The organism is Polaromonas sp. P1_E11, from assembly GCF_056405995.1.
Genome location: NZ_JBFUBA010000001.1, coordinates 166648 through 1068523 on the forward strand (window position 1 = coordinate 166648; position 901876 = coordinate 1068523).

882 protein-coding genes, 4 tRNA genes, 1 other RNA gene, 3 pseudogenes and 1 riboswitch (2 of these 891 running past the window's edge) are annotated in these 901876 nt (G+C 62.0%); of the genes and pseudogenes, 437 read left to right on the forward strand and 453 right to left on the reverse strand.

Features of this window, described 5'->3' with window-relative positions; translation table 11 throughout:
* The 9 genes from AC1D11_RS00830 to AC1D11_RS00870 form a co-directional block, all read left to right on the forward strand.
* Positions 1–100, forward strand: partial view of a sulfite exporter TauE/SafE family protein gene (locus AC1D11_RS00830; protein WP_477647785.1) — the final stretch only. Its footprint begins 692 nt before the window's first position; 100 of the gene's 792 nt are visible here — the last part of the coding sequence; its start codon lies beyond the left edge, outside the window; the stop codon is at positions 98–100.
* A 44-nt stretch (positions 101–144) separates the two neighbouring features.
* Positions 145–1956: a nitrite/sulfite reductase gene (locus AC1D11_RS00835; protein WP_477647784.1), complete on the forward strand. Its 1812-nt coding sequence runs from the start codon at positions 145–147 to the stop codon at positions 1954–1956.
* A gap of 20 nt (positions 1957–1976) precedes the next feature.
* Complete coding sequence (locus tag AC1D11_RS00840) at positions 1977–2372, forward strand: DUF934 domain-containing protein (RefSeq protein ID WP_477650899.1); 396 nt, start codon at positions 1977–1979, stop codon at positions 2370–2372.
* Positions 2373–2377: 5 nt separating this feature from the next.
* A complete protein-coding gene (locus tag AC1D11_RS00845) occupies positions 2378–2998 on the forward strand; it encodes a phosphoadenosine phosphosulfate reductase domain-containing protein (protein WP_477647782.1) in 621 nt (206 codons plus the stop codon).
* Positions 2999–3005: 7 nt separating this feature from the next.
* The gene (gene cysD / locus AC1D11_RS00850) at positions 3006–3962 is read left to right on the forward strand and encodes a sulfate adenylyltransferase subunit CysD (RefSeq protein WP_477647781.1); all 957 of its coding nucleotides are present in this window, start codon (positions 3006–3008) and stop codon (positions 3960–3962) included.
* Positions 3963–4076: 114 nt separating this feature from the next.
* Positions 4077–5402 (forward strand): sulfate adenylyltransferase subunit 1, encoded by a 1326-nt coding sequence (locus tag AC1D11_RS00855; protein ID WP_477647780.1) that lies wholly within the window; start codon positions 4077–4079, stop codon positions 5400–5402.
* A gap of 92 nt (positions 5403–5494) precedes the next feature.
* The gene (fdxA, locus tag AC1D11_RS00860; RefSeq protein ID WP_457278594.1) at positions 5495–5824 is read left to right on the forward strand and encodes a ferredoxin FdxA; all 330 of its coding nucleotides are present in this window, start codon (positions 5495–5497) and stop codon (positions 5822–5824) included.
* A 99-nt stretch (positions 5825–5923) separates the two neighbouring features.
* On the forward strand, positions 5924–7027 hold the full coding sequence (locus AC1D11_RS00865; RefSeq protein WP_477647779.1) for an NAD(P)/FAD-dependent oxidoreductase: 1104 nt from the start codon (positions 5924–5926) through the stop codon (positions 7025–7027).
* Between the two features lie 287 nt (positions 7028–7314).
* Complete coding sequence (locus AC1D11_RS00870; protein WP_477647778.1) at positions 7315–8616, forward strand: purine-cytosine permease family protein; 1302 nt, start codon at positions 7315–7317, stop codon at positions 8614–8616.
* On the opposite strand, the gene thiD is transcribed toward AC1D11_RS00870, so the two are convergent.
* The 3 genes from thiD to AC1D11_RS00885 all read right to left on the reverse strand — a co-directional run bounded on the left by thiD (position 8597) and on the right by AC1D11_RS00885 (position 10257).
* A complete protein-coding gene (thiD, locus tag AC1D11_RS00875) occupies positions 8597–9439 on the reverse strand; it encodes a bifunctional hydroxymethylpyrimidine kinase/phosphomethylpyrimidine kinase (protein WP_477647777.1) in 843 nt (280 codons plus the stop codon). The genes AC1D11_RS00870 and thiD overlap by 20 nt on opposite strands.
* Positions 9440–9499: 60 nt before the next feature.
* On the reverse strand, positions 9500–9958 hold the full coding sequence (locus AC1D11_RS00880; RefSeq protein WP_477647776.1) for a DUF4124 domain-containing protein: 459 nt from the start codon (positions 9956–9958) through the stop codon (positions 9500–9502).
* Between the two features lie 223 nt (positions 9959–10181).
* Positions 10182–10257, reverse strand: a tRNA-Asn gene (locus AC1D11_RS00885).
* A 299-nt stretch (positions 10258–10556) separates the two neighbouring features.
* On the opposite strand from AC1D11_RS00885, the gene aat reads away from it, so the two are divergent.
* The 3 genes from aat (at position 10557) to AC1D11_RS00900 (ending at position 12957) form a co-directional block, all read left to right on the forward strand.
* On the forward strand, positions 10557–11333 hold the full coding sequence (gene aat, locus AC1D11_RS00890) for a leucyl/phenylalanyl-tRNA--protein transferase (protein ID WP_477647775.1): 777 nt from the start codon (positions 10557–10559) through the stop codon (positions 11331–11333).
* Positions 11330–12109 carry an arginyltransferase gene (locus tag AC1D11_RS00895; RefSeq protein WP_457278600.1) on the forward strand — a complete coding sequence of 260 codons (780 nt, stop codon included), beginning with the start codon at positions 11330–11332 and terminating at the stop codon, positions 12107–12109. The genes aat and AC1D11_RS00895 overlap by 4 nt, the downstream gene beginning before the upstream one ends.
* 68 nt (positions 12110–12177) lie before the next feature.
* The gene (locus tag AC1D11_RS00900) at positions 12178–12957 is read left to right on the forward strand and encodes an IclR family transcriptional regulator (protein WP_457278601.1); all 780 of its coding nucleotides are present in this window, start codon (positions 12178–12180) and stop codon (positions 12955–12957) included.
* A 75-nt stretch (positions 12958–13032) separates the two neighbouring features.
* Here the strand turns inward: AC1D11_RS00900 and pbpG are convergent, their stop codons facing one another.
* The 7 genes from pbpG to AC1D11_RS00935 form a co-directional block, all read right to left on the reverse strand.
* Positions 13033–14097: a D-alanyl-D-alanine endopeptidase gene (gene pbpG / locus AC1D11_RS00905; RefSeq protein WP_477647774.1), complete on the reverse strand. Its 1065-nt coding sequence runs from the start codon at positions 14095–14097 to the stop codon at positions 13033–13035.
* 204 nt (positions 14098–14301) lie between these two features.
* A complete protein-coding gene (locus tag AC1D11_RS00910) occupies positions 14302–15840 on the reverse strand; it encodes a 2-isopropylmalate synthase (RefSeq protein ID WP_457278603.1) in 1539 nt (512 codons plus the stop codon).
* A gap of 55 nt (positions 15841–15895) precedes the next feature.
* Positions 15896–17590, reverse strand: a complete 1695-nt coding sequence (leuA, locus tag AC1D11_RS00915) for a 2-isopropylmalate synthase (protein ID WP_477647773.1) — start codon at positions 17588–17590, stop codon at positions 15896–15898.
* Positions 17591–17763: 173 nt separating this feature from the next.
* A complete protein-coding gene (pssA, locus tag AC1D11_RS00920; RefSeq protein ID WP_477647772.1) occupies positions 17764–18576 on the reverse strand; it encodes a CDP-diacylglycerol--serine O-phosphatidyltransferase in 813 nt (270 codons plus the stop codon).
* Between the two features lie 243 nt (positions 18577–18819).
* Positions 18820–19836, reverse strand: a complete 1017-nt coding sequence (gene ilvC, locus AC1D11_RS00925) for a ketol-acid reductoisomerase (protein WP_348050421.1) — start codon at positions 19834–19836, stop codon at positions 18820–18822.
* A gap of 127 nt (positions 19837–19963) precedes the next feature.
* Entirely contained in the window at positions 19964–20455 is a 492-nt protein-coding gene (ilvN, locus tag AC1D11_RS00930; protein ID WP_011483239.1) for an acetolactate synthase small subunit, read from the reverse strand.
* A 110-nt stretch (positions 20456–20565) separates the two neighbouring features.
* Positions 20566–22344, reverse strand: coding sequence for an acetolactate synthase 3 catalytic subunit (locus AC1D11_RS00935; RefSeq protein WP_477650898.1), 1779 nt, complete (start codon positions 22342–22344; stop codon positions 20566–20568).
* Between the two features lie 324 nt (positions 22345–22668).
* Between AC1D11_RS00935 and AC1D11_RS00940 the strand changes: the two genes are divergently transcribed.
* From AC1D11_RS00940 to AC1D11_RS00965, 6 genes are all read left to right on the forward strand, one after another.
* A complete protein-coding gene (locus AC1D11_RS00940) occupies positions 22669–23235 on the forward strand; it encodes an RNA polymerase sigma factor (protein ID WP_457279761.1) in 567 nt (188 codons plus the stop codon).
* On the forward strand, positions 23232–23678 hold the full coding sequence (locus AC1D11_RS00945; RefSeq protein ID WP_477647770.1) for a DUF3619 family protein: 447 nt from the start codon (positions 23232–23234) through the stop codon (positions 23676–23678). Before AC1D11_RS00940 ends, AC1D11_RS00945 begins: the two co-directional genes overlap by 4 nt.
* 47 nt (positions 23679–23725) lie before the next feature.
* Positions 23726–24403, forward strand: a complete 678-nt coding sequence (locus tag AC1D11_RS00950) for a DUF3106 domain-containing protein (protein ID WP_477647769.1) — start codon at positions 23726–23728, stop codon at positions 24401–24403.
* 72 nt (positions 24404–24475) lie between these two features.
* On the forward strand, positions 24476–25033 hold the full coding sequence (locus tag AC1D11_RS00955) for an RDD family protein (protein ID WP_477647768.1): 558 nt from the start codon (positions 24476–24478) through the stop codon (positions 25031–25033).
* A 36-nt stretch (positions 25034–25069) separates the two neighbouring features.
* Positions 25070–25546, forward strand: coding sequence for a diacylglycerol kinase (locus tag AC1D11_RS00960; protein ID WP_477647767.1), 477 nt, complete (start codon positions 25070–25072; stop codon positions 25544–25546).
* The gene (locus AC1D11_RS00965) at positions 25543–26175 is read left to right on the forward strand and encodes an LOG family protein (protein ID WP_477647766.1); all 633 of its coding nucleotides are present in this window, start codon (positions 25543–25545) and stop codon (positions 26173–26175) included. The genes AC1D11_RS00960 and AC1D11_RS00965 overlap by 4 nt, the downstream gene beginning before the upstream one ends.
* A 125-nt stretch (positions 26176–26300) precedes the next feature.
* Here AC1D11_RS00965 and AC1D11_RS00970 read toward each other — a convergent pair whose 3' ends face one another.
* Both AC1D11_RS00970 and AC1D11_RS00975 read right to left on the reverse strand, forming a co-directional pair.
* Positions 26301–26639 carry a P-II family nitrogen regulator gene (locus AC1D11_RS00970; protein ID WP_007869659.1) on the reverse strand — a complete coding sequence of 113 codons (339 nt, stop codon included), beginning with the start codon at positions 26637–26639 and terminating at the stop codon, positions 26301–26303.
* Positions 26640–26800: 161 nt separating this feature from the next.
* The gene (locus AC1D11_RS00975) at positions 26801–28489 is read right to left on the reverse strand and encodes an NAD+ synthase (protein WP_477647765.1); all 1689 of its coding nucleotides are present in this window, start codon (positions 28487–28489) and stop codon (positions 26801–26803) included.
* 24 nt (positions 28490–28513) lie between these two features.
* Between AC1D11_RS00975 and AC1D11_RS00980 the strand changes: the two genes are divergently transcribed.
* The 5 genes from AC1D11_RS00980 (at position 28514) to AC1D11_RS01000 (ending at position 33973) form a co-directional block, all read left to right on the forward strand.
* Positions 28514–29755, forward strand: a complete 1242-nt coding sequence (locus tag AC1D11_RS00980; protein ID WP_477650897.1) for a GNAT family N-acetyltransferase — start codon at positions 28514–28516, stop codon at positions 29753–29755.
* A 200-nt stretch (positions 29756–29955) separates the two neighbouring features.
* Entirely contained in the window at positions 29956–30288 is a 333-nt protein-coding gene (locus AC1D11_RS00985; RefSeq protein WP_477647763.1) for a hypothetical protein, read from the forward strand.
* Positions 30289–30534: 246 nt separating this feature from the next.
* Positions 30535–31320, forward strand: coding sequence for a hypothetical protein (locus AC1D11_RS00990; RefSeq protein WP_477647762.1), 786 nt, complete (start codon positions 30535–30537; stop codon positions 31318–31320).
* A gap of 110 nt (positions 31321–31430) precedes the next feature.
* Positions 31431–33050, forward strand: coding sequence for a wax ester/triacylglycerol synthase family O-acyltransferase (locus AC1D11_RS00995; RefSeq protein WP_477647761.1), 1620 nt, complete (start codon positions 31431–31433; stop codon positions 33048–33050).
* A gap of 83 nt (positions 33051–33133) precedes the next feature.
* Positions 33134–33973, forward strand: a complete 840-nt coding sequence (locus tag AC1D11_RS01000) for an alpha/beta hydrolase (protein ID WP_477647809.1) — start codon at positions 33134–33136, stop codon at positions 33971–33973.
* Positions 33974–34166: 193 nt separating this feature from the next.
* On the opposite strand, the gene ppa is transcribed toward AC1D11_RS01000, so the two are convergent.
* Complete coding sequence (gene ppa / locus AC1D11_RS01005) at positions 34167–34706, reverse strand: inorganic diphosphatase (RefSeq protein ID WP_457278617.1); 540 nt, start codon at positions 34704–34706, stop codon at positions 34167–34169.
* A 308-nt stretch (positions 34707–35014) separates the two neighbouring features.
* Between ppa and AC1D11_RS01010 the strand changes: the two genes are divergently transcribed.
* Complete coding sequence (locus tag AC1D11_RS01010) at positions 35015–37237, forward strand: sodium-translocating pyrophosphatase (protein WP_477650896.1); 2223 nt, start codon at positions 35015–35017, stop codon at positions 37235–37237.
* Between the two features lie 87 nt (positions 37238–37324).
* On the opposite strand, the gene AC1D11_RS01015 is transcribed toward AC1D11_RS01010, so the two are convergent.
* Complete coding sequence (locus AC1D11_RS01015) at positions 37325–39469, reverse strand: AAA family ATPase (RefSeq protein WP_477647759.1); 2145 nt, start codon at positions 39467–39469, stop codon at positions 37325–37327.
* A gap of 320 nt (positions 39470–39789) precedes the next feature.
* On the opposite strand from AC1D11_RS01015, the gene AC1D11_RS01020 reads away from it, so the two are divergent.
* Positions 39790–41223, forward strand: coding sequence for an aldehyde dehydrogenase family protein (locus AC1D11_RS01020; protein WP_477647758.1), 1434 nt, complete (start codon positions 39790–39792; stop codon positions 41221–41223).
* Between the two features lie 73 nt (positions 41224–41296).
* Here the strand turns inward: AC1D11_RS01020 and AC1D11_RS01025 are convergent, their stop codons facing one another.
* From AC1D11_RS01025 to AC1D11_RS01035, 3 genes are all read right to left on the reverse strand, one after another.
* A complete protein-coding gene (locus tag AC1D11_RS01025) occupies positions 41297–41887 on the reverse strand; it encodes a hypothetical protein (protein ID WP_477647757.1) in 591 nt (196 codons plus the stop codon).
* Positions 41884–42891, reverse strand: a complete 1008-nt coding sequence (locus AC1D11_RS01030) for a M48 family metalloprotease (protein ID WP_477647756.1) — start codon at positions 42889–42891, stop codon at positions 41884–41886. The genes AC1D11_RS01025 and AC1D11_RS01030 overlap by 4 nt, the downstream gene beginning before the upstream one ends.
* Positions 42892–43079: 188 nt before the next feature.
* Positions 43080–43796 carry a hypothetical protein gene (locus AC1D11_RS01035; RefSeq protein ID WP_477650895.1) on the reverse strand — a complete coding sequence of 239 codons (717 nt, stop codon included), beginning with the start codon at positions 43794–43796 and terminating at the stop codon, positions 43080–43082.
* A 181-nt stretch (positions 43797–43977) separates the two neighbouring features.
* On the opposite strand from AC1D11_RS01035, the gene AC1D11_RS01040 reads away from it, so the two are divergent.
* The 4 genes from AC1D11_RS01040 to moeA all read left to right on the forward strand — a co-directional run bounded on the left by AC1D11_RS01040 (position 43978) and on the right by moeA (position 48333).
* Positions 43978–44739 (forward strand): SDR family oxidoreductase, encoded by a 762-nt coding sequence (locus tag AC1D11_RS01040; protein WP_477650926.1) that lies wholly within the window; start codon positions 43978–43980, stop codon positions 44737–44739.
* 292 nt (positions 44740–45031) lie between these two features.
* Positions 45032–46159, forward strand: a complete 1128-nt coding sequence (gene moaA / locus AC1D11_RS01045) for a GTP 3',8-cyclase MoaA (RefSeq protein WP_477650894.1) — start codon at positions 45032–45034, stop codon at positions 46157–46159.
* A 171-nt stretch (positions 46160–46330) separates the two neighbouring features.
* Positions 46331–46963, forward strand: a complete 633-nt coding sequence (gene mobA, locus AC1D11_RS01050) for a molybdenum cofactor guanylyltransferase MobA (protein ID WP_477647753.1) — start codon at positions 46331–46333, stop codon at positions 46961–46963.
* Positions 46960–48333, forward strand: a complete 1374-nt coding sequence (moeA, locus tag AC1D11_RS01055; RefSeq protein ID WP_477647752.1) for a molybdopterin molybdotransferase MoeA — start codon at positions 46960–46962, stop codon at positions 48331–48333. The genes mobA and moeA overlap by 4 nt, the downstream gene beginning before the upstream one ends.
* Before the next feature lie 29 nt (positions 48334–48362).
* Here the strand turns inward: moeA and AC1D11_RS01060 are convergent, their stop codons facing one another.
* The 5 genes from AC1D11_RS01060 to AC1D11_RS01080 form a co-directional block, all read right to left on the reverse strand.
* Entirely contained in the window at positions 48363–49604 is a 1242-nt protein-coding gene (locus tag AC1D11_RS01060; RefSeq protein ID WP_477647751.1) for a hypothetical protein, read from the reverse strand.
* A gap of 57 nt (positions 49605–49661) precedes the next feature.
* On the reverse strand, positions 49662–52841 hold the full coding sequence (locus AC1D11_RS01065) for an efflux RND transporter permease subunit (RefSeq protein WP_477647750.1): 3180 nt from the start codon (positions 52839–52841) through the stop codon (positions 49662–49664).
* Positions 52842–52874: 33 nt separating this feature from the next.
* Positions 52875–54263 (reverse strand): efflux RND transporter periplasmic adaptor subunit, encoded by a 1389-nt coding sequence (locus AC1D11_RS01070; RefSeq protein WP_477647749.1) that lies wholly within the window; start codon positions 54261–54263, stop codon positions 52875–52877.
* A 270-nt stretch (positions 54264–54533) separates the two neighbouring features.
* Positions 54534–55016, reverse strand: coding sequence for a ribonuclease HI (gene rnhA / locus AC1D11_RS01075; RefSeq protein ID WP_457278630.1), 483 nt, complete (start codon positions 55014–55016; stop codon positions 54534–54536).
* 53 nt (positions 55017–55069) lie between these two features.
* Positions 55070–55909, reverse strand: coding sequence for a class I SAM-dependent methyltransferase (locus AC1D11_RS01080; protein WP_477647748.1), 840 nt, complete (start codon positions 55907–55909; stop codon positions 55070–55072).
* 12 nt (positions 55910–55921) lie between these two features.
* Between AC1D11_RS01080 and gloB the strand changes: the two genes are divergently transcribed.
* A complete protein-coding gene (gene gloB, locus AC1D11_RS01085; protein ID WP_477647747.1) occupies positions 55922–56692 on the forward strand; it encodes a hydroxyacylglutathione hydrolase in 771 nt (256 codons plus the stop codon).
* Positions 56689–58245 carry a transglycosylase SLT domain-containing protein gene (locus tag AC1D11_RS01090; protein WP_477647746.1) on the forward strand — a complete coding sequence of 519 codons (1557 nt, stop codon included), beginning with the start codon at positions 56689–56691 and terminating at the stop codon, positions 58243–58245. Before gloB ends, AC1D11_RS01090 begins: the two co-directional genes overlap by 4 nt.
* Positions 58246–58290: 45 nt before the next feature.
* Here AC1D11_RS01090 and AC1D11_RS01095 read toward each other — a convergent pair whose 3' ends face one another.
* The 8 genes from AC1D11_RS01095 to dnaX all read right to left on the reverse strand — a co-directional run bounded on the left by AC1D11_RS01095 (position 58291) and on the right by dnaX (position 65250).
* The gene (locus tag AC1D11_RS01095; RefSeq protein WP_348050368.1) at positions 58291–58443 is read right to left on the reverse strand and encodes a DUF3096 domain-containing protein; all 153 of its coding nucleotides are present in this window, start codon (positions 58441–58443) and stop codon (positions 58291–58293) included.
* Positions 58444–58575: 132 nt separating this feature from the next.
* Positions 58576–59415: an ABC transporter permease gene (locus tag AC1D11_RS01100; RefSeq protein WP_477647745.1), complete on the reverse strand. Its 840-nt coding sequence runs from the start codon at positions 59413–59415 to the stop codon at positions 58576–58578.
* 96 nt (positions 59416–59511) lie between these two features.
* The gene (locus AC1D11_RS01105; protein ID WP_477647744.1) at positions 59512–60339 is read right to left on the reverse strand and encodes an ABC transporter ATP-binding protein; all 828 of its coding nucleotides are present in this window, start codon (positions 60337–60339) and stop codon (positions 59512–59514) included.
* Between the two features lie 191 nt (positions 60340–60530).
* Positions 60531–61580, reverse strand: a complete 1050-nt coding sequence (locus tag AC1D11_RS01110; RefSeq protein WP_477647743.1) for an ABC transporter substrate-binding protein — start codon at positions 61578–61580, stop codon at positions 60531–60533.
* Between the two features lie 134 nt (positions 61581–61714).
* A complete protein-coding gene (locus AC1D11_RS01115) occupies positions 61715–62128 on the reverse strand; it encodes an MAPEG family protein (RefSeq protein WP_457278637.1) in 414 nt (137 codons plus the stop codon).
* A 71-nt stretch (positions 62129–62199) separates the two neighbouring features.
* Entirely contained in the window at positions 62200–62826 is a 627-nt protein-coding gene (gene recR, locus AC1D11_RS01120) for a recombination mediator RecR (RefSeq protein WP_477647742.1), read from the reverse strand.
* A gap of 137 nt (positions 62827–62963) precedes the next feature.
* Entirely contained in the window at positions 62964–63296 is a 333-nt protein-coding gene (locus tag AC1D11_RS01125; RefSeq protein ID WP_457278639.1) for a YbaB/EbfC family nucleoid-associated protein, read from the reverse strand.
* 94 nt (positions 63297–63390) lie between these two features.
* The gene (dnaX, locus tag AC1D11_RS01130; protein ID WP_477647741.1) at positions 63391–65250 is read right to left on the reverse strand and encodes a DNA polymerase III subunit gamma/tau; all 1860 of its coding nucleotides are present in this window, start codon (positions 65248–65250) and stop codon (positions 63391–63393) included.
* A 190-nt stretch (positions 65251–65440) separates the two neighbouring features.
* Here dnaX and ffs point away from each other — a divergent pair.
* Positions 65441–65537: signal recognition particle sRNA small type (gene ffs, locus AC1D11_RS01135), an RNA gene on the forward strand.
* Between the two features lie 32 nt (positions 65538–65569).
* Here the strand turns inward: ffs and AC1D11_RS01140 are convergent.
* On the reverse strand, positions 65570–66061 hold the full coding sequence (locus AC1D11_RS01140; protein ID WP_477647740.1) for a low molecular weight protein-tyrosine-phosphatase: 492 nt from the start codon (positions 66059–66061) through the stop codon (positions 65570–65572).
* A gap of 186 nt (positions 66062–66247) precedes the next feature.
* Here AC1D11_RS01140 and AC1D11_RS01145 point away from each other — a divergent pair, with 186 nt between their 5' ends.
* Positions 66248–66508, forward strand: coding sequence for a hypothetical protein (locus AC1D11_RS01145; RefSeq protein ID WP_477647739.1), 261 nt, complete (start codon positions 66248–66250; stop codon positions 66506–66508).
* Positions 66509–66566: 58 nt separating this feature from the next.
* Here the strand turns inward: AC1D11_RS01145 and AC1D11_RS01150 are convergent, their stop codons facing one another.
* From AC1D11_RS01150 to AC1D11_RS01195, 10 genes are all read right to left on the reverse strand, one after another.
* Entirely contained in the window at positions 66567–67058 is a 492-nt protein-coding gene (locus AC1D11_RS01150; protein ID WP_477647738.1) for a hypothetical protein, read from the reverse strand.
* 240 nt (positions 67059–67298) lie between these two features.
* Positions 67299–67991, reverse strand: coding sequence for a Crp/Fnr family transcriptional regulator (locus tag AC1D11_RS01155; protein WP_477647737.1), 693 nt, complete (start codon positions 67989–67991; stop codon positions 67299–67301).
* A gap of 159 nt (positions 67992–68150) precedes the next feature.
* Complete coding sequence (locus tag AC1D11_RS01160; RefSeq protein ID WP_477647736.1) at positions 68151–68867, reverse strand: Crp/Fnr family transcriptional regulator; 717 nt, start codon at positions 68865–68867, stop codon at positions 68151–68153.
* Between the two features lie 160 nt (positions 68868–69027).
* Positions 69028–69309 carry a hypothetical protein gene (locus AC1D11_RS01165; RefSeq protein WP_477647735.1) on the reverse strand — a complete coding sequence of 94 codons (282 nt, stop codon included), beginning with the start codon at positions 69307–69309 and terminating at the stop codon, positions 69028–69030.
* A gap of 24 nt (positions 69310–69333) precedes the next feature.
* Positions 69334–69732: a type II toxin-antitoxin system death-on-curing family toxin gene (locus tag AC1D11_RS01170; protein WP_477647734.1), complete on the reverse strand. Its 399-nt coding sequence runs from the start codon at positions 69730–69732 to the stop codon at positions 69334–69336.
* Positions 69729–69953, reverse strand: coding sequence for an AbrB/MazE/SpoVT family DNA-binding domain-containing protein (locus AC1D11_RS01175; RefSeq protein WP_477647733.1), 225 nt, complete (start codon positions 69951–69953; stop codon positions 69729–69731). Before AC1D11_RS01175 ends, AC1D11_RS01170 begins: the two co-directional genes overlap by 4 nt.
* A 137-nt stretch (positions 69954–70090) precedes the next feature.
* The gene (locus tag AC1D11_RS01180; protein WP_477651416.1) at positions 70091–71482 is read right to left on the reverse strand and encodes a TIGR03862 family flavoprotein; all 1392 of its coding nucleotides are present in this window, start codon (positions 71480–71482) and stop codon (positions 70091–70093) included.
* Between the two features lie 264 nt (positions 71483–71746).
* On the reverse strand, positions 71747–72379 hold the full coding sequence (locus AC1D11_RS01185; RefSeq protein ID WP_477648859.1) for a hypothetical protein: 633 nt from the start codon (positions 72377–72379) through the stop codon (positions 71747–71749).
* Between the two features lie 60 nt (positions 72380–72439).
* Positions 72440–75742, reverse strand: a complete 3303-nt coding sequence (locus AC1D11_RS01190; protein ID WP_477648858.1) for a UvrD-helicase domain-containing protein — start codon at positions 75740–75742, stop codon at positions 72440–72442.
* Positions 75739–78330, reverse strand: a complete 2592-nt coding sequence (locus tag AC1D11_RS01195; RefSeq protein WP_477648857.1) for a PD-(D/E)XK nuclease family protein — start codon at positions 78328–78330, stop codon at positions 75739–75741. Before AC1D11_RS01195 ends, AC1D11_RS01190 begins: the two co-directional genes overlap by 4 nt.
* Positions 78331–78509: 179 nt before the next feature.
* Here AC1D11_RS01195 and trxA point away from each other — a divergent pair, with 179 nt between their 5' ends.
* The 5 genes from trxA (at position 78510) to AC1D11_RS01220 (ending at position 84197) form a co-directional block, all read left to right on the forward strand.
* On the forward strand, positions 78510–78842 hold the full coding sequence (gene trxA / locus AC1D11_RS01200; RefSeq protein WP_077594529.1) for a thioredoxin TrxA: 333 nt from the start codon (positions 78510–78512) through the stop codon (positions 78840–78842).
* Positions 78843–79086: 244 nt separating this feature from the next.
* Complete coding sequence (gene rho / locus AC1D11_RS01205; protein WP_348050341.1) at positions 79087–80349, forward strand: transcription termination factor Rho; 1263 nt, start codon at positions 79087–79089, stop codon at positions 80347–80349.
* A 258-nt stretch (positions 80350–80607) separates the two neighbouring features.
* The gene (locus AC1D11_RS01210) at positions 80608–80889 is read left to right on the forward strand and encodes a type B 50S ribosomal protein L31 (protein ID WP_457278651.1); all 282 of its coding nucleotides are present in this window, start codon (positions 80608–80610) and stop codon (positions 80887–80889) included.
* 204 nt (positions 80890–81093) lie between these two features.
* Positions 81094–82845, forward strand: coding sequence for a hypothetical protein (locus AC1D11_RS01215; protein WP_477648856.1), 1752 nt, complete (start codon positions 81094–81096; stop codon positions 82843–82845).
* Positions 82842–84197, forward strand: a complete 1356-nt coding sequence (locus AC1D11_RS01220) for an MATE family efflux transporter (protein ID WP_477648855.1) — start codon at positions 82842–82844, stop codon at positions 84195–84197. Before AC1D11_RS01215 ends, AC1D11_RS01220 begins: the two co-directional genes overlap by 4 nt.
* Here AC1D11_RS01220 and phoR read toward each other — a convergent pair.
* The 7 genes from phoR to pstS form a co-directional block, all read right to left on the reverse strand.
* Positions 84185–85540 (reverse strand): phosphate regulon sensor histidine kinase PhoR, encoded by a 1356-nt coding sequence (phoR, locus tag AC1D11_RS01225; protein WP_477648854.1) that lies wholly within the window; start codon positions 85538–85540, stop codon positions 84185–84187. The two genes, AC1D11_RS01220 and phoR, sit on opposite strands and share 13 nt — an antisense overlap.
* A complete protein-coding gene (gene phoB, locus AC1D11_RS01230) occupies positions 85537–86262 on the reverse strand; it encodes a phosphate regulon transcriptional regulator PhoB (RefSeq protein ID WP_431096707.1) in 726 nt (241 codons plus the stop codon). Before phoB ends, phoR begins: the two co-directional genes overlap by 4 nt.
* Positions 86263–86269: 7 nt before the next feature.
* A complete protein-coding gene (gene phoU, locus AC1D11_RS01235) occupies positions 86270–86971 on the reverse strand; it encodes a phosphate signaling complex protein PhoU (protein WP_411879881.1) in 702 nt (233 codons plus the stop codon).
* A 19-nt stretch (positions 86972–86990) separates the two neighbouring features.
* On the reverse strand, positions 86991–87770 hold the full coding sequence (gene pstB, locus AC1D11_RS01240) for a phosphate ABC transporter ATP-binding protein PstB (RefSeq protein WP_457278655.1): 780 nt from the start codon (positions 87768–87770) through the stop codon (positions 86991–86993).
* Between the two features lie 47 nt (positions 87771–87817).
* Complete coding sequence (gene pstA, locus AC1D11_RS01245; RefSeq protein WP_477650892.1) at positions 87818–88678, reverse strand: phosphate ABC transporter permease PstA; 861 nt, start codon at positions 88676–88678, stop codon at positions 87818–87820.
* Positions 88675–89640 (reverse strand): phosphate ABC transporter permease subunit PstC, encoded by a 966-nt coding sequence (gene pstC, locus AC1D11_RS01250; protein ID WP_477648852.1) that lies wholly within the window; start codon positions 89638–89640, stop codon positions 88675–88677. The genes pstA and pstC overlap by 4 nt, the downstream gene beginning before the upstream one ends.
* Positions 89641–89757: 117 nt before the next feature.
* Positions 89758–90801, reverse strand: coding sequence for a phosphate ABC transporter substrate-binding protein PstS (gene pstS, locus AC1D11_RS01255; RefSeq protein WP_477648851.1), 1044 nt, complete (start codon positions 90799–90801; stop codon positions 89758–89760).
* 229 nt (positions 90802–91030) lie between these two features.
* On the opposite strand from pstS, the gene AC1D11_RS01260 reads away from it, so the two are divergent.
* The 4 genes from AC1D11_RS01260 to AC1D11_RS01275 all read left to right on the forward strand — a co-directional run bounded on the left by AC1D11_RS01260 (position 91031) and on the right by AC1D11_RS01275 (position 94955).
* A complete protein-coding gene (locus tag AC1D11_RS01260; RefSeq protein WP_477648850.1) occupies positions 91031–91519 on the forward strand; it encodes a fasciclin domain-containing protein in 489 nt (162 codons plus the stop codon).
* A 169-nt stretch (positions 91520–91688) separates the two neighbouring features.
* The gene (locus AC1D11_RS01265; protein ID WP_477648849.1) at positions 91689–92822 is read left to right on the forward strand and encodes an ABC transporter substrate-binding protein; all 1134 of its coding nucleotides are present in this window, start codon (positions 91689–91691) and stop codon (positions 92820–92822) included.
* A 61-nt stretch (positions 92823–92883) separates the two neighbouring features.
* Positions 92884–94383, forward strand: coding sequence for an exopolyphosphatase (gene ppx / locus AC1D11_RS01270; RefSeq protein WP_477648848.1), 1500 nt, complete (start codon positions 92884–92886; stop codon positions 94381–94383).
* A gap of 104 nt (positions 94384–94487) precedes the next feature.
* Complete coding sequence (locus tag AC1D11_RS01275; protein WP_477648847.1) at positions 94488–94955, forward strand: hypothetical protein; 468 nt, start codon at positions 94488–94490, stop codon at positions 94953–94955.
* Between the two features lie 153 nt (positions 94956–95108).
* On the opposite strand, the gene AC1D11_RS01280 is transcribed toward AC1D11_RS01275, so the two are convergent.
* The 11 genes from AC1D11_RS01280 to AC1D11_RS01330 form a co-directional block, all read right to left on the reverse strand.
* Positions 95109–95654 carry a DUF2867 domain-containing protein gene (locus tag AC1D11_RS01280; RefSeq protein WP_477648846.1) on the reverse strand — a complete coding sequence of 182 codons (546 nt, stop codon included), beginning with the start codon at positions 95652–95654 and terminating at the stop codon, positions 95109–95111.
* Between the two features lie 100 nt (positions 95655–95754).
* The gene (locus tag AC1D11_RS01285) at positions 95755–96177 is read right to left on the reverse strand and encodes a hypothetical protein (protein ID WP_477648845.1); all 423 of its coding nucleotides are present in this window, start codon (positions 96175–96177) and stop codon (positions 95755–95757) included.
* A gap of 69 nt (positions 96178–96246) precedes the next feature.
* Entirely contained in the window at positions 96247–96720 is a 474-nt protein-coding gene (locus AC1D11_RS01290) for a metallophosphoesterase family protein (RefSeq protein WP_477648844.1), read from the reverse strand.
* 707 nt (positions 96721–97427) lie between these two features.
* Positions 97428–97901, reverse strand: coding sequence for a SixA phosphatase family protein (locus AC1D11_RS01295; RefSeq protein WP_477648843.1), 474 nt, complete (start codon positions 97899–97901; stop codon positions 97428–97430).
* 1 nt (position 97902) lies between these two features.
* Positions 97903–99996 (reverse strand): polyphosphate kinase 1, encoded by a 2094-nt coding sequence (ppk1, locus tag AC1D11_RS01300; protein WP_477648842.1) that lies wholly within the window; start codon positions 99994–99996, stop codon positions 97903–97905.
* A 50-nt stretch (positions 99997–100046) separates the two neighbouring features.
* Positions 100047–101153 carry a glycosyltransferase family 4 protein gene (locus tag AC1D11_RS01305; RefSeq protein WP_477648841.1) on the reverse strand — a complete coding sequence of 369 codons (1107 nt, stop codon included), beginning with the start codon at positions 101151–101153 and terminating at the stop codon, positions 100047–100049.
* Entirely contained in the window at positions 101150–102022 is an 873-nt protein-coding gene (locus tag AC1D11_RS01310) for a UDP-2,3-diacylglucosamine diphosphatase (RefSeq protein WP_477648840.1), read from the reverse strand. The genes AC1D11_RS01305 and AC1D11_RS01310 overlap by 4 nt, the downstream gene beginning before the upstream one ends.
* Positions 102022–102888 (reverse strand): GNAT family N-acetyltransferase, encoded by an 867-nt coding sequence (locus AC1D11_RS01315; protein WP_477648839.1) that lies wholly within the window; start codon positions 102886–102888, stop codon positions 102022–102024. Before AC1D11_RS01315 ends, AC1D11_RS01310 begins: the two co-directional genes overlap by 1 nt.
* A gap of 111 nt (positions 102889–102999) precedes the next feature.
* Complete coding sequence (locus AC1D11_RS01320) at positions 103000–103293, reverse strand: hypothetical protein (RefSeq protein WP_477648838.1); 294 nt, start codon at positions 103291–103293, stop codon at positions 103000–103002.
* 116 nt (positions 103294–103409) lie between these two features.
* The gene (locus AC1D11_RS01325) at positions 103410–103916 is read right to left on the reverse strand and encodes a hypothetical protein (RefSeq protein ID WP_477648837.1); all 507 of its coding nucleotides are present in this window, start codon (positions 103914–103916) and stop codon (positions 103410–103412) included.
* A 53-nt stretch (positions 103917–103969) separates the two neighbouring features.
* Positions 103970–105097, reverse strand: a complete 1128-nt coding sequence (locus AC1D11_RS01330) for an MFS transporter (protein WP_477648836.1) — start codon at positions 105095–105097, stop codon at positions 103970–103972.
* 75 nt (positions 105098–105172) lie between these two features.
* Here AC1D11_RS01330 and AC1D11_RS01335 point away from each other — a divergent pair, with 75 nt between their 5' ends.
* Entirely contained in the window at positions 105173–106072 is a 900-nt protein-coding gene (locus AC1D11_RS01335; protein ID WP_477650925.1) for a LysR substrate-binding domain-containing protein, read from the forward strand.
* Positions 106073–106221: 149 nt separating this feature from the next.
* A complete protein-coding gene (locus tag AC1D11_RS01340) occupies positions 106222–106530 on the forward strand; it encodes a plasmid stabilization protein (RefSeq protein WP_477648835.1) in 309 nt (102 codons plus the stop codon).
* 368 nt (positions 106531–106898) lie between these two features.
* On the opposite strand, the gene AC1D11_RS01345 is transcribed toward AC1D11_RS01340, so the two are convergent.
* The 10 genes from AC1D11_RS01345 to AC1D11_RS01390 form a co-directional block, all read right to left on the reverse strand.
* The gene (locus tag AC1D11_RS01345; protein ID WP_477648834.1) at positions 106899–107486 is read right to left on the reverse strand and encodes a hypothetical protein; all 588 of its coding nucleotides are present in this window, start codon (positions 107484–107486) and stop codon (positions 106899–106901) included.
* 25 nt (positions 107487–107511) lie between these two features.
* The gene (locus AC1D11_RS01350; RefSeq protein WP_477648833.1) at positions 107512–108300 is read right to left on the reverse strand and encodes a DUF899 domain-containing protein; all 789 of its coding nucleotides are present in this window, start codon (positions 108298–108300) and stop codon (positions 107512–107514) included.
* A gap of 60 nt (positions 108301–108360) precedes the next feature.
* Complete coding sequence (gene gstA / locus AC1D11_RS01355) at positions 108361–108972, reverse strand: glutathione transferase GstA (RefSeq protein WP_477648832.1); 612 nt, start codon at positions 108970–108972, stop codon at positions 108361–108363.
* 154 nt (positions 108973–109126) lie between these two features.
* Positions 109127–109813, reverse strand: coding sequence for a Vgb family protein (locus tag AC1D11_RS01360; RefSeq protein ID WP_477648831.1), 687 nt, complete (start codon positions 109811–109813; stop codon positions 109127–109129).
* Between the two features lie 44 nt (positions 109814–109857).
* Complete coding sequence (locus tag AC1D11_RS01365; protein WP_477648830.1) at positions 109858–111078, reverse strand: helix-turn-helix domain-containing protein; 1221 nt, start codon at positions 111076–111078, stop codon at positions 109858–109860.
* Positions 111079–111088: 10 nt separating this feature from the next.
* Entirely contained in the window at positions 111089–111931 is an 843-nt protein-coding gene (locus AC1D11_RS01370) for a YhjD/YihY/BrkB family envelope integrity protein (protein WP_477648829.1), read from the reverse strand.
* Between the two features lie 46 nt (positions 111932–111977).
* Positions 111978–112118 (reverse strand): hypothetical protein, encoded by a 141-nt coding sequence (locus AC1D11_RS01375; RefSeq protein ID WP_477648828.1) that lies wholly within the window; start codon positions 112116–112118, stop codon positions 111978–111980.
* A 189-nt stretch (positions 112119–112307) separates the two neighbouring features.
* A complete protein-coding gene (locus AC1D11_RS01380; protein WP_477648827.1) occupies positions 112308–112898 on the reverse strand; it encodes a flavin reductase family protein in 591 nt (196 codons plus the stop codon).
* A gap of 99 nt (positions 112899–112997) precedes the next feature.
* Positions 112998–113912 (reverse strand): amino acid ABC transporter substrate-binding protein, encoded by a 915-nt coding sequence (locus AC1D11_RS01385; RefSeq protein WP_477648826.1) that lies wholly within the window; start codon positions 113910–113912, stop codon positions 112998–113000.
* Between the two features lie 7 nt (positions 113913–113919).
* Positions 113920–114369 (reverse strand): VOC family protein, encoded by a 450-nt coding sequence (locus tag AC1D11_RS01390; protein WP_477648825.1) that lies wholly within the window; start codon positions 114367–114369, stop codon positions 113920–113922.
* A gap of 114 nt (positions 114370–114483) precedes the next feature.
* Here AC1D11_RS01390 and AC1D11_RS01395 point away from each other — a divergent pair, with 114 nt between their 5' ends.
* The gene (locus tag AC1D11_RS01395) at positions 114484–115362 is read left to right on the forward strand and encodes a LysR family transcriptional regulator (protein ID WP_477648824.1); all 879 of its coding nucleotides are present in this window, start codon (positions 114484–114486) and stop codon (positions 115360–115362) included.
* A gap of 90 nt (positions 115363–115452) precedes the next feature.
* Here AC1D11_RS01395 and AC1D11_RS01400 read toward each other — a convergent pair whose 3' ends face one another.
* The 3 genes from AC1D11_RS01400 to arsC all read right to left on the reverse strand — a co-directional run bounded on the left by AC1D11_RS01400 (position 115453) and on the right by arsC (position 117033).
* Positions 115453–115683, reverse strand: coding sequence for a hypothetical protein (locus tag AC1D11_RS01400; RefSeq protein WP_457278690.1), 231 nt, complete (start codon positions 115681–115683; stop codon positions 115453–115455).
* Between the two features lie 208 nt (positions 115684–115891).
* Positions 115892–116260, reverse strand: coding sequence for an RNA recognition motif domain-containing protein (locus tag AC1D11_RS01405; RefSeq protein WP_477648823.1), 369 nt, complete (start codon positions 116258–116260; stop codon positions 115892–115894).
* Positions 116261–116598: 338 nt separating this feature from the next.
* Complete coding sequence (arsC, locus tag AC1D11_RS01410) at positions 116599–117033, reverse strand: arsenate reductase (glutaredoxin) (protein ID WP_477648822.1); 435 nt, start codon at positions 117031–117033, stop codon at positions 116599–116601.
* Between the two features lie 61 nt (positions 117034–117094).
* Between arsC and AC1D11_RS01415 the strand changes: the two genes are divergently transcribed.
* The 4 genes from AC1D11_RS01415 to AC1D11_RS01430 all read left to right on the forward strand — a co-directional run bounded on the left by AC1D11_RS01415 (position 117095) and on the right by AC1D11_RS01430 (position 119984).
* Entirely contained in the window at positions 117095–117457 is a 363-nt protein-coding gene (locus AC1D11_RS01415; RefSeq protein WP_477648821.1) for an ArsR/SmtB family transcription factor, read from the forward strand.
* 76 nt (positions 117458–117533) lie between these two features.
* Positions 117534–117986: an ArsI/CadI family heavy metal resistance metalloenzyme gene (locus AC1D11_RS01420; protein WP_477648820.1), complete on the forward strand. Its 453-nt coding sequence runs from the start codon at positions 117534–117536 to the stop codon at positions 117984–117986.
* Between the two features lie 59 nt (positions 117987–118045).
* On the forward strand, positions 118046–118699 hold the full coding sequence (locus tag AC1D11_RS01425; protein ID WP_477648861.1) for an aquaporin: 654 nt from the start codon (positions 118046–118048) through the stop codon (positions 118697–118699).
* Between the two features lie 52 nt (positions 118700–118751).
* Positions 118752–119984: an MFS transporter gene (locus tag AC1D11_RS01430; RefSeq protein WP_477648819.1), complete on the forward strand. Its 1233-nt coding sequence runs from the start codon at positions 118752–118754 to the stop codon at positions 119982–119984.
* Positions 119985–120062: 78 nt separating this feature from the next.
* Here the strand turns inward: AC1D11_RS01430 and AC1D11_RS01435 are convergent, their stop codons facing one another.
* Together AC1D11_RS01435 and AC1D11_RS01440 are read right to left on the reverse strand one after the other, a co-directional pair.
* Positions 120063–121055: a tripartite tricarboxylate transporter substrate-binding protein gene (locus tag AC1D11_RS01435; RefSeq protein WP_477648818.1), complete on the reverse strand. Its 993-nt coding sequence runs from the start codon at positions 121053–121055 to the stop codon at positions 120063–120065.
* 31 nt (positions 121056–121086) lie between these two features.
* Positions 121087–122250: a mandelate racemase/muconate lactonizing enzyme family protein gene (locus AC1D11_RS01440; RefSeq protein ID WP_477648817.1), complete on the reverse strand. Its 1164-nt coding sequence runs from the start codon at positions 122248–122250 to the stop codon at positions 121087–121089.
* Positions 122251–122356: 106 nt separating this feature from the next.
* On the opposite strand from AC1D11_RS01440, the gene AC1D11_RS01445 reads away from it, so the two are divergent.
* A complete protein-coding gene (locus tag AC1D11_RS01445) occupies positions 122357–123268 on the forward strand; it encodes a LysR substrate-binding domain-containing protein (protein WP_477650891.1) in 912 nt (303 codons plus the stop codon).
* A 73-nt stretch (positions 123269–123341) separates the two neighbouring features.
* Here the strand turns inward: AC1D11_RS01445 and AC1D11_RS01450 are convergent, their stop codons facing one another.
* The 3 genes from AC1D11_RS01450 to AC1D11_RS01460 are packed head-to-tail and all read right to left on the reverse strand — an operon-like array spanning position 123342 to position 125759.
* Positions 123342–123869 (reverse strand): GNAT family N-acetyltransferase, encoded by a 528-nt coding sequence (locus tag AC1D11_RS01450; RefSeq protein ID WP_477650924.1) that lies wholly within the window; start codon positions 123867–123869, stop codon positions 123342–123344.
* 58 nt (positions 123870–123927) lie between these two features.
* Complete coding sequence (locus tag AC1D11_RS01455; protein WP_477648814.1) at positions 123928–124764, reverse strand: amidohydrolase family protein; 837 nt, start codon at positions 124762–124764, stop codon at positions 123928–123930.
* The gene (locus AC1D11_RS01460) at positions 124761–125759 is read right to left on the reverse strand and encodes an aldo/keto reductase (RefSeq protein WP_477648813.1); all 999 of its coding nucleotides are present in this window, start codon (positions 125757–125759) and stop codon (positions 124761–124763) included. Before AC1D11_RS01460 ends, AC1D11_RS01455 begins: the two co-directional genes overlap by 4 nt.
* Positions 125760–125914: 155 nt before the next feature.
* On the opposite strand from AC1D11_RS01460, the gene AC1D11_RS01465 reads away from it, so the two are divergent.
* The 11 genes from AC1D11_RS01465 to AC1D11_RS01515 all read left to right on the forward strand — a co-directional run bounded on the left by AC1D11_RS01465 (position 125915) and on the right by AC1D11_RS01515 (position 142394).
* Entirely contained in the window at positions 125915–126361 is a 447-nt protein-coding gene (locus AC1D11_RS01465) for an RbsD/FucU family protein (RefSeq protein ID WP_477648812.1), read from the forward strand.
* 7 nt (positions 126362–126368) lie between these two features.
* Positions 126369–127085, forward strand: a complete 717-nt coding sequence (locus AC1D11_RS01470; protein ID WP_477648811.1) for a GntR family transcriptional regulator — start codon at positions 126369–126371, stop codon at positions 127083–127085.
* Positions 127082–128014: a dihydrodipicolinate synthase family protein gene (locus AC1D11_RS01475; RefSeq protein WP_477650890.1), complete on the forward strand. Its 933-nt coding sequence runs from the start codon at positions 127082–127084 to the stop codon at positions 128012–128014. Before AC1D11_RS01470 ends, AC1D11_RS01475 begins: the two co-directional genes overlap by 4 nt.
* A gap of 71 nt (positions 128015–128085) precedes the next feature.
* The gene (locus AC1D11_RS01480; RefSeq protein WP_477648809.1) at positions 128086–129102 is read left to right on the forward strand and encodes a sialic acid TRAP transporter substrate-binding protein SiaP; all 1017 of its coding nucleotides are present in this window, start codon (positions 128086–128088) and stop codon (positions 129100–129102) included.
* Positions 129103–129129: 27 nt separating this feature from the next.
* On the forward strand, positions 129130–129609 hold the full coding sequence (locus tag AC1D11_RS01485) for a TRAP transporter small permease (RefSeq protein WP_477648808.1): 480 nt from the start codon (positions 129130–129132) through the stop codon (positions 129607–129609).
* A complete protein-coding gene (locus tag AC1D11_RS01490; protein WP_477648807.1) occupies positions 129606–130904 on the forward strand; it encodes a TRAP transporter large permease in 1299 nt (432 codons plus the stop codon). The genes AC1D11_RS01485 and AC1D11_RS01490 overlap by 4 nt, the downstream gene beginning before the upstream one ends.
* A 138-nt stretch (positions 130905–131042) precedes the next feature.
* On the forward strand, positions 131043–131966 hold the full coding sequence (locus tag AC1D11_RS01495) for a ribokinase (RefSeq protein WP_477648806.1): 924 nt from the start codon (positions 131043–131045) through the stop codon (positions 131964–131966).
* Between the two features lie 309 nt (positions 131967–132275).
* Positions 132276–133835 (forward strand): efflux RND transporter periplasmic adaptor subunit, encoded by a 1560-nt coding sequence (locus AC1D11_RS01500; protein ID WP_477650889.1) that lies wholly within the window; start codon positions 132276–132278, stop codon positions 133833–133835.
* Positions 133836–133913: 78 nt separating this feature from the next.
* Positions 133914–137012, forward strand: a complete 3099-nt coding sequence (locus AC1D11_RS01505) for an efflux RND transporter permease subunit (protein WP_477649240.1) — start codon at positions 133914–133916, stop codon at positions 137010–137012.
* Positions 137013–137646: 634 nt separating this feature from the next.
* Positions 137647–140934, forward strand: a complete 3288-nt coding sequence (locus AC1D11_RS01510; RefSeq protein WP_477649241.1) for an efflux RND transporter permease subunit — start codon at positions 137647–137649, stop codon at positions 140932–140934.
* Positions 140935–140945: 11 nt separating this feature from the next.
* Positions 140946–142394, forward strand: a complete 1449-nt coding sequence (locus AC1D11_RS01515; protein ID WP_477649243.1) for an efflux transporter outer membrane subunit — start codon at positions 140946–140948, stop codon at positions 142392–142394.
* A 206-nt stretch (positions 142395–142600) separates the two neighbouring features.
* On the opposite strand, the gene AC1D11_RS01520 is transcribed toward AC1D11_RS01515, so the two are convergent.
* Positions 142601–143548 (reverse strand): LysR family transcriptional regulator, encoded by a 948-nt coding sequence (locus tag AC1D11_RS01520; protein ID WP_477649276.1) that lies wholly within the window; start codon positions 143546–143548, stop codon positions 142601–142603.
* 121 nt (positions 143549–143669) lie between these two features.
* Here AC1D11_RS01520 and AC1D11_RS01525 point away from each other — a divergent pair, with 121 nt between their 5' ends.
* The 12 genes from AC1D11_RS01525 (at position 143670) to AC1D11_RS01580 (ending at position 153877) form a co-directional block, all read left to right on the forward strand.
* Positions 143670–144632 (forward strand): Bug family tripartite tricarboxylate transporter substrate binding protein, encoded by a 963-nt coding sequence (locus AC1D11_RS01525; protein ID WP_477649244.1) that lies wholly within the window; start codon positions 143670–143672, stop codon positions 144630–144632.
* A gap of 31 nt (positions 144633–144663) precedes the next feature.
* Entirely contained in the window at positions 144664–145701 is a 1038-nt protein-coding gene (locus AC1D11_RS01530) for a 4-hydroxythreonine-4-phosphate dehydrogenase PdxA (RefSeq protein WP_477649245.1), read from the forward strand.
* Between the two features lie 32 nt (positions 145702–145733).
* Positions 145734–146906, forward strand: a complete 1173-nt coding sequence (locus AC1D11_RS01535) for an L-rhamnonate dehydratase (RefSeq protein ID WP_477649246.1) — start codon at positions 145734–145736, stop codon at positions 146904–146906.
* Between the two features lie 5 nt (positions 146907–146911).
* Positions 146912–147829 (forward strand): dihydrodipicolinate synthase family protein, encoded by a 918-nt coding sequence (locus tag AC1D11_RS01540; RefSeq protein WP_477649247.1) that lies wholly within the window; start codon positions 146912–146914, stop codon positions 147827–147829.
* A gap of 62 nt (positions 147830–147891) precedes the next feature.
* Positions 147892–148836 (forward strand): YncE family protein, encoded by a 945-nt coding sequence (locus tag AC1D11_RS01545; RefSeq protein ID WP_477649248.1) that lies wholly within the window; start codon positions 147892–147894, stop codon positions 148834–148836.
* 30 nt (positions 148837–148866) lie between these two features.
* Positions 148867–149877, forward strand: a complete 1011-nt coding sequence (locus AC1D11_RS01550; RefSeq protein ID WP_477649249.1) for an amidohydrolase family protein — start codon at positions 148867–148869, stop codon at positions 149875–149877.
* Positions 149878–149896: 19 nt separating this feature from the next.
* Positions 149897–151348: an aldehyde dehydrogenase family protein gene (locus tag AC1D11_RS01555; RefSeq protein ID WP_477649250.1), complete on the forward strand. Its 1452-nt coding sequence runs from the start codon at positions 149897–149899 to the stop codon at positions 151346–151348.
* Between the two features lie 38 nt (positions 151349–151386).
* Entirely contained in the window at positions 151387–151782 is a 396-nt protein-coding gene (locus tag AC1D11_RS01560; RefSeq protein ID WP_477649251.1) for a hypothetical protein, read from the forward strand.
* A 118-nt stretch (positions 151783–151900) separates the two neighbouring features.
* Complete coding sequence (locus AC1D11_RS01565) at positions 151901–152386, forward strand: hypothetical protein (protein ID WP_477649252.1); 486 nt, start codon at positions 151901–151903, stop codon at positions 152384–152386.
* A 54-nt stretch (positions 152387–152440) separates the two neighbouring features.
* Positions 152441–152740: a DUF705 domain-containing protein gene (locus tag AC1D11_RS01570; protein ID WP_477651417.1), complete on the forward strand. Its 300-nt coding sequence runs from the start codon at positions 152441–152443 to the stop codon at positions 152738–152740.
* Positions 152733–153242, forward strand: a complete 510-nt coding sequence (locus AC1D11_RS01575) for a hypothetical protein (RefSeq protein WP_477649254.1) — start codon at positions 152733–152735, stop codon at positions 153240–153242. Before AC1D11_RS01570 ends, AC1D11_RS01575 begins: the two co-directional genes overlap by 8 nt.
* A gap of 29 nt (positions 153243–153271) precedes the next feature.
* Positions 153272–153877 (forward strand): DUF6151 family protein, encoded by a 606-nt coding sequence (locus AC1D11_RS01580; RefSeq protein WP_477649255.1) that lies wholly within the window; start codon positions 153272–153274, stop codon positions 153875–153877.
* 85 nt (positions 153878–153962) lie between these two features.
* On the opposite strand, the gene glmM is transcribed toward AC1D11_RS01580, so the two are convergent.
* The 4 genes from glmM to AC1D11_RS01600 form a co-directional block, all read right to left on the reverse strand.
* The gene (glmM, locus tag AC1D11_RS01585) at positions 153963–155294 is read right to left on the reverse strand and encodes a phosphoglucosamine mutase (protein WP_477649256.1); all 1332 of its coding nucleotides are present in this window, start codon (positions 155292–155294) and stop codon (positions 153963–153965) included.
* 114 nt (positions 155295–155408) lie between these two features.
* Complete coding sequence (gene folP / locus AC1D11_RS01590) at positions 155409–156266, reverse strand: dihydropteroate synthase (RefSeq protein ID WP_477649257.1); 858 nt, start codon at positions 156264–156266, stop codon at positions 155409–155411.
* Between the two features lie 194 nt (positions 156267–156460).
* On the reverse strand, positions 156461–158383 hold the full coding sequence (ftsH, locus tag AC1D11_RS01595) for an ATP-dependent zinc metalloprotease FtsH (protein WP_457278727.1): 1923 nt from the start codon (positions 158381–158383) through the stop codon (positions 156461–156463).
* A 130-nt stretch (positions 158384–158513) separates the two neighbouring features.
* Positions 158514–159272 carry an RlmE family RNA methyltransferase gene (locus AC1D11_RS01600; protein ID WP_457278728.1) on the reverse strand — a complete coding sequence of 253 codons (759 nt, stop codon included), beginning with the start codon at positions 159270–159272 and terminating at the stop codon, positions 158514–158516.
* Positions 159273–159314: 42 nt separating this feature from the next.
* On the opposite strand from AC1D11_RS01600, the gene AC1D11_RS01605 reads away from it, so the two are divergent.
* The 3 genes from AC1D11_RS01605 (at position 159315) to AC1D11_RS01615 (ending at position 162696) form a co-directional block, all read left to right on the forward strand.
* Entirely contained in the window at positions 159315–159791 is a 477-nt protein-coding gene (locus AC1D11_RS01605; protein WP_477649259.1) for a YhbY family RNA-binding protein, read from the forward strand.
* Between the two features lie 117 nt (positions 159792–159908).
* The gene (locus AC1D11_RS01610) at positions 159909–161981 is read left to right on the forward strand and encodes a M3 family metallopeptidase (RefSeq protein WP_477649260.1); all 2073 of its coding nucleotides are present in this window, start codon (positions 159909–159911) and stop codon (positions 161979–161981) included.
* A 52-nt stretch (positions 161982–162033) separates the two neighbouring features.
* The gene (locus tag AC1D11_RS01615; RefSeq protein WP_477649261.1) at positions 162034–162696 is read left to right on the forward strand and encodes a glutaredoxin family protein; all 663 of its coding nucleotides are present in this window, start codon (positions 162034–162036) and stop codon (positions 162694–162696) included.
* A 75-nt stretch (positions 162697–162771) separates the two neighbouring features.
* Here AC1D11_RS01615 and rpiA read toward each other — a convergent pair whose 3' ends face one another.
* Positions 162772–163443, reverse strand: a complete 672-nt coding sequence (rpiA, locus tag AC1D11_RS01620; RefSeq protein WP_477649262.1) for a ribose-5-phosphate isomerase RpiA — start codon at positions 163441–163443, stop codon at positions 162772–162774.
* Between the two features lie 112 nt (positions 163444–163555).
* On the opposite strand from rpiA, the gene AC1D11_RS01625 reads away from it, so the two are divergent.
* Positions 163556–164608: a quinone-dependent dihydroorotate dehydrogenase gene (locus AC1D11_RS01625; RefSeq protein ID WP_477649263.1), complete on the forward strand. Its 1053-nt coding sequence runs from the start codon at positions 163556–163558 to the stop codon at positions 164606–164608.
* A 65-nt stretch (positions 164609–164673) separates the two neighbouring features.
* On the opposite strand, the gene xth is transcribed toward AC1D11_RS01625, so the two are convergent.
* Positions 164674–165579, reverse strand: coding sequence for an exodeoxyribonuclease III (xth, locus tag AC1D11_RS01630; protein WP_477649264.1), 906 nt, complete (start codon positions 165577–165579; stop codon positions 164674–164676).
* 21 nt (positions 165580–165600) lie between these two features.
* Complete coding sequence (locus tag AC1D11_RS01635) at positions 165601–165849, reverse strand: hypothetical protein (RefSeq protein WP_457278734.1); 249 nt, start codon at positions 165847–165849, stop codon at positions 165601–165603.
* A gap of 413 nt (positions 165850–166262) precedes the next feature.
* Between AC1D11_RS01635 and AC1D11_RS01640 the strand changes: the two genes are divergently transcribed.
* Positions 166263–168311: an oxidoreductase gene (locus tag AC1D11_RS01640; protein WP_477649277.1), complete on the forward strand. Its 2049-nt coding sequence runs from the start codon at positions 166263–166265 to the stop codon at positions 168309–168311.
* A 6-nt stretch (positions 168312–168317) separates the two neighbouring features.
* Here AC1D11_RS01640 and AC1D11_RS01645 read toward each other — a convergent pair whose 3' ends face one another.
* Together AC1D11_RS01645 and AC1D11_RS01650 are read right to left on the reverse strand one after the other, a co-directional pair.
* Positions 168318–168554 carry a hypothetical protein gene (locus tag AC1D11_RS01645; RefSeq protein ID WP_477649265.1) on the reverse strand — a complete coding sequence of 79 codons (237 nt, stop codon included), beginning with the start codon at positions 168552–168554 and terminating at the stop codon, positions 168318–168320.
* A 54-nt stretch (positions 168555–168608) separates the two neighbouring features.
* Positions 168609–169541 (reverse strand): LysR family transcriptional regulator, encoded by a 933-nt coding sequence (locus tag AC1D11_RS01650; RefSeq protein ID WP_477650888.1) that lies wholly within the window; start codon positions 169539–169541, stop codon positions 168609–168611.
* A 151-nt stretch (positions 169542–169692) separates the two neighbouring features.
* Here AC1D11_RS01650 and AC1D11_RS01655 point away from each other — a divergent pair, with 151 nt between their 5' ends.
* Complete coding sequence (locus AC1D11_RS01655) at positions 169693–170097, forward strand: RidA family protein (protein WP_477649267.1); 405 nt, start codon at positions 169693–169695, stop codon at positions 170095–170097.
* Between the two features lie 8 nt (positions 170098–170105).
* Here the strand turns inward: AC1D11_RS01655 and AC1D11_RS01660 are convergent, their stop codons facing one another.
* On the reverse strand, positions 170106–170315 hold the full coding sequence (locus tag AC1D11_RS01660; RefSeq protein WP_477649268.1) for a DUF3820 family protein: 210 nt from the start codon (positions 170313–170315) through the stop codon (positions 170106–170108).
* A gap of 2 nt (positions 170316–170317) precedes the next feature.
* Positions 170318–170677, reverse strand: a complete 360-nt coding sequence (locus tag AC1D11_RS01665) for a translation initiation factor Sui1 (RefSeq protein ID WP_477649269.1) — start codon at positions 170675–170677, stop codon at positions 170318–170320.
* Between the two features lie 262 nt (positions 170678–170939).
* Between AC1D11_RS01665 and AC1D11_RS01670 the strand changes: the two genes are divergently transcribed.
* A complete protein-coding gene (locus tag AC1D11_RS01670) occupies positions 170940–171710 on the forward strand; it encodes a PDDEXK family nuclease (protein WP_477649270.1) in 771 nt (256 codons plus the stop codon).
* 38 nt (positions 171711–171748) lie between these two features.
* On the opposite strand, the gene AC1D11_RS01675 is transcribed toward AC1D11_RS01670, so the two are convergent.
* Both AC1D11_RS01675 and AC1D11_RS01680 read right to left on the reverse strand, forming a co-directional pair.
* Positions 171749–172399, reverse strand: a complete 651-nt coding sequence (locus tag AC1D11_RS01675) for an FHA domain-containing protein (protein ID WP_477649271.1) — start codon at positions 172397–172399, stop codon at positions 171749–171751.
* A gap of 120 nt (positions 172400–172519) precedes the next feature.
* The gene (locus AC1D11_RS01680) at positions 172520–172969 is read right to left on the reverse strand and encodes a surface-adhesin E family protein (protein WP_477649272.1); all 450 of its coding nucleotides are present in this window, start codon (positions 172967–172969) and stop codon (positions 172520–172522) included.
* 269 nt (positions 172970–173238) lie between these two features.
* Here AC1D11_RS01680 and AC1D11_RS01685 point away from each other — a divergent pair, with 269 nt between their 5' ends.
* Both AC1D11_RS01685 and AC1D11_RS01690 read left to right on the forward strand, forming a co-directional pair.
* Complete coding sequence (locus AC1D11_RS01685) at positions 173239–173451, forward strand: CsbD family protein (protein ID WP_477649273.1); 213 nt, start codon at positions 173239–173241, stop codon at positions 173449–173451.
* Between the two features lie 170 nt (positions 173452–173621).
* Positions 173622–174716: an ROK family protein gene (locus AC1D11_RS01690; RefSeq protein WP_477649274.1), complete on the forward strand. Its 1095-nt coding sequence runs from the start codon at positions 173622–173624 to the stop codon at positions 174714–174716.
* 109 nt (positions 174717–174825) lie between these two features.
* Here AC1D11_RS01690 and AC1D11_RS01695 read toward each other — a convergent pair whose 3' ends face one another.
* A complete protein-coding gene (locus AC1D11_RS01695) occupies positions 174826–177276 on the reverse strand; it encodes a penicillin-binding protein 1A (RefSeq protein WP_477650923.1) in 2451 nt (816 codons plus the stop codon).
* Positions 177277–177805: 529 nt separating this feature from the next.
* Here AC1D11_RS01695 and msrB point away from each other — a divergent pair.
* The 4 genes from msrB (at position 177806) to AC1D11_RS01715 (ending at position 180595) form a co-directional block, all read left to right on the forward strand.
* Entirely contained in the window at positions 177806–178303 is a 498-nt protein-coding gene (gene msrB, locus AC1D11_RS01700; protein WP_477650389.1) for a peptide-methionine (R)-S-oxide reductase MsrB, read from the forward strand.
* Between the two features lie 2 nt (positions 178304–178305).
* On the forward strand, positions 178306–179022 hold the full coding sequence (msrA, locus tag AC1D11_RS01705) for a peptide-methionine (S)-S-oxide reductase MsrA (protein WP_477650390.1): 717 nt from the start codon (positions 178306–178308) through the stop codon (positions 179020–179022).
* A gap of 177 nt (positions 179023–179199) precedes the next feature.
* On the forward strand, positions 179200–179433 hold the full coding sequence (locus AC1D11_RS01710) for a DUF3606 domain-containing protein (protein ID WP_477650391.1): 234 nt from the start codon (positions 179200–179202) through the stop codon (positions 179431–179433).
* A 103-nt stretch (positions 179434–179536) separates the two neighbouring features.
* On the forward strand, positions 179537–180595 hold the full coding sequence (locus AC1D11_RS01715; protein WP_477650392.1) for a Vgb family protein: 1059 nt from the start codon (positions 179537–179539) through the stop codon (positions 180593–180595).
* 57 nt (positions 180596–180652) lie between these two features.
* Here AC1D11_RS01715 and AC1D11_RS01720 read toward each other — a convergent pair whose 3' ends face one another.
* From AC1D11_RS01720 to AC1D11_RS01730, 3 genes and pseudogenes are all read right to left on the reverse strand, one after another.
* Positions 180653–181093 carry a VOC family protein gene (locus tag AC1D11_RS01720; RefSeq protein WP_477650393.1) on the reverse strand — a complete coding sequence of 147 codons (441 nt, stop codon included), beginning with the start codon at positions 181091–181093 and terminating at the stop codon, positions 180653–180655.
* 164 nt (positions 181094–181257) lie between these two features.
* Positions 181258–181521: pseudogene (locus tag AC1D11_RS01725) on the reverse strand (IS21 family transposase); the annotation flags it as partial.
* A 65-nt stretch (positions 181522–181586) separates the two neighbouring features.
* The gene (locus AC1D11_RS01730; protein WP_477650887.1) at positions 181587–182165 is read right to left on the reverse strand and encodes a hypothetical protein; all 579 of its coding nucleotides are present in this window, start codon (positions 182163–182165) and stop codon (positions 181587–181589) included.
* Positions 182166–182324: 159 nt separating this feature from the next.
* Here AC1D11_RS01730 and AC1D11_RS01735 point away from each other — a divergent pair, with 159 nt between their 5' ends.
* A complete protein-coding gene (locus tag AC1D11_RS01735; protein ID WP_477650886.1) occupies positions 182325–182540 on the forward strand; it encodes a hypothetical protein in 216 nt (71 codons plus the stop codon).
* Between the two features lie 26 nt (positions 182541–182566).
* On the opposite strand, the gene AC1D11_RS01740 is transcribed toward AC1D11_RS01735, so the two are convergent.
* The 5 genes from AC1D11_RS01740 to AC1D11_RS01760 form a co-directional block, all read right to left on the reverse strand.
* Positions 182567–183073 carry a hypothetical protein gene (locus tag AC1D11_RS01740; protein ID WP_477649563.1) on the reverse strand — a complete coding sequence of 169 codons (507 nt, stop codon included), beginning with the start codon at positions 183071–183073 and terminating at the stop codon, positions 182567–182569.
* A 32-nt stretch (positions 183074–183105) separates the two neighbouring features.
* Positions 183106–184368, reverse strand: a complete 1263-nt coding sequence (locus AC1D11_RS01745; protein WP_477649562.1) for an MFS transporter — start codon at positions 184366–184368, stop codon at positions 183106–183108.
* A 24-nt stretch (positions 184369–184392) separates the two neighbouring features.
* Complete coding sequence (locus AC1D11_RS01750) at positions 184393–184881, reverse strand: hypothetical protein (RefSeq protein WP_477650885.1); 489 nt, start codon at positions 184879–184881, stop codon at positions 184393–184395.
* A gap of 108 nt (positions 184882–184989) precedes the next feature.
* A complete protein-coding gene (locus AC1D11_RS01755) occupies positions 184990–186348 on the reverse strand; it encodes a S41 family peptidase (protein WP_477649560.1) in 1359 nt (452 codons plus the stop codon).
* Positions 186348–187538, reverse strand: coding sequence for an aminotransferase-like domain-containing protein (locus tag AC1D11_RS01760; RefSeq protein ID WP_477649566.1), 1191 nt, complete (start codon positions 187536–187538; stop codon positions 186348–186350). Before AC1D11_RS01760 ends, AC1D11_RS01755 begins: the two co-directional genes overlap by 1 nt.
* Before the next feature lie 132 nt (positions 187539–187670).
* Between AC1D11_RS01760 and AC1D11_RS01765 the strand changes: the two genes are divergently transcribed.
* Genes AC1D11_RS01765 through AC1D11_RS01780 form a run of 4 tightly spaced genes read left to right on the forward strand, consistent with a single transcriptional unit; the run spans position 187671 to position 190260 of the window.
* Positions 187671–188270 carry a TetR/AcrR family transcriptional regulator gene (locus AC1D11_RS01765; protein WP_477649559.1) on the forward strand — a complete coding sequence of 200 codons (600 nt, stop codon included), beginning with the start codon at positions 187671–187673 and terminating at the stop codon, positions 188268–188270.
* A 33-nt stretch (positions 188271–188303) separates the two neighbouring features.
* Positions 188304–188831 (forward strand): SRPBCC family protein, encoded by a 528-nt coding sequence (locus tag AC1D11_RS01770; RefSeq protein WP_477649558.1) that lies wholly within the window; start codon positions 188304–188306, stop codon positions 188829–188831.
* Positions 188821–189231 carry a PaaI family thioesterase gene (locus tag AC1D11_RS01775; protein WP_477649557.1) on the forward strand — a complete coding sequence of 137 codons (411 nt, stop codon included), beginning with the start codon at positions 188821–188823 and terminating at the stop codon, positions 189229–189231. The genes AC1D11_RS01770 and AC1D11_RS01775 overlap by 11 nt, the downstream gene beginning before the upstream one ends.
* 39 nt (positions 189232–189270) lie before the next feature.
* Positions 189271–190260 (forward strand): AraC family transcriptional regulator, encoded by a 990-nt coding sequence (locus AC1D11_RS01780; protein ID WP_477649556.1) that lies wholly within the window; start codon positions 189271–189273, stop codon positions 190258–190260.
* Here the strand turns inward: AC1D11_RS01780 and AC1D11_RS01785 are convergent.
* Entirely contained in the window at positions 190255–191919 is a 1665-nt protein-coding gene (locus AC1D11_RS01785) for an alkaline phosphatase family protein (RefSeq protein WP_477649555.1), read from the reverse strand. The genes AC1D11_RS01780 and AC1D11_RS01785 overlap by 6 nt on opposite strands.
* Positions 191920–192161: 242 nt before the next feature.
* On the opposite strand from AC1D11_RS01785, the gene AC1D11_RS01790 reads away from it, so the two are divergent.
* Both AC1D11_RS01790 and nth read left to right on the forward strand, forming a co-directional pair.
* The gene (locus tag AC1D11_RS01790) at positions 192162–193208 is read left to right on the forward strand and encodes a BLUF domain-containing protein (RefSeq protein WP_477649554.1); all 1047 of its coding nucleotides are present in this window, start codon (positions 192162–192164) and stop codon (positions 193206–193208) included.
* Positions 193209–193322: 114 nt separating this feature from the next.
* Positions 193323–193967 (forward strand): endonuclease III, encoded by a 645-nt coding sequence (gene nth, locus AC1D11_RS01795; RefSeq protein ID WP_477649553.1) that lies wholly within the window; start codon positions 193323–193325, stop codon positions 193965–193967.
* Positions 193968–193987: 20 nt separating this feature from the next.
* On the opposite strand, the gene AC1D11_RS01800 is transcribed toward nth, so the two are convergent.
* The 3 genes from AC1D11_RS01800 to AC1D11_RS01810 form a co-directional block, all read right to left on the reverse strand.
* A complete protein-coding gene (locus AC1D11_RS01800) occupies positions 193988–195112 on the reverse strand; it encodes an ABC transporter substrate-binding protein (protein ID WP_477650883.1) in 1125 nt (374 codons plus the stop codon).
* 89 nt (positions 195113–195201) lie between these two features.
* Positions 195202–196179, reverse strand: a complete 978-nt coding sequence (locus AC1D11_RS01805) for a Bug family tripartite tricarboxylate transporter substrate binding protein (protein WP_477649551.1) — start codon at positions 196177–196179, stop codon at positions 195202–195204.
* Between the two features lie 81 nt (positions 196180–196260).
* Positions 196261–197481 (reverse strand): pyridoxal-phosphate-dependent aminotransferase family protein, encoded by a 1221-nt coding sequence (locus AC1D11_RS01810; protein ID WP_477649550.1) that lies wholly within the window; start codon positions 197479–197481, stop codon positions 196261–196263.
* Between the two features lie 115 nt (positions 197482–197596).
* Between AC1D11_RS01810 and AC1D11_RS01815 the strand changes: the two genes are divergently transcribed.
* Both AC1D11_RS01815 and AC1D11_RS01820 read left to right on the forward strand, forming a co-directional pair.
* Complete coding sequence (locus tag AC1D11_RS01815) at positions 197597–198292, forward strand: GntR family transcriptional regulator (protein WP_477649549.1); 696 nt, start codon at positions 197597–197599, stop codon at positions 198290–198292.
* 70 nt (positions 198293–198362) lie between these two features.
* Positions 198363–201467: an FAD-binding and (Fe-S)-binding domain-containing protein gene (locus AC1D11_RS01820; protein ID WP_477649548.1), complete on the forward strand. Its 3105-nt coding sequence runs from the start codon at positions 198363–198365 to the stop codon at positions 201465–201467.
* 135 nt (positions 201468–201602) lie between these two features.
* On the opposite strand, the gene AC1D11_RS01825 is transcribed toward AC1D11_RS01820, so the two are convergent.
* Positions 201603–202190 (reverse strand): hemerythrin domain-containing protein, encoded by a 588-nt coding sequence (locus AC1D11_RS01825; RefSeq protein WP_477649547.1) that lies wholly within the window; start codon positions 202188–202190, stop codon positions 201603–201605.
* A gap of 202 nt (positions 202191–202392) precedes the next feature.
* Between AC1D11_RS01825 and AC1D11_RS01830 the strand changes: the two genes are divergently transcribed.
* Both AC1D11_RS01830 and AC1D11_RS01835 read left to right on the forward strand, forming a co-directional pair.
* Positions 202393–203385 (forward strand): DUF2167 domain-containing protein, encoded by a 993-nt coding sequence (locus tag AC1D11_RS01830; protein WP_477649546.1) that lies wholly within the window; start codon positions 202393–202395, stop codon positions 203383–203385.
* A gap of 13 nt (positions 203386–203398) precedes the next feature.
* Positions 203399–204124, forward strand: coding sequence for a site-2 protease family protein (locus AC1D11_RS01835; RefSeq protein WP_457278775.1), 726 nt, complete (start codon positions 203399–203401; stop codon positions 204122–204124).
* 23 nt (positions 204125–204147) lie between these two features.
* Here AC1D11_RS01835 and AC1D11_RS01840 read toward each other — a convergent pair whose 3' ends face one another.
* Positions 204148–204405, reverse strand: a complete 258-nt coding sequence (locus AC1D11_RS01840) for a hypothetical protein (protein ID WP_477649545.1) — start codon at positions 204403–204405, stop codon at positions 204148–204150.
* 123 nt (positions 204406–204528) lie between these two features.
* Between AC1D11_RS01840 and AC1D11_RS01845 the strand changes: the two genes are divergently transcribed.
* The 3 genes from AC1D11_RS01845 to AC1D11_RS01855 all read left to right on the forward strand — a co-directional run bounded on the left by AC1D11_RS01845 (position 204529) and on the right by AC1D11_RS01855 (position 206297).
* Positions 204529–205125, forward strand: coding sequence for a 3'-5' exonuclease (locus AC1D11_RS01845; protein WP_477649544.1), 597 nt, complete (start codon positions 204529–204531; stop codon positions 205123–205125).
* Between the two features lie 122 nt (positions 205126–205247).
* Complete coding sequence (locus AC1D11_RS01850; RefSeq protein WP_477649543.1) at positions 205248–205466, forward strand: hypothetical protein; 219 nt, start codon at positions 205248–205250, stop codon at positions 205464–205466.
* Between the two features lie 42 nt (positions 205467–205508).
* Complete coding sequence (locus AC1D11_RS01855; protein WP_477649542.1) at positions 205509–206297, forward strand: substrate-binding domain-containing protein; 789 nt, start codon at positions 205509–205511, stop codon at positions 206295–206297.
* Positions 206298–206306: 9 nt separating this feature from the next.
* On the opposite strand, the gene AC1D11_RS01860 is transcribed toward AC1D11_RS01855, so the two are convergent.
* The 12 genes from AC1D11_RS01860 to ppsA form a co-directional block, all read right to left on the reverse strand.
* Positions 206307–207332: an ABC transporter substrate-binding protein gene (locus AC1D11_RS01860; RefSeq protein WP_477649541.1), complete on the reverse strand. Its 1026-nt coding sequence runs from the start codon at positions 207330–207332 to the stop codon at positions 206307–206309.
* Positions 207329–209215, reverse strand: a complete 1887-nt coding sequence (locus AC1D11_RS01865; protein WP_477649540.1) for an SLC13 family permease — start codon at positions 209213–209215, stop codon at positions 207329–207331. Before AC1D11_RS01865 ends, AC1D11_RS01860 begins: the two co-directional genes overlap by 4 nt.
* A 231-nt stretch (positions 209216–209446) precedes the next feature.
* On the reverse strand, positions 209447–210859 hold the full coding sequence (gene dnaB / locus AC1D11_RS01870) for a replicative DNA helicase (protein WP_457278782.1): 1413 nt from the start codon (positions 210857–210859) through the stop codon (positions 209447–209449).
* Positions 210860–211040: 181 nt separating this feature from the next.
* A complete protein-coding gene (gene rplI, locus AC1D11_RS01875) occupies positions 211041–211493 on the reverse strand; it encodes a 50S ribosomal protein L9 (RefSeq protein WP_457278783.1) in 453 nt (150 codons plus the stop codon).
* 11 nt (positions 211494–211504) lie between these two features.
* On the reverse strand, positions 211505–211789 hold the full coding sequence (rpsR, locus tag AC1D11_RS01880) for a 30S ribosomal protein S18 (RefSeq protein WP_077592883.1): 285 nt from the start codon (positions 211787–211789) through the stop codon (positions 211505–211507).
* Between the two features lie 10 nt (positions 211790–211799).
* Entirely contained in the window at positions 211800–212108 is a 309-nt protein-coding gene (gene priB / locus AC1D11_RS01885; protein WP_477649539.1) for a primosomal replication protein N, read from the reverse strand.
* A gap of 60 nt (positions 212109–212168) precedes the next feature.
* The gene (gene rpsF / locus AC1D11_RS01890) at positions 212169–212534 is read right to left on the reverse strand and encodes a 30S ribosomal protein S6 (protein WP_007871089.1); all 366 of its coding nucleotides are present in this window, start codon (positions 212532–212534) and stop codon (positions 212169–212171) included.
* A gap of 189 nt (positions 212535–212723) precedes the next feature.
* On the reverse strand, positions 212724–214835 hold the full coding sequence (locus tag AC1D11_RS01895) for a sodium:solute symporter family protein (protein WP_477651418.1): 2112 nt from the start codon (positions 214833–214835) through the stop codon (positions 212724–212726).
* Positions 214836–215093: a DUF4212 domain-containing protein gene (locus tag AC1D11_RS01900; RefSeq protein WP_477649617.1), complete on the reverse strand. Its 258-nt coding sequence runs from the start codon at positions 215091–215093 to the stop codon at positions 214836–214838.
* Positions 215080–215685 carry a tetratricopeptide repeat protein gene (locus tag AC1D11_RS01905; RefSeq protein ID WP_477649618.1) on the reverse strand — a complete coding sequence of 202 codons (606 nt, stop codon included), beginning with the start codon at positions 215683–215685 and terminating at the stop codon, positions 215080–215082. The genes AC1D11_RS01900 and AC1D11_RS01905 overlap by 14 nt, the downstream gene beginning before the upstream one ends.
* Positions 215676–215972 carry a hypothetical protein gene (locus tag AC1D11_RS01910; protein WP_477649619.1) on the reverse strand — a complete coding sequence of 99 codons (297 nt, stop codon included), beginning with the start codon at positions 215970–215972 and terminating at the stop codon, positions 215676–215678. Before AC1D11_RS01910 ends, AC1D11_RS01905 begins: the two co-directional genes overlap by 10 nt.
* A gap of 216 nt (positions 215973–216188) precedes the next feature.
* The gene (ppsA, locus tag AC1D11_RS01915) at positions 216189–218588 is read right to left on the reverse strand and encodes a phosphoenolpyruvate synthase (protein WP_477649620.1); all 2400 of its coding nucleotides are present in this window, start codon (positions 218586–218588) and stop codon (positions 216189–216191) included.
* 219 nt (positions 218589–218807) lie between these two features.
* Here ppsA and ppsR point away from each other — a divergent pair, with 219 nt between their 5' ends.
* On the forward strand, positions 218808–219629 hold the full coding sequence (ppsR, locus tag AC1D11_RS01920; RefSeq protein ID WP_457278791.1) for a posphoenolpyruvate synthetase regulatory kinase/phosphorylase PpsR: 822 nt from the start codon (positions 218808–218810) through the stop codon (positions 219627–219629).
* Between the two features lie 237 nt (positions 219630–219866).
* On the opposite strand, the gene modC is transcribed toward ppsR, so the two are convergent.
* Genes modC through modA form a run of 3 tightly spaced genes read right to left on the reverse strand, consistent with a single transcriptional unit; the run spans position 219867 to position 222457 of the window.
* On the reverse strand, positions 219867–220964 hold the full coding sequence (gene modC, locus AC1D11_RS01925) for a molybdenum ABC transporter ATP-binding protein (RefSeq protein WP_477649621.1): 1098 nt from the start codon (positions 220962–220964) through the stop codon (positions 219867–219869).
* A complete protein-coding gene (gene modB / locus AC1D11_RS01930) occupies positions 220961–221653 on the reverse strand; it encodes a molybdate ABC transporter permease subunit (protein ID WP_477649622.1) in 693 nt (230 codons plus the stop codon). Before modB ends, modC begins: the two co-directional genes overlap by 4 nt.
* 48 nt (positions 221654–221701) lie before the next feature.
* Positions 221702–222457, reverse strand: coding sequence for a molybdate ABC transporter substrate-binding protein (modA, locus tag AC1D11_RS01935; RefSeq protein WP_477649623.1), 756 nt, complete (start codon positions 222455–222457; stop codon positions 221702–221704).
* A 124-nt stretch (positions 222458–222581) separates the two neighbouring features.
* Between modA and AC1D11_RS01940 the strand changes: the two genes are divergently transcribed.
* From AC1D11_RS01940 to AC1D11_RS02010, 15 genes are all read left to right on the forward strand, one after another.
* A complete protein-coding gene (locus AC1D11_RS01940) occupies positions 222582–223373 on the forward strand; it encodes a TOBE domain-containing protein (protein WP_477649624.1) in 792 nt (263 codons plus the stop codon).
* 138 nt (positions 223374–223511) lie between these two features.
* Positions 223512–224075 (forward strand): alkyl hydroperoxide reductase subunit C, encoded by a 564-nt coding sequence (ahpC, locus tag AC1D11_RS01945; protein ID WP_007874200.1) that lies wholly within the window; start codon positions 223512–223514, stop codon positions 224073–224075.
* Between the two features lie 112 nt (positions 224076–224187).
* Positions 224188–225759, forward strand: coding sequence for an alkyl hydroperoxide reductase subunit F (ahpF, locus tag AC1D11_RS01950; protein ID WP_477649625.1), 1572 nt, complete (start codon positions 224188–224190; stop codon positions 225757–225759).
* A 296-nt stretch (positions 225760–226055) separates the two neighbouring features.
* Positions 226056–228161 (forward strand): TonB-dependent siderophore receptor, encoded by a 2106-nt coding sequence (locus AC1D11_RS01955; protein WP_477649626.1) that lies wholly within the window; start codon positions 226056–226058, stop codon positions 228159–228161.
* A 57-nt stretch (positions 228162–228218) separates the two neighbouring features.
* A complete protein-coding gene (locus AC1D11_RS01960) occupies positions 228219–229391 on the forward strand; it encodes a PepSY-associated TM helix domain-containing protein (protein ID WP_477649638.1) in 1173 nt (390 codons plus the stop codon).
* Positions 229388–229597, forward strand: a complete 210-nt coding sequence (locus AC1D11_RS01965; RefSeq protein WP_477649627.1) for a hypothetical protein — start codon at positions 229388–229390, stop codon at positions 229595–229597. The genes AC1D11_RS01960 and AC1D11_RS01965 overlap by 4 nt, the downstream gene beginning before the upstream one ends.
* A gap of 426 nt (positions 229598–230023) precedes the next feature.
* Positions 230024–230797, forward strand: coding sequence for a ferredoxin--NADP reductase (locus tag AC1D11_RS01970; protein WP_477649628.1), 774 nt, complete (start codon positions 230024–230026; stop codon positions 230795–230797).
* A 140-nt stretch (positions 230798–230937) separates the two neighbouring features.
* Positions 230938–231414, forward strand: coding sequence for a bacterioferritin (bfr, locus tag AC1D11_RS01975; RefSeq protein WP_477649629.1), 477 nt, complete (start codon positions 230938–230940; stop codon positions 231412–231414).
* Between the two features lie 355 nt (positions 231415–231769).
* Positions 231770–234079, forward strand: a complete 2310-nt coding sequence (locus tag AC1D11_RS01980) for a TonB-dependent receptor (RefSeq protein WP_477649630.1) — start codon at positions 231770–231772, stop codon at positions 234077–234079.
* Positions 234080–234166: 87 nt separating this feature from the next.
* Positions 234167–234874, forward strand: a complete 708-nt coding sequence (locus AC1D11_RS01985; RefSeq protein ID WP_477649631.1) for a Fe2+-dependent dioxygenase — start codon at positions 234167–234169, stop codon at positions 234872–234874.
* A gap of 281 nt (positions 234875–235155) precedes the next feature.
* The gene (locus AC1D11_RS01990) at positions 235156–235401 is read left to right on the forward strand and encodes a (2Fe-2S)-binding protein (RefSeq protein ID WP_477649632.1); all 246 of its coding nucleotides are present in this window, start codon (positions 235156–235158) and stop codon (positions 235399–235401) included.
* A 131-nt stretch (positions 235402–235532) separates the two neighbouring features.
* On the forward strand, positions 235533–236216 hold the full coding sequence (locus AC1D11_RS01995) for an energy transducer TonB (protein WP_477649633.1): 684 nt from the start codon (positions 235533–235535) through the stop codon (positions 236214–236216).
* Positions 236217–236245: 29 nt separating this feature from the next.
* Positions 236246–236962: a MotA/TolQ/ExbB proton channel family protein gene (locus AC1D11_RS02000; protein WP_477649634.1), complete on the forward strand. Its 717-nt coding sequence runs from the start codon at positions 236246–236248 to the stop codon at positions 236960–236962.
* Positions 236963–237033: 71 nt separating this feature from the next.
* Entirely contained in the window at positions 237034–237444 is a 411-nt protein-coding gene (locus AC1D11_RS02005; protein ID WP_457278813.1) for an ExbD/TolR family protein, read from the forward strand.
* Positions 237445–237605: 161 nt separating this feature from the next.
* On the forward strand, positions 237606–237824 hold the full coding sequence (locus AC1D11_RS02010; protein WP_477649635.1) for a hemin uptake protein HemP: 219 nt from the start codon (positions 237606–237608) through the stop codon (positions 237822–237824).
* A gap of 210 nt (positions 237825–238034) precedes the next feature.
* Here AC1D11_RS02010 and AC1D11_RS02015 read toward each other — a convergent pair whose 3' ends face one another.
* Positions 238035–238442 carry a GlcG/HbpS family heme-binding protein gene (locus AC1D11_RS02015; RefSeq protein WP_477649636.1) on the reverse strand — a complete coding sequence of 136 codons (408 nt, stop codon included), beginning with the start codon at positions 238440–238442 and terminating at the stop codon, positions 238035–238037.
* A 192-nt stretch (positions 238443–238634) separates the two neighbouring features.
* Between AC1D11_RS02015 and AC1D11_RS02020 the strand changes: the two genes are divergently transcribed.
* Positions 238635–239324: a Bax inhibitor-1/YccA family protein gene (locus AC1D11_RS02020; RefSeq protein ID WP_477649637.1), complete on the forward strand. Its 690-nt coding sequence runs from the start codon at positions 238635–238637 to the stop codon at positions 239322–239324.
* A 163-nt stretch (positions 239325–239487) separates the two neighbouring features.
* Here the strand turns inward: AC1D11_RS02020 and rlmD are convergent, their stop codons facing one another.
* Positions 239488–240969: a 23S rRNA (uracil(1939)-C(5))-methyltransferase RlmD gene (gene rlmD, locus AC1D11_RS02025; RefSeq protein WP_477650882.1), complete on the reverse strand. Its 1482-nt coding sequence runs from the start codon at positions 240967–240969 to the stop codon at positions 239488–239490.
* A gap of 56 nt (positions 240970–241025) precedes the next feature.
* On the opposite strand from rlmD, the gene AC1D11_RS02030 reads away from it, so the two are divergent.
* A complete protein-coding gene (locus tag AC1D11_RS02030) occupies positions 241026–241445 on the forward strand; it encodes a VOC family protein (protein WP_477650881.1) in 420 nt (139 codons plus the stop codon).
* Positions 241446–241651: 206 nt separating this feature from the next.
* Here AC1D11_RS02030 and AC1D11_RS02035 read toward each other — a convergent pair whose 3' ends face one another.
* The 3 genes from AC1D11_RS02035 to surE all read right to left on the reverse strand — a co-directional run bounded on the left by AC1D11_RS02035 (position 241652) and on the right by surE (position 244347).
* Positions 241652–242506, reverse strand: a complete 855-nt coding sequence (locus tag AC1D11_RS02035; protein ID WP_477650341.1) for a peptidoglycan DD-metalloendopeptidase family protein — start codon at positions 242504–242506, stop codon at positions 241652–241654.
* A 189-nt stretch (positions 242507–242695) separates the two neighbouring features.
* Complete coding sequence (locus AC1D11_RS02040; protein ID WP_477650338.1) at positions 242696–243553, reverse strand: protein-L-isoaspartate(D-aspartate) O-methyltransferase; 858 nt, start codon at positions 243551–243553, stop codon at positions 242696–242698.
* Positions 243550–244347, reverse strand: a complete 798-nt coding sequence (gene surE / locus AC1D11_RS02045) for a 5'/3'-nucleotidase SurE (RefSeq protein ID WP_477650339.1) — start codon at positions 244345–244347, stop codon at positions 243550–243552. The genes AC1D11_RS02040 and surE overlap by 4 nt, the downstream gene beginning before the upstream one ends.
* 171 nt (positions 244348–244518) lie before the next feature.
* Between surE and AC1D11_RS02050 the strand changes: the two genes are divergently transcribed.
* A complete protein-coding gene (locus AC1D11_RS02050; protein WP_477650340.1) occupies positions 244519–245493 on the forward strand; it encodes an NADPH:quinone oxidoreductase family protein in 975 nt (324 codons plus the stop codon).
* A 190-nt stretch (positions 245494–245683) separates the two neighbouring features.
* On the opposite strand, the gene AC1D11_RS02055 is transcribed toward AC1D11_RS02050, so the two are convergent.
* From AC1D11_RS02055 to AC1D11_RS02080, 6 genes are all read right to left on the reverse strand, one after another.
* Positions 245684–245759 (reverse strand) — tRNA-His (locus AC1D11_RS02055).
* Between the two features lie 36 nt (positions 245760–245795).
* Entirely contained in the window at positions 245796–247721 is a 1926-nt protein-coding gene (locus AC1D11_RS02060; protein ID WP_477650880.1) for a SurA N-terminal domain-containing protein, read from the reverse strand.
* Positions 247722–247808: 87 nt separating this feature from the next.
* Positions 247809–247884: transfer RNA gene (locus AC1D11_RS02065), tRNA-Val, on the reverse strand.
* Between the two features lie 17 nt (positions 247885–247901).
* Positions 247902–248174, reverse strand: a complete 273-nt coding sequence (locus AC1D11_RS02070; protein ID WP_007874140.1) for an HU family DNA-binding protein — start codon at positions 248172–248174, stop codon at positions 247902–247904.
* A gap of 255 nt (positions 248175–248429) precedes the next feature.
* Positions 248430–249536 carry a tartrate dehydrogenase gene (locus tag AC1D11_RS02075; RefSeq protein WP_477649410.1) on the reverse strand — a complete coding sequence of 369 codons (1107 nt, stop codon included), beginning with the start codon at positions 249534–249536 and terminating at the stop codon, positions 248430–248432.
* Between the two features lie 27 nt (positions 249537–249563).
* Positions 249564–250469, reverse strand: a complete 906-nt coding sequence (locus tag AC1D11_RS02080) for an alpha/beta fold hydrolase (protein WP_477650879.1) — start codon at positions 250467–250469, stop codon at positions 249564–249566.
* A 161-nt stretch (positions 250470–250630) separates the two neighbouring features.
* On the opposite strand from AC1D11_RS02080, the gene AC1D11_RS02085 reads away from it, so the two are divergent.
* Positions 250631–251608: a LysR family transcriptional regulator gene (locus AC1D11_RS02085; RefSeq protein ID WP_477649412.1), complete on the forward strand. Its 978-nt coding sequence runs from the start codon at positions 250631–250633 to the stop codon at positions 251606–251608.
* Here AC1D11_RS02085 and AC1D11_RS02090 read toward each other — a convergent pair.
* The 3 genes from AC1D11_RS02090 to uvrC all read right to left on the reverse strand — a co-directional run bounded on the left by AC1D11_RS02090 (position 251553) and on the right by uvrC (position 255219).
* A complete protein-coding gene (locus AC1D11_RS02090; RefSeq protein WP_477649437.1) occupies positions 251553–252431 on the reverse strand; it encodes a DMT family transporter in 879 nt (292 codons plus the stop codon). The two genes, AC1D11_RS02085 and AC1D11_RS02090, sit on opposite strands and share 56 nt — an antisense overlap.
* An 85-nt stretch (positions 252432–252516) precedes the next feature.
* Entirely contained in the window at positions 252517–253083 is a 567-nt protein-coding gene (gene pgsA / locus AC1D11_RS02095; protein WP_457278826.1) for a CDP-diacylglycerol--glycerol-3-phosphate 3-phosphatidyltransferase, read from the reverse strand.
* Positions 253084–253224: 141 nt separating this feature from the next.
* The gene (gene uvrC, locus AC1D11_RS02100) at positions 253225–255219 is read right to left on the reverse strand and encodes an excinuclease ABC subunit UvrC (protein ID WP_477649413.1); all 1995 of its coding nucleotides are present in this window, start codon (positions 255217–255219) and stop codon (positions 253225–253227) included.
* Between the two features lie 43 nt (positions 255220–255262).
* Between uvrC and earP the strand changes: the two genes are divergently transcribed.
* The 3 genes from earP (at position 255263) to AC1D11_RS02115 (ending at position 258059) form a co-directional block, all read left to right on the forward strand.
* Positions 255263–256408 (forward strand): elongation factor P maturation arginine rhamnosyltransferase EarP, encoded by a 1146-nt coding sequence (gene earP, locus AC1D11_RS02105; protein WP_477649414.1) that lies wholly within the window; start codon positions 255263–255265, stop codon positions 256406–256408.
* 117 nt (positions 256409–256525) lie between these two features.
* The gene (gene efp / locus AC1D11_RS02110) at positions 256526–257080 is read left to right on the forward strand and encodes an elongation factor P (protein ID WP_411883615.1); all 555 of its coding nucleotides are present in this window, start codon (positions 256526–256528) and stop codon (positions 257078–257080) included.
* Between the two features lie 115 nt (positions 257081–257195).
* Positions 257196–258059, forward strand: a complete 864-nt coding sequence (locus AC1D11_RS02115; protein WP_477649415.1) for an LOG family protein — start codon at positions 257196–257198, stop codon at positions 258057–258059.
* Here AC1D11_RS02115 and AC1D11_RS02120 read toward each other — a convergent pair.
* The 10 genes from AC1D11_RS02120 to AC1D11_RS02165 form a co-directional block, all read right to left on the reverse strand.
* Positions 258037–259257, reverse strand: coding sequence for an MFS transporter (locus AC1D11_RS02120; RefSeq protein WP_477649416.1), 1221 nt, complete (start codon positions 259255–259257; stop codon positions 258037–258039). The two genes, AC1D11_RS02115 and AC1D11_RS02120, sit on opposite strands and share 23 nt — an antisense overlap.
* 24 nt (positions 259258–259281) lie before the next feature.
* A complete protein-coding gene (locus AC1D11_RS02125) occupies positions 259282–260637 on the reverse strand; it encodes a DNA recombination protein RmuC (protein WP_477649438.1) in 1356 nt (451 codons plus the stop codon).
* 36 nt (positions 260638–260673) lie between these two features.
* The gene (locus tag AC1D11_RS02130) at positions 260674–261660 is read right to left on the reverse strand and encodes a 2-hydroxyacid dehydrogenase (protein ID WP_477649417.1); all 987 of its coding nucleotides are present in this window, start codon (positions 261658–261660) and stop codon (positions 260674–260676) included.
* Positions 261657–262961 (reverse strand): citrate transporter, encoded by a 1305-nt coding sequence (locus AC1D11_RS02135; RefSeq protein WP_477649418.1) that lies wholly within the window; start codon positions 262959–262961, stop codon positions 261657–261659. Before AC1D11_RS02135 ends, AC1D11_RS02130 begins: the two co-directional genes overlap by 4 nt.
* A 36-nt stretch (positions 262962–262997) precedes the next feature.
* Positions 262998–264194 carry a nicotinate phosphoribosyltransferase gene (gene pncB, locus AC1D11_RS02140; protein ID WP_477649419.1) on the reverse strand — a complete coding sequence of 399 codons (1197 nt, stop codon included), beginning with the start codon at positions 264192–264194 and terminating at the stop codon, positions 262998–263000.
* A 103-nt stretch (positions 264195–264297) separates the two neighbouring features.
* Complete coding sequence (locus AC1D11_RS02145) at positions 264298–264651, reverse strand: FKBP-type peptidyl-prolyl cis-trans isomerase (RefSeq protein ID WP_457278836.1); 354 nt, start codon at positions 264649–264651, stop codon at positions 264298–264300.
* A 142-nt stretch (positions 264652–264793) separates the two neighbouring features.
* The gene (locus AC1D11_RS02150) at positions 264794–265540 is read right to left on the reverse strand and encodes a nitroreductase (protein ID WP_477649420.1); all 747 of its coding nucleotides are present in this window, start codon (positions 265538–265540) and stop codon (positions 264794–264796) included.
* Complete coding sequence (locus AC1D11_RS02155) at positions 265537–265980, reverse strand: acyl-CoA thioesterase (RefSeq protein ID WP_477649421.1); 444 nt, start codon at positions 265978–265980, stop codon at positions 265537–265539. Before AC1D11_RS02155 ends, AC1D11_RS02150 begins: the two co-directional genes overlap by 4 nt.
* Positions 265952–266968, reverse strand: a complete 1017-nt coding sequence (locus AC1D11_RS02160) for an NAD(P)H-binding protein (protein ID WP_477649422.1) — start codon at positions 266966–266968, stop codon at positions 265952–265954. Before AC1D11_RS02160 ends, AC1D11_RS02155 begins: the two co-directional genes overlap by 29 nt.
* Before the next feature lie 68 nt (positions 266969–267036).
* The gene (locus AC1D11_RS02165) at positions 267037–267984 is read right to left on the reverse strand and encodes a histone deacetylase family protein (protein WP_477649423.1); all 948 of its coding nucleotides are present in this window, start codon (positions 267982–267984) and stop codon (positions 267037–267039) included.
* A gap of 271 nt (positions 267985–268255) precedes the next feature.
* Between AC1D11_RS02165 and AC1D11_RS02170 the strand changes: the two genes are divergently transcribed.
* The gene (locus AC1D11_RS02170) at positions 268256–268801 is read left to right on the forward strand and encodes a phasin family protein (RefSeq protein WP_477649439.1); all 546 of its coding nucleotides are present in this window, start codon (positions 268256–268258) and stop codon (positions 268799–268801) included.
* Between the two features lie 240 nt (positions 268802–269041).
* On the opposite strand, the gene AC1D11_RS02175 is transcribed toward AC1D11_RS02170, so the two are convergent.
* Positions 269042–269935: a patatin-like phospholipase family protein gene (locus AC1D11_RS02175; RefSeq protein WP_477649440.1), complete on the reverse strand. Its 894-nt coding sequence runs from the start codon at positions 269933–269935 to the stop codon at positions 269042–269044.
* A 120-nt stretch (positions 269936–270055) separates the two neighbouring features.
* Between AC1D11_RS02175 and AC1D11_RS02180 the strand changes: the two genes are divergently transcribed.
* Positions 270056–271099: an extracellular solute-binding protein gene (locus AC1D11_RS02180; protein WP_477649424.1), complete on the forward strand. Its 1044-nt coding sequence runs from the start codon at positions 270056–270058 to the stop codon at positions 271097–271099.
* Positions 271100–271324: 225 nt separating this feature from the next.
* Positions 271325–272092, forward strand: coding sequence for a 3-hydroxyacyl-CoA dehydrogenase (locus AC1D11_RS02185; protein ID WP_477649425.1), 768 nt, complete (start codon positions 271325–271327; stop codon positions 272090–272092).
* A gap of 2 nt (positions 272093–272094) precedes the next feature.
* Here AC1D11_RS02185 and AC1D11_RS02190 read toward each other — a convergent pair whose 3' ends face one another.
* Complete coding sequence (locus tag AC1D11_RS02190) at positions 272095–273027, reverse strand: LysR family transcriptional regulator (RefSeq protein ID WP_477650878.1); 933 nt, start codon at positions 273025–273027, stop codon at positions 272095–272097.
* 111 nt (positions 273028–273138) lie between these two features.
* Between AC1D11_RS02190 and AC1D11_RS02195 the strand changes: the two genes are divergently transcribed.
* On the forward strand, positions 273139–275007 hold the full coding sequence (locus tag AC1D11_RS02195) for a gamma-glutamyltransferase family protein (RefSeq protein WP_477649427.1): 1869 nt from the start codon (positions 273139–273141) through the stop codon (positions 275005–275007).
* Between the two features lie 9 nt (positions 275008–275016).
* On the opposite strand, the gene AC1D11_RS02200 is transcribed toward AC1D11_RS02195, so the two are convergent.
* Entirely contained in the window at positions 275017–275913 is an 897-nt protein-coding gene (locus tag AC1D11_RS02200) for a YihY/virulence factor BrkB family protein (protein ID WP_477649428.1), read from the reverse strand.
* A gap of 181 nt (positions 275914–276094) precedes the next feature.
* On the opposite strand from AC1D11_RS02200, the gene dnaG reads away from it, so the two are divergent.
* A complete protein-coding gene (gene dnaG, locus AC1D11_RS02205; protein WP_477649429.1) occupies positions 276095–278080 on the forward strand; it encodes a DNA primase in 1986 nt (661 codons plus the stop codon).
* Between the two features lie 103 nt (positions 278081–278183).
* On the opposite strand, the gene AC1D11_RS02210 is transcribed toward dnaG, so the two are convergent.
* The gene (locus AC1D11_RS02210) at positions 278184–278678 is read right to left on the reverse strand and encodes a hypothetical protein (protein ID WP_477651419.1); all 495 of its coding nucleotides are present in this window, start codon (positions 278676–278678) and stop codon (positions 278184–278186) included.
* Between AC1D11_RS02210 and rpoD the strand changes: the two genes are divergently transcribed.
* Positions 278671–280908, forward strand: coding sequence for an RNA polymerase sigma factor RpoD (gene rpoD, locus AC1D11_RS02215; RefSeq protein ID WP_477649431.1), 2238 nt, complete (start codon positions 278671–278673; stop codon positions 280906–280908). The two genes, AC1D11_RS02210 and rpoD, sit on opposite strands and share 8 nt — an antisense overlap.
* Before the next feature lie 79 nt (positions 280909–280987).
* Here the strand turns inward: rpoD and AC1D11_RS02220 are convergent, their stop codons facing one another.
* The 15 genes from AC1D11_RS02220 to AC1D11_RS02290 all read right to left on the reverse strand — a co-directional run bounded on the left by AC1D11_RS02220 (position 280988) and on the right by AC1D11_RS02290 (position 296772).
* Positions 280988–281884: a dienelactone hydrolase family protein gene (locus tag AC1D11_RS02220; RefSeq protein WP_477649432.1), complete on the reverse strand. Its 897-nt coding sequence runs from the start codon at positions 281882–281884 to the stop codon at positions 280988–280990.
* Between the two features lie 52 nt (positions 281885–281936).
* Positions 281937–283013: an aldose epimerase family protein gene (locus AC1D11_RS02225; protein WP_477649433.1), complete on the reverse strand. Its 1077-nt coding sequence runs from the start codon at positions 283011–283013 to the stop codon at positions 281937–281939.
* 24 nt (positions 283014–283037) lie between these two features.
* On the reverse strand, positions 283038–284006 hold the full coding sequence (locus tag AC1D11_RS02230; RefSeq protein ID WP_477649434.1) for a TRAP transporter substrate-binding protein: 969 nt from the start codon (positions 284004–284006) through the stop codon (positions 283038–283040).
* A gap of 155 nt (positions 284007–284161) precedes the next feature.
* A complete protein-coding gene (locus AC1D11_RS02235) occupies positions 284162–285127 on the reverse strand; it encodes a Bug family tripartite tricarboxylate transporter substrate binding protein (protein WP_477649435.1) in 966 nt (321 codons plus the stop codon).
* An 80-nt stretch (positions 285128–285207) separates the two neighbouring features.
* Complete coding sequence (locus AC1D11_RS02240) at positions 285208–286089, reverse strand: 2-hydroxy-3-oxopropionate reductase (RefSeq protein WP_477649436.1); 882 nt, start codon at positions 286087–286089, stop codon at positions 285208–285210.
* A 71-nt stretch (positions 286090–286160) separates the two neighbouring features.
* Positions 286161–286943, reverse strand: a complete 783-nt coding sequence (gene garL, locus AC1D11_RS02245; RefSeq protein ID WP_477650877.1) for a 2-dehydro-3-deoxyglucarate aldolase — start codon at positions 286941–286943, stop codon at positions 286161–286163.
* A gap of 36 nt (positions 286944–286979) precedes the next feature.
* Positions 286980–287966: a Bug family tripartite tricarboxylate transporter substrate binding protein gene (locus AC1D11_RS02250; RefSeq protein WP_477646762.1), complete on the reverse strand. Its 987-nt coding sequence runs from the start codon at positions 287964–287966 to the stop codon at positions 286980–286982.
* A gap of 34 nt (positions 287967–288000) precedes the next feature.
* The gene (gene garD, locus AC1D11_RS02255; protein ID WP_477646763.1) at positions 288001–289590 is read right to left on the reverse strand and encodes a galactarate dehydratase; all 1590 of its coding nucleotides are present in this window, start codon (positions 289588–289590) and stop codon (positions 288001–288003) included.
* Positions 289590–290696: a lactonase family protein gene (locus AC1D11_RS02260; RefSeq protein ID WP_477646764.1), complete on the reverse strand. Its 1107-nt coding sequence runs from the start codon at positions 290694–290696 to the stop codon at positions 289590–289592. The genes garD and AC1D11_RS02260 overlap by 1 nt, the downstream gene beginning before the upstream one ends.
* Before the next feature lie 30 nt (positions 290697–290726).
* A complete protein-coding gene (locus tag AC1D11_RS02265; RefSeq protein WP_477646765.1) occupies positions 290727–292034 on the reverse strand; it encodes a glucarate dehydratase family protein in 1308 nt (435 codons plus the stop codon).
* 24 nt (positions 292035–292058) lie between these two features.
* Positions 292059–293351: a TRAP transporter large permease gene (locus tag AC1D11_RS02270; protein WP_477646766.1), complete on the reverse strand. Its 1293-nt coding sequence runs from the start codon at positions 293349–293351 to the stop codon at positions 292059–292061.
* A 13-nt stretch (positions 293352–293364) separates the two neighbouring features.
* Complete coding sequence (locus tag AC1D11_RS02275) at positions 293365–293958, reverse strand: TRAP transporter small permease (RefSeq protein WP_477646767.1); 594 nt, start codon at positions 293956–293958, stop codon at positions 293365–293367.
* 65 nt (positions 293959–294023) lie between these two features.
* Positions 294024–294992, reverse strand: a complete 969-nt coding sequence (locus AC1D11_RS02280) for a TRAP transporter substrate-binding protein (protein ID WP_477646768.1) — start codon at positions 294990–294992, stop codon at positions 294024–294026.
* Positions 294993–295050: 58 nt separating this feature from the next.
* On the reverse strand, positions 295051–295953 hold the full coding sequence (locus AC1D11_RS02285; RefSeq protein WP_477646769.1) for an SMP-30/gluconolactonase/LRE family protein: 903 nt from the start codon (positions 295951–295953) through the stop codon (positions 295051–295053).
* A gap of 9 nt (positions 295954–295962) precedes the next feature.
* Positions 295963–296772, reverse strand: coding sequence for an NAD-dependent epimerase/dehydratase family protein (locus AC1D11_RS02290; RefSeq protein ID WP_477646770.1), 810 nt, complete (start codon positions 296770–296772; stop codon positions 295963–295965).
* Positions 296773–296988: 216 nt separating this feature from the next.
* On the opposite strand from AC1D11_RS02290, the gene AC1D11_RS02295 reads away from it, so the two are divergent.
* The 7 genes from AC1D11_RS02295 (at position 296989) to AC1D11_RS02325 (ending at position 304051) form a co-directional block, all read left to right on the forward strand.
* Positions 296989–297762 carry a FadR/GntR family transcriptional regulator gene (locus AC1D11_RS02295; protein ID WP_477646771.1) on the forward strand — a complete coding sequence of 258 codons (774 nt, stop codon included), beginning with the start codon at positions 296989–296991 and terminating at the stop codon, positions 297760–297762.
* A 66-nt stretch (positions 297763–297828) separates the two neighbouring features.
* The gene (gene gudD, locus AC1D11_RS02300) at positions 297829–299196 is read left to right on the forward strand and encodes a glucarate dehydratase (protein WP_477646772.1); all 1368 of its coding nucleotides are present in this window, start codon (positions 297829–297831) and stop codon (positions 299194–299196) included.
* Between the two features lie 153 nt (positions 299197–299349).
* Positions 299350–300339: a sialic acid TRAP transporter substrate-binding protein SiaP gene (locus tag AC1D11_RS02305; protein WP_477646773.1), complete on the forward strand. Its 990-nt coding sequence runs from the start codon at positions 299350–299352 to the stop codon at positions 300337–300339.
* A gap of 93 nt (positions 300340–300432) precedes the next feature.
* Positions 300433–301416: a Bug family tripartite tricarboxylate transporter substrate binding protein gene (locus AC1D11_RS02310; protein WP_477646774.1), complete on the forward strand. Its 984-nt coding sequence runs from the start codon at positions 300433–300435 to the stop codon at positions 301414–301416.
* 61 nt (positions 301417–301477) lie between these two features.
* Positions 301478–302455, forward strand: a complete 978-nt coding sequence (locus tag AC1D11_RS02315) for a Bug family tripartite tricarboxylate transporter substrate binding protein (RefSeq protein WP_477646775.1) — start codon at positions 301478–301480, stop codon at positions 302453–302455.
* Between the two features lie 2 nt (positions 302456–302457).
* Positions 302458–303522 (forward strand): Gfo/Idh/MocA family protein, encoded by a 1065-nt coding sequence (locus tag AC1D11_RS02320; RefSeq protein ID WP_477646776.1) that lies wholly within the window; start codon positions 302458–302460, stop codon positions 303520–303522.
* 220 nt (positions 303523–303742) lie between these two features.
* The gene (locus AC1D11_RS02325) at positions 303743–304051 is read left to right on the forward strand and encodes a winged helix-turn-helix transcriptional regulator (RefSeq protein ID WP_457278868.1); all 309 of its coding nucleotides are present in this window, start codon (positions 303743–303745) and stop codon (positions 304049–304051) included.
* 103 nt (positions 304052–304154) lie between these two features.
* Here the strand turns inward: AC1D11_RS02325 and AC1D11_RS02330 are convergent, their stop codons facing one another.
* Positions 304155–305183 carry a Bug family tripartite tricarboxylate transporter substrate binding protein gene (locus tag AC1D11_RS02330; RefSeq protein WP_477646777.1) on the reverse strand — a complete coding sequence of 343 codons (1029 nt, stop codon included), beginning with the start codon at positions 305181–305183 and terminating at the stop codon, positions 304155–304157.
* Between the two features lie 204 nt (positions 305184–305387).
* On the opposite strand from AC1D11_RS02330, the gene AC1D11_RS02335 reads away from it, so the two are divergent.
* From AC1D11_RS02335 to AC1D11_RS02380, 10 genes are all read left to right on the forward strand, one after another.
* Positions 305388–306089, forward strand: a complete 702-nt coding sequence (locus AC1D11_RS02335; protein ID WP_477646778.1) for a GntR family transcriptional regulator — start codon at positions 305388–305390, stop codon at positions 306087–306089.
* A gap of 355 nt (positions 306090–306444) precedes the next feature.
* Positions 306445–307005, forward strand: a complete 561-nt coding sequence (grpE, locus tag AC1D11_RS02340) for a nucleotide exchange factor GrpE (protein ID WP_477646779.1) — start codon at positions 306445–306447, stop codon at positions 307003–307005.
* Positions 307006–307158: 153 nt separating this feature from the next.
* A complete protein-coding gene (gene dnaK, locus AC1D11_RS02345; RefSeq protein WP_477646780.1) occupies positions 307159–309102 on the forward strand; it encodes a molecular chaperone DnaK in 1944 nt (647 codons plus the stop codon).
* A gap of 173 nt (positions 309103–309275) precedes the next feature.
* Positions 309276–310424 carry a molecular chaperone DnaJ gene (gene dnaJ / locus AC1D11_RS02350; protein ID WP_477646781.1) on the forward strand — a complete coding sequence of 383 codons (1149 nt, stop codon included), beginning with the start codon at positions 309276–309278 and terminating at the stop codon, positions 310422–310424.
* Positions 310425–310544: 120 nt separating this feature from the next.
* Entirely contained in the window at positions 310545–311762 is a 1218-nt protein-coding gene (locus tag AC1D11_RS02355; RefSeq protein WP_477646782.1) for a glycerophosphodiester phosphodiesterase, read from the forward strand.
* A 314-nt stretch (positions 311763–312076) separates the two neighbouring features.
* Positions 312077–313183 (forward strand): S-(hydroxymethyl)glutathione dehydrogenase/class III alcohol dehydrogenase, encoded by a 1107-nt coding sequence (locus tag AC1D11_RS02360; protein ID WP_477646783.1) that lies wholly within the window; start codon positions 312077–312079, stop codon positions 313181–313183.
* A 129-nt stretch (positions 313184–313312) separates the two neighbouring features.
* On the forward strand, positions 313313–314191 hold the full coding sequence (gene fghA, locus AC1D11_RS02365; RefSeq protein ID WP_477646784.1) for an S-formylglutathione hydrolase: 879 nt from the start codon (positions 313313–313315) through the stop codon (positions 314189–314191).
* A gap of 60 nt (positions 314192–314251) precedes the next feature.
* The gene (locus AC1D11_RS02370) at positions 314252–315946 is read left to right on the forward strand and encodes a phosphoethanolamine transferase (protein WP_477646785.1); all 1695 of its coding nucleotides are present in this window, start codon (positions 314252–314254) and stop codon (positions 315944–315946) included.
* A 131-nt stretch (positions 315947–316077) separates the two neighbouring features.
* A complete protein-coding gene (locus tag AC1D11_RS02375; RefSeq protein ID WP_477646786.1) occupies positions 316078–316872 on the forward strand; it encodes a transporter substrate-binding domain-containing protein in 795 nt (264 codons plus the stop codon).
* Between the two features lie 106 nt (positions 316873–316978).
* Positions 316979–317647, forward strand: coding sequence for an amino acid ABC transporter permease (locus tag AC1D11_RS02380; protein WP_477646787.1), 669 nt, complete (start codon positions 316979–316981; stop codon positions 317645–317647).
* Between the two features lie 20 nt (positions 317648–317667).
* Here the strand turns inward: AC1D11_RS02380 and AC1D11_RS02385 are convergent, their stop codons facing one another.
* Positions 317668–318108, reverse strand: coding sequence for a GNAT family N-acetyltransferase (locus AC1D11_RS02385; RefSeq protein WP_477646788.1), 441 nt, complete (start codon positions 318106–318108; stop codon positions 317668–317670).
* Positions 318109–318247: 139 nt separating this feature from the next.
* Positions 318248–319336: a PA0069 family radical SAM protein gene (locus AC1D11_RS02390; RefSeq protein ID WP_477646789.1), complete on the reverse strand. Its 1089-nt coding sequence runs from the start codon at positions 319334–319336 to the stop codon at positions 318248–318250.
* Positions 319337–319427: 91 nt separating this feature from the next.
* Here AC1D11_RS02390 and AC1D11_RS02395 point away from each other — a divergent pair, with 91 nt between their 5' ends.
* Complete coding sequence (locus AC1D11_RS02395; RefSeq protein ID WP_477646790.1) at positions 319428–319742, forward strand: hypothetical protein; 315 nt, start codon at positions 319428–319430, stop codon at positions 319740–319742.
* Positions 319743–319814: 72 nt separating this feature from the next.
* Positions 319815–320162, forward strand: a complete 348-nt coding sequence (locus AC1D11_RS02400; RefSeq protein WP_477646791.1) for a DOPA 4,5-dioxygenase family protein — start codon at positions 319815–319817, stop codon at positions 320160–320162.
* A gap of 71 nt (positions 320163–320233) precedes the next feature.
* Here the strand turns inward: AC1D11_RS02400 and AC1D11_RS02405 are convergent, their stop codons facing one another.
* From AC1D11_RS02405 to AC1D11_RS02445, 9 genes are all read right to left on the reverse strand, one after another.
* Positions 320234–321349, reverse strand: a complete 1116-nt coding sequence (locus AC1D11_RS02405; protein ID WP_477646792.1) for an acyltransferase family protein — start codon at positions 321347–321349, stop codon at positions 320234–320236.
* Positions 321350–321393: 44 nt separating this feature from the next.
* Positions 321394–322356: an NAD(P)H-dependent flavin oxidoreductase gene (locus tag AC1D11_RS02410; protein ID WP_477646793.1), complete on the reverse strand. Its 963-nt coding sequence runs from the start codon at positions 322354–322356 to the stop codon at positions 321394–321396.
* Positions 322357–322454: 98 nt separating this feature from the next.
* Positions 322455–324245: an acyl-CoA dehydrogenase gene (locus AC1D11_RS02415; protein ID WP_477646794.1), complete on the reverse strand. Its 1791-nt coding sequence runs from the start codon at positions 324243–324245 to the stop codon at positions 322455–322457.
* A gap of 129 nt (positions 324246–324374) precedes the next feature.
* The gene (locus AC1D11_RS02420) at positions 324375–324971 is read right to left on the reverse strand and encodes a hypothetical protein (RefSeq protein WP_477646795.1); all 597 of its coding nucleotides are present in this window, start codon (positions 324969–324971) and stop codon (positions 324375–324377) included.
* A 73-nt stretch (positions 324972–325044) separates the two neighbouring features.
* Positions 325045–325977: an electron transfer flavoprotein subunit alpha/FixB family protein gene (locus AC1D11_RS02425; protein WP_477646796.1), complete on the reverse strand. Its 933-nt coding sequence runs from the start codon at positions 325975–325977 to the stop codon at positions 325045–325047.
* Between the two features lie 11 nt (positions 325978–325988).
* On the reverse strand, positions 325989–326738 hold the full coding sequence (locus tag AC1D11_RS02430; RefSeq protein WP_477646797.1) for an electron transfer flavoprotein subunit beta/FixA family protein: 750 nt from the start codon (positions 326736–326738) through the stop codon (positions 325989–325991).
* A 327-nt stretch (positions 326739–327065) separates the two neighbouring features.
* Positions 327066–328421, reverse strand: coding sequence for a mechanosensitive ion channel family protein (locus tag AC1D11_RS02435; RefSeq protein ID WP_477646798.1), 1356 nt, complete (start codon positions 328419–328421; stop codon positions 327066–327068).
* Positions 328400–329206: an enoyl-CoA hydratase gene (locus AC1D11_RS02440; protein ID WP_477646799.1), complete on the reverse strand. Its 807-nt coding sequence runs from the start codon at positions 329204–329206 to the stop codon at positions 328400–328402. Before AC1D11_RS02440 ends, AC1D11_RS02435 begins: the two co-directional genes overlap by 22 nt.
* A gap of 7 nt (positions 329207–329213) precedes the next feature.
* Positions 329214–330167, reverse strand: a complete 954-nt coding sequence (locus AC1D11_RS02445) for a histone deacetylase family protein (protein ID WP_477646800.1) — start codon at positions 330165–330167, stop codon at positions 329214–329216.
* A gap of 40 nt (positions 330168–330207) precedes the next feature.
* Here AC1D11_RS02445 and AC1D11_RS02450 point away from each other — a divergent pair, with 40 nt between their 5' ends.
* The 4 genes from AC1D11_RS02450 (at position 330208) to mltB (ending at position 336060) form a co-directional block, all read left to right on the forward strand.
* Positions 330208–331128 (forward strand): AAA family ATPase, encoded by a 921-nt coding sequence (locus AC1D11_RS02450; protein WP_477646801.1) that lies wholly within the window; start codon positions 330208–330210, stop codon positions 331126–331128.
* Between the two features lie 2 nt (positions 331129–331130).
* Complete coding sequence (locus AC1D11_RS02455; RefSeq protein WP_477646802.1) at positions 331131–332231, forward strand: DUF58 domain-containing protein; 1101 nt, start codon at positions 331131–331133, stop codon at positions 332229–332231.
* A gap of 682 nt (positions 332232–332913) precedes the next feature.
* Positions 332914–334929, forward strand: coding sequence for a transglutaminase TgpA family protein (locus tag AC1D11_RS02460; RefSeq protein ID WP_477646803.1), 2016 nt, complete (start codon positions 332914–332916; stop codon positions 334927–334929).
* 51 nt (positions 334930–334980) lie between these two features.
* On the forward strand, positions 334981–336060 hold the full coding sequence (gene mltB, locus AC1D11_RS02465; RefSeq protein WP_477646804.1) for a lytic murein transglycosylase B: 1080 nt from the start codon (positions 334981–334983) through the stop codon (positions 336058–336060).
* Between the two features lie 30 nt (positions 336061–336090).
* Here mltB and AC1D11_RS02470 read toward each other — a convergent pair whose 3' ends face one another.
* From AC1D11_RS02470 to AC1D11_RS02535, 14 genes and pseudogenes are all read right to left on the reverse strand, one after another.
* A complete protein-coding gene (locus AC1D11_RS02470; protein WP_477650876.1) occupies positions 336091–337194 on the reverse strand; it encodes a serine hydrolase domain-containing protein in 1104 nt (367 codons plus the stop codon).
* Between the two features lie 122 nt (positions 337195–337316).
* Positions 337317–338288 (reverse strand): Bug family tripartite tricarboxylate transporter substrate binding protein, encoded by a 972-nt coding sequence (locus tag AC1D11_RS02475; RefSeq protein WP_477646806.1) that lies wholly within the window; start codon positions 338286–338288, stop codon positions 337317–337319.
* Between the two features lie 147 nt (positions 338289–338435).
* Positions 338436–338870 (reverse strand): TIGR02594 family protein, encoded by a 435-nt coding sequence (locus AC1D11_RS02480; protein WP_477646807.1) that lies wholly within the window; start codon positions 338868–338870, stop codon positions 338436–338438.
* 16 nt (positions 338871–338886) lie between these two features.
* Positions 338887–339429 carry a cysteine hydrolase family protein gene (locus AC1D11_RS02485; protein ID WP_477646808.1) on the reverse strand — a complete coding sequence of 181 codons (543 nt, stop codon included), beginning with the start codon at positions 339427–339429 and terminating at the stop codon, positions 338887–338889.
* Positions 339430–339501: 72 nt separating this feature from the next.
* Positions 339502–339996: a GFA family protein gene (locus AC1D11_RS02490; RefSeq protein ID WP_477646809.1), complete on the reverse strand. Its 495-nt coding sequence runs from the start codon at positions 339994–339996 to the stop codon at positions 339502–339504.
* Between the two features lie 82 nt (positions 339997–340078).
* A complete protein-coding gene (locus AC1D11_RS02495) occupies positions 340079–340411 on the reverse strand; it encodes a hypothetical protein (RefSeq protein WP_477646810.1) in 333 nt (110 codons plus the stop codon).
* Positions 340412–340513: 102 nt separating this feature from the next.
* Positions 340514–340876: a hypothetical protein gene (locus AC1D11_RS02500; protein WP_477646811.1), complete on the reverse strand. Its 363-nt coding sequence runs from the start codon at positions 340874–340876 to the stop codon at positions 340514–340516.
* A 266-nt stretch (positions 340877–341142) separates the two neighbouring features.
* A pseudogene (locus tag AC1D11_RS02505) lies at positions 341143–341604 on the reverse strand (GNAT family N-acetyltransferase); the annotation flags it as partial.
* A gap of 61 nt (positions 341605–341665) precedes the next feature.
* Complete coding sequence (locus AC1D11_RS02510) at positions 341666–342124, reverse strand: SRPBCC domain-containing protein (protein ID WP_477646812.1); 459 nt, start codon at positions 342122–342124, stop codon at positions 341666–341668.
* A 240-nt stretch (positions 342125–342364) separates the two neighbouring features.
* A complete protein-coding gene (locus AC1D11_RS02515) occupies positions 342365–343000 on the reverse strand; it encodes a class I SAM-dependent methyltransferase (protein WP_477650875.1) in 636 nt (211 codons plus the stop codon).
* Between the two features lie 181 nt (positions 343001–343181).
* Positions 343182–344009 carry a transglutaminase family protein gene (locus AC1D11_RS02520; protein WP_477646814.1) on the reverse strand — a complete coding sequence of 276 codons (828 nt, stop codon included), beginning with the start codon at positions 344007–344009 and terminating at the stop codon, positions 343182–343184.
* A gap of 58 nt (positions 344010–344067) precedes the next feature.
* Entirely contained in the window at positions 344068–345030 is a 963-nt protein-coding gene (locus AC1D11_RS02525; RefSeq protein WP_457278908.1) for an alpha-E domain-containing protein, read from the reverse strand.
* A gap of 2 nt (positions 345031–345032) precedes the next feature.
* Entirely contained in the window at positions 345033–346526 is a 1494-nt protein-coding gene (locus AC1D11_RS02530) for a circularly permuted type 2 ATP-grasp protein (RefSeq protein ID WP_477646815.1), read from the reverse strand.
* Between the two features lie 90 nt (positions 346527–346616).
* Positions 346617–349175 (reverse strand): DNA internalization-related competence protein ComEC/Rec2, encoded by a 2559-nt coding sequence (locus AC1D11_RS02535; protein WP_477646816.1) that lies wholly within the window; start codon positions 349173–349175, stop codon positions 346617–346619.
* Between the two features lie 261 nt (positions 349176–349436).
* On the opposite strand from AC1D11_RS02535, the gene AC1D11_RS02540 reads away from it, so the two are divergent.
* From AC1D11_RS02540 to AC1D11_RS02560, 5 genes are all read left to right on the forward strand, one after another.
* Positions 349437–353039 carry a transglutaminase family protein gene (locus AC1D11_RS02540; RefSeq protein ID WP_477646817.1) on the forward strand — a complete coding sequence of 1201 codons (3603 nt, stop codon included), beginning with the start codon at positions 349437–349439 and terminating at the stop codon, positions 353037–353039.
* A 183-nt stretch (positions 353040–353222) separates the two neighbouring features.
* Entirely contained in the window at positions 353223–356012 is a 2790-nt protein-coding gene (locus AC1D11_RS02545) for a circularly permuted type 2 ATP-grasp protein (protein ID WP_477646818.1), read from the forward strand.
* Positions 356013–356029: 17 nt separating this feature from the next.
* Positions 356030–356944 carry a transglutaminase family protein gene (locus AC1D11_RS02550; protein ID WP_477646819.1) on the forward strand — a complete coding sequence of 305 codons (915 nt, stop codon included), beginning with the start codon at positions 356030–356032 and terminating at the stop codon, positions 356942–356944.
* A gap of 230 nt (positions 356945–357174) precedes the next feature.
* Entirely contained in the window at positions 357175–357627 is a 453-nt protein-coding gene (locus tag AC1D11_RS02555) for a RidA family protein (RefSeq protein ID WP_477646820.1), read from the forward strand.
* A 103-nt stretch (positions 357628–357730) separates the two neighbouring features.
* Positions 357731–357892: riboswitch (FMN riboswitch) on the forward strand.
* A 126-nt stretch (positions 357893–358018) separates the two neighbouring features.
* On the forward strand, positions 358019–358531 hold the full coding sequence (locus AC1D11_RS02560) for a 6,7-dimethyl-8-ribityllumazine synthase (RefSeq protein WP_477646821.1): 513 nt from the start codon (positions 358019–358021) through the stop codon (positions 358529–358531).
* Positions 358532–358622: 91 nt separating this feature from the next.
* Here the strand turns inward: AC1D11_RS02560 and parC are convergent, their stop codons facing one another.
* The 4 genes from parC to AC1D11_RS02580 form a co-directional block, all read right to left on the reverse strand.
* Positions 358623–360980 carry a DNA topoisomerase IV subunit A gene (gene parC / locus AC1D11_RS02565; RefSeq protein WP_477646822.1) on the reverse strand — a complete coding sequence of 786 codons (2358 nt, stop codon included), beginning with the start codon at positions 360978–360980 and terminating at the stop codon, positions 358623–358625.
* Positions 360981–361110: 130 nt separating this feature from the next.
* Positions 361111–361953, reverse strand: coding sequence for a lytic transglycosylase domain-containing protein (locus AC1D11_RS02570; RefSeq protein ID WP_477646823.1), 843 nt, complete (start codon positions 361951–361953; stop codon positions 361111–361113).
* A 118-nt stretch (positions 361954–362071) separates the two neighbouring features.
* Positions 362072–363181: a hypothetical protein gene (locus AC1D11_RS02575; RefSeq protein ID WP_477646824.1), complete on the reverse strand. Its 1110-nt coding sequence runs from the start codon at positions 363179–363181 to the stop codon at positions 362072–362074.
* Positions 363178–365148 (reverse strand): DNA topoisomerase IV subunit B, encoded by a 1971-nt coding sequence (locus AC1D11_RS02580; protein ID WP_477646825.1) that lies wholly within the window; start codon positions 365146–365148, stop codon positions 363178–363180. Before AC1D11_RS02580 ends, AC1D11_RS02575 begins: the two co-directional genes overlap by 4 nt.
* A 189-nt stretch (positions 365149–365337) precedes the next feature.
* Here AC1D11_RS02580 and AC1D11_RS02585 point away from each other — a divergent pair, with 189 nt between their 5' ends.
* The 6 genes from AC1D11_RS02585 to AC1D11_RS02610 all read left to right on the forward strand — a co-directional run bounded on the left by AC1D11_RS02585 (position 365338) and on the right by AC1D11_RS02610 (position 371162).
* Positions 365338–366558, forward strand: a complete 1221-nt coding sequence (locus AC1D11_RS02585; protein ID WP_477646826.1) for an MFS transporter — start codon at positions 365338–365340, stop codon at positions 366556–366558.
* A gap of 191 nt (positions 366559–366749) precedes the next feature.
* Complete coding sequence (locus tag AC1D11_RS02590; RefSeq protein WP_477646827.1) at positions 366750–367562, forward strand: SDR family oxidoreductase; 813 nt, start codon at positions 366750–366752, stop codon at positions 367560–367562.
* A 20-nt stretch (positions 367563–367582) separates the two neighbouring features.
* Complete coding sequence (locus AC1D11_RS02595) at positions 367583–368173, forward strand: class I SAM-dependent methyltransferase (RefSeq protein WP_477646828.1); 591 nt, start codon at positions 367583–367585, stop codon at positions 368171–368173.
* Positions 368174–368278: 105 nt separating this feature from the next.
* Positions 368279–369163, forward strand: coding sequence for a 4-hydroxy-tetrahydrodipicolinate synthase (gene dapA, locus AC1D11_RS02600; protein ID WP_477646829.1), 885 nt, complete (start codon positions 368279–368281; stop codon positions 369161–369163).
* A gap of 109 nt (positions 369164–369272) precedes the next feature.
* Positions 369273–370340, forward strand: coding sequence for an outer membrane protein assembly factor BamC (gene bamC / locus AC1D11_RS02605; protein ID WP_477646911.1), 1068 nt, complete (start codon positions 369273–369275; stop codon positions 370338–370340).
* A gap of 48 nt (positions 370341–370388) precedes the next feature.
* The gene (locus AC1D11_RS02610; protein WP_477646830.1) at positions 370389–371162 is read left to right on the forward strand and encodes an MBL fold metallo-hydrolase; all 774 of its coding nucleotides are present in this window, start codon (positions 370389–370391) and stop codon (positions 371160–371162) included.
* A gap of 104 nt (positions 371163–371266) precedes the next feature.
* Here the strand turns inward: AC1D11_RS02610 and AC1D11_RS02615 are convergent, their stop codons facing one another.
* From AC1D11_RS02615 to AC1D11_RS02625, 3 genes are all read right to left on the reverse strand, one after another.
* Positions 371267–371503 (reverse strand): hypothetical protein, encoded by a 237-nt coding sequence (locus AC1D11_RS02615; protein ID WP_477646831.1) that lies wholly within the window; start codon positions 371501–371503, stop codon positions 371267–371269.
* 218 nt (positions 371504–371721) lie between these two features.
* Positions 371722–372237 (reverse strand): hypothetical protein, encoded by a 516-nt coding sequence (locus AC1D11_RS02620; protein ID WP_477646832.1) that lies wholly within the window; start codon positions 372235–372237, stop codon positions 371722–371724.
* Positions 372238–372267: 30 nt separating this feature from the next.
* On the reverse strand, positions 372268–373500 hold the full coding sequence (locus AC1D11_RS02625) for a JmjC domain-containing protein (protein ID WP_477646833.1): 1233 nt from the start codon (positions 373498–373500) through the stop codon (positions 372268–372270).
* 14 nt (positions 373501–373514) lie between these two features.
* On the opposite strand from AC1D11_RS02625, the gene AC1D11_RS02630 reads away from it, so the two are divergent.
* Positions 373515–374039, forward strand: coding sequence for an FKBP-type peptidyl-prolyl cis-trans isomerase (locus tag AC1D11_RS02630; protein ID WP_457278933.1), 525 nt, complete (start codon positions 373515–373517; stop codon positions 374037–374039).
* Positions 374040–374121: 82 nt separating this feature from the next.
* Here the strand turns inward: AC1D11_RS02630 and AC1D11_RS02635 are convergent, their stop codons facing one another.
* The 4 genes from AC1D11_RS02635 to coaBC all read right to left on the reverse strand — a co-directional run bounded on the left by AC1D11_RS02635 (position 374122) and on the right by coaBC (position 377021).
* Entirely contained in the window at positions 374122–374631 is a 510-nt protein-coding gene (locus tag AC1D11_RS02635) for an outer membrane lipoprotein (RefSeq protein ID WP_477646834.1), read from the reverse strand.
* A gap of 228 nt (positions 374632–374859) precedes the next feature.
* Positions 374860–375306, reverse strand: a complete 447-nt coding sequence (gene dut / locus AC1D11_RS02640) for a dUTP diphosphatase (RefSeq protein ID WP_477646835.1) — start codon at positions 375304–375306, stop codon at positions 374860–374862.
* Positions 375307–375309: 3 nt separating this feature from the next.
* Positions 375310–375735 (reverse strand): hypothetical protein, encoded by a 426-nt coding sequence (locus AC1D11_RS02645; RefSeq protein WP_477646836.1) that lies wholly within the window; start codon positions 375733–375735, stop codon positions 375310–375312.
* Positions 375732–377021 carry a bifunctional phosphopantothenoylcysteine decarboxylase/phosphopantothenate--cysteine ligase CoaBC gene (gene coaBC, locus AC1D11_RS02650; protein WP_477646837.1) on the reverse strand — a complete coding sequence of 430 codons (1290 nt, stop codon included), beginning with the start codon at positions 377019–377021 and terminating at the stop codon, positions 375732–375734. The genes AC1D11_RS02645 and coaBC overlap by 4 nt, the downstream gene beginning before the upstream one ends.
* A gap of 85 nt (positions 377022–377106) precedes the next feature.
* On the opposite strand from coaBC, the gene AC1D11_RS02655 reads away from it, so the two are divergent.
* From AC1D11_RS02655 to AC1D11_RS02680, 6 genes are read left to right on the forward strand one after another with little or no spacing between them, the layout of a single operon-like run.
* On the forward strand, positions 377107–378798 hold the full coding sequence (locus tag AC1D11_RS02655) for a CTP synthase (RefSeq protein ID WP_477646838.1): 1692 nt from the start codon (positions 377107–377109) through the stop codon (positions 378796–378798).
* Positions 378799–378800: 2 nt separating this feature from the next.
* Complete coding sequence (gene kdsA / locus AC1D11_RS02660) at positions 378801–379658, forward strand: 3-deoxy-8-phosphooctulonate synthase (protein WP_477646839.1); 858 nt, start codon at positions 378801–378803, stop codon at positions 379656–379658.
* A 33-nt stretch (positions 379659–379691) separates the two neighbouring features.
* Entirely contained in the window at positions 379692–379997 is a 306-nt protein-coding gene (locus tag AC1D11_RS02665) for a DUF1330 domain-containing protein (protein WP_457278940.1), read from the forward strand.
* A gap of 26 nt (positions 379998–380023) precedes the next feature.
* Positions 380024–381307: a phosphopyruvate hydratase gene (gene eno / locus AC1D11_RS02670; protein ID WP_477646840.1), complete on the forward strand. Its 1284-nt coding sequence runs from the start codon at positions 380024–380026 to the stop codon at positions 381305–381307.
* A 14-nt stretch (positions 381308–381321) separates the two neighbouring features.
* Complete coding sequence (locus tag AC1D11_RS02675; RefSeq protein ID WP_477646841.1) at positions 381322–381597, forward strand: septum formation initiator family protein; 276 nt, start codon at positions 381322–381324, stop codon at positions 381595–381597.
* Positions 381598–381626: 29 nt separating this feature from the next.
* A complete protein-coding gene (locus AC1D11_RS02680; protein ID WP_477646842.1) occupies positions 381627–382133 on the forward strand; it encodes a hypothetical protein in 507 nt (168 codons plus the stop codon).
* 32 nt (positions 382134–382165) lie between these two features.
* Here the strand turns inward: AC1D11_RS02680 and hslO are convergent, their stop codons facing one another.
* Positions 382166–383134 (reverse strand): Hsp33 family molecular chaperone HslO, encoded by a 969-nt coding sequence (hslO, locus tag AC1D11_RS02685; RefSeq protein WP_477646843.1) that lies wholly within the window; start codon positions 383132–383134, stop codon positions 382166–382168.
* A gap of 171 nt (positions 383135–383305) precedes the next feature.
* The gene (locus AC1D11_RS02690) at positions 383306–383830 is read right to left on the reverse strand and encodes a gamma carbonic anhydrase family protein (RefSeq protein ID WP_477646844.1); all 525 of its coding nucleotides are present in this window, start codon (positions 383828–383830) and stop codon (positions 383306–383308) included.
* Between the two features lie 159 nt (positions 383831–383989).
* Here AC1D11_RS02690 and AC1D11_RS02695 point away from each other — a divergent pair, with 159 nt between their 5' ends.
* Both AC1D11_RS02695 and AC1D11_RS02700 read left to right on the forward strand, forming a co-directional pair.
* Positions 383990–384805, forward strand: coding sequence for a ferritin-like domain-containing protein (locus AC1D11_RS02695; RefSeq protein WP_477646845.1), 816 nt, complete (start codon positions 383990–383992; stop codon positions 384803–384805).
* A gap of 120 nt (positions 384806–384925) precedes the next feature.
* Positions 384926–386212 (forward strand): class I SAM-dependent methyltransferase, encoded by a 1287-nt coding sequence (locus tag AC1D11_RS02700; RefSeq protein WP_477646846.1) that lies wholly within the window; start codon positions 384926–384928, stop codon positions 386210–386212.
* A gap of 204 nt (positions 386213–386416) precedes the next feature.
* On the opposite strand, the gene xerD is transcribed toward AC1D11_RS02700, so the two are convergent.
* Together xerD and AC1D11_RS02710 are read right to left on the reverse strand one after the other, a co-directional pair.
* Complete coding sequence (gene xerD / locus AC1D11_RS02705; protein WP_477646847.1) at positions 386417–387319, reverse strand: site-specific tyrosine recombinase XerD; 903 nt, start codon at positions 387317–387319, stop codon at positions 386417–386419.
* A gap of 89 nt (positions 387320–387408) precedes the next feature.
* Complete coding sequence (locus AC1D11_RS02710; RefSeq protein WP_477646848.1) at positions 387409–388389, reverse strand: tripartite tricarboxylate transporter substrate binding protein BugE; 981 nt, start codon at positions 388387–388389, stop codon at positions 387409–387411.
* 109 nt (positions 388390–388498) lie between these two features.
* Here AC1D11_RS02710 and AC1D11_RS02715 point away from each other — a divergent pair, with 109 nt between their 5' ends.
* A complete protein-coding gene (locus AC1D11_RS02715) occupies positions 388499–389404 on the forward strand; it encodes an AEC family transporter (RefSeq protein ID WP_477646849.1) in 906 nt (301 codons plus the stop codon).
* A gap of 80 nt (positions 389405–389484) precedes the next feature.
* On the opposite strand, the gene queG is transcribed toward AC1D11_RS02715, so the two are convergent.
* A complete protein-coding gene (gene queG / locus AC1D11_RS02720) occupies positions 389485–390537 on the reverse strand; it encodes a tRNA epoxyqueuosine(34) reductase QueG (RefSeq protein WP_477646912.1) in 1053 nt (350 codons plus the stop codon).
* A 15-nt stretch (positions 390538–390552) separates the two neighbouring features.
* On the opposite strand from queG, the gene tsaE reads away from it, so the two are divergent.
* The 3 genes from tsaE to AC1D11_RS02735 all read left to right on the forward strand — a co-directional run bounded on the left by tsaE (position 390553) and on the right by AC1D11_RS02735 (position 392835).
* Positions 390553–391041: a tRNA (adenosine(37)-N6)-threonylcarbamoyltransferase complex ATPase subunit type 1 TsaE gene (tsaE, locus tag AC1D11_RS02725; RefSeq protein WP_477646850.1), complete on the forward strand. Its 489-nt coding sequence runs from the start codon at positions 390553–390555 to the stop codon at positions 391039–391041.
* Complete coding sequence (locus tag AC1D11_RS02730; RefSeq protein ID WP_477646851.1) at positions 391038–392429, forward strand: N-acetylmuramoyl-L-alanine amidase; 1392 nt, start codon at positions 391038–391040, stop codon at positions 392427–392429. The genes tsaE and AC1D11_RS02730 overlap by 4 nt, the downstream gene beginning before the upstream one ends.
* Before the next feature lie 190 nt (positions 392430–392619).
* The gene (locus AC1D11_RS02735; protein ID WP_477646852.1) at positions 392620–392835 is read left to right on the forward strand and encodes a glycine zipper 2TM domain-containing protein; all 216 of its coding nucleotides are present in this window, start codon (positions 392620–392622) and stop codon (positions 392833–392835) included.
* Between the two features lie 65 nt (positions 392836–392900).
* Here AC1D11_RS02735 and AC1D11_RS02740 read toward each other — a convergent pair whose 3' ends face one another.
* From AC1D11_RS02740 to AC1D11_RS02750, 3 genes are all read right to left on the reverse strand, one after another.
* Positions 392901–393362 carry an aromatic-ring-hydroxylating dioxygenase subunit beta gene (locus AC1D11_RS02740; RefSeq protein ID WP_477646913.1) on the reverse strand — a complete coding sequence of 154 codons (462 nt, stop codon included), beginning with the start codon at positions 393360–393362 and terminating at the stop codon, positions 392901–392903.
* A gap of 29 nt (positions 393363–393391) precedes the next feature.
* Positions 393392–394714, reverse strand: coding sequence for an SRPBCC family protein (locus tag AC1D11_RS02745; RefSeq protein WP_477646853.1), 1323 nt, complete (start codon positions 394712–394714; stop codon positions 393392–393394).
* Positions 394715–394832: 118 nt separating this feature from the next.
* Complete coding sequence (locus AC1D11_RS02750; protein ID WP_477646854.1) at positions 394833–395849, reverse strand: PfkB family carbohydrate kinase; 1017 nt, start codon at positions 395847–395849, stop codon at positions 394833–394835.
* A gap of 129 nt (positions 395850–395978) precedes the next feature.
* Here AC1D11_RS02750 and AC1D11_RS02755 point away from each other — a divergent pair, with 129 nt between their 5' ends.
* The 5 genes from AC1D11_RS02755 (at position 395979) to AC1D11_RS02775 (ending at position 400773) form a co-directional block, all read left to right on the forward strand.
* Positions 395979–396968, forward strand: coding sequence for a substrate-binding domain-containing protein (locus AC1D11_RS02755; protein ID WP_477646855.1), 990 nt, complete (start codon positions 395979–395981; stop codon positions 396966–396968).
* Positions 396969–397053: 85 nt separating this feature from the next.
* Entirely contained in the window at positions 397054–398010 is a 957-nt protein-coding gene (locus tag AC1D11_RS02760) for an ABC transporter permease (RefSeq protein ID WP_477646856.1), read from the forward strand.
* A gap of 41 nt (positions 398011–398051) precedes the next feature.
* A complete protein-coding gene (locus AC1D11_RS02765) occupies positions 398052–398819 on the forward strand; it encodes an ATP-binding cassette domain-containing protein (RefSeq protein WP_477646857.1) in 768 nt (255 codons plus the stop codon).
* A 260-nt stretch (positions 398820–399079) separates the two neighbouring features.
* Positions 399080–399532, forward strand: a complete 453-nt coding sequence (locus AC1D11_RS02770) for an RbsD/FucU family protein (protein WP_477646858.1) — start codon at positions 399080–399082, stop codon at positions 399530–399532.
* Entirely contained in the window at positions 399529–400773 is a 1245-nt protein-coding gene (locus AC1D11_RS02775) for an ROK family transcriptional regulator (RefSeq protein ID WP_477646859.1), read from the forward strand. Before AC1D11_RS02770 ends, AC1D11_RS02775 begins: the two co-directional genes overlap by 4 nt.
* Here AC1D11_RS02775 and AC1D11_RS02780 read toward each other — a convergent pair.
* From AC1D11_RS02780 to AC1D11_RS02790, 3 genes are all read right to left on the reverse strand, one after another.
* Positions 400757–402607 (reverse strand): AMP-dependent synthetase/ligase, encoded by a 1851-nt coding sequence (locus AC1D11_RS02780; protein WP_477646860.1) that lies wholly within the window; start codon positions 402605–402607, stop codon positions 400757–400759. The two genes, AC1D11_RS02775 and AC1D11_RS02780, sit on opposite strands and share 17 nt — an antisense overlap.
* A 127-nt stretch (positions 402608–402734) precedes the next feature.
* Complete coding sequence (locus AC1D11_RS02785) at positions 402735–403388, reverse strand: DedA family protein (protein WP_477646861.1); 654 nt, start codon at positions 403386–403388, stop codon at positions 402735–402737.
* A gap of 48 nt (positions 403389–403436) precedes the next feature.
* The gene (locus AC1D11_RS02790) at positions 403437–404075 is read right to left on the reverse strand and encodes a hypothetical protein (RefSeq protein WP_477646862.1); all 639 of its coding nucleotides are present in this window, start codon (positions 404073–404075) and stop codon (positions 403437–403439) included.
* 168 nt (positions 404076–404243) lie between these two features.
* On the opposite strand from AC1D11_RS02790, the gene mutL reads away from it, so the two are divergent.
* The 4 genes from mutL to AC1D11_RS02810 all read left to right on the forward strand — a co-directional run bounded on the left by mutL (position 404244) and on the right by AC1D11_RS02810 (position 408997).
* Positions 404244–406160 carry a DNA mismatch repair endonuclease MutL gene (gene mutL / locus AC1D11_RS02795; RefSeq protein WP_477646863.1) on the forward strand — a complete coding sequence of 639 codons (1917 nt, stop codon included), beginning with the start codon at positions 404244–404246 and terminating at the stop codon, positions 406158–406160.
* A gap of 32 nt (positions 406161–406192) precedes the next feature.
* On the forward strand, positions 406193–407173 hold the full coding sequence (locus tag AC1D11_RS02800; protein WP_477646864.1) for an alpha/beta hydrolase: 981 nt from the start codon (positions 406193–406195) through the stop codon (positions 407171–407173).
* A 105-nt stretch (positions 407174–407278) separates the two neighbouring features.
* Positions 407279–408610 (forward strand): ammonium transporter, encoded by a 1332-nt coding sequence (locus AC1D11_RS02805; protein ID WP_477646865.1) that lies wholly within the window; start codon positions 407279–407281, stop codon positions 408608–408610.
* A 27-nt stretch (positions 408611–408637) separates the two neighbouring features.
* On the forward strand, positions 408638–408997 hold the full coding sequence (locus AC1D11_RS02810) for a hypothetical protein (RefSeq protein WP_477646866.1): 360 nt from the start codon (positions 408638–408640) through the stop codon (positions 408995–408997).
* Positions 408998–409040: 43 nt separating this feature from the next.
* Here the strand turns inward: AC1D11_RS02810 and AC1D11_RS02815 are convergent, their stop codons facing one another.
* Positions 409041–409799: a DeoR/GlpR family DNA-binding transcription regulator gene (locus AC1D11_RS02815; RefSeq protein WP_477646867.1), complete on the reverse strand. Its 759-nt coding sequence runs from the start codon at positions 409797–409799 to the stop codon at positions 409041–409043.
* Positions 409800–409894: 95 nt separating this feature from the next.
* On the opposite strand from AC1D11_RS02815, the gene nudK reads away from it, so the two are divergent.
* The 4 genes from nudK (at position 409895) to AC1D11_RS02835 (ending at position 413441) form a co-directional block, all read left to right on the forward strand.
* Positions 409895–410542, forward strand: a complete 648-nt coding sequence (gene nudK, locus AC1D11_RS02820; RefSeq protein WP_477646868.1) for a GDP-mannose pyrophosphatase NudK — start codon at positions 409895–409897, stop codon at positions 410540–410542.
* 61 nt (positions 410543–410603) lie between these two features.
* Positions 410604–411845, forward strand: coding sequence for a multidrug effflux MFS transporter (locus tag AC1D11_RS02825; protein WP_477646869.1), 1242 nt, complete (start codon positions 410604–410606; stop codon positions 411843–411845).
* Positions 411823–412797 carry a tRNA (adenosine(37)-N6)-dimethylallyltransferase MiaA gene (gene miaA / locus AC1D11_RS02830; protein ID WP_477646870.1) on the forward strand — a complete coding sequence of 325 codons (975 nt, stop codon included), beginning with the start codon at positions 411823–411825 and terminating at the stop codon, positions 412795–412797. The genes AC1D11_RS02825 and miaA overlap by 23 nt, the downstream gene beginning before the upstream one ends.
* Positions 412794–413441 (forward strand): ABC transporter ATP-binding protein, encoded by a 648-nt coding sequence (locus AC1D11_RS02835; protein ID WP_477646871.1) that lies wholly within the window; start codon positions 412794–412796, stop codon positions 413439–413441. Before miaA ends, AC1D11_RS02835 begins: the two co-directional genes overlap by 4 nt.
* A gap of 24 nt (positions 413442–413465) precedes the next feature.
* Here AC1D11_RS02835 and AC1D11_RS02840 read toward each other — a convergent pair whose 3' ends face one another.
* Complete coding sequence (locus tag AC1D11_RS02840; protein WP_477646872.1) at positions 413466–414437, reverse strand: threo-3-hydroxy-L-aspartate ammonia-lyase; 972 nt, start codon at positions 414435–414437, stop codon at positions 413466–413468.
* 192 nt (positions 414438–414629) lie between these two features.
* Between AC1D11_RS02840 and AC1D11_RS02845 the strand changes: the two genes are divergently transcribed.
* The 4 genes from AC1D11_RS02845 (at position 414630) to AC1D11_RS02860 (ending at position 419015) form a co-directional block, all read left to right on the forward strand.
* Positions 414630–417218, forward strand: coding sequence for an ABC transporter permease (locus tag AC1D11_RS02845; RefSeq protein ID WP_477646873.1), 2589 nt, complete (start codon positions 414630–414632; stop codon positions 417216–417218).
* A 218-nt stretch (positions 417219–417436) separates the two neighbouring features.
* Positions 417437–417889 carry a hypothetical protein gene (locus AC1D11_RS02850; RefSeq protein ID WP_477646874.1) on the forward strand — a complete coding sequence of 151 codons (453 nt, stop codon included), beginning with the start codon at positions 417437–417439 and terminating at the stop codon, positions 417887–417889.
* Between the two features lie 53 nt (positions 417890–417942).
* Positions 417943–418515 (forward strand): diguanylate cyclase, encoded by a 573-nt coding sequence (locus tag AC1D11_RS02855; RefSeq protein WP_477646875.1) that lies wholly within the window; start codon positions 417943–417945, stop codon positions 418513–418515.
* A gap of 284 nt (positions 418516–418799) precedes the next feature.
* Positions 418800–419015, forward strand: a complete 216-nt coding sequence (locus AC1D11_RS02860) for a hypothetical protein (protein WP_477646876.1) — start codon at positions 418800–418802, stop codon at positions 419013–419015.
* A gap of 17 nt (positions 419016–419032) precedes the next feature.
* Here AC1D11_RS02860 and AC1D11_RS02865 read toward each other — a convergent pair whose 3' ends face one another.
* Entirely contained in the window at positions 419033–419941 is a 909-nt protein-coding gene (locus AC1D11_RS02865) for a LysR family transcriptional regulator (RefSeq protein WP_477646877.1), read from the reverse strand.
* 80 nt (positions 419942–420021) lie between these two features.
* On the opposite strand from AC1D11_RS02865, the gene AC1D11_RS02870 reads away from it, so the two are divergent.
* Genes AC1D11_RS02870 through AC1D11_RS02880 form a run of 3 tightly spaced genes read left to right on the forward strand, consistent with a single transcriptional unit; the run spans position 420022 to position 421587 of the window.
* Positions 420022–420444 carry a DoxX family protein gene (locus AC1D11_RS02870; RefSeq protein WP_477646878.1) on the forward strand — a complete coding sequence of 141 codons (423 nt, stop codon included), beginning with the start codon at positions 420022–420024 and terminating at the stop codon, positions 420442–420444.
* A 22-nt stretch (positions 420445–420466) separates the two neighbouring features.
* The gene (locus tag AC1D11_RS02875) at positions 420467–421150 is read left to right on the forward strand and encodes a glutathione S-transferase family protein (RefSeq protein ID WP_477646879.1); all 684 of its coding nucleotides are present in this window, start codon (positions 420467–420469) and stop codon (positions 421148–421150) included.
* Between the two features lie 35 nt (positions 421151–421185).
* Positions 421186–421587 (forward strand): GNAT family N-acetyltransferase, encoded by a 402-nt coding sequence (locus AC1D11_RS02880; protein WP_477646880.1) that lies wholly within the window; start codon positions 421186–421188, stop codon positions 421585–421587.
* Positions 421588–421679: 92 nt separating this feature from the next.
* Here AC1D11_RS02880 and AC1D11_RS02885 read toward each other — a convergent pair whose 3' ends face one another.
* The 3 genes from AC1D11_RS02885 to AC1D11_RS02895 form a co-directional block, all read right to left on the reverse strand.
* Positions 421680–422132, reverse strand: a complete 453-nt coding sequence (locus AC1D11_RS02885; RefSeq protein WP_477646881.1) for an NUDIX hydrolase — start codon at positions 422130–422132, stop codon at positions 421680–421682.
* A gap of 100 nt (positions 422133–422232) precedes the next feature.
* The gene (locus AC1D11_RS02890) at positions 422233–422898 is read right to left on the reverse strand and encodes a glutathione S-transferase family protein (protein WP_477646882.1); all 666 of its coding nucleotides are present in this window, start codon (positions 422896–422898) and stop codon (positions 422233–422235) included.
* Positions 422899–423091: 193 nt separating this feature from the next.
* Positions 423092–423985 carry a LysR family transcriptional regulator gene (locus tag AC1D11_RS02895; RefSeq protein WP_477646883.1) on the reverse strand — a complete coding sequence of 298 codons (894 nt, stop codon included), beginning with the start codon at positions 423983–423985 and terminating at the stop codon, positions 423092–423094.
* 61 nt (positions 423986–424046) lie between these two features.
* Here AC1D11_RS02895 and AC1D11_RS02900 point away from each other — a divergent pair, with 61 nt between their 5' ends.
* The 3 genes from AC1D11_RS02900 to AC1D11_RS02910 all read left to right on the forward strand — a co-directional run bounded on the left by AC1D11_RS02900 (position 424047) and on the right by AC1D11_RS02910 (position 426571).
* Entirely contained in the window at positions 424047–424319 is a 273-nt protein-coding gene (locus tag AC1D11_RS02900) for a DUF1127 domain-containing protein (RefSeq protein ID WP_477646884.1), read from the forward strand.
* 72 nt (positions 424320–424391) lie between these two features.
* Positions 424392–425471, forward strand: coding sequence for a PLP-dependent cysteine synthase family protein (locus AC1D11_RS02905; protein WP_477646885.1), 1080 nt, complete (start codon positions 424392–424394; stop codon positions 425469–425471).
* A gap of 14 nt (positions 425472–425485) precedes the next feature.
* On the forward strand, positions 425486–426571 hold the full coding sequence (locus AC1D11_RS02910; protein WP_477646886.1) for a lipocalin-like domain-containing protein: 1086 nt from the start codon (positions 425486–425488) through the stop codon (positions 426569–426571).
* Between the two features lie 48 nt (positions 426572–426619).
* Here the strand turns inward: AC1D11_RS02910 and AC1D11_RS02915 are convergent, their stop codons facing one another.
* Complete coding sequence (locus tag AC1D11_RS02915) at positions 426620–426868, reverse strand: hypothetical protein (protein ID WP_477646887.1); 249 nt, start codon at positions 426866–426868, stop codon at positions 426620–426622.
* A 167-nt stretch (positions 426869–427035) separates the two neighbouring features.
* On the opposite strand from AC1D11_RS02915, the gene AC1D11_RS02920 reads away from it, so the two are divergent.
* From AC1D11_RS02920 to AC1D11_RS02930, 3 genes are all read left to right on the forward strand, one after another.
* Entirely contained in the window at positions 427036–427947 is a 912-nt protein-coding gene (locus AC1D11_RS02920) for a LysR family transcriptional regulator (protein ID WP_477646888.1), read from the forward strand.
* Between the two features lie 55 nt (positions 427948–428002).
* Entirely contained in the window at positions 428003–428296 is a 294-nt protein-coding gene (locus AC1D11_RS02925; RefSeq protein ID WP_477646889.1) for a YciI family protein, read from the forward strand.
* Positions 428297–428459: 163 nt separating this feature from the next.
* The gene (locus AC1D11_RS02930; protein WP_477646890.1) at positions 428460–429071 is read left to right on the forward strand and encodes a hypothetical protein; all 612 of its coding nucleotides are present in this window, start codon (positions 428460–428462) and stop codon (positions 429069–429071) included.
* Between the two features lie 125 nt (positions 429072–429196).
* Here AC1D11_RS02930 and AC1D11_RS02935 read toward each other — a convergent pair whose 3' ends face one another.
* From AC1D11_RS02935 to yidD (AC1D11_RS03100), 34 genes are all read right to left on the reverse strand, one after another.
* Positions 429197–429397: a hypothetical protein gene (locus AC1D11_RS02935; protein ID WP_477646891.1), complete on the reverse strand. Its 201-nt coding sequence runs from the start codon at positions 429395–429397 to the stop codon at positions 429197–429199.
* A 95-nt stretch (positions 429398–429492) separates the two neighbouring features.
* Entirely contained in the window at positions 429493–430032 is a 540-nt protein-coding gene (locus AC1D11_RS02940) for a hypothetical protein (RefSeq protein WP_477646892.1), read from the reverse strand.
* 226 nt (positions 430033–430258) lie between these two features.
* On the reverse strand, positions 430259–430837 hold the full coding sequence (locus AC1D11_RS02945) for a pyridoxine/pyridoxamine 5'-phosphate oxidase (protein WP_477646893.1): 579 nt from the start codon (positions 430835–430837) through the stop codon (positions 430259–430261).
* Between the two features lie 92 nt (positions 430838–430929).
* Positions 430930–431502 (reverse strand): hypothetical protein, encoded by a 573-nt coding sequence (locus tag AC1D11_RS02950; RefSeq protein WP_477650874.1) that lies wholly within the window; start codon positions 431500–431502, stop codon positions 430930–430932.
* A 67-nt stretch (positions 431503–431569) separates the two neighbouring features.
* On the reverse strand, positions 431570–432022 hold the full coding sequence (locus tag AC1D11_RS02955; RefSeq protein ID WP_477650873.1) for a DUF3592 domain-containing protein: 453 nt from the start codon (positions 432020–432022) through the stop codon (positions 431570–431572).
* Positions 432023–432125: 103 nt separating this feature from the next.
* Complete coding sequence (locus AC1D11_RS02960) at positions 432126–432518, reverse strand: hypothetical protein (protein ID WP_477646896.1); 393 nt, start codon at positions 432516–432518, stop codon at positions 432126–432128.
* A gap of 113 nt (positions 432519–432631) precedes the next feature.
* Positions 432632–433315 (reverse strand): hypothetical protein, encoded by a 684-nt coding sequence (locus AC1D11_RS02965; protein ID WP_477646897.1) that lies wholly within the window; start codon positions 433313–433315, stop codon positions 432632–432634.
* An 84-nt stretch (positions 433316–433399) separates the two neighbouring features.
* Positions 433400–433897, reverse strand: coding sequence for a hypothetical protein (locus AC1D11_RS02970; protein ID WP_477646898.1), 498 nt, complete (start codon positions 433895–433897; stop codon positions 433400–433402).
* 655 nt (positions 433898–434552) lie between these two features.
* Positions 434553–434900 (reverse strand): iron chaperone, encoded by a 348-nt coding sequence (locus AC1D11_RS02975; protein ID WP_477646899.1) that lies wholly within the window; start codon positions 434898–434900, stop codon positions 434553–434555.
* Between the two features lie 105 nt (positions 434901–435005).
* Positions 435006–435758, reverse strand: a complete 753-nt coding sequence (locus AC1D11_RS02980) for a transglycosylase domain-containing protein (RefSeq protein ID WP_477646900.1) — start codon at positions 435756–435758, stop codon at positions 435006–435008.
* Between the two features lie 581 nt (positions 435759–436339).
* Positions 436340–436969 (reverse strand): glutathione S-transferase family protein, encoded by a 630-nt coding sequence (locus tag AC1D11_RS02985; RefSeq protein WP_477646901.1) that lies wholly within the window; start codon positions 436967–436969, stop codon positions 436340–436342.
* Positions 436970–437100: 131 nt separating this feature from the next.
* Complete coding sequence (locus AC1D11_RS02990; RefSeq protein ID WP_477646902.1) at positions 437101–437451, reverse strand: hypothetical protein; 351 nt, start codon at positions 437449–437451, stop codon at positions 437101–437103.
* A gap of 266 nt (positions 437452–437717) precedes the next feature.
* Positions 437718–438413: an orotidine-5'-phosphate decarboxylase gene (gene pyrF / locus AC1D11_RS02995; protein ID WP_477646903.1), complete on the reverse strand. Its 696-nt coding sequence runs from the start codon at positions 438411–438413 to the stop codon at positions 437718–437720.
* Between the two features lie 1025 nt (positions 438414–439438).
* Positions 439439–439666 carry a hypothetical protein gene (locus AC1D11_RS03000; protein ID WP_477646904.1) on the reverse strand — a complete coding sequence of 76 codons (228 nt, stop codon included), beginning with the start codon at positions 439664–439666 and terminating at the stop codon, positions 439439–439441.
* Between the two features lie 131 nt (positions 439667–439797).
* A complete protein-coding gene (yidD, locus tag AC1D11_RS03005) occupies positions 439798–440310 on the reverse strand; it encodes a membrane protein insertion efficiency factor YidD (RefSeq protein WP_477646905.1) in 513 nt (170 codons plus the stop codon).
* A 100-nt stretch (positions 440311–440410) separates the two neighbouring features.
* Positions 440411–440851, reverse strand: a complete 441-nt coding sequence (locus tag AC1D11_RS03010) for a nuclear transport factor 2 family protein (RefSeq protein ID WP_477650872.1) — start codon at positions 440849–440851, stop codon at positions 440411–440413.
* 117 nt (positions 440852–440968) lie between these two features.
* Positions 440969–441403, reverse strand: a complete 435-nt coding sequence (locus tag AC1D11_RS03015; protein WP_477646907.1) for a hypothetical protein — start codon at positions 441401–441403, stop codon at positions 440969–440971.
* Between the two features lie 84 nt (positions 441404–441487).
* Positions 441488–442012 carry a DUF2059 domain-containing protein gene (locus AC1D11_RS03020; RefSeq protein ID WP_477646908.1) on the reverse strand — a complete coding sequence of 175 codons (525 nt, stop codon included), beginning with the start codon at positions 442010–442012 and terminating at the stop codon, positions 441488–441490.
* 98 nt (positions 442013–442110) lie between these two features.
* Complete coding sequence (locus tag AC1D11_RS03025; RefSeq protein WP_477650871.1) at positions 442111–442557, reverse strand: hypothetical protein; 447 nt, start codon at positions 442555–442557, stop codon at positions 442111–442113.
* Between the two features lie 171 nt (positions 442558–442728).
* Entirely contained in the window at positions 442729–443088 is a 360-nt protein-coding gene (locus AC1D11_RS03030) for a hypothetical protein (RefSeq protein ID WP_477646909.1), read from the reverse strand.
* Positions 443089–443154: 66 nt separating this feature from the next.
* Positions 443155–443697, reverse strand: coding sequence for an MOSC domain-containing protein (locus tag AC1D11_RS03035; protein ID WP_477650870.1), 543 nt, complete (start codon positions 443695–443697; stop codon positions 443155–443157).
* Positions 443698–443783: 86 nt separating this feature from the next.
* The gene (locus tag AC1D11_RS03040) at positions 443784–444203 is read right to left on the reverse strand and encodes a DUF3052 domain-containing protein (RefSeq protein WP_477650366.1); all 420 of its coding nucleotides are present in this window, start codon (positions 444201–444203) and stop codon (positions 443784–443786) included.
* A 437-nt stretch (positions 444204–444640) separates the two neighbouring features.
* A complete protein-coding gene (locus AC1D11_RS03045) occupies positions 444641–444991 on the reverse strand; it encodes a hypothetical protein (protein ID WP_477650367.1) in 351 nt (116 codons plus the stop codon).
* Positions 444992–446544: 1553 nt separating this feature from the next.
* Entirely contained in the window at positions 446545–446814 is a 270-nt protein-coding gene (locus tag AC1D11_RS03050) for a hypothetical protein (protein ID WP_477650369.1), read from the reverse strand.
* 104 nt (positions 446815–446918) lie between these two features.
* Positions 446919–447464, reverse strand: a complete 546-nt coding sequence (locus tag AC1D11_RS03055) for an RDD family protein (protein ID WP_477650869.1) — start codon at positions 447462–447464, stop codon at positions 446919–446921.
* An 87-nt stretch (positions 447465–447551) separates the two neighbouring features.
* Positions 447552–447809 (reverse strand): hypothetical protein, encoded by a 258-nt coding sequence (locus AC1D11_RS03060; protein ID WP_477650371.1) that lies wholly within the window; start codon positions 447807–447809, stop codon positions 447552–447554.
* Between the two features lie 216 nt (positions 447810–448025).
* Positions 448026–448331, reverse strand: coding sequence for a hypothetical protein (locus tag AC1D11_RS03065; RefSeq protein ID WP_477650868.1), 306 nt, complete (start codon positions 448329–448331; stop codon positions 448026–448028).
* A 90-nt stretch (positions 448332–448421) separates the two neighbouring features.
* On the reverse strand, positions 448422–448811 hold the full coding sequence (locus tag AC1D11_RS03070; protein ID WP_477648148.1) for a hypothetical protein: 390 nt from the start codon (positions 448809–448811) through the stop codon (positions 448422–448424).
* 102 nt (positions 448812–448913) lie between these two features.
* On the reverse strand, positions 448914–449183 hold the full coding sequence (locus tag AC1D11_RS03075; protein WP_477648147.1) for a hypothetical protein: 270 nt from the start codon (positions 449181–449183) through the stop codon (positions 448914–448916).
* A gap of 506 nt (positions 449184–449689) precedes the next feature.
* Positions 449690–450208 (reverse strand): hypothetical protein, encoded by a 519-nt coding sequence (locus AC1D11_RS03080; RefSeq protein WP_477648146.1) that lies wholly within the window; start codon positions 450206–450208, stop codon positions 449690–449692.
* Between the two features lie 85 nt (positions 450209–450293).
* Positions 450294–450758, reverse strand: a complete 465-nt coding sequence (locus AC1D11_RS03085; protein WP_477648145.1) for a hypothetical protein — start codon at positions 450756–450758, stop codon at positions 450294–450296.
* A 106-nt stretch (positions 450759–450864) separates the two neighbouring features.
* Positions 450865–451275: a hypothetical protein gene (locus AC1D11_RS03090; protein WP_477648144.1), complete on the reverse strand. Its 411-nt coding sequence runs from the start codon at positions 451273–451275 to the stop codon at positions 450865–450867.
* 489 nt (positions 451276–451764) lie between these two features.
* Entirely contained in the window at positions 451765–451956 is a 192-nt protein-coding gene (locus AC1D11_RS03095; RefSeq protein WP_477648143.1) for a hypothetical protein, read from the reverse strand.
* A gap of 192 nt (positions 451957–452148) precedes the next feature.
* Positions 452149–452457, reverse strand: a complete 309-nt coding sequence (gene yidD, locus AC1D11_RS03100) for a membrane protein insertion efficiency factor YidD (RefSeq protein ID WP_477648142.1) — start codon at positions 452455–452457, stop codon at positions 452149–452151.
* Between the two features lie 144 nt (positions 452458–452601).
* Here yidD (AC1D11_RS03100) and AC1D11_RS03105 point away from each other — a divergent pair, with 144 nt between their 5' ends.
* Positions 452602–453603 carry an integron integrase gene (locus tag AC1D11_RS03105; protein ID WP_477648141.1) on the forward strand — a complete coding sequence of 334 codons (1002 nt, stop codon included), beginning with the start codon at positions 452602–452604 and terminating at the stop codon, positions 453601–453603.
* A gap of 277 nt (positions 453604–453880) precedes the next feature.
* Here the strand turns inward: AC1D11_RS03105 and AC1D11_RS03110 are convergent, their stop codons facing one another.
* The 4 genes from AC1D11_RS03110 to AC1D11_RS03125 all read right to left on the reverse strand — a co-directional run bounded on the left by AC1D11_RS03110 (position 453881) and on the right by AC1D11_RS03125 (position 459176).
* On the reverse strand, positions 453881–455455 hold the full coding sequence (locus AC1D11_RS03110) for a DHA2 family efflux MFS transporter permease subunit (protein WP_477648140.1): 1575 nt from the start codon (positions 455453–455455) through the stop codon (positions 453881–453883).
* 94 nt (positions 455456–455549) lie between these two features.
* Positions 455550–456926 carry an EmrA/EmrK family multidrug efflux transporter periplasmic adaptor subunit gene (locus AC1D11_RS03115; protein WP_477648139.1) on the reverse strand — a complete coding sequence of 459 codons (1377 nt, stop codon included), beginning with the start codon at positions 456924–456926 and terminating at the stop codon, positions 455550–455552.
* 59 nt (positions 456927–456985) lie between these two features.
* Positions 456986–458518 (reverse strand): efflux transporter outer membrane subunit, encoded by a 1533-nt coding sequence (locus AC1D11_RS03120; protein WP_477648151.1) that lies wholly within the window; start codon positions 458516–458518, stop codon positions 456986–456988.
* A 106-nt stretch (positions 458519–458624) separates the two neighbouring features.
* Positions 458625–459176 carry a MarR family winged helix-turn-helix transcriptional regulator gene (locus AC1D11_RS03125; protein ID WP_477648138.1) on the reverse strand — a complete coding sequence of 184 codons (552 nt, stop codon included), beginning with the start codon at positions 459174–459176 and terminating at the stop codon, positions 458625–458627.
* 79 nt (positions 459177–459255) lie between these two features.
* On the opposite strand from AC1D11_RS03125, the gene AC1D11_RS03130 reads away from it, so the two are divergent.
* Positions 459256–461040, forward strand: coding sequence for an ABC transporter transmembrane domain-containing protein (locus AC1D11_RS03130; protein ID WP_477648137.1), 1785 nt, complete (start codon positions 459256–459258; stop codon positions 461038–461040).
* 189 nt (positions 461041–461229) lie between these two features.
* A complete protein-coding gene (locus tag AC1D11_RS03135) occupies positions 461230–462543 on the forward strand; it encodes a Glu/Leu/Phe/Val family dehydrogenase (protein WP_477648136.1) in 1314 nt (437 codons plus the stop codon).
* A 141-nt stretch (positions 462544–462684) separates the two neighbouring features.
* Here AC1D11_RS03135 and AC1D11_RS03140 read toward each other — a convergent pair whose 3' ends face one another.
* The 25 genes from AC1D11_RS03140 to AC1D11_RS03260 all read right to left on the reverse strand — a co-directional run bounded on the left by AC1D11_RS03140 (position 462685) and on the right by AC1D11_RS03260 (position 486593).
* On the reverse strand, positions 462685–463200 hold the full coding sequence (locus tag AC1D11_RS03140) for a DUF1178 family protein (protein ID WP_477648135.1): 516 nt from the start codon (positions 463198–463200) through the stop codon (positions 462685–462687).
* 21 nt (positions 463201–463221) lie between these two features.
* On the reverse strand, positions 463222–463836 hold the full coding sequence (locus AC1D11_RS03145) for an NUDIX domain-containing protein (RefSeq protein WP_477648134.1): 615 nt from the start codon (positions 463834–463836) through the stop codon (positions 463222–463224).
* Entirely contained in the window at positions 463833–464135 is a 303-nt protein-coding gene (locus tag AC1D11_RS03150) for a DUF2818 family protein (RefSeq protein WP_477648133.1), read from the reverse strand. The genes AC1D11_RS03145 and AC1D11_RS03150 overlap by 4 nt, the downstream gene beginning before the upstream one ends.
* A gap of 8 nt (positions 464136–464143) precedes the next feature.
* Positions 464144–465646, reverse strand: coding sequence for an NADH-quinone oxidoreductase subunit NuoN (nuoN, locus tag AC1D11_RS03155; protein WP_477648132.1), 1503 nt, complete (start codon positions 465644–465646; stop codon positions 464144–464146).
* A gap of 31 nt (positions 465647–465677) precedes the next feature.
* On the reverse strand, positions 465678–467153 hold the full coding sequence (locus tag AC1D11_RS03160; protein WP_477648131.1) for an NADH-quinone oxidoreductase subunit M: 1476 nt from the start codon (positions 467151–467153) through the stop codon (positions 465678–465680).
* Between the two features lie 30 nt (positions 467154–467183).
* A complete protein-coding gene (nuoL, locus tag AC1D11_RS03165; protein WP_477648130.1) occupies positions 467184–469208 on the reverse strand; it encodes an NADH-quinone oxidoreductase subunit L in 2025 nt (674 codons plus the stop codon).
* A gap of 8 nt (positions 469209–469216) precedes the next feature.
* On the reverse strand, positions 469217–469525 hold the full coding sequence (nuoK, locus tag AC1D11_RS03170; protein WP_007864437.1) for an NADH-quinone oxidoreductase subunit NuoK: 309 nt from the start codon (positions 469523–469525) through the stop codon (positions 469217–469219).
* The gene (locus tag AC1D11_RS03175) at positions 469522–470175 is read right to left on the reverse strand and encodes an NADH-quinone oxidoreductase subunit J (RefSeq protein ID WP_477648129.1); all 654 of its coding nucleotides are present in this window, start codon (positions 470173–470175) and stop codon (positions 469522–469524) included. The genes nuoK and AC1D11_RS03175 overlap by 4 nt, the downstream gene beginning before the upstream one ends.
* Positions 470176–470213: 38 nt before the next feature.
* Positions 470214–470711: an NADH-quinone oxidoreductase subunit NuoI gene (gene nuoI / locus AC1D11_RS03180; RefSeq protein ID WP_477648128.1), complete on the reverse strand. Its 498-nt coding sequence runs from the start codon at positions 470709–470711 to the stop codon at positions 470214–470216.
* 144 nt (positions 470712–470855) lie between these two features.
* Complete coding sequence (gene nuoH / locus AC1D11_RS03185) at positions 470856–471929, reverse strand: NADH-quinone oxidoreductase subunit NuoH (protein ID WP_477648127.1); 1074 nt, start codon at positions 471927–471929, stop codon at positions 470856–470858.
* Complete coding sequence (nuoG, locus tag AC1D11_RS03190) at positions 471926–474070, reverse strand: NADH-quinone oxidoreductase subunit NuoG (RefSeq protein ID WP_477648126.1); 2145 nt, start codon at positions 474068–474070, stop codon at positions 471926–471928. Before nuoG ends, nuoH begins: the two co-directional genes overlap by 4 nt.
* Positions 474071–474089: 19 nt before the next feature.
* Positions 474090–475484, reverse strand: a complete 1395-nt coding sequence (gene nuoF / locus AC1D11_RS03195; protein WP_477648125.1) for an NADH-quinone oxidoreductase subunit NuoF — start codon at positions 475482–475484, stop codon at positions 474090–474092.
* A complete protein-coding gene (gene nuoE, locus AC1D11_RS03200) occupies positions 475481–475975 on the reverse strand; it encodes an NADH-quinone oxidoreductase subunit NuoE (RefSeq protein ID WP_477648124.1) in 495 nt (164 codons plus the stop codon). Before nuoE ends, nuoF begins: the two co-directional genes overlap by 4 nt.
* 5 nt (positions 475976–475980) lie before the next feature.
* On the reverse strand, positions 475981–477234 hold the full coding sequence (locus AC1D11_RS03205; protein ID WP_477648123.1) for an NADH-quinone oxidoreductase subunit D: 1254 nt from the start codon (positions 477232–477234) through the stop codon (positions 475981–475983).
* Positions 477235–477259: 25 nt separating this feature from the next.
* Positions 477260–477868, reverse strand: a complete 609-nt coding sequence (locus AC1D11_RS03210) for an NADH-quinone oxidoreductase subunit C (protein WP_477648122.1) — start codon at positions 477866–477868, stop codon at positions 477260–477262.
* A gap of 3 nt (positions 477869–477871) precedes the next feature.
* Positions 477872–478351, reverse strand: coding sequence for a NuoB/complex I 20 kDa subunit family protein (locus AC1D11_RS03215; RefSeq protein WP_007864469.1), 480 nt, complete (start codon positions 478349–478351; stop codon positions 477872–477874).
* Between the two features lie 54 nt (positions 478352–478405).
* Entirely contained in the window at positions 478406–478765 is a 360-nt protein-coding gene (locus AC1D11_RS03220; protein ID WP_007864471.1) for an NADH-quinone oxidoreductase subunit A, read from the reverse strand.
* Between the two features lie 99 nt (positions 478766–478864).
* Positions 478865–478949: transfer RNA gene (locus tag AC1D11_RS03225), tRNA-Leu, on the reverse strand.
* 115 nt (positions 478950–479064) lie between these two features.
* A complete protein-coding gene (secG, locus tag AC1D11_RS03230) occupies positions 479065–479481 on the reverse strand; it encodes a preprotein translocase subunit SecG (RefSeq protein WP_477648121.1) in 417 nt (138 codons plus the stop codon).
* Between the two features lie 33 nt (positions 479482–479514).
* Entirely contained in the window at positions 479515–480273 is a 759-nt protein-coding gene (tpiA, locus tag AC1D11_RS03235; RefSeq protein ID WP_477648120.1) for a triose-phosphate isomerase, read from the reverse strand.
* Positions 480270–481268, reverse strand: coding sequence for an NAD(P)H-quinone oxidoreductase (locus AC1D11_RS03240; protein ID WP_477648119.1), 999 nt, complete (start codon positions 481266–481268; stop codon positions 480270–480272). The genes tpiA and AC1D11_RS03240 overlap by 4 nt, the downstream gene beginning before the upstream one ends.
* Positions 481269–481345: 77 nt before the next feature.
* Positions 481346–483463, reverse strand: coding sequence for a polyribonucleotide nucleotidyltransferase (pnp, locus tag AC1D11_RS03245; RefSeq protein ID WP_477648118.1), 2118 nt, complete (start codon positions 483461–483463; stop codon positions 481346–481348).
* Between the two features lie 220 nt (positions 483464–483683).
* Positions 483684–483950 (reverse strand): 30S ribosomal protein S15, encoded by a 267-nt coding sequence (gene rpsO, locus AC1D11_RS03250; protein ID WP_348046953.1) that lies wholly within the window; start codon positions 483948–483950, stop codon positions 483684–483686.
* 134 nt (positions 483951–484084) lie between these two features.
* Positions 484085–485272, reverse strand: a complete 1188-nt coding sequence (locus AC1D11_RS03255; protein ID WP_477648117.1) for a pyridoxal phosphate-dependent aminotransferase — start codon at positions 485270–485272, stop codon at positions 484085–484087.
* 55 nt (positions 485273–485327) lie between these two features.
* Positions 485328–486593, reverse strand: a complete 1266-nt coding sequence (locus AC1D11_RS03260; RefSeq protein ID WP_477648116.1) for a branched-chain amino acid ABC transporter substrate-binding protein — start codon at positions 486591–486593, stop codon at positions 485328–485330.
* A 141-nt stretch (positions 486594–486734) separates the two neighbouring features.
* Between AC1D11_RS03260 and AC1D11_RS03265 the strand changes: the two genes are divergently transcribed.
* On the forward strand, positions 486735–487136 hold the full coding sequence (locus AC1D11_RS03265; RefSeq protein WP_477648115.1) for an Hsp20/alpha crystallin family protein: 402 nt from the start codon (positions 486735–486737) through the stop codon (positions 487134–487136).
* A gap of 113 nt (positions 487137–487249) precedes the next feature.
* On the opposite strand, the gene tsaD is transcribed toward AC1D11_RS03265, so the two are convergent.
* The gene (gene tsaD, locus AC1D11_RS03270; protein ID WP_477648114.1) at positions 487250–488287 is read right to left on the reverse strand and encodes a tRNA (adenosine(37)-N6)-threonylcarbamoyltransferase complex transferase subunit TsaD; all 1038 of its coding nucleotides are present in this window, start codon (positions 488285–488287) and stop codon (positions 487250–487252) included.
* 319 nt (positions 488288–488606) lie between these two features.
* Between tsaD and AC1D11_RS03275 the strand changes: the two genes are divergently transcribed.
* The 8 genes from AC1D11_RS03275 to AC1D11_RS03310 all read left to right on the forward strand — a co-directional run bounded on the left by AC1D11_RS03275 (position 488607) and on the right by AC1D11_RS03310 (position 497184).
* Entirely contained in the window at positions 488607–489239 is a 633-nt protein-coding gene (locus AC1D11_RS03275; RefSeq protein WP_477648113.1) for an ANTAR domain-containing response regulator, read from the forward strand.
* A gap of 356 nt (positions 489240–489595) precedes the next feature.
* The gene (locus AC1D11_RS03280; RefSeq protein ID WP_477648112.1) at positions 489596–490840 is read left to right on the forward strand and encodes a CmpA/NrtA family ABC transporter substrate-binding protein; all 1245 of its coding nucleotides are present in this window, start codon (positions 489596–489598) and stop codon (positions 490838–490840) included.
* 48 nt (positions 490841–490888) lie between these two features.
* Positions 490889–491854: a nitrate ABC transporter permease gene (ntrB, locus tag AC1D11_RS03285; protein WP_477648111.1), complete on the forward strand. Its 966-nt coding sequence runs from the start codon at positions 490889–490891 to the stop codon at positions 491852–491854.
* Positions 491855–491873: 19 nt separating this feature from the next.
* Entirely contained in the window at positions 491874–492683 is an 810-nt protein-coding gene (locus AC1D11_RS03290) for an ABC transporter ATP-binding protein (RefSeq protein WP_477648110.1), read from the forward strand.
* A gap of 61 nt (positions 492684–492744) precedes the next feature.
* Entirely contained in the window at positions 492745–494886 is a 2142-nt protein-coding gene (locus tag AC1D11_RS03295; RefSeq protein ID WP_477648109.1) for an ATP-binding protein, read from the forward strand.
* A 56-nt stretch (positions 494887–494942) separates the two neighbouring features.
* Positions 494943–495314, forward strand: a complete 372-nt coding sequence (locus AC1D11_RS03300; protein ID WP_457279080.1) for a response regulator transcription factor — start codon at positions 494943–494945, stop codon at positions 495312–495314.
* 10 nt (positions 495315–495324) lie between these two features.
* The gene (locus tag AC1D11_RS03305; RefSeq protein ID WP_431097274.1) at positions 495325–495783 is read left to right on the forward strand and encodes a chemotaxis protein CheX; all 459 of its coding nucleotides are present in this window, start codon (positions 495325–495327) and stop codon (positions 495781–495783) included.
* A 186-nt stretch (positions 495784–495969) separates the two neighbouring features.
* A complete protein-coding gene (locus AC1D11_RS03310; protein ID WP_477648108.1) occupies positions 495970–497184 on the forward strand; it encodes an MFS transporter in 1215 nt (404 codons plus the stop codon).
* Positions 497185–497352: 168 nt separating this feature from the next.
* Here the strand turns inward: AC1D11_RS03310 and AC1D11_RS03315 are convergent, their stop codons facing one another.
* Both AC1D11_RS03315 and AC1D11_RS03320 read right to left on the reverse strand, forming a co-directional pair.
* A complete protein-coding gene (locus tag AC1D11_RS03315; RefSeq protein WP_477648107.1) occupies positions 497353–499101 on the reverse strand; it encodes a bifunctional protein-serine/threonine kinase/phosphatase in 1749 nt (582 codons plus the stop codon).
* Between the two features lie 69 nt (positions 499102–499170).
* The gene (locus AC1D11_RS03320; protein ID WP_477648106.1) at positions 499171–500451 is read right to left on the reverse strand and encodes a type IV pili methyl-accepting chemotaxis transducer N-terminal domain-containing protein; all 1281 of its coding nucleotides are present in this window, start codon (positions 500449–500451) and stop codon (positions 499171–499173) included.
* Positions 500452–500699: 248 nt separating this feature from the next.
* Between AC1D11_RS03320 and AC1D11_RS03325 the strand changes: the two genes are divergently transcribed.
* The 12 genes from AC1D11_RS03325 to AC1D11_RS03380 all read left to right on the forward strand — a co-directional run bounded on the left by AC1D11_RS03325 (position 500700) and on the right by AC1D11_RS03380 (position 513189).
* A complete protein-coding gene (locus AC1D11_RS03325) occupies positions 500700–500849 on the forward strand; it encodes a hypothetical protein (protein WP_477648105.1) in 150 nt (49 codons plus the stop codon).
* Positions 500850–500901: 52 nt separating this feature from the next.
* Positions 500902–503337, forward strand: coding sequence for a nitrite reductase large subunit NirB (gene nirB, locus AC1D11_RS03330; protein ID WP_477648104.1), 2436 nt, complete (start codon positions 500902–500904; stop codon positions 503335–503337).
* A 37-nt stretch (positions 503338–503374) separates the two neighbouring features.
* Positions 503375–503797 (forward strand): nitrite reductase small subunit NirD, encoded by a 423-nt coding sequence (gene nirD / locus AC1D11_RS03335; RefSeq protein ID WP_477648103.1) that lies wholly within the window; start codon positions 503375–503377, stop codon positions 503795–503797.
* 41 nt (positions 503798–503838) lie between these two features.
* Positions 503839–503961 carry a hypothetical protein gene (locus tag AC1D11_RS03340; RefSeq protein WP_477648102.1) on the forward strand — a complete coding sequence of 41 codons (123 nt, stop codon included), beginning with the start codon at positions 503839–503841 and terminating at the stop codon, positions 503959–503961.
* Positions 503954–506842, forward strand: a complete 2889-nt coding sequence (locus tag AC1D11_RS03345) for a nitrate reductase (RefSeq protein WP_477648101.1) — start codon at positions 503954–503956, stop codon at positions 506840–506842. Before AC1D11_RS03340 ends, AC1D11_RS03345 begins: the two co-directional genes overlap by 8 nt.
* 43 nt (positions 506843–506885) lie before the next feature.
* Positions 506886–507803 carry a DNA-binding protein YbiB gene (gene ybiB, locus AC1D11_RS03350; RefSeq protein ID WP_477648100.1) on the forward strand — a complete coding sequence of 306 codons (918 nt, stop codon included), beginning with the start codon at positions 506886–506888 and terminating at the stop codon, positions 507801–507803.
* Positions 507800–508567 carry a uroporphyrinogen-III C-methyltransferase gene (cobA, locus tag AC1D11_RS03355; RefSeq protein WP_477648099.1) on the forward strand — a complete coding sequence of 256 codons (768 nt, stop codon included), beginning with the start codon at positions 507800–507802 and terminating at the stop codon, positions 508565–508567. Before ybiB ends, cobA begins: the two co-directional genes overlap by 4 nt.
* 67 nt (positions 508568–508634) lie before the next feature.
* Positions 508635–509627 (forward strand): hypothetical protein, encoded by a 993-nt coding sequence (locus AC1D11_RS03360; protein WP_477648098.1) that lies wholly within the window; start codon positions 508635–508637, stop codon positions 509625–509627.
* Positions 509628–509704: 77 nt separating this feature from the next.
* Positions 509705–510829, forward strand: a complete 1125-nt coding sequence (locus AC1D11_RS03365; protein ID WP_477648097.1) for a sterol desaturase family protein — start codon at positions 509705–509707, stop codon at positions 510827–510829.
* Positions 510830–510896: 67 nt separating this feature from the next.
* On the forward strand, positions 510897–512147 hold the full coding sequence (locus AC1D11_RS03370; RefSeq protein ID WP_477648096.1) for a BaiN/RdsA family NAD(P)/FAD-dependent oxidoreductase: 1251 nt from the start codon (positions 510897–510899) through the stop codon (positions 512145–512147).
* 268 nt (positions 512148–512415) lie between these two features.
* Positions 512416–512628: a 30S ribosomal protein S21 gene (gene rpsU / locus AC1D11_RS03375; RefSeq protein WP_007872347.1), complete on the forward strand. Its 213-nt coding sequence runs from the start codon at positions 512416–512418 to the stop codon at positions 512626–512628.
* Between the two features lie 111 nt (positions 512629–512739).
* Entirely contained in the window at positions 512740–513189 is a 450-nt protein-coding gene (locus AC1D11_RS03380; protein ID WP_477648095.1) for a GatB/YqeY domain-containing protein, read from the forward strand.
* 130 nt (positions 513190–513319) lie between these two features.
* Here AC1D11_RS03380 and pmbA read toward each other — a convergent pair whose 3' ends face one another.
* Positions 513320–514756, reverse strand: a complete 1437-nt coding sequence (pmbA, locus tag AC1D11_RS03385) for a metalloprotease PmbA (protein WP_477648094.1) — start codon at positions 514754–514756, stop codon at positions 513320–513322.
* 25 nt (positions 514757–514781) lie between these two features.
* Between pmbA and yjgA the strand changes: the two genes are divergently transcribed.
* The 3 genes from yjgA (at position 514782) to AC1D11_RS03400 (ending at position 516393) form a co-directional block, all read left to right on the forward strand.
* Positions 514782–515390: a ribosome biogenesis factor YjgA gene (gene yjgA / locus AC1D11_RS03390; protein ID WP_477648093.1), complete on the forward strand. Its 609-nt coding sequence runs from the start codon at positions 514782–514784 to the stop codon at positions 515388–515390.
* Complete coding sequence (mog, locus tag AC1D11_RS03395; protein ID WP_477648092.1) at positions 515387–515980, forward strand: molybdopterin adenylyltransferase; 594 nt, start codon at positions 515387–515389, stop codon at positions 515978–515980. Before yjgA ends, mog begins: the two co-directional genes overlap by 4 nt.
* Before the next feature lie 74 nt (positions 515981–516054).
* Entirely contained in the window at positions 516055–516393 is a 339-nt protein-coding gene (locus AC1D11_RS03400) for a DUF4870 domain-containing protein (protein ID WP_477648091.1), read from the forward strand.
* Positions 516394–516474: 81 nt separating this feature from the next.
* Here the strand turns inward: AC1D11_RS03400 and cysE are convergent, their stop codons facing one another.
* Genes cysE through AC1D11_RS03415 form a run of 3 tightly spaced genes read right to left on the reverse strand, consistent with a single transcriptional unit; the run spans position 516475 to position 518948 of the window.
* Positions 516475–517248 (reverse strand): serine O-acetyltransferase, encoded by a 774-nt coding sequence (cysE, locus tag AC1D11_RS03405; protein WP_457279099.1) that lies wholly within the window; start codon positions 517246–517248, stop codon positions 516475–516477.
* Between the two features lie 9 nt (positions 517249–517257).
* Positions 517258–518073, reverse strand: coding sequence for an RNA methyltransferase (locus tag AC1D11_RS03410; protein ID WP_477648090.1), 816 nt, complete (start codon positions 518071–518073; stop codon positions 517258–517260).
* A 14-nt stretch (positions 518074–518087) separates the two neighbouring features.
* Positions 518088–518948, reverse strand: a complete 861-nt coding sequence (locus AC1D11_RS03415; protein ID WP_477648089.1) for a LysR substrate-binding domain-containing protein — start codon at positions 518946–518948, stop codon at positions 518088–518090.
* Between the two features lie 104 nt (positions 518949–519052).
* Here AC1D11_RS03415 and AC1D11_RS03420 point away from each other — a divergent pair, with 104 nt between their 5' ends.
* The 15 genes from AC1D11_RS03420 to AC1D11_RS03490 all read left to right on the forward strand — a co-directional run bounded on the left by AC1D11_RS03420 (position 519053) and on the right by AC1D11_RS03490 (position 532820).
* Positions 519053–519340: a DUF1330 domain-containing protein gene (locus AC1D11_RS03420; protein ID WP_477648088.1), complete on the forward strand. Its 288-nt coding sequence runs from the start codon at positions 519053–519055 to the stop codon at positions 519338–519340.
* Between the two features lie 141 nt (positions 519341–519481).
* The gene (locus AC1D11_RS03425; protein ID WP_477648087.1) at positions 519482–520453 is read left to right on the forward strand and encodes an inositol monophosphatase family protein; all 972 of its coding nucleotides are present in this window, start codon (positions 519482–519484) and stop codon (positions 520451–520453) included.
* A gap of 144 nt (positions 520454–520597) precedes the next feature.
* Positions 520598–520894, forward strand: a complete 297-nt coding sequence (locus AC1D11_RS03430; RefSeq protein WP_477648086.1) for a phosphopantetheine-binding protein — start codon at positions 520598–520600, stop codon at positions 520892–520894.
* Positions 520891–521562: a COG4648 family protein gene (locus tag AC1D11_RS03435; RefSeq protein ID WP_477648085.1), complete on the forward strand. Its 672-nt coding sequence runs from the start codon at positions 520891–520893 to the stop codon at positions 521560–521562. Before AC1D11_RS03430 ends, AC1D11_RS03435 begins: the two co-directional genes overlap by 4 nt.
* Positions 521559–523223, forward strand: coding sequence for an AMP-binding protein (locus AC1D11_RS03440; protein ID WP_477648084.1), 1665 nt, complete (start codon positions 521559–521561; stop codon positions 523221–523223). Before AC1D11_RS03435 ends, AC1D11_RS03440 begins: the two co-directional genes overlap by 4 nt.
* Positions 523220–524188 carry an LpxL/LpxP family acyltransferase gene (locus AC1D11_RS03445; RefSeq protein WP_477648083.1) on the forward strand — a complete coding sequence of 323 codons (969 nt, stop codon included), beginning with the start codon at positions 523220–523222 and terminating at the stop codon, positions 524186–524188. The genes AC1D11_RS03440 and AC1D11_RS03445 overlap by 4 nt, the downstream gene beginning before the upstream one ends.
* A gap of 4 nt (positions 524189–524192) precedes the next feature.
* The gene (locus AC1D11_RS03450) at positions 524193–524837 is read left to right on the forward strand and encodes a LolA-related protein (protein WP_477648082.1); all 645 of its coding nucleotides are present in this window, start codon (positions 524193–524195) and stop codon (positions 524835–524837) included.
* Positions 524837–527179 carry an MMPL family transporter gene (locus tag AC1D11_RS03455; protein WP_477648081.1) on the forward strand — a complete coding sequence of 781 codons (2343 nt, stop codon included), beginning with the start codon at positions 524837–524839 and terminating at the stop codon, positions 527177–527179. The genes AC1D11_RS03450 and AC1D11_RS03455 overlap by 1 nt, the downstream gene beginning before the upstream one ends.
* Positions 527172–527975 (forward strand): polysaccharide deacetylase family protein, encoded by an 804-nt coding sequence (locus tag AC1D11_RS03460; protein ID WP_477648080.1) that lies wholly within the window; start codon positions 527172–527174, stop codon positions 527973–527975. Before AC1D11_RS03455 ends, AC1D11_RS03460 begins: the two co-directional genes overlap by 8 nt.
* Before the next feature lie 86 nt (positions 527976–528061).
* On the forward strand, positions 528062–528646 hold the full coding sequence (locus AC1D11_RS03465; protein ID WP_477648079.1) for a phosphatase PAP2 family protein: 585 nt from the start codon (positions 528062–528064) through the stop codon (positions 528644–528646).
* Between the two features lie 82 nt (positions 528647–528728).
* The gene (locus AC1D11_RS03470) at positions 528729–529922 is read left to right on the forward strand and encodes a beta-ketoacyl-[acyl-carrier-protein] synthase family protein (protein WP_477648150.1); all 1194 of its coding nucleotides are present in this window, start codon (positions 528729–528731) and stop codon (positions 529920–529922) included.
* A gap of 9 nt (positions 529923–529931) precedes the next feature.
* On the forward strand, positions 529932–530762 hold the full coding sequence (locus AC1D11_RS03475) for a beta-ketoacyl synthase chain length factor (RefSeq protein ID WP_477648078.1): 831 nt from the start codon (positions 529932–529934) through the stop codon (positions 530760–530762).
* Positions 530762–531283 carry an ApeP family dehydratase gene (locus AC1D11_RS03480; protein ID WP_477648149.1) on the forward strand — a complete coding sequence of 174 codons (522 nt, stop codon included), beginning with the start codon at positions 530762–530764 and terminating at the stop codon, positions 531281–531283. The genes AC1D11_RS03475 and AC1D11_RS03480 overlap by 1 nt, the downstream gene beginning before the upstream one ends.
* Positions 531280–532014: a 3-oxoacyl-ACP reductase FabG gene (gene fabG, locus AC1D11_RS03485; protein WP_477648077.1), complete on the forward strand. Its 735-nt coding sequence runs from the start codon at positions 531280–531282 to the stop codon at positions 532012–532014. The genes AC1D11_RS03480 and fabG (AC1D11_RS03485) overlap by 4 nt, the downstream gene beginning before the upstream one ends.
* Before the next feature lie 11 nt (positions 532015–532025).
* On the forward strand, positions 532026–532820 hold the full coding sequence (locus AC1D11_RS03490; RefSeq protein WP_477648076.1) for a class I SAM-dependent methyltransferase: 795 nt from the start codon (positions 532026–532028) through the stop codon (positions 532818–532820).
* Here the strand turns inward: AC1D11_RS03490 and AC1D11_RS03495 are convergent.
* Together AC1D11_RS03495 and AC1D11_RS03500 are read right to left on the reverse strand one after the other, a co-directional pair.
* Positions 532808–533584, reverse strand: a complete 777-nt coding sequence (locus AC1D11_RS03495) for a glycosyltransferase family 2 protein (protein WP_477648075.1) — start codon at positions 533582–533584, stop codon at positions 532808–532810. The genes AC1D11_RS03490 and AC1D11_RS03495 overlap by 13 nt on opposite strands.
* A 41-nt stretch (positions 533585–533625) precedes the next feature.
* Positions 533626–534480, reverse strand: a complete 855-nt coding sequence (locus AC1D11_RS03500; RefSeq protein ID WP_477648074.1) for a lysophospholipid acyltransferase family protein — start codon at positions 534478–534480, stop codon at positions 533626–533628.
* Positions 534481–534792: 312 nt separating this feature from the next.
* Between AC1D11_RS03500 and mutS the strand changes: the two genes are divergently transcribed.
* From mutS to AC1D11_RS03525, 5 genes are all read left to right on the forward strand, one after another.
* Entirely contained in the window at positions 534793–537405 is a 2613-nt protein-coding gene (mutS, locus tag AC1D11_RS03505) for a DNA mismatch repair protein MutS (RefSeq protein ID WP_477648073.1), read from the forward strand.
* Between the two features lie 50 nt (positions 537406–537455).
* Entirely contained in the window at positions 537456–538283 is an 828-nt protein-coding gene (locus tag AC1D11_RS03510; protein ID WP_477648072.1) for a proteasome-type protease, read from the forward strand.
* 3 nt (positions 538284–538286) lie between these two features.
* Entirely contained in the window at positions 538287–539129 is an 843-nt protein-coding gene (locus AC1D11_RS03515) for an alpha/beta hydrolase (RefSeq protein ID WP_477648071.1), read from the forward strand.
* 847 nt (positions 539130–539976) lie between these two features.
* The gene (locus tag AC1D11_RS03520; RefSeq protein ID WP_477649847.1) at positions 539977–541257 is read left to right on the forward strand and encodes an MASE1 domain-containing protein; all 1281 of its coding nucleotides are present in this window, start codon (positions 539977–539979) and stop codon (positions 541255–541257) included.
* A gap of 1 nt (position 541258) precedes the next feature.
* Complete coding sequence (locus tag AC1D11_RS03525) at positions 541259–542764, forward strand: acyl-CoA-binding protein (protein WP_477649848.1); 1506 nt, start codon at positions 541259–541261, stop codon at positions 542762–542764.
* Between the two features lie 18 nt (positions 542765–542782).
* On the opposite strand, the gene AC1D11_RS03530 is transcribed toward AC1D11_RS03525, so the two are convergent.
* From AC1D11_RS03530 to AC1D11_RS03540, 3 genes are all read right to left on the reverse strand, one after another.
* On the reverse strand, positions 542783–543169 hold the full coding sequence (locus tag AC1D11_RS03530; protein WP_477649849.1) for a DUF3597 domain-containing protein: 387 nt from the start codon (positions 543167–543169) through the stop codon (positions 542783–542785).
* A 97-nt stretch (positions 543170–543266) separates the two neighbouring features.
* A complete protein-coding gene (locus AC1D11_RS03535; RefSeq protein ID WP_477649850.1) occupies positions 543267–544472 on the reverse strand; it encodes a dienelactone hydrolase family protein in 1206 nt (401 codons plus the stop codon).
* A 44-nt stretch (positions 544473–544516) separates the two neighbouring features.
* Positions 544517–545350: an undecaprenyl-diphosphate phosphatase gene (locus AC1D11_RS03540; RefSeq protein WP_457279124.1), complete on the reverse strand. Its 834-nt coding sequence runs from the start codon at positions 545348–545350 to the stop codon at positions 544517–544519.
* A gap of 299 nt (positions 545351–545649) precedes the next feature.
* On the opposite strand from AC1D11_RS03540, the gene AC1D11_RS03545 reads away from it, so the two are divergent.
* From AC1D11_RS03545 to AC1D11_RS03575, 7 genes are all read left to right on the forward strand, one after another.
* Positions 545650–546060 carry a DUF2306 domain-containing protein gene (locus AC1D11_RS03545; protein WP_477649851.1) on the forward strand — a complete coding sequence of 137 codons (411 nt, stop codon included), beginning with the start codon at positions 545650–545652 and terminating at the stop codon, positions 546058–546060.
* Positions 546061–546195: 135 nt separating this feature from the next.
* The gene (locus tag AC1D11_RS03550) at positions 546196–547221 is read left to right on the forward strand and encodes an alpha/beta hydrolase family protein (RefSeq protein WP_477649852.1); all 1026 of its coding nucleotides are present in this window, start codon (positions 546196–546198) and stop codon (positions 547219–547221) included.
* A gap of 244 nt (positions 547222–547465) precedes the next feature.
* On the forward strand, positions 547466–548626 hold the full coding sequence (locus AC1D11_RS03555; protein WP_477649853.1) for a branched-chain amino acid ABC transporter substrate-binding protein: 1161 nt from the start codon (positions 547466–547468) through the stop codon (positions 548624–548626).
* An 18-nt stretch (positions 548627–548644) separates the two neighbouring features.
* Positions 548645–549292, forward strand: a complete 648-nt coding sequence (locus tag AC1D11_RS03560; RefSeq protein WP_477649854.1) for a DUF924 family protein — start codon at positions 548645–548647, stop codon at positions 549290–549292.
* Between the two features lie 368 nt (positions 549293–549660).
* A complete protein-coding gene (locus AC1D11_RS03565; RefSeq protein ID WP_477649855.1) occupies positions 549661–550215 on the forward strand; it encodes a DUF3455 domain-containing protein in 555 nt (184 codons plus the stop codon).
* A gap of 339 nt (positions 550216–550554) precedes the next feature.
* Complete coding sequence (locus tag AC1D11_RS03570; protein WP_477649856.1) at positions 550555–551145, forward strand: DUF3455 domain-containing protein; 591 nt, start codon at positions 550555–550557, stop codon at positions 551143–551145.
* Between the two features lie 322 nt (positions 551146–551467).
* The gene (locus AC1D11_RS03575) at positions 551468–552049 is read left to right on the forward strand and encodes a DUF3455 domain-containing protein (RefSeq protein WP_477649857.1); all 582 of its coding nucleotides are present in this window, start codon (positions 551468–551470) and stop codon (positions 552047–552049) included.
* A 108-nt stretch (positions 552050–552157) separates the two neighbouring features.
* Here AC1D11_RS03575 and AC1D11_RS03580 read toward each other — a convergent pair whose 3' ends face one another.
* Positions 552158–552544, reverse strand: coding sequence for a hypothetical protein (locus AC1D11_RS03580; RefSeq protein ID WP_477649858.1), 387 nt, complete (start codon positions 552542–552544; stop codon positions 552158–552160).
* Positions 552545–552662: 118 nt separating this feature from the next.
* On the opposite strand from AC1D11_RS03580, the gene AC1D11_RS03585 reads away from it, so the two are divergent.
* From AC1D11_RS03585 to AC1D11_RS03605, 5 genes are all read left to right on the forward strand, one after another.
* Positions 552663–554516: a glutamine--tRNA ligase/YqeY domain fusion protein gene (locus AC1D11_RS03585; protein WP_477649859.1), complete on the forward strand. Its 1854-nt coding sequence runs from the start codon at positions 552663–552665 to the stop codon at positions 554514–554516.
* Between the two features lie 83 nt (positions 554517–554599).
* Positions 554600–554746, forward strand: a complete 147-nt coding sequence (locus AC1D11_RS03590; protein WP_477651373.1) for a hypothetical protein — start codon at positions 554600–554602, stop codon at positions 554744–554746.
* Between the two features lie 95 nt (positions 554747–554841).
* A complete protein-coding gene (gene dgt, locus AC1D11_RS03595; protein ID WP_477651420.1) occupies positions 554842–556362 on the forward strand; it encodes a dGTPase in 1521 nt (506 codons plus the stop codon).
* The gene (locus AC1D11_RS03600; protein WP_477648917.1) at positions 556359–556931 is read left to right on the forward strand and encodes a primase 1D-like protein; all 573 of its coding nucleotides are present in this window, start codon (positions 556359–556361) and stop codon (positions 556929–556931) included. The genes dgt and AC1D11_RS03600 overlap by 4 nt, the downstream gene beginning before the upstream one ends.
* Before the next feature lie 167 nt (positions 556932–557098).
* Positions 557099–557722: a DUF938 domain-containing protein gene (locus tag AC1D11_RS03605; RefSeq protein ID WP_477648916.1), complete on the forward strand. Its 624-nt coding sequence runs from the start codon at positions 557099–557101 to the stop codon at positions 557720–557722.
* A gap of 121 nt (positions 557723–557843) precedes the next feature.
* Here AC1D11_RS03605 and AC1D11_RS03610 read toward each other — a convergent pair whose 3' ends face one another.
* Positions 557844–558548: an SOS response-associated peptidase gene (locus AC1D11_RS03610; protein WP_477648915.1), complete on the reverse strand. Its 705-nt coding sequence runs from the start codon at positions 558546–558548 to the stop codon at positions 557844–557846.
* A 41-nt stretch (positions 558549–558589) separates the two neighbouring features.
* Here AC1D11_RS03610 and AC1D11_RS03615 point away from each other — a divergent pair, with 41 nt between their 5' ends.
* Both AC1D11_RS03615 and AC1D11_RS03620 read left to right on the forward strand, forming a co-directional pair.
* The gene (locus AC1D11_RS03615) at positions 558590–559198 is read left to right on the forward strand and encodes a pseudouridine synthase (protein ID WP_477651421.1); all 609 of its coding nucleotides are present in this window, start codon (positions 558590–558592) and stop codon (positions 559196–559198) included.
* A 154-nt stretch (positions 559199–559352) separates the two neighbouring features.
* Positions 559353–561224 (forward strand): M48 family metallopeptidase, encoded by a 1872-nt coding sequence (locus AC1D11_RS03620; RefSeq protein ID WP_477648913.1) that lies wholly within the window; start codon positions 559353–559355, stop codon positions 561222–561224.
* 39 nt (positions 561225–561263) lie between these two features.
* Here the strand turns inward: AC1D11_RS03620 and AC1D11_RS03625 are convergent, their stop codons facing one another.
* The 5 genes from AC1D11_RS03625 to AC1D11_RS03645 are packed head-to-tail and all read right to left on the reverse strand — an operon-like array spanning position 561264 to position 563383.
* Positions 561264–561614 (reverse strand): DUF2200 domain-containing protein, encoded by a 351-nt coding sequence (locus AC1D11_RS03625; protein WP_477648912.1) that lies wholly within the window; start codon positions 561612–561614, stop codon positions 561264–561266.
* A 54-nt stretch (positions 561615–561668) separates the two neighbouring features.
* The gene (locus AC1D11_RS03630) at positions 561669–562076 is read right to left on the reverse strand and encodes a DUF1801 domain-containing protein (RefSeq protein ID WP_477648911.1); all 408 of its coding nucleotides are present in this window, start codon (positions 562074–562076) and stop codon (positions 561669–561671) included.
* A 33-nt stretch (positions 562077–562109) separates the two neighbouring features.
* A complete protein-coding gene (locus AC1D11_RS03635; protein WP_477648910.1) occupies positions 562110–562577 on the reverse strand; it encodes a DUF1801 domain-containing protein in 468 nt (155 codons plus the stop codon).
* A 39-nt stretch (positions 562578–562616) separates the two neighbouring features.
* Positions 562617–563051, reverse strand: coding sequence for an SRPBCC family protein (locus AC1D11_RS03640; RefSeq protein ID WP_477648909.1), 435 nt, complete (start codon positions 563049–563051; stop codon positions 562617–562619).
* On the reverse strand, positions 563048–563383 hold the full coding sequence (locus AC1D11_RS03645; RefSeq protein WP_477648908.1) for an ArsR/SmtB family transcription factor: 336 nt from the start codon (positions 563381–563383) through the stop codon (positions 563048–563050). The genes AC1D11_RS03640 and AC1D11_RS03645 overlap by 4 nt, the downstream gene beginning before the upstream one ends.
* A 257-nt stretch (positions 563384–563640) precedes the next feature.
* Between AC1D11_RS03645 and AC1D11_RS03650 the strand changes: the two genes are divergently transcribed.
* The 3 genes from AC1D11_RS03650 to AC1D11_RS03660 all read left to right on the forward strand — a co-directional run bounded on the left by AC1D11_RS03650 (position 563641) and on the right by AC1D11_RS03660 (position 565543).
* Positions 563641–563856 carry a hypothetical protein gene (locus AC1D11_RS03650; RefSeq protein WP_457279148.1) on the forward strand — a complete coding sequence of 72 codons (216 nt, stop codon included), beginning with the start codon at positions 563641–563643 and terminating at the stop codon, positions 563854–563856.
* A 28-nt stretch (positions 563857–563884) separates the two neighbouring features.
* Positions 563885–564808, forward strand: a complete 924-nt coding sequence (locus AC1D11_RS03655; protein ID WP_477648907.1) for a peptidoglycan DD-metalloendopeptidase family protein — start codon at positions 563885–563887, stop codon at positions 564806–564808.
* Positions 564809–565021: 213 nt separating this feature from the next.
* Entirely contained in the window at positions 565022–565543 is a 522-nt protein-coding gene (locus AC1D11_RS03660; protein ID WP_477648906.1) for a hypothetical protein, read from the forward strand.
* A gap of 150 nt (positions 565544–565693) precedes the next feature.
* Here AC1D11_RS03660 and AC1D11_RS03665 read toward each other — a convergent pair whose 3' ends face one another.
* Positions 565694–566059, reverse strand: a complete 366-nt coding sequence (locus AC1D11_RS03665; protein WP_477648905.1) for an RcnB family protein — start codon at positions 566057–566059, stop codon at positions 565694–565696.
* A 199-nt stretch (positions 566060–566258) separates the two neighbouring features.
* Here AC1D11_RS03665 and trxC point away from each other — a divergent pair, with 199 nt between their 5' ends.
* The gene (gene trxC, locus AC1D11_RS03670; RefSeq protein WP_477648904.1) at positions 566259–566696 is read left to right on the forward strand and encodes a thioredoxin TrxC; all 438 of its coding nucleotides are present in this window, start codon (positions 566259–566261) and stop codon (positions 566694–566696) included.
* A gap of 116 nt (positions 566697–566812) precedes the next feature.
* On the opposite strand, the gene AC1D11_RS03675 is transcribed toward trxC, so the two are convergent.
* From AC1D11_RS03675 to AC1D11_RS03685, 3 genes are all read right to left on the reverse strand, one after another.
* The gene (locus tag AC1D11_RS03675; protein ID WP_477648920.1) at positions 566813–567301 is read right to left on the reverse strand and encodes a DUF2242 domain-containing protein; all 489 of its coding nucleotides are present in this window, start codon (positions 567299–567301) and stop codon (positions 566813–566815) included.
* Between the two features lie 234 nt (positions 567302–567535).
* Positions 567536–568093: a hypothetical protein gene (locus tag AC1D11_RS03680; RefSeq protein WP_477648903.1), complete on the reverse strand. Its 558-nt coding sequence runs from the start codon at positions 568091–568093 to the stop codon at positions 567536–567538.
* 297 nt (positions 568094–568390) lie between these two features.
* Positions 568391–568996 (reverse strand): hypothetical protein, encoded by a 606-nt coding sequence (locus AC1D11_RS03685; RefSeq protein ID WP_477648902.1) that lies wholly within the window; start codon positions 568994–568996, stop codon positions 568391–568393.
* Between the two features lie 388 nt (positions 568997–569384).
* On the opposite strand from AC1D11_RS03685, the gene AC1D11_RS03690 reads away from it, so the two are divergent.
* On the forward strand, positions 569385–570041 hold the full coding sequence (locus tag AC1D11_RS03690; RefSeq protein ID WP_477651350.1) for a GDSL-type esterase/lipase family protein: 657 nt from the start codon (positions 569385–569387) through the stop codon (positions 570039–570041).
* A gap of 8 nt (positions 570042–570049) precedes the next feature.
* On the opposite strand, the gene AC1D11_RS03695 is transcribed toward AC1D11_RS03690, so the two are convergent.
* The 3 genes from AC1D11_RS03695 to ylqF all read right to left on the reverse strand — a co-directional run bounded on the left by AC1D11_RS03695 (position 570050) and on the right by ylqF (position 572638).
* The gene (locus tag AC1D11_RS03695) at positions 570050–570622 is read right to left on the reverse strand and encodes a CinA family protein (RefSeq protein WP_477648900.1); all 573 of its coding nucleotides are present in this window, start codon (positions 570620–570622) and stop codon (positions 570050–570052) included.
* Positions 570623–570922: 300 nt separating this feature from the next.
* Positions 570923–571492, reverse strand: a complete 570-nt coding sequence (locus tag AC1D11_RS03700; RefSeq protein ID WP_477648899.1) for a hemerythrin domain-containing protein — start codon at positions 571490–571492, stop codon at positions 570923–570925.
* 171 nt (positions 571493–571663) lie between these two features.
* Positions 571664–572638 carry a ribosome biogenesis GTPase YlqF gene (gene ylqF / locus AC1D11_RS03705; protein ID WP_477648898.1) on the reverse strand — a complete coding sequence of 325 codons (975 nt, stop codon included), beginning with the start codon at positions 572636–572638 and terminating at the stop codon, positions 571664–571666.
* A 302-nt stretch (positions 572639–572940) separates the two neighbouring features.
* Here ylqF and AC1D11_RS03710 point away from each other — a divergent pair, with 302 nt between their 5' ends.
* Positions 572941–573606, forward strand: a complete 666-nt coding sequence (locus AC1D11_RS03710) for a response regulator transcription factor (protein ID WP_477648897.1) — start codon at positions 572941–572943, stop codon at positions 573604–573606.
* Positions 573607–573611: 5 nt separating this feature from the next.
* Positions 573612–575063 (forward strand): ATP-binding protein, encoded by a 1452-nt coding sequence (locus AC1D11_RS03715; RefSeq protein WP_477648919.1) that lies wholly within the window; start codon positions 573612–573614, stop codon positions 575061–575063.
* 156 nt (positions 575064–575219) lie between these two features.
* Here AC1D11_RS03715 and AC1D11_RS03720 read toward each other — a convergent pair whose 3' ends face one another.
* On the reverse strand, positions 575220–576086 hold the full coding sequence (locus AC1D11_RS03720; RefSeq protein WP_477648896.1) for a MipA/OmpV family protein: 867 nt from the start codon (positions 576084–576086) through the stop codon (positions 575220–575222).
* A 268-nt stretch (positions 576087–576354) separates the two neighbouring features.
* Here AC1D11_RS03720 and AC1D11_RS03725 point away from each other — a divergent pair, with 268 nt between their 5' ends.
* Positions 576355–576630 carry a hypothetical protein gene (locus AC1D11_RS03725; protein WP_477648895.1) on the forward strand — a complete coding sequence of 92 codons (276 nt, stop codon included), beginning with the start codon at positions 576355–576357 and terminating at the stop codon, positions 576628–576630.
* 21 nt (positions 576631–576651) lie between these two features.
* On the forward strand, positions 576652–576876 hold the full coding sequence (locus AC1D11_RS03730) for an oxidoreductase-like domain-containing protein (protein ID WP_477648894.1): 225 nt from the start codon (positions 576652–576654) through the stop codon (positions 576874–576876).
* Positions 576877–577018: 142 nt separating this feature from the next.
* Here the strand turns inward: AC1D11_RS03730 and gshA are convergent, their stop codons facing one another.
* The gene (gene gshA / locus AC1D11_RS03735; protein WP_477648893.1) at positions 577019–578611 is read right to left on the reverse strand and encodes a glutamate--cysteine ligase; all 1593 of its coding nucleotides are present in this window, start codon (positions 578609–578611) and stop codon (positions 577019–577021) included.
* A gap of 357 nt (positions 578612–578968) precedes the next feature.
* On the opposite strand from gshA, the gene AC1D11_RS03740 reads away from it, so the two are divergent.
* Positions 578969–579706, forward strand: coding sequence for a hypothetical protein (locus AC1D11_RS03740; protein ID WP_477648892.1), 738 nt, complete (start codon positions 578969–578971; stop codon positions 579704–579706).
* A 63-nt stretch (positions 579707–579769) separates the two neighbouring features.
* The gene (locus AC1D11_RS03745) at positions 579770–581062 is read left to right on the forward strand and encodes an MFS transporter (protein WP_477648891.1); all 1293 of its coding nucleotides are present in this window, start codon (positions 579770–579772) and stop codon (positions 581060–581062) included.
* Between the two features lie 91 nt (positions 581063–581153).
* Here AC1D11_RS03745 and AC1D11_RS03750 read toward each other — a convergent pair whose 3' ends face one another.
* Positions 581154–581816, reverse strand: coding sequence for an alpha/beta hydrolase (locus AC1D11_RS03750; RefSeq protein ID WP_477648890.1), 663 nt, complete (start codon positions 581814–581816; stop codon positions 581154–581156).
* Positions 581817–582088: 272 nt separating this feature from the next.
* Between AC1D11_RS03750 and AC1D11_RS03755 the strand changes: the two genes are divergently transcribed.
* The 7 genes from AC1D11_RS03755 (at position 582089) to AC1D11_RS03785 (ending at position 587180) form a co-directional block, all read left to right on the forward strand.
* The gene (locus AC1D11_RS03755; RefSeq protein ID WP_477648889.1) at positions 582089–582538 is read left to right on the forward strand and encodes a carboxypeptidase-like regulatory domain-containing protein; all 450 of its coding nucleotides are present in this window, start codon (positions 582089–582091) and stop codon (positions 582536–582538) included.
* Positions 582539–582579: 41 nt separating this feature from the next.
* The gene (petA, locus tag AC1D11_RS03760) at positions 582580–583197 is read left to right on the forward strand and encodes a ubiquinol-cytochrome c reductase iron-sulfur subunit (RefSeq protein ID WP_477648888.1); all 618 of its coding nucleotides are present in this window, start codon (positions 582580–582582) and stop codon (positions 583195–583197) included.
* An 81-nt stretch (positions 583198–583278) separates the two neighbouring features.
* Positions 583279–583515 carry a hypothetical protein gene (locus AC1D11_RS03765; protein WP_477648887.1) on the forward strand — a complete coding sequence of 79 codons (237 nt, stop codon included), beginning with the start codon at positions 583279–583281 and terminating at the stop codon, positions 583513–583515.
* Between the two features lie 121 nt (positions 583516–583636).
* A complete protein-coding gene (locus AC1D11_RS03770) occupies positions 583637–584527 on the forward strand; it encodes a PhzF family phenazine biosynthesis protein (RefSeq protein ID WP_477648886.1) in 891 nt (296 codons plus the stop codon).
* A 135-nt stretch (positions 584528–584662) separates the two neighbouring features.
* Positions 584663–585094: a DUF4864 domain-containing protein gene (locus AC1D11_RS03775; RefSeq protein ID WP_477648885.1), complete on the forward strand. Its 432-nt coding sequence runs from the start codon at positions 584663–584665 to the stop codon at positions 585092–585094.
* A gap of 220 nt (positions 585095–585314) precedes the next feature.
* On the forward strand, positions 585315–586364 hold the full coding sequence (locus tag AC1D11_RS03780) for a class I SAM-dependent methyltransferase (RefSeq protein WP_477648884.1): 1050 nt from the start codon (positions 585315–585317) through the stop codon (positions 586362–586364).
* A 147-nt stretch (positions 586365–586511) separates the two neighbouring features.
* A complete protein-coding gene (locus tag AC1D11_RS03785; protein ID WP_477648883.1) occupies positions 586512–587180 on the forward strand; it encodes a hypothetical protein in 669 nt (222 codons plus the stop codon).
* Positions 587181–587243: 63 nt separating this feature from the next.
* Here AC1D11_RS03785 and AC1D11_RS03790 read toward each other — a convergent pair whose 3' ends face one another.
* A complete protein-coding gene (locus AC1D11_RS03790; RefSeq protein ID WP_477648882.1) occupies positions 587244–587441 on the reverse strand; it encodes a hypothetical protein in 198 nt (65 codons plus the stop codon).
* A gap of 361 nt (positions 587442–587802) precedes the next feature.
* Here AC1D11_RS03790 and AC1D11_RS03795 point away from each other — a divergent pair, with 361 nt between their 5' ends.
* Positions 587803–588324, forward strand: coding sequence for a hypothetical protein (locus tag AC1D11_RS03795; RefSeq protein ID WP_477651347.1), 522 nt, complete (start codon positions 587803–587805; stop codon positions 588322–588324).
* 63 nt (positions 588325–588387) lie between these two features.
* Here AC1D11_RS03795 and AC1D11_RS03800 read toward each other — a convergent pair whose 3' ends face one another.
* Positions 588388–588897, reverse strand: coding sequence for a DUF1993 domain-containing protein (locus AC1D11_RS03800; protein WP_477648880.1), 510 nt, complete (start codon positions 588895–588897; stop codon positions 588388–588390).
* 180 nt (positions 588898–589077) lie between these two features.
* On the opposite strand from AC1D11_RS03800, the gene argE reads away from it, so the two are divergent.
* Both argE and AC1D11_RS03810 read left to right on the forward strand, forming a co-directional pair.
* Positions 589078–590304: an acetylornithine deacetylase gene (gene argE, locus AC1D11_RS03805; protein WP_477648879.1), complete on the forward strand. Its 1227-nt coding sequence runs from the start codon at positions 589078–589080 to the stop codon at positions 590302–590304.
* Between the two features lie 49 nt (positions 590305–590353).
* Entirely contained in the window at positions 590354–591313 is a 960-nt protein-coding gene (locus AC1D11_RS03810; RefSeq protein WP_477648878.1) for a tripartite tricarboxylate transporter substrate binding protein, read from the forward strand.
* A 23-nt stretch (positions 591314–591336) separates the two neighbouring features.
* On the opposite strand, the gene AC1D11_RS03815 is transcribed toward AC1D11_RS03810, so the two are convergent.
* Positions 591337–593748 carry a glycoside hydrolase family 5 protein gene (locus AC1D11_RS03815; RefSeq protein ID WP_477648877.1) on the reverse strand — a complete coding sequence of 804 codons (2412 nt, stop codon included), beginning with the start codon at positions 593746–593748 and terminating at the stop codon, positions 591337–591339.
* A gap of 294 nt (positions 593749–594042) precedes the next feature.
* Here AC1D11_RS03815 and AC1D11_RS03820 point away from each other — a divergent pair, with 294 nt between their 5' ends.
* Complete coding sequence (locus AC1D11_RS03820) at positions 594043–595242, forward strand: multidrug effflux MFS transporter (protein WP_477648876.1); 1200 nt, start codon at positions 594043–594045, stop codon at positions 595240–595242.
* 229 nt (positions 595243–595471) lie between these two features.
* On the opposite strand, the gene AC1D11_RS03825 is transcribed toward AC1D11_RS03820, so the two are convergent.
* The 3 genes from AC1D11_RS03825 to pdxR form a co-directional block, all read right to left on the reverse strand.
* Complete coding sequence (locus AC1D11_RS03825; RefSeq protein ID WP_477648875.1) at positions 595472–596332, reverse strand: hypothetical protein; 861 nt, start codon at positions 596330–596332, stop codon at positions 595472–595474.
* Between the two features lie 241 nt (positions 596333–596573).
* Complete coding sequence (locus AC1D11_RS03830) at positions 596574–597434, reverse strand: PA4780 family RIO1-like protein kinase (RefSeq protein ID WP_477648874.1); 861 nt, start codon at positions 597432–597434, stop codon at positions 596574–596576.
* Positions 597435–597454: 20 nt separating this feature from the next.
* Positions 597455–598948 carry a MocR-like pyridoxine biosynthesis transcription factor PdxR gene (gene pdxR / locus AC1D11_RS03835; protein ID WP_477648873.1) on the reverse strand — a complete coding sequence of 498 codons (1494 nt, stop codon included), beginning with the start codon at positions 598946–598948 and terminating at the stop codon, positions 597455–597457.
* A gap of 128 nt (positions 598949–599076) precedes the next feature.
* Between pdxR and AC1D11_RS03840 the strand changes: the two are divergent.
* A pseudogene (locus tag AC1D11_RS03840) lies at positions 599077–599778 on the forward strand (GNAT family N-acetyltransferase); the annotation flags it as partial.
* Between the two features lie 125 nt (positions 599779–599903).
* Here AC1D11_RS03840 and AC1D11_RS03845 read toward each other — a convergent pair.
* The 7 genes from AC1D11_RS03845 to AC1D11_RS03875 all read right to left on the reverse strand — a co-directional run bounded on the left by AC1D11_RS03845 (position 599904) and on the right by AC1D11_RS03875 (position 610148).
* Complete coding sequence (locus tag AC1D11_RS03845) at positions 599904–600332, reverse strand: RcnB family protein (protein ID WP_477648872.1); 429 nt, start codon at positions 600330–600332, stop codon at positions 599904–599906.
* A 122-nt stretch (positions 600333–600454) separates the two neighbouring features.
* A complete protein-coding gene (locus tag AC1D11_RS03850) occupies positions 600455–601474 on the reverse strand; it encodes a tRNA dihydrouridine synthase (RefSeq protein WP_477648871.1) in 1020 nt (339 codons plus the stop codon).
* A gap of 12 nt (positions 601475–601486) precedes the next feature.
* Positions 601487–602746: a methyltransferase gene (locus AC1D11_RS03855; protein WP_477648870.1), complete on the reverse strand. Its 1260-nt coding sequence runs from the start codon at positions 602744–602746 to the stop codon at positions 601487–601489.
* Between the two features lie 555 nt (positions 602747–603301).
* Complete coding sequence (locus AC1D11_RS03860; RefSeq protein WP_477648869.1) at positions 603302–604708, reverse strand: efflux transporter outer membrane subunit; 1407 nt, start codon at positions 604706–604708, stop codon at positions 603302–603304.
* A gap of 30 nt (positions 604709–604738) precedes the next feature.
* Complete coding sequence (locus AC1D11_RS03865; protein ID WP_477648868.1) at positions 604739–607972, reverse strand: efflux RND transporter permease subunit; 3234 nt, start codon at positions 607970–607972, stop codon at positions 604739–604741.
* 32 nt (positions 607973–608004) lie between these two features.
* The gene (locus AC1D11_RS03870; protein WP_477648867.1) at positions 608005–609243 is read right to left on the reverse strand and encodes an efflux RND transporter periplasmic adaptor subunit; all 1239 of its coding nucleotides are present in this window, start codon (positions 609241–609243) and stop codon (positions 608005–608007) included.
* A 44-nt stretch (positions 609244–609287) separates the two neighbouring features.
* A complete protein-coding gene (locus AC1D11_RS03875; protein WP_477648918.1) occupies positions 609288–610148 on the reverse strand; it encodes an alpha/beta hydrolase in 861 nt (286 codons plus the stop codon).
* A 452-nt stretch (positions 610149–610600) separates the two neighbouring features.
* Between AC1D11_RS03875 and AC1D11_RS03880 the strand changes: the two genes are divergently transcribed.
* Positions 610601–611527, forward strand: coding sequence for a LysR family transcriptional regulator (locus AC1D11_RS03880; RefSeq protein WP_457279192.1), 927 nt, complete (start codon positions 610601–610603; stop codon positions 611525–611527).
* A gap of 191 nt (positions 611528–611718) precedes the next feature.
* Positions 611719–611919 (forward strand): hypothetical protein, encoded by a 201-nt coding sequence (locus AC1D11_RS03885; RefSeq protein ID WP_477648866.1) that lies wholly within the window; start codon positions 611719–611721, stop codon positions 611917–611919.
* A gap of 31 nt (positions 611920–611950) precedes the next feature.
* On the opposite strand, the gene AC1D11_RS03890 is transcribed toward AC1D11_RS03885, so the two are convergent.
* Both AC1D11_RS03890 and AC1D11_RS03895 read right to left on the reverse strand, forming a co-directional pair.
* Complete coding sequence (locus AC1D11_RS03890) at positions 611951–612892, reverse strand: DUF808 domain-containing protein (RefSeq protein ID WP_477648865.1); 942 nt, start codon at positions 612890–612892, stop codon at positions 611951–611953.
* A 205-nt stretch (positions 612893–613097) separates the two neighbouring features.
* Complete coding sequence (locus AC1D11_RS03895; RefSeq protein ID WP_477648864.1) at positions 613098–613445, reverse strand: ElaB/YgaM/YqjD family protein; 348 nt, start codon at positions 613443–613445, stop codon at positions 613098–613100.
* A gap of 333 nt (positions 613446–613778) precedes the next feature.
* Here AC1D11_RS03895 and AC1D11_RS03900 point away from each other — a divergent pair, with 333 nt between their 5' ends.
* On the forward strand, positions 613779–613958 hold the full coding sequence (locus tag AC1D11_RS03900) for a hypothetical protein (RefSeq protein WP_477648863.1): 180 nt from the start codon (positions 613779–613781) through the stop codon (positions 613956–613958).
* Positions 613959–614659: 701 nt separating this feature from the next.
* Here AC1D11_RS03900 and AC1D11_RS03905 read toward each other — a convergent pair.
* A complete protein-coding gene (locus AC1D11_RS03905; RefSeq protein ID WP_477647451.1) occupies positions 614660–615181 on the reverse strand; it encodes an N-acetyltransferase family protein in 522 nt (173 codons plus the stop codon).
* 183 nt (positions 615182–615364) lie between these two features.
* On the opposite strand from AC1D11_RS03905, the gene AC1D11_RS03910 reads away from it, so the two are divergent.
* Together AC1D11_RS03910 and AC1D11_RS03915 are read left to right on the forward strand one after the other, a co-directional pair.
* Complete coding sequence (locus AC1D11_RS03910) at positions 615365–615961, forward strand: LURP-one-related family protein (protein WP_477647450.1); 597 nt, start codon at positions 615365–615367, stop codon at positions 615959–615961.
* A 31-nt stretch (positions 615962–615992) separates the two neighbouring features.
* Positions 615993–616304: a 2Fe-2S iron-sulfur cluster-binding protein gene (locus AC1D11_RS03915; RefSeq protein WP_477647449.1), complete on the forward strand. Its 312-nt coding sequence runs from the start codon at positions 615993–615995 to the stop codon at positions 616302–616304.
* Here AC1D11_RS03915 and AC1D11_RS03920 read toward each other — a convergent pair.
* Positions 616244–616903: an N-acetyltransferase family protein gene (locus tag AC1D11_RS03920; RefSeq protein WP_477647448.1), complete on the reverse strand. Its 660-nt coding sequence runs from the start codon at positions 616901–616903 to the stop codon at positions 616244–616246. The two genes, AC1D11_RS03915 and AC1D11_RS03920, sit on opposite strands and share 61 nt — an antisense overlap.
* Positions 616904–616976: 73 nt before the next feature.
* Between AC1D11_RS03920 and AC1D11_RS03925 the strand changes: the two genes are divergently transcribed.
* The 7 genes from AC1D11_RS03925 to AC1D11_RS03955 all read left to right on the forward strand — a co-directional run bounded on the left by AC1D11_RS03925 (position 616977) and on the right by AC1D11_RS03955 (position 623409).
* Entirely contained in the window at positions 616977–617909 is a 933-nt protein-coding gene (locus tag AC1D11_RS03925) for a LysR family transcriptional regulator (protein ID WP_477647447.1), read from the forward strand.
* A 148-nt stretch (positions 617910–618057) separates the two neighbouring features.
* Positions 618058–619053, forward strand: coding sequence for a M14 family zinc carboxypeptidase (locus AC1D11_RS03930; protein WP_477647457.1), 996 nt, complete (start codon positions 618058–618060; stop codon positions 619051–619053).
* Position 619054: 1 nt separating this feature from the next.
* A complete protein-coding gene (locus tag AC1D11_RS03935) occupies positions 619055–619807 on the forward strand; it encodes an alpha/beta fold hydrolase (protein ID WP_477647446.1) in 753 nt (250 codons plus the stop codon).
* Positions 619808–619956: 149 nt separating this feature from the next.
* Positions 619957–620406, forward strand: coding sequence for a hypothetical protein (locus AC1D11_RS03940; protein ID WP_477647445.1), 450 nt, complete (start codon positions 619957–619959; stop codon positions 620404–620406).
* 155 nt (positions 620407–620561) lie between these two features.
* A complete protein-coding gene (locus tag AC1D11_RS03945; protein WP_477647444.1) occupies positions 620562–621350 on the forward strand; it encodes a c-type cytochrome in 789 nt (262 codons plus the stop codon).
* Complete coding sequence (locus tag AC1D11_RS03950; protein WP_477647443.1) at positions 621347–622633, forward strand: c-type cytochrome; 1287 nt, start codon at positions 621347–621349, stop codon at positions 622631–622633. The genes AC1D11_RS03945 and AC1D11_RS03950 overlap by 4 nt, the downstream gene beginning before the upstream one ends.
* A 383-nt stretch (positions 622634–623016) precedes the next feature.
* Positions 623017–623409, forward strand: a complete 393-nt coding sequence (locus AC1D11_RS03955) for a hypothetical protein (protein ID WP_477647442.1) — start codon at positions 623017–623019, stop codon at positions 623407–623409.
* Between the two features lie 5 nt (positions 623410–623414).
* Here the strand turns inward: AC1D11_RS03955 and AC1D11_RS03960 are convergent, their stop codons facing one another.
* Complete coding sequence (locus AC1D11_RS03960; RefSeq protein ID WP_477647441.1) at positions 623415–624671, reverse strand: MFS transporter; 1257 nt, start codon at positions 624669–624671, stop codon at positions 623415–623417.
* A 333-nt stretch (positions 624672–625004) separates the two neighbouring features.
* Here AC1D11_RS03960 and AC1D11_RS03965 point away from each other — a divergent pair, with 333 nt between their 5' ends.
* Genes AC1D11_RS03965 through AC1D11_RS03975 form a run of 3 tightly spaced genes read left to right on the forward strand, consistent with a single transcriptional unit; the run spans position 625005 to position 626826 of the window.
* Entirely contained in the window at positions 625005–626315 is a 1311-nt protein-coding gene (locus tag AC1D11_RS03965) for an NAD(P)/FAD-dependent oxidoreductase (RefSeq protein ID WP_477647440.1), read from the forward strand.
* A 42-nt stretch (positions 626316–626357) separates the two neighbouring features.
* The gene (locus AC1D11_RS03970; RefSeq protein ID WP_164483755.1) at positions 626358–626501 is read left to right on the forward strand and encodes a hypothetical protein; all 144 of its coding nucleotides are present in this window, start codon (positions 626358–626360) and stop codon (positions 626499–626501) included.
* 7 nt (positions 626502–626508) lie between these two features.
* Complete coding sequence (locus tag AC1D11_RS03975) at positions 626509–626826, forward strand: VF530 family protein (RefSeq protein ID WP_477647439.1); 318 nt, start codon at positions 626509–626511, stop codon at positions 626824–626826.
* On the opposite strand, the gene atpE is transcribed toward AC1D11_RS03975, so the two are convergent.
* Positions 626823–627059, reverse strand: a complete 237-nt coding sequence (gene atpE, locus AC1D11_RS03980) for a F0F1 ATP synthase subunit C (RefSeq protein ID WP_436153757.1) — start codon at positions 627057–627059, stop codon at positions 626823–626825. The two genes, AC1D11_RS03975 and atpE, sit on opposite strands and share 4 nt — an antisense overlap.
* Before the next feature lie 41 nt (positions 627060–627100).
* On the opposite strand from atpE, the gene AC1D11_RS03985 reads away from it, so the two are divergent.
* Both AC1D11_RS03985 and AC1D11_RS03990 read left to right on the forward strand, forming a co-directional pair.
* Positions 627101–627808 (forward strand): pseudouridine synthase, encoded by a 708-nt coding sequence (locus AC1D11_RS03985; RefSeq protein ID WP_477647438.1) that lies wholly within the window; start codon positions 627101–627103, stop codon positions 627806–627808.
* A 40-nt stretch (positions 627809–627848) separates the two neighbouring features.
* Positions 627849–628613, forward strand: coding sequence for an SDR family NAD(P)-dependent oxidoreductase (locus tag AC1D11_RS03990; protein ID WP_477647437.1), 765 nt, complete (start codon positions 627849–627851; stop codon positions 628611–628613).
* Positions 628614–628742: 129 nt separating this feature from the next.
* Here AC1D11_RS03990 and ppk2 read toward each other — a convergent pair whose 3' ends face one another.
* From ppk2 to AC1D11_RS04040, 10 genes are all read right to left on the reverse strand, one after another.
* A complete protein-coding gene (ppk2, locus tag AC1D11_RS03995) occupies positions 628743–629648 on the reverse strand; it encodes a polyphosphate kinase 2 (protein WP_477647456.1) in 906 nt (301 codons plus the stop codon).
* A gap of 255 nt (positions 629649–629903) precedes the next feature.
* Positions 629904–630143, reverse strand: a complete 240-nt coding sequence (locus AC1D11_RS04000) for an HP1242/YdcH family protein (protein ID WP_477647436.1) — start codon at positions 630141–630143, stop codon at positions 629904–629906.
* A 49-nt stretch (positions 630144–630192) separates the two neighbouring features.
* On the reverse strand, positions 630193–630630 hold the full coding sequence (locus tag AC1D11_RS04005; protein WP_477647435.1) for a universal stress protein: 438 nt from the start codon (positions 630628–630630) through the stop codon (positions 630193–630195).
* 188 nt (positions 630631–630818) lie between these two features.
* Entirely contained in the window at positions 630819–631793 is a 975-nt protein-coding gene (locus tag AC1D11_RS04010; RefSeq protein ID WP_477647434.1) for a Bug family tripartite tricarboxylate transporter substrate binding protein, read from the reverse strand.
* Positions 631794–631826: 33 nt separating this feature from the next.
* On the reverse strand, positions 631827–632543 hold the full coding sequence (locus AC1D11_RS04015) for a class II aldolase/adducin family protein (protein WP_477647433.1): 717 nt from the start codon (positions 632541–632543) through the stop codon (positions 631827–631829).
* A gap of 154 nt (positions 632544–632697) precedes the next feature.
* Positions 632698–632979, reverse strand: coding sequence for a DUF427 domain-containing protein (locus AC1D11_RS04020; RefSeq protein ID WP_348047097.1), 282 nt, complete (start codon positions 632977–632979; stop codon positions 632698–632700).
* Between the two features lie 277 nt (positions 632980–633256).
* Positions 633257–633919, reverse strand: coding sequence for a glycine zipper 2TM domain-containing protein (locus AC1D11_RS04025; RefSeq protein WP_477647432.1), 663 nt, complete (start codon positions 633917–633919; stop codon positions 633257–633259).
* A gap of 178 nt (positions 633920–634097) precedes the next feature.
* Positions 634098–634652: a cupin domain-containing protein gene (locus AC1D11_RS04030; RefSeq protein ID WP_477647431.1), complete on the reverse strand. Its 555-nt coding sequence runs from the start codon at positions 634650–634652 to the stop codon at positions 634098–634100.
* An 86-nt stretch (positions 634653–634738) separates the two neighbouring features.
* On the reverse strand, positions 634739–635782 hold the full coding sequence (locus AC1D11_RS04035) for a methionine synthase (protein ID WP_477647430.1): 1044 nt from the start codon (positions 635780–635782) through the stop codon (positions 634739–634741).
* Between the two features lie 57 nt (positions 635783–635839).
* The gene (locus tag AC1D11_RS04040) at positions 635840–636838 is read right to left on the reverse strand and encodes an LLM class flavin-dependent oxidoreductase (RefSeq protein ID WP_477647429.1); all 999 of its coding nucleotides are present in this window, start codon (positions 636836–636838) and stop codon (positions 635840–635842) included.
* A 127-nt stretch (positions 636839–636965) separates the two neighbouring features.
* Here AC1D11_RS04040 and AC1D11_RS04045 point away from each other — a divergent pair, with 127 nt between their 5' ends.
* The gene (locus AC1D11_RS04045) at positions 636966–637526 is read left to right on the forward strand and encodes a YaeQ family protein (protein WP_457279222.1); all 561 of its coding nucleotides are present in this window, start codon (positions 636966–636968) and stop codon (positions 637524–637526) included.
* Here the strand turns inward: AC1D11_RS04045 and AC1D11_RS04050 are convergent.
* The 3 genes from AC1D11_RS04050 to AC1D11_RS04060 all read right to left on the reverse strand — a co-directional run bounded on the left by AC1D11_RS04050 (position 637523) and on the right by AC1D11_RS04060 (position 641557).
* On the reverse strand, positions 637523–638464 hold the full coding sequence (locus tag AC1D11_RS04050; protein WP_477647428.1) for an ion transporter: 942 nt from the start codon (positions 638462–638464) through the stop codon (positions 637523–637525). The genes AC1D11_RS04045 and AC1D11_RS04050 overlap by 4 nt on opposite strands.
* 170 nt (positions 638465–638634) lie before the next feature.
* Positions 638635–639747 carry a mandelate racemase/muconate lactonizing enzyme family protein gene (locus AC1D11_RS04055; protein ID WP_477647427.1) on the reverse strand — a complete coding sequence of 371 codons (1113 nt, stop codon included), beginning with the start codon at positions 639745–639747 and terminating at the stop codon, positions 638635–638637.
* A gap of 55 nt (positions 639748–639802) precedes the next feature.
* A complete protein-coding gene (locus AC1D11_RS04060) occupies positions 639803–641557 on the reverse strand; it encodes a long-chain fatty acid--CoA ligase (protein ID WP_477647426.1) in 1755 nt (584 codons plus the stop codon).
* 235 nt (positions 641558–641792) lie between these two features.
* Between AC1D11_RS04060 and AC1D11_RS04065 the strand changes: the two genes are divergently transcribed.
* From AC1D11_RS04065 to AC1D11_RS04105, 9 genes are all read left to right on the forward strand, one after another.
* Positions 641793–642782, forward strand: coding sequence for a Bug family tripartite tricarboxylate transporter substrate binding protein (locus tag AC1D11_RS04065; RefSeq protein ID WP_477647425.1), 990 nt, complete (start codon positions 641793–641795; stop codon positions 642780–642782).
* Positions 642783–642969: 187 nt separating this feature from the next.
* Positions 642970–643755 (forward strand): GntR family transcriptional regulator, encoded by a 786-nt coding sequence (locus AC1D11_RS04070; RefSeq protein ID WP_477647424.1) that lies wholly within the window; start codon positions 642970–642972, stop codon positions 643753–643755.
* Positions 643752–644540, forward strand: coding sequence for a transporter substrate-binding domain-containing protein (locus AC1D11_RS04075; RefSeq protein WP_477647423.1), 789 nt, complete (start codon positions 643752–643754; stop codon positions 644538–644540). The genes AC1D11_RS04070 and AC1D11_RS04075 overlap by 4 nt, the downstream gene beginning before the upstream one ends.
* A gap of 129 nt (positions 644541–644669) precedes the next feature.
* The gene (locus AC1D11_RS04080; protein WP_477647422.1) at positions 644670–645332 is read left to right on the forward strand and encodes an amino acid ABC transporter permease; all 663 of its coding nucleotides are present in this window, start codon (positions 644670–644672) and stop codon (positions 645330–645332) included.
* Positions 645333–645353: 21 nt separating this feature from the next.
* A complete protein-coding gene (locus AC1D11_RS04085; RefSeq protein ID WP_457279229.1) occupies positions 645354–646034 on the forward strand; it encodes an amino acid ABC transporter permease in 681 nt (226 codons plus the stop codon).
* Positions 646024–646803: an amino acid ABC transporter ATP-binding protein gene (locus AC1D11_RS04090; RefSeq protein WP_477647421.1), complete on the forward strand. Its 780-nt coding sequence runs from the start codon at positions 646024–646026 to the stop codon at positions 646801–646803. The genes AC1D11_RS04085 and AC1D11_RS04090 overlap by 11 nt, the downstream gene beginning before the upstream one ends.
* Before the next feature lie 12 nt (positions 646804–646815).
* A complete protein-coding gene (locus tag AC1D11_RS04095) occupies positions 646816–647484 on the forward strand; it encodes a DUF1989 domain-containing protein (protein WP_477647420.1) in 669 nt (222 codons plus the stop codon).
* Positions 647485–647683: 199 nt separating this feature from the next.
* Positions 647684–648850 carry an MFS transporter gene (locus AC1D11_RS04100; protein WP_477647419.1) on the forward strand — a complete coding sequence of 389 codons (1167 nt, stop codon included), beginning with the start codon at positions 647684–647686 and terminating at the stop codon, positions 648848–648850.
* A gap of 28 nt (positions 648851–648878) precedes the next feature.
* Positions 648879–649157, forward strand: coding sequence for a hypothetical protein (locus tag AC1D11_RS04105; protein WP_477647418.1), 279 nt, complete (start codon positions 648879–648881; stop codon positions 649155–649157).
* Positions 649158–649190: 33 nt separating this feature from the next.
* Here the strand turns inward: AC1D11_RS04105 and AC1D11_RS04110 are convergent, their stop codons facing one another.
* A complete protein-coding gene (locus AC1D11_RS04110; protein WP_477647417.1) occupies positions 649191–650249 on the reverse strand; it encodes a DMT family transporter in 1059 nt (352 codons plus the stop codon).
* A gap of 129 nt (positions 650250–650378) precedes the next feature.
* Between AC1D11_RS04110 and AC1D11_RS04115 the strand changes: the two genes are divergently transcribed.
* The 17 genes from AC1D11_RS04115 (at position 650379) to AC1D11_RS04195 (ending at position 667410) form a co-directional block, all read left to right on the forward strand.
* On the forward strand, positions 650379–650816 hold the full coding sequence (locus AC1D11_RS04115; protein WP_477647416.1) for a hypothetical protein: 438 nt from the start codon (positions 650379–650381) through the stop codon (positions 650814–650816).
* A 113-nt stretch (positions 650817–650929) separates the two neighbouring features.
* Entirely contained in the window at positions 650930–651265 is a 336-nt protein-coding gene (locus AC1D11_RS04120) for a hypothetical protein (protein WP_477647415.1), read from the forward strand.
* Between the two features lie 8 nt (positions 651266–651273).
* A complete protein-coding gene (locus AC1D11_RS04125; protein ID WP_477647414.1) occupies positions 651274–652443 on the forward strand; it encodes a TolC family protein in 1170 nt (389 codons plus the stop codon).
* Positions 652444–652469: 26 nt separating this feature from the next.
* Positions 652470–653855: a multicopper oxidase family protein gene (locus AC1D11_RS04130; protein WP_477647413.1), complete on the forward strand. Its 1386-nt coding sequence runs from the start codon at positions 652470–652472 to the stop codon at positions 653853–653855.
* Positions 653856–653876: 21 nt separating this feature from the next.
* A complete protein-coding gene (locus tag AC1D11_RS04135) occupies positions 653877–654464 on the forward strand; it encodes a Spy/CpxP family protein refolding chaperone (protein WP_477647412.1) in 588 nt (195 codons plus the stop codon).
* Between the two features lie 63 nt (positions 654465–654527).
* Complete coding sequence (locus tag AC1D11_RS04140) at positions 654528–655046, forward strand: cupredoxin domain-containing protein (RefSeq protein WP_477647411.1); 519 nt, start codon at positions 654528–654530, stop codon at positions 655044–655046.
* A gap of 22 nt (positions 655047–655068) precedes the next feature.
* Positions 655069–655551 (forward strand): DUF411 domain-containing protein, encoded by a 483-nt coding sequence (locus tag AC1D11_RS04145; protein WP_477647410.1) that lies wholly within the window; start codon positions 655069–655071, stop codon positions 655549–655551.
* A 58-nt stretch (positions 655552–655609) separates the two neighbouring features.
* Positions 655610–655861: a copper-binding protein gene (locus AC1D11_RS04150; RefSeq protein WP_477651163.1), complete on the forward strand. Its 252-nt coding sequence runs from the start codon at positions 655610–655612 to the stop codon at positions 655859–655861.
* 148 nt (positions 655862–656009) lie between these two features.
* A complete protein-coding gene (locus AC1D11_RS04155; protein WP_477647408.1) occupies positions 656010–657407 on the forward strand; it encodes a TAXI family TRAP transporter solute-binding subunit in 1398 nt (465 codons plus the stop codon).
* Positions 657408–657653: 246 nt separating this feature from the next.
* A complete protein-coding gene (locus AC1D11_RS04160; protein ID WP_477647407.1) occupies positions 657654–658631 on the forward strand; it encodes an ABC transporter permease in 978 nt (325 codons plus the stop codon).
* Between the two features lie 70 nt (positions 658632–658701).
* Positions 658702–660285: an ABC transporter substrate-binding protein gene (locus tag AC1D11_RS04165; RefSeq protein ID WP_477647406.1), complete on the forward strand. Its 1584-nt coding sequence runs from the start codon at positions 658702–658704 to the stop codon at positions 660283–660285.
* A 233-nt stretch (positions 660286–660518) separates the two neighbouring features.
* A complete protein-coding gene (locus tag AC1D11_RS04170) occupies positions 660519–661436 on the forward strand; it encodes an ABC transporter permease (protein WP_477647405.1) in 918 nt (305 codons plus the stop codon).
* Positions 661437–661564: 128 nt separating this feature from the next.
* Complete coding sequence (locus AC1D11_RS04175; protein WP_477647404.1) at positions 661565–662542, forward strand: ABC transporter ATP-binding protein; 978 nt, start codon at positions 661565–661567, stop codon at positions 662540–662542.
* Between the two features lie 107 nt (positions 662543–662649).
* The gene (locus AC1D11_RS04180) at positions 662650–663642 is read left to right on the forward strand and encodes an ABC transporter ATP-binding protein (protein ID WP_477647403.1); all 993 of its coding nucleotides are present in this window, start codon (positions 662650–662652) and stop codon (positions 663640–663642) included.
* Between the two features lie 54 nt (positions 663643–663696).
* Positions 663697–664905, forward strand: coding sequence for a M20 aminoacylase family protein (locus tag AC1D11_RS04185; RefSeq protein ID WP_477647402.1), 1209 nt, complete (start codon positions 663697–663699; stop codon positions 664903–664905).
* Positions 664906–665115: 210 nt separating this feature from the next.
* A complete protein-coding gene (locus AC1D11_RS04190) occupies positions 665116–666879 on the forward strand; it encodes a sensor histidine kinase (protein WP_477647401.1) in 1764 nt (587 codons plus the stop codon).
* Positions 666880–667044: 165 nt separating this feature from the next.
* Entirely contained in the window at positions 667045–667410 is a 366-nt protein-coding gene (locus tag AC1D11_RS04195; protein ID WP_477647400.1) for a response regulator, read from the forward strand.
* Positions 667411–667427: 17 nt separating this feature from the next.
* Here AC1D11_RS04195 and AC1D11_RS04200 read toward each other — a convergent pair whose 3' ends face one another.
* Together AC1D11_RS04200 and ettA are read right to left on the reverse strand one after the other, a co-directional pair.
* On the reverse strand, positions 667428–667964 hold the full coding sequence (locus AC1D11_RS04200) for a DUF1415 domain-containing protein (protein ID WP_477647399.1): 537 nt from the start codon (positions 667962–667964) through the stop codon (positions 667428–667430).
* Positions 667965–667981: 17 nt separating this feature from the next.
* Positions 667982–669643, reverse strand: a complete 1662-nt coding sequence (gene ettA, locus AC1D11_RS04205) for an energy-dependent translational throttle protein EttA (protein WP_457279253.1) — start codon at positions 669641–669643, stop codon at positions 667982–667984.
* 368 nt (positions 669644–670011) lie between these two features.
* On the opposite strand from ettA, the gene AC1D11_RS04210 reads away from it, so the two are divergent.
* Complete coding sequence (locus tag AC1D11_RS04210; RefSeq protein WP_477647398.1) at positions 670012–671757, forward strand: DEAD/DEAH box helicase; 1746 nt, start codon at positions 670012–670014, stop codon at positions 671755–671757.
* 92 nt (positions 671758–671849) lie between these two features.
* Here the strand turns inward: AC1D11_RS04210 and AC1D11_RS04215 are convergent, their stop codons facing one another.
* The 9 genes from AC1D11_RS04215 to AC1D11_RS04255 all read right to left on the reverse strand — a co-directional run bounded on the left by AC1D11_RS04215 (position 671850) and on the right by AC1D11_RS04255 (position 680381).
* Positions 671850–672599, reverse strand: a complete 750-nt coding sequence (locus tag AC1D11_RS04215; protein WP_477647397.1) for a FadR/GntR family transcriptional regulator — start codon at positions 672597–672599, stop codon at positions 671850–671852.
* A gap of 9 nt (positions 672600–672608) precedes the next feature.
* Positions 672609–672995 carry a cupin domain-containing protein gene (locus tag AC1D11_RS04220; protein ID WP_477647396.1) on the reverse strand — a complete coding sequence of 129 codons (387 nt, stop codon included), beginning with the start codon at positions 672993–672995 and terminating at the stop codon, positions 672609–672611.
* Positions 672996–673059: 64 nt separating this feature from the next.
* Positions 673060–674136, reverse strand: a complete 1077-nt coding sequence (locus tag AC1D11_RS04225) for an L-idonate 5-dehydrogenase (RefSeq protein WP_477647395.1) — start codon at positions 674134–674136, stop codon at positions 673060–673062.
* Positions 674137–674163: 27 nt separating this feature from the next.
* Positions 674164–674931: an SDR family oxidoreductase gene (locus AC1D11_RS04230; RefSeq protein ID WP_477647394.1), complete on the reverse strand. Its 768-nt coding sequence runs from the start codon at positions 674929–674931 to the stop codon at positions 674164–674166.
* An 8-nt stretch (positions 674932–674939) separates the two neighbouring features.
* Positions 674940–676010: an ABC transporter ATP-binding protein gene (locus AC1D11_RS04235; RefSeq protein WP_477647393.1), complete on the reverse strand. Its 1071-nt coding sequence runs from the start codon at positions 676008–676010 to the stop codon at positions 674940–674942.
* A 21-nt stretch (positions 676011–676031) separates the two neighbouring features.
* A complete protein-coding gene (locus AC1D11_RS04240; protein WP_477647392.1) occupies positions 676032–676883 on the reverse strand; it encodes a carbohydrate ABC transporter permease in 852 nt (283 codons plus the stop codon).
* Between the two features lie 79 nt (positions 676884–676962).
* A complete protein-coding gene (locus tag AC1D11_RS04245; RefSeq protein ID WP_477647391.1) occupies positions 676963–677835 on the reverse strand; it encodes a carbohydrate ABC transporter permease in 873 nt (290 codons plus the stop codon).
* Between the two features lie 40 nt (positions 677836–677875).
* Positions 677876–679255 (reverse strand): ABC transporter substrate-binding protein, encoded by a 1380-nt coding sequence (locus AC1D11_RS04250; protein ID WP_477647390.1) that lies wholly within the window; start codon positions 679253–679255, stop codon positions 677876–677878.
* A gap of 157 nt (positions 679256–679412) precedes the next feature.
* Positions 679413–680381 carry a 2-hydroxyacid dehydrogenase gene (locus tag AC1D11_RS04255; protein WP_477647389.1) on the reverse strand — a complete coding sequence of 323 codons (969 nt, stop codon included), beginning with the start codon at positions 680379–680381 and terminating at the stop codon, positions 679413–679415.
* Between the two features lie 87 nt (positions 680382–680468).
* On the opposite strand from AC1D11_RS04255, the gene AC1D11_RS04260 reads away from it, so the two are divergent.
* From AC1D11_RS04260 to AC1D11_RS04285, 6 genes are all read left to right on the forward strand, one after another.
* Positions 680469–682211 (forward strand): IlvD/Edd family dehydratase, encoded by a 1743-nt coding sequence (locus AC1D11_RS04260; protein WP_477647388.1) that lies wholly within the window; start codon positions 680469–680471, stop codon positions 682209–682211.
* 140 nt (positions 682212–682351) lie between these two features.
* Positions 682352–683284 (forward strand): sugar kinase, encoded by a 933-nt coding sequence (locus tag AC1D11_RS04265; RefSeq protein WP_477647387.1) that lies wholly within the window; start codon positions 682352–682354, stop codon positions 683282–683284.
* Entirely contained in the window at positions 683281–684162 is an 882-nt protein-coding gene (locus AC1D11_RS04270; protein ID WP_477647386.1) for a 2-dehydro-3-deoxygalactonokinase, read from the forward strand. The genes AC1D11_RS04265 and AC1D11_RS04270 overlap by 4 nt, the downstream gene beginning before the upstream one ends.
* Before the next feature lie 36 nt (positions 684163–684198).
* Positions 684199–684840, forward strand: coding sequence for a 2-dehydro-3-deoxy-6-phosphogalactonate aldolase (locus AC1D11_RS04275; RefSeq protein WP_477647385.1), 642 nt, complete (start codon positions 684199–684201; stop codon positions 684838–684840).
* Positions 684837–685631 carry an SDR family NAD(P)-dependent oxidoreductase gene (locus AC1D11_RS04280; protein WP_477647384.1) on the forward strand — a complete coding sequence of 265 codons (795 nt, stop codon included), beginning with the start codon at positions 684837–684839 and terminating at the stop codon, positions 685629–685631. The genes AC1D11_RS04275 and AC1D11_RS04280 overlap by 4 nt, the downstream gene beginning before the upstream one ends.
* A 92-nt stretch (positions 685632–685723) precedes the next feature.
* Entirely contained in the window at positions 685724–686125 is a 402-nt protein-coding gene (locus AC1D11_RS04285) for an SRPBCC family protein (RefSeq protein ID WP_477647383.1), read from the forward strand.
* A gap of 2 nt (positions 686126–686127) precedes the next feature.
* On the opposite strand, the gene AC1D11_RS04290 is transcribed toward AC1D11_RS04285, so the two are convergent.
* Positions 686128–686754: a LysE family translocator gene (locus AC1D11_RS04290; RefSeq protein ID WP_477647382.1), complete on the reverse strand. Its 627-nt coding sequence runs from the start codon at positions 686752–686754 to the stop codon at positions 686128–686130.
* 119 nt (positions 686755–686873) lie between these two features.
* On the opposite strand from AC1D11_RS04290, the gene AC1D11_RS04295 reads away from it, so the two are divergent.
* Positions 686874–687554 carry a DNA-3-methyladenine glycosylase I gene (locus AC1D11_RS04295; RefSeq protein WP_477647381.1) on the forward strand — a complete coding sequence of 227 codons (681 nt, stop codon included), beginning with the start codon at positions 686874–686876 and terminating at the stop codon, positions 687552–687554.
* A 1-nt stretch (position 687555) separates the two neighbouring features.
* Here AC1D11_RS04295 and AC1D11_RS04300 read toward each other — a convergent pair whose 3' ends face one another.
* The 4 genes from AC1D11_RS04300 to AC1D11_RS04315 all read right to left on the reverse strand — a co-directional run bounded on the left by AC1D11_RS04300 (position 687556) and on the right by AC1D11_RS04315 (position 690884).
* Positions 687556–688530 carry a magnesium and cobalt transport protein CorA gene (locus tag AC1D11_RS04300; protein ID WP_457279273.1) on the reverse strand — a complete coding sequence of 325 codons (975 nt, stop codon included), beginning with the start codon at positions 688528–688530 and terminating at the stop codon, positions 687556–687558.
* An 87-nt stretch (positions 688531–688617) separates the two neighbouring features.
* A complete protein-coding gene (locus AC1D11_RS04305; protein ID WP_477647380.1) occupies positions 688618–689091 on the reverse strand; it encodes a MaoC family dehydratase in 474 nt (157 codons plus the stop codon).
* Between the two features lie 25 nt (positions 689092–689116).
* On the reverse strand, positions 689117–690328 hold the full coding sequence (locus AC1D11_RS04310) for an MFS transporter (RefSeq protein WP_477647455.1): 1212 nt from the start codon (positions 690326–690328) through the stop codon (positions 689117–689119).
* A 76-nt stretch (positions 690329–690404) separates the two neighbouring features.
* Positions 690405–690884 (reverse strand): MarR family winged helix-turn-helix transcriptional regulator, encoded by a 480-nt coding sequence (locus tag AC1D11_RS04315; protein WP_477647379.1) that lies wholly within the window; start codon positions 690882–690884, stop codon positions 690405–690407.
* A gap of 39 nt (positions 690885–690923) precedes the next feature.
* Between AC1D11_RS04315 and AC1D11_RS04320 the strand changes: the two genes are divergently transcribed.
* The gene (locus AC1D11_RS04320; protein ID WP_477647378.1) at positions 690924–691499 is read left to right on the forward strand and encodes a PaaI family thioesterase; all 576 of its coding nucleotides are present in this window, start codon (positions 690924–690926) and stop codon (positions 691497–691499) included.
* A 51-nt stretch (positions 691500–691550) separates the two neighbouring features.
* On the opposite strand, the gene AC1D11_RS04325 is transcribed toward AC1D11_RS04320, so the two are convergent.
* Complete coding sequence (locus AC1D11_RS04325) at positions 691551–693485, reverse strand: ankyrin repeat domain-containing protein (RefSeq protein ID WP_477647377.1); 1935 nt, start codon at positions 693483–693485, stop codon at positions 691551–691553.
* A gap of 44 nt (positions 693486–693529) precedes the next feature.
* Between AC1D11_RS04325 and gloA the strand changes: the two genes are divergently transcribed.
* On the forward strand, positions 693530–693940 hold the full coding sequence (gene gloA, locus AC1D11_RS04330) for a lactoylglutathione lyase (protein WP_477647376.1): 411 nt from the start codon (positions 693530–693532) through the stop codon (positions 693938–693940).
* A 100-nt stretch (positions 693941–694040) separates the two neighbouring features.
* Here the strand turns inward: gloA and eda are convergent, their stop codons facing one another.
* The 3 genes from eda to AC1D11_RS04345 form a co-directional block, all read right to left on the reverse strand.
* On the reverse strand, positions 694041–694703 hold the full coding sequence (gene eda, locus AC1D11_RS04335) for a bifunctional 4-hydroxy-2-oxoglutarate aldolase/2-dehydro-3-deoxy-phosphogluconate aldolase (RefSeq protein WP_477647375.1): 663 nt from the start codon (positions 694701–694703) through the stop codon (positions 694041–694043).
* Complete coding sequence (edd, locus tag AC1D11_RS04340; RefSeq protein ID WP_477647374.1) at positions 694694–696511, reverse strand: phosphogluconate dehydratase; 1818 nt, start codon at positions 696509–696511, stop codon at positions 694694–694696. Before edd ends, eda begins: the two co-directional genes overlap by 10 nt.
* Positions 696512–696676: 165 nt before the next feature.
* Positions 696677–697258 carry an OmpA family protein gene (locus AC1D11_RS04345; RefSeq protein ID WP_477647373.1) on the reverse strand — a complete coding sequence of 194 codons (582 nt, stop codon included), beginning with the start codon at positions 697256–697258 and terminating at the stop codon, positions 696677–696679.
* Positions 697259–697380: 122 nt separating this feature from the next.
* Between AC1D11_RS04345 and AC1D11_RS04350 the strand changes: the two genes are divergently transcribed.
* The gene (locus AC1D11_RS04350) at positions 697381–697926 is read left to right on the forward strand and encodes a gamma-glutamylcyclotransferase (protein WP_477647454.1); all 546 of its coding nucleotides are present in this window, start codon (positions 697381–697383) and stop codon (positions 697924–697926) included.
* Between the two features lie 87 nt (positions 697927–698013).
* On the forward strand, positions 698014–698538 hold the full coding sequence (locus AC1D11_RS04355) for a superoxide dismutase family protein (RefSeq protein WP_477647372.1): 525 nt from the start codon (positions 698014–698016) through the stop codon (positions 698536–698538).
* A gap of 150 nt (positions 698539–698688) precedes the next feature.
* Here AC1D11_RS04355 and AC1D11_RS04360 read toward each other — a convergent pair whose 3' ends face one another.
* The 4 genes from AC1D11_RS04360 to AC1D11_RS04375 form a co-directional block, all read right to left on the reverse strand.
* Positions 698689–699237: a nucleotidyltransferase family protein gene (locus AC1D11_RS04360; RefSeq protein WP_477647371.1), complete on the reverse strand. Its 549-nt coding sequence runs from the start codon at positions 699235–699237 to the stop codon at positions 698689–698691.
* A complete protein-coding gene (locus tag AC1D11_RS04365; protein ID WP_477647370.1) occupies positions 699237–701531 on the reverse strand; it encodes a xanthine dehydrogenase family protein molybdopterin-binding subunit in 2295 nt (764 codons plus the stop codon). The genes AC1D11_RS04360 and AC1D11_RS04365 overlap by 1 nt, the downstream gene beginning before the upstream one ends.
* Positions 701532–701557: 26 nt before the next feature.
* Complete coding sequence (locus AC1D11_RS04370) at positions 701558–702016, reverse strand: (2Fe-2S)-binding protein (protein WP_477647369.1); 459 nt, start codon at positions 702014–702016, stop codon at positions 701558–701560.
* A 160-nt stretch (positions 702017–702176) separates the two neighbouring features.
* Complete coding sequence (locus AC1D11_RS04375; protein WP_477647368.1) at positions 702177–702749, reverse strand: TetR/AcrR family transcriptional regulator; 573 nt, start codon at positions 702747–702749, stop codon at positions 702177–702179.
* 103 nt (positions 702750–702852) lie between these two features.
* Here AC1D11_RS04375 and pdxH point away from each other — a divergent pair, with 103 nt between their 5' ends.
* Both pdxH and AC1D11_RS04385 read left to right on the forward strand, forming a co-directional pair.
* Entirely contained in the window at positions 702853–703503 is a 651-nt protein-coding gene (pdxH, locus tag AC1D11_RS04380; protein ID WP_477647367.1) for a pyridoxamine 5'-phosphate oxidase, read from the forward strand.
* 64 nt (positions 703504–703567) lie between these two features.
* Positions 703568–703969 (forward strand): GFA family protein, encoded by a 402-nt coding sequence (locus AC1D11_RS04385; RefSeq protein ID WP_477651166.1) that lies wholly within the window; start codon positions 703568–703570, stop codon positions 703967–703969.
* 14 nt (positions 703970–703983) lie between these two features.
* Here AC1D11_RS04385 and folK read toward each other — a convergent pair whose 3' ends face one another.
* The 5 genes from folK to AC1D11_RS04410 are packed head-to-tail and all read right to left on the reverse strand — an operon-like array spanning position 703984 to position 708610.
* Positions 703984–704469 (reverse strand): 2-amino-4-hydroxy-6-hydroxymethyldihydropteridine diphosphokinase, encoded by a 486-nt coding sequence (gene folK / locus AC1D11_RS04390; protein ID WP_477647365.1) that lies wholly within the window; start codon positions 704467–704469, stop codon positions 703984–703986.
* Positions 704470–704476: 7 nt separating this feature from the next.
* Positions 704477–706111 carry a polynucleotide adenylyltransferase PcnB gene (gene pcnB, locus AC1D11_RS04395; protein ID WP_477647364.1) on the reverse strand — a complete coding sequence of 545 codons (1635 nt, stop codon included), beginning with the start codon at positions 706109–706111 and terminating at the stop codon, positions 704477–704479.
* Positions 706112–706117: 6 nt separating this feature from the next.
* Positions 706118–706795, reverse strand: a complete 678-nt coding sequence (locus tag AC1D11_RS04400; RefSeq protein WP_477647363.1) for an HAD family hydrolase — start codon at positions 706793–706795, stop codon at positions 706118–706120.
* A gap of 17 nt (positions 706796–706812) precedes the next feature.
* On the reverse strand, positions 706813–707499 hold the full coding sequence (hda, locus tag AC1D11_RS04405) for a DnaA regulatory inactivator Hda (RefSeq protein WP_457279795.1): 687 nt from the start codon (positions 707497–707499) through the stop codon (positions 706813–706815).
* Between the two features lie 34 nt (positions 707500–707533).
* Entirely contained in the window at positions 707534–708610 is a 1077-nt protein-coding gene (locus AC1D11_RS04410; RefSeq protein ID WP_477647362.1) for an AI-2E family transporter, read from the reverse strand.
* A 179-nt stretch (positions 708611–708789) separates the two neighbouring features.
* On the opposite strand from AC1D11_RS04410, the gene purM reads away from it, so the two are divergent.
* Together purM and AC1D11_RS04420 are read left to right on the forward strand one after the other, a co-directional pair.
* A complete protein-coding gene (gene purM, locus AC1D11_RS04415) occupies positions 708790–709830 on the forward strand; it encodes a phosphoribosylformylglycinamidine cyclo-ligase (protein ID WP_457279297.1) in 1041 nt (346 codons plus the stop codon).
* A gap of 169 nt (positions 709831–709999) precedes the next feature.
* Complete coding sequence (locus AC1D11_RS04420; RefSeq protein WP_477647361.1) at positions 710000–710977, forward strand: division plane positioning ATPase MipZ; 978 nt, start codon at positions 710000–710002, stop codon at positions 710975–710977.
* Between the two features lie 26 nt (positions 710978–711003).
* Here AC1D11_RS04420 and metE read toward each other — a convergent pair whose 3' ends face one another.
* Positions 711004–713352 (reverse strand): 5-methyltetrahydropteroyltriglutamate--homocysteine S-methyltransferase, encoded by a 2349-nt coding sequence (gene metE / locus AC1D11_RS04425; RefSeq protein WP_477647360.1) that lies wholly within the window; start codon positions 713350–713352, stop codon positions 711004–711006.
* Between the two features lie 144 nt (positions 713353–713496).
* Here metE and AC1D11_RS04430 point away from each other — a divergent pair, with 144 nt between their 5' ends.
* A complete protein-coding gene (locus AC1D11_RS04430) occupies positions 713497–714420 on the forward strand; it encodes a LysR family transcriptional regulator (protein ID WP_477647359.1) in 924 nt (307 codons plus the stop codon).
* A gap of 94 nt (positions 714421–714514) precedes the next feature.
* Here AC1D11_RS04430 and AC1D11_RS04435 read toward each other — a convergent pair whose 3' ends face one another.
* Both AC1D11_RS04435 and murJ read right to left on the reverse strand, forming a co-directional pair.
* Entirely contained in the window at positions 714515–715366 is an 852-nt protein-coding gene (locus AC1D11_RS04435; RefSeq protein WP_477647358.1) for a SirB1 family protein, read from the reverse strand.
* A gap of 74 nt (positions 715367–715440) precedes the next feature.
* Positions 715441–717006: a murein biosynthesis integral membrane protein MurJ gene (murJ, locus tag AC1D11_RS04440; protein WP_477647357.1), complete on the reverse strand. Its 1566-nt coding sequence runs from the start codon at positions 717004–717006 to the stop codon at positions 715441–715443.
* Positions 717007–717206: 200 nt separating this feature from the next.
* Here murJ and rpsT point away from each other — a divergent pair, with 200 nt between their 5' ends.
* The 3 genes from rpsT to AC1D11_RS04455 all read left to right on the forward strand — a co-directional run bounded on the left by rpsT (position 717207) and on the right by AC1D11_RS04455 (position 718702).
* On the forward strand, positions 717207–717518 hold the full coding sequence (gene rpsT, locus AC1D11_RS04445) for a 30S ribosomal protein S20 (RefSeq protein ID WP_007864125.1): 312 nt from the start codon (positions 717207–717209) through the stop codon (positions 717516–717518).
* Positions 717519–717714: 196 nt separating this feature from the next.
* A complete protein-coding gene (locus tag AC1D11_RS04450) occupies positions 717715–717900 on the forward strand; it encodes a hypothetical protein (protein WP_477647356.1) in 186 nt (61 codons plus the stop codon).
* On the forward strand, positions 717851–718702 hold the full coding sequence (locus AC1D11_RS04455; protein ID WP_477651167.1) for a hypothetical protein: 852 nt from the start codon (positions 717851–717853) through the stop codon (positions 718700–718702). The genes AC1D11_RS04450 and AC1D11_RS04455 overlap by 50 nt, the downstream gene beginning before the upstream one ends.
* Positions 718703–718723: 21 nt before the next feature.
* On the opposite strand, the gene AC1D11_RS04460 is transcribed toward AC1D11_RS04455, so the two are convergent.
* Entirely contained in the window at positions 718724–719041 is a 318-nt protein-coding gene (locus tag AC1D11_RS04460; protein WP_477647354.1) for a DUF3579 domain-containing protein, read from the reverse strand.
* Between the two features lie 283 nt (positions 719042–719324).
* Here AC1D11_RS04460 and AC1D11_RS04465 point away from each other — a divergent pair, with 283 nt between their 5' ends.
* Together AC1D11_RS04465 and argF are read left to right on the forward strand one after the other, a co-directional pair.
* A complete protein-coding gene (locus tag AC1D11_RS04465; RefSeq protein ID WP_477647353.1) occupies positions 719325–720542 on the forward strand; it encodes an acetylornithine/succinylornithine family transaminase in 1218 nt (405 codons plus the stop codon).
* Positions 720543–720640: 98 nt separating this feature from the next.
* A complete protein-coding gene (gene argF / locus AC1D11_RS04470; protein WP_477647453.1) occupies positions 720641–721552 on the forward strand; it encodes an ornithine carbamoyltransferase in 912 nt (303 codons plus the stop codon).
* A gap of 52 nt (positions 721553–721604) precedes the next feature.
* Here the strand turns inward: argF and glk are convergent, their stop codons facing one another.
* The gene (gene glk / locus AC1D11_RS04475; protein WP_477651168.1) at positions 721605–722666 is read right to left on the reverse strand and encodes a glucokinase; all 1062 of its coding nucleotides are present in this window, start codon (positions 722664–722666) and stop codon (positions 721605–721607) included.
* Entirely contained in the window at positions 722663–723664 is a 1002-nt protein-coding gene (locus AC1D11_RS04480; RefSeq protein ID WP_477647351.1) for a Bug family tripartite tricarboxylate transporter substrate binding protein, read from the reverse strand. Before AC1D11_RS04480 ends, glk begins: the two co-directional genes overlap by 4 nt.
* 187 nt (positions 723665–723851) lie before the next feature.
* Here AC1D11_RS04480 and AC1D11_RS04485 point away from each other — a divergent pair, with 187 nt between their 5' ends.
* Complete coding sequence (locus AC1D11_RS04485) at positions 723852–725204, forward strand: class-II fumarase/aspartase family protein (RefSeq protein ID WP_477647350.1); 1353 nt, start codon at positions 723852–723854, stop codon at positions 725202–725204.
* A 25-nt stretch (positions 725205–725229) separates the two neighbouring features.
* The gene (locus tag AC1D11_RS04490; RefSeq protein ID WP_477647349.1) at positions 725230–726288 is read left to right on the forward strand and encodes an oxidoreductase; all 1059 of its coding nucleotides are present in this window, start codon (positions 725230–725232) and stop codon (positions 726286–726288) included.
* 21 nt (positions 726289–726309) lie between these two features.
* Here AC1D11_RS04490 and AC1D11_RS04495 read toward each other — a convergent pair whose 3' ends face one another.
* Positions 726310–727470: a GntR family transcriptional regulator gene (locus tag AC1D11_RS04495; RefSeq protein WP_477647348.1), complete on the reverse strand. Its 1161-nt coding sequence runs from the start codon at positions 727468–727470 to the stop codon at positions 726310–726312.
* Between the two features lie 98 nt (positions 727471–727568).
* A complete protein-coding gene (locus AC1D11_RS04500; protein WP_477647347.1) occupies positions 727569–728333 on the reverse strand; it encodes an SDR family oxidoreductase in 765 nt (254 codons plus the stop codon).
* A gap of 223 nt (positions 728334–728556) precedes the next feature.
* Between AC1D11_RS04500 and kynB the strand changes: the two genes are divergently transcribed.
* From kynB to kynA, 3 genes are all read left to right on the forward strand, one after another.
* The gene (gene kynB, locus AC1D11_RS04505; protein WP_477647346.1) at positions 728557–729216 is read left to right on the forward strand and encodes an arylformamidase; all 660 of its coding nucleotides are present in this window, start codon (positions 728557–728559) and stop codon (positions 729214–729216) included.
* Between the two features lie 10 nt (positions 729217–729226).
* Positions 729227–730507 carry a kynureninase gene (kynU, locus tag AC1D11_RS04510; RefSeq protein ID WP_477647345.1) on the forward strand — a complete coding sequence of 427 codons (1281 nt, stop codon included), beginning with the start codon at positions 729227–729229 and terminating at the stop codon, positions 730505–730507.
* Positions 730508–730664: 157 nt separating this feature from the next.
* Positions 730665–731510, forward strand: coding sequence for a tryptophan 2,3-dioxygenase (gene kynA, locus AC1D11_RS04515; protein ID WP_477647344.1), 846 nt, complete (start codon positions 730665–730667; stop codon positions 731508–731510).
* 44 nt (positions 731511–731554) lie between these two features.
* On the opposite strand, the gene AC1D11_RS04520 is transcribed toward kynA, so the two are convergent.
* Positions 731555–732478 carry a GlxA family transcriptional regulator gene (locus AC1D11_RS04520; protein WP_477647452.1) on the reverse strand — a complete coding sequence of 308 codons (924 nt, stop codon included), beginning with the start codon at positions 732476–732478 and terminating at the stop codon, positions 731555–731557.
* Positions 732479–732560: 82 nt separating this feature from the next.
* On the opposite strand from AC1D11_RS04520, the gene AC1D11_RS04525 reads away from it, so the two are divergent.
* From AC1D11_RS04525 to AC1D11_RS04535, 3 genes are all read left to right on the forward strand, one after another.
* The gene (locus tag AC1D11_RS04525; protein ID WP_477647343.1) at positions 732561–733238 is read left to right on the forward strand and encodes a DJ-1/PfpI family protein; all 678 of its coding nucleotides are present in this window, start codon (positions 732561–732563) and stop codon (positions 733236–733238) included.
* A 27-nt stretch (positions 733239–733265) separates the two neighbouring features.
* A complete protein-coding gene (locus AC1D11_RS04530) occupies positions 733266–734246 on the forward strand; it encodes a tripartite tricarboxylate transporter substrate-binding protein (RefSeq protein ID WP_477647342.1) in 981 nt (326 codons plus the stop codon).
* Positions 734247–734858: 612 nt separating this feature from the next.
* Entirely contained in the window at positions 734859–735938 is a 1080-nt protein-coding gene (locus tag AC1D11_RS04535; RefSeq protein ID WP_477649372.1) for a hypothetical protein, read from the forward strand.
* 68 nt (positions 735939–736006) lie between these two features.
* Here AC1D11_RS04535 and AC1D11_RS04540 read toward each other — a convergent pair whose 3' ends face one another.
* The 3 genes from AC1D11_RS04540 to AC1D11_RS04550 form a co-directional block, all read right to left on the reverse strand.
* Entirely contained in the window at positions 736007–737212 is a 1206-nt protein-coding gene (locus tag AC1D11_RS04540) for an FAD-dependent monooxygenase (RefSeq protein WP_477649371.1), read from the reverse strand.
* Complete coding sequence (locus AC1D11_RS04545; protein WP_477649370.1) at positions 737212–740100, reverse strand: aconitate hydratase; 2889 nt, start codon at positions 740098–740100, stop codon at positions 737212–737214. The genes AC1D11_RS04540 and AC1D11_RS04545 overlap by 1 nt, the downstream gene beginning before the upstream one ends.
* Positions 740101–740205: 105 nt before the next feature.
* Positions 740206–740619 carry a hypothetical protein gene (locus tag AC1D11_RS04550; RefSeq protein ID WP_477649369.1) on the reverse strand — a complete coding sequence of 138 codons (414 nt, stop codon included), beginning with the start codon at positions 740617–740619 and terminating at the stop codon, positions 740206–740208.
* A gap of 147 nt (positions 740620–740766) precedes the next feature.
* Here AC1D11_RS04550 and AC1D11_RS04555 point away from each other — a divergent pair, with 147 nt between their 5' ends.
* Positions 740767–741615, forward strand: a complete 849-nt coding sequence (locus AC1D11_RS04555) for a helix-turn-helix domain-containing protein (RefSeq protein WP_477649375.1) — start codon at positions 740767–740769, stop codon at positions 741613–741615.
* Here AC1D11_RS04555 and AC1D11_RS04560 read toward each other — a convergent pair.
* The 5 genes from AC1D11_RS04560 to AC1D11_RS04580 form a co-directional block, all read right to left on the reverse strand.
* A complete protein-coding gene (locus AC1D11_RS04560) occupies positions 741612–742265 on the reverse strand; it encodes an alpha/beta fold hydrolase (protein ID WP_477649368.1) in 654 nt (217 codons plus the stop codon). The genes AC1D11_RS04555 and AC1D11_RS04560 overlap by 4 nt on opposite strands.
* Positions 742266–742291: 26 nt before the next feature.
* Positions 742292–742654, reverse strand: a complete 363-nt coding sequence (locus AC1D11_RS04565; RefSeq protein ID WP_457279322.1) for a DUF1428 domain-containing protein — start codon at positions 742652–742654, stop codon at positions 742292–742294.
* Between the two features lie 328 nt (positions 742655–742982).
* Positions 742983–744098, reverse strand: a complete 1116-nt coding sequence (locus AC1D11_RS04570; RefSeq protein WP_477649367.1) for an ABC transporter ATP-binding protein — start codon at positions 744096–744098, stop codon at positions 742983–742985.
* Positions 744095–745693, reverse strand: a complete 1599-nt coding sequence (locus AC1D11_RS04575) for an ABC transporter permease (protein ID WP_477649366.1) — start codon at positions 745691–745693, stop codon at positions 744095–744097. Before AC1D11_RS04575 ends, AC1D11_RS04570 begins: the two co-directional genes overlap by 4 nt.
* Before the next feature lie 52 nt (positions 745694–745745).
* Positions 745746–746771, reverse strand: coding sequence for an iron ABC transporter substrate-binding protein (locus AC1D11_RS04580; RefSeq protein WP_477649365.1), 1026 nt, complete (start codon positions 746769–746771; stop codon positions 745746–745748).
* Positions 746772–747064: 293 nt separating this feature from the next.
* On the opposite strand from AC1D11_RS04580, the gene AC1D11_RS04585 reads away from it, so the two are divergent.
* Entirely contained in the window at positions 747065–747568 is a 504-nt protein-coding gene (locus AC1D11_RS04585) for a pyridoxamine 5'-phosphate oxidase family protein (protein WP_477649364.1), read from the forward strand.
* A 38-nt stretch (positions 747569–747606) separates the two neighbouring features.
* Positions 747607–747990 (forward strand): hypothetical protein, encoded by a 384-nt coding sequence (locus tag AC1D11_RS04590; protein WP_477649363.1) that lies wholly within the window; start codon positions 747607–747609, stop codon positions 747988–747990.
* A 69-nt stretch (positions 747991–748059) separates the two neighbouring features.
* Here the strand turns inward: AC1D11_RS04590 and AC1D11_RS04595 are convergent, their stop codons facing one another.
* The 5 genes from AC1D11_RS04595 to AC1D11_RS04615 all read right to left on the reverse strand — a co-directional run bounded on the left by AC1D11_RS04595 (position 748060) and on the right by AC1D11_RS04615 (position 754052).
* Positions 748060–748566 (reverse strand): BON domain-containing protein, encoded by a 507-nt coding sequence (locus tag AC1D11_RS04595; RefSeq protein WP_477649362.1) that lies wholly within the window; start codon positions 748564–748566, stop codon positions 748060–748062.
* Positions 748567–748621: 55 nt separating this feature from the next.
* Positions 748622–751237, reverse strand: a complete 2616-nt coding sequence (locus AC1D11_RS04600; RefSeq protein WP_477651422.1) for a bifunctional aconitate hydratase 2/2-methylisocitrate dehydratase — start codon at positions 751235–751237, stop codon at positions 748622–748624.
* A gap of 74 nt (positions 751238–751311) precedes the next feature.
* Positions 751312–751938: a hypothetical protein gene (locus AC1D11_RS04605; RefSeq protein WP_477649360.1), complete on the reverse strand. Its 627-nt coding sequence runs from the start codon at positions 751936–751938 to the stop codon at positions 751312–751314.
* 40 nt (positions 751939–751978) lie between these two features.
* Positions 751979–753049 carry an HpcH/HpaI aldolase/citrate lyase family protein gene (locus tag AC1D11_RS04610; RefSeq protein WP_477649374.1) on the reverse strand — a complete coding sequence of 357 codons (1071 nt, stop codon included), beginning with the start codon at positions 753047–753049 and terminating at the stop codon, positions 751979–751981.
* Positions 753050–753065: 16 nt separating this feature from the next.
* A complete protein-coding gene (locus tag AC1D11_RS04615) occupies positions 753066–754052 on the reverse strand; it encodes a malate dehydrogenase (protein WP_477649359.1) in 987 nt (328 codons plus the stop codon).
* Positions 754053–754294: 242 nt separating this feature from the next.
* Between AC1D11_RS04615 and AC1D11_RS04620 the strand changes: the two genes are divergently transcribed.
* The 20 genes from AC1D11_RS04620 (at position 754295) to AC1D11_RS04715 (ending at position 775534) form a co-directional block, all read left to right on the forward strand.
* On the forward strand, positions 754295–755065 hold the full coding sequence (locus tag AC1D11_RS04620) for a GntR family transcriptional regulator (RefSeq protein WP_477649358.1): 771 nt from the start codon (positions 754295–754297) through the stop codon (positions 755063–755065).
* A 215-nt stretch (positions 755066–755280) separates the two neighbouring features.
* Complete coding sequence (gene sdhC / locus AC1D11_RS04625) at positions 755281–755727, forward strand: succinate dehydrogenase, cytochrome b556 subunit (RefSeq protein ID WP_477649357.1); 447 nt, start codon at positions 755281–755283, stop codon at positions 755725–755727.
* Positions 755728–755744: 17 nt separating this feature from the next.
* Complete coding sequence (gene sdhD, locus AC1D11_RS04630; RefSeq protein WP_477649356.1) at positions 755745–756110, forward strand: succinate dehydrogenase, hydrophobic membrane anchor protein; 366 nt, start codon at positions 755745–755747, stop codon at positions 756108–756110.
* A 54-nt stretch (positions 756111–756164) separates the two neighbouring features.
* Positions 756165–757958: a succinate dehydrogenase flavoprotein subunit gene (gene sdhA, locus AC1D11_RS04635; protein WP_477649355.1), complete on the forward strand. Its 1794-nt coding sequence runs from the start codon at positions 756165–756167 to the stop codon at positions 757956–757958.
* Between the two features lie 55 nt (positions 757959–758013).
* The gene (locus AC1D11_RS04640; RefSeq protein WP_122955671.1) at positions 758014–758718 is read left to right on the forward strand and encodes a succinate dehydrogenase iron-sulfur subunit; all 705 of its coding nucleotides are present in this window, start codon (positions 758014–758016) and stop codon (positions 758716–758718) included.
* A 106-nt stretch (positions 758719–758824) separates the two neighbouring features.
* Entirely contained in the window at positions 758825–759154 is a 330-nt protein-coding gene (locus AC1D11_RS04645) for an FAD assembly factor SdhE (protein ID WP_477649354.1), read from the forward strand.
* A 27-nt stretch (positions 759155–759181) separates the two neighbouring features.
* Entirely contained in the window at positions 759182–760492 is a 1311-nt protein-coding gene (gene gltA, locus AC1D11_RS04650; protein WP_457279338.1) for a citrate synthase, read from the forward strand.
* A 300-nt stretch (positions 760493–760792) separates the two neighbouring features.
* Complete coding sequence (locus AC1D11_RS04655) at positions 760793–761770, forward strand: LysR family transcriptional regulator (protein WP_477649373.1); 978 nt, start codon at positions 760793–760795, stop codon at positions 761768–761770.
* A gap of 46 nt (positions 761771–761816) precedes the next feature.
* A complete protein-coding gene (gene leuC, locus AC1D11_RS04660; protein ID WP_477649353.1) occupies positions 761817–763238 on the forward strand; it encodes a 3-isopropylmalate dehydratase large subunit in 1422 nt (473 codons plus the stop codon).
* A gap of 11 nt (positions 763239–763249) precedes the next feature.
* Complete coding sequence (gene leuD, locus AC1D11_RS04665; protein ID WP_348048650.1) at positions 763250–763900, forward strand: 3-isopropylmalate dehydratase small subunit; 651 nt, start codon at positions 763250–763252, stop codon at positions 763898–763900.
* Between the two features lie 14 nt (positions 763901–763914).
* On the forward strand, positions 763915–764451 hold the full coding sequence (locus AC1D11_RS04670; protein ID WP_477649352.1) for a hypothetical protein: 537 nt from the start codon (positions 763915–763917) through the stop codon (positions 764449–764451).
* Between the two features lie 4 nt (positions 764452–764455).
* Entirely contained in the window at positions 764456–765526 is a 1071-nt protein-coding gene (leuB, locus tag AC1D11_RS04675; protein WP_477649351.1) for a 3-isopropylmalate dehydrogenase, read from the forward strand.
* A 442-nt stretch (positions 765527–765968) separates the two neighbouring features.
* On the forward strand, positions 765969–767108 hold the full coding sequence (asd, locus tag AC1D11_RS04680; protein ID WP_477649350.1) for an aspartate-semialdehyde dehydrogenase: 1140 nt from the start codon (positions 765969–765971) through the stop codon (positions 767106–767108).
* A gap of 253 nt (positions 767109–767361) precedes the next feature.
* Positions 767362–770094: a FimV/HubP family polar landmark protein gene (locus tag AC1D11_RS04685; RefSeq protein WP_477651172.1), complete on the forward strand. Its 2733-nt coding sequence runs from the start codon at positions 767362–767364 to the stop codon at positions 770092–770094.
* A 49-nt stretch (positions 770095–770143) separates the two neighbouring features.
* Positions 770144–770938: a tRNA pseudouridine(38-40) synthase TruA gene (gene truA / locus AC1D11_RS04690; protein WP_477649348.1), complete on the forward strand. Its 795-nt coding sequence runs from the start codon at positions 770144–770146 to the stop codon at positions 770936–770938.
* Positions 770935–771660 (forward strand): phosphoribosylanthranilate isomerase, encoded by a 726-nt coding sequence (locus tag AC1D11_RS04695; RefSeq protein ID WP_477649347.1) that lies wholly within the window; start codon positions 770935–770937, stop codon positions 771658–771660. Before truA ends, AC1D11_RS04695 begins: the two co-directional genes overlap by 4 nt.
* Positions 771638–772939: a tryptophan synthase subunit beta gene (gene trpB, locus AC1D11_RS04700; protein ID WP_477649346.1), complete on the forward strand. Its 1302-nt coding sequence runs from the start codon at positions 771638–771640 to the stop codon at positions 772937–772939. Before AC1D11_RS04695 ends, trpB begins: the two co-directional genes overlap by 23 nt.
* On the forward strand, positions 772936–773754 hold the full coding sequence (trpA, locus tag AC1D11_RS04705) for a tryptophan synthase subunit alpha (protein ID WP_477651173.1): 819 nt from the start codon (positions 772936–772938) through the stop codon (positions 773752–773754). The genes trpB and trpA overlap by 4 nt, the downstream gene beginning before the upstream one ends.
* Before the next feature lie 124 nt (positions 773755–773878).
* Positions 773879–774751: an acetyl-CoA carboxylase, carboxyltransferase subunit beta gene (gene accD / locus AC1D11_RS04710; protein ID WP_477651174.1), complete on the forward strand. Its 873-nt coding sequence runs from the start codon at positions 773879–773881 to the stop codon at positions 774749–774751.
* A 120-nt stretch (positions 774752–774871) separates the two neighbouring features.
* The gene (locus tag AC1D11_RS04715) at positions 774872–775534 is read left to right on the forward strand and encodes an LON peptidase substrate-binding domain-containing protein (RefSeq protein WP_477651175.1); all 663 of its coding nucleotides are present in this window, start codon (positions 774872–774874) and stop codon (positions 775532–775534) included.
* Positions 775535–775551: 17 nt separating this feature from the next.
* Here the strand turns inward: AC1D11_RS04715 and AC1D11_RS04720 are convergent, their stop codons facing one another.
* Positions 775552–777360 (reverse strand): polysaccharide biosynthesis protein, encoded by a 1809-nt coding sequence (locus AC1D11_RS04720; protein ID WP_477651176.1) that lies wholly within the window; start codon positions 777358–777360, stop codon positions 775552–775554.
* Positions 777361–777615: 255 nt separating this feature from the next.
* Between AC1D11_RS04720 and pseB the strand changes: the two genes are divergently transcribed.
* The 8 genes from pseB to pseI are packed head-to-tail and all read left to right on the forward strand — an operon-like array spanning position 777616 to position 785027.
* Complete coding sequence (gene pseB, locus AC1D11_RS04725; RefSeq protein WP_477651180.1) at positions 777616–778605, forward strand: UDP-N-acetylglucosamine 4,6-dehydratase (inverting); 990 nt, start codon at positions 777616–777618, stop codon at positions 778603–778605.
* Between the two features lie 10 nt (positions 778606–778615).
* Entirely contained in the window at positions 778616–779755 is a 1140-nt protein-coding gene (pseC, locus tag AC1D11_RS04730) for a UDP-4-amino-4,6-dideoxy-N-acetyl-beta-L-altrosamine transaminase (protein WP_477651177.1), read from the forward strand.
* The gene (gene pseF / locus AC1D11_RS04735) at positions 779752–780441 is read left to right on the forward strand and encodes a pseudaminic acid cytidylyltransferase (protein ID WP_477650333.1); all 690 of its coding nucleotides are present in this window, start codon (positions 779752–779754) and stop codon (positions 780439–780441) included. The genes pseC and pseF overlap by 4 nt, the downstream gene beginning before the upstream one ends.
* Positions 780438–781511, forward strand: a complete 1074-nt coding sequence (gene pseG, locus AC1D11_RS04740) for a UDP-2,4-diacetamido-2,4,6-trideoxy-beta-L-altropyranose hydrolase (protein WP_477650334.1) — start codon at positions 780438–780440, stop codon at positions 781509–781511. The genes pseF and pseG overlap by 4 nt, the downstream gene beginning before the upstream one ends.
* Positions 781501–782610: a DegT/DnrJ/EryC1/StrS family aminotransferase gene (locus AC1D11_RS04745; RefSeq protein WP_477650335.1), complete on the forward strand. Its 1110-nt coding sequence runs from the start codon at positions 781501–781503 to the stop codon at positions 782608–782610. Before pseG ends, AC1D11_RS04745 begins: the two co-directional genes overlap by 11 nt.
* Positions 782607–783263 (forward strand): class I SAM-dependent methyltransferase, encoded by a 657-nt coding sequence (locus AC1D11_RS04750; RefSeq protein ID WP_477650336.1) that lies wholly within the window; start codon positions 782607–782609, stop codon positions 783261–783263. The genes AC1D11_RS04745 and AC1D11_RS04750 overlap by 4 nt, the downstream gene beginning before the upstream one ends.
* On the forward strand, positions 783260–783967 hold the full coding sequence (locus AC1D11_RS04755; RefSeq protein WP_477651178.1) for a WbqC family protein: 708 nt from the start codon (positions 783260–783262) through the stop codon (positions 783965–783967). Before AC1D11_RS04750 ends, AC1D11_RS04755 begins: the two co-directional genes overlap by 4 nt.
* On the forward strand, positions 783960–785027 hold the full coding sequence (pseI, locus tag AC1D11_RS04760) for a pseudaminic acid synthase (RefSeq protein WP_477651423.1): 1068 nt from the start codon (positions 783960–783962) through the stop codon (positions 785025–785027). Before AC1D11_RS04755 ends, pseI begins: the two co-directional genes overlap by 8 nt.
* A 12-nt stretch (positions 785028–785039) precedes the next feature.
* On the opposite strand, the gene AC1D11_RS04765 is transcribed toward pseI, so the two are convergent.
* The 8 genes from AC1D11_RS04765 to AC1D11_RS04800 form a co-directional block, all read right to left on the reverse strand.
* On the reverse strand, positions 785040–786269 hold the full coding sequence (locus AC1D11_RS04765) for a UDP-N-acetylglucosamine 2-epimerase (RefSeq protein ID WP_477651400.1): 1230 nt from the start codon (positions 786267–786269) through the stop codon (positions 785040–785042).
* 136 nt (positions 786270–786405) lie between these two features.
* The gene (gene glnT / locus AC1D11_RS04770; RefSeq protein ID WP_477650094.1) at positions 786406–787710 is read right to left on the reverse strand and encodes a type III glutamate--ammonia ligase; all 1305 of its coding nucleotides are present in this window, start codon (positions 787708–787710) and stop codon (positions 786406–786408) included.
* A 20-nt stretch (positions 787711–787730) separates the two neighbouring features.
* Positions 787731–789485, reverse strand: a complete 1755-nt coding sequence (gene asnB, locus AC1D11_RS04775) for an asparagine synthase (glutamine-hydrolyzing) (RefSeq protein ID WP_477651424.1) — start codon at positions 789483–789485, stop codon at positions 787731–787733.
* A gap of 9 nt (positions 789486–789494) precedes the next feature.
* Positions 789495–790919, reverse strand: coding sequence for an aminomethyl-transferring glycine dehydrogenase subunit GcvPB (gene gcvPB / locus AC1D11_RS04780; protein WP_477651425.1), 1425 nt, complete (start codon positions 790917–790919; stop codon positions 789495–789497).
* Between the two features lies 1 nt (position 790920).
* The gene (gene gcvPA / locus AC1D11_RS04785) at positions 790921–792321 is read right to left on the reverse strand and encodes an aminomethyl-transferring glycine dehydrogenase subunit GcvPA (protein ID WP_477651426.1); all 1401 of its coding nucleotides are present in this window, start codon (positions 792319–792321) and stop codon (positions 790921–790923) included.
* 99 nt (positions 792322–792420) lie between these two features.
* Positions 792421–792975 carry a sugar transferase gene (locus tag AC1D11_RS04790; RefSeq protein WP_477650098.1) on the reverse strand — a complete coding sequence of 185 codons (555 nt, stop codon included), beginning with the start codon at positions 792973–792975 and terminating at the stop codon, positions 792421–792423.
* Between the two features lie 4 nt (positions 792976–792979).
* Entirely contained in the window at positions 792980–793777 is a 798-nt protein-coding gene (locus tag AC1D11_RS04795; protein ID WP_477650933.1) for an aldolase/citrate lyase family protein, read from the reverse strand.
* Between the two features lie 7 nt (positions 793778–793784).
* A complete protein-coding gene (locus AC1D11_RS04800) occupies positions 793785–795275 on the reverse strand; it encodes a lipid II flippase MurJ (RefSeq protein ID WP_477650934.1) in 1491 nt (496 codons plus the stop codon).
* A 47-nt stretch (positions 795276–795322) separates the two neighbouring features.
* On the opposite strand from AC1D11_RS04800, the gene lysS reads away from it, so the two are divergent.
* The 4 genes from lysS to AC1D11_RS04820 all read left to right on the forward strand — a co-directional run bounded on the left by lysS (position 795323) and on the right by AC1D11_RS04820 (position 799443).
* Complete coding sequence (lysS, locus tag AC1D11_RS04805) at positions 795323–796858, forward strand: lysine--tRNA ligase (RefSeq protein WP_477649944.1); 1536 nt, start codon at positions 795323–795325, stop codon at positions 796856–796858.
* 62 nt (positions 796859–796920) lie between these two features.
* Positions 796921–797820 (forward strand): phytanoyl-CoA dioxygenase family protein, encoded by a 900-nt coding sequence (locus tag AC1D11_RS04810; protein WP_477649945.1) that lies wholly within the window; start codon positions 796921–796923, stop codon positions 797818–797820.
* Positions 797821–797824: 4 nt separating this feature from the next.
* On the forward strand, positions 797825–798940 hold the full coding sequence (locus tag AC1D11_RS04815; protein WP_477649946.1) for an acyltransferase family protein: 1116 nt from the start codon (positions 797825–797827) through the stop codon (positions 798938–798940).
* Positions 798937–799443, forward strand: a complete 507-nt coding sequence (locus AC1D11_RS04820) for a YgjP-like metallopeptidase domain-containing protein (protein WP_477649947.1) — start codon at positions 798937–798939, stop codon at positions 799441–799443. The genes AC1D11_RS04815 and AC1D11_RS04820 overlap by 4 nt, the downstream gene beginning before the upstream one ends.
* Before the next feature lie 138 nt (positions 799444–799581).
* On the opposite strand, the gene nagZ is transcribed toward AC1D11_RS04820, so the two are convergent.
* From nagZ to AC1D11_RS04940, 24 genes are all read right to left on the reverse strand, one after another.
* Positions 799582–800640 (reverse strand): beta-N-acetylhexosaminidase, encoded by a 1059-nt coding sequence (gene nagZ, locus AC1D11_RS04825; protein ID WP_477649948.1) that lies wholly within the window; start codon positions 800638–800640, stop codon positions 799582–799584.
* A gap of 64 nt (positions 800641–800704) precedes the next feature.
* On the reverse strand, positions 800705–801103 hold the full coding sequence (gene acpS / locus AC1D11_RS04830) for a holo-ACP synthase (RefSeq protein ID WP_477649949.1): 399 nt from the start codon (positions 801101–801103) through the stop codon (positions 800705–800707).
* A gap of 134 nt (positions 801104–801237) precedes the next feature.
* Positions 801238–802044: a pyridoxine 5'-phosphate synthase gene (locus tag AC1D11_RS04835; protein ID WP_477649950.1), complete on the reverse strand. Its 807-nt coding sequence runs from the start codon at positions 802042–802044 to the stop codon at positions 801238–801240.
* 12 nt (positions 802045–802056) lie between these two features.
* On the reverse strand, positions 802057–802806 hold the full coding sequence (gene recO / locus AC1D11_RS04840) for a DNA repair protein RecO (protein ID WP_477649951.1): 750 nt from the start codon (positions 802804–802806) through the stop codon (positions 802057–802059).
* Positions 802807–802959: 153 nt separating this feature from the next.
* Entirely contained in the window at positions 802960–803907 is a 948-nt protein-coding gene (gene era / locus AC1D11_RS04845) for a GTPase Era (protein WP_477649955.1), read from the reverse strand.
* 171 nt (positions 803908–804078) lie between these two features.
* Entirely contained in the window at positions 804079–804780 is a 702-nt protein-coding gene (gene rnc / locus AC1D11_RS04850; RefSeq protein ID WP_457279375.1) for a ribonuclease III, read from the reverse strand.
* A complete protein-coding gene (locus tag AC1D11_RS04855) occupies positions 804781–805122 on the reverse strand; it encodes a DUF4845 domain-containing protein (protein WP_477649952.1) in 342 nt (113 codons plus the stop codon).
* A 70-nt stretch (positions 805123–805192) separates the two neighbouring features.
* On the reverse strand, positions 805193–806164 hold the full coding sequence (gene lepB / locus AC1D11_RS04860) for a signal peptidase I (RefSeq protein ID WP_477649953.1): 972 nt from the start codon (positions 806162–806164) through the stop codon (positions 805193–805195).
* 11 nt (positions 806165–806175) lie between these two features.
* Complete coding sequence (lepA, locus tag AC1D11_RS04865) at positions 806176–807987, reverse strand: translation elongation factor 4 (RefSeq protein ID WP_477650936.1); 1812 nt, start codon at positions 807985–807987, stop codon at positions 806176–806178.
* Between the two features lie 568 nt (positions 807988–808555).
* A complete protein-coding gene (locus AC1D11_RS04870; RefSeq protein ID WP_477647338.1) occupies positions 808556–810019 on the reverse strand; it encodes a DegQ family serine endoprotease in 1464 nt (487 codons plus the stop codon).
* Positions 810020–810141: 122 nt separating this feature from the next.
* The gene (locus AC1D11_RS04875; RefSeq protein ID WP_477650937.1) at positions 810142–811116 is read right to left on the reverse strand and encodes a MucB/RseB C-terminal domain-containing protein; all 975 of its coding nucleotides are present in this window, start codon (positions 811114–811116) and stop codon (positions 810142–810144) included.
* Positions 811117–811206: 90 nt separating this feature from the next.
* Complete coding sequence (locus AC1D11_RS04880) at positions 811207–811827, reverse strand: sigma-E factor negative regulatory protein (RefSeq protein ID WP_477651435.1); 621 nt, start codon at positions 811825–811827, stop codon at positions 811207–811209.
* Between the two features lie 91 nt (positions 811828–811918).
* Positions 811919–812563, reverse strand: coding sequence for an RNA polymerase sigma factor RpoE (gene rpoE, locus AC1D11_RS04885; RefSeq protein WP_457279382.1), 645 nt, complete (start codon positions 812561–812563; stop codon positions 811919–811921).
* Complete coding sequence (locus tag AC1D11_RS04890) at positions 812560–813102, reverse strand: hypothetical protein (RefSeq protein WP_477647240.1); 543 nt, start codon at positions 813100–813102, stop codon at positions 812560–812562. The genes rpoE and AC1D11_RS04890 overlap by 4 nt, the downstream gene beginning before the upstream one ends.
* Positions 813103–813133: 31 nt before the next feature.
* On the reverse strand, positions 813134–814378 hold the full coding sequence (gene fabF, locus AC1D11_RS04895) for a beta-ketoacyl-ACP synthase II (protein WP_477650938.1): 1245 nt from the start codon (positions 814376–814378) through the stop codon (positions 813134–813136).
* 82 nt (positions 814379–814460) lie between these two features.
* Positions 814461–814700: an acyl carrier protein gene (gene acpP, locus AC1D11_RS04900; protein WP_011484542.1), complete on the reverse strand. Its 240-nt coding sequence runs from the start codon at positions 814698–814700 to the stop codon at positions 814461–814463.
* Positions 814701–814859: 159 nt separating this feature from the next.
* A complete protein-coding gene (gene fabG / locus AC1D11_RS04905) occupies positions 814860–815606 on the reverse strand; it encodes a 3-oxoacyl-ACP reductase FabG (RefSeq protein ID WP_477647242.1) in 747 nt (248 codons plus the stop codon).
* Positions 815603–816553 carry an ACP S-malonyltransferase gene (fabD, locus tag AC1D11_RS04910; protein WP_477647243.1) on the reverse strand — a complete coding sequence of 317 codons (951 nt, stop codon included), beginning with the start codon at positions 816551–816553 and terminating at the stop codon, positions 815603–815605. The genes fabG (AC1D11_RS04905) and fabD overlap by 4 nt, the downstream gene beginning before the upstream one ends.
* 91 nt (positions 816554–816644) lie before the next feature.
* Positions 816645–817286 (reverse strand): hypothetical protein, encoded by a 642-nt coding sequence (locus tag AC1D11_RS04915; protein ID WP_477647244.1) that lies wholly within the window; start codon positions 817284–817286, stop codon positions 816645–816647.
* The gene (locus tag AC1D11_RS04920; protein WP_477647245.1) at positions 817267–818631 is read right to left on the reverse strand and encodes a sialidase family protein; all 1365 of its coding nucleotides are present in this window, start codon (positions 818629–818631) and stop codon (positions 817267–817269) included. Before AC1D11_RS04920 ends, AC1D11_RS04915 begins: the two co-directional genes overlap by 20 nt.
* A gap of 44 nt (positions 818632–818675) precedes the next feature.
* The gene (locus AC1D11_RS04925) at positions 818676–819653 is read right to left on the reverse strand and encodes a beta-ketoacyl-ACP synthase III (protein WP_477647246.1); all 978 of its coding nucleotides are present in this window, start codon (positions 819651–819653) and stop codon (positions 818676–818678) included.
* Positions 819653–820768, reverse strand: a complete 1116-nt coding sequence (plsX, locus tag AC1D11_RS04930; protein ID WP_477647247.1) for a phosphate acyltransferase PlsX — start codon at positions 820766–820768, stop codon at positions 819653–819655. The genes AC1D11_RS04925 and plsX overlap by 1 nt, the downstream gene beginning before the upstream one ends.
* 88 nt (positions 820769–820856) lie before the next feature.
* On the reverse strand, positions 820857–821039 hold the full coding sequence (rpmF, locus tag AC1D11_RS04935) for a 50S ribosomal protein L32 (protein ID WP_007873878.1): 183 nt from the start codon (positions 821037–821039) through the stop codon (positions 820857–820859).
* 239 nt (positions 821040–821278) lie between these two features.
* Complete coding sequence (locus AC1D11_RS04940) at positions 821279–821836, reverse strand: YceD family protein (protein ID WP_477650939.1); 558 nt, start codon at positions 821834–821836, stop codon at positions 821279–821281.
* 25 nt (positions 821837–821861) lie between these two features.
* Here AC1D11_RS04940 and AC1D11_RS04945 point away from each other — a divergent pair, with 25 nt between their 5' ends.
* Positions 821862–822509 carry a Maf family protein gene (locus tag AC1D11_RS04945; protein ID WP_477647249.1) on the forward strand — a complete coding sequence of 216 codons (648 nt, stop codon included), beginning with the start codon at positions 821862–821864 and terminating at the stop codon, positions 822507–822509.
* A complete protein-coding gene (locus tag AC1D11_RS04950; protein WP_477647250.1) occupies positions 822506–823273 on the forward strand; it encodes an SAM-dependent methyltransferase in 768 nt (255 codons plus the stop codon). The genes AC1D11_RS04945 and AC1D11_RS04950 overlap by 4 nt, the downstream gene beginning before the upstream one ends.
* A 73-nt stretch (positions 823274–823346) precedes the next feature.
* On the opposite strand, the gene AC1D11_RS04955 is transcribed toward AC1D11_RS04950, so the two are convergent.
* From AC1D11_RS04955 to AC1D11_RS04975, 5 genes are all read right to left on the reverse strand, one after another.
* On the reverse strand, positions 823347–824405 hold the full coding sequence (locus AC1D11_RS04955) for a S49 family peptidase (RefSeq protein WP_457279394.1): 1059 nt from the start codon (positions 824403–824405) through the stop codon (positions 823347–823349).
* Between the two features lie 21 nt (positions 824406–824426).
* Positions 824427–824801 carry a Rieske (2Fe-2S) protein gene (locus AC1D11_RS04960; protein WP_477647251.1) on the reverse strand — a complete coding sequence of 125 codons (375 nt, stop codon included), beginning with the start codon at positions 824799–824801 and terminating at the stop codon, positions 824427–824429.
* Between the two features lie 7 nt (positions 824802–824808).
* Positions 824809–825468: an HAD family hydrolase gene (locus tag AC1D11_RS04965; protein ID WP_477647252.1), complete on the reverse strand. Its 660-nt coding sequence runs from the start codon at positions 825466–825468 to the stop codon at positions 824809–824811.
* 64 nt (positions 825469–825532) lie between these two features.
* Positions 825533–826147 (reverse strand): hypothetical protein, encoded by a 615-nt coding sequence (locus AC1D11_RS04970; protein ID WP_477647253.1) that lies wholly within the window; start codon positions 826145–826147, stop codon positions 825533–825535.
* Positions 826144–827298, reverse strand: coding sequence for an RluA family pseudouridine synthase (locus AC1D11_RS04975; protein WP_477647254.1), 1155 nt, complete (start codon positions 827296–827298; stop codon positions 826144–826146). Before AC1D11_RS04975 ends, AC1D11_RS04970 begins: the two co-directional genes overlap by 4 nt.
* A 624-nt stretch (positions 827299–827922) precedes the next feature.
* Here AC1D11_RS04975 and AC1D11_RS04980 point away from each other — a divergent pair.
* From AC1D11_RS04980 to AC1D11_RS05025, 10 genes are all read left to right on the forward strand, one after another.
* Entirely contained in the window at positions 827923–831045 is a 3123-nt protein-coding gene (locus AC1D11_RS04980; protein ID WP_477647255.1) for an Rne/Rng family ribonuclease, read from the forward strand.
* A 141-nt stretch (positions 831046–831186) separates the two neighbouring features.
* Positions 831187–831699, forward strand: a complete 513-nt coding sequence (locus AC1D11_RS04985) for an RDD family protein (RefSeq protein ID WP_477647256.1) — start codon at positions 831187–831189, stop codon at positions 831697–831699.
* 12 nt (positions 831700–831711) lie between these two features.
* Positions 831712–832428 carry an RDD family protein gene (locus AC1D11_RS04990; RefSeq protein ID WP_477647257.1) on the forward strand — a complete coding sequence of 239 codons (717 nt, stop codon included), beginning with the start codon at positions 831712–831714 and terminating at the stop codon, positions 832426–832428.
* Positions 832425–833423 carry a stage II sporulation protein M gene (locus AC1D11_RS04995; RefSeq protein WP_477647258.1) on the forward strand — a complete coding sequence of 333 codons (999 nt, stop codon included), beginning with the start codon at positions 832425–832427 and terminating at the stop codon, positions 833421–833423. Before AC1D11_RS04990 ends, AC1D11_RS04995 begins: the two co-directional genes overlap by 4 nt.
* Complete coding sequence (locus AC1D11_RS05000) at positions 833413–834168, forward strand: hypothetical protein (protein WP_477647259.1); 756 nt, start codon at positions 833413–833415, stop codon at positions 834166–834168. The genes AC1D11_RS04995 and AC1D11_RS05000 overlap by 11 nt, the downstream gene beginning before the upstream one ends.
* An 86-nt stretch (positions 834169–834254) precedes the next feature.
* Positions 834255–834959 (forward strand): DUF4129 domain-containing protein, encoded by a 705-nt coding sequence (locus tag AC1D11_RS05005; RefSeq protein WP_477650940.1) that lies wholly within the window; start codon positions 834255–834257, stop codon positions 834957–834959.
* Positions 834956–836197, forward strand: coding sequence for a DUF4350 domain-containing protein (locus AC1D11_RS05010; RefSeq protein WP_477647261.1), 1242 nt, complete (start codon positions 834956–834958; stop codon positions 836195–836197). The genes AC1D11_RS05005 and AC1D11_RS05010 overlap by 4 nt, the downstream gene beginning before the upstream one ends.
* A 15-nt stretch (positions 836198–836212) precedes the next feature.
* Entirely contained in the window at positions 836213–837208 is a 996-nt protein-coding gene (locus tag AC1D11_RS05015; RefSeq protein ID WP_477647262.1) for an AAA family ATPase, read from the forward strand.
* Positions 837209–837219: 11 nt separating this feature from the next.
* On the forward strand, positions 837220–838587 hold the full coding sequence (locus AC1D11_RS05020; RefSeq protein ID WP_477647263.1) for a DUF58 domain-containing protein: 1368 nt from the start codon (positions 837220–837222) through the stop codon (positions 838585–838587).
* Between the two features lie 65 nt (positions 838588–838652).
* Positions 838653–839198, forward strand: a complete 546-nt coding sequence (locus tag AC1D11_RS05025) for a DUF805 domain-containing protein (RefSeq protein WP_477647264.1) — start codon at positions 838653–838655, stop codon at positions 839196–839198.
* 50 nt (positions 839199–839248) lie between these two features.
* On the opposite strand, the gene AC1D11_RS05030 is transcribed toward AC1D11_RS05025, so the two are convergent.
* Genes AC1D11_RS05030 through hemC form a run of 4 tightly spaced genes read right to left on the reverse strand, consistent with a single transcriptional unit; the run spans position 839249 to position 843561 of the window.
* The gene (locus AC1D11_RS05030) at positions 839249–840532 is read right to left on the reverse strand and encodes a heme biosynthesis HemY N-terminal domain-containing protein (protein WP_477647265.1); all 1284 of its coding nucleotides are present in this window, start codon (positions 840530–840532) and stop codon (positions 839249–839251) included.
* A gap of 22 nt (positions 840533–840554) precedes the next feature.
* Positions 840555–841715 (reverse strand): uroporphyrinogen-III C-methyltransferase, encoded by a 1161-nt coding sequence (locus AC1D11_RS05035; RefSeq protein ID WP_477647266.1) that lies wholly within the window; start codon positions 841713–841715, stop codon positions 840555–840557.
* The gene (locus AC1D11_RS05040) at positions 841712–842596 is read right to left on the reverse strand and encodes a uroporphyrinogen-III synthase (protein ID WP_477647267.1); all 885 of its coding nucleotides are present in this window, start codon (positions 842594–842596) and stop codon (positions 841712–841714) included. The genes AC1D11_RS05035 and AC1D11_RS05040 overlap by 4 nt, the downstream gene beginning before the upstream one ends.
* Positions 842596–843561: a hydroxymethylbilane synthase gene (gene hemC, locus AC1D11_RS05045; RefSeq protein ID WP_477647268.1), complete on the reverse strand. Its 966-nt coding sequence runs from the start codon at positions 843559–843561 to the stop codon at positions 842596–842598. Before hemC ends, AC1D11_RS05040 begins: the two co-directional genes overlap by 1 nt.
* A gap of 104 nt (positions 843562–843665) precedes the next feature.
* Between hemC and ppc the strand changes: the two genes are divergently transcribed.
* The 3 genes from ppc (at position 843666) to AC1D11_RS05060 (ending at position 855244) form a co-directional block, all read left to right on the forward strand.
* The gene (gene ppc, locus AC1D11_RS05050; RefSeq protein ID WP_477647269.1) at positions 843666–846611 is read left to right on the forward strand and encodes a phosphoenolpyruvate carboxylase; all 2946 of its coding nucleotides are present in this window, start codon (positions 843666–843668) and stop codon (positions 846609–846611) included.
* 214 nt (positions 846612–846825) lie between these two features.
* Complete coding sequence (locus AC1D11_RS05055; RefSeq protein WP_477647270.1) at positions 846826–847053, forward strand: hypothetical protein; 228 nt, start codon at positions 846826–846828, stop codon at positions 847051–847053.
* A 4-nt stretch (positions 847054–847057) separates the two neighbouring features.
* A complete protein-coding gene (locus AC1D11_RS05060) occupies positions 847058–855244 on the forward strand; it encodes a glycoside hydrolase family 94 protein (RefSeq protein ID WP_477647271.1) in 8187 nt (2728 codons plus the stop codon).
* 102 nt (positions 855245–855346) lie between these two features.
* Here AC1D11_RS05060 and AC1D11_RS05065 read toward each other — a convergent pair whose 3' ends face one another.
* Both AC1D11_RS05065 and AC1D11_RS05070 read right to left on the reverse strand, forming a co-directional pair.
* Positions 855347–855685 carry a hypothetical protein gene (locus tag AC1D11_RS05065; RefSeq protein WP_477647272.1) on the reverse strand — a complete coding sequence of 113 codons (339 nt, stop codon included), beginning with the start codon at positions 855683–855685 and terminating at the stop codon, positions 855347–855349.
* A gap of 185 nt (positions 855686–855870) precedes the next feature.
* A complete protein-coding gene (locus AC1D11_RS05070; protein ID WP_477647273.1) occupies positions 855871–856341 on the reverse strand; it encodes a group II truncated hemoglobin in 471 nt (156 codons plus the stop codon).
* Positions 856342–856459: 118 nt separating this feature from the next.
* Here AC1D11_RS05070 and AC1D11_RS05075 point away from each other — a divergent pair, with 118 nt between their 5' ends.
* A complete protein-coding gene (locus AC1D11_RS05075) occupies positions 856460–857077 on the forward strand; it encodes an ABC transporter ATP-binding protein (protein ID WP_477647274.1) in 618 nt (205 codons plus the stop codon).
* Positions 857078–857089: 12 nt separating this feature from the next.
* Here AC1D11_RS05075 and AC1D11_RS05080 read toward each other — a convergent pair whose 3' ends face one another.
* From AC1D11_RS05080 to AC1D11_RS05100, 5 genes are all read right to left on the reverse strand, one after another.
* Positions 857090–857674, reverse strand: coding sequence for a tRNA-uridine aminocarboxypropyltransferase (locus AC1D11_RS05080; protein WP_477647275.1), 585 nt, complete (start codon positions 857672–857674; stop codon positions 857090–857092).
* Between the two features lie 15 nt (positions 857675–857689).
* On the reverse strand, positions 857690–858469 hold the full coding sequence (locus tag AC1D11_RS05085; RefSeq protein WP_477647276.1) for a TerC family protein: 780 nt from the start codon (positions 858467–858469) through the stop codon (positions 857690–857692).
* Between the two features lie 154 nt (positions 858470–858623).
* Positions 858624–859790 carry an AI-2E family transporter gene (locus AC1D11_RS05090; protein ID WP_477647277.1) on the reverse strand — a complete coding sequence of 389 codons (1167 nt, stop codon included), beginning with the start codon at positions 859788–859790 and terminating at the stop codon, positions 858624–858626.
* 215 nt (positions 859791–860005) lie between these two features.
* Complete coding sequence (locus AC1D11_RS05095; RefSeq protein ID WP_477647278.1) at positions 860006–860746, reverse strand: LytR/AlgR family response regulator transcription factor; 741 nt, start codon at positions 860744–860746, stop codon at positions 860006–860008.
* Positions 860743–861807: a sensor histidine kinase gene (locus AC1D11_RS05100; RefSeq protein ID WP_477647279.1), complete on the reverse strand. Its 1065-nt coding sequence runs from the start codon at positions 861805–861807 to the stop codon at positions 860743–860745. The genes AC1D11_RS05095 and AC1D11_RS05100 overlap by 4 nt, the downstream gene beginning before the upstream one ends.
* A gap of 235 nt (positions 861808–862042) precedes the next feature.
* Between AC1D11_RS05100 and argH the strand changes: the two genes are divergently transcribed.
* Positions 862043–863452 (forward strand): argininosuccinate lyase, encoded by a 1410-nt coding sequence (argH, locus tag AC1D11_RS05105; protein WP_477647280.1) that lies wholly within the window; start codon positions 862043–862045, stop codon positions 863450–863452.
* A gap of 20 nt (positions 863453–863472) precedes the next feature.
* On the forward strand, positions 863473–864939 hold the full coding sequence (locus tag AC1D11_RS05110; protein WP_477647281.1) for a rhomboid family intramembrane serine protease: 1467 nt from the start codon (positions 863473–863475) through the stop codon (positions 864937–864939).
* An 18-nt stretch (positions 864940–864957) separates the two neighbouring features.
* On the opposite strand, the gene AC1D11_RS05115 is transcribed toward AC1D11_RS05110, so the two are convergent.
* Positions 864958–866250, reverse strand: a complete 1293-nt coding sequence (locus tag AC1D11_RS05115) for a tetratricopeptide repeat protein (protein WP_477647282.1) — start codon at positions 866248–866250, stop codon at positions 864958–864960.
* Positions 866251–866501: 251 nt separating this feature from the next.
* On the opposite strand from AC1D11_RS05115, the gene AC1D11_RS05120 reads away from it, so the two are divergent.
* The 8 genes from AC1D11_RS05120 to AC1D11_RS05155 all read left to right on the forward strand — a co-directional run bounded on the left by AC1D11_RS05120 (position 866502) and on the right by AC1D11_RS05155 (position 882073).
* Positions 866502–867161, forward strand: a complete 660-nt coding sequence (locus tag AC1D11_RS05120; protein ID WP_457279431.1) for a response regulator — start codon at positions 866502–866504, stop codon at positions 867159–867161.
* Positions 867158–868567 (forward strand): ATP-binding protein, encoded by a 1410-nt coding sequence (locus AC1D11_RS05125; RefSeq protein ID WP_477647283.1) that lies wholly within the window; start codon positions 867158–867160, stop codon positions 868565–868567. The genes AC1D11_RS05120 and AC1D11_RS05125 overlap by 4 nt, the downstream gene beginning before the upstream one ends.
* Positions 868568–868762: 195 nt before the next feature.
* Positions 868763–870271, forward strand: coding sequence for a DegQ family serine endoprotease (locus AC1D11_RS05130; protein ID WP_477647284.1), 1509 nt, complete (start codon positions 868763–868765; stop codon positions 870269–870271).
* Positions 870272–870443: 172 nt separating this feature from the next.
* Positions 870444–876398, forward strand: a complete 5955-nt coding sequence (locus tag AC1D11_RS05135; protein WP_477647339.1) for an alpha-2-macroglobulin family protein — start codon at positions 870444–870446, stop codon at positions 876396–876398.
* The gene (locus AC1D11_RS05140) at positions 876395–877600 is read left to right on the forward strand and encodes a serine hydrolase domain-containing protein (protein WP_477647285.1); all 1206 of its coding nucleotides are present in this window, start codon (positions 876395–876397) and stop codon (positions 877598–877600) included. The genes AC1D11_RS05135 and AC1D11_RS05140 overlap by 4 nt, the downstream gene beginning before the upstream one ends.
* Entirely contained in the window at positions 877540–878310 is a 771-nt protein-coding gene (locus AC1D11_RS05145; RefSeq protein ID WP_477650942.1) for a hypothetical protein, read from the forward strand. The genes AC1D11_RS05140 and AC1D11_RS05145 overlap by 61 nt, the downstream gene beginning before the upstream one ends.
* Positions 878307–880655, forward strand: coding sequence for a penicillin-binding protein 1C (gene pbpC, locus AC1D11_RS05150; RefSeq protein ID WP_477647287.1), 2349 nt, complete (start codon positions 878307–878309; stop codon positions 880653–880655). Before AC1D11_RS05145 ends, pbpC begins: the two co-directional genes overlap by 4 nt.
* A gap of 38 nt (positions 880656–880693) precedes the next feature.
* Positions 880694–882073 (forward strand): TPM domain-containing protein, encoded by a 1380-nt coding sequence (locus AC1D11_RS05155; protein WP_477647288.1) that lies wholly within the window; start codon positions 880694–880696, stop codon positions 882071–882073.
* A gap of 39 nt (positions 882074–882112) precedes the next feature.
* On the opposite strand, the gene AC1D11_RS05160 is transcribed toward AC1D11_RS05155, so the two are convergent.
* Complete coding sequence (locus AC1D11_RS05160; protein WP_477647289.1) at positions 882113–882913, reverse strand: SPFH domain-containing protein; 801 nt, start codon at positions 882911–882913, stop codon at positions 882113–882115.
* A 204-nt stretch (positions 882914–883117) separates the two neighbouring features.
* Here AC1D11_RS05160 and AC1D11_RS05165 point away from each other — a divergent pair, with 204 nt between their 5' ends.
* Positions 883118–884266 carry an alpha-hydroxy acid oxidase gene (locus AC1D11_RS05165; RefSeq protein ID WP_477647290.1) on the forward strand — a complete coding sequence of 383 codons (1149 nt, stop codon included), beginning with the start codon at positions 883118–883120 and terminating at the stop codon, positions 884264–884266.
* Here AC1D11_RS05165 and AC1D11_RS05170 read toward each other — a convergent pair.
* Together AC1D11_RS05170 and AC1D11_RS05175 are read right to left on the reverse strand one after the other, a co-directional pair.
* Entirely contained in the window at positions 884260–884667 is a 408-nt protein-coding gene (locus tag AC1D11_RS05170; protein WP_477647291.1) for a DUF3224 domain-containing protein, read from the reverse strand. The genes AC1D11_RS05165 and AC1D11_RS05170 overlap by 7 nt on opposite strands.
* A 91-nt stretch (positions 884668–884758) precedes the next feature.
* Positions 884759–885187, reverse strand: a complete 429-nt coding sequence (locus tag AC1D11_RS05175) for a VOC family protein (RefSeq protein ID WP_477647292.1) — start codon at positions 885185–885187, stop codon at positions 884759–884761.
* A gap of 277 nt (positions 885188–885464) precedes the next feature.
* On the opposite strand from AC1D11_RS05175, the gene AC1D11_RS05180 reads away from it, so the two are divergent.
* Positions 885465–886667 (forward strand): Y-family DNA polymerase, encoded by a 1203-nt coding sequence (locus tag AC1D11_RS05180; RefSeq protein WP_477647340.1) that lies wholly within the window; start codon positions 885465–885467, stop codon positions 886665–886667.
* Positions 886668–886674: 7 nt separating this feature from the next.
* Here the strand turns inward: AC1D11_RS05180 and AC1D11_RS05185 are convergent, their stop codons facing one another.
* Complete coding sequence (locus tag AC1D11_RS05185) at positions 886675–887193, reverse strand: DUF1569 domain-containing protein (RefSeq protein WP_477647293.1); 519 nt, start codon at positions 887191–887193, stop codon at positions 886675–886677.
* 304 nt (positions 887194–887497) lie between these two features.
* On the opposite strand from AC1D11_RS05185, the gene AC1D11_RS05190 reads away from it, so the two are divergent.
* Positions 887498–888667 carry a DNA topoisomerase IB gene (locus AC1D11_RS05190; protein ID WP_477647294.1) on the forward strand — a complete coding sequence of 390 codons (1170 nt, stop codon included), beginning with the start codon at positions 887498–887500 and terminating at the stop codon, positions 888665–888667.
* Between the two features lie 47 nt (positions 888668–888714).
* Here AC1D11_RS05190 and AC1D11_RS05195 read toward each other — a convergent pair whose 3' ends face one another.
* The gene (locus AC1D11_RS05195; RefSeq protein ID WP_477647295.1) at positions 888715–889149 is read right to left on the reverse strand and encodes a c-type cytochrome; all 435 of its coding nucleotides are present in this window, start codon (positions 889147–889149) and stop codon (positions 888715–888717) included.
* Positions 889150–889394: 245 nt separating this feature from the next.
* Here AC1D11_RS05195 and AC1D11_RS05200 point away from each other — a divergent pair, with 245 nt between their 5' ends.
* From AC1D11_RS05200 to AC1D11_RS05210, 3 genes are read left to right on the forward strand one after another with little or no spacing between them, the layout of a single operon-like run.
* Positions 889395–890315, forward strand: coding sequence for a DUF3034 family protein (locus AC1D11_RS05200; RefSeq protein WP_477650943.1), 921 nt, complete (start codon positions 889395–889397; stop codon positions 890313–890315).
* Between the two features lie 33 nt (positions 890316–890348).
* Positions 890349–890807, forward strand: a complete 459-nt coding sequence (locus tag AC1D11_RS05205) for a group I truncated hemoglobin (protein WP_477647297.1) — start codon at positions 890349–890351, stop codon at positions 890805–890807.
* On the forward strand, positions 890804–891472 hold the full coding sequence (locus tag AC1D11_RS05210; RefSeq protein ID WP_477647298.1) for a cupredoxin domain-containing protein: 669 nt from the start codon (positions 890804–890806) through the stop codon (positions 891470–891472). Before AC1D11_RS05205 ends, AC1D11_RS05210 begins: the two co-directional genes overlap by 4 nt.
* 19 nt (positions 891473–891491) lie before the next feature.
* Here the strand turns inward: AC1D11_RS05210 and AC1D11_RS05215 are convergent, their stop codons facing one another.
* Positions 891492–892085 (reverse strand): hypothetical protein, encoded by a 594-nt coding sequence (locus tag AC1D11_RS05215; RefSeq protein WP_477647299.1) that lies wholly within the window; start codon positions 892083–892085, stop codon positions 891492–891494.
* Between the two features lie 30 nt (positions 892086–892115).
* Positions 892116–892694 (reverse strand): DUF3455 domain-containing protein, encoded by a 579-nt coding sequence (locus AC1D11_RS05220; protein ID WP_477647300.1) that lies wholly within the window; start codon positions 892692–892694, stop codon positions 892116–892118.
* A 225-nt stretch (positions 892695–892919) separates the two neighbouring features.
* On the opposite strand from AC1D11_RS05220, the gene AC1D11_RS05225 reads away from it, so the two are divergent.
* From AC1D11_RS05225 to AC1D11_RS05270, 10 genes are all read left to right on the forward strand, one after another.
* A complete protein-coding gene (locus AC1D11_RS05225) occupies positions 892920–893534 on the forward strand; it encodes an RNA polymerase sigma factor (RefSeq protein WP_477647301.1) in 615 nt (204 codons plus the stop codon).
* Positions 893531–894274 carry an anti-sigma factor gene (locus AC1D11_RS05230; protein WP_477647302.1) on the forward strand — a complete coding sequence of 248 codons (744 nt, stop codon included), beginning with the start codon at positions 893531–893533 and terminating at the stop codon, positions 894272–894274. The genes AC1D11_RS05225 and AC1D11_RS05230 overlap by 4 nt, the downstream gene beginning before the upstream one ends.
* Before the next feature lie 56 nt (positions 894275–894330).
* Entirely contained in the window at positions 894331–895248 is a 918-nt protein-coding gene (locus AC1D11_RS05235; protein ID WP_477647303.1) for an LOG family protein, read from the forward strand.
* A 230-nt stretch (positions 895249–895478) separates the two neighbouring features.
* Positions 895479–897119, forward strand: a complete 1641-nt coding sequence (locus AC1D11_RS05240; protein ID WP_477647304.1) for an alpha/beta hydrolase — start codon at positions 895479–895481, stop codon at positions 897117–897119.
* 68 nt (positions 897120–897187) lie between these two features.
* Positions 897188–898138, forward strand: a complete 951-nt coding sequence (locus AC1D11_RS05245; protein WP_477647305.1) for a dienelactone hydrolase family protein — start codon at positions 897188–897190, stop codon at positions 898136–898138.
* A 298-nt stretch (positions 898139–898436) separates the two neighbouring features.
* Positions 898437–898907 carry a tetratricopeptide repeat protein gene (locus AC1D11_RS05250; protein WP_477647306.1) on the forward strand — a complete coding sequence of 157 codons (471 nt, stop codon included), beginning with the start codon at positions 898437–898439 and terminating at the stop codon, positions 898905–898907.
* Positions 898908–899059: 152 nt separating this feature from the next.
* Positions 899060–899437 (forward strand): DUF6632 domain-containing protein, encoded by a 378-nt coding sequence (locus AC1D11_RS05255; protein WP_477647307.1) that lies wholly within the window; start codon positions 899060–899062, stop codon positions 899435–899437.
* An 89-nt stretch (positions 899438–899526) separates the two neighbouring features.
* A complete protein-coding gene (locus tag AC1D11_RS05260) occupies positions 899527–900138 on the forward strand; it encodes a cupredoxin domain-containing protein (RefSeq protein WP_477647308.1) in 612 nt (203 codons plus the stop codon).
* Between the two features lie 110 nt (positions 900139–900248).
* Positions 900249–900578 (forward strand): hypothetical protein, encoded by a 330-nt coding sequence (locus AC1D11_RS05265; RefSeq protein WP_477647309.1) that lies wholly within the window; start codon positions 900249–900251, stop codon positions 900576–900578.
* Positions 900579–900602: 24 nt separating this feature from the next.
* The gene (locus tag AC1D11_RS05270; protein ID WP_477647310.1) at positions 900603–901463 is read left to right on the forward strand and encodes an enoyl-CoA hydratase-related protein; all 861 of its coding nucleotides are present in this window, start codon (positions 900603–900605) and stop codon (positions 901461–901463) included.
* A gap of 55 nt (positions 901464–901518) precedes the next feature.
* Here the strand turns inward: AC1D11_RS05270 and queF are convergent, their stop codons facing one another.
* On the reverse strand, positions 901519–901876 hold the 3' end of the coding sequence (queF, locus tag AC1D11_RS05275; protein ID WP_477647311.1) for an NADPH-dependent 7-cyano-7-deazaguanine reductase QueF. 470 nt of this gene lie beyond the right edge of the window; the window shows 358 of its 828 coding nt (coding positions 471–828); its start codon lies beyond the right edge, outside the window; the stop codon is at positions 901519–901521.

Here is a 901876-nt window from a genome sequence, read left to right on the forward strand (position 1 = left end):
GCTCGGTTCGCACCTGGTGCATAAAACGCCAGACCGCGTGATCCGTTCGCTGTTGTCCGTGCTGCTGGCCTATGCCGGCGTGAAACTGATTTCGATCTGACCCTCTCCTTATAAAAATCCCACGACGTTTGAATCCCGACAGCCATGTACCAATACACAGAATTTGACCGCGAGTTTGTCAAGGCCCGCGCCAACCAGTACCGTGACCAGCTGACCCGCTGGCAGGCAGGCCAGTTACCCGAAGACGAATTTCGCCCGCTGCGCCTGCAAAACGGCTGGTATGTACAGCGCTACGCGCCCATGCTGCGTGTGGCGGTGCCTTATGGCGAGCTGTCGAGCGCTCAGATGCGCGTGCTGGCCAAAATCGCCCGCGAGTACGACCAGCCCAACGCAGCGCTGTTCCATGAAGCGCAGGCCAAACAAGACAAGCTCGGCCCCGTCAACCTGAAAAACGGCCTTTCGGTCAGCTCCAAGCTGACCACCGGCTACGCCCACTTCACGACGCGCCAGAACATTCAGTACAACTGGATCCCGCTCGACAAATCCGCCGAAGTGATGGACCTGCTGGCCAGCGTCAGCATGCACGGCATCCAGACCAGCGGCAATTGCATCCGCAACATCACCAGCGACGAGCGCGCCGGCATTGCCGTTGACGAGATCGCCGACCCGCGCCCCTTCGGCGAAATCCTGCGCCAGTGGAGCACGCTGCACCCCGAGTTCGCCTTCCTGCCGCGCAAGTTCAAGATCGCCATCAGCGGCGCCCGCGAAGACCGTGCCGCCACGGCCTGGCACGATGTCGGCCTGCATTTGATCCGCAACGCCGAAGGCGAGCTGGGCTTCAAGGTGCTGGTGGGCGGCGGCATGGGCCGCACGCCGGTGATCGGCACCGTGATCCGCGAGTTCCTGCCCTGGAACCAGATCATGAATTACCTGGAAGCGGTAGTGCGTGTGTACAACCGTTACGGCCGCCGCGACAACATCTACAAGGCCCGCATCAAGATTTTGGTGAAAGCCGAAGGCCAGCGCTACATCGATGACGTCGAGGCCGAATACAAGCAGATCCTGGAACACGATGGCGCCCCGCACACCATCACACAGGAAGAACTCGACCGCGTGACAGCCTGCTTTGTGCCGCCTGCGCTCAATTGCGACCGCAAGAGCGCCGATACAAAAATTGCCAACATCTTGCGTGCCGCCGCCGAAGACGACGTGGAATTCGGCCGCTGGCTGCAGCGCAACGTGGCGCCGCACCAAAACCCCGACCTGCGCGCCGTGACGCTGTCGTTCAAGCGCCTGGGCCAGGCGCCCGGCGATGCGACGGCCGACCAGCTCGACATCGCGGCTGACCTGGCCGACCAGTTCAGCGCCGGTGAGGTGCGTGTGACGCACGACCAGAACCTGCTGCTGCCCTGGGTGCGTTGCGACGAGTTACCCGAGCTCTGGCGTGCCGCCCGCAAGGCCGGTTTTGCCAAGCCCAATATCCACCTGCTGACCGACATGATCGCCTGCCCCGGCGGTGATTTCTGCTCGCTGGCCAATGCGCGCTCCATCCCGATTGCCGAAGCCATCACCGAGCGCTACCAGGACATGGACGAGTTGCACGACCTGGGCGAGATCGACCTGCACATCAGCGGCTGCATCAACTCCTGCGGCCACCACCACAGCGGCCACATCGGCATCCTGGGCGTGGACAAGGACGGCCTTGAGTGGTACCAGGTGTCGCTGGGCGGCTCCGATGGTTCCGCACTGAGCGGTGCCTCGGTGCCCGGCAAGGTGGTGGGCCCTTCGTTTACCGGCGCCGAAGTGCCGGAAGTCATTGAAGCGGTGCTCGACACCTATCGCCAGCTGCGCGAAGACGGCGAAACGTTCATCGCCACCTTCCGCCGCGTCGGCATCGAACCCTACAAGGCCGCCGCCAAGAATGCGCGCTTTGCCCCCAACACCGTCGCGCACTGAACACTGGAAAGGAAATCAAGATGAAATTACTGCCTTTCAGCGAACAAAGCGGCGTGGAACAGCCCGGTACCCTGGTCCTTGCGAACGATGCCGATCCCTTCGAGGTCTCACTCGACGGCATCTCTCGGATTGACCTGCACTTCCCGAAGTTCACCGATGGCCGCGCCTATAGCCAAGCCTTTTTGCTGCGCCGCCGCCGCGAGTTCAGGGGTGAAATCCGCGCCACCGGCGACGTGCTGGTGGACCAGCTGGCCCAGATGGAGCGCAGCGGCTTTGACACCGCCGTGCTGCGTGCCGATCAGGACATGGCCGTTGCCCAACGTGTGTTGAGCAGCTACCCCGGTTACAAAGCGGGCAAATACCAGGGTGATGCGGTAGACGTGCAACCCCACTTCAAGGAGGCGGCTGCCGCCTGAACACCATGAGCCTCGACCTTGCAAAGATCAACGCAGAACTCGGCCACGACGCGCAGGGCCTGGTGGGCTGGGCCGTGGGACTGGGCCGACCTGCCATCGTCACCACCAATTTTCGCCCCTTCGAGGCAGTGATACTGCACATGGTGACGCGCGCCAATCCCCGCGTTCCCGTGGTCTGGATGGACAACGGCTACAACACCGAGGCCACCTACCGCTTCGCCGACGAAGTGACCAGGCTGCTCAAGCTGGACCTGCATATTTACCTGCCACGCCGCTCTCGTGCACACCGCGAGGCCGTGGAAGGTTCGACCCCGGCGCTGGACGATCCACGCCATGCGGCCTTCACCGAAGAAGTGAAACTCGAGCCATTTTCCCGTGCCCTGCGTGAAACCGCGCCCCAGGTCTGGTTCACGGCCTTGCGCGCCACCGACACCGCGGTACGCGCCCAGATGGATCCGGTCAGCGTCAACCCCGACGGCCTGATCAAGGTCGCGCCGCTCCTGCACTGGTCGTCCAAGGACCTATACCAGTACTGTGAGATCAACGGCCTGCCCAACAATTTTGACTATGTAGACCCCACCAAGGGTGAAGACAACCGCGAATGCGGCCTGCACCTTGCGCACTGACTGACCTATGAACGCCCGCACACCATCCCACCTGCTGCCAGCCGACCCGGCGATCTCCATCGCGCGGCTGTCCAACTCCCACCTCGATGCGCTGGAAGAGGAAACCATCTTCATCCTGCGCGAAGTAGCCGCCGCCTTTGAGCGTCCGGCCCTGCTGTTTTCAGGCGGCAAGGATTCGCTGGTGATGCTCAAGTGCGCAGAAAAGGCCTTCGGCGTGGGCCGCATTCCTTATCCGCTCCTGATGATCGACACCGGCCACAACTTCCACGAAGTGACCGACTTCCGCGACTTCCGCGCCAAAGAGCTGGGCGCCGAGCTGATCGTGCGCAATGTCGAAGACTCAATGAAACGCGGCACCGTGCGCCTGGCCCACCCAGGCGAATCGCGCAATGTGCACCAGTCGGTCACGCTGCTGGAGGCGATTGACGAATTCCGCTTTGACGCATTGATTGGCGGCGCGCGCCGCGATGAGGAAAAAGCCCGCGCCAAGGAGCGCATCTTTTCACACCGCGACAGCTTCGGCCAGTGGCAACCCAAGGCCCAGCGCCCTGAGCTCTGGACGCTGTTCAACACCCGGCTGCAGCCCGGCGAGCACTTTCGCGTGTTCCCGATCTCCAACTGGACCGAACTCGACGTGTGGCAATACATCGAGCGGGAGCAAATTGCGCTGCCATCGCTCTACTACGCGCACCAGCGCAAGGTAGTCGAACGCAAGGGCTTGCTGGTGCCGGTGACGGACCTCACCCCGGCGCGGGACGGCGAGCAGGTGGTTGAAAAGACCGTGCGTTTTCGCACCGTCGGCGACATCACCTGCACCTGCCCCGTCGACAGCCCCGCCGCCACGGCCGCCGAGATCGTGATCGAAACACTGGCCGCCGACGTGAGCGAGCGCGGCGCCACACGCATGGACGACAAGACCTCCGACGCTTCGATGGAAAAGCGCAAGAAAGACGGGTATTTTTAGTTCTCCCCCGGACAGGCTTCGCCTGCTCCCCCCAGGGGGCGGCGCCTGCGGACCGGCGTAGCCGGACCCGCGGCCCCCACTGATAAAGACCTTGCCACCATTTTTGAGACTGAGATGACTACAAGTACCCACACTACTGATTTGATAGCTGGTGGCGCACAGCCAGAAACGGTTGCAGGCCAAAATGACCTGAAACCTGCATTGAAATTCATCACCTGCGGTTCGGTCGACGACGGTAAAAGCACCCTGATCGGCCGCCTGCTGGTGGACAGCAAGGCCGTGCTGCAGGACCACCTGGCCGGCGTGCAACGCCAGGGTGAAACCGACCTGGCATTGCTGACGGACGGCCTCTCTGCCGAGCGCGAGCAGGGCATCACCATTGACGTGGCCTACCGCTATTTCGCGACTGAAAGCCGAAAATTCATCATCGGCGATGCGCCAGGGCATGAGCAATACACCCGCAACATGGTGACGGCCGCCTCCAGTGCCGACGCCGCCGTCGTGCTGGTGGATGCCACCAAGCTCGACTGGAAAAACCCTGCGCTGGAGCTGCTGCAGCAAACCCGCCGCCATTCGCTGCTGGTGAACCTGCTGCGTGTCCCGTCCATCGTGTTCGCCGTGAACAAGCTCGACGCGGTGGAAGACCCGACGCTGGCTTTCAGGAACATTGAGGCAGCGCTGGCGACATTCGCCCGGGCCGCGAAAATCCCGGTGAAAGCGACTGTGCCCGTGTCCGCCCTCAAAGGCTTTAACGTGGTGGACGCCCAGCCCGGCTGGTGCGGTTATGAAGGCTTGTCGCTGCTGCAGTTGCTGGAACACCTGCCTGTGACGCCGGCCGAGACCACCGAAGCCTTTGCCTTTCCGGTGCAATGGGTTGAAAAGTTTTCGTCTTCATCCGATACCTCGCAAGGACGGCGCGTCTTCTGGGGGCGCGTTGCCTCGGGCGGCGTACAGCCGGGCCAGAGCGTGACCATACTCCCCAGCGGCAAGACGGCCGTGGTGGCGCAGGTGCTGGACCATGCCCGCCAGCCCAAAGCCATCCTGGCCGGCCACAGTGCAGGCATCGTGCTGGACCGGGAAGTCGATGTGTCGCGCGGCGACTGGCTGCTGGCCACGGATACCTTTGAACCCTCACGGGAGATCTCGGCCACCGTGGCCTGGATGGACGATGAGCCGCTGGTCGCCGGGCGCATCTACTGGGCGCTGCACGGCCACCGCTGGGTCAAGGCCAAGGTCAAACGCATCGTTCACAAGCTCGATGTCAACACCCTGGCCGAGGAAGACGCCAGCGAGCTGCCGCCCAATGCCATCGGCCACATCGAGCTGAGCCTGCAGGAGCCGCTGGCCACCCTGCCCTATGCCCGTTCGCGCATGCTGGGCTCGCTGGTCCTGGTGGACACCGCCTCAAACAAGACTTCAGGTGCCGTGCTGATCCTTTGACCGGGATCCAAGCCTCGCTCCCTTCAACGACTTAACCCTGCTCACGGAATCCTCTTAAAATTGAGGGTTTCCACCGATTAGCCCCAAATAACATGACTCACATCGTCTCCGAATCGTGCATCCGCTGCAAATACACCGACTGTGTGGATGTCTGCCCCGTGGATTGCTTCCGGGAAGGCCCCAACATGCTGGTGATCGATCCGGACGAATGCATTGACTGCGCCGTCTGCATCCCTGAATGCCCGGTCAATGCCATCTACGCCGAGGAAGACGTACCGGCCGACCAGGTGGCGTTCATCCAGCTCAATGTGGAATTGAGCCGCGCTGCGGGCTGGAAAAGCATCACCAAGCGCAAGGATGCCCTGCCCGACGCCGAGGAATGGAAAGACAAGACGGGCAAACTGTCCGAATTGGTCCGCTAAGCCCCACCAAGCCGGTTCATCCGGCTTATCTGGCCTGAAGCCACCGGCACCTCGCCCTCCCCAAGGCCGCCACGCGCTTTGCAAAGCGCCCCAGAAACCATGGAACCCCAACTGAACCAAGAAGTGATCAATACCGCAGCGCAGCACGACGGCCCCATTGAAACCGATGCGGTGATTGTGGGCGCCGGGCCCGTAGGCCTGTTTCAGGTGTTTGAGCTGGGGCTGCTTGAGATCAAGGCCCATGTGATCGACTCGCTGGCCTATCCGGGCGGCCAGTGCATTGAGCTTTACCCCGACAAGCCGATTTACGACATCCCCGCCGTGCCTGTATGCACGGGCAAAGAGCTCACCGACAACCTGCTCAAGCAGATCGAGCCCTTTGGTGCGACCTTTCATTTCGGCCAGGAAGTCAGCGTGGTTGAAAAGCAGCAGGACGGCCGCTTCTTTGTCGAAACGTCAAAAGGCACGCGCTTCCTGACCAAAACCATTTTCATCGCGGCAGGTGTGGGCGCCTTCCAGCCCAAGCTGCTGCGCGTCGATGGCTTGGAGAAGTTCGACGACAGCCAGCTGTTTTACCGCGTGAAAAGCCCGGCCGACTTTGCCGGAAAAAACCTGGTGATTGTGGGCGGTGGTGATTCGGCGCTTGACTGGACGCTGAACTTTGTCGCCGAAGGTCCGAACAAGGCCGAGAACGTGATCCTGATTCACCGCCGCGATGGTTTCCAGGCAGCTCCTGCCAGCGTGGCCAAAATGCGCGAGCTCTGCGACGCTTACGAAATGCAGTTCATCGTGGGCCAGATCACCGGCTACGAAGAAAAAGACGGCAAGCTGACCGGCGCCAAGGTCACCGGCCCCGACGGCGTGACACGTGTCGTGCCGCTGGACGTGCTGCTGGTGTTCTTCGGCCTGTCACCCAAGCTCGGGCCGATCGCCAACTGGGGCCTGGACATCGAGCGCAAGCAGCTCAAGGTGGACACCGAGAAGTTTTCCACCAATGTACCGGGTATCTTTGCCGTGGGGGACATCAACACCTATCCCGGCAAGAAGAAGCTGATCCTCAGCGGCTTCCATGAGTGCGCGCTGGCAGCGTTTGGCGCAGCTCCCTTGATCTTCCCGGACAAGAAGATCCACCTGCAATACACCACGACCAGCCCGAAACTGCACAAGGTGCTGGGCGTTGAATCACCGGTGTTTGACGACTGAGCCGAACTGGCTCGCTTCCGCCTGAAAGCCCGCCATGTGCGGGCTTTTTGTTGCCTGTACGGGTTCCACAATGGGTCCGCACGGAATCACCCTACAATTTGGCGAGCGCCCGCAAGGGTGCTTTCGCTGGGGGTGTTGCTGCAATTCGTCGCGCGAATTGCGGTGGCTGAGAAAGTCCCTTTGAACCTGATTTGAGGTAATCCTCGCGCAGGGAAGCATGTTCCGAATGCCCGCTGTTCTTGCGAGCTTCAAGCAGGCCGACCTGGCAACGATGATCGGAACTGCTGATGACCACGACTTCTACTTCTGCCGCCGCCGGCAACACCGCGCTTGCGCCGTTGCCCTCAAGTGACCGCCTGTTCGGCTGGAGCGACCATGCCGCTCTGTGGCTCAGCCTCGGGGTGGGCCTGCTGGTCATGCAGATCGGCGCCTACCTGGTGCCGGCCGTTGGCACCCAGACAGCCTTGCTGGTGATCGTTTGCGGCTCGGTACTTGGCGCCGGCTTGCTGGCCTGGACGGCCAAGATCGGCTGCGACAGCGGGTTGTCCAGCGCCGGGCTGATGCATGCCACCTATGGCAGCAGCTTTGCGCGCCTCCCGGTGCTGCTCAACATCGTGCAGCTCATCGGCTGGACCACGTTTGAGCTCGTGGTGATGCGCGACGGCACCATGGCCATTGCGCTCCAGTCCGGCGGCTTTACCGGAGCCTTGTGGCCCCTTCTCGCTACCCTGCTGTGGGGTGCGGTGCTGCTGACGCTGCTCTCAGGCTCCATGGTGAAACTGGTGCGTAAATTCATAGGCCGCTATGGCCTGCCGCTTGTCATCGCCTCGCTGCTGTGGCTGAGCTGGCAATTCCTGGCCAAGGCCAATGCCCAAGGCCTGGCCGCGCTGTGGAATCGCCCCGGCGAAGGCGGCATGAGCACACTGTCCGCACTCGACCTGGTGATCGCGATGCCGGTTTCATGGTTGCCGCTGGTGGCGGATTTCTCACGCCACGGACGCGACGGCAACAGTGCCCTGCGCGGCACCTGGCTGGGCTATGCGATTGCCAACATCTGGTGCTATGCGCTGGGCGTGCTGGTCGCTATCACGGCGCCCAGCACCGACCTGGTCGCCGCATTGCTGCTGGCGCAAGGCGGCCTGATCGCGCTGGGGCTGATCCTGATCGATGAGGTCGACAACGCGTATGGCGATCTCTATTCGGGCTCGGTGGCCGGCCACAGTCTGAAACCGGCCTGGAGCGTGCGCCGCTGGGGCGTGGGGCTGGCACTGCTGTGCACCGCGCTGGCACTGGTGCTGCCCATGCACAGCCTGGAGCCTTTCTTGCTGATGCTCAGTTCAGTGTTTGTGCCCTTGTACGGCGTGATCCTGGCGCGGCTGGCCGGCACGGCCGGTATTGCTTCGCTGGTAACCCACCGCAAGGTGAATGCCAGCGCCGTGGCCATTTGGCTGCTGGGTATTGCCTGTTATCACCTGTGCGCCAAGTTCGCGCCGGATTGGGGAGCGGCTTTGCCAACACTGGTGCTGACCTTTGTGCTGGCGCGCCTCACCCGCGCCGGAAATCCAAGCCCTAGCGCAGAAGCAGCTTAAGCCGCATCGCGATGGGCGCGTGGCCGTGGTTCAGTGGCCCGCCACCGGTGCCTGTGCGCACTCGCGCTCCGGCCTCCAGCGCCGCGCGCACATAGGCGCGTGCGAGCCGCACGGCCTCCAGCAGAGGGTGCCCCAACGCCAGGTGCGCGGCAATCGCAGACGACAGCGTGCAACCGGTGCCGTGGGTATTGGGGCTGGGAATGCGAGGCCCGCGCATCCAGTGCAGTTCGCCACTTTGCGTGGCCAGTAAATCGCTGACCACCTCGCCGGGCAAATGCCCGCCCTTGAGCAGCACGGCGCGGGCGCCCTGCGTCAGCAGCTCCTGTGCGGCGGCCTGCATGGCCTGCTCATCGCCCAGCGGGCGGCCGACCAACAGCGAAGCTTCGTCGAGATTTGGGGTGACCACCATGGCACGCGGAAACAGCTCACGCACCAGTACCGCAATGGCCGTGTTGTCGATCAGCACCGCACCGCTGGTGGCGACCATGACAGGGTCCAGCACCACGTTCTGCAGCGCATGCCGGTCAATCGCCTCCGCCACAGTCCGCACGATGTCAGGGGCGTGCAGCATGCCTATCTTCACCGCATGCGCGCCTATGTCTTCGATTACGGCATCGATCTGGTCGCGCAGCATCTGCGGCGGCACGCCGTGGATGGCGCGAACGCCGCGCGTGTTCTGGGCCGTCAGCGCGGTGATGGCCGTCATGCCGTAGCAGCCTAGCGCGGCGAAGGTCTTGAGATCAGCCTGGATGCCGGCCCCGCCGCCGCTGTCGGAACCTGCAATGCTCAGCACACGGGGATATTCGTGGTCAGTTTCAGTCATGAGTGCAGTCATTCGTTTTCCGTAGCCCTCAGGTACGCCTGCAATTTAGCAGAGGTGTCACTAGCGGCAAAATGCCCTGACATCATTTTGGGCAACGTCACGATCATATTTGTCCGTGGGTAGCCCATTGCGGTGCCTTACAGCGCCGCTAAGGACGTCCCGAGCCAGCGCGCAGCGTGACGCATCGGTGCCATCTTCTTTTCCCCCCGAGAGCGATTTGGGCGGTTTTGGCGTGGGTGGGCTGTCAGCCTCCTTCTCCAGCACCAGGCGTGGTTTCGGTTGCCTGGTTTGTCCACGCAAGTATTCGGCTGAAGGTTGGGCTATGGGAGACGGTGCCGGCTGGGGCGGCAGCTTCACTTCATCTGCCCTGGCCGCGCCGGCATCATCCTTTCGCGAAGAATAATGCGTTTGCCCCTTCGCATCTACCCACTTATAGACTTGTGCATGGCTGGCTGACACAAATAGCAAAGGCACCAGGAAGGCGCCGGATATCCGCTGCTTGATGTCGAGACTTCGCATGTTTACGATCCGTAGGGTGTGCCATCAACGACCGGTTGACGTGCGTATCCGAATTTTTATGATGACGATGGTACTAGATGCCGTACCTGACGATCGAGCACTTGATGGCAGAGCACCAGCATGAGCGGACATGGGGAAATGATGCGAAACGTTGTGCCTCGTCATGTGTCGCGAGGCCAAGAAAGACAAAAGGCCCGCACTTGCGTGCAGGCCTTGAATTTATTGGCTCCTCAACCTGGGCTCGAACCAGGGACCTACGGATTAACAGTCCGGCGCTCTACCAACTGAGCTATTGAGGAATACAGCCTTAGATTATAGCGTTAATTTTCTGGCTTTTAAGCCCGCGGCATTCTGCCAATACCTTGTTTCTGCCGAATGACGAGCGGCCAGCTCTGCGCGGGCCAAAAGCACAAAGGCCTATTGGCCCCCAGTCCTTGTTTGATGTGCGCAAGCAGCTATCAAATCAATAGCACCTAGACGAATCACCGCGATGGACAATGCATTTTGGCCATGTCGCCGCAGTCTGCTCGGCTACCATTTACGCATGTCCTGCACGGCCCACTGTTTTAATGGCTTTATGACTGTCCATTTTTAAACCATGGGTAAACTCCCGCGCCCCGTGCCCTGGCTTGCCGCAGGCGAAAACTTTCCCTCGCTGGATACCGCGTGGGGGCCCCATGACCCGGCACCCGGCTTGCTGGCGGCCGGAGCAGCGCTGGATGAGCCGACCTTGATCCGTGCGTATTCACAGGGCATTTTCCCCTGGTACAGCCTCGGCCAGCCCGTGCTCTGGTGGAGCCCTGACCCTCGCATGGTGCTGCAGACTCGCCATTTCAAGCTGCACCGGTCGCTGCGCAAAACGATAGTTCGTTTTCAGGAACAGCCTCGCTGCGAAATCAGGTTCGACAGCGCCTTTGAGCACGTCATCGACGCCTGCGCCAGCAAGCCGCGTTCCGGCCAACCCGGTACCTGGATAGTCCCTGACATGGTGCAGGCCTACACCCATCTTCACAAGGCAGGCCACGCGCACAGCGTGGAGACCTGGATCGATGGCGAGCTGGCAGGCGGCTTGTATTGTGTGAATCTGGGCCGTATGGTGTTTGGCGAATCGATGTTTGCGCACCAGACCGATGCATCCAAAATCGCACTGACAGCGCTGGTGGCTTTTTGCCGTGAGCACCATATCGCCATGATTGATTGCCAGCAAAATACCCACCACCTGTCGTCCCTGGGCGCGGGAGAAATCAGCCGGGCGGAATTTGTTGCCCACCTCGGGAAAAGCGTGGATAAAACGGCGCCCGACTGGCGCTTTGAGCCCGTATACTGGAATCAGATACTGACGACGGGAACGAAGGGAACCCTGGACCTACCGTGACACATCTCAAAGACCTGCCACTGCAAACCTTGCAGTTCTACGCAACGGCGCCCTACCCGTGCAGCTATCTGCCGGGCAAGCAGGCCCGCTCGCAGGTTGCCACACCCAGCCACCTCATCCACAACGACGCTTATTCGGACCTTGTGACCAATGGCTTCCGGCGCAGCGGCATGTTCACCTACCGCCCCTACTGTGATGGGTGCCAGGCCTGCGTCCCGCTACGGGTGCCTGTTGGCAGCTTCAGCCCGAACAGCAGCCAGCGCCGCGCCTGGAAGCGGCACCAGACGCTGCAGGCCCGCATCCTCAAGCTCTGCTTCATGCCGGAGCACTACCAGCTCTACCTGCGTTACCAGAACGGCCGTCACGCAGGCGGCGGCATGGACCATGACAGCATTGACCAGTACACACAGTTTCTCCTGCAAAGCCGCGTGAATTCGCGCCTGGTTGAGTTTCGTGAAAGCCTGCCTGACGGCGAACCGGGCGCCCTGAAGATGGTGTCCATCCTGGATGTGCTGGAAGACGGCATTTCCGCGGTCTATACGTTTTATGAGCCGGATGGCCGCGCAAGCTACGGCAACTACAGCGTGCTGTGGCAGATCGAGCAGGCCCGGCGCCTCGATTTGCCCTATGTGTACCTGGGCTACTGGATCGCGGAAAGCCCAAAAATGAATTACAAGGCCGGATTCAGGCCCAACGAAGTGCTGATCGACGGGCAGTGGGTGCTTTCCGCAGAGCCTGCGGTAGAAAATACAGGCAGGTCATCCGACCAGGCATAGGCCAACCAGGCACCCCATCCAGCGCATCAGGATTTCACAGGGTAAAATTTGCAGCAGAAAGCCTGCAAATGAAAAAGCCCGACTCAGCCCTTCCCGCCACGCCGACCGTTCAGGTCATTGAAAGGATGTTCACGCTGCTCGAAATCCTGGCGAACCGCGAGGAAGCGCTTTCGCTCAAGGAAATCAGCGAGAAGTCGGGGCTCCACCCCTCTACCGCACATCGCATCCTGAACGATCTGGCCACGGGCCGTTTTGTGGATCGCCCCGCAGCGGGCAGCTACCGGCTGGGCATGCGACTGCTGGAGCTGGGCAACCTCGTCAAGGCCCGCCTGGACGTTCGCGACGCAGCGCTGCTGCCCATGCGCGAGTTGCACAAGCTCACGCAGCAACCGGTTAACCTGAGCATGCGCCAGGGCGATGAAATCGTATACGTGGAACGCGCCTACAGCGAGCGCTCCGGCATGCAGGTGGTGCGAGCCATCGGGGGCCGTGCGCCGCTGCATCTAACGTCTGTGGGCAAACTGTTCCTCGCGTTTGACGACCCGCAGCGCCTGCGGACCTACGCGACGCGCACCGGCCTGCCGGGGCAGACACGCAACAGCATCACGCAGCTGCCAATTCTGGAACGCGAGCTTTCCAAAGCGCGCCAATACGGCATCGCACGCGACAACGAAGAACTGGAGTTGGGAGTGCGCTGCATGGCCGCGGGCATTTACGATGACCAGAACCAGCTGGTAGCGGGCTTGTCGATCTCGGCCCCGGCCGACCGGCTGGACGAACACTGGCTACCCAAGTTGCAGGCGACTGCCAATGAGATTTCAGCCGCGCTGGGCTACAAACCCAAGTAAAAAAAGGCTGTGGCCCAATCAGGCCGGGCGCAAGCAGCTATCAATACAATAGCAGGCTGCGCAACTCAGGAATGATCAGCCGTTCACCTGCTTGATGGAGGTGCTGACATTCACCTTGGGTTCGGCTACCGGATTCGACTCCACCCAGCGGCGTACACGCTCGGCATCACCCAGGCGGCTCAGCTTGCCGGCGGAATCCAGAAACACCATGATCAGTTTGCGGCCCGCGATTTTGGTCTGCATGACCAGGCACTGGCCGGCTTCAGAGATATAGCCGGTTTTTTGCAGGCCGATATCCCAGTCGGGGTTTTTCACGAGGCGATTTGTATTGTTGTACTGCAGCGTGCGGGTGCCGACTGCCACTTGATAACCTGTGGACGTGGAAAGCTCTCGCAGCATCGGGTCGCCATGGGCTGCGTTGACCAGCGTCGCCAAGTCCTGGGCGCTGGACTGGTTGCGGCTGGAAAGGCCGGTGGGCTCCACATAGCTGGTGTCCGTCATGCCCAGCATTTTTGCCTTGGCATTCATCAGGCTGACAAACGTGCCCATGCCGCCGGGGTAGGTACGGCCCAGGGCGTGCGCAGCGCGGTTCTCGCTGGACATCAGGGCCAGGTGGAGCAACTCACCGCGCGTGAGCGTGGTGCCGACCTTCAAGCGCGAACTGCTGCCCTTTTCGGTGTCCACGTCGTCCTGCGTGATGGTGATGAGCTCATCCATGGGCAACTTGGCGCCACTGACGATGACGCCGGTCATCAATTTGGTGAGGGATGCGATTGGCAACACAGCATGATCGTTTTTGCTGAACAGCACTTCACGTGTGTCCTGGTCGATCACCAGCGCGACGCTGGACTTCAGTTCAAGGGGATCTTGCGAGCCGTGCAAACCGGCAATCTGACCGAAGGATGGTTTGGCCGGAATGGACACGCGAATGATGCTTCTGCGTTTTGTACTTGCAACAAAACGTACGCTCTTGCGCGTGGAAATAACTTTTTGGGAAGCCGGCGCCTTGGACGAGGCGTGCTGCTTTTTGACAATGGTTTTTTTGGCAGTTGCCGCATTCGCGGCCGGCACTGCAAAGGCGGCGATCAGGGCCATGAATCCAACGATTTTTAATGCGCGATTGAAAATCTGATGAGACATGGTGGTCTTGCCTGCGTGGGATTGCAATGAATGGGATGGCTGGAGTGTATACAAATAGAAAAAGTCGCGCAATATCAAAAACTTGCGCGACTTTCCTAAAAACACACTCACTTTGTGACGTTTTTAACGCTCAAAGCCCCATCTGCACCCAGATTCAACGCTAAGTCATTGAATACAAAGGATTTTATTTTCCGAATTGTTACATCATCCCTGTGCAGCCACGCGGTCAGCTTTACTTTGGAGCTTATTCAATGCACTCAGATAGGCTTTTGCCGACGCCACCACAATGTCGGGGTCGGCGCCCACGCCATTGACCACCCGCCCGCTGTTCTGCAAGCGCACCGTGACTTCTCCCTGGCTTTCCGTCGACCCGCTGATGGCGTTCACGGAGTAAAGCACCATCTCCGCACCGCTTTTGACGTGTGACTCGATGGCTTTGAGGGAGGCATCAACAGGACCATTGCCATCTGATTCGCCTTTGACTTCTTTGCCGGCAACCGTGAACACGACGCTCGCCTGCGGGCGTTCGCCGGTTTCGCTGTGCTGCGACAGGGACACAAAACCGTACTGCTCGTTGTCGTGGGAAGCGCTTTCATCGCTCGCCAGCGCCAGGATGTCTTCGTCAAAAATCTCGCTTTTGCGGTCCGCGAGTTCCTTGAACTTGGCGAAGGCATTGTTGATGTCCGCTTCGCTTTCCATGGCGACGCCCAGCTCCAGCAGGCGCTGCTTGAAGGCGTTGCGCCCGCTCAGCTTGCCCAGCACGATCTTGTTGGCGCTCCAGCCCACATCTTCGGCGCGCATGATTTCATAGGTGTCGCGCGCCTTGAGCACGCCGTCCTGGTGGATGCCCGAGGCATGCGCAAACGCATTGGCGCCGACCACGGCCTTGTTCGGTTGCACAACAAAACCGGTGGTCTGGCTCACCATGCGGCTGGCCGCCAGGATGTGCTGCGTGTCTATGCCGAGCTCGAGGCCGAAGTAATCCTTGCGGGTTTTCACGGCCATCACCACCTCTTCAAGCGAGCAGTTGCCGGCGCGCTCACCGAGTCCGTTGATGGTGCACTCCACCTGCCGCGCGCCGCCAATCTTCACACCGGCCAGAGAGTTGGCCACGGCCATCCCCAGATCGTTATGGCAGTGCACGGACCAGACAGCCTTGTCGCTGTTGGGGATACGCTCGCGCAGGTTCTTGATGAAGTTGCCGTAGAGCTCGGGGATGGCGTAGCCTACCGTGTCGGGCACGTTGATGGTGGTTGCGCCTTCCTTGATCACGGCCTCCAACACGCGGCACAGGAAGTCCGGGTCCGAACGATAGCCGTCTTCGGGGCTGAACTCGATATCGCCCATCAGATTTTTGGCAAAACGCACCGAGAGCTTGGCCTGCTCGAACACTTGGTCCGGCGTCATGCGCAGCTTCTTTTCCATGTGCAGGGCACTGGTCGCGAGGAACAAGTGCAAACGTCCCGAGGCCGCAGGCTTCAGGGCCTCGGCAGCGCGGGAAATATCCCTGTCGTTGGCGCGCGCCAGCGAGCAGATGGTGGAGTCCCTCACCACCTCCGCAATAGCCTTCACGCATTCGAAATCACCATTGGAACTGGCGGCAAACCCGGCCTCGATCACATCGACCTTCAGGCGCTCCAGCTGGCGGGCAATCCGCAGCTTTTCGTCCTTGGTCATGGAAGCGCCGGGCGATTGCTCACCGTCGCGCAAGGTAGTGTCAAAAATAATGAGTTTGTCGGTCATGGTGGGATTCCTGATGCGTTGGGCGCTCTGTTTTTTTGAAAGGTCTTGAACCGGGTTAACCGCTAATGGTAGCCTCACCGACGGGCTGACCGGCCTTGCTGCGATGCAGGCCGGAAACAATGGCCTTGAGCGATGCCGAGACAATATTGCCGTCCATGCCGACGCCGAAAAGCGTCTGGTCGTTGATGCGCAGCTCCAGGTAGGCCACGGCCTGCGCGCTCGCCCCAGCCCCGATGGCGTGCTCGTGGTAGTCCAGCACGCGAACCGTGTGGCCTGTCGCCGCAGCCAGGCCGGCCACGAAGGCATCAATGGGCCCGGTGCCTGTGCCCTCAACGGCGTGACGTCTGCCGCGAAGCTGAACCTCGGCCTTGATGTGGAAGGACTCGCCGCCGGCTTTTCCGGTTTCCTCAATCACCAGACGCTGCGGTGCGGCAACAGTCTGTACGCCGTATTCTTTCTCAAACAGCGCGAAGATATCTTTGCCAGTCAACTCCTTGCCGGTCGCGTCCATCACCGATTGCACTACCTGGCTGAACTCGATCTGCAGGCGTCGCGGAAGCTCCAGGCCGAACTCGCTTTCCAGCAGGTAGGCGATGCCGCCCTTGCCGGACTGGCTGTTGACGCGGATCACGGCTTCATAGCTGCGGCCCAGGTCCTTGGGATCGATGGGCAAATAAGGCATGTCCCACACGTCGCCTTCTTTGCGCGCAGCGAAAGCCTTCTTGATGGCGTCCTGGTGCGAGCCGGAGAACGAGGTGTAAACCAGATCGCCGGCATACGGATGACGGGGATGCACGGGCAGCTGGTTGCAATGCTCCACCGTGCGGCGGATTTCGTCGATTTCAGAGAAATCCAGGCCGGGGGACACGCCTTGCGTGTAGAGATTGAGCGCGATGTTTACCAGGTCCACATTGCCGGTGCGCTCGCCGTTGCCGAAGAGGCAGCCTTCAATGCGGTCAGCGCCCGCCATCAGGGCAAGCTCGCCGGCCGCGGTACCAGTACCACGGTCATTGTGCGGATGGACCGAAATCACGATGGCATCGCGTCGAGCGAGATTGCGGTGCATCCACTCCATCATGTCGGCAAAGATATTCGGCGTGGAATGCTCCACCGTGGACGGCAGGTTGATGATGCATTTGCGCTCGGGTGTCGGCTGCCAGACCTCGGTCACGGCATCGACAACGCGCTTGGAAAACGCCAGCTCAGTGCCCGACCACATCTCGGGTGAATACTGGAACGTCCATTGCGTTTCAGGCTGCGCCGCAGCCAGTTGCTGGAAGAGCCGCGCATTGTCGGTCGCGAGCTGAACGATCTCGTCCTCATTCATGCCCAGCACCACGCGGCGCATGACCGGCGCGGTGGCGTTGTAGAGGTGGACGATGGCTTTTTTGGCGCCCCTGAGCGACTCGAAAGTGCGGCGGATCAACGGCTCGCGCGCCTGGGTCAGCACCTGGATGGTGACGTCGTCGGGAATCAAATTACCGTCGATGAGCTGGCGGAGAAAGTCGAATTCAATCTGGGACGCAGACGGAAAGCCCACCTCGATTTCCTTGAAGCCGATTTTCACCAGGGTGTGGAACATCCTGAGCTTGCGGGGAATGTCCATGGGCTCTATCAGCGCCTGGTTGCCGTCCCGCAGGTCCACGCTGCACCAGATGGGCGCTTGCGTCAGCACGGCGTCGGGCCAAGTGCGGTCGGCCAGTCGGACTGGCGCGAAGGATTGGTATTTGCTGGAAGGTGTTTTCAACATGGTCATTTCGTCAACCCCAAAGATTACAAAAAACCAGCAACCCAAAGAAAAACGGCCCGTTGCTGGTGCAAACGGGCCGTTGAATCAGGTGTACGCGTGCGCTACCGTCTCCGCCCGTTGGCAGATAGCAGTAGTGCTAGCGAAATTTGTTTCATCTGGTCAATGTACCACAATTATTTGTGAAGGCCGCGTTCGTCGGGCTCGTCGGTGGACGTCGAGATCACGCTTGTCTGCTGGCCTTTAGCCTTGCGCCATCCGTACAGCACGTAACCTGACAGGCCATAGAGCACGAACAGGCCGAACATCACGGTCGGTGGATGGATATTGATAACGGCAATTCCAAGCGCGATCAACACAATGGCGGCGAAAGGCACGCTGCGCTTCATCTGCACGTCCTTGAAGCTGTAGAACGGCACATTCGTGACCATCGTGAGGCCGGCATACAGGGTCAGGCCGAAGGTAATCCAGCGTACTTCCAGCCCGCTGATTCCTGCATCGGTCATCAGCCAGATAAAGCCGGCCACCAACGCCGCAGCGGCGGGCGACGGCAGGCCCTGGAAGAAGCGCTTGTCGACCACGGCCGTGTTCACATTGAAGCGAGCCAGGCGCAGCGCAGCGCAGGCGCAATACACAAAAGCGCCTATCCAACCCCACCGCCCCAGACTGGTCAAGGCCCAGACATAGGCGATCAACGCCGGTGCGGCGCCGAAAGACACCATGTCCGAGAGCGAATCCATCTGCTCGCCGAAAGCGCTTTGCGTATTGGTCATCCGGGCGACGCGGCCGTCCAGGCTGTCGAGGATCATGGCGCAAAACACACCGATGGCGGCCTGGTCGAAGCGCCCGTTCATGGCCATGACGATGGCGTAAAAGCCACCAAACAGGGCGGCCAGCGTGAATAAATTGGGCAATATGTAAATGCCCTTGCGTCGCTTGCGTATCACCACCGCTTCGGTAGGGAACGCCGAATCTTCACCATCATGCATAAAAACACTCCTGAGGCACAACTGGTGCGCGCAAACAGCTATCAAATTCATAGCACCTGTAGATGCCATCCAGAAGCCGGGCCTCCTTGAAGGAATAAGCCGTCGACTCAAGCCGCCAAGGATACCAAGATCGGCCCCGGCAGAAACCTTCACCTCACAGTACCCAGTCTGTCCTGGTCAGAAAAAAAGCCGCGCAGGACCTTTGCGCGGCTTTTTGCAGGACAAAGCCCTGACGGGCTTCGATCAGTTGCGGGTCTGGTCGACCAGCTTGTTTTTCGCGATCCAGGGCATCATGGCGCGCAGCTTTTCGCCCACGATCTCGATCTGGTGCTCGGAATTCAGGCGGCGGCGGCTCAGCAGGGTTGGCGCGCCGGCCTGATTTTCAAGCAGGAAGCTCTTGGCGTATTCACCCGTCTGGATGTCTTTCAGGCACTTGCGCATCGCGTCTTTCGTGGCCGAGGTCACAATGTTCGGGCCTGTCACGTATTCGCCATACTCTGCGTTGTTCGAGATCGAGTAGTTCATGTTGGCGATGCCGCCTTCATAGATCAGGTCAACGATCAGCTTGAGTTCGTGCAGGCATTCAAAGTACGCCATTTCGGGCGCGTAACCGGCTTCCACCAGAGTTTCGAAGCCAGCCTTGATCAACTCGACAGTGCCGCCGCACAGAACGGCCTGCTCGCCGAACAGGTCGGTTTCGGTTTCTTCGCGGAAGTTGGTTTCAATGATGCCCGCTTTGCCGCCGCCATTGGCCATGGCATAGGAGAGAGCCAGGTCGCGGGCCTTGCCGGACTTGTCCTGGTGCACGGCAACCAGGTGAGGTACACCGCCGCCCTGGGCGTAGGTATTGCGCACCGTGTGACCGGGAGCCTTGGGGGCGACCATCCAGACGTCGAGGTCGGCACGCGGAATCACAGCGCCGTAGTGCACATTAAAACCGTGGGCAAACACCAGGGAAGCACCCTGCTTGATGTGGGGAGCCACGTCGTTCTTGTAGACCGCGCCGATTTGCTCGTCGGGCAGCAGGATCATGACCACGTCGGCGGCCTTGACCGCGTCCGCTACTTCAGCGACCTTCAGGCCAGCCTTTTCGACCTTGGGCCACGAAGCGCCGCCCTTGCGCAGGCCGACGACCACTTTCACGCCGCTGTCGTTCAGGTTTTGCGCGTGTGCGTGGCCCTGGCTGCCGTAGCCGATGATGGCGACTGTCTTGCCCTTGATCAGGCTCAAATCACAATCTTTGTCGTAAAAAACTTTCATTTTTCTCTCCAGAATAGGTATTGGCGAAAATGCCCTTCGACAGGCTCAGGGCGAACGGTAAACGCATATCGCCACTCAAAATCCGTTCGCGTTGAGCCTGTCGAAACGCGCGCACGGACGACTTAAATCAAACCCGCAAAATCCGCTCTCCGCGGCCGATGCCGCTGGAGCCGGTTCGCACCGTCTCCAGGATCGCACTGCGGTCTATGGCCTCCAGGAAGGCATCGTTCTTGGACTGGTCGCCGGTCAGCTCGATGGTGTAGCTTTTCTCCGTCACGTCGATGATTCGCCCGCGGAATATATCAGCCATGCGCTTCATCTCTTCGCGCTCCTTGCCGACTGCGCGCACCTTGACCATCATGAGTTCACGCTCGGTGTAGGAGCCTTCGGTCAGGTCGACAACCTTGACCACTTCGATCAGGCGGTTCAGGTGCTTGGTGATTTGTTCGATGACGTCGTCGGAGCCCGTGGTTTGTATCGTCATGCGCGACAGGCTCGGGTCCTCCGTCGGAGCAACGGTGAGGCTTTCAATGTTGTAGCCGCGCGCCGAAAACAGGCCGACCACGCGGGAAAGAGCGCCCGGCTCGTTTTCCAGCAAAACTGCAATGATGTGTTTCATAAGAAGATTCCTCTTTTCGCTGCCCTCCCCTGCGCACGGTAATGCGCAGGCTCGGCAGACAATAGATTCGTCAGGTGACGGTGAATGAATGGGTGTGGTTGGCGTGGGGCCTAGAGGTCTTCCGACCCCAGCAGCATTTCGGTAATGCCCTTGCCGGCCTGCACCATCGGGAACACGTTTTCGGTCGGGTCCGTGCGGAAGTCCATGAACACCGTGCGGTCCTTGAGCTTGCGCGCCTCGCGCAGCGCCGGTTCCACGTCCTGCGGCTTTTCGATCAACATGCCAACGTGCCCGTAGGCTTCGGCCAGCTTCACGAAATTGGGCAGTGCGTCCATGTAGCTGCTGCTGTAGCGGCCTTCGTAGTCAATTTCCTGCCACTGGCGCACCATGCCCAGGTAACGGTTGTTGAGCGAGACAATCTTGATCGGGGTGTTGTACTGTAGGCAGGTCGACAGCTCCTGGATGCACATCTGCACCGAACCTTCGCCGGTGATGCAGAACACTTCCGAGTCGGGCTTGGCCAGCTTGATGCCCATGGCATAAGGAATACCGACGCCCATGGTGCCCAGGCCGCCCGAATTGATCCAGCGACGCGGCTCGTCGAACTTGTAGTACTGCGCGGCCCACATCTGGTGCTGGCCCACATCCGACGTGATGTAGGTGTCCGCGTCCTTGGTCAGCTTCCAGAGGGTTTCGACTACATGCTGAGGCTTGATGACGTCGCCCTTGCCCATGCTGTATTTCATGCAGTCGCGCTTGCGCCAGCCTTCAATCGTGTCCCACCAGCCGCCCAGCGCATTCGCGTCAGGCTTGAGGCCTGATTCCTTGATCATGGCAATCAGTTCGGTCAACACGTCCTTCACATCGCCCACGATGGGAATGTCGACCTTCACACGCTTCGAAATGCTGGAAGGATCGATGTCGATGTGGATGATCTTGCGTTCATTCTGCGCGAAATGCTTGGGGTTGCCGATCACGCGGTCGTCAAACCGGGCGCCGACGGCCAGCAACACGTCGCAATGCTGCATCGCGTTGTTGGCCTCAATGGTGCCGTGCATACCCAGCATGCCAAGGAATTTTCTGTCACTGGCCGGGTAGGCGCCCAGGCCCATCAGCGTGTTGGTGCAGGGATAGCCCAACATGTCGACCAGCGTGCGCAGTTCTTGCGAGGCATTGCTGAGCAACACGCCGCCGCCGGTATAGATATAGGGACGCTTTGCCGACAAGAGCAGTTGCAGGGCCTTGCGGATTTGCCCGCCATGGCCTTTGCGCACCGGGTTGTAAGAGCGCATCTCAACGGTTTGCGGATAGCCGTTGTAGGGCACCTTGTTGAAAGACACGTCCTTGGGAATATCCACCACCACGGGGCCGGGCCGGCCGCTGCGGGCGATATGAAACGCCTTTTTCAGGGTTTCGGCCATGTGCCGCGCATCCTTGACCAGGAAGTTGTGCTTCACGATGGGCCGGGTGATGCCGACGGTGTCGCACTCCTGGAAGGCATCCAGGCCGATGGCGTGGGTAGGAACCTGCCCCGTGATGATGACCATCGGGATACTGTCCATGTACGCCGTCGCGATACCGGTCACGGCGTTGGTCACGCCCGGGCCGGAAGTGACCAGCGCCACGCCCACCTCACCGGTGGCACGCGCATAGCCGTCGGCTGCGTGCACAGCTGCCTGCTCATGACGCACCAGGATGTGCTGAATCGAGTCCTGTTTGTAGACGGCGTCGTAGATATGCAGGACTGCACCGCCCGGATAACCCCACATGTATTTGACGCCTTCAGCCTGAAGGGACTTCATGAGGATTTCCGCACCGCGGAGTTCTTGAGAATTTGTTTGTGCAGACGCAGCTGCCGCGGAAGCGATTTCCGCTTTGGAGATTTCCATGATGAACCTTTGTGAATTTCTCTAACGAAATACCTTGGGTGCCTCTTCGCCCGCTCTTGTGAAGCAGCGTCGAGACTTGAGGCCAAAACCATGAGCGGAAACATAAACCGCCGAGTCATGACCCGTTTGCCTTTTGAATTGCAAGCCGTATTATGGCATTTCGCGTTGCGCAATGGCTGCACGCGGCGAAAAATCGCAGCCGGGACCGGCCGGGATGCGATAATTTTCCAGCTGTATCCTTGGATGCATGCCTTATTGGCATCGGCCCTGCGAGTACCCGCAGACCACCCTGTGCAGCGCTGGACGAACCGGAACCCCATACCGTTGGCAACTGAACAAGAACTCTCGGATTTCCTGAAAAGCGTTGAAAAACGGGCTTTCAAGCGCAGCATCTACCACGTGCGGGATGAGGAAGCTGCCCTTGACATCGTTCAGGACAGCATGATGAAGCTGGCACAGCACTACGGCGACAAGCCTGCGGCCGAGCTGCCCATGCTGTTCCAGCGCATCCTGGCCAACACCACGCTGGACTGGTTCCGGCGCCGCAAGACCCGGAACGCGCTTTTCTCCAACATGAGCGACTTTGAATCGCAGGGAGAAGACGGAGATTTCGATCTTCTGGAAACTTTAGAGAGCCTGACCAACTCAGAGGGTACAGAGAGCGCCCAGGACGCTACTGAACGGGCGCAGATATTGCATGAGATCGAACTGCAGGTAAAGGAATTGCCGGGCCGTCAACGGGAAGCCTTTCTGATGCGTTACTGGGAGGAAATGGACGTCGCTGAAACAGCAGCAGCCATGGGCTGTTCGGAGGGCAGTGTCAAAACACATTGTTCCCGTGCAGTTCACGCCCTCAGCAAAGCCCTGAGTGCCAAAGGTATAAAACTATGACTAACTCACTACAAAAAAGAGCCGAAATCCTGCAGGACCGCTTTGGTCTGAAGACCGCGTCCTACCTGTCCGCAGGAGCTGCAGACCTGCCTTACGACATTTCCGAGCGCCTGCGCGCCGCACGTGCCCAAGCTGTGTCAAAACGTAAAGTCGCCAAAACACAAACCGCCACCAGCATCGTCGGCGTTGGCACAAGTGCCGCCCTTTCCTGGGGATCTGATGACGGCCTGAGCTGGTGGGCACGGATTGGTTCGGTTCTTCCCCTTGTTGCACTCGTTGTAGGCCTGCTGGCCATCAATTCGATCCAGAACGACAACCGCGCCCAGGAACTGGCCGAAGTCGATGTAGCGTTGCTTACGGACGAACTCCCGCCCGCTGCTTTTGCCGACCCGGGTTTTGTCCAGTACCTCAAAACCACACGCCAAGCCCCCACGGCCCAATGATCCCGCGCGCAACCTCCCGACGCGCTCCATCTGTCGATGGCCGCTCAATGCGGTTGAGGCTGCAATGGCTGTCGTTCGGGCTTGTGACGGCTACCCTGCTGGCCTGGCCCATTCTGGGTTTTGCACAGGCGCCTAAACCCGTAGGCCCTGCCAGTGCAGCTGTGAAGCCGCCGGCCATCCCTGCCAAGCCCGTCGTGGCCAAGCCGACCTGGGCTGAACTCACGCCGATGCAGCAGCAGGCGCTCAAACCGCTGGCTTCAAGCTGGGATACCGTCAATGAGGCGCAAAAGCGCAAATGGCTGGAAATCTCCAAAAATTACCCCTCACTCACCCCGGAAGAGCAGGCCAACCTGCACAGCCGCATGAATGAATGGGTCACCTTGAGCCCCCAGCAGCGCGCGCAAGCCCGGTTGAACTTCGGCAAGACCAAGGAACTCTCCAAGCAGCTCACGCCTGAAGAGAAAAAAGCCAAATGGGAGACTTACCAGGCCCTCAGCCCTGAAGAGAAGCAGAAGCTGGCCGCCAAGGCCAGTCCAAAGCCTACCGGGGCGGCAACAGCGGTGAAACCGGTTGCACCGCAAAAGCTGGCGCCCGTGACACCGCACCCGGTCAAGGCAGCCAGCAAACCTGGCCCTAAAATCACTGCTTTGCAACCTGCCTCAGCTGCTACGCCCGCGGCGCCGTCCGCAAGCGGTGCCGCAACAAGCGCCACGCCCCAACGCTAAACGCTACCCGCAGCGGCTGGGCTTGGCCCATGCCTGCTGCCATCGCTGTGGCCAACCTTTATCGCGACATCTTTGACAGTCACAGACACCCTCCCCATTCCATCCATTCCCCGCCGCATGGCCTGCTGGATGTACGAAGGCATGCTGATGTTCGGCGTGGTTTTTCTGGCCGGTTACCTCTTCAGCACATTGAGCCAGACCCGAAATGCCCTGGACAATCGCCATGCCCTGCAGGCGTTCGTGTTTGTGATTTTCGGTATCTACTTCGTCTGGTTCTGGGCCAAAGGCCAGACCCTGGCCATGAAAACCTGGAACATCCGCGTAGTCGACGTCAACGGTGCGCCCGTCACCCAGAAACGTGCACTCCTGCGTTATGCGTTGAGCTGGCTCTGGTTTCTGCCGCCCCTGGCCGTGAGTTGGGCAATGGCGCTACCAGGGCGGGAAGGCGCCGTATTGACGCTGGGGTGGGTCGCTATCTGGGCCATCCTGGCGCGCTTTCATTCGCAAAAACAGTTTTGGCATGACGCTTGGGCGGGCACGCAGCTGATCACCTGGGTTGCACCCGAAAAACCCGGGCGCAAGGCCAAAAACAAGGCCGGTATCACCGGTACTGCGACCCATCAGCCCTAACATCAATGTGCCATAAAGCTGCGCGACAATGGCACCATGTCCGAACAAGTTCCGTTTCCCATGTCTGTGCCGGCGCCGCCATCTGATGTTGATGTCGCTCCTGCTGGCGCCACCTCCCGACTGGCCTCCAATGAGCCTGTCAACCCCCAAAAAAACCGCAAGGGCCTGAGCCGCGTCTGGCACGCCACGGGCTATTCCGTTGCCGGCCTGCGCGCAGGCTGGCACGAAACCGCCTTTCGCCAGGAAGCGATCGCATCGATTGTGCTGATCCCCGCCGCTTTCTGGCTGGGCCGCAGCTGGGTCGAAACGGTGCTCCTGGCCGGCACTGTCATCCTCATCATGATCGTGGAGTTGCTCAATACCGGCATTGAAACCGCCATCGACCGCATCGGCCCCGAATGGCACGACCTTTCCAAGCGCGCCAAGGACATGGGCAGCGCCGCCGTCCTGCTCAGCCTGCTGCTGTGCGCCGGTACCTGGGCCCTGGCGCTGTTCCAGCGATTTGCCGCATGAACGCAAGCATCAACAAAGTGACCGATATCTCCAAACCCGCCTCCAAACCTGCTTTTTCCCTCTGCGTTTATTGCGGATCCCGTCCCGGCAACCAGCCCGAATTCGCCGCCATTGCCGCCTTCGTCGGCACCTGGATAGGCAAGCGCGGTGGACAGCTGGTCTATGGCGGTGGCCGCAACGGCCTGATGGGCATCATGGCCGACGCTGCGCTTGCGGCCGGCGGGCGTGTTGTGGGAGTCATCCCCAAGGCACTGGTGGAGAAGGAATGGGCCCACACCGGATGCACCGAGCTGCACATCGTGGAAAACATGCATGAGCGCAAATACCTGATGGCCGAGCATGGCGATGCGTTCCTGGCCTTGCCCGGCGGCATCGGTACGCTGGAGGAGTTTTTCGAGGTATGGACCTGGCGCCAGCTGGGCTACCACGACAAACCAGTCGGCCTGCTCAACATGAACGGCTACTACGACGCCTTGCTCGCGTTCCTGGAATCTTCGGTAAAAACCGGCTTCATGAATGACTGGCTGATGGACCTGATCCGCACCAGCAGCGACGCGGAATCACTGCTGGAAACGCTGGTGCAGGCAGCCGGCATGACGCCAGGCAACACCCGCCTAGACCAAATCTGACATCGGTCGCAGGGATTTTTCTTCAGGCCAGCAGGGGCCGCGGAACCGGCTTTGCCGGGCCGCAGGCGCAGCGGCCCCCTCGGGGGGCAGGAAGCTACACGCAGTGAGCGACCGTGGGGGCCTATCTAGACCGCCGCTTCGTCTTCTTCGCCCGTGCGGATACGCACCACCCGCTCGACACTGGTGATGAAAATCTTGCCGTCACCGATCTTGCCGGTGCGTGCAGCGCGCACGATGGCATCCACACAGCGCTCTACATCCTCGGTTTTCACCACCACTTCGACCTTGACCTTCGGCAGAAAGTCGACGACATATTCGGCGCCACGGTACAGCTCGGTATGGCCCTTCTGGCGGCCAAAGCCCTTGACTTCAGTGACGGTCAGACCAGTCACGCCGCATTCGGCCAAGGCCTCGCGGACTTCTTCGAGTTTGAAGGGCTTGAGGACGGCGGTAATTTGTTTCACTGAATATCTCCGTTAGTTCTACATATCATCAAAAGCACGTGAAGGTCACAAGAAACTCTTCACCAGCATGAGCCGCGGGACTGGCTTTGCCAGACCGCATGGCGGGCGGCCCCCTCGGGGGGCAGGAAGCTACGCGAAGCGAGCGACCGTGGGGGCCATATTCACTGTCGAAATTTGCTGGTAATAGGATAGCGCCAATCCTTGCCAAAGCTCCTGTGGGTGACCCTGATACCCACGGGCGCCTGGCGGCGTTTGTACTCGTTGATGCGGATCAGCTGGGCCACGCGCACGACCAGCGCGCGATCAAAACCGGCGGCGGCGATGGCGTCCACGCCCTGGTCGTTCTCCATGTAGCGGCCCAGGATGGCGTCCAGCACTTCGTAGGGCGGCAGGCTGTCCTGGTCGGTCTGGTCGGGCCGCAGCTCGGCGCTGGGTGGGCGCGTGATGATGCGCTCAGGAATCGGGTTGCTGCCCGTGCCGTACGGGTCATTTTCGTTGCGCCAGCGCGCCAGGCGAAACACCGTGGTCTTCAGCAGGTCCTTGATGACCGCAAAGCCGCCAGCCATGTCGCCGTAGAGCGTGCAATAGCCGGTCGCCATTTCGCTTTTGTTGCCGGTGGTCAGCACGATGGAGCCGAACTTGTTCGACAGCGCCATCAAAAACACGCCGCGGATGCGCGCCTGGATGTTTTCCTCGGTCGTATCTTCCTTCAGGCCCTTGAACTCGCCGGCCAGCGAAGCCTTGAAGGCCTCGAACTCCGGCACGATGGAAATCTCGTCGTAGCGCACCTTCACGCGCTCGGCCATTTCGCGCGCATCGATCCAGGAAATGTCTGCCGTATAGGGCGAAGGCATCATCACCGCGCGCACCTTGTCGGCGCCCAGCGCATCCACCGCGATCGCCAATACCAGTGCCGAATCAATGCCGCCCGAAAGCCCCAGAATGGCACCCGGAAAGCCGTTTTTACCGAGGTAGTCGCGCACGCCCAGCACCAGCGCGTCCCACAAGTCCGCCTCATGGCTGCGTTCAGGCGCCGTACTTGCTATTAATTTAATAGCTGCTTGCGCTCGTCCTGCCTGGATTACAAACAGATTCTCCTTGAAACTTTCGGCCCTTCCCGCCAGCGCGCCATCGGCCTGCAGAGCAAAAGACGCTCCCTCAAAAACGATTTCGTCCTGCCCGCCCACCAGGTGCGCATAAATCAGCGGCAACCCGGTAGCCTGGGCCCGGACCTGCATCATCTGCTCGCGTTCCCCGCCTTTGCCGACATGAAACGGCGAGGCATTGATGACCGCCAGCAGCTCGGCCCCCGCTTCTCTGGCCAGGCGTGCCGGTTCTTCAAACCACGCGTCCTCGCAGATCAGCAGCCCGACGCTGACGGTGTCATCGCCCTCCCCGGCCTGGAACACGCAAGTGCCCTGCCCCGGCGTGAAATAGCGGCGCTCGTCGAACACCTGGTAGTTGGGCAGTTCGCGCTTGGCATAGGTGTCGACGATGCGGCCCTCGCGCAGCACCCTGGCCGCGTTGTGGCGCTGCTGCACTTCCACGCTTTTGGTGCGCAGGCCCTTGCCGTTGTCGCCGTGGGTGGGCGTGCCCACCACCACTGTCAGGCCTTTTAACCCGGCCAGCTCGCGGGCCACCAGATTCACGGCATCATCACAGGCCTGGATGAACGATGGGCGCAAAAACAGGTCTTCTGCCGCATAGCCGCAAATGGCCAGTTCGGGCGTCAGCAGCAGCCGGGCACCGTCCTCGTAGGCTATGCGGGCTGCGTCGATGATCTTTTGCGCATTACCCGGCATATCACCCACGCAGTAGTTCAATTGGGCAACGCAGATTTTGAGTGGCATGTTGAAGTAGAACCCCGAAAACACGTGAAAAAGAACTCAAACGATTATGTCATTCGCGTGCTGAATTCGCCGCTGGAGGTGAATGCGGCCGAGTGGAACGCCCTGCTGGCGACACAAAGCCCGGGCGAGCCCGCGAACCCCTTCATGCGCCATGAATACCTGGCCGCGCTGCACCAAAGCGGCAGCGCCACACCCGAAACCGGATGGACGCCGCGCTTTGTCACCCTTTGGCAGGGCAAGGCACTGGCAGGCGCCTGCGCGCTTTACCTCAAGGAGCATTCCTACGGCGAATACGTGTTCGACCACGCCTGGGCCAATGCCTACCAGCAGCACGGGCTTGAGTACTACCCCAAGGCACTGGTCGCCGTGCCGTTCACCCCCGTACCCGGCGCCCGCCTGCTGGCCCGCACAGCCGACGAACGCAGCCTGCTGATCAAGGCCCTGGTGGCCTGGTGCACCGAGGAAGACCTTTCGTCCCTGCACCTGCTATTTACCGCCGACGAAGATGTCACGGCCTGTGAAGATGCGGGCCTCATGCTGCGTCATACGGTGCAGTTCCACTGGACAGGACCACCAGCAGGCTACCGCGACTTCGACGACTTCCTGATGTCGCTCAGCCAGGAGAAACGCAAAAAGATCCGCCAGGAGCGCCGCAAGGTCGCCGAGGCAAACATCACTTTCCGCTGGTCCCTGGGCAAAGACATCAGCAACGCCGACTGGGATTTTTTCTACCGCTGCTACGAGCGTACTTATTACGAGCACGGCAACGCGCCTTACCTGAGCCGCGACTTCTTCCAGCGCATGCAGGACACCATGCCGGAGAACTGGCTGCTGTTTGTGGCCGAGCACAACGCCGACGGCCAGCGCCAGCCCATCGCGGCAAGCCTGATCGCCGTCAGCGCCCGCCCTGAAGGAGATCATGGCGAGGAAAGCGCCGAAAACCAGTCCCTGGTTGCCTATGGCCGCTACTGGGGCGCCCTTGCCCGGGTCGACTGCCTGCACTTTGAAGCCTGCTACTACCAGCCGCTGCAGTGGTGCATTGAGCACGGCTACCAGCGCTTTGAAGGCGGCGCGCAGGGCGAGCACAAAATGGCCCGCGCCCTGCTGCCCGTCAAAACCACCAGCGCCCACTGGCTGGCGCACCCCTCGTTCGCCGACGCGGTCGAGCGCTTCCTGGAGCGCGAAGGCGCCGGCATCGACAACTACATGCAAGACCTGGAGCGCCGCAGCCCTTTCAGGCACGCTGTGCCGCGCACCGCGGCTTGAGTGTCGGTCGCGGCGGCCGATGGCGCTATTATTTTAATAGCTTCTCGCGCCCGTCCATATTGAGTTTCAGGGACTTTTTTCATAAATATTCCGTGCAAAACATGCGCTGGCCGCGCTTGCGCCCTTAACTGCAACCCCGTCATACCTGTCATCACACGGGCAATCTTTATTTGCTATAAAGCCCGTTCAAAGGAATTTCCATGAGCAACCAAAACCGCGCCAACGAACGTACTTACACCGTCAACCTGGTCGAATGTCCGACCCTGACCGCCGACGAGCGCGCAGCGGCCGAACTGCGTTTTCGCATGGCGCTTGAATTCGCATTGGGCGGCCCTGAATATGTGCTTCCCTCGCTGCAGGCCTACATGCTGACGCAAACGCTGCATGAAGGGTTGCCGCTGGAGAACGCCTCGGAAGCGGAGGAACAGGTCATCGCGCTCTGGCAACACGCCGAGACCGACGCGATTCTGGCGGCGATGCGGCCGCTGGGCGACAACCTGGACAACGCACGCTTCGAGATTCTCCCGCTTTGACCCCCGGGGCCGCTTGACCAGCGCCCCCCGCTTGGCAGCGCAATTGCTCCCATGCGGCCAGCGCGAAAACGCTGTAACGCTATAACGCTATCGTATTGATAGCTTCTCACGCCCGGCAGTATTACGCAAACGACTCATTTCCCTTAAGCTCCGGCTTGATTTAAGCTCTGTCTTTCACGCCTGTTTCCGAACGGTTTTCAAGGCGCTGGCGGCCACCCTGCCGCCGGCTCAAACCGCTATTTCCCCATGAATGCTCTCGTGACTGCTACACCCGAAAACCCCGCAACGCAGACCGCCGACCCTGCGCCCCCGCTGGGCCGTCCGCACGCCCGGCGCCTGCGTGAGGTCTACCGCTCCGCCGGGTGGCCCTGCCAGGACCTGCTGGAAATCGAACTGCTGGCCACCGGCATGCTGCAGCGCGTGGCCGGCCCTGCAGGCCACGAAACCCTGCGCGTGACCGATGCCGGCGTGGCCTACCTGGCCACCGTGCTCGTACGCAACCGCTCGGCGCTTTCAAAGCACGAGGCACTGGTCGAACAGGTGGCCTGCGAAATGGTGCGTGCCGGCCGCATCACCTGGCGCGGCCTGGGCTTGCGCGCCCAGCTGCCGCCCGAAGAAGAAGGCGGCAAGCCCCGCTGGTGCATCGCCCGGCCCGATGTGTTCTCCATCCGCAACACCACGGTGCAGGAATACGTCGACCCGATCGTGCACGAGATCAAGGTGCACCGCTCCGACCTGCTGGGCGACCTGCGCCGCCCCGAAAAACGCGCCGCCTACCTCGACCTGGGCGGCGAGTGCTGGTATGTGCTCGGTTGCGACGCCAAGGGCCGGCCGATCGGCGATGCCAGCGAGGTGCCGCTGGAGTGCGGTGTGATGGTGCTGGAGAACGCGCGCCTGGCCGTCGCGAGGGCCGCGCCGCGGCGTACGCGACAGCAACTGCCGCTGGGCGTCTGGATGGCACTGGCCAAGGCGACACCGGTAGCCGGGCTCAATGACGACGAACAGGGAATGCTGGGCGACTGCGAAGCTTGAACGCAATCACGGCCGCGCGCTGAGCCTGGCGGGACAGCTGCCGCTACGGCAAACCCTAGTGCCGCAACCCGTCCTGCTCGGTTAATGTCTCCCTCACGGAGACAACAACAATGAAATCCCTCACCGGCCTGGACGCGACCTTTCTTTACCTTGAAACCCCCGAGATGCCCATGCATGTGGGCTCGCTCAACCTGTGCGAACTGCCGGAGGGCTTCAAGGGCAGTTTTCACAAGGCGGTCAAAGCACACCTCGCCAAACGCATGCACCTGGCGCCGGTATTCAGCCGCAAGCTGGTGTTCATGCCGCTGGATCTGGGCCACCCGCTGTGGGTCGACGCTGACTCGGTCGACATCGACTTCCACATCCGCCGCGCGGACTCCGCCAAAAAAGGCACCGCGCCCATGACACTGGCCGAGGTGCACAAGCTGTGCGCGCAACTGCACGGCGAGGTCATCGACCGCAATTTCCCGCTTTGGGAGTTTTATATTTTTGACCGCATCCAGCTGCCCGCATCGCAGGGCGGCAAGGTGGTGGCCGGGTTTTTCTCGAAAATTCACCATGCGGCGCTGGACGGCAAAGGCGGTGTGATGCTGGCCAATGCACTGCTCGATTTCAGCCCGGTACCACGCGAGGTGCCGCCACCCGACCCGGCCCGCCGCCGCAAAACCGAGGCCGACCTGAAGCTGGGCAAGATGATCGGCTCGGTGTTTTCGAGTTCGCTGGGTCAGCTGGCCAAACTGGCCAAGGCGCTGCCGTCTGCGGCCAGCACCTTTGGCAGCACGCTGGCAAAACAATCCACCACCAGTTCGGCCACCGGCATCAAGCCCAAGATGCCGATGAAGCTGGCGCCACAAACGCCTTTTAATACCGGCATCACCACGGATCGCGTCTTTGTGACGGCTACCCTGCCGCTGGCCGAATGCAAGGTCATGGGCAAGGCGGTGGGCGGCTCATTCAACGACGTGGTCTTGTGGATCTGCTCGACCGCACTGCGCAGCTACCTCACGCAGCACCACAGCCTGCCGAAAAAATCGCTGGTGGCGGCCATGCCGGTGTCGCTGCGCGAAGCCGGCGCCACAGACGCCAGCAACCTGGGCAACCAGGTCAGCATGAGCCTGGTGGAACTGGGCACGCAGCTGGCGCACCCGCTCAAGCGCATGAACGCCATCATGGCATCGACCGCCAAGGTGAAAACGTCGATGCAAAGCCTGAAGGGCCTGCTGCCAACCGACTACCCTTCGCTGCTGGCACCGTGGCTGGTGGGCGGCGCAGCCAAGATGGCCCTAAACGCCTACGGCAAAAGCGGCATCGCCAGCCGCCTGCCCATGGTGGCCAACCTGGCCATCTCCAACGTGCCGGGCCCGCCGGTGCCGCTGTACCTGGCCGGCGCGAAGTTCCTGACCTTCCACCCGCTGTCCATCGTCATGCACGGGCTGGCGCTCAACATCACGATCCAGACTTATGCCGGCCATGTCGATTTCGGCATCGTTGCCGACAAGAAGGCGCTGCCGCATGCGAAGGATTTGGCGAAAGCAATCGAGGAGGCCTTCACTCAGGCCCAAACCTTGATGGTGAGCGCGGCGCCTGTTGCCCCCGCCGCCACAGCGCCCACGCCGAAAAAGAGGGCAAAGAAGGCCTCCGTTAAAACCGCAGTGAAAGCCGCCCCCGTAAAAACCCGCAAAGCCGCTGTCACGAACGCGACGAAAACCCCGGCGAAGCGCTCAAGTTAGAGGTGCCTCCCTCTGTAAAAACCTGTAAGCGCCTCCATACTCTTTGAGTCGGAACTCCAACAAGACAATCAATGCTTCAAGCCATGGCAAGCTCGTCACCCAGGCGAAATCCGTCTTCATCCTCCCCCCAAGATCAAGCAAAACCGTCCCCACACGATGTTCCGCCCAGCGCCTGGCTGCTGGCGCTTGAGCTGCGTGCGTTCTGGGAGTTCGGTGCCCTGCTTCCCGCCTGGCCCTTGCTGGCCCGCGCACCGCGCGGCGACGGCCATGCCGTGATGGTGTTTCCGGGCCTGTCGGCCAACGACGCCACCACCGTGCCGCTGCGCCAATACCTGCAGTCGCTCAATTACAAACCCTGGGGCTGGGAACAGGGCTTTAACTTCGGCCCGCGCGCCGGCGTGCTGGAAGAAGCCCGCGACAGCCTCGCCCGCACTTTTGAGGCCACAGGCCGCAAGGTCAGCCTGATCGGCTGGAGCCTGGGCGGCGTGTATGCCCGCGAACTGGCCAAGGAGCTACCGCACATGGTGCGCGGCGTGATCACGCTGGGCACACCCTTCGCAGGCTCGCACAAGGCCACCAACGCCTGGCGTATCTATGAACTTACCAGCGGCCGCAACGTCGAGCGCGAATCCGAAAGCTACGACCTGCCGGTCGCCCCGCCTGTGCCGACCACCAGCATTTATTCGCGCAGCGACGGTGTGGTGGCATGGCAAGCCAGCATCCAGGCACCCAGCGCCGCCCATCCGCAGACCGAAAACATCGAAGTGCTGGCCAGCCATATCGGCATGGGCGTGAACCCCAGCGCCTGGTGGGCCGTGGCCGACCGCCTGGCACAGCCGGAAGGCCAATGGAAGCCGTTTTCGCGCGAGGACAAGGGCAAGCTGCACGGCCTGGTGTTCCCGGACCCTGCGCGAAAAGCGTAAGGCTTCAATGTGGCGCCGGGCGGCGGCGCACACCGTCCCACCCAGGCATAAAAAAAGCGCCTGCAGACCACGCTGCACGCGCCTTTTTACGTTTCCCTCATCGCCACCGCTATACTTTTTATAGCTGCTTGCGCACGGCCTGTGCTAGTTACAACACTAAAACACTTAAATTTTCAGGCTTGGCGCCCGGGTCTCAAGCCTTGCCGGCCTTTGCATAGTTGGCAATGCCGTCCGTGATTTCTTTCTTGGCCGCATCCGGGCCTTCCCAGCCCAGTACCTTGACCCATTTGCCTTCTTCCAGGTCTTTGTAGTGCTCGAAGAAGTGCGCAATCGTCTTCAGGCGCAGCGGGTTCATGTCTTCAGGTTTTTGCCACTGGGTGTAGAGCGAGCATTTCTTGTCGATAGGTACCGCCAGCACCTTGCCATCTTCACCGGCTTCGTCGGTCATCTTCAGGATGCCGATGGCGCGGCAGGTCACCACTACGCCGGGAATCAGGGGTACCGGGGTGATTACCAGCACGTCGACCGGATCGCCGTCGCCGCTGATGGTTTTGGGTACATAGCCGTAGTTGGTCGGGTAGTGCATGGACGTGCTCATGAAGCGGTCCACAAAAATCGCGCCGGACTCCTTGTCCACCTCGTATTTCACCGGGTCGGCATTCATCGGGATCTCGATGATGACGTTGAAGGATTCGGGAACGTTTTTGCCGGGGGAAACTTTATCGAGGGACATGGTCGCTTGAGTTCTTTATGGAAGGAAGAAGAAAGGAAGGGATGGAAAGGAGAAAAGAAGATTCTTAAAACACATGGGCTACCTGCGCAGCCGCGGCACAGGCCAACTGCTCGGTATTTACCCTCATTTTACTGATTCACACCTTACGGTTCTTAAAGTTGTCATGTTTTCACTGTAAATTGCGCGAGTTGGCCAATCGTCTTGTCTCTACGTAGACCAAGCAACGAGGAAGCAACGCAGCGGGGGTTAAGACACCATTTGCTAGCGTTGAAACCCCCTCCAAGCGAAAAACAACGTAGGAGATTTCTATGACAGGCAACTCAGCGCTTATTCTTGCGCTCGTCTGCGGGCTGGTAGCCGTGGGTTACGGCATCTGGGCTCGCAGCTGGATTCTTTCCCAGGATGCAGGCAACGCCCGCATGCAGGAAATTGCAGCCGCCATCCAGACCGGCGCCGCCGCCTACCTGGCACGGCAATACAAAACCATCGCCATGGTGGGCATCGTCCTCACCGTACTGATCGGCTTCTTCCTTGACGGTAAAACCGCCATCGGCTTTGTCGTCGGCGCGGTGCTGTCAGGCGCTTGCGGCTTTATCGGCATGAACGTGTCGGTTCGCGCCAATGTGCGCACCGCCCAAGCCGCCACCAAAGGCATTGGCCCCGCGCTTGACGTCGCCTTCCGCGGCGGCGCCATCACCGGCATGCTGGTCGTGGGCCTGGGCCTCCTGGGCGTGACCGGCTTTTACTGGTTCCTGGTGGGCAATGGCAACTACACACCCGACCTCAAGCTGGCCAACCTGCTCAACCCCCTGATTGGTTTTGCTTTCGGTTCGTCGCTGATTTCCATCTTCGCCCGGCTGGGCGGCGGCATCTTCACCAAGGGCGCCGACGTCGGCGCCGACCTGGTGGGCAAGGTCGAAGCAGGTATTCCTGAAGACGATCCACGCAACCCCGCCGTGATTGCCGACAACGTCGGCGACAACGTGGGTGATTGCGCAGGCATGGCCGCCGACCTGTTTGAAACCTATGCGGTGACACTGATTGCCACCATGGTGCTGGGCGCCCTGCTGCTGTCCGGCGCGGGCGCCACTGCGGCGGTTTACCCGCTGGCGCTGGGCGGCGTGTCCATCATCGCCTCCATCATCGGCTGCTTCTTCGTCAAGGCCTCGCCCGGCATGAAGAACGTGATGCCGGCCCTGTACAAGGGCCTGGCGATTGCCGGCGTGCTGTCGCTGATCGCTTTCTACTTCGTCACGATGTGGCTGATGCCCGACAACGCCGTTACAGCGAGCGGCACGCAGATACGCCTCTTCGGCGCCTGCGCGGTCGGCCTGATCCTGACCGGCGCGCTGTGCTGGGTGACCGAGTACTACACCGGCACACAGTACAAGCCCGTACAGCACATTGCACAGGCCTCCACCACCGGCCACGGCACCAACATCATTGCCGGCCTGGGTGTCTCCATGCGCTCGACCGCATGGCCGGTGATTTTTGTCTGTATCGCCATCCTGACGGCCTATTCGCTGGCGGGCCTGTACGGCATTGCGATTGCCGCTACCTCCATGCTGAGCATGGCCGGCATCGTGGTTGCGCTGGACGCCTACGGCCCCATCACCGACAACGCCGGTGGCATCGCCGAAATGGCCGAACTGCCCAGCAGCGTGCGTGACATCACCGACCCGCTGGACGCGGTGGGCAACACCACCAAGGCCGTGACAAAGGGCTACGCCATCGGCTCCGCCGGCCTGGCCGCGCTGGTGCTGTTTGCAGACTACACCCACAAGCTCGAAGCCTACGGCAACGTGATCAGCTTCGACTTGAGCAATCCCAAGGTCATCGTCGGCCTCTTCATCGGCGGCCTGATCCCCTACCTGTTCGGCGCCATGGCGATGGAAGCCGTGGGCCGCGCTGCCGGCGCCGTGGTGGTTGAAGTGCGCCGCCAGTTCCGCGACATCAAGGGCATCATGGACGGCACGGGCAAGCCCGAGTACGACACCGCCGTGGACATGCTGACCACAGCCGCCATCAAGGAAATGATGATCCCCTCGCTGCTGCCCGTGATCGTACCCATCGTGGTCGGCCTGGCGCTCGGCCCCCAGGCACTGGGCGGCCTGCTGATGGGCACCATCGTCACCGGCCTCTTCGTTGCCATCTCGATGTGCACCGGCGGCGGTGCCTGGGACAACGCCAAGAAGTACATTGAAGACGGCCACCACGGCGGCAAGGGTTCCGAGGCACACAAGGCCGCCGTGACCGGCGACACCGTGGGCGACCCCTACAAGGACACCGCCGGCCCGGCAGTGAACCCGCTGATCAAGATCATCAACATCGTGGCGCTGCTGATCGTGCCCCTGGTGATGAAATTCCACGGTGGTGAAGCCGCGGCGGCCCCGGCAGCACCCATGGCCGCGCCCGCTGCCATGAGTGCACCGGCCGCCACGCCGACTGCACCTGCCATGCCGGCCCCCGCGCCCACGCAGGCGCCCAATGCAGCGGCTACCCCAACGCCGGCCGCACCAGCGTCACGCTAGACTGCTCCGGCCCATGCAAAAAGCCCTGCAATGCAGGGCTTTTTTCTTTGGGCGTCCGGTGAGAACGAAGCTGCAAGGTTCGTTGACTCAGGCTGGCATCCACTGGCTGGAACCCGGCCCAGGCAGCGCCAGATCCGGTGCGGCAGTCAGGCTTTCAAAGTACCTGATTTCGCGGAGTGCTTCGCTCAGTGTCATCTCTCCGGCATTCATCAGGCAGCCGGTCAGGTGTTCCGTCAGGGCGGTGTACTGGGCCAGCGTGGCCTTGGTCTCACTGTAAAGCCGCTCACTCTGGGCTTCCATGATGCTGCGGGTTTCCTCGTCCGGCGGTGCCGTGCCGCCGTCCTTGAGGAGCGCGGCGTAATTCAACCGGGTCTTGCGGTACATGCCCATTTCAGCCACCGCATGGTGCAGCAGCCGCGTAACGCGGGTGATGTCATTGTGGGCGCCGCCCGTGGTTCCGTCTTCGCCGAAGAAAATCTCCTCATTCGCCATGCCGCCCAGCAGCACCCGCACCTCATGCTCCATGTCCCCCTTGGTCTGCAGCAGGTTGCTGTCCTGCTTGTGCAGTACAAAGCCGAGGGCATTGTTGCGGGGGTTGGCCTTCAATGAAATTTTGATGGTGGTCATGTCGGCCAGCAGCGCGTTCCAGTTGTCACCGGCCAGCTTGCGCCGGTGCTGGAAATCCATCAGGAAGTGGCCCCACTCATGTACGGCGATGATGCGCCGGTCACGCTCGCGCTCCTTGGTGGTGTTGTCGTTGACATTGCCCACCAGCACACGCTCAGCGGCCTGCATCAGGGTGTGCGCGCCTATCATCTGGCCCGCCTGCACCGCGATGATGCCGGCCTGGTTGACCATGGTTTCGAGGTCTGCCGGGCTGCAGCCTTCCGTCAGTTCGACAAAATGGCGCAGGTCCATGTCGGGCAGCACCTTGTCGGCGCGCTGGCGCAGGTAGTGGCCGGTAATGGCCAGACGCTCTTGCTGATTGGGCATGCGGAAGTCGACCTTCATCTGGAAGCGGCGCAGCATGGCCTCGTCCATCTGCAGGTTGGCCGAATTGAAGTTGGACGCCACGATCCAGATGATTTCAGTATCCGACTTGGTTCGCACACCGTCCAGGATGGCCAGCAACATGTTCTGCGTGTCATCGTCATATTTGCGGTTGCCGCCGCGCCGCATGAACAGGTCCTGCGCTTCATCAAGAAAGACGATGCAGCGTTTACGCCGCTTGGCCAACGCAAGAATGCGCGACAGCGTGTTCGAGCCGCCAGCCACATAGCCGGTCTCGAGGTTGGCAGCTGAATGGAAAAGAATCGGCAGGTTCAGCTCTTTGGCGAGGTAGCTGGCCAGCTTGGTCTTGCCGGTACCCGCAGGGCCGCTGAACATCACGTTGAAAGGCTTGTTCACGCCATAAGCGGCGTATTCGAGGCGGCGTTCGTACTGGTCGCGGATTTGCGCAACCTCGGCCTTGATGTCGTCCATGCCGACCAGGTCCTCCATGTCACCGCTGATTTGCGCCGGCGAAATGAACTTGAGGGATTTGCGCTGCCCGCCCGTCTGGTACCAGAGGAAGGCGATGAGCCCCAGCGTCAAGGTCGCTGATACCAGCGCGCTGGCACCGCCCTTCCACGCATCCTGTTCGGATTGCGGACGTGCGTCGCCGAAACGCTGCTCAAGGCGCGCCAGCATGTCGTTGCTGGCGCCATCGAGTGCCCCGCGGGGAACAAACGTGAGCTTGCCACCCCACGGTGCCGTGACGGCCTTGTCGGCCAATATCTTGGTTTCCATGTCCGAGGGGTAATAGGCGTACTGCCTGCCCTCCGATTCAATCAGCACAAAACGCTCGGAAACGGTCCACAAGATGGGCCGGTAAATGATGGTGATGCGCGTGACCGGATGGGCTTCGAGAAAGCTCAGGACCGACCCGCTTCCGAAGACGACCGGCAGTGCGGTGTTGTAAGTCCAGGCCGCTTCAACACCCGGCCCCGACGCTGCCATGGCCTTGACTTCCAGCGCCATTTTTTCCTGCCGCTCCAGGGTCGACCAGGCGTAATAAGCGCTTGCCGGAATCATCAATGCCACGGCCAGCACGGCGAACTTCATGCCAAAGGCCTGGATCGACAACCAGTCGCGCAAACGGGCCATAAAGGCTTTGAACCAGGCCAGCAGGCTGGTGGTGGGCGCGTCGTCGCCGGGCGGTACATCGGCTGGGCTTTTGGTGGGATCAGTCATCGCGGTATGCGTCAAAAAATGCGGACCCGCAGTTGCCGGCTGCCTGCCGCTGTCGTCACGCCAACACGGCCGGGCCGCTGCGTAACATGAGCACCGTTCCCTGTAGGAATTGGCGAGGTGCATGTGTAGGTTCAATCCTACATAAATGCCGATCGTGGCGCAGCAAAGGATTTGTAAATTGGCCGGGACACAACGCTGTGGCTGTGACAAACGCACGCTTTTGGGGAGCGTTACCTCGCGGACCGGCCTGCCCTCATGGCCCATTTCTGCCCGTCGGAGGCGGCAACTCCGGCTTGGGGCAAATTCAGCACAATAGCGCCATGCAACTCAACTACATCGCCAACACTTTTGTCGCATCTTCTTCGGGCAAAACCATCCCGATGATCGACCCGTCCGACGGGCAGGTGTTTGACGAGATCCAGCGCAGCAACGCGCACGACATTGATACCGCGGTGAAGAGCGCCCGGGAATGCCTGGAACTGGTGTGGAGCCGGTTCAGCGCTGCCGAGCGCGGGCGACTGTTGATGCGGCTTTCCGCCAAGGTGGCCGAGCATGCCGAAGAACTGGCCATGATCGAGCAGCGCGACTGCGGCAAGCCTAGCAAACAGGCGCGTGCCGACGCTGCGGCCCTGGTGCGCTATTTTGAGTTTTACGCCGGCGCCTGCGACAAGCTGCACGGCGACACCATTCCTTACCTGGACGGCTACAGCGTGATGACCTGGCGCGAGCCGCACGGCGTCACGGGCCACGTGATTCCGTGGAACTACCCGATGCAGATCTTCGGCCGCAGCGTCGGCGGCGCGCTGGCCGCGGGCAACGTATGCGTGATCAAGCCGGCAGAGGATGCCTGCCTGTCATTGATTCGTGTGGCGCAACTCGCGGCCGAAGTGGGTTTTCCGGCCGGCGCCATCAACATCGTGACCGGCTACGGCCACGAGGTGGGCGACGCGCTGGCGCGCCACAAAGGCATCGACCACATCAGCTTTACCGGCAGCCCCGCCGTGGGCACGCTGATCCAGCAGGTCGCCGCCGAGCGCCACTGCCCGGTTACGCTGGAGCTGGGCGGCAAAAGCCCGCAAATCGTATTTGCCGATGCCGACCTGGATGCCGCAATACCCGCCATCATCAACGCCATCGTGCAAAACGCCGGGCAAACCTGCTCTGCCGGCTCGCGCCTGCTGGTAGAACAGGCGATTTACGAACCGCTGCTGCTGCGCCTGGGCGAAGCCTTTGAAAACCTGCGCGTCGGCCCCGCCGCCATGGACCTGGACGTGGGCCCGCTGATCCGGCAAAGCCAGCAGCAGCGCGTGTGGGACTTTTTAAGCGATGCGCAGGTTGCCAGCATTCCCATGGTGGCCCAGGGCCAGATCGTCGACGAGGCGCCCGACACCGGGTTTTACCAGGCCCCCACCCTGCTGCGCGACGTGCCGGTGATGCACCCGCTGGCGCAGCAGGAAGTGTTTGGCCCGGTGCTGTGCGCCATGAGCTTCAAAAACGAGGATCACGCAGTGGAACTTGCCAATGCCACGCAGTTCGGCCTGGTTGCCGGCATCTGGACGCGCGATGGGGCACGCCAGTTCCGCATGGCCAGGCGAGTGAAAAGCGGCCAGGTGTTCATCAACAACTACGGCGCCGGCGGTGGTGTGGAATTACCTTTCGGCGGCGTCAAGTCGTCTGGCTACGGCCGGGAAAAAGGCTTTGAGGCATTGCATGGCTTCACCACGCTGAAGACGGTGGCCATACGGCATGGTTAACCTGAGCTGAGCCGCAGCATCCAGCCAGGCCCACGACCCACCCGCAAGCCGCCGCCACGGCGGCTCTGCGCTGTCAGCCTTTGATTTGCGCCGTCTTCACAACGCTTTCAGCTTTTGGCAAAAGCCGCGGGAAGAATGAAAGCTTGGGGGCGAGGAAAGTGGCGGCAAATAATTCGCCGTTTCGCTGGCTGATCCAGCCGACACCGTTGAGCTGCACGTCATCACCCTTTCTCGTCACGGCGAATTCAAACCGCGCACCTTTTTCACCGGCAAATACCGAGGGCTCAACTTTGGTCATGCTGACGATGGAACCGTCGGCCGAATACATGATTTCGAAAAGATTGACCAGTTGGTCAAGTGGCATGCCTGCCTGATAGGTTGGAACACGGGCGGCCTTCTGCCCGGCCGGCACACTGCCTGCAGGCCTGACCAGCAGTGCCTGGCCTGGCTTGATGGCCGCCCACAGGCGCAAGTGGTCAAGCGTCAGCCCCTCCTGGGTCCACATGTCAAAAGGCTGCTTGGTGCCCGGAGGGGACACCTTGTTCCAGGCGTCGGTCACCTTGATGGCCAATCGGTTATTGACCAGTTGCTCACCTTCAACCTTGGTGATGGACATGCAGCCCGAGAGGAAAGCCAAGACAAGAAGGATCAGGAGTTTTTTCATGGTTTAAGTTCCGCAATGTAATTTTTAATAAGACCCGCATCCGCCGCCTCAGGCGCGACGGTGAGATATTTTTCGAAGGCCTGTACGGCGGAGGCGACATCGGTTCTCTGCTTCTGCACCAGCCCGAGCGCCCTGAAAGCCTCAGCCGGAGCCTGATCAAGAGCAGTCACGCGTGTCAGGTCGTTCAGGGACTCCTGAAGGTCTTCCTTGCCTGCTCGCAAGCGATACACCTCACCCCGTGCGTATAACGCCTGGCTGTCGTCCGGATTGCGCGACAGAAACCGGTTGAAAAGCACCAGGCTTTCTTCAAACTGGCCACGCCGGATTTCATCCTGCAGCCATCCGAAGCGGTGCCGTGACATCACCTGCTGGTATTCCACTGCACCCGTTTTGCCGCCACCGTCGCCTGCCAGACGGAGCAGGTCGTTACGGCGCGTCTCCAGCGGGGGATGCGTCGCCATCATGGGGCTGCGTTTGCCTACGTCCTCCCCGCCGGTGATCTTGAGCTCCCCAAGGAGGTTGTCCCAGACTTGTGCAGCCTGCCTGCCGTCATAACCCGCCCGGGTCATGAGGCGCATGCCCAGACGATCGGCCCGCGTCTCGTGGTCCCGGGAAAAAGCGAAAGCACCGGCCAGAGCACCAAGCTGGCCAATGGCGCCGACAAGGCCGAACATGCCGATGAACTGGGCAAAGGCGGCCCGGCTTCTCAGATCCCGCAGGCGCTCCAGCGTGTGCCGTTCGAGGTAGTGGCCGATTTCATGGCCCAGTACCGCAGCGAGTTGCGCTTCATTCTCCGCGCGCAGCAGCAATCCGGTCCAGACCTGCATCATGCCGTTCGGCGCCATGGTGGCGTTGAAGAGCGGCGTGCGCACCACATGTACACGAATGTCGGGGCAGTGGTCTCCGGCGAGGCGGCATACCAAGTCTTGCAGATATTGGCTCAGTTGGGGGTCGCGTACGGTAAATGGACTGCGCCGCAGGCGCGTTTCTTCACGGTCCATCATTCCCCACAGGCCGCCCTCATCCGTTTCCAGCGCGGGGCGAACAAAACGCTCTGCAGGCAAAGGCGAGGTGGCAGCCGCTGCGCTCTCCTGGCCAAAGGCCGACAAGCCTGGCAACAGGGCGCCCATGCCCACACAATGCTTGCAGGCCGAGCGCAAAAAAGCACGGCGCCCGCCAGCCGGTATGCCCATCATCTGGCGACCGGAAAGCCCTTGAGAAGGGCTTCAATGGTTTCTTTGGCTGGCTCGGGTTCCCTCAGGTCACCTGAAGCCCGGCGCAAGTCATTGAACCAGACAATTCGCCCGTTATTCAAATCGACCAGCGAGGCATAGCCAATCTGCGCGCCCCCGGCAATACCCACACCCAGCACCGCCATGGCGATCATCGCGGCCTTGCGCTCGCTGCTGGCATAGCTGTCGCGCATCCAGATGAACAGGGCGTAATCAGCCCCCGTTTTATCCTTAAGAGGCTTGACGGCATCTCCGAGTGACCAGTTCAAGGCATCGTTCTTGGTGGGCAGCTTGAGTACACCACCAATCATGTGGTGCAGAAAAACCGATTGCGCGACAGCTCCGTGCAGGGAATTGATGTCCGCGAGTTCGTCCATGTCTTTTTCTTCAAGCCCGATCACATCGGAACCCAACTTGAGCTTGCTCGAAGCCAAACCGGATTTGACGTTTTTCTGGGCAGCCATGGTCCAGTCGGCCCTGGGCTCCTGCACGCCGCCGGCACCGATGGAAAAGAGCTCGAGGTCTGCCGGTACGACGACCAGCTTCGAGGTCGCCGCGCGTTCCGAGAATCCGGGTGCCAGGTTTTTGCTGGATTGTTGCGCGTGTGCCGTTGCCACGAAAAGCACCAGCGCGCACAAGGCTGCACCCGCACCGGTGCGGGCAAATTGATAACTCATGAAATCCCTCCCATTTATAGAGCGCATTGTAGATGTAACTTCATGTTTCACAAATCCCGTCGAGCGAAAGAGACAAAGGGAAAACCCGCGCCATGTGATCAGCAACAATAAGCAGTGGAAAGCCGCTCACCACCGTACGGCGGCGTGCGCCGACAGCAACCTTTATGAGAAAGACCAAACCATGCGGGTCAAGGACAAATCCATCATCGTGACCGGCTCCGGAGGCGGTATCGGTGAAGGCATTGCGCGGCGGCTGGCGGCCGAGGGCGCCAAGGTCATCGTCAACGACATCCATGTGGCGTTGGGCGAGAAAGTCGTGGCTGCCATCGTCAAGGCCGGCGGCACAGCCTCGTTCTTTGCCGCCGACGTCACAAAGTCCGCCGAGGTCAAGGCGCTGGTTGACGCCGCCGTGCAGCGCTACGGCCGGCTCGACGTGATGGTGAGCAATGCCGGCTGGACACACCGCAACCAGCCTGCACTTGACGTCAGCGAAGACGATTTTGACAAGTGCTACGCCATCAACGTCAAAAGCATTTACCTCGCCACCATTCATGCCACACCGGTATTTCGCGAGCAAGGCGGGGGCAGTTTTATCAACATTGCCTCAACGGCCGGGGTACGCCCGCGACCGGGGCTGACCTGGTACAACGGATCCAAGGGGGCGGTCATCACGACCTCCAAGTCGCTGGCGGCCGAGCTCGGCCCCGACAACATCCGGGTCAACTGCATCAACCCGGTGTTCAATCCCGACACAGGCCTCTCAGCCGACTTCGCGGGTGGCCCGCTGGATGAAGAACGCAAGGCAAAGTTTCGCGCGAGCATTCCCCTGGGGCGCTTTTCGACCGCGCTGGACGTAGCCAACGCCGCGCTTTACCTGGCCAGCGACGAGGCGGATTTCATCAGCGGTGTGTGCATTGAGGTCGATGGCGCGCGGTGTGTCTGAATAGAGCCCCCACAGTCGTTCACTGCGTGTAACTCCTTGCCCCCCGAGGGTGCCGCCCGCCTGCGGCCCGGCAAAGCCGAAAACTGGCACACCCCTATCGGGCTCACTGCGTGTAGCCTTTTCCCCTTGCAGGGGACGGTGCCTGCGGCCCGGCAAAGCCGGTTCCGCGGCCCCTGCTTGGTTGAAGAGCCTCCGTGGTCCAGGCCATTAATGTGCAACCTTTGGGGATAAGGCCTGGTTTTAGTGCTCCAGCCGGGCCAATGGGGTAAATTCTCCCTTTGGGCCCCTCACGATGACGACCGACAAAATCATTCCGCTGGCGGATATTCGCTACGCAAGCCGCGTACCGCATATCCCTGCCCGGTTGTCTGCACCGACAGGCCTGCTGAGCGACACTCTGGGCCGGCCGCTGCGGGATTTGCGCATCAGCGTGACGGACCGCTGCAATTTCCGCTGCAGCTACTGCATGCCACGCGAGGTGTTCGACAAGGACTACGCCTTCCTGCCGCAAACCTCGCTGCTGAGCTTTGAAGAAATTACCCGACTGGCCAGGGTTTTTGTGGCGCACGGGGTCGAAAAAATCCGGCTGACCGGTGGCGAGCCGCTGCTGCGCAAGCATCTGGAAGTGCTGATCGAAATGCTGGCGAAGCTGCAAACGCCGCAGGGCAAGCCGCTGGACATCACTCTCACCACCAATGCCTCGCTGCTGGCAAAGAAAGCCCAATCACTCAAGGATGCAGGCTTGCAGCGCGTCACCGTGAGCCTGGACGCGCTGGACGACACCATCTTTCGCCGCATGAACGATGTGGATTTTCCGGTAGCCGACGTACTCAAGGGCATTGAAGTGGCGCAGAAGGTCGGCCTGGCGCCGCTCAAGATCAACATGGTGGTCAAACGCGGCACCAACGACGCCGAGATCGTGCCCATGGCCCGGCACTTCCGCCATAGCGGTGCGGTGCTGCGCTTTATTGAGTACATGGACGTGGGTGCTACCAACGGCTGGCGCATGGACGAGGTTCTGCCCTCTGCCCAGGTGGTGGAGCGTCTGGGCGCCGAATTCCCCCTGGTGGCCATAGACCCAAACTACGCCGGTGAGACTGCCGAGCGCTGGCGTTATGCCGACGGTGCGGGCGAAGTCGGCGTGATCAGCAGCGTGACCCAGGCCTTTTGCAGCGACTGCAACCGGGCGCGGCTCTCGACCGAAGGCAAGCTGTTTTTATGCCTGTTCGCCAGCCAGGGCCAGGACTTGCGCGCCTTGCTGCGCGGCGGCTACGCCGATGAACAGATCGCGGCTGCGGTGGCCCATATCTGGCAGGGGCGCGACGACCGCTATTCGGAGTTGCGTGCCGCGATGCCGGCTGATACAAGCAAACCCGATTCAAACGCCAAGCGCGTCGAGATGAGTTACATAGGCGGATGACATGACCCCCACGCTTTTCACTTCGAGCCTGCGGCGCGCTGCCCCTTTCCTTACATATGGGGCCGTTGCGCCTGCGGCCCGGCGAAGCCGGTTCCGCGGCCCTGACTGGCCTGGGAATCGCCCTGTGCGATCCAAGGATGAGTACCGGAGCCTGTTTTGAAAGATGTCTCAATGCCCTCCCCTATCCATGCAGAGGCCATCACAGGCGTCATTCTTGCGGGTGGCCGTGGTTCGCGCATGGGCGGTGTCGACAAGGGCCTGCAGAACTTCAACGGCGTTCCTCTCGCCCTGCACACGCTGATGCGGCTGTCGCCGCAGGTCGGCGACGTGATGATCAATGCCAACCGCAACCTGTCCGCTTATGAATCATTCGGCGTTCCGGTCTGGCCCGACAGCACCGGCCTGGGCGAATTCGCTGGCCCGCTGGCGGGATTCCTGACGGGCCTGGAGCGTTGTGAAACCCCTTACCTGTTGACCGTGCCCTGCGACACCCCGCTGTTTCCCGACGACCTGGTGGCTCGGCTTGCCGAAGCACTTGCGCAGGACGGCGCCGACTTTGCCGTGGCGGCGGCGCCCGAAGAAGATGGGCAGCTCAGGCCCCAACCGGTGTTTTGCCTCATGGGTACCCACATGCTGGAAAGCCTGGTGCGCTTCACCCACAGTGGCGGCCGCAAGATAGACGCCTGGACGGCGCAGCACAAAACAGCCGTCGTGCCGTTTGACAAACCCGGCGACGACAGCCGCAGCTTCTTCAACGCCAACACACTGGCCGAGCTGCACCAGCTGGAATCCCGCCAGCCGTGAAAACACTCGACCAGATTGCCGCGGAGCTGCAAGGCTACGACCCCCAGGCCCTGTCTGCCGACCAGGTATTGGACTTCCTGTCGCGGCTGGTCATGCCGGTGCAGGAGCAGCTCGAGCTGCCCTTGATGGAGGCTTTCGGGCGGGTGCTGGCCCAGGATGTGGTCTCGCCGTTTGACGTGCCGCCGCACGACAACTCTGCTATGGACGGTTATGCCTTCGATGGTGGGCAGTTGGCTGCAGGCAAGGCGCTCGAGCTGCAGGTGGCCGAGGGAACAGCGCTGGCGGGCAAAGCCTGGCAAGGCAGCGCCGGGCCAGGCCAGTGCGTCAAGATCATGACCGGCGCCATCATGCCCTCCGGCCTGGACACCGTGGTGCCGCAGGAGTTTGTCACCCTGCACCAGGACGGCCAGGGCTCGCGCATCAGCATCCCGTCGGGTTTGCTCCGGCCCGGCGACAACCGCCGGCTGCGCGGCGAGGACCTCATGCAAGGCCGGCCGGCGCTATTAAAAGGTGAGCGTGTTACGCCCGCCCGCCTTGGGCTTGCAGCCTCTTTGGGCCTTAAAACACTGGCCACCTGGCGGCCGCTGCGGGTGGCCTACTTCTCCACTGGCGATGAGATTTTGTCGCTGGGCGAAGCACCGCGCGAAGGCGCGGTGTATGACAGCAACCGCTACACCGTCTTCGGCATGCTCAGCCGGCTGGGCTGCGAGGTCATCGACATGGGCGTGGTGCGTGACGAGCCGGCGCTTCTGGAGGCCGCATTCAAACGCGCGGCAGCCGAGGCCGACGCTATCATCACCTCCGGCGGTGTCAGCGTGGGCGAAGCAGACTTCACCAAGGCCATGATGAAGAAGCTGGGCGACGTGGCTTTCTGGCGCATTGCGATGCGGCCAGGCCGGCCCATGGCCGTGGGACGGATTTCAATAGAGAAATCGACCTCTAACCCAATAGTTACAGGCGCAAGCAGCTATGAAAAAGATAGCACCCCACACTCATACCCAAATCCCAACCCCAACGGCGCCATCCTTTTTGGCTTGCCCGGCAATCCCGTTGCGGTGATGGTGACGTTCCTGGCCTTTGTGCGCCCCGCCCTGCTCCAGATGATGGGCGCCAGCGCCGCGCCGGCGCCGTTGCTCAAGGCACGCAGCCTGGAGCCCATTCGCAAGAAACCGGGGCGCACCGAATACCAGCGCGGCTGGGTGTCCACCGCGCCCGACGGCTCCCTGGAGGTCCGGACCACCGGCAGCCAGGGGTCGGGCGTGCTGCGCTCCATGGCCGAAGCCAACGGCCTGATGGTGCTTCACCATGCGCAGGGCAATGTCGCTGCAGGGGACCCGGTTGACGTCCTCATGTTTGAGGGCGCCCTGTAAATCCCTTGAATGCACGGCGCTGGCAGACCCTAGTCGTTCCGGGTGCCCGTTAACGGGGGTAGGTCTTCGTAGCCGAAAAAATAGGGCACAACCCGAAAGCTCATCAGCAAGCCGCCGTTTTCCGGCGTTGCGTTCAGGCGTTCGTAGTCATGCGCGGCCAGGTGCTGTATTTTTGCGGCATCGCGCTGCCGGCTGAAAACATCATGGCGCCACTGATAGACCTCATTGAGTTTTTCCTCGTAGGTGTAGTGGTGGTCGTTGTCGTTGTAATAGTCGTCAAACCGGTTGCCGCCCAGATAGATGGCATTGGAGCCTTCATACCCCGTTTTCTGGCTGGTGCGCTGGTCGGTGTTCAGAAAATAAGCCCAGTCGCCAGGGACAAAGTTGCCGGCTGCCACACCGCCCACCATGCGCAGGACCTTGCCTGGCCGTTCCAGTTCCAGCGGATCAAAATCCGTTTCAAAACTCCACATACGGCCGGGTTCCAGGTCAACCAGCGGCTCACCGTCGGCCAGTAATCGCCGCTCCACGCCTTGCGCCCTGCCCAAGTCCTTCTTGACGCGGCGGAAGTAATCCAGTGCACCCTGGGCGAATACCACCTTGGTCGCGGCATAGCAGCCTATCTCGTATTTCCCCTGCTCAAAAAACATGTCATTGAGGGCTTTGTGCAAAGGGGTACGAAGCTTGGGCGTTCCATTGATCCAATAGCGGGCATTCCACCTGGCAGGGCCACCCTCTGGCCAGCCCCATTCCAGCACCTCGGCCCAGATCACGGTGTTCTGGCGAATCCCGACATGGTCGGCCAATGCCTGCACATCGCAAGCCTTTCCCCTGAATTCGGTCAATCGGCCCGGGTGCAACAGGGCCAACAGGATTTCTTTTTGGGAAACCGTCTTGAGCTTGCGTGTCTTGTTGTTTCTCACCGGCACCAGCACTACCTCGTCCTTGATCGCCAGCTCCGGGCGTTGCGCCAAAAACAGGGTGCTCACGGCCGCGCCTGAGCCCAGCAGGGAATACGTCATGGTGCCCCGAGGCTTGTCGACAGTTTCCTGAACCAGGCGGGCTGGAATGCCGAGCTGCTGGAGATATCGGAACATGTGGGGGCCGAGCCGCTCCAGCTGGGACGGTGAACAGAAGAACTGCACGCCATATGCGCCCGTTCCAGGCGCTTCCTGGGCTTGCGCAGAAGCCGCATGGGCCAGCGCAAGCAGGAACGGAATCAGGAGGAAAGAAGCAACTGTACGGACTCGGCCCGCTGGGTTTGCGGTCAAACCGGTTTTCTCATCAGCATGCCAGGGACCCGGCCTGGGGCACGCGGTTCCTCATGATCATTTCGCCACGTACTCCGGGTGTTCAAGGTGTTCATCGGGTTGCTCCCTGGCAATGGCCTTGTTGGCCCCTGGGACCGCCTTACGGGCAAACAGCGTGTACATGGTGGGCACCACAAACACAGTGAGCAAAGTGCCAAGCGACATGCCCCCCACGATAACCCAGCCGATCTGGGTACGACTTTCTGCGCCCGCACCGTGGGCCAATGCGAGAGGCAAGGCACCCAGCACCATGGCACCAGTCGTCATCATGATGGGGCGAAGGCGCTGCGACGACGCCTTGACCAGCGCGTCGATCATTTCCATGCCCTGCCCGCGCAACTGGTTGGTGAACTCCACAATCAGGATGCCGTGCTTGGTGATCAGGCCAACCAGCGTGATCAGACCAATTTGGGAATACACATTGAGCGAGCCGCCCGACCATTTGAGTGCCAGCAAGGCCCCGATCATGGACAGCGGCACCGACAGCATGATGACCAGCGGATCGATAAAACTTTCAAACTGCGCGGCCAGCACCAGGAAAATAAACACCAGTGCCAATACAAACACGATGGCCAGGGCGCCCTGCGAGTTTCTGAACTCGCGCGAGGTGCCGTTCAGGTCGGTGCTGTAGCCGGTCTTGAGCACCTTGGCGGCAGTCTGGTCCATGAACTTGAGCGCTTCGCCCAGCGAATAGTCGCCCGCAAGGCTGGCCGTGATCGACACAGAGCGGCGCTGGCCGAAATGGTTCAACTCGCGCGGTGACACGCTTTCGCGCACCTTCACCAGTGCCGACAGCGGAATCATCGCGTCGTTGCGGCCCCGCACATAAATGCGGTCGATGTTTTCAGGCGTGGTGCGGCCGCTGGCTTCGGTCTGCACGATCACGTCGTACTGCTCGGCGTCGCGCTTGTAGCGCGTCACGTTGCGCCCGCCCAGCAGGGTCTCGATAGCTTTCGCGACAACCTGGACGCTGACGCCGAGGTCGGCCGCCTTGTCACGCTCCACCTCAATGCGCAGCTCTGGCTTGTTCAGCCGAAGGTCCACGTCGGGCGAGACGATGCCGGGGTTTTTGGCGATCTCCTCCAGCATCTGGCGCACCACGGTGTTCAGGTTCTGGTAGCTGTCGGAGGTCTGGATCACAAAATTGAGCGGCCGTTCGCGAAAGCCCTGCCCGAGGGACGGCGGCGTGATCGGAAAGGCGGTAACGCCGGGCAGCGCATTGAATTTGGGCTGCAGTTCGCGTGCCATGTCGATGGTGGAGCGCGTACGGTTGTCCCAGTCGACTGTGCGGTACACCACGCTGGCCTGCGCCACGGTAGGGTTGCCCACGTTGGCAAAAATGCGGTCGAACTCGGGAAAGGGTTCACCCATTTTTTCCAGCGCCCTGGCATAGCGGTTGGTGTAGTCCAGCGTGGCGCCGTCAGGGGCATTGACGTTGGCCAGAATCACCCCGCGGTCTTCAATGGGCGAAAGCTCCTGCTTCATGCTCGGGAACACCAGCGCGATGGCAAGGGCGCTTAGCACCATCACGCCGATGACAAGCCAGCGTGCCTGCAAGGCCATGCCTTTGAGCCGCTGGGCAAGCGAGGGCCGGCCGGCGGCGCCTTCCTCCGCCGCGGGTACGTAACGTGTGGTGACGACCCAGCGCAGCACCGAGCCGTAGCGGTCGGAGATCGACGTTAACGCCAGCTCCATGAACCGGTCAAAACGGTTGGGCTTGGGGTTGTGCTTGAGCAGCTGGGTGCACATCATGGGCGTGAGCGTCAGCGCCACAAAGCCCGACACCACCACCGCGCCCGCAAGCGCCAAGGCAAACTCCACGAAAAGGCGCCCGGTGCGGCCCGGCGTGAACGCCAGCGGCGCATACACGGCTACCAGCGTGGCCGTCATGGTGACCACGGCAAAGCCGATCTCACGCGCGCCCTTGATGCCGGCCGAGAACGGGTCCATGCCCTCCTCAATGTGCCGGAAGATGTTTTCCAGCATCACGATGGCGTCGTCCACCACCAGGCCGATAGCCAGCACCAGCGCCAGCAAGGTCAGCGTATTGATGGTGAAGCCCGCCAGCGCCATCATGCCGAAGGTGCCAATCAGGCTCACCGGGATGGTGACGATGGGGATGATGGAGGCACGCAGGGTGCGCAGGAACACAAAAATCACCAGGGCCACCAGCACGATGGCCTCAGCGATGGTGTGGTACACGTTGTTGACGGAACGGTCGATGAACACCGAGTTGTCATTGGCGATGTCAATCAACATGTCGGACGGCAGATCGGCCTTCAGCTTGGGGAAGGCGTCCCGCACGCCCTTGGACAGGTCCAGCGGGTTGGCCGTTGCCTGGCGGATGACACCGACTGCCACGGCGGAGCGGCCATTGAGCCTGACCGCCGTGCGCTCGTCGGCCGCGCCCTCTTCCACGCGCGCGACGTCGCGCACCTTGACGGAAAAGCCGTTCACATTCTTGATGACGATCTCGCGAAACTGCGCGGGCCTGACCAGGTCGGTCTGCGAGGTCACGCTGAACTCGCGCTGCTGCGACTCGATGCGGCCGGCCGGCAGCTCCAGGTTGCTGCGGCTGATGGCATCTTCCACGTCCTGCGTGGTCAGCTTGTAGGAGGCGAGCTTGTCGGTGTCCAGCCAGACGCGCATGGCGTACTTGCGCTCGCCAAAGACGCGCACGTCGGCCACGCCGGTCACGGTCTGCAGGCGCGGCTTGACAATGCGGTTGACCAGGTCGTTGATCTGCAGCGGCGTCAGTGAATCGCTGGAAAAAGCCACCTGGATGACCGGAAAGGCATCAGCCTCAACCTTGGCGATCACCGGCTCTTCAATCGCCTGAGGCAGCCGGTTGCGCACCCGCGACGTACGGTCGCGTACTTCGGCGGCAGCCGAGTCAGCGTCTTTTTCGAGCCTGAAACGCACGCTGATCTGCGCCTGGTCGGCACGGCTGATGGAGGTAATGACGTCGACAGCATCAATGCCTGCAATGGAATCTTCCAGCGGCTTGGTCACCTGCGTTTCTATGACCTCCGCGGATGCGCCTGCATAGCGCACGCTCACGGTCACAACGGGTTCATCGATCTTGGGATACTCACGCACCGAAAGGCGGTTGAAGCTCACCGCGCCAACCAGCACGATGAGGAGGGACAGCACGGTGGCAAAGACCGGGCGGCGTATGGAAACTTCAGCGAGTTGCATAAGGGCCTGTGGGGGCTATGGCGCGGCGGCCGCTCAAGCGGGGTCGCGCGCTGGCGGGCCGGCCGGGCGGCGTTCGGCTGGGGCCACGCTACGCACCGGCACCAGGGCCCCCGGGGCCTCCGACACCACCACGCCACAGGGGTTGGGGCCTGCCGGCGGCGCTTGCGGTGCGGCGGCCACAGCTTTGGCCGGCGTGGCCGCAGCCGCAGGGGCCGTTGCGGCAGCTGCCGCGGGCGCAGTACCGGCAGCGGCAGCTTTTGCGTTGCCCGCGCGGGCAGAAGCATTTGCGGCCAGATCCACCACGGCCACCACGGTGCCGTCACGCTGCACGCGCTGCTGGCCGGTCGCGACCACAACGTCACCGGACTCCAGGCCTTCGAGGATCTCGACCTTGCCGGGGCTGCGCAGGCCGACCTTGACTTCCACGCGCTTGGTCGTGCGGGTCTGCTCGTTCGGGCCTTCCAGCAGCTTGATGACGAACTGCCGGCCGCCCTGCGGAACAATGGCTTCTTCGGGTACCACGCGGGCGTTCTCGCGCACGCCGAACACCGTGTTGACCCGGGCGAACATGCCGGGCCGCAGCTGCAGCTGGCGGTTGTCTATGCAACCGCGGATGCCAATGGAGCGGCCATTGGCGTCGATCAGGGGGTCTATGGCCTGGATTTGCGCGTTGTACTTGCGCCCCGGCAAGGCGTCGATGTCGAGGACAGCTGTCTGGCCGCGCCTGACCTTGCTCTGGAAGCGTTCGGGCAGCCGGAAATCGACAAAGATGGCCTCGATGTCTTCGATGTTGACGATGTCCGCGCCGTCTTTCAGGTAGTCGCCCACGTTCACGAGCCGGATACCGGCGATGCCATCAAATGGCGCGACGATCTTCAGCCGCGCGGCCGTGGCCTTGGCCAGAGACAGTTTGGCCTCGGCCACCTGCAGGTTGGCAGCGCTTTCATCGAGCGAGCGCTGGCTGATGAAGTTTTGCGCCACCAGTTCCTGGTTGCGCTTCTGGTTGGCCCGCGCGATCGACAGTTCGGCCTGGCTTTGCTGCACCTGCGCCAACGGCAACTGGTCGTCGAACTGCACCAGAACCTGGCCTTTGCGCACACGCTGGCCATCGGTGAAATTGAGCTGGGTGATGCGCCCGCTGACCTCGGGCCGCAAAACCACGCCGCGGCGCGAACGCAGGCTGCCTACGGCCGAGGTGTCATCCGACAGTCTGGCGAGTTCCACTTTCGCGGCTTCCACGGTCACCGGTTTTCCGGCGGCAGCGCCGTTGGTGCCATTGCCGGCGCCCTGACCCGTCGAGGCACCCGCCGAAGACTCGGCCGCACCGCCCTGCGCCTTGGGTTTTTGCACCCACCAGGCAGCACCCGAGGCGACCGCAATGCCCGCTATCGCGACCGCTGTGTAAATTGCTTTTGATGCCATGGGGAGGAAAACTTGTTATACAAAGAGATACAAACTTCCAATGTAGCAGGACACCATGGCGCTTGCAGCTTTTTCCGGCGTCTGTACGGGGTAAGCGCGGTAGCTTTACAACGGCTTTACCAAACGCCTTGGGCGACCGAAACTGCGCAGTTGCTATGTACGCTTATGGTGCGTCCCGGAAGGCGCACTTTTTTGTGTGGGCCAAGGTTGCTTGGTGCGTTTTTGCGCACATGTTCCCGCACTGGCCCCAGGCTCCCAGCCGGGTCCTTGTTACAAGCGGCCGAGCGCTCGTTCCACGCCTTTGTTGGCGAGGGCATCGGCACGCTCGTTGCCCGGGTCGCCGGCATGCCCTTTGACCCAACGCCAGTCGATCTTGTGGCCACTGGAGACGACCAGTGCGTCCAGGCGCTGCCAGAGATCCACATTCTTGACCGGCGCTTTGGCCGCCGTGCGCCAGCCCCGGGCTTTCCAGCCGTGAATCCATTCAGTAATGCCCTTGCGCACGTATTCGCTGTCCAGGTAAAGCGTCACGCTGCACGGCCGCTTCAGCGCCGCCAGCGCCTCGATGACGGCAGTCATCTCCATGCGGTTGTTGGTAGTGCCGAGTTCGCCGCCAAATAACTCTTTTTCTGTGCCACCCATTGCCAGCAGCGCCCCCCAACCTCCGGGGCCGGGGTTTCCCTTGCATGCGCCGTCGGTATAGATCACGACGTGTTGTGGTTGCGGCGTTGTGCCTGTTGGTGTGTCGGTCATGCGTTACAAATGCTCCCGGTAAGCTCCAAAAAGCAACCGGTGGTTAAAGAAAATCAGGCAGGCGGCTGAGAGCGGGATGACCGGGTGAGCGGCTCCCTGTTGGCTATCGCGGCCGGCGCTGTCGCCGGCGCCCTTCGCGCCTTCCAGGCGGGCTCAAGCAAGCGGACTCCCCGTACACGCTTGACCGCTGCGAGGAAATAAACAGCGCCAAAAATTGGCCACCAGCGTTCGCCCGCGGCATCCATCCACTCGAACCGGTCCAGCCAGGCCTGACTTGTGAGCGCCGGCCGGTAGCAGCCGAAGCGCCCCGACTCTACCTCAAAGTCCAGCAGCCTCAGCCAGTCGCGAAGGCGCCAGTAGCCGATGAACTCGCCTGTTTTGGGAAGAAAGAGGTTGTCATACCCCCAACGCTGGTAGATATGGCCACGGCGCTGGCGCAGCCCCCACAAGCTGGTCGGATTGAAGCCGCTGATGACCACCCGCCCTTCCGGAACAAGCACCCGGCTCACCTCGCGCAGGCTGGCATGTGGGTCGCTGCTGAGTTCGAGCGTATGCGGCAATACCACCAGGTCGAGGCTGTTCTCCGGGAATGGAAGTGCTCCCGCATCGGTCAGGAGCGCCGCGCGCCGGGAACTTGCGGCCGTGCGGCCGCTCGTATCTGTAGCCGGGGGCTTTCCGGGTTCAGATGGCGACGGCAATGAATCCAGCGCCAGCCATTTGTGCGGCATGCGATTGGCTTGCAGGGCGTCGAGCTCCGGCAAACCCAATTGCAGCGCGTGGTAGCCAAAAACGTCACCGACGGCCTGGTCAAAATGCGTGCGTTCCCAGTCCAGAAGATAGCCGCCGGGAGGGGTCTTCAGCCAGTCCGTCAAACCTATAATTTCAGAGCTCATTGAGACCACTGTATGTATTTGATTCCCATTCCTGCCTTTGACGACAACTACCTCTGGTTGTTGCATGACGGCAGGCGCGCCCTGGTCGTGGACCCGGGAGATGCCGGGCCGGTGCAGCGCACCCTGGAGCAGCACGCATTGCAACTGGAGTCGATTCTAGTCACGCATCACCATGCGGACCATACAGGCGGCGTGGCGGCCCTGCGCGAGGCATGCGGCGCCAAGGTTTACGGCCCGGCTACCGAGTCCATTCCCCGGCCCTACGCACCCCTCAAAGGCGGCGACAGCCTCACGGCCCTCGGCCTGGACTTCCAGGTGATCGACGTGCCCGGGCATACCTCAGGCCACATTGCCTTTTACACGCCCGAGGTGAACGGCAGGCCGCTGCTGTTTTGCGGCGACACGCTGTTCTCCGGCGGCTGTGGCCGTCTCTTCGAAGGCACGGCGGCGCAAATGCTCGCCTCGCTCGACAAGCTGGCTGCGTTGCCTGGCAACACCGTCGTCTGTTGCACCCATGAATACACACTCAGCAACCTCCGCTTTGCCATGGCAGTCGAGCCAGAAAATGCCGACCTGGCGGCATATCAGGCGCAATGCGTTGCACTTCGCGCCCAGGGAAAGCCGACCTTGCCGACCTCTGTGGCCCAGGAATTGCTGATCAACCCCTTCTTGCGGACCCGCCAACCCACTATCATGACGGCTGCCCGGCACTTTGATGCGTCGGCCCGTGACGACAACACCGTATTTGCCGCCATCAGGCAGTGGAAAAACCAATTCAAATGACGCCACACGACCGAACCACTGCAGCATCTCCTTCCAAACTCATCAACTTCCGTATTGTTTCATTGGCGTTTACGCTTGTGGCTGCGCTGCTGGCGGGCTGCGCCACACAGCCGCCCGGCATGCCGGGTGACCCGGTCCTCACAACAGGAACAAGCCCCGCCGCCAAACCGCAAGTGCCGGGCGGCCCGCTTCAAGCCATCACACCGGGTCAGGTCGGGTCGTACCAGATCGCCTCCACGGAGCCTCCCAAGGAACTGTGGGACCGTATTCGCCGCGGCTTCGCCATGCCCGACCTGCAAAACGAGCTGGTGACGGATCGCGAGCAGTGGTATGCCAGCCGGCCGGATTACATCCTGCGCATGACCGAGCGCTCCAGCAAGTACCTTTTTCATATCGTTGAAGAACTCGAGCGCCGCCAGATGCCGACGGAACTGGCCCTGCTACCGTTCATCGAAAGCGCTTTTAACCCGCAGGCCGTTTCCAGCGCCAAAGCCGCCGGCATGTGGCAGTTCATGCCGGCCACCGGCAAATATTTCGACCTGAAGCAAAACGCTTTCCGCGACGACCGGCGCGACGTGCTGGCTTCCACCCGAGCAGCGCTGGACTACCTGCAAAAGTTGCATGGCATGTTTGGCGACTGGCATCTGGCGCTGGCGGCCTATAACTGGGGTGAAGGCAGCGTGGGCCGCGCCATCGCCAAAAACCAGAGAGCAGGGCTGGGCACCAGCTACACCGACCTGAACATGCCGGCAGAAACGAGGCTCTACGTGCCCAAGCTGCAGGCCGTCAAAAATATTGTGGCCAATCCCCAGGCATTTCGCACCGAACTGCCGCTGATCGAAAACCACCCCTATTTCCAGCAGGTGCTGATCACACGCGACATTGATGTAGCCTTGGCTGCACGCCTTGCCGACGTCAAGATTGAAGACTTCAAGGCACTGAACCCTTCAGCACATCGCCCCGTCATCATTGCGGCAGGAACGCCCCAGATACTGCTTCCCTGGGACAACGCCACGGTATTTCAGCGCAACTTCGAGGCCTACACCCAAGGGCAATATGCCAGCTGGACCGCCTGGTCGGCGCCCAGCACCATGAACCCGGCCGAAGCAGCACGCCGCACCGGCATGAGTGAGGCCGATCTGCGCAGCGTCAACAACATACCGCCGCGCATGCTCATCAAGGCCGGTTCGACCTTGCTGGTGCCGCGTTCCGCCAAGGTGGAAAACGACGTTACCAGCCACGTTGCGGATACCGCCCAGGTCTCGTTCTCTCCCGAAGTTGTGACGCGCCGCACCACCGTCAAGGCCCGCAAGGGCGAGTCGGTTGCAACCATTGCCAAGCGCTATGGCCTGAGCGCTGCCAGCGTTGCCGAATGGAACAATGTCAGCACTTCCAGCGCGTTCAAGCTGGGCCATCAGGTGGTGGTTTTCCTTCCGGTCAAAAGCCACGCCTCCAAAAACCAGGCCTCAGCCTCCAGCCGCAGTCGCGGCAGTTCCGCCAAAGTGACTAAACGCAGCAATGCCAAGACGGTCGTCAAGGCCAAAAAACGTTGATGCTCCGAAGCGCGCGCTTCAGCAGTCACCGCCCGCGGACTGTTACTACAGCTTGAACGAACCGCTGCCGAACAATCCGATCAAGCCGATAACGATCAGGTAAATCGCCACGATGTAATTGAGCAGCCGCGGTATCAGCAGGATAAGGATCCCCGCGATGAGCGACACAATGGGGCCGATGCTGAGTGAAAGATTCATGGTGTGTCCTTGGAGTGAAGCCGGCTCGCCGCTGCTGCGCATGGCAGAAGCGGTGCAGGCAGCCACGACTTTAAGGAGCAGCCCGGCCGCAGGCTGTAGGACGACAGGAAGAATTGCAGTGCAGAGAAAGCGTCAAAGTTTTTCCGTCTCGCCGGTGCGCGGGTGCCATTTCATGAGCCGCTTCTCCAGCTTGCCAACAATGCCGTCCAGCACGAGGGCGAACGCCGTCAGCACCACGATGCCGGCAAACACCGTATTCACATCAAACGTGCCTTCGGCCTGCAAAATCAGGTAGCCTACCCCCCGCGCAGAGCCCAGGTATTCACCCACGACGGCTCCGACAAATGCCAGGCCCACAGAGGTATGCAGGCTGGAAAACACCCAGCTGGTCGCGCTTGGCAGGTACACCGTGCGCAACAGCTGGCGCTGGTTGGCCCCCAACATGCGGGCATTCGCCAGCACCACCGGGCTGACCTCTTTCACACCCTGGTAAACATTGAAAAACACAATGAAAAACACCAGCGTGACCGCCAGCGCCACCTTGCTCCAGATGCCCAAACCGAACCACAGCGCAAAAATGGGTGCCAGGATCACGCGGGGCATGGAATTGGCCGCCTTGATGTAGGGGTCCAGGATGGCGCTGGCTGTAGGGGCCAGGGCAAGCCACAGGCCGCACGCCAGGCCCAGCACGGTGCCTATGCCGAAGGCCAGCACGGTTTCCAGCAAGGTGGTGCCCAGGTGGAGGTAGATGTCGGCGTTGCCCGGCAAGCCATCGGGGAACATGCGGCTTTCACCAAAGCCAAAAGGCATGAACCAGCTCCACACCCTGCCGGCGACCTTGATGGGCTCGCCCAGAAAAAAAGCAATTTTCTGGTCGCGCGAAGCCAGGTGCCAGCCTAACAGCACGAGCACCAACAAGCCCAACTGCCAGGCGCGCAGGTTTTTTTCGGAAGGCTTGAGGTGGCGCCACATGTCAGGCCGCGCGCAGCGCAGGGCTGCCCCAAGCAAGCGCAGCCCCCTCGGGGGGCAGAGAGCTACACGCAGTGAGCGAGCGTGGGGGCTTCATTTCTAGGCCGCTTTTTTCAGTTGCTGCGCGTAACCTTTAAGGACTTCATCGCGCAACACATTCCATATCTGCGTATGCAGCTCCACAAAACGCGGCTGGCTGCGCACCTCGGCCACGTCACGCGGACGCGGCAGATCAATCGTGAATTCTCCGATCGGGTGCGTAGCCGGGCCAGCCGACAGCACCACCACCCTGTCGCTCATGGCAATGGCCTCGTCCAGGTCATGCGTGATGAACAGCACCGCCTTTTTCTTGGCGGCCCACAGGTCCAGCACTTCGTTTTCCATGAGCTGACGCGTCTGGATGTCGAGCGCACTGAAAGGTTCGTCCATCAGGATGATGTCGGGGTCCAGCGCCAGCACCTGGGCCAGGGCGGTGCGCTTTCGCATGCCGCCCGAGAGCTGGTGCGGATAGCGGTCACCGAACTCGCCCAGGCCCACACGCTCAAGCCAGGCCTGCGCCTGGCGGCGGGCTTCATCGTCGGGTATGCCCCGGTATTGCAATCCCATCATCACATTGGCGATGGCGCTGCGCCAGGGCATCAAGGCCTCGGTCTGGAACATGTAGCCGGCGCGGGTGTTGATGCCGCCCAGCGGTTGGCCAAACACCCGGACCTCGCCGGAAGACGGCTCCAGCAAACCGGCGCCGATATTAAGCAACGTGGATTTGCCGCAACCTGTAGGCCCGACAACCGAAACGAACTCACCGGCCCGTATGCGCAAGGTGGTGTCGCTCACCGCTGTATAACGCTGGCCCGCATCGTCGCGCGAGCGAAAGGTGCAGCTGATGTTGATCAGCTCCAGGGCGTAGGCGTCGTCGGGTTCTGGCATGGCGGGAGCTTACAGCAAGGTGCTTGCACGAGGCAGGTCAAAGAGGAGGGATTGGAGAGCACCGAACGATCAACGCGAGCATCCGTCTTCACCAGCAGGGGCCGCGGAACCGGCTTTGCCGGGCCGCAGGCGCAGCGCCCCCTCGGGGGGCAGCGAACCACACGCAGTGGGGAGCGTGGGGGCCCACATGCCTAAGCCTTGAAGCGATCCTTCGCGCGGCGCGCAAATTCGTTGGTGTAGGTCTTGGCAATGTCAATCTTGTCGGCCTTAACGGTCGGATCGAAACTGGCAAGCGCTTTCAGGGCCGTGCGCGCGCCGTCATCCGGAATGATGCCGTCGAGCGAAATCGACTCGCGCACCTTGTTGAACGACGCAAGGTACAGCGCCCGGTCACCCAACAGGTAGCTCTCGGGCACCGTCTTGATGATGTCACCGGGGCCTGCCGTCTGCAGCCACTTGAGCCCATGCACGATCGCATTGGCCAGTGCCTGGCAAGTGTTGGGATTTTTCTGGACGAACTCTATCGGGGCGTACAGGCAGGCCGCCGGCATGGAACCGCCAAAAACTTCGATCGTGCCCTTGAGCGTGCGCGTATCGCTGATGATCTTCACCTCGCCCTTTTGCTCGAGCATGGTCATGACCGGGTCGGTATTGCTCATGGCATCGATCTGGCCCGAACGCATCGCGGTCAGTGCGCCTGCCGCGGTGCCGACCCCGATGAAACTGACGTCGCCGGGTTTGAGGCCTGCGCGCGAAAGCACCAGGTTGGCCATCATGTTGGTGGACGAACCCGGCGCAGACACACCGATTCTCTTGCCCTTCAGGTCTGCGACCGTTTTGTAGTTGGGCATGTTTTTTGTTGACACGCCAAAAGCAATTTGCGGCGCCCTGCCCTGCAGCACAAAAGCCTGGAACATCTGGTTTTTGGACTGAAGGTTGATGGTGTGCTCGAAAGCACCCGAGCAGACGTCGGCAGAGCCGCCCACCACGGCCTGTAGCGCGCGCGCGCCACCGGCAAAGTCGCTGATTTCAATGTCCAGGCCCTCAGCCTTGAAATACCCCAGTTGCTCTGAAATGGTAAGAGGCAGGTAATAGAACGCCGCCTTGCCGCCGACCGCCAACGCAATTTTTGTTTTTTCGAGCCTGGGTTGCGCGCGAAGCGCCGGCAATGCCAGCGTTGCTGCTGCCAGTGCGGTGCCACCGGCAAAAGCCCGGCGGGAAATCAGGGGTTGGCGATTCATGCAAGCCTCTCTCTTTTTTTGATGTCACAAGCTTATCGAGGCATAAAAAAACCCGCATCGGGGTCATCCCGTGCGGGTTTTTACCGAAGGTGATCGCGTTACCAGAGGTAACTTTCACACTCTCGACGCATGTGTCAACGAAAGCCGGAAAAAAGAATGACGATATTGATAAAAAGTGCACACGCCCAGATGGCCGAGCGGGCTTTGGCCAGGTCGGCGATGTACATCATGATGTAGGCAATGCGCAGCACGACAAAGAGCAATGCCAGGATGTCCAGCCGTGTCTGCCCCGCCTGCAGGACGTGCGCAATGATGACTGCGGCAAAGAAAAAGGGCAGCGCCTCGAATGTGTTGGCTTGCGCGGCGTTGGCCCGGGCACGCCAGTCGGTTTGCTGCGCCAGCCAGCCTCGCGGGTTGTGGTTGTCATATCCACCATCGCGCCGCGGGGTGCTCATCGTGCCGTATTTGGCAATGGCGGCACACACAATGGGCAACAGGGCCGCAATCAGAACACACCAGTAGGCAATGGTGAAGCGTGCGAATGTCATGGTGGGTTCCTTTCGTTATGGTCGCCCGCTGCGGGCATGAAGCTGTCAAGATAAAACTAAAAACACCGCCCTCACCTGCGGTCCACCAACGCGTGGGCAATGGTGCCCAGGTCTACGTATTCAAGTTCGCTGCCCACCGGCACTCCGCGCGCCAGGCGCGTCACCTGGACGCCGCGGCTTTTCAGCGCCTGTGCAATCACGTGAGCAGTGGCTTCGCCTTCGGCCGTGAAATTGGTCGCCAGGATGACTTCCTGCACTTCGCGCGATGCAGGCGGCAGCACCTCGCCGCGCTCGTTCTTGGGCACCACGCGGTCAAACAGTTTTTGCAAGCCGATGTCGTTGGGGCCTATGCCGTCAAGCGGGCTCAGCTTGCCCATGAGCACAAAATAAAGGCCCTTGTAGGCCAGCGTGCGCTCAAGGGCAGCCTGGTCGGCCGGTGTTTCAACCACGCACAGCTTGCTGCGGTCACGCTGCGGGTTGGCGCAGGTGGTGCAAACCTCCTGCTCCGTCAGCGTGTTGCACAAGGTGCAATGCCGCACGCTGTTGACGGCGTGCTCCAGCGCACGGGCAATCTGCAGCGCGCCGGGCTTGTCGTGCTGCAGCAGATGGAACGCCATGCGCGCGGCCGACTTGGCGCCCACGCCCGGCAGCTTGCGCAAGGCCTGGGTGAGGCCTTCAAGCGCGTTCGAATCAGCCATGTGGCAGCAGCAACCGAGCGTCGTACCCGCTTTCGCAAGCAGGGGCCGCGGGACTGGCTTTGCCAGACCGCAGGCGCAGCGGCCCCCTCGGGGGGCAGGGAGCTACACGCAGTGAGCGACCGTGGGGGCTCACAACGTTAAAAGGGCAGCTTCATGCCGCCGGGAAGGCCGGGCATTCCTGCCGTCAGCTTGCCCATTTTCTCGTTGCTCACTTCTTCGGCCTTGCGCACGGCGGCGTTGAACGCAGCAGCCACCAGGTCTTCCAGCATGTCCTTGTCGTCGGTCAGCAGGCTGGGGTCAATTTCAACGCGTTTGACATCGTGCTTGCAGGTCATGGTGACCTTCACCAGACCAGCGCCAGCCTCGGCGGTGACTTCCACAAATGCCAGTTCTTCCTGGGCTTTTTTGAGGTTGTCCTGCATCGCCTGCGCCTGCTTCATGAGGCCCGCGAGTTGTCCTTTGTTAAACATGGTAGTTCCTTTAAAACTTGAAATCGAGGTGTGCTTTGCGTCTGAAATTGCGTCGAAATTGGGGGCAGAAATTGGTTTTAAAACCTGCCTTTGATCATATCGACTTCGCGGCCAGCGGCCGGATGCTGCCGGGGACAATTTTGGCACCCCAGTCGCGCATCATGTCCTGCACAAACGGGTCGTTCTGGATCATTTCTTCGGCAGCGCGCTGGCGCTCGGCTTGCGCCGCCGCGTTGCGGCGCGCCGGGGTGTCGGTGACGGGCCCCACTTCCACCGCGAGCCGCAGGGCTGCATCGCCAAGATGCGCCTGCAGCGCGGCTTGCAGCTTTTCACGCGCCGCCGCCTGGTTCAGCGACTCGCGCTCCACCCGAAGCGTCCACAGCCCGTCGGCCCGGCTGCGCAATTCAGACTGCAGGCCCAGTTCACGCGTCAGTGCCGCCACGGCCTCAGCGGCCACCAGCTGGTTGACGGTCTGGCTCCAGCCCTCGCCATGCGGAACAGGCACCAGAGGTGCGACGGCAGCAGCTGGCATGCCCGGCTGCGGGCGCTGCTGCGGCACCGGCCGCTCCGGCATCGCCACAGGAGCCGCTACTGAATTGATAGCTGCTTGCGCACGTTCCGCCTGGGCTACAGGCTGTTTTTGGTCAAAATTTTGAGCGGTAGGTGGTTCTTGTGAAACACGCGGCGCAGCGGGCACGAGCTCATCATGGGCAGGTTCGCGTGCAGCAGCCGGCACCGGCGCCGCACGCCGTTCAGGCAAAGCCACGGGCGCGTGGGCCCGCGCCACCTCAGGCTGGGGCTTTTTTCCAGGCTCGGCGGCACCCCCCGCATGGGTGGTAGCCGAAACCGAGGGTTTGAAGGCCAGCAAGCGCAGCAGCACCATGGTCAGGCCCGCGTATTCGTCGGGCGCCAGGCCCAGTTCACCGCGGCCATGCAGGCACAGGCTGTAAAGCAGTTGAGTTTCATCAGCCGGCAGCGCCTGGGCCAGCCGCGCCGTCTCCGCAATATCCGGGTCGGCCCCGTCGTCGCCCGCGCCCATCTCGGGTACGGCCTGCAACACCGCCATGCGTTGCAGCACCGTCGTCATTTCTTCCAGGGTGGAAGCCGCACTCAAGCCGTTCAGCCGCAACGCTTCGGAGGTTTCGACCACGGTTTTGCCGTCGCCGCGCGCCAGGGCGTCCAGCAGGCGGTAGACATAGCTGCGGTCCACGCTGCCCAGCATGGTGCGCACGCTGGCTTCTTCAAGCTTGCCGGAGCCAAAGGCAATGGCCTGGTCCGTCAGCGACAGGGCGTCGCGCATGGAGCCCCGCGCCGCGCGCGCCAAAAGACGCAACGCCTGCTGCTCGGCCGGGACGTTTTCAACGCCCAGCACCTGCGTCAAATGCTCCAGCACCGTCTCGGGTGCCATGGGCCGCAGGTTGAACTGCAGGCAGCGCGACAACACAGTAGCCGGCACCTTCTGCGGGTCGGTCGTGGCCAGTACAAACTTCAAATACTCGGGGGGTTCTTCCAGCGTCTTGAGCATGGCGTTGAACGCCGTGTTCGTCAGCATGTGCACCTCGTCGATCATGAAGACCTTGAAGCGGCCGACGACAGGTTTGTAAACGGCCTGCTCGAGCAATTGGGCAATTTCGTCAACACCCCGGTTGGACGCTGCGTCCAGCTCGGTGTAATCCACGAAGCGGCCGCTGTCGATGTCGGTACAGGCCTGGCACACGCCACACGGCGTGGCCGTAATCCCGCCCTGCCCGTCCGACCCCAGGCAATTGAGCGACTTGGCCAGGATGCGCGAAATGGTTGTCTTGCCTACGCCCCGCGTGCCGGTGAACAGGTAAGCATGGTGCAAACGCTGGGTGGCCAGCGCATTGCCCAGCGCCTGCACCACATGCGACTGCCCCACCATTTCCGAGAAATTTTTGGGGCGGTATTTGCGGGCAAGGACGAGATAGGACATCCAGCCATTCTAGGATATGGCCCCCACGCTTTTCACTTCGTGTAATGCGCTGCCCCCCCGAGGGGGCCGCTGCGCCTGCGGTCTGGCAAAGCCAGTCCCGCGGCCCCGGCTGGAATAGATCGCTCGGTGCCCTTTTCACTGATGGGGGTATGCCAGAGGGGTCATTCCCAAGTCCCTTACAATCGAGGGTGACGGGCCTTCCCGCATGGTAAAGCGGCCAACCGGGTCAGGTGGGGAACCAAGCAGCCCTAACTGTGGAGTCAGTGCCGGGGTCAAGGCTCGTCACCTTATTCAAATTGCAGCGTAGGCATTCGCTGCCTTATCGATGCGCTGGATCCAGCTGGCGCTCAACATAGCGAAGCAGCCCCTCGCAAGCATCCTCCACCAGGTCGAGCACATGCTCAAACCCGTCCTTGCCGCCATAGTAAGGATCAGGCACAACCGGACTGTCATGTTTCAGGCAGAACTCCGTCAACCTACGCACCTTGCGGAGATGTTCGGCAGGGCACTCCTCCTGAATCAAAGCCAGGTTGTCCCAGTCCATGGCCAGGATCAAATCGTGGCGCTCAAAATCCGAATCCGAAATCTGCCGGGCCCTGAGGCCGGATAGGTCATAACCTCGCCTGGATGCATGCGCCTGCGAGCGCTCATCGGGCGGGTTGCCGGGGTGATAGTTATGCGTGCCGGCCGAATCGACCTGGATCTGATGGACAAGCCCGCGGTCCATGACTTTCTGCAGGAACACGCCGTGGGCTGTGGGGCTGCGGCAGATATTGCCCATGCAGACAAAGAGGATGGAGTAGGGTTTCATGGGTTGAAGGTTGGGCCGGGATTCGCCATGGAAGGCCCAAAGAACATGCGGCCTTGGGCTACCAGAACCATTTTAGGTTTGACGCGGCCCATCCAGCCGACAAAGCCACCACTAGGCCAGACGGCCCATAGCCACAGGCACCCCATCCGTATACAGTCCATTGACGGAGACAACCACGCAATGCTGATGACCTGCATAGGAGGCCCGCTTCACGGGCTGCAAGTAGGAATTGCCGACGATGCCCTGGTGTATGACGTGCAGGGCAGCAGGCCGCGTGTGCGTTATTTGCGGCAGGTGCCTTCGCAGTACTACGACCCGCGGGCCGGCCATGCCGACTCTGTGGCGTTTTTTGCGTTGAGTTCGTTGAGCGGGATAGAGGTGACCGATCTGATCATTGCCCACCTGGAAAGTTTTCAGCCCGTGCCGGTTGCGTCAAAGCCCGCCTGACGACCTCACGGACATCCCGGAAAGCAGACAGAGAAGTTGGCCCGGCGCCAACTGGGCGTTAAACCGGCGTCATAGGCTGGGTGGCCTGCTCGCCCGGGGCCGCCGAGTGAGCGCGTTGCCCGCGCTCCTGCGTCAGTGCCAGGTGAAGCTGGTGCAAGGCGCCCACACACTCCAGCACGATGGACTGGACCAGCTCCGCGGCCTCGCCGGCCTGCGAGTTGGGCACGGCCGCGAGTTTTTCACCGACGCTGAGCATGAGCCTGGCCTTGACGGCGTGAAACAGCACGTCCCAGTCGGCGATCGCGATGTCCAGCGGGTGGTCGGGTGTGAGCGCTTCGAGCTGCCGCTCGGGAAGCGAAGCGAAATGGGCGTCGTCAGCGCCCTCGCCGTCTCCTTTGGCCCAGTCGCGCAGAACATCCAGCGCAGCGGCACTGGTGGCGGGCAGCTCGCACCTGGACTCCTTCATGAGCTCGGGAGAGCTCAGCATGGTCAGCGCCGAGCGCGCCAGCAGCCTGATATTGGGAGGGGGTGAGGAAGCAAGCCGGATCATTTCAGAACCCTCGCTAAAGGAGTTGCATGGCGCTGCAACAGCGGTTGGGCGCTGCGTCTTCAAAGGTTCGCAATATCGCCGTACGCCCCTTTTTAGGCGGCCCAAGGTGATCCGTCCGTGCGGTAACGCACATCAACCGCAAAAGGTTTTCAGGTCGTGTCGCGGGCTGCCATTGAGCTGAAACAGGTAAACCGATGCTTTTGCCTGACAGGCAGGCCCCCGCCATCCCAAACCCGCTCGTCAGTGAAGCAATTGGGTATAGGTTTTCCGGTCAGCCGCGTAACAGCTGCATGCCGCAGCCTCCAGGCCGCTGCGGTCAAGAACTTTCAATTCACCACGGTGGTATTCGATCAATCCACTGCGCTGCAGCGCGCTGGCGGCCGATGTGATGCCGACGCGGCGCATGCCCAGCATGTAAGCCAGGAATTCGTGGGTCACATGAAAATGGTCGGAATGGGCGCGGTCCTGGCTCATCAACAGCCATCGGGCCAGGCGCTGGCTCGTCAGGTGAAACCGAAGGCAGGCCGCTGATGCGGACTGCTGCGCCATCAAGACATAAAGGTAGCGGTTCAGGCCGCGCTGCAGCGAAGCACTGCGCGCCAGCTCGCGCCGGAAAACGGCGGTGCTGATCCGCCAGGATGCCCCCGCGCCCTGCACTACCGCATGCACCGGCGCGGTAACAACCCCCAGCACCAGTTGCGCACCCAGCATGCCTTCGCGGCCCACCATGCCGACCTCTACACCCGGGCTGCCTTCCACCAGGGCCACGAGGGAAATGAAGCTTTCGATCGGGAAATAGACGTAACGTGTGGGTTTGCCGGGTTCGCACAGCACTTCAGCCAGCGACAACTCGACGGGCTCGCAGACGGCGAGCAGGCGCAGGCGGTCCTTGCGAGGGAGAAGCTCAATGAGGTGGTTTTCGACAGGGGCCAAAATGGCTCTCCGGTGTAGGCGGACCCCGGGGAGTGCCGGGTCATGGACAAGGCCGCGCTACTGTCGTCAGTTCAATTCGGTGCCCCAGTATGCATGAGGTGCTGCCAACGCCACCGTGTGCCAGCGCACACAGCGCACAACAGGCCGCACACCGGGATGCTAGGAGGCGAGTTTTTCGGGAAGCAAGCGGTCGTATTCCTTCTTGACCACGGCATAACACTCGCAGGTGCGCTGCTCCAGGCCCGGGCGGTCCAGCACCGTGATGCGGCCACGCGAATAGCGGATCAGCCCCAAGTTTTGCAGCTTGGTCGCACCTTCGGTCACGCCTTCGCGGCGCACACCCAGCATGTTGGCGATCAGCTCCTGCGTCATCACCAGCTCATTGCCCTGCAGCCGGTCAAGGCTGAGGAGCAGCCAGCGGCACAGCTGCTGGTCGAGCGAATGGTGGCGGTTGCACACCGCGGTTTGCGCCATCTGCGTGATCAGCGCCTGCGTATAGCGCAGCAGCAGGTGCAGCACCGGCGCGCGCTTGAACTCGTCCTTGATGGCCTGTGCCTTGAGGCGAAAACCCTGGCCGGCGCTTTGCACGACGGCGCGGCTGGGTGTGGACTCCCCGCCCATGAACAGGGAGATGCCCACGACACCTTCATGGCCGACGACGGCAATCTCGGCCGAAGAGCCGTTTTCCATCACATAAAGCAGCGAGACGATGGCCGTGGTGGGAAAGTACACATGGCTCAATGTGCTGCCTGATTCGTAGAGCACCTGGCCCAGCGGCATATCCACCAGCTCCAGTTGCGGCAGCCAGCGCTGCCACTCTGCGTCTGGCAATGCAGCAAGCAGCTGGTTGTCTTTGGGGTTGGAAGCATTGGCCATCGAGACACTCCGGGCGGATCTGGCTTCGAGTTGGGCCTCTGGCAGAGATCTCGCACCGTCTTCGAAGTATAGGCACTAACGGCCCCCCGGTATGTGCGCTACCGCACAAACGAAAGTTCCCCGGCAAAGTCCGCCCCCGGAGCTTTTGTGGGCCTCGGTACTACCGGCTCACTTCCTCAACCGCCTCGGTGGTCTGCAGCGCATGGACGGCGATCTGCGCCGACATCAGCGCCAGTGAGGCCAGCGGGTAGGTGCCGCTGATGATGCCCCTGAAGGCGACTTCTGCGGCCACGGCGTCCTGGCCCAGGCCTTCGGTGGCGGCGATGATGCATTCTTCAATGCCGCCCAGCCCGGCGTCGCCGAACAGGTCTTCACCTTCGTAGGTCACGCGGTATTCGTACTGGGTCCTGTCAAAAGAGTCGATGTTAAAACGGACGATCACGGTGGCTCCTTTTTGTCAGCGAAATCACAATTTTTTCCCGGGTCGGGTAATCACTTTTTGGCGAAGCCAGGCAGCAAACTGCTCTTCGGTGATGTCCCCTGCGGCAAGCGCCAGCACGGTGACGGTTGCATCTGCTTGCGTTGTGCTCAAACGGTATCCGTTCAAATAAAGAAACATACCCACTGTCAAAAAGGCGGCGCGCTTGTTGCCGTCGACAAACGGGTGGTTTTTTGCCACACCCATGGCATAACTCGCGGCCAGTGCGGCTACATCAGGTTCGCCATAGGCAAGCAGGTTCAAGGGCCGGGCCAATGCGGAGTCCAGCAGACCTTCGTCGCGCAAGCCCTCGCCACCGCCGTGCTCGGCCAGGCTTTCGCCGTGCAAAAGCAGCAAGGCCTGCTTGTCGATCCAGCGCCAACTCATTTGGCGAGTTGGTGGAAGGTGTCGCGGTATTCGCGCATGAATTCACGGCCGGCCTGAATCTGCTCGTCCAGGGCGGGGTTGTATGGCGTGATGACGTAACCGTCGGGCGTCTCCACGAGAAACACAGACTCACCTTTTTCAAGCTTGAGCCGCCCCAGCACCTCGCGCGGCAAGATCACGCCGATGGAATTACCAATTTGGGTCAGTTTGAGGGTGTGCATGGCATACGTCTTTCAGTTATAACGTATGTAATACTAGTTCAAACTCGCGTTTTTTGCCAGCCTGGCAATGGATGAAGGCCCGCAGGGAAAAGAAATTGCTACAAAATCAATAGCTGCTTGCGCCCGACCCTATTGGGCTACAGGCCAAAATGACTTAAAACGCCCTGCCCGGCAACACGGCCGCCGGCAAAGCAGGCCGTGAGCAGGTAGCCGCCCGTGGGCGCTTCCCAGTCCAGCATTTCACCGGCGCAAAACACCGGTTGGCCCGTGCCTTGCAGATTTTGCAGTTGCAGGCGCGTATCCATGGCCTCAAACATCACGCCACCTGCCGTGCTGATGGCTTCGTCGATCGGCCTGGCTGCCGTGACACGCACTGGCAATGCCTTGATGCCTGCCGCCAGGCGCACCGGATCGGCAATCGCGTCCTTGCCCAGCAGTTCGTACAACATCGCGGCCTTGATGCCATCCAGGTTCAGGCGACTCTTGAGGTGACTGGACAGCGAGCGTGAGCCGCGCGGGTGGCGCACCTCCACCAGCACCTGCTCAGGCGTCTTTGCGGGCAGCAGATCGAGCAGGAAGGTGGCGCTGCCGTGTTCGGCAATCTCGTCACGCAACAACGAGGAAGCGGCATAGATCAGGCTGCCTTCAACGCCTGTGGCGGTGGCAATGAACTCGCCCTTGCGGCTGAAGCTGCGGCCGCGTGAATCGGTAAAACTGATGGCGACGGACTTGAAAGGCTGGCCGGCAAAGCGGCTGGCGAAGTGTTCTGTCCAGCCGGTGTGCGGCTGTGGGCTTTTGCCCATGAGCTCCTGCAGGAATTCTCGGCGGGTCTCACCGGCATCGCCAGCCGCCTCTTCAAGCTGCGCCGGGCTGTCCGCGCGTGCGGCCACGTCGAAGCCGCAATTGGATGGCAGCAGCGGCGCCACAGCCACGCCGCGTGCGGCCAGCAGCGGCACCCAGGCGCCGTCAGAGCCCAGCCGAGCCCAACTGCCGCCACCCAGGGCCAGCACCACGGCGTCGGCGTGTGCCAGCACCTCACCGGCGGGCGTTGAGAACTTCAGCGCACCGTCATCGGCCCAGCCCAGCCAGCGGTGCCGCATGGAAAACTGCACGCCTGCATTGCGCAGGCGGTGCAGCCAGGCACGCAGCAGCGGCGCAGCTTTCATGTCTTTGGGAAACACGCGGCCCGAGCTGCCGATAAAGGTCTCCACGCCCAGCGCTTCAGCCCAGGCTCGCAGCTCGGCCGGGCCAAATGCGGACAGCAACGGCGCCAGTTGAGCAGCGCGCTCACCATAGCGGCTCAGAAAGGCCTCGGGTGCTTCGGAATGCGTGAGGTTGAGCCCGCCCTTGCCGGCCAGCAAAAACTTGCGCCCCACCGAAGGCATGGCGTCATAGACCTCGACCTTCACGGCGGCACCGGCAGTGGCCAGCACCTCGGCGGCCATCAGGCCGGCGGGTCCGCCGCCTATGACGGCAATACGCGGGGGGCCGCCGGGCGGCGGTTTCACGGGAGAGGCTGAATCGTTCAAAAGGTGTTCCGTCTGCTCGCGGGGGGCGAGGTATGGTGAGATGGGAGAAATCAGGGCCAAACAGCAGCCGCTTTCCTGAAAGGCATCAAAGATAGCGCTTCGCAGGCAAAGGTATTTGCTCTGTTTTTGATAGCTGCTTGCGCCCGGTCTTATTGGCTCGCAGGGTTAAACCGCTTAAAAACAGGGGCCAGGTACAGGTTTGGCGCCGATGGGCGGCATACGCCAATTATCACAGGCCGCACTTGCCGGCCCGCGCGCGGCGCATTACATGGGCGGCGCAAAACCATCGCGGCCGACGATGACGCGCAGCGCGGTCGGCTTGCCGGCTTTTTCCTGTGCCGTGATCATCACCTTGGCGCCCGGCACCAGCAAGGCGTTTTCATCGGCCTTGCCGGGCTTGAAGGACACCACCGGCACATCCGGCGGAACAATCACGGTTTTCTCGCCGTCCTTGTAGCGCAGCGTGAGCTTCTGGCCGCCGGGTACCGACGTTGGCGCCGCGGCCAGGTCGGCCACGGTGGCATTGGTCATGGTGCTGTCGGGACGCAAGTCCCAGGGGCGGTGGCCTTCACCGGCGCCGCGCGCGGCTTCGGGGAACACCAGCACCTCCAGCGCCAGCTGGCTGCCGTCGGGCTGCGGCATGCCGGCGGTGCCGATGTAGCTGCCGGGCTTGATGTCGGCAAGCGACAGCGGGTACACCTCGGACACGTCCATCTCGGCCGGACGCACCAGCGTGATCACTTCACCGCTGCGTTCCCTGACGGTGAGGCTGGTCGCATCGACTTTTTCAATCGTCGCGCGCAGGCGCACCGTGGGGTTGGCCGGTGCCGGGGTTTGCGCCCATGCCAGCGGCAGGACAGCCAGGAAAGCTAGCGAAGCAGCAAATTGCTTGAACATGGTTGTCTCTTTCTTCAGGTCGGCGAATAACACATGGGGTAGAGCGCAGGTTGTGTGGGATCAGTCCAGCTCAACAACAGTTCCCCGCCCCGTCAGGAAAGCTGCTTTCACCGGCGCGCCGGGGTAAATCAGCTGCACCGCCGCACGGTAGTCCTGCAGTTGCGCCACCAGCGCGGGCTGCAGCTCCGGCGCCACGGCGGATTTGTAGTCGAGCACCCACCAGTGGCCTTCGTGGCCGGCGTCCTTGCGCTGCACCAGGCGGTCCAGCCGCAAGTCTTTCCCGGCGTAGACAAGGCCGACTTCGTTGCCTTGCCAGGCCACGGCTTGCGGGCTCCAGGCCCAGGCGCCCTCACCCGCCAGAATGCGCCCGGCTAACGCAGCCGCCTCAGTGGCCTGTGCCGGGCTCAGGCGAAACTCGCGCGCCGCGGCCTTGATCTGGGGGTCTGACAACGCGCCACCCCACTCCAGCAGGCGGTGCATGGCCTTGCCGATGCGGGCCTTGAGCGAATCTTCATCAACGCGCACCGCAGCAGGCTCGGAAATCGTCATGACCTCGGGCAGTTCAGGCAACTCGGGCAGGTAGAAAACGCCCGCGTCGGCCGCATCGAGATGGGCGGCTGCAGACTCATCCGCGACCGGCGCAGGCAGCTCGCCCACCAGTGCGTGCAGGCGCTGCCACCAGCTCTCGGTCGTCACGCGGTGCGGCTCGATGGAGGAGATCACCAGCGTATGGCGGGCGCGCGTCAGCGCCACATACAAGGCGTTGAGCTCTTCGCGCTTGCGGGCCGCCTGCTCGGCGGCCAGCGTTTCGGCGGCGCACGCAGGCGGGCGGCTTTCGCTGACCAGGAAGACGAATTTGTGCGGCTCAGTCGCCTCGCCGGGCCAATCAACCAGCACACCCATGCTATCGGCATTGCGCTCGACGGTGTCGGTGTCCAGCAGCAGAACGGCTTCGGCCTCAAGCCCCTTGGCGCCATGGATGGTCAGCAGCCGGACCGCCTCGCTGCTGACAGCTGCCGGCGCCTGGGTGCCGCCGGCCTTGAGGGCGCGCACAAAACCGTAGGGCGTGGCATAACGCCCGCCGTCGAGTGCCAGCGACACGCCCAGCAGCGCGCGCAGGTTGGCCAGCACCGCGCTGCGCTGCGCCGCCGGGGCGGCAGCGCCAAAACGCGCCAGCACGTCGCCGTCGTCGTAAATGCCCTGCAGTGCGTCATGTGGCGGCAGGCGGTCCAGCCAGTTCTTCCATTTGGTAAAAACAGGCCCCAGCCCTTTCAGGCCGGGCGCAAGCAGCTCCTCTTTTTGTAGCAGGCTGTACCAGGGCAGGTGGTGCTCCCGCTGCAGCAGCGCCAGCTGCACCAGGCAATCGTCAGCCAGCCCGAACAGCGGAGAACGCAGTGCGCGCGCCAAGGAAAGGTCGTGCTGCGGCGACACCAGCACGTCGAGCAGCGCCACCATGTCCAGCACTTCGCAGCAGTCGATCAGCTCGGTTTTCTCGCCCACCTGCGCAGGGATGTGCAGCGCGCGCAGCTCGTCCTGCAGCGGCAGCAGGCCGGCGCGTTTGCGCGAGAGGACCATCACGTCCTGCGGCCTGAGGCCACCGGCGACCTGCTCGGAAATCCACGCAGCGGCCTGGCGGGCCTCGCGCGTGCGCAGGGTCTCCTCGGGCAATTCGCGCGGCGTGGTCAGGCTGTCGCGCCAGCCGGCCGCCAGCGGCGAAGCGTCTTCCTCATCCTTGTTGCGTGCAATGGGCGGAAGCCGGCCCACAGCACCGGCCAGGCCTGAAGCCGTGGTGTGCTCACGAAAACCGTCGTACCCGTCGGCCTCCCGTGCCATGGCCATGGCCGAGTTGACGGTGTCGATCACGGCCTCAGCGTTGCGCCGCGTATGGTCGCAACTGAGCAAATCACCGCCCAGCCCATGCACAACAAAAGCCTGCGCGGCGCGAAACACCTGCGGCTCGGCACGGCGGAAGCGGTAAATACTTTGCTTCGGGTCGCCCACCAGGAACACGCTGGGCGCGGTGCCCGCACCCGAGTAGCCGATGAGCCAGGCATACAGCGCCTGCCATTGCAGCGGATTGGTGTCCTGGAACTCGTCAATCATCAAGTGGCGAATGCGCGCGTCCAGCCGCTCCTGCACCCAGCCCGACAGCACGGGGTCGGCCAGCATCAGCAACGCGGCGCGCTCCACATCGTTCATGTCGACCCAGCCACGGTCGCGCTTCAGGGCGGTGAACTGGGCGATCAGCACGCGTGTCAGCCGCGCCATGCGCTGCTGGTACAGCCAGGCGTCGTGTTGCTGGCGGGCTGCCACCACGCGCAGCACCAGGTCTTGCGCAATGCGCACCTGTTCAATGCCGACGATTTTTTCGCCGAACTTGCGCGGCGTGCCCTTTTCGGTCAGCAGGGCCGCGATGGCCGCCGGGAAGTCTCCGGCCGTCAACGCCTGCTCCAGTTCCACGCCTTTGGCCGAGAAAGTCGGCGCGCTCGCACGGCCCAGCGCGATGGCGGCGTCCCTTAAGGTTTGCCGGTGAAAACGGTTGGTGCTGAGCAGCTCTTCGGGTTCATCAAGGCCGCCAAATTCAGTGAACTGCGCGGTGAAGGCCTGCACGGAGGTGTCGATCACACCTTTTTCATCGGCCAGCGTGAACTCGGTGCGTTTGTCGAGCGCGGCCTGCAAGGCTTTGTCGGCCTGGAAACGCCCATACGCCAGCACCACCGCCTCAAAGTCGGCCTTGAGCGACGCATCAGCTGCGACCGCCGCATAAAACCGCCGCCACACCAGTGCGCGCGCCGGGGCATCGTCTTCCAGCAGCTCATAGTTGACGGGCAGTTCCAGGCGCTGCAGCACCGCTACTGGCGCGCTGCGCAGCAGGGCCGCAAACCAGCTGTGAAAGGTGCGGATCTGCACGGAACGGCCGCTGGCCAGAATGGAGCGGTATAAATTTGATAGCTGCTCGCGCACGTTCTGCGCGGCTTTCAGGCCTTTTTGGTTTGAAAAATCGACCCTGACGCCGCGCATTTCCAGTTCGCGCTGCAGGGTTTCGTCGTCGGCGTGGGCAAAGGCCTTGAGCCAGTCGTCCAGACGCTCTCGCATTTCGCCGGCGGCTTTTTTGGTGAAGGTGATCGCCAGGATCTCGTGCGGCAAGACCTGCTGCGCCGGTGCGGCCGTGGCGCCGTCAAGCAAGGCCCGCACGATGCGCGACACCAGCATCCAGGTTTTGCCGGCGCCGGCGCAGGCCTCGACAGCCACACTGCGCCGCGGGTCGCAGGCGATGGCGTAGAAGGCATCGGCGGAGAGCGGCTCGCCGTTGCATTCGTAGGCGGCGGCGTGGGGGATGAACGGGTCTTTCGCGTCGCTCATGTGCGAGCCTCCGCGCCTTCCTCGTTCAGACTCCAGAAGTCTTTGCGGCATAAGCCGCGCGCTGAACAGTAATCGCAGGCCTTGCCCTCGCCAAGAGCCGGCAACGCCGCGCCGCGCGAAATACGCGCCATGTCGGTCAGGATGCTGTCGATGAGTTCGTCGCGCAGGCCGACGATGTCGGACTGCTCATAGGTTTTGGTCGGCTCTTTTTCGCCGAGGTTGACATAGGCCGCGGCCAGCGTGTCGTCGCTCATCAGGGCCGCATAAAACGCCAGTTGCGTGTCTTCCTGGCCATTCTTGATGCGCTCGCTCGTGGTGGTGCGCGGCTCGGTCTTGTAGTCGATCACCAGGGCATGCCCGTCAGGCTGGCGGTCGACGCGGTCAAGCTGGCCGAGCAGCGTGAGCGTGCCGACGGGCACTTCGCGCCAGACTTCGGCTTCGTCGAAGACCGCGCCGGTGGCTTCGTGGTCGGCCAGCCATTTCAGGTAGCCCTCGCGCACGCCGGGCCAGGCCGCGGCAAAGGGCAAAAACTCGCTGTCGCTGAGCGCCAGCTCTTGCGTGGCACGCTCGGCTGCTATGTTTAGCATAGCTACCCGCGCTGGTAAATCGGGGGTTGGCGCCGCTTTGAGTGCTTCATGAAAATGCCGCAACAGGCTGTGCAGCCAGTTGCCGAAGTCGCGCTTGCCCAGCTCGTTTTCGAGTTCTTCGGGCTCCTGAAGCCTAAGCTGACGCAGCGCAAAAAAGCGGTAGGGGCAACGCCGCAGGTCTTCGTACGCGCTGGCCGAAAGACGGGTAACGGGCAAGGCCTCACCGGTCGGAAAAGGATGCGGCGTCGGCTGGGTGGCCACGGCGCGCAGGCTGCGGGGGTCACTGGCCATGCCCTGCGCTGCATCCTCGCTCTGGTCCAGCAGCAGCTCCTGCACAAAACCGCTGGGGATCAGGTGCTCGCCCGATTCACTGGTGCGCCAGAGCACATCGAGATGCGGCATGTGCAGGGCGTAGTGCCAGGCCTGGCGTTGGGCAGCGGCCAGCACTTCCCGGGGCGGCAGGCCCAGCAGCTCGCGCTGGCCGGGCGTCCAGGGGCCGGCTGGCTCCGGCGACACCGGCAGGCGGATTTCATCGCAACCGGGCAGCACCACGGCCTGCATGGGACGGCCCAGCAGCTGCGGCAGCGGCAAGATGACCACCTGCTCTGCCGGCGGATGCACCGGGGAAAACTTGCCGCCTTCCAGCGCCTGGTTGGCCCACTGCGTGAAATCATGCAAACGCATCACCGGCGATGCTTCGAATTCGGTCTCGGCGCCTTCGTGCAAGCGGAGCACGTCCAACACCGTCTGCCCGGCTTCGTCCTGCGCCAGTGCGTCCCACTGCCCCGCCGCCTGCAAAAGGGTGCGCAGGTCGCGCAGCCACATCGCCAGCGGGCGGGCACGGCCGAAAGGGCTGCGCAACGCGTTCACTTCGCGCGCCAACGGGCCTGTTGCGGCAAACGCGGGCGGCAAGATGGCTTCTTCCGCAAAGTCCGGCAGGTCTCGCCAGGCACGCACGCCGGTCTTGCGCAACTCAGTCTCGGCGGCGGTGACCAGCGCGGCGTCAAAGGCCGGTGCGTTTTTCAGCCAGTCCAGCACGGCATCCGTCGATGCATCCCAGGGCATGGCGCGCAGCAGGCTCATCAGGGCGGCGGCGGCGCGAGTGGTTGAAAGCTTCCAGCCGGTTTCATCGCGCATGGCGATGCCGCGCTCGGCCAGCATGGCGCCTACGCGGCGTGTGAGTTGCCGGTCCTGCGCAATCAGCGCAACCGGGCTGCGGCCTTGCGCCAGATGCGCCAGCACGCAGGCGGCGGCGCGGCCCGCTTCGTCTTCAGCGTCTTGCGCAATGTGCAGCGCAGGTGGTGCCGAGGGCCCTTCGAGCGAGACGCACAGCGGGATGGAAACCGACCGGTCGCCGAAGTGCGCCTTGAGGGCTTCGGTGAGAGGGTCGGCCTGAAAGCCTTCCAGCACGGCGAACAGCTGAGGTTTCGCCTGGAAAAGCCGGTCTGTGGGATAGGCGGACGCCGCCGCCCAAGCCAGCGCGATGCGCCCCACGGCAGCTTCGAGGGCCAGCACCGGCGAATCCAGGCCTGCTCCCAGCGTCAGCGCCAGGCGCTCGCTCCAGGCGCGGCGCGCGGCCGGCACGACGGCTGCGGCCACACCCGCCAGGCTCCACGCCGCTTCGACCAGCCGGCCCGCCAGCGCATCCTGCTGGGCGCCCAGGCCCGCGCGGCCCAGCAGCGATGCGGCAGTGAGCATGTCGACCGCCACATCCATGCGCAAATCGTCGCCTGAAGGCACATAAAGGCCCAACGTGCCGCCCAGGCCGCTGGCCCAGTTCATGGTGGTTTCAAAGCGGGGAACAAAAAATGTCTCGCCTGCCTGCGCAGCCCAAGCACGGCGCGCCTGCTGGATCAGCTGGGCATAGGGCAGCAGCACCACGGCTTCTGCGGGATGGATGCCGCGCGCCTGTATCGCTTCCGCAAGCCGGCCCATGGCCTGGTGCCAGCACAGCGCATCAGGCGCGGACCATGCGGCATCAGAGGTTGGGACGGGTGGCATACAGAGGTTGGGGAAAAGAGGTTGGCAAGAAAGAAATGGGGCCGGAAGCCGCAAATTGAATAATCTCTATCGGGGCCATAGCCCCCGCACGCCCGACCCGGCCACTTGCTTTCTGCCACAATGACTACAACTTTAGCCGTACCGTATCGTAACCATCCTAAACAGACAAAGGAGCCGCCATGGCGAGCGAACTGATCAAACATACCACCGATGCCACCTTCGAAGCCGACGTGCTGCAAGCCTCCAAACCCGTGCTGGTGGACTACTGGGCTGAATGGTGCGGTCCGTGCAAGATGATCGCGCCGATTCTGGACGAAGTGGCCACCGGTTACGACGGCCGCCTGCAGATCGCCAAGATGAACGTCGACGAAAATCGCGACATCCCTGCCAAATTCGGCATCCGCGGCATCCCCACCCTGATGCTGTTCAAGGACGGCCAGCTGGCCGCCACCAAGGTCGGCGCCATGAGCAAGGCCCAGCTGACCGCCTTCATCGACCAGCAACTGGCCTGATGTTTTTCGCGCTGGAAGGGAAGCACGGCACACAGCCGCTTCCCGACCGGCGCAGGTCCCCCGGCCGCTGGCCGGACGCAGGGAAAATGCCTTGATTTCCTGCCTGAATTTCCTGTCATAATGTGCTTTATTCACCAGACGGCACTCGCTGACTGGTTCGAGTTCCCGGTTTGTAAGCCATCTTCTGCGGCTTCTTTTCAAACCTCCCCCATTTCCATCAATGAACTCCGCAAGGAGTAACTCCATGCACTTAAACGAACTCAAGGCACTGCACGTGTCTGAAGTCCTCAAGCAGGCCGAAGCCCTTGAGATCGAAAACGTTGGCCGTATGCGCAAGCAGGAGCTGATGTTCGCCATCATCAAAAAACGTGCAAAAACCGGCGAAACCATCGTGGCCGACGGCGTGCTGGAAGTGCTGCCCGACGGTTTTGGTTTCCTCCGTGCTCCGGATTCAAGCTACACGGCCAGCACCGACGACATCTACATCAGCCCCAGCCAGATTCGCCGCTTCAACCTGCACACCGGCGACATGATTGAAGGCGAAGTGCGCACCCCGAAAGACGGCGAGCGCTACTTTGCCCTGAACAAGCTCGACAAGGTCAACGACGGCCTGCCCGAAGACAACAAGCACAAGGTCATGTTCGAGAACTTGACCCCGCTGTTCCCGCGAGAGCAGTTCAAGCTCGAACGCGACATCAAGGGCGAAGAGAACCTGACCAGCCGCATCATCGACATCGTCGCGCCTATCGGCAAAGGCCAGCGCGCCCTGCTGGTCGCGCCGCCCAAGTCCGGCAAGACCGTGATGATGCAAAACATCGCCCATGCCATTACCGCCAACTACCCTGAAGTGGTCATGATGGTGCTGCTGGTGGACGAGCGCCCTGAAGAAGTGACCGAAATGCAGCGCAGCGTGCGCGGCGAAGTCATTTCGTCTACCTTTGACGAACCCGCCGCGCGCCACGTGCATGTGGCCGAAATGGTGATTGAGCGCGCGAAGCGCCTGGTCGAACTCGGCAAGGATGTGGTCATTCTGCTGGACTCCATCACCCGCCTCGCACGTGCCTATAACAACGTGCTGCCCTCCTCCGGCAAGGTGTTGACCGGCGGCGTGGACGCCAACGCACTGCAGCGCCCCAAGCGCTTCTTCGGTGCGGCCCGCAATATTGAAGAAGGCGGCAGCCTGACCATCATCGGCACCGCGCTGGTCGACACCGGCAGCCGCATGGACGAAGTGATCTTTGAAGAATTCAAGGGCACTGGCAACTGCGAAATCCACTTGGACCGCCGCCTGTACGAAAAACGCGTGTTCCCGGCAATTCACCTCAACCGCAGCGGCACCCGCAAGGAAGAGCTGTTACTTGCACCTGAAATCCTCCAAAAGTCGCGGATTTTGCGTCAATTCATGTACAACATGGATGAAATCGAATCCATGGAGCTCATGCTCAAGAACATGAAAGCGACGAAGAACAACCACGAATTCTTCGACATGATGAGGCGGGGTGGTTAGCCCCCACGCTTTTCACTTCGTGTAATGCGCTGCCCCCCGAGGGGGCGCTGCGCCTGCGGCCCGGCAAAGCCGGTTCCGCGGCCCCGACTGGGTTAAATCCAGCCCTTCCGAGGCTTTTGAGGCCGTTTTCACCAGAAAATCGCCCACTCATCAGATCGAAAGTGCGCTAAGTGCTTGATTTCATGCCATAATCCAAGGCTTAGCGGAAAGTGCCCAGGACTGGCTTGGTGTGGCTCCCGCAACGAATAAGGAAAGATCATGAAAGAAGGCATTCACCCCAATTACCGCGAAGTTTGTTTCCTGGACCTGTCCAACAACTTCAAGTTCGTCACCCGCTCCTGCGTGAACACCAAAGAAATGGTGAAAATGGACGACGGTCGCGAACTGCCCCTGTACAAGCTCGATACGTCCAGCGAATCGCACCCTTTTTACACCGGCACACAAAAATCCGTGGACAACATGGGTGGCCGCGTCGAGAAATTCCGCAACCGTTTCGGCAAGACCGCTGCCAAAGAGGCCGCACCCGAAGCTGCGAAGTAAGCTGCCGGATAAGCTGCGAAAAAACTTTCGCCAGCCTGCAAAAAAGCAGCCTGAATTTCAGGCTGCTTTTTTTTCGGCAAAATTTGCCAGGTACCGCCAAGTGCCTCAGCCTGGTTTGACGCAGAATCACCCGTAGTCAAACTGAACGACCCGACAGCAGCCGCGCTCCCTTTCGATCTCCCAGATCTATCCGACCCATACGTTTTGAATAAACCGTCTCCTGCCATCATTGCCCAGTCCGCTGTGCGCCGCCTGCCGCGACTCGCACTGCTGCTGTTTTGCGCTGCCTATGCGCTGCCGGGTTTTCTGGGGCGTGGCCCCTGGAAAAACGAAGACATCGCTGCGTTTGGCGTAATGCGTGAACTCGCCTCCATGGCGGGCAACTGGCTGCGTCCACAGCTGCTGGGCCAGGTCACAGAGTTCGATGCACTTGCGCCGTATTGGCTGGGCGCCATCGCCATCAAGGTTTTCCCCTTTCTGGATCCGGCATGGGCTGTGCGCATTCCATTTGTGGCACTGCTCGTATTGACAATGCTGGCGACGTGGTACGCCGTTTACTACCTGGCGCGTAGCCCGCAAGCCCAGCCAGTCGCCTTTGCTTTCGGTGGCGAGGCCAGTCCGGTCGACTACGCCCGGGCCATCGCCGATACCGCCCTGCTGGCGCTGATTGCCAGTCTTGGCCTGGCACAGCTCTCCCATGAAACCACGCCGGCCCTGGCCCAGCTCGGCTTCACGGCGCTGGCCTTTTACGCCATGGCGGCAAGCCCTTATCGCGTGGCCACCAAGATCCTCGGACCAGCATTCGGCCTGCTGGTCGGGCTTGCAGGACTCGCCCTGAGCGGCGCTCCCACACTGGCATTGCTGATTGGCACGGGCGGGGCACTGGTGGAGTGGACTCACATGCGCTGGGGCACCGGCCAGTCCGATCCTGCGGCCAGGCAACAGTCATGGCACTGGGTGCTGCTGATCACCGGCATCACGCTGCTGGTAGCGCTGCTGGCCCATGGGTTGGACCTGTGGCGCTGGAGAATTCACCTGCCTGGCGCAGACGGTCAATCCGCCCTGAAAGACTGGCGCAGCCTGGGTCGCCTGCTGCTGTGGTTTACCTGGCCGGCCTGGCCTCTCGCCATGTGGACGCTTTACCGCTGGCGCAGGCAACTGGCCAGCCGCCACGTTGCCCTGCCGCTGTGGTTTGCTGCGATGGCCGTGGCGGCTACGTTGACGACCACAGCCTCGGACCGCAGCCTGCTGCTGAGCCTGCCGCCGCTGGCAGCGCTGGCTGCCTTCGCGCTTCCCACACTCAAACGCAGCGTGGCCTCCCTGATTGACTGGTTCACACTGCTGTTTTTCACCGGCTGCGGCATCATCATCTGGGTGGTCTGGATCGCCATGCAAACCGGCGTTCCACGCCAGCCCGCAGCCAACGTCGCCAAACTGGCACCGGGGTTTGAGCCCAGCTTCTCGTGGCTGGCGTTTCTGGCCGCATTGCTGGCCACCCTGGCCTGGGCCTGGCTCGTCAAATGGCGCGCCGGCGCGCAGCGTGCGGCCATCTGGAAATCGCTGGTACTGCCTGCCGGCGGCGCCACCCTGTGCTGGCTGCTGTTGATGACGCTCTGGCTGCCCCTGCTCGACTACGCCCGCAGCCTTGCGCCCCTGTCGCGCCAGATCGCGAATCTCGTCGACAAAAACGCCTGCGTTGAAATCTATGGCGTAGGCAGTGCGCAGGCCGCCGCGCTGCAATACCACGGCGGGCTCGAGCTCCGGCAAGCCGGCACGCAGGCAAGCTGCCCCTACCTGATTGTGGATGTCGAGGCGCAGCCAACGCTCAGCCGCGTCGTCAATTTGCCCGATTGGGCCTTCCAGGCGACGGTGCGCCGCCCCACGGACAAGACTGAAAACGTCCTGCTGTTCAAGCGAGTGAGCCTTTCCCGCACGAATTCAAGAACCAGCCCTTGAGCGAACTCAAGATCATCAGCCAGCACGCGGGCACCGTGCTCGTCGGGCAACTGGCCGTCATGGCCTTCGGCGTGGCCGACACGGTGATTGCAGGCCGCTACAGCGACGAGGCCCTGGCCGCGCTGTCGGTCGGGTCGGCGCTTTACATCAGTGTTTACGTTGGCCTGATCGGCATTGTGCAGGCGCTACTGCCCATCTGGGCCGAAATGATGGGCGCGCGCCGCCATGAGGCGGTAGGTGCTTCGCTGCGCCAAAGCATGTACCTGTGCGGTTTTATCGTGGTGGCGGGCATGGCCGCAATGCTCTTCCCCGGCCCCCTGCTGCGCTGGGCACAAGTGCCTGAACTGATGCGTGACGAGGTGCAGCATTACCTGGCGGTGCTGGCCTTTGCGTTCGCACCATCCCTGCTGTTTCGCATCTACAGCACTTTCAACCAGGCACTGGGCAAGCCGCTGTTGGTCACCTGGCTGCAGGTCGGCGCGCTGTTGGTCAAGATTCCCTTGTCTATCTGGCTGGTGGCCGGCGGTGCCGGCGTGGAACCCATGGGCGCCGTCGGCTGCGCATGGGCCACGCTGATTGTGAACTACCTGCTGCTGGCACTGGCCATCCTTATGCTGCGCACACAGACGCTGTACCAGCCCTATCGCATCTGGCAACGCATGGAACGGCCGGACTGGCTGCAAATAGGTCACTTCGCCAGGCTCGGCATTCCCGGCGGCCTGGCTTATCTGGTGGAAGTGACGTCGTTCACGCTGATGGCACTCTTCATCGCCCGCCTCGGCACCGTGGCTTCCGCAAGCCACCAGATTGCGTCCAGCGTGGCTGCGGTTCTCTACATGATGCCGCTGTCCATGGCCATCGCCTGCAGTGCCCGTGTCTCGTTCTGGATAGGCGCGGGACGCCCGGATTACGCAAAACGCGTGGTGCTGCTGGGGCTGAAGCTCACAGGGCTCGCAGCGCTGACACTCGCTGCCGTGGTTTCAGTGGCCGGCCCCGTGCTGGCAGGCTGGTACTCCGGCAACCCGGACATTGTTGCGCTGGCCTCCGCTTTGCTGGTGTGGGTTGCGTTCTATCACGTCGCCGATGCAACACAGGCCCTGACGGCCTTTTTGCTTCGCTGTTACCGCATCACCATTGCGCCGCTGGCCCTTTATGGCGTGCTGCTATGGGGCCTTGGGCTTCTGGGGGGTTACCGTCTGGCTTACGAGGGCATTGCAGGCCACCCCGCGACGCAGTCCGCCAGCAGTTTCTGGGCAGCCAGCACGCTCGCCATTGGCCTCGTTGCGGCATGTTTTCTGGCCCTGTTGTGGCATGCGGTCAGGCGCAGCCTGAAGGTGACTCAAACGGGTTGAGTCCGGCGAACCCGCACGACGGGAAAAATGATGGAAAAGCAGGAGCCGTGCCCCGGTTCACTTTGAATGTTGAGTTCAGCACCGTGACGCTGGGCGACATGTTTGACGATAGCGAGGCCGAGGCCGGTGCCCCCGGTTTCACGCGATCGGCTGCGGTCGATACGGTAAAAACGTTCCGTCAGGCGGGGCAGGTGCTCGGGCGCGATACCCGGCCCAGTGTCCTTGACCTTGAACTCACCACGCCCGTCCTCCAGCAGCGTCCAGCTGACTCGGACCAAACCGCCTTCCGGCGTGTAGCGCACCGCATTGGTCACCAGATTGGACATCGCGCTATAAAGCTCGGTCTGTACCCCGGCGATTTCGGTGCCTGGCCCCTGGTCAAATTCCAGCTGATGGCCCTGCGGCGCAATCACCAACGACAAGGCCCTTGCCTCCTGCTCTGATTGGGCCATCAGCGCACTGACGGTCATCCAGTCACTGGCACCCGGAAACGGGCTGCCTTCCAGGCGCGACAGGGTCAGCAGGTCATTCACAAGCGTTTGCATGCGCTGCGACTGCTGCGACATCAGCGCGAGGTAGCGGGCACGCTCCGGCTCCTTGAGCGGCAGCGTTTGCAGGGTTTCGATAAAACCCGACAGGACCGTCAGCGGCGTGCGGATCTCATGCGACACATTGGCCACAAAGTCACGACGCATGGCTTCTGCCAGCTCCACAGCCGTGATGTCCCGCGACAGCAGCAGCTTGCGGTTTTTGCCATAGGAATGCACATGCACCGACAACTTCACCGGACGGGCCGGCGTGCTGAAATTGCCGGGGATCACTACGTCGTGCGAGAAATCACCCGCAGCCATATAAGCCTTGAAAGCCGGGTCACGCACCAGGTTGGCGATGTGTTGCAGCACGTCGCGCTGGGCGTCAAAGCCGAAGTGCTGGCTGGCCATCTGGTTGCACCACTCGATACGGCCTTGCGCGTCGAGCAGCACCACGCCGCTCGGCGAGGCTTGCATGGCCGCCAGGAATTCATCGAGGCGCGCCTGGCTTTCCTGCAACTGTTGATCGCGGTTCTTGAGCAGCCGGCGGGTTCGGTCCGCGACCTCGCCCCACACACCGGGAAGGCTGGGGGCGCTGCCTGCCATCACGGCTGGCGCGTCGTTGTTCTGCTCGGTACGCAGCCAGCGCAGCAGGCGGCCGATATAGAAGCTGTCGATCACCAGCCAGAGCATCGCTCCCACCGCCAACCCTATGCCCAACCCGAAGGTCAAGCCGTTTGCGGTGCGCGCCCAAAAGCCCAGACCGCCGCCGGCAATCATGCAGGCGGCAAAAACAATCCAGCGATTGATCATGCGCTGGATTGTGCCGCAGCGACCGGGTTGTTGGCGGCCATCGCCGTCAGCCGGTAACCGGCGCCGCGCACGGTCTCCACCATGGTGCCAGCCGCGCCCAGGGCCTCACGCAGGCGCTTGACGTGGACGTCGACGGTGCGCTCTTCAATGAACACGTGGTCGCCCCACACCTTGTCGAGCAGGGAGCTGCGGCTGTGGACGCGCTCGGCGTGTTTCATCAAATAGTGCAGCAGCTTGAACTCGGTCGGGCCCAGCTTGAGCTCCTGGCCCAGGTAGGAGATGCGGTGGGTGGCAGCGTCCAGGACCAGCCCGCCCACGGTCACGCTGTCGTTAACCGACTCGGGTGCACGGCGGCGCAGCACGGCGCGTATGCGCGCCAGCAATTCCTGGGTGGAAAACGGCTTGGTGATGTAGTCGTCGGCGCCGGCGTCCAGCCCGGCCACCTTGTCGGGTTCGTCACCGCGTGCCGTCAACATGAGTATGGGAATGCTCTTGGTACGCGCCTGCTTGCGCCAATGGCGCGCCAACGCCAGGCCGCTTTGCCCCGGCAGCATCCAGTCGAGCAGGATGGCATCGGGCAACACAGCGTCGAGTTCGCGCTGGGCCGACACACTGTCTTCCGCCACCACGGGGTCAAAGCCGCCATGCCGCAGGTTGACCGCAATCAACTCGGCAATGGCCGGCTCGTCTTCAACAATCAGTATGCGTGGCAGGTGTTTCATTCCGTCTTTACTTTACTGCAGACTCGATCTGTTCCATAGGGGTGTGCCGCACGTCGGCGCCCTTGACGATGTAGATGATGAACTCCGCGATGTTCTTGGCATGGTCGCCCACGCGCTCGATGGCCTTGGCCACAAACAGCAAATCCAGGCTCGGCGAGATGGTGCGCGGGTCTTCCATCATGTAGGTGATGAGCTTGCGCACAAAGCCGTCGAATTCCTGGTCGATCTGGTCGTCTTCCTTGAGGATGGAGACCGCGACCGCGGTGTCCAGCCGGGCAAAAGCGTCCAGAGCCTTGCGCAGCAGGCCGGAGGCGAGCTCCGCCGCGATGCGCAGATCGGACGAAGGCAGGGCCCGGGCCGATCCGCTTTCGATGATGGACTTGACCATGCGGGCAATCTTCTCGGCCTCGTCGCCGGCACGCTCGAGGTTTGCTGTGGTCTTGGAAATCGCAATCAGCAGGCGAAGGTCGCGAGCCGTAGGCTGGCGCCGCGCAATGATGGACGACAGCTCGCGGTCGATATCGATCTCCATCGCGTTGACGCGCGATTCGGTTTCGATCACCTGGTTGGCGCTCTCGGCGCTGAACTGGGACAGCGCATAGATGGCCAGGCGGATCTGCGACTCGACCAGGCCGCCAAGCTCCATGACGCGCGAAGACACGCCGTTGAGTTCGCTGTCAAACTGGGTCGATAGGTGTTTATCAGGCATGTGTGCTCCCTAATCCGTATCAGCCGAAACGGCCGGTGATGTAGTCTTCGGTTTCTTTACGTTTTGGCTTGAAGAACAAGTCTTCGGTTGCGCCAAACTCAACCAGGTCGCCCAGGTACATATAGGCGGTGTAATCACTGCAGCGGGCAGCCTGCTGCATGTTGTGCGTCACGATGACCACCGTGTATTCGTTCTTGAGCTCGGCAATCAGTTCTTCCACCTTGGCGGTGGAAATAGGGTCCAGCGCGGAACAGGGCTCGTCCAGCAGCAGCACTTCAGGCTTGATGGCGATGCCGCGGGCGATGCACAGGCGTTGCTGCTGGCCGCCCGAGAGGCTGGAGCCGCTCTGGTTCAGCTTGTCCTTGACTTCCGTCCACAGCGCGGCCTTGCGCAGGGCCCATTCCACGCGCTCGTCCATGTCCGAGGCGTTCAGGCTTTCAAACAGCTTCACACCGAAAGCGATGTTGTCATAGATCGACATCGGGAACGGTGTCGGCTTCTGGAACACCATACCGACCTTGGAGCGGATCAGTGCCACGTCTTTTTTGGATGTCAGCAGGTTCTCGCCGTCGAACATGATCTCGCCTTCGGCGCGCTGCTCGGGGTAGAGCTCATACATACGGTTGAAGATGCGCAACAACGTGGACTTGCCGCAGCCCGAGGGGCCGATGAAGGCCGTGACCTTCTTTTCGGGAATTTCCAGGTTGATGCTTTTGAGGGCGTGGAACTTGCCGTAATAGAAGTCGAGGTTCTTGACCGAAATTTTCGATTGTTCGCGTGATGCAGTAGGGGTATCCATCTGTGACCTTGTTGTGTTGTGTGGTCTAAAGGAAAGGCGTCAGCCTGTCAGTTTTTGGCACGTGTCAATACACGTGCCAGGATGTTCAAACCGAGCACGGCCATGGTGATCAGGAACACGCCTGCCCATGCCAGCTGCTGCCAGTTCTCATAAGGGCTCAGCGCAAACTTGAAGATCGTCACGGGCAGGCTCGCCATGGGCTGGCTCAGGTCAGACGTCCAGAACTGGTTGTTCAGCGCGGTGAAGAGCAGCGGCGCCGTTTCACCGGCGATCCGCGCCACGGCCAGCAGGATGCCGGTCGTCACGCCGGCACGTGCCGCGCGCAAGGTGATGCTGGTGATGACCTTCCACTTCGGCGCGCCCAAGGCGTAAGCCGCTTCACGCAGGCCCGGCGGAACCAGCTGCAGCATGTTTTCCGTCGTGCGAATGACCACGGGAATCACGATCAGCGCCAGCGCCAGAACCCCTGCCCAACCCGAATAGCCCTTGAACTGAGACACCACGACGGTGTACACAAACAGGCCGATTACGATGGATGGTGCGGACAATAAAATGTCATTGACGAAGCGCGTCACCGACGCCAGCATGCCCTTGGTGTTGTACTCCGCCAGGTAGATGCCCGCCATGATGCCGATCGGGGTACCAACAAAGGTGGCCAGCAACACCATCAAAAATGAACCATAAAGGGCGTTGGCGATACCGCCCTCTTCATTGGGTGCCGGCGTCATCTGCGTCAGCGTGGCCAGCGAAAGCCCGCCCACGCCCAGACGTATGGTTTCCCACAAAATCCATGCCAGCCAGAACAGGCCAAAGGACATGGCTGCGAGGGAGAGGACCAGCGCAATCCGGTTGACCCGCTTGCGGCGGGCAAACTTGGCCAGCCGCGCATCGTGCATCACGGCGCTCATGTTTTCACCCCTTCACTTTTTCGCAGCTGGGCCAGCAGCAGCTTGGACAGCGACAGCACGACAAACGTGATGAAGAACAGCACCAGGCCCAGGTAGATCAGCGCCGCCTGATGCAGACCCTCACCGGCTTCAGCGAACTCGTTGGCCAGCGCCGACGTGATGCTGTTGGCTGCCTGAAAGAGGCTCAGCGAATCGAGCTGGTTGAAGTTGCCGATGACGAAGGTCACCGCCATGGTTTCGCCCAGCGCACGGCCCAGGCCCAGCATGATGCCGCCCACCACACCGGCCTTGGTGTAAGGCAGCACGACTTTGGAGACAACTTCCCAGGTGGTGGAACCCAGCCCATAGGCGGACTCTTTGAGCAGCACCGGTGTCACTTCAAACACGTCCCGCATCACCGAGGCGATGAAGGGAATGATCATGATGGCCAGGATGATGCCCGCCGACAAAATACCGATACCGACGGGGGGACCCGACACCAGCGCACCCAGGTAAGGCACGCCAGTCAAGAGGCTTTGCAGCGGCTGCTGCACATAGGTGGCCAGGATGGGGCCGAACACCAGCAGACCCCACATGCCGTAAACGATGGACGGCACGGCAGCGAGCAATTCGATGGCGGTGCCCAGCGGCCTTTTGAGCCATGCTGGCGACAGCTCGGTCAGGAACAGCGCAATGCCGAAGCTCACCGGCACCGCGATGAGCAATGCGATCAGCGACGTGGCAATGGTGCCGTAGATCATGACCAGCCCGCCGTACTCGCCCTTGACAGGGTCCCAGACGCTGCTGGTCAGGAAGCCGAGGCCGTATTTGCTGATCGCCGGCCACGCCCCGATGACGAGGGAAACCAGGATGCCGGCCAGCAGGGCCAGTGTCAGCCAGGCCGCGCCCTGCGCAGCCCAGCCGAAAAGCCGGTCTGCCAGGGGGCTTCTGCGCACAGTGCTGCCAGGAGGAGGATTGGTCATAGCGCGTCCGGTCGCTTTTGCCGGGTGGTCAAAAGCGGCCCGGCTAGCCGGAAGTGTAGAGGACACGTGAGAAACCCCTATGGTGTGTAACGACTGGGAAAAATCAGCTGACTGTGCTTACTTGTAGGCAACCGTCTTGCCCGATGCGTCCTTGATGTCGCCCCAGGCTTTTTCGATGATGGTCTTCACAGCGGCAGGCATGGGCACGTAGTCAAGGTCGTCGGCGGTTTTGTCGCCGTTTTTGTAAGCCCACTCAAAGAACTTGAGCGAAGCGGCGGCCTGGGCAGGCTTGTCCTGGACTTTCTGCATCAGGATGAAAGTAGCGCCGGTGATGGGCCACGAATCCTTGCCTGGCTGCTCGGTCAGGATCTGGTAGAAGCTCTTGGACCATTCGGCACCCGCCGCGGCGGCTTTGAAGGCGTTATCTTCCGGCGACACGAAATTGCCGGCCGCATTCTTCAGCTGGGCAAAGGTCATCTTGTTCTGCTTGACGTAAGCGTATTCCACGTAGCCGATCGAGTTGGGCAGACGGCCGACGAATGCCGCCACGCCTTCGTTGCCCTTGCCGCCTGCGCCCACTGGCCAGTTCACTGCGGTGCCCTCGCCCACTTTGGACTTCCACTCGGCATTCACCTTGCTCAGGTAGTTGGTGAAGATAAAGCTGGTGCCGGAACCGTCGGCACGGCGAACCGGTGCGATGGCGGCGTCAGGCAGGGGCAGCGTGGGGTTCAGGGCCTTGATGGCCGGGTCGGTCCACTTGGTGATCTTGCCGAGGTAGATGTCGCCCAGCACCTGGCCGCTCAGCTTGAGCTGACCGGGGGTGATGCCCTTGATATTGACCACGGGAATGACGCCACCGATCACGGTGGGGAATTGCATCAGGCCTTTTTTGGCCAGTTCTTCATCTTTCAGGGGTGCGTCGGAAGCGCCGAAATCGACGGTCTTGGCCTCAATCTGGCGCAAACCGGCGCCGGAACCCACCGACTGGTAATTGATCTTGACGCTGGTGGCCTTGTTGTAATCAGCGGCCCACTTGGAATACAGGGGCGCGGGGAAGCTGGCACCGGCGCCTGTCACGTCCTGGGCTGCAGCCAGCGTGGCAAACGACGCGAGGGCAACACCCATCACAGTAGTCAGGGAAGCTTTGAAAGTCAGGTTCATCAGAACACCTCTTGGGTTGGGATTGGTCGAAACTGGTTGGAGATTGATCGGGAAGATGCGTCGACTGTAGAAATCTTGTGTGACAAGGATGTGACAAATATGACAGCCTCCCGGCGGGCTGCCGCCCCTCTATGGCGTCACAAAACCTTCAAATTACCGTCACGAATCTGTCACGGGGTTCTCCTACCCTTGGCCTCGTCTTAATCAGGATTAATCAGGAGAATCTTTCATGTTGAACCGCCGCTATCTGGTCCTTACTGCCGTTGTCGCCGCTGTTGCCGCCCTCGCCGGCTGCGCCACCACCTCCACCCCGGTGTCCGTGGCAGACACGATTGCCACCCAATCGCAGCTCAGCACCCTCAACGGCCTGGTAGCCCAAGCCGGGCTGACAGACACACTCAAGGGCACCGGCCCTTACACCGTATTCGCGCCCACCAACGCGGCTTTCGCCAAAGTGCCAGCCAAAACCATGGACGAGCTCGCCAAAGACCCGGCCAAACTCAAGGCAGTTCTGGCCTACCACCTCGTTCCCGGCAAGGTCATGGCAGCCGACGTCAAAAACGGCAACGCCAAAACCGTCAACGGCGCCAATGTGGCGCTCTCCAAGGCCGGAGAATTCGTCACCATCGAGGACGCCATGGTCCAGACCGCCGACATTTCCGCCACCAATGGCGTCGTTCACATTGTGGACAGCGTGCTGATCCCACCCGCCAAATAAGCCCGCCGGTACCGGAACGGGTCAAGCCGGAAGGTTTGACCCGTTTTTTTATTGAACTTATAAAATTTCGTGCTCCAGCCCTTATAGAACCGGCGCAAGCAGCTATCGTTTTAATAGCAATCCATGCACTGCGAGTCGCCTCGCAACGGGAACATCCATGCCAGCTCAAATGCCTTTAGTCAGTCGCCGCCGGCTGCTGCGCCGCGCCGGCCTGATCGCCGCAGCAATTGCAAGCCCGGCCTGGGCCCAACCCGGCAAGGGCACCTCATCGCGCAGCATTGTCGTGGCCCAGCCGGTCGATTTTTCACAGGCGCAGCAGGATGTGTCCAAGGACTTCCTGATCGGCTCTCGCGCCGCCTGGCAGGACATCAACTTGCGTGGCGGCGTCCGCGGCAGACAGGTCCAGCATCTGGCGCTGGAAACGGACGGCACCCCCGCAAGCCTGCGCACGTCACTGGACTCGGTCAAGGACAACCCCCTCTGCATGGTGCTTTCCGGCAGTGTCGGCGACCAGGTAGCCAGCCAGATCGTGGCGCTGTCCCGCCAGGGCGGGCTGGGCATCCCCCACGCCGCCCCGTGGCTGCAAAACTCCAGCCTCGAAATCGACGACAAGACCTTTCCCATCTTCGCAGCGCGCCAGGAACAGATTGCTTATGCGCTCAAGAGCCTCTCGACCATGGGCCTCAAGGAGCTGGGTGCGATTTACGCCACGGCACAGGACCACGCCGCCTATCACACGGACGTCGAGCGCATCGCCCTGGATATGCAACTGAAGCTGCAGCCCTTCAAGGCGACAGATGACCTGCGCGCGTTGGGCCAGAAACTCACAACCCGTACGCCCGCCGTACTCCTTTTTGTGGGCGGAACGCCGGAACTCGCCGAATTCACCCAGGGCCTGGAAAAGCAGGCCCGCCAGCGCTATGTCGTGGCATTGGCCGACGTGAACCTGCAAACGATGCTGCAGATGGGCGCGGCGCGCAGCACGCCGGTCATAGCCACCCAGCCGGTGCCCCTGGTCAATGCCAGCCTTCCGGTGGTCAGAAGCTACCGTGAAACGCTTTCGCGCCTCTTCGACGAACCGCCCACGCCCCTGAGCCTGGCAGGATTCATTGCAGCACGCTACACCTACGAAGTGCTCAATGACGTCGACGGCCCCCTGAACCGCCAGAGCGTTCTGGCCTCCTTTCAGCGCCGCACAAAGTTCGATGTGGGCGGATTCAGCATCAGCTTCAATCCCCAGCGCAGAAGCGGCACCTACGTCACGCAAAGCATGATGACCGTTGACGGCCGGTTGATCGGCTAGGCGCCCAGAAATGCTGATGCGAGTCCCGCGCGAATGCTATGGCAAGCCCTTAAACTCAGGTATGCAAAATGGAACGCTGCTCGCCGCCGTAGACCTTGGGTCCAACAGCTTTCGACTGGAAATCGGCCGCTTTGATGCTGGCCAGATTCACCGCACCGAATACCTCAAGGAAACCGTTCGCCAGGGCAACGGGCTGGACGCCGACCGAAACCTGACCCCGGAAGCCATGCAGCGCGGCTGGGACTGCCTGGCGCGCTTCGGTGAACGGCTGGCCGGCTTCAAAAAGTACCAGGTTCGCGCCGTCGCCACGCAGACCCTGCGTGAAGCGCGCAACCGCGAGGAATTCCTGGCGCGCGCCCACAAAATCCTCGGTTTTGCCATCGACGTCATCCCGGGCCGCGAAGAAGCCCGCCTGATTTACCAGGGCGTCGCCCACCTCCTGCCGCAGTCCGACGAGCGCCGGCTGGTAGTGGACATTGGAGGACGCTCCACCGAAATGATCCTCGGCAAGGGGCTGGACGCACGGACCATGGAGTCCTACCGTGTCGGCAGCGTGGCATGGTCCATGAAGTATTTCCCCGACGGGCAGTTCACCCCACGCGCTTTCCAGACGGCGGAGGTCGCCGCCAAGGCAGTTCTTGACGAAGCCGTCAATATCTACCGCGCCGATGCGTGGGACACCGCCTATGGGTCCTCCGGCACGATTGGCGCCGTCAGCGACGTACTGACAGCTTCGGGCTGGCCCGCGGGTATGGTCACGCAAGAAGGCCTTGACTGGTTGCTGGACCGGCTGCTCAAGGCGCAAAGCGCCGACCGGCTCAAGCTCGACGGCATGAAGGACGACAGGCGCGCCGTGATAGGCGGCGGTGTGAGCGTGCTGAGGGCCGTGTTCAACCTGCTGGGCATCGCGCAAATGGAAGCCGCACAAGGCGCCTTGCGCCACGGTGTGCTCTATGACCTGGTGGACCGTGAGCAGGATTTGACCGATTTGCGTTCCACCACCGTGCAGCGCCTGGCCAGCAAATTCAATACCGACAACGCACAGGCCCAACGCGTCAACAAAGTCGCCAGGCAGCTGTTCGCAATGGCCAGTGCCGGCATGCCTCGCGCAGAGTCGGAGCGCTTCCAGCGCAAGCTCGAATGGGCCGCAGAGCTGCACGAAATCGGCAGCCAGATCTCGCACAGCGACTATCACAAGCATGGCGCCTACATCCTGGACAACGCCGACGCGCCGGGCTTTGCCCTGCCCGAGTTGCACCGCCTGAGCCTTCTGGTGCTGGGCCACCGCGGCAAGCTGCGCAAGCTTGAAGTCAATTTTGAGGACCGCGTGTTCATCCAGCAACTGCTGTGCCTGCGCCTGGCCGTCATCCTCTGCCACGCCCGGCGCGACCCGGACCTCAAAGGCCTCCAGCTCGAAAGCAGCGCCGAGCCCGGAAAGATTTTTGTACTGAACTGTCGCGCCGGCTGGGCACAGTCGTTTCCGCAGTCAGCCCATCTGCTGCAGGAAGAAGTTCTGGCGTGGCAAAAAACGCCGTGGACACTGGTTGTTCCCGGCCCCTGAGCACCCTCCTTCCGCCTCGCCGGACCAGGCCTTGACGGTTTTTGAACAAACCGTATAAACTATATATACGGTTTATTCGACCGCTCACCTAAAAGGATCAATCCATGGCAACCCGCAAAAAAGCAACTGCAAAACCCGCCGCACCGGCACCTAAACCGGCCGCGACGCCCAAGGCACCCGTGAAAACCGCCGCCAAGCCCGCCCCGAAAAAGACGTCCCCGGCCAAGGCCCCGGCCGGCAAAGGCACGGTCAAGAAAGCCATCGTGAAAAAGGCCGGCGCCAAAAAGCCTGCGGCCAAACCGCAAGCAAGCGCCAAGCCCGCCAAAACCGCTAAGCCGGAAAAAACCAAAAAACCAAAATTGGTACGCGACAGCTTCACCATCCCGAAAGCCGAATACGTGGTGCTGGACGACCTGAAGCAGCGCGCCGCCAAGCTCACCCGCCCCGCCAAGAAAAGCGAATTGCTGCGCGCGGGCATCAAGCTATTGGCCAGCCTTTCCGACGCCGCCTTCCTGACGGCGCTTGAGCAGGTCCCCGCCATCAAGACCGGCCGGCCTACGCTCGGCTCTTAAGCCAAGCAAAGGCAACGGCGGAGCTCCGAGCTTTCATACCAACTAACGTTTGACACGAGCTGTGGCCGCAAGCATACGAAGCTTGCTTGCGGACGTCCCCTCGATGAAGGGGTTAGCCCTCAGCGAGCTACACGTGGCGACCGGGAATCTGGTTTACGCCTCCGCTGCCGGCGGCCAGCCGATTCGAGCAGCGCGACCAAGACTGGATTGAACGACCAAGCGATGAAACGGGGCGATGACAAGAATATAGAGACGACCCAAGCGGTTGTGGCAATGGACCACGGTTGATAAAGTCAGGCGGCGTTTTCCTCCCGGCAACGGCTGACTGGAGCAGAGGACAGAAAGCCTGAAGTCCAAGTGCTTGTCGTCTTCTCCAAAGACAACTTCGGTCGGGCTTGTGTCGTAGATCTTGAAGATGCCAAGACGGCCTGTCTTGCTCTGCGCGCCAAGTGAGGTGAGTTCCTTGGCAGTTTTGAGGCCGACCCTACCGACGACCGCATCCCGGACCGCCATGAGGGTGCCAACCCACGGTGCCTGATGGGAGAAGATGAACCTCGCCAACAGTTCGGGATCGGTTGACGCTCCGGGTGGAAGCTCGATCGAGTAGGCATCTGCGAGATTCGTCGATGCGTAGGCTCTGGTAACTGCCGACTCTGGAGGAAGCGATACAGGCGTTACGCGGTGCTGTTGGGTTGACATGTGTTCGAGCCAGTAGTTGGGTTCTGAGGTCTAACGTTTGATATGAGCGGCGGCTGGAGGCAAGCGAAGCTTGCCGGAAGACGTCCGCTCGACGGAGGGGTTAAGCACCGCTCTTTGCATGCCTCGACCTTGCGTGAGCGAGCGTTGCCCAGTATGGCGCCAGAAGAGTGACGAGAAGGACGATGGACCAGAGGTTACCGCCTTTGAACGTATACGCGGCGAGCAACTCAGGCCAAGGCTTGTGCTGGATGTAACGCCCGAAGCCGAACTCGAAGGCCAGTGTCAGGCACAACCAAAGAACGCCTACAAACGCACTTTGCTTGACCAAGATTCCTTGCTCAATGCGAACAAGGCCATAGGCGACCAGCGCCACGCACACGCACACGCAAAGCAATACACCGCTCAGAACCAAGCCGCCGGCCCTGCCAAGAGAAGGAATGAGAACCGCCTCTCGCAAAGCGCCATTTGCCACTGCCAGGCACAGGATGAGCACCCAGGCTACGAGCGACTTGAGCAGCAGCATGAGTCCGCCTTCCGGCACCTAACGTTTGACTTAAGCGGACCGCCGAAGGCGGGTCCGCTTGAAGGAAGGTTAGGTGGCATTCTGGAGCACAAGTTCGACCGTCTTGGCCGAGAGCGACGTGCCATCAATGATGATCTCACCGACGGCGATTGGTAAGGTGAATCGGCGAGGACCAGCACTGCCGGGATTCACGAACAGCACACCGCCTCGCTCTTCAACCAGAGGTTTGTGGGAATGCCCTGATACGACCGCACGAACACCTGCGGCCTCAGGCTCGAGATCAAGCTGAGAGAGGTCATGGATGACGTAGAGGAAGAACTCGCCGATCTGCAGAAACTCGGTTTCGTTGAGGCTCTCCGCCCATGAGCCCTTATCGTTGTTTCCTCTGACGGCCGTGACCGGCGCGATCTTGTTCAGTTCCTCAAGAACGCTCTCGTCACAGATGTCCCCGGCGTGGATGATGAGGTCACTGCCTTGTAGGAACACCTTTGCCTCCGTTCGGAGGAGACCGTGAGTGTCGGAAATGAGCCCTATACGAACCATGAGCGGGTGCCTCTATGCTACTTAACGTTTGACTTAAGCGGCCTGCCGAAGGCAGGTCCGCTTGAAGGAAGGGTTAGGCGTCACTCGCATGATGGCGAGTGTAGAGGCGGCACGCGGCCAACGCCACCGCGGAGAAAAGGCCAAAGCCTTGGAGCGAGGTGAGCGCATATGAATACCAAGGCTTGGACGCAAAGCAATCGAGACACGCGAACATCCAAGGCAGGCGATACATGGACAACAGCGTAGCCACAGTGACTACGGCGCCAACCACTCCGATGGCGACGACCCAGGCTACTAGCGACCTAGTTGCAGGCCGCCGAATAGACCAAGCTGCCCACACGACGATGCCCAGGGCAAAGAAGGTGCCAAAGGGCAAGAGCTTGTGCTGCAGAACTTCCATGGGCTGACCCGTGACGCCTAACGTAATGTATGCCGCAAAACCTGCGGTATAACCTGGCGCTTGCAATCTAATCCGGACATTAAAAACTCCTGTAGCCCGCTTGCATACTAGGCTTCAAGGCGGAATACTACAAATTCACACAGTTATAAAAATTCTGTGAAACCCCGCAATCCTCCACTGCAGTCTGCCCGCTTGACCAAGCCCGGGAGCGGGTTCGGTATTTGCACTATAGCCTTGGCACCGAGAAAACTTACCTGTATTGGGTCCGTTTTTTTGTCCGCGGGCAGGCTTTGAGTGTGCTGCTGTTTCAGAGAACTTCAGGCGACTGCACGGTCACCACAACAGTCTGGTTAAGGCCGTCGCGGTCGCGGCTGCGAAGCCACCAGAGTGCACCCTTCTTGACCGGGCATTCGCTTTCCTGCAAGCCGAGCAGCTGCGCGATGGCCTGCCCCAGGTTGGGCTGGTGGCCCACCACCAGAATCGGCGACCTGGCCGACGGCCATTGCACCAGTTCCAGCAGCTGTTCAACCGTGGCGTCGGGCGCCAGCTCACTGCGGATTTTGTATTTGCGTCCCAACGCCAGCGCGGTCTGTTCGCAGCGCCGTGCCGGGCTGACGAAAATGCGCGCGCCTTCGGGCAGCTGGCGGTCCAGCCAGTTGGCCATGCGGGCCGCCTGCTTCTCGCCCCTTGACGTCAACGAACGCTCAAGATCGCTGCCGCCCTGCGGGTCACCCTCAGGCCAGTCTTCTGCCTCTGCATGACGCCACAGGATGAGGTCCATGTTATTTGTCCTGGTGATGGGGGGCCGAATAGCGCGCCATCAAGGCAACCTGCGCACCGTGGCGCGGGGCATCGCCCTGGGGGTTCACGCGCAGGTAGGTGCCGTCCGGCTGCAAATCCCAGGCGTCGCGCCCGTCATGCAGGTAGGCCACCAGGCACTCGTCGATGATGCGCTGGCGCAGCACGGGGTCGGTCACAGGCCAGGCCAGCTCCACCCGGCGCAGCATGTTGCGGTTCATCCAGTCGGCGCTGGAAAGCAACAAGGTCTCCTCTTCCGCACAGCGGAAGTAAAACACCCGTGAATGCTCGAGGAAGCGGCCGATGATGGAGCGCACGCGGATGTTGTCCGTCACGCCGGGCACCTGCGCCGGCAGCATGCAGGCGCCACGCACAATCAGGTCGATTTTTACGCCGCGCTGCCCAGCCCTCACCAGCGCCAGCATCAGGTCTTCGTCGGTCAGCGCATTCATCTTGGCCACGATGCGCGTGTCTTTGCCTTGCAGGGCGGCCTCGCCCAGTGAATCGATTTTCTCGATCAGCTTGCGGTGCAGCTGGAACGGCGCCAGCAGCAAATGGTGCAGCTTGGGCAGGCGGCTCTGGCTGGCCAGGTGCACGAACACGTTGTCGATGTCGGCCGTCATCAACGGGTCAGCCGTCAGGTAGCTCAGGTCAGTGTAAAGGCGGGCCGTTCGGGGGTTGTAATTGCCGGTAGAAAGATGGGCATAGCGCACCAGGTGTTTGCCTTCGCGCCGCGTCACCAGCAGCATCTTGGCGTGGGTTTTGAGGCCCACCACGCCGTACACCACCTGCGCGCCTATCGACTCCAGCATTTCCGCCCAGTTGATGTTGGCTTCTTCATCGAAACGCGCCTTCAGCTCCACCACCACCGTCACTTCCTTGCCGCGGCGCACGGCTTCGCGCAGCAGCACCATCAGCTCCGAATCAGTGCCGGTGCGGTAAATGGTCTGCTTGATCGCCAGCACCTGCGGGTCGTTAACCGCTTCGCGCAGGAAGGCGAGCACGCCGTCAAAACTTTCAAAAGGCTGGTGAATGGAAACGTCGCCTTCCTTGAGCCGCTCAAAGAACGACTGGCCGGGCTGCAACTGGGTGGGGTAACACGCGCTGTAGCCGGGGAAGAGCAGTTTGGGGTCATTGACCAGGTCCACCAGCTGCGTCAACCGCACCAGGTTGACGGGGCCGTGCACCCGGTACAGGGACGGCGTCGGCAGGTTGAATTGCCTGAGCAGGAAGTTGGCCAGGTATTCGGAACAGCCCGCAGAAACCTCCAGCCGAACAGCCTGCCCATAGTGGCGCTGCTCCAGACCCTGGCGCAAAGCGGTGCGCAGGTTTTTCACATCGTCTTCGTCCACGGCCAGGTCGGAGTGGCGGGTCACACGGAATTGCGAAAACTGCCCCACTTCGCGGCCGGCAAACAACTCAGCCAGATGTGCCCGGATCACACTGGAAAGCGACACGAACAGCCGGCTCTTGTCTTTGCCATGCGAGGGCATATGAATCAGCCGCGGCAACACGCGCGGCACCTTGACGATGGCAATGTCGTTGTCGCGCCCGAAAGCGTCGTGCCCGCCCAGCCGCACAATGAAGTTGAGCGACTTGTTGGCCACCTGGGGGAACGGGTGCGAAGGGTCCAGCCCGACTGGAATCAGCAACGGCCGCACTTCCCTTTCGAAATATTCTTTCACCCAGCGCCGCTGGGCCGTGTTGCGTTCGCCGTGCGAGACGATGCGTATGCCCTGCCGCTCAAAGGCCGGCAGCAGGTCGTCGTTGTAAAGCGAATACTGGCGCGCCACCATGTCGTGGGCTGCCGCTGAAAGTGCCGCGAAAGACTGCACCGAATACAGTGCTTTTTGTTCATTGGCCTGCGCCGCTGTCAGGTGGGGCGCGGTCCGGACTTCAAAGAACTCGTCCAGGTTGGACGAGACAATGCATAGAAACCTCAGCCGTTCCAGCAGCGGCACGTCCGGGCGCCTGGCCCAGTCCAGCACCCGCTCATTGAAGGCAAGAATGCTGTGATCGCGGTCCAGGAACTGGACGGTTGGCGCGGCGGCGGCCACCGAGGCGGGTGAAGTGGGCATCAACAAGAGTGGTCTTTGTCATTAACAACAAGTCACAGTGTTGACGTGTTTCATGACAATGGCGTGACAGTACTTTTGACTGATGGTGCACCCGCCTGAAAAGGCTGGCAAGTACTGCTCATGGCGTTGTTGTGCCCGGCGGTTACGAGGAATGACTCGAAAAGCTGCGCCGCATGGGCCCAGCTGAAGTCCAGCGCGCGCAAACGGGCTTCATGGCGCGGCACAGCCAAAGCGCTGTAACAAGCCTGTTGCAAATCTTCATGCATGACACCGCCGTGACAGCTTCCGTCGGGCTTTCCAAGCACCTCCAGCGGGCCATCGACCGGGTAAGCCGCCACCGGTGTGCCGGCCGCCATGGCTTCGAGCATCACCAGGCCAAAAGTTTCCGACCGGCTGGGAAAGGCAAACACATCGGCGGCGGCATAGACCTTGGCCAGCTCATCCCGGGGCAGAACACCCATCCAGCGGACCTGCGGATAACGCTCCTTGAGCGTCGCCTCCAGGGGCCCTACCCCGCAAACCACCTTGGTCCCCGGAATGTCGAGCTTGAGGAAAGCCTCGATATTTTTTTCATACGACACCCGGCCCACAAACAACGACACCGGCCGCACCACCGTCCCCATGGGCGGGTACAGCCGCGCTTGCGGCTCAAAGCCGAAAAGCTCCGTGTCCACGCCGTGCGTCCAGCTGCGCAGGTTCTGAAAACCCCGCTGCTCCAGCATGCGCAACACACCGTGGGTAGGCACCATTACGCCCGACGAGGGCCTGTGGAAATGGCGGAACAGCGCATAACCCCATGACAGCGGAATCTTCAATGCCGCATGAAGGATCTCGGGGAACTTGGTGTGAAACGCGGTGGTGAACTTCAGGCCGCGCTTGAGGCAATAGCTGCGCGCAGCCCAGCCCAGCGGGCCTTCGGTGGCAATATGGATGGCCTCAGGCGCAAAGGCGTCGAGCTTTTCGGTCAGGCCGCGCTTGGGGCGCACCGCCAGGTCAATGCCGGCATAACCCGGGCACGGCCGCGTCTTGAAAAGGCCAGGCTGGATCACTTCCACCTGATGCCCAAGCTCCTGAAGCTCCCGCACCAGCTCTACCAGAGTGGTGACCACGCCGTTGACCTGCGGCAGCCAGGCATCCGTTACAAGAGCGACTCTCATGCGGTCACCGTGGAAGCTACATGCCCGCGGCCCTGAGTTTCATGTGCGGGCGCCCAGTGCACCAGCTCCAGCGTGCCGTCGAAGTTTTCCACCAGCGCGGTGCGGCTTTCCACCCAGTCGCCGTCGTTGCAGTACAGCACGCCGTTGATGTCACGCATCTCGGCGCGGTGGATGTGCCCGCAGACCACGCCCTGGTGGCCGCGGCGGCGGGCTTCATTGGCCACGGCCTCTTCAAAGTCGGTGACGTAATTGAGCGCGCTCTTGACCTTTTGCTTCAGGTAGCTAGAGAGCGACCAGTACGGCAGCCCCATGCGGGCGCGCAGGCTGTTGAGATGGCGGTTGAGTTTGAGTGTGAATTCATAGAGGTTGTCGCCTACGTAGGCCAGCCATTTGGCGCACTGCACCACCGCGTCGAAGTAGTCGCCGTGGATGATCCACAGTTGCCGGCCGTCGGCGGTGGTGTGCACGGCTTCATCAATCACCTCGATACCGCCGAACTGGTTGCCAATAAATTCACGCGCAAACTCATCATGGTTGCCCGGCACATAGACCACGCGGCAGCCTTTGCGGGCGCGGCGCAGCAGTTTTTGCACCACGTCGTTGTGCGACTGCGGCCAGTACCAGCGGCGGCGCAGCTGCCAGCCGTCCACGATGTCGCCCACGAGGTACAGGTTGTCACTCGGGTGGGCCTTCAAAAAATCCAGCAGCGCGACCGCCTGGCAGCCGGGGGTACCCAGGTGGATGTCGGAAATGAAGATGGTGCGATAGCGCTTGCGCAGCGAGTCGTCGTCATCATGGTCGTCGCTGTACCCGCTGAAGCCATTCCCAGACGAAGCCAGCGCGCCCATGGCGTCAAACATGCTGCGCATCAGGCCTCCGAAGGGCTGCCCGACGCGGGCTTGCCGGAAAAATGCTTGAGGTAGCGCGGCGGCAGGTCGGCGATGCGCATCATCATGGGCAGGTCGGCCGAGTTGAAGTCCGGGTCCCAGGCCGGTGCGCCCAGCACCTTGGCACCCAGGCGCAAATAGCCCTTGATCAGCGCGGGCGGCTCCACGTCCAGCGTGTCGTCCAGCTTTTCCACCGGCAGCGCCAGGCGCGGTGTGACGCGGTATTCAATGGGTGCCAAATGCGTTTCGCGCACCTGGCGCCAGATGCTGGCGGCGGCGTGGCCACTCGAAACACCGTTGTGCTGCATCGGGATGCTGGCGCAGCCGATCATCGTGTCCAGCTGGTTGCGCGCCATGAATTCAGCCAGTGCACCCCACAGCGCCAGGATGACGCCGCCGTGGCGGTGGTCGGCATGCACGCAGCTGCGGCCCAGCTCGACCATGCGCTCGCGCAGGGAGCGCAGGCGGGTCAGGTCAAATTCCGTGTCGCTGTAGGTGCTGCCCACGCGCTTTGCCTGGGTCGGCGTCAGCACGCGGTAGGTACCTATGACTTCCTGGCTGTCGGCATCGCGCACCAGCAGGTGTTCGCAGTAGTCGTCAAACAGGTCGACGTCGTGGCCGGGGAGCACTTTGGAAAGGTTGGCACCCATTTCGAGTGCAAAAACCTGATACCTCAGGCGCTGTGCCTGCCGGACCTCGTCCTGGTGCCGGGCCCAGCTGACCGTGATTTTCCCCACGGCAGGCCTTTGAACAGCGGCGGGAATGACAGCATGACCGCTTTGATGAAGTGACCCCCGTGGCATTGCGACTGGCGACAATGCAAAGGTGGGATTGGGCAGTTCTTTCATGGCTAACTCCTTGTTTCCTGGTGTCTCAACAACTTCGGCAACTCATCAACTCGGCAATTCAGAAACTTCAAATCGCGCTGTAAAAAAGCCCCAAAAAAGGGGCTTTGACTCTCAATCACCGGCGGTCAGCGAAACCACCTTGTCGCGTCGCCCCAAACCGGCGGCCAGCATCGGCCGCGCATTCGAAAGACCCTCAAGCCAGGGCCGGGTGCCCGCCTTGAAGCGCAAGCCGCCCGGGCTGTTCGCCAAGGCTTGCGCGGTGCAGCGCAGGATGCGCAGGCACTGCTTGTTGAAATCCTGGATGCCGCTGCTCAGGGTGCGGCCGGGGCCGTGCCCCTGCCCGTCATTAGCCAGGCTGGCCTGTTGTGGAATCGCTCCCATCGAGTGCTCCGTCATGCTGGTCATGGCGTGATTCTGGGAGCCCGGGGTGACGCGTTCGTGTCAGTTCAATGGCAGTTGTGTGACACCCGAAGAAATTCGCGCCGTGTGGAGGGCACGCGTCGGCCGCCTGCGCAGCGCGTTTAGGAGCCCACCGCGTACCTGGTTGCCAACAGCACTTCGAGCCTCTTGGTTATGGCTTCGCATTCGTCCGCCTCCAGGCGACTGAACTGGGCCGCCCAGGCTTTGGATGAAGCAAATTTTGGAAACTGCGGAGGTTCGCCCCATTGCCAATCGGGGTGACTCGCTGTTGGGCTTCTTCCAAAAATATGCAGATGCATTTTCCGGTGAAGTTGAGGGGTTTTCGGCCCGGGGGGATGCGCCAGCTCGTTGAGCGCGTTGTTGCCTGCCTCCCAGTAATTCAGGCACCCTCCGGCGAGTTGGGGCAGTGTTTCCAGCATGGCTCTTGCGGTGGCTGCGACCAGGCAGGCCCATAGCGCCAGTTCATCGGGCGTCAACTCACTTCTTTCCCACACCGGCCGGGGCGGATTGACCAGCAAATGTCCGCCATCGCTTCGATGGTTCATCGGGCTGACTGGTAACGCAACAGTTCCCCCGGCGCAATTGATGAGCGTGTGATGAATGTCCAAGTAAAAATCTCCAAAAAAAGAGGGAATGCAAAAAAGCGGTATCGGATGCGCACTCAGTTGCTGCGCGGCCTCAGGCAGGCCATGGCGGTGGCCGAAAGAAGAAGGGCAGCAATACCGTAAATCCATGCGGAGGGCACGATGGGCAACAACAGGCCGGCCAGCACCGGGCCTGCGCCGGCGCCCATGTCGCGCCAGACCGAGCGTGTGGCGAGGGCCTGTATGCGTCCGGGCCCCGGCGTGCGCAATGCGACCAGCGGCGGCAGCAGCGGCAACAGCAAGGCACGCAAAACCACGATGGCAAGTGCGCAAGTCCACAGCCAGCCGAAACCAAAGCCCAGGAGGGCAACGGAAGTGAGCACGGAAAAGGTCACCAGGAGAACTTCGACGCCATGCTTTTCTGCCATGTGTCCGCCGGCAGAACTCAAGACAATTTCCGCCAGGTAGCGGACCGACAGCAGAAGCCCGGCCACGATGACCGGGTTGCCGGGCAGCAGGTCACGGCCCAGATAAGACAGGCCGATGATGAAGAGGCCGTCCAGCACCAGGCCTTCCGTGAAGGAAAAGATGTCCAGCCCGCCCGGAAGCCTGATTCCTGTTTTTCGTGGTGCCGGCTCGGCATGCGCGGCGGTTGGCAACTGCCGCGCGACCAGCAAGGCACTCAACGCGACAGCCGCGAACAGGAAAAAAATAACTTTAGGGCCGAACCAAAGCGCACACACGCCGCCCAATGGCAAAGCAAGCATGGGCCCAAGTGCCGTGAATGCGCGGGACCGCCCTGCCCGACGCGCAGCGCCCGCCGGTTCGGCGGTGGCCAATGCCTGGGTGGCCAGGTTCAGGGCTGCGAAGGCCAGGCCCCACAAGAGCCGCAAGAACAACAGGGCGACGAACCCGGTCAGCATCGCGTAGCCCAGCGCGCACACCGCGGCCGCAAGCGCCGCCAGTGAGCAGGTGAGCCGTTCACCGTTACGGGCATAAAACCTTGCTACCGCTGCGTAGCCCGCAATGCGCACCAGGCGGTTAGCGGCCAGGAGAATGCCCGCTTCGGGCAAGGTGACGCCAAACGCAGGAGCGAACATCGGCAGGAGCAGGTAGAGCACCGTGTCCCCCGGAAGTGACAGCCCGAGCACCATGGCGGCATGGCGCGAGTTGCGGTCGGAAGTAGAAGCCGTGATCTGTTGCATGGCTTGTATGGTGCGCAGGGCCGTCTCTCCCGACAAACGATATTAGTGCGCGGCACGTGTGAGAAAATTGCACACATGTTGCCTCGCCTGCCTCCGTTGAACGCGGTCCGCGCTTTCGCGGCGGCGGCGCGCCATCAGAGTTTCAGCCGGGCTGCCCTGGAATTGCATGTGACGCACGGCGCCATCAGCCGCCAGATCAAGGCGCTGGAAACCTATCTGGGCGTCGACCTGTTCGAGCGAAAAACCCGGCAAGTTCTTCTGACGGCAGCCGGCCATCAGTTCCATACGCAGGTAGGCCCCGCACTCGAGCAGATTGGCGCAGCCGCCGAATCACTCAGGGGTGGAACGCCATTGCGCGCCGTCAAGATCAACGTCCGGCCCACGTTCGCGGTGCGCTGGCTGATTCCCAGGTTGTCAGCGTTCGTGGCGAAGCACCCGGACATCGAACCGCAGGTGATGACCAGCACCTTGCCGCCGGACAAAGCGGTGGATGAGTTCGATCTGGCCATCCGGCGGAGCACCAAGGGGTGGCCGCCGGCGATGCAGATTCATCCATTTCTGGAAGACGAAGTTCTTGTTGTTGGGTCGCCTGCACTGTTTGCCAGCCGCCCCGTCACCGGCCCGCACTCTCTGGCGTCCCATGTCTTGCTGCTGTCCAAATCGCGCAACCATGATTGGGAGAACTGGAAAAAGCAGGTGAACGCACCAGAGTTGAATCCAGCCAGTTGCCTGCAATTTGACCATTTGCACTTTGTGCTTCAGGCCGCCGTCGACGGGTTGGGTTTTGCCTTGGCGCCGGTATCGCAAATTACCCATGACATGGCGGCGGGGCGGTTGATGAGCCCCTTGCCGGAATTGCGGATGGCGCTGGGTCGCCACTATTTTGGCCTTGCGCCCAATGCCGCCCCGGAGACGCAGCAGTTTGCGCAGTGGCTGATGGATGAACTGAACGCCGCGCCTTCAGCGGAAGATTGAGACTGGCAGCGAAGCGCCGCGCCGCGTAGGAGATCACCGACCTTTTTTCGGGAATGTCGCGCGCGAAGTGCCCTGCCCCGGTGCAGTATTTTCAAGCTCTCGCGATCACAGCGATCACGGCGAAGAAAACCCAGCCAAGGAGAACCGACATGCCCAGAGGCGACAAATCTGCCTACAGCGACAAGCAAAAGCGCAAGGCTGAACACATTGAAGAAGGCTACGAAGACCGCGGCGTCGGCAAGGAAGAAGCCGAGCGCCGGGCCTGGGCCACCGTCAACAAGGAAACTGGCGGCGGCAAAAAGTCGGGCTCAGGCCGCGGCAAGGCGGAAAACCATGCACCTTCCCGCAAAGGCGGGCGCCTTGGCGGCGCAGCCGCAGCTTCCCGCAGTGCGGAAGAGCGGTCAGCCTCTGCCAAAAAAGCCGCCGCCACCCGCAAGCGGAACGCGGCCAGGAAATAGCCCTGCCGGGTGTGTTCCAGCTGCCAGCGGGCGCAATGGCTGCACGCGGCGCGGCGAAATCGCTATTGTTTTAATAGCTGCTCGCGCCCATTCACATTGCCTCAACGAGCTAAATTACCCTTAAAAACGGGCTCTCAAGGCACCCAAAAAGACGCTTGGGCAGAGGGAAAAACATCGAAACGCTCAAAAACTGCCGTTTTTTTGCCTGTTTTGGGGATCAAATCGCGTTCAAGACCAATAGGAATCTGCGCGAGCAGCTATAGAAAAGATAGCAAAAATCAAACGACACCCAGACAGTGGAAGCAGCAATTGCCTCGGCCATGGCAGCCTGTGGAGCCTGGCCAGCGCTTCGCGCAGCCACATCACCATCAGCCCTGCGCCGGAGGCCGTACCCGCTTGCGAGCATTGATCACACGGGCACCGGCATCCCAACCACGGCAAACCCCGGCGGCGACCAAGCCGGTGACAACGAGCATCGCCGCGGTATGAACGCCTACCGCCGCGAGCGCCAGCGCCAGCGGTCCTGACCCTGCCAGCTCCGCTGCCCGCGCCTCCCCTGCACACAACGGGATCAGGGCCGGCACCAGCATCAAGCCGGCGCCGTGCGCGGTGGACATCATGAAAGACCAGAGCGCCAGCCCGGCGTGCCCCGCCGGCGCGCGCGCCGCCCTGGGTGCGCGGCCCGACAGGTGAACCACGGCGAAAGCAACCAGCAGGCCGCCTGCCAGGACCTGCAGGGTGAAGCGATCCAGCGCCAGGCCCCCTGCCACCGCGCCAGCCACCAGCGCGATCGATGCGGTGTGCCCGGCTGCAATAGGCAGCAGCGCCCGCAGCGCCTGTGACCTGTCGCGTGCGCGCACGCCCCACGCGGCGGCGAGCGCCCAGCCGGTGGCGGGGTTCAGCCCATGAAGGGCGCCGACACCTGCCACCACAAGCCACGGCCAAAAGCTTGACATGATGTGCGCACCGGTCGCGGACTGCTCAGGCCCTGGTGCTGCAGCACGGATCGGCTTCGGGCGCGGGCGTGAATGCGGACGCAGCTTCGTAGCGGTCGTGGTGGCGCACCCAGTCCATCTTGTAAAACCCGTCATGCTCGCTTCGCCCCTTGGGCGTGAGGTCCAGCATGTTGTAGGTGCCCATCATTACCTCCACACCGCGCCCGTAGGTCGAATAGGTGTGGAAAACTTCGCCTGCGTCATCCTTGTAGAACAGGCTGATGCCGGGCGCTTCCTCCGCCGGGAATTCGGTCATGCCGTAGTTGTAGTTGACGGTGCCGTTGACCCTTTCCTCGGGCTTGAAGCTCACGTGGAAGTCGTAGTTGAAGTCGCTGCTGTTCGAAGAAACCCATTTGAAGTTCCAGCCCATGCGGCGGCGAAAACGCTCGATCTCGGGCAGCGTGGCGCGCGAGACGGCCACAAAACTCACGTCGCGGTGCTCCAGGTGGATCTGCATACCAGCGGTGTGGTCGGCCATGTAAGAGCAGCTCGGGCAGCCCTGCTCCCAGCCCGGGCCGAACATGAAGTGCTGCACCATCAGCTGGCGGCGCCCTCCGAACAGGTCGGCAAGCGAGCGTTTGCCTTCGGGCGTGTCGAAGACGTAGTTTTTTTCGACGCGGACCCACGGGAGCGCACGGCGCTCGCCGGCTATCCGGTCGCGCAGGCGTGTCAGTTCTTTCTCCTGGGCCAGCAGCGTCTTGCGCTCGGCCAGCCATTTGTCTCTGGACACAACGGAGTGCTTCATGGCGGATGTTTCGGTCATGGTGGTATTCATGGTGTTCTCCTGGGTTAAACGGGCGGGTGATTCAGTGGATAAGCGGCAGGCGGTCTGGGATCAGGCAACGGCCGGTTGTTCACGGCGCATCGCCGTCTGCACGGCGGGCCGGGCCGCGATGCGTGCCTGAAACGCCAGCAGGTTCGGGAAGGCCGACAGGTCCAGCTTGACGAACTCCGCCCAGCGCGTGACCACAAACAAATAGGCATCGGTCACTGTGAAACGGTCACCCAGCAGGAACGTCGTGCGGCCAAGCGCGGCTTCCAGCAGGCGATAGTGTTTGTGCAGGTGGGCCATGCGTGCGCTGCGAACCTCATCGCTGCAGGCCGGGTTGAACAGCGGCATGTAGCCTTGGTGCAGCTCTGAATTGATGTACCCCAGCATCTCCTGCAGGCGATAGCGCGCCATGCTGCCGCTGGCGGGTGCCAGCTGCGCGTCAGGCTTCAGGTCGGCAAGGTATTGCACAACGGCGGGGCCTTCCGTCAGCAGGGTGCCGTCGTCCAGCCGGAGCACGGGCACCAGGCCTTTGGGGTTGATGGCGAGAAAGTCTTCGCCGTGCTCGGTGCGCTTGGCGACCACGTCGACCTTCACGAGTTCGATGGCAAGGCCCAACTCATTGGCCACGATGTGCGGCGACAAAGAACAGGCGGACGGGCTGTAGTAAAGCTTCATGGTTTTCTCCTTGGCTCGGTGAGCCGTTTACTTGGGTTTGCGTTGCGTGGGTCAATGCGCTGCCCGACCCGTGCTGGTAACAGGTGCGCTCGTTATCGGTCCTGGTGACCGAATGGGGTTGTCAGCGCAAGGGGGCTACACCTTGCGCTGTGTTCTATGCGGCCCTTGCCGCTTTTTCTGCTTTAGGCCGCCGAACGGCTCGGACTTTTCCGCTCTTGCCGCCGCCCGCATAGAAGAGGTCTGCGCCGTCGGATTCCAGTCCGCTGACGCCGGTGCCTTTCGGCATTTCCAGCCGCTCGAGCACGGCGCCGCTCTTCGGGTCGATGCGGCGGATCTCGCTGTCATCGCCCTCCCAGGTGCCGTGCCAGAGTTCGCCGTCCACCCACGTCACGCCAGTGACGAAGCGGTTCGATTCAATCGTGCGCTGGATGGCGCCAGTCTTCGGGTCAACCTGGTGGATCTTGCGGTCGCGGTACTGGCCCACCCACAGGCTGCCTTCGGCCCAGGTCAGGCCCGAGTCGCTGCCACTGCCGGGCGCCGGGATGGTGGCCACCACTTTGCCCGTGGCCGGGTCGATCTTGTCGATGCGCGTCTCGGCGATCTGGTAGAGGTGTTTGCCGTCGAAGGCGGTACCGGCGTCACCGGCGCATTCCAGCGTGCGCGTTTGTTCGCCACTGGCGGGGTCGAAGGCAACGATTTTTGCGCCGGTGGCGGCCCAGACGCGCTGGCCATCATGCGTGACACCGGCGACGTCGTTGACGCCGGGGAAGCTGTATTCGCGCACGATCTCGGCGGGGCGCGCCTTGGGCTCGGCTTTGCTTTTGAGTGTCTTGCTGCTCATCGTTGCTCCTTAATGCACCGTCCGTCGGCGCCATGGAGTCAACTCTATCCAATCGGCAGCGAAGCGGGGAGTAACAAGATCGTCGTGAATCCCGCCAGCGGCGGCGCCAGCCAGCGCTGAGCCCGTGCCCGGCCCATGGAGCGCACCCGCCCACCGGCTTCCAGATCGGCCAGCGCCCGCTGCACGGTGCGCTGGCTTGCCCCCAAGGCCAGCGCGAGTGCCGAAGTGGACCAGGCCGCGCCGTCCGAGAGCAGCGCCACCAGCGAGGCCTGCTCGCCATCAATGGGCGGTGCCAGCACAGCCACATCGCGCCCGGCCAGCGGCTTCAGGATAAAGCCCCGCTCAGTGGCTTCGATGCTTGCGAGTGTTTTGACCAGCGCTCGCAGGCGGCCAATTTCGACCCTCAGGCGCGCCCTGTGCGTCTCGTCGGGGCGCCTGGTGCGAAAGGCGGATTCGATCAGCGCTTCGCGGCTCACATCACCAGGCCATGCTTCGGCAAGCGAACGTGCCAGCGAGAACAACACCGGCCGGCGCGCCAGCGGCCGCCACTGGTCTACCGCGCCCAGCCCGCGGCGGCAGGCGTCGACCACCAATGCGGCCGAAGCCAGGAGTGCTGAAACCTCGTCAAGGCGCAGCGCCTGCTCTCCGCTAGCCGTGAGGCGCCGGGCGGCGGGCCTGTCAAGCGCAGCGCGCGCTTCGGTGACTTCGGCCATGAGCGCCGGCACCTGCGCACGTTCGGCCGCTGCGTGCGCACGCGCCAGCGCCATCCGCGCGTCGCCGACGCGCAGCGAGCGCAGCGCTAGTTCGGCAGCAGTCAGTTCCGCCACGGCCCGCAGCGAAGGCGGCAAGCCGCGTGCATCCAGCTTCGTCAGCGCCGCTGCGGCCTCATCAAGCCGGCCCAGCAGCAACAGCCGCCGTGCGGTGATGAGCCAGGCCTGCAGCGCATTGGCTGTGTCGGCATGTGCCTCCAGCGTGGCTGCCGCTGCCGCCAGTGCGCGTGGCGAGCCGGCGAAGTCGCGCATGGCCATGGCCACCTCGGCTTCTGCCACCACGCAGCGCGCACGCGCAAGTTCTTCATGGGCGCCAAAGCCGCGCGCGGCGCGTTTCAGGAGCTCGCGGGCGCGCGGGTGCTCACCCAGCTGGGCCATGGCGATGCCGCGCAGGGCCAGCGCCGGGGGATCGTCGCGCAGGGCAACGCGCTTGAGGGCACCGAGCGCATCGCCGGCGGCCAGTGCGCGGGCGGAGGCGGCAATCAGTGAATCCATGCTGACATGGTTATGCGCGTGACAACCGGCGCGCCGGCTGCGCCCCGGCGCGCGGCAGGCTGGCGCTGACCAGCGCCGCGGCCAGCGTGACCAGCCACGAGTAATACACCCACACCAGAAAAGCCAGCAGCGGCGCGAAGGCCCCGTAGATCGTGCGGTAGGTTGGCACGTTGGCCAGGTAAATCGCGAAGCCGTACTTGCCCAGCTCAAAGGCAATACCGGCAAGCAGGCCACCCGCGATCGCATGACTCCACCGCACGACGGTGTTCGGCACGAAGCGGAACAGGCAGGTGAAGCCGATGGCGCTCAGAATGGCGGGCCCCAGGTTAATGGCATGCGGCACCCAGGCAGGCCGCGCGCCCACCAACCCGCTGGAAGCCGCCACCAGATAAGACGCGGCCCACAGGCTGGCACCGATGAGCACCGGCCCCGTGAGCAGCATGCCTGCGTACAAAGCCAGCCGGCGCAGCACGGGGCGCGGTTTCTTCACCTGCCATATGCGATTCAGCGTGTTTTCCATGCTCAGCAGCAGCGTCAGGGCCGACACCAGCAGCAGCGCAAAGCCCACCAGCGTGAGGCCATTGGCATTGCCCGCAAACTGCGCCAGGTGCTTGAGCACCGTCTTGGCGATGCCCTCCGGCAACAGGCCGCGCAGCAGGTGCTCGCGAATTGCGTCACCGGTGGCATGCAGCGCTGGCGTGCGCGCGAACAGCGCGAAGCTCACCGCCAGCATCGGCACCATGGACATCACCATCGTGAAAGTGAGACCGCCCGCCGCCTGGGCGATGCGCTCTTCCCTGCCGCGCTGCAGGAGGCGGGTGATCAGGTTGCCCTGGTTTCGGCTGGTTGCCATGGAATTGGGAGGCTCGTGTCGCGCCGGTCAGGAAATGCCGGTACGTTCAACCCAGCAGGCGGAACAGGCCATAAAGGGACAGCAGCCCTGATGTCACCAGAAGTCCGGTCTTGACCGAGCGGGCACCGACCAATGCGCCGATGACGCTGCAAGCCAGGATGGCGCCGAAGATGTAGGTTGTTTTCATGGCCGCAATGGTAATTCCATTTCCAGATCATCCGTGCACTTTGTCGGCTTCGCTGGCCGTACGTTTGTACTGTCCGCGCTTCGCCTTCGCGTTCACGAGCGATCTGGAAATGGAGTAAGGCCTTCGCCTGACCATCCGTGGCATTTGGGGCCGTTGTGGGTTGAAACCAACTCCCGGCAGGTGATCGATTCAGGGCCTCTTTGCAGCCGCATCACCGGCATGAAACATTCCCGCCGGCCTGACGAAATTTCCGCCTCCCAGATGGTGAATCGTCTGCAGATCGAGGTTGTCGTCGCCGAAGCGCCAGTGCCCCTGCTGGAACACACGTTCATCGGCGGCGGCAGCGACCACCTCCGCAAAGCAGGTGTCGTACGCGTCTTCGGTATGCAGCTCGCGGATCAGGCGGCACTCCAGCCATGCCGCGCAGCCCTCCTCCAGCACGGGCATGCCGAGTACCGGCCCCGTGCGGGCCTTCAAGCCGTAGTGCGCAAACTTGTCGCCCGTGCGGCCGGACTCACTACCGACTGCATGCGTCAAGCCAGCCAGGGCCGTGCACGGAAGGCATATGCCGAAGCCACCGCTGGCGGTGATCAGTTCACGCGTATAGGTTTTCTTGTCGATCACGATGGCGATGCGAGGCGGCGTGAACTCCACGGGCATCGACCAGGCGGCGGCCATCACGTTGCGCGCCGTGCCGTGCGCGCTCGTCACCAAAACCGTTGGGCCGTGATTGATCAGGCGGCTGGCGTGTGCGAGGGCGACTTCCTTGAAGTGTGTCATGTCATTTCTTCCCGGTGCATTTCATGCTGCCGATTATGTTGGGCCCGATGCGTTCAGGGCGGGCTGCTCCCCTCGCCCCTCTTCCTCGCTACTTTCTCGCTACTTCTTCGTGTAGTCTTCCAGCGGCTTGTCGCTCAGGTTGGCCCATGCCGCCCTTGTCAGCTCCGATGCGGGCATGCCTACCTGTGTGTTGTTCGGCGGTATCGGCTGGACAAACCATTTGTCATAGAGCTTTGCCACCTCCCCGCTTTTCGCCATTCTGGCAATGCTGGCGTCCACCGCCTGTTTAAAGGAGGCATCCCCTTTGGGCAGCATGATGGCAATCGGCTCGACGCTCAGGACTTCTTTCAGCACCACATAGTTTTTCGGCTGTTTTGACTGGGAAATCATGGTGGCCAGGATCTGGCCGTCCGCCACGAACGCTTCGGCCCGGTCATTTTCAAGAAGCAGGAAACCTTCGCTGTTGTCCTTGCCATAAACCTCCTTGAAGTCGACGCCCGCCGCGCGTTCGTGCTTGCGGATAAGCTGGACGGCTGTAGCGCCAGATGTGGCGGACACCGTCCTGTTGGCAAGCTGGGACAGGCTGGTGATTCCGGTCCTGGTTTTGGTGGCGACCCGGACTTCTTCAATATAGAGCGTCGGTGCGAAGGCAACATCCTTTTGACGTGCGGCGTTGTTCGTCGTTGTCCCGCACTCCAGGTCTACCGTGCCGTTTTGGACCAGAGGGATCCGGTTTTGCGCGGTGACGGACTGAAAGCGCACGTCCAGCTTCGCCAGGCCCAGCTGCTTCTGGATATCCGCGATCACCCTTTTGCAGATGTCCACATGAAACCCCGTGTATTCGCCTGCGCCCAGCGTATAGGACATGGCGCCGGAGGCTTCACGGACGCCCATGGTGACGGCTGCCGTCTCCTTGATCTTCTTGAGCGTGTCGATTGGCTGCGCGGTGGCCGCAGCCCCCGCCAGGAAGAACGCTGCGGCAATGCCCGAACAGGCTACCAATTTCATCATCATGCTTCCTTCACTTGGCAAACAGGCTGTCGAGCGTGGCGAAGGCTTTGAACTCGATGGCGTTTCCGGACGGGTCGAGGAAGAACATGGTGGCCTGTTCACCGGGCTCACCCTTGAAGCGGACGTAGGGTTCGATGACGAACTGCGTGCCCGCTGCTTTCAACCGGGCCGCCAGGACATCCCACTCGCCGAGGGACAGGATCGCGCCAAAGTGGCGAACCGGGACGTTGTGGCCGTCAACGGCGCTGGTCTGGCGGTGGCCGCACTCGTCGGGCGCCAGGTGCGCCACGATCTGGTGGCCGTAGAAGTTGAAGTCGACCCATTCGCTGGAGCTGCGGCCTTCGGGACAGCCCAGTAATTCACCGTAAAACCGGCGTGCGACAGCGAGGTCGTGGACAGGGAACGCCAGATGAAATGGCGGAAGCGCTTTGGCGGGAGTGGTTGCGTTTGGCGTGGTCATCGAAAGCCTCTTTGAGTCGTGGAAGCCGCACTTTAGGTCGATTGATGCACTTTGAAAAACGATATATATTCAACCTGAGAATCAATAATTTCGATGAATTAATGGAAAACCCATGTGATTACCGAGCTGAAAACCTTGATCGCGGTGGTGCGTTACGGCGGCTTTTCCGCCGCCGGCGGCCAGATTGGACTGACCCAGTCCGCCGTGAGCAGCCAGATCCAGCGGCTGGAAGAATCCCTCGGGCTGGCGCTCTTTGACCGGACACGGCGTTCCGCAGTGCTCAACGAAGAGGGTGCCAGGGTGCTCGCGCGTGCCGAAGAGATTGTTCTGCTGTTCTCAAAGCTGGGCGATGCGGGCACCGATGACGAGCTTGCCAGCACCTTGCGGATCGGCGCCATTGCCTCTGTTCAGTCTTCGGTGCTTCCCCGAGCACTGGCGGCGCTGAGGAAAGAAAACCCGAAACTGCTCGTCCACATTGCTCCCGGCGTGTCCATGAAGCTGATGGACCAGCTCGACAGCGCTGAGATCGACGCGGCGGTGATGATCCGGCCCCCGTTCGGCATCCTGCCGGAAATGACCTGGCAAACCTTGATGTACGAACCCTTCAAGTTGCTCGTGCGCAAGGAAACCAAAGGGCGGGACTGGCGCGCATTGCTCCAGTCGCAGCCTTTTTTGCGCTACGAGCGCACGTCTTTCGGTGGGCGTCTGGTAACCCGGTTCCTGCGCGAGAACAAACTGGCGGTGCAGGACTCCATCGAGCTTGACGAGATCACGGGTCTGATGAACCTTGTCGCCGAAGGCCTGGGAGTTGCGCTGGTGCCGATGGTGGAGGCCTACCTGCCCATGCCACCGGGTGTGCGCGCAATCTCCCTGGGCGAAAAGACCTTTTACCGCGAGATCGGCATCCTGCGCAAAGGCATGAGTGCACGCCGGCGCGTCACGCAGGCCCTGGAAAGATGTCTTCGCCAGGCCCTGTCGCCGTCTGTTCCATAAAGTTTTTTGCCATCAAGATCGGCAGCGCTTGTGACACCCGGGAATGCGGCCGGAGGCTCATCACCGTCGTGCCAGATGCCCTCCAGATGGTCATCGGCCGTGACCCCGGTTGGACTCCATCCAGCTGGCCAGTGCGGCTTCATAGGTAGCCGAGGCACTTGCAAGCCGAAATTCGGCACTGGCTGACCCGGCGCGCCCGGCAACAAAGCCTTGCCATCCGTCGCCGTCTTCTGCCTCATAGATGCATAGATCGAAGTCGCCCGGTGGGGGACTGTCACCCAACATAAGGATGGTCGCGTCGTGCACCTTGTGAACCTTCATAGAGGGGCATTAGGCCACGAAACACCCTGCGCACGTGAACTGCAAACGTTGTGACGGCCCGGCAATGTGCCCGCAGGTAAATATTACCCAGCCCCAAAGAAAAAAGGCTTCAAAACCGAAGTTCCGAAGCCTTTTATGCTGTTCTCAACGTAACGCCGAGAGAGCGGGTTGGCAACGGCATCTCTGCCGTTGAGGGGGTTTGCAGGGCTTAGTAGCCGCCGCGACCACCACCGCCGCCGTAGCCGCCGCCACCGCCGGAACGGTCGCCGCCGCCACCGTAGCCGCCACCACCGCCGCCGCCGAAGCCGCCGCTACGTGGAGGACGTGCTTCCATTGGACGGGCTTCATTCACGGTGATGCTGCGGCCGCCGAGCGACTGGCCGTTCATGCCGGAAATTGCAGCTTGTGCTTCGGCATCGTTGCCCATTTCGACAAAGCCAAAACCTTTGGAGCGACCGGTGTCGCGTTCCATCATGACTTTGGCGCTGGAGACAGAGCCGTATTGGCCGAAAGATTGTTGCAGGTCTTCGTCGCGGACCGTGTATGGCAGATTGCCGACGTAAAGTTTATTGCCCATGGGGACTCCTCAAAAATACATAAAACAAAAGCGATGGGGTCCCGAAAGCACAACAAACCTAAAAAGTACCGCCGTAGCGCGCGAAACTGACCGATCACCTAACCTGTGCGAATGCAATGGCAGCCGCACCTCCCGATTATGCGTGAGGAAACGCGGTGGCACCAGCATTCTTGTGCCTATAAGCGCAGCATTTGTCAAATCAGGTGCCCATTCCCTCGGTTAAACAGCGGAAATGACCGAAAAGACGCCATTACCGCGGATGTATGACCATGGACAGACCCGTGCAACCGGCCGGGCAGTCGGACGGCCCGGACTGCGTTGCGCCAAGGACGGGAAGATCAACGGCCCGCCACACGCTCCCCTTTGTCATTGACAACCTGTTCACCGTCTTCCTTGCTGAACGCACCCCGCTGTGGCGTGGGCAGGATGTCCAGCACGGCTTCTGAAGGCCGGCACAGGCGCGTGCCTAACGGCGTAACGACGATGGGCCGGTTGATCAGGATGGGATGGGCCAGCATCGTGTCGATCAGGGCTTCGTCGGCCAGCGTGGCATCGTCCAGGCCGAGATCCTTGTAGACGGATTCCTTTTCCCGGATTACCTCTCGCAGCGGCACTGCCATTTGCGCAACCAGCTCCCGCAGCTTCTCACGCGTTGGCGGGGTTTTCAGGTATTCGATGACCTCGGGTTCGATGCCGGCATTCCGGATCAGCGCCAGCACATTGCGCGACGTGCCGCATTGGGGGTTGTGGTAAATCGTGACGGCGGAAGGCATAAGTTCACTCCTGAAAAAGGGATTGGTTGCATCGATTCAATATTTCAATTATATTTGAATTATGGAAACATTAATCCAAAACCTTGATTTTCCGCCGCTTGAGGAAGGTTCTGCCGTGAAGGCCCTGGCAGCGCTGGCGCAGGCCCAGCGCCTGCGTGCGTTCCGCGCCCTCGTCGTCGCCGGGCCTGAGGGGTTGACGCCGGGCACGATGGCCGAGCAGCTGAGCGTAGCGCCCAGCGCGCTGTCTTTTCACCTCAAGGAGCTCTCTCACGCCGGCCTCGTCAGCAGCGAAGCACGCGGGCGCAACCTGATCTACCGCGCCAACTTCGGGCAAATGAATGCGCTGCTGGGCTACCTGACGGAGCACTGCTGTGAAGGCGGCGCTTGCGAAGTAGCCACCAAGGCGGATTGCAGCAACTGCTGAACACCCTACGCGATTGCACGCCACCACCTCCATCACGCACAGATCCAAGCCAACACAACCACCCAAGGAGAGCCCCATGAAACGCTTCCATGTCCACGTCCACGTGAAAGATCTCGAGCAGAACATCGCCTTTTACTCGGCCATGTTTGACCAGCAGCCTGCCCGCACCGAGGTCGACTATGCCAAGTGGATGCTCAGCGACCCACCGGTCAACTTTGCCATCTCTACCCGGGGAAATGCGCCCGGCGTGGACCATCTGGGCATTCAGGTCGACAGGCCCGAAGAGCTGCAGGCCCTGAAAGCCAGTGCCACCCGCGCCGACATGACGCTGCTGGACGAAGGCCCCACCACCTGCTGCTACGCCCGCAGCGACAAATACTGGCTCACCGACCCGCAGGGCATCGCCTGGGAGCAGTTCCATACGCTGGACAGCATTCCAGTGTTCAGCGAAGCCAAGCCCGCCGCCGGCAAGGCCTGCTGCGCCGCGCCCGCTGGCGCAGCTTCCAGCACAAAAGCGGCGTGCTGTTAAGCCCTGCCGTAGCGGAGGCATCCCGCTCCCCTGACGCGCCCTCGCTCGCGCGTCAGGCGCTGGCGGAATTCGTCGGCACCACCGCCCTGCTCTGCGCCGTCATCGGCTCGGGCATCATGGCCGAGCGCTTGAGCGGCGGCAACATGGGTGTGGCCCTGCTGGCCAACACACTGGCCACCGTGTGGGCGCTGTACGTGCTGATCGAGCTGCTCGGGCCGGTTAGTGGCGCGCACTTCAATCCGCTGGTCACCCTTGTTATGTGGTCAAAAGGCCCTGCGACCCATAAGAAACGGGCGCAAGCAGCTATTCTTTTTATAGCATTCCAGTTGTTGGGCGCCGTAGCGGGGGCCTGGCTGGCTCACGCCATGTTTGACATGAGCGTGCTGCAGTTCAGCACCAAACTGCGCAGCGGCTGGGGCCAGTGGCTGGCCGAAGCGGTGGCCACGGGCGGATTGATTTTTGTCGTGCTGCGTGCCCCTGCGGCCAAAGCGCCGGCGCTGGTCGCCTGCTACATCGGCGCAGCGTACTGGTTCACCGCCAGCACCTCGTTTGCCAACCCGGCCGCCGTGCTGGGACGCATGTTGTCAGACAGTTTTGCCGGCATCGCGCCCGCTAGTGCAGCGGGCTTTGTGGCTGCCCAGGCTGCCGGTGCGTTGGCCGGCGTGGCCCTGCACCATGCGCTCGGCCGGCAGCAGGCCGTGGGCCAAGGCTGAAACGCAGGCGGCGAATCAAGGCACCGCGTCCGTCCTTGGTACCCTTGTGGCTGTGACACCGAAAAACCGTTCTGCCACCGTCGTCCAGCTGGGCATCGCACAAACGCTGGCATGGGCCTCCAGCTACTACCTGCCGGCAATTCTGGCGGTGCCCATGGCACGCGACCTCGGCGTCGACACGCCCACCGTGTTTGCCGCCTTTTCTGCCGCACTGGTGGTCTCCGCATTGCTGGGCCCGGCTGCGGGCAAGGCCATTGACCAGCATGGCGGAAGGCCGGTGCTGGCCGCGAACAGCCTGATTTTTGCCGCTGGCCTGCTGGTACTGGCCCTGGCACAGGGGCCGGTGGGCCTGTTTGCCGGCTGGGTGATTCTGGGCGTGGCCATGGCCGCGGGCCTGTATGAAGCGGCCTTTGCCGCGCTGGTGCACCTGTACGGCAAAGACGCTCGCGGCGCCATCACCGGAATCACCCTGTTTGCCGGTTTTGCCAGCACGGTGGGCTGGCCCTTGTCGACCTGGCTGGAGCTTGAATGGGGCTGGCGCGCGGCCTGTCTGGCCTGGGCCGCGCTGCACTTGCTGGTGGGGCTGCCGCTGAACTGGTGGCTTCCGGCTTCGCCCGCGGCAGGCATTACCACCCAGGCTCCTTCAGGCGCAAGCCCGCCCGATGCCCTGGCGCCCGCCGCTGCGTCCGCACCATCCACATCCACCTCTTCTCTCACCTCTTCCGCCTCCAGCAGTACCCGCACCGCAGTCCTGCTGGCGCTGGTGTTTGCCGTCACCTGGTTCATCAGCACGGCCATGGCCGCACACCTGCCGCGGCTGTTGCAAGCCCACGGTGTGCCACTGGCCACAGCACTGGTGTTTGCCGGGCTGGTCGGCCCCGCGCAGGTCGCCGGCAGGCTGCTCGAATACGGACTGCTGCGCAACATCCACCCGCTCGTGTCAGCGCGAGTGGCCGGCAGCCTGCACACGCTGGGCGCGCTGGTGTTCCTGTTTTCTGGCATCCCGGCAGGGGCGGTGTTCACCGTGCTGCACGGCGCCGGCAATGGCGTGCTGACGATTGCCAAAGGCACGCTGCCGCTGGTGCTGTTTGGCGTGCGCGACTATGGCGCCCGGCAGGGCCTGTTGATGGTACCGGCCCGCTTTGCACAAGCAACAGCACCCTGGTTGTTTGGGCTGGCCCTAGACCGTTTTGGAAGCGGTGCGCTGTGGTTCTCAGCGGCGCTCGGGTTGGTGGCGTTTGCGGCGCTGTTGATGCTGAGGGACGCTTCTCACGCGAAGCCCTAGGCACCGCAATTGACGTGCGATCTGCCAGGCACCATTCCTCTGCCAGCCCGCACGTCACGTCGAGTGACGCCTGGCAAGTTACTCAGCCGTCTCGCCTGAATCCTTGATCACCTTTCCCCAGCGCACCATTTCCGCCTGAACGTAAGCCTTGTGGCCGGCTGCGCTGAGCCTGGAATCGGTCACAAGACGCAAGCCCAGCGCTTCCTGACGCTTGATCAGGTCCGGGTCCTTGAGGGCTTCACGCACTGCGGCATTCAGCCTGGCCAGAACCTCTGGCGGCGTGCCATGCGGGGCATACACGCCATGCCAGACCGTGACATTGAAGTCCGGAAGGCCGGCCTCGGCCAGTGTCGGCGTTTGAGCCAGTGAGGGCAGGTTCAGGCGCTCTTTGCTGCTGACGCCGTACACCTTGACTTTTTTACCCTCAATTTGCGGCACCGCGTTGGTCGCCTGTTCGCACATCAGGTCTACCTGCCCACCTATCAGGTCTGTCATGGCTGGGGCCGTTCCCTTGTAGGGGACCGCTACCATTTTGGACTTGAGCGCACTTTGCAACATCAAACCGCAAAGGTGCGAAGCCGACCCGACACCCGCGTTGGCCAGATTCACCCGGCCATCGGAATCTGCGACCCATTTGCGCAGTTCGGCCAGGTTGTTGGCCGCGAGTGTCGTGCGGCCAATCAGTACCGAAGGCGCTTCGTTGATCAGGCCCAGGTACTCGAAGTCCTTCAGGGTGTCATAGGGCAATTTTTTATAGAGGGCCGGCGCAGTGGCAAGGCCGATGTGATGCACCAGTAGCGTGTAGCCGTCGGCCTTGGCTCGCGCAACGCGCGCCGCACCGATGGTCCCGCCGGCGCCGGCAGTGTTGTCAACGATGACGGTCTGGCCCAGCGGCTTGCGCAGCGCTTCAGCCAGGTCGCGGGCAATTTTGTCGCTCGGTCCGCCGGCGGCGAAGGGCACCACCAGCGTCACCGGCTTGTCCGGGTACTGCGCCCAAACTGCCGACACTGCCGACAGGCTCAGCAGCGCCGGAACCAGAACCCGTTTGAACACCAACTTATTGTCTTTCATGCTTTGTCTCCTTTTGTAGTCGCGAACAGAATCAGGCGGAAAGGGCTTGCATCTGGGCGTAAAGGTCTGCCTTGCCCTCAAAACCAATACCAGGCAATTCGGGCAAGGTTACATGGCCGTTGATCACCTTCACGCCATCGGGGAAACCGCCGTAGGGCTGGAAAAGGTCGGGGTAGCTTTCATTCCCGCCCAGGCCGAGTCCGGCAGCAATGTTGAGGGACATCTGGTGCCCGCCGTGGGGAATGCAGCGCGAAGGCGACCACCCGAACTGCTTGAGAACTTCAAGCGTGCGCAGGTATTCAACAAGGCCATAAGACAGTGCGCAGTCGAACTGCAGCCAGTCACGGTCAGGTCGCATCCCGCCATGGCGCAGGAGGTTGCGGGCGTCCTGGTGCGAGAACAGGTTCTCACCGGTTGCCATGGAACCGGGGTAGAACTCTGAAATCGCCGCCTGCAAGGCGTAGTCGAGCGGGTCCCCGATCTCTTCGTACCAGAACAGCGGAAATTCGCGGAGCATCTTGGCGTACGCAATGCCGGTTTCCAGGTCGAAACGGCCGTTCGCATCCACCGCAAGCCGGGCCTGTGAACCGATCTCCTTCAACACCGCCTCGATGCGCGCCCGGTCTTCGTCAATGGAAGCGCCACCGATCTTCATCTTGACGACGTTGTAGCCGCGATCGAGGTAGCTGCGCATCTCGGCGCAGAGCGCTTCGTTACCCTTTCCCGGGTAGTAATAACCGCCGGCGGCGTAGACAAAGACTCGCGGATTCGCCTCGCGCCCATTGCGTTCAGCCAGCATACGGAACAGGGGTTTGCCCTCGATCTTGGCGACCGCATCCCATACAGCCATATCAATGGTTCCCACGGCAACAGAGCGTTCGCCATGCCCACCCGGTTTCTCGTTGCTCATGGCGGCCGACCAGACCTTGGCAGGGTCGATGTTCGTGCCTTTGGCGTCAATCAGGCTTTCGGGCGCCGCGTCAAGGATGCGGTCCAGGAAACGCTCGCGGATAAGCCCGCCCTGTCCATAACGGCCGTTGGAATTAAACCCGTAGCCCACGACCGGCTTGCCGTCCCGGATCACGTCCGTGATCACTGCCACCAGGCTCAAGGTCATCTTGCTGAAGTCGATGTACGCGTTGCGGATGGGTGAACTGATGGGCAGGGTCTTCTCTCTGATTTCAACGATTTTCATGGGCTGGCTCTATGACAGGTTGTGGTGAGGATCGTTATGATCGCGAAGGCTGCCGCATTTGACCAATGCTGTTTTTCTTCTCTTCAATGCTTTCAAAGCACTGGGCATGAATTTTTCCTGGCTCGAAGACTTTTCTGCGCTGGCTATCACGGGCAATTTCTCCCGTGCTGCCGAAGAGCGCCACATGACGCAGCCTGCTTTCGGGCGCCGGGTGCGCGCCCTGGAAGAATGGATCGGCGCAGAACTTTTCGACAGGAGCTCACAGCCCGTCCGTTTGACGGAAGCTGGCCAGTGGTTCCAGGGCATTGCCGAGGATTTGAAGGCTCAGGTGGCCCGCGTTCCGGGCGAGGCCCGGATCATCGCCGAGGCAAGCACACATTCCCTGCGGTTTGCGGCAACCCATGCTCTGTCGTTTACCTTCATGCCGGGTTGGCTGCGGAGTTTTGAAGCGCACACCATGGCCGGAACGATACACCTGGAGTCGGACGTGCTGGCGCGGTGCGAGGCGCTGATGGAGCAAAGCAAGGTGCAGTTTGTGGTGTGCCACGCCCACCCTGACGCTCCCGGGCGTCTTGAGTCCGGCGGTTTTCTCTCCATCCAGATTGGCGCTGACAGTCTCGTGCCGGTGACGGCCGTTGATGCCTCCGGCCAACCCCTGCACAGGCTGCAAGCGTGCAAGGCGCCGGTATCTCTTCTTGGCTACAGTGCCGAATCCGGGCTTGGCCGCATCTTGCGCGAAACAAGGTTTGAAGCCATGGAGAATGTCCTCACACAAACGGTGTTCACCGCGCACCTGGCCTCGGTGTTGAGAACCATGGTCCTTGAAGGCCGGGGCGTCGCATGGCTGCCGCAAACCTTGGTTCATGACGACCTGGCAACGGGTCGTGTGGTCGAGGCGGGTGTGCCTGCGTTACGCGTCCCCCTTGAAATCAAACTCTTCCGGTCCCGCAACTCCATGGGGCGAGCCGCGGAGGCGCTTTGGGATGCGGTGACGAAGCCGGTCGGCGGTGCCAGTTGACGCGTGCCTCTAGCTCCCGCTCTTAGCCTGCTGAGGAAGTTTTGTTGAACCAGATCGGGGCGTCAAAGTGTGCTCAATCCAGCCACTTCTGGAAAAACTGCGCCTGGCCCATGGCCGGATCCAGCTGGTAGCCGGCAAAGCCGATGCGTTCATAAAGCTTGATGGCGCTGCGGTTTCCCTGCAGCACCTCCAGCGTCAGTTTGCAGGCGCCGCGTTCGCGTGAAATCTCGTCCACCATCGCAAGCATCTTCTCGCCGATACGCTGGCCACGGTGGCCGGGCAGCACGGCCACGTCATGGATGTTGACGAGCGGGCGGCAGGCAAAGGTGGAAAAACCTTCAATGCAATTGACGAGGCCGACAGCCTTGTCGCCGCTGAAGGCCAGCACGCTGAAGGCATGCGGGCGTTTGGCGAGTTCACTGACGAGATTGTCTTTGGCGAAATCGCTGAGCGGCTTGCCGCCGCCGGCCGGGTCTTGCGCATAGGCGTCGAGCAATTGCACGACAGCGGCGGCATGCACGGGGTTTTGATAATCGGCGCGGCAAACCTGCAGCGGGCTTTCGGAAGGGTTGGAGGATTCGGTCACGCGATGCGCTTTCAGTGCAGACAATCGGGTGATTCTAAAGACGGCGCACAAAGAAAGAGCGCAAAACCGGGATTTAAAGCCAGTACAACTCTTTGGCGTTGCCGCCCATGACGGCCGCCTGGCTCGCTACGTCGAGCGGCGCAAGCAATTGTTGCGTCTCGCCCCACCACTGCGCATAACTTCCGGCCAGCTCCAGCACCGGCCAGTCGCTGCCCCACACCACACGCCGCGCACCAAAACTTTTGAGCACGCGCTTGCCCCAGCGCGTGACAGCGCCGGCAGCCGGCTTCGGCCCGGCCTCGGTCATCAGCCCCGACAGTTTGCAGTAGGCCTGTGTCTCACCGGCAATGCGCAGCATGTCGTCGGCCCAGGGCTGCCATTGGCCCGCAGCGATGTCGGGTTTGGCGGCATGGTCTATCACCATGCGCAAATCCGGGTGCCGGCGCGCCAGTGTCACGATATGCGGCAGGTGCGCAGGCTTGACCAGCGCATCGAACACCAGGCCGCATTCCACCATCGCCTGCAGGGCCGGCGCCAGCGCAGGCTGCAATATCCATTGTGTATCGGCAATGTCCTGCAGCATCGGGCGCAGTCCCTTGAGCCGGGGGTGGCGGGCCAGCGCCGCTATGCGGGCAGGTGCGTCGGGCGACAGCATGTCCACCCAGCCGACCACACCCAGCACACCGGGGCTCGCATCGGCCTGGGCCAGCAAAAAATGTGTTTCGGCTTCAGTGGCTGCGGCCTGCACCAGCACGCCGCCCCGCACACCCAATGGCGCAGACTGCGCCTGCCAGTCCTTCACGGCCACATCGCGGTAGATCGGCGCCAGTTCCGGTGTCAGCCAGCCGTAGTCATCGCGCGCCAGCTGCCAGCAATGAAAGTGCGCGTCGATCACCGGAAACGATGTCATGGTGTCAGCACCTCGGCGGGCAGCAGGCCCTGCGTGCGCAGCGCAGTCCAGAACTCCGGCGGGATGGGGTGCGCCATCATGGCCACCGCGTCCGTCCATTCGCTGACTTTGCGGGCACCCAGCATGAGGCTGTGCACAGCCGGGTGTGCCAGCGGAAACTGCAGTGCGGCGGCGCGCAGTGGCACACCATGCGCTTCACAAACCGCTTCAATTTTCGCCGTCCGCTCCAGCCATTCGCGTGGGGCCGGCGCGTAGTTGAAAGTTGCAGCACCGCCTCGCGTCCCGGTGGCAAGAATGCCCGAGTTGAATGCCCCGCCCAGCGCGATGCGCACGCCGCGCGCCAGGCACTGCGGCAGCAAAACGGGCAGCGCACTGTGGTCCAGCAGGCTGTAACGGCCTGCCAGCATCAGCACATCCAGATCGGCTTCGCGCAACACGTCCAGTACGACGTCGACATCATTGGTGCCCAGCCCGATGGCACGCACGAGGCCTTCACGCTTCAATTGCTGCAGCGCCGGCAGCGTTTCATCGATCAGCTGGCGCAGCACGGCCCCCGCGTTGGCGCCATGGGTTTGGGCGTCCGGATCGTGAATGTAGACGCTGTCGAGCCGGGACATGCCCAGCCGCTGGAGGCTGTCTTCCACGCTGCGGCGCGTACCCCCAGCGCTGAAGTCCCAATGCTGGTTAAAAGGCAGGATGTCGACATAGCCGTGCTGGGCCTTCGCGGCATGCCCGTCAGGTGTCAGGATGCGGCCGACCTTGCTGGACAGGGTGAAACTGTCCCGCGGCCGCGAGCGCAGTGCGTCGCCCATCCGCCGCTCCGACAGCCCATGGCCGTAATGCGGTGCGGTGTCAAAACTGCGGCAGCCGCCGGCCCAGGCAGCATCCACCAGCGCCTTCGCCTCTTCGTTGCTGACGGCCGAAAACAGGTTCCCCAGCGGCGCGCCGCCGAGCCCGAGCCGAAGGGATGTAGGACTGGAAGAGGTGGAAGTCATTTCAACATGCCGGCAAAGCCGCAGTTCCGGGTAAACACCAATAAAAGTTCAGCAATGTTATAGCTAACATGTCAGTTATCCAACCCGGAGAAACCCGCGGACTGAAAAGCCGGGCGGATCTGGGCTATTGCCTATCACTACCTCAGCCCCAACGCATGCTCAAGAATATTCCGCCACTGTTGATCCCTGACGCACTGCATGGACTCTGCAGCATGGGCCATGGGGATGACGTCGCCATCGTGGACGCCAACTTTCCAGCCGCTGCCGTGGCGGCCCGGGGGGGCGCCCGGCTGGTGCAGCTGGCGGGCGTCACGTCGCCGCAGGCGCTGCAGGCCGTGCTGCAACTTCTGCCGCTGGACAACTACGTGCGCGACGTTGCCTGGACAATGCAGGTGGTGGGTGATGCCGGCGCTGTGCCCGCCCCTGTCGCCGAATTTTCCGCGCTGCTGGCCCAGGCGGCCGAGCGGCCAGCCGCCACGCTGGAACGGTTTGAGTTTTATGCGCGCACCGAAGCGGCCTTCCTGATCCTGCAGACGGGCGAGCAGCGCAAGTACGGCAACATCCTGCTGCGCAAGGGCGTCATATCCAGCGACGCGGGCTGACCGACCCATGAGCAGTACGGCGCAAGCGCCCCACAGCCCGCCCATCAGCCTGCGCGCGCAGGCCTATGAGAGCTTTCAGCAGCAAATCGTTGATGCCAACATTCGCCCCGGGCAGTTTGTTTCGCAGCGCGAACTGATGCAGCTGCTGGGTATGCCGCTGGGTGCCGTGCGTGAGCTCATTCCCCGCCTGGAGGCCGAGGGCCTGCTCAAGACCGTGCCGCAGCGCGGCCTGCAGGTCGCCCACGTGGACCTCAAATTGATCAACAACGCCTTTCAGCTGCGCCGCCTGCTGGAGCGCGAGGCCGCCACCCGCTTTGTCACCACCGTGTCCGACGCCGACCTCGCAGCCATCGAGCAGGCGCACCTGAACATCGTCAAGCGTGCGCGGAAAAAAGCCATTGACGACAGCCTGCTCAAGGACGCCACCGCGGTGGACTGGGGCCTGCATGACCTGATGATCGACGCACTCGGCAACGAGCTGATCTCCGAGGTCTACCGCATCAACAGCCTGCGCGTGCGACTGATCAAGCTCGAAGGCTCGACCCTTTCACCCGACGTGCTGATTCCAGCCATGGAAGAGCACCTCTGGTTTATCGACGCCCTCAAGCGGCGCGACGCGCCTGCCGTGATCGAACGCCTGAGCCACCACATTGAAAGCGCGCACCGACGTGTGCTAGGACTGCCGCGGCCCGATATGCCGTGGTCTTTGGAGACCCCTGAATGACGAGTTCTTTCCCCGCCGCCGAAAAATCGTTTCGCGGTATCTGGCCCGCCCTGCTGACGCCACTCACGGCCGACCTGAACATTGACCACGCAAAATTCGCAGCCCATTGCAAGGCGCTGATCGCGAGCGGTTGCCCCGGTGTGACCGCTTTCGGCACCACTGGCGAAGGACCGTCTTTTTCCCTGGCCGAACGCAAGGAAGCCATTGACCAGCTCATCAAAAATGGCATTCCGGCCGCGCAGATCATGGTGTCGACCAGCTGCGCCGCCCTGCCCGAAACGCTGGAGCTGACGCGCCACGCCGTCAAGGCGGGGGTGCACGGCTGCCTGATGCTGCCGCCGTTTTTCCTCAAGGGCGTGTCTGACCAGGGCATCATCGACAGCTACCGCTATGTGATCGACGGCATGGCCGGCACACCCTTCAAGCTATACCTGTACCACATCCCCCAGGTCACGGGCGTTCCGCTGTCACACCATGTGATCAGCACGCTCAAGAAGCAGTACCCGGACACCATCGTGGGCATCAAGGACAGCGCCTGCACCACCGCACATTCGGTCGGCCTGTCCGAAGCCTTCATGAAAGACATCACGGTCTACGTCGGTTTTGAACCCGACCTGCCGGAGATGGGCCGCCGCGGCAGCACCGGCGCCATCAGCGGCCTGGCCAATTTCATGCCGCGGCTGGTCAAGCGACTGGTCACAGAGCCCGACGCCCCCAGCACGCCCACCGAGCGGGAACGCGTTGTCGAGCTCATCGGCATGCTGGGCCCCTATTCACTGATGCCCGCACTCAAGGGGATCATGGCCATGCTGAGCGGCGACAAGACCTGGCTGCGCGTGCGCGCACCGCTGGTGGCTTTGACGCCCGACGAATACACGGCACTGGAAAAAACCATCAGCGCCTTCGGGATTAATACAAAATCCGAGTGACGCCACGCCGGGCTGGTCCCGGTACGGTTTCGATAATTTCACGCGACTTAACGACAAAGTAAGGAGACAACATGACAGCTTCCCTCAAAGGTATTTTCCGCCGCAGCCTGCTGGGCACCGCTTCCGCCGTGCTGCTGATGGGCGCCCTGCTGCCCGCCGCACAGGCACAGAACAAGGTCGTGCTGCGCGTTTCCACGCCGGCCGTGCCGGATGACTGGCACGCCAAGATGTGGACCGTCTTCAAGGAGAACCTTGAAAAAAGCGCGCCCGGCGAGTTCGATGTGCAGATCAACCTGAATGCATCGCTCTTCAAGCAGGGCACCGAGCCCGCGGCCATGGCGCGCGGCAATCTTGAGTTGTCGTCGATCTCTGCTTTTGACATCGCCAAGCTGGTTCCCGAGTTCTCGATCTTCACGGCCGGCTACATCGTGCGCGACCCGGACCACCAGCAAAAGGTGTTCAACGGCCCCATCGGCACCGAGATGTTCAAGCTGGTCTCCGAAAAAATGGAAGTGACGCCGCTGTCCACCGTGTACCTCGGCACACGCCAGGTCAACCTGCGTGAGGCCCGCAACGTCAAGGTTCCCGCCGACCTCAAGGGTGTGAAGCTGCGCATGCCAGGCTCCAAGGAATGGCTGTTCCTGGGTGAGGCACTGGGCGCCACGCCCACACCGCTGGCCTTTGGCGAGGTTTACCTGGGCCTGAAGACCGGCACCATCGACGGCCAGGACAACCCCCTGCCCTCCGTGCGCGCGGCGAAGTTCTATGAAGTGACCAAGCAGATCGTGCTGACCAGCCACCTGGTGGACGGGATCTTCATCGCGATTTCGAATAAGGCTTACAACGCCATGAATGCGGCGCAGAAAACCAAGGTCAAGGCCGCTGCACAGGCTGCCTCCGCCTACAACAATGAAAACCGCATCAAGGAAGAAGGCCAGCTCGTCGAATTCTTCAAGAAGGAAGGCCTGACCGTTACAACGCCGGATGTGGACGCTTTCCGCAAGACGGTGCAGACGACTTACCAGAACTCCGAGTACGCCAAGGCCTGGCCCAAAGGCTTGCTTGAGCGCATCAACAGCACGAAGTAATTCCTGCAGAGCGCCCTGAAAACAACCATGAAAAGCTGGCTCCAAAAAACCGCCAATCTGATTGGTGGCGGACTCTTCCTGACGCTGTTCATCGTGTTCGTGATCCAGATCACGGCGCGGTTTTTCTTCAACAAGCCGCTGGCCTGGACGGATGAAGCGGCCGTGATCCTCTATGTCTGGGTCATCCTGTGGGCTGCCGCCGTGGTGGTGCCCGAGCGCGAGCACGTGGTGTTCGACCTGGTCTGGAACAACATGCCCTACCGCGGCCGGCAAGCCATGGCGATTACCGGCAACCTGCTGGTGGGCGGCCTGGCGGCTTGGGGCATTCCGGGCTGCTGGGACTACGTGCACTTCATGGCCCGCGAAGGAACGCCCGTGCTGGGCGTGTCTTTCCAATGGGTCTTTATGCCTTTTGTGCTGCTGCTCGCCGCTCTGGCGGTGCGCTCGGCCTGGGCGATCTGGAACGCGATCCGGGGCAAGGGTCTTGAAGCGGAGCTGCGGATATGACAAGCGCTATCTGGGTATTGGTTGGGGTGCTGGCGGGCGGCATGTTGCTGCGCATGCCCATCGGTTTTTCGATGATCGCGGCGGGCATCGGCTACCTTGCAGTCAAGGGCCAGGACATCGGCCTGGTGGCCGAGCAAATCGGCAACGGCCTTTACAACAGCTACGTGCTGCTGGCGGTGCCGCTTTTTGTGTTCGCCGCCAACATCATGAACGCAGGCACGGTCAGTGAACGGATCTTTGACTTCTGCCGCATCCTGGTGGGCCGCTTTCGCGGCGGCCTGGCGCAGGTGGACATTTTGGTCAGCGTGATTTTCTCGGGCATGAGCGGCAGCGCGATCGCCGACGCGGCCGGTCCCGGCCTGGTCACGATTCGCCAGATGCTGAAAAAACCGGAATACACGCGCGGCTTTGCCGGCGCGGTGGTGGTGGCCAGCGCCACGCTGGGCCCCATCATCCCGCCGTCTATCCCCATGGTGATTTACGCACTGGTGTCGGGCGCTTCGGTCGGCGCGCTCTTCCTGGGCGGCGTGGTGCCGGGCTTCCTGATGGCCGGGCTGATGATGGGCGTGGTCGCGGTCATTGCGAAAAAGCGCAACATGCCACGCGACGAACCTGTGCCACGCTCGGAATGGGCCGGCCTGATCTTTCGTGGTGCGCTGCCGTTGTCGATGCCCATCGTACTGTTGGGCGGCATTTACTCCGGCATCTTCACGCCGACCGAAGCCGCTGCCGTGGCCGCGCTGCATGCATTGATCCTGGCGGCGCTGGTGTTCCGCGCATTGACGTGGCGCAGCTTCTGGGTCGTGGTGATGGAGTCCACACGCGCCAGCGCGGTGATCACCATGATCCTGGCCGGCTCCTTCATGCTCAACTACGCCTTCACCGCCGAAGGCGTGCCGCAGGCCATGGCCGCGTGGGTCGACAGCATGCACTTCTCGCAGATCGGCTTTTTGCTGATGGTCAACGTCATGTTCCTGGTGCTGGGCTGCTTCCTCGATGTGTCGGTGCTGCTGCTGGTGTTTGTGCCCATGCTGCTACCGGCGGCCAAGCTGCTGGGCGTGGACCTGGTGCACTTCGGCGTGCTGGTGGTGCTCAACATGATGATCGGCCTGATCCACCCGCCTTTCGGCATGCTGCTGTTCGTGACCAAGGCCCTTACCGGCATCCCGATCGGCGAAATGATGAAGGAAGGCTGGCCTTTCCTTGTCATGCTGCTGCTGCTGTTGCTGGCCATGACTTGCTTTCCGCAGATCGTGCTGTGGCTGCCGCAAACCATGGGTTATGGCGGGAAATAATGACTCCCTCCCGAAGCGCCTGCGGCGCCTCCCCCTCGAGGGGGCGACACCTGCGGCCCGGCAAAGCCGGTTCCGCGGCGTCTGCTTGGTGGCATCCGCCCATGCCCCAGATCGGCGCTTCACTCCAGAGATTACGGTATGAATGACGTTGTGAATGCCGATGTCGTTTGCGTTGCCAGCTGGAACGCCGACCTGATCTCCCGCGTCGAGCGGCCCGTCGCGCGCGGTGAAACGCTGATGGCCACCGATTTCAGCATCAGCCCGGGCGGCAAGGGCAGCAATGCGGCGGTGGCCGCTGCCCGACAGGGCGCGCGCGTGGCACTGATCGCACGCATCGGGGACGACGACTTCGGGCGCATGGGGATGAAGCTCTGGCATGAGGAAGGCATAGCCACCACACAGGTCGAGCAAGTAGCCGGTGAGCGCAGCGGTGTTGCGCAAATCCTCGTCTACGAGGACGGCGACAACAGCATTGCGGTGTATCCCGGTGCCGGCAAAGGCCTGGCCGCGCGGCATGCGCAGGCCGCGCAGCAGGTGCTGGGCGCTTGCCGCGTCGTGATGGCTTCGTGCGAGGTGCCTGCAGACGCCACGCTGGAGGCCTTTCGCCTGGCCCGCGGGGCAGGCGCCATCACCATACTGAACCCCGCACCTGCGCGCCCCCTGTCGGACGAGCTTCTGGCGCTGGTCGATGTGCTCACGCCCAATGAAAATGAACTCTACCTGCTGGCCGGTGCAGCGCATGCCGGTTCGGTGGACGATGCTGCCCTGCAGCTGATCAACCGCGGTACACGCGCCGTGCTCGTCACGCTGGGCGCTTCCGGCTGCCGGCTCTTCCAGGCCGGCAAGCCGCCTGTTTCACTGCCGGGCCGACCCATGGCCGTGCGCGACACCATAGGCGCGGGTGACACCTTCACCGGCGCGCTGGCCGCCGCGCTGGCGCGCGGAGAACCGCTGCCCGTCGCCATGCAGTGGGCCAACGCGGCTGCCGCGTTGTCCGTTACGCGGCACGGCGCCATCGACGGCATGCCGTCCTCCGCAGAAACCGCGGCGTTGCTTGCGTAGTCGTTGTTATTGAAAAAAATGGCCGAAGCCCAATGACAACGGGCGCAAGCCGCTATTAAAACAATAGCAACCAGCCAATCCAGGCCGACCTCCCGTTGTTGCCCGCAACCGTGTAGGCCAATCGCCGCTTTACCGGATATTTACGCGCCTCTTTCAGGCGCTTTATCTGCGCCCCCAAGGCTTGCAGTGATAATTATTGAGCGCCGTCAGGTGGAGCCGAGGGCTTTGGCTGCCGGCGCATGAATCACCATCAAACACAAAAAAATGCTGCGCCGGCCCGTCTGGCGCAGCGGGCACCAAGGACAGCTGATGGACCCGAAAGCCGAGACGCCGGAAAGCGGCGCCCCTACCCCATCCCGTAAACGACTGAGCCGCCGCGCGTCCATCATCGGCAGCGTGATCGCCGTGCTGGCACTGGCCGGCACCGGCTGGCTGGCCTGGCACCTCACCCATCCCTCCACAGACACCCCGACAGGCGGCGGTCCGGGCGGAGCTTTCAGGCGCGGTGCACCAGCCACCACGGTAGGCGTCGCCACCGCCGAGAAGGCCAGCATCCCGATCGTCCTGGAAGCCCTGGGCACCGTCACTCCCCAGGCCACGGTCAGGGTGCGGCCCCAGGTTTCCGGCGTGATGGAAAAGGTTTTGTTCAAGGAAGGCCAGATGGTCAAGGCCGGTGAACTGCTGGCCACCATCGACCCGCGCCAGTTTGAGATGGCTCTGATGCAGGCCGTCGGCCAGCGCCAGCGCGACGAAGCCCAGCTTGACAGCGCCCGCGTCACCCTGCAGCGCTTCAAGACCCTGCTCGAGCAGGACTCGATTGCGCGGCAGGAAGTTGATACGCAGGCCGCACTCGTCAAGCAGCTGGAAGGCACAGTCGTCATCGACAAGGCCAACGAAGGCACGGCGCGGCTCAACCTGGGCTATACCCGCGTGGTGGCACCCGTCAGCGGGCGTGTGGGCCTGCGCACCGTGGACGTCGGCAATGTGGTGAGCAACAGCGACGCCAACGGCATAGCGCTGATTACCCAGGTCAGCCCGATTGACGTGGTCTTCTCCATTCCGCAGGACCGGGCGGGCGAGCTGCAACAGAACGCAGGCGGCAGCACTGCCATGAAAGTCGTTGCGCTGGACCGTACGCGCACCGCCACACTCGATACCGGCGTTTTTGCCTCGCTCGACAACCAGGTGGACACCACCACCGGCACCGTCCGGGCCAAGGCGCGCTTTGCCAACAGCAAGCTCACGCTGTTCCCCAGCCAGTTCGTGAACGTGCAGCTCCAGGTCAAGACACTGGAAGACGCGGTGGTGGTGCCTGTCACCGCCGTACGCCTGGGCAGCACCGGCGACTACGTTTATGTGCTGAACGCGGCCGACCGTACGGTGTCCCTGCGGCCAGTGCAGCGCGGCCAGGCCACAGCCGAAAAAATCGTGATCACCTCCGGGCTAAAGGCCGGTGAGCGCGTGATCACCGAAGGCGCCGACCGCCTGAAGGACGGCGCCAGCGTGGTGCTGCCGGGCGACGCGCCCGGCGCCGGCATGGGCGGCAAGCGCCGCGGCGCCAGCGCACCGGGCGGCGGCGCTTCGGCGGCCGGGCGCCAGCGCCCCGCATCCGACACCGCCGGCAGTGCACTGGTGGCGGCACCCTCCACGCCCCCGGCAGCGGCACTGCAGCCCGGCGCCGCGCCGCCTTCCATTGCCGGCCCCACGGCCGAGCAGCGCCAGCGCATGCTCGACCAGGTCAAGGACGACCCGGCCGCGCTGGAACGCCGCAAGCGCTTCCTCGAGCAAATCGACAAGGGTGACCCGGAAGCCCTGGCACGCTGGCAAGGCATGAGGGACCGCCGCCAGGGCGAACGGCCGGCGCAATGATCCGGGACTCGCACCAATGAGCCGCCGGGCCGTTCCCAAGGCAAATAGCATCGCAGTGCGAAGCACGAAGGTTATTTAATGAGCCCCTCACGCCCCTTCATCCTGCGCCCGGTAGCCACTTCGCTGCTGATGGTGGCCATCGTGCTGGCTGGCCTCGTGGGTTTCAAATTTTTGCCGCTGTCGGCCCTGCCGCAGGTCGACTACCCCACCATCCAGGTGCAGACGTTGTATCCCGGCGCGAGCCCGGAAGTGATGGCGCAGACCGTGACAGCGCCGCTGGAACGCCAGTTCGGCCAGATGGCCGGCCTCTCGCGCATGAGCTCCACCAGTGCCGCTGGTGTCTCCATCGTCACGCTGCAGTTCGGCCTGGGCCTGGCACTGGACGTCGCCGAGCAGCAGGTGCAGGCCGCCATCAACGCGGGCGGCTCCCTGTTGCCGGCTGACCTGCCCGCCCCGCCCGTCTATGCCAAGGTCAACCCGGCCGATGCCCCGGTGCTGACACTGGCCATCACGTCCGACACCATGCCGCTGACGGAGGTGCAAAACATCGTCAACACCCGGCTGGCCCTGAAGATCAGCCAGGTCAATGGCGTGGGGCTGGTGTCGCTCAGCGGCGGGCAGCGTCCCGCAGTACGCATCCAGGCCGACACGCGGGCGCTGGCTTCCTACGGCCTCGGGCTTGATTCACTGCGCACTGCGATTTCCGCAGCCAATGCCAACGGCGCCAAGGGCAGCATCGACGGACCCACGCGGTCCTATTCAATCAACTCCAACGACCAGCTGGTCGCCGCGGCCGACTACAAAAACCTCATCATTGCCTTTCGCAACGGCGCGGCGGTACGCGTGTCCGACGTGGCACAGGTGGTGGACAGCGCCGAGAACATCAAGCTGGGCGCATGGTCTGGTCTGAAACCAGCCATCATCCTCAATGTGCAGCGCCAGCCCGGCGCCAACGTGATTGCCACGGTGGACGCCATCAAGGCACGCCTGCCCGAACTGCAGGCCGGCCTGCCCACCTCCCTCAGGGTCGATGTGCTGAGCGACCGCACGACCGGCATACGCGCCTCGGTGATGCACGTCGAGATTGAACTGCTGCTGGCCGTGGTGCTGGTCGTGCTGGTGATCTTTGCTTTCCTGCACAGTTTGCGCGCCACCGTGATCGCCAGCCTGGCCGTGCCGATTTCACTCGTCGGCACCTGCGGCCTGATGTACCTGCTGGGCTACAGCCTCAACAACCTGAGCCTGATGGCACTCACGATCGCCACCGGCTTTGTGGTGGACGACGCGATCGTGATGATCGAAAACATCTCGCGCTACATCGAGGAAGGCGAAGAACCGATGGCCGCAGCCCTCAAGGGTGCGACGCAGATCGGGTTCACCATCATCTCGCTGACGGTGTCGCTGATTGCCGTGCTGATACCGCTGCTGTTCATGGGTGACGTGGTCGGCCGCTTGTTCCGCGAGTTTGCCGTCACGCTGGCCATCACCATATTGATTTCCGCCGTGGTGTCGCTCACGCTCGTACCCATGATGTCCGCACGCTGGCTGAAACACGTGCCGGAAACCGCGGGCGAGGGCCGGCTTGCCAAGGCAGGTGCCAGGCTCCAGCGTTTTTTTGATGACGTGATCGCACGCTACGACGTGTGGCTCACCTGGGTGCTCAAACGCCAGGGCGCCACGCTGCTGGTGGCACTGGCCACCCTGCTGCTCACGGTGCTGCTGTATGTGCTGATCCCCAAGGGCCTGTTCCCGACGCAGGACACGGGCCAGCTGCAGGCTCGCGTGGAAACCGCACAGTCGGTGTCCTACGACCGCATGGCCGCACTGCAGCAGGCCACGGCCAAGGCCATCCTGGAAGACCCCGACGTCGAGACGCTGAGCTCCTTCATCGGCGTGGACGCGGCCAACAACACCATGTTGCACACCGGCCGCATGCTGATCAACCTGAAAAAAGAGCGCACCGGCAGCCAGCAGGAAACCATGGACCGGCTGCAGCGCAGGGCCGCCGCGGTGGCCGGGGTCACGCTCTACCTTCAACCCACGCAAGACCTGACCATTGACGCCGAAACCGGGCCCACGCAGTTCCGCGTATCGCTCGAAGGCTCCAACAACGCCACCGTGGTGGAATGGGCCAACAAGCTCACGCAGCGCATGCGGCAGCTCGAAAGCCTGCGCAACGTGTCGTCCGATGCGGGCTCCAGCGGCGCGGGGGCCTACATCACGGTAGACCGCGACACCGCGTCGCGCCTGGCCGTCACGACCTCGTCCATTGACGATGCGCTTTACAGCGCATTCGGCCAGCGCATTGTCTCGACCATCTTCACCGAGACCAACCAGTACCGCGTGATCCTCGAAGCCATGCCCGACTCTTTGCGCACGCCGGCATCGCTAGGCAGCCTGCAGCTCAAAACCGGCTCCGGCACGCCAACACCGCTGTCGGCCATCGCCACCATCACCGAGCAGGCAGCCCCGCTGCAGGTCACACGCGTGGCCCAGTACCCGGCCACCACACTGGGTTTTGACACGGCTCCCGGCGTCTCGCTAGGCAAGGCGGTCGACGAGATCCGGGAAGCGGCCAAGGACATCGCCATGCCCGCCAGCGTGACCATGACTTTTCTGGGCGCGGCAGGCGCCTACCAGGCCTCGCTGTCCAACCAGCTCTGGCTCATCCTGGCGGCCGTGATCTGCGTCTACATCGTGCTGGGTGTGCTGTATGAAAGCTACGTCCACCCGCTGACGATCCTCTCGACCCTGCCCTCCGCCGGCGTGGGCGCGCTGCTGGCGCTGATGATCAGCGGGTCAGGCCTCGGGGTGATCGGCATCATCGGCATCATCTTGCTGATTGGCATCGTGAAGAAGAACGCCATCATGATGATTGACTTCGCGATCGACGCCGAACGCAACCAGGGCAAGTCACCGCAGGACGCCATTCACCAGGCCGCGCTGCTGCGCTTCCGGCCCATTCTGATGACGACGCTAGCGGCGCTGTTTGCTGCCGTGCCCTTGATGCTGGGCTTTGGCGAAGGCGCTGAATTGCGGAGGCCTCTGGGGTTGGCGATTTTTGGCGGGCTGATTGTGAGCCAGGTGTTGACGCTGTTTACGACGCCGGTGATTTATTTGGCGTTTGATCGGTTGGGGCGGAGGTTTGGGAAGAAGGGGAAGGAGGTTTCTGCGTGAGACTTCTTTATGGTCCGTACCGCGGGTTTGGCTTGAGTGCCGGGGCCGGGGTCGCCCGGCAGGCGACTCACTTTTCTTTGCTTCGCCAAAGAAAAGTAAGCAAAAGAAAGGTGACCCTGCTGTCTGCGTCCCTCCGCTGCGCTGCGGGCAACCTGCGGTGCTCGGTCCAGCCGGGGTCAAAAACAACTCGCCTTCGGCTCAAACAAGTTTTTGCCCTGATCCGTCTGGCCCTCCGCTCCTCGGCGCATACAGAAGGGGTGGGGGAGGAATACCAAATACAGGAAGAAACAAGGACACGCCACGGCGTGTCCTTGTTGGTATTGGCTCCCGCTCCCGATTGCCCCTTGTGTATGCGCCGAGGAGCGCAGGCTCAGGCGGATCAGGGATCGCGATTGTCTGAGCCGAAGGCGAGTTCGAGCGAGACCCCGCCTGAGCCGAGCACCGCAGGTTGCCCCGTAGCGCAGCGAAGGGGACGCAGGAACCAGGGTCGCCTTTTCTTTGGTGACTTTCTTTTGGCGAAGCAAAAGAAAGTTACTTGCTGCCGGCAACCCAGGCCTCGAAACCTGGCAAAAAAGCAGGCCACAAAAAAAAGCACTCCCGTAGACCAGCGCCTCCCTGGTAGCGGAGACCTGCCATGAACCTCTCCGAACCGTTCGTCCGCCGCCCGGTAGCCACAGTCCTCCTCACCATAGGCCTGGCCCTCGCAGGCATCGCCGCATTCTTCGTGCTGCCGGTCTCACCGCTGCCGCAAGTGGATTTCCCGGTGATCTCGGTCAGCGCCTCGTTGCCGGGAGCCAGTCCCTCCACCATGGCCAGCAGTGTGGCGACGCCGCTGGAGCGGCGCCTCGGCGTGATCGCGGGCGTCAATGAGATGACGTCCAACAGCAGCAACGGCTCAACCCGTGTCAGCCTGCAGTTTGACCTGAACCGAAAAATCGACGCGGCAGCGCGCGAGGTGCAGGCCGCCATCAACGCCTCGCGTGCCGACCTGCCCGCCACGCTGCGCAGCAACCCGACCTACCGCAAAGCCAACCCGGCTTCGGCGCCTGTCATCATCCTGGCGCTCACGTCCAGGACGCGCTCACCGGGCCAGATCTACGACGAGGTCTCCAACCTCGTGCAGCAAAAAATCGCCCAGGTACCTGGGGTCGGCGATGTGGAGCTTGGCGGCGGCTCGCTGCCGGCCGTGCGCGTGGAACTGCTGCCGTTTGCACTCAACCGCTATGGCGTCGCCATGGAAGACGTGCGTGCCGCCCTGCAGGCATCGAACGCCAACAGGCCCAAGGGTGCCATCGAAGGCAACGGCCAGCGCTTCCAGATTTACTCAGGCTCCAACACCGCCAGCGGCGGGCTCAAGGCCGCCGACTACCGCAACCTGGTGGTGGCTTGGCGCAACAACGCCGCCATCCGGCTGCAGGACGTGGCCGAGGTCCAGGACGGTGTGGAAAACATCAACACACTCGGCCTTTTCAACGGCGAGCCGGCGGTGATCGTGCTGGTCACGCGCCAACCGGATGCCAATGTGATTGCCACTGTCGACGGCGTGCGCGCCCTGATTCCCGAGCTGCAGGCCGCCCTGCCGCAGGATGTGCAGTTGCAGGTGGCATCCGACAGCACCAACTCCATCCGTGCCTCGCTGCACGAGATCGAAGTCACGCTGCTGATTTCCATCGTTCTGGTGGTGCTGGTGGTCAGCGCCTTCCTGCGCAGCGCCCGTGCCACCATCATCCCGGCCGTGGCCACCGTCGTCTCCTTGCTGGGTACCTTCGGTGTGATGTACATGCTTGGGTTTTCCCTCAACAACCTGAGCCTGATGGCGCTCACCGTGGCCACCGGCTTCGTGGTGGACGACGCCATCGTGGTGCTGGAAAACACCAGCCGGCACATCGAGGCCGGCATGGACCGTTTCAAGGCCGCGCTGCTGGGTGCGCGCGAGGTCGGCTTCACCGTGCTGTCAATCAGCCTGTCGCTGGTGGCCGTGTTCATACCGCTGCTCTTCATGGGTGGGCAGGTGGGCCGGCTGTTCCGCGAATTCGCGGTCACGCTGTCTGCTGCGGTGATGATCTCGCTGGTCATCTCGCTGACCACCACGCCCATGATGTGCGCCTGGCTGCTGAGGCCTGACGCGCACGAGAAGAAGCCCGGGCGTTTTGCTTTTGTGGGGCGCTGGTTCGAGCGCGCTTTCAACCGCGTGCACCGCAGCTACGAAGTGAGCCTGGACTGGGCCCTGCACAGCAAGTTGCTGGTGATGCTGATTTTGGTGGCGGTGGTCGGGCTCAACGGCTTTCTCTTCGTCAAGGCGCCGAAAGGCTTCTTTCCGCAACAGGACACCGGGCAGATCAACGGCGGCCTGCGTGCCGACCGCAGCATTTCGTTCCAGGCGCTGCAGGCCAAGCTCAAGCAGCTGGTCGACATCATCCGTGCCGATCCGGCCGTGGACACCGTGGTGGGCTTTACCGGCGGTTCCCGCGCGGGCGGAGGCTTCATGTTCATCAACCTCAAGCCGGTGGGGCAACGCGACGTGGCTGGCCAGGCCGTGATTGCACGGCTGCGCCCGCAGCTGGCGCGGGTGACCGGGGTCAGCCTTTTCCTGAACCCCGTGCAGGACCTGCGCGGCGGTGGCCGCCAGACCAATTCGACCTACCAGTACACGCTCAAAAGCGACAACGCGGCCGACTTGCGTGTATGGGCCACACGCCTGGCCGACCAGATGAAACTGCAGCCCGCCCTGACCGACGTGGACACCGACCAGCAGGAAAACGGCGTGGAGACCATGGTCACCGTGGACAAGGAAAGCGCGGCGCGCATGGGCATCAGCTCACGCGATGTGGACAACGCACTCTATGACGGCTTCGGCCAGCGCCAGGTGGCCACGATATACGCCGAACTCAACCAGTACCACGTGATCATGGAAGTGGCGCCGCGCTACACCCGCAGCCCCGAGTCGCTGAAAGATATCTACGTGCCGGCCAAGGGAGCTGGAGGCAGCACAGCCAACAGCACCAACAATACCGGCAGCACCGGCACCCCGGCTGCAGCCACGGTGGCCACCGCCACCTCTGTGGCCAATCCATCCCTGCGCGACTCTTCGTCGGGCCAGGTCCTGAGCGCCTCGGCCAGCACCATGGTGCCCCTGTCGGCCATTGCCACCTTCAGCGAAAACCCCACCGCCGCTTCGGTCAGCCACGAAGACGGAGAGCTTTCCACCACGGTTTCCTACAACCTCGCCGATGGCAGCACACTGAGCGACGGCCAGGCCGCGGTGCGCCAGGCGGAAGCCGACATCCGGCTGCCCAACAACGTGCGCGGCAGTTTTTCCGGCACGGCGCTCAATGCGCAGCAATCGCAAAACGAGCAGCCGCTGCTGATCCTGGCGGCGCTGGTGGTGATCTACATTGTGCTGGGCATCCTGTACGAAAGCCTGGTGCATCCCATCACGGTGTTGTCCACCCTGCCCTCGGCCGGCGTGGGCGCTGTGCTGGCCTTGCTGCTGTTCAAGCTGGATTTTTCCATCATCGCGCTGATCGGCCTGTTCCTGCTGATCGGCATCGTCAAGAAGAACGCTATCCTGATCATCGACTTCGCGCTGGAAGCCGAGCGGGCGCGTGGCCTTTCCGCGATTGAGGCCGTGCGCGAAGCCTGCCTGCTGCGCTTTCGCCCCATCCTGATGACCACGCTGGCCGCCATTTTGGGCGCGCTGCCGCTGGCCATCGGCTTCGGCGAAGGCGCCGAGCTGCGCCGCCCGCTGGGCATCGCCATCATCGGCGGGCTGATCGCCAGCCAGTTGCTGACATTGCTCACCACGCCGGTGGTCTATGTGCTGATGGACAAGCTGCGCCGGCGCAGCCCTGCCGAGCGCCAGCTCAGCCGCCACCCTGACGAGACCGACGCGCCGCCCGGCGCCCCGCTCCAACTGCAATGACTGACAACGCCATGAACCACTTTTCCAATGCCCACCCCGCACACCGTTCACGCTTTCAGCTTCACCTGCTGTGTGCTGCGCTGGCGCTTGCCGTCGGCGGCTGTGCAGTCGGCCCCGACTACCAGCGCCCGGCCACGGTCGACGTGAGCACCTACAAGGAAGCGCAAGGCTGGGTTCCGGCCGCGCCCGCCGATACGCTGGAACGCGGCCCGTGGTGGTCGCTCTTCAAGGACCCGGTACTGGACCAGCTGGCATCGCGTGTGGAAGTGTCCAACCAGAACGTGGCGGTGGCTGTTGCAGCCTACGCGCAGGCGCGCGCCCTGGTGCGCGAGCAGCGGGCGTCGTTGTTCCCGACGGTTTCGCTGGACGGCAGCGCCAGCCGCTCGGGCAGCAGTAGCAGCAGCACGACGGGCAACAATGTCGGTGGCCGCGTGGGCAACAACTACCAGCTCAGCATTGGCGGCAGCTGGGAACCCGACGTATGGGGCCGTCTGGGCCGCACCGTGGACGGCGCGAAAGCCAGCGAACAGGCCAGCGCCGCCGACCTGGCCTCGGCCAAACTGTCGGCGCAGGGTGAACTGGCGACCAATTATTTGTCCTTGCGCCAGACAGACGCACAAAAGGCGCTGCTCAAGGACACGATCGACGGCTACAAGCGCGCGCTGGACATCACGCAGAACCGCTACAACGCCGGCATCGCGGCCAAAACCGATGTGTTGCAGGCGCAAACACAGCTCGCCAACGCGCAGGCCGACGACGCCGGCCTGGTGCGCCAGCGCGCCCAGCTGGAACACGCCATCGCGGTGCTGGTCGGCGAAGCGCCCGGCAATTTTTCGATTGCCCCTGTAGCCTGGAACCCTTCGGTGCCTGACGTGCCGGTCGGCATACCGTCCGAGCTGCTGCAGCGCCGCCCCGACATCGCCGCCGCCGAGCGCCGCGTGGCCTCTGCCAATGAACAGATCGGCATCGCCAAAAGCGCCTATTACCCCAGCCTGTCGCTGAGCGCATCGGCGGGCCAGGGCGCCAGCCGGGTGGCGGACCTGTTCAAGGCTTCCAGCAGCGTCTGGTCCATCGGCATCTCGGCCGCGCAAGTGCTCTTCAATGCGGGAGCCACCGGCGCCCGCGTGGAGGGCGCCGAGGCATCCCACCAGCAGGCGGTGGCGCGCTACCGCCAGGCCGTGCTGGCCGCCTTCCAGGATGTGGAAGACCAGCTGTCGGCAACCCGCGTGCTGCTGACCCAGCAGGAGCTGCGCCGCCAGGCGTCGCAGGCCGCCGACCAGGTCGAGCAGCAGGTGCTCAACCGCTACCGCAGCGGCCAGGTGGGCTACACGGAAGTCATCACCGCCCAGGCCACCGCGCTGAGCGCGCGCCGCGCACTGGTGCAAGCCATGGCTGACCGCCAGACCACCGCGGTGGCATTGATCCAGTCGCTGGGTGGTGGCTGGCAGGCCTCGAAATAGCCCGGGTGTCTCCCGATTTGCTATTATTTTGATAGCTGCTCGCGCCCGTCCTTATTGGTCGGGAGCCGGATTTCTTTATTAATTCCCGGCAAAAACGCGCTGACAGCACGGAGAATATTCTTGAATTTCTCAAAAGAAAGAGGCTGCAGCCCTTACATAACCAGCGCGAGCAGCTATCAAAACAATAGCATCCACAACGTCAATACCTAGGCCGAAGGCTTACCTGTAGCCTCTCGCCCATGCAGCGCTGCCAGGAAAAACCGCGCCGCGTCGCTCATCGGCCTGTCCTTGCGGGTGATGGAACCAAACGCTTCCATCTTGTGCTGGATGAAGCAGGGCAGGATCTTGAGCAGGCCGTGCCGGGCGTAGTTCTCGGCAATCGACTGCGGCATGACGCCCACCATGTCGGTTTCGGCAATCAGGTTGGTCGTGGTGAGGATGGACGCGGTTTCGATCAGGCCCTTGGGCGTCGGCGCCTGCAGCATGCGGAACTCCTGCTCCAGCACCTCACGCATCGGGCTGCCCTTGGGCTGCAGTATCCACGGGTAGTCCAGCAGGCTGGCAAACTTCACCACCTTCTTTTGCCCCAGCGGATGGTGCACCCCCGCCACCACCGCCAGCGCCTCGTTTTCAAGCGGGGTAAAGGCGTAGTCGGCCCGGTGCTCGTCGCGAATGCGCCCAATGGCAACGTCGAGCACGCCTTCGCGCAGCAGCTCGAACAGCCGGTCGCTGGTGTCCAGCATGACGTCGACCGACAGCAGCGGGTAGGCTTTTTTCAGCGCGATGATGGCCCGCGTGAGCAAATTCGGCGAAGGCGCCATGATGCTGCCGACCGACACCCGCCCCGAGCTCCCCAGCTGCAGTTCGGCCAGTTCACGCGTCATGGACTCGACCGAACCGCGCATGCCGCGGAAATAACGCAGCACGCTGGCACCGGCCGGCGTGAGCTTTTGCCCGCGCCCCACCCGCTCGAACAGGCGCTGGCCCAGCGCGGACTCCAGCTCCTGGATCATCTTGGTGGCGGCCGGCTGTGTCATGCCCAGTTCCGCGGAGGCTTTGCGCAAGGTACCGTGTTCGCCTACAGCCAGGATAAGGGCCACCTGCCGCATGCGCAGGCGGTTGAGAAGCTGGGGAATCAGTGAGGCGTTGGGCATGTAGGGTGGCCAATTCAATTGATAACCATAGATTATCAAATAATCATGGATTTTCAATTTACGTTAACTGTTGTCTTCCCTACTATCACCGCATTGATTCATAACGATGACGGAGACAACCATGAAATATTTGCCTGCCTTGCTGGCAGCGGCGTGCACGTTTGCCGCCCACGCCCCGCTATTTGCACAAGACTGGCCCAGCAAGCCGGTACGCATACTGGTGGGCTCGGCCCCGGGCGGCGGCACCGACGCGATGGCCCGCGCAGTAGCGGACCGGCTCGGCCCCCTGCTCAAGCAGCCGGTCGTGGTCGAAAACCGCCCCGGCGCTTCCAACACGCTGGCGGCCGACCTGACGGCCAAGGCCACCGACGGCCATACCCTGCTGATGGGCGTCTCGACCGCGCATGCGATTGCCCCGCACCTGCTGAAACTCGGCTATGACAACAACAAGGACCTGGTGCCTGTGGTGTTTGTCGGCGCAGTGCCCAATGTGCTGGTGGTCAACAACGCCCTGCCGGTAGATTCGGTGCAATCGCTGATCAAGCTGGCCAAGTCAAAGCCTGGACAGCTCAACTACGCCACCAGCGGCTCGGGCAGCACGCAACACATCGCGGCAGAGCTCTTCAAGGACCAGGCCGGCGTTTTCATCACGCACATTCCCTACCGCGGCAGCGGCCCGGCGCTGATCGACCTGGTCGGCGGGCAGGTTCAGCTGAGCTTTGACACCATGCCCTCGGTGATCGGCCAGATCAAGAACGGCCGCATCAAACCTTTGGCGGTGGCCAGCGCCAAACGTAACCCGCAGCTTCCCAACGTGCCCACCATGGCGGAAGCCGGCGTGAAGGGTGTCGAGATGAGTGCCTGGTACGGCATCTACATGCCGGCAGCCACGCCCAAGGCGGTGCAGGAGCGTGTCTACGCCGAGGTCACCAAGGTCCTGGCGATGCCCGAAACACAAACCCGCCTGGGCGCCATCGGCGCGGACCTGACGCCGATGACGCAGGCGCAGTTCGCGCAATTTCACAATGACGAGAACAAGCGCTATGGTGACCTGATCGCCAAGAAAAACATCAAACTGGACTGATCCGGATGATCCAGCACAAGGAAAAGACGCCATGAGCAAACAGCAGACAACAGAACCGGTGCCTGTCGTCGCCCTGACACTGGGCGACGCGGCCGGCATAGGCCCCGAGCTGATTGCCCGGCTGCTGAGCCAGCCCGGCATCACGGCAGGCGCCAACATCGTGCTGGTGGGTGATGCCTGGCTCTGGCAGCAAGGCCAGGACATTGCCCAACAGAAGGTCGCAACGCAAGCCGTGGCCAGCCTGGCCGAGGTGCGGGGCCGCGCCGACACACGCCTGCCGGCCTTCCTGGCCACAGACACGATTCAACCAGCGCAAGTACAGCGCAGCCAGGCGCAGGCCGCCTGCGGCGCGGCGGTGCTGCAGGTGCTCAACCTCTGCATGGACGGCGCCAAGCGCGGCGAGGTCGATGCCATCTGCTTCGCCCCGTTGAACAAGCAGGCCATGAAACTGGGCGGCCTGAAGCACGAAGACGAGCTGCACCACTTTGCCGAATACCTGGGCGTGACCGGCTACTTCTGCGAGTTCAACACGCTGGGCGACTTGTGGACGGCACGTGTGTCCTCGCACATTCCGCTGAAAGACGCCGCAGCCATGCTCAGCAAGGAACGCATCATGGACGCCACCCGGCTGATCCACGTATCGCTCAAGGCCAGCGGCAACAACAGCCCAAAAGTAGCGGTGGCAGCCTTCAACCCGCACGGCGGCGACGGCGGTGTTTGCGGACGCGAAGAGATCGACATCATCGAACCGGCGGTGGCTGCGCTACGCGCCAGCGGCATACCCGTAGATGGCCCCTTCCCGGCCGACACCATCTTCCTGAAGGCGCAGGCCGGCCAGTACCAGGCCATCGTCACCATGTACCACGACCAGGGCCAGATCGCCATCAAGCTCATGGGCTTCAGCAAGGGTGTCACTGTGCAAGGCGGCCTGCCGGTGCCCATCACCACACCGGCACATGGCACGGCGTATGACATCGCCGGCCAGGGCATGGCGGATGTGAATGCCACGCTCAATGCTTTCCGTATTGCCCAACGCATGGGTGCAGCACGTCTGCAACTGAACGCCTGAGTCCCTTCTTCTTTTACTCTCAAAGAACCAACATGAAAATCAAATCAGTCCGTGCACGCGTGTTCGAATGGAAGGGCAAGACCGTTCCACCCCAAGGTAACTTCTGCTCCAACGCGATGGACCTGGTTTACTCCAAAACCGAGTCGATGAGCACCTTCCGCTTTCACTCGTGGACTGTGGTCGAGATTGAAACCGACGACGGCATCGTCGGCCTGGGCAACGTGGCGCTGGCGCCGCACATTGCCAAAGCCATCATCGACCAGTACCTCACGCCGCTGGTGCTGGGCCAGGACCCCTGGGACTACGAATACCTGTGGCAGCGCATGTACCGCAGCACCCACGCCTGGGGCCGCAAGGGCGTGACCATGGCCGCGATCTCGGCGGTGGACCTGGCGATCTGGGACATCCTGGGCAAGTCGGTCAACAAGCCGGTGTTCAAGCTGCTGGGCGGCCGCACCAAGGAAAAAATCCCCTGCTACTACTCCAAGCTCTACCGCACCGACATCAAGGCGATGCAGGACGAAGCGCAAAAATACCTGGACCAGGGTTTCACCATGTTCAAGTCGCGCTTTGGCTACGGCCCGGCGCATGGCACCAAGGGCGTGTCTGAAAACCTCAAGGCGGTCGAAGCGATCCGCGAAGTCATCGGCTATGACAACGACCTGATGATGGAGTGCTACATGGGCTGGAACCTCGAATACGCCAAGCGGATGTTGCCCAAGCTCGAGAAATTTCAGTTGCGCTGGCTCGAAGAGCCCGTGATTGCCGACGACATCGACGGCTATGCCGAACTCAACCAGCTCACCAGCATCCCGATCTCGGGCGGTGAGCATGAGTTTTCTCTTTACGGCTTCAAGCAGCTGCTCGACAAAAAGGCCGTGTCGGTCGTGCAATACGACACCAACCGCGTGGGCGGCATCACGGCGGCGCACAAGATCAATGCGCTGTGTGAGGCCTACAGCGTGCCGGTGATCCCGCACGCGGGGCAGATGCACAACTACCACCTGACCATGAGCACCCTCGCCTCACCCATGAGCGAGTACTTCCCGATGTTCGACGTGGAAGTCGGCAACGAGCTGTTCTATTACATCTTTGACGGCGAGCCGGTGGCGGAGAACGGCTTCCTGCAGCTCGACGACAACAAGCCCGGCCTGGGCCTGACGATGAAGACCGAGTTCCTCAAAGACTTCAACATCGTCGAATGAGCCGCATGAAAGCAAGATACTCCGGCGTGTTCCCGGTGGTTCCCACCACTTTCACCGATGCGGGCGAGCTCGACCTGCAAAGCCAGAAGCGCTGCGTTGATTTCATGATCGACGCGGGTTCGACGGGCCTGTGCATCCTGGCCAACTTCTCCGAGCAATTCGTGCTGTCCGATGATGAGCGTGAAGTCCTCACCGCTGCCATCCTCAAGCACGTGGCGGGCCGCGTGCCGGTGATTGTGACGACCACGCATTTCGGCACCCGGGTATGCGCCGAACGCAGCCGCCGCGCGCAGGACCTGGGCGCGGCCATGGTTATGGTGATGCCGCCCTACCACGGTGCCACCATCCGCGTGACAGAAGAAAAGACTTATGAGTTCTTCGCCACGCTGTCGGCCGCCATCGACATTCCCATCATGGTCCAGGACGCGCCTGTCAGCGGCACCGCGCTGTCGGCGACCTTCCTGGCGCGCATGGCCAAAGAGATTCGCAATGTCGCTTACTTCAAGATCGAAACGCCGGGTGCGGCCTCCAAGCTGCGTGAGTTGATCCGGCTGGGCGGCGACACGATTGAAGGCCCGTGGGACGGCGAAGAAGCCATTACCCTGCTGCCCGACCTGGAAGCCGGCGCCACCGGTGCGATGACAGGTGGCGGCTATCCGGACGGCATTCGAAAAATCATGGATGCCTGGGTCGCCGGCAAGCGGGATGAAGCCATTGCCGAATACACACGCTGGCTGCCGCTGATCAACCATGAAAACCGCCAGGGCGGCATCTTGACGGCCAAGGCCTTGATGAAGGAAGGCGGCGTGATCGCCTGCGAGGCGCCGCGCCATCCGTTTCCCGCCATGCACCCTGAGGTGCGCAAAGGCCTTCTCGAGACAGCCCGACGGCTGGACCCGATGGTGCTACGCTGGAATAAGTAAGCGGCTTTGCCGCCCGCGCCCCCCCCTGTTTCCTCTCCGGCTCTCCCCTCTTCAGGACCACCATGCCCCTTCGGGAAACACTCTTGCTGGTGCAGAAATGCGCCCATACCTTCAGCTTTTACGACCTGGCCACCGGCCAGGCGGAAGAACACATCGTCTTGCCCAACTTTCCGCACGAGTTCACGGTGGACCCGGTGCGCCGGCTTGCTTACGTGGGCCACTATGGCATCGAAACCGCCAGCCATCTCGGAGACGCTGGGGGGCATTCGGTCTTTGTGATTGACCTGGACAAACGCGAGCATGTGACCACCCTGAACCTCTGGCCGTATTACCGGCCACATGGCTTGACAGTGGACGGCCAGGGCCGCCTGTTTGTGATGTCTGAAGCCCACAACGTATTGCTGCGATTCTCGGACCCGGCAAAGGTGCATGTACCGGACCTGGCTGTGTCTTCGGGCGGCTACAAAACCCACCTGTTCGCGCTGACGAAAGATGCACAGACGGCGTATGCGCTGAACCTGCTGTCGAACACCGTCACCAAAATCAAGCCGAATGATCCGACCTTCGCACCGGTCGCGATGATGCCCGGCCCCGTGCCCGAAGGCAACGTACTGTCGGCTGATGAGTCGCTGCTGTACGTGGCCAACCGGGGCGACGACACCATCGTCGCGGTCGACACGGCCAGCATGAAAGTCGTGGCGTCGGGCAAGACACGGCGCGACCCCAACCGGGTCTACCGTTTCCAGGGTGCGCTTGGCCAGGACTTGCTGCTCACCACCAACTCGGGCGAGCATTCGCTGTCGATATTCGGCCTGGACCTGCAGGAGCAGCGCTGCTTTGCCTTACCCAGCAACCCGCTGGCCTTGTCGTTTCACCCGGTGGACCGGGCGGTCTATATCTCATTTCAGGACGAGACGGTGCGCCGCCTCAATCTGGACAGCTTTGCGTTCGAGCAGGAAATCAGGACGCTGCGTGAGCCGGATTCGTCCTACGTCTGGCGGCATTGATTCAGCAAGGTCTGTATCCACTCCCGGTTCATGAAGAGCACAGACACATCGCCCACCTCACTGCCCGCACCTGTGAAGGCGTTTACAGGGCCCGTCGTCGACGCACACCACCACCTGTGGGACCTGTCGAAAGGCCACTACCCCTGGTTGCAGGAAGCGTACGATCCTGGCGCCTTCTTCCTCGGCGACTACCGGCCGATTTGCCGGGATTTCCTCGCAACGGACTACCGGGCCGCTGTAGGGCCTTGCGACGTGTTGGCAACCGTGCATGTGGAAGCCGAGCGCAGCCGCCTTGAGCAGGTTGCAGAAACTGCATGGCTGCATGAGGTCCACGCCATGCACGGGTTTCCGAACGCCATCGTGGCGCACGCCTGGTTTGACCGGCCTGATAGCGGGGAATGCCTCCTCGCGCAGTCGCAGTTTCCGCTGGTGCGCGGCATCCGCAGCAAACCCGTCACATCTACTGCAGCGGACCAAAGCGTCAAAGGGCAGGCAGGCACCATGCAACACGAAAACTGGCTGCGCGGCTTTTCATTGCTGGAGAAATTCGGCCTGCGGTGGGACCTGCGCGTGCCCGCCTGGCACTTGCCCGAGGCGGCCACCGTGGCAGCGATGTTTCCGAAGGTACCCATCGCCCTGAACCACCACGGCTTTGCCTGGGACCGCAGCGAAGAAGGCCTGACGCGCTGGCGCGGCTGGATGGAAACGCTGGCACGGCAGGAAAACGTACACGTCAAGCTTTCCGAGTTCGGCCTGCGCGGCCAGCCTTGGGACTGGCACGAAAACGCGTGCATTGTGCGCGAAACGGTTGCCATTTTCGGCTGGCAACGCTGCATGTTTGCCAGCAACTTTCCGGTGGCGGGCCTGCGCATAAACTATCCGGACCTGGTTGGCAGTGTGGCCGGCATGCTGGGCCACCTGCCGGCAAACCAGCAACATGCGATGATGTGCGATAACGCCTTGCGTTTCTATGCGATTGATGTGGCGTCGCCTGTGGCACCCCCACAACCTGCGCGCCCTCTCGCCCCTGATCAACCCTGATTTCTTCTGGAGCCACCTCATGACCACCAAACACGACAACCTCATCGCCGGCCAATGGCTGGCCGGCAGCAGCTACAGCCCCAACCTGAACCCCAGCAACCTCGCCGACGTCATTGGCGAGTACACGCAGGCCGACGCGGCAGGGCTTGATGCCGCGGTCCAGGCCGCGCAGGCCGCCTTTCCGGCCTGGTCCACCTCGGGCATTCAGGCCCGTTCGGATGCACTCGACAAGATCGGCACTGAAATCCTGGCGCGCCGCGAAGAGTTGGGCACCCTGCTCTCGCGAGAAGAAGGAAAAACCAAGCCCGAAGGCATTGGCGAGGCTACGCGTGCTGGCCACATTTTCAAATTTTTTGCCGGCGAATGCCTGCGCCTGGGTGGCGAAACCATGCCGTCGGTTCGCCCCGGCATCGGAGTGGAAATCACGCGTGAACCCGTGGGCGTCGTCGGCCTGATCACGCCGTGGAATTTCCCCATTGCCATCCCAGCCTGGAAGATTGCGCCGGCGCTGGCCTTCGGCAACTGCGTGGTGCTCAAGCCGGCAGACCTGGTTCCGGGCAGCGCCTGGGCCCTGGCCGAGATCATCTCGCGCTCGGGTATTCCGGCGGGCGTGTTCAACCTGGTGATGGGCCCCGGCCGCGTCATCGGCGATGCGCTGGTCAACCATCCGGGCGTCAATGCCATCAGCTTTACCGGCTCGGTCGGTGTGGGCAGCCGCATTGCTGAGGTTTGCGCGAAAAACCTCAAGAAGGTGCAGCTCGAAATGGGCGGCAAGAACCCGCAGGTCATCCTGGACGATGCCGACCTGACCCAGGCCGTGGAACTCAGCGCACAGAGCGCTTTTTACTCCACCGGACAACGCTGCACGGCGTCGAGCCGCCTCATCGTGACCGAAGGCATTTACCCTGATTTCGTCAAGGCGCTGCAGGAACGCATGGCCCGCATCAAGGTGGGCGACGCCCTGACTGCCGGAACCGACATCGGCCCGGTTTCTTCACAAGCCCAGCTGGAGCAGGACTTAAGCTACATCGCCATCGGCCAGCAGGAAGGCGCGACCTTGTCATTTGGCGGTGACCGCGTGCGTTGCCACACTGGCAGCGGCGCCGAAGGCTACTTCATGACGCCTGCGCTTTTCAGCGAAAGCACCGCCGGCATGCGCATCAACCGCGAAGAAATTTTTGGCCCCGTGGCCAGCATCATCCGGGTGAAGGATTACGAAGCCGCCCTGGCCACCGCCAACGACACGCCGTTTGGCCTGTCGGCCGGCATCGCCACCACCAGCCTCAAATACGCGACCCACTTCAAGCGCCACAGCCAGGCCGGCATGGTCATGGTGAACCTCCCGACCGCCGGCGTGGATTACCACGTGCCGTTCGGCGGCCGCAAAGGATCCAGCTACGGCCCGCGTGAGCAAGGCAAGTATGCGCAGGAGTTTTTCACGACGGTGAAGACGGCGTATACGCTGGCTTGAACATGGCACCAGTGATGCGGATGACACCGTCGTTCAAAGTGCTGCTGGCACTGACGGCGGCTTATTTCCTCACCAGTTTCGGGCACTTCAGCCACAACGCCGAGTTCATCTGCGAGTACCCAAACCTGCCGGCGTGGCTTACGCGCGCGCAGGTCTATGCGGTGTGGGCGGCGATCACTTCCGTGGGGGCGTTGGGGTTGCTATTGATCCGCAAAAAATTGATGGCCATCGGCTTGGCGCTGATGGCCGTCTATGCGGCTCTGGGCTTTGACGGCCTGGGCCACTACGCCCTGGCCCCCATTGAATTACACCCTTTGATAGCCAACGTGACGATTCTTTCGGAAGTCGTTGCCGCCGCGATCCTGCTGCCGGTGGCGCTGTGGCTGCTGGCATCGCATATGCTCCGCGGTGAAACGGAATGCAGTTGGCCATGAAAGCGCATTCCCATGTCTACTCAATGGCCTGGGTTTGGCGCTCAACCGGATAACCCTGCGTGTCGGCACGGGCTTGCCTGTAATATCCATGCCATACAAGGGTGTCACTGGAAATGCGATGAACAACCAAGACAGGGCAAGCGAACTAATCATTGAGATCGCGAAGACCTTCATTGAGACTCTGCAATCAATACGGGAGCCTTGGCGCAGGGGTTTTCTCAGATTTCAAATGCCGAACGAACTGGAGTGTGGCTGCAACGGCTCCTACGAAACGGAAAACGAGGTTCATCTCATTGGCGCGCTTGACTACAGCGCGCTTTATGAAACATCGCTCGCACTAGGCCAGCAGCTAAGGCAAGCGGCGGCGAACAACAAAAAGGCCTTTCGCGTATTTCTGCTCACCGTGGACCACGAATTCAATTTCAACATTGAGTTCGAGCACGCAGATATCAACCGCTGGAGAATCACAAAACTGGATGGTGCCAGTGGGTTGCCGGCAGGTGTAGAAAAATTACCCAAGGGTGCCGCCCCAACCGGGAAGCCGGCGCAGAAGATCACAGGGGAAATTTCAGTCGCCGGGAAACCGTGGTGGAAGTTTTGGTGATTCATATCACCCATGCGCGCAGCCGCTGATGCGCGTTTTAAAGGGCTACACGACATGGCTCACCAAATTATTTTTGTAGATGTCGATGACACCATGGTCAGGTCCGTGGGCGCGAAGCGCATCCCAATGCCCGCTGTGATTGCGCAAGTTCAACGCCTCAAGTCCGAGGGCGCAACTTTGTTTCTCTGGAGCTCGGGAGGCGCTGAATACTGCCGAACCACAGCCATCGAACTAGGGATCAGCGAGTGTTTTGAAGCTTATCTGCCAAAACCTACAGCCTACATTGATGACCAGCCGGTGCATGAGTGGCGATTCTGCAAACATCTCTACCCTTCGCAGGCTGAGAATGCTTAAGCGATTGCTCGGTGCCGGCAAAAGAGTGTCTTTGGGGAAACTATCGTTTGCGTCGGCCCTCGTCGCCTGCTCATTGTTTCTTGCCTTGTGGTGCGTTCATCGCGCCGGCGGTGTGCTCTTCGGGGGTAAGCTATTGAACGCGCTGAACCGGCTGGGCATGGTGCGGCAGGAACGCAGCTATATTGCCGAATTCCGGCCAAGCGGCGTGTTTGCGCTGAACGACTCCAACGCTGTTGTCTGGTTGACCTGGTTCGCGTTCATTCTGGCCGGGCTTGGCCTTGTCCTGGCCCTTTACGCAGACTGCAAGCGTGAACCCACTCTTTATCCCAGCGCCGGTTTCATAGTGGCGACTCTCGGTATCGGGCTGCTTTACCCACTGATCATGGTTGCGACACAGGCCGCGGGAGCTATTGCACTCATCGGCATCAGGAAACACCGTACGCGCACTGACCGGACTACCCTGCCAGACAAGAACTCGGGGTTCCGCGCGTCTGAGCGTTGAATGGCTCACCCATCAAACAAGGCTCTCACATGAACCACCCCTTGCGCTGCCAATGCGGCACACTCCGCGGTCATGTCAGTCATCCCGAATCGGTATGCCGGGGTATTTGCTACTGCAAGGACTGCCAGGCTTACGCGCACTTCCTGGGCAAGGCCAGCGAGATTCTGGATGAAATGGGCGGATCGGATGTGATCGCCACGCTTCCCCAGCACGTCACCTTCACCCATGGCCGGGAGGCGCTCGCCTGCATGTCACTCAGTGACAGAGGCATGTTGCGCTGGTATGCGAGTTGCTGCAACACGCCGATCGGCAACACCTCACGTGACTTCAAGGTTTCGCATGTCGGTCTGCTGCACAACTGCCTGAAAGATCCGTCAACCAGTCTGGACAGCGCTTTCGGCCCCGTGCGCATGAAAGTCGGCATGAAGAGCGCTAAAGGCAGGCCAAAAGCCATGCCGGTCAGCACCACCCTGTCCATTCTCCGGTTCATGGCGACACTGATACGCACGAGGCTCAATGGCGGCTACAAGATCACGCCCTTCTTTAACCCGGATGATGGGGTGCCACGCGTATCGCCGAAGGTGCTCACGCCGGGAGAGCGGGCCCGCTTGATGGAGGCCGTAGTGGCTTCCTAGCCTGTTTTACGAGGTGCTATAGATTTAATAGCTGCCTGCGCCCGACCTTAAAGGGTTACAGCCACTATTCTCTTGAATAAATCGCTCAGGACCGCACCGTATCCGCCACCCGCTCGGCGCAGCTTTTCGCTTGGGCCGCATCGCGCGCTTCGACCATCACACGCAGCAGCGGCTCGGTGCCACTGGCACGAATCAACAGGCGCCCGGTGTTGCCCAACTCGGCTTCCACCGTTTTGGTCATATCGGCCAGGGGTTTGCTGCTCTTCCAGTCCTGGTCGGGCTTGAGGCGCACATTGACCAACGTCTGCGGAAACAACACCACATCGCTCAGCAGCTGGGCCAAAGTTTTTTTGCTTCGCACACAGGCCTGCAACACCTGCAGCGCGCTGATGAGGCCGTCACCGGTGGTGTGCTTGTCGAGTGCCAGCAGGTGGCCCGAACCCTCGCCGCCCAGCAGCCAGCCGCGTTTTTCAAGCTCCTCGAGCACGTAGCGGTCGCCAACCTTGGCGCGTACAAATTCCACGCCTTTGGCTTTCAACGCGACTTCCACGGCCATATTGGTCATCAGGGTGCCCACGGTGCCGGGTACTTTCTCGCCGCGCGCCAGCCGCTCGTTGACCATCAGGTACAGCACCTCGTCGCCGTTGAAGAGCCGGCCTTCGGCGTCCACGATCTGCAGCCGGTCGGCGTCGCCGTCCAGGGCAATGCCGTAGTCCGCCTTGCTGGCCTTGACCTTGGCGATCAACGCTTCGGGGTGCGTCGCACCGACTTCGTGGTTGATGTTGAGGCCGTCGGGTGCGCAGCCGATGGCAATGACTTCAGCGCCCAGTTCATGAAAGACCATGGGGGCGATGTGATAGGCCGCACCGTGGGCGCCGTCGACCACGATCTTCAGGCCGCGAAGCGTCAGGTCGTTGGCAAAGGTACTTTTGCAAAATTCGGTATAGCGCCCTGCCGCATCGTCAAGACGGCGGGCTTTGCCCAAAGTCGCAGAATCAGCCCAGACGGGTGGCTCGTCGAGCGCAGCTTCCACGGCCAGTTCCCACGCATCATCGAGCTTGGTGCCCTGCGCGCTGAAAAACTTGATGCCGTTGTCAGGGTAGGCGTTGTGGCTCGCGCTGATGACGACCCCCAGGCTGGCGCGCTGGGCCCGCGTGAGGTAGGCCACACCCGGCGTAGGCAAGGGGCCGAGCAGCACCACATCGACGCCGGCGGAGTTGAAACCGGACTCCAGCGCGCTTTCCAGCATGTAGCCCGAAATGCGGGTGTCCTTGCCGATCAGTACCGTGGGGCGGGATTCGGTCTTGCGAAGAACCCGGCCGACCGCGTGCGCGAGTCGCAGCACAAAATCGGGCGTGATGGGCGGCTGGCCCACCGTTCCGCGAATGCCGTCGGTGCCGAAGTATTTTCTGGTCATGGAGTTTTGTCCCTGTGGAGCTTGTTGTTCTTGAAACAGGGGCCTATTTTAGGTGCCCCCGTACAGCCCTTTGTCAGCCAAAGCCGCCATCTTTGCCGGATAGCGATAAAACTGCTAGCGCGCTGCCATCCATACCTTCAGGGCCTGCACAGTCTCGCGCACATCATGTACTCGCACGATACGGGCACCGCGATCCACCGCCAGCACGGCGGCCGCCACGCTGGGCACCATGCGATCGGTCACGTCGAGCTGGGCGACAGTTGCAAGCGAGGTGCTGGTCACTGCGGCCAAAGACGATTTGCGCGACCAGGCTGCCAGCAACGGATAGCCGGCGGCGAGGAATTCCTGCTGGCGCGCGAGCAACGCGAAATTCTGCACCACGGTTTTGCCAAAACCCACCCCCACATCCAGCACGATGCGGGTTTTATCAACGCCAGCGGCCTGCAGGCCGGATGCAGCGCTTTCCAGAAAAGCCATCACCTGCGGTACCACATCGCCCTCCATGGGGGCAACCTGCATGGTCTGGGGTTCGCGATGCATGTGCATCAGGCAGACACCGCAATTCGGGTGCTGCGCCACCACCTGCACCGCACCCGGCTTGCGCAGGGCCCAGATATCGTTGATGACATCGGCGCCCAGGTCGAGCACAGCCTGCATCACTTCAGGTTTGTATGTATCGACCGACAGCGGCACACCGAGGCTGACCGCATGGCGAACCACCGGCAGCACCCGTTCAAGCTCTTCCTCCAGCGGTACGGGCGGTGCGCCGGGCCGGCTTGATTCACCGCCAATGTCCAGCATGTCGGCGCCATCCCGGATCAATTTCTCGCAGTGCTCGAAGACATCCGCAAAACCGCCGCCCTGGGTGAAATACCTGCCCCCATCTGAAAATGAATCTGGCGTGGCATTGACGATACCCATGACGCGCGGCTTTGACAGGTCAATCTGAAAGCGGGAGGTTTGCCAGATCATGGATGGATGTCCCGAAACGAACGAAGGGTTAAACCACAGGCCGGTACGCAATGCAATACTGCGCAAGGAACGGTGCATTGCCGAAGTCGCACAAAGTGGCAAGCACAGGAGCCATGTTCTCCACCATGAAAAAACCGGGGACTGGCCCCGGTTGTGATGACTGCCTGGCAGTCGTCTTCATGCTTGTGGAGGAATCAGGCTACCGTAGGTGCCGGATCGGTACTGACAGCAGGTGTACCGCCGCTGGGACCGCTACCGCCGCCTACCGACGAATTGCGCGGCGTCCAGTCCTTGGGCGGCCGGGGTTCCTTGCCGGCCATGATGTCGTCAAGCTGGTCGCCGTCAATGGTTTCCCATTCGAGCAAGGCCTTGGCCATGGCATGCATCTTGTCCTGGTTGTCCTCGATCAGCTTGCGCGCCTGGGCGTACTGCTGGTCGATGATGCGGCGTACTTCGCCGTCCACCTTTTGCAGGGTCGACTCGCTCATGTTGTTGGTCTTGGTGACCGAACGGCCCAAAAACACTTCGCCTTCATTTTCCGCGTACACCATGGGGCCCAGGGCCTCGGTCATGCCGTAGCGGGTGACCATGTCGCGGGCCAGCGCTGTGGCACGTTCAAAGTCGTTGCTGGCGCCCGTGGTCATCTGGTTCATGAAGACTTCTTCGGCAATACGGCCGCCAAACAGCATGCTGATCTGGCTCAGCATGTACTCGCGGTCATAGCTGTAGCGGTCCTGCGCCGGAAGGCTCATGGTCACGCCCAGCGCACGACCGCGCGGAATGATGGTGACCTTGTGAACCGGATCGCACTTCGGCAGCATCTTGCCGAGCAGCGCGTGACCGGACTCGTGGTAGGCCGTGTTGCGGCGCTCTTCTTCAGGCATGACCATGCTCTTGCGCTCGGGGCCCATCAGTATCTTGTCTTTGGCTTTTTCGAAGTCCTGCATCTCGACGGTGCGCGCGTTGCGGCGTGCAGCCATCAGGGCAGCTTCGTTGCACAGGTTGGCCAGGTCAGCGCCCGACATGCCGGGCGTGCCGCGGGCGATGACCCCGGGGCTCACATCCTGGCCGAGTGGAACCTTGCGCATGTGCACATTCAGGATCTGCTCGCGGCCGCGGATATCGGGCAGCGTCACATAGACCTGGCGGTCAAAACGGCCGGGGCGAAGCAAGGCGGCGTCCAGGATGTCGGGACGGTTGGTGGCAGCCACCACGATCACACCGACATTGGTTTCAAAACCATCCATCTCGACCAGCATCTGGTTCAGGGTCTGCTCGCGTTCGTCATTGCCGCCGCCCAGGCCCGCGCCGCGCTGGCGGCCGACTGCGTCGATTTCATCGATGAAGATGATGCAGGGTGCGTTTTTCTTGGCGTTGTCGAACATGTCGCGCACACGCGATGCACCCACACCGACGAACATTTCAACGAAGTCAGAGCCGGAAATCGAGAAAAACGGAACCTTGGCTTCGCCGGCAATACTCTTGGCCAGCAGGGTTTTACCGGTGCCCGGAGGGCCAACCAGCAGCAAACCACGCGGAATGCGGCCGCCCAGTTTCTGGAATTTGGCAGGATCTTTCAGGAAGTCGACCACTTCCTTGACTTCTTCCTTGGCCTCGTCGCAGCCCGCCACGTCGGCAAAAGTCACCGGATTGGTGGATTCATCGAGCAGGCGCGCCTTGGATTTACCGAAGCTGAAAGCCCCGCCCTTGCCGCCGCCCTGCATCTGCCGCATGAAATAAATCCACACGCCGATCAGCAGCAGCATGGGGCCCCAGCTGATCAGCAGGGACGTGAGCAGGGAGGTTTCTTCGCGGGGCTTGACGTCAAACTTCACGTCGTTGGCGATCAGGTCGCCGACGAGGCCACGGTCAAGGTAGGTTGCGGTGGTGCGGACCTTGCGATCGTCCACCGTGGTGGCGGAAATCTCGGTGCCTCCCTGGCCTTCGGCAATGGTGGCCTGCTTGATTCGCTTGCCGCGCACCTCTTCCAGGAATTCGGAGTAACCCAGGTAGTTGGAGCCGGCGCTACCGCGTGGATCAAATTGCTTGAATACGGTAAACAGCACCATGGCGATAACCAGCCAGATTGCAATTTTGGAAAACCACTGATTGTTCAAGGACTACTCCGGTATAAGAACAAAAGTCACATGCGCCTGATTTTAGGCGTTTCAAGGGCAAAAACCGCGTAATCCCCTGCCAGCCCCATGTTTGAAGCGGGTTTAGGTGATTTTTGCCACCGTATCACACTCATTGTGCAGCGTCAGCGCGCCTTTTAAGTCCTCTGCCAATCAGGAAAATCTCCGACGACCCGGGACGCGAGGCCTTGGGTTTCAGGGGCTTGACCGTCTTGAAGGTGTCCTTGAAAAGCTTCACGAGCTGATCGTAGCCGCTGCCGTGAAAGAGCTTCACCACCAGGGTGCCGTCCGGTTTCATCCGGTTCTGGGCAAATTCCACAGCCAGCTCTATCAGGTGGGCAATGCGGGCGGCATCGGCCGACTCGATACCCGACAGGTTGGGCGCCATGTCGGAGATCACAAGATCCACCCGGATCTGCCCTTCGGACGAGGCCAGCGCCTGCTCCAGCTTCTGCAGCACCTCCGCCTCACGGAAGTCGCCCTGGATAAAAGTCACCCCCTCGATCGGCTCCATGGGCAGCAGGTCCAGCCCGATGATGCGGCCATTGAGCTCCCCCGCCGCCGCGCCTGTGGGCGACAGCTTGCGCCTCACGTACTGGCTCCATGCCCCGGGCGTGCTGCCCAGGTCGACCACACAGTCGCCCGGCCGGATCAGGCCGAAGGTTTCGTCAATTTCCTTCAATTTGTAAGCAGCCCGGGCCCGGTAGCCCTCTTTCTGGGCCAGCTTGACGTAGGGATCGTTGATGTGGTCGTGCAACCACGCCTTGTTGACCTTTTTCCCTTTCGCGCTGGCTTTCGATACGGCTTTGGCAGCGGCCTTCGCGTCGGTCTGGGTGCCGGGTTTGAAGTCGGTCTTGGCATTTACTTTCATGGGGTCTATTGTCCTCTTCCCGACTCCCCCGATAATTGGGTCATGGCTCAAATACAACTTACCCCCGCCCAGCGCAAGGATCACCGCGCCGATGCCCATCACCTGAACGCAGTGGTGATGATCGGCTCCGATGGCCTGACCGCTGCCGTCAAGAAAGAAACCGACGCGGCCCTGAACGCGCACGGCCTCATCAAGGTGCGGGTTCAATCGGACGACCGCACCGGCCGCGAAGCAATTTTCCAGGCCCTGGCAGATGAACTCAACGCCGCCCCCATCCAGCACATCGGCAAGCTGCTGGTGCTGTGGCGCCCCATGCCGGAAAAGGAAAAGAAGGTCAATGAAGACCGCATGCCCGGCCCCCGTGATGTCAAGGTACTGAAAAACAGCTCCCGCTACGGCCAGCGCCCCGAAGTCAAAACCCTGCGCGTGCTCGGCAACCAGCGCCTCACGCCCGGCGGCACGGTCAAGCGCGCCAAAAAGCCCCAGCTGAAAAGCGCCAAGAAGAGTGCGCAGGGCTGAATTTCCCGCCCGCAAGGTACGGGCTAATTGCCCCGAGAGTGCCCTGACATGCACATTCTTCCTGGCCCGGTAGCCCCAGGCCTTTAGATTCGAGACTTTCGCCCACAGCTGTACGTCATGACCAATCCCCTTCTCGATTTTTCCGACCTTCCCCTGTTTGACCGGATTCAGCCCGAACATGTGGCGCCAGCCCTCGACGAGCTGCTGGCCAGGGCCGAAAGCGCCCTTGAGCAGGTCACGGCAGCGGATTTTCCGGCCTCCTGGAGCGGCATCGCCGGCGTGCTGGACGTAGCCACCGAGAACCTGGGCCGCGCCTGGGGTGCCGTTAGCCACCTCAATGGCGTGGCCGACACGCCCGAGCTGCGCGCAGCCTACAACGCCGCCCTGCCGCGCGTGACCGAGTTCTGGACCCGCCTGGGCGCCGATGAGCGCCTTTACGCCAAATACAAAGCCATCGACGTGGCCACCCTGAACACCGAGCAGCGCCAGGCGCACAAAAATGCCATCCGCAACTTTGTGCTGTCGGGCGCGGAACTGAAGGGCGCAGACCGCGACCGTTTTGCCGAGATCCAGGAACGCCAGGCCGAGCTGAGCCAGAAATTCAGCGAAAACGCACTGGACGCCACCGACGCTTTTGCCTACTACGCCACGGAGGCCGAAGTCGCCGGCATTCCCGCCGATGTGCTCCAGAACGCACGCAGCCAGGCCGAAACCGAAGGCAAGGCCGGCTACCGCCTCAGCCTGAAAATGCCGAGCTACCTGCCGGTCATGCAGTTCGCCACCAGCAGCAAACTGCGGGAGACCCTCTACAAGGCCTACACCACCCGTGCCAGCGACCAGGCTGCACCCGAATTCAGCAAATTCGACAACAGCGCCATCATGAAAGAAATCCTTGCGCTGCGCCTCGAAGAGGCAAAACTGCTGGGCTACCGTAATTTCGGCGAGGTATCCGTGGTCGCCAAGATGGCCAAATCCCCCGGCGAAGTCATCACGTTTTTGCGTGACCTTGCCCGGCGCGCCCGACCCTATGCAGAAAAAGACGTCGCAGACCTGCGCACCTTTGCCACCAGCCAGCTGGGCCTGCCTGACCCGCAAGCCTGGGACTACGCCTACATCGGCGAAAAACTCAAGGAAGCGCGCTACGCTTTCAGTGAACAGGAAGTCAAACAGTACTTCACCGCCCCCAAGGTGCTGGCAGGCCTCTTCAGGATCGTCGAAACCCTGTTTGAAGTCGCCATCCGCAAGGACTCGGCACCCGTGTGGAAGCCCGGCGTAGAGTTTTTCCGTATCGAACGCAACGGCCAGCTGGTGGGCCAGTTCTATCTGGACCAGCCCGCCCGCACCGGCAAACGCGGCGGCGCCTGGATGGACGATGTGCGCGCCCGCTGGCTACGCCCCGACAACGGCCAGCTGCAAACCCCGGTGGCGCACCTCGTCTGCAACTTCGCCGAAGGCGTGGGCGGCAAACCGGCCCTGCTCACGCACGACGACGTGACCACGCTGTTCCATGAGTTCGGCCACGGGCTGCACCACATGCTCACCCAGGTCAACGAACGGGACGTTTCCGGCATCAGCGGTGTCGAGTGGGATGCCGTCGAGCTGCCCAGCCAGTTCATGGAAAACTTCTGCTGGGAGTGGGACGTGCTCAAGCACATGACGGCCCACGTGGACACCGGCGCCTCCCTGCCGCGCGAGCTGTTCGACAAGATGCTGGCCGCCAAGAACTTCCAGAGCGGCATGCAGACCCTGCGCCAGGTTGAGTTCTCGCTGTTCGACATGCTGCTGCACACCTCTCACAACCCGGCCGACAACCTGATGGATCTACTGAACGAGGTGCGCCAGGAAGTTGCCGTCATTACGGCCCCAGCTTACAGCCGTACTGCGCATACATTCAGTCACATTTTTTCCGGTGGTTATGCAGCCGGCTATTACAGCTACAAGTGGGCCGAAGTCCTGTCTGCCGACGCGTACGCGGCTTTTGAAGAATCCGCCATTCCCGCGGCCGGCGATCCGGGTACAAACACTGACACCGGTGCCGGGCCCGGAACCGTTAATGTAGAAACCGGCCGAAAATACCGGCAAGCCATCCTGGAAGCAGGGGGCAGCCGCCCGGCCATGGAATCATTCAAGGCCTTCCGGGGCCGCGAGCCAACGCTGGACGCGCTGATGCGCCACCAGGGTATGGCTTGAAACACCTGAGCCGAGCCACTTCAATTCAATTTCAAGACTGACTGGGGAAACCATGAAATCAAAAGCTGTTAGGTCCTTCTCTCCCAACGCCCTGCTGGCCATGCTGCTGTTTGGCGGAAGCCTTGTTTTTATGGCGCTGCCGTCGCACGCGCAGCAGGTCTACCGCATCGTGGGGCCTGACGGCAAGGTAACCTTCTCGGACCAGCCACCGCCCACGGCAAGCGCCGGCAAGATCAGCGCAGGCACCCCAGGTGCAGGCAGCGGAGCATCCGGTTTTCCCTTCGAATTGCGGCAGGCCGCCACTAAATTCCCGGTCACGCTCTACACCGCCGACAAATGTGCGCCCTGCGGGTCCGCTCGCGCCATGCTGACGAACCGGGGTATCCCGTTCAGCGAAAAAACCGTCAACACCAATGAGGACCTTGAAGCCCTGCAACGAATGAGTAGCGACGCACCCCTGCCCTTCCTGACCATAGGCAGCCAGCAACTCAAGGGGTTCTCGGATGCAGAATGGACACAGTTCCTGAATGCGGCAGGCTATCCGGCAAGTTCCGCATTGCCGGCCGGTTATCGGAATCCCCCGGCTGCTCCCCTGGTTGCGGTGAACAAGCCGGCCACAACGGCTACTCCTGCCGCAAACGCTGCGCCTCGCGCGCCGGCTGCCCCAGCAGCGCCCCCGCCAAATGTCAGCAACCCAGCCGGCATCAAGTTCTAGGTATCCAGGCTGGTTCTGAAACGCAAAACGCCGGGTACAAGCCCGGCGTTCTGCTTTCCGGGCCTGGAGAAGCGCCTAGAACACCAGCGTCTTCACCCCACCCGGAGCACCCAGCAGGCAGACATGCGCCTTCTGGTGGGCGAACACCCCCACCGTCACCACGCCCGGCCACTGGTTGACCTGCGACTCAAAACCCAGCGGATCGGCCAGCTTCAGGCCGGTCACGTCCAGGATGTGCTGGCCGTTGTCGGTGACCAGCGGCTTGCCGTCCTTGAGCCGCAGGTTGGCCGTGCCGCCCATGGCCGCAAACTGCCGCGCAACGCGCCTGGCTGCCATCGGAATCACCTCAACCGGCAGCGGAAAGCTGCCCAGCACCTGCACCAGCTTGGACTCGTCGGCAATGCAGACAAACTTGCGCGACTGGGCCGCCACGATCTTTTCACGCGTCAGCGCCGCACCGCCGCCCTTGACCATATAACCCGCGTTGTCGATTTCGTCCGCACCGTCGATGTACACCGCCAGCTCGTCCACCTCCGTCGCATCAAACACCTTGATGCCCAGCGCCTGCAGGCGTTCCGTCGAGGCGACTGAGCTCGACACCGCACCGGCAATGCGCCCCTTCATGGTGGCCAGTGCGTCAATGAATTTGTTCACGGTCGAGCCGGTGCCCACCCCCACAATGCTGCCTTCCTCGACATAGTGCAGGGCCGCCTGGCCGACCAGGGTTTTGAGTTCGTCTTGGGTCATGGGAGTGTTGGGGATGTGATCGGGAAGGTAAAACAGGTTTTGCGACAATCAGGGCTCTTGCCCGGGTTCAGTACACCGGGCCATTTCTTAGCCACCTGCACCGAATTATCCAATGTCCCTGCTCCCCTACGCCCTGGCCCGCCCCTTTTTATTTGGGCTTGACCCCGAAACCGCCCACGAGTTGACCATGGCTTCGCTGGCGCGCACCCAGGGCACGCCGCTGTCGCTGGCGTATTGCGGCAACCGGGTCAGCGACCCGATCGAGCTGGCCGGCCTGAAATTTGCCAACCGTGTGGGTTTGGCCGCGGGGCTTGATAAAAACGCCCGCTGCATCGACGGCCTGGCTGCCATGGGTTTTGGCTTTGTCGAAGTGGGCACCGTCACCCCTCTGGGCCAGCCGGGCAACCCCAAGCCGCGCATGTTCCGCCTGACCGAGGCCAACGCGCTGATCAACCGCCTGGGTTTCAACAACGACGGGCTGGCCGCTTTTCTGGCCAATGTGCAGCGCTCCAGCGTGCGCAAGCAAGGCGCGCAAAACACCCTGCTGCTGGGCCTGAACATCGGCAAGAATGCCGCGACGCCGATTGAAAACGCGGTGGACGACTACCTGACCTGCCTGGACGGCGTCTACCCGCACGCCGACTACGTCACCGTCAACATCTCCAGCCCCAACACCAAAAACCTGCGCGCCCTGCAAAGTGACGAAGCCCTGGACGCCCTGCTCGGCCGCATCGCCGAACGCCGCGAGACCCTGGCCCAACAGCACGGCAAGCGCGTGCCGATTTTTGTGAAGATCGCGCCCGACCTCGATGAAGCCCAGGTCGATGTGATTGCCGCCACGCTCAAGCGCCACGCCATGGACGGCGTCGTCGCCACCAACACCACATTGAGCCGCGACGCCGTGAAGGGCATGCGCCATGCCGAAGAGGCCGGCGGCCTGAGTGGTGCCCCGGTGCTTGAGGCCAGCAACCGCGTCATCGGCCAGCTGCGCGCGGCACTCGGTAAAAGTTTTCCCATCATCGGCGTGGGCGGCATCATGAGCGGCGCGGATGCCGTCTCCAAGATCAGGGCCGGCGCCGACGTCGTGCAGATCTACACCGGCCTGATCTACAAAGGCCCCGAACTGGTGACCGACGCCGCACTTGCGATCAAAAAAAGCCGGTAGACCAATACGGACGGGCGCAAGCAGCTATTTAATTAATAGCAGATCATCAAGGTAGCGGCATCGGCTCACGAAGCCTTTTTGGGCCGCATGGAGGTCCTGCCTGCCGTTGCAGCTCTCTTCCCGACGGTCTTCCCCACTGATTTGCGGGGTACGGCCGCCGCTTTGGCCGCTTTCTTCACCGCGCCCACAGCTTTACGCGCCGCCCCCAGCTCCACCCACACCGGCGCATGGTCGCTGGCATGTTCCTGCCCGCGCACCCAGCTGTCTACCCCGGCCGCTTTCAGGCGCGGCGCCAGTTCAGCGTTCAGCAGGATGTGGTCGATGCGCAAGCCCGCGTTGCGCTGCCAGTGCTGGCGGAAATAGTCCCAGAAGGTGTAGATGCGCGCTTGCGGGTGCAAATGCCGAAGGCTGTCTACCCACCCTTGCCCCAACAGCTTTTCATAGGCAGCCCGGCTTTCGGGCTGCATCAGCGCGTCGCGCTTCCATGACTTGGGGTTGTACACGTCCATGTCGGTCGGGATCACGTTGAAGTCACCTGCCAGCGCCACCGGGTGCCCGGACGCATAAAGCCCCGCCGCGTGCCTCTGCAGGCGCTCAAACCAGGCCAGCTTGTAATCAAACTTGGGGCCGGGCTGCGGGTTGCCGTTGGGCAGGTACAGGCAGGCCACGATGATTCCGTCCACTGCGGCTTCCAGGTAACGGCTGTGGTCGTCCGCTGCATCGCCGGGCAGTTCACGGCGTATTTCAACCGGCGCCTCACCCTTGGCCAGAATCGCCACGCCGTTCCATGACCGCTGGCCTTTCCATAAAGCGCTGTAACCCGCTTCCCGCAGCTCGGCCTGGGGAAACACGCCGTCCAGCGCTTTTAGTTCCTGGAGGCAGACCACGTCGGGCGACTCTTTGGCCAACCAGTCCAGCAACTGCGGAAGCCGCGTCTTGATGCCGTTGACGTTAAAGGTCGCGAGCTTCATCAGGCCCCGATCAAACGCCGGTTAAACGCCGGGTGAGGGCTTGCCCCGGCCCGGCCCGCGCCGGAAAGCCTCGGCGCCGCCGCTGCCCCCGCCGTCAGGAAAGCTGTGCTGCTTGAGCTTGCCGGCCTTTCCGGGCTTCACCGGGTTTTCAATCAAGGTACTGGCATCGTTGCCATCAGCCTCATCATCCGGCTCGCTGTGTGGAGGATGCGGCACCGTCGCGCCTTCGCCGGTCTTGGCGCGTGTCGGGCTGGTGTTGGTTTTTGCCATGGGTGCTCCAGAAATCGAAACTTCAAAGTACCAGCACCGGCAGCGGGCGAGTGTCGGACAACACCCCAAGGTCGTACTCCGGTATACCCACATCGGCAGGCACCTGGCATCCCAGGCCCCTGTCAAGCAAAAACAGCCTTAAATCCAATCAGGACGAGCGCAAGCAGCTATTAAATCAATAGCAAATAGATGACACCCGGCTCGCGGTGGCGCCGCTCAGGGTTAGCCCGCAGATACGGTAGAGCCTGTCCCCTAGAGTACCCGGCCCGCTGTGCCGCCGGCCCTGCAGCGACTACCATGCAGGCAGTTTTGACAGGAGACCTGCCTTGGCCGCGACCCCCACTTCGGCGACGACGCCCCCTTCCTTTGCGTCTTCTTCTTTTTCCCTCGACCCCACTTCGCCCTACCCCCACCTGCTCGCACCGCTGGACCTGGGCTTCACCACGCTGAAAAACCGCGTGCTGATGGGCAGCATGCACACCGGCCTCGAAGACGGCCGCAAACACTTCCCCGCCATGGCCGCCTACTTTGCCGAGCGTGCGCGCGGCGGTGTGGGCCTGATGGTTACCGGCGGCTTTGCGCCCAACATTGCCGGCTGGACCAAACCCTTCGCTGGCATGCTCGCCAGCTCCGGCGCGGCGCGCCGCCACAAACAAGTCACCGACGCCGTGCACGCCGAAGGCGGCAAGATTGCCCTGCAAATCCTGCACACCGGCCGCTACGGCTACCACCCGCTGTGCGTCGCGCCCTCGCGCATCCAGAGCCCGATCTCGCCCTTCACCCCGCGCGAGCTTAGCTCCGGCGGTGTCGAGCGGCAGATCCGCGCCTTCATCCGCTGCGCCATGCTGGCCCGCGATGCCGGCTACGACGGCGTCGAGATCATGGGCAGCGAAGGCTACTTCATCAACCAGTTCCTCGTCACCCACACCAACCAGCGCACCGACGAGTGGGGCGGCAGCTATGGCAACCGCATGCGCGTGGCCGTGGAGATCGTGCGCCGCACGCGCGAAGCCGTAGGGCCTGACTTCATCATCATCTACCGCCTCTCGATGATCGACCTGATCCCCGGCGGCAGCAGCTGGGAAGAAGTCGTGCTGCTGGCCAAAGCCGTGGAAGCCGCCGGCGCCACGCTCATCAATAGCGGCATCGGCTGGCATGAGGCGCGTGTGCCGACAATCGCGACGTCAGTACCACGCGGCGCCTTCACCTGGGTCACCAAAAAACTGCGCACCGATTTGCGCGCCGCCGGCATCACGATTCCCGTCATCACCAGCAACCGCCTGAACATGCCCGAAGTGGCCGAACAGGTACTGGCCGACGGCAGCGCCGACATGGTCAGCATGGCCCGCCCCTTCCTGGCCGACCCCGAGTTCGTCAACAAGGCCGCGCAGGGCCGCCGCGACGAGATCAACACCTGCATCGCCTGCAACCAGGCATGCCTGGACCACGCCTTCCAGGCCAAGCTGGCAAGTTGCCTGGTCAACCCGCGCGCCGGGCATGAAACCGAACTTGTCATTCGCATCGCTCCCGCCAAAAAACGCGTTGCCGTCATAGGCGCGGGCCCCGCGGGTCTGGCCGCCGCCACCACACTGGCCCTGCGCGGCCACAGTGTGGATTTGTATGACGCTGCCGACAAAATCGGCGGCCAGTTCAACCTCGCCAAGCGCGTGCCCGGCAAGGAAGAGTTCGAAGAAACCCTGCGCTACTTCGGCCAGCGCATCACCGGCACCGGCGTGAAGCTGCACCTGAACACCCGCATCTCGGCGGCCGACCTCATCGCACAGAAGTTTGACGAAGTTGTGCTGGCCACCGGCGTCACGCCGCGCAACCCGCGCATTCCCGGGCAAGACCACCCCAAAGTGCTCAGCTATATCGATGTGCTGCTGGGCCGCCAGCCCGTGGGCGAGCGCGTCGCGCTCATAGGCGCAGGCGGCATCGGCTTTGACGTCGCCGAGTTTCTCGTCACACCCGCCGGCCACTCCACCGCACTCGACCTGCCCGCCTGGCTCGCCGAATGGGGCGTAGCCGATCCCGGCGAAGTGCGCGGCGGCGTCGTGCGCCCGCAGGTCACGCCGCCGGCGCGCCATGTCACCCTGCTGCAGCGCAAACCCGGCAAGCTGGGCGCAGGCCTGGGCAAGACCACCGGCTGGATCCACCGTGCTGCGCTAAAGATGAAAAACGTCGAAATGCTTTCAGGCGTCAACTATGAACGCATTGGTGAGAATGAAGGAGGCTCAGGCCTCAGCCTCTTCATCACCTTCGGCGAAAAACGGCAGGACGGCACCGTGCTGGCGGTCGACAACATCGTGCTGTGCGCCGGGCAAGAACCCTTGCGCGAACTGCTGGAGCCGCTGCGCGCGGCCGGCGTCAAGACACACCTGATTGGCGGCGCAGACGAAGCCAGCGAACTCGATGCCAAACGCGCGATTGACCAGGGGACGCGGCTGGCGGCGATGGTGTAATCACGCTTATTTGGGCAGCCCTGCCTCAAAGCGGTCCATCTCTTCATCCAGCGTTCCACGGCTGCTGAAATCCCGGCGGGCCTGGCCGTACCAGTACTCGGCATTCCCCAGGTCGCCTTCCTGTACATGCAGGATGCCGTGCAGCCAGGCGCCCAGTTGCGACTCATCACTCTGCACAATCGTGTGTGCCTCGGTCCAGCGCCCCGAGCGCATGTGAACCAGGGCTTGGCGAAGATTGGCCATTGAGAACTCCTTGAATGAAATGAATATATCGCCGATGGAATTTCCATGGCGGAGTCATGTTTTTCTGTCACGCGGGCCAGCAACAGGCGCATGCTGCGCCATCAGCCCGGCAATCCACTCGATGAACACGCGCAGTTTGGCGCTGACATGCCGGTTCGGCGCAAAGGCTACGTACAAAGGCATCGGGTCAAGGCGCCAACCCTTGAACAGGGGCACCAGTTCACCGCCAGCCAGGTGCGCCTTCGCCATGTAGTCGGGCAGCCAGAGAACTCCCAGGCCCGCCAGCCCGGCCGCGAGATAGGCATTGCCGTCATCAAATGCGAACAGGTGCCGGCCTTGCACCTTGATGCTCTCGCCCTTGCAGTGCATGGCGTACGGAAAAGCCTTGCCGGTGCGCGCCCACAGGAAACCCACGATGCGGTGATGCGTGTCTTCCAGCTCTCGCGGATGCAACGGTGTGCCCGCGCGCTCCAGATAGGCCGGGGCGGCGTATACCCCCAACTGCAGGTCACCCACCTTGCGGGCCATCAGCGACTGATCGGTCAGTTCGCCGCCGCGCACGACGCAGTCCACGTTGTCGCCGATCAGGTCCACCATGCGGTCGCTGACACCCATGTCGAGCTGAATCTCAGGGTAGCGCGCATGAAATTCCGGCAAGGCCGGCACCAGGATCATGCGGGCCAGGGGGCTGGGTACATCAACCCGCAGCCGGCCCCTGGGCGACGCTGACGCGCTGGACAGGCTGGTCTCGGCATCGTCCACCTCGGCCAGGACGCGCACCACCCGGTCATAGTAGGCAGCGCCATCGGCAGTGACATTGACCTTGCGTGTGGTCCGGTTGAGCAGCTTGACCCGCAGCCGCGCTTCCAGTTGCTGCACCAACTGCGTCACGCTGGTCTTGCTCATATGGAGTGTCTCGGCCGCCTTGGTGAAGCTGCCGGCTTCCACCACGCGGGCGAATGCCTGCATTGCATCGAAACGGTCCATCTCTGCTCCCAGATACGTTGACGTTGATGATTGTTTGGATTTTACGAACAGTGATGGTTGGCCTTGCCGGTTTATCAGAAAGGCTCAGCGTTCTAAAGTTCTTTCATCGTTAACCACGGGCCGACCATGGCCCTTTGTGAAGGAGATTTTTATGACCCAGCGTGAAGTCGTTTTTCCCCCCGGGCGCCAGGCCCTCTATGAACGCAACCGGTATTCGCCGGCGGTGAAGTCCAACGGCTTCCTGTTCGTTTCAGGGCAGGTTGGCAGCCGCGAAGACGGCTCTCCCGAGCCCGACCTGGAGGCGCAGGTCCGGCTCGCCTTCGACAACCTGAACGCCATCCTCAAGGCCGCAGGCTGCACCTTCGACGACGTGGTCGACGTCACCGTCTTCATGGTGGATCCGGAATCGGTGTTCGAGACGGCCTGGAAAGTGGTGCCCGACTACTGGGGCAACGCACCGCACCCCACGCTGACAGGTGTCGGCGTGACCTGGCTCTATGGCTTTCAGTTTGAGATCAAGGTGATTGCGAAGCTTCCAGAGTCTCGCGGTGATTGAGTGACCGACTACCGCCGCAGCGGATCCAGCAGCGGCTTCAGCCCGTTGTGATCGATCTCCTGCATCAGCTGCAGCAGGCGGCCGATTTCGCTTTTGGGGAAACCTTCGCGGGCGAACCAGTTGAGGTAGTTTCCGGGCAGGTCGGCGATCAGCGTGCCCTTGTGTTTGCCGAAAGGCATTTCGCGGGTCACCAGCAGCTGGAGGTCTTCGGGTTTCATGCCTAGCCGCCTGCCCGCTTGGGCGCGTAACCCTGTTTTTGCAGGGCCTGCATGACGGTGTCGCAATGGTCGCCCTGCACTTCAATGATGCCGTCTTTGGCCGTGCCGCCCGAACCACAGGCAGCTTTGAGCTGCTTGCCCAGCTGCGCCAGGGCCAATCCATCGAGCGGCAGGCCCTTGATGACGGTGACGGTTTTTCCGCCGCGGCCTTTGCTTTCACGCATGACGCGCACCACACCGTCGCCCTTGGGCGCGGCCTGCTGCTTGCACGTACAGGCAGAAGCGGGCTGGCGGCAGCCGGGGCACATGCGTCCGGCATCGGTGGAATACACAAGGCCGCTGCTGGCAGGGGGTTTCTTCATGGAGCTTAAGGAGGGAGATCGTGGAAAGCGGCTCTGGCCGGGTCACACAGCAGTGTGGTCACCACAGCCGGGTCAGCACGCCCTAATACGAACGTTCACAAATGTTCTGGGTCATATTGCCGAAAAGTGAAAAATGTACCTTATAAACACGGCTGGGATTTTCAGCCAGAGCCGCGCAGCCACTCAGGGTCATACACCCACATCACAGCAGGCAGCGCATCGGCCCGGCACATCAACGCAGTACCAGCACCAGGACAGCACCATGACCGGCACCTCTTTTCTGATCGGCTTTTTTATCTTTGTAGGCAGCGTGGCGCTGGGCGCGCTGGGCTACGAACGCTGGCTGTCGCATGTGGTGTCGGCCCGCAAGAAGGTGGCGCGCAACCACGCACTGCGCCGCAAGCCGCTGACCAGCCGCGACGAGCTCGCGGTGTGGCGCTGGCTGGCAGACATTTTTCCGGACCATCATGTATTGATCAAGGTGCCCTTTACCGGCTTTATTGAACCCAACAGCCGCGGCGGCGACGCGCACTGGCAGGCGCTGCTGAGCACCGTGAGCTTTGCCTGCGCGGTGGCCGACCGCAAAGGCGCTGTGCTGGGCTGCGTCGATGTGCTGGGGCGCGGCGAGCTTGCAGACCGCAAGCATGCTTTCAAGCGCGAGCTGCTGGGCCGCGCCGGCATTCCCTACTGGATTGTGGACAGCCAGCGGCGGCCCGAGGCCACGCTGCTGCGCGAAAAATTCACCGGTGCTGCTGCCTCGCAGGCGGCGATCAAAAAGACGCCACGCTCAGCCATGCCCCGCAAACCCGTCACAGCGCTGGAGCAGCGCCGCCTGTCACGCGTGTCCAGCAACGCATCGGACCTGACCCGCACCGGTATGACGCCGCTGCATTTGAAGTCCACGCTCAAGCTGAAGGCGCTGGCGCGGGCCTTTGCCTGGCGCCTGGCCGGTGAGCCGCCTTCTTACAGTTCACGGAGTTCGCGCAAGCCCTTGGGCTACCCCGCCACCAGCATCAGCAGCTCGACCATCTAAGCGAACCTGCACCAGCCTGCACGATCCCACCGGCCCGCTCAGGCCTCGGCGCTCTTGAGTAAAAACTCCATCTCGGTTCCGGCCAGATTCAGTATGTCGTGGTGGGCCAGCGGAATCGCTTTCATGCCGATCGGTTTGCCGTTGCAGGTCGGCGGTTTTTCGCCGTCCATGTGCGCCACGTAGTAGCCGTCGCGCCGGTGCGATATCGACACCACGGCCACCCCGGGCTGGCCGAAGGTGGTGACGGCCTTGACCACCGGCACCTCCAGCCCCGCTGACGAACCCGACAACACCTTCAGGCTCGCGTGCATCGTGCCGCTGGTGCCGGGCAGGCCCAGCGCGTCCAGCGCCATGGCGGTGGTTTGATGTTCGCGCGGTGCTTCTTCTTCGTGCCGCGAGGTGGCCAGGTACTGGATGCGGAAGTTGCCGATATTGATGATGTCGTTGTCGTGCAGCAGCTCACGCGACTTGACCATGTGGCCGTTGAGGTAGGTGCCGTTGGTGCTGCCCAGGTCTTCAAGGTACACGTCCGCAAGGCCTTTCAGCAGGAACACGCAGTGCTCACCGCTGACCACCAGGTTGTCAAAGATGATGTCGTTGTAGGGCCTGCGGCCCAGCGTGGTGCGGTCGTTCGTCAGGTACACGTGCTTGATTTCGACGCCTTCGACCGTTGCAATGAGTTGCGGCATGCAAGACCCTTCTTCAAGATAGTCGCCGGACACGCCCAATGCGTAAGCGGCAAACCATCGTAGCCCGAGCGCCCTAAAGGCACAAGCGGGGCACAACCCGCCGGCGCCGCCACATGGCCGCTAGTTGGTGGTAATTTTGCCGGTTTCGCATGCAGCGCGAATGATGCGCTGGGTCGGGTTGGGCGTCACGTCGCGGAACTCCATGGGACGCACCACTTCGTTGGGGTAAGTGACCGTTTTGTACGGCTCGCCCTTCCACAAGGGCTGCACGTAAAACGCCAGCGTGACGTACTTGGCGCTTTTGTCGACGCAGTCAAAGAGCACCGTGGAAACATACGAACGGTAAGGCACGCCGTCCCAGCTGGTGCGTTGCAGCGCGCGGCTCACGCGCACCTGCATGGCCCGCATGTCGCCGTTGGCGGCAATGGGGGTCGGGTCTACCTCAATGGTATTGACGGCCGGGTCGCCCGGGTCACCCGTCACGGTAAACCATGTGGTGGGGGCGGCAGGCGCGGCCCACAGGGAAACCCCGGACACCAGGGCCCCGAAAACGATGGCTAATTTCTTCATATGACTTTTTTCTTCCTTCCTCCACCCACTGTCACTTCACCACAAACTGTCACTTCCGCAGTCCATTGTCTGCACAGCCAGTTTAATCCTGACGCAACAAACTTTCTGTTGCAACTGTTTCCCAACCCGTAGCAGGCGCGCGTCGAAAGGCCCTGTAGGCACACACCCACACGGCGATGGGCCCTATGCCTTCGGCGCGGCCCGGGCTGGCGGGCTATCTTGAACTGCATGGAATTTTCCATGACGCAACTCTCTGAAAGGTACATCCCATGAACAAGGACCAGGTCAAAGGCAAGATCAAGGAAGTTGCCGGTGAAGTGCAGGAACACACCGGCAAGGCGGTCGGTAACGCCGAGCAACAGGCCAAGGGCCACGCCCGTGAATTCCAGGGCAAGGCACAAAAGGCCGCCGGCGACGCACGTGAGAACGCAGAAGACATCCAGAAGGATCTGGACAAAAACCGCGACCCCCTGGGTCGCTAAGCAGCAATAAACGCTGCACACCCACCATCGGCCGGCTCTTCCCGGCCGTTTTTTTGCGCGCAAATCGCCGCGTACACCAGCCATTGGCTGACGCGTTCAGGCGCGTTGGCTGATAGCCGGCGGCACGCCGCGCCCGCATGATGAAACCTTTCACTACAGCACACGTCCACATGCCGCGCAAAGCCTCCCCCGCTTCCCTGCCTGACGACCTCTTGCACGGCCAGCTGAAGCTGCCTGCCGTGACGATCAATGGCTACAGCCTGGAACTGCACGACGGCGAGCGTTTTCTGGGCGACACCGTCAGCCGTGTGGCCTACAGCGAAATGCTGGACGTGTGGCGCCGGGTATTTCGCCGCATCAGCGGCGAAGACGTGCTGGGCACCAAGCCCACGCCCGCCATCAGCAAAAAGCGGCTCGACCTGCTCCTTCAACGCGATGGCAAGGCCGCCGCCGTGATTTCCGCGGCATCGGAAGACTACGCCTGGCAGCTGGTGCGTGTGGTGCGGCGTTTTCTGGCGCACCCCACGTGGCACGGCGTGCAGCGCATTGTGGTGGGCGGCGGCTTTCAGCAAAGCCTGGTGGGCGAGCTGGCCATCGACCGCGCGGCCGAACTGCTCTACCAGCAAAACGCCCGCGTGCATTTGATGACGCTGCGCCACCACCCCGACGAAGGCGGACTGATCGGCTGGGTGCACCTGGCGCCGCCCGAGCTGTTGTCGCAATACGGCGGCTTCCTGGCGGTGGACATTGGCGGTACCAACCTGCGCTGCGGCATTGTGCGGCCGCGCCTGCACAAGTCGCCCGACCTGTCGGACGTGCGCGTGACGGGCCTGGAAAAGTGGGGCCACCGCGGCGACGACGATGTGACCCGCCGCGAACACCTGGTGCAGGGCATTGCCGCCATGCTGAAAAAGCTTGAGCGACTGGCCAACAGAAAAGGCATCACCCTGGCGCCGTTTGTGGGCGTGGCCTGCCCCGGCATGATCTGCGACGACGGCTCCATCGCCGCAGGCGCGCAGAACCTGCCCGGCAACTGGGAAAGCCCCCGCTTTAACCTGGCGCACGACCTCAGCGAACTGCTGCCGCGCCAGGACGGCCAGACCACCCAGGTGCGGCTGCACAACGATGCGGTGGTGCAGGGCCTGTCTGAGCTGCCCTTCATGCAGGGCGTGAAGCGCTGGGCCGTGCTGACGGTGGGCACCGGGCTGGGCAATGCCAGCTTTGTCAACACCGGCCCGCAGGCGGCGCGCAAAACGAAACGCTGACGCCTCGCGCTGCCTTGCAACAATTCAAGAGAAAAAGGCCTGAAGCCCAATCAGGACGGGCGCAAGCAGCTATCTATTCAATAGCAACCTTGGGCGTGCCCGCGCAGCGCTAGCGCGGTGAGATGGGCGCACCCACCACCACGCCCGGCACAGCAGTGTTTTCCACCGTACCTTCAGGCTGCACACGCCGCGGCTGCTCGGGTGGCAGCACCACGCCCGGCGCACCGGGTGCAGGCGTGCCGTCTGCGGCAGGCCCGTTCACGGTGATGTACTTGATCACCGGCGCCGGCTGCCACACGCGCGGCGGGCCACCGTCGGTGGACGGCGCGCCCAGTACGCTTTGCTGCCCCAAGGGCTGGGGCATGCCGCCGTCACCGGTCTGGCCTGGCTGGCTTTCCTGCGGCGGCTCGGCACCATTGAGCAGCGCTTCAATGCGCTGGCGCTCCTGGTCCGTCACGCCTGCGCCTTCCGGCGCGGGGAAGCGCAGGGCCACGTCCACCACTTTCGCCTTGATGGCACCCTGGAAAAACTCGCCCACCATCGGCAGCGCGCTGCGGGCACCCTGCCCATAGCTGTCAGCCATGGTCACGCGGTTGTCGTTGAAGCCCACCCATGCGCCGGCCACCAGCTGCGGATGCATCATGATGAACCAGCCGTCGGTGTTGCCCTGTGTCGTGCCGGTCTTGCCGGCCACGTCGGCGTGTATGCCGTAGCGGCTGCGAATGGCAGCGCCCGTGCCCTGGTCGATCACGCCGCGCATCACGTCCAGCAGCGTCTGCGCCACGGTGGCCGGCATCACGGTTTCGGCCAGCTTGGGCTCAAACGCTTCCAGCACCTTGCCGTTGCGGTCTTCTACCCGGGTGACGACGACGGGCTCTATATAACGGCCGTCATTGGCCAGCGTGCCGTAGGCCGCCACCATTTCCCTCAGCGTGACAGGGCTGGTGCCCAGCGCGAGTGAGGGCACTTCTTCGAGCTTGCTCTGGCGCACGCCCATGGCCTTGGCCAGCCTGGCCACATTGGCCGGACCCACCGCGTGCATGACCTGCGCGGTGATCGTGTTCTTGGAAAACATCAGGCCCTGGCGCAGCGTCATCATCTCGCCGCTGGGGCCGCCGCCGTCGGTCGGCCGCCAGAAAGCGCCGTTGCCCAGCGGAATTTCCACCTCACCGTCCAGGTACACGTCGGACGGCTTGGCGCCGTTTTCAAACGCCGCGCCATACACAAAGGGCTTGAAGGTCGAGCCCGGCTGGCGGCGCGCCTGCTGCACGTGGTCGAACTGGTCGCGCGCAAAGTCACGGCTGCCCACCCATGCCCGGACCTGGCCGTTGGTTGGGTCCAGCGCCATGAAGCCCGCCTGCAGTCGCGTCTTGTCGTCCTTCAGGTTTTGCATGAACTCCGCGTCCGCCAGCAGCGTCTTGGTGGCCTGGTCGTCGGCCTGCCCCTTGGTGCGCAGGGCCTTGTATTCGGCGGTGTCACGTATGAAGGCCAGGGCCAGCTCGCGCGGCGCGCCGCTCTTGGCCTTCCAGCCCGAGTTAAAGCGCCAGTCACCGGCCACCGTCTTTTGCAAGCGGTCTACCTGCACCGCCAGCGCCTTGTTGGCCATGTCCTGCAGGCGTGAGTCAATGGTGCTGCGCAGCACCAGGCCGTCGGCATAAATGTTGTAGTCGTTGCGGTCGGCCCATTCAATCAGCCAGCGGCGCAACTGCTGCGCCAGGTGCGGGGCCGAGCCCAGCTCTTCGTCCTGCCGTTCAAAGTCGATGTGCAGCGGCTTCTTTTTCAAAGCCTCGAGCTGGGCTGCGGGCAGCTTCTCATGCTTGACCATTTGCGCCAGCACCGTGTTGCGGCGCTGCATGGCGCGCTCGGGGTTGGTCACCGGGTTGTAATAGGCCGTGCCCTTGAGCATGCCCACCAGCGTGGCGCTTTGCAGCACGTCCAGCTCGTTGGCGGATTTGTCGAAATAGGTGCGCGCCGCCATTTCAATGCCGTAGGCGTTGTACAAAAAGGGCACGGTGTTGAGATAGCTCTCCAGGATTTCGTCCTTGGAATAAACCGCCTCTATCTTGAAAGCCGTGATGGCCTCCTTCAGCTTGCGCGTGATCGACAACGAACGGCCGATTTCTTCCGGGTAGAGGTTGCGCGCCAGCTGCTGCGTGATGGTCGAGCCGCCCTGCGTCTTGCCGGCGGCCGTGTGCAGCACGGCCGACACCGTGCGCTTGATGTCCAGGCCGTGGTGGTCGTAAAACCGGTGGTCTTCTGTGGCGACCAGCGCGTCCACCACGCTGGGCGAAATGTCTTCGAGCTTCACCCAATCGCGGTTGGCCCGCTTGAACACCGCCAGCACCTGGCCGTCAGACGACATCACCACCGAGGGCTTGGCGGTTTTGGCTTTCAGCAGGTCGTTGATGCTGGGCGTGAACGGGATCAGGATCAGCACATACAGCAGCACCAGCGCCGGAAGGGCCGCCAGTGTCAGCAGCACGCCGCGTTTGGTGGGGTGGCGCAAGCGGTCAGGAATGGTGGCCGCAAAGTCGCGAAGTTGGGTCAGGAGCTGTTTCATCATTGCCTGCAAGTCTAAATGGGAGGCGTAAACGGGCCTGTAGGACTGCGGCGCTGCGGAAAACGCACGCCGTGGGAAAACGCCGCCTCGGCGGCTTGCAGGAGGCCTTTTTCAAGTATCAAATTGGCCTCAAGACCAATGGGAACGGGCGCAAGCAGCTACTGTTTTAATAGCGGCATGTGCGGCAGTTTTGAGGGTAGTTTGGACCTGTTTTTGCCTCTTTTTTGCCTGTTTTCAGCCGTTGTGGGCCCTGCGGGCGCTTTTGGGGCCAATTTCGTTGCCCACAGTGCCATTTTTACGCATCAAATCGGCCTTCAGCCCAATAGGTACGGGCGCGAGCAGCTACTGTATTGATAGCAATTTCAGGCTGCCCGCCATTTCGCCGCACGGAACTGAACCGGCACAGCGTCATCCAATCTTTCGCACCAGCGGCGTCGTCATCCGTAAGAAACGCCGCGCCACGCCGACCAACCGTCATGCCGCCTGTTCACGGCAAGCAATACAACAACCCACCGAAAGAGGCCAACGCATGATGACCCGCAGAAACTCCCTGCTCAAACTGGGCGCCCTCTCCGCCGCCATGGCCGCCGGCCTGCGCGGGCTGCTGGCGTCCGCACCCGCCCACGCGGCCGCGCGCGCCTATGAAGTCACCCGCACCGAAGCCGAATGGCAAAAGCTGCTGCGGCCCGACCAGTACCGCGTGCTGCGCAAGGCCGGCACTGAAACGCCCTTCACCAGCCCGCTCAATAAAGAAAAGCGCGCCGGCGTTTTCAGTTGCGCCGGTTGCGACCTGCCGCTGTTTTCATCCGCCACCAAATTCGACAGCGGCACCGGCTGGCCCAGCTTCTGGCAGGCCATGAACAACGCCGTGGTGGAAGAAACCGACACCACCCTCTTCATGAAACGCACCGAAGTGCTATGCCGCCGCTGCGGCGGGCACCTGGGCCATGTGTTTGACGACGGCCCCAAACCCACCGGCCTGCGCTACTGCATGAACGGCGTGGCCCTTAACTTCAAGGCAGCATAAAAATGAACAAATACCTTTTCGCGCTGGGCGCTGTTGCATTGGCCACGTGGGCATTCATTGGCGGCGGCATGGGCACCAGCGCCCGCGCCGCGGAAGAAAAAGCCGTGAAGCTGCCCGCACCGGCCGTTGACACCACGGCCGCCGCACAGGCAAGCACCGCCACCGCCGTGTTTGCCGGCGGCTGCTTCTGGGGCGTGCAGGCCGTGTTTCAGCACACCGACGGCGTGCTCAACGCTGTCTCGGGCTATTCAGGCGGTGAGAAAGCTACCGCGACCTACGAGCAGATCGGCTCAGGCCGCACCGGCCACGCCGAGGCTGTGCAAATTACCTACGACCCGAAAAAGATCAGCTACGGCAAGCTGCTGCAAATCTACTTTTCTGTGGCGCACGACCCCACCACGCTCAACCGCCAGGGCCCCGACAGCGGCACGCAATACCGCTCTGCCGTCTTCTACAAAGACGCCGAGCAAAAGAAAGTGACCGAAAGCTACATCGCCCAGCTCGACGCCGCCAAGGCCTTCCCGAACAAAATCGTGACGCAGCTCGCGCCGCTCGCCGCCTTCTACCCCGCAGAGGCCTACCACCAGGACTACGCCACCCTGCACCCCAACCAGCCCTATATCGCAAGGTTTGACCTGCCCAAGATTGCCAACCTGAAGATCGTGATGCCCGAGGTCTACCGCGAAAAGCCCGTGCTGGTGTCGCAGGCCGGCAAGTAAGGCAGGGGCCCGGTTCGGCGGGAACATAGGTCGCGCAAAGCGTAGGCCATACCCCCGACTTGCGCCAATGCGCGCTATTCCTTCGCCGAAACCCATCAAGTCGGCAATGGCCTACAAACATGGTGGGCCAGGCGCGCTAATGTGGTCTTTTACCTTAGCAGGCAAGGAGTAACCACCATGGCCAATACCGATAGACCCCAATCACATGCAGGCGAACAGCCTGAGCGCATCAACCTGAATGACAAAGCCACCACTGCGGAGTGGCTCAAGAAGCTGGACATCACCCAGGAGCAGCTTCGCGAAGCAGTAGCCGCCGTGGGCGACAAGGCCACCAACGTAGAGATGCACCTCAAGGGCGCCCGCAGCACCACCAACGCAGACCACGTGCGCGAGTTGAGTACACACAAGTGAGCTTGATGGCGGCGCGCATTGCCGCCAAAATGCCAGAGACACCACCCTTCACCGCGGTTCATCGTGTTCAGCGCATGCAGCAAGATGCGCAGGAGGTTTTGCCATGGCATTGCAGACGCCCGCTCCATCCCACGCTCCCCAAGACGCAACTCAGATCAACCGGCGCACCGCGCTGGCGACCTTGCCCAGCTTGGCGGCCCTGGCCGGTTTCAGTTTTCCGGCCGCCACACATGCGCAAGCACCCGGCACCGTGCGCCTTCAATCGTGGCCGCTCAACGCCCGCACCTTCACCGGCATTCACGACATCGCACCCGCGCCTGATGGCGGCGTATGGTTCTCGGCCCAGCGCAGCGGCCACCTCGGCTGGTTTGACCCGCGCACCGGCAAGTCAGACCTGGTGGCCTTGGGCAATGGCTCGTCACCCCACGGCGTCATTGCCGGGCCCGACGGCGCCGCCTGGCTGACCGACGGCGGGCAAAACGCAATAGCCCGCGTGGCTTGGCCCTCGCGCGAAGTGAAAGTCTTCCCCCTGCCCGCCGGCACACCGTATGCCAACCTCAACACCTGCGCCTTCGACGGCGAAGGCAACCTCTGGTTCACCGGGCAAAGCGGCTACGTCGGCAAGGTAGAGGTACGCGCCGGCACCGTGACCGTAAAAGAGTCCCCCCGCGGCCGCGGCCCCTACGGCATCTGCGCCACACCCAGGGGCGACGTGTGGTGGTGCTCACTGGCCGGCTCATTCATCGCGCAGCTCGACCGCAAGACAGGCGAGTCACGCATCGTCGAACCACCCACCCCACGCCAGGGCGCCCGCCGCGTCTGGTCAGACAGCAGAGGCCGCATCTGGGTATCAGAATGGAACAGCGGCAACCTCTCAATGCACGACCCCGCACTGGGCTCAGGCGCCAACAGCTGGCGCACCTTCAAAGCACCGGGCACCGAGCCGCACATCTATGCCGTGTACGTTGACTACAAAGACATCGTCTGGGCCTCAGAGTGGAGCAGCAACGCCCTCTTGCGCTTTGACCCAGCGACAGAGAAGTTTGAGGTGATCACCATGCCGCGTTCTGCGGCAAGCGTGCGGCAGATATTGGGCCGGCCCGGGGAGGTTTGGTTGCCTGAGAGTGGGACGGAGTTTGTGACGGTGGTCAAGACGGCTTGAAAGATCGCCGAACCTGGGGCAGACCTCAGCGCACGTTAATCGCCCGTCAATCGCACTTCAATCACCACCGCCCTGCTCGGCAAGCGCAACAACAATGCCCTCAGGCCCACGGATGTAGGCCAGCCGGTAGGTGTCTCCGTACTGCATTTCGCCAATGATCTCGGCCCCATGGGCGCGCATATGCGCAACGAGCGCATCGATGTCATCAACGGCAAACATCACGCGACGAAAGCCCAGCGTGTTCACCGGTGCATCCACAGGTCCGAATCGGATCGCATCCGGCGTGTGGAATTTGTCCAGCTCAATGCCCTGCCCATCGGGCGTCCGCATCATCGCAAGGGTGGCCCGCACATCCTTGAGCCCGATCAGGCTGCCGACCAGAGGCCCTTCGACGGTCGTCTCTCCCTCAAGCTTGAGGCCCAGCTCGATGAAGAACGCCTTGACGGCTTCAAGGTCGTCGACCACGACGAGGACGTTGTCCATCCGTTTAAGCGTCATATCTTTTGCCTCGTTTCGTTGCTGATGCCACGTACTTGCTGCATTTTGTTGAATTCCGCTGAAGTCTGACCCGAGTTTTCCATCGAATATTGACCCACACTCTTTGTGAGCAGAAGGTGCTCACGATGTGGATAAGTTCTTGGTTTTCTCCTTTTTTGGGCTGAGTCTGTGTGGATCTGCCTCAAAGTGCGCCGCTGTTTCCGCGATTTTGTTGCCTCGATGACCAGCCAGGTGGCCAGCTTCTCGGCGTAGGGATCGAGCTTGCTGGAGCTGACCCGTCTTGGGTACTGAGGCTCGCTCTCCTCTGATCGCAGGTGCTTCTTCACTGTGTTGCGAGCCAGGCCTGTACGCCTTGAGATCTCGCGGATGGACATCTGATCCCTCAATGCCCAACGTCTGATGACATTCAATGTCGCCACGTCTATCACTCCTAATTTCCCCTGCTTTTAAAACAAGCAGGGTAGTGCCTACGTGGGTCAGTTTTGGATGGAAATTACTGCGCTAAGTGGGTCAGATTTCGACGGAATTCAACAGATATTCCCTCGACAGCAGCGCCTCTTAAAATTTGCTTCCAAGCGAACAGCGCTTGAGTTTTGTTCGCGGTCTCATCAAAAACAAAATCGACCGTTCCACCGATACCTAATTCGCTCTTGTAGAGAGCGATACCTGTAGTGAGTCGATGAAACGCTTGGACCCATGGGTTGTCTATCCCATCTCTTGGATTCGCTGGGATGAATGAAGGCCAGCGATATGCCTTCTTCATTTCATTAAATCCACGTTCGTCTACGGTGCATGAAATTGCACACACCACATACTTTTCAATAAGCCGGTAGTACCATTCAGAGAGTTCCAATCGCTCCTTGGTGCTATGCATTTCTGTCATGTGAAACTCTTCCAGCACCGGGTAGTGAGCTGAACGCATGTCGAGCAATTTCTTCCACTCATCAGAAAGTGCGGCCCATTTCTCTGCAGTTGATATGTATCCAGCCATCACCAATAGTCCGCCATGCATACTCTCATCTACGTAGGCTTGATGAATCATGGCGCCTTGCACTGCTGATTTTTTTATCACGAGTACTCCTCATCAACACATAGTTAGATGCTCAATACTTTTTATCACGTTAGCGATTGAGATTCGCTGCTTTTTAGTTTCGCCTTCTCAACACCCAAGCAAAGTAAACCCCTCCACCGCCATCACCGCCCCGCCCAGCGCCACCACCGCACTGCTCCAATGCGGTCAATCAAGCTTGCAGCCAGCACTACGCCGATGGACTACCGCCAAGAACAGGAAAGAAGCAAACAGCGAGACGGCCGTGCCGCGCGCATGGGCGCCATCTGCGTTGCGTTGGCCTGCATGACATTGTGGAACGTGAAAAAGCCAAACCTGCCCACCAAGCTGGCCGGAATGGCCGAAGCGGCGTATCAGCGGGCGGAGATGGCGATGTAACCCAAAGCGCCTTCTTAGCCCGCCTGCTAAGGCTTCACTGGACCTTTGCGCATGGTGGCAACCTGCCCTGCCATGGATTTCTCAAAGTCCCAGGCTGGAGAACCAATAAGCGCGGGATAGGCGGCGCAACGCTCTCGGGCCCGCGCGGGGTCGCTCGAAAACATGGTGCGCCTTTGCTTGGCCTTGAAGGCAACAAGCTTTTGATCGAGTAGCGCACGAAAAGCATCGGCCTTTGCCTGATCACCTTTGGTCTCCCGCTCAATCATGGCCGACATATTGCTTTCCATCTCTTGCAGAAGGGGCGCCGACTTTGCCCGCCAGGCGGCGAAAGCGGCTTCATTTTTGGCTTTGTGCTCCGGAAATTCTTCAGCGCACAGGTCTTTGATGACTCCCAACGTTTGAGCTGCACCAAACAACTGGGAGAGATCGTTCTCATAGTTTCCTGAAGCAGCCCCAAATTGGGCATGAGCCGCAGGGGTAAAACCGAACATCATCAATGTGATAAATCCAGCACTGAAAAACGAGTGGGTCATATTCGATACTTTCAATTGAAATTCTCCAGAGTCTATTTGACTTGCAAAGATGACTTGCTGTCTCGCCTTCTCAACACCCAGGCAAAGTAAACCCCCTCCACCGCCATCACCGCCCCACCCAGCGCCACCACTGCGCTGCTCCCAATGCGGGCGATCAAACTGGCAGCCAGCACCACGCCGATGGACTGGCCCAGGAACAGGAAAGAGGCAAACATCGAGACGGCTGTACCGCGCGCGTGCGGTGCCATCTGCGTTGCGTTGGCCTGCATGACGTTGTGGAACATGAAAAAACCAAACCCGCCCACCAGGCTGGCCGGAATGGCCGGGGCCCAGTGCGGGGTATAGGCCAGCACCAGGGCGCTGATGCCGACCATCGTGCCGCCCAGAATCACCAGCCCGTGCTGGCCGAAGCGGCGTATTAGCGGGCGGCCTGCGGCCATGTAGCCGACACCGCCCAGGCCAAACAGTGCCACGATGGCGCCTGAAACCGAGAGCGACAAGCCCAGGGCATGGTGCAGGTGCGAAGCCCAGATGGCCAGCACGCCAAAGCCGGCGGCGCCCTCTATCACCGCCATGATCAGCACGACGCGTGACCAGCGGCCGGTGATGATTTCCAGCGCCTGCGTGACGAAGTGGGTGCGCTGCACAGGCTGACGGGGTGTGGCGGCCGGGTCTATGCCCTCGGCGCGCTGCGCGGCATTCTGGCGGCGCAGGTCAAGGTACATCAGCGTACCGACCACGGTAAACAGCACCGCCATGAAAACAAAGGACCAGCGCCAGCCGAGCGCATCGGTCAGCAGGCCGCCAATCAGCTGGCCGCACACAATGCCCAGCGTGCTGCCCAGGCCGGTGCGCGTGAGCATTTCCTGCAGCTGGTCGGCGGGCACGTTGTCGCCCACCCAGGCCATGCCCAGCGGAATCAGCGCCGCCGCGCCCAGCGCCATCAGCATGCGGGCAAACAGCAGCGCATCAAGGCTGTGCGCAAACACGGCCAGCAGGCTGCCAACGCTGCAGCCCAGCGCGGCAAAAGTGACCACCCGAAACTTGCCCAGCCTGTCGCCCAATGGTCCGTAAAAAAGCTGCGACGCGCCATATGTCATGGCAAATATCGACACGACCTGCGCGGCCTGGGCCAGGCTGACGGCAAACACGCGCGACAGCTCGGGCAGCATGGCGTCACAAATGCGCTGGGCCATCATGCTGGCAAAGGTGCCAAAGGAAAGAAGAAGGATGGAGCGCCGGACGGCGGGGGAAATGCTGGCGTGGGAAGCGCTGTGCGCGGCGGCAGGAGTCATGAAGGTAAACAGGCCCGGGAGCTGCTATATGGCCAACTTCGAAGCGGCTTTCCATTGCGCAATACGGGTCATGTGGTACTGCAAATAGAAGGTGCTGAAGAGGAAAGTCATGGCCGCTGAAAGTTCAAGCTGCATGGGTTCAACGCTGTTGTAGTGATTCAGCATGGACCTTCGAATGGAATAAGCCCCGAAATAGAAAATCACATACGACACGAGCATCAAAAGAAAACCAACCCCCTTGAGGTTGTCTGAGCCTTCAAACAGTATCTGGGCAAAGATGGCCAGCGGGACATAAATGACGAATTGGGTCGTCGCATTCGACGCCGGATTGATTTTTCGCACCCAGGTGGATTGGACGAACATCCAGACGATCATGAATACCCCAAGCGTGAGGAGCGTAAACAGCAGCACCAAAGCCCAATGCAATTGGGGTGGCGCGGGGTAAGCGTTTCCATTCATACCGCCGCCTGGTGGCCCGGGGTTGGTGAAAGGATCCGGCTGGTAGTCACTCATAAGTTTCATCTTTTCACTTTTTTAATCAGTCGCACGAGGCCCTTCGCAAGCTCTTTCAACCCGCGGATGGCCACGTCGCTCAGCGCAGGTGTAGGGGCCAGCGAGGCTCTAACGCAGCCTGTCTTTGATCTGCAGATACACCGGGTCTTGCAGCCAGTCGGCACCGGATCTCGGATAAGGCTGAATTATCTCGATCGTTTGGCGAAGCGGCAGGTCAGGTGCGGTGTTGACGGGCGCCAGCACCTTGCCTGAGGGCAGTGCCAGATGACCGACTTCGTAACGCATGGCACTTATGCCGCCGGCCTCACTGACCGGCCGGATGGTATCGACACCGAAGTTGGCAGGGTCAGGAACCTGCCCTACCAGCACCACATCATTGAGTTCGCGCAATGCACCGGCCAGCCATGCGGCACCGCTTCCGGTTTCGCCGTCGGTGAGGACTAGCCAGTTGTGCGAAAACGCCCACGTGCGCAACTCATCTTCACTGATCTGCGGACCCTGTTCTCGCGGCAAAACCAGGCTGTCGCTGGCGGAGAACATCTTGGCGTTCGGGGCGTCAGGCCGGTACTTGACCGCAAACCAGTTCTTCGCCCGGGTGCTATCGCCCAGCACGGCAAGCACCCATTGGGCTTGCACCAACAAGCCGCCCGGGTTACCGCGCAAGTCGAGCACGCGCTTCGTGGTGCCGTCCAGCTTTTGCTCGCGCAGAGCAGCGGCGAGTTCGCGAGGCGTGGACTCACCAAAACTGGAGATGCGAATGTAAGTGTGATCAGCAAACTTTTGTGCGAAGACCGTGGCTTCTCGTGTCACAGCTCCACGCTGGATGGCGGCCCTTTGTGAGGGTTTGCCCGGCGGGTGCCACACGACGGCAGCCAGACTGCCGGAACGGTCGCTCAGTGCCTCCAGCAGTTGGTCGTAAGTAATATCGCGTACACGCACGCCATCAATGCTTTCCAGCGTATCGCCAACACGTATGCCGAAAGATCCGACGGCCTGATGCCGCACTTCACGCACCACCCATTCCCCATTGAACCTCGTTGGAACAAGGCCAAGAACGAAACCTCTGCCGAACTTCTGGAAGCGCTCAAACTCCGCAGGGTTGTAATAACGGCCGCGCGGGCCCATGCGCTTCATGATCCGCTGCTTGCATTGCTCCGCCCACTCGTTGACGTCCGCATCTGAAGACGCCTGCCGCTCGATCGTAAGCCCCAGCATGGCTCGGGCCACTACCAGCTTGTCTCGCGGAGCAGCCGCCAGCTCCGCCGGCGCCGGCTTTTGCACACAGCTTTCGTAGAGCTGGGCATAGTCCAAGGCCGAAAGCGCTTCCTGAGACATTTGCGCCATCATGCGGGACACCTCCAGCACACGGATTTGCACCAGGGTTTTTGCCGGCGTTGCAGGTTGCTGGGCCGCTGACTGCAATACAAAAAAACCGGCGAGAAGACCCGCCAGCGAAACTTTGCGCATCACAAGGCTTTGCCCAATCTGGCCACACCCTCTTCAATCTTCGCCACATCCGCCGTGGCAAAGCTCAGCCGCAGCGTGGCCAGGTCCGGGTTGCTGGCATAGAACGGTGCGCCGGGCACAAAGGCCACGAGCTGCTCAATCGCTTTTTTGGCGAACTCGCCGGCGTCTTTGCTCTTGCCGCCCGCGCCCGTCAGGCGTGCCCAGAAGAACAAGCCGCCTTGCGGCTGGGTGAATTCAATCGCGTCGCCGAGCTCGCGCTTGAGCGCTGCGCCCATGGCGTTGGCGCGCTCGCCGTACACCTTGCGCACATGGGTCAGCGTGGCGGGCATGCGGCCGGCCTTGAGGTACTGGGCCGCGGTGGCCTGGGCAAAGGTGCTGGTGTGCGCGTCACTGAACTGCTTGCACATGGTGGCCTTGGCCAGCAGTTCGGCGGGCGCGATCATCCAGCCCACGCGCAGGCCTGGGCTCAGCACCTTGCTGAGTGAGCCGCAGTGGGCCAGCAACTCGCGGCTGCCGGGCACGCCGGCGCTCAGGGCCAGCAGTGAGGGTGGTGGTGCCTCGCCAAAGTAGAGGTCGCCATACGGGTCGTCTTCGACGATCAGCGTCTGGTATTTGACGGCCATCTCGAGCACCTTCTTGCGGCGCTCGAGGCTGAGCAGCGCGCCGCTGGGGTTGCCAAAGGTGGGAATCAGGTAGACGAACTTGGGCTTGTGCTGGGCGATGAGTTGTTCGAGCTCGTCGGTTTTGACGCCATGGGCGTCGATGGGCGCGCTGATGAGTTCTGCGCCATACAGGCGAAAGCACTGGATGGTGGCGAGGAACGTGGGGCCTTCGACAATGACCTTGTCGCCGGGGGAGATCATGGTTTTGCCGAGCAAATCAAGCGCCTGCTGGCTGCCGGTGGTGACGATGAGGTTTTCAGGGGCGACGTCTTTGGCGCCCTTGGTGGCCATGAAGGCGCTGAGCTGTTCGCGCAGCGGGCCGTAGCCTTCGGTGGCGCCGTATTGCAGCGTGCCGCCGGGCTCTTCGTTCAGGGCCTTGTTGCTGGCCTCCTGGATGCCGGCCACGTCGAACATGGCGGGGTCTGGAAAGCCACCGGCAAAGCTGACGATGCCGGGCTTGCCCAGCAGTTTGAAGAGTTCGCGGATGGCGGAGGTTTCAACGTTGTTGAGGCGGTCGGCAAATTGCAATGGCATGGGGGTCTCGCTTTCTGTTTTGTATTGTCGCCAATTTGCGCGCAGGTTTCCTGCGGCCCGGGCCGCCGGTTGCCCTGCAGCCGCAGGGAAGTTGACAGAGTGCCAATCTAGAGTAATACTCTAGTCATGACTTCTGCCACACCCCCTGCCGCTGCCGCCCTCTCCACCCGGGAGCGCCTGCTGGACGCCGCCACCAAGGTGTTCCTGGCGCACGGCTTCACGGCGGCCTCGATGGACATGGTGCGCCAGGAAGCTGGCGTGAGCAACGGCAGCCTGTACCACCACTTTCCTACCAAGGCACAGCTGGCCGATGCGCTGTATGCCCACACGCTGCGCGATTTCCATGCGGCGCTGATGCAGCCCATCAGCGGCAAGGCCTCTGCCCAGGCCGGCGTCAAGGGCCTGATGCGCGCGTACATCCAGTGGGTGCTGCAACACCCAGACCAGGCACGGCTGCTGCACACGCTGCGGCGCGGCGGCGACATGGCAGGCGGTGCCGAGATCGACGCGGCCAATGAGCAGGCCTTTGCCACGCTGAGGGCCTGGGTAGCGCAGCAGGTCGAGGCCGGCGAGATGCGGGCCATGCCTTTTCACCTGTGGATGGCGCTGATGTTTTCGCCGGCGATGTCGCTTACGCAGGGCTGGGTCAGCCAGCCCACCCCGGCCGTCACACCCAAAGTGCGGGCCGCACTGGAACACGCGGCCTGGATGGCCATGGCGCCCTGAAACACCTTCCCGATTTCAACAAGGAGTAGCTGCATGAAAGTCGTCAATGTTCATCAACGCCTGCTGCACGCCAGCCCGGAGCAGGTGGGCGCGCTGATTGATTCGCTGGGCTCGCCGGCCGATGCCTTGTGGCCCGGCAAGGTCTGGCCGCGCCTGAAGTTCGACAGGCCGCTGGCCGTGGGCGCCATCGGCGGGCACGGGCCCATCCGCTATGTGGTGGAGGCCTACACACCGGGGCAGTCTGTGCGGTTTCGCCTGACCGCACCGGCAGGGTTTGACGGCTGGCACGGCTTTGAGGTGCTGGACGCCACGCCCGCGCATTGCGTGCTGGAGCACCGCATTGAGATGAACACACGCGGCACTGGCCTGCTCTTGTGGCCGCTGGTGATTGGCCCACTGCACGACGTCTGCGTGGAAGACGTGCTGTCGCAGGCGCAGCTCTCGCTGGGCAATGAGCCCCGGCCAGTGCCGTGGCCGGCCTATGTGCACCTGCTGCGCTGGCTGGTGTCGGGCGGCAGGCGGGTGACCCCGCCGTTTTCGCGCAGCCAGCATGCCCGCTGACTTGCTGGCCTGGGGCCGCCAGGTGCTGGGCCAACAGCCCTTCAGTGCGCTGCTGAATGCGCAGCTCGATGCCTTTGCGCCCGGCGGCGCGGAGCTGTCGGTGCCTGTGGTGCCCGGCCTCTTGCAGCAGCACGGCTTTGTGCATGGGGGTGTGCTGTCTTATTTGGCAGACAACGCGCTGACGTTTGCGGGCGGCTCGGTACTGGGCAACTCTGTCACGTCAGAGTTCAAAATCAATTACCTGCGGCCGGCCAAGGATGCCGAGCGCCTGCTGGCCGTGGCCACGGTGGTAGGCAGCGGCAAAACCCAGGCGGTGTGCCGATGCGATATTTTTGTACTGCGCGGGGAGGAGCGCATCTTGTGCGCAGCGGCGCAGGGCACGATTCGCAAAGCGGGCTAGCCACAGCAACACGGCGCCGCTGGCGCTAGACTTGCCGGCATGCCTTTGACCCAGATGCAAGAGATCGCGCCCAACCCGCACCAGCATGCCTACATCGCCCGCATCAACCGGGTGGTAGACCACGTCAGCGCCAACCTGGACGGCACGCTGGACCTGCAAACGCTGGCCGATGTGGCGCACTTTTCACCCTGGCACTTTCACCGCGTGTTCCAGGCGGTCACGGGCGAAACCCTGGCCGACTGCGTGCGCCGCCTGCGACTGGAGTCGGCAGCCCAGCAACTCATTTTTTCACCGCAGACCGCGCTACAAATCGCGCTCGACACGGGCTTTGCTTCTGCGGAAGTATTCAGCCGTGCCTTTCGCGCCCATTTCGGCACAACGCCCACCGCCTGGCGGCGTGGCGACTGGCGTGAGTGGGCAACACGCCACGTGCTTGAACATGGCAAGAATCATCAAGCCCATCACAAGCCGAATCAAGACTCCATCATGGCGCTGTTTAAAGATAGAACCCTCTGGCCCGTGGGGCCGGTTTTATCTGAAAGAGGCTTGAACATGCACATTGAACTGAAGACCCTTCCGGCCATGCGCCTGGCTTACATGCGCAATACCGGCCCTTACGGCGACCAGGTGGCGCAGCTATGGCAACGCTTTGTCGCCTGGTGCGGCCAGCACGGCCACATGAACCCGCGCCCCAGGATGTACGGCATCAGCCAGGACAACCCCGAGATCACGCCGGCCGACAAATGCCGCTACGACGCCTGCATTGAGGTGAACGAGGCCTTCAAACCGCAAGGCGAGACAGGCGTGCAAAACTTTGGCGGCGGGCGCTATGCCTGCGGCCGTTTCACCGGCAAGCCGGGCAACGAAGTGCACGAAGCCTGGACGCACATGTTTGCCGAGTGGCTGCCGCAAAGCGGCTACCAGCCGGACAACAAACCGGCGTTGGAGTTGTATGAAGAAGACTTTGTAATGGACCCAAAAACGGGAAACTTCAGCTGCTGGCTGTGTGTACCGGTCAAGGCGCTATAGCCCCTGTAGCGGCAGCAGCTTGCCCTCGGCCGCGGAAGGCGGCGCAATGCGCAACAGGCGTGACAGCGTGGGCGCGATGTCCACCACCTCTACGCGCGCATCGACGCGGCCGGGCTTTATCCAGGCGGGGCCGTACATCAGGATGGGCACTTGCGTGTCATACGGATGCGGGGAGCCGTGGGTGGCAACCGTGTTGCCGAACATCCAGCCGGGCTTGAGTGAATACTGCACGTCGCCCGACACATCCGTGTGCCAGGACTTGCGCAGCTGGTCGAAGAACGGCGCGCCCACCCGGCTGCCGCTTTGCAGTTCGCGGCGGGTATAGGCTGCGGCAAATCCGGGCTCGGCCAGCAGCAGGGTACGGGTTTCTTCTGCCAGGGCATTCGGGTCTGCCTGCTTTTGCGCGATGAGTTTTTTGTCGAACAGCACACTGGAGCCCGAGAAGCCTGCCGCCCATTTGCCTTCGCCAAAGCGCTTTTCCAGGCCGGCATTAAGGCGCCCCAGCACCTGGCTGCTGTTGACGCGCCCGGCTTCACGGCCCTGGCTGGCGAGGTAATCAGGTGACGGCATGAAGCCGTGGTCGGCCGTCAGCATGACGAGGTAGTTGTCTTTGCCGACGCGGGCGTCCAGGTCCTGGAAGAAGGCCTGCAGCATGCGGTCGAGTTGCAGCAGGTGGTCGTGCGACAGGCGCGACTCGGCGCTGAAAGCGTGGTTCACGTAGTCGTGGCCCGAGAGGCTGACCGACAGGATGTCGGGAAGGTCGTCCTGCCCCAGCTGCTCGCCGGCAATGGCCGCGCGGGCAAACTCCAGCGACATGGCATCGACAAAAGGACCACGCAGCAGCGAGCTGTAGAAACGCGGGCCGGGCGCCGTGTCGTCAGGCGCGCCATACATGGCGGGCAAGCCGCCACCGGCGGGGCCAAACCATTTCTGCTGGTCGGGCACCGAGCGCGCATAGGCGGCCTCGGGCAGCACGGCTTTCCATTCGGTCTTGAAGTAGCGGTCGGCCAGCTTCTGGCCGTTAAAGGCATTGACCCAGCCCGGGTGCGCGGCCATGTAGTGCGTGCTGGACGCAAACTGCCCTGTGGCGCCCATGTACATATAGGCCGTGCCGGTTTTGCCGGCGGGCAGGATGGAGCCGCGGTCTTTGCCGGAGATGCCGATCACTTTTGAGCGGCTGTCTACCCGCCGCAGCACGTCGCCCACTGTTTCCACCTTGAGGTTCTTCGGGCTGGTGCCGTCCAGTGCGTTGGTCTGGTGGCCGATGTAAGTGGCCGTGGTGTCACCCGTGCAATACACCGGCTCTGCGGTGATGGGGTCGCGCCAGTCGTTGCCGATGATGCCGGTGCGATGCGGATAAGCGCCTGTGAGCATGGTGGCGTGGCCGGCCGCGGTGACGGTGAAGGCATGGCCGTAATGCGCGTTGGCGAACCATGCGCCGCGATCAAGGAAGCGTGCCAGACCATCGGGCACGAGCTGGTCGCGGTAGTCCAGCACCTGGCGCTGCGGCAGCCCGTCCACCACCAGGAAGACAACGAGTTTGGGACGCGGTGCAGCGGCTTGCGATGGCGCGGTAGCGCCGGGCGCAGCGGCACAACTGGCCAGCAATACTGCCGTGAACGCGGCAACCAGAATACGCAAAGGTGTGTGAAGTTTCATGGGGATCATGCGGGTGATGCTAGGTGAGTTCATGGTTTGCGGGCAACAGTAGTCACCCGTAGCAGGCATGGACGTCACGGCCTGTTGCCGGGAAGGCTTGCATGGTAACTGCGTCACCACGTACCCATTGGTGTCCCCTGTGTAGGACCATGGCTCTGCGGACTACTACTTCTGTCTCGTTCACATTTGGTTTCAATGCCAAAGGATTGACGTGCGTTTCGGTTGTGGGGCAGGATGTATTCATGACCAACAACGCAGCGCCGGACACGGCGCCCAATGTAGCGCCATATGTCGCCGCTCCAGGGGAGACGGAGGTTGACCGCGTGGTGACGGCGAGCATGTGCAACATGCGGGAAGGCATCTTCGCGCAGATGGAAAACATCCGCACGGAGTCGCTGCGCCACAACACGCCCCTCGGTCTTCACGTCGTGCTGCATTACCAAAGCGGCTGGTTTGTGCATTGGGTCGAAGGGCCTTCAGCGGCTGTACAGGACTTGCTGCAGCATGTTGTGCAACACGACCCGCGCCACCATTCACCCCATACCCTGCACACCAGCAAAGGGCGGCGGCTGTTGCCGACACCGTGGTCGATGGCGATGTCGCAGGCCACCGAGTCGGCGGTTTATTTCGGCCGCCGGGTCATGGCCCTGCGGGAGCAACTGGAAAAGGGCAAACAGTATTCGCCCTCCTCGGTGCTTCGGCGCCTGTCGGCGCCCATGCAGCTTGCCCAGGCGCAGACACTGGCAGACCCCGAAGCCTTTCACCGCATGGGCATCTGCTCGGCCAGCGGTACCGAGGCTTTCGACATGGTGGGCTGGCTGGCCCAAAAAACCGGCGGGGTGGTCGCCAAACGGCGCTTTGCCGGCGAAACAGACTTTGACGGCAGCAGCGAGTATGTCGACTTCATGGAAGGCGGCTACCCATGCCGGCTGATTGCCGTGGCGCGCAACGGCCTGACGCACGGGCTGCGCCGCGCCTTCCTTCCGGACTGGCCAAATTTTGTGATGCTTTTTTGCGGCGCGCCCAAATTTGATGACGCACTGATGGCCCGCATGATCGCCGCCTGCGACGGCCTGCCTGCGAAGCCGGTGCTGGTGGGGGTTGCCCGCGACACCGCGACCCACCAGCGCATGCAGGACATGGCACAGGCGGCGCAGCTGGAGTATGTCGTCGGGGGCGTTGCCACGCCCGACAACTGCAACGCCATATGGCAGACGATGCGCGACCAGCTGGATCGGGCCGGTGCGCCGTCCAGCTCGGTATGGGACGTGCCGCGCATGGCGGCCTGAGCGCCCTGCCCCCCCTTTCCCCCTTCCCAATTTCCCCGCCGGGTTTATCGGCATCTTGCTGCGCAGACAGGTCTCTGCACGCGCCGGCCTGCGCACGCCGATACACTGCGAGGCATGAAAAAAGAAGACATCGCCCCATTCTTTGCCACGCTGAAGGCGGCCAACCCGCTGCCGGTGACCGAGCTGGAATACACCAGCGTGTTTGAGCTGCTGGCCGCCGTGCTTTTAAGCGCGCAAGCGACCGACGTGGGCGTGAACAAGGCGACGCGCAGGCTTTTTCCGGTGGCCAACACGCCGCAGGCCATCATCGACCTTGGGCTGGAGCGCCTGGAGTCTTACATCCGCACCATTGGGCTGTACCGCACCAAGGCCAAAAACCTGCTGGCGGCGTGCCAGATTCTGGTGGAGCAGCATGGCGGCAAAGTGCCGCGCAGCCGCGAGGCACTGCAGGCCCTGCCCGGCGTAGGCCGCAAGACAGCCAACGTGGTGCTGAACTCGGCATTTGGCGAGGCAACAATGGCGGTGGACACGCACATCTTTCGCGTGAGCAACCGCACGGGCCTGGCGCCCGGCAAAAACCCGCTGGAAGTCGAGCTGGGCCTGCTCAAGCGCGTGCCCGCCGAATACCTGGTGGACGCGCACCACTGGCTGATACTGCACGGGCGCTATGTGTGCATCGCACGCAAGCCACAGTGCTGGCAGTGCGCGGTGGCACCGTGGTGCGACTTTCGCCCCAAGACGCCGCCGCCGGCGGCTTGACACTTCATCTGGAGCGGCTCTTAGCGGGCGAAGGTGCCGTCGGCGCGAATCATTGTCAGATTCACGAAGCGCGAACCCAGATTGCTTTGCTTGCTGTAAGTCAACGCAAAGCCGCCCAGGTCTTCATTGGTGAATGTTTCAAGCGTGCTGATGAGTTTGGCGCGCGTAACCGGCGCGGGCGTCTTTTGCAAGGCGCGCACCACAAGCTTGGCGTTCAGGAAACCTTCCATGCTGTTGTAGCTGAACTTCTTGTCGCCGTTGGCCGAGATGATGGTCTGGTATTCACGCACGACGGCATTACCCAGCTCGGTAAAAGGGTAAGGCACAACCTGCGAGGCAATCACGCCGGCTGCCGCATCCTTGAGCTCGGCATGCAGGCCGGACGACACACTGAGCACCATGAACTGGGCGGTCACGCCCCTGGCACGAAAAGCCTGGATGAACGCCGCATTGGGCTTGGCCTGCCCGATCAGGATCACGGCCTGCGGCTGCACCGCGGCAATCACCTCAGCGGCTTTGGCAACGTCAACCGTGCCGCGCGGCACAGGGGCCACGGCAGCAGCCGTTGCACCACGCTTTTGCATGGCGGCATTCAGGGCTTCCAGGCCTTCCTTGCCGAAAGCGTCGTCCTGGTACATCACGGCGATTTTCTTGATGCCGATGGTCCACGCGTGGTTGACCGCCGCTTCGATCTCGTCGGTGGTGCTGGCGCGCACATGAAACAGGTTGGACACATACGGTTCACGCAGCGACTTTGCGCCGCTGGTGTTGCCGATCTCCGCAATGCCGGCGGCCTGCACCAGGGGCACGATCTTCAGCATGTTGGCCGTGCCGCGATAGCCCACCAGCGCCACGGCGTTCTGGGTTTCGATCAGGGCCTTGGTGTTTTCTGCCGTCTTGTCGGGGTTAAAGCCGTCGTCCAGGCTGACGAGTTTGATCTTCTCGCCGCGAACTCCGCCTTTTTTGTTGATGTCATCAAAGTACGCGTTCATGCCGCGCACATAGTCGGTCGTCAGTGCGGCGCTGTTACCGGACAGATCACCCGAGTGGCCGAGCACGATGTCGGCCGAAGCGGCCGAGCAGGCCAGGCCCAGAAAAAAAGCGGCCAGCAAACGGCCGCCCTTTGAAAAATTAACAACTTTCATGAAACGAATCCCTACCCTCTTGTGAAAAAACTTGTATGAATAAAAAAGCCGGCCCAAGGCCGGCTGTTGCTTCCGGTGCGCGGTGTATGTCAGGCGTCGACCCTGACCTTGGCCTGCTGGGCCACCTGCGCCCACTTCTTTTGCTCCATCTTGATGAAGGCCGCAAATTTTTCGGTGCTGCCGCCGCCGTCTTCGGCGCCGTACTGGTCCATCTTTTCCTGCACGTCAGGCATGGCGAGTACCTTGTTGACGTCTTCATTCATGCGCTGAACCATGGCCCGCGGCATTTTGGAAGGGCCCATGAGGCCGTACCACACGGTGGCTTCGAAGCCCGGGAAACCGGACTCTGCCATGGTGGGCACATTGGGATGGCCTTTGGCGCGCTTGAGACGCGTTTGCGCTAGCGCGATGGCCTTGCCGCTTTTGACATGCGGCGTGGCCGAGGTCATGGTTTCAAAGCAGTAGTTGACCTGCCCGCCGATCAAATCGACCAGCGCCGGGCCGGAGCCGCGATAAGGAATGTGCAGCGCAAAAATCTTTGCCTGGAGCTTGAACATTTCCAGTGCAAAGTGCTGGGCCGAACCACCGCCCGCAGAAGCAAAGCTGATCTGGCCGGGCTTGGCCTTGCACAAGGCCACCAGGTCCTTCACGGTTTTGGCGGGCTGGTCGGCATTGCAGATGAGCATGTTGGGCGTGACGCCGACCATGCTGATGGGCACGAAGTCGCGGTCTGCGTCGTAGCCGAGCTTGATGCCGAGTGCCGGCGCCAGCGCGTGGCTGTTGATGTGGGCCATCAGCAAGGTGTTGCCGTCACCGGCCTGTTTGGCCACGTAATCGGCCGCAATCACGCCGGCGGCGCCGCCCTTGTTTTCAATGATGACCGAGGTGTTCCACATGGTGGACAGCTTCTGGCCCACCACGCGTGCCAGCGCGTCGGTGCCGCCGCCAGGCGGGAAACCCACCACAATGCGCACCGGCCCGCTGGGCAGCGTTTGCGCCCGGAGCATGGGTGACGCCACCATGGCGGCTGTGGCCGCCGTCGCGCTGATAAAGGTTCTGCGTTGCATGGTTTCCCTTTTTGATTCAGTAATTTATGGAATTTTGATGACCGTTTGACGTAACACCCTGCGCTCGTGCGCAGCGTGTGATCAGGCTGCCTTGCGCTGCGGCACCACAGCCGCGTGGCTGGAGAAATGATCCATGGCGGCCTGCACGCCCGAGCCAGCGAGCTTGACGCCCGCCAGTTTGAGGCCCATTTCACAGCCGCTCAGCGCCGCCATCAGCGTGAGGTCGTTGCAGTCGCCCAGGTGGCCGATGCGGAACATCTTGCCCTTGACTTTGCCCAGGCCGGTGCCGAGCGAGCAATCGAAGCGCTCGTAAATGATCTTGCGCACTGCGTCGGCGTCGATGCCTTCAGGTGTCATCACGCCGGTCAGCACCGGCGAATACACGGCCGCGTCGGCGCACTGGATTTGCAGGCCCCAAGCCTTGACCGCGGCGCGCACGCCGACAGCCCAGCGCTGGTGGCGCGCAAACACGGTTTCCAGGCCGTGCTCCAGCAGCATGTCGCAGGCTTCGCTGAGGGCGTACAGCAGGTTGGTGTTGGGCGTAGACGGCCAGTAGCCGGTCTTGTTCATCTCGATGATTTCGTCCCAGGCCCAGAAGGCCTTGGGAAGCGTGGCCTTTTTGCTGGCTTCGATGGCTTTGGCCGACACGGCGTTAAAGCTGATGCCGGGCGGCAGCATCAGGCCCTTTTGCGAGCCGCTGATGCTGACGTCGACGCCCCACTCGTCGTGGCGGTAGTCGGCCGAGGCCAGGCCCGAAATGGTGTCGACCAACAGCAGCGCCGGATGTTTGGCGGCGTCAATCGCCTTGCGCACGGCGGCAATGTTGCTGGTCACGCCGGTGGAGGTTTCGTTGTGCACCACGCAGACGGCCTTGATGCTGTGCTGGGTGTCGGCCTTCAGGCGCTCTTCAATCAGATGGGCCTGGACACCATGGCGCCAGACGTCGGCGCCGGGGTAGCCGATGACTTCGGTTTTGAGGCCCAGGCGCGCGGCCAGCTTTTGCCATAGCGCAGCAAAATGGCCGGTTTCGTACATCAGCACATGGTCACCCGCGTTCAGCGTGTTGGAAAGCGCGGCTTCCCAGGCGCCGGTACCGGAGGCCGGGTAAATGATGACGGGTTGTTGGGTCTGGAAGATCTTCTTGATGTCGGCCAGCACCTTGAGGCCCAGCGCCGCGAATTCAGGGCCGCGGTGGTCGATGGTGGGCAGGCTCATGGCCCGCAGGACGCGGTCAGGCACCGGCGAAGGGCCGGGAATTTGCAGGAAATGACGTCCGGTGGGGTGAAAGTCAAGCGTCAACATGGCGAAAAACTCCAGAAGTAGGACGCTATTTTTTGCATACAAAATTCATTTGTCAATAGAGCAAAGGGTTACAAATTGATTTGACACCCCTGTTTTTTGCATACAAAATTTGCTCATGGCTGCCGAAATCATTCCCATCCCCCGCGCTGCCCTTCACGAACAGGTGGCGCACCGCCTGCGCCAGATGCTGGTTGAAAACCGGATCCAGCCGGGCGCCAAGCTCAATGAACGCGAACTCAGCGAGGTCCTGAACGTCTCGCGCACGCCGCTGCGCGAGGCCATCAAGATGCTGGCCGCAGAGGGCCTGGTCGAACTCTTGCCCAACCGCGGTGCGATAGCGGTGGAGCTCACCGAAGCCGACGTGCTGAATACCTTTGAGGTCATGGCCGGACTGGAGGCGCAATCGGGCGAGCTCGCCGCCCAGCGCATCACCGATGACGAGCTGGCTGAAATCAAGGCCATGCACTTTGAAATGATGGCCGCCTACACGCGCCGCGATCTGCCCAACTACTACCGGCTCAACTCGGCCATTCACAGCGCCATCAACGCTGCCGCGAAGAACCCGGTGCTCACCACCACCTACCGGCAGGTCAACGCGCGCCTGCAGGCACTGCGCTTTCGCTCCAACCAGGACGAAGAAAAATGGAAGTCAGCCGTGAATGAACACGAGCTGATGATTGACGCACTGGCTGCGCGCGACACCGCCGCCATGCGCAAGGTGCTGCTGGGCCACCTGGCCAGCAAGCGCGAAGTCGTGGTCCAGCAACTGCGCGCCGCAGCGGCGCCCGCCAGCACGCCTTCCAGGGCGTGACCTGCAACGTGACCTTTGCCTGGCTTCAGGGCCGGGCCTCAACACCCACACAAAACCCGGATCGCCCGCGATGAACGCCCCCCTTCCACTCAAGATCTCCCGGCAGGCCGCGGCCCACGCCTACGACAACGTGGCCCGCATCAGCAATGAAGTTGCCGGCCGGCTGGCGGCGCGGCTTGCCGCCGAAACACAGGGTGAAGTGCTGTTTTCGCCGGCCGACCGGGGCCGCTACGCCACCGACGCCTCCATCTACCAGGTCATGCCTGTGGGCGTGTTTGTGCCGCGCACAACCGACGACGTGAAGGCCGCGCTGGACATCTGCCGCGACATGCAGGTGCCCATCGTGCCGCGCGGCGGCGGCACCAGCCAGTGCGGGCAAACCGTGGGCACCGGCCTGGTCATCGACTACGCCAAGTATGTGCGCAACATCCTGGCGGTGAACCCGGAAGAACGCACGGCCGAGGTAGAGCCCGGCATTGTGCTGGACCACCTGAATGCCGCCCTGAAAAAACACGGCCTGTGGTACCCGGTGGATGTTTCGACCAGCGCCCAGGCCACGCTGGGTGGCATGGCGGGCAATAACTCCTGCGGCAGCCGCAGCATTGCCTACGGCAACATGGTGCACAACGTGCTGGGCGCCAAAGCCTGGACATCCGACGGCAGCATGCTGCAGCTGGGTGCTTACGCCGGCAGCACCGGCAAGGCACGCGAGCTGGGCAACCACGTGCGTGCGCTGGCCGAGGAGCTGCACCCCCTCATCAAGCGGCGCTGGCCCAAAGTCATGCGGCGCGTGGGCGGCTACAACCTGGACATCTTTGACCCGCAGAGCGAGCGGCCCTACACCAGCGACGGCTCGGTCAACCTGGCGCATCTGCTGATAGGCAGTGAAGGCACGCTGGCGCTGACCCGGTCGCTGACGCTGCAACTGAGCGAGCTGCCCCGGGCCAAGGTGCTGGGCGTGGTGAACTTCCCGACCTTTTACCGCGCCATGGATGCGGCGCAATTCATCGTCAAGATTGGGGAAGGCACGCTCACTGCGGTAGAGCTGGTCGACCGCACGATGATTGACCTGTCGCTGCAAAACCCGGCTTTTGCGCCAACGATCCGCAGCGCGCTGATCGGCGATCCGGCGGCCATTTTGCTGGTGGAGTTTTCGGGTGCCAGCAAGGCCGAGCTGCTGCCCAAGCTCAAGCGCCTGGGCGAGTTGATGGGCGACCTGCTGCTGCCCGATTCAGTGGTGGAGATGACCGAGGACGCACCGCAAAAAAACCTGTGGGAGGTGCGCAAGGCCGGCCTCAACATCATGATGAGCCTCAAGGGCGACGGCAAGCCGGTGAGTTTTATCGAAGACTGCGCCGTGCCGCTGGAGCATCTGGCCGCCTACACCGACGCCCTGACCGAGATATTCAGGAAGTACGGCAGCAAGGGCACGTGGTATGCCCATGCCTCCGTCGGCACGCTGCACGTGCGGCCCATCCTGGACATGCGGCGTGAAGGCGCGCCCAAGATGCGCGCGATTGCCGAAGAAGCCTCCGTGCTGGTGCGCAAGTTCAAGGGTGCCTACAGCGGCGAACACGGCGACGGCCTGTGCCGCGGGGAGTGGATCAAGTGGCAGTTTGGCCCGGAGATCAGCCAGGCCTTCGCCGACATCAAGCAATACATGGACCCGGCGGGCCTGCTGAGCCCCGGACGCATGATCAACCCGCCCAAGATGGATGACACGCGGCTGATGCGGTTTCCGCCGGGCTACCGTGTCATTCCCCTGAAGACCGCGCTGGACTGGCGCGCCTGGGACGTGCAGAACGACCCGGCCACCGAAAGAACCAGCGCACCCGGCAGCGGCGGCGACCCGGCCCGCGGCTTTGCCAAGGCCGTGGAGATGTGCAACAACAACGGGCACTGCCGCAAGTTTGATGCCGGCACCATGTGCCCCAGCTACCGCGTGACACGCGACGAGCAGCACCTGACGCGCGGACGCGCCAACACACTGCGCCTGGCATTGAGCGGGCAGCTCGACGGGATGAAGGCCGAAGACGCCTTCACCAGTGACGCAGTGAAGGAAGCCATGGACCTGTGCGTTGGCTGCAAGGGTTGCAAGCGCGACTGCCCCACCGGTGTGGACATGGCCAAAATGAAGGTGGAGTTTTTGCACCACTACAAGCACAAGCACGGCTACACACTCAAGGACAAGATGGTGGCGTACCTGCCCGACTATGCCCACTGGGCCAGCCGCCTGGCACCGCTGCTGAACCTGCGCGACAAGGTGCCGGTGCTGGCGGCCTGGAGCGAAAAACTGGCGGGCCTGTCGGCCCGCCGCACACTGCCGCAATGGACACGCCAGACCTTCTGGAAGCGCCTGAACAAACCCGGCGCGGCGTCGAAAGGAAGCATCACGACGGCCAGCCGCGAAGAGGTGCTGGCCGCCGCACGGCCGGTCGTGCTGTTTGTGGACACTTTCAACGGCTACTTCGAATCGGAAAACGCACTGGCTGCACTGAAGGTGCTGCAGGCCGCCGGCTACACAGTGCATGTGGCGGCGAAAACCGAGGCCGACGGCAAGAGCCTGTGCTGCGGCCGTACTTACCTGGCCAGCGGCATGGTAGGCAAGGCCAGAGCCAAGGCGCGCGAGGTGGTGGAAGCCCTGCTGCCCTTTGCCGAAAAAGGCATCGCCATCGTCGGCCTGGAGCCCTCCTGCCTGCTGACGCTGCGCGACGAGATGCTGGTGATGGGCCTGGGCGAAGCGGCGCACACCATCAGCCGCCATGCACTGCTGCTGGAGGAATTTCTGGCGCGCGAGGCGGCCGACGGCAAACTCGACAAGCTCAAGGGCCGGCTGAAAGCGACGGGCCAACCCATCTTGCTGCACGGCCACTGCCACCAGAAAGCTTTTGGCGCGGTCAGCCCCATCATGGATGTGCTCAAGCTGATTCCCGGCGCAAAACCTGAGCTGATCGAGTCAAGCTGCTGCGGCATGGCAGGCAGCTTTGGCTATGAGGCCAGCCACTACGAGGTGTCGATGCAGATGGCCGAACTCAGCCTGCTGCCGGCAGTGCGCAAACAGCCCGACGCCATTGTGGTGGCCGACGGCACCAGCTGCCGCCACCAGATCAGGGACGGCGCGCAGCGCGAGGCGATTCATGTGGCAGTGCTGCTGGCGCGGCAGCTGCGGGGCTGAGGGCGGCCGCCACGCGGCGGATTTTCAGCACCCGTGACGCTATACTTTTAATAGCTGCTTGCGCCCGTCCTTATTGGGCTATAGCCTGTTTTCTCTTGAATATTCCGGTGCACTGCACGTCAGCCATGCAAGCGGCTAGACATGCCCCACCACCATGGGCGCATGCCTGAGGTGAAGCGACAGGCCCAGGGCTGCCACGTGGTTGCCGTTGCGCCCAAGAATGGTTTCGGCCAGCGGAAGGAATTCCGCCTCTTCAAAGCGCGCGTGTTTCAGGTAGGCCTGCACCAGCGCCTCTACTGCTTGCAGGTCCAGCTCTGCCGGCTGGTTTTTTGCCGCTGCCTTCACCGCCGGCTCGAGGTCATTCCAGATCGATTCGATCTTGCGGTGCTCGGCCACCAGGCGCTTGATCATCGCGCTGACCTTCTCGGCCTCTTCTCCCTTGGCGGCGCTGCGCAGCACCGCCGGGAACAACTCATTTTCCTCGTCGGCATGGTGGCTTGCCACCGCGTACTTGAAGAGGCTGAGCGTGTGCGAGGCGACGTTGCGCGCTTGCGCGGCCGCAGCCAGCAAGGCTGGCAGTTCGGCGAAAGCCTGTAGCTGGGAAGCAATGCCGAAGTGGCATTGCGAGAAACCGGCCAGCGGCATGGTGAGGTCAACCAGGCCCGCGGCGGCGGGAGGCGCGGGCAATTCCCCACTGTGGTAGCTGACGTGATGGATGCTCATGGATCTTTCCCCTGGTTAACGGATGCACCCTGCCGGCCAGCCAACCCGGCTACAGCCGGGGAAGCACCAACCGGACACCGCGCCGCCAGTTTGACTATAGGGAGGCGATCAGGGGCGCTGTTGATCCAGATCAAACAAGCCGCCGGTTCCACCAAAGCCCGTGTCAGAATATCCGGAAATTTATTCCAACAGGGAGGACTTGATGAACCATTTGTGGACGCGCGTCTGTGCGCTGGCGGTTGTGCTGTCTTGCAGTGCCGCGCTGGCGCAGCCGATGTCGAAAGACGAAGCCGAAAAAATCTGGGCGGAAGCCCGCACCGCAGCCAAGGAAGGTCCGCAGGATATTGCCCTGGCCGACCAGGCGGTGCTGAAGCTGCCGGCTGGCCGCATCTTTGTGCCGCAGCCGCAGGCCGCCAGGCTCCTCAATGCCATGGGCAACCCTGGCAAGGACTCGCGGCTGCAGGGTTTGGTGTTCCCCCAGGGCAACGACTCCTGGTTTGTCACGGTGCGCTTTGAATCCGCGGGCTACGTGAAAGACGACGACGCCAAGGACTGGAACGCCGAAGACCTTCTCAAAAGCTACCGCGAAGGCACGGAAGCCTCGAACAGCGAACGCAAGAAGATGGGTTTTCCTGAAATGGAAATTGTCGGCTGGGCCGAAAAACCGGCCTACAACGCCGCCACCCACCGGCTGGTGTGGGCCATGTCCAGCAAGGACCGCGGCGCAGCGCCCGATGCCGCGCAAGGGGTGAACTACAACACCTACGCGCTGGGGCGTGAAGGCTACTTCAGCCTGAACCTGGTGACGGCGCTGAATGATTTGCCGAAAGACAAACCCGCCGCCGCAGAGCTGCTGTCGGCCCTGCAATACAACGACGGCAAACGCTACGCCGATTTCAATTCCAAAACCGACAAGGTGGCCGAATACGGCCTGGCCGCGCTGGTGCTGGGCGTGGCCGCAAAAAAACTCGGCTTCTTCGCCGTCGCCGCGCTCTTTTTTGCCAAGTTTGCCAAGGTGATCTTTCTGGCCGTGGCGGGGTTAGGCACGGTGTTCTTTAAATATTTCAGGCGCAAACCGGCTGCAACACCCATGCCGGTCTCGGCCGCCGAGCAGGAGACGGTTCCTGCCGCATTCGGCAGTGCGGCAAACGCGTCAACCACCCCGGCAAAACCCCCAGCGCCGCCTACTGCCTGAAAAGCACCTTCGCGTGACGAAACTCCTGCTGCTGCTTTTCACCGGCGCCAAGTTCGGCAAGCTGCTGCTCACGGGCGGCAGCATGCTGATTTCGGTGTTTGCCTACGCGCTGCTGTTCGGCTGGCGCTACGCGGTGGGCTTTGTGGCCCTGCTGTTTGTGCATGAAATGGGCCACTACATCGCCGCGCGGCAGCGCGGCCTCAATGTGGGCGCGCCCACCTTCATTCCGTTTGTGGGCGCGTGGGTGGAGCTCAAGGACATGCCGCATGACGCCGAAACCGAAGCCTATGTGGGCCTGGGCGGCCCGCTGCTGGGCACGATAGGCGCGCTGGCCTGCTATTTTCTGGCACGCGACCAGGACAGCAACCTGTTGCTGGCAATTGCGTATTCCGGCTTTTTCCTGAACCTCTTCAACCTGATTCCGCTGTCGCCGTTTGACGGAGGCCGCATCACCGCGGTACTGTCGCCGCGCATCTGGTTCCTGGGAGTGCCGGTGCTGGTGGGCCTGTTCTTCTGGCGGCCCAGCCCCATGCTGATCCTGATGGCGCTGCTGGCCGGGCCGCAGCTGCTGAAGGCCATACGCTACAAATCAGACAGCGAAGAGGCGAAAACCTATTACGCCACCAGCGCCGCCACACGTTTTGAGTACGGCTTTTATTACCTGGCCCTGGCGGCGTTTCTGGCGGTGATGACACACGATGTGCATGAAATGCTGCGCGGCGTCAGCGGCATCCGTTAACCAGGTTGAACGCACGGCCCGTGTCAGTCCGGCACAAACTTCGCATTGAAAGTCGCTTCGTCTTCGGGCAGCTCCAGCGTCACCAGTTGCCCCATGCGCATGTCGGCCAGGCGGCAGGCGCCGAACAGGCTGTATTTTCCCTTGAGCCCGTAGCTTTCCATGTCGATCAGCATGAAGGAGTGCGGCACAAACACCTGGTGCAGAAAAATCGTGCGATGCCGGTTGCGCGGCGACGGAAAGAGCTTGTAATGCTCGGTGGTGATGCTTTGTGCTGCTGCCATGATGTAGGTGAATGAGGGCGGTCGGGGGCGGTCCGGTGTGGTGCGCTAACCCTGACTGTAAGCTCTAGCCTTGCACAGACCTTGCCGCAGCCCCGTTTTTTGCCTACTTATGCCCCAATACCCATGACAGAGCGCCACCCGACTCCCGGAAAAGAAGAAATTGCCCTGCTGGAGCCGTTTGACCGGTTGGGCCTGGGCCAGATCCAGGTGGTGGCGACACCGGCCCAGGCCGCCGCAGCGCTGCAGGCCCTGGCCGGCGCCACGGTGCTGGGGTTTGACACCGAATCAAAACCGACCTTTGCCAAAAACGAGGCTTCTGAAGGGCCGCATATCGTGCAGCTTTCGGCGCTCGACAAGGCCTGGATCTTCCAGCTCGAAGACGCCGAATGCCGCCGCGTGGTCGGGCTGCTGCTGAGCTCGCCCGCCATCATCAAGGCCGGCTTCGGCCTGGGAGACGACCAGCGCCGCATCATCCGCAAGCTGGGCACAGACCTGCAGGGCGTGCTGGACCTGAACGTGGTGTTCCGCGAGCGCGGCTACCGCAAGGACATGGGTGTGCGTGGCGCCGTGGCCGTGATGTTCAACAAGCGCTTCCTCAAATCCAAGAAAGCCGCCACCTCCAACTGGGCCAATGAAAGGCTGACAGAAGCGCAGATCATTTATGCGGCCAACGATGCCTATGGCGCGCTGCGGGTGTACAAAGCGCTGGGACTGGGGTAGGCACAGCCGCAATATGCTACCAAATTGATAGCTGGTTGCGCTCGTCCATAAAGGGCTTCAACCGCTTTTTACTGAAGAATCCAGACGGCCAAGATTGTATTTATCTCTAGAAGGAAACAACCATGAAAACACTGCTCCCCCTGCTCGCCTGCGTCCTGATGTCCGGCTGCGCCGCCGAGCTGGTCAGCGTCAATGAAAAACAGATTGTGGTCAAAGCCCGCCCCTCCAGGCTGGGTGAAGCCACCGACATCGCTGAAACCGAGTGCCTCAAGCGTGGCCTGCACGCCCGGCTGGTGACCAAGCCGGCGCCCGATCAGTACGGGTTTGAGTGCGTGCGCTGAGTCACGCATCCACGCAGCAAGTCGTAGAAACGAGGAGATGGCATGCAGCAACTTCTGAAGTTATGCAGGATCTTTTGGCTGCTGCTGCCCGCGCTGGTGTGGCCCGGCGGCGGCGCGTGGGCGGCCGATATTCATGTGATGACCTCGGGTGGTTTTACCGCCGCCTACAACGAACTGGTGCCGGCCTTTGAGCGTGCGACCGGTCACAAGGTCATTACCGCATATGGCGCTTCCATGGGCGACGCGCCGGATGCCATCCCGAACAGGCTGGCGCGCAAGGAGCGGGCCGACATCGTGATCCTGGCAGCGCCGGCGCTGGATGCGCTCGTGAGCCAGGGCAAGGTGCAAGCCGGCAGCCGGGTGGACCTGGTGCGCTCCCTGATCGGCATGGTGGTACGCGCAGGTGCGCCCAAGCCTGACATCAGCACGGTCGACGCGCTCAGGCGCACGGTGCTGGACGCCCGGTCCATTGCCTACTCGGCCAGCGCGAGCGGCGTCTATATCTCGACCGAGCTGTTCCAGCGCCTGGGCATTTCCGCGCAGGTGGCAGGCAAAAGCACCAAAATACTCAGCGAGCGGGTGGGCACCGTGGTGGCCCGCGGCGATGCCGAGTTGGGCTTCCAGCAGGTCAGCGAACTGCTTCCGGTTCCGGGCATCGACTATGTGGGCCCGCTGCCGGACGAAGTGCAGCGCGTCACCGTGTTTTCAGCAGGCATTGCCACCGATGCGGTCGAGCAGGATGCCGCACGTGCATTGATTCGTTTCTTTACCACTGCGGCGGCCGCGCCCGTCATCCGGAAAACCGGGCTGGAACCTGTCACCGCTCCATAATGGCGGGCATCATGGGTAGTGGAGTTGCTCCAGCCGCGCGGCCTCGGTGTAGATCGACGGCAGCGTGATGTTGCGGGCACCCAGGGCGGCAGCGCGCAAACCCACGCTGTAGCGCGTGTCCTGGCCCGGAAGCGGCGGCGCACTGGCGGGTTTTGCCTTCAGCCAGGCCAAGGCGTCGGCGGCGGCGATTTCCCCCATCGACTTGGCAGACGGCGCTACGCTGAGCCCCCCGCCCTGCTGAACGTATTCAATGTCGACGCCCAGCGGCAAGGGCGCGGCATTGGCTTCGATCCACTTGATGACTTCGGCGCCGGGTACCACGCCGGCCGCCGCAGGCCCTGCACGCAAACTGCCGTGCGAGAGCACCAGTACCACATCGGCCTTGCCGTCCATGGCCTTGATGGCCGCCTGCCAGGCGGGGAAATCGCCCAGTGTGTGGGTGACCGCCACGCTGTGTGGCGCCCAGTTGAAAGCCTCGACCTGCCTGAGCTGGCCCTTGCTGGTGGGGCCGGCGTCGCCCAGCACCGCCACGCGCACGGGCTGGCCCTTTTTGACGTGCTGCAGCAAGTCGCGCATGGCGGCCAGCGGCAGGCGCTCGGCCACACCGGTGACGTTGGCCGCGCCCACGTAGCCGTACTCTGCGGGTTCATGGTCTATGGCGGCGAACACCACCCTGGGACGACCCTGCCCGGCGAAACGGCGCATCACGTATTGCTGGGCTTCGTCGTCTACGGCAATCACCAGGTCGGGATTGAACTGCTCAATGGCGCGCAGGCCTTCCTTTGCGGCGTCCTGGCGATGGTCTTCATCGGGAAGGCGGTCTATGCCCAGGTAATGCCAGCGAACAGTCAAGGGCTGCCTGTTTTTGTCCAGGACATGGCGTATGCCTTCGTCCATCTTGCCGACGGTGGTGGAGTTGCGGTCCGAGCTGTGCAGCACCAGCACCCGCGGCTTGGACAGGTTGAACATGCCCAGCAGCAGCAGTGCGACAAGAAGGGCCGCGCCCGTCAGGACGGCAAGGGTTCCATTTTTCATACCAGGCCCAGCCATTCCCAGTAAGGGATCGAAAGATAGGCTGCCAGCAGGCGCGCCAGGTTCATCCAGTGGTTATAGCGCAGGAAATCAGTGTGTTTGTAGTAGCGGTCCAACCCGCTGCCCATGACCTGCAGGTACTGTGAGCTTTGGTAGGGCATGAACCAGATGTCGCTGAACATCGCGGTCAGGAAGACCACAACCCAGGGATTGATGAACTGCGCCTGCCCGATCGGCAGAAGAATGACGGCAGCCACGATCATGCCGGCGGTGATCGGCAGCACCAGGCGCAGCAGCAGCGTGACCACCAGCGCGACCGGGATGAACCAGACCATTTTGCCGCCGACGAAATCAAACATGTTGCCCGCCGAATGGGCCAGTGCGGTGTCCAGCCCCAGGTAGCCGATGGCGCGGCTCAGGCCGTCGAGGCTGAGCAGAAAGAAAATCATCGGCCAGTCGATTTTTTGCTGGAAGTCTTTCTTACTCAGCAAGCCCATGAGCAGCAGGCCCACCAGCAAGAAGGCCGCCAGCCAGGCAGGAGAAATCTGGTGCCAGCCGGCGGTGCCCGCCCCTATCAGGAAGAACAGGAAACCGGTGAGTGCAGCTTTTTCGGGCCGGGTAACGTCGCCCAGCAAGGCCAGCTGGCGCTTGAGCCTTTCCTTGGGCAAGGCGGCCTGTACTGTGCGCCCAAAACACAGGCGCACCACCACCAGGTGCATGGCCGTGACGGCGAGCGCAGCCACACCTGCGGCGGCAAACCAGAACAGGCCCTGGAACTGGTCCTGCAGTTGCAAGGGCAGCATGCCGAAAGCCGTCAGGTTGGACGATTTACTGGTCAGCAGCATCGGCGAAAACAGCATGGCGCCGGAAAACGTGGCGGCCATCAAGGCCGTGGCAGACTTGCTCTGCGCCGGCAGGTTGAGACCTTCGATCATGTCGCGGTAAAACGGCAGCACCAGCGACAACCGCGCATTGCCCGAGGGCATGATGGGTGACAGCAGGTAACCCGACAGCAGCAGCGCCGCCTGGTGCCAGAACGGCGTGTCGGGCAGGCGTATCAGCAGCCACAGCATGAAGCGGTAGCTCAGGCCCGAGGCGGAAATCACCGCGGCCAGCGCGTACACGCCGACCAGCGTGGTGAGCGTTCTTGACGAGAAGCCGGCCAGCGCGACTTCGTAGGGCACAAGACCCACGATCAGCACCGCGGTGATGGCCACCAGCGGCGGCACAAACTCATCGGCCAGGTTGAACAGCCACATCAGCACCGTGGCCGACAGGATGGCCAGGAACAGCGAGGCCTCCACCACCAGCCCGGCCGAACCGGAAAGAAAATAGATCGCGGGCGGCACCAGCACGACACCCAGCCAACCCACCAGCTCACGCCGGGAAATGGGTTTGGCCGGTTTTTTGGCGGCGGGCTTGCCGGGGGCCGGTGCGAGAAAGGATTCGCCGCCCACATAACCCATCAGCGTCAGCCAGGCCTTGTTGCGCAAGGCGGGCGATTTTGCGGTCAATTCGGCCAAGGCTTCGCGTGGCACCTGCACCGCCCTGACCGGCGTGGCGGCCGTGACGCTGCACAGGTAGCTGGCCGTGTCGCAGGCGGCCTCTTCACCGCAGCGCATGCCCGGCAGCGCGACGGTACGGCCGCCCGGCGTGGTCAGCTGCAGCTCACCGGTTTCGATCACATACAGAAATTCGGCTGGCGCGCCTTTCCCGTACAGCGTGTCCCCGGCGGCGAATTCCAGCGTGTGCAGGCTGCCGAGCAGGCGTGCAAGCTGGCTGCCGGACAGATCGGCGAACAGCGAGTCATCACGCAAAAGCGCCAGGATGTCGGCGTCGGGGATGGCGCCAGGAGTGGCGGCGGACATGACGGAGGAAGCAGACATGGATTCCCGGACCTACATTGAGGTGACGGTAAGAATCCGCAGGGGCGTCGGCATGGAACCTCCTCCTTTAGCTATTGTATTGATAGCTGCTTGCGCCCGGCTTGCTTGGCCTGCAGCTGTTTTTTCCCATTAAATCACCGTTTTCCCGAAAACGGCCGCCGGAAAACCCTAGGAGGCCACTGCGCCGCCGCCACTCGATACGACAGGAAGACCTGCGAGCTTCTTCAGGCCTTAAAAGTCCCCGCTGCCGCCGCTGGCCAGGCTTTCGAACTTGGTGATGCGGTTCAGGAACGCCAGTTTGACTGTGCCGGTGGGGCCGTTACGCTGTTTGCTGATGATGACCTCGGCGACACCGGGCTCCTTGCAGGCTTCCTTGGTGTAGTACTCGTCGCGGTAAATGAACATGATGATGTCGGCGTCCTGCTCGATGGCGCCGGACTCGCGCAGGTCGCTCATCATGGGGCGTTTGTCGGTCCGGGACTCGACGCCGCGGCTGAGCTGCGACAACGCGATCACGGGGCACTGCAGCTCTTTGGCCAGCATTTTCAGGCCGCGCGAGATTTCGCCGACGGCCGTCGCGCGATTCTCGTCTGCCATGCCTCCGGATACGCTCATGAGCTGCAAATAGTCGACCACGATCAGGCCGAGCTTGCCGCACTGGCGGGCCAGGCGGCGGGCGTTGGCGCGCAGCTCGCTCACCGTGAGGCCGGGGGTTTCGTCGATGTGCAACGAAACCGTGCGCAGCTTTTCAATGGCTTCGGTCAGGCGCGGCCATTCTTCGTCCGTGAGAGCGCCGGTGCGCAGATGGGTCTGGTCGATGCGGCCGATGGAGCCGACGATACGCACGGCGAGTTGCGAGGCGCCCATTTCCATGGAGAACACAGCAACGGGCAGGCCTTCGAGCAAGGCAACGTTTTCGGCGATGTTGATGGCCAGTGCGGTTTTGCCCATGGAGGGGCGTGCCGCCAGGATCACCAGGTCACCGGCCTGGAAGCCGGACGTCATGCGGTCCAGGTCATAAAACCCCGTGGGAACGCCGGTGACGTCCTGCGGGTTCTCGGCCATTTCGGTGACGCGGTCGAGCAGGCTCACAACCAGCGTGTCCATGCTCTGGAAGCCTTCTTTCATGCGCGAGCCCTGCTCGCCGATCTTGAAGATCTTCTGTTCGGCCTCGTCGAGGATGGTGGCGACGTCTTTCCCCTGCGGGTTGAAGGCGTTGGTGGAGATTTCGTCCGAGGCGGACACCAGTTTGCGCAGGATGGAGCGCTCGCGCACGATTTCTGCGTAGCGGCGAATGTTGGACGCGCTGGGAACGTATTGCGCGAGGGAATTGAGGTAGCTCAGGCCCCCTACTTCGTCGGCCTTGCCCTGGTTTTGCAGGTGCTCGTAGACCGTGATGATGTCTGCCGGCTTGGATGCGTTGATCAGGGCGCCCACGGCGGCATAGATCAGCTTGTGTTCGGAGCGGTAGAAGTCCTGGTCGGTCAGCAGGTCGCCCACACGGTCCCACGCGCCGTTGTCGAGCAGCAGGCCGCCCAGCACGCTGGATTCACCCTCGATGGAGTGCGGAGGGATGCGCAGCTGGGCGATCTGGCGATCGGGGCTGTAGCCGGGATCGTCATAGGTGGAAAGTACGGCGGACATGGGTTTCCTTGGGAGACTGAAATACTAAGCCCGCTACGAAAAACCGCTGTGGACAAAGTTGTGAATAAGCGTTGGAAATTCGGTGTAAATACACCCGGAGCTTGTGTACAGCCAATCGATATGAACAGCCATGAAAAAAGCCGCTCGGCGAGCGGCTTTTTTTGCGGGAGGGAGAAAACGCTTAAGCGGTTTCGCCGTACACCGTGACGGTGATGTCCACAGCCACATCGGTGTGCAGGGCAACGGTCACAGCGTGGTCGCCAACAATCTTCAGCGGACCGTTAGGCATGCGGATTTGCGACTTCAACACAGGGAAGCCCTGCTTGGTCAGCTCGGCCGAGATGTCATGGTTGGTGACGGAGCCGAACAGGCGACCGTCAACACCGGCTTTTTGCGTCAGCTTGACGGTGGTACCGCCGAGCTTTGCGCCCTGGGCTTGCATTTCGGCCAGCTTGGCAGCCGCAGCTTTTTCGAGTTCGGCGCGCTTGGCTTCGAATTCGGCCTTGTTGGCTTCCGTGGCGCGGCGTGCGCGGCCCGAAGGGATCAGGAAGTTGCGTGCATAGCCGTCTTTGACCTTGACGATTTCGCCGAGGTTACCGAGGTTCACGACTTTGTCGAGCAGAATAATTTGCATGGTCGTGCTCCTTACAGGCTACGGTGCTGGTCGCTGTAAGGCAGCATCGCGAGGAAGCGAGCGCGCTTGACGGCGGTGTTGATCTGGCGCTGGAAAATCGCGCGCGTGCCGGTCAGGCGTGCGGGGATGATTTTTCCGTTTTCGGCTACGAAATCGCGCAGGGTGTCGATGTCTTTGTAGTCGATTTCTTCAACGCCAGCGGCTGTGAAGCGGCAAAAACGCTTGCGCTTGAACAGCAGGGATTGGGTATTGCGCTTGGGGCGCTTGTCTTTGTTGAAACGTTTTGGTCCGGGCATGATGGACTCCTTAAATGGGGTTCGGTACTTGCTCTACCTTGTGCAGAGCCTGGATATGAAAAACAACACCTTTGCTGGTGCGCGCATTGATGAGAAAACCGGTGAACCTGAAGGGTTTGCCTAGCGGGGATTTGGCTGATTGCTCAGCCAGCGCTCCGAAGGCTACCGCCCTGACCGTCAACTTGACCTGTCTGGTGACTCCGGCTTCGACGATTTCGGACTCGTGTTCGAGAACGAAATTGGCGGCGGGGATTCCAGCGGGCGTGTAGCGAAGAGGACTTGCCTCGGCGATACAGGCGGTCAGTTCAACGTGGTTCACTGCGGGCTCTTGCTCAAAAGCAGATGCGCAGCAGCGAGGCGTTCAACAGCATGGTGGCTATTAAGCCGCATACTCCTGCTGTTGGGCCTTACGGGCTTCTTCCCTCTCGACGTTGCGCATCATGAGGGACGGGCCGGTTTCGGCTTTCTTCTTCACCACGGTCAGGTGGCGCAGCACGGCATCATTGAACTTGAACGCGTGTTCAATTTCTTCCATCACGGCCTGGCTGGCTTCGATGTTGATGCAGAGGTAGTGGGCTTTGGCCAGTTTCTGGATCAGGTACACCAGCTGGCGGCGGCCCCAATCTTCGACACGGTGCACTTTGCCACCGCCGGCGGTGATCATGCCCTTGTAACGTTCCAGCATGGCTGGGACTTGCTCGCTTTGATCCGGGTGGATCAGCAAGACGATCTCATAGTGACGCATAAACTCTCCTTGTGGTTGATTGAAGCTGCCCCAGCGTCGTTAAGGGTGCAGCAAGGCGAAGCCCATCATTATAGCGTGTTTTGATCCCTACCAGCAGGGGCCGCGGAACCGGCTTTGCCGGGCCGCAGGCGCAGCGCCCCCTTGGGGGGCAGCGAACCACACGCAGTGGGGAGCGTGGGGGCCCTATTTTTAGAGGCGTTTCAGGTCCGGGTAGCGGATGTATTCGACCAGGTCCTGGACTTTCTGGCTGGGGGGCCGGGTTACCAGGCTCACCAGCACAATGACGGCAAAACCGACGGGCACCCCGAAAAGCCCGGCCGAAATCGGGTCTATGCCCCACCACAGCTGCACAGGCGAGGTGATGCCGAAGGTGGCGCGCAGCCAGGCCTGGTTGGTGAACATGTAATACGAGGTCACGCCCAGGCCCGACACCATGCCCAGCACGGCTCCGATGCCGTTGGCGCGCTTCCAGAAGATGCCCAGGCTGAGGGCCGGAAAGAACGAGGCGGCGGCAAACGAAAACGCGGCCGACACCAGAAACAGGATGTCCGCCGGCTTTTGCGCCGCCACATAGGCCGCCAGCAAAGCCACGATCAGCAGCAATATCTTGGACACGGTTACCCGGCTCACCGTTGAGGCGTTGGGGTCGATCATCTTGTAATAGAGGTCGTGGCCCAGCGCATTGGCAATCGTCAGCAGCAGGCCGTCGGCGGTGGAGAGCGCGGCAGCCAGCCCACCCGCGGCCACCAGGCCCGAAATCACATACGGCAATCCCGCCAGCTCGGGCGTCAGCAGCACAATGATGTCGCCGCCGATGTTCATCTCATTGAGCTGCAGGATGTTGTCCTTGTTGATATCGGTGACAGACAGCAGCGAAGGGTCCACCCGCGTCCAGGAATGCACCCAGGCGGGCAGCTGGTCAAACGGCATGCCCACCAGCACGGTGAATATCTCGTACTTCACCAGCACAGCCAGTGCCGGTGCGGTGAAATAAAGCAGGAAGATACACACCAGCGACCAGGTGACCGATTGCCGCGCTTCCCGCACACTGGGCACGGTGTAATAGCGCATGAGAATGTGCGGCAAGGCCGCCGTACCCACCATGAGGCAAAAAACCAGTGCCAGGAAATTGCGGCGCGAAGTGTCGTAAGTCTCCTGCTCTTTCGGGGTTCCGTCCGGGTTGCCTGAGAACTGGGCCGCGTGGGCGGGCATGCCGTTAAGCGGCTGGGTTTTGACGTCGGCAGCGGCCCTGGCCGCCGTCCAGGCCTTGACGGCGGCGSCCTCGTCCCGGGGCATGGCGGCCATCGCCCTGGCGGCAGATGAAATTTCAGCCACGGACGCATTGCCGCTTTTGAGCTGCTCCATCCGCCTGGCGGCGGCCAGCTTGTCGGCGGCCAGCGACTCGGCAGGGTGCTCCAGTCTGCCCGACAGCGCTTGCGAGCGCTGCCTGAACATCTCCCGCACCTGCAGCTCTTTGGGATCGGCCGTCAGCTCTTTCTCCTTGGCGGTGACTTTTTCAAGCTGAAAGCCATAAACCAGCTGCGGCACCGGCACCCCCGTCTGCTTGACCGACAGCCAGATCACCGGAATGAGATAAGCCACTACGAGGATGATGTACTGGGCCACCTGCGTCCAGGTCACCGCGCGCATGCCACCCAGGAAAGAACATACCAGGATGCCACCCAGCCCCAGGAAGATGCCCAACTCAAACGCGATGCCGGTCAGGTAAGAGGTGATCAGGCCCACGCCGTAAATCTGCGCCACCAGATAGGTGAAGGAGCACAAAATGGCCGCCACCACGCCGATGAGCCGCGGCAGTCGCCCACCGTAGCGCTCTCCCAGAAAATCGGGAATGGTGAATTGCCCGAACTTGCGCAGGTAAGGCGCCAGCACCAGAGCCACCAGGCAGTAGCCGCCTGTCCAGCCCATGATGAAGGCCAGCCCGCTGTAACCCGTGAGGTAGAGCGTTCCCGCCAGGCCAATGAAGGAGGCGGCCGACATCCAGTCGGCGCCGGTGGCCATGCCGTTGTAGACCGCCGGCACGCGCCTGCCTGCCACATAGTATTCGGAGGCGTCGGTGGTGCGGCTCATGACGCCTATGCCCGCATAGAGGCCGATGGTGGCCAACAAAAAAGCGGTGCCTATCCAGAGGCGCGGCAAGCCCGCGCGCTCCAGAAGCGCCAGGATGACCACAAACACCACGAGGCCCAGCGTATACCAGCGGTAGACGCGGTCCAGCTGCCTCTTGAATTGCTGGCTCGAGAGCATGACCCCGTCGCGTGAACCAAAGAAGCCACCCATTCAGTCCTCGTCCGCCACGTCATGCTCGATGTCGAGCCGGTTCATGTACCAGGCATAAAAGCCGACGATGAGGCAATACACCACCAGGGCGCCCTGCGCACCCATCCAGAAGCTGAAAGGCCAGCCAAAAAAAGTGAAGCTCAGCGCGCGCGCAAAGTAACTCACGCCGAACGTAACGCTGAACCAGATCATGAGGAGCGCCGCCGTTACGGCGAGGTTCTTGCGCCAGTAACGGCGGTGGCTGTCAGTGGGCTGCATGGGCTGCCTCGCCGGTGGCCGCAAAAACGGCCTCGTTTTCGCGCTCGAACTGGGCCGCCACACGCGGCTCAAAGCGACTCAGGTGCGCAATCACCTTGCGCGCCTTGGCGGGCTGGCCCAGCGCCAGCCACACCTGCGCGAGCCGGTACCAGCCGTAAGGGCTCAAGGGCTGCAGGACTGTGTTCTTTTGCAGGGCCTCGGCGGCTTCCTCAAACCGGTGCGCCTGAATGTGCACCAGCGCCAGGCCATACCATGCCTGGTCCAGGCGAGCGTCCAGTGCCACCGCGCGTTCAAAGGCCGGCCCGGCCTCATCATGGCGTCCCGCCTGCTGCAACACGTAACCCAGGTTGAACCAGCCTGCCGCCTGCCCGGGCCTGACAGCAGTCAATTGCCGCAAGCTGGCAATTGACTCTTGTGTGAGCTGGAGCTGCGCCGCCACATGGCCGCGGCTGGCCAGCGCATAAGGGTCTGCCGGGCGCAGTTGCAGCATCTGGTCAAAGACGGCCAGCGCGGCAGGCCGTTTGGCGCAGGCGAGCAAAAGCAGTGCGCGTATTTTCAGAAAACCGTATTGAAGGGCAGCGTCTATTTGCACAGTGCCACCCCGATCTCCAGGCAGATGCGGATTTTGGCGATGGCCGCAATGGCCCACACCAGCAGCAGCACCAAAAAGGCCACCAGCGGCAAGTGACGGTCCATCACGACCTGCGGAGATATCCAGCGTGCTGCCTTGACCCAAGGCAGGCCCACCAGCTGAAGCACGCGATAAAACGGATTGCGGTCCTTCGCAGCGCCTGCCAGCAGGCCTACTGCCCATTGCCCGGCCAACGCAAGCAGAGCAATTTCAGTGAGCAGTTTGATGGTAGTGGTGACGGCAAGCATGGCTCACGACAAACAGATGAAGGGATGAAGGGATGAAGGGATGAAGGGATGAAGGGATGAAGGCAACGATTCCGATTGTCATCGGAGGCATTGCCAATTGTTTACCGGGAAACCTCCTGCCATCGCGGGTTTTCCCTCGGTCGCGCGGTTCCGACGCAAAAAAAATGCGCTGCGAATCTCTCCGCAGCGCACCGTTTCAATTCATGTCAACCGTCTTCAGTTGGCCAGTTGCTTCCAGGTGGCGATCACCGTGTCGGGATTCAGCGAGATGGAGCCGATGCCTTCGTCCTTCAGCCACTGCGCAAAGTCCGGGTGGTCGCTGGGGCCCTGGCCGCAGATGCCGACGTATTTCCCCGCGCGCCTGCAGGCCTGGATAGCCCGGCTCAGCATGGCCTTGACGGCGGGGTCGCGTTCGTCAAAATCCTGGGCCAGGATGTCCAGACCGGAGTCGCGGTCCAGGCCCAGCGTGAGCTGGGTCAAATCGTTCGAACCAATCGAGAAACCGTCGAAGAACTCGAGGAACTCGTCGGCCAGTATGGCGTTGCTGGGCACCTCGCACATCATGATCACGCGCAGGCCCTGCTCGCCGCGCTTGAGGCCGTGCTGGGCCAGCAGGTCCGTGACCTTTTTGGCCTGGCCCAGGGTGCGTACAAATGGCACCATGACCTCGACGTTGACCAGGCCCATGTCGTTGCGCACGCGTTTGAGCGCCTCGCACTCCATGGCAAAGGCCTCGCCAAAATCGGGGCTAAGGTAGCGCGATGCGCCGCGAAAGCCCAGCATCGGGTTTTCTTCCTCGGGCTCGTAGCGTGAGCCGCCGATCAGCTTGCGGTATTCGTTGGACTTGAAGTCCGACAGACGCACGATCACCGGCTTGGGCCAAAAGGCTGCCGCGATCGTGGCCACGCCTTCGGTCACCTTGTCGACATAAAAGGCACGTGGCGAGGCATGGCCGCGCGCCACGCTTTCCACTGCTTTTTTCAGGTCGGCATCCACATTGGGGTAATCAAGAATCGCCTTGGGGTGCACACCGATGTTGTTGTTGATGACAAATTCCAGCCGCGCCAGGCCAACGCCGTGATTGGGGATCTGGCAGAAGTCAAACGCCAGCTGCGGGTTGCCGACGTTCATGGTGATCTTCATGTCAATCGCAGGCATCTCGCCGCGCTGCACTTCGGTCACTTCGGTTTCCAGCAGGCCGTCATAAATGTTGCCGGTATCGCCTTCAGCGCAGCTCACGGTGACGAGCATGCCGTCCTTCAGCGTTTCGGTGGCGTCGCCGCAACCGACCACGGCCGGGATACCCAGCTCGCGCGCGATGATGGCGGCGTGGCAGGTGCGCCCGCCGCGGTTGGTCACGATGGCGCTGGCGCGCTTCATCACCGGTTCCCAGTTCGGGTCGGTCATGTCGGTCACCAGGATGTCGCCGGCCTGCACCTGGTCCATGTCCTTGATGTCGTGGACGATGCGGACCGCGCCCGTGCCGATCTTCTGGCCGATCGCGCGGCCTTCCGCCAGCACGGTGCCGGTGCCCTTGAGCTTGTAGCGCTGCTCGGCCTTGCCCTTGGACTGGCTCTTCACGGTCTCGGGACGCGCCTGCAGGATGTAGAGCTCGCCGTCGATGCCGTCCTTGCCCCACTCGATGTCCATCGGGCGGCCGTAGTGGGCCTCGATGATCAGCGCGTAGCGGGCGAGCTGCTCAACGTCGGTGTCGGTCAGCGAATAGCGGTTACGCAACTCGGTCGGCACATCAGTGGTCTTGACCAGCTTGCCGCCGGCTTTTTTCTCGTCGGCGCTGGTGAACTCCATCTGCAGCAGCTTGCTGCCCAGATTGCGGCGAATGACGGCGCGTTTGCCCGCTTTGAGCATGGGTTTGTGCACGTAAAACTCGTCGGGGTTGACGGCGCCCTGCACCACCGTCTCGCCCAGGCCGTAGCTGGAGGTGATAAACACCACGTCTTCAAAGCCGCTTTCGGTGTCGATGGTGAACATCACGCCGGCAGCACCTTTGTCGCTGCGCACCATGCGCTGGATACCGGCTGAAAGCGCCACGTCGGAATGGGCAAAGCCCTGGTGCACGCGGTAACTGATGGCGCGGTCGTTATAGAGCGAGGCGAACACCTCTTTCATCTTGTGCAGCACGTCCTCGATGCCGACGACGTTCAGGAAGGTTTCCTGCTGGCCGGCAAACGACGCGTCCGGCAAGTCCTCTGCCGTGGCGGATGAGCGCACCGCAAAGCTGGCCTGGGCATTGCCGGCGCTGAGGGCGGCAAAACTGTCGCGAACGGCTTTTTCCAGATCGGCCGGGAAAGGCTGGGCTTCCACCAGCTTGCGGATTTTGGCGCCGGCTTCGGCCAGCGCGCGCACGTCATCGGTATTGAGCGTGTCCAGCACGCCGTTGATTTTTTTGTCGAGGCCGTCATGCGCCAGGAACACGCGAAAAGCGTGGGCCGTGGTGGCAAATCCGGTGGGAACACGAACCCCGTTGGGGCCGGTCGGCAGTTGCGAAATCATTTCGCCGAGGCTGGCGTTCTTGCCGCCGACAGACTCGACGTCTGTCATCCTCAGGTTTTCAAACGGTACGACCAGGGCGGTCGCCTCAAACAGCTTGGACATGAAAATACTCCGGGAGGTTTAAAAACCGTGGAATTCACCATGCGCGGCAGGCAACCTTGTTGTTGTTGGAAGGGGTTGTGGCGGGGCATGATGTGACAAACTGGATAATTGCCACGATTGTAGGGGCCTGGGGCCCGACGTGCCGTGTCAGGCTTTCACCCGGCTTTCAACCAGCGAAACCCTTATTTTCCTTCCCTGTCCCTCATTTATCCCCTTCCCATGTCCCAACGCACCGTGTTTTTCATCTCCGACGGCACCGGCATTACCGCGGAAACCTTTGGTAACGCCATCCTGGCGCAGTTTGAATTCAAACCGCGCCATGTCCGCCTGCCTTTTATCGACAGCGTGGACAAGGCCCACCAGGCGATCCGGCAGATCAACCACACGGCCGAAGTCGAGGGCAAACGCCCCATCGTCTTCACGACGCTGGTGAACATGGAGATCCTCGCCGTCATCAAGGCCCATTGCAACGGCATGCTGCTGGACATGTTCGGCATGTTTGTGGCACCGCTGGAGGGTGAACTGGGCATCAAGTCCAACCACCGGGTAGGCCGGTTTTCAGATGCCTCCAAGAGCAAGGAATACGACGACCGCATCGAGGCGATCAATTTCTCGCTGGCGCACGATGACGGCCAGAGCAACCGCGACCTGGCCGGTTCGGACGTCATTCTGGTGGGCGTGAGCCGCAGCGGCAAAACGCCGACCTCGCTCTACCTGGCCATGCAGTACGGCCTGAAGGCCTCCAACTACCCATTGATCCCCGAAGATTTCGAGCGCCGCCAGCTGCCGCCGGCGCTGGTACCGCACCGCAAGAAGATCTTCGGGCTGACCATCGCGCCCGAGCGCCTGGCGCAGATCCGCAATGAACGCCGGCCCAACTCCAAATACGCCAGCCTGGAGAACTGCCGCGACGAAATCCATGAGGCCGAGGCCATGATGCGGCGCGAAGGCATACGCTGGCTGTCAACCACCACCAAATCGATTGAAGAGATCGCCACCACCATCCTGCAGGAAATCCGGCCCGAGCGGCTGGAGTACTGAGGCGGAGCCCGGTACATCCCGTGCCTCTGCACGGGATGCACAAGGTAAGCCCGTTTTTCCCGGGAATCGGGTGAGTTGCTACTGATTTGATAGCTGCTCGCGCCCGTCCCTATTGGCCCGGAAGCATTTTTTTGCGAAAAATAGAGCCTTGGGCCTGGCTAAATATTTTGCATGGAATCAGCCGTTGACCCAATCCCGACGGGCGCGAGTAGCTATCTTTTTTATAGCAGCGCCGGGTCAGCCCAGCACCGCCACCCCCTTGACCTGCGCGTACACACGGCTGCCGGGCTGCAATTGCAAGGATTCCGCTGATTTTTGGGTGAGCCGTGCCAGCAGCGCGCTGCCGCCGGCGTCCAGGCCGACCATCACCTGTCCCGGGCTGTCGGCGGAAAGGCCGGTGACGGTAACCGCAAAGATGTTCTGCACGCTGGTGCCCTCCTGGCGCTCCAGCGTCAGGCTCACGTCACGCGCCTGGATGCGCACGCGCACGCGCTGGCCGACCTGCAGCGAAGGGTTGAGCAGGCTGATGCGTCCGCCGGGAAACTCGGCATGGCTCATGTGCCATTCAGGCTCGACGGCGCTGATCACGGCATCTATCACCGCAGCCGCGGCGTCGCCGTGCGCCAGCGGCAGGTCCAGCCGCGTCATCAGCTCGCGCGTGGGGCCTGAGGCCGTGACGCGGCCCGCGTCCAGCAGCACCAGGTGGTCGGCCAGCCGGGCGACTTCGTCCGGTGCGTGGCTGACGTAGAGCACGGGCATGTCGAGTTCGTCATGCAGGCGCTCCAGGTAAGGCAGGATTTCGGCCTTGCGGGCGATGTCCAGCGAGGCCAGGGGCTCGTCCATCAACAAAAGCTGCGGACTGGTGGCCAGCGCCCGCGCGATGGCCACGCGCTGGCGCTCGCCGCCCGAAAGCGTGCCGGGCATGCGCCGCATCAGTTTTTGCAAGCCCAGCAATTCAATGGCATGTTCCAGCGAGATGCGGCGCTGGGCAGCCGGCACGCGGCGCTGGCCGAAATCGAGGTTGCTGTGCACGTCCAGGTGGGCGAACAGGCTCGCTTCCTGGAACACATAACCCAGCGGCCGCTGATGCACCGGCAAGAAGACGCCGGCCTTGTCGTCTTGCCAGACCTCGCCATTGACCGAGAGATGGCCGGCCGCTGCACGCTCCAGACCGGCAATGCTGCGCAGCAGGCTGGTTTTGCCCGAACCCGAAGGACCAAAGACGGCCGTGACGCCGCGTCCCGGCAAGTCCAGCGACACGTCGAGCGAGAAATCGGTGAAGACACGATGAAACGAGGCGGTGATGCCGCCTTCGACAAGGCCGGCCGGCCTCATGCGCTCTTCCCTTTGCGCCGGCCCGGCTGCAAGGCATTGAAGGTATAGAGCGCCAGCAGCACCAGAAAGGAAAACACCAGCAGACCACCGGCCAGCCAGTGCGCCTGGCTGTATTCGAGCGCTTCCACATGGTCGTAGATCTGCACAGACATCACACGCGTCTTGCCGGGAATGTTGCCCCCCATCATGAGCACGATGCCGAACTCGCCCACTGTGTGCGCAAAGCCCATGACGGCGGCCGTCAGGTAGGCGGGCCGTGCCAGCGGCAGCACCACGCTGAAAAAGGTACCCAGCGGCGAGGCTCGCAAAGTGGCAGCGGCTTCCAGCGGCCGTTCGCCAATCGCTTCAAAAGCGTTTTGCAACGGCTGCACCACGAAAGGCATGGAATACAGCACCGACCCCACCACGAGCCCGGCAAAAGTAAACGGCAGCACGCCCCAACCTAGCGATTGCGTGAGCTCGCCCACCGGGCCGTTCGGCCCCATCAGTACCAGCAGGTAAAAACCCAGCACCACCGGAGGCAACACCAGCGGAAGCGCCACCAGCGCGCCCACCGGCCCTCTGAGCCACGAACGTGTGCGCGCCAGCCACCAGGCCAGAGGCGTTCCAGCCAGCAGCAGCACCACGGTGGTGGTGGCCGCCAGCCGCAGGGTCAGCGCCAGTGCCTGAAGGCTTGCATCGTCGAGCATGGTTCAGTGTCGCCTGTATGCCGGTTCTATGCCGCTTCTGTGCCGCGTTCAGGGCTCGTAGCCGAAGGAGCGGATCACCGCCCTGGCCTTCTCTGTTTTCAAAAAGGCCATCAGTTGCACCGCGGCCTTGTTGTCTTTGGCCCTGGCCAGCAGCACGGCGTCCTGGCGGATCGGGCTGTGCAGGCTGTCGGGAACAACCCAGGCCGAGCCCGACTTGATCTTGCCGCCTTCGTAGACCTGCGAGAGCGCGATAAAACCGAGCTCCGCATTGCCGGTCGAGACAAAGCTGAAGGCCTGGCCGATGCTTTCGCCCTGCACCAGCTTGGGCTCCAGGGCGGCTTGCAGGCCCAGCTTGGCCATAGTCTCGACAGCGGCGGCGCCGTAGGGCGCAAGCTTGGGCGCAGCGATGGCGATCTTTTTGAAGCTGCCCTTTTTCAGGACCTCGCCCTGCGCATCGACCACGCCCGGCTGGGCGGACCAAAGCACCAGCTTGCCGGTGGCATAGGTAAAGCGGCTGCCGTTCACGGCCGCGCCTTCCTTCTCCAGCTTTGCGGGGGTTTCATCGTCGGCCGCAAGAAACACTTCAAACGGCGCGCCATGGGTGATCTGCGCGTAAAACTTTCCGGTAGCGCCGAAGGTCAGCACCGCTTTGTGGCCCGTGTCTTTTTCAAAGTCCGCGGCGATCAGCTTCATGGGCGCGGTGAAATTGGCGGCCACAGCGACCTGGACATCATCGGCCAGCGCAGCGGCCGATGCCAGCACGAGACACAGAGCCGGCAGCCAGCGCGATGCTGTTTTGAACATGATGAAACTCCGGTGATGACAGATAGGAGATGACAGCGAAGAAGCGAAGATTCGTTTAAAAGAAAGCCACTCCTGTCGATTCGCTATTCTATTTTAGAATAACGGTACCTGTCCCGAGGCCTCCATGAAAAAAGCCGCCGCTTCCTCGTCCGCTGCGCCCTCCTTCGCAAGCGCCTTCAGCCATGAACCGGCCGACAAGCGCATCGAGATCCTGCGCTTGGTCGGCGAAAGCGGCTCGATCTCGCAGGCAGCGCGGCAGGCCAAGGTCAGCTACAAGGCCGCCTGGCAAGCCATTGACACCTTGACCAATCTGGCCGGCGTGGCGCTGGTGGAGCGCGCCGTGGGCGGCTCGGGCGGCGGCGGCGCCACCCTGACGCCCGCGGGCCAGAAGTTGCTGGCAGTGGCGGGCCTTTTGAGCGAAACACGCAGCCAGGTGCTGGCCGGCTTCAAGTCCAACGAACTGCTGCTGCCCCGCGCGCTGCCGGTGCTGTCCAACATGAACGTACGCACCAGCATGCGCAACCAGTTGCCCTGCCAGGTTGAGAAGATCGAGGTGTGCGGCCAGATGGCGCGTGTACACCTGAGGCTGGCTGGTGAAGTACTGCTGGTATCGCGCATCACCAAGGCCAGTGCGGAACTGCTGGGCTTGCAGAAAGGGCAAACGGTACTGGCCCTGTGCAAGGCTACGGCGGTGGCCGTGCGTCAGCCCGCGGTTCCCGCACGGCCAGAGGTTTGCGTATTGAGCGGCCGTGCGGTTCGGATCAGCCGCGGCGCCACGGGCGATGAAGTGTCGATGCAACTTGACGGAGGCCTGCAGCTGGTCGGCTTTGCGCCTGCCGGCAGCAGCCTGAAAGTCCGTTCCCCGGTTCAGGCCCTGGTCGACGAATCAGCCCTGGTGATTGCCCTTTCGGCCTGATGGCCAGGCAAAAAACGCCGCACCGCGCCTATTCGACAAATAGTTAATATCTATCGATAAACAATATTTAAAAGAGTTATACTATCGTCTCGAAAGCATTTTTACCCGTTCTTTAACCCAGCATAGGAAGCCATCCAGATGTCCCTGATCAATACCCAAGTCCAGCCTTTCAAAACCCAAGCGTTCCTCAACGGCAAGTTCATTGACGTTTCAGACGAATCGCTGAAGGGCAAATGGTCGGTCCTGATCTTCATGCCGGCCGCATTCACGTTCAACTGCCCTACCGAAGTTGAAGATGCTGCCGATAACTACGCCGAATTCCAGAAGGCCGGTGCTGAGGTCTACATCGTGACCACCGACACCCATTTCTCGCACAAGGTCTGGCACGAAACCTCTCCCGCAGTCGGCAAGGCCAAGTTCCCGCTGGTGGGCGACCCAACCCACACGCTGACCAAAGCCTTCGACGTGTTCATCCCCGAAGAAGGCCTGGCACTGCGCGGCACGTTCGTGATCAATCCTGAAGGCGTCATCAAGACGGCTGAAGTGCACTCCAACGAAATCGCACGCGACGTCAAGGAAACCCTGCGCAAGCTGAAGGCCGCCCAGTACACCGCCGCTCACCCCGGCCAGGTTTGCCCTGCGAAGTGGAACGAAGGCGCCAAGACGATCGCCCCGTCCATCGACCTGGTTGGCAAGATCTAAGAACAGGTTCTAACGCCCTGCTGCCTTCCTGACGAAGGCCCGGGCCCCGGCACACGCGTGTGTGCCGTCCCGGGCTTTTTTGTTCCCCATTGAAATTGAAAGTGAGTCCCTCATGCTCGACGACGCCACCAAAGCCCAGCTGAAAAGCTATCTCGAACGCGCCACGCAGCCGATTGAAATCGTCGCCTCGCTCGACGGCAGCGAGGCTTCGGGCGAAGTGCTGTCGCTGCTGAAAGACGTGGCCGAGTCTTCGCCGCTGGTCAAATTGACCGAAAGCCGCGACGACCCGCACCGCAAGCCTTCGTTTTCGATCAACCGCCCCGGTGAAAACCACGGACCGCGTTTTGCCGGCCTGCCCATGGGCCATGAATTCACCTCGCTGATCCTGGCGCTGCTGCAGATCGGCGGCTACCCGCCCAAAGTCGAGCAGCCCGTGCTGGAGCAGATCCGCGCGCTCGACGGCGATTTCGACTTCGAGGTCTATGTCTCGCTGACCTGCCACAACTGCCCCGATGTGGTCCAGGCGCTGAACCTGATGGCAGTGCAGAACCCGCGCATCAAGACCACCATGATCGAGGGCGGCACCTTCCAGGACGAAGTGAAGGAGCGCGAGATCATGGGCGTGCCCACGGTCTTCCTCAACGGAACCATGTTCGGAAACGGCCGCATGAGCCTGGAAGAAATCCTGGCCAAGATCGACACCAGCGGCGTGGAACGTGAAGCCAAGATCATCGACAAAAAGGAAGCCTTCGACGTGCTGATCGTCGGCGGCGGCCCGGCCGGCGCGGCAGCGGCCGTGTATGCCGCGCGCAAGGGCATCCGCACCGGTGTGGCGTCAGAGCGCTTCGGCGGCCAGGTGCTGGACACCATGGGCATCGAGAATTTCATTTCCATCAAGGAAACCGAAGGCCCCAAATTTGCCCACGCGCTGGAAGAGCACGTGCGCAACTACGACGTGGACATCATGAACCTGCAGCGCGCCAAGGCGCTGGTGCCGAACAGCGGGCCGGACAAAAACCTGATTGAAGTGCAGCTTGAAAGCGGCGCCTCGCTCAGGAGCAAGTCCATCGTGATCTCGACCGGCGCGCGCTGGCGCAACATCAACGTGCCCGGCGAGCATGAGTTCAAGAACAAGGGCGTGGCCTACTGCCCGCACTGCGACGGCCCGCTCTTCAAGGGCAAGCGCGTGGCGGTGATCGGCGGCGGCAACTCGGGCGTCGAGGCGGCGATCGACCTGGCCGGCATCGTCGGACACGTGACGCTGATCGAGTTCGACACTGCGCTGCGCGCCGACGCCGTGCTGCAGCGCAAGCTGAACAGCCTGCAGAACGTGACGGTGTTCACCAACGCGCAAACGACCGAAATCACTGGCGACCAGAAGGTCAACGGCCTGGTCTACAAAGACCGCGCCAGCGGCGAGCTGAAAACCGTTGAGCTGGAAGGCGTGTTCATCCAGATCGGCCTGGTGCCCAACACCGACTGGCTCAAGGGCGTGGTGGACCTGTCCAAACACGGCGAGATCATCGTCGACGCCAAAGGCCAGACCTCCGTACCCGGCGTGTTTGCGGCGGGTGACGTGACGACCGTACCCTTCAAGCAGATCATCATCGCGGCCGGTGAAGGCGCGAAAGCGGCGCTCAGCGCGTTTGACTACCTGATCCGCAGCCCCATCACTGTGCAGTGATGCAGTGATGGGATACCCGAAAAAGGCCGCCTTCTCTGGGCGGCCTTTTTTTGCGCGGTTTTTCACCGGAATCCCCCTGAGGCCTACAGGGACCAAGATGAGAATTACTCTCATCTATTGGTATAGTTCGCAGCGCCCTACTCGCTAGCCAAACAACCCGGCAGCCTTCTCGCGCTGCCAGGCGTAGCAAGCCAACAACCCGCCCACAGGCCCCCTGAATTTTCGTCACCCATCGTGGCGTCAGGGGCTGCTGTGCGCACGCCAGTTCCCTGGCGATCCTTCCCAGGAGTTTTGACTTGCTCACCACGCATCTGCCGCACGCCGCGCGCCACCTTGCACCGTTCGCCATCCTTTCGCTGATCGCCGCGCTCCAAGGCGCATATGCCCAGACAGCGGCCGAGACAACCCTTCGCGAAGTGCAGGTGCGCTCCGACCAGGAGAACGAAACCGCCACCGGCCCGGTGATCGGCTACCGCGCCAAAAGGGCTTCTACCGCGACCAAGACCGACACGCTGCTGTCCGAAACGCCGCAGGCCGTGACCGTCATCACCAGCCAGCAGATCACAGACCAGGGTGCCAACAACCTGCAGGACGCCCTGGGCTACGCCGCCGGCGTGCGCTCCGATGCCTATGGACTGGATTCACGAACCGACTCGGTGCGCGTGCGCGGTGCCAACCCGGACAACTACCTGGACGGCCTGCGTGAAGCCTACGGCTACTACACCAGCCGCACACGCGCAGACCCTTACACGCTGGAGCGCCTGGAGGTACTGCGCGGCCCGTCGGGCATGCTGTTCGGCGCGGGCACGGCGGCCGGCGTGGTCAACATGGTCAGCAAAAGGCCACAAACCGAAACCCAGCGCGAAGTAGGCGTGCAGTTCGGCAGCAACGGCCGCAAGCAGCTCCAGCTCGACCTGACCGGCCCGCTGACGGAAGATGGTGAATGGCTGTACCGGCTGGTCGCACTCAAGCGCAGCGCCAACACGCAGGTCGACTTCGTACCCGACGACCGCAGCCTGATCGCCCCATCCCTCACCTGGCGGCCCAATGCGGCTACTTCGCTCACGCTGCAGGCGCTGTGGCAAAAAGACAAGAGCGGCTCGACGTCGCAGTTCTTCCCGTGGGAAGGTACGCTGCTGCCCAACCCCAATGGCCAGCTGCCTACCAATCGTTTCATTGGTGAGCCCGGCGACTATTACGACTCCGAACGCAAGTCCATCGGTTGGCTCTTTGAGCACAAGTTCAACGACACCTGGACGGTGCGCCAGAACTTTCGCCACGCCACCAACGAGAACGACAACCGCTACCACTACGGCGACTTCTTCACCAGCCCTGGCAGTTGGGGGTCCGACCCGGTGGCCAAACGGCGGCTGGGCCGCATCAACGACAGCTCGCTCACGCGCAACCGCATCACCGCGCTGGACAATCACGCCGAAGGCCATTTCACCACCGGTGCGCTCAAGCACACGCTGCTGGTGGGCGCCGACTTTGCGCGCCACAGCGAGAACACCTTGGCGGGCGCCACGGTCAGCGATATCGACGCTTACGCGCCCGTCTACGGCAACCTGCTCATCCCCGTACGCGCGGCCCTGCCGGGCACCACGCAGCGGCAGACAGGCCTGTATCTGCAAGACCAGATGAAGCTGGACAACTGGATCGTGACGGCGGGCCTGCGCCACGACAAGTCCGTGTCGGGCGCCGAAGGCCGCTCTGATGAAGAAACCTCGGCCACCACAAAGCGCCTGGGCCTGATGTATGCCCACCCCTCGGGCTGGTCGCCCTATGTGAGCTACAGCGAGTCCTTCACGCCGCAGGCCGCCATCAAAGGCCAGCTGTTCAAGCCGCTGCGCGGTGAGCAATGGGAACTGGGCCTGAAATACGAGCCGGCGGGCCGCGCACTGGCTTATAGTGCCGCGCTCTATGACCTGCGCGAGAAAAACCAGATTTCCTCGCCGCTGCCCAATGTCTACACCCAGGTGGGCGCCACGCGCACCAAGGGGCTGGAGCTGGAAGTCAAGGGCTCCGTCACATCCAATCTGGAGCTGGTCGCGCACTACAATTACACCGAGCTGGACAAGCAGCTCGAAGGCCTGCCCAGGCACCAGGCCAGCGCCTGGACCAAGTACCGCTTCTCCATCGCCGGCGTGAATGGCTTTTCGGCGGGCGCCGGTGTGCGCTGGATGGGCGCTTTCCGGGACCAGCAAGGCGGCGGCAATGGCCCGGAAATCCCCGCAGCCGCGCTGCTGGATTTGATGTTCGCCTATGACACCGCGAACTGGCGCTACGCCGTCAACATCAACAACGCGACCGACAAGACCTACTTCAGCACCTGCCTGGCCCGCGGCGACTGCTGGTATGGCGCGCGGCGCACGGTGGTGGCCAGCGCTACCTACCGCTTCTAGACGACAAGAAGGAGAGCCATGATGACCACGATCAGCCTCACGGGCAAGAAGACGGCGATGGACAGCCGGCGCATCAAGACCTGGACCTGGGTGCACAAATGGAGCAGCCTGGTTTGCACGGTCTTCATGCTGCTGCTGTGCCTGACCGGGCTGCCGCTGATCTTTCACCATGAGATCGGCCACCTGCTGGGCACCGAAGTTGAAGCGCCCGATTTGCCGAAGGGCACACCGCGCGCCAGCCTGGACAAGGTCATGGAAGTGGCGCAGGCGCTGCACCCGGGAAAAGTGCCGATGTTCGCCTCGCACGAAATCGACGACGACCGCTTCTGGTACGTCACGCTGGGCGACACGCCGCTGTCCGAGGTGGGTAACAAAACCGTCGCTGTCGATGCACGCACCGCAGCTGTGCTGGCCCAACCCAGGTTCGACGAAGGCTTTATGTACGTGATGTTCAAGCTGCACGTTGACCTCTTTGCCGGACTCGCGGGCAAGCTCTTTCTGGGCTTCATGGGGCTCTTGCTGCTGGTGGCGATTGTCTCGGGTGTGGTGCTGTATGCGCCCTTCATGCGCAAGCTGGACTTCGGCACGGTGCGGCAAACCCGCCCACGCGCCCGCTGGCTGGACTTGCACAACCTGCTGGGCATCGTGACGCTGGTGTGGGCCTTCACCGTGGGCGCCACGGGCATGATCAACACCTGGGCCGACCTGTTGATCAAGTACTGGCAGTACGACCAGTTGAGCTCGCTGCTGGCGCCCTACCAGGGGCAAAAACCGCCGGCACGCCTGGCCTCGGTGCAGCAGGCAGCTTCATCGGCGACCGCACTGGCGCCTGAAATGAAGATGGCCTTTATCGCCTTCCCTGGCACGTCGTTTTCGAGCCCGCACCACTACACCGTCTTCCTGCGCGGCAACGAACCCTTCAACTCGCGCCTGCTCAAGCCGGTGCTGGTGGACGCCGGCACCAATGCGCTCACGGCCAGCCCGCCGCTGCCCTGGTACCTCACAGCGCTGCTGGTGTCGCAGCCGCTGCATTTTGGTGATTACGGCGGCATGCCGATGCAAATCCTCTGGGCCCTGCTGGACATCGCAACCATCATCGTGCTGGGCAGCGGCCTTTACCTGTGGCTTGGACGGCGTAATCCGGCCAAAGCGGCGAAGCCGGAAAAAACAGCAGGGCAAATACCGGCGCCGCATGCGGCACGCCACGAAACAACTGGCGGTGCCGCATGAGCGCAAAGGCCGATTCCGCGAAGGACTCCGCTTTCTGGCGCCTGTGGCGCTGGCCCCTCGCGCTGGGCACGCTCAGCACCACCGGCCTGCTGACTGCGCTGGTGTCTGATGGCTGGGGCGACTGGTGGTGCTGGCTGGGGTTGGGCGTGCCCGTGGCTGTGATGGCCTGGTTCTCGTGGGTGCCCGGCGGGCCGCGCAAACGCTGAATGGCGAGTGAGTGGTTTTTTGCTCTGAAGCGGTATGTAAAAGTTAATCTGGCAGCACTTTGAAGCGAAGCACAAAAACACCAAAATTTCATGGGGAAAGTGCCAGAAACCCTTACAAAACGGGCGCAAGCAGCTCCTGATTTAATAGCAACCCAAAAAAACCTTCACTGACCACACTTGCCCAGGTGCGGCTGCCTGGCGCTTGAGTTCTGTCGCCGCGCGAAGTGCGATGGTGATGTGCCTGACCTTGGCGCCGATGTGGCGTCTATAGCCATCACCGGCGGCAGGCCCGCTCAGGCTATAAAATTCAGGCTTGCTCACGCACGATCAGAGGGCACGACCTGAAGGGATGCGCGGTGAGTCCCTTGCATCACCCAAGCCCTTTCTCGTCCCCCCATTTCTTTCCCCCTCTTCTTTTTTTCTCTCATGAGCGCCTTCAACACAGAACGCATTATTTCCGTCCACCACTGGACCGACTCGCTATTTAGCTTCACCGCCACGCGCGATTCGGGCTTTCGCTTTGTCAACGGCCAGTTCACCATGATCGGGCTGCCCGTGGACGGTAAACCATTGCTGCGCGCCTACAGCGTGGCCAGCGCCAACCATGAAGACCAGTTGGAGTTCTTCAGCATCAAGGTGCCCGACGGCCCGCTGACTTCGCGGCTGCAACACCTCAAGCCGGGCGACGACATCCTGGTCGGCCGCAAGCCCACCGGCACGCTGTTGCTGCAAAACCTGCTGCCCGGCGGCACGCTGTGGCTGCTGGCCACCGGCACTGGTCTGGCGCCCTTTCTCTCTCTGATCAAGGATCCCGACACTTACGAGCGGTTTGAGCGCGTGGTGCTGGTGCACGGTTGCCGTACCAGCGCCGAGCTGGCCTACCGCGAGCTGATCGAGCACGAGCTGCATGAGCATGAGTTCCTCGGCGAGCTGGTGCGCGGACGCCTGATGTATTACCCCACCGTGACGCGCGAGCGCTTTCGCAACGAAGGCCGCATCACCGAGCTCATGCAGTCGGGCAAGCTGTACAGCGACCTGGGCTTGCCCGCGATCTCTATCGGGAACGACCGCCTGATGCTGTGCGGCAGCCCCGACATGCTGCGCGACATCAAGGCCATGCTGGAAGAGCGCGGCTTTGAGGAAGGCAACATGCAGCGAGCCGGCCACTTCGTGGTGGAACGCGCATTTGCCGAGCGCTGACTGACAACGGGAAACGTTTGCAATGCGAACGTTTCTCACAATCAAACGCAACCAGACCGCCCCAGCAGGGGAATGCTTGAGTTACGGTACGCGGCCAGTGACAATGGGCGATCCGCACTACACAACGATAAGGAATTTCCATGAAAGGCGACGCAAAAGTCATCGCTCACCTGCAGGCGCAGCTGAAGAACGAGCTGACGGCCATCAACCAGTACTTTTTGCACTACCGCATGTACAAGCACTGGGGCCTGGACAAGCTGGCCAAGAAGGAATACGAAGAGTCCATCGGCGAGATGAAGCACGCCGACAAGCTGATGGACCGCATCTTCATGCTCGATGGCCTGCCCAACCTGCAGGACCTGGGCAAGCTGATGATCGGCGAGGATGTTCCGGAAGCCCTGAACTGCGACCTGAAAGCCGAAACCGGTGCACAGGCCACCATCAAGGACGGCATTGCCCACTGCGAAAGCGTACGCGACTATGTCTCACGCGACCTGCTGCAGGAAATCCTCGATGACACCGAAGAGCACATCGACTTCCTGGAAACCCAGATTGAGCTGATTGGCAAGGTTGGCCTGCAAAACTACCTGCAAAGCCAGATGGGCGAGTTGAGCTGAATGCGGTCCTGAAACAGCCGGATGACATGCCTGGCGCAAACAAAAAACGGGGCGCAGGCCCCKTTTTTTGTTTGCGCCAACGCTGACTGCCCCCTGGTTTTCAGAAGCTCTTTTCCCGGCCTCAATTTCGCGGCAGCACAGAGACATATCGCGTTTTCGCCACACAAGCATCACCTTTTCTCGTCATTCCTGCAACATCCAGATACAAGGGATTACGAATCATTATCATTTGATATACACTTCGGGCGAACTTCACGAGCCAGCCAACTCGCGCCCGAGGGCATTTCGAGCCAGCCAAGCTTTTTCCTGAACCCGGTCCTCCGCCTGCAAGGCAGGACCCTGCTTGGAGGCCATCTTGGCACACCCTTCTGCTCGCGCCGCACGCCCTGCGCGCAACAAAAAGACCCGCACCACGGGCGCCGACAATTTCACGCCGTTTGCCGGCCCGGTTGCCAATCCTGCCGCATCTTCCGACAAAGCCCTGCTCCCGCTTGGCGCGCTCATGCTGGCGGTTTCGGTGTCGGGCTGGGCCCAGAGCATCACCCCGACGCCCAGCACCGGCGCCACTACCGCCACATCGTCCACCTCTGCAGCACCTGTTGAAGGCAGGAGCCTCGCCCCCGTTACGGTGACGGGCACACGCGATCGCGCAAGCCAGACTTATCAGAGCGGCATCACCAGTGTCGGCAAGATGCCCGTGCCGGCCAAGGACGTTCCCCAGTCGCTGACGGTCGTCAACGAAAAACTGATGCACGACCAGGGCAAGGACAGCTTCAAGAGCGCACTCGAAAACGTCGTCGGCATCACCTTTGAAGCCGGCGAAGGCGGCCGGGTCGGCGACAACATCCGCATCCGGGGCTTCAGCGCGGCGGGCGACATTTACATGGACGGGATGCGCGACATCGCGCAGTACAACCGCGACAACTTCAACACCGAGCGTGTGGAAGTCTTGCGTGGTGCTGCCTCCATGCTGTTCGGCCGCGGCTCCACCGGCGGGGTGATTAACCAGGTCAGCAAGCAGCCACGCCTGATCACCGAGCACGAAGTGAACGCCACCGTCGGCACCAAAGGCTACCAGCGCTACCAGGGCGACTTCAACTTCAAGCTCGACGACGACGCAGCTTTGCGCATCAACGCCATGGCGACAGACGGCGACGGCCGCGGGGAAAACGCCAGCGCTTCCACCCATCGCCGCGGCTTGGCCCTGGACTACCGCTTCGGCATCGGCACAGCAAACGAATTTGAAATCAGCTACTACCACCTGCACTACAACGACAAGCCCGACTGGGGCTTTGCCTGGTTCAACAGCCGCCCCGCGCCTGGCACCGAGAAATACTGGTATGGCCTCAACACCGACTTCCAGAACGACAAGGCCGACGCCGTCACCCTGAGCCATACCCACCGCTGGACCGACGGCAGCAGCCTGAAGACCACGGTGCGCGACGGCTACTACTCCCGCTCGCTTCGTGCCACGCAGGCCAGCTTTGCCGCCGGCACCACCCTGGCCAACCTGAACGCCAACACCATCGTCAGCCGCGGCAATACCAGCGCCGGCAATGCCAAGGCGGGTAACGAACACCACACCTTCCTGCAAACCGACTACCTCACCACCACGCAGTGGTTTGGCCGCAAGAACAGCCTGCTGGTCGGTGCCGAGTACGCCGTGGAAAACTCCGACCGCCTCAGCTATCCCTTCTTGACCGGGGCCAAGCCGAGCACGACAGTAGGTAACCCAATCAGCGCCGGTATCGGGGGCAACTACACGCAGAGGCTGGAAACGTCGTTTAAAGCCACGACGCTGGGCCTGTATATGCAAGACACGATTGACCTCACGCCGTACTGGAAGCTGATTGCCGGGCTGCGTCTGGACAACTTCAAAGCGGATTACGAGCGCCCCACGGCCACGCCCCCCAACAACGGCACACTCACCAGGTCTGATCGGCTGCTGAGCAAGCGGATCGGCGTGATGTATCAACCCACCGATGAGGTCAGCTACTACGCGGCCTTCGGCACAGCGTTCAACACCTCCGGCGATTTGTATCAATTTGACGCCTTGTCGGCCAACACACCGCCAGAAAAGAGCCGCAATACCGAAATCGGGGCCAAGTGGGAACTCTATGGTGGCGACCTGTCCATCCGCGCCGCGCTGGCACGTACGGAAAAGTACAACGAACGTAACACCGACATCGCTACAGCGAGCCCGACCAGCTTTCTGTTGTCAGGCAAGCGCCACACCGACGCGCTCGAATTTGAAGTCGCTGGCCGTATCACGCCCCAATGGGATGTGTTCGCAGGGATTGGCTTCATGAAGGCGAAAATCGACCAGACCACAACCGCCGCCGAGTTGGGACAAGATCCTGGCCTGAGCCCAAGCCGCCAGGCTAACCTGTTCACCACCTACCGCATCGGCGACAAGTGGCGCATCGGCGGCGGCTTCACCGCCGTCAGCACCAACAAGCCGGCCAATGCCGTCACGGCCACCAACCGGGTGCCGGGTTACGTGAAGGCCGACGCGCTGGTGGAATATCGCATCAATGAAAAAAATACCGTCAAGCTGAACATCGACAACCTGTTTGACAAGGTCTACTACAACACGCTGTATCGCGGTTTTGTGGCGCCCGGCGATGCACGCAGCGTGCGTGTGACACTCACCAGCAAGTTCTGATTTAAAAAGAGAGTTTCAAGGTCTTGGGCACCTGGGGGATACTCCGGGTGCCTTTTTCATTTCAGCGATCTTTCCGGAGATTCCTCCATGCTGCTTCGCATTCAACAAGCCCTCAAGCCGGACGAACTTGCGCAGGTCCGCCAGCTGATCCTGGGCGCCGATTGGGCCGACGGCCGCATCACCGCCGGCAGCCAGAGCGGCACCGTCAAGAACAACCTGCAGCTGCCAGAAGAGCTGCCCGCCGCCCAGCAGGCGCGCCACATCGTGTCGGTGGCACTGGCCCGCAACCCGATGTTCGTGACCGGGGCGCTGCCCAAATCGGTCTATCCGCCGCTCTTTAACCGCTATGGCGGCGACGCCAACAATTTCGGCAACCATATCGACAACGCGGTACGCACGCATGCGGCCACAGCACGGCATGTACGGACCGACATTTCCTGCACGCTGTTCCTGAGCGATCCGGCCAGCTACGACGGCGGCGAACTGGTCGTGCAAGACACCTATGGCGAGCAACGCATCAAGTTCGAGGCAGGTGACCTGGTGATGTACCCGGGCACATCGGTGCACCGCGTGGAGCCCGTTACGCGCGGTGAGCGGCTGGCCTGCTTCTTCTGGATTGAAAGCATGGTGCGCTCCGATGCACAGCGCCGGCTTTTGTATGAGATGGACATGGCCATCACCTCACTGCGCCAGAAAGACCTGGAACGCTCCATTCCAGGTGCGGCCGAAGGCGCCGAGGTAGTCCGGCTTACAGGCTGCTATCACAACCTGCTGCGCATGTGGGCTGAGGTTTAAGGCGGTCGGACCGCGTTTGTCCTGCATCGTGAAGGGTCTTGGCAACCGATCACCCCATGGTGCCTCGCTCGCCTCAAGAAGCAGCCTTTCCGCTATCTAATTCATAGCTGCTTGCGCCCGTCCAGAAAGGATTTCTGCTGAATTTGGCTTCCAAAACGAGGCCAAAAATCCTCTCCAAATGGCTCGCACTTCCTGAAATCTGCATCTCATGATTGCAAATGCGATAGATTCGCATTTATAATCAACGCACCGATTGAATCAATCACCAGCCAAGCCCATCCATGATCGTTTGCGTCTGCCGCCGAATCTCCGACCGAGAAATTGCCCGCCATGCCCGTGCAGGCCTGGGCTTTGACGAGATCCAGTTCGAACTCGGCGTGGCCACCCAGTGCGGCCAGTGCGAAGGCTGCGCCCGCGACGTGGTGGCGCAGTGCAGCGCCAGCTGCCCGACGGCCAATATCAAGCTCGCCACCCACACGCTGGAAGGCAGCCCATGGAACACCTTGCAACCTTCTCCCCAATACTGATTTCGGCCCTTCCTGTCAGCCTTGTGCTGGTGATAGGTTCCGCGTGGTGGATATTCCGCCGCTAATTCCCGGTTGTCTTTTTGACCGAAACCGCGCCTCATGTGGCCATTCGCCCACCTATCTCCCTCTCGATGAACGCCACTTTCTCCACCGCACCGCGCCCCACCCCGCCGCGCCAGCCCCTCAGCCGCAATGCCGTTATCGCGCTGACAGTGGTGGCCCTGCATGCAGGGTTCATCTGGGCGCTGCAAAGCGGCTTGCTGATGCGAGCTGCCGAAATCGTGATTCCTGCGGAAATCCTCACGCAATTCGTGGACCCGCCCGCCCCCAAGGTGGAGCCCGTCCCCCCTACCCCACCCACGCCCACCGTGCAGAAAAAAGCGGTTGCCAGGGCACCCGACAAACCCGCGCCCCAGCCGCTGGCCATCCCGGACCCGACACCTTCGCCCAATGCCCCGACGGGCATTGTCACGCCGCCGCTACCGCCCGCGCCTGTGGCCGTGGCCCCCGTTGCACCGGCCGCACCACCGGCAGTACAGCTGCCATCGAGCGATGCCGACTACCTGCAAAACCCCAAGCCCGCCTATCCACCCATCAGCCGGCGCCTTGGCGAGCAGGGCAAAGTGATCGTGCGCGTGCTGATTGGTGCAGACGGCCAGGCGAAGAAAACCGAAATCCGCCAGTCAAGCGGCTTTGACCGGCTTGACCAGGCAGCGGTCACCACCGTCATGCGCTGGCGCTACGTGCCAGGCAAGCGTGGCGGTGTGGCCGAAGAGATGTGGTTCAACGTACCCATCAACTTCGTCCTGGAGTAATTTTTTTGAAACCCGTGGAGTATTGATTCATGAATTCCCAATTCGGCCTTGCCAACGTCTGGAGCCAGGGCGATATCGTTACCAAATCGGTGGCCGTGTTGCTGCTGGTCATGTCGCTCGCGTCATGGATGGTCATCATCATCAAGACGCTGGACCTCATCAAGTACAAAAAGATTGCCCGCGCCTCTGAAGATTTTTGGCACAGCGAAGACTTTGCCGCAGGCCTCACCAAGCTGGGCTCGGACCCCGCCAACCCGTTCCGCCAGCTCGCCCTGGAAGGCCGCGAAGCCACGCTGCACCACCGCAACACCAAGGCGCACCTGCACGACGCCCTGGACGTGAGCGACTGGGTCACGCGCACGCTGCGCAATGCCATCGACGAATTCACCGGCAAGCTGCAGTCGGGTCTGGCCATCCTGGCCTCGGTCGGCTCCACCGCCCCCTTCGTCGGCCTCTTCGGCACCGTGTGGGGCATCTACCATGCGCTGCTGTCCATCGGCGCAGCCGGCCAGGCGACCATCGACAAGGTGGCCGGCCCGATCGGCGAATCGCTGATCATGACAGCGCTGGGCCTTGCGGTTGCCATCCCGGCGGTGCTGGGCTACAACGCCCTGGTACGCGGCAACAAGGGCGTGCTGCAAAAACTCAGCCGCTTTGCGCACGACCTGCACGCCTACTTCGTGACCGGCGCCCGCGTGAGCGCCGGCGGCCAGCAGGCCAATGTTGTGCCAATGAAAAAAGCCTGAAAGCCCGCCCTTTATCCTGCTCTGCCGCCCCACAGCCGCGGAGCTCCCTCATTCAGTGACCGAGAAGCACCATGGCCTTTGGAACCCAAGACGACAGCGATGAGGTGATGAACGAAATCAACATGACGCCCATGGTGGACATCATGCTGGTGCTGCTCATCATCTTCATCATCACGGTCCCCGTGATGAAGCATTCCGTCAACATCGACCTGCCGCGCGCTTCCAACGAAGCGCAAAACATCAAGCCGGAAACGGTTCGCCTGAGCGTGGATGCGGAAGGCAGCTATTTCCTGAACGAGACCAAGATTTCAGACGAAGACCTGGTCACGCAGCTCAAGGCGTCGGCGGCACAAAACCCGCAGCCAGACCTGCATATCCGCGGCGACAAATCAGTGCGCTACGAGCGCGTGGCGCAAGCCATGGCAGCAGCCCAACAGGCTGGCCTGCGCAAGATCGGTTTCATCACTGAACCCAAGAACTGACCAGGGCCTGCAGGACTGATCGGGTCCTGGATGCATGCCTGCTGGACAGACACTCCAGGTTTTTCACACAGAAAGAAACAAAACCGCAGCCTGGATTCGCTTGACTTTCAAATGAGAATGGTTATCATTAACTCAACGAAGCCCAAACAGGTTTAACCATCATGTCCATCGCAATGCCCGCCTCCCATACCTTGAGCCTTCCTGCCCGCGCCCCTGCGCACACAGAGACCGCTTCTGGCGGCCATCCTTCGGGCGCTTCCGCCGCTTGCGTCAACAGCACCGAAATCCTGCGCGGGCAAAAGGCGGTGGAAATCAACCACAACGGCTCGACTTACCGCCTTCAGGCCACTCGCCTGGGCAAACTGATTTTGACCAAGTAAGCCGCCTTCACCGTTTCATCATCCTCTTCATCAGCACAGTTTCATCGTGGGGCGATCCGGGGCTACCAAGCCTCCAAGGTCGTTTTTAGCCAGCCACAGACTCTTTTGGAGTTGTTTAGCCAGGCTTTTTTTTCCTTGATGTTGTTCTGCTCTCGCCAATAAAAAAACCGACCCCATGGTCGGTTTTTTTTATTCCCGCTGCGAAGCGGTTTACAGGCCGATAGCGGCAATACCGGCGCGCGCAATTTGCGCGTCCTCGCTGGACTTCACGCCGCTCACACCGACAGCGCCAATGCACTGCCCGTCTTTTACGATGGGCACACCGCCTTCGAGCATGCCGTGGATGTAGGGCGCCGACAGGAAGGATGTGCGGCCGCCGTTGATGACGTCTTCGTAAACCTTGCTCTCACGGCGGCCCATGGCGGCCGTATTGGCCTTGGAGGGCGCAATGTGCGAGGAAATGGGCGGCGCGCCATCCAGGCGCTGCAGGTGCAGCAGGTGACCGCCGTCGTCGACGATGGCAATGGTGACGGCCCAGTTGTTCTTGAGGGCTTCGGCCTCGGCGGCGGCGGCGATGGTTTTGACGTCGGCGAGTTCAAGCACTGCTTTTGATTTCATGGTCTTCAGGATTTCCGGAGTTTGTTGGCAAAGATACTGAGCATACGCAAATTTGAGGCGGCCCTTCACCCGCATTGCCGCCAAATTAGCTTATAGAACCCTTACAAAAAGTAGGGAGTGAGGGCTGGAAAAACAGCAATGCACCCTAAAATAATCTTGCCGGCATTTGCTGGCGCCTTGGAGACGACTTTCATGACTGACAATGTTCAAACCCTCGACTACGGCGTTGCTTCCAGCGTCGAGCAACGCAACAAGGTCTTGCGCAACACCTATTGGCTGCTGGCCCTGAGCCTGCTGCCCACCGTGCTGGGCGCCTGGCTGGGTGTGGCGACGGGCATTACCCGCTCCCTGACGGGCGGATTGGGCCTGATCGTGTTCCTCGGCGGCGCCTTCGGCTTTATTTTCGCCATCGAAAAGACCAAGAACTCGGCCGCAGGCGTGCCCGTGTTGCTGGGCTTTACCTTCTTCATGGGCCTGATGCTCTCGCGCATGATCGACATGGTTCTGAATTTCAACAACGGCGCATCACTGGTCATGACCGCCTTTGCCGGAACGGCCGGCGTGATGTTCGTGATGGCCAGCCTGGCCACTGTCATCAAGCGTGACCTGAGCGGCATGAGCAAGTGGCTCTTCGCCGGCGCGCTGGTCATCCTGGTGGCAGCCGTCATCAATGTGTTTGTCGGCTCGACCATGTTGATGGCCGTCATCAGCACGCTGGCGATCGCGGTTTTCAGCGCCTACCTGCTGTATGACCTGAAACAGGTGATTGACGGCGGCGAAACCAACTACATCAGCGCCACACTGGCCATTTACCTGGACCTGTTCAACATCTTCCAGAGCCTGCTGGCCCTGCTGGGCATCTTCGGCGGCGAACGGGACTGATCCGCTTCGCTACAGAACAAAAAAAGGGCCTCAGGGCCCTTTTTTCATGCGCACCTCATGTCATTCTCCGCAGGGTGAGCTGGGGCTCTCCAATTCAAGCCGGGGCCGCGGATCTGGCTCTGCCAGTCCGCAGGCGCAGCGGCCCCCTCGTGGGAGCAGGGAGCTACACGCAGTGAGAGACCGTGGGGGCCAAATCAAACACCGCAATGGATTCCACATGGGCCGTGTGCGGGAACATGTTGACCACGCCAGCCGCCGTGCAGCGGTAAGCGCCGCTGTCCACCAGCACGCCCGCATCCCGCGCCAGGGTGGCCGGGTTGCAGCTTACATAGACAATGCGCTGCGGCGGCGCCCAGCCGTTCAGGGCCAGGCTCTGCTGGTGCTCACCGTCGTCACAGGGGACGCCGCTGATGATCTGCTGGTGCAACGCTGCCAGGGACTTGAAGAGCTCAAAAGCGCCTTCACGCGGAGGGTCCACCAGCCATTTGTCGGCCCGGCCGTCTTTCACCAGCATCGCCGGCGTCATTTCAAACAGGTTGCGCGCTACAAATTTTGTAGCTGCCAGCGCCCGCCGAACGCGGGATTCTGGCCTGTTCCTCTCAAAATTCTCGCGTGAACGGGCGACCAGGACTTCACTGCCCTCGATGCCCAGCACCTCGCGGGCGCGCGTGGCCAGCGGCAAGGTGAAATTGCCCAGGCCGCAAAACCAGTCGATCACCCGCTCGTCCGGCTGTACCGCCAGCATCCGCAGTGCACGTGAAACCAGCACCTGGTTGATGTGGGGATTGACCTGCGTGAAATCGGTCGGCTTGAACGGCATGACCACATCGAACTCCGGCAGACCGTAGCTCAGCTCCTGCACAGCGTCGTCCAGCAGCTTGACTGTCTCGAGGCCCCCCGGTTGCAGCCACCATTGCAGGCCGGGGTTTTGCGCAGCGAAAGCACGCAGGCGGTTCAAGTCCCCGGTGCTCAAGGGTTCCATATGGCGCAGCACCATGGCCGTGACCTCGTCGCCACAGGCCAGCTCGATCTGCGGCAGGGTTTCCTTCGCATCCATGCTGCCGATCAGCTCGCGCAGCGGCACGAGCATGTCGCTGACGTGCCGGGGCACCACATGGCATTCGGTCATGTCGGCCACATAACCGCTTTTACGCTCGTGAAACCCCACCAGCACGGCGCCCTTTTTGCGGACATAGCGCACCGACAACCGCGCGCGATAGCGGTATCCCCAGGCCGGCCCTTCAATGGGCCGCAGCAGGTTGTCCGCCCTGACCTTGCCGATGTGCCAGAGGTTGTCTTCGAGCACACGCTGTTTCACGGCCACCTGCGCCCCCACATGCAAATGCTGCATCTTGCAGCCGCCGCAGGCGCCGGTGTGCATGCCGAAATGCGGGCATGCCGGGCGCACGCGCTGGGACGATTCACGGTGAATCGCCATCACCATGGCTTTTTCAAAGCTGCTTTTCTTGCGGTAAACGTTGGCAGTCACCCGTTCGAAAGGCAAGGCACCCTCGATAAAAACCACCTTGCCGTCAGCCCTGTGGGCAATTCCCTGGGCTTCGATGTCGAGTGATTCAACTTCGAGCACGTCCGGCGGGTAGTCGGCCGCCGTAGCAGGCTGCTTGTTCTGGCTTTCTTCTGTCATGCACCAATTGTCTCAGGCTGCGGTACCATTTTCTGAACGCGTGAAAGGAAGGCGCCATGGAGCTTCGTATTTGCATCGATGTTGACAACATGGAACGCGCCGTCGAGTTCTATACAGAGGCGCTCGGGCTGCGTACAGGCCGCCGTTTCAAGAGCGACTTCGTGGAAATTCTCGGTGCGGGCAGCCCGATCGACCTGCTCTTCAATGCGCCAGGCACCCGGCCGATCGCCAGCGGCCAGGGCAGCGAGAGTGTTCGCACCTACCAGCGCCACTGGACACCCGTCCATCTTGATTTTGTGGTGGAAGACATTGACGCAGCGGTTGAGCGGTTGCAGCGCCACGGAGCCGTTCTGGAAATGCCCGTGGCCGAACGGGTCTGGGGTCGCATTGCCGGGCTGGCCGACCCTTTTGGCCATGGCATTGACCTGCTGGAGTTCAAGGGCCGTGGCTACGACGAGATTTTGCAGCCTCACTGATCACAGGCCCCGGGCAGGCAGCTGTATTTCCGCACAATCATTTGCTACAAAATAGATAGCTGCTTGCGCTCATCGAGACTGGTCTGCGAGCCTTTTTCCTTGAATTTTTCGGTAGATATTCTCTGGCCCAAGCAGCGTCAAGGCGTCAGAAAAAAAGAAAGGGGCCCGGCAAACGCGAGGCCCCTTTCTGCGAATGAAAATACCGCTTATTTGGCAGGCAGATATCTGGAAGGATCAACAGGCTTGCCCTGGCGGCGAATCTCGAAATGCAGCTTCACGCGGTCCGCGTCGCTGTTGCCCATCTCGGCAATCTTCTGGCCCTTTCGCACGCTCTGGTCTTCCTTGACCAGCAAAGTCTGGTTGTGCGCATAGGCCGTCAGGAAGGTGTTGTTGTGCTTGAGGATGATCAGGTTGCCATAGCCGCGCAGGCCGGCGCCGGCGTACACCACACGGCCGTCGGCGGACGCAATGACAGGATCACCGGCCTTGCCGGAAATATCCAGGCCCTTGTTTTTGGCTTCATCAAAACCCGCCAGCATCGTGCCCTGCGCAGGCCAGATCCAGGCAATGTCTTCATCGCCCGTTGCAGCGGGTGCCGGGCTGGCGCCTGCTGGTGCTGACGCGGGACGCGCCGCGCTGGCAGCCTGGGTGGGGGTGGTGGATGCGGTCGACGTGGTGGCCGACCCAGACGTCACAGGACGAGTCACTACCAGCGGGTTTTCACTGGTCGGTGGCACCACACGCAGCACCTGCCCCACTTCGATGATGTTGGGGTTTTCAAGGTTGTTCCAGCGCACGATGTCGCGCCAGTTCTGGCCGTTTTCCAGGCCGATGCGGATCATGGTGTCACCGGGTTTGACGGTGTAGTAACCGGGTTTCCCGGCGTTTTCAAAGCCGGGCAACTGTTTGACATTGCCCGCGTCCACGGCGCCCGGCGTGGGGCGCGACAAGCCGGTGCCGCGGTCTTCAACCGGGGCATGGGTGGTAGAACGCGTGCCGCAGCCAGCGGCAAGCAGCAGCGCTGCCGCCAGGGCGCATGGCAGGGCCAGCCTGCCGAGCATTGAGCGGGCGCCATGACTTGCGCCTGCGGCATCCACAGACACTGCCCGGTTCGGCCGTACGGTTTGATTCATTGGTTCTTTCGTCGTCAATCTGACGGGTATGGCGTATTGGTTAACTGGATGATCGGATGGTTCAATGCCGTCACTGCTATATCGATAACCGGCCTGGGTCCTGCAGGGGCCGGATCGTCAGCTTGTCCCCGATTTTAAAGGCACAAAATGAACGGCCTCCAGCAGGGTCTGCCTGACGCCTTGGGGGGTTTTGTCGACCACCACCAGCGCCTGGGCGCCGCCGGCGGTTTGCATGGGCGCCACCAGCCTGCCGCCTACCGCCAGTTGCTCAATCCAGGCAGGCGGAATGGCCTCCCCGCCGGCAGCAGCAATGATGGCCGCATAAGGCGCGCCCTTGGCGTAGCCCATCATGCCATCACCAAACAGCAGGTGCACATTGGGCAGGCGTAAAGTCCGCAAATTCTCCCTGGCTTTGTCGTGCAGGCCGCGCAGCCTTTCGATGCTGTAGACCTCAGTCGCCAGATGGCTGAGCACCGCGGCCTGGTAGCCGCAGCCAGTGCCGATTTCAAGTACCCGCCCCAGCTTGCCGGCCGCGCCGCGGCGCAACAGTTCCAGCATGCGGGCCACCACATTGGGTTTGGAAATGGTTTGCCCGAGGCCAATCGGCAGGCTGGTGTCTTCATAGGCCTGGTTGACCAGCGCAGTGTCGACAAAACGGTGGCGTTCGACAGCCCCCATGGCCGCGAGTACCAACGCATCGGCAACACCCTGCGCGGCAAGCTTGCTCACCATGCGCGCACGCACGGCGTGCGAATCGAGCCCAACACCACCCGGTAACCCGGAAGCCGCGGTCGGCGCCGGTTTCTTCAAGGAATTTTGGCTTGAAGTGTGCTCTGGCCGTGCGCCACCAGCTATTGATTTTGTAGCAGATGGAACACCCGCGTCGGGCTTCAGGCGAACCGGAAATGCCGGGCGGCCTGCCGCAGCCGGCGGTTTGGCAGTGGGATTGAATGGCGGTTTGAGGCTGGATTTCATGAGGGGTTTTTGTGCAGCTCGGCCAGCCGGGCAGCGGTTTGGGCCCAATAGGGCAGACGCTCATGATCGGTCAAATCCACCTGCAGCGGGGTGATGGACACAAACTTCTGGCTGGTGGCATAAAAATCGGTCCCTTCACCAGCTTCTTTCGCAGGCCCTGCGCCGCCAATCCAGTACATGGTTTCGCCGCGCGGGCTGGTCTGCACGATGACGCGTTCGGCCGCATGGCGCCGCCCCAACCGGGCCACCTTCACACCCTGGATCTCGTTGTCGGGCAGGTTGGGAATGTTCACATTGAGCAGCCAGGGCGGCACCGTCGGCTCAGCGCCTTCAGCCACGGCCTCCAGCGTGGGCATCAGTTGCTGCACCAGCTCGGCCGCCCGCCGGGCTGCCACGTCGATATGCGCCCAGCCCTTTTCAGTCTGGGAAAACGCGATGGAAGGAATGCCGAACAGGTAGCCTTCCATGGCGGCGCCCACGGTTCCGGAGTAAATCGTGTCGTCGCCCATGTTGGCACCGTTATTGATGCCTGAAACCACCAGATCGGGCCGGTAGCCCAGCAAACCCGTCAGCGCGATATGGACGCAGTCTGCCGGTGTGCCGTTGATGTAGCGAAAGCCATTGGCCGCAGTCTGCACGTACATCGGCGAGTGCAGGGTCAGCGCGTTTGATTTGGCACTGTTGTTGTGCTCGGGTGCCACCACCTCGACATCGGCAACGGTTTTAAGCGCTTCGTAGAGGGCAATGATGCCGGAGGCCTGGTAACCGTCGTCGTTGCAAATGAGGATTTTCATGGACTGATTTTACGGTCACGGCTGCGACAGCCTGAGCCCTGCCGGACATCGCAAAACCTGCCGCTTTGCCTATGATGCAGGCAAGGTGCCTTCTCTTTCCCTCGGCGGCCCGCCTTTCTTCTTCTGTTTCTTCTGTACCTGTCGCAGCATTCCTTCTATCGGAGACATTCCATGCAAGCCTGGCTTTGTGAAAACCCCACCGGCGTAGACGCCCTGACCTGGAAAGAATTGCCCACACCGCAACCCAAGGCAGGCGAAGTGCTGATTGAGATCAAGGCCGCCAGCCTGAACTTTCCCGACCTGCTGATCGTGCAGAACAAATATCAGATGAAACCCCCCCTGCCCTTCGTGCCCGGCTCAGAATACGCCGGCATCGTCCAGGCGGTAGGTGAAGGCGTCACGCACCTCCAGGTGGGGCAAAACGTGGCCTGCCTCTCCGGCACCGGCGGATTCGGCACGCACACCCTTGCACCGGCGGCCCTGTGCATGCCCTTGCTCAAAGGATTTCCCTTTGTGGATGCCGCCGCCTTCATCATGATTTACGCAACTTCGTGGCACGCCCTGATGGACCGCGCACAACTCAAGGCCGGTGAAACCGTCCTGGTGCTGGGTGCGGCAGGCGGTGTAGGCACCGCCGCCATACAGATCGCCAAGGCCGCCGGAGCTCGCGTGATCGCAGCCGCATCGACCGATGAGAAATGTGCCCTTTGCACGTCCATTGGCGCGGACGCCACCATCAACTACACCACGAAAAACCTGCGTGACGAAATCAAGGCACTGACCGAAGGCAAGGGACCTGACGTGATTTATGACCCGGTCGGCGGTGAGTTTAGCGAGCCGGCTTTTCGCTCCATCGCGTGGCGGGGCCGTTACCTGGTGGTGGGCTTTGCTTCGGGCCCCATCCCGTCCCTGCCACTCAACCTCACGCTGCTCAAGGGCGCATCCATCGTCGGCGTGTTCTGGGGAGACTTTGCCAAGCGCGAACCCAAGGCCAATGCGGCCATGATGGCCGAGCTGGCAGGTTGGTACGCCATTGGCAGGATCAAGCCGGTTATTGACCGCACCATGCCCATGGCCGAACTGAAAGCCGCCTATGCCCACATGGGCTCACGTGGCGTCAAGGGCAAGCTGGTCATGGTGAACTAGGTCCGCGGCCACTTGCCCAATAGCCTGCCGTCAGCTCAACGGATTGATACAGTGATACAGCCAGCAAGTCTTGTATCTTTGACAATTAAAAGCACACGCGTAAATGCCGGTTTCGCATAGTGAACACGGCTTCAGGACGGCCCCAAAGGAAAAGTCCCGTGAGCCTTGCGGCAAGCGGGACTTCAAATACTGGGGTGGCTGATGGGGCTCGAACCCACGACAACAGGAATCACAATCCTGGACTCTACCAACTGAGCTACAGCCACCGGAGCCCTGCATTATAGCGGCAAAGCCGCTGCAATTTACTGGGTGACGACTTCTTCTGCGCCAGCCTTCGCAACAGGTGGCTTTGCCACCAGGATTTTTGTCTTGAAGCGCTCCTTCAGGCCGTTGTAATACGCCAGATTCTCTGCAGCGGTCCACCACTGTGTGTACTGGCCGCGTTCCTGCTTCGCCGCCGCCTCAAGCGGCGCCTCGCGCGGCACCACCTTGTTGACCTTGATCACGGTGTAACCCTGTGCCCCAAGGTCAACCCCGGCAAATGCCGGCAAGGCAGCCGCATCGGCGCGCAGTGCCGCATCGATCACAGGGTTGGGAAGCTTCTGGGTTTGCTCGCGCGACACGACCACAGGCGCGGCCAAAGCGGTTGCGGACGCCGGAGCGGCCTTCCACGCAGCCAGCTTGGCCTCGCCTTCCTTGCGCGCTTCTTCGGCGCCGCGCTGGGCAACCCAGCGCTGGCGCACGACATCTTTTACTTCGGCAAAGGGCTGGGTGCGCGCCGGGGTGTACTGGGCAATCCGGCCCGAAACCAGCTGGCTGGGCGCTGTTTCTATGGCCTCGGTATTGCGCTTCTTTTCGATCGCGTCGGGCGAAAAAAGCGCGCCCAGGAATTTCGGATTGGACAGCACACCGGACGCACCGACTTTGGGTTGCCGAAGCACACCGCTGGCCGTTTTGATTTCCAGCTTCAGCCGGTCCGCCACGGGCTTGAGGCTGTCGGGCTGCTCATAGACGCCATTGGTGAAGACATCGACAACTTCAGCAAATTTCTTCTGGGCCTCCTGCTTGCGGAGGTCGGCTTCCAGCTGCGGTTTCATTTCTTCGTAAGCAGGCCGCTTGGGCGCTTTGACATCCGTCAGCTTGATGATGTGGTAGCCGAACTCCGACTCCACGACATTGCTGATGTCGCCTTTCTTCATCGCAAAGGCTGCGTCCTCAAACGGCTTGACCATCGAGCCGCGCGCGAAGAAATCGAGATCGCCGCCAGCAGGTGCCGAACCCGTGTCCTGCGAATTTTTACGCGCCACGTCGGCAAAAGTATCGGGCGCCTTCCTGACCTGTGCCAGCAATTCCTCCGCCCTGGCTTTCGCCTTCTCGCGATCAGCTGCGGAGGCGGTTTTAGGCGTTGCAATCAGGATGTGGCTTGCCCTGCGCTCCTCGGTGCCACCCAGGCGCTGGACATTTTGCTCGTAGTACGTTTTAAGATCGGCCTCGTTGACGGTGACCGTCTTTTTGACAGTCTCGACGTCGAGCACTACATACTCAATGCTGGCCTGTTCGGGCGCCTGAAAGAGCTTCTCGTTGGCTTTGTAGAACTGCTCAAGGTCGGCATCGGTCGGCGCCAGTTTGGCTGCCATATCGGCAGCATCAAAACGGGCCAGCTGGATTTCGCGCTTCTCGAAATAGGCATTGAGCGACAGATCGGCCGCGGCATTCGTGGCGAAGCCGCTTGCACCAATACCGCCCAGCACCTGCCGGCTCGGCAGCCCGGCCCTGACATTTGCCTCAAAGATTTCCGGCGTCATGCCCTGCGACGCCAGCAACTGGCGATACCGCTCCATATCGAGCTTGCCGTCCGGGCCTTTGAGGGCGGCGATTTCAGGGATTTTCTGCAGCTCGCGCGCCAGATAGTCGTCGGTGACATGGGCAGCAGCAGCGACCACGCGGTCGCGTACCAGCCGCTCCAGCGTGGCATAGCGCGCCTGCGGCGTGTCCAGCAGCTTGACATCAATCGATGGCATGGAAGCGCGTATGCGCTGAACTTCGTTCTGGTGGGCCTGGTCCCATTCGGGCTGCGTGATGTCTTTTCCGTCGACAACGGCAACGACCCCGCTGTTGTTCCCGGAGGGACCATTGCTGTTCATGCCCACCAATATAAAGGACGGAACAATCAGCAAAAACAGCAACGCCATGGTGACTTTGGTGTGCTTGCGAATGAAATCAAACATCTCGAACTTCCTGTGCTGCAACAGCTTTACGAACAAACCGGGAGCCAACAACAAAAAAGGCGAACCATGTTCGCCTTTTTTCGTGGGTGGTGGGTGCTGACGGGCTCGAACCGCCGACCTACGCCGTGTAAGGGCGCTGCTCTACCAACTGAGCTAAGCACCCCACGTTGAGTTTCCGTTTCAGTTCAAAGCATCCTTGAGAGCTTTGCCTGGACGGAACTTTGGAACCTTGGCAGCCTTGATTTTAATCGCATCGCCGGTACGCGGATTGCGGCCGGTGCGCGCAGCACGTTTTCCCACGGCAAAAGTGCCGAAACCCACCAGAGACACGGAGCCTCCTTTTTTCAGGGTTGTTTTCACAGCGCCAATGGTTGACTCCAGCGCGCGCGTAGCGGCAGCTTTGGAAATATCAGCATGCTTGGCAATGTGCTCGATCAGTTCAGTCTTGTTCACAAGGAGCCCCTCGTTGATAAAAAGTTAATCTGGTTGTCTCTAAAAAATATCTCCCGGGACACGGTGTTGAGTGTGTCAGCGGGAGCGGCATGTGCAGTTTTCTGCTGATTCCAATTAGAGCCATGGACTCCTAACCTGTCAATACAGCAGCAAGTTTTTACAACGTGCGGAGGCGGATTCTAGACGGTTTTTCAGCGCTTTCACGGCTTAATCGTAAGCATGATGTGTAATTTTCATGCTTGACAAAAAGCGTCCTTATAACCCGCTGAGGGCGGCTGCCACGGCCTTGCCGAGGTCGGCCGTGCCAGCTTTTCCGCCCAGGTCCGGCGTGCGCGGCGCACCGCTTCCAGGAAGCAGCACCGCTTCAATCGCGGCAAGGATACCGTCGTGCGCCTCCTTGTGCCCCAGGAATTCCAGCATCATGGCGCCGCACCAGATCTGCCCAATGGGGTTGGCAATGTTGCGCCCGGCAATGTCCGGGGCCGAACCGTGCACCGGTTCGAACAGGGAGGGAAACTTGCGTTCGGGGTTGAGGTTGGCACTGGGCGCTATGCCGATGGTGCCCGTGCAGGCCGGCCCCAGGTCACTCAGGATATCTCCGAACAGGTTGCTGGCCACCACCACATCGAAGAAGTCCGGGCGCTGCACGAAATGCGCGGTCAGGATGTCGATATGGAATTGATCCAGGCGGACACCCGGATAGTTTTTCGCCATCTCGGCCACGCGCTCATCCCAGTAAGGCATGGAGATGGAAATGCCGTTGGACTTGGTCGCACTGGTCAGGTGCTTCTTGGGACGGGACTGGGCAAGTTCAAAGGCGAACTTCAGGACGCGGTCCACGCCGATGCGGGTGAACACCGACTCCTGCAGGACAAACTCGCGCTCCGTACCCGGGAAAGCCCGCCCGCCAATACTGGAATATTCGCCCTCGGTGTTTTCACGGACGATGTAAAAATCTATTTCACCGGGCTGGCGCGCGCTCCCGTCGCGCCGCACGACCGGCGCGATGATGCCGGGCATCAGCCGAGCCGGCCGCAGGTTGATGTACTGGTCGAATTCACGCCTGAACAGCAGCAGCGAACCCCACAGTGAAACATGGTCCGGGATTTTCGCAGGCCATCCCACGGCGCCGAAGTAGATCGCGTCATGGCCGCCAATCTGGTCCTTCCAGTTGTCCGGCATCATCTTGCCGTGCTTTTCAAAGTAGTCCCAGCTTGAAAAATCGAAGTGGTCGAACTGCAGGTCGATGCCGTATTTGACGGCCGCAGCCTCCATCACACGCACGCCTTCGGGCATGACCTCCTTGCCGATGCCGTCGCCTGCGATGACGGCGATGCGTTTTTTTCCGGTGTTCCCGCTCATGATGTTCCTTTTTGGATGTGGTTGGCGTTAATTTGACCCGCTGAGAGCCGCTGGTTCAGGTTTGAAAAAATCCAGTGCTTCTGCCAGCAGCAACCCCGGCGCTTCTTCCGCAATGTAGTGGCCACAAGGCAGGCTTCGGCCCGAGACATCTGTAGCCCTGTCTTGCCAGAGACTCAGCACATCAAAGCATTGACCTACCGCGCCATGGTCACCCCACAGCACCCGCAGCGGCTGCGCCAGACGCAGGCCGGCAGTGACGTCCGCGCGGTCGTGCTCCAGGTCGATGGTGGAAGAGGCGCGGTAGTCTTCGCAGATACTTTGAGCGGTGCCGGGGATTTGCGCGCAGCGTTCGTACTCGGCCAGTGCGGCTGGCGCAAAAGCCGCAAGGCCCGCATGGCGCTTGCCCATCACGCTGCGTACATACCGCACCGGATCGGACTCGATCAACGCTTCGGGCAGCGGCGGGGGCTGGATCAGGAAAAACCAGTGCCAGTAAGCGCGCGCAAAGGCCTCCGTCGTGTTGTCATACATGGCCAGCGTGGGCGCGATGTCAAGCAGCATCAACCGCTGAACCGCGCCGGGATGATCCGCCGCAAGGCGATGGGCTACACGCGCGCCGCGGTCGTGCGCCAGCACCTGGAACCGTTCGAACCCATGGTGACGCATGACGGCGACGGCATCCAGCGCCATCGCGCGTTTGGAATAGGCCTCGTGCGCCAAGTCACCGGCAACCCGTGCGGAGTCACCGTAACCGCGCAGGTCCATCATCACGACGGTGAATTTTTTCGCAAGCGCTCCGGCGACCAGGTGCCACATCGCGTGGGTTTGCGGGTGCCCATGGAGCAACAGAAGTGGCGCCCCTGCGCCGCCCCGCAGGGTGTGCAAGCTGCCAGCCGGGCCGTCGACATCGCACGAAACGAAATTCTCAAACATCAATCAGTTGCCTTTGGTTCACCTTCGCGCAATCAATTCCCCGGTGCTCCGGCGTTGAATGCCTTGAACGATTTTTAGATCCTTGCCTGATTTTGTAGAACAGCGGCATCCAATACAAGCAATAATCAGGCAATTAATTATTTCCAAAAAGGAATTAATCAATGGAACGCAGCGACCTTGAACTGGTGCTTGCCGTTCGCGAGCACGGGAGCCTGGCGGCCGCAGCGCAAAGCCTGGATGTGGCGCCGCCGGTCGTCACCAAGCGGCTTGCCGCACTGGAGGCCAGGCTGGGCCAGCGGCTATTCCAGCGCACGACCCGGCGCGTCAGCCCCACCGCCGAAGGCGAAACAGTCTGCGAACGGGCCATCATCCTCCTGCAGGGCTTCCAGGCGCTTGAGGCAGAGTTACAGGAACGAAAAGCGGAGCCCACCGGTCTGATCCGGCTCGCTGCAACTTTTGGGTTCGGCCGCCTGTGGCTGGGCCCTGCGCTGGCGGAATTCCAGGAGCGTTATCCGCGTGTCGAGATACAGCTGGAACTCACCGAGCATTTGCCCGACCTCGCGCTGGAGGGTTACGACGGCGCCATCTGGCTCTGGTCGATACAGGGTCGGCAGGCGGCCCAGTGGGTGTCTCGCCGTCTTGCACGCAACCAGCGCATCATGGTGGCCTCGCCCCGCTACATCAAACAACACGGTTCACCCGCCAGCCTGGAGGCCTTGCAGGACCACTCCTGCCTGATCGTGCGCGAAAACGGCAATGCCCCGGGACAGCGTTTTGACGTCTGGCCGCTGCACAGGGAACGCGAGAAAACAGCGGTGCGCGTTCGCGTGCACGGCCCGCTGGCCAGCAATTCAGGGGAATTGGTACGCGACTGGTGCATGGAAGGCCGCGGCATCATGCTGCGCAGCCTTTGGGATATTGCGCCGCACATCGCATCGGGCCGGCTCGTGCGCGTTTTACCGGCCTATTCAATGCCAGATGCCGACATTCACTGGCTGGCCCCATACCGCCCCGACCAGCCACGCCGTATTCGCCTGCTGATTGACCACCTGGTCGCACAGTTCCAGGAGGCGCCCTGGAAAACTACACTGCCGCCGGCTTCGCGGCCCGCACCACGAGGCTCACGCCCAACGCAGTGAGCGCGGTGCCGGCAATCGTGCTGAGCGTAATGGGTTCGTCAAACAACAGCCATGCCATCAGGGCGGTCGTTGGCGGAACCAGATACAGCAGACTGGTCACGGCTGTAGCTGCGCCACGCTGGATCAAAAGGTAAAGCAGGGAGCTTCCTCCCAGCGTGAGCACCAGCACCGACCACGCCATGGCGCCCAGAACCTGGTGGTTCCAGGTAATCGCTTCAGTTTCAAACAGCGCAAGCGGCAGGGTCACCACGAAAGCAGCGGCCAGCTGAATGGCATTGGCACTGCGCACATCGGCAGGTTTGACAAAACGCTTCTGGTAAAGCGTTCCCGCAGTGATGCTGAACAACGCAAAGACCGTGCAGGCCAGCGTCAGCGCCGTCACTTCATGGCCCGTGCCAAATTTACGCGAAACCACCAGCAACAGCCCGCCCAGCCCCAGCGCCAGACCGGCCCACTGGCGTGAAGTGACCTTGGCCTCGCCGCCGTTTGCTTCGGGCGAGGCAACCCAGGAAACCCACAGCGCAGTCAACACCGGCTGAAGTCCGACTATGAGTGCGGTCAACCCGGAACCCATGCCCGACTTCACGGCAATCCAGACACCACCCAGATAACCGGCATGCATCAGCACGCCGGTCATGGCCAGATGCAGCCATTGCGCCCGGCCTTGCGGCCACGCGGCGCGGGCCAGAACGATCCAGACAAGAAAGCAAACAATCGACAGGAAATAACGGATCGCCAGGAAAGTCAGCGGCGGCGCATACGGCAAGCCATATTTGGCGACGATAAAGCCGGTGCTCCAGATCAGCACAAACACGGCGGGCATGGCCCGGATCAGCGCACCGGAAGAGGATGAAGAAGAGGAAGAACTCAAGGACAGAAGCCTTAGAACGGCAACACCAAGGGCAGGATTACTTGGCGCGCGCGCGGATTTCCGGGATGGCTTTTTTCAGGTAATAAATCATGGACCAGACCGTCAGGATGGCGGAGATCCAGATCAGCCAGGTGCCCCACACATGCGTGTTGATCACGCCGAACAGCACGCCGTCGAACAGCAGGAAAGGGATGGCAATCATCTGCACCGTGGTCTTGACCTTGCCGAGCATGTGCACGGCCACACTTTTGGTCGCGCCAATCAGGGCCATCCACTCGCGCAGCGCAGAGATGGCGATCTCGCGGCCGATGATGATGAGCGCGACAAACACGTCGGCACGCTGCAGGTGCACCAGCACCAGCAAAGAGGCGCAGACCAGAAACTTGTCGGCCACCGGATCGAGGAAAGCGCCGAAGGAAGAAGTCTGGTTGAGCTTGCGCGCCAGGAAGCCGTCCAGCCAGTCGGTGGCGGCAAACACGACGAACATCACGGTGGCAATCAGGTTGCGCTCCGTGGGCGCCAGGTTCAGGTAGAACACCCCCACGATCAGCGGAATCGCAACGATGCGGGTCCAGGTCATCAGCGTAGGGATGGTCAGAAACATGACCCGATTTTGGCATGAGCCGTGCAGTGGTGCCGGATAGCGGTGCAAAGCACGCCAAAACAGTGCGTTCCGTTGCACAAATACATCTGCGCAAATTTCAAGGAACTGCTGTCGAAAAAAGGGCACGCAACCGATGCCGCCTCAATGCAGGGCGCGGTAGATTTCCTCGGCCAGGTCCTTCGAAATGCCATCCACCGTGGCAATGTCTTCCGCGCTGGCCGAGGCGATGCCGCGAATGCCGCCGAAGCGCTGCAACAAGCTGGCGCGCCGCTTGGGGCCAATGCCGGCAATGTCCTCAAGCTTGCTGCCGCCCACACGCACCTTGGCGCGCTTGGCCCGCATGCCCGTGATGGCGAAACGGTGGGCTTCGTCGCGGATCTGTGCGATCAGCATCAGCGCGGCCGAATCCCGCCCCAAATAAACCTTGTCACGGCCGTCCGCAAACACGAGCTCTTCCAGCCCGACCTTGCGGCCCTCCCCTTTTTCAACGCCGGCAATCAGCCCCAGGTCCAGGCCCAGTTCCCCGAACACCTCGCGCGCCATCGACACCTGCCCCTTGCCGCCGTCGACCAGTACCAGGTCGGGCAGCTTGGCCTCCCCATTGCGTGCGGCTTCGGCCAGCCGGGTATAGCGGCGCATCAGTACCTGCCGCATGGCGGCGTAGTCGTCGCCCGGCGTGATGCCTTCGATGTTGTAGCGGCGGTATTCGCTGTTGACCATCTTGTGCTCCTGGAACACGACGCAGGAGGCCTGTGTCGACTCACCGGCGGTGTGTGAGATGTCAAAGCATTCGATGCGCAGCGTGTCAAGGTTGTCGAGCGGCAAATCAAGCGCCTCGGCCAGCGCGCGCGTGCGCGCCTGCTGGGAGCCTTGCTCCGCCAGCAGCCGGGCCAGCTGCAGGCCGGCGTTCTTCTGTGCCATTTCCAGCCAGATGCGGCGTTGCTCGCGCGGCTGGTGGATGGCCGTGACCTTGGTACCGGTCTGCGCGGTCAACGCCTCCATCAGCTCTTTGTCCACCGGCTCGCTGCACACCAGAGTGGGTGGAACGGGTACGTCAATGTAATGCTGCGCGATAAAGGCTTCCAGCACCAGGGCCTCCAGGGACTTGCCCACAGGTAGGGGCGCAGGCACCGGCACGGCACTTTCACCGGCCGCCCCGGCTTGCGCTGCCAGCCTGGCATCCGCATCGATCTCGGCATCCAGCGCGGAGGCATCGGTCGCGTTTTCCACATGGCTCGGAAAGTACGCTCTGTCACCCAGATGCCGGCCGCCACGCACCATCGCCAGGTTGACGCAGGCCTTGCCGCCCTGCACTTTCACAGCCAGGATGTCGACGTCCTTGTCGCCGCCGATTTCCATGGACTGCTGGTGCAGCACCTTGGACAGCGCCGACATCTGGTTGCGCAATTCCGCAGCCTGCTCAAACTCCAGCTTGTCGGCATGCACCAGCATTTTTCTCTCGAGCTCGGTCAGGATGTCCTGGGCCTGGCCTTGCAAAAAGCGCTCGGCATTGGCAGTGTCCAGTGCGTACTGCTCGGGTGACACATGGCCCACACAGGGTGCGGAGCAGCGCTTGATCTGGTACAGCAGGCAGGGCCGGGTGCGGTTGTTGAACACCGTGTCTTCGCAGGTGCGAAGCCGGAACACCTTTTGCAATAGCAAGATGGTGTCTTTCACCGCCCAGGCGCTGGGGTATGGGCCGAAGTAGCGGTGCTTTTTCTCGACTGCGCCGCGGTAGTAGGCAATGCGCGGGAACACCGCAGCCGTGGGCGCAGCACCTTCTTCGGCCGGGCGCGCACCTGTCAGCTTGAGGTAGGGGTAGCTCTTGTCGTCCCGGAACAGGATGTTGAATTTCGGGTTCAGCGTCTTGATCAGGTTGTTTTCGAGCAGCAGCGCTTCGGCTTCCGATCGCACCACCGTGGTTTCCATGCGGGCGATCCTGGTCACCATATGGCCGATGCGCGTGCCGCCGTGGTTCTTCTGGAAGTAGTTGGAGACCCGCTTCTTCAGGTTGCGCGCCTTGCCGACATAGAGCACGCCGCCCTCCGCATCGAAGTAGCGGTACACGCCGGGCAAGGCGGGCAGCGCGGCAACTTCGCTGAGCAGTTGGGGGTCAAATTCGTGGGCTTTGGTCATGGGCTGAGATGGTGCAACTGGCCGTATTGTGGACAATCCTTTCATGAATCGCAGCCTGCAGTGGGACATTTTTTGCAAAGTCATCGACAACTTCGGGGACATTGGTGTGTGCTGGCGCCTGGCCGCCGACCTGGCCTCGCGCGGGCATACAGTGCGGCTCTGGGTGGATGACGCATCCGCGCTGGCATGGATGGCCTCCGGGGGCCGTGATGGCGTGCAGGTATTTCCGTGGCCATCCGGTGAACAGCCCCTGGACCTGGACGCCGCCGACCTCGCCGGGCAACCCTGCGATGTGCTGGTTGAGGCCTTCGGCTGTGAAGTTGCTCCTGATTTCATAGCTGCTTGCGCCCGACAGCATTGGGCTGGAGGCCAAAAACCCGTATGGATCAATCTCGAATACCTGTCTGCCGAGGACTACGTGGAGCGCTCCCACGCCATGCCGTCGCCGGTACAAAGCGGCCCGGCCGCCGGCTGGACCAAGTGGTTTTTCTACCCGGGCTTCACGGCTGATACCGGCGGGCTGCTGCGCGAGCCAGGCCTGCAGGACAGGCAGGCAGGCTTTGACCGCGCCGGCTGGCTGAAAACCCACGGAATCCATTGGGGCGGCGAAACCCTGGTGTCCCTGTTTTGCTATGAGCCCCCCGAGCTCGAAGGCCTGCTGGCGCAGTTTTCAGGACACGGCCTGCAAGGCAAGCCGGTGCATCTGCTGGTAGCTGCGGGGCGTGCCACAAATGCTGTTCGCGCCCTGCTTGATGATAAAAATCGGCCACAGCCCAATAAGGGCGGGCGCCAGCAGCTATCAATTTCATACCTGCCCTTGCTGGCACAGACCGAATTCGATCACCTGCTCTGGGCCTCGGACCTGAATTTCGTGCGCGGGGAGGACTCGGTGGTGCGGGCACTTTGGGCCGGCAAGCCTTTCGTCTGGCACATCTATCCGCAGCATGACGGCGCCCACCTGGCCAAGCTGCAGGCCTTCCTGGACATGCTCCAGGCGCCCCCCTCACTGCAGGCTTTTCACGCCGCCTGGAACAGCAAAACAGCGTCGCCACCCACCGCCGGCGGCCTGGCGCCCTTGCCCATTGACCTGCCGGCCTGGCAAGCAACAGCCCAGGCGGCCCGCTCCCGCCTCATGGCCCAGGACGACCTGGGCACCCGGCTGCTCGGTTTCGTGGCAAAAAAACGTTAAAATCATAGGCTTTGCAGAACAGCCTGAAGGTCGACCAGACTTTGGCGTCCTGCACAACCCGCCGCGGAACCTGCACACCGGTGCAAGCGTTTAGCGGCCTACCTCAGTAAAACTGCTATGAAAATCGCTCAAGAAATCCGCGCCGGCAACGTCATCATGAACGGCAAAGACCCGATGGTGGTGCTCAAGACCGAATACAGCCGCGGCGGGCGCAATTCCGCCACCGTGCGCATGAAGCTCAAAAGCCTGGTCGCCAACTTCAACACCGAAGTCGTGTTCAAGGCCGACGACAAGATCGACCAGATCGTGCTGGACAAGAAGGATTGCACCTACTCCTACTTCGCAGACCCGCTGTACGTCTGCATGGACTCCGAATACAACCAGTACGAAGTCGAAGCGGAAAACATGGGCGATTCGCTCAATTACCTGCAGGACGGCATGGAACTGGAAGTCGTGTTCTACGACGGCAAGGCCATCTCGGTTGAACTGCCCACCAGCGTGCAGCGCGAAATCACCTGGACCGAACCCGCCGTCAAGGGCGACACCTCCGGCAAGGTTCTGAAGCCTGCCAAGATCGCCACCGGTTTTGAAATCGGCGTGCCCATCTTTGTGGCGCAAGGTGACGTGGTCGAAATCGACACCCGCACCGGCGAATACCGCAAGCGCGTGTAAACCCGCTTCTGTTCTTATGTCTTCCAGAAATGGCTCCTCACGGAGCCTTTTTTGTTTGTGCGGGCCCCGGTTCCGGAAAAGCAACCACCCCCGCCTGATCGTTCACAATAAGCTCATGGACCAAAAACAAGATTTATCCGTCGGCCGCCTGGCCAACGCCTGGGCTGAGCTGCAGGCCCACGCACGGGAAGGCACACCGCTGGAAGCCGACGCTTCGCGGCTGGCATTTGCCGACCCGGAGTTTTTGCTGCGGCGTGAAACACGCGGGATCCGCTTCCAGCTGGAACTGCTTAAACCCGACCTGGAACAGCAGGCCCATGGCATTGAAAACACAGTGGTCGTTTTCGGCAGCGCCAGGTTTCGCAGCGAGGAAGATTCAGTCACCATGGTGGCCGAAGCCGAGGCAGGTGGTGACGCCGAAACCATAGACCGCGCGCGAAAACTGGCACGCAATGCCCACTATTACGAAAAAGCCCGCGCCTTCGGCAAGCTGGTGGCGCAATACAGCGAGACAAAGCCGCCCGAGACCAAGCTCTTCATCTGCACCGGCGGTGGCCCGGGCATCATGCAGGCGGCCAACCGGGGAGCGCACGAGGCCGGGGGCTTAAGTGTGGGCCTGGCGATCGCCCTGCCCATGGAGGAAGCCGCCAACCCCTACGTGCCACCCGAGCTGTCATTCAAATTCCACTACTTCGCGCTGCGCAAGATGCACTTCATGATGCGCGCCAAGGCGCTTGTGGTGTTTCCGGGTGGTTTCGGCACGCTCGACGAACTGTTTGAAGTCGTCACGCTGGTGCAGACCCGCAAGGCCAAGCCGGTGCCCATCATCCTTTTTGGCAGCAGCTACTGGAAGCGCCTGCTCAACACCGACATGCTGGTGGAAGAAGGCGTGATATCGCCCAACGACCTCAAACTCTTTCAGTATGTGGACGACGCGCAGGTCGCCTGGGACCTGATCAAGGACTTTTACCGTCTGTAGGCCCGGTTTCGGGCTGGTGGCCGCCATGGGCAGACATGCTGTCCTTGAGCAGCCACGCCGCGCGTGAACCCGCGCCGACCATGGCCCCGGTGACCCAGAAGACCCCGCCAATTCCCATCAGCGCGCCGGCGGAGCCAAACAACATGGGCATCACCACGCTGGATGCATTGATCGCCATCAGGCGCAGCCCCAGCGCTTCACCGTGGCGGGCTTCCGGTGTGATCTGGTGCAGCATGCTCATCACCATGGGTTGCACCATGCCCAGCGCAAGGCCCAGCAGGATGGAGCACAGGCCCATGCCGATCGCCGAATGCATCAACGGGTAGATGCCGAACAGTGCGGCTGTCGCCAGCATGGAGACTGCCAGCACCTTCCACTCGCGCAGATGGGCCGCCACCAGCGGCATCACCATGCGGATCAACGCTGCGGCCACCGCAAACGATCCCAGGATGGTGCCTATGACCGAGGCACTGATGCCGCGCTCAAAACCCAGCACCGGCACCACAAAAGTATGGACGTCCCAGCAGGATGACAGAAACCAGTTCACCAGCATGAGGCGGCGAAAATTGGCCTGGCGCAGCAAATCCCAGGCCTTGGGCTGCACCCCGCCGCTGGCGGCGATCACCGGCGGGAGTTCCCGTGTCTTGCGCACCAGGAACCAGCAGGCCAGCGGCAGAATCGCCATCAGCAAAAAAGCCGCACGGTAGCCGGAAGTACTTCCAGGCACAGCACCCACATGGTCGATCAGCAGGCCGGCAGAAAACGGCCCGATGAAATTGGACACCGCCGGACCAATGGCCAGCCAGCTGAATACCTGACGCAACTCCAGTGCTCCGACCGCCGCACGGCCCACGTGACGCTGCAGGGAAATAACGGCCGCGCCGGTGGCGCCGCCCGTGAGCAGCGCCGCCAGACACAGCACCGGAAACACCGGAAAGGCCACCGCAGCCCCGGCTCCCAGCACCGCAGCAAACACGCTGTACCGGATCGGGCGCCTGAGGCCATGCCGGTCGGCGAAACGGCCGGCCGGCAGCGCCAGGAAGACTTGCGTCAGGGCAAACAACGCAAGCAGCACTCCCACCGCCGCAGGGCTGTAGCCCTCACGCAGCGCCAGCAGGGGCGCCGCCATGCGCGTGCCGGCCATGCAGGCGTGCAGGCAGATCTGCGCCACGATAAGGCGTGCAAGTTCAGGTGTCATGACGCACAGCTCATGCGGTGCGCATCAAATGTTGTCCAGGTCTTTGTCAAGCGGGTCCAATGGAAGCAGGCGGGCAGAATCGATTTCCGGCAGCGCTTCGACATTGCGCAGGGCCTTGCCCATGACACGGCTGCGCTGCTCGGCGCTGCTCAGCGTGTTGAGTACGGTTTCGGTCTGCGACTTGACCTTGGCCAGCACGTCGCCGAACTTGCCGAACTCGGTCTTCACCGCCCCCAGCACCTGCCAGACTTCGCTGGAGCGTTTTTCCAGCGCCAGCGTACGAAAGCCCATCTGCAGTGAATTGAGCATGGCCAGCAGAGTCGTCGGGCCGGCCAGCGTGACACGGTGGTCGCGCTGCAGGAATTCCATCAGGCCGGGCCGGCGCAGCACTTCGGCATAGAGGCCCTCGGTCGGCAAAAAAAGAATCGCAAAATCGGTTGTGTAAGGCGGGTCTATGTATTTCTCGGAGATCGACTTGGCCTCATTGCGAATCCGCACTTCAAGCGCCTTGCCGGCGATCTCCGCGCCCAGCACGTCGGCGCGCTGCTGCGCATCCAGCAGGCGCTCATAGTCCTCATTGGGAAATTTCGCGTCAATCGGCAGCCACAAAGGCTCGCCCGAATCAGACCGGCCAGGCAGCTTGATGGCGAAATCGACAGGGTTCTTGCCGCCGCGGCGGGTAATGACCTGGGCCGCATACTGGTCGACGGTGAACACCTGTTCCAGCAAGGCCGACAGTTGTGCTTCACCGAAAATGCCGCGTGTTTTCACGTTGGTGAGCAAATGCTTGAGGTCGCCCACGCCTTGCGCCAGCGTCTGCATCTCACCCAGGCCTTTGTGCACCTGTTCGAGCCGATCGGCTACCTGCTTGAAGCTTTCGCCCAGGCGCGTCTCCAGTGTCGTCTGCAGTTTTTCGTCGACCGTCTTGCGCATCTCATCGAGCTTGGCCGAATTGGTTTGCTGCAGTTGCGCCAGCTGTTTTTCCAGGGTCTCGCGCACCTCACCCATGCGCCTGGCGTTCGACTCGCTGACGGACTGAAGCTGAGTGGTCAGGGTATCCGACAGCGTTTTTTGCAGCAGGGTGAGTTGCTGAGAAAACGCGTCGATCTGCGTGTTCTGCGTGCGGATCGCTTCGGCGCTTTGCTGCACCAGCGTTTGCTGGAAGGTGGCGAAAGTAGTCGCCAGTTCCTGCCTGCTGCTGCGCGAGTTGTCGCCGATTTCGCGCCGCAGTTCGCGCTCAAGCTTGTCGTGGCCTGCCGCGATGTTCGCCAGCAGCTCGATGCGTCCCTTATCCGCCGGTTCGGCGGGCTTGCGCAGCAACAGCCAGACCAGCAACAGCAGGTTAGCCACCAACAAGGCAATCATCAGCCAGGATTCCATCATGTGTTCATTGTCCGCTTGCTGCCTTCTTCCTGCTTATTTGCCGGCCAGTACCGCAGGGTTGAGCGGGGTCAGCGGCTTCTTGCCGCCGAAATATGCGATCAGGTTGTCGGCAGCCAGGCTGGCCATCGCCAGACGTGTGGGAATGGTGGCGCTGGCGATATGCGGCGTCAACACCACATTGGGTACGGTCAATAAGTCGGGATGCACCTTGGGCTCGCCCTCGAACACATCGAGCCCGGCCGCTGCGATGCGCTTGCCCTTCAAGGCCGCAGCGAGTGCGGCATCGTCGACGATACCGCCGCGCGCGATGTTGATAAGGTTGGCGGTTGGCTTCATCAATGCCAGTTCTGCCGCACCAATGGTGTGGTGGGATGAAGGCGAATATGGCAGCACCAGCACCAGGTGATCTGCCGTCTTGAGCAGTTCTTCCTTGCCGACGTAGCTGGCTTTGCATTCTGCTTCCAGCGTTGCATCCAGGCGCGAGCGGTTGTGGTAAATCACTTTCATGCCAAATCCATGGGCGCCGCGTTTGGCAATGCCCTGCCCTATGCGCCCCATGCCCAGGATGCCCAGCGTGGCGCCATGGATGTCGGAGCCCGCAAACATGTCGTAGCTCCATTTGGTCCATTTGCCGGCGCGCAGGTAATGCTCGCTTTCGGTCACGCGGCGGGCCGTGGCCATCAGCAGGGCAAAACCGAAATCAGCGGTGGTTTCGGTCAGGACATCCGGGGCATTGGTGGCCAGCACGCCGGCAGCGGTCATCGCGTCGATGTCGAAGTTGTTGTAGCCCACCGCCATGTTGGCGCAAATTTTGAGACCCGGGCAGGCGGCCAGCACCTCCGCATCGATTTTGTCGCCGCCGGTGGTGAAGGCGCCGTCCTTTCCCTTGAGACGCTCGGTGAGCTGGGCCTTGGACCAGGTCTCGTCGGCCTGGTTGGATTCAACCTCGAAATACTGTTCCAGGCGGGCGATGACTTCGGGGAATACGGCGCGTGCGACGAGAATTTTGGGTTTGGTCATGGTGTTTTCACAAGTGATGCGGGAGCAGGTACTTCCGTCCCGGTGGGGGAATGCATTGCGGACGTCGCCGGTGCGGTCGCTGCAATCTTTCGGGCACGGGGAGCGTCAGGATGCCAGCCAAGCACGGCCAGCAAGACGAAAAATCCGGCCACATAGCCCAGCGCCACATGCCAGCCGCCCTTGATCCAGGCGCCAACCGACTTGGCCTCGGGGTACATATTCGACAGGGCCACACCAGCGGAGGAGCCAAACCACAGCATGCTGCCGCCAAAGCCGACGGCGTATGCCAGAAAGCCCCAGTCGTAGCCGCCCTGGTGCAGGGCCAGGGCCGTGAGCGGAATGTTGTCAAACACCGCGCTCACAAAACCCAGGCCGAAAGCAGTTTGCCAGCTGGCGGCCGGCAAATGCTGCACCGGCATCATGGAAGCGCAAAGCACCAGCGACAGCAGAAACACACTGCCGCGTGCGGCGTCAGGCAACAAGCGCCAGTCAGGCCGGCGCCAGGGCGTGGTCACTGCGATGGCCACCCATACCGCGATGCCGATCACCGGCAGTTGCTCCAGCACCGCCGGATCGCGCAGGTTGAAATACACGTTGGCAGCTACTGCCGACAGCAGAATGATGGCGACGATGCCCAGCCGGGCCCAATGCAGATGCGCGCCGGAAGCGGCGTCCTTCATGATGGGCTGCAGCGCGTGCTGCTGGCGCGCAGCGATCACGCCGAAGATGGCCAGCGCCACCAATGCACCGACATAGGACTCGAAGACCTGGCCCGGCGAAACCCCGGCAATCCACATCATGGTCGTGGTGGTGTCTCCCACCACACTGCCCGAGCCGCCCGCGTTGCTGGCGGCCACGATGGCAGCGAGGAAGCCGATATGAACACGCTTGCGGTACAGCGCAGATGCCATGGTGCCGCCTATCATGGCCGCCGCGATATTGTCGAGAAAACTGGAGATCACGAAGACCAGTACCAGCATCACAAAGCCGCCTTTCCAGTCGTCGGGCAGATAGCGCGGCAGCAGTGCGGGGATACCGCTCTTTTCAAAATGATCGGACAGCAGCGCAAAACCCAGTAACAGGCCCAGCAAGTTGCCGAGCGTCACCCACTCGTGGGCGAGCAATTGCAGCAGGCCGCCCATACCAGGCACGCCTGAAAAATCACCCAGCGCGAGCTTGTAAAGCGTGATGACCGCCAGGCCTGCCAACGCCACCTTGAGCGTGTGATGGTGGAACACTGCAACGCCGAGCAGCGTCAGGCCAAACAATACGAAATCAAGGGAAACGCCTGCAATGGTCACGCGCGGGTTTTCAAGATAAGCCAGGTAGGCTGTCGATTATGCAGGCGAGGCGATTTCAAACACCTGCCGCAAATAGGCCAGGTATTTTTCGTCGTCGCACATGTTCTTGGAAGGTGTGTCAGACAGCTTGGCCACGGGTTGGCCGTTGCACCGGATCATCTTGATGACGATCTGCAGCGGCTCGTAGCCCAGGTCATTGGTGAGGTTGGTTCCGATGCCGAAGGCCAGCTGGCAGCGCCCCCTGAACTGCTGGAACAGCTCGATGGTGCGCGGCACCGTCAGGCCGTCGCTGAAAATCAGCGTCTTGGTCTGCGGGTCGACCCGGTTCTTGGTGTAGTGCGCAAGCATGCGCTCGCCCCACTGGAACGGGTCGCCGCTGTCGTGGCGGGCGCCGTCAAACAGCTTGCAGAAGTACATGTCGAAATCGCGCAGGAAGGCACTCATGCCGTAAACGTCCGACAACGCGATCCCGAGGTCGCCCCGGTATTCCTTGGCCCATGACTCGAAGCCAAAGACCTGGCTGTCACGCAGACGCGGCCCCAGCGCCTGGCAGGCCTGCAGGTATTCATGCGCCATGGTGCCCAGCGGCGTCAGGCCGAGCTTCATGGCAAACAGAACATTGCTGGTGCCGGCGAACTGGCCGCCCACCCCGGTTCCCAGCCGCGTCACCAAGGTGCGCAGCACTTCTTCGTGCCACGCTTTGCCAAACCGGCGGCGTGTACCGTAATCGGCGATCTTCAGCGTTCGCAGCCCTTGCGTCTGCAGCTCCCCAATTTTTGTCTCCAGGCGCTTGCGCCCCTCGGCGAGGTCCGCCTTCTTTTGCGTGTTGCGAAAGTAGACCTCATTGATGATGGCCAGCACCGGAATCTCAAAGAGGATGGTGTGCAGCCAGGGGCCCTTGATGGACACGTCAATCTCGCCCGAAGGCAAGGCCGTGACGCTGACGTATTTCTCATTGAGCCGGAAGATGCCGAGGAAGTCGACAAAATCGCTCTTGATGAAGCGCATGGCCTTGAGGTAAGCCAGCTCGGCATCCTGGAAACGCAGACTGCACAGGCCACGGATTTCTTCCCGTATCTCGGTCACATAGGGCGCCAGATCACCAATACCCGGTGCACCGGCGTTGCGGCACTTGAAGCGGTATTCCACCTCGGCGCCCGGAAACTGGTGCAAGACCACCTGCATCATGGTGAACTTGTACAAGTCGGTATCGAGCAAACTGGTGATGATCATGGGGATCGCTTGAGGGCCGCGGCGCCAGGGCGCCTTGGCGGTTAATCAGGTGAGCAGGCCCGGCGCCAATGCCGCACCGGGGCCTTCTTCAACTCGCGCCAGCTCAGGTACCGAGAAAATCTACTTCAAACAGCAAGGTGGCATTCGGTGGAATCACGCCGCCTGCCCCACGCGCGCCATAGCCCAGCTCTGCCGGAATGACGAGGCGGCGCGTACCACCCACCGACATGCCTTGCACGCCTTCATCCCAGCCGCGGATCACTTGCCCCGCGCCAAGGGAAAACTCGAACGGCTGGCCGCGGTCCTTGCTGGAGTCGAACTTGGCGCCCTGGACGCCGTTGTTATAGAGCCAGCCCGTGTAGTGAACCTTGACATGCTGCCCCGCCTTGGCGATGGCACCGGTGCCCAGCACGGTGTCTTCGTATTGCAGGCCGGAAGGTGTGGTGGTGAGATTCATGGTGAGGTCCTTCTAAAACAGGTGAAAACAAAAAAAGCAGAGCCCAAACAGGCGAAAAGAAATCGCGTCTTTTCGCGAATCCCTGACTTTACCCGCAACACCTAAACCAGCCGGCGCGTGCGGGGATGCAACTGCGCTGCGCCTAGTCAAGCCATGTGGTGAATTCCGAAGCCGGCACCCGCGGCGTGCGGAAGGTGTTGACGAGCGCCGTTTCATCGGCATAACCCAGCGCCATGCCGCACACCAGCATTTCGCCCTCACCCGCGCCGATGTGCGGCAGGATGATCCGGGAAAAACCGTTCCAGGCCGCTTGCGGGCATGTGTGCAAGCCCAGGCCGCGTGCGGCCACCATGAGGTTTTGCATAAACATGCCGTAGTCCGCCAGTGAACCCCGGCCCATCACGCGATCCAGCGTGAACATCAGGCCCACAGGCGCGTCGAACAGCTGGAAGTTGCGGTGATGCTGCGCATGCATCTTGTCCTTGTCGCCCTTGGTGATGCCCAGCAGCCCATAGAGGCCCCAGCCGTTTTCGCGGCGGCGGTCGATATAGGGTGACACCCATTTTTCGGGGTAGTAGTCGTATTCTTCTTTGTATTCAGTGGCCAGCGCGGGGTTGGCGTATATCGCATCATGGGCCTGACAGACTTTTTCCACCAGCATGTCCCGGCTGGCGCCCTGCAGCACATAGACCTTCCAGGGCTGGGTGTTGGTGCCAGAAGGCGCGCGGCTGGCCACTTCCAGCAGGTGGGCGATGGTCTCGCGCGGCACCGGTTTGGGCAAAAACTGGCGTATCGACTGCCGGCTGACGATGGCTTCGTCCACTGCATTGCGCGCATCGCCTGCGCGGCGCGGGGTGATATAGGGAAGCACGGGCGGTGCCTGGGTCATCGGAGGGTCTCCAGTACAGAAAGCAGTTCGGGGGGCAGAGGCGCAGGCCGGCGCGTGACGCGGTCGACATACACATGGATGAAATGGCCCCGGGCAGCGCACAGCGCACCCTTATCGCCGGGGAACAGGGCCACTTCGTAGCGCACGCTGGACGAGCCGACGTGTGCCACGCGGATGCCCGCGACCACCGGCTCCGGAAAGGCCAGCGGCGCGAAGTAGTTGCATTGGGTTTCGATCACCAGGCCGATCACGCTGCCGGTGTGGATGTCGATGGCGCCGCGCTCAATCAGGAGGCCGTTGACGGCGGTATCGAACCAGCTGTAATAGACGACGTTGTTGACGTGGCCGTAAACATCGTTGTCGGACCAGCGGGTGCCGATGTCGCGAAAGGCTTTATAGGCGCTACGGGCTTCAACCTGCGGGCGTGTCGGGGAGGTCATGAGAACCTATTTTGCCAGCGTGCACCTGGCCAGGCTCAAGGCGGGCTTCTGGATGGACGGCCGGGCTAACGGCGGGCCTGATCGGAAGTGGCTCGCGCCCCAGCAGTTCCGGCAAGCGATTGGGTGAAGGCACGTTGTCCCGCTGCAGCAAAATCCAGTGCCCGTAAGAGAAAGGCGAAAAGTGCAGGACGTCGCACACATGCGCACCCAGGCGTGCCGCCCAGTTGGGCGTTGGAATCTGCAGCGCAGGGGTGGCCGTGTAGTCGGCGCGAAGCTCACGCAAATACTCCGCGTAGCCGTATCGGCGGGTGCCGCCGAGTTCAACCTCGCGGTGACCCGCCAGGGAAGAAAGAGCCGCAAGCGCGGCAAACGCTTTCCCAAGATCGGTGGCAGCCATCGCCGCAATACCGCCGCGCGCACCGCGCGGAATAAATTGCACCGGCGAGCGCGACAAGCCGCGCAGCCAGCGGGCACCAAAGCCGCCCTCGCCGTCGAGCAGGGACGGCCGCACGATGGCGTAGTCACTGCCTGATGCGGCGATGGCGTGCTCACCCAGCAGCTTGCTCGACAAAAACCGGCTTTTGGCGCCTGCGTGCAAGCCCAGGGCCGAGGTATGAATCAGCCGAATGCCGGCGCCGGCGCAAGCGACGGCCAGCGCCGCCGGCGCGCGGTGATGCACATGGTCATACGACTCATGCGGCCGCTGGCGAAGGATGCCCACGCAATTGACGACCACGTCCACATCCTTCAGCAGGGTTGTCCACGCATCGGGCTGCAACAGCTGCTCAAAGCGTGCAGGGCGCAAGACAGCAAAAGGATAGGCCTCTTCGTGGCGCGAAGGATGGCGGCTGCCGATCGAAACCTGCGCGCCCGACGCGTGCAGCGCCGCCACGGCATGTCGGCCAATAAAGCCGGCGCCGCCTAACACCAGCACGCGAAGGGCACCAGGGGCAATGTTTTTCGGGAAGTCCTCGAGGGCAGGCGACATGTTCGATGGCAATTGACGTGTTCTGTTTTTTGGGCGCCAGGATAGCCAAGGCAATGTAGCAGCAATCGTTATGGATTCCAGCGTCCCCAGTATTCAAGCGCCACCCGGTAGGTGTTCATCTGCACCTGCACGGTTTCGTCGATATTGACGCCATAACCACCCGCCATGGAAAACGCCAGCGGGATGCGGCGCTGCCAGGCCCAGTCGAAGACGCGCCGGTCGCGCGCCTCCAGACCGTCAAAGCTCAGGGCCAGCCGTCCCAGCCGGTCGCCCACGTATGGATCGGCACCCGCAAGAAACAGCACCAGCCCCGGCTCAAAGCGCCGCTCCAGTTCGTCAAGCGCATGCTCCAGCGCCTGCAGATAGGCTGCATCGCCGCAGCCGTCCGGCAGGTCCACGTCAAGGTCGCCGGCTTCTTTTCGAAACGGGAAATTCTTTTCCCCATGCAGCGAAAGCGTGAACACGCTGGTGTCCGCGGCAAAGATGCTGGCAGTGCCGTTGCCCTGGTGCACATCCAGATCGATGATGGCGACCTGCAGCGGTTTGCGCTCGTGGCGGTGCAGCCGCGCCCACTCCGCCTGCATGAGCCTGGCGGCCACCGCCGCGTCGTTGAAAACGCAGAAGCCGCCGCCTTTGTGGGCATACGAGTGATGCGTGCCTCCGGCCAGGTTGGCTGCAACGCCCTCGCCCCGTTTGCCTCCTGGCCCCATCGCCCCGCGGGCCGCTGCAACGGTGGCGCCGGCGGAGCGGCGCGCACGCTCGGCCATGCCCAGGCTCCAGGGAAAGCCAATCTCGCGCTGCGCGGGCGCCGGCAAGGTACCGTGCGTGATCGCGTCTATATAGGCGGGCGTGTGAACAAGGGCAAGTTCACCATCCGTCGCGGCCGGTGCCTGTGCCATTCGAACGGCAGGCAATTCGTTGACCAGGCGGTCGCGCAACAGCCGGTACTTGGCCATGGGAAAACGGTGCCCAAGCGGCAGCGGCAATACGAAGTTGTCGGCGTAAAAAGCTTGCAAGATGAGAAGCGAGGAAGGGTTTCAACGATTGTGGCCTGAAGGGGCAACAACCGTCATGTAGTACCGAGCGCGAGAAACCATGGACTTTTGGATACTTTTGCGCTCTGTTTTCGGAGGACAAATAGGGCTTGACATCTAAAATGGTGCAGTGCAACAAAAACTGCTTGCAATGCCTCGGCCAATGCCTATACTTGGGGTCATGTTGCAGTGCAGCAATTCAGCGCAACGCAACTATTGACCCGACGACTCATTAACTTATATCTGGAGATTAATTATGCTGACCGCTGAACAAATCATCGCCTCCCACAAAGCCAACATCGAAACCCTGTTTGGTCTGACCCACAAAGCCTTCGAAGGCGTTGAAAAGCTGGTCGAACTGAACGTGCAAGCCACCAAGGCTGCCCTTGCCGAAACCGCCAACCACGCACAAGCCGTGATGGGCGTGAAAGACGCGCAAGAACTGATGGCCCTGCAAGCCGGCCTGGTCCAGCCCCTGGCTGAAAAGACCGCTGCTTACAGCCGTCACCTGTATGACATCGCTTCGGCTGCTGGTGCTGAACTGGGCAAGACCCTGGAAGGCCAAACCGCCGATGCACAGAAGAAGTTTGTCGGCCTGGTCGACAACGCCGCCAAAAACGCACCAGCCGGTTCCGAAACCGCCGTTGCCGTGATGAAGAGCGCTGTTGCTGCCGCGAACAACGCATTCGAATCCATGCAAAAGGCTGTCAAGCAAGCCAGCGAAATGGCTGAAGCCAACTTCAACACCGTGGCTGCATCCGCAGTGAGCGCCACGAAAACTGCTTCCAAGAAGCGTTAATTGTTATTCATTGTTCCCGCACTTTCTGCGGGAACGACCGGAGCCTGATCCCGGAACCTTGCGTAACAGCACGATTCCAGACCGCTTGTCTCCTCGGATCCATTCGAAATTCATTTTCACGGATCCAGTTAAGCCCAATCGAAAGATTGGGCTTTTTTTTGCCTGGCGCATCCAGATTTAAGCCATTCAGGCGTTTTACCCAATAAGGACGAGCGCCAGCAGCTATCAAATCAATAGCGGCTACCTTGCCATCGCCACACCCGCTGCGGCCAGCTTTGCCTTCAGCTGTGGCAACGCGGCCAACATGGCCGCACGGCCTGAATCGATGGCGCGCTGCCGCGCAGAGAAGTCGGCGCTTTTCAGACCCGTAAGCGACGGACGGACCACAACGTCAGCATCCTTGAGCTCGTACTGGTTGATGCTTTTGCCCATGATGGCAAAAGTCTGCAGCAGGATTTGCAATGTGTCGCCGGCGAGGTTGGCTTCGGGCGGGCTGGAAATGTCGACGGCAATCACGACGTCGGCGCCCATCTGCCTGGCAAAGCGCACAGGCACCGGTGAAACCAGGCCGCCGTCCACATACTCGCGGCCGTTGATCTTGACGGGCACGAACACGGCCGGCACCGCACTGGATGCGCGCACTGCTGTACCGGTATCGCCGCGCTGGAACAGCACGGCCTGGCCGCTGTTGAGGTCAGTGGCGACAATCCCCAGCGGAATGGCCATGTTCTCCATCAGCCGGTTGGCCACAAGGTCGTTGACATAGCGGGCCAGCGCGTCACCGCGGAACATGCCGCGGCCGATGATCGGCAGCATCCAGTCGGTGATGGCAACTTCCTCCATGTTCAGCGCGGTCTGCTGCAACTGCGCGCTGGTCTTGCCGCTGGCATACAGCGCCGCCACCAGGCTGCCGGCCGACGTGCCGACCACCAGCTGCGGCTTGAGCCCGGCCTCCTCCAGCACGGCGATCACGCCCACGTGGGCAAAGCCGCGTGCGGCGCCCCCGCCCAGCGCCAGGCCGATGCGCGGCGGCTTTCTGGCGACCTCTACCGGCAGTGGTGCCACGGGTGCGCCCGGACCGGGCGGCGCTGTAGTGCAGCCGGCAAACAGCGATAAACCCGCAGCCAGGCAGATGCCCGCCAGCCAGTCCGGCCCTCGTGAAGGCTTGCGCAACGTAGGGGGACTACCAAGAATGATTCTTATTTGCTTTATCATGGCCGGGCTTTAAAAATACCAGTAAGGAAGTGGAAAGTTATGTACAAAAAAGTGGTTCTCTCGTCGCTGATGCTGCTGGCAGGCTTGGCTTCGGCGCAGGAACAGGTGGTCAACTTGTATTCTGCCCGCCATTACCAGACGGACGAAAAGCTCTACAGCGACTTCACCAAGGCCACCGGAATCAAGGTCAACCGCGTGGACGCAGATGACGCCGGCATTTTGGCGCGCCTGAAGGCCGAAGGCGCAGCCTCCCCTGCCGACGTGATTTTGCTGGTCGATGCCGCGCGCCTGCACAAGGGCGATATAGACGGTCTCTTCAAGCCCATCAAATCGACCGCCCTCGAAGCTGCAATCCCGGCCAAGCTGCGTGCCAAGGAAACTGCCGAAGGCACGACCTGGTTCGGCTTTTCGACGCGCGCCCGCGTTGTGGTGTTTGACAAGCTCAAGGTCAAAAAAGCCGACGTGGATACCTACGAGGAGCTGGCTGACCCGAAGAACAAGGGCCTGCTGTGCACCCGTTCGGGCGCGCACCCCTACAACCTGTCGCTCTTCGGCGCGGTGACCGAGCATCTGGGCGAAGCCAAGGCCGAGCAATGGCTCAAGGGGCTGGTCGCCAACATGGCGCGCGACCCCAAGGGAGGCGACAGCGACCAGATCAAGGCCGTGGCCAGCGGCGAGTGTGGCATTGCGCTGACCAACACCTACTACCTCGCGCGCATCATGCGCTCCAACGCGCCTGAAGACAAAGTCGTGGCCGACCGCGTGGGCGTGGTCTTCCCCAACCAGGACAGCTGGGGCACGCACGTGAATATCGCCGGCGCTGCCGTTGCCAAAAACGCCAAGAACACGGCCAACGCCGTCAAGTTCATGGAATACCTGGCGAGCCCGAGCGCGCAGGAGTATTTTGCCAATGGCAATAACGAATGGGCCGCCGTGCCGGGCCTGGGTGTGAGCAACCCGGCTCTCAAAGCCATGACGCCATCGGGCAACGGCAGCTTTAAATCGGAAACCATCCCGATCAGCGCCGTGGGCAACAACCAGCTCAAGGTGCAGCAGATGCTGGATCGCGTCGGCTACAAGTAAGCCAACGTCCCGCTTTTGCCAAAAGCCCGGCCGCCGAAAGGCGCCGGGCTTTTTTCATCGCCGGGCCGCCCCAAGATGAAAAACGCCCCCTCGGGGGGCAGCGACCACACGAAGTGAAGGAGCGTGGGGGTAATTTCATGCGCCATAATTGACGTTTACGTTAACGTCACCCAGAACGTTCACGCAAGCTCTTCAAAATCTCTCCATCTTCATCAAGGAACCACCATGGAAATCGCAGGCAAAGTATTCATCGTCACCGGCGGCGCATCGGGCCTGGGTGAAGGCACGGCGCGCATGCTGGTGGCCAACGGTGCGAAAGTCGTGATCGCCGACATGCAGGCCGACAAAGGCGAGGCCATCGCCAAAGAGCTGGGCGATGGCAAAGCCGCTTTCGTCAAATGCGACGTAAGCCAGGAAGCCGACGGCCAGGCCGCGGTGGCCAAGGCTGTTGCCATGGGCAAGCTGATGGGCCTGGTGAACTGTGCCGGCATTGCACCCGCCGAAAAAACCGTAGGCAAAAACGGCGCGCACAGCCTGGGCGCATTCAGCAAAACCATCACCGTCAATCTGGTGGGCAGCTTCAACATGATCCGCCTGGCGGCCGACGCCATGTGCAAGAACGACCCGGAAGCGACGGGCGAGCGCGGCGTGTTGATCTCTACCGCCTCTGTGGCAGCCTACGACGGCCAGATCGGCCAGGCGGCCTACAGCGCCTCCAAGGGCGGCATTGTCGGCATGACCTTGCCGATCGCCCGCGACCTGGCACGCAACGGCATCCGCAACATGACGATTGCGCCCGGCATTTTCGGCACGCCCATGCTCTTTGGCATGCCGCAGGAAGTGCAGGACTCGCTGGCTGCCGGCGTTCCCTTCCCTTCACGCCTGGGCACGCCGCAGGACTACGCCCGCCTGGCCAAACACATCATTGAAAACGACATGCTCAATGGTGAAGTCATTCGCCTGGATGGTGCGATCCGCCTCGCACCGCGTTGAGCCTAGGCCGCAGGCGGGTGCAGCGCTGCCAGCCGTTCGGTCAGCAGCGCTGAAAGCCGCTCAATCACCTCGTTGACGCGCGCCGGCACATAGCGCCGGCTCGGCACCACAGCATAGAGCGGCGCCGGCTCACCCAGGTAACCCGCGAAAAGGCGCACCAGCTTGCCGTCGGCCAAAGAGGCCATGAGGTCGATCTCGGACTGGTAGACGATGCCCCGCCCTTCCAGCGCCCACTGCAGCGCAATGGATGCGTCGTTGCAGGCCAGTGGCCCGGCCACGCGCACCTGAAAAGGCGCGCTGGCCTCTCCGTGCAATTCGAACTGCCACTGGTCTTGCCTGCGCTCGCGCACATGGCAGACCAGGCAGTCGTGCTGCGCCAATTCACAAGGCTCGAGCGGCGTACCGCGGCGCGCCAGGTAGTCAGGGCTCGCGCAAGCCACCCGGCGCGCCAGCGCCAGCAGGCGCGCAGAATGGGTCGAATCCATCAGCGGCCCATTGCGCAAGGCGATGTCGATGCCCTCGCGCACCAGGTCCACACGCGCGTCGCTGATCTGCAGGTCGATTTCAATGCCGGGATGGGCGTTGGCAAACTCTGCCAGCCAGTAAGCGAGCATCTCGCGAGCCAGCATGGCCGTGGCGGTGATGCGGATGCTGCCCGTGAGGCCAAAAGTGCCCGCGCGGACTTTGGCCTGGCCTTCCGACACCAGCTCAAGGGCGCGGCGCGCATGGTCAACCATGACCGCGCCTTCGGCCGTGGGCCGCACGGCGCGCGTGGTTCGCTCGAACAGACGCACACCCAGCGAGGTTTCCAGCCGCTTGATCGCCGCGCTGACGGCCGCTGTAGACAGCCGGCAGCGCTTGCCCGCTGCTGTAAGGCTGCCAGTTTCCGCCGTGGCAAGCAGCACGCGCAAGGCATCGAGATTGTCAAATTCCATGGAAGAGTGATTTCTCTGAAACGCCATTGTGAGGCGCGGGGCCGCTCGATATATTCAACAGCGCAGGCACAGGGTCCTGCCACAAGCTACAACTACATTCAAGGATATCGCATGAGACACGCCTTCCCGGCGCTGGCAGCCACCATGCTGCTTGCGGCCTGCGCCAGCAGCCCCACCGCGTTCAACTACCAGGTCCCCGCCGATGAAGTCGCGCGCGGTACCAAATACATGCAGCCCGAGGGCTCATCCGGCTTCACGCCTAAACCGGGCTGGGCCACGAAGACCTTTGCGGTGGCGGCCGCCAACCCACTGGCCACTGATGCGGGTTACCAGGTGCTCAAAGCCGGTGGTTCGGCCATCGACGCGGCCATCGCCGTGCAAATGGTGCTCACGCTGGTGGAGCCGCAGTCCAGCGGCATAGGCGGCGGCGCCTTCCTGCTGCACGCCAATGGCGGCAAGGTCGAGGCCTTTGACGGCCGCGAAACCGCGCCTGCAGCGGCGGACGAAAAACTGTTTATCGGCGCCGACGGCAAACCGATGCCGTTTTACGACGGCGTGGTCGGCGGCCGCTCCGTCGGCACGCCCGGCACTGTACGCATGCTGGAGATGGCCCACAAGCAATACGGCCGCCTGCCCTGGGCCCAGCTCTTCGCGCCCGCCATCCAGCTCGCTGAAAACGGGTTCAAGGTCAGCCCGCGGCTCAACACCTTGCTCAAAGGTGAAGTGCACCTGAAGAAGGACGCCACCGCTGCAGCCTACTTCTATAAAGCCGACGGTACCCCCGTTGATGTGGGTTCTGTCTTGCGCAACCCGGCGCTGGCCGATGTGCTGCGGCAAATCGCAGCGAGAGGGTCCAGCGCGCTACTCGAAGGCAAGGTCGCAGAGGCCATCGTCACCAAGGTGCAAGGCCATGCCACCAACCCCGGCAAGCTGGCCCTGGGCGACCTGGCCGGCTACCAGCCCAAAAAGCGCGACCCGATCTGCTCGGACTACAGCGCGGCCGGCAAGGCCTACCGCCTCTGCGGCATGCCACCGCCCAGCTCGGGCGCGATTGCGGTCGGGCAAATCCTCGGCATCCTGAACAACACGCCGGCCAGTACCTTGGGCCTGGTCGCCGGCACCGGCGGTGTTCCCGGCACGGTGTCGCCCACGCCTTCGGCCGACTGGCTGCACCTCTACACCGAGGCTTCGCGCCTGGCCTTTGCCGACCGTGCGCAATACCTGGGTGACCCTGACTTTGTGCAGCCGCCGGGTGGAAGCTGGGTGAGCCTGCTCGCACCCGCTTACCTCAGTGAGCGTGCCAGGCTGATCCAGCCCACAGGCCCGAGCATGAAGACCGCCAAACCTGGTGTTCCGGGCGCCGTCAAAACGGCATACGCCCCCATGCCCGACCAGCCCGAATACGGCACTTCGCACATCAGCATCGTCGACGGCTACGGCAACGCGATCGCCATGACGACTACGATTGAGGACCAGTTCGGCTCACGCCTGATGACCGACGGCGGCACCGGCAAAGCCGGCGGTTTTTTGCTGAACAACGAACTCACCGATTTCAGTTTTGCCCCGACAGACGCTGAAGGAAAGCCCGTGGCCAACCGCGTGCAAGCCGGCAAACGCCCGCGCTCGTCGATGGCCCCCACGCTGGTGTTTGATAAAAACTCGGGCCAGCTCGTCATGAGTGGCGGCAGCCCGGGCGGCGCGCTCATCATCCACTTCACCGCCAAGACGCTGTATGCCACGCTGAACTGGGGCCTCAACGCCCAACAGGCGATTGACCTGCCCAACTTCGCCTCACTCAACGGCCCCAGCATCCTCGAGGAAAAGCGGTTTTCGCCCGCCACAGTGGAGGCACTGCGAGGCCGCGGCGCCGAAGTGCGCGAGCAGACCATGACAAGTGGTTTGCAGGCGATCCAGAGAACGCCACAGGGCTTTTTCGGCGGCGCAGATCCGCGGCGCGAAGGACTGGTGTTGGGCGACTGAAGCTGTTCCCTAGCCCAGCCGCATGGACTTGGCAGGCTGGTCCTGCCGGGCCGTGCCCAGGCGTTCGTATTCTGAAATCACCTGCGCGCCCAGCAGCAGCAAGGTCGCGGCCACTTCCAGGCTCAGCAGTACCAGAATGGACGTGGTGAGGGAGCCGTAAACCAGGCCGACCTGCGACAGCGTGGAGAAGTACCACACCAGCAAATGGCGCGTCAGCTCCCAGAGCAGCGCGGCCGTGACGCCGCCCAGTAGCGCGTGCCGCCATTGCAGCCGGCCCACCGGCATCACCATGTACAGCGAGGTCAGCAGCAGCACCTCCCCCGTCAGGCCCAGCAGGTACAGCAGCACACCGGAAAACCCGCTGAGCGACCATTCAAGACCCAGAAAGTCCACGCTTTTTTCACCGAGCGCCTGCAGGCTGCCCGTGGCAAGCGTCACCAGCAGCAAACCCAGCCCCACAAATACGATGTAGCAATACGGCAGAACGGCAGACACCAGGAGATGGCGGCGGCGAATCGCCACGCGATGCAAAAAGATGACCGACATCGCGTTTTCCAGCACCGTGAAAGCCAGCGAACTGAAGAACAGCATCGTGGCCAGCAGGACCCAGCCCAGCACTTCCCGGTGAGCCAGGAAGTTGGCCAGCTCTGCGGTGATGAACCCACCCTGGCCGGGCGCGAGCCATCCGATGTAACGGCCCAGCGCCTGCAGCAACGCGTCCTGCGCTATGACATGTGACAGTGCAATTGCGACAAGAATCAGGAGAGGCACGATGGACAGCAGCGCGTAATAGGCCACGGCACCGGCCAGCAGCAAGCCCTGGTTGGCGCGAAAGCCCTTGAGCACCCGCAGCGTGAAAGCGCCGGGATGGCTGAAAACATAGGCAAGGTTGGGAGCAAGCGTCATCAGAAGGCCCCGTTCCCGGGACTGCAAGGAAAAATTCATGATGAACCCCCCAAGCGGCCCATACTGCCGCCAGATGCCTCCAATGCATGTCAGCCCAGCGCCCATGTCTCCTCAGGGCTATAAGCGCAGGCCCGTCCCTGTCGGGGCTCGTGTGCTAAATTGACCCCCCTCTTTCCTCGCCATGGCCATACCCCAAACATTCATCCAGGAGTTGCTCGCGCGTGCGGACGTGGTGGACATCGTGGGCCGCTATGTGCAGCTCAAAAAGGGTGGCGCCAACTTCATGGGGCTGTGCCCCTTCCACGGCGAAAAGTCGCCCTCCTTCAGCGTCAGCCCCTCCAAGCAGTTCTATCACTGCTTTGGCTGCGGCAAGAACGGCAACGCCATCAGCTTCTTGATGGAACACGGCGGCATGACCTTTGTCGAAGCCGTGAAAGACCTGGCCCAGCAATACGGCCTGCAGGTGCCTGAAGACGATGTCTCGCCGCAAGACCGGGCGCGGGCCGCCCAGATGCGCGAGCAGCAGGCCACACTCACCAGCGTGCTTGAAAAAGCCGGCGTTGCCTACATCAAGGCCCTGCGCAACTCCGAGCGCGCCATCGACTACTTCAAGGGCCGCGGCGTCTCGGGCGAAGTCGCCAGGACTTTCGGCCTGGGCTATGCGCCCGAAGGCTGGCGCAGCCTGGCCAGTGTTTTTCCGGATTACAACGACCCGCTGCTGGTCGAAAGCGGCCTGGTCATTACGGGCGAGCCCGGCGAGGAAAACCAGGCCGGCGAAGCCAAGCGCTATGACCGCTTTCGCGACCGGGTCATGTTCCCCATCCGCAATGTCAAGGGCGAATGCATAGGCTTTGGCGGCCGCGTGCTCAGCGACGAAAAGCCCAAGTACCTCAACTCGCCTGAAACCCCGGTCTTCAGCAAGGGGCGCGAGCTGTACGGCCTGTTTGAAGCCCGCACTGCCCTGCGCGAACATGGCTACGCCCTCGTCACTGAGGGCTATATGGACGTGGTGGCGTTGGCCCAATTGGGCTTTGCCAACGCCGTGGCCACCCTGGGTACCGCCTGTACCGCCGATCACGTGCAAAAGCTGTTCCGATTCACCGATTCGGTTGTGTTCAGCTTTGACGGTGACGGCGCCGGCCGCCGCGCCGCGCGCAAGGCGCTGGACGCGGCCCTTCCCTTTGCCACCGACGTGCGCACCGTCAAGTTCCTGTTTTTACCGGCTGAGCACGATCCCGACAGCTACATCCGCGAACACGGCCAGGAAGGCTTTGCCGCCGCAGTCACCAAAGCCGTGCCACTCAGCCGCTTCATGCTGGACGCCGCCGGGGAAAGCTGCGACCTGGACACGGCAGAAGGCCGTGCCCACATGGCCAGCAATGCGCGGCCGCTGTGGGGTCTGATGCCGGACGGCACCCTGAAGCGGCAATTGCTGGCCGAGATCGCCGACAAGGTGCAGATCGACAGCCGCGAGCTGCTGCAGCTGTGGCAGCCAGCCGCATCCGGCTACAAGACTGGCTATAAAAATGATAGCGGCTCGCGCTCGCCCGGCAAGGGCTACAAGCCGAAATCACCTCCAAACTCGGTTCATCATGCGGATATGCCCGATCCGGGCGGTTATCCGCCGGACTTCGACGAGCGCGACTACAGCGCGTCCGAACCTTCCGGGCATTTCTCCCCTCCCTCGATGCCAGGACGAAAGTTTGGCGACCGCAACACGCTGACGCCGCGCCGCGTGATGGGCCGCAAACTTTCCGCCAGCCCTGAAGACCGGGTACTGCGGCTGTTACTGACGGACCCGCAAAGCTGGGACCGACTCAGCGCGGAAGAACACCATCTTCTGACGCAGCAACCAGCTCCGCATGGCCCACTCTTCACGTGGCTGGAGGCGCAATTGCATGAGCACGGCCCACAGCCTTGGGCGGCATTGCGCGAGGGGCTACGCGGGCACCCCTCTGAACGCCACGCGGTAGTTCAAATATCGGAAATTCCTGATGGTATTGAGTGCGATTGGAATGAAGTCCGGGGCATTCTGGACAAGTTCATGGAAGTCGAGTGGAAGCGAGAGCTGAGCGAACTGATTGGCCGAGGGGCCGAAGCCCTGAAAAACCCGGTTTTGAGACAACGGCTGCAGGTATTGACGGCTCGACTCAGCGCAAAAAAATAGCATAAAACCCGCCCAAAAAACAGGCAACAGGGTATAATCCGATTTTCGACGGCAAGCGCGACAGCAGCACCTCCGGCCCGGCCACCCTGAAACTTTGGGGAACTCACAGATGAGACGGCCACTTCCCCCAGGGAATTTCCGCAAGGACTGCACACCAAATGTTCGCCCAAACAGCTTGCCCGGAAAAATAAACCGCCATGTGCCTTTGGCATTGCCCGGCCTGTTTTTCCGCCTTCTCGTTTTGACTCTGAACCCTTGTCACCGTGCCTGTGCTTTGTGCAGGCGCCAAGGTGCATTTTTGTTTACTGGTAGCTGATCGATATTTAGAACAATTCCCGACAACTGGAGGTCCCATGCCTACTGCCAAGCCGAAGAAGCCGAGCACGTCCAAGAAGCCCCAAAGCGTGCAGTCCAAAGCTGTCGCAAAGCCCAAAGCCAAAGTAGCTCCCAAAGCTGCTGCGCAGCCCGCGGGCAAGCCTCCAGTCAAAGCAACAGCGAAAGCTGCCGCAAAGCCTGCCGCCAAAATCGGCAAGGTTGAAAAGCCGGGAAAACACGCCATATCTGTTAAACCCAGCAAACCCAATGCCCTGGTGAGCAAAGCCCCCCTGAAAACCGCGAAATCCGCGATTTCCGATTTGCCCCTGAAGAAAGCCCCCGCCGTGCCGACCAAGTCCAGTCCCGAAGCCAAGCCCCTCGCCGTCACCGCCGACGTGCCCGTGAAGAAGAAACCCGGCCGCCCGCCCAAGAACCCGGCAGCCGAAGGCAGCGCGCCTGCCGCCACCGGCGCCAAGCGCGGCCGCAAGCCGAAGAGCGCTGCCGGCCCCGTGAAGACGGGGGAAGACCTCGACATGTCCGACATTGAAGACGATCTCGTCGGCGAACCCATCCCAGAGACGACCGAGAAGGTCAAACCGCTGCGCATGAAGATCAGCAAGGCGAAAGAACGCGCCTTGATGAAGGAGTTCGGCCTGGACGAAACCGTGCTGTCCGAAGAAGACATGCTCAAGCGCCGCCTGCGCCTGAAAACCCTGATCAAGCTCGGTAAAACCCGCGGTTACCTCACGCACGGCGAAATCTCCGACCACCTTCCCGACAAGCTGGTCGATGCTGAAACGCTGGAAGTCGTGGTCAACATGCTCAACGACATGGGCGTGGCTGTTTACGAGCAGGCGCCTGACGCCGAGACCCTGCTGCTGAACAACACCGGCCCTACGGTCGCCACCGAAGAAGAAGCCGAAGAAGAAGCCGAAGCCGCCCTGTCGACCGTCGACAGCGAGTTCGGTCGCACCACCGACCCGGTTCGCATGTACATGCGTGAAATGGGCACGGTCGAGCTCTTGACGCGCGAAGGCGAAATCGAAATCGCCAAGCGCATCGAGGGCGGCCTCATGAAGATGATGGAAGCCATCTCGGAAAGCCCCGCCACCATCGCTGAAATCATGCGCCTGGGCGAAGAAATCCGCGAAGGCAAGATCGTTATTTCTACCGTGGTTGACGGTTTTTCCAACCCCAACGAGGCCGACGACTATGTGGCTGAAGAAGACTTCGACGAATTCGACGAAGAAGACGATGACGACGGCAAGGGCGGCTCCAAGGCCCTGACCAAGAAGCTCGAAGAACTCAAGAAGGAAGCGCTTAGCCGCTTCGACAAGATCGCCACCCTGTTCGAGAAAGTCCACAAGACCTACGACAAGGAAGGCTACGGCACCCCCACTTACGTCAAGTCGCAAAAAGCCCTGAGCGACGAGCTGATGACGGTGCGATTTACTGCCAAGACCATTGAAAAGCTGTGCGACATGCTGCGCGGCCAGGTATTGGACGTGCGCAAGAAAGAGCGCGAGTTGCGCCGCATCATCGTCGAGAAATGCGGCATGCCGCAGGAAGTCTTCATCAAGGACTTCCCGCCCAACCTGCTCAACCTCAAATGGGTTGAGAAGCAGGTCGCCTCCGGCAAACCGTGGTCGGTGGTGATGGCCCGCAACGTGCCGCCCATCCAGGAACTGCAGACCAAGCTGGCCGAATTGCAGGCCCGCGTGGTAGTACCCCTGGCTCAGCTCAAGGACATTAACAAGCGCATGAACGAAGGCGAGTCCAACTCGCGCGACGCCAAAAAAGAGATGATCGAGGCCAACTTGCGCCTGGTAATTTCAATTGCGAAGAAGTACACCAACCGCGGCCTGCAGTTCCTTGACTTGATCCAGGAAGGCAACATCGGCCTGATGAAGGCCGTCGACAAGTTCGAATACCGCCGCGGCTACAAGTTCTCGACCTATGCCACCTGGTGGATCCGCCAGGCGATCACGCGCTCCATCGCCGACCAGGCGCGGACCATCCGTATCCCGGTGCACATGATCGAAACCATCAACAAGATGAACCGCCTGTCGCGCCAGCACTTGCAGGAATTCGGCTTTGAGCCGGACGCCAGCATTCTGGCCGCCAAGATGGAGATTCCTGAAGACAAGATCCGCAAGATCATGAAGATTGCCAAAGAGCCGATCTCGATGGAAACACCGATCGGTGACGATGACGATTCGCACCTGGGTGACTTCATCGAAGACAGCGCCAACACCGCACCGCTGGAAGCCGCGATGCAGGCCGGCCTGCGCGATGTAGTCAAGGACATCCTCGACAGCCTGACGCCGCGCGAAGCCAAGGTGCTGCGCATGCGCTTCGGTATCGAAATGTCGACCGACCACACGCTGGAAGAAGTCGGCAAGCAATTCGACGTAACGCGCGAACGCATCCGCCAGATCGAAGCCAAGGCGCTGCGCAAGCTCAAGCACCCCTCGCGCTCGGACAAGTTGCGCAGCTTTATCGATACGCTGTAAGCAGCTTTTCCTTCAAAGCTTCTTGAAAATGAAAGCCCGGCCCCGCAAGGTGCCGGGCTTTTTTATGCCCAATCAAAACTCAGGGCGCCGTCAGTCCCACCTTGCGCACGAACGTATCCAGCGGCACCGACCACATATTGCCACCGTAGGTCAGCAGCAAATGCCCATCATGCCCTGGCACCGGGTCCGTCTGGACGAACTGCGTGTCGCTGCCGCCTGCCTTGAAGGCCTCGTGCCATCTGCGGGGCGCCTCGGCGCCCCAGAACTGGTCGTTCTCGGCGTAGAGCCACAGACTGGGCACCTTGACCAGCTTGCCGAGCTCGCCATAGCTTTTACCCATGTTCTCGGGCTTGCAACTCCTGGCCGGAGAGTCTTCCGGGTTGCCGCCGGAGCCGCCCGCGAAATTGACGGCGCCGACGACGCCCGGCAGATTGAGCGCCGCGACCGACACTGTCGTCATGCCGCCCACCGACTGCCCTTCAAGCAGCACCCTGTCCTTGCGCACCCAGGGCTGCTGCATCGCCCATTGGTGCAACGCGACCACTGTCTGGCCCGCGTGGCTGGCCATACGCGTGAAGTCGGGGTTGCCGGCACAAACCTTGCCGCTCCACCGGATGCCGGAGTCTTCCCTGTCGGTGCCCCCGGTATCCCCGTATCCTGGCCGAATCGGGGCAACCACGGCAACACCCTTGCGAAGCCAGTAGTTGGCGTGCCCGACCAGCACCGGATACTCAAGCTTGGCCCTGTCAACGCGCGACGGCGCCCGCCCGTGGGAAAAGATCACCAGCGGAAACGGACCTCCGCCCTCGGGCTTGTAGAGATGGGTGACAACCTCATACTGTTTACCGTCGATCAGCAGAGGCAGTTTGACGATCTGCGGCGGCACGCGCTCGGGCTGCTGCGCCCATGCGGGCATGCCGGTCGTCTGCGCCGCCCACACCATCCCAAACATCCACGCCAGTTTCCACCATCGCATGCTCAGCTCCTTGCTTGTTGCCGGAGCATTTTGACACGCGGAGTGCGCTTGCCTAGGAAGTGCTGAAGCGGTAGAGCGTGCGACCGTGGCGGCTCTGCCCTGGCTCATGCACGGCGGAGGGAAATGCCGGCACATTGGGTGCATTGGGGTAGCCCTGCGGCTCAAAGCACAGGCTTTGCTGCTGCGCGTACTGCCTGCCGCCCTTGCCCGGCCCGCCGGCCAGCAGCTCGCCTGGCACAAGACCGGTGTAGAACTGCATGGTGGGCTCGGTCGACCAGACTTCCATCACCCGCCCGCTAATAGGTGCACTCACGCGCGCGCATAGCGCCAGATTTTCACCACTGGCGGCAGAGCGGTCAATCTCAAAACAGTCGTCATACCCGGCGACGAGGCCGATACCGGCCTCGGCTTGCAAGCCGCGCACGCGCTTGCTCAGCACGACAGGCTTGCGCAAATCAAACGGCGTTCCTTCCACCGGCAGCAAGCGGCCTGTCGCGATGAGGTCAGGCGCCATCTCGAAATAGCGGCCGGCGCAAATCGTGACCTCATGCTCCAGCGCGTTACGACTTCCCGCGCCTTCGAGATTGAAAAAAGCATGCGTGGTGAGATTGGCCACCGTGGGTGTATCCAGCGCGAGCGCCTTGTAGTCGAGCACCAGCTCGTTCGCCTCGGTCACGCTGTAGGTCACGCGCAGTGCCATCGCTCCCGGAAAGCCCTCTTCCCCGTCGGCAAACACATAACGCATTTCAACGCTGGAATCGCTGCACTGCACCGCATCGAATACCCGAAAACGCGAGCCTTTCACGCCGCCGTGCAAGCAGTGGGGGCCGTTGTTGGCGGCCAGCACATGCTCCTTGCCACCCAGCGTGAAGCGCGCATGCCCAATACGGCCTGCATAGCGCCCGATGAAGGCTCCCACCGAGGGTGCTCCGCCGATCACGCCGTCGATGCTGTCGTAACCCAGCACCACGTCGTCAAAGCGGCCATCGCGGCCCGGCACCAGTACCTGCTCGATCTTTGCGCCGTAGTTTGTCACGCACACAGTCATGCCTTGGCCGTTGCGCAGCGTGAACAACGCGGTGGGCTTGCCGTCGATCTCTCGTACAAATCGTGCGGGGTCAAGCAGCATGGCAGTGTCCGGTGTCTGGGACGCTCACTTCGAAATAATCGTCAGCAATTCTTCGCGTGTGGTCGGGTCCGACATGTATTTTCCATACAAAGGCCCCATGCGCCTGACCATGGGCGATGCATCCCTGACCTTGACGAACTGCGAACCCTGCTTGGTCGTGGTCTCCAGGGCCGCGGCCACCCGTTTGTTCCACAGCTCGCGCATCAGGATGGCGGACTTGGCGCCGGCCTCGGTGAACGCGGCTTTGTCTTCCTTGCTGAGTTTTTCCCACAGCTTGGTCGAGACGACCAGGGCCTCGGGCGAGATCACATGGTTAGTGACGTAGACGTTTTTGGCCACCTTGAAGTGTCCGGTGGATTCATACGAAGGCAAGTTGTTCTCGGCGCAATCCACCTTGCCCTGCTCCAGGGCGACCAGCACGTCCTTGAAGGGCAAGGCCACCGGCTTGGCGTCCATCAGCTTCACCATCTCGATGTAAATTTCGGACTGCTGGACACGAATATTCATGCCGGCGAGGTCCCTGATATTGTTGACGGGCTTGACGCAGTAAAAAGAACGTCCTCCGCCGTCATACCAGCCCAGCACAACGAAGCCGGCGGCCTTCAGGTTGGCGGCAAAACGCTCACCCAGCTTGCCGTCCAGATGGCGAAACATGTGCGCGGAATCAGTGAACAGGAAGGGCAGGTTCAGCACCTTGATGCCCGGCACGGCGTCCGACAGCGGACCCGAACTGAATTCGGCCACATCGATCTCGCCGCTCTTGAGCATCTGCACGGCCTTGGGTTGGTCACCGAGCGTGCCGCTATTGAAGAGCTCTATGTTGTAGCGGCCACTGGTGCTCTTGGCCACCTGCTCCACGAAGCTCTTCATTGCTTCCGATACCGGATAGCCGTCGGGATGAATGTTCCATGCCCGCAGCTTGGTCTGCGCCATGGTGGCGCCCGCGCATAGGGCGAAAGAGAGGCACAAAAGCCCCTTGAATGAAGTCCGCATGTTTTTGTCTCCTGGCGTGGCTAATAACGGTCAGCCTCTGATGGGCCCGACTCGTTTCTTTTCAAAATTGAATCCCTTGCTCGATATTCCCACGGATCCGTGCTCACAACCCAAAGATATCAGGCAATATCACCACTAAATCACGCAACGTTTTTTCAATCCAGTTTGATGTTCGCTTCTGCAACAACTTTGGCCCAGCGGCTGCGCTCCTGATTGAAAAACACGTCCTGCTGGGCCGGCGTCATGGTCACCACCTCGGCACCCTGCCCCGCCAGCTTGGCGCGGATGTCCGGACTGCGGATGATCTTGATAAGCTCGGTGTTGAGGCGATTGATGACGGCTGCCGGCGTACCGTTGGCCACCAGCAAACCCTGCCAAGTGCCCGACTCGAAGTTGGCAAGACCCTGCTCCGCCAGCGTCGGCACATTGCCAATGAGCGGCATGCGCGTGCTCTTGGAGACACCCAGGATCTTCAGCTTCCCGCTTTGCACATGCGGCAAGGTGGCCAGCATGCCGTTCATCAACACCTGGGTCTGGCCAGCGATCGTATCGCTGACGGCTTGCGAACCGCCCTTATAAGGGATGTACTGCCACTTCGCCTTGCTCGCCCGCTCGACCGCGACACCAGCCAGGTGCGGCGCGCTGCCCATCGCCGTCACGGCAAAGTTCAGGTCGGACTTGTGCGACAACGTCACCAGTTCCTTCAGGTTGTTGGCAGGCACCGAGGGATGCACCACCAGCAGGTGCGGCGAATATGCCAACATGGTGACGCCGCGCAAGTCCTTGGACGGATCAAATCCCAGCTTGGTGTAGACCGAAGGGCTGATGGCCAGCGCGCCGGTGTCGCACAGCAAAAGCGTGTAGCCGTCGGGTGCGGACTTGGCCACGATGTCGGCGCCCAGGTTGCCGTTGGCGCCAGCCTTGTTGTCCACGATGACCGACTGCTTGAGCGCCTCGGACAGAGGCTGCGCAATGGCGCGCGCGATGATGTCTGAAGAACCGCCGGGTGGGTACGGCACCACCAGACGTATGGGTTTGGACGGCCATGAAGCCTGCGCGCTCACAGCGCCAGTCCCCAAAACCAGTGAAGCAGCAATAAGCTCTCGTCGATTGATCGGCATGTTCGTCTCCGGATGTATGAAAAAGCGGTGTCCTCCACCAGCTGCGCCATGAGCCTCTGTGGGCTCTTCATGCGGGTGAGTTACGCGACTTCGTGGTTGCCCAGAAGTTCAAGCGCGCGCACCAGAGCGGAATGGTCCAGGTCCTGCATGCCGTTGGCGGCGCAGGCCTGCATGAGCTGAGCGGCGCCCGCCGTTTGCGGCAAAGCCAGACCCAGCGTGCGCGCACCACTGAGTGCGAGATTCAAATCCTTCTGGTGCAGGCCGATACGGAAACCAGGCGCAAAGGTGCGCTTGATCATGCGCTCACCATGCACTTCAAGGATGCGCGACGACGCAAAGCCGCCCATCAAAGCTTGACGCACCTTCGCAGGGTCGGCACCGGCCTTGCTGGCAAACAGCAGGGCTTCACCCACGGCCGCAATGTTCAGCGCCACGATGATCTGGTTGGCCACCTTGCAGGTCTGGCCGTCGCCGTTGCCGCCCACCAGGGTGATGTTCTTGCCCATCAGTTCGAACAACGGCTTGACGAGGTCAAACGCTGCCTGCGGGCCGCCCACCATGATGGTCAGGCTGGCAGCCTTGGCGCCGACTTCACCGCCCGACACCGGGGCGTCGAGGTAGTCGCAACCCAGGGCGTTGATTTTCTTGGCGAACTCTTTGGTGTCCATCGGCGAGACGGAACTCATGTCGACCACTGTCTTGCCTTTGGTCAGCACCGAGGCCACTCCGCCATCGCCAAACAGCACGTTCTCCACGTCGGGCGTGTCCGGCAACATCAGGAAAATGATGTCCGCCTGCTTTACGACATCGGCGATGGAATCGCAGGCCTTGCCTTTGCCTGTCAGGAGAGCCGCAGGCACTTTGCTCCGCGTGTTCATGAAAACCTCGTGCCCTGCCGCGATCAGGTGCGCAGCCATCGGCGCGCCCATGATGCCCAGGCCGATAAAACCAAGCTTGCTCATAAAAATGCTCCTTGTTCGTAAAAAATAGGGATGGCCCCGGCCGCGCGGTCCGGGATGACAGAACAGAAAAATCAGGCGAGGTATTTGTCGCGCAGGGCCTGCGTGGCGCCACGGAACACACCGAGGTCGCTGCCGACGCCGACAAAAGTCGCACCCATCTCCATATAGCGGCGTGCGTCGGCTTCCACCGGTGCGAGGATGCCCACCGGTTTCCCGTGCGCCTTGGCGGCGGCAAAAATCTTCACCATGGCGGCCTGCACTTCGGGGTGGCCGGCATTGCCGAGGTGACCCAGGCCGGCGGCCAGGTCGGACGGGCCGACAAACATGCAGTCCACGCCCGGGGTGGCGGCGATCTCGTCAGCAGCGGCCGTGCCGGCGATGCTTTCGATCTGCACCATCACGCAGATGTGGTCGTTGATGGACTTGAGGTAGTCCGGCACCGTGCCGTACTTGTTGCTGCGCTGGGATACTGAGACACCTCGAATGCCCTGGGGCGGATAACGCGTGGCGGCAACGGCGCTGGCGGCCTGCTCGGCGCTTTCGACGAAGGGAATCAGGAAGTTGTAAAAGCCGGCGTCGAGCAAGCGCTTGAGCTCGACCGAGTTGTTGCTGGTGGGGCGCACTACGGGTGCGCTGACACTGTCCTTCAGCGCCATCAGCTGCGGGATATAGGTGGCCATGTCGTTGGGCGAGTGTTCACCGTCGAGCAGGATCCAGTCGAAGCCGGCGACGCCCAACACCTCAGTGGTGATGGCGTTCGATAGCGACGACCAGCAGCCGATAAGTTTTTTGCCGGCCAGCAGGTCGCGCTTGAAGCTGTTGGGAAAGGATTGGTAAGGCGTGGCTTGTGTCATGGTGGTTTGCTGTTGCTCTCTGAAAGGGGTACGGGCCTATTCGGCCTTGATGTTGGCGGCCTTGATGACTTTGGCCCACTTGTCGACCTCGGTTTTCTGGTAAGCGAGCAGCTGCGCAGGCGTCATGCTGGAGGGCTCCATGCCGAACACCTTGAGCTTGGCCTGCACATCGGGCAGGGCCAGCACCTTCATCACTTCGGCGTGCAGACGGTCGACCACGGGCTGCGGTGTGTTCGCGGGCACGAACATGGCCTGCCAGGACACCATGTCGAAGCCTTTCTGGCCGCTCTCGGCGATGGTCGGCACCTCGGGAAAGCCAGGCACGCGCTGGCTGCCGGTGACGGCAATCGGGCGCAGCTTGCCGCTCTGGATGTGGGGGCCCACGATCAGGCTGGTGTCAAACATCATGTCGAGCTGGCCCCCTATCAGGTCCTGCACCGCGGGCGCCGAGCCCTTGTACGGCGCATGCGTGAATTTGACGCCCGACTGGCTGGCCAGCAGTTCCAGCGCCATGTGCGGCGAGGTGCCTATGCCCGGCGAGCCGGAGCTCAGGCCGCCGTTCTTGGCACGGGCGGCTTTCAGCACATCGTCCAGGGTGCGCAGCGGGCTGCTGGCAGGCACCACCAGCAGCAGCGGGCTCACGCCCAGCATGGCGACGGGCGCGAAAGACTTTACCGGGTCGTAGCCGATGGGCGTGCTGTAGAGGCTGACGTTGATCGAGTGTGAGCTGATGGTGCCGCCCAGCAGCGTGTAGCCGTCGGCCGGTGCGCGCGACGCGATGGCCGAACCCACGCTGCCACCGGCGCCGCCCTTGTTGTCGATGACGATGGGCGTGCCCAGCGCGGTGGACAGCGGCTGCGCGATCAGTCGGGCCAGCGTATCTGTGTTGCCGCCTGGCGGAAACGGCACAACATAGGTGATGGCCTTGCCAGTGGGCCAGGCGCCTTGCGCAAATGCGGAGAGGGCCGACAGGCCGCCGGCGGCTGCGGCGATGGCAGTGTGGATCAGGGTACGGCGTTGCATGATGATGTCTCCTTGAGTGTTTTTGAGCGAAAAATCAGGTCACGGGTGCGGGGTTGAACAGCACCAGCGCGTTGTGCAGCTTCCAGTGTTCGGCCCAGGTCTTCTTGCGGCCGCTGGCCACTTCGAGCATGAGGTGGAACATCTCCCAGCCCACGTCTTCGATGCTGGCGTCGCCGTCGGCGATGCGGCCGGCGTTGATGTCCATCAGGTCGTGCCAGCGGCGCGCCAGGTCGCTGCGGGTGGCAACCTTGATCACCGGGCATTCGGCCAGGCCGTAAGGTGTGCCGCGGCCGGTGGTGAACACATGCAAATTCATGCCTGCGGCGAGCTGCAAAGTGCCGCAGATGAAGTCGCTGGCCGGCGTGGCGGTGTAGGTCAGTCCCTTGTGCTTGAGCTTTTCACCGGGCGCCAACACGCCGCTGATAGGCGAGCTGCCGGACTTGACGATGGAGCCCATGGCTTTTTCGACGATGTTGGACAGGCCGCCCTTCTTGTTGCCGGGCGTGGTGTTGGCGCTGCGGTCGACCAGGCCTTTTTGCAGGTAGGCGTCGTACCAGGCCATCTCGCGAATCATGGCCTGTGCCACTTCCGGCGTGGTCGCACGCGAGGTGAGCTGGTCGATGCCGTCGCGGACCTCGGTGGTCTCGGAAAACATCACGCTGGCACCGGCGCGCACCAGCAGGTCGGTGCAAAAACCGACCGCCGGGTTGGCGGTGACGCCGGAGAAGGCATCGCTGCCGCCGCACTGCACACCAACCACCAGTTCGCTGGCGGGCACGGTTTCGCGGCGGCGCGCATCGAGCTTTTCCAGGTGCAGCACGGCCGCCTGCATGATGGAATCGATCATGGACATGAAGCCGACATGGTTCTCGGACTGCAGGCAGACCACATCGAGCGGCGCTTCGGCGTTGACGCCGACGTCGGCCACGCTGCGTTCGTCGACGATCTGGATGGTTCCGGGCGGCATCAGGCGCTCGGGCTGGAGCTTTTCGCAGCCCAGGCTGACCACCATCACCTCGCCGCCGAAGTTGGGGTTCAGGCTGATGTTGCGCAGCGTGCGTATCGGGATGATGGCGTCGGGGGCGTCGATGGCGACACCGCAGCCGTAGGTGTGTTCCAGGCCGACCACGTCGTCGACGTTGGGAAACTTCGGCAACAGTTCGTCCTTGATGCGCCTGACGGCGAAGTCGACCACGCCGGCCACACACTGCACCGTGGTGGTGATGGCAAGGATGTTGCGGGTGCCGACCGAGCCGTCGGCATTGCGGTAGCCCTCGAAGGTGTAGCCCTCCAGCGGAGCCTGCACGGCCGGCTTGACGGTGGCGATCGGCAGGCCCTCGAGGCCACGCGCGTCGGGCATGGCGAGCAGGCGCTCGTGCACCCAGCTGCCGGCGGGAATATCTTTCAGTGCGTAGCCGATGGGAACGCTGTAGCGCAGAACTGCCGTACCCTTGGGCAAGTCAACCAGCGCCACCTTGTGCCCTTGGGGAACCCGCTCGACCAGCGTCAACCCATCGGCAAACACTGCGCCAGCCGGCAGTCCGCCGTCGTTGGCGACGATGGCGACGTTGTCCGCATCGTGCATGCGGATGTACAGCGGTGGACGGGGGGCGAGCGCGTTCATCAGAAGTCCACGATTTCGACCCAGTTCGGGTTCTTGCCGCCAGGCTGGCTCTTGCCCACGCCCGGCAGGCCGGTAACGGGGTCGATGGCATGCAGCGACACGCCGTGCGAGTCCTGGCCGGTGGCGATCAGGAAGCGGCCGGTTGAGTCCACCGCAAAGCCGCGCGGGGTCTTTTCGGTCGGCGTCTGGCCGACGACGGCAATACGGCCCGTGGCAGGGTCGACCTTGAAGGTGGTCAGCGTGCTCGACGTGCGCTCCGAGCCGTAGAGGAACTTTCCGTCCGGCGAAATCTGCAGATCGGCCGCCCAGACCTTGCCGGCAAAGCCCGGCGGCACGACGGTGCTGCGCTGCAGATGGCTCATCGCGCCCCTGCCGGCGTCATAGCTGAACACGTCCACGCCACCGTCCAGTTCGTTGAGCAGATAAACGTATTTTTGCGGCTTGTCCCACACGAAGTGACGCGGGCCGGTTTTAGCCGGGGCGACGTTGATGAGCGCGGGGTCGTTGGCCGAAAGCACACCGGTTGCCGGGTCGAACTTCCAGCTCGAGAGGTTGTCACCGCCCAGGCTGGTGGCGAAAACGTACTTGCCTGAAGCGTCGGAATGGATGGCATGCGCATTGGGCGCGGTTCTCACGATTTGCTGCACCGCACCCACGACGCCGTCGGTGCCTATGCTGTTCACGGTGATCTTGTTGCCACCGTACGAGGCGGCGAACAGCCACTTGCCGGTCGCGTCGAGGTCGATATTGGCCATGCTGTCAGCCAGCGTGGACTCGCCCAGTTTCTTCAAGCCGCCCGTGGCCCCGTCGATGGCGAAAGTCACGACACGAAACGGCTGCGAGCGCAGCGCTACGTAGAGGAATTTTTTGTCACGGCTCACCACCATCGGCATGGCCGTGCCGCCCACGGGCACGCTGGCCACCGGCTTGAGGGCACCCGCCGCGCGGTCCAGCTGCATCACCGAGATGTCCTGGCTGTCGGCATTGGCAACATACACCCAGGTGGCCGCGCTGGCGGCGCCGGAGGCGGCAATCAGACCCACGCCGGCGAGCAGCAGAAACGAAGTGCGCAACGAGGCTGGAATCATGGCAAGTCCTTGTTTCATGGTTGAAGTTGTCCTGCGGATGGGCGCCGTTCAATAGCGGGGTTGCGCGCCGGTGAAGGACGGGTCGTATTTGCGCATTTGCGCCAGGTCGTCGCGGTTGCGGATGCCGCAATTCAGGTAGTTGTCGTGCAGGCGCGCCAAAGCCGTGCGGTCCAGCGTCACACCCAGGCCGGGGGTGGTCGTCACGCGCAGGCTACCGTCCTCGAAGCGCAGGCGGCCGCCCTCCACCACTTCCTCGTCCTGCCAGGGGTAGTGGGTGTCGCAGGCGTAAGTCAGCAGCGGCACGCTGGCGCACAGGTGGGTCATGGCCATCAGGCTGATGCCAAGGTGCGAGTTGCTGTGCATCGACAGGCCCAGGCCAAAAGTGCTGCACAGCCTCGACAGCTGCTGCGTGACGCGCAGGCCGCCCCAGTAGTGGTGGTCACTCAGCACGATCTTCACCGGGCAGCCCATCTCCGCGTTGCGGCGGAACTCGGCGAAATCAGTCACCACCATGTTGGTGGCCAGCGGCACCTCGCAGGCGCGCGCCACGGCCGCCATGCCCTCCAGGCCCGGCGCGGGGTCTTCGTAATACTCCAGCACGCCGCGCAGCTTTTCCACGATCTTCAGGCTGGTCGCCACGCTCCAGTTGGCATTGGGGTCTATGCGCAGCGGCAGGCCGGGGAAAGCCTCTGCCAGCGCCAGCAGGCCCGCAGCCTCCTGATCCGGCTCAAGCGCACCGGCCTTGAGCTTGATGCTTTTAAAACCGTACTGATCGATCATCCGGCGCGCCTGGGCCACCAGTTGGGGTGGTGTGAGCGCTTCACCCCAAGGGTCGGCCGGATATCCGGAAGAAGCAGGCTTGTCGATGTGCTGCGCATACTTGTAGAACAGGTAGGCCGAAAACGGCACGCGGTCGCGCGCCGCACCGCCCAGCAGGTCCACCACCGGTGCGCCGGCCAGTTGCCCCTGCAGGTCCAGCATCGCAACCTCGAAGGCGCTGACGACCTTGGCCACGGTCTTGGACACATGGGTGCCCGGCGCCAGCGACACCTGCTGGCCGAGAAATTCCGATGCGGTCTGCACCGGCGGCGTGACCTGACCGGCAACGCGCGACTCCATCTCGCTGAGAGCCCAGGGCGACAGCCCGACTAGCGTGGGCGCGACCTTGGCCAGCGCCTCGAGCATCGGCAAGTCACCGTAACTTTCGTTGATGCCGACGAGGCCCGAATCGGTTTCCAGCTCGATGATCGAACGCAGCGCCCAGGGTTCGTGGATGCCGGCCGCGTTCAACAGCGGTGGATCACGGAACGCAATGGGCGTGATGCGGATATGCCGGATGGCGTGCGAAGTGCTCATGATGAGAGGATCAGACAAGCCCGTTCATTTCGCGAACATGCCGGGAAGCCACAGCGAGAACGCAGGCACATAGGTCACCAGCATCAAACAAGCCGTCAGTGCGCCATAGAACGGCAGGATCGATTTCATGACCTGCCCCACCGATATCTCCCCGATGGCGCATCCCACGAATTGCGTGACCCCCACTGGTGGCGTGTTCAGGCCGAGCGCGCAGTTGATCAGCATCACGATGCCGAATTGCACGGGATCCATGCCGAACTGTGCCGCGATGGGCAGAAAGATGGGCGTGCAGATCAGGATGGTTGCAGCCATGTCGAGGAATGTGCCGAGGATGAACAGCAATACGTTGATCATCAGGAAGATGACCCATGGCGTGGCGGACACGGAGGTCATCAGCGCACCGGTTTTCTGGGGCACCTCATACAGCGCCATGAAATATCCGAAGGCGGATGAGATGCCGATCAGCAGCAGTACCACGCCGGTTGTTTTGCAGGCCTTCGCGCAGGCTTTCAAGAAGTTTTTCCACGACAGCGAGCGATAAACAAGCACCGTGACGATCAACGCCCATAGCACCGCCGTGGCGGCTGACTCGGTCGCGGTGAAAACGCCGGACAGGATGCCCGCCAGGATGATCACCACAACGAACAGACCAGGCAGGGAGCCCAGGAAGGCCATCAGCACTTCTTTCCAGCCTGTGAACTTGCCGCGGACAGGATAGCCCCGCTTGACGGCGACGTAGTACGCGGCAATCAGGTTGCACAGGGTGAGCAGCATCGCAGGGATGACGCCGGCCAGAATCAGGCTGAACACACTAACCGAAGCAATGCCGGTGGTCGCCAGTGCAAAGATGATCAGGTTGTGCGAGGTTGGCATCAATGCGCCAACAAGTGCCGCGTGCGTTGTGACGTTAACGGCGTAGTCGGCGTCGTAGCCTTCTTTCTTCATCAGCGGGATCATCACCGAGCCCATCGCGGACACATCGGCCAGCGGCGAGCCGGCGACACCGCCGAACAAGGTGCAGCCAATCACGTTGCTCATGCCCAGGCCGCCGCGCACGTGGCCGACCAGACTGTTTGCGAAACGCACGATGCGGTCGGCAATTCCGCCGTACAACATCAGTTCGCCGGCGAACACGAAAAAGGGGATCGCCAGGAACGAAAACACCTGCATGCCGCCGACCATCTTCTGGAAGACGATCGCGATCGGCATGCCCGAATACAGCACAGTGGCCACCGAGGCGAGCCCGATCGAAAAGGCCACCGGCACGCCCAGCACCAGCAGCAGCGCAAAGCTCAATGAGAGAACTGTCAGTTCCATATTTTTCTTTCAATCAGTACCAGGATGGAACGACTTCTTCGTTCCTGAGCAGCGCAACGATGTGCTCGAAGGAGAACATGACGATCAGCACGCCTGCGATCACCAGCGACAGATAGTCGATACCCACGGGCAATTGCAGCATCGGATCAAGCTCGTCCCATTTCATACGGGTCCAGAGCATGCCGCTTTGCACCATGATTCCACCGAATAGCGCGACCAGCAGATGGATCAGAATCTCCAGCTTCAGGCGCATTGACTCGGGCAGCAGCGAGACCAGCGACTCCAGGCCGATGTGGCCGGCATCCCGCACGCCTACGGCCACGCCAAGCGCAGTCACATACAGCACAAGCTGCAGCGCCAGCGCCTCAGCCCAGGTCGGCGTGTCGTTCATGACATAGCGGCCGAACACCTGGATCTGCACCGACACGATGATGCCGGCCAGGCCGAAGATCGCGAGAATCAGGCTGATCTTGCTTAACCAGCCGCACAGGCGTGAATACCAGTGGCGCGCGGGTGGCCGCTCGTGCTCGGGGTCTACACCCAGGGCAACAGAACTGACGGCCGCTGTCGTGGCTGCGGCGGAGGCCGACATTTGGGGGGTTGTCATAAAGTTCCTAGAAAGCAAACGCGAAGCCCAACCGAACGTTCGGCCGGGCTTCGAAAGGTCCGGATTTACTTGTTGTCCTGAACAGCTTTCACCAGGCGCTGCAGATCAGGCGTGGTGATGAACTTGGCATACACCGGGGCCATCGCTGCCTTGAACGATGCCTTGTCCACGTCCTTGACGATGGTGGAACCGGCCTTGACGACGATGTCCAGCGCCTTGGCTTCCTGCTCGTCCCACTTCTGGCGCTGGAACGTCACCGATTCTTTTGCGGCAGCGCGGAACATGGCCTGGTCGGCCGGCGTCATCTTGTCGAAGATCACCTTGGAGATCACCAGCATTTCCGGCGCCATCGAGTGCTCGGTATGCGAGTAGAACTTCACGGCCTCGTAGTGCTTGAAGCCTTCGTACGAGGGGATGTTGTTCTCGGCCGCGTCGATCGTGCCGACCTTCAGCGCGGTGTAGACCTCGCCGGTGGGCATTGGCGTGGCATTGGCGCCCATGGCCTGTACGAGCGCAACCCACAGGTCAGACTGCTGCACACGGATCTTCAAGCCCTTGGCGTCAGCAATGGTCCGCACCGGCTTTTTGGCGTAGATGGAGCGAGCGCCGCTGTCGTAGAACGCCAGGCCCACCAGACCCTGGCTCTCACAGCCCTTCAGGATCTCTTCTCCGATCGGGCCATCCAGCGACTTGCGCATGTGCGCAATCGAGTCGAACAGGAAGGGCATCGTGGGCACCAGACTCTTCGGGCAGATCGAGTTCAGCGAGCTGATGTTGACGCGGTTCATCTCGAGCGCGCCGATCTTGACCTGGTCCAGGGTTTCCTTCTCGGAACCCAGGGCGCTCTTGTTGAAGACCTTGATCGTGTATTTGCCACCGCTTTGCTTGGCGAGGGTTTCGCTCATGTGGCGCACGGCGGCTACCGTGGGGTAGTCGTCGCTGTTGTGTACATCGGCAGAGCGCAGCTCGACGGCTTGCGCGGAAAAAGCCAGCAGGCCGGCGGCCAGGGCAGTGAGTTTCAGGGTTGCTTTCATTGTCTCTTCCTCTAGGTTGGTGGTGGAAAACTCGTTAACTAACTCTTCGGCGTTTTTTTTAAAGCATGCACACAGCTTCAGGCAGCCCGCGCACGCCAGGGCGCAGCGCGAACACACCTCCGGCCAGCGGCTGGTCAGATAAGTCGACACCCTCAGGGCGTATCGACGTCACGAACAGGGTGTCGAGCCCGGCGCCGCCAAAGGCGCACATGGCAGGTTTTTTGACCGGTACAGCCAGCGAGCGGTCCAGCTTGCCGGCAGGCGTGAACCGGTGAATCAGGCCGGCGTCGTTGCCGCAGATCCAGTAGCAACCGTCGGCGTCTACTGCCGCGCCATCAGGGCGGCCGGGTAGCGGGTTCATGTCGACAAAGACGCGCCGGTTGGATGGCGTGCCGGTCTCGGTGTCGTAGTCAAAGGCCCAGATGGTCTGTACCGACGGATGCGAGTCCGACAGGTATATGGTACGGCCGTCGGGGCTGAAGGCCATGCCATTCGGCGTGATGAAGCCGTCCAGGAGTTTTTTCAGTTCGCTATCTTTTTGATAGCTATAGATGCAACCGACGCGTGCGCCGGCGGCCATATTCATCAACATGGTACCGGCGAGAAAGCGCCCCTGCCGGTCGCAACGGCCGTCGTTGAAGCGCATGCCGGGCATGGCATGAGTCACGGCGGCAAGCTGGTCGAAACCAAGCTGGCCATCTGCCTGCGGACTCAGGCGGAACACGCCGCTTTCAGTACCCGCAGCCCAGTCCTGCGTGCCGCCTATCGAAGCAACGCAGGCCAGCATTTCAGGAGCGGCCCATTCAGTGAGAACGCCTTCGGCCACGCCCCAGCGGCACAGCCTGCGCGCCGGAATATCAACCCAATAGAGCGCTTGTTCGGCGGCCTGCCAGACAGGGCTTTCCCCCGTGCCATTGCGCGCATCCAGAATCAGCTCAACGTGAGATTCACTCGTGCTCATCCTGGCCACTCAGTCGCCGAAAGGGCCGGCCACGACAAAGCCACCACCCTGGTACTGGGCGACAGGATCCTTCAGGTCAGGTGCAGGGGTTCGGGCGTAGACGGCCTCGCGAAAGATGTCCGAGCTGTCTTTCGGCACATAACCGATGTGGCGTGCGCGGCTGTTGTCCCACCAGGTGACGGCGTTGTCGGACATGCCAAACACAATGCTGTGGCCCAGCACCGGCGTGGTCAGGCAGGCGGTAATCAAGCGGTGCAGGTCGTCAAAGCTCAGCCAGGTCGCCAGCATGCGGCGGTCTTTGGGCTCGGGGAACGAAGAACCGATGCGCACGCAAGCCGTTTCAATGCCGTAACGGTCAAAGTACAGGCGCGAGAGGTCTTCGCCGAAGGCCTTGGACAGGCCGTATAGACCATCGGGCCGCGGCGGGTGGTCTGCGTTGATGGTCTGGTCCTGGCGGTAAAAACCGGTGACGTGATTGGAGCTGGCAAAGACGATGCGTTTGACGCCGTTCTTGCGCGCGGCCTCATACAAGTTATAGGCGCCCAGGATATTGGCCTGCAGGATGGGGCCAAAAGGCCCTTCCACCGAGACACCGCCCAGATGAACAATCGCATCAACACCCTGAACCATGGTGTGGACGGCAGCGGAATCGGCCAGGTCGGCCAGGATCACCTCCTCGTTGACCGCGGCAGCGCCGAAAGACTGCACGTCGGACAGCCGGAGTACCGAGCAATTGGCTTTAAGGCGCTCGCGCAAGGCCTTGCCCAAGCCACCAGCCGCGCCGGTCAACAAGAGCTTTTCGTGAACTTTGATGGTCATTTTTTACATCTGCGTCCGGTGTGATTGCAAACACTGGACTTTTTTATGAAGTTTGTTAAAGTCAACCCAAGAACATCGCAGTCATAGGTTGTCTGATGACTTGGAATTCTCCAGTTCACCCCCTAGCTTGTCAATGGTTTTTTAATGGACTCAAGGAAAACCCCTAGTCGCTCCGATGCAGGCCTTACGGTTGGCTTTCACGAAGAGCCGTTGCGCATGCGCCGCCCCCGCGGACTGGTGAGTGAGATCGTCGAAAATCTGGCCAACAGCATCCGTTCAGGTCACCTGCAGCCGGGCGAAAAACTGCCCACTGAAGCCGAAATCATGGCCCGTTTTGACGTGAGCCGGACCGTGGTGCGTGAGTCGCTATCCAAGCTCCAGGCCTCAGGACTGGTCGAAACCCGGCACGGCATCGGCACCTTCGTCCTGCAACCGCAGGTCGCCGGCAACTTCAAGATCACCGCCGAGGACTTTGCCACCGTGGCCGATGTGATCTCGGTGCTGGAGCTGCGCATCAGCCTGGAAACCGAAGCCGCCGGCCTTGCCGCCCAGAGGAGAACGCCAGAAAACCTCAAGGCCCTGGAAAATGCATTGCGCGCCTTTCACGACTCCATCAGCCTGGACTCCGACGCCGTGCCACCGGACTTCCAGTTCCATATGGAAGTAGCCCGCGCCACGGGCAACCGGCACTTCGCCGACCTGATGACCTACCTGGGCACCATGATCATTCCGCGCACTCGCGTCAACACGGCGCACAGTGCACCCGAAGGCCGTTTCAACTACCTGCAGCGGGTCAACAGCGAGCACGAGAGCATCTACAACGCCATCCGCAACCAGGATGCGGAGGCCGCACGCGCCGCCATGCGGACGCACTTGTCCAATAGCCGTGAACGGCTTCGCCGGGGCAATAACGCGCATACCATGCAGCCACCCGAAGAGCCTTCCGAACCTCAAGCAACTCGCACTCTGGGTACAAATCTGGTTGCATAAATAATCGGCGAGTTGTACGATAACTGATAAATTTTGTTTATCAACCATCCTACAAGCAAGTCCGGTATGCCCGCTTCAAACGCTCCCGCAACAGCCCCTCACGCCCTTTCCCAAACTCCCCGAATCACTAGTGTGCAGGTGATTCCCGTGGCCGGCCAGGACAGCATGCTGTTAAACCTCAGCGGTGCCCACGGCCCATTTTTTACCCGGAATCTGCTGATCCTGACCGATAGTTCAGGCCGCACCGGCGTAGGTGAAGTACCGGGCGGCGAGAAGATCCGCAACACCCTGGAAGACGCCCGTGAACTGATCGAAGGGCAATCGGTAGGCGCGTGGAACCAGATTCTCAACACCCTGCGCACACGTTTTGCGGACCGCGACAGCGGCGGCCGCGGCAACCAGACCTTCGACCTTCGTGTGGCAATTCATGCCGTCACTGCCGTGGAAAGCGCCCTGCTCGACCTGCTGGGCCAATTCCTGGGCGTACCTGTGGCCGCACTGTTGGGCGAAGGCCAGCAGCGGGATTCGGTGGCCATGCTGGGCTACCTCTTTTATGTGGCCGACCGCAAGCAGACGGACCTGGCTTACGGCAGTGCGCCGGATGCGGAGGACGACTGGCTGCGCCTGCGCCACGAGGCCGCCATGGACGCCGATGGCATCGTGGCATTGGCCGAAGCGGCTTACAAGCGTTACGGCTTCAAGGATTTCAAGCTCAAAGGCGGTGTGCTGCGGGGCGAGGAAGAGATGGAAGCCATCATCGCCCTCTCCGAACGTTTTCCCGATGCGCGCATCACACTGGACCCGAACGGCGGGTGGCTGCTCAAGGATGCCATCCGCATCTGCCAGGGCCGCGGCGATGTGCTGGCCTACGCAGAAGACCCCTGCGGTGCCGAAGGCGTGTTCTCCGGCCGCGAAGTGATGGCAGAGTTTCGCCGGGCCACCGGCCTGCCGACCGCCACCAACATGATCGCCACCGACTGGCGTGAGCTCTCACACACCATTCACCTGCAGTCGGTCGACATCCCGCTGGCCGACCCGCATTTCTGGACGATGCAAGGCTCCGTTCGCGTCGCGCAGGTCTGCCAGACCTGGGGGCTCACATGGGGCTCGCATTCCAACAACCACTTCGACATTTCCCTGGCCATGTTCACCCACGTGGCTGCGGCCGCGCCCGGCAAGGTCACCGCGATTGACACGCACTGGATCTGGCAGGACGGCCAGCGCCTGACCAAGGCACCCCTGCAAATTGTGGACGGCCAGGTCGCAGTGCCGAAAACACCGGGCCTCGGCGTAGAGCTGGACATGGCCGAAGTGGAAAAAGCGCACCAGCTTTATCTCAAGCACGGCCTCGGTGCGCGCGACGATGCTGTGGCCATGCAATATCTGATCCCCGACTGGAAATTCAACAACAAGATGCCCTGCATGGTTCGATAAATCCAGCAGGTCGCCGGAATTTAGAGGATTCCGGAAACCCTGCCATGCCCCTTTGCATAGGGCATCCACCAAGCGCCGGGGGCGGTATACCGCGGCGCCCTTTTCCCACCAACGATACCCACTGAGCCATTACAAATAATCAGGAGACAAGACATGAAACGCAGAACCCTTTGCAGCATTGCGGGTGCGACGCTGCTGGTGCTGGCCGGTACGCTGGGCGCAGGCGCCGCCGCTGCCCAGACCAAGCTCAAATGGGCTCACGTCTACGAGACCTCGGAGACCTTTCACAAGCAAGCGGTCTGGGCTGCCGACGAAATCAGGAAGAAGACCAACGGCCGCTATGTGGTGGAGGTCTTCCCGGCCTCATCCCTGGGCAAGGAAACCGACATCAACCAGGGCCTGACACTGGGCACCGTCGACATCATCTACACCGGCGCGGCTTTTGCCGGGCGTGCACACCCGCCGCTTTCGATCGCCGCCGCGCCTTTTGTGTTTCGCGACTACGCGCACTTCCAGGCATTCCGTAGCGGCCCGGTCTTTCAGGAGCTGGCTCAGGGTTATGCCAGCAAAACCGGCGGCCAGCACATTGCAGGCTACACCTACTACGGCCTGCGCCACATGACTTCCAACAAGGTCATCAGCAAGCCCGAGGACATGAAAGGCCTCAAGCTGCGCGTGCCCGACGCACCACTTTTTGTGATGTTCCCAAGGGCCGTGGGTGCGAACCCAACGCCCATCGCCTTTGCCGAGGTCTACCTGGCGCTGCAAAACGGCACGGTCGATGCACAGGAAAACCCGCTTCCCACCATCGAGGCCAAAAGGTTTTACGAAGTCCAGAAATACATCACCCTGACCGGCCACATCACCGAATCGCTGATCACGGCCGTGTCGGGCTCGGTCTGGTCCAAACTCAGTGAGGCCGACAGGAAAATCTTTGACCAGGTGCTCTGGGAGGCGTCAAGCCGCGCCAGCCAGGACATCGTCGATGCCGAAAACCGCCTGGTCGCCGAGTTCGAGAAGAAAGGCAAAATCGTCAACAAGGTAGACCGCGCGCCTTTTGCCGCAGCGGTCTTGCCTTCGCTGACCGCAGCCGATGCCCCCTGGCCTAAGAGCCTGTACGAGCGCATTCAGGCCATCAAGTAACCGGACGGGAGGCGACAGGCGGCGCAGACCTTACAACCACCTGCTGTCGGCCTTCCTTCCGCTTTCACTTTTACGTCACATGCAGGAGACACCATGAAACGCCGCTCCCTCATCCAGTCCGCGCTTGCGGGCGCTGTACTGTTAACACCGGCGCTGCCTGCGTGGTCCCAAGGCACATGGCCCGCCGGCAAAACCGTCACCATCGTCGTGCCATTTCCCGCGGGTGGCTCCACCGACATGGTGGCGCGCGCGCTGGCGCTGCAATTGCAGGCCAGGCTCGGCGGTACCTTCGTCGTTGACAACCGGCCCGGCGCCACCGGCACCATCGGCACAGGTCAGGTCAAGCGCGCTACGCCTGACGGCTACACGTTGCTGGTGTCTTCGCTGGGCGCTTTTGTCGTTACGCCGCATCTGCTCAAAAGCGTGCCCTACGACGCCACAAAGGACTTCGACTACATCAGCGTGCCGGTGCAGGCGCCGAACGTGCTGGTCGCCAACATCGCGCGGCCCGAGCGTACGGTAGACGACGTGCTGGCACTGCTGCGCAAGACACCGGGCAAGGTGTCGTTTGCAAGCTCGGGCAACGGTTCATCCGATCATCTTTCGGCCGAACTGTTCTGGCAGCAATCAAAAACCGAAGGTGTGCACGTGCCCTACAAAGGTGGCGCGCCGGCGGTCAACGACCTGCTGGGCAACCAGGTGGATTTCTCTTTCCAGAATGTGAACGCCGTGCTGCCGCACATTCGCGCGGGCAAGCTGCGCGCCATCGCCGTCACCGGCGAAAAGCGCTCGCCCGTACTGCCCGATGTTCCCACGCTCGCCGAGGCCGGAGTCAAAGGCGCCGAAGTCTACTCGTGGCAAGGCATGGCAGCGCCCAAAGGGCTGCCTGCCGCCACCAGGAAGATCCTGAGTGACGCGGTGATCGCCGCCATGCAGGATGCGGAAATGAAAAAACGCATGCTTGACCAGGGGCTGGAGATTGTTGCCAGCACGCCGGAAGAATTCACCGCATTCCAGCTGCGCGAGTGGGCGCGCTGGAAGACATTGATTGCCACACGCCGCATCACCGCCGACTGAAGATGGGCGCCACGACAACCTGACCCACAATTTTTATACAAGCTCCAGGAGACAAGACATCATGAAACGCCGTTCCCTCTTCCATTTCGCACTTGCTGGCGCTGCCCTGTCGGCGCTGGGACTTCCTGCCCTCGCACAAGACAAGTGGCCCAGCAAGCCCATCACCTTCATCGTGCCTTTTCCTGCAGGCGGCACCACCGACATCCTGGGCAGGCTGATTGGCCAAAAACTTGGGCCGGTACTCGGCACCACCATCGTGATTGACAACAAAGGCGGTGCTGGCGGTAGCGTCGGCTCGGAAGTCGCGTCCCGCGCACCGGCAGATGGCTACACGATGCTGGGCGGCACCGTCAGCTCGCATGCCATCAATGTGAGCCTTTACCCGAAACTGGGTTACGACCCGATCAAGTCTTTCTCGCCGGTGGCGCTCATCGGCACCAATCCGGTCGTGCTGGTGGTGGGAGCCAACAGCCCTTACAAAACGCTGCAGGACGTGCTGGCCGCAGCGAAGGCCAAACCGAAAACCATTTCTTCCGCATCGGCCGGCAGCGGCACGTCGCAGCATCTCTCGCTGGAACTGCTGGGCTTCAAGTCGGGTACCCAGTTCATCCATGTGCCCTACAAAGGCAGCGGCCCCGCCATCCAGGACGTGATCGGCGGGCAGGTGGACATGATGTTCGACACCACGGTCGTAGCAGGTCCGCATATCCAGAGCGGCAAGGTGCGCGCGCTGGCGGTCACCTCCGCCAAGCGCCTGGAGTCCATGCCGAATGTGCCAACGGTGGCTGAGTCCGTCCCAGGGTTTGAGGTGGCCTCATGGCAAGCCATTTTTGTGCCCACCGGCACCCCCAAGCCCATCATTGACAGGCTGCACGATGAAATCATGAAAATCACCGCGCAGCCCGAGATGCAGGAACGCCTCAAAGGGCTGGGCATGCAACCGTCCAACATGACGATCGAGCAGGTCTCCGCCTTCCAGAAATCCGAGGTCGAGAAATGGGCGCAAGTCATCAAAGCGGCCAACGTCAAGCTTGACTGAACATGCCGTCCGTACCCAGCCCTGCGCGGCTGCGCCTCGCCGTCATCGGTGCAGGGCTGGGCTCTGCACCTCACTTCCGAAGTCTTGAAGACCTGGCCAGCGAAGCAGACGTCGCCTGGGTTTATGCGCGAAACACCGAACGGCTGGCTGCCGTAGAAGTGCCTCGAGGCGCGCGCAGGACCACGCGCCTGAAAGATATTCTGGAAGACGCCAGCGTGACAGCCGTGCTGGTTCTCACGCCGCCCAATACCCATCTGGATCTTGTTCAGCAGGTTGCTCGTGCAGGCAAGCATGTGCTGGTCGAAAAGCCGCTCGAAATTGATTTGAACCGGGCCAATGCATTGGTCGAGGCTTGCGAAACTGCGGGTGTCATGCTGGCGGTGATGCTGCAGCACCGCATGCGTGACGCGGCCCTTGCCGTGGCGGCACTGCTGCGTGACGATGCCATGGGCCCGCTGGTCAGCGCCGCCGCGTCGATCCGGTGGTGGCGGCCGCAAAGTTATTACGATGAGCCCGGACGCGGCACCCTGTCGCGGGACGGCGGCGGCGTGCTGATCACGCAGGCCATTCATACCCTCGACCTGATGCTCAGCTTCATCGGCATGCCGGAGCGCATCACAGGCGTTGCTGGCACCAGCGCAGTGCATCGCATGGAGGGCGAAGACACGGCGGCCGCATTGCTGCACTACAACAATGGTGCAATCGTTGTGGTTCAGGCCACCACTGCAGCCTACCCCGGTTTTCCCGAGCGCATTGAACTCAACTTCACCCAGGGCACCGTGACGCTGGAAGGCGGTGAAATGCAGGCGGTTTTTTCCAGCGGAAAGACGCTGACCGCCGGTGCACGCCAGGCCTCCGGCGGTGGCGCCGATCCCATGGCCTTCGACCATGCCGCTCACCGCGCCGTGCTGCAGGATTTCATTCGCTCTGTCCAGAATGGATGCGCACCCGCCGTGACGGGGCGCTCCGCACTTGGGGTGCAACAGGTGATTGAAGCGATCATGGAATCATCCAGAACAGGCAGCGCTGTAGCACTTCATCCGGCAACACGGATCCCCGTGATGTAGGTAGAAGTGATGCGCCTGGGCCTACCCGGTGCGTTCCTTAAGCCCAATGCGGCACCTGGCACATCAGGGTTTTCCAAGAGAGTTTCAGGCTGTAGTCCAACCGCAGCGGGCATGGGCAGCTATAAAACTCGTAGCAGTCAGCAATTTGCGTTATATTTGGCCCCAAGCTTTCTGCTTAACAACCCCCTGTGACCAAACTGTGACCCGAGGAGATAACCTGATGAGTGCCAAAGAAAATGCAGCGGTAGGCCAATTGCTTGAACTGCTGGAAGCACGCTATGCACTGCGCGTGCTGTGGGCCCTGAAAGACGGCCATCCCCAGACGTTCCGCCTCCTGCAAGACAGCATCGGCAGCATCACTCCCAATACCCTCAATACCCGCATCAAGGAATTGCGCGCAGCCGGCCTGCTTGGCCATGGCAGCGACGGCTACACGGTCACCACGCTGGGCGCCGACCTGCTCAAGCGCTTGAACGACCTGCAGGCGTTTGCCGGCAAATGGGCTGTCAGCCAGACCAAGAAAAAGTAAATTACCCGGCCAGACTGGCCCGAAAAAAAGCGACCTTCAAGGTCGCTTTTTTGTTGCGCTGTTTTACCGATCAACAGTATTCATCCACGCACTTACCGACGCCCTAATCCACCGCAGCGCCGGAACGTTTCACCGCATCACCCCACAGGGTCATGCTGCCGGCAATATGCCTGGCCAGTTCCTCGGGGGTGCCCGGCGCAACCTCGGCACCACGCGACTGCAGCTGTGCGCGCAATTCCGGATCTGCCAGGGCTTTGTGGATCGCTTCGTTCAGGCGATTCACGATGGGCCTGGGGGTGCCGGCGGGAACAAAAATCGCGTCCCACGCGCTCACATCAAATCCGGGCAAGCCCGACTCCGCGATGGTGGGTAGATCCGGCCAGCCCGCCACGCGCGTGGCTGTCGTCACCGCCAATGGTTTGACACGTCCGCTTTTCGCCTGGGGTGCGGCATTCGGCATGACCTCGATCATCATGTCGACCTGCCCGCCCATCAGGTCCGTCATGGCCTGTGCGCCGCCGCGGTAAGGTATGTGCACCACCGCCAGGCCCGCGCGCGATTTGTAGATTTCTCCGGCCAGGTGGGACGTCGTGCCGTTGCCCGCGGAGCCAAAGGTGTATTTTCCCGGATTGGCCTTGAGCAGTTTGGTGAGCTCGGCCATGGAGTTGACTTGCAGCGTGGGCCGCACCACCACCATGGCGGCGATGCGGGTGAGCTGGGTCACGGGCTCGAAGTCGCGAGACGGGTTGAAGCCGGGTGACTTGTAGATCGCGTGGTTGATGGCATGCGTGCCATTGGTTCCGTACAGCAGGGTGTAGCCATCGGCCAGCGCCTTGGCTGCTGTTGCACTGCCCACGTTTCCGCCGGCGCCGCCCAGGTTTTCCACCACGACGGGCTGGCCCAGTTCCTTCGCTGCCCGCTGCATGACCAGCCGGGCCAGCGTGTCACCACCACCGCCCGCAGGAAAAGGAACGATCAGCTTGATGGGCTTGCTGGGATAACTTGCAGCCGGCTGGGCGTGCGCAACGCACAAGCCTGTGAAGACAAGCACCAGCGAAGTAGCATAAGCCGCTGCCAGCCGCGTTGCCGTTCGGGCAAGCCGTCGCAAGGAATGGAGGCGAAGTAGATTCATGGTGTCTCCTGGGGGCTATTGGCCGCAACGCTGGCGGCAGGTTGATGTTCATGCTTGTTCATGCGCCATCCAGCTCAAAATTCTTAGTCATCTTATTTTATTGCACGCAATAGATGCTTGATTAACCTTATAAACCCTAATAAATTGAAATACTGCATGCAATAATCCTTTCGCTCAGCCAACCGCTATCAACCCCTGCCGTTTATGTCTTCCCAGATTGACTACACCACGCAAACATTGAGGCAAAGAATCCTCAGCGGCCAGGCGGCCCCGGGCGAACGCATGGTGGAGCTTGAGCTGTCCGCCCAATTGGCGGTTTCGCGCACACCAATCCGTATTGCGCTCGGCGAGCTGGAAAAGGAAGGCTTGCTGGAACGCCTGCCGACACGCGGCTTTCGCGTCAGGCAGTTCAGCGTTGACGAAATCGCCAATGCAGTCGACGTGCGGGGCGTGCTGGAAGGCATGGCAGCCAGGCAGGCCGCCGAGCGCGGCATCACGCCCGAAACCCGGGAGGCCCTGCAGGCCTGCGTCGAAGAAGGCAGGCTGCTGCTGGAGCAAGCGCAGGCTGCCGGCCATGTGATTGACGCGGCACACTGGGTCCCCATGAACGCGCGCTTTCACGACGCGCTGGTGCGCGCCGCCGGCAACAGCACACTCGCCTCCGCACTGGCCCACGTCAGCAAAACACCGATGGCCGGCGCCGGTGCGCTCAGCCTGAACGGCGCCCTGCCCCTGCTCGAATACGGGTTCATCCAGCGCGCACAAACCGACCATGAAGACGTGCTGGCCGCACTGCTGGCCGGGGAAGGGGCGCGTGCCGAAGCCCTGATGCGCGAACATGCCCACCGCAGCCGTGACAACAAGCGCGAACTCATGATGCGCATGCAGAAACCGGCAGTGCCTTGAAGCGGTTTTTGCCGTCTGCACCTGAAATCTCGACGATTTAGCCTTTCAGCCCAATAAAAATGTGCCCCGGTAGCTATCAATAACATAGCACAGGCCTGCAAGCCGGCACCATCCCGTAGACAGCCAGAACCAGCCTTGCCGGCCGGGGAACGGGTGGCAAGCCACTACAATTCAGGCCACGAACCAGTTTCTACAGCTGGGGCACATCGGGCCGCACAGGAACGACAGAGCCCTGGACACCCAGGCCGCGCACCCCGCAGCCAAACTATCTGAACCAAAAACGAAGCCCCTGTCTTGAAAAGGGCTTTGCCATCCCCAGCTGGAAACATTACCAGCTTCAACCCTGTTTTCGAGCATGTCTGACAATACACAACCCGAACAAAATCAACCACTTAGCGGTGAGCCCAGCCCTGAAGAACTGGAAGCGGCGCAGGCCGCCAACGAGTTTGACGCGCTGACGGTCGCGCAAGCCGAAGTCGCCACGCTGCAGGCCAAGAACACCGAGCTGGCCGACAGCTACCTGCGCGCCAAGGCCGAGACCGAAAACGCCCGCCGCCGTGCAGACGAAGAAGTCGCCAAGGCCCGTAAATTTGCCCTGGAAAGCTTTGCCGAAAGCCTGCTGCCTGTGGCAGACAGCCTGGAAGCCGGGCTGGCGATCAAGGACGTCACGCCTGAGCAGATCCGTGAAGGCGCCGAAGCCACGCTCAAGCAGCTGAAAAGTGCACTTGAGCGCAACAAGGTGGTCGCCATCGACCCGGCTCCTGGCACCAAATTCGATCCGACCCAGCACCAGGCTATCAGCATGGTGCCCGCCGACCAGGAAGCCAACACCGTGGTCAACGTGCTGCAAAAGGGCTACTTGATCGCCGAGCGCGTGCTGCGCCCCGCCCTCGTCACGGTGGCCGCCCCCAAGTAAAAACCGCTTAAAAAACTTGTTGAACCCCTTGAAGCCACACAGCTTACCCACAAGTTATCAACATAGTTAATCCACACAGCGGCTGCGGCCTCAAACGCCCCGGCCACCCCACCCTCAATCTTTAACGAATCAAAAAAGCAGGAGTAAATCATCATGGGAAGAATCATCGGCATTGACCTCGGCACCACCAACAGCTGCGTGTCCGTCATGGAGGGCAATACGCCCCGCGTGATCGAAAACTCGGAAGGCGTGCGCACCACCCCTTCCATCGTCGCCTACCAGGAAGACGGTGAAGTGCTGGTCGGCGCATCGGCCAAGCGCCAGGCCGTGACCAACCCCAAGAACACCCTGTACGCCGTCAAGCGTTTGATCGGCCGCAAGTTCAGCGAAAAAGAAGTCCAGAAGGACATCGCGCTGATGCCTTACGCCATCGTGGCCGCCGACAACGGCGACGCCTGGGTGGAAGTGCGCGGCAAGAAGCTGTCGGCCCAGCAAGTGTCTGCCGACATCCTGCGCAAGATGAAAAAAACTGCCGAAGACTATCTCGGCGAGCCCGTTACCGAGGCCGTGATCACCGTGCCTGCGTACTTCAACGACGCACAGCGCCAGGCCACCAAAGACGCCGGCCGCATTGCCGGCCTTGAAGTCAAGCGGATCATCAACGAACCCACCGCAGCGGCTCTCGCCTTCGGCCTGGACAAGCAGGAAAAGGGCGACCGCAAGATCGCCGTGTATGACCTGGGCGGCGGCACCTTCGACATCTCCATCATCGAGATCGCCGATGTCGACGGTGAGAAGCAGTTTGAAGTGCTGTCCACCAACGGCGACACCTTCCTGGGCGGCGAAGACTTCGACCAGCGCGTCATCGACTACATCGTGGCCGAGTTCAAGAAAGACAGCGGCATCGACCTGTCCAAAGATGTCGTGGCCCTGCAGCGCCTGAAAGACTCGGCAGAAAAGGCCAAGATCGAACTGTCCAACAGCCCGGCCACCGAAGTCAACATTCCCTACATTGCACACGATCCCGCCACCGGCCCCAAGCATTTGCTGGTCAAGCTGACCCGCGCCAAGCTCGAAAGCCTGGTTGACGAACTGATCGAGCGCACGATTGCACCTTGCCGCATCGCCATGAAGGACGCTGGCGTCAGCGCGGCCGACATCCATGACGTGATTCTGGTCGGCGGCCAGACCCGCATGCCCAAGGTGCAGGAAAAAGTCAAAGAGCTCTTCGGCAAGGAACCCCGCAAGGACGTGAACCCTGACGAAGCCGTTGCCGTGGGCGCCGCGATTCAAGGCCAGGTGCTCTCAGGCGACCGCACCGACGTGCTGCTGCTCGACGTGACTCCGCTGTCCCTCGGTATCGAAACCATGGGCGGCGTGATGACCAAGATGATCAAGAAGAACACGACCATCCCGACCAAGTTCGCACAGACCTTCTCGACCGCTGAAGACAACCAGCCGGCCGTGACGATCAAGGTGTTCCAGGGCGAGCGCGAAATCGCCTCGGGCAACAAGGCGCTGGGCGAGTTCAACCTTGAAGGCATTCCGCCGGCAGCGCGCGGCACGCCGCAAATTGAAGTGTCTTTTGACATCGACGCCAACGGCATCCTGCACGTCGGAGCCAAAGACAAGGGCACCGGCAAGGAAAACAAGATCACCATCAAGGCCAATTCCGGTTTGTCTGAGGCCGAAATTCAGCAGATGGTGAAAGACGCCGAGCTGAACGCCGAAGAAGACAAGAAAAAAGTCGAGTTCGTTACCGCCAAGAACAACGCCGAGGCCATGGTGCACAGCGTGAAGAAATCTCTCGGCGAGTACGGCGACAAGCTCGAAGCCGGCGAGAAGGAAAAGATTGAAGCCGCCATCAAGGACATGGAAGAAGCGCTCACTGGCGACGACAAGGCCGCCATCGACGCCAAGAACACGGCCCTGATGGAAGCCAGCCAGAAGCTCGGCGAAAAAATGTACGCCGACATGCAGGCATCGCAGGCGGCAGCCGGTGGTGACGCAGGCGCAGCGGGCGCAGCGCAGGCAGAAGCCAAGCCGGCAGACGACAATGTCGTGGACGCCGAGGTCAAGGAAGTCAAAAAGGGCTAAACGCTTTTTACAAAGCACCCCTGCATTGGCGCGATAACTGCATGCAAAGGCAGACGGCAAAGGCGGAAAACCTGGAGCGATCCGGGATTTCCGCTTTTGCGTTTCCCGCCCCGCGTCCTGCACTGCTTGCCGGCAAGCCGGCCTTCATAACAACGACTCCTGACTGACCCGCCATGGCCACAAAAAAAGACTATTACGACACACTGGGCGTTCCCAAAAACGCCAGTGATGAAGACATCAAAAAGGCGTATCGCAAACTCGCGATGAAGCACCACCCCGACCGCAACCAGGGGGATGCATCCAAGGTTGCTGAGGAAAAATTCAAGGAGGCCAAAGAGGCCTACGAGATGCTTTCCGACGAGAACAAGCGCGCGGCCTATGACCAGTACGGCCACGCCGGCGTAGACCCCAACATGCGCGGCGGCCCCGGAGCAGAAGGCTTTGGAGGCTTTGCCGAGGCCTTTGGCGATATCTTCGGCGACGTCTTCGGCGGCCAGCGCGGCGGGGCACAGCGCGGCGGCGGCGGCCGGCAGGTTTACCGTGGCGGCGACTTGAGCTACGCCATGGAAGTCACGCTCGAAGAAGCCGCTAATGGCAAGGACGCACAGATTCGCATTCCCAGCTGGGACGACTGCAATACCTGCCACGGCAGCGGCGCCAAGCCCGGCACCAAGGTAGTGACCTGCACCACCTGCCATGGCCACGGCGTGGTGCAAATGCGCCAGGGTTTCTTCAGCGTGCAGCAAACCTGCCCCCAGTGCAAAGGCACTGGCAAGCTGATTCCCGAACCTTGCGTGACCTGCCACGGCGTGGGCAAGACCAAGAATAACAAGACACTCGAAGTCAAGATTCCCGCGGGCATCGACGACGGCATGCGTATCCGCTCGACGGGCAACGGCGAGCCCGGTACCAACGGCGGCCCGCCTGGCGACCTCTATATCGAGATCCGCCTGAAGAAGCACGACATCTTCGAGCGCGACGGCGACGACCTGCACTGCGCCGTGCCCATCAGTTTCACCACCGCCGCACTGGGCGGCGAAATTGAAGTGCCGACACTCGCCGGCAAAGCGGCCATCGACATTCCCGAAGGCACCCAGGCGAGCAAGCAGTTCCGCCTGCGCGGCAAGGGAATCAAGGGCGTGCGCTCCAGCTACCCGGGTGACCTGTATTGCCACATCACCGTCGAGACGCCGGTCAAGCTGACCGAGCACCAGCGCAAGTTGCTCAAGGAACTGGACGAGTCGCTAAAAAAAGGCGGTGCCAAGCATTCACCCAGCGAAGAAGGCTGGGCAGACAAGCTCAAGAGCTTCTTCAGCGCCTGATCCTGCTCCATGAAAATGCCGGACCTGCTCCGGCATTTTTTATGGCCGGGCGCTACACACTGTCACACGCCTGTCGTGATCAGACACATACGATCAGCCCTTTAACTCCGGAAATCACCCATGACCGTATCGACCCGCCAGGCCGTGAAACAAGGCAGCTTGCTCTCCCTTATCTGCAGCAGCGTACTGCTCGCCGCCTGCTCCTCCTCAGGCACGACATCACAAGCAGGCCTGCCCACCCTTGACGGCAAGGCGCCATTGGTCATCGCCCACCGCGGCGCTTCGGGTTATGTGCCGGAAGAAACGATGGAAGCCTATGTGCGGGCGATCGAACTCGGCGCCGACGTGATCGAGATGGACCTGGTCGTGACGAAGGATGGCATGCTGGTCACCCGTCACGACCCCAACCTGGCGATCAGCACCGACGTGGCCAAACACCCGGAGTTCGCCTCGCGCAAAAAGACCATCCAGGTCGACGGCGAAACGCAGACCGGCTGGTTCAGCAACGACTTCACGCTGGCCGAGATTCGCACCCTGGGCGCGATCTCGACCGACGCCGAGCGCCCGCAGCAGTTCAACGGCCAATACAAGATCCCGACCCTCCAGGAAGTGATCGACATGGCCAAGGCCCAGTCCGCAAAAACCGGCCGCACAATTGCAATTTACCCAGAGACCAAGAACCCGACCTACTTCCGTGAACTCGGCTTGCCGATGGAAGACAAGCTGATCGCCATCATCAACGCCGCCGGATGGAACAGCAAGACCGCGCCCATCTACGTGCAATCGTTTGAACCCGGCAGCCTGAAGTACATGAAGAGCAAGGGCCTCAATACGAAACTGATCCAGCTCGTCGATGGCGACGGCATTGACCCGAAAACCGGCCGCGTGACCTTTGCCGTGCCAAGCGATCGCCCTTACGACTGGACCAAGGCCGGCGACAAGCGTTTCTTCAGCGCCATGGTCACGCCCGCAGGCCTGGCCGAGATCAAGACCTACGCAGACGGCATCGGCCCCTGGAAGCGCTACATCATCAGCACCCAGGGCACCTTCGGCGCCGACGGCAAGCAGGTCGACATCAACCGTGATGGCAAGCTCAACGACGCGGACTCCACCTCGCAGCCAGCCACCAGCCTGGTCGCCGACGCGCACAGGGCGGGCCTCTTTGTGCACCCCTTCACCTTTCGCAACGAGTCCCGCCGCCTGGCCACCGATTACCAGGGCGACCCCAACTCCGAATACCTGGCGTTTTACCGCACCGGCGTGGACGGCGTGTTCACCGACTTCACTGACACTGCCATCGCTGCCCGGACGCAGTACCTGAAAGAAGCCGGCCGCTGAGCAAGGCGTAGCGGGTCTCACCCGCCAGACCTCAATGCTATGAAATTAATAGCTGCTTGCGCCCATATTTAATGGGCCAGGCAGCTTTTTCACTTATAGAGAAGGCCATGCAGGCTCTGCTCCCACGATGCGCGGCATATTCCATCCGTAGGGCCGGCTACACAGTCCGGGGTACGAGCCCAGCTTTTCTCAAAATGAAACATCGGGCCCATGAAGATACGGCTTCAGGAGAGACTCAGCGACGGTGACTGGCTTATAGTGACCTACGCACTGAACCTCACCCCCCACCCACTTCAAGCGCAAGCCAACACACCATGAAAACCAAAGCCGCCGTCGCCTGGAAATCAGGCCAGCCACTGACTATTGAAACCGTGGACCTTCAAGGCCCGAAGTTCGGTGAAGTACTGGTGGAAATCAAGGCCACCGGCATCTGCCACACCGATTACTACACGCTTTCGGGCGCCGACCCGGAAGGCATCTTCCCCGCCATCCTGGGCCATGAGGGCGCAGGCATCGTGGTCGACGTCGGCCCCGGTGTGACGACGCTCAAAAAAGGCGACCACGTCATCCCGCTCTACACGCCCGAATGCCGGCAGTGCAAATTCTGCCTCTCGCGCAAAACCAACCTGTGCCAGCTGATTCGCGGCACGCAAGGCAAAGGCCTGATGCCCGACGCCACCAGCCGCTTCAGCCTGGACGGCAAACCCATCTTTCACTACATGGGCACCAGCACGTTCAGCAACTACACCGTCGCGCCCGAAATCTCGCTGGCCAAAATCCGCGAAGACGCACCCTTTGACAAGGTCTGCTACATCGGCTGCGGTGTGACCACCGGCATTGGCGCGGTGCTCTTTACCGCCAAGGTCGAGGCTGGCGCCAACGTCGTGGTGTTCGGCCTGGGCGGCATTGGCCTCAATGTGATTCAGGGCGCGAAGATGGTGGGCGCCGACAAGATCATCGGCGTCGACATCAATCCCGCACGGCAGGAGATGGCGCGCAAGTTCGGCATGACGCATTTCATCAACCCCAAGGACACCGAAAACGTCGTCGACGCCATCGTGCAACTCACCGACGGCGGCGCCGACTACAGCTTTGAATGCATAGGCAACACCAAGGTGATGCGCCAGGCGCTGGAATGCACACACAAGGGCTGGGGCCGCAGCATCATCATCGGCGTGGCCGAAGCCGGCGCCGAGATCAGCACCCGCCCCTTCCAGCTGGTAACCGGCCGCAGATGGGAAGGCTCGGCCTTCGGCGGGGCGCGCGGCCGCACTGATGTACCCAAAATCGTCGACTGGTACATGGAAGGCAAGATCAATATCGATGACCTGATCACGCACACCATGCCGCTCGAAGACATCAACAAGGGTTTCGATCTAATGAAAAGCGGTGAATCCATTCGTGGTGTTGTTCTTTACTAGCCCCCACGTTCGCTCACTGCGTGTAGCTCTCTGCCCCCTCAGGGGGCGCCCGCCTGTGGCCCGGCAAAGCCGGTTCCACGGCTCATGCTGGTAAAGACCTGGTGACTCGGCTGAATTGGAATACCTCACATGGCAACAACCCTTGAACTCCTCAGCGAACACGGCTGCTTCGGCGGCTTGCAGCACTTCTACCAGCATGACTCGCGCGAGGTCGGCTTGCCGATGAAGTTCTCGGTGTTCCTGCCGCCGCAAGCCATGGCTGGGGAGAAGGTGCCGGCACTGATCTACCTCGCGGGCCTCACCTGCAACGAAGAAACCTTCATGATCAAAGCCGGTGCGCAGCGCCTGGCAGCAGAACTGGGCCTGGCGCTTATTGCGCCCGACACCAGCCCGCGTGGCGCGAGAATTCCGGGCGAAACCGACAGTTGGGACTTCGGCAGGGGCGCGGGCTTTTACCTTGACGCAACACAGGCGCCGTGGTCACAGCACTACCGCATGGAAAGCTACATCACGGCGGAGCTGCTGCCGCTGCTGACAGGCGCCCTGCCGATTAACGCAGGCCGCATCGGCATCTTCGGCCACTCGATGGGCGGCCATGGCGCGTTGACGCTGGCACTCCGGCATCCTGATCTTTTCAACTCCGTCTCGGCGTTTGCACCCATCTGCGCGCCCAGCCAATGCCCATGGGGACGAAAGGCCTTCACCGGCTATCTCGGCAGCGATGAATCAAACTGGGTTGAACATGACGCCACCGCCTTGATGAACCTGATGCCCGCAGCGCCCTACCCGGGCGGCATACGCATAGACCAGGGGCTGGACGACAAATTCCTCGCCGAGCAGTTGTACCCCGAGCTCTTTGAAGCCGCCTGCGCCAAAGCGGGCCAGCCGCTGGCGTTGCATCGCCATGCAGGTTATGACCACGGCTACTACTTCATCGCAACCTTCATGGCCGAACACCTGCGGCACCATGCGCGGCAGCTGGGTCTGGCCGCGGCCGTGGCCGCTTGATTGAAGACTGTGAGGCTGCCTTAAGCCTGCATTAAGGCCGCCCCAATACAATCCAGCGCTATGCCGCTGCGCCCCTCCCCTTCCGCATCCTCCACATCGCGGCCCGCCCCCCTGACCACTGTGCGGCAAGACGCCGGCATGCGGCCGTTGTGGCTGGTGGTCATTGCAAGCCTCTGGATTGCCACGGCATGCAATGTGGCCTTGTGGCGCGAGCTGGCCCGCCTGCCGGGCCTTACCGGGAGCCAGGCGGTGGTCATAAGCATCGCCTTGGCGCTGGTGATTGCGCTGGCGACCACCGCGCTGCTCAGCGTGCTGGCCTGGCGCTGGACGCTCAAGCCCGCCATCACGGTCTTTCTGCTGTCGGCCGCTTTCGGTGCCTATTTCATGGTGACTTATGGCGTGGTCATCGACAAGACCATGATGATCAACACGCTGCAGACTGATGTGCGCGAAACACGCGACCTGCTGAACTGGCGACTGATTGCCACGGTGATGGTGCTGGCTGTTTTGCCGATGATTGTCCTGTGGCGCCAAAAAATCAGGTGTGCGGGCGCCATGCGGCAGGTGCTCACCAACGCAGCCACGCTGACCGGAGCGTGCGTGCTGCTGGTGTTAGTGGTGTTCCTGTTTTTCCAGAGCATTGCCTCCGTCATGCGCAACTACACGCATGTGCGCTACATGATCAACCCGCTCAACTCCTTCTACGCGCTGGGCTCCATCGCGGCAAAACCGTTCCAGCGTGATGAATCCATCGTGTTGCCCCTGGGTGAAGACGCCAAACTCGGGACAAGCTATGCAGCGCAAACCAAACCGCCGCTGTTGCTGCTGGTCCTGGGCGAGACGGCGCGCAGCGCCAACTTTTCGCTCAACGGCTACGGCCGGCCCACCAACCCGCTGCTGGCAAATGAGAACGTCGTGAGCCTGCGCAACGCGTGGTCGTGCGGCACCAGCACGGCAGCCTCCGTGCCTTGCATGTTTTCCAATTTCGGGCGCGAAGCCTATGACTCGCGGCCCGCCAACTACGAAGGCATGCTGGACGTGCTGCAGCGCGCGGGCCTGGCCGTGCTGTGGATCGACAATCAGTCGGGCTGCAAGGGCGTGTGTGACCGCGTGCCCAACGTGAACACAGTACAGCTCAAAGTACCGGCCCTGTGTGACAGCGGCGAATGTTTTGACGAAGTGATGCTGCACGGCATTGACGAACGCATTGCCGCGCTGCCGGCCGAGCGCCGCGCCAAAGGCGTGGTGGTCGTGATGCACCAGATGGGCGGCCACGGCCCGGCGTATTACAAGCGCTCGCCGCAAGCCGTCAAAAAATTCCTGCCCGAGTGCACCGACAACGCGCTGCAAAGCTGCAGCCGCGAAGGCCTGCTCAATGCGTACGACAACAGCATTGTCTACACCGACAAATTGCTGGCGTCTTCCATCCAGTGGCTCAAGGCGCAAGAAGCGCGCAGCGCGCCCGCCCTGCTCTACCTGGCCGACCACGGCGAGTCGCTGGGCGAAAACAACCTCTACCTGCACGGCATGCCCTACGGCATCGCACCTGAAGTGCAAAAGCGCGTGCCGTGGATCACCTGGCTCTCACCCGGGTTCGAACAGCGCACCAAGCTGACCACCGCATGCCTAAAGCAGCAGCTGGACGCGCCGGTGAGCCACGACAACTACTTTCACTCGGTGCTCGGCCTGATGAATGTGCAGACCAGCGTCTACAAGCCCGCGCTCGACATCTACGCGCACTGCGCCAAGCCCTGAGTCCGCGCTCAGTGTCCGCGAAGCATCCGGATTCGCCGTAGGGCTTTTGGCGCCTTGCATGCACCAAAGTGGCGGCAGATTTAATATTCAATTTTCATCTCAATAACAATTCTCTTATGCAAGGGTTGAATATGAATATTCGCAAGGCTGTCGCCTCCACCGTCGCTTCCACACTGCTTCTGACGCTCGCACTCAGCGCCAGCGCCGCCGACCTGCTCGACACCGTCAAACAGCGCGGCACACTCAAAGTAGCGCTCGAAGGCACCTACCCGCCCTTCAACTACAAAGAGGGCGGCCAGCTCGCCGGATTTGAAGTGGAACTGGCCAATGCCCTGGCGCAAAAGCTGGGCGTGAAAGCCGAGTTTTCCACCAGCGAATGGAGTGCCATCCTGGCAGGCCTTCAGGCCGGCAAGTACGACGTGGTGATCAACCAGGTGGGCATCACCGACAAGCGCAAGGAGACCTTTGACTTCTCCGAGCCCTACACCATCTCCGCCCCGCAGCTGATCATCCGCAAGGACGAAAAGCGCGAGTTCAAGACGCTGGCCGACCTCAAGGGCCACAAGCTCGGCCTGGGCCAGGGCACCAACTACTCCGACATCGCCAAAAAGGTAGGCGGCATCGACGTGAAGACCTATCCCGGCGCGCAAGAGTATTTGCAGGATCTGGCACTGGGCCGCATCGACGCCGCGCTCAACGACAGCCTGCTCATCCCCTACATCGTCAAGCAGACCAAGCTGCCGCTCAAGCCCGGTGCGCCCGTGGGTGACCTTGAAAAATCCGGCATTCCTTTTGTGAAAAACAACCCGAAGTTCAAGGCCGCCATCGACAAGGCGCTGGCAGACCTGCAAGCCGACGGCAGCTTCGCGAAGATCTCCACCAAGTGGTTTGACCGCGATGTGAGCAAGCCGCCTGTTGCCAAATAAACGGCACAAGCGAAGTAATATCCGATCAGCCGCGCGCCGCCTTTTCTGGGCCGGCGCCTGAAACAACCCCGGCTCTGCGCCGGGGTTTTTATTTGTGGAGACCTATATGGACCTGACAGGCTTGACCCAGTTGCTGCGCGACGCTTTGCCGCTGATGCTCAAGGGCGCGGCATGGACGCTGCTGCTGGCGGTGGCGTCTGTTTTCTTCGGCGCCATCATCGGCACCGTGGTAGCCGTCACGCGGCTGGCCAAGGTGCCGGTACTTTCGCAGCTGGCAACGCTGTATGTCAGCTGCATGCGCGGCACGCCGCTGCTGGTGCAGCTCTTTGTCATTTACTTCGGCCTGCCCAGCATCGGCATCCAGTTCGACCCGATCAGCGCGGGCATCCTGGGCCTGAGCCTGAATGTGGGAGCCTACCTGTCGGAAACCATCCGCGGCGCGATCAACGGTGTGGAACACGGCCAATGGAATGCAGCCCGCAGCCTGGGCCTGACGCAAGCGCAAACGCTGCGCTATGTGATCGGCCCGCAGGCCCTGCGCCTGGCAGTGCCCAGCCTGTCGAATAGCCTGATCAGCCTGATCAAGGACACCTCGCTGGTCTCGGTGATTGCCGTGGGCGAGCTGATGCTGGCGACCAAGGAAGTGATTGCCACGACCTTTCAGCCCTTTCCGCTGTACCTGGCGGCGGCGGGCATTTACTGGGCGATGAGTGCCTCGTTTGAAACGCTGCAGAAGAAGCTCGAAGTGCGCCTCAACCGCAGCTATCTGCGCTAGCGAAGCACCGGTCACCAGAATCAGGTGTCGCTGATCAAACCACTCTGAATCGCCTGCCCGGTATTCGCAAAAATCGCCATAGCGGTCAGCATGCGCCGAAAGCCCAGCTTGCGGTAAAACGGTTCCTTGCCGGCGACCGCATACAGGATGATTTTTTTGTGGCCACTGGAAAGCTTCACCAGCGCCGCCACCATGTCTTTGCCCATGCCTGATCCCTGCCGGTCCGGCGCCACTGCGATGTCGCAGATGTAAGAGCAGTCCCTGCCATCTGCTACCGCACGGCCGGCGGCAATCAGCCTGCTGCCCTCATACACAAAGCACTTGAACATGCTGTTGGAGAAGACGACCTGGAGGTCGGCTGGCTTCTTGTCACCCAAAGGAGCAATGCGGTAAAGATTCGAAAGCTCTTCCCAGTCCGCAGCGGCCATGCCTTCCGATGAATATTTCCAGTCAAGCGCCAAGATGAACTCCTGTTATTTCAAGCGGTATAAGGTGCCGAATGCGTGCCACGCCGGGCGGGGGCCGGTCAAACGCACATTCGCTTTTGAACTATAGCCCTCGATGAATAGCCGGCGTGAACGGCACGCTATTTCAAAACAGTCAAAAAAGGCTGCCCTGCCCCACCGCTCCCGGTGGCCGGAACTGCGTCAAGTCCAGCTCTACGCGCTCGCGGTTAAAACCCAGCCGGCTGGTGGCTTTCTGGAAACGCTGGCGAACCAGGTCGGACCACAGGCCCGAACCTTTCATCCGTGTGGCGAAATCACTGTCGTAGTCCTTGCCGCCGCGCATCTCGTGAATATGCGCCATGATGCGCGCTGCGCGCTGCGGGTAATGCAAGCCCAGCCACTCCTTGAAGATGGGCGCGACCTCCCAGGGCAGCCGTATGACGTGGTAGAACGCTGATCGGGCGCCCGCTTCCCAGGCAGCTTCCAGCACCTGTTCAAGGTCTTCCGTCACAAACGGGATGTGCGGCGCCAGGCTTACGCCAACCGGCACACCGCGCTCTGCGAGTGTGCGAATAATGCGCAAGCGGCGGTACGGCGCCGCCGCCCGGGGTTCCAGCTTGCGCGCAACCTCGCCGTCGAGTGTGGTGATGGTCACGTAGACGGCCGCCAGTTTGCGGTCTGCCATGGAGCCAATCAAATCAAGATCGCGCTCGACGCCGCTGGACTTGGTGACCAGGGAAAAGGGTTGCCCCACTTCCTGCATCAGTTCGATGACGCTGCGCGTCAACTTGAGCTCGCGTTCAATGGGCTGATAGCAGTCTGTGGCAGAACCAATATTGATCAGCTTGGGAACGTAGCTGCGCTTGCCCAGGTCGGCGCGCAGCACCTCGACAATATTGCGCTTGACAACGAGCCGGGTTTCAAAATCCAGGCCCGGCGAAAGATTGAGGTAGCTGTGCGTGGGCCGCGCATAGCAGTACACGCAACCGTGTTCGCAGCCGCGGTAAGGGTTGACCGAATAATCAAAATGAATGTCGGGCGAATCGTTTTTGCTGATGGCGCTGCGCGCGGTTTCAAACGTGACCTCGGTTTCCAGGCGTGGCACATCGCCCGCCTGGCTCTCTTCCAGCGTTCCCCAGCCGTCATCCCAGGCATCGCGCACGTCTTTTTCAAAACGGTGCGGCATGCGCGTGGCAGTGCCCCGGCCCTTGATGGCATGGATGGGGATGATGGCGTCGGACATGAAAGGAATGGTTGAGGTCGCAGCATCTATCGAGGTCAACGACGGATACTGTATGTAAATACAGTATATTCAAACAAAAACCCTTTTGCAAATGCTTGCAGCAATGCCCGCAATAATGGGTTTAAAGCAGGAGGCCCCCATGGCACACGTACTGGCAAAACTCACCGGCGCGCCGCTTGCCGCTGTTAAACAGCAGCTGGAAAAAGACGCGGATGAACATGCGAAGCAAGGCATGCACCTGGAGCACCTCTGGCAAAACGCGGAAGACGCTGCCGAGGTGTTTTTTCTGTTTCAGGTGAAAGACCTGGCGCATTGTCAGCAGCGCATGAAGCAGACGCATGCAAAAGCCCGCGAAGAAAACCCCGATGTACCGCTACCAACCCTGACGTTTCTGGAGGATTCCTGAGGCCTCGTGCAATGCGTGATTGATACGCCCCATTTTCATTTTTCCTTCCCTCTCCTCCCCTTCCGCTCCACCATGATCCAGCGACCTGAAAACCTTTATGCCCGCTACCACGCCCACGTGTATTTCGGGCCCGGCACCGTTGAGCAGGCACGCGCCTTGTGCGAAAAGGCCGGTGCACTTTTCGGGATTGCCGTGGGGCGGGTGCATGAACGAGAGGTGGGGCCGCACCCGCGCTGGAGTTGCCAGTTGGCATTTGACCGTGCGGCGTTCGGCAGCGTCATTCCCTGGCTCGAAGAACATCGTGACGGGCTGGATGTGTTTGTGCACGGGCTGACCGGTGACGACCTGGCCGACCACACCACGCATGCCTCATGGCTGGGCGAGCCTGCGGCATTGAAGCTGGAGATGTTCAGGCGGTGAGCCCGGCTCCGGTTGAATGCTATTAATTCAATAGCTGCTTGCGCCCGTCCAGAAAGGCGAAAAGCTGCTTTTTAACGCAAATAAAAGCGGCTCAGCCAGCGCGGCTGCAAAGGAATCGGCCGAGATTCCACCGACTGGTACAGCACCCAACCCGCCAGCAGCGACAGCAGGAACGCCGACAACAGGCCCAGCACGTTTGCCGCAAGTTGCGTGGGCCAGAAATGGCTCACGATGGCATTGACCAGCAGGCACACCGGAAAGTGGATGAGGAACACGGAGTAGGACATGCGGCCCAACTGCACTAGCCGGCGTTGCTGCAACCACCGCACCGGCCAGGCCTGTGGCTGCAGCACCGCCAGCCCCACCAGGCCGAAGGCGGTAACGAGCGCCACCACCAGGCGCCCCCTGAAGTCCAGCGCAAGGGCCAACCCGCCCATGACCGCCAGGGTCACGAGCCAGAAGCTGCGCCGCGCGCCGAGACGGTTTGCGGTCCAGAAGGCCAGCATGCCCAGGGCATAGGAGCCACAGAAATAGAGGGCGGTGATATCAAAGGCCGGCAGGCGGTTGAAAAACAGCAGCGAGGCCAAGGCGCCCAACAGGATCAGGCTCACGCCGAGTGGGGCGGAAACCGAAGTGGTGTGTGTTGCGTCGCCGTTGTGTGGCTGAAACTGGAACCGTCGGGCAAAGGCAAAAATGAGAACTGCCGTGGCGTAGAGCTGGAAGTCGATGGCCACGTACCAGACACCAGCAGAAAGCGCGTCCTGCCCGAGCAGGTCCTGCAGCAGCAGGACATGGGCCAGCAGCTGGTGCACCGTGGGAGCATCCGGCACAGAATGATGCGCGAACCAGGGCCTGACCAGTGCAGCCACGAGCATGCTCACGGCCAGCGCCACAAGATAGGGTTTGGCGAGCCGCCAGTAGCGGCGAAAAATCAGGGAGCCAGGTGCACCGAACACGGCCACACCTTGCGGCGCAAGCGAGGCCGCCGCCAGAAAACCACTCACGACGAGGAACACCTGCACGGCCATGCGGCCGTAGTCGTAAAGCCAGTCCATCAGGGCCGGTGCAAACGGGTGCACCACGTCCGACATCGGGCCATAAAAGGCCAGGTGATGCAAAACGATCAGGATGCAGGCCAGCCCTTTGAGGGCATCCATGCCCGGAAAGCGTCGGGTTGCGGTGGTCAAGGCGGGGGTTTCAGGCGCAGCGCTGCTCTGGGTACCGATGACGCTTAAGCGCAGACCCGTTGGCGTGCCAGCTCGTACTCGCGCCTGAGCTGGTCCACAAAGGCCGCGGCGCTTTGGACCTTGCTGACAGACCCAATGCCCTGGCCGCAGCCCCAGATGTCTTTCCAGGCCTTGGACTTGCTGCCTTCGCCGCCGCCAAAGTTCATGGTCTTGACGTCGCCTTCGGGAAGGTTCTCAGGGTCCATGCCGGCTGCGCGAATCGACGGCGCGAGGTAGTTGCCGTGCACACCGGTGAAGAGGCTGCTGTAAACGATGTCGTCGGAATTTCCGTCAACGATGGCCTGCTTGTAGGCGTCGGCTGCGCGCGCTTCGTCCGTGGCGATGAAGGCCGAACCGATGTAGGCGAAGTCGGCGCCTATGGCCTGCGCGGCCAGCACCGCGCCGCCGGTAGAGATGGCGCCCGACAGCGCAAGTGGGCCGTCAAACCACTGGCGGATTTCCTGGATCAGCGCGAACGGGCTTTTGACGCCCGCGTGGCCGCCCGCGCCTGCCGCCACGGCCACCAGGCCGTCGGCGCCCTTTTCAATTGCCTTGCGCGCGAACTTGTTGTTGATGATGTCGTGCAGCACCACGCCGCCATAGCTGTGGGCGGCAGCGTTGATGTCTTCGCGTGCACCCAGGCTGGTGATATAGATGGGCACCTTGTACTTCACGCACATTTCCATGTCGTGCTCCAGACGGTCGTTGGACTTGTGCACGATCTGGTTGATGGCAAAAGGCGCGGCCGGTTTGTCGGGGTTAGCCTTGTTGTGGGCTGCCAGTGCCTCGGTGATCTCGGCCAGCCACTCATCGAGCTGCGATGCAGGCCGTGCGTTGAGCGCGGGCATGGCGCCCACCACGCCGGCCTTGCACTGCGCGATGACCAGCTTGGGGTTGCTGATGATGAAGAGCGGCGAACCGATGATGGGCAAAGGCAGCTTGTTCAGCGCCCCGGGCAGTCTTGACATGGTGGCTCCGTTGTTATTCTGAATTCAATAAAAAACATGCTGCGACCCTTTACCGACGGGCGCAAGCAGCTATCAAATAAATAGCAGTGTGTACAGGGTCAGAACGCGTCCAGCGCCAGCGCCGTGACGCTGTCTGCACCATCGACAATGCTGTCGCGCACGCCAGGCGCCTTGGTCAGCAGGTGGTCGGCGTAAAAGCGCGCGGTGGTGATCTTGGCCTGCATGAAGGCGGTGTCGACACCCTGCGCGATTTGCTCTTGCGCCACCAGCAGCGAACGCGCCATCTGCCAGCCGGCCACCACGTTGCCCGCGAGCATGAGGTAGGGCACGCTGCCGGCAAACACGGCGTTGGGGCTGGCCTTGGTGTTGCCTGCCACGAAATCCACCACGTCGATGAAGGCTTCGCGCGCGGCCTTCAGGCGCCTGGCCACAGCCATCGCGTCGGCGCTGCCCTGCTTGAGCAGTTCGCCCTCGGTTTTTTCGATCTGCGCCGCAATCGCCTTGGCCGTCTGGCCGCCATCGCGCGAAGTCTTGCGGCCAATCAGGTCGTTGGCCTGGATGGCGGTTGTGCCTTCGTAGATGGTCAGAATCTTGGCGTCGCGGTAGTACTGGGCCGCGCCTGTTTCTTCAATAAAGCCCATGCCGCCGTGCACCTGCACGGCCAGCGAGGTAACTTCCAGGCTCATCTCGGTGCTGTAGCCTTTGACCAGTGGCACCATGAATTCGTAGAAGGCCTGGTTCTGCTTGCGCACCTCGGCGTCGGGGTGGTGATGCGTTGCGTCGTAAGCGGCGGCGGCCACGGAAGCCATGGCGCGGCAGCCTTCGATATAGGCGCGCATGGTCATCAGCATGCGCTTGACGTCCGGGTGATGGATGATGGGCGCGCTGGCCTTGATGGAACCGTCAACCGGGCGGCTTTGCACGCGGTCTTTGGAAAATTCCACAGCCTTCTGGTAGGCGCGTTCGGCAATCGCGATTCCTTGCATGCCGACCGCGTAGCGTGCCGAGTTCATCATGATGAACATGTACTCGAGGCCGCGGTTTTCTTCACCGACGATGTAGCCCACCGCGCCGCCGTGATCGCCGTACTGCAGCACGGCGGTGGGCGACGCCTTGATGCCCATCTTGTGCTCGATGCTCACGCAGTGCACGTCGTTGCGTGCGCCCAGAGCGCCGTCTTTGCCGACCATGAACTTGGGCACGACAAACAGGCTGATGCCCTTGACCCCTTCAGGTGCGCCAGTGACGCGGGCGAGAACGAGGTGCACGATGTTCTCGGCCATGTCGTGCTCACCATAGGTGATGAATATCTTGGTGCCGAACACCTTGTAAGTGCCGTCGGGCTGCGGCTCGGCACGGCTGCGCACCATGGCAAGGTCGGAGCCGGCCTGCGGCTCGGTCAGATTCATGGTGCCAGTCCATTGGCCGCTCACCAGCTTTTCAAGGTAGACCGCCTTGAGCTCGTCGGAGCCGGCCGTGAGCAGCGCTTCGATGGCCCCGTCGCTCAGTAGCGGGCACAGCGCAAAACTCATGTTGGCGGAATTGAGCATTTCACCGCAGGCCGCGCCTATGGTTTTGGGCAAACCCTGGCCACCAAAATCCGCCGGATGCTGCAGGCCCTGCCAGCCGCCTTCGACGTATTGGCGGAAGGCCTCCTTGAAGCCTGGCGTGGTGGTGACTTCGCCGGATTGAAAGCTCGACGGATTGATGTCACCGTCACGGTTGAGCGGAGCCAGCACGCCCTCGTTGAACTTGGCGCATTCTTCGAGCACAGCCTGCGCGGTGTCGAAGCCGGCCTCTTCAAAGCCGGGGATTTGCGCAATCTGTTCGATGTTGGCCAGGTGTTTGATATCAAACAGCATGTCCTTGAGGGGGGCTTTGTACGTCATGTTTTTGTCTCCGGAAAGTTGTCTTATGCCCGGCGAAGGCAGGGTAAAAATCGGTACGCCGCCATGGCTTGCCGGCTTGGCATACCCCAGGCGAAATCAGGGTCTCAATTGCCAGGTGAACTCTTGAATCTAGGGCGAAAAATCACGCAGTGGCGGCTCCACCAGCTTGTCGGATTTCCGCACGACATAACCGTTGTCCATCAAGGCATTGAGCCAGCCCGCTGCCATCAAGTCCACATGACCCGAATCCGGGGCCGAGGCGTAAAACGCATCCTGAAACTCCAGCATGGGCACGAGCTTCCTGCTGTACAACGTCACGCGGTAACGGGTAGAACCCCTGCGGGCTTCATGGCCCTGGGAGGTGACGGTGGAGCCCATCGGAACAAACAGCAGCGTGTTGTAACCCTGTCCGGACCATTCGCCCAGCACGCCCCTGATATTGGAACGCTGGTTGAAGGTCCCCGCGTACTTTGCGGGAACACCGTTGAGTTGCATGAAGTCTGCGGCGTGCCCAACACTTTGGTTCATCAGGCGGTTGTCGAGTACACCCGAGAGCCTGTAGCCTTTGACCAGGTCCGGGTTTTGGTTGGCCCACTCGGGGGTCACAAAAACCAGGGCCAAAGACGCCACAGGCTCCTTGATGTCCGACTTGACGCTGACCTGCTCGACTTTGCGGTCAAGCCCCGCGCACGCAGTGAGGAGCAAGCCCGCCAGCATCAATGCCATGCATGCGCCTCGCCTCATGCCGGATTGGCCGGGTTGCTGCCTGGCTTTCATGTCGCGCTGGCCTGAAACCGTATTACAGGGCTGCGACCAACTCGGGTACGGCCGTGAACAGGTCGGCCTCGAGACCGTAGTCAGCGACGCTAAAAATAGGCGCTTCCGGATCCTTGTTGATCGCCACGATGACCTTGCTGTCTTTCATGCCGGCCAGATGCTGGATCGCACCGGAAATACCGGCGGCGATGTAGAGCTGGGGCGCGACAATCTTGCCGGTCTGACCCACTTGCCAGTCATTGGGGGCGTAGCCCGCGTCAACCGCTGCGCGCGATGCGCCCAGGGCAGCACCCAGCTTGTCGGCCAGCGGCGTCAGCACTTCGTTGAATTTCTCGCTGGAGCCCATCGCACGGCCGCCGGAGACGATGATCTTGGCGGCCGTCAGCTCGGGGCGGTCGCTCTTGGCGATCTCGGAACCCAGGAAGGTCGACTTGCCGCTGTCGGCAACGCCCGCGGGCGTTTCGATCGCAGCGGAGCCACCAGTGGCGGCGGCAGCGTCAAAGCCGGTGGTACGCACGGTGATGACTTTGGTCGCGTCCAGGCTTTGCACGATGGCGATCGCGTTGCCCGCGTAGATGGGGCGCTCGAAGGTGTCGGCGGCATCGACCTTGGTGATGTCGGAAATCTGGCCGACGTCCAGCGTCGCGGCCACGCGGGGGGCGATGTTCTTGCCCGAGGCAGTGGCGGGAAACAGGATGTGCGAATAGGCGCCGGCGATGGCCAGTACCTGTGCGGCCATGTTCTCGGCCAGGCCATGGGCGAAATGCTCGCCTTCGACGTGGATGACTTTGGCCACGCCGGCAATGGCGGCGGCTGCCTTGGCGGCGGCTTCGGCGCCCTTGCCGGCCACCAGCACGTGCACATCGCCGCCGCACTGGGCGGCTGCGGTCACGGTATTGAGGGTCGCAGGCTTGATGCTGGCGTTGTCGTGTTCTGCAATAACAAGTGCGGTCATGTCATCAGTCCTTAAATTACTTTGGCTTCGTTCTTGAGCTTGTCCACCAGGGCGGCCACGTCGGCCACCTTGATGCCGGCACTGCGCTTGGGCGGCTCGCTCACCTTCAGGGTTTTGATGCGCGGCTTGACATCGACACCAAGCTCTTCGGGCTTGATGTTGTCGAGCTGCTTCTTCTTGGCCTTCATGATGTTGGGCAAGGTCACGTAGCGCGGCTCATTGAGGCGCAGGTCGGTCGTGATGATGGCCGGCAGCGTGAGCGAGAGGGTTTCCAGGCCGCCGTCGACTTCGCGCGTGACCTTGGCCATGGTGCCTTCGACTTCCACCTTGGAGGCGAAGGTCGCTTGCGGCCAACCGAGTAGCGCGGCCAGCATCTGGCCGGTCTGGTTGCAATCGTCGTCAATCGCCTGTTTGCCGAGGATGACGAGTTGGGGTTGTTCTTTTTCGACCAGGGCCTTGAGCAGCTTGGCAACGGCCAGCGGCTGCAGTTCTTCGGCGGTTTCGACCAGGATGGCGCGGTCGGCGCCTATGGCCATGGCGGTGCGCAGGGTTTCCTGGCACTGCAGTACACCGCAGCTCACGGCGATGACTTCGGTCACGACGCCCTTTTCCTTCAGGCGGGTCGCTTCTTCAACGGCGATCTCGTCAAACGGGTTCATGCTCATCTTGACGTTGGCGATGTCGACACCAGTGCCATCGGATTTGACGCGGACTTTGACGTTGTAGTCCACAACGCGTTTGACGGGAACCAAGACCTTCATGAGAGGACTCCAGAGTTGATGGATTGAGTACTGATTGAAATCGAAATGAAATCGGGACTGAATTGACGTTAACGTAAACGTAAGCTTTGCATTCTATGCTGCGGCGCCCCTGATGCGGGCTGCGGAACTGGTTGCCGGAGGGTATCCAGGGGAACCAGGCAGAAAAAGAACGGTCGTTCTATTTTTCATTATAGAGGGCCGGACAGACGGAATTAGAGCATCCTGCCCAACCCCTATCCTGCAGGTGTCTTTCAGGCGTCAATTGCCGATACAGCGACAGGTGACGGAACAGGGGAAAAGGCGCGCCGCAGGCCGTTTGTGGGCTGTTCAGGAAGGCCTGGCACTGGCGGTGCCTTTCCCGCTCTCCGCGCTTTTTGCATCCTCCGAAACGCTCACGCGGGTATGCACCACACGCTGCGGGTACGGAATGTCTATGCCGTGCGAGCGCAGGGACTCCAGAATGGCGAGGTTGACACGCGAGCGCAGGTTCTGCTGGCCGTTTTCGGGGTCGACCATCCAGTAGTTGAGCGTGAACTCCAGCCCGTCGACGCCGAAGTTGGTGAGGTTGGCCCCTGGCCCAGGGTCGCGCAGCACGCGGTCCTGCTTCAGCGCCGCCTCGATCAACAGGCGCATCACCAGCTCGACGTCGCTGTCATAACCGACTGATACCACGGTGGACTGGAGCACCTGGGAATCGGTCAGCGACAGGTTTTCAACGCGGTTGCTGATGAACATTTCATTCGGCACGATGGATTCGCGGCCCGACGGCGCACGCACGATGGTGTAACGCGCATTGATGTCGGTGATGCGCCCCTCGAAGGTGTCCACCCGCACGTTGTCGCCGATGCGCACGCTGCGCTCGGCCAGCATGACAAAGCCGCTGACATAGCTGGCGGCCAGCTTTTGCAAACCGAAACCCACACCCACCCCGATGGCGCCGCCCAGCACGGACAAAGCGGTGAGGTCGATGCCCACCGCCGACAGCGCCAGCAGCAGGCCCACAAACATCAGCACCGCTCGCGCGGCGTTGCTGACCGCCTTGCGCAGGGAAAGCTCACTGCCGGTGGCCGAGCGCAGCACGCGCGCTTCGATGGCCGAGGAAATCCACAGCGTGATCAGCAGCACGACGCCGGCCGTCAGCGCGCCCTCAATCATGGTGCGCACGGACAGCGTCGAGTTGCCGACCTTCCACTTGATGTCGTCGAGCTCATCAAGAATCACCGGCAGCAGGCCGCTGACCCACAGCACCATGGCGATCCAGGCCAGCCAGGAAATGGTGCGCTCCAGGGCCCGCACCAACGGCGCATCCTTGAAGGCCACCTGCAGCACTTTGACCCCAAGGCGAATCGCGGCCAGCGCGAGCAGCACCGGTATCGCCACCTTGAACAGTGCCAGCGGCATGACACGCGCCAGGAGGGCTTGCGCCGCATAGGCAAAGGACAGCAGCAACAGCGGAAACAGCACTCCGTCAATCACGCGCCGTCCGAAAAGGATCGAGGATTCGTCGGCTAGCGAGCGCGCCCGGCTTGCCACGCGCACCACCAACCAGGCCAGCAACACGCAGACGACCAGCGCAGCCAGTTCCTTCAGGGCCGTAGGCTGGGTCAGCGCCGTAAACCAGCCGTCCAGGGTATCGATGCGGGGAGAAGCGGAACGGGTCGTCAGGGCGCCGGCGCTGGCCATTGGGGTTTCCTTTTTTCGATGAAGGCCTGCACACCTTCCTGTGCCACGGCGTGGGCCATGTTGCAGGCCATGGACTGGCCCGCCAGCTGGTAGGCGGCCTCGATGCCGGTTTCACGTTGCTGGTAGAAAAGCGCCTTGCCCATGGCGAGTGCTTCGCGCGGCTTGGACAGGAGCGACTGCAAGAGTTTTTCGACTTCATCGCCAAGCAACTCCGATGGCGCGACCCGGTTCACCAGCCCTCGTGCACGTGCTTCGTCGGCAGTGATGAACTCGCCAGTAAGCAACATTTCCATGGCCTGTTTGGCAGGAATGTTGCGCACCAGCGGTACGCTGGGCGTGGCGCAAAACAGGCCCACGTCGATGCCGTTCACGCCAAAAGTCGCATTGCTGGAGGCCACGGCGAGGTCGCATTGCGCCACCAGCTGGCAGCCAGCCGCCGTGGCCAGGCCCTGCACCTGCGCAATCACCGGTACCGGCAGCTTCTGGATGCTGAGCATCATGCGCGTGCACTGCGCAAAAAGCTTCTGGTAGTAAGCCTGTTCGGGCCGGGCGCGCATCTCTTTCAGGTTATGGCCGGCGCAAAACGCCTTGCCTTGCGCGGAAATGACCACCGCACGTGCTGCAGGGTCGACCGCAATCGCATTCAGCGCAGCCTGTAGAGCCCCAAGGACATCTTCATTGAGCGTGTTGAAGGTGGCCGCCCGGTTCAGCACCAGACGTTGGACACCGCGCGCGTCCTGCGTATGAAGCACGGGAGCCGAAAGCTCAGCAGATACGGCACTCATGAATGCCCTACAAATCGGCCAGGACGCGAATATGCGCTTCCACGCTGCGCGCCAGCGCGTTCAGGTTGTAGCCGCCTTCCAGCGACGAAACGATACGGCCTTGCGAATGGCGCCTGGCGACATCCTTCAGGCGCTGGGTGATCCAGGCGTAGTCCTGCTCGACCAGTCCCATCTGGCCCAGGTCATCGTCGCGGTGTGCATCAAAACCGGCGCTGATGAAAATCATCTCGGGCTTGAACTCTTCCAGGCGCGGAATCCACGCCGCTTCGATCAGCTCACGCACGGCCATGCCCTTGGTATAGGCCGGCACGGGCAGGTTGAGCATGTTGCTGGCGTGGTTTTCGGTGCCGGTGTAAGGGTAAAACGGGTGCTGGAAAAAGCTGACCATCAGGACACGGTCGTCGCCGCTGAGGATGTCCTCGGTGCCGTTGCCGTGGTGCACGTCGAAGTCGACAATCGCCACGCGCTTGAGGCCGTGGCGCTCCAGCGCATATTTGGCCGCAACGGCGACGCTGTTGAAAACGCAAAATCCCATGGACCGGTTGTGGCAGGCATGGTGGCCCGGCGGGCGCACCGCGCAAAACGCGTTCTCAAGCTCTCCGGACATCACAGCATCAGTGGCCGCCAGCACGGCGCCGGTCGCGCGCAGGGCTGCGTTCCAGGTGTACGCATTGAGCGCGGTATCGGGATCTATCTGGGCATAGGCCGGCCCACCGGCCCGGATGTCATCGACCAGGCTGTCGCTCAGGCCGCGGATAGCCGCCACCATCATGCGGTCGTGCGCCAGCTCGATGTCGCCCAGCGCTGCCAGGGGGGCCTCTCGCGCGTCCAGGGCGTCCTTGACGCCGGTAGCCAGCAACCAGTCGTCAATCGCGTCGAGCCGCTCCGGACATTCCGGGTGGCCGGGGCCCATCTCATGCTTGCGGCAATCGGCGTGCGTGAAATAACCAGTCGCGTTCATGGGGAAATAATTTGTAAAAAATTACGGTATGGTTGGCACCATGAAAGTCACAGAAAAACTCCAGGCACTTCTTGATCAGCTTAACACGGTCATCGTGGGAAAACCGGCACAGGTACAGGACTGCGTGGCGTGCCTGTTGGCCGGCGGCCACCTGCTGATTGAAGACGTTCCGGGGGTCGGAAAAACCACCCTGGCCCATGCGCTGTCCCGCTCTTTCGGGCTGCAGTTTTCGCGGGTGCAGTTCACCGCCGACCTGATGCCCAGCGATTTATCGGGGGTGTCGATTTACGAACGCCAGAAGGAAAGCTTTGTGTTTCACCCCGGGCCGGTTTTCGCGCAGGTGCTGCTGGCCGATGAAATCAACCGGGCCAGCCCGAAAACCCAAAGCGCCCTGCTCGAAGCCATGGAGGAAAAGCAGGTCACGGTCGAGGGCGAAACCCGGCCCCTGCCCCTGCCGTTTTTCGTGATCGCCACGCAGAATCCGCACGACCAGCTCGGCACCTACGCCCTGCCCGAATCCCAGCTGGATCGTTTTCACATGCGGATCTCGCTGGGCTATCCCGACCGCGCCGCCGAACGCGAACTGCTGCGCGGCGCCGACCGGCGCGACATGGTCGAAAAGCTGCCAGCCCTGCTGGCACCGCACGACCTGCTGGAGCTGCAGCAGATGGTGGCGCAGGTTCACGCGTCGGAGCCGCTGCTGAACTACCTGCAGGACCTGGTCACGGCGACCCGTTCAGGCCGCTGGTTTCTGCAAGGCCTCAGCCCCCGCGCGGGCATTGCCATCATGCGGGCCGCCAAAGCACAGGCCTTCCTGAGCAAGCGGGACTACGTAGCGCCGGACGACATTGCTGCCGTGCTGCCGCAAACCGCCGCACACCGGCTCATTCCCGTCAGCGACGCCGGGCGCGGCCCTGTGGAGCAGGTGCGCGCCATGCTCGACGCCGTGCCGCTCCCCTGAAGATGGACGCCCCCCGAAGCGCCCACGGCGCCTCCCCCCCCGGGGGGCGCCACCAGTGGCCCGGCAAAGCCGGTTCCACGGCGGCCCGCGAATGGAATCCTTTTGCGTTCATTCGCGGGCGCTTCCAGAAGTGGTGGCAAAGCAAGTTGCCGTTCACCGACAGCGTGTCGTTGACCCAGCGCAACGTGTACATCCTGCCCACGCGCCCAGGCCTGATGCTGGGCGTGACGCTGCTGGTGCTGCTGGTGGCCTCCATCAACTACCAGCTCAACCTGGGCTACCTGCTGACGTTCCTGCTGGCCGGCAGTGCACTGGTCGGCATGCACGTCTGCCACGGCACGCTGCGCGGCCTTGCTATGAATTTAGTAGCACCTCCCGCTCACTATGCGGGCGCTACCGCCGCATTTGATGTAAAACTCATGAACGCCAGGCGTACCGCGCGCCATGGCATCGGGCTGAGCGTGCTGAACCCACACGATGTGGACACCCAAAAGGACGCAAAAGGGGGCAGCGAGCAGCACTGGGTGTGGACTGACGTTCCCGCCGAGGGCAGCAGCGTGGTGCAGGTGGCCTTCACGCCGCCGCGGCGAGGCTTGCACCGGCTGCCGACGCTGACCGCTGAAACCCGTTACCCGCTGGGCACCTTCCGCGTCTGGACGGTGTGGCGGCCAGCTGCCCAGATCCTTGTCTATCCGCAGCCCGAAGCCCACCCGCCACCGCTGCCGCCGGGCGAGCCCCGCTCCGGCGGCGCAGCGGCGGCCTCACGGGCGCAGAGCACGGGTGAATTTGACGGCGTACGCGGTTACCGCCGCGGCGACCCCATGAAACTGATCGTCTGGAAAAAAGCGGCCAAGGCCGACGAACAGGGCAACGGCCTGGTCGTGCGCGACACGCAGCAAGCCCAGCGGCATGAACTCTGGCTGGACTTCATGAATGCGGGCTCTGCGGGGGTTGAGCAAAAGCTTTCACGGCTGTGTGCCTGGGTGTTGATGGCCGACAAGCTCGCACTCGACTATGGCTTGAGGTTGCCTTCGGTGGAGATCAAGCCTGCCAGTGGGGAGGCGCATAAGAGGCTTTGTCTGGAGGCGCTTGCGGTATGTTGACGTCTGGTTTGGGGTCGAGGTCGTTTCGGCGATGGCGCTCTTTGCGGAGGGTTGCTGGCCGGGGGTTGCCCGGCGGCAACTCACTTTTCTTTGCTTCGCCAAAGAAAAGTAAGCAAAAGAAAGGCGACCCTGGTTCCTGCGTCCCCTGCGCTGCGCTCCGGGGCAACCTGCGGTGCTCGGTCCAGCCGGGGTCAAAAACAACTCGCCTGCGGCTCAAACAAGTTTTTGCCCTGATCCGTCTGGCCCTGCGCTCCTCGGCGCATCCACAAGGGGGTGGAAACAGAAATACCGAACAGCCAACTGCCGAATACCGGAACCCGAACACCAGAAGAAACAAGGACACGCCATGGCGTGTCCTTGTTGGTATTTGTCTTCGGTCCCCGTTCCCGATCGCCCCTTCTGTCTGCGCCGAGGAGCGCAGGTTCAGGCGGATCAGGGATCGCGATTGTCTGAGCCGAAGGCGAGTTCGAGCGAGACCCCGCCTGAACCGAGCACCGCAGGTTGCCCGTAGCGAAGCGCAGGGACGCAGACAGCAGGGTCGCCTTTTCTTTGGTGACTTTCTTTTGGCGAAGCAAAAGAAAGTTACTTGCCGCCGGGCAATCCCCGGCCAGCCCCCCTTAGCAAAGAGCGAAACGCCGGAGCAAAACCCGGCCTGCAGCCCTGGCGGTCAGCAGGAGCAACAATGCTGACCCGCCTCAAAACCCTTCCCCGCGACGCCCGCGACACCCTGTTCCTGTTGCTGGTCATCGCCTGGGTGCTGCTGCCGCAGGTGGGCAACCTGCCGCTGTGGTGCAGCGCACTGGCCAGTGCCGTGCTGGTGTGGCGCGGCTGGCTGGCCGTGCAGGCACGGCCGTTACCGGGCAAGTGGTGGTTGCTGGCCCTGCTGGCCCTCACCATTGGCGCCACGCTGGCGACGCACCGCACCCTGCTCGGCCGTGATGCGGGTGTGACTCTTCTGGTGGTGTTGCTGACGCTCAAGACCATGGAGCTGCGGGCCCGGCGCGACGCCTTTGTGGTGTTCTTTCTCGGCTTCTTCTGCATGCTGAGCAATTTCTTTTATTCACAGTCCCTGCTCACCGCTTTCAGCATGCTGCTGGGGCTGATGGGGCTGCTGACCATGCTGGTCAATGCCCACTTGCCGGTGGGCAAACCGCCGCTGCTGCAAGCCGCCAGAACAGCTGGCTGGATGGCCCTGTTGGGCGCGCCCATCATGCTGGTGCTGTTTTTGCTGTTTCCGCGCCTGGCACCTTTGTGGGGGGTGCCGAGCGACGCCATGACCGGCCGCAGCGGCCTGAGCCCCAGCATGCAGGTGGGCACTATCGCCACCCTGGCACTGGACGACAGCGTGGCCATGCGCATCCGGTTTGAGGGCGGCAAACCGCCACCCCAGCAAGACCTGTATTTCCGGGGACCTGTCCTTTCAAACTTCGATGGACGCAATTGGCAGCCCCTGCGCGCCTTCCTCCCATCGCGTTACGCCTTGCCAGCCAATCTCGAGGTGGCGGGTGCGCCCGTCAACTATGAAGTGACTCTCGCCCCCAACAACCAACCCTGGATCTTCGTGATGGAGGCGGCCCCGCAGAGTCCCGACTTGCCGGGCTACCAAAGCACCATGGACGCCGACCTTCAGTGGTTCACCAGCCGCCCCATCACCGACCTGGTGCGCTACAAGGCCCAGAGTTACCCGATCTTCAGGCACGGGCCGCGCCAGCAGGTGATCGGCCTGCAGGAATTTGTAGCGTTGCCGGCCAGCTTTAATCCCCGCACGCTGGCGCTCGCAGCCGAGATTCGCCGCGACCCGCGTTATGCGGTGGCAAATACCCGTACGCTGGTGCAAGTTGCGATGGAACGGCTGCGCACCGGGGGCTACGTTTACACGCTGGAGCCCGGCGTCTATGGGCAGCACACCGCCGACGAATTCTGGTTTGACCGCAAGGAAGGTTTTTGCGAACACATCGCCTCGGCCTTTGTCATCCTGATGCGCGCCCTCGACATTCCGGCGCGCATCGTCACCGGCTACCAGGGCGGCGAGCTCAACAGCGTCGACGGCTACTGGGTGGTGCGGCAAAGCGACGCGCATGCCTGGGCCGAAGTCTGGCAGGCCGGTGAAGGCTGGGTGCGCGTAGACCCGACCTCAGCAGTGGCGCCGGGACGCACAGGGGCGTTCCAGCGCCTGGCCGCACCGCAAGGCGTGATGGCGCAGGCCCTGGGAAATTTCAGCCCAACCCTGACGGCGCAGCTGCGCGCTACCTGGGACGCCGTGAACAACAACTGGAACCAGTGGGTGCTGAACTACACCCAGGGCAAACAGCTCAACCTGCTGAAAGACATCGGCTTTGAGTCCCCCAGCTGGGAAGACCTGAGCTATGTGCTGATCGGCATTGTGGTGCTGGCCGCCCTGGCCGGCGCGGCCTGGACACTCTGGGACCGTGCGCAGCACGACCCCTGGCTGCGCCTGCTGGCCCGCGTGCGCAAGCGGCTGGAAAAGGCCGATATCCACAGCACACCCGCCACCTCGCCCCGCCAGCTGGCGCTGGAGGTGCTGCGCCGCTACGGGACACAAGGCGAAGCACTGCATGACTGGCTGATGCGCCTCGAACACCTGCGCTACGCCGCCGTGCCGGCAAACAGCGGAAAGACAGCGCAAGAACTTCACGCGCTCAGGCAGGCGTTCGAGCGGCTCGCCTGGCCCGCTTAAAATTGGGCCAGCCCTCCCCGCTCACTCCTCGTCATTCGATCACCCTCCTTCATGCGCCTTCAACGTTTCGGATTTGCTCTCTTTTTGATAGCTGCTTGCGCAGGATCAGCCTGGTCTGGCGAGGCAACAAATATCAAAAAGCGCGTGGCCGCCAAATCGGCGCCGGCGCAAGGGCCGCTGTATTCGACCCGCCCCGAAGCCATGCAGTTTGCCGACGACATGGCCGCACGCCGTGACCTGGACCCTGACTGGGTGCGTGACGCCATCGGCCAGTCGCGCTACAACGCCACCGTTGTGCGCCTCATGCAGCCGCCCACCAAGGCTTTCGTCAAGAACTGGCGTGTCTACCGCAGCCGCTTTATCGACCCCGTGCGCATTGAAGCCGGCAGGCGCTTCTGGCTGGAGAACCAGCAGACGCTTGAACGCGCCGAAAAAGAATATGGCGTGCCCGCTGAAATCATCGTCGGCATCATCGGCGTGGAGACCATCTACGGCCGCGACACCGGCAGCTTTCGCGTGATGGATGCCTTGACCACGCTGGCCTTCGACTTTCCGGCCGGCCACCCGCGCGCCAAAGAGCGCAGCGAATTCTTCAAGGGCGAGATCGAGCAATTCCTGACCCTGCAACACCGGCTTGAGGCCAACCCCTTTGATGCGCGCGGCAGCTTCGCGGGCGCCATGGGTATGCCGCAGTTCATGCCTTCCAGTCGGGTCAAATATGCGGTGGACTTCGACGGCGATGGCAACATCGACCTGTCGGGCAGTCCGGCCGACGTGATCGGCTCGGTCGCAAGTTACTTCAAGGCCTTCAACTGGCAGGCCGGCATGCCCACCCATTACCCCGTGAGCTTCGACAAAAGCCGGCTCGACATGGACGCCTTGATGGCGCCGGACATCCTGCCTACATTCAGCATTGAAAGTTTCACAGCCAAGGGCGCGGTTTTAGACGGCCCTGCCTTGCAACACATCGGGCCACTCGCGCTGGTGGAGCTGCTCAACGGCCAGGACGCGCCGCAATACGTTGCAGGCACCGAAAACTTCTACGCCATTACCCGCTATAACTGGAGCAGTTATTACGCGATGGCAGTGATTGAGCTGGGACGGGAAGTGGCGGCGCGGGTGAGGCCGTAAGGCCGCCAAGGCCGGATGGGTCCGGTCTGCCTAGTGGCAGGGAGCCCCTGCAAGCGTTCTGGCTGCCGTCAAAAAATCACCGGGCGCAACCCAGCTGACGTTCCAATTCCCCGCAACGGGAACCTGGCGCTTGTGGGCAATCACCATCTTGCGCTTGGGCACCACAAGAATGTACTGGCCATGCACACCCCACGCCATGTAGGCACCATGGAGCGGAGAATCCGACGGCTCTTCCAGTATCCACCACAGGTAGCCATACCCAAAATGGCGCCCGGCTGTTCGGGGCGGATGCATCTCAGCGGCAGGAGTCACGGCTGCAGTGGTCTCGGCGACCCAGCGCTGCGGAATAAGTGTCCGGCCGCGCCAATTGCCTTGCTGGAGCATCAGGTAGCCCAGGCGCGCCATGTCCCTGGTGGAAAGAAGGAAGTGATAGGCGGCGTGCTCGGACTTTGTGAGGTCGCCGGTGCGGCGATGGCGTTCAAGGTGGAAGTCTTCAAGTTGCAAAGGGGCGGCGAGGTCATCGGCAAATGCACGGTAGATGCTCTTGCCGGTGAGCGACTCAAACACCGTGCCGGCGGCGTTGAAATCCCAGTTGTTGTAGAGAAAGTACGTGCCGGGTGTTTGCGAGCCCCGCGCCGGGGCGGACGCGAGGTCGTCGCCCCCATTCGCGGCCGGATGGTAAACACCGGAACGCGCCGTCAGCAAATGCCTGAGCCTGGCCTGCCGTTCGATGGGCAGGAGCCCTCCTATATCGTCGACACCAAGATCCGCCAGGGTTTTCTCGGGATCAATCGTTCCGTCCGCCACGTATTTTCCGTAAAGCATGGACAGGATGCTTTTGCGGGCCGAAAACAAGATGCTGACGAGATCGGTCGGGCCATAGCTGAACAGAACCTTTCCCTGCTGCACCGCCATCAGCGATGTTGTGTCCAGGGTCCGCAGGTAGTCACGAGCCAGGTCGAGCTGAGCCCGGCATTCGGAGCTCAAGGACGAGGGGGAAATCCCCTCCCACGACTTTCCGGGGAAAACCGGGGCCTCCCCGGCCAGCGTCTGGGCTCCTCCCGCCGACGGCAGGAGCAGTGAAGTGCAGAAGAAAAGTGGCGCAAGGTAATTCAGCATTTTTTTCAGGCGCAAGTGATGGCGGTCATTGTGCTGGAGTTGGGTCCCCACACCCAGAAGATGCCCGCGCACACCAGCACTCAGGCGTGCCAGGTCGCCTTCACCGGCCCGCGGCTGCCCAGCGAACGCGGGCGATGCTACTCCGGCTTGATGTTCGCGCTCTTGACCAGTTTTCCCCAGCGATCCGCTTCCGACTTGATCAGGGCGGCGAACTGCTCGGGCGTACCGCCACCGAGTTCGTTGCCCTGGCCCAGCATCTGCTCCTTGATGGTCGCGTCGGCCAGCGCCTTGTTGACGGTTTCATTGAGCAGCTTGATGAGGGTCGCAGGCGTGCCGGCCGGCGCAACCAGCCCTTGCCAGTTCTGGACCTCGAAGCCCGGCACGCCAGCCTCGATCATCGTGGGCACATCGGGAAACAGCGGCGAACGCGTCTTGCTGGTGATAGCCAGCGCACGCAGCTTGCCGGCGCGGATGGAGGGCGCGGCCGAATACATCTGCTCGAACATCATGTCCACCTGACCGCCCATCAGGTCGGTCGTGGCGGGCGCCCCGCCTTTATAAGGAATGTGGGTGATGGACAGGCCGGCGAGCGACTTGAACATCTCGCCTGACAGGTGGTGCGAGCCGCCCAATCCACCTGAGGCAAACGACAGTTTTCCGGGATTGGCCTTGGCGGCAGCAATGATGTCCTTGACGCTCTTGAACGGCGAGCTCGCGGGAACCATCAGCACCAGCGGTCCCTTTTCGATCAGGCAAACCGGCACCAGATCCTTGGCCGGGTCAAAGTTCATTTTCTTGAACATGGTGGGGTTGACCGCCAGCGGCGCGAAATTGCCCATGCCGATGGTGTAGCCGTCCGGCTTGGCACGGGCAACGGCCTCTGTTCCAATGTTGCCGCCGGCACCTGGCTTGTTGTCCACAAGCACCGGCTGGCCCAGCGCAGTGGAGAGGAAGCGGCCGATCTGGCGCGAGCGCTGGTCGGCATTGCCGCCGGCCGAATACGGGCAGATCAACGTGATGGGTTTGCTGGGGAATTTGTCCTGGGCCCAGGCCATCGAGGGCAAAGCGATGGCGACCGAAGTGGCTTGCAGGAGGTGGCGGCGTTTCATGGGAAATCCTTGTTATCAGTGGTGTTCGCCAACCTTAATGCGCGCGGCTGTCAATCAGCTGCCACAACTACCAGTGGTTTTCCCTACATGTCGCGGCTCATCGAAAGCAAAATGAAAGATATCTACCCAACGGCCCCGGTGTAAGAGTCAGGCCGTCTTCTGCGAAGGCCAGCGATAGCCCAGCACCGCCGCCAGAGGATAAAAATGCTCTCGCACCGCATCCAGCTGATTGCCACTCCATAAATACACGTACTCGTCATCCGCGCGAAGGAAAAAACCGACGTGGCCTCTCCAGCCGGCGGGGTCTTCACGCGACAGCACGGCGATGCAACCGGGCACGGGTTCGTCCAGCGGCTCGCCCCAGTCCAGCCACGAACGCGCCAGTGCAGACCCCGTCCCCGGAATGCCGACCTGGGCCAGCGCCCAGTTCACGAATGATGAACACCACGACGCCTTGTCGTCATAACCGCGAATGTTGGTGTGGGCGTGGTACTCGGTCACCCGGGGGTTGCTCTGGCCCTTGGGAAACGTTCGTACGCCGGCTTCGGCGAAGGCAATGGGCATCCAGGGGGCGTGCAGCATAGGAGTCAAGGCTGGCTCAGACCGCAATGTTGATCTCTCCCGCAAGCTGCGGAGTGACCCTGGGTCCAAAACTCTGGATATTTGCCAGCGTGACCGTGTGGTGGGCAGAAATTTGTGCGGCCGTGAGGACTCCGTTGTCCACGGTTGAGTGCCCATCCGAAACCAGGATGACCGGATAACCAAGCGCCAGGGCGCGCCGGGTCGTGGTGTCTACGCAAAAGTCGCTTTGCATGCCGCAGATGATCAACTTCTTGACGCCACGCTCCTGCAGCAGGGTCTGCAGCTCCGTGTTATGGAACGAATCCGTTGCCTTCTTCCGCAGGCGGATATCGGTCGGCCGGGTGTCCAGGCCCTCCGCGAGTTTCCATCCTTCAGTTCCATATTCCAGCGGATCATTTGGCGCCTCGTGCTGGATCAGGATAACGGGAGCGCCTGCGGCGCGGGCCTTGGCAGACACCTGGTTGATTCTGTCAATGACGCGCCGGCTTTCAAAGGCCCCGCCCTCACCAGAGCAAAGAGCGGTCTGAACGTCGATGATAAGGAGGGCAGTTGTCGTCATGAAGTAAGGTCTGATGTGATGTGTTGGCGGAAAGGGGAAGTTCAGCCTGCCGCAATTTGCAGGCTCGACCAGTTAGTTTGCATCGCCGGAGCCACGCTGTTGCATCGCCTCTTGCCACAGCCTGGCTAGCTCCCCCGGGCGATTGGGGTGGGTTTCGTACACGGCAACGCCCGGTGGAATCACCACCCAGGAAAGCGCGCTTTTTGTCCAGAGGTGCGCAACAGGCTCAAACTCGCGCGCGTTGTGCAGTGTGCCGGGCAACAGCGCCGCCATGGTCGGCTTGTCGGCCGGTTCCGCCCACAACCGGGTATCGCAATCGACGCACACTTTCGCCCTGCGCTGGCGCCCATTTCCCATGTCAAACGTCAGGAGCTGCGGGCTTCCCTGCGTGACCTCCAGCGCCGAGCGGTCAACCCACATGGCCAGCCGCATGGCACCGCCGGTGCGCCGCTGGCAGTCTGTGCAATGACACGCGTAAAACGTCAGCGGATGCGCAGTCAGCTGGTACTGCACATTTCCGCAAAGGCAGCTGCCGGTCCACGGGGGTTTTGATTCCGGGTAACGCATTGTGGTTTAACGTTGGCACTGCCTGAGATGCCGCATATGACACGAAACGTCATTCAGCTGCGTGTCTGTGCCTGGCAATCCGTTAGGTTGGTGCCCTCTTCCTGAGCTTATGAAGCACATACCCCGTGATCCCTTGATGGATGAACCCGAACAGTGCCATGAGAGGTATCCACGCAGAAAAGTAGCGCGGCCAAAGCAGCAACAGCACCAGGCAAGCCAGAAAGCCTGCCCCAACAGTCAGATCGCGCCAAGCAAACCATCGTGCAAATGCCTCAATGCCTTCGGGCGGACGCGAAATCCATTGATGAGTCAATTCAACACGGCGGTGAACCCCCATCTGATATGCGCGCCAAAGAAGAAATGCCGCCATGCCAGCAGGCAAGACCAAAAAGACAAACACCGTGACTGCGTACATATTGAAATCCGATATTCGAAGTAGGAGCAGTTTGCTGCAAGACATACCGTTGATCAAGGCACTTTGGCATCAGCGTTTAACCCTCACGCTCACCCCTCACGTTCACATTTCCCAGTTGAATCTACCGGTGACTGAACGATGCGGTAATTTCAGCATACCTTCGCTGCCATGAACTGAAAGCTCAAAATCCGGCGGCAGCTTGCTGTCCGCGGGATTCTTGTAGCGAACGAGCAGAATCTTTGCCTTTGTATCAAATGCCACGACGACCAGGTGCGGCGGCCGAAGCATCGAACTCGAGCCCGCTCCAGGTGCGGCAAATGACACACCAGCCAGAACTGGGTGCTCTTGTTGCCCGACTTCGAAGTCAAGAACGTAGCCGGCACTTTCGAACGACAGGGAGCCGGTGGCGAGTGCGCCACCGCTTGCGGGAATAGCGAGGACGGCAACAGCGAGCGTGGGACGCATCTGTGACTTCACTTGTCACCCCAGCGCCAGCTCGGGGGCTCGCCTTTTAGCCAGCAGACGGCTACAAGCACGGCGCATAGAAGCGCCGAATACATGACAAATACAGCTTGACCGAGACCTGGAAGCAGGAACACAGCACCGGCCAGAATCAGGAAGGCAAAGACCGCCATGACGGCCCAGCCTTGCCACACGGCTGGAAGGCCCCAGCCCCAACCGTAGCGCTTTGCGGGAAACCAGTAAGTCTCAGATCGCATCTGTGACGGGGAAAGTTCAAGGGCCAGGTATTTGGTGCCGGGAACGGGATTGAAGGTAACGGGCGCCGCAGGTTGAAAACCCAGGGACTCATAGATGCGCTGTGCGGCAGAGAACTCAGGCAGGACATCGAGGCAGATGCGGGAGTAGCCGGCAGCCCGCGCCTCATCGACGATGCGCTCGATGAGCCGGCGGCCAAGGCTTTCGCCTCTCGCATCCGGCCGCACGTAGACGCGTTTCATTTCGCAGGTGCTTCCGTCAACGCGGCGAAGTGCGGCGCAGCCTACGACAGTTTCGCCCTTCCATGCGAGAAGCAGGCGACCATCGGGCGCGGCGTACTTTCCGGGTAATGCAGCGAACTCCGCTTCGTAATTCTGGAAGGCCAGGCTCACGCTGGGACTGGCCACATACTCCCGAAGGATGGCTACGACATGCTCAAGGTCATCGGGGAAGGTTGCGTGCTTAATATCGGTCATCGTAAAAGCGTACCGCATCTCGTGCCGAAGCACACGCCTTCAGGGAATTCCCGGTTGGAGTTCAGGTGTCGCGGGTACGGTGTATCAACTCCGCCTTGTCCTTCACCAGCCCTGCCAGGTGACCTGTTTCAAGGAACACCTTCAGGTCGCACAAGACAATGCTGAACCCTTCGGTGGCGTTAACCACCTGCTCCATGGCGCCCTCGCCCTCAAAGCCCCGGACTTCAACGCTGAAAACGGTGAAATCTTTCTGTTCGGCGAGAAAATTCATGTCGACGTCCAGCCCGCCTTCCAGCCAGGAGAACGCAATGCGGCGCGGCGCATCGAATGCGGTGACGCGCACACGTTCAGTCGCGCCGGGAACCATGAATTGCCACTCCACTTGAGCACCTTGAGCGAGCGGACCGGTGGTGCTTTTCAGCCAGAACCCTGTGATGAGATCAGGTTGAACAAACGCGTTGAAAACCTCTACTGCGGGGCGTCGAATGGGCATCTTCGCCCCGGCAACCAACTCAGCCATGGGAGCCTCCTTCAATGAGCACGCGAGGTGCGCGGAGGGCCAGTCTACGCCGCACTTACGGCCGGGGTTCTCCAATGCTTAACGAAATGTATGCAGCCGGACTTGCAGCATAGGCTGGCGTCAGCGACTGCCGTCACGACCAGGTAAGGCCTGCAGCACCATGAAATTGGCCTTCAGGCCAATAGGGACGGGCGCAACCAGCTATCAAAAAAGGAGCGCGACTGCGTCACGCCACAGCCATCAAGGTTGACCGAAAGCCCGGGCTGCCCAGGGCGGTATGTGGTTACAGAAGGCATGGACACCATCCGAGAAACTGCCAAAGCCAACGCCATGGTGCTGCGCGAGAAGCGCCAGGCTGCGCGACGAGAAAAGGCTGATGTGCCCATTGCGGGGCGAGGCATACCACCAGGTGAGTTGCTGGCCGGCCTGGACATGGCCGTCAGACAGCAACGTCGAGAACAGGATCACGCCATCCGGTGACATCAGCGTCTTGAGGTCGGACATCAATGCCCAGACGTCCGGAACATGTTCAAACACCTCAAATGCAGTGATCAGGTCGAACTTGCCCAGTGTCTCAACGCTGAGATTTCTGTCCACAATGGGGTCATATGACGTGGATTGCCAACGGGCTTCCCGCATGAGCCTGGCCAGGCTGCCGTTGCCGCCACCATAGTCAAGGTGCCTGAGGTTCGGGGCCAGATTGCCGAATCTGTCACGAAGGATGGCTGCGTTTGCTTTTGGCCGGGCTTGTATGTAATCGGGATCGACAACCACGTACTGGTCGTTGTAGATTTTTTCCTCAAACTCTTGCAGGCCCCAGGCGCAGATCTCCGGCGCGAAACAGAAATCACAGCTCTGGCAGACCGCGTAGGTCACGGGCACGCCGGAAATTCCCAGGTTGTTGGCATGGCATGACTTGTTGAAATCGACGGGGTCAAGCAACGTGCAATCTGCGCTGCAGACCGGGCAAACCGTTTTATCTGTCGTCATGGATTTACGCTCATCGTGAAGCTGGAAAGAGGCCTCGGCGCCGGCCGTTGGTGGAATCGGAAAGCCGTTAGTTTCCCACAACCGGCTCGATGGTGATCTCCACCGTCATCGATTCTTCCCCGCCGCCCTGCCGCACGCCCTTGATGGGTGGGCAGGCGTTGTAGTCCGTCCCCATGGCCAGGCGCACGTGGCGCTGGTCGATCAGGCAGCTGTGGGTGACGTCAATGCTGACCCAGCGGCGGGTGGCCACGTCGAGGCACACGTCACACCAGGCGTGGCTGGCGAGGTCGGGCTCGTTGGCGGCATAGAAGTAGCCGCTGACATAGCGCGCCGGATAGCCCAGGCTGCGGCAGATAGCGACCATGACGTGGGCCTGGTCCTGGCAGACGCCAGCTCCGGACTTGAAGGCTTCCAGCGCCGTGGTGGTCACGCTGGTGCTGTTTTTCAGGTAGCTCACAGCGCCTGCCACGCCCTGACTCAATGCCAGCAGGGCCGGCAAGCTTGCGGTGCCGTCAAGGCTTTGCGGGATAAAACGGCGGCCGAATTCGGCAAGTTCCCAGTGCGGTTCGGCCAGATGGGTGGCGCGCAGGAAGAAGTACGGATGCGGCAGGGTCTCCGGGTCGTTGAACTCGGCCACGCCAAAGGTTTCCACATCGCCGGCCGCGTTAACCAGGCTCCAGCGCACATTGTCGGCATCCTTGCCCACGAAGGTGTAGGAGCTGATGGTGTTGCCAAAGGCATCGCGCTGGGTAAAGAGTTTTTCGGGCGCGCCCAGGCTCCAGAAATGCACCGTCTGCGCCGGGCTGGACTGCGGCGTGAGCCACAGCGTCTGCAGCGCATAGCGCAGCGGCTCGGTGTACCGGTAGTCGGTGATGTGCCGGACATGCAGTTTCATCAAGCCCTCGCCATACAACAGTACGAGCCCCTTGCGGCGACAGAAGCAGAAGCGTCTTTCAAGTGGTGGCCGGCACCAGGAACTCGCGGCTGATGTGTGCGCCCAGCTCGTTCACGCGGTCCAGGAACTGGGTGAGGAATGCGTGCAGGCCCGTTGCCAGGATTTCGTCGATGCGTGCGTACTGCAGGTCGGCGCGCAATTTGCCGGCGCGGCGCTGGGTTTCGCTGCTGGTGTCGCTGGTCACCATGGCAAGGTTGCTCATGACTTCATTCAGGCAGGCCAGCAGGGAGCGCGGCATGTCGGCGCGCAGGATCAACAGCTCGGCCACGCGCTCGGGTTTGATGACGTCGCGGTAGACCTTGCGGTAGACCTCAAAGCCCGAAACACTGCGCAGGATGGCGCTCCAGTGGTAGAAGTCGTATTCCTGGTCTTTCTCGCCGGCCATGCCGAGGAAGTCGTTCTGCACGGCGTGAAACTTCACGTCCACCAGCCGGGCGGTATTGTCGGCACGCTCAAGAAAGGTGCCCAGGCGCAGGAAGTGAAAGGCTTCGTCCTGCAGCATGGTGCCCAGTGTCACGCCGCGCGACAGGTGCGAGCGGAACTTGACCCATTCAAAGAACTGGCCCGGGTCGCGTTCGAAGTCGCCGCTGCGCAGCATGCGGATGACTTCCAGGTAAGTCTGGTTCTGCGTTTCCCATACTTCGGTGGTCAGCGTGCCGCGCACGGCGCGCGCGTTTTCACGGGCGTTCTGCAGGCAGGAAATGATGCTGGACGAATTTTTCTCGTCGCGCACCATGAAGTCCATCACGTCGCGCGGATTGATGGTGTCGCCGTACTTGGCGGCAAACGAGGGCTTCAGCTCACTGATGCTGAGCAGGCCCTGCCAGCCGGCCTGTACCAGCGCATCGGACTGCGGCAGCAAAGAGGTCTGGTAGTTCACATCCAGCATACGCGCTGTATTCTCGGCCCGCTCGGTGTAGCGCGACATCCAGAAGAGGTGGTCTGCAGTGCGTGACAACATGATTATTTTCCTCCCCGGGATTGCGACTGCGATTGGGACTGGTACTGCATGGACGAGCCGTCCTGCAATATCCAGGTGTCCTTGGTGCCGCCGCCCTGCGACGAATTGACCACCAGCGAGCCGTCTTTGAGCGCCACGCGCGTGAGGCCGCCCGGCACCATCTGCACTTCCTTGCCGCTCAGCACAAAGGGCCGCAGGTCGATATGGCGCGGTGCAATGCCGCTTTCCACGTACGTCGGGCAGGTTGAAAGGCTGAGAGTGGGTTGCGCAATGTAGCCCGACGGATTGGCCAGCAAGGCCGCGCGGAACTCTTCGATCTCGGCCTTGGTGGAGGCGGGCCCCACCAGCATGCCGTAGCCGCCGGCGCCGTGCACCTCCTTGACGACCAGGTCCTTCAGGTTGGCCAGGGTGTACTGCAAATCCTCGTTGTTGCGGCACATGTAGGTCGGCACGTTTTTCAGGATGGGCTTTTCGCCGAGGTAGAACTCGATCATCTTGGGCACGTAGGGGTAAATCGACTTGTCGTCTGCCACGCCGGTGCCGATGGCGTTGCACAGCGAGACATTGCCGCTGCGGTACACATTGAGCAGGCCCGCGCAGCCCAGGGTGGAATTGGGCCGGAAGGCCAGCGGGTCGAGGAAGTCGTCGTCAACGCGGCGGTAAATCACGTCGACGCGTTTGGGGCCGCGCGTGGTGCGCATGTAGACGAAGTTGTCCTTGACGAAGAGGTCCTGGCCCTCGACCAGCTCGACGCCCATTTGCTGCGCCAGAAAGGCGTGTTCAAAATAGGCCGAGTTGTACATGCCGGGCGTCAGCACCACTACCGTGGGTTCGGCCGTGGCCGGCGGCGCCATGCCGCGCAGGGTTTCGAGCAGCAGGTCGGGGTAATGCGCAACAGGCGCAACGCGGTTTTCGCTGAAAAGCTCGGGAAAGAGCCGCATCATCATCTTGCGGTCTTCCAGCATGTAGCTCACGCCGCTGGGCACGCGCAGGTTGTCTTCAAGCACGTAGTATTCGCCGTTGCCCTGCGCGTCGGGTGCACGGACGATGTCGATGCCGCTGATGTGCGAATAGATATTGCCGGGCACATCAACGCCCATCATCTCGGGTCGGAACTGCGCATTCTGGAATATCTGCTCGGACGGCACCACGCCAGCCTTGATGATTTCCTGGCCGTGGTACACGTCGTGGATGAAGCGGTTGAGCGCGGTGACGCGCTGTACCAAGCCTTTTTCCATACTGGCCCATTCGTGGGCGGGGATGATGCGGGGAATCAGGTCAAAGGGAATCAGGCGTTCGGTGCCGGCGCCGTCTTCGTCCTTGGCACCGTAAACCGCAAAAGTGATGCCGACCCGGCGGAAAATCATTTCGGCTTCGGCGCGGCGGGCCTGCATCACGTCGGCAGGCTGCCGGGCCAGCCAACGCTGGTAACCCTGGTAATGCTCACGGACGCTGGACTCCGTGGCGTTCATTTCGTCGAACATCGGTCGGCTCATTGGCTTGATCTCCAGCAAGTTATGCGCATGGCAATTGTTTTAACGTAGCTTAGCAAGTTATGCGCCAAGGCGGTGCGTCCGCTCGTTTTTTTAACGTTCAGGCACATGATGCCAGTAGCGCCTGCCCTGCTCCCGCTGGCACAAAATTTCGTCCGGACGAAGGCTTTGCCAGGTGGCAGCCCCGCACTGCGGCGACTTCACCAGGCGTACGCCGCGCTCCTCATAACGCGCCACCACGGACTCCACCGGGTGGCCAAAACGGTTTCGGTAACCCGACTGCACCACCGCCCACTGCGGCCTGACGGCATCGAGGAACACCGCGCTGGACGATGTTTTGCTGCCGTGGTGGGGTACCAGCAGGAAGTCGGCCTTGAGGCTGGCCGGAACGCTTGCCGCCAGCCGGAGTTCCTGCGGCGATTCGATGTCGCCGACCAGCAGGGCTGTGCGGCTGCCGCCAGGGATGCTGCTGGAGATGCGCAACACGCAGCTCATGGCGTTTGACTTGCTGGCAGCGTCGTAATCAGCGGCTACGGGGTGCAGCACCTCAAATGCCACGCCGTCCCATTCCCAGCGCTGGCCGGCCACGCAGCGGCTGGCTTTGCGCTGCATTTGCAGCGGATGCCCGTCTTCAATCGAACTCACCAGGCTGGCTTCTGGCTGCGTGGCCAGGACGGTTTGGGCCCCACCGATGTGGTCGATGTCGCGGTGGCTGATCATGAGCATGTCCAGCCGCTCCCCCAGCGCGCGCAGCAGCGGCACCAGCACGCGATGCCCGGCATCACTTTCGCGCGAAAAGCGCGGGCCGGCGTCATACAGGAGCGTGTGGCTTGCCGTGCGCACCAGCACGGAATTGCCTTGCCCGATGTCCGCCGCCAGCAGCTCGAACTGCCCCTGCGCCACGCGGGCCGGTTGCCACAACAGCACCGGCAGCAGCAGGGGAAGGCCCATCGCACGAAAATGAAACGGCAGACGCGTGGCCAAGAGGCCACCGCCCGCCACGCCGGCGACCGCACACCACAGCGGCGCCGCCGCGACACTGATGGAGGCCAGCGGCCAGCTTGCCAGCCATTGCAAAAATATCGCCAGTCCGCCGACCGACCATGCCGCCAGCGACCACACCGGCGCCCACGCCACGCCCAGCAAAGCCAGCGGCGTGATGAGCAGCGTCACCACCGGAATGGCCACGGCATTGGCCAGCAGGCCGACCAGCGAAACCTGGTTGAACAGCAGCAGCGACAGGGGCGTGAGCGCCAGCGTGACGACCCATTGCTCCCGCATGGCGCGGGCAATGCCGTCCAGCCACCTGGGCCGGCGCTGCCACCCGCGCCTGCCTTCAGGCAGATTTTTTGAGTGAAATTCGGCTACAGCCCTTTCCCCATGAGCGCGAGCAGCTCCTGAATCTGTAGCAAACAAAACGCCCACCGCAACGAAAGACAACCAGAACCCGGCCTGCATCAGCGCCCACGGGTCCAGCGCCACCACCACAGCCATGGCCAGCAACCAGGTCTGCAGCCAGGGCCACTGCCTGCCCCCCTGCCGCAGCAGGATCACGGTGGCCAGCATCCAGATGGTCCGCTGCGCGGGCACGCCCCAGCCGGAAAACAGCGCATACAGGGTGGCGAGCAGCAAGCCGCCCAAAGCCCCCGCGCCGGCCGCCGGCAACGCCAGGCACAGCCGCGGCGTAAAACGCGCTGATCGCCGCCACAGCGCGCCGATTAGCAGCGACGCCGCCCAGGCAAACATGGTGATGTGGAGGCCTGAAATACTCATGAGGTGGGCAACACCCGTGGCACGAAACACATCCCAGTCGGCGCGTTCGATGGCGGCCTGGTCGCCGACCACCAGCGCGGCAATGACACCGGCCAGTTGCCGGTTTTCGATGCGCTGAAAGATCGCTTCACGCACGGCTTGCCTGGCCTGCTCTATGGGGTGTTGCCAGCTGCTGGAGAGTTTTGCCGGCGGTGTGTCCCGCGGCCCGGCACGCACATAGCCGGTAGCCTGTATGCCCTGCTCCCACAGCCAGAGTTCGTAGTCAAAACCATAGGGGTTGCTGTTGCCATGCGGCGCCTTGAGCCGCACCGTCATCTGCCAGCGCTCCCCGGCGCGCAGGGCTTGCGGCTGGCGCTGCAGCGCCAGTGCTATCTCGAACGGGTCCGCGTCCTGCGCCGGCACGGCGGGCTCGCGCCCGGCAAAGCCCGAATACCAGCCCAGCATGATGTGCGGCGGCAAGGTGACTTGGCCGCCATTGAGACGCGCGGATTCCACGGCGAGGCGAAAGCGAAGGCCGTCTTCTCCGGGTTGCGGCATGGCCAGCACCTGGCCTGTGACCTCGATATCGCGGCCCTCCAGCGCCGGATTGAGCGCCGCAGACAGGAAGACGCCAGCGCGCCAGCCCGTGAAGCCCACGCCAAGCAAGGCAGCAAGGGCAAAGGCCGAAACCACCCGGCCCCATGAAGGAAGGCCCAGTCTGCCAAAGCGCAGGTACAGGCCAGCCAGAGCGCAGGCCAGCAGTGCCATGCCGGCATAAGCCTGTTGCGGCCACAAGGCGGACTGCTGCAACTGCAAGGCAACACCCGCAATAAAACCGGCAAACACCGGCCCCGGGCTTGCCGCATACAGCCGTGCCCCGGCCGATACAGGTCGATTCAAACCCGCCTCCCCTTTGAACTGTTTTTATGCGCTGACCGCTTTGAGCTTAACGGGAAAGCGCGGCAGGTAAACAACAAACAGCGCCAAACAGCCGGTTCACACTCAAGAGACCACGTGGCGCAGCTCTTGCTTTCAGAAATGCCACCAAATCCGGGTAAGCTGTTTACACGGCGTTCCTGAGACCGCAAGATGTGGCGGTCTGTCGAGCGTATTTTCCTGAGGGCGTGATTGCACGCCCGTTCCTTTAAAAGCGAGGTTGCCTTGTCCATCCACGTCGCCCTGAGCCACATCACGCATTACAAATACGACCGCCTGGTCAAACTCGGCCCCCAGGTCGTGCGCCTGCGGCCTGCGCCGCACAGCCGCACACAAGTACTGTCGTATTCCCTCAGGGTTGAGCCCGCCGGGCATTTCATCAACTGGCAGCAAGATCCGTTTGCCAACTACCAGGCCCGGCTGGTGTTTCCCGAACCGACGCGCGAGTTCAAGGTCACCGTAGACCTCGTGGTGGAAATGGCGGTGTTCAACCCGTTCGACTTCTTCCTGGAGCCCGCCGCCGAGGAATTCCCGTTTACCTACAACGCATTGCAGGCCCGCGAACTGGCGCCCTACCTGGCCACCCAGCCGGCCACACCGCTGCTCAAGCGCTACCTCGAAAAAATCGACCGCACGCCCAAGCGCACCATCGACTTCCTGGTGGGCCTGAACCAGGGCCTGCAGTCAGACATCAAATACTCCATTCGCATGGAGCCCGGCGTGCAGACGCCCGAAGAAACGCTGCGCCTGGCCTGCGGCTCCTGCCGTGACACCGGCTGGCTGCTGGTGCAGCTGCTGCGGCACATGGGGCTGGCCGCGCGTTTTGTCTCGGGCTATTTGATCCAGCTGAAAGCCGACGTCAAATCCATCGACGGCCCCAGCGGTGCGGAAGCCGATTTCACCGACCTGCACGCCTGGTGCGAGGTGTTTTTGCCCGGCGCCGGCTGGGTCGGCCTGGACCCGACCTCCGGCCTGATGGCCGGCGAAGGCCACATCCCGCTGGCGTGCACGCCCGAGCCGTCGAGCGCAGCGCCGGTCGAAGGCGGCGTCGACAAATCCGAAGTCGAGTTCGAACACCACATGGCGGTGCAGCGCATCTACGAATCGCCGCGCGTGACCAAGCCCTACACCGAGGAGCAATGGCAAGCGGTGCTGGCATTGGGCGAAAAGGTCGATAAAGACCTGGCGGCCGGCGACGTGCGCCTGACCATGGGCGGCGAACCTACCTTTGTGGCCACCACCGACCGCGACGCGGCCGAATGGAACATCGACGCACTGGGCCCGACCAAACGCGGCTATGCGACCGAACTCGTGCAAAAGCTGCGCGCCGAATATGGCGAAGGCGGCTTCCTGCATTTCGGCCAGGGCAAGTGGTACCCCGGCGAGCAATTGCCGCGCTGGGCGCTCAGCATTTTCTGGCGCAAGGACGGCCAGCCGATCTGGCAAAACCCGAACCTGTTTGCCGACGAACGCCAGCCCTGCAACTACACCAGCGCCGATGCGCAGCGCTTTGTGCAGACGCTGGCGGGCAAGCTGGGCCTGGCCACCACCTACATCACTCCGGGCTATGAAGATACCTGGTACTACCTCTGGCGCGAACGCCGGCTGCCGGTCAACGTCGACCCCTTTGATTCGAAGCTGGACGACGCGATGGAGCGCGAACGCCTGCGCCGCGTCTTCATGCAGGGCCTGGATTCCGTCGTGGGCTATGTGCTGCCGCTGCAGACCAAAGAGCAGCTCAAGCAGAGAAACGCCGGTGCCTCGCCCGCGCTGAGTGGGCCCAAATGGACCACCGGCCCCTGGTTCTTCCGCGAAGAACGCATGTACCTGATGCCGGGCGATTCGCCCATGGGTTATCGCCTGCCGCTGGATTCGGTGCCCTGGGTGTCCAAGACCGACTACCCCTACATGATCGAGTCCGACCCGTTTGCGCCGCGACAAGACCTGCCGGCGGCTTCCGCACTGGCGGCGCGCTACAACGGCAGCTTCAGTGCGCCCAGTGGCGCCACACCGGCAGCCCCTTCGGCAGGCGGCAGCGCCAATTCGCTGGCGCAATATATGGCGCGCTACATGACGAGCAACACAGCGCTGTCGCAAGCCAGTCGGATTCTGCAGTTCCGTCCGCTGGGAAACAACGGAACGAACGGTACGGACGGGTTGAATGGCAAACCGGCCGCAGAGGCAACAACGCCTGCCGACGATCGCGCGCCCAAGCCCTTTGAATCGGCCGCCTGGCTCACGCGCACTGCGCTCTGCGTGGAAGTACGAGACCCATCCCGCGCCAATGGCCCCAAAGACAAACCGAAGGCCGACCCGGACAGCAAGGCCAACAAGTCGGGCCGTGGCGAAACCGGTGCGATCTACGTCTTCATGCCGCCCATGGAAAGGCTGGAAGACTACCTCGACCTGCTGGCCGCGGTGGAAGCCACAGCGCAATCGTTGGGCGTGAGCATCGTGCTCGAAGGCTACCCGCCGCCGCGCGACCCGCGCCTGAAGATGCTGCAGGTCACACCCGACCCCGGCGTCATTGAGGTCAACATCCACCCGGCCTACAACTGGGGCGAGCTGGTGGAGCACACCGAGTTCCTCTACAAGATCGCGCATGAAACGCGCCTGTCGGCCGAGAAATTCATGACCGACGGCCGCCACACCGGCACCGGCGGCGGCAACCACTTTGTGCTGGGTGGCGCGACGCCCGCCGACAGCCCCTTCCTGCGCAAGCCCGAGGTACTGGGCAGCCTGATCGCCTACTGGCACAACCATCCGTCGCTGAGCTATCTTTTCTCAGGCATGTTCATCGGCCCGACCAGCCAGGCACCGCGTGTGGACGAGGCCCGCAACGACCAGCTGTACGAACTGGAAATCGCCCTGCGCGAGATCGAGAACAACCGCAAGAAGTATGGCGCCGACATGCCGCCCTGGCTGGTGGACCGCACGCTGCGCAACATCCTGGTCGACGTGACCGGCAACACGCACCGCAGCGAGTTCTGCATCGACAAGATGTATTCGCCCGACTCCGCCACCGGGCGCCTGGGCCTGCTGGAGCTGCGCGCGTTTGAAATGCCGCCGCATGCGCGCATGAGCATTGCCCAGCAGCTGCTGCTGCGCGCGCTGGTGTCGCGCTTCTGGAACAAGCCCTACCACGGCCGTGTCACGCGCTGGGGCACCGAGCTGCACGACCGCTTCCTGCTGCCGGGCTTTATACGCATGGATTTTGAAGACGTGCTGACCGAGCTGCGCGAGGCAGGTTACGCCTTCGACATGGCCTGGTTCGAACCGCACTTCGAGTTCCGCTTCCCGCTGATCGGGCAGGTCAAAGCCAACAGCATCGAGCTCACGTTGCGCAGCGCGCTGGAGCCCTGGCATGTGATGGGCGAAGAAGGCTCGGCCGGCGGCACGGTGCGTTATGTGGATTCATCGCTGGAACGCGTCGAAGTGCATGTGACGGGCCTGAACGACAACCGCTACGTCGTCACCGTCAATGGCCGCGCCTTGCCGCTGCAAAGCACGGGCCGCGTCGGCGAATATGTGGCGGGCGTTCGCTACAAGGCCTGGAACCCGCCTTCGGCCCTGCACCCGTCGATCGGCGTGCATGCGCCGCTCACGTTTGACATCGTCGACACCTGGATGGAACGCTCGCTGGGCGGCTGCCAGTACCATGTGGCGCACCCAGGCGGGCGCAGCTACGACACGCTGCCGGTCAATTCATACGAGGCTGAAAGCCGCCGCCTCACGCGCTTTTTCCGCATGGGCCATACACCCGGCAAGATGCGCGTGGCGCCGGCGCAGCCCAGCCGGGAGTTCCCGTTCACGCTCGATTTGCGCTGAATCCGCGCCTGCGGCAGCCGCCCGGGGCTTGAAAGCCCCGAGCGAAGCACCTCCCCGTACCGTCAATGGCTGTCTTATGGCTGCAACATTTGCATGCACAGGCGGCATAAATAGCCATTTGGCCGCGCATTGAACCCGCCTTGAGCCTTGCAGGGGATGGGCCACAGGCATACTTGCACCCACGTGGAAAATAACACCCAGTCACTTTTTGCCGCCCAGTCGCTTGAATCCCCCTGCGCACTGGCTGCCGCGCTGGCGCCCCATGCGGCGGCGGGGCATTTCGATGAGTTGCGGGGCCGTGTGTCCGAAGGCCCCGCGCCCGCTGAAGCGGCTGCGCCGGCACCGCCCGCGCTGCGGGCCGCGGGCAGCCCCCCTGAAACAGCCCCGGCCCGGCCCGAAGCCCCGGCGGCCGGGACTGATGACGCCTTGTCGCCCGACTGGACACGCTTTTTCAACTTCCTCGGCAGCGACGGCTTTTACGACCTGAACCACCGCACCGCCAACCTGCGCCGCCAGATCCGCGACAACGGCGTGACCTACAACGTATACGCCGACGCCAACGGCCCGCAGCGGCCCTGGTCGCTGGACCTGTTCCCCATGATGGTCTCGCCCGCCGACTGGGCGCAGATCGAGGCCGGCATCCAGCAGCGCGCCCGCCTGCTGGACCGCGTGATGGCCGACATCTACGGCCCGCAGGAGCTTCTCTCCAAAGGCCTGCTGCCCAGCGCGCTGGTGCATGCCCACCCAGGTTACCTGCGCGGCATGCAGGGCGTGCAGCCGGCCGGCGGCACCTATCTGCACATTGCCGCCTTCGACATCGCGCACGGCCCCGACGGCCGCTGGTCGGTGGTGTCGCAGCGCACGCAGGCGCCTTCGGGCCTGGGCTACCTGCTCGAAAACCGCCTGACGATTTCACTGCTGTTCCCCGAAGCCTTCCGTGAAATGAAGGTCGAGCGGCTGGCCGCGTCGTACAAGGCGCTGGTGGATGGCCTTAAAGCCATGAGCCCGACGGACAGCAACGAGGAAAGCCGCGTGGTGCTGCTGACGCCGGGGCCTTACAACGAAACCTATTTCGAGCACGCCTACCTGGCGCGCTTCCTGGGCCTGACACTGGTCGAGGGCAGCGACCTGCTGGTGCGCGATGACAAGCTTTACCTGAAAACCCTGCGCGGCCTGGAGCGGGTGCATGGGCTGCTCAAGCGCCTGGACGACCAATTCCTCGATCCGCTGGAACTGCGCTCGGACTCCACACTGGGCGTGCCCGGCCTGCTGCAGGTGATACGCGCGGGCAATGTGCTGGTGGTCAATACGCCGGGCTCGGCCTTCCTCGAATCAAGCGCGCTGCTCGGCTTTCTTCCCGCACTCTCCGAGCACCTGCTCGGTGAAACGCTGGCCCTGCCCTCGCTGGCCACCTGGTGGTGCGGCGAGCAGGCGGTGATGCAGGACGTGCTGAGCCAGCTCAAGACCTGCGTGATCAAGCCGACCTATCCGGGCACCGGCATGGAATCCGTCATCGGCCATACCCTGTCGCGCCGTGCACTGGACGAATGGGCCGGCCGCATCGTGCGCCGCGGCGAAGACTTCACCGTGCAGGCTTACCTGCCGCTGCCGCAAACGCCGACCTGGCAGGGCGAGCGGATTTCCCCGCGCTCGGCCATGCTGCGCGTGTTTGCGGTGGCCGACGGCAACGGCTCCTGGCAGGTGCTGCCGGGCGGCCTGGCACGGCTGGCGGGCAAGAACGAAAACATGTCGTCGATGCAGCACGGCGGCAGCAGTGCCGACGTGTGGGTGCTGGGCGCCCCCTCCACAGCCAAGGCGGCGGCCGAACACACCGCTGCGCCGCGCACCGAGCAGCCGGCGCCTGCCTGGGCCGCAGCGCCGCTGCGCCACCGCCCGCCCGTGACCAGCCGCGCGGCCGAAAACCTTTTCTGGCTGGGCCGCTACACCGAGCGTGCCGAAAACTCCACGCGCCTGGCGCAGATCACGCTGCAATGCCTGGGCGGCGAAGACCAGACCTCGCAGCCCTTGCTGGCCTGGCTGACCAGTATGGCCGTCGGCAATGCGCTGGTGCTGGACACCGTGCCGCCGGCCACGCATGCGCGCCGTGTCTTCGAACGCGCGCTGATCGCCAATCTGGCCGACACCGAACAGGCCGCCAGCGTCGGCTTCAACCTGCGGGCCCTCAAGAGCGCCGCATCTGCCGTGCGCGAACGCCTGTCACAGGAACAGTGGCACATGATCGTGCGCACCGAGACCGACTTCTTCCAGCGCTGCTCATCGTTCAGCGCCGTGGGCCAGACCCAAAGCCAGGGTGGGCAAAGCCAGAGCCAATCCAGCCAGTATCTGCTCGAATATTCTTCCGTCGAGGCGCTGCGGGCGCTGGAGTCGGCCAGCGGCTTCCTCTCAGCCATGACGGGCGCGCAAACCGACCGCATGACACGCGATGACGGCTGGCGCCTCTTGAGCGTGGGGCGGCTGATTGAACGGCTCAACACCCTGGCGGGCGCATTGGTGCGCGGTTTCGAAACCGGATCGGTCTTTGAGGAAGGCGGCTTCAACGCCATGGTGGCGCTGTTCGACAGCACCATCACCTTCCACGCGCAGTACCAGCAGCGCCGCGACATCCCGGCCCTGCTTGATCTGCTGGTGCTGGACCGCGACAACCCGCGCTCCCTCGGCTGGGTGGTGCAGACCCTGCGCGGGCGCCTGGCCAAGCTGGCGGGCAGCGCGCCTGGCGACATGCCCGACCTGGCGATGGAACTGCCCGACCCCGGCAGCTGGGCGCTGGCTGATTTGTGCCAGGAGGCCCCAGCCCGCACCGGCGAAGGCGAAGATGAAAACGGCGAGCAACATGATGGGCGGCTGGTGCAATTGCTCGAGCAGTGCTGCGATGCCGCGCTGGAGCTGTCAGACACCTTGAGCCGCCGCTATTTCAGCCACGCGGCCTCCGCCAGCCAGAGCCTGGGCGCCTGAGCCCTAGGAGTTTTTCCGTGCTGCTTCACGTCGTTCACGAAACCCGTTACCGCTATGCCCCGGTGGTGGAAAACGCGCACCATGTGGTGCACCTCAAGCCCGCCAGTCGAAACGGCCAGACCCTGCTGGACTATGCCCTGCGGGTGAACCCCGAACCAGTCCAGCTGCGCGAAACCGAAGACGTCTACGGCAATACGCGCACCTACTTTTCCCTGCAGGCCGCACATGAGAGCCTGACCGTGGTGGCCGACAGCATTGTCTCCACCTCGGTGGCCAACCCGCTGCAATCAGAGGCGTCGCTGTCCGCCGGCAAGCCTGCTTCGCCCGCCTGGGAGCAGGTGCGCGAACAGTTCCGTTACCGCGCCGGCGCGGCTTACGACAGCGCCTCCGAATTCCTCTTCGCCTCGCCCTATGTGCCGCGCGACGATGCCTTCATCGAATTTGCCCGCCCCAGCTTCCTGCCGGGCAGGCCGCTGCCCGAGGCGGCGCGAGACCTGATGGAACGCATTCACAGCGCCATGACCTACGAGAGCGAAAGCACCGAAGTCAATACGCCGGCGCTCGAGGCGCTCAAGCTGGGCAAAGGCGTATGCCAGGATTTCGCGCACATCATGGTGGCCTGCTGCCGCGCCATGGGCCTGCCGGCGCGTTATGTCAGCGGCTACCTTCTCACCACGCCACCGCCCGGCCAGCCACGGCTGGTGGGCAGCGACGCCTCGCATGCCTGGGCTTCGGTGTACTGCCCCGGCCTGGGCGCCTGGCTCGACTTCGACCCCACCAACAACCGCGCACCGGGTGAAGACTACGTCACCCTGGCCATCGGCCGCGACTTCCTCGACGTATCGCCCATGCGGGGTGTGATCCGCGGCGGCGCACAGCACATCCTGGACGTGGCCGTTACGGTGGAGCCGGTGGCAAGCGCCGGGAACTGACCGGTTTTCGCTAGGCTGGTGGCTCCTCCAAGCAACGCACCCTCAAACGTGACTGCACCACCGCTCCATCAATTCCTTTCATGACCCCAAAGGCCTCCGGAACCCGGTCACCATCCTACAATTCCCTGCACTGCCAGTCGGCCGCGCAGCCTCCCTCGCTATCAAAAGCATAGCTGCCTGCGCTCGTCCTCATTGGTCTGGAACCATTTTTCTTCATCAAAAGGACCATCATGAGCGCCTACGACAAGCTGAAAGCACTGAACATCACCCTGCCCCCCGTGGCAATCCCTGTCGCCGCCTACCTGCCCTTCGTGCAGACGGGCAACCTGGTGTTCCTGAGCGGCCATATCGCCAAGAAGGACGGCAAGCCCCTCGTCGGCCAGCTCGGCAAGAACATGACGACAGAAGAAGGCAAGGCCGCCGCGCGCTCGGTCGCCATCGACCTGATGGGCACGCTCGAAGCCGCCGTCGGCCTGGGCAAGGTCAAGCGCATCGTCAAGCTCATGAGCCTGGTCAACTCCACCGGTGACTACACGGAACAGCATCTGGTGACAAACGGCGCAAGCGAGCTGTTCGCTGAAATCTTCGGCGACGCCGGCAAGCATGCGCGCAGCGCCTTTGGCGTGGCGCAGGTCCCCATGGGCGCTTGCGTCGAGATCGATCTGGTGGCTGAAGTCGAATAAGCCGGCTACACAGCACCCGCAATGGCTGTGGGGCCGACGCGCCGGCGACAAGCGCCATCCGGCGGCCCGGCTTAAACTCGTAACGCTCGGCCATTTCGCCGGGCAGCGTTCTCAGGGCGGGGTGAAATTCCCCACCGGCGGTGTTTGCAGGCAACTGCATCAGCCCGCGAGCGCCTGGTTGCCGTGCTTCATACGGCAACCAGGGTCAGCAGATTCGGTTCAACTCCGAAGCCGACGGTCACAGTCCGGATGAAAGAGAGCGCGATGCTGGCGGCTGTGCCGTGGGCGACGATGGCTGGTGCGGACTCTCCGCGCGGGCTTTTCGCGTGCCCATGGGCTGGCCGCAGGCTCGTGCGCCCTGATTCTGGTAACACCTGGCAAAGAGGATTCCATGAGTCAGACAGATATTTCCCCACCTTCGGCTTCCCGTTCGGGCGGCACACCCACCAAGGCACGTTTCGCCTTTATCCAGTCGTCCTGGCACGAAGACATCGTGGACCAGGGCCGCGGCGCCTTCCTGGCCGAGATGGCCCGGCAAGGCACAGGCCCCGAATCCATCGACACGTTTGAAGTGCCCGGCGCGTTCGAGATTCCACTCCATGCGAAAAAGCTCGCACAGTCGGGCCGCTATGCAGGCGTGGTCTGCTGCGGGCTGGTGGTCGATGGCGGCATCTACCGCCATGAGTTTGTAGCTGAAGCGGTGATCAGCGCGTTGATGGGCATCCAGCTGGAAACCGGCGTGCCGGTGTTTTCAGCGGTGCTGACGCCGCAGCATTTTCATGAGCATGAGGAACACCGAAAGTTCTTTACGGAACATTTCCTGACCAAGGGCAAGGAAGTGGCGCAAGCCTGCCTGGAGACGGTGGCAAGCCTGAAAAAGCTTGATCTGTTGCTGGCAGCTTGATTGCTGAATAACTGGCCAGACCGGCGAGCGCAGCATCTTGCTATTAAATCAATAGCTGCTTGCGCCCGCCAGTTATGACCTTCAGTCAGTTTTACTCAACGCGGCTGATGCCGGTGGGTTTGAAGCCCAGGTCGGCTGCCTTGCCCTTGCGCGCGCGCGCCGCACGGGCATTGTTCAGGCTGCGGATTTCCAGCGTTTCCTCGCGCGCCTTGCCACCGCGGCCAATGCCTTCAATCTTCACGCTGCGCGTGTAGGCGGCTGCACCGGCCAGGGTGTCCTTGGCTTCGAGGTCAATCAGCATCAAGCCACGCCCGCCGGCGGCCTGCATCTTGAGTTCCGCGATTTCAAACGTCAGGATGCGGCCGCCCGTCGAGGCGCAAGCCACATGCGTGGCCGGCACCAAGGGCGCCGCTGCGCTGGTGAAGGCGGCATGCGAAGGCCTGCAAATGGTTTCACCTTCAGCGCAGCTGATAAAGGCCTTGCCGGCTTTCAGGCGCGACGTCATGTTCTCGACAGTAGCGAGGAAGCCGTAGCCGCCGCTGGCGCTCAACAGCAATGCGGCATTGGACGGGCCCGCAAAGTAATGCACCAGCTGCGTGCCGGACTCCAGGTCGATCAGCGTGGTGAGGGGCTGGCCGTCGCCGCGCGCACCTGGCAGCAATGACACCGGCACCGAATAAATGCGGCCGCGTGAGCCAAAGGCCAGCAGCGTGTCGATGGTGCGGCATTCGAAGGTGCCGTACAGCCCGTCGCCCGCCTTGAAGGCGAAGCCTGCCGGGTCATGTCCGTGACCGTTGCGTGCGCGCACCCAACCCTTGTCGCTGATGACCACGGTCACCGGCTCGTCGAGCACCTTGACTTCGAGCACGGCTTTTTTCTCGGCCTGGATCAGCGTGCGGCGCGCATCGGCGAATTGCTTGGCGTCGGCCTCGATTTCCTTGACCAGCAGGCGTTTGAGCGCCGCCGGGCTGCCCAGGATTTCCTCAAGCCGGCCTTGCTCTTCGCGCAGGTTTTTCAGGTCCTGCTCGATCTTGATGGCTTCAAGCCGTGCCAGTTGGCGCAGGCGGATTTCAAGAATGTCCTCGGCCTGGATTTCGCTGAGCTTGAAGCGTGCGATCAGCGCCAGCTTGGGCTCTTCCGACTGGCGGATGATGGCGATCACCTCGTCGATGTTGAGCAACACCAGCTGGCGGCCTTCGAGGATGTGGATGCGGGCCAGCACTTTGTCGAGCCGGTGCTGCGAGCGCTTTTGCACCGTGGTCTGGCGGAACTCTATCCACTCCGCCAGCATCTGGCGCAGGTTTTTCTGCGTCGGCTTGCCGTCCAGCCCGACCATGGTCAGGTTGATGGGCGAGGAGCTTTCCAGGCTGGTGTTGGCCAGCAGCGTGTTGATGAGCTCGGACTGGCTGATCTTGCTGGTCTTGGGCTCGAACACCAGGCGAACGGCGGCGTCCTTGCTGGATTCGTCGCGCACCACGTCGAGCACGGCCAGGATGGTCTGCTTGAGTTGCACCTGGTCCTGGCTCAGCGCTTTTTTGCCGGCCTTGATTTTCGGATTGGTGAGCTCTTCGATTTCCTCGAGCACGCGCTGGGTACTGACACCGGGCGGCAGTTCCTGCACCACCAGCTGCCATTGGCCGCGCGCGAGTTCTTCAATCTTCCAGCGGGCGCGAACCTTGAGCGAGCCGCGGCCCGTGCTGTAGGCCGCCGCGATTTCCGCGCTGCTGGAAATGATTTGCCCGCCGCCCGGGTAGTCGGGTCCGGCGATCAAGGCATATAGCTCTTCATCGGCAAGCTTGGGCGTCTTGATGAGCGCTACGCAGGCGTCGGCCACCTCGCGCAGGTTGTGGCTGGGGATTTCGGTAGCCAGGCCCACGGCAATGCCGCTGGCGCCGTTGAGCAGAGTGAACGGCAGGCGTGCCGGCAATTGGCGCGGCTCTTCGAAAGAGCCGTCGTAGTTGGGTACAAAGTCGACCGTGCCTTCGTCAAGCTCATCGAGCAGCAGCGTCGTGATGCGCGCCAGCCGAGCCTCGGTGTATCGCATGGCCGCTGCGCCGTCGCCGTCGCGGCTGCCGAAATTGCCTTGTCCATCGACCAGCGGATAGCGCTGGCTGAAGTCCTGCGCCATGCGCACCATCGCGTCGTACGCCGCCTGGTCACCGTGCGGATGGTATTTGCCCAGCACGTCGCCGACTACGCGGGCGCTTTTGACCGGCTTGGCACCGCTCGCACCGTTGGCGCCGCCAAAACCCAGGCCCATGCGCGACATGCTGAAAAGAATCCGGCGCTGCACCGGCTTCTGGCCATCGCAAACGTCGGGCAAGGCACGGCCCTTGACGACACTGAGGGCATATTCAAGGTAAGCCCGCTGCGCGTACGCGGCCAGGGAATCCTGGTCTGCGGGTTCGGGGATCGGGGCTACTGCGTCCGGTGTGAAGAGATCATCCATCGTGAATTTGCTTGGGCTAGGTCAAGTTATGCCGGTCCGGTGCGCACAGGCGCGGCCGGTACAGGATTATGAAAAGAAAACGGGGGAAGTCGCTTCAGACTGCCTGCGGCAGAAGGCCAGGTGCATGGTCTCAGTACGGCTCGGGCAAGGCCTCTGGCGTGGCGGTGGACACCACCGTGGGTGACACCATGTTGCCGCGGCCGGTGGCCCCGCCCATCATTTCCATGCGAACGCGGCCGCCGGACGCCATGCTGGGTGGCTTGAGGTGGTTATAGAGCTGCATCACGGTCTTGACGTAGTTTTTGGTTTCCGGATAGTTCGGAATCTTGTTGCCGGCACGCTGAACGGCGCCCTCGCCGGCGTTGTACGCAGCGATGGCCAGTTCGAGCTGGCCGGGAAACATGGCAATCAGGTCACTGAGGTAGCTGGAGCCGGCTCGGATGTTGGTCTTGGGATCGGTGAGCCTTTTGTGGATGGTGGAATCCTTGGTGGCCCGCACGCCATAGCGCTCCGCCGTCGGCGGGATCAGCTGCATCAGCCCGACCGCACCCTTGGGCGAAACGGCCTGGGCGTTGAATCCGGATTCGGTGGCGATCAGTGCCTGCAGCAGCTCGTAGTCGATGCCATGCTTGGCAGAAGCCTCGCGGAGCAGGTGCTTGACGGCCTTGTAGTTGGGCGACACATCAAAGTAGGCCAGCAGCTTGGGCGGCGCATTGGCCACGCCGGTGGCCTGATTGGCGCCATTGCCAACTGCCTTGCCGCTTTTGGCAGCGCTGTTGCCTGCGCTGAAGCTTTCAGCGCCGCGGAAAAAAAGCTCATAACGCTCATCGAGCCGTACGGCCGAGAAATGCGCAATGCCTTCTTTATCGACGTAACCCCAGATGTCAGCATGGGCAGATTGCTGCGACAGCAGCATTAGCAGGCTCAAAAAGAAACCCGGCCAGAGCCTGGGTTTGCCACTAAAAATTTTCATGTAAGAAATCCATTGTTGATTGCTCATCCATCCAGGCAAACCTGTCGGCCTCAGGCCGTCGGAGCCACGAGGTCAGCTTGCAGGAACGGTAAAACATCAAGTTATTCATCGCCACGAGTCAGGACTTCAGTGTGAGCACAATTCTTAAAACGGCCCCACCAATCATGACGATCAGCAAAACCACCATACCCCTGTAAAACCATTTCAGCGGCTTCAGGCGCTCATCCAGTGCACTCATGTTGTGCTTGAAAGCATTTACTTCTGCATCGGCCGCTGAACTCATCCGTTCGAGTTCAGCCTGCATTTGACGGTCAATTTCCGCCAGTCTTTTTTCATCAACGGGTCCCGCCCGGTTCATTCGCTGCAACTCGGCAAACAGCAGGTCACTCTTGCGGTTTGCCTCCCTGCGGAGTTCAGCAGCTTGCTCTCGCTGCTCCGCCACGTCAATTGCTTCAAGGTAGTTCCAGCCCTTGACCCTTCGCCCACCTGATTTGTCCGCGATGAACTGGACGGCCCGAACGACGAACTCCGGGTCTCTTCCTAAAAAATCGCAACCAACCTCTACTACCGCAGACTTCTCCCTTAATTTGGGACCCGCCCAGTGAAGCGACCTCGGTATCAAGGCAGATTTCAGTCCGTTGAACGTCGCCGGGTCCAGCGCCAGCATCAAGATCGCCTTCTTTTGCCCCTTGACTTCAAACTGCTTAAGGTCGATACCGCGAATGTGCTTCCAGGCGATAGCGGGCAAGCCGCTGAGCTTCAAGCCCAGCAAATCCGCCTTCAACGCACTGCCGGATTGCCATGCGGCATAACCTGAAACAAACAGACTGCCAATGTACACAAACAATAGAACAGCAAAACTGCCCAGCAAGGCCACGGGAATCAACTTCCCTTCCTGCCAAGTCGCCCTGGCCAACAAACCCGTCACCCCAAAAATCAGCAACAGCGCAACGACAAAACAGAGCCAACGAAACCAGCGGAATGGCACGTCCAGCGCACTGTCGCTAAACCGCAGTGCCTCCAACGTGACATCCTTCTCCGCCTGCTGCTTCTTTCTGGCGATGGCCTTCTCTGAAAAAATCGACAAACACAAACCACCTGCGGCAAGGGCGAACACAAAGCCGGAGGCCATGAATTCATGGCGCGCAAGTGCCACCGTCGCCCAGAATGCGGCAAGCACCAGTACCACGATGCCCATCACACGCGCAAACGACAGGAGAAGCCTCAAACGTCCACCTCGACGCTGTCACCGTGCAACTCCATCAGTTCGCGGCGCGCTGCGGCCTCGCCTTTGCCCATCAGCTTGGTGATGAGCGTCTCGGTTTGCAGAAAATCCTGGTTGCCCAGTTGCACGGGCAACAGGCGACGGGTGTCAGGATTGAGTGTGGTTTCCCATAATTGTTCCGCGCTCATTTCGCCCAGGCCCTTGAAGCGGCTGATGCTCCAGGCACCTTCTTTTACGCCATCCTTGCGTAACTTGTCCAATATGGCGGTCAGTTCGCCTTCATCAAGGGCGTACACCTTTGAAGCCGGCTTTTTGCCCCGCGCCGGCGCATCCACCCGGTACAGCGGCGGCCGGGCCACATAGACATTACCCGATTCGATCAATTTGGGGAAGTGGCGGAAAAAGAGGGTCAGAAGCAGCACCTGGATGTGCGAGCCGTCCACATCGGCGTCGCTCAGGATGCAAACCTTGCCGTAGCGCAGGCCGGAGAGGTCTGGCGTGTCATTGGGGCCGTGCGGATCGACGCCGATGGCGACCGCGATGTCGTGGATTTCGGTGTTGGCAAACAGGCGGTCGCGCTCGACCTCCCAGGTATTGAGCACCTTGCCGCGCAGCGGCAGAATGGCCTGGCTTTCCTTGTCGCGGCCCATCTTGGCGCTGCCGCCGGCCGAATCGCCCTCGACCAGGAAGACTTCGTTGTGCGCCAAATCCCGGCTTTCGCAGTCGGTGAGCTTGCCTGGCAGCACGGCCACACCGGAGCCCTTGCGTTTTTCGACCTTCTGGCCGGCTTTCTGCCGGGTTTGGGCGGCCTTGATGGCCAATTCGGCCAGTTTGCGGCCGTAATCGACGTGCTGGTTAAGCCAAAGCTCCAGCGTGGGCCGTACAAAACTGGACACCAGCCGCACCGCGTCGCGTGAATTGAGGCGTTCCTTGATCTGGCCCTGGAACTGCGGATCGAGCACCTTGGCGCTCAGGACATAGCTGGCGCGGGCAAAAACGTCTTCCGGCAAGAGCTTCACGCCCTTGGGCAGCAGCGAATGCAGGTCGACAAAGCTCTTGACGGCATTGAAGAGGCCGTCGCGCAGGCCGCTTTCATGCGTGCCGCCGGCGCTGGTGGGAATCAGGTTGACGTAGCTTTCGCGCACCGGCTGGCCTTCTTCAGTGAAGGCCACGCACCACTGCGCGCCCTCGCCCTCGGCAAAACTCTCGTGCGAAGCGTCAGCAAAACCTTCGCCCTCGAACATCGGGATGACCGGGTCGCCGGTCAGCGTCTGCATCAGGTAGTCGCGCAGGCCGCCCTTGTAGAGCCAGGTCTGGGTGTCTTTGGTTTTCTCGTTGGTCAGCGTCACCGTGACGCCGGGCATCAGCACCGCCTTGCTGCGCAGCAGGTGCGTGAGTTCGGCCATGGGCAGCGTGGCCGATTCAAAGTATTTGGAATCGGGCCAGGCGCGGACGGTGGTGCCCGTCTTGCGGTCGCCATCGCCGTTTTTGCGCAGGTGCAGCTTTTCAATGACATCGCCGCCCGAGAACACCAGGTGGGCGACCATGCCTTCACGGTAAGAGGTGACTTCCAGCCGCTTGGACAGCGCATTGGTCACGCTCACACCCACGCCATGCAGGCCACCCGAGAAGCTGTAGGCGCCGCCCTTGCCCTTGTCGAATTTGCCGCCCGCGTGCAGCCGGGTATAGACGATCTCGATGACCGGCACCTTTTCTTCAGGGTGCAAGCCGAAAGGAACGCCACGGCCGTCGTCGTCGACGCTCACCGAGCCGTCGGTGTGCAGCGTGACCTTGATCTTCTTGCCGTAGCCGGCCAGGGCCTCGTCGGCGGAGTTGTCCAGCACTTCCTGGATGATGTGCAGGGGGTTGTCGGTGCGCGTATACATGCCCGGCCGTTGCTTGACGGGCTCCAGGCCCTTGAGCACGCGGATCGAGCCTTCGGAATATTCGGTGGGTAGTTTGTCAGCCATGGCAGATGAAAGAATTGCCGCAATTGTAGTCGGGGCCGGCAAAGTAACTGTATAAACATACAGTCAACCTGATTTGAGACACGGAACGAAGTGCGGTCCGGGCAGTGTTTTGCCATTTTCGTTACAGTCGACAGATAGCGCGTTTTCCGCTCCCGACCTTTCTTTTTTGCCGCTTGCGGCGGCCCGTCCATGACCACCGACACCAAAAAACTCTCCATGCTGCAGGTGCTGATCTGCGGCGCCACCATCGTCACGCTGTCCATGGGCATTCGCCACGGTTTTGGGCTCTGGCTGCAGCCCATCACGCAGGCGCAGGGCTGGACGCGCGAGACTTTTGCCTTTGCGCTGGCGGTGCAAAACCTGTCCTGGGGTGTGTTCGGCATTTTTGCCGGCATGGCGGCTGACCGCTTTGGCGCCTTCCGCGTGATCGTGGGCGGCGCGCTGCTGTACGGGCTGGGCCTGGTGGGCATGGCGCTGTCGCCTACCGGTTTCCTGTTCACCCTGACAGCCGGCGTGCTGATTGGCGCCGCGCAGGCCGGAACCACCTATGCCGTGATTTACGGCGTGATCGGGCGCAATATTTCAGCCGACAAGCGCTCCTGGGCCATGGGCGTGGCCGCGGCGGCGGGCTCGTTCGGCCAGTTCCTGATGGTGCCGACCGAAGGTTTCCTGATCAGCAGCCTGGGCTGGAAAGAGGCTTTGCTGGTGCTGAGCGGCGCGGTGCTGCTGATCGCGCCGCTGGCGCTGGGCCTGCGCGAAGGCGGTTTCGCCGGTGGGCAGCCTGCCAAACGCGAACAAACGATCCTTCAGGCGCTGCGCGAGGCCTTCAAGTACCCGAGCTTTCAATTGCTGATGGCGGGTTATTTTGTCTGCGGCTTCCAGGTGGTGTTCATTGGCGTGCACATGCCCAGCTACCTCAAGGACAAGGGCCTGTCCCCCCAGGTGGCCAGCTATGCGCTGGCGCTGATCGGCCTCTTTAATGTGTTCGGCACATACATTGCGGGCTCGCTGGGCCAGAAAATTGCCAAGCGCAAGATCCTGGCGACGATTTATCTTTCGCGCGCCATCGTGATCGCCGTGTTCCTGGCGGCGCCGCTCAGCCCCCTGAGCGTTTACATCTTTGCCAGCCTGATGGGCCTGCTGTGGCTGTCGACCATTCCGCCAACCAACGCCGTCGTGGCACAGATCTTCGGCATCCAGCATTTGTCGATGCTGGGCGGCTTTATCTTCTTCAGCCACCAGATCGGTTCCTTCCTGGGCGTCTGGCTGGGCGGCTATTTATATGACCGCACAGGCAGCTACGACATCGTCTGGTACATCGCGATTGCATTGGGCGTGTTTGCCGCGCTGGTGAACCTGCCGGTGCGTGAATCACCGATTGCACGCGCGGCCGTGCCCCAAGGGGCCTGACATGGCCAAAAGGATCGGCCTGTGGGCGCTCGCAATCATCGCGTCGCTGGGGGTGTTTGCCCTCTACACACGGCCTGATTTCCTGTTCACACTCGCCAACCAGGTCTGGGCCTGCTTCTAGCGCAAGGCCCTGCCCAGGGGTTTTATCTGTGTTTTGGGCTGCGGCCCAATCAGGACGGGCGCAAGCAGCTATGAAAACAATAGTAATTACCGGAGCCTCGGACGGCATAGGCGCTGAAATGGCGCGGCAATTGGCCAAAACCCACGGCGCCGGCGTGGCGCTGGTGCTGGCCGCGCGCAATGAAGCACTGCTCAATGAGGTTGCGGGCCAATGCGCTGCCCATGGGGCGCTGACCCTGGCCGTCAAAACCGATGTGTCGCAAGAAGAACAATGCCGCCAGCTGGTGGCCGCCGCCATCGGCCGGTTCGGGCAGATCGATGCCTTGATCAACAACGCAGGCATGTCGGCGCAAGCCCTTTTTGAAGACGTCAAGGCTCAGGACCTGGCCTGGTATGAACAGTTGATGCGCATCAACCTCTGGGGCAGCGTCTGGTGCACCCATGCCGCCCTGCCTTACTTAAAAGTGCGCCACGGGAGCATCGTGGCTGTCTCCAGCCTGGCGGGCCTGATCGGCGTGCCGGGCCGCACCGCCTACAGCGCCACCAAATTCGCCATGACGGGCTTCTTCGAGGCATTGCGCGCCGAGCTTAAAACGGCCGGCGTCAGCGTAACGACGGCCTACCCGGGCGTGGTCGCCACCCGCATCCGCTACCGCGGCTTCAACGCGGCCGGTGAGGCAGCCGGAGCCAGCGGCCTGAAGGAAGACGACGCCATGAGCGTGGAAGAGTGCGCACGGCTGATCGTGCAGGGTATGGAGCGCCGCGACCGCGAAGTCGTCATGACGGCCAAGGGCAAGCTGGGCCGCTGGCTCAAGCTGATCGCACCCGGCCGGGTTGAAGCGATGGCGCTCGCCGCGCTCAAAGATGACGTAAAACCCTACTGATGGAAAACAATGCGCACGGCATGGAACCGCCCTCCGCCTGGGTGCAGCGCTGGTCGCACCTGATACCTGAGCGCGGCGTGGTGCTGGACGTGGCCTGCGGCCATGGCCGCCACGCGCGCTGGTTTTATGAACGAAATCACCCTCTGACCCTTGTAGACCGTGCGCAAGCAGCTATTGAATTCATAGCATCAGCTCTTCCCACACGCCCCGCCCAAACCGTTGAAGCCGTGGTGGCCGACATTGAGGAGGGTCCCTGGCCCTTTGAAGGACGACAGTTTGAGGCCGTCATCGTCACCAATTACCTGTGGCGGCCGCTCCTGCCCACGCTGCTGGCCAGTCTGGCGCCGGGTGGGGTGCTGATTTACGAAACTTTTACGCAGGGCAATGAAACGGTAGGCAAACCCTCGCGCCCCGATTTTTTGCTGCGTCCCGGTGAATTGCTGCAGGTCTGCCAGGGCCTGAAAGTGGTGGCCTTCGAGGAGGGTTTTGAGGAGCGTCCGCCACGCTTTGTCCAGCGCATCGCCGCCGTCCGCGAATCAGCCACCACTGCGGGTTTATCCGCCCCCCTTCATACCGCGGATGGGGGGCCACCCCGCTATAGACTGACCTAGGCTCTGGGTAGAATGCAGGATTGGCCTTTTCCGGGGCCGGCTTGAAGCTGTTCAGGCCGGAACACCCCAGATACCTGCATGGCCGCGAACGTTTACAAGCAGAGCATGAAACCCATTACTGGCAGCATCGTTGCACTGGCAACGCCCTTGCACGACGACGGCAGCGTAGATTACCCCACCCTGCGCAAGCTGGTTGACTGGCACATTGCCGAAGGGACCGACTGCATTGGCGTGGTCGGCACCACCGGCGAATCCCCGACCGTCAATGTCGAAGAACATTGCGAAATCATCCGGGTGTCGGTTGAGCAGGCCAAAAAGCGCGTGCCCATCATGGCTGGCTGCGGTGCCAACTCAACGGCCGAAGCCATCGAATTGGCCAAATTTGCCAAAGGCGTTGGCGCGGACTGCCAGCTGCAGGTCGTCCCCTATTACAACAAGCCCACCCAGGAAGGCCAGTACCGGCACTTCAAGGCGATTGCGGAAGCGGTTGGCGACCTCCCTACCGTGCTTTACAACGTGCCCGGCCGCACCGTCGCCGATATGGCGCACGCCACCGTACTGCGCCTGGCCCAGGTGCCCGGTATTGTCGGTATCAAGGAAGCCACCGGCAACATCGAGCGCGCCCAGTGGCTGATCAAGGAAGTGCCCAAGGGTTTTGCCGTGTATTCAGGCGACGACCCGACCGCCGTGGCGCTGATGCTTTGCGGCGGCCAGGGCAATGTCAGCGTGACGGCGAACGTCGCGCCCCGCCTCATGCACGAGCTGTGCGTGGCCGCCGTGGCCGGCGATGCCCGCCGCGCCATGGAGCTGCAACTTAAATTGCTGCCGCTGCATCGCAACCTGTTTGTCGAAGCCAACCCGATTCCCGTCAAGTGGGCCATGGCCCGGATGGGCCTTTGCGGCGGCACATTGCGCCTGCCGATGACGCCGCTGGAAACATCGAACGAAGCCGCCGTGGAAAACGCCCTGCGCATCTGCGGCCTGGTCTGATTTGCCTGATCTGATTTTTAAGGGAACCCAAGTGAAGATATTGCCAACACATCCTGCATTTTCCAAAGCCCGGAGCGCCGCAACCGTGTCTGCACTGGTTGCCCTCGGCATGCTCGCCGGCTGCTCCTCCATCAGGGATGTGATGGAAGGCGAACGCGTCGACTACAAAAGCAGCGGCGCTAAAGCTCCTTCCCTGGCGATCCCTCCCGACCTGACACAACTGAGCCGCGAAACCCGTTATGTGGTGCCCGGCACCGCGGTGTCCGCCAGCAGCTACCAGGTGGGCCAGCCAACCCAGGCCGTACAAACCGCAGCTGTGACCGTGGGCGACGTTCGCATCGAGCGCGCGGGAAGCCAGCGCTGGCTGGTGGTGAACCGGCCTGCAGACAAGCTCTGGACGCCTGTGCGTGATTTCTGGCTGGAGAGCGGCTTCCTGCTGTCCCAGGACCAGGAAAACCTCGGCATCATGGAAACCGATTACGCTGAAAACCGCGCCAAGCTCCCGCAGGATTTCATCCGCAACACCATAGGCAAAGTGTTCGACAGCCTGTACTCCACCGGTGAGCGCGACAAGTTCCGCACACGGCTGGAGCGCCGCCCTGATGGCGGCACGGAAATCTATGTCAGCCACCGCGGCATGGTTGAGGTGCTGACCGGCGTCAAGGCCGGCTCCACCGGCGGCGACAGCACCATGTGGCAACCCCGACCTGCCGACCCGGAGCTGGAAGCCGAATTCCTGCGTCGCCTGATGGTCAAGCTGGGTGTCACGCAAGAGCAATCGAAGGCCCTGGTGGCCGCCGGTGCGGACAAACAAACCTCGCGGATCGCCACTGTCAACAGCCAGCCAGTCGTGCAGATCGACGAAGGCTTTGAGCGTGCATGGCGCCGCGTCGGCCTGGCACTGGACCGCACCGGCTTCACGGTTGAAGACCGCGACCGCAGCCAGGGGACCTACTTCGTGCGCTACGTCGAGCCTATCGTGAACAAGACCGAGCCCGGGTTCTTCAGCAAACTGTTCAGCGGCGCGCCACCAGCCGTGCCGCCACTGAAGTACCGCATCGCAGTCAAGAGCCAGGGCGAAAGCACCACGGTGTCGGTCCTCAACGCCCAGGGTGCCCCTGAAGCATCGGCCAATGCCCAGCGCATCATCCAGGTGATTGCCGACGATCTGAGGTAAATCCCGGTTCGTGACCCTGTTCATCCCGACTGACGATTCCGTACCGGTGTGTTGAGGTTCAAAAGCCTGGGCAGTGGCAGTTCAGGCAATGCCACACTGGTTGAAGCGTCGGGAATCACGCCGCTTCGCATTCTTGTCGACTGCGGGCTGGGACTCAAGCACCTGCTCTACAGGCTCGGTGAGGCGGGCCTGCAACCCGAGGACATCCACGCCGTGTTCATCACCCATGAGCACGGTGACCACATTGGCTGCGCCCGGTCACTGTCGCTTCGCTACCGGATCCCGGTCTGGATGAGCCATGGCACCCACGCAGGCATAGGGGCACCGGATTTTGACGGGCTGCTGCACAAGGCGCGCGACGGGAAGGCCATTGACCTCGGCGGCATGCAGCTGATGCCTTTTACGGTGCCCCACGACGCCAGGGAGCCCCTGCAGCTCAGCTGCACCGATGGCTCGGCCAAGCTGGGCATTCTCACCGACCTCGGCCATGCCACTTCGCATGTCCTGGAACACCTTGGCGGATGCGATGCCCTGATGCTGGAGTGCAACCACGATTCCGACATGCTCGCCCAATCGTCCTACCCCGCGTTTTTGAAGCGGCGTGTAGGCGGCCAGTATGGACATCTCTCGAACACGGCCGCTGCGGATGTCGCCCGCGGCGTCATGCATCACGGGCTACGCCACTTGGTGGCAGCCCATCTCAGCGCGCAAAACAACCGGCCGGAGCTGGTGCAGGAGCTGATAGCCGCAGCCGTGGGTTGGGACGCGGAAGACATCATTGTGGCCAGACCCGACGTCGGCACACGCTGGATCCATATCTGAAAAGCGTCGTGGGCCCTGCAATGCAGGTGCATGCCGGCCATGGCGGCAAACAGGCGCCCATAAAAAAAGCCGCCTCACGGCGGCTTTTTCGACTCGCTGAAGAATTACTTCGCAGCGCTGGCTGGAGCGGCGGTAGCAGCGGCTGCAGCGGCAGCAGCGTCAGCAGCAGGTGCCGATGCAGGTGCAGATGCTGCAGCGGCAGGAGCCGATGCGTCAGCAGCAGGGGCTGGAGCTGGTGCAGCAACTGGAGCTGGTGCCGGTGCTGGAGCTTCTTCTTTCTTGCCGCAAGCAGCCAGAGCAACAGCGGCAACGATAGCTGCCAAAACGAGTGACTTGTTCATTTTTACGATCCTTGATGATATTTAAGAAAACAATTTCCGGAAATTGCCAAAAGAAAACCCAAACCGGAATTCAAGTTATTTTTGACCGGGGAAAGGACTCGAGCTCTTTCTACCCAGCTTTAAATTATATGCCGGATATTACAAACAGGAACGCAAGCCGGAAAACCCTAAGTCAGCCTTTACAGGCCTGTAGCGCCCTCCGACGCACAAATGCCCCCTCAAAGCCCTAGCGTGGTGGCGGGGAACGACGGCGAACTTTTCAGCAAACGCTCATTGATTCGCTCCCTCAACGCCACCCGCCTGGCAACCTCAGAGCCGGCAATGCCCGTGCAATGCTGCACATCCAGCCGCTCAAAGACCCAGCCGGGGCCGAGCAAGGCGCTGGGCATATCGTCCGCCGCCCCCGACGTGTTGGCGCGGCATTCCACAATGTGCGCCCAGGTACGCCGCCAGGTGACGAACCGGGCGTGCCGCCTGACCACTTCATCGTAGTTTTTGGCCAGCATCGTGAATTTCCGGCCCGTCATGGACCAATCATTCAGTGCCTGAACGACTGCACGTTCTCCCAGGGGCCAGTCTTCGAAATCGGGATCGCACACAATGATTTCACGCCACCCCTGTACGGCTGCCGCTGAAAGCGACTGCCTGATCAACTCCGTGAAGTCGCTGCGGCCGGTAAACCGGCCTTCCAGCAAGGCGGGCGGCAGGGCAGAACTGGTTTTTTCCGTATCCATAAAACGTCTCCAGGCTGTTTGGCAAGCAGGTCAGTCGTCTTCCGCAGGCAGCGTCTGCCGCAGCCAGCCCGCATCATGCCAGTCACCCAACAGTGCGACCGCCGATGCACCGGCCTTGCGAAGCTCCCTGGGTGTAAGGCTGCGCTGATCTGCCAGCCGGCGCATCAGGACAGCATCCGCACCCTTGGCGCGATAGCTTTCGCCATTGATAAACACATGGTCGCTGTCATACATCATCCGTGTGCGCGGATCAAGATGTACGCCGGTCCGTCCTTGCCGCGCCGCGTTGGCATCCCATTCGCGTTCCACCTCGTCAAACCATACCGAGGGCTTGGGTTCGGTCATGTATTCACCCATCGCGCAAGCTACGGCCAGCGGGTCTCTCAACGCATCCAGAACCGCCTGGCGGGCAAAGGCCGTGAGCTCTGCCGGCATGGCCGCGGGCGTCGGGGTGGCTGTCTGGCCTGCATCACGGTAGAGGCGGGGTTGTAGAGAACTGCGGCCGGCGTCACGTGCTGCAGATTCGCCGTCGTCATGGCCGGCGTCCTCAGTGAACTCGGCCAGTCTGTGCAACAGTTCTGCGGCAAGTTCACCCTGCGCGGGCGCCCTGAACCCGATGGAATACGTCATGCAGTCCGCATTTTTTGCGTCGGCTGGGCCCGCCGCCTCGGCAATGCCGTCGTGGGCATAGCGCGGAGGCAGGTAAAGCATGTCGCCGGCTTCCAGCACAAACTCTTCCTCGGGAACAAAATTCTCAAGGATTTTCAGCGGTACGCCATCCTGCAGCGTCAGGTCCTTTTGCCGCCCTATCCTCCACCGCCGCCGGCCACTGGCTTGCAGCAGGAAGACGTCATAGCTGTCAAAGTGCGGCCCTACTCCGCCGCCAGGCGTAGCAAACGAAATCATCAGGTCGTCGAGCCGGGCATCGGGCACAAAGCGGAACCTCTGCAACAGCGCATGCGCGCCAGCGTCATGCAGGTCCACCCCCTGCACCAGCAAGGTCCAGGCTTTCTGGCTCAGCGGCGGGAGGCTTCGCGCGGCAAAAGGCCCCTGTTTCATCCGCCACCCTTTGGGTTGCTGGACAATCAGCCGGGACTCGACTTGCTCACGCGACGCGAGCCTGAACAGCGCTGCGCGGCTGAGCACAGGCGGCAGCCCCGGCAGCGCCTGGCGGATGAGAAGCGGCTTTTTTTGCCAGTGACGGCGCATGAATTGCGCCGGGCTCAGGCCGGCGAGGAGCTCTAGAGATTGATTTACATCCATGGGACAATTGTCGGATGAAAATCACCCCGCAATGCGTCGTAGCCCTGACATGGACGCTGAAAGACACTCTGGGCGATGTGCTGGACGAGCTGGACGAACCCATCGAGTTTTTACTCGGCGGGGATGACCTTCTCGCGAAGATCGAGGAGGCACTGCAAGGCCATGAAGCCGGAGAGAAGCTTGAGTTGCACCTTGAGCCCGAAAACGCCTTCGGTGACTACGACGAGAACCTGGTTTTCCTCGAACCCCGCAAGATTTTTCCCGCCGAACTGGAAGAAGGCATGACCTTCGACGGCATGGCCCTTCCGCCAGGAAGCAGCGGGCAAGCGCCTCATGATCATATTTACACAGTGACCGAGATCTATCCCGATCACGTCGTACTCGACGGCAATCATCCCCTTGCGGGCATTGCCATCCGGTTGAACCTCAAGGTTGAAGCCGTGCGCGAAGCCAGCGAAGAGGAAATCGGCCAGGGATCACTTGGCACCGGTTTTTTCAAACTTGAGCCGATCACACCGGGAAGTGGCACGCTGCACTGAGACATGTATGATTCCGGACGTAAAAAAGCCGGCCATCCCCTGCGGGAGCAGCCGGCTCTTCATATGCGGAGGAACCGCAGCTTTACATGATCCGGTTGATCTGGCCGTTTTCAATCTTTACGCGGTCTCCCACGCGAAGGTTGCCGTAGCTGGGCACGTCGTAAGCGCGTGAGCTGCCATTGTCCAGTTGCACGGAGACGCGATAGCTCTCACGAATGGTCGCGTTGCGGTTCTTTTCAATGGCGTTACCGGCCACCGCACCGCCCACTGCACCCACCACGGTTGCCGCATCCTTGCCGCTACCGCCACCGATCTGGTGGCCCACCACAGCACCCGCCACACCGCCCAGGACAGCACCGACGCCTGAGCCGCGGCCTTTTTCCGTAGTCTGGATGGCTTCCACATTGATAACCCGTCCGTACTCAACGTAAGCATTCTGCTGATTGGCAGGGTAGGACGAAGAAGCGGGATAGGTTGAAGTGGTGGCCGGGTAGGACGAATCGCCGCTCGGGCTCATGGGCGCGCAGGCGGCAAGGCCCACCAGTGCCAGCACAGCGGAGGCCGAGGAAATAAAGCGGAATGTGTTTTGCATGAGTCTCTCCTGTTAATAAGTTCATGAGATCCCCGGTCTGGCATCGGCTTCTCGCTAACGGGAAGCCGATACCAGGAGCGCGGAGACTCCCATGACCCATTAAGGGCATGCAGCAGCAAATACAGAGTGGGGTTTAAAGCTGTCGCGGCGTGGGAGCCGTGTTGCAAGGGCTGTAGGAAAACGCCCTCCCCCTGTTCGCTTCCGCTACCTGCCAGCGCGGCAGCAGTTTCAGGCTTTTCCCGTGGAGCCGTACCCGCCTTCGCCACGCTCACTGGCGGGAAATTCCGCCACTACATTGAACTGCGCCTGCACCACGGGCACGATCATCAGTTGGGCAATCCGCTCCATCGGCTCAATGGTGAAAGGTACGTCGCTGCGGTTCCAGGCACTGACCATCAGTTGCCCCTGGTAATCACTGTCGATCAGGCCCACCAGATTGCCCAGCACGATGCCGTGCTTGTGGCCCAGCCCCGAGCGCGGCAGGATGAGCGCGGCATAGCCGGGGTTGTGCAGGTAAATGGCAATGCCGGTCGGTACCAGTTGCCAGGCGTTGGCGGCCAGCGTGAGCGGGGAGTCCAGGCAGGCACGCAGGTCCAGGCCGGCACTGCCGGGCGTTGCGTAGGCGGGAAGGTTGCCCTGAAGGCGGGGGTCGAGAATTTTGACGTCGATTTGCATGAACTATTTTTTCTTGGGTAGTTGATTTTTCCGGGCTTCTTCGGCTGCTTGCCGGGCGAGCTCGCGCAGGCGCTGCACCAGTGCGCCGGATGAATGACGGTTGGCCTCGAAGACCGCCCACGCCCCGTACACCAGCAGCGCGGGCAGAAACAGGAACCCGGCGCCGGGCACCACCTCGGACAGCACCTGCGTTGCGATCCACAGGATGACGACCCATTTGACGTGGGTGAGAAAGGCGGCGCCGGTGGCCACGACAGCCACGGGTTTGGCCGGGGGCGTCGCAGTGCTCGCCGAAGACGGGGCGCGGAGCGAAATCTTGTCCTGGGGCTCGAGCCGGTCTTTATGGACACCTGGCGCGTTTGCGTTTGTCAGGCGTTCCACATAGCTGACGAAATCGCCGTCAGGCGGCGTGTTCGAGGGAAGGTTCATGGTGCAGCCGCTTTCCCGCTGGAGGGCGCCGCCATCCGGGCCGCGATCTCCGCCACCAGTTGCCGCGCCAGCGAGAGCTTGGAGGCCCGGGGCAGCGCGGTGCTGCCCTGCGCATCTACCAGCAACAGCGCATTGTGGTCCTGCCCGAACGTGTCGGGGCCGATGTTTCCGACCAGCAGCGGCACTTTTTTGCGCAGGCGCTTGGCCTCGGCGTTGCCGGCCAGGTCGTGGCTTTCAGCCGCAAAGCCCACGCAAAATAACCGGCCGGCCTGGGCGGCGGGTGTCTGGGCGACGGTGGCCAGGATATCCGTATTTTCGGTAAACACCAGCTGCGGCGTCTGGCCGGAGCCGTCTTTCTTGATCTTCTGCGTTGAAGGCGCTGCCGGCCGCCAGTCGGCGACGGCCGCCGTTGCTATAAAAATAGTAGCTGCTTGCGCACGTCCTGTAACGGCTTCAAGCATATTTTGTGCAGATTTGACGTCAACGCGATTGACCCCGCGTGGCGTGGGCAGCCCGACCGGACCCGCAACAAGGGTGACCTCAGCCCCTGCTTCGTGCGCAGCCCGCGCAATGGCAAAACCCATTTTCCCGCTCGACAGGTTGGTGATGCCGCGCACGGGATCTATGGCCTCATAGGTCGGGCCGGCCGTGACCAGCACATGCTGCCCGGCCAGGACCTTGGGCGCAAAGAAGGCAATCAGGTCTTCGAGGATCTGCTCAGGCTCCAGCATGCGTCCGTCGCCGGTCTCGCCGCAAGCCTGGAAACCACTGCCCACGCCCAGCACCGTGGCGCCATCACCGGCCAGCTGCACAAAATTGCGCTGGGTCGCCGGGTGCGCATACATCTCACGGTTCATGGCCGGTGCCACCAGCAACGGAACCTTGTCGATAGGCCGGGCCAGGCACATCAGGCTGAGCAGGTCGTCCGCACGCCCATGAAGCAGCTTGGCCATGAAATCGGCGCTCATGGGCGCAACCAGGATCGCATCGGATTCGCGCGACAGGTTGATGTGCGCCATGTTGTTCGCTTCACGGCTGTCCCACTGGCTGGTGTAGACCGGCCGTCCGCTCAGCGCCTGCATGGTGACGGGCGTGATGAACTGCTCGGCTGCTTCGGTCATGACCACCTGCACCGTGGCACCCGCCTTGACGAGAGCCCGGCACAGTTCGGCGGCCTTGTAGCAGGCAATGCCACCCGACAGGCCCAACACAATGTGTTTGCCGGCCAGGTCCGGGGCTTCGTCCCCGTTCAGGCCGCTTACCAGAGGATTCACTTGATTCGTCATGTTCCGCAATGTATATCAGTTACACCATCCCCAACCCGTATAATCTCCGTTTACCACCTCTACGAACTTGCGGTTCGTACCTGACATGACCAAATTTGTCTTCGTCACCGGCGGTGTGGTGTCTTCCCTGGGCAAGGGAATCGCCTCAGCCTCCTTAGCTGCGATCCTCGAATCGCGAGGCCTCAAAGTCACTTTAATCAAGCTCGATCCCTACCTCAATGTGGATCCGGGCACCATGTCTCCCTTCCAGCATGGCGAAGTTTTTGTGACCGACGATGGCGCAGAAACCGACCTGGATCTCGGCCACTATGAGCGTTTCATCGAAACGCGCATGCGTAAGGCCAACAACTTCACCACCGGCCAGATCTACAAAAGCGTGCTTGAAAAAGAACGCCGCGGCGACTACCTGGGCAAGACCGTGCAGGTCATCCCGCACGTCACCAATGAAATCCAGGAATTCGTCAAGCGCGGCGCCGGCTACGAAACGGCTGACGCGGTCGACGTGGCCATCGTTGAAATCGGCGGCACCGTCGGCGACATCGAGTCCCTGCCCTTCCTGGAAGCCGTGCGCCAGATGAGCCTGCGCCTGGGCGCCAACAACACCGCCTTCGTGCACCTGAGCTACGTCCCCTGGATCGCTGCCGCCGGTGAACTCAAAACCAAGCCGACCCAGCACACCGCCAAGCAGTTGCGTGAAATCGGCATCCAGGCCGACGTGCTGCTCTGTCGTGCCGACCGCCGCATTCCCAACGAAGAACGCGAAAAAATTTCGCTGTTCTCCAACGTTCCCGAATGGGGCGTGATCTCCATGTGGGACGTCGACACCATTTACAAAGTGCCCCGCATGCTGCACGAGCAGGGCCTGGACGGCCTGATCTGCGACAAGCTGCGCCTGAACACGCCGCCGGCCAACCTCAAGCGATGGGACGACCTGGTTTACGAGACCGAGCATCCCCAGACCGAGGTGCACATCGCCATGGTTGGCAAATATGTGGACCTCTCCGACAGCTACAAGTCTCTCAACGAAGCCCTGCGCCACGCCGGCATGAAAAACCATGCCAAGGTGGTCATCGAGTATGTCGACTCCGAAACCATCACGGCCGACAACGTCTCGCGCCTGGCGCGCTTTGACGGCATCCTGGTGCCCGGCGGCTTCGGCATACGCGGCGTCGAAGGCAAGATCTGCGCGGCCCGCTTCGCCCGTGAGCAAAAGATGCCCTACCTCGGCATCTGCCTGGGCATGCAGGTAGCGACCATCGAATTCGCGCGCCACGTTGCCGGCCTCAAGGACGCCAACAGCACCGAGTTCGACCCCGCCACCCCGCACCCGGTGATCGCGCTCATCACCGAGTGGAAAGACGCCGACGGCACCATCAAGACACGCAATGCCAAATCCGACCTGGGCGGCACCATGCGCCTGGGCGCGCAAAGCTCGGACGTCGCAGCCGGCACACTGGCCCACAAGATTTATGGTGACGTGGTGACAGAGCGCCATCGCCACCGCTATGAAGCCAACGTCAACTACCTTGATGCCCTGCGTGCGTCGGGCCTGGTCATCTCCGCATTGACGCAGCGCGAGCAACTCACCGAGATCGTCGAACTGCCGCAAGACGTCCATCCCTGGTTTGTCGGCGTGCAGTTCCACCCCGAGTTCAAGTCCACGCCATGGGACGGCCACCCGCTGTTCAATGCCTATATCGCAGCCGTACTCCAGCAGCGCGCCACGGCAGGCCAGGACCCGAAAGCTGCCGCCAAGCCCCTCAAGGCGGTAGCCTGACCATGAAACTCTGCGGATTCGACATTGGCCTGAACCAGCCCTTCTTCCTAATCGCCGGCCCCTGTGTGGTGGAGTCAGAGCAATTGCAGATGGACACTGCCGGCACGCTGAAGGAAATCACTTCCTCGCTGGGCATTCCCTTCATCTTCAAAAGCAGTTTTGACAAGGCCAATCGCACCAGCGAGACGGCCTTTCGCGGACTGGGCACGGAAAAAGGACTGGAGATTCTGGCCAAGGTCAAAAAGGAAATTGGCGTGCCGGTGCTGACCGACATCCACTCCGAAGACCAGATCGCCCAGGTCGCCAAGGTCGTTGATGTGCTGCAAACACCGGCCCTGCTCTGCCGCCAGACCGACTTCATCCACGCCGTTGCGCTGTCCGGCCTGCCGGTCAATATCAAGAAGGGCCAGTTCATGGCCCCGGGCGACATGAAGAACGTCATCACCAAAGCGCGCGCGGCCGTCAAGGCCGCCGGTCTGCCGGAAGACAACTTCATGGCCTGCGAACGCGGCGCCAGCTTTGGCTACAACAATCTGGTCAGCGACATGCGCAGCCTGGCCATCATGCGGGAGACCAACGCGCCGGTCGTGTTTGACGCGACCCACTCGGTGCAACTGCCCGGCGGCCAGGGCACCAGCAGCGGCGGCGTACGCGAAATGGTGCCGGTGCTGGCGCGTGCCGCAGTGGCCGTCGGCGTCTCTGGCCTGTTCATGGAAACCCACCCGGACCCGGCCAAAGCCCTGTGCGACGGTCCCAACGCCGTGCCACTCAAGCACATGAAGGCGCTGCTGGAAACACTGCTCGAGCTGGATCGTGTCACCAAGAAAAACGGCTTCCTCGAAAACAACTTCAGCGCCTGAGCCAGCGATCCATCCCGCAAGCCTGCACAAGCCATGACATTCGCCTACATCATTGTCGACATGAAGATCACCGACCCCGAGCAGTACAAGCAGTACATGGCGGCCGCGCCTGCCGCGGTTGCGGCCGCCGGGGGCGAATACCTGGTGCGCGGTGGCAAGTTTGAGGCGCTGGAAGGCACCTGGCAACCTGCACGCGTCGCCATGCTGCGCTTTCCCAGCTACGAAAAGGCCAAGGCCTTTTATGACGACGAAATGTACCGCGCCGCACGTGCCAAGCGTGCTGGCGCCACCGAGTTTTTCAATATGGTCCTGGTCGAAGGCGTTGCCGCCCCGGTCTGATCCCCTCTCTACAAAAAAGGAACCTAATGAGCGCAATTGTTGATATCGTCGGCCGCGAAATTCTCGACAGCCGTGGCAACCCTACCGTTGAGTGCGACGTGCTGCTGGAATCCGGCGTCATGGGCCGTGCTGCAGTGCCTTCGGGCGCGTCCACTGGTTCGCGTGAAGCCATCGAGCTGCGCGACGGCGACAAGTCGCGCTACCTCGGCAAGGGCGTGCTCAAGGCCGTCGAACACATCAACACCGAAATCTCCGAAGCCGTGCTGGGCCTGGACGCCAGCGAACAAGCCTTCCTGGACCGCACGCTGATCGACCTGGACGGCACCGACAACAAATCGCGCCTGGGCGCCAACGCCACGCTGGCTGTCAGCATGGCCGTGGCACGCGCAGCGGCCGAAGAGGCTGGCCTGCCCCTGTACCGCTATTTCGGCGGCAGCGGCGCCATGCAGATGCCAGTCCCCATGATGAACGTCGTCAACGGCGGCGCGCATGCCAACAACAACCTGGACCTGCAGGAACTGATGATCATCCCGGTGGGCGCGCCCAGCTTTCGCGAAGCCGTGCGTTACGGTGCTGAAGTGTTTCATGCGCTCAAGAAAATCCTGCACGACAAGGGCATGAGCGTGGCCGTCGGCGACGAAGGCGGCTTTGCACCCAATGTGGCCAACCATGAATCTGCCATCCAGATGATCCTGGAGGCCATCGACGCCGCTGGTTATGTGGCCGGTGAACAAATCGCCCTGGGCCTCGATTGCGCAGCGTCGGAGTTTTACAAGGACGGCAAATACGTCCTGGGCGCGGAAGGCCTGAGCCTGGACGCCACCGAGTGGACCAACATCCTGGCCACCTGGGTCGACAAATACCCCATCATCAGCATCGAAGACGGCATGGCCGAGGGTGACTGGGACGGCTGGAAGACCCTGACCGAACGCCTGGGTAAAAAAGTGCAACTGGTCGGTGACGACCTGTTTGTCACCAACACCAAGATCCTCAAGGAAGGCATCGACAAGCAGATTGCCAATTCCATCCTGATCAAGATCAACCAGATCGGCACGCTGACCGAAACCTTCGCCGCCATAGAGATGGCCAAGCGCGCCGGCTACACCGCCGTCATCAGCCATCGCTCGGGCGAAACCGAAGACTCCACGATTGCCGACATCGCCGTGGGCACCAATGCGGGCCAGATCAAGACCGGTTCACTCTCGCGCTCGGACCGCATGGCCAAATACAACCAGTTGCTGCGCATCGAAGAAGACCTGGGTGACATTGCGTCCTACCCAGGCCGCGCAGCCTTTTACAATCTTCGCTAAAGACCTGCCCGCACGTGGGAAACCGACTCGTCCCCGCCATCCTGATTGCGCTGCTGGCCATATTCCACGCGCAACTCTGGATCGGCCGGGGCAGCATTCCCAGCGTGCGCGACATGCAGCACCGGCTGACCGAACAGCTCGCCAAAAACACCCAGGCACAGGCCACCAATGACCAGCTCGCTGCAGAAGTGCGGGACCTCAAGGAAGGACTCGAAATGGTCGAAGAAAAGGCCCGGATCGAGCTTGGAATGGTCAAGCCGAATGAAATCTTTGTGCAGGTGACCAAGTAAGCCCCGGTATCCAGCCTGCGAAAGCGTCCATGCTGAAAATTGCCGTTACCGGCGCTCCGCTTACCGGAAAGAGACAGCTTGCCGCTGCGCTGGACTGTGCCCTGAAAATCTCGGGGCACGAAGCCACCGTAGCCGTGACTGATGCCGCCCCCCTTCCTGCCGATCTCCCCAGCTTTGGGCTGACGCTGCTCATGGGACTGGAAGAAGTGCCATTGCAGGCGGTCAAAACGGCCGATGAACGCTGGCAACGTCAACACAACGCCGACCAGTCGATTCGTGCCGCCCTGTCGCACGCGGGCATTCCCTATCGCGTCATGTACGGGACCTCAGAGCAGCGCCTTGCCCAAGCGCTGGAGGCAGCGCAAAGCCTGCGGCCCCGTACTCCGGCTTTCACGCGAAACACCCCCGGCGCGACCCCAGGACCCAAAAAAAACCAGAAGGCCTGGGTGTGGGTCTGCGAAAAGTGCAGCGATCCTGCCTGTGAGCACCGCCTGCTCAGCGACCTGCTGGCGGAGCGCGCCGCAGCAACCGCTTGAGGCATTGCCGCGCCGTAGCGCGGCCCACAAAACTATTGCACGGTCGACGTGGGTGGCTGCTGGTTGGTCTGGCTGGTGAAAAGCTGCGCTGCATCCACCGGGTCGAATTCATACTGTGCGCCGCAAAATTCGCACCCGACCGCGACCTTGCCGCGTTCGGAAATGATGCTCTCGATTTCGTCTGTACCCAGGCTGCGCAGCATATTGCCCACACGGTCGCGCGAACAGCTGCAGGCAAAACTGGGTGTGGCGGGTTCAAACCGGGTGACCTGCTCTTCCCAGAAAAGACGGCGCAGGATCGTGTCGGCATCAAGGGTTAAAAGCTCTTCGCGCTTGAGTGTGCCGGCCAGCATGGCAATACGTTTGTAGTCTTCATTGACGCCGATCTGGTCTTCATTGGCGTCCCGATCGATCTGGCCTTCAAGGTTCCCCTGGCCTTTGACCGGCAGCCGCTGGATCAGCAGGCCGGTAGCCACCTTGCCGTCGGCTGCAAGAATCAGTTTGGTGTCGAGCTGCTCACTTTGCAGCATGTAATGCTCAAGCACTTCTGCCAGGTTCTCAATCTTCTCGCGCTGATCGCCAAAAAGCGGCACCACACCCTGGTAGGCCTGCTGCCCCGGCAGCTTGTCCTTGGGGTCCAGCGTGATCGCGCAGCGGCCCTGGTTGCTCACGTTGACCAGCTGGCTCAGCGAACTGCCCGCATCGACCGTACCCGTCACCGTGGCGGTGGCGCGCAAGCTCAGGTCGGGCTGAACCTCGGCCACGGCCAGCTTGACCGGGCCGTCGCCGAAGATCTGAAGAATGAGCGCACCGTTGAACTTGATGTTGCTCTGCATCAGCGCGCCGGCGGCCGTCATTTCGCCCAACAGCTGCATGACCTCGGCCGGGTAGCCGCCGGCCGCCTGTCTGCGCTTGAGGATTTCCTGCCAGGAATCGGTCAGTCGAACCAGCATGCCGCGAACCGGCAGGCCTTCAAAGATGAATTTATGCAGTTCAGACATTAGGCCCCCACGCTTTTCACTTCGCCTTCGGCTCCGTGTAATGCGCTGCCCCCCGAGGGGGCGCTGCGCCTGCGGCCCGGCAAAGCCGGTTCCGCGGCCCCTGCTGGAATGGGAACTCCGACGCTAGCGCTCTGTGTGTATTTTTTGGCTTTGATCATGCTTAAGTGCCGCTCAGGCGATTTTCTTGAGCCCGGCCTTGTAGCGCTGGGCATTTTCTATATAGTGCTTCGCGATCATTTTTAAACCCTCGATCTGCTCGGGGGAAAGCTGCCTCACCGCTTTGGCGGGGCTGCCGATGATCAGGGAGCCGTCCGGGAATTCCTTGCCTTCGGTGACCACGGAGCCCGCGCCTACCAGGCAGTTCTTGCCGATCCTTGCGTGATTGAGCACAACTGCCTGAATGCCGATCAGCGAGCCATCGCCGATGGTGCAGCCGTGCAGCATGACCTGATGGCCCACCGTGACGTCTTCGCCGAGGGTGAGGGGCACGCCCATGTCGGCGTGCAGCACGCTGTTGTCCTGGACATTGGTGCCCCGGCCCACCGTGATGGTTTCGGTGTCGCCCCGGATCACCACGCCAAACCAGACGCTGCAGTCTTCGCCAAGCCGCACATCGCCAATCACCTGGGCGTTGTCGGCCACCCAGGCAGAGGCGGGAACGGCGGGGGTCAGCTTGTCCAATTGGTAAATAGCCATGCGTTCTCACTCAAAATTAAAGCCAAAGGCCACAGGCAGGAAGGAGAGGAAGGAGCGTGGCGGCCATGCACTGATTGTAAGGAGGCATCCCCCTGCCATCCGGCGCAGGCCGCCGGCAGCCAATCCAGACATCCCCGAGGTATCAACGACAATGGATTCATGACGGACCTACCGGCCCCTGCAGAACTGCGCCAGCAAGCGCTGCAGGCACTGCTCGCCACAAATCCGGAACAAAAAGTGCTCCTGACCCAAGAGGCACGTGCGCAAGCAGCTACTGTTTTAATAGCAACGGAGCTGCCAATTCCTGCACCTTCTGGCGTGCCCGGTTGTCCGGCCCGGCCCGAGCTGCGTTCCCACCTCGACGTCCCCAAGCGCTCACCTTTCACCCACGAAGGATTGGCGGCTCTGCTCCACGCCGTCACCCATATTGAGTTCAATGCCATCAACCTGGCGCTGGACGCCATCTGGCGCTTTCCCGGCATGCCCCGGTCCTACTACCTGAACTGGCTCCAGGTGGCCGCCGAAGAGGCCCACCACTTCAGCCTGCTGCGCACCCACTTGCAAACTATGGGCTACGACTACGGCGACTTCCCGGCCCACACAGGCCTGTGGGACATGACCGCCAAAACCGAAGGCGACGTACTCGCACGCATGGCGCTGGTGCCGCGCACCCTGGAGGCCCGCGGCCTGGACGCCACCCCGCCCATGCAGGCCAAGCTGCGCAAGGTCGGCACGCCGCACGCGCTTCGGGCCGTCGACATCCTGGACATCATCCTCGCCGACGAGATAGGCCACGTCGCCATCGGTAACCACTGGTACCGGTACCTGTGTACCCAGCGCGGGCTGGACCCCGTCGCAAGCTATGCGGCGCTGGCCCGGCAATACGAGGCGCCCCGTGTCAAAGGTCCGCTGAATCTGGATGCCCGCCGCCAGGCAGGTTTTGACGACGCCGAGCTTTCCCTCCTGGGCCTGTAACGCTATTTAATTAAGCCCAGCCAGGAACTGGTTCCAGGACGCGGCGAATTCCTACGCAGGAAGGCAGCAGGGATTTTTAGGAGACGCTAGACTGCAAAACTCTTGAAAAGGAGTTTGCGCATGATCCGGCATCTCGTTCCAGACATCCCTTCGCAAATGCCGGGCTTGCCCGCGGACATCGCCTTGCAGCTGCCGCAGGGCCAGCGTCTCGGAGAGCCCAACGCCCCCGTCAAGCTCGCGTTTTCGCACTGGTCTTCCATCGCCCGCCTCAAGGCCGGCCAGATCGGCGCCCTGGCAGAGGACTACGTCGAAGGCAAACTCCAGCTGGAAGGCGCCATGCGCGACGTGATGCGCGCCGTCACCAAGCTGCTGCCCGGCAACCCGGTGCAAAGCGACACCGGCTGGTGGTCCGGACTGCTGCATCGCGCCAAGTCCCTGGCCGCCCACACCCAAAGCCGGGATGCAGCGCAAATCCAGTTCCACTATGACGTGTCCGACGCCTTCTATGCGCTCTGGCTCGACCCCCGACGGGTGTATTCATGCGCCTACTACAGCGACAACGCCATGACATTGGCCCAGGCCCAGGAAGCCAAGCTCGACCACATCTGCCGCAAGCTCATGCTCAAGCCCGGCGAGCGTTTCCTGGACATTGGCGCCGGCTGGGGCGCCCTGCTGATGTGGGCGGCCGAACATTACGGCGTCGACGCCACCGGCATCACCCTGTCGAAAAACCAGCACGCGCACGTGCAGCGGCTGATTCAGGAAAAAGGCCTGGAAGGACGCGTTCGCATGGAACTGCGCGACTACCGCGACATGCCGGAAGACCAGACTTTCGACAAGATCTCCTCCGTAGGCATGTTCGAACACGTGGGCCACGCCCACATGACGGCCTACTTCCAGAAGATCATGCGCCTGCTGGCTCCCGGCGGCCTGGTCATGAACCATGGCATCACCGCCGGCGGCCTGGAAAATCGCCAGCTCGGCGCCGGCATGGGCGACTTCATCGAGAAGTACATTTTTCCCGGCGGAGAGCTGATGCATGTCAGTGCCGTACTGGAGCACATGTCACGTGCAGGTCTGGAGATGGTCGACACGGAGAACCTGCGGCCGCACTACGCCCGCACGCTGTGGAACTGGTCGGACGCCCTGGAGGCCAGGCTGGACGATGCGCGGCAGGTACTGGCCACAGACGGCGGAGCCGAGCGCGCGGAGAAGACTCTGCGAGCCTACCGCCTGTACCTGGCGGGCAGCGCCATGAGCTTTGAACAGGGCTGGATCTCGCTGCACCAGATGCTGGCGGCCAAGCCCTCCGGCGATGTCCATAACACGGTTGTGACCGGTGCCCAGTCAAGCTATCCCTTCAACCGAGGGTATATGTACACCCCCGTCCAGGCTCACTCCGTGTAGCCTGTTCCCCCCTCGAGGGGGCGGCGCCTGGGGCGGGCGAAGCCGGACCCTCGGCCCCCCACCGGTGAATGCCTCACCAAGGTTATGCCCACGGAACTCTTAAGCCCAGCCGGGGCCGCGGAACCGGCTTTGCCGGGCCGCAGGCGCAGCGGCCCCCTCGGGGGGCAGCGACCCACACGAAGTGGGGGAGCGTGGGGGCCATATCTACCCCCTGGGATGATGTTGCGCATGCAAGGCTTTGAGCCGTTCACGCGCCACATGGGTGTAAATCGTCGTGGTGGAAATATCGGCATGCCCCAAAAGCATCTGCACCGCGCGCAGGTCGGCGCCGTGGTTCAGCAAATGCGTGGCAAATGCATGGCGCAAGGTGTGCGGAGACAGCGGCGAGTTGATGCCCGCAAGCCGTGCATATTTTTTCACCAGCATCCAGAACATTACGCGGCTCATGCCCTTGCCGTGGCCGGTGACAAACAGGTCGTCGGTCTGCTGCCCGCCCAGGATGGCCGGACGGGCGTCCGCCAGGTATTTCACAATCCATTCCCGTGCCACCTGGCCGAAGGGCACCAGCCGTTCCTTGCTGCCTTTGCCCATGACGCGAAGCACTCCTTCGTTCAGTCCCAGGTGAAATGTCTTGAGGCCCACCAGCTCGCTCACACGCAGGCCGCTGGCGTACAGCAGCTCCAGCATGGCGCGGTCACGCTGGCCCAGCGGCGTGTCGTCGTCGGGTGCGGCCAGCAGTGCTTCAACCTGGGCTTCGCTCATGACTTTGGGTACACGCAACGCCTGCTTCGCCGACTGGAGTTTGAGCGTCGGGTCCGCAGCAATCAGGTGCTCGCGTAATGCCCAGCGAAAGTAGCGCTTGAACACCGTCAGGCGCCGGTTGGCGGATGTTGCCTTGGTCGCCGCGTGCCGGGCCGAAAAGTAACTGTTGAGATCGGTCTCTGCCGTCTCGTCAAGTCTTCGCCCTCCCTGCTCCCTGGCAGCCAGCCATCCGGCGTAGAGCGACAGGTCACGGCGGTAAGCCGCCAGCGTGTTTTTGGACAGCCCGTCTTCCAGCCACAAGGCGTCAATAAACCCATCGATACTGGACTGGCTTTCTGGCTGCATGGGGTGACCATAACAAAAAAGCCGCCGCACATTTGAATGCGCGGCGGCTTACGGGTAGCTTCGCTTCCGGCCGTGCCGGATTCCCGGCCTTATTCGAGCTTGAGCTTGGCCGAATCGACCACCTTTTTATAGACATCAAATTCGGCCTTGATCTGAGCCGTGAACTGCTCGGGCGTATTGGCGATGATGAGCGAGCCGGTGTCTTCGATCCGTTTGCGTATCGCCGGGTCTTCCAGCGACTTCTTCACGCCGGCGCTGACCTTGTCGACCACGTCCTTTGGCAAACCCTTGGGGCCGATGATGCCGTAATAGGCCATGCGGTTCACAGGCTCCAGGCCGACTTCCTTGAAGGTGGGCACATCCGGCAACACGGCCAGGCGCTGGGGCGCGGCCACCACAATGGGGATCAGGCGTTTTTGCTGGATGAACGGCAGCGCCGACGGCAGGTTGTCAAAAATCATGGGCACCTGCCCGGCCACGGTGTCGTTCAGGGCCGGACCCGCGCCGCGGTAGGGGATGTGCGTCACGAAAGTACCCGACATGCTCTTGAAGAGCTCCATCTGCAGGTGACCGATGCCGCCGGTGCCCGAAGATGAATAGGAATACTTGCCGGGGTTCTTTTTGAGCTCAGCCACAAACTCCTTGTAGTTGCGTGCCGGAAAGCTCGGGTGAACCGCAATGATGTTGGGCGTTGCGGCGATGTTGATGATGGGCGTGAAGTCCGTCAGCGTGTTGTACGGGATTTTGGGGTTGATGGCCGGGTTGGCCGCGGTGGTGGACACCGTGGCCACGCCCAGCGCATAACCATCGGGAACGGCGCGCGATGTCTCAAGTGCGCCCACCACGCCGCCGCCGCCGGCCCGGTTTTCGACGATCACGCTCTGGCCCAAGGCCTTGCCCAGCGGCTCGGAGATGACGCGGGCGACGATATCAGTGGTGCCCCCGGGTGCGAACGGCACCACGAGCTTGACCACCTTGTTGGGATAACCCTGTGCCAATGCGGGGCCTGCGGCAGCGCCCAGCGCAAGCGCGGACACCACGGAATAGGCAAACAGATAACGACGTTGCATGTTCAGTCCTTCAATAAAACAGCAGAAATGGTAATCGCAACATTCATGCCGCGCAGTTGTGGATTACGCATAAGGGCAAACCCGGGGGGATTGCGGTTATTCTCGGCGAGTGAACTACGCGCAGCTTCTTTTCCCCGACTTTTCCCTCATTGTTTGCGGCTACCTCGTCTGCCGCTACACCGCCCTTAACCGCACCGTTTGGGAGCAGGTGGAGAGCCTGGTTTATTACTTTTTGTTTCCGGTCCTGCTTTTTCATTCGATCGTCAAAAGCCCGCTGGACCTGGGTGCCGCCTCCAGCCTCATCAGCGCCGGCATTCTGCTGGGAATTGCCGGTATTGCGATGGCCTACAGCCTGCCGCACCTGCCATGGCTGGGCAGGCACATCGACTCGCGTGAGCACGCCGCCAGCGCGCAGGTGGCGTTTCGCTTCAACTCCTTCATTGCGCTGGCTCTGGCCGACCGGCTGGCGGGCAGCCAGGGCCTGCAGCTGATAGCCGTGCTGATCGGCGTGTGTGTTCCCCTCTTCAACGTGGCGGCGGTGTGGCCCATGGCGCGGCATGCCCAGCGTGGTTTCATGGGCGAGCTGGTGCGCAATCCGCTGATCCTGGCCACGGCCACAGGCCTGGTGGCCAACCTGCTCGGCTTTACCCTGCCTGTCTGGCTCGAACCCACGGTGACCCGCATTGGCGCCGCCTCGCTGGCACTGGGCCTGATGGCGGCAGGCGCCGGCATGCAATTCGGCCACCTGTCGCAAGCCAAAACGCTGGCAGTGGCCGTGCTGTCGATACGGCATCTGTTGATGCCGGTCATGGCCCTGGGCCTGTGCAAAGCCTTTGGGCTGTCGCCCGTACAAAGCACCATCCTGCTGGCGTTTTCCGCCCTGCCGACAGCCTCCAGCGCGTACGTGCTGGCGGCGCGCATGGGCTACAACGGGGGTTACGTGGCGGGCCTGGTGACCTTGTCCACCATCCTGGGCGTAGTCAGCCTGCCGTTTGCGCTGGGTGTGCTGCGTTAGGGAGACGCCGGCTGATTGCTATTTATTTAATAGCTGCTTGCGCACGTCCTTAAAGGGCTGCAGGCCAATTTCATTCAAATTTACTGGCCGAGAGCCCAGGCTACGTGTTCCCGCACCAGCTCGCTGGGAGAGGCGGCATGCATTTGCAGGGCTTCGCGCAGGGGCTTTGCCGCCTCAGGATCGAGCACACGCAGGGCATTGCCCATGGCCACCGCAATGTTGCGCAGCCAGCGCTCATGGCCAATACGGCGTATCGGGCTGCCTTCGGTGAATCGCAAAAACGCTGCTTCCGTCCAGCTGAACAGCGTGACCAGTTGCTGCCCGGTCAAGCCGCTGCGCTCGTCAAAGTCAGGCAAGGCGCTACGCTGGGCGAACTTGTTCCACGGGCAGACCAGCTGGCAGTCGTCGCAGCCATAAATCCGGTTACCCATCAGCGGGCGAAGCTCCAGCGGGATCGGACCCGCGTGTTCGATGGTGAGGTAAGAGATGCAACGCCGTGCATCGAGCTTGTGGGGTGCGACGATCGCCCGCGTCGGGCACACGTCAATGCAGGCCTGGCAGGTGCCGCAGTGCGGCGTCACCGGCTCGCTGGGCGGCAGGGCAATGTCAACGTAGATTTCCCCCAGGAAGAACATGGAGCCTGCTTCCCGGTTGAGCAGCAAGGTGTGCTTGCCGCGCCAGCCCTGGCCGCTGCGGGCTGCCAGTTCGGCCTCCAGCACAGGCGCGGAGTCGGTGAAAGCCCGATGGCCGAGCTGGCCGACGTGGCCGGAGATGCGTTCGCTGAGTTTTTGCAGGCGGGCGCGCATGATCTTGTGATAGTCGCGGCCACGCGCATACACCGACACAATGCCTTCCGCCGGCCGCTCAAGCCGGCTGAACTCAAGGGCCTGCCATTCGCCCGGGGCGGCAACCGTCGAGGCGGGCAGGTAGTCCATACGGGCCGTGATGACGCTGACGGTGCCCGGTATCAGCTCGGCCGGCCGGGCCCGTTTGAGCCCGTGCGCGGCCATGTAATGCATGTCACCATGGAAGCCCGCTGCCAGCCAGGCCGATAATCCGGGCTCGGCCGACGATAAATCCACACCGGCCACGCCAATTTGCGAAAATCCAAGCTCGCGCGCCCAGGTTTGAATTTGAGAAACGAATTGATGACTGTTCAAAGAATTGCTGGCGGGCACCCGCTGATTGTAAAAAACATTGCCTGGCCCGACGAAGCGGCCACGGCGGCATTCGCGCAAACACTGGCGGGTCATCCCGCCATTGGCCGCGCGCTCATTGAGCTTCAGGGCGACCTTGGCGCCGGCAAGACCACCTTTGTGCGCCACCTGCTCAAGAGTTTGGGCGTCGAAGGCCGCATCAAAAGTCCCACGTATGCAGTGGTCGAACCCTACACTTTGCCGAAGATGAATATCTGGCATTTTGACTTCTACCGCTTTAACGATCCGCGCGAGTGGGAAGAGGCGGGGTTACGCGACATCTTTGCCAGCACCGGGCTCAAGCTGGTCGAATGGCCGGAAAAAGCAGGCCCGCATCTGCCCCAACCTGATCTGCTGCTCTACCTGGAAGTCCTGCCGGACGATACCCGCGCAGTTACCCTGACGGCTCACACGCCCACAGGCGCGGAATTGCTGGCATGAAGCGGCAGCCCGTCACCCGCCGCAGCGCCCTGCAACTGGGCAGCGTGGTACTTCTGCTGGGTGTCCAGCACATCGCGCGCGGCGCAACCATCGTGGCCGTGCGTGTCTGGCCGTCCAAAGACTACACGCGGCTCACCATCGAGTCGGACGGCGAGATCAAGGCAAAGCAATTTTTCATCGCCGACCCGCCGCGTCTTGCAGTTGACATTGAAGGCATAGACCTGATTCCCGCGCTGCGCGAACTGGTGGCCAAGGTGAAATCCGACGACCCGAATATCTCGGGCATACGCGTGGGGCAAAACGCCCCCGGCGTGGTGCGGCTGGTGATAGACCTCAAGCAGCCCATACAGCCGCAGGTGTTCACCCTGCCGCCTGTGGCCGCCTACCAGTACCGCCTGGTGTTCGACTTGTACCCGACGCAGGTCGCCGACCCGCTCGAAGCCCTGATTGCCGAGAAGCTCGCCGACAGGCAACCGGGCGCAACGCCCGCGCCTGCCAATGACCCTATCGCCGACCTGATCGCGCGGCAGTCGGGCAAACAGGCCGATGGGAAGCCGCCGCCGGCGGCTGTCGCGGAGAAAGACAAGGACAAGGCCCACGGGCCAACGACCGGCCCCGCCCCCCCCGGCGGCGCCAAGACCTCGCCCGAAGCAGCCATCATTGCGAAGAACAAGACCGACCGTCTCGTCATCGTCGCGCTGGACCCGGGCCATGGAGGGGAAGACCCCGGTGCCGTCGGCCCCGGCGGCACGCGCGAGAAAGACGTGGTGCTGCAAATCGCGCACCGCCTGCGCGACCGCATCAACCAGCAGCCCAATATGCGCGCCTACCTCACGCGCGATGCCGACTTCTTTGTGCCGCTGCATGTGCGCGTGCAAAAAGCGCGGCGCGTACAGGCCGACCTCTTCATCAGCATCCATGCCGACGCATTTTTTACGGCGCGTCCGCAGGGCGCCAGCGTCTTCGCGCTCAGCGAAAAAGGCGCATCCAGCAGCGCCGCGCGCTGGATCGCCGACAAGGAAAACTCGGCCGACCTGGTGGGCGGCATCAACGTCAAGGCCAAGGACGCCCAGGTACAGAAAGCCCTGCTCGACATGAGCACTACGGCGCAGATCAACGACAGCCTGAAGCTTGGCAGCGCCATGCTGGGCGAGATCGGTAATGTCGGCAAGCTGCACAAACCGAAAGTCGAGCAAGCCGGCTTCGCTGTCCTGAAAGCGCCTGACATTCCCAGTGTGCTGGTGGAGACCGCCTTCATCAGCAACCCCGACGAAGAAGCCAAACTGCGCAGCGACGAATACCAGGTACAGCTGGCCGACGCCTTGATGCGCGGCATCACGCGCTACTTCGCGCGCAACCCGCCACTGGCACGCAACCGCGCCGTTTAAGCACTGCATCGGCGCACATTGATGCGCCGAAATTACCACCCAGGGCCGCAGCAAGCCGACACGCCGCGGCAACCTTCTCCTACAACCGCCACCTGCCCACCCCTCCTACAGTGAAGTCACAGGCAAGATCAGGACTTCACGATGTGAATACCCTCGCAAGAGCCTGAAACTCTGAGCAAAGGTGGACAAGATGAATACGAAATTGATGATGTCAGCAGTAGCAGCGGCGGCACTGTTCGGCCTGGGTGGTTGCAGCACCAGCCCGACCAATGCACAGATAGGCACCGGTGTTGGTGCAGTCGCAGGTGGTGTCGTGGGCAATGCCGTTTTCGGCAGTACCCTGGGTACCGTAGGCGGCGCAGCAGCGGGCGCCCTGATCGGTAATGAGGTCGGGAAAAGGCGCTAAAAGAAACGCCAGGCAACGCAGCCCCGGCACCTGCCGGGTTGGTGTTGCCTGCACCAACATTGCGGCTACACCGGATAGATCAGCGAGTTGAGGATCATCTCGCTGTCATACACACAAAGACGGCTCCTGAATTTCAGGAGGCCGTCTTTTTTGATGAGCTCGTCGATATAACGCCCGACGTTGTAGACCTCGCTCACGCCGCCCGGTTTGGTGCGGAACACCGCGTAGTTGGCCTCCGCCTTGATGACCTCGCCTTCCTCCGAGAGGATGCGCGCCGGGCTGACGATGTGGCGCATGTAATAAGGCCCGTGATAAATCGTCTGCGTGACGCCATACACCCGATCCTTCATCATGCCCCGGCTTTCAAGCGCCATCAGGGCCAGCGGCAGGCCGCGGTCAAAATTCTCGCGGGCCTGCACCTTGTAGTTGCCCTCCTCCACGAAGAATTCCGGCCACGCATCAAACCGCTTTTCGTCCAGCGCCGCCGCGTAGGCTGCATTGAGCTGGTCCACCTCCAGTTGCAGCATCAGGCGCTGCAGTCCCTGTTCACTCGACGTCATAGACCCATGACTTTCTTCCAGTAGGCATACATGCTGCGGATCAGGGCTTCGGTGACCATGTGTTCCGTCATCTCGGTGCCGGTGCCGCCCAGCTCGCACAGTGTTGAGCCGGTGTCGCCAGCCTGTGCAAAGCCGGCCTGGCTGAACTCGATCACTTCACCGTCGTCCGCACTGACAAAACCGGCCGGGCCAAACAGGTTGGCCTGGCGCAGGCGGCGCTGCGTCATTTCGGGTGTGTCGTCGGCGAAACCGAAGTGCGTCCAGATGAAATCAAACTCACCCTGCCCACGCGGCACGATGTGGCGTGTGCTCAGCGAATTGACCTGCTGCTGGATGATCAGGCTGGGAAACAGCGTGATCATGGTCACGGTCGGCGTGATGTCACTGCCCGGGCTGGACGGATCGGGCATCTTCCACCAGGGCTCGGGCACCACGTCCAGCAGGCGGTCGTCATGCAGGGCCATGTTGGCCTTGAACGAGGTCACGCCTTCGGTCACTGCGTCGTTCTGCCCGCCCTCGTTGCGGCGCGAAATCATCACGGCATGGCGGCCCTCGCCGTCCATCACCATGCGGCTTTTCTGGTCGGCACGCCAAAGGCCGAAGGTCACAAACCAGGTGTGCAGCAGGCCGGGGTGGTAAGGGTCCTTGATGTTTTCCATCATCAGCTTCCAGTTGCCCGGAATTCGCTGGCGGTTGTAGCCCAGCAGCGTCAGCTTGCGCGCTCCGTCGGGGCCTTTGAAGATGCGGTCCAGCCACGGCGTGATCTGCGGGCCGAGATAGTCTTCCAGTGGTTCGGTGTCGTCGCTGAAAGTGGCAAACACCAGGCCGTGCAGCACTGCAACACGCAGCTTGGTCAGCCCATGGTCCTTGAGATCGAACCCTTCGGGCATGCCGCCGTTGACGCAATCACCCTCTTTCACCCCGTCCTTGAAGGGCAGCCCCGCCAGGTCACCGTTGAGCTTGTAGGTCCACTGGTGATAAGGGCAGACAAAACTGCGCGCATTACCCTGCGGGTTCTGGCAAAAGCGCACACCACGGTGGGCGCAACGGTTTTCAACGACGCGTATGCCGTGATCGGTTGCCCGGTCTTTGGGCGCAATGCGGTCGCGCACCATCAACACCTGGCGTTCACCGACATGGCTTAGCTTGTAGTCGCCCACATTGGGGATTTCGGCCTCAAGGCCGACATAACACCAGTGTGCGCCGTAAAAGATTTTCTCCAGCTCGCGCTGGTACAGCTGCGCATCGGTGTAGGCCCAGAAGGGCACGCGACTGGAGCCGGGGTCGCTCCAGCGTGACAGGGTATGGGGTGCGTTCATCTGAGTGTCTCCGGGTCCTGCAGCATACCTGTGCACAGGATTTCGGACAGATAATACGCTCACTTACGATCTCCGACTTCTTTCCCTGATCTTTTCAGTAAGGCATCGGTAACGGCCGTCAGTCAAATACGCAGCTTGCCTTTTCAATCCTGGCCTGCACTTCCGCACCGGTCGGAGGCACACAGCCACGCTGCATGACACACAAGCTGGCGCTGGCCACAGCATGGGCCAGCAAATTGCGCCCCGCATCGTCGGGCAGCGTTAGCAGGGCGTCGTCGCCGCTCGCAGCGGTTTTCCGCGCGAGCAAGGCGACCATAAAGCCGGCGAGGAAACAGTCACCCGCCCCCACGGTATCCACCACCGTCAACGGCCGGGATTCGCGGGCGCGCCACTGCCGGCCATCGCGTGTCAACAAACACGCTCCGTGGGGCCCCAGGGTAAGAACCAGCAGACCGGCGCCGCTCGTATCCAGCAGATGCTGCGCCCGCGCAAATACATCAGCGCCAGGTATCGCCAGGCTTTCCAGGTCTTCATCGCTGACCTTGACCACGTCGGCGTGTTGCAGCGCAGCGTGCACATTGCGCCTGTAGGCCTGCAGGTCCGGCATGACCGACGGCCGCAGGTTGGCATCCACCACCACCATGCTGCCCGCCTGATGCTGGGCTCTCAGCCATGGCAGGTAGCGGCCCGCATCCTCGGGCGCCAGGGCGAGGGCGCCGGTGTACACCATCTCGAGCCCGGGGACGCGTTGACACGACTGGATCAGGCTGTCCGCCGTGACTGCACGGTCCGCCACTTCCTGCCGGTAAAAAACATAGTCAGGATGGCCTGCGTCATTTAGCCCCACCACGGCCAGTGAGGTGCTTTGTGCCACGGGCTGTGGGCAGGCCAGCCGCACACCATCCCCGGTCAGCGCTGCGGCCAGCTGGCGGCCAAAGCGATCGCGCGACAGAGGGTTGAGGTACAGGGTGTTGACGCCCTGCCGGGCCAGCGCACGCGTCAGGTTGAAAACAGCGCCACCCGGGCAGGGTTCATAACGTCCGTCCGATTGAACGATCAGGTCAATCAATGCTTCACCAGCGGTTGCAACTTGAACCAATTTCTCAGGGTTTTCCATAATCTCAGGGTAATCCATAACTAAAACAACTTGATTTAATAAGTCAAGCGCCACTATAGTTCACCAACGCCCAGCACTCATGGGTACTTTCCCGCGATCCCCAGTGCCTGGCGGCCTGGAATGTCGATTCAACAAGGAGACAATTTGATGACAAAGACCACCACTCTCTTGGCAATGTCCAGCCTCGCGCTGGCCGCCACATCAGCCTTTGCAGCGGGCGAACCTGTGATCGGCCTGATTACCAAAACCGAAACCAATCCCTTCTTCGTCAAAATGAAGGAAGGCGCTGAAGCCGAGGCCAAAAAACTCGGCGCCAAGCTGCTGACCGCCGCCGGCAAATCGGACGGCGACACCGCAGGCCAGATCACCGCACTGGAAAATATGGCAGCTGCCGGCGCCAAAACCATTTTGATCACCGCCAGCGGCGACGCCATCAGCCCTACCGTCAAAAAACTCCAGGCCAAAGGCGTGCAGGTGATTGCGCTGGACAGCCCTTTTGCAGGGGCTGACGCGCTGTTTGCCACCGACAACTACAAGGCCGGTGTGCTGATTGGCCAGTACGCCAAAGCGGCCATGGCCGGCAAGCCCGCCAAAATCGCCATGCTCGATTTGTTCCCCGGTCACCCTGTGGGCGCGCAGCGTCATAACGGCTTCATGAAGGGTTTCGGCCTGCCCGCGGCAGACGCGAAATCCAACGAGCTGTCCAACGACCCTGCCGTGGTCTGCATGGCCGACAGTTTTGGTGACCAGGCCAAGGGCCAGACCGCCATGGAGAACTGCCTGCAGAAAAGTCCCAACATCAACGTGGTCTACACCATCAACGAGCCCGCCGCCGCGGGAGCATTCAATGCACTGAAAAAGGCCGGCAAGGAAAAAGGCGTGACCATCGTCTCGGTCGACGGCGGCTGCCAGGGCATCAAGGACACGGCAACCGGCATCATCACCGCAACGTCGCAGCAATACCCCCTGACCATGGCGGCACTGGGCGTAGCGGCAGGCGTCAGTTATGCCAAAGGCGGCAAAAAGGCTTCGGGTTACACCGACACCGGCGTGACCCTTGTCTCGGCCAAAGCCCTCCCGGGTGTGGACAGCAAAGACACCAAAACGGGCCTGGACCTTTGCTGGGGTGCGAAGTAAGCGACCAGGTGCTCGCCGGCTGTCATCCCGCACCCGACCCGGTGCGGGATGACAAAATCATTTTCTCCATCCTGGACCCTTAACGATGAACCTGTCTTCGCGCCACATACCCTGGGGGGCGCTCGGCCCCTGGCTGGCCCTGCTGGCCACCTGCATCTTTTTCACCATTCAATCGGACCGCTTCCTGACCGGTGAAAACCTGTCCCTGGTGCTGCAGCAGGTGATGGTGGTCGGCGTGCTGGCCATTGGGCAGACCCTGATCATCCTGACGGCGGGCATCGACCTGTCCTGTGGCATGGTGATGGCATTGGGCGGCATGGTGATGACCAAGTTCGCCGTGAATTACGGCATCAACCCCTACCTGGCCATTGCCTGCGGCCTGGCGGTCACGACCGGCTTCGGCCTTCTCAATGGCTTGCTGGTCACCCGTATCAAATTGCCCCCTTTCATCGTGACGCTGGGCACCCTGAATATTGCATTTGCGATCACACAGATCTACTCCAACGCGCAAATCGTTCCCAACCTCCCGGCGGAATTGACCGCACTGGGTAACACCTTCGATCTGGGCAGCACCGAAGTCAGCCTGGGAACCGTCACCATGATTGGTCTGTATCTGCTGGCGTGGTTTGTCTTGCGGGATACCGCGCCGGGCCGGCATCTGTATGCCGTGGGGAACAACGCCGAAGCCGCAAGGTTGACCGGCATCCGGGTCGACCGCGTGCTGGTGGCCGTCTATGCACTGGCCGGTCTTTTTTACGGCATCGCCGCGCTCCTGTCGGTGGCACGCACCGGCGTCGGCGATCCGAATGCCGGGCAAACGGAAAACCTGGATGCCATCACCGCCGTGGTGCTGGGTGGCACCAGCCTGTTTGGTGGACGCGGCATCATCCTCGGCACGCTCGTCGGCGCGGTGATTGTGGGCGTGTTTCGCAACGGTCTCACCCTGATGGGCGTTGCCTCCGTCTACCAGACACTGATTACCGGAATTCTGGTGATCCTGGCGGTCGCGGCCGACCAGATGTCGCGCAAAGGGCCCCGCTGATGAACACCCCAACGCCCCTCCCCACTTCCGCACCTCTGATCATGCAAGCCAAAGGGCTGGTCAAGCGCTACGGGCAGGTTACCGCGCTGGACGGTACCGACTTCGAACTGCGTGCCGGAGAGATCCTGGCCGTGATCGGTGACAACGGCGCCGGAAAATCCTCGCTGATCAAGGCCTTGTCGGGCGCCACCGTACCCGACGAAGGTGAGTTGCTGCTCGACGGCAAGCCGATGCGCTTCAAGTCTCCTATCGATGCGCGCCGTGCCGGGATCGAAACCGTCTACCAGGATTTGGCCGTGGCCCCTGCCATGAGCATTGCGGAAAACCTGTTTCTGGGCCGCGAACTCCTCAAGCCCGGCCCCTTGGGCCGGTGGCTGCGCCTGCTCGACAAGAAAAAGATGCTGGAGCAGGCCATTGCCCGCATGCAGGAACTCAAGGTCGGGATTCGCTCGATGACGCAGGCCGTAGAAACACTTTCGGGTGGCCAGCGCCAGTGCGTAGCCGTGGCCCGCGCCGCTGCCTTTGCGCAGCATGTGGTCATCATGGATGAGCCCACGGCCGCCTTGGGCGTAAAAGAGGGCAACATGGTGCTGGAGCTGATTCGCCGGGTGCGAGAGAAAGGACTGCCCGTCATCTTGATCAGCCACAACATGCCGCATGTGTTTGAAATCGCCGATCGCATCCACATCCAGCGCCTGGGCCGTCGTGCGGCAGTCGTGAATCCCAAGACCATCAGCATGAGCGACACCGTGGCCGTGATGACGGGCGCCAAGACGGCCGAAGAACTGCCGGAGTCTGCGCTTGCCTGACATATTGGCCCCCACGCTTGTCACTGCGTGTACTACGCTGCCCCCCGAGGGGGCGCTGCGCCTGCGGCCCGGCGAAGCCGGTTCCGCGGCCCCGGCTGGTGAAGAGGAAATCCCCACGCCTGTCGCTGCGTTTACTACACTGCCGGCCGAGGGGGCGCTGCACCTGCGGACTGGTAAAGAGGGGACCCCCGCGCTTATCGCTTCGCGTACTGCTGCGGCTCGAGGGGGCGCTGTCACTCCAAAATGCGTGAGGCTCTTCCATGCTTAAAGGCATTGATCCTCTGCTCACGCCCGAGTTACTCAAGCTGCTAGCCGAGATGGGCCATGACGACGCGCTGCTGCTGGCCGACGCCAACTTCACGGCCATGAGTGTGGGTGCGGGCAAACCCGTGCTGCGCCTGCCTGGCCATGGCATGGCGCGAACAGTGCAGGCCGTGGTGTCGCTGCTGCCTCTGGCTGAAGATGTGGATCATCCGGTGGCTTACATGCAGGTCAGTGGTACCGAGGCACCCTACCGTTCAGAGGTACAGCGCGAGGTACTGGCGCTGCTGGCCCCGAACTGGCTGCCGCACCAGCAGGCCGAGGCCGTTGAGCGCTACGCGTTTTATGAACGGGTACGCCAGGCCTATGCCATTGTGGTGACGGGTGAGTTGCAGCCTTTTGGCAACTTCATCCTGCGCAAAGGGGTCATCGGCGAAAATCTCCGTCCATGACCGAGCCCCTCGCAACCACCACTCCCGCGGAATCCGAAGCGGCCACGCCTGTATGGCTGCGCCAGCGCGGCTCCAACCACGTGGGTATGCGCCAGTTCAACGAACGCGTGGTGCTGCAGGCCATCCGCCTGCACGGCAGCGTACCCAAAGCCGAACTGGCCCGCCTGACCAACCTGACCGCACAGACCATCGGGCTGATCACTGCCCGGCTGGAAGAAGACGATCTGCTGATCCGGCACGATCGCGTGCGCGGTCGCATTGGCCAGCCCTCGGTGCCGCTGGCGCTGAACCCCGACGGCGCCTTCTCAGTGGGCATCAAGATTGGCCGGCGCAGCACCGACTGGCTGCTGGTCGATTTCACCGGGCAGGTCCGCCAACGCCTGTCGCTGGCCTATGCCTTCCCCGATGCCGACACGCTGCTCCCCGTGATCGGCCAGAACCTGCGCATCCTGCGTGAGCAACTCGGTCCACTGGCTCCGCGGCTGGTCGGCGTGGGTGTGGCCGCGCCCTTCCAGCTTGGCGGCTGGCACCGGATGCTGGGGCTGTCGGCGCAGCAGTCGGACCGGTGGAACCACATCGACCTCAGCGCCGAAGTGCAGGCCATGACCGAGCTGCCCGTGAGTTTTGCCAAAGACACCTCGGCGGCGTGTGTGGCCGAACTGGTGTCGGGCCGCGGGCGCGACCTCAAGAGCTTTCTCTACCTGTTTGTCGACACCTTTGTGGGGGGCGGCCTGGTCATCAATTCACAACTCCACGCCGGCATCCACAACAACGCCGGTGCCGTTGCGTCGCTGCCATTGCAGGCGGCCCGGCCACCCGGCGCGCCGCCACAACTGGTCAGCCAGGCTTCGCTGTGGGAACTGGAGCAGTGTTTCAAGGCGCGCGGGCTTGATCCGACTGCAGCCTATGACGAACGCGCCCTGCAGCCGCCGTACGAGTCTGACACCCAGGCCTGGGTGGCCAGCGCCGCCAATGCACTGGCCCACAGCGTGGTCAGCGCAACGGCCCTGCTGGATATTGATGCCGTGGTGATGGATGGCTCTTTTTGCCGCCCGCTGCTGCAGCGCCTGATTGAAGCCACGGGCGCAGCTCTCGGCCGCTACAACTGGGAAGGCCTCTGGCCCGCCCAGGTGATCGCCGGCAGCATTGGCTCCGACGCTCGCGCATTGGGCGGTGCCATGCTGCCTCTGCATGCCAATTTCGCAGCTGACCGCGACCTGTTTCTCAAGGGTGCGCGCTGATCCGCGCTTCGGGACGGTACATCGCCTCGATTTCGCGCGCATAACGAGCCATCAGGTTATTGCGCTTGAGCTTGAGCGTTGGCGTCATCAGGGTGTTCTCGGGCGTCCACGGTTCCCGCGTAAGGTACACGGCACGCGGCGTCGCGTAGCGTGCGAAGTCCTTCGTCTGGGTTGCCATGCGCTCCAGCGCAAGCTTGTGGACAGCCGGCAGGTGCAGGCTGGCCGGGTCCTCGGGGTCCAGCGCCAGCGCCGCAGCCACACGCCGCCATTCGGCCGGGTTGACCACTGCCACACAGGCGATGAACGGGCGGTTTTCACCGACTACAAAGACCTGGTCGAACAGGGAGTCAGCGGCAATCGCTACCTCCAGGTCGCCAGGCGGTACTTTTTCGCCGGTCGACGTCACGATGATTTCCTTCAGGCGTCCCATGATGCGGATACGCCCGCCATCGATCACGGCCTGGTCTCCGGTGCACAGCCAACCGTCTTCTGTCAGCACGCGGGCCGTATCTTCGGGGCGTTTCCAGTAGCCCTTCATCACCAGCGGTCCACGCACCTGCAGTTCCTGGTTGGCGCTGATGCGCACCTCGACACCCGGCAAGGCCCTGCCCACCGTGGCCGGGTCGTTGTCGTCGACACCATTGCCCGACACCACGGGCGATGTCTCCGTCATGCCGTAGCCCTGCAGCAGCGGCAGGCCCAGCCCGAGGAAACAGCGTGCCACCGCATGCGACAAGGGCGCACCACCGCTCACCGCCACCCGCACGCGCCCACCAAACTGCGCCCGCAAGGTTCCAGCCACCACCCGCTCCAGCAGGGGCCAGACCAGGGGATCCAGCCATGCCCACGGACTTTTTTCGCTTTCCGCCAAAAGCAATCCCCGTACTCGGCAAAACCGCCGCCAGCCGACAGACTGCGCCGCCAGAAACAGGCGTGTTTTAAGCGGCGACTGCGTCAGTGTCTCCTGCAGTTTGGCAAACACGCGTTCGTAAATACGCGGCACCGAAATCAGCACGGTGGGACGCACGGTTTTCAGGTCCTCGGCCAGCAAGGGCACGGAACGCGCATAAGCCACGCAGCTTCCGGCGGCAATGGGCAGGTAATAACCGGCAGTCCGTTCAAACGTGTGCGACAGTGGCAGGAACGACAGAAACACATCGTCCACCGCCGGCACCACCAGCGACAGGATGGCCCGCACATTGGACACGATGTTGCCATGCGTCAGCATCACACCCTTGGGTTTGCCCGTGGTGCCGGAGGTGTAGACGATGGCCGCGAGGTCGTCCTCCTGCGGTGCGGGCAGCAAGCCGGCGTACCCTTCCCCCGCCGCCAGCCAGTCGGCCAGGGGCACAACAGCCACCGGCTCACCCGCCCCGCTCAATGGTGCTTCGGGCGCAGCGACCACCACACAGCGTAGCGCCGGCAAGGGCGTTCCAATAGCCTCAATGGCCTGCCACTGCGAAAGCGACGACACCATCAGCAGGGAAGCTTCGGAGTCGGCCAGGATGTAGGCAATGCTGCCGGCATTGTCAATGGCATGCAGCGGCACAGGCACCAGCGCCAACGACAGCGCCGCCTGGTCGATGCTCACGGCATGGAGGCCGTTGGGTAGCAGGATCGCAACACTTGCATGAGCCGGCAGCTGCGTGGCCGCCAGCGCGCGCCGCCACTGCGCGACCCGCTCGCTGGCCTCAGCCCAGCAGGTGCTGTGCCATTGACCGGTGACGGCATCGAATTCACGGTAAGCCTCAGCCTCGGGGCTGTGTGCCACGCGAAAGGCCAGTAATTCCGGCAGCGTGTGCACTGCGGCAAGATCCAGGGGAGTGATGTTCATTCAGGTTTTCCTGCCAGCCGGAAAGGCGGCACTGTCATTTTTTATCACGTGCGCAGTTGCGCGCGGCTGCGTTGCATCAAGCCCGTTCAACAACAGGCCTTTTGGGCGGATGCGTATCAGCGCACCTTCAGGCGCTGGCGTTGCCTGCTTTGCGCCTGGCCTTCCAGGCGCCGAAAATGACGATCAGGCCGGGAATCAAAATCATGGCCCAGATGATTTTGTCGAGATGGGTTTTGACAAACGGAATGTTGCCGAAAAAATAACCGATGGTGACGATACCGCCAACCCACAGTGCGCCGCCCACAAGGTTGTACAGCGTGAACTTGCTGCGTGTCATGTCCGATACGCCTGCGACAAAGGGGGCAAAAGTTCGAAGAAATGGCATGAAACGCGCCGCAATGATGGTGATGCCGCCATACTGCTCATAAAACGCGTGGGCCTGGTCAAAGGCCTTTTTGTTGAACCAGCGCGAGTTTTCCCACTGGAACACCTTGGGCCCCAAGGCTCGCCCTATGCTGTAGTTGCACTGGTCGCCCAGCACAGCCGCCACAAACAGCAACACCACCGCCACCGGAAAACTCATGAGGCCGACACCGCACATCGCGCCCACTACAAATAGCAGTGAATCACCCGGCAAAAATGGCATGACGACCACGCCGGTCTCCACAAAAATAATCAGGAATAACAGGGCATACACCCACGCGCCGTAGCTGGTGACAAAGGCTTCCAGGTGCTTGTCGACATGAAGAATGAAATCAATGAGAAAGGTGGCGAATTCCATACCGGTGATTTTGACAGGTATGAAACCCGCGCCCGCCGCGTACCGGCCTCAGCGGCCGCTGTTGCCGCTGACCCTCGTCATGACATGTACCAGCCCCTTGCCAGGCGCATAGATATAGCCGTAGCTCGTCCCCGAACCGGTTTTCCAGCCGTACTGCACGGCACCGGGTGTGCCGTCATACACGCATGAAAGCTTTTCAATCTCGACGGTCGTCACTTCATTGCGCGTGCCTCTCGGTGAAAAATAAGTGGTGTTGTAGCGGCGTACCTGGCCTTGAGTCCAGAGGCCAACCGGGAATTTTCCTTCGTTGCTGGCGTTGCCAAAACGCTGGTCATACACCCGGCCAATGGCGGTACGGTCGGGCGTCAGCGCAAAACGCTCGTGCGCACGCGGAACCTTGCGTTCGTAGATTTCGTAGACAGCACCGCCCTGGCCTTCCCACTGCATGGGTCCTTTGAGTGTCACGTCTCCCTTGCCCACAGAACCATCGGGTAATTCGTCGACAAACGGATACACCCGATCGACCGCTGCAAATACCAGTTCCCGGCTATCTGTCATGGGGTTGCCGGTGAGAAGTTCGACTGGCAAAAACCGCTCCTTGATGCTTTCATCCTGTATGCACACGGGCACCTTGGGCGTTTGCACCTGCGCTTGCGCCATACCGGCAAGAAAAAGGGCGAAGATCAAGGATAAAGAAGCTCGGGCTTTCAATCGCATGGGATTCCCTTACATAAATAAAATAAATCGGAACCATGACGGTTACCGCAACAAAATATTACAAGATTTGGAAAAGGGGCAGTTGCCGGACTTGTTGCTTCCTCACTCCAAAAAGCCCAGCCCGTAAAATCAGCAGCAATGACCCCTCCTCCCGCCCGCCGCCCGATCCGCGAACTTCCCGATGAATTGATCAGCCAGATTGCGGCCGGCGAAGTGGTGGAGCGCCCAGCATCCGTCGTGCGCGAACTGGTGGACAACGCGCTGGACGCCGGCGCCACGCAGGTGACTGTGCGGCTGCTGGCCGGCGGCGTGCGGCTCATCGTGGTCGAAGACGACGGCTTCGGCATCCCTCGCGAAGAGCTTCCCGTCGCCCTGAGGCGCCATGCCACCAGCAAGATTGCGTCGTTGCAGGACCTGGAAGCCGTCGGCACCATGGGTTTTCGGGGCGAGGCGCTGGCCGCGATCAATTCGATCGCCGACATGAGCCTGCTGTCCAGAACCGCCGCAGATGAACACGCGTGGCAGCTTGACGGCCGCACCGGCGAACTGAAGCCCGCCGCGCGCAGCCGTGGCACCAGCGTGGAAGTGCGGGAGCTGTTTTACGCCACGCCCGCGCGCCGAAAATTCCTGAAAACCGATTCCACCGAACTGGCCCACTGCATTGAAGCCGTACGCCGCCATGCACTGGTGCGGCCCGATGTGGGTTTTGGCATCTGGCACGAGGGCAAGCTGGTTGAGCAGTGGCGCGCAGCGGCAGGCGACAACGCCCACCAACAGCGCCTGGCCGATGTGCTGGGCAGCGAATTTGTCGAGCAGTCCGTCGCCGTCAACTACGTTAGCTCGGCCCGCCGCGCCGACGGTCTGCCTGCCGTGCGCGTCTGGGGTGTGGCCGGCATTCCGGATGCCGCCCGCTCGCGTGCCGACCAGCAGTTCGCGTATGTCAACGGCCGTTACGTACGCGACAAGGTCCTGACCCACGCGGCGCGCAGCGCGTATGAGGACGTGCTGCACGGCCACCGTCAGCCGGTCTATGCGCTGTATGTTGAGATCGACCCGTCCCGCGTGGACGTAAACGTGCACCCGACCAAGATCGAAGTGCGTTTTCGCGACAGCCGCGAGGTGCACCAGGCCGTGCGCCATGCCACCGAAAACGCGCTGGCCATCCCGCGCTCCACGGCAGCTGTCCAGGCAGGCGCGGAAGACGCTGCTGTCACGCCCACCGGATTTCTTGAGCAAAACAAGGCCTTTGCGCAACAGGGATGGGCGCAACCAGCTATTAATTTTGTAGCAAACGGCGGTCACAGGGCCTCCGACTTTGACGCCATGTGGCCGTCATCGCAAGCCGTCGCACCCAGCCAGCGGGAATCTGGCGAGGATGCCCTGTACGTCACCATTCCCCCGCCCGGAAACGGCATGGCAAACCCCGGCGTGCCTGAAGGCGCAAGCGCCCTGCCCTCCGGCGACTGGCCGCTGGGCCGCGCCATCGCCCAGTTGCAGGGCATCTACGTGCTGGCCGAAAACACCCAGGGCCTTGTCATTGTGGACATGCACGCTGCCCACGAGCGCATCGTCTATGAACGCCTGAAAACCCAGATGGACGGTGCCGATGGTGCCAGCATCATCAGCCAGCCGCTGCTGATTCCGGCCACCTTTGCCGCCAGCCCCCAGGAAGTGGCCACGGCCGAGGCCAACGCCCAGGCATTGGCAACGCTGGGCCTGGAAATCACGCCTTTTTCGCCCAAAACCCTGGCGGTGCGCGCCGTACCCACCAGCCTGGCGCAGGGCGATGCGGTGGAGCTGGCCCGCAGCGTGCTGGCCGAGTTGGCCCAGCACGACGCCAGCACCGTCATACAGCGGGCCCAGAACGAGTTGCTGTCCACCATGGCCTGCCACGGCGCCGTGCGTGCCAACCGCAAGCTCACGCTTGACGAAATGAATGCCCTGCTGCGCCAGATGGAAGCCACTGAGCGCTCAGACCAGTGCAACCACGGGCGGCCCACCTGGCGGCAGGTCAGCATCCGGGAGCTTGACACGCTCTTCATGCGCGGGCGCTGAACTTTTCAGCCTCCGGCGAATCATTCACTTGCATGAAACGCTGGCACCTCTTTACTTCTTTCCTGATGACGCTGGCGTTGCTGGCAGGTTGCGCCACCCTTGACGAAAAGCAGCGGGCCTGGATCTTCCAGCCCAGCGACCGCACCTGGAGCGGGGGCGCTGCCGCCGCTGTTGGCATGGAAGACGTCTGGATTGACTTCAACGCCCCCAGCGGCAACGGCAGTGGCGGCGACCACCCCGTCCGGCTGCACGGCCTGTGGCTGCCGGCAGACGAGTCGGGTGCCGCAAGCAAAACCCCCGTGCTGCTGTATCTGCACGGCGCGCGTTACAACGTCACCGGCTCCGCGCCGCGCATGCGCCGCATGCAGGAGCTCGGCTTCTCGGTCCTGGGGATCGACTACCGCGGTTTTGGCAAAAGCACCTATGAACTGCCGTCGGAAACATCTGCCTACGAAGACGCCCGCGCCGCATGGGACTGGCTGGCCAAAAAGTACCCCGACCGTCCCCGTTACATCTTCGGCCACTCGCTGGGCGGGCCGATTGCCATCAACCTGGCCACTGAAGTGGCCGATGAAAGCGGCACGATTGTCGAAAGCACATTCACTTCCATCGCCGATGTGGTGAGCACGTCCCAGTGGGGCTGGATGCCGGTCTCGCTGCTGATCACCCAGCGCTTTGAAGCCGTCCGCAAGGTCGGCAAGATCGGTTCCCCCCTGCTGGTGGTGCATGGCGGCGAAGACCGCCTGATCCTGCCGGACCTGGGGCGCAAACTTTATGACGCCGCAGCGCAGCCCAAGCTCTTCCTGCTGGTGCCGGGTGGCTCGCACCACGACACCAACCTGGTTGGCCAGCCGCAATACCGGCAGGCACTGGGGCAGCTGTTTGACATGAATAAAGGACTCGATAAGGGCCCGGACAAGGCTCTCATCGAAAGCGCCCAGCCCACGGCCTTGCAAATAGCCGGCAATAAGCGCGCCCCAAAAGAGGCAGAACTACTCCAGAATAAGGAATAAATGCTCACAAACGGGTATTTTTTACTTACCCAACACATGTAGCCGGATGTAACATCCCCGTATCGAATAACAGCTATTAACAGCTAAACAACGAGAGGGGAATGTATGAGCCAAGTCCTGGTTACCCGCAGGTCGTCCGCCTTCACTTTGCTGGCCCCCGCGCTGGCGTTGCTGGCATCTGCCCCTCTTCACGCCCAAACCGCCGCCGCTGCCGCGGCGCCTGCCGTTGCGAAATTCAATGGCGCAGACACAGCCTGGATGCTCATCTCGACCGTGCTGGTGCTGTTGATGACCATTCCCGGCATCATGCTGTTCTACAGCGGCATGATGCGGGCCAAAAATGCGCTCTCCATCGTGGCGCACACTTTTGCGGCCACCACGGTTGTCACGCTGGTATGGGCGGGCATTGCGTACTCGCTGGCCTTCACGCCCGGCAACCCCTGGATCGGCGACATGAGCCGTGCGCTGAGCGAGGGGCTGCTGGGTGCAAAAGTCGGCGCGCACGTTTCAGCGCCTTCCGTGCCGGAATCCGCTTTCTTCCTGTTCCAGCTGGCATTCGCCATCATCACCTTCGCGTTGATCATCGGCGCCACCGTGGAGCGCATGCGCCTGAGCGCCACCATCTTCTTCGCGGCTTTCTGGACGATATTGGTTTACGCGCCGGTGGCGCACTGGATCTGGCAACCCACCGGCTGGCTCGCCAGCATGGGCCACATGGACTTTGCGGGTGGCACGGTAGTGCACATCGCGGCCGGCGTCAGCGGCCTGGTGGCGGCCAAGGTCGTGGGTCCGCGCAAAGGTTTCGGAACCGTACCCATGGTGCCGCACAACCTGCTGGTATCCATCATCGGCGCCGGGCTTTTGTGGGCCGGCTGGTTTGGCTTCAACGCCGGTTCGGCCTTTGAGGCGAGCTCCCGCGCCGTGGGCGCCCTGCTGGCCACCCAGGTGGCAGCCTGCGTTGGCGCGTTCATGTGGGGCATTTGCGAATATGTCCAGCGCGGCAAGTTCAGCGTGCTGGGCATGGCTACAGGCGCCATTGCCGGCCTCGTCGCCATCACGCCGGCGTCCGGTTTTGTCGGCGTCATGGGTGCATCGGTGCTGGGCTTTGCGGGCGGCGTCGGCTGCTTCCTGGCCGTGACCCGCTTCAAGCGTGCCACAGGAATCGACGACTCGCTTGACGTATTTGCCCTGCACGGCGTGGGCGGCATCATCGGCACGGTCCTGACCCCGGTCTTTGCGCTCAAGGAAATTGCGCCCGTGACCGCCACCGTGTTTACCAACCTCGTGGGAGCCTGCGCCGTTGCAGCTTACGCAGGCGTCGCGACCTGGCTGATTTTGCTGGTGGTCAAACCCCTTGCAGGCCTTCGCGTCACCGCGGCAGAGGAAGAACTGGGGCTTGACCTCGCCCAGCACGGTGAAATGATTTCAGGTGCTTGAGTCCCTCGCCATCAAGACACATAAACCATGCTGCTAACCATGACACCGCCTGACGACTCCGATCTCATGGCCTACGCGGTGCGGATGGTCATTCCCATGAAGCGGGAGTTCGGCCGTTCACTGAATGTCCATCAATTCCTGCATGACCTGCCGTACGCCACTGAAGTAATTCAGGAAGCGCTCAACAGCAAGGACGAGCGCCTGCGCAGCTATGCGGCCTACGCGCAGACCAAGATTTTCGGACCCCGCAGCGGCAGCGAACCGTTGCTGTCAGCGTCCGCTGCATCGCCCGCCGTAGCGGCTGCCGCTCCCGCCGCAAGCGAAACAGAAATCAGCGAAGACCTCCGGGCCAAGGCCATTGCCCGGTACAAGTCAGGCCTGCGCTGAACAGCCTGGCCGCCGCGGCAAAGCCCTGATATCCCAGGCATGATCAGCCGGCCCTCACCACACGCACACCGGCACGTCTGGCGCTGCTGATCCACGCTGCCTGCGCGTCGCGGTGAACCACCACCGCCGACACATCGGCCAACGCCATGATGCGGCAGGCCGACGCCGCGCCAAGTTTTTCGCCCGATGCCAGCAGCACTGTCTCCGAGGCACAGCGGTGCAGCGCCCGCTTGACGGCGGCTTCTTCGGAATCGCCCGTGGTCACGCCCGCCGACGCATGCACGCCGGTCGCCCCCATGAAAAACACATCGGCCCGCAGGCGCGAGAGCTGCTCCATCAACTCGGCCCCCATGGCGACCATGGAGTGCCGGAAAAGCCGCCCGCCAAGCAGCTGAATCACGATGTGGGGACAACGCGCCAGTTCCATGGCGACCGCCGGGCTGTGGGTAAACACCGTCGCATGGAGGTCTTCGCGCAGGTGCCGCGCCACCTGCAACGCTGTGGTGCCGCCGTCAATGATCACCACCTGCCCGGGCTGGACCATGGCCGCCGCCGCCCGGCCGATGGCTTGCTTGTCCAGCGGCGCAATCTGCTCGCGCACCGCCACATTGCCGACGGCTGGCGAAGCGGGCAAGGCCCCGCCATGGACACGCTGGAGCTTGCCCGCCTGGGCCAGCTCGCGAAGGTCGCGCCGGATGGTGTCTTCCGAAATACCCAGTTCCTGGCTGAGGGCCTTGGCAACCAGTTGCCCGTCACGGTCAAGGCGCGTCAGCAGCAGGTGTTTGCGTTGGCTGGTCAGCATCGGGTTCGGCTCCTGTTCCCGTCCAGCCCAAGGGCTGGACAGCTGCACGAAACTTCATAATAATGCACGATATTACACGAAATCAAACAACCTGAATGCGCCCTTCCTTCCTGATTCCACCGCCCGCACCCCACGTGCGGGTGCTCGGCGATGAACGCCTGTCCGACAACTGGTATGTGTTGCGCAAGCTCACCATCGAACTGCGCCGCCGCGGCGGCACGTGGCAGCAGCAGGCACGCGAGGTCTACGACCGCGGCAACGGCGCAGCGATCCTTCTTGTCAACGTCCGGCGGCAGACCGTGGTGCTGACAAGGCAGTTCCGGCTGCCGGCCTGGGTCAACGGTTGTGCCGACGGTATGCTCATCGAGGCCTGCGCCGGACTGCTCGACGGCGACGACCCCGAGACCTGCATCCGCCGCGAAGCAGCCGAAGAAACCGGGTTCCGCATCCAGGCGCCGCACAAGGTGTTCGAGGCTTACATGAGCCCGGGCTCGGTCACTGAAAAGCTGCACTTCTTCGTGGCCTCCTACGAAAGCTCGGACCGCACCGGGGAAGGCGGCGGCATCGTCAATGAAGGCGAAGACATAGAGGTGATCGAGCTGTTGCTGGAAGACGCGCTGGCCATGGTGCGCAGCGGCGCCATTGAAGACGCCAAGACCATCATGCTGCTGCAGCATGCAAAAATCACCGGCCTGGACCGCCTGCTCCCCTTGCGCCCTCCGTTCTCTTCTTCCGGGCCCTGAGCCATTCCGGAGACGGCCGCTCCGGGGGCCACGCCGGCGTTTGTCTGATACGCTCAGCTCAATGGATGTTCCTGTTTCGAAGACCGCGGCGCCTGCCATGTCGCCCGGCATGGTCGTGCTGGTGCTGTCGATGCTGCTGGGCATCCAGCCGGTCACGACCGATCTCTACCTGCCCGCCCTGCCCGCGTTGACCGAAGGTTTCGGCGCGCCGATGTCGCAGGCGCAGCTCACGCTCAGCGCCTTGTTGCTGGCCTTCGGCACCTCCCAGCTGATCTGGGGCCCGCTGTCTGACCGCGTAGGCCGCCGCCCCATCCTGCTCTGGGGCCTGTTCGCCTACACCCTCGCCTCCGTCGGCAGCACGCTCGCCCCGTCGATGACGCTGCTGATCACCTGGCGCATCGTGCAGGGCGCCGCCATGGGCGCGGCAGTGATGTGCGCGCGCGCCATTGTGCGCGACCTGTACCAGCCGCTTGAAGGCGCCCGCGCCATGTCCAAGGGCTTGAGCGGCCTGGGCGTGCTGGCCTGCATCAGTGCACCGCTGGGCGGCCTGCTGTCGGAGCTTTTCGGCTGGCGCATGGCCCTGATGGCGCTGGCCGTGTTCGGCGCGGCCACGCTGGCCCTCATCTCACTGCGGTTTGAAGAAACCCTGGCCCAGAAAAACCCGCGTGCGCTGCAGCCGGCCATTCTGCTGCGCACCTGGGCCCATATTCTTCGCAACCCCACGTTCCTGGCGTTTTCGGTGTTGACCGCGGCATCCTACGGCGGTCTCTTCACTTTTCTGGCCACCTCGTCGTTCGTGTTTATCAAGGTGCTGGGCCTGACCAAAACACATTACGGCCTCATCATGTTTTCGATGTGTTTTTGCTACCTCACCGGCACCTTCATCTGCCGCCGGTTGCTGCCGCGCTTTGGCGTGCGGCGCTCGGTGGCTGTGGCTGCGTGCCTCACACTGGCCGGCGGAACTTTGATGGGCGTGCTGGCCTGGGCCGGCATCCAGAACGTCTGGGCCATCATGCTGCCCTACTACCTGTTCATGCTGGGGCATGGCGTGCACCAGCCCTGCGGGCAGAGCGGCGCCGTAGGCCCCTTCCCCCAGGCGGCGGGCGCTGCCTCGGCACTGAACGGCTTTTTGATGATGGTCGTGGCCTTCGGCATGGGCGGCTGGCTGGGAACGCACATGGACGGCACGGTGCGGCCGCTGACCAACGGCGTCTGGTTCTGGAGCGCACTGATCGCCGCCACGGCCTGGACCGTGATTCAGAAATACGGAGAGCCTGCCCATGAGGCCGCAGCCAGGGCCTGACATGCGCGGCATCGCGCTGGCCGGGCCGACGGCCTCCGGCAAAACCGCCGCCGCCATGGCCATTGCGCAGCGCCACGCAGTGGAAATCATCAGCGTCGATTCCGCCCTGATCTATCGCGGCATGGACATCGGCACCGCCAAGCCCACACCGGCCGAGCTGGCCGCTGTGCCGCACCACCTGATCGACATCCGCGACCCGCTCCACGCCTACAGCGCGGCCGAGTTTGTGGCCGATGCCAAACGGCTGATGGAAGACATCCGAGCACGCGGCAAACTGCCGCTGCTGGTGGGCGGCACCATGCTGTACTTCAAGGCGCTGTTCGACGGGCTGGACGACATGCCCAGGGCCGACCCCACCGTTCGCGCCGTGATAGCCGACGAAGCAGCCGCCAACGGCTGGCCGGCGCTGCATGCCGAACTGGCCCGGGTGGACCCGGTCACGGCCGCCCGGCTCGCGCCGAACGATTCGCAGCGCATCTCGCGTGCGCTGGAGGTTTTCCGCGTATCGGGCCAGCCGCTGTCGTTCTTCCACCAGAAAAATGCTACAAAAAACATAGCTGCTGGCGCACAGCCATCAATGGCTACAGCCCTTATTTCCCTTGAACCTCAAGACCGAAGCTGGCTGCACGAGCGCATTGCCCAACGCTTCGACGCCATGCTGGCCGGCGGTTTTATGGATGAGGTGAAAGCCTTGCGCGCACGCGGCGACCTCAACCCCGACTTGCCTTCGATGCGCTGCGTCGGCTACCGCCAGGCGTGGGAGGCACTGGATGGCAACTACCCGCTGGCCGAGCTGCGCGACAAAGGCATTTTCGCCACGCGCCAGCTGGCCAAGCGCCAGATCACCTGGCTGCGCTCCATGCCGCAGCGCCAGGTCGTGGCCTGCGATGCGGCCGATGCGTTGCAGCAGGTGCTTGCGCTGGTTGACGCTTCCGTGGGGCAGATAACGTGAGCCTTCAACTCAGGAACCTCGCCAAGCGCTACGGCACAACCGCCGTGTTCAGCCATGTCACGCTGGATGTTGAGCCCGGCGAATTCGTCGCCATCATCGGCGAATCCGGCGTCGGTAAATCAACGCTGCTCAACTGCATGGCCGGGCTCGATACCTGGGACGAAGGCACAGTGCTGCTGAACGGCCAGGACCTGGGCGCCATGACCGATGACCAGCGTGCGCTGCTGCGGCGGCGCCATGTGGGTTTTGTATTTCAGGCCTTCCATGTGTTGCCGCACCTGGATGTCGCGCAGAACGTGGCCCTGCCGTTGCTGCTGCTCGGCGAGCCGGACGATGCGCGCGTGCAGTCGCTGCTGGATGCGGTCGGCCTGTCGGGCATGGGCGGGCGGCTGCCCCAGCAGCTCAGCGGCGGCCAGCTGCAGCGCGTGGCGATTGCCCGCGCCCTGGTGCACCGGCCCAGCCTGCTGCTGGCCGACGAACCTACCGGCAACCTGGACCCAACAACGGCCGCCAAAGTGATGGATGCGCTGATTGCCCAGACCCGTGAACACGGCGCCTCGCTGGTGCTGGTCACCCATTCGGAAGCCGCCGCCGCACGCGCCGACCGCCGGCTGCATCTGAGCGCCGACGGCATTCTTCCGTAAGCTGCGCGCCTCGTAGTCAGGACTTCAGGCCTGGGTCAGCAACTCTGCGTAGCGCTTCAAATCAACATTTCCGCCGCTGATGATCACGCCCACCTTTTCACCAGGTGCGGCAGGGTTGGCCTGCAGCGCGGCGCACGCCCCGGCAAACGCCAGGCAGCCTGTCGGTTCCACCACCATCTTCATGCGCTCGGCAAAAAAGCGCATGGACTCAACCAGCTGCACATCGCTGACCGTGAGGATGTCGTCCACATCGCGCCGGATGATGGCAAAGGTGTACTCGCCCAGGTGCTGGGTCTGTGCACCGTCGGCAATGGTTTTTGGCGTTTCAATATGCACGATGCGCCCTGCACGCAGCGACTGCTGGCCGTCGTTACCCGCTTCAGGCTCTACGCCGTAGACCTTGCACTGAGGCGACAGGGCGCGCGCCGCAAGCGCCGAGCCGCTGGTAAGCCCGCCGCCACCAAGGCATATGTAGAGACGGTCCAGCGGGCCGGTTTCTTCGATCAGCTCTTTCGCGGCCGTACCCTGGCCGGCAATCACGTCGGGGTGGTCATAAGGCGGGATCAACGTCATGCCGCGTTCGGTGGCGAGCCGTTTCGTCAGCGCCTCGCGGTCTTCGGTGAAACGGTCGTACAGCACCACTTCCGCGCCATAGCCCCGCGTGGCGGCCAGCTTGGCAGCAGGTGCATCTTTGGGCATCACGATGACCACGGGCATGCCGAGCAGCCGCGCCGACAGCGCCATCGCCTGCGCATGGTTGCCCGACGAAAACGCGATGGCGCCAGCCCGGCGCTGCGCCGCGTCGAACTTCGACAGCGCATTGAAGGCGCCGCGAAACTTGAAAGCGCCCATGCGCTGGAAGTTTTCGCATTTGAAAAAGAAATTCGCGCCCCAGCGGGCATCGGCCGTACTGGACCGCAACACGGGCGTGCGGTGCGCATGGCCTTCAAGCCGCGCGGCAGCGGCGGTGACGTCGTCGTAGGTAGGAAGTTGCATGGTGAATCAGCTTTCATTCCGGGTGGGAAAAATCAGAAAGATCCGGGGAGGCATCCAGAAGACCGCAAGCTTAAATGACGAGGCGCTTTCTGGGCAGAGCCAGAAAGCCCGATTCTGTACCGATACAGATGGCTGATTCGTTCAATTGCTGCGACCAGGTTTCGCTGCGGCGCTGAAAGGCACAATGAGCGCATGCGCGCCCTGCTCTTTAGCTTCTCCTGGCGGGAACTGCAACACCACCCCTGGCGCAACGCCGCCGCCGTGGTGGCTGTGATGCTGGGTGTGGCCCTGGCGTTTTCCGTGCAGCTCATCAATGCGTCGGCACTCAGTGAGTTTTCACAAGCGGTGCGCGCGGTCAACGGCCAACCCGACCTGGAGCTGCGTGCCGTGCAGGGCAGCTTTGACGAGGCGGTGTACGCACGCGTGGCCAACCATCCGCAAGTCGCGCTGGCCAGCCCGGTGCTTGAAATCAGCACGTATGCGCTGGACAACACCTCCCCCACCGGCCGCCTGCCGCTGCGCATCATCGGCGTCGACGCGCTGGCAGTGGCCGCCATCGCGCCGTCCCTGATGCCGGTGCCGTCTTCCGACGCGGGACGCTTCGCCCTGTTTGCGCCCGGCAAGGTGTTTTTGAACGCCGCCGCGCGGCAGGCCTTGGGCGCGCCCGAGCTGCGCCTGCAAAGCGGCCTGGAACTGCGCCGGGTGGCTGTGGCCGGCAGTGTCGGCGCCGGTGGCGGGCCCCTGGCCGTGATGGACATTGCCGCCGCGCAGGAGCTCTTCGGCAAGGCCGGACAACTTTCCCGCATCGACCTCAGGCTCAGCGCCGGCGCCGATGCGCGCCGGGTGATCGAGTCGTTGCAGCTGCCGTCCAATATCACCGCAACAGCGCCGGGGGACGCGGCCGAACGCGTCAGCAACCTGTCGCGCGCCTACCGCGTCAACCTGACGGTGCTGGCCTTGGTGGCCTTGTTCACGGGCGCCTTCCTGGTGTTTTCGGTGCTCTCGCTGAGTGTGGCCAAACGCGCGCAGCAATTCGCGCTGCTGGGCGTGCTGGGCCTCACCGGCCGTGAACGCCTGCAGCTGGTGCTGGCCGAGTCGCTGCTGCTGGGCGTGGCCGGCAGCGTGCTGGGCATCGCGCTGGGCACTGGCCTGGCAGCGCTCGCGCTGCGGCTGCTGGGCGGCGACCTGGGAGGCGGCTACTTTTCCGGCGTCGCACCCACCTTGCAGTGGAACAGCTGGGCTGCACTGACTTACGGTGCGCTGGGAATTGCCGCCGCCGGGGTGGGCGGCTGGTGGCCGGCACGTGCAGCGCAGAAACTGCCGCCCGCGCAAACCCTCAAGGGCCTCGGCGCTGCGGCGGGCACCGGCAGCGGCCACTGGTTCAGTATTATTTTGATAGCTGCTGGCGCCCTGCTGGCGCTGGTTCCGCCGCTGTTTGGCATTCCACTGGCAGCGTACGTGTCAGTGGGCTTGCTGCTGGTCGGCGGCATCACCGCCCTGCCCTGGCTGATTTCGCTGATCTACAACCGGCTCAGCCCCCGGGTGGCCCACCGGCTGCTACCGCTGCTGGCCGTGGAGCGTGCGCGCCGCGTGCGCGAAAGCGCCGCGGTGGCCGTGAGCGGCGTGGTGGCATCACTCAGCCTGGCCGTAGCGCTCACGGTGATGGTGACCAGCTTTCGCGAGTCGGTCACGCACTGGCTGGACGTCGTGCTGCCGGCAGACCTGTATGTGCGCACGGCGCTGGGAACCTCCGCCAGCGATACGGCGTACTTCTCGCCGGAGTTTGTGGCCGCGCTGGGCCGCCTGCCCGGCGTGGCGCGGGTGGGCAGCCTGCGCACCACGCAGCTGCTGCTGGATACGGCCAGGCCCAGCGTCACCCTGATCGCCCGCGCCCTGGACAACCCGGCCACCGCGCTGCCGCTGGTGGGCCAGGCATTGCCGGTGCCGCCCGGGCACATTGGCATTTATGTGAGCGAGCCGATGGTGGACCTGTATGGGGCACGCCCAGGCACCGTTTTTCGCCCACTTTCACAAGCTTTTATGGCGCTGGCCCAATCAGAATCAGCGCGAGCAGCTCCTGATTTGATAGCAAGCAAGATTGGGGCCGAGACGCCCGTGTTTTATGTGGCGGGCGTCTGGCGGGACTACGCACGCCAGTTCGGCGCCATCGCCATCGCCCACACGGACTTCGAACGCCTGACCGGCGACCAGCGCACCAACGACCTCGCACTGTGGCTGACCGAGGGCGCCAGTGACAGCCAGGTGCAGCAGGCCGTGCGCGGCCTGGCCGAGCAGCAGTCCGGCGCCGGCGCGCTGCTGGAGCTGGCCTCCGTCAGTCAGCTGCGCGCCACGTCGCTCCGGATTTTTGACCGCAGTTTTGCCGTCACCTACTGGCTGCAGGGCGTAGCGATCGCCATCGGCCTCTTCGGCGTGGCCGCCAGCTTCAGCGCCCAGGTGCTGGCACGCCGCAAGGAGTTTGGCCTGCTGGCGCACCTCGGGCTGACACGCCGGCAAATCCTGGCCGTGGTGGCCGGCGAAGGCGCGGCCTGGACGGTGATAGGCGCGCTTGCGGGGCTGGCCCTGGGACTCGCGGTGTCGACCGTGCTGGTGTACGTGGTGAACCCGCAAAGCTTTCACTGGACCATGGACCTGATGGTGCCCTGGCTGCGCCTGGCCCTGCTGTGCGCCGCGGTGGTGGTGGCCGGCACCGTGACGGCCTGGCTGGCGGGCCGCGCGGCCGCAGGCCGGGACGCCGTGCTGGCGGTGAAAGAAGACTGGTAGGCCTTGTCCCTTTGCGGCATTTGCCGCGAAAGGATGCGCCACGGGCAAGGAGCAGCCCCCGTGCACCGTCCTACAGGCGTGGAGGCCGGTTTCCGACGCCATCCGGCCGCTCCCGGCATCACACTGTGGCTCATGCGGTGGCCGTCAAGTGCGCAGGTGTTTTGCCAGCCCTTGTCTCCCACGCCCTTTTTCTCTTTCACATGCCTGCGGAGAACGCGATGACCACCAACACCAGCCCCCTGACCGGCGCCAACGCGAACCCGACAGGCAAGTTCGCACGGCATGCCTCCTCCCCGCCGTCCCACGGCTTGCAGCTCACCCGCAATGACGACGGCAGCGTGACCCTGGCACTCAACCAGCCCCTGAGGCTGCAGGCCGAAGAACTCGAAGAACTCGTCGCCAGCCTTGCCGGCTTGCGCGCCGACATGGACCCGCCCTACCCGCTGGACTGCCCGCCATTGAGTGCGCTGGAGCCCAGCTACAGCCCGCGGCACTGGGTTGCCTGCGACCCGCTGACCGGCAAGATCCTGCTGTTCCTGCGCCATCACCTGTTCGGCTGGCTGGGCATTGTGCAAACGCCGGAGACCGCGCTCGACATGTTGAAGTCGGTGGCCGTCGAGATGAAAAACCTGGAGCTCTCCGAGCGCGACCCCAGGCAGGACCTGCACTGACAATCTCCGCGCAGTCGCCACGGCCACCACCATTTCAGCCGTATTCCGCGCCCATGCCGGAGCCCATCCGCTTCATCCTGCTGTACATCGTGATGCCGGGCTGGCTGGCCGCAGGGCTGGCCGACTGGGCCTGCCACCGGCGCAGCGACATCGCCCACACCAGCGGCATAAAAGAATCGCTGCTGCACATGCTGATGATTGGCCAAGTGGGCGTGGGTGTGTTTGCGGCGCTTTTCCTGCAGATCAATTCAGCTGTGCTGCTGCTGTTGCTGGCCTTGCTGCTGGGCCATGCGCTGACAAGCCATTGGGACCTGCACTACGCCACCGGGCGGCGCCACGTCAGCGCGGCCGAGCAGAGCGTGCATGCCTACCTGGAAGGATTTCCGCTGGCGGCCTATGCGCTGCTGATGGCCGGCCACTGGCCCCAGTTTGCGGCAATGTTCGGTTCGGGCAGCGCCACACCCGACTGGACCTGGGCGCTCAAGGACGATCCCCTGTCAGTACGCCAGACGGCAGCGCTGCTGCTGGCGAGCTTTTTCCTGGGCTTTGCCCCCTTCGCCGAAGAGCTTTACCGCAGTGTTCGCGCGTCAAGGCGATCCACACAAAAACCAGAACTCCGCCGCTGAGCATGTGCTTCGTTTTCCGCTGCTTATGGCGCCGTACATCTTGATACGAGGCCGGCTGCAGACCGGGCGATAGATGCCGGGATTTTCAGGAATGCGCTTGAAACCCTTCAGCACCTGACCTTGCCTCTGGCAATTGCCCGTTTTTAGTTTTCTTCAATGCCAACCGCCGCGGCCCAAGGCGTTTTCGTTTGCTTACCCAAAGACACGTTTTTGACGCGCGATTGTCATCACGGCGCCCGGATGAACTCCTACCATGGAGGCATTCACCAGAGAGGGCTTGCATCATGAGACCTGCTAAAGCACCGCCGCACGACTACCGCATTGAAAACGTCGATCCGGCAGAGGGCAGCCTGCTGCCGTCGAGCTCGAATCACCTTTTCGCCGACTACTCGCTGGCCGTGGCTGTCGCCGTGAAAAGTGTGGCCGACCCCACGCGACAGGAAGTGCGCGTCGTGCACATTCCCAGCGGGGAAGTCGTCTTCCGGACTTCAGCGTTTTGACGCCGGGGTCCGCCGCATCAGGTCAGCCTGATGCTGTTTGCAAAGTGGTCATACACCACGGAAATTCTCCGCAGGTGGCGCGACTCCGCGTGCGCCAGCAACCACAGGTCTGACTCGCAGTCGGCCAGGGTGTCCGTCAGCGGCACCAGCCCGGGCTCTCCCGCCAGCATGAAGCGCGGCACAATGCCCACCCCCAACCCCGCCTTGATCGCATCCATTACCGCCACAATGCCGTCCGCATAATGCCGCGGCGTGACCTTGGGCAACTGCTTGCGCCGCCACAGCACCGAGGGGTGCTCCGGAAGCGATTCGTCGGGCGCTATCCAGTCCAGTTTCGCCAGCGCATCAAGCAAGGGAATTTTTTTGGATGACACCGCCTTCGCCTGCGCTTTGGATCCGCACAGCACAAAGCGCACGGTGCCAAGCTTGCGGCCCACCAGGTGGTCGGGCGGCTTGCGCGTTGCACGCAGCGCCAGGTCCGCATCGCGCCGGCTCAGGCTGACCAGTTCATTGCCGGTGCGCATGTCCAGCTGCAGCAGCGGATGCTGTGCCAGCAGCGGCTTGAGGGAAGGCAGCACCAGCCCGCGCAACACCGCGTCAGTCGTGGTCAGCCGCACCAGGCCTGAAACGCCTTCATGCGGCCGCTGCATGCTGGCGCGCACCGCTTCAAGCTCGGCCTCCACGCGCTCCGCATGCGGCACCAGGCCCAGCATGGGCTCTGTCGGCAGGTAGCCCAGGCGCGACCTTTCGAACAGCCGCTGGCTCAGGTTTTTTTCGATGCGCTGCACCGAGCGGAACACTGTGGACGCATCCGCGCCCAGCCGCCGCGCGGCCTCGGCCAGCGTCATGCCGCGCACCATGGCCAGCAAAATTTCCAGATCAGAGGCCGTCAGCGCGTATTGCGTTTTTGCAATAGATGTTTTCATGACTGCCAATTTACATTGTATTTTTGCAATCGTAAAGTGGCGGCTCCTTCAACGCTACGCCCTTTGCCGGGCTTTACATCATGACCATCGAAACCCCTGAAAACTCCAGCGCCAGCCACGGCGCCACCCTGCTGCGCCTGGCCCTTGGCACCATGTGGGTCACCCACGCGCTGCTCAAAATCTTCGTCTTCACTCTGCCCGGTACGGCGCAGTTTTTTGAATCGGTCGGCCTGCCTGGCTTCATGGCTTACGTCGTCGTGGCGGTCGAACTGGCCGGCGGTGCGGCGCTGCTGCTGGGCTTTTATGGGCGCCAGGCATCACTGCTGCTCGCGCCGGTGCTGCTGGTGGTCGTCTGGGTGCACTGGCCCAACGGCTGGGTGTTTACCAGTCCCAAAGGCGGCTGGGAATACCCCCTGTTCCTATTGGTAGCCTCGCTCGCCCAATGGCTGCTGGGTGACGGCGCCTGGGCTGCACGCCGCAGCCGCCTGCTGGTGCCGCGCTGACCTTTGCAGAAAAAGAACAACCATGAAGCTCACCCTCATCAGCCACACCCTGTGCCCCTACGTGCAGCGCGCAGCCATCGTGCTGACCGAAAAAGGCGTCGCCTTTGAGCGCATCAACGTCGACCTCGCCAACAAGCCCGACTGGTTCAAGGCCATCTCGCCGCTGGGCAAGACGCCTGTGCTGCGGGTAGATGACGATGCGATTTTTGAATCCGCCGTGATCTGCGAATACCTGGACGACACCCTGCTGCCGCGCCTGCACCCGGCGGACGCCCTCAAGCGGGCACAGCACCGCGCCTGGATGGAGTTTGGCTCTGCCCTGCTCAATGCCATTGGCGCGTTCTATAACGCTGGCGATGCGGCATCGCTGGCGCGGCACCGTGAAGACATCCGGCGCCGGTTTGCCCAGCTCGAGGCCGTGCTGCCGGATCAGGGGCCTTATTTCGCCGGTGCATCTTTCTGCATGGTCGATGCCGTGTTCGGGCCGGTGTTTCGCTACTTCGATGTGCTGGACGGCGTGGGTGAGACTGGGTTCTTTGAACAGTTGCCAAAGGTGCAGGCCTGGCGCGCTGCTCTCGCTGCGCGTCCCTCAGTCCAGCAAGCGGTGGACAGCGGCTATGCCCGCGAGCTGCATCGCTTCTTCCTGGCCCGCGGCTCCGAACTCTCTCGCCGCATCGCGGAGCGTGAAAGTAGCCTGATGCTATAAAGCGAACGGCTGCTTTTGGCCAGAAGCGGACATTCATGAAAACCAGACCCTTTCAGCAGGCCGACACCGCTGGCGTGTATCGACTTTTAACCGCCAATGGCTGGCAGCATCGAATTCCTTCAATGGATTATTTACAGGAACTGGTCGCTGCGTCCCAGCGGGTCATAGTCGCCGTGGACGGGAGCCAGGTAGTCGGATTCGCCCGAGCCATCACGGACGGCTTATCGAATGGGTATCTTTCAATGGTTGTGGTGGAAGAGTCTTGCCGGGGTCAAGGCATCGGGACCCAGTTGGTTGAGCGAATCATTGGTGACGAATCACATGTAACGTGGGTGCTTCGTGCAGGGCGCGAAGGAGCGCATGAGTTTTTTTCCAGGATGGGCTTCACAACATCTGCGGAAGCGATGGAGCGCGTGCGTCGGGCAGCCGGCAGATGACCGCCTGGAGCACGAAGCGGTCTTTGCACATCCTTCTGCGCAGACCTTGGTTCAAGCGATGAATCCGCCGCAGACAATCGAAGTCAGCGGCGCTACCACCAGCCGGCGGATGTGAGCATTTCCGGGAGGTCATCTGGCCACACAATGTCACTGGTCGATTTGAGTTCGGGAGCATTCCACCATTTATGCTCCTTTATCACCTCGACCTCCTGAGCAGTCCAGTGGTCCCGCAGGACTGTCTGATGGTCTTCCACGGTGACAACAAAGAACCGCTCATCGGCCATGACCTCTTCGCCATCCGCCAGCCGCAAGATGAACTCTCGCTGAGAAATTGCGTCACCTACATCAGCGACAAAGATGCCCGTTTCTTCTTTCAGCTCGCGTACTGCTGCCTCGGCAAAGGTTTCACCGGGCTCCAGCCCACCACCAGGTGTCGCCCAGTAGTCTTGTCCCTTTAACGCTCCGGCTTTATGGACAAAACGAAAGAGGAGAAGGCTTTTCGCACGATTGAGAACGAGCAATCGAGATGAGAGGCGCCGTCGCAAGATGTGTTCCGTTGAAAGTAGTGAAATGCCTGTTGATTGACCGGTGGTGGCCGAATGTCATCATCCTAGCCCAGGTCTCAATGGGCCAGAACGCCCCTCTTCAACGGGCCGCTGGATTGCCAGTGAAAACCGCCAATTGCGAATCAAAAGCACGCTGGTAGGCAGGCCGCGCTTCACCACGAGCGACATAGGCCAAAAGATTCGGGTATTTCTCCAGCAGACCCGATACGCTCGCCCTGCGCAGCACCGTCACCATCAGCAGGTCTCCGGCGCTGAACGCACCGTCAAGCCAGTCGGCATTGCCAAGCCGGCTGGAAAGGTCGCCCAGCCGTGCATGGACGCTGTCCTCGAGCGCGGACAGGCGCTCCGTATACCAGGGCTTGTCACGCTCGAAGAGCACCGCCATTGATCGGTCAATGATGGGCGGCTCTACCGTGTTGAGCGCGGCAAACATCCATGCGACGGCGCGTGCGCGGGCATTCCCATCGTCCGGCAACAGGCCTTGATGGCGCTCTGCAATATGGAACACGATGGCGCCGGACTCGAACAGCGCAAGATCGCCTTCTTCATAGGTTGGAATCTGCCCGAAAGGATGAAGCGCCCGGTGCGCGGGCTCCTTCATCGCCGCAAACGAAACAAGGCGGACCTCGTAAGGCTGGCCCACTTCTTCAAGCGCCCAGCGAACGCGCATGTCACGCGCCAGTCCACGGCCGCGGTCGGGTGAGCGTTCAAAGGCTGTGATGATCGGGGTCGTCGGAAGGGTCATGGTGGTTTCTCCTTTTGCTGAGATGCCTGGTTGAGTGTTTTGTTGATGCCGGACATGCGATTGACCGGTCACCTACCTCACGACGTTCGGGATAGAGCCCAATCGACATCCCGGCGCCACTTTTTTTGTGAATTCTGAAAAAAAGAACCTGGGCGCCGTCAGCAGCGTACCCATCGCCGCAGTCGCGCCCTGCTCAGGCCTGACGAAAACTCGCCAGTGTCTTGAGCAGGTTGCGGGTGGCGCCGTCGAGCACATCCAGCGGGCGGTGAACCATGGCCGTGTGGCGCGTCAGCGCGGGCTTGAGCGGCACCAGTTGCACGTCATGTCGCACGTTGGATTCCTCCAGCGACTGCTCCCTCGGCAGCACCGCGGCGCCGTAACCGGCGGCCACCAGGCTCTTGATGGCCTCGGAATAATTCAGTTCGATGCGTGCGCGCGGCGTGAAACCCGCGTCGGCAAACCAGGCCATGGTCATGCGGTACATGTGGGTCGGGGTTTCGTTGAATATCAGGGGGCGGGTGGCCAGCCATGCCGGCGTGGCGTACTTGGGCGCCTTCCAGCGCTTGGGTACAAAAGCCATCATCGGGTCGCTGCGCCAATGCGTGATCACCATGCCGCGCTGCGCGGGCGGCGGTGTGGCGACCAGGCCGACATCGAGCGTGCCGTCCAGCAATCGCTGCAGCGTGTCGGCGGAGCCAAGAATACTGACCTCGACATCGATGTCGGGGTGCGCTTGTTCCATGGCCTTGAGCACCTGCGGCAAAAAGTACACCAGCACGCCCGTGGTTGTGCCCAGGCGCACGCGGCCGGTGCGGCCCTCGACGTGGCGTTTCACCGCGTCGACCGCATCGTCGGCATCGCGCAACAGACGGCGGGCCCGTTCAACCAGCACGGCGCCCGCCGGTGTGGGCTCAACGCGCCGGCCGCCGCGCACCACCAGTGGCGTGCCCAGGCGGCTTTCAAGCTCGCTCACGTGCAGGCTGACGGTGGGCTGCGCCAGGTGCAGACCCTGCGCCGCGGCAGAGAAGGTGCCCAGATCGGTGATGGCGACCAGCGTTCTTAATTGGTCCAGGTTCAGTTCGCGCATGGAAGTGTCTATATCAGTAATTCTGATAGTTTTTATCAGGAAATTCAACTTCCACAATAGCATGATTTTCAGCACCATAGGTCACTTCCTACCAGGAGTGCGCGAAATGCTGACGAAGACGATGAGAATTTTCCCGGGAGCCCTGCCCAGCTTTCCAGCCAGAGAGCTAGGCCAAAAGCTTCTGGCCGCCCTGCGCGAAAACGGGCAGAGGCGACGGAACCTGAATGAGCTGCGCCTGATGAGCGACCACCAGCTCAATGACCTCGGCATAGGCCGCGGTGAAATCCCCGGCCTGATGAATGACTTGGGGCCCCGCCACTGGGAATGGCGCTGAAGCCCCTGCGCCGGACCGGCGAGCCGGTAAGAGACGTTTTACGCCAACAGGTCTTGCTGCGAGAATCAGGCAATGACTTCACTCCAGACTTCCACCAGTTCCTGGCTTAGCGCCGCCATCGCCCGCATTGAAGCCGACTACCTGCGCAGCGCCGACACGCACCTGATTCCGCTGCCGTTGCCGGAGTTCGCTGCGCGAGGCGTCGACTTCTATCTCAAGGATGAATCGACCCATCCCACCGGCAGCCTCAAGCACCGGCTGGCACGCTCATTGTTCTTGTACGCGTTGTGCAACGGGCTGATCCACGAAAGCTCCACCATCGTCGAAGCGTCCAGTGGCTCCACCGCTGTCAGCGAAGCCTACTTCGCACGGCTGCTGGGCCTGCCCTTCATCGCCGTGATGCCGCGCAGCACTTCGCCCGAGAAAGTGGCGCAGATCGAGTTTTATGGCGGGCGCTGCCACTGGGTGGAAAGCGCCGTGCAGGTGTACGACGAGGCACGCAAGGTGGCGCTTGCAACCGGTGGCCACTACATGGACCAGTTCACCTATGCCGAGCGCGCCACCGACTGGCGCGGCAACAACAACATCGCCGAAAGCATGTTCAGCCAGATGGCCCGCGAGCGGCACCCGGTGCCACGCTGGATTGTGGTGGGTGCCGGCACGGGCGGCACCAGCGCCACCATCGGCCGTTACGTGCGCTACCAGCGTCACGGGAGCCAGCTGTGTGTGGCCGACCCGGTGGGTTCGGTTTTCGGCGCCTACCACCGAACCGGCGATGCCGGCCTCACCGGTGCAGGCTCGCGTATCGAAGGCATTGGCCGCCCACGCGTGGAAGCCAGCTTTATCCGCACGGTGATAGACCGCATGGTGGAAGTGGCCGACGTGGATTCGCTGGCCGCCATGCAGGCCTTGTCGCAGCTGCTGGGCCGCAGGGTCGGACCTTCGACCGGCACCAACCTGGTGGGCATGCTTACGCTGGCGCATGAGATGTTGGTGCGCGGCGAACAGGGCTCTATCCTGTCGCTGCTGTGCGACTCCGGCGAGCGCTACCTGCCCACGTACTACAACGCCAACTGGGTCGCTGAAAAAATGGGCGACTGCACGGCAGCGAACGAGCAGATCAACCGCTTGATGCGGCCGGTGCGGGCCTGAAACCCGGAACCCGCATGCGCCTGCCCCTGACCACCGGTTTGCCGAGACGCCAGTTGTTGTTGGGAGGCGCGGCCGGCCTGGCGAGCCTGGCTGGCCTGGAAGCCCACGCCCTGCCCGCCAAAACACTGGCGTTCCCGCGCGACCGCGGCGCACACCCCGGCTTTCGCACCGAGTGGTGGTACATCACCGGCCAGGCCACGGCCGCGGGTAGTCGCCTCTTCGGCTTTCAGCTGACCTTTTTCCGTTCACGCGTGGACGATACGCAGGGCATGTCGTCAAAATTCGCCGCAAGGCAGCTGGTTTTTGCGCATGCCGCCATCACCGATGTGCAAGGCAACAAACTCTGGCACGACCAGCGCATCGCACGGGAAGGTTTTGGCGTCGCGATGGCCAGCGAGCAGGACATGGCCGTCAAGCTGCGCGACTGGTCCCTGAAAGCCGAAGGCGCAAGGTACACCGCAGAGCTGCCGGCCAGCGACTTTGCACTCAAGCTGCAGTTTGAAGAAACGCAAGGTGTGCTGCTGCAAGGCAACAAGGGCCTGTCGCGCAAAGGACCTGACGAAAAACAGGCCAGTTACTACTACAGCCAGCCGCAGCTTGCTGCGCGCGGCAGCCTGCAAGTCAAGGGAAAAAACTTTGCCGTTACCGGCACAGCCTGGCTGGACCACGAGTGGAGCGAAGAGATCCTGCATTCCGACGCCACGGGCTGGGACTGGATAGGCATGAACCTGCTGGACGGCAGCGCCCTCACCGCTTTCAGGCTGCGCGGCAAAGACGGCAACACGCTGTGGGATGGCGGCTCGTTCCGCTCACCGAAGGGCGGGCTTTACACCTTCAGCCGCGGCGAGGTGATTTTTAAACCCGTTCGCCACTGGAAAAGCCCACTGACGCAAGCGACTTATCCCGTGGAATGGATCGTGCGAACACCGGCTGATTTTTATACGGTACGCGCCGTCATTGACAACCAGGAGCTGGACAGCCGCCAGTCGACAGGCGCGATTTACTGGGAAGGCTTGAGCGAGCTGATCGACAGCAACGGCAAGCGCGTGGGGATGGGGTATCTGGAAATGACGGGCTATGCGCAGCGCCTGAAGATGTAGCGCCCCAGGCCGGCGCCGGCCGCAGTTGCGGCGCAGCGCCCAAAGGGATCAATAGTCGGCGCGGATCAGGCGCTGGGCACGCGGGCTCATGTTGCGGCGGATATTGGCCGTCAACCATGGGTAAGGCTGGCCAGGCGCAGCGGCCACAGATGGCGCGCCCGGCAGGAGGAATTGCGCAGCATCCATCACCTTACGCAGCAAAGAAGAAGAAGAAGACGAGGAAGAAGCCTGCAAAGAACGGCCGCCGACAGAGGCGTTGGCGGAAGCGGGCTCAGTAAAAAATGCGGTGCGTGTCATGGAAGGTCCTTTCGAAGTGACGTGAGAGGCAACGATTGCCAAAACAGAGGTCATGACGAGAATATAGGGTTTACGAGTATAAAAGTAAAACGACTTATATTGCGTTTGAATGCAGAAAAATTGCTTTTAGAGCAAGGCCTCCAAAACCAAAAAATGGGAGACCAGCCATGGATATCAACCTCGCCCGCACCTTTCTCGAGATCGTCTCCTGCCATAGCTTTGTCCAGGCTGCAGAACGGCTGCATGTCACCCAGACCGCGGTCAGCGCCCGCGTGAAGACCCTGGAGGAGTTGCTGGGACGCACGCTCTTCGTGAGGAACAAGGCCGGCGCATCGCTCACGCCCGCAGGCGAGCAGTTTGTGCGGCACGCCATGACGCTGGTACAGGTCTGGGAGCGCGCCCGCCACCAGATGGCCGTGCCGCCCGGGCGCCGCGCGCTGGTGACCGTTGGCTGTGAAATCAGCCTCTGGCAACCGCTGATGCTCGACTGGCTGTTCTGGATGCGCAAACACGCGCCCGACCTGGCGCTTCGCACCGAGGTGGGTGTTGCAGAAGACCTGCTGGAACGCGTGGCCCACGGAACACTGGACATCGTCATTGCCTATGCACCGCGGCAGCGCCCCGGCCTCAGGATCGAACTGCTGATCGAAGAAAAGCTGGTGCTGGTCACCACCTCGCCCAGGCTCGAGATGCCGCAGCCCGCCGACTACGTCTACGTGGACTGGGGGCGCGAATTCTCCGCACAGCACAGCCTGGCGTTCCCGGAGCTTTCCAGCGTCGGGGTCTCCTCCAGCCTGGGGCCATTGGGGCTGGAGTACCTGCTTGCTGTGGGCGGTGCCGGCTATTTTCGGCAAAACGTGGTGCGCAACCACATCAAGGAAGGCCGCCTGTTCCGCGTGCCAGGCAAGCCGGAGTTTTTGTACCCCGCTTATGCCGTCTACGCAGCCAACGCAGACATGAAAGTACTGGAACCCGCCCTGGCAGGCTTAAGGCAAGCCGCGGCGGGAAGCCAGGGCGGCAAGGTGCGCGCGGCCAAGCCGCCAAAGGCTCCCGGCAAGGGCAAACAACCCTCACCGTGATTCAACGACCAAGACCCAAGACACTTTCACCTTCACACGTCCACCAGGAGGCCCAATGCGCTGGATAGCCCTATTTGACGACACACCTGCCATGCTGGCGATCCGGCAAGAGCGTGAACCCCTTCACCTTGCCTATCTTCGGCAACACCAGGACGAAATCCTCATTGCAGGCGGTTTGCGTGAAGCGCCCGGCGAAAGCTTTGTCGGAGGCCTCTGGGTCATGGAGGTTGCGTCCAGGGCACGTGCCGTGGAGCTGGTCGAGAACGACCCCTACTACGTGCCGGCTCATCGCAGCTACCGGTTGCTGACCTGGGGCAAGGCATTGGCCGACAGGCAGATGATTTTGTAAGCAGAACCCACGAATCGTTGCACCGGTTTCACTGTCAACGACAGCAGGGAACCAAGGGTCAGGGGTGTTATGCGGCAGTCAGCGCGGGAACGGTTGCGTGACTACACTTAACCCATGCTGGTGAGACCTTTGCCGGCACTTGATGCATGCAACCGGACTCGACATGGACTTTTTTCTCCTGGTGACCTTTGTCGCCATCGGCACCTACCTCCTGAAAGCCAGGGAAGAACGCCAACGCATAGCGCTGCTGGGCAGCCATCTGGGCAATTACCAGATTGAAAAACTCATGGAGACCCTGGCCGACGGTTACCTGCGGGCACTCGGCGAAAAAGAACCCGAGCGCCGCGAGCAGGTCTGGCAACAACTGGCCAACTCTGAAGCACAACTGGCCGTGCAGTTCAGCAAATTTGCGGCAGAGTTTGCCAGGGTGCCTGAGCCCGAGGCCCGCGTCAGCCGGCTGCCCATCAGTTTTCCCTTTGCGACCCTGATCCTGCCGGCCATGAGCTTCGACATGCGCATTGCCCTGGCGATCCACGCCGCCGGTATTGCGCGCGTGGCCCAAAATGCCGCCGGGCTCAGCCCCAAGGCCAAGGCCTTCACGATGTCAGCCGAACTCTTCCTGATGCAGCACACCTGCCACTGGTTTTGCAAATCAAGGGCCATCGCCTCGGCCCGTGTGTTGGTGCGGCACAAGACGCCGCATGCGCAACTGGTGGAGTCGGTGTCGCCGGAGACGCGTGAGGCTTATAGCGTGCTGATCGGCGGCGGTAGATAAATAAGAGGCATGCTCCAGCTTCCCGGATTGTGCTCGCCCTGTTAGCGCGTGAAGCACTTTCACGCCGTGGAAACGAACGTCATATCCGCAGGTGTTACCAAGGCGCATCTACCGGGAGACAAGCACTATTCATCGAGGAAATCACCTCGGTAAAAACTCCAGGCCGTTCCGTCGTGAAGATAGAAGTACCCGTCGGCGCAAAAGTCTTTGCCGGGGAAAAATTCACGATACGCCTTGGGAACGAGCCGTGACAGCTGCGCGTCCGTGAGTTCGTCGAACTGTTCGGGCGTAATCGGTTGGCCGACTCTGAGTTTGGGAGATTCCATGGGTGAGCTGGGTAGTGAGGGTATCTGGATGATGACCAACGTGGAGATGAACGGTGTTCCCCAGTTTGCCAGAGTACATCATTTCGATTTAAAGATCAGGACGAATTCCGCTCAAAGTAACGCTGATAAACATTGACGTAGTTGGTACCGACCTGACAACAGGTGATGTCTTTGAACTTCAGCTTTTCCGGGCTTTCTGCCCAATTGGCGGACCCCGAGAAATACTCGACTTGAACACCAGTTTTGATCGTCTTGAGAACGCGGCCAATCACAAAATCCTTCTCTTCTCCGGCCTCGCATTCGAAGATCAGGAGTGGATACTCTTTCGAAAGCTGAGCAATCACGGATCCCCAGTTAAGGAGATCGAAAGCAGCTCCAAACGGAACCCTCTGTATCAATCCTTCCTGCTCCAGCAAACCCTTTTGGAATTTGTCGGTTGTTGAACAGCGTACCTCAGTGATATCGGCAACTCTAAGTACCATGAGCCCATCAAGGTTGAAATCGTAAACATACTGAAGAACAACCAGTTCTTCTGACGATGCGAGAACGAACCCCTGGATAGCGTGGTCATCAATCTCGCTTCGATGAATGGAAACAAGATTACGGTTTTTCTGATGCTGCGCGAACCGGTGCATTACATGCGCTCCTACGTTTGAAAAAGTGGCGTCACCGCAATACCGCGCCGAGCCGGAACATCGGCTACTTGCTCATACAACGCTGGTCGTTCGCTACCACGCCGCGATAAGGACATTTCACCTTCTCTATTTCATGCTGCTCAAGCCAATGGAGCATTGCAAAAGGGACATTGACGCGAAGGAATCCCAGAGGGATCTCCACATTCGGCTGGCGAAGCACGGTTATCTAAGGTTGCAGGAACGCTTGCTCCCAGCGGGAACCGACGCGGGAATAGGTCGTGCGCGCATGCAGGCGGCTCTCTTTGAACTCCAGGAACTCAATGTGCTCCGCCTGGAGTCTGAATCCGCCCCAGTTCGCGGGGCGAGCGATTGGCTTGCCATCGTACGCAGCTACGGCGCGCCCGTATTGGTCTGAAAGCGACTCCAGGCTTGCGAGCGGTCGGCTCTGCTGAAATGTCGCTGTGGCGATCTGGGCATCGCGCAGGCGACTCGCCCAATGCACATCGGCCTCCTGTTCAGGTATTACCGTGCAAACGCCTTTGATGCGTACTTGGGTGGCGATATGCTCCCACCACAGCGTGATGCCGGTTTTGGGGTTGCGAGCGATGTCCAGGGCCTTACCTGAGTCAAGGTGCGTGCAGAAGACGAAACCCGTCTCTTCCGCTTCCTTCAAATCGACAAATCGCGAACTGGGGTATCCATCCGCATCGATGGTGGAAACACAAACAGCGTTCCTGTGTTTGGACGACCCACGGCTCCTGGCGTCGAGCCATACGGTTTTGAAACGCTCAATCGGACTGCTCATATTTCCTCCTTGTGCCTAACGTTCGCGTTGAGCGGCGCGGCGCCCTTCGGCGCGTCCACTCTTGAACCTGCGGTCAGAACGCATTGCCGAACTCATTGGGCCGCAATGCCTTGCGCAAGAAACTGCTGCACCCGCATCCAATTCCCGGTATCCAGGTGCGAATCGAGGGCATGAGGCGGGATTTTTGTGCCCATCCAAACCACTTCTTTTCGTGCGGCAACCTCTACAAGAAATTCGGATGCACGAGTCTTGTACACAGACGCTTCGGGCACTGACAACAAGGCCTTCGCCGCGGCTGGAAGGTCGGCCAGGCGAGCCATGTTTGCATTCAATTCGGCGCTCATTGATCCATCGCCATTGCGGTACGCATTGATCACGTTAGACCAAAAACCATGCTGGAGATTCGCGAGCACATTAACGGCTTCCCGCCAGCAACGGATTTGGCCTTCCTTGTCTTCGCTCCGGACGGCTGGCCAATTGGTCCAAAACCTGGTAACAAGTGAAGAATTGGCCGGCAGAGGCTCAATGCTCAAAAGGCTCTGTACAACGTACTTTTGTTCGCTGGAAAACTGAGGATCGCCAAGCTGCGCAGCGCAATCAGGAGAGCCTTGTGCAAACGCCGGGCAGGCAACAATGACCAGCGAAAGCAGCGTTGATATGTTCATGATGCGTTCTAACGTTTGACTTAAGCGGACCACCGTAGGCGGGTTCGCTTGAAGGAAGGTTCAGGCATCATTTCGCACGCCCTGAAAAGAAGAAGCGGATGACCAACATTGCCAGTCCCGCAAGCAGCATATAGCGACCCACTCCCTTCTGGGCATCAGAGGAGTCGTCCTGGTTGATGTCTTGAAGCGTGCTGGGTGCTTCAGGTAGATAACGGACCGTCATGGCGGACGGGACAGAGTTGTTGCGCAAGGCACGGCCAAGCTCCGCAGCAACGCCGACTTCAGTCCGAATTTCGCGACCATCTTCCGTCGTGAAGCGAACATGCGCTGTGTACAGGCTGTCAGCATGGGTATTCTTCTTTTCCTTCCACTCCAGCTTGGTTACCTCGGCTGTGGTCGTCTTGCCGTGGTCGCGCAATGCCGAAAATTTGGTGGCGTTCTTGTGGCCGGCATACATGAGAAAGACGCCAAACACAACAACACAGACAGCGACCATTGGGCTAAAAAGGATTCGAAACATAAGTGGTTCCTTGAGGTTAACGTTTGACAGAACCGGCGTTCAACCGACGTAATCTGTTGGGCGTCCGGTTGATGGAAGGCTTAGGCGTCACTTTTGAAAGTACTCAAGGCACATCGTGCGGATTGTATTTTCCGGCGACAAGAAAGTAGAGAGCTACAGGCAAGCAGGCGATCCCGATAACCACTCCGATGACCCCGAACAAAGAGGTAACCAGGCTCATGGCGATCAGGCCAAGGCCCCCAGTGAAGATTGCGACCGCCAGGACAACCCTGATCAACAGCGGCATAGGCCGCCAGTGGGATTCTTCGGCTTCATCCTGAGCTTCGGCCGAGGTGCGCAAAAGAACCGAGCTCACATATCCGGCAACAACAGTGGCGACGGCCAGCTTGACGAATGGCCACAAGGAGATGCCGGCTCTCAGATCGGTCTTGACGGTGGCGACGACATAAATTAGCCAAAAGGCCCAGCATGCACCGACGAGTAGAAGTTTTTGCATGGCCAGTGACGCCTAAGGTTTGAGATACCCGGTACAACCCTGCTTGGCGAGGCGGCCAAGGCCAACAATGGCGGCTAAACCATTGAATGACAGGTTCCGGGCGCCGCGCCGACTCACGTGGGCAGGCCGCATGCGGCGATAAACGCTTCCAGAAAGCCAACCATCGGCGTGCCGCACGCACGGTAGCGAGATAGCTTGCCCGACGCCCGGGCGGCAAAGTCAGGCGCATTTGCCGCCTTGGCGATGGCGAGGTCGGCATGGTAGTTCATGGGTGTCCATGTGGTGGGGCGGCGCAAGAACCGAAACGGGCAGTCGGCATCCGGTACGCGGTTAGCCCAATGGTCCAGCGCTTGCCAACTGTCGATCCCTGCCAGCAACGGCAGTGCATGCGCCAGTACAGAGGCAAGCTCAGCCGCGGCACGCTCTGCTGCCGGGCCGTTGTTCACCAGCATGGTGTATTGGTTTTCACCACCAGGCAGCACGCCCTTTAGGCTCAATGGCAGGTTGTGCGCGTCGGCCAATCGCTTGAGGTCGATCTCCAGATCGAAGCTCGCCATCGACGAGACAGCGGCTTTCATATGGGACGGATATTTGGGGCAGAGATTCAATGCGAACTCGAACGACCAACTCGGCACACGCCCGTAGAACTCAAGCTTGAACAGCTTGGTGGAGCTTGTGAACCAGCTGTGACCACGGCCGCTCTTCCAGCCCTGAAGGGGTCCGAAGGCCGGTGTCAGCAAATTCCGCAGCGTGTTCGCCGCGAACTGGGGAGAAATGGGCTCGGCGACATGACTCATGGGGTTGGGGTGACTGTTTTGAGTAGCAGAAATACCGCGCCCCGTTTGAGTTGCGCGGCCCCGGGCAAGACACTGCGTTTTTGGTCAACTCGCAGCCACCTTGCGGCCAAACCAGAAGGCAAGAACGCCCAACGCCACGGCGATCCAGCCGATGGTGTAACCGCCGCTGTTGCTCTCGACAAGCCTGGCCTTGAACGCGGCTGTATCGCGGTACGCGATTACCTGACGGCTTGGGGTGCTCAGGCTGAACACCGATTTTTCATCCTTCGGATCGAACCTGACTGTCACGGTTTCGCCGCCCAGCCCATCCAGTGAACGCTCAGAGTTCGGCTCGCCTACGCGCACGGTCTCCACGCCCCCGGAGGTCTGTATGTCCAGCTCAGCGTAACGGCTCGCAAGTACACCCTTTTTGGTCTTGCGCTCGACGACACGCGCGCTCAGGGCCTTGCCAGTGACCGTACTCAATTCAGCTTCAGAAGGGACTTTGTGGCGCGAAGGGCGCTTGCGATCCTCCACATACTCGGCACCGAGCCATACCAGGCCGCCAATAAACAGCACAAGTGAAATCTTTGTCAGGCTCAAAACCAGTTCCCCCCAATATCAGAAGTACATCAGTGACAAGCGCACGGGGTCCTTATCCAGCGCTTGTCGCTTGTCTCGCAAGAATGCAAGGATTCCCATCCCAGGCGGGCCTCCGGTCGTGAGACCTGCGGCTTCATCAGTTCACCTGGGGAGGCAAATCACGGCGATTATCACCATGAGAATCGACCGCGCCAAGAACGCTTTGCAATCTATGGCGTGGATGCGACAGACGAGCACAGGCGCGCGCATGTGTCTGATCATTAAATGGGCACCCTGCCCGCTTGAAACGCTATTGATTTAATAGCTTCTTGCGCCTGTCCATATTGGCTGTAACCAGTTTTCATGCCTAAAAATGAGGTCGAAACCCGCTTTGGAGGGCATTGCTAGGTCTTTTGCGAGATACGGCAGCGCCAAAATCAACTGTTTTTGGGCATTTTCATATGCAAAACAGGCCTCAAGACCAATGCGGATGAGCGCAAGCAGCTACTGATTTGATAGCAAATAAAAGACGACGAACAAAGCGCTGTCTTTGTTCCAGCTCATACAGAAGCCGGCCTCGACATACGCAGCTGCAGCGTCGGCGCAGACAACCTGCCCTGCCTGCGGCGTGGGGAACTCCGGGAAGCAACGACGGGTCAGGGACCACGCTCATCGCTCACTTGTGGCCGTACTCTCGCGACAACGCCAGGGCAACCCGGCCAATGAGCTCGATTGGAAGCGCCTCCTTCAGCGGGAAAGACAGGTTACCCTTTTCGCCACGGTATGGCGCGAGTTCCTGCATGAGGCGTGCATCCTGTGTGACAGGCGGATAGACGCCAATGTGCTTCTTGAATGCAGCGAAGTAGAAGAACACCCGCCCGCACTTGAACGCGGGCATGTTGTAGCTTATGCAGCGCGAGGCACCGGGCACCAACGCCTCGACTTTTTCCTGAATGGATTGGAGCTGAAGGCGCGACTCAGCGGGCACGCTCGCGAAGTACTCCTCATGTGAAGCGAAAGCCATGGCGTATTTCGTGCTGTCTAAGGTTTGAGATGCGAGGCGGGACCCGGCTTTCCGGGGCACATCCTCTCGATTGAAGGGTTGGGCTTCATGGTATGTCAGGGTACGTTAGCTGCCGGCGCGTTCAGGCCTTGCATCAGTGACAAGTCGCAAGAATGACATGAGGGCTTCTTCCGCCAATGTTCCGTGTTGCTTTCCGTTGTAGTCAACGTCCAGCAGGCTCGCTGGCTGATACCTGCCAGAGAGGTAAGCGTGAATACGTTGTACGCGTTGCGTGTTTTCAGGCGTCCCGGGCTTCAGGTTATCGGGGGCTATGTGCATTGCGACGAGCGAGAGGAATTCTTCGTCAGTGAGCTCCGCAAAGCTCTTGCCGAAATATGCCTGCGCGGCAACCGCATAACCATGAACAGGCTGGCCATTCCTGCTACCCAGGTAGCAGATATTCAGGAACAACTGCATTTGATCGTTCTTGGAAACCAGCGAATCCAAAGCGTATTGCGCAATCAGCGTCTGGCGAACTTTGGCGACACCTTGCTTGAACCCGTCCGGGAAGTAAATAAGCTTGACCAAACCTTGCGTGATGGTCGTCATTCCTGCGCCGGGGGTTTCAAGATCAACGCCGTGATGCCGGGTGAACGCCGGATCTTCGATTGCCAACAACATGGCTTGCCTGTCCTTCGACAAGTCTGTGAGCTTCAGCTGGGTCCCAAAGCGCTTCCAGGTTTCGGAAACCAGAGACGGTGTCGCAACCCTCGCAGCCCTCACCTCGTTGGCGTAATAGCCGGCTGCGACCATCACGGCAAGTGCCCCTGTACCTGAGAGCCATAAGGCCGTGCGAATGATTGCTTGACCGATCTTCATGTTGTGGCTGATGCTGGAGAGTGACGTGCGATGAAAGTTGGTGGCGCCTAACGCAAAGATGACCAGACTACCGCCACGAGTGGCGGAGCCGCCTTCTGCTGCCGTGGATGCGTGTCGATTGACATGTTAGACGGCATCTCCCGTGTCCTTGCCGCCTTCAGACGGCACGCTCCGCAATTCGGTTGAGCCTCGGCCACTTCGGCCAATATCGAACGGCAACAATGTCCCTGGCGCGAAAGCTATAGCGCGTCGTCTGCTTCCCCACTTGAATCTGAGGCACACCGGACGTCGAAGTAGCTGTGAATTCATAAGACACGACGTATACCACGCCTCCATCGGCATTCTTCTCCACTGAACGTACCACTGCACCTTTCGTGCTGCGGCCCCAGCGCGCGAGCACATACGACGCAAAAGCGCTAAGGCACAACGGCGCGATCACCGCGAGCCCAACTGCGAGGCTTCCGAGGAACTGCCATGTGCTATCGAAGCCCATGCTGATGCCTTCTAACGTTTGACATGAGAAGCGGGCCAACGGGCGCGAAGCGGCCTCCGAAGTGTCTGCCCGACGGTGGGGCCAGGCCTCATTTCGGCTGCCCTTCCTCTTGAGCAATGACCTCGGCGACGAGAGGAAGAGCCAGCATTCGCGCCCTGTGGTCGAGAATTCGGGGAAGGCGGGAGAGGTCCACCCCGTCACTCTCCAGCCAGCGGGCCAAGGTTAGAAGATACAGGTCTGACACAGAAAACTCTTCTCCCAGAACCCACGGTCCACGCAGATACTCGTCTTCAATAAGCGAGAAGGCGTCACCCACGGATTGAGGAACCTTCCTTCGCATCGCGTCCCACGCTTCAGGTTCGTCTGCCCATCTGTGGCCGCGCATTCGGTGGGCGTGGGCAACATGAACCGTGGAGCACAAATAGCTGTTGAAAGCGTTCATCTCCGCAAGCCGAAACGTGTCCCCAAGCGGAGCCAGATGCGCGCCCGGGTACGTCTGGGCGATGAACATGAGCATGGCCGGTGTTTCCGTCAGGATTCCGCGTTCCGTCACGAGCGCTGGAACCCGACCCTTCGGATTGACCTTCAGATAGCCGGCCGCCCGTTGTTCGTTCTTCGAGAAGTCGATCCGTACCAGTTCGTACTCCGCATTTGCATGGGCCAATGCCAGGTGCGTTGCCAGCGCACAAGTATTGGGGGTGTAGTAAAGCGTGAGCATGTGACTCTCAATTCTGGATTGACGGTGCAAGGAACTTCTTCAATGGACGGCTAACATGACCATAGCCGGCGCACGCGGGATAGTACGACCGAAGAGAGCGAACCCCGTGTTGGACAAGTCAGGCTGAACGCTTACCACTCAAGCTTTCCCGATGCCACCGAATGTTCAAGTCGATCCAGGCATCCATCTACAAAATACGGGTCAGCTTCGAGGCGCGCCCCACCTTCGAGGAACAGAATAAATTTGTCCGGTGTCGATTCGAGGCGCACTACCCCGAAAACATTTTCACGTCCGTACCCATGCACTGGATAAGGATACCCAGGTTGGTATTGTCCAACTTCGGAAAGCTGCTTAAGGGAAACGCACGTGACCTTCCGGTTGAACTGAGTCCACATTCGGCCAGCATATACCCCGTTGAGAACGGTATCAAAGCGCACAGTCACGCCAGAAACTGCATTGGTCGGCGCGAATCGAATATTCAATGCTTCCTCCGTACCAATGTCTCCTGGCGGCCGGTCAGCGATGGGGCCGAGGTACCGACTGAAGCGGGAGCCTAGCGGTAGATTCACCTCTTGAATGAAGGCGCGATACCGCTTCGGCCAGGTGTCAGGCACCGGCTGAGGTTGCGTGACGCACGCCGTCAGCAGAACAGCCAGAAGCGGTAGGAGTACTCGACGCATCGTGCAACTTAATGTTTGAGTTAAACGGCATGGCCCGGCTTGCCGGAGCATATCCGATTGATTGAGGGTTAGACGCCATTGTTAAACGACTCGACTGCAGTCCGATACGCGGCCAGTGGCTCCGTAACGCCTGCTATGGCGCGGCCGATGACGATGTGAGTGGCGCCTGCCCTGGCCGCCGCAGCAGGAGTGGAGATGCGCACCTGGTCTGTGGCCGCCATTTGGGAAAGCTGAATGCCGGGGCAGACGATGAGCACCCCGGCAGGCAAGGAACCCCGCAAGTAGGCGGCCTCCTGGGCTGAAGCCACGATACCGTGGCAGCCTGACTTGCAAGCCAGCGAGGCAAGTCGGAAAACCTGGTCTTTGACTGATGGTGCGAGGCCGATTTCTGGAAGCTCGCCGTCAGAAAGGCTTGTGATAACCGTAAGGCCAAGGACTTTTAGATGGGGGTATGACTCGGCAGCACTGGCAGCCGCTCGCAGAACAGCCGAACCGGCTGAGGCATGGACCGTGACCATTGAAACCCCAAGCTTTCCAGCGGCTTTAACTGCATTGGCTACGGAGTTCGGTATCTCGTGAAGCTTGAGATCGAGGAAGACCTGTTTGCCTGACGACACCAGCTCTCGAACTAACGTCGGGCCAGCCTCTGTGAGCAGCTGAAGGCCGACCTTGTAGTGATCGGCTTCGGGGCCGAGCCGATCGACCAATGCCAACGCCTCAGCCGAGGATTCGAAGTCGAGCGCGACGATGACTGGTGATGGCATGTGTGAGATGGCGTCTAACGTTTGAAATAAGAGGCAGCGCAAGGGCGAAGCCCTTGCGACGTTCTCTCGATGGAAGGGTTAGTTGCCTGTTTCATCTGCGAGGCTTGGCTTTTTTCCCTTGCGGCGTGTTGGCTCCTGGCCCACAAAGTATGCAAGTACCATGAGCCCTAGACCGAGCAAGATAAAGAATGGAGGTCCAAGGAACAATAACAACACGGCGCCAACCAGGACAAGAAGGCCGAAGCCTGGCGCGTTTTCGGCGCGTGTGGCCTGAACGGCACCCTGCGTGCCGCCTAAAACCGCAACCCACATTGCCCAAGCCGCCACAAATGAGAGCAGCCCTGCCAGGAGCAGAACCCTACGCCATGCCTTGGATGTACTCGGCGCGCCAAACGCTACGGCGGCACCGAGCATCCAGGCACCTACAGGCGCCGCAGCACCAGGCAGGAGTGATCCGAAGGACACCCAACCCAGCAGAGCAACGAGGGCTCCGCCTAAGAGTGCAGGGGCCAAGCGACCGGCAATGGTGAAACTAGGCATTTTTTTAAAATGTGAATGCGCGTAAACGATTGAGGCGAGGCGCGAGGCGTCTAACGTGAAGATGACCGGACCATCAACAATTGCGGCACCGCCGCCTCCTGCTGTTGTGGGTCCGTGTCGATTGACCAGTTAGATATGCGCGCAGGAACCAGCTTGCTCATTGAGTGCCTCCTGGCATTGGATCAGAACCATCACCCGGCGGAGGAATTTTGCGTCTGCGAGGCTCCGCGTCGGTCAAGTGCACAAGCAAGACGCAGACTGTCCCAAAGACAGGTAGCAGCCACACGATCAGGCATTGAAAGGCCTTCTGAGTCGTAGTGAGCGCCGGCGAAAGCACAACCCATGCAGTAAGGGCAAGGTTCGCCACGACCAGAACGACGACGCATATGACGAGTGTGTTCATCATCTAACGGTGGAGCTGACCGGAACGCAACACATGCCGCGCAGCGCCCTCCCGCAAGTGCGTTTCCGTGTCGAGCGACCAGTTAGACCTTCTTGCCGTCGGCTTCATCGGTCACCATCTTTCCGTCCACTACGAATTCCTTCAGCGATGCGGCTTTTTTTCCCACCAAGAAGTAGTAGGCTCCGACACCGATGAATGCAAGCCCACCTAATAGAGGTTTAACCGGTACAGGTCCGTCACTGAGCAGGACGACAAGTACGATAGCAATGCCAATTAAGACTGCGCCTCCACCGGCGATCTGACTTCTCATAATTCCTCCTACAGAAAAGTTGTGAAACTGGCGGTATCACACAAGAAGCCGAGAGTGTCCGCCAAAGGCTCTAACGTTTGACATGAGAGGCGGCGCCCGGCTTGCCGGGTGACAGCCTCTTGACTAAAGGGTCAGGCATCGCTGCGTGTGCCTTGATGCGAGCTCGGTTCAACACGACTCCGCATTCTTGGTGGAATATAGACATATTTCTCTTTCTCCGCAGATTTACTCCTGCGCTGTGGCCCATCGCATCCGCCGCAATCACCACAGCTAGCGAGATCACAGGCATCCACCAGGCCTTCTCCGCCTGGCAAGCCACAGCTTGCATCGCATGGTGCGTCGCAGCCTACATCGCAAAAGCCACGTTGGGAATGATTCGGTCGGCCGCCAACCTGACAATGCCGACGGTGAGCGACGCCGCACAAGTAGCTTCTTTGACGGATTAGCGCCAGGCCACCGAAAACGCCGTGGCGGCGTACCGCTCGGTAGCCGAATGCGGAGCAACTGGCGCGGCCGGTGTGCTGGCCATATGCACAGCAAAAGCCTTTGTACGGAGACAGGTACCTCTGATAGCCACGAATTGAGGCGAGTAGCGCTCGGCGCATGTACAGCGATGCCCATTGCGTTCCCCACGAGTACTCCATGTCGGTTCCTGTGATGCCTAACGTTTGACATGAGCGGCGTCCTGACCGACGCAAGGTGACGGGCAAGACGTCCGCTCGATAGAAGCGTTAAGCGTCATTCTCACAGCGACGCCGACTTCTCAAGTTCCAGGTTGCCCTCGATGAACTTGAGCTTGAAGACAAGCCGGGAGATGCGCCATCTGTCCGGGAACGGCAGCAACTGCAGTTCGTACGTACCCACGAAGATGCGGCTCTTCAGGCCGATTGCTTTGCCCCGGTGGTGGAAGGCCACGCCGTGGCATCTGACAATCGCTTGATTACCACTGACCTCGGTTCGAAGGTTGCCAATCTGATGGTGAACGTGGTCGAGCGGCTTGAATCCGGCAGCCCATGCCTGAGCCACCTGGTTTGGCGTCATTTCGGTCGGCGTTCCACCGACCATGGAGGTCATGTCGAGCGTAAAGGGGCTGGTAAAGCAACTCTCCAGCGCTGGCCAGTCTCGTTCGTCGGTGGCAACGAACATCTGAACGACGGCGTCCTCGACTGCCAGGCGAGTGGCCAAGTCAGATGCAGACAAAGTGAGAGACATATAGAACCTCCGAGTGGACGCGCCGCATCTTGCGGCGCCTAACGTTTGAATTAAGCGGCGTGCCGGAGGCACGTCCGCATGAAGGAAGGGTTAAGCAACATTGCACACTGAATGAATGATCTTGTACCCGAGGGTGCGAGCGGCAGGTGTATCAAAGTAAGCAGAGATTTGAACATGCCCCATGGGTGCGATGACGTAACCGGAAATTGATTTATAGGAAGACTTTTCTCGGGAGTAATCTTCTTCCGGCAATTCGTATGTCAGCCGGATAAGCTTCCCGGCGCGTTCGATCTGTTGCTCGCCTCGAAGATCGCTGGCTGTTTCCAGAATTGAAGCTAGCCGCTGCTCTTCGGGTGTGCCTTTGTCGTTCCCCCAAATGGTGACCCAGAAGGTGAGTGCTGCCCTCCAGAGAACAAGGCTTCCATCTTCTATTCGTCGGTTGAACCTTTCAGGAAGAGCGACCGCCCATTCGTCAGTCATTTGATAGGTTCCCGTGACGATTGGATAGTCTGAATGCAGACTCATGGCGGCTTCCGATGTTGCCTAACGTTTGACTTAAGCGGCGCCGTCAGGCTTCCGCTTGAAGGAATGGTTAGGCGTCATCGCACCTCACCTGTTGCCAGAAATTGCACTGATCTCGCGATAAAAGTCGGTAGTTAGATCAGCAAGGTAGTTCGAGTTGATTCGAGTCCACGATTCGTAGACAGCCCCCGTGGCTAGCTTGTGCGCCGCAATCAACGCCCGACCGGTATCGGAAGAATAAAACGCAATGGAGTCTCGGAGTTGCTTGCTTGTAAGCGCCTTGGCGTAGCTCCTCGACAGTTCTTGAATGAACTCGCTCTTAGTGGGGCGGGAGCAAGCCTCTCGAAAGTACTTCCCATATGCCGCGACTACTGCAGGCCACTTGGGATGCCCCGGTCGGATGCCTGAAAAGTAGTTTTCATTTCTGGCGACAAGTGCCTCTGGCGAGACAGAACTCTGTGTTGCAACGCACTGTTCCTGATACTTATTGAACTGCTCGTCAAAACGAAGTAATGCGACGAACTTCTCCGATAGCTCGCTCCTACCGTCTTGGGCATGGACGTTCATGCTTATGAATAGTATGGTGGCAACGGCGACTAAGTAATGCTTCATGTTTTCTGACGCCTAACGTTGGAGGCCACCGGCACGCAGCAAGCGCCGCGAAGCGGCAACCTGCTGCTGTGTGTCCGTGTGGGCCGAAAGGTTAGGCGTCACTTGAGCGGTATGCCTAGGGTTTCGCATAAGGATCTCTTGAATATGGGGATTTGCAAGCCCGAGTCTATATCGATCACATACGCGTTGGTTTTTGTGAAGTGCCGCGCCCAGGGATGTTGGGCCAGCGGTGGATCACCTGGCTCTCGCGTTGCGTTGAAGTAGTCCAATGCGACGTGCAACCGCGCACTCGGCCACTTCGCTCGCACCTGGATCAGTAGTTGCTGGGGCGTTGAAGTGTCGGTGACAGAAATCTCTTGCTCAAAGTAGGTGGAGAAGGCAACGCAGCCTTCCTCCCGAGCTTTGATTTGCCACGGACCAGCTGTTCCGGCTTGCGCATTCGGCACGGCAGTAACCGACCCAATAGCTACCACCATGACTGTGAGGCCAAGTAGCCTCGCTCTCACGTCTGGTCGGCCTTTGGGACGGCGATGTTCGTATGTCATGGCAATCGGTAGTCGCTTCGAGGGCTGCATGCGAGACGTCTAACGTTGGAGGTAACCGGCGCCCAAGGGAAGGACCGGCGAAGCCCACGCACGCTCTTGGGCGTCCGCGTTGACTGGCAGGTTAGAGCGCATGCCGGTTCGCCCTTTCACTGTGAATATCCTAATAACGATTCAGCCCGCTGCTGCGACATAAACCAACGGATGGAGAAGGACCACTAATGCTACGCCCCAACCGATTGCTTTCCGCTTGGAAATTCTCCTCACGGCAAAAAAGGAGATAACGGCCGCGACGAGGAAAACTGCTCCGGTGTACACACCCGCTTCATCGCCAGCCAAGTACGCGGTGTGGAGCACACCCCTGACGCCGCGAGCGATAGAAACGCCGCCGTTGAGGAGCGTCAACCACCCGTAGCCCGCAACAAAGACAGCCAGCACGAAGGCAGCCACCGCCTCACCCAGATTTCGTGCCGATGGTCTTTGCATGTAATCTAACGATTGAGATGAGAGGTATAACCCGGCTTTCCGGGGCATGTCCTCTCGATTGAAGGGTTAGGCAGCTGGTGGCAAAGAACCTGCTTCATTTGTGATCAGCGTTTGTTAGACGCGCTCAAGTATGCGGTGCGGCTCTACAGGCAGCTTGACCGTGATTGAACTGCCAGGTTGCACGACGCCGCTCGCGATGACTACGCCCATGACCCCCGCCTTGCGAACCAACTTTCCCTCCGGCGTGCGGCCGAGGACCGCTGCCGTAAGGCCGGCTTGAAACTGATTGAGTTGCTCACATGGATTGCGCAAGCCTGTGAGTTTGACGATTGCCGACGGGCCGATATGTAGCTCGGTATCGACCGGCAGTGCCAGCAGATTGAGATTGCGTGTGGCGATGTTTTCACCGATTTGGCCGGGAGCCACGTTGAAGCCTTGTGTAGCCAGCTCTTCGAACAGCTCGGCATGAATGAGGTGTACCTGCCGAAGGTTCGGTTGCGTAGGGTCTCGCGCGACTCGTGAACGATGCTTCACTGTGACTCCGCAATGGGCGTCTCCTTCGACGCCAAGGCCGGCGAGCAGCTTGATCTGTGAAGCTGTGCCTTTGGAGAAGGCGTGTATTGAACTCGTACTGACGGCTATGACGTGCGGATTCATTCGCGAGATGCCTAACGTTTGGCATGAGGGGCGGCCAAGGGCTAACCCCCGGCCGCCCCTCTCGGTGGAAGGGTTAGGCCGCATTATCAGCGAAGCTCTTTGCGAACCACAAGCTTGAGCCCCGACCAGACTTCCGTGACGGCGCAGACTTTGATATCTACAAACCCCAACGGGAGCGCCAACTCACGAATGGTGTCTTCTGTGATTGTGGTGGGAACCTTCGCGGACTTTTTTGGCCAAGAAACCCATAGTGCCGCTTCAGATTTCAGCCTCTTGCGCAGGGTGCTCAGGATCTTTGCCAGGTCTTCTCTCTGCGTGACAAAGACGTGAGCGATGTCTACCTTCGAATCGGGTTGGCTCACGAACCGCACGGTAGGCGGAAGTGGCGCCAAGAGGCTCTCGTAGTCCTCCGGTGCCTCGATGAGCAGAACGTGATGAGCTTCTTTGATGCCGAGCTTCTTGGAGAGCGGCGTTCCAGAGTAGCCAGCGGTGTTTGAGGTATTCATGCGGCCTAACGTTTGAGATGACCGGCGACCAAGGAATAGGAGCGCCGTAGGCGCGGACGCCCTTGGGCGTCCGTGTCGAAGAAGCTGTTATGCCGCATTGGAGCTAGTGCTTAGTTGAGGGGTCAACGTGCGGCGGCTGCACTTCACCGATCCCAGTAAGTCTGTACAGCTCTTGCCAAGTGTGGCGGCAGGAGTCGCAACCGACCCAGGCTGTGACCTCGCCATTCTCCGGGTAGCCAAGAGGGGCGCGATCAATCTCCATAGAACGGCAGACTGGGCAGCAAGTACCGTTGTATTCACCGGTCACTGCTGCACTCCTCTCGAGCACTCCACACGCGATCGTGCGGCATAACGTAAAAATGACCGGACCACCAACCTGAGCGGCGAAGCCGCTTCCTGCTGTTGTGGGTCCGCGTCGATTGACATGTTAGACCGCGTCATGTTCCAGGCCGCAAGTTGGATTTCTTGAGGCCAAGACCTACCCAGAACTCCGGCGGATAGGTCAAGGTAGGCTGTGCGACCCATCCGCGAGTGACATTGAGTTCGTAACCGTCCGCAAGCTTCCTGTACTCCACGGAGTTGACTGCGATTGCGTCCCAGTCGCCAATGAATTTCAACTCCCGCAGCGTCTCAGGATAGGAGCCAACGCGCACTTTGTGCAGTTCCACAAGAGAGATGGCAGTTTTGAAGTGTTGGTCTCCGAACTTCGCATCAGCTTCCTTTTGGAAGTCGCAGCCAGCAGAAATGATCAGCGAGGTCGAGAGCAAAAGCCAGCGGAGCAGGTTCATGATATTCCAGCGGTCTAACGTAAAAATGACCGGACCACCAACATGAGCGGCGAAGCCGCCTCCTGCTGTTGTGGGTCCGCGTCGATTGACAAGTTAGGGCTCACGCGAGCCTCCGTTCGACGCCGAACCGCTGCGCGTTGCTTGCGCCGTTCGGAAGCAAACAAATGCTAGGAAAGCAACCGGCAATACGACGACTCCGTCTAGTGCAATGAGAACGTGGCCCGAAGCAAGAATGAAAGGGACAAGCCAGAACAGTGGGACGAGGAACAAGTAAGTAACTAGCCGCGGCCACCCGCCGGCAGACCAAACTCCAGCTGCACACGCAACTTGTGCCCCGATGCCAAGGAGGGCGATCTGGTCGTTGGGCAGGGTAGACAGCATGTTGGTGAGCTCTAACGTTGGAGTTGACCGGCGGACATGACGCGTGTGCGCGCAGCGCACGGACGCATTTGTGCGTCCGTGTCGAATGACCAGTTAGGGCTCTCAGCCCAAGTGTTCTGTGTCCAGAGCATTTCGAAGAACCTCGGCTTCCTCGTCGATGTTCCAATCGCGCAAAAGCCGCCAAGCGCATGCTGCTGATGCGAGTAGGCCGCAGGGAATTGCCAGCCAGAAGTCGAAGTCACGAAGCTCCGAAAATGAATACGGATGCAACGCCCAAAGAGTCACGCAAGTGAACACGGCACCGACCAGAGCCACTAGAGCAATGCACTTCAGAACGTAGATCAGGCGCTGCATCTGTGAGCCCTAACGTAATGTATACCGCAAGGTCTGCGGTATAACATCCCCCTGCCGTATATCCTGGCCACCGAAAACTCAGCCAAGTGCTTGTTATTCAAAGACTTATGCCCATTTTGAGTTTCACTCAGGTCGATAAAAAAGGGCCCAAACCCCGCAAACCAATTCTAGGCGGACAGTCTGGTTACCGCCTCCTCAATATGGACGAGCGCAGCCCAAACCGCCGATTCCGTTGTGTTTGACCATCGCGACCCTAACCCGGCCCGGCTGCCCCCTTGGGTGCCAGGCGTTGCGCTTGGTGTCACGTCGGCTGCGGGCGCCAGGCCTGCCCCTGTGAAAAAACCGCGCTGCCTCGGTGGTGGGTCTCACCTGGGTGCCTTGCATTCAATGAGCAAAGTGTTTGGCGTCACGAGTGGGACCGACGAGGAAGAGCCCGAGATACTGCCTCCGCTGCGATTCCACGATCCTCCGACAGAGCCCGTGCCCATCTGGCCCAGGTACTGTGACCCTTGTGAATTCAGAACGACGTAGCCACTCGGACATAGCTCCCCCGCCTTTTCCAGACAAGCGTCTGCAACAGCAGCGCCGCAACGGATCGAATGCGCTGGCGTTCCGTTCGGTCCGATGATCTGCCGGGAGGTGGCACACCCGCAGAGAATCGCTGCTGTCGCGAGTAGTAAAACAGATTTCATGAGACAGCTCCCTTTGCACGATGTATAGGTGAGGTCTAGCGTAGCAGTAAGTGGCGACCAAGACCAGGTATGGGCGAAGCGCGCGGACGCATTTGGGCGTCCATCTTGACTGACCAGTTAAGGCGCTTAATAGAAGAGAGCATAGACAGACACCGTGAAGGTACCAACGGATAGTACCGCCCAGAACCAGACAGCTCCGCTGAGGTCGCCCCAACCGTACTCGCGGCTCTCCTTCAGTTTGGATTGCTCACTCAAAGAAAGGTGGGATACGTCTTGGCCGATTCCTCGGGCAATGACAGAGGCCGGGATGTCGCGCCATGGAACGACCAGTTTCGATGCGTCGTAAGCAAGGTATGCGAAGAGACCGGTGAGCGCAAAACCAACGATGGAACCCATGCCTGCACTTTAACGCAGAGGTAACCGGCGCACAACGAGTGCCGAGCGCCGCAAGCGCGGACGACCTTGGGTGTCCGCGTTGACCGCCCTGTCAGGTTGCGTGCTCATTTCGGTGGCGTCTTGGGGGGATTGCCGAACTCGGCATCCGTGGCGCTGAACATTGGACCAGCCGGCGCTCGATGGGTATGAGGCGGCGGCAAATTCACTACAAGAGATCTGGCCACCCTGTCTGCCAACGATTGGCGCGTGGGCGAGCGTTCCAGCACGCTTGATTCCACAGCTACCAGCGCAACCACCGCGAGCGTGCCCAGCACCGGAGCGAAAGATGGCCCCTCGAGAAGCACAAGTGGAAGCGCGCGGACTAGCGCTCGCGCAAATGACCGCGCAGCAGTGAGTGGACCGCCCGAATCGCTGCAAACCATGATGTTGGCGACATAGCGACCGAAGGTTTGACCATGGTTTGTGACAACCAACGTACCTTGGTACAGCACGAAGACAGCAGCAAAGACGTCCCACCGCGCGAGGTCATGGTGCAATTCGTCCGCGACAGTTCCAACAATCAGGAAGAGAACGAACGTCGTTACCGTGTCGACCACAAACGCTGCGTAGCGACGAGCCGGCTCGGCGGTGAATGAAGACTGGAATGCCACTGAGCAACCTAACGTTGGAGCCGACTGGAACGCACCATTTGCGACGAAGCCGCCGCCTGCTGGTGCGTATCCGTGTCGAGCGGCAGGTTATGTGGCATCCCACCCTCCCCCTTTGATCTCATCTATCCGTCCGGCGGCGAGTAATTCCCACAGCTGACGGGCCTCGTTCTCACTGACTTTGATCCGCACTGACTCCGATTCGAGTTCGCGCTCGTAATCTGGATCAGCCCATTGTGCGAAGTACACACTCCCACTGCGATAGACGTTCAAGACGTACATAGGCCCATCATCAAACCCATAGCGAAGCCACGCATTGGGATGCTCCGCATAGTCACGGTCCGTCATGGACAAGTCATTCTCGTGATAGACCTCCGCGAGTGCAAGGTGCAGTTGCTCGGGAGTCGGCTCGCGCGTGTCTCCACCGTACCGAGATGTGAGGATGGTCCAGGACGTTTGTGCCGACGCGCTCATTCCGATGCCATATAACGTTGGCGCTGCCCGGAACACAGCAATGGCCGCGAAGCAGCCTCTCTTTGCTGTGTGTCCGCGCCGAGCAACCTGTTAAACCTGCTCATAGACCAATGCTCCATCGCGATAGACCTTTGCTTCGTGGTAGGGGTAAAGATGATTACCGCAATGCTCGGTAAAGACGCCGACGGCCTTCTTCGTTTCACTTGCAATGTATATCGCGTAATTGAACTGCACTGCCGACCCATCCATCAACTCTATCCGAAGCGTCCCACCAGGGAATGCGAACCATGGGCGAACTCGCTGCCCAATATCTTCTACGCTCTTTCCAAAATAGGCGGCGAGTTCTGAAGCCCATTCGAGTTCAAGTTGTTGAGCTAATGCAGGAACTGGGTACATGCGTTTTAACGTTTGACGTGAGGGGCGGCCGGAGCCGCAGGCGGAGGGAACCCAAAGCGCAGCTTTGGGCCGTCCCTCTCGACGGAATTCTTAGCCGCGTTGCAACTCATCGAGACGCCCACGGCTGTGATAGTTGATGAAATCTCGCATAGCCGGCAATAGCTCCACGTCAACGACTACTTTCCAAAACTTCTTCTCTCCCATCGTGACTACGAAATACTGAATCAGCTTCTGCGCTGTGTTATGGCGGCCTTCTGCCAGCCACAGACGGAGCAGCACCTCAATTTGGCGAGCGGGGAGTTGCGACGACTGCATCAAGATTAGCGCGAGAGGATAGTTGATCGGCCACAGCCGGGCGATGAAATCCATACGCTCTTCAACCGGGAGCTCCTTCAACCATCTCTGGAGGTTGGTTTCGACCTGCGCGATTCCTGGACGAGTTGAAAACTGCTCAGGCGTAAAAGGAGGGGCTGAAGTCATACGGCTAACCTGAAAATGACCGGACCATCAAGATTCGCGGCGAAACCGCAGCCTGCTGTTGTGGATCCGAGTCGATTGATAAGTTAGATATCAAGCCGCGCCCTACCAATAGAAGAATTTACCAGATGCGATGGCAAATGCGATCGCGCCAAGTACCAGCGAGATTCCGGAAACCGTCGCCAGCGCCGGCCGGACGCTGAAATACGACGTGCGCTCAAGACCAAACTGAACCAATGGCGTGACGACGAGAAAGCCCGCCGCGCCGCATGCTGCGAGGACCAAGAACCCCGGCCCGAAGCCGAGTGCAACCGCCGCTGCAAAAAGCACCAAGCCGGCAGCAGGGCCAATGATGAAACGAGCAGCCGTCGGCATTGCAGGGCCTCCCTTGACGTCTAACGTGAAGATGACCGGATCACAACACCTTGCGGCGAAGCCGCCATCTGCTGTTGTGAGTCCGAATCGATTGGCATGTTAAACGGCATTTGAAGCCCCGCATCTATTCACAGTTTTTCTGGATATCGGCCATCCGGACTCATGTACGGTCGCGGCTTGGCAGTGTGAAATGCTGTCTTATCCACTTCCGCGTTGTACTTCGCGACAAATGGCTCCCTGTGCTCCCACAATTGGAAGCATGTGTAATGCATCGCCGTATCAGAAAAACGCCAAAGCGGGTGCTCAGGCGATTCGATAAAGTGCGTGGTCGCGACCAGCTCTTGGCCCGACTCCAAGACTTCGCCACACAGTGGACATTTGGATTTTCCCAGGAAGATCATCGCCATGGCGCGCCGTTATTGCCGTTTAACGTGAAGATGACCGGACCACAACACTGTGCGGCGAAGCCGCAGCCTGCTGTTGTGGGGTCCGCGTCGATTGATAAGTTAGATTGCATTCCCAGGACCTTCCACTAGCGCGGCCAAGTATGAGGCCACATCGTTCGAGACCTGTTCCGTGTCACTGCCGTCATGGTACGTCACGTAGACAGCATCACTTTCCATTGCTCCTGGCCTAAGATAGATCGGGTCGCCATCGGAGCTGGCGAAGGGCACCACCTCGACTCCTATCCAGGATTTCGTTTCCGAGAGCGCCCTCTGGTCGAGTGGCTCAAACGCAGTGATATACGCCTCGCCCGCCAGAATGGTGCCGGTCGACAGAATGAGCCTTCTATTGGCATAGAGATCTCGCAATGCCTGTGGTACGGGACGCCCCAAATGCTCCAGATAGAAGTCCCAATCGGGAGATAAGAGTCTTCGCTCAACCTCGGTACGATCGGCAGCTAATTTTTCGGGCGGATTCTTCCAGTTCCAAAGCGCCCGCTCCAGCCGATCCTTCAAAATCAAAGTCACGGCGGCAAAGCAGAGCAGTGCGAGAAGACCCCCGAGAACGTAGAGGAGCGTCACTGCAATCTAACGTCGGCGCTGTCCGGCATGCAGCACACGCCGCGAAGCGGCAACCTGCTGCTGCTTGTCCGTGACGAGCAACATGTTATGCCTCAAGCCAGTCAATTCCCAAGGCAAGGTTGCGGAATGGCGAGTTCGGAAGGCGTTTCCCGCACCAGGGGCAATGACTGATATCGCACCCCTGGGAGCCGATGGTCCATGTTGGATCTTCCCCGCGGAAAAGGCTGAATCGGACTTTCTCCTTTGACCTGCCTGTGATGACTTGCTTTCCAGGATCTGTTTCCTCCACGGCCATATACATCGACAAGCAACAATACTCCGCAGCGTCTCTAGCGCGAACAAAGAAACGCTCCTCTACTTGCTTTCCTAGCCACTCTAGGCAGGATTCGCAGTCAACAAAGTGCTCCTTGATTTTGTCCCCATGCCGCCAGCCTTCCTTGCGATCTCTGTAGGCCTCTAGGAGCAAGACCGGCTTGAACGGGTACTCCGAAACGCGTGCGCGCATCTCGATGCATTCTGGCGAGAGGTTAGAAACAAGTGCAAGGCTCATCATTCAGTCCTACAGCATCTTTGAGTTAGAGCGACGATCAGCTTTCACTGAGGCATAACGTTTGACTTAAGCGGACCGCCGTAGGCGGGTCCGCTTGAAGGAAGGGTTAGGTGTCATTTTTGCCACTTTGCATCTCTGCTGCGCGATCGATTTTAGGAAGAAAGAGGGGCGGCTTGAAAGCTAGGCAGACTCCAAGCCCGATAGATGCCAAGAACCACGGGACAAGCAGCCATCCTCTTACTCCGGAGGCTCCAAACATAGCCAGGAAGCCAGCCAGCGCTAACCAGCCCAGAAGGACGACTATTGCAATCGTGCGCGTTGCTCGTATGGCTGGAAGAAATGACCAGCCCGTTCCGAATAACGCGAGTGCCGCAGCAAGAAAGAGTGCTTCATGACCTCCTCCGGAGAAAAACCCGCTCAGTATCGCCAATGAGATAGCAATGGCGCTGCCTATCGTTGCGGCAACCGCACGGCCGAGCACTTGTCCAAGTAAGGAAAAGGTGAGGGCCACGTTCATAGTTTGACGCCTAACGCCTAAGCTAAGCGGCCTTGCGGCCGATGACAAATGGGTATGCGCGAGGAGCTTCGTCCGCACGGTCCGCTTGAGCGCATAGTTAGGGCTCAGGATGTTTGGATAGGTACTGCCCCACAGCCCTGAGAGTGGGGCCATTGACGTCCCACAGGAGGAACAAGTAGAAAGCGACGCCGGCAATGCTGGCCGGAATCCAGCTAGCCATGGGCGTTATGTATCCGAGTGCGCTGAGGCAGCTAACCACAACTGCCCCACCGAATAGCGCAATGGCCGCGAGCCAGAATCTGCGGGAAGCCCACTTATCACACTCCTTAGCAGCAGCGACGATTCGTAGCTGCTCTGCCGAGGAGCGAGTGCGAAGGTTTGGGTACTGACTGATACTGAAGTACATGGCCTAACGTCGGCGATGACCGGCGGACAGTAGGCTGGCCAAGCCAGCCGATAGGACGTCCGTGTCGATCAACTTGTTAGGGCTCATGGCGCGAAGAACTTCCGTGCCGAGGGCTGCATGCGCGCGATGAGATCAGGTGTGGCGACCTTGCCCTGGCGGTCCCAAATGATCCACAGAACATGACCCGCTTCGTCAACCAGCATTTCGTCCTCCGAGGCGTCACTTGCAATCCTAAGCAGCGCGCTCTGCACTTCCGTATCGTCGAAGTCGCTCAACGCCAGGATTGCGTCGTCGCGATCCCCGACCTCCGCTGAGGAGTTCGTCGCCAGCGCGAGAGATTGCTCTCGGGTCGGCGGTCCCCGGTGTCTGAATAGGTTCGGCAGCCAATCCATGAGCTCTAACGTTGGCGCTCAGCGGACGCCGCAGGCGATCCGCTGGAGCAACTAGGTAAAGCTCGTGCCCAAGGCTTACGGCCAGGGGCATGCCCCAACACAACACGTTGCTCCGTCCTTTGACCAAAGTGGACACGCTTCATTTTTCACACCCTCCGTTTTCGGATTCTCGCTCAGCGTCGCAGCAGCCACCGCACATGCCTGAAAGCGGGAGAGCAGCAGGACTAGGCCTTTCACCAAGCCGGCCCTCGAGATTGCTCGTCTCCCGAATTCCGAACACGACGTTCGCCCCGTCTGAACGCGATACGCGCAGCAAAAACCTTTATGCGGCGACACATATCGCTGATAGGACCCAATAAGAGCGGTGGCGCCATGACGAAGCATGAGCTTTAACGTAATGTATGCCGCAAAACCTGCGGTATAACCTGGCGCCGGCAATCTAATCTGGACATTAAAACCTCCTGTAAGCCGCTTGCATGCTGGGTCTCAAAGAAATACACTGTAATTTCATACAGGTATAAAAATTCTGTGAAACCCCGCAATCCTCCACTGCAGTCTGCCCGCTTGCTGGACCAGGTTCGGGAGCGGGTTCGGTATTTGCACTATAGCCTTGGCACTGAGAAAACTTACCTGTACTGGGTCCGTTTTTTTGTCCGATGGCATGGCCGCAACGGCCACATGACGCATCCGCGCGACATGGGTGCACGCGAGGTAGAGGCTTTCCTCACCATGCTGGCCAATGAGCGCAAAGTTTCAAGCGCCACCCACAACCAGGCTTTGAGCGCGCTGCTGTTTTTGTACCGTGAGGTACTGGAGGCAGACTTGCCTTGGCTCACGGAGCTCAATCGCCCCAATCGGGTTCGCCTGATTCCCTCCGTACTGACGAAAGAAGAAATCGCCAGCCTGCTGGCCGTGATGGACGGCGAAACTTCATTGCTCGCACGCCTGCTCTATGGCACCGGCATGCGGCTGATGGAAGGCATGCGCTTGCGGGTCAAGGATGTGGACTTTGACCGCCACGTAATCATCGTGCGGGAGGCCAAGGGCAACAAGGACCGTGTAGTGATGCTGCCGCGCTCGCTCGCACCGGCTCTTCGACTGCAGATGCTGGCTGCTCGCGCAACCTGGGAAATGGACCGGCAGGCCCGGCGTAGCGGCGTGCAGGTGCCCGATGCACTTGAAGCCAAATACCCGCAGCTTGGCCAGACCTGGGGATGGTTCTGGATGTTTCCGGCGCCCAAGCCCTCTGTTGACCCACGCACAGGGGTAGAGCGGCGCCATCATCTTTTTGAAGAACGCCTGCAACGCGGCCTCAAAAAAGCCGTCGTGCTGGCCGGCATCATCAAGCCCGTATCCGTTCACACCTTGCGCCACAGCTTCGCGACTCACTTGTTGCAGTCCGGTACTGACATCCGCACCGTACAGGAACTGCTGGGCCACAGCGACGTGAGTACCACGATGATTTATACGCATGTGCTGAAGGTTGCCGCCGGCGGCACAGCTAGTCCGCTAGATGCCCTGCTCGCCTGAAATGCTATTGATTTCATAGCTGCTCGCGCATATTCCGTTTGGGCTTCAGCACGTTTTGATACCTAAAAAGAGGCCCAAATTAGCTTTGGAGGAGGCTGCGGGCCTTTGCAAAGTGTGGCAGCGCCAAAATCCCTTGTTTTGAGCATTTGGGGGCCGCTTTTAGATATCAAACAGGCCTGTAGATCAATGCGGACGAGCGCAGGCAGCTACTGATTTGATAGCGCCAATAAAAACGGCGCACAAGGCGCCGTCTTCGTTCCAGCCCCACGCAAGGGCCTCAGTGCGCGCCCGCAGCGGCATCCGCACTCCCCGCCCCCGCCTTGGTGTGCCGCGTCAAAAACACCAGCGGAATCAACAGCAGAAAGATCAGCGAGGAGGCATAGAACACGTCGTTGGCGGCCAGCATGTAGGCCTGCTGGTCGACCAGGCGGTTGATGGTGCCCAGCGCCTGGTCGGGCGTAAGGCCGGCGCCGGCCAGGCCTGTGAGGGCGCTGTTGGTGGCGGTGCTGCCCTGGTTCACGTATTCGCTGATCTGCGCGTGGTGCATGGCGGCGCGGTCTTGCCAGATGGTGGTGGCGATGGATGTGCCGAAGGAGCCGGCGGTGATGCGCACGAAGTTCGACAGGCCGGATGCTGCGGGAATCTTGTCGGGCGAGATGCCCGACAGCGTGATGGTGACCAGCGGGATAAAAAAGAAGGCCATGGCCACGCCCTGGATGATGGTCGGGATCATGATGGTGCGGAAGTCGGCCTGGGTGTTGAAGTTGGACCGCATCCACAGCACCAGCGCAAACACCATGAAGGCAAACGCGGCGAAGCGGCGCGGGTCTACCTTGGCGATGTTTTTACCGACCACGGGTGACAACAGCAAGGCAAACGCCCCGACAGGCGCCAGCACCATGCCGGCCTGCGTGGCGGTGTAGCCCATGTATTGCTGCAGCCACAGCGGCAGCAATACGACGTTGCCGAAGAAGAGGCCATAGCCCACCGACAGCGCCAGCGCGCCCGCCCAGAAGTTGCGCTTTTTGAACAGCGTCAGGTCGACCACCGGGTGCTCTTCGGTCAGCTCCCAGATCACGAAGGCAATCAGGCCGACCAGGGCGATGATGCCCAGCGCGATGACTTCACCAGAGTGGAACCAGTCGAGCTCCTGGCCCTTGTCGAGCATGATCTGCAGCGCGCCGACCCAGATGACCAGCAGCGCCAGGCCCACCGAGTCGATGGGAAGCTTTCGCGTGACGCTTTCACGCTTTCGGAAGATGCTCCAGGTGATGAAGGCGGCGCCAAAGCCCACGGGGATGTTGATATAAAAAATCCAGGGCCAGGAAATGTTGTCGGTGATCCAGCCGCCCAGCAGCGGCCCCATCACCGGCGCGATCAGCGTGGTCATGGACCAGAGCGCCATGGCCAGCCCCGCCAGTGCTTTCGGGTAGCTCGACAGCAGCAGTGCCTGCGACAGCGGGATCATGGGGCCGGCCACCAGGCCCTGCAGCACGCGCAGAAAAATCAGCGTGGTCATGTTGGGCGCCAGGCCGCACAGCCACGAGGTGATGACAAACAGGATGACGCTGGTGGTGAACAGGCGCACCTGGCCGAAGCGCTGCGACAGCCAGCCGGTGAGCGGCACGGCAATCGCGTTGGCCACGCCAAAGCTGGTGATGACCCAGGTGCCCTGGTTGGGGCTCACGCCCAGGTCGCCGGCAATCGCGGGCAGCGACACGTTGGCGATGGACGTGTCGAGCACATTCATGAAAGTCGCGGCCGACAGGGCCAGCGTGCCCCACAGGCGGGCAGAGCCCGTCAGCGGTGGCGGCTGGACATAGGCGGAGGCGGGAGCAGGTGCGGAAGCCATGAAAGCCTTGCGAATAAGGGGCTGGTGGAAACCGCTACGGAAAATCGCTGCGGTTGCGCGGGCCGGAGTGTGGGGTTGCGTGTGAAGCTGTGACTTACGGCGCCACGCGGTTGCCCGCCAGCGACAGCGTGTGGCTGAACGCGAGGCGCTGCGCGTCGGCGCCGGCCTGGGCCGGCGAAACAGCGCCGCCCTGCGGCAGGGCCGGCCTGACGGCGACGGCAGCCTTGGCCGGCTTCACGGATTTTCCGGTGTTGGCGGCGATGACGCGCTGCACGTCCTTGTCGGCCGCATCGTCCTGCGTGCCGTAAGTCTGACTGTGTGCCAGGGCGGCGTCGCGCGGCGCATCGGCCAGCGTCTTGCCGTCCTTGCTGCTCACGTCGACTTCGGCGTCCATCGACAAGCCCACGCGCAGCGGGTTGTCGGCGAGCTGTTTGGCGTCCAGCGCGATGCGCACCGGCACGCGCTGCACCACCTTGATCCAGTTGCCGGTGGCGTTTTGCGCGGGCAGCAATGAAAAGGCGGCACCGGTGCCGACGCCCAGGCCGGCTACCTTGCCTTTGTACTCCACCTTCTTGCCATACAGGTCGGCCACCAATGTCACGGGCTGGCCGATGCGGATGTTGCGCAACTGGACTTCCTTGAAGTTGGCGTCGACCCAGACCTGGTTGAGCGGGATGATGGACATCATCGGCGCGCCGGCAGCCACGCGTTGGCCAAGTTGCACCGTGCGCTTGGCCACATAGCCATCCACGGGCGCCAGCAGCGCGGCACGCTGTGTGGCCAGGTAGGCCTCACGCACCCGGGCGGCAGCAACCTGCACGCTGGGGTGTTGCTCGACGCTGGTGCCTTCGGTCAGGGCCTGGTTGCTGGTGAGTTGCTCACGTGCAGCCACCACACCGGCCTGCGCCGCAGCCAGCGCACTTTTGGCGGTGGCCAGCTGCGTCTGCGCGTGGTTGAGTTCTTCTTTGGACACCGCGCCGTTGCCGGTAAGCGACTGGCGGCGGTTCAGGTCGTCGCTGGCGCGGGCGATGTCGCTTTGCGCCTTGACCACATCGGCATCGCGCAGCGCGATCTGCGCGGCCAGCGTGCCGTTGTTGGCGTAGAGCGTGCGCACCTGGCGCACGGCCTGGGCCAGTGCGGCCTCGGCCTGCTCCAGCGCGACCTTGGCATCGGCCGGGTCAAGCTGCACCAATGTCTGGCCGGCTTTCACGAAGTCGGTGTCGTCGGCCATGATGGCCATGACGGTGCCGCCGATCTGCGGCGTGATCTGGATCACGTTGCCCTGCACATAGGCGTTGTCGGTGGACTCGTAATGGCTGGCCACCAGGTATTCATAGGCAGACCAGCCCAGCCCTGCAACGACCACCACGGCCGCAAGCGCCGTCAGCGCCTTTTTGCGTTTGGGGTTTCCTGCGGGCGGCTGTGCTGGTGCATCGGAAGCTGGGGAGTTGGTAGATGTTGTGTCGCTCATGATGGTGTCAGGGTGTTGGTTGATTCGGAACGATGCGTTACTTGCGTTTTGGCCGGCGCTTAATGCGCTGCGGGCAATTTTTCAGAATTAAAACCGGCTGTAGCCCAATCAGGACGAGCGCCAGCAGCTATTGTTTTTGTAGCACCCTGCGCTTGCGGCGCCTGCGCCGGGGCATTGCCGTAGCCGCCGCCCAGGGCGCGTATCAAGGCGACCTGCGTGTCGAGCGCGCGGGCCGAGAGATCTACCGCCAGGCGGCGCTGGGCCAGCACGCTGGTTTCGGCCGTCAGCACATTGAGGTAGGTACCCAGGCCGGCCTTGTAGCGCTGCACGGCGATGTCATAGGCGCCTTCTGCGGCTTCCTGCGCTGCGCGCTGTTCGGTTTGCTGGCGCGTGATGGCTTGCGATGACGCCACCTGGTCGGCCACATCGCGCACCGCATCGATCACGGCAGCGTTGTAGCTTTCCACTGCGGCATCCAGGTCGGCCGTCTTGCTGCGCAGGTTGGCACGCAGCCGGCCGGCGTCAAAAATCGGCAGGCGCAGGGCCGGCCCGACACCCCACTGCTGGCTGCCCGAGTCAAGCAGGCGGCCGAGGCCAATGCTGGAAAAACCGGCAAAAGCGACCAGGTTGACGTTGGGATAGAACTGGGTTTTGGCGTTGACCACGTCTTTGGACGAAGCCTCTACGCGCCAGCGCGCGGCGGCGATGTCGGCGCGCCGGCCCAGCAGGTCGGCAGGAATGGCTGTGGCGGTTGCTACGTTTTTGATAGCTGCTTGCGCAGGAAGAATAAGGGCTGCGGTGCCATTTGGCTTGCCAATGAGGGCGTCGAGCGCGTTGTGGGTGAGCGCCATCTGCTCCTGCAGGGTTTCGAGCTGCAGGCGCGCTTCGGGCAGGCCGCCTTCGCTCTGGCGCAGCTCCAGGCGGGTGTCCAGGCCGGCGTCGACGCGGTCGCGCACCAGCTTGAGGGTTTCGTCACGCTGGGCGAGTGTTCGACGGGCCACAGCCACCTGCTCATTCAGGCGGACCAGCTGAAAGTAAGTGCGGGTCACATTGCTGGCCAGCAGCAAGCGTGCGGCCTGCGCGTCGGCTTCAGCCGCGCTGGCGGTGCCCAGCGCGGCGTCCAGCGCGGCGCGGTTCTTGCCGAAAAAATCAAGCTCCCAGCTCACCGCGAGCTGCGCCGTACCGCTGTTGCGGATGGAGCCAGCCAGTGGTGCGGGCACCGCGCCATTGGCGGTGTACTGCTGGCGCGTCAGGTCCAGTTGTCCGGTGACCTGCGGCAATGTGGCGGCATCGGCAACCTCGGTGACGGCCAGCGCGCGCGCCAGACGGGCCTGCGCAAGCTTCAAGGTCGGGCTGGTTTGCAGGGCTTGGTCAACCAGGCTGTTGAGCTGCACATCGCCAAACTCGCGCCACCATTCGGCGGCCAGTGGCGCCTGGGCCGGCGTTTGGCTGGCGGTGTCGGCAGCCAGGCCGAGCGAAGGCGCGTCACGCAGGCTGGAATGCGGTGCGATGCCCGACATGTCGGCACAGCCGGTGAGGCCGGTTGCCATCAGGCCCACGGCCACCACGCTAGCGGCGGCCACCAGGGCCATGCGGAAAGAGGCGCGCCAGAGCGGCAGGCGCGGCTCGGCGTGTTCGGACTGGTTCACCGAAACGCAAGCCGAGGCGGAAGCGGATGCGCTGCAGAGGGTGTTGCTGTTATTTGTCATCTTTTTCATTCGCTGCTTGAAGGGCTTGAAGGGTCTGCGCTGTTTCAAGGATGCGGCGCAGGTAGCCTTTGAGGTTTTGCCACTCCTCGACCGTGAAGCCGGCCAGGTGGGCGTTTTGCACACGGCTGAGCACCGCGGGGATTTCTTTTGCGGCTTCGCGGCCTTCGGGTGTCAGTTCGATATTGACCACGCGCCTGTCTTCGCTGGAGCGGATGCGGCGGCAAAAGCCCTTGGCTTCGAGCCGGTCAAGCAGGCGGGTCATGGAACCGGCGTCGAGCTGGCACACGCGGGCCAGTTCAGCCACCGTGGAGGCCTTCCCGAGGTAGATCTTGAGCATGGGCACCCACTGCGCGTTCGTCAGGCCCTGGGGCTCCAGTTCGCGCGTGACCTGCTGGGAGACGCTGTTGAGAATCTGGCGCATCAGCGCGCCGGTGCTTTGCCCGGCGTCGTAATCGGTCGCGCAATAAAACTCGGCCGGCAACCCGCACAAGGGAGTTGAAGGAACTGAGGTCGCTGGCGGACGGGTGGATTCGGGTTTCATGGATGCGAATAATACATGCCTAGACAAACATTGTCAAGGCTGTGTTTGTACAGACATCTTTTATGGCTAAACTCCCCGCATGGCTACTTCTTCCCTTTCGAATGCGCCCAAGGGCGCGCCCCGCTCCCTTTCCGGCCTCGTTCCCTTCCTGCGTCCCTACCGGGGGCGGATTGTTCTGGCGATGTTTTTCCTGGTGATGGCGGCCGTTGCCACGCTGGTGTTTCCGCTGGCCCTGCGCAGCCTGATCGACGGTGGGCTCAGCGCTGCAGACAAGGGCCAGCAGCTGATGGCGCTGCGCACCCATTTCTTTGAACTGTTTGGCGTGGCGGCGGCGCTGGGCCTTTTTTCGGCAGGCCGCTTCTATATGGTGAGCTGGCTGGGCGAGCGTGTGACCGCAGACCTGCGCAACGCTGTCTACGCACATGTGGTGCGGCAAAGCCCGGAATTTTTTGAAACCACGCAAACCGGCGAAGTGCTGTCGCGCCTGACAGGGGACACAACGCTGGTGCAGACGGTGGTGGGCTCCTCGCTCAGCATGGGCCTGCGCAATGCAGTCATGGGCGTGGGCGCGCTGGGCATGCTGGTCTATACCAACCCTTACCTCATGGTGCAGGTACTGGTGGTGCTGGTGTTGATCGTCGCGCCCTCGGTCTGGTTTGGCCGGCGTGTACGCAAGCTGTCGCGCGCCAGCCAGGACCGCGTGGCCGACTCCAGCGCGATTGCCGCTGAAGTGCTTAACGCCATTCCGGTGGTGCAAAGCTACACCGCTGAAGGCCGCGAGGCCGCGCGCTTTGATGCGTCAACGACCAATGCCTTTAACACCGCGATTCGCCGCACCAGGGCGCGCTCGGTGCTGGTGGCTTTCATCATCATCGCCACGTCGGCGGCGCTGCTGTGGGGCCTGTACCAGGGCACGCAGGCGGTGATGCGCGGGGACATCACGGCGGGCCACCTGGGCCAGACAGTTGTTTACGTGATCATCCTGGCCAGCGCGGCGGCCGTTCTGGGCGAGGTCTATGGCGACCTGCTGCGGGCGGCCGGCGCCACCGAACGGCTGATGGAGCTGCTGACGTCGCGTTCACCCGTGGCATCACCGGCCAAACCGGTTCCCGCACAAGTCACGCGGGCCGGGAGCGCTGTGAGGTTTGACGCTGTGACGTTTCACTACCCGTCACGGCCAGCGCAAGCTGCATTGACAAACTTCTCGCTGAGCGTGGCGCCCGGCGAAACGGTGGCCATTGTGGGGCCCAGCGGCGCGGGCAAGAGCACGGTGTTTCAGTTGCTGCTGCGGTTTTACGACCCGGCTTCAGGCCGCATCGAACTGGATGGCGTGCGCACTGCCGACATGGCACTGCACGATTTGCGGCAGCGCATCGGCATCGTGCCGCAGGACGCCGTCATCTTCTCGACCAGCGCGCTGGAAAACATCCGCTACGGCAAGCCCGAAGCCACTGATGAACAGACCCGTGCAGCGGCCAGGGCGGCCTTCGCGCATGAGTTCATCACCGCCCTGCCCGAGGGCTACGACACCTTCCTGGGCGAGCGCGGTGTGCGCCTTTCCGGCGGCCAGCGCCAGCGCATTGCGATTGCGAGGGCGATGCTGAAAAACGCCCCACTGCTGCTGCTGGATGAAGCCACCAGCGCGCTCGATGCCGAAAGCGAACGCATGGTGCAGGCGGCCCTGGAGTCGGCCATGAAGGACCGCACGACGCTGGTGATTGCGCACCGGCTGGCCACTGTGCAGCAGGCTGACCGCATCCTGGTGCTGGACCACGGGCAGCTGGTTGAGCAAGGCACGCATGCCGAGCTGGTGAACCGCGGCGGCGTTTATGCGCGGCTGGCGGCGCTGCAATTCACGGTGTGACGGCCTTGGCATGTGCGGGCTTCCCGGCTTTCGCCGCAGCTCCGGCGGCCATCAAAGTCAGTGATATGCATTATTTGCATAGATTTTGCTCAACAATGCCTTGGACTATTTAGACCGGGGCTCTTAAGCTCCGTGCATTGATTCTTCCCGCAGACTTTCCCGCAAGAAATCCCACAAGGAGCTTTTTCAATGTCACACGCAGCCTCTTCCGTCCCCACCCCCGCCGGGTCTCACCCGCTTCCGTCTTACCTGCAGGCGGACAACCTGGGCCCCTGGGGCAACTACCTGCAGCAGGTAGACCGTGTCATTCCGCACCTGGGCAGCCTGGCGCGCTGGGCTGAAACCCTCAAGCGGCCCAAGCGTGTGCTGATCGTGGACGTGCCGATTCACATGGACGACGGCACCGTGGCGCACTTTGAAGGCTACCGTGTGCAGCACAACGTTTCGCGCGGTCCCGGCAAGGGCGGCGTGCGGTTCCACCAGGACGTCACACTGTCGGAAGTGATGGCGCTGTCGGCCTGGATGTCGGTCAAGAACGCTGCAGTGAACGTGCCTTACGGCGGTGCCAAAGGCGGCATCCGCGTCGACCCGAAGAAGCTTTCGCGTGGCGAGCTGGAACGCATGACGCGCCGCTACACCAGCGAAATCGGCATCATCATCGGCCCTAACAAGGACATCCCGGCGCCGGACGTCAACACCAACGACCAGATCATGGCGTGGATGATGGACACCTACTCGATGAACACCGGCTCCACCTCAACCGGCGTCGTTACGGGCAAGCCAGTCGACCTGGGCGGCTCGCTGGGCCGGCGTGAAGCCACGGGGCGAGGTGTGTTCACCGTGGGCACCGAAGCGGCCAGGCACATTGGCCTTGATATCAGTACCGCACGGGTCGCCGTGCAGGGCTTTGGCAATGTGGGCGGCGTGGCGGGCAAGCTGTTTGCCGAAACCGGCGCACGCGTGGTCGCGGTGCAAGACCATGGCGGCACGATTTACCGCGAAGCCGGCCTTGATGTGCCGGCGTTGCTGCGCCATGTGGAAGCCAACGGCAGCGTGGCCGGATTCACCGGAGCCGAAGTCATTGCCAATGACGCGTTCTGGGACGTGGAGTGCGACATCCTGATTCCGGCCGCACTTGAGCAGCAAATCACCGCAGCTAACGCTGGCCGCATCAAGGCGCGCATGATCATTGAAGGCGCCAACGGCCCGACGACACCTGCCGCCGACGATATCCTGCACGACCGCAACGTGCTGGTGCTGCCGGACGTGATCGCCAATGCCGGCGGCGTGACCGTCAGCTACTTTGAATGGGTGCAGGATTTTTCCAGCTTCTTCTGGGACGAAGAAGAAATCAACAAGCGCCTGGTGAAAATCATGAAAGACGCCTTTGCCGGTGTCTGGGCCGTGGCGCAAGACCAGAAGGTCAGCCTGCGCACCGCCACCTTCATCGTGGCCTGCAAGCGAATCCTGCACACGCGCGAGTTGCGCGGCCTGTACCCCTGAGTTGCCGACCCAACGCGGAGGTCAAGCTCCGCGGACGTTTTTTTTCAAGCAGGGGCCGCGGAACCGGCTTCGCCGGGCCGCAGGCGCAGCGGCCCCCTCGGGGGGCAGGGAGTTACGCGAAGCGAACGACCGTGGGGGTCATTACTGCAACGTTTCCTTGATCCCAGGCAGCGAAGGCAAGGGCATGACGTCGATGCCCTCCTCTATCAGTTCCACAGCTTCGCGCGCACTGGCCTGGCCGCGAATGCTGCGCGCTTCAACTTCACCATAGTGCATGCGGCGGGCCTGCTCCGCGAACTGGCTGCCGACATCTTCGGTATGCGTCATCACATGACGCAAGGCCTTCAGTAATGCGGCCTGCTCTGCATGATTCTTTGCGGCCGGCATACCCGCCATGGCGTTGGCCTCGCCTTCGGCGACCCGCACCGGGTTCGGAATGGCAACTGATGAAGACGCAGCGGCCTGGCCACCTGCACTCGCGATGTCATGGCCGCCCAGGTTGAGGCGTGGTGCGCTGGGAAGTTTCTGGATGCTTTTGTCGGCGCACAGCGGGCATTCGATCAGGCCGCTCGACAGCTGGGCCTGGAAGTCGTCCTCGGACGCAAACCAGCCTTCAAATGAATGCTGGTGCGCGCACTGGAGATTCAGGACTTTCATGGCCGGATTATCGCCGGGGGATCAGGGGGTTGCAGCTTGCCAGTCCAAAGCCCACGCGCCGGACAGCACGTTTTGCAGCCACAGCACGCCTGTCAATGTTTTTGCGTCCGTGACCTCGCCGCTGGCGCACCAGGCAAGAAGCTCAGGGAGTGTTGCCGTAAAGACGTCCAGAAACTCCCCGGCATCCAGCTTGCGCTGACCAAGGGTCAGCCCACGCGCAAACCAGATGTCAATGAATTCGGTGGAATAGGAGATCACCGGATGCAGCACACCCGCCCTCGCCCACTCGCGCGCGGCGTAACCGGTCTCCTCCAGCAGTTCACGCTGCGCGCAGGCCAGCGAGCCTTCGCCCGGATCGAGCTTGCCCGCGGGGAACTCCACCATCACGGCACGCATGGGGTAGCGATACTGGCGCTCCAGCACCAGACGCCCGTCGTCCAGTTGGGCCACGATCATCACGGCACCGGAGTGAATGACGTATTCGCGCGTTGCCTGGTTGCCATCAGGCAGCCCGACGGTGTCACGCCTGGCATGCAGGAAATTCCCTTTCAGGATCTCGAGCGAGTCGATGCAGGTCTCGACGAGGTGCGCGTTGGCGGCAACACCCGCTTGATCAGGATCGGAGGATTCGCTCATGGGCGGTGCTTGAACAGATAGCGCCAGGTGAATCCGGGAAACGCAAAGGTGATGAAGAGTGTGCCGGTGATGGCATAAAACTCCCAGCCTTGCGGTGCAATCTGGCCGCTCCGCTGCTCAAGGTATAAGCCCACACCGCCGACAATCAGGTACCACACCACCAGCTCTGCGGCCCTGATCGCCAGGTTTTTCGGCAACTTGAGTGCGTAGACCGCGAACAGGCGATTGCTGATGAAAGGCAGGTTGGCTGCCAGCAAGGCCAGCAGCACGACCAGCCAGACTGAAGCAGTTTGGGTCATGGCAGGGGTCAGCTACCCAGTGATTTGACGATGCTGCTGATGGACTGCGCGCACAGGGTCATCAGGCCGCCAGGCATGATGCCCAGGATCAGGATGAGGGCGCCATTGATAGCCAGCACTGCCTTGGCATCTGCCGGCGCAGAAACCGGCTGGGCGTTGTGGGTGAGTGGTGCATCAAAGTACATGACCTTCACCACACGCAAGTAATAGAAGGCGCCTACCAGCGACATGATCACCGCAAAAATGGCCAGCACGATGTAGCTGGTTTGTTGCGACGAAATCAGCGCCTGCAGGACGGACAGCTTGGCATAAAAACCCACCAGCGGCGGCAGGCCGGCCAGCGAGAACATGCTGATGGCCATCACGCCGGCGTACAACGGGCTGCGCTGGTTCAAGCCGGCCAGATCGACGATCTCTTCGGACTCGTGCCCGGCGCGTGCCAGCAGCATGATGATGCCGAAAGCACCCAGGGTGGTGAGCACATAAGTCAGTGCATAGAACATCGCTGCGCTGTAGGCCGATTCGGTGTTGAGCTGGTTGCCGTTGACCACGCCTGCCAGCAGGCCGAGCAACAGGAAACCCATTTGCGAGATGGTGGAGAACGCCAGCATGCGTTTGAGGTTTGATTGGGCAACGGCTGCGAGGTTACCCACCAGCAGCGAACCAATCGCCATCAGTCCCAGCATCTGCTGCCAGTCAATTGCCAGCGGCAACAGGCCTTCGACCAACAGGCGGATACAGATCGCAAAAGCCGCGAGCTGCGGCGCTCCACCGATCAGAAGGGTCACGGCCGTAGGCGCACCCTGGTAGACGTCAGGCAGCCACATATGAAAAGGTACAGCGCCCAGTTTGAAGGCCAGGCCAGCCACGATGAAGACCAGGCCGAAGATGAGAACCTGGTGCCTGACCTGGCGGCTGGCAATGGCGTTGAACACCTCGTTGAGGTCCAGGGAGCCGGTCGCACCATACAGCATCGAAAGACCATACAGCAGGAAACCCGAAGCCAGCGCGCCCAGCACAAAGTACTTCATGGCGGCTTCGGTGGCAGTGGCGTTGTCGCGACGCAGGGCCACCAGCGCATAGCTGGACAGCGTCAGCAATTCCAGGCCCATGTAGATCACCAGGAAGTTGTGGCCCGAGATCATGACGAACATGCCAAGCAGCGCGAACAGGCTCAGCGTGAAGAACTCACCGCCGCGCAGCATGTCGCGATCTGCCGCGTAAGGGCGGCCGTAGACCAGCGTAATCATCACGGTGATACAGGCAAAGCATTTGAGCCAGCCGCCCATTGGGTCGCTGACAACCATGTTGCCGAAACCATAGAAGGTCTGGCCTCCAGATGCGTAGGCAGCCTCCATGGCCGCCACGACGGCCAGGGTCAACAGCGTGAGCACGTAGGTCAGCGTACGCTGCGGCGTCTTGACGCCCAGGTCCACCAGCGCAATCACGCAGGCCATGGTCAGGAGGACGATTTCCGGATAAACCGTGATCCAGGAGAGTTTGTCAATCATCTGAATTCTTTGTAGTTGCGTCGGTTCATCTTCAGTTCAGTTTGGAGGCTGCGACATGCTTGAGCAGGTCCGCCACTGAAGTATTCATCACATCGGTAAACGGCTTGGGATAGATGCCCATGTACAGCACAGCGATAGCCAACAACGCCAGCATCAGGAATTCGCGGCCGTTGATGTCGACGAGTGCCTTGACGTCGTCATTGGCCACGGGGCCCAGGTAAACGCGCTTGTACATCCACAGGGTGTAGGCTGCGCCAAAAATAAGTGCTGTTGCCGCCGCGCCGCCTATCCAGAAGTTGTATTTGACGGCGCCCAGGATGACCATCCACTCGCCGACAAAACCAGCCGTAGCCGGCAAGCCGCAGTTGGCCATGGCAAACAGCAGCGCAAAAGCCGCAAACTTGGGCATGGTATTGACGACACCGCCATAGCTGGCGATTTCCCGGGAATGAACGCGATCGTACAAAACGCCGATGCACAGGAACATGGCGCCCGACACAAAACCGTGGGCAATCATTTGCACGATGCCGCCGGAAACGCCCAGGTCATTGAAGATGAAAAAACCCAGGGTGACAAAGCCCATATGGGCCACTGACGAATAAGCCACCAGCTTTTTCATGTCCTGCTGCACCAGTGCAACCAAACCAACATAGATGACAGCAATCAAGGATAGGGCAATCATCAGCCAGGACCATTCATGCGCGGCATCCGGGGCTATTGGCATCGAGAAGCGCAGAAAGCCGTAAGCGCCCAGCTTCAGCATGATGGCAGCCAGCACGGCCGAGCCACCGGTGGGGGCTTCAACGTGCACATCGGGCAGCCAGGTGTGGACCGGCCACATCGGCACCTTGACGGCGAAGGCCGCGAAGAAGGCGAAGAACAGCAATGTCTGCACCGTGCTGCCCAGCGGCAGTTTGTGCCAGGTCAGGATGTCGAAACTGCCACCCGACTTGTTGTACAGGAAGATCAGTGCCACCAGCATCAGCAGGGAACCGAGCAGTGTGTACAGGAAAAATTTGAACGCCGCGTAGATCTTGTTGGGGCCGCCCCAGATACCGATGATCAGGTACATCGGGATCAGCGTGGCTTCGAAGAACACGTAAAACAGAATACCGTCCAGCGCGGCAAACACGCCGATCATGAGCCCGCTGAGAATCAGGAAAGAAGCCATGTACTGGTTGACACGCGTGGTGATGGCTTCCCAGCTGGCGATGATGACCACCACATTGATGAAAGCCGTCAGCAGCACAAACCACAGTGATATGCCGTCCACACCCACGTGGTAATTGACATTGAACCGCTGGATCCAGCTGCCCTTTTCGACAAACTGCATGGCCGATGTGTCCAGCTGAAAACCGCTGTACAAAGGCAGCGTCACCAGGAAACTGACGACCGCGCCTATCAGCGCGACCCAGCGAACGCTGCGCGCCTGCTCGTCACGGCCCAGCGCCAGCAGAACCACGCCGAAAACAATCGGCGTCCAGATCGCAAGACTCAACAAACCCATTCTTGTTCTTCCTTGATTTTGTTGAACTGATCAGCGATTGAGCCAGACGAAATACGTCATCAACACAAACACGCCAATGATCATGCCGAAGGCATAGTGGTAGATGTAGCCGGACTGCAGCCGGCGCACCATGCCGGAAACCCAGCCGACCAGCTTCCATGAACCGTTGACCAGCGCGCCATCGATCAACTTCTGGTCGCCGCCCTTCCACAGTGCGGTACCAAGCGCGCGCGTGCCCCGGGCCAAAACGTTTTCATTGAACCAGTCGAGGTAGTACTTGTTCTCGAGCAGCGTGAAGATGGGCATGCACATGCGTTTGATCGCGGCCGGCAAGGCGGGGTTGATCATGTACATGTACCAGGCCAGCACCGAGCCCCCGAGGGCCAGCCAGAACGGCGGCGCCATCAACCCGTGCAGGGCCATCTGGGCCGGGCCGTGGAACAGCTGCTTGAGCTCTTCCATGGCGGGATGTTTTTCGAGATTCACCAGGATGGCGCCCTTGAAAAACTCGCCGTACAACATGGGCTCAATTGTCATAAAGCCGATAACCACGGACGGGATTGCCAGCAGGATCAACGGTACTGTCACCACCCAGGGCGACTCGTGCGGCTCGTGATGCTCATCGTGGTGGCCGTGATCGTCGTGGCCATGGTGATGTGCGTCGGGGTTCTGGTCATAACGTTCCTTGCCGTGGAACACCAGGAAATACAGCCGGAAGGAATAAAAGGCCGTCACGAAGACACCTGCCAGTACCGCGAAGTAGGCGAAGCCGGCGCCCGCCAGGTGGCTTTCATGCACGGCTTCAATGATGCTGTCCTTGGAGTAAAAACCCGCGAACAGGGGCGTTCCGATCAGGGCCAGCGTGCCCAGCAGTGAGGTGATCCAGGTGATGGGCATGTACTTGCGAACCCCGCCCATCCAGCGGATGTCCTGGTTGTGGTGCATGCCGATGATGACCGAGCCTGCGGCCAGGAACAGCAGCGCCTTGAAGAAAGCATGTGTCATCAGGTGGAACACCGCAACGGAATAGGCCGAAGCGCCCAGTGCCACCGTCATGTAGCCCAGCTGCGAGAGCGTGGAATATGCGACCACGCGCTTGATGTCGTTCTGGATGATGCCGAGAAAGCCCATGAACAGCGCCGTGATGGCGCCAATCACCATGATGAAACTGAGCGCTGTGTCGCTGAGTTCGAACAGCGGCGACATGCGTGCCACCATGAAGATGCCCGCCGTCACCATGGTCGCTGCGTGAATCAGTGCGGAGATCGGGGTCGGGCCTTCCATGGAATCGGGCAGCCAGACGTGCAGCGGAAACTGGGCGGACTTGCCCATGGCACCAATGAAGAGGCAGATGCAGATCACGGTCACCAGCATCCAGCCGGTGCCCGGGAAGCTCAGCTTGGAAAGCTCGCCGGCCTTGGCAAAGGCCTCGCCGTAGTTCAGTGTGCCGGCATAGGCAGCGATCAGGCCAATGCCGAGGATGAAACCGAAGTCGCCTACGCGGTTGACGAGGAAGGCCTTCATGTTCGCGAAGATGGCGGTCGGCTTGTTGAACCAGAAGCCGATCAGCAGGTAAGACACCAGGCCCACGGCTTCCCAGCCGAAGAACAGCTGCAGCATGTTGTTGCTCATCACCAGCATCAGCATGGAGAAGGTGAACAGCGAGATGTAGGCGAAGAAGCGGTTGTAGCCCTCATCTTCTTCCATGTAGCCTATGGTGTAGATGTGCACCATGAGCGACACAAAGGTCACCACGCACATCATCATGGCCGTGAGGCCGTCAACCAGGAAGCCGATTTCCATCTTCAGGCCGCCGACGTTCATCCAGGTGTAGAGCGTCTCGTTGAAGCGCGCACCATCGATGGCCACGCTCTTGAGCGTCATTGCCGAAATGATGAAAGCCACTAGCACGCCAAGGATGGTGAGGGTGTGCGACAGGCGGCGACCAATCCAGTTGCCGCCGAAAGAGGTGCCCAGAATACCAGCTGCCAATGCGCCGGCCAGCGGTGCCAACGGGACGGCCAGCAGGGTCGATGCTGAGAGGGTTTGACTCATATTATTTTTTAGCCCTGGAGCGTATTGAGTTCGTCTACGTTGATGCTGGACTTGTTGCGGAACAGCAGCACCAGGATGGCCAGGCCGATGGCCGATTCAGCCGCCGCGACGGTCAGGATAAAGAACACAAAAACCTGGCCAGCCATGTCATTCAGGTAGTACGAGAAGGCCACGAAGTTCATGTTGACCGCCAGCAGCATGAGCTCGATGGCCATCAGCAGCACGATCAGGTTTTTGCGGTTCAGGAAGATGCCGATGACCGACAGCGCGAACAGCATTGCGCCCAGTGAAAGAAAATGTCCCAGGGTGAGCGTCATGCCTTCTTCTCCTCGGCGGCTACGGGTGCCGCGGCAACTACCGGTGCGGCCACGACGGATTTCATTTTGACCAGGCTCACACGATCTGAGCGCTTGACCCGTATCTGCTCTGAAGGGTTCTGGTACTTGGAGTCCTTGCGCGCGCGCAGGGTCAGCGCGATGGCGGCAATGATGGCCACCAGCAGGATCACCGCGGCGACTTCCAGCGGATAGAGGTATTCGGAGTACAGCAGCTTGCCGAGCTCCTTGGTGTTGGAGACCTGCGCGCCTATCTGGCCCGCGCCGGTTGCGACCTTGGGCGGCTCACGAAAGCCACCCATCAGCACATAGGACATTTCCAGTGCGATGATGGCGCCGACGGAGCCGGCCAGCGGGAAATGTTTCCAGAAGCCCTTGCGGACACTGTCGATGTTGATGTCCAGCATCATCACGACGAACAGGAACAGCACCATCACGGCACCCACATAGACCAGCACCAGCGTGATGGCCAGAAACTCGGCCTTGAGCAGGATCCAGACGGCGGACGCCTGGAAGAATGCCAGCACGAGATACAGCGCCGCATGCACGGGGTTTCGGGCGGTAATCACCTTGAATGCCGCAAACAGCAGCACCGCGGCGAAAACATAAAAGAGACCTGTTTTAGCGTCCATGTTGTTGTGGATTCTTTCTTGAGCCAGCGGCTTGGGATTCAGCGGTACTTGGCGTCTGCCGCGCGGTTGGCAGCAATTTCGGATTCATACCGGTCGCCCACCGCCAGCAGCATCTCTTTGGTGAAATACAGGTCACCGCGCTTTTCGCCGTGGTATTCAAAGATGTGGGTCTCAACAATGGAATCGACCGGACAGCTTTCCTCGCAGAAACCGCAGAAGATGCACTTGGTCAGGTCGATGTCGTAGCGCGAGGTGCGGCGGCTGCCGTCTTCACGCACGTCGGACTCAATGGTGATGGCCAGCGCCGGGCACACCGCTTCGCAGAGCTTGCAGGCGATGCAGCGCTCTTCGCCGTTCTCATAGCGGCGCAACGCGTGCAGGCCGCGAAAACGCGGGCTCAGTGGAGTCTTTTCTTCAGGGAACTGGACCGTGATCTTGCGGCTGAACATGTACTTGCCAGTCAGGGCCATGCCCTTGAACAGCTCGGTGAGCATGAAGCTTGACGCAAAGTCTTTGATGGAGGCTACGGTGGACATATCAATTTCCTGCGGGAGTGAAGCCTGCCGGCGATGTATTGATGCAAGCAGGGGCCGCGGGACTGGCTTTGCCAGACCGCAGGCGCAGCGGCCCCCTCGGGGGGCAGAGAGCTACACGAAGTGAGCGAACGTGGGGGCTCATAGTCACTTCCAGATGTTGTACGGCGTCTGCATCCAGGCGCCAACGACTACCAGCCAGACCAGGGTCACGGGAATGAAGATCTTCCAGCCCAGGCGCATGATCTGGTCGTAACGAAAACGCGGGAAGGTGGCGCGCACCCACAGGAACATGGTGACCACCACAAAGGTCTTGGCGCCCAGCCAGATCCAGCCCGGGACGAAGCTCAGGGCTTCGACGGGCGGCAACCAGCCGCCCAGGAACAGCAGCACAGCCAGGATGGCGACCAGCCACATGTTCGCGTATTCGGCGAGGAAGAACATCGCGAACGCCATGCCTGAGTACTCGACCATATGGCCGGCCACGATTTCGGACTCGCCTTCGACGACGTCGAAGGGGTGGCGGTTGGTTTCGGCCAGGCCGGAGATGAAGTACACGACAAAGATCGGCAGCAGCGGCAGCCAGTTCCAGGACAGGAAAGTCCATCCATGGCTGGCCAAAGTGCCTTTGCCCTGGCTCATCACAATGTCGGTCATGTTGAGGCTGCCGGACACCATGAGTACCACCACCAGGCAGAAGCCCATGGCGATTTCATAGCTGACCATCTGCGCCGAGGCGCGCATGGCGCCGAGGAAGGCGTATTTGGAGTTGGAAGCCCAGCCCGCGATGATCACGCCATAGACCTCCAGCGAGGTGATGGCCATCAGGAACAGCAGGCCGGCGTTGATGTTGGCCAGCGCGATCTCGGGCCCGAAGGGAATCACGGCCCAGGCGGCCAGGGCCGGCATGATGGTCATGATGGGGCCGAGCACGAACAGGCCCTTGCTGGCCGCCGTGGGGATGATGATTTCCTTGGTCAGCAGCTTGAGCGCATCGGCGATCGGCTGCAGCAGGCCGAAAGGCCCGACGCGATTGGGCCCGAGGCGGATCTGGGTAAAGCCGATGGCCTTGCGTTCCCACAAGGTGAGGTAAGCCACGAGGCCCATCAGCGGCAGCAGCACGCAGACGATCTTGATGAGCGTCCATAACACAGGCCATACCGTGGCCGGCCAGATGCCACCCATCAAACCCTGGCCGAAGGCGAAGATTCCATCAATCATGCGGCCACTCCTTCGAGCCCGGCGGCCTGGCGCGCATCCGCCGTCAGCTGCAGCGATGTGGCACGCCTGACCAGCCCGTCGAGCTGGTAAATGCTGGCCACGGCTGGCGTGTGGGAGGAAGCCCCCGACAGGTCGACAGCGGCCTGGGTGCCGTTGCCGAGTCTGTCTGCGGGAAGCTGCGCCGCATCGGCGCCTGCGACCTGCTTGAGCACGTCCTGTGCAGATTCAAAATCAAAACCGGGCAAACCCAGCAGGTTGGCAAGCACGCGCAACACCTTCCAGGCCGGGCGGGTTTCGCCCAGCGGCTTGACGACGGCGTGAAAGCCTTGCACGCGGCCTTCGGCGTTGACGAAAGTGCCGGGGGTTTCGGTGAAAGGCGCAATCGGCAGCAATACGTCGCTGAAGGCCATGTTGGCCTTGAAGGGGCTCAGCGTCACGACCATCTGCGCGGCGTTGAGCGTGGATTTGACCCTGGCGCCTGCGGCAGAGTCGAACTCGGGTTCGTTGTTGAGGAGGAGCACCGCCTTGAGCTGGCCGTCCAGCATCTGGCCGGCATTCAGACCTTTGCCTGCAGGCAAGGCGCCAGCCAGTTGGGCACCCACGGTGTTGGCGGCTTCCGTGAGGTAACCCACGGTGGCGCCGGTCTGCTCGCCAATCCAGTTGGCAAGCGCCAGCAAGCTGGAGGCCTTGGCGTGATGCGCCGCGGCATTGCCCAGCAGAATGGCTTTGCGCTCGCCGCCCAGCAGGGACTTGGCGACGGCCTTGGCCGCGTCGGTGGCCTGGCCGGCTGCTGGCGCCGTGACGCCCTTGTCGGCAGCAATCGCAGCGGCCACATCGGCCAGGGCCTGGATCCAGGCCTCAGGCGCCGCCAGCAGCGCGTTGGCGACGGGCATGGCCCACGCCTCGGCGCCCGCGAGTTCGGCGGTGGAATTGATGGTGCTCAGCGCCCCGCCCTTGCGAACGGCCTGGCGTATGCGCTGCGCGAACAACGGATGGTCCTTGCGCAGGTTGGAACCGACTACGAGCACGCGTTGCAGTTGCGACAGCGAAGCGATAGAGGTGCCCAGCCAGCGGATGGCCGACGGCGTGATGAACTCGGCGTTGCGCAGCCGGTAGTCGATGTTCTCGCTGCCCAGGCCGCGCATCAGGGAGGCGGCCAGGTAGAGCTCTTCGAGCGTGCTGTGCGGGCTGGCCAGGGTGCCAATGCTGCTGGCACCGTGGTCGGCCTTGATCTGCTTGAGGCCGTTGGCCACGTATTCGAGCGCGGTCTGCCAGTCGACTGCCTTCCATTCGCCGCCCTGCTTGAGCATGGGGCTGGTCAGGCGTTCGTCGCCGTTGAGGGCTTCATACGAGAAGCGGTCGCGGTCGGCGATCCAGCATTCGTTGACGTCCTCGTTCTCCAGGGGGACGACGCGCATGACTTTGTTGCTCTTGACCTGGACGATCAGGTTGGCACCGGTCGAGTCGTGCGGGCTGACCGACTTGCGGCGCGAGAGTTCCCAGGTGCGGGCGCTGTAGCGGAAAGGCTTGCTGGTCAGCGCGCCGACCGGGCAGATGTCGATCATGTTGCCGGACAGTTCGGAATCCACCGACATGCCGACGAAGGTTTCGATCTCGGCGTGCTCGCCGCGATGCGACATGCCGAGCTCCATCACGCCGGCCACTTCCTGGCCGAAACGCACGCAGCGCGTGCAATGGATGCAGCGGCTCATCTCCTGCATGGAGATCAGCGGGCCGACGTCCTTGTGGAAGACGACGCGTTTTTCTTCTTCGTAGCGCGATTCGCTGCCGCCATAGCCGACAGCCAGATCCTGCAGCTGGCATTCGCCGCCCTGGTCGCAGATCGGGCAATCCAGCGGGTGGTTGATCAGCAAGAACTCCATCACGCCCTTTTGGGCCTTGATGGCTTTGTCGTTCTTGGTGCGGACGATCATGCCCTGGGTGACGGGCGTAGCGCAGGCCGGCATCGGCTTGGGCGCCTTCTCCACGTCGACCAGGCACATGCGGCAGTTGGCGGCAATGCTGAGTTTTTTGTGATAGCAGAAGTGCGGAATGTAGGTGCCGGCTTTTTCGGCCGCATGCATCACCGTGCTGCCTTCAAGCACTTCCACCTTCTGGCCGTCGAGTTCTATTTCAACCATATTTTTTTCTTTCCGCAATTCAGGCTTGCGCGGCAGCCGAAACCGGAGCGTGGGAGACTTGTGGCTTGATCATGGCTTCAAACTCATGACGGAAATGCTTGATCATGGCGCGCACCGGCATGGCCGCGGCATCGCCGAGCGCGCAGATGGTGCGGCCCTGGATGTTGTCGGCCACCGAGTTGAGCAGCTCCATGTCGGTTTGCTTGCCATGGCCATTGTGGATACGGTCCACGACACGCCAGAGCCAGCCCGTGCCTTCGCGGCAAGGCGTGCATTGCCCGCAGGATTCGTGCATATAGAAGTAAGACAAGCGCTTGAGCGATTCGACCATGCAACGGCTGTCGTCCATCACGATTACCGCACCCGAGCCCAGCATGGAACCAGCCTTGGCGATGGAGTCGTAGTCCATGGTGCATTCCATCATGATGGAAGCCGGCAGCACGGGAGCCGATGACCCGCCGGGAATCACGGCCTTGAGCGTACGGCCTTTGCGCACACCGCCGGCCAGCTCGAGCAGTTTGGAAAACGGCGTACCCATTGGCACTTCGTAGTTGCCCGGCAGTTCGACGTCGCCCGAGACCGAATAAATCTTGGTGCCGCCGTTGTTGGGCTTGCCGCATTCGAGGTAGGCCTGGCCGCCGTTGCGGATGATCCAGGGAACGGCCGCGAAGGTCTCGGTGTTGTTGATGGTGGTGGGCTTGCCGTAGAGGCCGAAGCTCGCCGGGAACGGCGGCTTGAAGCGCGGCTGGCCTTTTTTGCCTTCGAGCGACTCGAGCAACGCGGTTTCTTCGCCACAGATGTACGCACCGAAGCCGTGCGAGGCATGAAGCTGGAAGCTGAAGCCGCTGCCGAAGATGTTGTCGCCCAGCATGCCGGCCGCGCGTGCTTCTTCCAGCGCTTCTTCAAAACGCTGGTAGGTCGCGAAGATCTCGCCGTGGATGTAGTTGTAGCCCACGCTGATGCCCATGGCGTAGGCAGCAATCGCCATGCCCTCGATCACGCTGTGCGGGTTGTACTGCATGATGTCGCGGTCCTTGCAGGTGCCCGGCTCACCCTCGTCCGAGTTGCAGACCAGGTATTTCTGGCCCGGGAACTGGCGCGGCATGAAGCTCCACTTGAGCCCCGTCGGGAAACCCGCGCCGCCGCGGCCACGCAGGCTGCCAGCCTTGACCTCAGCGATGACCTGGTCGGGCGTCATGCCTTCGCCGCCGTCCTGTTTCAGGATCTTGCGCAAGGCTTGGTAACCGCCGCGGGCTTCGTAATCCTTGAGCCGCCAGTTGCTGCCGTCAAGATCGGCCAGGATTTGCGGGTTGATGTGCCGGCCGTGGAAGCAGGTCTGGACGCCGGTAGCCGAAAACTGCGACAGCACGCTCTGCGCGGCTGCGCTATTGGGTGTCAGGGGTGCGAGCGTCATGGTTGCTTTGCCTCGGCGGATTTGAGACCTTCGATGAGCTGGTCCAGTTTCTCGTTGCTCATAAAGCTGCACATGGTGAGGTCATTGACGAGCATTACCGGTGAATCCGCGCAGGCACCCAGGCATTCGGATTGCTGCAGCGTGAAAAGGCCGTCGGCGCTGGTCTCCCCCATGGCGATGCCCAGCTTGTGCTCCAGGTGCTTGAGCGCCTTGGCGCCGTCGCGCAGCTGGCAAGGCAGGTTGGTGCAGACATTGAGCTTGTACTTCCCGACCGGGCGCTGGTTGTACATGTTGTAGAAGGTGGTGACTTCGTGCACGGCGATAGGCGCCATGCCGAGATATTCGGCCACGACTTTTTCGCTCTCGGCGCTCACGTAGCCGTGCTCTTCCTGCAGGATGGTCAGGCAGGCCATGACGGCCGACTGCTTCTGGTCCGCGGGGTATTTGGCGACTTCGCGGTCGAAGCGCACTCTGGTTTGTTCAGAAATCATGGGGATTACCGGTCAATTTCACCGAACACAATATCCATGGTGCCTATCACGGCGACGGCATCGGCGATCATGTGGCCGCGCGACATTTCGTCCATGGCCGCAAGGTGCGGGAAACCCGGCGGACGGATCTTCAGGCGATAAGGCTTGTTGGCGCCGTCGCTGACGATATAGATGCCGAACTCGCCCTTGGGATGCTCGACCGCCGCATAGGCTTCGCCTTCGGGAACATGGAAGCCTTCGGTAAAGAGCTTGAAATGGTGGATCAGCTCTTCCATGTTGGTCTTCATGGATTCACGGTCGGGAGCCGCGACCTTGTGGTTGCTGGTGATCACAGGTCCGGGGTTGACGCGCAACCAGTCAATGCACTGCTTGATGATGCGGTTGGACTGGCGCATCTCTTCGATGCGGACCAGGTAGCGGTCGTAGCAGTCGCCGGTCTTGCCGACCGGGATGTCGAAGTCCATCTTGTCGTAGACATCGTAGGGCTGCTGCTTGCGCAAGTCCCACGCAAAACCCGAACCCCGCAGCATGGGGCCCGTGAAGCCGAGGTTGAGAGCGCGCTCCGGAGAGACGACGCCCACGCCCACCGTACGCTGCTTCCAGATACGGTTGTCCGTCAGCAAGGTTTCGTATTCGTCGACGTAACCGGGGAACTTGTTGGTGAAGTCCTCGATGAAGTCGAGCAGCGAACCCTGGCGGTTCTCGTTCAGTGCTTCAATGGCCTTGGCGTTTTTGACCTTGCTGACACGGTACTGCGGCATGCTGTCTGGCAGGTCGCGGTACACACCGCCCGGTCGGAAGTAGGCTGCATGCATGCGCGCGCCGGAGACGGCCTCATACATGTCGAACAATGCCTCACGCTCGCGGAAGCAGTAAATCAGGATGTTCATCGCGCCGCAGTCAAAACCATGCGCGCCCAGCCACAGCAGGTGATTGAGCAGGCGCGTGATTTCGGCGTACATCACGCGGATGTACTGCGCACGGACGGGCACGTCGACGCCGAGCAGCTTCTCGATGGCCAGACAGTAGGCCTGCTCGTTGGACATCATGGACACATAGTCCAGCCTGTCCATGTAAGGCAACGACTGGATGTAGGTCTTGCTCTCGGCGAGCTTTTCAGTGGCGCGGTGCAGCAGGCCGATGTGCGGATCGGCGCGCTGGATCACTTCGCCGTCAAGCTCGAGCACCAGGCGCAACACGCCGTGCGCCGCCGGATGCTGCGGTCCAAAGTTAAGCGTGTAGTTTTTGATTTCAGCCATGTGGGGTATCTCTTGCCAGCTCTGCTTACTGCAGGCCGCCGTAGTTGTCTTCGCGAATCACACGGGGAGTGATTTCACGCGGCTCGATGGTGACCGGCTGGTAAATCACGCGCTTTTGTTCAGGGTCATAACGCATTTCCACATGGCCCGATGTCGGGAAGTCCTTGCGGAAAGGATGGCCGATGAAACCGTAGTCGGTCAGGATGCGGCGCAGATCGTTGTGGCCTTCGAAGATGATGCCGTAGAGGTCGAAGGCTTCGCGCTCGAACCAGTTGGCCGAGTTCCAGATGCCGTTGAGCGAATCCACCACAGGGAAGTCGTCGTCGGGGCAAAACACCTTGAGGCGAACGCGCTGGTTAAGGCTGACCGACAGCAGATGCGACGCCACGCAGTAGCGCAGGCCGTCGTACTGGCCGTCCTTGTATTCGGAATAGTCGACACCGCACAGGTCGATCAGTTGCTCGAAGCGGCAACCGGGCGCATCGCGCAGCAGGGTTGCGGCCCCAAGATAATCAGCAGCGGCGACCGTAAGGGTGATTTCACCCAAAGCAGTCTTCAGGCTTTTGACCTTGTCGCCGAGCACGGCGTGAATCGTTTCGACGAGTTGCTCCATGGACACGGGGGAAGAGGACATGCTTTATGCCCTCGCAATCGTGTTGGTGCGACGAATTTTCTGCTGCAGCTGGATGATGCCGTACATCAGAGCTTCGGCCGTGGGCGGGCAGCCGGGCACGTAGACGTCCACCGGCACGATACGGTCGCAGCCGCGAACCACCGAATAGCTGTAGTGGTAATAGCCGCCGCCGTTGGCGCACGAGCCCATGGACAACACCCAGCGCGGCTCCGACATCTGGTCGTACACCTTGCGCAAGGCCGGGCCCATCTTGTTGCACAGCGTGCCGGCCACGATCATCAGGTCGGACTGACGTGGGCTGGGACGAAACAACATGCCGAAGCGATCCAGGTCGTAACGCGCCGCGCCCGCATGCATCATTTCGACGGCGCAACAGGCCAGGCCAAACGTCATGGGCCAGAGCGAACCCGTCTTGGCCCAGTTCACCACCGAGTCGTAACTCGTGGTCATGAAGCCTTCGTTGAAAACACCTTCAAGTGACATACCCGTACCTTTGTGGCGTGACCCGCCTAGAGAACCCTCGGGATTCTTAGCTTCTTATTCCCAGTCCAGCGCACCTTTTTTCCACTCGTAAACAAAGCCCACGACCAGAATGCCCAGGAAAATCATGACGGACCAGAAACCGACAGGGCCGATTTCCTTGAGCGCCACGGCCCAAGGGAAAAGAAATGCGATTTCAAGGTCAAAAAGAATGAAGAGGATGGCGACCAGGTAGTAGCGCACATCGAATTTCATGCGGGCATCTTCGAAAGCCTCGAAGCCGCATTCGTAAGGGGAATTTTTTTCGCTGTCGGGGCGAACAGGACCCAACAAACGCCCCAGGACCTGAGGCACCACACCGACACCCACACCAACCAGAATAAACAAAAGAACAGGAAGGTATTGATCGAGGTTCATCGTGGATTCAACTTCTGAAAAGCCACTTGCGCGGTTTGCTTCAGCTTGCCGTTTGAGCGGACAACATTGCCGGAGCACTGCTGCCGATGCATGTCAATCTGGTGCGGACGGCGAGACTCGAACTCGCACACCTTTCGGCACTACCCCCTCAAGATAGCGTGTCTACCAATTTCACCACGTCCGCGGTATTTAACTGCCTGGATGGCATGAGGAACCTTACGGTTTTTGGCTTTCCAGACAGTCTTAGAGTTTACCCCGAAATATCGCCGCTCCCGACTGCGGGCAACAGCAAAATCTCGTTATTTCGTCGGGATTTGCGCGGCACCGGAGGCGGCGGGCGCAGGCGGGACAGGAACTGCCGTGCCGGTACCTGCAGGTGCAGAGGTCCCTGGAATCTGGGCCGCACCGGAAGCTGCAGCAGCCGGCGCCGGAGCGGTCACGGCGGCCCCCTCCAGAACGCTGGAGCTGGTACGTGCGGTGGCATTGCCAAAGTAAGCAAGCAGCAAGGTGCACGCAAAAAACAACGCAGCGAGAACGCCGGTTGTGCGTGACAGGAAATTGGCACTGCCACTGGCGCCAAAAAGGCTGCCCGAACCGCCGCTGCCAAACGCCGCGCCCATGTCTGCGCCCTTGCCGTGTTGCACCAGGATCAGGCCAATCATGCCGAGCGCCGAGAGCATCTGCACGGCGAGGACAATGGTTAATACAACGTTCATATCTACTCCTAAATTAATAGCGTTCTGCGCACGTCAATTGCGGGCTGCAGCAATAATTGTCAAAAAATCTGGGGCTTTGAGCGAGGCACCGCCAATCAGGCCACCGTCGATATCGGGCTGGGCCAGCAGCGTTGCCGCGTTGGCCGCATTCATGCTGCCGCCATACAGGATTTTCACGCGGGCAAACTGATCGGTAGCCGCCTTCAATTGGCTGCGCAGCACCAGGTGCACAGCCTGCGCCTCTTGCGGAGTCGCCGTCTTGCCGGTACCAATCGCCCATACCGGTTCGTAGGCCACCACGATTTCGCTGATACAGTGGCCATTGGTGTGGATCACCGCCGCGAGCTGCCGCTTCACGACTTCCTCGGTATGGCCTGCCTCGCGCTCGGCCAGCGTTTCACCAACACAAACGATGGGGGTAACGCCGCAGGCCAGTGCAGACTTCGCCTTGTCGGCGACCACCGCATCAGTCTCGCCGTGATACTGGCGGCGCTCTGAGTGACCAACGATGGCGAAACGGCAGCCAAATTCCTTGAGCATGGCGGCACTGACTTCACCCGTATAGGCGCCACTGGCATGAGCGGACACATCCTGCGCGCCCAGCTCAATGACAGCCAGGCCGGATTTCGCGGCTCGCAATAGCTGAACCTGTGCCAGGTAAGGCGCGGGAACACAGACCGCCACCTCGCACGCCGGAGGGCTGGCCAGCCCGCTCGCCAGGGCATCCAGCAAGGCCGCGTTGGCCTCCAGGCCGCCGTTCATCTTCCAGTTACCGGCAATAAGCTTCTTCATGGTGTCGGTGACCAGGTTAAAACGATTTTTCCGACATGCTGATTGGACTCCATCAGTGCATGCGCCTTGGCTGCATCAGCCGCCGCAAACGTGCTGTGAATCACCGGCTTGACAGCACCGCTCGCAAGCAGTGGCCAGACCTTATCCCTCAATGCATTCGCAATGGCGCTCTTAAATTCAACAGATCGCGCACGCAGGGTTGAACCGGTGACGGTCAAGCGCTTGCGCAACACCAATCCCGCATTGATCTCGGACTTGACCCCGCCCTGTATCGCAATGATGACCAGACGGCCATCTTCGGCCATGCAGTCAACTTCTCGCGCGACATAACCACCGGCAACCATATCAAGAATGACGTCGACGCCCTTCCCGTTGGTCAGTTTTTTTGCCTCTTCGGCAAAGTCGCGGGTCTTGTAGTTGATGGCGTGGTCCGCACCCAAGGCCACGCAGGCAGCGCACTTGTCGTCGCTGCCGGCCGTGACCAGCACCTTGGCGCCCAGCGCCTTGGCGATCTGGATGGCCGTGACGCCGATGCCGCTGGAGCCGCCCTGGATGAGCAAGGTTTCGCCCGGCTGCAGGTAAGCGCGCTCAAACACATTGCTCCAGACGGTGAAAAAAGTCTCGGGCAGAGATGCCGCCTCGATGTCGCTCAGCCCTGAAGGCACCGGCAGGCACTGCCCAATCGGAGCAACACACAACTCGGCATAGCCGCCACCCGCGACCAACGCGCAGACACGGTCACCGATTTTGAGACCGGCTGCAGTCATGGCCCCGGCATCGCCGGACACGATCACACCCGCGACCTCAAGCCCGGGAATGTCGGACGCCCCTGGCGGTACCGGGTAGTGACCCATGCGCTGAAGAACATCAGGGCGGTTGACGCCACTGGCGCTCACGCGGATCACTACCTCGCCAGAACCTTCGATGGGCGCCGGCCGATCAGCCAGGCGCAACACCTCAGGCTTGCCGTAGGAGGTAATTTCAACAACTTTCATGGCGTATCAAGGTCATTTGAGCCGCCAGCCCTCTGTACAAGAGCGCAGGCAGCTACAAAATCAATAGCAGATATTGATCAGCCCCGGTCCTGGTCCTGGGCCGGACGGTCCAGCAGGGCCTTCATCGACAGCTTGACACGGCCCTTTTCGTCGGTCTCCAGAACCTTGACCTTGACGATCTGGCCTTCGCTCAGGTAGTCGGTGACCTTCTCGACGCGCTCGTGGGCGATCTGGCTGATGTGCAGCAGGCCGTCCTTGCCGGGCAGCAGGTTGATCAGGGCGCCGAAGTCCAGGATCTTGGTGACCGGGCCTTCGTAGACCTTGCCGATTTCGACTTCAGCGGTGATCTCGGCGATGCGGCGCTTGGCTTCGTCAGCCTTGGCGCTGTCGTTCGAGGCGATCGTGATGGTACCGTCTTCCTCGATGTTGATCTGCGTGCCGGTTTCTTCGGTCAGCGCGCGGATGACGGCGCCGCCCTTGCCGATCACGTCACGGATTTTCTCTGGATTGATCTTCATGACATAGAGACGCGGCGCGAAGTCGGACACTTCAGCCTTGGCTTCGCCCATGGCTTCCTGCATTTTGCCCAGGATGTGCATGCGGGCTTCCTTGGCCTGGGCCAGCGCAACCTGCATGATTTCCTTGGTGATGCCCTGGATCTTGATGTCCATCTGCAGCGCGGTGATACCGAAGGTGGTCCCGGCAACCTTGAAGTCCATGTCCCCCAGATGATCTTCGTCGCCCAGGATGTCGGTCAGCACGGCAAAACGGTTGTCTTCCTTGATCAGGCCCATGGCGATACCGGCCACGTGGGCTTTCATCGGCACGCCGGCGTCCATCAGCGACAGGCAGCCGCCGCAGACCGAAGCCATGGACGAAGAGCCGTTGGACTCGGTGATCTCAGACACCACGCGCATGGTGTACGGAAACTCTTCCTTCGACGGCAGCACGGCGATCAGCGCGCGCTTAGCCAGACGGCCGTGGCCGATTTCGCGGCGCTTTGGCGAGCCGACACGGCCGGTTTCACCGGTGGCGAACGGAGGCATGTTGTAGTGCAGCATGAAGCGGTCTTCGTAGTCGCCCGACAACGCGTCGATACGCTGCGCATCGCGCTCGGTGCCCAGCGTGGTCACGACCAGCGCCTGGGTTTCGCCGCGCGTGAACAGGGCCGAGCCGTGGGTGCGGGGCAGCACGCTGTTGCGGATTTCAATGGCGCGAACGGTGCGCGTGTCGCGGCCGTCGATGCGGGGCTCGCCGGCCAGGATCTGGCTACGAACGATCTTGGCTTCGATATCGAACAGCATGCCTTCAACGGCCACGCCGTCGAATTCGACGCCGTCGGCCTTGAGCGCGGCCATCACATCCGAAGTCACCACGCGGCAGGCTTGCGTACGGGCTTGCTTGGCGCGGATCTGGTACGCGGCTTGCAGCTTGGCGCCGGCGAGTTCGTTGACCTTGGCGATCAGCGGTTCGTTCTTTGCGGGGGCCTTCCAGTCCCAGACCGGCTTGCCGGCGTCGCGCACGAGTTCATGGATCGCGTTGATGGCGATGTTGCCCTGCTCATGACCGAACACCACGGCGCCAAGCATGATTTCTTCGGACAGTTGCTGGGCTTCGGACTCGACCATCAGCACGGCGGCTTCGGTGCCGGCCACGACGAGGTCCATCTTCGAATCCTTGAGCTGGGTCTTGCCGGGGTTCAGCACATACTGGCCGTCGATGTAGGCCACGCGGGCAGCGCCGATGGGGCCGTTGAACGGGATGCCGGAGATCGACAGGGCGGCGCTCGAAGCGATCAGTGCGGGGATGTCGCCTTCGACTTCAGGGTTCAGCGACAGCACATGGATCACGACCTGCACTTCGTTGAAGAAGCCTTCGGGGAACAGGGGGCGGATAGGACGGTCGATCAGGCGGGACGTCAGCGTTTCGAATTCGCTGGGGCGGCCTTCACGCTTGAAGAAGCTGCCGGGAATGCGGCCGGCGGCGTAGGTTTTCTCGAGGTAGTCGACAGTCAGGGGGAAGAAATCCTGGCCGGGCTTGGCGTCGGTCTTGGCGACCACGGTGGCCAGCACCACGGTGCCGTCCATGTCAACGACGACGGCGCCGCTGGACTGGCGTGCGATTTCGCCGGTTTCCATCGTGACCTTGTGCTGGCCCCATTGGAAAGACTTGGTGACTTTGTTGAAAATGCTCATGTTCTTATCTCCACTAAATTCACGCGCTTGAGGCAGCGCGGGAGGCCCGGAGCGGCGGCTGGCTGAACACGATGCCATTCCACAAAATGCCTGGGATCAGCGGCCTGACCAGGGCTTTTCTTGTGGAATGACACAGCGCGTGCTCGTTTTGCCTTGCTCCGAAGTAAAAAGCGCCTGAGCTAGTGAACTAACTCAGGCGCTTTCAAATCGTTTTTACCGATTACTTGCGCAGGCCAAGCTTGGCGATCAGCGCGGTATAACGTTCGGCGTCTTTGGACTTCAGGTAGTCCAGCAGCTTGCGGCGGCGGCTCACCATGCGCAGCAGACCGCGGCGGCCGTGGTGATCTTTCGCGTTGGCTTTGAAATGGGGGGTCAGTTCGTTGATGCGGCCGGTCAGCAGCGCCACTTGAACTTCAGGGCTGCCGGTGTCGCCGGCGGCACGTGCGTTGGCCTGAACGATTTCAGCCTTGATTGATTTTGCAATCATGTTTCCTCTTTCCTGCACCGAGGTGCGCTTGCGAGCGAAGCAGCGTTCCCGACATGGGATTAAATAAACCGCTTTCGTCGTGTTCCGGCATGAAAAAGGCCAAAAAAAGGCCTCAATTTGCGCAGAGCCTTGGATTATAGCCCAAGCCAGCGCCTCAAGCGTTCCACTCCCTGCCCCAGCCTGCCCAAGTCCTGGCTGGCGAAGCACCAGCGCAGCCAGCCCTGGGCCTCTGGGCCTGGATTGACCATGAATGCATTGCCAGGCGCCAGGCCCAAGCCACCTTCCACCACCAGGCGCTTGGCGGTCTCCAGAGAGTCCCCAAAGCGCGCCTGGTCTTCCAGCCGGAAAAAGGCGTACATGCCGCCTTTGGCCGGCGCCAGCTGCACGCCCGGCACGGCCTGCAACAGCGGCACCAGGGTGTCGCGGCAGGTTTTCAGGTGGGCAACCACGCGCGGCGTGATGTCGGCCGTGCGTTCGATGGCCACCAGCCCGGCCCGCTGCACGAACACCGGTGCACAGGAGGTATTGAACTCCACCAGCTTGCCCATGTGCGGCGTCATGGCAGCCGGCATCACCAGCCAGCCCAGGCGCCACCCAGTCATCAAAAAGCTCTTGGAAAAGCTGTGAACGACCACCAGTCGATCCTCGGGAGCAGCAATATCCAAAAAACTGGGGGCGCAGCCGTTAGGGGTGGGCTCGTAATAAAGCCGTTCATAGACCTCGTCCGCCAGGATCCAGGTCCCGGTCTTGCGGCAATGCGCGAGGATGGTCTCCTGCTCGGCGCGCGACAGCGTCCAGCCGGTGGGATTGTTGGGCGCGTTGACGATGAGTAGTTTGGTTTTCGGCGTGATGGCGGCCAGCAGCTCGGCCACATCAAGCCGCCACTCGCCTGCCACCGGCTCGAGGCTGACGCATTTGACCTGCGCGCCCATGATGGCCGGCTGGGCCGTCAGGTTGGGCCAGACGGGCGTCACGGCCACGACTTCGTCGCCGGCATCCACCAGCGCCTGCACCGCCAGCATCAGCGCATTGACACCGCCGGAAGTCACTGCGATGCGCTCGGCCGTAATCGGCGCGGCCCCCGCACAGCGCAGGCCCATCGCGTAATTGGCAATAGCCTCCCGCAGCTCTGGCAAGCCCAGGTTTTGCGCATAAAAAGTCTCGCCCTGCTGCAACGACGCAGCCGCCGCATCGCGGATAAACGCGGGCGTGACCTCATCGCTCTCGCCAAACCAGAACTTGAGGACGTCATCGCGCCCCATGCCCGCGTTGGCCACCTGGCGGATCATCGATTCTTCAAGATCTAAAACTGTTTTTCTCATGGATAGTCCGTCCGCCTGCTGGCGTCAATCAATTATTCAATCAGCCAATTTGACCTCAGGGCCGGACCATCTTGCAGCTGTTGGGCTGCTCGGCCTTTTCGGGCGAAATAGTCTTGATGACGCGAAAGCCGTAGCCGGAACCTTCCACGTCAAATTTCACACCCGGCGAACCCTGCTTGCCCATCAACGCCACCAGCAGCGGCTGCTGGAACTGGTGGTCGGCCGAGCGCATCGTGCCTTTGTGGCCCGCAAAAGTGACCGTACTGCGCTCCAGCTGCGCCGCCACCGCGCCGGCGTCAGCACTGCCCGCTTTGTCCAGGCTTTGCGCCAGGGCCTCAATCATCAGCTGCATGCGCATGTGCACATAGTCGTCCTGAGGCTTGGGAAAGCGCTGGCGAAAGGATTGGTAGAAGGCTTCGGACTGCGCGCCCGCCTCATTCGGGAACCAGTCGGCCACCGCGATCACCTTGCCTACGCCGGCATCGCCCAGCGCGCCCGGCACGCCCAGCGCGTTACCGTAAAAGGTATAGAACTTGCCCTCGTAACCGACCTCCCTTGCCGCCTTGATCAGCAGCGTCAGGTCGTTGCCCCAGTTGCCCGTCAGCACTGCCTGCGCTCCGCTGGCCTTGATCTTCGCGGCATAGGGAATGAAGTCCTTGACACGGCCCAGCGCGTGCAACTCGTCGCCCACGATCTGCACGTCGGGTCGCTGCGCACCCAGTTGCTTGCGTGCCTCGCGCAGCACGGCCTGCCCGAAACTGTAGTCCTGGCCTATCAGGTAAATGCTTTTGAGCGCCTTGTCGTCCCGGAGTACGTCCATGAGCGCGGCCATGCGCATATCCGCGTGTGCATCAAAGCGGAAATGCCAGTAGCTGCACTTTTCATTCGTCAGGATCGGGTCGACCGCCGAGTAATTGAGGAACAGCACACGCTTGTTCGGCTCACGCTCGTTGTGCTTGTTGATGGCGTCGATCAGCACAGCCGCAATCGCGGATGAATTGCCCTGCGCAATGATGGTCACGCCGTCGTCGATCGCCGAACGCAATGCCGCCAGCGCCTCTTCGTTCTGGCCCTTGTTGTCGTAGCGCTCAACGACCATGTTACGCGGCCCACCCGCCAGCTTGACGCCACCGCGCGCATTGACGCGCTCGGTCGCCCAAACCAGATTGCGGAACACCGCTTCGCCGGTGTTGGCGAAGGCGCCCGAGAGACTTTCGATGAGTGCGATCCGCACCGGCGGCTGGCTCGCAGTCTGCGCACCGGCACCCAGGGAGGCGGAAAGACATAGTGCCGTGAACAGGCGTTTCAAGAGATGACGCATAAAAAAATAAGCCCTGCTTTTGATTTTGATCTGGCTTGAATAAATCGGATGAACACCTAACTGCTGAGCATGCGGCAATCACGGTGAGCGCCGCGCAGTGTAAGGGGAAAACACCCCTTGTTCATCCATCAAGGAATAGCCATGTTTTACTCTCTCGCCCATCGCCCTGCCCGCGCCTTTCATCGCCACTACGCACCCGTCGTGAGCAACGGCGCCCTGGAAAAATTCCTCAACGACACCTTCTCGTCGCTGTCTGACACCGGCGCCGCCAAGGCTGCCAACGTGGAAGACCTCGAGAAGGCCTATACCCTGCAATTCGACGTTCCCGGCCTGGCCCGCGAACAACTGGATATCGGCATTGAAGGCGACGTGGTTCGTGTCTCCAGCAAGGAAGACGCACCCCGCAAAATCAAGGCCGCATGGCGCTTCCCCCTGGAGATCGATACCGCGTCCAGCACGGCCAAACTTGAGAATGGCGTGCTGACGCTGACGCTGGGCAAGAAGGTCCCTGTCAGCAACGTGACGCATCTCGACATCCAGTGATGTAGCCCCCACGGTCGTTCACTGCGTGTAGCTCCCCTCCCCCCGAGGGGGCCGCTGCGCCTGCGGCCCCTGCTGGAGGGGAGAGCACCCAGGGCACTTCCCGATTTCAGGGTTCACGCAATAGTCAGTTCGCCCAAACTCCAACGCGGCTTCACGTCAAAGGTGTAGCCGCGTTGGAGTGTTTCAAGCCCGGCTTGCAAGCGCATGCCCGCGGCCAGGGCAATCATCGCGCCGTTGTCGGTGCACAAATGCAGTTCCGGGTAGTGCACACGGATGCTACGCTGCTTGCACACAGCGTTGAGCTGGCTGCGCAATAGCGCATTGGCGCCTACACCGCCTGCCACGACCAACCGCTTGAGCCCGGTTTGCGCCATGGCGGCCAGTGATTTTTTCACCAGTACCTCCACGATTGCCGCCTGCGTGGATGCCGCGAGGTCGGCCTTGCGACTGTCCAGCTCAGCACCCAGTTTTTTGGCCTGCGTCAGCACCGCGGTTTTCAGTCCGGCGAATGAAAAATCCAGGTCACCGCTGTGCAGCAAAGGCCGCGGCAACTTGAAAGCAGCGCCATCACCGCCTTCGGCCAGCTTCGACAGGTGCGGGCCGCCTGGATAAGGCAAGCCCATCAGCTTGGCCGACTTGTCAAAAGCCTCACCCGCCGCATCGTCAATTGTTTCACCGAGCAATTCGTAACTGCCGACCCGGTCCACGCGCATCAGCTGGGTATGGCCGCCAGACACCAGCAGCGCCACAAAAGGAAACTCGGGCGGGTCGGCGCTCAGAAAGGGCGACAGCAAATGCCCTTCCAGGTGATGCACACCCATCGCCGGCTTGCCCAGCGCCGCCGCCAGCGAGCAAGCAACACCCGCCCCCACCAGCAACGCACCCGCAAGCCCAGGGCCGCGCGTATACGCCACCACATCCACTTGCGCCAGGCTATTGCCCGCCTCGGCCATCACCTGATGCGTCAAAGGCAAGACACGCCGGATATGGTCCCGGCTCGCCAGCTCAGGCACCACACCACCATAAGCCTGGTGCATGTCGATCTGGCTGAACAAGGCGTGCGACAGCAGGTGCGGCACGCCACAGCCGCTGGCATCCACCAGCGCCACACCGGTTTCATCGCAACTCGATTCGATTCCTAGAACTAGCATCGTCCAAGTGTAGACCCCCCCGTCCAGGCTCACTGCGTATAGCCTGCTCCCCCCTCCAGGGGGCGGCGCCTGTGGTCTGGCGAAGCCAGTCCCGCGGCTGCGCGCTGGTACTCTTTAACCCAGCATGAGCCGTGGAACCGGCTTTGCCGGGCCACAGGCGGGCGGCCCCGGAGGGGCTGGAGCCCGCGGCTCCAAGCCTGCCTGCGCAGGCTTGGACGGGCGACAGAGGCGAAGCGTCCCGCGAGCCGCGGCCTGCAAGGCCTCAGGAGTTACACGCAGTGAACGACTGTGGGGGCACGGTTCTTGCACCGCTTGGCGCATGACACCGTCCCAATCCCTGCGCCTTGTCATCATCGCCCCGGACCTGCTGGAGTCCGTGTCCGATGACGCCCATGCACGGGAATTGGCCGAGCGCTCGCGCCAGCTGCGTATCGGCCTGCTGGAAAACGGTTACAACATCGTCGCGGTGCTCCCGGCCGATACCTTCCTGGACGAGCGCCTGGCGCAGCTGCAACCCGACATGATCATCGTGGACGCCGAAAGCGAGGCCCGCGATTCGCTGGAGCATGTGGTGATGGCGACGCGGGACGCCCGCCGGCCCATCGTGCTGTTCACCAACGACAACGACACCAGCCACGTCAAGGATGCCGTTGCCGCCGGCGTGTCGGCCTATGTGGTGGCCGGCCTTTCCCCGGATCGAATCCGCCCCATCCTGGATGTGGCCATGGCGCGCTTTGAACACGAGCAGGGCCTGCGCAAGGAACTGGCACACGCCAAAACAGAGCTTCATGACCGAAAAGTCATAGACCGGGCCAAGGGCATGCTGATGCAGCGCCAGGGCCTGACCGAACAGGCTGCCTTCGAAAAGCTGCGCAAGGCAGCGATGGACAAGGGCCTGCGGCTGGGCGAAGTCGCCCAGCGCATGCTCGACGCCCTGGATTTGCTGGGATGAATCCCGCGCCTGACATCAGGTAACCCTCAATTGGTGCACCGCACAAATACGGTGCAAGCATCAAACCACCGCCTCGCACCGCCTTTCCCCGCAGCCACTGGTGCAGGCAGTGCACCCGGGGCACTTTCCCTTCTTAAAGCGACTCTCTTTCACAGCACTCAGCATCGCTGGCACAGCTTTTGCAATGCCCTAGGCACTGGTCAAAGATGGCCAACCGGCACAGCACTTCAATGGCGAAGTGTGTGGTGCCCCCAAGGAACAAAGGCGTTCGCACCCTGCATCACGTTCAACGTGTTGCCCGGGTCGAGCGCCTTTTTTGTTTTTGTCTTTCGTTTTAACCATCAGGAGCCGCTGACATGACTGAACTGCTGAAATCTTCGCTGACACGCCGTACCGTGCTGCAGGCCGCGGCCGTAGGCGCCGTGGGCATCAACCCCGCCCTGCGCGCTGCCGTCTATGCCCAAGGCTCGGACGCACCAGAGAAGAAGGAAGTCAAGATCGGCTTCATTCCACTGACCGACTGTGCCTCCGTGGTCATGGCCTCGGTGCTGGGCATTGACCAGAAATACGGCGTCAAGATCATCCCGACCAAGGAAGCCAGTTGGGCCGGCGTGCGCGACAAGCTGGTCAACGGTGAGCTGGACTTCGCCCATGTGCTCTACGGCCTGGTCTACGGCGTCCACATGGGCACAGCCGGCCCCAAGAAAGACATGGCTGTGCTGATGACACTCAACAACAACGGCCAGGCTATTACGCTGTCCAAAAAACTGGCAGACAAGGGCGCCGTAGACGGCGCCGGCCTGGCCAAACTCATGGCCAGCGACAAGCGCGAATACACCTTCGCCCAGACCTTCCCCACCGGCACGCACGCCATGTGGCTGTACTACTGGCTGGCCGCCAACGGCATCAACCCGATGAAAGACGCCAAAGTCATCACCGTGCCGCCGCCGCAGATGGTGGCCAACATGCGCGTGGGCAACATGGACGGCTTCTGCGTGGGTGAGCCCTGGGGCCACCGCGCCATCATCGACGGCATCGGTGTGACCGCTGTGACCACCCAGGACGTCTGGAAAGACCACCCCGAGAAAGTGCTGGGCACCACCGCCGACTTCGTCAAGAAATATCCCAACACGGCGCGCGCCGTCACCGCCGCCATCATCGAGGCCGGCAAATGGATTGACGCCAGCCTCTCCAACAAGAACAAGATGGCCGAAACCGTGGCCGACAAGAGCTACGTCAACACCAGCGTGGACGCCATCAATCAGCGCATCCTGGGCCGCTACCAAAACGGCATGGGCAAGACCTGGGACGACCCCAATTACATGAAGTTCTACAACGACGGCGCGGTGAGCTTCCCTTACCTCTCCGACGGCATGTGGTTCCTCACACAGCACAAGCGCTGGGGCCTGATCAAGGATCACCCCGACTACCTGGGCATTGCCAAGCAGATCAACCACATCGACGTCTACAAGCAGGCAGCCACGGCGGCCAAGGCCAGCGTTCCGAAGGAGATCATGCGCAGCAGCAAGCTGATGGACGGCACCGTGTGGGACGGCAAGGATCCGAAGAAATACGCCGACAGCTTCAAGATTCACGCCTGAACAGCCACGCTCGAGTCATTCAACCTTCCCACGTAAAGAGGTGACGCCATGGTCAGTGCCGTATTTCACACCCCGCTGGAGGCGGCCGCCCCGGCAAGCCGCAGCAGCGAAAGGCCCAGAGATGCCTCCGCTATCAATTCGATAGCTGGTGGCGCTCATCCAACGGGCGCTACAGCCCAAAACAGCATGAACGCCCCAACAAAACCCACCCCAATCACCAAGCCATCCGGCGATGCCTCCTGGCTCTGGCTCAGCGTCCTGCCCCCCCTGCTGGGCCTGGGTTTGCTGGTGCTGATCTGGGAACTGGTTTTCATGGGCACGGCCGGCAGCATTCCCTCGCCCAAAGACACCTTTGTGCAGGCGGTGCAGATCTTCAGTGATCCGTTCTACAGCAAGGGGCCTAACGACCAGGGCGTGGGCTGGAACGTGCTGTCTTCGCTAAAGCGCGTGGCCATGGGCTTCGGCATGGCGGCTGTCGTCGGCATCCCGGTCGGCTTCATGATCGGGCGCTTCAACTTTCTGAGCCGCATGTTCAACCCGCTGATCAGCCTGCTGCGCCCGGTCTCGCCGCTGGCCTGGTTGCCGATTGGTCTGCTGGTCTTCAAGGGCGCCAACCCCGCAGCCATCTGGACCATCTTCATCTGCTCCATCTGGCCGATGATCATCAACACGGCAGTCGGCGTGCAGCGCGTGCCCCAGGACTACATGAACGTGGCGCGTGTGCTCAACCTCAGCGAGTGGAAGATCGTCACCAAGATCCTCTTTCCCGCCGTACTGCCTTACATGCTGACCGGCGTGCGCCTTGCCGTGGGCACCGCCTGGCTCGTCATCGTCGCGGCCGAGATGCTGACCGGCGGCGTCGGCATCGGCTTCTGGGTCTGGGACGAGTGGAACAACCTCAACGTCAAGAACATCATCATCGCGATCTTTGTAATTGGCATCGTCGGGCTGGTGCTGGAGTTCGCACTGATCAAGCTGGCCACGGCCTTCACGTTTGAAGAAGTCAAGAACTGATCTAGAGAGGAACCAAGCCATGACATCCTTCACCACCAAATACATCGAGATCCAGGGCGTCGAGCAAACTTTCAAGACCAAAAAGGGGCCGTTCTGCGCACTGCAGAACATCAACCTCACGGTAGCCAAGGGCGAGTTCGTCACACTGATCGGCCATTCAGGCTGCGGCAAATCCACGCTGCTCAACCTGATTGCCGGCCTGACCACGCCCACCGAAGGCAGCTTGCTGTGCGCCAACCGCGAAATCGCCGGTCCCGGCCCCGAACGAGCCGTCGTATTCCAGAACCATTCGCTGTTGCCGTGGCTCACCTGCTTCGAGAACGTTTACCTTGCCGTCGAGCGGGTTTTTGCAGCCACTGAAAACAAGGCCCAACTCAAGGCCCGCACCGACGCCGCACTGGCCATGGTCGGGCTGACGCCGGCGGCGCAAAAACGTCCCGGCGAGATTTCGGGCGGCATGAAGCAGCGCGTCGGCATTGCACGCGCGCTGTCGATGGAACCCAAGGTGTTGCTGCTGGACGAGCCTTTCGGCGCCCTTGACGCCCTGACCCGCGCCAAGCTGCAGGACGAACTGCTGCAAATCGTTGCCACCACGCAAAGCACGGTCGTCATGGTGACCCATGATGTCGACGAAGCGGTTCTTCTGAGCGACCGCATTGTGATGATGACCAACGGTCCCGCCGCCACGATCGGCGAGGTGCTGCCGGTGGAGCTGCCCCGCCCGCGTTCCCGCGTGGCGCTGGCCGAAGACATCCGTTACCTGGGCTACCGCAAGGCCGTCATCGATTTCCTTTACACCCGCCAGGGCCACGTCGAAAAAGCGGCCTGAAAAGGCCAACCCGGAAAAGCGGCAAGCGAGCCGCTCCGGGATTTTCAAAGGGAGGTTTTTAATGTCTGCAGTTTTGCCAATCCCCGGCGCCGACAGAATCGCCCATGGCGCACCGGCTAGCACACGGCCTGCGCGCTCGAGCGGCCTCGCCTCGCTAGGGAAGTACCGTGAAATCATCATCGCGGTCGCGCTTTTCCTGCTGTTTGACCTGGGGGTGCTGGTCCTGAACTTCTACACCTCGTTCAAGATCGACCAGGACACCGTGGCCATCAACCTTTCCGGCCGCCAGCGCTATGTTTCGCAGCGTGTTGCACGCACCCTGCTCGAACTCGACGCCATGCGGGTCGCCGGCACGCCTTACAAGCCCGAGACGCTGGCCGAGCTGCGTTCGGGCGCAAAGATCTTCCAGGCCTCCCACGTCGCGTTTCGCGAAGGCGGCACCATTCCCGGCGGCGACGGCAAACCGGTCTACCTGGAGCCGGTGGTGTCCAGCCGGGGCCGCGAGCTGGAGGACAAGGTGGATGCGCTGTGGAAGCCCTACTTCGCCCTGCTCCAGCCGCTGCTGGCGGGCGACAACTTCACGCAGCAGGAATTGGCCGCCGCGCTGGCCTACAGCCAGACCTACAACATCCAGCTGCTGGGCGCGGCCAACGACTTCGTGACCGAAACACAGCAGATAGGCGCTTCGCGAGCCAGCGTGCTGCGCATGGTGCAAACCGGCGGCATCGTGCTGGCACTGCTGAATTTCGCCTTCATCCTGTTCAAGTTCCTGCGCCGCCTCAAAACTTCAGACGCCGCGATTGAAGCTGCCACCGAAGAAAACCGGGAAATTCTCGCCAGCGTGCGCGAAGGCCTGTTCCTGCTGACGCCCCAGCACCAGCTCGGCTCCCAGTTGTCCCGTTCGACCCACGCACTGTTCGGCAAAACGCTGGCGCCAGGGCAAAACTTTTTCTACCAGCTGTCCACCCTGGTTTCCGACAAGGCATTGACCGATGCGCGGGACTATGTCGAGTTGCTGTTCTCTCCACACGTCAAGGAGCAGCTGATCCAGGGCATCAACCCGCTGTCGGAGGTGGAACTCACCGTCAGGAACCGGCTGGGGCAGGACACCAAGCGCTACCTTTCGTTCCATTTCAACCGGGTGCAGGACGGCAACACCGTGCGGCACCTGCTGGTTACCGTGCAGGACATCACGCAAAAGGTCGAGCTGCAGGCCCGGTTGACCGGCGAACGCCAGCGCTCGCAAAAAGAGCTGTCCATGATGCTCAAGGCTTTCGAGACTGAGCCGGCCATGATGCGCGCCTTTGTAGAGCGAGCCGAAGCGTCCCTGCTGGAAGTCAACGACCTGCTGCGAAGCACTTCATCGGCCGCCTCGGAAGTCCAGGTGCTCAAAGCTGTGGACGGCGCCTACCGCCGCATCCACGCCTTCAAGGGTGACGCAGCATCGCTCGGGCTGGAAATCCTGGCCACACTGGCCCATCAGTTCGAAAGCGAGTTGCAAAAGCTCAAGGACAACGGCGCCGCTACAGGCGACGCCCTGCTGGCCCTGCCTTTGCCGCTCGAGGACCTGCTTGCCAAGGTTGGCGCCTTCAAGGCGCTGGGCCAGAAGCGCTCAGGCGGTGACACGACGCCCGCCCCGGACGGTTCCGCATCGCAAGGACTGAACGCCGTGCTGACCCAGCTGGCGAACGAGGTCGGCACCGATTGCGGCAAACGTGTGGATGCCGAGGTGCGTATGGGCAGTGCCCAGGACATGCCGGCCGACAAGATGAACCTGCTACGCGAAATCGCCATCCAGCTGCTGCGTAACGCCGTGGTGCACGGCGTGGAAGCTCCCTCCGTGCGGCGCGCTGCAGGCAAGGCGGAGGCCGGGCGGATTGCCGTCAACCTCACCCGGAACGAAGACGGCCAGTGGCAGCTCAGCGTGCGCGACGACGGCGCGGGCCTGAACGCGGCCGACGTTCGCCGCCGTCTGCTTGAATTGGGCTGGTACACGTCAGAGCAGCTGCAAAGCTTCAGCGAGCAGCAGATCGTTGCGCATATTTTCAAGCCGGGCTTTTCCACGGCCGGCGCCACCTCCCGCCACGCAGGCCGCGGCGTGGGCCTGGATCTGGTGCAATCCAACGTTCAGAGTCTCGGCGCGCGCCTGCTGCTCTCCAGCACGCCCGGCCAGCACACCGAATTCAAGGTTTCTTTTTCCTGAATTTTCCTGAAGCAATCCAGCAATGGCCATCACAAACCCCACACAGGAGCTTCTCCATGCGACTGCTGATTGTTGACGACTCCAACATGATCCGGACCCGGATTTCGCGAGTGGTGCAAAACGGCGGCATCAAGGGCGTGGTGCTCGCAGGCCTGGCCAAAAACGGCCTTGAAGCCGTGCGGCTGGCCCGGGCGACCCGGCCCGAGGTCGTCACCATGGACCTGACCATGCCCGAGATGGACGGCATTGAATGCATCACCGCATTGCTGAAGTTCGACCCGTCCATCAAGATACTGGTGGTCAGCGCCCTCAGCGACAAATCGACAGCCATCCAGGCGCTCAAGCTGGGCGCCCGCGGATTCGTCGCCAAACCCTTTACCGACGAAGAGCTGCAGATTGCACTGCTCGACGTTGCAGACGTGCGCTAAGGACATTGTTATGGCCACACTGAACGAAAACGACCTCAAGCTCTTTGTCGATTCCATCCGGCATTACCTCAAGATCACGACCCGGCAGGAACCGCAGATCACCTCGGCCTATCTCGGCACCGGCGATATCGAAGCCTTTGAATTCAACGGCATCGTCACCTTTTCCGGAAGCCACAACGGACATGTGGTGGTGTCCATGCCGGGGAAGCTGGTGCGCGAGATTTTGCTGCTCCAGCATGAAACCGACCTGAGCGATGGCAACCTGCTTGATGCAGTGGGTGAAATCGCCAATACGCTGGCAGGCAATGCGCGCAAGGCTTTGGGGTCTGAGCTGCAGATTTCAGTGCCGATCAAACTACAGGGCGCCCAAGGCATGAAAGCCCGGGTACGCAAGCGCCCCTATGTCATCACCTTGCGCTGGAACCACTATGCGGCAATGGTCTGCGTCGACATGGATCGAAAAAACTGAGGCTGCGTACTCAAGAACTGAGAGCAATGCCCTGAGGCGGCATGCACGTTATTTGTGCGGCGCACCAAAATAATCAGGCCAACGATCCTGAATTGCGCTGCAAGGGTGCGTTTTGCGCGCCCCAAGGTGGCACGCTTTTCGCACTGATTCTGTGAATCGAACATCTTCACAGAAAGAGCTTGCACCATGGCGGGGTTCCGTAATTTTCTCAAGGCTGGCCACGCACCCACACTGGGTGCGGCCTTTTTTTACTTCGCTTTTTCCTGTTGCATCTGGGTCATGAACGGCGCCATGGCGCCTTTCATTTCGGAGACCTATAACCTTTCGCCCACGCAAAAAGGCGTGATGCTGTCGGTTCCCATCTTCGCCGGCGCTCTGATGCGCTTCCCGCTGGGCGTGCTGGCCCAGTACATAGGCCGCAAAAATGCCACGCTGGTCGAAATGGGCCTGATCATGGTGGCTCTGCTGTTCGGCTATTTTGTGGTCGACTCCTACAGCAGCCTGCTGGCCATGGGCGTGCTGCTGGGCATTGCCGGCGCCAGTTTTGGCGTGGCGCTCAGCCTGGGTTCCGGCTCCTTCCCTCCCCGTTACAAGGGCCTGGCCATGGGCCTGGTCGGTGCGGGCAACGTGGGCACCGCCGTCTCTGTGCTCGTTGCGCCCGCGCTGGCGCAGCGCTTCGGCTGGCAGTCGGTTTACGGCATTGCCGCCGTGGCCATGCTGCTGCCGCTGATTGCGATGATCCTTTTCGCCAAAGAACCTGATGATGTAGACAGCCATGCCACCCTGCGCGAACATGTGGCCTGCCTGTTTGAAAAAGACGGCTGGGCTTTCAGCCTGATCTACGCCGTGAGTTTTGGCGGCTTCATCGGGCTGGCGACGTTTTTGCCTTCCTACTACTACGACCAGTTCGGCGTCAGCAAGGTGCAGGCCGGGCAGCTGTCGATGCTGGCAGCTTTCATGGGCGCAGCACTTCGCATCTTCGGCGGCTGGATCTCGGACCGCTGGGGCGGCGTGAATACCTTGAGCGTCGTGCTGCTGACGATTGCCGCCACGCTCGTGGCATGCGGCCTGGCCAGCAAATCCCTCGTGGCCACCACCTTGCTGGTCATGCTGTGCTTTGCCGCGCTGGGTGCTGGCAATGGCGCCCTTTTTCAGCTGGTACCGCTGCGCTGGCCCCTGGCTACCGCGGTGGCTGGCTCCATGATTGGGGAAATCGGCGCACTGGGCGGCGGCCTGGTGCCCAACGCCATGGGTATCTCCAAGCAGTATGCGGGCACTTATATGTGGGGGTTCTTCTTCTTTGCGGCGCTGTCGCTGGGCATGCTGGTGATGCTGCGGGTGATGCAGATTCGGTGGACACGGACCTGGGCGGAGAAAGGTGGACGGGCGAGGACTGCTTGAGGATGCGCCTTTAGCTGAGGCCGCTGGCCGGGGTTGCCCGGCCAGCAGGATTCAGACGAGAGCGCCTCCATCAAACCAACAACAACCCCAAAAAAAGTCCGCTATCAATTCAATAGCTGCTTGCGCCCGTCCCCATTGCCCCAGGGGCCAATTCAATACTCAATCACCCTACCTCGGCAAAAACAGCAACCAATAAATCAACAACACATTGACCAGCACACTCACACCCAGCAACAACTTCCACAGCATCACAGGATCCCGCTGAATCAAAGGCGTGGCCTGCGGTGCCGTCAGCGGCCGCGAGGCGCCCCTTTCCAGCGCCAGCAACAATTCTTCAGCCGTTTCAAAGCGCCGGCGCTTGTCGCGCGCCACCGCTTTAAGCACGATATGGTCCAGCCAGATCGGCACTTCGGGGTTGATGCGGCTGGGTGCCACCGGGTCGCGGTAATACCGGCCGGCCTGGTAGGGCAGCACTTCGCCATACGGCAGGCGCGCGGTCAGCAACTGGTACAGCGTCACACCCAGCGCGAACAAATCGCTTTGCGCATCAGGCAGTTCCTCCGGCCCATCTGCGCTGCTTGCGCTGAAGCCCCATTGCTCGGGGTTGATAAAACTGGGAGTACCGGCGTGCAGCTTTCGCATCGCTTCGGGCTCGCGCCCGCTCAACGCCACGCCGAGGTCCAGCAGCCGCAGCACGCCGTCTTCACCCTGGTGCAAATTGGCGGGCTTGATGTCACGGTGGATTACGCACTGCCGGTGCAGCCGGCCCAAGGCCCGCGCGGCCTGGGTGGCAACGCCCAGCACCTGCTCTACGCTGAATTTGTGGCGGCGGTCCAGTTGCTGCTGCAGTGTCTCGCCGCTGTGCCAGTCATAGAGCAGGTAAAACGCGCTGCGCTCCTGGCCGTTCGGCAGGCGGTCATGCAGGTTCACCAGATGCCCTGCCGCCCTGCCCGACTGCATGCGCAGGGCCAGCCAGGCCTCGTGGGCCAGCATGGCGCGTTCTTCTTCGTCGTGCGACCGGGCCGGGTTCAGCGTCTTGAGGGCATACAGCACGCGCGTAGCGGGATCGCGCACCTGATACAGCACATTGATGCCGTTGTCGGCCACCGGCGCCGTCACACTCAGGCCGTCCATTACATCGCCCACCTTCAGGCGGGGCGGGATGGGCAGGGTCTGCGCAATGCGGTTGACGTCCTGCAGTGTTGCGTCGAGCAAGCCGCGCACCCGCACCACCACGGCCGTCACGTTGTCGTTGCTGCCAGCCGCCAGGGCCGCCTCAACCAGGTTCTGGCTTGCAAGCTGGGCGTCGGCAGACGCCTCAAGATCGGCAAAACCCTGCAGCCGCACATCACGCACCACGCCATGCACGCCATCCGTCAGCAGTACAAAAACGTCGCCGACCTGCAAGTCACCCTGCATGTAGTCCACCACCACATGGTCCTCTGCGCCCACTGAACGCAGCAACTGGTGCCGAAAGTCCGGGTGATTGACTGCATGGTCGTGCGTCAGCTGCTGGGTTTTGCCGCCGCGCAGCAAATAGGCCCGCGAATCGCCGACATGCGCCAGCGTGTACGACTGCCCGCGCAGCACCAGCGCCGTGAGGGTGGTCAGGCCCATGGTCGGACTGCGGCGCTGGTTGATACCCGCCAGCCAGGCGTTCTGCGCCCCGATGATGCGGTCCAGGGCCACCGTGGTGTCCCAGGTTTCGGGCGTGCCGTAGTAGTCGCGGACCAGGCTCGTCACAGTGGTCTGTGCCGCCTCCCGGCCCATGCCGCCTGTGCTCACGCCATCAGCGATCGCCACGATGGAGCCCATGCCCTCCTGCCCCGCCTCGGGCAGCATCGCAGCACAAAAGTCTTCGTTGGTGTTCTTGCGGCCCGCAAGTGTTGCGAAGCCAATGTCCAGATCAAATGCCATGCACCAAGATAAGCAAGTTTAATGCCCGAATTTGGTGCATCGCAACAATGCACGACCGGCGTGCAGGCCCTAGCCCACCAGCATTTGCATGCTGTGTTCGTACTGGGCCGACAGCTGCTCAAAGACGTCGAGGAGGTCTTCGCTGGCTGTTGCCAGGCTCTCGAGGCGCCTGGGATCTTTGTCCATGGCAAGCGCGCCCTCGCGCATGTGCTGCCAGCTGATGGCCGCCCGGTCCAGCGACTGGCGGATGTCCTTGCTGGTCAGCGGAATGTCGTTCAGGTACTGCAAGGCCCGCTCGAATGCCGCCTGGGATTCGGCCATGCCGGTCTCGCTGCGGGCCAGCGTTGCCTTGCCGCCCGTGGCCCTGAGCAGGGCATATTTGGCAAAACGCTGGCTCAGCATGCGCTGCCGGCCCGCGAGGTTCAGCATCTGCAGTGGCGGCATTGCGCCGGCGCTCTCCAGGCTGCCGGTCATGCGCTCGGCATCCTGCAAAAGCAGGTCTGCCAGTTCATCCAGGTGAGCCATGCTGCCAGCGGTGGGCGTGTCCTGAAGGGCAATCTTGAGCCGCCCCCAGGTAATGGACACCTGCGCCAGCAGGTCTCCAAATGTGGGCTGCGAAAGGCTTTTCCCCAGTGAGACCAGGTTGGCGTCGATGCGCAGCACCGACTCCTTCAGCAGCTCTTTGGCCCGGGTGGCCTGCACACCCGCCAGCTGCAAAAGGGCAAGCTTGACCAGCCGCTGCGACAGCATGCGCAACTGGCCGGAACGGTTGACATCCTCGGCGAAGCGCGCCGAATGGATGATGTGCTCCGACACCTGCCCCAGCCGCTGGTTGGTATGCATGGAGGCGGTCCGCAAAATGTGGAAAGCGTCGTCGTCCGACATCTGCCTGGCCCGCATCAAAATACCTTTGGCCCGGTCCACCGCCTTGCGCTCTTCAAGCCGGCTGGCGGCCTCCTGCACCTGGGCATGCAGGGCCTGCTCGCGGGTAAAACGCGCCTTGGCGAGGTGAATGAGGGGCCGCAGGCGCTGCGCACCGTAACCGTTGACCACATAGGCATGAACACCTACCTCGATGGCCCGTGTGATCTTTCCCGCGTCTGTGTCGCTGGTGAAAATAATGACGGGACACGGCGCCGTGTCAGCCACCAGTTGCAAGGCCTTGAAAAGCTCATCACCCGGAAGCGGGTCATGGCAAATCACCACATCGGGGGCCTGCCGAAGCACTTCCTGCACCAGTTTGCTGCGCTCACCGACAGGCCCCAGCACCTGGATGCCAGCTGCTTCCAGGTCTGAAACCAGGGAATGTGCGCCACCGGGGCCATTCAGATTTACCAATGCGGAGGTCATACAAATCAAGGGGTTAAGCGGGGAACAGCGACATGGTTCGCAAGTCGCAGGCCATGCCACCGCCACGTCGGTGCCGGGAAAGCTGCGGATCCCAATGATATGGCACAAGTCTTGCGTCATTTGCAGCGGGCGTAACGACGCGCCCAACCTTAGCGAATGCACTGCGGGTTCTGCGCACAACGACGTGCGTAATGGTGTGCCTCATACCGGGTTGACAGCCCGGATCCCTGTTTCCGGGAGAGAGCATCATGATTTCCACTCAATTTTTGACAAATCAGACAGATCCGCTGGTGTTCGCGAACTACCGCTGCGTTGCTGCGCCTCATCCTGGCGCCGAGGCCATTCACCGCGCCCATCCCGCCCGTTGCTCATCTGCTGCCGCGTTCGCCGTGGCATGACGCTTGCACATTGGACCTTGAACATGACATCGAATCAATCTGGAGTAGCCCCATGAAAAAATCAAAACTGGTGATGGTCGGCAATGGCATGGCCGGCGTTCGCACCCTTGAGGAGCTGCTCAAGGTCGCCCCCGACCTCTACGACATCACAGTCTTCGGCGCCGAGCCCCATCCCAACTACAACCGCATCCTGCTCAGCCCCGTGCTGGCCGGGGAGCAGACGCTCGACGAAATCGTGCTGAACAGCTGGGACTGGTACAAGGACAACCACATCACGCTGCATGCCGGCAAAAAAGTGGTTGAAGTGGACCGCATCAAGCGCGTGGTCCGCGCCGAAGACGGCACCGAAGAGGAATACGACCGCCTGCTGATGTGCACCGGCTCCAACCCCTTCATCCTGCCGGTGCCCGGCAAAGACCTCAAGGGCGTGATTGCCTACCGCGACATCGCCGACACCAACGAGATGATCGCCACAGCCCAGAAGTACAAAAAAGCGGTGGTCATCGGCGGCGGCCTGCTGGGCCTGGAAGCGGCCAACGGCCTGATGCTGCGCGGCATGGAAGTCACCGTGGTGCACGTCATGCCCTGGCTGATGGAGCGCCAGCTTGACGACGTGGCAGGCAAGCTGCTGCAGAAATCTCTGGAAGACCGCGGCCTCAAGTTCATGATCGGCGCGCAGACGCAGGAACTGGTGGGCGGTGAAGACGGCCGCGTGACCGCGATCAAATTCAAGGATGGCACGGAAGTGGCCACTGACCTCGTGGTCATGGCGGTCGGCATCCGGCCGAACACGCAGCTCGCGGAATCCATGCGCCTGCATTGCAACAAGGGTATCGTGGTCAATGACACCATGCAGACCGTCACCGATGCGCGCATCTATTCGGTCGGCGAATGTGCAGCCCACCGCGGCATCGCCTATGGCCTGGTGGCACCGCTGTTCGAACAGGCCAAGGTAGCGGCCAACCACCTGGCGCAATTCGGCATAGGCCGTTATTCCGGCTCGCTCACGTCCACCAAACTGAAAGTCACCGGCATTGACCTGTTCAGCGCCGGCGAATTCATGGGCGGCAACGGCGCTGAAGAAATCGTGATGAGCGACCCCTTCGGCGGCGTCTACAAAAAACTCGTCATCAAGGACGACAAACTCATCGGCGCCTGCCTTTACGGCGACACCGTGGACGGCAGCTACTACTTCAAGCTGTTGCGTGACGGCCGCAATGTCAGCGACATCCGCGACAAGCTGATCTTCGGCGAGTCCAACCTCGGCGACGCCGGCCACGAAGGCCAGAACAAGGCGGCGCTGATGGCCGACGATGCGGAAGTCTGCGGCTGCAATGGTGTCAACAAGGGCACCATCTGCAAGGCCATCAAGGAAAAGGGCCTGTTCACGCTCGATGAAGTGCGCAAGCACACCAAGGCCAGCGCGTCCTGCGGCTCCTGCACCGGGCTGGTCGAGCAGATCCTGATGTTCACCGCCGGTGGCGACTACTCGGCCACGCCCAAGCTCAAGGCCATGTGCGCCTGCACCGACCACGGTCACCAGGCGGTGCGCGACGCCATACGCGCCAACAAGCTGCTCAGCATTTCTGACACCTTCAAGTTCCTGGACTGGAAGACGCCCAACGGCTGCGCCACCTGCCGCCCGGCCGTCAACTACTACCTGATCAGCACCTGGCCCAAACAGGCCAAGGACGACCCGCAAAGCCGCTTCATCAACGAACGCAGCCACGCCAACATCCAGAAAGACGGCACCTACAGCGTCATCCCGCGCATGTGGGGCGGCGAAACCACGGCCAGCGAGTTGCGCCGCATTGCCGACGCGGTCGACAAATACAAGATCCCGACCGTGAAGGTCACCGGTGGGCAGCGTATCGACTTGCTGGGCGTGAAAAAGGAAGACCTGCAGAACGTCTGGAAAGACATCGGCATGCCGTCCGGTCACGCCTACGCCAAGGCCCTGCGCACGGTGAAAACCTGCGTAGGCAGCGAATGGTGCCGCATGGGCACGCAGGACAGCACGCAGATGGGCAAAGACCTGGAGCGTGCCATGTGGCGCATGTATGCACCGCACAAGGTCAAGTTTGCCGTGAGCGGTTGCCCGCGCAACTGCGCCGAGTCCGGCATCAAGGACGTCGGCATCATCGGCGTTGACTCTGGCTGGGAGATGTACATCGCCGGCAACGGCGGCATCAAGACGGAAGTGGCCCACTTCTTCACCAAGCTCAAGACGGCGGCCGAGGTGCTCGAATACACCGGCGCCTTCTGCGAGCTCTACCGCCAGGAAGGCTGGTACCTCGAGCGCACAGTGCATTACGTGAACCGTGTCGGCCTGGACTATGTGAAGAAAAAAATCCTGGAAGACCATGAAGGCCGCAAGGCGCTGTGGGAGCAGCTGCAGTTTGCGCTGGACGGCGAACCGGACCCCTGGTTCGACCTGAAAGAAGCGTCCGTGGACGCCCGCCAGTTTGAAAAACTCACGCCCGCCTGACCGGCTGCCCGTCTTAAGCCCGAATTGAGAGATCACTATGTCTGAATGGAAAAAAATCTGCCTGGTCACCGACATCCCGGTGCTCGGCTCGCGCCGTGTGTCACGCGCAAAAGGTATTGACGTGGCCGTGTTCCGCACTGACCAGGACCAGGTGTTTGCCTTGCTTGACCGCTGCCCGCACAAGGGCGGCCCGCTGTCGCAGGGCATCGTGTTTGGCACCAGCGTGGCCTGCCCCCTGCACAACTGGACCATCGGCCTGGCGGACGGCTGCGCCAAGCAGCCCGACGAAGGCTGTACGCCCAAATTCACCTGCAAGGTGGAAACGGGCCAGGTCTTCCTGAACGCTGTCGAGCTGGACACGCTGGCGCTGGATTTGCAGCCGCCTCGCGCCGGCCCGGGTGCAACCAGTGGCGCATTGGGTGATGAGAGCTTCAGCGTGCAGGCGCCTCACACGGCATAAGCCGCATCACCGGAATAAACGCGAAGGCTCCCTGAACATTCATGACTGATACCCGATCAACTTGCCCGTATTGCGGTGTCGGCTGCGATCTAACAGCTTGCGCTGTTGATCGCTTTGCGATGAACTGTAAATACCGCAGCCGCAGCTTCGTTCACCATGGCTGAAACGCGGTCAACCTGCCCTTATTGCGGTGTCGGCTGCGGTGTCATCATTGAGTCGCAGGGCGACGAAATCACTGGGGTACGCGGTGACCCGGATCACCCGGCCAATTTCGGGCGGCTGTGCACCAAGGGCTCGACGCTGGCACTCACCGCAACAGCGTCGGTCACGCGGCAGACACGTCTCTTGCAGCCGATGCGGCGCGAGCACCGCCATGAGGTGCCCAAGCCGGTGTCCTGGGACAACGCGCTTGGTTTTGCCAGCGAAAGCTTTGCGCAGATCATCCGCGAGCATGGGCCCGATGCGGTCGGTTTTTACATTTCAGGCCAATTGCTGACGGAAGACTATTACGTCTTCAACAAGCTGGCCAAGGGCCTGATCGGCACCAACAACGTCGACACCAACTCGCGCCTGTGCATGAGCAGCGCGGTGGCGGGCTACAAGCAGACGCTGGGCGCGGACGCGCCGCCTGCCTGCTACGACGACGTGAACCACGCGCAGTGCATTTTCATTGTCGGCAGCAACACGGCCTACGCGCACCCCATCCTGTTTCGCCGCATTGAAGACGCCAAGGCGGCCAATCCGTCGATGAAGATCATTTTTTGCGATCCGCGCCGCACCGACACGGCCGAGATCGCGGACCTCTACCTCGGCATACAGCCGGGCACCGATGTGTCGCTCTTTAACGGCATGCTGCACATCATGCTGTGGGAAGGCTGGGTTGACGCGGCCTACATTGCGGCGCACACCACGGGCTTTGACGCGCTCAAGGCTACGGTGCGCGACTACACGCCCGACCTGGTGGCCGAGACCTGCGGCATCAAAAAAGAAGACCTGCTGGCCGCGGCCAAACTCTTCGCCACCTCGGCCACCACGCTGAGCCTGTACTGCCAGGGCCTGAACCAGTCCAGCAGCGGCACCGCCAAGAATGCCGCACTCATCAACCTCCACCTGGCCACCGGCCAGATCGGCAAAGCAGGCGCCGGCCCTTTTTCATTGACGGGGCAGCCCAATGCCATGGGCGGGCGCGAAGTGGGCGGCCTGGCCAACCTGCTGAGCGCACACCGTGACCTGGCCAACCCCGATCACCGCGCCGAAGTTGCTGCGCTGTGGGGCATCCCCTCTGTGCCAGAGACACCGGGCAAGACAGCTGTTGAAATGTTCCAGGCCGCGGCGGACGGCGAAATCAAGGCGCTGTGGATTGCCTGTACCAACCCGGCTCAGTCGATGCCGGACCAGGCCACGGTGCGCCGCGCCATGGAGCGCGCCGAACTGGTGATCGTGCAGGAGGCCTTTTCCACCACGTCGAGCTGCGACTACGCCGACCTGCTGCTGCCGGCCACGACCTGGGGCGAAAAAATCGGCACGGTGACCAACAGCGAACGCCGCATCAGCCGCGTGCGGCCGGCCGTGGCTGCGCCGGGCCAGACGCGCCATGACTGGTCGATTGCGGTGGACTTTGCGCAACGGCTTGAGAAGTTGCTGCCCAGCCGTGCGGCGGCCGGTGTCACCCTCTTCCCCTATACGCTGGCCGACGAAGCATCGGGCGCAGAAACCATCTGGAACGAGCACCGCGAATCCACCCGCGGCCGCGACCTCGACATCACCGGCCTGAGCTACGCACTGCTCGACGCCGGGCCGCAGCAGTGGCCCTTCAAGACTGGCGATGCATCGGGCAAGGTCAGGCTCTATGAAGACGGCGTGTTTCCCACGCCCGACGGCAAGGCCCGCTTTGTCAACACCGTCTACAAGCCGGTGGCCGAACCGCGCGAATCACGTTACCCGTTTTCGCTCACCACCGGCCGGCTGCGCGACCAGTGGCACGGCATGAGCCGCACCGGCACGCTGGGACGCCTGTTCGGCCACGTGGCCGAGCCCTGCGTGCAAATGAATGCACAGGATATGGCGCGGCGCCTGCTGAAAGATGGCGACCTGGTGTATGTCACCTCCAAGCGCGGCTCCATCGTGGTGCCGCTGCAGGCCTCTCCCGAGGTGGCGGTGAGCCAGGCTTTTATCGCCATGCATTGGGGCGAAGAGTATTTGAGCGGCCAGTCGACCGGCGGCACGCCGCTGGCAGGTGTCAATGCGCTCACCACCTCGGCTTATTGCCCCAGCTCAAAGCAGCCTGAGCTCAAGCATGCCGCGGTCAAAATTCTCAGGGCCGAAATGCCGTGGACGCTGCTGGCCATGGCCTGGCTGCCGGAAGGCGATGCACTGAAAGCACGCGAGCAGCTCAAGCCTTTGATGGCGCAATTTCCTTTCACTAGTTGTGTGCCGTTTTCCAACAACACACCGCTGGCTGACCGCAGCCGCGAACGCACGGGTGTGCTGTTCCGCGCCGCCAGCCACGAGACGCCACCCGACGAGATGCTGGCCGCACTGGAACGCATCCTCGGCCTGGACAGCGCCGACGTGCTGCGCTATGTCGATCGCAAAAAAGGCCAGCGACGCACCATGCGCCTGGTGCGCAGCGAAGGCGACGCCCACCTCGCAGGCTTTGTGCTGGCGGGCGACACCAGCGCCCAAGCCTGGGTCAAAACCCTGCTGCAGGACGAGCTGGCCGCGCAATCGTATGGACGCCTGTTGCTGCTGCCCGGCGCCAAGCCGCCAGTGGCGGTGCAATCGCGCGGAAAGCCGGTGTGCACCTGCTTTAACGTCAGCGACATGGCCATCGACGAGCACCTGTCTTTGCTGGCGGCCGGCGGCGGCGGCGCAGGTCACCTGGGCACCGACGAAGAACGGCTGGCTTCGCTGCAGGGCACGCTCAAATGCGGCACCAACTGCGGTTCGTGCGTCCCGGAACTCAAGCGCCGGGTGCGGTCATCGCGCAACGACGCTGGGGCCTCAACGCCTCGTACCGTCATCCCGATCCGGCAGCTGGCTTAAGTTCATAACGAAAAGTTATCTGCGTTAGCGGACAATCACGCTTATGGGCATTAGCCAATACATCAAGGAAATCGGTCGCGGCAAGGACGGCGCTCGTGCCTTGTCGCGCGAGCAGGCCACCGACCTGATGGGCCAGGTGCTCGACGGCACCGTGACTGATCTGGAAATCGGCGGCTTTTGCCTGGCCATGCGTATCAAGGGTGAAACTCCCGAAGAGATGGCGGGTTTCCTCGATGCGCTGCACCAGCGTCTCAATCACCTGCCCGCCGGCGACAGCCCCACGGTGGTGCTGCCCAGCTACAACGGCGCCCGCAAGCTGCCGGTGCTCACGCCGCTGCTGGCGCTGCTGCTGGCGCGTGAAGGCGTTCCGGTGCTGATACACGGCACACCCACCGAATCGAGCCGGGTTTTTGCATCAGAAGTGCTCCTGGCCCTTGACATACGAGCGCGAGGCGCTATTAATAAGATAGCAAACGGCGAAGTGGCATTTGCCCCGACCGAGCTGCTGCTGCCTGCGTTAAAGCGCCTCCTGGACGTGCGCCGCGCCGTAGGCCTGCGCAACCCGGCGCACAGCCTGGTCAAGATCATGACACCCTGCCTGGGCAAGAGCCTGGTCGTGAGCAGCTACACGCACCCGGAATACGCCGTGTCGATGGCGCAGACCTTCGAGCTGACGGGCGCCAATGCGCTGCTGCTGCGCGGCACCGAAGGCGAAGTGGTGGCCGACGCGCGCCGCATGCCGCAGATGGACGCCTTTATCGGCGGGCAGCGCTCACTTCTGCAAGAGACCCAGGCCGGCACGCTGGCCTCCATCCCCGACTTTCCCAAAACAGTGGACGCAGCCGCCACGGCGGACTACATTCGCGCCGTGCTCGCAGGCGACGTACCTGTGCCGCCTTCGATTGCGCAGCAGGTGGAACATATCTTGCGTTTGCTTCCTCAAATCACCTCACGACCATGAACAACGGAAAAGTCACATTGGTAGGTGCAGGCCCGGGCGATCCGGAACTGCTGACCCTCAAGGCCTTGAAGGCCATCCAGCGCGCGACCGTTCTGCTGGTGGACGACCTGGTCAGCGACGAGATCGTGGCGTTTGCGCGGCCCGAGGCGCGCATTGTGTACGTAGGCAAGCGCGGCGGCTGCAAGTCCACGCCGCAGGCCTTTATTGAAAAGCTCATGCTGATGGCCGCCCGTGAAGGCGAAGACGTGGTGCGGCTCAAGGGCGGCGACCCATTCATCTTCGGCCGCGGCGGTGAAGAAGTCGAGCACCTGCGCGCCGCCGGCATCATGGTCGACGTCATCAACGGCATTACCTCAGGCCTGGCCGCTGTCACCTCGCTGGGCGTGCCGCTCACGCACCGCGAGCATGCGCACGGCGTGGTGTTTGTCACGGGCCATGCCAAGCCGGGCGACACGGGCACCGACTGGAAAGCACTGGCCGCCACGGCGCACAGCGCCCGTCTCACGCTGGTGATCTACATGGGCGTCAGCGGCTCCGAACGCATTCAGGACGAGCTGCTGTCGGGCCTGCCCGCCGCCACGCCGGTGGCCGTGATCCAGAGTGCCTCGCTGCCCACGCAGCGCCACATCACCACCACGCTGGGCGCACTGGCCAGTGCCATCCGCGAAGGCGGCATGGCCAGCCCCTCCGTCATCGTCGTGGGTGACGTGATCAGCGGTGTGGCGCTGGCAGCTGCGCACCCCGCCTCAGTTCGCGTGGCCTGAAGAAAACACGCGTCACACCGCTGTCACGCGCGGTACCTAAGCTCCCGGTCTTTCGACTGGAGCTTTCATGTTTCACCGTTTTCTGGCAGGCGCCCTGCTGGCGCTCAGCGTGGTTTCTGCGCAAGCGCAAAGTTTTTCATTCGGCCTGTGGGGCGACATGCCCTATCAAAAGGCCAACGACGACCCGAAAATTCCAGCGCTGCTCAAAAGCATCAACCAGTCGGACATCGCCTTCTCGATTTACGACGGCGACATCAAGGACGGCAGTTCCAAATGCACCGACGACATCTATGCGGCAGCGCTCACCATGTTCGGCGAGTTGAAAAAACCCGTGGTCTACGTGCCTGGCGACAACGAGTGGACGGACTGCCACCGCCTGAACAACGGCGGTTACGACGGCCTGGAGCGCCTGGCCTACCTGCGCAAAACCATGTTCCCGACCGCGCGCAGCCTGGGCAAGCGCACCCTGCCGCTGGTTCACCAGGCCCCGCTGGGCGAAAAATTCGTCGAGAACACGCGTTTTGCGCACCGCGGCATCGTGTTTGCCACACTCAACGTACCGGGCAGCAACAACAACAAAATCCTGGACGAAAAAGACTGCACGCAGAAAAGCGCGCGCACCGCTGCCCAGTGCGAAGCCTCCAACGCCGAATACCTCGAGCGCGACGCGGCCAATGTGCGCTGGCTGCAGGAGGCTTTCGCCCAGGCCAAGGCCGGCAAGGCGCGCGGCCTGGTGCTGGTGATCCAGGCCGACCCGGGCTTTGACTTGCCGGAAACCGAGGGCAATGACGAAAGCCAGGCGCCGGGTGTCAGCGGCTACCGCACCTTCATCAGCAGCGTCATCGCCGAAACAGAGCAGTTCTCCGGCCAGGTGTTGCTGGTGCACGGCGACACGCACTTCTTCAAGGTCGACAAGCCGCTGTATAGCCCGGCCAAGCTGCTGGCCAACCTCACCCGCCTGCAGACCTTCGGCAGCCCGCTGATTCACTGGGTGCGCGTCACCGTGGAGCCGAAGAACCCCAACGTGTTCACGATCCATCCGGTCATCGTGAAGCAGTAAGCCTCGGGGCCCGCGAGGCTCTGCGGGCGGGACGCGCAGCTACACTCCCGAAGTACACAACAACAGAGGGATGCGCGGTGCTTGAAAAACTCAACGAACTGACCGAAAGCCACGGCGAACTGCGCCGCGGCAAGGGCCTCATGAGCGGGGTGATCGCCCTCAGCCTGGGTGTGCTGTGCTTTCTGGGCGTGCTGGCCTTTCACTTTCCCGAATACCTGACCACGCCGGAACTGCGCAAAAGCTACAACGTCGACGTGATCCGCATCGTGATGTTCACCTCACTGGTGATTGCCGGCGGCATCTCGCTGGTCAACATCATCTTCAACCGCTCGCGCTGGCTGGCCGGTGCCGCCTTTTTGCTGGTGGTGGCCACCGCGCTGCTGGGCGGGCACAAGGTGCCGGTGAACGACTTCGCCGACAACACGCCTTACATCGGCCTGGACTGGTTCATCCTCGACCTGCTGGGCTCCTCGCTGATCTTCATCTTCATTGAAAAGCTGTTTGCGCTGCGCAAGGAGCAGCCGGTGTTTCGCGCCGAATGGCAAACCGACTTTCACCACTTCATCGTCAACCACATGATCGTGGGCTTTGTGCTGCTGGCAACCAACTTGCTGGTGCACAAGTTCTTCGGCTGGGCCGCCAACGACGGCCTACGCGGCTGGGTGCAGGGCCTGCCCTTCTGGGGTGGCGTGTTGCTGATCGTGCTGGTGGCCGACCTGGTGCAGTACTGGACGCATCGCGCCTACCACGAGGTGCCGGTGCTGTGGCGCCTGCACGCGGTGCACCACAGCGCCAAAAGCATGGACTGGCTCGCCGGGTCGCGCCAGCACATCCTGGAACTCTTGATCACCCGCACGCTCATCCTCGCGCCCATTTACGTGCTGGGCTTTTCCAAGGAAGTGATCGACGCCTACATCGTGATCGTCGGTTTCCAGGCGGTCTTTAACCATGCCAACGTGAGCGTGCGCCTCGGCCCGCTACGCTACGTCATCGTCACACCCAACTTCCACCACTGGCACCATAGCCAGGACCAGGAAGCACTGGACCGCAATTACTCGGCGCATTACGCCTTCATCGACTACCTCTTCGGCACCGCCGTCAAAAGCACCAGGCTCTGGCCTGAGCGCTACGGCGTGCTGGGTGACTACGTGCCGAACGGCTTCCTCAAGCAGCTGAAGTTTCCCTTTACCTGGAAGGGTTGAAGCGCCCGATGATTTGCTATGGTTTTTATAGCTGCTTGCGCCCGTTCACATTGGCCCAGAGGCTGATTTGACACATCAATTCGATGTGGTCGTGATCGGCGCGGGTGCAGCCGGCCTGTTCTGCGCTGCCCAGGCCGGCCAGCGCGGCCTGAAAGTGCTGCTGGTCGACCACAGCGAAAAGGTCGCCGAGAAGATCCGGATTTCGGGCGGTGGCCGCTGCAATTTCACCAACCGTGACGCCACGCCGGCCAACTTCCTGAGCGAGAACCCGCACTTCTGCCGTTCCGCCCTGTCGCGCTACACCCCGCAGGATTTCATCGAGTTGCTGCAGCGCCACAACATCCCTTTTCACGAAAAGCACAAGGGCCAGCTGTTTTGCGACCGCTCGGCCGAAGACATCATCAACATGCTGCTGGCCGAGTGCGACGCCGGGCATGTGACGCGCTGGCAACCCTGCGCCGTAAAAAGCATCAAATACGGCTCCAGCCCAGACGGAACAGGCGCGAGCAGCTATCAAATTGAGAGCGATCGGGGGGCGATTGAAACGCCCCAGGTGGTCATCGCCACCGGCGGGCTTTCCATTCCGAAGATAGGGGCCACCGATTTCGGCTACCGCATCGCCAAACAGTTCGGCCTGCGCCTGGTGGAGCCGCGCGCCGCACTGGTGCCGCTGACCTTCGATGGTGAAGGCTGGGCGCCCTATGCCCAGCTGGCCGGCCTGGCGCTGCCGGTGCTGATTGAAACCAGCCCGGCGGATGCCACACCCAAGCAACGCAAAAAGGCCGTGGTTTTTTCGGAAGACCTGCTCTTCACCCACCGCGGGCTGAGCGGCCCGGCGGTGCTGCAGATCTCCAGCTTCTGGCGCGAAGGCCAGCCCATCCGCATCAACCTGGCGCCTGGCGTGGATTTGCCGGCCCTGCTGCTGCGCGCCAAGGCCACCTCCAAAAAACTGATCGCCAACGAACTCGCCACCCTCGTGCCCAGCCGCCTGGCCGACGCCTGGGTCAGCCAGGACCCGGCCCTGCAGCGCCCCATCAGCGAAGCCACCGACAAGGCCCTGCTGGCCCTTGCGCAACGCCTGGCCGACTGGGAGCTCACCCCCAACGGCTCCGAAGGCTACAAAAAGGCCGAAGTCACAGTTGGCGGCGTAGACACCCGCGATTTATCCTCCCAGACCCTGGAATCGAAGCAGCCAGGCCTCTATTTCATCGGCGAAATCGTCGACGTCACCGGCTGGCTCGGCGGTTACAACTTCCAGTGGGCATGGGCTTCGGCGCACGCTTGCGCACAAGCTTTGGCCGCCCGGGCAACGACCTGAGTCAGACCCTCTCAATTCCCGGCGAAAACGGCCGAAAATACACCTCTGCCCTTCGAACGGCACAGGAACTCCCCCTTCAAGCGTGAGCCGCGGAACCGGCTCCGCCGGGCCGCAGGCGGGCGGCCCCCTCGGGGGGCAGGGAGTTACACGCAGTGAACGACCGTGGGGGCCTCGTCCAATGCTATAATCTCAGGCTTTGCTAGCAAACCCGCGCCTGGCCTGATCCTGATCAGATCAATTAAGGCGCACCTTTTGGATCAACTGAACAATGACCACCATCCGTGTAAAAGACAATGAGCCCTTCGACGTGGCTCTGCGCCGTTTCAAGCGCACCATTGAAAAACTCGGCCTGCTGACCGACCTGCGCGCCCGCGAGTTTTACGAAAAGCCAACGGCAGAGCGCAAGCGCAAGAAGGCAGCCGCCGTCAAGCGCAACTACAAGCGTATCCGCTCGATGCAATTGCCGAAAAAGCTGTACTAATCTTTAGTACCGCCTCACGGCAACAAAAAGCCCGCACGAGGACGCTCTGCGGGCTTTTGTGTTTTTGGCGCCCTGCGCCACCCCACCCCATTCGCTTCAGGAGCATCACCAATGTCAGCACTCAAAGACCAGATCACCGAAGACATGAAGACCGCCATGCGCGCCAAGGACAGCGAGCGCCTGGGCACCATTCGCCTGCTGCTGGCCGCCCTCAAGCAAAAAGAGGTGGATGAACGCGTGGTGCTGGACGACGCGGCCGTAGTCGCCATCGTCGACAAGCTGATCAAGCAGCGCAAGGACTCGCTCGAAGCTTTCATCAAGGCCGAGCGCAAGGACCTGGCCGACAAGGAAGCAGCCGAGCTGGTCGTGCTGCAGGCCTACCTGCCTGCGCGCCTGAGCGCCGACGAAGTCGCCGCCGCTGTGAAAGCCATCATCGCCGAACTGGGCGCCACCGGCCCCGGCGACATGGGCAAGGTCATGGGTGCCGTTAAGGCCAAGCTCGCCGGCAAGGCCGACATGGGCCAGGTGTCTGCCGCAGTGAAGGCAGCGCTAGCCGGCTGAATACAGAGGTGGGCGGCTACATGTACCCGCCTTAAGCCAGTTCAAGCCGCGGAACCGGCTTTGCCGGGCCGCAGGCGGGCGGCCCCCTCGGGGGGCAGGGAGCTACACGAAGTGAGCGACCGTGGGGGCTTCAGCTCCCGGCGACCTTCATCCGGTTGACGAGAATCGAGCCCACGGTTTTAGCGCCGTAGTTGTAGGCGTCCGCACCCACCGCGTCGATGCCCATCAGCATGTCCTTGAGGTTGCCGGCAATGGTGATTTCTTCGACCGGAAAGGCGATGCGGCCGTTCTCGACCCAGAAGCCCGAAGCCCCGCGCGAGTAGTCACCCGTCACGTAGTTCACGCCTTGCCCCATCAGTTCGGTCACAAAAAGACCGCGGCCCAGCTTGCGCAGCATGGCGTCCAGGTCGTCGCCCTTGCGGGTGTTGCGGCTGGACATGATGAGGTTGTGTGAGCCGCCGGCGTTGCCGGTGGTGCGCATGCCCAGCTTGCGCGCCGAATAGGTGCTCAGGAAGTAGCCCTCGACGCGGCCCGCCTCTACCACCTGGCGCGCCTTGGTCTTCACGCCCTCTTCGTCAAAAGGTGCACTGCCTTTGCCCTTGCGCAGGTGCGGATCTTCGGCGATGTCGATGTGTTTGGGAAAAGCCGGCTTGCCCAGGCTGTCGGCCAGGAAGGTGCTTTTGCGGTACAGCGCACCGCCGCTCACGGCCTGCACAAAGCCGCCCAGCAGGCCTGCCGCCAGCGGCGACTCGAACAGCACCGGACACTGCGTGGTCGGGATTTTGCGGCTCTTCAGACGTGCGAGTGCGCGCTCGGCGGCATAGCGGCCCACGGCCTCGGGGGCCGCCAGCTCACCCGCGTCACGCATGGAGCTGTACCAGGCATCGCGCTGCATCTGGTCGCCCTTGCCGGCAATCGGCGCCACCGAGATGCTGTGGCGCGAACTGGCGTAACCGCCGCGAAAGCCCTTGGTGTGGGCGCTGAAAAAATGGCTTTGCTGCGCGGAGACACCGGCGCCTTCGCTGTTGGTGATCAGGCGGCTGGTACTCAGGGCGGCGGCTTCGCACTGCAAGGCGAGCTGGGCAGCCTCTTCAGAATTGATGGACCAGGGGTGAAAGAGGTCGAGCGCCGGATGCACGCGCGCGATGTCGCGGTCATCGGGCAGGCCGGAGGTTTCGTCTTCCGCCGTGAAACGCGCGATGTCGTAAGCCGCTTTCACGGTCTGCTCGATCGCCGCTTTGGAGAAGTCGCTGGTGGCGGCATTGCCGCGCTTTTTGCCGATGTAGACGGTGATGCCCAGCGACTTGTCGCGGTTGCGCTCGACGTTTTCAAGCTCGCCCTTGCGCACACTGACTGAGAGCCCGCAGCCTTCGGAGGCTTCCGCGGCGGCATCGGTGGCACCCAGTTTTTTGGCATGGCCAAGGGCGCTGTCGACGAGTTCCTCGAAAAAATCGCGGTGGTAGCTGAAACCGGATTCGGGCTGGGCTGACTGGCCCTTGGGGCCCGGGACGGGGCGGGAAGCACTGCGTGTTGCGCCGCTGGCGCGAGAAGAAGCTTTTTGGGTCATATGGGTAGCTATGATACTGACTGCTATGAACAACAAGACTCCCAAGGCCATCAAGGGCTACTGGTCCAACGGCCGCTTCGTCAAACCCGAGGAAATCGCGCTTGAAGAAGTCGGCCCGCCCAGCAAAACCCAGCTCAAGGCCGAGGCCGACGAAAAACAGGCGCTCGGTGAAGCGCTGCTGACGCTGCGCGCCGATTTGATGGCGCGCCTGGACCTGCCCGACAAGCTGCGCGACGCGATCGCCGATGCCAAAAAAATCACCAACTTCGAGGGCAGGCGCCGCCAGATGCAGTTCATCGGCAAGCTGATGCGCCCGCTGGACCCTGAACCCATCCGCGAGGCGATCAACGAGCAGCTCAACGGATCGGCCGACCTGACGCTGGCCCTGCACCTGGCCGAGCAGTGGCGCGACAAGCTGATCGCCGACGACGCTGCGCTGGGCACCTGGCTCGAAGAACACCCCGGCACCGACTCCCAGCAACTGCGCGCGCTGGTCCGCCAGGCCCGCAAGGATGCGAAGCCCGAAAAACCCGGCGAAGCGCCGCGGCACGGCAAGTCATACCGCGAGATTTTCCAGCTGGTCAGGCAGACCCTGGCGAGGGAACCTGAGAACGGCGAGGAGCCAGAAGCGTGAGCAGCGCCTTTGACGCGGTAAAGATCGGCATTGTCTCGGTCAGCGACCGTGCTTCCGCCGGCGTCTACACCGACAAAGGCTTGCCGGCACTCAAGGACTGGCTCACCCGCGCCCTGCGCAACCCCATCACCTTTGAAGAACGCCTGATCCCCGACGAGCAGGCGGGCATCAGTGCCGCGCTGATCGAGCTGGTCGACGCCGGCTGCTCGCTCGTGCTGACGACTGGCGGCACTGGCCCCGCGCTACGCGACGTGACGCCTGAAGCCACGCTGGCTGTCGCCCACAAGGAAATGCCGGGTTTTGGCGAGCAGATGCGGCAGATCAGCCTGAAATTTGTGCCCACAGCCATTTTGTCGCGCCAGTGCGCAGTCATACGCGACAAATGCCTGATCATGAACCTGCCGGGCCAGCCCAAATCGATCGCGGAAACCCTGGAAGGACTCAAAAACGCCGACGGTTCCCAGGCTGTGGCCGGCATCTTCGCCGCCGTGCCTTATTGCATCGACCTGATCGGCGGCCCGTACCTGGAAACCGATGAAGCGGTGTGCCAGGCGTTCAGACCCAAAAGCGCGGTGCGCCCGCCGCGCTGAGCCTTGCCGCTCGCCAGTTTGGGCCTGGCCTCTTTCTCACGTAGTATTCGGGCTTTACAACACGAGGAGCTGAGATGGACGACCTGATTGAAACGCCGAGCAAGGAATCGAAAAACACCGCCGTGCTGATCTGGATCGGAACGCTATTTCTGGGTTTCATTCCTGGCCTGATCGTTTACCTGGTGAAAAAAGACGACGCCTATATCCTGGACCAGTCCAAGGAAGCGCTGAACTGGTCGATCACCGCGACCATCGGCTATGTAGCGGCAATGATCCTCACCTTTGTGCTGATCGGCTTTCTGGTGTTCGCGGCGCTGGGCATCTGCCACCTGGTGTTCTGCGTCATGGGCGCGCTGGGCGCCTCCAACGGCAAGGCCTTCCGCGTGCCGTTCGCGCTTCGCCTGATCAACTGAAGCCCACCGGCGAAAACAAAAAAGGAAGGGCTCGCCCTTCCTTTTTTTTGCCCGTCTTATTCGCCCGCCTGTCTCACCGCCCTATTTACCGACCAGCTGATTGAGCTTGTCGGCCTCAAAGGTTTCCGTAAGCGCGGCGTCCTGCGGCACGCAATCCTTGCTCATGGCCGTCTGCGGTCCGGAGAGTTTCTCAATCGCTTGCCACAGCAGGGCGATCTGGTGCTCCTGGCCGGCGGCGCTGTCGATCAGCCCGCGCATGGCTTGCGACAGCGGGTCATCCTCTTGCGTGATGCCATAAGCCGAAAACTGCGTAATGGTGACGTCGGCGCTTTCCCCGGTCTTGGAGGGAATGATGCGCGCCGGGATGCCCACCGCCGTAGCGCCTGCCGGAACCGGCTTGATCACCACTGCGTTGCTGCCAATCTTGGCGCCGTCACCCACCAGGAAACCGCCAAGCACCTTGGCCCCCGCACTCACCACCACGTCGCGGCCCAGGGTCGGGTGGCGTTTGGTGCCTTTGTACAACGAGGTACCGCCCAAGGTCACGCCCTGGTAGATCGTGCAGCCGTCGCCGATTTCAGCGGTTTCACCGATGACGACCCCCATGGCATGGTCAAAAAACACGCGTTCGCCGATTTTGGCGCCGGGGTGAATTTCAATGCCTGTTACCCAGCGCGAAAAATGCGAAATGAAACGACCCAGCCACTTGAAACCGTGGTTCCAGCACCAATGCGCCCGGCGGTGCAACACTTGCGCATGCACGCCGGGGTAGCAGGTCAGTGCTTCCCAGGCCGTGCGAGCGGCAGGATCGCGGTCGAGAATGCACTGGATGTCGGAGCGGAGTCGGGAAAACATAGGCGAAGTCTACTGAGGCTGTGAGCTGCTTGCTGGGACGGCGCTTTTGCCCCTGGCTTCGGAGGCCTTCTGCAGCATGGCTTTGGCTACGCCGCGCAGAATGTGGATCTCTTCGGGGCTAAGCTGGGCACGGTTGAACAACTGGTTAAGCCGCGGCATCAGTTTTTTGGGCGAGGCCGGATCCAGAAAGCCGATGCCGGTCAAGGCCTCTTCCCAGTGCCTGAGCATGCCCGCCACTGCGGCCGCGTCGGCCAGCGTGGGTTCGGCCGTGGCCGGCTGCACGCTGAAACCGCCCAGCGCCTGGCGCCAGTCATAGGCAATCAGCTGCACCGCCGCGCCCAGGTTGAGCGAACCGAATTTCGGGTCGGTCGGAATGCTCAGCGCCACATGGCAGCGGTAAACGTCCTCGTTCTGCATGCCGAAGCGCTCAGAACCAAACAAAAAAGCAACGGAATCTGGCTTTTGACCAATGGAGACGGGCGCAAGCAGCTCCTCTTTTGATAGCAGACCCGCCTGACCCATCAGCTGGGCAAAATGCTGGCGCGGTGCCCGCGTGGGCGGGCCGAAGTCGCGCGGCGTCATGGCGGTGGCGCACAGGTGGCTCATGCCGTCCACGGCCTCGTCCAGCGTGGCCACAATGCGGGCGTTTTTGAGAACGTCGAGCGCACCGCTGGCCCGCTGGATGGTTTCTTCGCGGTTGAGCACATTGGCCCAGCGCGGCGCCACCAGCACCAGGTCGTCAAAGCCCATGGTTTTCATGGCACGGGCCGTGGCCCCCACATTGCCGGCATGGCTGGTATTGATCAGGATGAATCGCGTGTGCATGGAGCTGGATTGTCCTATGCCGGCGGCTTCAGGACGCTGAGCAGTGCCTCCACCTTCGGCGACTTCGCTCCTTTGCGCCAGATCAGGTCAGTCTGGGCGCAGTCGCTGCCCGGCGGCAATGCGTGGATGCTGAGCCGGCCCCGCTCCGGAAAGGTTGCCAGCACGCTGCGCGGCACCAGCGAAATGCCCATGCCCACCACCACGCAGCCCAGCATGGCATGGTAGGACGTGATTTCAATCGTCTGCACCGGCATGCTGTTTTTCAGCAAGTACCAGGCTTCCAGCCGCGCGCGATGCGGGCAGCCCTTTTCGAAAGCCACCATGGCACGCGGAGGCTCGCCGTGGATTGCCGTAATGGGCGGGTGCCCGGCACTCGCAACAATGACCAGTTCCTCGGTGTAAATCGCCTCCCGTTCAAAGGGACCCTCCGCAATAGCCCCAGTGACCAGCGCCGCGTCCATCTCCCCCGCCAGCACAGCTGCGGCCAGTTGCTGCGGGTTGCCGGTTTTAAGCGCGAGCCTGACCTCCGGATAGAGACGCACAAAATCGCTCAGAGGGGCCGGCAACCGCACAGCCGAAGTGCTTTCCATGGCGCCAAGCACAAATGCGCCGCGCGGCTGCCCGCCCCGCACCGCATCGCGTGCTTCGTCAGCCAGGCTGATCAGGCGCCCGGCATAGTCCAGCAACACCTGCCCGGCTGGTGACAGGTGCAGCCGCTTGCCCTCACGGATAAAAAGCGGCACGCCGAGCTTTTCCTCCAGCTGGTGGATACGCGTTGTGATGTTGGATTGCACGCGGTGCAGGCGCTCGGCGGCACGCGTCACACCACCCGCTTCCACCACGGCACGAAAAATAACCAGGTCGCTTAGCTCCATGATCTCTTATGAAGATATTAATTATCTTTATTATTCATTTTTCAGAATGAATTGTCACGCGTATCGTCCAGCCCTCATCACTTCACACCACCCAAGGAACAAGAATGGCAAAGGCTTATTGGATCGTGCGCGTCTCGGTACGCAATATCGAGGAATACCCTCGTTACCTCACTGCGGCGCGGCCGGCCTTCGAGAAGTTCGGCGCACGCTTTCTGGTGCGCGGCGGCGCGTATGAATGCATGGAAGGCAACTCGCGCGAGCGCAACGTCGTCGTGGAGTTCTCCGACATGGCGACCGCCCAGGCCTGTTATGCCAGCCCCGAATACCAGGTGGCCCGGGCGATCCGTCAGCAACACGCTGACACGGATTTCCTGATCGCGGAAGGCGCCTAGAACAGGTTTCTGGACGATTGGGACGCGATATCGACCTTGGGAAGGGGCTGGGAAAGGACGGTTCGCGTTTATGGGAAAATACCGGCATTGCCCGCCGCCCGCATCGCCGGCGCCGGTTCGTTCCGCTCTTCCCTACAAGTTATGTCCAGCAATCTCCACCCCATGCTCAACGTGGCCATCAAGGCTGCGCGCGCTGCAGGCGCCATCATCAACCGTGCGGCGCTTGACGTCGAATCGGTTCGCATATCGGTCAAGCAGACCAACGACTTTGTCACCGAGATCGACCAGGCCGCTGAAGCCGCGATCATCGAAACGCTGCTGACCGCCTACCCCGGCCACGGCATCCTGGCCGAAGAATCCGGCAGCGAGCACGGCGCCAAAGACTCCGACTTCGTGTGGATCATCGACCCGCTGGACGGCACCACCAACTTCATCCACGGCTTTCCTGTTTATTGCGTCAGCATCGCGCTGGCAGTCAAGGGCAAGGTCGAGCAAGCCGTGGTGTACGACCCCACCCGCAACGACATTTTTTGTGCCACTAAAGGCCGCGGCGCCTACATGAACGACCGCCGCATCCGTGTGGCCAAACGGACCCGGCTGCAGGAATGCCTGATCTCCACAGGTTTTCCCTACCGCCCCGGTGACAAGCTCAAAAGCTATCTCAACATGCTCGGTGAAGTCATGAGCCAGTGCGCCGGCGTGCGTCGCCCGGGCGCAGCGGCGCTGGACCTGGCCTACGTGGCAGCGGGCTTCAGCGACGGCTTTTTTGAAACCGGCCTCAAGCCCTGGGACGTGGCGGCCGGCTCGCTGCTGGTCACCGAGGCCGGCGGCCTGATCGGCAACTTTACCGGCGAGGCCGACTTCATCGACCACGGCGAATGCGTGGCCGGCAATCCGCGCATTTACGGCCAGATGGTGGCCACTTTGGGTAAATACAGCAAATTTGCCGGCGCCGGCGACAAAGCCACGGTACGGCAGGCCCTGCAGGAAGACACCGTGAGCACCGAGACCGCCGACGCTACCGCCCAGCCCGCAGACAAACCAAAGCTGACCGCCAAAAAGATCAAAGCCCCCACGGTACGCCCCGACACCACACCGGACGCACCCTTCTAGCACCAGCCGTTGTAGGCAAAGGCCGCGATGAAGGCTTGAGCCGCATAGCCTCAGCTAAAATTTCCGCACTGCGCGGGGAGTCGCGTGTATGCGGCGGCCCTGACCGAACTGTTTTCGCACCTGGTAATAACTAGTAATAAAACTATGCCTGAATCCACCGTAAAAACCTCCTCCACACCGGCTGATGCAGCCTTGCTGCGCGAGGTCGCGGAACTGGTGGTGAGCGCCCTCAATCTTGAGGTGAGCGCCGACGATGTACAACCTGACGAACCGCTCTACGGCGACGGCTTGGGGCTGGATTCCATCGACATCCTGGAAATTGCGCTGGTTGTCTCCAAGCACTATGGCCTGCAGCTCAAGGCAGACCACGAAGACAACCACGCCATCTTTCATTCGCTGCGAAGCCTGGGCGACCATATTGCCGCCTGGCGAACCCAGTGACAGCTGTGCTGGCGACACGGTTTACCCAAGCCTGTCGCTGGGGCGGTATCGCGGCTCTGGGAATCGGCTACGCCGTGCTTTCCCATCTGGCCGCGGCATCGACGGCGCCGGGCTTGCTTGAGGCGCTGGTCGCCGTGCTTCCGCTGGTGGTGCTGGCCGTTGTCCTGGCCTGGCGTTCACCGCAGCGCCCTGTCATGCTGGCCCTTTGTGGTGTGGCCTGCCTCGGGTTTTATCTGTTCAGGGAATGGCTGATCACCCATTACAACTGGGTTTTCCTGCTTCAGCATGCGGGCACGTATGCCCTGCTGTGCGGAACTTTCGGCCGGACACTCGTGCGCGGCCGCACACCGATGATTGCGCAATTTGCCCGCATCGTGCATGGCGAGCTTTCGCCTGCGCTTGTTTCGTATACGCGGTCGGCCACCTTGGCGTGGGCCTTGTATTTCGGAATCATTGCGGGCTTTTCATTGCTGCTGTTCTGGCTTGCACCCGTTGCCGTCTGGTCAACCTTTGCCAACCTCCTGGGCATTCCCCTGCTCGCACTGATGTTTGCGGCGGAATATGCCGTTCGCTGCTACGCATTGCCGGCAGCAGATCGTGCCGGGCCGCTGGAAGCGATTCGCGCTTACCGGCAGGCTTCCGCAGAAAGCCGCGCACGCCGGCCATGACGACGTTTCCGCTGATCTCGCACACCCGGGCTGAAGACGTTGTGGCTTGCAGCCATGGCCGGACCGTTACCGTTGAACATTTTCTGGCCGATGTCAGGCAGCTTGCGGCGGCCCTTCCGTCAGGCAAGCATGTTCTCAATGTCTGCGCCGACCGCTACCGGTTTGCCGTGGGTATGGCGGCCGCCCTGCTGGCAGACAAGGTCAGCCTGCTGCCACCCACGCTGACGCCGGAAATGGTGAAACAGGTCCGCAGCTTTGCACCCGACGTGTTTTGCCTCGCGGACCAGCCACAGTCCCTGGACTTGCCATTGCTGGGCTGGACGGATGCGATGACACCCCGTTCGCCCGGCACCGCAACTGGCACGCAGTGCGATATTCCGCAAATTCCCGCATCGCGCATTGCCACCATCATGTTCACCTCTGGCTCGACCGGCACGCCGGTGGCGCACCGGAAAAGCTGGGGCGGGCTGGTTCGCAGCGCGCGGGCTGAAGCCGACCGGCTCGGCTTGCTGGATGGCCGCAAGCACAGCATCGTGGCGACAGTGCCTCCGCAGCACATGTTCGGCTTCGAGTCCACCGTGTTGCTGCCGCTGCACAGTGGCGCCATTCTGGTCGCCGCCCATCCGTTTTATCCGGCCGATATCTGCGCCGCACTGACGGAAGCAGCACGCCCCCGCATGCTGGTGACCACGCCTGTGCATTTGAAAGCGCTGCTGGCTTCAGGCCTGGACATTCCGCAGGTTGACCTGGTGCTTTCCGCCACGGCTCCCTTGCCACCCCAGCTGGCATCGGCCACCGAAGCCAGGCTGCAAGTCCCGCTGCTGGAAATCTACGGCTCCACCGAAACGGGACAAATCGCCACGCGACGCATGACCGAAGCCCTGGCGTGGACACTCTTTCCGGACGTCACGCTGAGCATCAGGCAGGGCCAGACCTGGGCCTCGGGAGGCCACGTCGACCAACCCACCCCGCTGGCCGATGAACTGGAGTCGGTGTCGGACACACAATTTCTGCTGCATGGCCGGACTGCCGACCTGATCAATATCGCGGGCAAGCGAAGTTCGCTGGGCTACCTGAACCATCAGCTCCACGCCATCCCGGGCGTGATGGACGGCGCCTTCTTCATGCCGGACGAGGGTTCCGGCGACACCGTGGTCCGGCTGATGGCCTTTGTGGTGGCACCGGGCCTGACGGCGCCAGCCCTTCTGGCGGCGCTGAGGGAGCGGGTTGACGCCATCTTCATCCCTCGGCCCCTCGTGCTGCTCGACAGCCTGCCACGCAACAGCACCGGGAAATTGCCGCGTGATGTGCTGGCTGCCCTGGCGCGCGACCATCTTCAAAAAAAATCTCTCGCTCCGGGCGAAACCCGGTTTTTCATCGCCCCGGACCACCCTGCGCTTGCCGGACATTTCCCCGGTACACCCATAGTTCCCGGTGTGGTGCTTCTCGACGCCGCCATACATGCCGTACAGCAGGCGCGTACCAGCCATGCCCCGGAGGTCTGCCAGATCAGCTCGGCGAAATTCCTCAGCACGGTAGGGCCCGGTGAGACGCTGACAATCTCCTGCAGCACCACCGCCTCCGGCAGCACGCGCTTTGACATTTCCAGCGGCGACCGGAAAGTTGCCACCGGAACCTTGCTGTTATCGCCGCAGCCATGAACACATCACGCGGGGCCAATGCGACATCCGGCGCCGAATGGCAGCAGCTCCCGGAACGCAGCAACGGCTTCATGCTGCGTGTCATGACGTGGATCTCGCTGAACCTGGGCCGCAGCGCCAGCCGCATCGTCCTTTACGGCATTGCCGTCTATTTCCTCGTTTTCGCGCCGGCGGCGCGCCGGACGTCGCGAAACTATTTGCGGCGCGTGTTCGAACTGCCGTCGCCCGCCGCGGTCGGCTGGCGTCATCTGTTCCGGCATTTCCTGAGTTTTGCTTCTGCCGTTCACGACCGTGTTTACTTGCTGAATGACCGCTTCGAGCTGTTCGATATCCGGGTGCATAACCAGCAACTGATCGACAAGGTGGTGGCTGACGGAAGAGGTGTGTTCCTCATCGGTGCCCATCTGGGCAGTTTTGAAGTACTGCGGGCCATCGGGCGCCAGCAACCGGGCCTGCGCATTGCCATGGTGATGTACGAGGAAAATGCGCGAAAAATCAACGCGGCAATGGGCGCCATCAATCCCAAAGCCCAGCTGGACGTCGTGGCTTTGGGACATATCGACTCGATGATCAGGGTGCACGAACTGCTGGATGAAGGCGCTGTCGTCGGCATGCTGGGTGACCGGTCACTCGGCAAGGACGACACGTATCCCATCGAGTTCCTGGGGGACGCTGCCGAGCTGCCACTGGGTCCTTTTCGCATGGCCGCCATCCTGAAACGTCCCGTGTTGTTCATGACAGGGCTATACCGGGGTGGCAACCGCTACGACATTCACTTCGAAGCACTGGCCGACTTTTCCGCGCTGCCTTCGCGCGGCCGCACAGCTGCGGTGCAATCCGCCATGACGCGCTATGCTGCACTGATGGCGCAATACTGCCGCAGCGCGCCTTACAACTGGTTCAATTTCTTTGATTTCTGGCGACCTGCGCCGCGGCAGTCCGGCCAGCCTGAACAAAACATCTGAGCATATGACACACCTTATTCAGCAAACATCCATCCCCGCCTCATCGCACATCACGCAACAGCCGTCACGGCCGGTCTTCGCGCTGGCCGCAGTTGTGATGGGTCTGGTGTTGGCCGCATTGAGCCCGGCAGCGCTGGCCGCCTGGGATCTTCAGCAACTGATGGATTCGCTGGCGCAAACCAAGTCGGGCCGCGCCACCTTCGTCGAAAAAAAGAGCATTGCGCTGCTCGACAAACCGGTGGAATCGTCCGGGGAACTGCTCTATACCGCACCAGACCGGCTGGAAAAGCGGACGCTCAAACCGAAGCCTGAATCCATGGTGGTGAACGGCGGAGAACTGGTGATTGAACGCGGGAAGCAAAAGTACCAGCTGCGGCTGCAGGCGTACCCCGAGCTGGCCGCGTTCATTGACAGCATTCGCGGCACCCTGGCGGGCGACCGCAGCGCGCTGGAGCGCAACTACCGGCTCAGCCTCGAAGGCACGGCCGAACGCTGGACCCTGCAATTGCAGCCGATCGATCCCAAAATGCAGGCGGTGATCCAGCGCATCCGCATCACGGGTGTGCGTGACCAGTTGCGCAACATCGACATCGCCCAGGCCGATGGCGACAGCTCCACCATGACCATCGAGCAAGTGGCAGCCCCGTGATGAACGGCGCACGCGGCCGCATGGCAGCCATTGCGGTATGGCTGGCATTCCTGATCGGTTGCGGCATTGTCATCAGCCGCACACACTTCACGACCGACCTGTCAGCGTTTTTGCCGCGTACTCCCACACCCGAGCAGCAACTGCTGATGGACCAGTTGACCGAGGGCCTGGCCTCACGCCTTGTCCTGGTAGGCATAGAAGGCTCCGATGCCCCTCAGCGTGCAGCGCTTTCCAAAAAAATGGCGCAGCAGTTGCGTGCCGATTCCGCTTTTGCCAGCGTGGCAAATGGCGAACCCGTCAATAGCGAGCGGGACCGCAATTTCCTGCTCAATCACCGTTACCTGCTGAGCCCTTCAGTGACGCCGGAACGATTCAGCGCGGACGGGTTGCACACGGCCCTCACTGACAGCATCGAATTGCTCGCTTCGCCCGCAGGCCTGATGGTCAAGGCCCTGCTGCCCCGCGACCCTACCGGCGAAATGGTGCAGTTGCTGGGCCAGCTCAACGGCGGAAGCCAGCCGCAACAGGCCCATGGCGCCTGGACTTCACGTGATGGCAAGCGCGCGCTGATGCTGCTGCAGACCCATGCAGCAGGCTCTGACACCGATGCCCAGCAACGCGCTATGACCGCCATCCACCAGGCCTTCGATGCGGCGGGCGGCTCCTCAACTGGTGCCAGCTTCGTCATGACGGGTCCCGGCGTGTTTTCGGTCACGTCCCGTGAAGCCATTCAAAGCCAGGTGAGCCATCTTTCGCTGATCAGCGTGGTGCTGATCGCGACGCTGTTACTGCTGGTTTACCGTTCTGTCAGCGCCCTTTTGCTCGGATTTTTGCCAGTGCTGAGCGGCGCGCTCGCCGGGATTGCCGCCGTCAGCCTGGGCTTTGGGTCGGTGCATGGCATCACGCTGGGCTTTGGCACAGCATTGATCGGGGAAGCCGTTGACTATTCCATTTATCTTTTCGTGCAGTCCGAAGATGCTGGCGCCGACCAGGCGCATTGGGTCAAGCGCTTCTGGCCCACCGTCCGGCTCGGCGTTCTGACCTCCATTGCCGGTTTTGCCTCTCTTTTGTTCTCGGGCTTTCCGGGGCTGGCGCAACTCGGCCTGTATTCGATTGCCGGCCTGGTCGTGGCCGCCGCAGTGACCCGCTATGTGCTGCCGCATCTGCTACCGCGCCATTTCCGCATCCATGATGTGTCGGCCATCGGGCGGGCGCTGGAGGGGCTGGTGCAGCGTGCGGCCTTGTTGCGATGGCCTGCCGCGGCCCTGCTGGTAGCGGCCTGTGCCGTCCTTGTGGGAAATCACGCCAGCCTGTTCAACGACAAGATTTCCTCGCTCAGCCCGGTCTCGCAAGCCGATGTGGCGCTGGATGAAAGCCTGCGTGCCGATATGGGGGCGCCTGACGTGCGCTATGTGGTGGTGGTCTCCGGCAGCAGCCAGGAGTCGGTGCTCCAGACCGCCGAACAGGTTTCAACCCTGCTCCAGGCACAGGTCGAGCGCGGTGAAATTGCAGGGTTCGAGAGCCCCAGCCGCTACCTCCCCAGCGTGGCCACGCAACGCGCCCGCCAGGCCAGCCTGCCCGCCGCTGAGGTGTTGCAGGCCCGCATGACCCAGGCCACGCAAGGGCTGCCAGTGCGCCCGGGGGTGTTTTCACCTTTCCTGGCAGAGGTCGCTGCAGCCCGCAGCCAGTCCTTGCTGCAGCCAGCCGACCTTGAAAAAACCTCGATGGCCATGGCCCTGGCTGCACTGCTCATTGGTAAAGACAGCCGCTGGAGCGCCCTGCTACCTTTGACTGCGTCCCAGGGACGAAACATCGACGCCGAGAACATTCGTGCCGCGCTGGCCACCAAGCCCTTGCCTGGCGTCCTTTTTGTCGACATGAAAACCGAGTCCGACCGTTTGTATTCCAGCTACCTGCACGAAGCCATCGTGCTGTCGCTGGGCGGGCTGGCTGTCCTCGTGGCCCTGCTGCTGGTGGTTTTCCGCTCCCCGTCCCGGGTGCTGCGGATCATTGCACCGCTGGCGGCCGCGGTCGTCACAGTCACGGCCGGACTTGCCCTGCTGGGCCAGCAACTGATCATCCTACACCTGGTGGGCCTGTTGCTGGTCGTGGCCGTGGGCTCCAACTACGCGCTGTTTTTTGACCGGCCCGATCCCCATGCCCCGATAGCGCCCCGAACCCTGGCGTCCATGCTGCTGGCTAATCTGACCACCGTCGGAGGGTTTGGCCTGCTCGCATTTTCCAAAGTATCCATCCTCCAAGCCATGGGCGTTACCGTTGCCCCGGGCGTCATCCTGGCGCTGGTTTATGCCGCAATTTTTGCCAGGAAGCCCCATGCCTGACCTCCGGTGGAAGCCCAGCATCCTGGTACGTGCGAGCATCACGCTGCATGCGGCGGCACTTGCGGCCATCCTTGTTGATTCCGGCTGGTGGCGCTGGGCGCTTGCCGCCGTGGTCCTCAACCACCTGTTGCTCACCGTCGTGGGTATGTGGCCCCGCAGCCAATGGCTTGGCCCCAACTGGACCCGCCTGCCCCAGGCCTCTGTCGCCAGGCGGGAAATCGCCCTGACCATCGATGACGGGCCCGATCCCGCCGTGACACCCAAAGTCCTGGACCTGCTCGACCAGTATGCGGCCCGCGCAACTTTTTTTTGCGTCGGTGACAAAGCCGCCCGCCATCCCGAGTTGTGCCGCGAGCTTGTGCGGCGCGGACATGCCGTCGAAAACCACAGCCAGCACCACCACCACTACTTTGCCCTGACGGGCCCGCGCAGCATGTTTCGCGAGTTGCAGGCGGCGCAAAACACACTGAGCGGCCTGACGGGCCAGCGGCCCCTTTTCTTTCGCGCTCCCGCCGGCCTGCGCAACCCCTTTCTTGACCCGGTACTGGCCCGGCTCGGCTTGAAGCTCGCCAGCTGGTCCGTGCGCGGCTTCGACACCCGCGTCGCCAATGCCGAGCGTGTAAAACGCAAACTCACAGCCGGGCTGCAAGCCGGAGCCATCTTGCTGTTGCATGACGGCAATGCAGCACGCACACCGCAAGGTGTTCCAGTCATCCTGGATGTCCTGCCCGCCTTGCTGGAGTCCATTGCGGCCGCCAACCTGCGCACCGTGACCCTGCAGCAGGCCCTCGCATGAATCCTACGCAGAAAACCCGACAGAGCCCGTGGTCACAAATAGGGCGGGTTATCTTTCAGCACATCTATCTGAAAGCCATTGGCACGATGCTTTTCATCGGCGTTTTTTTCGGCGCCTACTTTTACCTGCTCAAGCACCCGGCCTTTCCGATCGCGGTGATGCCTCTCACCTGGCCCGACCGCTTCATCGCTTTTGAACCGCTTGCCTTGCCGGTTTACCTCTCGCTATGGGTTTATGTCTCGCTGCCGCCCATCTTCTTTGGCGACCGGCGCGAACTCCTGCGCTATGGCGGCGCCATTGCGCTGACCTGCCTGGCGGGCCTGCTGGTGTTTTATTTCTGGCCCACGGCCGCGCCCGCTCCAGACATTGACTGGCCGAAATACCCGCAGATGCTTTTCCTGAAAAACATGGATGCGGCAGGCAACGCCTGCCCTTCGCTTCATGTGGCGACAGCCATTTTTTCAGGCATCTGGCTGCACCATCTGCTGCGCCGATTCTCCGTCCCCGCATGGCTGCTGGCGGTGAACGCCCTCTGGTGTTTCGGTATTGCCTATTCCACACTGGCCACAAGGCAGCATGTCGCGGTGGACGTCGCCGGAGGACTGCTCCTGGGAGGGGTGGCCGCCTGGTTGTCCCTGCATCTTCACAAACAGCGCACCGCAGGCAAGTAACAGCTGGTGTCCGGCATCACAATGGCGCCGGATTTGCCACCTGATTTGCTAAAGTGTCCTTTTCTTCAGATTGGTTTTTTCTCTGTATCCACTTTGGCTTTCCCACTTCACCGCAACCAGCAGCATGGGTCGCGGTCTTGCACAAACTCTCGACGCACTGCGCACGCGGCGGAGCGGGCTCGCCCCATGCACGTTCGACACAGTCGACCTGCCGACCTTTGCAGGTGAGGTCGCCGGCACGGACAGTGTGCAGCTTCCTGCGCAGTGGGCCCGCTTCGACTGCCGCAACAACCGGCTCGCCCTGCTGGGACTTCAGCAGGACGGCTTTGCTGAAGCGGCGGCAGCCGCCAGCAACAAATACGGCGCGCACCGCGTGGGGGTCTTCATCGGCACCAGTACATCGGGCATTTTGCAAACCGAACTCGCCTATCGACGGCGCGATCCGGGGACCGGCGCCCTGCCTCCCGATTTCATTTACGGCACAACACACAATACATTTTCTGTCGCTGATTTCACGCGCCAGTACCTTGGGCTGACCGGCCCGGCCGCCGTTGTGTCGTCTGCCTGCTCATCCAGTGCCAAGGTGTTCGCTTCAGCGCGGAGGATGATGCGGGCGGGTCTGATCGATGCTGCCGTGGTCGGCGGGGTAGATTCGCTGTGCCTCACAACCTTGTATGGTTTCAATTCTCTGGGCCTGATTTCCCCCCAGGCTTGCCGGCCATTCGACGCCGCCCGCAACGGCATCACCATTGGCGAAGCTGCCGCTTTCGCCCTGCTGGAGCCCACGCCGGCACAACCCGCCCCAGGTGATGTGCTGCTGTTGGGCGTCGGCGAATCCAGCGACGCTCACCACATGTCCTCCCCCCATCCCGACGGCCTGGGTGCACGGCTGGCAATGCAGCAGGCCCTGGACATGGCCGGCCTCACCACGGCCGGCATCGACTACATCAACCTGCACGGCACCGCCACACAAAGCAACGATGCCGCCGAAGCCAAGGCGGTGTCCGGGCTGTTCGGCCCAGGCACCCCCTGCAGTTCCACCAAGGGCGCCACCGGCCACACGCTGGGTGCCGCAGGCGGGCTTGAAGCCGTGATCTGCGCGCTCGCATTGCAGCACGGCTTGCTGCCCGGCGGCATCAACACCCACGAGCGTGACCCGGCACTGTCAGTCAACTACCTCCTGGACAACCAGGAGGCCGCCCCCCGGCATGTGCTCAGCAATTCCTTCGGCTTCGGCGGCACCAATTGCAGCCTGATTTTTGGCCGTGCCGGTTAAGGTCCCGACATGACACAAGCACAATCCCCATCCGCAAAAGCCCTGACGGTCTTTGTCGAAGGTGTTGGACTACTGGGGCCCGGACTGACGGGCTGGGAACAAGGGCGCGAACATCTCAAAGGCAGCACCGCCTATCAAGCCACGCGCTGCGTTCTTCCGCCACCCATGGCTTTGCCGCAGGCCGAACGCCGCCGGGCCGGCGCGGTGGTGAAGGTATCGCTGGCAGTGAGCGAGGAAGCCGTTGCAGCTTCGGGCCTGCAAGCTGCCATGCTGGCATCCGTCTTTTCATCTTCCAGCGGCGACGCCGTCAATTGCCACGAGATTTGCAATGCACTGGCCTCCAACGACAGGCTGATCTCCCCGACGCGCTTTCACAATTCAGTGCACAACGCCGCCTCCGGCTACTGGAGTATTTCAAGCGGCTCGATGGTTTCGTCTTCGGTGCTTTGCGCGCGCGATGCAAGTTTTTCGGCAGGCCTGCTGGAGGCCATGACCCAGGTGGCGGTGGACCAGATACCCGTGCTGCTGGTCGCCTATGACACCGATTACCCGGAACCGCTGCACAGCACACGTCCCATTCCCGACACCTTCGGCCTGGGATTGGTGCTGACACCCCACCGCAGTGAACGCAGCCAGGCGCAGTGGACGCTGGAACCAGACAACTGCCTGACGGCCTTGCCTGCCGACCGGCTCGATGACGCCGCGCTCGAACAGCTGCGCACAGACATTCCTGCGGCACGCTGCCTGCCGCTGCTGCTCAGCATCGCGCGGCAGCAAAGCGGCCGGATCGTGCTGGACTACCTTGACGGCCAACAGCTGACCCTGCAGGTGGCACCGTGATGCTTGCAGGCCTGATGCCCACCAAGGCCTGCAGCGCGCCTTTGAGCCTTGGGCACGACGAGATCGCGCGCCGCATTCCCCATCAAGGAAGCATGTGCCTGCTGGAGCGTGTCACGGCGTGGGACAACAGCCAAATTTCTTGCGAAGCCACCAGCCACCGTGCTCCCGGCAATCCCCTGCGTGCCTACGGAAGGCTGGGCGCCGCATGCGGGATTGAATACGCGGCGCAAGCCATGGCCGTGCATGGCGCACTGATCTCGGAAGCCGCGGCCGTCACTCAGGAAAATCGCACGGCAACCGATGACGCCGCCCCCTTCGGCTACCTGGTCAGCGTTCGCGGGGTCACCCTGCACGTCGAAAGACTCGACGACATAGACCTCGCGCTCACCATTCATGCCGAGCGCACGAGCGGCGACGCCGGCAGTATTCTTTATGGATTCACGGTTCATGCGGGCCCCGCGCTGCTTCTGTCGGGCCGCGCCGTGGTGATGCTCGACGCGCCATCAAAGGGGACTGCATGAACACCTCCGTACTCAAACGCGCACTGGTCACCGGTGGCAGTGGCGCCATCGGCTCGGCGATTTGCCGGCAGCTGGCTGCCGATGGATTTCATGTCATCGTGCATGCCAACCGCGGCCTCGATGCAGCATTAGCGCTGGTGGCCTCCATCCAGGCGTCAGGCGGTCATGCGGAGGCTGTGGCGTTTGATGTCACTGATGCCGCCGCAACCGCCACTGCACTGGAAATCCTGCTGCTTCAAGGGCCGGTCCAGGTGATCGTGAACAACGCCGGCATCCACGACGACGCGGTCTTTCCGGGCATGCAGCTGCGGCAATGGCAACAGGTCATCGATGTATCTCTCAATGGTTTTTTTCATGTCACCCAGCCTTTGATGATGCCGATGATCCGCACACGCTGGGGGCGTATCATCAACATCACGTCGGTCGCCGCAGTGGCAGGCAACCGCGGGCAGGTGAATTACTCGGCAGCCAAAGGCGCCTTGCATTCGGCCACCAAATCCCTTGCGCTGGAGGTGGCCAGCCGCGGCATCACGGTCAATGCGGTAGCGCCGGGCATCATCGCAACGCCAATGAGCCGGGACAGTTTTGATGCCACTGCCATCGCGCAGCTGGTACCCATGAAACGAGCCGGCCGACCCGAAGAAGTCGCCGACCTCGTGAGTTTTCTGACTTCAGAGCGCGCAGCTTACATCAGCGGCCAGGTTATTTCCATCAACGGCGGCATGATTTAAAAAGGCACTCCATGACCATTCCTGAAAACACTCCCACGGTGCATGCACCCCATGTCCCGCTGACCGAGTATTACCAGACAGAGCAGGACCGGCAAACCTATCTGCGCAGGATTTTTGACAGCACGGCGCCGGACTACGACCGCATCGAGGCGATCCTGGCCTGGGGCAGCGGTTCACGCTATCGACGCGACGCACTGATTCGCGGCGGCCTGAAAACCGGCATGAAAGTGCTCGACGTGGGCGTGGGAACCGGCCTGGTTGCCGCCCAGGCGTGTCTCTTGACCGGAGACCCCACGCTGGTGACCGGCCTTGATCCCAGCCCCGGCATGATGGCCGCCAGCAAGCTGCCAAAAACCATGGCGCTGGTTGAAGGCCGGGCCGAGTCCCTGCCGTTTCCGGACAACCATTTCGATTTTTTAAGCATGGGCTATGCCCTACGCCACATCAGCGACCTGGGTGTGGCATTTGCAGAATTTGAACGCGTGTTGAAGCCCGGTGGACGGCTCTGCGTGCTCGAAATCACCCAGGCAAAAAGCCCTTGGGGCCGCTGGTTGCTCAAAACCTACATGCGCGGCGTCATACCGCTGCTGACACGCTTCGTTTCGCGGCAAAAAGAAACCGCGTCCATCTGGCGCTACTACTGGGACAGCATAGAAGCCTGCGTGCCGCCCGAACAGGTCCTGGCCACGCTGCGCGCGGCGGGTCTGGCGGATGTCAGGCAACACCTGGAAGCCGGAGTATTTTCAGAATACCAGGCCGTCAAGTCGCTGCCCGGCTCTCCGGCCTCAACTCATCACGATCGCTGAAACAGGCGCCGGGCCAGCAGCACCGGCAAGCGCAGCACAAACCCGATAAAAAGCCGGGAATGCATCCAGGTGAGCAAAAGGTTGTCGCGCAGGTAGTTGAAGTGCGACACACCCCCCTCCTCGGGCCGAAAATACTTCACGGTGGCCGGCAGGTTGACCGGCTTCACACCGCGCCAGCACATGCGCACCACCGCTTCCGGGTCAAAGTCAAAGCGGCGCATCCAGCGCTGTCCGGCCATCACATCACGCAGCGGCGCGATCGGGTAAACACGAAAGCCGAACAGGGAGTCCCCGATGCCGGCCCACAGGGTTTCGAGGTCGGCCCATCCATTGGACACCTTGCGTCCGTTGACACGCAGGCGCGGCGCGTCCGCGGCGAACACCGGCACGCCGAGCACCATGACAGCGGGCTGGGCCAGCGACGCGACCATGAATTCCGGAATCAGGTGGGCGGGGTGCTGCCCATCCGAATCCATGGTCAACACATGGGTGAACCCCTGGGCCGCAGCCAGCTCGATTCCGTGCAGCACTGCGGCACCCTTGCCCACATTGCGCGGTAACACCACGACGCGCAAGCGGGCATCGTCCGCGGCCATTGCCAGCAGGCGGTCCGTGCTGCCGTCGGTGCTGCCGTCAACGACCACCCAGACCGGCGCCCACTGCGCAAGTGCACTGCGAACTGTTTCGTCAACTTTGACACCGGGGTTGTAACTGGGAATCAGGACGAGATGCGTCCTGGACGTGTCGCGAAGGGAATCATTCATCGAGGGATCTAACTTGAACGGAAAACTGCGTGCAGCTAGCTTCACGCCGGCGGCGCAGAAGCAGCCAGGGGGGACGAGCGGGTACGCCCCAGCTCGGTCTGGAAGTATTGCTCCAGCTCTGCGGTGAAGTGCGCCGTGTCGCTTACCGGCTCAAAGCATTTTCCGAGGCGAACACGGTAAGTGACCGGCATTTTCGGCGTCCATAGCAGGGACCAGCCCTTGCCCAGAAACCTCGAATCGGTTTCGATAAAAACGGTCTGTACCGACACACCCGCGTATTTGGAAATCAGGCTGGTCGTTCCCTGCATGCGCCCCACAGGAAACCGCCGCGTGCGGGTGCCTTCCGGGAAAAGCAGCAAGCTGCTGCCCTGGCGCAAGTCGGCGACAGCCAGCTGCACCATGGTGCGCAGCGGCGTATTGCGGATGTAGCCTACCAGCCGCGCACCGGCCCCAAAAAAAACGCTGTTGACGATATCCGCCTTCATGATGCAGGTGGCGTCCGGCAAACGCGACAGGATCATGATGGCGTCCAGCAGGGAAGGATGATTGGGCGCGATGATCACTGGAGGGCCTGCCTGAAGCGCATCCAGCGCCGTCAGGTCGAACCGGCAGGCCCCCATCAACACCAGCAGGCGCAGGTAAGAGCGGAAAGTGGCTGCTACAAGCCTGCGCCCCCATCGTTTGCTCAATACCCTCGGCAACAATGGCCGCATGACCACCGCGAGCAACGAGACCGCCAGGCTGACGCCGACAAGCACCAGGTAACCCACGCAAAGACGGGCGGTTTCATGCACCGCCCTGCGGCCCTTATTGGCCAGGGACGGCTCGGCAAGCACAGTGTCGGTCGGCTCCGCCCCGCTTGCGCTGTTGAAAGGCGAGATACTCGGCTCGGTCATTGCTTGCCTTTCGGTTGAGGTCGTGGGCCCTGGCGCAGACCGTATCCGGCTTGCTTTTTTGAATGGATGAATCCAAGCGAGTCTACCTCCTCACAAATATGGTTCTTTGGCCAATTGCCGGATTCCGGCGTAAGGCTTCATCCCGACTGAAGGCCGCACTCCATGCTTTTCAGGCAGAAGTCGAACGTCGCGGTAAGTGCCTGATAGTAAAGGACAATCAGGAGCCGGAAACATCGAGGAACGGCCCCTGAGATAGGCGCCAGGTGAGACGAAAATGCAAAAAGAAGGAAGCGCGCACGCGCCAGGTTATTGATGCAAAAAGAAACAATTCGCGGCAAAAACCCAACAGGGGGGGCGCCGGAAGACACACCCATGATGACGCAATACAAGCGCATCAAGGCGGAGTACCCCGACACCCTGGTTTTCTACCGCATGGGGGACTTCTACGAGGTCTTCTTTGCCGATGCGGAAAAGGCCTCCCGCCTGCTGGACATCACGCTGACGCGGCGCGGCCAGTCCGCGGGCGAGCCGGTCGTCATGGCGGGCGTGCCCTTTCATTCGCTGGAAGGCTACCTGGCCAAACTTATCAAGCTCGGCGAGTCGGTGGCCATCTGCGAGCAGGTCGGCGACGTCGCCACCAGCAAAGGCCCCGTGGAGCGCAAAGTGGTGCGCGTGGTCACGCCCGGCACACTGACCGACACCGAGCTGCTGAGCGACAAAACCGAATCCATCCTGCTGGCCGTGCACCAGGGGCCGCGCAACACCTGCGGCCTGGCCTGGCTCAGCGTGACGCAGGGAGAAATCCACCTGGCGCACTGCGCCAATGACGAACTCGAAGCCTGGCTGGCGCGCGTGGCGCCCAGCGAACTGCTTTACAACGTCGATGTGACGCCGGCCTTTGAGCAGCGCCTCAAGGCCCAGCGCTGCGCCGCCAGCGCCCGGCCCGCATGGCAGTTTGATTCCGCCCTGGGCGCGCGCCGCCTGCTGGACCAGCTCAAGGTCGCCTCGCTCGCATCCTGGAATGCCGAAGCATTGAACGAAGCGCATGCCGCAGCCTCGGCACTGCTGGGCTACGCTGAACACACCCAGGGCCGGGCGCTGTCGCATGTCCAGGGCCTGCAGGTGGTGCGTTCGGGCGAGCTGATCGAGCTGCCGCAAACCACGCGCCGCAACCTGGAACTCACGCAGACCCTGCGCGGTGAAGACTCGCCCACGCTGTTTTCGCTACTGGACACCTGCACCACCGGCATGGGCAGCCGTGCACTCAAAAGCTGGCTGCTCACGCCGCGCCGCGACCGCGCACAGGCTGCCGACAGGCTGGATGCCATTACCCACCTGCGCGGCGGCTCCCAGCAAACCCTGCGCGCCAAACTCAAGGGCTGCAGCGACGTGGAACGCATCACCGCCCGCATCGCGCTGCGCCAGGTGCGGCCGCGAGAACTCGTGGCCCTGAAAGACACGCTACAAAAAACAGAGCTGGTTGCGCCCGCTGGTATTGGGCTGCCGGCACTTTTAACCAAAACTTTTGAAGACCTGCAGCCGCCGGCAGGCTGCCGCGAACTGCTGGGCCGCTATGTGCTGGATGAGCCCGCCGCACTGATACGCGACGGCGGCGTCATCAACCACGGCTGCGATCCAGACCTGGACGAATTGCGCGCCATCCAGACCAACTGCGACGACTTTCTGCTGGACCTGGAAGGCCGCGAAAAAGCCCGCACCGGCATCGCCAACCTGCGCGTGCAGTTCAACAAGGTGCACGGCTTCTACATTGAAGTCACCCAAGGCCAGCTCGACAAGGTGCCCGACGACTACCGCCGCCGCCAGACGCTGAAAAACGCCGAGCGCTACATCACGCCCGAGCTCAAAGCCTTTGAAGACAAGGCCCTGTCGGCGCAGGAGCGCGCATTGGCGCGCGAGAAGTGGCTGTATGAACAGCTGCTCGACCAGTTGCAGGACTTCATTCCCGCGCTGAGCCGCCTGGCACGCGCTCTTGCCTCACTCGACGCGCTGTGCGCGTTGGCCGAACGCTCACTCACCCTCAACTGGGCAGCACCGGTGTTTGTGCGCGAACCCTGCATCGACATCAGCCAAGGCCGCCACCCGGTGGTGGAGGCTCGTCTGGCCGAGACGGGCGGCGGCGCCTTCATCGCCAACGATTCCGTCATGAGCGGCAAGCACCGCATGCAGGTCATCACCGGCCCCAACATGGGCGGCAAGTCGACCTATATGCGCCAGGTGGCGCTGATCGTGTTGCTGGCCAGTGTGGGCTCATATGTGCCGGCGGCCAGCTGCCGGCTCGGGCCCATAGATGCCATCCACACCCGCATCGGTGCAGCCGATGACGTGGCCAACGCGCAATCGACCTTCATGCTCGAGATGACCGAGGCCGCGCAGATTTTGCACGCCGCCACCCCGCATTCACTGGTGCTGATGGACGAGATCGGCCGGGGCACCTCCACCTTCGACGGCCTGGCGCTGGCCGGCGGCATTGCCGCCTACCTGCACAACAAGACGCAGGCTTTCACGCTGTTTGCCACGCATTACTTTGAGCTCACCGAATTTCCGGCGCAACACCACGGCGCGATCAATGTGCATGTGAGCGCGGTCGAGTCCGGCGCCGACATCGTGTTTTTGCACCACATCGAGCCCGGCCCTGCCAGCAAAAGCTACGGGATTGCCGTGGCCAGGCTGGCCGGCGTGCCCGCTGCCGTCGTCAACCACGCCCGCCACGCGCTCAATGCGCTCGAAGCCCACCAGACCGAAGCGCGCGCCCAGGTCGACCTGTTCGCCGCCCCGCCCGAAGCCGCCGCGCCCGAGCAAAGTGCCGTAGACAAGGCATTGGGTACCATAGACCCCGATGCACTGAGTCCGCGCGAGGCGCTGGACGCCCTGTACCGCCTGAAAAAGATCTCCGCCTCACAGTGACCCAGCGCAACCCGACCGCCCCCACACTTCCAAGCCACCAAAGCCACCTCATGACTTACTGCGTCGCCGCCAAACTCAACGCCGGGCTGGTGTTCCTGTCAGACTCCCGCACCAACGCGGGCCTGGACCACATCAGCACCTTCCGCAAAATGATCGTCTATGAAAAGCCGGGCGACCGTTTCATGGTGTTGCTGTCGGCCGGCAATCTGTCGATTTCCCAGTCGATCCGCGAGATCCTGCAGGTCGAGCAGCTCAAGGACCCCGACGGCGGCGAAGCCATCACGATCTGGAACGCCAAAAGCATGTTTGATGCCGCGCGCGTGCTGGGCTCGGCGATACGCCGCGTCTACGACCGCGACGCCGAAGCATTGAAAAACGCCGATGTCGACTTCAACGTGTCGCTGGTCTTCGGCGGGCAGATCCGCGGCGAGAACATGCGCCTCTTCCAGATGTATTCGGCCGGCAACTTCATCGAAGCCACCGACGAGACGCCTTATTTCCAGGTCGGCGAATCCAAGTACGGCAAACCCGTGCTGGACCGCGTGCTCACCCCGGCCACGCCGCTGGCCGAAGCCGCCAAGTGCGTGCTGGTATCCATGGACTCGACCATGAAGTCGAATCTCTCGGTTGGCCTGCCGCTGGACCTGGTGGTCTATGAGGCCGACACCTACCGGAGCGACAAGATCGTCTGCATCGACAACGACAACCCCTACTACCGCATGATGCACAGCAGCTGGGGCCAGAAGCTGCGCGAGGTGTTCGACAGCATCGAAGACCCGGTGTGGGACGACGCGCACACCGACATCCCGCTGAAGATGCCGGCCACCCGGCACGAGGCTCTGAAGAAGATCAGCACGCCTGACGAGAAACTGATTTAAGCCGTGCCTGCCAACGCAAAGCCGCTGGTCATTTTTTCCCACGGCAACAGCTTCCCGGCCAGCACTTACAGCGCGGTGTTCCAGAGCCTGAAAGCACGCGGCTTTCAGGTCAAGGCGATTGAAAAATTCGGCCATGACCCGCGCTACCCCGTCACCAGCAACTGGCCGCACCTGGTGCAGCAGCTGGCCGACTTCACAGCCCGCGAGGTTGAAAAATCCGGCCAGCCGGCTTTCCTGGTGGGCCATTCGCTGGGCGGATTTTTAAGCCTGATGTGCGCTGCGCGCAACCCGGTGCTCGGCGGCCAGCCCGTCAAGGGCGTGGTGCTGGTCGACTCCCCCATCCTGGGCGGCTGGCGCGCCGCGGCGCTGAGCGTCGCCAAGCGCGCACAACTGGTGGGCTCCATCTCCCCCGGCGCCATCAGCCGCAAACGCCGTCACCAATGGGTAGGCAAAGACGAGGTCTTTGAACACTTTCGCAGCAAGAAGGCATTTGCCGCCTGGGACGAGCAAGTGCTGCGCGATTACATCGAGCATGGCACCCACGACGATGCCGGCGAAGGCGAAGGCCAGCGCCTGCTGAGCTTCGACCGCGACGTCGAAACCGCGATCTACAACACGCTTCCCCACAACCTGGAAGGGTTGCTTAAACGCCACCCGCTGAAATGCCCTGTTGCCTTTATCGGCGGGCGGCAGTCGGCCGAGATGAAGCAGGTTGGGATGGCGATGACGGAGAAGGTGACGAAGGGGCGGATCATGATGCTGGATGGGAGTCATCTGTTTCCGATGGAGAAGCCGTTGGCAACGGCGGCTGCGGTTGAGGCGGCTTTGAGGAATTTCCTCGAGTAGGCTGCTGTTGTTTCCGGCGGTGCGCCCTCTGCTGGGTGTTGCTGGCCGGGGGTAGCCCGGCGGCTACTCACTTTTCTTTTGCTTCGCCAAAAGAAAAGTAAGCAAAAGAAAAGGCGACCCTGCTGTCTGCGTCCCTACGCTTCGCTGCGGGCAACCTGCGGTGCTCGGTTCAGGCGGGGTCTCGCTCGAACTCGCTTCGCTCAGACAATCGCGATCCCTGATCCGCCTGAACCTGCGCTCCTCGGCGCAGACAGAAGGGGCTGGCGGGAGCGGGGACCGAAGACAAATACCAACTCCAATACCAAAACCAACAAGGACACGCCATGGCGTGTCCTTGTTTCCTCAAGTGTTCGGTGTTCCTCTCCCACCCCCTTGTGGATGCGCCGAGGAGCGGAGGGCCAGACGGATCAGGGCAAAAACTTGTTTGAGCCGAAGGCGAGTTGTTTTTGACCCCGGCTGGACCGAGCACCGCAGGTTGCCCGTAGCGAAGCGGAGGGACGCAGGAACCAGGGTCGCCTTTTCTTTGCTTACTTTCTTTTGGCGAAGCAAAAGAAAGTGAGTTGCATGCCGGGCAACCCCCGGCCAGCAATCCTCAGCAAAGAGCGCAATGCCGGAGCAAAATCCGGCCTCAAGGAATCGCTATCAATTCAATAGCTGCCAGCGCCCGTCCCTATTGCCCCAAAGGCCAAAAAACCTCCCTAAAAGTGTAGATTTCAGCGATATTGACGCTGCAGGGACTTACCCTCAAGACTGCGGTTCAACATTCGCAACAGACTGGATAAACTAGCCCAGCACATCCGGCAGCCCCTGTGCCGCGCATCAGAAAGATTCTCAGAGGAGGTTTCTCATGGCCCTGTCCTTTATCGTCACCCTTGCCGTGACCTTTCTAGCCTGGGCAGTTGCAGCGGTGCTGTCCCAAAGCATGGGTGACGCGATGACGCTGAGCGCATCTGTCTGGCTGGCCACGGGTGTCACGTTCGGCGCGCTGCTGGCCGTGAAACCGCCCAAGCGCCCCGCCGTGCTGGCGGGCGCCGCGCTGGCGGCCATCGCGCTGGCCTTGCTGGACGGCCTGGCCGTGTTGCCTGCCATCGGCTTTGGCCTGAACGAAGCCCTCTGCGCCAGCCTTGGCGCCTGGGTGGCGCGCCTGCTGCGCAGCACCGGGCCCGACGGCGGCATGGAGCCGGGCAAGGCTTACGCCGGCGTGCTGCTGGGCGCGCTGCTGACCTCTGCGCTGGGTGCCAGCATCGGCGTGATGCTCTGGAGCTGGGCCCTGCCGGAGCCCGTTGTCCTGCTGACCGAATGGCGTGTGTGGACCTGCACCACCTTTGTCGGCATCTTGCTGATTGCGCCGCTCATCACTGCGTTTTCCGGCTTCAAGGTCAAGCGCTCGGGCGGCATGGCCACCAGCCAGTTCCTGGCGGGCGCGGGCACCTTCCTGCTTTTCTTTGTGGTGGCGGGGCTGATCTTTTCAAGCGATGTGTCCGACCGCTTCAGCGCATCACTGGGCCCCACCCTCACCTATCTGCCGCTGCCCTTCATGGTAGTGACCGCCATCCTCTGGAAGGAACGCGGCGCCACGGTGGCCACGCTCATCGGCGCGCTGGCCCTGGTAGCCTGGACCAACGCCGGCGGCGGCCCCTTCGCCGAAGTGGAAGGCTTTCCGGGTGAGGCCGTGATCGAGGTGCAAGGTTATGTCGCCGTGATGGCGCTGCTGGTGGGCGTGGTCAATGCCCTGGGCGCCACCGCCGCCCAGGCCCTGGCGCAGGCGCAAGACTGGCGCACCCGCTACCGCCAGGTGCTGGACTCCAACCGCACGGTGGTCGCCAATTTTGACGCCAGGACGGGCGCTGCCGAATGGGGCGAAGGCGCCAGCGAGTTGCTGCGCACCAACGCCAACGCGCTGCTGACCGTGCAGGACTTCATCGCCCACACCGACCCGCAAGAGCAGCCCGGGCTGCAAGCCGACTGGCGCGACCTGACCCAGGGCCAGCGCGACCACGTGCTGTGGAAGAACACCTTGCGCTGGAGCGACGGCCGCGTGGCCAGCGTGAGCGCGCGCCTGTCAGGCGTGCGCGGGGCCGACGGCAATGTCGAACAGGTTGCAGCGCTACTGGAAGTCGAGGCCTGACGTGGCTCTGGACACTTCCAGCACCGCGTCCGCCGAGTCGCCAGCGCCGGCCGTCGACAAGAAGACGCCGGCCGTTTTCCTCATCCACGGGCTTGGCGGCACGCAATACGATTTGGGCTCCATGCACAAGCGGCTGAAAAACGCGGGCTTCGTCACGCACTCCCTGACCCTGCCCGGCCACGGCACCACGCCCGAGGATTTGGTGAACGTGACCGCCGAACAGTGGATGGATGCCGTCACCGCCAAGTACCACGAGGTGGCCGCGCTGCACGACAACTTCCACATCATGGGCATGTGCATGGGCGCGCTGCTGGCCACCGAGCTGGCCAAGCGGCAAAAGCACACGCGCGGCAAGCTGATCGCGCTGGCGCCGCCTATCTACATCGACGGGTGGGCCACCGCCTGGTACACACCGCTGCGCCACCTGATGTACCACTTGCCCGGCGTTCCGGCACGCATGAAGGTCGAGGAAGAAGACCCTTTCGGCATCAAGAACGAACAGCTGCGCGCTATCGTCAAAGCCAAATTTGCGCGCGGTGAAGCCTTTCATTACCGCTGGGTACCGCTGGCCTGCGTGCGGCAGGTAGACCGGCTTCGCGGCTGGGTCATGACGGGCCTCAAAGACATGGCCAGCGAAACCCTGGTCATCCACGCACGCGAAGACGAACTCACCAGCCTGAACTCGGCCAACTACCTGGTCGAGCAGATCGGCGGCGCCAAAGCCCGCATGGTGGTGCTGGAAAACAGCTATCACATGATCTGCGTCGACAACGACCGCGAACAGGTTGCCCGCAACGTGCTGGAGTTTTTCGGCGCCAGCAGCGCGGCCTCACTGGGCATGGCGGTAGACGACCCGAAGATGAGCCCCGAAGCACTGGTCGCCTTTGCGCAAGCGCTGCGTACCTCGCTGGAGGCCGGCGACTTCACCGGCATCTTTGCCAGAGGCGCTTCGGACATGGCATGGTTCCAGCCCGGCGCCAACCGCGCCAGCGGCGTCTACCGCGGCAACAAGGGTCTGCAAGCCATGCTGCCGTGGGCCGCTGCAGTGCGGTTCACGGCATTCGGGCAGCCGGTGTTCAATGCCGGCGTGGCGGTGGTGCCTGCCACCCTGACGACCGGCGGCCTGATGTCGCAGGGTGTGCTGGCCTTTGCGGTGCGCTCGGGCCGGCTGCTCGATGCACGCTGGTTTCCCGACGACGTGGCGCTGGAAGACGCGCACTTTGGTGAACCGGTGGCCCCCGCCGGGCCCAGCGAAGCCGAGCGCGCTTTTGAAGCCGCCGGCATCGTGGTGAAGGCGCTGGCCAAGCCGCCCGACAACGAAGCCCTGCTGGGCCTCTATGCCCTGTACAAACAGGCAACGCTGGGCGACGCGACCGGCGAACGCCCCGGCATGATGGACGTGACGGGCCGCGCCAAATACGATGCATGGGCCCAGCGCAAGGGCATGACCCGCGAAGACGCGATGGCCGGCTACACAGCCCTGGTGGAAAAGCTCAGGTCCGCCTGAGCGTTAGCCCTCGCAAGCCTAGTCCATCAGGTCGGCAGGTACCTTGCCGCCGTTGGCTGCCAGCTTGTTCATGACCTGCTTGTGCAGCCAGATGTTCATGGTCGCGCTGTCATTCATGTCGCCCGAGTAACCCAGCTCCTTCGCCAGCTCCTTGCGTTCGGCGAGGCTGCTGTCCAGGTGCAGCAGCTTCATCAGGTCGACGATGGAGGTCTTCCAGTTGAGTTTTTCCGGGTTCTTGCTGGCCATGCCGTTGAGCAGGGCTTCGACATCGACCTGCTGCATGGGCGGCGCTGCAGGCGCCGAGGCAGGCGCTGTGTCAGCAGGGGCGGCAGCCACCGGCGGCGCTGCATCGGGCGTTTGCAGCGAGGGAAATATCTTGCCGAAAATTTTGCCGAGAATACTCATGGTGCGCCCCTGGGTGAAGTTTAAAAATCCAGCGTAACACCGGGATGTGACAGCTTCTGTCAGACGTCACGCCAATCGCAGCCTGGCAACGCATCGCTCAACGGGCTGGCGCACCCACGCGTTTCAGGCCTGCTTCACCCGCCCGCGCCGCCATATCGGGCAGCCACACCACCTGGTCGTCTACCGCATACAGCCAGCACTTCGATTTCGCCCTCGTACACTGCTGGAAGGTCGTCGCGATCGCTTCAGGCTCGCCGGCGCTGAAATACCAGCCGCCCTTTTCCGTCACGGCAAAGGCTTTGGGAGACGGCAAGCTGCGAAAGTGGGCATAACGCGCCTTGCCGGCGTCGCTGAGCGGCACGGCCGCCGTGTCATCGGCCGCCGCAAAGCCGGAGGCCGGCGGCACTACGTAGTGATGGCCTTTGAAGCGCTGGGCATGCGACAACAGCAAAGGCTGGCCCAGCTGCGCCGAGAGAAACTCGAACATGCGTGCATGCGATGCTTCCCGCGCTGCGGGGTTGCCGCCCACCGTGGCCCTGCCGGTTTTGGTGTTGCCCAGGCCTTCCATTTGCTTGACGGGCCCGGGGCCGTCAAAGCCGTGGTAGCTGCCGGGGTAAACCGTCAGTTCCACAGGCGCATTGGCTTTGTCCTTTTGCAGGCGCCCATGCAGGGTGACGCACTCCGGGGCCAGCGTCCAGTCGTCAAGCTCGCCGATCATGATCAGGAGCGGCACATGGACTTCGTAGTTCCACATCTTGTTGTTCGCCAGGCAGCCGGGGTAAAAAGCCACGGCGGCGCGTGGCTGCACCTTCTGTGCCTGCACGTATTTGTCCGTGGCGTCGATGGTGCTGAGCACCGTCTGCGCGCCATGCGACCAGCCCAGCACCACAATGCGCGAAGCATCGACCGACGGCTGCTTCACCAGCCAGTCGATGGCGGCGAACACGTCCTCGCGGCGGTCGCTTTCGTGGATGGTGCGCAGCTTGTTGGGTGTCTCGCAAATCGATTTCTGGCCACGCGGGGTGAAGCTGTCCAGCGCGAGGAAATGCATGCGCTCTGCGTTGAAGTACCCGCCATACCGGAAGAGCCGCTCGGCAAAATTGCCTTTGCTGTCGAGCCCGCCGCCGCAGCCGTGCAGGCCGATGATGACGGGCCACGGATCCTTGTCGCCGGCGTCGAACCAGTAGCCGGGAATCTGCAGCTTGCCGTCTTGCGACGGGATAAATACCGGGCCGCCCGCATGCGACAGCTGTGCCAGCAGCAAGCCAAAAAGAAAAACAGAAAAATAACGAAGCCAGGTCATGGCAATCCCCTCCTCTGCGTCTCTTTTACCGGACGCTCAGTTTTTTACGCCGCCCAAACCACCAGACCGCTCCATGCCGTGGCCAGCACCACAATGCCGAACGCGATGCGGTACCAGGCAAACGGCACAAAGCTGTTGGTCGAGATGTAGCGCAGCAGCCAGCGTACGCAAAGCCAGGCGCTGAAAAACGAAAACACCAGGCCTACCGCGAACATGGGCATGTCGGCGGCAGACAGCAGCGCCCGCTCCTTGTACAGGCTGTAGGCGCCGGCGCCGATCAGCGTCGGCATGGCCAGGAAAAACGAGAAGTCGGTCGCGGCCTTGCGCGACAGCCCCAGCAGCATGCCGCCGATGATGGTTGCACCGCTTCGGCTGGTGCCGGGAATCATCGCCAGGCATTGCACCAGGCCGACCTTCACCGCGTCCATCACGGTCATGTCCTCCACCTCCTGGATGCGCGCGGCCGCGGTGTTCTTTTGCTGGCGCTTTTCGGCCCAGAGGATGATGAAGCCGCCGATGATGAAGGTGCTGGCCACCACCACGGGCGTAAAAAGATGGGCCTTGATGGCCTTGCCGAACAGCAGGCCCAGCACCACGGCGGGCACAAAAGCCACCAGCACATTGAGCACAAACTGTTGCGCCTGTTTCTCGGTCGGCAGGGCTACGGCGGTGGCGCGGATCTTCTGCCAGTACACGAGGATCACCGCAAAAATGGCGCCGGTCTGAATCGCGATGTCAAACACCTTGGCTTTTTCATCGTCAAATCCCAGCAGCGCACCGGCCAATATCAGGTGCCCTGTCGAGGAGATCGGCAGGAATTCAGTCAGGCCCTCGACGATGCCCATGACGGCGGCTTTGATCAACAGTGCAATATCCACGCGGTCTCCAGAAAATGAAAGATTATGGCCCCCACGGTCGCTCACTTCGTGTCGCTCCCTGCCCCCCGAGGGGGCCGCTGCGCCTGCGGCCCGGCAAAGCCGGTTCCGCGGCCCCGGCTGGGTTCAAGAGCTCCCGGCGCGCAACCCGGATGGGGTATTTCACCAGTAGGGCCGCGGGAGTGGCTTTGCCGGACCGCAGGCGCCTGCTCCCTCGAGGGGGAACCAGCTACCGCAGTGAGTCTGGACAGGGGTGGTATTTCTGTGCACAATTTGTTACCCCGTCGCCAGTCGCCACAGCCATGCAACTGACACCGCTGATCGCCATTCACCTGTTTGCTGCCAGCACCGCCATCGTCATTGGGCCCGTCGCGCTGTGGGCGCGTAAAGGGCGCTTGCAGCGGCCCAAGCTGCACCGGGCTTTTGGTTATGCCTTCGTGACGATGATGCTGGTCACCGCCGCGACGGCAGTTTTCATCCGCGACTATGACTATCCCAATATCGCCGGCTACACGCCCATCCACCTGCTGGTGCCGTTTGCGCTGCTCAGCCTGACCGGCGCGTTCTGGCATTTGAGCCGCGGCAACATTGCGGGCCACCGCCGCGCCATGCAATCCCTCTACATTGGCGCATGCCTTGTGGCAGGCGTGTTCACGCTGATGCCCGACCGCTACCTGGGCAAGATGCTGTGGACGCAGCTCGGCCTGCTGTGACTTTCCACATCGCCCAGAAAAGCTGCAGCATTTTTTGACGGGCCCGTGGCAGGACGTCCGAGCACGGAGTCCGCTGAAAATCCCTCAGACGCACACAATGCCCCACCCGGGCGCCCAGAAAAAGAAAGAACACCCATGCACCGTTATGTCCTGAGCTGCCTGTTGCTGCTCGCCGCCACCTGCGTGCAGGCCGGCATGGGATTCACCGAACTGCCCGGCCTGCAAGATGATGGCCCCGTCAGCGTTTTTTACCCTTCCGCCGGTGAAGACCGGCAGGCCCAGTTCGGCTCCTATTCCCTCAAACTTGATCGCGGTGGCCAGCCGGTGCGCGGCAACACGCGCCTCGTGGTGATCTCGCACGGCTCGGGCGGCTCGCCCTGGACCTACACCGACCTGGCGCGCCGCCTGGTCGAAGACGGCTTCGTCGTCGCGTTTCCCCTGCACCGCGGCGACAACGCCATGGACCCATCTACCCCCGGACCCGAAAGCTGGAAGCAGCGGCCCGCCGAAGTGTCCCGCGCCATTGACGCGGTAGCGCGTGACCAGCGCCTTGCACCGCTGCTGTCACTGGACAAGGTCGGCATGTACGGCATGTCGGCCGGCGGACACACCGCCCTGACGCTCGCCGGTGGCCGCTGGTCCCCGGCGCTGCTGGCCCGGCATTGCGAGGCCAACATCGCCGAGGACTTTCATACCTGCGTCGGGCTGACCACCCGGCTCACGGGCGGCATGCTGGACGGCCTGAAAAAATCGGTGGCGCTGGCAGTGATCCGCCAGAAATTCAGCGACGCCGGCTGGCAAACCCACACCGATCCGCGCATTCGTGCCGTGGTCGCCGGCGTTCCGCTGGCCGCCGATTTCGACACGGCTTCGCTGGCCGCACCCCCCGTGCCGCTCGGGCTGGTCACCGCCCGGCAAGACCGCTGGCTGGTGCCCCGTTTTCACAGCGACGTGGTGCTGCAGGTCTGCAAGCGCTGCGAACACCTGGCCGATCTGCCCACCGGCGGCCACGGTGCGCTGCTGTCGCCACCGCCACCGGCCGATGCCATGTCGGCGCTGGCCAAAGACCTGCTGCTGGACCCGCCCGGCTTTGACCGCAGCGAGCTTCCCGCAGTGGACCAGAAGATCAGCAGCTTCCTGCGCAGGCACCTGCTTCCTTGAATTTCCGGTGATGGGTATATGAAGGCTGGCCACAGGCACGCCTGGCGGTGCCTGGGAGTCACGCATCGAAGTGAACAAAAATGAACGTTTCAGGTGCATTTTTGGGTCAAAAACGAACCAATAAGAATCATTAGTAAAACTTATCTACTCGTACATTCATTCGCTGGTGGGTGAACCCCACTACCGCTTCATGAAGGTGAAATATACATTCAGTTACACCAACATTACCACCAAGGTTCTCACGATGAACAGCTTCACCTCCCGCCGCCATACCCTGGTCGGCCTGACCGCCATTGCCGTAGCGAGCGCCCTGCTCTCGGGCTGTGACAACCCACCAGACACCATCAAGATCGGCGTTGCCCAACCGCTGTCGGGAAACCTCGCCGCGCTCGGCCAGGACTTGCACAACGGCGTGAAGATGGCCGTGGACGAAATCAACAAGGAGGGCTTCCAGATCAAGGGCAAGACGGTCAAGATTGAAATCGTGGCCATGGACGACCGGTCTGATCCAAAAACCGGTGTGGAAGTCGCGCAGCAGCTCGTCGACGCCGGCGTGGTCGCCGTGATCGGCAACCTCAATTCGGGCGTCAGCATCCCGGCCGCACCGGTCTATGCCGCCAAAAACATTCCCCAGCTGGCCATCTCGACCAACCCCAAGTTCACCGAACTGGGCCTGGCTACCACCTTCCGCCTGGTGGCCAACGACAACCTGCAGGCCCGCGCCATCGGCTCCTTTGCCGCCAACCAGCTCAGCGCCAGCAAGTTCGCCATCGTCGATGACGGCACCACCTACGGCAAGGGCCTCGCCGCCGGTGCGGCCGTCGAGCTGAAGAAAGCCGGCAAGGCAGTGGTGGTCACCTATTCGTCCGACGACAAGACCACCAAGTTTGACGAGCTGGCCGGCAAGATCAAGGACGGCAATGTCGAAGTGGTCGTGTCCACGCAAGGCGACTTCCAGATCCTCGCGCTGATTGATGCCCTCAAGAAGATCGACTACAACCAGCAGGTCAGCATCCTGGGCGGCGACACCATCAAGACGACCGACATGCTCAAGGGCAGCGACACAGTCAAGGGCATCTACGCTACTTCGCCCATCCTGGACGCCAAAGAGTTCGTCAACGGCAAGGCCTTCCTGAGCAAGTACCAGGACACCTTCAAAAGGGAGCCGGCTTACGGCGGCCATTACACCTACGACGCGATGTACATCCTGGCCGGCGCCATGCGGCGCGCCAACTCGGTCAAGCCTGAAAAGATCACCGAAACCCTGCGCACCTTTGACGGCTACGCGCCGATTACCGGCTCCATGAAGTGGGACTCGGTGGGCGAGCAGCGTTACGGCGTGGTCGGCGTTTACTCGATCCGCAAGGGTGTTTGGGACCTGCAGCTGCGCTCCGACCGCTGGTAGGCTAAGCTTTCGGTCGTCATGACCGAGCCCACACCCTCCTCCGACGCCTCCCCTTCCGGCCATTACGCCACGCCCGCTGAAGTCCTGGACTTTTGGCTGGGCGACGGTGTGAGCAAAGAGTGGCCCACGCAAGACCTCAACAAGCGTTGGTTTGGCGGCGGCGCCGAACTTGACGCCGAGATCAGCGCGCGCTTTGGCAACAACGTCAAGGCCGCCGTTGACGGCGGCCTGCAAGACTGGGAGCAGCCGCCGCTCAATCGCCTGGCGCTGGTCATCCTGCTCGACCAGTTCACCCGCAACGTCTTTCGCGGCAAGGGCCAGGCCTTTGCCGGCGACGCGCGCGCCCAGCAACTCGTGCTGGAGGCGCTGGCCGCCGGAGACGACCTGCAGCTGCCCTGGGCCGGGTGCGTCTTTTTATACATGCCGCTGATGCATGCCGAAAGCCTGGCGCTGCAGGATGAATGCGTGGCGCGCTTCACCCGGCTGCAGGCTGATGCGCCCGACTCACTCAAGCAGCGCCTGCGCGGCAATCTTGACTTCGCCCACCAGCACCGGGACATCATTGCCCGCTTCGGACGCTTCCCCTACCGCAACGCGGCGCTGGGGCGTACCGATACGCCCGAGGAAGCCGATTTTCTCCTCAAGGGCCCGCGCTTCGGGCAGTGAGAGCCCACCCCCGTCCAGGCTCACTTCGTGTAGCCCGTTCCCCCCTCGAGGGGGCGGCGCCTGCGGTCTGGCAAAGCCAGTCCCGCGGCCCCCGCTGGTAGATACGCCCACTGCTTACGCCGTAGAACGGGTTCTGCAGAAGTCATGCGTCAAATCGCCATCTAGCCCATGCAGGACGGGCGCAAGTAGCTACTAATTTGATAGCGAGTGACATAGGACGCGATGCGTGGGGGCCTCATTCTTTTGAATCCATTGCCGCTTTGGCGCCGTATCCACTTCAGGATGCACCGCCACGGCACACAACAAAGGCGGGCGTCCGGTAAACGCCGGCCAGCCTGGCCGGTTCACAAAAACCCAGGAGTTCAAAAATGACTTTACGCACAGCCACCGCCTCAGCTTCAGTTCTGCTCGTGTCCTTGCTCGCCGCCTGCGGCAGCATGTCGCCCATGATGCCCACCTACTCGCAGGCCGGCCTGCCGGCTGCCGTGCAGGTGCCGGCTGGCAACAAGGTCGCGATGGAGACCGTCGGCGTGGGCGACATCACCTACCAGTGCAACGCCAAAAAAGACATGGCCGGCCAGTTTGAATGGGTCTTTGTCGGCCCCGATGCGAAGCTCAATGACCGCAGCGGCAAGCAGGTCGGCAAATACTACGGCCCGCCGGCCACCTGGGAAAGCATGGACGGCTCCAAACTGACGGCGACGCAAATCGCGGTCGCCCCCGGCGGCATGGGCAACATCCCTTTGCAGCTCGTCAAGGGCAACCCGGCCATGGGCAGCGGCACCATGAGCGGCGTGACCTACATCCAGCGCGTGGACACCCAGGGCGGCGTTGCGCCCGCCATGCCTTGCGCCGCCGGCAACATGGGCGCCAAACAGGTCGTGAAGTACCAGGCCGGCTATATCTTCTACAAGGCGATGTAAGCGCAGGAAGGCGCAGGGAGGTTCGCACAGGCACTTCCCGGCGCCCGATACCCTTCACCCGCATCTCCCAGGGTGAGCCGCCAGCTCTGAAATCAGGCGGGGCTGGTCTTACGCCCGCAGGCTTGCCGCAAGGCCGGCTCTGCGGGCTTTTTTACGGGCGGTTGGCTGCCGCTTGGGCTGGTGCCTGACTGTCTTTTTGACGTGCCGCCTGAGCTGTCGCGTTTGCCCGCAAACGGTCCGGCCAGGCGCTGGCAACGAGGCTGCGCGGCGTCCTACAGATGTTTACATTTCAGCGGGCTTTACTGGTCATCGGGCAAAACAACAAACCGAGGAGCCTTCATGAAAAGCACACACAACACCTTTTGGGCCTACAGCAAGAGCGTTGCCGTCACGCTGGCCATGGTCACCGGCACTGCCGCGCTGATCACCGCCTGCTCCGGCGTCGCGCCGCTTCCCAAGGAATACACCCAGGACCCGCTGGACGCATCGGTCAAGGTGCCGCCCGGACATGTTGTGGCGCTTGAAACCACCGCCAGCGGCCTGCTTCATTACGAGTGCAAGGCCAACGCCGACACAGCCGGCACCATCGGCTGGGTTCTCGTGAGGCCCGAGGCCGACCTGCTGGACCGCACCGGCAAAACCGTCGCCAAATATTCCGGCCCGCCTGCCACCTGGACGCACGTGGACGGCTCCAGCGTCGTCGGCACGCAGGTGGCACTGGCACCCCGCATAGGCGCCACCAACTTGCCGAACCAGCTTTCCACCGGTGCATCGGGCGCCACGCCTGGCGTCCTGCAAAACATCACCTACATCCAGCGAATCAAGACCAAGGGCGGCCAGGAGCTGGGCAAGGCCTGCACGCAAGCCGACCTCGGCGACAAGCTGACAACGTCTTACCAAGCCGACTATATTTTCTGGAAAGCCTCTTGAAGCAGAGCGGCAATGGAACCCAAAAGCCCGCAGGCCCCTGGTCTGCGGGCTTTTTTTATGGCATGGGCAGAATCAACCCGCTATTGAATTTATAGCTGCTCGCGCTGATTTTTATTGGGCTGCAGCCATATTTGGCACTGGAATGGAGCTGCATCACGACACCGGCATGGAATACCGGCTGGACGCTTCCAATGCGCCACCACCCTACCCGGTGAAACCTGCCGACCTTTGCCCGCACCCACTCCCTTCAGCGTCCTACAGCGGGCCTGGCTTATTGTGTTTTACTGTGCCTGAGACCATCGCCCCTCACCTGGAACCTGCCGTGAACACCAAAGCCCCTCGCGCTCCCTGCTTCGCCCTGCTGCGAAGCGTGCTCATGGTCACCGGCGCAGTGGGGGTGCTTGGCGCCTGCAGCGCGCGCCTGCCCAACCCCTACAACGCACAGCAGGCCCTGCCTGAAGCCATACGCGTGCCGGCGGGCCACAAGGCCGTGCTGGAAGCCCAGGGCAAGGGCGACCTCCTCTATGAATGCCAGGCCATCAAACGTGCGCCCTATGAATACGCCTGGCTGCTCCAGTCACCGGGGCTGCGGCTGCAGGACAGCAATGGCCAGACCGTCACGTACTTCCCGGGCCTGCGCTCGCGCTGGGTGCACAGCGACGGCTCCAGGGTCGTCGCGCAGGAACTGGTTGAAGTGTCCGCCGACCGCAGCAGCCTTCCGCTGCAGCGGGCCATGGTGAGCCCTTCAGACACCCCGGGTGCGCTCTCCAACGTCAGCTACATCCAGAGCCGCAGGACCGCGGGCGGCGTTGTGTCGAACCCGCCCTGCACCTCTGCAAGCCTGGGCATGCGGGTGTCGGTGCCTTTCGAGGCTGACTATGTTTTCTGGCGCCCGGCCGCCTAGCACTGCAACCCACCGACCTTTCATCGCCCAACAAAAAGCCCGCATGAAGCGGGCTTTTTGTTGGCAAGGCGGCTAACCCGGGTTATCCCGGTTAGCCGCCAGGGCTGGTTAGCGCTGGTAGTAACCAGGCCCGTAGCCTGGGCGTGGCGCCTGCACGTAGTAGCCGCCGTGGTGCCTGTGGCCGTGCCTGGGGCCGTAATACACCGGCTGCGGTGCGTAGTACACAGGCGCAGGCCTCACGTACACAGGACGCGGCTGGTAGTACACCGGTGCGGGCTGGTAATACACAGGCGCCGGCTGCACGTACACGGGCTGCTGGTACACCGGATAGGCGTTCGTTACGCCAACCTGCACACCCGGCACCCCGACGCCCACGGAAAAGGTCACGTTGTCACGGGCCTGGGCAGCACCGGCAAAGCCGAAAGCGGCAAGTGCCAGTGCGGCTGCGGCGCCTGCCACGGCGACGGAGCGGTTTGCCTTGATTGCTGTCTTCATATGATCTCCTTAACAGGGCAGGAAATGCCCATGTGTTTATTAAACGCGCCACCCCCGTAACGGCGTACCGTACGCACAGTGAAGAGCGTAGCCAAACGTAACCCCCTAAAATCACTCAATGACCACCCCCGCCCCTGCCTCCGCGCCCGCCGACAAAGAAACCCACAAGCCCAGCAACTTCCTGCGCCAGATCATCGAAAAAGACCTGGCCGAAGGCACTTATGCCAGCCGCCGCTGGGGCGGCAGCCCCGGGGACGCCGCCCACCACGCTGGGGGCCAGCCCGACCCGGCCAAGGTGCGCCTGCGCTTTCCGCCCGAGCCCAACGGCTACTTACATGTGGGCCATGCCAAAAGCATTTGCCTGAACTTCGGCCTGGCACGTGACTACGGCGGCGTGTGCCACCTGCGCTTTGACGACACCAATCCCGAAAAAGAAGACACCGAATACGTCGACAGCATCATTGAAGCCGTCAAGTGGCTGGGCTATGACTGGGCGCAGATCGGCAACGGCAAAGGGGGCGACAAACCCTACCAGGCCAGCGACTACTTCGACTTCATGTACCGCGCCGCCGAGTATCTGATTGAAAGCGGCAACGCCTACGTTGACGAACAAACCGCCGAAGAAATGCGCCATAACCGCGGCGACTTCGGCCACCCCGGCACCAACAGCCCCTTTCGCGGCCGCACGTCCGCAGAAAACCTGGTGCGCTTTCGCGAGATGCGAGACGGCAAGCTGCCCGACGGCGCCGCCGTGCTGCGCGCCAAGATTGACATGGCCTCGCCCAACATCAACATGCGTGACCCGGCCATTTACCGCATACGCCGCGCACACCACCACAACACCGGCGACAAATGGTGCATCTACCCCATGTACACCTTCGCCCACCCGGTCGAAGACGCACTTGAGCAAATCACCCACAGCATTTGCACGCTCGAGTTTGAAGACCAGCGCCCGTTTTACGACTGGCTGCTCGACCGTCTGGCCGAAGGCAAACTGATCGCCACGCCGCACCCGCGCCAGTACGAATTTGCGCGCCTGAATCTCACCTACGTGCTCACCAGCAAACGCAAGCTCGCGCAGCTGGTGACTGAAAAGCGCGTGAGCGGCTGGGACGACCCCCGCATGCCAACCATCGTCGGCTTGCGCCGCCGCGGCTACACACCCGAGTCACTGCAACTGTTTGCTGAACGCATTGGTGTCACCAAGAGCGACAGCTGGATCGACTACAGCACGCTCGAAGGTTCCTTGCGCGACACGCTCGACCCCATCGCCCCACGCGCCATGGCCGTGCTCGACCCCGTCAAGCTGGTGTTGACCAACTGGGACGAGGTCATGGGCGCAGGAAAGCTCGACGACTGCAGTGCACCCGTACACCCGCACCACGAAGAGATGGGCAAGCGCCAGTTCAAGATCGGCAAGGAAGTCTGGATTGAACGCACCGACTACGAAGAAACCCCACCCAAAGGTTTCTTTCGCTTGTTCCCGCCGCACATCAACGCGAGCAAGCAAGCCATTGCCGGCAGCAAGGTCCGCCTCAAATACGGCCATGTCATCGAATGCACAGGCGCGGTGAAAGATGCCAACGGCAAGGTCACCGAAGTGCACGCCACCCTGATCCCCGACACCAAGAGCGGCACCCCCGGCTCCGACGCCATCAAGGTCAAGGGCGTGATCACCTGGGTGGGCGTGAATGATGCGGTGCAGGCCGAGGTGCGCCTTTATGACCGCCTCTTCACCACCGAACACCCTGGTACCGGCGACAAGGATTTCCTTGACGAGTTGAATGCCAACAGCCTGAAGACCGTGACGGCCTACGTTGAGCCGTCATTGACCAATGTGCCCGCCGGCACGCGCTTTCAGTTTGAGCGGCATGGGTACTTTGTGACGGACGCCAAGGATCATCAGATTGGAGGAGAGGGTAAGCCCGTCTTCAATCGGGTGACGGGTATGAAAGACTCGTTCAGTAAATAGCGAGCTATACGCCCCGCGCATGCACCAGTTCTTTCATGCAAGGGTTTCAATAAAGTTCTGGCGATGTGGGGCTAGCGGTGCCCATGCTCACATCGACCACCAGCCAGACACAGTTCGGCCGCGTCGAGTGCAGCGATGCCGGCAACTTTTCAGGATCGGCAATCCGGCGCGGCGTCAAGGCTACGCACACGCAATGCGCGGGCTGCGCCAACGCTAAACCACAAATCTAGTAATAGGATGTTCAATCAGGCGATAGAAATAAAGGATTCGCCTAGCAAGCTAAGCCGCGACGGCCAAATTTAAAGCCCAAAAAAAGGAGGGGAAAATGGTAGAACCGTATAAGAAGTTACTCAGTAAAAAACGCAATCGGAAGACAACAATACCGAATCGGCCGCTAGCGATTGAGTCAGAAAGCGACAGATCCCGTTTAATTTTCTCCGCCCCTTTCAGGCGCCTTCAGCAGAAAGCACAAGTTTTCTCTCTAGAAGCAAATGCAGCAGTAAGAAGTCGACTGACTCACTCCATTGAGGTCGCTCAAATTGGTCGCTTTTTATCGGACCAGATAGTAGAAGCACTGCAGAAAAAAAAGCAGATTGATGCTGCCGGCGCCAGAGCTTTTGTCAACTTCGTGGAAGTTGCGTGTCTCATGCATGACCTGGGAAATCCCCCATTTGGGCACTTTGGTGAGGCGGCAATCTCTACTTGGTTTGAGGAGAATGGAGAAGCTCTGATTCAAAAATCCGTAGGGATCGCTGCCCGCAAGGAAAGCGAAGAGGTGCCAGAGAATATAAAGAAGACGTTAGCCGATTTTTTAGAGTTCGACGGGAATTGCCAAGGTCTTCGCATCGCCTCTTTGCTGCAATGGAACGATGACGAACACGGATTAAATCTCACCTATACATCTTTAGCGTCGTATCTGAAATACATCAGAGCCCCATTATTCGATGCATCGGAAAAGAAAGAGTTGGCTTTTCAGAAGAAGGCCGGATTCTTTTCCACTGAACAACAGCTGGTCGAGAAAATCTGGAAACATTTTGGCTACGACAAGCTAGCTCCACAGCGCTTTCCTCTGGCCTATGTTATGGAAGCGGCTGACGATATCGCTTATTGCATAAGCGATATCGAAGATTCAATAGAAAAAAAACTGCTAAAGCAAAATGACGTATTTGCAGATTTGCGAGATCAATGGAGAAAAATTCTTAGGTCAAACCCTGCGATTGCAGGCGTCGACGCGACTGCAATTAGCAAGCTACTCGAAGAAGCTGTAAATGCTTCAAAAAAGAAAAGTAAAAGCTATACCTTTACTGCATTTCGAACAAAGTTATCTCAGAAACTTACCGATATAGCATGCCGGTCTTATTCGAGAATGCACGACGACATTCTTAAGGGTTTGTCGTTGGGCTTAATTGGTGAAAAAACTGCAGGCGGGATGATCCTTGAACTGCTAAAGCAATACTGCCGTAAAAATGTCTATCAACATGAAAGCGTTCAGCGAACGGAACTGGCCGGCTTGATGGCTATAGCTGGATTGCTAGATCATTTTCGTGTCTTACTGGAATGCTCCGAAGACCGTTTCTCATCAGCGGTCGCTTACGCCAATAAAGACGCAAAAAAAAGACCGATTATTGTTGAACGTAAGCTCCTGAGCCTATTTCCAGACAAGCATCTGCGGGCCTATCAGCATGGTGTGAATCAACTTAAAACAAAGAAATTGAGCTCAGACAATAAGAAAATGGAAGAATGGAAATTGCGCGCGCATCTAATAACTGATTTTATTTCAGGCATGACCGATGACTTTGCGCTCTCTAGCTACCAAACACTTTCAGGAATTAAAGTAACTCAATGACATTTGAAGTCGGTCATCCTTATTGGCACGTTCGATCGGTTCTCGAGAAAGAACCAAATATAGAAGCGTTGTCCCTAAGCTATTACGTATACCGCCCCCAATCTCTTGTGGATGAGAGAACTACCTTTTCATTGTCTCGCCAAGAGTTTTTAGATCCATCCACTACTTGGAATGTGATCAATTCATGTCCTCCAGATCAGGATGTAGCGCTTCACTCGAACGTCAGATGCTCCGATGGGCAGTCCAGGCATTTGCCAATGGCGGATATGTCGACGCCGTCAAAAGCGCATCTACAAAAACTGAAGAGTTTCCTAGACAACGAAACCTTTTACGGCTTCGTATGGTTTGAAAGTGGCCGATCATTTCACGGATACGGTAGCCGATTTATCAACGACCATGAATGGATAACTTACATGGGCCAGCTTCTGCTGAGTAATCAGAAGGATCTGAAACCTACGGTGGACCCAAGATGGATAGGGCATAGATTGATTGCAGGGTATGCAGCTTTGCGATGGACTCGCAATACCTATCACTATCTTCGACTACCGAGTCAACTCCCTCCATTTTAGAGGCGCGTCATGCTTTGGTTCTTCGGCTATCTCGACATGCCTGACTCTGAATGCCGTTTACCAAATGAAAGTCGATCATAAGTAGATCCGAAACTTAATTCGATAAGTCATCCTTGTCGCCTACGAAAGCAAGGAAGGAGCCTATCGCACTATGGTTAACCACTTTCATGCCCCTCCCCAAATTCAGTCCCGCAGCAGACCGCAACAAGCAGCCCATCCTCGATGTCCTGCGCAGACTCTTGCCCGCACGCGGCAGCGCACTAGAGATCGCATCAGGCACAGGCCAACACGTCACCTGGTTCGCCGCCGCTCTTCCACAATGGACATGGCGACCCACCGATGCAATGCCTGGTTCCATGGACTCCATCTCCGCGCGAATCACAGAACAGGGATTGCGCAATGTGCGCCCTGCCCTTGTGCTCGACGTGTTGGCGCCCGAGTGGTTGCCGGCCAATGAACAATTCGACCTGATCTACTGCGCCAACATGCTGCACATCTCGCCCTGGGCGACTTGCGCTGCGTTGATGCAGGGCAGCGCGCGCCATCTCGCGCCGGGTGGTGTGCTGGTGACTTACGGGCCGTATCTGGAAGACGGGGTGCCTACGTCTGAAGGCAACCTCAATTTCAACCAAAGCCTGCGTGCGCAAGACCCCACATGGGGCATAAGACGAAGGGAAGATGTAGAGCAGGAAGCCGAGCGCGCCGGCCTGCAGTTGCAAGCCCGGCACGCCATGCCGGCCAACAACCTGCTGCTGGTCTGGGCCAAATCACAGCAATTGGCAAAACATTAATTCCGCACTCGTCGGCGGAACGTCGAGTTCGCTATTATTTTTATAGCTGCTCGCGCTTGTTCATCAAGGGCTGCAGCATCATTTCCGTCAAATTCTCGTTCTAACCCGGTTAGCGTGGCGATCAGCGGCTTTTCTCAACCGGGTTGGCGGTCAACCAATTGGCCGGATAGGCCCGCATGAACTCCCTGGCCTTCTCCGTGCGGGCGCTGAGCCAGGCGTCGTAGGCGCCCTCGTTCAGAATCGCCAGCATGCGTTTTTCGTTGCCGGGCTGCTGGTACCGGCTCATCAGGGCGTGGCTGTTGGCATTCACTGTGAGCAGGGCGTAGCTGACGATGACTTCGCCGTCCGCGCCTGTCCAGCTCTCCCACAGGCCCGCCACACCCATGGGTTGGCCATCGACCCGGGCAATGCGGGTGGGCACGGCCTTGCCGCTGCGCCAATCGTCTTCCATGAAGGCCATCATGGGCACGATGCAGCGCTGCCCGGCCAGCCATGCATCGCGGAAGTTGCTCGACGTGGTGACGGTTTCCGAGCGGGCATTGACCAGCTTGGTCGAACGCAGTTTGGCGTCTGACGCCGACTTGACCCAGCGCGGCACCAGGCCAAACTGCCCGGTCACCAGCTCATGCGAAAGCAGCGCACGCGCGGGCTGTTCAGCGCCTGTGGGCTCGTCAACCTCTTCGGCTTCATCGACTTCTGTCGCTCGGATAAAAACACCCGGCTTGCGCGGCCACACATTGCGTTCCACGGGCGAAGCCGGGGCGGCCACCCCGAAGGCATCGGTATAAAGCGTGGCGGTTTTGATGCTCTCGTATTGGGTACTCATGCGGCGATGCTATCGCAGTGGCGCTACCAGGGCATGGTCCAATGACACCCATGCCCAGCCCCAGCTTCCCCCCGCCCACCGCAACCGGCATGCCGCCGCGCCTGATCTGCTTTAACAAGCCCTACGGCGTGCTGAGCCAGTTCACGCCCGAAGGCCGCTGGCGCGGGCTGAAAGACTTCATTGCGGTGCCGGATGTGTATGTGGCCGGCCGGCTGGATGCGGACAGTGAAGGCCTGCTGCTATTGACGAGCGACGGTACGCTGCAGGCGCGCATCAGCGACCCGCGTTTCAAGATGGAAAAGATCTACTGGGTGCAGGTTGAAGGTGTGCCGGATGAGGCCGCGCTAGTCGCCTTGCGCCAGGGCGTGCAGCTCAACGACGGCATGACACGCCCGGCCAATGCGCGGCTGATTGACACACCACCGGGCCTGTGGGAGCGCGAGCCGCCCGTGCGCGTACGCAAGGCCATCCCCACCACCTGGCTGGAACTGGGCATTCGCGAAGGGCGTAACCGGCAGGTGCGGCGCATGACGGCTGCCGTGGGCTTTCCGACCTTGCGGCTGATCCGCTCGTCCATAGGCCCTTATGCGCTGGACGGCATGGCGCAGGGCGTCTGGCGTGAAATGGAAGAGCGGGCGGACGCCGGCTGAGCATTTCAGCGGATTCGAAGGCCGGCGTGGTCTTTGGAAACAAACTGCAACAGCACCCCTTTTGGTGAATTGTTGCCCTCCAATTCGACGGCCAAACGCAGGGCCGCCCGTATGATCGGCCGGTTCAAATTCAAAACTCAAAAGGACGTTTCCCATGGCTGCTGCGCGCACGATCCACGCCGACCTCTGGCGGGTGTTTTTGCTGACCCTGGCATCGCTCTTTCTCATTCCGGCGGTCACGCTGGTTTTCACGCACTACGCGCTGCAGTCTGAGGACAAAGACTTCATTCAGCGCGTCAATTCCCAGATCAATGCCGCCAAAGACCTGACGCCGGCGCAGAAGGCGGACGAGATGGCGTTTTACGACACGCACAGGCTGTCGATGGCCTGCGCCGCCACCGGGCCGGAGGACCAGGTCTTTCACGACAAGGTGTGCAGCGCGTATTCCATGCACTGGTGGTTTTACTGGGCCGAGCGTGCCGCCTTCTGGACATTGATCCTGGGCGCAGCGCTGCTGGTGGCTGCCGGCGTGCTGGGGGCGCTGGCCTTTGTCAACCGCGGCCTGCGTTATGCGAGCTTTGTGGCAGGTTGGCGGCTCATGACGTTTTCAAGCGCGGTTGAGGTCACATTGCAAAGCGCCATGCTGGTGTGGCTCTCTTTCTGGGTCACGGCTTATTTCTCGCACAGCTACTACATCAAGCTGGTCGGCCTGGCCGGCATCATGGCGGCCGTAGCGGTTTTCTATGCCATCTACACGCTGTTCAAAAAATTGCCGTCGGGCAACACCATTGAAGGCGAGTTGTTGTCGGAAGCCGACGCCCCACGCCTCTGGGATCGCATTCGCCAACTGGCGGGCCGCGTCAAGACATCCCCGCCGGACCAGATCATTGCGGGCATCGACAACAACTTTTTCGTGACCGAAGCACCCTGCACGGTGGCTGGGCAGACCCTGACGGGCCGCACGCTGTTTGTCAGCATTCCGCTGCTGCGGGTGCTGGACACCGCCGAGGCAGACGCCGTGCTGGCCCACGAGCTGGCCCATCTGGGCGGCGGCGACACGCGCAGCAGCGCTGCGTTGGGCCCCAAGCTCAACCAGTTTGACCTCTACACCTGGGAAATGCGCAGCGGCGGGTTGACCATCGTGGCCCACTACCTGCTGCGCCTGTACCGCATGGTGTTTGAGTTTGCGCTGGCACGCGACAGCCGCGAGCGCGAATACACCGCCGACCGCGTGGCCGCGGAGCTGACGGCGCCGCAGTCCATCGTGCAATCGCTCATCAAGATATCGGCGTATTCCAGCTATCGCAACACGGTAGAGAACAAGTTGTTTGAGCAAGAGCAACAGCACACCGGCTCGCTGGGCATTGCCGGCTTTGTGGCTGAGGGCCTGCACCCTTATGCCCGCTCGGGTGAATTTGTGACGGCCATGAAAACCGCCGCAGTGCCGCACCCCTACGACACGCACCCGCCGCTGGTGGAACGCATGCGCAATGTGAACCACAAGGTGGCTGAAGACAGCTACGGCGCCATCGTGACCACCGTGCCCCAAGCCACCTGGGCCGATGAAATATCGACCGCCGCCGCCATCGAGCAGCGGCTGTGGACAGACTACGAGCAGCGTTTTGCCGCCGCGCACGAACAAAGCCTGGCCTACCGCTATGAGCCGGCCAACGATGAAGAGCGTGAGATCGTGCTGCGCTACTTTCCGCCGGTGTCGTTTGACCTTGGCAACGACAAGCGCATTGACATCACCTATGAAGGCCTGCATGCCACGGCAAACGACGGCGTGCCGGTGTCATGGGACGAGGTCAAGGGCATGACCTTCAACAACGGCAGTTTTGGCAACACGCTCACCGTCACCCACTTCGACAAGGGCATGCTGGGCGCGCGCACCAGCACGATCAAGCTCAAGGGCCTGGGCAAGCAGGAAGAGCACTTCAAGGCATTGCTGGGGAGCTACTGGCAGCGTCACCAGATCATGCGGGCGCAGCAAAAGGTCCGCGCCGCTGAAGCCGAAACGGCCTGAAACACGCTTGAGATTGAAGAGCCGGCGTGTGGGCCGGCCCTAGGCGCGCAGGATTTTTTCCATCGCCTTGCCTTTTGCCAGCTCATCAATCAGCTTGTCCAGCCAGCGTATTTTTTGCATCAGCGGGTCTTCGACCTCTTCTACGCGAACACCGCAGACCACACCTTTGATCAGCGACACGTTCGGATGCATGGCTGGGGCCTGGGCGAAGAAAGTTTCGAAATCGTTTTGCAGCTTGATTTGTTTTTTCAGCCCCTTTTGGTCATAACCGGTTAGCCAGCAAATGATCTGGTCGACTTCTTCTTTGGTACGGCCTTTGCGTTCGGCTTTTTGAACCAGCATCGGGTAGACCTTGGCAAACGCCATCGTGAATATCTTGTGCTGGGGCATGATCATTCCTTGCGGGCTGTCTTCAGCGCTAGCGCCACCCTGGGCTGAACCCCGCTATTTGGCCTTTGGCTTGTTCAGCGCCGCGGCTTCGCGTATCAGCGCCTTCAACGCTTTTTCATCAATCTTGTCGCCCTCATGAAAATCAATGGCGCGCCGGGTGTTGCCTTCGAGGCTGGAGTTGAAGAGGCCTGAAGGGTCTTCTAGCTTTGCGCCCTTGGGAAAGGTCAGCTTCACGGCTTTCTTGTAGGTCTCGCCGGTGCAAAGGATGCCGTCTTTAGACCAGACGGGAACGCTCCACTTCCATTCCTCGACCACATTGGGAACTGCCTGTGTGACGACGGCCCGGACGCGGGCGAGCGTCTCCCCGCGCCAGTCATCGAGGCTTTTGATCTTTGCGTCTATCAACTCGGAAGCTGAGCCTGATTCTTTTGCTTCAGCCGGCGCGCTTTTGGTTTTGTTCATGTTGTTGCTCCATTCATCATGTCTGGTGTTCGCTCACATCTTTTCGCCGGGCAACTGGCTGGCTTGCTTCACCCAGTCGGTTAGCAGCGCTTCGTCGAAGGAATCGTCTTCATGGATGTCGAGGTAGCGCGTGTCTTGGCTCTTGGACTCACCAGGAGGAACGGGTCGCAGTGACGTGCCGCGAAAGAATGCCACCTTGACGTACTTCGTGAAGCAATGGACGCTGAGGAACCAGCCCCGGCCTTCGCCCTTCGCGCCGCCTTCCACACCATACAGGGGCGAGTTCCATTTGACGGCCTTGTGCACGCCGGGAACGGTGCGCACGATGAGCGCGTCAAGGCGTTGCCCGATGTCGCGCTTCCACCCCGGCATGGCCGCGATGTAAGCCTGCACGGGTGCATCGCCCTCACCCTTGGGAATCTGCGGGTTGCCGCCTGCGAGCAGGGCCGGCTTGCCTGCCTTTGCCGGCACCCTGCTCGCATCGGGCTTCTTTTTGGCCATTGCATTCATCTCAATGCCTTGCGTCGAAGACCTGGGCAGTCAACCTGCCCGCGCCAGAACCTGTTCGAGCTTGGCAAAGAACTGCGGCCAGCCGTGCTTGGCGCCCTGGTAGGCCTGCTCCTGGTCCAGCCGGAAGCCCGACTGTTCCATGCGCAGGTGTGTGCCCGTGCTTGTGGGGGTGAGCGTCCAGGTAACAACGCTTTTAAGGCCATAGGCGGCCCAGGTGTAAGACAGCGTTTTGTCGGGCTCAATGGCCAGCACCTGGCATTCAACAGCGCCCCAGTCTGCGCGCAGGCTGAAACGCTGGTCCATGACGGGCTTGAAGTCGTTCTTCATGAGCCACTCTTCGATCAGGTGCGGCTGCGTGAGGGCGCGCCAGATTTTTTCGGGCGGGTAAGGAATCTCGCGCTCGACGACGACGGCGCGTGTTTCAGTGGAAGCTGCGGTGGTGTTAAGGGTTGCAGTGTTGCTCATTGGTCCATCCTTTTCAAAAGTGATTCGAGGTGATCGATGCGGTCGTTCCAGAAGGCGCCATAAAAGCTCACCCAGTCGCGCAGGACCGAGAGCGCCAGCGGCTGGGCGCTGTAATGCGTCTCGCGGCCCTCACGCCTGTCGTCCACCAGCTTTGCCTGTTTCAGGATGCGCAGGTGCTTGGACACCGCCGGCTGCGACACGCCCGCGCGGTCCGTCAGGGCACGCACGGTTTGCGCCCCGTCCTGGGCCAGGCGCTCAAAAATCGCCCGGCGTGTCGGGTCGGCCAGGGCTTTGAAAACTTCGTTGGCTACCTCGTTGGAAACTGTTTGCATGCCCAAATCATAACCATATGGTTATTTGTTTGTCAACCCACCCTGCCTCCAGAAAGTGAAGGCCCCGGGGATTCAACCCTTTCAACATGAGCGTGACCTGGGCGTGACAACCCGTTGCCATCATGGAAGGCATTTCATGAACGCCGCCATTCAACAATGCCGCCTTTCTCTGACAGACAAACGCTTGCGATGCGTGCCAAATGGGTTTCAAGCGCCGCCGTCCGGGGGCGCATAACGACCCCTGCCAGGAGATAGCCATGCCCCAGTTCGCCATGATTACCGGTGACGTGACTTACACACCGGGTGACGGTACGCCCATCGAGATCCCGCGTGTGCGCGTGGAAGTCGCGCTGGAACCGGACAGCGCCACGCTCAGCTGGGACGCCGGCGACGGTGTTGCCGCCGTCACGGCGATTCCGCGTATCCAGTTTGACGACTACGTGAGCAAAGGAAAAATCACGCTCACGCAGTAAGCGCCGCGGCGCCGCAATAATCGACTCCATGCCTGTCAGCTCCTCACGCTCCACTTTCCTGCCTTTCTTGCCATCCCTGCAGCCCTCCCCGCCTACCCGCCGCTCAGTGCTGCTGGCGGGCGCCAGCATGCTGGCCTTGCCTGCTTCATGCCTTGCCGCCGCACCCGCAACCACGGGCGCCTGGCCCACCGCGTCGCAGGTTCCCGGCGGTATTGCCCGGCTGCCGCTGGGCCCGGCGGCGGTGCGGCCCGCGGCGCAAGCCGGTGGCGTGCCCTTGCTGGTGCTCGGTGACCCTGCGGGGTGGACCGCGCTGGTGGGCATTGCGCTGTCTGCAGAGCCCGGCGTGGCAACCATCACGGTGCTGGCCCCTGACGGCAGCCAGCAGCAGCTTGCCTACACGGTGGCGCCCAAGCACTACCTTGCGCAACGCCTGAAAGTAGCGCCCGGCACGGTGGATTTGTCGCCCGAAGACCAGGCGCGCTACGAGCGCGAGCGGGCACACCAGGAAGTGGTGATGTCCACCTTCAGCGAGCCCTTGCCGCAAGCGCCGCTGCGCATGCAGGTGCCGGTGCCGGGGCGCCGCTCCAGCTCGTTCGGTCTGCGGCGCGTCTTCAACGGGCAGTCGCGCAACCCGCACAGCGGCATGGACATCGCCGCCGCCACAGGCACGCCGGTGGTGGCGCCGCTGCCCGGCCGCGTCATTGACACGGGCGACTATTTCTTCAACGGCAACACGGTGTGGCTGGACCACGGCGGCGGCCTGCTGAGCATGATGTGCCACCTGAGCGCGATTGGCGTAGCCGTTGGCGATGTAATGAAAACCGGCGAGCGCCTGGGCGCTGTGGGCGCCACAGGCCGCGTCACGGGGCCGCACCTGCATTGGGGCGTGATGCTGAACCGCGCGATGGTGGACCCGGCGCTGTTTCTGGGTGCCCGGGCAGGTGGCGAGTAACTGTGAACAGTGGCGAGTAGCGGCAGGCTAATTAATGGAAAAAGTGCCAAAAACCCAATAAGGACGGGCGCAAGCAGCTATTAAAAACGTAGCGCCTCTACGCCAAAACCGGCTGTAACCGAATCTGGACCGACCCCTCTAGCCCGGTAGGTCGCACTCACTAGGGAAAACATTGATGATGAATCATTGTTCAACCCCTTTGAAGGAAACACCATGACCGCCAAAAACCTGTCTACCGTTGCAACTGACCTCATCGAGTCTTCGGGCAACACCGCCCGCCACGTGATCAACGCCTACCGCGCCGGCGGCGAGCGCGCAGTCATCCTGCTGGAGCAACGCTGGAACCGCGCCCTGAAACAGTCGCGCACCGAGCTGACGGCCGAAACGGCCAAAAACGCCACGGCAGCACAACTGGCCTTCAGCGTGTACTACACCAAGGGCCTGATGCTGACGACCAACGGCGCACAGCAAGTGGTGAGCCAGCTGGTCAAGGTTCTGGAGAGCGGCGTGGAACGTGCTGCCGCCAATGCCAGCCTGTTTGAAGAAAAAACCGGCGTGACCACCCTGAACACGCTGGCCCAGGCCACCGCACCGGGCGCCCTGGCACTGAGCAAACTCGCTGCGCAGATCGAACAAAAAACCGCCCGGCTCGCCAGCAAAATTGCCGGCGACCAGGCCAGCACCACCAAGCGCAAAACGGCTTTCAGCCAGCGCCGCACCGCCAAGGCTGCCTGAGCATTTCTAAATAAAATTGGGCCATAGCCCTTTACCGACGGGCGCAAGCAGCTATCAAATCAGTAGCGTACTGAAGTAGCGCATTTGATCCCAAAGAAAAAGCCGCCCTTGCAGGCGGCTTTTTCATGCGCGGAATTCTCAGGCTACTGGCTACTGGCCCAGATAGATCTGGAAAATAATGCCGGTGTTGTTGGCCACCAGCACATAGTCGCCGCCGGTTTGCACCCAGTGATAGCCGGGAGGCGGCGCGCTCAGCCGGTGGCCGCGCCAGTCGTCTACCCAATAGCCCCGGTCGCGGTATTGCGCCGGCAGGCGGCCGCCGCGGTAGAAGTTGTGATCGGGGCCCGCACCACGCCCGCCGGCCTGGGAATGCGGCGGCGGGCCGGCATGGTGGTGTTTGGCTTTTTTGTGGCCATGGCCGCGGCCGTGGTCGTCATCCTTCCCCTTGGCCATTGCCAGCCCGCTGAAAGCGAGGGACGCTACCGCCAGGGCGGTCATCAAGGTTCTGGTTTTCATGTGGATCCTTCTCTTTGTAGTGAAACTTGATTGTTCGCCCGCAAGAGGCCGGCACGCGTAGGAAAAGCGCCTGTTCACCGCGCTTTACCCGGCGTTTGCACGGATTTAACGCTGCCACCCGGCCAGGCGACCTCCGCCGGGGTAGAGCCGCCACCACCGCCGCGCTTGAAATGCCGGCCACGGCCCCCAGCTGCGCCTGATGACCGACCCTCTCCACATCGTCTGCCCGCACTGCCACACCACCAACCGCGTGCGCACCGACCAGCTGGGCAGCGAGCCAACTTGCGGCAGCTGCAAGAAGGCGCTGTTTACCGCGCATTCCACCGCGCTGGACGAAGCCGCGTTCGACAAACACATCACCCGCAACCAGATTCCGGTGCTGGTGGACTTCTGGGCGCCGTGGTGCGGGCCGTGCCGGCAAATGGCGCCGGCCTACGAGCAGGCGGCAGCACAGCTGGAGCCGCAGGTGCGCGTAGCCAAAGTCGACACCGAAGCGGTGCCCAACCTGGGTGCACGCTTCAACATCCGCAGCATTCCCACGCTGGCATTGTTCAAGGGCGGCCGTGAAGTAGCGCGCCAGGCCGGCGCCATGGGTGCGGCCGACATCGTGCGCTGGGTGCAGGGTAATTTGCGCTGAGAGCATCAGCCGGCGCTATGCTTTTCATAGCTGCTTGCGCACGAATGTATTAGCCTGCGGACACTTTTCCCAATAATTTTTGGGCGCCCGCGCCGGAGGCCGTTCACTGCGCTCAATCAGTCGAGCGCGGCGTCCGCCACCAGGTAGCGCCTCACCAGGTCAAAAAAGCGGTCGTAAAAATCATCGGCCGTGATGGTTTCACTGCCCACCTTGACCATGGACTCATTGCTCGACGAGAACGGCAGCGAGACCGAACCAATGGCGCCCACACCCAGGCTGGCGGAGTTGTTGGTCTTTTTCATGGCGTAGCTGTCCTGCAGGGCCGTGACAAAACCAAGGCTCACTTTTCCATCGGGCGTGTCGGGAGCGCACACCACGCGAACCACCATTTGCAGGTGCGCCTCGGGTTCGGGCTGGAAGGCTTTTTGCCCTTCCACCAATTCGGCGCTGGCCATGTTGATGATGTAGCCCTGGCTCAGCAACGCACGCCGCGAGGCCTCGCAGGTCCGTGCCGGGGTGGCGTCAAAGAGGCGCGAATACGTCTGGGTGGAGGCAAACTTTTCCTGCAGCGGAAACGCTTTGGCGCCGGTGACGCAGCCTGTCATTAGGGGCGACAGGCCGCATGCTGCCAGCAGCACGGCGGGGAGTCGGCAGGATTTCCAGAGTTGCATCAAAAGGGAATTTTCCACAGGGGTGTCCACAGGGGTAAGAGGTGTCTCATACACAAGCTGTCACCATACCTCCAATACCTCCGCGAGATGCGCCAGCTTACGCATCGGGTGCGTCGCAGTTGTAGCAAATCGTTCGCGAGGCCGGCGGAGTACCGCCAAACAGGCCCGCTATTTACTGTCCTGGCCTGCCGACCAGAAGATGCCGCTCCATTCCAGGGGGTTCAGGCTGCGTTCACGGTGAAAATTGATGTACGCGCCGCCCGGCAAATCCCACTGCACCAGGGGACCTTCAAGAATCGCAAAGGTGGTTGATTTGTGGGCTACACCGTACTGTCTGACCAGTTTGTCGCGCCACGCACCATGGCGCCACCAGGGCACACGCACCATGGTGTGCGTGAGTTTTCCCTTTGCAAAGAAAAGCAGCACGCTCATGGCCGGCAAACCATCGACATGTGTCACGGTGGAATAGCACACGCGGTCGCCCAGGCGCGGTGCAGACGAGTCGTCATAGCAGCGCAAAAATACATTGGGAAAAAGCTTGCGCGCGGCTTTTTCATCGGTGGCACTCGTGAGCTTGTCATATTGCATCTCGACAGCTATGTAGTCCTCACGAAAGTAATCGCGGTAGTCCTTCCACCTCTCGCGGTTGAAGAAGCAAAGAACGGCGATGGCCGCCAGCAGCACGACCAGGACCGCGACGACCCATATCCTCAAATTTCTGTTCATTGTTGATACATCCCTGAATACCGCCCCATGGCAGCTCGGGCCATTCTAGTGAGGGTACTGGAGTCTTTTTCGGGTTGTCCCCGCTGGCCGGCAAAAAATAGCGATTGGCGTGGAAGGCAGCGGCACACGCACACGGAAGGTGGCACTGGAGCTTATGCAAACCTGCAGCGTCACCCCTGCAATCCGCAGGCAAAAAAAAGCGCCGGCGCTTCAATGAGCACCGGCGCGCCTTGCTTGCGCATGGCAGCTGTCCAGGCACCGCGTGGCGGCGCCCGGAACAGCGCTTTACTTAACCACTTAACCGCGGCGGCGGTTGTTCATCATGCGTTCCACGTCGTCGCGCAGCGATGTCAGCTCGTTGCGCAACTGGCGGCGCTCCTGCGCGGTCACTACGCCGTCAGACTTGAATTGGGCCTCGTGGCGCTCAATGCGGCGTTCACGCTGGTGCAACTTGGCAGCTTCGCGCTGCGTGATGTGACCCGTGCGCACGCCCTCGTCAATGCGCTGGCTGATCTGGAACTCACGGTTGTCGATGCCGGGGGTGTTGCCGGCGTTGCCAGGCCGGCCTGCCACCACATCGCGGTTGTTCATCATGCGTTCCACTTCGGCGCTGAGGCCGTCAAGGTCGGCGCGCAATTGCTGGCGCTCTTGCTGCGTGGCAACACCGTTGGATTTGAAGCGCGCCTCGCGAGCCGCGATTTCCTGGTCACGGCGGTACAGCACCTGCGCTTCGGACGGCGTGATGTGGCCGGACGCGAGACCCTGCTGAATGCGCGCGCTGATGGCTTGCTGCGCCTGGTCAATACCGGGTGTGTTGGTGCCCTGCGCCATGGCAGGTGCAAACCCCAGCCCGGCGAACAGGGCTGAGGCCAACAACGAGACAGTTAAGAATTTCGATTTCATGAGGTTCTCCTTGGAATGCTTGTGCGTTTGATTGCCAGCAGCCCGGTGGGCAACTTGCGGTGGCGGCGATAAATCTCCGTCTCGGCAAGCGGCCGTGGGGGCTGCTCCTGAATCGCTGCTTTCAAAGGCCTTTGCGCTTCAGTGAAACCATTGTTGGCCCGCTCTTGTGAATGCCGTGTAAGGCAAACGGAGCTTTACCCCGTCATTACGCAGTGATTACCCTTGCATTACCTGGCGCTTGCAGTGGTGTCCAGATGCGCTTTGGCATGGTTAGACTGTGCGCATGCTGATCATCCCTTCGCTGAGCCGCAAGCAGCTGCATCCGGAAGACAAGGCGCCGGCCGCGCACCGGCACCACCCGACAACCTGAAATAAACCGGCACGACGCATGGACTCACATCACCATCCCTTTCGCCGCCAACTCCTGCTGGGTGCTGCCGGCTCTGCGCTGCTGCTGGCTACGGCTTGCTCCAGAAAGGACGGCCCCAAAGGCAAGCCCCTGCCCAAGGAGGCCACCCTGCTGTGCCTGGGCGATTCGCTGACCTTTGGCTACGGCGCCCCGGCGGGCAGCAGCTACCCGCAACAGCTGGAACTCCTGACCGGCTACGTGACGCAGAACGCGGGCATCAACGGCGACACAGCGGCCGGTGCGCTGGCACGGTTGCCGGCGTTGTTGCAGGAAAACAAGCCGGGCCTGGTGCTCGTGTGCATTGGCGGCAATGACTTTCTGCGCAACATGCCGCTGGACAGCACGCGCGCCGCCATCAGGTCGATTGTGCAAACCGCCGCCGCCAGCACGCAGGTGGTGCTGATCGCGCAACCCAGGCCCGTGCTGCTTTCTGCCGCGATGGGCTCACTGAAAGACCATGAGGTGTATGCCGAGGTGGCCGCGGAAACAGCCACCCCGCTTTTTTCAGATGCCTGGTCTTATGTGCTGTCACGCAGCGAATTGCGTTCTGACCAGATCCACGCGAATGCGGAAGGCTACAAGGTCTTTGCCGGGCGTTTGGCCGACTGGCTGCGCGACAGGAAATTTGTCGCCTGACGGATTTGTCAGCCGGTGCGTTCCCGCCTGGCTGCCGCTTCAAGAAACGCCGCGTGGCGCGCCGGAATCTGAGTGAGCGCATAGGCAGCCGCCTGTTCGCGGATGCTGTTGCGGTCACCGCTGAACCTGCGGGTTTCGGTGAACACCACATCCTCACGTTCATCACGCCCCGCAAACATCCAGGCAAAGCACTGCGTGCCGGCAGGAATCTTCGGGTCGGTGCCGTCGGTCACGCCGGTGTTGGCGATGGCCATGGAGGCCTCGCTCTTTTGCATCGCGCCGCGCACCATCTCGGCAGCCACCTCTTCGCTGGTAAGGTTGCAGCGCTCGATGGTTTCTGCCTTCACCCCAAGGCAACGCTGTTTGGCCCGGGGTGAATACACCACGTAAGCCGACTCCAGCAGGGAACCTGCACCGGGCACATCCGCGAGGTGCGCGGCGATCAGGCCTGCGGTGCAGGACTCGGCGGTGGCCAGCACCAGCGAGTGGTTTTTCATGTAAGCCGCAACAGCCCTGAGCTGGTTGCTGCCAGCTTCGCGGGAGGACTGAAGGGAAGGCGGACTTGTACTCTCAGGGGTCATGGCGTGCGGCCCAGGCGGCACCTGAACCTTTGGCGGACATATCCTGACTATGCGTTGCCGGCGCCCGCGCGGCCAGAGCCTGTTGCTGACGGCCTTGTAGGAATGATGTGCGCCCCGGCGCAGGACCCTGCCCGTTTCCGGCCCCACCATCACCCTACACAAACGGGGATTCGCGAAGTGATGCTATTGATTTCATAGCTGCTTGCGGACGGCCTGACTGGTCCGCAGCCTCGCAGGGAACACAGATTCGCGTCAGATATGTACGGCAGACCACATGCCCGTGCCGGTGCAGGGCAGGCTTCAGGCATCGCCCAGCCCGATAGGCGCCGGCGCCTCCATCACGATGCGTGTGAAGAGGCGGTCATACACCGGGTCGGCCGCGTGCTTGCCGGCAAGCGGGTCGCGGTTTTGCTGGAAGGCGGCGTCCAGCTCTTTCCAGTCGGCCTCGGTGAGCACTTTTTCAGCCTGCGGCAGGATGACTGTTTCTTCCAGCCGCATGTGCTCGAGGTAAAACTCGACGTAGCGTTTGCACTGCGCCTCAAACTCGGGCTTTCGCTGCTCGCCCAGCAGTTCCCAGGCCAGCAGCAGGTGCTGCAGTTCACGCACGGCCTTCTCGCCGCTCATGTGGTCGCGCTCCAGCTGCTGCACCGTGGCCATGACCGATGGCGCAGAGCGCACCACGCGGGGAAACAGCAGGTCCGACTCCTTCGGATGATGCAGGCGCTCGGGGAACTCGTCGATATAAAACAGCATGGCCCGAAAGACATCGAAGAACTGCTGCGCGCGGTCGCCCGGGCCGCGCGCCAGCATCAATAGCATGGAGCGCAGCATGGCGGAAAGGGAGGCGTGCTCATCGAGGATGATCTGCACGCTGGCATGTTTGTGAATGGCGGTCTCCGGCGGGTTATCGGCAGGTTGTCGGCAGTTGTCGGTACTGCGCCAAGAATGCCTGCAAGCACCACGGCCGGACTTGACGAAGATCAAACGTGACGCATCTGCCTTTTTGGAGACGGGCCAATGCCCGGCCAGCCCCTGCGGATATCAGGATTGGTCGGACCCGGACCTGTCGGATTTATCCGGCCGGGGAATCTTCTTGAACTTGATCAACCGGTTGGTTTCGATCTTGTCTTTTTTCACCTGGCGCTCGGCGTCGAGCAGCCGGCCGGCGGCTGCCCATTCGGCAAACTCGTCGGGCGTTTCCAGTGTCACGCGGCCCAGCGTTCCCGCCCGGAATTCATAGATCACGATCTCGGCGGCCTTTTGCAGGTTGACCCGGCCCTTGGAGAGCACTGCGCCGCGCTTGCGGCCGATTTCTTCGAGCAGTTGCTCGTCGGTGATGCCGGGCGTCACCTCGACCTTGTAGCGCGCCTCCAGCAAGGCCGGGTAGTGCTTGATCAGGTAGTCGAGCAACTCGAGCGCGACCTCTTCCTCATTGAAGGCGTTGCGGCCAATGGCGCCGCTGGCGGCCAGGTTGTAGCCGCTTTTGGCCACGATGATGCGCGGCCACAGCATGCCGGGCGTGTCCCATAAATAAAACCCGTCGGCCAGCACCAGGCGCTGCTCGACCTTGGTGATGCCGGCTTCGTCGCCGGTTTTGGTGGCGCGCTTGCCGGTGAGGGTGTTGATGAGGGTGGACTTGCCGACGTTGGGAATGCCGCAGATCAGCACCCGCATGGGCTTGACCATGGTGCCGCGTGTCGGCGCCAGCGCATGGCAGGCGTCAATGAGGCGGCGGGCGGGCGTGGTTTCGCTGGCGTCCAGCTCAATCGCGCGGGTCGCGGGCAGGCTGTTGTAGTGATCCAGCCAGAGCGGCGTGCGGGTGGCGTCGGCCAGGTCGCGCTTGTTGAGCACCTTGAGCGCGGGCTTGGCGCCGGTGAGCTCCGCCAGCATGGGGTTGGCGCTGGAGCCGGGCAGGCGCGCATCAAGCAGCTCAATGACGACATCAATTTCCTTGATGCGCTCACTGATGGCTTTTTTGGTCAGGTGCATGTGACCGGGAAACCACTGGATGGCCATCGGGATCTTTTCTTTCTGGGGTTCGGGTGTACGGGGGATGGGGCTAAGACCCCTGCGATACCTCAATTGTCGCCGCATACCGCAAAATACCCTCCTGGCGAACAAGGCACCACCAGCAGGGGCCGCGGAACCGGCTCTGCCGGGCCGCAGGCGCCGCCCCCTGCAAGGGGGGAACAGGCTACACGCAGTGAGCCTGGACGGGGGTGTACTTGTTAATAAATGATTAATCGAGGCCAGGCAGGATCAGTGCCTGGCCGCCTACGGCCCTGCCCCACCCCCAACGACCCAAAAGAGACTGAACCGTGCACCTGCTGCTGGTAGAAGACGACACCATGCTGGCCGAAGCGGTATGCGATGCGGCGCGCCAGATTGCCTGGACGGTCGACCACGTCGGCGATGCGCTGGCCGCCAAGCTGGCGCTGGTGGACCATGTCTACGAAGCCGTGCTGCTGGACCTCGGCCTGCCCGGCGATTCGGGCCTGGCCGTGCTGCGCGCCCTGCGCGGCCGCTACGACGTCACGCCGGTGCTGATTCTCACGGCGCGCGGGCAGCTGAGCGAACGCATCCTGGGGCTGGACGCCGGCGCGGACGACTACCTTGTCAAACCCTTCCAGCTCGATGAACTGTGGGCCCGCGTGCGCGCCGTGATACGCCGCAGCCAGGGCAAGGTGGTACCGGTGCACACCTATGGTGACATCAGCCTGGACCGCAGCAAGCGCGCTGTGACGCGCAGCGGCGTGCGGGTGGCCCTGAGCGCGCATGAATACCGCACGCTGCTGGCCCTGCTGGAGCGGCCGGGCCACGTGGTCACGCGCGATCACCTGGAAGACGTGGTCTACGGCAACACCTCGGCGATTGAGAGCAACACGATTGCGGTGTTCATCCACCAGCTGCGCCGAAAGCTCGGCGAGCACCTGATCACCACCGTGCACGGCCAGGGTTACATGATCGGCGAGGCCCAGCCTTGAAGTGCGTGTTCGTCAGGTCGCTCAAGGGCCGCGTGCTGGCGGTTCTGGGCGCGACCATCACGCTGTGCTGGGCCGGCGCGCTCAGCGTGCTGCTGGCCTACACCTTGCGCGGCCAGAGCGACCGCTGGGACAGCAAGCTGCAGGCCATAGGCACCAAGATCCTGACAGCCATCCCCAGCGGCGCGAAGCTCAAACCCTCCTTCAGCCACGGCCTGCAATTGCGTAACGAGAACATGCCGCGCGACGTCGACCTGACCTTCCAGGTCTGGACGAACCGCAAGGAGCTGATCGTGCGGGCACCGGATTCTCCGCGCGTCCCATTGCTGCCGTCCTTCAAGGACGGCTTTACCAGCGCCACCGTCAACGGCGAGCGCTGGCGCATCTTCTCGGTGTCCGACAGCACCGGTGAGGTCAGCGTGCAGGTGGCCGTGCGGCACAGCGTGATCGACGAGGAAATACGGCACAAAATCTTTGCGTTGCTGGGCTTGACGACGATGCTGCTGACCGTGGCGGGCCTGCTCATGTGGTTCGCGGTGAACAAGTCGCTGCGCCCCTTGACGGCGCTGGAGGCCGCCGTGCGCAGCCGCCGCAAGTTTGACCTCACGCCGCTGCCGGTAGCCCAACTGCCCAACGAGATCCGGCCGCTGGTCGAGTCCTTCAACCACCTGCTGGACCAGCTGGACCAGGCGATGCAAGGCGAGCGGCGTTTTATCGGCGATGCGGCCCATGAACTGCGCACGCCGCTGTCGGCCTTGCAGGCGCAGGCCCAGGTCGCCTTGCGCGCGGCCACGGTGGTCGACAAGGACGCCGCCCTCGTCAAGCTGCTGGCGGTAGCCGAACGCAGCACGCGCCTTTCTGACCAGCTGCTGGACCTGGCGCGCATGGACGCGGGCGTGCACGCGCCGCAAAAAAGCCTGGCCGATTTGAGCGAGCTCATCATGCACGTGAGCCAGGAGTTCGACATGCAGGCGCAGCAGCAGCGCCGCAGCATCATCCTGGCGCTCACGCCCTGCCCCATTGAATGCGACGTCGACGAGATCGGCATCCTGCTGCGCAACCTGCTGGACAACGCGCTGCGCTACACACCCGAAGGCGGGCGCGTGAAGATCAGCTGCGGTTACGGGCTGGCACGCGAAGAAAAAAGCGGGCAGGACCATGTCTGCCTGGAAGTGGCCGACAACGGCCCCGGCGTGCCCGAGGCCGAGCATGAAGCCATCTTTCGCCGCTTTCACCGCGTTGCAGGCAACAGCGGACGCGGCAGCGGTATCGGGCTGTCGCTGGTGGCCGGCATTGCACAGCTGCATGAGGCTGCCATCAAGACCGGGCCCGGGCTGGACGGCAAGGGCTTCAGCGTGCGCATTCTCTTTCCGGTGCCCGAAGAAGCGGGCGCAAGAACCGCTCCAGCTGCTTCAGCGGCCTCAGTGAGGCAGGACGCTGCGCCTGCGCAGCCAACTTAAACCTCGTATCCAGCTGCGCCAGATGATCTTCCTGGCCAGATAGGCCAGATCGCTTGATCCGGTTTGCATGTTTCATGGCTCCTTCAGGTGACGGACCGACGGGAACTGAAGTGCAGGGCCGCGGCCCGGTGTGGGCTCTGCAGACTTCGCTGTGCCCTAGAAACGGTAGAGATAGCCGACGCGCACCCCGGACTGGCTAGAACGATCCACCAGCGGGCTGTCCTTGATGCTGGAGCCCAGGTTGGTGGTGCTCAGGTCCAGGAAGACGCTTTGACGCGGCGCGAGTGCATAACCCACACGCAGCCCGGCTTCCAGGTTGACGGCCGAACCGCCCTGGTAGAAAGACCGGCCGGCGCGCACCTCGGCGGCGTTCACACCGTAGTAGTAGGACACGTATTTGTCGTCGAGCCGGGTCGCGGACAGCCGCGGCGTGATGTCGAAGCTGCCCGCCTGGAAGCGGCGGTCCAGGGTCAGCTTGAACTTCGTGCCCTTGCTGTTGCCAGAGGCGTCGCCCAGCAGCTCGGCCGAGAGGTTTGCGATGTCATTGCGCCAGATGGCCGCGCCACCCAGCCAGATGCCGTCCTTGCGTTCATCCATGCCGGCCAGGAAAGGGGAATCGGAAGCCTCGTAGCCTTCCATCGAATAGCGCGCGCGCAATCGGAAGGACACCGGGCCCGCCGAGGGCAATTTGAAGTCTATGCCCGGGCCGAAGACGCTGACCCACTTGTTTTCATAGGTGAGCAACGGCAAGAGCCGGGTCTTGTTGTCAAAGTCGCGGTAGGGCTTGCGCTCCATGCCGACGCCCAGTCCCAGGCCCCAGGAGGACTCACCTTCGGCCTGCACGGGCTTCTGCTGGGCGGCGGCCGGTTGCTGCGCGAGGGCCGCGAGCAGGAACAGCGAAAACAGCGGCAACGAGGCTTGGGCCGCTGCTGTTGTGCCGGGGCGATCGGCCGCTTGCCTCGCGCCAGGTTTGAGGCGGGTCGGTGCGGGTTTGGCAGCGGGTCGCGATGGACGGGATGTCATCTTCAGGTTCTCCAGGTGGTTAAGCTGGAATGGATGATGCCGACGCGAATTTAAGGACTTCTTAGCGAAATTAAGAAATCATTAAGGCCGGCCGGCCTTCGCCGCGGCCTCCCCACACCGTTCCCGGCGTGATGGAGGACAATCGGGGTATGGATATGGCGGCTGCGAGCCAGCCCGCTGCCAGCCACCATGCACGAACACACGCCGGGGCCGCGGCCAGCCGCCCTGCAACCCTTCCCTTCCCCCCTCCCCATCTATCGAGCCCCTCATGCCTCTGCCCGCAGCCCCCGACCAAAAACCCGTGATCCCGGCCCGCCGACTGGCCGCTTCCGCCCTCAAGGCCAACAACGAGCTGATGATCAAAGGCATCCTGTGTGTGCTGATCGGCCTCGGCGTTGTGGTGTCGCCCTACTTCATCACCTCACCGGGCATGCAGGGCATCGTTGCCAAATCGGCCTTGGTGGGCTGGTTTGCCCTGGTGCTGGGCTGCGCCTTCATCGGCCTGTACCTTCGCCGGCGCATGGCAGCCTCCGCCAAACCCTGACACGGCGTCCACACCAGGCCCATGCCCGAAAGCCCTGCTGACCACAGCGCCGCCGTGGCGATCTTCAGCGCCCTGCAGGAGCGCGCCGCCGCTGCGGGCATCAGCTTGCGGTCACCTCCCCCCGAGCCCACCACCTGCTGCGGTCGCGGCTGCAATGGTTGCGTATGGGAAAGCTGGTACGCAGCCGCGGCGTACTGGCGTGAAGACGCCGAAGAAGCGATTTTCAAATGCCAAATCGGGCCCTAGCCCAATAAGATCCTGCACCGGGGGCTACTAAATTGATAGCACCCACTGAGTGCCGATAAGGGGTTGTGGCCGTTCACCAGTGGGGGCCGGGGTCCGGCTTCGCCGGCCCCAAGGCGCCCGTCCCCTGCAAGGGGAGAGAGGGCTACACGAAGTGAGCCCCAACAGGGGTGTGCTCAGATTCGCGGCCGGGCATGCCCAGGCGTTCAGCCGACACGTATTGCTGCCGGTAGACCTCAAACGGCATGGTGTCCGAGGCTTCAATCTTCTTTTGTTCCTGAACGGAGGCCTCGGTCAGTGCGGCGAACTGTGCCAGCTGGTCGGCCGACAGCGGCTGGGCCTGCAGGATGCCTTGCGTCTTTTCAGACTGCGCGCGGGTGAACCGGATGAAGGAGTTGTCGTGCCTGTCGGCCATGGCGGCCAGCACACGGGCCGAAGGCAAGGTGGACGGGTCCAGCAAGGCGGCGCTGGCCAGTGTCAGGGCGTCGCTGTACTGCGTGCCGCCGTGCGCGGCGTCGAGCGCCGCCGCGATAGGCGCGCACTGGGCCACCACCTCCGCACCCCAGGCCGTCAGCGTGATTTCATGGCCGCCGCGCTTGAGTTTCAGGCCGGGCTCGCGCCCGCGCGCCGCCGTCTGGTGCTGGTTGTGCTTGAGCTCGGCGATTTCCTGGGGCGTGTCGTTTGGGCTGTCCGAAAGCAGGCAGTGCAGCAGGAACACATCGAGGAAACGCATGGTCTGCGCATTGATGCCGACGGGCTCGAAAGGGTCCAGGTCCATCAGCCGCACTTCGATGTATTCGACGCCGCGCTCGCGCAGCGCATGCAGCGGCCGTTCGCCGGGGTGAATCACGCGCTTGGGGCGAATGGTGCCGTAGAACTCGTTTTCAATTTGCAGCAGCGTGGTGGCCAGCTGGTTGTAGTCGCCGCCGGGGTTGCGGATGCCCACTGCCTCATAGGCCGGGTACGGCCGGGTCAGCGCGTCCTGCAGCGAAGCGCCGTAGCCGTCCAGGCTGTTGTAGCTCACGGCAAGCGAAGCCTGCGCGTCGCTCTGGTAGCCCAGGCGGCCCATGCGCAGGGAAGTGCCGTGGGGCATGTACATGGTGCTGTCGCTCAGGGTTTGCAGCTCGTGCTGCCGCCCTTCCACAAACGTGGAGCACACCGCGGGGGAAGCGCCAAACAGGTACAGCAGCAAAAATGCCTGGCGGCGGAAGTTGCGGATCAGCGCGAAATATTCCTTGCTGCTCACCCCGGGCAGGGACCAGTTGTAGTGAATGCCCGAAATGGTTTGCATGCGCCGGCCGTAACGGTGCGACAGGCCCATGCGGTAAACGCTCTTGGCGCGCCCGACATTGGACGAACCGAAACGGGCGATGGGAATGGTTTCGTCGGTCGGCAGGCCGCAAGGCATGCTGGACACCCAGAGCATTTCGTCGCCCAGCTCTTTCATGGTGCGGTAAGTGAACTGGTGCAGCTCCGTCAGTTCCTGCAGCGTGGCTTCAGGGCTGGGGTGGGCGCCGGTGACCAGCTCAACCTGCGATTCGCTGAAGTCCGTGGTGATGCCCGGATGCGTGAGGGCCGAGCCCAAGGCCGCGGGATGTGGTGTGAGGGCCAGGCCGCCGCCGGGTTTGGCGCGCAGGCTTTCCTTCTCGATACCGCGGCGCATGCCCTTGAGCCGGGCCGGGGTGAGCGCTTTCAGGCGGTCCTGTAGCGCGCCCGCAGGCGCCTGCAACTTGGTCATATCGTCATTCCCCCAGAATCTTGAATTGGCGTGGAAGTTATCACAGCACGGCGCTTTGCGCTGGCGCATCCGGGCTTGCCAGCACAGCCCGGGTGGGGTCTGGCGCGGGGCCCGTGCAGGCCGGCCGGATTTGGGCCATACACCGCACTTTCCGGGCAGAAATCCACAGTTTGGCGGCCGGGATGTGGAAAGCGAGCGACGCCGGAGCGCCAGGGTGCATAACTCCCTTGACTTGTCAGACAAGCTGGACGACGATAAAAAACATTCCGTAACACGGCTGTTTTACCCTTCAAATTCCGCCAAACTAAACGGTTTTGCGGTCTTTTAGCCTGAGGCAGCGTAGAGCTTGATCAAAAAATGAAAAAACTGCTAGCCAGCCTTTTCGGCGGTTCAACCCCCGTAGCGTCGTCCAAACGCACAGGCGCGTCCAGCCGGGACAACCCGCTCACCATCGAAGACGGCTCGGACAACGCCACGCGCCGCCACCTGGTGCAGGTGCTGCTGCGCGATGCCATGCGCAAATACGGTATCCCCTTGCCCTGGATCGACTGCCAAATGCTGCTGGTGTCCAGCCGCAGCCGCGGCCCTGGCATGTATGTACGCCTCGTTGTGCGGCATTGGGACGACCGCCTGTTGAAGTACGCCTTCGCTTTCCAGAACGCCCTGATGGAAGAAATCACGCGCTTTGAACCCGGGGCGGCCCAATGGCTGCACGGCATTTCCTGGCAACTGGAAGTGGCGCAAACCTGCCCCAACCCGACCATGCCCGACAAGTCGTATTGGGCCGATCCCGTCCGGCCACCTGCTGGCGCACCGGCTCGCCCGCCACGCAGCGCGCCCTTGGCCTCCCTGGCTCCTCTTCCCGCGGCGGCAACAGCCTCCGCAGCGTCCATGCCCGCCGCCCCCGTTGTGGCCGCCAGCCTGCCGGCCCAGCCCGCAGCACCGGTGGCACGGCCGGCCCCGGTCTCCGCAGTTGACGCAGACGCCATGAAAGACCTGGAGCGGCTCTTTCGCATCCGCGACCAGGAACTGGGCCAGCCAAGCGACAGCAACTCCGCCGTCGGTTACGAAGCCACGCGCCCTTCCCCGCTGTAACGCGCCGGCTCCGGCCGGGCCATCAGCAGCGCAGCGGGGCAGCTGCTGGTGTACGCTTGCCTGATGAGCCCTTCCGTCACGCCCCCAAGCCCCGCAACCGCCGCACAAGATTCCTCCCTCCTCATCGACTCGCGTTACGCCGTGATGCGGCTCATGGTCACGCTGGCACTGATGACCGTCGGCGCCTGCGGCATGTATGTGGTGGCCGTGGTGCTGCCCGCGGTGCAGGCTGAATTCAGCGTGACGCGGGCCGATGCCTCCCTGCCCTACACCGCGCTCATGATCGGTTTCGGCGTTGGCGGCGTGCTGATGGGGCGGCTGGCCGACCGCTTCGGCGTCATGGTTCCGTTGCTGATTGGCGCAGTGGGCCTGGGCCTGGGTTTTGCCCTGGCCGCCATGGCCGGCAACATCTGGATGTTCTCGCTGGCCCACGGCCTGCTGATCGGCTTTCTCGGCTCTGCCGCCACCTTTGCCCCGCTGCTGGCCGACACCTCGCTCTGGTTTGTACGGCGCCGCGGTTTTGCCGTGGCGGTGTGCGCCAGCGGCAACTACCTGGGCGGCGCAATCTGGCCACCCATCGTTCAGCATTTTGTCGAGGCTGTGGGCTGGCGCCAGACCTATCTGTGGCTCGGCCTCTTCAGCTTTATCACCATGACGGCGCTGGCCCTGCTGATGCGCAAGCGCCCGCCGGTGGCCGTGGCGTCCGCGGTGGGCAGCAGCGGCCTGGCGGCCACCACCACCAGCAGCATGCCCTTTGGCCTGCCCGTCGGCCGTGCGCAACTGCTGCTTTGCATTGCCAGCGTGGCCTGCTGCGTGGCCATGGCCATGCCGCAGGTGCACATCGTGTCGTACTGCACCGATCTGGGCTATGGCGCGGCGCGCGGCGCTGAAATGCTGTCGCTGATGCTGGCCTGCGGTGTGGTGAGCCGGCTGGTGTCTGGCGCGATCTGCGACCGCATCGGCGGGCTGCGCACGCTGATGCTGGGCTCGGTGCTGCAAGGCATCGCGCTGCTGCTGTTTTTGCCCTTTGACGGGCTGGTGTCGCTTTACGTCATCGCCGCGCTGTTCGGCCTGTTCCAGGGCGGCCTCGTACCGGCTTACGCCATCATCGTGCGCGAATACTTCGAGCCCGCCGAGGCCGGCGCGCGCGTGGGCACGGTGATCATGGCATCCTTGCTGGGCATGGCGCTGGGCGGCTGGATGTCAGGCAAGGTGTTTGACCTCACCGGCTCCTACCACGCTGCATTTCTCAACGGCATTGCGTGGAACCTGCTGAACTTCAGCATTGCGTTTTTCCTGCTGTGGCGCGTGCGGCGGACGGCGCGGGCGGCCACGACGAAAACAGCGGCGGCCTGAACAACGTCCGGCCTTGCCCGGACTGCTATGCTTTTAATAGCTTCTTGCGCCCGTTTTTTAAGGGCTACAGCCATTTTTCCTTAAAATCCCGTCAGGCCAGAACTCGGTGCAGCCACTGCTCCAGGTCGGTGATTTCCTGCGGGCACACCGAGTGCTCCATCATGTACTCGTGCCAATCCACCGTGTAGCCCATGGCGCTGAGCGCATCGCGTGTGGCGGTGGCGCGCGGCAGCACCACCACGCCGTCGCGCGTGCCATGCGCCAGAAAAATGGGCACGTCCTGGTTGGCGGCGCTGCGCTCGGCAGCCGTCTTGTCGGCCAGCGGCAGGTAACCCGACAGGCCCCCAATACCGGCCAGCCGTTCGCCGTGGCGCAGGCCCGTCATGAGCGCCATGGCACAGCCCTGCGAAAAGCCCGCCACCACGATGCGGCTGGCGGGAATGCCGCGCGACTTTTCCCTTGCGATCAATGCCTCGATATCGCCTTGCGACTTGCGCAGCCCGGCCTCGTCCTGCCGGCTCACCAGGTCGGCGCCCAGCAGGTCGTACCAGGCCGGCATCACGTAACCGCCGTTGATGGTGACCGGAATGCTGGGCGCGCTCGGGAACAGGAAACGCACATCTCCCACGCTGGACAAATCCATCTGTTCGGCAATCGGCAGGAAGTCCCGGCCGTCGGCCCCGAGGCCGTGCATGATGAGAACGGTGGCGACGGGCTTGTCGCCGGTCTGGGCTTCAATGACTTCGAGGGGCATGGGTGGCGGGTCCAGGTGGTTGAGGAAGCAGATGACGTTTGAATGCTGCCGCTTGAAGCTGCAAAGCACGCCAGAGGGATTTTAAGACCGGCCTAAGCTGACCCGCGAACAATGGTTTCCGGCAGCGCTGAACACCTGGCGCACAAAGCCTGCTACGGTGTGATGACAAAGCAGCAGGCCTTCGCGGATAGCGGCTGGCCGCATGAACCCAGTGCCAGGCAGCACACTGCGCCGACTTGCTGCCCCCATCGTTGCAGAAGGAGCATGTTGAAATGAAAACCCTGACCCACAAGGCCGCCTCGGCCGTCCTCGGTGCGCTGATGGCGGGCGGTGCGCTGGCCCAGGCCAGCGCACCCTTGCCGCCAGTGCGTACCAGCGGCCCGGTTGAATACCTGAGCGGCGGCATCGGTGCCGACGAGTCCGCAGCAATCCGCAATGCCAGCGGGCAGTGGCCGCTGACACTCGAATTTGCCATCAAGGACAAGCAGCGTGCCGACTTCGCGGCCGACGTGAAGGTGCGGGTGCTCGATGCCCGGGGAAATGAAGTACTTCAAGCCACCTCGGAAGGCCCCTTCCTGCTGGCCCGGCTGGCACCTGGCAGCTATGCCGTGGAGGCCACGCTCGCCGGCCAGACCCAGCGCAGGAAGGTGGACGTGAAGGCTGGCAAACCCTCCAGAGAGGTGTTCCTCTGGGGCGCGGGCGCCGATAAAACCGCGCCGTAAGCACACCGGGCCGGCCTTCGTTGAGCTTTTCAAGTCAGATCATGCGTAACGTCACCGAACTGATCCGCGCGATAGACGACGGGACCCTGCCGGACGCCGAGCGGCGAAGCCTGCTGGTGGCCGCAACCGGCATTGCCGCCGGCGCAGGCTTGCTGGCCGCGGCCTATCCCTTCGCGGCCAGCCTTGCACCCTCTGAAGTGGCGCGCGCCCAGGGCGGCCCGGTGCTTGTCGATATTTCCACATTGGCAACAGGCGAGCTGCGCACCGTCGCCTGGCGCGGAAAACCGGTCTGGTTGATGCGCCGCAGCGAGGAGATGGTGCGCGCGCTGCAGCAACCCAATCCGGCACTGGCAGACCCGCAGTCCAGGCGATCCGAACAACCGAAATCGTGCGCCAACGCGACCCGCTCCGAGCGCCCGGACATCCTGGTGGCGGTGGGGGTTTGCACGCACCTGGGCTGCTCACCGACCCTGCGCCTGGACGACAGCGCGCTGAATGCCGAGCTTCACGCGCCCGGCGGATTTTTTTGCCCCTGCCACGGCTCGCGGTTTGATCTTGCCGGCCGCGTGGTGAAAAACGTACCGGCACCCACCAACCTGGACATCCCGGACTACCAGTTCATCGGCGCCACCAAACTGCAGATCGGCCAGAAAAGCTAGCGATGGTGCGTGGCTTGTGCCATCGCGGAGGCTTTGCTAGCATCTGGCGTCAGCATTTTCTGACGCAGGTTGGAGATTCACATGAAGCTCATCATTGCCGCGGTCACCCTGGCCACTTCGTCCCTGGCTTTTGCCCATAACTGCCCCAACGAGATGAAGGCGATTGACGCCAAGCTCTCCACCAACCCCAAGCTCTCGCCCGCCGACATGACCAAAGTGAAAGAGCTTCGCGCCGATGGCGAAAAGTTTCACAAGGAAGGCAAGCACGACGACTCCATGAAAGCGCTGGGCAGCGCGAAGAAGCTGCTCGGGATTTAAACCGTACAGGCGATCCCGCGGTGCAAAGCCGCGGATCGCCCCAAAAAAAGCGGCAGCCCGCAAGCCGGGATGCCGCCGCAATGACCTGCACCGCGATAATTCCCCGCAGGAGAATTGCCACATGACAGCGATGACAACCATGCCGCCCTTGTCGGGGCTGCAGTACTACCAGGTGGACGTGTTCACCCATGAGGCGCTGGCCGGCAACGGCCTGTCGGTGTTCCTGCCCGAAAGCCCCTTGCCGGCGCGCCAGATGCAGCGCCTGACCATCGAGATGCGGCAGTTCGAGAGCATTTTCCTCACGCCCGACGGCCCCGGGAACCGCTTCGAAGCGCGCATTTTCACAATGGAGGAAGAGCTCGACTTCGCCGGCCACCCCCTGCTGGGCGCAGCGGGTTTGCTGCACCACCTGCATGCGGGGCATCAGCCTTCTGCCGGCTGGACACTGATGCTCGGCACACGGGCAGTTGCCATCAGCACCACACGCAAAGAGGGCACACCAGGCACTTACGACGCCAGCATGAACCAGGGCGTGGCCCGCTTCGAGGCAGCCCTCAGCCACGCGGACAGCCTGCCGTTTCTCGCGGCTTTCGGGCTGGGCCCGGCGCAGCTGGATGTGCGTTTTCCGCTGCAGGTGGTGTCTACTGGCCTGCCCTATCTGCTGGTGCCTGTAGTCGGTGGCCTGGAGCGCGCAAAAATTGTGCACCCGGATTTTGAGGCGCTGCTGGCCACCGTGGGCGCCAAATTCGCCTACGTGCTGGACGTGTCGGCGCGCGAAGGCCGTACCTGGGACAACGCCGGGCTGGTGGAAGACATTGCAACCGGAAGCGCCGCCGGGCCGGCGGGCGCCTACCTGCTGCGCCACGGCGCGGCGAAGGTGAACGAAATCATGACGCTCAAGCAGGGGCGTTTTGCCGGACGCCCCAGCCGCATCACGGTAGAGGCCAATGCTGCCGGTGAGATGCTGGTCAGCGGCGGTGTCGTGGTGCTGGCGCACGGCCGGCTGATTTGAGGAATGGCATCCGTTGGCGCGCCGCTTGCGTACCCTCAGCACCTTCAGTACCTTTTGCAGCTGCGGCCCTCGAATCCAGGAAAGATTAACCTTATGACTGCCCGTCCGATCCGTTTGAACTGTTTGGTAAAGCGCATGGCCCGGCTGCTCGCTGCTTGCGGCGCAGCACTGTTGCTCATGTGCGCGGCGTTGCCGGCCGGTGCAGCGCCCTTTACCGCGGCTGACGAAAAGACGGTGCGCACCGTGGTGCAGGCCCAGCTGGCGGCCTTTGCGAAGGACGACGCAGCCAGGGCATTTTCTTTTGCGGCACCCAATGTGCAGAAGGCCGTTGGAACACCCCAGGGATTCATGGCGATGGTGCGCCGCGATTACCCGGTGGTGTACCGCCCTGCATCGGTCGCCTTTCTGAAACCCGACGGCAAGAACGACCAGGTGATCCAGCGCGTGCAAATGGCCGATGCCGACGGTGTTTCGTGGCTGGCGGTTTACAGCCTCGAACGGCAAAGCAACAAAGCGTGGCGCATCACCGGCTGCGTGGTGGTCGAAAACAAGGGCCGCATGGCGTAGTACGCCAGTCCGCGACGCCTGCTGACATAGGTTTTCCCAGAGGCAGGAGCCGGCCCGGGGACAGGCACCGTTGCCGTAGCCCGCATTGAAACGCCACGCCAACCGGGCGCGTAGGCGGCAAAGAGCACCGATACGTGGTTTACAGAGGGTTACCCGCTCCTGCCTGCTGGCGGCTAAGGTGTTTGGTGCTGCTGCGTTTGCGGCATTCCGGACTCAACCCATGAACATGCCCGCCACCTCACTTGAATTCCCGCGCCTGCCGGGGGATCCGGCTTCGCCGTCGCGCAGGGAAAACCTGCAGACGCCACGCCATGTGCAGCAGCGTCAGGGTGCCACGCAGCCGCGTGAATCAGCTCTCAAAATCAGGACGCGGTGTCCCGGTTGCCTGTCGGCTTCCCTCTCGATGGTTTACGAGGAACCGTACGCCGGCGCGGGCGTTCAGGCCTATCTTGCACGGCACTATGAAGGCCACGCGTCAAAGACTGCCGACGCAGGCGTTTATGCGCTGGCGCGCTGCAACAGTTGCAGCCTGGTCTTTCAGCAACAGGTGCCCGACGACCCGTTACTGGGCGAGATCTACAACGACTGGGTTCCCGGCACCGAGCTGGACCGCGAGCACCGCAATTACAGCCTGGACGAATACCGCTACCTGGCCGAGCAGGTCCAGTTCATCATTCAATACTTCGGGCTCCCGCCGGGTGAACTGGACGCGCTTGACTTCGGCTTCGGCTGGGCGCACTGGTCGAAGATGGCCATGGGATTTGGCTGCAATGTGTGGGGTGTGGAGCTTTCCGAGGAACGCGCCCGCCACGGCAAATCCGTGGGGCTGCGGGTTGTCGGCCTGGGCGACCTGCCGGCCAGGAGGTTCAGGTTCATCAATACGGAACAGGTCTTTGAACACCTGACGGAACCCAGGCTGGTGCTCGAGAAACTGCGCGATGCCTTGTCTGGCGACGGCGTCATCAAGATCAGCGTTCCCAATGCGGCTGCCGCGTTGAAAAAAATCAGCCAGGGGAAAAATTTCGGCGCGCTGTCGCCCGACGACCAGATGCCCATTGCCCCGCTCGAGCATATCAACGCTTTCAGCCATGAGTCGCTGGTCGCCTTCGGAAAAGAGTTTGGCCTGAAACCGCTGCGCCCCAAACTCTATCGGCTGTACAACAGCGCCTCGGGCCTGCTTCAGCCCAAAAACCTGGCGCGGGTCATTGCCCGGCCTGTCTACCGGCATATCTTTCCCGGCACCACGTTCATCTATTTTGTGCGCGCCTAGCGCTGCGGCTTCATTTTTGGCGGGCCAGGCCGTAGGACGGGGCCGGAAGACGGCCGAGCGGTGCCGCACGGCCTTTAAGATAAAAAAGGCCGCACCGCATGTCACAGTCCGGCCTGCTTCAGGTTGATTCAGAAAGCGAGGCACCCCATGCTGATCAAACAAACCATCACCATCGTTGCAACGGCCACGGCCATGCTTCTGGCAGGCGGCCTTGCCCTTGCCGCGCAAACCACCGCGACCGGAAATCCGGAAGGCGCAAGGCTGGCAAGCCGCTACAGCGCGTTTGCCGGTTCACCCCAAAACGCCGAGTCACTGGTTGAGGGGCTGCGCACGGGCACACCGATCTCGCTGAGCCCCAGCCCGACCGGACCCAACGCCACCGCGCCGGCGGCAAGCCTTTCGCCGGCCACCGGAAAAATGGGTTACGGCAACATCAACATCGCGCTTGCGCTGGCCAAAACTTCACTGGCCAAACAAGGCATCACCAACCCTACGCCTTCACAACTCTCAGCCACACTGGGCGGGGTGCTGTCCCAGAAGGCCGACGGCATTGGCTGGGGCCAGATTGCCAAAAGCATGGGCGTGAAACTGGGCGCCGTCGTGAGCGCTTCGCATACCTCCAGGAGCGGCAAGAAAGCCAATGACAGCATCCATGCCGTTCATGCCAGCAATGTCGCCACGGCCCACGCCTCCAGCAAAGGCCTGGGCGTCGGAAAAGAGTCCGGTAAAAGCGGCAACAACGGCAATGGCGGCCAGGGTGGCGGCAATGGAGGCGGTCATGGCGGAGGCAACGGTGGCGGAAATGGTGGAAAGTAACGCGGGCTCCCGTTTAACCACGCGCCGCTAAACCACAAGCACCTGCGCAAGGCAGCTGCATCGCTATTGATTTAATAGCTGCTTGCGCTCGTCCTGGCTCGCCTGCAGGCTCTTTTCCCGCAAGAACAGCCGCAGCCCCCTCAACGCTTGCTCAATGTTTGCGCGGGCCGGGACACATGCCAGATGGACCCGATGCAGGCCCGCTTCCGCGTCACTGAAGTCCAGTTGCGCGGGCATGGCGCCATGCTGGATTCGCGTCATGCCAACACCTTTCTTCGTCGGCCAAAATCATGAATTAGTTACACAAAGAAACATCTAGCGGAAATTGACGTTTGCCAGGTGCAAGTCCAGTGCAGGCCTCCCGGCGCTACCGGCGTCTTCGATTGAAAATCCCGACCGCGGCCAGTTCTCCCCTGTAGCGTCCACGTTGAATACTCATGAAGCACATCATTTTGGCCGCGTTTTCATGAAAAAATTCCGCTTTTAAAGAGCCCTCCGCTTGACTTGCGGACGCCAGTCGCCGACATTGTTAACACTTTGTAACACACGGTGTTAGCCAAAGACAGAGCGCAAAAATACCTCTTGTCAGACAGCTGGCGCTGCAACGCGATGCGGGCACCTCATGAAACTTCAACAGCTCTTTGGACTGAAAAGCCAGCCAAAACCGGCCTCAAGCGCCACCCACCCCGAATCGGAAGTCTCTGTCCCCGGCGAAGAACACTCCACCATTGGCGTGCGACAGCAGCTCATTCAGGTGCTGTTGCGGGACACCGCCCGGCGGGCGGGCATTCCGTCGAACTGGCTGGACTGCCAGATGTTGCTGACCGCCAACCCCACACGTGGCGAAGGCATGTACCTGCGCATCATCATGAAGCAGTGGGACCTGCGCCTGCTGACCTACGCGGCGGCTTTCCAGAAAGTGTTGATGGCGGACATCATGCGTTTTGAGCCGCGCGCCAGTGACTGGCTCCACGGCATTTCATGGCAGCTTGACGGCGGCGACAGCTGCCCCCATCAGGAAATGCCCGACCCGACCATCTGGATACAAAGCCCCACCCGGCCGCGCAGCGGCTACGCGCCGCGCGCGCCCATGGAACCGGCTACGCCCGGAGCGCCCTCGCTGGCACAAAGCCCGGCGCACTAGGCGCACCACCAGGCACCACCGGGGCCGGTCAGCAGGCACCCATCCCGGGTGCCGGCGACAGGCTCAATACGAGCCGATGTAATCTTTTTTGCCAACTTCCACGCCGTTGTGGCGCAGGATGGCGTATGCCGTGGTGGTGTGAAAAAAGAAATGCGGCAGGCCGTAATTCAGCAAATAGGACTGGCCGGTAAAGCGCTTTTCCTTGGGCGTGCCGGCTTGCGTGACGATCTCGCGCGTGGCGGCCTCATCAAATTTCGCCACGTCCAGGCCTTCGACGAAGGCGAGGATGGTGTCAATACGCGCCTGCAGTTCGGCAAACGTCGTTTCCTTGTCTTCGATCTTCGGCACTTCCACACCGGCCAGCCGGGCCGACACGCTCTTGGCGAAATCGCTGGCCACCTGCACCTGGCGCAGCAAGGGGAACATGTCGGGGAAGAGGCGAGCCTGCAGCAAGGCATTGGGGTCGATGTTTTTGGCGGAAGCGTGGGCTTCGGCCTTGGCCAGGACGCCCTTGAGGCCACCCAACATCTGCTTGAAAACGGGAATGGACGTGGTGTAGATGCTGCTGGTCATGAAATGCTTTCGGTGAAGGAATGGAGATAGCCTGCCGCGCCATGCACGCGGCGCCCTGCATTCTCGCCGGATTGCGGCCGGAACGCGCGCAGCCCGGCAATGGCCTTTGGGGGAGGCGAAGCCCTTCGCAAAATAGTATGCTGTCATACCAATTTCCGCCCTCCCCCAAAAGGCCCCACCATGAACGCCCCTCTCCCCGCCGCCGCCCGCCAGGCCGTGCAGGCCGCCGACCTCGCCGCCCTGCCACTCATTGAAAAATGGGTGTCCTTCGCCTCTGTCTCGCGCGACAGCAACCTGCCCCTTCTTGACTGGACGCAGGCGCGGCTTGAGGCACTGGGCATTGAATGCCGGCGCACGTATGACGACAGCGGCAAGAAGGCCAACCTGTGGGCCACCCTGCCTGCCGACAGCGGCGAAACCAAAATGGGCGGCATCGTGCTGTCGGGCCATACCGACGTGGTGCCGGTGGACGGCCAGCCCTGGGACACCGACCCGTTCACAGCGCAAGTCATCGGCGACAAGCTTTATGGCCGCGGCGTGACCGACATGAAAAGCTATGGCGCCACCGCGCTCATGATGGTGCCCGAACTGCTCAAGCGCAAACTCAAGCGCCCGGTTCACCTGGCCTTCAGCTATGACGAGGAAGTCGGCTGCATCGGCGTGCGCCGCCTGATTGCCGACATGGTGGAACAGGGTTACAAGCCTGCGGGCTGCATCGTCGGCGAACCCACCGGCATGCAGGTGGTGATTGCGCACAAGGGCAAGCATGCCTACAAAACCTCGGTGCGCGGCTTTGAGGCGCATTCATCGCTCACGCCGCTGGGCGTGAACGCGGTGGAGATCGCCTGCGAATTTGTGGCCCACCTCAAGACCATGCACCGCAGGCTGGTGAAGGAAGGCCCCTTCGATCCGGTTTACGACGTGCCCTACACCACCATCCACACCGGGGTGATCGCCGGCGGCACCGCGCTCAACATCATTCCGCGCGACTGCGACGTGACCTGGGAGATCCGCCACCATCACATGAATTCGCCCGAAGCGCTGTTCAACGAAGCCAGGGCTTTTGCCGACAGCCTGGTGCCGGCCATGCAGGCGGTGGCGGCCGACACCGGCATCACGCACAAGCTCAACTCGGTGCTGCCCGGTTTCGCCACCGATGCCGACAGCGAGATCGCGCAGCTGTGCTTCAAGTGCGCAGACGTGGACGCAAGCTCCGGTGCAGGCAAGGTCTCTTTTGGCACGGAAGCTGCGTTGTTCCATCAGGTCGGTGTGCCGACCATCGTGTGCGGCCCAGGCCACATCGCGCAGGCACACCAGCCGAACGAATGGGTCACGCTGGAGCAACTGGCCTGGTGCGAGCGCTTCATGCGCCGCCTGGCCGACGAGCTCTGCATCAATCCGTCGTGAATCCGTCGTGAACTGACTACCGCAACCCCTACCTCACCCGAAAGAACACATGATGCAACGCAGAGATTTCCTGGGCACCGGCCTGGCACTCACCGCAGGCAGCGCACTGGCGCAGGCCAACCCCAAAATCGCGCGCATCGTGGTGCCTTTTGCACCGGGCGGCGTGCAGGACATCCTGGCCCGGTCCATCTCCACCGAGCTCGGCCTTGCGCTGGGCCAAACCGTGATTGTAGAAAACCGGCCCGGCGCGGGCGGCACCGTGGGCACGGGTTATGTCGCCAAGTCCCCGCCCGACAGCGGTGCGATGGTGCTGGCGGCCGCCAGCCACAACATCGCCGGCACGCTCTACACCAAACTCGCCTACGACCCGCAAAAAGACTTCACGCCCATGGCGCATATCGGCACCGCCGACTATGTGCTGATGATCCACCCCGAGGTACCGGCCAAAACCGCGGCCGAATACATCCGCTACGCCAAGGCCAACCCGGGCAAGATGAATTACGCGACGGCGGGTGTCGGCAGCGCCACGCACCTTTCCATGGCCTACTTCAATGGCCTGGCCGGCATCGATGTGGTGCATGTGCCGCTCAAAGCCACGGGCGAAGCCATCAATGAAGTGATCTCGGGCCGCGCACAGGCCGTGATTGCCGCCAGCATTGGTGCGCTGGCTTTCGCCAAGGACAGCCGCATCCGGCTGATCGGCGTGACCTCACCCAAGCGTTCCAGATACCTGCCCGACGTCCCCACCATTGCTGAAAGCGGCTTGCCGGGCTACCAGTTTGACTCGTGGTTTGGCCTGCTGGGCCCTGCCGGCACACCCGCAGCTGACGTCAACCGCGTCAACGCGGCCATCGCCAGGCTGCTCAAGGACCCTGTCATCCTTGAGCGCCTGGACAAGCAGGGCATCGAGCCCCTGGCGCTGAGCAACGCCGACTTTGCCAAACTGCTGGCAGTGGACTACAAGCGCATGGCCGAGGTCGTGAAGGCATCGGGCGCCAAGGTCGAATAGCGCCGGCAATACTTCACCGCCGGCTATGCCAGCGTGACGCCGGCCACGGAGGCCAGGTATTTTTCCAGCACGGCCAGCTCGGCCACGGTGGGGGCGCCCTTGCCGGCAATGACCGCGTACAGGTTGCCCCGGAAGCCTTCGCGCGGATAGTAGCTCACGTAACCGCAACCCATCAGCATCTGGCTGAAAGCGCTGGGCGCGAAAGTCGCGGCGGCGCTGCCGACCTGGGCTGAATTGACGCGCAGCTTTTGCGCACCCGCCGCACAGGTCAGTGCCAGCACCGCCGGCGTGTTGGCCGCGAGCTTGGTCGGCGCCAGCAACTGTATCGTCTGGCCCTTGTTATCGACCCACTTGGCGCGCGGCTGGCCGTTGGTAATGCCCAGCTCGGAGGTCTGCAGGTCTTCCGTCTTGGAGGCCTGGAACACCACGCCGGTGTTGGTCTGCACGGGAACGCTGAGCGCCGCAATCGCGAAGTGCGCGTCCTCGATGTTGTAAGGCACGCGGTTGCGCGGGTTCGCCTGCACACCCGCAATGCGGCTGGATTTTTTGCACCAGAAGCCGAAGGACTCGGGTACCGCGTGGTCGGAGTTCTTTTTGCCGTTGGTCACGCGCATCACGGGCAATGACATCGGGCCCGTAGCACCGCTGTCCTTGTTGATCCAGTTGATCATCTCCATCGCATTGCCCGGGCTGGAGCCGTAGCCGGAGTCGGACACGGCGCGCACCACCTGGCCTGCCGCCGCGGGCGCGCCCTGCAAATAGTCGGTATAGCCGTCGGCCAGTTCCCATTTGCAGGCGCCGTATTTGGCGATGATGGCCAGCGCTGCGTCGGCGAGACTCGTGGCGGCATAAGCCACCGGGTCGACCAGCGAAAACACCTTGCGCGGCGGCGGCACCTGAGCCGCGCCGGTGTAGGTGAGCGTCGTGATCTGGTTGGCGGCTGGCGTATAGGTAAAACTGTCCTGCCCGTTGGCGCCGGCGGGGATGGTCAGGTTCGACTTGCTCAGCGTGCCGCCCTTGCTGGACGCTACCGTGAGTACCACCGGCTGGGCCAGGTTGCCGCGCGCATAAACCGTGATCGTGAGGGGTGTTCCCGCCAATGCATAACCCGGCCCGTCATCGAACAGCGTGCCCTGCGCAATGCCGGCCGCGGCCTTGAGCACGCCCGAGACCGACGGCTCCAGCGTCTTGTTCTGGTGCCAGCCGGGCACGTGGTTGATGGCGTAGTTGCGTATCGGCCAGTGGTTGCCGCCCATCCAGGTGTAGACCTCGCAACCCGACTGTGCGGCATAGACCGCCGCCTGCGCGAACATGGCCTCCCAGCGCGGGTCGTCCACCGGCATGCCGACCTCGGTGAGCGCGAGCTTCACGCCTTTGGCCGTGGCCCAGTCGACGGCGATCTTCAGGCGGTCCGCGCCGGTGGAGGCCTTGATGGGACCCGAGCCGAAACCGGCGCTGTAGTTCTTGGCAACCTCGGTGTCGTAGTCAAAGAAGGCGCCGTTGCTGAAGGCATCGAGGTACATGTGGACTTCGTAGATCAGGTTGGCGCCCGTCAGCGGAAAGCCGGGGTTCTTGGTGCCTATGGACATGGCCGAGTCGTACTGGTTGCCTGCCACGTAGATGGGATTCACCGCGTCGACCGCGCGTATGGCCTGGATGGCGGCCTGCGCAAACGCGGGCCAGATCGTCAGGTCTTCGCCACCCTTGATTGCCTCTTCATTCGACGCGATCACGCCGCCGGGTTTGGGCATGTCGTGCGGCTCGTTCATGAGGCCGTAGCCGCCGAAGCCCGGGTGGTTCTTCCACTTGGTCGCCGCGCGTGTCCAGAAATCGGTGAAGTGCGCGATTTTGAGCGTCGCGCCCGGTGCGAGCGAAAAAATCCGCGACTGGATCTGCACCGCGTCCGTGGTGTAGGGCCGCAAGGGACTGGGCGGCACGGTCAGGCCGATCACGGAACCGTCGGGCTGGAACCTGAAATCCTGGTAGCGGCCGTAGTTGTGGTTGTCGATGATGCAGCGCGTGCCGGCGGCGGCATGCGCATCCAGCACGCCGGTGATGAAGGCCTCATACCCCGCATGGAAGACGCCCGGATTGCCGATAGCCGTCTTCGCAGCTGTATTGGCTACCGTGTCGTGCAGCATGGGCTGCAGCAGCTCCCACTGGATGGGCAGCCGATTCTTCATGAAGCCGCAGCCCGCCAGGTAGGCCACGTCGGCCTTGCGCGGCACGGTGAAATGCAGGTTGGGCGCCGAACTCGTATTGGCCCGCAGGCCGGACTTGGCCCATTCCATGCCCGAGAGGTTGGTTCCCATGGCGGGCATTCCTGCCGCGGCGCGCGCTACAGCGGCCTGCGCCTGCCGGCTTACGACGAGAGGACTGAGCGCCGCCAGGGCGCCGGCGGCCAATGCGGCCTGGGAAAATTCACGTCTATGCATCGCGATGCGCTCCTGTTCGTCCAAAGACTCAGGTTAAACCCCGTATCGCGGCTTCATTACAGTTTGAATCAACACAGTGTCCCGCTTACATTTCCGCCCCTGTCAGGCCTGACAGGTTACCGGCGCAGTGCAAGCAAGAGACAGCGAGGTCAGCGACAATAGCCGCAGATAATTTCTTACCGTCATTGCGCCCCGCCCTGGTGCGTTTTCAATGGCGGTTTTAACAGTGCCGTTTGGGTGCAAGGCCTTCCACCTTGTTACTGATACACAAAGCGGCTTGACTTCATTTCATTCATGACAAAAAGTTTCTTCCGGGCAGCCCTGGTACTGGGTTTGCTGTCCGCCATCGGCCCTTTCGCCATCGACATGTACCTTCCCGCGCTGCCCTCCATCGGGCACAGCCTGGGTGCCTCCATGGGCGCGGTGCAAGCCAGCCTGATGGCGTTTTTCATCTCCCTGGGCATTGGGCAAATCATCTACGGCCCCGTCTCCGACATGGTGGGCCGCAAGCCACCGCTGTATTTCGGCCTGCTGCTGTTTGCCGCCGGCAGCATCGGCTGCGCGCTGGCACCCGACATCCAGACGCTGGTGGTGCTGCGCTTCATCCAGGGGCTTGGCGCCTGCGCCGGCATGGTGGTGCCGCGCGCAGTGGTGCGGGACCTGCATACCGGCCATGACGCCGCGCGCCTCATGTCGCTGCTGATGCTGGTCTTCAGCGTCTCGCCCATCCTGGCGCCGCTGGCCGGCAGCTTCCTCATTGAAGCCTTCGGCTGGCGCAGCGTGTTCTGGGCCGTCACCGTGGCCGCTGCTGCCGGGCTGGTGCTGGTGGCCATGACCTTGCCGGAAACACGGCCTGCCGAGCAGCGCGTGCACAGCAGCTTTGGCAGCGCATTGACGGCCTACGGCGTGCTGCTACGAGACCGCCATTTCATGGGCCTCGTGTTCATCGGCGCTTTCGGCATCTCGAGCTTTTTCGCCTACCTTGCCAACTCGTCTTTTGTGCTGATCAACCACTACGGCCTGACACCGCGCCAGTACAGCATCGCCTTTGCCGTTAACGCAGCCTCCTTCATCGGGGTTTCGCAGTTCACCGGCAAGCTGGCAGCGCGTTTCGGGCTTGTGCCCATCGTCAAGGTGGCCGTGACGGGTTATGCCGCCGTGATGGCCCTGCTGCTGGTGCTCAACCTCGCCGGTATCGAACGGCTGGACGTGATGATTGCGCTGATGCTGGTGGGTTATGGGTTTCTGGGCCTGGTGGTGCCAACCACCGCCGTACTGGCACTGGAAGAACACGGCGCCATTGCCGGCACGGCCTCGGCCCTCATGGGCACCCTGCAGTTTGTCACCGGTGCGGTGGTGATGGCTGTGGTGGGCGTGTTTGTCGACGGCAGCGCCCGGCCCATGGTGGCCGGCATCGCCGGATGCGCTTTGCTGGCCTATGCAACCGCCCGCGTGACGCTGGGCGGCAAACGCGCGGCCGTCCTGGCACACTAAGAGCCTAGCCGGGGCCTGATTAGCGCGCTTCCTGCATTCGCAGCCGCCGTGCTGATTCTTCAGCCCGGGCATCATCAATTTCGCCCATCGCACTATTGCCAGTTGGCAGCAATTACCGGAGCTAGGCTAATTTGGTAGCTGTTGGCAAAGCCACGTGGAGCAGTTCAAGACGAGCAGCGAAATGATTTTGAGATCGTTGCCGACCTCACGAAATCAGAGATGATCCGATTTAGTTAGCTGGTTTTAAAACTTTTTCGACAAAATCAAGTGTCTGGTAAGGCTGCGATGGAAAAGCAGGACCATGACTGCCTTTCAATACCTTGAAGTTACGCAGGAAGTTTGGACAGGCATTGTCTGCAGCAAATAGCCACGGAGATCTGCCACCTGCTTTACTTCCTTGTGCCGAATCCAGCATGTATCCAATGCGTTCTGCAATTACTTCATTAGTTTGCAAATCGATCACTTTGAGTGAACTGCCTGCAATCCAGTATTCGCGCTCTTCATGTGTGGAGATGTCGTCGTATGTCACGCCATAACGTGCGGCGGGACTACTGGCGATGGTTTTATCTACCACAAACTGATAAATATTGAGGTCGTAATGCGGATTGCGTTTGAGATCAATTTGAACATTTGGGGCACTAACATCTTGTTGACGTATCGCCTTGACCGCTCCTGTGTACATGTAACGATGCCCATCCGTTGACTCTTTAGCTTCAACATACCTGTAGCCGAACCGAGGAGGTCCGTCCTTCGGTCTATCTTTGTTCTCCCTTTGATAGCTCCCCCGTAAAAACGACTGGATATATCCGTCACCCCCAAAATCTCGCCCATACGGGTCATCTAGCTTGTACTGATTACCGTAGTTAATGTTGCCTGATCGCAACTTCATTAAGTAAATGCCCTCTACGTTCTCAACTGTTTTGTGAATTTTTTCTCCCGCCACTTTGCAGCGCTCCTGCCACATGGCAATGGCTTTAGTTTGGCGATCGCTAAGTTGGGCCGCATGACTTCCACTAACGCATGCAACAAGCAGCAGCGTCAGGTTAACAAGCGGCGCCAGCAATCGAGTAGGCTGAATTTCAAGTTTCATGTGGATTGGCTTCTGAAGATTTATTACCGACAACCCTCCACACACAACGCGCACGAAACAGGATGGCTTTCGACTGAGGATTGGTAGAACTGGTATAGATTTTGGTGAAGTCATCATTCGAATTTCGTTGAGGCCTGACCCAATCTTTCCATCGACTTTTGACTCACACTTTGTAGGCAATGAGGCAAATGATGGAAATTGCAGCTCCAGCCTGATCAGATTTTGGTGGAATTCAACACAGCTAGCGCACCACCTGCATGCGCAACCGCCGTGCAGCGTCTTCAGCCCGCGCATCGTCAATCTCTCCCATCACGGCGCCGAGGTTGACCGGCCCGGTCTTGTGGGCAAAGCGGCCCGTCAGCACCGTCTCGGGCTGTAGCACGCCGCGCTGGTACAAATCCCAGATCTCGCTGCCGTAGTCGGTTTGCAGCAGCTCCGGCGCAAAGCGGCCGAAGAAGCCGCGCAGGTTGGCCACGTCGCGCAGCAGCATGCGGCCCGCGTGGTTGTTGCCGGCAGCGTCCACCGCCTGCGGCAGGTCGATGATGACCGGGCCGGGGTGGCCGTCCGTCACACCCAGCAAAATATTGAATTCCGACAAGTCGCCGTGCACAACACCGGCGCACAGCATGCGCACCACTTCCGTGAGCAGCGTGGCGTGGTGCAGCCGCGCATCTTCGGGCGTGAACTCCACGTCGTTCAGGCGCGGTGCGGCATCACCCTGCTCGTCGGTCACCAGCTCCATCAGCAGCACGCCATCGCAAAAGTTGTGCGGTTTAGGCACGCGCACGCCGGCTGCGGCCAGCCGGTACAGGGCATCCACCTCGGCGCTTTGCCAGGCAGCTTCGGTGGCCTGCCGGCCGAAGCGCGTGCCCTTGGCCATGGCGCGCGCCTGCCGGGTGTTCTTGACCTTGCGGTTCTCGGTGTAGTCCACCGCCTGGCGAAAGCTGCGCTCGGTAGCGTCTTTGTAGACCTTGGCGCAGCGCGTTTCGTCGCCGCAGCGCACCACGTACACCATGGCTTCCTTGCCGCTCATCAGTTGCCGTACCACGGTATCGATCAGGCCTTCTTCGAGCAGCGACTGCAGCCTCTTGGGTGTTTTCATGGTGCCATTGTGCGCCGGGCTCAGCCTCCTGCCGTCAGCACCAGCTGCGACAGGCGTTTGACGAGAGGGTCCAGCAGCTCCGTCGCGGTGTTTCCGTAGCCCAGCACGAGGCCGTTGTCTTCAGGTGCCGGCGCCATGGCAAACGAGGAAAGCGGCATGGGCGCCATCCCGTACCGCCGGGCAGCTTCCGCAATGCGAACGTCCGCAAAGTCCCGCGGTAGCCGGACTGCCAGGTGCAGGCCGCCCTGCCCGCCTTCAATGACATGCGGAACGCGCAGGTGCCGTGTCAGTGCTTCCCGCAGGGCATGCTGGCGCTCACGGTACAGCCGCCGCATTCGCCCCAGGTGCCGCACAAACTGCCCGGATTCGATAAAGCCGGCCATGGCGAGCTGCTCATGGCTGTGGCCGCCGCGAAGCATTTCGCGCAAGGCGTCCTGCGCTGAAGCCAGCAGTGGCTTTGGCATGACCACGAAACCCAGGCGCAACGAGGGGAACATGGTTTTGGAAAACGTGCCGACGTAGAGCACGGGCGCATCGGCCACCAGGCCCTGCATGGCGCCTATGGGTTCGCCGGCGTGGCGGAATTCGCTGTCGTAGTCGTCCTCAATGATCCAGGCGCCGTGCCTCCTCGCGGCAGACATCAAGGCCAGGCGACGTGCCACCGACATCACCACGCCAATCGGATACTGGTGCGAAGGCGTCGTGTAAATCAGCCGTGGCGCGCGCGAACGCCAATCCGCCGCGCCGATGTGCAGGCCTTCGCCGTCCATGCGTTTGGGCACGATGCGCAGGTCACCCGCATGCATGGCCGCCTTCGCGCCCCGGTAGCCCGGGTCTTCCACCCAGGCCGTGTCGCCCGGGTTGGTCAGCAGGCGCACGCACAACATAAGCGCCTCCTGCGCGCCTTCCGTCACGATGACCTGCGCCGGTTCGCAATGCACACCGCGTGTGATCGCCAGGTGACGCGCAATGGCGGTGCGCAGTTCAGACTGGCCGAAAGGGTCGCCGTAATGCAGCGCCGCCGGCAAAGCCTCACGCACTGCGCGGTCCAGCGTGCTGCGCCAGACGGCCAGCGGAAAGTGGGAAAGGGCCGGCACGCCGGGCCGAAGGGTGGTGCTGGTGTCGAGCCGTGCGGGGCCCGAGCGAATGCGGGACAGGCGCAGTGCCACACGGGATGGCGCTGTGGCCTCGGGCTGCGCCTGCTGCGTGGCCGGGCGCAACAGAGCCGCCACGGTGCTTCCCTGCCGGTCGGCGCGGACATAGCCTTCGGACACAAGGTGTTCGTAGGCAATCGCCACGGTATTGCGCGAGACCGACAGGGTTTGCGCCAATGCGCGCGAGCCGGGCAAGCGGCTGCCCGCAGCCAACTGGCCCTTGAGGATGGCCTCCTTGAGCCTGCGGTAAAGCTGGCGCTGCAGGGGCTCGGCGTCGGACCTGTCCAGCGGCGCTTCCAGGAAGCCCTGCGGGGCGGAATGCTTTGGAGCGGACTTGTTAGCGGACTGGGCGGAGGGCATAACGCAAGGGTTGTTGAATGGCGAGGCGTTCAGTCGCAGATCGTGGCACCAAGAAATAACCAAATCATGGCACTTTATGAAGTGCCACGAAGATCTTAACCTAGGTGCTCAAACTCACAGGAGCATCGATGACCACACGCACAAACGCCTACGGACAACCCATTGGCGAACCCATGCAGGGCTGGACAGCAAGGCAAAGGCCGCCGCGTATCACACTCGAAGGCCGATATTGCCGCCTCGAACCGCTGGATGCCAGGCGCCATGCCGACGACCTGTTCGCCGCCTACGCCACCGCACCCGACGGCCGGGCCTGGACTTACCTTGCCCCCGAGCCATTTACCGCGCGCAGCGATTTCGATGCCTATCTCGAGCGCAACGCAGCCAGCGCCGACCCTTTGCATTACACGGTCATGGACGCCGGCACCCAGCGCGCGGTCGGGACGCTGTCGCTGATGCGCATGGATACCGCCAACGGCGTCATTGAGGTAGGGCACGTGATCTTCTCGCCACTGCTGCAGCGCAGCCGTGCCTCCACCGAAGCCCAGTACCTGCTGATGAAGCTGGTCTTCGAAACGCTCGGCTACCGCCGCTACGAGTGGAAATGCGACGGCCTCAACGCGCCGTCGCGCAGCGCGGCCGCCAGGCTCGGCTTCAGCTTCGAAGGCGTTTTCCGGCAGCTCCTCGTCTACAAGAACAGGACGCGCGACACCGCCTGGTTTTCCATCATCGACGGTGAATGGCTGCTCTTGAAGAGAGCCTTCGACAGCTGGCTTTCACCGGATAACTTTGATGCGCGGGGTGCACAGGTTGTGGCGCTCACTGACATTCGCAGCCGCCTGATGCACAAAGCCCCCGCCGTGATGGCAGCCTGACGGCAGCACCACAAAAGAGGCTTCTTTCGCCGAGAACTCCAGGACGGCGCCGGGTATGGATTTCCCGGCGCCGCACTGAAAGTTCAGTTCAGCACCAGTTGCGCGATGACACCGGTGGCAATGGCGATGAGTGCATAGTCCGCACCCACCTGCACCCACTGCTGGCCACGCGGCGGCGCATGGAGGTGGTGGCCGCGCCAGTCATTCACCACATACTGCCGGCCGCGGTACTCGCGCGGGATGTGGCCGCCGCGGTAGAACTGACGGCCATGCCCGTCGAAGTGGCGGTCGTTGCGGTCGTTGCGGACGTAACGGCGGTCGTCACGATGATCGAACCGATGGTCATCTGCGCGGCGATCCACAGGGTGATAACCGGGGCCGACAGACCCGCGCTGCTCAACACGAGGCGACTCACCGCGCTGGCCGCGCCCGTCGTAGCCTTGCGCAAACGAGAGCGAGGCAAAGCCCAGCGACGCTGCGGCAATGGCACACACAATGGCTTTTGATTTCATGATCGACTCCTTTGGATGGAAGAGCCTTCATGATGTTCCGACGACGTGTCGGCGCAGCAAAGCCGCGGGAGTGTTTGTGTAAAGCCTGGTTGCAATCTGTGCAGAACTCAGGCATTGGCCTTTCAAGCCAGTACGGGCAAAGGCAGGCACTCGGAAAGTTGGTCATGCTCACCGCCTCGCAGTAACAAGGCCAGCCACTCATCCACCACCACCGGATCGTTAATGGTTTTGATCGCCTGGTAAGCCACTTCCGCCTCAGGAAACCGCCGCCGCAAAAAATTGAGCCACTGTTTGAGACGCCCCGCCCTCGCACGTGTCTCAAGCCGTGAGCAGACGATGTGCCAGAACTCGGCGATCAGTGGCAGCAGCGTGGGCCAGCCCACAGCGGCATGGTGCTCACCGGCCATGTCGGCCTTGATCGCCATCCCCAGGCCCGGGTCGCGCACCGCGCCGCGGCCGATCATCAGCATGTCGCAGCCGGAGATCTCACGGCAGCGCCGCGCATCTTCCACTGTCCATATCTCGCCATTGGCCACCACCGGAATCCTGACTGCGGCACGGATGTCGGCGATGCGTTCCCAGTAGGCGGGCGGCTTGTAGGCCTGGGCTTTGGTGCGGGCATGCACTACCAGCTCGCCGGCACCACCAGCTTCGATGGCCAGTGCGCATTCCACGGCACGCGCGTCGTCTTCGTAGCCCAGCCGCATCTTGGCCGAGACGGGCATGCCGGCCGGCACCGCCCGGCGTACCGCGCCGACGACGGCCGTCAGGGTTTCGGGCTCGCGCAGCAGCGATGCACCGCCGCCGTGGCGATTGACCACCGCGGCCGGGCAGCCAAAGTTCAGGTCAATGCCTGCCGGACCGAGGCTTGCGAGCCGCGCGGCATTCTCGGCCATGCAGCCTGGGTCAGAACCCAGCAGCTGCGCGCGCACCGGCACGCCGGCCAGCGTGCGGCCGCCATGGTGCAGCTCGGGCACGATGCGATAGAACACACGCTCGGGCAGCAACTGGTCGGTGATTCGGATGAATTCAGAGACGCAGCGGTCAATGCCGCCAACCCGCGTGAGGATGTCGCGCAGAACGAAGTCCAGCAGGCCTTCCATCGGGGCCAGCAGGACGGTAGCGCGTGCTTCAGCCTTCATCGCATGCAGAAGCTATTTGGCGGCCAATCGCCACAAGGACGTGACTTCCGCCGCGCGCGCCGCATGCAGCGCATCGCTGGCATCCGAGGCCTTGGGGTGATGCGGCTGCGCATCCAGCCGATCCACCACCTTGAGGCCCGCTGCATCGATCGCCGCCAGCAGCCAGGCGCGCGTGCGCAGGCCCAGGTGTTCGGCGATGTCCGACAGGATCAGCCAGCCCTCGCCTTTGGGCTCCAGGTGCGCCGGCAGGCCGTTGAGGAAACCCAGCAGCATGCGGCTGTCTTCGTCATACACCGCGTGCTCGATCGGCGAGCCGGGCCGCGCGGGCAACCACGGCGGGTTGCAGACGATGATGTGCGCCTTGCCGTCGGGGAACAGGTTGGCCTCGCGCACCTCGACTTGCGGAAAGCCCAGGCGCTTGAGGTTGTCGCGCGCGCAAGCCAGCGCACGCGGGTCCTGGTCGGTGGCCACCACGCGCTGGATGCCGCTGCGCAGCGCCAGCACGGCGGCCAGCACGCCGGTGCCGGTGCCGATGTCAAAACCGGTCAGGTCATCGGTGCCTTCAGGCACGGGCGCCTGCGCCACGAGGTCGATGTATTCACCGCGCACCGGCGAAAAAACGCCGTAATGCGGATGGATGCGGTTATGCGGCCCGTCTTCGCCCAGCGCGGGAATGGGCACGCCCTTGCGGCGCCATTCATGGGAACTGATAAAGCCCATCAGCTCGCGCAGCGATGCGACGGAGGGCACCGCGCCATCCCTGGATGGTCCCCAGGCCTCGGCGCAAGCCTTCTTCGCATCAGGCGCGCGGCGCAAGGGGATGCTGTAGTCCGCGTCAAACGGGATCAGCACCATGCCCAGCACGCGGGCACGTTGTGCCTGCGCTTGGCGGTGCAGGTGAAACGCTTCCGGGAAAACCGGTGCGGCTGCTTCAACCTGGGCGCTGGCCTCTCCGGCTTTCTGGTCCTTCACGCGTTTCTCGCGTTTGGGTTTGGCCGGTTTGTCGACACGGCGTGCCAGCGCCTGCAGCAGCAGCCGGGCGTTCTGAAAGTCGCCGCGCCAGAGCAGGCCCGTGCCTTCGCACGCCAGGCGGTAAGCGGCATCCGCAGCGAGGGTGTCGTCAGCGATCACCACACGCTTGGGTGGCGGCGCTCCGCGCTCGGAACGCCAGCGCGCAGAACGCGCCTCGCCGCCCTCCGTCCAGTGGATGGTGGCGGGCTCGGGAGAAGAGGTAGCGGAAGAAGCAACGGGAACAGCAGGTGAAGCGGGCATCAGGGGCAGACACAAAGAAGAACAAAGAAGGAAGCCAAGTGTTTTAACAGATGGCCAGCCCCAGCGGCTGCAAGCGCTACCTAATCACTATCAATTTAATAGCTGCTTGCGCCCGTCCTGATTACCCTTCAGCCACTTTTTACCCTGAAAAAAGGGCATTTTGAGAGCCTCCAGGCTGTTTTGGGGGCGCTCAACAGGCTCCAAAACAGCGTCCAAAGCACTTTTCAGGCCATTTTCAGGAACGATTCAGGCCTCCAGCCCAATAAGGACGTGCGCCAGCAGCTATGAATTAGATAGCAGTCGCATCGTCCAAAAAGAGGTGTATTCCACAAGCAGGGGCCGCGGAACTGGCTCCGCCAGGCCGCAGGCGCCGTCCCCTGCAAGGGGAGAAGGCGTTACACGCAGTGAACGCCGACAGGGGTGTGCCAATCTCCACCAGCGGGGGCCGGGGTCCGGCTTTGCCGGCCCCAAGGCGCCTGTCCCCTGCAAGGGGAAAAGGCGCTACACGAAGTGAGCGCCGATAGGGGTGTGCCTATTTCTCGTCAACAGGGGTGTTCAAGTGGTCCAGCCGCCACCCAGCGCCCGAATCAGCCCCACCGTTGCCAAGTACTGCGCGGTTTTGACCTGCAGCGCCTGGCGGCGGTTGCGCAGCTCGCTGCGCTGGGCATCCAGCAACTCAAGCTGGCTGACAAAGCCGTTGCGGTAACGCGAGTCCGACAGCACCGTGGCGCGTGTGGCCGAAGCGACCGAGCGCGACTGCGCCTCCGACTGCTCGGCCAGCAGGCGCAAGGCCGAGAGCTGGTCTTCCACGTCCTTGAAGGCGACGAGGATCTGTTCGCGGTAGTTGGCCAGGGCGATGTCGAGTTCGGCATTCGCGTTCTGCACGCCGGCCTTGCGGCGTCCGCCGTCAAAGATGGGCAGCGAGAGCAACGCGCCCACGCCCCAGGCCTGGGTCGAGACCTTGAACAGGTCCTTGATCTCGGGCGCGGCATAGCCTGCGTTGCCCGTCAGCGAAAAGGTCGGAAACCAGGCGGCCTGGGCGACACCGACGCGGGCCTGTGCGGCCTGCATGGTGTTTTGCGCGGCGGACACATCGGGCCTGCGCTCCAGCACGGTGCTGGGCACGCCGGCCGGGATGACCGGCAGCGCAGTCGACCATTCAGCAGGCGCGACGGCAAAGTTCGACGCCACCTCGCCCACCAGCACGGCCAAGGCATGCTCCAGCACGGCGCGGCGCTGGTCGAGTGCCAGTGCATCGGACTCGGTTGAGGCGACCTCGGTGCGCACGCGGGCCACGTCGAGTTCGGCCACGTCGCCCTCCTTGAAGCGCACTTCCGTCAGGCGCAGCGTGTTGCGGTAAGCCTGCAGTGTGTCGCGCACCAGCGTGCGTTCGGTGTCGAGCGCGCGCAGGTTGAGGTAGGTCTGCGCCACATCGGCCTGCACCAGCAGCTGGGTGCTGCGCAGCAAGGCCTCGCGTGACTTCGCGTCCAGCGATGCCGCGTCGGAGTTGAGCGAGAGCTTGCCAATCAAATCGACTTCATACGAAAAATTGGCAGCAGCCGTCACCGTGGTCTGCGCGACGCGGTTGGTCGTGATGTTGCTCTGGCGCACGGCGCCGCCGCTCAAACCGACTTGCGGCAAGCGGTCGGCATCGGTGTTGCGCAAGAGGGCGCGCGCCTGGGCCAGCCGGCCCGCGGCCACCTTGACGCTGTTGTTGTTGGCGCCGGCCTGCTCGACCAGCTGGTCGAGCACCGGGTCGGCAAACGCCTTCCACCAGGTGCCTTGTGATTGCGGGGCCGTTGCCGTGGCAACGGCCGGCGCGGCAGCGTTTTCCTTGTAGGCGGAAGGCGCAACCGGAATGCTCGCCGGGTCAACCGACGCGCTGGTGGCGCAGCCGGCCAGCACCAGGGCGGCCAGCAAAGGCAGCAGCGCGGTGCGCAGTTTGGACGTTGTGTGGTTCATGATGAACTCCTGTACCTTTGATGCTTGTTGTTATTCGTGAAGCTTGAGGGGCGCTGCCGGCTGCGCGTGCGCACCTGCACCACCACTGCCCGCGAAGGCCTCGACGTGCGGCACTTCGCCATGCAGCTTGAGCGGACGGTTGCCCGTGAGGCGGCGCAGCGTGACGTAGAACACCGGCGTGAGGAACAGGCCGAAAGCCGTGACGCCAATCATTCCCGAGAACACCGCCACACCCATGGCGTGGCGCATTTCGGCGCCCGCACCGGAGGACAGCACCAGGGGCAACACGCCCATGATGAAAGCCAGTGAAGTCATCAGGATGGGGCGCAAACGCAGGCGGCTCGCTTCAATCGCGGCCTGCAGCGGCGTGCGCCCGGCAAACTCCAGCTCGCGTGCGAACTCCACGATCAAAATCGCGTTCTTCGCCGACAGCCCCACCAGCACGATCAAGCCGATCTGCGTGAAGATGTTGTTGTCGCCTCCCGTCAGCTTCACGCCCAGCATGGCGGCCAGGAGGCCCATGGGAACGATCAGCACGATGGCGATCGGCAGGGTCAGGCTTTCATACTGCGCGGCCAGCACCAGGAAGACCAGCAGCAGCGCCAGCGGGAACACCCACATGGCCGAATTGCCTGCGATGATTTCCTGGTACGTGAGGTCCGTCCACTCGTAGCTGATGCCGGGTGGCAGGGTTTCAGCCGCGATGCGGGCGACCGCATCCTGCGCCTGGCCCGATGAATAACCGGGCGCGGCGCCGCCGTTGATGTCGGCCGACAGGAAGCCGTTGTAGCGCATGGCGCGTTCGGGGCCGAAGCTGGGCGTGACTTTCATCAGTGCCGACAGCGGCACCATTTCGCCGGTGGCCGATCGCACCTTCAGGAGGCCGATGTCTTCAGCGCGGGCGCGGTAAGGCGCGTCAGCCTGCACCCGCACGGAATACGTGCGGCCGAACTTGTTGAAGTCGTTGGCGTACAGGCTGCCCAGGTAAATCTGCATGGTGTCGAATACGTCGGTCACCGGCACGCCGAGCTGGCGCGCCTTGGTGCGGTCGATGTCGGCATAAAGCTGCGGCACATTGACCTGGAAGCTCGAAAACATGCCGGCCAGCTCGGGCGTCTGGTAGGCCTTGGCCATGAAGGCCTTGGTGGCGGCGTCCAGCGCGGCATAACCGAGCGAGCCGCGGTCTTCCAGCTGCAGCTTGAAGCCGCCGGTGGTGCCCAGGCCCTGCACGGGCGGCGGCGGGAACATCGCGATGAACGCTTCCTGGATGCCGCCGAATTTTCCGTTGAGCTGGCCGGCGATGGCGCCAGCGCTCAGGTCCGCACTCCTGCGCTCATCGAAGGGCTTGAGCGAGAGAAACACGATGCCCGAGTTGGAGCTGTTGGTGAAGCCGTTGATCGACAGGCCGGGGAAGGCAATCGCGTGTTCCACGCCGGGTTGCTTCATGGCGATGTCGCTGATCTTGCGGATCACGTCTTCGGTGCGGTCCAGCGTGGCGCCGTCGGGCAACTGTGCAAAACCGATCAGGTATTGCTTGTCCTGCCCGGGCACAAAACCGCTGGGCACTGCCTTGAAGAGGCCAGCGGTGGCCAGCACCAGCACCAGGTACACGCCCAGCATGATGGCCTTGCGCGAGATCGCGCCCCTGACACCGCGGCTGTAGTTTTCGGAACCGCGGCTGAACAGGCGGTTAAAGCCCGCGAAGAAGCGGCCGAACACCTTGTCCATGCCGCGGGTCAGCGCGTCTTTCGGTGCGTCATGGCTCTTGAGCAGCAAGGCGGCGAGTGCAGGCGACAGGGTCAGCGAATTGACTGCAGAGATCACTGTAGAGATCGCGATGGTCAGCGCGAACTGCTTGTAGAACTGCCCCGAAAGACCGGTGATGAAAGCCAGCGGCACAAACACGGCGATCAGCACCAGGGCAATGGCGATGATAGGCCCGGACACCTCGCGCATGGCGCGGTAGGTGGCGTCGCGCGGACTCAGGCCCGCCTCGATGTTGCGTTCGACGTTCTCCACCACCACGATGGCGTCGTCCACCACAATGCCGATGGCCAGCACCAGCCCGAACAGGCTGAGCGCGTTGATCGAAAAGCCAAACAGATGCATCACGGCAAACGTGCCGATGACCGAAATGGGCACGGCCAGCAGCGGGATGATGGAAGCGCGCCATGTCTGCAGGAAGATGATCACAACCAGCACCACCAGGGCCACGGCTTCGAGCAGCGTATGCACCACGGCCTCGATGGACGAGCGCACAAACTGCGTGGTGTCGTAGACGATTTCGTAGTCCACGCCTTCAGGCATGCTCTTTTTCAGGTCCTTCATCACGGCCTGCACATCGTCGGAAATCTGGATGGCGTTGGAGCCCGGCGCGGCGAACACCGGAACGGCCACAGCCTGCTTGTTGTCCAGCAGCGAGCGCAGGGCGTAGTCAGAAGCACCGAGTTCCAGACGAGAAATATCGCGCAGGCGCGTCACGGCGCCGCCCTTGTCGGTCTTGACGATGATGTCGCCAAACTCTTCTTCGCTTTGCAGGCGGCCCTGGGCATTGATGGACAACTGCATGTCAACGCCGGGCAGGCCGGGCGAAGCGCCCACGACGCCGGCCGCAGCCTGGATGTTCTGCTCGCGGATGGCGCGCACCACGTCGCCAGCGGACAAACCGCGCTCAGCCACTTTTTGCGGGTCAAGCCAGACGCGCATCGAGTAGTCGCCCGAACCGAACAGCTGCACCTGGCCCACGCCGTTGATGCGCGCCAGGCGGTCCTTGACATTGAGCACCGCGTAGTTGCGCAGGTAGGTCATGTCGTAGCGGTCGTTGGGCGACAGCAAGTGCACCACCATCGTGAGGTCGGGTGAACTCTTGATGGTGGTGATGCCCAGGCGGCGCACTTCTTCGGGCAGGCGCGGCTCGGCTTGCGAAACGCGGTTTTGCACCAGTTGCTGGGCCTTGTCGGGGTCGGTGCCGAGCTTGAAGGTGACGTTCAGCGTCATCAGCCCGTCGGTGGTGGCCTGGCTGCTCATGTAGAGCATGCCGTCCACGCCGTTGATGGACTCCTCGAGCGGAGTGGCCACGGTCTCGGCAATCACCTTGGGGTTGGCGCCGGGATAGTTGGCGCGCACCACCACGGTGGGTGGCACCACATCGGGGTATTCGGCGATCGGCAGCGAGCGCAGCGCGATCAGTCCGGCAATGAACATCAGCAGCGACAGCACGCCGGCAAAGATCGGCCGGTCAATAAAAAATTTGGAAAGATTCATGGCAATTCTTCTGGTTCAGGTGAAGGAGCGGCTCAGGACTTGGCCGCGACCTTCACGGCTTTTTCGGTGAGTTCCGACTTGGCGGTCATCTCGACCGGCTGCGGTGTGATCAGCGCACCGGGGCGGACGCGCTGCAGGCCGTTGACGACGATGCGTTCATTGGCAGCCAGGCCGCTTTTGACGACGCGCAGGCCATCGACGGAAGCGCCCAGCGTGACTTCGCGGTACATCGCCTTGTTGTCGGCGCCCACCACGAGCACAAACTTCTTGTTCTGGTCGGTGCCGACGGCGCGCTCGTTGATCAGCAATGCCTTGCCTTTGGTGGCCTGGCCCATGCGGATGCGCGCGAACTGGCCGGGAATCAACTGGCCGTCCTTGTTGTCGAACACGGCGCGTGCGCGCACGGTGCCGCTTCGGGCGTCCACCTGGTTGTCGACCAGCTGCAGCTTGCCTTCAAACGGTGTGTCGGCGCTGGCGGCGGTGCCCATCTGCACCGGGATGCGGTCCAGGTTGCGGCCGCCCGCGATACCGGCGTTGGCACCCTGCACGTCCTTGAGGGCCTTGACCACGACCTGCTCGTCTGCGTCGAAGCTCGCATAAATCGGGCTCACGGACACCAGCGTGGTCAGCACCGGCGCGCCCGGGCCTGCGGCGACCAGATTGCCCACCGTCACTTCCAGCTTGCCGACGCGGCCGGCCACCGGGGCGCGGACCTGCGAATAGCCCAGGCTCAGCTGCGCCGTTTGCAGGGCTGCCTGCGCGGCACGCAGGTTGGCGTCGGCCTCACCCTTGCCATTGGTGCGCTCGTCAAATTCGCGCTTTGAAATGGCCTGCTCGCCCCACAGGCGTTGTGAGCGCTCGTGTTCGCCCTTGGCCTGTGTCACGCGGGCCTGCGCTGCGGCCACCTGGGCTTCGGCGCGCGCCACTTCGGCGGCATAGGGCGCCGGGTCAATCGTCAACAGCAGGTCGCCCTTTTTGACGAGTGCGCCTTCGCGGAAGTGCACGGCCTGGATGGTGCCGGCTACACGCGAGCGGATATCCACACGCTCGACCGCTTCCAGCCGGCCCGAAAACTCGTCCCAGGCGGAGACGTCGCTTTGCACGACGGTGGCCACCGAGACCGGCGTGGCCTGCGGCTCGCCGGACGCAGCGGGTTGGGCACGTGTGCCCGAAACGCCGAAGATGACGGCCGTCACGCCCGTCAATGCCAGAACGGCCACGACGGTTGCCAGCAAACGGCGCTTGTTGTTGTGCAGATGAATCGATGTCATGGTGAAACCCCTCAAAAGAAAAAGGAAAAAAGGAACTGTGAAATTCAGGAATGGGTGGCGTGCGCGGCCAGCGCATCAGCGAAAAAACGGGTGTACTGCTCCTGCAGGACAGGGCCCCAAGCAGCCTTGTGGTCACAAGGCTGCAGATAACTGCAGGGCCAGCCTGTCGGCACCGGCAACACGGTCTCGTGCGCAACCAGGCCCGCAGCGCGCAACCGTGCAGCGTATGCCAGCGTTTCGTCGCGCAGCGGGTCGTCCTGCGCCGTGATGAGCAGCGTCGGCGCCAGGCCGGCCAGGCGGAATGCGGCGCCGGGTGCAGCGTAAGGGTGGCTTGCGTCTTCGGCCCGGGGCAGGTATTTGTGCCAGCCGTCGGCCCAGGTGCAGCCCACGGGCCCGGCTTCGGCGTCGCGCAGCGAAGCGGTCGCAAGGCATGGGTCCAGCATCGGCGACATCAGTATCTGCCCCGCCAGAGCCGGCTCGTGCTGGTCACGCGCCATCAGCGCCACCGCGGCAGCAATATTGCCGCCGGCCTCTTCGCCGGCCACAAAAACCGGCGCGCCGGCGCCGACCAGTTTGTGGCGGGCCTTGGCGGCCCAGACCAGCGCGGCATAACCTATTTCGACAGCATTGGGAAAAGGGTGCTCTGGCGCCAGGGGATAGTCCAGCGACATCACCACTGCGCCGGCTTGGGCCAGCAACCCGGCTACGCAGGAACCGCCTTCCAGGGACCCGCCCACAAACGCTCCGGCATGGAAATGCACCACCAGGGGTGAAACGCCCGTGCCGCTGCGGCGACCGTAAAAGCGCACGTCCAGCGGTTTTTTCAGCGCCAGCTGGATCTGTTTTTCCACCCAGGGAGGGGGGCTTTTGTCGGCGCCTGCGGGGACGGACTGTGGGCTGTTCATCATGGCGAGCCGCACGCGGCTCCTCTTTGTTGCAATGCAGCAGAAGATACGCGCGGCAAGTCGCTTAATAAATAGCCGTTTTGTTTATACTTTATTTCACCAGTGCAACAATGAGGGGTAGCAAGCAGGCTTCTCCTCTGAAAATCACGGCCCCCATGAAAGCTCCCATGAACATCCGAGCGCGGAGTTTCACCCTTCCCTGTGGGGCAAGGTCAATTGGGAGCGGGCAATCCCGGAAAGTTCTCAGGGCTATTTCGCGCCCCGCACCTGAACCGGCTGGGCTGGTCACAATCGCCCCTCGCCGTTTTGCCGATAAGGCCCTGTTGGCAAATGCCCTCCCCCGGCAGCCATTCTTTTTATTACCGCCTCCGTATCCGCCTCATATCCTCTTGCAGCGCCGGCCCGCCAGGCAAGGCACGCGCTGACGGCCCTCACCAGAACAGGACTCTTTCATGGATAAATTTTCCGCAATGCAGGCCTTTGTACGGGTTGTGGAGGCCGGCACGTTTACCAAAGCGGCAGATTCCATGGGCATGCCCAAGCCCACGGTGACGCGCCTGATCCAGACGCTGGAACAATCGCTGGACACCAAGCTGCTCAACCGCACCACACGCAAAGTCACCGTAACGGCCGACGGCGCGGCCTACTATGAGCGCGCAGGCCGCCTCTTGGGCGAAATGGAAGAGCTTGAGTCGAGCATGTCGCGCGCCAAGGCCAGCCCGCGTGGCCGGCTCAAGGTGGACATTCCCTCTTCACTGGGCCTTGCGGTGGTGATTCCGGCGCTGCCCGATTTTTATGCACGCTATCCGGACATCCAGCTGGAGCTTGGCGTGAGCGACCGGCCCATCGACATCCTTGCCGAAAATGTCGACTGCGTAATCCGTGGCGGGCAGATCACCGACCAGTCGCTGGTGGCGCGCCGCATCGGCGAGTTCTATTTGATGTCCTGCGCTTCACCCGCCTACCTCAAGCGCCACGGCGTACCCCAACACCCGCGCGAGCTGCAGGCGCACAAGCTGATCCGCTATTTTTCGCCGCGCGACGGCAAGCTTTACACCGTCAACCTGCAAAAGGACGGCGAGGTGGTGGAGATCGGCGGGCACCACCAGCTCTCGGTGAATGACTCGAACGCGGGTGTGGCGGCGGCGCTGGCGGGCCTGGGTATCCTGCAGACGCTCACCTTCCTGGTTCAGCACCACATCAGCAGCGGCGCGCTCGAGCCATTGTTCAACGGCTGGTGTTCCGAGGCCAAACCCATTCATGTGGTGTACCCACCCAATCGCCACCTGAGCAACAAGGTGCGTGTGTTTGTCGACTGGATCGCCGACCTCTTCGCCAAACACGACCTGATACAGCGCAAGAGCAGCTTGCCGCAATAAACGCGGCGGACGACGCGACAGCCGCTACGCCGACGAATGCATTGGCATTTCCCGGCGTCCCCGGCTTCCTACAACTGGCGTCATCCGCAGACTACATAGCAGGGCATCCCAGGGGAGTAAGGTCAGTGGCTGTCCGGCGTTTTGCGCGCCTGCGTTCATACACTGCCTTTCTTCCCTGCGAAAGACCACCCATGCCAAGACCCAAAGTTGCCGCGCCCGATACCGAGAGCCGAAAGGCACTGGAGCAACGGGCGCGGGAAGCAGCCATGCCCGCACCACCCCGTGAAAAAGGCCGCTGGCCATTTCCGGTGCCGGACGACCAGCCCGCCGGCAAGACCGAAGGCCGCCACGAGGAACCGGAAAAGCCGGCCAAGCCAGGATCCGGCGACTGAGCGCCGGATTCTCCATTCGCTCTCTTCTGTGTCAGCGGCGCGCCAGGACGCGCTTGACCAGCATGGCGGCGAACAGCACCAGCGCACCGGCGATCAAGCCCGTGAGTGCATCCATCAACAGCGGCGTGAGTGCGGCCAGCACGGCACCTGCCCCGCCAATGGCAGCCACTTTTTGTGCGAGCAGCTCGATCGCGTGATGCAGCGGCACAAAGCCGTGCGTCAGAATGCCGCCCCCTACCAGGAACATCGCGATGGTGCCCGCCACAGAAAGGCCTTTCATGAGCCAGGGAGCGGCCAGCAGGATGGCGCGGCCTGCGCCGCGCTGCAAGCGACCCAGGGCGCCGCCTCCTTCACGCCGGCTGAGGTAAAGCCCGCCGTCGTCCAGCTTCACGATGCCTGCCACCAGGCCATAGACCCCCACCGTCATGAGGAGGGCGATGCCGCCCAGAACAGCCACCTGCGTCACGAAGGGACTGGCCTGCACGGTGCCCAGCGTGATCGCGATGATTTCAGCGGACAGGATGAAGTCGGTGCGGACCGCGCCTTTGATCTTGTCTTTTTCAAGCGCCAGCACGTCTACGTCGGGGTTGGTCAGTGCGGCAGTCAGCGCCTCATGCTCGGCCGCCTGTTCGTCCGCACTGTGCATGAATTTATGCGCGAGCTTTTCGAACCCCTCGTAACAAAGAAATGCACCCCCCACCATCAGCAGCGGCGTGACGGCCCACGGTATGAACGCGCTGATGGCCAGCGCGGCCGGTACCAGGATGGCCTTGTTGACAAAAGAACCTTTGGCCACAGCCCAGACCACCGGCAGTTCACGGTCTGCCTTGACGCCCGAGACCTGCTGGGCATTGAGCGCCAGGTCATCACCCAGCACGCCGGCGGTTTTCTTGGCGGCCACCTTGGAAAGCAGCGCCACATCATCAAGGATGGTGGCGATGTCGTCGATCAACGCGAGAAGGCTGCTGGCCATATGTAGGTTCCGTGTGCCGGCGCAAGGCCGAAGGGGGTGAGCAAAACTTGCAAGGCCCGGCCGTGATGAGCCCGGCCGGCAGGAGTCCGGTGCTGCTGTTATGCGTTGTGGTGGCACCGAAGGCGAAGGTCTACTGTACCCAAATCCAGCGCAACAAAAAGCCGCCCCGCGGGCGGCTTTGGATGGACGTCAGAGCGTTACATGCTCAGCGTGCCGTGAGCCGTCCCAGGATAAAACCCAGCGCCAGGGCGGCACCCACAGCCTCCAGGGGCCTTTCCTGGACCCACGATTTCGAGGCGTCAATGGCCCGGCCTGGTGCTTCAGTCACCCGGCGGGTCTGGTCGGCAAAGCGGTCAGCCACATTGCTGGCACCGCTGGCCAGCTTGTCGACACCTTCGTGCGCGGCGGAAGAAGCGCGGTCTACCGCACTGCGGGCCGGCTCAGCCACCTTGTCAATGCCGCTGTGTAGCGCTGCTCCGGCAGACTCGACGCCGCGCTGCAGGGGGTTGTCAGTACCGGAAGCCATACCGGTGGAGGCTGTGGTTTTGTCCATGATGCTTCTTTCAAAAAATTTCCGCAAAATATCTCTGCGATCTATCTGTGTCCCGGCGATGACGGGGGCATGGTCATCCAGAGGTGTCTGCCGACATTAAGCGGCGGCAGGCATGCAGACTGTGCGCAGCCGGATACGCTGCATGTAGGACAAGAGAGTGTTGTGTGCGCCGCGCGGTTGTCGGCCCGCACTGACAGGAAAAAGGCCGCTTGGCTTGGCAGCCCCTGGCGCGGTTACCCGCATCATCGTCCTGAAATCACACGCCAATGGCACCCAGGCCATGCCCCGTTGATGAAAGCCCTCTTACGCTTTTGAAACCCAAGGAGAAGCACAATGCCCAGGATTGGACGACCCGCCCTCAAAACCGGCGCAACCGACAACGGCCAGCCGCGTAACGGCCCACCCGAGGAAGGTCTGGATGAAGACGACGCACTGGAGTTGCCGGTGGAGCCCGACGAAGGGATGCCGCTGATTCCTGATGACGATGAGCGGGTGGTGAATGTGCCGTCGTGAGATGGCGCTCTTGAGGCCTGAGTTTGCGCAGAGGATAGGCCCTCTGCTGAGTTCTGCTGGCCGGGGGTAGCCCGGCGGCTACTCACTTTTCTTTTGGGTCGCCAAAAGAAAAGTAAGCAAAAGAAAAGGCGACCCTGCTGTCTGCGTCCCTACGCTTCGCTACGGGCAACCTGCGGTGCTCGGTTCAGGCGGGGTCTCGCTCGAACTCGCTTCGCTCAGACAATCGCGATCCCTGATCCGCCTGACCCTGCGCTCCTCGGCGCATACAGAAGGGCTAATCGGGAGCGGGGACTGAAGACAAATACCAATTCCAATACCAATACCAACAAGGACACGCCATGGCGTGTCCTTGTTTCTTCTGGTGTTCGGGGTCCGGTATTCGGCTGTTGGCTGTTCGGTATTTCTTCCCCACCCCCTTGTGTATGCGCCGAGGAGCGCAGGGCCAGACGGATCAGGGCAAAAACTTGTTTGAGCCGAAGGCGAGTTGTTTTTGACCCCGGCTGGACCGAGCACCGCAGGCTGCCCGTAGCGCAGCGAAGGGACGCAGGAACCAGGGTCGCCTTTTCTTTGCTTACTTTCTTTTGGCGAAGCAAAAGAAAGTGAGTTGCATGCCGGGCAACCCCCGGCCAGCAGAACTCAGCAAAAAACTCAACACCGGAGCAAGAACCGGCCCAAACAGAATCAGTTCAGAAATCCAGCTCTCAATCAACCACCCGCTTGAGCCGGATCTCTTCCAGCTTGGCACTGCCAAAAGCCACAGTCTTGAGCGATGGCATCTCGCGCTTGAACCCCGCAGCGTGTTCATAAAAGCGCAGCGCACGCTCATTGCGTAAAAGCACCCACAGCGTGACCTGCGTGCAACCCTCTTCTTTCAGGCCCTCACGCGCGCCGTCCCACAGGGCCAGGCCTGCGCCCTTGCCCCAATGTTCCGGCAGCACATACAGCGCCCAGATTTCGCCAACAGTGGATTTGGTGCCGGCATCGCGGGAACGGTCAAAGCCGACAAAGCCCACGATCTCATCTCCTTCCGTGGCCACCAGCAGTTGCGGCTCGCTGAATTCAATGGCTTCGCGCCAGTAAGGCAGACGTTTTTCCACCGTGATCTTGCCGAGGTAGTCCTCGGGCATGAGGTCTTTATAAGTGGCCTGCCAGGTGGCGACATGAATTTCGGCAATGGTTTTGGCATCGCGGGGCGTAGCGGGACGGACGGAGTAGCTGGACATGAAAAAAATCGCTTGTGAATCGATGCGGGAAATGATCGGGGGAGCAGAATTGTCGCCCAAATCGCCTCCCACCCGGCAAGACATTCGCTTCACGGCGGTCCGGCTGCAGGACGACTGCCCGGCCAGTGACTTTGGCGTCGGGTACATTCGTCGCACCCTAACACTTACAAGCGCTTGCACATCATGGCCCAAGGTCTTCAGTTTCCCCTGCAAATGTCCTTCAAACTCATCGCCTTTGCGCCGCAGTTTCTGGTCAAGGACGCGCGCAGCCAGCCGGTGGCGTATGTCAGGCAAAAACTCTTCAAGCTCAAGGAAGCCATCACGGTTTTCACCGATGAAAAACAGGACCTGCAGCTCTACCAGATCAAGGCGGACCGGATTATCGATTTTTCGGCGCTGTATCACTTCACCGATACCCAGGGCACGGCGCTGGGCGGCATCAAACGGCGCGGCATGCGCTCCATGTGGAGAGCCGGTTTTGATGTGCAGGACAACGGTGTCACCCACTTCAGCATCAACGAGAAAAGCGTGATGACGCGTTTTCTTGACGGCCTCTTCAGCCAGATTCCATTGATCGGGATTTTTTCGGGCTACCTGTTCCATCCCGCCTACCAGGTGACGAGGCCCGACGGTACCCTGGTGGCCGAGCTTACCAAGCAGCCTGCCCTGTTTGAGGGCCGGTTCACCGCCGAGCGGATGGCCCCCGTCAATGAACGCGAAGAGCAGCAGTTGTTGCTGTCCCTGATGACCGTGCTGCTGCTGGAACGCCTGCGCGGTTAACGCTGGCAGCCTTCCGCAACCCGAGACAGCGATGAACGACCCGGCCCACCCTGGTGATCCAGCCGATGTGGTCATGTTCAGCGTTCAGCTGAACCCGGAAGGCGTGCATTTCAGCGCCTGGCCGTCCCTGCCGATCCTGCAATCAGCGCTGTTGGCCGGCATGGCGATGGACAGTTCATGCCGCAACGGCACCTGCCGCACCTGCATCCGCCGGCTGGCCAGCGGGCAGGTGGCCTACCGCATCGAATGGCCGGGCCTGAGCGCCGAAGAAAAACAGGCGGGCTACATCCTGCCCTGTGTCGCGCACCCGCTGTCGGATCTGGTGGTTGCAGCGGCGGACTGAGCGGCCGGGCCTGGCGGCAGCTCGCCGGGCGACGTCGCGCCGTCGCCCAGCGCACGCTGCATCAGCACCGTGTCCACCCACTGGCCGAACTTGTAGCCGACACAGCCCAGCGTGCCGACACGGGTAAAACCCAGCGCCTCGTGCACCTTGAGCGAACCCGTGTTGGCGCTGTTGCCGACAACGCCCACCATTTGCCGGAAACCGCGCTGCTCGCACTGGCGGATCAGCTCACGCAGCAAGGCGCTGCCAATGCCGGCCTGGCGCATGCCGGGCGCGACGTAAATCGAGTCTTCCACCGTATGGCGATAGGCCGGCCGCGACCGGTAGGCACTGCCATAGGCGTACCCCACCACCTCCCCATCGCGGTGCGCCACCAGGTAGGGGTAGCCACCTTGCAGGATGTCAGCGCGGCGCGACAGCATCTGCGCCACGCTGGGCGGCTCGAGCTCAAACGTCGCCAGGTTGGTGGCCACGTAGTGCGCGTAAATCGCCTGGATTGCCTCCATGTGGCTTTCGGCACACGGGCCAATCGTCAGGGAATGGGCCGACTCATGGGCACGGACAGGCTGGACGGAACGGGAAGCTGATGTGAGATGCATGCCGCCATGGTTACGCAATGAGATACATAAGTAAATATGTTAAAACTTATAAAATTGATTAGAATTTCTTTGCATGCTCAATCTGGATCACCTGCGCACCTACGCCCTTATTGTTGAAACCGGGAGCTTTTCCGGTGCGGCCGAAAGGCTGGGCCTTTCGCAGCCCGCCGTCAGCCTGCAGATCAGGCAGCTGGAACAGAAGCTGGGTGTGCGCCTGATTGAGCGTGTGGCGCGCCGCGCAACGCCTACGCCGGCCGGGTTCGACCTGATGGAAGAAATCCAGCACGTCAACACCGCCGTAGACGGTGTCATGGCCGCCATGGCTTCCCACTCCTCGGATGTGGCTGGCCGCATCACGCTGGGCATTGGCGCCACGGCCTGCCTTTATTTCCTGCCTCAAATCCTGCGCTCATTGAGGCTGCGGTTTCCCAATCTGAGCGTGGTGGTCAGCACGGGCAACACGGCCGACTTCGTCAAGGCGGTGGAAGGCAACATGCTGGACCTGGCGCTGGTCACGCTGCCCGTCAAACGGCGTGCACTGGCGGTGACACCGTTGTTTAACGACGAGTTTGTGGCCATCGCACCCAAGCGTGATGCCGCCATGCCCGCCAGGATCACGCCGGCCGTCCTGGCAAAGCGCGAGCTGGTGCTGTTCGAGCCGGCGGCCAATACCCGCGTGATCATCGACCAGTGGTTTCAGGATGCGGGCCACGCCCCCAAACCCATCATGGAGCTGGGCAGCGTCGAAGCCATCAAGGAAATGGTGGCGGCAGGCCTGGGCTGCAGCATCCTGCCGGCCATGGCGGTCACCGGCCCGGGGCAGCATGCCGAACTCGTGGTCCATTCGCTGTACCCACGGCTGCAAAGGACGCTGGCCCTGATCGTGCGCAACGACAAACCGGTGAACAAAGCCCTGCACCAGGTGATCGCGGCCATTTCACAACGGGCGGGCGCCGAGCCGCGCCAGCCGGGTTCCCGGCCTTCACCGCAAAACAACAAGCTGTAGCACGCCTGTCAAACAACTGTGCAAGGATGGGCGGATGCTCCCTCCGCCACTGCCTCCGCCACTGAATAGCGCTGCCGAGAGCCCGCGCAGCCTTCACAGCCCCTACAGCCTCACGCCGGCGCGGGATGCGGCGGCCAGCTTTTCAGAGATGGAGGAGCTCAAGACAATCCTGTTGGCGGGCAGCGCGCACTTTGATGTGGCCGTTGCGGCCGAAGCACATACTGCCGGCCCGTCTTTTCCGCTGTATGTGGCGGGCATCGGCTCCCGCGATCCGGCGGCGCCCGCGGTGGGTTTCTTCGGCGGCATCCATGGGCTGGAGCGCATCGGCACGCAGCTGGTTTTGCATTACATGCGGGCATTGCTGTTTCGCCTGGAGTGGGACGAATTGCTGCACCGGCAACTCGAAAAGGTCCGGCTGGTGTTCATGCCCATCGTGAACCCGGGCGGCATGTGGGCGCACAAGCGCGCCAACCCCCAGGGCGTGGACCTGATGCGCAACGCCCCCCACAGGGCAGATGCCCGCGTGCCTTTCCTGGCTGGCGGGCAAACCGTGAGCCCCCAGCTTCCCTGGTACTGTGGAAGGCCCGGCATGCCGATGGAAGTGGAAAGCGCTGCCGTACTGCTAGTGGTGCAGGAGCAGCTTGCCAGCCGGCCCTTCAGCCTGGCACTGGACTGCCATTCGGGCTACGGCTTTGACGACAGCCTGTGGTTTCCGTACGCCAGGACGCGCCGGCTGATGCCGCACCTGCCGGAGATGTTTGCGCTGCGGACCATGCTGGAGCAGTCGCACCCGCACCATGCCTACAGCTTTGAGCCGCAAAGCAACCAGTACCTGCTGCACGGCGATCTTTGGGACCACGCCTACGATCGGGTGCCGGCAGACAACATCTTTTTGCCGATGACGCTGGAGCTGGGCTCTTGGTTATGGATACGCAAGAATCCGCGCCAGCTGTTTTCGCGCCACGGTATTTTCAACCCCATCAAGGCGCACCGCACGCGGCGTGTACTGCGCCGCCATGCAGACCTGCTTGATTTCCTGACACGCGCCGCATTCTCCGCACCGCGCTGGCTGCCTTCGGGCGACCAGCGCGTGCAGCTCGCACGGCTTGCCGCGGCGCACTGGCGCCCGCGCAGGGTGTTGTGACATGACCTGGGTGTTGCTCAGGGGCTTGACCCGCGAAGCGCGGCACTGGGGCGGCTTCGCGCAGCAGCTTGCCGCAGCATTGCCCACCGCCGAAGCAGGCCAGGCCGTGGCGCTTGACCTTCCGGGCAACGGCGCCTTTCACCGCGAAGCCTCGCCTCGCTCGGTGCGTGGCATGACAGACTTTGCACGGGCACAGCTGTTGGCCCGCGGCCTGCAGCCCCCCTACCGGCTGGTAGCGATGTCACTGGGCGCGATGGTGGCGGCCGACTGGGCGCTGCAGTACCCGGGCGAAGTCTCGCGGCTGGTGCTGGTCAATACCAGCATGCGGCCCCACTGCCGGATGACCGAACGCCTGCGCCCGGCCAACTGGCTGCCGTTGGCCTTGCTGGCTTTGCGCTGGGGCGATGCAGACAGCGCCGAACGCATCATCCACCGGCTGACCTGCAACAACACCGCCTCACACGATGAAGACATTGCCGCGTGGACCGATATCCGCCGAAACGCGCCCGTCAGCGCCGCCAATGCCTGGCGCCAGCTGGAGGCCGCAGCGGCTTTCAGCATTGCCGCGCCGCCGCCCTGCCCCACCCTGCTGTTGTCTTCGGCGGCTGACCACCTGGTGAACCCACGCTGTACCTCCCGCCTCGCGAAAGCCTGGCAGGCCGCGCACCACGAACACCCGTGGGCCGGGCACGACCTGCCGCATGACGACCCCGGCTGGGTATGCCGGCACATCGCCGATTGGCTGAACAGTTAGTTTGCTATATTTTTAATAGCTGCTTGCGCCCGTTCATAAACGGTTTCAGGCACTTTTCCCCCAAGAAAAGCGGGTCTTGGCCGCAGGCAGCTGCCGGGTCCCGGAGCACTCAGGCAAAATCCAGCCTTGTCTGTACAAGACAAAGCGCCATGAACAAGTCCACCCACCCAGCGACCGGCACCACGCCACCCGGCCCAACGGCCCAGGATGCTGTGGAGGCCACCGGCGCCAGCTTGCAGGGTGCGCCGGCAGACGCACCTTCCGTACGCAACAAGCGCCTGTGGGTATTGGCGCTCGGCACGGCCGCAGCCTGGCACCTGGATCCGGCGTTTGGTGAAATGGCGGAAATGATCGGCATGATTGCCTGTGCCGGTAACAAGACCCTGGCCCGGGACGCCATCATGCAGATGCGGGCGAAAGCCGACGCGCTGCGTGCACAGATTCCGCCCTTGCCGGGCAGCGCATTGACCAAGGTGGTCCGGCGCGCGGAAGCAGCCTGCGGTGCAGTGCTGGACAAAGGCGTGCGTGTGAAGGAAGTGCAGACCAGCTGGGACCATTTTCTGGCCTGCGTCCGCGCGTTGCAGGATCCTCGCAAGTAGAGGCGCAAACCCGGCTCCCGCCAGCCGTGCGATTCACGACTGGGACTCAACTGTGGGACCAGCGCCCCGTCAATTTCACCCGTTTTCGTCTGATGTGTTTTTTGGGAGGGCAACTGATGCTGACACCGGCCGCCCATGTGCGGCATGATGGCCCCATGAATCCAAGATTTTTTCCACGCTTTTGCGGACGCATGCTGGCCGCGCGGGTGCTGTGGGCCGGCCTGGCATTTGCCATGGCGGGCGCCGCCTCGGCTGCCACGCCGCCCTTTGAAGACACCATCGCGCAGCGCACCATGGCCTGCACGGCCTGCCACGGGCCCCAGGGCCGGGCCGCACCCGACGGCTACTACCCGCGCCTGGCGGGAAAACCGGCGGGCTACCTGTACAACCAGCTGCTGAACTTTCGCGATGGGCGCCGCCACTACGGCCTCATGACGCAACTGATCGAACCGCTCAGCGACACCTACCTGATGGAGATCGCGCAGTACTTCTCCCAGCTCGAAGTCCCCTATCCCGCCCCCCTGCCCGCGGCCGCATCGCCCGAGGCCATGCGCCATGGACAGCAGCTGGTCATGCAGGGTGACGCCGTGCGCCGGCTACCGGCCTGCGTGCAGTGCCACGGCCAGGCCATGACCGGCGTGGCGCCGGCCATTCCGGGCCTGCTGGGGCTGCCACGTGACTACCTCAATGCACAGCTGGGTGCCTGGAAGGCCGGCCAGCGCCGCGCGCACGCGCCGGATTGCATGAAAAATGTGGTGGAAAAACTCACCCTGGAGGACATCAATGCCGTCGCCAGCTGGGTGGCTGCGCAGCCCCTGCCGGCGAGCACCAAACCGGCCACCGCGCTGCCCGCGCTTGCGCCCGGCGCCGTGGCCATCACCTGCGGCAGCGCAGCAAACATGCCCGCTGTACCGGCTTTGCCCACCAGGAAAACGCAAAAATGAAGACGTTCCTCAAATGGGCAGTGGGCCTTGCCACCCTGGCAGCCGCCGCGGTTTTTCTGGTATGGGCGCTGAATGTGCGCGACGAAGTCGACGTGAAGGCGCCTGTGGCTACCGCAGCCCCCAGCGACAGCCTGATTGCCCGGGGCGCCAACCTGGCGCGCGCCGGCAACTGCCAGACCTGCCACACCGTGCAGGGCGGCCAGGCCTATGCGGGCGGGCGCGGTATCGCCACGCCGTTTGGCACAGTGTTCACCTCCAATCTCACGCCCGACGACAAAACCGGCATCGGCACCTGGTCATCCGCCCATTTCTGGCGCGCCATGCACAACGGCCGCTCCAAAAACGGCCGCCTGCTCTACCCGGCCTTCCCCTACACCAGCTACACGCAGGTCACGCGCGAGGACTCGGATGCACTGTTTGCCTACTTGCGCAGCCTGCCCGCTACGGTGCAGCCCAACCAGCCCCATGCGGTGCGCTTTCCCTACCAGTCGCAGGCCGCACTTGCGGTGTGGCGCGCCCTGTACTTCAGCCCCGGCGTGTACCAACCTGACGCGGCACGCAGCGCCGACTGGAATCGCGGCGCCTACCTGGTCAAGGGCCTGGGGCACTGCGCGGCCTGCCACACCGCCCGCAATGCGCTGGGCGCCAGCGATGCGGGACTGGACCTGGCCGGCGGGCTGATTCCCATGCAGAACTGGTATGCGCCCTCGCTGACCTCGCCTTACGAAGCGGGTGTGAGCGACTGGGACAGGCAACACATCGTGAGCCTTCTGAAAAACGGTGTCTCACCACGCGCCTCGGTCACCGGCCCCATGGCTGAAGTCGTCCAGCGCAGCACGCAATACCTGAGCGACGCCGACCTCGGCGCGATGGCGCAGTTCCTGAAAGAGCTGCCGCCCTCAAACACCACGCCCCCCGAGCCGGCCACCATCAAGACGCAGGGCGAGTCGGTGGAACGCGCCGCCAGGCTGTATGAACAGCACTGCGCCCAGTGCCACGGTGCCAAGGGCGAAGGCATTGCCAATGCCTACCCGGCGCTGGCAGGCAACCGCGCCGTGACCATGAGCCAGGCCGTGAACCTGGTGCAGATCGTGCTGAATGGCGGCTACGCCCCGGCCACCGCCGGCAACCCGCGCCCCTTCGGCATGCCGCCCTTCGTGCTGGTGCTGAACGACGCCGACATGGCGCTGGTGCTGACGCACGTCCGCCAGTCATGGGGCAATCGGGCTAGTGAAATCACGCCGGTGGAAGTGAACCGGATACGGGCGAATTCGGGGCGGTAAGTAGGCGTTCCCACGCCCAGGGCTGGGTGAAGATTTTCCGCCGAGCGGCATGAACCATAGAGACAATTTTGCATTGGAAGCGGCAAGAATGACTACGGGATGCTGAGCCTGTATATCTCAATTGCCCTGGGGCTCGTATACGCGCAAATGGGAGGATTCAGCCGGAAGAGGTTTGAATCCGGTCTATTCAACATAGTGATGCCGATCATGGTCATGCTGGTACCCCTTATCGTGGCTGTTCAGTCGGCACTACGTCGGTGAACAGAAGACGTGCCTGCACTCCATGACGTCAGCTGCAGGGACGACGGAACTGCTCCGTCTGAATGCGCTTGACGCGTGGCAAGCCATGGCTGATATTTCAGATTAAATCTGGGCGAACGCATATGCCTGACTCAACCGTTACACCCGAAAAGTTCACACTCACCCTAAGTGCGGCCGGCATACTCCTGCACCTTTACACCGCCCTCTTTCTGGCCGACGGCGGATTGAGCTGGTTTCTCCTCGGCCTGGCAGTGCTGTCCTGTCTGCCTTATGCAATAGCAGTGGCTCTCGCCCGCATTCGCCGCGCAAGCGTCCTCTCCCTCGGCTGGGCTATCGCATCGCTGCTTGCCGACCTCTACATGCACTATTCCGTTTTTGTTGCGCCAAAGGGTTCAACTGCAGCCTTGGGCCTTTTGTTCATGCCGGTTTGGAACCTTCTCGTCGTCGGTCCTGCGGGTGCTGTACTGCTATGGGGCTGCCATCGTCTGCTCACGCGCAGGAGCCGCGCGACCTGAGTGACTCAAGAGCCGGATCGCGGCGTCACCATTCGGTCCCGCCGCGACAACGACGGGAAAAGCCTGAACCAGGCAGCAGCCACCACCAGCGTGCCCACGCCGCCTGCCACCACGGAGCCCACCGGCCCCAGCAGCGCTGCAGTGGCGCCCGATTCAAACTCACCAAGCTGGTTGGATGCACCGATGAATACCGAGTTGACGGCGCTGACGCGGCCGCGCATTTCGTTGGGGGTTTCGATCTGCACCAGTGTCTGGCGCACCACCACGCTGACCATGTCGGCCCCGCCCGAGACGGCCAGAACCAGCAGCGACAGCACAAAGCTGGTCGACAGGCCAAACACCACCATGCACACACCGTACAGGGCAACTGCTGACAGCATGGTCGGCCCGACGCGGCGCTCCAGCGGCCAGCGGGTCAGCACCGCGGACGTCAGCAGGGCGCCGACCGCAGGGGCGCCGCGCAGCAGGCCCAGCCCCCAGGGCCCGACGTGCAGGATGTCTTTGGCGAACATGGGCAGCAAGGCCGTGGCGCCGCCCAGCAGCACGGCAAAAAGATCCAGCGACGCAGCGCCCAGCAGGGCCTTGCGCTGCCATACAAACTCCACGCCGGCCAGCAGCGTGCGCAGCGTCACCGGCTCACGTGGCGGCGGCGCGTGGTCATAGCGCAGCACCGCGATCAGCACGCAGCCGGTGGCAAAGAGGCAAGCGCAGGTGGCATACACCGCCGTGGCGCCGGCCACAAAAATCACGCCACCCAGCGCTGGCCCGCCGATGACCGCCGCCTGCATGCCGGCCGAGCTGAAAGCCATGGCACGCGGCAGCATGGCGGGCGGCACCAGCACCGGGGTGAGTGATTGCTGCGCGGGCATCTGGAAGGCGCGGGCCACACCCAGCATGACCGACACCGCCAGCAACAGTTCGCGCGAAACCCAGCTGTGATGCATTCCCCCAATTTGCCAGCCCTGTGTGGCCGCCACCAGGATCATCGCCACCGTGGCCTGCGTCACCAGGCAGCCGGCGATGATGCGCCCGCGGTGAGCCCGGTCGGCGACATGTCCGGCCACCAGCGTCAGCAGCAAGGCCGGCACAAACTGGTACAGACCCACCAGGCCAAGGTCCCATGCGCTGCCGGTCAGTTCGTACATCTGCCAGCCCACGGCGACCATCAGCATCTGGTTGCCTGTGGTGGCAAAAATCCGGGCGAACCACATGCGCATGTAGGCGCGCTGGCGGGTGAGTTCCTTGAATGAGTGTGTAGGCATGCGGCCCGAAGCTTAACAGTGCCGTACCCGCGAGGTGTGGCAAGGGGCTACTCTTGAGGGAACGCCTTCAGCGGCTGTAACGCTATTGATTTAATAGCTGCTTGCGCACGTCCTGCCTGGCTAAAACCAGTATTTCCGCATTGACTCATTCGCAGGCACGACGGCCGCACCAGGAACCGGACCGCTTTCGCCCGAACCGGGGAGAAGCCCGATAAGCCCGCCTGCTGGCCTGAAAATTAGGCCATTGGCTTTAAGTGGGGGACCGTTTTAGGCGAAACAGGCAGTTAACATGGCGACATAACAGGGCCACCCTGGCACCAGGAGGAAGAAGTTATGCACCGCATCGTCATCGTAGGCGGAGGCGCCGGAGGGCTGGCGCTGGCCACGCAACTGGGCAAACGCCTGGGCAAAAAGGGCCTGGCCGAGGTCACCCTGGTGGACGCCGCACGCACCCACGTCTGGAAACCGTTGCTGCACCAGCTGGCCGCAGGCAGCTTTGACACGCACGCCGAGGAAATTGAATACCTCGCGCAGGCCCGCTGGAACCACTTCAAGTTTCGCCTGGGGAGCCTCACCGGCGTGGACCGCCAGAACAAGACCCTGCAGCTGGCTGCCAGCCATGACGAAGCCGGCCGCGAAATCACACCGGCCCAGCAACTGGCCTACGACACGCTGGTGATTGCCGTGGGCAGCCAGACCAACGACTTCGGCACGCCCGGCGCGGCAGAACACACCATCAAGCTCGACAGCCCGCAAGCCGCCAAGCGCTTTAACGACAGGCTGATCAACGCCTGCATTCGCGCACAAACCGTGCCGCGCGTGGCCGGCAGCGGTCGTCTGACAGTAGCGATCGTGGGCGGCGGCGCCACCGGCGTGGAACTGGCTGCCGAGCTGCATGCCGCAGCGCGGGTGCTGGCCAACTACGGCTTTGACTACATCCACCCCGAAAAAGACCTGCAGATCGTGCTCGTCGAAGCCGCGCCGCGCCTGCTGGCCCAGTTGCCCGAGCGCCTGAGCGAATCGGCCATGCGCGAGCTGCGCAAGCTGGCCATCGAAGTGCACACCAATGAAAAAGTGGTGGAAGTCACGGCCGACAGCCTGAAGATGGCCAGCGGCAAGGTCATTTCATCGAGCATCACGGTGTGGGCCGCCGGCGTAAAAGCCTCCGACTTTCTGCGGACCCTGGGCGATGGCAATCCGCTGGAAACCAACAGGCTCAACCAGCTGGTCGTGAACGGAAACCTGCAAAGCACGGGAGACGCAAACATCTATGCCTTTGGCGACTGTGCGGCATGCCAGCAACCGGACGGCACCTGGGTACCACCGCGAGCCCAGGCCGCCTACCAGCAGGCCATGTACCTGACGCGCTCGCTCTCCGACCTGATCGCCGGCAAGCCGGTGGCGCCCTTCGTCTTCAAGGACCAGGGTTCGCTGGTGTCGTTGTCGGAATACTCTTCTGTCGGCAGCCTGATGGGCAGTCTCACCAAGGGCAGCTTCTTCATTGAAGGCCAGTTGGCCAAGTTCATGTACTGGGGCCTGCACAAGCAGCACCAGCTGGCGCTGGGGGGCTTCAAGAAAACTGCGCTGATCACGCTGTCGGAAATGCTGGACCGCACCTATCGCCCGCGCATCAAGTTGCATTGATAATCACGGCATCTCATTCTTATCAACCTGACGGAGAAAACCATGGCAAAAGGACAGCAAAACAACAACAAGATGGTCAAGAAGCCGAAGAAAGACACCTCGCCCCCCAAGACAGTGTCTCCTGACGCGGTGCGCCCGACCATCGTGACGCAGGTTCCGCTGCGCGGCAAGCTGAAGAACAAATAAGGCCTTGATGGCCGGCTCTGGCGACTTGCCTGCAGATACCCCGGTTGCTTCAGTGCAGCCGGGTAATCCGCTGCACGGCGTCAAGCTGGAGGCCATCATCACCGCACTGTCAGACCACTACGGCTGGGAAGAGCTGGGGCAACGCATCAACATCCGCTGCTTCACCAGCGATCCCAGCGTGCCGTCCAGCCTGAAATTTTTGCGCAAGACGCCCTGGGCACGCGAGAAGGTTGAAAGCCTTTACCTCTTCATGCTGCGGGAAGTCAAACGCAGCAGCCCACCGGTTCACAACTTCCCGCCGCCTAAAGCCAAGCCCCAACCCTAGAGGGGATTGGCGAACAAGAGCATCATGGCGATGCCCACACCGATCAGGAAGTTGGCATCGATCAGGCCGGCAAGCAGAAACATCTTCACCTGCAACGGCTCCATCAATTCGGGCTGGCGCACGGCACCTTCCAGAAATCGCCCACCCATCGCCCCTATGCCCAGGCAGGCGCCAATGGCGCCCAGGCCGATGATCAATCCACATGCAATGGCAATGGCACCTGCGTCAGTCATGATTTCTTCTCCTTGGTTAAAAACTTTTCATTGACTGAATCATGAAGGCCGAGCCGCCGCAGAACAATTACCCCGAAGGTAATGTCATCGACATTCCAGGTGTGAGACTGCTACACGCCGATGAGTTCCTGCTGGTACTGGACAAGCCATCAGGACTGCTCTCAGTGCCAGGACGAGGTGAAGACAAGCAAGACTGCCTGAGCGCCCGCGTGCAGGCCGCCTTTCCAGACGCCCTTATCGTGCACCGTCTGGACCAGGCCACCTCGGGCCTGATGCTGATGGCGCGCGGCGCGGCCATGCAGCGGGCGCTGAGCCGATCGTTCGAAACGCGTGAGGTTGGCAAGCGCTACGTGGCAGTGGTGAGCGGCCACTTGCCCGCACCGAGTGATCCGAATGCCCCGGACGGCTGGGGCCTGATCGACATGCCCATCATCGTGGACTGGCCACGCCGGCCGCTGCGCATCATCGACGCTGAGCGCGGCAAACCCAGCCAGACCCGCTGGCGCGTGCTGTCGCATGACACGGCGGCTAACACCACACGGGTGGAACTCGAACCTGTCACCGGCCGTTCACATCAATTGCGCGTGCACCTGAAAGCACTGGGCCATCCGATTTTGGGCGATGCGCTGTATGCACCCGAAGCCGTACAGGCGGCTGCGCCGCGTTTGCTGCTGCATGCCGCAGCGCTGCAGCTCACGCATCCGGCTAGCGGGCAGGCGATGGCATTTGAAAGCAAGCCCGGCTTTTAGGCCGCGAGCAGTTCCATGGTACCGGCGCTACCATGCAGCCATGACACAAAACACCCACCTCACCCTGATCACAGGCGCCTCGCGTGGCATGGGCTTTTCCATGGCACGCCAGCTGCTCACCGCCGGCCACACGGTGCTTGGCATTTCACGCACTGCCGCGCCCGAGCTGGAAGAACATGCGCGGCATGTCGGCGCTACGGTGCTGCAATGGGCGCATGACCTGGCGGACAGCGGCTCACTGAACGAGAAGCTGGAAAGCTGGCTCAAGGATTCGCAAGCAGAACAGGCCTGGGCCAGCGTTACGTTGATCAACAACGCGGGCGTGATCCCGCAGATCGGCTCGCTGGACCAGATTGGCGAAGCCGACCTGGCAAGGGCGCTGCGTGTGGGGCTGGAAGCGCCCATGCAAATCACCGCTGCTTTCCTGCGCGCCACCGGCGGCTGGCAAGCGCCGCGCAAGGTACTCAATATTTCGTCGGGCCTGGGGCGTCGCGCCATGGCTTCGCAAGCGGCCTACTGCGCCGCCAAAGCCGGCATGGACCATTTCACCCGGTGCCTGGCACTGGAAGAAGCCCTGAAGCCCCACGGCGCGAAAGTCTGCTCACTCGCGCCAGGCGTGATCGACACCGGCATGCAGGAGCAACTGCGCGCGGCCGACCCCAAGGCCTTTCCGGATCGCGATTCGTTTGTAGGTTTGAAAACAGGCGGCGTGCTGACATCCCCCGAAGATGCAGCTGCGCGCATTCTGGCGTTTCTTGCCCGGCCGGACTTCGGCACCAATCCAGTAGCTGACGTGAGGGACTGACCGCTCCCCACTGGTTACCAAAGAACTCTTAAACCCAGCAGGAGCCGCGGAGCCGGCTTTGCCGGGCCGCTGGCTTCGCCCCCTGCAAGGGGGGAACAGACTACACGCAGTGAGTCTGGACGGGGGTGTTCAATATATTTCCGGTACGACGATGTTTTGTGGGACCGGAGTACGCACATAGTCCTCGTGGCGCACCCGCTCGGGCAGTACGATGGGCGGGTGCGGGGTTTCCTGGTAGGGCATCTGCTGCAGCAGGTGGTGGATGCAGTTCAGGCGGGCTTTTTTCTTGTCGTCCGCCTGCACCACCCACCATGGGGCCTCGGGGATGTGGGTGCGGTCCAGCATGATCTCCTTGGCCTTGGTGTACTCCTCCCAGCGGCGGCGTGACTCCAGATCCATGGGGCTGAGCTTCCATTGCTTGAGCGGGTCGTGGATGCGACCGAGAAAGCGCAGGTGCTGCTCTTCATCGGAAATGGAAAACCAGTACTTGATGAGCTGTATGCCCGAACGCACCAGCATCTTTTCAAACTCTGGAACAGTGCGGAAAAACTCTTCGTACTGATCGTCGGTGCAAAAGCCCATGACGCGTTCCACGCCGGCGCGGTTGTACCAGCTGCGGTCAAACAGCACGATCTCTCCGGCGGCCGGCAAATGGGACACATAACGCTGGAAGTACCACTGCGTGCGTTCGCGGTCGTTGGGGGCCGGCAATGCCGCCACACGGCAGACGCGCGGATTGAGCCGCTGAGTGATGCGTTTGATCACGCCTCCCTTGCCGGCGGCGTCGCGCCCTTCAAACAAGATCACCACCTTGTGGCCGGTGCTGACCACCCAGTCCTGCAGCTTCACGAGTTCGGCCTGCAGGCGGAACAGCTCACGGAAATACTGGCGGCGGTCTTCTTTTTCCTGAGCCGCATCTTTGGTGCTGCGGGCAGGCAGCTCTTCCCCGATAAGCCCGGCCACGGTGCGGTCTTCAATTTCCATCTCCAGCTCTTCGTCGTAGCTGTCGATCAGGTCATTGCGGATCCGCCGCATCAATTCTTCGTCGCTTGAACTCAAGGCTCTCTCCTGCACAACCGGAAATCGGTCAACACCCCAGCGTACCCGCGGCACATGGCAGTTTGATGAAACAGCCTAAAACCGTTGTCCATCTCCGGACTTTCAAGCCGCCCTGCAGGGAAGGAACGATGCCAACCCCGTGTCTTGCTTCATTTTTGATAGCTGCTTGCGCACGTCCCTATTGGGTTTCAAGGCAGTTTTCCTTAAATATCAAGAATTCCCATGACGTGATCAGCTTTTCTTGAGGATCTGGTAAATCTCGTCCTTGATCTTGAGCCGTCGCTTTTTCAGGTCTTCCAGCGCCTCGTCCGTGATGACGCCCACACCCTGCTCATACTTTGCAATCGCGTGGTTGTCCTCGTCGTAGCGCGCAAAGAGCTCGGCAAAGTGTGGGTCAGACACCTTGAGGCTGCGCATCTTCTGCAGGTATTCCGGAAATTCATGTGCAATGTCGTGATTCAGAAGGTCCATGAAAAACTCCTTTTGTGTAGCGTCACGCCGTCGGGAAACGAACAGCTGTTCAGTCGCGCACCACCAGCACAGGCAGGTGCGCGTGGGAAAGGACCTGGGCGGTGACGCTGCCCAGCACCAGTTTTTCGAGTCCGCGGCGGCCGTGGGAACCCATGACAATCAGGTCGGCATTGATCGCCTCGGCGGTGTCGAGAATGCCGCGGTAGATGGCATGGCCCTCCACTACCGAGCCGGTAGCGGTGATACCCGCCTCCTGGAAGGCCTGCTTGGCAGCGGTGATGGCCTCATTGGCTTCGGCCGTGGCAGCGCTCAGGTATTCGGCCTGCCCATAGGCAAAGTCGGCGCCCACCCCGGTAAAAGCATAGGGGTCTATGACGTAAACGACGGTCACCTCGCTCTTGAACGCCTGGGCGACTGCCAGTGCATTGCCGATCGCCTTGCGCGAGGTGGAAGAGCCGTCTACAGGAACCAGAATGTGCTTGTACATGATGGAATCTCCTTGAGCCAGGAATGGATTCTGCGGCCGGCGCCCTTCGCGGGTCAATGCCGGCCAGCGCAGGGCCGCTACGGGCCCCGCCATGCTTCAGTTATAGGGTATTGGGCGACAGGCCGCCGTCAGACAAGGCGCCGAAACCGCAGCGCCTGCGCTGCGCGGGCGTCACAGCCCCGCGGCACTCATTCAGGTTTGATATTGGCCGATTTGGCCAGTTGCGCATAACGCGCCAGGTCTACCTTGATCAGCCTGGCAAGCGCGGCGCCGTCGCCGCTCAGGGGCTCCACGCCTGCGCCTGAAAGGTTTTCCCTCACGGCGCCTTCAGCCAGCACCTTTTGAACGTCCGCGTAAATTTTGGCAACCACCTCGGGTGGCATTTTGGCCGGGCCCATCAGCGCATACCAGATGGAAAAGTCGAGCGGCTTCAGGCCCTGCTCTTCAAAGGTCGGCACCTGGGGCATCAGGTCATAGCGCGTAGCGGTCGACACGCCAATGCCGTTGAGCTTGCCGGTCTTGATGTGCGGCGCAGCGAGGTTGGCGCTGAGGATGGCCAGTTGCACCTGGCCGCCCACCACGTCGGTCAGTGCAGGGGCACAGCCCTTGTAGCCGACATGGGTAGCACTGACACCAGACTTTTGCTTGACCAGTTCCATCACGAAATGCTGCGGTGTGCCGACGCCGCAGGAGCCGTAGCTCAGCGCTGCCGGATTGGCTCTGGAATAGGTGACCAGTTCCTGAATCGTCTTGATGTTGGTGCTTTGGTGAGACACCAGCGCGATCGGCGTGAGACCCAGCAGCATGATCGGTGTCAGGTCTTTTTCGGGGTCGTAGTTGAGCTTGCCGTTCACGGCCGGGTTGACCACCATGGTGCTGTTTTGCAGCAGCAGCGTGTAGCCGTCTGCCGGCGCCTTGACCACGGCTTCCGTGCCGATATTGCCGGAGGCACCCGCACGGTTGTCTACCGCTATGCCCTGCCCCCACAGGGTCTGCAGGCGTGCGCCGATCTGGCGCGCCAGGATGTCGGAGCCGCCGCCGGTGCCATAAGGAACAATGATGCGCACAGGACGGGACGGATAGGCTTGCGCCAGCGCCTGCGTTGCAGTCATGCATGTCAAAGACATCAAGGTGGCCAGGGCCAGGAGCTTTGGAAATTTCATGATTCGCCTCTTTCGTCTTTCGTGTACGGCTGTTTATTCAACGGCGCCGATACGGCGGCTCCACAATTCCCACGGCCGCATGACCTGGCCCTCATTCGTCGCCATGGCCAGGTCTGCTTCTTCGGGCGTCAGGAATTCGATCGGACCCAGGGCCGATGCCGTGAACTGCAGCTTGGCATTTTCTTCGGCATAGACCGCCCGGTAAACCGCGCGCTCCAGCGAAGGCGCCACTACGGTCGAACCGTGGCCACGCATCAGCACGCAGGTGTGCTGGCCCAGTGCCCTGGCGAGGTCTTTGCCCAGGCCCATGTCGCGGATCAGCAGGTCGGTGTTGCCGTTGGACTCGCGGATTTCATACAGCGACGAACCGCTGCCCAAAAAACCGCTCATGTGGAAGATGGGGCGCAGGCGCTGGCCGGTCACGCCGAAAGGAATCACGCTGGGGGAATGGCTGTGCACCACCGCCATCACGTCAGGCCGCGCGCGATAGATTTCGCCGTGGATAAAGCGCTCCAGGTAAGAATGCAGCGTGGACTCACCCACCAGGTCCCCATTGAGGTCGTAGGTCAGGATGTCAGCTTTTTTGACCAGGCCGGGGGCGCGGTTGCAGGACAGCAGGAAATGTTCAGGTGACTTGTCGTGGCGCACGCTCACATGGCCGAAGCCGTCCACCACACCCTGGTCGTACAGGATGCGGTTGGCCATCACGAGTTTTTCGACCAGCGCTGGATCGGCCGCGGAAGGCGTCATGAAGTCTCCTTATTGACAACGGCCCGGAAGGGTCATTTTTAATAAGCATACATACTACATGGCAAATTTTCCAGGCAAACGCTGAAGATGCAGGGTAAACCCGCCCTCTTCAGGCGTTCATCGGGCCTCCCAGCAGCAGCCTCAGGCTGGCGCGTCAGGGCTCGATCTTCACGCCCTTCCAGAAGGCAATATGGCCCTTGATGTTGTCGGCTTCGGGTTTGGGGTCGGGGTAATACCAGGCGGCATCGGTATTCATTTCACCGTTGACCAGCAACGAGTAATAGCTGGCCTGCCCTTTCCATGAACACATGGTGTGGTGGTTGCTGAAGGTCACGTAGTCGCGGTTGAGTGCGCTTTCGGGGAAATAGTGGTTGCCTTCCACCACCACGGTGTCGTCGCTTTGCGCAATCACTGCGCCGTTCCAGATGGCTTTCATGGGAATTTCTTTCTGCGGATGCGGATCGGGTGAACAGGCGCCAATGCTACGCCCCCGGAGCGGGAGCCGTGCCTGTCAGGGTATTTTCGCCGCCGGCATGCGATGTGGCGAGAGGAGGTCAAAAAAATACCGATGACAAGCACCGGTATTTCGGGAGCAGCGTTGGAGCCCTTCTTCACCAGCCGGGGCCGCGGGACTGGCTTTGCCAGACCGCAGGCGCAGCGCCCCCTAGGGGGGCAGCGAACCACACGCAGTGGGGAGCGTGGGGGCTCTATGTTTAGGCCAGACGGAGATTCTTGCCTTCAACAATCACCTTCGAGCCCACTGCCACGGCGCTGGAAAGCTCCATGTTGCGCACGGTGCCATCGTCCATGCGAACGCGCACTTCGTACACGGTGACCTTCTTCATGTTTTTCTCGATCTGGTTGCCGGCAAATGCGCCGCCTGCAACACCCAGCACGGTCATGGCGGTTTTGCCATTGCCGCCACCCATCTGGTTACCAACAAGGCCGCCGACAACGCCGCCGGCCACCGTGCCAAGTCCGATGGTGGTGTTGCCCACATCTACGCCATTCACCTTGCCCTGGCGTTGAACAGGGGTCACAGCTTCGACGGTGCCGCAGGTTGCGCAGACATTGGCGCGCGGGGTGGCCTGCGCCACCACGACCGGATTGGTGTGCGGCTTGGCGGGCTGCGTGTGTTTGGACGTATCGGCCGCCAGCTTGGAAGTCTGCGCGGGTTCATTGACGGCGGCCGATCCACCCGGCTGCGCGTCGGACCGGTTGACGACCAGCGCGGCGGCCAGCGCCATGACGGTCACGCCGAGCACGGCAACGATGGCGACAAGCGCCTTGCTGTGCTGCAGGCGTTGCGAGAAGCCCGGCTGGTGGGCAGGCTGAGGTTGAACGGCGGGTTGATTAACTTGGTTGTTGGTGTCCATGGTGGAACTCCTGTGTGTGAGCCCCGGTTGTAACAACACCGACGGATACATCCTGTAGGACGAAGTGACATTCGTAAGGAAAGCTTTCCGCGTTCAGGTGAAAGTGTGCGCTTTTGCGCACTTCAGCACGTGTTCACACCGCCCTCATACAGCCTTCACCGAGGCTTTACACGTCTTTTTAGACGCCCCCATGGGGATGGGTCGGGTCCACCCACAGCACCGTGTCCGGCTTCTCCACAGGATCGATATCGAGGTTGATAGCAACCGCTTCGCCGTCACTGCGGCACAGCACGCACTCCAGAACCTCGGTCGCGCTGGCGTTGATTTCCTGGTGCGGCACGTAGGGCGGCACATAGATGAAGTCGCCCGGACCGGCTTCGGCGGTGAACTCCAGGTGGTCGCCCCAGCGCATGCGGGCTCTACCCCGAATGACATAGATCACGCTCTCCAGGTGGCCGTGGTGATGCGCGCCGGTCTTGGCGTCAGCGTGGATGGTCACTGTGCCGGCCCACAGCTTTTGTGCGCCCACGCGGGCAAAGTTGATGGCGGCCCGCCTGTCCATGCCCGGTGTCTGTGCCGTGTTGCTGTCCAGCTGATTACCGGCGATCACGCGCACGCCGTCGTGCTTCCACGGCGGGTCGGCTTCTCCATGCGCATGGGGATGCTTGTGTCCGGGACCGTGGGAATGATCGTGGTCGTGAGGATGATGCGGAAGCGTGGGGTCATTGCTCATGCTGTCAGCGTACACCAGCGCCATGCATTCAGTCCAGCACAACGGCCTCCCGCACTGCGCAGCGATGCCGCGTCCGCTGACCAACCTTACTTGTAGCGTTCCCGCGCCAGCGCCGCACCTGCGCCTAGCGCCTGCAACTTCTTCAGCGCCACTTCGCGGTCCATGGGCGCCAGGCCGCAATTGGTGCAGGGAATCAATCGGTTCCTGGGCACATATTTGAGCGCCTGGCCAATGGTGTCGGCCACCTGCTCGGGCGTTTCAATCTCCTCGCTGGCGACGTCGATCACGCCGACCATCACGTCCTTGCCCTCGAGCAGCGCCATCAGGTGCGGCGGCACGTGAGAGTGGTAGCACTCCAGGCTGACCTGGCGGATGGTGCTTTTGGCCAGCGCGGGAAACACGGTTTCGTATTGCCGCCATTCCTCACCCAGGGTTTCTTTCCAGTCGGTGTTGGCCTTGATGCCGTAGCCGTAGCAAATGTGCACGGCGGTCGTGCAGGTCAGGTCCTGCGCCGCGCGCTCAAGCGCCCTCACGCCCCAGTCGGCGGCTTCCTTCATGTAGACATTGAAGGCGGGCTCGTCGAACTGGATGATGTCGACACCGTCGGCCTGCAGCGCCAGCGCTTCCTGGTTCAGCAGCTCGGCAAACGCCATCGCCATCTTGACCTTGTCGCCGTAAAACTGGTCGGCCACGGTGTCGACAATCGTCATCGGGCCAGGCAAGGTGAATTTGATTTTTTTGGTGGTGTGCGCGCGCAGCAGCCGTGCTTCAGCAGCATGCACCCGGCCCTTGAGCTTGAGCTGGGACACCACCTGCGGCACCATCGCGTCATAGCGGTTGTCGCGTATGCCCATCTTGACCTTGTGCTCGAAGTCGATGCCTTCAACCTGCTCCAGAAAACCGTGCACAAAGTGCTGGCGCGACTGCTCGCCGTCACCAATCACGTCCAGGCCCGCGTCTTCCTGCGCCTTGATCCACAGCAGCGTGGCGTCGGCCTTGGCCTGCCTGAGTTCTTCGCCTTCACTTTTCCACTGAGGCCAGAGTTTTTGGGTTTCCGACAGCCAGCCGGGTTTGGGCAGGCTGCCGGCGATGGCGGCGCTAAAGAGCGGAGTGGCAGGAGGCGTTTGCATGGGCGGTCCTTGTCTCGATATTTGTTCAGTGCTTTTTGGGGGTAGCCGGTTTCATGTTCAGAAAAACTCCCGCGCCAGCAGTTCATAGGAGCGCCTGCGGGCGGCGGGATCGTGCGTCCAGGTGATCACGACCAGCTCGTCAACCCCCAGTGTATGAGCCAGCGCCCTTAATTTGGCTGCAACTTGCGGGCCGCTGCCGACCAGCGCATTGGCCCTGAGCCTGTCGGCCTCCATCTGCTCGACCGGCGTGTAGGGGCGTAGCGCGACTTCTTCGGGCGAAGGCAGGGCCGCCAGCGCGCCGCGGTTGCGGTCTATCTTCCAGCGCTCGCGACCCGAGAAGTGGTGCCAGGCCTCGGCCTCCGTGTCGGCCGCCAGTGCCCAGACGCAGAGCACCGCCTGCGGCGTCGGGTGGCGCGGGCTGGGCCGGTAGGTCGAGCGGTAAATCTCCAGCGCCTGCTCTGCGCCCTGCCCGTCGGTGATGAAGTAAGCAAACGCATACGGCAGCCCATAGTGCGCGGCCAGCTGCGCGCCGTAATCGGAGCTGCCCAGCATCCACAGCTCCGGCGCGGTCGGGCCCATGGGGTTGGCGGTCACGCCGCGGCCTGGGTGGCCTTCGGGCAGGTCAACGCCGGCGAGCCAGGCTTGCAGCTCACGCACCTGGATGGGAAAGTTCTCAGCCGACTGGCGCGGGTCGCTGCTCAGCAAACGCGCGGTGCGCATGTCTGAGCCCGGTGCGCGACCCACCCCCAGGTCGATGCGACCCGGTGCGATGGCTTCCAGCACCCGAAACTGCTCGGCCACCTTGAGTGCCGCATAGTGCGGCAGCATGACACCGGCACTGCCCACACGGATGCGGCTGGTGGTGGCCGCGATGGCAGCCATCAAGACTTCGGGGGCCGACCCCACGATGCTGGGGTGGCTATGGTGTTCGCTGACCCAAAAGCGTTTGTAGCCCAGCGCTTCGCAATGGCGGGCCAGTTGCAGGGTTTCACGGATGGAGGCATCTTCCGTACGGCCGGTGACGGCGACGGACTGGTCTAGGACGGACAGTTGCATGGTCGGGCCACTATAGCCAGACCGGTTAAATCCCGCTCGGGCGGGGTTACCCGGGACAGCGATCTCCCCGCTCTGTTCCAATAGAGGGTTAACTCCCGTCCAGACCCGAGATAAAGAAGTACACCTTATGGCACTCAAAGCCACCATCTACAAAGCCCAGCTCGCCCTGTCCGACATGGACCGCAGCATCTACGCCGACCACAGCGTGACGATTGCCCGCCACCCGTCGGAGGCCGACGAACGCATGATGATCCGCCTGCTGGCCTTTGCGTTGAACGTGCCGGCCGACGACAAAAAGGGCAACCTGGAATTTGCCAAGGACCTGTGGGACGTGGACGAAGCGGCGCTCTGGCACAAGGACTACACCGAGCAGATCCTGCACTGGATCGACGTCGGCCAGCCCGACGACAAGCGCCTGATGAAAGCCGCGGGCCGCGCCGAACGCGTGAGCGTCTACAGCTTTGCCAGCAGCACACCGGTCTGGTGGAAGAACATAGAAACCAAGCTCACCCGCGCCGCCAACCTGGTGGTCTGGCAGATCGACGCGGCAGAAAGCCAGGCCTTGGCCAAATTGGCTGAGCGCAGCATGCAGCTGCAGGTGACGGTGCAGGACGGCACGGTGTGGATGAGCACGGCGCTGGGGTCGGTAGAGATCACGCCGCGCCGGTTGACGGCCGGCGAGTCTTAAACACCAGAACGTCGAGAGGATGCATCCTTCGCGTCCCCGGAATCCTTGTGCTGGTCTTGATGCTGATAAAGCGGCAGCTCTGCGCCGCAATGAAAGCAAAAGTCTGCCTCGGGCAGGTGGCCTTCGGTCAGGCATTCATGGCAGGTGCGCGTGGTTGGCAAGGCCAGATGCTGCAGGCGCCGCTCCGCCGCCATTTCGGCCGTGACGATGCCGGTGGGCACTGCCAGGATGCCCCAGCCCAGCAACATCATGAAAGATGAGATCAGCCGGCCCAGGTCGGTCTTGGGCGTGATGTCGCCAAAGCCCACGGTGGTGACCGTGCTGATGGCCCAGTAAACCGAGGTCGGGATGCTGGTAAAGCCGTTGGACGGCCCTTCGACCACGTACATCACGGTACCCATCACCAGCACCATCATCACCACGGCCGACAGGAACACCAGAATCTTGCGGCCGCTCGCTGCCAGCGCCCGGCCCAGCGACTGGTATTCGGCCACGTAGGCAGCCAGCTTAAAGATGCGGAACACGCGCAGCAAACGCAGCACGCGCACATCGATGAGCGCATGGAGTTCCGGAAAGAACAGCGCCAGGTAAGTTGGCAACACGGCAACCAGATCGATGATGCCGAAAAAGCTTGTCGCGTACTGCAGCGGCTTGCGCACACACACCAGGCGCGCGATGTATTCGGCGGTGAAGAGCAGCGTGAAAATCCATTCGACCACCGCGAACGCCCGGCCGTGCGAGGCATGAATCGACTGCACGCTGTCGGCCATCACCACAGCGATGCTGACCAGGATAAGGGCGATCAGTGTCTTGTCAAAAAGCCTCCCGGCACGGGTGTCGGCCTCAAAGATGATGGTGTACAGGCGCAGCCGCCAGCCGTCGAGGGGCTTGTCATCCAGGTCGGGCGAAGCGGGAAGAGGCGGGGCGGGTTTGGCCATGCAGGAAAGGCGCAGCAAGCGCCGCGTGTTCGTTGGGTTGACAGAGCAGCACGATACCTGACCGGGAAAGCCTTCACGGCCGCGCAGGAATTTGCTACTATTTTTATAGCTGCTTGCGCCCGTCCATTATGGTTTTCAGCCACTTTTTACTACAAATGATCCGAACGACATCAGGAGGCCGGCTGGCGGTATCTGGCCCAGGCTGCTTCCGTGGGCGTGGTGCTGGCGCCAGGCTGCTGCGGCAGGCTGAAGTGGCCGCTCACCACCTGCGCGGGCTCCAGAAAGCAGTCCTTGATCCAGGGAATGTATTCAAGCACCGTGCACGCCGGGTGCGCGTGGTTCAGGTGCACATGCACCTGGCTCATGTCGCCCGCGTGCGGCGCCACCGGCAACCGGAAGGAATGCGCCGTGTCGCACACCCGCAGCACTTCGGTGATGCCGCCCATGCGCGTGACATCGGGCTGCACCCAATGAATGGCTTCCTGGTGGAAGAATTCAGCAAATGCATCGTGCGTGTAGAGCTGCTCGCCCAGCGCGACGGGAATGGTGGTGCTGCGCGCCAGTTGCGCATGGCCTTTCACGTCGTCGTACCAAAGCGGCTCTTCGATCCAGTACAAATCAAATGCCTCTGCCGCGCGGCAAAAGCGCTGGCAGGTGGGCAAGTCCCATTTGCCGTTGCCGTCGGTCGCCATCGTGATGGCGGGGCCGATGGCACGGCGTACCGCTTCCAGCCGTTTCAGGTCGCGGTCGACGCTGGAGCCAATCTTGACCTTGATACCGGTGAAGCCTTCGTCGACTGCGCGCTTCGCACCGGCCACCAGCTGGTCGTCGGGGATGCTGAGCCAGCCGATGTCGGTGTTGTAAGCGCGTACTTTCTCGCGCACCTGGCCGCCCAGCAGCTTCCACAGCGGCACGCCCGCGGCCTTGGCCTTCAGATCCCACAGCGCGATGTCGATGGCGGCCTGAGACAGCGTGATGATGCCGGCGCGCCCCACCCATTGCAGGGCCGGATTGCGCGCCAGCTTGAGCCATAAACGCTGGATGTCTGCCGTGTCTTCACCGATCAACAGCGGCGCATGGCAGGTCTCGATGCAGCGCGTGATCAGCTGGTCGCTCGGCAAATGGGCATGGGTGCCGGTGAAGCCGTAGCCGGTAAGGCCGTTGTCTGTGTCTATTTGCGCACCGACCACGCCCCAGTGCGAAATGGTGTGGGTGCTGTCAGCAATCTGCGAGCCCGTAACGGGCACATGCAGGATGAAAGGCTTGACCGATGTGATTTTCAATTTTGTCTCCGGGTGGCACTCAGAAGGCTCATAACCCGCATCGTGCCAGAGTCAGTCACTTTGCGCCCTGCTCCGCTTCCTGCAAGGCTCGCCACATGACCTTGCCCGAGCCACTCTTGGGCAAGGCATCGACAAACTGCACAACCCGTGGATACTTGTACGCCGCCATGTTCTCCTTGCACCAGTTGATGATGTCGTCTTCCGTTGTCTGGCCTTTGGCCGCGGCGCGCAGCACCACCACCGCCTTGACGGTTTCGCCGCGGTAGGCGTCTTTGGTACTGATGATGCAGGCCTCCTGGATGGCCGGGTGCTTGAACATCAGCGCCTCCACTTCGGCCGGCCACACCTTGAAGCCCGAGGCATTGATCATGCGCTTGAGCCGGTCGGTGATGAAGAAATAGCCCTGCTCGTCCATGCGCCCCAAGTCGCCGGAGCGGAAAAAGCGCTTGCCATCGATCTCGATAAAGGCGTCGGCGGTTGCATCGGGACGCTTCCAGTAGCCCTGGAATATCTGCGGCCCGCTCATGATGATTTCGCCTTGCTCGCCCTGTGGCACTTCCTTCAGCGTGACCGGATCGATGATGCGCGAGTCGCAGCTCATGAAGGGAACGCCCAGGCATTGCTGTTTGGTGGCGTCATAGGGATTGCTGTGCGAGGGCGCCGCGGTTTCCGTGAGGCCGTAGCCTTCGGCAAAACGCAGACCGTATTGCTCCCACAGGCGCTGGGCCACGGCCTGCGGCATGGCCGCACCGCCGCCGCCGATGTAGACGAGGCTACTCAAATCGAAAGAAGCAAAGTTGGGACTCCCCAGCAAATCTATCACCATGGTGGGGATATTCGTCCAGTGCGTCACCCCCCATCGTGAGATCAGGCGCCCGGCCAGCTCGCGGTCCCATCGCGGCATGATGACCAGCGTCGCACTGCCGTAAATGGAAGCGTGCATGACCGACACCATGCCTGTGATGTGAAACATCGGCACCACGGACAGCGTGACATTTTCAAACGTGCTGCCGCCCCACAGGCAGCTGGCCACTGCGTTGTGCATGATGCTGGCGTGCGTGTGCATGCAGCCCTTGGGCAGGCCGGTGGTGCCGCTGGTATAGGGCAGCACGGCCAAGTCTTGCGGCGTGGCGGTGTGTGGGGGCAGCTCTGCGGTTTCTCCGGCCGTCATCGCATCAGCCCAGCTCATCACCGTACCGCCTTCCAGCACGGGCAGCGCGTGGCGCGTACCCAGCCATTCGCGCCAGGCTTCGGGCATCGCCGCATCGTTGCTGCCTTGGGGCGCCATGTCAAAAGCATCGCTGTAATGCGTGACCACCAGGTGTGACAGCCGCTCGACGGGCGACAGCTGCGCATTGGCCCGGGCCAGCTCGGGCGCCAGGTCGGCCGTGGTGATGGCAATCCGGGCGTCGGGATCGGTGATGTAGTGCTTGAGTTCTTCGGCCCGGTTCATCGGGTTGACCGGCACGACCACGGCGTTGGCCCGCAGGATCGCAAAGTGCGCGATCACCCACTGTGGGCAGTTCTGCATGTTGAGCACCACGCGGTCGCCCTTGCGCACCCCCATGCGGTAAAGCGTGGCCGCCAGGCGCTCGGCTTGCCGCATTACTTCGGCATAGCTGAGCACGCGGTTGAAGAAAACCAGCGCGGGCTTGTCCGGAAAGCGCAGCGCGCTGACCGCCAGGTTGTGCCACAACGAAGTTGCCGGCGGCGTGATGCTGTGCGGCAGGCGCTTGGGCCAGACCTGGTGGTGCAGGTTGTGCGGAGTTGCTGCAGGGACGGCCTGGCCGGTGTTGGAATCAAGGGTCAAGAAAAGGCTCCAGGCAAGTGCTGACTTGGGGTCTCAGCCTACCCCGAGTCCGCGCTGTCCACATCCGGGAAGCTCCTGATAAAACACTGTCACTTGAGCGACCCGCGCTCACTATGATGGGTTGCACCTGCACGGCAGCCCGCGCAAGAACACATGCATCCCCTTTCACGGTGGAAGTCCTTCCGGCCTCACCGCTTGCACGCAGAAATAAAAGCAGAAACATCAGGAGACCCCCATGACCCGACTTCTCACCCTTCGACGAAAAACCCTGATGTCGGCGTGCGCGCTGGCTTTCACAGCACTGGCCTCTGGCGCAGCGTTCGCGGCTTTTCCGGAAAAGCCCATCCGCGTGGTGATCGGCTTTCCGGCCGGCGGCCCGCTGGACCAGCATGCGCGCCTCTTGACCGAGCGCCTGCAGGCCGTGCTGGGTCAGCCCATCGTGATCGACTACAAATCCGGCGCCGGCGGCACCGTGGGCGCACAAGACGTCATGAAGGCCGCGCCCGATGGCTACACCCTGATGCTGGCCAACACCGGCGTGATGGTGATCAACCCCGCGCTCTACAGCAAGCTGCCCTACAACACGCTGAAAGACTTCACCCCGATTGCGCGCACCGCCATGCAACCGCTGGCGCTGCTGGTCAACCCCAAGCTGCCGGTCAACAACCTCACGGAATTCATCGCCTACACCAAGGCCAGGCCCGGCCAGGTCAACTACGGATCGGCCGGCAACGGCGGCATCAGCCATCTGGTGCCCGAGATGTTCAAGAATGCCACCGGGCTCTTCATGGTGCACATCCCCTACCGTGGCAGCGCGCCAGCCTTCACCGACCTGATGGCAGGCCAGGTGCAGTTCATGGCCGAATCGATTCCGCAGGCAGCCAACTATCACAAGCAGGGCAAGGTGCGCGCGCTGGCCGTGACCAGCAAGGAGCGCAACCCCGCCCTGCCCGACATCCCGACGGTCATTGAATCGGGTATCAAGGGGTTTGAGGTGGTGGGCTTTTACGGCTTCCTCGCACCCGCCGGCCTGCCCAAGGACGTAGCGGCCAAACTCAGCGATGCCTTCAAGCAGGTCATGACCAGCCCGGACATCCGCAACCGCATGGTCACGCAAGGGGCCGACCCTGCCTTCATGGGCAGTGACGAGTTCGCCCAGTTCCTGGCCGCTGAAATGCCGCGTTGGGCCCAGGCGGTCAAGGCTTCGGGCGCCAGGCTGGACTGACAGGATCCGGCGCGGTAGAGGCGCCGGCAGCCAGAGCCACGCGCCCACGCCATTCCCCTTTCTGGTGCAGACGGCCCCAAAACCCCGCAATTTTGGCTCCCAGGCACGCCAGACAGGTGCACATAACTTGTATACCAGTTAATTGAACCAGTTTGGCAGCTGGCACGAGATATGCACTACAGGGTGCATGGCCACAGCCTCCGACATCTCCAACCGCATCATTGAAGCCGTGATGGCGCAAAAGCTCGCGCCCGGCGCGCGCCTGGGCGAGCAACAACTGGCGATGCTGTTTGACTGCAGCCGCACCATCGTGCGCGAAGCCCTCACCCGCCTGGCGGTGCGCGGCATTGTCACCGTCAGCAGCCGGCGCGGCTGGTATGTGATTGAGCCTTCGCAGGAAGAGGCTCGCGAAGCCTTCGAGGCGCGCCGCGTGATCGAGATGGGCCTGATCCGCTGCACCGGTGACGTCAGCAAGGCCGCCATCAAGCAGCTCAAAAGCCACCTCACCCGCGAGAAAGCCGCCGTCAAGGGCGACGACGTGGGCCTGCGCAGCTTCCTGCTGGGTGACTTTCATGTGTGCCTGGCCGAATGCCTGGGAAACAGCCTGTTGGCCGATACCCTGCGCGACTTCACCGCGCGCACCACACTCATTGCCATGCTCTACCAGTCGTCGCACGATGCGGCGCAATCCTGCGAAGAGCATGTGCAGATCGTGCAGGCGCTTGAAAAGGGTGACCTGGCCAAGGCCGAAAAACTCATGCAGGCCCATATCGGCAGCGTGCAGGCCGCGCTCAAACTGCAAACCAGCGCCGGCGACCCGCTGTCGCATCTGCGCAGTGCATTAAGTCCACTGGATGCGCAAAGCCCCAGCAACAAGGCCGCGCCGTCGCTGCCCTCCCGTGTTCGCAAGCCCGGCCGTGCTTCGGCCAAACCCACTGACGATTCCTCAACTTACCTTGGAGCCCTTCTATGAATTCCAGCAAACGCGTTTTTTCTCTTGCCCTTGCCGCAGCCGCCGTGCTGGGCGCAACCGGTGTCCATGCACAGACTGCGCTGGACGACATCATGAAGGCCAAGGAAATCAAGATCGCCATCCCGACCGACTTCCCGCCCTACGGCATGGTGGGCACTGACCTGAAACCCCAGGGCCTGGACGTGGAAATGGCCGGCTACATTGCCCAAAAACTCGGCGTAAAAATCGAGCTCGTGCCTGTCACCAGCGCCAACCGCATCGCCTACCTGCAAACCAAGAAGGCCGACCTGGTGATCTCCACACTTGGCAAAAACCCCGACCGCGAAAAAGTCATCGACTTCACGGTGGCCTACTCGCCCTTCTTCCAGGCGGTGTTCGGCCCCAAGAGCGTCAGCGTCAAGTCGTTTGCCGACCTTTCCGGCAAGAGCATCAGTGTCACGCGCGCCGCGCTGGAAGACCAGGAGCTGAGCAAGGTTGCACCCGCCGGCGCCGACATCAAACGCTTTGAAGACAACAACACCACCGTGTCGGCCTACACCGCAGGCCAGGTGCAACTGATCGCCACCGGCGCGTCAGTCGCCGGCAACATGATGGCCAAGAACCCGCAACTGAACACCGAATACAAGCTGTTGCTCAGCGACAGCCCCAACTTCATCGGCGTGGCCAAGGGTGAGGACAAGCTGCGCCTGAAGGTCAATGAAGTGATTGCAGAGGCCAAGAAAAATGGCGACCTGGACAAGATCGCGATGAAGTGGCTGGGCCGCCCTGCCGGGAATCTTCCCTAACCCCCGTTGCGGTTCGCTTCGCGTAACCGCCTCCCCCCTTGCAGGGGGCGCCGCTTGTGGCCCGGCTAAGCCGGTTCCACTGCGGCCACTGGCAGGGAAGGCAATCGTCGTTCAACAGGAGAGCACCAGATGCGCGTTGAGTTGGATTTCATGGCCGTGCTGTCGCAATGGCCGCTGCTGGCCATTGGCGTTGCGTGGACGCTGGGCCTGACGGCGATCTCGTCGGTGCTCGGCATGTTCATGGGCATGGCGTTTGCCTGGGCGCGTGCCAGCGGGCCAACGTGGCTGCGCTGGGTGGTGGGCACGTATGTGGAACTGATCCGCAACACGCCATTTATCGTGCAGCTGTTTTTTATCTTCTTCGGCCTGCCGGCCGCGGGCTTCAGGCTCTCGCCTGAGACGGCCTCGGTGCTGGCGATGGTGATCAACCTGTCTGCCTACGCCACCGAGATTATTCGCGCGGGCGTTGAAGCCACGCCGCGCGGGCAGATTGAAGCGGCCGAAAGCCTGGCGCTCAACCGGGTGCAGATTTATACCCGTGTGGTGCTGCCGCCGGCACTCAAGAAGGTCTGGCCCGCCATGGTGAGCCAGATCATCATTGTGATGCTGGGTTCCGCGGTGTGCGGGCAAATCTCGACGCAGGAGCTGTCTTACGCCGCCAACCTGATCCAGGGTCGCAACTTCCGGGCGTTTGAGGCCTTCATCATCGCCACGCTGATTTATCTGGTGCTCTCCGTTGCGGTGCGAAAGCTCCTCAACTGGATGGGACCCCGGTTCCTCTTCGGTCGCTAACTGGAAAGGCCGGGTAACACCATGATTGAATTTTCTGTCTGGGACATCTTCCGCAACCTGCTGCTGGCGGCGCGCTGGACCGTTGTACTCTCACTCGTCGCCTTCATAGGCGGCGGCATCGTCGGCATGCTGTTGCTGGTCGGCCGGCTGTCCGCCACCCGCGCGGTGCCGGGCGCACAAAAGGCCGCGCTCATCACGCGCCGCGCGCTGGACGGCTATGTGCTGCTGTTCCAGGGCACGCCGCTGCTGATGCAACTCTTCCTGGCTTACTTCGGCCTGGCGCTCTTCGGCATCAATGTGCCCGCCTGGGTGGCCGCCGCGGTGGCGCTGACGCTTTACACCAGCGCCTACCTGGCCGAGATTTGGCGCGGCTGCGTCGACGCCATTCCGAAAGGCCAGTGGGAAGCCGCGCAAAGCCTGGCGCTCAACTTCGGCGAGCAGCTCAAGTACATCGTGCTGCCGCAAGCCGTGCGCATTGCCGTGCCGCCCACCGTGGGTTTCCTGGTGCAGGTCATCAAGGGCACGGCGCTGGCCTCGGTGATCGGTTTTATCGAACTGACCAAGGCCGGCACCATGATTACAAACGCCACCTTCAAACCCTTTGTGGTGTACAGCTGCGTCGCGCTGATGTACTTCGCCCTGTGTTTCCCCGTGTCCCTGTATGCCCGCAAGCTTGAGAGGAAAGCCCGAAATGGACGCTAACGTCGCACCACCAGCCGCCGCAACAACTTCGTCCGACAGGACTCTTGTCGAGATCAATCAACTTCGCAAAAGCTTCGGAGCCAACGAGGTCTTGAAAGGCATTGATCTGGAGGTCAAGGCCGGCGAGGTGATCGCCATCATCGGCAAAAGTGGCTCGGGAAAAAGCACGCTGCTGCGCTGCATCAACGGGCTGGAAGTCTTTCAGAGCGGCACGCTGCGTGTGGACGGCAAGCACCTGTTGCATGACAGTCCACAGGTCATGCGCGAACTGCGCCAGCACGTCGGCATGATTTTCCAGAGCTTTAACCTCTTCCCGCACCTGACGGTCGGCAAAAACATCATGCTGGCACCCACGCTGGTCAAGAAAACGGCGGGCGCTCCCGCCGAAGAACATGCGCGGGCGCTCCTGCAACGTGTGGGCCTGGCCGAAAAATTCGAGGCCTGGCCCGACCAGCTTTCGGGCGGGCAACAGCAGCGCGTGGCGATAGCGCGCGCACTGGCCATGCAGCCTTCGGTGCTGCTGTGCGACGAGATCACCTCCGCACTGGATCCGGAATTGGTGGGCGAAGTGCTACAGGTCGTGGAAAGCCTGGCAGCCGAAGGCATGACGCTGCTGATGGTGACCCACGAAATGAACTTCGCGCGCAAGGTGTGCGACCGCGTGGTGTTCATGCACCAGGGCCGCGTGCACGAGATCGGGCCGCCTGACGAAGTGTTTTCGAATCCACAAACCGCCGAGCTGAAGCAGTTCCTCGGCATGATCCAGTAACCCGGGAAATCCATGAGACCTTCCGCGACGCCTGGCACGCTGCATATTCCCGCCGGCCACGGCAAGGCGCTGCGCCTGAAGGCCGGGCAAGCCGTGAAGGTCATCAACACCCATGGCACGCAGGTGGTCGATTGCTGGGCCTTTAACGCCTACGACCTGAACGAATTCATGTGCATGGAAACCACCCGCGTTTGGAACCAGCACCTGAATCCCGTCGTCGGCGACTCTTTCGTCACGAACCAGCGCCACCCTATCCTCACCGTGGTGGAAGACAGCACGCCCGGCGTGCACGACACCTTCATGGCCGCCTGTGACCGCCGCCGTTATGAACTGCTGGGTGTCAAGGGCTACCACCGCAACTGCTGCGACAACATGTTTGAAGGCATGTTCGAGCTTGGCCTGACGCCTCCGCGCGCCATCCTCGCTTCGTTCAACATCTTCATGAACATCCGGGTGCAGCCCGACGGCATCACACTCAAAACCTTGCCCACCGTGACGAAAGCCGGCGACTCGATCACGCTGCGCGCCGAGATGGACTGCTTTGTCGCGTTTTCCGCCTGCCCGCAGGACATCGTGAAAATCCAGGGCGCGGGCGACAACACGCCGCAGCCGGTAGACCTGGAAGTGCTGCAAAGCACATCAACCCTGCCCGCCAGCGGGCCCTGGATCCCGCAAACCTGACGGGGCCGCGCCAGGCCGACTTTCCCCCGCTCCTGCAGGGTTGGGTGAGTTCCCGCACAATAGCGGGGATGTCTTTTTGTTGCTCTCAATTTGATAGCTGCTTGCGCTCGTTCCTGTTGGGCTGAAGGCCAATTTGTTGCCCAACCGCTCGCCCGCAACATGACTACGCCCCGATCTGCCCACCGGACTCCCGCTGCCCATGACTGCCATGCCGCCCATTCTCTATTTCTTCGCCCTGTGCAACCTGGTGATCGGCAGCGGGGCTTTTGTGCTCGGCGGCATCCTGCAGCCCATGAGTGCCTCGCTGGGCATCAGCGTGGCGGCCGCCGGCCAGGCCATGACGGCATACGCCATTGCCACCGCGGTGCTGGCGCCCCTGCTCATCATCCTCACCGCCAGCTGGCCGCGCAAACGCGCCGTCCAGCTGGCACTCAGCCTGTTTACGGCCGGTTGCCTGGTTTGCGCACTCGCGCCCAACTTTCCCCTGCTGCTGATGGGCCGTGTGCTGATGGGAGCAGGTGCCATGTTCACCGCCGCGGCATCGGCGCTGGCGGTCAGCATGGTGGTGCCGGCCCTGCGCGGCCGGGCGCTGTCCATCACCTTCCTGGGCATGAGCATCAGCTACGCCGTGGGCCTGCCGGTCGGCGCATGGCTGGGCTTTGAGTTTGGCTGGCGCGTGCCGGTCTGGCTGTCGGCTGGGGCCAGCCTGGCTGCGCTGGTCGCGGCGAGCTGGCTGATCCCGGCCGACATGGCCAGCGCAGGCACCAGCTTTGCGGGTTTTCGCGCCGCAGCGCGCCAGCCCGCGGTGCTGCGCGTATGGGGCCGCACGCTGCTGTATTTCATCGCCATCTTCAGTGTTTTTGCCTATGTCGGCCCGGTACTGCAGGCGCTCAATCCCATGAGTTCAGCGCAGCTTTCCGCCACGCTGGCCGTATTCGGCCTGGCGGGCGTGGCCGGCACGCTGATGGGCGGCTGGGCCACCGACCGCTTTGGCGCACTGCGCAGCATGCGCGTGCAGCTGGCTGTACTGGTGGCGATGATGTGCCTGCTGCCGCTGACACGCGGCCATGTGCCGGCCACCATGGCCGTGCTGGTTCTGTGGGGCATTGCAGGTTTCGGGCTGATGGCACCGCAGCAAAGCCGGCTGGCTACCTTGTCGCCCGCGCAGGCGCCGCTGCTGCTCAGCCTCAATGGCTCCATGCTGTATGTGGGCACGGCGCTGGGCGCCGTGGTCAGCGGTGCGGTGCTCGATCAGGTGGGTTTTGCGCAGCTGGGCTGGGTCGGCGTGCCTTTTGGTTTGCTGGCCATGTTGACGCTGGTGTTCGACCGCATGCCGGCCCGGGTACAGGTGTCCGCCGCCGCCTGAACGTCCCTTCAAACTCCACAACCAGACCATGACACCCCAACAGCAACTCGAAGCACTGCAAGCTGCGCTGCAGCAACTGCGCAGTGATGGCATTCGCGTGGGCGCGTTTGCACAACTGGCCGCGCAGCAGCAAAGCCTTGCAGCTGCCTTGCCGGCCCGCTTCAATGATGTGCTGTCGCAACTGCTCAACCGGCTGGAGTCCGCCGCGCTTTTCACAGAAGAAAGCTGCTCCTTCAGCCAGAAGGAATTGCTGGACAGCCTGCAGCTCTGGATCGACAAGGCGCAGCTGCAACTTCAAAACGCCTGAGACCTGTTTGCGGTCTAAACGAGGCCGTCTTCTTCAGCCGCCCGAATGCCCGTGACGGTGATGGGCGTCAGGGTAGTGCGCATGGCTGTGGGCCAGGGGCTCATGGCGGTGGCGATGTGAATGCATTCCTGGAACCGCCTGCGCATGCTCATGCGGGTGATGCGCGTCATGCGCATGCAGGTGTTCATGTTCCAGCGCTTCGTGCCGATGCATGTGAGCATGATGCTCGGTCAGGTGCAGCCAGATGCCGATGGCCATCAGCAAGGCGGCGCCCATCAGTTGCCAGGTGACGGGCTCGGCAAGAAACACCACGGAAAACAGCGCGCCCACAAAAGGTGCCGTCGAAAAGTAGGCGCCGGCCCTTGATGCCCCCAGGTGCCGCAAGGCCACCACAAAAAGCGCCAGGCTCACGCCGTAGGCCAGCAGGCCGACCGCCATCGCGGCCGAGATTTGTACCGCACCCGGCAACGCCGCGCCCGCCACAAAAGCCAGCAGCAGATTGGTCACGCCGGCTGCCAGTCCTTTCACGCAGGCAATCCATGACGCATCCACCAACGACACCTTGCGCGTGAAGTTGTTGTCCAGGGCCCAGAAAAAACACGCCAGGATCACGGCGAACGCGGGCCACAGCGCGCTGAATGTTGACCCCGCCGTGGCCGCTGCCCGCTGCGGCCAGCTCAGCAGCACGGCACCCGCCACGATAGCGGCCATGCCCGCCGCAATACGGCGGTCAAAATTTTCCCTGAACACCATCCATGCGAGCACGGCGGTCAATACAGCCTCGGCATTGAGCAGCAGTGCCGCATGGCTGGAAGGCATGGCTGACAGGCCGTGCATCAGCAATACCGGCGCCAGGCCGCCGCCACATAGCACGGCCGCGGCCAGCCATCGCCCCTCGCCGGGGTTCAGGCGTGGCCGGGCAGCACCGCGCAGCCGGCGATAGATCGCCAGCCCCAGACCGGAGCCCAGGTACAAAAGCCCGGCTAGTATCCAGGGGTTGACCTGGCCGAGCAGTGACTTGGCCAGCGGCGTGCCCGCGCCGAACAGGAAAGCCGAAGCCAGGGCGGCTGCGACGCCGGGTTTCAAAAGCATGGAATGAAGTTTCAAAGGACGAATCTACTTGTCATGAGTGATCTTGACAGTTTCCACTGCCGGCCTTGCGATGGCAAGCTTGATGGGTTTGCGCGGGAACTTTTTAAACGCATGGCCTATCATTCACCCATGCGCCACCTGCTCCTCGCCCTGATGATCGCCCTGCTGCCCTTGCGCGGCTGGGTAGGCGATGCAATGGCGACGCAGATGGCCGCGGCCCATGTGCAACACGGGCAGCTTGTTTCCGCGGAACACTCCGCTACCAAAACGATAGCTGCTTCCGCTCACCATATGGGGGCCGAGGGCCATTCAGGTCACGAAGAGACGTCGCCCGAAGCCACCATGGCCATGCACGACTGTGCCGGGCACACCACCGACAGCGGCACTCCGGCGAATGATGCGGGTTGTGAATCCTGCGCGGCCTGCCAGGCCTGCCATACGGTGGCACTGTCGCTTGCTGCGCCAGACCATAGTCCCGTTTTCAAAGGGCGCAGCCTGCTGCGTCCAGCGTCAGACCAGTTCGCCAGCGCCGACGCTGCGCTGGGCCAAAAACCACCCATTTCCTGATCTCCAGGCCCGTACTGGGCCTGTACTTGCCGTCCGGCGGGGCCTTTCAGGCTCTTCACGCCGGATACCCGCGATTTTCCGCAAATCGCCCCGCTTGTATTCAGGAGATTCTTGTGACCATTCGTTTCATTTTCGGCCCGCGCGTAGCGCTGGCCCTCGCGCTGTTTTTCGTCGGTTCTGCCGGGGCCCATGCGCAGGCAGATCCCTACCCCCGGGTGAACCCCAGACCCACCGAAGAGGCTGCCAGCCCAGGCACGCTGGTGCCAGCCATCACGTACCAGTCCGTATTTGTGAACCGTCCGCAGGGCGTGGAGCCGGCCAGCGATGACTGGAAAAAATCCAACGCCACTGCGGGCCAATTCAAAAAGGGGCATGCCGACCTGCTGAAATGGGAAGAGGCCCAAGCACCACGAATTGAACCTGCGGCGCCCGCCGCCCCGAAACCATGAGGCCCGGCATGACCTCCGCTGCCGCCCAACGCCGCATCGCTCCACGTTTGGGGTCATTGGCACTGCTTATGCTGGCCCTCACGGGCTGCACAACGGCAGTGCCGGATGGCGGCATGAGTGGCTTGCAAGCATTGGCCACCCCTCAACCGGGCGGCTCCGGCACGACGCCTCCTGTGCTCATCGCTCGGCCGGGCAAAGACACCAGCGCCGCCGTTGCCGACCTGCTGAAAGGCCTGCTCGGCGCAGAAAGTGCGGTGCGCATTACGCTGCTCAATAACCCCGGCTTGCAGTTGTCGCTGTCCGGCGAAGGCGTCAACATCACGGATGCCGTGTCGGCCAGTCCGGCAAAACTCAAGGCCGCGCAAGACATCACCCTGCTGTCCAGCGAAACCCGTAAAGCCTGGATCAATGCGGTGGCCGCCGCGCAGACAGCACGCTTTATGGAGGAAGCCAGGGAGAACGCGGAGGCCGCCGGCGAGCTGGCGCGCCGCATGGCACGCACAGGCAACTGGAGCAAGCTGCAACAGGCCCGCGAACAGTTGCTGGTGGCCGAGGCCACGGCGCAATTGGCGCGTGCACGCCAGGCAGCGTTCAGCGAGCGCGAAAAGCTCGTGGTGGTGATGGGCCTGTGGGGCGCGCAAGCCGGCTTCACCTTGCCTGAGCGGCTACCCGACCTGCCGCCAAAAGCGGAAGACCTGCCGGATATAGAAGGACGCGTGTTGCAGCAGCGGCTGGACCTGCGCCTGGCGACTGCGCAATGGGCAGGGCAACGCGCCATCCGGCCCCAGCCCGGTGCCGGCGGCCTGTGGGACACCCTGGGTGATTCAGCCCGCGTGCGCGAACTGGCAGTCAGGGCGCGCAGCGAAGCACGCGAGGCTTACCACGGCTACCGCACGGCTCACGACCTGGCACGCCACTACCAGACGGAGGTGATGCCGCTTTACCGCTTCATCCAGGATGAAACGGTGCTGCGCTACAACGGCATGCTCACCAGCGTCTTTGACCTGCTGGCCGGCGCACGCGCGCAGGCCCTGGCCGCTGCCGAAACCATCGAGGCGCAACGCGACTTCTGGCTTGCCGAAGCCGACCTTCAGGCAGTGCTGGCCGGCGCATCGCCCGGCCCGGCCGCGTCCAGGTCTTCCGGCAAAACCGGCGCCGCTACGGCCGCAGCGCACTGAGCGCACATCCCAACACGAGGAATCCCATGAACCGACGAAACTTCTTTAACCGCACGGCACTGACGGCGGTTGCCGCAGCGTCCGTCAGCAAGGTGGCGATGGCCGCGCTGCCGGAACCCGTGACGATGAACAAGGCCGACACCGCGCCGCCCCTGGTGCCGCCGAACGGTCGGCCCTACAACCCGGTCGTCACCCTGAATGGATGGACGCTGCCCTGGCGCATGAACAACGGCGTGAAAGAATTCCACCTGGTCGCAGAGCCGGTGGTGCGCGAAATGGCCCCAGGCTTCAAGGCCCACATGTGGGGCTACAACGGGCAGAGCCCGGGTCCCACCATTGAGGTCGTCGAGGGCGACCGCGTTCGCATATTCGTCACCAACAAACTGCCCGAGCACACCAGCGTCCACTGGCATGGCCAGCGCCTGCCTAACGGCATGGACGGTGTGGCCGGGCTGAACCAGCCGGCGATCCCGGTGGGCAAGACGTTTGTGTATGAGTTCGCGGCGCGGCGCCCCGGCACTTTCATGTACCACCCGCATGCCGACGAAATGACGCAGATGGCCATGGGCATGATGGGTTTCTGGGTCACACACCCCAGGGAAAAACATCCGCTCATCGACGTCGTCGACCGCGACTTCGTGTTCCTGCTCAACGCCTACGATATCGAGCCCGGCAGCATGACACCGAAGATCATGACCATGCTGGACTTCAACCTGTGGAGCTGGAACAGCCGCATCTTCCCCGGCATTGACCCGCTGGTGGTGCGCAGGAACGACAAGGTGCGCATACGTGTGGGCAACCTCACCATGACCAACCACCCGATGCACCTGCACGGGCATGAGTTCACGGTGACCGGCACCGACGGCGGCCCCACGCCGCGGCCGGCCCGCTGGCCGGAAGTGACGACGGATGTTGCCGTGGGCCAGATGCGCCAGTTTGAATTTCTGGCCGACGAGGAAGGCGACTGGGCTTTTCATTGCCACAAGAGCCACCACACCATGAACGCCATGGGTCACGACGTGCCCACCATGATTGGCGTGGATCACCGCGGCCTCGTCAGGAAAATCCAGAAGGCTGTGCCCGACTACATGGTGATGGGCGAACGCGGCATGGCCGACATGGGCGAGATGGAGATGCCGATCCCCGACAACACCGCGCCCATGATGACGGGCAAGGGCCCCTACGGCGGCGTGGAGATGGGCGGCATGTTCAGCGTGCTCAAGGTGCGCGGGGACCAGAAGCCCGGCGACTACAAGGATCCGGGCTGGTACCGGCAGCCGGCCGGCACGCAGGCTTATGAATGGAAGGGCGCGCTACCCGACCCCACCCGGCCCCAGCCTGGCAATGCGGCCGCACCTGCGGGCGGCACTGAAATCAACATCCGCAAACCCCAGGGCCATACCGGCCACTGACCCCGAACCTTGAGGAACACCATGAAAACCCAAAACGCTCTTAAATTGATAGCTGCTTGCACTTTGCTGTCGAGCGCTACAGCCCTGTTTGCCCAGCACGGCCAGACAAGGGGTGAAAACCCCGCAGCAAGTCCTTACGCGGGCCAGCAGGCGCGCGGCATTAAAGCCCTGTCGGCGGCGCAAACCGCTGACCTTCTGGCCGGCAAAGGCATGGAACAAGCCAAGGCGGCCGAACTGAACGGTTACCCGGGGCCCATGCACGTGCTGGAACTGGCCGGCCCGCTGGCGCTGAGCGCCGCGCAAAAGCAGGCCAGCGAAGCACTGATGAACCAGCACAAGGCCGAGGCCCGCGCGCTGGGCGCCAGGCTGGTGGAGGCCGAGCGTGACCTGGACAGCGCCTTTGCCGGCAGGCAGGTGAACACGGCACAGGTTGATGCCCTGACCCGGCAGATTGGCCTGCTTCAAGCCCAGTTGCGTGCCTCGCACTTGCATACGCACTTGCAACAGGCCGGTTTATTGACACCGCAGCAGATAAACCTTTACGCGGATTTGCGCGGCTACAGCGATGCGCCGGACGCGGCGGCCGGGCATCCCGGGCATCAACATTGATTTGACTTTGAACTTGACCCCTTGAACTTCGACCCTTTAACTTTCATTCGCAAGGACTACACCATGAAACCGCTTGTCCCGTTCCTCAAAACCTCCTTTTTTGTCGCCGCTCTTGCCTCCGTTCTGGCAGTCTCTGCTGCACCGGCCTTCGCCCATGGCGATGCCGCCCATAGTCCCAAGGCAACCCCAGTGGCGAAAGAGCAAAAGCCATGGGGCATTGCGGGCGACGCCAGCGCGACCACACGCACCGTCACGCTGGTCATGGACGACAACATGCGGTTCACACCCGACAAGCTCTCATTCAAGCAGGGCGAAACCGTGCGTTTTGAAATCAGGAACCGCGGCAAACTTTTGCATGAACTGGTGATCGGGACCCAAAAGGATCTCGACGAGCACGCGGCGATGATGGTGAAGTTTCCAGGCATGGAGCATGACGAGCCCTACATGGCGCATGTGCCGGCGGGCAAGTCGGGTGGACTGGTCTGGACATTCAACCGCACCGGTGAATTCGATTTCGCCTGCCTGATCGCCGGCCACTACCAGGCAGGCATGGTGGGCAAGATCACTGTTGCGGCCCGCTGATCCGTTCACACAAGGAGTGCACATGATGCAAAGACGACAGCTCATCCAGGCGACAGCCGCGCTTGCAAGCGCTTCAGCCCTCACCCCGGCACTGTGGGCCCAGACCCAAGTACCCGTCGAAGTCTGGAAAGACCCTGACTGCGGCTGCTGCAAGGACTGGGTGGAGCACCTGCAGGCCAACGGGTTCCAGGTTCGCATTCACGACAGCGGCAACACGGCGGCGCGGACCCGGCTCGGCATCCCGGAAAAGCTCGGCTCCTGCCATACCGCTGAAGTCAGCCTGGCCGGCAAGCGCTACGCACTGGAAGGCCATGTGCCGGCCCGCGAGATCTACCGCCTGCTCAAGGAAAGCCCACGGGCCGTGGGCCTGGCCGTTCCCGGGATGCCGGTGGGGTCGCCCGGCATGGATGCACCGCTTTATGGCGGACGCAAGGACCCATATGACGTGCTGCTGGTTCACCGCGATGGCAGCACCCGCATTTACCAAAGCTACCACCGCACCTGAAAGGATTCCCATGAAATGTTTTAACCGTATAGGGGCAGCCCTCTCTGCTGCACTGGCAATGTCACTCGCTCTGGCGCAGGCGGCCTTGCCGCTGACTGAAGGCGAAGTCCGCAAAGTCGACAAGGAGGCCGGCAAGATCACCCTCAAACACGGTGAGATCAAGAACCTGGACATGCCCGGCATGACCATGGTGTTCCATGTCAAGGACCCCGCCATGCTGGAAACCGTGAAAGCCGGGGACAAAGTCAGTTTCACGGTGGACAGGATCAACGGGGCCTTCACCGTCATGTCCATTGAACCCGGCAAATAAGGCAAATAAAAGGCCTGCTGGATCGGTCGCCGGGTTACTCTCATTTTGATAGCTGCTTGCGCCCGTCCTTATTGGCCTGCAGGCCATTTTTACCAATGGACAAACTTTGCCTGCAGGCCGGCAGCGGCCTCATGCTATGGTTCGGCGCATGCCTAAGACCATTCGCTATACCCTGTTGTCCCTGCGCGATCTGTGGGTCTCCGCCGGCCCGTTCATCCTGCTGGCGGCGGCGCTGCTGGTATTGGCCTATTGGTGGCTGGACCCGAACCCGCCCAAGCGGGTGACCTTGGCGACCGGCCCGGCGCAAAGCGCTTACGAAGAATTCGGCAAGCGCTACGCCAAAGCGCTGGCGTCGGAGGGGATCGATGTGGTCCTGGTACCCTCGGAAGGCTCAGCCGCCAACCTGCAGCTGCTGCGGGAAGGCAAGGTGGACGTCGGTTTTGTCCAGGGCGGCACCAGCGACTACAGCGCCCAGGATGAAGAAGACCTGTCGTCGCTGGGCAGCCTGTTTGTGGAGCCGCTCTGGTTGTTCTACCGGGAGGATGCGGCGCGCAAAGTAGCTGCCGCAGCACGGGCGGCGAAGGCGCCAGGCAGCCGACTCGCCCCAAAGGCAGACTCCGCGGACACGGGTGAAGACGCCAGCCTCACATCGCTCACGCAATTGCAGGGCCTGCGTGTCAACCTGGGCACGCCAGGCAGCGGCGTTCCCAGCCTGATGGCGAAACTGTTCGACAGCAACCGCATCGACCCCGCTACGATGAAAGTCTCGAGGTTGGAGCAGACGCCCGCGACCGTGGCCTTTCTGGGCGGCGAGCTGGACGCGATTGTTTTCGCCTCTGCCCCGGAGTCGCTGATGGTGCAGATGCTGCTGCAAACCCCCGGCGTGAAACTCATGAATTTCGCCCAGAGCGAAGCCTATTCGCGGCGCTTTGCATTTTTGACGCCGACCCGCCTGCCACGCGGCGTGGTGGATCTGGCGGGCAATATTCCGCCCGATGACGTACGGCTGGTCGCGTCCACCACCTCACTGATCACGCGCTCCGGTACCCACCCCGCGCTGCAGCAGCTGCTCGCCCAGGCCGGCAACGACATCCATGGCGGGGCCGGCTGGTTCAAAAGCGCCCGCGAATACCCGAACCGTGACAACAGCGAATTGCCCATTGCCAAGGAGGCCGAGCGCGCCATCAAGAACGGCACCCCCGTACTGCAGCGCTACCTGCCCTTCTGGGTGGCCAACCTGGTCGAGCGGATGTGGCTGGCGATGGGGATCATCATCGCCATCATGCTGCCGCTGTCGCGCATCATCCCGCCGCTGTACGCCTTTCGTGTGCGTTCACGCATCTTCCGCTGGTACGGCCAGCTGCGCGACATCGAAAACCGCGTGGAAAGCTCCGGGGAAAACAGCGGCAACGCGGCCTTGCTGGAAGAACTCAACAGCCTGGAAAGCCGCGCCGAAAAAATCACCGTTCCCCTGTCTTACACCGACGAGTTGTATGCGCTGCGCAGCAACATCCACCTGGTGCGCAAAAAACTGCAACGGCTTTGAGGGCCAAACGCCGGACTGCCTGACCCAACTGCCCCCCAAAAAAATCCAGTCCCTGCCGTGCAAAGCCCCCGCGGCACCGCACTGAAATAAAGCCTGACGCAGCCCCCCAAAAAAGCCGGAAGCGCCGATTTGGGGCGGGTCACAGTAGATTGACGCAGATTGCGAATTTCTTTAACCCTAAAGTAAACCCCTGTGTCGGCACGACTGTTGCTCTGCTAGTATCGTCCGACACTTTTTCTTTGGCCGATGCTTGCTTTTATTCTGCGCCGCCTGATCCAGGCCGTGATCGTGATGGTCGTGGTCGCCTTGATTGCCTTCATGCTCTTTCAGTATGTCGGCGACCCGGTGGTGTTTCTTCTGGGGCAGGACGCTACACCCGCGCAGATCAGGCAGCTGCGTACCGACCTGGGCCTGGACCGGCCGTTTATCGTTCAGTTCTGGCATTTCCTGGTCAACGCCGCGCAGGGCGAATTCGGCCTGAGCCTGCGGCAGGGCGCCAAGGTGTCGCGCCTGATTTCCGAACGCTTCCCCGCCACGCTGGAGCTGGCGCTGGTGGCGGCCCTTTTGGCCCTTCTCATCGGTATCCCGATGGGGGTCTATTCGGCGCTGCGCCGCGGCTCGTTCCTGAGCCAGGTGTTCATGACGGTGTCCCTGCTGGGTGTTTCCCTGCCCACTTTCCTGATCGGCATCCTGCTGATCCTGGTGTTCGCCGTGGGCCTGGGCTGGTTCCCGAGCTTTGGCCGTGGCGAGACGGTGCAGATCGGCTGGTGGAGCACAGGCCTCTTCAAGGCCGATGGCTGGCACCACATCGTCCTGCCGGCCGTGACGCTGGCAGTCTTTCAGCTCACGTTGATCATGCGGCTGGTGCGCGCCGAAATGCTGGAGGTATTGCGCACCGACTACATCAAGTTCGCGCGGGCCCGCGGCCTGCCCGACCGGGCCATCCATTTCGGCCATGCCTTGCGCAACACGCTGGTCCCGGTGATGACCATCACCGGCCTTCAACTGGGCGGGCTGATCGCCTTTGCCATCATCACCGAAACCGTGTTTCAGTGGCCTGGCATGGGCCTGCTGTTCATCCAGGCAGTGACTTTTGCCGACATCCCCGTCATGGCCGCTTACCTGTGCCTGATTGCGCTGATTTTTGTGGTCATCAACCTGGTCGTCGACCTGCTCTACTTTGCAGTGGACCCCAGGTTGCGCATCGGCAATTCCGCCCACTAGTCGTACTTTTACGCCCCGTTTTAACCCCGCGACGTCCTCATCCCTTCCCAGCTTCCATAAGGAGTTCCTGATGAAATTCAAGCCCAACCTGCTTTCAGCTGCCGTGCTGTGCACCCTCGCCGCCGCCAGTTTTGCCGCCTCGGCGCAAACCCTGCGGGTCGCCAACCAGGGCGACGCGCTGTCCATGGATCCACACTCATTCAATGAGTCGCTGCAGCTCAGCGTGACGGGCAATGCGTTCGAAGGGCTGGTCATTCGCAACAAGGACCTGAGCCTGGCACCAGGCCTGGCAACCTCCTGGAAACAGACCTCACCCAATGTGTGGCGCTTTGAGCTGCGCAAGGGCGTGCAGTTTCATGACGGAACCCCGTTCACCGCCGATGACGTGGTGTTCAGCATTAACCGCACACAGGCTGACGGCTCCGACATGAAGAGCTACACCAACGACCTCAAGGAGGTGCGCAAGGTCAACGACTACGCGGTGGAGATCGAGACCAAGACGCCCTTCCCCATCCTGCCCGAAGTGCTGTCGCTGGTTTACATCATGAGCAAGAAATGGTGCGAAACCAACCAGGCGACCAAACCGGTGGACCGCCGTAAAGGCATTGAAAACGCCGCGTCCTTCCGTGCCAACGGCACCGGCCCTTACCGGGTACGGGAGCGTCAACCCAATGTGCGCACCACCTTTGTCCGCAACGGCACCTATTGGGGCAAGATTGAAGGCAACGTTCAGGAAGTGATCTACACGCCCATCGGCAACGACGCCACGCGCGTGGCAGCCTTGCTGTCCGGTGAAGTCGACGTGATGGAGCCCGTGCCGGTGCAGGATATTGACCGCGTCAACAGCAACGCCGCAACCCGTGTTCTGGCCGGACCAGAGCTGCGCACCATTTTCCTGGGCATGGACCAAAAACGCGACGAGCTCCTGTATTCCAGCGTGAAGGGCAAAAATCCGTTCAAGGACAAACGCGTGCGCCAGGCCTTCTACCAGGCAATCGACATCGAAGGCATCAAGAAAACCGTGATGCGCGGCGGCTCCAACCCGACGGCGTTGCTGATCGGCCCCGGCATCAACGGCTTCCAGGCCGACCAGAACAAGCGCTTGCCTTATGACCCAGAAGCGGCCAAAAAGTTGATGGCAGATGCCGGCTATGCGAGCGGCTTTGAAGTGTCCATGAACTGCCCGAATGACCGTTATGTGAACGACAGCCGGATTTGCCAGGCTGTGGCCGCCAATCTTTCGCGCATCAACGTCAAGATCAACCTCCAGGCTGAAACCAAAGGCACCTATTTCCCCAAGATTTTGCGCCGCGACACCAGCTTTTACATGCTGGGCTGGACACCCGGCACCTATGACGCCCACAACGCACTGAATGCCCTGGTCGCCTGTGTCGACGACAAAGGCACCGGCCAGTTCAACCTGGGCGCGTATTGCAACCCGAAAGTTGACGAGCTGACCAAAAAGGTTCAGTCCGAAACCGACAAGGCCAAGCGCAATGCCATGATTAAAGAAGCGTTCGACATCCACGGAGCCGACGTCGGCCACATACCGCTGCACCAGCAGTCGCTGGCCTGGGGCATGAACAAAAAGGTCGAGCTGGTTCAGCTGGCCGACAACTTCATGTTCTTCAAGTGGATGACTGTAAAGAAGTAGCCCCCCCTGTCGCCTTCTCGCTTCGCGTAGCCCCCACAGGGGACAACAGCAGCGGCCCGGCAAAGCCGGTTCCGCGCTGAAGGTAACCTCCCCCCTGTTGCCTTTTCGCTTCGCGTAACGGCCTCTCCCCTGCAGGGGACAACAGCAGCGGCCCGGCAAAGCCGGTTCCGCGCTGTTGCTGGCACAGGTCTCGCTTTGCTCGTCTTTGGTTGTATGGATTGCTCTTTCTTTTGATGACAAAAACTCTTGCGCGCTGGTTTGACAGCGATGTGGGCCACAGCTTTCGCACCTCGCCGGTTGCGATGGTGGCGGCTGCCATTGCGCTGGTCTGCATTTTTTGCTCGGTGTTTGCGGGCTGGGTGGCCCCGCACGATCCGTTCAACCTGAGCACGCTGGAGCTCAGCGATGCGCGCCTGCCGCCGGCCTGGAGCGCGCAGGGCAGTTCGAAATACCTGCTGGGCACCGACGATCAGGGGCGCGACATTTTGTCGGCGCTGATGTATGGCGCGCGCATCTCGCTGGTCGTGGGAGTGGCCTCTGTCATCCTGTCCATGCTGGCCGGCGTGTCGCTGGGCTTGCTGGCAGGCTTTCGCGGCGGCTGGATCGACTCGGCCCTGATGCGCGTATGCGATGTGATGTCGTCTTTTCCACCCATCCTGGTCGCGCTGCTGATCGCCGGTGTGGGCCGCGCGGTGTTCCCGGATGCAAGCCAGCTCCTCGCCATGGGCGTGCTGATTCTGTCTATTTCGATGGGGCAGTCGGGCTGGGTGCAATACGCGCGTACCGTGCGCGGCTCCACCATGGTGGAACGCAGCAAGGAATATGTACAGGCCGCACGCGTCACCGGTGTCACGCCCCTGCGCATCATGCGGCGCCATGTGCTGCCCAATGTGATGGGGCCGGTGCTGGTGCTTGCCACCATCCAGGTGGCGACTGCCATCATCACTGAAGCCACCCTCTCTTTCCTGGGCGTGGGCGCGCCGCCCACCTCACCCTCGCTGGGTACGCTGATCCGCGTCGGCAACGATTACCTGTTCTCGGGCGAGTGGTGGATCACCGTGTTTCCGGGCCTGATGCTGGTATTGATTGCGCTGAGCGTGAACCTGCTTGGTGACTGGTTGCGTGATGCCCTCAATCCCCGTCTAAGGTAGGCCGAAAAATGAATGCCCCCACGCTTGTCACTTCGTGTACTACGCTGCCCCAGAGGGAGCGCATTTTTCCTTGGGGCGGCCCGGCAGAAAAACCTTACTCATCGCTCACTTCGTGAGCTGAACCGTCAATGAGTCTTTTACAAATCAAGAACCTGGTGGTCGAGTTTCCCGGCCGGCGTGGCACGCTGCGTGCACTGGACGACATCACGTTTGACATCGCACCCGGAGAAATTCTTGGCGTGGTTGGTGAATCGGGCGCGGGCAAGTCCTTGACCGGCGCAGCCATCATCGGCCTGCTGGAGCCGCCCGGGCGCGTGGCGGGCGGCCAGATCCTGCTCGAGGGTGAGCGCATCGACAACCTGCCTCATGAGCGCATGCGCCATATCCGGGGGCGCAAGATAGGTGCGATCTTCCAGGACCCGCTAACCTCCCTCAATCCGCTCTACACCATAGGCCGGCAGTTGGTGGAAACCATCCAGGCGCATTTGCCTGTCAGCGCGCAGGAAGCCCGGGCGCGCGCCATCGAACTGCTGGATGACACCGGCATTCCCGCCGCCGCACAGCGCATAGACCACTACCCACACCAGTTCTCGGGCGGCATGCGCCAGCGCGTGGTGATCGCCCTGGCCCTGGCAGCCGAGCCCAAGCTCATCGTGGCCGACGAACCGACCACCGCCCTTGACGTATCGATCCAGGCACAAATCATCACCCTGCTCAAAAACATCTGCAGGCAGCGCGGCGCCGCCGTCATGCTGATCACCCACGACATGGGCGTGATCGCCGAAACCTGCGACCGTGTGGCCGTGATGTATGCCGGGCGGATCGCCGAGATAGGCCCGGTGCACCAGGTGATCAACCACCCCTCGCACCCCTATACGGCGGGCCTGATGGCCGCGATCCCCGACATCACCGTGGAGCGTGAGCGCCTCTACCAGATCGATGGTGCCATGCCTCGCCTGAACGCCATTCCCCGGGGCTGCGCCTTCAACCCGCGCTGCCCAAAAGCCTTCGACCGCTGTCGCCAGGAGCGGCCCGACCTGATGCCGGCCGGTGCCACGCGGGCGGCCTGCTGGCTGCATGACACGCACGCCGGGGTGGCGGCATGAGCGACATTTTGAGCACGTCCCAAGTCAGCGCAGGAGAATTTTCCGCCGGGCCGCCCCAAGGAAAATCGGCCCCCTCGGGGGGCAGCGAAATACGCGAAGCGACAAGCGTGGGAGCGTTAGTCCAAGCCCACGACCTTGCGAAAACCTTCGATGTGTCGCCACCCTGGTTGAACCGGGTGCTCGAGCGCAAGCCCAGGCTGCTGCTTAAAGCCGTGGACGGCGTGAGCTTCGACATCGAAAGAGGCAAGACGCTGGCACTGGTGGGCGAATCAGGCTGTGGCAAAAGCACCGTAGCCCGCCTGCTGGTAGGTCTCTATGAACCGACGCGCGGTGGATTGACCTTTGACGGCCAGGATGCGCATGCCGCTTTCAAGACACCCCAAGGCCGGCAATTGCGCAGACGCATCCAGATGATTTTTCAGGACCCCTATGCCAGCCTGAACCCGCGCTGGACGGTGGAAGACATCATCGCCGAACCATTGCACGAGCATGGCATCCTGAGTGACAGTGCAGCACTCAAGGAACGCGTGGACGAACTACTGAGGTCGGTGGGCCTGTCTGCGCTGGACATGCCCAAGTATCCGCATCAATTCTCGGGCGGGCAGCGCCAGCGCATCTCGATCGCACGCGCGCTGGCCACGGAGCCCGAGTTCCTGGTCTGCGACGAGCCGACCTCTGCGCTGGACGTGAGCGTGCAGGCACAGGTGCTCAACATCATGAAAGACCTGCAGCGAAAACGCGGCCTGACTTACCTGTTCATCTCGCACAACCTCGCAGTGGTGCGCCACGTGAGCGACCGGGTCGGTGTGATGTACCTGGGCCGCCTGGTCGAGATGGCCGACAAGCACAGCCTGTTCGACACACCGCGCCATCCCTACACACGCATGCTGCTGGATGCCATCCCCAAGATGCACGACACCGGCCGGGCCCGCACGCCAGTGTCGGGTGAAGTGCCCAACCCGCTGAACCCGCCCAGCGGCTGCGCCTTCCATCCGCGGTGCCCGCATGCCAATGCACGTTGCAGCAACGAACTGCCGCAACTCCTTGCCGTGAACCACATGCGTGTGGCATGCCATGCCGTTGAAGAGGGTCGAATTTGAATTCCTGCACGACCGGCCCGGTCTGGTTAACATGTTTTTTTAAGGAAAATTGTCATGAAAATCATTGACTCCATCCTGGCAGAAACTGCCGAAATCGCCGCCCTTCGACGGGACATCCATGCACATCCTGAGCTCTGCTTTCAGGAAGTACGCACTGCGGACGTAGTGGCCCAAAAACTTGAATCGTGGGGCATCCCTGTTCATCGCGGCATGGGAACCACGGGCGTGGTGGGTATCGTGCACGGACACGACGGCGGCGCTTGCGGCCGTGCAGTGGGCCTTCGCGCCGACATGGACGCGCTTCCAATGCAGGAGTTCAACAAGTTTTCCCACGCGAGCAAACACGCCGGAAAGATGCACGCCTGCGGCCATGACGGCCATACCGCAATGTTGCTGGCTGCGGCGCATCACCTCGCCAAAAACCGCGACTTTGAAGGCACGGTCTACCTGATCTTCCAGCCGGCCGAAGAAGGCGGCGGGGGCGCACGCGAGATGATCAAGGACGGCCTGTTCGAGAAGTTCCCGATGGAAGCGGTCTTCGGCATGCACAACTGGCCAGGTGCGCCTGTAGGCACATTCGCCGTCAGCGGGGGGCCGGTGATGGCTTCGAGCAACGAATTCAGGATCACCATACGCGGCAAAGGCAGCCATGCCGCCATGCCGCACAACGGTATAGACCCGGTGCCAGTGGCCTGCCAGATGGTGCAGGGCTTCCAGACCATCATCAGCCGCAACAAGAAGCCGGTGGACGCAGGCGTCATCTCGGTAACCATGATCCACGCGGGTGAGGCGACCAACGTGGTGCCCGACTTCTGCGAACTGCAGGGCACGGTGCGCACCTTCAGCATCGAGGTGCTGGACCTGATCGAAAAGCGCATGAAAGAGGTTGCCGAGCATACCTGCGCTGCCTTTGAGGCGCGCTGCGAGTTCAGGTTCACGCGCAACTACCCGCCTACCGTCAATAGCCCTGCCGAAGCCGATTTTGCACGGCAGGTGATGGGCGACATCGTCGGGCCGGCCAATGTGCTGGCGCAGGAGCCCACCATGGGCGCTGAGGATTTCGCCTACATGTTGCAGGCTAAGCCCGGCGCCTACTGTTTTATCTCCAACGGCGACGGCGCACACCGCGAAATGGGCCATGGCGAAGGGCCCTGCACGCTGCACAACCCGAGCTACGATTTCAACGATGACCTCATTCCGCTGGGTGGCACTTACTGGGTGCAGTTGGCCACGCGCTGGCTGGCTACAAAGGTAAAGGGCTGAACGTCAGCGGTGCGGAAAACACCATGGTATGCGTGCGGCTTTTTCAGGCCGAGCGCCTCCGAGCATCCATGGAAGCCGGGAAAAAAATGAAGCTGGCCACAGGGAAAACGCCACGATACATGCGTGTGTGCGCCCCCACCAAAGCCGCATAATGAAACCCAGGCGCAGCCATCACGGCAGCCACCTTCTACGAAGCACGAAAGCCGCGCCATGCCGTCCGACGCCGACCTGCAACTCCAGCTCAAGCAGCTGCAACAGCAATACTGGGCGTTGGAGGCCGACTACCGGAATTTGCAGCTTGAAAAGCAGAAGCAGGAAACCTCCGCCAGCCTGTGGCTGGAACAGCGAACCCGCGAGCTACAGGCCGAGGCACAGGAGCAAAAAAAAGCTGAAACCCTGCAACGGGTCTTCTACCGCATTGCCGAGCGGGCGGCCGCAGATCTCTCTTTCTACGATTTCCTGCAGTCGGTTCACGGCTTGCTGGGAGAGCTGCTGTATGCCAAAAACTGCTATGTGTGCCTGTACGACGCGCAGAAACACCGAAAAGATTTCCCCTATTACGTGGATGAGCGCGATGGCGATGCGTTGCAACTGAGCAATGTGCCGTACCGCAGGGGCCTGACCGAATTTGTCCTGAGTACCGGCAAGCCGCAAATTATTGACACCATGCGCCTCAAGGTACTGGAAGCCGCTGGTGACGTGACGGAAGGCAGTGGCGACATGACGTTCAGTTCCTGGCTGGGCGTGCCCATGCACATACGCGGCGCCATTGGCGGCGTACTCGCGGTGCAGGGCTATGAGCCGGGCGTGGCCTACAGCGACTCGGACGCCGATATCCTCTCCTTTGTCGCCAACCACGTCAGCAGTGCGATTGAACGCTATCAGGCGCTGGATGAATTGCGTAAATCGGAAGAGCGCTACCGCACGGTGATTGAAAACGTCGGTGTCGGCGTGGTGGTGGTGCAGGACGGCCGCATGGTATTTGCCAACCCCAGTCTGGAGCGCATCGTGGGCCACCCTCGGGAGTACCTGCTGTCCCAGCCCTATACGGCGACCGTTCACCCCGACGACCTGCCGGTCATGCGCGATCGCCACGAACGCCGGTTGCGCGGCGACGAGGTGGATTCGATGTACGGCTTTCGCGTGATCACCCAGACCGGCGAAGTACGCTCGCTGGAGCTTTCCGCCGTGCAGATCGAATGGGGCAAGCGCGAGGCGACGCTCATCTTCGTGGTGGACGCCACGGCCCGCCTGCAGGCCGAGCTGACGCAGCGCCAGACCCTGCAGCGGCAGACCGAGCTCAATGACATGAAGTCGCGCTTCATCTCGGTGGCCTCACACGAATTCCGGACGCCGCTGGCCTTCATCCTGTCGTCCGCCGAACTCCTCAAGCACTACGGCGACCGCCTGCCCGAGCCCGAAAAAGCCGACGTCATAGCCACCATAGAAACCGGCGTGCAGCGCATGACCCAGATGCTGGACCGCGTGCTGCTGCTGGGCAAGGTGGAAGCGCAAATGCTGGCGTTCCAGCCGGCGGAGATCAATCTGCAACTGCTTTGCCAAAACCTTGTGGAGGATGCGCGCATCCAGCATTCAGAGGCGGGCTGCGAGCTGGCCCTGGAATTCGAGGCGCGGCCGGAGGCCGGGCTTTTTGATGAAAAGCTGCTGCGCCATATCTTCGGCAACCTGCTGTCCAACGCCATCAAGTATTCGCCGCAAGGCGGAAAAGTCTCTTTCCGTGTGTTTTCGTCAGAGGGACGTGTGGCCTTTGAGGTGGCGGACCAGGGTATAGGCATTCCGGCCGAAGAGCTTCCCCACCTCTTCGAATGGTTCCATCGGGCCAGCAATGTCGGCGAAATCCAGGGCACGGGCCTGGGGCTGGCCATCGTCAAAAATTCGGTTGACCTGCACGGCGGCCACATCAACGTAACCAGCGTCGTGGGCCAGGGCACGCGCTTTACCGTCACGATCTGAGTCGCGGAACCTGGCCAAACTTGCCCGCGCACCGGGCAGATTGGGGAAACCGGGGTAAGGCTATAAGATGGGCACCAGCCCGGCACTGCGACAGAGCCTGCTAGCTGGTTCAGGGAAATCAGCCCCGCCAACGACGAAATGCGGGGCCTTCAATGCGAAAGAAAAATGGCGCGCATTCTGGTGATTGAAGATGAATCCCATATCCGGGACAACCTGCTGCGCTTTGTCCGGCTGGAGGGCCACGAAGGCCTGGCAGCGGCCGACGGCCATGCCGGCCTGCAAGTTGCCAGAGAGCAGCAACCGGACCTGATTTTTTGCGATGTGATGATGCCGCTGATGAACGGCATGGAAGTTCTGGCCGCGCTGCAATCGGAACCTGCCCTCAAACAGGTGCCCTTTGTATTCCTGTCGGCCAGCGCGGAGTCAGAGCGGCTGGAGGAAGCCTTGCGCCTGGGTGCCAGCGGCTACGTAACCAAGCCCTTTAACTTCGCGCAGCTGCAGGAGGTGCTCAAGCAGCATTTGCCCAGGTAGAGCCGATGCCCGCGGCGCTAAAGGCCCAGCGCCTTCCAGCCCGTGTGGCCCAGCTTTTCTAGTGTCGCGATGTTCTGCTCAAAGATGGCCTCAGCCTCGGGAAACGCCTCCACGGCCCGTGCCACGCTTTCCTCACGCAGCAAATGCAGGATGGCAAAGGGCGCGCGGTTCGTGTAGTTGCCAATGTCGTCGGGCGCGGTGCCATCGAACTGGAACTGCGGGTGAAAACTGGCCAGCTGGATCACGCCTTCGAGGCCATGCTCATCCACCACGCCTTCGGCGATTTCCAGGAAATCGTTGAAGTCCAGGAAATCGTCAAACAGCGTGGGGTGAATCAGCAGCGTGGTGTCGACTTCTTCGGCCGGCGTAGCCGCCAGCAGATCCAGTTCGCGATCCAGTTCTTCGAGCAGGCCATCCGCGTGTTTCGCATGGCTTACCACCAGCCGCACCTGGTTCTTGACGTAGACCGCCTTGGCGAACGGGCACAGGTTGAGCCCGATCACGGCTTTTTCGAGCCAGTGACGGGTTTTTTCCAGGACCTCCTGGTCTGTCATGGCCAAGTTCCCCGAGCTTAGTGCAGTGCCTTGAAGCGCACGCGCTTCGGTTTGGCGCCCTCTTCACCCAAGCGCTTCTTCTTGTCGGCTTCGTACTCCTGGTAGTTACCGTTGAAGAAGGTCCACTGGCTGTCGCCTTCGGCGGCCAGGATGTGGGTGGCGATGCGGTCCAGGAACCAGCGGTCATGGCTGATCACCAGCACGGAGCCGGCGAATTCCAGCAACGCGTCTTCGAGCGCGCGCAGGGTTTCCACATCCAGATCGTTCGAGGGTTCATCAAGCATCAGCACGTTGCCGCCCGCGATCAGGGTCTTGGCCAGGTGCAGGCGCCCGCGCTCTCCGCCCGACAGCATGCCGACGCGTTTTTGCTGGTCGGCACCGTTGAAGTTGAAGCGGCCTGCATAGGCGCGGCTGGGCATGGTGAACTTGCCGACGGTCAGCATGTCCAGGCCGCCCGAGATGTCTTCCCAGACGGTTTTTTCATTGGCCAGATCATCGCGGTGCTGGTCGACGAAAGCCATGCGCGCGGTCTTGCCGATGGCAACTTCACCGCTGTCCGGCGTTTCCTTGCCGGCGATCAGCTTGAACAACGTGGACTTGCCTGCGCCGTTGGGGCCGATGATGCCGACGATGGCACCTGCGGGCACCTGGAAGCTGAGGTTGTCGATCAGCAGGCGGTCGCCGAAGGATTTGCTGACATTCTTGAATTCGATGACTTCATTGCCCAGGCGCTCGGCCACAGGTATGAAGATTTCCTGGGTTTCGTTACGCTGCTGGTATTCGAAATCGGAAAGCTCTTCAAAACGGGCCAGGCGCGACTTGCTCTTGGCCTGGCGCGCCTTGGGGTTCTGGCGTGACCACTCAAGTTCTTTCTTCAGGGCCTTGGCGCGGGCTTCCTCGCCCTTTTGCTCCTGCGCCAGGCGCTCGCCCTTCTGGTCCAGCCAGCTGCTGTAGTTGCCCTTCCAGGGGATTCCGTGGCCGCGGTCCAGCTCCAGGATCCACTCGGCGGCGTTGTCCAGGAAGTAGCGGTCGTGGGTGATGGCCACCACGGTGCCCGAAAAGCGCTGCAGGAACTGCTCCAGCCAGTCCACCGATTCGGCGTCCAGGTGATTGGTGGGTTCGTCAAGCAGCAGCATGTCGGGCCGGGACAACAGCAGGCTGCACAGGGCCACGCGGCGTTTTTCGCCGCCCGAGAGCACGCCGATCTTGGCGTCCCAGGGCGGAAGCCGCAGCGCGTCGGCGGCGATTTCAAGCTGGTGCTCGGAATCGGTGCCGGCGGTCGCGATGATGGCTTCCAGGCGGGCCTGCTCGGCGGCCAACGCATCGAAGTCGGCATCGGGCTCCCCGTAAGCCGTGTACACAGCTTCGAGCTGGGCCTTGGCCGCGAATACCGCGCCCATGCCGGCTTCCACGCTTTCACGCACCGTGTGCTCGGGGTCGAGCTTGGGTTCCTGCGGCAGGTAGCCGATGTTCAGACCCGGCATGGGAGTGGCTTCGCCCTCGATTTCCGTATCCAGGCCAGCCATGATCTTGAGCAGCGTGGACTTGCCGGAACCGTTGGTGCCCAGCACGCCGATCTTGGCGCCCGGGAAGAAACTGAGCGACACCTCTTTGAGGATATGGCGCTTGGGCGGCACGATTTTGCCGACCTTGTTCATAGTAAATACGTACTGAGCCATCAGGATTACTTTGGTAAAAATGAAAAAACAATGCCAGAAAACGGGCTGCCGGCGGCCCGAAAAGTAGTTTTACGGGCTGCCCGGCAGGTTTTCTTGCGGGCTGGAACGACACGCCGCGCCTGGGCGCAACCGCCTTTTGGCAAAGCGTGTTTTATGCGTGAATGCTCCCATTATCGTTGCTGTGCGACAATACAGTTGTTGCTGGCTCCAGTTGCCTTCAACATTTGGGCACATCCGGGTACCGCTTCAAGTGGCTGCTTACGATGTTTTCGGCCCACTTTCTGACCCCATCTGCCTTTGACTGGCGGGTTTGCCTTTCAACAAGGCGCCCAACAGGCCGATCTAAAGCGCCACACAGGCGCAACATCATGACATTTGAAGAATTGAATCTGGCTCCGGCCATTCTGAAGGCCGTGCTCGAGCAAGGCTACGACACCCCTACCCCCATCCAGGCCCAGGCAATCCCCGCCGTGCTCAAGGGTGTCGACCTGCTGGGCGGCGCCCAGACCGGCACCGGCAAGACCGCAGCATTCACCCTTCCCCTGCTGCAACGCCTTTCCACTGAAGCGCGCCTGACCAACCGCCGCGGCGTCAACGCCGTGCGCGCCCTGATCATGACCCCCACCCGAGAACTCGCAGCCCAGGTCGAAGAAAGCGTGCGCACCTACGGCAAATACACCGACCTCACCTCCATGGTGATGTTCGGCGGCGTCGGCATGGGTGCCCAGATTGAAAAGCTGCGCCGCGGCGTAGACATCCTGGTCGCCACCCCCGGCCGCCTGCTGGACCACGCAAGCCAGGGGACGCTGGACCTGAGCCAGGTGCAAATCCTTGTGCTGGACGAAGCCGACCGCATGCTGGACATGGGTTTCATCCACGACATCAAGAAGGTGCTGGCCCTGGTGCCTAAACAAAAGCAATCGCTGCTGTTCAGCGCAACGTTCAGCGACGAAATCCGCGAGCTGGCCAACGGCCTGCTGAAGAACCCCGAATCCATCCAGGTCACGCCGCGCAACACCACGGTGCAGCGCATCACGCAGACCATCCACCCCGTCGGGCGAGCCAAGAAAAAAGCGCTGCTGACCCACATCATCAACGAGCACAACTGGAGCCAGGTTCTGGTGTTCACCCGCACCAAGTTCGGAGCCAACAACGTGGCCGAACACCTGACCAAAAACGGCATCCCTGCGATGGCGTTGCACGGCAACAAGAGCCAGACCGCCCGCACCCAGGCCTTGGCCGATTTCAAGAGCGGAACGATTCGCGCCCTGGTGGCCACTGACATCGCCGCCCGCGGCATCGACATCGACGAGTTGCCCCACGTCGTGAACTACGAAATCCCGAACGTGAGCGAAGACTACGTGCACCGCATCGGCCGCACCGGCCGCGCTGGCAACAGCGGCGAAGCCGTCAGCCTGGTCTGCCTCGATGAAGAAGGCTTCATGCAGGACATCGAGCGCTTCACCAAGCAAAACATCGAAAAAGTCATAGTCCCCGGTTTTGAAGCTGAGCCCGGCGAGCGCGCCGAGCCGCTGGCCATGGGCCGCCAGACCATCTGGGGCGGCCTGGGCAAGCCGCCCAGCCGCGACGTAATGCAGGCAGCGGCCAAGGCCGCCCGCACCGAGATGATGCAGCGCATCCGCGACACCAAGGGCGCACAGCCCGCGCGCGGCGCAGGCGGTGGTAACGGTGGCGGCAATGGCGGCGCGCGCGGACGCGGCCCCGCCGGCGGCGGCAACGGTGGTGGCGGTAACGGCGGCGGCAGCGGCCGCGGTCCCCGCACACCCAACCCCGGCCAGCCACGACAGGCTTCGGGCTACTCACAGAACGGCCAGCCGCCACGCCAGCAGGCGCAGCGCCCGCCGCGGGACGACCAGCAGCCACGCGCACCCCGCAGCGAGCCGAGGGAGCCGCGCAACGACTTTGACAACCAGCAACCCGCCAGCCACGCCTCCTCGGGTTTCCCGTCCTCCGGCCAGCCCACAGGCGGCAACCGTGGCAACTACCGGGGCGGCAACCGCTCTGGTGGTGGTAATGGCGGCGGTGGTGGCGGCGGCGGCCGGGGCAACGGGCCCCGCCGGCCTGGCGGTCCCGGCTCGTTTACCGGCCGCTAAGCGCTAACGGCGGCGATCCCACTGCGTGGACGCCGCCATGCAACTGTCCGGCGCGGCATAAGGCTGCAAAAGCCCAATTCCGCACCTCAGGCTCAAGCTGCTTTCAGCTGCTTGGCCGGATTGCTCAGTTTGGGCAAACGGCGCCGCGAACCGAGCACCAGCTCGATATCCTCGTGCGCGCCGTCAATCAGCACCAGAATGGCTTTTTCGGCCTTGACCGGGTTGCGCGCGATCACCGCATCCAGCACCGCCCGATGCAGCGGCAGGGAGCGCTTGGGCCCGTCCTTGCGGATGGTGGAAATTTCAAAGCTGGTGCGCAGCAAGGCACTGAGCGCCTTGCTCATCTGGACCAGCATGCGGTTGTGCGCGGCACGCAGCAGGCCCTGGTGAAAACGCAGGTCGTAGGTGACGTAGTCGCCGCCGCCTTCCACGGCGCGCTTCATACCGGCATAGGCATCCTCGATCCCGGCGATCTCTTCCGCGGTGGCCCGCTCGGCGGCCATGCGCACGGCGGCTGGTTCCACCAGGCGCCGCAGTTCCAGCAGGTCGCGTAAAAATTCGGGCGTGATGCCGGCCTTGGCCTTCCAGGCGATGACGTCGGGATCGAACCAGTTCCAGTGTTCCTCGGTCAGCACGCGGGTGCCCACTTTGGGCCCGGTGGTAACCAGCCCCTTGGCGATCAGTGACTTGACCGCTTCGCGCACCACCGTGCGGCTCACGCCCAGTTCCTCGCAAAGCACCGGCTCCGGCGGCATGGACATGCCGGCGGTATAACGGCCCGCGACGATGGCTTCCCCGATGTGGTCAACCGTGTTGCCGTGGACGTTTTTCATGGTGGCCATGGGGTTCCTTTAGCCTCGCACAAACAAGGTGACCAACGGGTCCGAACCTGCCTGGCGGCTCCAATGGCCATGCACGGCCGGATCGAAGGTGGCGCCGGCCGGCAGCAGGTCCGCGGAGTAGAAATGCTGTCCGGGCTTGAAGATGCGGGAAATTCCACCCTGCAGGCCGATCTCCATCTCGCCGCCCAGAATGAATACCCACTGGCCGTGCGGCGAGCAATGAAACTGGCTGCGAAAACCTACCGGGCTGTGGCGCAACTGGTAGCCACCTGAAGGCATCAGCGTGGACAGCATGGATTGCGGATTGCCCTCTGGCAGCGGAACCTGCTCTTCGCGAAACTTCGCGAGGCCGTCGGCGTCGTCTGTGTAGAGAATGACTTTGGTGAAGGTGGTCAAAAAAGCTCCGTGTTCGTATTCATGAATTTGTGGTGGATAAATTCGAGGCGCGATTTCCCGCGCCTCAGACCCCGGCCTGCGCAAGCCCGGCCCTGGCCGCAGCATCGGGCGCAAACTGCAGCAGCACCTTCATGGCCCTGCCCTTGTCGCCGGCCAGCTTGAAGGCATCCGTCGCCTGGTCGAAGTTCATGATATCGGTGATAACCGGCCGGCCATCGATCAGGCGCTTGTTCAAAAACTCCACCGCCACCGCGAACTCAGGGTGGAAGCGGAAGGTGCCGCGCAGATCGATCTCCCGTGCCACCAGCGCGTTCATCGGGATCTTGATGTCGCCGCCCAGCCCCACGGCCACAATCACGCCACGCGGGGCGACGACCTGGAGCCCGGACAGCAGCGCGCGTTCATTGCCCGAGGCCTCGAACATGACGTCGAAGTAGCCCTTCTCCAGCGCATACGGCGCCAGCGCATCGGGCTGCGCCGACAGGTTGATGGCTTTGTCCGCACCCATTTTGAGCGCGCACGCCAGCGGCAACTCCGCAATGTCCACCGCCACAATCTCGGCTACCCCGGCGCGCCGCAGGCCCGCGATCAGCAAGGCGCCGATGGGCCCGCAACCGGTGACCAGCACTTTCTTGCCGAACACGACGCCTGCGCGATTGATGGCATGCAGGCCGACCGACAGCGGCTCAGCCAGCGCAGCCTCCGACAATGAAATATCTTCGGACACGGCGTAGGCCTGCGTCTGGTCGATCACCAGCGTTTCGCGGAATGCGCCCTGCACGTGGGGAAAACGCATCGCGCTGCCGTAGAAACGCATGTCCAGGCAATGGTTGTGCTGGCCGAGCTGGCAGTATTTGCAGACGCCGCAGGGACGCGATGGCGACACAGCCACGCGTTGCCCGGGTGCGAAACCCGCGACTTCGTTGCCCACTTCGCTCACGATGCCCGAAACTTCATGCCCCAGCACCATCGGCTCCTTGATGCGCACCGTGCCGAAGCCGCCGTGCTGGAAGTAGTGCAGGTCCGAGCCGCAGATGCCGCCGAAGGCAACACGCACGCGCATCTGCTTCGGGCCAACGGGCTCGACTGCCTGCGAGTCAAAGCGCAGATCCAGCGGGGCATGGCAGACGATGGCGCGCATATTCATTGAAGTTCAGCTCACAAAAAATCAAAGTTGGGCGGTGACCCCGCCATCGACATACAGCACATGCCCGTTCATGAAGCTGGACGCATCGCTGGCCAGAAACACCGCCGCCCCCGCCAGTTCATGCACTTCGCCCCAACGCCGGCTCGGCGTGCGGCCGATCAGCCAGGAATTGAATTTCTCATCCGACGATAGCTTCTCGTTCAGCTCGGTCTTGAAGTACCCCGGCCCGATTGCATTGCACTGAAGGCCATGCGGACCCCAGTCGATCGCCATGCCCTTGGTCAGCATCTTCACCGCACCTTTGGTCGCCATATAGGGCGAGATGCCCGGTCGGCCGATCTCGCTTTGCACCGAGCAGATGTTGATGATCTTGCCGCGCTTGCGCGGGATCATCTTGCGTGCCACGGCCTGGCCCACCATGAAGACGCTGTCGAGGTTGGTGCGCATGAGCTTGTGCCAGTCCTCTTCGGCAAACTCTTCCAGCGGATTGCGGATCTGCATGCCCGCGTTGTTGAACAGGATGTTGATCGGACCAATGGTTGACTCGATGGTCTCCACCGCTGCCTTCACCTCCCCGGAATCCGTCACGTCAAACGCACTCACGTGCGCCGTGATGCCTTCGCTGCGCAGCAGCGCCGCGGCCTCCCGCACCTTGGCTGCATTGCGCCCGTTGACCACCACCGCCGCGCCGGCCTGGCCAAGCCCGCGCGCAAGCGCCAGGCCAATGCCGGCCGACGAGCCCGTGATGAGCGCCAGCCTGCCGTTCAGCTTGAATGAATCGGCGACCATGGCCGCGCTCACGACAGGCGCTGGCCGCTGTCGCCGTTGAAGACGTGGGCCTTGCCCGGCGCCACGTCCAGGTGAATGATGTCGTTAGGCTGCGCATCGGTGCGGCCATGCATGACGACGATGATCTTGCTGTTGCCCACTTCCAGCAGCAGCTCGGTCTCCGCGCCCGTCGGCTCGATCACGATCACCTTGGCAGGGATGCCCGAGCCTGTCGTGGACACCTTCAGGTCGGTCGGCCTCACGCCGTAGTCCACCGCTTGCCCGTCCACCGCATTGGCCAGCGCCTGCGCCGGCCAGGAATGCCCCTCTGCTTCCACCCAGGTGCGGCCATCCGCGACGCGCAGCGTGCCCTTCATCACGTTCATCGACGGCGAGCCGATGAATTGCGCGACAAAGAGGTTGCCGGGACGGTCGAACAGCTCCAGCGGCGTGCCGATCTGCTCGATGATGCCGTCGTGCATGACGACGATGCGGTCGGCCATGGTCATCGCCTCGATCTGGTCATGCGTCACGTAGACGGTCGTGGTCTTCAGGCGCTGATGCAGCGCCTTGATCTCGGCCCGCATCGCTACGCGCAACTTGGCGTCCAGGTTGGACAGCGGTTCGTCAAAGAGGAATACCTTGGGGTCGCGCACGATGGCCCGGCCCATGGCCACGCGCTGGCGCTGGCCGCCTGACAGCTCGCGCGGGAAGCGGTCGAGCAACGGGTCGAGGTTCAGGATGCGCGCCGCGTCACCCACGCGTTTGTCGGTGATCGCCTGGTCGGCCTTGCGCAGTTTCAGGCTGAAGGCCATGTTGTCGCGCACGGTCATGTGCGGGTAGAGCGCATAGCTCTGGAACACCATCGCAATGTCGCGGTCCTTGGAGTCGAGGTCGTTGATGACCTTGCCGTCGATGGAAATCTCGCCACCGGTTATCTCTTCGAGCCCGGCCAGCATGCGCAAAAGCGTGGACTTGCCGCAGCCCGAGGGGCCGACGAGCACAACGAATTCACCGTCGCTGATGTCGAAACTGATGCCGTGAATGATCTTGACCTTGCCGAAGGACTTCTCGATTTTGTTGAATGCGACGGATGCCATTTTGTCTGTTTTCCCTGTGAATCAGCTTTTGACGGCGCCGGCCGTGAGGCCCGCGACCATATAGCGCTTGAATGCGTAATAAATTGCCGCAGGCGGCATTGCGTAGATAAGGCCCGTGGTCATGAGTAGTTCCCATGGCGAGTCGTCGGCCGAGAGGAAGTTGCCCAGCGCCACCGCCAGCGTCACGCTGTCGTCCTTGGACAACAGCAAAAAGGCGTAGAGGTATTCGTTCCAGGCCAGCAGCAAGGCGTACGTCCCCACCGCCACCAGCGAAGGCACCATCAATGGCAGGTAAACGAGGCGAAAGAGTTGCATGGCCGTGGCCCCGTCCATCTTCGCGGCTTCATCCAATTCCCAAGGCAGCTTGTCCGACGCCTGCTTGAGCACCCAGATGCAGTACGGCGAGGCGATCGTCACCATCGCCAGGATGAGCGCCCACTGGTTGTTGAGCAGGCCATAGTTGCCCATGGTTTTGTACATGGGCACGGCCAGGAAGGCCGCGGGGATGAAGTAGGTGAACAGTGCCATGTTCATCACCGTACGGCCGCCGGGAACCCGCAACCGGCTGATGGCAAAGGCCGCGCAGGTCGACACGAACAGCGTGAGCACGCCGACCGACACGGCGATCAGCAAGGAATTCCACAGCTGGATCCAGAAATGGTCCAGGTAGAAATGCTTCTGCATGAACACGAACTCGAAGTTGCGCAGTGTGGGTGCTTTCGGCCAGAGCTGGCCCGTCGTCGCCTGGTCCTTGGGCGACAGCGCGAACAGCACCATGTGGTAGATCGGCAGCAGCGTCCAGATCAACACGGGGATGCCGATGAGCAGCAGCTTGGCTTCGGTCGAGACGACCTTCAATACGGAGCGGGTCATACCGGCCTCCGACGAGCCATCTCTAGGCGGCCGGGCGCCCCCCTGGGGGTCAGCGAGCGATAGGGAGCGTGGAGGCACATCATTTGGACAATCTCTTCATCATGAAATACACCAGAGGCAAGACTAGCGGCAATGCGACGACGATGGACGCAAGGGACAGGTCAACCTGGTCCAGACGCAGGTAGCGGATGCCCAGCGTTGCCAGCACGTGCGTCAGGTCTGCCGGCCCCCCACCCGTGAGCAGGTAGACGCTGTTGAAATCCCCCAGCGTCCAGATCATTGAGAGGATGGTGGACGTGAGGTACAGCGAGCGCATTGACGGCCAGGTAATGAAGCGGAACTTCTGCCACACTGAAGCGCCGTCCACCGACGCGGCTTCGTACTGCTCGCCCGGAATCGCCATACGGCCGGCTAGCAGGATCAGCGTCCAGAACGGCAGCGATTTCCAGATGTGCGCCAGCATCGAAAAGCCCAACGCCAGCGTCGGGTCGTTCAGCCAGTTCGGGCCGTCCATGCCGGTGAAGCGGTAGATGGCGGCGTTCACCACGCCCCACTCCGGGTTGAGCATGAAGCGCATGGACAGAATGGTCGGGATCGACGGCACGGCCCAAGGCAGGATGAAGATCATCGACAGGATCTTGACCCACCAGCGCGTGTTCAGGAAGAAGCCCGACAGGCCGAGCGCCAGCATCATCTTGATGTTGACGGAGACCACGACAAAGACTACGGTGTTGATCACCGTGCGGAAGAAAATGGGGTCGGCAAACAGCCGCTCGTAACTCTCCGGATGGCGCGCGAGCCACAGGCCGTAGCCCACCGGGTAGATCACGAAAATCAGGAAGATGAGAAGGTAGGGAATGACAAGAATCGCTCCCCACTTCTCCCACGAAGTCATGGCATTTTTTCTGACGGCCGATGCGGTGGCCGGTGTGTCGAGGGTGATGGTGCTCATGGCTTGTACCCTCCCCCAGCGGGGGGAGGGACTTTCGTTTTTAGTTGGATGCGACCGTCTTGATGCGGGCAATCATCTCGTCCACCGCCTTGTCAACCGGCACCTTCTCATTGAGCACGCGGTTGGCCGCCTTGGCCCAGACGTTCTCGTTGTTCAGCACGGTGAACTTGTAGTTCTTGACGAACTCGAAGCCCACCGTTCCGTTGGCGTACTGGTTGAACACCGACTTGCGATGCGCATCAGCCTGCCAGAACGGGCGCGCCTGACCGGCCTTGGTCACCGGGAACCAACGACCGAGTGAGCCTTCGACGTACGGCGTCAGGTTCTCTTCTTCCATCAAGAACTTGACGAACTCCTTGGCGCGGGCCTTGTTCTTGGCCTGGCTAAAGACAACGCCAGTCTTCACCGCCGTGCGGTAGACCATCTTGCTGCCGTCCGGTTTGTTTGGAAAGCCTGCCGTGCGGATGCGCTCGTTGTAGTTCTTCTTCGCCAGTTCACGCTCTTCGGGTTTGAGCTTGTCGTTGTTGGCGTCGTCAAGCCACTTGGCCGCGATTGAGATCGTCGCGTTGTGCGTCATGACCGTGGTCTTGTTGTGGAAGGCGACGTTGTTGTCCGGGTCTTTCCAGCTGGTGGACGACGGTGGCGAGCAGCCCTTGGTGTACGGCGCGGTGTAGTCGGTCAACGCGCCAATCAGGCCGGCACGAACGTTAGGGTCATCGACCAGCAGCTTGCCGCTGTCGCTCACCAGCTTCACGTTGTACGCATCCATGAAGGTCAGGAAGGAGAAGAACGAGTCGCTCGAGTCCACGCCCAGGGGCTGGCCGATGCCGAAGGTGCGGTTGCCGCTCTTCTGGCGATGGGCCGGTTGCACTTTGTCGCACCAGAAAGACCAGTAGCCCTTCCAGTCGGTCGGGATGTCGGACTCCTTGAAACCCGCATCGTTGAGCATGTCGATCCAGTACTCGATGTGCATGGTCTGCTGCTTGATCGGAAAGGCGTAGTAAGCGCGGGTCTTGGCTGCGTCGTTCCACAGGAACGTCGTCTCCACCGTGTTGGGGGCGAAACGCGCGCGAATCGGGTTGATCACGCTGGAGATGTCTTCCAGCTTGCCGTCATAGGCCCACTTGCTCGTGACCTGGAAGTCATACACGTCGGCATAGGCGACGTCAGGCGGGTTGCCGGAGTCCAGCGCAGCCACGGTCTTGGGGATCATGTCCTGGATCGGGTACTGCGACAGCTCGATTTTCACACCCTTGTGCTTGGCTTCGTACTTCTTGATGGCGTCGAAGAGTGCCTGGTCCTCCGCCTGGTAGAAGCCCTTGACCCACCAGACGGTGAGCTTGTCTTGCGCGACAGCGTGGCCGCCTGCGAGCAGGCCCCCCGCGATCATCGCGCTGGCAAGAATTGTCCTGATCTTCATTGCTTTGTCTCCTGTGGTTGTTGAACTGTCTAACCGGGTCGCTCAGCTCTTAGCGCTTGCTATCATATGATGATTGAAACGCTGGTTTTCTATGGAAAACCCGCGGTACAGCACCCGGTCCCGGGCTCATCTTCTGGAACTCTTTCGAAGGAGTCTCTTACTGGCATTCAGGGACCGGACTAAGCAGTGGCTGGCCTGCGAAGTGAGCGCCCAGATTGGCCACCGCCAGATCCGCCATGGCCTTGCGCGTCTGCCAGGTTCCGCTGGCCATGTGCGGAGTCAGCACGACGTTGTCCAGCGCCTTCAGCGCATCCGGCACCTGCGGTTCTTTTTCGAAGACATCGAGACCCGCGCCCGCGATCACGCCGCGTTGCAGGGCATCGACCAGCGCCGCCTCATCCACGACCGAGCCGCGCGCAACATTGATCAGGTAACCCTCGGGGCCCAAGGCCTTGAGCACTTCAGCATTGATCAGGTGTTTCGTTCCGGCGCCACCCGGAGTGATCACCACCAGGAAATCTACCGCAGCGGCAAGCGCTGCTGCGGTGGGATGATAGGCGTACGGCAGCTCCGCCTTGGCGGTGCGCGCCGTATAGGCGATGGACATGCCGAAGGCTTCTGCGCGACTGGCAATGGCCTGCCCGATGCGGCCCAGCCCAACGATGCCCAGCCGGGCACCTGAAACCTTGCGGGCCAGCGGCATCGGACCTTCGGCGGCCCATCGGCCGGCACGCACATAGCGGTCTGCCAGGGGGATGCGCCGCGCCACCGACAGCATGAGGCCCAGCGCGAGGTCGGCGACCTCGTCGTTGAGCACCCCGGGGGTGTGCGTCACGGGGATGCGGCGGTTCAATGCGGCGGGTACATCAACGCCGTCGTAGCCAACGCCGAAGATCGACACCACTTCGAGTGCGGGCAGTTTCTCTATCAGCGCGGCCGTGACCTTGGACTCGCCGCCGCCCGAGATGCCGCGAATCTGCGGCGCGACCATTGCAAACGCCTCGGGGTCCGTCTCGTGCAGGCGGTCGTGCACTACGAAGGCCGCCGCGAGCGGCTCCATCAGGAAGGGCGGGAGCTTGGAAACGGCAAGGATGTGCGGGCGGGACAAAGGAACTACTCCGATCATGGTTTTCACTAAGACAGCGGCCGCAATGGTATGACGATAATACCTTTACACTTTCAGGATTAACCCTACTATTTAGGCCGACAGCACATGACCGACAGCAGCAAACCCAAAAAGAAACCCGAAGAACTGCGCAGCCAGCAATGGTTCGGCCGCCAGGACCGCGACGGCTTTGCCTACCGCAGCTGGGTCAAGGGCAAGGGCGTCCCGCACGACCAGTTCGACGGCCGCCCGGTCATCGGCATTTGCAACACCTTTAGCGAACTGACGCCCTGCAACTCGCATTTCCGCACGATCGCGGAACAGGTCAAGATCGGCGTCTATGAGGCCGGCGGCTTCCCGCTCGAATTTCCGGTGATGTCGCTGGGCGAAACCCTGCTGCGCCCCACCGCCATGCTGTACCGCAACCTGGCCAGCATGGACGTGGAAGAAAGCATTCGCGGCAATCCGATCGACGGCGTGGTGCTGCTGATGGGCTGCGACAAAACCACGCCCTCCTTGGTGATGGGCGCCTCCAGCGTCGATCTGCCTACAGTGGGTGTCAGCGGCGGGCCTATGCTCAGCGGCAAATGGCGCGGCCAGGAGCTGGGCTCGGGCACCGGCGTCTGGAGCATGAGCGAGCAGGTGCGCGCAGGCACGCTCAAGCTGCAGGACTTCTTCGAGGCCGAAAGCTGCATGCACCGCAGCCATGGCCACTGCATGACCATGGGCACGGCTTCGACCATGGCCAGCATGGTTGAAGCGCTCGGTATTGGCCTGCCGGGCAATGCAGCCTACCCGGCAGTAGACGGCCGCCGCAACGTGCTGGCCCGAATGGCCGGCCGCCGCGCCGTCGAGATGGTGCACGAAGACCTCACGCTCTCGAAGATCCTCACGCGTGAAGCGTTTGAGAACGCCATCAAGACCCTGGCCGCGATTGGCGGCTCGACCAATGCCGTGATTCACCTGATCGCGATTGCCGGGCGCATCGGCGTCAAGCTCACGGTCGATGACTTTGACCGCCTGGCCAGCGAGTTGCCCTGCCTCGTCAACCTGCAGCCCTCCGGAAAATACCTGATGGAAGATTTCTGCTACGCCGGCGGCCTGCCTGTCGTGATGAAGGAAATCGCGCAGCACCTGCACACCAGCGCCATCACAGCCAACGGAAAAACCATCGGCGAAAACATCGCCGATGCGGAAAACTACAACACCGACGTCATCATGCCGCTTTCCACGCCCTTCAAGGACAAGGCCGGCATCGCCGTGCTGCGGGGCAACCTCTCGCCACGCGGCGCGGTCATCAAGCCCAGCGCGGCCACGCCCGCACTCATGGTGCACAAGGGCCGTGCCGTGGTCTTTGAAACCATTGAAGATTTCCACGCGCGCATCGACGACGAAAACCTGGACATCGACGAGAACTGCGTAATGGTGCTGAAAAACTGCGGGCCCAAGGGCTACCCCGGCATGGCCGAGGTCGGCAACATGCCGTTGCCGCCCAAGGTACTGCGCAAGGGCATCACCGACATGGTCCGCATCAGCGACGCCCGCATGAGCGGTACAGCCTACGGAACCGTGATTCTGCATACCGCACCCGAAGCGGCAGCGGGCGGCCCGCTGGCATTGGTGCAAAACGGCGACATCATCGAACTTGACGTCCCCAATCGCCGCCTGCATCTGCATGTCAGCGATGAAGAGCTTGCGCGGCGAATGACCAGCTGGAAGGCGCCCGAACCACCGCTGTCTTCAGGGTACTGGAAGCTCTATATCGACCATGTGCTGCAGGCCGACGAAGGCGTGGACCTGGATTTCCTGGTGGGCAAGCGCGGTTCGTTCGTGCCGCGCGACAACCACTGAGCCGGGTACAGCGCGGGTACGGGCCCGCACCCGGCCCGCGGGTACCATCGGGGGTTTGAGGCGCGGCGTGCTTTTCCGGTTTTTCTTCCCCGAAAAAAAGCCCGCGCCGGGATGCCGGAAGAAGCCAGGAAACCCAATCAATGCAAGCCAGAAAATTCGATGTCGTCGCGCTCGGCGAAGCCATGGTGGAATTCAACCAGACCACTGCCGGCCAGCCTAACTACCTGCAGGGTTTTGGCGGCGACACCAGCAACGCCGTGATCGCGGCGGCGCGCGCCGGCGCCAACACCGCCTATCTCACCCGCCTGGGCGGCGACACCTTCGGCCACTCGCTAATGGCCTTGTGGACCGCTGAGAAGGTTTCCACGGAAGCGGTCCAGCAGGACAGCGAGGCCAGCACCGGCCTGTATTTCGTCACCCATGGCCCCAAAGGCCATGAATTCAGCTACCTGCGCGCGGGCTCCGCGGCCAGCCGCATGACACCGGCCTGGCTGCAACAAGGCGGCGCCGCACAGGCCGTGCGTCAAGCCAAGATCCTGCATGTGTCAGGCATCTCGCTGGCGATTTCCACCAGCGCCTGCGACACAGCCTTTGTCGCGATGAAACTGGCCAAAGAGGCCGGTACCCTCGTGTCGTTTGACTCCAACCTGCGGCTCAAGCTCTGGCCGCAGGACCGGGCCCTGGCCTGCACCCGCCACGCCGTTTCGCTGTGCGACATTTTCTTGCCGAGTCTGGAAGACATCACCGCACTCAACGGCATGACGGACCCTGACCGGGTAGTGGACTGGGGCCACGCACTGGGCGCCAAGACCGTAGTGCTCAAGCTGGGCGGCGACGGTGCGCTGGTCAGTGACGGCGTGCGTCGCGAACGTGTACCGGTGCATCGCGTGAAGCTGGTGGATGCCACCGGCGCGGGCGACTGCTTCTGCGGCAACCTGCTGGCGCGCATTGCGGCGGGCGACAACGTCTTTGATGCGGCCCGCTATGCCAATGCAGCGGCCGCCCTCACGGTGCAGGGCTACGGCGCGGTCGCTCCGCTGCCGCGTCCCGAGCAGGTCAGGGCCCTGCTGTGAACCGCCTTCTGGCAGTCGACTGGGGCAGCTCTTCACTGCGCGGCGCGTTGATCGATGGCGCCGGCACAGCCCTGGACGAACGTTCCTTCGCACGCGGCATTCTGACTGTCGCTCCCGGTACCTTTCCGGAGGTTTTTGCAAGCTGCTTTGCCGACTGGATGACCCCCGGCACGCTGTGCCTGGTCTCCGGCATGGCCGGCAGCAAACAGGGCTGGCGCGAAGCGCCCTACTGCGCCTGCCCCGCCGGCTTTGACGCGATCGCCGCCGCACTGGAATGGGTGGAGCCCGGCCGCATCGCCATCGTGCCCGGCCTGAGCATAGACAAGGGCGGCGTGCCCGACGTCATGCGCGGCGAGGAAACGCAGATCTTTGGCGCCTTGCAACTGTTGGGTCTGACCCATGCCCGGCTGGTACTGCCCGGCACGCACAGCAAATGGGTCACCGTCGAAAATCGGCAGGTAACTGATTTTTCGACCTGGATGACCGGCGAGTTCTATGCACTGCTGCGCCGCCAATCCATCCTCGCACGCATGCTGCCCGACGACGAACCCGCGCTGGACGCCGCCGCCTTTGACCAGGGCGTGGCCCACGCGCTGGCCGGCCCCGGCCTGCTGAACACCGCCTTCAGCACACGCACCCTGTCGCTGTTCCAGCGGATGGCGACCGAGGCCCTGCCCAGCTACCTGTCGGGCCTGGTCATCGGCGAAGAACTCAAATGCCAGGCACTGCCGCGCGGCGAGCCCGTGGTGGTGATGGGCGCGGAAGCCCTCACGGTGCGCTACGAACAGGCACTGGCCCAGCTCGGCGTTCCCGTGAAGCGCGTGGGCGCAGGCGCCACCTGGCGCGGCCTGCGCGCCATCGCCGATACCCTGGCCTGACCCGGCGCAGTATTGCGTCCCAACCCACAGAACACCATGAACAACGCACACGAAAAATTTTCCCAGGCCCTCGGCGCCCTCCCCCTGGTGGCCATCCTGCGCGGACTAACGCCGGCGGAGGCCCTGCCCGTCGGCCAGGCACTCGTTGCCACGGGCTGGACGCTGATCGAAATTCCGCTCAATTCACCCCAGCCGCTGGACAGCATTGCCGCCATGGCCAGCGCCTTTCCGCAGGCCCTGGTCGGTGCGGGCACGGTGCTGACACCTGAGGCGGTGCGTGAAGTGCACGCCGCGGGTGGCCAGCTCATCGTTTCGCCCAATTTCAACCCGGCGGTGGTACGTGAAGCAGTTCGCCTCGGCATGGTATGCCTGCCGGGCATCATGACTGCGAGCGAAGCATTCGCCGCGCTCGACGCTGGCGCGACGGGGTTGAAGATTTTTCCGGCCGAAATGATCACCCCGGCAGTCGTGAAAGCCCTTCGCGCGGTACTGCCCGCGCAAGCCGCCGTGCTACCGGTTGGCGGCATCACGCCCGGTAATATGGCGCCCTACCTGGCTGCAGGTGCCAACGGTTTCGGCATCGGATCGGCACTTTACAAACCAGGTTCTTCCGCCGCCCAGGTCTCCGAATCTGCTATGGAATTCATAGCTGCTTGCGCTGGTACCATAAGGGCATGAGCATTATTTCATCTACAGATACTGCCCAGGTATCGTTCGGGCTGGCAGGCCGCGTCTGCATCGTCACCGGCGGTTCCCAAGGTATCGGCGAGGCTTGCGCGCGGCGTTTTTCGCGTGAGCAGGCCCAGGTCGTCATCGCCGATATAGACGACGCGCGCGGCGCAGCGCTGGCCACCGAACTCGGTGGCCTGTATGTTCATTGCGACGTGGGCGACAAAGTGCAAGTCGATGCAATGGTTGAACAAACCGTGGCCGCGCACGGCCGCATCGACGTGTTGGTCAACAATGCCGGCATCTTCAAGGCCGCAGAGTTTCTGGACGTGACGGAAGCCGACTTCGACGCCGTACTGCGCATCAACCTCAAGGGCTCCTTCCTGGTCGGGCAGGCCGTGGCGCGCGTGATGGCAGCAGCCGGCAAGGGCAGTATCGTCAACATGAGTTCAGTCAACGGCGTGCTCGCCATTCCCACCATTGCCAGCTACAACGTCAGCAAGGGCGGCATTAACCAGCTCACGCGCGTGATGGCGCTGTCGCTGGCCAGTCAGGGTGTACGCGTCAACGCGGTTGCGCCCGGCACCATCGCCACCGAACTGGCCGCCAGGGCTGTGCTCACCAGCGACGAGGCCAAGGCCAAGATCATGAGCCGCACCCCCATGAAGCGCCTGGGCGAGCCTTCGGAGATCGCCGACACCGTGGCCTACCTGGCCAGCGACGCCGCCAGCTACATCACCGGCGAAATCGTCGTGGTCGATGGTGGGCGCATGACACTTAATTACACGGTCCCGGTTTAGGGCGTGCCTCAATCAGGCTGGACTCTGCCCGCTTTGGCTGCTAGCCTGTTATGGCAAGGCGCTACTCCGGCGTCAACCAGACTGGGGGCACCATGGCCACGATCTACAAGGAATTCATCGTCGAAGCCGGCATAGGGAACGTCTGGGACGCGCTGCGAGATTTCAACGCGGTGCACCAGCGCCTGGCGCCGGGCTTCGTGGTCGATTGCAAACCTGGCGAGGGCAGCCGCACCGTAACCTTTGCCAACGGTATGGTCGCGCACGAAGTGCTGGTGGGCATCCATGAAGAGGCGCATCGCCTCAGCTACACGGTGGTCGGCGGCAAGGCCACCCACCACATGGCTTCGGCGCAGCTGTTTGCCGAGAGCGAAAACCGCACCCGCTTTGTCTGGATCACAGACGCGCTGCCCGATGCGCTGGGGGAATACATTGACGCGATGATGACCCAGGGCGCTGCGGTGATGCAGCAGGCACTCGGCAGACCGGCCGCATGAATTCAGGCCGGCCGCTTGGCCAGCAAGGCCCAGACACCCGCCATGGACAGCAGCGAACCGCCTGCAAAATTAAAACGCCGCTGGGCGCGCGGTGAGGCCAGCAGCGTACGGGCCGACGCAGCAAACACCGCATACAGCGTGGCGTTCAGGCTGGCCATCACCACAAAGGTCACCGCCAGCACCCAGAGCTGTCGCGTCACGTCGGCGCCGGGGTTGATGAATTGGGGCAGGAAAGCCACAAAAAACACAATGCCCTTGGGGTTGAGTGCTGTGACCAGATAGGTGTTGCCGAACAGCTTCCACAAGGAGCCAGGCGCCTCGGGCGCTGCCGCCTGCATGGGCGAAATTCCGGCGCGCAGGAGCTTGATGCCCAGGTAAAGCAAGTACAGGCCACCCGCCCACTTGACTACCGTGAACCAGAAGGCCGATGCCGCGAGCAAGGCGCCCAGGCCGAACAACGAGACCACCAGCGCCGTCGAGTCACCCAGCGCCACGGCGCCCACCAATGGAATGTTGGCACGCTTGCCGTGCGCCATCGAGTAGCTGATAACCGTCAGGATGGTCGGGCCCGGGATGATGAGCAGGACGGCGGTTGCAGCGACGAAAGCGAGCCAAAGCTGGATGGACATGGTGCGTTGTTCCGAAGTTGTGGATCGATGAGAAGGAGCGCGCTTCATGATACTGCCGGGCGGCCAAGGATGAATCACCTCACCCACGCGGCCCTGTCCGCATCTGCCTAAAATTGCCCATGCCTTCCGCCATCCCTCCCAAGCGCCTCACAGTTGCACCCTCGCCGGCTGCCGGCCTTTTTACCGATGACGCCCACACCGCGCGCTGCGCCTGGTGCCAGGCGACGCCCATTTACCGCAACTACCACGACAGCGAGTGGGGCTTTCCGGTGGACGATGAACGCCGGCTCTTCGAAAAAATCTGCCTCGAAGGCTTTCAGGCTGGCCTCAGCTGGCTGACCATCCTGAACAAACGCGAATCCTTTCGCAACGCGTTCGCCAACTTCGATGCCGAGCAGGTGGCCCGCTTTGGCGAGCGTGACATCAAACGACTGGTCAATGACGCGGGCATTGTGCGACACGCGGGAAAGATCGCCTCGACCATCAACAATGCAAAGCGCGTCATCGAGCTACGAAAAGAGTTTGGCTCACTGGGCGCTTTTGTCTGGCGGCTGGAGCCCGAGGCCAAGAGCCGGCCGGCGCGCATCACACATGAGGCCGTCAAAGCCATGCCGACTTCCCCCGCTTCCATCGCCCTGTCCAAGGATCTCAAAAAGCGTGGCTGGACTTTTGTGGGCCCCACCACGATGTATGCCTTCATGCAGGCGATGGGTCTGGTCAACGACCACATCGAAGGCTGCGCCAGCCGCAAAGTCGCACTGGCAGCGCGCAAGGCTTTCACGCCGCCCACGGTGCCGTAAGTTATAGCCAGCGTGCGCGCTTGAAGCGCCAGTACAGCAGCGAGCACGCCACCACAATCATGCTGATGGCCATGAGATAGCCGTAACGCCATTTGAGTTCGGGCATGGCTTCGAAGTTCATGCCCCATATGCCGGCAAACGCCGTGCAGACTGCAAAGATACTGGCCCAGGCCGCGAGCTTCTTGGTCACTTCGCTCTCTTCAATCGTCACCATCGCCAGGTTCACCTGGATAGCAGTGCCTATGGTGTCACGCATGTTTTCGATCAATGCGTTGATGCGCGACAAATGGTCAACCACGTCACGAAAATAATCCTGCACTCCACTGCAGATCTGAGGAACCCGGCCGCCATACAGTTTGCTGGCACCTTCGAGCAGCGGCGCCACTGCGTGTTTGAGCACCATCACGCTGCCCTTGAGTTCGTAGAGCCGTTCGATGTTCTTTCGCGCAGCACCGGGCGTGAAGATTTCCTTCTCGATCAGCTCCAACTCGGTCTCGAGTGCGTCGAGGATGGGAAAGTAACGGTCAACCACCGCATCCATCAGGGCGTACAGCACAAAACCCGAACCGTTGCGCAGCAGCTCCGGTTCGCGCTCGCAGCGTTCACGCACGCCCAGAAACCCCTTCTGGCTGCGGTTGCGCACCGAGAGTACATAGTTTTTTCCGGTGAACACATCCACCTCGCCGACGTGGAGCTCGCCCGGCTTGTCGTTGGACTGCTCGATCAGGTGCAGTACCGAAAACAGCGAAGCGCCGTATTCCTCGATTTTTGGGCGTTGGTGGCCGTGCCGGGCATCTTCGACCGCCAGTTCATGCAGGCCGAACTCATGCTGCATTTCTTCAAGCTCTTCCGGCGTGGCGTCTTGCAACGCCACCCAGACGAAAGCATCGGGACGGCAGATATAGTCGCTGATCTCGGTGACCGGGATGTCGGCCAGTTTGGTGCCGTTCTGGTAGACCACACAATTGATGAGCATCTGATGTTTCCCGCAAGTTGCCTGCTTGCGTCGATTCTGGCACACCCGCTTACAGGCGCAACAGCGAAATCGCCGCCAGCCTATTCCTCAGGCAGGCCGGCGTGGAACCACCAGGTTGTAGACCGACTGCTGCAGCACCTCGCCATGCTGGTTGAGCGTCTGGCTGCGCACCACCACCCTGCCCCGGTCAGGCCGTGAAGCCGAGGGCGTCAAGCTCACCACTTCGGTCTCGACATGCAGCACATTGCCGGGACGCGTGGGCTTGGGCCAACTGATTTCACCGCCGGCCCCTATGATGCCGCCGGCCAATGGCAAACCACCGCCCACCAGCAGCCGCATCGTGATGGCCGCCGTGTGCCAACCACTGGCAGCCAAGCCGCCAAACAGCGTGGCCTTGGCCGCCTCATCGCTCAGGTGAAACGGCTGCGGATCAAACTGCGCGGCGAATGAGGTGATTTGCGCCTCGTCGAGTGCGTGCTCGCCACTGACGAAGCGGTCGCCTACCGTGAGGTCGTCGAGATAACGGGGCTCCGGAATGCCGGCTTCAGGAATATTGCTCATGCATTTCTTTCCCTTAGGCAGACACTCAGGTTGCGGCCCTGGCGGCCATTTGCCGCGGCAGCAGCGCTTCGCGGATCGGCAGGTTCACCAGCGCGGCGCCTGCGGCCAGCACGATGTCGATGTACCAGACCCAGTCGTAGCTGCCGGTGGCCTGGAATATATAGCCGCCCAGATAAGCACCGAAAAAGCCCCCTACCTGGTGCGACAGCATGACCACGCCAAACAGCATGGCCATGTTGGCCGTACCGAACATCTTGGCGACCAGGCCCACCGTGGGTGGAACGGTCGACAGGAAGGTCACCCCCATAACGGCGGCGAAGATCAACATCACGGCGGGGGTCTTGGGCGCCAGCAAAAAGATGAGTACGGCGAGGCCACGCGTTGCATAGAGCAGCGCCAGCAAGGACTTCATGCGCCAGCGGCCGACGGCCCAACCCATGGCCAGACTGCCGACGATGTTGAAGAGACCGATCATTGCAAGCGACCAACCGCCAATTTCGGGTGGTAAACCGCAGGCCGCTATCACGCCAGGGAGGTGAGTCGCCAGAAAGGCCACGTGAAAGCCGCATACCAGAAAACCTGCGGCCAGGTAACGGTAGCTGGGTGTTGCTATCGCTTGGCTGATGGCCTGGCGCGCACTGAGCGCTTTGGTGCCCGAAGCTGCCGCGGCCTGCGCCGCCAGCGCCTTCGAATTTCCTTTGAGCACCAGCACTGCCGGTACAGCCAGCAGCACCAGCACACCCAGCCACTGCATCGCACTGGCCCAGCCGACAGCGGCAGTCAGGCCAATGGCAATCGGCGCCATCGCGAACTGCCCAAAAGAGCCGCCCGCATTGACGATGCCGGTGGCAAGACCCCGCTTTTCCGGTGGCACCAGGCGCGTGCTGGCGGCCATGAGCACCGAAGGGCCCGCCATGCCGGCGCCGCCCGCCGCGAGCACGCCAATGGCAAAGATCAGGCCGGCCGTGCTGGTCATGAGCGGCGTGATGATGGTGCCCACTGCGACCAGCACGACACCCAAAAAGATCACGCGGCCTGTGCCGATACGATCGGCCACTGCGCCAGCAAAGGGCTGTGTGAGCCCCCACCAGAGTTGGCCGAAAGCGAAGGCAAGGCTGATGCTGCCGATACCCAGTGCGGTCGAAGTATTGAGCGCAGAGAGGAACAGGCCCATGGTCTGTCGCACGCCCATGGTGAGGGCAAAGGTGCCGCCGGCGGCCAGCAGCACCAGCCACATCGCGATGCGACGCGCTGGCAGTGCAGTGGAAGGAGCGGAAGGCGCGACGCTGGACGCGGAAGGGGAAAGCTCGGTATTACTCATCATCAGCTCCAGATTCGATGGGGGACAAAAGCTCTAAAGATTCGTTGATCAGGTTATGCAGGGCCAGCACACGCCCGGTTCCCAGCAGCGCGTTGAGCTGCTCCTGCGCCGCCCTCCACCGCGATCGGGCCTCCTCGCGTTTGGCGCGGCCCGCATCAGTCAGCACCACGGTGCGGCTGCGGGCATCGGTGCCTGCGGCGAGTTCAATCCAGCCGGCGTCGATCAGCGGCTTGAGGTTGCGCGTGAGGGTGGAGGCACTCATCTTCATGCCGCGCGCCAGCTCGCCCGGTCGCATGGGGCCGAGCTTCAGCACATAAGTCAGCAGGGAATACTGCGTTGTCTTCAGTCCGGCCTTGGTCATTTCCAGGTCGTAGTGGTGCGCGACGCGGCGCATCAGCTGGCGCAGCTTGACATTGGTGCAGCCCTGCACCTTGAGTTCGGCCTGGGTTGACAGGCGGATTTTCTCGTTCATAATTTCATTGTACCTACAACTATTGTATATGCAACTTTTATGAATGCCATGACCCCACAAGACACATTGACTCACTGGATGGAGCAAAGCGCTGCGGTGCGCGCCCGCATGATGGACGGCGGTGGTAAGCCCGGCCTGGCCCGACCCGAAGACGTGACAGGCAAGACCGGCATGGAAGTGATGCAGGCCATGCTGGCGGGCAAGCTGCCCTATCCCCACATTGCCGAGACGCTGGATTTCGCCTTGATTGAGATCGAACCCGGCAAGGCCACCTTCCAGGGCACACCGCAACTCAAGCATTACAACCCGCTGGGCACCGTGCACGGCGGTTGGTACGCCACACTGCTCGACTCCGCCGTAGGCTGCGCAGTGCACACCATGATGCCAGTCGGCCGGGCCTACACCACCGCCGAACTCAGCATCAACATCGTGCGCGCCGCCTCACACAAGACCGGGCCGCTGCGCGCCATCGGCACCGTCATCCATTGCGGCCGGCAGATGGCCACCGCCGAAGGCCGCATCGTCGGGCCGGACGGCAAGCTGTATGCGCATGCGACGACGACTTGTCTGGTATTTGAGGTGCCGGCAAAAATGATCGCACCAGCACCAAGCTGATATTTACCATTCCCCGCAATTCGGCATGCGCAGAAAAAGACCTCGCCTGATTCAGCGCGGATCCGGCGACTGACGGTCTCTGATCTTCGTGGCCGACTTGGCGCCATGCCCGAGCAGCAGGGCACGAATCTGCTCAATATCCTCGGCAACTACCGCAAAATCCCGCCTCTCCAGCGCCTCCGTGATGTATGACAAGGGCGTGTTTCCCGAGTTGTCAGCCACGTTGACGTTGGCGCCTCGAGCAACCAGCATCCGGGCGACGTCGGGGCGACCATAGACCGCGGCAAGATGGAGCGGGGTGGCACCATCTGCCCTACGTACATCGACAGCGGCTCCACGCGAAAGCAGCGTCCGGACCATCTTTCCACTTTTCACCTGATGCAAGGGTGTCTCACCCTTGGCATCTTTCGCATTCACCTTGGCGCGGTTCGCCAGCAGACTCCATACAACTTCAGCTCTTTCCCCAGATACCGCCCTGTGCAGCGGGGTTGCACCATCTTTACGCGGCGCATTGACAGGCACCCCTTCCCGAATCAGCCGCCGGGCTACTTCTGCGGTGAAAGCCAGGTGCAGCGGCGTTTCCCCGAGGTCATTTTTTTCATTGACATCAGCACCATAGGAAATCAGAAGGTCGATGAATTGCAAAGCAGTGGCCCGCCGCACGCTGCTGCCGCTGCCATTGCTCGGCGCCGCTGACACCCCGGGAAATCGAGCCTGGGCCGCTGATGCTGCATCGAGTTCAACCGCCTCAAACAGCGCCGACTTTGGGCTGTTGCCTTTGTTGTTGACTTCAGCCTTGTTTCTTAAAAATACCTCCGCCAACGCGTAGCGCTGCTGTTGAACCAGAGTAAGCAGCAGCGGCTTTCCCGATCGGTCCCTGGCATTGACATCCGAACCAAGCGAAATCAGGAGTTCGGCCATCGGCAGGTTATCGTTTTCGATTGCGATTGACATGGGTGTTCTGCCATCACGGTCTTCGGCATTCAGGGATGCACCCACTGCCAGCAGCTGCTCCACCAAAGACGGATCGCCGGCGACTACCGCCCAGTGCAGCTCCGTCAGTCGCAGTCCTGGCTTTACATTCAACTTCGCACCGCTGGCCAGCAGCAGCTTCGCAAGCGCAAGCCCGTTGCTCGAGAACCGATCTGATGACCCTTCTGAAATAGTTCGCTCAAGCAGAGTGGCGCCATCACGATCCCTGACATTCACATCGGCGCCGCGGGCGATCAGGAAAGCAACCATTTCTCTTTCCTTCACATTGACGGCCACGTCCAGAGGTGTGCGGCCATCCCGGAGTTTGTGATTCACATTCGCGCCATGGGCGAGCAGCATTTCGACTTCTTCTTTGTCTCGCCCTGCTGCAAAAAAGAGCGGCGTAGCTCCGTCCGCAGTCTCGGCATCGACGCCGGCTCCATGCGCAATGAGCAGTTGGGCCAGCTCTGCTGAACCGGCTTCGTGCAGTGGCGTCATACCGCCCCTGCTTTTTGAGTTGACCTCGGCACCTTTGGCAATCAGCAGCTCTGCGAGCTTTAGCTTGGCACGTATATGCCCGCTATCCATTTTCCGCATGCGGCCATACATATCCGGTGGCTGAGTTCCGATATAAGACACCGCGGCATGCAACAGCGTGAAGCCGTTAAGTGGCTCCCGAAAATTAACATCTACGCCGCGTGCAATCAGTGCTTCAGCCGTTTCAATCCGGCCCGATCTGGCAGCCTGATAAAGTGCCATGCCGGTTTTAAGGCTGGCTGGATCCGCTCCTTCTGAAACAGGCCCCTTCCAATCGCCGCGCGTTGCAGATTCCGGTGGGCCGGAGGCCAGATCAGCAGCGAAACCGGACATCGGAACAAGCCCCATCAGAGCAAGGAGCAGCGTGACTCTTGTGAGCTCGAACCAGAATTTTTCCATTTGTGCCCAAAATAATGCCAGACCTGGCAAGGAGAAGATAGCAGAACAGCATTGGTGCGCCGCGACAAGCAGGGCCACGCGTGCTGGCTGCAATTTTTCGGAGACCGCACGATAATCCCCCCATGCGACTCCTACACACCATGCTGCGCGTTGGCAATCTCCAGCGCTCCATCGACTTCTACACCCAGGTTCTCGGCATGAAGCTGCTGCGCACGTCGGAAAACCCCGAGTACAAATACAGCCTGGCTTTTGTCGGCTATGAAGGCAATCCGGCGCAGGCCGAGATCGAGCTGACCTACAACTGGGGCACCGAAAGCTACGAAATGGGCACGGCTTTTGGCCACATCGCGCTGGGCGTGCCTGATGCCTATGTAGCCTGCGAGAAGATCAAGACGGCGGGCGGCAACGTCACGCGCGAGGCCGGCCCGGTCAAGGGCGGCACCACGGTGATTGCTTTTGTGACAGACCCGGACGGCTACAAGATTGAGCTGATCCAGCGTGATGAAAGCGCTGCGGGCGCCGGCCTGCGTTAGCTCATTGCGCTTCGCCGCTATTCTTTTAATAGCTGCTTGCGCTCATCCAGAAAGGCTGGGAGCGCTATTTTCCTCATAAATAGCGGGCAGGCCGCCAGGCTCAGGCAGCGTTGCGTGCCAGCTGGCAGGCCTGAAAAGCCAGTGCGGTGACGTGTGACCAGTTCCCGCGAGCCAGCGTGTCCGCAGGGGTCAGCCAGGAACCGCCCACACACACCACATTGGGCAGCGCCAGAAACTCAGGCGCATTGGCCACCGTGACGCCACCCGTCGGGCAAAACCGCACATCACCAAAGGGGCCATTCCAGGCCTTCAGCATGGCTGGGCCGCCCGCCTGCATGGCCGGGAAAAATTTGAGTTCGGTCAGGCCGTCTTCCTGCGCCATCATGATCTCGCTGCCGGTAGCCACCCCTGGCAGCAGCGGCAGCCCGGCATCCTTGCAGGCTTGCCCCATCGTATGGGTGTAACCGGGGCTTACCGCAAAGCGTGCACCGGCCATGGCGCAGGCCTGGGCGTCGGCGGCACTGCGCACAGTGCCCGCCCCCACCACGGCTTCGGGCACATCGCGCGCAATGGCCTCAATGCAGGCCAGCGCTTGCGGCGTGCGCAAGGTGACTTCGAGCATGCGGATGCCGCCGGCCACCAGCGCACGTGCCAGCGGTACCGCCTGGCTCACGTCGGTCAGCACAATCACGGGTATCACGGGGGCGTCCTGCATGATCTGCAGGGGGGTCAGTTTTCCGCTGACGTTGAGATTCACATCCACGATAAAGCTCCTTCTTCAGCTGTCAGCGCGTGACGGCGCATACCGGTAAACAACTCCCGTCCCATGCCGATGCCGTTGGCTGCGCGCAAATCGGCAGGCATGGTGTCGACAGGCCTCGCGATCCATTCTGCATCGTTCACCAGCACCTTCAATTCGCCGGTGATGGCATCCACACGAATTACATCACCGTCGCGCACCTTGGCCAGCGGGCCGCCTGCAGCAGCTTCGGGCGACACATGGATGGCGGCCGGCACCTTGCCCGAAGCGCCGCTCATGCGGCCGTCGGTGACCAGCGCGACCTTGAATCCCTTGCCCTGCAGCACGGCCAGCGGCGGCGTGAGCTTGTGCAGCTCGGGCATGCCGTTGGCTTGCGGGCCTTGCCAGCGCACCACACACACCACGTCGCGGTTGAGTTTTCCGGCGCTGAACGCGATGTGCAGGGCTTCCTGCGAATCAAACACCAGCGCGGGCGCCTCGATGACATGGCGGTCGTCGGGCACAGCGGAGACCTTGATCACGCTGCGGCCCAGGTTGCCTTGCAGCAGCTTGAGGCCGCCAGTGGCGCTAAAGGGCTTGGCGGGCGTGCGCACGATGGCTTCGTCTTTGGACGCGCCCACGTCGTGCCAGGCAAGCGCCGCGCCGGCCAGCGCCGGCTCGCGTGTGTATTCGCGGATGCCGCCTTCGCGCACCGTGAGCACGTCTTCGTGCATGAAGCCCGCGTCCAGCAATTCACGAATGATGAAGCCGGGCCCGCCTGCGGCCTGGAACTGGTTCACGTCGGCGCTGCCGTTGGGATAGACGTGGGCCAGCGTCGGCACCACGTCGGAAAGGTCGGAGAAATCATTCCAGTCGATCACGATGCCGGCCGAATGCGCGACGGCTACCCAATGGATCAGGTGATTGGTGGAGCCGCCGGTGGCGAGCAGGGCCACCATGGCGTTGACGATGGCTTTTTCATCGACGATCTGGCCGATGGGCGCGAAACGCTTTGACTTGATGATGCCCAGCACGGTGCGCGCCGCCTCGCGCGTGAGCTCCTCACGCAACGCGTTGCCGGGGTTCACAAACGCGGTGCCGGGCACATGCAGGCCCATGGCTTCAAGCAGCAACTGGTTGCTGTTGGCGGTGCCGTAGAAGGTGCAGGTGCCGGGGCTGTGATAGGACTTGAATTCGGAGTCAAGCAACGCATCGCGGCCGACCAGGCCCTGCGCGGCCTGCTCACGCACATGGGCTTTTTCCTTGTTGGGAATGCCCGACGTCATGGGGCCGGCCGGCACAAACACCGTGGGAAGGTGCCCGAAATGCAGCGCACCGATCAGGAGGCCCGGCACGATCTTGTCGCATACACCCAGCATCAGCGCGGCGTCGAACATGTCGTGCGACAACGCAACGGCCGTGCCCATCGCAATCACGTCGCGGCTGAAAAGGCTGAGCTCCATGCCACTGGTGCCTTGCGTCACGCCGTCGCACATCGCGGGCACGCCGCCCGCAACCTGCGCCGTGGCACCCAGCTTGCGCGCCTCGTCCTTGATGAAGGCCGGGTAGGCCTGGAGCGGGGTATGCGCCGACAACATGTCGTTGTAGGCAGTGACTATGCCAATGTTGGGCTTGCGCTCTGCCACCACCTTGAAGCGGTCGTCCAGCGGCATGCCGGCAAAGGCATGCGCCACATTGGCGCAACCCATGCGGTCCAGGCCGGGTTCGCGGCTGGCGGCAGCGCGCAGGTGTGCAAGGTAGGCGCTGCGCGTGGGAAGGCTGCGCTCTGCGATGCGGGCGGTGATTTTTGAAACTGCGGGGTGAAGGGCCATGTTGTAACTCCGGTCATGGTCAAAGTCACTGGGTATGTAACTTTATTACTGACTCTATGGTAACGGGTTACCGGCCTGTTTACCGCCGCATGGTTACTACGTGGTTACGAAACGCAGCCGCAAAAGCTGTTCTGCAAAGTTCGGAAACAACCCGTGGATGCGGCTTTACTGGAGAGTAATTTCCACACGCCGCGCTTCGGCATCGCTGCCGCCGCCCACAAGCTGCTCTGGTTTTTTCAGCACGATCTGGCGATCGGAAACACCGGCCTGTTTCAGCGCCTCGCGCACGGCAAGGGCGCGCTGCCGGGCAAGCGCCGCATTTTTCTGGGCGTCCCCTGTGGCGTCGTGAAAACCGGTGATCACCAGCGTACGGCCGGCCTTGGCGGCCTTGACCACTTCACCCAGGGCAGCACCCGCACCGTCCGCAAGGTCGGCATCGCCCGAAGCAAAATAAAACCGCACCGCGCCCTGCTCCACCTTCACGCTGGCGGCGTCGGCTGCAGCCTGCAAAGCCTGGCCGGCATTGTTCGCGGCATTCTCCACGGTGCTCGCTGGCAGGGCAGGCGTCGGGGCCATCTCTGGCACGGGCACGGGCAGGGATATTTGGGCAGGCACAACAGCGGCTGAAGGCGACCGGCCGAGCCGATGCACGCAAAGCCCCACCACCAGCGCGATCACGAAGGCCAGGAGGCCGAGAACGACCGCCAACACCAAGCCTTGCTGGCCTTCATCGTCCTGAGAAAACATTGCCCGACTCCCGTCACTAAATCCGTCACAAAAAACTCAGCGCATTGTAAAGTGCGGCTGTGGAAAATTCAGCCCAACAAGCCGCCAGCCCTGGCATCAGCGTTTCCCGCAACCCGGACCACATGCTCGAGACCGTCATCCGCGAATGGGGCGGCCAAAGCGACCTCTGGATCTTCGCCTATGCCTCGCTCATCTGGCGCCCGGAGTTTGAACATGCCGAAGAACGTTTTGCCACTATCCACGGCTACCATCGCGCCCTGAAGATGTGGAGCCGCCTGAACCGCGGCACGCCGGAATGCCCAGGCCTGGTGTTTGGCCTCCTGCACGGCGGCAGCTGCAAGGGCATGGTGTTTCGCATACCGCAGGCGCAGGTCGCTGGCGCCCTGCCTGCGCTGTGGAAACGTGAAATGCCCAACGGCGTGTACGACCCCAAGTGGCTGCGCTGCCAGACTGCAGAGGGCAATGTGCGGGCGCTGGCCTTCACCTTGTCCAAGCGCAGCCCCAACCATACGGGCGTACTCAGCGAAGATGTCTACCGGCAGATCTTTTCCGACTCCTGCGGCCGTTACGGCACCACCCGGGAATATGCGCAACTCACCTACGACAAGCTTAAAACCCTGGGAATCCACGACCACGCACTGGGAAAGCTGCTGGAGCTGGCCAAATAGGCTTAAACACCGGATGCCCCGGCCTTGTCAGCAGGGGCAAGGCGCCCTACAGTCAGCCACTGAATCAACCATCAGGAGACCTGCACCATGAAATACCACCTGGCACCGCTCGCCACCGCCCTTGCCGCCGCCTTTGTGCTGGCCGCCTGCGCCTCATCCATGAGCGGCCCGCGCGCCACGGCCCAGCTGCAAAGCACCACCGGCAATACCGCCAGCGGCACCGTCAGCTTCGTGCAGAGCGGCGACAAGGTGCTGGTTTCGGGCGAGATACGCGGCCTCAAACCCAATGCCGAGCACGGCTTTCATGTGCATGAAAAAGGAGACTGCTCCAGCGGCGACGGCATGAGTGCGGGCGGGCATTTCAACCCCACGGGCCAGCAGCACGGCAGCCATGCCGACATGGCCCACCACACCGGCGACCTGCCCAGCCTGAAAGCCGATGCCAGCGGCATCGCGAAATTCAGCTTTGAATCAAAGACCCTCTCAGTCGGCAGCGGCACAACCGACATCGTCGGGAAGGGGCTGATCGTTCACCGCGACCCGGATGACTACAAGACCCAGCCCACCGGAAATTCCGGGCCGCGATTAGCTTGTGCCGTGATTAAAAGCTAGCGCCCCCACGTTCGCTCGCTTCGCGTAGCTCTCTGCCCCCCGAGGGGGCGCTGCGCCTGCGGCCCGGCGAAGCCGGTTCCGCGGCCCCGGCTTGAACGGGACCTTCACGGCTGCTCACTATCTCGGGCTCACGTTTTTACTTCCCCGCAATCAACGCGTGGCGAGCAGTTCTTCAGCGCGGCGCAAATCGTCCAGCGTGTCGATGTCGGTGACTGTGCCTTCATCGGTCACGTCAATGAATGCTACAGAATTGATAGCTGCTTGCGCCCGTACAACGGGCGCCGCACCTTGATTTCCCTTTAAATCCAGCAACGCATCGCGGCACGCGGCCGAAAACCCGACCGGGTGGCCGCGCGTGCCCCTGAACATCGGCACCACCACCGCGTGCTGCGCCAGCGCGTCGGCCACCGCCCGCAGCGTGGCGGCCTGCACCAACGGCAAATCACCCGGCAAAACCAACCAGCCCGCAGCCTCGGGCGTGGCCCGCACGGCCGCCGCGATGCAGTCGCCCATGCCAGGGTAGCCGGCATCTTCCAGATGCCAGGGCAGGCCGCTGGCAGCCACGGCAGCCAGCGTGTGCTGCAGCACCGGCTTGCCGGCCAGCAGCGCCTGCAACTTGTGCGTGCCGCCGCCCGACGCGGCAAAGCGTTCACCCCGGCCTGAGGCCAGCACCAGCACCGTGGGCTTGCGGCCTGCCATCACGCCAGCTTGAAGGGCAGCTCGCGCGGCGCAGGTTTGCCCGTGAGCTTGGCGATCGCATTGGCGAATGCCGGTGCCAGCGGCGGCAAGCCGGGCTCACCGAGGCCCGTGGGCGCATCGGCACTGGGCACGATGAACACGGCCACCGTGGGCATGTCGGTGATACGCGGCACCGGGAAGTCACCAAAATTGCTTTGCTCGACCACACCGTCCTTGAGCGTGATGGCTGCACCCGGCAGGCACATCGACAAACCCATCAGCGCGGCGCCCTGCACCTGCGCTTCAATGCTGGTCGGGTTGATGGCGAGGTTGCAGTGCACGCCTGCGGTGATGCCGTGCAGCACCGGCGTGTTGTCCTTGACGGACGCTTCGACCACATAAGCCACTACAGTGTTGAACGACTCATGCACCGCCACGCCCCAGGCGCGCCCGGCGGGCAAAGTGCGTTTTCCGTAACCGGATTTGTCGACCGCCAGCTGCAGCGCGGCCGCATGGCGCGGGTGCTTGTTGCCAAACTGATTCATGCGCCAGGCCACAGGGTCTTGCCCGCCGCTGCGCGCGACTTCGTCGATCAGCGTTTCCATCACGTACGCCGTGTGGGTAGAACCCACGCTGCGCCACCAGAGCACCGGCACATTGAGCTTGGGGTGATGCACAGACAGACGCATCGGAATATCGTAAGGCTCTTTCATGCCTTCAACCATCGTGCCGTCTACACCATCCTTGACCATAAAGGCTTCAAACGGCGAGCCGGCGAGGATCGACTGGCCGACGATGACGTGGTCCCAGCCGAGGATCTCGCCGTTGTCGTTAAAACCGATCTCGGCGCGGTGCACATGCATGGGACGGTAGTAACCGCCCTTGATGTCGTCTTCACGGCTCCACAGCGTGCGCACCCCGGCCGTCAGCCCGGCGCTGCGTGCGGCCCTGGCGACATTGCAGGCTTCAACCACGTAGTCGCTGGTCGGAATCGCACGGCGGCCGAAACCGCCGCCAGCCATTTGCACGTTCATCTTGATGTTTTGCGGCGCCACGCCGAGGGCCTTGGAGGCAGCCATCGTGTCCAGGCCTGGCATCTGCGTGCCCAGCCAGAGTTCGGCTTTGGCATCGGCGCCCTGCCCGCTCAGCTGCACGGTGCAATTGAGCGGCTCCATGGGCGCATGGGCGAGGTACGGGAAGACAAACTCGGCGCTGATCTTCCTGGGTGCCGACGCCAGCTTGCTGATGTCGTCCTTGTATTTGAGCGCACCAGTTTTCTGTGCCAGCGCGCGGTAGCTGGCCAGTTGCTGCACGCTGTCGACCTTCTCGACGCCGCTGGTGTCCCATTCGACCTTGAGCGCATCGCGGCCCTGCTTGGCAGCCCAGTAGCCTTCGGCCACCACCGCCACGCCCTCGCCGCCGCGGTCCAGCGGCACGCGCAGCACGGCCTTCACACCGGGAACGGCTTTGGCCGCGGTGTCATCCAGCGACTTGAGCTTGCCGGCAAACACCGGCGGATGCGCCACTACAGCCGTCAGCATGCCGGGCAGGCGCACGTCGATGCCGTAGCTTTGGTTGCCGGTCGATTTGGCGCGTGCATCCAAACGCCCTGTGGGCTTGCCGATGATGCGGAACTGCTTCGGGTCCTTGAGCGTTACCGCTTCGGGCACCGGCAGCTTCATGGCCGCTTCGGCCAGCTCGCCGTAGGTCAGGCGCTTGCCGCCCGGGCCAATGACCACGCCTTGCTGCGTGCGCAGGCTGCCCGCATCAACACCCCATTGCTGCGCGGCCGCCGAGACCAGCATGGCGCGGGTGCGCGCGCCGAGTTCGCGGTACTGCGTATAGGAGTTTTTGATCGAGCCGGAGCCGCCCGTGAGATGCATGCCGAAAGCCGGATCCACATAAGCCGGGTCGGCGTTGCCGTGCTGGCTTTTGACCAAAGCCCAGTCGGCATCCAGCTCTTCGGCCAGGATCATCGGCAGGCCGGTCTGCACGCCCTGCCCGAAATCGAGCCGGTTGATGGTGACGGTCACCGTACCGTCCTTGTCGATACGCACAAAGGCCGAGGGCTGTTGGGTGGGCTTGAGGCTGGAGGCAGCGGGCGCGCCGGCAGTGGCCATGGTCTGCGCTGGCGCCAGCAGCGGAAAAGCGCCGAGTGCAAAGCCGCCCGCCGTCGCAACCTTGAGGAAGTTGCGGCGCGGCAGTTCGGCATCTGCTATGGTTTTAGTAGCTGCTTGCGCCCGATTCATAAGGGCTTGAAGGCCTTTTGGCAGTTGAGAAGCGATATCAAAGGCATCTGGGGTATTGGAATACATGATGTTGTTCTCCTTCTTTAAACCAATTAAGCCAATGCCTGGGCGGCGTCTTTGATGGCAGCGCGAATGCGCACATAGGTACCGCAGCGGCAGATGTTGCCGGCCATGGCGCCGTCGATGTCGGCATCGCTTGGTTTGGCGTTGGCCTTGAGCAAGGCGGTGGCGCTCATCACCTGGCCGCTCTGGCAATAGCCGCACTGCGCCACGTCATGTTTGACCCAGGCGTCCTGCACGGCCTTGCCGACGCGGTCAGTCGCCACGGCTTCGATGGTGGTGATCTTCTGGCCGGCGGCAGCAGAGATAGGCGTGATGCACGAGCGAATGGCCGCGCCGTTGAGATGCACGGTGCACGCACCGCACAGCGCCGCGCCGCAGCCGAACTTGGTGCCTGTCATGCCCAGCGTGTCACGCAGGGCCCAGAGGATGGGAGTGGATTGGTCGGCGTTGACGGATACGTCCTTGCCATTGATGTTGAGGGTGGGCATCGTGGAACTCCTTGCGGTTTTTGTTAGTGAGGGAAATCAAAAGGGACAAAAAGGGAGGGCTACTTGTCGAATTTATATTCGCTTAAATCAGGGTTTTATCCGTAAAAACTTGGGCATGCAGAACTGAGGGGTATTGCCCTTTCAGGGGCGTTTCAAAGATTCAGGCCTTGATGGCATCCCAGCACAGGGTAAAGGCCGCCTGGTGCACCGCCTCGTCGTCAGGCAGCACCTGGGTGCGTATCAGGTTGGCGGTTTCCCGCACCGAGCCGACCAGGGTAGCCGTTAACAACGGCAAGGGCACAGGCTTGAAAATCTCCTGCTTCTGGCCCTCCTCGATCAAAGCAAAGAAGCTCGCCGCCAGTCGGGTCGACAACTCGCGGTTGCCTTGCGTGAACCAGGGAGAGTTGTAGTACTGCTCCTGGAACACGACCTCGGCATAACGCTCCAGCCGGTGCCGCAGCAGATTGCCCCAGAGGCGGCGTACCCGGCTGCGCAAGGGGGTCCCGGGCACCACACCATCCATCAGGCGCAGCATGGTCGCGGTCTTGGCTTCTTCGTAGAGCTGGCTGATCAGCTCGTCCTTGGACGGGTAATAGACGTATAGCGTGCTGGTGGCGATGCCGGCCGTGCGGGCAATGTCGGCCATGGTCAGGCCGCTCAGGCCGGTCTGGGCCACCAGGTTGAAGGTGGCCTCGGCAATGGCGCGCTGCTTTTCGTCGTCTTTGGGCTTCATGGAAGGGTGTGAATATAAACGAATATTAATTCGCTATCAAGCACCGACGTAGCCAACCTCGCCAACAGGCAAGGATATGGCCTGTGCGGGCACAATCGGGGGCATGAGCCAGCCCCCCCTCTCCATTGCCGACTTGCGCAAAAGCTATGAGCGCGCCGAACTCAACGAAGACGCGTCCGAAGCCGACCCGCTCAAACAGTTCGACCAATGGCTGAAAGAAGCCATCGCCGCCGAAGTGCCCGAGCCCAACGCCATGACGCTGGCCACCGTGGCCAGCAACCTGCGCCCCTCCACCCGCATCGTGCTGATCAAGGGCTATGACGAACGCGGCATCACCTGGTTTACCAACTACGACAGCCGCAAAGGGCAAGAGCTTGCCGGCAATCCGTATGCGGCGCTGCAGTTCCATTGGGTGGAGCTCGAACGCGTGGTTCGCATTGAAGGCGTGGTCGAAAAAGTCTCCGCCGAAGAAAGCGATGCTTACTTCAGCAGCCGCCCGCTCGATTCACGCATAGGCGCCTGGGCCAGCCCGCAAAGCGAAGTGATTGCCGGGCGCAGCGTGCTGGTGGCCAATGCAGCCAAATACGGCGCCAAATTTTTGCTGCAGCCGCCACGTCCACCGCACTGGGGCGGCTACCGCCTCAAGCCCGACAACTGGCAGTTCTGGCAAGGGCGCAAAAGCCGCTTGCATGACCGGCTGCGCTATACGTTGCAGGGCGATGCGGGGTGGTTGCGTGAGCGGCTGGCTCCATAGAGTCTGGCTCTCGGGGCATCGAACGGCAAGAATCGCAAGCCAAGGCAAACATCTCGGAGTTTGTATGCAGGTTCATGGAAGTTGTCACTGTGGAAGTATTCGCTACGAGGCGAAGGTGGACCCCGCGCAAACCACCATCTGCCATTGCACAGATTGCCAAAAGCTCACGGGTTCGGCCTACCGGGTCTCCGTACCTGCCCATGAAGGCTCATTTCACCTCATTGCAGGCGAGCCGGCGATCTATGTGAAAGTTGGCGACAACGGTGCCCGGCGCGCGCAAGCGTTCTGTCCGAATTGTGGGTCACCGCTTTACACCTATGCGGCGGATGACGCGAAGATCTACGGCCTCAGAGTGGGTTGCATTGCGGAGCGCGAGGCTCTGATTCCGAAAAGGCAAAAGTGGTGTAGTTCAGCACTGCGATGGACAGAAAGCCTTGCCGCGATGCCGCGGGACACCGGCGACTAAGTAAAACGGTACGTTTACTTGCCGACCCGCTCAATGCGCTGCTCAGCAACCGCCTCCAATTGCTCGCGAGTGATCAACCGGGGCGCAATCTCTGCCAACGGCACCAGCACAAAGGCCCGCTGCATCATGCGCGGATGCGGCAGCGTGAGCTGCTCTGATTCCATGCGCGCGCTGCCATACAGCAGCAGATCCATGTCGAGGGTGCGCGGTGCATTGCGGTACGGTCTTTCCCGGCCAGCCAGCTGTTCGATCTGCTGCAGATGGCTCAGCAAGTCAGGAGCCGTCAGGCCGGTTTCAAGTTCGACGACGGCGTTGAGGTAGTCGTTGCCGGGTGCCACAGATTCCAGGCCCGAGTCGGTATTGAGTGGCGCTGTTTTGTAGAGGCTGGAAGACCGGCTGACCTGCGTGAGCGGCAGCTGGCCTATCGCATGGACGGCCTGCCGCAGTGCCGCTGCGGCATCTCCTAAATTGGCGCCAAGGGCAACGTAGGCGCAAACCATACGAGCCTCAGGTGTTTGGAGTGCTGTCCGATGAAGGCAAAGCAGCAGACTCGCCGCCTGCGCCTTCAGCCCCACCTGCGCCGCCACGGTTGGCCGGCTTGCGGCGGCGGCGGCGTTTTTTGGCGGGTGCGACGTCGCCCTGTTCGCCGGATGCATCCGCCGCATCGGGCACGGTGCGTTCGGCAGGGCTTGTCTGGCCCAAACCAGGCTCAGCATCAACACGCTTGACGCGAACCCGAGGCGCCTGCGGCTTGTTCTGCTGCGCCTGGCGCGCCTCTTCAATCATGGCGTGGCGTTCGTCGTCGTAGGCGGTGCTGAATTTTTCCCACCACTCGGCGAGCTCCATGTCGATCTCGCCGGTCTGCGCGCGCAGGCGCAGGAAATCAAAGCCGGCGCGAAAGCGGGGCTGGTCCAGCAGCGAATACGGCGCGCTGCCGGTGCGCTTTTCAAAGCGGGGCTGCATGGTCCAGATCTCGCGCATGTCGGTGCCCAGCTTGCCGCGGCCCGACACGTCGCCGATCTTGGCGTTGAAGGCATCGTCAATGGCGTCCTGCAACGCCGGCATGAGGTGTTCGCCGCGCTTCTTGCGACGCTCCCAGCCTTCGCGCACGTCAAACCACAGCACGCACGACAGCAAGAAGCTGGGCGCCACCGGCTTACCTTCGCCAACACGGCGGTCGGTGTCTTGCAAGGCGAGCTTCAGGAAAGGTTCGTCAGCGTTTTCAACCACCACGTCGAGCAGCGGATAAATGCCGGTGCCCAGGCCCAGGAACTTCAGCTGCGCGATGCTGGCCAGCGAATGGCCGGTCTGCAGCAGCTTGAGCATTTCGTCGAAGAGGCGTGACTGCGGCACATCAGCCAGCAGGCCCTTCATCTCGCGCAGAGGGGCCACCGTCTTGTCTTCAAACTTGAAGCCCAGCGCGCTGAGCTTGGCGGCAAAGCGCACGGCGCGGATGATGCGCACCGGGTCTTCGCGGTAGCGCACGGCCGGGTTGCCGATCATGCGGATGATCTTTTTCTTGGCGTCCCTGATGCCGTTGTGATAGTCGACCACCACCTGCGTCTCGGGGTCGTAGTACATCGCGTTGATGGTGAAGTCGCGGCGCGCGGCGTCCTGCTCGATAGGGCCCCAGACGTTGTCGCGCAGCACTCGGCCCGACGCATCGACCGCATGCTTCATGCCGGCGAGTTCGCTTTTGCTGGTGCGCTCGTTGCCGCCGACCTGCTCGGCCAGGCTGCTGTCAAGGTGCGCGCGGAAGGTCGAGACTTCGATCACTTCATGCTCACGCCCGCGGCCGTAGATGACATGCACGATGCGAAAGCGCCGGCCGATGATGAAGGCGCGGCGAAACAGCGACTTGACCTGCTCGGGCGTGGCGTCTGTGGCGACGTCGAAGTCCTTGGGGCGCAGGCCGACCAGCAGGTCGCGCACCGCACCGCCGACGATATAGGCCTCGTAGCCGGCGTCTTTCAGGGTGCGCACCACGTCCATGGCGCGGTCGTCCACCAGCGAGACGTCAATGCCGTGCTCCTTGACGGTGACATCCTGGCGCTGGCCGAAAGGTGATTTTTTGACCCGCTTGGCGCCGGGATCTGCGCTGTCTGATTTGCCAAACAGCTTGTCGATAAATTTTTTGATCATGGATAACTAGATAAACAGGTCAAGTATGCGCCATCCGCGCTCTGCCGCCAGGGCCCGCAGGCGGGCGTCCGGGTTGGTGGCGACGGGGTGGGTTGCCTTCTCCAGCAGGGCAATATCGTTCATGGAGTCGGTGTAAAACGTGGTTTCCACGTCGTTCCAGCCGAGGTTTCGGGCCGCCAGCCATTGTTCCACGCGGGTGACCTTGCCTTCGCGCGCCGAGGGCGTGCCGCTGATCTCGCCGGTCACCCAGCCGTCGGCGTCGCGCTCCAGCTCGACCGCGATCAGCTCTTTCACCCCGAAAGCGTCGGCGATGGGCCGCGTGACGAACTCGTTGGTGGCAGTGACGATGACCAGTTCATCGCCCGCGGCCCTGTGGCCATCTACCAGCGCCAGCGCCTGCTTTGTAATGGCTTTTTGCACCACGTCCCGCATGAATCGTGCGTGACCAGCTCCTGAATTGATAGCGCCCTGCTTGCGGATGGCTTCAGTGGCAAAGCGCACGTATTCGTGGATGTCGAGCGTGCCGGCGCGGTAGTGCTCGAAAAATTCGTTGTTACGGCGCTTGAACTCGGTGCTGTCGCACCAGCCCAGCGCAATGGTGAATTCGCCCCATTCGTAATCGGAATCGATGGGGATCAGCGTGTGATCCAGGTCAAATAAGGCAATCTTGCGGGAAGCAGTCATTTCGCAGTCACATTCACTTATTCGCTCTCCAGCATCGATTTGATCAAGGGAATCGTGATGGCCCGTTTGGTTTGCAGGGCGTATGCATCCAGTTGGTCAAGCAGCTGCATCAGGCTGCCCAGGTCGCGCGAAAAGCGGGTCAGCATGAAATCCATGGCCTCGTCGCTCAGGAACACGCCGCGCGCATCGGCCTCGCGCCGCAGCACGGCGCGCCGCTCGGGTTCGGTCAGGGCTTGCAGGGCAAACACATGGCCCCAGCCCAGCCGGGTGCGCAGGTCTTCGCGCAGCGCCAGGTCGGCCGGCGGCATCTGGCCGGCGGCCAGCACCCAACGCGGGCGGCCGTCGGGCGCGCTGAGCGCGTTGACAAACCAGTTGAAGGCCGCCTGCTGCTGCACCGCGGTGTAGAGATGGCAGTCGTCCAGGATGACGGCCGCCCAGGATTCGTTGAACTCGGGCGGCTCGAGCATGGAGGCGTCCATCCAGCCGCTGGCGGCGCCCTGCTCGCGCAGCGCTTCGCGTACGGCTTTCAGCAAATGCGTTTTGCCGCTGGCGGCTTCACCCCAGAGGTAGGTTGGTACCGGCGAGCGCAGCGTGTTGCCGGCCCACAGTTCCAGGTGCCGGAGCGCGGCTTCGTTCGGCCCGCCAAAAAAATTGGCGAACGACGGGGCGGAAGCCAGCCCGATGTCCAGCGCAATCTGTTTCATGCCCGCCATGCGTTCATCCTGACCCTGTTCAGCCTTAGCCGGCCTTGTTGTAAAGCCGGCTGGCCATATAGCTGGCTTTAATGCGGCGTATACCCACCAGCAGCACCGCGCTGGCCGGCAGCGCAACCAGCACGCCGACAAAGCCGAACATCTGGCCGAAAGCCAGCAAGGCAAAGATCACCGCCAGTGGATGCAGGCCGATGCGCTCGCCCACCAGGCGCGGCGTGAGGTACAGGCTTTCCACCAGTTGCCCGATGCCGTAGACCACGGCGACCATGACGAGCGCCTTGAGCGAAGCGAACTCCAGCAGGCCGGCCAGCACCGCGAGCATCAGGCCCAGGCCAAAGCCCAGGTAGGGAATGAACATCGCCAGGCCCGTGAAAACACCGATGGGCAGGGCCAGATCCAGACCGAACAGCGCCAGGCCCACCGCGTAAAACACCGCCATGATCAGCATGACCAGCAGCTGGCCGCGCAGGTACTGGCCCAGCACCGAGTCGGCTTCGTCAGTGAAGCTGTCAAAACCCGCGCGCAGGTGCGGCGGCACCAGTTCGAGCACGCGAGCGACAAATTTATCCCAGTCCATCAGCAGGTAAAACAGCGCCACGGGAATCAGCACCGCATTGCCGATGATGGCCAGCGCCACGCTGCCGCCCAGCTTGAGTGACGACATCAGCGAGCCGAACAGGTCTTCAAAATTGGCATTGAGGTACTTGAGTACAAAGGCCTTGATGCTGCCCACGTCCAGCGCGACATGGATGCCGAACTGCGCCAGCCACGGCGCCAGGCTGGTGTTGAGCCTGTCGGCCAGCAGCGGCACCTGCTCGCGCAGCACAGGCAGCTCCTTGGCCATGATGGGCACGATCAGCAAAAAGAGGCCGAACAGCGCCACGATGAAGAGGAACTCCACCATGACCACCGCCACCACGCGCGGCAGGCGGCCCTTGCCCATGTCGTCCAGCCGGTTCACGAGCGGCGTCAACGCATAGGCCAGCACGGCGGCAATGACAAAGGGTGCCAGCACCGGCCCCAGCAGCCACAGCGCCAGGATGACCAGCGCGGCGATGGCGCACCAGGCGGTGGCGCGTTTTTGGGTGGTGGTGAATTGCATACAGCCTTGGGTTGAGCTTGCCGGAAGGAACCCTGGAAAAAGTCCCTGGAAAGGCCCGAAAGGCGCCTGATGGGCAGCCTTTAGAATCTCAGGCTGAATTCTATCGGGCTTGCAGGCCGCTTCCGGGCTGCAAATCCGCCTTCTGACCGCCTGCCCTCCCACTGCATCAAAGCCGACACATGACCACCTCCTCCACTTCCCCCCTGAGCTACAAAGACGCAGGCGTCGACATCGACGCAGGTGACGCGCTGGTCGAACGCATCAAGCCGCTGGCCAAAAAAACCATGCGGGAGGGCGTTTTGGCAGGTATTGGCGGTTTTGGCGCCCTGTTTGAGGTGCCCAAGCGCTACAAGGAGCCCGTGCTGGTCAGCGGCACCGACGGCGTTGGCACCAAGCTCAAGCTGGCTTTTGAATGGCAGATGCACGACACCGTGGGCATCGACCTGGTGGCCATGAGTGTCAATGACGTGCTGGTACAAGGCGCCGAGCCGCTGTTTTTCCTGGACTACTTCGCCTGCGGCAAGCTCGACGTGGACACGGCTGCGGCTGTGGTGGGCGGCATCGCCAAGGGCTGCGAGTTGAGCGGCTGCGCCCTGATCGGGGGCGAAACCGCTGAAATGCCCGGCATGTACCCGTCTGGCGAATATGACCTGGCCGGCTTTGCTGTCGGCGCGGTTGAGAAATCCAAAATCCTGACCGGCAAGGATGTGAAACCCGGCGATGTGGTGCTGGGCCTGGCCAGCAGCGGCGTGCATTCCAACGGTTTCAGCCTGGTGCGCAAGTGCATTGAACGCGCCGGCGCTGCGGCTCCCGCGAAGCTTGACGGCAAACCCTTCAAGCAGGCCCTGATGGAGCCCACCCGCCTGTACGTCAAGAACGTGCTGGCCGCGCTGGCTGCCCACCCGATCAAGGCGCTGGCCCACATCACCGGCGGAGGCTTGCTGGAAAACATTCCGCGCGTGCTGCCCGAAGGCACGGCCGCCCACCTCAAAAAGGGCAGCTGGCCGCAAACCGAGCTGTTCGCCTGGTTGCAAAAAACCGCCGGCATTGACGACTTCGAGATGAACCGCACTTTCAACAACGGCATCGGCATGGTCGTGGTGGTGGATGCCGCCAATGCGCAAGCCACAGCCAAAACCCTGCGTGACGCCGGCGAGCAGGTGTATGAAATCGGTGTGATCGCACCCAAGGGCGACGGCGCCGCCGTCACGGTCGGCTAAGCCTGCCGCAACCGCCCTCTCGCGCCCCACGACCCGGGACTGTCCTCTTCCTCGGCCGGGCCGTTTTGCTACAAAAACACTAGCTGCGTGCGCCCATGGCGCTTAGGGTCACTGGACTTTTCGTTATTTATGTATCAAACTGTTCCATCGATCCGTCTTTGGAGCAGTCATGCCGGTTATCGCAGTCGTCAACCGCAAGGGAGGCAGTGGCAAGAGCACGCTGGCCGCGCACATCGCCGCCTGGTGCGCGCGCAATGGCAGCTCGGTCATGCTGGGCGACGTAGACCGCCAGCAGTCGGCGCGAAGCTGGCTCAAGCGCCGGGACCCCGCGCTGCCCGCCATCGCGCCCTGGGCCGTCGACCAGAAAAACATGCTGCGTGTGCCCACCGGCATCACGCACGTGGTGCTTGACACGCCGGGCGGCATGCACGGCTTTGAGCTGGCGCGCGTGGTGATGTTTGCCGATGTCATCGTCATGCCGGTATGCAATTCAATGTTTGACCGCGAATCGGCTGCGCAGTGCCACGCCGAGCTGATGGCGTTGCCGCGCGTGGCCAGCGGCCGCTGCCGGCTCGCCACGGTGGGCATGCGCATCGACGGGCGCACCAGTGCCGCGAAAACGCTGCAGGCGTGGTCTGAGAGCCTTGGCATGCCTTTCCTGGGCGCCCTGCGCGAAACCCAGCTGTATGTACGCAGCCTGGAGCGCGGCATGACGATATTTGACTTGCCGGCCAGCGCCGCAACGCAAGACCTGCAGCAGTGGCAACCGATCCTGGAGTGGCTGCGCCCCACGTTGTATCCGCCGCAAGCCGCCAACGACGCGCCCGAAAGGGGACACGCGACAGTGCCGGCCAAAGCCCCGGTCCGGATGATCGCGCCCCTGCCTTCGACCGCCGCAACGCTGGGCGCCCGGTTGCTCAACCCACCGCCCGCTGCCAAAGCCGCGTCCGCGCGCCTGGGCAGCTCGCTTCCCAACAGCCTCATGCCCGCGCAGGAATCCCTGGTGCATGGCGCGCGCATGTCCGCACAAAGTACCGCACGCGCGGTCGGCCGGCCTGTGCAGGTCAGCACGGCGCCGGCCATGTCGCGCAATGTGGACTCTCCTGACGGCATGCAGATTCCGCATTTCCTCAAGCGCGGCACCTGATTCGCCCTCCCTCCCGGCGCACCGCGTCAGGAGGCCGCCAGCTCCTTGCGCACTTCTTGCGCGGCCCGCACCATGTTGCCGAGCGCCGCTTCGGTTTCCAGCCAGCCCCGCGTTTTCAGCCCGCAGTCGGGATTGATCCAGAGGTTTTCCGCCGGTATCACGCTGGCGGCCTTTCGCAGCAAGCGCACCATGGCGTCCACGGTCGGAACGCGCGGTGAATGGATGTCATACACGCCCGGCCCGATTTCATTGGGATACCTGAAGGCGCCAAAGCCGCGCAGCAGTTCCATGTCGGAACGGCTGGTCTCGATGGTGATCACGTCGGCGTCCATTGCGGCGATTTCCGGCAGGATGTCGTTGAATTCGGCGTAGCACATGTGGGTGTGGATTTGCGTCTCGTCGCGCACACCCGAGGCACTGATGCGAAAAGCCCGCGTGGCGGCGCGCAGGTACGCGGCCCAGCTCGCACGGCGCAGCGGCAATCCTTCGCGAATGGCCGGCTCGTCGATCTGGACGATGCCGATGCCGGCCCTCTCAAGGTCCACCACTTCGTCGCGGATGGCCCAGGCGATCTGCTCGCAGGTCAGGCTGCGCGGCTGGTCGTCGCGCACAAAGGACCATTGCAGGATGGTGACGGGGCCGGTCAGCATGCCTTTCATCGGCAGCTTCGTCAGGCTCTGCGCATGGGCCGTCCATTCCACCGTCATGGGTGCAGGTCTCGCCACATCGCCAAAGATCACCGGCGGCTTGACGCAGCGCGAGCCGTAGGACTGCACCCAGCCGTTGGCGGTGAAGGCAAAGCCGTCAAGCTGCTCGCCGAAGTACTCGACCATGTCGTTGCGCTCGGCTTCCCCATGCACCAGGACGTCAAGGCCCAGCGCCTCCTGCTTGCGTACCGCCAGCGCAATCTCGGCTTCCATCTTTTCACGGTAGCCCGCCGCGCCGAGTTCGCCGCGTTTGAACGCTGCGCGCGCAGCGCGAATCTCCGGCGTCTGCGGGAAGGACCCGATGGTGGTGGTGGGCAGCGGCGGCAGCGCAAGGCGGGCGCGCTGCAGGGCCTGGCGCACCGGAAAAGGTGAGCTGCGGCAATCGTCGCCCGCAACGCTGCGTGCAAGACGCAACGCTACGTCGGCCCGGTGCACACGGGGGCTGCGCCGGCGCGCCGCAACAGCTGCGCGGGCTGAAGCAAGCTCCCTGGCAACCAGAGACTCTTCTCCCGTGAACGCCGCGCGCAACATGCGCAGCTCGCCCAGTTTTTCCACAGCAAAGGCGAGCCAGGCGCGCAGTTCTGTATCCAGCGCGTTCTCGGCTGCAAGACTGAAAGGCACGTGCAGCAGCGAGCAGGAGGGCGCGATCCAGAGTTCGCCCTGATGCCTGGCAGTTACCGCGCGCAGCTTCGCCAATGCCGCATCGGGGTCTGTGCGCCAGATGTTGCGGCCGTCCACAATACCCACCGACAGCACCTTGTGCGCAGGCAGCCAGTCGGCCACCCCCACCAGTTCCTCGGGCGCACGCACCGCATCGACATGCAAGCCCGCCACCGGCAGCTGGCAGGCCAGCCTGAGGTTGTCGGCCAGCGGCGAAAAGTAGGTGGCCAGCAGCAGCTGGGGTGCGTTGCGGGCTAGCTGTGAATAGCTGCGCTCAAAGGCGTAGCGCCACTGCTCGGGCAAATCCAGGCCCAGGATGGGCTCGTCCATCTGCACCCACTCCACGCCTTGCGCCTTCAGCCGCCTGAGAATCTGCACATAAACCGGCAGCAGTTTGTCGAGCAGGCTGAAGCGGTCAAAGCCGGGCTTATCGTCGCCTGTCTTTTCCTTGCCAAGCCACAGAAAGCTCAGTGGCCCGAGCAGCACCGCCTTGACCCGGTGGCCGGCGCCCTGGGCCTGCGCCACTTCATCGAAGAGGCGCTCCGAAGCAAGGCTGAACTGCGTTCCTGCATTGAATTCGGGCACCAGGTAGTGGTAATTGGTGTCAAACCATTTGGTCATTTCCAGCGCGAAGCTGCCGCCGCCTGCCTTGTCATCCGCGCACGCACAGTCGGCACTGCGTGCAGGGTCGTTGTGCGCATTCACGCCGCGCGCCATGGCGAAATAGCGGCTGAGCGAAGGCTCCTGGCCGGTGAAGCCAAAGCGCGCCGGTTCGCAACCCAGCATCTGGATGTGATTGGCCACGTGGTCGTAAAAAGCGAAGTCGCCTACCGTGACAAAGTCCAGCCCGGCTTCTTTCTGCACGGCCCAGTGCTGCTCGCGCAGGCCGGCTCCGGTGGCTTCCAGTGCAGCCAGGTCAATCTCGCCGCGCCAGTGTTTTTCGAGCGCGAATTTCAGTTCCCGGTTCGCGCCCATGCGCGGAAAACCCAGGGTATGTGTGTGGACCATCCAGTTATCTCCCAATGCAAATCAATCACAGAAGAACGCATGGTCAGCCGGATTCAACTATTATTCAAACGAAAGATATTGCCTTTCAACATGAAAATAATTGATTCATCGATTAATCTGCTGACGATCTGCAAGGAATAACTGATGAGCCCGTCCATCCTTGAGCTGCGCCACCTGCGCACGCTAACCGCCCTGCGCGACAGCGGCAGCCTGGTGCGCGCGGCGCAATTGCTCAACCTCACGCAGTCGGCGCTCTCGCATCAGGTCAAGCTGCTTGAAGAGCGCTACGCCACGCCGCTGTTCGAGCGCAAGTCCGTACCCCCGCAGTTCAGCACCACGGGCCTCAGGCTGCTGGCGCTGGCCGACGCGGTGCTGCCGCAAGTTGAGGAAGCCGAGCGCGACGTAGCGCGCCTGGCCACCGGGCGCTCGGGCCAGTTGCGCATCGCCGTGGAATGCCACACCTGTTTTGACTGGCTGATGCCGGCCATGGATTCGTTTCGCTCACGCTGGCCCGAGGTAGAGCTGGACATTGTTTCGGGCTTCCACCCCGACCCGATTGCACTCGTGCTGCAGGACCGCGCCGACATCGCCATCGTCTCGGAAGAAGACGCCAGCGAAACCGTGGATTTCCACCCGCTGTTCCGCTTTGAAATCATGGCGCTGCTGGCGAACGACCACTCGCTGACGGCCAAAACACATCTCACGGCAAGGGACTTCGCCAACGAAACCCTGATCACCTACCCGGTACCTGACGAAATGCTCGACGTGGTGCGCCAGGTGCTGGAGCCGGCCGGCGTCAAGCCTGCGCGCCGTACGACCGAGCTGACGATTGCCATGCTGCAGCTGGTGGCCAGTGGCCGCGGTATCGCCGCCCTGCCCAAATGGGCCGTGCAAAGTTACCTGGACAGAGGTTACGTGAGCGCAAGACCGATCGGCAAAAAGGGCCTGACTGGGCGCCTCTATGTCGCGTGCACGCAAGCCATGTCAGGCCGGCCCTGGCTGGAAGACTTTGTGGCGATCACAAGGGAAAGCTGCTTTCTCACGCTCAGCGAGATCGAACTTCTTTGAGAAAAGTGCCTGCGACGCCCTGAGGACGGGCGCAAGCAGCTATTAAATCAATAGCAATGCCGGAGCAGGCAAACCGGGGACACAGCAGGGAAACTCAGTGGCGGCTCTGGCGCAGCTGGGTCAGCCGCTCGGCCATGGTGTCAATGTCAAGCGCGTCTTCGGCGTTGGCAAGATAGATTTCCAGGTCGGCAATGGCCCGCTCGGGCTCGCCATGCGCGGCCCAGGCCAGACCGCGGTCGCGGTATTCGGTCCATGCTTCCGGCTGCAGAACGATCAGGCGGTCCTGCACGGGGATCAGGCGCTGCCAGTCTTCCTGCGTCTTGTGGATTTCCTTGAGGTTGCGCAGCATGCGGCTGATGATTTCGCGCGGCGGCGCCGACTGCAGGTACAGGCCCATCGGCACCTCAAATTCTTCGTCGGCGTTGCTGCGTTGCCGGAAAGGCTCCAGCCGCTCGGACAGCTCTTCGCGGCTGAGCGACTGGCCGCTGAACGGATCAATCACAACCTGGCCTTTGGGCAGGTTGACCTTCACCATGAAATGCCCGGGAAAGGCCACGCCGCGCGCGTTGAGGCCCAGGCCCAGGGCCAGCTCAAGCCATAGCACCGCCAGCGTGATGGGAATGCCGCGGCGTGTGCGCAGCACGGCATTCAGGTAGCTGTTGTCGGGGTCGTAGTAATCGTTGACGTTGCCGCCGAAGTTCAGGTCGTGGAAGAAGAACTGGTTCAGTGCCCGGAGGCGCTGCAGCGCGGGAGCATCGGCAGGCAGGCGGCGCTTGAGGCGGGCCAGCAACTGGTCTACATCGCCCAGCACCTGCTGCACATCAAGGTCGGGGTATTCGTCCTGCGCCAGGCTGACGGCGGCTTCCAGCAGGGGGAAATGCTCGTCGCTTTCCACAAGGCTGGAGAAATACTGCAATGGAGACGGTACGGTCAGATTTAATTGCATACCCTACTGTCTCATAAACCGGCGCAAAAAGGGAATCAAGGAATGCCCTTGAAGAGTCTGAAAAAGGCGACAGCTCAGTGTTTCAGGAGTTTTCGCACCTTCAGGCCAGACGCCCACAGCGCTATAAAATAAATAGCGCCTGACGCAAGAAGGACGAGCGCCAGCAGCCCTATTCTCTCCAGGTACTGGCTCTTCAGGCCGACCCAGTTCACGGCCCCGGCCGCCCACAGCAGAAAAACCGCCAGCAACGCACTGGCACCCACCACCTGTGCCGAAAACATGCCCCAACCGGGCGCCGGCGTGTAGCTGCCGCGCCGCTTGAGCCCCCACAGCAGCCAGAGCGCGTTGATGAGCGCGCCAATACCGATGGCCAGCGCCAGCCCGGCATGTTGCAAAAACGGTACCAGCGCCAGATTGAGCAGCTGTGTCACCACCAGCACGGCCACCGCAATGCGCACCGGCGTCTTGATGTCCTGGCTCGCATAAAAACCTGGCGCCAGTACCTTGATGGCCACCAGTCCCAGCAGGCCCGCGCCGTAGCCCATCAAGGCCGTAGTAGTCTGCTGCACGTCGCGGTCGGTAAAAGCGCCATAGTGATAAAGCGTGGCGACCAGCGGCTGGGCAAACGTCATCAGGGCCACGGCACAGGGAACAGCCAGCAGCACCACAATGCGCAGGCCCCAGTCCAGCATGGCCGAATAGCGCGCGGCGTCACCGGCGGCTTTGGCGGCCGAGAGCTGCGGCATCAGCACCACACCAATGGCCACACCCAGCATTGCGGTCGGGAACTCCATCAGGCGGTCGGCATAAGTGAGCCAGCTGACGCTGCCGGGCGTGAGGTGCGAAGCGATCTGCGTATTGATAAGAAGCGAAATTTGCGCCACGCTGACACCCAGCAAAGCCGGCACCATGAGCCGGGTGATGTTTTGGGTAGCCGGATCGGCCCAGGCCGCCTTGATCGCAGAAGGGTTCCAGCCGATGCGCGGCAGCAGCCCCAGCCGCAACAGCGCCGGCACCTGCACCGCCAGTTGAAGGATGCCGCCCACCATCACGCCACCGCCCAGGGCGTAAACCGGCTCGATCCCGTGTGCCTTGAACCAGGGAGCGCCCAGCCAGGCCGCCAGAATCATGGAAAGGTTGAGCAGTACCGGCGTGGCAGCCGGCACGGCAAACCGGCGCCAGGTGTTGAGCACGCCCGAGGACAGCGCTACCAGCGACATGAAGCCGATGTAGGGGAACATCCAGCGCGTCATGAACACGGCAGCCTCAAAGCCGCGCGCCTCCTGCTTCAGGCCGCTGGCCATGGCCCAGACCAGCACCGGGGCTGCCGCCACGCCGGCCACACAGGTCAAAAGCAGCGCCCAGGCCAGTAAAGTGGCGACCCGGTCTATCAGCAGTTTGGTCTCGGCTTCGCCGTTTTGGGCCTTGCTCGCAGCCAGCACCGGCACAAAAGCCTGGCTGAAAGCCCCCTCGGCAAACAGCCGCCGGAACAGGTTGGGAATGCGAAATGCCACATTGAAGGCATCCGTCATGGCGCTGGCCCCAAAAGTCGAGGCAATCAGCAGTTCCCGCACCAAACCGGTGATTCGGGAGACCAGGGTCAGAAGGGAGACGGTAGAGGCAGATTTGAAAAGTGACACGCATGGAGTTTAGCCCCCGCCAGTCGCCCAGCCCCCTCCCATACCAGCAGGGGCCGCGGAACCGGCTTTGCCGGGCCGCAGGCGCAGCGGCCCCCTCGGGGGGCAGGGAGCTACACGCAGTGAGCGACCGTGGGGGTATATAATCGTGGGCTTTGCTGCAACATCCACAGACTCCTCCCCAGGATTAAAGGAATTTATATATGGCTACCGCCAAACCCAAGAAAAAGAACCCCCGCCTCGCGTCGGGCCGTAAACGCGTCCGCCAGGACGTCAAACTCAACGCTGCGAACACCTCGCTGCGCTCCAAATACCGCACCGCTGTGAAAAACGTCGAAAAAGCCGTTGCAGCCGGTGACAAAGACAAAGCCAAAGACCTGTTCGCCAAGGCCCAAAGCATTGTGGACACGGTTGCCGACAAGGGCATCTTCCACAAGAACAAGGCAGCGCGCGACAAGAGCCGCCTGTCCGCCAAGGTGAAAGCCCTGGCACTGGCCCCCGCAAAGGCCGCCTGAGCAATCAGGCAAATCGCCCGGACGGCATTTTGAAAATACCGTCCGCCGTTTTGTAGGGTGCGCTGCAGCAAAGCAAAAAAGCCGTCGAAAGACGGCTTTTTTGTTGGGCGCTTCACTTAGACTCAAGCGCAGACAGGGCGCAACGGGACAAGCCGCCTTGCTCAACTGTTGTTACTTCAACAAGAAAAGGCGGGCCATGCGCGCACTCGTTCTGCCGGTCCTCATCGCGGCCAGCCTGGGCACTGTTCATGCGGCCGACGACGAAATCTTCGACTTCAACGAGCTGCTCAATCCCGGCACCATCAGCCAAGCGGAGTGCAACGCCAAGCAGGATGCCGTCTGGGTGGAAACGCAGTGGCGCGAAGGGTGCCTCGAGCGGTAGCGCCGAACGCACCGCCAAAGGCTGCATTCGCTACTTTCCCAGTGCCAATGCTTCCGGCGCGGAAACCGCCGTGCTCTTCATGCATGGCGACGTCCTGAGCGGCGGCATGGCGCAAGCCAGGGAGGCCTATGTCAAATCCGCCAGCCGGAGCCTCCAGATTGCGCGGTCCGAACGCTCGGCCAAGGAAATTGGCCTGCCGGTGATCCGCATAGGCCGGCCAGGCGCTTACGGCAGCACCGGCGCGAGCCATTTGCGCGAGCGCCGCATGCCGGTGGAAGCCCATCTGACAAACGCGGCGATCGATGCCATCAAGAAAAAATACGGTTACCAGCGCATCCAGCTGACAGGCCTGAGCGGCGGCGGCGGACTGGTGGGTGCGGCACTGACACTGGGCCGCACGGACATCGATTGCGCCGTGGTCGCCAGCGGCGCGGTGAGCACCAAGACGCGGGCCCGACTACTCGGCAGCAAGGAAGCCCAGCGCGGGCTGGACCAGACGGGACAGCCTCTGTCGGCCGTGTACGACCCGATCGACCATATCGCCGGTATCAAGCCGGACGGACGGCGCCGCGTGTTCGTATTGGGCGACCCGCAGGACTCGGCCGTGGCCTTTGAATCGCAGCAGGAATTCCAGCAAAAACTGGTGGCAGCCGGCACGCCCGCCACCTTGCTGACCGCCCCCGCTGCCGATGCCAAGCACCACCAGTTGGGGTCCGAGGCGCGGCTCGTGGCCGCCTGGTGCAAATCCGGCGTGACAGATGCCCAGATACAGGCCTGGCTGACCGAAGGAAAAAAGAAATAGGCCGGTGAAGCCGGCCTGCCCTCAGCGAGCGGGCGGCTCGGGAATCAGGCAGGCTTCAGCCACCTGTAAATCATTGTCTTTGGCGAAGTTGATGGCGAAGTCCCAGGCCATGGGCTCGGCTTCACGCAACTCAGAGTTGACGACCACACATTTGACGCCGTTGATGACGGTGGGCACGCACCAGGGGGAGTAGGTGAGGTGGCTGCCGGGCTGCGGGCCGCCCGGACGGAAATGGCTCATCACACCGCACAACCTGTCGGCCCAATCGCTGGGCCTGAAGGTTTTGCCGTCGCGGGTAATACCCTGGATGAAGACTTCTTTGGCGGTGTTGGAGACCATCGGATGGAGGGTTTTTGCGGCGCCTGACGTGGGAAAGGGATCGTATTCGCCCCATGTTGCACCGCACAACAATTCTATCTTATTTGCGACTCTTATATAAGACTTGGCGCTTAATTTTCAATGACGGAGGGTGCAGGAGAAGCACCAGGCGCCTGCATTGCAGTGATGCAGGATCGTCACAAAAGGCTGCAGAGTCTGCGCCTAAAATCAGCCCAGGCCCTCATCTATCCGCTGCGGGCCTCCGATTTTCAGCCCTGTTACAGCCCTTGTTCCGGAGTTCTCCATGACCGCCGCCCTGCCAAAGCATATTGAAGCCGCCTCCCCCCACGTGATGAACACCTACGGCCGCCTGCCCATCGCGCTGGACCACGGCCAAGGCTGCCGCGTCTGGGACGTTAACGGCAAGGCCTACCTCGACGCACTGGGCGGCATCGCCGTCAACACGCTGGGCCACAACCATCCCAGGCTGGTGCCCGCGCTGCAGGAGCAGATCGCCAAGCTCATCCACAGCTCCAATTACTACCACGTGCCTTTGCAGGAAACCCTGGCCGCCAAACTGGTGGAACTGTCGGGCCTGGAAAACGTATTTTTCTGCTCCACCGGCCTGGAAGCCAACGAAGCCGCACTCAAGCTGGCGCGCAAGTTCGGCCACGACAAGGGCATTGAGCGTCCGGAAATCGTCGTCTATGAGAAAGCCTTTCACGGGCGCAGCATCGCCACCTTGAGCGCCACCGGCAACCCCAAAGTGCAGGCCGGCTTCGGCCCGCTGGTGGAGGGATTTATCCGCGTGCCGCTCAACAACATCGATGCGCTGAAAGCGGCGACGGCCAACAACCCGAATGTAGTCGCGGTGTTTTTTGAAGCTATCCAGGGCGAAGGCGGCATCAACAGCATGAAGGACGACTACCTGCGCGACGTGCGGGCGCTGTGCGACGAACGCGACTGGCTGCTGATGATCGACGAAGTGCAGTGCGGCATGGGCCGCACCGGAAAATGGTTTGCCCACCAATGGTCGGGCATCAAGCCCGACGTGATGCCGCTGGCCAAGGGCCTGGGCTCAGGTGTGCCGATTGGCGCGGTGGTGGCCGGCCCCAAGGCTGCACATATCTTTGGCCCCGGCAACCACGGCACAACTTTTGGCGGCAACCCGCTGGCAATGCGTGCGGGGGTGGAAACCATCCGCATCATGGAAGAAGATGGCCTTCTCGCCAACGCCGTGAAGGTGGGCGACCATCTGCGCGCGGCGCTGGCCCGCGAACTCGCAGGCGAAAAAGGTTTGAAAGAAATTCGCGGCCGCGGCCTCATGCTGGGCATTGAGCTGACAGTGCCTTGCGGCGAGCTGCTCGCCCGCGCCGCCGAAAACGGCCTGCTGCTGAGCGTGACCGCCGACACCGTGATCCGCATGGTGCCTTCGCTGATCATGACCACGGCTGAAGCCGACGAAGCGGTGGCCATTCTGGTTCCGCTGATCAAGCAGCTTTTGAAAGAAAAATCAGCATGACCGCAACGAAAGAATTTTCCGCCGGGCCGCCCCAAGGAAAATTAGCCCCCTCGGGGGGCAGCGCAGCACACGCAGTGGCAAGCGTGGGGGCTCCTTTAGTGCGGCACTATTTGCAGTTCAGCGACCTGAACGCGGCCGAATATGCCTACGTTTTCGAGCGCGCCGCCATCATCAAAAAGAAATTCAAGGCCTACGAAAAACACCAGCCCCTGGTCGACCGCACGCTGGCGATGATTTTTGAAAAAGCTTCGACGCGCACGCGCGTGAGCTTTGAAGCCGGCATGTACCAGTTGGGCGGCAGTGTGGTGCACCTGACCACCGGCGACAGCCAGCTAGGCCGTGCCGAGCCGATTGAAGACAGCGCCAAGGTCATCAGCCGCATGGTCGATCTGGTGATGATCCGCACCTTCGAGCAAACCAAGATCGACCGCTTTGCCGAGCACTCACGCGTGCCGGTCATCAACGGCCTGACCAACGAATTCCATCCCTGCCAGATCCTGGCCGACATATTCACCTACATCGAGCACCGCGGCTCCATCAAGGGCAAAACGGTGGCCTGGGTGGGCGACGGCAACAACATGGCCAATACCTGGCTGCAGGCCAGCGAAATCCTCGGCTTCAAGGTGCACGTGAGCACCCCGGGCGGCTACGAGGTTGACCAGTCCATCGCCGGCATCCGCTCGGCCGAAAGCTACAAGGTCTTCAAGGACCCGATGCAGGCCTGCGCTGGTGCCGACCTGGTCACCACCGACGTATGGACCAGCATGGGCTATGAGGCCGAAAACGAAGCACGCAAGAAAGCTTTCGCCGACTGGTGCGTGGATGCCGAGATGATGGCCGCAGCCAAGCCTGATGCGCTTTTCATGCACTGCCTGCCTGCCCACCGCGGCGAAGAAGTCGAAGCCGACGTGATCGACGGCCCGCAGTCGGTGGTCTGGGACGAGGCTGAAAACAGGATGCACGCGCAAAAGGCGCTCATGGAGTTCCTTTTGCTCGGGCAGATTGCGTAAACGCTGAGGGATCAACGATAGAGCGTGAGTTCCATCGGCACCGCGAGCCGCGTCACCCGTCTCGCGGAACACCAGGCGCTGAAGCGGACGGGTTGTCCAACGCAATTGCGGCGCCGCGAAGCGCAGGTGACTGCCTGGACTGAATGACGTACACCGGCACGTCTGCCAGGAACTGTGCAAAGCGTCCCTTTGCCCTGAAGCGTTGCCCGAACGCCGTGCGCTCGAAAACATCTCCCATGCGCGGAACGATGCCGCCGCCGATAAATATCCCGCCGCGAGTGCCGAGCGTCAGTGCCAGATTACCCGCGACCGTTCCGAGGAACGCGCAGAAAAGATCGAGTGCCTCGCGAGACCAGGGATCACCCCCGTCCAGTGCCGCCGACGCTATGGTCGCCGCATCAAGCCCGACATCAGGTGCGCAGCCGTCGACTTCCTTGATCGCCAGGTAGATATCCACCAGGCCCTGGCCGCACACGGCTCTCTCGGCCGAAACATGGCCGTAGCGGCGGCTTAACCAATGAAGTACCGCCTGCTCACGCGGGGTGCAAGCCGCCAAAGTAGCATGTCCGCCTTCCCCCTCGATCGGGATCCAGCCGCCCTGCCCGTCGGGCAACAGCCCCGAAACGCCCAAACCGGTACCGGGCCCGATCAAACCCATCGCAGCGAAAGAGGCGGGCTTTCCGCCCTGAACCTGGCGCAACTCCTCTGGTCTCAATGCGGGCAGTGCCAGAGCCAGCGCCGTAAAGTCATTCAGCACCCGCAGCTTCGTGAATCCGAATTGCCCCTCCAGTGCCTTGATCGAGAAAGTCCAGCGATGGTTGGTCATTCGAACCTGATCCCCATGCACTGGATTGGCAATCGCGATTGCGCAGCCAGGAGGGGCGCTTCGCCTCACAACGCCCAGGCAATGCCGGATTGCATCCGCAAGGCTGGCATATCCGGCACAAGGCAATATCACCAGGTCATCGATGGATGCCCCGGCACCGGTCTGCCATGCGAAGCGTGCGTTGGTCCCGCCTATGTCGGCCAAAAGCCTCCCATTACCGCCAGGACTGACTGGCAATGCCGTCATCTTTTTTTCATCGCAACCGGGCCAGGATGAGCCGCTTGTCATTCCATGGTGATTTTTGCGGTCTTCACAATATCGCGGTACAGCGCTGCCTGAGGACTGACGAACGCACGAAGCTCACGGCCGGCCATCGGAGCGACCGTGATGCCGGCTTCCGCCAGCTTTGTGCGCACGTCGGGCTGCGCGAGAGCGTCCAGCAATGCTTTTTCATAAGCGGCCACGATAGGAAGGGAGGTTCCCGCTTTCACAAACAGGCCCTGCCAGAGCGGCAGCGAAATTCCGTTGAAGCCTTCTTCCTCGCCAATCCTCCTGACATTCGGCAGTTGCGGAACGCGTGCCCCATCAGACACCGACAGGGCCTTGATCTTGCCCTCCTTGAGAAAGGGCATCGCCGTTGACAAGACCAGCACCGCGCTGTCCACCTGGCCACCAACAAGATCATTCACGATCTGGGCACCACCACGGTACGGGATATGCAACATTTCCACCTTCGCCCGCTTATTGATGAGCGAGCCGTACAGATGTTGCATCGTCGCAATTCCGGGCGTTGCGTAATTGAAGTTCTCTTTACCGCTTTTGCGTAGCGCACCCGCCAGGTCGGAAAGCGTCGCGTGGGGCGAACCCGCGGGGACGGCGAATACCAGGGGCACCGTGGTCATTCTTCCAACCGGCAGAAGGTCCTTCTCCCAATCAAGCCTGGTCTTCGGATTGACCATTGGCACTAGCACGGTATCCGTGCCTCCCATGTAGATGAAGTTCCCGTCAGCTGGCGCATTGAGCACTTTTTGCGCGGCAATCATGCCGCTGGCGCCCGCAACGTTCTCGACGATGACCTGGCGCCCCAGGCGCTTTGACAGCTCGGTACCCACAACGCGGGCGACCAGATCGGCACTGCCGCCAGCAGAGTACCCGACTATCAGCGATACAGGCTTGTCCGATTGTGCGCGGCCAATGCCCGGTAATAACGCGCCGGCGCCCAGCAAGGCAAGCTGGTTCAACAGCCTGCGACGCCCGGCCCACTGGCGAGCAAAAAGATCTTCCATGATGTGTCTCCATGTTTTATGTACCAGCTGAGTGCATGGTAATTGTATTGTATTTATATTTATTGTAATTTGTATTAATTTTCAAATTATTCTATATAAAACATTGAATTACATAAATACAATATGCATCAATCAAAAATTTAGCGAGTACGCCACCAGGCTTGCCGCGTCACAATCCAGGCCGTCCATGAATACCAGTATGTTTGAATCATTTATTACCAGCCACTGGTTCAGCGGCGAAGCCAAGCGCATCTGGAGCGACAGGGCCACGTTGCAGGCATGGCTCGATGTTGAAGCAGCACTGGCTCATGCCCAGGCCGAGCTTGGCGTCATTCCCGCCGAGGCCGCGCAAATCATTGGAAAGAAGGCCAATGCCCGGCTCTTCGATCTGCAACGCCTGTCCAGGGACATCGCGTTTGCACAACATCCGCTTGTTCCCGTCCTCTCCCAGTTCGAGGAACTGTGCGGCGACCCGGCAGCGGGCTATATCCATTGGGGGGCGACGACCCAGAACATCTTCGATACCGCAAGTTCACTGCAGATGCGTGAAACACACCACTTGTTAATGGGTCATCTGGATGCTGCGATCGCCGCACTTGGCCGGCTGGCGCAGGAACACCGGGCAACGGTGATGGCGGGCCGTACACACGGTCAACATGCGTTGCCGATGACGTTCGGCTTCAAGCTTGCCGGCTGGATTGACGAACTGGACAGGGACCGCGACCGCCTGACGCGGCGTCTGGCTTCGTCGTTCGTCGCGTGCATGGGCGGCGCGATAGGCACTTTCGCGGCGATGCGCAACAAAGGCCGGGCCGTGGAAGCCCGCATGGCTGAGCAACTCGGGCTACCGCCAGCCGGACTGCCAAGCCGTTCGTCCTACGATCGCGTATGCGACTACATTTCGGCACTGGGGCTGCTTGCAGGTACCGCGCAGAAAATCGCGCAAGACGTCGTATTCATGCAGCGCACAGAAATCGGGGAGGTTGCGGAAGCGTTTCACATGGGCAAGGTAGGCAGCTCGACCATGGCGCAGAAACGCAATCCTTCCACTGCGCTGCTGCTGGTCAGCCTTGCGCGCATGATGCGGATGCGGGTGCCTGCGGCCCTTGAAGCCATGGTGCGCATGGACGAAGGCGATTCGTCGGCAACCAACGTGACCGACACCCTGCTTCCAGAAATCGCCATCATCTCGGTGTCCATTGCCGAGACCCTTGCCAGGCTGGCAAAGGGTCTTACCGTGAACATTGAGGCGATGCGGCAAAATCTTGAACTGTCAGATGGCCTGATCGCTTCGGAAGCCGTCATGATGCGGCTGACCGGGCTGATGGGACGCCACGAAGCACACAAAGTGCTCTACGAAGCGGCGCAGCGCTCCCAATCCGAAGGGGTTCCGTTTATAACAACCATCAGCGAGCACCCGGTGTTTGCAAAGCATGGGCTTCCTGAGGGCCTGGCCCAGGCACTTGTTGCAGGCAACTATGTGGGCGAATCGGCGGCAATCACGACTGAGACGGTCGAGCGCGTGACGCAACCTCGATAAGCGGTCAACCTGAAAGGGGTACCTTGTGCTTAAAACTCTCTGCGTTGGCATCGTCGGTTACGGCTATGCCACCAAAACGTTTCATGCACCTTTGATAGCGGGAATCCCGGGTCTCAGGCTTGCCGCGATTTCAAGCAGCAATCCTTCCAAGGTGTACGCGGATTGGCCCGATGTGCAGGTCGAAGCAACTGCAGAGCGGCTTTTTGCGCGTCCGGACATTGACCTGGTGGTGATACCAACACCCAACGACACACATTTTTCGCTCGCCTGCGCAGGGCTGGCCGCAGGCAAGCATGTAGTGGTCGACAAACCCTTTACGGTCACGTTGGACGAAGCACGGCAACTGCAGGCAAAAGCACAGACCGCTGGGCGCCTGCTCTCCGTCTTCCACAATCGGCGCTGGGATGCAGACTTCCTGACGGTGTGCCAGGTCATTGCCTCCGGTGAACTGGGCCAAATCGTTCATTTTGAATCGCATTTTGATCGTTACCGGCCGGAAGTTCTTGGCCGTTGGCGCGAACAAGCCGATACGGGCGGCGGACTGTGGTACGACCTTGGAGCACATCTACTGGATCAGGCGCTGCAGTTATTCGGGCTTCCCGAATCGATTGCGCTGGACCTCGCCCAGCAACGCGATGAAGCAAAGACTCCGGACTGGTTTCACGCCGTGTTGCGCTATGGCCAAAGCCGGATCATTTTGCATGGCAGTGCTCTGACGTTGACCCCGGGGCCGCGCTTCACAGTGCATGGAAACCTGGGCAGTTTCGTCAAGATGGGTCTTGATCCACAAGAGGATGCGCTGAAAGCCGGAAAGCGTCCGCCAGCGCGGGACTGGGGAGTTGACCCCTTGCCTGCCGCGGTGTCAGTTTGGCTTGATGGCGCTTGCGCAAGGCGCGAAATAAACTGCGTGGCGGGTGACTACCCTGCCTACTACAGCGCGGTACGCGATGCCATCCATGGCAAGGGCATCAACCCCGTCACGGCCAATGAGGCGATGCAGGTCATCGGTTTGATTGAGCTGGGACTGCGGAGCGCGCGCGAGGGTTGCACAATGCCCGTTTCCGCTATCGAATTCCAGGCGTGACACATGCGCTCGGCAAAATGATCAGGAGCCGGCGGCAATCGCCTCGCTGCGAGTTTTGACGGACTTCCGCAAACCCTGCTCATGCGGCTCACCAGCCATCGGCAAGGTGGCGATCGATTGGCCAGCGTAAGTCGTCACAGGAATCAGGCGTACGCCATAGGGGATTGAAGGGTCGGCCCATCGTGCATTGATGGCCAGATACAAATACTCGATCTGATCGGCCACGCTGCATCCGATCGTGTCAAAAAAGTTGGCGTGCTCGTTCGCAAGATCCGTACGCCCCAGCAACACCACACTCAGCAGTGCGGGTATGCCAATGCCGGCTTCCTGCAGCAGCTCCCGAAATCTGGCGCCATCCTCGACGCCCCACGCCACCAACGCGGTGAAAGGTAGCTGTCCCGAGGCGTCCAGACCTGCCTTGATCATTTCCACAAGCACCGCTTCGTAGTTCTCGTCAGGCAGGTGCGGCACAGTGATCGCCTGAAGCTCAATTCCAGTCAGGGTGGTCTGCAGGTAGTCGAAGCGCCGCCGCCCCATCTGGGTTGCCAAAAATGGGTGTGACGTCGTTGCATACGCAATGCGCGTATGGCCTTGCTGCTGCAAAAGCGTGATCGCCGATGCCAGCGGCTCTCCCCATTCCATGCCGACCACCTCGACGTCGGCTCCAGCGAGGGCCACGCCATCCACAGCCAACGCGTCACATTTCTCTTTGAGCGCTGCGAGCAAATCAATCGTGATGGTTTTGTAGCTCGACTGAACCACGCAGGCATCAAAGCGGGGCGAGCCCTTCAATACAGTCCGCGCGTGGGCGGGATCGGTGTAGGAAACTTCCAGTACGCGGTGGCCATCCGCGGTAAAGCGGCGCTGCAGTCCTTCTATCAACACACGGCCGCGGGCAATGCTGATGGAGCGGCGAAGCAGTAACACGGATCTGCCGGCCGATGGCTGGGCGCCCGAACCGGCACCGGTGGCTTCACCCTCTACGCGAAAATAGGTGCCACGGCCTACCTGCGATGCAATCAGCCCTCGGGCTTTCAAGCCCTGGAAGGCGCGCTGAATCACCATCTGGGAGACGGCAAACCGGCGCATCAAATCCCGAATGGTCGGAAGGCGATCCCCCGGCTGGGCAGTACGTGCCAACTCTTCGAGGTACTGTTCCAGATCAGATACTGTATTGTTCATATACATACAATACAACACATTTCGCGCAACCCTCAGTTGTCCTGGCTATGCGCCATGCATACCTTGAGCAATATGCGCCGGGCTCAACACAACATCCCTCAACCGCGGCCCACAAACGGCATCTTCGTGGCCATGATGGTCATGAACTGCACATTGGTTGACAACGGCAGAGACGCCATGTGCACCACGGCGTCAGCCACTTCTTTCGCGTCCATCATCGGCTCAATGGCGATCTCGCCGTTGGCCTGGGGCACGCCCTTGGCCATCCGGGCCGCGAGCTCTGTCATGGCGTTGCCAATGTCGATCTGGCCGCAGGCGATGTTGTACTTTCGCCCGTCCAGCGAGATCGACTTGGTCAGGCCCGTGATGGCGTGTTTGGTCGAGGTGTAAGGCGCTGAGTTGGGCCGAGGCGCATGGGCGGAAATCGAGCCGTTGTTGATGATGCGGCCGCCCTGGGGCAACTGGTCTTTCATCAACTTGATGGCGGCCTGCGCACAGAGGAAGGAGCCGGTCAGGTTGATGTTGACCACATTGGTCCACTGCTCAAACGTGATGTCTTCGAGGTTGACGGGCGGCGCGCCCACACCGGCGTTGTTGAACAGCAAGTCCAGCCGGCCGAACTTTTCCCTCACTTTGGCGAATGCCGCCGCCACGGAGTCGGGCTGGCTCACGTCTGTCGGCAAAGCCAGCGCGCGGTCTGTGCCCGACTCTTTGGCAACCTCGTTGAGCGGCTCGGCGCGACGGCCCACCAGCGCCACGCTGTAGCCTTCACGCAGCAGGGCCAAGGCCACAGCCTTGCCAATGCCGGTGCCCGCGCCGGTGACGAGTGCGACTTTGCCGCTGGACTTGTTCTCGGAATTCATGGTGTGCCTTTGTCTCTTTGAAGGGGTTGTAAAGACGCTCTGGTAAATCGATGCCGCAACGAGCGCTACAGCCTTTAATTGTGCCCGAGGCCGACGGGTTCCACAGGCCGCGCCCGGCGACTGCGCGGCCCGTTTTTTGTCAGGTACTTTAGGTTTCAACTATTTTTGAGATTGTTGGAAATAACCGACACCATGGCTTTTTTGCCGGTGCTACCTTTGCACCATGACAGCCCGCACCTCCGCTTCCACCACATCACCACCGCGAAAACTCTGGGACATCTCACCATCGGTGGATGAAAACGCCGCGGTGTTCCCCGGCGACACGGCCTATTCGCAGCAGTTGCATTTTTCACTGACGCCGGACTGCCCGGTCAACGTCAACAGCATCACACTATCGCCCCACACCGGCGCGCATGCCGATGCGCCGCTGCACTATGCCAACGGTGAAACCAGCGTCGGTGAACTCGACCTCGCGCCCTACCTCGGGCCCTGCCGCGTGATCCACTGCATGGACTGCGGCCCGCTGGTGCGGCCGGAACACATCACCCATGCGCTGGAGAATTTACCCGCGCGCGTGCTGCTGCGCACCTCTCGCATCGCCAGCCAGGCCTGGGACGCTTTCACCGCCATCGCCCCCGAGACACTGCAACTGCTGGCGAACAAGCACATCACCCTCATCGGCATCGACACCCCGAGCGTGGATCCGGCCACCAGCCAGGATCTGCCCAGCCACCACCAGTTGCTGGCGCAAGACCTGCGCGTGCTCGAAAACCTGGTGCTCGACGACGTGGCCGAAGGCGACTACGAACTCATTGCCCTGCCACTCAAACTCACCCGGGCCGACGCCTCTCCCGTTCGCGCAGTCCTGCGTGAACTTCCATGAAGACGACTCCATGACCACTCTGCAAGACTGCCGCGCCCTCGATACGCAAGACCCGCTGCGCACGCTGCGCCAGCAATTCACCTTGCCCGAAGATGTGATCTACCTCGACGGCAATTCGCTGGGCGTGCTGCCCAAAACAGCCGCCGCTCGCGTCGCTGAAGCCGTGACGGCCGAATGGGGCCAGGGCCTGATCCGCTCCTGGAACAGTGCTGGCTGGTTTGAGCTGCCGCAACGCCTGGGCAACAAGATTGCCCGGCTGATAGGTGCTGCCCCCGGCGAAGTGGTGGCCACCGACAGCACCTCCATCAACCTCTACAAGGTGCTAAGCGCCGCACTGCACATCGCGGCCCAGGACACGCCCACGCGCAAGGTGATCGTCAGCGAGCGCAGCAACTTCCCGACCGACCTGTACATCGCAGAAGCGCTGTGCCGTGAACACGGCTTTCGCCTGCGACTGGTCGAGCCCGAAGAGATCGCTGCCGCGCTCACCAGCGAAGTGGCCGTGTTGATGCTCACCCATGTGAACTACCGCACCGGCGCCATGCACGACATGGCCGCCGTCACCGCAGCAGCGCACGCAGCAGGCGCACTCACCGTCTGGGATCTGGCCCACAGCGCGGGCGCCGTACCGGTGGACCTGAATGCGGCGAAAGCCGATTTCTCGATTGGCTGCGGCTACAAATACCTCAACGGCGGCCCCGGCGCGCCGGCTTTTGTCTGGGTGAATCCGAAACACTCCGACCGTTTCTGGCAACCGCTGGCCGGCTGGTGGGGCCACGCTGCACCGTTTGAGTTCACGCCCGACTACCGGCCCGCGACGGGTATCTCACGCTATCTGTGCGGCACGCAACCCATCCTGAGCATGACCGCGCTGGAGTGCGGACTGGACACCGTGCTGGCCGCCGAAGCATTTGGCGGCATGCAGGCCCTGCGTAAAAAGTCGCTGGCGCTCACCGACCTGTTTATTCAACTCGTGGAAGAACGCTGTGCCGGCCATGGCCTGGGTCTGGGCACGCCACGTGAGCACGCTATGCGTGGCTCGCAGGTCTGCCTGACCAAAACCCAGGGCGCCTACGCCATCGTGCAGGCGCTGATCGCGCGCGGCGTCATCGGCGACTTCCGCGCGGGAGACGGCGGCGCCGGCAAGCACCTCGACATCCTCCGCTTCGGCTTCACACCGCTCTACATCGGTTTTGAAGACGTCTGGAACGCCGTCGAACATTTGAAGCAGGTGCTGGAAAGCGCCGAATGGCAAAAATCCGAGTTCAACCAGAAGCACGCGGTCACATGATGACATGGCCCCCACGGTCTTCCACTGCGTGCAGCCTGCGGCTTCTCCCTGCCCCTTTCATCACAAGAGGGACCGCTGCGCCTGCAGCCCGGCAAAGCAGGTTCCGCAGCCCCTGCTTGTTTCAATGCCCAGATCGCTTTTCCGTGAAAGATCATCCATGAACACACAACGGCCGGCAGACATCGTGCGCGACGAAAAAGCGCAACTCGACTTCAGTCAGTCGATGAGCTATGGCGACTACCTGCAGCTCGACGCTATCCTCGGCGCGCAAAAGCCGCTCTCGCCCGACCACAACGAAATGCTGTTCATCATCCAGCACCAGACCAGCGAGCTCTGGATGAAACTGATGCTGCACGAGCTGCGTGCGGCAATAGCCAATGTGGCCAAAGACGAGCTGGGCACCGCTTTCAAGATGCTGGCCCGCGTGAGCAGGATCATGGAGCAGCTGGTGCATGCCTGGGACGTGCTGGCCACCATGACACCGCCCGAGTACAGCGCGATACGCCCTTACCTGGCCAACTCCAGCGGCTTTCAAAGCGCGCAGTACCGTTGCATCGAATTCGCGCTCGGTAACAAGAATGCCGCCATGCTCAAGCCCCATGCGCACCGGCCCGACCTGCTCGCACAGGTACAAGCCGCGTATGAAGCCCCGTCACTCTATGACGAAGCCCTGCGCCTGCTGGCCCGCCGCGGCCTGGCCGTGCCGGCCAGCCACACGCAGCGCGACTGGATGCAAGGCTATGTAGAAAGCGACGCTGTTGAGCAGGCGTGGCTGGTGGTGTATCGCGACCCGAAGAAGTATTGGGATCTGTACCAACTCGGTGAAGAGCTTACCGATTTGGAAGATGCGTTCCGGCTTTGGCGGTTCCGGCATGTAACCACGGTGGAGCGCGTGATCGGGTTCAAGCGTGGCACGGGTGGGACGGGTGGCGTCAGCTACCTGCGCAAGATGCTGGATGTGGTTTTATTTCCCGAGATCTGGAAACTACGCACTGACTTATAGGCGCCCCAGGGTGCAGACGGTGAATCCCCGGGGGGCCTTGGTGATCAGCAGGCGCCGCTGGCGCGATTACGCGCTGCGGCCGCTGTCCTGGAAATACCCCGGGTCGATCCGGTATGCCTCTGGACTTCCTTCCCCGATAGGCGCCCCGAGCTGGCGAGGATTTCCGCCTGTTCACACCGCAAGCTGTTGAGTGCGGCTATGGGGCCCATGCCGAAGTTTTCCGCAAACTTGCGCTGAAAAGTGCGCCGGGACATATTGCACATACCCGCCATCTCGTCGACGGACCATTCATGATCAAGCCGGGCCTGCAACAACTCGATCAACTGGCGAAATGGTGCAATGGCCCGATCCTGAATCCTCAGGGCCTGGCTGTACTGGCGCTGATCGCCGTCCCTGCGTAAATAGACAAGCAGCCGCCGCGCAACACGCTGCGATACGTCTGCGCCATGGTCGCGCTCGATAAGGGCCAGCGCGAGGTCGATACCGGCCGTAACACCCGCCGTGGTCCAGTACTTGCCGCTTTCGCAGTAGATCTTGTCGTCGTTAACCCTGAGGTCCGGGAAGTCCCGCTGCAATCTCTCGGCGGATCGCCAGTGGGTGGTGACCTCCCGGCCACTCAACAGACCGGTCGCGGCGAGCAGGAAGGCCCCCGTGCAAACGCTGCAGGTTCTACGTGTGGCCTGGTCTCTTTCCCGCAGCCAGTTGACCAGTTGAAGATCGGCACATGCCGCATGGACACCGCCACCGCCCGGCACCACCAGCGCATCGATCGGCAATGCCGCGGCAGCCCCCAGATCGTGGTCCACATGGATTTTCATTGCACCATCGGCGCTCGTTACAGCGTCCTTCTGTGCCACGGTGACCAGGCGATACGCCGGAACACCCACCTCTTCATTTGCCGTGGCAAATGCCTGCCACGGCCCGGCGAGGTCAATGGGCTGGAAGCCGTCAAACAAAAGAAATGCCACCCATTTTGGCGCACATTCGCCCGCTTTTGGCACTTCCCCTGCAGCACCTGGCCTTACCGTCAGCGTCTTAAGGAGGGTGTTCATGAAAGTTAATATTATTCTCTTCAATGCCTTGACACAACTTGATTTGACAGGGCCTTTTGAAGTCCTGGCACGTGTGCCGGGGGTGCATGTCGAGCTCGTGGGGAAGTCACTGGAGCCAGTCCGCTCGGACCGCGGCCTCATGCTGATACCCACCACGACCATCGCAAACGCGCCACCCTGCGACCTGCTGGTGGTGCCGGGGGGACCTGGAACCGACGACGCCATACTGGATGCCGAGTGGGTCAATTTCACCCGCAGGCAAGCAAAGTCGGCGAAGTACATCTTCGGCATCTGTACGGGCTCGCTGCTGCTCGGCGCCGCGGGCCTTCTCAAGGGCCGGCGAAGCACCTGCCACTGGCAGGCCATTGATTTTCTGCCGGCGTTCGGTGCCACCGTCACCAGAGAGCGCATGTGTGTGGACGGAAATATCTTCACTGCTGGCGGCGTGACATCCGGCATCGACATGGCCCTGAAGGTCGTCGCAATGCTGATGGGAGACGAAGCAGCCAAGCAAATCCAGCTCCAGATCGAATACGACCCCAAGCCGCCCTTTCCAGGTGGTACTCCCTTTACATCGGAGCCCGCCATCATCGAGAAATGCCTGGCAGCGACGCAGGCGCGGCGAGCCCTGCGGGCCTCGGCCGTCGGCCATGCAGCCCTTCGCATGCCAGCCTGAAAAGTACCGGTAACCCTGGAGAAACTTATGAGCAAGAAACTGTTTTCACTGGTTTTTTGGGCCTTGCTGGCATGCGGCATGGGCGCGCAGGCGCAAGGTGTTTACCCCTCGAAACCAGTGACATTGATTGTTCCCTACCCCGCAGGAGGTCCTATGGACAAGCTCGCGCGGGAGCTTGCCTTACCGCTGGAAAAGCAGCTAGGGCAATCCGTCATCATCCAGAACCTGTCAGGCGCCGGAGGCAACCTGGGCAGTACCATCGCCTTGCGTGCGGCTGCCGACGGCTATACCCTGCTGTTGAACCATATCGGGATGGCGACAGCCCCTGCGCTATACCGCCGCCTCGGTTTCAACCCGGAAACGGACTTCGAACCTTTGGGCATCATGGCTGAATCGCCACTGATGCTGGTCACGCGCCCACAGATAGCTACGGGCTCAGCGGTTGAGCTGGTGCGGTGGATAGCCACGCAACCACAGGTCAAGCTTGCCAACGGCGGCATTGGGTCGGCGTCGCATCTGTGCGGCCTGCTGCTCCAGTCTTCGCTGGGCATCGGCATGACCACCGTTCCCTATCGTGGGACCGCTCCGGCGTTGGCGGATTTACTGGGGGGCCATGTAGACCTGATGTGCGATTTGACAGCCAATGTGCTCCCTCATGTATTTAACGGAAAAACCAGGCCCGTCGGCGTGACATCAGCCAGGCCGCTCAACGTTCCCGGTGCCTCGGCGATCCCGACGCTCGAGAAATTCGGGATTCCCTCTGTCCGGCTTGGCGTCTGGTACGGCTTGTATGCGCCGAAGAACACGCCTCAGGCGGTACAAACCAGGATCAACGCTGCATTGCTGGGCGCAATCCAGACGGACGCATTCAAACGGGCACAACTCGCTTCGGGGATCGAGGTGGTTCGAGACGCGCGCAACACACCCGCGGGCCATCGCGAATATTTGCGCAGCGAAATTGCACGCTGGACGCCGGTGATCAAGGCAGCAGGGGCGTACGCGGACTAGGGCTGGCCGGAAACGTAATCCATAACAACCGAAGAAAATCCAACATTTTCTCTTCCAACACCTTCATCGCCACATCCCGCCCCATCACACCATCCCGCGGCCCACGGCATGCTGGTGGGCACCCGATCAGGTTGCGCATCACCGTGCCGGCGATGGCGTCGGCCACCACCAGCAGCGGCATCGGCGGCGTCAGCTACCTGCGCAAGACGCTGGTGTCGTGTTGTTTCCGCAGATATGGAAGCTGCGCACGGATTTTCAGGAAATCCATAAGAATAGTAGCCAGAGCCTTTGCAGGATGTGCGCAAGCAGCTACTATTTTTATAGCAAATACCATAACAAAGCGTTCCAGCAATCGTCATTTTCCTTGTCGATCTATCATTGCGATGCATCATCCAGGATGCCGCGATTCGGGAGGGAAACCTCGAGCGCGACTTTGCTTTAGGGTGATTCGATCCATGCTTGAACGCAATCCTGCCCCGTTGTGCCAGTCAAAATAGTCAGCGATACTCCGGCGGTCTGGTTCAATTCTTGACTGCATTTCACGATAGCAGGTCTTCCATCAGCAGATTTGTTCGCCTGTTGTCTTAAATACCTATCACCCCCATCTGATCCATGAATTTTTCGACCCTATCCAGGACCAAAAAAACTTTGGCAGCGCTTGCATTGATTGTGTTTGTGCTCGTTTGTTTCTTTGCCAGAAATGTTTTCGAGTATTTCAAATACTACGACTTCATGCACGAAACGGATAGATATGCCACGTCAGCGGATACAACAGGAAATACAACGGGAGACACGGCGGCAAGGGCTGTCGCCGTGTCAAAGACACTCGCCATCTTTACTGGTGATACCGGTCATATCACCAAGGGCAAGCTCCTGGATGCAAACTACAAAAAAGAGTACGACCAGCTTCCTGAAAAACTCTACGACCTCAGTTTTGGTGAAACCATTTATTGCGTTACCTGCAAAGACGGCAAGGCCGGGAACCAACGCGGGTACTCTGTGATTGAAACGAATGCGCTTCAGGATCTGGAAAAGTATCAACCCAGAGTCGGCCAGGAAAACTGGAAAGCTTATTTAAAGCTCGCAATGAAGGGCGCGGTTGAATACCCCACCCTGATGCCCGCCCTGCTGAACGACAACTACCTGGTCTCAGCAGAAGACTTCGGGAGAAAATACGGCAACGACTTCGATGCGTTTTATCTCAAGGAATTGCCATACGGCGTCAAAGAGAAGCTCATCGATTTTTATGCGTCCGACGAAGGATCGAGCTACCGATTCGTGAATTCCGGAAACCTCAAATACTCCAGCCTGTTAAGGGAAGGGGATTTCAGCGGCCAGGACAAGAAAGAAATCGCCATTCTGCTCAAGGACACGCGGGAAGGACTGAACGATGCCTACCTCCTCCTGGTGTTCCTCAGAAAGAACGATCCCTCCCTTCATCCGGAGTACTACATCGCATTTAACGAAGTTTTCCCGGGCAAGGTCATCATCGAAACTGTTTATAAAGACCCGGAAGAGCGTTGGGATCACAAGGTTTTTTTGAACACTGAAGAGAAAGTGGAAACCCGGTACAACAGCTTGAGAATTCTCCGGCCCGAACAGAGGGACAATGTGCTGGTTTACGATGAAAAATTCGACAGGATGAGGAAGTACATACAAGTTCCAAAGTCCGAGAAAAACAGAATCCCGTGAATAAATAGCGGCCGCCTCTGCAAGCGTCGCCATAAGGCGTGCGCAAACAGCTATTGGGTTACGACGACTCAATGCCCATCAAGGTATGTTTGGCTTGCACCATACAGCCAGGGCATATCCAGCAATTTTTCGCCCAGCAGTCTGAGCGAGGCATCGCGGCCCCAACGCAGCAGACCATCGGCGTGAAATATCTGTCCGTTGCGCAGCGCCCGCGCCTGCACGCGCGCATTGCGCTGCCAGCGGTTGAGCGCATACCGCTGCATCATGGTGGGTACGTCAAACGCCGGGTCCAGCGCCTGGGCCAAAACATGGCCTAGCTCGGCGGCGTCTTCGATCGCCATGCCGGCGCCTTGCGCGAGGTAAGGCCGCATCGGATGGGCGGCATCGCCCAATAAGGCCACACGGCCTACGGCGTGCTGATGGGCGCCTTGCATCGGCGCGCGGTCATGCAGCACCCACAAGCGCCAGCCCCCGATGGCATCCAGTACCTCGCGCAGCGCGGCACAACAGCCGGTAGTCGTCGCGGCCAGATCGGAGGTGTTGGCGCTGTGGTCCCAGAGGTCGGCTTCGGCAGCGGCTTCACCCTGCACGATGGCCACCACATTGAGCCATTCACCGCCGCGCACCGGGTACTGCACCACGTGCATGCGCGGCCCCAGCCAGACCGTGATCTGCCGGCTCCTGAGCAATTCAGGTAGATCGGATTGCCGTACCAAGGCGCGGTAAGCCAGGTGGCCGGTACGGCGTGGCAGACCGTCACCCAGCAGTTCCTGACGCACTGTGCTCCAGATGCCGTCAGCACCTATGAGGGCGTCGCCTTCAATGCCGGGGCCGTCGTCGGCCTGCACCGTGACGGCTTGCGCGGTCTGGCTGAAGGACTGCAGAGGCCGGCTCAGATGCAGCTTCACGTCGGCGTGCTGCTGCACGGCCTGCAGCAGCAGGCCGTGAAGGTCGGCGCGATGAATGGAGAGGTAAGGCGCGCCATAACGCTGGGTCATAGCGGCGCCCAACGGCAACTCGCCCAGCAGCTGGCCCGATATGGCACTTCGAACCTGCAGTCGCTCGGGAATGGCAGCCACGGCCTGGAGCGCGTCGGCCAGCCCCCAGCCATGCAGCACTTTGACGACATTGGGACCGAGCTGGATGCCGGCGCCGACTTCGCTGAAGGCGCTGGCGCGTTCAAACAGGCGGACGTCCCAGCCGGCGCGCGATACCGCGAGCGCCGCCGCCAATCCGCCGATGCCGCCGCCGGCTATCAGGGCTTGTCTGAACATCAAGCGAGCAACTGTCGCAGCACGAACGGCAAAATTCCGCCGTTGCGGTAGTAGTCAACCTCAATGGGTGTGTCCACGCGCAGTATCACGGTGACTTCCTCGCGAGAACCGTCGGCGCGCGTGATCACCAGTTTGGCCTCGCTTTGCGGCTTCAGCTCAGGGTGCGGAATCACGTCAATGATTTCATTGCCGGTGAGCTTCAAGGTCTGCCACGAGTCGCCCGGCTTGAACTGCAGGGGCAGCACGCCCATGCCGACCAGGTTGCTGCGGTGGATGCGCTCAAAGCTGCGCGCCACCACGGCCTTGATGCCGAGGAGCTGCGTGCCCTTGGCGGCCCAGTCGCGCGACGAGCCGGTGCCGTATTCCTCGCCGGCGAAGATCACGGTGGGCGTGCCCTGGTCCATGTACTTCATGGCAGCGTCGTAGATGAACATCTTTTCGTTGCCGGGCTGGAACAATGTGACGCCGCCTTCTTCGCGCGAGCCTTCCGCATCGGGCGGAATCATCAAATTCTTGATGCGCACATTGGCGAAGGTGCCGCGCATCATCACATCGTGGTTGCCGCGGCGTGCGCCGTAGCTGTTGAAGTCGGCCTTCTGTACGCCGTTGGCCTGCAGCCACAGGCCCGCGGGCGAGCTGGCCTTGATGGAGCCGGCCGGCGAAATGTGGTCCGTCGTGATGGAGTCGGCAAACAGCGCCATGATGCGCGCGCCCTTGACGGACACACTGCCGGCCTCGCCCACCTTCATGGTGAAGTCCTTGAAGAAAGGCGGCTCGGCGATGTAGGTGCTGGCGGGCCAGGTGTACGACGTGCCTTTGACGCCCTTGATGTTTTCCCACAGCTTGCCGGGCTCGGTCTTGACCTTGGCGTAGTTGGCGCGGAAAGCCTTGCCGTTCATGGCGTACTTCATGAGCTTGTAGATTTCTTCGCTGGTCGGCCAGATATCACCCAGGTAGACATCCTTGCCGCCCTTGCCTTTTCCGACGGGCTCGGTCATCAGGTCGCGCATCACCGTGCCGGCAATGGCGTAGGCCACCACCAGCGGCGGGCTGGCCAGAAAGTTGGCCTTGAGGTTGGGGTGGATGCGCGCCTCAAAGTTGCGGTTGCCCGAAAGCACGGCCGCGCAGACCAGGTCGCTCTTGCTGATGGCCTCATTGAGTTCGGGCGTCAGGTCGCCGGCATTGCCGATGCAGGTGGTGCAGCCGTAGCCGGCCAGCGCGAAGCCGAGCTTTTCGAGGTAGGGCAACAGACCGGTTTCAGTGAGGTACTCGGTCACGATGCGCGAGCCGGGCGCCAGCGAGGTCTTGATGTGCGGCTGCACCTTCAGGCCCGCTTCCACCGCCTTCTTGGCCAGCAGGCCCGCGGCCAGCAGCACGCTGGGGTTGGAGGTGTTGGTGCAACTGGTGATGGCGGCGATCAGCACGTCGCCATTCCCCACCGTGATGCCGGGGGCTGAATGAACCACCTCGGTCTGCGCCTTTGCAGGAGCATCCGTGGTGTTGCTGGCGCGTGCGTGCGCCAGCGTCGGACGATTGCCTTCCATCTCCATCACGGGGCGTGCGGCACCGGCCGGTGTGGGCGGTGCCGACGGCAGCGTGTCCAGCCGGCCCTCGTCGGTGCGGCGCACCAGGTGGCGGGTGTTGAGCATGCCGGCGGGCTGGTTAAAACCATTCTCGGCAATCGGCTTGCTGAAGAGCGACTTGAACTGCCCGGCGACATTGCCGAGCTCGATACGGTCTTGCGGGCGCTTGGGGCCGGCCAGGCTGGGCGTAACGTCGCCCAGATCCAGCCTGACCACATGCGAATAATCAATCTCGCCGGCCTTGGCCACACCGAAGAGGCCCTGCGCCTTGAAGTAGGCCTCGAAGGCTTCGATCTCTTCCTTGGTGCGGCCTGTGCCCTTGAAGTAGTCAATGGTTTTTTCGTCGACCGGGAAGAAGCCCATGGTGGCGCCGTACTCGGGTGCCATGTTGCCGATGGTGGCGCGGTCGGGCAGGGCCAGCGTGCGGGTGCCTTCGCCGAAAAATTCGACAAACTTGCCGACGACCTTTTCCTTGCGCAACTGCTCGGTCACGCGCAGCACCAGGTCGGTGGCGGTGACGCCTTCGCGCAGGCGGCCTGTCAGCTCAAAGCCGACCACGTCGGGCGTGAGGAAGTACACCGGCTGGCCCAGCATGGCGGCCTCTGCCTCAATGCCGCCGCAGCCCCAGGCCACCACGCCGATGCCGTTGATCATGGTGGTGTGGCTGTCGGTGCCCACCAGCGAGTCGGGGTAATAGACGCCGTCCTTGCTTTTATGCACGCCGCGCGAGAGGTATTCAAGATTGACCTGGTGCACGATACCGAAGCCCGGCGGTACCACGCCAAAGGTGTCAAAGGCCTGCATGCCCCACTTCATGAACTCGTAGCGCTCGCGGTTGCGCTGGAACTCAAGCTTCATGTTGAGGTCGAGGGAATTTTTCTTGCCGTAGTAGTCGACCATGATGGAGTGGTCGACCACCAGGTCGACCGGCACCAGCGGCTCGATGGCTTTGGGGTTCTTGCCCAGCTTCAGCGCCACGCTGCGCATGGCGGCCAGGTCAGCCAGCAGCGGCACGCCGGTGAAGTCCTGCAGCACCACGCGCGAGACAACAAACGGGATTTCTTCGGTGCGCTCTGCCTGGGGCAGCCAGTGGGCCAGTTGCGCCACGTGTTCGGCCGTGACCTTTTTGCCGTCGCAATTGCGCAGCACCGACTCCAGCACGATGCGCATGGACACCGGTAAGCGGGAAACTTTGGGAAACTGTTTGGCGAGTTCCGGCAGGGAGTAGAACTTGCCGGTTTTGCCGGAGGCGGTCTTGAAGCTTTTGAGCGTGGAGGAAAAAGCGTGGGGAGGCGGTTTGGCCATGGCGGACTCCTTTTTATTGACGGCAGCCCCCATTCTGGCAGGCACTGCGGCCCCGTGGGAGTCCGGCGCCGCATACCCTGCCCCTCTACCGAGTCTTGTGCGTTCTCACCAAGCCGGCTGCGGCGATGCGCGGCGCAAGCCGAAGTACTGCAGTTCGGCCAGCACCGCCACCGTCAGCGCCTGCATCACCACATAGGCCACGCCCAGCATGGAGGGCGACACACGGCCGCTGGCCAGCATCAGCACGCAGGCCAGCGCCCAGCCGATATTGCCCGCCACCAGTGCCCAGATAACGCCACGCGGCAAAGGATTACGCGTTGAAACAAACGCAACGACTGCCGCATAGACCAGCAGGAACTCTCCGGTATAGGCAATCAGGCCCTCGGGCAGGTTCAGCAGGCGGGCCATCGCGGCTGGAAAGGCGACTTGCAATACACCGCAAGCGATGCACGACAGCGCATCCACACGCAGCACATTGCGCAGGAAGTTGGGAGAGGAAAGGATGGAACTCGAAGACATGGCAAAACTCCTGAAAGTGGCAGCCGGTGATATTGATCAGCGCTCCGGGCCGCCGGTCGGTGCGCATGGAAGTCATCATTCCTGCGCACCAGCCGCCCGTCGATAACCTGGCAGGTAATGGAAACCTGCTCACATGGCTTTACGATGATGGCCATGACCGCCAGCACCTACCACCCCAGCCGCCCGGCGCCGCGAAGTGCGCCTCAGCCTTTTGGCGACCACCTGCGCCACTGGCGCCAGCACCGGCGCCTGAGCCAGCTGGACCTGGCCCAGGAGGCGGACATTTCGACACGCCATTTGAGTTTTGTGGAAACCGGCCGCTCGGTGCCCAGCCGCGAGATGGTGCTGCGGCTGTCGGAGAGGCTGGACATCCCGCTACGCGAGCGCAATGCGCTGCTGGTGGCGGCAGGCTACGCGCCTATGTACCGAGAGCGGCCACTGGGCGACCCGGCGCTGGCCTCGGCCCGGCAGGCCGTGGAGCTGCTGCTCAAAAGCCATGAGCCCTACCCGGCGCTGGCGGTGGACCGGCACTGGAACCTGGTGGCTGCCAACCGCATGGTGCCGCACCTGATGGAAGGCGCCGATGCCTCGCTGCTGCAGGGGCCGGTGAATGTGTTGCGCCTGAGCCTGCATCCTTTGGGCCTGGCGCCGCGCATCGCCAACCTGCTGCAGTGGCGCGCGCACATATTTGAACGCCTGCGCCAGCAAGTCGCGGCTACCGCCGACGCGGTGCTGGCGACCTTGCTCGAGGAACTCAAGGCCTACCCCGTGCCCGATGAAGCGAAAAACGAACACCTCGACGGCGAGCACCCTAGCGTGGTCATGCCTTTCCTGTTCAAGACACCGGCCGGCATGCTGAGCTTTATCAGCACCACCACCATCTTCGGCACGCCGGTGGACGTGACGCTGCAGGAGCTGGCGATGGAGACGTTTTTCCCGGCGGATGATTTCACGCGCCAGGCCTTGCATGCGTTGGCGGCGCAGCCCGGCGCCTAAACGTACTTCAGCAGAATTTTCGTAAGCGCTTCGGGCGCCAGTCGCGGAATATCGTGGGCGCAGTCCAGGCGATGCGTAGCCCATTCCGGGTCCAACCGGAAGCGCTCGTACAGCTCGATGAACGGGCTTCCTTCCCAGCCGAATGCGGCGATAAAGGCTTTGCTGCGGACCTTGCGCCAATCGCCTGTCAGCTTGATCGCCTGCAGGAAGGTGGCGATGGGATGGGGGCGGCATCGCCTGTCGAGATGGGCCGCCGGCGCGCAAGCCAAACCGTCCGCAGCCACGCCCGCGATGAAACGATCCCGGTAGTTCGGGGTGGTGAGCGACCAGACCGATGCGCCGTTGCCGGGCACATAGGCATCGGCGTAAATGATCGCTTTAACGCGCAACGGCTCCTTGTCCGCCGCGCCGGTAATGACCATTCCCCCATACGAATGACCGACCAGCACCGCGGGCGTCTCGCGCGCGCCAAGCACCTGAACCACCTCGTTGACATGGCTTTCGAGATTGGTGCCATTCGCAGGCTCGTCGCCCAAGCCCGAGAGCGTGAGCGCTTGAACTTCCTGGCCTTCACCTGTCAGCGCATGGCTCACAGCGTCGAATGCCCAGCCCCCGTGCCACCCCCCTGGCACCAAAACGAATCTCGCCATCTATTGGCCCCGGTTCTGGCTCGGGCTCAGAGTTCGACGATGGTCTTGAAGCCCCCAAAAATCATCCGCTTCCCATCGAAGGGCAGGTTTTTCGGGTCCATCATGGCCTCCAGGCGCGGGTCGGACATGACTTTTTTGTTGACGCTGTCACGCTGCTTGCGCGACTTGTAGGTGATCCACGAGAACACCACCACCTCGCCGGCCTTGAGCTTGACGCTTTGCGGAAAGGACGTGACCTTGCCGGGTTTCACGTCGTCGGCGATGCACTCGGTGTATTCGATCGCGCCGTACTCCTTCCATATCTTGCCGGCCTTGCGGGACAGCTTGCGGTAGTCCTCCACTTTCTTGGCGGGGACGGCAACGATGAATCCATCTACGTAACGGGCCATGGGAAATCTCCTTGGGTAAGCGGCTGTCACCTGAAACGCTGCAACAACCGATCAAGTTGCCAGCGCGCAAGCGCACAGTCATTAATTTGTGTACACCGTACACAATATACCCAAAGACCGGTGTAAGACGCCTTAAAGATTCGTAACAAGGCATGTATTGGTCGAACCGTGCCCCTTTGCGCGGGCGTGCCGGGGAAACGTCCGCCGCCAGCTGGTTCATCGCACCCGTAGAGAAAGGCAAAATGCTATTAATTTAATAGCTGCTTGCGCCCGTTCTTATTGGGCTACGGCCACTATTTGCTTAAATTCCCGGGAACCGGCAGCCGGCTTATCCGAACACATGGGCCTCGCCGGCCACCGTGATGCGGACCATGGCGCCCGGCGCCGGGGCATGCAGGCCGGAGCTGCGCACCAGCAGCGGCGCGTCCCACGCAGCAAGCTCCGTCGCCGCGGGTGTTTCTTCTGCCGTGACCAGGCCAGTGCCGCGCACCAGGCGCACCGACAGCACACAGACCGGACCGCCAAAATCGGTGTCGATAACCGCGCCATAGCACGCAGCACCATCCGCGCTTTGCGCGGCCGCCTGCGCCGGGACTTCAGCCACCTGCAGCTGCTCTGGCCGCAACATGATCTGCGCCGCACCACTGCGCTGGCCGTCGTTGACCGCGATTCGCCCCAGCGCGCAGTCAGCCCAGCCGCCCGCCAGCTGCGCCGGCAGCACGATGGCTTCGCCCAGGAAGCCGGCCACTGCGGCATCACGGGGCCGCAGATAAATATCCACCGGGCGGCCGGCCTGCACCAGCTGCCCTTCACGCATCACGGCCACCTGGTCGGCAAATGACAGGGCCTCCGCCTGGTCGTGCGTGACCAGGATGGTGGTGATGCCGGCGCCGCTGAGCAGTTGCGCGACGGCTTTGCGGGTGCTGGCGCGCAGGCCCGTGTCCAGGGCGGAAAAAGGCTCATCGAGCAACATCAGCTGCGGGCGCTGGGCCAGCGCACGGGCCAGTGCCACGCGCTGCTGCTGGCCGCCGGACAACTCATGCGGGCGACGGCTGAGCATGGCGGTGTCCAGCGCAACCATGTCCATCAGTTCGGCAATGCGTTCAGCGCGCCGGGGCGTGTTGCGCGGCAGGCCAAAGCCGACGTTGCCTTCAATCGTCAGGTGCGGAAACAGCGCGCCGTCCTGCGGCACAAAACCGATGCCGCGCTGGTGGGCCGGCACGGCTTCTGGCCCATCGGCCAGTTGCCGCCCGCCCAGCACGACGCGGCCGGCGTCGGGCGCTTCGAAGCCGGCAATGATGCGCAGCAACGTGGTTTTACCGGAACCGGACGGACCCACGATGGCGGTGCGGCTGCCGGCCGGCACGTGCAGGTGAACGCCGCCCAGTGCTTCCACGGGGCCATAGTGTTTGCGCAGGCCGTTCAGTTCAAGAGAAGTTGTCATCGTCCCGCCGTGCGTTTGGATTGGGTATAGAGCAGCCAGGTCATGGGCAGCGACAGCAGCACCATGATGAGTGCATAGGGCGCGGCGGCGGCGTAGTCGATCTCGCTGCTGTAGGCCCAGAAGGAAGTTGCCAGGGTGCGCGTGCCGTTGGGCGCGAGCATCAGCGTGGCGGTGAGCTCATTGGTAATGCCCAGGCCCACCAGCGCCGCGCCGGCCGCCGCGCTGGGCGCAGCCAGCCGCAGGGTGATGGCCCACAGCGCCTGCGCGGGCGTGCGGCCCAGGCTGCGCGCGGCCTGCTCCAGCTCCACCGGCGCCTGCGCAATGCCTGCGCGCAGGCTGATGAGGGCGCGCGGCAAAAACATCAGCAAATAAGCCAGCAGCACCGTGAGTGCCGTCTGGTAAATCGGCATGCGCACAGTCACTGTGACGAGCGCCAGCGCCACCACCACACCGGGCAGCGAACCGACCATGTAGTTGCAGGCCTCCAGCACGCGCTGCAGCCGGCCCGGTGAGCGTATCGACAGCCAGGCCATGGGCACGGCAGCCACTGTGGTCAGCAACGCACCGGCCAGCGCCAACCCCAGGGTCTGGAAAATCGCCGGGCCGATTTCATCCACGCGCCATACGGCAGCCCCGCCGGCCACCAGCCAGCGGCCCAGGGTAAGCAGCGGCACGCCCAGCGCCAGAGCGGTGACCAGCGCGGGCAGCAGCAGGCACAGGCCAGCAAAACGGCCCAGCTTGCGTTTGAAAGGCATGCGCGCTGCGCCGGAACCCACGCGTGCATAACGTTCCTTGCCGCGCGCGGCCGATTCCAGTCCCAGCAACGCGAAGCAGCACACCACCAGTACGCCGGAAAGCATGTTGGCCGCAGGCCCGTTGTAGGTCGACTGGAACTGGTCGACGATGGCCGTGGTGAAGGTGTCGAAGCGGATCATCACGTAAAGGCCGTACTCGGCCAGCAGGTGAAGGCCTACCAGCAGCGAGCCGCCGCATACTGCCAGCCGCAGCTGCGGCAGCACCACGCGGAAGAACACCGCCAAAGGGCTCAAGCCCAGCGAGGCGGCGCTGTCTTCCATGCCCGGATCCAGCCGCCGCAAGGCTGCGGCCACCGGCAAATACAAAAATGGAAAGTAGGCGATCACCGAAACCATCACGCCGGCGGGCAAACCGTGCAGGCCAGGGGCGACCGTCATCCAGGCATAGCTGTGCACAAAAGCCGGCACCGCCAGCGGCGCGACGGCCAGCCAGGCCCAGGTGCGCGCACCGGGCAGGTCGCTGCGCTCGGTGAGCCAGGCCAGGGCCACGGCCAGCACTGCACACAAGGGCACTGTCAGCGCTACCAGCAAAGCAGTGTTGACGAGCAGTTCACCCACACGGGGCCGGAAGATCAACGCAGAGGCCGTGTCCCAACCCGCCTGGATGCCGACCCAGATGACAAAACCCAGCGGCAACAATGCCAGCAGCGAGACCAGCAGGGCCGCGCTACCCACCCACGACAGGCGCCAGCCGCCGCGCCCGGCCGCAGGCAAAGGCCGCAGGGCCACACTCGCCGGCTTCAGGGAGTCGGCGCCGACATCAAAGGGCAAGGCACTCAAGGCAGGTGTCAGATCGGCGGACCTGAAGTGGTTGGAAGCGATTGGAAGTGGTTTACAGCAGGCCGGCCTGGGTCATCAGGTCGGTGACTTTTTTGCTGTTGAGTTTGGAAGGCTCCACCTTGGGCGCCTGCAGCTCAGCCAAAGGTACCAGCTTGGGGTTGGAGGCTACGCCGGTGCCGACGGCGTACTCATACGCGTCACCGGTTCTCAGGATGTCCTGCCCACCTTTGCCGGCGATCCACTTCACGAAGGCCTGGGCTTCGGGCTGGTGCTTGCTCGAGGCCAGCACGCCGCCACCGGAAATGCTCACAAAAGCGCCGGGGTCCTGGTTGCGGAAGTAATGCAGCTGGGCGTTGTTGCTGTTCTCGCCCGTCTTGGCCTGGTCGCCGTAGTAGTAATAGTGGTAAATCACGCCACCTTCGATCTGGCCGGCATTCACGGCCTTGAGCACGGTGCCGTTGCCCTTGTAAGGCGTGGCGTTTTCCTTCATGGCCTTGAGCCACGCCGCAGTAGCGGCTTCGCCCTTGAGTTCAAGCAACGCGCTCACGATGGCCTGGAAGTCGGCGCCGGAAGGCGATGCGGCCCAGCGGCCTTTCCATGCGGGCGTGGCCAGGTCCAGCATGGACTTGGGTAACTGCGCCGGCGTGAGTTTGGCCTTGTTGTAGACAAACACCGTGCTGCGCGCGGCGATGCCCGTCCAGCGGCCGTGCGAGGGGCGGAAGTTGGCAGGCACTTCAGACAGCGTGGCCGCGTCCAGCGGAGCGAACAGCTCTGCCGTGTCGACCAGCGCCATGGCTGGCGAATTCTCCGTCAGGAACACATCGGCGGGGGAGGCCTTGCCTTCCTGCACGATCTGGTTGCCCAGCTCGGTGTCACTGCCGTTGCGCAAAGTGACCTTGATGCCGGTTTCCTTGCTGAAGGCATCCGCCCAAGCCTTGGTCAGGCTGGCATGCTGGGCGTTGTAAACCACGATGCCTTCGGCGGTGGGCGTGACGGTTTGGGCGGTGGAGGCCATTGGCGCGGCCAACAGGCCGGCAGCCAGCACAGCGCCGGCAAAGAGTGGGAACGACAGTTTCATGAAGCACCTTTTAGAGATGAAAGCGGCCCGGTTCGCCCGAACCGGGCCGGGCGCGGCGAAGGCCTTGAAGCCTGCGGGCGCCTGTAAGCAAGCCGTAATACAAATACGAATTACTTGCATCTATATGGTAACCGCTCGCGCCATTAGTTCCCCGGTAGAGCGATGGTTTACACAGGCGGCGTGTGCAAACCGGAGCTGTCGGCACTTGCTGACAGCTGCCCGCGCCGCCCGCTGATGAGCGGCCAATGGCTTCATGCCTAGCATCGACTCATTGGCCACCAATCGGAGTTTTCATGAGCGCAACAAAATCAGACCACGACACCCTTTGGGAGCTGATCAAGGGCATTAAATTCGGCATGCTGACGCACCGTCAGGCCAGCGGCATGTTGCACGCCCATCCGCTGACCACGCAGAACCAGTCGCTCGACGCGGAATCGCATCTGTATTTCTTCATCTCACGCAAAAGCGAGCTGGCCCAGCGGCTGCAGCAGGACGGCAACGTCAACGTGTCGTACGCCGACCCGGGTGCCGACAGCTACGTATCGGTGTCGGGCCAGGCGGTGATCGCAGAAGACCAGGCCAAAAAAGAAGAACTCTGGTCACCTCTTGCCCGCGCGTGGTTTCCTGCGGGCGTCAACGACCCTGACCTGGCGCTGCTGGAAGTGCGCATTCATCACGCCGAATACTGGGACGTGAAGGAAAGCAAGATGGTGCAGCTGGCCAAAATGGCCAAAGCGGCGCTCATGGGTGAGCTACCGCGCAAGCTGGGTGAGCACAAAGAGCTGCATATTTCCTGAGAATTTGCCCGAAAACCTGTCCCCAACCGGCCCTATCCATGTCCTTTATCTCGTTCAACAAAGCCACTGAGCCCAGCGCCCCCGACGATTTGCGCATCAATACCGCGGCAGTGTTGTACATAGAAGCCTCACGCCCCGACCTGATGGGCCAGACGACCATCCACATGCTGGGCCAGGGCACCACCGTCAATGCCGTCACCGAGTCGATAGGCACCGTGGTCTCCACCATAGGCGGATTGGTGGCAGTCAAGCGCCACTACCTCGCGCCGCCACCAGACGATGGTGCCAGCACGGTTTACATCCTGGCGGCCAACGTCAGTCATATACGGCCCAACCTGCCACTGTCACCGGAGTTCTGGTACCTGAAATTTGTCGATGGTTCGGAATTGCGCGTAGTGGATCCGCTGCCGGCGGGGCTTTAGCCTCCCCTCGACGAAAAAAACCCCGCAGTTTCTTGCAGGGCTTTTTGCATGCGCACGGGCAAGTTCACTTCACCTCTTTTGAGTTTGCGCCGGTACATAACGCACAGGCTCGTCGCCCACGCGCAAATAGTTCACCACACCCATCACGTCATCGACCAGCCAGACGGCTTTTTCAAGCGCCTCTGATTGCTCGCGCGTCCTGACGCAACCCTTGAGAAAGACCAAACGCCGCTCGCCCTGCACCCACACACTGGTGTCGTCGAACCGGCCGTCGAGCTTGATGTATTGCGACACGCGCGGAATGATTTCGGCGTCGTACCAATACGAATTGGCCAGGCGGCAACGCCCCACCCGATAACAACTGCCGCCGTGCTGCGCCCGCACATGGGCCACATCGCGCACTTCCTGCTCGGTATAGAGCGGCCCCTCCGGCACAGGGCACGGGTTGATCGCCGAAGTGACCTGCAGGAAGGGGTCGTTGAAGGCGTTGGTGCGCGCTTCCTGGGCTTGAGAGGCTGCAACGGTGGCCGAAAAAAGAACAAAAAAAAGGAAGGAAAGAAGTGACGGTTTCTTCATCACTTCATCCTTCCATTTCAGCTTGCGGCTGTCAAGCCGCCGGCAAGGTGTCCACTTAAGCAGCCACGCCGTCCTTCACGGTGTCAGCCATGTCGGTGTAGTCCTTGACCTGGTCGAAGTTGAGGTACTGGTAGATCTTGTCGCTGGCAGCGGTCAGCACACCCATGTCGGCCATGTATTCGGCCTTGGTGGGGATGCGGCCCAGCTTGGAACAGATTGCTGCCAGCTCGGCGGAACCGAGATAGACGTTGGAGTTCTTCCCGAGGCGGTTCGGGAAGTTGCGGGTGGAGGTGGAAAACACCGTCGCGCCCTCTTTCACCTGCGCCTGGTTGCCCATGCACAGGCTGCAACCCGGCATTTCCATGCGCGCGCCGGCAGATCCCAGAACGCCGTAGTGGCCTTCTTCGGTCAGCTGCTTGGCATCCATCTTGGTTGGCGGCGCCATCCACAGTTTGACGGGAATGTCGCGCTTGTTTTCGAGCAGCTTGGACGCCGCGCGGAAATGGCCGATGTTGGTCATGCAGCTGCCGATAAAGACTTCGTCGATCTTGCTACCGGCCACTTCGCTCAGCGTCTTCACGTCGTCAGGGTCGTTCGGGCAGGCCACGATGGGTTCGTGGATGTCGGCCAGGTCGATCTCGATGACGGCGGCGTATTCGGCGTCCGCATCGCCCTTGAGCAGCTGCGGGTCGGCCAGCCACGCTTCCATGGCGGCGATGCGGCGCTTGATGGTGCGCACATCCGAGTAACCCGTCGCGATCATCCATTTCAGCATCGTGATGTTGCTGTTGATGTACTCGATGATGGGTTCCTTGTTCAGGTGCACCGTGCAGCCGCCGGCAGAGCGCTCGGCCGAGGCATCGCTCAATTCAAACGCCTGCTCCACCTTGAGGTCGGGCAAGCCTTCGATTTCCAGGATGCGGCCCGAAAAGATGTTCTTCTTGCCTTGCTTGGCGACCGTCAACAGACCGGCCTTGATGGCGTACAACGGGATTGCGTTGACCAGGTCACGCAGTGTGATGCCGGGTTGCATTTCACCCTTGAAGCGCACCAGCACGGATTCAGGCATGTCCAGCGGCATGACGCCGGTGGCTGCGCCGAAAGCCACCAGGCCGGAACCCGCGGGGAAGCTGATGCCGATGGGAAAACGCGTGTGGCTGTCGCCGCCGGTGCCAACGGTGTCGGGCAGCAGCATGCGGTTGAGCCAGCTATGGATGATGCCGTCGCCCGGACGCAGTGGAATGCCGCCGCGGTCGCTCATGAACTCGGGCAGCTCGTGGTGCATCTTCACATCGACCGGCTTGGGATAAGCCGCCGTGTGGCAGAAAGACTGCATCACCAGGTCGGCGCTGAAACCCAGGCAAGCCAGGTCTTTCAATTCGTCGCGCGTCATCGGGCCGGTGGTGTCCTGCGAGCCGACAGAAGTCATCTTGGGCTCGCAGTAAGTGCCGGGGCGTACGCCCTGCCCTTCAGGCAGGCCGACCGCACGGCCAACCATTTTTTGTGCCAGGGTAAAGCCACGGCCATTGTCGGCCGGGTTCTGCGGCAGGCGGAACTGGGTCGACACGGGAAGGCCCAGCGCAAAACGTGCCTTGGCCGTGAGGCCGCGGCCGACGATCAGTGGAATGCGGCCACCGGCGCGCACTTCGTCAAACAGCACGTCGCTCTTGAGTTTGAACTCGGCGATGACCTTGCCGTCTTTCAGCGCCTTGCCGTCGTAGGGGCGCAGTTCGATCACATCGCCCATGGCCATCTGGCTCACATCGAGTTCGATCGGCAGCGCGCCCGAGTCTTCCATGGTGTTGTAGAAAATCGGGGCGATTTTCGAGCCCAGGCAGACGCCGCCGAAACGCTTGTTCGGCACATAGGGGATGTCCTGGCCGGTGAACCACAGCACAGAGTTGGTCGCGGACTTGCGCGACGAGCCGGTACCGACCACGTCGCCCACATAGGCCACCAGGTTGCCCTTGGCTTTCAGCTCTTCAATGAACTTGACCGGGCCGCGCTTGCCGTCTTCTTCGGGCGTCACGCCGGGGCGGGCATTCTTGTGCATGGCCAGCGCGTGCAGCGGAATGTCGGGGCGGCTCCAGGCATCGGGTGCGGGTGACAGGTCGTCAGTGTTGATCTCGCCGGCTACCTTGAAAATGGTGAGCTTGATCGACTCTGGCACTTCCGGGCGGCTGGTAAACCACTCGGCATCGGCCCAGCTTTGCAGCACGGCCTTGGCGTATTTGTTGCCCTTGCCGGCCTTTTCCTGCACGTCGTGAAACTGGTCGAACATCAGCAACGTGTGCTTCAGGCCGTTGGCCGCTTGCGTGGCGACGCTGTCTTCAGCGTCGTCGAGCAGCTCGACCATCGGGCTGATGTTGTAGCCGCCCAGCATGGTGCCCAGCAGTTGCACGGCTTTTTCACGGGAGATCAGCGAGCACTTTTCGGTGCCGTGCGCCACGGCAGCGAGATAGCTGGCCTTGACCTTGGCGGCAGCATCAACCCCGGCCGGCACGCGGTGCGTGATCAGCTCCACCAGAAAGGCCTCTTCGCCCTTGGGTGGGTTCTTCAGCAGCTCAATGACCTCACCGGTCTGCTGGGCCGACAGCGGCAGCGGGGGAATACCCAGCACGGCGCGCTCGGCCACATGGTTGCGGTAGGTTTGTATGAACTCGGGCATCATGGTTTTCTTCTCCTGTACTCAAATATTTGCACGGTCGATGCGCGTGCGGTCGCGGTCTGTGTCTGTATTGGGCTTTATGGGGCTTTGGCGGGGGCAGTTTCTGGCGGAGCAGAACCCGTGCCAGCCTGAGCTGGCGCAGCTTTGGCTGCGGGCAAGGCCTCCAGAATGCTGGTCGGGGGGTTCTTTTTCATGTCGTCGGCAAAAGTTACCTGCGCCGGGCTCATGCACTCGTCAGCCAGGCGTTGGCCCATTTTCTGGCTCATCAGCATCGACTTGTTGCCCAACTGGAGCCACATGGCGCCTGCACGGCCGTCTTCCAGGCGGATGGCACCGGTGCGGCTTCCGACCGGGTGCATGCGAAAACGCATCTTGCCCGTCTGCACCAGGAAGAAGCCCGGGCGTTTTTCATTCGGCGTAATGGTGACGGAGGCACCCAGTTCGCAGGGAATCGTGCCGATGTAAACCCGCTTGGCGAGCTCCAGATCTTCAGGGGTCAAGGTGACAGACAGGTCATCGTCAATGGGCGTCCTTTCTTCCACCACCTTGGCGGCAGAGCGCCTGATCGGTGCGCGCTTGGCGGCCTGGGTGGGCTGGTCAGCCGCGGCGGCAGCCTTGGGTGCGGCGGCTTTAGGGGCCGCCGTCTGGGCCAGCAACAAGGCCGGGGCGGCCAGCATCAGGGCAGAGAGAGCGAAATGTTTCATGGGGGGGTCCTTTGGAACGGTCAACAGTCAATCGGAAAAATCAGTGAAGCGGGACGGAAAAATACGCCTGCGCCTCGTGCGGTAAAACACGGCCGGTCTGGTGCGCGCGCTCCAGAACCTGCCAGAAGTAGCGGTAGCTCGCGCGGTCGTGCAGCTTGCCTTCAAAACTGATGGGGGCCCAGTCTGAATGTGCGGCAGCAGCTATTATTTTTGTAGCACTTTCAATCTCGCCCTCGGTGGGCGCAAAAGCCGCCAGGATAGGCCGGATCTGGTTGGGGTGGATGCTCCACATGCGGGTGTAGCCCAGTTCACGGGCAGCATGGCGTGCGGCGCAAGTCATGGCCTCAGTGTCATTGAACTCTGTGACAACACAATGCGACGGCACTTTGCCGTGGGCATGGCAAGCCGACGCGATTTCGAGCTTGGCGCGCATCACCAGCGGATGCGTGAACTGGCCGCGGCTGCTCATGCCGTCGGCGGGAATCGCACCGCCATGCGCCGAGACAAAATCCATCAGGCCAAAACTCAACGACTGCACGCGCGGATATGCCGCAATGTCGAAAGCGTTTCGCACCGCGAGTGGGGATTCGATCAGCACGTGCAGCGGCAGGCCGCCGGCCGATGCTGCGAGCAGGGCCTGCTCGGCCCTGACCACATCGGCAACCGATTCCACCTTGGGGACCATGATGTGTGAGAGATGGCGGGACAGCTTCCCGGCAATGACAGCCATGTCGGCCTCAAAGGCGGGGTGGTCCACCGAATGGATGCGCACCGCGACGCGTGCCTTGTCGCTGGCCAGTGCCGCCAGCGCCACCACCATGGCGGCATGCTCGGCTTCGCCACCCACGGGCGCGCCGTCTTCGCAGTCCAGCGTCACGTCAAACACGCAGGCGCCGAACTCCTCGATCATCTCGGCCTGCAGCTGCAGGCTTTTGCGCATGCGGGCTTCAACACCGCTGTAGTGATCACAAACCGGAAGAAGCCCGGCTTGTGCCTGGGCACCAAGCAGAACGTCGCGCGGATGTTGGCGAGCCCCCACGCTTGTCACTTCGTGTACTACGCTGCCCCCCGAGGGGGCCGTGCTTGCTTGGGGCGGCCCTGCGCGGCGCACATCGCTCATTAATTGCTCAGAGCAGGTGCTTGACGCCGTCTTGCTCACCCTTAAGTTCGTCCAGGGTCTTGGTGATGCGTTCCTGGCTGAAAGCGTCGATCTCCAGGCCTTCGACCAGCTTGTATTCGCCGTTTTCGCAGGTCACGGGGAAACCGAACATGATGTCTTTCGGGATGCCGTACTGGCCATCGGACGGGATACCCATGGTGACCCACTTGCCGTTGGTGCCCAGAGCCCAGTCGCGCATGTGGTCGATGGCGGCGTTGGCGGCCGATGCGGCCGACGACAGGCCGCGCGCTTCAATGATGGCGGCGCCGCGCTTGCCGACGGTGGGCAGAAACACGTTGGCATTCCATTCCTGGTCGTTGATCATCTTGGCGACGCTTTCGCCCTTGATGGTGGCAAAACGGTAATCGGCATACATCGTGGGCGAGTGGTTGCCCCAGACGGTGAGTTTTTCAATGTCGGCCACGGCCTTGCCGGTCTTGGCGGCGATCTGGCTGGCGGCGCGGTTGTGGTCCAGGCGCAGCATGGCGGTGAAGTTCTTGCGCGGCAGGTCAGGGGCGCTCTTCATGGCGATGTAGGCGTTGGTATTGGCGGGGTTGCCGACCACCAGCACCTTGACGTTGCGGCTGGCGACGGCGTTGAGCGCCTTGCCCTGCGCCGTGAAGATGGCGCCGTTGACGGCCAGCAGTTCGGCACGTTCCATGCCGGGGCCGCGTGGGCGCGAACCGACCAGCAGCGCGTAGTCGGCATCCTTGAAGGCGGTCATCGGGTCGCTGTGGGCTTCCATGCCGACCAGCAGCGGGAACGCGCAATCGTCGAGTTCCATCATCACGCCCTTGAGCGCTTTTTGCGGGCCTTCAACGGGCACTTCGAGCAATTGGAGAATGACGGGCTGGTCCTTGCCGAGCATTTCGCCGGAAGCAATGCGGAACAACAATGCGTAACCGATTTGGCCTGCTGCACCGGTGACTGCAACGCGGACGGGTTTTTTGCTCATGATGGGAGGACTCCAGGAAGTTGAAAATCGGTTGAATGAGGGATGTAGCGTGAGATGTCTGGCGCGACCCTGGAATATCTGGGAGTGATTACTAACGGGTCTTATGCTTTTACCCGTCAAAATCACCGCAAAAACGGCAAGGCGCGCGCTGGCTCAGCCAAAGATTTTACGCTTGAAAAGCAGCGGGCGTCAATTTGTCTTATGTCTTATATAAGATATGATACGACCAGCCAGAATCCAACATGAACGCCACTCCCGCCTTACCCGCCGATGACTTTGCAGGTGCCACGCCGGCGTTCAGTCCGCTGTACCAGCAGATCAAGGCCCTGATCCTGCAAAGCCTGCAATCAGGCGAATGGAAACCGGGCGAAGCCATCCCCTCCGAGATGGACCTGGCAGCGCGCTACCGCGTCAGCCAGGGCACAGTGCGTAAAGCCATCGACGAGCTGGCCACCGACAACCTGGTGGTGCGCCGCCAGGGCAAGGGCACCTTTGTTGCGACCCACGCCGAGCAACATGTCCAGTTCCGCTTTCTCAAGCTGGTTCCCGACAGCGGCACGCCGGGCAGCGAAGGCCCGGCCCAACGCGACATCATCGACTGCCGGCGCGTGCGCGCCAGCGCCGAGATTGCACGCACGCTGGCCTTGCGCACCGGGGACGCCGTGCTGCAGGCCCGACGCGTGCTGAGCTTTGCCGGCACACCCACCATTCTTGAAGACATCTGGCTTCCCGCCGCGCCCTTCAAGGGACTGACGGCCGAGCGGCTGGCCGACTACCACGGCCCCATGTATGCGCTGTTTGAGACCGAATTCAACGTGCGGATGGTTCGCGCCGAAGAAAAAATTCGCGCAGAAGCCGCGACCGACGGGCGCGAGCTGCTATTAAAAGTAGAGCGCGGAGCACCGCTTTTGAGCGTGGAGCGCATCGCCTACACCTACAACGATGCGCCGATGGAGCTGCGCCGCGGCTACTACCGTACCGACACACACCATTACCACAACACCCTGAACTGACACTGCGGCAGCCAGCGTTTTGTAATCATCATGTCAGTTACGACGACCTTCGCACAGCAATTGCGAACTGTTGCGCCGGCAAACGCGCTTTTCCCGACAAAAATTTCCGGCCATCACCCGAAGCAGCCGGGATTGTTGCTGCATTGCAATAGAATTTCGGGTTGAGCCGCTTTGGCAGTTACAAAGCCGTTACTCAAAAACACAGAAAGCCAAGTATGTCCGAATCAGCGACAACCGTAGCGAAGAAGCGGCCCGAGTTCCGCAACATCAACGCTCTGACCGACCTCCGCACCTATCGCCTCCCCCTCGCAGGCATTGTCTCCATCCTTCACCGTATCAGCGGGTTCATCATGTTTTTGCTGATGCCCTTCATCATCTGGATGTTCGACACTTCGATCTCCTCTGAAATCTCGTTCGAGAAATTCAAGGGGGCCTTCAACGTCGGCATGCTGGGCCTTCCCGGCATCATCTGGAAACTGGTGGCGCTGGCCCTGATCTGGGCTTACCTGCACCATTTCATCGCCGGCCTGCGCCATTTGTGGATGGACGTGAGTCATGCCGCCGTCAGCAAGGAGTTCGGCAAGTCGTCCGCCATCTTCACGCTGGCTGTGAGCGTCATCCTGACGCTCGTCCTGGCCATCAAGCTGTTCGGCTTTTACTGATCTGAAGGAGCACAAAAATGGCAGTTAACTACGGCTCCAAACGCATCGTTGTCGGTGCCCACTATGGCTTGCGCGACTGGCTCGCGCAGCGCATCACGGCCGCCCTGATGGCCCTCTTCACCGTGCTGGTCCTGGCCCAGGTCATCTTCAGCAAAGGCCCCATCGGCTACGACAAGTGGGCCGGCATCTTCTCGTCCCAATGGATGAAGACGCTGACGTTTGTGGTCATCGTTGCCTTGCTGTATCACGTGTGGGTCGGCATGCGCGACATCTGGATGGACTACGTCAAGCCGGCCTCCATCAAGCTGGTTCTGAATGTTTTCACGATTGTCTGGCTGGTGGCCTGTGCCGGCTGGGGCATTCAGGTGCTGTGGCGCGTTTAAGCCGCCGCTGACCCCGCAGACCCGACAAGAAGACCGACACCCCACACAAAAATCATGACAGCAACATCCAAACTCCCCAAGCGCAAATTTGACGTCGTCATCGTCGGTGCCGGCGGCTCCGGCATGCGCGCGTCGTTGCAGCTGGCACGCGCCGGCCTCAACGTGGCCGTGCTTTCCAAAGTGTTCCCCACCCGCTCGCACACCGTTGCAGCCCAGGGCGGCATCGGCGCATCGCTCAGCAACATGAGCGAAGACAACTGGCACTACCACTTCTATGACACCGTCAAGGGCTCCGACTGGCTCGGCGACCAGGATGCCATTGAATACATGTGCCGCGAAGCACCCAAGGTTGTGTACGACCTTGAGCACATGGGCATGCCGTTTGACCGCAACCCCGACGGCACGATTTACCAGCGCCCTTTCGGCGGCCACACCGCCAACTACGGCGAAAAGCCCGTGCAGCGCGCCTGCGCCGCAGCCGACCGCACCGGCCACGCCATGCTGCACACGCTGTACCAGCAAAACGTCAAGGAAAAAACCAGCTTCTTCGTCGAGTGGATGGCGCTGGACCTGATCCGCGACTCGGCAGGTGACGTCGTGGGCGTGACCGCCCTCGAAATGGAAACCGGCGACGTCCACATTTTTGAAGCCAAGACCACGCTGCTGGCCACTGGGGGCGCCGGCCGCATTTTTGCCGCATCGACCAACGCTTTCATCAACACCGGTGACGGCCTGGGCATGGCAGCGCGTGCCGGCATCCCGCTGGAAGACATGGAGTTCTGGCAGTTCCACCCCACCGGCGTGGCCGGTGCCGGCGTGCTGCTGACTGAAGGCTGCCGCGGCGAAGGCGCAATCCTGCGCAACAGCAACGGTGAGCGCTTCATGGAGCGTTATGCGCCCACGCTGAAAGACCTGGCACCACGCGACTTCGTCTCGCGCTCCATGGACCAGGAAATCAAGGAAGGCCGCGGCTGCGGCCCCAACAAGGACTACATCCTGCTGGACATGACCCACCTGGGCGTGGACGCCATCATGAAGCGCCTGCCTTCGGTGTTCGAGATCGGCCACAACTTCGCTAACGTCGACATCACCAAGGAGCCGATTCCCGTGGTGCCCACCATCCACTACCAGATGGGCGGCATCCCGACCAACATCCATGGCCAGGTTGTCACGCAGGACGCCAACAACCAGAGCCAGGTGGTCAACGGCCTGTACGCGGTGGGCGAATGCTCCTGCGTCAGCGTGCACGGCGCCAACCGCCTGGGTACCAACTCGCTGCTCGACCTGCTGGTGTTCGGCAAGGCCGCCGGCAACCACATCGTCGAGTTCGCCAAGACCACCACGCACAAGCCGCTGCCGGCGGATGCCGCCGACAAGACCCTGGCCCGCATCGCGCGCCTGGACAACGCGACCGACGGCGAATACGCGCAAGACGTGGCCAACGACCTGCGCGCCACCATGCAGCAGCATGCCGGTGTGTTCCGCACACAGGCCATCATGAACGAAGGCGTGACGAAAATCGCCGCGCTGCGGGCCCGCGTCAACAGCATCGGCCTCAAAGACAAGTCGAAGATTTTCAACACCGCGCGCATCGAAGCGCTGGAAGTGGAAAACCTGATCGAAGCAGCGCAGGCCACCATCGTGTCCGCCGCGGCCCGCCAGGAAAGCCGCGGAGCGCACTCTGTCGACGACTACGGCGACACGCCCGCACACCCGAACGGCCGCAACGACACCGACTGGCACAAGCACACGCTCTGGTACAGCGAAGGCAGCCGTCTGGCTTACAAGCCGGTGCAGATGAAACCCCTGACGGTCGATTCGGTCCCGCTCAAGACGCGTACTTTCTGAAGACGTTGCCCTTACTGCTCTGACGCCCTGCGACCCCACAAGAAGCGAGAACCCCATGACCAAACGCACCTTCAAGATCTACCGCTACGACCCGGACACCGATGCCAAGCCCTACATGCAGACCATCGAGGTAGAGCTGGACGGCCACGAGCGCATGCTGCTGGACGCGCTGATGAAGCTGAAGGCGCAGGATCCGACCATCAGTTTTCGCCGCTCATGCCGCGAAGGCGTGTGCGGCTCCGACGCCATGAACATCAACGGCAAGAACGGCCTGGCGTGCCTGACCAACATGCGCACGCTGCCCGAAGTCATCATCCTCAAGCCGCTGCCCGGCCTGCCTGTGGTGCGCGACCTGATCGTCGACATGACGCAGTTCTTCAAGCAGTACAACTCGATCAAGCCCTACCTGATCAATGACAACGTGCCGCCCGAAAAAGAGCGCCTGCAGAGCCCCGAAGAGCGCGATGAGCTGAACGGCCTCTACGAGTGCATCTTGTGCGCCAGCTGCTCCACCTCCTGCCCCAGCTTCTGGTGGAACCCCGACAAGTTCGTCGGCCCGGCCGGCCTGCTACAGGCCTATCGCTTCATCGCCGACTCCAGGGACGAAGCCACCGCCGAGCGCCTGGACAACCTGGAAGACCCGTACCGCCTGTTCCGCTGCCACACCATCATGAACTGCGTCGACGTCTGCCCCAAGGGCCTGAACCCGACGAAGGCCATCGGCAAGATCAAGGAAATGATGGTCCTCAGGACAGTTTGAAAATATGGCCCCCACGCTCGTTACTTCGTGTACTTCGCTGCCCCCCGGAGGGGCGCGTTTCGCCTTGGGGCGGCCCGGCGGCGAAACCTCCCCAACCTAAAACGACATGGAAACCGCCGATGCCCTGCTGGACGAGCGTGCCCTGAGCAAGCTCAAGTGGCGTTGCCGGCGCGGCCTGCTGGAAAACGATTTGCTGATCGAGCGCTTCTTTTTGGCGCACGAAGCCACGCTAACCGTCAGGCAGGCTAAAGGGTTAAATGATTTAATGGATTTGTCCGACAACGATTTGCTGGACCTGCTGTTAAAACGAAAAGTTGCCGGCCAGCTGCCCGATGAAGCGGCCAAGGCAAGTGCCTCTACTTCTGAAGCCCATGAAGTTTTAAAGTTGCTGCAGCCCGCAGCGCCGGCCCCTGATCACGCGCCCGTCACCCATTGACACTGATACGAAAGAAAGAAGCACGAAATGAAGCTAGCTGACAACAAAGCCACCCTGTCCTTCAGCAATGGCAGCCCCAGCATCGAGTTGCCGGTCTACCAGGGCAGCGTTGGTCCGGACGTCGTTGATATCCGCAAGCTGTATGCCCAGACCGGCATGTTCACCTATGACCCCGGTTTCCTGTCGACCGCTGCCTGCCAGTCGGCCATCACTTACATCGACGGCGACAAGGGCGAGCTGCTGTACCGCGGCTACCCCATCGAGCAGCTGGCCACCAACTGCGACTACATGGAAACCTGCAACCTGCTGCTGTACGGAGAGCTGCCCAATACCGAGCAGAAAATCGATTTCGTCAGCCGCGTGACCAACCACACCATGGTCAACGAGCAGATGCAGTTTTTCCTGCGCGGTTTCCGCCGTGACGCGCACCCGATGGCCATCATGACCGGCCTGGTCGGCGCCCTGTCGGCCTTCTACCATGACAGCACCGACATCACCAATCCCGAGCACCGCGACATCTCCGCCATCCGCCTGATCGCCAAGATGCCGACGCTGGTCGCCATGGCTTACAAGTACACCGTGGGCCAGCCCTACATGTACCCCAAGAACAACCTGAGCTACGCCGGCAACTTCCTGCACATGATGTTCGCCACGCCGTGCGAAGAGTACAAGGTCAACCCGGTGCTCGAACGCGCGCTGGACCGCATCTTCATCCTGCACGCAGACCATGAGCAGAACGCCTCGACCTCCACGGTGCGCCTGTGCGGTTCGTCCGGCACCAACCCGTTTGCGGCGATTGCTGCCGGCGTGGCTTGCCTCTGGGGCCCGGCACACGGCGGCGCCAACGAAGCGGCACTCAACATGCTGGGCGACATCCAGAAAGCCGGCGGCATCGAGAAAATCGGCGACTTCATCAAGCAGGTCAAGGACAAGAACTCCGGCGTCAAGCTGATGGGTTTTGGCCACCGCGTCTACAAGAACTACGACCCGCGCGCCAAGCTGATGCAGGAAACCTGCAAGGAAGTGCTCAAGGAAATGGGCCTGGAAAACGACCCGTTGTTCAAGCTCGCCATGGCGCTGGAAAAGATTGCCCTGGAAGACGAATACTTCGTGTCGCGCAAGCTCTACCCCAACGTCGACTTCTACTCCGGCATCGTGCAGCGCGCCATCGGCATCCCGGTGCCGCTGTTCACGGCGATTTTTGCGCTGGCCCGCACCGTCGGCTGGATTGCCCAACTCAACGAAATGATCGGCGACCCCGAGTACAAGATCGGCCGTCCACGCCAGTTGTTCACCGGCTCCACGACCCGTCAGGTGTTGCCGCTGGCCAAGCGCTAAGCCGCCTCGCGTTGACACAAAGCCCGCCTGTGGCAGCATCGGCGGGCTTTTTTACGCCCCAGGCTTTTTATCGCGCAACCCAAGAAATCGCGAAATACCTGTCACTCGCTATACTTTTGATAGCTGCTCGCGCTCGTCGTTATTGGGCTCGAGCCTTAAAACATCTGAAATTTCCGGCGATCCGGGCTGAAAACGCCTCTCGGCAAGCAGGTCATCGCTTTTTGCGATGGCGAAACACCAGGCGTAGTAGCAAAATAGCGATTCACCATCGTCCAACACGATGACATCGCGCCCATGCCCATAAAAAGCTCAGAACGCAATTTTGCCCGCCGCATCGACCTGACCTCGCTTCAGCTCTTTGTGGCCGTGTGCGAGCTCGGCAGCATCGGCAAGGCGGCCGAGCGCGAATTCATTGCCGCCTCGGCCGTGAGCAAACGCCTTTCCGACCTCGAAGCCACGCTGGACACACCGCTGCTGTACCGCCACACCCGCGGCGTCGACCTGACACCCGCCGGCGAAAGCCTGCTCCACCATGCGCGTTCGGTGCTGTTCAGCCTGGAGAAGATGCAGAGCGAGCTCAGCGAATACGCCGACGGCGTGCGTGGCCATGTGCGCGTGCACGCCAGCATCTCGGCCATCGTGCAGTTTTTGCCGGAAGACCTGGGCGCCTTCACCCGCGAGCATTCGGGCATCAAGATTGACCTGGAAGAGCATCTGAGCACCGAGGTCGTCCGTGCGGTGCAGGAAGGCGCGGCCGACCTGGGTATCTGCAACACCGCCGACGGCGCGGGTGACCTGCAGGTACTGCCTTACCGCAGCGATAAATTGGTGTTGATTGTGCCCAGGGGCCATACCCTCTGTGCGCAAGGCGCTATCAAATTTGAAGCAGCACTGGACTACGACCAGGTCGGGCTGCACTCCAACAGCTCTATTTACCTGGCCATGCGTGAAGCGGCCGCCCGGCTGGGCCGCACCATCAAGCTGCGCATCCATGTCACCGGCCTGGACGCCATGTGCCGCATGATCCATAACGGCCTGGGTGTGGGCGTGATGCCGCAGCGCGCTTTTGAGCTGATGCACGGCGTCGGCGAACTCGAAGCCATTCCTCTGCTGGACGCCTGGGCCGAGCGCCAGATCCAGCTGGTGGCGCGAGACTTTTCCACCCTGCCCCTGACGGCGCGGCTGCTGGTGGAACATCTCACGCAGCCCGACACACCACAAACCAATGCAGCCCAACCTGCCAAAACTGCAGCCATGGCTGCAAGTGCAGCGGCCTAAAATCACCCCTCACGACAGACGACAACGAGAGACCACGAAGGACACCATGGGACGCACCCTTTACGACAAAATCTGGGACGAGCACGTCGTTCATACCGAAGACGACGGCACGGCCATCCTCTACATCGACCGCCACCTGGTGCACGAAGTCACCAGCCCGCAGGCTTTTGAAGGCCTGCGCGAGGCCGGCCGCAAGGTCTGGCGCATCAGCTCCATCGTCGCCACCGCCGACCACAACACGCCCACCACCGGCTGGGAACTGGGCTACGACGGCATCACCGACCTGGTCAGCAAGGAACAGATCACCACGCTGGACAGCAACATCAAGGAATTTGGCGCGGCCGCCTTCTTCCCCTTCCTCTCCAAGCGCCAGGGCATCGTGCACGTCATCGGCCCCGAAAGCGGCGCCACTCTTCCCGGCATGACGGTCGTCTGCGGCGACTCGCACACCTCCACGCACGGCGCTTTCGGTGCGCTGGCGCACGGCATCGGCACCAGCGAAGTCGAGCACGTGATGGCGACGCAAACCCTGCTGGCAAAAAAAGCCAAAAACATGCTCGTCAAGGTCGAAGGCAAGCTGGCCCCAGGCTTGGCGGGCAAGGACATCGTGCTCGCCATCATAGGCAAGATCGGCACGGCCGGCGGCACGGGCTACACGATTGAATTTGCCGGCTCGGCGATTCGTGCGCTCAGCATGGAAGGCCGCATGACGGTCTGCAACATGGCGATTGAAGCCGGCGCCCGCGCCGGCCTGGTCGCTGTCGACCAAAAGACGATTGACTACGTCAAAGGCCGTTTGCTCTCGCCCACGGGTGTCGAATGGGACATGGCCGTCAAGTACTGGAACACGCTGCATTCGGATGCCGACGCGAAGTTTGACGCCGTCGTCGAGCTCGACGCCAGCCAGATCCTGCCGCAGGTCACCTGGGGCACCTCGCCCGAGATGGTGCTGTCCATCGACGACCGCGTGCCCGACCCCGACAAGGAAAAAGACGCCAACAAACGCGACGCCATCGAACGCGCACTGAAGTACATGGGTCTGGAGCCCGGCAAGGCGCTGAACGACCTCTACATCGACAAGGTGTTCATCGGCTCCTGCACCAACAGCCGCATCGAAGACATGCGCGAGGCGGCTGCCGTCATCAAGAAGATCGGCCAGAAGGTTGCCAAGAACGTGAAGCTTGCGCTGGTCGTTCCGGGCTCGGGCCTGGTCAAGGAACAGGCCGAGCGCGAAGGCCTGGACAAGATTTTTGTGGCCGCCGGCTTTGAATGGCGCGAGCCCGGTTGCTCGATGTGCCTGGCCATGAACGCCGACCGGCTGGAGCCGGGCGAGCGCTGCGCATCCACCAGCAACCGCAACTTTGAAGGCCGGCAAGGCGCTGGCGGGCGTACGCATTTGGTCAGCCCGGCCATGGCCGCGGCGGCGGCCGTGCACGGCCACTTCGTTGACATCAGAAAATTCTCTTAAAGAGCCGCACCATGCAGAAATTCACTGTACACAAGGGCCTGGTCGCCCCGATGGACCGCGAGAACGTCGACACCGACGCCATCATCCCCAAGCAGTTCCTCAAGTCCATCCGCAAGACCGGCTTCGGCCCCAACCTGTTTGACGAATGGCGCTACCTGGACGCGGGCTTCCCCGGCCAGGATCCAACCACGCGCAAGCCCAACCCCGACTTCGTGCTGAACCAGCCGCGCTACGCAGGCGCCTCCATCCTGCTGGCGCGCAAGAACTTCGGCTGCGGCTCCTCGCGTGAGCACGCGCCCTGGGCGCTGGACCAATACGGCTTTCGCGCGATCATCGCGCCCAGCTATGCCGACATCTTCTTCAACAACAGCTTCAAGAACGGCTTGCTGCCCATCGTGCTGCCCGAGGCACAGGTGGCCCAGCTGTTCGACGAAGCGCTGGCCTTCCCCGGCTACCAGCTCACCGTTGACCTGGAACGGCAGGTGATCGTCAAGCCGCAGGGCGAGGAGCTCCCGTTCGACGTGCAGGCTTTCCGCAAGTACTGCCTGCTCAACGGCCTGGACGACATTGGCCTGACCTTGCGCCAAAGCGACAAGATCAAGGCCTTTGAAGCCGAGCGCCTGGCAACCAAGCCGTGGCTGAACCACACGGTGGCAGGATGATGGCGCACTCGCGCATGGCAGGGCTGATTGTTGCCCTGCTGACCGGCCTGACGGGCTGCTCGACGATGGAAGCGGTCAATCGCGACCAAACCCAGCTGGCAGCCATCGAAAAGAACGCCCCTGCGAATGCCGCGACGCTTCGGCTGCGCTCCTTCTCGAATGGCACAGCGCGATTTGGTGTGAGCCCACAAAGCGCGTCATGCGAAGGCTTCAAGGATGTAGGTGTGGCTCTGAACACCATAGAAGCCAGCCGGACCTACGCCGGCCGCGAACGCAAAGACATTGTGGAAGTACTTCCGCAAGCTGGCCCGGTGCAGATTCGCGCCTATGCGCAGGAGCAGCATTTTGCGAACAACATAACCTACAAGTCAAAGTGTGGACCGGTAGCTGTCCGCTTCGTCGCCGATCCGCAGAAAAAATACACTGCCGACCTGATCTGGAAAGACAAGCGTTGCACCATCGTGGTCAACGACACCACCAGTTCAACCCCCATCCCTGTTCCGGGCAGCAATTACTCTTGCCCGGCCAGTTTTTCTGAAATCCTGGATTAATCTCATGAAAATCGCAATTCTCCCTGGTGACGGCATCGGCACCGAAATCGTCGCGGAAGCCGTCAAGGTCCTGAAGGCGCTCGACCTGAAATTTGAAACCGAAAGCGCGCTGGTCGGCGGCGCAGCATACGAGGCCCATGGCCATCCATTGCCTGAGTCCACGCTCAAGCTCGCCAAAGCCGCCGACGCTGTTCTCTTCGGCGCGGTCGGTGACTGGAAATACGACAAGCTCGACAGGCCGTTGCGCCCCGAGCAGGCCATCCTGGGCCTGCGTAAAAACCTGGGCCTGTTCGCCAACTTCCGCCCGGCAATTTGCTATGCGCAGCTGGTGGACGCCTCCAGCCTCAAGCGCGAGCTGGTGTCCGGCCTGGACATCCTCATCATCCGCGAGCTGACCGGCGACATCTACTTCGGCCAGCCGCGCGGCCGCCGCGTTTCGCCTGATGGCCACTTCCCCGGCTCGGAAGAGGCTTTTGACACGATGCGCTATTCGCGCCCTGAGATCGAGCGTATCGCCCATGTTGCCTTCCAGGCAGCCCGCAAACGGGACAAGCGCGTCACCAGCGTCGACAAGGCTAACGTGCTGGAAACCTTCCAGCTCTGGAAAGACGTGGTCACCGAGGTCGGCAAACAATACCCCGACGTCGCACTGGACCATATGTATGTGGACAACGCCGCCATGCAGCTGGTGAAGGCACCGAAAAAGTTCGACGTGGTCGTCACCGGCAACATGTTCGGCGACATCCTGAGTGACGCCGCCGCCATGCTGACCGGCTCCATCGGCATGCTGCCTTCGGCCAGCCTGAACGACAAAAACCAGGGCCTGTACGAGCCCAGCCACGGCAGCGCGCCCGACATTGCGGGCAAGGGCGTGGCCAACCCGTTGGCCACCATCCTGAGCGCGGCCATGATGCTGCGCTTCAGCCTGAACCAGCCCGAGGCTGCCGCCCGCATCGAAAAAGCCGTGGATGCCGTGCTGAGCCAGGGCCTGCGCACGCCCGACATCTACAGCGAAGGCGCAACAAAAGTCGGCACGGTGCAGATGGGTGATGCGGTCGTCAAAGCCTTGAAATAGGGCCCCCACGTTCGCCCACTGCGTGTGGCTCTCTGCCCCCCCAAGGGGGCCGCTGCGCCTGAGGCCCGGCGAAGCCGGTTCCTCGGCCCTGGCTGGAAGGAGCACTCTCCACTCGGGGAGAATTTTTCTTGTGGCGCCCCGGTGGAAAAACATCTCTGACGTTTTTTTGCAGCAAACCACCTCAAACCGGCGTCAAAAAACGGGTTTGAGGCGGCTGTCAGCCCCGATAAAGCCAAGCCTGGCTACAATTGACACCATGCGCAAAAACCCCGCACTCACCCGCTTGATCGCCGCTTCGCGCGCGATCGGCGCTGCGCCGGTTTTTGCCCAGATCACCAAAACGACCACCATTAAAGGCTAGCAAGCCTGGTTCGTCGTGCCCTGCCGGCTCGATGAGCCGGGCCAAAAAGCCTTATTTTTGACTTTTTGAAGGGCAGTTCCAATGAAACTCAAAGGCAACCTCACAGGACTCGTCGGCTGGCGCGGCATGGTCGGCTCCGTCCTGATCGACCGCATGCAGGCTGAAGGCGACTTCGACCTGATCGAGCCGGTTTTCTTCTCGACCTCCAACGCCGGCGGCAAAGCCCCCGCCCAGGCCAGGAACGAAACCACGCTGAAAAACGCCTTTGACATTGAAGCGCTGAAAAAATGCGACATCATCATCACGGCGCAAGGCGGCGATTACACCTCCGAAGTCTTTCCCAAGCTGCGCGCAGCCGGCTGGACAGGCCACTGGATTGACGCGGCCTCCACGCTGCGCATGAACGGCGACGCCATCATCATCCTGGACCCGGTCAACCTCCCGGTCATCCAGAACGCCATGGCCAAGGGCGGCAAGAACTGGATCGGCGGCAACTGCACGGTGAGCTGCATGCTGATGGGCGTGGGCGCGCTGTACAAGGCCGGCCTCGTCGAATGGATGACCAGCATGACCTACCAGGCGGCATCCGGCGGCGGTGCGCAGCACATGCGCGAACTGCTGACCCAGTACGGCACCATCAACAGCGAAGTCCGCGCACTGCTGGACGACCCCAAATCGGCCATCCTGGAAATCGACCGCCGCGTGCTGGCCAAGCAGCAGTCCCTGAGCGGCGACGAAACCGCCAACTTTGGCGTGCCACTGGGCGGCTCGCTGATTCCCTGGATCGACAAGGACCTGGGCAACGGCGTGAGCAAGGAAGAGTGGAAAGGCGGCGCGGAGACGAACAAGATCCTCGGCCAGGGCGCCAGCTTCGGAACGGCCGAAACACCGGTGGACGGCTTCTGCGTGCGCATAGGTGCGATGCGTTGCCATAGCCAGGCGCTGACCTTCAAGCTGAAGAAGGACGTGCCGCTGGCCGATATCGAGGCCATGATCGCCGCCGACAACGAGTGGGTCAAAGTCGTGCCCAACACGCGGGAAGCCTCCATCAAGGACCTCACACCCGTCGCCGTGACGGGCACCATGCAGATCCCGGTGGGCCGCCTGCGCAAACTCGCCATGGGTCCCGACTACCTCGGTGCCTTCACCGTGGGCGACCAGTTGCTCTGGGGTGCGGCCGAACCGTTGCGCCGCATGCTCCGCATCCTGCTTCAGGGGTGAATAATTCGACGTGAGCGGTTGCCAACATGCGGCCGCTCATCCGTAACCACTTGTTTCCGTGCGTTGTCGTCTGACAACATCCTGAACATGTAAGTTGATGCTAACTCGATGTGTCAAAACTTAAGTGGTGTCTTAGCTTGTCAGCCTAATGCCTTGATGTTAAGGTTGTTTTTCGAAAATTCGCATCGAGGTTTTTGTGCGCTTAAGCAGAATAAAGTTACATGCAGACCGAGCACTGGAGGCTCCCAACCCCATGAATAAACGCGGTCGTTGGCGTATTGGCGCCCTGGCGAGTGCCATTGCATTGCTGGGCAGCCTGGCAAGTCTTGAAGCCCATGCGCTTGCGCTGGGCCGGATCACCGTTCAATCGGCGCTGGGTGAACCCCTTCGCGCCGAAATCGAGATCACGGACCTCAAGCCCGATGAAGCAGCCAGCCTTCGGGCCGGTGTTGCACCGGCAGAAGCCTTCAAGGCAGCGGGCATGGAATACGGCACGGTGGTCACCGGCGTCGAAGTCAGCCTGCAACGCCGGACGGACGGACGGTCTTTCCTGCGATTGAGCAGCAATCGCCCCGTTACCGAGCCTTTCGTAGACCTCATCCTCGAGGCCAATTGGTCGAACGGGCGAATTACCCGCGACTACACCATGCTGTTCGACCCGCCTGCCTTGCGGTCCGGCAGCAGCGGTACAGCGGTTGCGCCCACTGCACCCGTGCTGTCCCGCCCCGGTTCACCCAATGCGGCACCGCCGGCCAGAGGCATCGCGTCCATCCCTTATTCCCCCTCAGGCTCCAGTTCCAGCACCGCCAGGTCCGCGCCCGCAGCGAAAGCACCGGCCGTAAAGATGGAAAAAGCGCCCGCCGGCGATACCCAGGTCACCGTCAAATCCGGTGACACCGCAGGCAAGATCGCCGCCCAGAACAAGCCGTCCAGCATTTCGCTGGACCAGATGCTGGTCGCCTTGCTCCGAAGCAATCCGGATGCCTTCATCGGCGGCAACGTCAACCGCATCAAGTCCGGCGCCGTGCTCGACATCCCGACCGCGGAATCGGCCGGCGCTGTCTCCCCCGGCGAAGCTACGCAGACCATCGTTGCGCAAAGCAAGGACTTCAACACTTTCCGCCGAAAACTCGCAGAAGGCGTGCCGGCTGCACAGGTAGCCGGTGCCGACCGCCAGGCCGGTGGCAAGGTAGAAGCCAAGGTGGAAGACCGGGCACCTGCCAGCACCACCCCCGACAAGCTCACCCTGTCCAAGGGAGCCGTCAAGGGCAAGGCAGCGACAGCAGCCGAAGAAAAGATTGCCAAGGAACGGCAGGCCAAAGAAGCCTCGACACGAGTCGCTGAGCTGTCCAAAAATATCAGCGATCTCAACAAGCTCGGAAGCGGTCCAGCAGCGGCGCCCGCAGCCAGCGCAGCCAAAGCACCAGGTGTGGCTGTTCCAGCTCCGTCCAGCGTCACAGTCCCCACACCCGCGGCGGCTCCGGCAGCTTCGGCACCATCCGTCGCCGCATCAGCAACCACCAAAACAGCCGCGACAGCCACACAGGCGGCCAGCGCAGCAGTTGCGGGCACTACGCCTGCGGTTGCCATGGCACCCGCCTCTGCAGCCTCAGCCACCGCCGCAAGCGCCGATCCGCTTGCAGCGGCCTCGCAACCAGCCCCCGCGGCCAGTGAACCCGCCGCACCGGTGGCAGCCGCCCCCGCAGCACCCAAAAAACCGGTTGTTGCGCCACCTCCGCCGCCCCCTGAACCCAGCCTGATCGACGAACTGCTGGAAAACCCCCTGGTACTGCCGGGCGTAGGCCTTCTGGTCGCGTTGCTCGCCGGATTTGGCTTTTACCGGTACCGCCAGCGCGCCGGCGGGGCCCAGGTTGACAGCTCTTTCCTTGAAAGCAGATTGCAGCCCGATTCTTTTTTCGGCGCCAGCGGCGGCCAAAGAATTGACACGAATGAAGGCAACGCCACGGGCTCGTCCCTGGTGTATTCGCCCAGTCAATTGGACGCCGCTGGCGACGTAGACCCCGTAGCCGAAGCCGATGTGTACCTCGCTTATGGACGCGACCTGCAGGCGGAAGAAATCCTCAAGGAGGCGATGCGCACCAGCCCCATGCGCGTGGCAATTCACGCCAAGCTGATGGAAATCTATGCAAAACGCCGCGACAGCAAGGCATTTGAAACTGTCGCCATCGAAGCCTTCAACCTGACCCACGGCAATGGCCCGGAATGGGCGTACATCACCGAGATGGGCCGCGAACTCGACCCTTCGAACCCGATGTACCAGCCCGGCGGACAGCCCGCAGGCACGGCCTCCGCCTCCGGGACCTCGGCGTTCAGCCCGGGCGGCACTGTGGCCATGGTGGCACAACCGGTCAATGTCCCTGCGCCAACACCGGCGGTGGACGTCGATCTCGACCTGGATTTCTCACTCGGTGATGAGCCTGATACAGCCACAACCCCTGCGGCAATATCGGTACCCGTGGCACCAAAACCAGTTGCCCCGCCCGTTGCCAAGAAACCGGAACCCTCCGCCCTGAACATGGATTTCAGCAGCGCGACGGTTGCCATGCCTGCGGCCACGCCACCGGCACCTGTTGCAGCCAAACCCGCCGAGGCGGCACCCGAGATTTCCTTTCTGTCCGAAGGCCTGAACTTTGAACCCGAGCCGTTCGTCCCGCCAGCCAAACCGGTTCCGCCGGTCAAGGCTGCTCCGGCTCCGGCCCCGGCAGTAGCCGACAGCGGCATGCTGGAATTCGACCTGGGCGCGCTTTCACTTGACCTGAATGGCCCAACAACGGAGAGCCCCGCTCCTGCGTTTGAAGTATCTGCTTCGTCGGATGACCCGCTTGAAACCAAGTTCATGCTGGCCGAAGAGTTCCGCTCGCTGGGTGACACCGACGGCGCCCGCTCGCTGGCCGAAGAAGTGCTGGCAGAAGCCAGCGGCCCGCTGAAAGTCAAGGCGCAGGCGTTCCTGAACGCCTTGGCGTGAGCGCAGCCTGAACGCACCGCGTTCACTGCGCACCGGCCGGGGTTCAACCGTGAGGATTGCCCTCGGCGTCAGCTACAGCGGAAGTGCCTACGAGGGCTGGCAAAGCCAGCTCTCGGGCAATACCGTGCAGGACAAGCTGGAACTGGCCTTGGCAAAGTTTGCCGCCCAACCGATTCGTACCCTCTGCTGCGGGCGCACCGACGCCGGGGTGCATGCGCTGATGCAGGTCGTGCACTTTGACACGCCCCTGCAGCGCGATATCGCCTCATGGGTGCGCGGCACCAACACCTTTTTGCCCGGCGACATCGCGGTGCAATGGGCGCGTGAGGTCCCCGAGGAATTCCATTGCCGCGGCAGCGCCATCGCACGCAGGTACGCCTACGTGGTGCTGGAGTCGCCGGTACGGCCCAGCGTGGAAGCCGGGCGTGTCGGCTGGGTTTACCGGCCACTGGACGGCGCTGCGATGCGACAGGCCGTCACGCACCTCATTGGCGAGCACGATTTCAGCTCTTTCCGGGCCGCGCAGTGCCAGGCCAAGTCCCCCGTCAAAACGATCAGCCGGATCGACATCTCCGAGCGTGCCGGTACGGGCTCCAAATACTGGCGCTTCGAGTTCGAGGCCAACGCCTTTTTGCACCACATGATTCGCAACATCATGGGCTGTCTGGTGGCTGTCGGCCAAGGTAGCTACCCGCCAGGCTGGCTGGCCGAGGTGCGGGACGCCCGCAGCCGGAATGCCGCTGCGCCCACCTTTTCACCGGATGGCCTGTACTTTTTGGGGCCCGTTTACGAAGACCACTACGGCCTCCCAAACCGTACAGCGGCCTATGATTGGTTGCCATGACACCCACCACCCGTACCCGAATCAAGATCTGTGGCCTCACCCGCGAAGAAGACGTGGACGCGGCCGTCACGGCCGGGGCTGATGCGGTGGGCTTTGTGATGTACGAAGCCAGCCCGCGCTTCGTAACGGCCGAACGCGCCGCCGAATTGGCCCGTCGCCTGCCTCCATTCGTCACGCCGGTGCTGCTTTTTGTCAACGCCCATGCTACAAAAATCATAGCTGCTTGCGCTCGTCTACCAGCGGCTCTGCTGCAATTTCATGGTGACGAAACCCCCGAAATCTGCCTTGAGGCGGGCCGGCCCTTCATGCGCGCTGCACGCATTCCATTAGGTGAAAAAGCCACTGAAAACACGCAGGGAACCCCTGCCCGCTTTGATCTCGTAAAATACGCCCAAGACTTCAAGGCCGCACAAGCCATCCTGCTCGACGCTCATGTCGAAGGTTATGGCGGCGGCGGGAAAACATTCAATTGGTCACTTCTTCCTCCAAACGTCAGCGCTCACCTCGTTTTGTCTGGTGGATTGACGCATGCAAACGTGATCGATGGCATTTTGCAAGTCAGGCCGCGTTGCACAACGCTGGCCGTTGATGTCAGTTCGGGCGTCGAGATTTCCAAAGGAATCAAAAGCGCCGACAAGATCAACCAGTTTGTAGCGGCCGTTCGCGCCGCCGACGAACTACTTGCAAAGAGTCTTAACCATGTACGAGTACCACCAGCCTGACGTTTCAGGCCATTTCGGAATTTACGGCGGCAGTTTTGTTTCAGAAACCCTGACTCATGCCATCAACGAGCTCAAAGACGCTTACGCCAAATACCAGCACGACCCGGAGTTTCTCGCCGAATTCCATTCCGAGCTGAAGCATTTCGTAGGCCGCCCCTCCCCGATCTACCACGCCGCACGCATGAGCCGTGAACAAGGCGGCGCACAGATTTACCTCAAGCGCGAAGACCTGAACCACACCGGCGCGCACAAGATCAACAACACCATAGGCCAGGCCATGCTGGCGCGCCGCATGGGCAAGCCACGTGTCATCGCCGAAACCGGCGCCGGTCAGCACGGCGTGGCCACGGCCACCATCTGCGCACGCTACGGCCTGGAATGCGTGGTCTACATGGGCAGCGAAGACGTCAAGCGCCAAAGCCCCAATGTCTACCGCATGAACCTGCTGGGCGCCACCGTGGTGCCGGTCGAAAGCGGCAGCAAGACGCTCAAAGACGCGCTCAACGAAGCCATGCGCGACTGGGTTGCCAACGTGGACAACACCTTCTACATCATCGGCACGGTGGCGGGCCCGCACCCATACCCCATGATGGTCCGCGACTTCCAGAGCGTGATCGGCACCGAATGCCTGCAACAGATGCCGGAGTTCATCGGCACGAAGCAACCCGATGCGGTCATTGCCTGCGTAGGCGGTGGCAGCAATGCCATGGGCATTTTCCATCCCTATATCCAGCACGCCAAAACCCGCCTCATCGGAGTGGAAGCTGCCGGTGAAGGCCTGGACAGCGGCAAGCATTCTGCGTCGCTACAGCGCGGCCTGCCCGGCGTGCTACACGGCAACCGCACCTACGTGCTGCAAAACGACGATGGCCAGGTCACCGAAACACACAGCATCAGCGCGGGTCTTGATTACCCCGGTGTAGGCCCCGAGCACGCTTTTCTCAAAGACATCGGCCGTGCCGAATACATCGGCATCACCGACGCGGAGGCGCTGGAAGCCTTTCATTACCTGTGCCGCACCGAAGGCATCATCCCGGCGCTTGAATCCAGCCATGCCGTGGCCTGCGCCATGAAAATGGCCCGCACCATGCGCCCCGACCAAAGCCTGCTCGTCAACCTGTCTGGCCGCGGCGACAAGGACATCGGCACCGTAGCCGACCTTTCCGGCGCGGAGTTTTACGACCGGCCGTCGATGCGGGGCCTCTCTGTAAAAGGTAGCACGGCTTCGGCAGCGTCGTTCGATGCCAGCGGCGCCAAGGGAAGCGGGGTGCAGTCATGAGCCGCATCGCCACCACCTTCTCGACGCTGAAAAGCCAGGGCCGCAAGGCCTTGATCCCTTATGTCACGGCGGGTTTCCCGTTTGCCGACATCACCCCCGAGCTCATGCACAGCATGGTGGCTGGCGGTGCCGACGTGATCGAGCTGGGCGTACCTTTTTCAGACCCCAGCGCCGACGGCCCCGTCATCCAGAAGGCCGGTGAAAAAGCCCTGTCCCTCGGTATCGGCCTGGCCCAAGTGCTGGAAATGGTGCGCCAGTTCCGCACCAAAGACAGCGCCACCCCCGTCGTTCTGATGGGCTACGCCAATCCGGTCGAACGCTACGACATCAAGCACGGCGGCAGCAAAACCGAAAGTGCGTTCATCCGCGACGCCGCACAAGCTGGCGTGGATGGCGTGCTGATCGTGGACTACCCGCCTGAAGAGTGCGTGGAGTTTGCCGCCCGGCTGCGCGCCCACGGCATGGACCTGATCTTTCTGCTGGCCCCCACCAGCACCGACGCACGCATGGCCCAGGTGGCGCAAGTCGCCAGCGGCTATGTCTACTACGTCTCGCTCAAGGGCGTGACGGGCGCCGGCACGCTGGACGTGGACGCCGTGGAAGCCATGCTGCCGCGCATCCGCAAGCACGTGGACGTGCCCGTGGGCGTGGGCTTTGGCATACGCGATGCGGCCACGGCCAAAGCCATAGGCAAAGTGGCCGACGCGGTGGTAATTGGCAGCAAGATCATCCAGCTGATTGAAAACCAGCCGCGTGACAAGGTTGCCGCGGTTGCGCGTGACTTTCTGAAAGAAATCCGTACCGCTTTAGGCTGACTTTTCACGTCACTTTTGCCGGGCGAAACCGGCGCATAATTGCGCTTTTCGCCTGACAAAAGCCCAAAAGGCATTGAAGCGACAGGCGCCCAGGCGCTGCCCGACACCGTAAGGACTGACACACATGTCTTGGTTAGAAAAACTCCTCCCGCCCAAAATCAGCCCCACCGACCCAACCGAGCGCCGCAGCGTGCCCGAAGGCCTTTGGATCAAGTGCCCAAGTTGCGAAGCTGTGCTCTACAAGACCGACCTGGAGAAAAACCAGAACGTCTGCCCGCAGTGCAGCCACCACCACCGCATAGGCGCACGCGCCCGCCTGGACGCCTTTCTGGACCACGAAGGCCGTTATGAGCTTGGCCAGGAAGTGCTGCCCGTTGATGCCCTCAAGTTCAAGGACAGCCGAAAATACCCCGAACGCCTGAAAGAAGCCCTGGAAAACACCCAGGAAACCGATGCTCTGGTAGTGATGGGCGGGGCCGTTCACAGCATCGGCGTGGTCGTGGCGTGCTTTGAGTTTGACTTCATGGGCGGCAGCATGGGGAGCGTGGTGGGCGAGCGCTTTGTGCGTGGCGTGCACGCAGCCATCGAGCAAAAAGTGCCCTTCATCTGCTTTACCGCCACCGGAGGTGCACGCATGCAGGAAGGCCTGCTCAGCTTGATGCAGATGGCCAAAACCAATGCATCTTTGACCCGTTTGGCCAAAAAAGGCCTGCCCTATATCAGTGTGCTGACCGACCCGACCATGGGCGGTGTGAGCGCTGGCTTTGCCTTCGTGGGCGACATCGTGATCGCCGAACCCAAGGCCCTGATCGGTTTTGCCGGTCCGCGCGTCATTGAGTCCACCGTGCGCGTCACGCTGCCTGAAGGCTTTCAGCGTGCCGAGTTTTTGCAGACCAAAGGTGCGGTCGACCTGATTTGCGACCGCAGGGAACTGCGCAAGACCGTGGCCAATTCCCTGGCCATGCTGCTGCGCCAACCGGCTGATGCCGTCAGTTGAGAACCCGGCAAGCTCCCCTCGAAAAGCCCCTGAAGCAAAGCGTATTAGACGTACGACAAGCTCACCGCACGGGTCACATGGGATGATGTGGTTCACGGCACTCCAAAGCACGATGAGACCATGCCAGAAGCCTTGACGCTGAGCTCCCTCCCCCTATTCCCGCTGGGTGCGGTACTGTATCCCGGCGGCGTGCTGCCGCTGCGCATCTTTGAGGTCCGCTACCTCGACATGATCGGAAAATGCCACAAGGCTGGCGCGCCTTTCGGCGTTGTCTCGCTCACCGAAGGCTCCGAGGTGCGCCGGCCCGCCGATGCCGGCACACCCACGAGCGACGGCTTTGCAAACGAGGCCTTCAGCACCGTGGGCACCCTGACCACCATCACTGAATTTTCCATCCCCCAGCCGGGCCTGATGGTCGTACGCTGCACCGGTGCACAGCGCTTTGAAATCACCCGACGTGAAAAACTCAGGCATGGCCTGTGGATTGCCGACGTCACCCGGCTGGAAGACGACCGACCGGTGGAAATTCCGGTTGACCTGCAGGCCACGGCCAATGCGCTGGGCAAGCTGATCAAAAGCCTGCAGCAACGCGAGGTGCCACTGGCCCAAATGCCACTATTGGCACCCTACAGGCTGAACGACTGCGGATGGGTCGCCAACCGCTGGTGCGAACTGTTGCCGATGCCGCTGGAATTAAAGCAACGCCTGATGCAACTGGACAACCCATTGATGCGGCTGGAACTGGTCAGCGACATTCTGGAACGGACAGGAATTTCGCTGTAAACAAGGAATCAGCCAAATCAGATACGGGATTTGTACTCCGGAACATGGCTGGTTAACCAGGCCTTCACGGTTTCGCCGGACGGTGCGGCACCGATAGCGGATATCCAGGCCGTTACATCGTCGATGGCAACCGCCTGATCGCCCGATGATTTGGCCACACGAAGTTTGGGATGGGGAGTGGGCTCCGTGGTTTCGTCATCGGCCATCAATTCTTCAAACAGCTTCTCGCCGGGACGCAAACCGGTAAAAGTGATCGGGATGTCGTGCTCGGATTTACCCGAAAGACGAATCATCATGCGGGCCAAATCCACAATTTTCACGGGCTCACCCATATCGAGCACGTAGATCTGGCCGCTGCGCGCCATCAGCCCAGCCTGCAATACCAATTTGGCTGCCTCCGGAATCGTCATGAAATAGCGCACGATGTCCGGGTGCGTCACCGTGATCGGGCCACCTCGCGCAATTTGCTCAGTGAACAAGGGCACCACAGAGCCGCTGGAGCCAAGAACATTTCCGAACCGTACCGAAACAAACTGGGTATCGGTGTACTCGCGCGCAATGCTCTGGACCACGAGCTCCGTCATACGTTTGGTGGCTCCCATGATATTGGTGGGATTCACTGCCTTATCGGTGGAAATCAATACGAATTTCTGGGCACCGCACGCGCCGGCTACTTTAGCGGCGTGAATGGTTCCGAGAATATTTGTTCGGACCGCTTCAATCTCGTTGTTCAATTCCATCAGCGGAACATGCTTGTATGCAGCAGCATGAACAAACACCGATGGCTTGTATTGCATTGCTATAGCCTGCAAGCGGGCGTACTCTCTCACATTTGCCGTGTAATAAAGCCCCTGCATCTGCGGATGTGCCTCCCGCAGCTCCTGTTCCAGCTTGTAAATGGCGATCTCGGAAACGTCCACACAAACCAGCCGGGCGACGCCCAATCTCGCAATCTGGCGGCAAAGTTCCGACCCGATAGATCCGCCCGCCCCCGACACAAGTACAGTCTGACCTGAAAAAAGCTCCGCGAGCCCTTGCGTGTCCAGCTCCACCGCCTGCCTGCCCAACAAATCCTCCAGCTCGATTTTCCGCGGACTTGCGCTATCGGACTGCAACCACTCATCCGGCCTCGGCATGGTCAGTAATGTGAGCCCAAGCGGACTGGACTGCATGAGTACCTCACGGCGCTCACGAGATCCCGGCGGGCTGGCGATGAGGGCCGTTGACGCCCCGGTAGACGCCGCCATGTTGGCGATTGCAGCCGGGAATCCCAATACCGGTATTTGATGAAGGTAACGGCCTTGCTCGGACTCCAGTGATGATGCGATGCCTACGCAATGCCACTGCTTCGATCCCTTAATCGCACGCAGGGCATCCGCCGCGTCTTGAAGTGAGCCGACAATCAACAAAGCCCGAGATTCATCAGACGGGCGGCCGTGCTCGACAAATGTCCGCCAGGCAGCTCGGGCACCGCCAAGCAATATCAGCGCAACGAGGGGATGCAACAGAAGCACAGATCGCGGAAAACTCGGAAACCGGATCATCAGCACAGCGGCGGCAGCGAACAGCCCCCCCAGAAAGACTCCCCAAGCCAGCTGTCGAAGCTCGGGCAGACCAATGTACTTCCAGATTTGCCGGTCTACGCGCGCTATGGCTAACCCGCCGATGAAACAAATCAATACCCACGGCACGCCCAGCCAGGCCAAAGTTACGAAATATTCAGGAATCTCGAAATTAAACCGCAACCAGAACGCGGCCCACCAGGCGACGAAAACAAGCAACAAATCCGTCAACCACAGCGGTAAAATTTCTCTACGCAAATGCACAATGGCTCTCAGTCATTCTCAAAAAAAGGTGAGGCAAAATGATTACGCGTTGGTTGAGTGGCTAAACGCGTCATTCAACGGGCTGAACCAACGCATTGTCACATAGCCAGACTATGAGATGATTTCCTTAGGAAATACCAAACGAGTGTGTTGCTCGGCCGTTAACGGATTCGACAATCGCCCAAGATAATCACAATTCAGCCCGAGTTTTAGTGTTGGCTGTAAATGAATGACGAAGCCGGCACAACCCTAAATATGTTCAACGATAAATCCATCTTAATTACAGGCGGAACTGGCTCTTTCGGGCAAAAGTACGTCGAAATACTTTTGGCAAGATTTAAACCCAAAAGGGTAGTAATTTTTTCTCGTGACGAGCTTAAGCAATATGAGATGGCACAAAGATTTGACGCGCCTTGCATGCGTTATTTTTTGGGTGATATTCGCGACTTGTCACGCCTGCATCGAGCGTTTGAAGGTATTGACATCGTGGTTCATGCTGCCGCCCTCAAACAGGTTCCCGCTGCAGAGTACAACCCCTTCGAGTACATAAAAACCAACGTACTGGGCGCTCAGAACGTTATTGAGGCCTGTCTTGATTCTCAAGTTAGTCGGGTGGTAGCTTTGTCCACCGACAAAGCAGCGGCCCCGATCAACCTCTACGGTGCTACAAAGCTTTGCTCTGACAAGCTTTTTATCGCCGCCAATAACATTCGCGGCCTGCGAGATATCCGATTTTCTGTTGTACGGTATGGCAACGTCATGGGAAGCCGGGGCTCGGTCATTCCCTTCTTTATCGGCCAGCGCTCAAAAGGCTTTTTCCCGATCACGGACCCGGCGATGACACGCTTCAACATATCAATAGAAGATGGCGTCGAGATGGCCCTCTGGAGTCTCGAAAACGCCCGCGGTGGTGAAATTCTGGTGCCCAAGATCCCGTCGTACCGAATTACAGACGTAGCTACTGCGCTTGACCCGAACTGCGAACAACGCATCATTGGAGTTCGTCCCGGGGAAAAAATCCATGAAGAAATGATTACCGAAAGTGACAGTTCGAATACGGTAGATCTCGGTAAATATTACGCCATCCTGCCCGTCGGGGCCGACTACACGCTGCGCGATTATTGCGCCCAGGCGAATGCAAGGCCGGTCAACAGCGGGTTCAGGTACGACAGCGGCACGAACCCCGACTTCTTGTCCGTAGCACAGCTTAGGCGGCTGATAGCAATGCAAGTACCCCTGCAATAAGAATTGCGTCATGATTCCCTATGGCAGACAACTGATAGATGACGACGACATCCAGTCTGTCATCGAGGTTTTGCGTTCGGACTTTTTGACACAGGGGCCGGCAGTCCCCGCATTTGAAAAAGCTATCGCGGAGTATTGCGGAGCAAGCCATGGCGTTGCGGTCAACAGCGCCACCTCTGCACTACATATTGCTTGCCTTGCGTTGGGAGTCGGCCCCGGCGATATCGTTTGGACTTCCCCCATCACTTTTCTAGCCACGGCCAACTGCGCACGCTATTGCGGTGCGTCAGTCGACTTTGTTGATATCGATTCCGTCAAATGGGGCATCAGCATCGAGGCTCTCACGGAAAAACTACGGCTTGCAGCAAAAAATGGCACGCTGCCTAAGGTTGTTATACCGGTGCACTTCATGGGCCATCCATGCGATTTGCAGCCTATTCATGAACTTTCGCAGAAGTACGGCTTTCATGTCATCGAAGATGCATCGCACGCAATAGGAGCCCGCTATCATGAAACACGGGTCGGCGATTGCCGCTACAGCGACATCACCGTGTTTAGCTTTCACCCCGTCAAGATCATTACTACAGCAGAAGGCGGGCTAGCTACCACCAACTCGTCGGAACTCGCGCGCCGTATGCAATTATTCCGCTCTCATGGAATGACACGGGAGATGGGAGAGCTTGAGAATACCGAAGAGGGCATGTGGTATTACGAGCAACACCTCCTGGGCTTTAATTACCGGATGACCGAATTACAGGCAGCGCTGGGGTTATCGCAAATCAAGCATATCGAGGCCTGGATTGCGCGCAGGCATCTGCTGGCTGATTGCTACGACATGGCGCTGGAAAGTCTCCCGCTAGCGCGGCCGGCACGCAACGCGGATAGCCATTCGGCTTTGCATCTGTATTGCATTCAAGTCGAGAGGCGAAAACAGGTCTTCGAGGCCATGCGCAATGCAGGTATCGGTGTCAATGTGCACTACATACCTGTCCACCTTCAGCCTTATTACCGCAGACTTGGCTTCCAAAAAGGGCAGTTCCCGGTTAGCGAGGCTTTTTATGAACGCGCGCTATCGTTACCGATGTTCCCCGGGCTGCGGGATACCGAACAAGCAAAAGTCATTAAAGCGCTTGAGGCGGCATTGGAATGAAAATAGCCGTGATACCTGCGCGGGGCGGTAGCAAACGCATCCCACGCAAAAATATCAAGGATTTTTGCGGCAAGCCGATGATTGCATGGTCAATCTCTGCCGCCCTTGAAAGCAACCTATTCGACGCAGTAATTGTTTCCACTGACGATACCGAAATCGCAGTGCTCGCTGAAAGTTGGGGGGCAAAAGTACCGTTTGTCAGACCGGAATCGTTGTCCGGCGATGTTGTGGGAACCACGCCGGTCATCGCGCATGCTGTGCAATGGCATACAACCAGGGGAATGGCAATCGAATTGGCTTGCTGCATCTATGCAACTGCGCCTTTTGTAACTCCTCTAGACCTCCAGTCCGGTTTGAAAATCCTGGTTGAATCCCAAGCTGACTTCGCCTTTTCCGTTGCCAGCTACCCTTTCCCCATCCAGCGTGCTCTTAGGCTTATCGAGGGAAACAGGGTGCAAATGTTTCACCCGGAGCACTTTCAGACTCGCTCGCAGGACCTGGAGCCGGCATACCATGACGCCGGACAGTTTTACTGGGGCCGCGCCGACGCCTGGCTGGCTAACAAGCCGCTCTTCTCAGAACATGCTGCGCCCATCGTTCTACCTCGTTACCGGGTGCAGGACATTGACACTCCGGAAGATTGGGATCGCGCAGAGTGGTTATTTCGGGCAATGCATTCAAAATGACCAACAAAGTGGCGGGAATGCGGATAGTTTTCCGCGTCGACGCGTCGCTGGCGATAGGTGGCGGCCATGTGATGCGTTGCTTGGCCTTGGCTGAGGCGCTGAGCGCCTCCGGTGCGCGGTGCGACTTTATATGCCGCGAACTTCCTGGCCACATGCTGAATGTCATTAGATTACGTGGGCACGGTGTAATGGCCTTGCCTTATGTCCCGCAGGATACAGATCAAGACACGAGCTGGCAAACCGACGCTTCGCAAACATGTGGAGCGCTTGGGCCTGATCAGGTGGATTGGCTTATCGTTGACCACTATTTTTTGGATCGGCGATGGGAGGAGCAAGTCAAACCACATTACCGGCGGTTGATGGTCATTGATGACTTAATTAACCGGCCGCATGTATGCAGCTTACTGTTGGACCAAAATCTCCATGCTGAGGCTGCGCAGCGTTACCGTAGATTTGTTCCCTCCAGCTGCACGTTGCGTCTTGGTCCTGCGCACGCAGTACTCAATTCGGCCTTTGACGTGCCACCAGTCCGGATCAGGGACGGTTCGATAGAAAATGTACTGGTCTATTTTGGCAGCAACGATACCCACAATCTGGCGAGCCACGCGATGTCCGCCCTGGAGAAATTTGATTTCCTGACCGTCAACATCGTATTGGGGCCAGAACACCCTTATCGAACCAGCATTCATTCTCGCGCCGGTCAAATCGCCCATATCAAGGTAGTTGATGTGTGCAAGAGCATGGCTGACTTGATGAATGAAGCCGACCTTGCTCTCGGCGTTTGCGGCATTGCTGCATGGGAGCGCTGTGCCATGGGACTTCCAACCTTGATCAGCATTACCGCCGAAAACCAGCGCGAAGATGCCTTGGGCATGCATGCGTGCGGCGCGGCTTTTTTGTTGGGTGAAGCAGCCGACCTTGACGAAAGCAGCTGGACTAAGGCCTTGACCCAACATTTGGCTGAACCAGAGCTGGTATGCCGGATGAGCCAAGCTGCGAGCAGCCTTGTTGCTGGCCATGCCGAAAATCGCGCAGAACTGATCGAAATGCTGCTGTCAAATGATTTCTGACCGACTCCGCCCAACGCTGCAAAAGCATTTCGGCATGGAGCACATCGTTCTGGTGGGACGCGGCGCTCTAGGAATCTATGCTGCTCTCCGCATATGGTCAGGAGGAAAACGTACGATCGTTGCATTGTCTTCTGCTGTTTGCCAGGATGTAATAGCGGCTATATCTGCAGCGGACTGCGTGCCTTTTTTTTGCGACATTAATCCTGCCACAGGAGTGGTTCCTCAAGATGAGTGGCTACGGGCCAGATCAGCAGGTGCTACTGCGGCGATAGTGGTTCATCTCTATGGCAACCCGACGGAACTCTTTGCGGTTCGGCGCATATTTGAGGCGCCCGAGTGCTTACTTATTGATGACGCCGCTCAGGCTCTCGGGGCCACCACTATTGAAGGTAACTTGGCCGGCACCACTGGTGATGTTGGAATTTTGTCATTTGGCAATACCAAACACATCCGGGTCGGAGGGGGAGCATTGCTATTGAGGGATTCATCTCTCGCTCAAGAATGTCGCTCGCTGCTTGAATCCGTCGCAATTTTCCCTGAAAAAATAAGAGCTGCCACTGAAGCCCGTTTTCGTACCGGGTTTGATGCAGCACGGACCCGGCTCCGTCAAAATGGAGACAGTGAAGGGTTCCGGGGTCTGCTAAATGGGTATGAATCCACGCTTTACTTACCCTGGCGGCCCGAATGGAACCAGGAGATCACGTCAGCGCTCCAAAACTTACCCCGCATTGTTGAAATTCGCAGTCAAAAGGCCGCAGCGTGGGCTGTGGCGATAAAAGACACAGGACTGGTACCGGTGGGGATGGGAAAGGGCAGCTCACCGTGGCGCTTTACTTGCCGGCTTCCTGACGCCGGATGGCCTTTGCAACATACGCTTGGATCATGTCTTCGGGCTCAGGGCATGCATGTCAGTCACTGGTATCTTCCTGGCCACTGGTTTGGAAGCTTCGGGCATAGTCCCTTGCCAGGCGTAGAAAAACTGGCGAAAGAAGTGTTTCAATTTTGGCTTGATGAGGCCACTCCAATGGAGGCGATTGAAAAATGGGCAACCGGATTGCAAGAATGCTTCGATAACGTCTTATCAAAGGAACAAAAATGAATCAGATTTCAGCCCTGCGCGGAATGCGTTATCCGGATGAATATCTGGTTCGGATGTTTTATAAGGAAGGGCTGTCCCGCCTCCCCGGCCGTGCCCTTGAACTCGGCTGCGGTAGCGCAAATAACATGATGCTTTTCGCAGCTTATGGCTGGTCGGTTAGCGGAATTGACGTCGATCCGACCTGTCTGAGCGAAGGGCGCCACAACCTAAGTATCTCCGGGATGTCGGGGGAAGTGTTGCTGCATGATCTCAGTTTGGGATTGCCAGCATTGCAAGGCCCGTTCAACGCCCTTTTGGCGCCAAGCACGCTCTACTATCTTTCCCGGGATGCGACGTGGGATTGCATGCGCCAGGCAAGCAGTTTGTTGGCCCCCGGAGCCGCCGTGTATCTCAGAATGAGGCTCCCAGACGATCACCGCGCAGGACGCGGTGAAAGTGTCGGAAAAAATGCATGGAAACTGGAATGCACCTACACCGGTGAGCAGGGCGCACTCAATGTGTTTTGGCAAGAATACGAATTGATCGAGCTTCTACGCATCGCCTTGGGCATGGATCCTGAGCGCTTGACAACACTAAAAACGACTTATGAGAACCTGCAAAACGGACACATGGTTCGCAACAGCGATATTGTGATTTGGGGTCGAACGCCGTGAGCCGTAGCCTTGTTGCGATGCAGCCTGCTCTTTTACCCTGGGCAGGCTACTTCAACCTGATTGCCCAAGCAGACGACTTTGTATTTCTTGATGACGTTCAATTAGAAAAGCAATCCTGGCAGACCAGAAATCGGTTATTGGTTGGCAATCGCGTCAATTGGATTGTTCTGCCAGTACGGCACTACAGCTCTACCCAGACTATTGCTGCAACCACATTGATGGATCATCGCCGGTGGGCTGACAAGCTTGCTCGCGGATTTAAGCTGAATTATGGCCGACACCTCCACTATGTCGACGCCTTGGAGATCATTGAAGAAGCGCAGAAACCGGAGGTCAATAATCTTGCCGAGTTCAATGAGGCAATCATCCGGTTTATCTCCAGCCGCCTTGAATTTACCCCGAGAATGTGCAAAGCCAGCTCCCTCCAGCTTGCCGGGGCGCGCTCGGACAGACTGATAGATTTATGCAATAAGCTCGAAGCGACAGAGTATCTGTCGCCTCGCGGAGCATTGACCTATCTATCAGACGACCAGTTCGTTGAAAAATCGCCCGCCGTTCTACGCGTACAAGAGTACATTCCAGGTCCTTACCCTCAGCAGGGTTCCATAGAGTTCGTATCTCACCTATCGATATTGGACGTTGTAGCAAATCTCGGCTGGAAATCAACCCGAAACTATGTATTGAATGGAGTTCCTCATGCTTAAACAAAAGGACTCGGCGGTTTCCATCGCCGGCCGACCCATCGGGGCCGCTCAACCTCCCTACTTGATCGCAGAAATGTCTGGGAACCACAACCAGTCTCTTGACCGAGCTCTTGCAATCGTGGACGCAGCAGCGCTGGCTGGTGCAGATGCCATCAAGCTACAGACTTACACCGCGGACACCATGACGCTGAACCTGCGCATGCCGGGCTTTGTTATTGAGGACAAAAACAGCTTGTGGGCCGGCCAGCAACTGTATGAGCTTTACGATCAGGCTCATACCCCTTGGGAGTGGCACAAAACCATTATGGAGCGCGCCCTATCGCATGGCCTGCAATGCTTCAGCACTCCTTTTGATGACACGGCGGTTGATTTCCTCGAAACGCTCGGCGTACCCGCATACAAAATAGCATCCTTCGAAAATACTGATCTGCCCCTGATTCGCAGGGTTGCCGCGACTGGAAAACCTCTCATCATTTCTATTGGCATGGCAACGCTGGCTGAAATCGACGAAGCAGTCAGTACAGCACGCCAAGCAGGATGTACCCAATTGATCCTCCTGAAATGCACGAGCACATATCCGGCAACTCCAGAGGATAGCCATTTGCGGACAATTCCGCATTTACACGAATCCTTTAATTGCGAAGTCGGATTGTCTGATCACACCATGGGCTGCGGTGCGGCCATTGCAGCCGTTTCGCTTGGTGCGACCGTTATTGAAAAACATTTCACGTTAAGACGCTCGGATGGTGGCGTTGATTCTGCATTCTCGCTAGAACCAGAGGAATTTGGATTGCTGCGCGTCGAAACCAAAAGAGCTTGGCAAGCATTGGGCCAAATAACATACGGCGGGACACAAACAGAGGAAAAATCCAAAGCTTTTCGTCGTTCTATCTACATCACTCAAGACATTGCCGCAGGCAAGGAGCTGTCGCTGGAAAACATTCGACTTGTTCGGCCTGGTTTTGGTTTGCCCCCAAAGTTTTTTGAAGGTGTGCTTGGTAGACGAATAAACAAGGATGCACCGGCTGGTACACCACTGTCATGGGACTTGCTCTCTTGAGAAATAGCCCTTCTAAACAGCCAAAGCGCGCAAAATAACCGTCGCTACCCGATCGGCAGCGTTTCCATCGCTTGCGTATTCTTGAGGAGCGGCGGCCGGCGAGGCCAGCAAAGAGTCCAGGACGACAGGCAACTCCCCCGTGGAAAAACAGGGTGTTGAAACGCCCAATTTCGAGAGGCTAAATGATTCAAGTACCGACAATGAATGTTCAAGGGATACCACCGGCTTTCCCGCTACTGCAGCTTGCAGGCCAACCGTGGAATTCTGAACCACTACCGCTTTTGAAGCCAGAATCAGTGGGTGAATCGCCTCTTGAGAAGGCACACTGAAATACACTTTTTCGTGAGGCCCCAAACGCGGGAAGTCCTGCCATTGACTTGGGTGGTACCGAACAATCAAGGCGAGGTCTTTTCGCCTCGTCACGAACTCGCGCAATGCGGTTTCTATGCTTAGAGGAAATCGGTACAAGGCCTCCGCGTCCGGCACGCCATCTGCCAACGGTTCTATGTGTCCGGTCCACAGTATGGGATTAAGGGTTTCCCATCCGCGTTGCTTCAGAAAATCTTCAGCAGCCGCTCGATTACGCGGTGAAAAAAGTCCATCGAAGGCCGGACTACCAGTAACAATCACGCCCTCTGACTTAAATCCCCTGTCAACAAGGCGCTGCTTGATACGCTCAGAAATTACACAGGTCCAGTTCGGTTTTTCCTTCTGGTTTATATAGCTGTCACCATCCTGCGCAAAAAGGTCGACCATACCCACACAAGGTATTTTCTGCTGGACAGCTACTTCAAGTGCCGCCCTCTCAGTTCGTGGGGAGTTCGTTGCGATCACGACGTCCGGTCGGATTTCATCGAGCAGTCGCTGCATAAAACCAAGTGGCCTGAACCCGTATCGGCCCTCCCTGGAATATATTTCTGCTGCACCTTGCAGGCCATTCTGATCTATCAAATCCAGATAATTGATCCCGAGATAGGCACAAGACTCATTTTCATCAACGTCGGGGCTTCTATTGCCGGCGAGCAACCGATTCCCCCAATACGCTACCGCTTCTTCGTCATATAGCCGCACAAAATCGCTATAGCCCCACGGAGTTTCACCTTCCTCGATAGCTCGAGCGCGGCCAGTAGTTAAGGCAAGAAGGTCACATTTGATTTGCGGGTGGGTTTTCCTCAAACTGTTGAGGACCGGCAAGATCATCGAAATATGACCTCCTCCATAAGTAACAAAAAGAGCTCTCATAAACGCGATGAGGATGTCAGAAGAGGCAGGTGCATCACCTATATTCCGCGACGGAGACACCACGCAACCCGACGATACCGAATGCCAAGATATGGGGTAACGAGCTTACCTTGGAGCATCCCGCTACTTTCGTCACTCAGAAGAAATCGACGTAGCGCCGAAATTCCGCCGGAGACACATTCAGCAGCAGCTCATCAAATTCGAGGCGCTTTAGCTGCGAAAATTCTCCGACGAAAGCCTGACCAAGCCCAGTACAGAGCGTTTTGTCTGCCTCAAGCGCATCCAACGCGTCAAGCAGCGAAATCGGCAGGCGCCGAATACCTCGCGCATTAAGCGCGTCCTGAGTCAACTGGTAGAGATTTTCGTTGCACGGGGCCCCAGGATCAAGCTTGCGCTCGATGCCATCCAGGCCAGCGTAAATAATGGCGGCGGTCAGCAGATAAGGATTTGATGAGGCGTCAGGAACTCGCAGCTCAAGCCGCCCTCCCGGGATACGTACAAACGCTGTCCGGTTGTTGTTGCCCCATGCAATATTGACTGGCGCCCAGGTCGCACCAGAACGCGAGCCGCGCGAAACCAGACGTTTGTAGGAGTTGACGCAGGGAGCTGCAATTGCCGTCAACCCCGGAGCATGGGCCATCAATCCACCGAGAAAATGATAGGCCAATGGGCTCAAGTCCATGCCGCGCGGATCGGCCTTGTCCTCAAAAGCGTTGTCGCCGAATTTCTTGCCCGCCGACATGTGCATGTGCAGCCCGCTGCCCGAACGCTCGGCAAACGGCTTCGGCATGAACGAACACAGCATGCCATGTTTTTTGGCAATCGCCGTCGCCGCCATTTTGAAATAGGTCAGATTGTCTGCTGTCCGCAAGCCATCCGCATAGGTGAAGTTCATCTCAAACTGACCGTTCGCGTCTTCGTGATCGATCTGGTAGACGTCGATTTTCGCCCCCTCGAGCGCGGCGCGCAACTCCATGAGGAAATCCGTTACCGACGACAAGTGGCGGAAGTCATAACAAGGCTTGTCGAGCGACTCAGAGCCGGTCGCAACTTCGTATCCACCGGTTGCGTTTGCTTTGAGCAGAAAAAATTCAGGTTCGAGGCCGGAGAAAAATTCGAGGCCAGTGACTTCACGAAAAGCGGCGAGTGCCTTTTTGGCGATTACGCGTGAGTCGAGCAGGTGGGGTTTTCCGTCAACATGACCATCGCAGGTGACGCTGGCAGTCGAGGTCATCCAGGGCACCGGCCGCACGCTATCGCGGTCGCCAACAGCCATGAATTCCTGGCTATGAGGCCCCATTCCCATACCGGCAATTGCAAAGCCCGCAAAGCCCGCTCCCGCTCCAAAGATCATTTCCTTATGCTTGCCTGGCACCAATTTCGCCTTGGGCCTGCCATGAATATCGACAAACTGCGCGAGGTAGTAATCAAAATCTGCCATGTCCGGCCTTCCGTCTTTAATTATGCGTTTTCGGGGAAAAATTCCTGCAGCCAGAGCTTCGTCATCAACAAAGTACGCAGCTGTTTCGTATGGTTGTGCAAACCACTGCGGTGCTCCTCGAGAATTACCAGCAACTCATTGCGGTCGAAGCGACCGCCATCAGGCAGGTTCAGTACATCGCGTGCCCAGGTATAAAGCGGCCCTTTGATCCACTCGCCAATCGGCAGGGTCGGCATGGTCTTGGGACGGAAGACGAAATCGTGGTCGAAATATCCCGCCGCGGCCTGCTTGAGAAAATGCTTGCCGATGCCATCGCGGAACTTTGAAGTTACCGGAAGGCGTGCAAACATTTCGCTGACGCGATGGTCGAGAAAAGGTGCACGGCCCTCGATTGACCAGCAGGCTCCCATACGGTCACCCTTGACCGAATTATTGCCCGGCATCAGCGAGTTGAGTTCGTAAGCGGCAACCTGTTCCGCCGGCTCAAGGTCGCCGAATGGCTCGATGATTTCCATAAACCTGTCGAGGGCGCCCTGGGTGTGCGGAAAAAAAGCCGGGCTCATCATTCGTTGACGGTCTTTTTCGGTGCTGTAGCTGATCAGGTCGAAGTAGCTGCGCATCGGAAAATTGGTGCGTGTCATTTCCGAGAAAAACTGTTCGTTGTGACGGAAGCCGAGCATTACTTCATCAGGCCCGTCACCCGTGAACATCACAATTTTCCCCTGCTTGTGAGCCTCGCGTGAGAGAAGGAAGAATAAAAAGAACGAAAAATCACCGTGCGGCTGTTCCGCGTGCCGCACCACAGTTTGTGCAATTTCAGGAATATCGGATGGCTTGATATCAAGCGGCTTCAGATTGATATCGAGCTCCGATGCCACACGCTCAGCATAGGAATACTCCGAAAACCCCTTGTCCTCGATGCGCAGGCCGATTGCATCGAGCTGCGGCCGGTTCCATTGGGGCACCAGCCGATTGGCGATCACAGACGAGTCGACACCGCCAGAAAGAAAGAGGCCACCGTCGACGTCAAACCGCATCTGCAGCTTGATTGCCTCGTTAAGTGCCTGCTCAAGCTGTTCCTGAGACGCTTCGACACGAGGACCATCGAGGGGCCAGCTCCAGTAGCGCACCGGTTCGGAGAATTTACCCGCGCCATAGCGCATAAAAGTGCCGGGCGGCAGATGGCGAATGCCCTCAAAGCAAGTCTCCGGCGGAGGGCAATAGTTGAAGGTAAAGACATTGCCAAGCGCTGATTCATTGACTTTGCGTTCAAATTTCGGCAGCGCAAGGATGGCCTTTATTTCACTGGCGAAAGCCAGGCCGCCTTGGTAAGAGGCATAAAAGCACGGCTTGATACCCTGGCGATCTCGCGCAAGCATGCCAGTTTCCGTTCGTTGATCCCAGATAAAAAACGCGAACATACCGACCAGGTCATCGAGCATTTTTTCGCCCTTTTCGCACCACAGATGCACCAGCACCTCGGTGTCGCAGCGCGACTTGAACTTGTAGCCCTTGGCCTTGAGCTGTTCGCGCAACTCGATGAAATTGAAGATTTCACCGTTGAAAACAACCCAGACCTTGCCGTCGGTACTCGACATGGGCTGCATGCCATTTTCGGGATCCACCACCGCAAGTCGTGCGTGACCCAGCACCGCCTGCCCAAGGTCTTCCACACCCTGCTCATCGACCCCACGATACTTGATGCAGTCGATCATCTTCCAGACATCATCTTTGGTCGTACCCGCAGCGTTGACCACGCCAGCTATTCCACACATGGCAAATCCTTAAGTCTTCAAATCAATTCGTGCAATTTTTCGGCTCAGCGGTGCACTTTCGACAAGCGCTTCATCGGTAGCATCCTCATCAAAGACCCGCTGGAAAATTTCCACCTGGTAGTCCAGGCTGGCCTTGGTCTCTGTTTCGGTCGGCTCGATCAACATCGCCGACTTCAGATCGCCGGGAAAGTAAACGCAGCCCGCACCTACCAGCGTTGGCGGATGAATACCGTAGTCGATGAGCCGCTTGGCGAACTGGCGTGCCGATGTATTGAGCTTCTCGCCCGACAACAAGGTTTCGTGTTTGCAGAATTGATCGTAAACCGGCGGCAGCATGGGCGCGAGCCGATACTGCAGGTAATTCGCGTTCAGTACCGCGTTTTCGGACGCCTGGCGCAAGCCGGCCCCACCCATAGTACGCAAGTAGCCGTAAGCACGCAGCAACACGCCAACATGGCCGTGGAAGCTTTTCATGCGTCCGATTGAAAGCGGCCTGTCGTCGTCGCGTTGAGCCACGCCGTTCTTTCGGACTGCGACCGGGCTCGGCAGATAGGCAGCCAGCGCGGCCTTGACCGCGACCGGGCCGGCACCCGGGCCACCGCCGCCATGCGGCGTCGAAAAAGTCTTGTGCACATTGACGTGAACCACGTCAAAACCCATGTCGCCAGGCCGCACGATACCCATCAGCGCATTGAGATTGGCACCGTCGTAGTAGAGCAATGAACCGTTGGCATGAACCGCATCGGCAATCTCGACGATCTGATCCTCAAACAGGCCCAAAGTGGAAGGATTGGTCAGCATGAAAGCCGCGACATCGGGAGTCAGCATCTCCCGCAGCGCGGCAAGGTCGACCCGGCCTTTGAGGTCGGACGGCACGATACGGCAGTCAAAGCCTGCCATCGCAGCCGACGCCGGATTGGTGCCGTGTGCCGAATCGGGTACCAGCACGACCGGGCGCCGGTTATTCATCCGCGCATAATGTGCGCGGATGACCAACAGGCCTGCGAGTTCGCCATGAGCTCCCGCTGCGGGCGCCAGGCAGCAGGCGTCCATGCCCGTGACCTCGCAAATCATGGCCTGCAGCCGCTCGTACATTTCCCAGACGCCGCCCAGGGTATCGCTGTCCTGCATCGGGTGGGCATTGGAAAATCCCGAGAGGCGCGCGAGCTCGTCATTGCGCTTCGGGTTGTATTTCATCGTGCACGAGCCCAGCGGATAGGGCCCGTTGTCGACACCATGAGACTCCTGGCTCAGGCGAGTGAAATGCCTGACGACGTCAACCTCGCTGACTTCAGGCAGCCCAATGGCGGTACGGGGTCGTGCAAAAATCGGCAGTGCAGGCGTCTTCCCGGACAAGCGACCGGCAAAGACATCGCTGGCCGCGCCAGAGCGGTGCAATTCGGTGATGGTCTGGGAAGCGGACGTAGCAGCCATCTCAGCACTCCTGCAGGCAAGCCCGCGCATGCGCGGCATAAGCCTCGATATCAGTGCGTGATTTGGTTTCAGTGACCGCGATCAGCAGGCCGTTCTTGTGGCCCACCAACGCAGCCGCGACCGGCACACCCGCGAAAAATCCGAGCTTGTACATGCGCGCACAAAAAGCCGTAGCGGCAACAGGCAACTCAATCGAAAATTCGTTGAAAAAAGTGCCGCTGCGCAGCGGTCTGACACCGGGCAGCGCAACCAGCAGTTCGTGCAGCAAGGCCGCATTCGCTGCATTAGCCTCAGCGATTCGCATGAAATTTGCGTCACCCAGGCACGCCAGGTAGATTGCAACGCGAATCGCATTGAGTGCCTGATTGGAGCAAATGTGGCTGGTAGCCTTGTCGCGTGCCACGTGCTGCTCGCGGTCTTCCTTGACCAGCGCATAACCAAGTTTGCCGTTGAGGTCGTGCACCCGGCCGACCAGCCGGCCCGGCAGGTACCGTTCAAGCGGCTTGCTGCAAGCAATGATGCCGACATAAGGCCCGCCTGCACTGAGCGGCAAGCCAAGGGATTGGCCTTCGCAGACGACGATGTCGGCTCCGAGTCTGCCAGGCGCTTCGATCCACCCGCAAAGCAGCGGGTTGACACATACGCCAAGCAGCGCCTGCCCCTGTTTGCAAATCGGGGAAAGTGCTGCAACGTCCTCGATAACGCCAAGAGCGTTGGGGCTTTGCAGCACGACACCGGCGATATCGCCGGACGCTAACAATGCGGCTACGGCCGCGACGTCGATCTGGCCAGTGCCAGCGTCATGCCCTACGCTATCGAGCCGCACACCACGCGGCTCCAGATAGGTAGTCAGCACTTCGCGATATTCGGTCCAGAGGGCCTGAGCCACCACAATGCGACGTTTACCGCTGGCTGAACACATCATCCAGCACGATTCGGCAAGCGCCGTCGCACCGTCATAAACCGAGCAGTTGACGGACTGCTGACCCAGTAAGCGGCCCACAAGCACCTGAAACTCAAACAGGGCCTGTAGCAGGCCCTGGCTCATTTCGGGTTGATAAGGCGTGTAGGCAGTGAGGAACTCTCCTCGGGAGACGATGGCGTCGACGACGGCCGGAATGTAATGTTCGTAGGCGCCGCTGCCGAGAAAATTTGAATGCGTGAGCACTGTCTGGTTCAGCCCGGCCATCGCCATGACATCACGCATCAGCTCCCATTCGCTAAGGGCAGGAGGAATGTCAAGCTCGCGCGCAAGGCGGACCTGATGCGGCACATCGGCAAACAGCTGTTCCACCGAAAAAAGCCCCATCGCCTCGAGCATCGACTGTCGGTCGGAGCCCGTATGAACGTTGTAGCCGATCGGCTTTTGCTCCACGACAGATTCAGCTTGTCTTTGATTCACGTTGTTAAGCGGCCAGAGCGCTGCTTTAGGGAGTCGGCTGTGATAGCGGGATTATAGAGTCCGTCCCCTTATCCAGGCGAACGGTATCCCGATCCGGGCTCAATTGGAATGTCTTCCGCCGAGCTGGATAAGGGTTGCCCACAATATACGGATATCACTCCACCAGGAAGCCTCGCGGACATACTGCAAATCCAGTTCAAGGCGGCGCTCCCAGGAAATCTCCGAACGTCCCTTGACCTGTGCCAATCCGGTGATTCCGGGCCTCACGCTACAGCGCCGCATCCAGTCCTCCGGCATATATAGCGACCGCTGGGCTTCCACGTCGGGGCGAGGACCAACCAGGCTCATGTCGCCCTTGAGTACGTTGAGCAACTGCGGCAACTCGTCAATGCTGGTACGACGAATAAATCGCCCCACGCGCGTGACCCGCAAATCACCGGGCTCGGTGAAGTAAGGGCCCACCGCGGCTGCATTGTTGCGCATGCTGCGGAACTTGAAGATCTGGAAGGTGCGACCACCAAGACCAACCCGCCTTTGACGAAAAAATACCGGGGGACCGTTGTCCAGAATAATGGCCAGCGCGACCAGCAGCAGCAGCGGCAGAAGTAATAGCAAGGCCAACAGCGACAGAACAATATCCAGCAGGCGCTTCACGCGTTTACTCCTGCGGCAGAAGTTGGCGTGCGACCAGAGTTCCGATGTATCTGCGATCAGTCTCGATTGCGGTGGCGTCACGCAAAGCCAGTTCGTTCTCAGCTTGTCGCAGCTCGCCGACCGCCGCCTCGAAAGACAGTTGTTCACCCGGCTGATTGAAGGTACGCGACAAGATCACGGCCTGTGATCCCAGCCGTAGATGTTCCGCAAGAACTGCCCGCCCAGGCACCCTGCCCTCACTGAGACGGGCAATGCCGCCGAAGCCGAAATTTTTCCCCGTCCGCATACAGATTCCAGCCACACGATCAACGTGGCCTTGAACCAGTGGCTCGAACATAAAGCGGCAGCCCAGCGACAAATGCAGGTCGTTAAGTCCCACGAAAACTTCCGCCAGTCCAGGCGTATCTATCCATTCCTCAATCGACATCAACGCATCCGCAGTTTCGAGCAGTGCCACGATGGGGACACGTCCGTCTACCATGGCCGAAAACTCGTCCAGTTGAGCCTTTGATCGAAACATCGGCAACATCAGTAAATCCGCACCCTGCGCCAAAACGGCCTCGACCTCGGCCAGGCTACCAGGATTTGGCGGATTAACCCGCACCATGAGACGTGAGCGTCGCAATACAGCCTTGATGCGCGACACATCCTCGAGCTGATGCGCGCTGATAAACGTATTTCTGCCGGCCTGGCGCTCGGCCTTTCCCAAGCGCTCGAGATCGACAAATAGCCGCATGCCGTCAAGCGCATCACAACGTCGCGCAAAGTCGACATCATTGGTTATTTGCAGAAATTCGATCATGGCCAGATTATCGTTTTAGCGCAGTCCGAAGCACTGGGCTACAGAAATAGCTCACCAGCAGCAACAAGCACGCCAAAACTCCCGAAATGAAGAGCAGCAGGGGCAGGCTAAATCCGGAAATCACAGGTTTGCTTGCGGCGAACGCCCCGCAAAGCAGCACGGGCACTGCCAGTTCGCGCCACGGCAGGGCCCGCCACGCCAGGTCGCGCGCAAACCAGATCAACACGAGCGCAATTGCAGAGAGCACCGCTACCAGGGACAGCATCATGCCCGGCCCTCCGGTAACACTGCTCACCGCCAGCCCGAGCAAGCCCGCGCCATAGGCCACCACTACGACCGGCAATCGCTTCGCAGTCGCCAACACCAACACCAGCACCGCGATCAAGGCTTGCGGCAGCAATGTCCAGGCGCTCAACGCCGCCCATTGGGCCACCTCCGCAACCTGGGCGGACTCCATACGACCCCATCCGAATAGCAGCCGGGTCAGCGGTGCAGCGGCCAACCAGAGCCCCAGCGAGGCCGCGCAGGCCAAAGTCCATGAGAGCATGAAAGCAGCGCGCAATTGCACCGTAAATTCACGCCCGGCCGCATGAGCGCGGGCGAAAGCGGGAAAGGCCAGCACGGCAACGACCTGAATCGCAAGCTGGTTGGGCAACTCGGCAAGTTTCCAGGCGTAGTTGAAGGTTGCCAGTGCCCCCTCTCCGCTACCCGAAACCAGACTGCGTGCGAGTAACGGCAAGGTGGCCGGCAGACTGGTGGCCAACAGGGCCCAAACCCAGATATTCCAGGGTGGAAGACCCTCGACCATCTCCCCGGCTGGCGCAGGCGGCGACGCAAGTCGGCCCAATCGCCACCTCAGGAACAACAGACGCGTCAGAAAGGCAAGCAGCAGTCCGGCTCCAAGCAAGCTGACAATCAATACTGACTGACTGCGGGACGCGGCCAGCACCATGGCAACGATCACGACCCCCGTATGTACAACATTCATGCCGTACATGCCGACGACATCGCGTTCGTGTTGCAGGCGGGTGTACCAGACCAAAGTGAGAAGCGAAGCCGGCACAGCCAGCGCAGCCCAGCGCATGGCAATCACGACTTCGCTGCCCAGGACATCGCGCACTCCCGGCGCAAGCCATCCACCTAATGTCGAAGGCATCAAGACAATCCAGGCGGCCAGAACCACACCGGCACCGAAGAAAAACCGGGATGCACGGCGCTGGCTCTGAACCAATGCCTGCGGTGCTTGTCTGGCCCACCAGGGCAGCAAGGCGTAAGACAGCGCCCCCCCCGCCAGAATGGCGCTGGCAAGATCGGGCAGGGTCAACATCAGGACAACCACGTCAGCGACCCCCGTCGTGCCAAAAGCCCAAGCCTGGACAGACTCCCGCGCCAGCCCCAAAACCCGGCTGAGCAGCAGCAAACCCAGCGAAATCAACCCGGCGCGAAAGTACATGAACGAGATTATCAGGCGATCCGGCACATGACTTTGGCCACTCATATCCGTAAAAACCTAAAATCATGGCTTTCGACCAAAAGATGACCTCCATGTCCGACCAACAAATGCCTGCCACGCCGACCCAGGACGAGAACCAACTGATCGCCGAACGACGGGAAAAACTCAAAGCCATCCGGAGCAAGGGCATCGCCTTCCCGAACGACTTCAAACCCACGGACCATGCAGCTTCGCTACAGGCCGCTCACGGACACAAGGACACCGAGACGCTGGCGGCGCAAGCCACACCGGCCAAAATCGCCGGTCGCATGATGCTCAAGCGCGTGATGGGCAAAGCAAGCTTTGCGACCCTGCAGGACAGCACAGGACGAATTCAGATATTCCTGACGCGCGATGATGTCGGCGAGGAACTCTACGCGGCTTTCAGGCACTGGGATCTCGGCGACATCGTTGCTGCCGAGGGCCGGGTATTCAAGACTAAGACAGGTGAGCTCTCGATTCACGTGACCAGCCTGCGGCTGCTGACCAAAAGCCTGCGGCCCATGCCCGACAAGTTCCACGGCATGGCCGACCAGGAACAGAAATACCGCCAGCGCTATGTCGATCTCATGATGGACGAGCAGGCGCGCAACCGCTTCACGGCACGTAGCAAGGCCATCAGCTCGATCCGCGAATTCATGGTGAGCCATGAATTTCTTGAGGTCGAAACGCCGATGCTGCATCCGATTCCGGGCGGAGCCAACGCCAAGCCGTTTAAAACCCACCATAACGCGCTGGATCAGGAGATGTTCCTGCGCATCGCACCCGAGCTTTACCTTAAACGGTTGATCGTGGGCGGCTTCGAGCGGGTGTTCGAAATCAACCGCAGCTATCGCAACGAGGGTATTTCGGTGCGCCACAACCCCGAATTCACGATGATGGAGTTCTACGCGGCCTACTGGAATTACCGTGACCTCATGGACTTCACCGAATCATTGATTCGCGATGTCGCGAAAAAGGTATGTGGTTCACTGCAACTAAGCTATGGGACCGGGCGGTTCGGGGGTCCCATAGATCTCAGCGTGCCGTTTGAGCGCCTGACGATCCGTGAAGCCATCATCAAATACACCGAAGCAGGCGCACACGTGGACGACAGCGTCTGGCTCACCAACGGACTCAAGAAACTCGGCATGAACGAGGAAAAAGACCGGTTGTCAACCCGCTCCCTTGCCAGCCTTCAGGTGATGTACTTTGAAGAGCTGGTAGAAGAAAAACTCTGGCAACCGACTTTCATCATGGAACACCCGACCGAAATCTCTCCGCTGGCCCGCGCCAACGACGAGCGGCCCGAAGTAACCGAGCGCTTTGAACTCTACATCACCGGCCGCGAATTCGGCAACGGCTTCAGTGAGCTCAACGATGCCGAGGAGCAGGCGGCACGCTTCCAGTCTCAGGTTGCGGCCAAGGACAGCGGTGATGACGAGGCCATGTTTTACGACCATGACTTTGTGCGTGCCCTCGAATACGGCATGCCTCCGACCGGCGGCTGCGGCATCGGCATCGACCGGCTCATGATGCTGTTGACCGACAGCCCCAGCATCCGCGACGTGATCCTGTTCCCGGCATTGCGGCACCAGCCCGAGGCCTGAGCCCAGCGTCGCCCGTCCCTGCGCACTGGCTCGCCATTCGCAACGTCACCAAGGAATCATTGATGTCAGCGCTCAAGCAAATCCTGGCCAATAAGTCGCTGGCCTACTATTACGCGCAAAAAGGCGTGCGCATACCGCCGCTGCGCCGCGCCTTGGGCGCCGGTGTCGCCGGACTGGTAAAGCTTGGCGGTGAAAAACTGGCTCCGCCCGGGCCCGGCACGGTTGCGCGGCGTCTGAGCGAAGAACTGGAAAGCACCGGCTTTGCTGCGATACCCGAGAAAGTACTCAGTGCCAGCAAGCTTGAGGAAATACGTCGCGAACTGGACATGTGCCCTTTATACGACTACTACGGATCGGGCAAAACCTACGAGCTGGCGGCTGTTCCAGCCACCGTCATAAAGGTCCGCTATGACAACGCCGACGTACTGGCTTGCCGGGGACTGATGGACCTGGCCAACGATCCTGACATCCTGCAGGCTGTGGCGCAGCGGCTGGGTGCAACACCAACCCTCGCCACTGCCGACGCCTGGTGGACCTTCGGCGAGCACAACCGGTCCGCAAACAAGGCCTTTGATGACATTTACCATCGTGATGCCGACGACCTGCGCTTCGTCAAGCTTTTTGTCTACCTGACAGATACCAGCCTCACCAGCGGCGCCCATCGCTTTGTACTCGGCTCACATGCAGATGACCGCTTTGTACGGCGCGGGCCCATACGCGACGAGGATGTCGAAGCCGCTTATCCCGAATCAGCCATGCTGACTGTGACCGGCAGCGCCGGAACCGGCTTCCTTGAGGAAACGTGGGGTATACACCGCGCCATGCTGGCTACCGAAGGACGGCGCCTGATTTTCTCGGCCATCTATACCCTGGCAGCGCACACACCTTTTGCGCCGACCAAGCCGCTTCTGCCGCTGCCCGGCGGATATAACCGCTACGTCAATCGTCGGCTGTTTTACTAGCATCGTGGCATCGGCATCCTTTGGCCCGGTCACTGCGCCCGGCCGCATTCTCGGCTGGGATCTGCTACGCGGTTGCTGTGCCTATGCCATCATCAGCTACCACCTGATGGCCTGGCAGAAGGTTGCGGACATCCACACTATCGGTTTTTACGGCGTTTACCTGTTTTTTGTGCTGAGCGGAGCCAGCCTCGTGCTCAACTACCACGAACAGTTCCGAACCGGGTTCAGCCTGCCGGTCTGGCTTCGTTTTCTTTTCGTGCGCTATATGCGGCTGCTGCCGCTTTTTGCGGTTCTGGTTGCAATTTCGCTGCTCTGGAAGATCAAGGTCGCAGGGGCGAACCCGGCCCTGATGGTCCAGGCTCTGCTCAACCTCAGTTTCACCTTCGGTCTGCTCGATCCGCTGCTGAGCTCGATGGTGATCGGTGGCTGGTCGCTCGGCATCGAATTTGTTTTCTATCTTATGTTCCCGCTGTTTGTCCGACTGCTCGGCGACAGCGCAACCAGCTGGCAGCGCTGGAGTGCATTCGCCGCGCTGATCGCACTGCAGTTTTACTGGATCGCAACAACCATCGCACTCGATGCCCAGTCACTGAGGTCACTCTCGGCCTACCACCAGGTTCCGGCTTTTGCCGCCTACTTTTTCGGCGGTTGCATCATCGGCTGGTTCTACCTGAAAAAAAGGCCAACAACCGTGATACCCGGCTGGCTGTGCCTGGTCGGCATTTTGTTGGCCGGTGGGCTGATGGTCGGACTCAACATCAGTGACGAGGCCGCCGTGCTCAATGGCTGGCGCGGCGCCACACTCACGGCCCTGTGTTTTGCGCTGGTATGGTGGGCCGGGCTCGCCAGTTTCAACCCGCGATTCTCCAACTGGCCAGCTTTTATGGGCGATGTGACTTACGGTGTCTACCTGATACACCCCGTGCTCTATTTCGGCCTGGCCCTCACCGTGGCACCCAAGCTCGGCTGGCTCGATGTCGCGGCCGGTCCCTCGCCGACCGCACTGGCGCTGGGCATCGTCATCGTGCTGGCGGCCAGCATACTGGCCTACATCAGTGAAAAATGTTTCGAGCAGCCGATACGGCGCTGGAGCGTGCGTCGCTATCGGACGCCTCCATGAAATACCTCGCAGGCTATCCTGAAAACCTGCAGGCCCAGGTGCGGCAGCTGCTGGCACAAGGCCGGCTGGGTGAGGTGCTGCTTGCCAAATACCCCCTCGCCCATGGCGTGCGGACGGACAAGGCCCTGTACGACTACGTGATGGGGCTCAAAAGCGAGTTTTTACGCAGTTCGGAGCCGCTCTCCAAAGTCGCGTTTGACAGCAAGCTGCACGTGATTGCCCATGCGCTGGGCACGCACACCACCGTTTCCAGGGTCCAGGGCAGCAAACTCAAGGCCAAGCGGGAAATCCGCGTGGCCACGCTGTTCAGGGAAGGTCCGGAACAGTTTCTGAGGATGATTGCGGTACACGAACTGGCGCACATCAAGGAAAAAGCGCACGACAAGGCTTTTTACCAGCTCTGCACCCATATGGAGCCGCACTACCACCAGTATGAATTTGACCTGCGGGTGTACCTGACGCATATGGATGCGGCGGGCCGGCTGGAGTGGCCTTCAGCCTGAAGATGACGGCTCCGTCAGGTTCGATTCGTACGGGCCTGCAGCGGGGCCATATTTATGAAAAATAGGCCTGAAATCCAATGCGAACGGGCGCAAGCAGCTATATATTTAATAGCAACCGGACCCACCAAGAACGCGCTCTCAGGGAATCAGTCCCATCGCGTGCATATAGGCAGGGTGCAGCATCAGTTCATCCCATTCATGGGCAGGCGTTGCGGGCAGCAGGTCCAGCCGGCGCAGCTCGCTGGACTCCAGCGCTTCCCACCGACCCTTGAGCAGCGCCTCGGCCATACCGTCCAGCAGTTCGTCCACCGGCTTGCCCTCCCCCACCGACTGGTTGCACAGCAGCACCATGTCGCAGCCGGCGTTCAGCGCAGTGATGGCAGCCTCGGTGTAGCTGACTTCCTTGCCGTCGATGAGTCGGGCGCCAGCCATGCTCAGGTCGTCGCTGAAAATAGCGCCGCCAAAACCCAGCTGGCCGCGCAGGATGTAAGTCAGCCATTTTTCCGAGAAACCTGCCGGTCTTGCGTCCACCTTGGGGTAGATCACATGCGCCGGCATCACGCTGGTGAGCGTGGTGTTCAACCATTCATAAGGCGCGGCGTCGTCGGCCAGGATGGCCTTCAGGCTGCGCCTGTCGACGGGAATGTCGGTGTGGGAGTCGGCCTTGACGAAGCCATGGCCGGGGAAGTGCTTGCCGCAATTGGCGACGCCGGCCTGCAGCAGGCCGTGCATCAGGCTTTTGGCCAGCAGCGTGACGACACGCGGATCGCGGCCAAAGGCCCGGTCGCCGATGACGCCGCTTTCGCCCCAATCGAGGTCCAGCACCGGTGTGAAGCTGAAATCAACGCCACAGGCGCGCAACTCGGCGCCCAGCACATAGCCGCAGGCGGTGGCGGCGTTGGTGGCCGCAAGCTGGTCTTTCATCCACAGCGAGCCCAATGCGCGCATGGGCGGCAGATGGGTAAAACCATCTGTTCTGAAGCGCTGTACACGACCGCCTTCGTGGTCCACACAAATCAGTAAATCCGGCCGGACGCTCTTGATCTCTGCACAGAGCGCGCTGAGTTGCCGGCGGTCCTGCCAGTTGCGCCCAAACAGGATGATGCCGCCCGTCAAGGGGTGTTTCAGGCGGCGGCGGTCGGCTTTGGTCAGCGTAAGGCCGGCGATGTCGATGATGAGGGGGGCGTGCTGGGTCATGGGATTGAAACTCAGGAATGAATTACTATTAAATTGATAGCTGATGGCGCACGGTTGGCGGGCGCTAGAGGCTGTTTTTCTCTACAACCACAAAACTGGCGGCGTAATCGGTTTCATCGGTGACGGACACATGGGCGGTGAGTTGGCGGGCTTCAAACCAGGCCTTGAGTGTGCCGTGCAGCACGATCTCGGGTTTACCGCTGGGCGCCTTGGCGATTTCGCAGCTGCGCCATGTCATGGGCATGCGCATGCCGGTGCCGATCGCCTTGCTGAAAGCTTCTTTGGCCGAAAACCGGGTGGCAAGGTAGCTGACGCCGCGGTCGGGCCAGCGCGCGCTGCGGTGTTTCCAGGTGGCGAGTTCACTGTCGCTCAGGATCCTGCGGGCAAAACGTTCGCCATGCCTCTCAAGGCTGGCGCGGATGCGGCGCACGTCGCAGATGTCAGTTCCAATACCGTAAATCATCTAGCACCCAATCGCCGCAAAGTGACACGCAAAAAGCCAGCATGAGCCGCGGAACCGGCTTCGCCGGGCCGCAGGCGGGCGGCCCCCTCGGGGGGCAGGAAGCCACACGCAGTGGGCGACCGTGGGGGCTCCACTCATGTGGGGGCGAATGCCTGGGTGATGCTAAGCAGGTAACGCCTGGTGGTCGCGGCGTAACCCAACTCGAGCGCGTCGGCAACAAAAGCGTGGCCTATCGACACCTCCAGCACGCCGGGGACTTCGCGTACAAACTCCGTGAGGTTGTCGCAGTTCAGGTCGTGGCCGGCGTTGATGCCCAGGCCGGCCGCCGCAGCGGCCTGGCCCGCACGGGTGAAGCGTGCCAGAACTTCGGCTTTTTCCGGGGTTGCCCATGCGCGCGCATAGGTCTCGGTATAAAACTCCACCCGGTCGGCGCCCACGGCCTTGGCCGCCGCCATGGCCTCGGGAACCGGGTCCATGAACAGACTGACCCGCACGCGGCGGTCATGCACCTGTTCTATCAGGGGCTGCAGGCGCTCCGCGTCTTCGGGGAAATTCCAGCCATGGTCGCTGGTGAACTGGTCCTCGCTGTCGGGCACGAAGGTGCACTGGTGCAGCGGCAGGCCCCGGGCGGCCAGGTCGTGCACAAAGCCCATCAGGTTCTGGAACGGGTTGCCTTCGATGTTGAATTCGCGGTCAGGCCAGTCCTTCATCAGCGCGGCGAGTTCAAAGACGTCGTCACGGCGGATATGCCGCTCGTCCGGCCGCGGGTGCACCGTGATGCCCTGTGCACCGGCTTCCAGGCACAGCTCGGCGGCGCGGCGCACGCTGGGGATATCCAGGTGACGGGAATTTCGCAACAGGGCGACCTTGTTGACGTTGACGGACAGTGCGGTCTTGTCATACACATGGGACACGAGGGGAGCGGGCGAAAGGAGTTTCATGGCGGTTGCTCGTTAGAAAGCTTGCAGGTCCATCATCATTTGCCGGGTTTTCAGGACCTTCACGCCACAATGGTAGTGCAGCAGGCTGCGCAACTGGGTTTTGAGCTCACTGAAACCGGGGATACAGGCCCGTACGGTGTCGGAAAACAGGGCCTCGTCGCCCAGCGCCTGCTGCAGCGCCTGCCATTGCCCGCCGGGCAGGCTGACGCGGTCGTCGTCATGCGCCTGCCGTAGCCCGGCCTCAGGCACCAGTACATAGCGGGTGTCCGGGCCCAGCGGCGCCAGCGTGGCGGTTTCTGCGTCCAGAAGGGGTAAAAGACCGATGTCGCGCAGCAGCCGCAACTCGAATGCGCGCAGCGCCAGCTGCAGGGTTTCGGCACTTTGTGCAGCGATCAATTGCACCGTGGCGGCGTAGGCGTCAAACAGCACCGGATGCGGATCGTCACGCGCCATCAGGCGCATGAGCAACTCGTTGAGGTAATAGCCCGACAGCAATGCATCCCCCGTGGGCATGACGTGACCGCCCTGCCACTCAGCGCTTTTCAGGGTGCGGATTTCAGCATCGCCGCCAAAGGCGATATGCAGCGGCTGCAGCGGCAACAGGATCGGCCGGAAACTGGAGCTCGGCTTTTTGGCCCCCCGCGCCACCAGAGCCACCCGGCCATATTTCCGGGTAAACACCTCCAGAATCAGGCTGGACTCGCTCCAGTCGTAGCGATGCAGGACGTAGGCGGGCTCGTCACCAATACGTTTGGTGGCCATGGTTCAGAGCGTCAGGCGGAAAACCCGCAGCAGGCACTGTGCCGATTCCCCCTTCAAGCAGGGGCCGTGGAACCGGCTTCGCCGGGCCACAGGCGCAGCGGCCCCCTCGGGGGGCAGGGAGCTACACGAAGTGAGCGACCGTGGGGGCCACATCTACTCATACCCGAACGTCTTGACCCGTGCCTCGTCATCGGCCCAGCCGGAGCGGACTTTCACCCAGATTTCCAGGAACACCTTGCCGCCGGTCAGGGTCTCAAGCTCGTGCCGGGCTTCAGTGCCGATGCGTTTGAGCTTTTCACCCTTCTCGCCAATGATCATGCCCTTGTGGCCGTCGCGTTCCACCACGATGGTGGCGGCAATCTTGCGCAGGGCACCCTCTTCTTCATACTGGTCAATGATGACCGTTGAGGTGTAGGGAAGCTCGTCCCCCGTCAGGCGGAACAGCTTTTCACGGATGATTTCGGCCGCCATGAAGCGATCGCTGCGGTCTGTCAATTCGTCGGCACCATACATCCAGGGCTGGACCGGCAGGTATTTTTCGCAGATGCCGAACAGGCGCTCGATGTCCTTGGCGTTGTTGGCCGACATGGGCACGAACTCGGCGAAATTGTGCCGCTCCTGCATTTCCTTGAGCCAGGGCGCGATCTCGGCACGGCGGTGAATCAAATCAAACTTGTTAGCCAGCAAAATTGCGGGTGTCTTTTCGGGCAGCAGGGCCAGAACCTTGGCGTCGGCCTGGTTGAACTGGCCGGCTTCCACCACAAAGACAATCAGGTCCACATCATTGACGGCGCCGACCACGGTGCGGTTCAGCGAACGGTTCAGCGCGTTGCCATGCCGGGTCTGGAAGCCCGGCGTGTCCACGAAGACATACTGCGTTGCCTTGACCGTGCGCATGCCGGTGATGCGGTGGCGCGTGGTCTGGGCCTTGCGTGAGGTGATGCTGATCTTTTGCCCCACCAGGGCATTGAGCAGGGTGGACTTGCCCACGTTGGGCTTGCCGACGATGGCGATCAGGCCGCAGCGCTGCTCGCCGGCGGACGATGTGTCAGCAGCGGCGGGCACAGCCGCGCCGCGCGAGGACAGCGCCTGCGCCAGCATGGCTTCCAGCGCATCGGGCGGCTGCACGGCTTCCGGGGCTTTGGCTTGACGCTTTTTCGGCGCGACTGCAGAGGGAGTCGCCACAGCAGCTACCGGTTTTTTCGGTTCTTTTTTACCTGTACTCATAATCTTGGTGTGTTGGCCTGCGGCCTTCGGGCTGCCGGCTCGGAGTCAGGAATCCAGTGTCTTGACAAACATCAGCATGGCGGCAGCGGCGGCTTGTTCGCCGGCCCGGCGGGAGCCGCCGATCCCGCGCTCGGCCCGGCCATACTCGGTGATCTCGCATTCCACATCGAAGGTCTGCTTGTGGGCCGCACCCATGGTGCCCACCACGCGGTAAATCGGCAGGTTCATTTTGCGCCCCTGCAGCCACTCCTGCAATTCGGTTTTCGGATCTTTGCCGATAGCCTGCATCTGGGGGTTGATTTCCACGTCCTTGAACAGCCGGCGCACCAGCAGGTTGGCCGCCTCAAAGCCGGCGTCCAGGTAAACGGCGCCTATGACAGCTTCCAGCGCATCGGCGAGAATGGAGGGCCGCTTCTGTCCGCCGGATTTTGCCTCACCCTCACCCAGCCGTACCAGGTCCGGCAGGCCAAGCACGACAGCAAGTTTGTGCAGGGTGTCCTGCTTGACAAGGTTGGCCCGCACACGTGAAAGGTCGCCCTCAGGCAGGGTGCTCAGTTGCTCGTAGAGCAGCCCCGCGACAGCCAGGTTCAGGACGGAATCGCCCAGAAACTCGATGCGTTCGTTATGGTCGGTCGAAAAGCTGCGGTGCGTCAGCGCTTGCTGGAGCAGCCTTGGGTCGGAAAAATCATGCTGCAGGCGCTTTTGCAATGCCAGCAGACCAGGACTTGAGGTAGCACTCGCTCGCACTTACTTGGCACGGCCGTTGTACTTGAGCAGCAGATAAGCTGGACCGGCCATGTGGATTTCCTTGTTATAGGCAAAAGCCACCACAGTTTTGTCACCCTCTTTGGTCACTTCGATATCTTTGGCGGTAATTGACTTGATGTCGTCAATCTGGGCAGCCTTGTCAAAAATAGTCCTGGCTTCTGCCACGGTGTTGCCTTCCCTGGCCTTGCCGGCGGCCTTGAGGATGGCCTGATATTCAATCAGCGTCGGGGCAACCTGGGCAGCCAAAATGCCGCCACACACAAGAACAATGCCCACAAACAGAAGGCCAATAAAGGAAATGCCACGTTGACGATGTTTCATTTTTTCTCCTGCTCTGACTAGGAAGTCCTGTCGTATTGCCCCTGGTACACCAAAGTGTGCCCAAAAGCGACTATTCGAAAGAACCGATACGCTTGAGGTTGCCGAAATTCATCCAGACAAAAAAGGCCTTGCCGACAATGTTTTTATCGGGAACAAACCCCCAATAGCGGGAATCCAGCGAATTATCGCGGTTATCGCCCATCATGAAATACTGCCCCTCAGGCACCTTGCAAACAACGCCTTCGCTACTGTAACGGCAATTTTCCTTGAAAGGAAAGTCCATGACCTCCCGCTCATCGAGGCCGCCCCGCCGGGAGTCGTCATTCAGCAGGCGGTATTTCTTTGCCCCATTGACCTCTTCGAACTGTTTGGCGTAACGCAAAATATCTTCGTCAAAGAAGTCGGGCAAAGGCGTCTTGACCAAAGGCTTGCCATTAATGGTCAGCTTCTTGTTCAGGTAGGCAACCTCATCCCCGGGCACCCCCACCACCCGCTTGATGTAATCCAGGCTCGGTTTTGGCGGGTAGCGAAACACCATCACATCCCCGCGCTGCGGGGTGTTGTTGTCCAGTACCTTGATATTGAGCACCGGCAGCCGAACGCCGTAATGGAATTTATTGACCAGGATCAGGTCGTTGACGAGCAGCGTCGGGATCATGGAGCCGGAAGGAATCTTGAAGGGCTCAAACAGGAAGGAGCGCAACAGGAAAACCACCACGATCACCGGGAAAAGGCCGGCGGTCCAGTCCAGCCACCAGGGTTGCATGATGAGCCGGGTTCTGGCTTCGTCAACATGGTTGTCGACCTGGCTGATGCCTTTGCCGGCGAGCTCAGCCTGCCGCCTGGCCGCACTTTCCTCAAACGCCGCCGCCGCACGGTAGCGCTGCGGCAAAAAGTAAAACCGCTCGGCCAGCCAGTAAATCCCGGTGACCACAGAGGCCAGGAACAGCAGCAGGGAAAAGTTTCCGTCCACGATGCCGAAGTACCAGGCAGCGCCATAACCCACAAAGGCGGCCAGCACCACGGCCGTGATCGTGCTCATTGCGCCGCGCATCAATCTTCCACCTGCAAAATGGCCAGGAAGGCCTCTTGGGGGACTTCAACGGAACCGATTTGTTTCATGCGTTTTTTACCCGCTTTTTGTTTTTCAAGGAGCTTGCGTTTGCGTGAAATATCGCCGCCGTAGCACTTGGCGATCACGTTTTTGCGCAGCGCCTTGATTGTCTCACGCGCAATAATGTTGGCCCCGATCGCCGCCTGGATGGCCACATCGAATTGCTGCCGGGAAATGATCTCACGCATTTTGGCCACGACCGCCCGTCCGCGGTAAGCCGACTGGCTGCGGTGGACGATGATGGACAGCGCATCGACCTTCTCGCCGTTCAGCAAGATATCCACCTTGACCACATCGGAGGCCCGAAATTCCTTGAATTCGTAGTCCATCGACGCGTAGCCGCGGGAGACGGACTTGAGCTTGTCAAAGAAGTCCAGCACGATCTCGCCCAGCGGCATTTCGTAGGTCAGCATGACCTGCTTGCCGTGATAGGCCATGTTCAGCTGGACGCCGCGCTTCTGGTTGGCCAGCGTCATCACGGCGCCCACGTAGTCCTGCGGCATATACAAGTGCACGGTCACGATGGGCTCACGGATCTCGTTAACCTTTCCGCCGTCGGGAATTTTGGAGGGATTTTCAACCTTGAGGAGGGTTCCGTCGGATTGGAGAACTTCATAGACCACACTGGGGGCCGTCGTGATCAGGTCCTGATCGAATTCCCGCTCGAGCCGCTCCTGGACGATCTCCATGTGCAGCAGCCCCAGGAAACCGCAGCGAAACCCGAAACCCAGTGCCTCGCTAACCTCCGGCTCATAGTGCAGCGACGCATCATTGAGCTTGAGTTTTTCCAGTGCGTCGCGCAGGGATTCGTATTCGCTGGCCTCTGAAGGATACAGGCCGGCAAACACCGCAGGCTGGATTTCCTTGAAGCCGGGCAAGGCCTCGGTGGCGGTAAAGGCAGCACCGCCTGTCCCAGGCTTGATCAGGGTCACGGTGTCGCCGACCCGCGCCGCCTGAAGCTCCTTGATGCCCGCGATGACAAAACCCACCTCGCCGGATTCGAGTGCCTGGCGAGACTCGGTATGCGGAGTGAAGACACCTAATTGCTCGGCGTTGTACATCGCCTCGCTGGCCATCAGCTTGATACGGTCACCCTTGGCAAGCCGGCCGTCCACAACACGCACCAGCATGACGACGCCCACATAAGCGTCGTACCAACTGTCAATGATCATGGCACGCAGCGGGCCGCCTGGATTACCTTTGGGCGGCGGAATCCTGGCAACGACGGCCTCCAGGATTTCATCGATGCCCATGCCCGTCTTGGCACTGCAGGGGATCGCATCGGTCGCGTCGATGCCGATCACTTCTTCGATTTCCTGCTTGGCGTTGTCGGGGTCGGCTTGCGGCAAATCCATTTTATTGAGTACCGGCACGACTTCCACGCCTAGGTCCAGCGCGGTGTAGCAGTTGGCGACTGTCTGCGCTTCCACACCCTGGCTGGCGTCCACCACCAGCAGCGCACCCTCGCATGCGGACAGCGAGCGGCTGACTTCATAAGAGAAGTCGACGTGGCCCGGCGTGTCGATCAGATTGAGGTTGTAGACCTCGCCGTTGAGTGCCTTGTATTTGAGCGCAGCGGTCTGCGCCTTGATGGTTATCCCACGCTCTTTTTCAATATCCATCGAATCCAGAACCTGCGCACTCATCTCTCTGTCCTGCAAACCGCCGCAGCGCTGGATGAGACGGTCAGCCAGCGTGGATTTGCCATGATCAATGTGGGCAATGATCGAAAAATTTCTGATGTGATTCATCAACGAGAACGCCTAAGTACTTGAAAGTATTGCGAAGAGATTGAATGGAATTCGCGTGGGCCATAAAAAAGGGCGCGTCGAGTAGCGACGCGCCCTGAACCAACAATCTATGGCAACTGCGATAGTTGGAACTTCATTGTAGGCAAAAAGCCGGAGTCGAACAGTCCCGAAATGGCCATATTTTTGCCGTTGCAGGCTAGCAACATGAATCTTATGCACAACTTATTCACAATTTTATACTGCTTGTCTCTGGACAACTTGTGGGTGATCTGTGGAGCGTTCGGTATTACTCAAAATAAAGAGAGAAACCGAGCCTTTAACGATTCCGATATATCGAAATAGCGCAGGCGGGAGCTCATATTCTACCGAAAACGGTCCGTGGATCGTTTTATTGTGAGCGTTCACTAACAAATAATCCGGTCAGCCTCCTCGCAAAATATATTTTTACGGACCACCAATTCCCGCGTCAGGCGGCAAAAACCCCCATAGCCCGGCAGGGTATGGGGGTTAATGGGAGCCTCTCGGCTCATGCCGTTTCGCTGCGAAAAAGAGACCTACAGCAGCGCTTTCAGCGAGATGGCCTGATCAGCGCATATTGCGCCCACTCGCCCCGCCGGAACAACACGTTGATGGCCTTGGACTTGTCGATTTTGGCGAGGGCCGCTTCAAATTCCTTGACGCTGGTGACTTCGGAGTTGGCAATCGCCACAATCACGTCGCCTTCTTTCAGGCCGGCCCGCGCAGCAGTCCCTTCGGCTGTGTCCACCTTGACGCCACCCTTGATCTTCAGCTCCTTCTTCTGCGCGTCGGGCACTTCACTAACGGCCAGACCTAAAACTTGCGCGGCGCCCGCCACCGGGGGCTTGGGTTCGGGGCCGGCCGAAGCCTTACGCGCCGGTTTTTCGGCCTCGACCTCGCCAATCGTGACCGAAAGGTCCTTGCTCGCGCCGCGCCTGAAGACAGTCACCACGGCCTTGGTACCCGGCTTCACATTGCCGACCATGCGCGGCAAGTCGCTGGATTTTTCAATCGGCTTACCGTCGAACTTGATGATGATGTCGCCGGCTTCCACGCCCGCTTTTTCTGCGGGTGCGCCGCTCTCAACACCCCGAACCAGTGCGCCCTGGGCCTTGCCCAGGCCAATCGATTCCGCCACCTCTTTTGTGACCTGGTCGATCTGCACACCGATGCGGCCCCGCGTCACCTTGCCGCTCGTGCGCAGCTGATCGGACACGCGCGCTGCTTCGTCTATGGGGATGGAAAAGGAAATTCCCTGGAAGCCGCCGGAGCGCGAATAGATCTGGCTGTTGATACCCACTACTTCACCGCGCATATTGATCAGGGGCCCGCCGGAGTTGCCGGGGTTGATGGCAACGTCGGTCTGGATAAAGGGCAGGTAGTCGCCGGTATCCCGCTGCTTGGCACTCACAATACCTGCGGTCACGGTGTTTTCCAGGCCAAATGGCGAACCGATGGCCATCACCCATTCCCCGACCTTGAGGCGGTTGATGTCGCCGATCTTCACTGCGGGCAGCCCCGTCGCCTCAATCTTGACGACAGCAACGTCACTGCGCTTGTCCGCACCGATGATTTTGGCTTTGAATTCGCGCTTGTCGGTCAAGGTGACGATGACTTCATCGGCGCCTTCCACCACATGCGCGTTGGTCATCACAAAGCCGTCGGCCGTCAGGATGAAACCCGACCCGACGCCGCGCGGCTGATCTTCGTCAGGCTGAGGGCTGCGGTCCGGCCGGGGTGCGCGAGGCATATTGGGGGGGACCGGTATGCCAAAGCGCTTGAAAAATTCCAGCATCTGTTCATCGGCACTTCCGGAAGCCGCTGCCTTGGATTTTTCCAGTGTGCGGATATTGACCACCGAAGGACCCACCTGCTCCACCAGGTCTGTGAAATCCGGCAATGTACGGTTCTGCGCCCAGACAGGCGCGACCGGCAGCACCGCCAGGACCGCAGTGCTTCCTACGACGGCCGCAGTCAGGCAGGAGCGCAGGGGTTTCCAGTTCAATTCAAGCATCATCAGCCTCGTCATAAATGTTGTCATACGGCCATCACACCCGGCGGCAACCAAGGCTGGCGCCGGAGAAAACTGTTGCAGCACGTGGGCCCCGAGAAAAGTACCAGGAGCGCCGGCGCATATTATTTCTTGCGCTCCAGCCCACTCGCAAAAAGCTTCAAGGTGCCCATCGGGACTTCGCCCATCACGGTGACCCAATAGGCGTCGAGCTGCCGGGTAATCGTCTGGGTGGCGCCCATCGACAAGCTCGATTCCTGACCGTGGCGCTGGCGGTCGAACGGTTCAACAAAAATTGACACCGACGCCAAACCATCCGAGAAAATCCACTGCAGGGGCTCTTCACCCGTCGCAGTGCCGGCAGGTGCCGGTGCCGTCGCCGGCCGCTTGTAGCAACTCATGGGTTTGAAGCCCGCCACAGGCGCCTTCAGGAGCCAGCCTTCCACGCTTGCCGTGGTCTTCACGAGAACAGGTTTTTCCACACGGTAACCGTCGACCTTGCCCATCATCTGGAGGAGCTTGTCCATTTTGACCGGTGCATCGAGCTGCAATTCTGAAAATGCCGCCTGCTCCAGGACCTTGCCGTCCGTATCGAGCGTCTGCAGCTTCACGACCAGGCCCTTCTTCTGTTCTGTCCAGACCCGGTAGCCAAACCGCATGTTGTCTTTGGGCGCCAGCAGCACGATATCGGCTTCGACGCCCGCCACGCGCTCGGTACCCTCCTGACGGACCTTGTAATAGTCGGCAATCCGGTTATCGGTTGACTGCAGCAACTGGGGGAACATACCCAGCGACTCGCGCTTTTCACTGCGAACCACCTTGTGGTCCGGCATGAAGGTGACCACCTGGTCGTTGTGGCGAAAAATCGAGCGCGGCGCCCCCGTCAGCGTTTCTACCCGCTCCATTTGCTGGTCGCCCTCGCAAACATGCCAAATCTTCGCACTGGACATGGCGCCACCGGAAGAGACGACAAAGGTGCCGATGTACGAGCGCTTTTTGGAAGCCTCATGCATGCGCATCAGCCAATCGTTGATGTTGCGGGATTCCACAGGCGTCGCAGCAGGGGCTGGTGGCGACACCTGCGCCGCTACAAAATTCATAGCTGGTAGCGCACATCCCGCAAGGGCTAGAAGGCGAAATAGCTTGAACTTCATGGTATTTCCAAAGCCGGGCGGCAAGCAGGCGCGCGCTCAGCGCCCTGCATTTTGCGGCGTTTCAAAGGTGGCATTGCGCAAGAAGCCCGAGGGCTCCTGCAGGGCCGACGTACCCCCCAGCTGCTTGTGGGCAGCCAGCAGTTCCTCCAGCCGGGCGTCCCGCACCATTGGACCCTGGGGCGAAGCAACCACCACTTGCTGTGACAGCGGCGCCTGGGCAAGCTGCGGTGCCGAGCCGGGCACCAGCAAGCCGGAAGCATTCCACGCAATGGCAACCACTGCGGCGAGCGAGGCAAATCCTGCCACCAGCTTCCAGCGGAAATCACTGTCATTGGCGGCTTCGTCGTGCGGCGGGGACATTGCTTGCACGGGGACCTGAACGACATCCACGGCCGGAGCAGCAAGGTGAAAACTCGAACCGGCAGGGGTTTCAAGGGCAAGACGCTGGTTCAGGCGCGCCAAAAAGGCCACGTCCGCCCCTTTGGTCCGAAGCGCAGGAGATCGCAAAGCATCACCAATCAGGTGATAGGTGTCCCAGGCGGCGACCGCTGAATCGTCGTGCCGGCTGGCATCGAGCGCAGCCACAAGTTCGTCCCCGTCCAATTGACCATCGGCCAGGGCAGACATGAGTTCACTGGTTTGCATTGACGGTTTCATCATGTTCGTGGGCAGCGGAACTGCCGTTTTGAAAGGCTCAAAATACGGGATCTAATTCGTGGGTTCATTGGGGCTCCTGGGTGCTGCGGCCTCACCAGCGCTTGCCGCTCTGGTTTTCCAGCAAGGGTTTCACCTTCTGCGAAATTGCCTCACGCGCCCTGAAAATCCGGGACCGCACTGTACCGATGGGGCAATCCATCGCCTCTGAAATCTCTTCGTAGCTCAGCCCTTCTATTTCACGCAGGGTAATGGCCTGGCGAAGCTCCTCAGGCAAGGCTTCCATGGCGGCATTGATGATTTCCGCAATTTCCTTGGTGGCCAGCACGGCTTCCGGCGTTTCCGAGCTTGTTAGTTCGTTTTCAAGCGGGGAAGTTTCATCGCTTTCATCGCTTTGGCCCGATTTAAAGGAGTTTTCAGAGACGGTTGGATCCCGTTTAAGGTCCATCAGGGCCTTTTTGGCGGTATTCACCGCGATCCGGTAAAGCCATGTGTAGAACTGGGCCTCGCCCCTGAACTGCGCCAGGGCCCTGTAGGCGCGGATGAACGTTTCCTGGGCGATATCTTCCACCAGGTCCACATCGCGCACCATACGGCCTATCAGGCGCTGGATGCGCCGCTGGTATTTGATGACCAGCAGCTCATATGCCTTCTGGTCGCCTGCAACGGTGCGCTCCACCAGCATGGCATCGCTGTCGGTTGCTTTTTCCAGTTGAGGCGGAGGCAGGTCAGCGCTCATGGGTTTTGTGACGTGGCTTCAACTGGGCGCATAGACCCCGATACTGCCACAGCCAGCACGGGTTCTGCCGGCAGAAAATCATGCGGCGACAAGGTGGAAGACGACTTGTGCGGCGAGTAGACCGCGCGGCGCAGGTCCAGCCATCGCTCCGGCATGACGCCGCGCTCCACCCAGAGCCACAACCGTGCGTGAGCAGAATTTTCAAGCCGAAGCAGTAAATAGTGTTGGAAATCGGCAAGGACTGAAAGCTCATATTCGGCGACGCCCGCCTGGTATCCCGGGCTCTCCCAGCGCCACACTTCGCCATCCCATGCCAAGTGGCCCGACGGAGAATTTCGCCAACCGATATGTGCTGCCACACCAGCGCCCAACGCGGCAGTAAGTGCCAGGCCGATGCGCCAATCCAGCTGACGGCTTCCATTGAAATACCAGAGCATGGCTAAAAGCAGCCCGGACAGCCATAAACCCAACAAAAGAGTGCCCAGAAAACGCGAACGCCCCAGCGGATAAACAACCGGCGGGGCGTTGTGCAGGCTCAAGGCAGGCTGTTGGACGTGCGTGAGCCGGGAATCAGGCGCGCTTGAAGACCAGCGTACCGTTGGTGCCGCCGAACCCGAAATTGTTTTTGACGGCAACCTCGATTTTTGCGTCACGCGCGGTATTGGCACAGTAGTCCAGGTCGCACTCGGGATCCTGGTTGAAGATATTGATGGTCGGCGGAATTTTCTGGTGATACAGCGAAAGCACCGTAAACACCGACTCAATGCCGCCGGCGCCGCCCAAAAGGTGACCCGTCATGGATTTGGTCGAGCTGACCACCATGTTTTTGGCGTGGCTGCCGAACGCGGCTTTAACGGCATTTGTTTCGTTCAGGTCGCCCAACGGCGTGGACGTGCCATGCGCATTGAGGTATTGGACTTCGTCGGCATTGACACCTGCGTTCTTCAACGCCATGACCATGGAGCGGCGCGGTCCGTCGACATCGGGCGCTGTCATGTGATATGCGTCTGCGCTCATGCCGAACCCGGTCAGTTCAGCATAAATTCTGGCGCCCCGCGCTTTGGCATGCTCGTACTCTTCGAGAACCAGCACACCGCCGCCCTCGCCCAGCACAAAACCATCACGGTCCTTGTCCCAGGGGCGAGACGCTGTTTTAGGGTCTTCGTTGCGGGTGGACAGGGCACGCGCTGCGGCAAAGCCGCCTACGCCGAGCGGAGAGACGCAGGACTCAGCGCCACCGGCCACCATCACGTCGCAATCGCCATATTCAATCATGCGCGCCGACAGGCCGATCGCATGAAGTCCCGTCGTACACGCAGTTACGACCGCGACGTTCGGGCCTTTAAAACCGAATTTGATGGATACATGCCCGGAAATCATGTTGATGATCGAGGCAGGTACAAAAAACGGAGACACCCGGCGCGGGCCGCGATTGACCAGCTCGGAATGCATTTGCTCGATCATCGGCAAACCGCCGATGCCCGAACCGATATTGCAGCCAATGCGGGTCGCCAGTTCGCCGTCGAGCGCCTCGCCTGTCGGCAGGCCGCTGTCGGCCACCGCCTGGCAAGCCGCGGCCAGACCCAGATGAATGAAGCGATCCATGTGCCGCGCTTCTTTTTCGGGAATGTAATCCGCGATATTGAAGCCTTTGACCTCACCGGCAAATTTGCAGGCAAAACTGCTTGCATCAAACTGCGTGATCAGATCAATTCCGGGCACACCGGCAATCAGATTGGCCCAGGATTCAGCCACGGTATTACCTACCGGGCTGACACAACCCAGACCTGTCACGACGACACGACGACGGCTCATTCAGAAATCCTGAGAAAGACCCGAAAAGCCCTGGAATGACTTTTCAGGCTTGATGACGGCGAAGGCAGGCGAAAGCCTTGCCTCAAGCCTTTTGATGGGTGTTTGCGTAGTCAATCGCGTTCTGGACGGTGGTGATCTTCTCGGCGTCTTCGTCGGGAATCTCAATGCCGAACTCGTCTTCCAGAGCCATAACCAGTTCTACGGTGTCAAGGGAGTCAGCGCCCAGATCGGCCACAAAGGCTTTTTCGCTGGTGACCTGGCCTTCTTCCACGCCGAGTTGTTCGGCAATGATTTTCTTAACACGTGCTTCGATATCGCTCATAGTTCCCTCTGAGGGTTGTAAATTAATCCGTGATTTTACCGCGTTAGAGTCGTTTCCCTAAGCACCGCGCCGGACGGATAAAAACCGGCTTCGATTTCCCGTGTTTTACCACTGTCAGCCCGCTGTTTTCATGAAACTGCAGGGCTGACGCTTCAAGAGCTACATATACATGCCGCCGTTGACGTGAATCTCCTGGCCTGTAATGTAGGCCGCCTGTGGACTCGCCACAAAGGCCACAGCGTGCGCAATGTCTTGCGGTTTGCCAAGATGGCCCAGCGGGATCTGCCCTAAAAGGGCTTTTTGCTGCTCTTCCGGCAATCCGGCGGTCATGTCGGTCTCGATAAAGCCCGGCGCGACGCAATTGACGGTGATGTTACGCGAGCCGAGTTCGCGCGCCAGTGCGCGCGTCATGCCGGCCACGCCGGCCTTGGCTGCCGCGTAATTGGATTGGCCCGCGTTGCCCGAGGCACCAACGACGGATGTGATGCTGACGATGCGGCCGTAGCGCTGCTTCATCATGGTGCGCATCACGGCGCGGCTCATGCGGAACACGGCCTTGAGGTTGGTGTCCAGCACCGCATCCCAATCGTCATCCTTGAGCCGCATTGCCAGCATGTCGCGCGTGATGCCCGCATTGTTGACCAGCACCTGCAGGCCACCGTGCTCCTTGACGATGGCGTCAATCAGCGCTTCGGCGGCGGTAACGTCGTTCACATTCAGGTTTTTGCCGGCGCACCCAGGGAAAGCCGCAAGGGCCTGGCCGATTTTGGCCGCGCCTTCATCGCTGGTCGCCGTGCCTATCACTTTGAGGCCTTTTTGGGCCAGCTCCAGCGCAATGGCCGCGCCAATACCGCGCGATGCGCCGGTGACCAGTGCGACCTGGCCTTCAAACTTGACTTCGCTCATGCCAGTAACTCCTTCACTTCCGCCAGGGAGGCGGGATCAAACAGAGGGACACCCGTCAATTCGGAATCGATTCTTTTGGCCATGCCGGCCAGCACCTTGCCAGGCCCGCACTCGACCAGCGTCGTGAGGCCGCGTGCCTTGATGGCCTGCACGCATTCCACCCAGCGCACGGGGCCGAAAGCCTGCCTGTACAGCGCCGCGCGAATGCGGTCAGCGTCAGTCTCGACGGCTACCTCGATGTTGTTGATGACCGGGATTTTCGGCGCTGCGAATTCGATGGCGGCCAGCTTCTCGCGCAGCTTCTCGGCTGCAGGCTTCATCAGGCTGGAGTGGAAGGGAGCCGACACCGGCAGGGGCAAGGCGCGCTTGGCACCGTTGGCCTTGAGCACTTCGCAGGCTTTCTCAACCGCAGCCTTGCTGCCCGCGATGACGGTCTGCATCGGGTCGTTGAAATTGACGGCTTCGACCACTTCGTTGGTGTTGGCCCCGAAGCTGAGTGCGGCCTCGGCGCAGCCTTCAATCACTTTGGAGGCTTCCATGCCCAGAATGGCCGCCATCGCGCCTACGCCGACCGGGACCGCGTCCTGCATGGCCTGCGCACGAAAGCGCACCAACGGCGCGGCTTGCGTGAGCGTCAACACGCCGGAAGCCACCAGCGCGGAGTATTCACCCAGCGAATGGCCCGCCACGGCGGCCGGCGCGGCACCGGTCTCGGCTATCCAGGCGCGGTAAGCCGCCACACCGGCAACCAGCATGACAGGCTGCGTGTTCGTGGTCAGCGCCAGCGCCTCCTTGGGGCCGTCCTTGATCAGCCGGCCGACATCCTCGCCGAGCGCCTCGGAGGCCTCGGCCAGCGTCTGTGCGACCACAGGATGGTCGCCCCAGGCGTCCAGCATGCCGACCGACTGCGAGCCCTGGCCGGGAAAAACAATAGCAAACGATTTCAAATAATTACTCCATGGGTCGAATTCTTGGGCGCCGAAAAGCATCCGCATGCATTTTAAGAAGATGAACAGTCATTTTTTGAAGCACAGTCTGTCAGACTGACGACGGCATAGCGCCACTGTGCGCACCACGCAGCCGTGCAAAACCCCATCCGACAGCCGATTTGACGCACTGATAAATAGCCGCAACGGCCAACCAGGGGTCTATCAGGTAGTCCCACAGATTGGTGGACTCCAGCGCCCCCGCAGCCCAGGCCAGTAAAGCCAAAGCTGCCAGCACGGGCAGCAAACGAAATCCCCTGGCCCAGCATGCCAGCGACAGCGACAGAAGCGCCGCCCACAGAACTGGCGAACCCCAGCCCAGCCGGTAGGCATCCCAGTCACCCCAGCCCAGGGCCAACGGGTACAAGAACAATGCGCCCACAGCAAGGACAACGCTCACCAGCATGCGCTCGCGGCGATCCATGAAGCGGGCGCCCGACAGTCGCCGGTACATGCCCAGACAGGCGAGAGCCACCAAAGAAATGCTCAGGTCCGAACTGATGCCGCGCACATAGGCCACGAGCGGTAAACGGGCCGGCCCCACCGGGCACCACAAAAGTACAAACACCGCAGCAGTAGCAAACTTGCCCCACGGCGCGACGCCACGCCGCCAGCCCAGCAGCCGCAGGCAGCCGGCGCTGAGCACCAGATCAATGCCGAGCAAGGCGATCAGATCATTTGCCGGAGGAAGCATGGCCGGTCGCCGCTTGCGCGGCCTGGAGGGTTTGCAGGGGATCCAGCCGCACGTGCTTGATGCGCGTGCGATGCCAGGTATAGATCAGGTGCAGGTAGCCGTCGCGGCTTTGCAGCAGGTAGGGATAGGAAAACTCCTGGGAGCAGCTCTGGCCACCGCACAGTTGACGCCGCGCGCTGGCCACATAGGCCTGAGCTTCGTCGTCGCGGGCGCCGCGGGCCTTGAGTTCCTGCGTCAACAGGCGCTCGTAGTCACCGAGGGACGTGCGGGCCTGCGGATTTGCGGACGACTCCACAATCCATGGCGCCACCCCATCAAACGAGCCGCCCGCCTCGGTTTGCAGCAAGGCCAGCATTTCGCGATTTCGGGGTGCCGGGTTCAGGGCCAGCCATTGCGTACCGGTGTTCGTCACGACGCCGGCCACGGCGGAGTCCGGATTGGGCCAGATGCTTGCATGCGCGCGCGACCAGGTCTTGCCGGAATCCGTGGTGTCTGAAACCATCAGCGCCGTGGCATTGCCTGAACGCATATAGACCTGCGCCTTCTTTGGCCCCGAAATCAGCACAACCGGCTGCAGACCGGTGCGGCTACCGGGAACGCGAACTTTGTCGACGACCTGGCCCAGAGCGTTGATGCGCAGGACTTCGCCGAATTTGGTGACGAACTCGTGGTACACCGGCAAGCCGGTCTCGCCGCTTTCAAAGCTGACGGGTGCTCCTTTGACCAGCGTACTGATGTTCAGGAAAGGCGACGTCACCAGGCGGCGCGGCACGCTCCAGGTCGCGCCCTCATCCGTGGAGCGTGCCCAGCTGATGGAGCTGCCCGCCCATCCGCCCAATGAAACGTTGACCATCCACAGGCAGAGCGAGCCATCGGGCGCGCGGGCAATCACCGGATTGCCCAGTTTCTTGACATAGCGCCACAGGCCTTGCTGAAGTGTTTGACGGTTGAACAACGTGCTTTCCGCGCTCCAGCGCAGGCTGGCGGGGTCCATCACCGCGGTCTGGATGGTGACATCCCCCGCGCCTTCGCGCGAGCCCGAAAACCAGACCGCGCGCAAGCGGCCATCGCGCAACTCCACGAGGGAGGCCGCATGCACGGCCTGGCCGGGAGAAGATGAGACAAATTGCGCATCAAAACGAAAACGGCCGTCCGGCGAAATCTGCTGCGCCGGCAAGCCGGTGCGTTGCACGGATTTGACGGCATCAGCCGGAGGGCTGGCCGGCAATGCCGCAAAAGGGGTGGCCGGCGGGCGCTGCAGGATTTTCCATCCAGCCAGGGCGAAAGCCAACACCAGCAAGGCTGCTGCAAGGCGATCCCATACACCGGACGGTCTGAAATTCAAATGCCCACCTGTCTGTGAAAGCCTGGCAGATGGGTGGGAGCCACTCAATAGTTGAGAAGCACCGCACCCCAGGTAAAGCCGCCGCCCACGCCTTCGAGCATGAGGGTGTCGCCTTTTTGGATCTTGCCGCTGCGCACAGCCACATCCAGCGCGAGCGGGATAGAAGCCGCGGAGGTGTTTCCATGCTGGTCGACGGTGACAATCAGCTTCTCGAGCGGCATCTTCAGTTTTTTGGCCGTGCTCTGCATGATGCGGATGTTGGCCTGGTGTGGAATCAGCCAGTCGATGTCGGCATCGGTCATGTCGGCTTTTGCCAGCGTAGCGCGCGCGGCGCTTTCAAGCACGCCCACAGCCAGCTTGAACACGGCCTGGCCATCCATCTTGAGCAAGGGGTCGCCCAGGATCTGACCACCCGAGACACTGCCCGGCACACACAGGATGCCGACATGCTTGCCGTCGGCATGCAGGTCACTGGCAAGAATGCCGGGCGTGTCCGAGGCTTCAAGCACCACGGCGCCGGCGCCGTCGCCAAAAAGCACACAGGTGGTCCGGTCTGAAAAGTCCAGGATGCGCGAGAATACCTCCGCGCCGATCACCAGCGCTTTGCTGGCCGAACCGGTGCGAATCATTGCGTCGGCCACGGTCAATGCATAGACGAACCCGCTGCACACAGCTTGCACGTCAAAGGCCGGGCAACCGGCGATGCCCAGTTTGTTCTGCAAAATGCAGGCCGCCGAGGGAAACACCATGTCCGGAGTCGAGGTCGCCACGATGATGAGGTCGATGTCAGCAGCCTGTAGACCCGCAGCCTGCAGGGCATTTTTGGCGGCTTCCACACCCAGGTCGCTGCTGGTCACGTCGGGCGCGGCAAAGTGGCGGGCCCGGATGCCGGTGCGCTCCACAATCCATTCATCGGAGGTTTCCACACCCCGGGTCGCCAGGTCGGCGGCCAGTTCGGCATTGGTCAGTCGGCGCGGCGGCAAATAACTACCGGTGCCGGTGATGCGTGAGTAACGGGTCATTAATAAGTGGCCGGTGTTGAGACTGCTGAGTCAACTGGCATTGAGGAGGTGTCGGCCGGCGCATCAGCAGGGGGCGTCGCCTGCGCTGCCACCAGCAAAGGGGCCGCATGGGCAATGCGTTCGCGCACCCTCTCAAGCAAATTGTTCCGAGCCGCATCATAAGCCCGATTCAGCGCCGTCTCAAAGGCGAAGGCATCCGCTGAGCCGTGGCTTTTGAAAACCAGACCCTGCAGGCCGAGCAAGGCAGCGCCGTTGTAACGCCTGTGATCAACTCGATTTTTAAACGCAGTTAACACCGGATAAGCAATGATTGCGGCGATTTTCGTCAAGATATTGCGGGAGAACTCAGCTTTTATGAAGCCACCAATCATGCTCGCAAGGCCTTCGCTGGCCTTGAGTGCGACGTTGCCCACAAAACCGTCACAGACGACGATATCGGTCGTTCCCTTGAAAATATCGTTACCTTCGACATTTCCGTAAAAATTCAAATCACCGGAATTAGACGCAGAACGCAACAATTCGCCGGCTTTTTTGATAATTTCGCTGCCTTTTATCGCTTCTTCGCCAATATTGAGCAGGCCGACACTGGGCGTGGGGTTGCTGGTGATGGCCGCCACCAGAGCGGATCCCATCACGGCAAACTGCAGCAGGTGATCTTCGGTGCAGTCGACGTTGGCCCCCAAGTCCAGCACCGTGGTGGCGCCACCCAGGGCATTGGGCAACTGGGTCGCAATGGCTGGACGGTCTATGCCCTCCAGGGTTTTGAGGACGTAACGGGCAATGGCCATCAAGGCGCCGGTATTGCCGGCCGACACTGCCGCCTGGGCCACGCCATCCTTGACCTGATTCATCGCGACCCGCATCGAGGAGTTCTTCTTGCGCCGCAAGGCGATCTCGATGGGATCGTCCATGGTGACAATCTCGCTGGCCGGAACGATCTGGCAGCGCGGATGGGCTTGAAGGCGGGGGTACAACGGGTGCCCGGCGAGGACTTCGGGCTGGCCGACCAGCACCACAGCAGCATCCGGATGACCATCCAGGAAAGCCAGGCTGGCTGGGAGCGTGACGGCCGGGCCGATATCGCCGCCCATGGCATCGACAGCGATCCTGATCATGAGGAGACCGGTGCAGTCAAGAGAGAGTGGAATTCAGGCAAAAGAAAGGCCCGCAGGATGAGTGCGGGCCCATGCTCAAAGCGTGGAATTACGCTTCGGATTTGGTTTTCAGCACCTTGCGGCCACGGTAGAAACCGGTGGGGCTGATGTGGTGACGCAGGTGGGTTTCGCCGGTGGTGGACTCCACGGCAATGCCTGGCACGGTGAGTGCGTTGTGCGAGCGGTGCATGCCGCGCTTCGAAGGTGACTTTTTGTTTTGCTGGACGGCCATGATCCGCTCCTGATGGGGTGTAAGGTTGGTAAATTACGCACCAAAATCCGAGTTCAGACAGCTGGACCTGAATATCGGCCCAAGGCGCTTTAAACGCCATGTCACCGTATTCACCGCATTGGTACGCGAAGCCTTTGATTATAGCTCGATGCGAGACAAATTTCATCACCTCAACCCGCGACTGGTGAAATGCCGACAAATCTGGAAGGTTTACCCGAAAAATAAGTAATTCTAAATTACTACTTTTTTGCTTTGAGCTGTGCCAGAACCGCAAAGGGATTGGGTTTTTCACCACCCTCGCCGCCCGCCGAATCTGCGTTGTCGCCAAGATCGCCCGCCTGCAGTTTGGGCGCGACAGGGCACACCTCGTGCATGGGCACCAGCGGCAGGGCCATCAGCAACTCGTCTTCCAGCACAGCGAGCAGATCGAACTGGGGCTCCATCACCAGCAAGTCCTCTTCAGACTGGTCGTCCTCGGCCATGGCAATGTCTTCACTGGCCACAAAGCGGTACCACTGGTCCACCTCTACAGGAGTGGCAACCACACCCATGCAGCGCTGGCAGGTTAAAGGCACAACGGCCTCAGCCGTCAGATGCAGCCATACGTCGTCTTCGGCGCCCGGGCGCGGGCGCAACTCGCCGACCGCCTGCCATTTCACTGCCGAATCGGCCTGCAACCCTTGCGCTTCGTGCGCGAGGCGCTCCATATTTCGTAGCAAAGTAATTTCGGAAAGCGCCACGCCATCCTGGGCGAAAGCGGTCATGTTGAGTCGGTTGGGCTGCGGGGATCTGGACATGAGTGCAGTGTAAGAGAATCAAGGCATGAATCCTGTTCCCGACCTCGCCGCAATCGCCACACACACCGGGCAAAATCGCCCCCTGATCTTGGGTTCGACCTCCCGCTATCGCCGGGAATTGCTGCAGCGGTTGCACATCCCGTTTGAGGTGGTCGCGCCCGCTGTGGACGAAACGCCCCATGCCGGCGAACTCCCTGGCCCGCTGGCCGAGCGGCTGGCCCTGGCCAAGGCCAGGGCTGTCGCCGAGGCATTTCCCGATGCGGTTGTCATCGGTTCCGACCAGGTCGCCGACCTAGACGGCCAGCCGCTCGGCAAGCCGGGCACCCACGAAAAAGCCGTCGCCCAGCTCCGCCGGATGCGGGGGCAAACCGTCATTTTTCAGACGGCTGTGGCCGTCGTGTGCCTGGACAGTGGTTATGAAGCACAAAGCCTGGCTGCAGTAAGGGTGAAATTCCGCGCGCTGACGGATGACGAAATTGAAAACTACCTGCGCACCGAGCAACCGTACGATTGCGCGGGCAGTGCCAAAAGCGAAGGCCTCGGCATCGCGCTGCTTGAATCGATTGACAACGACGACCCGACTGCGCTGATCGGCTTGCCGCTGATCCGCACCTGCAGGCTCATCGAAGCCGCAGGCGTGAGGCTGCTTTCAGCCCATGGGAGCCAGCCATGAGCGGCGAAGCGAAAGGGAAACTTTACCTGGTGCCTGCGCCGCTCGACTTCGGCTGCGACGACCTTGCCCCTCTGCAGGATGTCATGCCGCTGGGTACCGTGCAAATCGCCGCCAGGCTCTCCTGCTGGATCTGCGAAAACGCCAAAAGCACGCGCGCCTACCTCAAGCGTATCGACGCGCTGCAGCCGCTCAGCGCGCCGCTGCAGTCGCAGCAAATCCAGGAGCTGCCACGGGAGGTTCACAAAAAAGGCGACCATACCGGCAACTTCGACGCGCGCCCCCTGTTGATGGCGGCCGTGGAAGGCCGCGACATGGGCCTGGTCAGCGAAGCCGGGATGCCTGCCATTGCCGACCCGGGATCCTCCGTGGTACGCGCCGCCCATGACCTGGGGCTGGAGGTTGTGCCGCTGACGGGCCCGATGTCACTGATGCTGGCGCTGGCAGCGAGCGGCCTGAACGGCCAGCATTTTGCGTTTTCCGGGTATTTGCCGCAGGCACCGGCCGAGCGCGTCCAGCGCATCCGGGAACTGGAATCCCTGGCACTCAAATCCGGCCAGACCCAGCTCTTCATCGAAACGCCCTATCGCAATGCGGCTTTGTTCCAGTCGCTGCTGCAAACGCTGCAGGGCAACACCCGGCTGGCGCTGAGCTGCGGCCTGACGATGACCAAAGGCTGGTCCCGCAGCGCGCAGGTCAGCGGCTGGAAACGCGACAAGCTCCAGGCGCCACTGGAATTGCCAACCGTTTTCTGTATCGGCCGCTAAAGCGCCAGACACGAACAAAAAAGCCCGCGCGAAGCGGGCTTTTTAACAAAGGCCATCGCCTTCTCAAGTCGCCCTAGCGAAGCGCCGGGATCGCCTTGAAGGCCTTCATGGCACCCTCGCCCATCGCCGCGCCAAACTTCTTGGCCAGCCGTTCGGCCACATTGTCGCGACGGGTATAGTCAATGATCTCGTCGGTCTTGACCACTTCTCGGGCCACATACTCCAGGTTGCCTAGCTGATCGGCCAGGCCCAGTTCCACCGCCTGCTGGCCGCTCCAGAACAAGCCGCTGAACATCTCGGGCGTTTCCTTCAGGCGTTTACCGCGGCCGGCTTTGACCACCGCGATGAACTGCTGGTGGATCTGGTCCAGCATGGCCTGTGCAAAGACCTTTTGTTTTTCGCTTTGCGGGCTGAACGGATCAAGGAAGCCCTTGTTTTCGCCGGCCGTCAGCAAGCGGCGCTCCACGCCCAGTTTGTCCATCAAGCCTGTGAAGCCAAAACCATCCATCAGCACACCGATGCTGCCCACAATACTGGCCTTGTCGACGTAAATCTTGTCGGCCGAGACGGCGATGTAATAAGCGGCGGAGGCACAGGTTTCTTCGACCACGGCGTAAACCGGCTTCTTGTGCTTGGCCTTCAGGCGCAGGATTTCGTCGTTCATCATGCCGGCCTGCACCGGGCTGCCGCCGGGCGAATTGATCAGCAGCACAACAGCCTTGGCGCCTTCGTCTTCAAAGGCGGCCCGCAGCGCCGCGTTGACGAACTCGGCGCTGGCGTCGGCGCCCGCGGCGATTTCACCCTTGATTTCCACCACGGCCGTGTGCGGAACAGTCGCATCGCTGGCAGGCGTGCCGCGGTGCAGCGCCATCCACACGAGGGCGATAAAAAACGCCAGCCAGGACAGGCGCACAAAGGTTTTCCAGCGCCGCGTCGCTTTTTGCTCGTTCAGCGCAGCAAAAGCCAGTTTCTCAAGCGTCGCGCGCTCCCAGCCGGGGCTGGCGGAAGGATCAGCGGCGGATTTTTTGGCCTGAGAATAAGGCGGAAGGGACTCCGGCTGGTTGGGCCGAAAATCAGATTCGCGCAGCGAATCAGAGTCCATGGGAGGGTCGGGGCGATGGGGGTCGTTCATGGGCGATAGTTTAGAGAGGTATTAGAACTGTAGCGGTTTAAGGTTGTAAGCAGAATGCCAATAAACAACCCCTTCGATTTCGGAAAGCTCGATTTTGACCAGCCCTCCCTGGCAAGGCCCGCCGGCGCACAGGCCGGTATCCGGACGGTAAACGGCGCCATGGCTGGCGCATAACAGCCACTGCCCCCCGGCATCAAACACCCGGTTGGGCTGCCAGTCCAGTTCCATCGCGACATGGGTGCAGCGATTGAGATACGCGTGGACCATTCCTTCGTAACGCACCGCAAAGGCACGGCAGGTCTGCCCGGCATAAATGACGTCGAACGGCACGGCCAACCCGCCTTCAAGCAGGTCGCGGCTATTGCACAAAGCTTGCCGGGGGTCCGTGGACGTCATCGGAAAATTAACCGTTGGCCAGCAGCCAGTCGTGCAGTTCCTGCACCGAATGTGCGACATGGCGCGGCGACAGATCGGTAAATGTGTCCGGCTCATGCGCGCCATAACTCACTCCCACACTGGCACAAGCAGCATTGACCGCCATCTGGAGGTCATGGGTGGTGTCACCGACCATCAGCACGCGCCCCGCGGGAATACCGAACTCCGCCATGAGCTCATGCAGCATACGCGGATCGGGTTTGCCTGCCGTCTCGTCAGCCGTGCGGGATCCGTCAAACACGCCCTTGAGCTCTACGGTGCGCAGTACTTCGTCAAGGCCGCGGCGCGACTTGCCGGTGGCCACCGCGAGCAGGTGGCCGCGCGCTTTCAGAGCGTCGAGCAGTGGAAGCACGCCCTCAAACAGGCTCAAGTCGTCGTAATGCGCAGCATAGTGATGGCGGTAGCGCTCGCCCAGTTGGGGGTATTTTTCAGGGGGTACATCAGGCGCGGCATGAGCCAGCGCCTGCATGAGGCCCAGGCCGATGACGTAGCCGGCTTCCTTGTCGGTGGGGACCGTGCCGCCCACGTCACGCACCGCGGCCTGGATACAGCGCACGATGATTTTGGTCGAATCAAACAGCGTGCCATCCCAATCGAAAGCGATCAGGTCGAAATTTCGGGTTTGCATGGAGATATTGTCTTAGGGAAGGCCTGCCTATGCGCGCACATGGACAAACGTTGAAATGCAGGCGTCAGTTGTTCCGGTTTTTACGGAGCCACCACGACGAGAACCCGTAAATTGCGCCCAACAAGACGCTTGCCAGGCCGAGCACCGTCAAATGGAACAGCGGTCCATAGTTTTCAAGAAACCCCCACCCTGAGTCGTCGAACGGATGCCGGTTGTGGGGATTGTAAAAATACAGCGCATCCCATCCTTGTGTCACTGTCCCCGGATTCAAGGCCACAAAAGCGCACACACAAACCACCAGGCAGATTGCCGATCTGGAAACAACAAAACGAAATGCAGACACGGCGTGCAGGGAAGGCACCATCCGCGTGTTCAACAGCCAAAAAACCGCGGCCGCCAAAAGGGTGGGGAGCGGAAACAGAAGCATCGTTTCAATATTTCCCCACGACACCCAGAACATGAACTCCATCAAAAGCGGCCAAAAGATGACCGAGGGCACTTCGCTCCACCGGAATTCGCCGCGCCCAAGCTCACCTGCCACCAGGTAATACGCCACACCGTACAGGGCAGGACCGGCCAAGACAAACATCAGCACTGTTCCGGCCAGGCCGCTGAACCTTCCCCGTATCGGCTTGGCTGCGCTCTTTGAGCCATGCGCTTCAGCGCCCCCGCGAATCATGTGGAAACCTGCGCCGGTAAAAACTGTTGCAGCTCAGGCGGCAAAGGCGCCTGCAGGTGCACGACCTTGCGCAGTTTGGGATGGTTAAATTTCAGGCTCCAGGCGTGCAGAAACATGCGTTTGAGCGATCCCGTGCCCGGGGCGGACCTCTGCAGCGCCCGGTTCAACTCAAAGTCGCCGTATTTGTCGTCCCCGGCAATCGGATGACCTTCATTGGACAGATGCACGCGGATCTGGTGCGTACGGCCGGTCTTGATCGTCACTTCCAGCAGCGTGAAGGACGTCGCCGGCGCCAGCGGGCTGGCGGGAAAGGCCGATTTCACCTTGACCAGCGTCACCGAGCGCATGCCGTCGGGGTGGTCGTTGGGCACCACTTTCACACGCCGCTCACCATCGGGCAACAAATACTTGTGCAGCGCTTTGTCGATCACGCGGTGATTGGCCGGCCAGTCGCCGCCGACGAGGGCCAGGTAGACCTTGTCTGTTTCACGCTCCCGGAACTGCTCCTGCAGCAGCTTGAGCGCCATGCGCCGCTTGGCGATCAGCAAGATGCCGCTGGTTTCGCGGTCCAGCCGGTGCACCAGCTCCAGGAAGTCGGCTTCGGGCCTGGCCATGCGCAGCTGTTCGATCACGCCGAAGCTCACACCACTGCCGCCGTGCACGGCCACACCGGCCGGTTTGTCGATGGCCAGCACAAAGTCGTCCTCAAAAAGAATCGGAAATTCGCGGGAGGGTGCATAGCCGCCCGTGGTCGAACTGGCACCGTGCCGGGCGATTTCCTGGGCCATGGCCTCAGCCTTTTGCCCGGCTCGCTCCGAAGTCCGCACCGGCGGCAGGCGCACGATGTCGCCGGTCTCCACACGCGTATCCGCCTGTGCCCGGCCCTTGTTCACCCGCACTTCACCGCTTCGGATGATGCGGTAAACATGGGTTTTGGGCACACCCTTGAGCTGGCGGATCAGGAAATTGTCGAGGCGCTGGCCCGCATAGTCTTCATCTACCGTCACCAGCGTGGCCTGCGGCGCGGCCGGGGCCGCCGCCTGGGGAATGAGTGGTGCCGAGGTGGGCGCGGACACGGCTGCGGGCGGCCATACCGGTGTTTTCCCGGGTTTCCTTGCCAAGCCCTTTGCTGACCCTATAATGTGTTTCACTAGCGATGCGCTGTAAGTGGTTGATTTGTCTGGAGTTTAGTCCACGCAAGTCCCCGGCCCTGAAAAGGCAAACAAGCAGCCTTGCTGGAAGGTCGATGCCCACGCCGGCAATTGCCCGCAAGCGACGAGTGCCAGGCACCTCGCGGCGAGCGTCTTTGCACGGTAGAAGAGTCGACGTTTTGCGAACAACACTACGGAATACCATGTGTGCAGCCCAAGTCATGAACAACAGGCTGCATGCGGATCCAGTCGAGATCAAGTCCTTTAACGGGTAGCCCTCTGATGACAACACTGGTCAGTCTGATTTATATGTGCCTGCGGCGCCTCACGACATTCGTGGGCCCTGTTTTTGGCATAAATCAGCCGCCAGCCCTTGTACAGCGGGCGCAACCAGCTACTTTTTTTGTAGCACCCACCCGTTTGACCCCTGCTCGCTCCATCCACGCGCCTACGCCCAGACCACGTCGCTGACCGATTCATTTCGGTCGGCCGCGCGCTGTCAAAAGCTCTCCGGCAATTCCTCCAGTTCGCACTGCGTCCCTCCGGCGTCGTTGGCCCATTTTGGGCATGTGATTGATGTTCAAAACATGACATCAAAACGAAGAACGATAAGGAAGGCTACCCATGAAACGGATGCTGGTAAACGCCACACAGGCTGAAGAACGCCGTCTGGCGATCGTCGATGGACAAAAACTCCTCGACTACGAAATTGAAATTGAAGGGCGCGAACAGCGCAAGGGCAACATCTACAAGGCCGTCGTCACCCGCGTCGAGCCGTCTCTGGAAGCCTGCTTCGTCGACTACGGCGAAGACCGCCACGGCTTCCTGCCGTTCAAGGAAATCTCCAAGCAATACTTTGCCCAGGGCGTGCCCGTCAACCAGGCGCGCATCAACGATGTGATCCGTGAAGGCCAGGAACTGCTGGTCCAGGTCGAAAAGGAAGAACGCGGCAACAAGGGTGCAGCCCTCACCACCTTCGTCTCCCTGGCTGGCCGCTATGTGGTCCTGATGCCGAACAATCCTCGCGGTGGTGGCGTGAGCCGCCGTATCGAAGGCGAAGACCGGGCCGAGCTCAAAGAGAACATGGACCAGCTGGAATATCCCAACGGGATGTCCATCATTGCGCGCACCGCCGGCATCGGCCGCAGCGCGCCTGAGCTCCAGTGGGACCTGAACTACCTGCTCAAGCTCTGGACCGCCATCGACGGCGCCGGCAAGGGCGGCAAGGGCGCTTACCTGATTTACCAGGAATCCAGCCTCGTGATCCGCGCGATCCGCGACTATTTCAACAGCGACATCGGCGACATCCTCTTTGACACCGACGACGTCTACGAGCAAGCCCGCCAGTTCATGGCCCACGTGATGCCCGAGCACGAGCACCGCGTCAAGCGCTACCGCGACGACGCGCCGCTGTTCAGCCGCTTCCAGATCGAGCACCAGATCGAGTCGGCTTATGCCCGCACCGTGCAGCTGCCTTCCGGCGGCGCCATCGTCATTGACCACACTGAAGCTTTGGTGTCGGTCGACGTCAACTCGGCCCGCGCCATCAAGGGCGGCGACATCGAAGAGACCGCCACCCGCACCAACCTTGAAGCCGCCGACGAAGTCGCGCGCCAGATGCGTTTGCGTGACTTGGGTGGCCTGATCGTCATCGACTTTATCGACATGGAAGAGTCGCGCAACCGCCGCGACGTGGAAAACCGCCTGCGCGACGCGCTGCGGCAAGACCGCGCCCGCGTGCAGTTCGGGACCATCAGCAAGTTCGGCCTCATGGAAATGAGCCGTCAGCGCCTGCGCCCCGCCCTGTCGGAGGGCGCGTCCATCCCCTGCCCGCGTTGCGGCGGCTCCGGCCACATCCGTGACACCGAAAGCTCGGCACTGCAGATCCTGCGCATCATCCAGGAAGAGTCCCTCAAGGACAGCACGGCCTCGGTGCTGTGCCAGGTCCCGGTCGACGTGGCGTCTTTTCTGCTCAACGAAAAACGCTCCGAGATCGCCAAGATCGAAGTCAAGCAGCGCATCAACGTGCTGCTGGTGCCCAACAAGACACTGGAAACCCCCAACTACCGCCTGGAACGCCTGAAGCACGACGACCCGCGCCTGGACAACATCGCCGCCAGCTACAAGATGGCCGACGAAATCGAGGATCCGACCACCGTCACGCGCCGCAGCCAGGAAAAGCACAACAAGCAGGAGCCCATCATCAAGGGCGTACTGCCCGACGCACCCGCGCCTGTGGCCCCGCCCAAGCCGGAAGTGGCGCCGCAGGCGGCTCCCAAGCCCCAGTCGCGCCGCCCTGCCCCGGCAGTGGCCGCCCCTGCAGAAAAAGGCTTTTTCGGCTGGATAAAGAGCCTGTTCGGCGGTGCGGAAGCACCGGCCCCGGCACCTGTCGCCAAAGAAGTGAAAAAAGATGAGCGCGGCGAAGGCCGGCGTGAAGGCCGCGATGGCCGTGGCGATGGACGCGGTGAGCGTTCGGACCGTGGCGGCGAACGCGGAGGCCGCCGCGGTGGCCGTGGCCGCAGCGAAGGACGCGGCGGTGAAGGCCGAGGCGAAAACCGCGAAGGACGCGAACCCCGCCCAGAGGGCCAGGGCCGTGGCGAAGGCCGCAATGAAGGCCGTGGCGGCGAGCGCCGTGAACGCAACCCGGAAGGCCGCAACGAAGCCGGCCGCCAGGAACGTCCAGCCGGTGAGACCCGCGGTGAAAGCCGTCCTGAAAATGCCGGCGACCAGCCCCGCAGCGAAAATCAGAGCCGCGAAGGCCGCGGCCGCCGCGAGCGCGGTGAACGTGGCGAGCGCGGTGGTGACCGCAGCGGCGAGCGCATCCAGCGCGACCCCGTTGAGCAGGACCTCGCACTGGCCAACCAGGCCGCCATGGCAGCCGCCATGGGCGGTGAAGCCGGCGAACCGCGCCAGGAACGCGCGCCGCAAGACGGCGAACGCCCACAAGGCAACCGTGAGCCGCGTGGTGAACGTGGAGAGCGTGGTGAAGGCCGCCGTGACCGCAACGGCCGTCGCAACGACCGCCGCACAGACCGCCCGGAAGGCGCCGAAGGCCAAAACGCTGCTGCTGAAGGCAGCACCGGCTTCAACCCTGAAGCCGCAGCGACAGCCCCCGTGCTGGACGATGCCGGCAATGTGATCGCCCCTGCGCAAAACGGCCAGGCCGAAGAGCAACGCCAGCCACGCGAACGCCGTAGCCGCGACCGCTATGGTCGCGACCGCCGCGAACGCGGCGAAAACGGTGAGCGCGGCGAGCAACCCGCAGAAGCCGGACAGACAAGCGGGGAAACCGAATTTTCAGAGCCTAATCAGCCGCAAGCCCAAGAGCTGCGCGCGCAAGCGGCTCCTGAATTTGTAGCACCGGTGGCCACCGCCGTTCCTGCTGCTGTACCGGCTCCAGCCTACGTGGCCCCGGTAGCCGTTGCCGCACCCATAGCAGCTCCTGCCCCCGCACCGGCGCCAGCCGCTGCACCGGTTGCCGCCAGCCTGCCCAAGGTTCAGTCTTACGACTTGCCCCTGCAGGATCTGGTTCAGGTCGCCCAGTCCTCAGGCTTGCAGTGGGTCAACTCCGATGCCGCCAAGATCGCCGAAGCCAAAGCTGCCATTGCCGCTGAAGTCAAGCCCGTACACGTGCCACGCGAGCGCCCACCGTTGGTGGCCGCCGACGAAGGCCCGCTGGTGCTGGTCGAGACCAAGCGCGACCTCGGCGCTGTGAAGCTGCCTTTCGAGCAATCGGCCGGCCAGTAAACGCGCCGACCTCTGCCGCATAAGCGGCACCTCACCAAAAGGCCCGCAAATGCGGGCCTTTTTTACGCCCTTCCTATCTTGCAGCAATGTCGTTAAGAGGCCCTAGAATCAGCCAACAAAACCGACAAGAGGGAGAGGACGATGGACAACCCGCAGCACGATGCGCGCTATGCGCCGCCGCAGGCCAATGTGGAAGATGTAGCCGCAACGACCGAAGGCCCGCAACTGGCCGGCCGCGGCCAGCGGCTTGGCGCCGTCATACTTGATACTGTTTTCCTGAGCCTGGTGCTTTGGCTGGTGTCGGTACTGACACCCTACAACCCTTGGGACACGTCAGGGCGTGGCGCGTGGTCCGCCGTCGATCCCGTGGGCATGGTCGTCAGTACCCTGCTTTTCCTGCTGCTCAACGGCCACCTGCTCGCAACGCGTGGGCAGACGATTGGCAAAGTCCTGCTCAAGATACGCATTACCAGGCCTTCGGGCGAAGCCGTTTCCAACGTGCGCCTGGCCTTGCGCTATGGCGTGGGTTACGCGGCCAGCCTCATAGCGGTCGTGATCTGGATCTATTCGCTGATCGATTGCCTGCTGATCTTTCGCAAGTCCCGCCGCTGCCTGCACGACGAGATTGCCGACACCATCGTCGTCAAGGCCTGAGCCCCACGCCCCGTGACCACCGCGCGCCTTGACACGCTTTACACGGCCGAAACGCCGGAAGGCATCAGGTTGTCCCTGCGCCCCGCCGGTATCGTCGCGCGCGGGCAGGCCTACCTGATCGACCTGGCCATACGGTCCTGCCTGTTCATCGCTATTGTGGTGACGGTCGGCTTGATGGGCAAGGCCGGGGCCGCCGTGCTGCTGCTGGCGTACTTCGGCCTTGAATGGTTTTATCCCGTGGTGTTCGAATTGACGCGTGCGGCGGCCACCCCCGGTAAACGAGTGATGGGCTTGCGCGTGGTCATGGATTCAGGGCTGCCGGTAACGCCTGCCGCCTCACTGACCCGCAACCTGCTGCGCGCAGCCGATTTCATGCCGGCGCTCTTCGGTGCCGGCATGCTGTCCATGCTCTGGCGGAGCGACAGCAAGCGCCTGGGCGACCTGGCCGCCGGCACCCTGGTGGTCTTCGGTGAAGCCGTCAAGCTGCACGGCGCCGTCCCTCTGTCACCCTCACTGGCCCCCGCACGGCCGCTGTCGGCCGCCGAGCAGGCCTCGGTGCTGGCCTGGGCCGGCCGCGCCACGCGGCTGACCCCCGAGCGCTTCGGTGAACTCGCAGCCCTGGCCGAACCAGTGCTGGGCACCGGTGCGCCGGGCAGCAGCGCCACGCAGCGCCTGCTGGGCGTGGCGCAATGGCTGATGGGCCGGCGCGAAGAAGGCACCAAGCCATGACGCCCCTGCAGTTTGAAGCGGCGTACGCGCCGCTCTGGCTTGAGCTCGAGACGGTGATAGGCACGGCCGAGAGCCAGCGCAAGTTCGATGGCGCGCGGCTGGCCACTCTCTACCGCCGCGTTTGCGAACACCTGGCGCTGGCGCAGGCCCGTGCCTATCCCGTTCATCTGACGCAGCGGCTGGAAACCCTGACGCAAAACGCCCACCGGTTGATCTACCGGCGGCACGACTACGGCCTGGCACGCCTGGGCTGGCTGGTGCTGGTCGACTTCCCGCAGGCCGTGCGCGCGCACCGGGCCTACCTGCTGGTGGCAACCCTGCTGTTCGTGGTGCCGCTGCTGGCCGCGGGCCTTGCCACCTACCGCGACCCGGGCTTCATCCTGCACCTGATGAACGCAGCGCAGGTGCAGCAGTTCGACGGCATGTACAACGACAGCGCCAGGTTCTTCGGTCGCAATCGCGACGCCAGCGGCGACTGGGAAATGTTCGGCTACTACGTCATGCACAACATCGGAATCGGTTTTCGCTGCTTCGCGGCCGGCATCTTCGGCGGAGTCGGCAGCGCCGGCGTGTTGCTGTTCAACGGTGTGCAGATAGGAGCCGTCGGCGGCTACCTGATCGCCTCGGGCCATGGCGAGAACTTCTGCTCCTTCGTCATCACCCACGGCGCCTTCGAGCTGACGGCCATCGTGCTCTCGGGCGCGGCCGGGCTGCGCCTGGGCTACGCCCTGATCGCACCAGGCCGCCACACCCGGCTCGAGGCGCTGCGGCTAGCCGCTCGCCACGCCATCGTGGTGATGTACGGCGTCATCGGCTTGCTGCTGATTGCCGCCGCCGTCGAAGCATTCTGGTCCTCGGCGCGCTGGGTCACGCCGGCTGTGAAATACGGCGCCGGTGCGGCCTGCTGGGCCTTGGTGCTGGCCTACCTGGGCTGGCAGGGGCGGCCGCGCGCCGACGGCGCGCCCGCGGCCGAAGGGCAGCGTCATGCAGGTTGATGCACTGGCCGTCGCGCTGCGGCCTCGGCCCATGGCCGAAGCCGCCGATCTGGGCGTCGCGCTGGTGCGCCGCCATGCCGGCTCCATCTGGCGGACTTTCCTGCCCATGTACGTCGTGGTCGTCGCGCTGCTGCTTTGCACCGCGGAATTCGCCGGCTGGTTGCCCGGCCTGCTGATTTTCTGGCTCAAGCCCTGGTTTGACCGCAGCCTGCTGTTCATCCTTTCGCGCGCGGTGTTCGGGCAGTCCACGCGCTGGAAGGATTTGTGGGACCAGAGAGCCCAGGTGTGGGGCGGGCAGTTGCTGCGAACGCTGCTGTGGCGACGGCTGTCGCCCTGGCGCTCATACACCCAGGCCATAGACCAGCTCGAAGGCCAGCGCGGCGGCGCCAGGCGCAAGCGGCGCGATCAGTTGCTGCACGGACGGCGCGGTGCGGGCGCCGGCATGCAGATGATTTTTTCAAATACCGAGCTCGCGCTGGAATTCGCCCTTCTGTCCATCCTGTTCTGGTTTGCGCCCGAAGGCAGCCTCATCGAGCTGGGGCGCTGGCTGGTCGATTCGGAATCCTCTTTGCAAAGCATTCTCCTCGCGGCGCTGTACGCCTTTGTCGTCGGGCTGATCGAGCCGTTTTTTGTCGCTGCCGGGTTTGCGATGTACTTAAACCGCCGCGTCGAACTTGAGGCTTGGGACATCGAGCAGGAATTCCGCCGCGCCTTCAACCCCGCACCGCTGAAGGGCAAGCCATGACGGCCGCCTGCCACGATGCCGCAAGACCCTCTTTCCCACGGCGATGGGCCGCGGTCTGCGCCGTGATGGCAGGCTGTGCGACGGGCATGCCGGCCGGCCAAGCTGCCGCAGCACCCGCGGAACCGCCTTCACGCCGGCAAGTACAGACGGCTGCCGAACGGGTTCGCGCCGATCCCAACCTGCCCGGCAGCAAGAGCGAAAAATCCCTGCGCTTCAAGAACCAGGACAAAAAACCAGAGGACAAGAAGAAGGACCGCGACAATTTTGACTGGCTTAAGGATTTCATGACCAAGGTGTCTGAAGGCGCGCGCCTGCTGGTGTGGGCACTGGGCGCGCTGGCCCTGGCCTGGCTGGTGGTGCGCATACGGCGCTGGGTGCAGGTGCGGGCCGGCGGCGGCCGGCACCGCATGGCGCCCCTGCCCAGCCACATCGGCAGCCTGGACATACGGCCTGAAAGCCTGCCCGACGACGTGGGCTCCGAGGTCGCCTCGCTCTGGCAGCGCGGCCAGCGGCGGCCCGCGCTGTCGCTGCTTTACCGCGGCGCGCTCTCGCGTCTTGTGCACCTGCATGCAGTGCCCATCCGCAACGCCAGCACCGAAGGAGAATGCGTGACGCTCAGCGAAGGCCGGCTGGCACCCGTGTCGCTGGAATTCTTTTCGCGACTGGTCGCCGCCTGGCAGCTGGCGGCCTATGGCGGGCGCCTGCCGGCCACGGCCAGCGTGCTGGCGCTGTGCGCCGAATTTGACGCCCGGCTGAGCGCACCGGCCAGGCCGGCGAAGGCGGCGGCATGAGAGACCGGCTGGTCCTGGTCCTGCTGGGCGTGCTGCTGCTGGCGGGCGGCGCCTGGCTGATGTCGGCCACTGAATGGGTCGATGCCGACACGCCCACGCCGGCCAAGGGCGAAGCACTTAGCAACCCCCTTTACGCGACCGAGAAACTGCTGGGTGCCCTGGGTGCGCGGGTCAGCAAACACAAAAGCCTGGACGCCATGCCGCCGCCGCAGGCCAGGCTGGTGCTGGTCTCAAATAACTGGGACTTGTTCCCGGAGCGTGCCAAACGCCTGCAAGAATGGGTCGCCAAGGGCGGGCATCTGGTCATTCCGGGCTTCCTGGCCGGTCACAAATCGCTGAAAGGCTGGCTACCCATGAGGGAAGAAAGCCCTGTCAGGCCCCAGGTGCCGACACCCCCCCGAGTCTTTGACAGGAACGCCAAGGACATGGATTGCCGCACGCTGGCCGAGCCCGACGAAGTACCGGCAAGCTACGCCGACACCCGGAGCTTTCGGGTCTGCGGCTCTTATTTCGGCCCCCAATATCTACCGGCGAACCCGGCTGCCCTGCTGTGGTCCCTGCAAGGTGCAGGCGGCGCCGAGGCCGCCCGTGTGCGCGTAGGCCAGGGCACGGTCACTGTCATCGGTGCGTGGGCGCTGCTGAACAACAACAACCTGCTGCGCGCCGACAATGCCTCGCTGGTCGCAGCGGCGTTGCAGGCTCGCAGCGACGCGGTATTCTGGTTCGTGGCCGAAGAAGCCAGGGAGCCCTTTGTACCCTGGCTCTGGCACCAGGCCTGGGCCGCACTGTTGCTCGGCTTGCTGGCTCTTGCGCTGGCACTTTGGCGCGCCAGCGTTCGCTTCGGCCCCCTGGCGCCGGCCGCTTCCGCACACCGGCGCTCCATGGCCGAGCAAGTGCGCGGCACAGCGCGCTTTCTCCATACGCACGGGCCGAAGGCTTTGCACGCAGCGCAGCTTCGCGCGCTGCACGAATCAGCCGCGCGGCAACTGGTCCGGTTCTCGCAGCTCGAGCCGGCGCGCCGCAGCGCCGAAATCGCGCGCGCCACCGGCCTGGACGCGCGCGCGCTCGACCACGCCCAGGCCGACAAGCCGCGCAACCCCGCCGTATTGGCCGCCGACCTCGAATTGATCGAAACCGCACGCCGGCGGCTCGATGCCCGCGAACCCCTGGCGGCGCCCGCTTCGGCTTCCGTTTCATCCGCCGCTTCACCGACTCCTTCATCTGCTCCTTCATCCTGAACCCGAGAAACCACCATGTCATCGATTCCCAACGAAGAACTGATACGCGCAGCCGAATCGCTGCAGACCCTGCGCCGCGAAGTCGGCAAAGCCGTGGTCGGCCAGATGCAAGCCGTCGACCAGACCCTGGTGGCGCTGGTCGCGTCCGGCCATGTCCTGATCGAGGGTGTGCCCGGATTGGGGAAAACGCTGCTCGCGCGGGCGCTGGCGCAGGCCATGAGCCTGCGCTATGCGCGTGTGCAGTTCACGCCCGACCTGATGCCATCAGACATCACCGGCCATTCGGTGCTGGATCCATCGACCCGCGGCGAGTCCGGCATCGGCACGCTGCGTGTACATCAGGGGCCGGTCTTCACCCACCTGCTGCTGGCCGATGAAATCAATCGCGCACCGGCCAAAACCCAGAGCGCCCTGCTCGAGGTGATGCAGGAATACCAGGTCACACTGGAAGGCAGGGCCATGCCGCTGCCGCGCCCCTTCATGGTGATGGCAACGCAAAACCCGATCGACACGGAAGGCACCTACCCGCTGCCGGAGGCGCAATTGGACCGCTTCCTGCTCAAGATCAACATCGATTTTCCCAGTCATGCCGAGGAAAAATCGATCGTGCAGCTCACCACCGGCCTGCGCGCCGGCAACCAGCTGCCGCTCGAAGCGGTCAGGCCTTGCCTGGACGACGCACAGGTACTGGAACTCCAGCGCCTGGCCAGCCTGGTGCAGGCCCACGAACAGGTGGTCGACTATGCGGTCCGCATCGCCCGCGCCACGCGCGACTGGCCCGGGCTTTCGTCGGGGGCGGGGCCCCGTGGCACCATGGCGTTGGTGCGCGCCGCCCGGGCCGCCGCCCTGATGGACGGGCGCGATTTCATCACCCCGGATGACGTGGCGCGCCAGACCCTGCCGGCCCTGCGCCACCGGGTGATGATGTCACCCGACGCGCAGCTGGAAGGCCTGGATGTGGACCAGCTCCTGCGCAGCGCCCAGGGCAGCGTCCAGGCGCCCCGACTGTAGGCCCCGCCCGCATGCGCTGGCTGGTCATTCCCGCAAAACCCACTGTCAGGGTGCTGGCCGGCATCGCCGTGGCCGCGGCCCTGGCCTTGCTGACGGGCCTGCCGGTGGACCACGTCGCGCGGCTGGCCGGGGCCGGGACGCTGCTGGGACTGGCAGGCGCGCTTTTTGATCTCTGGCGCAGCCGGCACCTGTGGAATGCGGCGCCGCTGCGCATCGAACGCACGCTGCCCGGCGCCTTTTCACTGGGCGTGCCCACCGTGCTCACGCTGGTGCTTGTCAACGAAAGTCCACTGGCCTGGACGGTGACCGTGTTCGACGAAGTGGACCCGCGCTTTGCTTTTGACGGCCTGCCGCAGACCCTGACCCTGCCTGCGGCTTCCCGTGCGGAGCTGCGCTACACGGCGACGGCGCGGGAGCGCGGCGTGGCCCTTTTCGGCACGACCCAGCTGCGCTGGCGCAGCCGCGGCGGTTGCTTTGAGGTGCAGCAGTCGCTGGGTCAGCCTGGCAAGCTGCGCGTGTACCCCAACTTCGCCGCGCTGGCGCGCTACGCCTGGCTTTCCGGCGACCGGCGGCTGGCCCAGATCGGCATCAAGACCTACGTGCAGCGCGGGCTGGGCACCGATTTCCGCCAGCTGGCCGATTACAAAACAGGGGATTCACTGCGCCACATCGACTGGAAGGCCACGCTGCGCCACCAGCGGCCCATCGTGCGCGAATTCCAGGACGACCGCGACCAGTGCGTGTTCTTCCTGCTCGACTGCGGCCGCCGCATGCGCGCCGATGAAGGCGGCCCCGAGCAGGACGGCCACGGCGGCAGCCATTTCGACGAGGCCCTCAACGCGCTGATGCTGCTGAGCTATGTCGCCCTGAAAGAAGGCGACGAGGTCGGCGCCATGACCTTCGGCTGCGCGCCGGGGCAGCGCCGCGACTTCGCGCCGCGCAAGGGCGCGGCCACCCTCAACGCGCTGATGAACCGGCTGCACGACATCCAGCCCGGCGCTACGCATTCGGACTACCTGCTGGCCGCACAGGAACTGCTGCGCGTGCAGCGCCGGCGCGCGCTGGTCATCGTTCTCACCAACTTCCGCGACGAAGACGCGGCGGAGCTGCGCCCGGCGATCAAGCTGCTGCGCCGCCAGCACCTGGTGCTGGTGGCCAGCCTGCGCGAGCGTGTGCTGGGCCGTATCGCCGGCCAGGCCCTGTCTACCCCGGCCGACGCGGTGGACGTGGCGGCCGCCCATCTGTTTGCGCAGTCGCGGCGCGACGCCTTTGCACGGGTCGTCGGCAAGGATCCGCTGTCAATGGACGTGGAGCCGACGCAACTGGCCGTCTCGCTCGTGAACCGCTACCACGCGGTCAAACGCGCCGGCCTGCTGTAAGCGGGCATTGCATTCAGCCCGGCAGCGGTTATTCTTCGTTTTTCAACAACAGGAGGGAAAGAGAAATGTCTGAAGCCATGAATCCTTATGCCGCACCGCGTGCGGCTGTCGCTGATGTGTATGACGACGAGAGCGGACAGACGCAACCTGTCAAGTGGTTCTCGGCCAAGGGTCGGATCGGCCGGCTGCGCTACCTGGCTTACAGCCTGGTCGGTTACCTGGTCATGCTGCTGGGTGCCATCGTGGTTGGTATCGTTGCCGGCGCCGTGGGTAAAGGAAGCGCGGCAGGCTGGCTTGGCATCGCGGCAGCCATTCCTTACCTCATCTTCATGGTGCTGCTGACCATACAGCGCAGCCACGACATGGACTGGAGCGGCTGGACGGCCATCCTGGCCTTCATCCCCCTGGTGGGCCTGATATGGCTCATCAATTCGGGAACGGCAGGCGGCAACCGCTTCGGTGCACCGCCGCCTCCCAACGGCTTGCTGGTCAAAATCGGCGGCTTGATGTTCCCCATCCTCTTTTTGATCGGTATCCTCGCCGCCATCGCACTGCCGGCTTACCAGGATTACACGAAGCGGGCCAAAGCAGCCCAGTCCGTCAAGCCTTAAGGATCCCGGCGGCGGGCGGCATGCCCGCCGCCAGGCCGTAAAGAGCGCCGTCAGATCTGCGCTGCGCGCTTGTAAGCCTGCGCAGCGCCCGCCTCGTCCTCACGCTGTTCAGCCAGCAGCGCCAGGGCGCGCCAGGCATTGCGGTGAAGCGTCACGTCCTGAAGCGCCGGTGCCGCCTGCGTCAGCAACTGGCGGGATTTGCCCCAGAGCTGGCGGCTCAGGCAAGCCATGCCCGCCAGGTACTGCAGGTTGGCGTCGCGCGGACGGTTAAGTTGCGCGTTTTCAATGCGGGCCAGCCAGGCCGCATCCAGCGAATCGAGGCCGGCCTCGAGCACGCCGATCAGTTTGATGCGCAGGTTGTCGCCGATGTCCGAGCGCGGTTGCATCATGCGGTCCCAGACCTGCAGAAGCCAGCTGCGGGCCAGTTCCGGGTCACCGTGCAGCGCCATCAGGCGCGACGCCGCATGCACGACCAGCTCGGGCATGGCGCGTTCGGTGTCATCCAGCGAGAACCAGGCCTGCTGCAGCTGCGCGGGGTCGTGCGCATCGTTCAGCAGCTCCAGGGCCAGGCCGCGCACAATGCTTTGCGCCGCCGCCTGCGAAAAAGCGCGGTGCTTGGCCAGCAGGCGCGCGGTTTCCAGCGCTTGCGCCGTGTGCCGCGCATGCCGCGAGGCACGCAGCTTCATGCGCAGGGCCAGCGTGCGGCGCGATGCCCCCTGCGGAAGCTGGCCCAGCCAATCCAGTGCCGCACCAGCGTCACGGTCGTCCAGCGCCCAGCGGGCCGCACGGAACTGCACGCCCTCGCGCACTTCCTGCGCATGGCGTGAGCTCTTCAACGCCAATTGCAGGTGCTGGTCGCGCAGGCTCTTGTTTTGGAGCGCCTGCGCGGCTTCGGCCACCAAAAGGTGGGCCAGCGAACGCAATTGTTTGCCGCGGCTGGCGCTGTGGCCTGTCACATGGCCGGATTCGTCGGTCAACAGGTTCAGGCTCTTTGCCTGCGCCAGCGCATTTTGTGCCGACTTGGTCGAACGGATATAGCGCCCCGCCAGCAGATGCGCCAGGGCGTCCATGAGGGCGCCGTACATGGCGCGTTCCTTTTGCTGGGCGCGCCAGCGGCGGGCTTCCGCCGGCAGCGAAAACACCACCGACAGGGCGCGCAAGGCCAGGTACAGCACCAGGAACAGCGCTGCCAGCAGCATCACCATCAGGTTGAAGGAAATATCGACACGGTGCGGCGGCCAGAAGATGGTAACCACGGCCTGGTTGTTGCCCGTAAACAGGGCCACGGCAACGGCCACGCCAAACAGGGCCAAAAGCCAGAGGGCAGCGCGCATGCTGGTTCCTGCCTTTTCCCGCTCAGCGGCCTGCGGCCGCTGTGGCCAGCGCGGCCATGGTTTCGTCCAGGCGCGGAAGCTCGCTGGTTTTCAGCTGGCCCTGGACCTGGGCCAGCAGCTGCGCTGCGGCCTGCGTTTTGCGGGACGAAGCATCAAAGTACTTGCCCAGCCAGGCATTGGCACTCCCAAGATCGGCGCGCACTGAATCCGTCTGCCGCGACAGCAGGCCCAGGCGCGCATTGAGCAGGCGCAGTTTGAGGTTCTCCCGCAGGAAAAACGACTGCTCCGGCGACACAAGGGCGGCCTCGGGCTGGTCAATGCGGCTCACGCGCAGCAGCTTGCGTGCTTCTTCGCGCAGGTTGTCCAGCGTGCGCTGCGACCAGGCATCGAAAGCAAGCTTGTCGAATACCAGCATGGAAGACTTTCCAGCGGAAGACGCGGCCGACGCAGCAGCGCGCGGCGCGGAAGCCGGCGCGGCCGAAGCAGGCAATGCACGCTGGCCGGCTGCCACCATGGCGTTGGCCACCGGCAGGTCGTCAGCCATGCGGACCAGTTCGTCGAGCTTGAGCATGAGAACCGGCACATCGGTCAGCGTTGCGGCCTTGATGCGGTCCATGTCTTTGGCAATGGCCCGTTGCAGCGGGTTCAGGCGCGGCTGCGCGGCACGCGACAGGCGCTGGTCGGCCGACTTGAGCGCGGCCAGCAGCGGTTCGGCGCTGCCGGTGAGCTGGGCCTGCTGCTGGGCCAGGCGCAGGGCCGACTCCACATCAACCACCAGATTCTCATCGCGCGAGCGCGACAGGCTTTGCATGAGTTCCTCCAGCTGGGTTCGCTGCAGGCTGACTTCACTGATGCGGGTTTCCTGGATGGCCAGCCGTGCAGAGAGTTCGCGCGTGCCTTCCTGGGCCTGGCGCGCCAGTGTGCGCGCTTCAATGGCCTGCGCGCCGGAATCAATGCTGCGGCGGGCCAGCTCTTCCTGGATATTGCCGAGTTTTTGCCACAGCAAGCCGCTTACCAGCAATCCGGCAGCCGCCAGCACGGCAACCAGCAGTGCCCATTTGCGCGGCACCACCCAGACGTCGGGCGAAACGGGTTGAGGGGGAAGCGGGACCAGTGCGCGCTCCAGCACCGGCTCGTTGTCTGGCGTGGAGGATGGAGGCTGGGCGTTAGGACTGTCACTCATGGATAAAGAGATTCTATCGAGGCAAGTGTGTCCCTGATGTCCTTCAGGGCAGGACGTGACGCCACAACAACACCCCAACCGGCAGCACGCACGGCTTCCTCAATCCGCGGATGCGTGGCCACCGCGCGGGCGCGGCGCCAATCCACCCCGGCCAGCGCAGGCAAGGCCGTCAGGTTGGCCACCGCTTCAGAGCTGCTGAAGAGCCATACAGACCCATCTCCGCTGGCCGCGCGCGCGCGCTGAAGTTGCGTTTCGCTGAGCACAGGCGCAAGGCGCCGGTAAACCCCCACAAAATCCACCTGCGCACCGGCAGCCTCCCACTGGCGGGCGATCCAGTCGCGTCCGGAAGATGCCATGGTCCCAGGCAAGGCAGCGCCTTCCCCCCGCACCACCAACACGCGCTTGCCTTGCCAGTCGCGCTGGCCTATCACCGCCCACAGGGCTTCCGAATCAAACTGGGCCGCATCGGCCGGCGGGGCATCTATCTGCCCGGCAGCAACCCCGGCGGCCGCCAAAGCCGCCACTGTGCCCGGCCCGGGTGCCAGAAAACGCAGCGCAGCCGGCAGCATTGCATCGGCATCCGCTATGTTATTAATAGCTGCTTGCGCCCGTCCTGTATGGGCTGCAGCCATTTTTTTCTTGAAAAAGTGCTCCACTGCATTACCGCTGACAAACATGCAGGCGGCGTATTGGCCCAGTGTTTTCCAGATGCCCTCCAGCGCGGCCGTATCCAGAGCAGGGGCGATGTCAATCAACGGCAGAGCCTCGGCGGCAAAGCCCCCCTGCTGCAGTTGCTGCACCCAGTGGTACGCATCCTGCGCGGGCCGCGTCACGATGACGCGAGTCGTAGCGCCAGCCGGAGGCGCCGGCATCTGCGGCATCAGGCGCCCGGCGCTTTGCCGGCCCACACAGCCCCGCCGGCGCGCAATTGCGCCGCTACGGCCTCGCCCAGGGCCTCGGCCTCGGCAAAGCTGCGCACCACGGCGGTCTGGTTGACCTGCACCAGCGGCGCCAGCGGGCCTGCGGCGGCGGACGGCGCCTCTGCGGTGGCAGGGTCGCCCCATGCGGCATTGAGCTGCATGGCGTCCCCGTTGGCGGCACCCTGTGTAAAGGCCGCCAGCGGCATGGAACAGCTGCCGCCCATGGCGCGCGACACCGTACGCTCGGCCGTCACCGCCAGCCAGGTTGGCTGGTGCGCCAGGGTGGCCAGCGCGGCCATCAGGTCGGTGCGGTCAGCGCGCACCTCAATACCCAGGGCGCCTTGACCTGCGGCCGGCAGCATCTGGGCGGGCTCAAAGGTACAGCGGATTCGCGACTCCAGGCCGAGACGTTTCAAGCCCGCAGCCGCCAGCACGATGGCTTGGTATTGGCCTTCGTCGAGCTTGCGCAGGCGCGTGTCGAGGTTGCCGCGCAGCGGCTGTATGACCAGGTCGGGACGCATGGCCTTGAGCAGCACCAGCCGGCGCAGGCTGGAAGTGCCCACCACGGCGCCCTGCGGCAGATCCGCAAGCGAGGCAAATTGATTAGAGACAAAAGCATCGCGCGGGTCTTCGCGTTCGAGCACACAGGCCAGCGCAAACCCTTCGGGCAGGTCCATGGGCACATCCTTGAGCGAATGCACTGCCAGGTCGGCCCGCCCTTCGCTGAGCGCCACTTCGAGCTCCTTGACGAACAGGCCCTTGCCGCCGACCTTGCTCAGCGAGCGGTCCAGTATCTGGTCGCCCTGTGTGGTCATGCCCAGCAGTTCGACCTGCCAGCCCAGGCGCGACTCCAGCAGCGCCTTCACATGCTCGGCCTGCCACATCGCCAGGCGGCTTTCGCGGGTGGCGATGACCACTTTTTTCATATCATTCGGTCTGGATTCAAACGCTGCGGACACTCGTAACCTGCTTGTAATACTTGGGGGGAAGTGAATGCTAGCATGCAAGGCTAAAGAACTAGAGGGTAGAGATGGTCACTTCCACGCGCGTAAAAAGGAATAACTCCGCTGTCAGCGACAAGAGCAGCGGCCGCAGCGCTGGGGCGCCCCAAGCAAGGCCAGCCCCCTCGGCGGGCAGAGAGCCACATGCAGTGGGCGAACGTGGGGGCGTAAGGTCATCCACTCGTTCCAGGGACAACGAACGCCCGCTGGTCGAAGACATCCGCCTCCTGGGCCGCATCCTGGGCGACGTGATCCGCGAGCAGGAAGGCGTTGCCGCCTACGAACTGATCGAACAGGTGCGCAAGCTCTCCGTCAGCTTCCGGCGCGACGCCGACGCCGACGCCGACAAATCGCTCAAGAAACTGCTCAAGGGCCTGTCCGGCGACCAGACGGTGAGCGTGATCCGCGCCTTCACCTATTTCAGCCACCTGGCCAACCTGGCCGAAGACCGCCACCACATCCGCCGCCGCGCAGTGCACGAGCGCGCGGGCGACACCCAGGAAGGCAGTATCGACGTGGCGCTGGCAAGACTGCGCTGGGCCGGCATCTCGACCAAAACCATTTCCACCACCCTGGCGCACAGCTTTGTCTCGCCGGTGCTGACCGCCCACCCGACCGAAGTGCAGCGCAAAAGCATCCTGGACGCCGAGCGCGACATCGCCCTGCTGCTGACGGCGCGGGACGACATCAAGGCACTGGCGCAAGCTGTCAATGCCGCCAAGGATGCGCTGACACCGCGCGAGCTGGCCGCCAACGAAGCGCAGCTTCGCGCCCGCGTCATGCAACTGTGGCAAACCCGTTTGCTGCGTTTTTCCAAACTCACCGTCGCCGATGAAATCGAAAATGCGCTGAGCTACTACGAAGCCACTTTCCTGCGGGAGATTCCCAAGCTTTACGCCAACCTGGAACGCGAACTGGGCAACCAGCCGGTGCACAGCTTTTTGCGCATGGGCCAATGGATAGGCGGCGACCGCGACGGCAATCCCAACGTCAGCGCCGACACCCTCAATTACGCGCTGGGCCGGCAGGCAGAAGTGGCGCTGCGCCACTACCTGACCGAGGTGCATTTCCTGGGCGGCGAGCTCTCGCTGTCAGCCATGCTGGTCGAGTTCAGTCCCGCGATGCGGCTGCTCGCCGAAAGCTCACCCGACACCAGCGAACACCGCAAGGACGAGCCCTATCGCCGCGCCCTCACCGGCGTCTACGCCCGCCTGGCTGCCACGCTCAAGGACCTGACCGGCGGCGATGCCGCGCGCCATGCCGTAGCGCCGCAAAATGCCTACCTCAAGTCGGAGGACTTCCTGGCCGACCTGCGCACCATCGAAGACTCCCTCAAGGCCCATCACGGCGAAGCGCTGATCGCCCAGCGCCTGCACCCGCTGATCCGCGCGGTCGAAGTGTTCGGCTTTCACCTGGCCACGGTCGACCTGCGCCAGAGTTCCGACAAACACGAAGAAGTGGTGGCCGAACTGCTGGCCGTTGCACGCATCGAGGCGAATTACGGCAAGCTGGACGAAGCGGCCAAACGCGCACTGCTGATGGGCCTGCTCAACGATGCACGGCCGCTGCGCGTGGTCGGCACCGCTTATTCGGCCCACGCCCGCGGTGAACTGGCGATTTTTGAGGCGGCCCGCACAGCACGTGCCCGCTTCGGCAAGGAAGCGATCCGACACTACATCATCAGCCACACCGAGACCGTGAGCGACCTGCTCGAGGTGCTGCTGCTGCAAAAAGAAGTCGGCCTCATGCACGCCACGCTCGACAGCCACGCCACCAACGACCTGATCGTCGTGCCGCTGTTTGAAACCATCGAAGACCTGCGCAATGCCGCGCCCATCATGCGCGAGTTCTACGCCCTGCCCGGCATCGCCCAGCTGGTCAAGCGCAGCGGTGCCGAGCAGGACATCATGCTGGGTTATTCCGACAGCAACAAGGACGGCGGCATCTTCACCAGCAACTGGGAGTTGTACCGCGCCGAGATCGCGCTGGTCGAGCTGTTCGACGAACTGGCCAACTCGCACAACATCCAGCTGCGCATGTTCCATGGCCGCGGCGGCACGGTCGGCCGCGGCGGCGGCCCGAGCTACCAGGCCATCCTGGCGCAGCCGCCCGGCACGGTGCGCGGCCAGATCCGCCTGACCGAGCAAGGCGAAGTGATCGGCTCCAAATATGCCAATCCCGAGATTGGCCGGCGCAACCTGGAAACCCTGGTGGCCGCCACGCTGGAGGCCACGCTGCTGCAGCCGACCAAGCCCGCCACCAAAGCCTTTTTGCAAGCCGCCGCCGAGTTGTCGCACGCCAGCATGGCGGCCTACCGCGACCTGGTTTACGAAACCCCGGGATTCACCGAATACTTTTTTGGCTCCACGCCGATCCGCGAGATTGCGGAACTCAACATCGGATCCCGCCCGGCATCGCGCAAGGCTTCGCAGAAAATTGAAGACCTGCGTGCGATTCCCTGGGGTTTCAGCTGGGGCCAGTGCCGCCTGACCCTGCCCGGCTGGTACGGCTTCGGCTCGGCCATCGAGCAATTCCTCCAGCAGGGCGGCACGCCCGCCAGCCGCAGGGAAGCGTTGGCATTGCTGCAAAAAATGTACAAGCAGTGGCCGTTTTTCCGCACCCTGCTCAGCAACATGGATATGGTGCTGGCCAAAAGCGACCTGGCACTGGCCTCGCGCTATTCGGAGCTGGTGGGTGATGCGCGCCTGCGCAAAAGAATCTTCAGCGCGATTGAATCCGAATGGCATCGTACGGCCGAGGCGCTGACACTGATCACCGGGGAAAAGCAGCGGCTGGCGGGCAACGCAGCCCTGCAGCGCTCCATCCGCCACCGTTTTCCGTACATCGACCCCCTGCACCACCTCCAGGTGGAGCTGGTGCGGCGCTACCGTGCCGGCCAGGCCGACCAGCGGGTGCAAACCGGCATTCACATTTCCATCAACGGGATTGCCGCGGGCTTGCGCAACACAGGCTGAACGGTCGTGAACAACGGGCAGCCATGCTGCACGTGAGAGGTTTCTCGCTGTAAGGGTATTGCCAGGGGCGCATACTGTAGGCCTTGTCCTAGACAAACTCCAGCGTCTTCTGATGGCCCCGCGAGGGGTCGGTGCGTAGCATGGTGTCAGACACGGAGCAATGCGGGCATTTCGCCACGCGTTGCCCAAACCAGCTACCCCGGAGCGCAAAATCATGACTACCCTGGAGATCATGGCCGACTCACCGTCCGCCATTCAAAACGATTTTGTTTCCACCGACGCCGCCGATCTGGCGTCACACATGAACCAGTGTGCGCATTCGCGCAGCCGGTTTTTTACGCTCCAGTCCGGGCTCCAGTCCGCGCACTCCCTGGCTTCACCGCGCATCATTACAGTGGCGGCCATACTGGCTATTTTTCTTGGCCTGTTAGCCGTAGCCTGAGCGCGTGACCCCCGCTGTCATCGAGCGGCTGGACACCCTAAGCGCCTACGCCCGGCAACTGCTCGCCTCCCGCCAGGGCGGCGCAGAGCAACCCATCCGCGCCGAACTTTTCGGTGCGCAGCGCTTTGAGGAACACGGTCGCAGCCTGGCCGCAGCCCAGCCTATCAGGCCTGCCGGCAGCCCCGATCACGGCCCGCCTTTTTTCCCGCGCGTGCAGGAAAACATCGCTGCAATCCGCCTTGCTTACGACTACATCGCCCTGACTTCGCTGACAGGCCACTACGTAACGCCTGCCGCCGAATGGCTGCTCGACAATTTCCACCTTGTCGAAGCCCAGCTGCAACAGATCCAGGATGGCGTCCCGCTGCGCTACTACGCGGATTTGCCCAAGCTGGCGAGCAAGCCGTTGGAGGGCCTTCCCCGGGTATACGGTATTGCCTGGGCCTATGTAGCGCACACCGACAGCGTGCTGGACCCGGAGCTCTTCACGGCCTTCCTGCATGCCTACCAGGAGGTCAGTGAACTCAATCTTGGCGAACTCTGGGCCTTGCCGACCACGCTGCGCGTGGTCCTGCTGGAAAACCTGCGCCGTATGGCCGACCGCATCGCCTGGAACAAGGTGGCCCGTGAAGTGGCGCATGCCACCTGGGACAAGGCCGGCGTACTGAGCCTGCAGGATCTCGACGAGCTGTACGGCCTGATGCAGGCCCACGGCCTTGAACGCAGCTATCTCACGCAGCTCTGGCAGCGCATGCCCGCCGAACGTGAAGAGCCGGACTCGCCTTCGGCGCCACCCCTCGTCCGCTGGACCGAAAAGCATTGCGGCGATGCCCTGGGCATGATCGGCGAAGGGCAAACCACCCAGGTCGCCGCCAACCTGACCGTCAGCAACATCATCACCACCTTGCGGCTCATAGGTCAAGTGGAGTGGGTGGAGCTGATCGAGCCGGTCAGCCATTCCCTGCAGGTCTTGCGCCGGCTGCCCAGCTTTTCCCGCGAAAGCGAAATGACGCGCCAGCAGATCACGCGCGCCATGGAGAGGCTGGCGCAGCAAACCGGTAAATCCGAGCGCGCCGTCGCCGAAGCGGTGCTGGCTGCCGCGCACCAACCCAACAACTCTCCGGCGGCACACACCGCCGGCTACTACCTGATAGGACCGGGCCGCCCGCTGCTGGAAGCAGCATTGCAGCCCGACGCAGCGCCCCGCAAACCATCGCCGGCCCCCGAAACACCGCGCGCCTGGCGCCTGCCGCTCTACGCGGCCGCATGGATTACCGGAACCGCTGCGTTGCTCAGTTGGGCTGCGCACCCCCTCGCCACACTGCCCTGGACGGCGTGGGTGGCCCTGGTGCTGATGGTCTGGCCCGCGTCAGAGGTGGTCGCTGCGCTCATCCACCGGCTGATCGCTGAATCCACACGCATACAGCCCCTGGCCCGTCTCGATTTCAGCACGGGCATCCCGGCTGAACACCGCGTGCTGGTGGTGATACCTTCGATGCTTTCTTCAGCTTGTGCCAACAGCGAACTGGTGCACCGCCTGCAGCTGCACTGGCTGGCCAGCCGCGAAACCCATGCGCAGTTTGCCCTGCTGACAGACTGGGCTGACGCCGACGCCGAGAGCCTGGCCGGCGATTCAGAGCTGCTCGAAGACGTCCTTGTCAAACTGCGCGCGCTCAACGCAGCCTGCCCGCCGGCGAGCTCCGACTTACCAGCAAGATTTTTACTGCTGCACCGCCCGCGCAGCTGGTCCGCGACGGAGCGCCGATGGATCGGGGCGGAACGCAAGCGTGGCAAGCTCGAAATGCTGTTGCGGCAACTGGCCGGACACTCGTCATCGCAATTTGTCCCTGTGGACGGCAACATGCGGTTGGCGCCGGGCATACGCTACGTGCTGACGCTCGACAGCGACACCAGCCTGCCGGCGGGCTCCCTGCGCGAACTGGTAGCCATCGCTGCGCACCCGTTGAACACGCCGCACGTCGACCGCGAGACGCGGCGCGTGACCGCCGGCTACGGCATCCTGCAGCCCCGCGTGGCCATGCCCCTGTCGGCCCATCACGAGCGTTCACCTTTCCATGCGATGTTTGCGGGCCAGCGCGGCCTGGATCCCTACAGCAACGGCACCTCCGACCTGTACCAGGACGTGTTCGGCATGGGCAACTTCATCGGCAAGGGCCTGCTGCATGTCGAGGCCGTGCATGCCGTGCTGGACAGCCGCATGCCCGAGGGTGCCATCCTGAGCCACGACCTGCTGGAAGGCAGCATTGCCCGCTGCGGCTACGCAGGCGACGTCGTGCTGATGGAAGACCACCCACATCACGCGGGCGTGGCCGCATCACGCGTACACCGCTGGACGCGCGGCGACTGGCAATTGCTGCCGCTGATGCTGTATGCGAAGCGCTACGGCATTGATGCCCTGGGCCTGTGGCGCATGGCAGACAACCTGCGTCGTTCGATGATCGCCCCGGCCTGCTTCGCGCTTCTAACCTGGACAATATTCACGGGTGCGCTGCCTGTGGCGACTGCACTGGTTTTCACCGTGCTGGCATTCCTGGCCGGCCCCTTGATGGGTGCGCTGGCAGGGCTGGTTCCCACGCGGCGAGGCATCGCCTGGGGGCACTTCTTTGACGTCGGCATGCGCGATGTGGCCCGCAGCATGGCGCAGGCGCTTTGGCAATTGAGCCAGCTGCCCGCCCTTGCCGCCCTGTCGTTCGACGCCATCACACGGGCCCTCTGGCGCATGGCCATCAGCCGACGCCATCTGCTGCAGTGGACCACTGCCGCCCAGGCCCAGGCTTCCGCCCAGTACACGCTGGGCGCTTTTGTCCGCAACCATGCCCCGGTGTCCGCGTTGTGCCTGGCGCTGGGCACGGCCGCATGCTGGGGGGTGTACCCCCTGATCGGTCCGGTGCTTTTCCTGCTGTGGGCGCTGGCGCCCGCAGTGGCCTGGTGGGGCAGCAAGCCGGCCGTTCGCACGCCATACCTGTCACTCAGCGCCGCAGACCGCGCCTACCTCATGAAGCTGGCGGCCCAGACCTGGCGCTTCTTTGAACGCTGCGTCGGCCCCGAAGACCACCACCTGCCGCCGGACAACCTGCAGATGGAGCCGGAACCGACGATCGCACACCGCACCTCGCCAACCAACATCGGCCTGTACCTGATGGCTGCAGCCTGCGCGCGCGAGTTCAACTGGATATCCACCACAGAGCTGATCGCGCGGCTGGGCGCCACGCTGGGCACGGTCGAGGCACTGCCCAAGCACCAGGGACACCTGCTCAACTGGTATGAAACCCGGTCGCTCCAGGTGCTGCCTCCGGCCTATGTTTCCACCGTAGACAGCGGTAACCTGGCGGGCCACCTGCTGGCCGTCGCGCAGTGTGTTCGCCAGCTGGCGGCGCACCAGGAAACATCGCCAGGCGAATCCACCCAACTCCTGGAACTGGGAGCCCGCTGTGAAAAGCTTTGTATGGCGATGGATTTCGGCGGCCTTTACAGCCCCAAGCGCCACCTGTTTCATATCGGGCTGCGTGTGCACGAACAGGCACTTGACGCCAGCTATTACGACCTGATCGCCTCGGAGGCGCGCCTGACCAGCTTCCTGGCGATTGCCAAAGGTGATGTGCCGCGGCGCCACTGGTTGGCGTTGGGCCGCGCCTTCCTGACGGTGGGTGTAACGCCCGGCCTGAAGTCCTGGTCAGGCTCGATGTTTGAATACCTGATGCCTTCGCTGGTCATGAGCGAGCCCGACGAAGGCCTGCTGCATGTGTCCGGCCTTGCGGCCGTCAAGGAGCAGCAGGCCTGGGGCCAGGCGCAGGGCCTGCCTTGGGGCGTTTCGGAGTCGGCCTACTTTGGGCAAGACCATACACTGGCCTACCAGTATTCGCCGTTTGGCGTGCCGCGGCTGGCCCTTCGGCGGACCCCGCCTGCCGACCGCGTCGTGGCGCCCTATGCCAGCATCATGGCGTCCCAGTTCACGCCGCAGGAGGCGGTCGCCAACCTGCGCCAGCTTGAGCAATGGGGTGCGCGCGGCGAATACGGCTTTGCCGATGCGCTGGATTTCACCGTCGCCAGGCAACCGGGCGCCCAGGCGATGAGCCTGGTCAACACCTACATGGCGCATCACCAGGGCATGTCACTGGTGGCGCTGTGCAATGTGCTGTGCAACGAAGCACCGCGCCGCTGGTTCGCTTCGGCGCCGCTAGTGCAGGCTTTCGAATCGCTGCTGCATGAAAAAACACCGCGCCAGATCATCGAAAGCGCAGACCCGCGCGCATTGCCCGAACCCGCGGAGCTGGCCGAAGCCCGGCTGTACCATTCGCGTGAGCTCGACCCGGCCATGCCCGGCTGGCAACCGACACAGCTGCTGTCCAATGGGCGCTACAGCGTCGCCCTGCGTGCCAATGGGGCCGGTGTCAGCCGCTGGCGTACCGCAGGCAAGACTTACAACATCACCCGCTGGCGCGACGACCTGCTTCGCGATGCCTGCGGTACCTTCATCTACCTGCGTCCGTCCGGCCAGGAGCAGGCCTGGTCCCTGACGCAACATCCGGCGCCGCATCCCGGCTGGCAATACAAGGCCACCTACCTGCCGGACCGCGTGCAATTTGACGTGAGCTCCGATCAGCTGGAGGCAAGCACCAGCGTGCTGGTCAGTCCCGAGGACGACACCGAAATGCGCAACGTGACGCTGCGCAACCTGTCGGCCACGGAGATGACGCTCGACGTGATTTCATGTTTTGAAGCGGTGTTGACCGACCCGCGCGCCGACGAGGCCCATCCGGCATTTTCGAACCTGTTTGTCCAGACACGCTGGCATCCCGAATGGCGCGCCCTGCTGCTGTCGCGCAAACCCCGGCTGCAGGGCGATCCTGTCATGGCGGTCGCACATTTCCTCGCCAATTCAGAGGCCAACGTCCGCGCCATCGATTTCATCTCGGACAGGCGCGCCTTTCTGGGCCGTAACCGGGAGCCGGGCCAGCCGGCATTGCGGACCGAGGCGCACGGCCAGGACGGCTCACCCATCAACGGACTGGACCCGGTTGCGGGCCTGCGCCTTCGCATCCGCATTCCGGCAGGCGGCGTGGCCCGGCTCAGCTTTGCCACAGCCGCCGCGTCCAGCAGCGACGAACTCGCAGCACGCATCGACAAATACCTGCAGCCCATGCACGTGGAGCGCGCTACCCGCATGGCCGCCACGCTGGCCCAGGTGCGGCTGCGCGACCTGGGGGTCGACCCTGAGGAAAATGCAGCGCTGCAGGACCTGAACACGGCGCTGATGTACAGCTGCGCGCGGCCAATGGCAGAACGCGGCCTGCTGGACCAGCGCCAGCTCTGGCGTTTCGGCATCTCGGGAGACAAACCCATCGTACTGGTGCTCATCCACTCCAGCAACGGGATGGCGCTGGTGCATTCATTGCTGCGGGCCCAACCCTGGTGGAGTTTCTGCGGGCTGGGCACCGACGTGGTCATCCTCAACAGCGAAGTCAATTCCTACCTGATGCCCTTGCAACGCGACATCCTGGCGCTGCGCGACCGCACACTGCAACAAACGGAAAACAGCTTTCCGCGCAGCGACGCCGGTGGTTTTTACCTGCTGCGCGACCAGGAAATCGTGCCCTCGGAAAAAGCCGCACTGACGGGGTTGGCACGCGTCATTCTGGTGGCAGACGGCAGGCCGCTTGAGCAACAGGCCGCAGCGCTGCGCAACACGGCCAACGCCCAGCGCCGTGCGGGCTCTGCCACCCGTCCGCTGCCAGCGCTGTCCTCTGGTTCTACCAGCGCCACCGGTCAGCCCGGTGCACTGCAGACACCCCAGGGGCACTTCGATGCCGGCACCGGCGAGTTCCGGTTTGACGTTGACAGCCTGCATCGTCCGCCCCGACCATGGATCAACGTGATCGCGAATCCCTCTTTCGGCTTTCAGGTGTCGGAGACCGGCGCCGGCTACACATGGGCAGTCAACAGCCGGCTGCACCAGGTCACGCCCTGGTCCAACGACCCGGTGGCGGACCCCACCTTCGAGCACTATCTGCTGCAGGATGTGGACACGCAGCAGGTGCTGGCATTGAGCCCGTCTGCACAACACGGCCCGGCGCCTGCCTGCCGTGTGCGTCACGGCCAGGGCTACACCGTATTCGAATGCCAGCACGGTGCGCTGCATGCGGAAACCACTTTTTTTGTTGATCAGGCTGATCCGGTCAAACTGGTGCAGGTAAGGCTTCATAACCAGGGCAGCACCACACGCAAGCTGCGCGCCCTGGCCATGGTCGAATGGCAGATGGGTGCTGCACGCCACGAACGCCGCACCATCCATGCGTGGAAAGACAAAGACAGCCTGCTGACTGCCGTGTTTGCGCAGCAGCGTGAAAGCCGGGCGGGCTTCGGCGGCAGCACGGCGTTCCTGTCACTGGCCGGTTTACCCGGCACACCCGAGTGGACCTGCGACCGAAGCGAATTTTTCGACGCAACAGGCCGGCTGGTGCCTCCTTCCGCCCTGGGCCAGAATGCCGCCGGCGGCGTGGACCCCTGCGCCGCGCTGGCAAGCGAGTTCTCCCTGCCTCCCGGCCAGGCTCTTGCGTTCACCTTCCTCCTCGGCCATGCCGGCGACGCCACGCAGGCGCTAAAACTGGCCCGCAGCTGGCAAGGCAAAGATGCGGCGCAGGCGCTTGAACAGGTCAAGGCTTATTGGTCCGGATTGCTGGGCAAAGTGCAGGTGCAGACGCCCGATCCGCTGTTTGACGCCCTGGTCAACCGCTGGCTGCTCTACCAGACCCTGGCATCGCGCCTGTGGTCCAAGGCCGGTTTCTACCAGGCCGGCGGCGCATTCGGCTTTCGGGACCAGTTGCAGGACGCCATGGCCTTCGCCGTCATTGAACCGGGCCGCCTGCGTGCGCAAATCATGCTGAACGCCTCGCGCCAATTCCCCGAGGGGGATGTCCAGCACTGGTGGCACGCGCCCGGCGGTGAAGGCGTGCGCACCCATTTTTCAGACGACTTGCTGTGGCTGCCCTATGCCTGCGCCTGGTATATCCAGGTCACAGGAGACACCAGCATCCTGGATGAAGAGGTTGCCTTCATCGACGGGCCGTCGATTCCCGAAGGTGCGGAAGACGCGTATTACGCGCCGCAAACCAGCGGGCAAACCGCCACGGTGTTCGAACACTGCGCCCGTACCCTGGACCGCAGCCTGGCCATAGGCGCACACGGCCTTCCGCTGATGGGCACGGGTGACTGGAACGACGGCATGAACCGCGTGGGCCACGAAGGCCGCGGCGAGTCTGTCTGGCTGGGCTGGTTTTTATGCCGCGTGGTCAATGACTTTCTGCCCCTGGCCACATCGCGCGGCGACGACGGCCGTGCACAGCGCTGGCGCCAGGCCCGCTCCGGCTGGGTTGCTGCCCTGCACGACGCCGGCTGGGACGGTGCCTGGTTCCGCCGGGCGTTCTTCGACAACGGCGCTCCACTCGGCTCTTCCACCAATGACGAATGCCGCATCGACCTGATTGCACAAGCCTGGTCGGTCCTTTCCGGCGCTTCCACCGAGGCTTTCATCGGCCCCGCCATGCAGGCCATGAATGAACAGCTGGTGGACAACGAAGCGGGCCTGCTGCGCCTGCTGGCGCCGCCGCTGGAAAAGTCGGACAACAACCCGGGCTACATCCAGGCCTACCCGCCGGGTGTGCGTGAAAACGGTGGCCAGTACTCGCACGCTGGCGTCTGGGCCATGATGGCGCAAGCCATCACCGGCGACACCGAAGCCGCCTGGGAAAGCTTCAAGGCACTGAGCCCCGCCCACCGCAGCGAACACCCCGTTCGCGGCCCCGCCTATGAGCTGGAGCCCTACGTGATGGCGGGAGACATCTATGGCGCGGCGCCCTATGTGGGCCGCGGCGGCTGGAGCTGGTACACCGGCTCGGCTGCGTGGCTGCACCGCGCGGCGGTGGAAAACATTCTGGGCCTCAAGGTGCAGCAAGGCACGCTGTCGCTGTCGCCCCGCGTGCCAGGGCACTGGCCCTCGTTTGAGATCACGCTGCGCCTGCAGGAGCGCGTGGTGAAGTTTCGCTGGCAACGCGCGGGACTTGCCGCAGAAGACACTTTCAAGCCCGACATGGTGATTACACCGGGACAGGTGGTGCTGCTGGCCGACCTGCCGGCGCAAGCGGCGTTGTTGGTGCAGGCTGAAGCAAATTGAATTTCTCGCCGCTATTGATTTAATAGCTACTCGCGCTCATTGCGTAAGGGCCGGGAGCCTGTTTTCCTTATAAACACCCCCTCTTTTTGACTCCGGGGCATCTCAGGCGTTCTTCATGTCGCCCAACATCGACGGCGTGCGATGTGTGGCAGGGGGCAGGTATACGGGCACTTCGCCCGCATCCACGGTTTCAATCAGGCCCAGCGTCAGCAACGAGCGCAAGGATTCGTCAAGCGATCGCGGCGGCATGAACTGCTGCAACTGCTCGAACCAAACGCCCGTGCCGCACATCTCCAGTACGTCGCGGAGGTAAGGCGACAACGAGCCGGTGGTCTGCACCTTGGTGTTCACCATGTCCACACAGGCGCGGCCTCCCGGCGTCAGCCGGTAACAGCGTGAGGCGAGGCTTGGAAGAGGAGGCGCATGGTGGATCGAGCTCATGGTGTTTCCTTAGGCAGCACTCATGGTGAACCTGCGGCCATGAAGTGTTCTTGACGGAAATCAAGAGCGGGGTCCCGCCTGACACGGTGTTCTTGACGGCAGTCAAGATTTGGGGTTTTAGAGCGCTCCTGCGTAAGATTCACCCGGTTTGTAAAGTGCAGTCAGGTGAGGCAGACGAAAAGCCGCTAGCCAATGTAAGGCCCCTTGACTTCACCCCAGCCCCATCTCGGCATGGGCGCATCAGCGTCCACCGTGGCGCCCGGCTGCGAATTGATCACGGCCAGTCGCGAACCCCACTCAAGGTATCCCACCAGCGCCGACCTGAATTCGGGGTCGTCGGGCATGCCCAGTTCATCCGCCGTTTCAAGCAGCAGGGCCACCCATCGGCGCCGCTGCTCCTGCAGCAGATGCCGGTTCAGGTGCTGCCGGATCATGTGCGGATGGCCGCCATGCTGCTTCGAATATGTCGCGGGTCCACCCAGGACTTCGCCCAGAAATGCGGCGACATGGGCCGGGTGGCCGTCGTCCATGTGCGCGAACACAGGCCCCAGCAAGACATCCTTCTTCACATGCTCATAAAAGCGCGTGGTCAATCGGGTCAGAGCGTCTATGCCGCCTACCCACTCGTACAAGCTTGGAATGACACGTTCTGGCATGGCGATGTCCTGGCCGATTCAGTGGAAAGATTTTTCAGGGAAAACGCAGATTAACATTGCCACCGGCATTCGTGCCACCACATTCATAACGTCCATAAGCCCCCGTCATATACCCACCATGCTCACCATTGAAGGACTGTGGTTCCGCTACCCCAACCCGCAAGTCGAAATCCTTGCCGACTGGTCCGGCGAAATTCTGCCCGGTGTCACGCTGGTGCAAGGCGGTGACGGGCGTGGCAAGAGCACCATGCTTCGCCTGCTGGCGGGGGCCTTGTCGGCCGATGAAGGGCAGTTACGGCTTAACGGTATTTCCCTCACAGACAAGCCGGATGCGTATCGCCAGCAGCTGTTCTGGGTGGAGCCGCGCACCGACAGGTTTGATCAACTTACACCGCCGCAGTATTTCGAAAATGTTCGCGGTCGGTACCCAGGGTTTGACGCGGATTTGATAGCCCCGTTGATCGAAGGCCTGGGGCTGGAGCCGCATATGCACAAGCAGCTTTTCATGCTGTCCACCGGATCGAAGCGCAAGGTCTGGCTGGCGGCGGCGTTTGCTTCGGGTGCTGCGGTGTTGCTGCTTGATGAGCCTTTCGCCGCGCTGGACGCTCCCTCGATTGCCTTTGTCAAAGAGCGGCTTCAAGACATCTCAACGCATGCAGGGCGGGCGGCGGTCATTGCAGACTATGCGGCTCCTAGCGGTGTGCCGCTGGCCGGTGTGATCGACCTGGGCGACTGAGCGGGAACCGAATTACTTCGGAACGAAAGCCAGCTGCTGCGCGACAAACCCGTCAAAGGCTTTGAGCAGCGGCTGGTATTTTTCGGGATCACTTTCCAATTGCGCCAGTGCCGCGCACGTTGCCTCCAATGTCGAGAGCTGCCCCGGCTTGTGCGCCTTGCGGATCAGGTAGTTTGAGGCCGGCATATCCTCCAGCGACAAGCGAGGGAGTTGCCGCAGCACCGGGCTCAGGTGCAGCATCTTGCGGCTTTTGCGCCAGGTGCTGTCCAGCACCACGAGCCGCACGCGCGATGGGTCTTTGAGTTGCGCGGTATCCGCGGCGGCTGCTTTGTCTTCCGGCGTCTGCGGATACAGGAGCACGGTGTACCTCGTCTCTTTCAGCACATCATGCAAGCCAGCCTCGTCAAAGACTTCACCCGTCAGCATCCGGCTGCGCGGCAAGCTCAGATGCAGCAGGCAGGCACTGTTTTTGGCATGGTCGACCTCCAGCGGGTGCTGGAGGATAAGTACTTCCGCTTCATGCGCCGTCGGTGTGATCCAGGCGCAGATGCAGGCGCTTTGTGGGCGAAGGCACGCGGCGCAGCGCGGGCGTGTCACGGGCAGCGACCCGTCTCAGGGCTTGCGCTTGTCGGCCACGTCTGCCTTGTCGCCATTGACATAGGCATTTCTCAGATGCACCGGCTTGCTCTTTTTCTTGCGCATGCGGATATTGAGCATCTCCACCGCCACCGAGAACGCCATGGCAAAGTAGACATAACCCTTGGGTACATGATGGTCCAGGCCCTCGGCGATAAGCACCACACCCACCACGACAAGGAAAGACAGTGCCAGCATCTTGATGGTGGGATGGTTGGACACGAAGCGGCCGATGGCCGGTGCAAACAGCATCATCAGGCCCACTGACGCTATGACCGCCGCAATCATGACCGGCAGGCTGTCCACCATGCCGACGGCGGTGATGATGGAGTCCAGCGAGAACACCATATCCACAATCATGATCTGAACGATCACGGCCGCAAACGTGGCCTTGACGGCACTGGAAGCATGGCCCTCCTCGCCTTCCATCGACTGGTGGATTTCGCCGGTGCTCTTCCAGATCAGGAACAGGCCACCGGCAATCAGGATCAGGTCGCGCCCAGAGATTTCCTGCTTGAAAATGGTGAACAGCGGATCCACCAGCCCGATGATCCACGACAGCACAAACAGCAAGCCGATGCGCATGAACATCGCCATAAAAAGGCCCAGGCGCCTTGCCAGCTCCTGTTTGTCCTTGGGCAATTTGTCGACCAGGATGGAAATAAAGATGATGTTGTCGATGCCCAGCACAAGTTCCAGCGCAGTGAGCGTGGCAAAAGCGATCCACATTTGCGGATCAGTCAGCAGTTCCATCATGGCATTACCTCTTTCTTTTTAACGCGACCGAATCGCAAAACGGTTAATGGTTTTATACCAGCATGAGCCGCAGGGCCGGCTTTGCCGGACTGCAGGCGGGCGGCTCCCTCGGGGGGCAGGAAGCTACACGAAGTGAGCGACCGTGGGGGCCACATCAACTGCCGAGAAATTCACCAATCGGCTTCAGGTCATCGATGCGGTCGCAAATCGATTTGACAATCATCAGGATGGGGATGCCGAGCAACAGGCCCCACACCCCCCAGAGCCAGCCCCAGGCCAGCAAGCCGACGAACACCGCCACCGGACTCATGCGGCTGGCACGGCTGGTAAGCCACGGCGTCAGCAGGTTACCCACCACGGTGTGAATGGCCAGCGAGGCCCCACCCACAGCCAGCGCCATGTTGAGCGAGCCAAATTGCATAAAGGCTACCAGGGCCGACGTCGCCGCCGTGACCAGGGAGCCTACGTAAGGAATCAGGTTCAGCACGGCAGCGGCAATGCCCCACACGGCGGGGTTTTCCAGCCGCAGCGCCCAAAGCGCCAGCCAGGTCAGCACCCCGACCAGCGCACTGGTCAAGAGCTGCACCTGCAGGTAGCGCTGGATCTGGTCGGTGATCTCATTGAGCGCCTGCAGCGTGATTTTTTTGCTGCTGATGCTGGAGCCCGCAAGCTTGATCAGCTTGCGCCGGAAGCTGTCGCCCGAAAGCATCAGGAAGTAGGTGAAGAAAATCACCACGGTGGCCTGGCCGATCAGTGCAACCAGCCCGATGGTGCCTGACCAGAGGTAATTCTTGATGTTGAAACGGGCAGGCTCAACCACGACACGCATCGCCCCACGCGTGTTGCTGGTCGCCGCACTTTCCTGCGCGGCCTGTTCAAGCTGTGCGGCGGCTTTCTGTACGGTTTCCAGTGCACTGTCGGACTGGTTGGTGCGCACCTTCACGGCCTGGCGGAATTTCTGCGCCGCAGCCGGTAGCGCTTCCAGCAGCTGCGCCGCTTCGTCGCTGAGCGAATACGCCGTGGTGCCGATGCTGCCCACAATCGTCAGCAACACCACGGCAGCGCTCAGCCAGCGTGGAACGTGTTTCGTTTCAAACCAGTTGACCACCGGTGAAAAAGCATAGCTGAACAAAACGCCCAGCATCACCGGAATAAAGACGGCCTTGGCCCAGTGCAGTACAAACAGGCAGGCCAGACCCGCCAGCACCACCAGCGACATGCTGCGGATATCGACCGGGACCCGGACATGCAGCTGTTCAGGATCGCCCGGCACTACTGGCGGCGCCGCGCGTACGACACGCTCTGCGGGTTCTTCGGTCATATGTCTCCCATATTCGTTTTTGCGCCTGGGGCGTGACAAAAAAGCACACCACAACTCCCAGGCTGTACTTACATATTGCAACCGATATGCCCAGGAAAATTTGTAGGACGCTTTCGCTGGAACTGTGTTCCCAAACCGGATTGACGCTGACGCACCTGCTCGCCCTGGCAGCCATGACTCCATCCTGACGCGGAGAAGCAGGCTCGGGAGCAGGCTCAGGCCGCGATGGCTTCCCGAACGGCGCTCAGCTGCCGCCGGGATACCGCCAGCAGCTCATCAATACCATTGAGCCGTACTGCCCACCCCTCACCCTCTTCGGGATCGAAATGTTTTTCCAGCGCGCGCACGGCCCGGCGCGCAATCAGTGCGTTGCGGTGAATGCGCATGAAACGGGCCGCGTGGCGCTCTTCCAGCTCGCTCAGGGATCCATCGAGGATGTAGCTGCGGGTCGCGGTACGCACAGTGATGTATTTGAGTTCGGCTTTGAAATACAGCACCTCAGCCAGCGGCACACGTTCGGTACGGCCGCGGTCCTGGATGATGAGCGTTTCTTCCGCTACATCCGACGCGGACGTCCGGGTAGCCTGGCCCAAACGCTCTACCTTCTGCAATGCCTGCTGCAGGCGTTCCAGGCGCACCGGCTTCGTGAGGTAGTCGACGGCCTCCAGTTCAAAGGCCTGTACCGCATGTTCGGAATGGGCAGTGACAAACACCAGGGCGGGGGGCTGCGCAAGTGAAGCAATGGTGCGCGCCAGCGCGATACCGTCAACGCCGGGCATGCGGATGTCAAGCAGCACCGCATCGAATGATTCACGCTGCAAGGCCTTCATGGCCTGAACAGCATCGGCGGCTTCAGCTGCCGCCACTGCGGCCGGGGCGGTGCAATCGCCCAGCAGGGTGCGCAGGCGCGAACGCGCCAGGGCTTCATCGTCAACTACCAGTACCTTGAGCGTCATGCAGGAATCTCCAGTCGAACCTGAAATATGCCGTCCTTGAACACGGTCTTGAATTTCGCCTCGACATCATGCAGCAGCGCCAGGCGTTCGCGCACATTGGCCAGCGCCAACCCGTGGCCGCGCTCACCGGCGCCTGCGGGGGTTGAATTGGTCACCTTGATCACCACCGTGCTGCCTCGACGGAGGGTCGATATTTTCAGCTGCGCGCCGCTGGCGCTGGGTTCCACACCATGCCTGACGGCATTTTCCACCAGCGGCTGCAACAGCAGCGGCGGCAGCTTGGCCTGGTCCGCCTCGGTGTCCAGGCTCCACTGCACCTGCAGGCGCTCACCAAAGCGAATCTGCTCAATGGCGAGGTAACGCTGCGCCAGCGCGATCTCCTGTCCCAGCGTCACGGATTCGGCCGGGTCGGCCAGTGCGCTGCGAAAAAGCTCGCTCAGGTCTTCCAGCACTGCCTCGGCCTTGGCGGGCTCCGCACGCACCAGCGCAATGGCGCTGTTCAGGGTATTGAAAAGGAAATGGGGGCGAATGCGCGACTGCAGTTCGGCAAGGCGTGCCGCCGTGGCTGCCGGCGTACGCGCCTTGGCCCGCCAGAACAGCCCCGCCAGCATCATGGCGGACAGCAAGGCACCCGCCGCCGCACTGGCCCACCAGGGCACCGGCTGGAGCAGGCCCAACAGGGCCAGCAAGCCGCAGCCGTACAGCCCAGACACCACGCCCAATGCAATACCCGCCGCCCACTGGTGTGAGGGCTCCAGGCGGTTCAACCGCCCTTTCAGCGCACACACCGCAATCAGCCAGGCCAGGGTGGCCGGCAACACACCGCCGGTGAGCAGCGAAAAACTCAGCAACCAGTCCAGGGGTTCGCGCGCAGCGAACATCACACACACGCCGGTCACTGCCTCTACAAACAGCACGGCACGCAAAACCACACCCACGTGACAAGCATCAAACATGCTGGTGCGGGTGGAAGTGCGCGGCGCTGCTTCCTCGTCGCCCGGAATAAAGCTGCCCAGCAACGTGGATTCGCTGAAATTCTTCTGATCGGGCACAGGCTTCATGGAGGTCGACGGCTCTTCGGTATCGTGGAAAAACGGATTCAGCCGGGGCGGCGCACGGCAGGGGTTTCCCACGGGGTCCGGCACCCAGATAAAATCATTGGGAAGAGTATTGCACTGCCCAAGGCGATTCGGCCATGGGTTAACACTATTTAGGCCCGGCCGGCTGCGCAACTGCCCGAAATGGCGTGCTTTACCCCACAGACCGGCCAGTGACTGCCTCAAAGAAAGCCCTGACGTGAATCAATTCGACAAAAAGTCCCAAGCCTGGTCCGCCCTTTTTTCCGAACCCATGAGCGACCTGGTGAAGCGCTACACGTCCAGCGTGTTTTTTGACAAGCGCCTGTGGCAAGCCGACATTGCCGGCTCGCTCGCTCACGCCGAGATGCTGGCAGCGCAAAAGATCATTCCCGCCGCCGACTACGCCGACATCCAGAAAGGCATGGCGCAGATCACATCCGAAATCGACTCCGGCGCTTTTGAGTGGAAGCTGGACCTCGAAGACGTGCACCTCAACATCGAAGCGCGCCTGACCCAGCTGGTGGGCGACGCCGGCAAGCGCCTGCACACCGGCCGCAGCCGCAACGACCAGGTCGCCACTGATGTGCGCCTGTGGCTGCGCAGCGAGATCGACCTGATCGGCGGGCTGCTGACCGACCTGCAAAAAGCACTGGTCGACATCGCCGAGAAAAATGTCGAAGTCATCCTGCCCGGCTTTACGCACCTGCAGGTAGCCCAGCCGGTGAGTTTTGGCCACCACATGCTGGCCTATGTGGAAATGTTCAGCCGCGACGCCGAACGCATGCTGGAGATCAGGAAGCGGGTGAACCGCCTGCCGCTGGGTGCTGCAGCACTGGCCGGCACCAGCTACCCGCTGGACCGCGAACGCGTGGCCAAAACGCTGGGCATGGTCGACGAAAGCGGCCAGCCGCAGGTGTGCCAGAACAGCCTGGACGCCGTGAGCGACCGTGACTTCGCGATTGAGTTCACGGCAGCCGCGTCGCTCGCCATGGTGCACATCAGCCGCATGAGCGAAGAACTCATCCTGTGGATGAGCCAGAATTTCGGCTTCATCCACATTCCCGACCGCTTCACCACCGGCTCGTCCATCATGCCGCAGAAGAAAAACCCCGATGTGCCCGAACTGGCGCGCGGCAAGACCGGCCGCGTGGTCGGCCACCTGATGGGCCTGATCACGCTGATGAAGGGCCAGCCCCTGGCCTACAACAAAGACAACCAGGAAGACAAGGAGCCGCTGTTCGACACCGTCGACACGCTCAAGGACACGCTGCGCATCTTTGCCGAGATGGTGGCCGGCATCACCGTCAAACCCGAAGCCATGGAAAAGGCCGCGCTACGCGGCTACGCCACCGCCACCGATCTGGCCGACTACCTGGTGAAAAAAGGCCTGCCCTTCCGTGATGCCCATGAAACCGTGGCCCACGCCGTCAAGGCCGCCACAACCCATGCGGTGGACCTGTCTGAACTGCCGCTGGCCGTACTGCAGGAATTCAACCCCGGCATCGAAAAAGACGTGTACGACTGCCTGAGCCTGCGCGGCTCGCTGAACGCCCGCAACATCCTGGGCGGCACGGCGCCGGCGCAAGTCAAGGCACAAATCGCACGGCACCGGGCGCGGCTGGGCTGAACTGAGCCGCCGGCGGGAGCATGTTTTACGCAATTCCGCTGGAAAACCGGCCGACCTGGAGCAACCCGCCATGGTTGACGATTCTGCTGATCCTGGTGAACATGGCGGTGTTCTGGGGTCCGCAGCGCGCTGAAGAAAATGCCCAGAAAAAGGCCGCGGCGTTCTATCTTTCAAGCAGCCTGCCGGCGCTGGAGTTGCCGGCCTTCGTCGACTGGCTTGGAGAGACCGCGTCACCACGAGCGCCGGCGGCCAGACGCATGCTGGAGCAGCGCCGTTACGGCGCACTGCTCGACGGACTGGAGCACGAAAAAACCTTTCTCGCGCGCTTGCACGGAGGCCTCATCATCCGGCCCGGCCACCCGGCCCATTCACAGTGGGAACAAGACCGGCGCCGGTATGAAGCACTGCAACCTGTGCCGTTCACAGCCCACTGGGCCCAGGACAATACCAAAGACGCGCCGTTTCGCCCGGTGACCTGGATCACCGCGGCCTTCCTGCACGCTGACACAAGCCACCTGATCGGCAACATGGTGTTCCTCTTCCTGTTTGGTTTTTCCGTGGAACTCGCGTTGGGCCGCAGTCTTTATCTGGCGTTTTATCTCGCGGGCGCACTGGGTGCTTCGCTGCTGGCCGGTTGGGCCTATGCCGGGCAGGGCGGCTACGGCCTGGGTGCCTCCGGTGCGGTTTCCGCCCTGATGGGCATGTATGCCGTGATGTACCGCCTGCGCCGCATCCGCTTTTTCTACCAGCTGTTTTTCTATTTCAACTACGTCACAGCGCCCGCGCTGCTGCTGCTTCCCGCCTGGATCGCCAACGAACTGCTGCAGCATGTCATCGGCGGCAAGGGCGTGGCCTATATGGCGCATCTGGGCGGGCTGCTCACCGGTGCGCTTCTAATGGCCGCGGCTATGCACTGGCGCAAACTCACGCCACCGCCTGCGGCGGCCGAGCAGGTCGAAGACGGATTCGAGCGGCATGTCGCCGAGGCCAAACGGCTGGCGGCCGAGATGAAATTCGACGCCGCCTGCGCACAGTGGCGGGCCGCGGCGAAACTGCGGCCCACCGACGGCGAAGTGCTGCGTGCCTGGTTCAACACCGCGCGGCTGCAGCCGGCCGGCGAAGATTTCCACGGTGCCGCGCGCCGCATCTTCCGCCTCGCGCCCAGCGACGACGCCACGCTGGAACTGCAGCATGCCAGCTACCGCACCTATCTGGACCAGGCCAAACCCGGCGCGCGCCTCAAACCCGATGACATGGCGCGGCTGGCGCGCCGCTTCACGCGCGCCCGCCAGTTCGACGACGCCGACAAGTTGTGCCGCGCGCTGCTCAAAAGCGCGCCGGAGCATTCGGGACTCGCCGACACGCTGGGCGTCTGCGCCCAGGGCTGGTTGCGCGCAGGGCAGCGCGAGCGCGCCTTGTACTGGCTGCCGCACCTGCAGCGGCTCGCCCCCAACGACATGGCCACGCGCGCGCTCGCGCAGGCCTGAACCGCCGTCTCAGCCACTTCAGGCGGCCGGCTGGTCGCGCAGCAGCCAGCGCACCTCGCGCGTCGCCTCGCTGTCGGGATAGCGTTCCTCGAGCACGGCCAGCACTGGGCGAGCCATGTCGGCACGGTTCATGCCCTGGGTCAGCACCCGCGCGATGAGCTCGTAGGCCTGCGGGATCGCGGCGTGGCCGCGAAAACGCTTGTCAAAGCTGCGCAGAATGGCAAGCGCCGCCTGCGCGTCGCCGGCGCGCCAGGCGGCGCGTGCCAGGGCCAGTGTCTGCCCGCCATCTTCCAGGACAAACGCAGGTTCACGCGCACGGCAGTCCTGCCAGGCCTTGAGCGCCTCGGCTCCCAACTCCTGCTGCAGCAGCAGCGCAATAAACCGCTTTGCATTCTCAATCAGCGTCGGCGTCTTGTCGGCCATCAGCAATACGCGGTGATAACGCCGCAGCGCAGCGACGTCGTTGGGCCGCATGCGCTGGTCTTCGTAGGCGATATTGAGCGCGGCGGGGATATCTCCTTCGGTCACCAGTTCAGCGACCAGCGCGTCGGTTTCCTGGCGCGCGATTTGTTCGGGGCTGCGCCGCTCGGGTGGCGCGTCGTCTGCGCCGGCACCTGGCAGAAGATCGATGTCGAGCCCCTCATGGTGCTGATACATCACGTAGCCCAGGAGGCTGGCCATGACCCAGCCGAAGTAGATGAATGCAAAATTGAACAACGGCACCAGCAGCCAGAGGCTGACCAGGGGCAGCAGCAGCACCAGCGCGACCTGTGCACCGCTGCTCAACAGAAACAGGAACAGGCACAGCGCGAGATAAGGCGCGCCGATGACACGCACGACACCCAGAATCGCGGCGGGGTTCAACGAGCGCATCGCGCTGCCCGATTGCACCAGGACAATGACGGTCGCCGGAAGCAGGAATGAAAACACGAAAGTCGCGACCGTGGCGAGCTTGCTGTTGACCGATGCCACGAGGCCCAGGATAACTGCCTGCACGACGAAGACGCCGAACAGCTTCCAGGGAAGGCTGCTCCACTCGTCGTCAAGCCGCGATGGAAAATCGCTGGCGCGCGATATTCCGCGCGAGCCGAGCACGGCGACCTTGAAGCCGTACCGACTCGCGGCCAGCAGGATGCCGAGTTCGACAATCACCCACATCAGCCCCCGCGGGAGGAAAAAGAATAGCTGCGGCAGAAGGCTGCAAAACGCCAGGAACAGCCCATAGGCCAAAGGCGCCCCCTGGAACGGGAATGCGAAGAATTTGTTGAGGCGGTGCCAGAACGGCTTGACCGCGGACTTGCCGGCCACCATGTCTAAAGAGCGCCGTGTGTTGTGACGGACCGCCCCACCTGCATGAACTCTCCCATCTCAGCTCCCTATTGTTGTGCTGCGATTTTAGTGCGCCGGGCTCGCTATAGAACCAGCCTTTCGGGGACGGGCTCTCCGTCTGGGCAAGGCATGAGGGAAAAACAGCCTGCCCATCGTGGTTTAAGGCCCGCCTAAGCCCCGCCGCCGCATAATCTTTGCAAAAGCCAAGCGGCCTCACCCCTGACGAAAGAAACATGCGTTTATTGCTGGTTGAAGACGACGCCATGATCGGCGAGACCGTGCTGCAGGTGCTGCGCGGTGAGCACTATGCCGTCGACTGGGTGCGTGACGGCCGCATGGCCGACGAGGCCCTGAACAGCGAACAGTACGACCTGGTGCTGCTGGACCTGGGCCTGCCCAAACGCGACGGCCTGGAAGTGCTGCGCGCTTTGCGGGCTCGCCGCAACACCACCCCGGTGATGGTGGCCACGGCGCGCGACGCCGTCGGTGACCGCATCGCCGGGCTGGATGCCGGCGCCGACGACTACGTCGTCAAGCCCTATGACACTGACGAACTGCTGGCCCGGATTCGCGCGCTGATACGCCGCAGTGCGGGCCGCGCCGAGCCGGCGTTTGAACACAAGGGCGTGAGCCTGAACCCGGCCACGCGCGAAGCCAGCCTCAACGGCCAGCCGGTGTCGCTCTCGGCACGCGAATGGGCGGTGCTCGAACCCTTGCTGGCACGTCCGGGCGTGGTGCTGTCGCGCGCGCAGCTTGAAGAAAAACTCTTCAGCTGGAAAGACGACATCAGCAGCAACGCGGTCGAGGTCTACATCCACGGTGTCCGTAAAAAACTCGGCAACGACGTGATTCAGACTGTGCGCGGCCTGGGCTACCTGGTGCCCAAACAATGAGGAAGCCGGCAAGTCACTCCCTGAGAAGAAGGCTGCTCTGGTTCGTGCTGGCCGCCATCTTCCTGGCCGCCCTGGTGCAGGCAGCCACGGCTTATCGCGGCGCCTTGCTGCAGGCCGACGCGATGTTCGACGACCATTTGCAGCAAATGGCGCGCTCCCTGCGCAGCGGCATTCCACTCAACATTCCCCTGGACGAGACCGACGAAGACGACCGCTTCGAGGTGTATGTGCAGATCTGGGGCCAGGACGGCACACAGATTTTCCGCTCCACCCGATCAGCGCTTCCACCACGCGCAGTGCTCGGCTTTTCAGACGTCGAAGCGCATGGCAACCGGTACCGCGTCTACACCTTGCAGACTGCGTTGCAAACCGTGCAGATTGCGCAGGACCTGGACGCCCGCTCGGCGCGCGCCCGCTCCCTGGCCGTGCGCGCCGTGTTGCCCTTTGCCTACCTCACCCCGTTGCTCATGCTCGCCGTGTGGTGGGTCATCAGCCGTTCGCTGGCGCCCATCGAGCGTGCCCGGCGGCAGGTAGCCGGGCGCCCGGCCGACGATTTGTCGCCACTGGCCGACGACGGCTTGCCCGACGAAGTGCGGCCGCTGGTGGAAGAGCTCAACCTGCTGTTTGGCCGGGTGCGCGGCGCTTTCGAGGCGCAGCGGCATTTTGTGGCTGATGCGGCGCACGAACTGCGCTCGCCGCTGACGGCGCTCAAGCTGCAGGCACAGGCCCTGCGCCGAAATGACGAAGAGCCCGCTGCCCGGGAAGCCGCCATCGGCCGGTTAAACCAGGGCATAGACCGGGCGATACGGCTGGTCGAGCAGCTGCTGGTGCTGGCCCGCGAGGAAGCCGCCGGCGCGGCACAAACCGGAGCCGATGCAGGCCAGGCATCCATCGCTGCCACGCTTGTTGACCTGCGCGATGTGGTGAAGCTGGCCGTGGCCGACGTATTACCTCATGCGGGCCACAGGCAAATCGATCTGGGCCTGGCCGGCAGCGAGCCACTGCAGCCCGTGCAGGTGAAAGGCCAGAGCGAGGCCTTGCGCATCCTGCTGCGCAACCTGCTGGACAACGCCGTCAAGTACACGCCGGTGGCGGGCCAGGTCGATGTGTCGGTGGGCGTGCAGGGCGGCCGGCCGATGCTGACGGTGGAAGACAGCGGCCCGGGCATCGCCGCAGAAGACCGGCATCGCGTGTTTGACCGGTTCTTCCGCGCCGCCAGTGTCACGGACGCGGCGGGCGGGTCGGCTGGATCGGCGATATCTCCGGAAACCGGCAGCGGTCTCGGATTGGCCATCGTCAAGGTGATTGCCGAACGATACGGCGCGACGCTACAGCTCGGCACGTCAGACCGCCTGGGTGGACTGCGGATTGAAGTCCGGTTTCCGGCGGGCGAGATGACCGGCTAGCAGCCGTCATTTGCTACCATTTTTATAGCTGCTTGCGCCCGTCTATTGTGGGCTGCAGCCATTTTTTTATCAAGATTCACGTCCGCGACGCTGCCCCTTCCTCCGTCGCGCAAATTTAAGCCCCGCCTAAGGCTGCCACCCCATAGTTGTACCCATCGGCACCGGTGTGTGCCCTCAACGCAAGGAAGCCCATCCATGAAATCTGAAGCATTGAAAAATACCCGGCTCGTCGCTGCACTTCTGGCTGCGGGCGCCATCGGTGGCGCTGGCGTCAGTGCGCTTAATGCTGTGCACCCTGCCGCCACGGCAGCCGTCCCTCCGGCCATCACCGCCGGCACCACAGCCTCAGTGCCCATGGCCCTGCCCGACTTCTCGCAGATCACCGAACGCTACGGCCCGGCGGTCGTCAACATCAGCGTGACCGGCACCACCAAAGTACGAAACGACTCCCCGATGGCACAGGATGACGGCGATGACGACGACACGCCCTCCGGTGATCCGTTCTTCGAATTCTTCAAACGCTTCCAGCAAGGCCCGGGGGCCCGCGGCGGCCGCGGGGGCCAACAGCAGGAAATGCCCACACGCGGCCAGGGTTCGGGCTTCATCGTCAGCCCCGACGGCATCATCCTGACCAACGCCCATGTGGTGCGCGATGCAAAAGAGGTCACCGTCAAGCTGACTGACCGGCGAGAATACCGCGCCAAGGTGCTGGGTGCCGACCCCAAGACCGATGTGGCCGTTCTGCGCATCGACGCCAAAAACCTGCCCGTGGTGACACTCGGCAAGATCAGCGAACTCAAGGTCGGCGAATGGGTGCTGGCCATTGGCTCGCCCTTCGGTTTTGAAAACACCGTCACTGCCGGCGTGGTCAGCGCCAAGGGCCGTTCACTGCCCGACGACAGCGCCGTGCCTTTCATCCAGACCGACGTGGCCGTCAACCCCGGCAACTCGGGTGGCCCGCTGTTCAACGCACGCGGCGAAGTCGTGGGCATTAACTCGCAGATCTATACCCGCAGCGGCGGCTACCAGGGCGTGTCTTTCGCCATCCCGGTCGACGTGGCGGTCCGCATCAAAAACCAGATCGTGGCCACCGGCAAGGTCGAACATGCCCGTCTGGGGGTAGCGGTGCAGGAGGTCAACCAGTCCTTTGCCGACTCCTTCAAGCTGGACAAGCCCGAAGGCGCGCTGGTCTCGAGTGTGGAAAAAGGCGGCCCGGCAGACAAGGCCGGCCTGCAGTCGGGTGACGTGATCCGCGGCGTGAACGGCCAGCCCATCGTGTCGTCGGGCGACCTGCCCGCGCTGATCGGCCTGGCGGCGCCCGGCGACAGCATCCGGCTGGACATCTGGCGGCAGGGCGCCGCCAAGGTGGTCACTGCCAGGCTGGCCAATGCCGACGAGAAGACGGCCCAGGCCGCCGCCAAAAAAGATACACCCAACCAGGGCAAGCTGGGCCTGGCGCTGCGCCCGCTGCAGCCCGATGAAAAGCAGGAAGCCGGCGTGGACAACGGCCTGGTGGTCCAGCAGGCCAGCGGCCCGGCGGCAATGGCCGGGGTGCAGGTTGGCGATGTATTGCTGTCCATCAACGGCGTTCCGGTGAAAAACATCGACCAGGTGCGCGCCACCGTGGCCAAAGCAGAGAAATCCGTGGCGCTTCTGATACAGCGGGGCGACAGCAAAATTTTTGTGCCGGTGAACTTCAGCTGAGCATCCTGACGCTGGGCCCTCCGCTTTTTCGCTGAAGGCCCTCTGAAAATCACACCAGCGGGCTCCAGGCCCGCTTTTTTTTGGCCGGTTTTGCCCATTTCACGGGACATTTTGTTACATCCAGATCGGCTACGCTTGGCCTCCCGAAGGAGAGGAAAACGTGAGCCCAATAATGAATAAAGCCGCACTGGCGCTGATCGCGGCTGTTTCGCTGCATGCCCATGCCCTGCAAATCACCAGTCTTTCGCCGCAGGGCGAAGTCGCGCGTGTCAGGCAAATCGTCGCCAAATTTGACGAAGGCGCCGTCAACTTCGGTGACCCCAAGGCACCGGCCCCGCTGTCACTGAGCTGCAGCGACGCGCAGGCCACCAAGGGCTCAGGCCGGTGGATCAATGAACGCGAATGGGCCTTCGAATTTGAAAACGACCTGCCGCCCGGCGTGAGCTGTTCGGTGCAGGTGGTCAGCACCTTCAAGTCGCCCAAAAGCCAGCCCGTGGGCGGCAATACCTCCTATAAATTCAACACCGGCGGCCCCTTCATCCAGAACCTTCGCCCCGGCACCTATGAGCGCATCGACGAAGAACAGTACTTTGTGCTGCAGTTCAACGGCGCCGCCACACTGGCCAGCGTTCGCGAAAACGTCTGGTGCAACGTGGAAGGCCTGGGTGAACGTGTTCCTGTCAAGCTCATCGACGGTAACGAGCGCAACGAACTGCTCAAGTCGCTGGGCCTGGAAAAGGCCGCAGCCCAGGATCCGCTGCGCTACGCCACGCTGACCTGCAACCGGCGCCTGACATCGGCCGCCAAAGTGCAACTGGTGTACGGCAAAGGCGTCAGCACACCGAGCGGCATACCCAATTCGGTGGAAAAACGCTACAACTTCCAGGTACGTGAACCGTTTGCGGCCAGCTTCACCTGCGAACGCGAAAACGCCCAGTCGGCCTGCCTGCCGATGCGGCCCATGACCCTGAACTTCAATACCCCCGTGCCGCGCAAGCTGGCCGAGGCCATTCGCCTGAAGGGCGACAAGGACACGTTCAAGCCTGCTTTCGAGGAAGGCAACAGCGACGGCGACAGCCTGGTCAGCAGCGTCACCTTCAAGCCGCTGTTTCCTGAACAGGGGCAATTCATGCTGGAGCTGCCCAGGAGTTTCAAGGATGCTTCGGGTCGCACTCTGCGCAATGCCGACAGCTTCCCGCTCAAGGTGGCTACCGGCTCCATGCCGCCGCTGGCCAAATTCGCCGCCTCTCCCTTTGGTATCGTGGAACGCTTTGCCGAACCCAACACCAAACCGGGCGACCCGGCCCTGCTGCCCGTCACGCTGCGCAATGTCGAAGCCCTGCTGCCCGTGAAAGGGCTCACGCCCGGCGCGGCACCGGCCGGAAAGGTCAGCGACCTCCAGCCCCGCACCGACGCCGAGATCATTGCGTGGTTCCGCAAGGTGCAGCGTTACGACGACTACCAGGTTTCGCGCAAGACGGCTGCTGCCGACATCAAAGGGCCCCTTCCCAAACCGCTGGAGTCACGCGACCGGGACTATATCCAGTCACGCATGGTGTCGCTGCTGGCCGGTCAGGCCGGCGTGAAGACACTGGACCTGCCCAAGCCCGCCGCAGGCACGGACCCACGTCCGTTTGAGGTGGTCGGCATTCCGCTGGCACCCGGTTTTCATGTGGTCGAGATCGCTTCGCAAAAACTGGGCAGCTCGCTGCTCGACGAACGCTACGGCAACAGCCGGACCATGTATGTGCGCACTTCCGCCCTGGTGACCAACCTGGGTGTGCACTTCAAACTGGGCCGCGAAAACTCGCTGGCCTGGGTCACCACGCTCGACAAGGGCGCGCCGGTGGCAGGCGCCACGGTGCGCGTCTCGGGCTGCAACGGCGCCGAAATCGCCAAGGCTGTCACCAACGCGCAGGGCATCGCCAATTTCAGCGGCCTGTCTTCCGAGCCTCCGCGTTGCCCGGGTAGCGACTCCGCCAATGCCTATTTCGTGAGTGCGCGCAGCTCAGTGGCCGGCATTGAAGACCTGGCCTTTACCTGGAGCGACTGGCACAAGGGCATTGAACCCTGGCGCTTCAACGTGCCGACCAGCCGCGACCCCCTGCCCAACGAACGGGCCCACACGGTTTTTGACCGCACGCTGTTCCGCGCCGGCGAAACGGTGTCGATGAAACACCTGCTGCGCACCGAAACCAGCAAGGGTTTCGGTCTGCCCGAGAACGCGCCGGCCACATTGGTGATCACGCATGTCGGCAGCGGCCAGCAATACACCCAGCCCATCGCCTGGCGCAAGACCGCCACTGGCGGGCAAAGCGCCGAAAACACCTTTGCCATTCCGCCTGCTGCCAAGCTGGGCGTGTATGAAGTGCAGCTCAAGGGCGAACGCGGCAGCCGCGAGCGCAGTTTTTCCAGCGGGCAGTTCCGTGTGGAAGAGTTCCGTTTGCCTGTGCTTGAAGGCCGCATTAATCCTTCCGACAAAAAACCGCTCGTCAATGTGAAGTCCGTGCCAACCGACGTGCAGATCAATTACGTGGCGGGCGGCGGCGCCGTGGCCCTGCCCGTACGGGTGTCCGCGCTGGTGCGCGGCAAGTCCCTGAGCTACAGCGATTTCGACGAGTTCAATTTCTCGCCGCCCAGCACCGGCCGCGGCAGCGCCGGCAACCAGGGCGAAGAGGAAAGCACCTCTTCGCAGGACCAGCGCGTCATTGCCGACAAACTCCCGCTGACGCTGGACCGCAATGGCGCAGGCAAGCTCACCATCAACGACATCCCCGAGCGCAGGCAGCCCCAGGAGCTGCTGATGGAAGCCACCTATGCCGACCCGAACGGCGAAGTGCAGACCATTCGCAGCACTTCCACCGTCTGGCCGGCGGCTGTGGTGGCAGGCATCAAGACTGAAGGCTGGGTGTCTTCCAGCCAGAAGATCAAGTTCCAGGCACTGGCACTTGACCTGACAGGCAAGATCGCCCCTGGTGTCTCGCTGGAGGTCAAGGCTGTGGCGCGCATCACCACCACCAGTCGCAAGCGCATGGTGGGCGGCTTCTACACCTACGACAACAAGACAGAGATCAAAGACCTCGGCAGCGTCTGCAGCGGCAAGAGCGATTCGCGCGGATTGCTGCTGTGCGAGACCAAGCTCGGCGAACCCGGTGAGGTCGAACTCATCGTGACGGCCAAGGACAAGGACGGCAACACCATCCAGGCCGCCAGCAATGTGTATGTCACCCGCCAGGGCGAACTCTGGTTTGGCGGTGAAGACCACGACCGCATGGACGTGCTGCCCGAGAAGAAAAGCTACCAGCCCGGCGAGACCGCCAAGTTCCAGGTACGCATGCCCTTCCGGTTTGCCACGGCACTGGTCGCCGTTGAGCGTGAAGGCATTGTCGAAACCCAGGTGGTACAGCTCAACGGCCAGGACCCGACGGTGCACCTGCAGATCAAGGAAGGCTGGGGGCCGAATGTGTACGTGAGCGTGCTGGCCCTGCGCGGCCGACTGCGCGAAGTGCCCTGGTACAGCTTCTTCACCTGGGGCTACAAGGCACCACGTGAATGGTGGACATCCTTCTGGTATGAAGGCCGTGAATACGTCGCGCCTACCGCGCTGGTGGACCTGAGCAAGCCGGCCTTCCGCCTGGGCGTGGCTGAAATACGTGTCGGCACCAAGGCGCACCAGCTCGACGTCAGCGTGAAGACCGACAAGGAAAGCTACGCCGTGCGCAGCCAGGCCAAGGTCACCATTACCGCGAAGCTGCCCAATGGCCAGCCGGCTGCCAATGCCGAAGTGGCGCTGGCTGCGGTGGACCAGGCCTTGCTGGAGCTGATGCCCAACAGCAGCTGGAACTTGCTGGACGCGATGCTGCAGCGCCGCGCCTGGGGCGTGGAAACCTCGACCGCGCAGATGGAAATCATCGGGCGCAGGCATTTCGGGCGCAAGGCTGTGGCAGCCGGCGGTGGCGGCGGGCGAAGCAACACGCGCGAACTGCTCGACACCCTGCTGCTGTGGAACCCGAAGGTGCAACTGGACGCCAACGGCCAGGCCGTGGTGATGGTGCCGCTCAACGACGCACTGACCACCTTCAAGATTGTGGCGGTGGCTGATGCAGGCACCGGCCTCTTCGGCACGGGCCAGACCAGCATCAAGGCCACACAGGACCTGCAGATCATCAGCGGCCTGCCGCCCCTGGTGCGCGAGGACGACCAGTTCCGCGCACAACTAACGCTGCGCAACACCACCAAGGTGGCCATGAAGGTGGAAGTGAGCCCGCGCGCCACGATGCTCGACCTGAAACCGCAAATGGTGGACATCCCCGCAGGCGAAGCGCGTGAGGTGGCCTGGATGGTCACCGCACCGGCGCAGCTCGCGTTCACACGCGCAGAAGCCATCCTGTGGGAAATCGAAGCCAAAGACACGATCAGCGGCGCACGCGACGGCCTCAAGGCGCGCCAGCGCATCATCCCGGCCGTGCCACTGACCGTGCAGCAAGCGACACTGGTGCAGGTAGACGGCAGCTTCACGCTGGACGTGAATCCGCCGGCCGACGCCCTGCCCGGCCGCGGCGGCCTGAAGATGTCGCTGCAGCCAAAACTCGCAGAAGGCATGGACGGTGTGCGCGACTATTTCGCGATGTACCCTTTCATCTGCCTCGAGCAAAAAACCAGCAAATCGGTGGGACTGCGCGACAGCAAGCTGTGGCAGACCGTGCTGGCACAACTGCCCAGCTACCTGGACAGCGATGGCCTGGCCAACTACTTCCCGCCGCGCGACGGCGAAGCAAATCGCGGCAGCGATGCATTGACGGCCTACCTGCTGGCCGCCACGCACGAAGCCTCCGGCATCAACCCGGCATTTGCCCTGCCCGACGATGCGCGCGCCCCCATGGAGCGCGGCCTGATCGCGTTTGTAGAAGGCCGTATCCAGCGCGAGTTCTGGAGCCCGCGCAAAGACCTTGACGTGCGCAAGCTGGCCGCGCTGGAAGCGCTCTCGCGCTACGGCAAGGCGCAGGGCCGCATGCTGGGCAGCATCACGATTGCGCCCAACCAGTGGCCCACGCACGCAGTGATCGACTGGCTCAACATCCTGAAACGCGTGGCCGATGTGCCGCAGCGTGAGCAGCGCATCGCCGAGGCCAACCAGGTGCTGCGTTCGCGTTTGTCCTTCCAGGGCACCAAATTGATCTTCAGTACCGAGAAGGACGACTACTGGTGGTGGCTGATGACCAACGGTGATGTGAACACCGCGCGCCTGATGCTGGCCGTGATGGACGACCCTGCCTGGAAAGACGACATGGGCCGCCTGGCCAATGGCTTTATCGCGCGCCAGCAAAAAGGCGCCTGGCACACCACCACAGCCAACCTGTGGGGCGGCCTGGCACTCGACAAGTTCTCGGCCAAGTTTGAAGCCACGCCGGTAGCGGGTGTGACCAAGGCCACGTTGGCCGCGGCAGCCGCCAGTGTGGCGAGCGTGGACTGGGCCAAGGTTGACCGCGTCAAGGCAACCGACGCAGCCGGCGCACCCAACCAGACCACCTTCTTCGGCGCACCGGCCTCGCCCGGCAACCTGCGCAACAACAGCATGTTCCTGCCCTGGGGCAGCGCAGCGAAGGACACGTTGACCGTGACGCATCAAGGCCCCGGAAAGCCGTGGCTCACGCTGCAGTCCATCGCGGCCATCCAGCTGAAGGCGCCTTTCAATGCCGGTTACCAGATCAAGAAAACGATCACACCGGTGGAGCAGGCCGTCAAAGGTATCTACACGCGCGGCGACGTGATCCGCATCACGCTGGAAGTCAACGCCAGCGCCGACATGACCTGGGTCGTCATCAGCGACCCGGTGCCGGGCGGCGCAACGATCCTGGGTGGCGGTCTTGGCCGTGATTCCGAAATCGCCACCAGCGGCGAAAAGAAAACCGGCGCAGGCTGGCCGGCGTTTGAAGAGCGCAGTTTTGAGGCCTTCCGCAGTTATTACGAATACCTGCCCAAGGGCGTGGTGAAGATGGAATACACCGTGCGCCTGAACAACGTCGGCGACTTCGCGCTGCCGCCTAGCCGGGTCGAGGCAATGTATGCACCCGAGATGTTTGGCGAGTCGCCGAATGCACGGGTGAAGGTGGAAGCGGCAAAATGATCCGGCGCCGTGCCGTAGCCGCCGCACTCGCCGCAGGCATTGCCCTGCCGCGCGGGGCAGCCGCGGCCGCCGCCGACTGGCAGCAGCGCTTCGGCTACCCGACAGGCTGGGGCGGCAACCGCAACTGGACCGACAAGGACTACCGCATTGGCAATTATTCCGGCGGCTATGAAACCATGCTCCGGGCGCGGCCCATCGCCGCGCCCGCACAGGCTTCCACGCTGAAGGCAGCATCGGCCGAAAGCCTCAAGGCATTCGCGCCCATTGCGGAATCGGCGGCGGACTACCTCAAGGCCTGGCCGGTGACTGGCCTGCTCATCGCGCGCAAGGGCACGACTCTTCTGGAGTCTTACCAGTTCGACCGCAAGCCCGAGATGCGCATGACGAGCTGGTCCATGGCCAAGAGCGTGACGTCGTTGCTGCTGGGCATCTGCCTGGACCGAGGCCTGATCCGCTCCATGGACGACACGCCGCAGATGTATGTGGACGAACTCAAGGGCACGCTGCACGGCGGCATTGCCCTGCGCCACCTGGCCAATATGTCCAGCGGTGCGGCCGTCCTGCACGACCGCGACAACCCCACCATCTACCCGCGCGCCTTCCTCGGCAGCGGCAGCGACCTGGAGACCGTGGTGCGCAGCTGGAATGCGGTGCAGGAGCCGCCCGGCACACGCTACAACTACAACGAACTGTGCCCACTGACCATCGGCATGGTCATCCGCCAGGTCACCGGAAAACCGCTGGCGGCCTTTTGCGAAGAAGCCCTGTGGCAGCCACTGGGCGCAGAGGGCAGCGCCAGCTGGCTGTGCGACAGCAAAGGCAAGGAGTTCAACTGCATAGGCTTTGGCGCACGGCTGCGCGACTGGGCGCGGCTGGCGCAGTTGATCGCGCAGGACGGCATCATGGAAGGCCGCCAGGTCGTGAGCAAGAAGTGGATAGACGAATGCGCCGCATGGTCGGCCGCCGATGCGCAGGTCCGGCACGGCACGGCCATGCGCGGCTTCGGCTACAAGAATTTCTTCTGGCATCCCAAGGCCGACGGCAGCTGGATGATGATGAATGGCCACCACGGACAGCGCGTGCTGGTAGACCGTGTGACGCAAACCGTGCTGGTGCAGACCGCGGTGGAGGCCGAGGGGCCGTGGCAAGCGCAGCTGTTCCAGCTCTTCAACGCGGCGACGAAGATTGGGTTGCCGGCATGAAAAAGACTGGAGGCGTCAAAGTGAAACTTGCCCTTTATGCATTCATGCTCCTGGGCGCCAACCTGGCCCTTGCACAGTTCAGCACGCCTGCCGAGGGTGAATACGTGATCAGTGACGGTGCATCGGGCACGCTGCGGGTTCAGCCGCGCGGAAAGTTCGCGATAGAGACCACGGGAGCCAACGCACACGTATGCGACCTGGACGGCGTGATCGTCGATGGCAAGTCGAAGATCGGGAAATCCGCATGCCAGGTGAGCTTCAAGACCGAGGGCCAGGATGTCAAGGTCTCAACCAACGGCGCCGACGCATGCCGCGATTTCTGCGGCATGCGGGCATGGTTTGAGGGGACGTACCGCAAGCCTGAGCCTCTTTGCGTGCGCAAAAGCATTAATGAGTCGAAGAAGAATTTCAAGAAGAGTTATGTGGCGAAAGACTACGCTGCCGCTTTGGCTGTGATCCAGCCTGTTGCAACGCAGTGCAAGCCATTCCTCCATTGGATTGAATCGGCCTGGGTATTGAACGACCTTGCTCTCACACAATTCAAGCTGGGTGACCGCGCGGCCTGCATCAAGACTTTGCAAGGCCTCGCGCCTGACGCCGCAAAGTCTGACGATGAAATCAAGGGGAGCTACCCTCCTAGCGATTCAGAGGCCTATCTGCCGGTGCTGCAAGCCACCCGGACCAACCTGAGACTTTGCACAAAGAAATGAATCGCGAGCCGAAACGCATTTTCACAAGCTTGACGCTGGCCCTTGCTCTGGCGGGCGGGGCGATCTCGCCTGCCCATGCCGTCGCCACCTTCGACGAAGTCAAACGCGACTTCCGCCCCTCCGACACGCTCATCCTCGACCGCGGTGGTGAAGTCATCCAGCGCCTGCGCATCGACAGCGCTGTGCGGCGTGGCCAGTGGGTGGCGCTGCCCGATGTATCGCCTGCGTTGCGCACGGCACTGATTCTGAGTGAAGACAAGCGCTTTTACGAGCACAGCGGTGTGGACTGGCGCGCTGTCTCTGCAGCGGCCTGGGGCAATCTGTGGAACACCAAAACCCGCGGCGCTTCGACCCTCAGCATGCAGCTGGCAGGACTGCTCGACGAGGACTGGCGCGCCGGTGCGGGTGGCCGCAGCATGGCGCAAAAGGTGGGGCAGACCGTGTCGGCCCAAGTGCTGGAAGCACGCTGGCGCAAGGACCAGATCCTGGAGGCATACCTGAACCTCGTGCCGTTTCGCGGCGAACTTGTCGGCATCGACGCACTGAGCCGCACGCTGTTCGGCAAGGCCGCCCACGGTCTTGATGAGCGCGAGGCCGCGATCGCCGCCGCGCTGGTGCGTGCCCCCAATGCCAAAGCCGTGCAGGTTTCGCAGCGGGCCTGCGGGGTGCTCAAGGTCATGCAAGCCCCCACACTTGTCGCTTCGCGTGCTGCGCTACCCCCCGGGGGGGCTGACCTTGCTCGAGGCGGCCTTTCGCGGCAGTCGCAGGCGCCCGCCAAGACCGATTGCGAGGGGCTGGACCTGCTTGCCACCGCCGCACTGCAACGCAAGGCGTTTGACCCGAGTGAAGGCGTGGCGCCGCACCTGGCGCGCCGGCTGCTCGCGGCCCAGGCCGATACCCCCGGGCGTACGGGCGTGCCCCGCACGCTGGTTTCTACCGCACGCGCGCCGCTGCAACGTTTTGCCGTGCAGACCCTGACCCAGCAGCTGCGGGAGCTGCGCGGCCGCCACGTCGAAGACGGCGCCATTGTCGTGCTGGACAACGCCACCGGCGAGGTGCTGGCCTGGGTAGGTTCGTCGGGCGAACTGAGCGGCGCCGCCGAAGTCGACGGTGTGATGGCACTGCGCCAGCCGGGCTCCACGCTCAAGCCGTTTTTGTATGCAGAGGCCATTGCCGAGCGCCGCATCACCGCAGCGTCGCTGCTCGAAGATTCGTCCTCGCAGATCCAGACCGCGGGCGGGCTCTACATTCCGCAAAACTACGACCGCCAGTTCAAGGGCCTGGTGTCGGCCCGCACCGCACTCGGTGCGTCGCTGAACGTGCCGGCCGTGCGTACGCTGGTGATGGTGACGCCCGATGCCTTTCACAAACAGCTCAAGGCCGTGGGCCTGCCGCTCAAGGAGTCGGGTGACTACTACGGCTACAGCCTGGCGCTGGGCAGCAGCGAGGTCTCTTTGCTGTCCCTCACCAATGCCTACCGCACGCTGGCCAATGGCGGTCGCTACAGCGCGCCTTCACTGGTAAAGAACCCCAAGCCCCAGTTCAAGCCCGCGTTGGATGCACGCGCGGCCTTCATCGCCACCGATATCATGGCCGACCCGATGGCGCGCGCCCGCACTTTCGGCACCGACAGCATCCTGGCCACCCGTTTCTGGAGCGCCGTGAAAACCGGCACCAGCAAGGACATGCGCGACAACTGGGCCATGGGCTTTTCGCAGCGCTACACCGTGGGCGTGTGGGTGGGCAATGCCAGCGGTGCGCCCATGTGGGACGTGAGCGGCACCACAGGCGCCGCGCCCATCTGGGCCGCGGTGATGAATTACCTGCACAAAACCGAACCCAGCCGCGCGCCGCTGCCGCCCGCCGGTCTGGTGCAAAGCCAGACCCGGTTTGGCAACCAGGGAGGCACGCCGCTCGAAGCAGCCCGCAACGAATGGTTTTTAAAGGGCACGGAGCAAGCCGTTTTTGCTATGAATTCAGGAGCTGCTGGCGCCCGACCTGAAAGGGCTACAGCACGAAATGGCTTGAAAAAAACGGTTGCCGAGCCCGACGCCCCACCCCGTATCACAGCCCCAGCCTCCGGCACCATCATTGCGCTGGACCCGGACATTCCACCCAAACACCAGCGCGTCAGCTTCAGCGCCGAAGGCCGCGGCACCCGCTGGCTGATGGACGGCAAGGAGTTTGCGCGCGGGGCCCAGGCGCAATGGATGCCCTGGCCGGGCCGGCATGTGGTGCAACTGGTCGATGCCGGCGGCAAGGTGGCCGACGAGATCAGGCTCGAAGTGCGCGGTGCCGGTGTGCGCGAAGCCAGCGTGCGCGGCGGCGCGACTGCGGCACGTTGATCTTTCCGTCGCCGGCATCCGACAACGCTGTACCGGCCATGCTCTACCCCAAACCTTCCATGCTTCACCTTCAACGCGCCCCGTTATTTCCTTCAGCGGCTGAAACCCGGCGTTTTCTCTATAGAACGCTGGTTGTTCTGTGGGTGGCGCTGTGCATGCTGGCGGCGGGTGATGCCATGGCAGCACCGGCGCGTGCCGGACAGACAGACGTGCCGTCCGATGCCGCACAGGCACCCACACCGAGCGATACCGCGCAAATCGCCACGCCCGCCGGTGCCGTCCGGGTGCAGGTTCCGCCTTACAGCGCGCGCGTGCTCGACACCACAGGCACGCTGAACACAGCCCAGGTCGCAGCCCTGAACGAACAAATCCTGGCAATCGAAGCAGACACGCGCGCAGCAGTCGTCGTGTACATGCTGCCGACCACGGGCGAAGACTCCATCGAGGAATACGCCACGCGCGTGTTTGAGAAATGGAAACTCGGCGACACCCAGCGCGACGACGGCATCCTCATCCTGGTGGCACTGGAGGACAGGCGCATGCGCATCGAGGTCGGCCAGGGCCTGGAGGGCATCGTGCCCGACGTGCTGGCAGGCCGCATCATCGACCAGGACATGAAGCCGCGGTTTCGCAGGAACGACTACGCGGGCGGACTGGAAGCGGCCATCAGCCACATCGGCGCGCTGGTGCGGGGCGAGATTGAGCCCCCGGAAGCGAGCCGCGGTGGCATCACGCCCTTTGGCTGGGCTTTTTTTGCGGCGCTGCTGTGGGGTTTTGCCGTGGGCGTGGTTCGGGCGCGCCGCACCTGGAAGTGGCCCGTGACGATCGGCATCGTCGCCGCGGTACCGGCGGTGGCGGTGGTTGTCCTGAAGAGTCCCGCCATCGGCGCCATCCTGCTTTCCTTCCCCGTGCCGCTGGCGTTTGCGCTGGGGTTCGGCTGCGGCCGTTCCCGCACGGTGCGCCTGGTGACCGGTGGTATCGCGCTGGCGATCAGCGCCATGGTCGGCATTGCCTTCGTGGTGGGCGCCAACCGCTTCGGGTTGGGCCTGCTCTACGCCCTGGGGGGCGGTATCGGCTGCTTGCTGCTCGGCCTGATCGCCATGGGTATGCGCGCGGCCTACAAACGCAGCCTGGTGGAGTTTGGCGTGCGCAGCGCCCTGGTGGCCTGCGTTGTGGGGTATGTGGCGTTTCAAAACCCGCCAGACCTGCTTCTAACTGACTGGGAATCCTGGATGCCGACAGGCATGGCATTCGGGCTGGCGATGCTGTTCGGCTTCTTTACCGGTGGCGCCGGCAGCAGCAGTGGGCGCGACCGGGATGGCAGCAGCTCGTCGGGCAGCAGTTCGAGCTCCAGCTCCAGCAGCCGGAGTTCGTCGGGCGGCTCCAGCAGCGGTGGCGGGTCGTCCGGCAGCTGGTAGGAGACGCCGGCAGCGTTGATGCGCGCCGCCGGCCCAGGCTCACTTCGCGTTCACGATACCCTTGAAGTCATAGGGCACCACAATGGTATGTACCTTGCCCGCAGCAACGCCCTCGGCGATCTTCAGGTTGGCCATGGCGTTCATGTAGCCGATCGCGCCGGCGTTGGCGTTCAAGGCGGCAATGCGTTCGGCCTCTTTTTTGGCGGTTTGAACCTCGACCTCTTTGGTTTTCAGTTCATTTTGCGCCCGCACCAGTTCATTGGCACTGTGCACGATAACGTCGGCGGGCGTGATCGCACGCACCTGAATCTGGGACACCGTGATCTTGTCCGCCAGCTTTTCCTCACCTAATGTCTTGATGACGTTTTCGCGGATTTTCTGTTCAATCGCCGGCCGGTTGTCAGCCATCTTGAGCGACTCATATTCGCGCGCCACCTTATAAGCCGCGTTGCGCGCGCTCATCGCCACATAGTTCTGCATCAGCAAGATGTCGTTGCCTTTTTCAGACAAACCGTGAAACGTCCTGTTTTTGGTGGTCCATAACTCCGACACCGCCGTCGGGTTGACGTTGTAGACAACGGTCATGTCGAAGTCCTTGATGGTCGAGTTGTCAGACGCCAGGGGTGTCATGTTGTCCACGGCCACCGCCACGTCCTGAATCTTGAACGTCAGGATATCGCCGATCAGCGTCTGGTTAAAGGAGCCCGGCAGGCGCTCGGTCGGGTCTGTGGTTTTGTCAAAGTTGATGCGCAAGCCCACCTCGCCGGTTTCAATGCGGGTACATCCGGCCAGCAGTGCGAGCGTCAGGACTGGAATCAGTGTGAAGAGAGTGCGTTGCATAGGTAATTCCCTGGTATTGGCGAACAGGCCCTGGTCGCCGCTTTTTGTTGAGGTAGCGCCCCCAGGGGCGCACCGGCGCAGATTATGCGGGACGGTGGCTTATCAATAATTTCAAAGCCTCGGGACCAGAATTCACGCAAGAACACAAACACGGGCGCTACCATGGCGGCAGCTTCCCTCAAAAAACTGTCGTCTGGAGACTCCATGCCCGTGATCACCAACATCGAAGACCTGCGCGTTTTGGCCAAAAAACGGGTGCCCCGCATGTTTTACGACTACGCCGACTCCGGTTCATGGACGGAAAGCACCTACCGCGCCAACGAGAGCGACTTCCAGAAGATCAAGCTACGCCAGCGCGTGGCCGTCAACATGGAAAACCGCAGCACGGCCACCACCATGATCGGCCAGCCGGTAGCCATGCCGGTCGCTATCGCACCCACGGGCCTCACAGGCATGCAGCACGCCGACGGCGAAATCCTGGGCGCCCGCGCCGCCAAAAAATTCGGCATCCCGTTCACACTGTCGACCATGAGCATCTGCTCCATCGAAGACGTGGCCGCCGGCACAGACCGCCACCCCTTCTGGTTCCAGCTCTACGTGATGAAAGACCGCGCCTTCATTGAAAGCCTGATCGACCGCGCCAAGGCGGCCAATTGCTCGGCACTGGTGCTCACGCTCGACCTGCAGATCCTCGGCCAGCGTCACAAGGATTTGAAAAACGGCCTGAGCGCCCCGCCCAAGCCGACGATCTCCACCATCCTCAACCTGATGACGAAGCCGCGTTGGGGCCTGGGCATGCTGGGTACCAAACGCCACGGCTTCGGCAACATCGTGGGCCACGTCAAGGGTGTAGAGAACATGGGCTCGCTCTCTGAGTGGACGGCCAAACAGTTCGACCCGGCCCTCAACTGGGGCGACGTAGAGTGGATCAAAAAGCGCTGGGGCGGCAAATTGATCCTCAAGGGCATCCAGGACGTTGAAGACGCAAAGCTCGCCGTCAATTCAGGCGCCGATGCGCTGGTGGTGTCCAACCACGGCGGCCGCCAGCTCGATGGCGCCATGTCTTCCATTTCCTGCCTGCCCGAGATCGTCGCGACAGTAGGCAACCAGATCGAGGTGCACATGGACGGCGGCATACGCTCCGGCCAGGATGTGCTGAAAGCCACCGCCCTGGGCGCTAAAGGCACATACATTGGCCGCGCCTTCCTCTATGGCCTGGGTGCGATGGGTGAAGAAGGCGTGACCAAGGCGCTGCAGATCATCCACAAGGAATTGGACCTGACCATGGCCTTTTGCGGGCGTACCGACATCAAGGCGGTGGACACCAGCATCTTTGTGCCCGGTACTTACTGAGCCTGAGGCGGTATCTCGTAAACCAAGGCATACGAATGCTTGCCATCAGCGATCTGGATCGTGAGCGTGCCGCTCAGGCCCGTCAACTCGTCGGTGCCTGAATCGGGTACCACGCTCACCGTCAACTGCGGCGCACCGCGGTTCATGGTGCCGCTGTGCTGCAGCACAAAGCTGCCGCTTTTGCCGTGCAACGTGCCGGTCACGCGCTCCATCGCGACATAGCCGGCTGAACCTTTGACGGCCGTGCCGGCGCTCAGCATCTCGCCCTGGCTGGTGGCCTGCAGGTCGCCGCTGAAGGTCTTGTTGATGGACAGACGGCCCATCAAAGGCCCGGCCTCCGCGTTCGCAAGTGGCTGGGGCAGGAGCTTGACTTCAAAGGTTCCGGTGGCATGGGAGGGCATGGCATTCACTTTCAAGGGATGTACAGTGCCGGCCATGATGCCAGAGCGCGATCACTTGCCTTGTCTGCGCATGATGCCGGGCGCTGACTAATCAGACCGCCCAGGGATCGTAGCTTCCGAAATTCCAGATATGGCCCTCCGGGTCCCGGCATGAGTATCCTCGCCCCCCGTAATCTTCATCCTTGATGTCGATCACGATGACGGCTCCCGCAGCAATGGCTTGCTTGTAGTGCGCATCCACATCCTGGACCTGGATGTAGGCGCTTTGCGACCCGACACAGCCGGACTCTGACGGTGACTTGACGAGCTGGTGGAAGTCGTTGTTGGTGGCGGAGCCGAGCATGATCATTCCATTGCCATAGACCAGTTGGGCATGTGCAATGGCGCCGTCCTTGTCGGGCACCACCAGGTGCTCCTGAAAACCGAAAGCGCGGCACAGCCATTTGACCGCCGCGGCACCGTCCCGGTAACGCAGCGTGGGAATGATGGTTGCCCGGCTATTTTTCTGATCCTCGGTCATGGCAACGGCCTCATTGGAAAAACCAGCCAACGGGCGGATGGCAAAAATAAGCAGATGGGCATGCCACCCCGCGTGGTCACCCGTCTGGCGTGGATCCGAGTATTTATCAGGGCAATTTGTGTCCGCGTAAGGAACGGGGAAGAAGCGCCGTAAGCCCGGGCCTACCCTGCCGGGCGCCGGCCCTCCGCCACAACCTTTGCCTGCGCGCTATGCTTGCGAGGTGGCCCATTCACCCGTTTCATCTCCAGCCAAAATCCGCCGCATTGCCCACCTCGACATGGACGCGTTTTTTGCGTCCGTCGAGTTGCTGCGCTACCCGCAATTGAAGGGCCTACCGGTCGTCATAGGCGGCGGCTGGCGCAAGGTTGACGAGGAGCTGCGGGCGGCGCAGGGCGAGCGGGCCTTGCGCTTCATTCCGGTGGAAAGTTTTCCGCTGCTCAAGGACTATGTGGGCCGCGGCGTTATCACCACCGCCACCTATGCAGCGCGGCAGTTCGGCGTGGGCTCGGCCATGGGCATGATGAAAGCCGCCAAGCTGTGTCCGCAGGCTATCGTGTTGCCCGTCGATTTTTCGGAAATCCGCAAATACTCGCAGCTCTTCAAAAGCACCATCACCGACATCGCGCCGCTGATGCAGGACCGCGGCGTGGACGAGGTCTATATCGACTTCACCGACGTGCCCGGCGGCCAGCGCGAGGGCGGGCGTGTGCTGGCCCGGCTCATCCAGAAAGCGATTTTTGAAAAGACGGGCCTGACCTGCTCCGTCGGCGTGGCGCCCAACAAGCTGCTGGCCAAGATGGCGAGCGAGTTCAACAAGCCCAACGGCATTTCCATCATTTACGAAACGGATTTGCAGGAGAAAATCTGGCCATTGCACGTTCGCAAGATCAACGGCATCGGCCCGAAGTCCGGCGACAAACTGGCGAAGCTGCACATTCACACCATCGGCGAGCTGGCCGCGCAAGACCCGGGCTGGCTGATCGACAACTTCGGCAAAGCCACCGGCGCTTGGATGCACGAGGCTGCCTGGGGCCGCGACGACCGACCGGTGGTCACCGAGAGCGAGCCCGTCAGCATGAGCCGCGAAACCACTTTTGACCGCGACCTGCACGCGGTGCGCGACAAAACCACGCTGGGCGCGATCTTCACCGACCTGTGCGAAAGGCTGGGCGAAGACTTGCAACGCAAGGGTTACGTGGCCAAGACCATCGGCATCAAGCTGCGCTATGACGACTTCAAGATTGCGACACGCGACCAGACCTCAGACACGTACACCGCGGACGGGAAAACCATCCGCCAGCTGGCGGGGCTGTGCCTCAAACGAGTGCCGCTGGACAAAAAACTGCGCCTGCTGGGTGTTCGCGCTTCCACGCTGGCCAAGCCCGACGAAGAAGGTATTTACGAACAAAAAGTTCCCGCAGCCCAATCAGGACGGGCGCAAGCAGCTCCTGAATCGATAGCAAACGACCAGCTCTTCTAAGCAGTGCCTAGCGCGCCACCAGGACAATCTCATCCTGGTGGTTGGCGATGTGGAAGGTGTGGGCAAGTGAAAAATCAGCCTTGCTGAGTGCGCCGTAGGCAAAGTGCGGCTTGAGCGCGCCCTGGTGCCCGGCAAAGCGGACAATGGCCGCGCGCAACCGCGCCGACGCGGGCCGCCAGTCGCCCTCACGGCTGAGAGCCGCAGCACCCGGGATGGGCTCACTCAGGCTGTGGCTCATCTGCCCGCGCCATTTGAAAAAGGCGAAAGCCGCAGCGCCCGCCGTGTTCTGGAACACCGCGCTTTTCGGCTGCGGAAAACCGTCCAGGCTCATTTCCACGCTTTGCGCCATGTGCTCCAGCACCGACACCAGGGGCCATTGGCCGGTGGTTTTGACGCTGGCGGCCTGGTCAACCTTGTCCAGCCAGCGCAGCGCTTCATCCAGTGACTGGACTTTGGGCATATCGGCCATGGCAAATCCTCCGGTAAAAGCGAGTGTGGTGGTGGCCAGAAAGTCGCGTCGTTTCATGGCTGCGATGGTACAGCCATGGCCTCACGCCAAGGCAAAAGTATTGGCACGATGGCGACACCACCGGCCGGCCGCGCCGCGAAGATGAGAACGCAGGCAGGGCCATCAAACGGCTGAGTCCTACAGACCCGGCAGCGCGGCGATCCCCAAAATGACCCGTCTGGGTTGAGATGCCGGTATACCGGGGATTATCGCCGCCAAACCATTGATGAAAAGCAGCTCCAGGCCAATGATGACGGGCGCAAGCAGCTATTGAATTTATAGCAACAAATCATCCTTCAGCAAATCACCATACACAATTCCAATGCCAGGCGCACGCCCCTCCTCACCTTCGCCCAACACCCCGCCCGGCCTGATTTACGTGAGTGACGACATGCCCGGGCTGGCCCGGCTGAAAAGCGGCAAGGGCTTTCGCTACCGCAATGCCGCAGGCCAATGGATCAAAGACCCGGAAGAAATCCGGCGCATCCGGAAACTGGCGATTCCGCCAGCCTACAGCCGGGTCTGGATTTGCCCCCAACCCAACGGCCACCTGCAGGCCACCGGCTACGACGCGCGGGGCCGCAAGCAGTACCGCTACCACGCCGACTGGCAGGCCCAGCGCAACGACAGCAAATTCGAAAAGCTGCAGGCCTTCGGCCAGACCCTGCCGCGCATACGCGCCCGCGTGGCGCGCGATCTGGTGCCGCACCGCAACCAGCCTGTGACGCGCAGCCTGGTGCTGGCAACACTGGTACGCCTGCTGGACACCACGTATGTACGCGTCGGCAATGACGAGTACGCAAGGGAAAACGGCTCTTACGGGCTGACTACCCTGCGCAACCCGCATGCCGGCGTGCGCGGCAAGACACTGCAGTTGCGCTTTCGCGGCAAGAGCGGCGTGATGCAGACGCTGAAAGTTGACGACCCCAAGGTAGTGGCCGTGGTGCGGCGCTGCCAGCAGCTGCCGGGGCAATTGCTGTTCCAGTATGAGGACGAGAAAGGCGAGTTGCGCGCCGTGGGTTCAGGTGACGTCAACGACTACCTGACGGAGATCACGCAGGGCAAGGGCGACAAAGGCGCCGACACGGATCACTTCACCGCCAAGGACTTTCGCACCTGGCATGGCACGGTGCAGGCATTGGAACTGACCCGGCTGGCGTGCGGCGGCAGCAGCGGTGGCAATGGCGCAACCAGCGCTTACAGCGCCAAAGCTATCCTGCAGGAAGTGGCCCGCCTGCTGGGAAACACACCGGCCGTCTGCAAGAAATCGTATATCCATCCGGCTGTGCTGGCGCTGGGAAGCAGCCTGGCGCAGGATGCCGAGGCCATGAGCACCTTATGGCCGCAACTGGAGTCGGGCAAGAAGATGCGCCGCCTCTACGCGGCCGAGCACCGGTTGCTGGCTTTTCTGGAGCGGCGGCACCGTGTATTGAAAGCACAAACCGCAGCAGCTGGAAAGCAGCAGAAAAAAACGAAGAAACCGGCAGCATGAGCGTCTTCGGCACAGGTGCCGTGCGCGGCACCTTGTCTCGGCCGGTCTTACTTCAATGTAGCCAGGTAGGCAATCAGGTCAGCGCGCTCTGCGGCGCTTTCCACCTGGAAGCCCATGCGCTGCCCGGCCACCAGCTGCTCTGGGTCTTCCAGCCAGGCATTGAGGGTTTGCGGCGTCCAGCGCAGCCGCGACCGCACCAGTTCGTCCGAATATTTGTACCCAGGCAGGCTACCCACGCGGCGGCCCATCACACCGCGGTGCGCGGGCCCGATCTTGTTGCTGTCCACCGCATGGCATGCCGTGCAGCGCTGCTGGTACAGGGCCAGGCCGCGCGCCACATTGCCAGGTGGGGGCGTAACCCATTCGCGCCCGGATGCCGTTTGAGCCCATAGCGAGGCACTGCCGGTGCCAAAGAGCGTTAGCGCCGCCACGGCACAAAAAAAATGACGCGCATTGCGCGCGAACAGGGAACGAGCAGGCATTCACCACTCCTGGAACTGGTTTTTGACGGGTGGGCAAGCCATGCAATCTGCCAGGCCATGCCGCAAGCTGTTCTGAATACGCTGGCAGCCGGCCCGTGGATTCAGCCTTTCGAAGAGCGACCCCGCTTCTTTTCGAATCTTTTTTTGTTTCATTGAATCCAGTGAGTCCGGTTTTCCGTATTCCACACAGGTTCACTTCCATCGACGCCAGCAACCGTCTTTTCCTTTCCACCAACAGGACCACCATGCGCCACTCCGTATCACCCCCCCTGATTGCCAGCCTGCTCACCCTGCTTTGCGCCGGCGCCCACGCCGACACCGGCAAACTCCTCCTGACCGGCGGCGTCAGCACCATTGAAGGCGCGGCCGGCGGCGGCCTCACGCCTTGGGCGGTGATCGGCAGCAACGCCACGGCGGATGAGATTGGCGGCTCTGCCTATGTCACCCACGCCGGCACCACCGACTACGGCCTGAATGTGTACGGCGCGGCTGTCGGCATCCATGACCGCTACGAGCTGTCGATTGCGCAGCAGGACTTCAACACCCGCGGCACCGGCGTGGCCCTGGGCCTGCCCGGGCTGCACCTGAAGCAGACCATCGTGGGCGCCAAGGTTCGCGTGCTGGGCGATGCCATCCTGGACAGCGACACACTGATGCCGCAGGTGGCAGTGGGCGTGCAGTACAAGACGCTGGGCTCCACCGGGCTGGACCCCACGCTCACCGCACTGGGCGCCAAACGCCATGGCGTGGATGTGTATGTCAGCGCCACCAAACTCTTCCTGGGCCAGAGCCTGCTGCTCAACGGCACGCTGCGCGCAACCAAGGCCAACCAGAACGGGCTGCTGGGCTATGGCGCCACGCTGGGCGGCAGCGAAGACAGGTACACGCTGCAGCCGGAATTCTCGGTGGCTTACCTGCTCAGCAAAAACATCGCCATCGGCGCCGAATACCGCTTCATGCGCAACAAGCTCGAGGGCGCCGGCCGCGCGGCCGGCCTGGGCAACGGCCTGCGCTCTGAAGAATGGAAAGACATTTTTATTGCCTGGGCACCCACCAAAAACCTTTCGCTCACGCTGGCGTATGTGGACCTGGGCGTGATCGTGCCTGCCACCACCGGTAGCCGAAAGCAGACCGGCTACTACCTCTCGGCCCAGGTCGCTTTTTAAGCCGGACGAACCATCCCTTCAAGGAACCGCCCCATGAAAAACCCTTTTGTTTCTTTTGCCCTCACAGCAGGCCTTCTGATGGGTGGATCTGCATTTACCCAGACGGCACCCAAAGACGACCAGCTCTACAAGGCTTTCGGTGAAAAAACCGGCCTGGTCGCGCTGATGGACGACTTCATGGTTCGCCTGCTGGCCGACCCACGCACCGGGCCGCATTTCAAGCCATCGAACCAGCAGCGCGTGAAAGAGCAGCTGGTCGACCAGCTTTGCGCCCTGAGCGGCGGCCCTTGCGTTTACAAGGGTGCGGACATGAAAAGCGCGCATGCCAACCTCGACATCAAGAAGTCGGACTTCCACGCCCTGGTGGAGGTGCTGCAGCAAAGCATGGACGCCAGGGGCATTCCTTTTCGTAAACAGAATGAAATGCTGGCGCTGCTGGCCCCCATGAACCGCGACATCATCACGCCTCCCGAAACGGCAACCAAACCATGAAACAAATAATCCAGTTCACCGCAATCGCCGCGCTCTTCGCTTTCGGCGTAGGGACTCATGCGGCCAGTCTCACGGTGTCGGTGCTCGACAAAGACGGCAAACCGGTGCCGGACGCCGTGGTCGTGGTGGTGCCCGCCAACAAAAGCGCCCAGCCCAGGACGCCTCTGGCGGCGCAGGCCACCATTCACCAGGAAAAGATGCAGTTCGTTCCCGCAGTGACGGTGGTGCCCGTGGGGGCAAAAATTCAGTTTGTGAACAACGACCCCTGGGACCACCACGTGCGCAGCTCACCTGCCGGCATGGGCCAGTTCAACGCGACGAATGCCGGCTTCGAGCTTCGGCTGGAAGGCAAACCCGACGGAAAGCCAGGCAAGTCCAGTGAAGTGACGCTGGACAGGGCCGGCGTTGTCGGGGCCACCTTGCTGGGCTGTTTTATCCACGGCTCGATGCGCGGCTATATCTACGCCAGCGAATCCCCCTGGGCGGCCAAAACCAGCCCGGAAGGCATCGCGAGCTTTGAGGATCTGCCTGAGGGTGCCGCGCAGCTGAAAGTCTGGCACCCCGACCAGCTGGTGGACATCGTGCCGCAGCAGGTCACGGTGGGCGCCGTGCCGGCAAAAACCGTCATGCAGCTCACGGTGGTGCCGCGGCGGCGCAGGTCTTGAACGGCCGGCCCCGAGACTCTTAGCGCTGGCTGTCGTCCTTGTGGGAATCCGGCTCCAGCGGCGACAGGTCGGACGAATAGACCCGGTCGCCGATATGCAGCGCCCGCCCCTTCTCCCAGGCGGCTTCAAAGGCCGCGAGTTCTTCCGCCGTGGCTCGCTCCCGGCGTTGTACCGGTGGCGGTGGGCTGGCCGCATCCTGGCTCGCAGGCATGGGGACGGGCCGGCTGGGCGCGAAGGCCTGAATCTGCTCATTGATCTGCCAGTACACGCCGCTGACCAGCAGGTTGTAACGCGCAGCAGCATTCTTGGCGATGGCCGCACCCACCTCGACCAGCCGGGCGGGCCCGCCTTCCCGGTTGTCCAGGAAGTCGGTGGAAAGGTCCACCAGCACCATGTACTGGTGGCCTCGCTTGTCGTTACGCACCACGCGGAACTTGTAGCTGGCCGACAAAATTCCGTGGGCCTGCATCGTGACCTTGATGGCCTCGAACAGCATCTCGCGCCGGAACGCCATGCGCTCGTCAAGGTTCATCTTGACCGGACCCGTCTCAGGCCCCGTGGCATCGTGCCTGGGGCTCTTGCTGGCGCTGAAAAGGTTCTTGAGCACGGACATGTCAGGCCTCGCTTCCTCTGGCTTTGTGGGTCAGGCTTTTTGGGCTGTGAAAAACACGTAGTCGGCGGTATAGCCTTCCTTGACGCGTTTGCCCGCATCGGCCGGCGCGGTGCAGCCTTTGGCCGGCGCATTGCCGCCCTCGGTGTTCAGCCGCTGCACGCTGGTGACGGTGGCCATCTTGCCGGGCATGCCTGCGGATTTGGCCGTCAGCAGCAGCAATGGGATGTCGGCGGGACGCTCGCCGTCGGCGCGTGCTTTTACCGTGCCCACAGTTTTGCTGCCGTCCAGCGCGGTCCAGTTCGGGCCGGCGCCATGCGTGCCGACTTTTTCGTCTTTCTGGTTGAAGAGGTCCGCTTCTGGTGCAACAAACACCCAGACCCAGCCCTTGTCGCCTGCGCGGCATTCGTAGATCTGCGAGCCCACCGCACGCCAGGTGAAGGCCACGCGTTCCCCGTCGGCCGGCTTGAGCGCGGCGGGCACCGGCTTGCCGGCATCCACTGATGCGGCCGGGCCGCCGGCACAGGCGCCTAGCAGCAGGCTGGTACACAACGCGGCGGCCGCAAGGCCGGCCTGAAGCCTGGGTTGGGTGGCGGTTGCTATCGGTGTCATGGCGATCTCCTGAGAGGAGCCCTGCAAATATTGACAGGTCTCCGGGTTAAAAGAAAGTAAAAAAGTCCCAACAACCACATGGCGGAAGGGGGCGTGGGCCGGCGCGGCGCCCGGCCTACCAGGGACAAACGCCGCCCACAGTCGATCGGATGCAGGATTTTTGGAAAAAATTTCCCCGTCCCACGCGCGCTTGCCGCAAAGGCGGAACTCCCTATACTCAGCCGCATGAAACTGGCCCCCGACACGGACACCCGCAGCCTGCAGGCGCTGATTGCCGGCGCAGGGCAAGGCGACCACGCCTGCTTTGCGCAGGTCTATGAACGCACCCACACGCATCTGTTTGGCGTTGCCGTACGTATATTGGGACAAGGACACGCGGCCGAAGATGTGCTGCAAGAGGCTTACGTGAGCATCTGGAAAAACGCCGCCGGCTACCGCAGTGAGGTAGACGGGCAAACCATTCAACCCATGACGTGGCTGATTGCCATCGTCCGCAACAAGGCGCTGGACGCCCTGCGCTCCCGCACGCGCCGCAAGGAAAGCGAGTTGCCCGAATCCGGTGATGTGGATGAGGAAGACACCGAAACCACCGCCACCCCCACCCCCAGCGCCATGCAGCTGCTGGAGCAGGCCACCGAGGCCCTGCACATCGAAGGCTGCATGAACGCACTGGAAGGCAGCCACCGCCAAAGCCTGGCGCTGGCCTATTACCAGGGCCTGTCGCATACCGAAGTGGCCGCGCAAATGGGCGCGCCGCTGGGCTCGGTGAAAGCCTGGATACGGCGCGGGCTCGAAAAACTCAAGGGGTGTCTGGCGGCGCAAGGGGTGGTGGCGTCATGAGATATTCCAGCCCCGAATTGCTCGAACACCTCGCATCGGCCTATGTGCTGGGTACGCTGAGCGGCGGCGCGCGCCGCCGCTTTGAGCGCCTGCAGCGCGACCGCGTCGATGTGCGCGTGCGCGTCACGCAATGGGAAGCCCGGCTGGGCCAACTCGCCATGTCGGTGCCGGCGCACAAACCGTCTCCCAGGGTGTGGGCCGCCATCGCCGCACGCACCAAACCTGCGGCGCCGCAACAGGCGCCGCAAACAAAACCGTCCTGGCTGGGCTGGCTCAAACCTGCTGGTTTCGGCTTCGGTGGTCTGGCCGCCGGGGTGATCGCTGCAAGCGTGTTTTTTGTCGCCATGCCCACCCTGTTCATGTCCAGCGACCAGATCGCGATGCGCTCCGGCGAAAGGCTGCCGCAAAGCTATGTGGGCCTGCTCACCGACGCACAGGGCAACGGCAAGCTGCTGGCCAGTTCGCTGCGCCACGGCAAGACCATGACAGTCAAGGTCATAGGCCCGATCACACCGCCGGCCACCGGAACACTGGTGCTGTGGGCCGTGCCGGCCAATGGCCCGGCATTCTCGCTGGGTGCCGTGCCTACAAGCGGATCAGCGGTTTCCATGCTGCCCGATACGTCGGAAAAGCTGCTGTCCAAGGTCAGCAAGCTGGTGGTGACACTGGAAACCAGCGCCACACCCGCCAGCCCGAGCGGAACCGTGGTGTTCAGCGGCAATTGCGCCAAGCTGTGGTGAGCGTGGCGGCATCCGGAGCCTCAGTCCGGGTAGGTACCGTAAAAAGGAGAACCAGCGTGAACGCCAGCCTCAAATTGTTTCTATCCCTCGGTGTGGTCACCGCCACCCTCCTCGGGTGTGCAACACCACCGCCAACCACAGCAACGTCTGCAATCAAGCCCACGGAGTTGCGGCTGGAGTGCGCGGTAGCGAAAGCAGATGTCCCGAACGCCGATTACATCGGCCCCTATGCGGGCGTTGAAAACATCGTCCCCGTGAAACTGATGGCTCAGGACACCTACTGCTCAGACGCCCTGAAGGCCATGCATTTTCCGCGGGGCTTTGTCTCCATCTATGGCAGCTCCCGTATCCGCGAGAAAAATGCCGCCTGCGACGCGCGCGGCGAGAACTGCAACGACACCATCAGGGCGGCAAACGATGCCATCTACGCAGACATCCGGAATTTTTCTCACGCATGGACCACGCGTTATGGCAAGCAGTATCCGATAATGACGGGTGCGGGCCCGGGCCTGATGGAAGCCGGCAACCGCGGCGCAAAAGAGGCGGGAGGCCCCAGCGTCGGGTACACCACCTACTACGACCGCTCGACGGCCAACGACACGCTGAAACCCTATGGTGGTGACCCCAGGCAGGCCTTGAATGCCTATGTGACCCATGGCCTGATTTTTTCCAGCGTCTCCATCCGCGAGCTGGCGATGATCAAGCACTCGGCCGCCATCGTGATTGCACCAGGAGGGACCGGCACCGAATGGGAAATATTCCAGATCATCGAGATCATCAAAAGCAGGCAGCTGACCAGGGTTCCGGTGTATCTCCTGGGCAATCGCCAAATTCACTGGCAAAGCCTGGACGCGCGCCTGACCGACATGATGGCGCGCAAGACCATCAACAAGGATGAAGTGGCTTTTTTGAAGTATGTGGAAACGAGTGCAGAGCTGGTCAAACAACTCAGTGCAGACATGCGGCTGAACTAAGTTATTCAGGCACTCACTCAATGCGACGCATCCGATGAACCTTGTTCGTGGCCTTTTGGACCGGATCATCCTGATTGGCGGGGCGCGCTGCGGGGGAAGACGCCGAGTTTCATGGTGCGCCGCACAGTGACTGTTTTTGGCGCCCATGGTGCTGGCTTACCTGGGCATCTACGCGGCGCATAGGGTATGGACTCGTGCGTCACCGGACTTCAATTTCGAGGGGGCGAAAGATGAGGCAATTTGATTGGATACCGGCGGCTTGTGCGCGGGTCGCTTTGGCGGCGCTGTTAATTGGTGGTGTTTCGCTTGTCTGGGCTCAAAGCTGGACAGTGCAAACCTTGACGCCGCGTGTTTTGCCGGGCGGCGGCAGTGCCAAACTTGCTATTGCCACCCCTGCTCCGGAGTCAGCACTGGCTGGTAGGCCTTCCATTCGCCATGTGCTGGTCTACCCCCAACCCCTGGGCGTAGCGCAGCTCAAAGTAGCCAGTGGCACCACTACGCTGAATGCAGGCGGAGTTTGGATGCGTGCCTTGCCTCAACTGCAAGCGCAAGGCATCTCTTTGCTGTATGTAGATGCCCCCAGCGACGCTGAACGCCGTAACATAGAGACACGCCCATCCCGTGAGCTGAGGCAGGATCTCGCAGCGGTCGCCAAAGAAGCGAAACAGCTGTTTCCTGATGCGCAGATCCATCTGGCCGGGTTTGGTCTGGTTGCTCCACTGTTGGACATTGCCGGTGACCTGGATGGGTTCAAGAAGATTGTTCTTTCCGGCAGCGCAGTAGGAAACCACCGTGCCACCAACTGGAGCAGTGTCCACGCTCCGGTCCTAATGCTGCATGCCCCCGGCGCACAGTGTGACAGTGCGCCATTCCTTGAGGCGCGAGCAGTTGCTGAACGAAACCGATTCACCTTGGTTCAGGTGGGTTATGAGAGACAAGATCAGACGCCAGGTTGCGGGCGCACCAATCAGCACCTGTTGTCCGGCAAGGAAGAGGTCGTTGCGAAAGCGGTGGCTGACTGGTTGGATGGAAAGGAATTGCCTCAGGTCATAGGTTATGCCGACGCCCAGATTGCGTGGCGAGAGGAAATCGTCAACTACCAGGCCCCCGCTGCTTTTGGCAGTAACCAACTGGAAGCCACGCTGCTGTTGCCCGAAGCCCGCAGCTTTGGCGCAGGTCCGTATCCCGTTATGGTTTGGAGTCATGGCGACATCCAGCGTGACAGCGCCGCCATGCGCTACAAAAGCCGGATACGCGACATGGTGATAGCGCGTGAGTTCCTGCAACTGGGTGTCGCTGTGCTGATGCCGGCACGGCGCGGGGTCGGTATGTCTGAAGGGACCTACCCCACGGGTTTTTCGGCAGGAGACGCCGACGCTACATACAAAGCCCGCGTGCATGCTGAAGATATATTGCCGGCGCTTGCCTGGCTCAAGACACGCAAGGAGCTTGATGCCGGACGGGTCATTCTGTCGGGCCAATCCGCCGGGGGCTACACCACCATGTATATCGCCAGCCAGAATCCCGCTGGACTGATAGGCGCCATCGATTTTTCGGGAGGGCGTACAAATATGACCGGCGCCAGCAACCCCACGGATCTCAACCAGATGATGGTGAACGGTTTCGCTGAATTTGGCAAAACCACCCGCCCCTCTACGTTATGGGTGTTCGCGGAAAACGACAGCCGCTATACCCCCAACACGATTCGGGCTTCATACGATGCTTTTCAGAAGGCTGGGGGCAAGGGCCGCCTTTTGCTCAGTCCGTCCATCGAAGGTGATGGGCACTTTATTCATCACAAGCCTGATTACTGGCGTCTTGGGCTCCAGGAGTACTTGAGTGAGATTGGGGCAGTGACCCATGTCAAGTAAATCCATTGATGTTGTCAAGATCGAGCCTGCACTGGCCCCTCAACATTAACCAGCGCCACCAAGATCTCATGCTCCACATTTTCAACCTGTCGCGCCTTATCGTTACCGTGATCCTGCTCTGCGGGGCCATGGCACAACCTGCGCATGCCAAATGGGTCCAGGAGATCATCAAACTGCCTGTGACCGTTAAGGACGCCTGGGGCAAGGAAATCTCACACGAGATCGTGGTCACCGTGTTTGTGGAAGACACGACCCCCACACCGCGTCCCATCATGGTCATCAACCACGGGCGCGCGCCCGAATCCGAAAAGCGGGCCAGCATGGGGCGCGCCACCTCGATCACCAACGCGCGCTGGTTCGCACGTATGGGTTTCCTGGTGGCGGTGCCCACCCGCATAGGCTATGGCGTGACAGGTGGCGCCGATGTGGAAGATTCCGGCATCTGCAACCGCAAGAACTACCCACCGGGCTATGCCGCTTCCGGGGTGCAAACCTTGAAGGTGTTGGAAGCCATGCGGCAGCGGCCCGACACCGCCAAGGACCGCGCTGTCATCCTGGGTCAGTCCTACGGAGGCACCACTGCCATCACTGTGGCAGCCGAAAACCCGCCCGGAGTCCAAGCCACCATCAATTTTGCCGGCGGCGGTGGGGGCAACCCCGAGACCATGCCCCAAAACCCCTGCGGCACCAAGCTGCTGGAGCGCCTGTTTGCCGACTATGGCAAAACCGCCCGCATTCCTACCCTCTGGATTTATACCGAGAACGATATGTACATGGGACCCAAATTCCCGAAGGAGTGGTTTGACGCCTTCCAGGCCAACGGCGGCATCGGGGAATACAAACTCTATCCTCCGCTGGGCAGCAACGGCCACGGTTTGTTCACCCTTGCGCCTGATATCTGGCGCCCCAAGGTGCTGGAGTTTTTGAAAGCCAATGGATACGCAGACCTTAAACCCCCGCCTCCTGCGGTCACACCGCCCAAGCCGGCTTCGGAAATTGCGGCCGACGTCCAGCAGTAAAGGGCATAAGGAGCCAACAAGATAAAGCGTCATTTTTTCGAGGTGACTATTTTTTCAGGAGGCTGCGCCTGTACCAGGAACGATTGCCGACCACCCCGGGTGCAAGTGACAAACTGCCAGGCAACAGGTAACTGACTACCACCTCCCGGAGTCATGGTCTGAAATAGTTCTTCCATTTCAATTACAAATAAATACGATTCCCCCGCATCCGCCCTGCATCCGTTTTCCCGGCGCTGCCGTTTGTATAAGGTGCTGATTTGCAGCGCATCTCAATTAACCGATATTCAAGGAGCCCGACATGAACACTTTTTCCATCCGCAACTTCGTCGCATTCCCCGTCATCGCCCTGGCACTTGCCGGTGCAGCGTTGGCGGCCGACATCGAAACCACACCAGCCAAAAACGCACAGGTTGACGACTTCGCGGCGGGTAAAAAAGCGATCAGCGCCAAGAACTGGTCGGAGGCCGTGAGCAGCTTTAACAAGGTGGTAGCCAAGGACCCGAAAAATGCCGACGCCTACAACTACCTCGGTTATTCCAACCGCTGGATGGGCAAGTACGACGATGCCTTTGCCGCCTATGGCAAGGCGCTGGCGCTGGACCCCAAGCACAAGGGCGCACTGGAATATTCGGGCATTGCCTACCTGAAGACCAACCAGAAAGCCCAGGCCGACGCGCAGCTGGCCAAGCTGCAGGCGATTTGCGCCACCTGTGAAGAAACCCGCGACCTGGCCAAGGCCGTGGCTGAGTACAAGCCGGCCGCCAAGTAAGCCGCCCTTGAACCACCATTGCGGCGCGGCATGCGCGGCAATGGGTTCCCGTTGCCACTCACCTCCCGGGCAATGTCCCCGGGCTTTTCCCTCTCGGCGCGCACAAGAGCGAATCTCTGAATGTGCGACCTCTGATGACCCGAAAGAAAATAATGATTGACGCTGATCGCATCAAATACTTGCGCATTGCCCTGGTGCTGATAGGGGTGACGTTCACTTTCGGCTTGTGGCCGCTCACCATCGTCTGGCCTTCAGGCTGGTCGTGGCATGCGGAAGGGCGTTCGTATTACCTGGAGATGATCCTCGCCCTTTATGCGACGCTGGGGATATTCCTCATGCTCGCCGCCCGTAACCCTCTCTTGCACCGCAGCCTCATCTGGTTTACCGTCTGGTCCAGCATTGCACACGGCGGGGTGATGGCAGTGCAGTCGTTTCAGGGCCACCACAACATGGGGCACCTCTGGGGTGATGTCCTGGCGCTGTTCGCGGTGGCGGCTGTGCTGGCATTGCTGACTCCCCGCGAAGCTTAAGCCGAAAGAATCCCATGCCCAAGCTTATACGCCCTGCTTCCCGGATACTGCCGTCTGCTCTGTTTTTCATAGCTGCTTGCGCACTACCCATGTGGTCTGCAGCCGGAAACATTTCCATTCAAGTGCTCGACAAGGAAGGCAAGCCGGCACCTGACGCAGTGGTCGTTGTGGTGCCTTCCGCCAAAACCGGGGCGCCCCAAAACCCGTTGCCTGCCCAGGTGACGATCTACCAGGAAAAGATGCGTTTTGTGCCGGCGGTGAGCGTGGTGGCGCTGGGCGCCAAGGCCCAGTTCGTCAACAACGACCCGTGGGAACACCATGTGCGCGGCTCGGCCGCCGGCGCGGCGCAGTTCAACGCAACGCCGGGCGAGGGGTTCGAGCTCCGGCTCGACGGCAAGCCCGAAGGCAAACCCGCCAAAACCGCTGACGCCACTTTCAACAAGGCCGGCGCCGTGCTGCTGGGCTGCCACATTCACGGCTCCATGCGCGGCCATGTCTATGTGAGCGAATCGCCCTGGGCGGTGCTGACAGGCGCCGATGGCGTAGCGCAGGTCGAGCAGTTGCCCGAAGGCGCTGCGCAGATCAAGGTCTGGCATGCCGACCAGCTGATCGACATAGCGCCGCAGGCTTATACCGTGACCGCCTCTCCCGGCAAGCTCACGCTGCAGCTGAGCGTAGTGCCGCGCCGCCGCCGGATTTAGCCGGCCGTATCCAGAAACCTTTCGACGCTTTTTTGGCGTCTTTCGGGCCTTTCGGGTCATTGACAGCACCTTTCATGAAACTTACATTGGAGCTTCCGCACGGAGGCTTTATGTCTGATCCCTCTGACCCGTCCAAGGCATCACTACCTTCCCGGTCGCCCTACTGGCACCCCATCACGCTGGCGCAGTTGCAACGCGTCAAGGACTGGCGCGAGACGCAGCGAGCGGCGCACCCGCTTGAATGCCAGCTCTGGGAGATAGTGCTGACGGCCTGGGTGATGGGCTGGATGGGCTGGCTGCCGGCCTTTACTTTTGAGGCGGCCTGGGCCTACCCGCTGTGCGTGCTGGGCACACTGGCGCCGCGAATGTATGTCTATGTTCGGGCACGGGCGCACATTGCGCGGCGTCTCAGGTGTGACTGGCTGGACCTTGTGGCATAGAGAAGCCTCACTTAGAGTGGCGGCATGAACGCCACCCCCCTCCCCCCTCTTACCTGCTTCACCCTCAACATCACCGGCCACGTCGCCCACCTTGCGCTGAACCGCCCCGAGGCGATGAACACCATGCACCCGACCTTCTGGCGCGAGCTGGATGCGGCGCTCACGCACATCCACAAGGCCGGCGAGGCGCGCGTACTGGTGATCTCCAGCACCGGCAAACATTTCAGCGCCGGCATGGCACTGGAAACCTTTGGCAGCGAGATTGCCCTGGACGATGAAAGCCCCGAAGGCCGCGCCGCCATCTTTGACATGTTGGGCGACATGCAGGCCACCTTCACCAAGCTCGAAACCCTGCGCATTCCGGTGATCGCTGCCATCCAGGGCGGTTGCATAGGAGGGGCGGTCGACATGGTGACGGCCTGCTGCCTGCGCTACGCCACGGCCGACGCATTCTTCTGCATCCAGGAAATCAACATCGGCATGGTGGCCGACGTGGGCACCCTGCAGCGCCTGCCCAAGCTGGTGCCGCTGGCGGTCGTCAAAGAGCTGGCCTACACCGGGCGCCGCATGCCTGCCGCCAAGGCGCTGGGCTACGGCCTGGTCAACGAGGTGTTTGATTCAGCCGAGGCGATGCTGGCGGCCGCTATGCAATGCGCCGGCGAGATTGCCACCAAGCCGCCGGTGGCGATCTGGGGCACCAAGCAGGCCATCCACTACACGCGTGACCATTCGGTGGACGATGCGCTCAAGCAGATGGGCTGGCTGCAGGGCGCGATCTGGAGCAACGCGCATGTGCGTGAGGCGGTGACGGCGATGAAGGAAAAGCGCGCGGCGAGCTTTCCCGGGCTTTCACCGATCAAGAATTTCAATGAATTCGGGCTCTAGCCCATACAGGACGAGCGCAAACGGCTATTAATTCAATAGCAACCTGCATTGGCAATTATTGGCGGGCTGTGCGAATGGCAGGCGGCAGCGCCTGCGGATGGCTGGTGCGAAACGGATTGATGTCCAGCCCGCCGCGGCGCGTGTAGCGCGCATATACCGAGAGCTTCATGGGTTTGCAACGTGTCCAGATGTCCATAAAGATGCGCTCCACACATTGTTCATGGAACTCGTTGTGGTTGCGAAAGCTCACCAGGTATTGCAGCAGGCCTTCCTGGTTGATCTGCGGGCCCGCATAACGAATCTGCACACTGCCCCAGTCGGGCTGGCCGGTGACCAGGCAATTGCTCTTGAGCAGGTTGCTGGTCAGCGTCTCTTCCACCGGCGGTTCGTCGAACTCGGCAAACAGCAGCTCG

Bases quoted from the DNA above. Each gene is read 5' to 3' on its own strand.
- AC1D11_RS05230 (WP_477647302.1), top strand. From the start codon at position 893,531: ATGAGATATTCCAGCCCCGAATTGCTCGAACACCTCGCATCGGCCTAT.
- AC1D11_RS01260 (WP_477648850.1), top strand. From the start codon at position 91,031: ATGTTGAACCGCCGCTATCTGGTCCTTACTGCCGTTGTCGCCGCTGTT.
- AC1D11_RS02840 (WP_477646872.1), bottom strand. From the start codon at position 414,437: ATGCAACTTCCTACCTACGACGACGTCACCGCCGCTGCCGCGCGGCTT.
- AC1D11_RS04040 (WP_477647429.1), bottom strand. From the start codon at position 636,838: ATGCAACTGTCCGTCCTAGACCAGTCCGTCGCCGTCACCGGCCGTACG.
- AC1D11_RS05225 (WP_477647301.1), top strand. From the start codon at position 892,920: ATGAAACTGGCCCCCGACACGGACACCCGCAGCCTGCAGGCGCTGATT.
- dnaG (WP_477649429.1), top strand. From the start codon at position 276,095: ATGGCCATACCCCAAACATTCATCCAGGAGTTGCTCGCGCGTGCGGAC.
- AC1D11_RS02520 (WP_477646814.1), bottom strand. From the start codon at position 344,009: ATGAAACTGCATGTCCGGCACATCACCGACTACCGGTACACCGAGCCG.
- AC1D11_RS02900 (WP_477646884.1), top strand. From the start codon at position 424,047: ATGATTTTCAGCACCATAGGTCACTTCCTACCAGGAGTGCGCGAAATG.
- AC1D11_RS02495 (WP_477646810.1), bottom strand. From the start codon at position 340,411: ATGTACGCAGTCACGGTGTTTGTCTTTTTGGTCTTGCCTGCTGGCATG.
- AC1D11_RS04190 (WP_477647401.1), top strand. From the start codon at position 665,116: ATGCCGTCCGACGCCGACCTGCAACTCCAGCTCAAGCAGCTGCAACAG.
- AC1D11_RS04485 (WP_477647350.1), top strand. From the start codon at position 723,852: ATGAATACCAGTATGTTTGAATCATTTATTACCAGCCACTGGTTCAGC.
- AC1D11_RS03380 (WP_477648095.1), top strand. From the start codon at position 512,740: ATGTCAGCACTCAAAGACCAGATCACCGAAGACATGAAGACCGCCATG.
- AC1D11_RS05165 (WP_477647290.1), top strand. From the start codon at position 883,118: ATGCCCGTGATCACCAACATCGAAGACCTGCGCGTTTTGGCCAAAAAA.
- AC1D11_RS02780 (WP_477646860.1), bottom strand. From the start codon at position 402,607: ATGAACATCACTCCCCTGGATCTTGCCGCAGTGCACACGCTGCCGGAA.
- AC1D11_RS05010 (WP_477647261.1), top strand. From the start codon at position 834,956: ATGAGAGACCGGCTGGTCCTGGTCCTGCTGGGCGTGCTGCTGCTGGCG.
- AC1D11_RS00835 (WP_477647784.1), top strand. From the start codon at position 145: ATGTACCAATACACAGAATTTGACCGCGAGTTTGTCAAGGCCCGCGCC.
- phoU (WP_411879881.1), bottom strand. From the start codon at position 86,971: ATGCCTGATAAACACCTATCGACCCAGTTTGACAGCGAACTCAACGGC.
- miaA (WP_477646870.1), top strand. From the start codon at position 411,823: ATGAGGCCGCAGCCAGGGCCTGACATGCGCGGCATCGCGCTGGCCGGG.
- AC1D11_RS01555 (WP_477649250.1), top strand. From the start codon at position 149,897: ATGACCACCAAACACGACAACCTCATCGCCGGCCAATGGCTGGCCGGC.
- AC1D11_RS02805 (WP_477646865.1), top strand. From the start codon at position 407,279: ATGAGCCAAGTCCTGGTTACCCGCAGGTCGTCCGCCTTCACTTTGCTG.
- AC1D11_RS03785 (WP_477648883.1), top strand. From the start codon at position 586,512: ATGCTGATCAAACAAACCATCACCATCGTTGCAACGGCCACGGCCATG.
- AC1D11_RS05170 (WP_477647291.1), bottom strand. From the start codon at position 884,667: ATGCCCTCCCATGCCACCGGAACCTTTGAAGTCAAGCTCCTGCCCCAG.
- AC1D11_RS05255 (WP_477647307.1), top strand. From the start codon at position 899,060: ATGATTGACGCTGATCGCATCAAATACTTGCGCATTGCCCTGGTGCTG.
- AC1D11_RS04960 (WP_477647251.1), bottom strand. From the start codon at position 824,801: ATGACGTCCACGGACCCCCGGCAAGCTTTGTGCAATAGCCGCGACCTG.
- nuoI (WP_477648128.1), bottom strand. From the start codon at position 470,711: ATGTCCACCGTAGCCTCCATCAAAGACTTTGCGTCAAGCTTCATGCTC.
- AC1D11_RS01790 (WP_477649554.1), top strand. From the start codon at position 192,162: ATGACCAACAACGCAGCGCCGGACACGGCGCCCAATGTAGCGCCATAT.
- AC1D11_RS04820 (WP_477649947.1), top strand. From the start codon at position 798,937: ATGAAATACCTCGCAGGCTATCCTGAAAACCTGCAGGCCCAGGTGCGG.
- AC1D11_RS01265 (WP_477648849.1), top strand. From the start codon at position 91,689: ATGCCTTTAGTCAGTCGCCGCCGGCTGCTGCGCCGCGCCGGCCTGATC.
- AC1D11_RS01600 (WP_457278728.1), bottom strand. From the start codon at position 159,272: ATGAAAGTAAATGCCAAGACCGACTTCAAACCCGGCACCCAGACCGAC.
- AC1D11_RS05125 (WP_477647283.1), top strand. From the start codon at position 867,158: ATGAGGAAGCCGGCAAGTCACTCCCTGAGAAGAAGGCTGCTCTGGTTC.
- AC1D11_RS04100 (WP_477647419.1), top strand. From the start codon at position 647,684: ATGACTGCCATGCCGCCCATTCTCTATTTCTTCGCCCTGTGCAACCTG.
- yidD (WP_477646905.1), bottom strand. From the start codon at position 440,310: ATGGAGTACTCGTGGGGAACGCAATGGGCATCGCTGTACATGCGCCGA.
- rplI (WP_457278783.1), bottom strand. From the start codon at position 211,493: ATGCAAATTATTCTGCTCGACAAAGTCGTGAACCTCGGTAACCTCGGC.
- AC1D11_RS03535 (WP_477649850.1), bottom strand. From the start codon at position 544,472: ATGACCTGGCTTCGTTATTTTTCTGTTTTTCTTTTTGGCTTGCTGCTG.
- cobA (WP_477648099.1), top strand. From the start codon at position 507,800: ATGAACAACGGAAAAGTCACATTGGTAGGTGCAGGCCCGGGCGATCCG.
- AC1D11_RS04125 (WP_477647414.1), top strand. From the start codon at position 651,274: ATGACCTCCGCTGCCGCCCAACGCCGCATCGCTCCACGTTTGGGGTCA.
- AC1D11_RS03210 (WP_477648122.1), bottom strand. From the start codon at position 477,868: ATGTCCTCTTCCCCCGTGTCCATGGAGCAACTCGTCGAAACGATTCAC.
- AC1D11_RS03775 (WP_477648885.1), top strand. From the start codon at position 584,663: ATGGCCCGGCTGCTCGCTGCTTGCGGCGCAGCACTGTTGCTCATGTGC.
- AC1D11_RS05110 (WP_477647281.1), top strand. From the start codon at position 863,473: ATGTTTTACGCAATTCCGCTGGAAAACCGGCCGACCTGGAGCAACCCG.
- AC1D11_RS05260 (WP_477647308.1), top strand. From the start codon at position 899,527: ATGTGGTCTGCAGCCGGAAACATTTCCATTCAAGTGCTCGACAAGGAA.
- AC1D11_RS02085 (WP_477649412.1), top strand. From the start codon at position 250,631: ATGGAACGCAGCGACCTTGAACTGGTGCTTGCCGTTCGCGAGCACGGG.
- pseB (WP_477651180.1), top strand. From the start codon at position 777,616: ATGTTCAACGATAAATCCATCTTAATTACAGGCGGAACTGGCTCTTTC.
- earP (WP_477649414.1), top strand. From the start codon at position 255,263: ATGAATCGCAGCCTGCAGTGGGACATTTTTTGCAAAGTCATCGACAAC.
- AC1D11_RS01505 (WP_477649240.1), top strand. From the start codon at position 133,914: ATGAGCCCCTCACGCCCCTTCATCCTGCGCCCGGTAGCCACTTCGCTG.
- AC1D11_RS04170 (WP_477647405.1), top strand. From the start codon at position 660,519: ATGACAAAAACTCTTGCGCGCTGGTTTGACAGCGATGTGGGCCACAGC.
- AC1D11_RS04225 (WP_477647395.1), bottom strand. From the start codon at position 674,136: ATGCGCGCCATCGTCTGCCATGCCCCGCTGGATCTGCGCTTTGACTCG.
- AC1D11_RS03450 (WP_477648082.1), top strand. From the start codon at position 524,193: ATGACACACCTTATTCAGCAAACATCCATCCCCGCCTCATCGCACATC.
- pstS (WP_477648851.1), bottom strand. From the start codon at position 90,801: ATGAACCTGACTTTCAAAGCTTCCCTGACTACTGTGATGGGTGTTGCC.
- dnaX (WP_477647741.1), bottom strand. From the start codon at position 65,250: ATGTCCTATCTCGTCCTTGCCCGCAAATACCGCCCCAAAAATTTCTCG.
- AC1D11_RS01660 (WP_477649268.1), bottom strand. From the start codon at position 170,315: ATGAAACCCGAAGACCTCCAGCTGCTGGTGACCCGCGAAATGCCTTTC.
- AC1D11_RS05130 (WP_477647284.1), top strand. From the start codon at position 868,763: ATGAAATCTGAAGCATTGAAAAATACCCGGCTCGTCGCTGCACTTCTG.
- AC1D11_RS04540 (WP_477649371.1), bottom strand. From the start codon at position 737,212: ATGTTCAGACAAGCCCTGATAGCCGGCGGCGGCATCGGCGGATTGGCG.
- AC1D11_RS02965 (WP_477646897.1), bottom strand. From the start codon at position 433,315: ATGAGTCATGTCGCCGAGCCCATTTCTCCCCAGTTCGCGGCGAACACG.
- AC1D11_RS03795 (WP_477651347.1), top strand. From the start codon at position 587,803: ATGAAACTTCAACAGCTCTTTGGACTGAAAAGCCAGCCAAAACCGGCC.
- AC1D11_RS04465 (WP_477647353.1), top strand. From the start codon at position 719,325: ATGACCGCCGCCCTGCCAAAGCATATTGAAGCCGCCTCCCCCCACGTG.
- AC1D11_RS02945 (WP_477646893.1), bottom strand. From the start codon at position 430,837: ATGAGCAGTCCGATTGAGCGTTTCAAAACCGTATGGCTCGACGCCAGG.
- AC1D11_RS00870 (WP_477647778.1), top strand. From the start codon at position 7,315: ATGACCACGACTTCTACTTCTGCCGCCGCCGGCAACACCGCGCTTGCG.
- AC1D11_RS02005 (WP_457278813.1), top strand. From the start codon at position 237,034: ATGGCCTTTGGAACCCAAGACGACAGCGATGAGGTGATGAACGAAATC.
- AC1D11_RS01290 (WP_477648844.1), bottom strand. From the start codon at position 96,720: ATGGTTCGTATAGGGCTCATTTCCGACACTCACGGTCTCCTCCGAACG.
- AC1D11_RS01860 (WP_477649541.1), bottom strand. From the start codon at position 207,332: ATGAAAAATGGAACCCTTGCCGTCCTGACGGGCGCGGCCCTTCTTGTC.
- AC1D11_RS02760 (WP_477646856.1), top strand. From the start codon at position 397,054: ATGAACCTGTCTTCGCGCCACATACCCTGGGGGGCGCTCGGCCCCTGG.
- AC1D11_RS04295 (WP_477647381.1), top strand. From the start codon at position 686,874: ATGCCTTCCGCCATCCCTCCCAAGCGCCTCACAGTTGCACCCTCGCCG.
- rpsU (WP_007872347.1), top strand. From the start codon at position 512,416: ATGACCACCATCCGTGTAAAAGACAATGAGCCCTTCGACGTGGCTCTG.
- AC1D11_RS04375 (WP_477647368.1), bottom strand. From the start codon at position 702,749: ATGAAGCCCAAAGACGACGAAAAGCAGCGCGCCATTGCCGAGGCCACC.
- glmM (WP_477649256.1), bottom strand. From the start codon at position 155,294: ATGACCAGAAAATACTTCGGCACCGACGGCATTCGCGGAACGGTGGGC.
- AC1D11_RS01740 (WP_477649563.1), bottom strand. From the start codon at position 183,073: ATGACCCACTCGTTTTTCAGTGCTGGATTTATCACATTGATGATGTTC.
- AC1D11_RS00840 (WP_477650899.1), top strand. From the start codon at position 1,977: ATGAAATTACTGCCTTTCAGCGAACAAAGCGGCGTGGAACAGCCCGGT.
- AC1D11_RS01500 (WP_477650889.1), top strand. From the start codon at position 132,276: ATGGACCCGAAAGCCGAGACGCCGGAAAGCGGCGCCCCTACCCCATCC.
- era (WP_477649955.1), bottom strand. From the start codon at position 803,907: ATGCTGGCGCAGGCGCTGTCCTCGCGCGGCGCGGCTGTGCCCGCCGCT.
- AC1D11_RS01000 (WP_477647809.1), top strand. From the start codon at position 33,134: ATGGCAAGCTCGTCACCCAGGCGAAATCCGTCTTCATCCTCCCCCCAA.
- AC1D11_RS03085 (WP_477648145.1), bottom strand. From the start codon at position 450,758: ATGAGCCTTGCACTTGTTTCTAACCTCTCGCCAGAATGCATCGAGATG.
- AC1D11_RS03070 (WP_477648148.1), bottom strand. From the start codon at position 448,811: ATGACTTCAGCCCCTCCTTTTACGCCTGAGCAGTTTTCAACTCGTCCA.
- AC1D11_RS03960 (WP_477647441.1), bottom strand. From the start codon at position 624,671: ATGCCTACACACTCATTCAAGGAACTCACCCGCCAGCGCGCCTACATG.
- gloA (WP_477647376.1), top strand. From the start codon at position 693,530: ATGCGACTCCTACACACCATGCTGCGCGTTGGCAATCTCCAGCGCTCC.
- rnhA (WP_457278630.1), bottom strand. From the start codon at position 55,016: ATGACCGACACACCAACAGGCACAACGCCGCAACCACAACACGTCGTG.
- AC1D11_RS02185 (WP_477649425.1), top strand. From the start codon at position 271,325: ATGGAAATCGCAGGCAAAGTATTCATCGTCACCGGCGGCGCATCGGGC.
- yidD (WP_477648142.1), bottom strand. From the start codon at position 452,457: ATGCTTCGTCATGGCGCCACCGCTCTTATTGGGTCCTATCAGCGATAT.
- tpiA (WP_477648120.1), bottom strand. From the start codon at position 480,273: ATGAAGAAGCTTATTGCCGGTAACTGGAAGATGAACGGCGGCCTGGAG.
- AC1D11_RS01420 (WP_477648820.1), top strand. From the start codon at position 117,534: ATGAAACGCTTCCATGTCCACGTCCACGTGAAAGATCTCGAGCAGAAC.
- xerD (WP_477646847.1), bottom strand. From the start codon at position 387,319: ATGCAGCCAGAAAGCCAGTCCAGTATCGATGGGTTTATTGACGCCTTG.
- AC1D11_RS02335 (WP_477646778.1), top strand. From the start codon at position 305,388: ATGTCTTCCCAGATTGACTACACCACGCAAACATTGAGGCAAAGAATC.
- AC1D11_RS01340 (WP_477648835.1), top strand. From the start codon at position 106,222: ATGCCCAGAGGCGACAAATCTGCCTACAGCGACAAGCAAAAGCGCAAG.
- AC1D11_RS00900 (WP_457278601.1), top strand. From the start codon at position 12,178: ATGAAAAAGCCCGACTCAGCCCTTCCCGCCACGCCGACCGTTCAGGTC.
- AC1D11_RS04090 (WP_477647421.1), top strand. From the start codon at position 646,024: ATGGACGCTAACGTCGCACCACCAGCCGCCGCAACAACTTCGTCCGAC.
- nuoE (WP_477648124.1), bottom strand. From the start codon at position 475,975: ATGATTTCTGAACAAACCAGAGTGCGCTTCGACCGCGAAGTCGCCAAA.
- AC1D11_RS03720 (WP_477648896.1), bottom strand. From the start codon at position 576,086: ATGACATCCCGTCCATCGCGACCCGCTGCCAAACCCGCACCGACCCGC.
- sdhD (WP_477649356.1), top strand. From the start codon at position 755,745: ATGGCAGTTAACTACGGCTCCAAACGCATCGTTGTCGGTGCCCACTAT.
- AC1D11_RS04560 (WP_477649368.1), bottom strand. From the start codon at position 742,265: ATGGCGAGATTCGTTTTGGTGCCAGGGGGGTGGCACGGGGGCTGGGCA.
- fdxA (WP_457278594.1), top strand. From the start codon at position 5,495: ATGACTCACATCGTCTCCGAATCGTGCATCCGCTGCAAATACACCGAC.
- tsaD (WP_477648114.1), bottom strand. From the start codon at position 488,287: ATGCTAGTTCTAGGAATCGAATCGAGTTGCGATGAAACCGGTGTGGCG.
- AC1D11_RS02895 (WP_477646883.1), bottom strand. From the start codon at position 423,985: ATGCGCGAACTGAACCTGGACCAATTAAGAACGCTGGTCGCCATCACC.
- AC1D11_RS01465 (WP_477648812.1), top strand. From the start codon at position 125,915: ATGCTCAAGAATATTCCGCCACTGTTGATCCCTGACGCACTGCATGGA.
- AC1D11_RS01720 (WP_477650393.1), bottom strand. From the start codon at position 181,093: ATGACGCTTAAACGGATGGACAACGTCCTCGTCGTGGTCGACGACCTT.
- AC1D11_RS04965 (WP_477647252.1), bottom strand. From the start codon at position 825,468: ATGCAAACCCGAAATTTCGACCTGATCGCTTTCGATTGGGATGGCACG.
- AC1D11_RS00965 (WP_477647766.1), top strand. From the start codon at position 25,543: ATGAACGCAAGCATCAACAAAGTGACCGATATCTCCAAACCCGCCTCC.
- pssA (WP_477647772.1), bottom strand. From the start codon at position 18,576: ATGCATGATGGTGAAGATTCGGCGTTCCCTACCGAAGCGGTGGTGATA.
- AC1D11_RS02855 (WP_477646875.1), top strand. From the start codon at position 417,943: ATGCCGGAGCCCATCCGCTTCATCCTGCTGTACATCGTGATGCCGGGC.
- nuoN (WP_477648132.1), bottom strand. From the start codon at position 465,646: ATGATTGACAAACTCTCCTGGATCACGGTTTATCCGGAAATCGTCCTC.
- AC1D11_RS01770 (WP_477649558.1), top strand. From the start codon at position 188,304: ATGAAAGTCGTCAATGTTCATCAACGCCTGCTGCACGCCAGCCCGGAG.
- AC1D11_RS05210 (WP_477647298.1), top strand. From the start codon at position 890,804: ATGAAACAAATAATCCAGTTCACCGCAATCGCCGCGCTCTTCGCTTTC.
- AC1D11_RS01140 (WP_477647740.1), bottom strand. From the start codon at position 66,061: ATGAAACCCTACTCCATCCTCTTTGTCTGCATGGGCAATATCTGCCGC.
- AC1D11_RS04045 (WP_457279222.1), top strand. From the start codon at position 636,966: ATGGCACTCAAAGCCACCATCTACAAAGCCCAGCTCGCCCTGTCCGAC.
- AC1D11_RS03910 (WP_477647450.1), top strand. From the start codon at position 615,365: ATGGCCCAAGGTCTTCAGTTTCCCCTGCAAATGTCCTTCAAACTCATC.
- AC1D11_RS03920 (WP_477647448.1), bottom strand. From the start codon at position 616,903: ATGCATCTCACATCAGCTTCCCGTTCCGTCCAGCCTGTCCGTGCCCAT.
- AC1D11_RS02380 (WP_477646787.1), top strand. From the start codon at position 316,979: ATGGACCTGACAGGCTTGACCCAGTTGCTGCGCGACGCTTTGCCGCTG.
- msrB (WP_477650389.1), top strand. From the start codon at position 177,806: ATGATGACCCGCAGAAACTCCCTGCTCAAACTGGGCGCCCTCTCCGCC.
- AC1D11_RS01715 (WP_477650392.1), top strand. From the start codon at position 179,537: ATGGCATTGCAGACGCCCGCTCCATCCCACGCTCCCCAAGACGCAACT.
- AC1D11_RS02770 (WP_477646858.1), top strand. From the start codon at position 399,080: ATGCTTAAAGGCATTGATCCTCTGCTCACGCCCGAGTTACTCAAGCTG.
- mltB (WP_477646804.1), top strand. From the start codon at position 334,981: ATGCGCCTTCAACGTTTCGGATTTGCTCTCTTTTTGATAGCTGCTTGC.
- AC1D11_RS01375 (WP_477648828.1), bottom strand. From the start codon at position 112,118: ATGAAAACAACCTACATCTTCGGCGCCATCCTGGCTTGCAGCGTCATC.
- AC1D11_RS02395 (WP_477646790.1), top strand. From the start codon at position 319,428: ATGCTTGCAGCAATGCCCGCAATAATGGGTTTAAAGCAGGAGGCCCCC.
- AC1D11_RS02935 (WP_477646891.1), bottom strand. From the start codon at position 429,397: ATGGAATCTCCCAAACTCAGAGTCGGCCAACCGATTACGCCCGAACAG.
- AC1D11_RS02510 (WP_477646812.1), bottom strand. From the start codon at position 342,124: ATGGCTGAGTTGGTTGCCGGGGCGAAGATGCCCATTCGACGCCCCGCA.
- AC1D11_RS01755 (WP_477649560.1), bottom strand. From the start codon at position 186,348: ATGCGCAAAGTTTCGCTGGCGGGTCTTCTCGCCGGTTTTTTTGTATTG.
- kynU (WP_477647345.1), top strand. From the start codon at position 729,227: ATGACCACTCTGCAAGACTGCCGCGCCCTCGATACGCAAGACCCGCTG.
- AC1D11_RS02145 (WP_457278836.1), bottom strand. From the start codon at position 264,651: ATGAATCTCACCACCACACCTTCCGGCCTGCAATACGAAGACACCGTG.
- AC1D11_RS03610 (WP_477648915.1), bottom strand. From the start codon at position 558,548: ATGAGTACCCAATACGAGAGCATCAAAACCGCCACGCTTTATACCGAT.
- fghA (WP_477646784.1), top strand. From the start codon at position 313,313: ATGGCAACAACCCTTGAACTCCTCAGCGAACACGGCTGCTTCGGCGGC.
- garD (WP_477646763.1), bottom strand. From the start codon at position 289,590: ATGAACGCGCTCGCCCCCCGTCCACCGCTGTACATCCGCATGCACGAT.
- AC1D11_RS03770 (WP_477648886.1), top strand. From the start codon at position 583,637: ATGACAGCGATGACAACCATGCCGCCCTTGTCGGGGCTGCAGTACTAC.
- ilvN (WP_011483239.1), bottom strand. From the start codon at position 20,455: ATGAAACACATCATTGCAGTTTTGCTGGAAAACGAGCCGGGCGCTCTT.
- AC1D11_RS03665 (WP_477648905.1), bottom strand. From the start codon at position 566,059: ATGAAAACCAGAACCTTGATGACCGCCCTGGCGGTAGCGTCCCTCGCT.
- AC1D11_RS02960 (WP_477646896.1), bottom strand. From the start codon at position 432,518: ATGCAAAAACTTCTACTCGTCGGTGCATGCTGGGCCTTTTGGCTAATT.
- AC1D11_RS00865 (WP_477647779.1), top strand. From the start codon at position 5,924: ATGGAACCCCAACTGAACCAAGAAGTGATCAATACCGCAGCGCAGCAC.
- AC1D11_RS04590 (WP_477649363.1), top strand. From the start codon at position 747,607: ATGTCCTTTATCTCGTTCAACAAAGCCACTGAGCCCAGCGCCCCCGAC.
- AC1D11_RS03275 (WP_477648113.1), top strand. From the start codon at position 488,607: ATGACACCGTCCCAATCCCTGCGCCTTGTCATCATCGCCCCGGACCTG.
- edd (WP_477647374.1), bottom strand. From the start codon at position 696,511: ATGGCCCTTCACCCCGCAGTTTCAAAAATCACCGCCCGCATCGCAGAG.
- AC1D11_RS04870 (WP_477647338.1), bottom strand. From the start codon at position 810,019: ATGCTTGAATTGAACTGGAAACCCCTGCGCTCCTGCCTGACTGCGGCC.
- AC1D11_RS01960 (WP_477649638.1), top strand. From the start codon at position 228,219: ATGGACAGCCGGCGCATCAAGACCTGGACCTGGGTGCACAAATGGAGC.
- AC1D11_RS05115 (WP_477647282.1), bottom strand. From the start codon at position 866,250: ATGGTGGCCGGCAAGTCCGCGGTCAAGCCGTTCTGGCACCGCCTCAAC.
- rpsR (WP_077592883.1), bottom strand. From the start codon at position 211,789: ATGCCCGGACCAAAACGTTTCAACAAAGACAAGCGCCCCAAGCGCAAT.
- accD (WP_477651174.1), top strand. From the start codon at position 773,879: ATGTCTTGGTTAGAAAAACTCCTCCCGCCCAAAATCAGCCCCACCGAC.
- AC1D11_RS01105 (WP_477647744.1), bottom strand. From the start codon at position 60,339: ATGCCAGAACCCGACGACGCCTACGCCCTGGAGCTGATCAACATCAGC.
- sdhA (WP_477649355.1), top strand. From the start codon at position 756,165: ATGACAGCAACATCCAAACTCCCCAAGCGCAAATTTGACGTCGTCATC.
- AC1D11_RS01570 (WP_477651417.1), top strand. From the start codon at position 152,441: ATGGCTCACCAAATTATTTTTGTAGATGTCGATGACACCATGGTCAGG.
- AC1D11_RS03215 (WP_007864469.1), bottom strand. From the start codon at position 478,351: ATGTCACTTGAAGGTGTTTTCAACGAAGGCTTCATGACCACGAGTTAC.
- AC1D11_RS03630 (WP_477648911.1), bottom strand. From the start codon at position 562,076: ATGAACAAAACCAAAAGCGCGCCGGCTGAAGCAAAAGAATCAGGCTCA.
- AC1D11_RS01670 (WP_477649270.1), top strand. From the start codon at position 170,940: ATGACCGGCACCTCTTTTCTGATCGGCTTTTTTATCTTTGTAGGCAGC.
- AC1D11_RS03650 (WP_457279148.1), top strand. From the start codon at position 563,641: ATGCCCCAGTTCGCCATGATTACCGGTGACGTGACTTACACACCGGGT.
- AC1D11_RS02845 (WP_477646873.1), top strand. From the start codon at position 414,630: ATGCGCGCCCTGCTCTTTAGCTTCTCCTGGCGGGAACTGCAACACCAC.
- pncB (WP_477649419.1), bottom strand. From the start codon at position 264,194: ATGATCATCACCAGTTTGCTCGATACCGACTTGTACAAGTTCACCATG.
- AC1D11_RS03850 (WP_477648871.1), bottom strand. From the start codon at position 601,474: ATGAAGGCTGAAGCACGCGCTACCGTCCTGCTGGCCCCGATGGAAGGC.
- AC1D11_RS02920 (WP_477646888.1), top strand. From the start codon at position 427,036: ATGGATATCAACCTCGCCCGCACCTTTCTCGAGATCGTCTCCTGCCAT.
- AC1D11_RS05245 (WP_477647305.1), top strand. From the start codon at position 897,188: ATGCTCCACATTTTCAACCTGTCGCGCCTTATCGTTACCGTGATCCTG.
- AC1D11_RS02250 (WP_477646762.1), bottom strand. From the start codon at position 287,966: ATGCAACGCCGTACCCTGATCCACACTGCCATCGCCGCAGCCGCCGGC.
- AC1D11_RS02595 (WP_477646828.1), top strand. From the start codon at position 367,583: ATGGAACCGCCCTCCGCCTGGGTGCAGCGCTGGTCGCACCTGATACCT.
- AC1D11_RS01350 (WP_477648833.1), bottom strand. From the start codon at position 108,300: ATGAATACCACCATGACCGAAACATCCGCCATGAAGCACTCCGTTGTG.
- AC1D11_RS02200 (WP_477649428.1), bottom strand. From the start codon at position 275,913: ATGACGCTTGCTCCCAACCTTGCCTATGTTTTCAGCCATCCCGGCGCT.
- AC1D11_RS01995 (WP_477649633.1), top strand. From the start codon at position 235,533: ATGAACGCCACTTTCTCCACCGCACCGCGCCCCACCCCGCCGCGCCAG.
- AC1D11_RS04210 (WP_477647398.1), top strand. From the start codon at position 670,012: ATGACATTTGAAGAATTGAATCTGGCTCCGGCCATTCTGAAGGCCGTG.
- AC1D11_RS03845 (WP_477648872.1), bottom strand. From the start codon at position 600,332: ATGAAATCAAAAGCCATTGTGTGTGCCATTGCCGCAGCGTCGCTGGGC.
- AC1D11_RS04745 (WP_477650335.1), top strand. From the start codon at position 781,501: ATGATTTCTGACCGACTCCGCCCAACGCTGCAAAAGCATTTCGGCATG.
- trpB (WP_477649346.1), top strand. From the start codon at position 771,638: ATGTACGAGTACCACCAGCCTGACGTTTCAGGCCATTTCGGAATTTAC.
- AC1D11_RS02700 (WP_477646846.1), top strand. From the start codon at position 384,926: ATGATCCGGCATCTCGTTCCAGACATCCCTTCGCAAATGCCGGGCTTG.
- AC1D11_RS01515 (WP_477649243.1), top strand. From the start codon at position 140,946: ATGAACCACTTTTCCAATGCCCACCCCGCACACCGTTCACGCTTTCAG.
- AC1D11_RS02750 (WP_477646854.1), bottom strand. From the start codon at position 395,849: ATGGATTACCCTGAGATTATGGAAAACCCTGAGAAATTGGTTCAAGTT.
- AC1D11_RS02980 (WP_477646900.1), bottom strand. From the start codon at position 435,758: ATGAAGATCGGTCAAGCAATCATTCGCACGGCCTTATGGCTCTCAGGT.
- AC1D11_RS05155 (WP_477647288.1), top strand. From the start codon at position 880,694: ATGCTCTACCCCAAACCTTCCATGCTTCACCTTCAACGCGCCCCGTTA.
- rpmF (WP_007873878.1), bottom strand. From the start codon at position 821,039: ATGGCCGTCCAGCAAAACAAAAAGTCACCTTCGAAGCGCGGCATGCAC.
- AC1D11_RS01150 (WP_477647738.1), bottom strand. From the start codon at position 67,058: ATGATCCGGCTTGCTTCCTCACCCCCTCCCAATATCAGGCTGCTGGCG.
- AC1D11_RS05035 (WP_477647266.1), bottom strand. From the start codon at position 841,715: ATGAGTGACAGTCCTAACGCCCAGCCTCCATCCTCCACGCCAGACAAC.
- AC1D11_RS01070 (WP_477647749.1), bottom strand. From the start codon at position 54,263: ATGGCATCAAAAGCAATTTACACAGCGGTCGCGATAGCGGGCATTGCG.
- AC1D11_RS05215 (WP_477647299.1), bottom strand. From the start codon at position 892,085: ATGTCCGTGCTCAAGAACCTTTTCAGCGCCAGCAAGAGCCCCAGGCAC.
- AC1D11_RS04545 (WP_477649370.1), bottom strand. From the start codon at position 740,100: ATGGCCAAACCGCCTCCCCACGCTTTTTCCTCCACGCTCAAAAGCTTC.
- AC1D11_RS03315 (WP_477648107.1), bottom strand. From the start codon at position 499,101: ATGGCATTTGATCTGGACATTGGCTTCGCAACACTTGCGGGCCGCAAG.
- AC1D11_RS03025 (WP_477650871.1), bottom strand. From the start codon at position 442,557: ATGACATACGAACATCGCCGTCCCAAAGGCCGACCAGACGTGAGAGCG.
- AC1D11_RS04290 (WP_477647382.1), bottom strand. From the start codon at position 686,754: ATGTCCATCCAGCTTTGGCTCGCTTTCGTCGCTGCAACCGCCGTCCTG.
- AC1D11_RS02285 (WP_477646769.1), bottom strand. From the start codon at position 295,953: ATGAGCACGAGTGAATCTCACGTTGAGCTGATTCTGGATGCGCGCAAT.
- AC1D11_RS04230 (WP_477647394.1), bottom strand. From the start codon at position 674,931: ATGGTCGCCGATTCATTCAAGCTGAACGGCAGGCTGGCGCTCATCACG.
- AC1D11_RS01680 (WP_477649272.1), bottom strand. From the start codon at position 172,969: ATGAAGAAATTAGCCATCGTTTTCGGGGCCCTGGTGTCCGGGGTTTCC.
- AC1D11_RS05100 (WP_477647279.1), bottom strand. From the start codon at position 861,807: ATGAAGCCTGTGCCCGATCAGAAGAATTTCAGCGAATCCACGTTGCTG.
- AC1D11_RS01785 (WP_477649555.1), bottom strand. From the start codon at position 191,919: ATGAAACTTCACACACCTTTGCGTATTCTGGTTGCCGCGTTCACGGCA.
- AC1D11_RS01310 (WP_477648840.1), bottom strand. From the start codon at position 102,022: ATGCGCAGCATGTTTGACGCCATGGGCGCGCTGGCTTCGTCTGGGAAT.
- AC1D11_RS04435 (WP_477647358.1), bottom strand. From the start codon at position 715,366: ATGCAATTAAATCTGACCGTACCGTCTCCATTGCAGTATTTCTCCAGC.
- AC1D11_RS01985 (WP_477649631.1), top strand. From the start codon at position 234,167: ATGCTGCTTCGCATTCAACAAGCCCTCAAGCCGGACGAACTTGCGCAG.
- AC1D11_RS03560 (WP_477649854.1), top strand. From the start codon at position 548,645: ATGACCGAGCCCACACCCTCCTCCGACGCCTCCCCTTCCGGCCATTAC.
- dnaB (WP_457278782.1), bottom strand. From the start codon at position 210,859: ATGTCCGCCGTACTTTCCACCTATGACGATCCCGGCTACAGCCCCGAT.
- AC1D11_RS02740 (WP_477646913.1), bottom strand. From the start codon at position 393,362: ATGCTGCAACTGGAGGTGGACCAGCTCAATGCAGCCTACGCGGCGGCG.
- leuD (WP_348048650.1), top strand. From the start codon at position 763,250: ATGCAGAAATTCACTGTACACAAGGGCCTGGTCGCCCCGATGGACCGC.
- AC1D11_RS04875 (WP_477650937.1), bottom strand. From the start codon at position 811,116: ATGAATTTTGTAGCGGCGCAGGTGTCGCCACCAGCCCCTGCTGCGACG.
- AC1D11_RS03935 (WP_477647446.1), top strand. From the start codon at position 619,055: ATGACCTGGGTGTTGCTCAGGGGCTTGACCCGCGAAGCGCGGCACTGG.
- AC1D11_RS02115 (WP_477649415.1), top strand. From the start codon at position 257,196: ATGGACCAAAAACAAGATTTATCCGTCGGCCGCCTGGCCAACGCCTGG.
- nudK (WP_477646868.1), top strand. From the start codon at position 409,895: ATGCGCCCTTCCTTCCTGATTCCACCGCCCGCACCCCACGTGCGGGTG.
- AC1D11_RS01400 (WP_457278690.1), bottom strand. From the start codon at position 115,683: ATGAAGGTTCACAAGGTGCACGACGCGACCATCCTTATGTTGGGTGAC.
- AC1D11_RS02580 (WP_477646825.1), bottom strand. From the start codon at position 365,148: ATGGCTGACAAACTACCCACCGAATATTCCGAAGGCTCGATCCGCGTG.
- nuoK (WP_007864437.1), bottom strand. From the start codon at position 469,525: ATGACGCTCACCCTGGGACATTTTCTTTCACTGGGCGCAATGCTGTTC.
- ppx (WP_477648848.1), top strand. From the start codon at position 92,884: ATGCAAAATGGAACGCTGCTCGCCGCCGTAGACCTTGGGTCCAACAGC.
- AC1D11_RS03160 (WP_477648131.1), bottom strand. From the start codon at position 467,153: ATGGGTTTGTTGAGTCTTGCGATCTGGACGCCGATTGTTTTCGGCGTG.
- AC1D11_RS02730 (WP_477646851.1), top strand. From the start codon at position 391,038: ATGAAGCGGCAGCCCGTCACCCGCCGCAGCGCCCTGCAACTGGGCAGC.
- AC1D11_RS02150 (WP_477649420.1), bottom strand. From the start codon at position 265,540: ATGACCCAGGCACCGCCCGTGCTTCCCTATATCACCCCGCGCCGCGCA.
- trxA (WP_077594529.1), top strand. From the start codon at position 78,510: ATGGCGAGCGAACTGATCAAACATACCACCGATGCCACCTTCGAAGCC.
- AC1D11_RS01710 (WP_477650391.1), top strand. From the start codon at position 179,200: ATGGCCAATACCGATAGACCCCAATCACATGCAGGCGAACAGCCTGAG.
- AC1D11_RS03565 (WP_477649855.1), top strand. From the start codon at position 549,661: ATGACTTTACGCACAGCCACCGCCTCAGCTTCAGTTCTGCTCGTGTCC.
- AC1D11_RS01095 (WP_348050368.1), bottom strand. From the start codon at position 58,443: ATGAATCTTTCACTCAGCATCGGCCCCATTGTGTCGCTCATCGCGGGG.
- AC1D11_RS05005 (WP_477650940.1), top strand. From the start codon at position 834,255: ATGCCGGCCGGCCAAGCTGCCGCAGCACCCGCGGAACCGCCTTCACGC.
- AC1D11_RS03780 (WP_477648884.1), top strand. From the start codon at position 585,315: ATGAACATGCCCGCCACCTCACTTGAATTCCCGCGCCTGCCGGGGGAT.
- AC1D11_RS05095 (WP_477647278.1), bottom strand. From the start codon at position 860,746: ATGACGCTCAAGGTACTGGTAGTTGACGATGAAGCCCTGGCGCGTTCG.
- AC1D11_RS03490 (WP_477648076.1), top strand. From the start codon at position 532,026: ATGACCATTCCTGAAAACACTCCCACGGTGCATGCACCCCATGTCCCG.
- AC1D11_RS03885 (WP_477648866.1), top strand. From the start codon at position 611,719: ATGCCAAGACCCAAAGTTGCCGCGCCCGATACCGAGAGCCGAAAGGCA.
- AC1D11_RS04765 (WP_477651400.1), bottom strand. From the start codon at position 786,269: ATGAGAGCTCTTTTTGTTACTTATGGAGGAGGTCATATTTCGATGATC.
- AC1D11_RS04595 (WP_477649362.1), bottom strand. From the start codon at position 748,566: ATGAAGAAACCGTCACTTCTTTCCTTCCTTTTTTTTGTTCTTTTTTCG.
- AC1D11_RS03990 (WP_477647437.1), top strand. From the start codon at position 627,849: ATGACACAAAACACCCACCTCACCCTGATCACAGGCGCCTCGCGTGGC.
- AC1D11_RS04150 (WP_477651163.1), top strand. From the start codon at position 655,610: ATGTCACTCGCTCTGGCGCAGGCGGCCTTGCCGCTGACTGAAGGCGAA.
- pseC (WP_477651177.1), top strand. From the start codon at position 778,616: ATGATTCCCTATGGCAGACAACTGATAGATGACGACGACATCCAGTCT.
- AC1D11_RS05250 (WP_477647306.1), top strand. From the start codon at position 898,437: ATGAACACTTTTTCCATCCGCAACTTCGTCGCATTCCCCGTCATCGCC.
- pseG (WP_477650334.1), top strand. From the start codon at position 780,438: ATGACCAACAAAGTGGCGGGAATGCGGATAGTTTTCCGCGTCGACGCG.
- AC1D11_RS04255 (WP_477647389.1), bottom strand. From the start codon at position 680,381: ATGATCGGAGTAGTTCCTTTGTCCCGCCCGCACATCCTTGCCGTTTCC.
- AC1D11_RS02940 (WP_477646892.1), bottom strand. From the start codon at position 430,032: ATGCACCGGTTCGCGCAGCATCAGAAAAACCGTAATCTTGTTTCCATT.
- efp (WP_411883615.1), top strand. From the start codon at position 256,526: ATGAAAATCGCTCAAGAAATCCGCGCCGGCAACGTCATCATGAACGGC.
- thiD (WP_477647777.1), bottom strand. From the start codon at position 9,439: ATGACTGAAACTGACCACGAATATCCCCGTGTGCTGAGCATTGCAGGT.
- ppk1 (WP_477648842.1), bottom strand. From the start codon at position 99,996: ATGCCCACTTCACCCGCCTCGGTGGCCGCCGCCGCGCCAACCGTCCAG.
- ppk2 (WP_477647456.1), bottom strand. From the start codon at position 629,648: ATGCGGCGGATCCGCAATGACCTGATCGACAGCTACGACGAAGAGCTG.
- AC1D11_RS03660 (WP_477648906.1), top strand. From the start codon at position 565,022: ATGACCGCCAAAAACCTGTCTACCGTTGCAACTGACCTCATCGAGTCT.
- pstA (WP_477650892.1), bottom strand. From the start codon at position 88,678: ATGAGCGCCGTGATGCACGATGCGCGGCTGGCCAAGTTTGCCCGCCGC.
- bfr (WP_477649629.1), top strand. From the start codon at position 230,938: ATGAAAGGCGACGCAAAAGTCATCGCTCACCTGCAGGCGCAGCTGAAG.
- AC1D11_RS02455 (WP_477646802.1), top strand. From the start codon at position 331,131: ATGGACGCCCCCCGAAGCGCCCACGGCGCCTCCCCCCCCGGGGGGCGC.
- pmbA (WP_477648094.1), bottom strand. From the start codon at position 514,756: ATGACCCAAAAAGCTTCTTCTCGCGCCAGCGGCGCAACACGCAGTGCT.
- AC1D11_RS04715 (WP_477651175.1), top strand. From the start codon at position 774,872: ATGCCAGAAGCCTTGACGCTGAGCTCCCTCCCCCTATTCCCGCTGGGT.
- AC1D11_RS01545 (WP_477649248.1), top strand. From the start codon at position 147,892: ATGCCCCTTCGGGAAACACTCTTGCTGGTGCAGAAATGCGCCCATACC.
- glnT (WP_477650094.1), bottom strand. From the start codon at position 787,710: ATGGCAGATTTTGATTACTACCTCGCGCAGTTTGTCGATATTCATGGC.
- AC1D11_RS04070 (WP_477647424.1), top strand. From the start codon at position 642,970: ATGGCCACAGCCTCCGACATCTCCAACCGCATCATTGAAGCCGTGATG.
- AC1D11_RS04280 (WP_477647384.1), top strand. From the start codon at position 684,837: ATGAGCATTATTTCATCTACAGATACTGCCCAGGTATCGTTCGGGCTG.
- AC1D11_RS03570 (WP_477649856.1), top strand. From the start codon at position 550,555: ATGAAAAGCACACACAACACCTTTTGGGCCTACAGCAAGAGCGTTGCC.
- AC1D11_RS05020 (WP_477647263.1), top strand. From the start codon at position 837,220: ATGCGCTGGCTGGTCATTCCCGCAAAACCCACTGTCAGGGTGCTGGCC.
- pgsA (WP_457278826.1), bottom strand. From the start codon at position 253,083: ATGTTTCTGACCATCCCTACGCTGATGACCTGGACCCGCATCGTTGCG.
- fabG (WP_477648077.1), top strand. From the start codon at position 531,280: ATGAACACCTCCGTACTCAAACGCGCACTGGTCACCGGTGGCAGTGGC.
- AC1D11_RS01145 (WP_477647739.1), top strand. From the start codon at position 66,248: ATGACCTGCATAGGAGGCCCGCTTCACGGGCTGCAAGTAGGAATTGCC.
- AC1D11_RS04615 (WP_477649359.1), bottom strand. From the start codon at position 754,052: ATGAGCAAAAAACCCGTCCGCGTTGCAGTCACCGGTGCAGCAGGCCAA.
- AC1D11_RS01440 (WP_477648817.1), bottom strand. From the start codon at position 122,250: ATGAAAATCGTTGAAATCAGAGAGAAGACCCTGCCCATCAGTTCACCC.
- AC1D11_RS01305 (WP_477648841.1), bottom strand. From the start codon at position 101,153: ATGAGAGTCGCTCTTGTAACGGATGCCTGGCTGCCGCAGGTCAACGGC.
- AC1D11_RS01650 (WP_477650888.1), bottom strand. From the start codon at position 169,541: ATGGACCGTTTCGATGCAATGCAGGCATTCGCCCGCGTGGTGGAAGCC.
- AC1D11_RS04315 (WP_477647379.1), bottom strand. From the start codon at position 690,884: ATGAACGAGAAAATCCGCCTGTCAACCCAGGCCGAACTCAAGGTGCAG.
- AC1D11_RS04880 (WP_477651435.1), bottom strand. From the start codon at position 811,827: ATGAAACCGTCAATGCAAACCAGTGAACTCATGTCTGCCCTGGCCGAT.
- AC1D11_RS01750 (WP_477650885.1), bottom strand. From the start codon at position 184,881: ATGAGTGACTACCAGCCGGATCCTTTCACCAACCCCGGGCCACCAGGC.
- AC1D11_RS04605 (WP_477649360.1), bottom strand. From the start codon at position 751,938: ATGAAACATTTCGCTCTCTCTGCCCTGATGCTGGCCGCCCCGGCCTTG.
- AC1D11_RS02410 (WP_477646793.1), bottom strand. From the start codon at position 322,356: ATGTCAAGACTGCCCGGGGCGCTGAACAAGCTGCCTTTGCCCATCATC.
- AC1D11_RS01965 (WP_477649627.1), top strand. From the start codon at position 229,388: ATGAGCGCAAAGGCCGATTCCGCGAAGGACTCCGCTTTCTGGCGCCTG.
- AC1D11_RS03985 (WP_477647438.1), top strand. From the start codon at position 627,101: ATGAAGGCCGAGCCGCCGCAGAACAATTACCCCGAAGGTAATGTCATC.
- AC1D11_RS04950 (WP_477647250.1), top strand. From the start codon at position 822,506: ATGAGCGGCGAAGCGAAAGGGAAACTTTACCTGGTGCCTGCGCCGCTC.
- AC1D11_RS01550 (WP_477649249.1), top strand. From the start codon at position 148,867: ATGAAGAGCACAGACACATCGCCCACCTCACTGCCCGCACCTGTGAAG.
- gloB (WP_477647747.1), top strand. From the start codon at position 55,922: ATGTATTTGATTCCCATTCCTGCCTTTGACGACAACTACCTCTGGTTG.
- AC1D11_RS04075 (WP_477647423.1), top strand. From the start codon at position 643,752: ATGAATTCCAGCAAACGCGTTTTTTCTCTTGCCCTTGCCGCAGCCGCC.
- AC1D11_RS03030 (WP_477646909.1), bottom strand. From the start codon at position 443,088: ATGCCCCGGAAAGCCGGGTTATACCTCTCATCTCAATCGTTAGATTAC.
- gltA (WP_457279338.1), top strand. From the start codon at position 759,182: ATGAAGCTAGCTGACAACAAAGCCACCCTGTCCTTCAGCAATGGCAGC.
- acpP (WP_011484542.1), bottom strand. From the start codon at position 814,700: ATGAGCGATATCGAAGCACGTGTTAAGAAAATCATTGCCGAACAACTC.
- AC1D11_RS01530 (WP_477649245.1), top strand. From the start codon at position 144,664: ATGAGCAAACAGCAGACAACAGAACCGGTGCCTGTCGTCGCCCTGACA.
- AC1D11_RS03480 (WP_477648149.1), top strand. From the start codon at position 530,762: ATGCTTGCAGGCCTGATGCCCACCAAGGCCTGCAGCGCGCCTTTGAGC.
- AC1D11_RS03690 (WP_477651350.1), top strand. From the start codon at position 569,385: ATGGACTCACATCACCATCCCTTTCGCCGCCAACTCCTGCTGGGTGCT.
- AC1D11_RS04245 (WP_477647391.1), bottom strand. From the start codon at position 677,835: ATGAGCACCATCACCCTCGACACACCGGCCACCGCATCGGCCGTCAGA.
- AC1D11_RS01030 (WP_477647756.1), bottom strand. From the start codon at position 42,891: ATGATGGACCGTGAAGAAACGCGCCTGCGGCGCAGTCCATTTACCGTA.
- AC1D11_RS04185 (WP_477647402.1), top strand. From the start codon at position 663,697: ATGAAAATCATTGACTCCATCCTGGCAGAAACTGCCGAAATCGCCGCC.
- sdhC (WP_477649357.1), top strand. From the start codon at position 755,281: ATGTCCGAATCAGCGACAACCGTAGCGAAGAAGCGGCCCGAGTTCCGC.
- AC1D11_RS02810 (WP_477646866.1), top strand. From the start codon at position 408,638: ATGCTGCTAACCATGACACCGCCTGACGACTCCGATCTCATGGCCTAC.
- AC1D11_RS01495 (WP_477648806.1), top strand. From the start codon at position 131,043: ATGAATGACGTTGTGAATGCCGATGTCGTTTGCGTTGCCAGCTGGAAC.
- AC1D11_RS02930 (WP_477646890.1), top strand. From the start codon at position 428,460: ATGGACTTTTTTCTCCTGGTGACCTTTGTCGCCATCGGCACCTACCTC.
- AC1D11_RS04600 (WP_477651422.1), bottom strand. From the start codon at position 751,237: ATGATGCCCGAGTTCATACAAACCTACCGCAACCATGTGGCCGAGCGC.
- AC1D11_RS01765 (WP_477649559.1), top strand. From the start codon at position 187,671: ATGACTTCTGCCACACCCCCTGCCGCTGCCGCCCTCTCCACCCGGGAG.
- eno (WP_477646840.1), top strand. From the start codon at position 380,024: ATGAGCGCAATTGTTGATATCGTCGGCCGCGAAATTCTCGACAGCCGT.
- AC1D11_RS01445 (WP_477650891.1), top strand. From the start codon at position 122,357: ATGAATTTTTCCTGGCTCGAAGACTTTTCTGCGCTGGCTATCACGGGC.
- AC1D11_RS01655 (WP_477649267.1), top strand. From the start codon at position 169,693: ATGACCCAGCGTGAAGTCGTTTTTCCCCCCGGGCGCCAGGCCCTCTAT.
- AC1D11_RS04250 (WP_477647390.1), bottom strand. From the start codon at position 679,255: ATGAAGATCAGGACAATTCTTGCCAGCGCGATGATCGCGGGGGGCCTG.
- AC1D11_RS01775 (WP_477649557.1), top strand. From the start codon at position 188,821: ATGCCCGCTGACTTGCTGGCCTGGGGCCGCCAGGTGCTGGGCCAACAG.
- AC1D11_RS02905 (WP_477646885.1), top strand. From the start codon at position 424,392: ATGACTTCACTCCAGACTTCCACCAGTTCCTGGCTTAGCGCCGCCATC.
- AC1D11_RS03440 (WP_477648084.1), top strand. From the start codon at position 521,559: ATGACGACGTTTCCGCTGATCTCGCACACCCGGGCTGAAGACGTTGTG.
- AC1D11_RS04370 (WP_477647369.1), bottom strand. From the start codon at position 702,016: ATGCCCACCCTCAACATCAATGGCAAGGACGTATCCGTCAACGCCGAC.
- AC1D11_RS05140 (WP_477647285.1), top strand. From the start codon at position 876,395: ATGATCCGGCGCCGTGCCGTAGCCGCCGCACTCGCCGCAGGCATTGCC.
- AC1D11_RS03615 (WP_477651421.1), top strand. From the start codon at position 558,590: ATGACACCCATGCCCAGCCCCAGCTTCCCCCCGCCCACCGCAACCGGC.
- AC1D11_RS03750 (WP_477648890.1), bottom strand. From the start codon at position 581,816: ATGCCCCTCGAAGTCATTGAAGCCCAGACCGGCGACAAGCCCGTCGCC.
- AC1D11_RS04175 (WP_477647404.1), top strand. From the start codon at position 661,565: ATGAGTCTTTTACAAATCAAGAACCTGGTGGTCGAGTTTCCCGGCCGG.
- AC1D11_RS04140 (WP_477647411.1), top strand. From the start codon at position 654,528: ATGAAACCGCTTGTCCCGTTCCTCAAAACCTCCTTTTTTGTCGCCGCT.
- AC1D11_RS04085 (WP_457279229.1), top strand. From the start codon at position 645,354: ATGATTGAATTTTCTGTCTGGGACATCTTCCGCAACCTGCTGCTGGCG.
- AC1D11_RS04260 (WP_477647388.1), top strand. From the start codon at position 680,469: ATGACCGACAGCAGCAAACCCAAAAAGAAACCCGAAGAACTGCGCAGC.
- AC1D11_RS03410 (WP_477648090.1), bottom strand. From the start codon at position 518,073: ATGCACACGCGATTCATCCTGATCAATACCAGCCATGCCGGCAATGTG.
- AC1D11_RS02635 (WP_477646834.1), bottom strand. From the start codon at position 374,631: ATGCAAAACACATTCCGCTTTATTTCCTCGGCCTCCGCTGTGCTGGCA.
- AC1D11_RS02330 (WP_477646777.1), bottom strand. From the start codon at position 305,183: ATGAATCTACTTCGCCTCCATTCCTTGCGACGGCTTGCCCGAACGGCA.
- hemC (WP_477647268.1), bottom strand. From the start codon at position 843,561: ATGAAAAAAGTGGTCATCGCCACCCGCGAAAGCCGCCTGGCGATGTGG.
- AC1D11_RS03870 (WP_477648867.1), bottom strand. From the start codon at position 609,243: ATGACATCGATTCATCTGCACAACAACAAGCGCCGTTTGCTGGCAACC.
- pstC (WP_477648852.1), bottom strand. From the start codon at position 89,640: ATGACCAATCCTCCTCCTGGCAGCACTGTGCGCAGAAGCCCCCTGGCA.
- AC1D11_RS04640 (WP_122955671.1), top strand. From the start codon at position 758,014: ATGACCAAACGCACCTTCAAGATCTACCGCTACGACCCGGACACCGAT.
- AC1D11_RS03145 (WP_477648134.1), bottom strand. From the start codon at position 463,836: ATGAGCGAATCCTCCGATCCTGATCAAGCGGGTGTTGCCGCCAACGCG.
- AC1D11_RS02590 (WP_477646827.1), top strand. From the start codon at position 366,750: ATGAAAACAATAGTAATTACCGGAGCCTCGGACGGCATAGGCGCTGAA.
- AC1D11_RS04570 (WP_477649367.1), bottom strand. From the start codon at position 744,098: ATGACAACTTCTCTTGAACTGAACGGCCTGCGCAAACACTATGGCCCC.
- AC1D11_RS03545 (WP_477649851.1), top strand. From the start codon at position 545,650: ATGCAACTGACACCGCTGATCGCCATTCACCTGTTTGCTGCCAGCACC.
- AC1D11_RS02745 (WP_477646853.1), bottom strand. From the start codon at position 394,714: ATGAACGCACCCCATACCCTGTCACGCTGGAGCGACCCCGGCTCCAGT.
- AC1D11_RS03420 (WP_477648088.1), top strand. From the start codon at position 519,053: ATGGCAAAGGCTTATTGGATCGTGCGCGTCTCGGTACGCAATATCGAG.
- AC1D11_RS04400 (WP_477647363.1), bottom strand. From the start codon at position 706,795: ATGACTGCTTCCCGCAAGATTGCCTTATTTGACCTGGATCACACGCTG.
- AC1D11_RS01610 (WP_477649260.1), top strand. From the start codon at position 159,909: ATGACCAATCCCCTTCTCGATTTTTCCGACCTTCCCCTGTTTGACCGG.
- AC1D11_RS01025 (WP_477647757.1), bottom strand. From the start codon at position 41,887: ATGAAAAAACTCCTGATCCTTCTTGTCTTGGCTTTCCTCTCGGGCTGC.
- AC1D11_RS04145 (WP_477647410.1), top strand. From the start codon at position 655,069: ATGATGCAAAGACGACAGCTCATCCAGGCGACAGCCGCGCTTGCAAGC.
- AC1D11_RS03955 (WP_477647442.1), top strand. From the start codon at position 623,017: ATGCCTGACTCAACCGTTACACCCGAAAAGTTCACACTCACCCTAAGT.
- AC1D11_RS03640 (WP_477648909.1), bottom strand. From the start codon at position 563,051: ATGAGCAACACTGCAACCCTTAACACCACCGCAGCTTCCACTGAAACA.
- AC1D11_RS04955 (WP_457279394.1), bottom strand. From the start codon at position 824,405: ATGAACGACCCCCATCGCCCCGACCCTCCCATGGACTCTGATTCGCTG.
- AC1D11_RS00935 (WP_477650898.1), bottom strand. From the start codon at position 22,344: ATGGAAATCTCCAAAGCGGAAATCGCTTCCGCGGCAGCTGCGTCTGCA.
- AC1D11_RS01565 (WP_477649252.1), top strand. From the start codon at position 151,901: ATGAACAACCAAGACAGGGCAAGCGAACTAATCATTGAGATCGCGAAG.
- kynA (WP_477647344.1), top strand. From the start codon at position 730,665: ATGAACACACAACGGCCGGCAGACATCGTGCGCGACGAAAAAGCGCAA.
- ahpF (WP_477649625.1), top strand. From the start codon at position 224,188: ATGCTCGACGACGCCACCAAAGCCCAGCTGAAAAGCTATCTCGAACGC.
- AC1D11_RS04835 (WP_477649950.1), bottom strand. From the start codon at position 802,044: ATGAAACTCCTTTCGCCCGCTCCCCTCGTGTCCCATGTGTATGACAAG.
- nuoL (WP_477648130.1), bottom strand. From the start codon at position 469,208: ATGAGTCAAACCCTCTCAGCATCGACCCTGCTGGCCGTCCCGTTGGCA.
- AC1D11_RS04410 (WP_477647362.1), bottom strand. From the start codon at position 708,610: ATGCAATTCACCACCACCCAAAAACGCGCCACCGCCTGGTGCGCCATC.
- AC1D11_RS02680 (WP_477646842.1), top strand. From the start codon at position 381,627: ATGCTGAAAATTGCCGTTACCGGCGCTCCGCTTACCGGAAAGAGACAG.
- AC1D11_RS02755 (WP_477646855.1), top strand. From the start codon at position 395,979: ATGACAAAGACCACCACTCTCTTGGCAATGTCCAGCCTCGCGCTGGCC.
- AC1D11_RS02275 (WP_477646767.1), bottom strand. From the start codon at position 293,958: ATGACAACCCCCCAAATGTCGGCCTCCGCCGCAGCCACGACAGCGGCC.
- AC1D11_RS01475 (WP_477650890.1), top strand. From the start codon at position 127,082: ATGACGAGTTCTTTCCCCGCCGCCGAAAAATCGTTTCGCGGTATCTGG.
- ilvC (WP_348050421.1), bottom strand. From the start codon at position 19,836: ATGAAAGTTTTTTACGACAAAGATTGTGATTTGAGCCTGATCAAGGGC.
- AC1D11_RS02530 (WP_477646815.1), bottom strand. From the start codon at position 346,526: ATGAGCCGACCGATGTTCGACGAAATGAACGCCACGGAGTCCAGCGTC.
- AC1D11_RS03050 (WP_477650369.1), bottom strand. From the start codon at position 446,814: ATGGGTTCCATCGTTGGTTTTGCGCTCACCGGTCTCTTCGCATACCTT.
- AC1D11_RS00985 (WP_477647763.1), top strand. From the start codon at position 29,956: ATGAGCAACCAAAACCGCGCCAACGAACGTACTTACACCGTCAACCTG.
- yjgA (WP_477648093.1), top strand. From the start codon at position 514,782: ATGAACAACAAGACTCCCAAGGCCATCAAGGGCTACTGGTCCAACGGC.
- AC1D11_RS02290 (WP_477646770.1), bottom strand. From the start codon at position 296,772: ATGACCATCAAAGTTCACGAAAAGCTCTTGTTGACCGGCGCGGCTGGT.
- AC1D11_RS03340 (WP_477648102.1), top strand. From the start codon at position 503,839: ATGACTGATACCCGATCAACTTGCCCGTATTGCGGTGTCGGCTGCGAT.
- AC1D11_RS04095 (WP_477647420.1), top strand. From the start codon at position 646,816: ATGAGACCTTCCGCGACGCCTGGCACGCTGCATATTCCCGCCGGCCAC.
- AC1D11_RS02360 (WP_477646783.1), top strand. From the start codon at position 312,077: ATGAAAACCAAAGCCGCCGTCGCCTGGAAATCAGGCCAGCCACTGACT.
- AC1D11_RS05120 (WP_457279431.1), top strand. From the start codon at position 866,502: ATGCGTTTATTGCTGGTTGAAGACGACGCCATGATCGGCGAGACCGTG.
- AC1D11_RS05180 (WP_477647340.1), top strand. From the start codon at position 885,465: ATGGACGCGTTTTTTGCGTCCGTCGAGTTGCTGCGCTACCCGCAATTG.
- gshA (WP_477648893.1), bottom strand. From the start codon at position 578,611: ATGACCAAGTTGCAGGCGCCTGCGGGCGCGCTACAGGACCGCCTGAAA.
- AC1D11_RS01280 (WP_477648846.1), bottom strand. From the start codon at position 95,654: ATGTCAACCCAACAGCACCGCGTAACGCCTGTATCGCTTCCTCCAGAG.
- lepA (WP_477650936.1), bottom strand. From the start codon at position 807,987: ATGAATCACATCAGAAATTTTTCGATCATTGCCCACATTGATCATGGC.
- AC1D11_RS04855 (WP_477649952.1), bottom strand. From the start codon at position 805,122: ATGAAACATCGTCAACGTGGCATTTCCTTTATTGGCCTTCTGTTTGTG.
- AC1D11_RS01295 (WP_477648843.1), bottom strand. From the start codon at position 97,901: ATGGACCTCATCCTGTGGCGTCATGCAGAGGCAGAAGACTGGCCTGAG.
- AC1D11_RS03280 (WP_477648112.1), top strand. From the start codon at position 489,596: ATGACTGAACTGCTGAAATCTTCGCTGACACGCCGTACCGTGCTGCAG.
- AC1D11_RS00855 (WP_477647780.1), top strand. From the start codon at position 4,077: ATGACTACAAGTACCCACACTACTGATTTGATAGCTGGTGGCGCACAG.
- AC1D11_RS03035 (WP_477650870.1), bottom strand. From the start codon at position 443,697: ATGAATCCGCACGTCATAGCCGTCAGTACGAGTTCAATACACGCCTTC.
- AC1D11_RS04105 (WP_477647418.1), top strand. From the start codon at position 648,879: ATGACACCCCAACAGCAACTCGAAGCACTGCAAGCTGCGCTGCAGCAA.
- AC1D11_RS04695 (WP_477649347.1), top strand. From the start codon at position 770,935: ATGACACCCACCACCCGTACCCGAATCAAGATCTGTGGCCTCACCCGC.
- AC1D11_RS03255 (WP_477648117.1), bottom strand. From the start codon at position 485,272: ATGAGAAAAACAGTTTTAGATCTTGAAGAATCGATGATCCGCCAGGTG.
- AC1D11_RS04135 (WP_477647412.1), top strand. From the start codon at position 653,877: ATGAAAACCCAAAACGCTCTTAAATTGATAGCTGCTTGCACTTTGCTG.
- AC1D11_RS01195 (WP_477648857.1), bottom strand. From the start codon at position 78,330: ATGCCACCCGTCCCAACCTCTGATGCCGCATGGTCCGCGCCTGATGCG.
- leuC (WP_477649353.1), top strand. From the start codon at position 761,817: ATGGGACGCACCCTTTACGACAAAATCTGGGACGAGCACGTCGTTCAT.
- AC1D11_RS04215 (WP_477647397.1), bottom strand. From the start codon at position 672,599: ATGGCCACCATGAAAAACGTCCACGGCAACACGGTTGACCACATCGGG.
- grpE (WP_477646779.1), top strand. From the start codon at position 306,445: ATGTCTGACAATACACAACCCGAACAAAATCAACCACTTAGCGGTGAG.
- AC1D11_RS02325 (WP_457278868.1), top strand. From the start codon at position 303,743: ATGAGTGCCAAAGAAAATGCAGCGGTAGGCCAATTGCTTGAACTGCTG.
- AC1D11_RS03150 (WP_477648133.1), bottom strand. From the start codon at position 464,135: ATGACCCAAACTGCTTCAGTCTGGCTGGTCGTGCTGCTGGCCTTGCTG.
- AC1D11_RS01435 (WP_477648818.1), bottom strand. From the start codon at position 121,055: ATGAAAGACAATAAGTTGGTGTTCAAACGGGTTCTGGTTCCGGCGCTG.
- AC1D11_RS01455 (WP_477648814.1), bottom strand. From the start codon at position 124,764: ATGACATCGTTTCCGGTGATCGACGCGCACTTTCATTGCTGGCAGCTG.
- pbpG (WP_477647774.1), bottom strand. From the start codon at position 14,097: ATGTCTCATCAGATTTTCAATCGCGCATTAAAAATCGTTGGATTCATG.
- AC1D11_RS01020 (WP_477647758.1), top strand. From the start codon at position 39,790: ATGCAACTCAACTACATCGCCAACACTTTTGTCGCATCTTCTTCGGGC.
- pstB (WP_457278655.1), bottom strand. From the start codon at position 87,770: ATGGATACCCCTACTGCATCACGCGAACAATCGAAAATTTCGGTCAAG.
- AC1D11_RS02180 (WP_477649424.1), top strand. From the start codon at position 270,056: ATGTACAAAAAAGTGGTTCTCTCGTCGCTGATGCTGCTGGCAGGCTTG.
- AC1D11_RS01185 (WP_477648859.1), bottom strand. From the start codon at position 72,379: ATGTTCAAGCAATTTGCTGCTTCGCTAGCTTTCCTGGCTGTCCTGCCG.
- AC1D11_RS05190 (WP_477647294.1), top strand. From the start codon at position 887,498: ATGCCAGGCGCACGCCCCTCCTCACCTTCGCCCAACACCCCGCCCGGC.
- AC1D11_RS02585 (WP_477646826.1), top strand. From the start codon at position 365,338: ATGACCACCGACACCAAAAAACTCTCCATGCTGCAGGTGCTGATCTGC.
- pseI (WP_477651423.1), top strand. From the start codon at position 783,960: ATGCTTAAACAAAAGGACTCGGCGGTTTCCATCGCCGGCCGACCCATC.
- AC1D11_RS04585 (WP_477649364.1), top strand. From the start codon at position 747,065: ATGAGCGCAACAAAATCAGACCACGACACCCTTTGGGAGCTGATCAAG.
- AC1D11_RS01855 (WP_477649542.1), top strand. From the start codon at position 205,509: ATGCAGCAACTTCTGAAGTTATGCAGGATCTTTTGGCTGCTGCTGCCC.
- AC1D11_RS03890 (WP_477648865.1), bottom strand. From the start codon at position 612,892: ATGGCCAGCAGCCTTCTCGCGTTGATCGACGACATCGCCACCATCCTT.
- AC1D11_RS03925 (WP_477647447.1), top strand. From the start codon at position 616,977: ATGCTCAATCTGGATCACCTGCGCACCTACGCCCTTATTGTTGAAACC.
- gudD (WP_477646772.1), top strand. From the start codon at position 297,829: ATGCCCGCTTCAAACGCTCCCGCAACAGCCCCTCACGCCCTTTCCCAA.
- AC1D11_RS01110 (WP_477647743.1), bottom strand. From the start codon at position 61,580: ATGAATCGCCAACCCCTGATTTCCCGCCGGGCTTTTGCCGGTGGCACC.
- dnaJ (WP_477646781.1), top strand. From the start codon at position 309,276: ATGGCCACAAAAAAAGACTATTACGACACACTGGGCGTTCCCAAAAAC.
- AC1D11_RS04035 (WP_477647430.1), bottom strand. From the start codon at position 635,782: ATGCAAACGCCTCCTGCCACTCCGCTCTTTAGCGCCGCCATCGCCGGC.
- AC1D11_RS01035 (WP_477650895.1), bottom strand. From the start codon at position 43,796: ATGAGTTATCAATTTGCCCGCACCGGTGCGGGTGCAGCCTTGTGCGCG.
- AC1D11_RS03685 (WP_477648902.1), bottom strand. From the start codon at position 568,996: ATGAAATCGAAATTCTTAACTGTCTCGTTGTTGGCCTCAGCCCTGTTC.
- hda (WP_457279795.1), bottom strand. From the start codon at position 707,499: ATGAAACAGATTGCGCTGGACATCGGGCTGGCTTCCGCCCCGTCGTTC.
- AC1D11_RS03325 (WP_477648105.1), top strand. From the start codon at position 500,700: ATGATTTCCACTCAATTTTTGACAAATCAGACAGATCCGCTGGTGTTC.
- rpsT (WP_007864125.1), top strand. From the start codon at position 717,207: ATGGCTACCGCCAAACCCAAGAAAAAGAACCCCCGCCTCGCGTCGGGC.
- AC1D11_RS01825 (WP_477649547.1), bottom strand. From the start codon at position 202,190: ATGAGCATCCATCACGTCAGCTACCACAGTGGGGAATTGCCCGCGCCT.
- AC1D11_RS03930 (WP_477647457.1), top strand. From the start codon at position 618,058: ATGGAGGAGCTCAAGACAATCCTGTTGGCGGGCAGCGCGCACTTTGAT.
- recR (WP_477647742.1), bottom strand. From the start codon at position 62,826: ATGGCTGATTCGAACGCGCTTGAAGGCCTCACCCAGGCCTTGCGCAAG.
- AC1D11_RS02615 (WP_477646831.1), bottom strand. From the start codon at position 371,503: ATGAACAAGTCACTCGTTTTGGCAGCTATCGTTGCCGCTGTTGCTCTG.
- AC1D11_RS02480 (WP_477646807.1), bottom strand. From the start codon at position 338,870: ATGCTGCACGCCCCCTGGATGCCCATTGCCTTCGCCGAAGCCGGCGTA.
- AC1D11_RS03620 (WP_477648913.1), top strand. From the start codon at position 559,353: ATGGCTGCTGCGCGCACGATCCACGCCGACCTCTGGCGGGTGTTTTTG.
- AC1D11_RS02765 (WP_477646857.1), top strand. From the start codon at position 398,052: ATGCAAGCCAAAGGGCTGGTCAAGCGCTACGGGCAGGTTACCGCGCTG.
- AC1D11_RS01540 (WP_477649247.1), top strand. From the start codon at position 146,912: ATGAAAGCAAGATACTCCGGCGTGTTCCCGGTGGTTCCCACCACTTTC.
- AC1D11_RS02485 (WP_477646808.1), bottom strand. From the start codon at position 339,429: ATGACGACAACTGCCCTCCTTATCATCGACGTTCAGACCGCTCTTTGC.
- AC1D11_RS02645 (WP_477646836.1), bottom strand. From the start codon at position 375,735: ATGAACCTTCCCTCGAACACGCCGCCTGACGGCGATTTCGTCAGCTAT.
- pdxR (WP_477648873.1), bottom strand. From the start codon at position 598,948: ATGCCCTCCGCCCAGTCCGCTAACAAGTCCGCTCCAAAGCATTCCGCC.
- AC1D11_RS04530 (WP_477647342.1), top strand. From the start codon at position 733,266: ATGAGCAAGAAACTGTTTTCACTGGTTTTTTGGGCCTTGCTGGCATGC.
- AC1D11_RS01380 (WP_477648827.1), bottom strand. From the start codon at position 112,898: ATGACACACTTCAAGGAAGTCGCCCTCGCACACGCCAGCCGCCTGATC.
- AC1D11_RS02870 (WP_477646878.1), top strand. From the start codon at position 420,022: ATGACCATCGAAACCCCTGAAAACTCCAGCGCCAGCCACGGCGCCACC.
- AC1D11_RS01665 (WP_477649269.1), bottom strand. From the start codon at position 170,677: ATGAAGAAACCCCCTGCCAGCAGCGGCCTTGTGTATTCCACCGATGCC.
- mutL (WP_477646863.1), top strand. From the start codon at position 404,244: ATGACCCCTCCTCCCGCCCGCCGCCCGATCCGCGAACTTCCCGATGAA.
- AC1D11_RS02925 (WP_477646889.1), top strand. From the start codon at position 428,003: ATGCGCTGGATAGCCCTATTTGACGACACACCTGCCATGCTGGCGATC.
- rpiA (WP_477649262.1), bottom strand. From the start codon at position 163,443: ATGACCCAAGACGAACTCAAAACCCTGGTCGGCCAGGCGGCCCTGCAC.
- AC1D11_RS01405 (WP_477648823.1), bottom strand. From the start codon at position 116,260: ATGGGCAATAAACTTTACGTCGGCAATCTGCCATACACGGTCCGCGAC.
- AC1D11_RS02120 (WP_477649416.1), bottom strand. From the start codon at position 259,257: ATGACACCTGAACTTGCACGCCTTATCGTGGCGCAGATCTGCCTGCAC.
- AC1D11_RS03940 (WP_477647445.1), top strand. From the start codon at position 619,957: ATGAACAAGTCCACCCACCCAGCGACCGGCACCACGCCACCCGGCCCA.
- AC1D11_RS02190 (WP_477650878.1), bottom strand. From the start codon at position 273,027: ATGGAATTTGACAATCTCGATGCCTTGCGCGTGCTGCTTGCCACGGCG.
- AC1D11_RS02160 (WP_477649422.1), bottom strand. From the start codon at position 266,968: ATGTCGCCTGCCCTCGAGGACTTCCCGAAAAACATTGCCCCTGGTGCC.
- AC1D11_RS03115 (WP_477648139.1), bottom strand. From the start codon at position 456,926: ATGAGCGACACAACATCTACCAACTCCCCAGCTTCCGATGCACCAGCA.
- AC1D11_RS02425 (WP_477646796.1), bottom strand. From the start codon at position 325,977: ATGACCGCACTTGTTATTGCAGAACACGACAACGCCAGCATCAAGCCT.
- AC1D11_RS03120 (WP_477648151.1), bottom strand. From the start codon at position 458,518: ATGGCCCTGGTGGCCGCCGCTAGCGTGGTGGCCGTGGGCCTGATGGCA.
- AC1D11_RS01275 (WP_477648847.1), top strand. From the start codon at position 94,488: ATGGCAACCCGCAAAAAAGCAACTGCAAAACCCGCCGCACCGGCACCT.
- AC1D11_RS01365 (WP_477648830.1), bottom strand. From the start codon at position 111,078: ATGGATTCACTGATTGCCGCCTCCGCCCGCGCACTGGCCGCCGGCGAT.
- pbpC (WP_477647287.1), top strand. From the start codon at position 878,307: ATGAATCGCGAGCCGAAACGCATTTTCACAAGCTTGACGCTGGCCCTT.
- AC1D11_RS02225 (WP_477649433.1), bottom strand. From the start codon at position 283,013: ATGCTGCTTGACCCCGCACGATTTGTACGAGAGATCGACGGCAAGCCC.
- modB (WP_477649622.1), bottom strand. From the start codon at position 221,653: ATGCTCGACGATGCAAGCCTTCAGGCACTGGCGCTGACCCTGCGGCTG.
- AC1D11_RS04320 (WP_477647378.1), top strand. From the start codon at position 690,924: ATGAATGCCATGACCCCACAAGACACATTGACTCACTGGATGGAGCAA.
- AC1D11_RS01390 (WP_477648825.1), bottom strand. From the start codon at position 114,369: ATGACCACGCCAAACGCAACCACTCCCGCCAAAGCGCTTCCGCCATTT.
- AC1D11_RS03265 (WP_477648115.1), top strand. From the start codon at position 486,735: ATGTTTTACTCTCTCGCCCATCGCCCTGCCCGCGCCTTTCATCGCCAC.
- cysE (WP_457279099.1), bottom strand. From the start codon at position 517,248: ATGTTTTCCCGACTCCGCTCCGACATCCAGTGCATTCTCGACCGCGAT.
- AC1D11_RS03860 (WP_477648869.1), bottom strand. From the start codon at position 604,708: ATGAACCACACAACGTCCAAACTGCGCACCGCGCTGCTGCCTTTGCTG.
- AC1D11_RS02375 (WP_477646786.1), top strand. From the start codon at position 316,078: ATGAATATTCGCAAGGCTGTCGCCTCCACCGTCGCTTCCACACTGCTT.
- lepB (WP_477649953.1), bottom strand. From the start codon at position 806,164: ATGAGCACGATCACGGCCGTGGTGCTGGCCGCCTTTGTGGGTTATGGC.
- AC1D11_RS04945 (WP_477647249.1), top strand. From the start codon at position 821,862: ATGAATCCTGTTCCCGACCTCGCCGCAATCGCCACACACACCGGGCAA.
- dgt (WP_477651420.1), top strand. From the start codon at position 554,842: ATGGTAGAACCGTATAAGAAGTTACTCAGTAAAAAACGCAATCGGAAG.
- AC1D11_RS03765 (WP_477648887.1), top strand. From the start codon at position 583,279: ATGAAGCTCATCATTGCCGCGGTCACCCTGGCCACTTCGTCCCTGGCT.
- AC1D11_RS03400 (WP_477648091.1), top strand. From the start codon at position 516,055: ATGGACGACCTGATTGAAACGCCGAGCAAGGAATCGAAAAACACCGCC.
- AC1D11_RS02320 (WP_477646776.1), top strand. From the start codon at position 302,458: ATGCCGTCCGTACCCAGCCCTGCGCGGCTGCGCCTCGCCGTCATCGGT.
- AC1D11_RS03580 (WP_477649858.1), bottom strand. From the start codon at position 552,544: ATGAAGACAGCAATCAAGGCAAACCGCTCCGTCGCCGTGGCAGGCGCC.
- surE (WP_477650339.1), bottom strand. From the start codon at position 244,347: ATGAAAATCCTCATTTGCAACGACGACGGTTACCAGGCCTCCGGCATC.
- AC1D11_RS02865 (WP_477646877.1), bottom strand. From the start codon at position 419,941: ATGAAAACATCTATTGCAAAAACGCAATACGCGCTGACGGCCTCTGAT.
- AC1D11_RS04350 (WP_477647454.1), top strand. From the start codon at position 697,381: ATGCTCGAGACCGTCATCCGCGAATGGGGCGGCCAAAGCGACCTCTGG.
- AC1D11_RS02010 (WP_477649635.1), top strand. From the start codon at position 237,606: ATGTCCATCGCAATGCCCGCCTCCCATACCTTGAGCCTTCCTGCCCGC.
- AC1D11_RS04455 (WP_477651167.1), top strand. From the start codon at position 717,851: ATGCCGTCTGGGTGGAAACGCAGTGGCGCGAAGGGTGCCTCGAGCGGT.
- nuoG (WP_477648126.1), bottom strand. From the start codon at position 474,070: ATGGTTGAAATAGAACTCGACGGCCAGAAGGTGGAAGTGCTTGAAGGC.
- AC1D11_RS03970 (WP_164483755.1), top strand. From the start codon at position 626,358: ATGGCAAAAGGACAGCAAAACAACAACAAGATGGTCAAGAAGCCGAAG.
- AC1D11_RS04015 (WP_477647433.1), bottom strand. From the start codon at position 632,543: ATGACGCCTTCCGCGGCCGATCCAGCGCTGGTCGAAAAACTCGTGATG.
- AC1D11_RS01990 (WP_477649632.1), top strand. From the start codon at position 235,156: ATGATCGTTTGCGTCTGCCGCCGAATCTCCGACCGAGAAATTGCCCGC.
- AC1D11_RS04430 (WP_477647359.1), top strand. From the start codon at position 713,497: ATGAGCCCGTCCATCCTTGAGCTGCGCCACCTGCGCACGCTAACCGCC.
- AC1D11_RS01285 (WP_477648845.1), bottom strand. From the start codon at position 96,177: ATGCTGCTGCTCAAGTCGCTCGTAGCCTGGGTGCTCATCCTGTGCCTG.
- AC1D11_RS01385 (WP_477648826.1), bottom strand. From the start codon at position 113,912: ATGATGATGAAATTGGTAGCCTGTTCGGGCATTGCCGCAGCGTTCTTC.
- AC1D11_RS05065 (WP_477647272.1), bottom strand. From the start codon at position 855,685: ATGAGCTCGATCCACCATGCGCCTCCTCTTCCAAGCCTCGCCTCACGC.
- AC1D11_RS03495 (WP_477648075.1), bottom strand. From the start codon at position 533,584: ATGAATGATTCCCTTCGCGACACGTCCAGGACGCATCTCGTCCTGATT.
- AC1D11_RS03415 (WP_477648089.1), bottom strand. From the start codon at position 518,948: ATGGAGCTAAGCGACCTGGTTATTTTTCGTGCCGTGGTGGAAGCGGGT.
- AC1D11_RS01800 (WP_477650883.1), bottom strand. From the start codon at position 195,112: ATGAAAGTTGTTAATTTTTCAAAGGGCGGCCGTTTGCTGGCCGCTTTT.
- AC1D11_RS04130 (WP_477647413.1), top strand. From the start codon at position 652,470: ATGAACCGACGAAACTTCTTTAACCGCACGGCACTGACGGCGGTTGCC.
- secG (WP_477648121.1), bottom strand. From the start codon at position 479,481: ATGAACGTTGTATTAACCATTGTCCTCGCCGTGCAGATGCTCTCGGCG.
- AC1D11_RS02260 (WP_477646764.1), bottom strand. From the start codon at position 290,696: ATGAAACAAGGACTTGCCATGATTCCAGCCTCGTTGCGCACTTCGTTT.
- AC1D11_RS02270 (WP_477646766.1), bottom strand. From the start codon at position 293,351: ATGGAACTGACAGTTCTCTCATTGAGCTTTGCGCTGCTGCTGGTGCTG.
- AC1D11_RS02460 (WP_477646803.1), top strand. From the start codon at position 332,914: ATGCTGACCCGCCTCAAAACCCTTCCCCGCGACGCCCGCGACACCCTG.
- AC1D11_RS03305 (WP_431097274.1), top strand. From the start codon at position 495,325: ATGGCCACACTGAACGAAAACGACCTCAAGCTCTTTGTCGATTCCATC.
- atpE (WP_436153757.1), bottom strand. From the start codon at position 627,059: ATGACTGACGCAGGTGCCATTGCCATTGCATGTGGATTGATCATCGGC.
- AC1D11_RS02850 (WP_477646874.1), top strand. From the start codon at position 417,437: ATGACCACCAACACCAGCCCCCTGACCGGCGCCAACGCGAACCCGACA.
- AC1D11_RS03240 (WP_477648119.1), bottom strand. From the start codon at position 481,268: ATGAAAGTTGTTGAAATTACCTCCTACGGCAAGCCTGAGGTGTTGCGC.
- AC1D11_RS04450 (WP_477647356.1), top strand. From the start codon at position 717,715: ATGCGCGCACTCGTTCTGCCGGTCCTCATCGCGGCCAGCCTGGGCACT.
- modC (WP_477649621.1), bottom strand. From the start codon at position 220,964: ATGAGGCCGGCCGGCCTTGTCGAAGGCGGCATCACCGCCTCGTTTCAT.
- AC1D11_RS04025 (WP_477647432.1), bottom strand. From the start codon at position 633,919: ATGGACACCAACAACCAAGTTAATCAACCCGCCGTTCAACCTCAGCCT.
- AC1D11_RS01840 (WP_477649545.1), bottom strand. From the start codon at position 204,405: ATGGCAGCAGCACAAAGCATCACCACCGAGCATTACAAGCTCTTTCCG.
- AC1D11_RS02825 (WP_477646869.1), top strand. From the start codon at position 410,604: ATGGATGTTCCTGTTTCGAAGACCGCGGCGCCTGCCATGTCGCCCGGC.
- nuoF (WP_477648125.1), bottom strand. From the start codon at position 475,484: ATGACGCTCGCACCCCTGACACCCAATAGCGCAGCCGCGCAGAGCGTG.
- AC1D11_RS01605 (WP_477649259.1), top strand. From the start codon at position 159,315: ATGGCTCAAATACAACTTACCCCCGCCCAGCGCAAGGATCACCGCGCC.
- AC1D11_RS05200 (WP_477650943.1), top strand. From the start codon at position 889,395: ATGCGCCACTCCGTATCACCCCCCCTGATTGCCAGCCTGCTCACCCTG.
- AC1D11_RS03300 (WP_457279080.1), top strand. From the start codon at position 494,943: ATGCGACTGCTGATTGTTGACGACTCCAACATGATCCGGACCCGGATT.
- AC1D11_RS01810 (WP_477649550.1), bottom strand. From the start codon at position 197,481: ATGTTGACGCTTGACTTTCACCCCACCGGACGTCATTTCCTGCAAATT.
- AC1D11_RS03360 (WP_477648098.1), top strand. From the start codon at position 508,635: ATGTTTCACCGTTTTCTGGCAGGCGCCCTGCTGGCGCTCAGCGTGGTT.
- AC1D11_RS03000 (WP_477646904.1), bottom strand. From the start codon at position 439,666: ATGAGAAGTCAGATCGCCGGTGGAGGCGCAGTCTTAATTGGCATTGCT.
- gcvPB (WP_477651425.1), bottom strand. From the start codon at position 790,919: ATGGCTGCTACGTCCGCTTCCCAGACCATCACCGAATTGCACCGCTCT.
- aat (WP_477647775.1), top strand. From the start codon at position 10,557: ATGGGTAAACTCCCGCGCCCCGTGCCCTGGCTTGCCGCAGGCGAAAAC.
- AC1D11_RS05185 (WP_477647293.1), bottom strand. From the start codon at position 887,193: ATGAAACGACGCGACTTTCTGGCCACCACCACACTCGCTTTTACCGGA.
- AC1D11_RS02280 (WP_477646768.1), bottom strand. From the start codon at position 294,992: ATGAAAGCAACCCTGAAACTCACTGCCCTGGCCGCCGGCCTGCTGGCT.
- AC1D11_RS02240 (WP_477649436.1), bottom strand. From the start codon at position 286,089: ATGAGCAAGCTTGGTTTTATCGGCCTGGGCATCATGGGCGCGCCGATG.
- AC1D11_RS02155 (WP_477649421.1), bottom strand. From the start codon at position 265,980: ATGACCTCCCCGACACGCCCGCAGGTTGAAGCCCGTAGCGCCTATAAA.
- arsC (WP_477648822.1), bottom strand. From the start codon at position 117,033: ATGCCTTCCGCCGTCACGATTTACCACAACCCCCAATGCGGCACGTCG.
- AC1D11_RS01160 (WP_477647736.1), bottom strand. From the start codon at position 68,867: ATGGCCAATGCTTCCAACCCCAAAGACAACCAGCTGCTTGCTGCATTG.
- AC1D11_RS03875 (WP_477648918.1), bottom strand. From the start codon at position 610,148: ATGAACAGCCCACAGTCCGTCCCCGCAGGCGCCGACAAAAGCCCCCCT.
- AC1D11_RS03945 (WP_477647444.1), top strand. From the start codon at position 620,562: ATGAATCCAAGATTTTTTCCACGCTTTTGCGGACGCATGCTGGCCGCG.
- AC1D11_RS03020 (WP_477646908.1), bottom strand. From the start codon at position 442,012: ATGAAGCATTACTTAGTCGCCGTTGCCACCATACTATTCATAAGCATG.
- AC1D11_RS05025 (WP_477647264.1), top strand. From the start codon at position 838,653: ATGTCTGAAGCCATGAATCCTTATGCCGCACCGCGTGCGGCTGTCGCT.
- AC1D11_RS03475 (WP_477648078.1), top strand. From the start codon at position 529,932: ATGACACAAGCACAATCCCCATCCGCAAAAGCCCTGACGGTCTTTGTC.
- AC1D11_RS01315 (WP_477648839.1), bottom strand. From the start codon at position 102,888: ATGAAAGAACTGCCCAATCCCACCTTTGCATTGTCGCCAGTCGCAATG.
- AC1D11_RS04265 (WP_477647387.1), top strand. From the start codon at position 682,352: ATGCAAGCCAGAAAATTCGATGTCGTCGCGCTCGGCGAAGCCATGGTG.
- AC1D11_RS05085 (WP_477647276.1), bottom strand. From the start codon at position 858,469: ATGATGGAACTGCTGACTGATCCGCAAATGTGGATCGCTTTTGCCACG.
- gstA (WP_477648832.1), bottom strand. From the start codon at position 108,972: ATGAAGCTTTACTACAGCCCGTCCGCCTGTTCTTTGTCGCCGCACATC.
- AC1D11_RS01320 (WP_477648838.1), bottom strand. From the start codon at position 103,293: ATGACCAGCATGACGGAGCACTCGATGGGAGCGATTCCACAACAGGCC.
- AC1D11_RS03510 (WP_477648072.1), top strand. From the start codon at position 537,456: ATGACTTACTGCGTCGCCGCCAAACTCAACGCCGGGCTGGTGTTCCTG.
- AC1D11_RS02000 (WP_477649634.1), top strand. From the start codon at position 236,246: ATGAATTCCCAATTCGGCCTTGCCAACGTCTGGAGCCAGGGCGATATC.
- AC1D11_RS04535 (WP_477649372.1), top strand. From the start codon at position 734,859: ATGAATTTTTCGACCCTATCCAGGACCAAAAAAACTTTGGCAGCGCTT.
- AC1D11_RS02080 (WP_477650879.1), bottom strand. From the start codon at position 250,469: ATGTTTGAGAATTTCGTTTCGTGCGATGTCGACGGCCCGGCTGGCAGC.
- AC1D11_RS02015 (WP_477649636.1), bottom strand. From the start codon at position 238,442: ATGAAATCAAAAGCAGTGCTTGAACTCGCCGACGTCAAAACCATCGCC.
- AC1D11_RS01535 (WP_477649246.1), top strand. From the start codon at position 145,734: ATGAAAATCAAATCAGTCCGTGCACGCGTGTTCGAATGGAAGGGCAAG.
- AC1D11_RS01815 (WP_477649549.1), top strand. From the start codon at position 197,597: ATGGCTGCCGAAATCATTCCCATCCCCCGCGCTGCCCTTCACGAACAG.
- AC1D11_RS03905 (WP_477647451.1), bottom strand. From the start codon at position 615,181: ATGTCCAGCTACTCCGTCCGTCCCGCTACGCCCCGCGATGCCAAAACC.
- AC1D11_RS03810 (WP_477648878.1), top strand. From the start codon at position 590,354: ATGATGCAACGCAGAGATTTCCTGGGCACCGGCCTGGCACTCACCGCA.
- pdxH (WP_477647367.1), top strand. From the start codon at position 702,853: ATGAGCCAGCCCCCCCTCTCCATTGCCGACTTGCGCAAAAGCTATGAG.
- AC1D11_RS01820 (WP_477649548.1), top strand. From the start codon at position 198,363: ATGAACGCCCCCCTTCCACTCAAGATCTCCCGGCAGGCCGCGGCCCAC.
- AC1D11_RS03500 (WP_477648074.1), bottom strand. From the start codon at position 534,480: ATGACCGAGCCGAGTATCTCGCCTTTCAACAGCGCAAGCGGGGCGGAG.
- AC1D11_RS03915 (WP_477647449.1), top strand. From the start codon at position 615,993: ATGAACGACCCGGCCCACCCTGGTGATCCAGCCGATGTGGTCATGTTC.
- trxC (WP_477648904.1), top strand. From the start codon at position 566,259: ATGACCGACCCTCTCCACATCGTCTGCCCGCACTGCCACACCACCAAC.
- coaBC (WP_477646837.1), bottom strand. From the start codon at position 377,021: ATGACGAATCAAGTGAATCCTCTGGTAAGCGGCCTGAACGGGGACGAA.
- AC1D11_RS03825 (WP_477648875.1), bottom strand. From the start codon at position 596,332: ATGAAACTTGAAATTCAGCCTACTCGATTGCTGGCGCCGCTTGTTAAC.
- AC1D11_RS01460 (WP_477648813.1), bottom strand. From the start codon at position 125,759: ATGACTTCCACCTCTTCCAGTCCTACATCCCTTCGGCTCGGGCTCGGC.
- rpsF (WP_007871089.1), bottom strand. From the start codon at position 212,534: ATGCGTCACTATGAGATCGTCTTGCTGATCCACCCGGATCAAAGCGAG.
- AC1D11_RS05000 (WP_477647259.1), top strand. From the start codon at position 833,413: ATGCAGGTTGATGCACTGGCCGTCGCGCTGCGGCCTCGGCCCATGGCC.
- rpsO (WP_348046953.1), bottom strand. From the start codon at position 483,950: ATGATTGCAAAATCAATCAAGGCTGAAATCGTTCAGGCCAACGCACGT.
- AC1D11_RS02445 (WP_477646800.1), bottom strand. From the start codon at position 330,167: ATGAACGCGACTGGTTATTTCACGCACGCCGATTGCCGCAAGCATGAG.
- dnaK (WP_477646780.1), top strand. From the start codon at position 307,159: ATGGGAAGAATCATCGGCATTGACCTCGGCACCACCAACAGCTGCGTG.
- plsX (WP_477647247.1), bottom strand. From the start codon at position 820,768: ATGATCAGGATCGCTGTCGATGCCATGGGCGGCGATATCGGCCCGGCC.
- leuA (WP_477647773.1), bottom strand. From the start codon at position 17,590: ATGTTGAAAACACCTTCCAGCAAATACCAATCCTTCGCGCCAGTCCGA.
- AC1D11_RS02390 (WP_477646789.1), bottom strand. From the start codon at position 319,336: ATGTCCGACGCCATCATCCCCATCCATGCCATCAAGGGCCGGGGCACT.
- AC1D11_RS02500 (WP_477646811.1), bottom strand. From the start codon at position 340,876: ATGCGTCCCACGCTCGCTGTTGCCGTCCTCGCTATTCCCGCAAGCGGT.
- AC1D11_RS04065 (WP_477647425.1), top strand. From the start codon at position 641,793: ATGACCCGACTTCTCACCCTTCGACGAAAAACCCTGATGTCGGCGTGC.
- AC1D11_RS02490 (WP_477646809.1), bottom strand. From the start codon at position 339,996: ATGCGTTACCCGGAATCAAAACCCCCGTGGACCGGCAGCTGCCTTTGC.
- petA (WP_477648888.1), top strand. From the start codon at position 582,580: ATGCGTAACGTCACCGAACTGATCCGCGCGATAGACGACGGGACCCTG.
- AC1D11_RS04080 (WP_477647422.1), top strand. From the start codon at position 644,670: ATGCGCGTTGAGTTGGATTTCATGGCCGTGCTGTCGCAATGGCCGCTG.
- AC1D11_RS03950 (WP_477647443.1), top strand. From the start codon at position 621,347: ATGAAGACGTTCCTCAAATGGGCAGTGGGCCTTGCCACCCTGGCAGCC.
- AC1D11_RS01040 (WP_477650926.1), top strand. From the start codon at position 43,978: ATGCGGGTCAAGGACAAATCCATCATCGTGACCGGCTCCGGAGGCGGT.
- AC1D11_RS01625 (WP_477649263.1), top strand. From the start codon at position 163,556: ATGTCCCTGCTCCCCTACGCCCTGGCCCGCCCCTTTTTATTTGGGCTT.
- AC1D11_RS00845 (WP_477647782.1), top strand. From the start codon at position 2,378: ATGAGCCTCGACCTTGCAAAGATCAACGCAGAACTCGGCCACGACGCG.
- pyrF (WP_477646903.1), bottom strand. From the start codon at position 438,413: ATGCCATCACCAGTCATCGTCGCGCTCGACTTCGAATCCTCGGCTGAG.
- AC1D11_RS01080 (WP_477647748.1), bottom strand. From the start codon at position 55,909: ATGAGCTCTGAAATTATAGGTTTGACGGACTGGCTGAAGACCCCTCCC.
- AC1D11_RS03220 (WP_007864471.1), bottom strand. From the start codon at position 478,765: ATGAACCTCGATCAATACCTTCCTGTTCTTTTGTTTATTCTGGTTGGT.
- ahpC (WP_007874200.1), top strand. From the start codon at position 223,512: ATGTCCCTGATCAATACCCAAGTCCAGCCTTTCAAAACCCAAGCGTTC.
- AC1D11_RS05265 (WP_477647309.1), top strand. From the start codon at position 900,249: ATGTCTGATCCCTCTGACCCGTCCAAGGCATCACTACCTTCCCGGTCG.
- AC1D11_RS02570 (WP_477646823.1), bottom strand. From the start codon at position 361,953: ATGAAAATTTTTAGTGGCAAACCCAGGCTCTGGCCGGGTTTCTTTTTG.
- AC1D11_RS03675 (WP_477648920.1), bottom strand. From the start codon at position 567,301: ATGACAGGCTGCGTCACCGGCGCCAAAGCGTTTCCGCTGCAGGAAAAG.
- AC1D11_RS01685 (WP_477649273.1), top strand. From the start codon at position 173,239: ATGAACAAGGACCAGGTCAAAGGCAAGATCAAGGAAGTTGCCGGTGAA.
- AC1D11_RS01190 (WP_477648858.1), bottom strand. From the start codon at position 75,742: ATGAGCGACGCGAAAGACCCGTTCATCCCCCACGCCGCCGCCTACGAA.
- hslO (WP_477646843.1), bottom strand. From the start codon at position 383,134: ATGTCTGAACTGCATAAATTCATCTTTGAAGGCCTGCCGGTTCGCGGC.
- argE (WP_477648879.1), top strand. From the start codon at position 589,078: ATGAACGCCCCTCTCCCCGCCGCCGCCCGCCAGGCCGTGCAGGCCGCC.
- AC1D11_RS04160 (WP_477647407.1), top strand. From the start codon at position 657,654: ATGCTTGCTTTTATTCTGCGCCGCCTGATCCAGGCCGTGATCGTGATG.
- AC1D11_RS01910 (WP_477649619.1), bottom strand. From the start codon at position 215,972: ATGCTTGCCGTCACCACTACCATCAAACTGCTCACTGAAATTGCTCTG.
- AC1D11_RS01645 (WP_477649265.1), bottom strand. From the start codon at position 168,554: ATGGCCAATCTTCGCCAAGCCCTGGTTCACATGCGCTCGGGGCGCTGG.
- AC1D11_RS01010 (WP_477650896.1), top strand. From the start codon at position 35,015: ATGACAGGCAACTCAGCGCTTATTCTTGCGCTCGTCTGCGGGCTGGTA.
- AC1D11_RS02305 (WP_477646773.1), top strand. From the start codon at position 299,350: ATGAAACGCAGAACCCTTTGCAGCATTGCGGGTGCGACGCTGCTGGTG.
- AC1D11_RS02815 (WP_477646867.1), bottom strand. From the start codon at position 409,799: ATGCTGACCAGCCAACGCAAACACCTGCTGCTGACGCGCCTTGACCGT.
- AC1D11_RS04000 (WP_477647436.1), bottom strand. From the start codon at position 630,143: ATGGACCTTCTGAATCACGACATTGCACATGAATTTCCGGAATACCTG.
- AC1D11_RS04345 (WP_477647373.1), bottom strand. From the start codon at position 697,258: ATGTTTTCTCAGGACGATGAAGGCCAGCAAGGCTTGGTGTTGGCGGTC.
- AC1D11_RS01635 (WP_457278734.1), bottom strand. From the start codon at position 165,849: ATGGCAAAAACCAACACCAGCCCGACACGCGCCAAGACCGGCGAAGGC.
- AC1D11_RS03645 (WP_477648908.1), bottom strand. From the start codon at position 563,383: ATGCAAACAGTTTCCAACGAGGTAGCCAACGAAGTTTTCAAAGCCCTG.
- folP (WP_477649257.1), bottom strand. From the start codon at position 156,266: ATGATCTGGCAAACCTCCCGCTTTCAGATTGACCTGTCAAAGCCGCGC.
- ybiB (WP_477648100.1), top strand. From the start codon at position 506,886: ATGGGCATTAGCCAATACATCAAGGAAATCGGTCGCGGCAAGGACGGC.
- AC1D11_RS02040 (WP_477650338.1), bottom strand. From the start codon at position 243,553: ATGAAATCCAGCCTCAAACCGCCATTCAATCCCACTGCCAAACCGCCG.
- AC1D11_RS01115 (WP_457278637.1), bottom strand. From the start codon at position 62,128: ATGACATTCGCACGCTTCACCATTGCCTACTGGTGTGTTCTGATTGCG.
- AC1D11_RS01575 (WP_477649254.1), top strand. From the start codon at position 152,733: ATGCTTAAGCGATTGCTCGGTGCCGGCAAAAGAGTGTCTTTGGGGAAA.
- AC1D11_RS05220 (WP_477647300.1), bottom strand. From the start codon at position 892,694: ATGACACCGATAGCAACCGCCACCCAACCCAGGCTTCAGGCCGGCCTT.
- fabF (WP_477650938.1), bottom strand. From the start codon at position 814,378: ATGAGCCGTCGTCGTGTCGTCGTGACAGGTCTGGGTTGTGTCAGCCCG.
- AC1D11_RS04310 (WP_477647455.1), bottom strand. From the start codon at position 690,328: ATGTGGCTGGTGCTGCTGGCCGCCGGCGGCACCTTTGCCCTCACCATG.
- AC1D11_RS01940 (WP_477649624.1), top strand. From the start codon at position 222,582: ATGAAAAAAGCCGCCGCTTCCTCGTCCGCTGCGCCCTCCTTCGCAAGC.
- AC1D11_RS03460 (WP_477648080.1), top strand. From the start codon at position 527,172: ATGCCTGACCTCCGGTGGAAGCCCAGCATCCTGGTACGTGCGAGCATC.
- AC1D11_RS03745 (WP_477648891.1), top strand. From the start codon at position 579,770: ATGAGCCCTTCCGTCACGCCCCCAAGCCCCGCAACCGCCGCACAAGAT.
- AC1D11_RS05175 (WP_477647292.1), bottom strand. From the start codon at position 885,187: ATGACCGAGGATCAGAAAAATAGCCGGGCAACCATCATTCCCACGCTG.
- AC1D11_RS04420 (WP_477647361.1), top strand. From the start codon at position 710,000: ATGCCGGTTATCGCAGTCGTCAACCGCAAGGGAGGCAGTGGCAAGAGC.
- AC1D11_RS02315 (WP_477646775.1), top strand. From the start codon at position 301,478: ATGAAACGCCGTTCCCTCTTCCATTTCGCACTTGCTGGCGCTGCCCTG.
- AC1D11_RS05070 (WP_477647273.1), bottom strand. From the start codon at position 856,341: ATGCCAGAACGTGTCATTCCAAGCTTGTACGAGTGGGTAGGCGGCATA.
- kdsA (WP_477646839.1), top strand. From the start codon at position 378,801: ATGAAACTCTGCGGATTCGACATTGGCCTGAACCAGCCCTTCTTCCTA.
- AC1D11_RS02655 (WP_477646838.1), top strand. From the start codon at position 377,107: ATGACCAAATTTGTCTTCGTCACCGGCGGTGTGGTGTCTTCCCTGGGC.
- AC1D11_RS02525 (WP_457278908.1), bottom strand. From the start codon at position 345,030: ATGTTGTCACGCACTGCAGACCACCTCTTCTGGATGTCGCGCTACACC.
- AC1D11_RS03015 (WP_477646907.1), bottom strand. From the start codon at position 441,403: ATGAGTCTGCATTCAGACTATCCAATCGTCACGGGAACCTATCAAATG.
- pcnB (WP_477647364.1), bottom strand. From the start codon at position 706,111: ATGATCAAAAAATTTATCGACAAGCTGTTTGGCAAATCAGACAGCGCA.
- mutS (WP_477648073.1), top strand. From the start codon at position 534,793: ATGCAAAAAGAAACAATTCGCGGCAAAAACCCAACAGGGGGGGCGCCG.
- AC1D11_RS01490 (WP_477648807.1), top strand. From the start codon at position 129,606: ATGACAAGCGCTATCTGGGTATTGGTTGGGGTGCTGGCGGGCGGCATG.
- ppc (WP_477647269.1), top strand. From the start codon at position 843,666: ATGGTCACTTCCACGCGCGTAAAAAGGAATAACTCCGCTGTCAGCGAC.
- AC1D11_RS03345 (WP_477648101.1), top strand. From the start codon at position 503,954: ATGGCTGAAACGCGGTCAACCTGCCCTTATTGCGGTGTCGGCTGCGGT.
- AC1D11_RS03445 (WP_477648083.1), top strand. From the start codon at position 523,220: ATGAACACATCACGCGGGGCCAATGCGACATCCGGCGCCGAATGGCAG.
- acpS (WP_477649949.1), bottom strand. From the start codon at position 801,103: ATGATTTACGGTATTGGAACTGACATCTGCGACGTGCGCCGCATCCGC.
- AC1D11_RS03830 (WP_477648874.1), bottom strand. From the start codon at position 597,434: ATGAAAACACCCAAGAGGCTGCAGTCGCTGCTCGAAGAAGGCCTGATC.
- AC1D11_RS03590 (WP_477651373.1), top strand. From the start codon at position 554,600: ATGCTCACATCGACCACCAGCCAGACACAGTTCGGCCGCGTCGAGTGC.
- ntrB (WP_477648111.1), top strand. From the start codon at position 490,889: ATGGTCAGTGCCGTATTTCACACCCCGCTGGAGGCGGCCGCCCCGGCA.
- nirB (WP_477648104.1), top strand. From the start codon at position 500,902: ATGAAAAAATCAAAACTGGTGATGGTCGGCAATGGCATGGCCGGCGTT.
- AC1D11_RS02555 (WP_477646820.1), top strand. From the start codon at position 357,175: ATGAGCGCCTACGACAAGCTGAAAGCACTGAACATCACCCTGCCCCCC.
- AC1D11_RS02630 (WP_457278933.1), top strand. From the start codon at position 373,515: ATGAAAATCACCCCGCAATGCGTCGTAGCCCTGACATGGACGCTGAAA.
- AC1D11_RS04355 (WP_477647372.1), top strand. From the start codon at position 698,014: ATGAAATACCACCTGGCACCGCTCGCCACCGCCCTTGCCGCCGCCTTT.
- AC1D11_RS02915 (WP_477646887.1), bottom strand. From the start codon at position 426,868: ATGACACGCACCGCATTTTTTACTGAGCCCGCTTCCGCCAACGCCTCT.
- AC1D11_RS04240 (WP_477647392.1), bottom strand. From the start codon at position 676,883: ATGACCCGCTCCGTATTGAAGGTCGTCTCGACCGAAGCCAAGCTGCTG.
- rho (WP_348050341.1), top strand. From the start codon at position 79,087: ATGCACTTAAACGAACTCAAGGCACTGCACGTGTCTGAAGTCCTCAAG.
- AC1D11_RS00960 (WP_477647767.1), top strand. From the start codon at position 25,070: ATGTCCGAACAAGTTCCGTTTCCCATGTCTGTGCCGGCGCCGCCATCT.
- nuoH (WP_477648127.1), bottom strand. From the start codon at position 471,929: ATGATTGATGGAATCTTCGCCTTCGGCCAGGGTTTGATGGGTGGCATC.
- AC1D11_RS01615 (WP_477649261.1), top strand. From the start codon at position 162,034: ATGAAATCAAAAGCTGTTAGGTCCTTCTCTCCCAACGCCCTGCTGGCC.
- AC1D11_RS03465 (WP_477648079.1), top strand. From the start codon at position 528,062: ATGCTTTTCATCGGCGTTTTTTTCGGCGCCTACTTTTACCTGCTCAAG.
- AC1D11_RS03880 (WP_457279192.1), top strand. From the start codon at position 610,601: ATGGATAAATTTTCCGCAATGCAGGCCTTTGTACGGGTTGTGGAGGCC.
- AC1D11_RS04580 (WP_477649365.1), bottom strand. From the start codon at position 746,771: ATGAAACTGTCGTTCCCACTCTTTGCCGGCGCTGTGCTGGCTGCCGGC.
- cysD (WP_477647781.1), top strand. From the start codon at position 3,006: ATGAACGCCCGCACACCATCCCACCTGCTGCCAGCCGACCCGGCGATC.
- AC1D11_RS03520 (WP_477649847.1), top strand. From the start codon at position 539,977: ATGGCCCTGTCCTTTATCGTCACCCTTGCCGTGACCTTTCTAGCCTGG.
- AC1D11_RS03730 (WP_477648894.1), top strand. From the start codon at position 576,652: ATGCCCGAAAGCCCTGCTGACCACAGCGCCGCCGTGGCGATCTTCAGC.
- AC1D11_RS02910 (WP_477646886.1), top strand. From the start codon at position 425,486: ATGCGCCTGCCCCTGACCACCGGTTTGCCGAGACGCCAGTTGTTGTTG.
- AC1D11_RS02785 (WP_477646861.1), bottom strand. From the start codon at position 403,388: ATGGAATTCGCCACCTTTCTCATTGATTTCATTCTTCATGTCGACAAG.
- AC1D11_RS01480 (WP_477648809.1), top strand. From the start codon at position 128,086: ATGACAGCTTCCCTCAAAGGTATTTTCCGCCGCAGCCTGCTGGGCACC.
- AC1D11_RS03855 (WP_477648870.1), bottom strand. From the start codon at position 602,746: ATGCCCGCTTCACCTGCTGTTCCCGTTGCTTCTTCCGCTACCTCTTCT.
- AC1D11_RS03260 (WP_477648116.1), bottom strand. From the start codon at position 486,593: ATGCGTCATCTCTTGAAACGCCTGTTCACGGCACTATGTCTTTCCGCC.
- AC1D11_RS01850 (WP_477649543.1), top strand. From the start codon at position 205,248: ATGAAAACACTGCTCCCCCTGCTCGCCTGCGTCCTGATGTCCGGCTGC.
- AC1D11_RS03090 (WP_477648144.1), bottom strand. From the start codon at position 451,275: ATGAACGTGGCCCTCACCTTTTCCTTACTTGGACAAGTGCTCGGCCGT.
- AC1D11_RS01330 (WP_477648836.1), bottom strand. From the start codon at position 105,097: ATGCAACAGATCACGGCTTCTACTTCCGACCGCAACTCGCGCCATGCC.
- AC1D11_RS02030 (WP_477650881.1), top strand. From the start codon at position 241,026: ATGGAGCTTCGTATTTGCATCGATGTTGACAACATGGAACGCGCCGTC.
- AC1D11_RS04020 (WP_348047097.1), bottom strand. From the start codon at position 632,979: ATGAAAGCCATCTGGAACGGCGCAGTGATTGCGCAAAGCGACGACACC.
- AC1D11_RS04275 (WP_477647385.1), top strand. From the start codon at position 684,199: ATGAACAACGCACACGAAAAATTTTCCCAGGCCCTCGGCGCCCTCCCC.
- AC1D11_RS03895 (WP_477648864.1), bottom strand. From the start codon at position 613,445: ATGGACAAAACCACAGCCTCCACCGGTATGGCTTCCGGTACTGACAAC.
- AC1D11_RS03135 (WP_477648136.1), top strand. From the start codon at position 461,230: ATGTCACACGCAGCCTCTTCCGTCCCCACCCCCGCCGGGTCTCACCCG.
- AC1D11_RS03110 (WP_477648140.1), bottom strand. From the start codon at position 455,455: ATGGCTTCCGCACCTGCTCCCGCCTCCGCCTATGTCCAGCCGCCACCG.
- AC1D11_RS02975 (WP_477646899.1), bottom strand. From the start codon at position 434,900: ATGGCTTTCGCTTCACATGAGGAGTACTTCGCGAGCGTGCCCGCTGAG.
- AC1D11_RS03820 (WP_477648876.1), top strand. From the start codon at position 594,043: ATGACAAAAAGTTTCTTCCGGGCAGCCCTGGTACTGGGTTTGCTGTCC.
- AC1D11_RS01690 (WP_477649274.1), top strand. From the start codon at position 173,622: ATGCCGCGCAAAGCCTCCCCCGCTTCCCTGCCTGACGACCTCTTGCAC.
- bamC (WP_477646911.1), top strand. From the start codon at position 369,273: ATGCTCGCCGGCTGCTCCTCCATCAGGGATGTGATGGAAGGCGAACGC.
- AC1D11_RS03755 (WP_477648889.1), top strand. From the start codon at position 582,089: ATGAAAACCCTGACCCACAAGGCCGCCTCGGCCGTCCTCGGTGCGCTG.
- AC1D11_RS03060 (WP_477650371.1), bottom strand. From the start codon at position 447,809: ATGACGGACCGTGACTATGCGGAGCATCCCAATGCGTGGCTTCGCTAT.
- AC1D11_RS02370 (WP_477646785.1), top strand. From the start codon at position 314,252: ATGCCGCTGCGCCCCTCCCCTTCCGCATCCTCCACATCGCGGCCCGCC.
- AC1D11_RS03045 (WP_477650367.1), bottom strand. From the start codon at position 444,991: ATGAACCTGCTCCGCTGGCTTTTGCTCTCGACCTCGCTGATCATTTCT.
- AC1D11_RS04300 (WP_457279273.1), bottom strand. From the start codon at position 688,530: ATGCTCATCAATTGTGTGGTCTACCAGAACGGCACCAAACTGGCCGAC.
- AC1D11_RS03585 (WP_477649859.1), top strand. From the start codon at position 552,663: ATGACCACCCCCGCCCCTGCCTCCGCGCCCGCCGACAAAGAAACCCAC.
- AC1D11_RS03140 (WP_477648135.1), bottom strand. From the start codon at position 463,200: ATGAAAGTCCTGAATCTCCAGTGCGCGCACCAGCATTCATTTGAAGGC.
- AC1D11_RS04195 (WP_477647400.1), top strand. From the start codon at position 667,045: ATGGCGCGCATTCTGGTGATTGAAGATGAATCCCATATCCGGGACAAC.
- AC1D11_RS01360 (WP_477648831.1), bottom strand. From the start codon at position 109,813: ATGAGCAGCAAGACACTCAAAAGCAAAGCCGAGCCCAAGGCGCGCCCC.
- AC1D11_RS03040 (WP_477650366.1), bottom strand. From the start codon at position 444,203: ATGAATACCTCAAACACCGCTGGCTACTCTGGAACGCCGCTCTCCAAG.
- AC1D11_RS03865 (WP_477648868.1), bottom strand. From the start codon at position 607,972: ATGAATCTTTCCAAATTTTTTATTGACCGGCCGATCTTTGCCGGCGTG.
- AC1D11_RS02620 (WP_477646832.1), bottom strand. From the start codon at position 372,237: ATGGATACGGAAAAAACCAGTTCTGCCCTGCCGCCCGCCTTGCTGGAA.
- AC1D11_RS00910 (WP_457278603.1), bottom strand. From the start codon at position 15,840: ATGACCGACAAACTCATTATTTTTGACACTACCTTGCGCGACGGTGAG.
- pnp (WP_477648118.1), bottom strand. From the start codon at position 483,463: ATGAGCATTTTCAACAAAGTCACCAAGTCTTTCCAATGGGGCCAGCAC.
- AC1D11_RS03290 (WP_477648110.1), top strand. From the start codon at position 491,874: ATGACATCCTTCACCACCAAATACATCGAGATCCAGGGCGTCGAGCAA.
- lysS (WP_477649944.1), top strand. From the start codon at position 795,323: ATGTCCGACCAACAAATGCCTGCCACGCCGACCCAGGACGAGAACCAA.
- AC1D11_RS03790 (WP_477648882.1), bottom strand. From the start codon at position 587,441: ATGACGCGAATCCAGCATGGCGCCATGCCCGCGCAACTGGACTTCAGT.
- AC1D11_RS01210 (WP_457278651.1), top strand. From the start codon at position 80,608: ATGAAAGAAGGCATTCACCCCAATTACCGCGAAGTTTGTTTCCTGGAC.
- AC1D11_RS04645 (WP_477649354.1), top strand. From the start codon at position 758,825: ATGGAAACCGCCGATGCCCTGCTGGACGAGCGTGCCCTGAGCAAGCTC.
- AC1D11_RS03695 (WP_477648900.1), bottom strand. From the start codon at position 570,622: ATGACCCCTGAGAGTACAAGTCCGCCTTCCCTTCAGTCCTCCCGCGAA.
- AC1D11_RS03320 (WP_477648106.1), bottom strand. From the start codon at position 500,451: ATGACCTCCGCATTGGTAAATCTGAATGGCCCCGGTGGCGCACATTCC.
- AC1D11_RS01865 (WP_477649540.1), bottom strand. From the start codon at position 209,215: ATGTCTGCTTCCTCCGTCATGTCCGCCGCCACTCCTGGCGCCATCCCC.
- AC1D11_RS02860 (WP_477646876.1), top strand. From the start codon at position 418,800: ATGAGACCTGCTAAAGCACCGCCGCACGACTACCGCATTGAAAACGTC.
- AC1D11_RS00945 (WP_477647770.1), top strand. From the start codon at position 23,232: ATGACTAACTCACTACAAAAAAGAGCCGAAATCCTGCAGGACCGCTTT.
- AC1D11_RS04550 (WP_477649369.1), bottom strand. From the start codon at position 740,619: ATGTCTTCGAGTTCCATCCTTTCCTCTCCCAACTTCCTGCGCAATGTG.
- AC1D11_RS04460 (WP_477647354.1), bottom strand. From the start codon at position 719,041: ATGGTCTCCAACACCGCCAAAGAAGTCTTCATCCAGGGTATTACCCGC.
- AC1D11_RS03965 (WP_477647440.1), top strand. From the start codon at position 625,005: ATGCACCGCATCGTCATCGTAGGCGGAGGCGCCGGAGGGCTGGCGCTG.
- AC1D11_RS04980 (WP_477647255.1), top strand. From the start codon at position 827,923: ATGAAACGGATGCTGGTAAACGCCACACAGGCTGAAGAACGCCGTCTG.
- AC1D11_RS03530 (WP_477649849.1), bottom strand. From the start codon at position 543,169: ATGAGTATTCTCGGCAAAATTTTCGGCAAGATATTTCCCTCGCTGCAA.
- AC1D11_RS04555 (WP_477649375.1), top strand. From the start codon at position 740,767: ATGGCCATGACCGCCAGCACCTACCACCCCAGCCGCCCGGCGCCGCGA.
- AC1D11_RS05195 (WP_477647295.1), bottom strand. From the start codon at position 889,149: ATGCCTGCTCGTTCCCTGTTCGCGCGCAATGCGCGTCATTTTTTTTGT.
- AC1D11_RS03600 (WP_477648917.1), top strand. From the start codon at position 556,359: ATGACATTTGAAGTCGGTCATCCTTATTGGCACGTTCGATCGGTTCTC.
- AC1D11_RS01175 (WP_477647733.1), bottom strand. From the start codon at position 69,953: ATGCACACCCTCAAACTGACCCAAATTGGTAATTCCATCGGCGTGATC.
- AC1D11_RS01845 (WP_477649544.1), top strand. From the start codon at position 204,529: ATGACAGAGCGCCACCCGACTCCCGGAAAAGAAGAAATTGCCCTGCTG.
- AC1D11_RS04155 (WP_477647408.1), top strand. From the start codon at position 656,010: ATGCCTAAGACCATTCGCTATACCCTGTTGTCCCTGCGCGATCTGTGG.
- AC1D11_RS01345 (WP_477648834.1), bottom strand. From the start codon at position 107,486: ATGTCAAGCTTTTGGCCGTGGCTTGTGGTGGCAGGTGTCGGCGCCCTT.
- AC1D11_RS04685 (WP_477651172.1), top strand. From the start codon at position 767,362: ATGAATAAACGCGGTCGTTGGCGTATTGGCGCCCTGGCGAGTGCCATT.
- AC1D11_RS01830 (WP_477649546.1), top strand. From the start codon at position 202,393: ATGAACCATTTGTGGACGCGCGTCTGTGCGCTGGCGGTTGTGCTGTCT.
- AC1D11_RS04495 (WP_477647348.1), bottom strand. From the start codon at position 727,470: ATGAACAATACAGTATCTGATCTGGAACAGTACCTCGAAGAGTTGGCA.
- AC1D11_RS02075 (WP_477649410.1), bottom strand. From the start codon at position 249,536: ATGAGCGGGAACACCGGAAAAAAACGCATCGCCGTCATCGCAGGCGAC.
- AC1D11_RS02955 (WP_477650873.1), bottom strand. From the start codon at position 432,022: ATGTTTCGAATCCTTTTTAGCCCAATGGTCGCTGTCTGTGTTGTTGTG.
- AC1D11_RS02435 (WP_477646798.1), bottom strand. From the start codon at position 328,421: ATGGCCAGCGCCGGCGCCCTGACGACCCGTTCCGCTTCTCCCCGCATC.
- asnB (WP_477651424.1), bottom strand. From the start codon at position 789,485: ATGTGTGGAATAGCTGGCGTGGTCAACGCTGCGGGTACGACCAAAGAT.
- AC1D11_RS03655 (WP_477648907.1), top strand. From the start codon at position 563,885: ATGCCTGTCAGCTCCTCACGCTCCACTTTCCTGCCTTTCTTGCCATCC.
- AC1D11_RS03130 (WP_477648137.1), top strand. From the start codon at position 459,256: ATGGCTACTTCTTCCCTTTCGAATGCGCCCAAGGGCGCGCCCCGCTCC.
- AC1D11_RS02400 (WP_477646791.1), top strand. From the start codon at position 319,815: ATGATCCAGCGACCTGAAAACCTTTATGCCCGCTACCACGCCCACGTG.
- AC1D11_RS03065 (WP_477650868.1), bottom strand. From the start codon at position 448,331: ATGTACCCAGTTCCTGCATTAGCTCAACAACTTGAACTCGAATGGGCT.
- AC1D11_RS03075 (WP_477648147.1), bottom strand. From the start codon at position 449,183: ATGCCGACGGCTGCTCGTTTCATCATTGGCCCTGCTGCCGGCTTGGTG.
- AC1D11_RS02875 (WP_477646879.1), top strand. From the start codon at position 420,467: ATGAAGCTCACCCTCATCAGCCACACCCTGTGCCCCTACGTGCAGCGC.
- AC1D11_RS03725 (WP_477648895.1), top strand. From the start codon at position 576,355: ATGCCTCTGCCCGCAGCCCCCGACCAAAAACCCGTGATCCCGGCCCGC.
- AC1D11_RS05160 (WP_477647289.1), bottom strand. From the start codon at position 882,913: ATGCAACGCACTCTCTTCACACTGATTCCAGTCCTGACGCTCGCACTG.
- AC1D11_RS02235 (WP_477649435.1), bottom strand. From the start codon at position 285,127: ATGCCGATCAATCGACGAGAGCTTATTGCTGCTTCACTGGTTTTGGGG.
- AC1D11_RS04110 (WP_477647417.1), bottom strand. From the start codon at position 650,249: ATGCTTTTGAAACCCGGCGTCGCAGCCGCCCTGGCTTCGGCTTTCCTG.
- AC1D11_RS02035 (WP_477650341.1), bottom strand. From the start codon at position 242,506: ATGCTCGGCAGGCTGGCCCTGCCATGCGCCCTGGCGGCAGCGCTGCTG.
- AC1D11_RS02710 (WP_477646848.1), bottom strand. From the start codon at position 388,389: ATGCAACGTCGTTATCTGTTTGCCTATTCCGTGGTGTCCGCGCTTGCG.
- AC1D11_RS01735 (WP_477650886.1), top strand. From the start codon at position 182,325: ATGCGGTCAATCAAGCTTGCAGCCAGCACTACGCCGATGGACTACCGC.
- AC1D11_RS04115 (WP_477647416.1), top strand. From the start codon at position 650,379: ATGCGCCACCTGCTCCTCGCCCTGATGATCGCCCTGCTGCCCTTGCGC.
- AC1D11_RS01090 (WP_477647746.1), top strand. From the start codon at position 56,689: ATGACGCCACACGACCGAACCACTGCAGCATCTCCTTCCAAACTCATC.
- folK (WP_477647365.1), bottom strand. From the start codon at position 704,469: ATGGTTTGCGCCTACGTTGCCCTTGGCGCCAATTTAGGAGATGCCGCA.
- AC1D11_RS04995 (WP_477647258.1), top strand. From the start codon at position 832,425: ATGACGCCCCTGCAGTTTGAAGCGGCGTACGCGCCGCTCTGGCTTGAG.
- AC1D11_RS02130 (WP_477649417.1), bottom strand. From the start codon at position 261,660: ATGACCAAACCCAAAATTCTCGTCGCACGCGCCGTATTCCCCGAAGTC.
- parC (WP_477646822.1), bottom strand. From the start codon at position 360,980: ATGGATGATCTCTTCACACCGGACGCAGTAGCCCCGATCCCCGAACCC.
- AC1D11_RS01415 (WP_477648821.1), top strand. From the start codon at position 117,095: ATGGAAACATTAATCCAAAACCTTGATTTTCCGCCGCTTGAGGAAGGT.
- AC1D11_RS04795 (WP_477650933.1), bottom strand. From the start codon at position 793,777: ATGATCGAATTTCTGCAAATAACCAATGATGTCGACTTTGCGCGACGT.
- AC1D11_RS02060 (WP_477650880.1), bottom strand. From the start codon at position 247,721: ATGTTTGATTTCATTCGCAAGCACACCAAAGTCACCATGGCGTTGCTG.
- AC1D11_RS04200 (WP_477647399.1), bottom strand. From the start codon at position 667,964: ATGACAGACCAGGAGGTCCTGGAAAAAACCCGTCACTGGCTCGAAAAA.
- AC1D11_RS01745 (WP_477649562.1), bottom strand. From the start codon at position 184,368: ATGACTCCTGCCGCCGCGCACAGCGCTTCCCACGCCAGCATTTCCCCC.
- AC1D11_RS01370 (WP_477648829.1), bottom strand. From the start codon at position 111,931: ATGGCAACCAGCCGAAACCAGGGCAACCTGATCACCCGCCTCCTGCAG.
- msrA (WP_477650390.1), top strand. From the start codon at position 178,306: ATGAACAAATACCTTTTCGCGCTGGGCGCTGTTGCATTGGCCACGTGG.
- ylqF (WP_477648898.1), bottom strand. From the start codon at position 572,638: ATGGCCATCCAGTGGTTTCCCGGTCACATGCACCTGACCAAAAAAGCC.
- AC1D11_RS01520 (WP_477649276.1), bottom strand. From the start codon at position 143,548: ATGCCCAACGCCTCACTGATTCCCCAGCTTCTCAACCGCCTGCGCATG.
- garL (WP_477650877.1), bottom strand. From the start codon at position 286,943: ATGACACAAGCCACGCCTTACCAATCCTTTCCCAACAGCTTCAAGCGC.
- ppsA (WP_477649620.1), bottom strand. From the start codon at position 218,588: ATGTCCAAGCTGTTTGAGGCGACCGCCCTGGTCGTACCGTTTGAAAAC.
- xth (WP_477649264.1), bottom strand. From the start codon at position 165,579: ATGAAGCTCGCGACCTTTAACGTCAACGGCATCAAGACGCGGCTTCCG.
- uvrC (WP_477649413.1), bottom strand. From the start codon at position 255,219: ATGACCAAAGCCCACGAATTTGACCCCCAACTGCTCAGCGAAGTTGCC.
- AC1D11_RS01900 (WP_477649617.1), bottom strand. From the start codon at position 215,093: ATGCAGCCCACTGACAGCCACCGCCGTTACTGGCGCAAGAACCTCGCC.
- AC1D11_RS02415 (WP_477646794.1), bottom strand. From the start codon at position 324,245: ATGACGTACAAAGCCCCCCTCAAGGACATGCTGTTTGATATCAAACAC.
- AC1D11_RS00990 (WP_477647762.1), top strand. From the start codon at position 30,535: ATGAATGCTCTCGTGACTGCTACACCCGAAAACCCCGCAACGCAGACC.
- ppsR (WP_457278791.1), top strand. From the start codon at position 218,808: ATGTCCCAACGCACCGTGTTTTTCATCTCCGACGGCACCGGCATTACC.
- AC1D11_RS03125 (WP_477648138.1), bottom strand. From the start codon at position 459,176: ATGAAACCCGAATCCACCCGTCCGCCAGCGACCTCAGTTCCTTCAACT.
- AC1D11_RS04620 (WP_477649358.1), top strand. From the start codon at position 754,295: ATGAACGCCACTCCCGCCTTACCCGCCGATGACTTTGCAGGTGCCACG.
- AC1D11_RS04970 (WP_477647253.1), bottom strand. From the start codon at position 826,147: ATGATTCGCGGGGGCGCTGAAGCGCATGGCTCAAAGAGCGCAGCCAAG.
- AC1D11_RS01170 (WP_477647734.1), bottom strand. From the start codon at position 69,732: ATGAGTTGGCGCTGGATCGACAAGCAGGCCTTGCTGCTTTTGCACGGC.
- recO (WP_477649951.1), bottom strand. From the start codon at position 802,806: ATGGCCACCAAACGTATTGGTGACGAGCCCGCCTACGTCCTGCATCGC.
- AC1D11_RS04050 (WP_477647428.1), bottom strand. From the start codon at position 638,464: ATGGCCAAACCCGCCCCGCCTCTTCCCGCTTCGCCCGACCTGGATGAC.
- AC1D11_RS01525 (WP_477649244.1), top strand. From the start codon at position 143,670: ATGAAATATTTGCCTGCCTTGCTGGCAGCGGCGTGCACGTTTGCCGCC.
- AC1D11_RS02355 (WP_477646782.1), top strand. From the start codon at position 310,545: ATGACCGTATCGACCCGCCAGGCCGTGAAACAAGGCAGCTTGCTCTCC.
- AC1D11_RS02450 (WP_477646801.1), top strand. From the start codon at position 330,208: ATGAAAGTCACAGAAAAACTCCAGGCACTTCTTGATCAGCTTAACACG.
- nagZ (WP_477649948.1), bottom strand. From the start codon at position 800,640: ATGACCCAGCACGCCCCCCTCATCATCGACATCGCCGGCCTTACGCTG.
- phoB (WP_431096707.1), bottom strand. From the start codon at position 86,262: ATGAAACACCTGCCACGCATACTGATTGTTGAAGACGAGCCGGCCATT.
- AC1D11_RS01470 (WP_477648811.1), top strand. From the start codon at position 126,369: ATGAGCAGTACGGCGCAAGCGCCCCACAGCCCGCCCATCAGCCTGCGC.
- AC1D11_RS04940 (WP_477650939.1), bottom strand. From the start codon at position 821,836: ATGTCCAGATCCCCGCAGCCCAACCGACTCAACATGACCGCTTTCGCC.
- AC1D11_RS04165 (WP_477647406.1), top strand. From the start codon at position 658,702: ATGAAATTCAAGCCCAACCTGCTTTCAGCTGCCGTGCTGTGCACCCTC.
- AC1D11_RS03975 (WP_477647439.1), top strand. From the start codon at position 626,509: ATGGCCGGCTCTGGCGACTTGCCTGCAGATACCCCGGTTGCTTCAGTG.
- AC1D11_RS04305 (WP_477647380.1), bottom strand. From the start codon at position 689,091: ATGAGCAATATTCCTGAAGCCGGCATTCCGGAGCCCCGTTATCTCGAC.
- ppa (WP_457278617.1), bottom strand. From the start codon at position 34,706: ATGTCCCTCGATAAAGTTTCCCCCGGCAAAAACGTTCCCGAATCCTTC.
- AC1D11_RS04810 (WP_477649945.1), top strand. From the start codon at position 796,921: ATGTCAGCGCTCAAGCAAATCCTGGCCAATAAGTCGCTGGCCTACTAT.
- AC1D11_RS03555 (WP_477649853.1), top strand. From the start codon at position 547,466: ATGAACAGCTTCACCTCCCGCCGCCATACCCTGGTCGGCCTGACCGCC.
- AC1D11_RS04985 (WP_477647256.1), top strand. From the start codon at position 831,187: ATGGACAACCCGCAGCACGATGCGCGCTATGCGCCGCCGCAGGCCAAT.
- AC1D11_RS02985 (WP_477646901.1), bottom strand. From the start codon at position 436,969: ATGCTCACGCTTTACTACACCCCCAATACTTGTGCGCTGGCAACGCAC.
- AC1D11_RS04005 (WP_477647435.1), bottom strand. From the start codon at position 630,630: ATGTACAAGCACATTCTGGTTCCTGTAGACGGCTCTTCCACCTCGCGC.
- nirD (WP_477648103.1), top strand. From the start codon at position 503,375: ATGTCTGAATGGAAAAAAATCTGCCTGGTCACCGACATCCCGGTGCTC.
- AC1D11_RS02475 (WP_477646806.1), bottom strand. From the start codon at position 338,288: ATGAAACGCCGCCACCTCCTGCAAGCCACTTCGGTCGCCATCGCTTTG.
- AC1D11_RS01485 (WP_477648808.1), top strand. From the start codon at position 129,130: ATGAAAAGCTGGCTCCAAAAAACCGCCAATCTGATTGGTGGCGGACTC.
- AC1D11_RS04670 (WP_477649352.1), top strand. From the start codon at position 763,915: ATGGCAGGGCTGATTGTTGCCCTGCTGACCGGCCTGACGGGCTGCTCG.
- AC1D11_RS02020 (WP_477649637.1), top strand. From the start codon at position 238,635: ATGACTGACAATGTTCAAACCCTCGACTACGGCGTTGCTTCCAGCGTC.
- AC1D11_RS04010 (WP_477647434.1), bottom strand. From the start codon at position 631,793: ATGAAATTTCCAAAGCTCCTGGCCCTGGCCACCTTGATGTCTTTGACA.
- AC1D11_RS02430 (WP_477646797.1), bottom strand. From the start codon at position 326,738: ATGAAGGTCTTGGTTCCCGTCAAACGCGTTGTGGACTACAACGTCAAA.
- AC1D11_RS03625 (WP_477648912.1), bottom strand. From the start codon at position 561,614: ATGCCCCAGCACAAGATATTCACGATGGCGTTTGCCAAGGTCTACCCG.
- AC1D11_RS03175 (WP_477648129.1), bottom strand. From the start codon at position 470,175: ATGGACGCTAAAACAGGTCTCTTTTATGTTTTCGCCGCGGTGCTGCTG.
- AC1D11_RS03740 (WP_477648892.1), top strand. From the start codon at position 578,969: ATGAAAAAACTGCTAGCCAGCCTTTTCGGCGGTTCAACCCCCGTAGCG.
- glk (WP_477651168.1), bottom strand. From the start codon at position 722,666: ATGACAAGCGGCTCATCCTGGCCCGGTTGCGATGAAAAAAAGATGACG.
- AC1D11_RS01125 (WP_457278639.1), bottom strand. From the start codon at position 63,296: ATGTTTAACAAAGGACAACTCGCGGGCCTCATGAAGCAGGCGCAGGCG.
- AC1D11_RS03205 (WP_477648123.1), bottom strand. From the start codon at position 477,234: ATGGCTGAAATCAAAAACTACACGCTTAACTTTGGACCGCAGCATCCG.
- AC1D11_RS04500 (WP_477647347.1), bottom strand. From the start codon at position 728,333: ATGAATTCCGAGAACAAGTCCAGCGGCAAAGTCGCACTCGTCACCGGC.
- AC1D11_RS02735 (WP_477646852.1), top strand. From the start codon at position 392,620: ATGAATACGAAATTGATGATGTCAGCAGTAGCAGCGGCGGCACTGTTC.
- AC1D11_RS02890 (WP_477646882.1), bottom strand. From the start codon at position 422,898: ATGACCCTTCCGACGACCCCGATCATCACAGCCTTTGAACGCTCACCC.
- AC1D11_RS03900 (WP_477648863.1), top strand. From the start codon at position 613,779: ATGCCCAGGATTGGACGACCCGCCCTCAAAACCGGCGCAACCGACAAC.
- tsaE (WP_477646850.1), top strand. From the start codon at position 390,553: ATGACTGTTCAAAGAATTGCTGGCGGGCACCCGCTGATTGTAAAAAAC.
- moaA (WP_477650894.1), top strand. From the start codon at position 45,032: ATGACGACCGACAAAATCATTCCGCTGGCGGATATTCGCTACGCAAGC.
- AC1D11_RS02195 (WP_477649427.1), top strand. From the start codon at position 273,139: ATGAGACACGCCTTCCCGGCGCTGGCAGCCACCATGCTGCTTGCGGCC.
- AC1D11_RS05075 (WP_477647274.1), top strand. From the start codon at position 856,460: ATGCTCACCATTGAAGGACTGTGGTTCCGCTACCCCAACCCGCAAGTC.
- AC1D11_RS04030 (WP_477647431.1), bottom strand. From the start codon at position 634,652: ATGAGCAATGACCCCACGCTTCCGCATCATCCTCACGACCACGATCAT.
- AC1D11_RS04360 (WP_477647371.1), bottom strand. From the start codon at position 699,237: ATGGCAGGCCGCAAGCCCACGGTGCTGGTGCTGGCCTCAGGCCGGGGT.
- AC1D11_RS02695 (WP_477646845.1), top strand. From the start codon at position 383,990: ATGACGGACCTACCGGCCCCTGCAGAACTGCGCCAGCAAGCGCTGCAG.
- AC1D11_RS02295 (WP_477646771.1), top strand. From the start codon at position 296,989: ATGCGCCGCCCCCGCGGACTGGTGAGTGAGATCGTCGAAAATCTGGCC.
- metE (WP_477647360.1), bottom strand. From the start codon at position 713,352: ATGGTCCACACACATACCCTGGGTTTTCCGCGCATGGGCGCGAACCGG.
- AC1D11_RS03295 (WP_477648109.1), top strand. From the start codon at position 492,745: ATGTCTGCAGTTTTGCCAATCCCCGGCGCCGACAGAATCGCCCATGGC.
- AC1D11_RS04365 (WP_477647370.1), bottom strand. From the start codon at position 701,531: ATGTATTCCAATACCCCAGATGCCTTTGATATCGCTTCTCAACTGCCA.
- fabG (WP_477647242.1), bottom strand. From the start codon at position 815,606: ATGAGCGAAGTCAAGTTTGAAGGCCAGGTCGCACTGGTCACCGGCGCA.
- AC1D11_RS01065 (WP_477647750.1), bottom strand. From the start codon at position 52,841: ATGCAACTCGCTGAAGTTTCCATACGCCGCCCGGTCTTTGCCACCGTG.
- AC1D11_RS03680 (WP_477648903.1), bottom strand. From the start codon at position 568,093: ATGAACAGAAATTTGAGGATATGGGTCGTCGCGGTCCTGGTCGTGCTG.
- AC1D11_RS03455 (WP_477648081.1), top strand. From the start codon at position 524,837: ATGAACGGCGCACGCGGCCGCATGGCAGCCATTGCGGTATGGCTGGCA.
- AC1D11_RS02125 (WP_477649438.1), bottom strand. From the start codon at position 260,637: ATGGAATCCTGGCTGATGATTGCCTTGTTGGTGGCTAACCTGCTGTTG.
- AC1D11_RS01510 (WP_477649241.1), top strand. From the start codon at position 137,647: ATGAACCTCTCCGAACCGTTCGTCCGCCGCCCGGTAGCCACAGTCCTC.
- AC1D11_RS02050 (WP_477650340.1), top strand. From the start codon at position 244,519: ATGCAAGCCTGGCTTTGTGAAAACCCCACCGGCGTAGACGCCCTGACC.
- dut (WP_477646835.1), bottom strand. From the start codon at position 375,306: ATGCAAATCGACGTCAAAATTCTCGACCCCCGCCTTCAGGGCAACCTT.
- AC1D11_RS01675 (WP_477649271.1), bottom strand. From the start codon at position 172,399: ATGCCGCAACTCATTGCAACGGTCGAAGGCGTCGAAATCAAGCACGTG.
- ettA (WP_457279253.1), bottom strand. From the start codon at position 669,643: ATGGCTCAGTACGTATTTACTATGAACAAGGTCGGCAAAATCGTGCCG.
- AC1D11_RS05270 (WP_477647310.1), top strand. From the start codon at position 900,603: ATGAACGCCACCCCCCTCCCCCCTCTTACCTGCTTCACCCTCAACATC.
- AC1D11_RS02560 (WP_477646821.1), top strand. From the start codon at position 358,019: ATGAGTCAGACAGATATTTCCCCACCTTCGGCTTCCCGTTCGGGCGGC.
- dapA (WP_477646829.1), top strand. From the start codon at position 368,279: ATGAAACCCATTACTGGCAGCATCGTTGCACTGGCAACGCCCTTGCAC.
- AC1D11_RS03635 (WP_477648910.1), bottom strand. From the start codon at position 562,577: ATGGCCAAAAAGAAGCCCGATGCGAGCAGGGTGCCGGCAAAGGCAGGC.
- AC1D11_RS05090 (WP_477647277.1), bottom strand. From the start codon at position 859,790: ATGACCGAAGAACCCGCAGAGCGTGTCGTACGCGCGGCGCCGCCAGTA.
- AC1D11_RS04480 (WP_477647351.1), bottom strand. From the start codon at position 723,664: ATGGAAGATCTTTTTGCTCGCCAGTGGGCCGGGCGTCGCAGGCTGTTG.
- AC1D11_RS01695 (WP_477650923.1), bottom strand. From the start codon at position 177,276: ATGAAACAGCTCCTGACCCAACTTCGCGACTTTGCGGCCACCATTCCT.
- kynB (WP_477647346.1), top strand. From the start codon at position 728,557: ATGACAGCCCGCACCTCCGCTTCCACCACATCACCACCGCGAAAACTC.
- AC1D11_RS02665 (WP_457278940.1), top strand. From the start codon at position 379,692: ATGACATTCGCCTACATCATTGTCGACATGAAGATCACCGACCCCGAG.
- AC1D11_RS03430 (WP_477648086.1), top strand. From the start codon at position 520,598: ATGCCTGAATCCACCGTAAAAACCTCCTCCACACCGGCTGATGCAGCC.
- AC1D11_RS04750 (WP_477650336.1), top strand. From the start codon at position 782,607: ATGAATCAGATTTCAGCCCTGCGCGGAATGCGTTATCCGGATGAATAT.
- AC1D11_RS00950 (WP_477647769.1), top strand. From the start codon at position 23,726: ATGCGGTTGAGGCTGCAATGGCTGTCGTTCGGGCTTGTGACGGCTACC.
- AC1D11_RS02625 (WP_477646833.1), bottom strand. From the start codon at position 373,500: ATGGATGTAAATCAATCTCTAGAGCTCCTCGCCGGCCTGAGCCCGGCG.
- AC1D11_RS01805 (WP_477649551.1), bottom strand. From the start codon at position 196,179: ATGCAACGCAGAACCTTTATCAGCGCGACGGCGGCCACAGCCGCCATG.
- AC1D11_RS02800 (WP_477646864.1), top strand. From the start codon at position 406,193: ATGAAACGCTGGCACCTCTTTACTTCTTTCCTGATGACGCTGGCGTTG.
- AC1D11_RS02440 (WP_477646799.1), bottom strand. From the start codon at position 329,206: ATGAGTGCCGTATCTGCTGAGCTTTCGGCTCCCGTGCTTCATACGCAG.
- AC1D11_RS02420 (WP_477646795.1), bottom strand. From the start codon at position 324,971: ATGGCATTGATGCTGGCGGGCTTGCTCCTCACTGCGTGCGCGGGGCTT.
- AC1D11_RS03800 (WP_477648880.1), bottom strand. From the start codon at position 588,897: ATGACCAGCAGCATCTACACCACGTCCATTCCCGTTTTCAAGCAGATG.
- AC1D11_RS05205 (WP_477647297.1), top strand. From the start codon at position 890,349: ATGAAAAACCCTTTTGTTTCTTTTGCCCTCACAGCAGGCCTTCTGATG.
- AC1D11_RS01335 (WP_477650925.1), top strand. From the start codon at position 105,173: ATGTTGCCTCGCCTGCCTCCGTTGAACGCGGTCCGCGCTTTCGCGGCG.
- phoR (WP_477648854.1), bottom strand. From the start codon at position 85,540: ATGATCAATCGCTGGATTGTTTTTGCCGCCTGCATGATTGCCGGCGGC.
- AC1D11_RS00995 (WP_477647761.1), top strand. From the start codon at position 31,431: ATGAAATCCCTCACCGGCCTGGACGCGACCTTTCTTTACCTTGAAACC.
- trpA (WP_477651173.1), top strand. From the start codon at position 772,936: ATGAGCCGCATCGCCACCACCTTCTCGACGCTGAAAAGCCAGGGCCGC.
- AC1D11_RS02090 (WP_477649437.1), bottom strand. From the start codon at position 252,431: ATGCCCGCCGTGTTTGTGCTGATCTGGAGCACCGGCTTTATCGTCGCC.
- AC1D11_RS03605 (WP_477648916.1), top strand. From the start codon at position 557,099: ATGCCCCTCCCCAAATTCAGTCCCGCAGCAGACCGCAACAAGCAGCCC.
- AC1D11_RS04565 (WP_457279322.1), bottom strand. From the start codon at position 742,654: ATGGCCCGTTACGTAGATGGATTCATCGTTGCCGTCCCCGCCAAGAAA.
- AC1D11_RS05015 (WP_477647262.1), top strand. From the start codon at position 836,213: ATGTCATCGATTCCCAACGAAGAACTGATACGCGCAGCCGAATCGCTG.
- AC1D11_RS03310 (WP_477648108.1), top strand. From the start codon at position 495,970: ATGGCGGGGTTCCGTAATTTTCTCAAGGCTGGCCACGCACCCACACTG.
- AC1D11_RS02880 (WP_477646880.1), top strand. From the start codon at position 421,186: ATGAAAACCAGACCCTTTCAGCAGGCCGACACCGCTGGCGTGTATCGA.
- AC1D11_RS02230 (WP_477649434.1), bottom strand. From the start codon at position 284,006: ATGCGGACTTCATTCAAGGGGCTTTTGTGCCTCTCTTTCGCCCTATGC.
- AC1D11_RS02265 (WP_477646765.1), bottom strand. From the start codon at position 292,034: ATGAGCACTTCGCACGCCATCCGGCATATCCGCATCACGCCCATTGCG.
- AC1D11_RS01780 (WP_477649556.1), top strand. From the start codon at position 189,271: ATGCCTTTGACCCAGATGCAAGAGATCGCGCCCAACCCGCACCAGCAT.
- modA (WP_477649623.1), bottom strand. From the start codon at position 222,457: ATGTTCAAAACAGCATCGCGCTGGCTGCCGGCTCTGTGTCTCGTGCTG.
- AC1D11_RS03550 (WP_477649852.1), top strand. From the start codon at position 546,196: ATGCACCGTTATGTCCTGAGCTGCCTGTTGCTGCTCGCCGCCACCTGC.
- AC1D11_RS05055 (WP_477647270.1), top strand. From the start codon at position 846,826: ATGACTACCCTGGAGATCATGGCCGACTCACCGTCCGCCATTCAAAAC.
- rpoE (WP_457279382.1), bottom strand. From the start codon at position 812,563: ATGAGCGCTGACCTGCCTCCGCCTCAACTGGAAAAAGCAACCGACAGC.
- AC1D11_RS03815 (WP_477648877.1), bottom strand. From the start codon at position 593,748: ATGCATAGACGTGAATTTTCCCAGGCCGCATTGGCCGCCGGCGCCCTG.
- leuB (WP_477649351.1), top strand. From the start codon at position 764,456: ATGAAAATCGCAATTCTCCCTGGTGACGGCATCGGCACCGAAATCGTC.
- AC1D11_RS00975 (WP_477647765.1), bottom strand. From the start codon at position 28,489: ATGCCACTCAAAATCTGCGTTGCCCAATTGAACTACTGCGTGGGTGAT.
- purM (WP_457279297.1), top strand. From the start codon at position 708,790: ATGACCACCTCCTCCACTTCCCCCCTGAGCTACAAAGACGCAGGCGTC.
- AC1D11_RS03425 (WP_477648087.1), top strand. From the start codon at position 519,482: ATGTCCAGCAATCTCCACCCCATGCTCAACGTGGCCATCAAGGCTGCG.
- AC1D11_RS05040 (WP_477647267.1), bottom strand. From the start codon at position 842,596: ATGCCGCAGATGCCGGCGCCTCCGGCTGGCGCTACGACTCGCGTCATC.
- AC1D11_RS01015 (WP_477647759.1), bottom strand. From the start codon at position 39,469: ATGACTGATCCCACCAAAAGCCCAGCCGATGTACCGCCCGGCGACGAC.
- rlmD (WP_477650882.1), bottom strand. From the start codon at position 240,969: ATGACAGAAGAAAGCCAGAACAAGCAGCCTGCTACGGCGGCCGACTAC.
- nth (WP_477649553.1), top strand. From the start codon at position 193,323: ATGAAAAAAGAAGACATCGCCCCATTCTTTGCCACGCTGAAGGCGGCC.
- AC1D11_RS05030 (WP_477647265.1), bottom strand. From the start codon at position 840,532: ATGCGCGCTGCCCTCTGGCTTTTGGCCCTGTTTGGCGTGGCCGTTGCC.
- AC1D11_RS05135 (WP_477647339.1), top strand. From the start codon at position 870,444: ATGAATAAAGCCGCACTGGCGCTGATCGCGGCTGTTTCGCTGCATGCC.
- AC1D11_RS02690 (WP_477646844.1), bottom strand. From the start codon at position 383,830: ATGGCTATTTACCAATTGGACAAGCTGACCCCCGCCGTTCCCGCCTCT.
- AC1D11_RS02220 (WP_477649432.1), bottom strand. From the start codon at position 281,884: ATGCGATGGTGGAAACTGGCGTGGATGTTTGGGATGGTGTGGGCGGCG.
- AC1D11_RS04285 (WP_477647383.1), top strand. From the start codon at position 685,724: ATGGCCACGATCTACAAGGAATTCATCGTCGAAGCCGGCATAGGGAAC.
- AC1D11_RS04800 (WP_477650934.1), bottom strand. From the start codon at position 795,275: ATGAGTGGCCAAAGTCATGTGCCGGATCGCCTGATAATCTCGTTCATG.
- AC1D11_RS04925 (WP_477647246.1), bottom strand. From the start codon at position 819,653: ATGACCCGTTACTCACGCATCACCGGCACCGGTAGTTATTTGCCGCCG.
- pseF (WP_477650333.1), top strand. From the start codon at position 779,752: ATGAAAATAGCCGTGATACCTGCGCGGGGCGGTAGCAAACGCATCCCA.
- AC1D11_RS01100 (WP_477647745.1), bottom strand. From the start codon at position 59,415: ATGTGGCGCCACCTCAAGCCTTCCGAAAAAAACCTGCGCGCCTGGCAG.
- mobA (WP_477647753.1), top strand. From the start codon at position 46,331: ATGCCCTCCCCTATCCATGCAGAGGCCATCACAGGCGTCATTCTTGCG.
- AC1D11_RS01970 (WP_477649628.1), top strand. From the start codon at position 230,024: ATGAGCGCCTTCAACACAGAACGCATTATTTCCGTCCACCACTGGACC.
- AC1D11_RS05240 (WP_477647304.1), top strand. From the start codon at position 895,479: ATGAGGCAATTTGATTGGATACCGGCGGCTTGTGCGCGGGTCGCTTTG.
- AC1D11_RS01580 (WP_477649255.1), top strand. From the start codon at position 153,272: ATGAACCACCCCTTGCGCTGCCAATGCGGCACACTCCGCGGTCATGTC.
- AC1D11_RS04525 (WP_477647343.1), top strand. From the start codon at position 732,561: ATGAAAGTTAATATTATTCTCTTCAATGCCTTGACACAACTTGATTTG.
- AC1D11_RS04915 (WP_477647244.1), bottom strand. From the start codon at position 817,286: ATGCTTCCTCCGGCAAATGATCTGATCGCCTTGCTCGGCATTGATCTG.
- AC1D11_RS00880 (WP_477647776.1), bottom strand. From the start codon at position 9,958: ATGCGAAGTCTCGACATCAAGCAGCGGATATCCGGCGCCTTCCTGGTG.
- AC1D11_RS04235 (WP_477647393.1), bottom strand. From the start codon at position 676,010: ATGGCATCCGTCGCATTCAACAAAATCGAGAAGTCCTTCGGCAAGGTC.
- AC1D11_RS02775 (WP_477646859.1), top strand. From the start codon at position 399,529: ATGACCGAGCCCCTCGCAACCACCACTCCCGCGGAATCCGAAGCGGCC.
- asd (WP_477649350.1), top strand. From the start codon at position 765,969: ATGAAACTCAAAGGCAACCTCACAGGACTCGTCGGCTGGCGCGGCATG.
- AC1D11_RS04385 (WP_477651166.1), top strand. From the start codon at position 703,568: ATGCAGGTTCATGGAAGTTGTCACTGTGGAAGTATTCGCTACGAGGCG.
- AC1D11_RS02950 (WP_477650874.1), bottom strand. From the start codon at position 431,502: ATGAACATATCAACGCTGCTTTCGCTGGTCATTGTTGCCTGCCCGGCG.
- AC1D11_RS02310 (WP_477646774.1), top strand. From the start codon at position 300,433: ATGAAACGCCGCTCCCTCATCCAGTCCGCGCTTGCGGGCGCTGTACTG.